General features: G+C 23.8%; 984 protein-coding genes, 16 tRNA genes, 1 rRNA gene, 2 other RNA genes, 97 pseudogenes, 3 riboswitches and 1 other annotated feature (2 of these 1104 running past the window's edge). Of the genes and pseudogenes, 610 read left to right on the top strand and 490 right to left on the bottom strand.

The window, feature by feature from the left end:
• The 5 genes from ACQH20_RS07190 to ACQH20_RS07170 all read left to right on the top strand — a co-directional run.
• Nucleotides 1-564, top strand: the 3' portion of a protein-coding gene (locus ACQH20_RS07190; RefSeq protein ID WP_425377037.1) for an IS3 family transposase. The gene continues 207 nt to the left of window position 1, outside the view; the window shows 564 of its 771 coding nt (coding positions 208-771); its start codon lies beyond the left edge, outside the window; its stop codon occupies nucleotides 562-564.
• A gap of 90 nt (nucleotides 565-654) precedes the next feature.
• On the top strand, nucleotides 655-870 hold the full coding sequence (locus ACQH20_RS07185; protein ID WP_425377036.1) for an IS3 family transposase: 216 nt from the start codon (nucleotides 655-657) through the stop codon (nucleotides 868-870).
• Nucleotides 871-1,323: 453 nt separating this feature from the next.
• A complete protein-coding gene (locus ACQH20_RS07180; RefSeq protein WP_425377035.1) occupies nucleotides 1,324-5,673 on the top strand; it encodes a PolC-type DNA polymerase III in 4,350 nt (1,449 codons plus the stop codon).
• A 32-nt stretch (nucleotides 5,674-5,705) separates the two neighbouring features.
• Entirely contained in the window at nucleotides 5,706-6,521 is an 816-nt protein-coding gene (locus ACQH20_RS07175; protein ID WP_425377034.1) for a Pr6Pr family membrane protein, read from the top strand.
• A gap of 83 nt (nucleotides 6,522-6,604) precedes the next feature.
• Nucleotides 6,605-6,781 (top strand): class II fructose-bisphosphate aldolase, encoded by a 177-nt coding sequence (locus ACQH20_RS07170; protein ID WP_425377033.1) that lies wholly within the window; start codon nucleotides 6,605-6,607, stop codon nucleotides 6,779-6,781.
• On the opposite strand, the gene ACQH20_RS07165 is transcribed toward ACQH20_RS07170, so the two are convergent.
• The 3 genes from ACQH20_RS07165 to ACQH20_RS07155 form a co-directional block, all read right to left on the bottom strand.
• On the bottom strand, nucleotides 6,771-7,580 hold the full coding sequence (locus tag ACQH20_RS07165; protein ID WP_425377032.1) for an IS3 family transposase: 810 nt from the start codon (nucleotides 7,578-7,580) through the stop codon (nucleotides 6,771-6,773). The genes ACQH20_RS07170 and ACQH20_RS07165 overlap by 11 nt on opposite strands.
• 108 nt (nucleotides 7,581-7,688) lie before the next feature.
• On the bottom strand, nucleotides 7,689-8,927 hold the full coding sequence (locus tag ACQH20_RS07160) for an IS256 family transposase (protein WP_425377601.1): 1,239 nt from the start codon (nucleotides 8,925-8,927) through the stop codon (nucleotides 7,689-7,691).
• An 89-nt stretch (nucleotides 8,928-9,016) separates the two neighbouring features.
• Nucleotides 9,017-9,373: a hypothetical protein gene (locus ACQH20_RS07155; protein WP_425377031.1), complete on the bottom strand. Its 357-nt coding sequence runs from the start codon at nucleotides 9,371-9,373 to the stop codon at nucleotides 9,017-9,019.
• Nucleotides 9,374-9,443: 70 nt separating this feature from the next.
• On the opposite strand from ACQH20_RS07155, the gene ACQH20_RS07150 reads away from it, so the two are divergent.
• Nucleotides 9,444-10,175 (top strand): class II fructose-bisphosphate aldolase, encoded by a 732-nt coding sequence (locus tag ACQH20_RS07150; protein WP_425377030.1) that lies wholly within the window; start codon nucleotides 9,444-9,446, stop codon nucleotides 10,173-10,175.
• A 169-nt stretch (nucleotides 10,176-10,344) separates the two neighbouring features.
• Here the strand turns inward: ACQH20_RS07150 and ACQH20_RS07145 are convergent, their stop codons facing one another.
• The 7 genes from ACQH20_RS07145 to ACQH20_RS07115 all read right to left on the bottom strand — a co-directional run bounded on the left by ACQH20_RS07145 (nucleotide 10,345) and on the right by ACQH20_RS07115 (nucleotide 16,576).
• The gene (locus tag ACQH20_RS07145; RefSeq protein ID WP_425377029.1) at nucleotides 10,345-11,466 is read right to left on the bottom strand and encodes a site-2 protease family protein; all 1,122 of its coding nucleotides are present in this window, start codon (nucleotides 11,464-11,466) and stop codon (nucleotides 10,345-10,347) included.
• A gap of 24 nt (nucleotides 11,467-11,490) precedes the next feature.
• Nucleotides 11,491-12,504, bottom strand: a complete 1,014-nt coding sequence (locus ACQH20_RS07140; protein ID WP_425377028.1) for a phosphatidate cytidylyltransferase — start codon at nucleotides 12,502-12,504, stop codon at nucleotides 11,491-11,493.
• Nucleotides 12,505-12,538: 34 nt separating this feature from the next.
• Nucleotides 12,539-13,081: a ribosome-recycling factor gene (locus ACQH20_RS07135; protein WP_425377027.1), complete on the bottom strand. Its 543-nt coding sequence runs from the start codon at nucleotides 13,079-13,081 to the stop codon at nucleotides 12,539-12,541.
• Nucleotides 13,082-13,216: 135 nt separating this feature from the next.
• The gene (locus ACQH20_RS07130) at nucleotides 13,217-13,465 is read right to left on the bottom strand and encodes a hypothetical protein (RefSeq protein WP_252319735.1); all 249 of its coding nucleotides are present in this window, start codon (nucleotides 13,463-13,465) and stop codon (nucleotides 13,217-13,219) included.
• A gap of 229 nt (nucleotides 13,466-13,694) precedes the next feature.
• Nucleotides 13,695-14,573 carry a hypothetical protein gene (locus ACQH20_RS07125; protein ID WP_425377026.1) on the bottom strand — a complete coding sequence of 293 codons (879 nt, stop codon included), beginning with the start codon at nucleotides 14,571-14,573 and terminating at the stop codon, nucleotides 13,695-13,697.
• 186 nt (nucleotides 14,574-14,759) lie between these two features.
• On the bottom strand, nucleotides 14,760-15,659 hold the full coding sequence (locus ACQH20_RS07120; protein WP_425377025.1) for a hypothetical protein: 900 nt from the start codon (nucleotides 15,657-15,659) through the stop codon (nucleotides 14,760-14,762).
• A 386-nt stretch (nucleotides 15,660-16,045) separates the two neighbouring features.
• A complete protein-coding gene (locus ACQH20_RS07115; protein WP_425377024.1) occupies nucleotides 16,046-16,576 on the bottom strand; it encodes a nuclease-related domain-containing protein in 531 nt (176 codons plus the stop codon).
• Between the two features lie 275 nt (nucleotides 16,577-16,851).
• On the opposite strand from ACQH20_RS07115, the gene ACQH20_RS07110 reads away from it, so the two are divergent.
• Complete coding sequence (locus tag ACQH20_RS07110) at nucleotides 16,852-17,130, top strand: transposase (RefSeq protein WP_353306568.1); 279 nt, start codon at nucleotides 16,852-16,854, stop codon at nucleotides 17,128-17,130.
• A 65-nt stretch (nucleotides 17,131-17,195) separates the two neighbouring features.
• On the opposite strand, the gene ACQH20_RS07105 is transcribed toward ACQH20_RS07110, so the two are convergent.
• Nucleotides 17,196-18,140 carry an IS30 family transposase gene (locus ACQH20_RS07105; protein ID WP_425377023.1) on the bottom strand — a complete coding sequence of 315 codons (945 nt, stop codon included), beginning with the start codon at nucleotides 18,138-18,140 and terminating at the stop codon, nucleotides 17,196-17,198.
• Here ACQH20_RS07105 and ACQH20_RS07100 point away from each other — a divergent pair.
• From ACQH20_RS07100 to ACQH20_RS07075, 6 genes are all read left to right on the top strand, one after another.
• The gene (locus ACQH20_RS07100; protein ID WP_425377022.1) at nucleotides 18,027-18,350 is read left to right on the top strand and encodes an IS3 family transposase; all 324 of its coding nucleotides are present in this window, start codon (nucleotides 18,027-18,029) and stop codon (nucleotides 18,348-18,350) included. The two genes, ACQH20_RS07105 and ACQH20_RS07100, sit on opposite strands and share 114 nt — an antisense overlap.
• 230 nt (nucleotides 18,351-18,580) lie before the next feature.
• A complete protein-coding gene (gene nusA / locus ACQH20_RS07095) occupies nucleotides 18,581-19,756 on the top strand; it encodes a transcription termination factor NusA (protein WP_425377021.1) in 1,176 nt (391 codons plus the stop codon).
• Nucleotides 19,757-19,774: 18 nt separating this feature from the next.
• A complete protein-coding gene (gene rnpM, locus ACQH20_RS07090; protein ID WP_338957115.1) occupies nucleotides 19,775-20,065 on the top strand; it encodes an RNase P modulator RnpM in 291 nt (96 codons plus the stop codon).
• A 27-nt stretch (nucleotides 20,066-20,092) separates the two neighbouring features.
• Nucleotides 20,093-21,922: a translation initiation factor IF-2 gene (gene infB, locus ACQH20_RS07085; protein WP_425377020.1), complete on the top strand. Its 1,830-nt coding sequence runs from the start codon at nucleotides 20,093-20,095 to the stop codon at nucleotides 21,920-21,922.
• Between the two features lies 1 nt (nucleotide 21,923).
• Complete coding sequence (gene rbfA / locus ACQH20_RS07080; RefSeq protein ID WP_252320089.1) at nucleotides 21,924-22,283, top strand: 30S ribosome-binding factor RbfA; 360 nt, start codon at nucleotides 21,924-21,926, stop codon at nucleotides 22,281-22,283.
• 187 nt (nucleotides 22,284-22,470) lie between these two features.
• The gene (locus ACQH20_RS07075; RefSeq protein ID WP_425377019.1) at nucleotides 22,471-22,836 is read left to right on the top strand and encodes an agmatine deiminase family protein; all 366 of its coding nucleotides are present in this window, start codon (nucleotides 22,471-22,473) and stop codon (nucleotides 22,834-22,836) included.
• Between the two features lie 57 nt (nucleotides 22,837-22,893).
• Here the strand turns inward: ACQH20_RS07075 and ACQH20_RS07070 are convergent, their stop codons facing one another.
• The 4 genes from ACQH20_RS07070 to ACQH20_RS07055 all read right to left on the bottom strand — a co-directional run bounded on the left by ACQH20_RS07070 (nucleotide 22,894) and on the right by ACQH20_RS07055 (nucleotide 28,076).
• Nucleotides 22,894-23,346, bottom strand: a complete 453-nt coding sequence (locus ACQH20_RS07070) for a hypothetical protein (RefSeq protein WP_425377018.1) — start codon at nucleotides 23,344-23,346, stop codon at nucleotides 22,894-22,896.
• Between the two features lies 1 nt (nucleotide 23,347).
• Nucleotides 23,348-23,509 (bottom strand): hypothetical protein, encoded by a 162-nt coding sequence (locus tag ACQH20_RS07065; RefSeq protein ID WP_338960339.1) that lies wholly within the window; start codon nucleotides 23,507-23,509, stop codon nucleotides 23,348-23,350.
• A 134-nt stretch (nucleotides 23,510-23,643) separates the two neighbouring features.
• Nucleotides 23,644-24,162, bottom strand: coding sequence for a hypothetical protein (locus tag ACQH20_RS07060; protein ID WP_425377017.1), 519 nt, complete (start codon nucleotides 24,160-24,162; stop codon nucleotides 23,644-23,646).
• Between the two features lie 845 nt (nucleotides 24,163-25,007).
• On the bottom strand, nucleotides 25,008-28,076 hold the full coding sequence (locus ACQH20_RS07055) for a DNA polymerase III subunit alpha (protein ID WP_425377016.1): 3,069 nt from the start codon (nucleotides 28,074-28,076) through the stop codon (nucleotides 25,008-25,010).
• 365 nt (nucleotides 28,077-28,441) lie between these two features.
• Between ACQH20_RS07055 and ACQH20_RS07050 the strand changes: the two genes are divergently transcribed.
• Entirely contained in the window at nucleotides 28,442-28,822 is a 381-nt protein-coding gene (locus tag ACQH20_RS07050) for an ankyrin repeat domain-containing protein (protein ID WP_425377600.1), read from the top strand.
• A 47-nt stretch (nucleotides 28,823-28,869) separates the two neighbouring features.
• Nucleotides 28,870-29,172: a hypothetical protein gene (locus tag ACQH20_RS07045; RefSeq protein ID WP_425377015.1), complete on the top strand. Its 303-nt coding sequence runs from the start codon at nucleotides 28,870-28,872 to the stop codon at nucleotides 29,170-29,172.
• A gap of 20 nt (nucleotides 29,173-29,192) precedes the next feature.
• Here ACQH20_RS07045 and ACQH20_RS07040 read toward each other — a convergent pair whose 3' ends face one another.
• From ACQH20_RS07040 to ACQH20_RS06985, 12 genes are all read right to left on the bottom strand, one after another.
• Nucleotides 29,193-30,413 (bottom strand): IS3 family transposase, encoded by a 1,221-nt coding sequence (locus ACQH20_RS07040; protein ID WP_425377014.1) that lies wholly within the window; start codon nucleotides 30,411-30,413, stop codon nucleotides 29,193-29,195.
• Between the two features lie 204 nt (nucleotides 30,414-30,617).
• Nucleotides 30,618-31,790 carry a tRNA uracil 4-sulfurtransferase ThiI gene (gene thiI, locus ACQH20_RS07035; RefSeq protein WP_425377013.1) on the bottom strand — a complete coding sequence of 391 codons (1,173 nt, stop codon included), beginning with the start codon at nucleotides 31,788-31,790 and terminating at the stop codon, nucleotides 30,618-30,620.
• Nucleotides 31,791-31,813: 23 nt separating this feature from the next.
• A complete protein-coding gene (locus tag ACQH20_RS07030) occupies nucleotides 31,814-33,502 on the bottom strand; it encodes a hypothetical protein (RefSeq protein WP_425377012.1) in 1,689 nt (562 codons plus the stop codon).
• A gap of 50 nt (nucleotides 33,503-33,552) precedes the next feature.
• A complete protein-coding gene (locus ACQH20_RS07025) occupies nucleotides 33,553-34,326 on the bottom strand; it encodes a type III pantothenate kinase (protein WP_425377011.1) in 774 nt (257 codons plus the stop codon).
• A gap of 2 nt (nucleotides 34,327-34,328) precedes the next feature.
• Nucleotides 34,329-35,003 carry a diadenylate cyclase gene (locus tag ACQH20_RS07020; RefSeq protein WP_425377010.1) on the bottom strand — a complete coding sequence of 225 codons (675 nt, stop codon included), beginning with the start codon at nucleotides 35,001-35,003 and terminating at the stop codon, nucleotides 34,329-34,331.
• 213 nt (nucleotides 35,004-35,216) lie between these two features.
• Nucleotides 35,217-35,342, bottom strand: coding sequence for a hypothetical protein (locus ACQH20_RS07015; RefSeq protein WP_425377009.1), 126 nt, complete (start codon nucleotides 35,340-35,342; stop codon nucleotides 35,217-35,219).
• A 36-nt stretch (nucleotides 35,343-35,378) separates the two neighbouring features.
• The gene (locus ACQH20_RS07010) at nucleotides 35,379-36,035 is read right to left on the bottom strand and encodes an IS3 family transposase (protein ID WP_425377008.1); all 657 of its coding nucleotides are present in this window, start codon (nucleotides 36,033-36,035) and stop codon (nucleotides 35,379-35,381) included.
• 70 nt (nucleotides 36,036-36,105) lie between these two features.
• Nucleotides 36,106-37,344: an IS256 family transposase gene (locus ACQH20_RS07005; RefSeq protein WP_425377597.1), complete on the bottom strand. Its 1,239-nt coding sequence runs from the start codon at nucleotides 37,342-37,344 to the stop codon at nucleotides 36,106-36,108.
• 82 nt (nucleotides 37,345-37,426) lie between these two features.
• Complete coding sequence (locus tag ACQH20_RS07000) at nucleotides 37,427-37,981, bottom strand: hypothetical protein (RefSeq protein ID WP_425377007.1); 555 nt, start codon at nucleotides 37,979-37,981, stop codon at nucleotides 37,427-37,429.
• Nucleotides 37,982-38,042: 61 nt separating this feature from the next.
• Nucleotides 38,043-38,447 carry a hypothetical protein gene (locus ACQH20_RS06995; RefSeq protein WP_425377006.1) on the bottom strand — a complete coding sequence of 135 codons (405 nt, stop codon included), beginning with the start codon at nucleotides 38,445-38,447 and terminating at the stop codon, nucleotides 38,043-38,045.
• Between the two features lie 189 nt (nucleotides 38,448-38,636).
• A complete protein-coding gene (gene gmk / locus ACQH20_RS06990; RefSeq protein WP_425377005.1) occupies nucleotides 38,637-39,215 on the bottom strand; it encodes a guanylate kinase in 579 nt (192 codons plus the stop codon).
• Between the two features lie 14 nt (nucleotides 39,216-39,229).
• Complete coding sequence (locus tag ACQH20_RS06985) at nucleotides 39,230-39,787, bottom strand: RsmD family RNA methyltransferase (RefSeq protein ID WP_425377004.1); 558 nt, start codon at nucleotides 39,785-39,787, stop codon at nucleotides 39,230-39,232.
• Between the two features lie 101 nt (nucleotides 39,788-39,888).
• On the opposite strand from ACQH20_RS06985, the gene def reads away from it, so the two are divergent.
• The 5 genes from def to ACQH20_RS06960 all read left to right on the top strand — a co-directional run bounded on the left by def (nucleotide 39,889) and on the right by ACQH20_RS06960 (nucleotide 45,282).
• On the top strand, nucleotides 39,889-40,479 hold the full coding sequence (def, locus tag ACQH20_RS06980) for a peptide deformylase (RefSeq protein WP_425377003.1): 591 nt from the start codon (nucleotides 39,889-39,891) through the stop codon (nucleotides 40,477-40,479).
• 160 nt (nucleotides 40,480-40,639) lie between these two features.
• Nucleotides 40,640-42,352 carry a ribonuclease J gene (locus ACQH20_RS06975; protein ID WP_425377002.1) on the top strand — a complete coding sequence of 571 codons (1,713 nt, stop codon included), beginning with the start codon at nucleotides 40,640-40,642 and terminating at the stop codon, nucleotides 42,350-42,352.
• A 583-nt stretch (nucleotides 42,353-42,935) separates the two neighbouring features.
• On the top strand, nucleotides 42,936-43,298 hold the full coding sequence (locus ACQH20_RS06970; protein WP_425377001.1) for a hypothetical protein: 363 nt from the start codon (nucleotides 42,936-42,938) through the stop codon (nucleotides 43,296-43,298).
• 48 nt (nucleotides 43,299-43,346) lie between these two features.
• Entirely contained in the window at nucleotides 43,347-43,982 is a 636-nt protein-coding gene (locus ACQH20_RS06965; RefSeq protein ID WP_425377000.1) for an IS3 family transposase, read from the top strand.
• A gap of 82 nt (nucleotides 43,983-44,064) precedes the next feature.
• Nucleotides 44,065-45,282, top strand: coding sequence for an IS256 family transposase (locus ACQH20_RS06960; RefSeq protein WP_425377599.1), 1,218 nt, complete (start codon nucleotides 44,065-44,067; stop codon nucleotides 45,280-45,282).
• A 57-nt stretch (nucleotides 45,283-45,339) separates the two neighbouring features.
• Here ACQH20_RS06960 and ACQH20_RS06955 read toward each other — a convergent pair.
• Nucleotides 45,340-46,083, bottom strand: a pseudogene (locus ACQH20_RS06955) (IS256 family transposase); the annotation flags it as partial.
• Between the two features lie 142 nt (nucleotides 46,084-46,225).
• On the bottom strand, nucleotides 46,226-46,804 hold the full coding sequence (locus ACQH20_RS06950) for a hypothetical protein (protein WP_425376999.1): 579 nt from the start codon (nucleotides 46,802-46,804) through the stop codon (nucleotides 46,226-46,228).
• Nucleotides 46,805-47,236: 432 nt separating this feature from the next.
• On the opposite strand from ACQH20_RS06950, the gene ACQH20_RS06945 reads away from it, so the two are divergent.
• Nucleotides 47,237-48,334 (top strand): hypothetical protein, encoded by a 1,098-nt coding sequence (locus ACQH20_RS06945; RefSeq protein WP_425376998.1) that lies wholly within the window; start codon nucleotides 47,237-47,239, stop codon nucleotides 48,332-48,334.
• Nucleotides 48,335-48,438: 104 nt separating this feature from the next.
• Nucleotides 48,439-50,208, top strand: coding sequence for an excinuclease ABC subunit UvrC (gene uvrC / locus ACQH20_RS06940; RefSeq protein ID WP_425376997.1), 1,770 nt, complete (start codon nucleotides 48,439-48,441; stop codon nucleotides 50,206-50,208).
• Between the two features lie 152 nt (nucleotides 50,209-50,360).
• Here the strand turns inward: uvrC and ACQH20_RS06935 are convergent, their stop codons facing one another.
• Nucleotides 50,361-50,486, bottom strand: coding sequence for a hypothetical protein (locus ACQH20_RS06935; protein ID WP_425376996.1), 126 nt, complete (start codon nucleotides 50,484-50,486; stop codon nucleotides 50,361-50,363).
• A gap of 6 nt (nucleotides 50,487-50,492) precedes the next feature.
• On the opposite strand from ACQH20_RS06935, the gene ACQH20_RS06930 reads away from it, so the two are divergent.
• The 3 genes from ACQH20_RS06930 to parC all read left to right on the top strand — a co-directional run bounded on the left by ACQH20_RS06930 (nucleotide 50,493) and on the right by parC (nucleotide 56,439).
• Nucleotides 50,493-51,671 (top strand): IS3 family transposase, encoded by a 1,179-nt coding sequence (locus ACQH20_RS06930; RefSeq protein ID WP_425376543.1) that lies wholly within the window; start codon nucleotides 50,493-50,495, stop codon nucleotides 51,669-51,671.
• Between the two features lie 311 nt (nucleotides 51,672-51,982).
• Nucleotides 51,983-53,905 (top strand): DNA topoisomerase IV subunit B, encoded by a 1,923-nt coding sequence (parE, locus tag ACQH20_RS06925; RefSeq protein WP_425376995.1) that lies wholly within the window; start codon nucleotides 51,983-51,985, stop codon nucleotides 53,903-53,905.
• A gap of 20 nt (nucleotides 53,906-53,925) precedes the next feature.
• Complete coding sequence (parC, locus tag ACQH20_RS06920; RefSeq protein WP_425376994.1) at nucleotides 53,926-56,439, top strand: DNA topoisomerase IV subunit A; 2,514 nt, start codon at nucleotides 53,926-53,928, stop codon at nucleotides 56,437-56,439.
• Nucleotides 56,440-56,536: 97 nt separating this feature from the next.
• On the opposite strand, the pseudogene ACQH20_RS06915 reads toward parC, so the two are convergent.
• Nucleotides 56,537-56,857, bottom strand: a pseudogene (locus ACQH20_RS06915) (IS30 family transposase); the annotation flags it as partial.
• Between the two features lie 98 nt (nucleotides 56,858-56,955).
• Nucleotides 56,956-57,498: pseudogene (locus ACQH20_RS06910) on the bottom strand (helix-turn-helix domain-containing protein); the annotation flags it as partial.
• A 189-nt stretch (nucleotides 57,499-57,687) separates the two neighbouring features.
• Here ACQH20_RS06910 and ACQH20_RS06905 point away from each other — a divergent pair.
• Together ACQH20_RS06905 and ACQH20_RS06900 are read left to right on the top strand one after the other, a co-directional pair.
• On the top strand, nucleotides 57,688-59,127 hold the full coding sequence (locus tag ACQH20_RS06905; RefSeq protein WP_425376993.1) for an NADP-dependent glyceraldehyde-3-phosphate dehydrogenase: 1,440 nt from the start codon (nucleotides 57,688-57,690) through the stop codon (nucleotides 59,125-59,127).
• Between the two features lie 246 nt (nucleotides 59,128-59,373).
• Nucleotides 59,374-59,658, top strand: a pseudogene (locus ACQH20_RS06900) (lactate/malate family dehydrogenase); the annotation flags it as partial.
• A gap of 46 nt (nucleotides 59,659-59,704) precedes the next feature.
• Here the strand turns inward: ACQH20_RS06900 and ACQH20_RS06895 are convergent.
• A pseudogene (locus ACQH20_RS06895) lies at nucleotides 59,705-60,664 on the bottom strand (IS256 family transposase); the annotation flags it as partial.
• A gap of 68 nt (nucleotides 60,665-60,732) precedes the next feature.
• Here ACQH20_RS06895 and ACQH20_RS06890 point away from each other — a divergent pair.
• A complete protein-coding gene (locus ACQH20_RS06890; RefSeq protein WP_425376543.1) occupies nucleotides 60,733-61,911 on the top strand; it encodes an IS3 family transposase in 1,179 nt (392 codons plus the stop codon).
• Nucleotides 61,912-61,998: 87 nt separating this feature from the next.
• Here ACQH20_RS06890 and ACQH20_RS06885 read toward each other — a convergent pair.
• Nucleotides 61,999-62,293, bottom strand: a pseudogene (locus ACQH20_RS06885) (transposase); the annotation flags it as partial.
• 283 nt (nucleotides 62,294-62,576) lie between these two features.
• On the opposite strand from ACQH20_RS06885, the gene tkt reads away from it, so the two are divergent.
• Complete coding sequence (gene tkt / locus ACQH20_RS06880; protein WP_425376992.1) at nucleotides 62,577-64,583, top strand: transketolase; 2,007 nt, start codon at nucleotides 62,577-62,579, stop codon at nucleotides 64,581-64,583.
• A 13-nt stretch (nucleotides 64,584-64,596) separates the two neighbouring features.
• The gene (locus ACQH20_RS06875) at nucleotides 64,597-64,833 is read left to right on the top strand and encodes a YneF family protein (protein ID WP_252319938.1); all 237 of its coding nucleotides are present in this window, start codon (nucleotides 64,597-64,599) and stop codon (nucleotides 64,831-64,833) included.
• A gap of 173 nt (nucleotides 64,834-65,006) precedes the next feature.
• On the opposite strand, the gene ACQH20_RS06870 is transcribed toward ACQH20_RS06875, so the two are convergent.
• From ACQH20_RS06870 to ACQH20_RS06835, 8 genes are all read right to left on the bottom strand, one after another.
• Nucleotides 65,007-65,924 (bottom strand): ankyrin repeat domain-containing protein, encoded by a 918-nt coding sequence (locus ACQH20_RS06870; protein WP_425376991.1) that lies wholly within the window; start codon nucleotides 65,922-65,924, stop codon nucleotides 65,007-65,009.
• Between the two features lie 203 nt (nucleotides 65,925-66,127).
• Nucleotides 66,128-66,394, bottom strand: a complete 267-nt coding sequence (rpsO, locus tag ACQH20_RS06865; RefSeq protein WP_425376990.1) for a 30S ribosomal protein S15 — start codon at nucleotides 66,392-66,394, stop codon at nucleotides 66,128-66,130.
• A gap of 167 nt (nucleotides 66,395-66,561) precedes the next feature.
• Entirely contained in the window at nucleotides 66,562-67,275 is a 714-nt protein-coding gene (gene plsY / locus ACQH20_RS06860; protein WP_425376989.1) for a glycerol-3-phosphate 1-O-acyltransferase PlsY, read from the bottom strand.
• Nucleotides 67,276-67,317: 42 nt separating this feature from the next.
• On the bottom strand, nucleotides 67,318-67,623 hold the full coding sequence (locus ACQH20_RS06855; RefSeq protein ID WP_425376988.1) for a SemiSWEET family sugar transporter: 306 nt from the start codon (nucleotides 67,621-67,623) through the stop codon (nucleotides 67,318-67,320).
• Nucleotides 67,616-67,906: a SemiSWEET family sugar transporter gene (locus ACQH20_RS06850; RefSeq protein WP_425376987.1), complete on the bottom strand. Its 291-nt coding sequence runs from the start codon at nucleotides 67,904-67,906 to the stop codon at nucleotides 67,616-67,618. Before ACQH20_RS06850 ends, ACQH20_RS06855 begins: the two co-directional genes overlap by 8 nt.
• Before the next feature lie 117 nt (nucleotides 67,907-68,023).
• Nucleotides 68,024-68,188, bottom strand: coding sequence for a hypothetical protein (locus ACQH20_RS06845; RefSeq protein WP_425376986.1), 165 nt, complete (start codon nucleotides 68,186-68,188; stop codon nucleotides 68,024-68,026).
• Nucleotides 68,189-68,249: 61 nt separating this feature from the next.
• Nucleotides 68,250-68,390, bottom strand: a complete 141-nt coding sequence (locus ACQH20_RS06840; RefSeq protein ID WP_338980494.1) for a hypothetical protein — start codon at nucleotides 68,388-68,390, stop codon at nucleotides 68,250-68,252.
• Nucleotides 68,391-68,593: 203 nt separating this feature from the next.
• On the bottom strand, nucleotides 68,594-69,034 hold the full coding sequence (locus tag ACQH20_RS06835) for a hypothetical protein (RefSeq protein ID WP_425376985.1): 441 nt from the start codon (nucleotides 69,032-69,034) through the stop codon (nucleotides 68,594-68,596).
• A 187-nt stretch (nucleotides 69,035-69,221) separates the two neighbouring features.
• Here ACQH20_RS06835 and ACQH20_RS06830 point away from each other — a divergent pair, with 187 nt between their 5' ends.
• Nucleotides 69,222-70,166, top strand: a complete 945-nt coding sequence (locus tag ACQH20_RS06830) for an IS30 family transposase (protein WP_425376984.1) — start codon at nucleotides 69,222-69,224, stop codon at nucleotides 70,164-70,166.
• A 148-nt stretch (nucleotides 70,167-70,314) separates the two neighbouring features.
• The gene (locus ACQH20_RS06825) at nucleotides 70,315-70,839 is read left to right on the top strand and encodes a hypothetical protein (RefSeq protein ID WP_425376983.1); all 525 of its coding nucleotides are present in this window, start codon (nucleotides 70,315-70,317) and stop codon (nucleotides 70,837-70,839) included.
• A gap of 330 nt (nucleotides 70,840-71,169) precedes the next feature.
• Here ACQH20_RS06825 and rpsI read toward each other — a convergent pair whose 3' ends face one another.
• From rpsI to ACQH20_RS06795, 6 genes are all read right to left on the bottom strand, one after another.
• Nucleotides 71,170-71,577 carry a 30S ribosomal protein S9 gene (rpsI, locus tag ACQH20_RS06820; RefSeq protein ID WP_425376982.1) on the bottom strand — a complete coding sequence of 136 codons (408 nt, stop codon included), beginning with the start codon at nucleotides 71,575-71,577 and terminating at the stop codon, nucleotides 71,170-71,172.
• A 6-nt stretch (nucleotides 71,578-71,583) separates the two neighbouring features.
• Nucleotides 71,584-72,024 carry a 50S ribosomal protein L13 gene (gene rplM / locus ACQH20_RS06815; RefSeq protein ID WP_425376981.1) on the bottom strand — a complete coding sequence of 147 codons (441 nt, stop codon included), beginning with the start codon at nucleotides 72,022-72,024 and terminating at the stop codon, nucleotides 71,584-71,586.
• Between the two features lie 460 nt (nucleotides 72,025-72,484).
• Nucleotides 72,485-73,429 carry an IS30 family transposase gene (locus ACQH20_RS06810; protein WP_425376980.1) on the bottom strand — a complete coding sequence of 315 codons (945 nt, stop codon included), beginning with the start codon at nucleotides 73,427-73,429 and terminating at the stop codon, nucleotides 72,485-72,487.
• Nucleotides 73,430-73,540: 111 nt separating this feature from the next.
• The gene (locus ACQH20_RS06805) at nucleotides 73,541-74,329 is read right to left on the bottom strand and encodes an exonuclease domain-containing protein (protein WP_425376979.1); all 789 of its coding nucleotides are present in this window, start codon (nucleotides 74,327-74,329) and stop codon (nucleotides 73,541-73,543) included.
• A gap of 1,210 nt (nucleotides 74,330-75,539) precedes the next feature.
• Nucleotides 75,540-75,629, bottom strand: a complete 90-nt coding sequence (locus ACQH20_RS06800) for an IS3 family transposase (RefSeq protein WP_425377598.1) — start codon at nucleotides 75,627-75,629, stop codon at nucleotides 75,540-75,542.
• 29 nt (nucleotides 75,630-75,658) lie between these two features.
• On the bottom strand, nucleotides 75,659-76,699 hold the full coding sequence (locus tag ACQH20_RS06795; protein ID WP_425376978.1) for an IS3 family transposase: 1,041 nt from the start codon (nucleotides 76,697-76,699) through the stop codon (nucleotides 75,659-75,661).
• 312 nt (nucleotides 76,700-77,011) lie between these two features.
• Here ACQH20_RS06795 and ACQH20_RS06790 point away from each other — a divergent pair, with 312 nt between their 5' ends.
• From ACQH20_RS06790 to ACQH20_RS06775, 4 genes are all read left to right on the top strand, one after another.
• Nucleotides 77,012-77,323, top strand: coding sequence for an HU family DNA-binding protein (locus ACQH20_RS06790; RefSeq protein WP_425376977.1), 312 nt, complete (start codon nucleotides 77,012-77,014; stop codon nucleotides 77,321-77,323).
• Between the two features lie 30 nt (nucleotides 77,324-77,353).
• Complete coding sequence (locus tag ACQH20_RS06785; RefSeq protein ID WP_425376976.1) at nucleotides 77,354-78,367, top strand: alpha/beta hydrolase; 1,014 nt, start codon at nucleotides 77,354-77,356, stop codon at nucleotides 78,365-78,367.
• A gap of 69 nt (nucleotides 78,368-78,436) precedes the next feature.
• On the top strand, nucleotides 78,437-79,885 hold the full coding sequence (locus tag ACQH20_RS06780; protein ID WP_425376975.1) for an FAD-dependent oxidoreductase: 1,449 nt from the start codon (nucleotides 78,437-78,439) through the stop codon (nucleotides 79,883-79,885).
• Between the two features lie 198 nt (nucleotides 79,886-80,083).
• On the top strand, nucleotides 80,084-80,644 hold the full coding sequence (locus tag ACQH20_RS06775) for a cation:dicarboxylate symporter family transporter (protein ID WP_425376974.1): 561 nt from the start codon (nucleotides 80,084-80,086) through the stop codon (nucleotides 80,642-80,644).
• Here the strand turns inward: ACQH20_RS06775 and ACQH20_RS06770 are convergent.
• A complete protein-coding gene (locus ACQH20_RS06770; RefSeq protein ID WP_425376973.1) occupies nucleotides 80,634-81,854 on the bottom strand; it encodes an IS3 family transposase in 1,221 nt (406 codons plus the stop codon). The genes ACQH20_RS06775 and ACQH20_RS06770 overlap by 11 nt on opposite strands.
• 6 nt (nucleotides 81,855-81,860) lie before the next feature.
• Here ACQH20_RS06770 and ACQH20_RS06765 point away from each other — a divergent pair, with 6 nt between their 5' ends.
• On the top strand, nucleotides 81,861-82,421 hold the full coding sequence (locus tag ACQH20_RS06765) for a hypothetical protein (protein WP_425376972.1): 561 nt from the start codon (nucleotides 81,861-81,863) through the stop codon (nucleotides 82,419-82,421).
• Nucleotides 82,422-82,485: 64 nt separating this feature from the next.
• On the opposite strand, the gene ACQH20_RS06760 is transcribed toward ACQH20_RS06765, so the two are convergent.
• Together ACQH20_RS06760 and rpsD are read right to left on the bottom strand one after the other, a co-directional pair.
• Nucleotides 82,486-82,782 (bottom strand): hypothetical protein, encoded by a 297-nt coding sequence (locus ACQH20_RS06760; protein WP_425376971.1) that lies wholly within the window; start codon nucleotides 82,780-82,782, stop codon nucleotides 82,486-82,488.
• Nucleotides 82,783-83,060: 278 nt separating this feature from the next.
• Nucleotides 83,061-83,672: a 30S ribosomal protein S4 gene (gene rpsD / locus ACQH20_RS06755; protein ID WP_174480874.1), complete on the bottom strand. Its 612-nt coding sequence runs from the start codon at nucleotides 83,670-83,672 to the stop codon at nucleotides 83,061-83,063.
• 806 nt (nucleotides 83,673-84,478) lie between these two features.
• On the opposite strand from rpsD, the gene mnmG reads away from it, so the two are divergent.
• The 3 genes from mnmG (at nucleotide 84,479) to ACQH20_RS06740 (ending at nucleotide 87,282) form a co-directional block, all read left to right on the top strand.
• Nucleotides 84,479-86,362, top strand: a complete 1,884-nt coding sequence (gene mnmG, locus ACQH20_RS06750; RefSeq protein ID WP_425376970.1) for a tRNA uridine-5-carboxymethylaminomethyl(34) synthesis enzyme MnmG — start codon at nucleotides 84,479-84,481, stop codon at nucleotides 86,360-86,362.
• Nucleotides 86,363-86,527: 165 nt separating this feature from the next.
• Nucleotides 86,528-87,016, top strand: coding sequence for a hypothetical protein (locus tag ACQH20_RS06745; RefSeq protein WP_425376969.1), 489 nt, complete (start codon nucleotides 86,528-86,530; stop codon nucleotides 87,014-87,016).
• 35 nt (nucleotides 87,017-87,051) lie between these two features.
• Nucleotides 87,052-87,282 carry a hypothetical protein gene (locus tag ACQH20_RS06740; RefSeq protein WP_425376968.1) on the top strand — a complete coding sequence of 77 codons (231 nt, stop codon included), beginning with the start codon at nucleotides 87,052-87,054 and terminating at the stop codon, nucleotides 87,280-87,282.
• A gap of 12 nt (nucleotides 87,283-87,294) precedes the next feature.
• Here the strand turns inward: ACQH20_RS06740 and ACQH20_RS06735 are convergent, their stop codons facing one another.
• Both ACQH20_RS06735 and ACQH20_RS06730 read right to left on the bottom strand, forming a co-directional pair.
• Nucleotides 87,295-88,209, bottom strand: coding sequence for an ABC transporter ATP-binding protein (locus ACQH20_RS06735; RefSeq protein ID WP_425376967.1), 915 nt, complete (start codon nucleotides 88,207-88,209; stop codon nucleotides 87,295-87,297).
• A gap of 19 nt (nucleotides 88,210-88,228) precedes the next feature.
• The gene (locus ACQH20_RS06730) at nucleotides 88,229-89,323 is read right to left on the bottom strand and encodes a hypothetical protein (RefSeq protein ID WP_425376966.1); all 1,095 of its coding nucleotides are present in this window, start codon (nucleotides 89,321-89,323) and stop codon (nucleotides 88,229-88,231) included.
• A gap of 978 nt (nucleotides 89,324-90,301) precedes the next feature.
• Here ACQH20_RS06730 and ACQH20_RS06725 point away from each other — a divergent pair.
• On the top strand, nucleotides 90,302-91,936 hold the full coding sequence (locus tag ACQH20_RS06725; RefSeq protein ID WP_425376965.1) for a lipoprotein: 1,635 nt from the start codon (nucleotides 90,302-90,304) through the stop codon (nucleotides 91,934-91,936).
• Nucleotides 91,937-91,986: 50 nt separating this feature from the next.
• A pseudogene (locus ACQH20_RS06720) lies at nucleotides 91,987-92,932 on the top strand (IS30 family transposase).
• On the opposite strand, the gene ACQH20_RS06715 reads toward ACQH20_RS06720, so the two are convergent.
• Nucleotides 92,874-93,395, bottom strand: a complete 522-nt coding sequence (locus ACQH20_RS06715) for a hypothetical protein (RefSeq protein WP_425376964.1) — start codon at nucleotides 93,393-93,395, stop codon at nucleotides 92,874-92,876. The pseudogene ACQH20_RS06720 and the gene ACQH20_RS06715 sit on opposite strands and share 59 nt — an antisense overlap.
• Nucleotides 93,396-93,485: 90 nt before the next feature.
• Nucleotides 93,486-93,935: pseudogene (locus ACQH20_RS06710) on the bottom strand (helix-turn-helix domain-containing protein); the annotation flags it as partial.
• 58 nt (nucleotides 93,936-93,993) lie between these two features.
• Here ACQH20_RS06710 and ACQH20_RS06705 point away from each other — a divergent pair.
• The 3 genes from ACQH20_RS06705 to ACQH20_RS06695 all read left to right on the top strand — a co-directional run bounded on the left by ACQH20_RS06705 (nucleotide 93,994) and on the right by ACQH20_RS06695 (nucleotide 95,983).
• Nucleotides 93,994-94,260: a hypothetical protein gene (locus ACQH20_RS06705; protein ID WP_425376963.1), complete on the top strand. Its 267-nt coding sequence runs from the start codon at nucleotides 93,994-93,996 to the stop codon at nucleotides 94,258-94,260.
• A gap of 78 nt (nucleotides 94,261-94,338) precedes the next feature.
• Nucleotides 94,339-95,103 carry a ParA family protein gene (locus ACQH20_RS06700; protein WP_174480209.1) on the top strand — a complete coding sequence of 255 codons (765 nt, stop codon included), beginning with the start codon at nucleotides 94,339-94,341 and terminating at the stop codon, nucleotides 95,101-95,103.
• Nucleotides 95,096-95,983, top strand: a complete 888-nt coding sequence (locus tag ACQH20_RS06695) for a ParB/RepB/Spo0J family partition protein (RefSeq protein WP_425376962.1) — start codon at nucleotides 95,096-95,098, stop codon at nucleotides 95,981-95,983. Before ACQH20_RS06700 ends, ACQH20_RS06695 begins: the two co-directional genes overlap by 8 nt.
• Nucleotides 95,984-96,112: 129 nt before the next feature.
• On the opposite strand, the gene ACQH20_RS06690 is transcribed toward ACQH20_RS06695, so the two are convergent.
• Nucleotides 96,113-97,324 carry an IS3 family transposase gene (locus tag ACQH20_RS06690; protein ID WP_425376961.1) on the bottom strand — a complete coding sequence of 404 codons (1,212 nt, stop codon included), beginning with the start codon at nucleotides 97,322-97,324 and terminating at the stop codon, nucleotides 96,113-96,115.
• A 6-nt stretch (nucleotides 97,325-97,330) separates the two neighbouring features.
• Between ACQH20_RS06690 and ACQH20_RS06685 the strand changes: the two genes are divergently transcribed.
• From ACQH20_RS06685 to fba, 14 genes and pseudogenes are all read left to right on the top strand, one after another.
• On the top strand, nucleotides 97,331-97,543 hold the full coding sequence (locus tag ACQH20_RS06685; RefSeq protein ID WP_425376960.1) for a hypothetical protein: 213 nt from the start codon (nucleotides 97,331-97,333) through the stop codon (nucleotides 97,541-97,543).
• Nucleotides 97,536-97,931: a hypothetical protein gene (locus tag ACQH20_RS06680; protein WP_425376959.1), complete on the top strand. Its 396-nt coding sequence runs from the start codon at nucleotides 97,536-97,538 to the stop codon at nucleotides 97,929-97,931. Before ACQH20_RS06685 ends, ACQH20_RS06680 begins: the two co-directional genes overlap by 8 nt.
• A gap of 82 nt (nucleotides 97,932-98,013) precedes the next feature.
• The gene (ychF, locus tag ACQH20_RS06675) at nucleotides 98,014-99,111 is read left to right on the top strand and encodes a redox-regulated ATPase YchF (RefSeq protein ID WP_425376958.1); all 1,098 of its coding nucleotides are present in this window, start codon (nucleotides 98,014-98,016) and stop codon (nucleotides 99,109-99,111) included.
• Nucleotides 99,112-99,196: 85 nt separating this feature from the next.
• Nucleotides 99,197-99,700, top strand: coding sequence for a hypothetical protein (locus ACQH20_RS06670; protein WP_425376957.1), 504 nt, complete (start codon nucleotides 99,197-99,199; stop codon nucleotides 99,698-99,700).
• Nucleotides 99,701-99,714: 14 nt separating this feature from the next.
• Complete coding sequence (locus ACQH20_RS06665; RefSeq protein ID WP_425376956.1) at nucleotides 99,715-100,401, top strand: hypothetical protein; 687 nt, start codon at nucleotides 99,715-99,717, stop codon at nucleotides 100,399-100,401.
• Nucleotides 100,388-101,170, top strand: a complete 783-nt coding sequence (locus ACQH20_RS06660; RefSeq protein ID WP_425376955.1) for a hypothetical protein — start codon at nucleotides 100,388-100,390, stop codon at nucleotides 101,168-101,170. The genes ACQH20_RS06665 and ACQH20_RS06660 overlap by 14 nt, the downstream gene beginning before the upstream one ends.
• Nucleotides 101,171-101,211: 41 nt before the next feature.
• A complete protein-coding gene (gene gltX / locus ACQH20_RS06655) occupies nucleotides 101,212-102,657 on the top strand; it encodes a glutamate--tRNA ligase (protein ID WP_425376954.1) in 1,446 nt (481 codons plus the stop codon).
• A gap of 191 nt (nucleotides 102,658-102,848) precedes the next feature.
• The gene (locus ACQH20_RS06650; RefSeq protein ID WP_425376953.1) at nucleotides 102,849-103,577 is read left to right on the top strand and encodes an HD domain-containing protein; all 729 of its coding nucleotides are present in this window, start codon (nucleotides 102,849-102,851) and stop codon (nucleotides 103,575-103,577) included.
• Nucleotides 103,578-103,650: 73 nt separating this feature from the next.
• Nucleotides 103,651-104,679 (top strand): annotated as a pseudogene (locus ACQH20_RS06645) (IS30 family transposase).
• Nucleotides 104,680-104,877: 198 nt separating this feature from the next.
• Nucleotides 104,878-105,969, top strand: a complete 1,092-nt coding sequence (locus ACQH20_RS06640; protein ID WP_425376952.1) for a hypothetical protein — start codon at nucleotides 104,878-104,880, stop codon at nucleotides 105,967-105,969.
• 83 nt (nucleotides 105,970-106,052) lie between these two features.
• A complete protein-coding gene (argS, locus tag ACQH20_RS06635; RefSeq protein WP_425376951.1) occupies nucleotides 106,053-107,693 on the top strand; it encodes an arginine--tRNA ligase in 1,641 nt (546 codons plus the stop codon).
• A gap of 51 nt (nucleotides 107,694-107,744) precedes the next feature.
• Complete coding sequence (gene rpoE, locus ACQH20_RS06630; protein ID WP_425376950.1) at nucleotides 107,745-108,152, top strand: DNA-directed RNA polymerase subunit delta; 408 nt, start codon at nucleotides 107,745-107,747, stop codon at nucleotides 108,150-108,152.
• A gap of 36 nt (nucleotides 108,153-108,188) precedes the next feature.
• Nucleotides 108,189-109,793 carry a CTP synthase gene (locus ACQH20_RS06625; protein ID WP_425376949.1) on the top strand — a complete coding sequence of 535 codons (1,605 nt, stop codon included), beginning with the start codon at nucleotides 108,189-108,191 and terminating at the stop codon, nucleotides 109,791-109,793.
• Nucleotides 109,794-109,930: 137 nt separating this feature from the next.
• Entirely contained in the window at nucleotides 109,931-110,800 is an 870-nt protein-coding gene (gene fba / locus ACQH20_RS06620) for a class II fructose-1,6-bisphosphate aldolase (protein WP_425376948.1), read from the top strand.
• Nucleotides 110,801-110,853: 53 nt separating this feature from the next.
• On the opposite strand, the gene ACQH20_RS06615 is transcribed toward fba, so the two are convergent.
• Nucleotides 110,854-111,081 carry a PCC domain-containing protein gene (locus ACQH20_RS06615; RefSeq protein WP_425376947.1) on the bottom strand — a complete coding sequence of 76 codons (228 nt, stop codon included), beginning with the start codon at nucleotides 111,079-111,081 and terminating at the stop codon, nucleotides 110,854-110,856.
• Nucleotides 110,982-111,206, bottom strand: coding sequence for a hypothetical protein (locus tag ACQH20_RS06610; protein WP_425376946.1), 225 nt, complete (start codon nucleotides 111,204-111,206; stop codon nucleotides 110,982-110,984). Before ACQH20_RS06610 ends, ACQH20_RS06615 begins: the two co-directional genes overlap by 100 nt.
• A 6-nt stretch (nucleotides 111,207-111,212) precedes the next feature.
• Between ACQH20_RS06610 and ACQH20_RS06605 the strand changes: the two genes are divergently transcribed.
• Nucleotides 111,213-112,391, top strand: a complete 1,179-nt coding sequence (locus ACQH20_RS06605; protein ID WP_425376543.1) for an IS3 family transposase — start codon at nucleotides 111,213-111,215, stop codon at nucleotides 112,389-112,391.
• Nucleotides 112,392-112,436: 45 nt separating this feature from the next.
• Here ACQH20_RS06605 and ACQH20_RS06600 read toward each other — a convergent pair whose 3' ends face one another.
• Nucleotides 112,437-112,715, bottom strand: coding sequence for a hypothetical protein (locus ACQH20_RS06600; protein ID WP_425376945.1), 279 nt, complete (start codon nucleotides 112,713-112,715; stop codon nucleotides 112,437-112,439).
• 49 nt (nucleotides 112,716-112,764) lie between these two features.
• Here ACQH20_RS06600 and ACQH20_RS06595 point away from each other — a divergent pair, with 49 nt between their 5' ends.
• Nucleotides 112,765-113,073 (top strand): hypothetical protein, encoded by a 309-nt coding sequence (locus ACQH20_RS06595; RefSeq protein ID WP_425376944.1) that lies wholly within the window; start codon nucleotides 112,765-112,767, stop codon nucleotides 113,071-113,073.
• An 85-nt stretch (nucleotides 113,074-113,158) separates the two neighbouring features.
• On the opposite strand, the gene ACQH20_RS06590 is transcribed toward ACQH20_RS06595, so the two are convergent.
• Nucleotides 113,159-114,151, bottom strand: a complete 993-nt coding sequence (locus ACQH20_RS06590; protein WP_425376943.1) for an OTU domain-containing protein — start codon at nucleotides 114,149-114,151, stop codon at nucleotides 113,159-113,161.
• 1,017 nt (nucleotides 114,152-115,168) lie between these two features.
• Nucleotides 115,169-116,242 (bottom strand): Mbov_0401 family ICE element transposase-like protein, encoded by a 1,074-nt coding sequence (locus ACQH20_RS06585; RefSeq protein WP_425376942.1) that lies wholly within the window; start codon nucleotides 116,240-116,242, stop codon nucleotides 115,169-115,171.
• Nucleotides 116,243-116,337: 95 nt separating this feature from the next.
• Here ACQH20_RS06585 and ACQH20_RS06580 point away from each other — a divergent pair, with 95 nt between their 5' ends.
• The 7 genes and pseudogenes from ACQH20_RS06580 (at nucleotide 116,338) to ACQH20_RS06550 (ending at nucleotide 121,208) form a co-directional block, all read left to right on the top strand.
• Entirely contained in the window at nucleotides 116,338-117,285 is a 948-nt protein-coding gene (locus tag ACQH20_RS06580) for an IS3 family transposase (RefSeq protein WP_425376941.1), read from the top strand.
• On the top strand, nucleotides 117,286-117,558 hold the full coding sequence (locus tag ACQH20_RS06575) for an IS3 family transposase (protein WP_252319335.1): 273 nt from the start codon (nucleotides 117,286-117,288) through the stop codon (nucleotides 117,556-117,558). It abuts the gene before it with no gap.
• 208 nt (nucleotides 117,559-117,766) lie between these two features.
• The gene (locus ACQH20_RS06570; protein WP_425376940.1) at nucleotides 117,767-118,231 is read left to right on the top strand and encodes a hypothetical protein; all 465 of its coding nucleotides are present in this window, start codon (nucleotides 117,767-117,769) and stop codon (nucleotides 118,229-118,231) included.
• A gap of 89 nt (nucleotides 118,232-118,320) precedes the next feature.
• Nucleotides 118,321-118,782 (top strand): hypothetical protein, encoded by a 462-nt coding sequence (locus ACQH20_RS06565; RefSeq protein WP_425376939.1) that lies wholly within the window; start codon nucleotides 118,321-118,323, stop codon nucleotides 118,780-118,782.
• 93 nt (nucleotides 118,783-118,875) lie between these two features.
• A pseudogene (locus ACQH20_RS06560) lies at nucleotides 118,876-120,201 on the top strand (IS256 family transposase).
• 265 nt (nucleotides 120,202-120,466) lie between these two features.
• Entirely contained in the window at nucleotides 120,467-120,712 is a 246-nt protein-coding gene (locus ACQH20_RS06555; protein ID WP_425376938.1) for a hypothetical protein, read from the top strand.
• Nucleotides 120,713-120,758: 46 nt separating this feature from the next.
• The gene (locus ACQH20_RS06550; RefSeq protein ID WP_425376937.1) at nucleotides 120,759-121,208 is read left to right on the top strand and encodes a hypothetical protein; all 450 of its coding nucleotides are present in this window, start codon (nucleotides 120,759-120,761) and stop codon (nucleotides 121,206-121,208) included.
• A 145-nt stretch (nucleotides 121,209-121,353) separates the two neighbouring features.
• Here the strand turns inward: ACQH20_RS06550 and ACQH20_RS06545 are convergent, their stop codons facing one another.
• The 11 genes from ACQH20_RS06545 to ACQH20_RS06495 form a co-directional block, all read right to left on the bottom strand.
• Entirely contained in the window at nucleotides 121,354-121,605 is a 252-nt protein-coding gene (locus ACQH20_RS06545; protein ID WP_425376936.1) for a hypothetical protein, read from the bottom strand.
• A gap of 145 nt (nucleotides 121,606-121,750) precedes the next feature.
• Complete coding sequence (locus tag ACQH20_RS06540) at nucleotides 121,751-121,921, bottom strand: hypothetical protein (RefSeq protein WP_425376935.1); 171 nt, start codon at nucleotides 121,919-121,921, stop codon at nucleotides 121,751-121,753.
• 3 nt (nucleotides 121,922-121,924) lie between these two features.
• Entirely contained in the window at nucleotides 121,925-122,119 is a 195-nt protein-coding gene (locus ACQH20_RS06535) for a hypothetical protein (protein WP_425376934.1), read from the bottom strand.
• Between the two features lie 168 nt (nucleotides 122,120-122,287).
• Complete coding sequence (locus tag ACQH20_RS06530; RefSeq protein ID WP_425376933.1) at nucleotides 122,288-122,869, bottom strand: hypothetical protein; 582 nt, start codon at nucleotides 122,867-122,869, stop codon at nucleotides 122,288-122,290.
• Between the two features lie 125 nt (nucleotides 122,870-122,994).
• On the bottom strand, nucleotides 122,995-123,801 hold the full coding sequence (locus ACQH20_RS06525) for a recombinase RecT (protein WP_425376932.1): 807 nt from the start codon (nucleotides 123,799-123,801) through the stop codon (nucleotides 122,995-122,997).
• Between the two features lies 1 nt (nucleotide 123,802).
• Nucleotides 123,803-124,459 (bottom strand): PD-(D/E)XK nuclease family protein, encoded by a 657-nt coding sequence (locus tag ACQH20_RS06520; RefSeq protein WP_425376931.1) that lies wholly within the window; start codon nucleotides 124,457-124,459, stop codon nucleotides 123,803-123,805.
• Entirely contained in the window at nucleotides 124,446-124,607 is a 162-nt protein-coding gene (locus tag ACQH20_RS06515) for a hypothetical protein (RefSeq protein ID WP_425376930.1), read from the bottom strand. Before ACQH20_RS06515 ends, ACQH20_RS06520 begins: the two co-directional genes overlap by 14 nt.
• A 15-nt stretch (nucleotides 124,608-124,622) precedes the next feature.
• Nucleotides 124,623-124,832 (bottom strand): hypothetical protein, encoded by a 210-nt coding sequence (locus tag ACQH20_RS06510; RefSeq protein WP_425376929.1) that lies wholly within the window; start codon nucleotides 124,830-124,832, stop codon nucleotides 124,623-124,625.
• Between the two features lie 2 nt (nucleotides 124,833-124,834).
• Complete coding sequence (locus tag ACQH20_RS06505; protein WP_425376928.1) at nucleotides 124,835-125,017, bottom strand: hypothetical protein; 183 nt, start codon at nucleotides 125,015-125,017, stop codon at nucleotides 124,835-124,837.
• Entirely contained in the window at nucleotides 125,007-125,162 is a 156-nt protein-coding gene (locus ACQH20_RS06500) for a hypothetical protein (RefSeq protein ID WP_425376927.1), read from the bottom strand. The genes ACQH20_RS06505 and ACQH20_RS06500 overlap by 11 nt, the downstream gene beginning before the upstream one ends.
• Nucleotides 125,163-125,486: 324 nt before the next feature.
• Complete coding sequence (locus ACQH20_RS06495; protein WP_425376926.1) at nucleotides 125,487-125,654, bottom strand: hypothetical protein; 168 nt, start codon at nucleotides 125,652-125,654, stop codon at nucleotides 125,487-125,489.
• A 290-nt stretch (nucleotides 125,655-125,944) separates the two neighbouring features.
• Between ACQH20_RS06495 and ACQH20_RS06490 the strand changes: the two genes are divergently transcribed.
• From ACQH20_RS06490 to ACQH20_RS06440, 11 genes are read left to right on the top strand one after another with little or no spacing between them, the layout of a single operon-like run.
• On the top strand, nucleotides 125,945-126,265 hold the full coding sequence (locus ACQH20_RS06490; RefSeq protein WP_425376925.1) for a hypothetical protein: 321 nt from the start codon (nucleotides 125,945-125,947) through the stop codon (nucleotides 126,263-126,265).
• Complete coding sequence (locus tag ACQH20_RS06485; protein WP_425376924.1) at nucleotides 126,255-126,548, top strand: hypothetical protein; 294 nt, start codon at nucleotides 126,255-126,257, stop codon at nucleotides 126,546-126,548. The genes ACQH20_RS06490 and ACQH20_RS06485 overlap by 11 nt, the downstream gene beginning before the upstream one ends.
• Nucleotides 126,549-126,551: 3 nt before the next feature.
• Complete coding sequence (locus tag ACQH20_RS06480; protein WP_425376923.1) at nucleotides 126,552-126,728, top strand: hypothetical protein; 177 nt, start codon at nucleotides 126,552-126,554, stop codon at nucleotides 126,726-126,728.
• The gene (locus ACQH20_RS06475) at nucleotides 126,728-126,955 is read left to right on the top strand and encodes a hypothetical protein (RefSeq protein ID WP_425376922.1); all 228 of its coding nucleotides are present in this window, start codon (nucleotides 126,728-126,730) and stop codon (nucleotides 126,953-126,955) included. The genes ACQH20_RS06480 and ACQH20_RS06475 overlap by 1 nt, the downstream gene beginning before the upstream one ends.
• A 3-nt stretch (nucleotides 126,956-126,958) precedes the next feature.
• The gene (locus tag ACQH20_RS06470; protein WP_425376921.1) at nucleotides 126,959-127,120 is read left to right on the top strand and encodes a hypothetical protein; all 162 of its coding nucleotides are present in this window, start codon (nucleotides 126,959-126,961) and stop codon (nucleotides 127,118-127,120) included.
• Complete coding sequence (locus ACQH20_RS06465; RefSeq protein ID WP_174480108.1) at nucleotides 127,120-127,356, top strand: hypothetical protein; 237 nt, start codon at nucleotides 127,120-127,122, stop codon at nucleotides 127,354-127,356. Before ACQH20_RS06470 ends, ACQH20_RS06465 begins: the two co-directional genes overlap by 1 nt.
• 11 nt (nucleotides 127,357-127,367) lie before the next feature.
• Nucleotides 127,368-128,195, top strand: a complete 828-nt coding sequence (locus ACQH20_RS06460) for a hypothetical protein (RefSeq protein ID WP_425376920.1) — start codon at nucleotides 127,368-127,370, stop codon at nucleotides 128,193-128,195.
• A 16-nt stretch (nucleotides 128,196-128,211) separates the two neighbouring features.
• Nucleotides 128,212-128,370, top strand: coding sequence for a hypothetical protein (locus tag ACQH20_RS06455; RefSeq protein ID WP_338978061.1), 159 nt, complete (start codon nucleotides 128,212-128,214; stop codon nucleotides 128,368-128,370).
• Nucleotides 128,371-128,404: 34 nt separating this feature from the next.
• Nucleotides 128,405-128,593, top strand: coding sequence for a hypothetical protein (locus tag ACQH20_RS06450; protein ID WP_174481134.1), 189 nt, complete (start codon nucleotides 128,405-128,407; stop codon nucleotides 128,591-128,593).
• 1 nt (nucleotide 128,594) lies between these two features.
• Nucleotides 128,595-128,780 carry a hypothetical protein gene (locus tag ACQH20_RS06445; protein ID WP_281748210.1) on the top strand — a complete coding sequence of 62 codons (186 nt, stop codon included), beginning with the start codon at nucleotides 128,595-128,597 and terminating at the stop codon, nucleotides 128,778-128,780.
• Nucleotides 128,781-128,797: 17 nt separating this feature from the next.
• On the top strand, nucleotides 128,798-128,929 hold the full coding sequence (locus ACQH20_RS06440) for a hypothetical protein (protein ID WP_425376919.1): 132 nt from the start codon (nucleotides 128,798-128,800) through the stop codon (nucleotides 128,927-128,929).
• Nucleotides 128,930-128,951: 22 nt separating this feature from the next.
• Here the strand turns inward: ACQH20_RS06440 and ACQH20_RS06435 are convergent, their stop codons facing one another.
• Genes ACQH20_RS06435 through ACQH20_RS06425 form a run of 3 tightly spaced genes read right to left on the bottom strand, consistent with a single transcriptional unit; the run spans nucleotide 128,952 to nucleotide 132,111 of the window.
• Nucleotides 128,952-130,070 carry a hypothetical protein gene (locus ACQH20_RS06435; protein WP_425376918.1) on the bottom strand — a complete coding sequence of 373 codons (1,119 nt, stop codon included), beginning with the start codon at nucleotides 130,068-130,070 and terminating at the stop codon, nucleotides 128,952-128,954.
• Nucleotides 130,071-130,084: 14 nt separating this feature from the next.
• Nucleotides 130,085-130,846: a hypothetical protein gene (locus ACQH20_RS06430; RefSeq protein ID WP_425376917.1), complete on the bottom strand. Its 762-nt coding sequence runs from the start codon at nucleotides 130,844-130,846 to the stop codon at nucleotides 130,085-130,087.
• 26 nt (nucleotides 130,847-130,872) lie between these two features.
• Entirely contained in the window at nucleotides 130,873-132,111 is a 1,239-nt protein-coding gene (locus ACQH20_RS06425; RefSeq protein WP_425377597.1) for an IS256 family transposase, read from the bottom strand.
• Nucleotides 132,112-132,931: 820 nt separating this feature from the next.
• On the opposite strand from ACQH20_RS06425, the gene ACQH20_RS06420 reads away from it, so the two are divergent.
• The 4 genes and pseudogenes from ACQH20_RS06420 (at nucleotide 132,932) to ACQH20_RS06405 (ending at nucleotide 134,438) form a co-directional block, all read left to right on the top strand.
• Nucleotides 132,932-133,210, top strand: coding sequence for a transposase (locus tag ACQH20_RS06420; protein ID WP_425376916.1), 279 nt, complete (start codon nucleotides 132,932-132,934; stop codon nucleotides 133,208-133,210).
• Between the two features lie 107 nt (nucleotides 133,211-133,317).
• The gene (locus ACQH20_RS06415) at nucleotides 133,318-133,506 is read left to right on the top strand and encodes an IS3 family transposase (RefSeq protein ID WP_425376915.1); all 189 of its coding nucleotides are present in this window, start codon (nucleotides 133,318-133,320) and stop codon (nucleotides 133,504-133,506) included.
• Between the two features lie 82 nt (nucleotides 133,507-133,588).
• A pseudogene (locus tag ACQH20_RS06410) lies at nucleotides 133,589-133,882 on the top strand (transposase); the annotation flags it as partial.
• A gap of 103 nt (nucleotides 133,883-133,985) precedes the next feature.
• Entirely contained in the window at nucleotides 133,986-134,438 is a 453-nt protein-coding gene (locus tag ACQH20_RS06405) for a hypothetical protein (RefSeq protein WP_425376914.1), read from the top strand.
• A gap of 27 nt (nucleotides 134,439-134,465) precedes the next feature.
• Here ACQH20_RS06405 and ACQH20_RS06400 read toward each other — a convergent pair.
• The 3 genes and pseudogenes from ACQH20_RS06400 to ACQH20_RS06390 all read right to left on the bottom strand — a co-directional run bounded on the left by ACQH20_RS06400 (nucleotide 134,466) and on the right by ACQH20_RS06390 (nucleotide 137,945).
• Nucleotides 134,466-135,411, bottom strand: a pseudogene (locus ACQH20_RS06400) (IS30 family transposase).
• A 270-nt stretch (nucleotides 135,412-135,681) separates the two neighbouring features.
• The gene (lepA, locus tag ACQH20_RS06395; RefSeq protein WP_425377596.1) at nucleotides 135,682-137,490 is read right to left on the bottom strand and encodes a translation elongation factor 4; all 1,809 of its coding nucleotides are present in this window, start codon (nucleotides 137,488-137,490) and stop codon (nucleotides 135,682-135,684) included.
• Between the two features lie 329 nt (nucleotides 137,491-137,819).
• Nucleotides 137,820-137,945 (bottom strand): hypothetical protein, encoded by a 126-nt coding sequence (locus ACQH20_RS06390; protein WP_425376913.1) that lies wholly within the window; start codon nucleotides 137,943-137,945, stop codon nucleotides 137,820-137,822.
• A 6-nt stretch (nucleotides 137,946-137,951) separates the two neighbouring features.
• On the opposite strand from ACQH20_RS06390, the gene ACQH20_RS06385 reads away from it, so the two are divergent.
• Nucleotides 137,952-139,172, top strand: coding sequence for an IS3 family transposase (locus ACQH20_RS06385; RefSeq protein WP_425376912.1), 1,221 nt, complete (start codon nucleotides 137,952-137,954; stop codon nucleotides 139,170-139,172).
• Here the strand turns inward: ACQH20_RS06385 and ACQH20_RS06380 are convergent.
• Nucleotides 139,162-139,509, bottom strand: a complete 348-nt coding sequence (locus ACQH20_RS06380; RefSeq protein WP_425376911.1) for an IS3 family transposase — start codon at nucleotides 139,507-139,509, stop codon at nucleotides 139,162-139,164. The two genes, ACQH20_RS06385 and ACQH20_RS06380, sit on opposite strands and share 11 nt — an antisense overlap.
• 5 nt (nucleotides 139,510-139,514) lie before the next feature.
• Nucleotides 139,515-139,793 (bottom strand): transposase, encoded by a 279-nt coding sequence (locus tag ACQH20_RS06375; RefSeq protein ID WP_425376910.1) that lies wholly within the window; start codon nucleotides 139,791-139,793, stop codon nucleotides 139,515-139,517.
• Nucleotides 139,794-140,180: 387 nt separating this feature from the next.
• Between ACQH20_RS06375 and ACQH20_RS06370 the strand changes: the two genes are divergently transcribed.
• Nucleotides 140,181-140,324 (top strand): hypothetical protein, encoded by a 144-nt coding sequence (locus ACQH20_RS06370; protein ID WP_286641345.1) that lies wholly within the window; start codon nucleotides 140,181-140,183, stop codon nucleotides 140,322-140,324.
• 26 nt (nucleotides 140,325-140,350) lie between these two features.
• On the opposite strand, the gene ACQH20_RS06365 is transcribed toward ACQH20_RS06370, so the two are convergent.
• From ACQH20_RS06365 to ACQH20_RS06340, 6 genes are all read right to left on the bottom strand, one after another.
• Complete coding sequence (locus ACQH20_RS06365) at nucleotides 140,351-140,662, bottom strand: hypothetical protein (RefSeq protein ID WP_425376909.1); 312 nt, start codon at nucleotides 140,660-140,662, stop codon at nucleotides 140,351-140,353.
• Between the two features lie 134 nt (nucleotides 140,663-140,796).
• On the bottom strand, nucleotides 140,797-141,378 hold the full coding sequence (locus ACQH20_RS06360; protein ID WP_425376908.1) for a hypothetical protein: 582 nt from the start codon (nucleotides 141,376-141,378) through the stop codon (nucleotides 140,797-140,799).
• A gap of 42 nt (nucleotides 141,379-141,420) precedes the next feature.
• Nucleotides 141,421-142,368 carry a methionyl-tRNA formyltransferase gene (gene fmt / locus ACQH20_RS06355; protein WP_425376907.1) on the bottom strand — a complete coding sequence of 316 codons (948 nt, stop codon included), beginning with the start codon at nucleotides 142,366-142,368 and terminating at the stop codon, nucleotides 141,421-141,423.
• Entirely contained in the window at nucleotides 142,355-144,109 is a 1,755-nt protein-coding gene (locus tag ACQH20_RS06350) for a DUF2779 domain-containing protein (protein ID WP_425376906.1), read from the bottom strand. Before ACQH20_RS06350 ends, fmt begins: the two co-directional genes overlap by 14 nt.
• Nucleotides 144,110-144,145: 36 nt before the next feature.
• Nucleotides 144,146-144,754 (bottom strand): hypothetical protein, encoded by a 609-nt coding sequence (locus ACQH20_RS06345; protein WP_425376905.1) that lies wholly within the window; start codon nucleotides 144,752-144,754, stop codon nucleotides 144,146-144,148.
• Between the two features lie 21 nt (nucleotides 144,755-144,775).
• Nucleotides 144,776-145,057, bottom strand: coding sequence for a hypothetical protein (locus ACQH20_RS06340; protein ID WP_174480491.1), 282 nt, complete (start codon nucleotides 145,055-145,057; stop codon nucleotides 144,776-144,778).
• A 212-nt stretch (nucleotides 145,058-145,269) separates the two neighbouring features.
• On the opposite strand from ACQH20_RS06340, the gene rpsT reads away from it, so the two are divergent.
• Nucleotides 145,270-145,530 carry a 30S ribosomal protein S20 gene (rpsT, locus tag ACQH20_RS06335; protein ID WP_252320564.1) on the top strand — a complete coding sequence of 87 codons (261 nt, stop codon included), beginning with the start codon at nucleotides 145,270-145,272 and terminating at the stop codon, nucleotides 145,528-145,530.
• Nucleotides 145,531-145,636: 106 nt separating this feature from the next.
• On the opposite strand, the gene ilvA is transcribed toward rpsT, so the two are convergent.
• Nucleotides 145,637-146,887: a threonine ammonia-lyase gene (ilvA, locus tag ACQH20_RS06330; RefSeq protein WP_425376904.1), complete on the bottom strand. Its 1,251-nt coding sequence runs from the start codon at nucleotides 146,885-146,887 to the stop codon at nucleotides 145,637-145,639.
• A gap of 339 nt (nucleotides 146,888-147,226) precedes the next feature.
• Between ilvA and ACQH20_RS06325 the strand changes: the two genes are divergently transcribed.
• Complete coding sequence (locus ACQH20_RS06325) at nucleotides 147,227-147,499, top strand: ATP-binding cassette domain-containing protein (RefSeq protein ID WP_425376903.1); 273 nt, start codon at nucleotides 147,227-147,229, stop codon at nucleotides 147,497-147,499.
• On the opposite strand, the gene ACQH20_RS06320 is transcribed toward ACQH20_RS06325, so the two are convergent.
• Nucleotides 147,489-148,547 carry an IS3 family transposase gene (locus ACQH20_RS06320; RefSeq protein WP_425376902.1) on the bottom strand — a complete coding sequence of 353 codons (1,059 nt, stop codon included), beginning with the start codon at nucleotides 148,545-148,547 and terminating at the stop codon, nucleotides 147,489-147,491. The two genes, ACQH20_RS06325 and ACQH20_RS06320, sit on opposite strands and share 11 nt — an antisense overlap.
• On the bottom strand, nucleotides 148,489-148,710 hold the full coding sequence (locus tag ACQH20_RS06315) for a helix-turn-helix domain-containing protein (protein WP_425376615.1): 222 nt from the start codon (nucleotides 148,708-148,710) through the stop codon (nucleotides 148,489-148,491). The genes ACQH20_RS06320 and ACQH20_RS06315 overlap by 59 nt, the downstream gene beginning before the upstream one ends.
• A gap of 6 nt (nucleotides 148,711-148,716) precedes the next feature.
• Between ACQH20_RS06315 and ACQH20_RS06310 the strand changes: the two genes are divergently transcribed.
• The gene (locus tag ACQH20_RS06310; RefSeq protein WP_425376901.1) at nucleotides 148,717-148,884 is read left to right on the top strand and encodes a hypothetical protein; all 168 of its coding nucleotides are present in this window, start codon (nucleotides 148,717-148,719) and stop codon (nucleotides 148,882-148,884) included.
• A 28-nt stretch (nucleotides 148,885-148,912) separates the two neighbouring features.
• On the opposite strand, the gene ACQH20_RS06305 is transcribed toward ACQH20_RS06310, so the two are convergent.
• The 8 genes from ACQH20_RS06305 to hprK form a co-directional block, all read right to left on the bottom strand.
• Complete coding sequence (locus tag ACQH20_RS06305; RefSeq protein WP_425376900.1) at nucleotides 148,913-149,473, bottom strand: hypothetical protein; 561 nt, start codon at nucleotides 149,471-149,473, stop codon at nucleotides 148,913-148,915.
• Nucleotides 149,474-149,489: 16 nt separating this feature from the next.
• Nucleotides 149,490-151,106, bottom strand: a complete 1,617-nt coding sequence (gene tyrS, locus ACQH20_RS06300) for a tyrosine--tRNA ligase (RefSeq protein ID WP_425376899.1) — start codon at nucleotides 151,104-151,106, stop codon at nucleotides 149,490-149,492.
• Nucleotides 151,107-151,114: 8 nt separating this feature from the next.
• Nucleotides 151,115-151,570: a hypothetical protein gene (locus ACQH20_RS06295; protein ID WP_425376898.1), complete on the bottom strand. Its 456-nt coding sequence runs from the start codon at nucleotides 151,568-151,570 to the stop codon at nucleotides 151,115-151,117.
• Nucleotides 151,571-151,805: 235 nt separating this feature from the next.
• Complete coding sequence (locus ACQH20_RS06290; RefSeq protein ID WP_252319896.1) at nucleotides 151,806-152,102, bottom strand: helix-turn-helix domain-containing protein; 297 nt, start codon at nucleotides 152,100-152,102, stop codon at nucleotides 151,806-151,808.
• Nucleotides 152,103-152,136: 34 nt separating this feature from the next.
• Nucleotides 152,137-153,084, bottom strand: coding sequence for a DNA-binding protein WhiA (gene whiA / locus ACQH20_RS06285; RefSeq protein WP_425376897.1), 948 nt, complete (start codon nucleotides 153,082-153,084; stop codon nucleotides 152,137-152,139).
• Between the two features lie 23 nt (nucleotides 153,085-153,107).
• Nucleotides 153,108-154,073 (bottom strand): thioredoxin-disulfide reductase, encoded by a 966-nt coding sequence (trxB, locus tag ACQH20_RS06280; protein WP_425376896.1) that lies wholly within the window; start codon nucleotides 154,071-154,073, stop codon nucleotides 153,108-153,110.
• The gene (locus ACQH20_RS06275) at nucleotides 154,057-155,259 is read right to left on the bottom strand and encodes a prolipoprotein diacylglyceryl transferase (protein WP_425376895.1); all 1,203 of its coding nucleotides are present in this window, start codon (nucleotides 155,257-155,259) and stop codon (nucleotides 154,057-154,059) included. Before ACQH20_RS06275 ends, trxB begins: the two co-directional genes overlap by 17 nt.
• Before the next feature lie 32 nt (nucleotides 155,260-155,291).
• Nucleotides 155,292-156,239 carry an HPr(Ser) kinase/phosphatase gene (gene hprK / locus ACQH20_RS06270; protein WP_338987795.1) on the bottom strand — a complete coding sequence of 316 codons (948 nt, stop codon included), beginning with the start codon at nucleotides 156,237-156,239 and terminating at the stop codon, nucleotides 155,292-155,294.
• A 195-nt stretch (nucleotides 156,240-156,434) separates the two neighbouring features.
• Between hprK and ACQH20_RS06265 the strand changes: the two genes are divergently transcribed.
• A complete protein-coding gene (locus tag ACQH20_RS06265; protein ID WP_338980027.1) occupies nucleotides 156,435-156,665 on the top strand; it encodes a hypothetical protein in 231 nt (76 codons plus the stop codon).
• Between the two features lie 10 nt (nucleotides 156,666-156,675).
• Here ACQH20_RS06265 and ACQH20_RS06260 read toward each other — a convergent pair whose 3' ends face one another.
• From ACQH20_RS06260 to ACQH20_RS06250, 3 genes are all read right to left on the bottom strand, one after another.
• Complete coding sequence (locus ACQH20_RS06260; RefSeq protein ID WP_425376894.1) at nucleotides 156,676-157,851, bottom strand: hypothetical protein; 1,176 nt, start codon at nucleotides 157,849-157,851, stop codon at nucleotides 156,676-156,678.
• 55 nt (nucleotides 157,852-157,906) lie between these two features.
• On the bottom strand, nucleotides 157,907-158,119 hold the full coding sequence (locus tag ACQH20_RS06255) for a hypothetical protein (protein ID WP_425376893.1): 213 nt from the start codon (nucleotides 158,117-158,119) through the stop codon (nucleotides 157,907-157,909).
• A gap of 394 nt (nucleotides 158,120-158,513) precedes the next feature.
• Nucleotides 158,514-159,692 carry an IS3 family transposase gene (locus ACQH20_RS06250; RefSeq protein ID WP_425376892.1) on the bottom strand — a complete coding sequence of 393 codons (1,179 nt, stop codon included), beginning with the start codon at nucleotides 159,690-159,692 and terminating at the stop codon, nucleotides 158,514-158,516.
• 70 nt (nucleotides 159,693-159,762) lie between these two features.
• On the opposite strand from ACQH20_RS06250, the gene ACQH20_RS06245 reads away from it, so the two are divergent.
• The gene (locus ACQH20_RS06245; RefSeq protein WP_425376891.1) at nucleotides 159,763-160,812 is read left to right on the top strand and encodes a hypothetical protein; all 1,050 of its coding nucleotides are present in this window, start codon (nucleotides 159,763-159,765) and stop codon (nucleotides 160,810-160,812) included.
• Nucleotides 160,813-160,848: 36 nt separating this feature from the next.
• Nucleotides 160,849-161,529: a hypothetical protein gene (locus ACQH20_RS06240; RefSeq protein WP_425376890.1), complete on the top strand. Its 681-nt coding sequence runs from the start codon at nucleotides 160,849-160,851 to the stop codon at nucleotides 161,527-161,529.
• A 1-nt stretch (nucleotide 161,530) separates the two neighbouring features.
• On the opposite strand, the gene ACQH20_RS06235 is transcribed toward ACQH20_RS06240, so the two are convergent.
• The 4 genes from ACQH20_RS06235 to ACQH20_RS06220 all read right to left on the bottom strand — a co-directional run bounded on the left by ACQH20_RS06235 (nucleotide 161,531) and on the right by ACQH20_RS06220 (nucleotide 164,512).
• Complete coding sequence (locus ACQH20_RS06235) at nucleotides 161,531-162,016, bottom strand: hypothetical protein (protein WP_425376889.1); 486 nt, start codon at nucleotides 162,014-162,016, stop codon at nucleotides 161,531-161,533.
• A 102-nt stretch (nucleotides 162,017-162,118) separates the two neighbouring features.
• A complete protein-coding gene (locus tag ACQH20_RS06230) occupies nucleotides 162,119-162,292 on the bottom strand; it encodes a hypothetical protein (RefSeq protein WP_425376867.1) in 174 nt (57 codons plus the stop codon).
• 1 nt (nucleotide 162,293) lies between these two features.
• Nucleotides 162,294-162,590, bottom strand: a complete 297-nt coding sequence (locus ACQH20_RS06225) for a hypothetical protein (RefSeq protein WP_425376866.1) — start codon at nucleotides 162,588-162,590, stop codon at nucleotides 162,294-162,296.
• 215 nt (nucleotides 162,591-162,805) lie between these two features.
• Entirely contained in the window at nucleotides 162,806-164,512 is a 1,707-nt protein-coding gene (locus ACQH20_RS06220) for a hypothetical protein (RefSeq protein WP_425376888.1), read from the bottom strand.
• Nucleotides 164,513-164,582: 70 nt separating this feature from the next.
• Between ACQH20_RS06220 and ACQH20_RS06215 the strand changes: the two genes are divergently transcribed.
• From ACQH20_RS06215 to ACQH20_RS06175, 9 genes are all read left to right on the top strand, one after another.
• Nucleotides 164,583-165,752 (top strand): Mbov_0401 family ICE element transposase-like protein, encoded by a 1,170-nt coding sequence (locus tag ACQH20_RS06215; protein ID WP_425376887.1) that lies wholly within the window; start codon nucleotides 164,583-164,585, stop codon nucleotides 165,750-165,752.
• A gap of 664 nt (nucleotides 165,753-166,416) precedes the next feature.
• A complete protein-coding gene (locus tag ACQH20_RS06210; protein ID WP_425376886.1) occupies nucleotides 166,417-166,935 on the top strand; it encodes a hypothetical protein in 519 nt (172 codons plus the stop codon).
• Nucleotides 166,936-167,211: 276 nt separating this feature from the next.
• On the top strand, nucleotides 167,212-167,469 hold the full coding sequence (locus tag ACQH20_RS06205; protein WP_425376885.1) for a hypothetical protein: 258 nt from the start codon (nucleotides 167,212-167,214) through the stop codon (nucleotides 167,467-167,469).
• Between the two features lie 121 nt (nucleotides 167,470-167,590).
• Nucleotides 167,591-167,791 (top strand): hypothetical protein, encoded by a 201-nt coding sequence (locus ACQH20_RS06200; RefSeq protein ID WP_425376884.1) that lies wholly within the window; start codon nucleotides 167,591-167,593, stop codon nucleotides 167,789-167,791.
• A complete protein-coding gene (locus ACQH20_RS06195) occupies nucleotides 167,745-168,038 on the top strand; it encodes a hypothetical protein (protein WP_425376883.1) in 294 nt (97 codons plus the stop codon). The genes ACQH20_RS06200 and ACQH20_RS06195 overlap by 47 nt, the downstream gene beginning before the upstream one ends.
• 3 nt (nucleotides 168,039-168,041) lie before the next feature.
• Nucleotides 168,042-168,200, top strand: coding sequence for a hypothetical protein (locus ACQH20_RS06190; protein WP_425376882.1), 159 nt, complete (start codon nucleotides 168,042-168,044; stop codon nucleotides 168,198-168,200).
• Between the two features lie 2 nt (nucleotides 168,201-168,202).
• Nucleotides 168,203-168,364: a hypothetical protein gene (locus ACQH20_RS06185; RefSeq protein ID WP_425376881.1), complete on the top strand. Its 162-nt coding sequence runs from the start codon at nucleotides 168,203-168,205 to the stop codon at nucleotides 168,362-168,364.
• Nucleotides 168,357-168,497 (top strand): hypothetical protein, encoded by a 141-nt coding sequence (locus ACQH20_RS06180; RefSeq protein ID WP_425376880.1) that lies wholly within the window; start codon nucleotides 168,357-168,359, stop codon nucleotides 168,495-168,497. Before ACQH20_RS06185 ends, ACQH20_RS06180 begins: the two co-directional genes overlap by 8 nt.
• Entirely contained in the window at nucleotides 168,490-168,771 is a 282-nt protein-coding gene (locus tag ACQH20_RS06175) for a hypothetical protein (protein WP_425376879.1), read from the top strand. The genes ACQH20_RS06180 and ACQH20_RS06175 overlap by 8 nt, the downstream gene beginning before the upstream one ends.
• A gap of 69 nt (nucleotides 168,772-168,840) precedes the next feature.
• Here the strand turns inward: ACQH20_RS06175 and ACQH20_RS06170 are convergent, their stop codons facing one another.
• Nucleotides 168,841-168,975, bottom strand: a complete 135-nt coding sequence (locus ACQH20_RS06170; RefSeq protein ID WP_425376878.1) for a hypothetical protein — start codon at nucleotides 168,973-168,975, stop codon at nucleotides 168,841-168,843.
• A 6-nt stretch (nucleotides 168,976-168,981) separates the two neighbouring features.
• Here ACQH20_RS06170 and ACQH20_RS06165 point away from each other — a divergent pair, with 6 nt between their 5' ends.
• The 11 genes from ACQH20_RS06165 to ACQH20_RS06115 all read left to right on the top strand — a co-directional run bounded on the left by ACQH20_RS06165 (nucleotide 168,982) and on the right by ACQH20_RS06115 (nucleotide 181,054).
• A complete protein-coding gene (locus ACQH20_RS06165) occupies nucleotides 168,982-170,160 on the top strand; it encodes an IS3 family transposase (protein ID WP_425376543.1) in 1,179 nt (392 codons plus the stop codon).
• A gap of 124 nt (nucleotides 170,161-170,284) precedes the next feature.
• Nucleotides 170,285-170,932, top strand: coding sequence for a hypothetical protein (locus tag ACQH20_RS06160; protein WP_425376877.1), 648 nt, complete (start codon nucleotides 170,285-170,287; stop codon nucleotides 170,930-170,932).
• 19 nt (nucleotides 170,933-170,951) lie between these two features.
• A complete protein-coding gene (locus tag ACQH20_RS06155) occupies nucleotides 170,952-171,140 on the top strand; it encodes a hypothetical protein (protein WP_425376876.1) in 189 nt (62 codons plus the stop codon).
• Nucleotides 171,141-171,156: 16 nt separating this feature from the next.
• A complete protein-coding gene (locus ACQH20_RS06150; protein ID WP_425376875.1) occupies nucleotides 171,157-171,534 on the top strand; it encodes a hypothetical protein in 378 nt (125 codons plus the stop codon).
• Nucleotides 171,535-171,552: 18 nt separating this feature from the next.
• A complete protein-coding gene (locus ACQH20_RS06145) occupies nucleotides 171,553-172,737 on the top strand; it encodes a hypothetical protein (RefSeq protein WP_425376874.1) in 1,185 nt (394 codons plus the stop codon).
• 11 nt (nucleotides 172,738-172,748) lie between these two features.
• Entirely contained in the window at nucleotides 172,749-174,446 is a 1,698-nt protein-coding gene (locus tag ACQH20_RS06140) for a hypothetical protein (RefSeq protein ID WP_425376873.1), read from the top strand.
• Nucleotides 174,447-174,449: 3 nt separating this feature from the next.
• Nucleotides 174,450-175,271 carry a hypothetical protein gene (locus ACQH20_RS06135; protein ID WP_425376872.1) on the top strand — a complete coding sequence of 274 codons (822 nt, stop codon included), beginning with the start codon at nucleotides 174,450-174,452 and terminating at the stop codon, nucleotides 175,269-175,271.
• Between the two features lie 1,271 nt (nucleotides 175,272-176,542).
• Nucleotides 176,543-177,784 (top strand): hypothetical protein, encoded by a 1,242-nt coding sequence (locus tag ACQH20_RS06130; RefSeq protein ID WP_425376871.1) that lies wholly within the window; start codon nucleotides 176,543-176,545, stop codon nucleotides 177,782-177,784.
• Nucleotides 177,735-178,676, top strand: a complete 942-nt coding sequence (locus ACQH20_RS06125) for a hypothetical protein (RefSeq protein WP_425376870.1) — start codon at nucleotides 177,735-177,737, stop codon at nucleotides 178,674-178,676. Before ACQH20_RS06130 ends, ACQH20_RS06125 begins: the two co-directional genes overlap by 50 nt.
• Nucleotides 178,568-179,758 (top strand): hypothetical protein, encoded by a 1,191-nt coding sequence (locus tag ACQH20_RS06120; protein ID WP_425376869.1) that lies wholly within the window; start codon nucleotides 178,568-178,570, stop codon nucleotides 179,756-179,758. Before ACQH20_RS06125 ends, ACQH20_RS06120 begins: the two co-directional genes overlap by 109 nt.
• A gap of 57 nt (nucleotides 179,759-179,815) precedes the next feature.
• Nucleotides 179,816-181,054: an IS256 family transposase gene (locus tag ACQH20_RS06115; RefSeq protein WP_425377562.1), complete on the top strand. Its 1,239-nt coding sequence runs from the start codon at nucleotides 179,816-179,818 to the stop codon at nucleotides 181,052-181,054.
• An 84-nt stretch (nucleotides 181,055-181,138) separates the two neighbouring features.
• Here the strand turns inward: ACQH20_RS06115 and ACQH20_RS06110 are convergent, their stop codons facing one another.
• From ACQH20_RS06110 to ACQH20_RS06095, 4 genes are all read right to left on the bottom strand, one after another.
• Nucleotides 181,139-181,624: a hypothetical protein gene (locus ACQH20_RS06110; RefSeq protein ID WP_425376868.1), complete on the bottom strand. Its 486-nt coding sequence runs from the start codon at nucleotides 181,622-181,624 to the stop codon at nucleotides 181,139-181,141.
• A gap of 102 nt (nucleotides 181,625-181,726) precedes the next feature.
• Nucleotides 181,727-181,900, bottom strand: a complete 174-nt coding sequence (locus ACQH20_RS06105; RefSeq protein WP_425376867.1) for a hypothetical protein — start codon at nucleotides 181,898-181,900, stop codon at nucleotides 181,727-181,729.
• A 1-nt stretch (nucleotide 181,901) separates the two neighbouring features.
• Nucleotides 181,902-182,198: a hypothetical protein gene (locus ACQH20_RS06100; RefSeq protein ID WP_425376866.1), complete on the bottom strand. Its 297-nt coding sequence runs from the start codon at nucleotides 182,196-182,198 to the stop codon at nucleotides 181,902-181,904.
• A gap of 215 nt (nucleotides 182,199-182,413) precedes the next feature.
• On the bottom strand, nucleotides 182,414-184,120 hold the full coding sequence (locus tag ACQH20_RS06095; protein WP_425376865.1) for a hypothetical protein: 1,707 nt from the start codon (nucleotides 184,118-184,120) through the stop codon (nucleotides 182,414-182,416).
• A gap of 70 nt (nucleotides 184,121-184,190) precedes the next feature.
• Here ACQH20_RS06095 and ACQH20_RS06090 point away from each other — a divergent pair, with 70 nt between their 5' ends.
• From ACQH20_RS06090 to ACQH20_RS06045, 10 genes are all read left to right on the top strand, one after another.
• Nucleotides 184,191-184,379, top strand: coding sequence for a hypothetical protein (locus ACQH20_RS06090; RefSeq protein WP_425376864.1), 189 nt, complete (start codon nucleotides 184,191-184,193; stop codon nucleotides 184,377-184,379).
• A complete protein-coding gene (locus ACQH20_RS06085; protein ID WP_425377595.1) occupies nucleotides 184,358-185,347 on the top strand; it encodes an Mbov_0401 family ICE element transposase-like protein in 990 nt (329 codons plus the stop codon). The genes ACQH20_RS06090 and ACQH20_RS06085 overlap by 22 nt, the downstream gene beginning before the upstream one ends.
• 911 nt (nucleotides 185,348-186,258) lie before the next feature.
• The gene (locus ACQH20_RS06080) at nucleotides 186,259-186,777 is read left to right on the top strand and encodes a hypothetical protein (protein ID WP_425376886.1); all 519 of its coding nucleotides are present in this window, start codon (nucleotides 186,259-186,261) and stop codon (nucleotides 186,775-186,777) included.
• Between the two features lie 276 nt (nucleotides 186,778-187,053).
• Nucleotides 187,054-187,311: a hypothetical protein gene (locus ACQH20_RS06075; RefSeq protein WP_425376885.1), complete on the top strand. Its 258-nt coding sequence runs from the start codon at nucleotides 187,054-187,056 to the stop codon at nucleotides 187,309-187,311.
• 121 nt (nucleotides 187,312-187,432) lie between these two features.
• Nucleotides 187,433-187,633, top strand: a complete 201-nt coding sequence (locus ACQH20_RS06070; RefSeq protein ID WP_425376884.1) for a hypothetical protein — start codon at nucleotides 187,433-187,435, stop codon at nucleotides 187,631-187,633.
• Nucleotides 187,587-187,880: a hypothetical protein gene (locus ACQH20_RS06065; protein ID WP_425376883.1), complete on the top strand. Its 294-nt coding sequence runs from the start codon at nucleotides 187,587-187,589 to the stop codon at nucleotides 187,878-187,880. The genes ACQH20_RS06070 and ACQH20_RS06065 overlap by 47 nt, the downstream gene beginning before the upstream one ends.
• 3 nt (nucleotides 187,881-187,883) lie before the next feature.
• Nucleotides 187,884-188,042, top strand: coding sequence for a hypothetical protein (locus tag ACQH20_RS06060; RefSeq protein WP_425376882.1), 159 nt, complete (start codon nucleotides 187,884-187,886; stop codon nucleotides 188,040-188,042).
• 2 nt (nucleotides 188,043-188,044) lie between these two features.
• Entirely contained in the window at nucleotides 188,045-188,206 is a 162-nt protein-coding gene (locus ACQH20_RS06055) for a hypothetical protein (protein ID WP_425376881.1), read from the top strand.
• Complete coding sequence (locus tag ACQH20_RS06050) at nucleotides 188,199-188,339, top strand: hypothetical protein (protein ID WP_425376880.1); 141 nt, start codon at nucleotides 188,199-188,201, stop codon at nucleotides 188,337-188,339. Before ACQH20_RS06055 ends, ACQH20_RS06050 begins: the two co-directional genes overlap by 8 nt.
• Complete coding sequence (locus ACQH20_RS06045) at nucleotides 188,332-188,613, top strand: hypothetical protein (RefSeq protein WP_425376879.1); 282 nt, start codon at nucleotides 188,332-188,334, stop codon at nucleotides 188,611-188,613. The genes ACQH20_RS06050 and ACQH20_RS06045 overlap by 8 nt, the downstream gene beginning before the upstream one ends.
• 69 nt (nucleotides 188,614-188,682) lie before the next feature.
• Here ACQH20_RS06045 and ACQH20_RS06040 read toward each other — a convergent pair whose 3' ends face one another.
• Nucleotides 188,683-188,817: a hypothetical protein gene (locus ACQH20_RS06040; protein ID WP_425376878.1), complete on the bottom strand. Its 135-nt coding sequence runs from the start codon at nucleotides 188,815-188,817 to the stop codon at nucleotides 188,683-188,685.
• A 6-nt stretch (nucleotides 188,818-188,823) separates the two neighbouring features.
• Here ACQH20_RS06040 and ACQH20_RS06035 point away from each other — a divergent pair, with 6 nt between their 5' ends.
• From ACQH20_RS06035 to ACQH20_RS05985, 11 genes are all read left to right on the top strand, one after another.
• Nucleotides 188,824-190,002: an IS3 family transposase gene (locus tag ACQH20_RS06035; RefSeq protein ID WP_425376543.1), complete on the top strand. Its 1,179-nt coding sequence runs from the start codon at nucleotides 188,824-188,826 to the stop codon at nucleotides 190,000-190,002.
• Nucleotides 190,003-190,126: 124 nt separating this feature from the next.
• Entirely contained in the window at nucleotides 190,127-190,774 is a 648-nt protein-coding gene (locus ACQH20_RS06030; protein ID WP_425376877.1) for a hypothetical protein, read from the top strand.
• Between the two features lie 19 nt (nucleotides 190,775-190,793).
• Nucleotides 190,794-190,982, top strand: a complete 189-nt coding sequence (locus ACQH20_RS06025) for a hypothetical protein (RefSeq protein WP_425376876.1) — start codon at nucleotides 190,794-190,796, stop codon at nucleotides 190,980-190,982.
• Nucleotides 190,983-190,998: 16 nt separating this feature from the next.
• On the top strand, nucleotides 190,999-191,376 hold the full coding sequence (locus tag ACQH20_RS06020) for a hypothetical protein (RefSeq protein ID WP_425376875.1): 378 nt from the start codon (nucleotides 190,999-191,001) through the stop codon (nucleotides 191,374-191,376).
• Nucleotides 191,377-191,394: 18 nt separating this feature from the next.
• A complete protein-coding gene (locus tag ACQH20_RS06015) occupies nucleotides 191,395-192,579 on the top strand; it encodes a hypothetical protein (protein WP_425376874.1) in 1,185 nt (394 codons plus the stop codon).
• 11 nt (nucleotides 192,580-192,590) lie between these two features.
• A complete protein-coding gene (locus ACQH20_RS06010; protein ID WP_425376873.1) occupies nucleotides 192,591-194,288 on the top strand; it encodes a hypothetical protein in 1,698 nt (565 codons plus the stop codon).
• Between the two features lie 3 nt (nucleotides 194,289-194,291).
• Complete coding sequence (locus ACQH20_RS06005) at nucleotides 194,292-195,113, top strand: hypothetical protein (RefSeq protein WP_425376872.1); 822 nt, start codon at nucleotides 194,292-194,294, stop codon at nucleotides 195,111-195,113.
• A 1,271-nt stretch (nucleotides 195,114-196,384) separates the two neighbouring features.
• On the top strand, nucleotides 196,385-197,626 hold the full coding sequence (locus tag ACQH20_RS06000) for a hypothetical protein (protein ID WP_425376871.1): 1,242 nt from the start codon (nucleotides 196,385-196,387) through the stop codon (nucleotides 197,624-197,626).
• Complete coding sequence (locus ACQH20_RS05995) at nucleotides 197,577-198,518, top strand: hypothetical protein (protein WP_425376870.1); 942 nt, start codon at nucleotides 197,577-197,579, stop codon at nucleotides 198,516-198,518. Before ACQH20_RS06000 ends, ACQH20_RS05995 begins: the two co-directional genes overlap by 50 nt.
• Nucleotides 198,410-199,600, top strand: a complete 1,191-nt coding sequence (locus tag ACQH20_RS05990) for a hypothetical protein (protein WP_425376869.1) — start codon at nucleotides 198,410-198,412, stop codon at nucleotides 199,598-199,600. Before ACQH20_RS05995 ends, ACQH20_RS05990 begins: the two co-directional genes overlap by 109 nt.
• Nucleotides 199,601-199,657: 57 nt before the next feature.
• Nucleotides 199,658-200,896 carry an IS256 family transposase gene (locus ACQH20_RS05985; RefSeq protein ID WP_425377562.1) on the top strand — a complete coding sequence of 413 codons (1,239 nt, stop codon included), beginning with the start codon at nucleotides 199,658-199,660 and terminating at the stop codon, nucleotides 200,894-200,896.
• 84 nt (nucleotides 200,897-200,980) lie between these two features.
• Here ACQH20_RS05985 and ACQH20_RS05980 read toward each other — a convergent pair whose 3' ends face one another.
• From ACQH20_RS05980 to ACQH20_RS05965, 4 genes are all read right to left on the bottom strand, one after another.
• Nucleotides 200,981-201,466, bottom strand: a complete 486-nt coding sequence (locus ACQH20_RS05980) for a hypothetical protein (RefSeq protein WP_425376868.1) — start codon at nucleotides 201,464-201,466, stop codon at nucleotides 200,981-200,983.
• 102 nt (nucleotides 201,467-201,568) lie between these two features.
• Nucleotides 201,569-201,742 carry a hypothetical protein gene (locus tag ACQH20_RS05975; protein WP_425376867.1) on the bottom strand — a complete coding sequence of 58 codons (174 nt, stop codon included), beginning with the start codon at nucleotides 201,740-201,742 and terminating at the stop codon, nucleotides 201,569-201,571.
• Between the two features lies 1 nt (nucleotide 201,743).
• Nucleotides 201,744-202,040, bottom strand: coding sequence for a hypothetical protein (locus tag ACQH20_RS05970; protein ID WP_425376866.1), 297 nt, complete (start codon nucleotides 202,038-202,040; stop codon nucleotides 201,744-201,746).
• A 215-nt stretch (nucleotides 202,041-202,255) separates the two neighbouring features.
• Nucleotides 202,256-203,962, bottom strand: coding sequence for a hypothetical protein (locus tag ACQH20_RS05965; protein ID WP_425376865.1), 1,707 nt, complete (start codon nucleotides 203,960-203,962; stop codon nucleotides 202,256-202,258).
• Nucleotides 203,963-204,032: 70 nt separating this feature from the next.
• Here ACQH20_RS05965 and ACQH20_RS05960 point away from each other — a divergent pair, with 70 nt between their 5' ends.
• Complete coding sequence (locus tag ACQH20_RS05960; RefSeq protein WP_425376864.1) at nucleotides 204,033-204,221, top strand: hypothetical protein; 189 nt, start codon at nucleotides 204,033-204,035, stop codon at nucleotides 204,219-204,221.
• Nucleotides 204,200-205,189 carry an Mbov_0401 family ICE element transposase-like protein gene (locus tag ACQH20_RS05955; protein WP_425377595.1) on the top strand — a complete coding sequence of 330 codons (990 nt, stop codon included), beginning with the start codon at nucleotides 204,200-204,202 and terminating at the stop codon, nucleotides 205,187-205,189. Before ACQH20_RS05960 ends, ACQH20_RS05955 begins: the two co-directional genes overlap by 22 nt.
• A gap of 10 nt (nucleotides 205,190-205,199) precedes the next feature.
• Here ACQH20_RS05955 and ACQH20_RS05950 read toward each other — a convergent pair whose 3' ends face one another.
• Complete coding sequence (locus ACQH20_RS05950) at nucleotides 205,200-205,862, bottom strand: hypothetical protein (protein WP_425376863.1); 663 nt, start codon at nucleotides 205,860-205,862, stop codon at nucleotides 205,200-205,202.
• Between the two features lie 6 nt (nucleotides 205,863-205,868).
• Between ACQH20_RS05950 and ACQH20_RS05945 the strand changes: the two genes are divergently transcribed.
• The 4 genes and pseudogenes from ACQH20_RS05945 to ACQH20_RS05930 form a co-directional block, all read left to right on the top strand.
• Nucleotides 205,869-206,006, top strand: coding sequence for a hypothetical protein (locus ACQH20_RS05945; protein ID WP_425376862.1), 138 nt, complete (start codon nucleotides 205,869-205,871; stop codon nucleotides 206,004-206,006).
• A 161-nt stretch (nucleotides 206,007-206,167) separates the two neighbouring features.
• Nucleotides 206,168-206,692: a hypothetical protein gene (locus tag ACQH20_RS05940; protein ID WP_425376861.1), complete on the top strand. Its 525-nt coding sequence runs from the start codon at nucleotides 206,168-206,170 to the stop codon at nucleotides 206,690-206,692.
• A gap of 106 nt (nucleotides 206,693-206,798) precedes the next feature.
• On the top strand, nucleotides 206,799-207,041 hold the full coding sequence (locus tag ACQH20_RS05935) for a hypothetical protein (protein ID WP_425376860.1): 243 nt from the start codon (nucleotides 206,799-206,801) through the stop codon (nucleotides 207,039-207,041).
• A 74-nt stretch (nucleotides 207,042-207,115) separates the two neighbouring features.
• A pseudogene (locus ACQH20_RS05930) lies at nucleotides 207,116-207,526 on the top strand (transposase); the annotation flags it as partial.
• 45 nt (nucleotides 207,527-207,571) lie between these two features.
• On the opposite strand, the pseudogene ACQH20_RS05925 reads toward ACQH20_RS05930, so the two are convergent.
• Nucleotides 207,572-207,928: pseudogene (locus tag ACQH20_RS05925) on the bottom strand (transposase); the annotation flags it as partial.
• 746 nt (nucleotides 207,929-208,674) lie between these two features.
• Between ACQH20_RS05925 and ACQH20_RS05920 the strand changes: the two are divergent.
• From ACQH20_RS05920 to ACQH20_RS05875, 10 genes are all read left to right on the top strand, one after another.
• Nucleotides 208,675-209,901 carry a hypothetical protein gene (locus ACQH20_RS05920; protein WP_425376859.1) on the top strand — a complete coding sequence of 409 codons (1,227 nt, stop codon included), beginning with the start codon at nucleotides 208,675-208,677 and terminating at the stop codon, nucleotides 209,899-209,901.
• Between the two features lie 139 nt (nucleotides 209,902-210,040).
• Nucleotides 210,041-210,199: a hypothetical protein gene (locus ACQH20_RS05915; protein WP_339049327.1), complete on the top strand. Its 159-nt coding sequence runs from the start codon at nucleotides 210,041-210,043 to the stop codon at nucleotides 210,197-210,199.
• Between the two features lies 1 nt (nucleotide 210,200).
• The gene (locus ACQH20_RS05910; protein ID WP_425376858.1) at nucleotides 210,201-210,575 is read left to right on the top strand and encodes a hypothetical protein; all 375 of its coding nucleotides are present in this window, start codon (nucleotides 210,201-210,203) and stop codon (nucleotides 210,573-210,575) included.
• Nucleotides 210,545-211,585 (top strand): hypothetical protein, encoded by a 1,041-nt coding sequence (locus ACQH20_RS05905; protein ID WP_425376857.1) that lies wholly within the window; start codon nucleotides 210,545-210,547, stop codon nucleotides 211,583-211,585. Before ACQH20_RS05910 ends, ACQH20_RS05905 begins: the two co-directional genes overlap by 31 nt.
• Nucleotides 211,497-211,829 carry a hypothetical protein gene (locus ACQH20_RS05900; protein ID WP_425376856.1) on the top strand — a complete coding sequence of 111 codons (333 nt, stop codon included), beginning with the start codon at nucleotides 211,497-211,499 and terminating at the stop codon, nucleotides 211,827-211,829. Before ACQH20_RS05905 ends, ACQH20_RS05900 begins: the two co-directional genes overlap by 89 nt.
• Nucleotides 211,774-212,292: a hypothetical protein gene (locus ACQH20_RS05895; protein ID WP_425376855.1), complete on the top strand. Its 519-nt coding sequence runs from the start codon at nucleotides 211,774-211,776 to the stop codon at nucleotides 212,290-212,292. The genes ACQH20_RS05900 and ACQH20_RS05895 overlap by 56 nt, the downstream gene beginning before the upstream one ends.
• On the top strand, nucleotides 212,210-212,818 hold the full coding sequence (locus tag ACQH20_RS05890) for a hypothetical protein (RefSeq protein ID WP_425376854.1): 609 nt from the start codon (nucleotides 212,210-212,212) through the stop codon (nucleotides 212,816-212,818). The genes ACQH20_RS05895 and ACQH20_RS05890 overlap by 83 nt, the downstream gene beginning before the upstream one ends.
• 129 nt (nucleotides 212,819-212,947) lie before the next feature.
• On the top strand, nucleotides 212,948-213,439 hold the full coding sequence (locus tag ACQH20_RS05885; RefSeq protein ID WP_425376853.1) for a hypothetical protein: 492 nt from the start codon (nucleotides 212,948-212,950) through the stop codon (nucleotides 213,437-213,439).
• Complete coding sequence (locus tag ACQH20_RS05880; protein WP_425376852.1) at nucleotides 213,325-214,476, top strand: hypothetical protein; 1,152 nt, start codon at nucleotides 213,325-213,327, stop codon at nucleotides 214,474-214,476. Before ACQH20_RS05885 ends, ACQH20_RS05880 begins: the two co-directional genes overlap by 115 nt.
• A 62-nt stretch (nucleotides 214,477-214,538) precedes the next feature.
• Complete coding sequence (locus tag ACQH20_RS05875) at nucleotides 214,539-214,847, top strand: hypothetical protein (protein WP_425376851.1); 309 nt, start codon at nucleotides 214,539-214,541, stop codon at nucleotides 214,845-214,847.
• 127 nt (nucleotides 214,848-214,974) lie between these two features.
• Here the strand turns inward: ACQH20_RS05875 and ACQH20_RS05870 are convergent, their stop codons facing one another.
• The 8 genes from ACQH20_RS05870 to uvrA form a co-directional block, all read right to left on the bottom strand.
• Nucleotides 214,975-215,334, bottom strand: coding sequence for a hypothetical protein (locus tag ACQH20_RS05870; RefSeq protein ID WP_425376850.1), 360 nt, complete (start codon nucleotides 215,332-215,334; stop codon nucleotides 214,975-214,977).
• 100 nt (nucleotides 215,335-215,434) lie between these two features.
• On the bottom strand, nucleotides 215,435-215,632 hold the full coding sequence (locus ACQH20_RS05865) for a hypothetical protein (RefSeq protein ID WP_425376849.1): 198 nt from the start codon (nucleotides 215,630-215,632) through the stop codon (nucleotides 215,435-215,437).
• A gap of 3 nt (nucleotides 215,633-215,635) precedes the next feature.
• A complete protein-coding gene (locus ACQH20_RS05860; RefSeq protein WP_425376848.1) occupies nucleotides 215,636-215,815 on the bottom strand; it encodes a hypothetical protein in 180 nt (59 codons plus the stop codon).
• On the bottom strand, nucleotides 215,815-215,949 hold the full coding sequence (locus tag ACQH20_RS05855) for a hypothetical protein (RefSeq protein WP_425376847.1): 135 nt from the start codon (nucleotides 215,947-215,949) through the stop codon (nucleotides 215,815-215,817). The genes ACQH20_RS05860 and ACQH20_RS05855 overlap by 1 nt, the downstream gene beginning before the upstream one ends.
• Nucleotides 215,949-216,524, bottom strand: a complete 576-nt coding sequence (locus ACQH20_RS05850) for a hypothetical protein (RefSeq protein WP_425376846.1) — start codon at nucleotides 216,522-216,524, stop codon at nucleotides 215,949-215,951. The genes ACQH20_RS05855 and ACQH20_RS05850 overlap by 1 nt, the downstream gene beginning before the upstream one ends.
• Nucleotides 216,525-216,718: 194 nt before the next feature.
• On the bottom strand, nucleotides 216,719-217,663 hold the full coding sequence (locus ACQH20_RS05845) for an IS30 family transposase (protein WP_425376845.1): 945 nt from the start codon (nucleotides 217,661-217,663) through the stop codon (nucleotides 216,719-216,721).
• Nucleotides 217,664-217,736: 73 nt separating this feature from the next.
• Complete coding sequence (locus ACQH20_RS05840; RefSeq protein ID WP_425376844.1) at nucleotides 217,737-218,069, bottom strand: hypothetical protein; 333 nt, start codon at nucleotides 218,067-218,069, stop codon at nucleotides 217,737-217,739.
• Nucleotides 218,070-218,447: 378 nt separating this feature from the next.
• On the bottom strand, nucleotides 218,448-221,318 hold the full coding sequence (uvrA, locus tag ACQH20_RS05835) for an excinuclease ABC subunit UvrA (protein WP_425376843.1): 2,871 nt from the start codon (nucleotides 221,316-221,318) through the stop codon (nucleotides 218,448-218,450).
• 192 nt (nucleotides 221,319-221,510) lie between these two features.
• Between uvrA and ACQH20_RS05830 the strand changes: the two genes are divergently transcribed.
• The 4 genes and pseudogenes from ACQH20_RS05830 (at nucleotide 221,511) to ACQH20_RS05815 (ending at nucleotide 222,803) form a co-directional block, all read left to right on the top strand.
• On the top strand, nucleotides 221,511-221,789 hold the full coding sequence (locus tag ACQH20_RS05830; protein ID WP_353306568.1) for a transposase: 279 nt from the start codon (nucleotides 221,511-221,513) through the stop codon (nucleotides 221,787-221,789).
• A 5-nt stretch (nucleotides 221,790-221,794) separates the two neighbouring features.
• Nucleotides 221,795-222,115 (top strand): IS3 family transposase, encoded by a 321-nt coding sequence (locus ACQH20_RS05825; RefSeq protein ID WP_425376842.1) that lies wholly within the window; start codon nucleotides 221,795-221,797, stop codon nucleotides 222,113-222,115.
• Nucleotides 222,116-222,204: 89 nt separating this feature from the next.
• Nucleotides 222,205-222,562 (top strand): annotated as a pseudogene (locus ACQH20_RS05820) (transposase); the annotation flags it as partial.
• Nucleotides 222,563-222,602: 40 nt separating this feature from the next.
• Nucleotides 222,603-222,803, top strand: coding sequence for an IS3 family transposase (locus tag ACQH20_RS05815; protein ID WP_425377594.1), 201 nt, complete (start codon nucleotides 222,603-222,605; stop codon nucleotides 222,801-222,803).
• A gap of 129 nt (nucleotides 222,804-222,932) precedes the next feature.
• Here the strand turns inward: ACQH20_RS05815 and ACQH20_RS05810 are convergent, their stop codons facing one another.
• A complete protein-coding gene (locus tag ACQH20_RS05810) occupies nucleotides 222,933-223,283 on the bottom strand; it encodes a hypothetical protein (RefSeq protein WP_425376841.1) in 351 nt (116 codons plus the stop codon).
• Nucleotides 223,284-223,642: 359 nt separating this feature from the next.
• On the opposite strand from ACQH20_RS05810, the gene ACQH20_RS05805 reads away from it, so the two are divergent.
• Nucleotides 223,643-225,055 carry an APC family permease gene (locus tag ACQH20_RS05805; RefSeq protein ID WP_425376840.1) on the top strand — a complete coding sequence of 471 codons (1,413 nt, stop codon included), beginning with the start codon at nucleotides 223,643-223,645 and terminating at the stop codon, nucleotides 225,053-225,055.
• A 17-nt stretch (nucleotides 225,056-225,072) separates the two neighbouring features.
• Here the strand turns inward: ACQH20_RS05805 and ACQH20_RS05800 are convergent, their stop codons facing one another.
• From ACQH20_RS05800 to uvrB, 3 genes are read right to left on the bottom strand one after another with little or no spacing between them, the layout of a single operon-like run.
• A complete protein-coding gene (locus tag ACQH20_RS05800) occupies nucleotides 225,073-225,528 on the bottom strand; it encodes a methylated-DNA--[protein]-cysteine S-methyltransferase (RefSeq protein WP_425376839.1) in 456 nt (151 codons plus the stop codon).
• Between the two features lie 8 nt (nucleotides 225,529-225,536).
• On the bottom strand, nucleotides 225,537-226,247 hold the full coding sequence (locus ACQH20_RS05795; RefSeq protein WP_425377593.1) for a CatB-related O-acetyltransferase: 711 nt from the start codon (nucleotides 226,245-226,247) through the stop codon (nucleotides 225,537-225,539).
• Nucleotides 226,248-226,264: 17 nt separating this feature from the next.
• A complete protein-coding gene (gene uvrB / locus ACQH20_RS05790) occupies nucleotides 226,265-228,250 on the bottom strand; it encodes an excinuclease ABC subunit UvrB (protein WP_425376838.1) in 1,986 nt (661 codons plus the stop codon).
• Between the two features lie 313 nt (nucleotides 228,251-228,563).
• Between uvrB and ACQH20_RS05785 the strand changes: the two genes are divergently transcribed.
• The 23 genes and pseudogenes from ACQH20_RS05785 (at nucleotide 228,564) to proS (ending at nucleotide 253,679) form a co-directional block, all read left to right on the top strand.
• Nucleotides 228,564-229,337: a hypothetical protein gene (locus ACQH20_RS05785; protein WP_425376837.1), complete on the top strand. Its 774-nt coding sequence runs from the start codon at nucleotides 228,564-228,566 to the stop codon at nucleotides 229,335-229,337.
• A 51-nt stretch (nucleotides 229,338-229,388) separates the two neighbouring features.
• Nucleotides 229,389-230,168 carry a hypothetical protein gene (locus ACQH20_RS05780; RefSeq protein WP_425376836.1) on the top strand — a complete coding sequence of 260 codons (780 nt, stop codon included), beginning with the start codon at nucleotides 229,389-229,391 and terminating at the stop codon, nucleotides 230,166-230,168.
• Nucleotides 230,169-230,215: 47 nt separating this feature from the next.
• Nucleotides 230,216-230,353 (top strand): hypothetical protein, encoded by a 138-nt coding sequence (locus ACQH20_RS05775; protein WP_425376835.1) that lies wholly within the window; start codon nucleotides 230,216-230,218, stop codon nucleotides 230,351-230,353.
• A 215-nt stretch (nucleotides 230,354-230,568) separates the two neighbouring features.
• Nucleotides 230,569-231,513 (top strand): IS30 family transposase, encoded by a 945-nt coding sequence (locus ACQH20_RS05770; protein WP_425376834.1) that lies wholly within the window; start codon nucleotides 230,569-230,571, stop codon nucleotides 231,511-231,513.
• Nucleotides 231,514-231,598: 85 nt separating this feature from the next.
• Nucleotides 231,599-231,829 (top strand): helix-turn-helix transcriptional regulator, encoded by a 231-nt coding sequence (locus ACQH20_RS05765; protein ID WP_425376833.1) that lies wholly within the window; start codon nucleotides 231,599-231,601, stop codon nucleotides 231,827-231,829.
• Between the two features lie 97 nt (nucleotides 231,830-231,926).
• On the top strand, nucleotides 231,927-232,052 hold the full coding sequence (locus ACQH20_RS05760; RefSeq protein WP_425376832.1) for a hypothetical protein: 126 nt from the start codon (nucleotides 231,927-231,929) through the stop codon (nucleotides 232,050-232,052).
• Between the two features lie 64 nt (nucleotides 232,053-232,116).
• A complete protein-coding gene (locus tag ACQH20_RS05755; protein ID WP_425376831.1) occupies nucleotides 232,117-233,463 on the top strand; it encodes a BMP family ABC transporter substrate-binding protein in 1,347 nt (448 codons plus the stop codon).
• 333 nt (nucleotides 233,464-233,796) lie between these two features.
• The gene (locus ACQH20_RS05750; protein ID WP_425376830.1) at nucleotides 233,797-235,104 is read left to right on the top strand and encodes a BMP family ABC transporter substrate-binding protein; all 1,308 of its coding nucleotides are present in this window, start codon (nucleotides 233,797-233,799) and stop codon (nucleotides 235,102-235,104) included.
• A 17-nt stretch (nucleotides 235,105-235,121) separates the two neighbouring features.
• Nucleotides 235,122-236,702 carry an ABC transporter ATP-binding protein gene (locus tag ACQH20_RS05745; protein ID WP_425376829.1) on the top strand — a complete coding sequence of 527 codons (1,581 nt, stop codon included), beginning with the start codon at nucleotides 235,122-235,124 and terminating at the stop codon, nucleotides 236,700-236,702.
• Nucleotides 236,695-238,995 (top strand): ABC transporter permease subunit, encoded by a 2,301-nt coding sequence (locus ACQH20_RS05740; protein ID WP_425376828.1) that lies wholly within the window; start codon nucleotides 236,695-236,697, stop codon nucleotides 238,993-238,995. Before ACQH20_RS05745 ends, ACQH20_RS05740 begins: the two co-directional genes overlap by 8 nt.
• The gene (locus tag ACQH20_RS05735; RefSeq protein ID WP_425376827.1) at nucleotides 238,995-239,915 is read left to right on the top strand and encodes an ABC transporter permease; all 921 of its coding nucleotides are present in this window, start codon (nucleotides 238,995-238,997) and stop codon (nucleotides 239,913-239,915) included. The genes ACQH20_RS05740 and ACQH20_RS05735 overlap by 1 nt, the downstream gene beginning before the upstream one ends.
• A gap of 94 nt (nucleotides 239,916-240,009) precedes the next feature.
• A pseudogene (locus ACQH20_RS05730) lies at nucleotides 240,010-240,123 on the top strand (helix-turn-helix domain-containing protein); the annotation flags it as partial.
• A 95-nt stretch (nucleotides 240,124-240,218) separates the two neighbouring features.
• Nucleotides 240,219-241,028: pseudogene (locus ACQH20_RS05725) on the top strand (IS30 family transposase); the annotation flags it as partial.
• A gap of 239 nt (nucleotides 241,029-241,267) precedes the next feature.
• Nucleotides 241,268-242,095 carry a purine-nucleoside phosphorylase gene (locus ACQH20_RS05720; protein WP_338958059.1) on the top strand — a complete coding sequence of 276 codons (828 nt, stop codon included), beginning with the start codon at nucleotides 241,268-241,270 and terminating at the stop codon, nucleotides 242,093-242,095.
• Nucleotides 242,070-243,008 carry a tRNA (adenosine(37)-N6)-threonylcarbamoyltransferase complex transferase subunit TsaD gene (tsaD, locus tag ACQH20_RS05715; protein WP_425376826.1) on the top strand — a complete coding sequence of 313 codons (939 nt, stop codon included), beginning with the start codon at nucleotides 242,070-242,072 and terminating at the stop codon, nucleotides 243,006-243,008. The genes ACQH20_RS05720 and tsaD overlap by 26 nt, the downstream gene beginning before the upstream one ends.
• Before the next feature lie 10 nt (nucleotides 243,009-243,018).
• Nucleotides 243,019-243,612, top strand: a complete 594-nt coding sequence (coaE, locus tag ACQH20_RS05710) for a dephospho-CoA kinase (RefSeq protein WP_342266343.1) — start codon at nucleotides 243,019-243,021, stop codon at nucleotides 243,610-243,612.
• A 189-nt stretch (nucleotides 243,613-243,801) separates the two neighbouring features.
• Nucleotides 243,802-243,967: riboswitch (cobalamin riboswitch) on the top strand.
• 157 nt (nucleotides 243,968-244,124) lie between these two features.
• On the top strand, nucleotides 244,125-245,144 hold the full coding sequence (nrdF, locus tag ACQH20_RS05705) for a class 1b ribonucleoside-diphosphate reductase subunit beta (RefSeq protein ID WP_425376825.1): 1,020 nt from the start codon (nucleotides 244,125-244,127) through the stop codon (nucleotides 245,142-245,144).
• 17 nt (nucleotides 245,145-245,161) lie between these two features.
• On the top strand, nucleotides 245,162-247,768 hold the full coding sequence (gene nrdE, locus ACQH20_RS05700; RefSeq protein ID WP_425376824.1) for a class 1b ribonucleoside-diphosphate reductase subunit alpha: 2,607 nt from the start codon (nucleotides 245,162-245,164) through the stop codon (nucleotides 247,766-247,768).
• 190 nt (nucleotides 247,769-247,958) lie between these two features.
• Nucleotides 247,959-248,049: transfer RNA gene (locus ACQH20_RS05695), tRNA-Ser, on the top strand.
• 100 nt (nucleotides 248,050-248,149) lie between these two features.
• Nucleotides 248,150-249,673: a cardiolipin synthase gene (gene cls, locus ACQH20_RS05690; protein WP_425376823.1), complete on the top strand. Its 1,524-nt coding sequence runs from the start codon at nucleotides 248,150-248,152 to the stop codon at nucleotides 249,671-249,673.
• Between the two features lie 50 nt (nucleotides 249,674-249,723).
• Nucleotides 249,724-250,425, top strand: a complete 702-nt coding sequence (locus tag ACQH20_RS05685; RefSeq protein ID WP_425376822.1) for an acetyltransferase — start codon at nucleotides 249,724-249,726, stop codon at nucleotides 250,423-250,425.
• Nucleotides 250,426-250,439: 14 nt separating this feature from the next.
• Nucleotides 250,440-252,221, top strand: a complete 1,782-nt coding sequence (locus tag ACQH20_RS05680) for a hypothetical protein (protein WP_342218680.1) — start codon at nucleotides 250,440-250,442, stop codon at nucleotides 252,219-252,221.
• A 6-nt stretch (nucleotides 252,222-252,227) separates the two neighbouring features.
• Nucleotides 252,228-253,679, top strand: a complete 1,452-nt coding sequence (proS, locus tag ACQH20_RS05675; protein ID WP_425376821.1) for a proline--tRNA ligase — start codon at nucleotides 252,228-252,230, stop codon at nucleotides 253,677-253,679.
• A gap of 198 nt (nucleotides 253,680-253,877) precedes the next feature.
• Here proS and ACQH20_RS05670 read toward each other — a convergent pair.
• A pseudogene (locus ACQH20_RS05670) lies at nucleotides 253,878-254,510 on the bottom strand (IS30 family transposase); the annotation flags it as partial.
• Nucleotides 254,511-254,576: 66 nt separating this feature from the next.
• Between ACQH20_RS05670 and ACQH20_RS05665 the strand changes: the two are divergent.
• The 4 genes from ACQH20_RS05665 (at nucleotide 254,577) to ACQH20_RS05650 (ending at nucleotide 256,815) form a co-directional block, all read left to right on the top strand.
• Nucleotides 254,577-255,755 (top strand): IS3 family transposase, encoded by a 1,179-nt coding sequence (locus tag ACQH20_RS05665; protein WP_425376778.1) that lies wholly within the window; start codon nucleotides 254,577-254,579, stop codon nucleotides 255,753-255,755.
• A gap of 184 nt (nucleotides 255,756-255,939) precedes the next feature.
• Nucleotides 255,940-256,194, top strand: a complete 255-nt coding sequence (locus tag ACQH20_RS05660; RefSeq protein ID WP_174480328.1) for an acyl carrier protein — start codon at nucleotides 255,940-255,942, stop codon at nucleotides 256,192-256,194.
• Nucleotides 256,195-256,219: 25 nt separating this feature from the next.
• Nucleotides 256,220-256,681: a Fur family transcriptional regulator gene (locus tag ACQH20_RS05655; protein ID WP_252319930.1), complete on the top strand. Its 462-nt coding sequence runs from the start codon at nucleotides 256,220-256,222 to the stop codon at nucleotides 256,679-256,681.
• A 59-nt stretch (nucleotides 256,682-256,740) separates the two neighbouring features.
• Nucleotides 256,741-256,815 (top strand) — tRNA-Trp (locus tag ACQH20_RS05650).
• Between the two features lie 50 nt (nucleotides 256,816-256,865).
• Here ACQH20_RS05650 and ACQH20_RS05645 read toward each other — a convergent pair.
• A complete protein-coding gene (locus tag ACQH20_RS05645) occupies nucleotides 256,866-257,747 on the bottom strand; it encodes a DegV family protein (RefSeq protein ID WP_425376820.1) in 882 nt (293 codons plus the stop codon).
• Nucleotides 257,748-258,096: 349 nt separating this feature from the next.
• On the opposite strand from ACQH20_RS05645, the gene ACQH20_RS05640 reads away from it, so the two are divergent.
• Nucleotides 258,097-259,041, top strand: coding sequence for an IS30 family transposase (locus ACQH20_RS05640; protein WP_425376819.1), 945 nt, complete (start codon nucleotides 258,097-258,099; stop codon nucleotides 259,039-259,041).
• Nucleotides 259,042-259,068: 27 nt separating this feature from the next.
• On the opposite strand, the gene ACQH20_RS05635 is transcribed toward ACQH20_RS05640, so the two are convergent.
• Both ACQH20_RS05635 and ACQH20_RS05630 read right to left on the bottom strand, forming a co-directional pair.
• Nucleotides 259,069-259,947, bottom strand: coding sequence for an IS3 family transposase (locus tag ACQH20_RS05635; protein WP_425376818.1), 879 nt, complete (start codon nucleotides 259,945-259,947; stop codon nucleotides 259,069-259,071).
• A gap of 86 nt (nucleotides 259,948-260,033) precedes the next feature.
• Nucleotides 260,034-260,174 carry a hypothetical protein gene (locus ACQH20_RS05630; protein ID WP_425376817.1) on the bottom strand — a complete coding sequence of 47 codons (141 nt, stop codon included), beginning with the start codon at nucleotides 260,172-260,174 and terminating at the stop codon, nucleotides 260,034-260,036.
• Nucleotides 260,175-260,180: 6 nt separating this feature from the next.
• On the opposite strand from ACQH20_RS05630, the gene ACQH20_RS05625 reads away from it, so the two are divergent.
• From ACQH20_RS05625 to ACQH20_RS05600, 6 genes are all read left to right on the top strand, one after another.
• A complete protein-coding gene (locus tag ACQH20_RS05625; protein ID WP_425376816.1) occupies nucleotides 260,181-260,492 on the top strand; it encodes a hypothetical protein in 312 nt (103 codons plus the stop codon).
• Nucleotides 260,493-261,087: 595 nt separating this feature from the next.
• Nucleotides 261,088-261,444 carry a hypothetical protein gene (locus tag ACQH20_RS05620; protein ID WP_425376815.1) on the top strand — a complete coding sequence of 119 codons (357 nt, stop codon included), beginning with the start codon at nucleotides 261,088-261,090 and terminating at the stop codon, nucleotides 261,442-261,444.
• A 23-nt stretch (nucleotides 261,445-261,467) separates the two neighbouring features.
• Nucleotides 261,468-261,638 carry a hypothetical protein gene (locus ACQH20_RS05615; protein ID WP_286642093.1) on the top strand — a complete coding sequence of 57 codons (171 nt, stop codon included), beginning with the start codon at nucleotides 261,468-261,470 and terminating at the stop codon, nucleotides 261,636-261,638.
• Between the two features lie 170 nt (nucleotides 261,639-261,808).
• The gene (secG, locus tag ACQH20_RS05610) at nucleotides 261,809-262,072 is read left to right on the top strand and encodes a preprotein translocase subunit SecG (protein WP_174480339.1); all 264 of its coding nucleotides are present in this window, start codon (nucleotides 261,809-261,811) and stop codon (nucleotides 262,070-262,072) included.
• Nucleotides 262,073-262,178: 106 nt separating this feature from the next.
• Nucleotides 262,179-264,437, top strand: coding sequence for a ribonuclease R (gene rnr / locus ACQH20_RS05605; RefSeq protein ID WP_425376814.1), 2,259 nt, complete (start codon nucleotides 262,179-262,181; stop codon nucleotides 264,435-264,437).
• Nucleotides 264,428-265,042, top strand: a complete 615-nt coding sequence (locus tag ACQH20_RS05600; RefSeq protein WP_425376813.1) for a hypothetical protein — start codon at nucleotides 264,428-264,430, stop codon at nucleotides 265,040-265,042. Before rnr ends, ACQH20_RS05600 begins: the two co-directional genes overlap by 10 nt.
• Here the strand turns inward: ACQH20_RS05600 and ACQH20_RS05595 are convergent, their stop codons facing one another.
• A complete protein-coding gene (locus ACQH20_RS05595) occupies nucleotides 265,043-265,435 on the bottom strand; it encodes a hypothetical protein (RefSeq protein WP_425376812.1) in 393 nt (130 codons plus the stop codon).
• Between the two features lie 276 nt (nucleotides 265,436-265,711).
• Between ACQH20_RS05595 and smpB the strand changes: the two genes are divergently transcribed.
• From smpB to ssrA, 5 genes and pseudogenes are all read left to right on the top strand, one after another.
• Nucleotides 265,712-266,152, top strand: a complete 441-nt coding sequence (gene smpB, locus ACQH20_RS05590; RefSeq protein WP_425376811.1) for an SsrA-binding protein — start codon at nucleotides 265,712-265,714, stop codon at nucleotides 266,150-266,152.
• 458 nt (nucleotides 266,153-266,610) lie between these two features.
• Nucleotides 266,611-267,642 (top strand): annotated as a pseudogene (locus ACQH20_RS05585) (IS30 family transposase).
• Between the two features lie 285 nt (nucleotides 267,643-267,927).
• A complete protein-coding gene (locus tag ACQH20_RS05580; RefSeq protein WP_425376810.1) occupies nucleotides 267,928-268,473 on the top strand; it encodes a BspA family leucine-rich repeat surface protein in 546 nt (181 codons plus the stop codon).
• Between the two features lie 15 nt (nucleotides 268,474-268,488).
• Nucleotides 268,489-268,668 (top strand): annotated as a pseudogene (locus ACQH20_RS05575) (BspA family leucine-rich repeat surface protein); the annotation flags it as partial.
• 281 nt (nucleotides 268,669-268,949) lie between these two features.
• Nucleotides 268,950-269,365: a transfer-messenger RNA gene (gene ssrA, locus ACQH20_RS05570) on the top strand.
• 333 nt (nucleotides 269,366-269,698) lie between these two features.
• On the opposite strand, the gene ACQH20_RS05565 is transcribed toward ssrA, so the two are convergent.
• The gene (locus ACQH20_RS05565; RefSeq protein ID WP_425376809.1) at nucleotides 269,699-270,025 is read right to left on the bottom strand and encodes a hypothetical protein; all 327 of its coding nucleotides are present in this window, start codon (nucleotides 270,023-270,025) and stop codon (nucleotides 269,699-269,701) included.
• A 279-nt stretch (nucleotides 270,026-270,304) separates the two neighbouring features.
• Nucleotides 270,305-270,604 (bottom strand): hypothetical protein, encoded by a 300-nt coding sequence (locus tag ACQH20_RS05560; protein ID WP_425376808.1) that lies wholly within the window; start codon nucleotides 270,602-270,604, stop codon nucleotides 270,305-270,307.
• Nucleotides 270,605-271,173: 569 nt separating this feature from the next.
• On the opposite strand from ACQH20_RS05560, the gene ACQH20_RS05555 reads away from it, so the two are divergent.
• The 4 genes from ACQH20_RS05555 to ACQH20_RS05540 all read left to right on the top strand — a co-directional run bounded on the left by ACQH20_RS05555 (nucleotide 271,174) and on the right by ACQH20_RS05540 (nucleotide 273,454).
• Nucleotides 271,174-272,136 (top strand): hypothetical protein, encoded by a 963-nt coding sequence (locus tag ACQH20_RS05555; protein ID WP_425376807.1) that lies wholly within the window; start codon nucleotides 271,174-271,176, stop codon nucleotides 272,134-272,136.
• Between the two features lie 42 nt (nucleotides 272,137-272,178).
• Nucleotides 272,179-272,802 carry a hypothetical protein gene (locus tag ACQH20_RS05550; protein ID WP_425376806.1) on the top strand — a complete coding sequence of 208 codons (624 nt, stop codon included), beginning with the start codon at nucleotides 272,179-272,181 and terminating at the stop codon, nucleotides 272,800-272,802.
• Between the two features lie 148 nt (nucleotides 272,803-272,950).
• The gene (locus ACQH20_RS05545) at nucleotides 272,951-273,142 is read left to right on the top strand and encodes a hypothetical protein (RefSeq protein ID WP_425376805.1); all 192 of its coding nucleotides are present in this window, start codon (nucleotides 272,951-272,953) and stop codon (nucleotides 273,140-273,142) included.
• Nucleotides 273,143-273,265: 123 nt separating this feature from the next.
• Nucleotides 273,266-273,454 carry a hypothetical protein gene (locus tag ACQH20_RS05540; protein WP_425376804.1) on the top strand — a complete coding sequence of 63 codons (189 nt, stop codon included), beginning with the start codon at nucleotides 273,266-273,268 and terminating at the stop codon, nucleotides 273,452-273,454.
• A 638-nt stretch (nucleotides 273,455-274,092) separates the two neighbouring features.
• Here the strand turns inward: ACQH20_RS05540 and ACQH20_RS05535 are convergent.
• The 3 genes and pseudogenes from ACQH20_RS05535 to ACQH20_RS05525 form a co-directional block, all read right to left on the bottom strand.
• Nucleotides 274,093-274,533: pseudogene (locus tag ACQH20_RS05535) on the bottom strand (IS30 family transposase); the annotation flags it as partial.
• Nucleotides 274,534-274,583: 50 nt separating this feature from the next.
• On the bottom strand, nucleotides 274,584-275,804 hold the full coding sequence (locus ACQH20_RS05530) for an IS3 family transposase (protein ID WP_425376803.1): 1,221 nt from the start codon (nucleotides 275,802-275,804) through the stop codon (nucleotides 274,584-274,586).
• 77 nt (nucleotides 275,805-275,881) lie between these two features.
• Nucleotides 275,882-276,386, bottom strand: a pseudogene (locus tag ACQH20_RS05525) (helix-turn-helix domain-containing protein); the annotation flags it as partial.
• Between the two features lie 194 nt (nucleotides 276,387-276,580).
• On the opposite strand from ACQH20_RS05525, the gene ACQH20_RS05520 reads away from it, so the two are divergent.
• Both ACQH20_RS05520 and hpf read left to right on the top strand, forming a co-directional pair.
• Complete coding sequence (locus ACQH20_RS05520) at nucleotides 276,581-277,726, top strand: hypothetical protein (RefSeq protein WP_425376802.1); 1,146 nt, start codon at nucleotides 276,581-276,583, stop codon at nucleotides 277,724-277,726.
• A gap of 166 nt (nucleotides 277,727-277,892) precedes the next feature.
• A complete protein-coding gene (hpf, locus tag ACQH20_RS05515) occupies nucleotides 277,893-278,285 on the top strand; it encodes a ribosome hibernation-promoting factor, HPF/YfiA family (RefSeq protein ID WP_174480838.1) in 393 nt (130 codons plus the stop codon).
• An 82-nt stretch (nucleotides 278,286-278,367) separates the two neighbouring features.
• Here the strand turns inward: hpf and ACQH20_RS05510 are convergent, their stop codons facing one another.
• The 3 genes from ACQH20_RS05510 to ACQH20_RS05500 form a co-directional block, all read right to left on the bottom strand.
• Nucleotides 278,368-278,670, bottom strand: a complete 303-nt coding sequence (locus ACQH20_RS05510) for a transposase (protein ID WP_425377592.1) — start codon at nucleotides 278,668-278,670, stop codon at nucleotides 278,368-278,370.
• Nucleotides 278,671-278,725: 55 nt separating this feature from the next.
• Nucleotides 278,726-279,448, bottom strand: coding sequence for an IS3 family transposase (locus ACQH20_RS05505; RefSeq protein WP_425376801.1), 723 nt, complete (start codon nucleotides 279,446-279,448; stop codon nucleotides 278,726-278,728).
• Between the two features lie 154 nt (nucleotides 279,449-279,602).
• A complete protein-coding gene (locus ACQH20_RS05500; protein ID WP_425376800.1) occupies nucleotides 279,603-280,247 on the bottom strand; it encodes a hypothetical protein in 645 nt (214 codons plus the stop codon).
• Nucleotides 280,248-280,346: 99 nt separating this feature from the next.
• Here ACQH20_RS05500 and ACQH20_RS05495 point away from each other — a divergent pair, with 99 nt between their 5' ends.
• From ACQH20_RS05495 to ACQH20_RS05485, 3 genes are all read left to right on the top strand, one after another.
• Complete coding sequence (locus ACQH20_RS05495) at nucleotides 280,347-280,901, top strand: inorganic diphosphatase (RefSeq protein WP_425376799.1); 555 nt, start codon at nucleotides 280,347-280,349, stop codon at nucleotides 280,899-280,901.
• Nucleotides 280,902-280,953: 52 nt separating this feature from the next.
• Nucleotides 280,954-281,132: riboswitch (cobalamin riboswitch) on the top strand.
• 135 nt (nucleotides 281,133-281,267) lie between these two features.
• Nucleotides 281,268-282,506, top strand: a complete 1,239-nt coding sequence (locus ACQH20_RS05490) for an IS256 family transposase (protein WP_425377591.1) — start codon at nucleotides 281,268-281,270, stop codon at nucleotides 282,504-282,506.
• 74 nt (nucleotides 282,507-282,580) lie between these two features.
• The gene (locus tag ACQH20_RS05485) at nucleotides 282,581-282,796 is read left to right on the top strand and encodes an IS3 family transposase (RefSeq protein WP_252319629.1); all 216 of its coding nucleotides are present in this window, start codon (nucleotides 282,581-282,583) and stop codon (nucleotides 282,794-282,796) included.
• A gap of 145 nt (nucleotides 282,797-282,941) precedes the next feature.
• Here ACQH20_RS05485 and ACQH20_RS05480 read toward each other — a convergent pair whose 3' ends face one another.
• Nucleotides 282,942-283,628, bottom strand: coding sequence for a hypothetical protein (locus ACQH20_RS05480; RefSeq protein WP_425376798.1), 687 nt, complete (start codon nucleotides 283,626-283,628; stop codon nucleotides 282,942-282,944).
• A gap of 137 nt (nucleotides 283,629-283,765) precedes the next feature.
• Nucleotides 283,766-284,714: pseudogene (locus ACQH20_RS05475) on the bottom strand (IS30 family transposase).
• A 58-nt stretch (nucleotides 284,715-284,772) separates the two neighbouring features.
• Between ACQH20_RS05475 and ACQH20_RS05470 the strand changes: the two are divergent.
• From ACQH20_RS05470 to sepF, 6 genes are all read left to right on the top strand, one after another.
• Nucleotides 284,773-285,399 carry a BspA family leucine-rich repeat surface protein gene (locus ACQH20_RS05470; RefSeq protein ID WP_425376797.1) on the top strand — a complete coding sequence of 209 codons (627 nt, stop codon included), beginning with the start codon at nucleotides 284,773-284,775 and terminating at the stop codon, nucleotides 285,397-285,399.
• 284 nt (nucleotides 285,400-285,683) lie between these two features.
• Entirely contained in the window at nucleotides 285,684-286,115 is a 432-nt protein-coding gene (gene mraZ, locus ACQH20_RS05465) for a division/cell wall cluster transcriptional repressor MraZ (RefSeq protein WP_252320016.1), read from the top strand.
• A 5-nt stretch (nucleotides 286,116-286,120) separates the two neighbouring features.
• Nucleotides 286,121-287,071: a 16S rRNA (cytosine(1402)-N(4))-methyltransferase RsmH gene (gene rsmH / locus ACQH20_RS05460; RefSeq protein WP_425376796.1), complete on the top strand. Its 951-nt coding sequence runs from the start codon at nucleotides 286,121-286,123 to the stop codon at nucleotides 287,069-287,071.
• A gap of 21 nt (nucleotides 287,072-287,092) precedes the next feature.
• Complete coding sequence (locus tag ACQH20_RS05455) at nucleotides 287,093-288,373, top strand: hypothetical protein (protein WP_286642492.1); 1,281 nt, start codon at nucleotides 287,093-287,095, stop codon at nucleotides 288,371-288,373.
• 35 nt (nucleotides 288,374-288,408) lie between these two features.
• Nucleotides 288,409-289,563: a cell division protein FtsZ gene (gene ftsZ, locus ACQH20_RS05450; RefSeq protein WP_425376795.1), complete on the top strand. Its 1,155-nt coding sequence runs from the start codon at nucleotides 288,409-288,411 to the stop codon at nucleotides 289,561-289,563.
• A gap of 6 nt (nucleotides 289,564-289,569) precedes the next feature.
• Entirely contained in the window at nucleotides 289,570-289,854 is a 285-nt protein-coding gene (sepF, locus tag ACQH20_RS05445; protein WP_174480582.1) for a cell division protein SepF, read from the top strand.
• A 53-nt stretch (nucleotides 289,855-289,907) separates the two neighbouring features.
• Here sepF and ACQH20_RS05440 read toward each other — a convergent pair.
• From ACQH20_RS05440 to ACQH20_RS05420, 5 genes and pseudogenes are all read right to left on the bottom strand, one after another.
• Nucleotides 289,908-290,117: pseudogene (locus tag ACQH20_RS05440) on the bottom strand (transposase); the annotation flags it as partial.
• A 49-nt stretch (nucleotides 290,118-290,166) separates the two neighbouring features.
• Entirely contained in the window at nucleotides 290,167-292,731 is a 2,565-nt protein-coding gene (locus ACQH20_RS05435; protein WP_425376794.1) for a hypothetical protein, read from the bottom strand.
• A complete protein-coding gene (locus ACQH20_RS05430) occupies nucleotides 292,661-293,965 on the bottom strand; it encodes a hypothetical protein (protein WP_425376793.1) in 1,305 nt (434 codons plus the stop codon). The genes ACQH20_RS05435 and ACQH20_RS05430 overlap by 71 nt, the downstream gene beginning before the upstream one ends.
• Before the next feature lie 147 nt (nucleotides 293,966-294,112).
• A complete protein-coding gene (locus ACQH20_RS05425) occupies nucleotides 294,113-294,289 on the bottom strand; it encodes a hypothetical protein (RefSeq protein WP_425376792.1) in 177 nt (58 codons plus the stop codon).
• Nucleotides 294,277-294,600 carry a hypothetical protein gene (locus ACQH20_RS05420; protein WP_425376791.1) on the bottom strand — a complete coding sequence of 108 codons (324 nt, stop codon included), beginning with the start codon at nucleotides 294,598-294,600 and terminating at the stop codon, nucleotides 294,277-294,279. Before ACQH20_RS05420 ends, ACQH20_RS05425 begins: the two co-directional genes overlap by 13 nt.
• A gap of 155 nt (nucleotides 294,601-294,755) precedes the next feature.
• Between ACQH20_RS05420 and ACQH20_RS05415 the strand changes: the two genes are divergently transcribed.
• Nucleotides 294,756-295,700, top strand: coding sequence for an IS30 family transposase (locus tag ACQH20_RS05415; protein ID WP_425376790.1), 945 nt, complete (start codon nucleotides 294,756-294,758; stop codon nucleotides 295,698-295,700).
• Here ACQH20_RS05415 and ACQH20_RS05410 read toward each other — a convergent pair.
• Complete coding sequence (locus ACQH20_RS05410; protein WP_425376789.1) at nucleotides 295,642-295,866, bottom strand: hypothetical protein; 225 nt, start codon at nucleotides 295,864-295,866, stop codon at nucleotides 295,642-295,644. The genes ACQH20_RS05415 and ACQH20_RS05410 overlap by 59 nt on opposite strands.
• A 167-nt stretch (nucleotides 295,867-296,033) precedes the next feature.
• On the opposite strand from ACQH20_RS05410, the gene ACQH20_RS05405 reads away from it, so the two are divergent.
• Entirely contained in the window at nucleotides 296,034-297,272 is a 1,239-nt protein-coding gene (locus ACQH20_RS05405; protein WP_425377590.1) for an IS256 family transposase, read from the top strand.
• Between the two features lie 26 nt (nucleotides 297,273-297,298).
• Here the strand turns inward: ACQH20_RS05405 and ACQH20_RS05400 are convergent, their stop codons facing one another.
• The 3 genes from ACQH20_RS05400 to ACQH20_RS05390 all read right to left on the bottom strand — a co-directional run bounded on the left by ACQH20_RS05400 (nucleotide 297,299) and on the right by ACQH20_RS05390 (nucleotide 299,304).
• Nucleotides 297,299-297,460 (bottom strand): hypothetical protein, encoded by a 162-nt coding sequence (locus tag ACQH20_RS05400; RefSeq protein WP_425376788.1) that lies wholly within the window; start codon nucleotides 297,458-297,460, stop codon nucleotides 297,299-297,301.
• Between the two features lie 134 nt (nucleotides 297,461-297,594).
• Nucleotides 297,595-298,017 carry a hypothetical protein gene (locus ACQH20_RS05395; RefSeq protein ID WP_425376787.1) on the bottom strand — a complete coding sequence of 141 codons (423 nt, stop codon included), beginning with the start codon at nucleotides 298,015-298,017 and terminating at the stop codon, nucleotides 297,595-297,597.
• A gap of 906 nt (nucleotides 298,018-298,923) precedes the next feature.
• Nucleotides 298,924-299,304: a RidA family protein gene (locus ACQH20_RS05390; protein ID WP_425376786.1), complete on the bottom strand. Its 381-nt coding sequence runs from the start codon at nucleotides 299,302-299,304 to the stop codon at nucleotides 298,924-298,926.
• A gap of 519 nt (nucleotides 299,305-299,823) precedes the next feature.
• Here ACQH20_RS05390 and ACQH20_RS05385 point away from each other — a divergent pair.
• Complete coding sequence (locus ACQH20_RS05385) at nucleotides 299,824-300,138, top strand: HU family DNA-binding protein (RefSeq protein ID WP_252320859.1); 315 nt, start codon at nucleotides 299,824-299,826, stop codon at nucleotides 300,136-300,138.
• Here the strand turns inward: ACQH20_RS05385 and ACQH20_RS05380 are convergent.
• Nucleotides 300,135-300,596, bottom strand: coding sequence for a Holliday junction resolvase RecU (locus ACQH20_RS05380; protein ID WP_338959369.1), 462 nt, complete (start codon nucleotides 300,594-300,596; stop codon nucleotides 300,135-300,137). The genes ACQH20_RS05385 and ACQH20_RS05380 overlap by 4 nt on opposite strands.
• A gap of 76 nt (nucleotides 300,597-300,672) precedes the next feature.
• Between ACQH20_RS05380 and ACQH20_RS05375 the strand changes: the two genes are divergently transcribed.
• The 5 genes and pseudogenes from ACQH20_RS05375 (at nucleotide 300,673) to ACQH20_RS05355 (ending at nucleotide 303,779) form a co-directional block, all read left to right on the top strand.
• A complete protein-coding gene (locus ACQH20_RS05375; RefSeq protein ID WP_338959370.1) occupies nucleotides 300,673-300,990 on the top strand; it encodes a DivIVA domain-containing protein in 318 nt (105 codons plus the stop codon).
• Nucleotides 300,991-301,019: 29 nt separating this feature from the next.
• An RNA gene (rnpB, locus tag ACQH20_RS05370) (RNase P RNA component class B) lies at nucleotides 301,020-301,369 on the top strand.
• Nucleotides 301,370-301,417: 48 nt separating this feature from the next.
• A complete protein-coding gene (locus ACQH20_RS05365; RefSeq protein ID WP_425376785.1) occupies nucleotides 301,418-301,879 on the top strand; it encodes a CinA family protein in 462 nt (153 codons plus the stop codon).
• 53 nt (nucleotides 301,880-301,932) lie between these two features.
• A pseudogene (gene recA, locus ACQH20_RS05360) lies at nucleotides 301,933-302,843 on the top strand (recombinase RecA); the annotation flags it as partial.
• A 426-nt stretch (nucleotides 302,844-303,269) separates the two neighbouring features.
• Complete coding sequence (locus ACQH20_RS05355) at nucleotides 303,270-303,779, top strand: hypothetical protein (protein ID WP_425376784.1); 510 nt, start codon at nucleotides 303,270-303,272, stop codon at nucleotides 303,777-303,779.
• A gap of 282 nt (nucleotides 303,780-304,061) precedes the next feature.
• Here the strand turns inward: ACQH20_RS05355 and ACQH20_RS05350 are convergent, their stop codons facing one another.
• Both ACQH20_RS05350 and ACQH20_RS05345 read right to left on the bottom strand, forming a co-directional pair.
• On the bottom strand, nucleotides 304,062-305,831 hold the full coding sequence (locus ACQH20_RS05350) for a ribonuclease J (protein WP_425376783.1): 1,770 nt from the start codon (nucleotides 305,829-305,831) through the stop codon (nucleotides 304,062-304,064).
• Between the two features lie 178 nt (nucleotides 305,832-306,009).
• Nucleotides 306,010-308,124, bottom strand: a complete 2,115-nt coding sequence (locus tag ACQH20_RS05345) for a polyribonucleotide nucleotidyltransferase (RefSeq protein ID WP_425376782.1) — start codon at nucleotides 308,122-308,124, stop codon at nucleotides 306,010-306,012.
• 104 nt (nucleotides 308,125-308,228) lie between these two features.
• On the opposite strand from ACQH20_RS05345, the gene ACQH20_RS05340 reads away from it, so the two are divergent.
• On the top strand, nucleotides 308,229-308,555 hold the full coding sequence (locus ACQH20_RS05340) for a rhodanese-like domain-containing protein (RefSeq protein WP_425376781.1): 327 nt from the start codon (nucleotides 308,229-308,231) through the stop codon (nucleotides 308,553-308,555).
• A gap of 10 nt (nucleotides 308,556-308,565) precedes the next feature.
• On the opposite strand, the gene ACQH20_RS05335 is transcribed toward ACQH20_RS05340, so the two are convergent.
• The 4 genes from ACQH20_RS05335 to ACQH20_RS05320 form a co-directional block, all read right to left on the bottom strand.
• On the bottom strand, nucleotides 308,566-308,964 hold the full coding sequence (locus ACQH20_RS05335) for a hypothetical protein (RefSeq protein WP_338959176.1): 399 nt from the start codon (nucleotides 308,962-308,964) through the stop codon (nucleotides 308,566-308,568).
• Nucleotides 308,965-309,002: 38 nt separating this feature from the next.
• Nucleotides 309,003-309,818, bottom strand: a complete 816-nt coding sequence (locus ACQH20_RS05330) for an NAD(+)/NADH kinase (protein WP_425376780.1) — start codon at nucleotides 309,816-309,818, stop codon at nucleotides 309,003-309,005.
• 23 nt (nucleotides 309,819-309,841) lie between these two features.
• Nucleotides 309,842-310,237, bottom strand: a complete 396-nt coding sequence (locus ACQH20_RS05325; protein WP_174481244.1) for a Spx/MgsR family RNA polymerase-binding regulatory protein — start codon at nucleotides 310,235-310,237, stop codon at nucleotides 309,842-309,844.
• 389 nt (nucleotides 310,238-310,626) lie between these two features.
• Nucleotides 310,627-310,803, bottom strand: coding sequence for a hypothetical protein (locus ACQH20_RS05320; RefSeq protein WP_425376779.1), 177 nt, complete (start codon nucleotides 310,801-310,803; stop codon nucleotides 310,627-310,629).
• Between the two features lie 6 nt (nucleotides 310,804-310,809).
• Here ACQH20_RS05320 and ACQH20_RS05315 point away from each other — a divergent pair, with 6 nt between their 5' ends.
• Nucleotides 310,810-311,988, top strand: a complete 1,179-nt coding sequence (locus tag ACQH20_RS05315) for an IS3 family transposase (RefSeq protein WP_425376778.1) — start codon at nucleotides 310,810-310,812, stop codon at nucleotides 311,986-311,988.
• A gap of 444 nt (nucleotides 311,989-312,432) precedes the next feature.
• Here ACQH20_RS05315 and ACQH20_RS05310 read toward each other — a convergent pair.
• From ACQH20_RS05310 to ACQH20_RS05295, 4 genes and pseudogenes are all read right to left on the bottom strand, one after another.
• A pseudogene (locus ACQH20_RS05310) lies at nucleotides 312,433-313,377 on the bottom strand (IS30 family transposase).
• Between the two features lie 73 nt (nucleotides 313,378-313,450).
• Nucleotides 313,451-314,215 (bottom strand): hypothetical protein, encoded by a 765-nt coding sequence (locus tag ACQH20_RS05305; protein WP_425376777.1) that lies wholly within the window; start codon nucleotides 314,213-314,215, stop codon nucleotides 313,451-313,453.
• A gap of 143 nt (nucleotides 314,216-314,358) precedes the next feature.
• Nucleotides 314,359-314,907 (bottom strand): annotated as a pseudogene (locus ACQH20_RS05300) (IS30 family transposase); the annotation flags it as partial.
• Between the two features lie 87 nt (nucleotides 314,908-314,994).
• Nucleotides 314,995-315,969: pseudogene (locus ACQH20_RS05295) on the bottom strand (ISNCY family transposase); the annotation flags it as partial.
• A 1,065-nt stretch (nucleotides 315,970-317,034) separates the two neighbouring features.
• On the opposite strand from ACQH20_RS05295, the gene ACQH20_RS05290 reads away from it, so the two are divergent.
• The gene (locus tag ACQH20_RS05290) at nucleotides 317,035-317,262 is read left to right on the top strand and encodes a hypothetical protein (protein WP_174481002.1); all 228 of its coding nucleotides are present in this window, start codon (nucleotides 317,035-317,037) and stop codon (nucleotides 317,260-317,262) included.
• Nucleotides 317,262-317,459 carry a hypothetical protein gene (locus ACQH20_RS05285; protein WP_281749520.1) on the top strand — a complete coding sequence of 66 codons (198 nt, stop codon included), beginning with the start codon at nucleotides 317,262-317,264 and terminating at the stop codon, nucleotides 317,457-317,459. Before ACQH20_RS05290 ends, ACQH20_RS05285 begins: the two co-directional genes overlap by 1 nt.
• A 53-nt stretch (nucleotides 317,460-317,512) precedes the next feature.
• On the opposite strand, the gene ACQH20_RS05280 is transcribed toward ACQH20_RS05285, so the two are convergent.
• Nucleotides 317,513-317,586 (bottom strand) — tRNA-Gly (locus ACQH20_RS05280).
• 161 nt (nucleotides 317,587-317,747) lie between these two features.
• Between ACQH20_RS05280 and ACQH20_RS05275 the strand changes: the two genes are divergently transcribed.
• On the top strand, nucleotides 317,748-318,140 hold the full coding sequence (locus ACQH20_RS05275; protein WP_425376776.1) for a hypothetical protein: 393 nt from the start codon (nucleotides 317,748-317,750) through the stop codon (nucleotides 318,138-318,140).
• A 95-nt stretch (nucleotides 318,141-318,235) separates the two neighbouring features.
• Here the strand turns inward: ACQH20_RS05275 and ACQH20_RS05270 are convergent, their stop codons facing one another.
• Entirely contained in the window at nucleotides 318,236-318,364 is a 129-nt protein-coding gene (locus tag ACQH20_RS05270; protein ID WP_425376775.1) for a hypothetical protein, read from the bottom strand.
• A gap of 5 nt (nucleotides 318,365-318,369) precedes the next feature.
• On the bottom strand, nucleotides 318,370-319,914 hold the full coding sequence (locus tag ACQH20_RS05265; protein ID WP_252318968.1) for a sodium-dependent transporter: 1,545 nt from the start codon (nucleotides 319,912-319,914) through the stop codon (nucleotides 318,370-318,372).
• Nucleotides 319,915-320,400: 486 nt separating this feature from the next.
• Between ACQH20_RS05265 and ACQH20_RS05260 the strand changes: the two genes are divergently transcribed.
• Complete coding sequence (locus tag ACQH20_RS05260; protein WP_425376774.1) at nucleotides 320,401-321,432, top strand: hypothetical protein; 1,032 nt, start codon at nucleotides 320,401-320,403, stop codon at nucleotides 321,430-321,432.
• Between the two features lie 152 nt (nucleotides 321,433-321,584).
• On the opposite strand, the gene ACQH20_RS05255 is transcribed toward ACQH20_RS05260, so the two are convergent.
• From ACQH20_RS05255 to ACQH20_RS05225, 7 genes are all read right to left on the bottom strand, one after another.
• A tRNA-Leu gene (locus tag ACQH20_RS05255) sits at nucleotides 321,585-321,666 on the bottom strand.
• Nucleotides 321,667-321,731: 65 nt separating this feature from the next.
• Nucleotides 321,732-321,819: transfer RNA gene (locus ACQH20_RS05250), tRNA-Leu, on the bottom strand.
• A gap of 6 nt (nucleotides 321,820-321,825) precedes the next feature.
• A tRNA-Lys gene (locus ACQH20_RS05245) sits at nucleotides 321,826-321,900 on the bottom strand.
• Nucleotides 321,901-321,916: 16 nt separating this feature from the next.
• Nucleotides 321,917-321,991 (bottom strand) — tRNA-Gln (locus tag ACQH20_RS05240).
• 10 nt (nucleotides 321,992-322,001) lie between these two features.
• Nucleotides 322,002-322,086: transfer RNA gene (locus ACQH20_RS05235), tRNA-Tyr, on the bottom strand.
• An 11-nt stretch (nucleotides 322,087-322,097) separates the two neighbouring features.
• Nucleotides 322,098-322,174: transfer RNA gene (locus ACQH20_RS05230), tRNA-Thr, on the bottom strand.
• A 7-nt stretch (nucleotides 322,175-322,181) separates the two neighbouring features.
• Nucleotides 322,182-322,257 (bottom strand) — tRNA-Val (locus ACQH20_RS05225).
• Between the two features lie 440 nt (nucleotides 322,258-322,697).
• Between ACQH20_RS05225 and ACQH20_RS05220 the strand changes: the two genes are divergently transcribed.
• Nucleotides 322,698-323,159, top strand: a complete 462-nt coding sequence (locus ACQH20_RS05220) for a hypothetical protein (protein ID WP_425376773.1) — start codon at nucleotides 322,698-322,700, stop codon at nucleotides 323,157-323,159.
• Nucleotide 323,160: 1 nt separating this feature from the next.
• On the opposite strand, the pseudogene ACQH20_RS05215 reads toward ACQH20_RS05220, so the two are convergent.
• Together ACQH20_RS05215 and ACQH20_RS05210 are read right to left on the bottom strand one after the other, a co-directional pair.
• Nucleotides 323,161-324,159: pseudogene (locus ACQH20_RS05215) on the bottom strand (Mbov_0401 family ICE element transposase-like protein); the annotation flags it as partial.
• 383 nt (nucleotides 324,160-324,542) lie between these two features.
• A pseudogene (locus ACQH20_RS05210) lies at nucleotides 324,543-325,400 on the bottom strand (IS30 family transposase); the annotation flags it as partial.
• An 87-nt stretch (nucleotides 325,401-325,487) separates the two neighbouring features.
• On the opposite strand from ACQH20_RS05210, the pseudogene ACQH20_RS05205 reads away from it, so the two are divergent.
• The 4 genes and pseudogenes from ACQH20_RS05205 to ACQH20_RS05190 all read left to right on the top strand — a co-directional run.
• Nucleotides 325,488-325,619, top strand: a pseudogene (locus tag ACQH20_RS05205) (IS30 family transposase); the annotation flags it as partial.
• A 100-nt stretch (nucleotides 325,620-325,719) separates the two neighbouring features.
• Nucleotides 325,720-326,958 (top strand): IS256 family transposase, encoded by a 1,239-nt coding sequence (locus ACQH20_RS05200; RefSeq protein WP_425377589.1) that lies wholly within the window; start codon nucleotides 325,720-325,722, stop codon nucleotides 326,956-326,958.
• Nucleotides 326,959-327,168: 210 nt separating this feature from the next.
• Entirely contained in the window at nucleotides 327,169-328,359 is a 1,191-nt protein-coding gene (locus ACQH20_RS05195) for a hypothetical protein (RefSeq protein WP_425376772.1), read from the top strand.
• 3 nt (nucleotides 328,360-328,362) lie between these two features.
• Nucleotides 328,363-329,241 carry a hypothetical protein gene (locus ACQH20_RS05190; RefSeq protein ID WP_425376771.1) on the top strand — a complete coding sequence of 293 codons (879 nt, stop codon included), beginning with the start codon at nucleotides 328,363-328,365 and terminating at the stop codon, nucleotides 329,239-329,241.
• A gap of 121 nt (nucleotides 329,242-329,362) precedes the next feature.
• Here the strand turns inward: ACQH20_RS05190 and ACQH20_RS05185 are convergent, their stop codons facing one another.
• Nucleotides 329,363-330,601 carry an IS256 family transposase gene (locus tag ACQH20_RS05185; RefSeq protein ID WP_425377588.1) on the bottom strand — a complete coding sequence of 413 codons (1,239 nt, stop codon included), beginning with the start codon at nucleotides 330,599-330,601 and terminating at the stop codon, nucleotides 329,363-329,365.
• A 471-nt stretch (nucleotides 330,602-331,072) separates the two neighbouring features.
• Here ACQH20_RS05185 and ACQH20_RS05180 point away from each other — a divergent pair, with 471 nt between their 5' ends.
• Nucleotides 331,073-331,441: a hypothetical protein gene (locus ACQH20_RS05180; protein ID WP_425376770.1), complete on the top strand. Its 369-nt coding sequence runs from the start codon at nucleotides 331,073-331,075 to the stop codon at nucleotides 331,439-331,441.
• Between the two features lie 184 nt (nucleotides 331,442-331,625).
• Here ACQH20_RS05180 and aspS read toward each other — a convergent pair whose 3' ends face one another.
• The 12 genes from aspS to obgE all read right to left on the bottom strand — a co-directional run bounded on the left by aspS (nucleotide 331,626) and on the right by obgE (nucleotide 346,535).
• Complete coding sequence (gene aspS / locus ACQH20_RS05175) at nucleotides 331,626-333,368, bottom strand: aspartate--tRNA ligase (protein WP_425376769.1); 1,743 nt, start codon at nucleotides 333,366-333,368, stop codon at nucleotides 331,626-331,628.
• Complete coding sequence (gene hisS, locus ACQH20_RS05170) at nucleotides 333,352-334,644, bottom strand: histidine--tRNA ligase (RefSeq protein WP_425376768.1); 1,293 nt, start codon at nucleotides 334,642-334,644, stop codon at nucleotides 333,352-333,354. Before hisS ends, aspS begins: the two co-directional genes overlap by 17 nt.
• Before the next feature lie 259 nt (nucleotides 334,645-334,903).
• On the bottom strand, nucleotides 334,904-337,156 hold the full coding sequence (locus tag ACQH20_RS05165) for a RelA/SpoT family protein (RefSeq protein WP_425376767.1): 2,253 nt from the start codon (nucleotides 337,154-337,156) through the stop codon (nucleotides 334,904-334,906).
• 13 nt (nucleotides 337,157-337,169) lie between these two features.
• Nucleotides 337,170-337,691 (bottom strand): adenine phosphoribosyltransferase, encoded by a 522-nt coding sequence (locus tag ACQH20_RS05160; RefSeq protein ID WP_425376766.1) that lies wholly within the window; start codon nucleotides 337,689-337,691, stop codon nucleotides 337,170-337,172.
• A gap of 9 nt (nucleotides 337,692-337,700) precedes the next feature.
• Nucleotides 337,701-340,877, bottom strand: coding sequence for a protein translocase subunit SecDF (gene secDF, locus ACQH20_RS05155; RefSeq protein ID WP_425376765.1), 3,177 nt, complete (start codon nucleotides 340,875-340,877; stop codon nucleotides 337,701-337,703).
• Nucleotides 340,878-340,998: 121 nt separating this feature from the next.
• Nucleotides 340,999-341,685, bottom strand: coding sequence for a Holliday junction DNA helicase RuvB C-terminal domain-containing protein (locus tag ACQH20_RS05150; protein WP_425376764.1), 687 nt, complete (start codon nucleotides 341,683-341,685; stop codon nucleotides 340,999-341,001).
• Between the two features lie 52 nt (nucleotides 341,686-341,737).
• On the bottom strand, nucleotides 341,738-342,031 hold the full coding sequence (locus tag ACQH20_RS05145) for an AAA family ATPase (RefSeq protein ID WP_425376763.1): 294 nt from the start codon (nucleotides 342,029-342,031) through the stop codon (nucleotides 341,738-341,740).
• Nucleotides 342,021-342,377, bottom strand: a complete 357-nt coding sequence (locus ACQH20_RS05140) for a helix-hairpin-helix domain-containing protein (protein WP_425377587.1) — start codon at nucleotides 342,375-342,377, stop codon at nucleotides 342,021-342,023. The genes ACQH20_RS05145 and ACQH20_RS05140 overlap by 11 nt, the downstream gene beginning before the upstream one ends.
• Nucleotides 342,378-342,649: 272 nt before the next feature.
• On the bottom strand, nucleotides 342,650-343,372 hold the full coding sequence (locus tag ACQH20_RS05135) for a YebC/PmpR family DNA-binding transcriptional regulator (RefSeq protein ID WP_338987551.1): 723 nt from the start codon (nucleotides 343,370-343,372) through the stop codon (nucleotides 342,650-342,652).
• 12 nt (nucleotides 343,373-343,384) lie between these two features.
• On the bottom strand, nucleotides 343,385-344,131 hold the full coding sequence (nadE, locus tag ACQH20_RS05130) for an NAD(+) synthase (RefSeq protein ID WP_338957464.1): 747 nt from the start codon (nucleotides 344,129-344,131) through the stop codon (nucleotides 343,385-343,387).
• Nucleotides 344,132-344,133: 2 nt separating this feature from the next.
• On the bottom strand, nucleotides 344,134-345,225 hold the full coding sequence (locus ACQH20_RS05125) for a DNA recombination protein RmuC (protein ID WP_425376762.1): 1,092 nt from the start codon (nucleotides 345,223-345,225) through the stop codon (nucleotides 344,134-344,136).
• A 23-nt stretch (nucleotides 345,226-345,248) separates the two neighbouring features.
• On the bottom strand, nucleotides 345,249-346,535 hold the full coding sequence (gene obgE, locus ACQH20_RS05120) for a GTPase ObgE (RefSeq protein ID WP_425376761.1): 1,287 nt from the start codon (nucleotides 346,533-346,535) through the stop codon (nucleotides 345,249-345,251).
• Nucleotides 346,536-347,902: 1,367 nt separating this feature from the next.
• Here obgE and infC point away from each other — a divergent pair.
• The 11 genes and pseudogenes from infC to ACQH20_RS05065 all read left to right on the top strand — a co-directional run.
• Nucleotides 347,903-348,445: a translation initiation factor IF-3 gene (gene infC / locus ACQH20_RS05115; protein ID WP_174480738.1), complete on the top strand. Its 543-nt coding sequence runs from the start codon at nucleotides 347,903-347,905 to the stop codon at nucleotides 348,443-348,445.
• Between the two features lie 16 nt (nucleotides 348,446-348,461).
• Nucleotides 348,462-348,650 carry a 50S ribosomal protein L35 gene (gene rpmI / locus ACQH20_RS05110; RefSeq protein WP_174480739.1) on the top strand — a complete coding sequence of 63 codons (189 nt, stop codon included), beginning with the start codon at nucleotides 348,462-348,464 and terminating at the stop codon, nucleotides 348,648-348,650.
• Nucleotides 348,651-348,666: 16 nt separating this feature from the next.
• A complete protein-coding gene (rplT, locus tag ACQH20_RS05105; protein ID WP_425376760.1) occupies nucleotides 348,667-349,026 on the top strand; it encodes a 50S ribosomal protein L20 in 360 nt (119 codons plus the stop codon).
• A 232-nt stretch (nucleotides 349,027-349,258) separates the two neighbouring features.
• The gene (locus ACQH20_RS05100; RefSeq protein WP_425376759.1) at nucleotides 349,259-350,119 is read left to right on the top strand and encodes a hypothetical protein; all 861 of its coding nucleotides are present in this window, start codon (nucleotides 349,259-349,261) and stop codon (nucleotides 350,117-350,119) included.
• 32 nt (nucleotides 350,120-350,151) lie between these two features.
• The gene (locus ACQH20_RS05095) at nucleotides 350,152-350,655 is read left to right on the top strand and encodes a dUTP diphosphatase (RefSeq protein WP_252320316.1); all 504 of its coding nucleotides are present in this window, start codon (nucleotides 350,152-350,154) and stop codon (nucleotides 350,653-350,655) included.
• Between the two features lie 35 nt (nucleotides 350,656-350,690).
• Complete coding sequence (locus ACQH20_RS05090; RefSeq protein ID WP_425376758.1) at nucleotides 350,691-351,398, top strand: M48 family metallopeptidase; 708 nt, start codon at nucleotides 350,691-350,693, stop codon at nucleotides 351,396-351,398.
• Nucleotides 351,376-352,155: an RNA methyltransferase gene (locus ACQH20_RS05085; protein WP_338959038.1), complete on the top strand. Its 780-nt coding sequence runs from the start codon at nucleotides 351,376-351,378 to the stop codon at nucleotides 352,153-352,155. The genes ACQH20_RS05090 and ACQH20_RS05085 overlap by 23 nt, the downstream gene beginning before the upstream one ends.
• A gap of 64 nt (nucleotides 352,156-352,219) precedes the next feature.
• On the top strand, nucleotides 352,220-353,284 hold the full coding sequence (gene pheS, locus ACQH20_RS05080; RefSeq protein ID WP_425376757.1) for a phenylalanine--tRNA ligase subunit alpha: 1,065 nt from the start codon (nucleotides 352,220-352,222) through the stop codon (nucleotides 353,282-353,284).
• A 24-nt stretch (nucleotides 353,285-353,308) separates the two neighbouring features.
• The gene (pheT, locus tag ACQH20_RS05075; protein WP_425376756.1) at nucleotides 353,309-355,714 is read left to right on the top strand and encodes a phenylalanine--tRNA ligase subunit beta; all 2,406 of its coding nucleotides are present in this window, start codon (nucleotides 353,309-353,311) and stop codon (nucleotides 355,712-355,714) included.
• A gap of 75 nt (nucleotides 355,715-355,789) precedes the next feature.
• A complete protein-coding gene (locus ACQH20_RS05070) occupies nucleotides 355,790-357,211 on the top strand; it encodes an MATE family efflux transporter (protein WP_425376755.1) in 1,422 nt (473 codons plus the stop codon).
• A 140-nt stretch (nucleotides 357,212-357,351) separates the two neighbouring features.
• Nucleotides 357,352-357,786: pseudogene (locus ACQH20_RS05065) on the top strand (helix-turn-helix domain-containing protein); the annotation flags it as partial.
• Between the two features lie 43 nt (nucleotides 357,787-357,829).
• On the opposite strand, the gene ACQH20_RS05060 reads toward ACQH20_RS05065, so the two are convergent.
• On the bottom strand, nucleotides 357,830-359,068 hold the full coding sequence (locus ACQH20_RS05060) for an IS256 family transposase (protein ID WP_425377586.1): 1,239 nt from the start codon (nucleotides 359,066-359,068) through the stop codon (nucleotides 357,830-357,832).
• Nucleotides 359,069-359,159: 91 nt separating this feature from the next.
• Between ACQH20_RS05060 and ACQH20_RS05055 the strand changes: the two are divergent.
• Nucleotides 359,160-359,495: pseudogene (locus tag ACQH20_RS05055) on the top strand (IS30 family transposase); the annotation flags it as partial.
• On the opposite strand, the gene ACQH20_RS05050 reads toward ACQH20_RS05055, so the two are convergent.
• Entirely contained in the window at nucleotides 359,437-359,988 is a 552-nt protein-coding gene (locus ACQH20_RS05050; RefSeq protein ID WP_425376754.1) for a hypothetical protein, read from the bottom strand. The pseudogene ACQH20_RS05055 and the gene ACQH20_RS05050 overlap by 59 nt on opposite strands.
• Nucleotides 359,989-359,994: 6 nt before the next feature.
• Between ACQH20_RS05050 and ACQH20_RS05045 the strand changes: the two genes are divergently transcribed.
• Nucleotides 359,995-360,144, top strand: coding sequence for a hypothetical protein (locus ACQH20_RS05045; protein ID WP_425376753.1), 150 nt, complete (start codon nucleotides 359,995-359,997; stop codon nucleotides 360,142-360,144).
• Between the two features lie 121 nt (nucleotides 360,145-360,265).
• Complete coding sequence (locus ACQH20_RS05040; protein ID WP_425376752.1) at nucleotides 360,266-360,724, top strand: hypothetical protein; 459 nt, start codon at nucleotides 360,266-360,268, stop codon at nucleotides 360,722-360,724.
• A 125-nt stretch (nucleotides 360,725-360,849) separates the two neighbouring features.
• Here ACQH20_RS05040 and ACQH20_RS05035 read toward each other — a convergent pair whose 3' ends face one another.
• The 3 genes from ACQH20_RS05035 to ACQH20_RS05025 all read right to left on the bottom strand — a co-directional run bounded on the left by ACQH20_RS05035 (nucleotide 360,850) and on the right by ACQH20_RS05025 (nucleotide 362,860).
• Entirely contained in the window at nucleotides 360,850-361,161 is a 312-nt protein-coding gene (locus ACQH20_RS05035; protein WP_425376751.1) for a hypothetical protein, read from the bottom strand.
• 258 nt (nucleotides 361,162-361,419) lie between these two features.
• Nucleotides 361,420-361,917, bottom strand: a complete 498-nt coding sequence (locus ACQH20_RS05030; protein WP_425376750.1) for a hypothetical protein — start codon at nucleotides 361,915-361,917, stop codon at nucleotides 361,420-361,422.
• A gap of 283 nt (nucleotides 361,918-362,200) precedes the next feature.
• Entirely contained in the window at nucleotides 362,201-362,860 is a 660-nt protein-coding gene (locus ACQH20_RS05025; protein ID WP_425376749.1) for a hypothetical protein, read from the bottom strand.
• A 114-nt stretch (nucleotides 362,861-362,974) separates the two neighbouring features.
• Here ACQH20_RS05025 and ACQH20_RS05020 point away from each other — a divergent pair, with 114 nt between their 5' ends.
• Nucleotides 362,975-363,919, top strand: coding sequence for an IS30 family transposase (locus tag ACQH20_RS05020; protein ID WP_425376748.1), 945 nt, complete (start codon nucleotides 362,975-362,977; stop codon nucleotides 363,917-363,919).
• A 152-nt stretch (nucleotides 363,920-364,071) separates the two neighbouring features.
• On the opposite strand, the gene ACQH20_RS05015 is transcribed toward ACQH20_RS05020, so the two are convergent.
• From ACQH20_RS05015 to ACQH20_RS04940, 16 genes and pseudogenes are all read right to left on the bottom strand, one after another.
• Nucleotides 364,072-365,130 carry an MSC_0882 family membrane protein gene (locus tag ACQH20_RS05015; RefSeq protein ID WP_425376747.1) on the bottom strand — a complete coding sequence of 353 codons (1,059 nt, stop codon included), beginning with the start codon at nucleotides 365,128-365,130 and terminating at the stop codon, nucleotides 364,072-364,074.
• A 19-nt stretch (nucleotides 365,131-365,149) separates the two neighbouring features.
• Nucleotides 365,150-365,458 carry a hypothetical protein gene (locus ACQH20_RS05010; RefSeq protein WP_174480536.1) on the bottom strand — a complete coding sequence of 103 codons (309 nt, stop codon included), beginning with the start codon at nucleotides 365,456-365,458 and terminating at the stop codon, nucleotides 365,150-365,152.
• A gap of 123 nt (nucleotides 365,459-365,581) precedes the next feature.
• Nucleotides 365,582-366,763, bottom strand: a complete 1,182-nt coding sequence (locus tag ACQH20_RS05005; RefSeq protein ID WP_425376746.1) for a prolipoprotein diacylglyceryl transferase — start codon at nucleotides 366,761-366,763, stop codon at nucleotides 365,582-365,584.
• A 200-nt stretch (nucleotides 366,764-366,963) separates the two neighbouring features.
• Nucleotides 366,964-368,202, bottom strand: a complete 1,239-nt coding sequence (locus tag ACQH20_RS05000; protein WP_425377585.1) for an IS256 family transposase — start codon at nucleotides 368,200-368,202, stop codon at nucleotides 366,964-366,966.
• 217 nt (nucleotides 368,203-368,419) lie between these two features.
• Nucleotides 368,420-368,698 (bottom strand): annotated as a pseudogene (locus ACQH20_RS04995) (IS3 family transposase); the annotation flags it as partial.
• 44 nt (nucleotides 368,699-368,742) lie between these two features.
• Complete coding sequence (locus ACQH20_RS04990) at nucleotides 368,743-369,111, bottom strand: hypothetical protein (protein ID WP_425376745.1); 369 nt, start codon at nucleotides 369,109-369,111, stop codon at nucleotides 368,743-368,745.
• A gap of 155 nt (nucleotides 369,112-369,266) precedes the next feature.
• Nucleotides 369,267-369,392, bottom strand: coding sequence for a hypothetical protein (locus tag ACQH20_RS04985; RefSeq protein ID WP_425376744.1), 126 nt, complete (start codon nucleotides 369,390-369,392; stop codon nucleotides 369,267-369,269).
• Complete coding sequence (locus ACQH20_RS04980; protein WP_425376743.1) at nucleotides 369,392-369,964, bottom strand: hypothetical protein; 573 nt, start codon at nucleotides 369,962-369,964, stop codon at nucleotides 369,392-369,394. The genes ACQH20_RS04985 and ACQH20_RS04980 overlap by 1 nt, the downstream gene beginning before the upstream one ends.
• A gap of 1 nt (nucleotide 369,965) precedes the next feature.
• A complete protein-coding gene (locus ACQH20_RS04975) occupies nucleotides 369,966-370,115 on the bottom strand; it encodes a hypothetical protein (protein WP_425376742.1) in 150 nt (49 codons plus the stop codon).
• Nucleotides 370,116-370,217: 102 nt separating this feature from the next.
• Nucleotides 370,218-370,385 (bottom strand): hypothetical protein, encoded by a 168-nt coding sequence (locus ACQH20_RS04970; RefSeq protein ID WP_425376741.1) that lies wholly within the window; start codon nucleotides 370,383-370,385, stop codon nucleotides 370,218-370,220.
• Complete coding sequence (locus ACQH20_RS04965; RefSeq protein WP_425377584.1) at nucleotides 370,378-370,842, bottom strand: ERF family protein; 465 nt, start codon at nucleotides 370,840-370,842, stop codon at nucleotides 370,378-370,380. Before ACQH20_RS04965 ends, ACQH20_RS04970 begins: the two co-directional genes overlap by 8 nt.
• A 5-nt stretch (nucleotides 370,843-370,847) precedes the next feature.
• A complete protein-coding gene (locus tag ACQH20_RS04960; RefSeq protein WP_425376740.1) occupies nucleotides 370,848-371,159 on the bottom strand; it encodes an ERF family protein in 312 nt (103 codons plus the stop codon).
• A complete protein-coding gene (locus tag ACQH20_RS04955) occupies nucleotides 371,146-371,325 on the bottom strand; it encodes a hypothetical protein (protein ID WP_425376739.1) in 180 nt (59 codons plus the stop codon). The genes ACQH20_RS04960 and ACQH20_RS04955 overlap by 14 nt, the downstream gene beginning before the upstream one ends.
• 2 nt (nucleotides 371,326-371,327) lie before the next feature.
• A complete protein-coding gene (locus tag ACQH20_RS04950) occupies nucleotides 371,328-371,450 on the bottom strand; it encodes a hypothetical protein (protein ID WP_425376738.1) in 123 nt (40 codons plus the stop codon).
• Nucleotides 371,451-371,455: 5 nt separating this feature from the next.
• Nucleotides 371,456-371,647 carry a hypothetical protein gene (locus tag ACQH20_RS04945; RefSeq protein ID WP_425376737.1) on the bottom strand — a complete coding sequence of 64 codons (192 nt, stop codon included), beginning with the start codon at nucleotides 371,645-371,647 and terminating at the stop codon, nucleotides 371,456-371,458.
• Nucleotides 371,637-371,795: a hypothetical protein gene (locus ACQH20_RS04940; protein ID WP_342253703.1), complete on the bottom strand. Its 159-nt coding sequence runs from the start codon at nucleotides 371,793-371,795 to the stop codon at nucleotides 371,637-371,639. Before ACQH20_RS04940 ends, ACQH20_RS04945 begins: the two co-directional genes overlap by 11 nt.
• Nucleotides 371,796-371,941: 146 nt before the next feature.
• Between ACQH20_RS04940 and ACQH20_RS04935 the strand changes: the two are divergent.
• Nucleotides 371,942-372,887 (top strand): annotated as a pseudogene (locus tag ACQH20_RS04935) (IS30 family transposase).
• Nucleotides 372,888-373,074: 187 nt separating this feature from the next.
• On the opposite strand, the gene ACQH20_RS04930 reads toward ACQH20_RS04935, so the two are convergent.
• From ACQH20_RS04930 to ACQH20_RS04905, 6 genes are all read right to left on the bottom strand, one after another.
• Entirely contained in the window at nucleotides 373,075-373,314 is a 240-nt protein-coding gene (locus tag ACQH20_RS04930; RefSeq protein ID WP_425376736.1) for a hypothetical protein, read from the bottom strand.
• 345 nt (nucleotides 373,315-373,659) lie between these two features.
• On the bottom strand, nucleotides 373,660-374,145 hold the full coding sequence (locus ACQH20_RS04925) for an Abi family protein (RefSeq protein ID WP_425376735.1): 486 nt from the start codon (nucleotides 374,143-374,145) through the stop codon (nucleotides 373,660-373,662).
• Between the two features lie 66 nt (nucleotides 374,146-374,211).
• Nucleotides 374,212-374,397, bottom strand: a complete 186-nt coding sequence (locus tag ACQH20_RS04920; protein WP_425376734.1) for a hypothetical protein — start codon at nucleotides 374,395-374,397, stop codon at nucleotides 374,212-374,214.
• A gap of 21 nt (nucleotides 374,398-374,418) precedes the next feature.
• Nucleotides 374,419-376,332 carry a hypothetical protein gene (locus tag ACQH20_RS04915; RefSeq protein WP_425376733.1) on the bottom strand — a complete coding sequence of 638 codons (1,914 nt, stop codon included), beginning with the start codon at nucleotides 376,330-376,332 and terminating at the stop codon, nucleotides 374,419-374,421.
• A 155-nt stretch (nucleotides 376,333-376,487) separates the two neighbouring features.
• Nucleotides 376,488-377,417: a pseudouridine synthase gene (locus tag ACQH20_RS04910; protein ID WP_425376732.1), complete on the bottom strand. Its 930-nt coding sequence runs from the start codon at nucleotides 377,415-377,417 to the stop codon at nucleotides 376,488-376,490.
• A gap of 11 nt (nucleotides 377,418-377,428) precedes the next feature.
• Nucleotides 377,429-378,505, bottom strand: a complete 1,077-nt coding sequence (locus ACQH20_RS04905) for a CPBP family intramembrane glutamic endopeptidase (protein WP_425376731.1) — start codon at nucleotides 378,503-378,505, stop codon at nucleotides 377,429-377,431.
• 185 nt (nucleotides 378,506-378,690) lie between these two features.
• Here ACQH20_RS04905 and ACQH20_RS04900 point away from each other — a divergent pair, with 185 nt between their 5' ends.
• The gene (locus tag ACQH20_RS04900) at nucleotides 378,691-379,383 is read left to right on the top strand and encodes a superoxide dismutase (RefSeq protein WP_342260627.1); all 693 of its coding nucleotides are present in this window, start codon (nucleotides 378,691-378,693) and stop codon (nucleotides 379,381-379,383) included.
• 61 nt (nucleotides 379,384-379,444) lie between these two features.
• On the opposite strand, the gene ACQH20_RS04895 is transcribed toward ACQH20_RS04900, so the two are convergent.
• Nucleotides 379,445-379,681 (bottom strand): hypothetical protein, encoded by a 237-nt coding sequence (locus ACQH20_RS04895; RefSeq protein WP_252319187.1) that lies wholly within the window; start codon nucleotides 379,679-379,681, stop codon nucleotides 379,445-379,447.
• Nucleotides 379,682-380,025: 344 nt separating this feature from the next.
• On the opposite strand from ACQH20_RS04895, the gene ligA reads away from it, so the two are divergent.
• From ligA to ACQH20_RS04860, 7 genes are all read left to right on the top strand, one after another.
• Complete coding sequence (gene ligA / locus ACQH20_RS04890; RefSeq protein WP_425376730.1) at nucleotides 380,026-382,041, top strand: NAD-dependent DNA ligase LigA; 2,016 nt, start codon at nucleotides 380,026-380,028, stop codon at nucleotides 382,039-382,041.
• On the top strand, nucleotides 382,034-382,348 hold the full coding sequence (gene gatC, locus ACQH20_RS04885) for an Asp-tRNA(Asn)/Glu-tRNA(Gln) amidotransferase subunit GatC (protein ID WP_338959780.1): 315 nt from the start codon (nucleotides 382,034-382,036) through the stop codon (nucleotides 382,346-382,348). Before ligA ends, gatC begins: the two co-directional genes overlap by 8 nt.
• Nucleotides 382,338-383,810, top strand: a complete 1,473-nt coding sequence (locus ACQH20_RS04880) for an amidase family protein (RefSeq protein ID WP_425376729.1) — start codon at nucleotides 382,338-382,340, stop codon at nucleotides 383,808-383,810. Before gatC ends, ACQH20_RS04880 begins: the two co-directional genes overlap by 11 nt.
• Nucleotides 383,803-385,242 carry an Asp-tRNA(Asn)/Glu-tRNA(Gln) amidotransferase subunit GatB gene (gatB, locus tag ACQH20_RS04875; protein ID WP_425376728.1) on the top strand — a complete coding sequence of 480 codons (1,440 nt, stop codon included), beginning with the start codon at nucleotides 383,803-383,805 and terminating at the stop codon, nucleotides 385,240-385,242. Before ACQH20_RS04880 ends, gatB begins: the two co-directional genes overlap by 8 nt.
• A gap of 340 nt (nucleotides 385,243-385,582) precedes the next feature.
• Nucleotides 385,583-385,861, top strand: coding sequence for a transposase (locus ACQH20_RS04870; RefSeq protein WP_425376727.1), 279 nt, complete (start codon nucleotides 385,583-385,585; stop codon nucleotides 385,859-385,861).
• A 108-nt stretch (nucleotides 385,862-385,969) separates the two neighbouring features.
• A complete protein-coding gene (locus tag ACQH20_RS04865; protein WP_425376726.1) occupies nucleotides 385,970-386,440 on the top strand; it encodes an IS3 family transposase in 471 nt (156 codons plus the stop codon).
• Between the two features lie 367 nt (nucleotides 386,441-386,807).
• Entirely contained in the window at nucleotides 386,808-387,752 is a 945-nt protein-coding gene (locus ACQH20_RS04860; protein WP_425376725.1) for an IS30 family transposase, read from the top strand.
• Nucleotides 387,753-388,076: 324 nt separating this feature from the next.
• Here the strand turns inward: ACQH20_RS04860 and ACQH20_RS04855 are convergent, their stop codons facing one another.
• From ACQH20_RS04855 to ACQH20_RS04830, 6 genes and pseudogenes are all read right to left on the bottom strand, one after another.
• Nucleotides 388,077-389,423 carry a hypothetical protein gene (locus ACQH20_RS04855; RefSeq protein WP_425376724.1) on the bottom strand — a complete coding sequence of 449 codons (1,347 nt, stop codon included), beginning with the start codon at nucleotides 389,421-389,423 and terminating at the stop codon, nucleotides 388,077-388,079.
• 275 nt (nucleotides 389,424-389,698) lie between these two features.
• A pseudogene (locus ACQH20_RS04850) lies at nucleotides 389,699-390,937 on the bottom strand (IS256 family transposase).
• A 210-nt stretch (nucleotides 390,938-391,147) separates the two neighbouring features.
• Complete coding sequence (locus ACQH20_RS04845) at nucleotides 391,148-392,035, bottom strand: hypothetical protein (protein WP_425376723.1); 888 nt, start codon at nucleotides 392,033-392,035, stop codon at nucleotides 391,148-391,150.
• 36 nt (nucleotides 392,036-392,071) lie between these two features.
• Nucleotides 392,072-393,130, bottom strand: a complete 1,059-nt coding sequence (locus ACQH20_RS04840) for a hypothetical protein (protein WP_425376722.1) — start codon at nucleotides 393,128-393,130, stop codon at nucleotides 392,072-392,074.
• A 30-nt stretch (nucleotides 393,131-393,160) separates the two neighbouring features.
• Nucleotides 393,161-394,198, bottom strand: a complete 1,038-nt coding sequence (locus ACQH20_RS04835; RefSeq protein ID WP_425376721.1) for a DUF3137 domain-containing protein — start codon at nucleotides 394,196-394,198, stop codon at nucleotides 393,161-393,163.
• A gap of 152 nt (nucleotides 394,199-394,350) precedes the next feature.
• Nucleotides 394,351-395,505 (bottom strand): YitT family protein, encoded by a 1,155-nt coding sequence (locus tag ACQH20_RS04830; protein WP_338956719.1) that lies wholly within the window; start codon nucleotides 395,503-395,505, stop codon nucleotides 394,351-394,353.
• Between the two features lie 77 nt (nucleotides 395,506-395,582).
• On the opposite strand from ACQH20_RS04830, the gene ACQH20_RS04825 reads away from it, so the two are divergent.
• Nucleotides 395,583-395,708: a hypothetical protein gene (locus tag ACQH20_RS04825; RefSeq protein ID WP_425376720.1), complete on the top strand. Its 126-nt coding sequence runs from the start codon at nucleotides 395,583-395,585 to the stop codon at nucleotides 395,706-395,708.
• Nucleotides 395,709-396,154: 446 nt separating this feature from the next.
• Here the strand turns inward: ACQH20_RS04825 and ACQH20_RS04820 are convergent, their stop codons facing one another.
• A complete protein-coding gene (locus ACQH20_RS04820) occupies nucleotides 396,155-396,412 on the bottom strand; it encodes a hypothetical protein (RefSeq protein ID WP_425376719.1) in 258 nt (85 codons plus the stop codon).
• Nucleotides 396,413-396,538: 126 nt separating this feature from the next.
• Between ACQH20_RS04820 and ACQH20_RS04815 the strand changes: the two genes are divergently transcribed.
• Nucleotides 396,539-397,387, top strand: coding sequence for a hypothetical protein (locus ACQH20_RS04815; RefSeq protein ID WP_425376718.1), 849 nt, complete (start codon nucleotides 396,539-396,541; stop codon nucleotides 397,385-397,387).
• A gap of 56 nt (nucleotides 397,388-397,443) precedes the next feature.
• Nucleotides 397,444-398,127, top strand: a complete 684-nt coding sequence (locus ACQH20_RS04810) for an IS3 family transposase (protein WP_425376717.1) — start codon at nucleotides 397,444-397,446, stop codon at nucleotides 398,125-398,127.
• On the opposite strand, the pseudogene ACQH20_RS04805 reads toward ACQH20_RS04810, so the two are convergent.
• Together ACQH20_RS04805 and ACQH20_RS04800 are read right to left on the bottom strand one after the other, a co-directional pair.
• Nucleotides 398,114-398,797, bottom strand: a pseudogene (locus ACQH20_RS04805) (IS256 family transposase); the annotation flags it as partial. The gene ACQH20_RS04810 and the pseudogene ACQH20_RS04805 overlap by 14 nt on opposite strands.
• Before the next feature lie 67 nt (nucleotides 398,798-398,864).
• Nucleotides 398,865-399,696, bottom strand: a pseudogene (locus ACQH20_RS04800) (IS30 family transposase); the annotation flags it as partial.
• Between the two features lie 76 nt (nucleotides 399,697-399,772).
• Between ACQH20_RS04800 and ACQH20_RS04795 the strand changes: the two are divergent.
• Entirely contained in the window at nucleotides 399,773-400,267 is a 495-nt protein-coding gene (locus ACQH20_RS04795) for a hypothetical protein (RefSeq protein ID WP_425376716.1), read from the top strand.
• A gap of 3 nt (nucleotides 400,268-400,270) precedes the next feature.
• Entirely contained in the window at nucleotides 400,271-400,951 is a 681-nt protein-coding gene (locus ACQH20_RS04790) for an IS3 family transposase (RefSeq protein WP_425376715.1), read from the top strand.
• Nucleotides 400,952-401,013: 62 nt separating this feature from the next.
• Here ACQH20_RS04790 and ACQH20_RS04785 read toward each other — a convergent pair whose 3' ends face one another.
• A complete protein-coding gene (locus ACQH20_RS04785; protein ID WP_425376714.1) occupies nucleotides 401,014-402,159 on the bottom strand; it encodes an IS3 family transposase in 1,146 nt (381 codons plus the stop codon).
• A 6-nt stretch (nucleotides 402,160-402,165) separates the two neighbouring features.
• Here ACQH20_RS04785 and ACQH20_RS04780 point away from each other — a divergent pair, with 6 nt between their 5' ends.
• Both ACQH20_RS04780 and ACQH20_RS04775 read left to right on the top strand, forming a co-directional pair.
• Nucleotides 402,166-402,342, top strand: a complete 177-nt coding sequence (locus tag ACQH20_RS04780) for a hypothetical protein (RefSeq protein ID WP_425376713.1) — start codon at nucleotides 402,166-402,168, stop codon at nucleotides 402,340-402,342.
• 36 nt (nucleotides 402,343-402,378) lie between these two features.
• A complete protein-coding gene (locus ACQH20_RS04775) occupies nucleotides 402,379-402,612 on the top strand; it encodes a hypothetical protein (protein WP_425376712.1) in 234 nt (77 codons plus the stop codon).
• Nucleotides 402,613-402,833: 221 nt separating this feature from the next.
• On the opposite strand, the gene coaBC is transcribed toward ACQH20_RS04775, so the two are convergent.
• From coaBC to rplU, 4 genes and pseudogenes are all read right to left on the bottom strand, one after another.
• On the bottom strand, nucleotides 402,834-404,006 hold the full coding sequence (gene coaBC, locus ACQH20_RS04770; RefSeq protein WP_425376711.1) for a bifunctional phosphopantothenoylcysteine decarboxylase/phosphopantothenate--cysteine ligase CoaBC: 1,173 nt from the start codon (nucleotides 404,004-404,006) through the stop codon (nucleotides 402,834-402,836).
• 102 nt (nucleotides 404,007-404,108) lie between these two features.
• The gene (gene rpmA, locus ACQH20_RS04765) at nucleotides 404,109-404,396 is read right to left on the bottom strand and encodes a 50S ribosomal protein L27 (protein ID WP_174481212.1); all 288 of its coding nucleotides are present in this window, start codon (nucleotides 404,394-404,396) and stop codon (nucleotides 404,109-404,111) included.
• 2 nt (nucleotides 404,397-404,398) lie between these two features.
• On the bottom strand, nucleotides 404,399-404,710 hold the full coding sequence (locus ACQH20_RS04760) for a ribosomal-processing cysteine protease Prp (protein WP_425376710.1): 312 nt from the start codon (nucleotides 404,708-404,710) through the stop codon (nucleotides 404,399-404,401).
• A gap of 334 nt (nucleotides 404,711-405,044) precedes the next feature.
• Nucleotides 405,045-405,335 (bottom strand): annotated as a pseudogene (rplU, locus tag ACQH20_RS04755) (50S ribosomal protein L21); the annotation flags it as partial.
• An 11-nt stretch (nucleotides 405,336-405,346) separates the two neighbouring features.
• Nucleotides 405,347-405,419: a sequence feature (ribosomal protein L21 leader region), on the bottom strand.
• 294 nt (nucleotides 405,420-405,713) lie between these two features.
• Between rplU and ACQH20_RS04750 the strand changes: the two are divergent.
• The gene (locus tag ACQH20_RS04750) at nucleotides 405,714-406,166 is read left to right on the top strand and encodes a hypothetical protein (protein ID WP_425376709.1); all 453 of its coding nucleotides are present in this window, start codon (nucleotides 405,714-405,716) and stop codon (nucleotides 406,164-406,166) included.
• 66 nt (nucleotides 406,167-406,232) lie between these two features.
• Here the strand turns inward: ACQH20_RS04750 and ACQH20_RS04745 are convergent.
• Nucleotides 406,233-406,853: pseudogene (locus ACQH20_RS04745) on the bottom strand (IS30 family transposase); the annotation flags it as partial.
• Nucleotides 406,854-406,985: 132 nt separating this feature from the next.
• Here ACQH20_RS04745 and ACQH20_RS04740 point away from each other — a divergent pair.
• Both ACQH20_RS04740 and ACQH20_RS04735 read left to right on the top strand, forming a co-directional pair.
• Entirely contained in the window at nucleotides 406,986-407,180 is a 195-nt protein-coding gene (locus tag ACQH20_RS04740) for a hypothetical protein (RefSeq protein WP_425376708.1), read from the top strand.
• Between the two features lie 36 nt (nucleotides 407,181-407,216).
• Nucleotides 407,217-407,534, top strand: coding sequence for a hypothetical protein (locus ACQH20_RS04735; RefSeq protein ID WP_425376707.1), 318 nt, complete (start codon nucleotides 407,217-407,219; stop codon nucleotides 407,532-407,534).
• 87 nt (nucleotides 407,535-407,621) lie between these two features.
• Here the strand turns inward: ACQH20_RS04735 and ACQH20_RS04730 are convergent, their stop codons facing one another.
• The gene (locus ACQH20_RS04730; protein WP_425376706.1) at nucleotides 407,622-408,212 is read right to left on the bottom strand and encodes a hypothetical protein; all 591 of its coding nucleotides are present in this window, start codon (nucleotides 408,210-408,212) and stop codon (nucleotides 407,622-407,624) included.
• A 246-nt stretch (nucleotides 408,213-408,458) separates the two neighbouring features.
• Between ACQH20_RS04730 and topA the strand changes: the two genes are divergently transcribed.
• The 3 genes from topA to ribF are packed head-to-tail and all read left to right on the top strand — an operon-like array spanning nucleotide 408,459 to nucleotide 412,230.
• Nucleotides 408,459-410,420, top strand: a complete 1,962-nt coding sequence (gene topA, locus ACQH20_RS04725) for a type I DNA topoisomerase (protein ID WP_425376705.1) — start codon at nucleotides 408,459-408,461, stop codon at nucleotides 410,418-410,420.
• A gap of 9 nt (nucleotides 410,421-410,429) precedes the next feature.
• Nucleotides 410,430-411,353 (top strand): tRNA pseudouridine(55) synthase TruB, encoded by a 924-nt coding sequence (gene truB, locus ACQH20_RS04720; RefSeq protein ID WP_252320746.1) that lies wholly within the window; start codon nucleotides 410,430-410,432, stop codon nucleotides 411,351-411,353.
• Nucleotides 411,346-412,230 carry a riboflavin biosynthesis protein RibF gene (ribF, locus tag ACQH20_RS04715; RefSeq protein WP_425376704.1) on the top strand — a complete coding sequence of 295 codons (885 nt, stop codon included), beginning with the start codon at nucleotides 411,346-411,348 and terminating at the stop codon, nucleotides 412,228-412,230. The genes truB and ribF overlap by 8 nt, the downstream gene beginning before the upstream one ends.
• Before the next feature lie 65 nt (nucleotides 412,231-412,295).
• On the opposite strand, the gene ACQH20_RS04710 is transcribed toward ribF, so the two are convergent.
• The 4 genes from ACQH20_RS04710 to ACQH20_RS04695 form a co-directional block, all read right to left on the bottom strand.
• Nucleotides 412,296-412,568, bottom strand: a complete 273-nt coding sequence (locus tag ACQH20_RS04710) for an IS3 family transposase (protein WP_425376703.1) — start codon at nucleotides 412,566-412,568, stop codon at nucleotides 412,296-412,298.
• A gap of 114 nt (nucleotides 412,569-412,682) precedes the next feature.
• Nucleotides 412,683-413,189, bottom strand: coding sequence for an IS3 family transposase (locus tag ACQH20_RS04705; protein ID WP_425376702.1), 507 nt, complete (start codon nucleotides 413,187-413,189; stop codon nucleotides 412,683-412,685).
• A 56-nt stretch (nucleotides 413,190-413,245) separates the two neighbouring features.
• A complete protein-coding gene (locus ACQH20_RS04700; RefSeq protein WP_425376701.1) occupies nucleotides 413,246-413,566 on the bottom strand; it encodes a hypothetical protein in 321 nt (106 codons plus the stop codon).
• Between the two features lie 89 nt (nucleotides 413,567-413,655).
• Entirely contained in the window at nucleotides 413,656-414,459 is an 804-nt protein-coding gene (locus ACQH20_RS04695; protein ID WP_425376700.1) for a phosphotransferase, read from the bottom strand.
• A gap of 83 nt (nucleotides 414,460-414,542) precedes the next feature.
• Between ACQH20_RS04695 and ACQH20_RS04690 the strand changes: the two genes are divergently transcribed.
• The 4 genes from ACQH20_RS04690 (at nucleotide 414,543) to ACQH20_RS04675 (ending at nucleotide 415,984) form a co-directional block, all read left to right on the top strand.
• Nucleotides 414,543-414,875 carry a cob(I)yrinic acid a,c-diamide adenosyltransferase gene (locus tag ACQH20_RS04690; protein ID WP_425376699.1) on the top strand — a complete coding sequence of 111 codons (333 nt, stop codon included), beginning with the start codon at nucleotides 414,543-414,545 and terminating at the stop codon, nucleotides 414,873-414,875.
• 17 nt (nucleotides 414,876-414,892) lie between these two features.
• Nucleotides 414,893-415,075, top strand: coding sequence for a cob(I)yrinic acid a,c-diamide adenosyltransferase (locus tag ACQH20_RS04685; protein WP_425376698.1), 183 nt, complete (start codon nucleotides 414,893-414,895; stop codon nucleotides 415,073-415,075).
• Nucleotides 415,075-415,668: an RdgB/HAM1 family non-canonical purine NTP pyrophosphatase gene (gene rdgB / locus ACQH20_RS04680; RefSeq protein WP_425376697.1), complete on the top strand. Its 594-nt coding sequence runs from the start codon at nucleotides 415,075-415,077 to the stop codon at nucleotides 415,666-415,668. Before ACQH20_RS04685 ends, rdgB begins: the two co-directional genes overlap by 1 nt.
• 187 nt (nucleotides 415,669-415,855) lie before the next feature.
• Nucleotides 415,856-415,984, top strand: coding sequence for a hypothetical protein (locus ACQH20_RS04675; RefSeq protein WP_425376696.1), 129 nt, complete (start codon nucleotides 415,856-415,858; stop codon nucleotides 415,982-415,984).
• Nucleotides 415,985-416,154: 170 nt separating this feature from the next.
• Here the strand turns inward: ACQH20_RS04675 and ACQH20_RS04670 are convergent, their stop codons facing one another.
• The gene (locus tag ACQH20_RS04670; protein ID WP_425376695.1) at nucleotides 416,155-416,331 is read right to left on the bottom strand and encodes a hypothetical protein; all 177 of its coding nucleotides are present in this window, start codon (nucleotides 416,329-416,331) and stop codon (nucleotides 416,155-416,157) included.
• 83 nt (nucleotides 416,332-416,414) lie between these two features.
• On the opposite strand from ACQH20_RS04670, the gene ACQH20_RS04665 reads away from it, so the two are divergent.
• The 12 genes from ACQH20_RS04665 (at nucleotide 416,415) to ACQH20_RS04610 (ending at nucleotide 421,128) form a co-directional block, all read left to right on the top strand.
• Entirely contained in the window at nucleotides 416,415-416,693 is a 279-nt protein-coding gene (locus ACQH20_RS04665; protein ID WP_425376694.1) for a transposase, read from the top strand.
• 5 nt (nucleotides 416,694-416,698) lie between these two features.
• Nucleotides 416,699-417,133 (top strand): IS3 family transposase, encoded by a 435-nt coding sequence (locus tag ACQH20_RS04660; RefSeq protein ID WP_425376693.1) that lies wholly within the window; start codon nucleotides 416,699-416,701, stop codon nucleotides 417,131-417,133.
• A gap of 886 nt (nucleotides 417,134-418,019) precedes the next feature.
• Nucleotides 418,020-418,232 carry a hypothetical protein gene (locus tag ACQH20_RS04655; RefSeq protein WP_425376692.1) on the top strand — a complete coding sequence of 71 codons (213 nt, stop codon included), beginning with the start codon at nucleotides 418,020-418,022 and terminating at the stop codon, nucleotides 418,230-418,232.
• 17 nt (nucleotides 418,233-418,249) lie between these two features.
• Nucleotides 418,250-418,372: a hypothetical protein gene (locus ACQH20_RS04650; RefSeq protein ID WP_425376691.1), complete on the top strand. Its 123-nt coding sequence runs from the start codon at nucleotides 418,250-418,252 to the stop codon at nucleotides 418,370-418,372.
• On the top strand, nucleotides 418,365-419,024 hold the full coding sequence (locus tag ACQH20_RS04645) for a PD-(D/E)XK nuclease family protein (protein WP_425376690.1): 660 nt from the start codon (nucleotides 418,365-418,367) through the stop codon (nucleotides 419,022-419,024). Before ACQH20_RS04650 ends, ACQH20_RS04645 begins: the two co-directional genes overlap by 8 nt.
• Entirely contained in the window at nucleotides 419,014-419,238 is a 225-nt protein-coding gene (locus ACQH20_RS04640) for a hypothetical protein (RefSeq protein WP_174480767.1), read from the top strand. Before ACQH20_RS04645 ends, ACQH20_RS04640 begins: the two co-directional genes overlap by 11 nt.
• On the top strand, nucleotides 419,231-419,425 hold the full coding sequence (locus ACQH20_RS04635; RefSeq protein ID WP_425376689.1) for a hypothetical protein: 195 nt from the start codon (nucleotides 419,231-419,233) through the stop codon (nucleotides 419,423-419,425). The genes ACQH20_RS04640 and ACQH20_RS04635 overlap by 8 nt, the downstream gene beginning before the upstream one ends.
• Complete coding sequence (locus ACQH20_RS04630; protein ID WP_425376688.1) at nucleotides 419,416-419,592, top strand: hypothetical protein; 177 nt, start codon at nucleotides 419,416-419,418, stop codon at nucleotides 419,590-419,592. The genes ACQH20_RS04635 and ACQH20_RS04630 overlap by 10 nt, the downstream gene beginning before the upstream one ends.
• Complete coding sequence (locus ACQH20_RS04625; RefSeq protein ID WP_425376687.1) at nucleotides 419,585-419,713, top strand: hypothetical protein; 129 nt, start codon at nucleotides 419,585-419,587, stop codon at nucleotides 419,711-419,713. The genes ACQH20_RS04630 and ACQH20_RS04625 overlap by 8 nt, the downstream gene beginning before the upstream one ends.
• On the top strand, nucleotides 419,706-420,569 hold the full coding sequence (locus tag ACQH20_RS04620; protein ID WP_425376686.1) for a recombinase RecT: 864 nt from the start codon (nucleotides 419,706-419,708) through the stop codon (nucleotides 420,567-420,569). The genes ACQH20_RS04625 and ACQH20_RS04620 overlap by 8 nt, the downstream gene beginning before the upstream one ends.
• Nucleotides 420,570-420,588: 19 nt before the next feature.
• Nucleotides 420,589-420,738 (top strand): hypothetical protein, encoded by a 150-nt coding sequence (locus ACQH20_RS04615; RefSeq protein WP_425376685.1) that lies wholly within the window; start codon nucleotides 420,589-420,591, stop codon nucleotides 420,736-420,738.
• A gap of 132 nt (nucleotides 420,739-420,870) precedes the next feature.
• On the top strand, nucleotides 420,871-421,128 hold the full coding sequence (locus ACQH20_RS04610) for a hypothetical protein (protein ID WP_425376684.1): 258 nt from the start codon (nucleotides 420,871-420,873) through the stop codon (nucleotides 421,126-421,128).
• Between the two features lie 305 nt (nucleotides 421,129-421,433).
• On the opposite strand, the pseudogene ACQH20_RS04605 reads toward ACQH20_RS04610, so the two are convergent.
• Nucleotides 421,434-422,674, bottom strand: a pseudogene (locus ACQH20_RS04605) (IS256 family transposase).
• A 469-nt stretch (nucleotides 422,675-423,143) separates the two neighbouring features.
• Between ACQH20_RS04605 and ACQH20_RS04600 the strand changes: the two are divergent.
• The gene (locus ACQH20_RS04600) at nucleotides 423,144-424,382 is read left to right on the top strand and encodes an IS256 family transposase (RefSeq protein ID WP_425377583.1); all 1,239 of its coding nucleotides are present in this window, start codon (nucleotides 423,144-423,146) and stop codon (nucleotides 424,380-424,382) included.
• Between the two features lie 161 nt (nucleotides 424,383-424,543).
• Here the strand turns inward: ACQH20_RS04600 and typA are convergent, their stop codons facing one another.
• Together typA and ACQH20_RS04590 are read right to left on the bottom strand one after the other, a co-directional pair.
• Nucleotides 424,544-426,388 (bottom strand): translational GTPase TypA, encoded by a 1,845-nt coding sequence (gene typA / locus ACQH20_RS04595; RefSeq protein WP_425376683.1) that lies wholly within the window; start codon nucleotides 426,386-426,388, stop codon nucleotides 424,544-424,546.
• 228 nt (nucleotides 426,389-426,616) lie between these two features.
• Nucleotides 426,617-427,561 (bottom strand): IS30 family transposase, encoded by a 945-nt coding sequence (locus ACQH20_RS04590; protein WP_425376682.1) that lies wholly within the window; start codon nucleotides 427,559-427,561, stop codon nucleotides 426,617-426,619.
• Between the two features lie 526 nt (nucleotides 427,562-428,087).
• On the opposite strand from ACQH20_RS04590, the gene ACQH20_RS04585 reads away from it, so the two are divergent.
• From ACQH20_RS04585 to ACQH20_RS04575, 3 genes are all read left to right on the top strand, one after another.
• A complete protein-coding gene (locus ACQH20_RS04585; RefSeq protein WP_425376681.1) occupies nucleotides 428,088-429,065 on the top strand; it encodes a hypothetical protein in 978 nt (325 codons plus the stop codon).
• Between the two features lie 198 nt (nucleotides 429,066-429,263).
• The gene (locus ACQH20_RS04580) at nucleotides 429,264-430,220 is read left to right on the top strand and encodes an IS3 family transposase (RefSeq protein WP_425376680.1); all 957 of its coding nucleotides are present in this window, start codon (nucleotides 429,264-429,266) and stop codon (nucleotides 430,218-430,220) included.
• Entirely contained in the window at nucleotides 430,213-430,443 is a 231-nt protein-coding gene (locus ACQH20_RS04575) for an IS3 family transposase (RefSeq protein WP_425376679.1), read from the top strand. The genes ACQH20_RS04580 and ACQH20_RS04575 overlap by 8 nt, the downstream gene beginning before the upstream one ends.
• A 117-nt stretch (nucleotides 430,444-430,560) precedes the next feature.
• On the opposite strand, the gene lpdA is transcribed toward ACQH20_RS04575, so the two are convergent.
• The 20 genes and pseudogenes from lpdA to ACQH20_RS04475 all read right to left on the bottom strand — a co-directional run bounded on the left by lpdA (nucleotide 430,561) and on the right by ACQH20_RS04475 (nucleotide 450,038).
• Nucleotides 430,561-432,057 carry a dihydrolipoyl dehydrogenase gene (lpdA, locus tag ACQH20_RS04570; RefSeq protein ID WP_425376678.1) on the bottom strand — a complete coding sequence of 499 codons (1,497 nt, stop codon included), beginning with the start codon at nucleotides 432,055-432,057 and terminating at the stop codon, nucleotides 430,561-430,563.
• Between the two features lie 16 nt (nucleotides 432,058-432,073).
• Nucleotides 432,074-433,375 (bottom strand): dihydrolipoamide acetyltransferase family protein, encoded by a 1,302-nt coding sequence (locus tag ACQH20_RS04565; protein ID WP_425376677.1) that lies wholly within the window; start codon nucleotides 433,373-433,375, stop codon nucleotides 432,074-432,076.
• Nucleotides 433,376-433,405: 30 nt separating this feature from the next.
• On the bottom strand, nucleotides 433,406-434,446 hold the full coding sequence (locus ACQH20_RS04560; RefSeq protein WP_286642632.1) for an alpha-ketoacid dehydrogenase subunit beta: 1,041 nt from the start codon (nucleotides 434,444-434,446) through the stop codon (nucleotides 433,406-433,408).
• A 2-nt stretch (nucleotides 434,447-434,448) separates the two neighbouring features.
• A complete protein-coding gene (locus ACQH20_RS04555) occupies nucleotides 434,449-435,606 on the bottom strand; it encodes a thiamine pyrophosphate-dependent enzyme (protein ID WP_425376676.1) in 1,158 nt (385 codons plus the stop codon).
• 364 nt (nucleotides 435,607-435,970) lie between these two features.
• Nucleotides 435,971-436,105: pseudogene (locus tag ACQH20_RS04550) on the bottom strand (peptide-methionine (R)-S-oxide reductase); the annotation flags it as partial.
• A gap of 135 nt (nucleotides 436,106-436,240) precedes the next feature.
• Nucleotides 436,241-437,185: an IS30 family transposase gene (locus ACQH20_RS04545; protein ID WP_425376675.1), complete on the bottom strand. Its 945-nt coding sequence runs from the start codon at nucleotides 437,183-437,185 to the stop codon at nucleotides 436,241-436,243.
• 227 nt (nucleotides 437,186-437,412) lie between these two features.
• Entirely contained in the window at nucleotides 437,413-437,787 is a 375-nt protein-coding gene (locus ACQH20_RS04540) for a hypothetical protein (RefSeq protein ID WP_425376674.1), read from the bottom strand.
• A 3-nt stretch (nucleotides 437,788-437,790) separates the two neighbouring features.
• Entirely contained in the window at nucleotides 437,791-438,381 is a 591-nt protein-coding gene (locus ACQH20_RS04535; protein ID WP_425376673.1) for a hypothetical protein, read from the bottom strand.
• A gap of 73 nt (nucleotides 438,382-438,454) precedes the next feature.
• Nucleotides 438,455-439,447, bottom strand: coding sequence for a lipoate--protein ligase (locus ACQH20_RS04530; protein ID WP_425376672.1), 993 nt, complete (start codon nucleotides 439,445-439,447; stop codon nucleotides 438,455-438,457).
• 7 nt (nucleotides 439,448-439,454) lie between these two features.
• A complete protein-coding gene (locus tag ACQH20_RS04525) occupies nucleotides 439,455-440,591 on the bottom strand; it encodes an alpha/beta hydrolase (protein WP_425376671.1) in 1,137 nt (378 codons plus the stop codon).
• Nucleotides 440,592-440,630: 39 nt separating this feature from the next.
• Entirely contained in the window at nucleotides 440,631-442,133 is a 1,503-nt protein-coding gene (locus tag ACQH20_RS04520; RefSeq protein WP_339039970.1) for an FAD-dependent oxidoreductase, read from the bottom strand.
• A 136-nt stretch (nucleotides 442,134-442,269) separates the two neighbouring features.
• Nucleotides 442,270-442,407, bottom strand: a complete 138-nt coding sequence (locus ACQH20_RS04515) for a hypothetical protein (RefSeq protein ID WP_252319741.1) — start codon at nucleotides 442,405-442,407, stop codon at nucleotides 442,270-442,272.
• Nucleotides 442,408-442,607: 200 nt separating this feature from the next.
• A complete protein-coding gene (locus tag ACQH20_RS04510) occupies nucleotides 442,608-443,861 on the bottom strand; it encodes an acetate kinase (RefSeq protein WP_425376670.1) in 1,254 nt (417 codons plus the stop codon).
• Nucleotides 443,862-443,879: 18 nt separating this feature from the next.
• Nucleotides 443,880-444,872, bottom strand: a complete 993-nt coding sequence (pta, locus tag ACQH20_RS04505; protein ID WP_425376669.1) for a phosphate acetyltransferase — start codon at nucleotides 444,870-444,872, stop codon at nucleotides 443,880-443,882.
• A gap of 23 nt (nucleotides 444,873-444,895) precedes the next feature.
• Nucleotides 444,896-445,624 (bottom strand): UMP kinase, encoded by a 729-nt coding sequence (gene pyrH, locus ACQH20_RS04500; RefSeq protein ID WP_174481596.1) that lies wholly within the window; start codon nucleotides 445,622-445,624, stop codon nucleotides 444,896-444,898.
• A 63-nt stretch (nucleotides 445,625-445,687) separates the two neighbouring features.
• Nucleotides 445,688-446,269 carry a hypothetical protein gene (locus ACQH20_RS04495; RefSeq protein ID WP_425376668.1) on the bottom strand — a complete coding sequence of 194 codons (582 nt, stop codon included), beginning with the start codon at nucleotides 446,267-446,269 and terminating at the stop codon, nucleotides 445,688-445,690.
• A gap of 20 nt (nucleotides 446,270-446,289) precedes the next feature.
• Entirely contained in the window at nucleotides 446,290-447,168 is an 879-nt protein-coding gene (gene tsf / locus ACQH20_RS04490; RefSeq protein WP_425376667.1) for a translation elongation factor Ts, read from the bottom strand.
• 15 nt (nucleotides 447,169-447,183) lie between these two features.
• Nucleotides 447,184-447,960, bottom strand: a complete 777-nt coding sequence (gene rpsB, locus ACQH20_RS04485) for a 30S ribosomal protein S2 (protein ID WP_425376666.1) — start codon at nucleotides 447,958-447,960, stop codon at nucleotides 447,184-447,186.
• 343 nt (nucleotides 447,961-448,303) lie between these two features.
• Nucleotides 448,304-449,248, bottom strand: coding sequence for an IS30 family transposase (locus ACQH20_RS04480; RefSeq protein ID WP_425376665.1), 945 nt, complete (start codon nucleotides 449,246-449,248; stop codon nucleotides 448,304-448,306).
• 130 nt (nucleotides 449,249-449,378) lie between these two features.
• Nucleotides 449,379-450,038 carry a hypothetical protein gene (locus tag ACQH20_RS04475; protein ID WP_425376664.1) on the bottom strand — a complete coding sequence of 220 codons (660 nt, stop codon included), beginning with the start codon at nucleotides 450,036-450,038 and terminating at the stop codon, nucleotides 449,379-449,381.
• Between the two features lie 134 nt (nucleotides 450,039-450,172).
• On the opposite strand from ACQH20_RS04475, the gene ACQH20_RS04470 reads away from it, so the two are divergent.
• Together ACQH20_RS04470 and ACQH20_RS04465 are read left to right on the top strand one after the other, a co-directional pair.
• Nucleotides 450,173-451,447 (top strand): hemolysin family protein, encoded by a 1,275-nt coding sequence (locus ACQH20_RS04470; protein ID WP_425376663.1) that lies wholly within the window; start codon nucleotides 450,173-450,175, stop codon nucleotides 451,445-451,447.
• Between the two features lie 75 nt (nucleotides 451,448-451,522).
• The gene (locus ACQH20_RS04465) at nucleotides 451,523-452,593 is read left to right on the top strand and encodes a hypothetical protein (RefSeq protein WP_425376662.1); all 1,071 of its coding nucleotides are present in this window, start codon (nucleotides 451,523-451,525) and stop codon (nucleotides 452,591-452,593) included.
• A 52-nt stretch (nucleotides 452,594-452,645) separates the two neighbouring features.
• Here ACQH20_RS04465 and ACQH20_RS04460 read toward each other — a convergent pair.
• The 4 genes and pseudogenes from ACQH20_RS04460 to ACQH20_RS04445 all read right to left on the bottom strand — a co-directional run bounded on the left by ACQH20_RS04460 (nucleotide 452,646) and on the right by ACQH20_RS04445 (nucleotide 456,835).
• Nucleotides 452,646-453,591, bottom strand: a pseudogene (locus tag ACQH20_RS04460) (IS30 family transposase).
• Between the two features lie 237 nt (nucleotides 453,592-453,828).
• Complete coding sequence (locus ACQH20_RS04455; protein ID WP_174481248.1) at nucleotides 453,829-454,704, bottom strand: Cof-type HAD-IIB family hydrolase; 876 nt, start codon at nucleotides 454,702-454,704, stop codon at nucleotides 453,829-453,831.
• Nucleotides 454,705-454,716: 12 nt separating this feature from the next.
• Nucleotides 454,717-455,742 (bottom strand): tryptophan--tRNA ligase, encoded by a 1,026-nt coding sequence (trpS, locus tag ACQH20_RS04450; RefSeq protein ID WP_338973834.1) that lies wholly within the window; start codon nucleotides 455,740-455,742, stop codon nucleotides 454,717-454,719.
• A 148-nt stretch (nucleotides 455,743-455,890) separates the two neighbouring features.
• Nucleotides 455,891-456,835, bottom strand: a pseudogene (locus tag ACQH20_RS04445) (IS30 family transposase).
• Between the two features lie 142 nt (nucleotides 456,836-456,977).
• Between ACQH20_RS04445 and ybeY the strand changes: the two are divergent.
• The 11 genes from ybeY to ACQH20_RS04390 all read left to right on the top strand — a co-directional run bounded on the left by ybeY (nucleotide 456,978) and on the right by ACQH20_RS04390 (nucleotide 466,809).
• Nucleotides 456,978-457,448, top strand: a complete 471-nt coding sequence (gene ybeY, locus ACQH20_RS04440) for an rRNA maturation RNase YbeY (protein WP_174480613.1) — start codon at nucleotides 456,978-456,980, stop codon at nucleotides 457,446-457,448.
• Nucleotides 457,449-457,459: 11 nt separating this feature from the next.
• Nucleotides 457,460-457,894 carry a cytidine deaminase gene (cdd, locus tag ACQH20_RS04435; protein WP_425376661.1) on the top strand — a complete coding sequence of 145 codons (435 nt, stop codon included), beginning with the start codon at nucleotides 457,460-457,462 and terminating at the stop codon, nucleotides 457,892-457,894.
• Between the two features lie 3 nt (nucleotides 457,895-457,897).
• Nucleotides 457,898-458,794 carry a GTPase Era gene (gene era, locus ACQH20_RS04430; RefSeq protein WP_425376660.1) on the top strand — a complete coding sequence of 299 codons (897 nt, stop codon included), beginning with the start codon at nucleotides 457,898-457,900 and terminating at the stop codon, nucleotides 458,792-458,794.
• Between the two features lie 3 nt (nucleotides 458,795-458,797).
• Nucleotides 458,798-459,493: a DNA repair protein RecO gene (recO, locus tag ACQH20_RS04425; protein WP_425376659.1), complete on the top strand. Its 696-nt coding sequence runs from the start codon at nucleotides 458,798-458,800 to the stop codon at nucleotides 459,491-459,493.
• Between the two features lie 164 nt (nucleotides 459,494-459,657).
• A complete protein-coding gene (locus ACQH20_RS04420) occupies nucleotides 459,658-461,073 on the top strand; it encodes a glycine--tRNA ligase (RefSeq protein ID WP_425376658.1) in 1,416 nt (471 codons plus the stop codon).
• A 16-nt stretch (nucleotides 461,074-461,089) separates the two neighbouring features.
• Nucleotides 461,090-462,865, top strand: coding sequence for a DNA primase (dnaG, locus tag ACQH20_RS04415; RefSeq protein WP_425376657.1), 1,776 nt, complete (start codon nucleotides 461,090-461,092; stop codon nucleotides 462,863-462,865).
• A gap of 32 nt (nucleotides 462,866-462,897) precedes the next feature.
• Nucleotides 462,898-464,250, top strand: coding sequence for a sigma-70 family RNA polymerase sigma factor (locus ACQH20_RS04410; RefSeq protein WP_338957374.1), 1,353 nt, complete (start codon nucleotides 462,898-462,900; stop codon nucleotides 464,248-464,250).
• Nucleotides 464,251-464,258: 8 nt separating this feature from the next.
• Complete coding sequence (locus ACQH20_RS04405; protein ID WP_425376656.1) at nucleotides 464,259-465,035, top strand: Nif3-like dinuclear metal center hexameric protein; 777 nt, start codon at nucleotides 464,259-464,261, stop codon at nucleotides 465,033-465,035.
• Between the two features lie 67 nt (nucleotides 465,036-465,102).
• On the top strand, nucleotides 465,103-465,384 hold the full coding sequence (locus ACQH20_RS04400) for a hypothetical protein (RefSeq protein WP_425376655.1): 282 nt from the start codon (nucleotides 465,103-465,105) through the stop codon (nucleotides 465,382-465,384).
• A complete protein-coding gene (gene radC, locus ACQH20_RS04395) occupies nucleotides 465,374-466,066 on the top strand; it encodes a RadC family protein (protein ID WP_425376654.1) in 693 nt (230 codons plus the stop codon). The genes ACQH20_RS04400 and radC overlap by 11 nt, the downstream gene beginning before the upstream one ends.
• A gap of 143 nt (nucleotides 466,067-466,209) precedes the next feature.
• Entirely contained in the window at nucleotides 466,210-466,809 is a 600-nt protein-coding gene (locus tag ACQH20_RS04390) for a LemA family protein (RefSeq protein ID WP_425376653.1), read from the top strand.
• A gap of 905 nt (nucleotides 466,810-467,714) precedes the next feature.
• Here ACQH20_RS04390 and ACQH20_RS04385 read toward each other — a convergent pair.
• Nucleotides 467,715-468,107, bottom strand: coding sequence for a hypothetical protein (locus tag ACQH20_RS04385; RefSeq protein WP_425376652.1), 393 nt, complete (start codon nucleotides 468,105-468,107; stop codon nucleotides 467,715-467,717).
• A gap of 360 nt (nucleotides 468,108-468,467) precedes the next feature.
• The gene (locus ACQH20_RS04380) at nucleotides 468,468-468,812 is read right to left on the bottom strand and encodes a UPF0236 family transposase-like protein (protein WP_425376651.1); all 345 of its coding nucleotides are present in this window, start codon (nucleotides 468,810-468,812) and stop codon (nucleotides 468,468-468,470) included.
• 304 nt (nucleotides 468,813-469,116) lie between these two features.
• Between ACQH20_RS04380 and ACQH20_RS04375 the strand changes: the two genes are divergently transcribed.
• Nucleotides 469,117-469,359, top strand: a complete 243-nt coding sequence (locus ACQH20_RS04375; protein WP_425376650.1) for a hypothetical protein — start codon at nucleotides 469,117-469,119, stop codon at nucleotides 469,357-469,359.
• Between the two features lie 49 nt (nucleotides 469,360-469,408).
• Here ACQH20_RS04375 and ACQH20_RS04370 read toward each other — a convergent pair whose 3' ends face one another.
• Together ACQH20_RS04370 and ACQH20_RS04365 are read right to left on the bottom strand one after the other, a co-directional pair.
• The gene (locus ACQH20_RS04370; RefSeq protein WP_425376649.1) at nucleotides 469,409-470,584 is read right to left on the bottom strand and encodes an IS3 family transposase; all 1,176 of its coding nucleotides are present in this window, start codon (nucleotides 470,582-470,584) and stop codon (nucleotides 469,409-469,411) included.
• Nucleotides 470,585-470,676: 92 nt separating this feature from the next.
• A pseudogene (locus ACQH20_RS04365) lies at nucleotides 470,677-470,817 on the bottom strand (IS30 family transposase); the annotation flags it as partial.
• Between the two features lie 89 nt (nucleotides 470,818-470,906).
• On the opposite strand from ACQH20_RS04365, the gene ACQH20_RS04360 reads away from it, so the two are divergent.
• Nucleotides 470,907-472,145: an IS256 family transposase gene (locus ACQH20_RS04360; RefSeq protein WP_425377561.1), complete on the top strand. Its 1,239-nt coding sequence runs from the start codon at nucleotides 470,907-470,909 to the stop codon at nucleotides 472,143-472,145.
• 357 nt (nucleotides 472,146-472,502) lie between these two features.
• Here the strand turns inward: ACQH20_RS04360 and ACQH20_RS04355 are convergent, their stop codons facing one another.
• The 4 genes from ACQH20_RS04355 to ACQH20_RS04340 form a co-directional block, all read right to left on the bottom strand.
• Nucleotides 472,503-472,649, bottom strand: coding sequence for a hypothetical protein (locus tag ACQH20_RS04355; protein WP_425376648.1), 147 nt, complete (start codon nucleotides 472,647-472,649; stop codon nucleotides 472,503-472,505).
• A 117-nt stretch (nucleotides 472,650-472,766) separates the two neighbouring features.
• On the bottom strand, nucleotides 472,767-473,051 hold the full coding sequence (locus ACQH20_RS04350; protein ID WP_425376647.1) for a hypothetical protein: 285 nt from the start codon (nucleotides 473,049-473,051) through the stop codon (nucleotides 472,767-472,769).
• A 284-nt stretch (nucleotides 473,052-473,335) separates the two neighbouring features.
• Complete coding sequence (locus ACQH20_RS04345) at nucleotides 473,336-473,842, bottom strand: hypothetical protein (protein ID WP_425376646.1); 507 nt, start codon at nucleotides 473,840-473,842, stop codon at nucleotides 473,336-473,338.
• Nucleotides 473,843-473,911: 69 nt separating this feature from the next.
• Nucleotides 473,912-474,406: a hypothetical protein gene (locus ACQH20_RS04340; RefSeq protein ID WP_425376645.1), complete on the bottom strand. Its 495-nt coding sequence runs from the start codon at nucleotides 474,404-474,406 to the stop codon at nucleotides 473,912-473,914.
• A gap of 281 nt (nucleotides 474,407-474,687) precedes the next feature.
• Between ACQH20_RS04340 and ACQH20_RS04335 the strand changes: the two genes are divergently transcribed.
• From ACQH20_RS04335 to ACQH20_RS04300, 8 genes and pseudogenes are all read left to right on the top strand, one after another.
• Nucleotides 474,688-476,046, top strand: coding sequence for a DEAD/DEAH box helicase (locus tag ACQH20_RS04335; protein ID WP_425376644.1), 1,359 nt, complete (start codon nucleotides 474,688-474,690; stop codon nucleotides 476,044-476,046).
• A 19-nt stretch (nucleotides 476,047-476,065) separates the two neighbouring features.
• Entirely contained in the window at nucleotides 476,066-476,965 is a 900-nt protein-coding gene (locus ACQH20_RS04330; RefSeq protein ID WP_425376643.1) for a deoxyribonuclease IV, read from the top strand.
• Nucleotides 476,965-478,062 (top strand): nicotinate-nucleotide adenylyltransferase, encoded by a 1,098-nt coding sequence (locus ACQH20_RS04325; RefSeq protein ID WP_425376642.1) that lies wholly within the window; start codon nucleotides 476,965-476,967, stop codon nucleotides 478,060-478,062. The genes ACQH20_RS04330 and ACQH20_RS04325 overlap by 1 nt, the downstream gene beginning before the upstream one ends.
• Nucleotides 478,063-478,312: 250 nt before the next feature.
• On the top strand, nucleotides 478,313-480,148 hold the full coding sequence (locus ACQH20_RS04320) for an ABC transporter ATP-binding protein (RefSeq protein ID WP_425376641.1): 1,836 nt from the start codon (nucleotides 478,313-478,315) through the stop codon (nucleotides 480,146-480,148).
• A gap of 266 nt (nucleotides 480,149-480,414) precedes the next feature.
• Nucleotides 480,415-481,533, top strand: a pseudogene (locus ACQH20_RS04315) (IS3 family transposase).
• The gene (locus ACQH20_RS04310) at nucleotides 481,505-482,047 is read left to right on the top strand and encodes a hypothetical protein (RefSeq protein WP_425376640.1); all 543 of its coding nucleotides are present in this window, start codon (nucleotides 481,505-481,507) and stop codon (nucleotides 482,045-482,047) included. The pseudogene ACQH20_RS04315 and the gene ACQH20_RS04310 overlap by 29 nt, the downstream one beginning before the upstream one ends.
• A gap of 171 nt (nucleotides 482,048-482,218) precedes the next feature.
• On the top strand, nucleotides 482,219-482,488 hold the full coding sequence (locus ACQH20_RS04305) for a hypothetical protein (protein WP_425376639.1): 270 nt from the start codon (nucleotides 482,219-482,221) through the stop codon (nucleotides 482,486-482,488).
• Between the two features lie 50 nt (nucleotides 482,489-482,538).
• Nucleotides 482,539-482,936, top strand: a pseudogene (locus ACQH20_RS04300) (helix-turn-helix domain-containing protein); the annotation flags it as partial.
• Nucleotides 482,937-482,977: 41 nt separating this feature from the next.
• Here ACQH20_RS04300 and ACQH20_RS04295 read toward each other — a convergent pair.
• Complete coding sequence (locus ACQH20_RS04295) at nucleotides 482,978-484,216, bottom strand: IS256 family transposase (RefSeq protein WP_425377561.1); 1,239 nt, start codon at nucleotides 484,214-484,216, stop codon at nucleotides 482,978-482,980.
• Between the two features lie 101 nt (nucleotides 484,217-484,317).
• On the opposite strand from ACQH20_RS04295, the gene ACQH20_RS04290 reads away from it, so the two are divergent.
• Genes ACQH20_RS04290 through ACQH20_RS04270 form a run of 5 tightly spaced genes read left to right on the top strand, consistent with a single transcriptional unit; the run spans nucleotide 484,318 to nucleotide 486,193 of the window.
• Nucleotides 484,318-485,142, top strand: a complete 825-nt coding sequence (locus ACQH20_RS04290; protein ID WP_425376638.1) for a hypothetical protein — start codon at nucleotides 484,318-484,320, stop codon at nucleotides 485,140-485,142.
• A gap of 16 nt (nucleotides 485,143-485,158) precedes the next feature.
• A complete protein-coding gene (locus tag ACQH20_RS04285; protein WP_425376637.1) occupies nucleotides 485,159-485,317 on the top strand; it encodes a hypothetical protein in 159 nt (52 codons plus the stop codon).
• Between the two features lie 40 nt (nucleotides 485,318-485,357).
• Complete coding sequence (locus ACQH20_RS04280) at nucleotides 485,358-485,546, top strand: hypothetical protein (protein ID WP_174480113.1); 189 nt, start codon at nucleotides 485,358-485,360, stop codon at nucleotides 485,544-485,546.
• Nucleotides 485,547-485,562: 16 nt separating this feature from the next.
• Nucleotides 485,563-485,940, top strand: a complete 378-nt coding sequence (locus tag ACQH20_RS04275) for a hypothetical protein (RefSeq protein WP_425376636.1) — start codon at nucleotides 485,563-485,565, stop codon at nucleotides 485,938-485,940.
• Nucleotides 485,941-485,956: 16 nt separating this feature from the next.
• Nucleotides 485,957-486,193: a hypothetical protein gene (locus ACQH20_RS04270; protein WP_425376635.1), complete on the top strand. Its 237-nt coding sequence runs from the start codon at nucleotides 485,957-485,959 to the stop codon at nucleotides 486,191-486,193.
• 26 nt (nucleotides 486,194-486,219) lie between these two features.
• On the opposite strand, the gene ACQH20_RS04265 is transcribed toward ACQH20_RS04270, so the two are convergent.
• Genes ACQH20_RS04265 through ACQH20_RS04255 form a run of 3 tightly spaced genes read right to left on the bottom strand, consistent with a single transcriptional unit; the run spans nucleotide 486,220 to nucleotide 488,312 of the window.
• Nucleotides 486,220-487,458 (bottom strand): IS256 family transposase, encoded by a 1,239-nt coding sequence (locus tag ACQH20_RS04265; protein WP_425377582.1) that lies wholly within the window; start codon nucleotides 487,456-487,458, stop codon nucleotides 486,220-486,222.
• Nucleotides 487,459-487,515: 57 nt separating this feature from the next.
• Nucleotides 487,516-487,845 carry a hypothetical protein gene (locus ACQH20_RS04260; RefSeq protein ID WP_425376634.1) on the bottom strand — a complete coding sequence of 110 codons (330 nt, stop codon included), beginning with the start codon at nucleotides 487,843-487,845 and terminating at the stop codon, nucleotides 487,516-487,518.
• Between the two features lie 56 nt (nucleotides 487,846-487,901).
• Complete coding sequence (locus ACQH20_RS04255) at nucleotides 487,902-488,312, bottom strand: ankyrin repeat domain-containing protein (RefSeq protein ID WP_425376633.1); 411 nt, start codon at nucleotides 488,310-488,312, stop codon at nucleotides 487,902-487,904.
• Nucleotides 488,313-488,628: 316 nt separating this feature from the next.
• Here ACQH20_RS04255 and ACQH20_RS04250 point away from each other — a divergent pair, with 316 nt between their 5' ends.
• On the top strand, nucleotides 488,629-489,669 hold the full coding sequence (locus tag ACQH20_RS04250) for a hypothetical protein (RefSeq protein ID WP_425376632.1): 1,041 nt from the start codon (nucleotides 488,629-488,631) through the stop codon (nucleotides 489,667-489,669).
• Nucleotides 489,670-489,729: 60 nt separating this feature from the next.
• On the opposite strand, the gene ACQH20_RS04245 is transcribed toward ACQH20_RS04250, so the two are convergent.
• The 3 genes from ACQH20_RS04245 to ACQH20_RS04235 form a co-directional block, all read right to left on the bottom strand.
• Nucleotides 489,730-490,701, bottom strand: coding sequence for a 3'-5' exoribonuclease YhaM family protein (locus tag ACQH20_RS04245; protein ID WP_338957759.1), 972 nt, complete (start codon nucleotides 490,699-490,701; stop codon nucleotides 489,730-489,732).
• A gap of 14 nt (nucleotides 490,702-490,715) precedes the next feature.
• Nucleotides 490,716-492,398 carry a phospho-sugar mutase gene (locus ACQH20_RS04240; protein ID WP_425376631.1) on the bottom strand — a complete coding sequence of 561 codons (1,683 nt, stop codon included), beginning with the start codon at nucleotides 492,396-492,398 and terminating at the stop codon, nucleotides 490,716-490,718.
• A gap of 168 nt (nucleotides 492,399-492,566) precedes the next feature.
• On the bottom strand, nucleotides 492,567-492,863 hold the full coding sequence (locus ACQH20_RS04235; protein ID WP_425376630.1) for a hypothetical protein: 297 nt from the start codon (nucleotides 492,861-492,863) through the stop codon (nucleotides 492,567-492,569).
• A gap of 284 nt (nucleotides 492,864-493,147) precedes the next feature.
• Here ACQH20_RS04235 and ACQH20_RS04230 point away from each other — a divergent pair, with 284 nt between their 5' ends.
• The 5 genes from ACQH20_RS04230 to ACQH20_RS04210 all read left to right on the top strand — a co-directional run bounded on the left by ACQH20_RS04230 (nucleotide 493,148) and on the right by ACQH20_RS04210 (nucleotide 496,809).
• Nucleotides 493,148-494,161 (top strand): SGNH/GDSL hydrolase family protein, encoded by a 1,014-nt coding sequence (locus ACQH20_RS04230; protein WP_425376629.1) that lies wholly within the window; start codon nucleotides 493,148-493,150, stop codon nucleotides 494,159-494,161.
• Between the two features lie 37 nt (nucleotides 494,162-494,198).
• Nucleotides 494,199-494,558, top strand: coding sequence for a hypothetical protein (locus ACQH20_RS04225; protein WP_425376628.1), 360 nt, complete (start codon nucleotides 494,199-494,201; stop codon nucleotides 494,556-494,558).
• Nucleotides 494,559-494,838: 280 nt separating this feature from the next.
• On the top strand, nucleotides 494,839-495,039 hold the full coding sequence (locus ACQH20_RS04220) for a hypothetical protein (RefSeq protein WP_425376627.1): 201 nt from the start codon (nucleotides 494,839-494,841) through the stop codon (nucleotides 495,037-495,039).
• Nucleotides 495,040-495,301: 262 nt separating this feature from the next.
• A complete protein-coding gene (locus ACQH20_RS04215) occupies nucleotides 495,302-496,246 on the top strand; it encodes an IS30 family transposase (protein WP_425376626.1) in 945 nt (314 codons plus the stop codon).
• 155 nt (nucleotides 496,247-496,401) lie between these two features.
• Nucleotides 496,402-496,809, top strand: a complete 408-nt coding sequence (locus ACQH20_RS04210) for a hypothetical protein (RefSeq protein ID WP_425376625.1) — start codon at nucleotides 496,402-496,404, stop codon at nucleotides 496,807-496,809.
• A gap of 103 nt (nucleotides 496,810-496,912) precedes the next feature.
• Here the strand turns inward: ACQH20_RS04210 and ACQH20_RS04205 are convergent.
• Nucleotides 496,913-497,215 (bottom strand): annotated as a pseudogene (locus ACQH20_RS04205) (helix-turn-helix domain-containing protein); the annotation flags it as partial.
• 779 nt (nucleotides 497,216-497,994) lie between these two features.
• Between ACQH20_RS04205 and plsX the strand changes: the two are divergent.
• The 6 genes from plsX to ACQH20_RS04175 all read left to right on the top strand — a co-directional run bounded on the left by plsX (nucleotide 497,995) and on the right by ACQH20_RS04175 (nucleotide 506,998).
• The gene (plsX, locus tag ACQH20_RS04200; RefSeq protein ID WP_425376624.1) at nucleotides 497,995-499,023 is read left to right on the top strand and encodes a phosphate acyltransferase PlsX; all 1,029 of its coding nucleotides are present in this window, start codon (nucleotides 497,995-497,997) and stop codon (nucleotides 499,021-499,023) included.
• A gap of 28 nt (nucleotides 499,024-499,051) precedes the next feature.
• Complete coding sequence (gene rnc / locus ACQH20_RS04195) at nucleotides 499,052-499,771, top strand: ribonuclease III (protein ID WP_174481262.1); 720 nt, start codon at nucleotides 499,052-499,054, stop codon at nucleotides 499,769-499,771.
• A 2-nt stretch (nucleotides 499,772-499,773) separates the two neighbouring features.
• The gene (locus ACQH20_RS04190) at nucleotides 499,774-503,340 is read left to right on the top strand and encodes an ABC transporter permease (RefSeq protein ID WP_425376623.1); all 3,567 of its coding nucleotides are present in this window, start codon (nucleotides 499,774-499,776) and stop codon (nucleotides 503,338-503,340) included.
• 117 nt (nucleotides 503,341-503,457) lie between these two features.
• Nucleotides 503,458-503,700, top strand: a complete 243-nt coding sequence (locus tag ACQH20_RS04185; RefSeq protein ID WP_425376622.1) for a hypothetical protein — start codon at nucleotides 503,458-503,460, stop codon at nucleotides 503,698-503,700.
• Nucleotides 503,701-503,717: 17 nt separating this feature from the next.
• Nucleotides 503,718-505,193, top strand: coding sequence for an ABC transporter permease (locus tag ACQH20_RS04180; RefSeq protein WP_425376621.1), 1,476 nt, complete (start codon nucleotides 503,718-503,720; stop codon nucleotides 505,191-505,193).
• Nucleotides 505,194-505,294: 101 nt separating this feature from the next.
• Entirely contained in the window at nucleotides 505,295-506,998 is a 1,704-nt protein-coding gene (locus tag ACQH20_RS04175) for an FtsX-like permease family protein (protein ID WP_425376620.1), read from the top strand.
• Between the two features lie 213 nt (nucleotides 506,999-507,211).
• Here the strand turns inward: ACQH20_RS04175 and ACQH20_RS04170 are convergent.
• Nucleotides 507,212-508,201, bottom strand: a pseudogene (locus tag ACQH20_RS04170) (IS30 family transposase).
• 305 nt (nucleotides 508,202-508,506) lie between these two features.
• Between ACQH20_RS04170 and ACQH20_RS04165 the strand changes: the two are divergent.
• The 3 genes from ACQH20_RS04165 to ACQH20_RS04155 are packed head-to-tail and all read left to right on the top strand — an operon-like array spanning nucleotide 508,507 to nucleotide 511,330.
• Complete coding sequence (locus tag ACQH20_RS04165) at nucleotides 508,507-508,779, top strand: hypothetical protein (protein ID WP_425376619.1); 273 nt, start codon at nucleotides 508,507-508,509, stop codon at nucleotides 508,777-508,779.
• A gap of 23 nt (nucleotides 508,780-508,802) precedes the next feature.
• Entirely contained in the window at nucleotides 508,803-510,461 is a 1,659-nt protein-coding gene (locus ACQH20_RS04160; protein ID WP_425376618.1) for a DAK2 domain-containing protein, read from the top strand.
• A gap of 53 nt (nucleotides 510,462-510,514) precedes the next feature.
• Nucleotides 510,515-511,330, top strand: coding sequence for a hypothetical protein (locus tag ACQH20_RS04155; RefSeq protein WP_425376617.1), 816 nt, complete (start codon nucleotides 510,515-510,517; stop codon nucleotides 511,328-511,330).
• Here ACQH20_RS04155 and ACQH20_RS04150 read toward each other — a convergent pair.
• Nucleotides 511,270-511,422: a hypothetical protein gene (locus tag ACQH20_RS04150; RefSeq protein WP_425376616.1), complete on the bottom strand. Its 153-nt coding sequence runs from the start codon at nucleotides 511,420-511,422 to the stop codon at nucleotides 511,270-511,272. The two genes, ACQH20_RS04155 and ACQH20_RS04150, sit on opposite strands and share 61 nt — an antisense overlap.
• A 6-nt stretch (nucleotides 511,423-511,428) precedes the next feature.
• Between ACQH20_RS04150 and ACQH20_RS04145 the strand changes: the two genes are divergently transcribed.
• The 7 genes from ACQH20_RS04145 to ACQH20_RS04115 all read left to right on the top strand — a co-directional run bounded on the left by ACQH20_RS04145 (nucleotide 511,429) and on the right by ACQH20_RS04115 (nucleotide 516,047).
• Complete coding sequence (locus tag ACQH20_RS04145; RefSeq protein ID WP_425376615.1) at nucleotides 511,429-511,650, top strand: helix-turn-helix domain-containing protein; 222 nt, start codon at nucleotides 511,429-511,431, stop codon at nucleotides 511,648-511,650.
• A complete protein-coding gene (locus ACQH20_RS04140) occupies nucleotides 511,592-512,650 on the top strand; it encodes an IS3 family transposase (RefSeq protein ID WP_425376614.1) in 1,059 nt (352 codons plus the stop codon). The genes ACQH20_RS04145 and ACQH20_RS04140 overlap by 59 nt, the downstream gene beginning before the upstream one ends.
• A 395-nt stretch (nucleotides 512,651-513,045) precedes the next feature.
• A complete protein-coding gene (locus ACQH20_RS04135; RefSeq protein ID WP_425376613.1) occupies nucleotides 513,046-513,294 on the top strand; it encodes a hypothetical protein in 249 nt (82 codons plus the stop codon).
• A gap of 182 nt (nucleotides 513,295-513,476) precedes the next feature.
• A complete protein-coding gene (argF, locus tag ACQH20_RS04130) occupies nucleotides 513,477-514,481 on the top strand; it encodes an ornithine carbamoyltransferase (protein ID WP_339039716.1) in 1,005 nt (334 codons plus the stop codon).
• A 205-nt stretch (nucleotides 514,482-514,686) separates the two neighbouring features.
• Entirely contained in the window at nucleotides 514,687-514,872 is a 186-nt protein-coding gene (locus ACQH20_RS04125) for a hypothetical protein (protein ID WP_425376612.1), read from the top strand.
• A 36-nt stretch (nucleotides 514,873-514,908) separates the two neighbouring features.
• Nucleotides 514,909-515,346 carry a hypothetical protein gene (locus ACQH20_RS04120; protein WP_425376611.1) on the top strand — a complete coding sequence of 146 codons (438 nt, stop codon included), beginning with the start codon at nucleotides 514,909-514,911 and terminating at the stop codon, nucleotides 515,344-515,346.
• Between the two features lie 149 nt (nucleotides 515,347-515,495).
• Complete coding sequence (locus tag ACQH20_RS04115; RefSeq protein ID WP_425376610.1) at nucleotides 515,496-516,047, top strand: hypothetical protein; 552 nt, start codon at nucleotides 515,496-515,498, stop codon at nucleotides 516,045-516,047.
• An 18-nt stretch (nucleotides 516,048-516,065) separates the two neighbouring features.
• On the opposite strand, the gene ACQH20_RS04110 is transcribed toward ACQH20_RS04115, so the two are convergent.
• The 3 genes from ACQH20_RS04110 to ACQH20_RS04100 all read right to left on the bottom strand — a co-directional run bounded on the left by ACQH20_RS04110 (nucleotide 516,066) and on the right by ACQH20_RS04100 (nucleotide 517,273).
• Complete coding sequence (locus tag ACQH20_RS04110; RefSeq protein WP_425376609.1) at nucleotides 516,066-516,215, bottom strand: hypothetical protein; 150 nt, start codon at nucleotides 516,213-516,215, stop codon at nucleotides 516,066-516,068.
• A gap of 436 nt (nucleotides 516,216-516,651) precedes the next feature.
• The gene (locus ACQH20_RS04105) at nucleotides 516,652-516,780 is read right to left on the bottom strand and encodes a hypothetical protein (protein ID WP_425376608.1); all 129 of its coding nucleotides are present in this window, start codon (nucleotides 516,778-516,780) and stop codon (nucleotides 516,652-516,654) included.
• 139 nt (nucleotides 516,781-516,919) lie between these two features.
• On the bottom strand, nucleotides 516,920-517,273 hold the full coding sequence (locus ACQH20_RS04100; protein WP_425376607.1) for a hypothetical protein: 354 nt from the start codon (nucleotides 517,271-517,273) through the stop codon (nucleotides 516,920-516,922).
• A gap of 117 nt (nucleotides 517,274-517,390) precedes the next feature.
• Here ACQH20_RS04100 and ACQH20_RS04095 point away from each other — a divergent pair, with 117 nt between their 5' ends.
• Entirely contained in the window at nucleotides 517,391-518,497 is a 1,107-nt protein-coding gene (locus ACQH20_RS04095; protein ID WP_425376606.1) for a UPF0236 family transposase-like protein, read from the top strand.
• A gap of 33 nt (nucleotides 518,498-518,530) precedes the next feature.
• Nucleotides 518,531-519,475 (top strand): IS30 family transposase, encoded by a 945-nt coding sequence (locus ACQH20_RS04090; RefSeq protein ID WP_425376605.1) that lies wholly within the window; start codon nucleotides 518,531-518,533, stop codon nucleotides 519,473-519,475.
• A 165-nt stretch (nucleotides 519,476-519,640) separates the two neighbouring features.
• On the opposite strand, the gene ACQH20_RS04085 is transcribed toward ACQH20_RS04090, so the two are convergent.
• From ACQH20_RS04085 to ACQH20_RS04055, 7 genes are all read right to left on the bottom strand, one after another.
• Complete coding sequence (locus tag ACQH20_RS04085; RefSeq protein ID WP_425376604.1) at nucleotides 519,641-520,831, bottom strand: phosphoglycerate kinase; 1,191 nt, start codon at nucleotides 520,829-520,831, stop codon at nucleotides 519,641-519,643.
• 126 nt (nucleotides 520,832-520,957) lie between these two features.
• Complete coding sequence (gene gap, locus ACQH20_RS04080) at nucleotides 520,958-521,965, bottom strand: type I glyceraldehyde-3-phosphate dehydrogenase (RefSeq protein ID WP_342266864.1); 1,008 nt, start codon at nucleotides 521,963-521,965, stop codon at nucleotides 520,958-520,960.
• A gap of 180 nt (nucleotides 521,966-522,145) precedes the next feature.
• Nucleotides 522,146-523,078 carry an ATP-binding protein gene (locus ACQH20_RS04075; protein WP_425376603.1) on the bottom strand — a complete coding sequence of 311 codons (933 nt, stop codon included), beginning with the start codon at nucleotides 523,076-523,078 and terminating at the stop codon, nucleotides 522,146-522,148.
• A gap of 45 nt (nucleotides 523,079-523,123) precedes the next feature.
• A complete protein-coding gene (locus ACQH20_RS04070) occupies nucleotides 523,124-524,242 on the bottom strand; it encodes a DnaD domain protein (RefSeq protein WP_425376602.1) in 1,119 nt (372 codons plus the stop codon).
• 172 nt (nucleotides 524,243-524,414) lie between these two features.
• A complete protein-coding gene (gene mutM, locus ACQH20_RS04065) occupies nucleotides 524,415-525,245 on the bottom strand; it encodes a DNA-formamidopyrimidine glycosylase (RefSeq protein WP_425376601.1) in 831 nt (276 codons plus the stop codon).
• 67 nt (nucleotides 525,246-525,312) lie between these two features.
• Nucleotides 525,313-527,937 carry a DNA polymerase I gene (polA, locus tag ACQH20_RS04060; RefSeq protein WP_425376600.1) on the bottom strand — a complete coding sequence of 875 codons (2,625 nt, stop codon included), beginning with the start codon at nucleotides 527,935-527,937 and terminating at the stop codon, nucleotides 525,313-525,315.
• Between the two features lie 461 nt (nucleotides 527,938-528,398).
• Entirely contained in the window at nucleotides 528,399-529,577 is a 1,179-nt protein-coding gene (locus ACQH20_RS04055) for an IS3 family transposase (RefSeq protein WP_425376599.1), read from the bottom strand.
• Between the two features lie 776 nt (nucleotides 529,578-530,353).
• Here ACQH20_RS04055 and ACQH20_RS04050 point away from each other — a divergent pair.
• Nucleotides 530,354-530,521 (top strand): hypothetical protein, encoded by a 168-nt coding sequence (locus ACQH20_RS04050; protein ID WP_338987750.1) that lies wholly within the window; start codon nucleotides 530,354-530,356, stop codon nucleotides 530,519-530,521.
• Between the two features lie 129 nt (nucleotides 530,522-530,650).
• Nucleotides 530,651-530,974: a hypothetical protein gene (locus ACQH20_RS04045; protein ID WP_425376598.1), complete on the top strand. Its 324-nt coding sequence runs from the start codon at nucleotides 530,651-530,653 to the stop codon at nucleotides 530,972-530,974.
• Between the two features lie 583 nt (nucleotides 530,975-531,557).
• Here ACQH20_RS04045 and ACQH20_RS04040 read toward each other — a convergent pair.
• The 8 genes and pseudogenes from ACQH20_RS04040 to alaS form a co-directional block, all read right to left on the bottom strand.
• Nucleotides 531,558-531,748, bottom strand: a pseudogene (locus ACQH20_RS04040) (IS3 family transposase); the annotation flags it as partial.
• A gap of 48 nt (nucleotides 531,749-531,796) precedes the next feature.
• Nucleotides 531,797-533,017 carry an IS3 family transposase gene (locus ACQH20_RS04035; RefSeq protein WP_425376597.1) on the bottom strand — a complete coding sequence of 407 codons (1,221 nt, stop codon included), beginning with the start codon at nucleotides 533,015-533,017 and terminating at the stop codon, nucleotides 531,797-531,799.
• A gap of 149 nt (nucleotides 533,018-533,166) precedes the next feature.
• Nucleotides 533,167-533,550 carry a hypothetical protein gene (locus tag ACQH20_RS04030; RefSeq protein ID WP_425376596.1) on the bottom strand — a complete coding sequence of 128 codons (384 nt, stop codon included), beginning with the start codon at nucleotides 533,548-533,550 and terminating at the stop codon, nucleotides 533,167-533,169.
• A 158-nt stretch (nucleotides 533,551-533,708) separates the two neighbouring features.
• Entirely contained in the window at nucleotides 533,709-535,124 is a 1,416-nt protein-coding gene (locus ACQH20_RS04025) for a DUF3626 domain-containing protein (RefSeq protein ID WP_425376595.1), read from the bottom strand.
• Nucleotides 535,125-535,825: 701 nt separating this feature from the next.
• Nucleotides 535,826-536,332, bottom strand: coding sequence for a hypothetical protein (locus ACQH20_RS04020; protein WP_425376594.1), 507 nt, complete (start codon nucleotides 536,330-536,332; stop codon nucleotides 535,826-535,828).
• Nucleotides 536,333-536,523: 191 nt separating this feature from the next.
• Nucleotides 536,524-537,519 carry an IS3 family transposase gene (locus tag ACQH20_RS04015; protein WP_425376593.1) on the bottom strand — a complete coding sequence of 332 codons (996 nt, stop codon included), beginning with the start codon at nucleotides 537,517-537,519 and terminating at the stop codon, nucleotides 536,524-536,526.
• A gap of 86 nt (nucleotides 537,520-537,605) precedes the next feature.
• The gene (locus tag ACQH20_RS04010) at nucleotides 537,606-537,743 is read right to left on the bottom strand and encodes a hypothetical protein (protein ID WP_425376592.1); all 138 of its coding nucleotides are present in this window, start codon (nucleotides 537,741-537,743) and stop codon (nucleotides 537,606-537,608) included.
• Between the two features lie 378 nt (nucleotides 537,744-538,121).
• On the bottom strand, nucleotides 538,122-540,848 hold the full coding sequence (gene alaS / locus ACQH20_RS04005) for an alanine--tRNA ligase (RefSeq protein ID WP_425376591.1): 2,727 nt from the start codon (nucleotides 540,846-540,848) through the stop codon (nucleotides 538,122-538,124).
• Nucleotides 540,849-541,268: 420 nt separating this feature from the next.
• Here alaS and ACQH20_RS04000 point away from each other — a divergent pair, with 420 nt between their 5' ends.
• The 3 genes from ACQH20_RS04000 to ACQH20_RS03990 are packed head-to-tail and all read left to right on the top strand — an operon-like array spanning nucleotide 541,269 to nucleotide 542,307.
• Nucleotides 541,269-541,637, top strand: coding sequence for a hypothetical protein (locus ACQH20_RS04000; protein WP_425376590.1), 369 nt, complete (start codon nucleotides 541,269-541,271; stop codon nucleotides 541,635-541,637).
• Nucleotides 541,583-541,831: a hypothetical protein gene (locus ACQH20_RS03995; RefSeq protein ID WP_425376589.1), complete on the top strand. Its 249-nt coding sequence runs from the start codon at nucleotides 541,583-541,585 to the stop codon at nucleotides 541,829-541,831. Before ACQH20_RS04000 ends, ACQH20_RS03995 begins: the two co-directional genes overlap by 55 nt.
• Nucleotides 541,832-541,890: 59 nt before the next feature.
• A complete protein-coding gene (locus ACQH20_RS03990) occupies nucleotides 541,891-542,307 on the top strand; it encodes a transposase (RefSeq protein ID WP_425376588.1) in 417 nt (138 codons plus the stop codon).
• A 20-nt stretch (nucleotides 542,308-542,327) separates the two neighbouring features.
• On the opposite strand, the gene ACQH20_RS03985 is transcribed toward ACQH20_RS03990, so the two are convergent.
• Nucleotides 542,328-543,233, bottom strand: coding sequence for a hypothetical protein (locus ACQH20_RS03985; protein WP_425376587.1), 906 nt, complete (start codon nucleotides 543,231-543,233; stop codon nucleotides 542,328-542,330).
• 63 nt (nucleotides 543,234-543,296) lie between these two features.
• On the opposite strand from ACQH20_RS03985, the gene ACQH20_RS03980 reads away from it, so the two are divergent.
• The 14 genes from ACQH20_RS03980 to ACQH20_RS03915 all read left to right on the top strand — a co-directional run bounded on the left by ACQH20_RS03980 (nucleotide 543,297) and on the right by ACQH20_RS03915 (nucleotide 557,856).
• Nucleotides 543,297-543,737 (top strand): hypothetical protein, encoded by a 441-nt coding sequence (locus ACQH20_RS03980; protein ID WP_425376586.1) that lies wholly within the window; start codon nucleotides 543,297-543,299, stop codon nucleotides 543,735-543,737.
• 16 nt (nucleotides 543,738-543,753) lie between these two features.
• Entirely contained in the window at nucleotides 543,754-544,458 is a 705-nt protein-coding gene (locus ACQH20_RS03975) for an Mbov_0401 family ICE element transposase-like protein (RefSeq protein WP_425376585.1), read from the top strand.
• A gap of 405 nt (nucleotides 544,459-544,863) precedes the next feature.
• Nucleotides 544,864-546,438 (top strand): ribonuclease Y, encoded by a 1,575-nt coding sequence (gene rny / locus ACQH20_RS03970; protein WP_425376584.1) that lies wholly within the window; start codon nucleotides 544,864-544,866, stop codon nucleotides 546,436-546,438.
• A 164-nt stretch (nucleotides 546,439-546,602) separates the two neighbouring features.
• Nucleotides 546,603-547,958, top strand: coding sequence for a signal recognition particle protein (gene ffh / locus ACQH20_RS03965; RefSeq protein ID WP_425376583.1), 1,356 nt, complete (start codon nucleotides 546,603-546,605; stop codon nucleotides 547,956-547,958).
• Between the two features lie 331 nt (nucleotides 547,959-548,289).
• Nucleotides 548,290-548,541 carry a hypothetical protein gene (locus tag ACQH20_RS03960; protein ID WP_174480064.1) on the top strand — a complete coding sequence of 84 codons (252 nt, stop codon included), beginning with the start codon at nucleotides 548,290-548,292 and terminating at the stop codon, nucleotides 548,539-548,541.
• Complete coding sequence (locus ACQH20_RS03955; RefSeq protein ID WP_425376582.1) at nucleotides 548,522-551,209, top strand: Mbov_0397 family ICE element conjugal transfer ATPase; 2,688 nt, start codon at nucleotides 548,522-548,524, stop codon at nucleotides 551,207-551,209. Before ACQH20_RS03960 ends, ACQH20_RS03955 begins: the two co-directional genes overlap by 20 nt.
• A gap of 367 nt (nucleotides 551,210-551,576) precedes the next feature.
• Nucleotides 551,577-551,876 carry a hypothetical protein gene (locus tag ACQH20_RS03950; RefSeq protein WP_425376581.1) on the top strand — a complete coding sequence of 100 codons (300 nt, stop codon included), beginning with the start codon at nucleotides 551,577-551,579 and terminating at the stop codon, nucleotides 551,874-551,876.
• A 58-nt stretch (nucleotides 551,877-551,934) separates the two neighbouring features.
• On the top strand, nucleotides 551,935-553,293 hold the full coding sequence (locus ACQH20_RS03945; protein ID WP_425376580.1) for an Mbov_0396 family ICE element transmembrane protein: 1,359 nt from the start codon (nucleotides 551,935-551,937) through the stop codon (nucleotides 553,291-553,293).
• Nucleotides 553,294-553,327: 34 nt separating this feature from the next.
• Nucleotides 553,328-553,456, top strand: a complete 129-nt coding sequence (locus ACQH20_RS03940) for a hypothetical protein (protein WP_255495888.1) — start codon at nucleotides 553,328-553,330, stop codon at nucleotides 553,454-553,456.
• A gap of 45 nt (nucleotides 553,457-553,501) precedes the next feature.
• On the top strand, nucleotides 553,502-555,385 hold the full coding sequence (locus ACQH20_RS03935; RefSeq protein WP_425376579.1) for a VirD4-like conjugal transfer protein, CD1115 family: 1,884 nt from the start codon (nucleotides 553,502-553,504) through the stop codon (nucleotides 555,383-555,385).
• 210 nt (nucleotides 555,386-555,595) lie between these two features.
• Nucleotides 555,596-556,270 (top strand): CDP-diacylglycerol--glycerol-3-phosphate 3-phosphatidyltransferase, encoded by a 675-nt coding sequence (gene pgsA, locus ACQH20_RS03930; protein WP_425376578.1) that lies wholly within the window; start codon nucleotides 555,596-555,598, stop codon nucleotides 556,268-556,270.
• Nucleotides 556,260-557,066, top strand: a complete 807-nt coding sequence (locus ACQH20_RS03925; RefSeq protein WP_425376577.1) for an SDR family NAD(P)-dependent oxidoreductase — start codon at nucleotides 556,260-556,262, stop codon at nucleotides 557,064-557,066. Before pgsA ends, ACQH20_RS03925 begins: the two co-directional genes overlap by 11 nt.
• Before the next feature lie 152 nt (nucleotides 557,067-557,218).
• A complete protein-coding gene (locus ACQH20_RS03920; RefSeq protein WP_425376576.1) occupies nucleotides 557,219-557,368 on the top strand; it encodes a hypothetical protein in 150 nt (49 codons plus the stop codon).
• A 320-nt stretch (nucleotides 557,369-557,688) separates the two neighbouring features.
• Nucleotides 557,689-557,856, top strand: a complete 168-nt coding sequence (locus ACQH20_RS03915; protein WP_338986562.1) for a hypothetical protein — start codon at nucleotides 557,689-557,691, stop codon at nucleotides 557,854-557,856.
• 417 nt (nucleotides 557,857-558,273) lie between these two features.
• On the opposite strand, the gene ACQH20_RS03910 is transcribed toward ACQH20_RS03915, so the two are convergent.
• Nucleotides 558,274-558,408 carry a hypothetical protein gene (locus tag ACQH20_RS03910; protein ID WP_425376575.1) on the bottom strand — a complete coding sequence of 45 codons (135 nt, stop codon included), beginning with the start codon at nucleotides 558,406-558,408 and terminating at the stop codon, nucleotides 558,274-558,276.
• A gap of 6 nt (nucleotides 558,409-558,414) precedes the next feature.
• Here ACQH20_RS03910 and ACQH20_RS03905 point away from each other — a divergent pair, with 6 nt between their 5' ends.
• Together ACQH20_RS03905 and ACQH20_RS03900 are read left to right on the top strand one after the other, a co-directional pair.
• Nucleotides 558,415-558,636 carry a hypothetical protein gene (locus tag ACQH20_RS03905; protein ID WP_425376574.1) on the top strand — a complete coding sequence of 74 codons (222 nt, stop codon included), beginning with the start codon at nucleotides 558,415-558,417 and terminating at the stop codon, nucleotides 558,634-558,636.
• Nucleotides 558,578-559,636 (top strand): IS3 family transposase, encoded by a 1,059-nt coding sequence (locus ACQH20_RS03900; protein ID WP_425376573.1) that lies wholly within the window; start codon nucleotides 558,578-558,580, stop codon nucleotides 559,634-559,636. Before ACQH20_RS03905 ends, ACQH20_RS03900 begins: the two co-directional genes overlap by 59 nt.
• A 293-nt stretch (nucleotides 559,637-559,929) precedes the next feature.
• Here ACQH20_RS03900 and ACQH20_RS03895 read toward each other — a convergent pair whose 3' ends face one another.
• The 3 genes from ACQH20_RS03895 to ACQH20_RS03885 are packed head-to-tail and all read right to left on the bottom strand — an operon-like array spanning nucleotide 559,930 to nucleotide 562,305.
• Complete coding sequence (locus ACQH20_RS03895; RefSeq protein ID WP_425376572.1) at nucleotides 559,930-561,090, bottom strand: hypothetical protein; 1,161 nt, start codon at nucleotides 561,088-561,090, stop codon at nucleotides 559,930-559,932.
• A 58-nt stretch (nucleotides 561,091-561,148) separates the two neighbouring features.
• Nucleotides 561,149-561,661 carry a hypothetical protein gene (locus ACQH20_RS03890; RefSeq protein WP_425376571.1) on the bottom strand — a complete coding sequence of 171 codons (513 nt, stop codon included), beginning with the start codon at nucleotides 561,659-561,661 and terminating at the stop codon, nucleotides 561,149-561,151.
• Nucleotides 561,649-562,305 (bottom strand): hypothetical protein, encoded by a 657-nt coding sequence (locus tag ACQH20_RS03885; protein WP_425376570.1) that lies wholly within the window; start codon nucleotides 562,303-562,305, stop codon nucleotides 561,649-561,651. Before ACQH20_RS03885 ends, ACQH20_RS03890 begins: the two co-directional genes overlap by 13 nt.
• A gap of 245 nt (nucleotides 562,306-562,550) precedes the next feature.
• On the opposite strand from ACQH20_RS03885, the gene ACQH20_RS03880 reads away from it, so the two are divergent.
• From ACQH20_RS03880 to ACQH20_RS03855, 6 genes are all read left to right on the top strand, one after another.
• Nucleotides 562,551-562,625: transfer RNA gene (locus ACQH20_RS03880), tRNA-Asn, on the top strand.
• A 24-nt stretch (nucleotides 562,626-562,649) separates the two neighbouring features.
• A tRNA-Glu gene (locus tag ACQH20_RS03875) sits at nucleotides 562,650-562,724 on the top strand.
• A 56-nt stretch (nucleotides 562,725-562,780) separates the two neighbouring features.
• Nucleotides 562,781-562,856: transfer RNA gene (locus ACQH20_RS03870), tRNA-Lys, on the top strand.
• Nucleotides 562,857-562,860: 4 nt separating this feature from the next.
• A tRNA-Leu gene (locus tag ACQH20_RS03865) sits at nucleotides 562,861-562,945 on the top strand.
• Nucleotides 562,946-563,158: 213 nt separating this feature from the next.
• Complete coding sequence (locus ACQH20_RS03860) at nucleotides 563,159-563,977, top strand: Cof-type HAD-IIB family hydrolase (RefSeq protein ID WP_425376569.1); 819 nt, start codon at nucleotides 563,159-563,161, stop codon at nucleotides 563,975-563,977.
• Nucleotides 563,978-564,080: 103 nt separating this feature from the next.
• Entirely contained in the window at nucleotides 564,081-564,233 is a 153-nt protein-coding gene (locus ACQH20_RS03855) for a hypothetical protein (protein ID WP_281749279.1), read from the top strand.
• A gap of 209 nt (nucleotides 564,234-564,442) precedes the next feature.
• Here ACQH20_RS03855 and ACQH20_RS03850 read toward each other — a convergent pair whose 3' ends face one another.
• The 4 genes from ACQH20_RS03850 to ACQH20_RS03835 form a co-directional block, all read right to left on the bottom strand.
• Nucleotides 564,443-564,598: a hypothetical protein gene (locus ACQH20_RS03850; RefSeq protein WP_425376568.1), complete on the bottom strand. Its 156-nt coding sequence runs from the start codon at nucleotides 564,596-564,598 to the stop codon at nucleotides 564,443-564,445.
• 176 nt (nucleotides 564,599-564,774) lie between these two features.
• Entirely contained in the window at nucleotides 564,775-567,090 is a 2,316-nt protein-coding gene (locus ACQH20_RS03845; protein WP_425376567.1) for a heavy metal translocating P-type ATPase, read from the bottom strand.
• Between the two features lie 263 nt (nucleotides 567,091-567,353).
• A complete protein-coding gene (locus ACQH20_RS03840) occupies nucleotides 567,354-567,626 on the bottom strand; it encodes a hypothetical protein (protein WP_425376566.1) in 273 nt (90 codons plus the stop codon).
• Nucleotides 567,627-567,754: 128 nt separating this feature from the next.
• The gene (locus ACQH20_RS03835; protein WP_425376565.1) at nucleotides 567,755-567,886 is read right to left on the bottom strand and encodes a hypothetical protein; all 132 of its coding nucleotides are present in this window, start codon (nucleotides 567,884-567,886) and stop codon (nucleotides 567,755-567,757) included.
• 6 nt (nucleotides 567,887-567,892) lie between these two features.
• Here ACQH20_RS03835 and ACQH20_RS03830 point away from each other — a divergent pair, with 6 nt between their 5' ends.
• From ACQH20_RS03830 to ACQH20_RS03820, 3 genes are all read left to right on the top strand, one after another.
• Complete coding sequence (locus ACQH20_RS03830) at nucleotides 567,893-568,132, top strand: hypothetical protein (RefSeq protein WP_425376564.1); 240 nt, start codon at nucleotides 567,893-567,895, stop codon at nucleotides 568,130-568,132.
• A gap of 21 nt (nucleotides 568,133-568,153) precedes the next feature.
• Entirely contained in the window at nucleotides 568,154-568,489 is a 336-nt protein-coding gene (locus ACQH20_RS03825) for a hypothetical protein (protein ID WP_425376563.1), read from the top strand.
• A 291-nt stretch (nucleotides 568,490-568,780) separates the two neighbouring features.
• Nucleotides 568,781-569,197 carry a transposase gene (locus ACQH20_RS03820; protein WP_425376562.1) on the top strand — a complete coding sequence of 139 codons (417 nt, stop codon included), beginning with the start codon at nucleotides 568,781-568,783 and terminating at the stop codon, nucleotides 569,195-569,197.
• 83 nt (nucleotides 569,198-569,280) lie between these two features.
• Here ACQH20_RS03820 and yihA read toward each other — a convergent pair whose 3' ends face one another.
• On the bottom strand, nucleotides 569,281-569,895 hold the full coding sequence (yihA, locus tag ACQH20_RS03815) for a ribosome biogenesis GTP-binding protein YihA/YsxC (protein ID WP_425376561.1): 615 nt from the start codon (nucleotides 569,893-569,895) through the stop codon (nucleotides 569,281-569,283).
• 69 nt (nucleotides 569,896-569,964) lie between these two features.
• Nucleotides 569,965-570,165, bottom strand: a complete 201-nt coding sequence (locus tag ACQH20_RS03810) for a hypothetical protein (protein ID WP_395472783.1) — start codon at nucleotides 570,163-570,165, stop codon at nucleotides 569,965-569,967.
• A gap of 673 nt (nucleotides 570,166-570,838) precedes the next feature.
• On the opposite strand from ACQH20_RS03810, the pseudogene ACQH20_RS03805 reads away from it, so the two are divergent.
• The 9 genes and pseudogenes from ACQH20_RS03805 to ACQH20_RS03765 all read left to right on the top strand — a co-directional run.
• A pseudogene (locus tag ACQH20_RS03805) lies at nucleotides 570,839-570,982 on the top strand (helix-turn-helix domain-containing protein); the annotation flags it as partial.
• A 77-nt stretch (nucleotides 570,983-571,059) separates the two neighbouring features.
• The gene (locus ACQH20_RS03800; RefSeq protein WP_425376560.1) at nucleotides 571,060-572,238 is read left to right on the top strand and encodes an IS3 family transposase; all 1,179 of its coding nucleotides are present in this window, start codon (nucleotides 571,060-571,062) and stop codon (nucleotides 572,236-572,238) included.
• Between the two features lie 88 nt (nucleotides 572,239-572,326).
• Nucleotides 572,327-573,133 (top strand): annotated as a pseudogene (locus tag ACQH20_RS03795) (IS30 family transposase); the annotation flags it as partial.
• A gap of 120 nt (nucleotides 573,134-573,253) precedes the next feature.
• Entirely contained in the window at nucleotides 573,254-573,865 is a 612-nt protein-coding gene (locus ACQH20_RS03790) for a hypothetical protein (RefSeq protein WP_425376559.1), read from the top strand.
• Between the two features lie 22 nt (nucleotides 573,866-573,887).
• Nucleotides 573,888-575,513 carry a hypothetical protein gene (locus ACQH20_RS03785; RefSeq protein ID WP_425376558.1) on the top strand — a complete coding sequence of 542 codons (1,626 nt, stop codon included), beginning with the start codon at nucleotides 573,888-573,890 and terminating at the stop codon, nucleotides 575,511-575,513.
• Between the two features lie 334 nt (nucleotides 575,514-575,847).
• Nucleotides 575,848-575,991: pseudogene (locus tag ACQH20_RS03780) on the top strand (helix-turn-helix domain-containing protein); the annotation flags it as partial.
• A 78-nt stretch (nucleotides 575,992-576,069) separates the two neighbouring features.
• A complete protein-coding gene (locus ACQH20_RS03775) occupies nucleotides 576,070-576,282 on the top strand; it encodes a hypothetical protein (RefSeq protein ID WP_425376557.1) in 213 nt (70 codons plus the stop codon).
• 11 nt (nucleotides 576,283-576,293) lie between these two features.
• Nucleotides 576,294-577,244, top strand: a complete 951-nt coding sequence (locus ACQH20_RS03770; RefSeq protein ID WP_425376556.1) for an IS3 family transposase — start codon at nucleotides 576,294-576,296, stop codon at nucleotides 577,242-577,244.
• An 82-nt stretch (nucleotides 577,245-577,326) separates the two neighbouring features.
• A pseudogene (locus ACQH20_RS03765) lies at nucleotides 577,327-578,565 on the top strand (IS256 family transposase).
• Here the strand turns inward: ACQH20_RS03765 and ACQH20_RS03760 are convergent.
• On the bottom strand, nucleotides 578,557-578,994 hold the full coding sequence (locus ACQH20_RS03760) for a transposase (RefSeq protein ID WP_425376555.1): 438 nt from the start codon (nucleotides 578,992-578,994) through the stop codon (nucleotides 578,557-578,559). The pseudogene ACQH20_RS03765 and the gene ACQH20_RS03760 sit on opposite strands and share 9 nt — an antisense overlap.
• 222 nt (nucleotides 578,995-579,216) lie before the next feature.
• Between ACQH20_RS03760 and ACQH20_RS03755 the strand changes: the two genes are divergently transcribed.
• From ACQH20_RS03755 to ACQH20_RS03735, 5 genes and pseudogenes are all read left to right on the top strand, one after another.
• Nucleotides 579,217-579,456, top strand: a complete 240-nt coding sequence (locus ACQH20_RS03755; protein WP_425376554.1) for a hypothetical protein — start codon at nucleotides 579,217-579,219, stop codon at nucleotides 579,454-579,456.
• Nucleotides 579,457-579,722: 266 nt separating this feature from the next.
• On the top strand, nucleotides 579,723-580,547 hold the full coding sequence (locus ACQH20_RS03750) for a hypothetical protein (RefSeq protein WP_425376553.1): 825 nt from the start codon (nucleotides 579,723-579,725) through the stop codon (nucleotides 580,545-580,547).
• Between the two features lie 162 nt (nucleotides 580,548-580,709).
• Entirely contained in the window at nucleotides 580,710-580,892 is a 183-nt protein-coding gene (locus ACQH20_RS03745; protein WP_425376552.1) for a hypothetical protein, read from the top strand.
• A gap of 664 nt (nucleotides 580,893-581,556) precedes the next feature.
• Nucleotides 581,557-582,796 (top strand): annotated as a pseudogene (locus ACQH20_RS03740) (IS256 family transposase).
• Between the two features lie 141 nt (nucleotides 582,797-582,937).
• A pseudogene (locus ACQH20_RS03735) lies at nucleotides 582,938-583,295 on the top strand (transposase); the annotation flags it as partial.
• 34 nt (nucleotides 583,296-583,329) lie between these two features.
• Here ACQH20_RS03735 and ACQH20_RS03730 read toward each other — a convergent pair.
• Together ACQH20_RS03730 and ACQH20_RS03725 are read right to left on the bottom strand one after the other, a co-directional pair.
• Nucleotides 583,330-584,196 (bottom strand): IS3 family transposase, encoded by an 867-nt coding sequence (locus tag ACQH20_RS03730; RefSeq protein ID WP_425376551.1) that lies wholly within the window; start codon nucleotides 584,194-584,196, stop codon nucleotides 583,330-583,332.
• Nucleotides 584,197-584,262: 66 nt separating this feature from the next.
• Entirely contained in the window at nucleotides 584,263-584,643 is a 381-nt protein-coding gene (locus ACQH20_RS03725; RefSeq protein WP_425376550.1) for a hypothetical protein, read from the bottom strand.
• Between the two features lie 75 nt (nucleotides 584,644-584,718).
• On the opposite strand from ACQH20_RS03725, the pseudogene ACQH20_RS03720 reads away from it, so the two are divergent.
• Nucleotides 584,719-585,135, top strand: a pseudogene (locus tag ACQH20_RS03720) (IS30 family transposase); the annotation flags it as partial.
• An 83-nt stretch (nucleotides 585,136-585,218) separates the two neighbouring features.
• Here ACQH20_RS03720 and ACQH20_RS03715 read toward each other — a convergent pair.
• Nucleotides 585,219-585,755, bottom strand: a complete 537-nt coding sequence (locus ACQH20_RS03715) for an IS1595 family transposase (protein ID WP_425377581.1) — start codon at nucleotides 585,753-585,755, stop codon at nucleotides 585,219-585,221.
• Between the two features lie 309 nt (nucleotides 585,756-586,064).
• On the opposite strand from ACQH20_RS03715, the pseudogene ACQH20_RS03710 reads away from it, so the two are divergent.
• The 5 genes and pseudogenes from ACQH20_RS03710 to ACQH20_RS03690 form a co-directional block, all read left to right on the top strand.
• A pseudogene (locus ACQH20_RS03710) lies at nucleotides 586,065-586,385 on the top strand (IS30 family transposase); the annotation flags it as partial.
• Nucleotides 586,386-586,576: 191 nt separating this feature from the next.
• Nucleotides 586,577-587,197 carry a hypothetical protein gene (locus ACQH20_RS03705; protein WP_425376549.1) on the top strand — a complete coding sequence of 207 codons (621 nt, stop codon included), beginning with the start codon at nucleotides 586,577-586,579 and terminating at the stop codon, nucleotides 587,195-587,197.
• A 23-nt stretch (nucleotides 587,198-587,220) separates the two neighbouring features.
• Nucleotides 587,221-588,801: an AAA family ATPase gene (locus ACQH20_RS03700; protein WP_425376548.1), complete on the top strand. Its 1,581-nt coding sequence runs from the start codon at nucleotides 587,221-587,223 to the stop codon at nucleotides 588,799-588,801.
• Between the two features lie 14 nt (nucleotides 588,802-588,815).
• A complete protein-coding gene (locus tag ACQH20_RS03695) occupies nucleotides 588,816-590,303 on the top strand; it encodes a VWA domain-containing protein (protein WP_339039037.1) in 1,488 nt (495 codons plus the stop codon).
• An 88-nt stretch (nucleotides 590,304-590,391) separates the two neighbouring features.
• Entirely contained in the window at nucleotides 590,392-591,027 is a 636-nt protein-coding gene (locus ACQH20_RS03690) for a hypothetical protein (protein WP_425376547.1), read from the top strand.
• A 23-nt stretch (nucleotides 591,028-591,050) separates the two neighbouring features.
• Here ACQH20_RS03690 and ACQH20_RS03685 read toward each other — a convergent pair whose 3' ends face one another.
• Nucleotides 591,051-592,016 (bottom strand): ankyrin repeat domain-containing protein, encoded by a 966-nt coding sequence (locus ACQH20_RS03685; protein ID WP_425376546.1) that lies wholly within the window; start codon nucleotides 592,014-592,016, stop codon nucleotides 591,051-591,053.
• Nucleotides 592,017-592,127: 111 nt separating this feature from the next.
• Here ACQH20_RS03685 and ACQH20_RS03680 point away from each other — a divergent pair, with 111 nt between their 5' ends.
• The 14 genes from ACQH20_RS03680 to ACQH20_RS03615 all read left to right on the top strand — a co-directional run bounded on the left by ACQH20_RS03680 (nucleotide 592,128) and on the right by ACQH20_RS03615 (nucleotide 599,267).
• Nucleotides 592,128-593,072, top strand: coding sequence for an IS30 family transposase (locus ACQH20_RS03680; protein WP_425376545.1), 945 nt, complete (start codon nucleotides 592,128-592,130; stop codon nucleotides 593,070-593,072).
• Nucleotides 593,073-593,235: 163 nt separating this feature from the next.
• The gene (locus tag ACQH20_RS03675; RefSeq protein WP_425376544.1) at nucleotides 593,236-593,424 is read left to right on the top strand and encodes a hypothetical protein; all 189 of its coding nucleotides are present in this window, start codon (nucleotides 593,236-593,238) and stop codon (nucleotides 593,422-593,424) included.
• A gap of 56 nt (nucleotides 593,425-593,480) precedes the next feature.
• The gene (locus tag ACQH20_RS03670) at nucleotides 593,481-594,659 is read left to right on the top strand and encodes an IS3 family transposase (RefSeq protein WP_425376543.1); all 1,179 of its coding nucleotides are present in this window, start codon (nucleotides 593,481-593,483) and stop codon (nucleotides 594,657-594,659) included.
• Between the two features lie 101 nt (nucleotides 594,660-594,760).
• Nucleotides 594,761-595,195 (top strand): hypothetical protein, encoded by a 435-nt coding sequence (locus ACQH20_RS03665; protein ID WP_425376542.1) that lies wholly within the window; start codon nucleotides 594,761-594,763, stop codon nucleotides 595,193-595,195.
• Entirely contained in the window at nucleotides 595,185-595,478 is a 294-nt protein-coding gene (locus ACQH20_RS03660) for a hypothetical protein (RefSeq protein WP_425376541.1), read from the top strand. The genes ACQH20_RS03665 and ACQH20_RS03660 overlap by 11 nt, the downstream gene beginning before the upstream one ends.
• Nucleotides 595,479-595,482: 4 nt before the next feature.
• Nucleotides 595,483-595,644 (top strand): hypothetical protein, encoded by a 162-nt coding sequence (locus ACQH20_RS03655; RefSeq protein ID WP_174480256.1) that lies wholly within the window; start codon nucleotides 595,483-595,485, stop codon nucleotides 595,642-595,644.
• Nucleotides 595,644-595,880: a hypothetical protein gene (locus ACQH20_RS03650; protein ID WP_425376540.1), complete on the top strand. Its 237-nt coding sequence runs from the start codon at nucleotides 595,644-595,646 to the stop codon at nucleotides 595,878-595,880. Before ACQH20_RS03655 ends, ACQH20_RS03650 begins: the two co-directional genes overlap by 1 nt.
• Before the next feature lie 11 nt (nucleotides 595,881-595,891).
• Nucleotides 595,892-596,182 carry a hypothetical protein gene (locus ACQH20_RS03645; RefSeq protein WP_425376539.1) on the top strand — a complete coding sequence of 97 codons (291 nt, stop codon included), beginning with the start codon at nucleotides 595,892-595,894 and terminating at the stop codon, nucleotides 596,180-596,182.
• A gap of 103 nt (nucleotides 596,183-596,285) precedes the next feature.
• Nucleotides 596,286-596,720 (top strand): hypothetical protein, encoded by a 435-nt coding sequence (locus tag ACQH20_RS03640; RefSeq protein ID WP_425377549.1) that lies wholly within the window; start codon nucleotides 596,286-596,288, stop codon nucleotides 596,718-596,720.
• A 16-nt stretch (nucleotides 596,721-596,736) separates the two neighbouring features.
• Nucleotides 596,737-596,895 carry a hypothetical protein gene (locus ACQH20_RS03635; RefSeq protein ID WP_425377548.1) on the top strand — a complete coding sequence of 53 codons (159 nt, stop codon included), beginning with the start codon at nucleotides 596,737-596,739 and terminating at the stop codon, nucleotides 596,893-596,895.
• Nucleotides 596,896-597,124: 229 nt separating this feature from the next.
• Nucleotides 597,125-597,310, top strand: coding sequence for a hypothetical protein (locus ACQH20_RS03630; protein WP_339039602.1), 186 nt, complete (start codon nucleotides 597,125-597,127; stop codon nucleotides 597,308-597,310).
• Nucleotides 597,311-597,327: 17 nt separating this feature from the next.
• The gene (locus ACQH20_RS03625) at nucleotides 597,328-597,702 is read left to right on the top strand and encodes a hypothetical protein (protein WP_425377547.1); all 375 of its coding nucleotides are present in this window, start codon (nucleotides 597,328-597,330) and stop codon (nucleotides 597,700-597,702) included.
• A gap of 18 nt (nucleotides 597,703-597,720) precedes the next feature.
• Entirely contained in the window at nucleotides 597,721-598,827 is a 1,107-nt protein-coding gene (locus ACQH20_RS03620; protein ID WP_425377546.1) for a hypothetical protein, read from the top strand.
• 92 nt (nucleotides 598,828-598,919) lie between these two features.
• Nucleotides 598,920-599,267: a hypothetical protein gene (locus tag ACQH20_RS03615; protein ID WP_425377545.1), complete on the top strand. Its 348-nt coding sequence runs from the start codon at nucleotides 598,920-598,922 to the stop codon at nucleotides 599,265-599,267.
• Between the two features lie 50 nt (nucleotides 599,268-599,317).
• Here the strand turns inward: ACQH20_RS03615 and ACQH20_RS03610 are convergent, their stop codons facing one another.
• Both ACQH20_RS03610 and ACQH20_RS03605 read right to left on the bottom strand, forming a co-directional pair.
• The gene (locus tag ACQH20_RS03610; protein WP_425377544.1) at nucleotides 599,318-600,115 is read right to left on the bottom strand and encodes a hypothetical protein; all 798 of its coding nucleotides are present in this window, start codon (nucleotides 600,113-600,115) and stop codon (nucleotides 599,318-599,320) included.
• 36 nt (nucleotides 600,116-600,151) lie between these two features.
• Nucleotides 600,152-601,372, bottom strand: a complete 1,221-nt coding sequence (locus ACQH20_RS03605; RefSeq protein ID WP_425377543.1) for an IS3 family transposase — start codon at nucleotides 601,370-601,372, stop codon at nucleotides 600,152-600,154.
• 306 nt (nucleotides 601,373-601,678) lie between these two features.
• On the opposite strand from ACQH20_RS03605, the gene ACQH20_RS03600 reads away from it, so the two are divergent.
• From ACQH20_RS03600 to ACQH20_RS03580, 5 genes and pseudogenes are all read left to right on the top strand, one after another.
• Complete coding sequence (locus ACQH20_RS03600) at nucleotides 601,679-601,996, top strand: hypothetical protein (protein WP_174481009.1); 318 nt, start codon at nucleotides 601,679-601,681, stop codon at nucleotides 601,994-601,996.
• A 9-nt stretch (nucleotides 601,997-602,005) separates the two neighbouring features.
• On the top strand, nucleotides 602,006-602,632 hold the full coding sequence (locus ACQH20_RS03595) for an isochorismatase family cysteine hydrolase (RefSeq protein WP_252318952.1): 627 nt from the start codon (nucleotides 602,006-602,008) through the stop codon (nucleotides 602,630-602,632).
• Nucleotides 602,633-602,748: 116 nt separating this feature from the next.
• Nucleotides 602,749-603,546: pseudogene (locus tag ACQH20_RS03590) on the top strand (IS30 family transposase); the annotation flags it as partial.
• 78 nt (nucleotides 603,547-603,624) lie between these two features.
• Nucleotides 603,625-604,845: an IS3 family transposase gene (locus ACQH20_RS03585; RefSeq protein ID WP_281748226.1), complete on the top strand. Its 1,221-nt coding sequence runs from the start codon at nucleotides 603,625-603,627 to the stop codon at nucleotides 604,843-604,845.
• Between the two features lie 47 nt (nucleotides 604,846-604,892).
• Nucleotides 604,893-605,042: pseudogene (locus ACQH20_RS03580) on the top strand (IS30 family transposase); the annotation flags it as partial.
• 57 nt (nucleotides 605,043-605,099) lie between these two features.
• Here ACQH20_RS03580 and ACQH20_RS03575 read toward each other — a convergent pair.
• The 4 genes and pseudogenes from ACQH20_RS03575 to ACQH20_RS03560 all read right to left on the bottom strand — a co-directional run bounded on the left by ACQH20_RS03575 (nucleotide 605,100) and on the right by ACQH20_RS03560 (nucleotide 607,987).
• The gene (locus ACQH20_RS03575) at nucleotides 605,100-606,410 is read right to left on the bottom strand and encodes a glucose-6-phosphate isomerase (RefSeq protein WP_425377542.1); all 1,311 of its coding nucleotides are present in this window, start codon (nucleotides 606,408-606,410) and stop codon (nucleotides 605,100-605,102) included.
• A gap of 167 nt (nucleotides 606,411-606,577) precedes the next feature.
• Nucleotides 606,578-606,955 carry a S1 RNA-binding domain-containing protein gene (locus tag ACQH20_RS03570; protein WP_425377541.1) on the bottom strand — a complete coding sequence of 126 codons (378 nt, stop codon included), beginning with the start codon at nucleotides 606,953-606,955 and terminating at the stop codon, nucleotides 606,578-606,580.
• Nucleotides 606,956-607,276: 321 nt separating this feature from the next.
• Nucleotides 607,277-607,914, bottom strand: a pseudogene (locus tag ACQH20_RS03565) (oleate hydratase); the annotation flags it as partial.
• The gene (locus ACQH20_RS03560; RefSeq protein ID WP_425377540.1) at nucleotides 607,850-607,987 is read right to left on the bottom strand and encodes a hypothetical protein; all 138 of its coding nucleotides are present in this window, start codon (nucleotides 607,985-607,987) and stop codon (nucleotides 607,850-607,852) included. The gene ACQH20_RS03560 and the pseudogene ACQH20_RS03565, both read right to left, overlap by 65 nt.
• Nucleotides 607,988-607,993: 6 nt before the next feature.
• Between ACQH20_RS03560 and ACQH20_RS03555 the strand changes: the two genes are divergently transcribed.
• From ACQH20_RS03555 to ACQH20_RS03545, 3 genes and pseudogenes are all read left to right on the top strand, one after another.
• Complete coding sequence (locus ACQH20_RS03555) at nucleotides 607,994-608,674, top strand: IS3 family transposase (protein WP_425377539.1); 681 nt, start codon at nucleotides 607,994-607,996, stop codon at nucleotides 608,672-608,674.
• Between the two features lie 175 nt (nucleotides 608,675-608,849).
• Nucleotides 608,850-609,833, top strand: coding sequence for an IS30 family transposase (locus ACQH20_RS03550; RefSeq protein WP_425377538.1), 984 nt, complete (start codon nucleotides 608,850-608,852; stop codon nucleotides 609,831-609,833).
• A 57-nt stretch (nucleotides 609,834-609,890) separates the two neighbouring features.
• Nucleotides 609,891-611,204: pseudogene (locus tag ACQH20_RS03545) on the top strand (IS256 family transposase).
• A gap of 71 nt (nucleotides 611,205-611,275) precedes the next feature.
• On the opposite strand, the gene ACQH20_RS03540 reads toward ACQH20_RS03545, so the two are convergent.
• The 5 genes from ACQH20_RS03540 to ACQH20_RS03520 all read right to left on the bottom strand — a co-directional run bounded on the left by ACQH20_RS03540 (nucleotide 611,276) and on the right by ACQH20_RS03520 (nucleotide 614,533).
• Nucleotides 611,276-611,578 carry an IS3 family transposase gene (locus ACQH20_RS03540; protein ID WP_425377537.1) on the bottom strand — a complete coding sequence of 101 codons (303 nt, stop codon included), beginning with the start codon at nucleotides 611,576-611,578 and terminating at the stop codon, nucleotides 611,276-611,278.
• Nucleotides 611,579-611,583: 5 nt separating this feature from the next.
• On the bottom strand, nucleotides 611,584-611,790 hold the full coding sequence (locus tag ACQH20_RS03535; protein ID WP_425377244.1) for a hypothetical protein: 207 nt from the start codon (nucleotides 611,788-611,790) through the stop codon (nucleotides 611,584-611,586).
• Nucleotides 611,791-612,260: 470 nt separating this feature from the next.
• Complete coding sequence (locus ACQH20_RS03530; protein WP_252319030.1) at nucleotides 612,261-612,821, bottom strand: 5-formyltetrahydrofolate cyclo-ligase; 561 nt, start codon at nucleotides 612,819-612,821, stop codon at nucleotides 612,261-612,263.
• A complete protein-coding gene (locus ACQH20_RS03525) occupies nucleotides 612,805-613,263 on the bottom strand; it encodes an iron-sulfur cluster assembly scaffold protein (RefSeq protein WP_425377536.1) in 459 nt (152 codons plus the stop codon). The genes ACQH20_RS03530 and ACQH20_RS03525 overlap by 17 nt, the downstream gene beginning before the upstream one ends.
• Nucleotides 613,250-614,533: an aminotransferase class V-fold PLP-dependent enzyme gene (locus ACQH20_RS03520; RefSeq protein ID WP_425377535.1), complete on the bottom strand. Its 1,284-nt coding sequence runs from the start codon at nucleotides 614,531-614,533 to the stop codon at nucleotides 613,250-613,252. Before ACQH20_RS03520 ends, ACQH20_RS03525 begins: the two co-directional genes overlap by 14 nt.
• 296 nt (nucleotides 614,534-614,829) lie before the next feature.
• Between ACQH20_RS03520 and ACQH20_RS03515 the strand changes: the two genes are divergently transcribed.
• The 12 genes and pseudogenes from ACQH20_RS03515 (at nucleotide 614,830) to ACQH20_RS03460 (ending at nucleotide 624,430) form a co-directional block, all read left to right on the top strand.
• Nucleotides 614,830-616,878 (top strand): hypothetical protein, encoded by a 2,049-nt coding sequence (locus ACQH20_RS03515; protein WP_425377534.1) that lies wholly within the window; start codon nucleotides 614,830-614,832, stop codon nucleotides 616,876-616,878.
• A gap of 16 nt (nucleotides 616,879-616,894) precedes the next feature.
• On the top strand, nucleotides 616,895-618,610 hold the full coding sequence (locus tag ACQH20_RS03510; RefSeq protein WP_425377533.1) for a hypothetical protein: 1,716 nt from the start codon (nucleotides 616,895-616,897) through the stop codon (nucleotides 618,608-618,610).
• 51 nt (nucleotides 618,611-618,661) lie between these two features.
• Nucleotides 618,662-619,081 (top strand): HIT family protein, encoded by a 420-nt coding sequence (locus tag ACQH20_RS03505; RefSeq protein WP_252318901.1) that lies wholly within the window; start codon nucleotides 618,662-618,664, stop codon nucleotides 619,079-619,081.
• A gap of 24 nt (nucleotides 619,082-619,105) precedes the next feature.
• Nucleotides 619,106-619,468: a hypothetical protein gene (locus ACQH20_RS03500; protein ID WP_425377532.1), complete on the top strand. Its 363-nt coding sequence runs from the start codon at nucleotides 619,106-619,108 to the stop codon at nucleotides 619,466-619,468.
• A gap of 973 nt (nucleotides 619,469-620,441) precedes the next feature.
• Nucleotides 620,442-620,636, top strand: a complete 195-nt coding sequence (locus ACQH20_RS03495; protein WP_425377531.1) for a hypothetical protein — start codon at nucleotides 620,442-620,444, stop codon at nucleotides 620,634-620,636.
• Nucleotide 620,637: 1 nt separating this feature from the next.
• Nucleotides 620,638-620,808, top strand: coding sequence for a hypothetical protein (locus tag ACQH20_RS03490; protein WP_425377530.1), 171 nt, complete (start codon nucleotides 620,638-620,640; stop codon nucleotides 620,806-620,808).
• Nucleotides 620,801-621,106, top strand: coding sequence for a hypothetical protein (locus ACQH20_RS03485; protein WP_425377529.1), 306 nt, complete (start codon nucleotides 620,801-620,803; stop codon nucleotides 621,104-621,106). The genes ACQH20_RS03490 and ACQH20_RS03485 overlap by 8 nt, the downstream gene beginning before the upstream one ends.
• Nucleotides 621,107-621,172: 66 nt before the next feature.
• Complete coding sequence (locus ACQH20_RS03480) at nucleotides 621,173-621,397, top strand: hypothetical protein (RefSeq protein ID WP_425377528.1); 225 nt, start codon at nucleotides 621,173-621,175, stop codon at nucleotides 621,395-621,397.
• Nucleotides 621,398-621,922 (top strand): hypothetical protein, encoded by a 525-nt coding sequence (locus ACQH20_RS03475; RefSeq protein WP_425377527.1) that lies wholly within the window; start codon nucleotides 621,398-621,400, stop codon nucleotides 621,920-621,922. It begins immediately after the preceding gene.
• Entirely contained in the window at nucleotides 621,894-622,391 is a 498-nt protein-coding gene (locus ACQH20_RS03470; protein ID WP_425377526.1) for a transposase, read from the top strand. The genes ACQH20_RS03475 and ACQH20_RS03470 overlap by 29 nt, the downstream gene beginning before the upstream one ends.
• Before the next feature lie 23 nt (nucleotides 622,392-622,414).
• Nucleotides 622,415-623,080, top strand: a complete 666-nt coding sequence (locus ACQH20_RS03465; RefSeq protein WP_425377525.1) for a hypothetical protein — start codon at nucleotides 622,415-622,417, stop codon at nucleotides 623,078-623,080.
• A 112-nt stretch (nucleotides 623,081-623,192) separates the two neighbouring features.
• Nucleotides 623,193-624,430, top strand: a pseudogene (locus ACQH20_RS03460) (IS256 family transposase).
• Here ACQH20_RS03460 and ACQH20_RS03455 read toward each other — a convergent pair.
• Genes ACQH20_RS03455 through ACQH20_RS03445 form a run of 3 tightly spaced genes read right to left on the bottom strand, consistent with a single transcriptional unit; the run spans nucleotide 624,422 to nucleotide 627,152 of the window.
• Complete coding sequence (locus ACQH20_RS03455; RefSeq protein ID WP_425377524.1) at nucleotides 624,422-624,787, bottom strand: hypothetical protein; 366 nt, start codon at nucleotides 624,785-624,787, stop codon at nucleotides 624,422-624,424. The pseudogene ACQH20_RS03460 and the gene ACQH20_RS03455 overlap by 9 nt on opposite strands.
• Before the next feature lies 1 nt (nucleotide 624,788).
• On the bottom strand, nucleotides 624,789-625,643 hold the full coding sequence (locus tag ACQH20_RS03450; RefSeq protein WP_425377523.1) for a bifunctional 5,10-methylenetetrahydrofolate dehydrogenase/5,10-methenyltetrahydrofolate cyclohydrolase: 855 nt from the start codon (nucleotides 625,641-625,643) through the stop codon (nucleotides 624,789-624,791).
• 21 nt (nucleotides 625,644-625,664) lie between these two features.
• Nucleotides 625,665-627,152 carry a TrkH family potassium uptake protein gene (locus ACQH20_RS03445; protein ID WP_425377522.1) on the bottom strand — a complete coding sequence of 496 codons (1,488 nt, stop codon included), beginning with the start codon at nucleotides 627,150-627,152 and terminating at the stop codon, nucleotides 625,665-625,667.
• A gap of 166 nt (nucleotides 627,153-627,318) precedes the next feature.
• Between ACQH20_RS03445 and ACQH20_RS03440 the strand changes: the two genes are divergently transcribed.
• A complete protein-coding gene (locus ACQH20_RS03440) occupies nucleotides 627,319-628,152 on the top strand; it encodes a potassium channel family protein (protein ID WP_425377521.1) in 834 nt (277 codons plus the stop codon).
• A 79-nt stretch (nucleotides 628,153-628,231) separates the two neighbouring features.
• On the opposite strand, the pseudogene ACQH20_RS03435 reads toward ACQH20_RS03440, so the two are convergent.
• From ACQH20_RS03435 to ACQH20_RS03405, 7 genes and pseudogenes are all read right to left on the bottom strand, one after another.
• Nucleotides 628,232-629,471: pseudogene (locus ACQH20_RS03435) on the bottom strand (IS256 family transposase).
• A gap of 141 nt (nucleotides 629,472-629,612) precedes the next feature.
• Entirely contained in the window at nucleotides 629,613-630,608 is a 996-nt protein-coding gene (locus tag ACQH20_RS03430; RefSeq protein ID WP_425376593.1) for an IS3 family transposase, read from the bottom strand.
• Between the two features lie 86 nt (nucleotides 630,609-630,694).
• Entirely contained in the window at nucleotides 630,695-630,832 is a 138-nt protein-coding gene (locus ACQH20_RS03425; protein ID WP_425377520.1) for a hypothetical protein, read from the bottom strand.
• A gap of 416 nt (nucleotides 630,833-631,248) precedes the next feature.
• Complete coding sequence (locus ACQH20_RS03420; protein ID WP_425377519.1) at nucleotides 631,249-632,073, bottom strand: HAD family hydrolase; 825 nt, start codon at nucleotides 632,071-632,073, stop codon at nucleotides 631,249-631,251.
• Between the two features lie 10 nt (nucleotides 632,074-632,083).
• Complete coding sequence (trxA, locus tag ACQH20_RS03415) at nucleotides 632,084-632,425, bottom strand: thioredoxin (protein ID WP_199188855.1); 342 nt, start codon at nucleotides 632,423-632,425, stop codon at nucleotides 632,084-632,086.
• A gap of 362 nt (nucleotides 632,426-632,787) precedes the next feature.
• Nucleotides 632,788-633,060, bottom strand: coding sequence for an IS3 family transposase (locus ACQH20_RS03410; RefSeq protein WP_252319335.1), 273 nt, complete (start codon nucleotides 633,058-633,060; stop codon nucleotides 632,788-632,790).
• A 305-nt stretch (nucleotides 633,061-633,365) separates the two neighbouring features.
• The gene (locus ACQH20_RS03405) at nucleotides 633,366-634,604 is read right to left on the bottom strand and encodes an IS256 family transposase (protein ID WP_425377580.1); all 1,239 of its coding nucleotides are present in this window, start codon (nucleotides 634,602-634,604) and stop codon (nucleotides 633,366-633,368) included.
• Between the two features lie 94 nt (nucleotides 634,605-634,698).
• On the opposite strand from ACQH20_RS03405, the pseudogene ACQH20_RS03400 reads away from it, so the two are divergent.
• Nucleotides 634,699-634,848, top strand: a pseudogene (locus ACQH20_RS03400) (IS256 family transposase); the annotation flags it as partial.
• Nucleotides 634,849-634,888: 40 nt separating this feature from the next.
• On the opposite strand, the gene ACQH20_RS03395 reads toward ACQH20_RS03400, so the two are convergent.
• The 5 genes from ACQH20_RS03395 to ACQH20_RS03375 form a co-directional block, all read right to left on the bottom strand.
• Nucleotides 634,889-635,152 (bottom strand): hypothetical protein, encoded by a 264-nt coding sequence (locus tag ACQH20_RS03395; RefSeq protein ID WP_425377518.1) that lies wholly within the window; start codon nucleotides 635,150-635,152, stop codon nucleotides 634,889-634,891.
• A complete protein-coding gene (locus ACQH20_RS03390; protein WP_425377517.1) occupies nucleotides 635,145-635,267 on the bottom strand; it encodes a hypothetical protein in 123 nt (40 codons plus the stop codon). Before ACQH20_RS03390 ends, ACQH20_RS03395 begins: the two co-directional genes overlap by 8 nt.
• A gap of 227 nt (nucleotides 635,268-635,494) precedes the next feature.
• A complete protein-coding gene (locus tag ACQH20_RS03385) occupies nucleotides 635,495-635,704 on the bottom strand; it encodes a hypothetical protein (protein WP_425377516.1) in 210 nt (69 codons plus the stop codon).
• Nucleotides 635,705-636,122: 418 nt separating this feature from the next.
• Nucleotides 636,123-636,539 carry an IS3 family transposase gene (locus tag ACQH20_RS03380; protein WP_252319999.1) on the bottom strand — a complete coding sequence of 139 codons (417 nt, stop codon included), beginning with the start codon at nucleotides 636,537-636,539 and terminating at the stop codon, nucleotides 636,123-636,125.
• A 167-nt stretch (nucleotides 636,540-636,706) separates the two neighbouring features.
• The gene (locus ACQH20_RS03375) at nucleotides 636,707-637,342 is read right to left on the bottom strand and encodes a hypothetical protein (RefSeq protein WP_425377515.1); all 636 of its coding nucleotides are present in this window, start codon (nucleotides 637,340-637,342) and stop codon (nucleotides 636,707-636,709) included.
• 6 nt (nucleotides 637,343-637,348) lie between these two features.
• On the opposite strand from ACQH20_RS03375, the gene ACQH20_RS03370 reads away from it, so the two are divergent.
• The 3 genes from ACQH20_RS03370 (at nucleotide 637,349) to ACQH20_RS03360 (ending at nucleotide 639,223) form a co-directional block, all read left to right on the top strand.
• Nucleotides 637,349-637,621 (top strand): hypothetical protein, encoded by a 273-nt coding sequence (locus ACQH20_RS03370; RefSeq protein ID WP_425377514.1) that lies wholly within the window; start codon nucleotides 637,349-637,351, stop codon nucleotides 637,619-637,621.
• A gap of 88 nt (nucleotides 637,622-637,709) precedes the next feature.
• Nucleotides 637,710-637,797, top strand: a riboswitch (TPP riboswitch).
• A gap of 127 nt (nucleotides 637,798-637,924) precedes the next feature.
• Nucleotides 637,925-638,905 (top strand): energy-coupled thiamine transporter ThiT, encoded by a 981-nt coding sequence (locus ACQH20_RS03365; RefSeq protein WP_425377513.1) that lies wholly within the window; start codon nucleotides 637,925-637,927, stop codon nucleotides 638,903-638,905.
• Between the two features lie 72 nt (nucleotides 638,906-638,977).
• A complete protein-coding gene (locus ACQH20_RS03360) occupies nucleotides 638,978-639,223 on the top strand; it encodes a hypothetical protein (RefSeq protein ID WP_425377512.1) in 246 nt (81 codons plus the stop codon).
• A 25-nt stretch (nucleotides 639,224-639,248) separates the two neighbouring features.
• Here the strand turns inward: ACQH20_RS03360 and ACQH20_RS03355 are convergent, their stop codons facing one another.
• Nucleotides 639,249-639,797: a hypothetical protein gene (locus tag ACQH20_RS03355; protein ID WP_425377511.1), complete on the bottom strand. Its 549-nt coding sequence runs from the start codon at nucleotides 639,795-639,797 to the stop codon at nucleotides 639,249-639,251.
• Between the two features lie 286 nt (nucleotides 639,798-640,083).
• Here ACQH20_RS03355 and ACQH20_RS03350 point away from each other — a divergent pair.
• A pseudogene (locus ACQH20_RS03350) lies at nucleotides 640,084-641,029 on the top strand (IS30 family transposase).
• On the opposite strand, the gene ACQH20_RS03345 reads toward ACQH20_RS03350, so the two are convergent.
• From ACQH20_RS03345 to ACQH20_RS03335, 3 genes are all read right to left on the bottom strand, one after another.
• Nucleotides 640,971-641,294 (bottom strand): hypothetical protein, encoded by a 324-nt coding sequence (locus ACQH20_RS03345; protein ID WP_425377510.1) that lies wholly within the window; start codon nucleotides 641,292-641,294, stop codon nucleotides 640,971-640,973. The pseudogene ACQH20_RS03350 and the gene ACQH20_RS03345 sit on opposite strands and share 59 nt — an antisense overlap.
• A gap of 279 nt (nucleotides 641,295-641,573) precedes the next feature.
• Nucleotides 641,574-642,104: an IS1595 family transposase gene (locus tag ACQH20_RS03340; protein ID WP_425377509.1), complete on the bottom strand. Its 531-nt coding sequence runs from the start codon at nucleotides 642,102-642,104 to the stop codon at nucleotides 641,574-641,576.
• A 360-nt stretch (nucleotides 642,105-642,464) separates the two neighbouring features.
• Nucleotides 642,465-642,617 carry a transposase gene (locus ACQH20_RS03335; RefSeq protein ID WP_425377508.1) on the bottom strand — a complete coding sequence of 51 codons (153 nt, stop codon included), beginning with the start codon at nucleotides 642,615-642,617 and terminating at the stop codon, nucleotides 642,465-642,467.
• A 296-nt stretch (nucleotides 642,618-642,913) separates the two neighbouring features.
• On the opposite strand from ACQH20_RS03335, the gene leuS reads away from it, so the two are divergent.
• Together leuS and ACQH20_RS03325 are read left to right on the top strand one after the other, a co-directional pair.
• Complete coding sequence (gene leuS / locus ACQH20_RS03330) at nucleotides 642,914-645,352, top strand: leucine--tRNA ligase (RefSeq protein ID WP_425377507.1); 2,439 nt, start codon at nucleotides 642,914-642,916, stop codon at nucleotides 645,350-645,352.
• Between the two features lie 10 nt (nucleotides 645,353-645,362).
• Nucleotides 645,363-646,076, top strand: coding sequence for a sugar phosphate nucleotidyltransferase (locus ACQH20_RS03325; protein WP_425377506.1), 714 nt, complete (start codon nucleotides 645,363-645,365; stop codon nucleotides 646,074-646,076).
• 1 nt (nucleotide 646,077) lies between these two features.
• On the opposite strand, the gene ACQH20_RS03320 is transcribed toward ACQH20_RS03325, so the two are convergent.
• A complete protein-coding gene (locus ACQH20_RS03320; RefSeq protein ID WP_425377505.1) occupies nucleotides 646,078-646,557 on the bottom strand; it encodes a hypothetical protein in 480 nt (159 codons plus the stop codon).
• A 292-nt stretch (nucleotides 646,558-646,849) separates the two neighbouring features.
• Here ACQH20_RS03320 and ACQH20_RS03315 point away from each other — a divergent pair.
• Nucleotides 646,850-647,794 (top strand): annotated as a pseudogene (locus ACQH20_RS03315) (IS30 family transposase).
• On the opposite strand, the gene ACQH20_RS03310 reads toward ACQH20_RS03315, so the two are convergent.
• A complete protein-coding gene (locus tag ACQH20_RS03310; RefSeq protein ID WP_425377504.1) occupies nucleotides 647,791-648,051 on the bottom strand; it encodes a hypothetical protein in 261 nt (86 codons plus the stop codon). The pseudogene ACQH20_RS03315 and the gene ACQH20_RS03310 overlap by 4 nt on opposite strands.
• Nucleotides 648,052-648,377: 326 nt before the next feature.
• Here ACQH20_RS03310 and ACQH20_RS03305 point away from each other — a divergent pair, with 326 nt between their 5' ends.
• Both ACQH20_RS03305 and ACQH20_RS03300 read left to right on the top strand, forming a co-directional pair.
• Nucleotides 648,378-649,040 carry an FMN-dependent NADH-azoreductase gene (locus ACQH20_RS03305; protein WP_425377503.1) on the top strand — a complete coding sequence of 221 codons (663 nt, stop codon included), beginning with the start codon at nucleotides 648,378-648,380 and terminating at the stop codon, nucleotides 649,038-649,040.
• A 100-nt stretch (nucleotides 649,041-649,140) separates the two neighbouring features.
• Nucleotides 649,141-649,302, top strand: coding sequence for a hypothetical protein (locus ACQH20_RS03300; RefSeq protein ID WP_425377502.1), 162 nt, complete (start codon nucleotides 649,141-649,143; stop codon nucleotides 649,300-649,302).
• Nucleotides 649,303-649,385: 83 nt separating this feature from the next.
• On the opposite strand, the pseudogene ACQH20_RS03295 reads toward ACQH20_RS03300, so the two are convergent.
• Together ACQH20_RS03295 and ACQH20_RS03290 are read right to left on the bottom strand one after the other, a co-directional pair.
• A pseudogene (locus tag ACQH20_RS03295) lies at nucleotides 649,386-650,243 on the bottom strand (IS30 family transposase); the annotation flags it as partial.
• A gap of 119 nt (nucleotides 650,244-650,362) precedes the next feature.
• Entirely contained in the window at nucleotides 650,363-651,628 is a 1,266-nt protein-coding gene (locus tag ACQH20_RS03290; RefSeq protein WP_425377501.1) for a rod shape-determining protein, read from the bottom strand.
• Between the two features lie 279 nt (nucleotides 651,629-651,907).
• On the opposite strand from ACQH20_RS03290, the gene ACQH20_RS03285 reads away from it, so the two are divergent.
• The 6 genes and pseudogenes from ACQH20_RS03285 to ACQH20_RS03260 all read left to right on the top strand — a co-directional run.
• The gene (locus tag ACQH20_RS03285; RefSeq protein ID WP_425377500.1) at nucleotides 651,908-652,465 is read left to right on the top strand and encodes a PTS sugar transporter subunit IIA; all 558 of its coding nucleotides are present in this window, start codon (nucleotides 651,908-651,910) and stop codon (nucleotides 652,463-652,465) included.
• A 51-nt stretch (nucleotides 652,466-652,516) separates the two neighbouring features.
• Nucleotides 652,517-652,768: a PTS fructose transporter subunit IIB gene (locus ACQH20_RS03280; protein ID WP_425377579.1), complete on the top strand. Its 252-nt coding sequence runs from the start codon at nucleotides 652,517-652,519 to the stop codon at nucleotides 652,766-652,768.
• A 146-nt stretch (nucleotides 652,769-652,914) separates the two neighbouring features.
• A complete protein-coding gene (locus tag ACQH20_RS03275) occupies nucleotides 652,915-653,571 on the top strand; it encodes a PTS transporter subunit EIIC (RefSeq protein ID WP_425377499.1) in 657 nt (218 codons plus the stop codon).
• Nucleotides 653,538-654,158, top strand: coding sequence for a hypothetical protein (locus tag ACQH20_RS03270; RefSeq protein WP_425377498.1), 621 nt, complete (start codon nucleotides 653,538-653,540; stop codon nucleotides 654,156-654,158). The genes ACQH20_RS03275 and ACQH20_RS03270 overlap by 34 nt, the downstream gene beginning before the upstream one ends.
• Before the next feature lie 9 nt (nucleotides 654,159-654,167).
• Complete coding sequence (locus tag ACQH20_RS03265) at nucleotides 654,168-654,506, top strand: hypothetical protein (RefSeq protein WP_425377497.1); 339 nt, start codon at nucleotides 654,168-654,170, stop codon at nucleotides 654,504-654,506.
• A 115-nt stretch (nucleotides 654,507-654,621) separates the two neighbouring features.
• Nucleotides 654,622-654,765, top strand: a pseudogene (locus ACQH20_RS03260) (helix-turn-helix domain-containing protein); the annotation flags it as partial.
• 630 nt (nucleotides 654,766-655,395) lie between these two features.
• Here the strand turns inward: ACQH20_RS03260 and ACQH20_RS03255 are convergent.
• Entirely contained in the window at nucleotides 655,396-656,103 is a 708-nt protein-coding gene (locus ACQH20_RS03255; RefSeq protein WP_425377496.1) for a TIR domain-containing protein, read from the bottom strand.
• A 245-nt stretch (nucleotides 656,104-656,348) separates the two neighbouring features.
• Between ACQH20_RS03255 and ileS the strand changes: the two genes are divergently transcribed.
• Genes ileS through ACQH20_RS03235 form a run of 4 tightly spaced genes read left to right on the top strand, consistent with a single transcriptional unit; the run spans nucleotide 656,349 to nucleotide 662,019 of the window.
• Nucleotides 656,349-659,111 (top strand): isoleucine--tRNA ligase, encoded by a 2,763-nt coding sequence (ileS, locus tag ACQH20_RS03250; RefSeq protein WP_425377495.1) that lies wholly within the window; start codon nucleotides 656,349-656,351, stop codon nucleotides 659,109-659,111.
• A gap of 31 nt (nucleotides 659,112-659,142) precedes the next feature.
• Nucleotides 659,143-659,850 carry a signal peptidase II gene (gene lspA / locus ACQH20_RS03245; RefSeq protein ID WP_425377494.1) on the top strand — a complete coding sequence of 236 codons (708 nt, stop codon included), beginning with the start codon at nucleotides 659,143-659,145 and terminating at the stop codon, nucleotides 659,848-659,850.
• On the top strand, nucleotides 659,795-660,661 hold the full coding sequence (locus tag ACQH20_RS03240) for an RluA family pseudouridine synthase (RefSeq protein ID WP_425377493.1): 867 nt from the start codon (nucleotides 659,795-659,797) through the stop codon (nucleotides 660,659-660,661). Before lspA ends, ACQH20_RS03240 begins: the two co-directional genes overlap by 56 nt.
• Nucleotides 660,661-662,019 (top strand): hypothetical protein, encoded by a 1,359-nt coding sequence (locus ACQH20_RS03235; RefSeq protein ID WP_425377492.1) that lies wholly within the window; start codon nucleotides 660,661-660,663, stop codon nucleotides 662,017-662,019. The genes ACQH20_RS03240 and ACQH20_RS03235 overlap by 1 nt, the downstream gene beginning before the upstream one ends.
• Before the next feature lie 7 nt (nucleotides 662,020-662,026).
• Here the strand turns inward: ACQH20_RS03235 and tsaE are convergent, their stop codons facing one another.
• The 3 genes from tsaE to ACQH20_RS03220 all read right to left on the bottom strand — a co-directional run bounded on the left by tsaE (nucleotide 662,027) and on the right by ACQH20_RS03220 (nucleotide 664,042).
• Nucleotides 662,027-662,497: a tRNA (adenosine(37)-N6)-threonylcarbamoyltransferase complex ATPase subunit type 1 TsaE gene (gene tsaE, locus ACQH20_RS03230; protein WP_286642683.1), complete on the bottom strand. Its 471-nt coding sequence runs from the start codon at nucleotides 662,495-662,497 to the stop codon at nucleotides 662,027-662,029.
• 95 nt (nucleotides 662,498-662,592) lie between these two features.
• Nucleotides 662,593-663,132, bottom strand: coding sequence for a nicotinamide riboside transporter PnuC (gene pnuC, locus ACQH20_RS03225; RefSeq protein WP_425377491.1), 540 nt, complete (start codon nucleotides 663,130-663,132; stop codon nucleotides 662,593-662,595).
• A gap of 373 nt (nucleotides 663,133-663,505) precedes the next feature.
• On the bottom strand, nucleotides 663,506-664,042 hold the full coding sequence (locus tag ACQH20_RS03220; RefSeq protein WP_425377490.1) for a hypothetical protein: 537 nt from the start codon (nucleotides 664,040-664,042) through the stop codon (nucleotides 663,506-663,508).
• Between the two features lie 181 nt (nucleotides 664,043-664,223).
• Between ACQH20_RS03220 and asnS the strand changes: the two genes are divergently transcribed.
• Both asnS and ACQH20_RS03210 read left to right on the top strand, forming a co-directional pair.
• Nucleotides 664,224-665,642: an asparagine--tRNA ligase gene (gene asnS / locus ACQH20_RS03215; RefSeq protein ID WP_425377578.1), complete on the top strand. Its 1,419-nt coding sequence runs from the start codon at nucleotides 664,224-664,226 to the stop codon at nucleotides 665,640-665,642.
• A 146-nt stretch (nucleotides 665,643-665,788) separates the two neighbouring features.
• On the top strand, nucleotides 665,789-666,010 hold the full coding sequence (locus tag ACQH20_RS03210) for a hypothetical protein (RefSeq protein ID WP_425377489.1): 222 nt from the start codon (nucleotides 665,789-665,791) through the stop codon (nucleotides 666,008-666,010).
• 389 nt (nucleotides 666,011-666,399) lie between these two features.
• On the opposite strand, the gene greA is transcribed toward ACQH20_RS03210, so the two are convergent.
• Together greA and ACQH20_RS03200 are read right to left on the bottom strand one after the other, a co-directional pair.
• Nucleotides 666,400-666,921 (bottom strand): transcription elongation factor GreA, encoded by a 522-nt coding sequence (gene greA, locus ACQH20_RS03205; RefSeq protein ID WP_425377488.1) that lies wholly within the window; start codon nucleotides 666,919-666,921, stop codon nucleotides 666,400-666,402.
• A 109-nt stretch (nucleotides 666,922-667,030) separates the two neighbouring features.
• Nucleotides 667,031-667,378 carry an HPr family phosphocarrier protein gene (locus ACQH20_RS03200; protein WP_252320667.1) on the bottom strand — a complete coding sequence of 116 codons (348 nt, stop codon included), beginning with the start codon at nucleotides 667,376-667,378 and terminating at the stop codon, nucleotides 667,031-667,033.
• 219 nt (nucleotides 667,379-667,597) lie between these two features.
• On the opposite strand from ACQH20_RS03200, the gene rpmB reads away from it, so the two are divergent.
• The 7 genes and pseudogenes from rpmB (at nucleotide 667,598) to phoU (ending at nucleotide 675,165) form a co-directional block, all read left to right on the top strand.
• Nucleotides 667,598-667,774 carry a 50S ribosomal protein L28 gene (gene rpmB, locus ACQH20_RS03195; RefSeq protein WP_425377487.1) on the top strand — a complete coding sequence of 59 codons (177 nt, stop codon included), beginning with the start codon at nucleotides 667,598-667,600 and terminating at the stop codon, nucleotides 667,772-667,774.
• A gap of 73 nt (nucleotides 667,775-667,847) precedes the next feature.
• Nucleotides 667,848-668,797: pseudogene (locus tag ACQH20_RS03190) on the top strand (IS30 family transposase).
• Between the two features lie 337 nt (nucleotides 668,798-669,134).
• Nucleotides 669,135-670,448: pseudogene (locus ACQH20_RS03185) on the top strand (IS256 family transposase); the annotation flags it as partial.
• 143 nt (nucleotides 670,449-670,591) lie between these two features.
• Nucleotides 670,592-671,554, top strand: coding sequence for a PstS family phosphate ABC transporter substrate-binding protein (locus ACQH20_RS03180; RefSeq protein ID WP_425377486.1), 963 nt, complete (start codon nucleotides 670,592-670,594; stop codon nucleotides 671,552-671,554).
• 14 nt (nucleotides 671,555-671,568) lie between these two features.
• Entirely contained in the window at nucleotides 671,569-673,590 is a 2,022-nt protein-coding gene (pstA, locus tag ACQH20_RS03175) for a phosphate ABC transporter permease PstA (protein WP_425377485.1), read from the top strand.
• Entirely contained in the window at nucleotides 673,515-674,450 is a 936-nt protein-coding gene (gene pstB, locus ACQH20_RS03170) for a phosphate ABC transporter ATP-binding protein PstB (RefSeq protein ID WP_425377484.1), read from the top strand. Before pstA ends, pstB begins: the two co-directional genes overlap by 76 nt.
• Before the next feature lie 37 nt (nucleotides 674,451-674,487).
• A complete protein-coding gene (gene phoU, locus ACQH20_RS03165) occupies nucleotides 674,488-675,165 on the top strand; it encodes a phosphate signaling complex protein PhoU (RefSeq protein WP_425377483.1) in 678 nt (225 codons plus the stop codon).
• Between the two features lie 62 nt (nucleotides 675,166-675,227).
• Here phoU and ACQH20_RS03160 read toward each other — a convergent pair.
• A pseudogene (locus ACQH20_RS03160) lies at nucleotides 675,228-676,552 on the bottom strand (IS256 family transposase).
• 163 nt (nucleotides 676,553-676,715) lie between these two features.
• Between ACQH20_RS03160 and ACQH20_RS03155 the strand changes: the two are divergent.
• Together ACQH20_RS03155 and ACQH20_RS03150 are read left to right on the top strand one after the other, a co-directional pair.
• Nucleotides 676,716-676,859, top strand: a complete 144-nt coding sequence (locus tag ACQH20_RS03155; RefSeq protein ID WP_425377482.1) for a hypothetical protein — start codon at nucleotides 676,716-676,718, stop codon at nucleotides 676,857-676,859.
• A gap of 160 nt (nucleotides 676,860-677,019) precedes the next feature.
• Nucleotides 677,020-677,445, top strand: coding sequence for a hypothetical protein (locus tag ACQH20_RS03150; RefSeq protein ID WP_425377286.1), 426 nt, complete (start codon nucleotides 677,020-677,022; stop codon nucleotides 677,443-677,445).
• Between the two features lies 1 nt (nucleotide 677,446).
• Here the strand turns inward: ACQH20_RS03150 and ACQH20_RS03145 are convergent, their stop codons facing one another.
• Nucleotides 677,447-678,568 carry an Mbov_0401 family ICE element transposase-like protein gene (locus ACQH20_RS03145; protein ID WP_425377481.1) on the bottom strand — a complete coding sequence of 374 codons (1,122 nt, stop codon included), beginning with the start codon at nucleotides 678,566-678,568 and terminating at the stop codon, nucleotides 677,447-677,449.
• 291 nt (nucleotides 678,569-678,859) lie between these two features.
• Here ACQH20_RS03145 and ACQH20_RS03140 point away from each other — a divergent pair, with 291 nt between their 5' ends.
• Both ACQH20_RS03140 and ACQH20_RS03135 read left to right on the top strand, forming a co-directional pair.
• Nucleotides 678,860-679,198: a hypothetical protein gene (locus ACQH20_RS03140; protein ID WP_338978532.1), complete on the top strand. Its 339-nt coding sequence runs from the start codon at nucleotides 678,860-678,862 to the stop codon at nucleotides 679,196-679,198.
• A 93-nt stretch (nucleotides 679,199-679,291) separates the two neighbouring features.
• The gene (locus ACQH20_RS03135; protein ID WP_425377480.1) at nucleotides 679,292-679,822 is read left to right on the top strand and encodes a hypothetical protein; all 531 of its coding nucleotides are present in this window, start codon (nucleotides 679,292-679,294) and stop codon (nucleotides 679,820-679,822) included.
• Nucleotides 679,823-679,899: 77 nt separating this feature from the next.
• Here the strand turns inward: ACQH20_RS03135 and ACQH20_RS03130 are convergent, their stop codons facing one another.
• From ACQH20_RS03130 to ACQH20_RS03105, 6 genes are read right to left on the bottom strand one after another with little or no spacing between them, the layout of a single operon-like run.
• Complete coding sequence (locus ACQH20_RS03130; protein WP_425377577.1) at nucleotides 679,900-681,138, bottom strand: IS256 family transposase; 1,239 nt, start codon at nucleotides 681,136-681,138, stop codon at nucleotides 679,900-679,902.
• A 57-nt stretch (nucleotides 681,139-681,195) separates the two neighbouring features.
• Nucleotides 681,196-681,366 (bottom strand): hypothetical protein, encoded by a 171-nt coding sequence (locus ACQH20_RS03125; protein ID WP_425377284.1) that lies wholly within the window; start codon nucleotides 681,364-681,366, stop codon nucleotides 681,196-681,198.
• Nucleotides 681,367-681,369: 3 nt separating this feature from the next.
• Nucleotides 681,370-683,067: a hypothetical protein gene (locus ACQH20_RS03120; RefSeq protein WP_425377283.1), complete on the bottom strand. Its 1,698-nt coding sequence runs from the start codon at nucleotides 683,065-683,067 to the stop codon at nucleotides 681,370-681,372.
• Between the two features lie 14 nt (nucleotides 683,068-683,081).
• A complete protein-coding gene (locus ACQH20_RS03115; protein ID WP_425377479.1) occupies nucleotides 683,082-684,263 on the bottom strand; it encodes a hypothetical protein in 1,182 nt (393 codons plus the stop codon).
• An 18-nt stretch (nucleotides 684,264-684,281) separates the two neighbouring features.
• On the bottom strand, nucleotides 684,282-684,659 hold the full coding sequence (locus ACQH20_RS03110) for a hypothetical protein (RefSeq protein WP_425377281.1): 378 nt from the start codon (nucleotides 684,657-684,659) through the stop codon (nucleotides 684,282-684,284).
• A 17-nt stretch (nucleotides 684,660-684,676) separates the two neighbouring features.
• Entirely contained in the window at nucleotides 684,677-684,862 is a 186-nt protein-coding gene (locus ACQH20_RS03105; RefSeq protein WP_281748210.1) for a hypothetical protein, read from the bottom strand.
• A gap of 261 nt (nucleotides 684,863-685,123) precedes the next feature.
• Between ACQH20_RS03105 and ACQH20_RS03100 the strand changes: the two genes are divergently transcribed.
• The gene (locus ACQH20_RS03100) at nucleotides 685,124-685,732 is read left to right on the top strand and encodes a hypothetical protein (protein WP_425377478.1); all 609 of its coding nucleotides are present in this window, start codon (nucleotides 685,124-685,126) and stop codon (nucleotides 685,730-685,732) included.
• Here the strand turns inward: ACQH20_RS03100 and ACQH20_RS03095 are convergent.
• Nucleotides 685,719-686,957: an IS256 family transposase gene (locus ACQH20_RS03095; RefSeq protein WP_425377561.1), complete on the bottom strand. Its 1,239-nt coding sequence runs from the start codon at nucleotides 686,955-686,957 to the stop codon at nucleotides 685,719-685,721. The genes ACQH20_RS03100 and ACQH20_RS03095 overlap by 14 nt on opposite strands.
• A 112-nt stretch (nucleotides 686,958-687,069) precedes the next feature.
• On the opposite strand from ACQH20_RS03095, the gene ACQH20_RS03090 reads away from it, so the two are divergent.
• The gene (locus ACQH20_RS03090) at nucleotides 687,070-687,684 is read left to right on the top strand and encodes an IS3 family transposase (protein ID WP_425377477.1); all 615 of its coding nucleotides are present in this window, start codon (nucleotides 687,070-687,072) and stop codon (nucleotides 687,682-687,684) included.
• A gap of 133 nt (nucleotides 687,685-687,817) precedes the next feature.
• On the opposite strand, the gene ACQH20_RS03085 is transcribed toward ACQH20_RS03090, so the two are convergent.
• The 9 genes from ACQH20_RS03085 to ACQH20_RS03045 all read right to left on the bottom strand — a co-directional run bounded on the left by ACQH20_RS03085 (nucleotide 687,818) and on the right by ACQH20_RS03045 (nucleotide 691,342).
• Complete coding sequence (locus tag ACQH20_RS03085; protein WP_338978061.1) at nucleotides 687,818-687,976, bottom strand: hypothetical protein; 159 nt, start codon at nucleotides 687,974-687,976, stop codon at nucleotides 687,818-687,820.
• 16 nt (nucleotides 687,977-687,992) lie between these two features.
• Nucleotides 687,993-688,820, bottom strand: coding sequence for a hypothetical protein (locus ACQH20_RS03080; protein ID WP_425377279.1), 828 nt, complete (start codon nucleotides 688,818-688,820; stop codon nucleotides 687,993-687,995).
• Nucleotides 688,821-688,831: 11 nt separating this feature from the next.
• Nucleotides 688,832-689,068: a hypothetical protein gene (locus ACQH20_RS03075; RefSeq protein WP_174480108.1), complete on the bottom strand. Its 237-nt coding sequence runs from the start codon at nucleotides 689,066-689,068 to the stop codon at nucleotides 688,832-688,834.
• On the bottom strand, nucleotides 689,068-689,208 hold the full coding sequence (locus ACQH20_RS03070) for a hypothetical protein (protein WP_281749441.1): 141 nt from the start codon (nucleotides 689,206-689,208) through the stop codon (nucleotides 689,068-689,070). The genes ACQH20_RS03075 and ACQH20_RS03070 overlap by 1 nt, the downstream gene beginning before the upstream one ends.
• A 101-nt stretch (nucleotides 689,209-689,309) precedes the next feature.
• Nucleotides 689,310-689,552 (bottom strand): hypothetical protein, encoded by a 243-nt coding sequence (locus ACQH20_RS03065; protein WP_338975868.1) that lies wholly within the window; start codon nucleotides 689,550-689,552, stop codon nucleotides 689,310-689,312.
• 2 nt (nucleotides 689,553-689,554) lie between these two features.
• Nucleotides 689,555-689,713 carry a hypothetical protein gene (locus ACQH20_RS03060; protein WP_338975867.1) on the bottom strand — a complete coding sequence of 53 codons (159 nt, stop codon included), beginning with the start codon at nucleotides 689,711-689,713 and terminating at the stop codon, nucleotides 689,555-689,557.
• 299 nt (nucleotides 689,714-690,012) lie between these two features.
• Nucleotides 690,013-690,477, bottom strand: a complete 465-nt coding sequence (locus ACQH20_RS03055; RefSeq protein WP_281748671.1) for a hypothetical protein — start codon at nucleotides 690,475-690,477, stop codon at nucleotides 690,013-690,015.
• Nucleotides 690,478-690,485: 8 nt separating this feature from the next.
• Nucleotides 690,486-690,689, bottom strand: coding sequence for a hypothetical protein (locus tag ACQH20_RS03050; protein WP_281748672.1), 204 nt, complete (start codon nucleotides 690,687-690,689; stop codon nucleotides 690,486-690,488).
• Between the two features lie 134 nt (nucleotides 690,690-690,823).
• Nucleotides 690,824-691,342: a hypothetical protein gene (locus tag ACQH20_RS03045; RefSeq protein WP_338973560.1), complete on the bottom strand. Its 519-nt coding sequence runs from the start codon at nucleotides 691,340-691,342 to the stop codon at nucleotides 690,824-690,826.
• A gap of 993 nt (nucleotides 691,343-692,335) precedes the next feature.
• Between ACQH20_RS03045 and ACQH20_RS03040 the strand changes: the two genes are divergently transcribed.
• Nucleotides 692,336-692,752, top strand: coding sequence for a transposase (locus ACQH20_RS03040; protein WP_425377476.1), 417 nt, complete (start codon nucleotides 692,336-692,338; stop codon nucleotides 692,750-692,752).
• Between the two features lie 52 nt (nucleotides 692,753-692,804).
• Here the strand turns inward: ACQH20_RS03040 and ACQH20_RS03035 are convergent.
• The 6 genes and pseudogenes from ACQH20_RS03035 to ACQH20_RS03010 all read right to left on the bottom strand — a co-directional run.
• Nucleotides 692,805-692,945 (bottom strand): annotated as a pseudogene (locus ACQH20_RS03035) (IS256 family transposase); the annotation flags it as partial.
• Nucleotides 692,946-692,986: 41 nt separating this feature from the next.
• Nucleotides 692,987-694,312: pseudogene (locus tag ACQH20_RS03030) on the bottom strand (IS256 family transposase).
• Nucleotides 694,313-694,369: 57 nt separating this feature from the next.
• Nucleotides 694,370-695,500, bottom strand: a complete 1,131-nt coding sequence (locus ACQH20_RS03025; RefSeq protein ID WP_425377576.1) for an IS256 family transposase — start codon at nucleotides 695,498-695,500, stop codon at nucleotides 694,370-694,372.
• Between the two features lie 616 nt (nucleotides 695,501-696,116).
• Entirely contained in the window at nucleotides 696,117-697,115 is a 999-nt protein-coding gene (locus ACQH20_RS03020; protein ID WP_425377475.1) for an ABC transporter ATP-binding protein, read from the bottom strand.
• A 20-nt stretch (nucleotides 697,116-697,135) separates the two neighbouring features.
• Nucleotides 697,136-701,131 carry an ABC transporter permease gene (locus ACQH20_RS03015; protein ID WP_425377474.1) on the bottom strand — a complete coding sequence of 1,332 codons (3,996 nt, stop codon included), beginning with the start codon at nucleotides 701,129-701,131 and terminating at the stop codon, nucleotides 697,136-697,138.
• A gap of 40 nt (nucleotides 701,132-701,171) precedes the next feature.
• The gene (locus tag ACQH20_RS03010) at nucleotides 701,172-702,035 is read right to left on the bottom strand and encodes a hypothetical protein (RefSeq protein ID WP_425377473.1); all 864 of its coding nucleotides are present in this window, start codon (nucleotides 702,033-702,035) and stop codon (nucleotides 701,172-701,174) included.
• Nucleotides 702,036-702,154: 119 nt separating this feature from the next.
• Between ACQH20_RS03010 and ACQH20_RS03005 the strand changes: the two genes are divergently transcribed.
• The 3 genes and pseudogenes from ACQH20_RS03005 to ACQH20_RS02995 form a co-directional block, all read left to right on the top strand.
• The gene (locus tag ACQH20_RS03005; RefSeq protein ID WP_425377472.1) at nucleotides 702,155-702,460 is read left to right on the top strand and encodes a hypothetical protein; all 306 of its coding nucleotides are present in this window, start codon (nucleotides 702,155-702,157) and stop codon (nucleotides 702,458-702,460) included.
• Between the two features lie 57 nt (nucleotides 702,461-702,517).
• A complete protein-coding gene (locus ACQH20_RS03000) occupies nucleotides 702,518-703,717 on the top strand; it encodes an IS256 family transposase (RefSeq protein WP_425377575.1) in 1,200 nt (399 codons plus the stop codon).
• Between the two features lie 57 nt (nucleotides 703,718-703,774).
• Nucleotides 703,775-703,930 (top strand): annotated as a pseudogene (locus ACQH20_RS02995) (IS256 family transposase); the annotation flags it as partial.
• A gap of 109 nt (nucleotides 703,931-704,039) precedes the next feature.
• On the opposite strand, the pseudogene ACQH20_RS02990 reads toward ACQH20_RS02995, so the two are convergent.
• Both ACQH20_RS02990 and ACQH20_RS02985 read right to left on the bottom strand, forming a co-directional pair.
• Nucleotides 704,040-704,405: pseudogene (locus tag ACQH20_RS02990) on the bottom strand (transposase); the annotation flags it as partial.
• Nucleotides 704,406-704,494: 89 nt separating this feature from the next.
• Nucleotides 704,495-705,259: an IS3 family transposase gene (locus ACQH20_RS02985; RefSeq protein WP_425377471.1), complete on the bottom strand. Its 765-nt coding sequence runs from the start codon at nucleotides 705,257-705,259 to the stop codon at nucleotides 704,495-704,497.
• A 76-nt stretch (nucleotides 705,260-705,335) separates the two neighbouring features.
• On the opposite strand from ACQH20_RS02985, the pseudogene ACQH20_RS02980 reads away from it, so the two are divergent.
• Both ACQH20_RS02980 and ACQH20_RS02975 read left to right on the top strand, forming a co-directional pair.
• Nucleotides 705,336-705,791 (top strand): annotated as a pseudogene (locus ACQH20_RS02980) (transposase); the annotation flags it as partial.
• A gap of 106 nt (nucleotides 705,792-705,897) precedes the next feature.
• Complete coding sequence (locus tag ACQH20_RS02975; protein ID WP_425377470.1) at nucleotides 705,898-706,335, top strand: hypothetical protein; 438 nt, start codon at nucleotides 705,898-705,900, stop codon at nucleotides 706,333-706,335.
• Here ACQH20_RS02975 and ACQH20_RS02970 read toward each other — a convergent pair.
• Nucleotides 706,307-706,435, bottom strand: a complete 129-nt coding sequence (locus ACQH20_RS02970) for a hypothetical protein (protein ID WP_425377469.1) — start codon at nucleotides 706,433-706,435, stop codon at nucleotides 706,307-706,309. The two genes, ACQH20_RS02975 and ACQH20_RS02970, sit on opposite strands and share 29 nt — an antisense overlap.
• A gap of 6 nt (nucleotides 706,436-706,441) precedes the next feature.
• Between ACQH20_RS02970 and ACQH20_RS02965 the strand changes: the two genes are divergently transcribed.
• Nucleotides 706,442-707,620 carry an IS3 family transposase gene (locus ACQH20_RS02965; RefSeq protein ID WP_425376543.1) on the top strand — a complete coding sequence of 393 codons (1,179 nt, stop codon included), beginning with the start codon at nucleotides 706,442-706,444 and terminating at the stop codon, nucleotides 707,618-707,620.
• 118 nt (nucleotides 707,621-707,738) lie between these two features.
• On the opposite strand, the gene ACQH20_RS02960 is transcribed toward ACQH20_RS02965, so the two are convergent.
• The 4 genes from ACQH20_RS02960 to ACQH20_RS02945 all read right to left on the bottom strand — a co-directional run bounded on the left by ACQH20_RS02960 (nucleotide 707,739) and on the right by ACQH20_RS02945 (nucleotide 712,683).
• Nucleotides 707,739-709,550 carry a PTS transporter subunit EIIC gene (locus ACQH20_RS02960; protein WP_425377468.1) on the bottom strand — a complete coding sequence of 604 codons (1,812 nt, stop codon included), beginning with the start codon at nucleotides 709,548-709,550 and terminating at the stop codon, nucleotides 707,739-707,741.
• 438 nt (nucleotides 709,551-709,988) lie between these two features.
• The gene (der, locus tag ACQH20_RS02955) at nucleotides 709,989-711,320 is read right to left on the bottom strand and encodes a ribosome biogenesis GTPase Der (RefSeq protein ID WP_425377467.1); all 1,332 of its coding nucleotides are present in this window, start codon (nucleotides 711,318-711,320) and stop codon (nucleotides 709,989-709,991) included.
• A gap of 27 nt (nucleotides 711,321-711,347) precedes the next feature.
• A complete protein-coding gene (gene cmk, locus ACQH20_RS02950; protein ID WP_425377466.1) occupies nucleotides 711,348-712,019 on the bottom strand; it encodes a (d)CMP kinase in 672 nt (223 codons plus the stop codon).
• A 16-nt stretch (nucleotides 712,020-712,035) separates the two neighbouring features.
• Complete coding sequence (locus ACQH20_RS02945; RefSeq protein ID WP_425377465.1) at nucleotides 712,036-712,683, bottom strand: hypothetical protein; 648 nt, start codon at nucleotides 712,681-712,683, stop codon at nucleotides 712,036-712,038.
• Nucleotides 712,684-713,127: 444 nt separating this feature from the next.
• Here ACQH20_RS02945 and ACQH20_RS02940 point away from each other — a divergent pair, with 444 nt between their 5' ends.
• The 11 genes from ACQH20_RS02940 (at nucleotide 713,128) to ACQH20_RS02890 (ending at nucleotide 717,581) form a co-directional block, all read left to right on the top strand.
• Nucleotides 713,128-713,409, top strand: a complete 282-nt coding sequence (locus ACQH20_RS02940; protein ID WP_425377464.1) for a hypothetical protein — start codon at nucleotides 713,128-713,130, stop codon at nucleotides 713,407-713,409.
• Between the two features lie 397 nt (nucleotides 713,410-713,806).
• The gene (locus tag ACQH20_RS02935; protein WP_425377463.1) at nucleotides 713,807-714,436 is read left to right on the top strand and encodes a hypothetical protein; all 630 of its coding nucleotides are present in this window, start codon (nucleotides 713,807-713,809) and stop codon (nucleotides 714,434-714,436) included.
• 746 nt (nucleotides 714,437-715,182) lie between these two features.
• Nucleotides 715,183-715,383: a hypothetical protein gene (locus ACQH20_RS02930; protein ID WP_425377462.1), complete on the top strand. Its 201-nt coding sequence runs from the start codon at nucleotides 715,183-715,185 to the stop codon at nucleotides 715,381-715,383.
• A gap of 2 nt (nucleotides 715,384-715,385) precedes the next feature.
• Entirely contained in the window at nucleotides 715,386-715,595 is a 210-nt protein-coding gene (locus ACQH20_RS02925) for a hypothetical protein (RefSeq protein ID WP_425377461.1), read from the top strand.
• 17 nt (nucleotides 715,596-715,612) lie between these two features.
• On the top strand, nucleotides 715,613-715,735 hold the full coding sequence (locus ACQH20_RS02920; RefSeq protein WP_425377460.1) for a hypothetical protein: 123 nt from the start codon (nucleotides 715,613-715,615) through the stop codon (nucleotides 715,733-715,735).
• The gene (locus tag ACQH20_RS02915; RefSeq protein WP_425377459.1) at nucleotides 715,728-716,381 is read left to right on the top strand and encodes a PD-(D/E)XK nuclease family protein; all 654 of its coding nucleotides are present in this window, start codon (nucleotides 715,728-715,730) and stop codon (nucleotides 716,379-716,381) included. Before ACQH20_RS02920 ends, ACQH20_RS02915 begins: the two co-directional genes overlap by 8 nt.
• Nucleotides 716,371-716,595 carry a hypothetical protein gene (locus tag ACQH20_RS02910; protein ID WP_425377458.1) on the top strand — a complete coding sequence of 75 codons (225 nt, stop codon included), beginning with the start codon at nucleotides 716,371-716,373 and terminating at the stop codon, nucleotides 716,593-716,595. The genes ACQH20_RS02915 and ACQH20_RS02910 overlap by 11 nt, the downstream gene beginning before the upstream one ends.
• A complete protein-coding gene (locus tag ACQH20_RS02905) occupies nucleotides 716,588-716,782 on the top strand; it encodes a hypothetical protein (protein ID WP_425377457.1) in 195 nt (64 codons plus the stop codon). The genes ACQH20_RS02910 and ACQH20_RS02905 overlap by 8 nt, the downstream gene beginning before the upstream one ends.
• Nucleotides 716,773-716,949: a hypothetical protein gene (locus tag ACQH20_RS02900; protein ID WP_425377456.1), complete on the top strand. Its 177-nt coding sequence runs from the start codon at nucleotides 716,773-716,775 to the stop codon at nucleotides 716,947-716,949. Before ACQH20_RS02905 ends, ACQH20_RS02900 begins: the two co-directional genes overlap by 10 nt.
• Nucleotides 716,942-717,070 (top strand): hypothetical protein, encoded by a 129-nt coding sequence (locus ACQH20_RS02895; RefSeq protein WP_255495922.1) that lies wholly within the window; start codon nucleotides 716,942-716,944, stop codon nucleotides 717,068-717,070. The genes ACQH20_RS02900 and ACQH20_RS02895 overlap by 8 nt, the downstream gene beginning before the upstream one ends.
• Nucleotides 717,063-717,581: a recombinase RecT gene (locus ACQH20_RS02890; protein ID WP_425377455.1), complete on the top strand. Its 519-nt coding sequence runs from the start codon at nucleotides 717,063-717,065 to the stop codon at nucleotides 717,579-717,581. Before ACQH20_RS02895 ends, ACQH20_RS02890 begins: the two co-directional genes overlap by 8 nt.
• 77 nt (nucleotides 717,582-717,658) lie before the next feature.
• On the opposite strand, the gene ACQH20_RS02885 is transcribed toward ACQH20_RS02890, so the two are convergent.
• Entirely contained in the window at nucleotides 717,659-718,381 is a 723-nt protein-coding gene (locus tag ACQH20_RS02885; protein WP_425377454.1) for an IS3 family transposase, read from the bottom strand.
• A gap of 174 nt (nucleotides 718,382-718,555) precedes the next feature.
• Between ACQH20_RS02885 and ACQH20_RS02880 the strand changes: the two genes are divergently transcribed.
• Nucleotides 718,556-719,794 carry an IS256 family transposase gene (locus tag ACQH20_RS02880; RefSeq protein ID WP_425377574.1) on the top strand — a complete coding sequence of 413 codons (1,239 nt, stop codon included), beginning with the start codon at nucleotides 718,556-718,558 and terminating at the stop codon, nucleotides 719,792-719,794.
• 26 nt (nucleotides 719,795-719,820) lie between these two features.
• Here ACQH20_RS02880 and ACQH20_RS02875 read toward each other — a convergent pair whose 3' ends face one another.
• Nucleotides 719,821-720,261 (bottom strand): hypothetical protein, encoded by a 441-nt coding sequence (locus ACQH20_RS02875; RefSeq protein WP_425377453.1) that lies wholly within the window; start codon nucleotides 720,259-720,261, stop codon nucleotides 719,821-719,823.
• 6 nt (nucleotides 720,262-720,267) lie between these two features.
• Between ACQH20_RS02875 and ACQH20_RS02870 the strand changes: the two genes are divergently transcribed.
• Complete coding sequence (locus tag ACQH20_RS02870; protein WP_425377452.1) at nucleotides 720,268-720,423, top strand: hypothetical protein; 156 nt, start codon at nucleotides 720,268-720,270, stop codon at nucleotides 720,421-720,423.
• Nucleotides 720,424-720,431: 8 nt separating this feature from the next.
• On the opposite strand, the gene tpx is transcribed toward ACQH20_RS02870, so the two are convergent.
• Nucleotides 720,432-720,956 (bottom strand): thiol peroxidase, encoded by a 525-nt coding sequence (gene tpx / locus ACQH20_RS02865; protein ID WP_425377451.1) that lies wholly within the window; start codon nucleotides 720,954-720,956, stop codon nucleotides 720,432-720,434.
• Nucleotides 720,957-721,042: 86 nt separating this feature from the next.
• Here tpx and ACQH20_RS02860 point away from each other — a divergent pair, with 86 nt between their 5' ends.
• The 12 genes and pseudogenes from ACQH20_RS02860 to ACQH20_RS02805 all read left to right on the top strand — a co-directional run bounded on the left by ACQH20_RS02860 (nucleotide 721,043) and on the right by ACQH20_RS02805 (nucleotide 731,967).
• Entirely contained in the window at nucleotides 721,043-722,635 is a 1,593-nt protein-coding gene (locus ACQH20_RS02860; RefSeq protein ID WP_425377450.1) for a YhgE/Pip domain-containing protein, read from the top strand.
• 73 nt (nucleotides 722,636-722,708) lie between these two features.
• Nucleotides 722,709-723,014, top strand: a pseudogene (locus ACQH20_RS02855) (helix-turn-helix domain-containing protein); the annotation flags it as partial.
• A 122-nt stretch (nucleotides 723,015-723,136) separates the two neighbouring features.
• Entirely contained in the window at nucleotides 723,137-723,505 is a 369-nt protein-coding gene (locus ACQH20_RS02850) for a hypothetical protein (RefSeq protein ID WP_281748531.1), read from the top strand.
• A complete protein-coding gene (locus ACQH20_RS02845) occupies nucleotides 723,451-724,356 on the top strand; it encodes an IS3 family transposase (RefSeq protein WP_425377449.1) in 906 nt (301 codons plus the stop codon). Before ACQH20_RS02850 ends, ACQH20_RS02845 begins: the two co-directional genes overlap by 55 nt.
• Nucleotides 724,357-724,405: 49 nt before the next feature.
• Nucleotides 724,406-725,002: pseudogene (locus ACQH20_RS02840) on the top strand (IS30 family transposase); the annotation flags it as partial.
• A gap of 126 nt (nucleotides 725,003-725,128) precedes the next feature.
• Nucleotides 725,129-725,944, top strand: coding sequence for a hypothetical protein (locus ACQH20_RS02835; RefSeq protein WP_425377448.1), 816 nt, complete (start codon nucleotides 725,129-725,131; stop codon nucleotides 725,942-725,944).
• 73 nt (nucleotides 725,945-726,017) lie between these two features.
• Complete coding sequence (locus ACQH20_RS02830; protein WP_425377447.1) at nucleotides 726,018-727,016, top strand: glycosyltransferase family A protein; 999 nt, start codon at nucleotides 726,018-726,020, stop codon at nucleotides 727,014-727,016.
• A gap of 4 nt (nucleotides 727,017-727,020) precedes the next feature.
• Nucleotides 727,021-727,716, top strand: a complete 696-nt coding sequence (locus tag ACQH20_RS02825; protein ID WP_425377446.1) for an RDD family protein — start codon at nucleotides 727,021-727,023, stop codon at nucleotides 727,714-727,716.
• Between the two features lie 35 nt (nucleotides 727,717-727,751).
• The gene (locus tag ACQH20_RS02820; RefSeq protein WP_425377445.1) at nucleotides 727,752-729,938 is read left to right on the top strand and encodes an ATP-dependent helicase; all 2,187 of its coding nucleotides are present in this window, start codon (nucleotides 727,752-727,754) and stop codon (nucleotides 729,936-729,938) included.
• A 260-nt stretch (nucleotides 729,939-730,198) separates the two neighbouring features.
• Nucleotides 730,199-730,411, top strand: a complete 213-nt coding sequence (locus ACQH20_RS02815) for a hypothetical protein (protein ID WP_425376557.1) — start codon at nucleotides 730,199-730,201, stop codon at nucleotides 730,409-730,411.
• An 11-nt stretch (nucleotides 730,412-730,422) separates the two neighbouring features.
• Entirely contained in the window at nucleotides 730,423-730,560 is a 138-nt protein-coding gene (locus tag ACQH20_RS02810) for a hypothetical protein (protein WP_425377444.1), read from the top strand.
• Between the two features lie 82 nt (nucleotides 730,561-730,642).
• Nucleotides 730,643-731,967, top strand: a pseudogene (locus ACQH20_RS02805) (IS256 family transposase).
• Here ACQH20_RS02805 and ACQH20_RS02800 read toward each other — a convergent pair.
• Nucleotides 731,954-733,171, bottom strand: a complete 1,218-nt coding sequence (locus ACQH20_RS02800; RefSeq protein WP_425377443.1) for an IS3 family transposase — start codon at nucleotides 733,169-733,171, stop codon at nucleotides 731,954-731,956. The pseudogene ACQH20_RS02805 and the gene ACQH20_RS02800 sit on opposite strands and share 14 nt — an antisense overlap.
• A 248-nt stretch (nucleotides 733,172-733,419) precedes the next feature.
• Here ACQH20_RS02800 and ACQH20_RS02795 point away from each other — a divergent pair.
• The 15 genes and pseudogenes from ACQH20_RS02795 to ACQH20_RS02725 all read left to right on the top strand — a co-directional run.
• Nucleotides 733,420-733,495 (top strand) — tRNA-Phe (locus tag ACQH20_RS02795).
• Between the two features lie 132 nt (nucleotides 733,496-733,627).
• Nucleotides 733,628-734,821: an N-acetylglucosamine-6-phosphate deacetylase gene (nagA, locus tag ACQH20_RS02790; protein ID WP_425377442.1), complete on the top strand. Its 1,194-nt coding sequence runs from the start codon at nucleotides 733,628-733,630 to the stop codon at nucleotides 734,819-734,821.
• A gap of 27 nt (nucleotides 734,822-734,848) precedes the next feature.
• Complete coding sequence (gene nagB, locus ACQH20_RS02785) at nucleotides 734,849-735,598, top strand: glucosamine-6-phosphate deaminase (protein ID WP_252319509.1); 750 nt, start codon at nucleotides 734,849-734,851, stop codon at nucleotides 735,596-735,598.
• A gap of 16 nt (nucleotides 735,599-735,614) precedes the next feature.
• Nucleotides 735,615-736,364 (top strand): triose-phosphate isomerase, encoded by a 750-nt coding sequence (tpiA, locus tag ACQH20_RS02780; protein WP_425377441.1) that lies wholly within the window; start codon nucleotides 735,615-735,617, stop codon nucleotides 736,362-736,364.
• A gap of 41 nt (nucleotides 736,365-736,405) precedes the next feature.
• Entirely contained in the window at nucleotides 736,406-737,782 is a 1,377-nt protein-coding gene (locus ACQH20_RS02775; RefSeq protein ID WP_425377440.1) for a hypothetical protein, read from the top strand.
• 17 nt (nucleotides 737,783-737,799) lie between these two features.
• Entirely contained in the window at nucleotides 737,800-739,335 is a 1,536-nt protein-coding gene (gpmI, locus tag ACQH20_RS02770; protein WP_425377439.1) for a 2,3-bisphosphoglycerate-independent phosphoglycerate mutase, read from the top strand.
• A gap of 191 nt (nucleotides 739,336-739,526) precedes the next feature.
• Complete coding sequence (locus tag ACQH20_RS02765; RefSeq protein ID WP_425377438.1) at nucleotides 739,527-740,195, top strand: hypothetical protein; 669 nt, start codon at nucleotides 739,527-739,529, stop codon at nucleotides 740,193-740,195.
• Between the two features lie 358 nt (nucleotides 740,196-740,553).
• Nucleotides 740,554-742,893 carry a hypothetical protein gene (locus ACQH20_RS02760; RefSeq protein WP_425377437.1) on the top strand — a complete coding sequence of 780 codons (2,340 nt, stop codon included), beginning with the start codon at nucleotides 740,554-740,556 and terminating at the stop codon, nucleotides 742,891-742,893.
• Between the two features lie 119 nt (nucleotides 742,894-743,012).
• Complete coding sequence (gene eno / locus ACQH20_RS02755) at nucleotides 743,013-744,317, top strand: phosphopyruvate hydratase (protein WP_425377436.1); 1,305 nt, start codon at nucleotides 743,013-743,015, stop codon at nucleotides 744,315-744,317.
• A 106-nt stretch (nucleotides 744,318-744,423) separates the two neighbouring features.
• Nucleotides 744,424-745,476 carry an ATP-dependent 6-phosphofructokinase gene (locus ACQH20_RS02750; RefSeq protein ID WP_425377435.1) on the top strand — a complete coding sequence of 351 codons (1,053 nt, stop codon included), beginning with the start codon at nucleotides 744,424-744,426 and terminating at the stop codon, nucleotides 745,474-745,476.
• A gap of 18 nt (nucleotides 745,477-745,494) precedes the next feature.
• Entirely contained in the window at nucleotides 745,495-746,901 is a 1,407-nt protein-coding gene (gene pyk, locus ACQH20_RS02745; RefSeq protein ID WP_425377434.1) for a pyruvate kinase, read from the top strand.
• A 43-nt stretch (nucleotides 746,902-746,944) separates the two neighbouring features.
• Nucleotides 746,945-748,879 carry a threonine--tRNA ligase gene (gene thrS, locus ACQH20_RS02740; RefSeq protein WP_425377433.1) on the top strand — a complete coding sequence of 645 codons (1,935 nt, stop codon included), beginning with the start codon at nucleotides 746,945-746,947 and terminating at the stop codon, nucleotides 748,877-748,879.
• Between the two features lie 311 nt (nucleotides 748,880-749,190).
• Nucleotides 749,191-750,712, top strand: a 16S ribosomal RNA gene (locus ACQH20_RS02735).
• A 264-nt stretch (nucleotides 750,713-750,976) separates the two neighbouring features.
• Nucleotides 750,977-752,203 carry an IS3 family transposase gene (locus ACQH20_RS02730; RefSeq protein WP_425377432.1) on the top strand — a complete coding sequence of 409 codons (1,227 nt, stop codon included), beginning with the start codon at nucleotides 750,977-750,979 and terminating at the stop codon, nucleotides 752,201-752,203.
• Nucleotides 752,204-752,306: 103 nt separating this feature from the next.
• A pseudogene (locus tag ACQH20_RS02725) lies at nucleotides 752,307-752,574 on the top strand (transposase); the annotation flags it as partial.
• A 41-nt stretch (nucleotides 752,575-752,615) separates the two neighbouring features.
• Here ACQH20_RS02725 and ACQH20_RS02720 read toward each other — a convergent pair.
• From ACQH20_RS02720 to ACQH20_RS02710, 3 genes and pseudogenes are all read right to left on the bottom strand, one after another.
• Nucleotides 752,616-753,939 (bottom strand): annotated as a pseudogene (locus ACQH20_RS02720) (IS256 family transposase).
• Nucleotides 753,940-754,102: 163 nt separating this feature from the next.
• The gene (locus ACQH20_RS02715) at nucleotides 754,103-754,747 is read right to left on the bottom strand and encodes a hypothetical protein (protein WP_425377431.1); all 645 of its coding nucleotides are present in this window, start codon (nucleotides 754,745-754,747) and stop codon (nucleotides 754,103-754,105) included.
• A gap of 285 nt (nucleotides 754,748-755,032) precedes the next feature.
• A complete protein-coding gene (locus ACQH20_RS02710; RefSeq protein ID WP_425377430.1) occupies nucleotides 755,033-755,299 on the bottom strand; it encodes a hypothetical protein in 267 nt (88 codons plus the stop codon).
• A 553-nt stretch (nucleotides 755,300-755,852) separates the two neighbouring features.
• Here ACQH20_RS02710 and ACQH20_RS02705 point away from each other — a divergent pair.
• Nucleotides 755,853-756,269 carry a hypothetical protein gene (locus ACQH20_RS02705; RefSeq protein ID WP_425377429.1) on the top strand — a complete coding sequence of 139 codons (417 nt, stop codon included), beginning with the start codon at nucleotides 755,853-755,855 and terminating at the stop codon, nucleotides 756,267-756,269.
• Between the two features lie 337 nt (nucleotides 756,270-756,606).
• On the opposite strand, the gene ACQH20_RS02700 is transcribed toward ACQH20_RS02705, so the two are convergent.
• Together ACQH20_RS02700 and ACQH20_RS02695 are read right to left on the bottom strand one after the other, a co-directional pair.
• Entirely contained in the window at nucleotides 756,607-756,972 is a 366-nt protein-coding gene (locus ACQH20_RS02700; RefSeq protein WP_425377428.1) for a hypothetical protein, read from the bottom strand.
• A 124-nt stretch (nucleotides 756,973-757,096) separates the two neighbouring features.
• The gene (locus ACQH20_RS02695; RefSeq protein ID WP_425377427.1) at nucleotides 757,097-757,444 is read right to left on the bottom strand and encodes a UPF0236 family transposase-like protein; all 348 of its coding nucleotides are present in this window, start codon (nucleotides 757,442-757,444) and stop codon (nucleotides 757,097-757,099) included.
• Between the two features lie 72 nt (nucleotides 757,445-757,516).
• Between ACQH20_RS02695 and ACQH20_RS02690 the strand changes: the two genes are divergently transcribed.
• From ACQH20_RS02690 to ACQH20_RS02670, 5 genes and pseudogenes are all read left to right on the top strand, one after another.
• The gene (locus ACQH20_RS02690) at nucleotides 757,517-759,094 is read left to right on the top strand and encodes a hypothetical protein (RefSeq protein ID WP_425377426.1); all 1,578 of its coding nucleotides are present in this window, start codon (nucleotides 757,517-757,519) and stop codon (nucleotides 759,092-759,094) included.
• Nucleotides 759,075-759,224 carry a hypothetical protein gene (locus ACQH20_RS02685; RefSeq protein ID WP_425377425.1) on the top strand — a complete coding sequence of 50 codons (150 nt, stop codon included), beginning with the start codon at nucleotides 759,075-759,077 and terminating at the stop codon, nucleotides 759,222-759,224. The genes ACQH20_RS02690 and ACQH20_RS02685 overlap by 20 nt, the downstream gene beginning before the upstream one ends.
• Nucleotides 759,225-759,440: 216 nt before the next feature.
• Nucleotides 759,441-759,752 carry a hypothetical protein gene (locus ACQH20_RS02680; RefSeq protein WP_425377424.1) on the top strand — a complete coding sequence of 104 codons (312 nt, stop codon included), beginning with the start codon at nucleotides 759,441-759,443 and terminating at the stop codon, nucleotides 759,750-759,752.
• Nucleotides 759,733-759,933, top strand: coding sequence for a hypothetical protein (locus ACQH20_RS02675; protein ID WP_425377423.1), 201 nt, complete (start codon nucleotides 759,733-759,735; stop codon nucleotides 759,931-759,933). Before ACQH20_RS02680 ends, ACQH20_RS02675 begins: the two co-directional genes overlap by 20 nt.
• A 97-nt stretch (nucleotides 759,934-760,030) precedes the next feature.
• A pseudogene (locus tag ACQH20_RS02670) lies at nucleotides 760,031-760,765 on the top strand (IS256 family transposase); the annotation flags it as partial.
• A gap of 146 nt (nucleotides 760,766-760,911) precedes the next feature.
• Here the strand turns inward: ACQH20_RS02670 and ACQH20_RS02665 are convergent.
• Nucleotides 760,912-761,857 (bottom strand): annotated as a pseudogene (locus ACQH20_RS02665) (IS30 family transposase).
• A gap of 110 nt (nucleotides 761,858-761,967) precedes the next feature.
• Here ACQH20_RS02665 and ACQH20_RS02660 point away from each other — a divergent pair.
• The 3 genes and pseudogenes from ACQH20_RS02660 (at nucleotide 761,968) to ACQH20_RS02650 (ending at nucleotide 763,875) form a co-directional block, all read left to right on the top strand.
• The gene (locus tag ACQH20_RS02660; RefSeq protein ID WP_425377422.1) at nucleotides 761,968-762,342 is read left to right on the top strand and encodes a transposase; all 375 of its coding nucleotides are present in this window, start codon (nucleotides 761,968-761,970) and stop codon (nucleotides 762,340-762,342) included.
• Between the two features lie 89 nt (nucleotides 762,343-762,431).
• A pseudogene (locus ACQH20_RS02655) lies at nucleotides 762,432-762,947 on the top strand (IS256 family transposase); the annotation flags it as partial.
• A 118-nt stretch (nucleotides 762,948-763,065) separates the two neighbouring features.
• A complete protein-coding gene (locus ACQH20_RS02650; protein ID WP_425377421.1) occupies nucleotides 763,066-763,875 on the top strand; it encodes an IS3 family transposase in 810 nt (269 codons plus the stop codon).
• 20 nt (nucleotides 763,876-763,895) lie between these two features.
• On the opposite strand, the gene ACQH20_RS02645 is transcribed toward ACQH20_RS02650, so the two are convergent.
• From ACQH20_RS02645 to ACQH20_RS02615, 7 genes are all read right to left on the bottom strand, one after another.
• A complete protein-coding gene (locus tag ACQH20_RS02645) occupies nucleotides 763,896-764,192 on the bottom strand; it encodes a hypothetical protein (RefSeq protein ID WP_425377420.1) in 297 nt (98 codons plus the stop codon).
• A 305-nt stretch (nucleotides 764,193-764,497) separates the two neighbouring features.
• Nucleotides 764,498-764,902 carry a transcription antitermination factor NusB gene (gene nusB / locus ACQH20_RS02640; RefSeq protein ID WP_425377419.1) on the bottom strand — a complete coding sequence of 135 codons (405 nt, stop codon included), beginning with the start codon at nucleotides 764,900-764,902 and terminating at the stop codon, nucleotides 764,498-764,500.
• Nucleotides 764,868-765,236: a hypothetical protein gene (locus ACQH20_RS02635; RefSeq protein WP_425377418.1), complete on the bottom strand. Its 369-nt coding sequence runs from the start codon at nucleotides 765,234-765,236 to the stop codon at nucleotides 764,868-764,870. The genes nusB and ACQH20_RS02635 overlap by 35 nt, the downstream gene beginning before the upstream one ends.
• A gap of 14 nt (nucleotides 765,237-765,250) precedes the next feature.
• Nucleotides 765,251-765,814 carry an elongation factor P gene (gene efp / locus ACQH20_RS02630; RefSeq protein ID WP_425377417.1) on the bottom strand — a complete coding sequence of 188 codons (564 nt, stop codon included), beginning with the start codon at nucleotides 765,812-765,814 and terminating at the stop codon, nucleotides 765,251-765,253.
• A gap of 2 nt (nucleotides 765,815-765,816) precedes the next feature.
• Complete coding sequence (locus ACQH20_RS02625; protein ID WP_425377416.1) at nucleotides 765,817-766,893, bottom strand: M24 family metallopeptidase; 1,077 nt, start codon at nucleotides 766,891-766,893, stop codon at nucleotides 765,817-765,819.
• Nucleotides 766,894-766,976: 83 nt separating this feature from the next.
• Nucleotides 766,977-767,126: a 50S ribosomal protein L33 gene (rpmG, locus tag ACQH20_RS02620; protein WP_174481164.1), complete on the bottom strand. Its 150-nt coding sequence runs from the start codon at nucleotides 767,124-767,126 to the stop codon at nucleotides 766,977-766,979.
• A 211-nt stretch (nucleotides 767,127-767,337) separates the two neighbouring features.
• Nucleotides 767,338-768,282 carry an IS30 family transposase gene (locus ACQH20_RS02615; protein WP_425376675.1) on the bottom strand — a complete coding sequence of 315 codons (945 nt, stop codon included), beginning with the start codon at nucleotides 768,280-768,282 and terminating at the stop codon, nucleotides 767,338-767,340.
• 189 nt (nucleotides 768,283-768,471) lie between these two features.
• On the opposite strand from ACQH20_RS02615, the gene ACQH20_RS02610 reads away from it, so the two are divergent.
• Nucleotides 768,472-769,884, top strand: coding sequence for an ABC-F family ATP-binding cassette domain-containing protein (locus tag ACQH20_RS02610; RefSeq protein WP_425377415.1), 1,413 nt, complete (start codon nucleotides 768,472-768,474; stop codon nucleotides 769,882-769,884).
• 100 nt (nucleotides 769,885-769,984) lie between these two features.
• On the opposite strand, the gene ACQH20_RS02605 is transcribed toward ACQH20_RS02610, so the two are convergent.
• Nucleotides 769,985-770,257 (bottom strand): hypothetical protein, encoded by a 273-nt coding sequence (locus tag ACQH20_RS02605; protein ID WP_425377414.1) that lies wholly within the window; start codon nucleotides 770,255-770,257, stop codon nucleotides 769,985-769,987.
• Between the two features lie 210 nt (nucleotides 770,258-770,467).
• Nucleotides 770,468-772,441 (bottom strand): hypothetical protein, encoded by a 1,974-nt coding sequence (locus ACQH20_RS02600; RefSeq protein ID WP_425377413.1) that lies wholly within the window; start codon nucleotides 772,439-772,441, stop codon nucleotides 770,468-770,470.
• A gap of 484 nt (nucleotides 772,442-772,925) precedes the next feature.
• On the opposite strand from ACQH20_RS02600, the gene ACQH20_RS02595 reads away from it, so the two are divergent.
• The 12 genes and pseudogenes from ACQH20_RS02595 (at nucleotide 772,926) to ACQH20_RS02540 (ending at nucleotide 786,321) form a co-directional block, all read left to right on the top strand.
• Nucleotides 772,926-777,638: an FtsX-like permease family protein gene (locus ACQH20_RS02595; protein WP_425377412.1), complete on the top strand. Its 4,713-nt coding sequence runs from the start codon at nucleotides 772,926-772,928 to the stop codon at nucleotides 777,636-777,638.
• 288 nt (nucleotides 777,639-777,926) lie between these two features.
• Nucleotides 777,927-778,418, top strand: a pseudogene (locus tag ACQH20_RS02590) (ankyrin repeat domain-containing protein); the annotation flags it as partial.
• Nucleotides 778,419-778,557: 139 nt separating this feature from the next.
• Nucleotides 778,558-779,007 (top strand): annotated as a pseudogene (locus ACQH20_RS02585) (helix-turn-helix domain-containing protein); the annotation flags it as partial.
• 78 nt (nucleotides 779,008-779,085) lie between these two features.
• A complete protein-coding gene (locus tag ACQH20_RS02580; RefSeq protein WP_425376680.1) occupies nucleotides 779,086-780,042 on the top strand; it encodes an IS3 family transposase in 957 nt (318 codons plus the stop codon).
• Nucleotides 780,035-780,265, top strand: coding sequence for an IS3 family transposase (locus tag ACQH20_RS02575; protein WP_425376679.1), 231 nt, complete (start codon nucleotides 780,035-780,037; stop codon nucleotides 780,263-780,265). The genes ACQH20_RS02580 and ACQH20_RS02575 overlap by 8 nt, the downstream gene beginning before the upstream one ends.
• An 83-nt stretch (nucleotides 780,266-780,348) precedes the next feature.
• Nucleotides 780,349-780,768, top strand: a pseudogene (locus ACQH20_RS02570) (IS30 family transposase); the annotation flags it as partial.
• 528 nt (nucleotides 780,769-781,296) lie between these two features.
• Nucleotides 781,297-782,280, top strand: a complete 984-nt coding sequence (gene ftsY / locus ACQH20_RS02565; protein WP_425377411.1) for a signal recognition particle-docking protein FtsY — start codon at nucleotides 781,297-781,299, stop codon at nucleotides 782,278-782,280.
• Complete coding sequence (ylxM, locus tag ACQH20_RS02560; RefSeq protein WP_425377410.1) at nucleotides 782,267-782,587, top strand: YlxM family DNA-binding protein; 321 nt, start codon at nucleotides 782,267-782,269, stop codon at nucleotides 782,585-782,587. The genes ftsY and ylxM overlap by 14 nt, the downstream gene beginning before the upstream one ends.
• 15 nt (nucleotides 782,588-782,602) lie before the next feature.
• Entirely contained in the window at nucleotides 782,603-783,430 is an 828-nt protein-coding gene (locus ACQH20_RS02555) for a TIGR00282 family metallophosphoesterase (RefSeq protein WP_425377409.1), read from the top strand.
• A 30-nt stretch (nucleotides 783,431-783,460) separates the two neighbouring features.
• Nucleotides 783,461-784,447 (top strand): alpha/beta fold hydrolase, encoded by a 987-nt coding sequence (locus ACQH20_RS02550; protein ID WP_425377408.1) that lies wholly within the window; start codon nucleotides 783,461-783,463, stop codon nucleotides 784,445-784,447.
• An 11-nt stretch (nucleotides 784,448-784,458) separates the two neighbouring features.
• Nucleotides 784,459-785,634, top strand: coding sequence for a methionine adenosyltransferase (gene metK / locus ACQH20_RS02545; protein WP_425377573.1), 1,176 nt, complete (start codon nucleotides 784,459-784,461; stop codon nucleotides 785,632-785,634).
• A gap of 18 nt (nucleotides 785,635-785,652) precedes the next feature.
• Entirely contained in the window at nucleotides 785,653-786,321 is a 669-nt protein-coding gene (locus ACQH20_RS02540) for a copper homeostasis protein CutC (protein ID WP_425377407.1), read from the top strand.
• A 56-nt stretch (nucleotides 786,322-786,377) separates the two neighbouring features.
• Here the strand turns inward: ACQH20_RS02540 and ACQH20_RS02535 are convergent, their stop codons facing one another.
• The 4 genes from ACQH20_RS02535 to ACQH20_RS02520 all read right to left on the bottom strand — a co-directional run bounded on the left by ACQH20_RS02535 (nucleotide 786,378) and on the right by ACQH20_RS02520 (nucleotide 788,283).
• The gene (locus tag ACQH20_RS02535) at nucleotides 786,378-786,944 is read right to left on the bottom strand and encodes an ankyrin repeat domain-containing protein (protein WP_425377406.1); all 567 of its coding nucleotides are present in this window, start codon (nucleotides 786,942-786,944) and stop codon (nucleotides 786,378-786,380) included.
• A gap of 78 nt (nucleotides 786,945-787,022) precedes the next feature.
• Nucleotides 787,023-787,928: an IS3 family transposase gene (locus ACQH20_RS02530; protein ID WP_425377405.1), complete on the bottom strand. Its 906-nt coding sequence runs from the start codon at nucleotides 787,926-787,928 to the stop codon at nucleotides 787,023-787,025.
• 36 nt (nucleotides 787,929-787,964) lie between these two features.
• Entirely contained in the window at nucleotides 787,965-788,087 is a 123-nt protein-coding gene (locus ACQH20_RS02525) for a hypothetical protein (RefSeq protein WP_425377404.1), read from the bottom strand.
• A gap of 31 nt (nucleotides 788,088-788,118) precedes the next feature.
• Nucleotides 788,119-788,283, bottom strand: a complete 165-nt coding sequence (locus ACQH20_RS02520; RefSeq protein ID WP_425377403.1) for a hypothetical protein — start codon at nucleotides 788,281-788,283, stop codon at nucleotides 788,119-788,121.
• 875 nt (nucleotides 788,284-789,158) lie between these two features.
• On the opposite strand from ACQH20_RS02520, the gene ACQH20_RS02515 reads away from it, so the two are divergent.
• The 3 genes from ACQH20_RS02515 (at nucleotide 789,159) to ACQH20_RS02505 (ending at nucleotide 790,627) form a co-directional block, all read left to right on the top strand.
• Nucleotides 789,159-789,920, top strand: a complete 762-nt coding sequence (locus tag ACQH20_RS02515; RefSeq protein ID WP_425377402.1) for a hypothetical protein — start codon at nucleotides 789,159-789,161, stop codon at nucleotides 789,918-789,920.
• Between the two features lie 92 nt (nucleotides 789,921-790,012).
• On the top strand, nucleotides 790,013-790,411 hold the full coding sequence (locus ACQH20_RS02510; RefSeq protein ID WP_425377401.1) for a hypothetical protein: 399 nt from the start codon (nucleotides 790,013-790,015) through the stop codon (nucleotides 790,409-790,411).
• A gap of 51 nt (nucleotides 790,412-790,462) precedes the next feature.
• Nucleotides 790,463-790,627, top strand: a complete 165-nt coding sequence (locus tag ACQH20_RS02505; protein WP_425377400.1) for a hypothetical protein — start codon at nucleotides 790,463-790,465, stop codon at nucleotides 790,625-790,627.
• A 292-nt stretch (nucleotides 790,628-790,919) separates the two neighbouring features.
• Here ACQH20_RS02505 and ACQH20_RS02500 read toward each other — a convergent pair whose 3' ends face one another.
• From ACQH20_RS02500 to ACQH20_RS02490, 3 genes are all read right to left on the bottom strand, one after another.
• Nucleotides 790,920-792,158 (bottom strand): IS256 family transposase, encoded by a 1,239-nt coding sequence (locus tag ACQH20_RS02500; RefSeq protein WP_425377561.1) that lies wholly within the window; start codon nucleotides 792,156-792,158, stop codon nucleotides 790,920-790,922.
• 57 nt (nucleotides 792,159-792,215) lie between these two features.
• Nucleotides 792,216-792,797: an agmatine deiminase family protein gene (locus tag ACQH20_RS02495; RefSeq protein WP_425377399.1), complete on the bottom strand. Its 582-nt coding sequence runs from the start codon at nucleotides 792,795-792,797 to the stop codon at nucleotides 792,216-792,218.
• Between the two features lie 472 nt (nucleotides 792,798-793,269).
• Nucleotides 793,270-793,527, bottom strand: coding sequence for a hypothetical protein (locus tag ACQH20_RS02490; protein WP_425377398.1), 258 nt, complete (start codon nucleotides 793,525-793,527; stop codon nucleotides 793,270-793,272).
• Between the two features lie 6 nt (nucleotides 793,528-793,533).
• On the opposite strand from ACQH20_RS02490, the gene ACQH20_RS02485 reads away from it, so the two are divergent.
• Together ACQH20_RS02485 and ACQH20_RS02480 are read left to right on the top strand one after the other, a co-directional pair.
• Nucleotides 793,534-793,746 carry a hypothetical protein gene (locus tag ACQH20_RS02485; RefSeq protein WP_425376557.1) on the top strand — a complete coding sequence of 71 codons (213 nt, stop codon included), beginning with the start codon at nucleotides 793,534-793,536 and terminating at the stop codon, nucleotides 793,744-793,746.
• Between the two features lie 11 nt (nucleotides 793,747-793,757).
• Nucleotides 793,758-794,753 (top strand): IS3 family transposase, encoded by a 996-nt coding sequence (locus ACQH20_RS02480; RefSeq protein WP_281749299.1) that lies wholly within the window; start codon nucleotides 793,758-793,760, stop codon nucleotides 794,751-794,753.
• A 20-nt stretch (nucleotides 794,754-794,773) separates the two neighbouring features.
• Here the strand turns inward: ACQH20_RS02480 and ACQH20_RS02475 are convergent, their stop codons facing one another.
• A complete protein-coding gene (locus tag ACQH20_RS02475) occupies nucleotides 794,774-794,938 on the bottom strand; it encodes a transposase (protein ID WP_425377397.1) in 165 nt (54 codons plus the stop codon).
• Nucleotides 794,939-795,095: 157 nt separating this feature from the next.
• On the opposite strand from ACQH20_RS02475, the gene ACQH20_RS02470 reads away from it, so the two are divergent.
• Together ACQH20_RS02470 and ACQH20_RS02465 are read left to right on the top strand one after the other, a co-directional pair.
• On the top strand, nucleotides 795,096-798,053 hold the full coding sequence (locus ACQH20_RS02470; protein ID WP_425377396.1) for an AAA family ATPase: 2,958 nt from the start codon (nucleotides 795,096-795,098) through the stop codon (nucleotides 798,051-798,053).
• A 110-nt stretch (nucleotides 798,054-798,163) separates the two neighbouring features.
• Nucleotides 798,164-799,086, top strand: a pseudogene (locus ACQH20_RS02465) (IS30 family transposase).
• Between the two features lie 103 nt (nucleotides 799,087-799,189).
• Here the strand turns inward: ACQH20_RS02465 and ACQH20_RS02460 are convergent.
• The 4 genes from ACQH20_RS02460 to ACQH20_RS02445 all read right to left on the bottom strand — a co-directional run bounded on the left by ACQH20_RS02460 (nucleotide 799,190) and on the right by ACQH20_RS02445 (nucleotide 801,020).
• Nucleotides 799,190-799,432: a cysteine peptidase family C39 domain-containing protein gene (locus tag ACQH20_RS02460; RefSeq protein WP_425377395.1), complete on the bottom strand. Its 243-nt coding sequence runs from the start codon at nucleotides 799,430-799,432 to the stop codon at nucleotides 799,190-799,192.
• Nucleotides 799,422-799,565, bottom strand: a complete 144-nt coding sequence (locus ACQH20_RS02455) for a cysteine peptidase family C39 domain-containing protein (protein ID WP_425289636.1) — start codon at nucleotides 799,563-799,565, stop codon at nucleotides 799,422-799,424. Before ACQH20_RS02455 ends, ACQH20_RS02460 begins: the two co-directional genes overlap by 11 nt.
• A gap of 54 nt (nucleotides 799,566-799,619) precedes the next feature.
• The gene (locus ACQH20_RS02450) at nucleotides 799,620-799,835 is read right to left on the bottom strand and encodes a hypothetical protein (RefSeq protein WP_174480618.1); all 216 of its coding nucleotides are present in this window, start codon (nucleotides 799,833-799,835) and stop codon (nucleotides 799,620-799,622) included.
• A 240-nt stretch (nucleotides 799,836-800,075) separates the two neighbouring features.
• Nucleotides 800,076-801,020: an IS30 family transposase gene (locus tag ACQH20_RS02445; protein ID WP_425376675.1), complete on the bottom strand. Its 945-nt coding sequence runs from the start codon at nucleotides 801,018-801,020 to the stop codon at nucleotides 800,076-800,078.
• A gap of 150 nt (nucleotides 801,021-801,170) precedes the next feature.
• On the opposite strand from ACQH20_RS02445, the gene ACQH20_RS02440 reads away from it, so the two are divergent.
• The 3 genes from ACQH20_RS02440 to ACQH20_RS02430 all read left to right on the top strand — a co-directional run bounded on the left by ACQH20_RS02440 (nucleotide 801,171) and on the right by ACQH20_RS02430 (nucleotide 802,259).
• Nucleotides 801,171-801,545 carry a transposase gene (locus ACQH20_RS02440; protein WP_425377394.1) on the top strand — a complete coding sequence of 125 codons (375 nt, stop codon included), beginning with the start codon at nucleotides 801,171-801,173 and terminating at the stop codon, nucleotides 801,543-801,545.
• A gap of 65 nt (nucleotides 801,546-801,610) precedes the next feature.
• Nucleotides 801,611-802,087, top strand: a complete 477-nt coding sequence (locus tag ACQH20_RS02435; protein WP_425377393.1) for a hypothetical protein — start codon at nucleotides 801,611-801,613, stop codon at nucleotides 802,085-802,087.
• Nucleotides 802,080-802,259: a hypothetical protein gene (locus tag ACQH20_RS02430; RefSeq protein WP_425377392.1), complete on the top strand. Its 180-nt coding sequence runs from the start codon at nucleotides 802,080-802,082 to the stop codon at nucleotides 802,257-802,259. Before ACQH20_RS02435 ends, ACQH20_RS02430 begins: the two co-directional genes overlap by 8 nt.
• A 223-nt stretch (nucleotides 802,260-802,482) precedes the next feature.
• On the opposite strand, the gene deoC is transcribed toward ACQH20_RS02430, so the two are convergent.
• From deoC to ACQH20_RS02410, 4 genes are all read right to left on the bottom strand, one after another.
• Entirely contained in the window at nucleotides 802,483-803,160 is a 678-nt protein-coding gene (gene deoC / locus ACQH20_RS02425) for a deoxyribose-phosphate aldolase (RefSeq protein WP_425377391.1), read from the bottom strand.
• Nucleotides 803,150-803,275, bottom strand: a complete 126-nt coding sequence (locus ACQH20_RS02420; protein WP_395473417.1) for a hypothetical protein — start codon at nucleotides 803,273-803,275, stop codon at nucleotides 803,150-803,152. The genes deoC and ACQH20_RS02420 overlap by 11 nt, the downstream gene beginning before the upstream one ends.
• 29 nt (nucleotides 803,276-803,304) lie before the next feature.
• The gene (locus ACQH20_RS02415) at nucleotides 803,305-804,090 is read right to left on the bottom strand and encodes a Gfo/Idh/MocA family protein (RefSeq protein ID WP_425377572.1); all 786 of its coding nucleotides are present in this window, start codon (nucleotides 804,088-804,090) and stop codon (nucleotides 803,305-803,307) included.
• A 132-nt stretch (nucleotides 804,091-804,222) separates the two neighbouring features.
• Complete coding sequence (locus ACQH20_RS02410; protein ID WP_252320509.1) at nucleotides 804,223-804,945, bottom strand: RsmE family RNA methyltransferase; 723 nt, start codon at nucleotides 804,943-804,945, stop codon at nucleotides 804,223-804,225.
• Between the two features lie 163 nt (nucleotides 804,946-805,108).
• On the opposite strand from ACQH20_RS02410, the pseudogene ACQH20_RS02405 reads away from it, so the two are divergent.
• The 3 genes and pseudogenes from ACQH20_RS02405 to ACQH20_RS02395 form a co-directional block, all read left to right on the top strand.
• Nucleotides 805,109-805,264 (top strand): annotated as a pseudogene (locus tag ACQH20_RS02405) (helix-turn-helix domain-containing protein); the annotation flags it as partial.
• 80 nt (nucleotides 805,265-805,344) lie between these two features.
• Entirely contained in the window at nucleotides 805,345-806,565 is a 1,221-nt protein-coding gene (locus ACQH20_RS02400; protein ID WP_425377390.1) for an IS3 family transposase, read from the top strand.
• A 22-nt stretch (nucleotides 806,566-806,587) separates the two neighbouring features.
• Nucleotides 806,588-807,040 carry a transposase gene (locus tag ACQH20_RS02395; protein ID WP_425377571.1) on the top strand — a complete coding sequence of 151 codons (453 nt, stop codon included), beginning with the start codon at nucleotides 806,588-806,590 and terminating at the stop codon, nucleotides 807,038-807,040.
• A 395-nt stretch (nucleotides 807,041-807,435) separates the two neighbouring features.
• Here ACQH20_RS02395 and ACQH20_RS02390 read toward each other — a convergent pair whose 3' ends face one another.
• The 5 genes and pseudogenes from ACQH20_RS02390 to ACQH20_RS02370 all read right to left on the bottom strand — a co-directional run bounded on the left by ACQH20_RS02390 (nucleotide 807,436) and on the right by ACQH20_RS02370 (nucleotide 812,069).
• Complete coding sequence (locus ACQH20_RS02390) at nucleotides 807,436-808,389, bottom strand: IS3 family transposase (protein WP_425377389.1); 954 nt, start codon at nucleotides 808,387-808,389, stop codon at nucleotides 807,436-807,438.
• 11 nt (nucleotides 808,390-808,400) lie between these two features.
• Nucleotides 808,401-808,616, bottom strand: coding sequence for a hypothetical protein (locus ACQH20_RS02385; RefSeq protein WP_425377388.1), 216 nt, complete (start codon nucleotides 808,614-808,616; stop codon nucleotides 808,401-808,403).
• Between the two features lie 68 nt (nucleotides 808,617-808,684).
• Nucleotides 808,685-809,514: pseudogene (locus tag ACQH20_RS02380) on the bottom strand (IS256 family transposase); the annotation flags it as partial.
• 208 nt (nucleotides 809,515-809,722) lie between these two features.
• Nucleotides 809,723-809,848 (bottom strand): hypothetical protein, encoded by a 126-nt coding sequence (locus ACQH20_RS02375; RefSeq protein WP_338959655.1) that lies wholly within the window; start codon nucleotides 809,846-809,848, stop codon nucleotides 809,723-809,725.
• Between the two features lie 286 nt (nucleotides 809,849-810,134).
• Nucleotides 810,135-812,069, bottom strand: a complete 1,935-nt coding sequence (locus ACQH20_RS02370; protein WP_425377387.1) for a hypothetical protein — start codon at nucleotides 812,067-812,069, stop codon at nucleotides 810,135-810,137.
• Here ACQH20_RS02370 and ACQH20_RS02365 point away from each other — a divergent pair, their 5' ends adjacent.
• The 3 genes from ACQH20_RS02365 to ACQH20_RS02355 all read left to right on the top strand — a co-directional run bounded on the left by ACQH20_RS02365 (nucleotide 812,070) and on the right by ACQH20_RS02355 (nucleotide 813,122).
• Entirely contained in the window at nucleotides 812,070-812,597 is a 528-nt protein-coding gene (locus ACQH20_RS02365) for a DDE-type integrase/transposase/recombinase (protein ID WP_425377570.1), read from the top strand.
• The gene (locus tag ACQH20_RS02360; RefSeq protein WP_425377569.1) at nucleotides 812,585-812,716 is read left to right on the top strand and encodes an IS3 family transposase; all 132 of its coding nucleotides are present in this window, start codon (nucleotides 812,585-812,587) and stop codon (nucleotides 812,714-812,716) included. The genes ACQH20_RS02365 and ACQH20_RS02360 overlap by 13 nt, the downstream gene beginning before the upstream one ends.
• A 61-nt stretch (nucleotides 812,717-812,777) precedes the next feature.
• Nucleotides 812,778-813,122, top strand: a complete 345-nt coding sequence (locus tag ACQH20_RS02355) for a hypothetical protein (RefSeq protein ID WP_425377386.1) — start codon at nucleotides 812,778-812,780, stop codon at nucleotides 813,120-813,122.
• Between the two features lie 21 nt (nucleotides 813,123-813,143).
• Here ACQH20_RS02355 and ACQH20_RS02350 read toward each other — a convergent pair whose 3' ends face one another.
• The 6 genes from ACQH20_RS02350 to ACQH20_RS02325 all read right to left on the bottom strand — a co-directional run bounded on the left by ACQH20_RS02350 (nucleotide 813,144) and on the right by ACQH20_RS02325 (nucleotide 818,407).
• Nucleotides 813,144-813,881: a pseudouridine synthase gene (locus ACQH20_RS02350; protein ID WP_425377568.1), complete on the bottom strand. Its 738-nt coding sequence runs from the start codon at nucleotides 813,879-813,881 to the stop codon at nucleotides 813,144-813,146.
• Nucleotides 813,874-814,455 carry an SMC-Scp complex subunit ScpB gene (gene scpB, locus ACQH20_RS02345; RefSeq protein ID WP_425377385.1) on the bottom strand — a complete coding sequence of 194 codons (582 nt, stop codon included), beginning with the start codon at nucleotides 814,453-814,455 and terminating at the stop codon, nucleotides 813,874-813,876. Before scpB ends, ACQH20_RS02350 begins: the two co-directional genes overlap by 8 nt.
• Nucleotides 814,448-815,200: a segregation/condensation protein A gene (locus ACQH20_RS02340; protein WP_425377384.1), complete on the bottom strand. Its 753-nt coding sequence runs from the start codon at nucleotides 815,198-815,200 to the stop codon at nucleotides 814,448-814,450. The genes scpB and ACQH20_RS02340 overlap by 8 nt, the downstream gene beginning before the upstream one ends.
• A gap of 155 nt (nucleotides 815,201-815,355) precedes the next feature.
• Nucleotides 815,356-816,675, bottom strand: a complete 1,320-nt coding sequence (locus ACQH20_RS02335) for a hypothetical protein (protein WP_425377383.1) — start codon at nucleotides 816,673-816,675, stop codon at nucleotides 815,356-815,358.
• 75 nt (nucleotides 816,676-816,750) lie between these two features.
• The gene (locus ACQH20_RS02330; protein ID WP_425377382.1) at nucleotides 816,751-818,058 is read right to left on the bottom strand and encodes a thymidine phosphorylase; all 1,308 of its coding nucleotides are present in this window, start codon (nucleotides 818,056-818,058) and stop codon (nucleotides 816,751-816,753) included.
• A 28-nt stretch (nucleotides 818,059-818,086) separates the two neighbouring features.
• Entirely contained in the window at nucleotides 818,087-818,407 is a 321-nt protein-coding gene (locus ACQH20_RS02325) for a holo-ACP synthase (protein WP_425377381.1), read from the bottom strand.
• 131 nt (nucleotides 818,408-818,538) lie between these two features.
• Here ACQH20_RS02325 and ACQH20_RS02320 point away from each other — a divergent pair, with 131 nt between their 5' ends.
• The 3 genes from ACQH20_RS02320 (at nucleotide 818,539) to ACQH20_RS02310 (ending at nucleotide 822,054) form a co-directional block, all read left to right on the top strand.
• Nucleotides 818,539-819,399, top strand: a complete 861-nt coding sequence (locus ACQH20_RS02320; protein ID WP_252319664.1) for a ribonuclease HIII — start codon at nucleotides 818,539-818,541, stop codon at nucleotides 819,397-819,399.
• Nucleotides 819,400-819,566: 167 nt separating this feature from the next.
• The gene (locus ACQH20_RS02315) at nucleotides 819,567-821,738 is read left to right on the top strand and encodes a hypothetical protein (protein WP_425377380.1); all 2,172 of its coding nucleotides are present in this window, start codon (nucleotides 819,567-819,569) and stop codon (nucleotides 821,736-821,738) included.
• 160 nt (nucleotides 821,739-821,898) lie between these two features.
• Nucleotides 821,899-822,054, top strand: coding sequence for a hypothetical protein (locus ACQH20_RS02310; protein ID WP_425377379.1), 156 nt, complete (start codon nucleotides 821,899-821,901; stop codon nucleotides 822,052-822,054).
• Between the two features lie 75 nt (nucleotides 822,055-822,129).
• Here the strand turns inward: ACQH20_RS02310 and ACQH20_RS02305 are convergent, their stop codons facing one another.
• The 4 genes from ACQH20_RS02305 to ACQH20_RS02290 all read right to left on the bottom strand — a co-directional run bounded on the left by ACQH20_RS02305 (nucleotide 822,130) and on the right by ACQH20_RS02290 (nucleotide 826,107).
• Nucleotides 822,130-823,368, bottom strand: a complete 1,239-nt coding sequence (locus tag ACQH20_RS02305) for an IS256 family transposase (protein WP_425377567.1) — start codon at nucleotides 823,366-823,368, stop codon at nucleotides 822,130-822,132.
• A gap of 133 nt (nucleotides 823,369-823,501) precedes the next feature.
• Entirely contained in the window at nucleotides 823,502-824,743 is a 1,242-nt protein-coding gene (locus ACQH20_RS02300; protein WP_425377378.1) for a DEAD/DEAH box helicase, read from the bottom strand.
• 457 nt (nucleotides 824,744-825,200) lie between these two features.
• The gene (locus ACQH20_RS02295) at nucleotides 825,201-825,347 is read right to left on the bottom strand and encodes a hypothetical protein (protein ID WP_425377377.1); all 147 of its coding nucleotides are present in this window, start codon (nucleotides 825,345-825,347) and stop codon (nucleotides 825,201-825,203) included.
• A 301-nt stretch (nucleotides 825,348-825,648) separates the two neighbouring features.
• On the bottom strand, nucleotides 825,649-826,107 hold the full coding sequence (locus ACQH20_RS02290) for a hypothetical protein (RefSeq protein WP_425377376.1): 459 nt from the start codon (nucleotides 826,105-826,107) through the stop codon (nucleotides 825,649-825,651).
• Nucleotides 826,108-826,218: 111 nt separating this feature from the next.
• Between ACQH20_RS02290 and ACQH20_RS02285 the strand changes: the two are divergent.
• Nucleotides 826,219-827,250: pseudogene (locus ACQH20_RS02285) on the top strand (transposase); the annotation flags it as partial.
• A 27-nt stretch (nucleotides 827,251-827,277) separates the two neighbouring features.
• Here ACQH20_RS02285 and ACQH20_RS02280 read toward each other — a convergent pair.
• The 4 genes and pseudogenes from ACQH20_RS02280 to ACQH20_RS02265 all read right to left on the bottom strand — a co-directional run bounded on the left by ACQH20_RS02280 (nucleotide 827,278) and on the right by ACQH20_RS02265 (nucleotide 830,205).
• On the bottom strand, nucleotides 827,278-828,048 hold the full coding sequence (locus tag ACQH20_RS02280) for an alpha/beta hydrolase-fold protein (protein ID WP_425377375.1): 771 nt from the start codon (nucleotides 828,046-828,048) through the stop codon (nucleotides 827,278-827,280).
• A 16-nt stretch (nucleotides 828,049-828,064) separates the two neighbouring features.
• Nucleotides 828,065-828,808 carry a hypothetical protein gene (locus ACQH20_RS02275; RefSeq protein WP_425377374.1) on the bottom strand — a complete coding sequence of 248 codons (744 nt, stop codon included), beginning with the start codon at nucleotides 828,806-828,808 and terminating at the stop codon, nucleotides 828,065-828,067.
• Between the two features lie 178 nt (nucleotides 828,809-828,986).
• Nucleotides 828,987-829,931: pseudogene (locus ACQH20_RS02270) on the bottom strand (IS30 family transposase).
• A gap of 197 nt (nucleotides 829,932-830,128) precedes the next feature.
• A tRNA-Ile gene (locus ACQH20_RS02265) sits at nucleotides 830,129-830,205 on the bottom strand.
• 174 nt (nucleotides 830,206-830,379) lie between these two features.
• On the opposite strand from ACQH20_RS02265, the gene ACQH20_RS02260 reads away from it, so the two are divergent.
• From ACQH20_RS02260 to ACQH20_RS02250, 3 genes are all read left to right on the top strand, one after another.
• Nucleotides 830,380-830,541 (top strand): hypothetical protein, encoded by a 162-nt coding sequence (locus ACQH20_RS02260; RefSeq protein WP_252319474.1) that lies wholly within the window; start codon nucleotides 830,380-830,382, stop codon nucleotides 830,539-830,541.
• 123 nt (nucleotides 830,542-830,664) lie between these two features.
• Complete coding sequence (locus ACQH20_RS02255) at nucleotides 830,665-830,922, top strand: hypothetical protein (protein WP_281748997.1); 258 nt, start codon at nucleotides 830,665-830,667, stop codon at nucleotides 830,920-830,922.
• A gap of 189 nt (nucleotides 830,923-831,111) precedes the next feature.
• Nucleotides 831,112-831,534: a hypothetical protein gene (locus ACQH20_RS02250; RefSeq protein ID WP_425377373.1), complete on the top strand. Its 423-nt coding sequence runs from the start codon at nucleotides 831,112-831,114 to the stop codon at nucleotides 831,532-831,534.
• A 594-nt stretch (nucleotides 831,535-832,128) separates the two neighbouring features.
• On the opposite strand, the gene ACQH20_RS02245 is transcribed toward ACQH20_RS02250, so the two are convergent.
• Entirely contained in the window at nucleotides 832,129-832,329 is a 201-nt protein-coding gene (locus ACQH20_RS02245) for a hypothetical protein (RefSeq protein ID WP_425377372.1), read from the bottom strand.
• Between the two features lie 912 nt (nucleotides 832,330-833,241).
• Between ACQH20_RS02245 and ACQH20_RS02240 the strand changes: the two genes are divergently transcribed.
• The 9 genes from ACQH20_RS02240 to ACQH20_RS02200 all read left to right on the top strand — a co-directional run bounded on the left by ACQH20_RS02240 (nucleotide 833,242) and on the right by ACQH20_RS02200 (nucleotide 836,803).
• Entirely contained in the window at nucleotides 833,242-833,730 is a 489-nt protein-coding gene (locus tag ACQH20_RS02240) for a hypothetical protein (protein ID WP_425377371.1), read from the top strand.
• A gap of 192 nt (nucleotides 833,731-833,922) precedes the next feature.
• Complete coding sequence (locus ACQH20_RS02235) at nucleotides 833,923-834,081, top strand: hypothetical protein (protein WP_425377370.1); 159 nt, start codon at nucleotides 833,923-833,925, stop codon at nucleotides 834,079-834,081.
• A complete protein-coding gene (locus ACQH20_RS02230; protein ID WP_425377369.1) occupies nucleotides 834,071-834,253 on the top strand; it encodes a hypothetical protein in 183 nt (60 codons plus the stop codon). The genes ACQH20_RS02235 and ACQH20_RS02230 overlap by 11 nt, the downstream gene beginning before the upstream one ends.
• Nucleotides 834,254-834,258: 5 nt before the next feature.
• Nucleotides 834,259-834,468, top strand: coding sequence for a hypothetical protein (locus ACQH20_RS02225; RefSeq protein ID WP_425377368.1), 210 nt, complete (start codon nucleotides 834,259-834,261; stop codon nucleotides 834,466-834,468).
• 15 nt (nucleotides 834,469-834,483) lie between these two features.
• On the top strand, nucleotides 834,484-834,645 hold the full coding sequence (locus tag ACQH20_RS02220) for a hypothetical protein (RefSeq protein WP_338974207.1): 162 nt from the start codon (nucleotides 834,484-834,486) through the stop codon (nucleotides 834,643-834,645).
• Complete coding sequence (locus ACQH20_RS02215) at nucleotides 834,632-835,288, top strand: PD-(D/E)XK nuclease family protein (RefSeq protein ID WP_425377367.1); 657 nt, start codon at nucleotides 834,632-834,634, stop codon at nucleotides 835,286-835,288. The genes ACQH20_RS02220 and ACQH20_RS02215 overlap by 14 nt, the downstream gene beginning before the upstream one ends.
• Nucleotide 835,289: 1 nt before the next feature.
• Nucleotides 835,290-836,096 (top strand): recombinase RecT, encoded by an 807-nt coding sequence (locus tag ACQH20_RS02210; protein ID WP_425377366.1) that lies wholly within the window; start codon nucleotides 835,290-835,292, stop codon nucleotides 836,094-836,096.
• Nucleotides 836,089-836,229: a hypothetical protein gene (locus ACQH20_RS02205; RefSeq protein ID WP_425377365.1), complete on the top strand. Its 141-nt coding sequence runs from the start codon at nucleotides 836,089-836,091 to the stop codon at nucleotides 836,227-836,229. Before ACQH20_RS02210 ends, ACQH20_RS02205 begins: the two co-directional genes overlap by 8 nt.
• Nucleotides 836,222-836,803 carry a hypothetical protein gene (locus ACQH20_RS02200; protein ID WP_425377364.1) on the top strand — a complete coding sequence of 194 codons (582 nt, stop codon included), beginning with the start codon at nucleotides 836,222-836,224 and terminating at the stop codon, nucleotides 836,801-836,803. Before ACQH20_RS02205 ends, ACQH20_RS02200 begins: the two co-directional genes overlap by 8 nt.
• Nucleotides 836,804-836,939: 136 nt before the next feature.
• Here the strand turns inward: ACQH20_RS02200 and ACQH20_RS02195 are convergent, their stop codons facing one another.
• On the bottom strand, nucleotides 836,940-837,545 hold the full coding sequence (locus ACQH20_RS02195; RefSeq protein ID WP_425377363.1) for a rolling circle replication-associated protein: 606 nt from the start codon (nucleotides 837,543-837,545) through the stop codon (nucleotides 836,940-836,942).
• Between the two features lie 229 nt (nucleotides 837,546-837,774).
• Between ACQH20_RS02195 and ACQH20_RS02190 the strand changes: the two genes are divergently transcribed.
• Nucleotides 837,775-838,110 (top strand): hypothetical protein, encoded by a 336-nt coding sequence (locus ACQH20_RS02190; protein WP_425377362.1) that lies wholly within the window; start codon nucleotides 837,775-837,777, stop codon nucleotides 838,108-838,110.
• A gap of 322 nt (nucleotides 838,111-838,432) precedes the next feature.
• Nucleotides 838,433-839,227: pseudogene (locus ACQH20_RS02185) on the top strand (IS256 family transposase); the annotation flags it as partial.
• 26 nt (nucleotides 839,228-839,253) lie between these two features.
• Here the strand turns inward: ACQH20_RS02185 and ACQH20_RS02180 are convergent.
• The 12 genes from ACQH20_RS02180 to ACQH20_RS02125 all read right to left on the bottom strand — a co-directional run bounded on the left by ACQH20_RS02180 (nucleotide 839,254) and on the right by ACQH20_RS02125 (nucleotide 854,404).
• Entirely contained in the window at nucleotides 839,254-839,379 is a 126-nt protein-coding gene (locus ACQH20_RS02180) for a hypothetical protein (RefSeq protein ID WP_425377361.1), read from the bottom strand.
• A 20-nt stretch (nucleotides 839,380-839,399) separates the two neighbouring features.
• Nucleotides 839,400-841,535, bottom strand: coding sequence for a hypothetical protein (locus ACQH20_RS02175; protein ID WP_425377360.1), 2,136 nt, complete (start codon nucleotides 841,533-841,535; stop codon nucleotides 839,400-839,402).
• An 87-nt stretch (nucleotides 841,536-841,622) separates the two neighbouring features.
• Nucleotides 841,623-842,960 carry a hypothetical protein gene (locus ACQH20_RS02170; RefSeq protein WP_425377359.1) on the bottom strand — a complete coding sequence of 446 codons (1,338 nt, stop codon included), beginning with the start codon at nucleotides 842,958-842,960 and terminating at the stop codon, nucleotides 841,623-841,625.
• Nucleotides 842,961-843,189: 229 nt separating this feature from the next.
• On the bottom strand, nucleotides 843,190-844,410 hold the full coding sequence (locus ACQH20_RS02165) for a hypothetical protein (protein WP_425377358.1): 1,221 nt from the start codon (nucleotides 844,408-844,410) through the stop codon (nucleotides 843,190-843,192).
• A gap of 99 nt (nucleotides 844,411-844,509) precedes the next feature.
• On the bottom strand, nucleotides 844,510-845,844 hold the full coding sequence (locus ACQH20_RS02160) for a hypothetical protein (RefSeq protein WP_425377357.1): 1,335 nt from the start codon (nucleotides 845,842-845,844) through the stop codon (nucleotides 844,510-844,512).
• A 17-nt stretch (nucleotides 845,845-845,861) separates the two neighbouring features.
• Nucleotides 845,862-847,850 carry a hypothetical protein gene (locus ACQH20_RS02155; RefSeq protein ID WP_425377356.1) on the bottom strand — a complete coding sequence of 663 codons (1,989 nt, stop codon included), beginning with the start codon at nucleotides 847,848-847,850 and terminating at the stop codon, nucleotides 845,862-845,864.
• Nucleotides 847,851-848,300: 450 nt separating this feature from the next.
• On the bottom strand, nucleotides 848,301-848,585 hold the full coding sequence (locus ACQH20_RS02150; protein WP_252319983.1) for an HNH endonuclease signature motif containing protein: 285 nt from the start codon (nucleotides 848,583-848,585) through the stop codon (nucleotides 848,301-848,303).
• An 88-nt stretch (nucleotides 848,586-848,673) separates the two neighbouring features.
• On the bottom strand, nucleotides 848,674-851,076 hold the full coding sequence (locus tag ACQH20_RS02145) for an extracellular solute-binding protein (RefSeq protein WP_425377355.1): 2,403 nt from the start codon (nucleotides 851,074-851,076) through the stop codon (nucleotides 848,674-848,676).
• Entirely contained in the window at nucleotides 851,076-852,125 is a 1,050-nt protein-coding gene (gene potB / locus ACQH20_RS02140; RefSeq protein WP_425377354.1) for a spermidine/putrescine ABC transporter permease, read from the bottom strand. The genes ACQH20_RS02145 and potB overlap by 1 nt, the downstream gene beginning before the upstream one ends.
• 55 nt (nucleotides 852,126-852,180) lie before the next feature.
• Complete coding sequence (gene potA, locus ACQH20_RS02135; protein WP_425377353.1) at nucleotides 852,181-853,233, bottom strand: spermidine/putrescine ABC transporter ATP-binding protein; 1,053 nt, start codon at nucleotides 853,231-853,233, stop codon at nucleotides 852,181-852,183.
• Between the two features lie 20 nt (nucleotides 853,234-853,253).
• A complete protein-coding gene (locus tag ACQH20_RS02130; RefSeq protein ID WP_425377352.1) occupies nucleotides 853,254-853,787 on the bottom strand; it encodes a helix-turn-helix domain-containing protein in 534 nt (177 codons plus the stop codon).
• 287 nt (nucleotides 853,788-854,074) lie between these two features.
• Nucleotides 854,075-854,404 carry a hypothetical protein gene (locus ACQH20_RS02125; protein WP_425377351.1) on the bottom strand — a complete coding sequence of 110 codons (330 nt, stop codon included), beginning with the start codon at nucleotides 854,402-854,404 and terminating at the stop codon, nucleotides 854,075-854,077.
• 6 nt (nucleotides 854,405-854,410) lie between these two features.
• On the opposite strand from ACQH20_RS02125, the gene ACQH20_RS02120 reads away from it, so the two are divergent.
• The 3 genes from ACQH20_RS02120 to ACQH20_RS02110 all read left to right on the top strand — a co-directional run bounded on the left by ACQH20_RS02120 (nucleotide 854,411) and on the right by ACQH20_RS02110 (nucleotide 857,119).
• Nucleotides 854,411-855,157 carry an IS3 family transposase gene (locus ACQH20_RS02120; protein WP_425377350.1) on the top strand — a complete coding sequence of 249 codons (747 nt, stop codon included), beginning with the start codon at nucleotides 854,411-854,413 and terminating at the stop codon, nucleotides 855,155-855,157.
• Nucleotides 855,158-855,302: 145 nt separating this feature from the next.
• Nucleotides 855,303-855,719 carry a transposase gene (locus tag ACQH20_RS02115; RefSeq protein WP_425377349.1) on the top strand — a complete coding sequence of 139 codons (417 nt, stop codon included), beginning with the start codon at nucleotides 855,303-855,305 and terminating at the stop codon, nucleotides 855,717-855,719.
• A 161-nt stretch (nucleotides 855,720-855,880) separates the two neighbouring features.
• A complete protein-coding gene (locus ACQH20_RS02110; protein WP_425377566.1) occupies nucleotides 855,881-857,119 on the top strand; it encodes an IS256 family transposase in 1,239 nt (412 codons plus the stop codon).
• On the opposite strand, the gene ACQH20_RS02105 is transcribed toward ACQH20_RS02110, so the two are convergent.
• From ACQH20_RS02105 to ACQH20_RS02095, 3 genes are all read right to left on the bottom strand, one after another.
• Nucleotides 857,106-857,570, bottom strand: coding sequence for a hypothetical protein (locus ACQH20_RS02105; protein WP_425377348.1), 465 nt, complete (start codon nucleotides 857,568-857,570; stop codon nucleotides 857,106-857,108). The two genes, ACQH20_RS02110 and ACQH20_RS02105, sit on opposite strands and share 14 nt — an antisense overlap.
• Before the next feature lie 362 nt (nucleotides 857,571-857,932).
• Nucleotides 857,933-858,184 (bottom strand): hypothetical protein, encoded by a 252-nt coding sequence (locus tag ACQH20_RS02100; protein ID WP_425377347.1) that lies wholly within the window; start codon nucleotides 858,182-858,184, stop codon nucleotides 857,933-857,935.
• Between the two features lie 175 nt (nucleotides 858,185-858,359).
• A complete protein-coding gene (locus tag ACQH20_RS02095; RefSeq protein WP_425377346.1) occupies nucleotides 858,360-858,965 on the bottom strand; it encodes a hypothetical protein in 606 nt (201 codons plus the stop codon).
• 539 nt (nucleotides 858,966-859,504) lie between these two features.
• Between ACQH20_RS02095 and ACQH20_RS02090 the strand changes: the two genes are divergently transcribed.
• The 3 genes from ACQH20_RS02090 to ACQH20_RS02080 are packed head-to-tail and all read left to right on the top strand — an operon-like array spanning nucleotide 859,505 to nucleotide 863,482.
• Complete coding sequence (locus ACQH20_RS02090; RefSeq protein WP_425377345.1) at nucleotides 859,505-861,028, top strand: hypothetical protein; 1,524 nt, start codon at nucleotides 859,505-859,507, stop codon at nucleotides 861,026-861,028.
• Nucleotides 861,029-861,068: 40 nt separating this feature from the next.
• Complete coding sequence (locus ACQH20_RS02085) at nucleotides 861,069-862,079, top strand: hypothetical protein (RefSeq protein WP_425377344.1); 1,011 nt, start codon at nucleotides 861,069-861,071, stop codon at nucleotides 862,077-862,079.
• 26 nt (nucleotides 862,080-862,105) lie between these two features.
• The gene (locus tag ACQH20_RS02080) at nucleotides 862,106-863,482 is read left to right on the top strand and encodes a Sapep family Mn(2+)-dependent dipeptidase (RefSeq protein ID WP_425377343.1); all 1,377 of its coding nucleotides are present in this window, start codon (nucleotides 862,106-862,108) and stop codon (nucleotides 863,480-863,482) included.
• A gap of 89 nt (nucleotides 863,483-863,571) precedes the next feature.
• On the opposite strand, the gene ACQH20_RS02075 is transcribed toward ACQH20_RS02080, so the two are convergent.
• From ACQH20_RS02075 to ACQH20_RS02065, 3 genes and pseudogenes are all read right to left on the bottom strand, one after another.
• Entirely contained in the window at nucleotides 863,572-863,715 is a 144-nt protein-coding gene (locus ACQH20_RS02075; RefSeq protein WP_425377342.1) for a hypothetical protein, read from the bottom strand.
• A 34-nt stretch (nucleotides 863,716-863,749) separates the two neighbouring features.
• Nucleotides 863,750-864,748, bottom strand: a complete 999-nt coding sequence (locus ACQH20_RS02070) for a hypothetical protein (protein ID WP_425377341.1) — start codon at nucleotides 864,746-864,748, stop codon at nucleotides 863,750-863,752.
• Nucleotides 864,749-864,866: 118 nt separating this feature from the next.
• Nucleotides 864,867-866,058: pseudogene (locus ACQH20_RS02065) on the bottom strand (IS3 family transposase).
• Between the two features lie 223 nt (nucleotides 866,059-866,281).
• Here ACQH20_RS02065 and mnmA point away from each other — a divergent pair.
• Nucleotides 866,282-867,397: a tRNA 2-thiouridine(34) synthase MnmA gene (gene mnmA, locus ACQH20_RS02060; protein ID WP_425377340.1), complete on the top strand. Its 1,116-nt coding sequence runs from the start codon at nucleotides 866,282-866,284 to the stop codon at nucleotides 867,395-867,397.
• 644 nt (nucleotides 867,398-868,041) lie between these two features.
• Here mnmA and ACQH20_RS02055 read toward each other — a convergent pair.
• The 4 genes from ACQH20_RS02055 to ACQH20_RS02040 form a co-directional block, all read right to left on the bottom strand.
• Nucleotides 868,042-868,506 (bottom strand): hypothetical protein, encoded by a 465-nt coding sequence (locus tag ACQH20_RS02055; RefSeq protein ID WP_425377339.1) that lies wholly within the window; start codon nucleotides 868,504-868,506, stop codon nucleotides 868,042-868,044.
• 170 nt (nucleotides 868,507-868,676) lie between these two features.
• Nucleotides 868,677-869,543, bottom strand: coding sequence for a hypothetical protein (locus tag ACQH20_RS02050; protein ID WP_425377338.1), 867 nt, complete (start codon nucleotides 869,541-869,543; stop codon nucleotides 868,677-868,679).
• Between the two features lie 243 nt (nucleotides 869,544-869,786).
• Nucleotides 869,787-870,644: a hypothetical protein gene (locus ACQH20_RS02045; protein ID WP_425377337.1), complete on the bottom strand. Its 858-nt coding sequence runs from the start codon at nucleotides 870,642-870,644 to the stop codon at nucleotides 869,787-869,789.
• A gap of 254 nt (nucleotides 870,645-870,898) precedes the next feature.
• The gene (locus ACQH20_RS02040; RefSeq protein ID WP_425377336.1) at nucleotides 870,899-872,659 is read right to left on the bottom strand and encodes an APC family permease; all 1,761 of its coding nucleotides are present in this window, start codon (nucleotides 872,657-872,659) and stop codon (nucleotides 870,899-870,901) included.
• 342 nt (nucleotides 872,660-873,001) lie between these two features.
• Here ACQH20_RS02040 and ACQH20_RS02035 point away from each other — a divergent pair, with 342 nt between their 5' ends.
• The gene (locus tag ACQH20_RS02035) at nucleotides 873,002-874,495 is read left to right on the top strand and encodes a YfcC family protein (RefSeq protein WP_425377335.1); all 1,494 of its coding nucleotides are present in this window, start codon (nucleotides 873,002-873,004) and stop codon (nucleotides 874,493-874,495) included.
• A gap of 73 nt (nucleotides 874,496-874,568) precedes the next feature.
• Here ACQH20_RS02035 and ACQH20_RS02030 read toward each other — a convergent pair whose 3' ends face one another.
• On the bottom strand, nucleotides 874,569-874,874 hold the full coding sequence (locus tag ACQH20_RS02030; protein WP_425377334.1) for a hypothetical protein: 306 nt from the start codon (nucleotides 874,872-874,874) through the stop codon (nucleotides 874,569-874,571).
• A gap of 244 nt (nucleotides 874,875-875,118) precedes the next feature.
• On the opposite strand from ACQH20_RS02030, the gene ACQH20_RS02025 reads away from it, so the two are divergent.
• The 3 genes from ACQH20_RS02025 (at nucleotide 875,119) to ACQH20_RS02015 (ending at nucleotide 877,416) form a co-directional block, all read left to right on the top strand.
• Complete coding sequence (locus ACQH20_RS02025) at nucleotides 875,119-875,460, top strand: hypothetical protein (protein ID WP_425377333.1); 342 nt, start codon at nucleotides 875,119-875,121, stop codon at nucleotides 875,458-875,460.
• On the top strand, nucleotides 875,363-875,803 hold the full coding sequence (locus ACQH20_RS02020) for a transposase (RefSeq protein WP_425377332.1): 441 nt from the start codon (nucleotides 875,363-875,365) through the stop codon (nucleotides 875,801-875,803). Before ACQH20_RS02025 ends, ACQH20_RS02020 begins: the two co-directional genes overlap by 98 nt.
• 668 nt (nucleotides 875,804-876,471) lie before the next feature.
• On the top strand, nucleotides 876,472-877,416 hold the full coding sequence (locus ACQH20_RS02015) for a hypothetical protein (protein ID WP_425377331.1): 945 nt from the start codon (nucleotides 876,472-876,474) through the stop codon (nucleotides 877,414-877,416).
• Between the two features lie 145 nt (nucleotides 877,417-877,561).
• On the opposite strand, the gene ACQH20_RS02010 is transcribed toward ACQH20_RS02015, so the two are convergent.
• From ACQH20_RS02010 to ACQH20_RS01995, 4 genes are all read right to left on the bottom strand, one after another.
• Nucleotides 877,562-878,524: an alpha/beta hydrolase gene (locus ACQH20_RS02010; protein ID WP_425377330.1), complete on the bottom strand. Its 963-nt coding sequence runs from the start codon at nucleotides 878,522-878,524 to the stop codon at nucleotides 877,562-877,564.
• Nucleotides 878,525-878,600: 76 nt separating this feature from the next.
• Nucleotides 878,601-879,110, bottom strand: coding sequence for a PTS sugar transporter subunit IIA (locus tag ACQH20_RS02005; RefSeq protein ID WP_425377329.1), 510 nt, complete (start codon nucleotides 879,108-879,110; stop codon nucleotides 878,601-878,603).
• A gap of 84 nt (nucleotides 879,111-879,194) precedes the next feature.
• A complete protein-coding gene (gene ptsP, locus ACQH20_RS02000) occupies nucleotides 879,195-880,919 on the bottom strand; it encodes a phosphoenolpyruvate--protein phosphotransferase (RefSeq protein ID WP_425377565.1) in 1,725 nt (574 codons plus the stop codon).
• Between the two features lie 204 nt (nucleotides 880,920-881,123).
• Nucleotides 881,124-881,348, bottom strand: a complete 225-nt coding sequence (locus tag ACQH20_RS01995) for a hypothetical protein (RefSeq protein WP_425377328.1) — start codon at nucleotides 881,346-881,348, stop codon at nucleotides 881,124-881,126.
• Nucleotides 881,349-881,354: 6 nt separating this feature from the next.
• Between ACQH20_RS01995 and ACQH20_RS01990 the strand changes: the two genes are divergently transcribed.
• The 5 genes from ACQH20_RS01990 to ACQH20_RS01970 all read left to right on the top strand — a co-directional run bounded on the left by ACQH20_RS01990 (nucleotide 881,355) and on the right by ACQH20_RS01970 (nucleotide 883,341).
• Complete coding sequence (locus ACQH20_RS01990) at nucleotides 881,355-881,705, top strand: hypothetical protein (RefSeq protein WP_425377327.1); 351 nt, start codon at nucleotides 881,355-881,357, stop codon at nucleotides 881,703-881,705.
• Nucleotides 881,671-882,075, top strand: a complete 405-nt coding sequence (locus tag ACQH20_RS01985) for an IS3 family transposase (RefSeq protein WP_425377326.1) — start codon at nucleotides 881,671-881,673, stop codon at nucleotides 882,073-882,075. Before ACQH20_RS01990 ends, ACQH20_RS01985 begins: the two co-directional genes overlap by 35 nt.
• Nucleotides 882,076-882,318: 243 nt before the next feature.
• Nucleotides 882,319-882,654 (top strand): hypothetical protein, encoded by a 336-nt coding sequence (locus ACQH20_RS01980; RefSeq protein ID WP_425377325.1) that lies wholly within the window; start codon nucleotides 882,319-882,321, stop codon nucleotides 882,652-882,654.
• A 218-nt stretch (nucleotides 882,655-882,872) separates the two neighbouring features.
• Nucleotides 882,873-883,115 carry a hypothetical protein gene (locus ACQH20_RS01975; protein ID WP_425377324.1) on the top strand — a complete coding sequence of 81 codons (243 nt, stop codon included), beginning with the start codon at nucleotides 882,873-882,875 and terminating at the stop codon, nucleotides 883,113-883,115.
• Nucleotides 883,102-883,341, top strand: a complete 240-nt coding sequence (locus ACQH20_RS01970) for a hypothetical protein (protein WP_425377323.1) — start codon at nucleotides 883,102-883,104, stop codon at nucleotides 883,339-883,341. Before ACQH20_RS01975 ends, ACQH20_RS01970 begins: the two co-directional genes overlap by 14 nt.
• 22 nt (nucleotides 883,342-883,363) lie before the next feature.
• Here ACQH20_RS01970 and ACQH20_RS01965 read toward each other — a convergent pair whose 3' ends face one another.
• Complete coding sequence (locus tag ACQH20_RS01965) at nucleotides 883,364-885,991, bottom strand: valine--tRNA ligase (RefSeq protein WP_425377322.1); 2,628 nt, start codon at nucleotides 885,989-885,991, stop codon at nucleotides 883,364-883,366.
• 840 nt (nucleotides 885,992-886,831) lie between these two features.
• Nucleotides 886,832-887,023, bottom strand: coding sequence for a hypothetical protein (locus ACQH20_RS01960; RefSeq protein WP_425377321.1), 192 nt, complete (start codon nucleotides 887,021-887,023; stop codon nucleotides 886,832-886,834).
• A 6-nt stretch (nucleotides 887,024-887,029) separates the two neighbouring features.
• Here ACQH20_RS01960 and ACQH20_RS01955 point away from each other — a divergent pair, with 6 nt between their 5' ends.
• The 3 genes from ACQH20_RS01955 to ACQH20_RS01945 are packed head-to-tail and all read left to right on the top strand — an operon-like array spanning nucleotide 887,030 to nucleotide 888,341.
• Complete coding sequence (locus ACQH20_RS01955) at nucleotides 887,030-887,245, top strand: helix-turn-helix domain-containing protein (protein WP_425377320.1); 216 nt, start codon at nucleotides 887,030-887,032, stop codon at nucleotides 887,243-887,245.
• 11 nt (nucleotides 887,246-887,256) lie between these two features.
• Nucleotides 887,257-888,045 carry an IS3 family transposase gene (locus ACQH20_RS01950; protein ID WP_425377319.1) on the top strand — a complete coding sequence of 263 codons (789 nt, stop codon included), beginning with the start codon at nucleotides 887,257-887,259 and terminating at the stop codon, nucleotides 888,043-888,045.
• Nucleotides 888,046-888,077: 32 nt separating this feature from the next.
• Nucleotides 888,078-888,341, top strand: coding sequence for an IS3 family transposase (locus tag ACQH20_RS01945; RefSeq protein WP_425377318.1), 264 nt, complete (start codon nucleotides 888,078-888,080; stop codon nucleotides 888,339-888,341).
• A gap of 288 nt (nucleotides 888,342-888,629) precedes the next feature.
• On the opposite strand, the gene ACQH20_RS01940 is transcribed toward ACQH20_RS01945, so the two are convergent.
• Nucleotides 888,630-890,261, bottom strand: coding sequence for an APC family permease (locus ACQH20_RS01940; RefSeq protein ID WP_425377317.1), 1,632 nt, complete (start codon nucleotides 890,259-890,261; stop codon nucleotides 888,630-888,632).
• Between the two features lie 298 nt (nucleotides 890,262-890,559).
• Nucleotides 890,560-890,811: a hypothetical protein gene (locus tag ACQH20_RS01935; RefSeq protein ID WP_425377316.1), complete on the bottom strand. Its 252-nt coding sequence runs from the start codon at nucleotides 890,809-890,811 to the stop codon at nucleotides 890,560-890,562.
• Between the two features lie 203 nt (nucleotides 890,812-891,014).
• On the opposite strand from ACQH20_RS01935, the pseudogene ACQH20_RS01930 reads away from it, so the two are divergent.
• Nucleotides 891,015-891,740 (top strand): annotated as a pseudogene (locus ACQH20_RS01930) (IS30 family transposase); the annotation flags it as partial.
• A 63-nt stretch (nucleotides 891,741-891,803) separates the two neighbouring features.
• Here the strand turns inward: ACQH20_RS01930 and ACQH20_RS01925 are convergent.
• Nucleotides 891,804-892,982 carry an IS3 family transposase gene (locus ACQH20_RS01925; protein ID WP_425377315.1) on the bottom strand — a complete coding sequence of 393 codons (1,179 nt, stop codon included), beginning with the start codon at nucleotides 892,980-892,982 and terminating at the stop codon, nucleotides 891,804-891,806.
• A gap of 70 nt (nucleotides 892,983-893,052) precedes the next feature.
• Between ACQH20_RS01925 and ACQH20_RS01920 the strand changes: the two genes are divergently transcribed.
• From ACQH20_RS01920 to ACQH20_RS01875, 10 genes are all read left to right on the top strand, one after another.
• Complete coding sequence (locus ACQH20_RS01920) at nucleotides 893,053-893,463, top strand: hypothetical protein (RefSeq protein WP_425377314.1); 411 nt, start codon at nucleotides 893,053-893,055, stop codon at nucleotides 893,461-893,463.
• A 317-nt stretch (nucleotides 893,464-893,780) separates the two neighbouring features.
• The gene (locus ACQH20_RS01915; RefSeq protein ID WP_425377313.1) at nucleotides 893,781-894,653 is read left to right on the top strand and encodes a hypothetical protein; all 873 of its coding nucleotides are present in this window, start codon (nucleotides 893,781-893,783) and stop codon (nucleotides 894,651-894,653) included.
• 260 nt (nucleotides 894,654-894,913) lie between these two features.
• Entirely contained in the window at nucleotides 894,914-895,288 is a 375-nt protein-coding gene (gene rpsP, locus ACQH20_RS01910; RefSeq protein ID WP_425377312.1) for a 30S ribosomal protein S16, read from the top strand.
• A gap of 31 nt (nucleotides 895,289-895,319) precedes the next feature.
• Complete coding sequence (locus tag ACQH20_RS01905) at nucleotides 895,320-895,559, top strand: hypothetical protein (protein WP_425377311.1); 240 nt, start codon at nucleotides 895,320-895,322, stop codon at nucleotides 895,557-895,559.
• Nucleotide 895,560: 1 nt separating this feature from the next.
• A complete protein-coding gene (rimM, locus tag ACQH20_RS01900; RefSeq protein WP_252319423.1) occupies nucleotides 895,561-896,076 on the top strand; it encodes a ribosome maturation factor RimM in 516 nt (171 codons plus the stop codon).
• Nucleotides 896,069-896,830, top strand: coding sequence for a tRNA (guanosine(37)-N1)-methyltransferase TrmD (trmD, locus tag ACQH20_RS01895; RefSeq protein WP_425377310.1), 762 nt, complete (start codon nucleotides 896,069-896,071; stop codon nucleotides 896,828-896,830). Before rimM ends, trmD begins: the two co-directional genes overlap by 8 nt.
• A gap of 3 nt (nucleotides 896,831-896,833) precedes the next feature.
• Entirely contained in the window at nucleotides 896,834-897,199 is a 366-nt protein-coding gene (rplS, locus tag ACQH20_RS01890; protein WP_425377309.1) for a 50S ribosomal protein L19, read from the top strand.
• An 86-nt stretch (nucleotides 897,200-897,285) separates the two neighbouring features.
• Nucleotides 897,286-898,188 (top strand): ribosome biogenesis GTPase YlqF, encoded by a 903-nt coding sequence (gene ylqF, locus ACQH20_RS01885; protein WP_425377308.1) that lies wholly within the window; start codon nucleotides 897,286-897,288, stop codon nucleotides 898,186-898,188.
• Nucleotides 898,178-898,549, top strand: a complete 372-nt coding sequence (locus tag ACQH20_RS01880; protein ID WP_425377307.1) for a hypothetical protein — start codon at nucleotides 898,178-898,180, stop codon at nucleotides 898,547-898,549. Before ylqF ends, ACQH20_RS01880 begins: the two co-directional genes overlap by 11 nt.
• Complete coding sequence (locus ACQH20_RS01875; RefSeq protein ID WP_425377306.1) at nucleotides 898,507-898,794, top strand: hypothetical protein; 288 nt, start codon at nucleotides 898,507-898,509, stop codon at nucleotides 898,792-898,794. Before ACQH20_RS01880 ends, ACQH20_RS01875 begins: the two co-directional genes overlap by 43 nt.
• A 400-nt stretch (nucleotides 898,795-899,194) precedes the next feature.
• On the opposite strand, the gene ACQH20_RS01870 is transcribed toward ACQH20_RS01875, so the two are convergent.
• Entirely contained in the window at nucleotides 899,195-899,443 is a 249-nt protein-coding gene (locus ACQH20_RS01870) for a hypothetical protein (protein WP_425377305.1), read from the bottom strand.
• Nucleotides 899,444-899,763: 320 nt separating this feature from the next.
• Here ACQH20_RS01870 and ACQH20_RS01865 point away from each other — a divergent pair, with 320 nt between their 5' ends.
• Entirely contained in the window at nucleotides 899,764-900,567 is an 804-nt protein-coding gene (locus tag ACQH20_RS01865) for a hypothetical protein (RefSeq protein WP_425377304.1), read from the top strand.
• Nucleotides 900,568-900,714: 147 nt separating this feature from the next.
• On the opposite strand, the pseudogene ACQH20_RS01860 reads toward ACQH20_RS01865, so the two are convergent.
• Both ACQH20_RS01860 and ACQH20_RS01855 read right to left on the bottom strand, forming a co-directional pair.
• Nucleotides 900,715-901,954 (bottom strand): annotated as a pseudogene (locus ACQH20_RS01860) (IS256 family transposase).
• 473 nt (nucleotides 901,955-902,427) lie between these two features.
• Nucleotides 902,428-902,571 (bottom strand): hypothetical protein, encoded by a 144-nt coding sequence (locus ACQH20_RS01855; RefSeq protein ID WP_425377303.1) that lies wholly within the window; start codon nucleotides 902,569-902,571, stop codon nucleotides 902,428-902,430.
• A 6-nt stretch (nucleotides 902,572-902,577) separates the two neighbouring features.
• Between ACQH20_RS01855 and ACQH20_RS01850 the strand changes: the two genes are divergently transcribed.
• From ACQH20_RS01850 to ACQH20_RS01830, 5 genes are all read left to right on the top strand, one after another.
• The gene (locus ACQH20_RS01850; protein ID WP_425376817.1) at nucleotides 902,578-902,718 is read left to right on the top strand and encodes a hypothetical protein; all 141 of its coding nucleotides are present in this window, start codon (nucleotides 902,578-902,580) and stop codon (nucleotides 902,716-902,718) included.
• An 88-nt stretch (nucleotides 902,719-902,806) separates the two neighbouring features.
• Nucleotides 902,807-902,950, top strand: a complete 144-nt coding sequence (locus ACQH20_RS01845; RefSeq protein WP_425377302.1) for a hypothetical protein — start codon at nucleotides 902,807-902,809, stop codon at nucleotides 902,948-902,950.
• Nucleotides 902,951-902,991: 41 nt separating this feature from the next.
• On the top strand, nucleotides 902,992-903,135 hold the full coding sequence (locus ACQH20_RS01840) for a hypothetical protein (protein ID WP_425377301.1): 144 nt from the start codon (nucleotides 902,992-902,994) through the stop codon (nucleotides 903,133-903,135).
• A gap of 82 nt (nucleotides 903,136-903,217) precedes the next feature.
• Nucleotides 903,218-904,456, top strand: a complete 1,239-nt coding sequence (locus tag ACQH20_RS01835) for an IS256 family transposase (protein WP_425377564.1) — start codon at nucleotides 903,218-903,220, stop codon at nucleotides 904,454-904,456.
• A 70-nt stretch (nucleotides 904,457-904,526) separates the two neighbouring features.
• The gene (locus tag ACQH20_RS01830; RefSeq protein WP_281748648.1) at nucleotides 904,527-905,183 is read left to right on the top strand and encodes an IS3 family transposase; all 657 of its coding nucleotides are present in this window, start codon (nucleotides 904,527-904,529) and stop codon (nucleotides 905,181-905,183) included.
• A 193-nt stretch (nucleotides 905,184-905,376) separates the two neighbouring features.
• On the opposite strand, the gene ACQH20_RS01825 is transcribed toward ACQH20_RS01830, so the two are convergent.
• The 5 genes from ACQH20_RS01825 to ACQH20_RS01805 all read right to left on the bottom strand — a co-directional run bounded on the left by ACQH20_RS01825 (nucleotide 905,377) and on the right by ACQH20_RS01805 (nucleotide 909,094).
• Entirely contained in the window at nucleotides 905,377-906,114 is a 738-nt protein-coding gene (locus ACQH20_RS01825) for a lysophospholipid acyltransferase family protein (protein WP_425377300.1), read from the bottom strand.
• Between the two features lie 5 nt (nucleotides 906,115-906,119).
• The gene (locus ACQH20_RS01820; RefSeq protein WP_338959497.1) at nucleotides 906,120-906,608 is read right to left on the bottom strand and encodes a dihydrofolate reductase; all 489 of its coding nucleotides are present in this window, start codon (nucleotides 906,606-906,608) and stop codon (nucleotides 906,120-906,122) included.
• The gene (gene thyA / locus ACQH20_RS01815) at nucleotides 906,608-907,477 is read right to left on the bottom strand and encodes a thymidylate synthase (RefSeq protein WP_252320867.1); all 870 of its coding nucleotides are present in this window, start codon (nucleotides 907,475-907,477) and stop codon (nucleotides 906,608-906,610) included. Before thyA ends, ACQH20_RS01820 begins: the two co-directional genes overlap by 1 nt.
• 245 nt (nucleotides 907,478-907,722) lie before the next feature.
• Nucleotides 907,723-908,172, bottom strand: coding sequence for a hypothetical protein (locus ACQH20_RS01810; protein WP_425377299.1), 450 nt, complete (start codon nucleotides 908,170-908,172; stop codon nucleotides 907,723-907,725).
• 103 nt (nucleotides 908,173-908,275) lie between these two features.
• Nucleotides 908,276-909,094, bottom strand: a complete 819-nt coding sequence (locus tag ACQH20_RS01805) for a hypothetical protein (protein WP_425377298.1) — start codon at nucleotides 909,092-909,094, stop codon at nucleotides 908,276-908,278.
• Between the two features lie 203 nt (nucleotides 909,095-909,297).
• On the opposite strand from ACQH20_RS01805, the gene ACQH20_RS01800 reads away from it, so the two are divergent.
• On the top strand, nucleotides 909,298-910,242 hold the full coding sequence (locus tag ACQH20_RS01800) for an IS30 family transposase (RefSeq protein ID WP_425377297.1): 945 nt from the start codon (nucleotides 909,298-909,300) through the stop codon (nucleotides 910,240-910,242).
• Nucleotides 910,243-910,513: 271 nt separating this feature from the next.
• Here the strand turns inward: ACQH20_RS01800 and ACQH20_RS01795 are convergent, their stop codons facing one another.
• The gene (locus ACQH20_RS01795; RefSeq protein WP_425377296.1) at nucleotides 910,514-910,675 is read right to left on the bottom strand and encodes a hypothetical protein; all 162 of its coding nucleotides are present in this window, start codon (nucleotides 910,673-910,675) and stop codon (nucleotides 910,514-910,516) included.
• A 486-nt stretch (nucleotides 910,676-911,161) separates the two neighbouring features.
• On the opposite strand from ACQH20_RS01795, the gene ACQH20_RS01790 reads away from it, so the two are divergent.
• The 12 genes from ACQH20_RS01790 to ACQH20_RS01735 all read left to right on the top strand — a co-directional run bounded on the left by ACQH20_RS01790 (nucleotide 911,162) and on the right by ACQH20_RS01735 (nucleotide 915,968).
• On the top strand, nucleotides 911,162-911,650 hold the full coding sequence (locus ACQH20_RS01790) for a hypothetical protein (RefSeq protein ID WP_425377295.1): 489 nt from the start codon (nucleotides 911,162-911,164) through the stop codon (nucleotides 911,648-911,650).
• Between the two features lie 134 nt (nucleotides 911,651-911,784).
• Complete coding sequence (locus ACQH20_RS01785; RefSeq protein WP_338978670.1) at nucleotides 911,785-911,943, top strand: hypothetical protein; 159 nt, start codon at nucleotides 911,785-911,787, stop codon at nucleotides 911,941-911,943.
• Nucleotides 911,927-912,124, top strand: a complete 198-nt coding sequence (locus tag ACQH20_RS01780; RefSeq protein WP_425377294.1) for a hypothetical protein — start codon at nucleotides 911,927-911,929, stop codon at nucleotides 912,122-912,124. Before ACQH20_RS01785 ends, ACQH20_RS01780 begins: the two co-directional genes overlap by 17 nt.
• A 5-nt stretch (nucleotides 912,125-912,129) precedes the next feature.
• On the top strand, nucleotides 912,130-912,339 hold the full coding sequence (locus ACQH20_RS01775; RefSeq protein ID WP_425377293.1) for a hypothetical protein: 210 nt from the start codon (nucleotides 912,130-912,132) through the stop codon (nucleotides 912,337-912,339).
• Nucleotides 912,340-912,354: 15 nt separating this feature from the next.
• The gene (locus tag ACQH20_RS01770; RefSeq protein ID WP_425377292.1) at nucleotides 912,355-912,528 is read left to right on the top strand and encodes a hypothetical protein; all 174 of its coding nucleotides are present in this window, start codon (nucleotides 912,355-912,357) and stop codon (nucleotides 912,526-912,528) included.
• Complete coding sequence (locus tag ACQH20_RS01765) at nucleotides 912,503-913,159, top strand: PD-(D/E)XK nuclease family protein (RefSeq protein ID WP_425377291.1); 657 nt, start codon at nucleotides 912,503-912,505, stop codon at nucleotides 913,157-913,159. Before ACQH20_RS01770 ends, ACQH20_RS01765 begins: the two co-directional genes overlap by 26 nt.
• A gap of 1 nt (nucleotide 913,160) precedes the next feature.
• On the top strand, nucleotides 913,161-913,967 hold the full coding sequence (locus ACQH20_RS01760; protein WP_425377290.1) for a recombinase RecT: 807 nt from the start codon (nucleotides 913,161-913,163) through the stop codon (nucleotides 913,965-913,967).
• A gap of 102 nt (nucleotides 913,968-914,069) precedes the next feature.
• Nucleotides 914,070-914,711: a hypothetical protein gene (locus tag ACQH20_RS01755; protein ID WP_425377289.1), complete on the top strand. Its 642-nt coding sequence runs from the start codon at nucleotides 914,070-914,072 to the stop codon at nucleotides 914,709-914,711.
• The gene (locus ACQH20_RS01750) at nucleotides 914,711-914,908 is read left to right on the top strand and encodes a hypothetical protein (RefSeq protein ID WP_425377288.1); all 198 of its coding nucleotides are present in this window, start codon (nucleotides 914,711-914,713) and stop codon (nucleotides 914,906-914,908) included. The genes ACQH20_RS01755 and ACQH20_RS01750 overlap by 1 nt, the downstream gene beginning before the upstream one ends.
• Nucleotides 914,908-915,102 carry a hypothetical protein gene (locus tag ACQH20_RS01745; RefSeq protein WP_339047199.1) on the top strand — a complete coding sequence of 65 codons (195 nt, stop codon included), beginning with the start codon at nucleotides 914,908-914,910 and terminating at the stop codon, nucleotides 915,100-915,102. The genes ACQH20_RS01750 and ACQH20_RS01745 overlap by 1 nt, the downstream gene beginning before the upstream one ends.
• Nucleotides 915,103-915,208: 106 nt before the next feature.
• Nucleotides 915,209-915,382, top strand: coding sequence for a hypothetical protein (locus ACQH20_RS01740; RefSeq protein ID WP_425377287.1), 174 nt, complete (start codon nucleotides 915,209-915,211; stop codon nucleotides 915,380-915,382).
• 160 nt (nucleotides 915,383-915,542) lie between these two features.
• A complete protein-coding gene (locus ACQH20_RS01735; RefSeq protein ID WP_425377286.1) occupies nucleotides 915,543-915,968 on the top strand; it encodes a hypothetical protein in 426 nt (141 codons plus the stop codon).
• A 1-nt stretch (nucleotide 915,969) separates the two neighbouring features.
• On the opposite strand, the gene ACQH20_RS01730 is transcribed toward ACQH20_RS01735, so the two are convergent.
• Complete coding sequence (locus ACQH20_RS01730) at nucleotides 915,970-916,989, bottom strand: Mbov_0401 family ICE element transposase-like protein (RefSeq protein WP_425377563.1); 1,020 nt, start codon at nucleotides 916,987-916,989, stop codon at nucleotides 915,970-915,972.
• Nucleotides 916,990-917,382: 393 nt separating this feature from the next.
• On the opposite strand from ACQH20_RS01730, the gene ACQH20_RS01725 reads away from it, so the two are divergent.
• Together ACQH20_RS01725 and ACQH20_RS01720 are read left to right on the top strand one after the other, a co-directional pair.
• Entirely contained in the window at nucleotides 917,383-917,721 is a 339-nt protein-coding gene (locus ACQH20_RS01725) for a hypothetical protein (protein ID WP_338978532.1), read from the top strand.
• A 93-nt stretch (nucleotides 917,722-917,814) separates the two neighbouring features.
• A complete protein-coding gene (locus tag ACQH20_RS01720) occupies nucleotides 917,815-918,348 on the top strand; it encodes a hypothetical protein (RefSeq protein ID WP_425377285.1) in 534 nt (177 codons plus the stop codon).
• Here the strand turns inward: ACQH20_RS01720 and ACQH20_RS01715 are convergent.
• The 5 genes in view from ACQH20_RS01715 to ACQH20_RS01695 are tightly spaced (at most 57 nt apart) and all read right to left on the bottom strand, a layout consistent with a single transcriptional unit that may run on beyond the window.
• Nucleotides 918,335-919,573, bottom strand: a complete 1,239-nt coding sequence (locus ACQH20_RS01715; protein WP_425377562.1) for an IS256 family transposase — start codon at nucleotides 919,571-919,573, stop codon at nucleotides 918,335-918,337. The two genes, ACQH20_RS01720 and ACQH20_RS01715, sit on opposite strands and share 14 nt — an antisense overlap.
• A gap of 57 nt (nucleotides 919,574-919,630) precedes the next feature.
• Nucleotides 919,631-919,801 carry a hypothetical protein gene (locus ACQH20_RS01710; protein WP_425377284.1) on the bottom strand — a complete coding sequence of 57 codons (171 nt, stop codon included), beginning with the start codon at nucleotides 919,799-919,801 and terminating at the stop codon, nucleotides 919,631-919,633.
• Nucleotides 919,802-919,804: 3 nt separating this feature from the next.
• Entirely contained in the window at nucleotides 919,805-921,502 is a 1,698-nt protein-coding gene (locus ACQH20_RS01705) for a hypothetical protein (RefSeq protein WP_425377283.1), read from the bottom strand.
• 14 nt (nucleotides 921,503-921,516) lie between these two features.
• The gene (locus ACQH20_RS01700) at nucleotides 921,517-922,698 is read right to left on the bottom strand and encodes a hypothetical protein (RefSeq protein ID WP_425377282.1); all 1,182 of its coding nucleotides are present in this window, start codon (nucleotides 922,696-922,698) and stop codon (nucleotides 921,517-921,519) included.
• A gap of 18 nt (nucleotides 922,699-922,716) precedes the next feature.
• Nucleotides 922,717-922,746, bottom strand: the 3' portion of a protein-coding gene (locus tag ACQH20_RS01695; RefSeq protein WP_425377281.1) for a hypothetical protein. It continues 348 nt past the right edge of the window; the window shows 30 of its 378 coding nt (coding positions 349-378); the start codon falls outside the window, past its right edge; it ends in the stop codon at nucleotides 922,717-922,719.

Below are 922,746 nucleotides of genomic sequence, written 5' to 3'. Positions count from 1 at the left end.
GATACATTTTTAGCTAATATAATTAAAAATATTTTTTATGAATTTCAAGAAATTTATGGTTATAAAATGATAACTTTATGAATTAACAAAATTTATAATTTAAAATTAAAATTTCATATTGTATATAGATATATGAAAAATATGAGTTTAAAAGCTAAGGTTCGCATAAAAAAATTTGATTATAGAACTAAATCAGGAAGTTTAAGATATGATAATTTATTAAAACGTGATTTTTCAACTACTAATTTAAATGAAAAATTAGGTACTGATATAACTTATTTATTAACTAATGGTAAAACATATTATTTATCAATTGTTAAAGATTTTCATAATAATGAAATATTAGATTATAAAATAAGTGCAAGTTTAGACATGACATTTGTTGTCCAAAACATTATCCAAGCTTGAGTTAATGCTCAAAAACCTACTTCATGAATTTTACAATCAGATCAAGGATTTCACTATACAAATCCTTCTTATAAAATTTTATGTGATGAATTAAAAATAAAAATTTCAATGTCTAGAAGAGTTCCTGGGGACTTTCCAGCAATCTGTGTAACTTAGTGATTTTACAACTAAAATTTATTTAAAAAACACAGTTTTTAGGAAAGTCCCAATTCCGATAATGGTGCTACTGAAACTTGATTTGGAACAATGAAAACAGAATTTCTATATCAAATTCCAAAAAAAAATAGAACTATTGAATGAATACAAGACAACTTACCTAAATATATTTACTTTTATAATAATTATCGACCTCAAATAAAATTAAAAGGAATGAGTCCATTCGAATATCGATTAGCTCATTCCAAACCAACAAATAATTACTTCATACCTATAAATTTAACACTTACAAACGCTATTTTATAAAATTTAATAAAAGGTTACTTTTATTGTCCACTTTTATTGACAAGTTCAGAACAAATGTCTACCAAAAAATAGTCCTAAAAAGGGTTGCCATTCCACTTTTAATAAACCATCTATACAAACAAGAAATCAACAATTAAATTCAAATTTTAATGTGAATAATATAAATGCTATTTTTGAAACTGAACCATTACCTAAAACAAATAATTCAATAATACCTTCATGATAAAAAGTAATGCCTAATATTTAGGCATTACTTTTTATTGCAATTAAATTATTTTGTTTTTATTTTTTATAACTAAAATTTCATACTTTTTTTATATAAGAATAAGAATTTTAATTAAGTTATAATTAAAATATGAAATTTGATTAAACATTAGAATAATGATTTAATATATTTTAATTAAAATATAGTTATTATTGTCAATTATTTAGTATTAAGAGAGGGAAAAATATATGAATCAAGATTTACAAAAACTTTTCCATGAAATGGATTTTAATGATGTTAATAATGAATTTAATCATGCTACTATTAAAAAAGTACAATATTTTCATCATAATCAACAAGTAATAATTACCATCAACTTACCTAATTTTCTAACAACTACTACTTTAAAAAGTTTTGAACAACATTTTGAAAAATTACCTGTTTCGAATATTAGTGTCGATTTTAATGTTCCCCTTACTGCTGATGAATCAACTGTATTAACATATTTTCATTATATTAAAACTCATAAATTGCAACTATTAGCTGGCATTTATTATTCTTTACCCGACTCAGCAATTAATTATAAAAATAATATTATTACCATTACTATTCATAATAGTATTGAAGAAAAATTAATAACTAATGAATTTTTACAATTTATTAACTACTTTCAACAATATGGTTTTAAAAAAATTCAATTAAAAACTAAAATAAATAAAGCAGAGCAACCATTTATTAGTTATGAAAATGAATCTAAAGCAGAAATTAGCAAAATTACTAACAATTTAAAAACTAAAATTCCTAACAATAATATAAGTAAAAATTTTAATACAACTACTTATCGCAAAAAAGCAAAAGTTAATTTAGAAATAACAGACCCAACTCATAGCATTAAAGATATCATTGGCGATGAACCCAATATTATTATTAGTGGTAAAGTTTTTAAAATTAATAAATTTTTAACTAAAACTCAAAAATGATTTTATTCATTTTGAATTACTGATTATAGTGATGCAATTACTTGCAAAGCATTTATTAATAGCGATCAACCAGATGAGAAATTTGATAATATTAAAGTTGATGATTGAATAAAAATTAATGCTAATAGTCGTTATGATAATTATAGTAAAGAACAAGTACTATGAATTGATGATTTAATTATTGATTTAAATAATAAAAATACCAACAATAATGATGATGCTAAAACTAAAAGAATTGAATTTCATACTCATACTAAAATGAGTGCTATGGATGGTATTACTTCAGCAAGTGATTATATTAATCAAGTAGCTAAATGAGGACACCAAGCAATTGGTTTTACTGATCACTTAAATGTACAAGCATACCCAGATATTGCTAATGCCGCTAAAAAACATCTAAACTTAAAAGTAATGTATGGTGTTGAAATGGATTTAATCCCCAATAATATTAGTATTACTAAAAATAATATTAATACACCATTATTAGATTTAGAATACATTGTTCTTGACTTAGAAACAACCGGTTTATCAACCAATTACCACGAAATTATTGAATTTGGTTATACAATTGTTAAAGAGAATATGATTTTAAAACAAGATACAATTTTAATTAAACCAAATAATCCCGTACCTGAACATATTACTGAACTTACTAGTATTACCAATGTTATGTTAAAAGATAAACAAACATTACAACAAATATTGCCAACAATTATTGAAATAATTGGCAATAAAACAATAGTTGCTCATAATGCTAACTTTGACTTTGGTTTTTTACAAGCAGCAATGAAACAATTGGGTTTCATGCCTTTAAATAATCCTGTCATTGATACTTTGCAATTATCTAGAGCAATTCTACCACAACTAAAATATTATCGATTAGGTACTATTTGTCGTACTTATGGCATTAAATATGATGATGAAATTGCCCACCGTGCTGATTATGATGCTAATGTATTAGCACAAGTATTTTTAAAAATGTTACAACAATTAAAAACAGAATTTAATTGTATTAATTTACAAGAAATTAATAACTTAATTAATGAACAAATTAATTTTAAACTTCGTGGTGAACATATTACTATTTTTGCAAAAAATCAATTAGGATTAAAAGATTTATATCAATTAGTTTCACTATCTCATACAAAGTATTTTTATAAAACACCAAAAATCATATCAGAAGCAATTAATGAAAATAGAAAAGAATTATTAATTGGTAGTAGTTGTATAAATGGTGCTGTTTTTGAAACAGCATTAAATAAAAGTGAAGAAGAACTAATTAAAATAATGAAATGATTTGATTTTATTGAAATCCAACCACCTGCTGTTTATAAACACTTAATACAGTTAGGAAATATTACTAAAGAACAATTACATGATACTATTAAAAAAATTATTAATAATGCTCTTAAATTAAATAAATTAGTAATTGCTACTAGCGATGCCCACTATTTACATCCCCATGAAAAAATGTATCGTGATGTTATTATTAATAGCAAAGCAATTGGTGGTTTGTTACACCCATTATTTGATCGTAAAGGTAAAGTTACATCATATCCCGATCAACATTTAAGAACTACTAATCAAATGTTAACAGAATTTAACTTTTTAGATGACCCTAATTTAATTAATGATATTGTTATTAATAATCCTTTGCAATTAGCAAAACAATTTGAAATGGTTAGACCAATTAAAGATGGCTTATTTACACCAAGTATTGTTAATGTTGATACTAAATTACGTAATCTTTGTTATGAACAAGCATGAAATCGTTACGGTAATCCATTACCAACATATGTAGAAAAACGTTTAACTCGCGAATTAGATGCAATTATTACTCATGGTTTTGCTGTTGTTTATTGAATTGCACACAAATTAGTAGAAAAATCTTTACAAGATGGTTATCTTGTTGGTAGTCGTGGCTCAGTTGGTTCATCTTTAGTAGCTACTTTTGCTAACATTACTGAGGTTAACCCACTACAACCACACTATTTATGTCCACAATGTAAAACTAGTGAATTTATTAGTAATGGTTCTTATAAGTGTGGTTATGATTTACCAAAAAAAATATGTTCACAATGCAATATTGATTTAATTACTGATGGTCATGATATTCCTTTTGAAACATTCTTAGGATTTGATGGTGATAAAACACCTGATATTGATTTAAACTTTTCTGGTGAATATCAAAATAAAGCTCATGATTTTACTAAAGAAATGTTTGGTGAAGAAAATGTTTTTCGTGCTGGAACAATTTCAACAATTGCCAATAAAACAACTTATGGTTATGTTAAAGCTTATGCAGAAAAAATTGGTCAATCAGATATGCGTGCAGCAAAACTAGAGTTACTAAGTCAAGGATGTGTTGGTATTAAAAGAACAACTGGTCAACATCCTGGTGGTATTATTGTTGTACCAAAAGAATATAATATTAACGATTTTACACCAATTAATTTTCCAGCTGATGATACTAGTTCTACATGAAAAACTACCCACTTTGATTTTAATGCTATTCATGATAATTTATTAAAATTAGATATTCTGGGTCACGTTGATCCAACAGCATTAAAAATGTTAGAAAATTTAACTGGTATTGATCCAAAAACTATTCCTAATCAAGATGAAAAAGTTTTATCATTATTTTCTAATTTAAGTGCCTTAAATATTACTAGTGATGATTTACTTGGCGAAAAAACAGGAGCAATTGGTATCCCTGAATTTGGTACTGGTTTTGTTCGTAAAATGTTAAATGATACATTACCTACTTCATTTTCTGAATTAGTACAAATATCTGGTTTATCACATGGTACTGATGTTTGATTAAATAATGCTGATGAATTAATTTCACAACAAGGTTTAAAACTAAAAGATGTAATTGGTTGTCGTGATGATATTATGACTTATTTAGTATATCAAGGCTTACCAGCAAAAATTGCCTTTAACATTATGGAAGATGTCCGTAAAGGAAAAGGCATTAAACAAGAATATGAAAAGTTAATGCAAGAAAAGAAAGTTCCTAATTGATACATTAAATCTTGCAAAAAAATTAAATATATGTTTCCTAAAGCACACGCTACTGCTTATGTATTAATGGCATGAAGAGTAGCTTGATTTAAAGTTTATTATCCGCATGAATATTATGCTACTTATTTTACAACAAGATGTGAAATTTTTGATATTAAAACTATGTTACAAGGCATTGGTGCTATTACTAATAAATTAAAAGATATTAATAACAGATTAAGAAAAAATGATGGTCAAAAAAATACAGTTACTACTAAAGAAAAAGATTTAATCCCATTATTAGAAGTAGCATTAGAAATGAATGCTAGAAATATTAAATTTAGGAATATTAGTTTAGAACATTCTGATGCTAAACTTTTTCAAGTTAAAGTAATAAATGGTGAAAAACAAATTTTACCACCTTTTATTACTTTAGATGGATTGGGTGAAATTGTGGCTAATTCAATTGTTAAAGCAAGGAGTGAACAAGCAATTACTTCAAAAAATGATTTACAACTACGAACTAATATTACTAAAACTAATTATCAACTATTAAATGAGTTAGGAGTATTAGAACATTTAGAAGAAAATACACAATTAATGTTAGAATTATAATACAAAGAAAAAAGAAAAGATGTGGGATTATTATGTATAAATTAAGTAACAAAGCCAACTTTTATATACGTTTATCTGCATTAATAATGATAATTTTATTTTTAATTATTGATTTAATTAGTGCAATATATTATCCAATGGAAAAATTTGAATATTTAGTATATGGTGAACGAGTAAGTAACTACTATGCTTTTTTTACTACTGAGAGTAATTATATGGTTGTTATTTATTTTTGTGTTTATTTATTTGATTCTTATTTTTGTGGTACTAAACCAAGTTTTCAAACTCGATTAGCAGTAACTGTTTATATTACTATTACGATGTTAGTATTTTGAATAGGTATTTTCACTGCTGAGCAAGATCCAAAACAATACAGTGCTTATAATTGAATTGCAACATTAATTTTACACTTATTAATGCCAATAATTATGATTACTAGCTTTATTGTTACATCAGGTCATCAATATATTAATATGAAACAACAACATAAAATATATTTATGATTAATTGTTATTTATCCAGCAATTTATTGTATTGTTATTCTAATTAGAGGTCATTTACGTTATTTAGATTTTATAGAAACTGGTCATCCACCAAGAGATACATGATATCCATATTTTTTCTTTGATTATTCAAATGGTGAATATGGATGATTAATCGCTGCTAGTGCCGTTGTTTTTGTTTTTGGTTTAGTTTTCAGTTTACAATATTTTTATATTTGAATTAATAATTTAATGTTCAAACGTTATCAAACTTCTGAACATCGTTTATATGATTTTTATCAAAAAATATTACGTCAACTTAATAAAAAAAAGAAAAGCAAAATTAAAAAGAAAAGAAAAAAGTAAAAATTTAAAACATATCTTATATTCCTTACATGATAAATATTATTGATATAATTAAATAAAAAAGAAAAGTTAGGTGATTGTAATTGAAAATTAACTTGAAAACAATGTTAAAACATGCACAAATTAACAAATACGCAATCGCAAGTTTTAACTTTGATAATTTAGAAATGTTAATTGCAATTACTAATGCAGCCGAAAAACTGAACTTGTCAAGAAAAGTGGACAATAAAAGTAACCTTTTATTAAATTTTATAAAATAGCGTTTGTAAGTGTTAAATTTATAGGTATGAAGTAATTATTTGTTGGTTGGGAATGAGCTAATCGATATTCGATTGGACTCATTCCTTTTAATTTTATTTGAGGTCGATAATTATTATAAAAGTAAATATATTTAGGTAAGTTGTCTTGTATTCATTCAATAGTTCTATTTTTTCTTGGAATTTGATATAGAAATTCTGTTTTCATTGTTCCAAATCAAGTTTCAGTAGCACCATTATCACAGGAATTACCTCTTCTAGACATTGAAATTTTTATTTTTAATTCATCACATAAAATTTTATAAGAAGGATTTGTATAGTGAAATCCTTGATCTGATTGTAAAATTCATGAAGTAGGTTTTTGAGCATTAACTCAAGCTTGGATAATGTTTTGGACAACAAATGTCATGTCTAAACTTGCACTTATTTTATAATCTAATATTTCATTATTATGAAAATCTTTAACAATTGATAAATAATATGTTTTACCATTAGTTAATAAATAAGTTATATCAGTACCTAATTTTTCATTTAAATTAGTAGTTGAAAAATCACGTTTTAATAAATTATCATATCTTAAACTTCCTGATTTAGTTCTATAATCAATTTTTTTTATGCGAACCTTAGCTTTTAAACTCATATTTTTCATATATCTATATACAATATGAAATTTTAATTTTAAATTATAAATTTTGTTAATTCATAAAGTTATCATTTTATAACCATAAATTTCTTGAAATTCATAAAAAATATTTTTAATTATATTAGCTAAAAATGTATCTCATTTATTAAATTCATTCATTCCATTCTTAATTCACTTATAATATCCTGATTTTGAAACATTTAATAATCAACATAAATAACTAATCGAGGCTTTTATGTAATCTGTGTATCTTTGTTTTACAAAGTACTAGTTTAGATTAATTCTATCTTCAAATTTTATCATAAAATGAGCAATTGCTGTATTTCAATTTTGAATGGGCATTGTTCATTTTTTTGTTATATTTTCAATTGCTAAATAAAATATTTTAAAAACTGCCATATCTTTAGGAAAAACTTTTTTATTTCTGATAACTTTTCGTAATTGACTATTTACAGATTCAATAGCATTTGTTGTATAAATCACTCTTTTAATTTCTGCAGGATAACTAATAAAAACAATTAAATTATCTCAATTTTTATATCAAGATTTAGCAATTTGAGGATATTGTTTATTTCACTTATTTTCAAAGGATTCTAAAGCCTGCATTGCTTGTTCTTCACTACATGCAGTATAAATTGGTTTTAAATCTGCAACTAGAGATTTTCTATGCTTATATGAGACATATTTCAAACTATTTCTAATTTGATGAACTATGCATAATTGATGTTCTGTTTTAAGATAAACTGATTGTATTGCTTCTGACATGCCTGTTAAATTATCACTGCAGGCAATAAGAATATCATTTAAGCCACGATTTTTCATTTCTGTTAAATTTGCTAATCAAAATTTAGCACCTTCATTTTCACTAATTCATAAACCTAAAACATCTTTTTTACCTTCTAAATCAACTCCTAAAGCTATATAAACTGATTTATTAATAATCCTTTTATCTTGTCGTACTTTCACTATTATGCAATCAAAATAAACAATCGGATAGACACTTTCTAATGGTCGATTTTGCCATGCTTTTACATCATCAATAACATCATCAGTAATTTGACTAATAACACTTTCACTAATATCAGCACCATGATATAACTCTTGTAATTGCATTCTAATATCTGATAATGTCATACCTTTTGCATATAAAGAAAGAACTTGTTGATCAAAACCATCAAATCTTCTTTGTCTTTTTGCAACTATTACAGGATTAAAATTACTATTGCGATCTCGTGGTACATCAATCTCAATTTTACCTTGTTGAGTTATTAATTTTTTTGAACTTATACCATTACGAGCATTGTCACTATTACTATGTTGATTCTTATCATATCCTAAATAATTTTGCATCTCAGAATTCAACATTTTTTCTACTAATCTTTTTGTTAATTCTTTATACAATCCTCCCTCTTTAAAAACTGTTGTTAAATCTTCAGTATTTTCTAATAATAAATCTACTGCTTTTGATATTGGATCATTATTATTAATATTTTGCTTTTTAGCCATCTGTAACTCACTCTTTCTAGTCATTTAATTATATTTACTAGAATTAATTAAACATAGTTATTTTTGTAAGTTACACAGATTACTAAACATTACCAACTAATCTGATATTTTTTCTTCAATGAGAAAATCACAAAATATTTCTTCTTTTTTGTCGATTTTTCTAAATACTTTTTTATATCGTTCATTGCCTCAATATATTCAATTAATTCTTGTTTTGTCATTTCATTAAAATTTAAAGATTTGGGTCGACCTGTTCTTTTGTTTTTTTTAGCACGAATTCCATTGCCATATTCTAAACCTTTTTCACCTAATAATTTATATGCTTTAATTCATTCTTTTATTGATGATCGACCAATACCATACTCTAATGCGGTTTTATCAATTGTTTTAATTTTACTTATTTTTATTATTTTTAACTTTTCTTCTTTCGATAGTCATTTAGCCATAAAAAAATGAACACCTTCCTTAAAGTATTTTTAACACAAAGGTTACAATTTTGTGTCTACTTTATTCTAGATGTTCAAACAAAAAGCACCAATATGTTTAATGATAACACCTAACACTATTAATTGTATTGATTTAAAATATGTACTTGCTATTACTAACAATGTTATTAATCGTGCAAAAGTACCAATTTTTTTACAACTAGACCACTGTCTTGATCCACACTTTATTAAAACTAAAATTACATCTGATTTTAGTTCAGTTATGTTAAATTACAGTAACTATCCAATTAAAGAAAATATTGAAAAAACTAAAGATATTGTTCATTTTGCTGCTCCTTTGGGTATTATTGTTGAATCAGAGATTTTTTACAATAATACAAAAGGAGATATTACTAATGATATTAATTTAATTGAACAAACAATATTATTTAGAAATAAAACTAATATTAATGGTCTTGTATTTACTGCTATCAATAGTCATCATCAAGATAATAGACAAGATTTAAAAATTTCTCTAATTAAAGAAATTGCTATTAAAATGCCTGAAATTTTTTTAGTATTACATGATAATGTTACTATTAATAATGAACAATTAACTCTAGCAATTAAAGCTGGTATTACTAAAGTTAATATTAGCAGTGATTTAAGAAAGATTTATGTTGAAAGTCTAAAAAAAAGTTTGCAAACTAACTCTAATTTATCTAATATTAATTCCTTAATAGAAAATGCAATGATAGCTATTCAGAAATTTGTTGAAGAAAAAATAATTCTCTTAGGAGCAAATAATCGATATAAATTTTAGTTTTTATACTTATAGATTTTATTTCAAAATAAAAAGTGAACAATATTGTTAACTTAAAATAGTTACTATTTTATTTTTTTAAAATATAAATAATTAAGAAAATTGCTCAAAACTTTTTCATTCAAATTTATTATCCTATTTATAATAGGATTTTATTATAAAGTAAAGATTAAAAAAATATATCTTTAATAGTAATAGCAATAAAGATAACTAAAAATAATATAGCTCCAGCAATACTGACAATAATTTTGTATTTTTCATTTAATTTTTTTCTTGTTACCGCTTCAACTGCATTTTCAACAAATTTATAACCATCCAATGGCGGAATTGGTAACATATTTAATAAAAATAAATTAGATGATAATAATGCTGCTCAACGAAAATATGTACTTGCTGCTTGTGTTGATGATAAATCAGGATTTAAAAAACTATTAGTTGATTTAACAATACCAACAGGTCCTGATAAATTTTGCCAATGAAAAGTAACTAATTGTCCTAATGCTTGTAAAAGACTGTAACTATCTTTAAAAGTATCAATGATACCATTACTAATAACTTGCCCTGCATTTAAATAATAACTACCTTGACTAACACCAATGAATAATACTCCTTTTTGTTCTACAGGTTTAAAAGTAACAGTTTTATCATCTTTACTATCAAAAGTAATTTTGTAGTCAGCAATAACTGTACCATTAGTAGTCTTTTTATTATATTTACTTAATCATGTTTGTAAATCATAATATGATTTAATTGATTGTTTAGATTCAATATCACCAGTATTATAAATACTAGTAATAGCATCAGTATCTAAAATTGGAAAACTTGGATTATCTTTATTATATTTTTGAACAGCTTCATATAATGGTCCTGTTGTTGCATAGGTTGGTGGCAAGTTAGGATCATATTTATGTGGATAAATTCCATATCCAATCATTAATAAAATAAAAGCTAATAATAAATTCATTAGTGCACCTGCACTAATGAAAGCTGCTTTTTTACCACGTTGCAAGTTTTCCATCATTCGTTTACTATCAATTACTTCATCTTCTCGTCCTTTAGGAGCATCAGCAATTTCTGAAGCAATAGAAACATAACCACCCAATGGTAATAGTCTTAAAGTATAACGTGTTTCTTTTTTACCTCACTGCAAAAGTTTTGGTCCCATACCAATAGCAAATTCATATACATATGCTCCTGATAATTTAGCAATTACAAAATGAGCAAATTCATGCAAGGTAATTAAAAATAATATTGTAAATAAACCAATTAAAATGGCTAAAAATATATACATAACTTCATCCTTAAATTTTATATATTAAGCAATAGGTGCTAGAGTAATTAGAAAACCAAAAATAACTACTGTTGAAAATGAATCTAAACGATCTAATAATCCTCCATGTCCGGGTAGAATATTTGAAAAATCCTTAACATGATAATTACGTTTCAAATAAGAAAATAATAAATCACCCATTTGACTAGCAATTGAAAGAATAAAACTAGTAGCAAAATAAGCAATATAGATTGGTTCTTTACTATTAACTTCTAAAAAAGGTAAGGGATTATAATTGCTTGTTTCTAAAAAAACAGTTACTGTTATCATACTTAAAATAATTGCTGTTATTAAACCAGTAATAGCACCTTCTCAAGTTTTATTTGGTGATACACTTGGTGCCATTTTTGTTTTACCATAAATTATACCACCAATAAAAGCACCAACATCATTAGACATAACAATAATGAATAAAAACAATAATGTTGGTCATCCTAGTTTTGAAAGTTTAATTTCTGATAACATTAAAAAATTAACAGCTTTAACAACAAACACTAAATAAATAATTCAGGTAAAAATAAAAATAACATCACTTAATTGAAAATTTTTACTTCGTCAAGCAATTAAAATAAAAATACAAATGAAAAGTAATAAAATTAATAAAGTCATTCAAGTTTCAAATCAATAATGATTATAAATATATGGACCAAAAGTTTCTTTACCAAGCGGAACTCATAAAAGTATGATTCCTGTTAAAATTATAGAAATTTTAAGTACAATTGATCAATTTGATTCTTTTTTTAAATTAATAATTTCTCATAAACAACCAATAAAAATTAAAGTATTAATTATCATAAATTTATACGCTGATCACTGTGGTTTATTACCAAAAATTGGTTCTAAATAAACTGCCCCAATAAACATTCATAATACACCACAAGCAATTAACATAAAGCTTGTAAGAATACGATTTCGATAGGTTCTAAAAAAATTACTAAGTTTTGCAAAAAAAGAAACTTTAGATTTTATATTTTCTTTATTTATTATCTTTTTTTTCACAATATTTAACCCCTAACTATTTATTGCTTTATTGCTAAATTTTCATTAAATCGGCTTTTTTATTGTTTTCTATTAATACAAGTTCTTTAATTTTACTATCAGTTAAATCTTGAATTGTAGTTTCTGCATGCTTTTCTTGATCTTCTGGTAATTTTATTTTTTTCAGATTTTGAACAGCATCACGTCGACAATTACGGATTTTAACTTTATATTCTTCAGTTTTTTTACTCAAATCTTTAACTAAAGTTTTACGAACGTCTTCTGTTAATTGTGGGAAAATTAAACGTATATTCTCTGCTTCGCTTTTAATTTGTAATTTCAAATCAGCTTTTGTAACAGCTTCTGTAATGTCTTTAATTAAACTACGATCATATGGTTTAATTAATAATTGATGTGCTTCTGCTACTTTAACTTGGGCAATATTACTTAAACTATCAACACCACCATAACATCTAACATTAATTCCTTCTAAGATATTAGGATTAGCTCTTCCGGTGCGAATTTTGTTAATTTCATTTTTATAACGTAAAATTATTTCATTCATCATATTTGTGGCTTCTAAAATAATAACTTCCATATTTGTTTTCCTCCTAGTTAATAATTTTAAGTTGTTTTTAAATCAAACTATAAAAATTATATAATAATTTTTATTAAAACCAATGGAAAACTATTTAAAAAAATAAAAAACATCATTAATTAATGATGTTTTTTATTAATATCTTTGGATTTTATTTTCATCATTGTTTAAATCAACTAATATAAAAATACCACCAATAATACCTAATGCAGCACCAAAGATAATTCCTAATATTGCTAAAGCAATTTTTTGATCAGTAGTCGCTTCACCTTTACTTACTTTTTTGTATAAAATAAAACCGGGTATTGTTCATAATAAAGGAATTATAAATATTGATTCTAAAATAAAAACAATAAATATTAATATACTTCCTGCTTTTAACATTTTTTTCTCCTTCTTTAATTTTTATAATTAATAATATCACTTAATAAAATTGAAATATATAATTGTGTCCTCATTTAAAGTTTAGTTTTTTAACTTATCAATGTTATCACTTTAATTACTATCAATTTCAAATGTTTAATTATTAATAATTTTCATTTATATTAATAGTAACAAAAAAATATGATAATTAACATCAACTGTCATTATATTTTTTAAAATATTTAATGATTTAAACAGTTGATGGTATACCACAGTCTATTCTAGGAAAAAGATGAACATCACCAAAATATATTGCTAAATAAACTTTTAAATTTCTAAAATTTCCTGTTACTAATGGACCATCAGCAACTCTAGCATGAAACTGGGTACTAACATTTGTATTTAATAGTTGAACTAGAGAATCAAATTGTTTTTGTTTACTTTCTGTTTTTATTACTAATTTAAAATCAGTAACAGATTCACCTTGTTTAAATCTTTGCGCAGCAGTTAATTTTAAACCATTTTTATCACTAATAAGTTCAGTAATAACTATTTTTGAAATGTATAACCCATCATTTTTAGCAGTATTGATAGTATAAGATTTTAATACACTATCATCATCTTTATTTATAATATCAATTTTACAAGTACCAACAAGAACTTTAAAATCAGTTCCTGTATTATTTTCTTCAGTTTTACCTGCTTCAGTACTTGTAACTTTTGCAGATAAGGTAGTAATTTTTTTAACATCATCAGGTGAATATTCTTCATTTTCACTACCACTTATAATTCCTAATTCTTTCAAAAATGCTGCAGCATCAGCATCTTTTGCTTGATTTGGATTTCTAATTTCGTTTGCGTTTAATAAACTGTTTTTAAAATTAGTCATTATAATTTTTGTGTCATCAGCCTCAATTGAATACTTCTCTTTACCAGTAGTATCATCCTTCTTTAATTCTTGATTAATTAAACTTGTATTTTCATCACTATATCATCCTAATAATTTTGCATATTTACCATTTAATATTGGTGCTTTTGTTTCAAAGTCACAGGCAACAATTGAACTTGCTGCAGTTGTAGTTAAAGCAGTAGCAGCCATTAATCGTAATAATGTTTTTATATTTTTCATATAATGTTTTCTCCCCTTTTAGATAATTTTCTAAAAAATATAAATTATTTTCTGCTATTTATTATATATTCTTCTTGATTTGAAACTATTTTTATAATTTTAATAAATTAATAAAATTTTTTAAGTGATAAAAAAGAATATAAATTAAAAAAGATTGCAATTGCAATCTTTTAAAATATTTAATGATTAAGCAGGAGCAGTATCGCAATCAATTCTACTTGAAAGTACTACACTACCAAAACTTATTTGTAAATAAACTTTTGAATTTGGAAAATTTCCTGTTACTTCTGTTCCTGCAGAAGCATTATCAAAAAACTTTGTAGTAACATTTATTTTTAATAATTTAACTAAAGAATCAAATTGCTTTTGTTTAACTGCATTTTTTATTTTTAATTTAAAACTAGAAACAGGTTTTGTTCGTTTAAATCCTTGCGCATCAGTTAATTCTAAACTATCTTTATCTGTTATAAGTTTATCAGTACCAATAACTTCAGTTGAAATATTTAATGCATCTTTCTTAAGAGTGTTAATAGTATATTTTTTTACAGATTTGGCATCATCTCCAGTTGCCTTATACATAATATTAATTTGACAAGTACCAGCTTCAAATTTAAAATCAGTTGTACCAGCAGCTTCAACTTTACCTGCTTCAGTACTTTCAACTTTTGCAGATAAAGCAGTAATCTTTTTAACATCACCAGCTGAATAAAATTTCTTGCTATCAGGTGTAAATCCTAAATCTTTTAAAAAGGCTGCAGAATCATCACTTACTGCTTGACTTTTATCAGAATCAGTACCAGTACCTGCTTTTAATAATTTTTCGTTAAATTTAGTTGTTGTAATTTTTGTATTATCAGCAGCACTAACAGCAATTGAATAACTTTCTTTACCAGCAGTATCATCCTTTTTTAATTCTTGATTAATTGTACTTGTATTTTCATCACTATATCATCCTAGTAATGTTGCATATTTGCCATTCAATGCTGGCGCTTTTGTTTGAGTTCCACATGCAACAACTGAACTTGCTGCAACTGTTGTTAAAGCAGCACCACCCATTAGTCGTAGTAATGTTTTCATGTTTCTCATATTGTTTTTCCCCCTTAGATAATTTTTCTGAAAAATATAAACTATTTTCTGCTCTTAATTATACATTCTTTTTTTATTTGGTGCTCTTTTTATAATATTTTTCATTATTAAGTGTTATTTTGATTTTTTTAAGAAAATAATTTCAAAAATGTTAAGATTAAATTGTTCATTAACTGAACATTCTTATTATTTTTTATATATACTCTACAGTACTTCCAAGATTATTGAGTAATATAATGTAAAAAGACCTGAAAATTTTTCAGGTTTTTTTATATTTAAAAATTAAGAACAGAAAATAAAAATACATTTTTTTAATTAAAATTTCAAGGACAGAAGATTATTAGAAAAATTAATTTATTAAATTTTATTCGCTTATAACTGTGTTTTTAATAGTCTAATTGTTCTTTATGAATTTGAATGTTTTCTGGATTATTATTATTTAAAATAATTTGATTCATTATATTTCTTTGACTATTAGAAGTAGAAGTACATTTTCCTGAATTTTCTTCAATTTTATTTTTAATATATTCAGATAATTCAAATAAATTTAATGCTTTCTCATTTATTTTTAAGTTACTATTTTCAGTAATTTGTAAATTATTTTGAACAAATACTACAAGGCTAAAAAATTTAAATTGTTTTAAATTAATATTTTCTTTTTTTAAAAGATACAGAATAGTTCTAACATGACTTCTATTTTGATAAAGAGGTGATGGAATAAATTCTTGTCTTTCACAATGATATTGGATTCAATTTTTTTTAAAATAATCTCCATAAGTTTTTAAAGATCAATTTTTAGTCTCAATTATAAAAATACAACTATTTAAAATTAATAAATGATCAATTTGATTAATTTTTCCTTCAATAGATGGTAAATATAAATTGTTAAATAATTGTAAATCTTCTTCATTAAACATACTTATTATTTTTTCTTTAATTCGGGACTTTCCAGCAATCTGTGTAACTTACTGATTTTACAACTAAAATTTATTTAAAAAACACAGTTTTTAGGAAAGTCCCATTAATTCCTTTAATACCTAACGTATTATTTAAATTATCATTATATTGATAAGGATGTTCAAAATTTTTTAAATTTGGATAAATTTTTTCATAATTTGGATGGGTTACACTTTATTGGACACTAATTACGTAGACAAGTGAACAAATTAGTTAAAAGAAAGGAACTAAAATTATGGCCAATATTAACTCATATTCAGATGAATTTAAAAAACAAATAGTAGCTTTATATCAAAGTGGTAAGTCAGTGTCTTGTCTTGCTAAAGAGTACAATGTTACAAGAGCAGCTACTTATAATTGAATTAAGCAATTTACTAATTCAGGTAGTTTTAAAACTAAAGATAATCGTTCTGTTGAAGAAAATGAATTAATTAAATTAAGAAAAGAATTAAAACAGTTAAGAATGGAAAATGATATTTTAAAGCAAGCAGCACTAATAATAGGCAGAAAATAGAGATTATGGTTCAAAATAAATCTAAACTTGAATTGTAAATATAAATGGGACAAATGGGACAGTTTTTAAAATAATTGTATTAAGTCTATTGGGCTTTTATAAGATAGTGATTTTCTGGGTGTAGAATTAATTTGAAATGCTATAGCATTTAAGTCTTTTTGTTTATATAAAGATAGATCTGTAGATTTTGGTAAATATCTTCTTAAAATACCATTATTATTTTCATTTAAACCTCTTTGACAAGGTTTGCCAGGATCTGCAAAATAAATCTTAACATTGCAAATTTTTTCGATTAATTTTCATTTACTAAATTCTTTACCACGATCAAAAGTAATAGTTTTAACTGTTCCTTTTTGTAACTTTGAAATAAATTTTATTATACTTTTTGTAATATTTTCTGCTTTATGATTTTTAGAAACTAAAGGAATTGTGGTTTTTGATCATATATCAGCTAAAGTAATAATAGAACTTTTATGATCTTTACCAATGATAGTATCCCCCTCTAAATGACCAAATTCTTTTATATTTTTAATATTAGGAATGATTAAATTTCTTTCATGAATAGATTTACAATTATTAATTCGTCCTCTAGTTTCTTTTCGTTTATGAGGTTTATTTTTTCCTTTTCTCAATAAGTTATTTTCATCAAAACCCATTCGATTTGTTTTAAACATGTTATATAAAGTTTTTGTTGAAATACTTTTTATTTTATTTTCCTTTAAAAAATTAGCAATTATATCAAGCGCATAATTTTTAGTAATTAACAAATAATTAATAGTATTAATTTCTGTTAAAGTTAAAATTATTAATTTTCTACCTGCATTTTGCTTCTTTTTTTGAATTTGATTCAATATTTCTAATGGTAATAAGTTTTGATTTAATAATCTGCAAACTCTATGTACAGTTGATTTACTATAATCAACAGCTTTTGCTATTTTACGAATTGAAAATTCATAACTTTTATATTCTTTTATTGCTATTATTGATTCAATAGTCAGATACTTATACATTGTGCTAATTCCTTTCTTTTCTTAATTATAGAATTAACACAATTTAATTTTTATATAAATGTCCTTTTTAATTTTACAATTCAGGCATTAATCCAATTAAAATTAGAATTATTTGATTATATCAACTGATACAACAACATAAGAATTCACAGCACTCTAAAGTACTTAACTCCAGTTAAGTATGAAGAACAAATGTCTACCAAAAAATAGTCCTAAAAAGGGTTGCCATTCCAAAATTTCTATTGTTTTCAAATTAATAATATTGTATAATGAACAATGAATTAGAATTATAGCAAGACAGCTACCAGCTGTCTTTATTATTTCTAGTGTAATATATTTTATTTTTTTTATTTAAGTATATTTTCATTTTGAAATAAATCTATTTCAAATACTATTAAATAATAAACAACAATGTTTATAAAAAACAAGGAGGAGAAAAAGTGGACAAAGAAATTAGTCAAATCATTTTAAATGCCATAAATGAAATTTCTGAAGAAAAACAAATAGCAAAAGAAGATATCATTGAAGCTTTAAAAGAAGGACTAAAAAAAGCATATGAATATCAAAGTCATCGTGATGATAGTACAAATATTAGAATTGAAATTGATCAAAATAAAGGTACTATTAAAATTTTAAAGGATTTAATTGTTGTTCCAAAAGTTGAAGATCCTGAATTAGAAATTGCACTTTCAACTATTAAAACAAAGAATCCCGGCTTAACAATTGGTGATACATATACGCAAATAATTCCTAGTGATCAATTCTCTCGTTTATCAATTTTTAAAGCTATTCAAGTAGTGAAACAATCAATTCGTGAAGCAGAAAAAACATCAATTTATGATGAATTTATTGATAAAAAAGATCACATATTAATTGGTACTATTGAAAGCGTTGAAGAAACTTATATGTTAATTAAAATTGGTAGAGCCTATGCTTTCTTACCAAAACAAAATCAAATCCCTAGTGAGATCTTACCAAAAAATAAACCAATCGCTAATAATACTTATATCAAATTTTATGTTGAAGATATTATTAAAAATAAAAACTATGGTCAAATTTTAGCATCAAGAACTCACGTTAATTTTTTACGTTGTTTACTAGAATTAGAAGTTCCTGAAATAGCACAAGGTGTAATCGAAGTTAAAGATATTGCTCGTATTCCTGGAATTAGAGCTAAGGTTGCAATTGTTAGTCATGATCCAAGCATTGATGGTATTGGTGCATGTATTGGTCCAAAAGGCGAAAGAACAAAATTAATTACGCAAGAATTAAGTGGCGAAAAAATTGACATTATTGCCTGAAATCCTAATATAAAAGAATATATAATTAACGCTTTAACACCAGCTAAAGTTATTTCAATTGATATTAATGAAGAAGAAAAAAAAGCAAATATTATTGTTCCTACTGAACAATTATCATTAGCTATTGGTAAAAATGGTATGGCTGCTAAATTAGTTGCCGGTGTAACTCACTGAAATATTAATATTACTTCATTAGAACAAGCAAATGAAAATAATATTAAATTTACTTGAAATGGTAATATTAAAGAAAGTGAATATGAAAAGTTTATATCTGAATTATTAAAAAAAACACAATGAAAAAATAAAAATCAATAAACAATAAAGTAGGTCGTTATGAATAAAATACCTTTAATTCAACGTAAAAAAATACCAATGCGTAAATGTATAGTTACAAATACTATTTTACCTAAACGTGAATTAATTAGAATTGTTATTAATAAAGAAGGACAATTATTCATTGATAAAACTGGCAAACAAAATGGTCGAGGTGCCTACATCCAACCTAAACTTGAATTAATACCTTTGCTTATTAAAAATAAGGCATTAGAACGAGCATTAAAAACAAAAATTCCAAATGAATTTTATGAACAATTAATTAATGAAATTAAAAAAAATTGAGATTAATTTTCCCAAGCGAAAGGCGGGATGCAAATGGCAAAAAAACGAATATCTCAACAAACACAAAATATTAATCAACAACTAAAACAAAAAACATCTCAAATTAATGAAAAAGGAGTATTTTTATATAACGAACCTTTAACTATTTCAGAATTTGCTAAAGCATTGCATCATCCAGTAACTGACATTATTAAATACTTCATGAAACAAGGCAAACTATTTAATCAAAATCAAATATTAACTCAAGAATTAATGCTTGAACTTTGTTTGGAATGAAATATTGATTTTGAAAAAGCTAAAGTGGTAACATATGAAAACTTATTAGAAAATATTAATCTCGAAGATGATAAAAAAAATTTAGTAACTCGACCACCTGTTGTTACAATTATGGGCCATGTTGATCATGGAAAAACAACACTATTAGATACTATCCGTAATTCTAAAGTTACTAATCAAGAACACGGTGGTATTACTCAACATATTGGTGCTTATCAAATTAAAACTAATAATAAATTAATTACTTTTATTGATACCCCAGGTCATGAAGCATTTACTGAAATGCGTTCACGTGGTTCTAAAATTACTGATATTGTTGTTCTAGTAGTTGCTGGTGATGATGGTGTGATGCCACAAACTCGTGAAGCAATTGACCATGCAAAAGTAGCTGGTGTTTCAATTATTGTTTTTGTTAATAAAATGGATAAACCAAATGTTAATACTGATCGCATTATGAATGAACTAGCTAATTGTGATTTAACTAGTGAAGAATGAGGTGGCGATACTATTTTTGTTTATGGTAGTGCTTTAAAAAATCAAGGAATTGATGAATTATTAGAAGCCATATTAGTAATTGCTGAATTAAAAGAACTAAATGCTAATCCAAATCGATTTGCTAATGGAACAGTTATCGAATCTCATCATGATAAAAATGTTGGTTCAATTTGTACTTTATTAATACAAGGTGGAACACTAAAAGTTACTGATATTGTAGTTGCTGGTAGTGTTAAAGGAAAAATTAAACGCCTTATTAATGATACTGGTAAAATAATTACTAAAGCTGGACCTTCAATGCCTGTTCAAGTTTTAGGATTTGAAACAGCCCCTACTCCTGGTGAATCTTTTATTGTTTTTAATGATGATAAATTAGCAAGAAAAGTAGCACTAGTACGACAAACAGAAGAAACAAATAAAATTAGAAATAATCGACAAATTAGTTTAGGTAATTTAACACAAGATGTTGCTACAGGTGAATTAAAACAAATTAATGTTATTTTACGAGCAGATACTCAAGGTTCAGTGCAAGCAATCGTTCAAGCAGTAAATAAAATTAATGTTAATGATATTACTGTTAAGTTTATTAGAGCAACTATTGGTGGTATTAGTGAATCAGATATTAAACTTGCTCAAACTTCAGGAAGTATTATTTATGGTTTCAATGTTCGTCCCAATCATGTTATTCGTGAAGCTGCTAACAATGCCGGTGTTGAAATTAGATTACATAATATCATTTATAAAATAACTGAAGAATTAGAATTGGCTGCTAAAGGTTTATTAGAACCAACTTATAAAGATAAAATTCTTGGTCAAGCACGAGTTATTAAAACTTTTCATTTTTCAAAAGTAGGAACAATTGCTGGTTGTGTTGTCATTAATGGTTTCATTCAACGTAATAGCAAAGTTCATATCATTCGTGATGATGTTGTTATTTATAACGGTGAAATCAGTGGTTTAAAACATGAAAAAAATGATTTAAAAATTGCTAAAAAAGAAACTCAATGCGGTATTACTATTAAAAATTTTAATGACTTAAAAGAAAATGATATTATTGAATCATATTTAGTAGAAGAAGTGGAGACAAAATAGGATGTCTATCATTAAATTTGAACAACAAGAAAGTTTCTTAAAAAAAGAAATTACTAATATATTAAAAAAAGAATCAAAAAATATTCTTTTCAAAGATATCACTATTACTAATGTAAAAATAACAAAAGATAACAGTTATGCTACCATTTATTGAACAGTTTACTTAGATAATTTAGATATTAAAACTATTAGTAATGCTTTAGAAAAAGCGAAAGGTTTTTGTCGAAGCGCACTTGCCAAAACAAGTAATAAATATAAAGTTCCAGAATTACGCTTTAAATATGATAATACCAACACTAGAGTTAAAAACATTGAAGAAATATTAAAAAATATCAAAAATAATAATTCTTCAAATGAATAAAAAGAATTAAAATGAGATTATAAATCTCATTTTAATTTTTTAAATTTAAAATTTTTTTATAATAATTATTTAATAATTACTATAAAACACTATTTTAAAAAAATTATTAGTATAATAAAAAAGGAATCATCAATAAAATAAGGGAATTATTTAGTAGCTACTAAGTAAGAAAGGAAAGCTACTATTAATGGCAGAAAAAAATTATTCAACACCAAATAGTGATGATTTTTATGTTATTCCTGAATTTTTAGAACATCAACAATGTTGAATGGTATGACCAGAAAGAACTGATAATTGAAGATTAGGCGCTAAACCAGCACAAGAAAAAATAAGTAAACTTGCTAATATTATTAGTGAACATGAACATGTAAATATGATTGTTAGTAAAAATCAATTTAATAATGCTAGAAATTTATTAAATAAAAATATTACAATTATCGAAATGTCTACTAATGATTGCTTTATTCGTGATTATGGTCCAATCTTTCTTCAAAATAAAGAAACAAAGAATATTAGAGGTTTAAAATTTAATTTTAATGCTTGAGGTGAATAGCGGGACTTTCCTAAAAACTGTGTTTTTTAAATAAATTTTAGTTGTAAAATCACTAAGTTACACAGATTGCTGGAAAGTCCCTAATTTAGAATTCCTTAAATAGTATTGAATATGTTTATATGCATCTTGTTCATGTTTTGTTAATTTTATATTTCCTTTATAATTTTCTATTTTAGTTTTATTTTTTGGTTCACTTTCTAAATAATCTCAATTCATAACATCTTCTACTAATACCATTAATGCACCAATAATTTTAGGTGTTGCTAATGGATTAGTTAATAATTGTTTTGAACTTAAAAAGAAATTTTCTACAATAACTAATATTTTTTGATTAATAAATTGTTTTTGAATTAATTGAAAATATTCTTTATACATATTTTTACTTTCTAAAACTGTTTTAGTTTTAAATGTTTCATTAAAAATAATATTATTAGTTTCATTTGAATATATAACAATTCCATTATTACCAATACCAGCGGGGTCAATCCCAATAATTAATTCATATTGCATATTAATCAAATTCTCTGCATTGTATTTTATTAATTAAAATTTTAATAATATCAATTGAACCTTTTAATTTATTTAAATAATATATATCTTTTTCTTTATTATATTGTTCTATATCACTATCTAAAATTAAATTTAATCAACTAATTAATTTTTCTTTATCCATATTTATACCTCCTAGTTAACCTAACATTTAAAATACAGTCATAACAAATTGCTTTACCATTTTTATCTCTTAAAAAATATTTTCTTGTTTTTATATCATTAGTATTAAAGAATAAATAATCTAATTTATTTTGTTTACATGTTCAACAAAAATACTTTTTCATTATGAGTTGAAATTTCCTTATAAGAAGTAACTATATAATTAATTGGTAAATCATCATGTTTATATGGATTATTTATTTTAAAACCTTTTCTGTTTTTTTCTAACGTAATGTTATATTTAAAACAAGGATTAGTAATTTTACTTTTGTTATCTGTTATTTCACCCATAAATCAACTATTATGCTGTTCATAAAATGTTAATTGTTCAAGTTTTATATCATTAAGATAATATTCTTTCGGAGCAGTTGGTTTATTAACAGTTATTTTTTGGTCTTTAATATATGGTTCTAATAATTTTATTAATTCATTACCACTTAATTCTCTTTTAATATTTTCTAAATTAAAAACTCAATATGTGTAACTATTATCAACAATAAAAGAATTATTTTTAATCATTCATTTTGGCAGTGATAATTTATATTCAACATAATCAATAAGAATAGATTGTGGTTTATCTTTAAGAATTTGTTCTTTTTTAAATTCTATTTGCATAATAATCCTTTCCTAATATGTTCTGTTGCTTCTAGCATAAAGAACATATATTTTGATTTTTAGATTATTAATAATACTACTATTCGTTTTATTCATTTCATCAATTCTGGGCTCAAAAATAAATTGTGAAATTTTAAAAAACATTGAGGCATTCGATTCAATATTTATTTAATTTGCGTTTAGCAAATTAATATTTTAATTGAACCGGCACCGCTCATTTTTTTTTTACAAGTTTGAAATTTATTTTCTCGCCCAAAAAAATTTTTCAAAAAAAATAAAAAATAAAACCAACACTTGCTCACTGGGGAGTGGCAAGGTTGGTTAAATAAAGAATAATAGTATGTTCCCCCACGGGTCTATATATACTAGTTTCCAATTCGCTCCCACCCCAAGAATTACCATTAAATGGTTAGTATATTTTATTAGGCATCATCCACTTATTATTTATTCATGCAAGTCCACATGCTAGCTACTATTTTTAACAACTGTGTTGTAGTTCACTTTTTTAGTTCCCTAACATGTGTTGATAATAGCGTTAAAGAGGTTTATTAAAAATTTTAAAATTTTACAATTACAAAAAAAGACAAGATTATTTCTTGTCTTTTTCCTTTAATAATTTGATTTGTTTAAAATACGTAGGTTATAAGGGTTAAAGAGAATTTAAGTTGTCTATCATCATTTTGAAATGGTAATATTGGAAAGAATTTATTTATCTAGTAATTTATTATCCTCCGTTTTTGTTACCGTCCCATTTTTTATTTATTATAAGTTAAACTAAGAAATTTAAAGACTATTGATTATATTTATTATTTAATATAGTAAGCATAGATAAAATTATATGCTTACTATAAATTTTTAATTACTCTTAATAAAATTAACTGAATATTATCATTATAAATTTCTAACTTTCCTTCCATTAAAATTACTTTATTAACTTGTAAATATTCTTGGTATATTTGATATAACTTTTCAAAAACCGTTACTTCAATAACATTACTATCATTTTGCATTTCAAAAAAAGCCATTAATTTTTTAGTTTTAGTTTTAATTACTCTAATATTATTGATAACTCCATATACTCTAACATGTTGATCAACATAATTATTAATATATGCTAAATCAATAGCTTTATTATGAGGATCTAATTGCTCTTTTCATAGTAATTTAGGATTATATTTTAAATAAAGTCCTAATGCACGATGTTCATTAATACTATTATTATTTCAATCATCTTCTCTTTGTAACATAATTGGTTTAGCAATTAAATTAAAATTTAATGATAATTCGCCACTAGTTTCATCTTTTACCTGCACCATATTGGCATATTCTAATGCAGCATCCAAGTTTAATAATAACATTGTTCGATTTGATTGAATATCATCTAAAGCACCAGCAGCAATTAAATGTTCAATGTTTTTACGATTCAAACCAATAAATATTGCTCGAGCACAAAAGTTAAAAAAATCTTGAAAAAATCCATTATTAGTACGTTCTTTAATAAGATTACTACAACTACCTTGACTCATTTGCTTAATTGCTTGTAAACTATAACGAATAGCTTTTTTACCACCATCAATTAAAAAATCAATGTCAGAAAATTGAATTGATGGTGGTAAAACTTTAATTTGATATTTTTGACATTCATTCAAATATTGTAACATTTTTTGATCATTACCAATAACGCTACTTAATAACGACACCATAGATGCCAATGGATAATTTGCTTTTAAATAAACTAAATAATAACTAATTAATGAATAAGCGACAGCATGAGATCGATTAAATCCATAACCAGCAAATTTTTCAATATCTTCTCATATTTTCTTAACAACTCTTGGTGAATAACCTCTATTAACAGCACTTTTAATAAATGAGTTTGCTTGTTCTTTCATAACTGTAGTATCTTTTTTACTAATTGCACGACGAATTAAATCAGCTTTTCCTAATGAATAAGCAGCAACTTTCTGTAAAATTAATAATATTTGTTCTTGATAAATAATAATGCCATAAGTTGATGCTAAATAAGGTTTTAAATCTTCATGAATATACGTAACTTTTTGTTTTCCTAATTTACGATTAATATAATCTTGAATGTACTCTTGTGGTCCAGGACGAAATAAAGAAGAACTAGCAATAATATCTTCTAAGTTATCAACTTTCATTTTAATTAAAATTTGACGCATTCCTGAAGATTCCAATTGAAAAATACCGGTTGTATCACCATTTTTAATAATGTTAAAACTTTTTTCATCATTTAAAGGAATTTGAGATAATTTTAAATTTAAAAAATAATGTTTGCTTACTTGTTGTAAAATATTTTGCAAAATAGTTAAATTACGTAATCCTAAAATATCCATTTTTATCAAACCAAGAGCTTCTAGGGTTTGCATTGGAAATTGTGTTTGATAAATACCTTGAAATCCTAATTGTAATGGAATAGCACTAACTAACGGTGCTCTTGTAATAACGATTCCTGCTGCATGAGTACTAGTTTGTCGTGGAAAACCAATAATTTCTTTGGTTAAAGTAAACAATAAAGGATACTTATTTGCATATCATGCTAATTTTGGTGATTGTTTAATAGCCATATCTATTTCAAAATTATATTGAATTGGTATTAATTTTGTCATTTCATTAATATCTTCAATATTAACTTGAAAAACTCTTCCCAAATCACGAATTGCCATTTTACTAGCAATTGTTTGAAAAGTAACAATATATGCAACATGTTCTTTGCCATATTTTTGATGAATATAATTAATAACTTCATCTCTTCTTGTATCTTCAAAATCGATATCAATGTCTGGTAATGATATTCGTTCTGGATTTAAAAATCTTTCAAAAATTAAATTATAAGCAATAGGATCAACACCAGTAATTCCTAAAACATATGCTACTAAACTACCAGCAACACTTCCTCTACCTGGTCCAACCATTATATTCTTGCTTTTTGCAAATTTAACATAATCATTAACAATTAAAAAATAATCAGCAAAACCCATTTCATTAATTACTTGTAATTCATATAAAACTCTTTTAACGTATGTTTCAGGAATTTCACGACTTTGAAAATGCGCTTCTAATCCCTGCTTACATAATTCTTGCAAATATAAATTACTAGTAAGATTATTAGGGCAAGTAAATTTTGGTAAACTTAATTCTGCACTATTTGGCTTATTTTTAGGAAATTTTAAATTACATAATCAAATAACCTTTTCAATATTTTCAATAATTTCATTTGGATAATGTTGCATTAAATCTTGTTTAGTTTTATATAAAAACTCATTACTTTTTGATAAATCTTCTGATTTTAATGTTTTTTGTTCTTTAATAGCTTGTAAAATTTGATAAGTACGATGTTGTTTTTCATCTAAATATAAAACCAAATCAATTGGAATAATATTAGATGTAATCGATTTTAATAAAGTAATATTATCCATATCACTAGGTACTAAACCAAAATAAACTAATTCATGACCTGTTGAATTTAAAATATCATAATTATTTTTAATATATCTAATATTTTTATTATTAGCATGAATAATAACTAAAACTTCACGTGTTTGATTAAGATATTTTTTTACATCATTAGTAGTAACAATATTATTATTAGTACTAATAATAGTAGAAAGCTCTATTAATCTTTGATAACCAGCATATGAAGTTGCCATAATAGTTAATTCAACTTTATCAGTAGCACTTTCTCAAACGCAATTTAAACTAATTAATGGTTTAATATCATTCTCTATACATAAATTACAAAATTCATAAGCACCATACATTATATTTTTATCTACTAAAGATAGAACTTTTAAATTATTTTTTTTAGCAAATTCAATATAATCACTTATTTTAATAGTTGATGAAAGAAATGAATAATTAGAACGAACATTTAAATTAACTATATATTTCATACTATCCCCTACAATTCTTGAATGACTTATATTACAAGTTAATTTTAACATCATTTTATCTTGCTAGGTTATTCTTAAGTTATTGTTTTTAATACAAAACTATTTAAAACACTTAAAATTAACTTTTTTAGAAATAAAATAAAAAAATAAATTTTATTTCTAAAATTTATATTAAAAAAGAAAAAATAAACATTATTTTTTCAATAATTAATAATAAATAATTTGGGAAAAATTATAATATATTTTTTTACATATTAAAACCAATAATATGTTAAAATCTGCATAAACTTAATACAAGTTTTCAACTTATTACTTCATTTTAAAGTAAGTGAGTTTGTTATTTTTAATCAAATAAGGAGAAAAAAATCGATATTCAAAATATTAATTTAATAAAAGCTGCTAAAATCGTTGATCTACAAGTAATTAAAAAAATAATTAAAAATGGTGGCAATGTTAATTATATATGCGATGATATAACCGCTTTAATATGAGCAGCGCAAAATGGTCATTTAGATGTAGTTAACATCTTAATAGATAATGGTGTTGATATTTATCATGTAGTTAAAAATAGACCTGATCCTTGAATATTAAATAATATTAATGGACAAATAATTATATCCAAATATTTAAAAACAAATGGTTATTATAACTATGCTAATCTTTTACTAGATACCATTGAAAATGGTGATACAGCTTTAACAATAGCTGCTAAAAACAAACACCCAAAAATAGTTGAAAAAGATTAGCCTATGAAATTTATGAACAAGAAATAAAGCAACGATATAAATTTGGATTGCCTACTATTCTTAATGTTACAACCAATAAAAATAATTTTGAAGTTAAATCTCTTCAAGAATTAGCAAATGAAGTACAAAAAATAACAACCAATATTGACTTTAGAGAACCAAATCCATATCAAAAATTACAAATAAATTTAAAACTTGCTCAATTAGAGATTGATAAGAAAAAAAATGAAATCAATAAAAGAATTGAAAAAACAAAATTATTAGTAAATGAAATAAATGCAATTGATTTACAAAATCAAACTTCAACAAGTAATCAAAATACTGAACTTGTCAAGAAAAGTGGACAATAAAAGTAACCTTTTATTAAATTTTATAAAATAGCGTTTGTAAGTGTTAAATTTATAGGTATGAAGTAATTATTTGTTGGTTTGGAATGAGCTAATCGATATTCGATTGGACTCATTCCTTTTAATTTTATTTGAGGTCGATAATTATTATAAAAGTAAATATATTTAGCTAAGTTGTCTTGTATTCATTCAATAGTTCTATTTTTTCTTGGAATTTGATATAGAAATTCTGTTTTCATTGTTCCAAATCAAGTTTCAGTAGCACCATTATCACAGGAATTACCTCTTCTAGACATTGAAATTTTTATTTTTAATTCATCACATAAAATTTTATAAGAAGGATTTGTATAGTGAAATCCTTGATCTGATTGTAAAATTCATGAAGTAGGTTTTTGAGCATTAACTCAAGCTTGGATAATGTTTTGGACAACAAATGTCATGTCTAAACTTGCACTTATTTTATAATCTAATATTTCATTATTATGAAAATCTTTAACAATTGATAAATAATATGTTTTACCATTAGTTAATAAATAAGTTATATCAGTACCTAATTTTTCATTTAAATTAGTAGTTGAAAAATCACGTTTTAATAAATTATCATATCTTAAACTTCCTGATTTAGTTCTATAATCAAATTTTTTTATGCGAACCTTAGCTTTTAAACTCATATTTTTCATATATCTATATACAATATGAAATTTTAATTTTAAATTATAAATTTTGTTAATTCATAAAGTTATCATTTTATAACCATAAATTTCTTGAAATTCATAAAAAATATTTTTAATTATATTAGCTAAAAATGTATCTCATTTATTAAATTCATTCATTCCATTCTTAATTCACTTATAATATCCTGATTTTGAAACATTTAATAATCAACATAAATAACTAATCTGATATTTTTTCTTCAATGAGAAAATCACAAAATATTTCTTCTTTTTTGTCGATTTTTCTAAATACTTTTTTATATCGTTCATTGCCTCAATATATTCAATTAATTCTTGTTTTGTCATTTCATTAAAATTTAAAGATTTGGGTCGACCTGTTCTTTTGGTTTTTTTAGCACGAATTCCATTGCCATATTCTAAACCTTTTTCACCTAATAATTTATATGCTTTAATTCATTCTTTTATTGATGATCGACCAATACCATACTCTAATGCGGTTTTATCAATTGTTTTAATTTTACTTATTTTTATTATTTTTAACTTTTCTTCTTTTGATAGTCATTTAGCCATAAAAAAATGAACACCTTCCTTAAAGTATTTTTAACACAAAGGTTACAATTCTGTGTCTACTTTATTCTAGATGTTCATACTTATTGTAATATTTTATAGTTTACTATTAAAAAATAACAAAAAGAGTGAAACTTCACTCTTTTTTTATATTTAAAGTAAATAAACTGCAATTTATTAAAACTATTAAATTATTAATAAATTTATTTATATTTTTTCAATATCTTTAAAACTATTTATTAAAATTTGTTCTCAATCAATTATTTGCTTTAAATCATTTTCTAAAAGTTCACATTCTTTAATCTTTGGTTGTGTAACAGGGTTTTTAGGAACAAATAATGAACAACAATCAGCGAATGGTAAAATTGATGTTTCATAAGTACCAATTTTTTTAGCAAGATTAATAATATCAACTTTATCTTCGGCAATTAAACTACGCAAAATTGGTAAATTGCTAACAATATTAATAGCATTAATACTTGCTAATGTTTGTGAAGCAACCTGACCAATCGCTTCACCAGTTGCTAATGCTTGAATTTTATATTTTTCTGCAAATAAACTAGCAATTCTAATAAACATTCTACGCATTAAAGTAATACGATAACTTTCTTTCTTAATATGACTTAATTCATTTTGCAAGTTAGTAAAATTGCAAATATATAAATTTTTACTACCAGCATTATAAGGTGCTAAAATTTGAACTAAAGTTTCTACTTTTTTTAATGCTGTTGGTAAAGTAAAAGGTGGAGTAGCAAAATGTAAATATTGAACTTGTAATCCTCGTTTCATTAATTTATATGCTGCTACAGGGGAATCAATACCAACGCTCAATAATAATAACACTTTCCCTGAACTACCTACTGGAAATCCACCAGCACCAATAATTTTATTTGCAAATAAATAAATATCATCCTTATTAACTTTGATATTTATTTTTAAATCAGGATTAGTAACATTAACTTTTAAATCTGTTTTTTTAAAAATTATAGAAGCTATAATTTTAACTATTTGTTCTGAATTTAATGAAAAACTCTTATCACTACGACTAACAAAAAGTTTAAATGTTTTAAAATTTGTTAGATCTTGACTTAAAATTAATGATATTACTTTTTCTGATAATATTTCCATATTTTTAGCAATTCTAAAAGCAGGTGATAATGAACTAATACCAAATATTTTCACCAAAATATTAATAACATCACTCATTACGTCAAGAGATAAATTAGTTAGTTCCATCCGATCATGAAAATGAATAATATTTATTTGTTTATAATCACTAAGAGCATACTTAATATTTATTTTTAATTGTTTAATAAAATCAATCCGATTTTTACTTTTAGTTGTTAATTCACCATAACGAATAATAATAATTGGTACCATTTAATTTTCCTCTTTTTTAAAATTTATTCCATTAATTCCAATAATAATGTTAATGCTTTTTGATTATGATTATTAGTGATATTATTTTCAATTTCATTAAATTTACTATTAAGTTGCTGATTAATTGAACGATGACGATTAGCATAAACAAGAGTTAAATGTGATAATTTATGAATAGTAATTTCCATTTTTAATTCAGTATAAAGATGAAAAATTTTATTTTGTAAATCATTAAATTTACTAAAAGAAGAATTATCATAATTTCCATTTTTAAAATTTAAAATATTATCATTTATTAAATATTGTAAATCACTAAACTTTTCTTTATAAATTTCATTTAAATAATAAAAATTAATATTATTTAAAATATTATCAATTTGTAACATCATTGAATTGATTTTATCAACATAAGTTTTAAATTTAATTTTTGCTTTATTTTGTTCATTCAACAATTTATTATACTCTTTTAAACTATTAAAAACAACAATACTATTTTCAAATAACGCCGCTAATAACATCACTAATGTTTCATAACTAGTATTTTTTATTGATTTTTGATGTTCTATGATTAATAAATTATCAAAATGATTAACAGTAGCAAGTTGTTTATTAATAATAGTTTCTAAGTTAGTTATTTTGCTATTTTCTATCATTTTAGAATTAATTTTATTTGAAAGAGCAATTTCATTTTTAATAGTTTCAAATATTTCATTAAAATTAAAACTCATAACTAAAAATTTTTCATAATTTTGTTTAAAAATATTATAAAATATTTGTTCTTTATCAATTTTATTACTAAAAGTGGCAATTAATTTTAATATTTCTTGAGTGTTAACCTTAGCTTTTTTGTATTGTAAATTATTAATTTGTTTATTAATAAAACTTAACTTTTCATCAACGTTTGCTACTAATTGTTCGTATTGTAAAAGTAAAGTATTATTTATTTTTATCATTTGATATTTATTTTTTAAGGCCGCCATTTTCTGTTTAATTTCATATGTTATAATATAACGAAGTGTTGGTAAATTATCTAAAATTTCTGCCAATGTTACAACAGCAATCGCAATCTCACTTAAAATAGTAATAATTTGACTAACATTAATAGCATTAATATTTGTTTCTAATTCTTTAAACATATCATTAATTATTTTAATAACTTCATCTAATTGTTCTCGATTAAGATCATTTTGTAAATTAATCTTGATCATTTGATCTTGTAAATAATTAAAATTTTGTTTAAAAAATAATTGATATTCTCGTAATAATTGATCAATACTAATAAAATAATCTATTTCAATTGTTAATAACTGCAATTGATTTTTTAAATTATTACTTTTATTATGCATTCTATACATTAATTTATATCTTTTTCATAATTCTTTATTATTTTGTAATTTTAAAATTTGAATATATTTTTTAAAAACCTTATTTAAATCTTTTTTTAAAAAAAGATTATAACGACTAATTCAAATCCCTAAAATAGAACTATATTGTTCATTTGCTTGTACCATTTGATTAATACGATTTAATCTTTCTTTAATATTAATATTTTGAATATATTGCAAATTTTTATAAACCATAAATTGTTTATTTTTATATGAACTAAAAATTACTAATAAACTTGTTAAAACGATAATAGTAAAAATTAATAAACTAATAATAGTTATTATAATAATTTGTGCACTAGTTAATTTATAAATTTTTATTAACATCAACATAGTTTTATTCTCCTTTCCTTATATTTTAAATATATTAAAAGATATTAATCTTTTATTTTATTATTACTTCTAAAATATTTAATAATATCAACTAAACCTAAAAATAACATTTGTGGTTCATAAATATAAGAAAAATCAAAATAAGATTTTAAAATTGGTACACTACCTCCTGTTAAAATTACAGGTAAACTAATATTTGTTTCATTTTGAATTCTAGCAACTATACTATTAATCATTGCACTAAAACCATAACCATAACCAATTGATAAAGCATGATTAGTATTTTTACCTAACATTGATTGATAATGTTGAATTTCAAAATCAATAAGTAAAGCAGCATTATCAATCAATGCATCTTTACTTGTACTAAATCCAGGTCCAATAATAACACCAACCAAAACATCATTAACAAGAACACTATAGGTAGTAGCAGTTCCCAAACTAACAACTATTGCATTGTGATACTTAGTATAAGCAGCATATGATAATGCTATCAAATCACTACCTAATTGACGATTTTCTAAATTAAGTTTTAAAGGTAAAGAACTTAGTAATTTAAAATCAACAATTAACGGTTTTAAATTATATGTAAAAACAATTAATTTTTCTATTATTATTAAAAAATTTGGAACAACACAACTAATAACAGCTTCTTCAAAATGTAATTTTTTATTTAATTTAAATGCTTTTTTCAATTGAACAATTGCAGTTTTACTTTTGGTTTCTATTACTGCTCATTGTTCAATAATTTCACTATCATTAATCATAGCAATCTTAATTAATGTATTACCAATATCTAGTAATAACAAACTTTTCATTATTATACTTGTTGAACCATTTCTTTAGTTGAAGCTAATTCATCATATAGTGTACGAACAAGATTATTTAAGTTTTCAACTTGTAAAAACTTACCACTACGAGCTATTGAAACAGAACCATTAGTTTCACTAACAATAACTGATACTGCATCCGTTTGCTCTGATATTCCAATAGCAGCACGATGACGTGAACCAAATTGACTAGATATTTTTTTATTAGTTAGTGGAAAATAAGTAGAGGCACATTCAATACGACCTAAACGAATAATAACTGCACCATCATGCAATGGTGAACCTTTAATAAAAATAGATTGTAATAGTTGTGAAGTTACTTCACCATCAATTTTTACTCCCAAATCAGTATATTCATTTAATGAAACATTCCTTTCAATAGTAATTAGTGCTCCATTTTTTTCTTCTGCTAATTTAATCACTGCTTCTGCTAAAACACTTGCTAACATTCTTTTTTCTGAAGTTGCTAGTAGTTTCATATGAGATTTATTTCTTGTTGTTCATCAAACTTTTTTACCACGAATAAAGGTATTCATAACTATTAAAATAAGAATTGTCATTAATAAAGAAATGGTTATTCCAAATAAAACCGCTATTTCAGCAATAACTGTTCCAATATCTGCTGAAATTACAGTCGAAATAATATTTAACGGTAATACACTCATATTAAATACCACCATTCCTTTATTTTTTGATTTCACTACTTTAATTATAAAGTAAAAAAATTATTTTTGATATTATTAGTATAATAACTTATCATAATTTACAAAATACTCCTTTTAAATTTATTTTTAAAAGGAGTACTAATATTTTTGATAATTTTAGACTTTATCTTATATAAGTTTATAAAATTATTATTTGTTAATTATCTTTATTAACTATAAATTTGGTACAGTGTTATGAAGATAATTTTTATTTACTTCTGCTTTTATTAAAAAATCATTATCACTATCTTTACTATTTTCTCTTGAAGAAAATTTAGTTTGTAATTTTGAACTTGTCAAGAAAAGTGGACAATAAAAGTAACCTTTTATTAAATTTTATAAAATAGCGTTTGTAAGTGTTAAATTTATAGGTATGAAGTAATTATTTGTTGGTTTGGAATGAGCTAATCGATATTCGATTGGACTCATTCCTTTTAATTTTATTTGAGGTCGATAATTATTATAAAAGTAAATATATTTAGGTAAGTTGTCTTGTATTCATTCAATAGTTCTATTTTTTCTTGGAATTTGATATAGAAATTCTGTTTTCATTGTTCCAAATCAAGTTTCAGTAGCACCATTATCACAGGAATTACCTCTTCTAGACATTGAAATTTTTATTTTTAATTCATCACATAAAATTTTATAAGAAGGATTTGTATAGTGAAATCCTTGATCTGATTGTAAAATTCATGAAGTAGGTTTTTGAGCATTAACTCAAGCTTGGATAATGTTTTGGACAACAAATGTCATGTCTAAACTTGCACTTATTTTATAATCTAATATTTCATTATTATGAAAATCTTTAACAATTGATAAATAATATGTTTTACCATTAGTTAATAAATAAGTTATATCAGTACCTAATTTTTCATTTAAATTAGTAGTTGAAAAATCACGTTTTAATAAATTATCATATCTTAAACTTCCTGATTTAGTTCTATAATCAATTTTTTTTATGCGAACCTTAGCTTTTAAACTCATATTTTTCATATATCTATATACAATATGAAATTTTAATTGAGGCTTTTATGTAATCTGTGTATCTTTGTTTTACAAAGTACTAGTTTAGATTAATTCTATCTTCAAATTTTATCATAAAATGAGCAATTGCTGTATTTCAATTTTGAATGGGCATTGTTCATTTTTTTGTTATATTTTCAATTGCTAAATAAAATATTTTAAAAACTGCCATATCATTAGGAAAAACTTTTTTATTTCTGATAACTTTTCGTAATTGACTATTTACAGATTCAATAGCATTTGTTGTATAAATCACTCTTTTAATTTCTGCAGGATAACTAATAAAAACAATTAAATTATCTCAATTTTTATATCAAGATTTAGCAATTTGAGGATATTGTTTATTTCACTTATTTTCAAAGGATTCTAAAGCCTGCATTGCTTGTTCTTCACTACATGCAGTATAAATTGGTTTTAAATCTGCAACTAGAGATTTTCTATGCTTATATGAGACATATTTCAAACTATTTCTAATTTGATGAACTATGCATAATTGATGTTCTGTTTTAAGATAAACTGATTGTATTGCTTCTGACATGCCTGTTAAATTATCACTGCAGGCAATAAGAATATCATTTAAGCCACGATTTTTCATTTCTGTTAAATTTGCTAATCAAAATTTAGCACCTTCATTTTCACTAATTCATAAACCTAAAACATCTTTTTTACCTTCTAAATCAACTCCTAAAGCTATATAAACTGATTTATTAATAATCCTTTTATCTTGTCGTACTTTCACTATTATGCAATCAAAATAAACAATCGGATAGACACTTTCTAATGGTCGATTTTGCCATGCTTTTACATCATCAATAACATCATCAGTAATTTGACTAATAACACTTTCACTAATATCAGCACCATGATATAACTCTTGTAATTGCATTCTAATATCTGATAATGTCATACCTTTTGCATATAAAGAAAGAACTTGTTGATCAAAACCATCAAATCTTCTTTGTCTTTTTGCAACTATTACAGGATTAAAATTACTATTGCGATCTCGTGGTACATCAATCTCAATTTTACCTTGTTGAGTTATTAATTTTTTTGAACTTATACCATTACGAGCATTGTCACTATTACTATGTTGATTCTTATCATATCCTAAATAATTTTGCATCTCAGAATTCAACATTTTTTCTACTAATCTTTTTGTTAATTCTTTATACAATCCTCCCTCTTTAAAAACTGTTGTTAAATCTTCAGTATTTTCTAATAATAAATCTACTGCTTTTGATATTGGATCATTATTATTAATATTTTGCTTTTTAGCCATCTGTAACTCACTCTTTCTAGTCATTTAATTATATTTACTAGAATTAATTAAACATAGTTATTTTTGTAAGTTACACAGATTACTAAACATTACCTTTTAATTTTAAATTATAAATTTTGTTAATTCATAAAGTTATCATTTTATAACCATAAATTTCTTGAAATTCATAAAAAATATTTTTAATTATATTAGTTAAAAATGTATCTCATTTATTAAATTCATTCATTCCATTCTTAATTAACTTATAATATCCTGATTTTGAAACATTTAATAATCAACATAAATAACTAATCTGATATTTTTTCTTCAATGAGAAAATCACAAAATATTTCTTCTTTTTTGTCGATTTTTCTAAATACTTTTTTATATCGTTCATTGCCTCAATATATTCAATTAATTCTTGTTTTGTCATTTCATTAAAATTTAAAGATTTGGGTCGACCTGTTCTTTTGGTTTTTTTAGCACGAATTCCATTGCCATATTCTAAACCTTTTTCACCTAATAATTTATATGCTTTAATTCATTCTTTTATTGATGATCGACCAATACCATACTCTAATGCGGTTTTATCAATTGTTTTAATTTTACTTATTTTTATTATTTTTAACTTTTCTTCTTTTGATAGTCATTTAGCCATAAAAAAATGAACACCTTCCTTAAAGTATTTTTAACACAAAGGTTACAATTCTGTGTCTACTTTATTCTAGATGTTCATTTTCAATTAATTTTAGTGAATTTGATAGTTTTTCATGTAATCATACTGATGCTACTGATATATCTGTGATTGTTACTGTTGCTGGTTCTGTTTTTAATTTTTCTAATTTTTCTGATGCATTTGATAATTGTTCTTCTAATTTTTTTAAAGATTCTACTAATTCTTTTAATGTTTCATCTTCTCATACTTTTTCTTTTAATGTTTGTAATGTTTGTAATACTTTTAATGCTGTTAATACTTTTGTTTCTAATGTTTTTACTTGATTTTCTATCTTATCTTTTGCTTTATTTTTTCTCTTACTGGTTTTGATTGATTCTATTCCTTCAGATATTACTTTTCCTAACCCGACTACTGTTTTTAGCAAGATTGCAATTGATTTAGCGTCCATATTTTATTCACCTTTTCTAATTAAATAAAAAAATCTATTACTTTAAAATTAAAGAAATAGGATTTAAAAAAAACTTGATATTAAGTTTATAAAATTATTGTATTATAGTTTTCTATACTATTATATTTTTATACAAATTAACATCGTTAAATGTTTTTAATATTTAATTCTAAACTATCAAATCAAAAACTAATTAATATTATTTTTAATAATATCTGTTATTTCTTTAACAGCAATATCTAAGTCATCGTTAATAACAATATAATCATATTCATGTTGAACTTTAAATTCTTCTTTTGCTTTATTTAACCTTTTCTCAATAATTGCTTCTGACTCACTAGCACGCATACGAATTCTTTGTTCTAATTCTTGATAAGAAGGAGGCATAATAAAAATACTCATAATATCATTGCGATGTTCATAATTTTTTAAAACTTGACTAGCACCATCAACCTCAATTTCCAAAATAACGTTATAACCTTGATTTTGCGAATTTAAAACATAACTCTTACTAGTACCATAGTAATTACCAATAAAATTTGTATATTCTAAAAAATCATTACCTTTAACATGATTTAAAAAAGTTGATACATCAACAAAAAAATAATTAATGCCATCTTGTTCTTTATTACGTGGTTTTCTTGTTGTCATCGAAACTGAATATGCTAAATTTAATGATTTATCATCAAATAATTTAGCAATAATTGCACCCTTACCAACACCACTTGGTCCAGAAAGAATAATTAATTTTCCTTTTTTTTGTGCCATTTACATTCTACTTTCTACTTTTCATAAAATTGAATTATTTTAATATATATTTTACCGTATTTTTTATTAGATACTACTTTAAAATGGAAATTTAATTGTAAATTTTCAAGTGGTACATTTGTTTCTAAAACAATTAAAGCATTATTAGCAAGTAAATTATTTTTATAAAAGAAATCAATAATTCACTGTTGACAAGTAATATTTGTAAACGGTGGATCAATAAAAACAATATCACATTGTTGTACTAGTGTTTTACTAAAAATTTGATAATCCAAATTACTTAATTTAACTTGTTCTTGTAAATTACAAGCAAAACAATTTTGATTAATAATATTAAAAGCAGCTTTATTAATATCATTTGCAAAAGCAAAATTTGCCCCCCGTGATAAACTTTCAAGAATTAAATTACCACTTCCAGCAAATAAATCAACAACAATTTTATCTTCAAAACTACAATAATTTAACATAATATTAAAAATATTTTCTTTAATTCGATTTAATGTTGGCCGTGTTGATAAACCATCTAAAGTAATTATTTTTTTTCCTTTTAATTTTCCAGCAATAATTTTCATTTTTTCTCCAAAATTTAGTTTATAATAACTTTATCATTAAATTTGATAAAAGCAAATTAGTTTAATTTATTATTTATTACAAACTGATGAAAGGATCTGCAATGTTAAAAAAATTACAAAACGAAGTACCATCAGCATCTTGAATTACTGAAGATACAAAACCTAGTTTATTAAAACCTTGTGCTGATGTTATTTTACCCTTAACACTTAAAGATAAAAATATTATGAAACGTATGATTGATTGAGTAAAAGCATCACAAGATAAAGAATTTAATGCTAACAACATTTTAACCGAAGCTATTGGTATTGCTGCACCACAAATTGGAGAAAATATAAAAATGTATTATATTTTATTACCAATTCCTGATAAAAATGAAAAGATTATTTACTATGAACATGCATTAATAAATCCAAAAATCATTGGTAAAAGCGAACAAATAGCTTATTTAAAAAAAGGTGAAGGTTGTTTAAGTGTAACTAATCACCCTCATGAAGGTTTAGTTCCACGTAGTTATAAAATCAACGTTACAGGTTATGACTATTTAAAAAAGAAAAAAGTAACTTTAACTGTTAGAGGTTATGAAGCAATTGTTTTTCAACATGAGCAAGATCATTTAGAAGGAAAACTCTTTTATCATCACATTAATAAGGATAATCCTTGACTTAATGATGATAAATGGATTATGATATAAAGTAGAATGATAAACTTAAGTTTTTAAATTGTTTTATTATAGTTAAATATAATATACCAAATAAGTAATAAGTAAAAACATGATAAAATTCATTACATTTTTTTATGTTATGTTTTATGTTATTTCCTTATAATTTTAAAATGAATGAAGGAGAAAAAATATGAGTGATACACCCACAAAAAATAGTATGCCAGTTAAAAAGTTCGTCACGAAAATCTTTGCGCTTGGTGGGCTAGAAGAAGTTGGAAAAAATACTTATGTAATTGAACAAGATAATGAAATTATTATTATTGATGCTGGAGTAAAATTTGCTGATGCTTCTATGCCAGGAATTGAAGCAGTAATTCCTGATTATAGTTACCTAAAAGAAAATAAACATAAAATTAAAGGAATATTTATTACTCATGGTCATGAAGATCATATTGGTGGTATACCATACTTATTAAAAGAAATTAGTGATATTCCAGCTATTTATGCTCCTAACTTAGCAGCAGCTTTAATTCGTCATAAAATTAAGGACAAAGGAATAAAATCAAAAATAAAAATAAATATTGTTGATGGTAATAGTAAAATTAAAACTAACAGATTTATTATTAGTTTTTTTGCTGTTAATCATTCAATTCCTGATGCATATGGAATTTGTGTAGAAAATTCAAATGGAACTGTTGTAACAACAGGTGATTATAAATTCGATTGAACACCTTTAGGTCATAAAGCAGATATTGATAAAATGGCACAAATGGGTCAAAAAGGAGTAACATTATTTTTAGCAGATTCAACGAATGCTGAAGTACCCGGTTATACAATGACAGAAATGCTTGTTGTTAAAAGAATTAGTGAAATATTTGCTAAAGCAAAGGGCAGAATTTTAATTTCTACTTTTGCTTCTAATGTACACCGTTTACAACAAATTATTGAAGTTGCAACAAAACATAATAGAAAAGTTATTGTTGTTGGAAGAAGTTTAGAAAGAATAGTTAATGTTATTCGTCAAATGGGACATTTAAAAGTTCGTGATAGTTCATTTATTAAAGCAGAAGAAGCTAAAAAATATGATAATAATCAAATTGTTATTATTTGTACGGGTTCCCAAGGTGAACCAATGGCAGCATTATCAAGAATTGCTAATCGCGAACATCGTCAAATAAAAATTATACCCGGTGATACAGTAATATTCTCTTCATCAGCAATTCCCGGTAACCGTGCTGACGTTGAAAGAGTAGTTAATAAACTAACACGACTTAGTGCGATTGTTGAAGAAAATTCACCATTAAATTGATTGCATACTTCTGGTCATGCTTCACAAGAAGAACAAAAATTAATGTTAAATTTAATTAAACCATCATACTTTATGCCAATGCATGGTGATTATCGAATGTTAAAAGTTCATAAAGAAACAGCTGTATCAATTGGAATCCCTGAAGAAAATATATTTATTTGTGCTAACGGTGATCCAATTATTATGGATAATGGTAAATGTTCTTTAAGCGATAAACGCATTGCTGCTGATCCTATTTATGTTGATGGTGGTAAAGATATGTCAGGAGTAACAACTGCTGCAGTAATCCGTGATAGACAAATTCTTTCTAAAGATGGTTTAATTGCAATTGTTGTTTCTATTGATTCACAAAATAATAAATTATTAGCACCACCAACGTTTATTTCTCGCGGTTCTTTCTATGTTCGTGATGCAGCACCTTTAGTATCTGAAGCAATATCATTACTAACAAAAGCTATTAATGAAGTATTAAAAAGCGAAAGACCTACTTTTGCTACAATAAAAAATGCTATCAAATCAACATTAGCACCTTATATATTTAAAAAGAAAAGAAGAAACCCTTTAATTATTCCTGTTATATTAAATAAAAAATAGTTTTTAAAACTTTTTTTTATTTTTTTGATATATTTTATTAAACATAATTAGCATTGAATATGATGTTATTATTAAGGGTTAACTATTAATTCTTCTCCTACAAGAATCATAACTTCAGCGATTTTAAATCTAACTGTAATTTTATCATTGGCCATAAAATTACCTGTTGATTTATCATTTTTTTGTTACTAATAATTTTTGGATTCCAAAGATTGTTTTAACATTATCTTTAGAATTATCTAACATTGAAGTCAAATCACTCTTAATTTGAAATTTACTTACTGATTGACCTACTTTAAATTCATTTTGAAAATTACTATTAAAATCTGTTTTTTAATTGGAAACATATCATGACCAACTACTCCGTTTGGACTTGTTTTTATAACTACTTTATATTTATCAGTTTTTGTAACACCATTTGTAAAAATTATATTATATGAACCTTTTACAATGTAAAAATCATTTTTGTCTGTTACTGGATTTAAATCAACATTAATATTTGAAATTGAACATCTAGAATAAAGTAGACACAGAATTGTAACCTTTGTCTTAAAAATACTTTAAGGAAGGTGTTCATTTTTTTATGGCTAAATGACTATCAAAAGAAGAAAAGTTAAAAATAATAAAAATAAGTAAAATTAAAACAATTGATAAAACCGCATTAGAGTATGGTATTGGTCGATCATCAATAAAAGAATGAATTAAAGCATATAAATTATTAGGTGAAAAAGGTTTAGAATATGGCAATGGAATTCGTGCTAAAAAAACCAAAAGAACAGGTCGACCCAAATCTTTAAATTTTAATGAAATGACAAAACAAGAATTAATTGAATATATTGAGGCAATGAACGATATAAAAAAGTATTTAGAAAAATCGACAAAAAAGAAGAAATATTTTGTGATTTTCTCATTGAAGAAAAAATATCAGATTAGTTATTTATGTTAATTATTAAATGTTTCAAAATCAGGATATTATAAGTGAATTAAGAATGGAATGAATGAATTTAATAAATGAGATACATTTTTAGCTAATATAATTAAAAATATTTTTTATGAATTTCAAGAAATTTATGGTTATAAAATGATAACTTTATGAATTAACAAAATTTATAATTTAAAATTAAAATTTCATATTGTATATAGATATATGAAAAATATGATTTTAAAAGCTAAGGTTCGCATAAAAAAATTTGATTATAGAACTAAATCAGGAAGTTTAAGATATGATAATTTATTAAAACGTGATTTTTCAACTACTAATTTAAATGAAAAATTAGGTACTGATATAACTTATTTATTAACTAATGGTAAAACATATTATTTATCAATTGTTAAAGATTTTCATAATAATGAAATATTAGATTATAAAATAAGTGCAAGTTTAGACATGACATTTGTTGTCCAAAACATTATCCAAGCTTGAGTTAATGCTCAAAAACCTACTTCATGAATTTTACAATCAGATCAAGGATTTCACTATACAAATCCTTCTTATAAAATTTTATGTGATGAATTAAAAATAAAAATTTCAATGTCTAGAAGAGGTAATTCCTGTGATAATGGTGCTACTGAAACTTGATTTGGAACAATGAAAACAGAATTTCTATATCAAAATTCCGGTAATGTTTAGTAATCTGTGTAACTTACAAAAATAACTATGTTTAATTAATTCTAGTAAATATAATTAAATGACTAGAAAGAGTGAGTTACAGATGGCTAAAAAGCAAAATATTAATAATAATGATCCAATATCAAAAGCAGTAGATTTATTATTAGAAAATACTGAAGATTTAACAACAGTTTTTAAAGAGGGAGGATTGTATAAAGAATTAACAAAAAGATTAGTAGAAAAAATGTTGAATTCTGAGATGCAAAATTATTTAGGATATGATAAGAATCAACATAGTAATAGTGACAATGCTCGTAATGGTATAAGTTCAAAAAAATTAATAACTCAACAAGGTAAAATTGAGATTGATGTACCACGAGATCGCAATAGTAATTTTAATCCTGTAATAGTTGCAAAAAGACAAAGAAGATTTGAAGGTTTTGATCAACAAGTTCTTTCTTTATATGCAAAAGGTATGACATTATCAGATATTAGAATGCAATTACAAGAGTTATATCATGGTGCTGATATTAGTGAAAGTGTTATTAGTCAAATTACTGATGATGTTATTTATGATGTAAAAGCATGGCAAAATCGACCATTAGAAAGTGTCTATCCGATTGTTTATTTTGATTGCATAATAGTGAAAGTACGACAAGATAAAAGGATTATTAATAAATCAGTTTATATAGCTTTAGGAGTTGATTTAGAAGGTAAAAAAGATGTTTTAGGTTTATGAATTAGTGAAAATGAAGGTGCTAAATTTTGATTAGCAAATTTAACAGAAATGAAAAATCGTGGCTTAAATGATATTCTTATTGCCTGCAGTGATAATTTAACAGGCATGTCAGAAGCAATACAATCAGTTTATCTTAAAACAGAACATCAATTATGCATAGTTCATCAAATTAGAAATAGTTTGAAATATGTCTCATATAAGCATAGAAAATCTCTGGTTGCAGATTTAAAACCAATTTATACTGCATGTAGTGAAGAACAAGCAATGCAGGCTTTAGAATCCTTTGAAAATAAGTGAAATAAACAATATCCTCAAATTGCTAAATCTTGATATAAAAATTGAGATAATTTAATTGTTTTTATTAGTTATCCTGCAGAAATTAAAAGAGTGATTTATACAACAAATGCTATTGAATCTGTAAATAGTCAATTACGAAAAGTTATCAGAAATAAAAAAGTTTTTCCTAATGATATGGCAGTTTTTAAAATATTTTATTTAGCAATTGAAAATATAACAAAAAAATGAACAATGCCCATTCAAAATTGAAATACAGCAATTGCTCATTTTTGGGGACTTTCCTAAAAACTGTGTTTTTTAAATAAATTTTAGTTGTAAAATCACTAAGTTACACAGATTGCTGGAAAGTCCCGTTAAATCACTGCAGGCAATAAGAATATCATTTAAGCCACGATTTTTCATTTCTGTTAAATTTGCTAATCAAAATTTAGCACCTTCATTTTCACTAATTCATAAACCTAAAACATCTTTTTTACCTTCTAAATCAACTCCTAAAGCTATATAAACTGATTTATTAATAATCCTTTTATCTTGTCGTACTTTCACTATTATGCAATCAAAATAAACAATCGGATAGACACTTTCTAATGGTCGATTTTGCCATGCTTTTACATCATCAATAACATCATCAGTAATTTGACTAATAACACTTTCACTAATATCAGCACCATGATATAACTCTTGTAATTGCATTCTAATATCTGATAATGTCATACCTTTTGCATATAAAGAAAGAACTTGTTGATCAAAACCTTCAAATCTTCTTTGTCTTTTTGCAACTATTACAGGATTAAAATTACTATTGCGATCTCGTGGTACATCAATCTCAATTTTACCTTGTTGAGTTATTAATTTTTTTGAACTTATACCATTACGAGCATTGTCACTATTACTATGTTGATTCTTATCATATCCTAAATAATTTTGCATCTCAGAATTCAACATTTTTTCTACTAATCTTTTTGTTAATTCTTTATACAATCCCCCCTCTTTAAAAACTGTTGTTAAATCTTCAGTATTTTCTAATAATAAATCTACTGCTTTTGATATTGGATCATTATTATTAATATTTTGCTTTTTAGCCATCTGTAACTCACTCTTTCTAGTCATTTAATTATATTTACTAGAATTAATTAAACATAGTTATTTTTGTAAGTTACACAGATTACTAAACATTACCAATAACTTTGTAAACTACATTATATAAATTAATAGAAAAATTTAAAATTTAAAAATTTCATGGATTATAATGTCCTTTACCTTTTATTTTTGCTGCATTTTCTGCTTCTGCACGTTCTCTTCTTTGTCTTTCATCTTCTTCAGCTGCTCTGGCGCGTTCTCTTAATTCTTTAGCTCTATCTTCTTTTAATTTTTCTTGAAAAATTTTTTCTCGTTTTGCTTCTCTTTCTATTCTTTGTTTTTCCATATATTCATTTGCTTCTTTTACACGTTGGCTTTCTTCTTCAGCTTTTCTATTTTTTTCTTCTCTTTCTCTTTCTTCTTTTTGTTTTTGTCTTTCTTCTCTTTCGGCTTTTAATCTAGCTTGGTCTCTTTCAATTTTTCGTAGTTGTTCTGCTTGTTTTTCGGCTTCTCTTTGTCTTTCTTCTCTTTCGGCTTTTAATCTAGCTTGGTCTCTTTCAATTTTTCGTAGTTGTTCTGCTTGTTTTTCGGCTTCTCTTTGTCTTTCTTCTCTTTCGGCTTTTAATCTAGCTTGGTCTCTTTCAATTTTTCGTAGTTGTTCTGCTTGTTTTTCGGCTTCTCTTTGTCTTTCTTGTTCTTCTTTTTTATTTTTATTAAAACCCCACATTGTTTATGTCCCCTTTAAAATTAGAAAATAAAAACCCATTTTACTTTAAATAAAGCAACGGGTAAAACTTATATTAAGTTTACAATGATTATATAATATTATATAAATTAATTGTTAAATAAATATAAATAAGAAAATGGGGACTTTCCAGCAATCTGTGTAACTTAGTGATTTTACAACTAAAATTTATTTAAAAAACACAGTTTTTAGGAAAGTCCCGAAAAATGATTTATTTTAAATTTTTAAAATCTAGAAAATAATGAATATGAAATTTAAATAATACATTTTTTATGATAAAAGTATTAAAAAATTAATATTGTTTTTTTGCAATAATAAATCAAAAATCGATTATAGAAAGATATTACATATATCAATTATGTTATACTATTTTTATTAGTTATTTTGTGGAGAATGTTAAGAGGTGATGTTCTTATGATTAAAAATGGCATTAAAATATCAAAATCTCAATCTCGTGGTGATGAAGTTGGATTACTTTTTTTCTTATTAGTAATCTTCTTTTTCCTAATAGTTAGTTTAACTAGATTTTCAATAATTGGTAAAGTACTTGATGATTTTCTTTTTTCTTTTTTATTTGGGTGAATGAAATATGCTGTTTATTTCTTTCTTTTTTTAATGATTATTCCTTTAGCTTTTGGTTATCGCATGCAATTTAAATTGAAGTATATTTTTGTTTATTTTTTATTTTTAGTGATTAGTTGTTGGACAACGCAAACTTTAACTTTAATAATTTTAGGAAAGAATAATTTATGAACTAGTTATTATAATTTAAACCTATTAAATATTAGTGAAATATACGTTAAAACATGATGAAACACAAATGGTATAAATAATTATCTAGGTTTTTTTGCTTCACCAATTTCTTTTAAAGATTTTAGTGTTGAAACCTTTTTTCCAGCATATGCTACTGGTGGCATTATTAGTAATGTTTTAATAGGTATTTTTAATTATGGTTTTTTTGTTACTAATTTAATTGCAAACTTTATTAGTATTTTTTCTTTAACTTGTTTATTTATTTTTAATAAACCTTTTATTTTCTTTAGCAAAATGAAACAAATTATTAAACAAATTATTAAACAAATTATTATTAATAATAAAAATAAAAAGCAAAAAAATAAAATAAATGCTGATTTAAAACAAAAACATATTAAGTTAAAAAAAGAAAAATTATTAATTGATAAACAAGTTAAAAAATCTTTTAGAAAAGAAAATAATTTCAATAAGGAATCAAAGAAAGAACCACTTATATCACCAGTAAAAAAAGCAGAAATAAAACAAAATGAAATAAAACAAAATGATAATAGTGACATTATCAATAAACCTTCTTCGCCTATTGTTTATTTTAATGAAAATAGTTATTTAACTCCTTTTGGTAAAATTGACCCTGAAAAACAAAAAGATGTAATGAGTAATAGCAAAGGTACTCTGGTAGTTAAAAAAAGTTTAGAAGATAGTATTTTAAATCGTGAAATTCTTAATGATAACGAAACTATTATTAATAACGAATCATAAGTAATTAATAATGAATAAAATTAAGAGTTTACTTTAGGATAAAACATTATATTAATGTTAAAATCAAAGTATCTTTTAATTTGTTAATAAATTTAGGTGAACTAATGGCAGAAAAATCTTTACTACAAATGAAAATTAAACTTTTACCTAATATTGCTGGATGTTATTTATTTAAAGATATACATAATAATTTAATTTATGTTGGTAAAGCTAATTCATTAAAAAAACGAGTAACTTCATATTTAAATAAAGCCAGTAATTTTAAAACAATGTTATTAGTTAATGATATTCATGATGTTGAATACATTACGACATCTAATGAAAAAGAGGCTTTAATTTTAGAACAAACATTGATTAAAAAACATCATCCTAAATATAATATTTTGTTAGCAGATGATAAAAAATATCCTTATATTCAAATTACTAATAATCGCGATCCACAATATCGTTATGTACGTAGTGCTACTAAAAAAGAGGGACATTATTATGGACCATTTCCAGATGGTACTGGTGCGCGTGAAATTTTAAAGTTATTGGAACGAATTTTTCCATTACGAAAATGTGCTGGTAATCTTGGTAAACCTTGTTTATATTATCATTTACAGCAATGTTCTGGTGCTTGTTTTAAATCAGTACCTATTACTTATTATGAAGATATGATTAGTAAAATTGATCAATTTTTCAAAGGGAATGTTACTGCAGTTAAAAAAATATTAATTAATAATATGAATATTAGTGTTGAAAACTTACAATTTGAAAATGCTAATCGTATTAAAATTTTGTTATCAAAAATAGATTTATTTTTATCACAACAAGTTGTTGAGTTTCAAGATTATGGAAATCGCGATTTTATTAATTTTTTAATTGAAGATGAAATGGTTGTTTTAATTACTTTATTTTATCGTAATGGTAAATTGCAAGCTAAAGATGAACAAATAGTTCAAAATAATTACTTAGAAATTCAAGATTTAATTCGTAATTATTGTCAACAACTATATAGTAAAAATACATTGCCAAATGAAATATATTTACCATCAAATATTGATTTAAAACAATTAAAATTATTATTTCCACAAATAAAATTTATTAATCCAATTAAAGGAACAAAAGAACATATTTTAACATTGGCAAAAACCAATGCCATTTACGCATGAAATAATTATTTACAAACTAATCAATTTAATGAACCGTTAAATATGATGAAAGTATTATCACAATGATTAAAAATTCCTAATTTAAATCATTTAGAGGTTTTTGATGTTTCTAATCTTCAACAAAGTGCTAGTGTTGGCGGTATGATTGTTTATAAGAATGGTAATCCTAGTTTTAATGATTATCGCAAATTTTTATTAGATCCAAAAATTATTGATGATTATCATCGTTTTTGTGAAATGATTTATCGTAGATATCATCACTTAGTTATTAATAAATTGCCACTTCCTGATTTAATTATTGTTGATGGTGGAAAACCACAAATTAGTGCTACATTAGAACAACTAACATTATTAAACTTAACAATTCCTATTATTGGATTAGTTAAAAATAAAAAACATCAAACTGATAAAATTATAAATGATAAAATGCAAATTATTAATATTCCTAAAACTGATGCTTGTTTTTTATTTTTGAGTAAATTACAAGATCAAGTTCATAATTATGCAATTAAATATCATAAAACAAAACGAAGTCAATCAATGATAAGTAGTGTTTTATCATCAGTACCAGGAATTGGTTTACAATTACAAAATAAAATATTACAGCAATTTCCAACTTGACAATTATTGCAAAATGCTACAAAAACAGAACTTTCATCATTAGTTAAATCAAAAGTAATTTTAGAAAAACTATGAAAAGAATTACATAGTTTTGAATAATATATTATTAAGAAATAAATAATAACATAAATAAGATATTTATCTAAGTTACTAATGTAAAAATATTAAAAATTAGATAAAAAATATCTTAATGTTTTAAGAGGACTTTCCTAAAAACTGTGTTTTTTAAATAAATTTTAGTTGTAAAATCACTAAGTTACACAGATTGCTGGAAAGTCCCATAAAACTATAATCTTTATAAGATTATGAACATCTAGAATAAAGTAGACACAGAATTGTAACCTTTGTGTTAAAAATACTTTAAGGAAGGTGTTCATTTTTTTATGGCTAAATGACTATCAAAAGAAGAAAAGTTAAAAATAATAAAAATAAGTAAAATTAAAACAATTGATAAAACCGCATTAGAGTATGGTATTGGTCGATCATCAATAAAAGAATGAATTAAAGCATATAAATTATTAGGTGAAAAAGGTTTAGAATATGGCAATGGAATTCGTGCTAAAAAAACCAAAAGAACAGGTCGACCCAAATCTTTAAATTTTAATGAAATGACAAAACAAGAATTAATTGAATATATTGAGGCAATGAACGATATAAAAAAGTATTTAGAAAAATCGACAAAAAAGAAGAAATATTTTGTGATTTTCTCATTGAAGAAAAAATATCAGATTAGTTATTTATGTTGATTATTAAATGTTTCAAAATCAGGATATTATAAGTGAATTAAGAATGGAATGAATGAATTTAATAAATGAGATACATTTTTAGCTAATATAATTAAAAATATTTTTTATGAATTTCAAGAAATTTATGGTTATAAAATGATAACTTTATGAATTAACAAAATTTATAATTTAAAATTAAAATTTCATATTGTATATAGATATATGAAAAATATGAGTTTAAAAGCTAAGGTTCGCATAAAAAAATTTGATTATAGAACTAAATCAGGAAGTTTAAGATATGATAATTTATTAAAACGTGATTTTTCAACTACTAATTTAAATGAAAAATTAGGTACTGATATAACTTATTTATTAACTAATGGTAAAACATATTATTTATCAATTGTTAAAGATTTTCATAATAATGAAATATTAGATTATAAAATAAGTGCAAGTTTAGACATGACATTTGTTGTCCAAAACATTATCCAAGCTTGAGTTAATGCTCAAAAACCTACTTCATGAATTTTACAATCAGATCAAGGATTTCACTATACAAATCCTTCTTATAAAATTTTATGTGATGAATTAAAAATAAAAATTTCAATGTCTAGAAGAGGTAATTCCTGTGATAATGGTGCTACTGAAACTTGATTTGGAACAATGAAAACAGAATTTCTATATCAAATTCCAAGAAAAAATAGAACTATTGAATGAATACAAGACAACTTACCTAAATATATTTACTTTTATAATAATTATCGACCTCAAATAAAATTAAAAGGAATGAGTCCAATCGAATATCGATTAGCTCATTCCAAACCAACAAATAATTAGTTCATACCTATAAATTTAACACTTACAAACGCTATTTTATAAAATTTAATAAAAGGTTACTTTTATTGTCCACTTTTCTTGACAAGTTCATTATTATATTTATTTTTTTTATATTTATTTTATAACTGTTTTATTAATAATTAAAAATTATTAGATAAATATTTATTTTAAATGTATTATATTAAATTTTATATAGAAACCTTTAACTTTAAATTATAAAATTGATTTAGTTCTTTTATCGACATTATCTTTAAATAAATAAATATATGATAAAATGAAAATGAAATAAATTGTAGTAAGGAGTTTTTTTCATGGCAAATAAACCAAAAAGCAGTGTTTATAATGAATCATCAATTCAAATTTTAGAAGGTCTAGAAGCAGTTAGAAAAAGACCTGGAATGTATATTGGTTCTACTGATAATCGTGGTCTTCATCATCTAGTTTGAGAAATTGTTGATAATGGTATTGATGAAGCATTAGCTGGCTTTTGTACTAGTATTGTTGTTACTATTAATGTTGATAAGTCAGTTACTGTTGAAGACAATGGTCGTGGTGTTCCAACTGGTATGCATGCTTCAAAAAAAAGTACTCCCGAAGTTATTTATACGGTTTTACATGCTGGTGGAAAATTTGACACTAATAGTTATAAAACCTCGGGTGGTTTACATGGTGTTGGTGCTTCAGTAGTAAATGCTTTAAGTAATTGAATGATTGTTACTATTCATCGTGATAAAAAAATTCATGAAATTAAATTTAAAAATGGTGGTAAGATTGATCAAAGTTTAAAAATGATTGGTAGCACTTATAAAACAGGAACTAGGGTACAATTTTTACCTGATTTTCATCGTGTTTTTCTAGGTTGTGATTGAAATGTTCATTTATTTGAACAACATTTACGTGAAAGTGCTTTTTTAATTAATGATTTAAGTATTCAATTAATTGATAAGAGGACAGGTACTGAAGAAACTTTTCATTATGAAAATGGCTTAGTTGCTTTCATGCAATATTTAAATAAAGATAAAAAAAATTTATCACCAATTGTTAGTTTAAAAGGTAAACAAAATAATATTGACGTTGAAATTGTATTACAATATACTGAAGATTATAGTGAAACGTTAGTAGGGTTTGCCAATAATGTTAAAACTGTTGATGGTGGAAGTCATTTAGTTGGTTTTAAAAGTGGTTTAACGAAAGCTATTAATGAATATGCAAGAAAACAAGAATTATTAAAAGCAAAAGATAAAAATTTAGAAGGTAATGATTTGCGAGAAGGTTTGGTTGCTATTGTTTCGTTGCGTATTCCTGAAAATTTAATTCAATATGAAGGTCAAACAAAAGGTAAATTAGGAACGCCTGAAGCAAGAATTGTTGTTGATAATATTGTTAATGAAAGATTTTCATTTTGACTTCACGAAAATAGTGATGCTGCTAAAAAAATTATTGATAAAGCCATTAAGGCTCGTGATATTCGTAATGCTTTAAGAAAAGAACGCGAATCATTGCGTAATAAAAGTAAAGATACGCAAAAATTTTTAGTAGGTAAATTGGTGCCTGCACAAAGTAAAAATCCTAACATTAATGAATTATTTTTAGTGGAAGGAGATTCCGCTGGTGGCAGTGCCAAGTCAGGTCGTGATCGTAAGTTCCAAGCGATATTACCGTTAAAAGGAAAAGTAATTAATGCCGAAAAAACTAAAGTAATTGATCTTTTTAATAATGAGGAAATTAGTATGATTATTAATGCGATTGGTGCTGGTGTTGGTAACGAATTTAGTATTGAAAATTGTAATTATAATAAAGTCATTATTATGACTGATGCCGATACTGATGGTGCCCATATTCAAATTTTATTACTAACTTTTTTCTATCGTTATATGCGAGATTTAATTACTTCGGGTAATATTTATATTGCATTACCGCCTTTATTTAAAATTTCTTTTAAAGAAGAAGAGCAAGAGAAACATGTATATGTTTGAAATGAGTTAGAATTAAAAGATAAAGTTGAAACAATTAAAGGTAAATATGACCTGCAACGTTATAAAGGTTTAGGAGAAATGAATGCTGAACAATTATGAGAAACAACTATGGATCCAAATGTCCGTCAATTAATTAAAATTACTATTGAGGATGCTCTATCAGCAGAAACAGAAATTCAAATATTAATGGGTGATAAACCAGAAAAAAGACGAAAATGAATTGAAGAAAATATTTCTTTTGAAGCTAGTGATTATTAAGAAAAAGGAGTTTATAAGTTATGAATAGTAAAGAAGAGATTCAACAAAATAATGAACAAATTTTATCTTATCCTATTGATGATATTGTTGCAGAACGTTTTGGTCGATATGCCAAATATATTATTTTAGAACGAGCATTGCCCGATATCCGTGATGGTTTGAAACCAGTTCAACGTCGAATTTTGCATGCTATGAATGATTTGGGTTTAACCAATGATAAAGCATATAAAAAAGCAGCTCGTGTTGTTGGAGAAGTAATTGGTAAATATCATCCTCATGGTGATACAGCGGTTTATGCTGCGATGTGTAGAATGGCACAAGAGTGAAAGGTAGCATGACCATTAGTACAAATGCATGGTAATAAAGGTTCAATTGATGGTGATAATCCTGCTGCGATGCGATATACAGAAGCACGTTTATCATTAATTTCAGAATTATTATTGAAGGATATTAAGAAAAATACTGTTAGTTTAATTAAAAATTTTGATGAATCAGAAACAGAACCAACAGTTTTACCTGCCTATTTTCCAAATTTATTAGTAAATGGTGCTTCTGGAATTGCTGTTGGAATGGCAACTAATATTCCACCTCATAATTTACAAGAAGTAATTAATGCAATTGTCATGAGAATTAATAATCCACAATGTAATTTAAGCGAATTAATGCGTGTTATTAAGGGTCCTGACTTTCCAACTGGAGGAATTATTCAAGGTATTAAAGGTATTAAAGAAGCTTATCGTTCTGGTAAAGGGCGAATTGCAATTCGTGCTAAAACTCATATTAATAATGAAGGTGAAATTCCACAAATAATTATTACCGAAATTCCATTTGAAGTTATTAAACAAGATTTGATTAAAAAAATTGATGATGTTAAAACATTAGCAAAAATTCATGGTATTAAAGAAGTACGTGATGAAACGGATCGTTTTGGTTTACGAATAGTTATTGATTTAGTAGAAGATAGTAAACCGCAAGAAATTTTAAATTATTTATTTAAAAATACCAATTTACAAATTTATTATAACTTTAATTTAGTAGCAATCGCTAACAAAAAACCAGTACAAATGAGTTTAATTAATATGTTAGATTTTTATATTAATCATCAAATTGATGTTGTTACTAAGCGTTCACAATATGACTTAGCACAATTAGAACGAAGATTAGAGATTGTTAATGGTTTAGTTATTGCATTAAGTGAAGTTGATAAAGTAATTAAAATTATTAGAACATCAACTGACCGTATGCAAGCAAAATTAAATTTAATATCAGCTTTTAATTTTACTGATATTCAAGCAGAAGCAATTGTACAATTGCGTTTGTATCGTTTAACTGCTACTGATATTCAATCATTAGTTTTAGAAAAAGCAGATATTGAAAGTAAAATTATTGTTTTACAAGAAATTCTTAATAATGAAAATTCACTACGTCAAGTTATTATTACTGAGTTAGAACAAATTAATTCTCATTTTTCTGGACTAAGAAAATCACAAATTCAAGGTGAAATTTCTGAAATTACAATTGATGAAAAAGCAACATTGCGACAAGAAAATGTATTTGTTAGTATTAGTTATGATGGTTGAATTAAGGTAATAAGTAGTAAAGTATTTTTACAAAATCTTGATTATCAAGATTTTGGACGTAAGCCAAATGATGTTATTATTGGTGGAGCAATGTTCAATAATTTTAATAATTTATTATTTTTTACAAATAAAGGTAATTATTTTTTAATACCAATTTTTAAATTAGAAGAAAATAAATGAAAAGATAATGGTATTCATGTTAATACGTTATGTAAACTTGAAGGAAATGAAAAAATTATTAGTGTTGCGCAAGTTAATAGTTTTGAACAGCCAAATGTAAATATAGTAGTCGCTACTAGATATGGTTTAATTAAAAGAATGCAACTTTTAGAGTTAGCAACTACTAGATTTAATAAAACCGCCAAATATGTTAAGTTAAAAGAGAACGATAGTGTTATTAGTGTTAATAGTACTACCGGTCATGATTTTATTGTTATTAGTACTCGCAAGGGTATGACTTTAAAATATTTAGAAACGAAAGTTCCATTATTAACTAAAACTGCAACAGGTGTTAAAGCTTTGAAAATTAATTCTGAAGAAGATGAAGTGGTAGGAATGGCTTGTGGTAATAGTAATGATATTTATGCAATGTTAACATCAGTTGGAACAATTAAACGAATGTTATTCAATACTATTGAACAAACTTCACGAACAACAAAAGGTAATAAAGTAATAAAAGTTCCTAAAAGTAAAAGTATTAGTATTATTAAAACCTTCTTATCACCAGCAACATCTTTTATTAATATATTAACGAAAAAAGAAAAATGATTAGTGATTAAAGCAAGTGACATTAATCTTAGCAAGGTAAATGAAGGAACTGGCAAAGTAGTTGCTGATGATATTATTGCTGGTGGTAATAATTTAGTGATTGATTTAAAAACTGATGTTATTGATGCTGATATATCATCAATATCAGAAAATTTTAATACAAAAGAAAGCAACAATGGTATTTAAAATAAACTTTTTTATTGAAAATTATGAACTTTTTTAAAGAATTAGTTTTTTTGAATTTCCTGAATTGTAAATATAAATGGGACAAATGGGACAGTTTTTAAAATAATTGTATTAAGTCTATTGGGCTTTTATAAGATAGTGATTTTCTGGGTGTAGAATTAATTTGAAATGCTATAGCATTTAAGTCTTTTTGTTTATATAAAGATAGATCTGTAGATTTTGGTAAATATCTTCTTAAAATATCATTATTATTTTCATTTAAACCTCTTTGACAAGGTTTGCCAGGATCTGCAAAATAAATCTTAACATTGCAAATTTTTTCGATTAATTTTCATTTACTAAATTCTTTACCACGATCAAAAGTAATAGTTTTAACTGTTCCTTTTTGTAACTTTGAAATAAATTTTATTATACTTTTTGATTTTTGGGACTTTCCAGCAATCTGTGTAACTTAGTGATTTTACAACTAAAATTTATTTAAAAAACACAGTTTTTAGGAAAGTCCCAAAGTCCCAACTTTTTATGATCTTTACCAATGATAGTATCACCCTCTAAATGACCAAATTCTTGTATATTTTTAATATTAGGAATGATTAAATTTCTTTCATGAATAGATTTACAATTATTAATTCGTCCTCTAGTTTCTTTTCGTTTATGAGGTTTATTTTTTTCTTTTCTCAATAAGTTATTTTCATCAAAACCCATTCGATTTGTTTTAAACATGTTATATAAAGTTTTTGTTGAAATACTTTTTATTTTATTTTCCTTTAAAAAATTAGCAATTATATCAAGCGCATAATTTTTAGTAATTAACAAATAATTAATAGTATTAATTTCTGTTAAAGTTAAAATTATTAATTTTCTACCTGCATTTTGCTTCTTTTTTTGAATTTGATTCAATATTTCTAATGGTAATAAGTTTTGATTTAATAATCTGCAAACTCTATGTACAGTTGATTTACTATAATCAACAGTTTTTGCTATTTTACGAATTGAAAATTCATAACTTTTATATTCTTTTATTGCTATTATTGATTCAATAGTCAAATACTTATACATTGTGCTAATTCCTTTCTTTTCTTAATTATAGAATTAACACAATTTAATTTTTATATAAATGTCCTTTTTAATTTTACAATTCAGGTTTCATAATATAAATTTAAATAATAATTTTAGTTAAGAGTGAATAGGATAGGACTTATATCAATGCTATAATTATTATAGTAGTGATTTAAGGAGGAAGTATAGATGACAAATAATATTATTAAATATCAATCTCTAATTAATGGTGAGTTGTATGAAAATGGTAATTGAATATCAGTTATTAACCCCACTACTAATAAAATAGCAGGCCAAGTTCCTGCCTTAACTAAAGTTGAAATTAAAAAAGTATATGAATCTGCAAAATTTGCTCAAAAAAATTGAGAACAAATGCCTATTTTAAAAAGAATTTCTTTTTTAAATTCTTGAAAACAATTAATTATTCGCGATAAATTAATACTTGCTGAATTAATGACCAATGAAATTGCTAAAGGCACAAAAGCGGCTTGCAGTGAAATTGATAGAACAGTTGAATATATTGAATATACTTTACAAGAAGCATTACGTCTTCATCCTGAATCTTATACAGGTGATAGTTGAGGAAGTATGAACAAATTAGCTATTTTTGAATACGTACCAAAAGGAATTGTTCTTGCTATTTCCCCTTTTAATTATCCGATAAATTTATCAGTCTCTAAAATATTTCCAGCACTTGTGACCGGTAATAGTGTTGTTTTTAAACCCGCAACACAAGGATCATTGGTGGGATTACACTTAGCTAAATTAGCCAAAGAAGCTAACATTCCTAATGGTGTTTTTAATGCTATAAGTGGTAAAGGTAGTGAAATTGGTGATAGTTTAGTTGAAAATGAAGCAATTAATGTTATTTCTTTTACTGGTAGTGCTGTTGTTGGTAATCGTATTTCACAGAAATCTTTAAAAGCTGATTTGATTTTAGAATTAGGAGGTAAAGATCCAGCAATAGTGCTTAATGATGCTGATCTTGAAGATACAGCAACCAAAATCATTAAAGGTGCATTTAGTTATTCAGGACAACGATGTACTGCTATTAAGATAGTGTTAGTACAAAGAACAATTAGTAGCAAATTAATTCCAATTTTAAAAGAAAAAGTTGAAAAATTAACTGTTGGTTTGCCCACAGATGATTGTGATATTACTCCTGTTATTGATCAACCAACAGTTGATAATGCTAAAAAATTAATTAAAGATGCTTTAGATAAAGGAGCCAATTGTTTAATTGGTAATAAATTTAAAGAAAATTTAATGTGACCAACTATTATTACTGACGTAACAACAAAAATGAATTTAGCATGAGAAGAACCTTTTGCACCATTGTTGCCGATTATTATTTTTGATGAAGTAAAAGAAGCAATTAATATTGCAAATGATTCACAATATGGTTTACAAGCTTCTGTTTTTACTACTAATATTAATAGTGCAATGAGTATTGGTAAATTATTAGAAGTTGGAAGTGTTAATATTAACGATCAGTCACAACGTGGTCCGGATCACTTTTCTTTTGTTGGTGTTAAGGATTCAGGTCTTGGCGTACAAGGTATTCGTCCTTCGTTACTTGCTTTTACTAGACCAAAAGGGATTGTTATTAATTGAAAAACAAAAATTTAAAAGAAAAAATAAAACTTATTTTAATAAAAAAATAAGTTTTATTTTTTTATTAAAATAGTGGTAAGATAAAAATGTAATAAATTTTTGTCCTTGTTAATTAGATTTTTATTTTTTTAACATTCTTATATAAAAAGCATAATAAAAATATTACATATCATTGTAACTCTTATTTTAAAAAGTAAGTTATTAAAATAGTGCCGAGGATAAAGTACTGTTACATGAAATGCAAAAAATATGGATGTAAATATGGCAAAACGAAAAATTGTCCTTGTTGGATGTGGAGATGTTGGTAGTAGTTTTATTTACAGTGCCATTAATCAAGGTTTAGCCCAAGAATATGTATTAATTGATGCTTTTGAAGGTATAGCTGAAGGTAATGCGATTGATTTTGCTGATTGTCAAGCAGCTTTAGATCATCCTTTTATTTCAATTAAGGCTGGAAATTACAGTGATTGTAAAGATGCTGATATTATTGTTATTACTGCTGGAAGACCACAAAAAGATGGTGAAACAAGATTAAATATGGTAGCAGATAAGAGGCTTTTATGTAATCTGTGTATCTTTGTTTTACAAAGTACTAGTTTAGATTAATTCTATCTTCAAATTTTATCATAAAATGAGCAATTGCTGTATTTCAATTTTGAATGGGCATTGTTCATTTTTTTGTTATATTTTCAATTGCTAAATAAAATATTTTAAAAACTGCCATATCATTAGGAAAAACTTTTTTATTTCTGATAACTTTTCGTAATTGACTATTTACAGATTCAATAGCATTTGTTGTATAAATCACTCTTTTAATTTCTGCAGGATAATTAATAAAAACAATTAAATTATCTCAATTTTTATATCAAGATTTAGCAATTTGAGGATATTGTTTATTTCACTTATTTTCAAAGGATTCTAAAGCCTGCATTGCTTGTTCTTCACTACATGCAGTATAAATTGGTTTTAAATCTGCAACTAGAGATTTTCTATGCTTATATGAGACATATTTCAAACTATTTCTAATTTGATGAACTATGCATAATTGATGTTCTGTTTTAAGATAAACTGATTGTATTGCTTCTGACATGCCTGTTAAATTATCACTGCAGGCAATAAGAATATCATTTAAGCCACGATTTTTCATTTCTGTTAAATTTGCTAATCAAAATTTAGCACCTTCATTTTCACTAATTCATAAACCTAAAACATCTTTTTTACCTTCTAAATCAACTCCTAAAGCTATATAAACTGATTTATTAATAATCCTTTTATCTTGTCGTACTTTCACTATTATGCAATCAAAATAAACAATCGGATAGACACTTTCTAATGGTCGATTTTGCCATGCTTTTACATCATCAATAACATCATCAGTAATTTGACTAATAACACTTTCACTAATATCAGCACCATGATATAACTCTTGTAATTGCATTCTAATATCTGATAATGTCATACCTTTTGCATATAAAGAAAGAACTTGTTGATCAAAACCTTCAAATCTTCTTTGTCTTTTTGCAACTATTACAGGATTAAAATTTGAACATCTAGAATAAAGTAGACACAGAATTGTAACCTTTGTGTTAAAAATACTTTAAGGAAGGTGTTCATTTTTTTATGGCTAAATGACTATCAAAAGAAGAAAAGTTAAAAATAATAAAAATAAGTAAAATTAAAACAATTGATAAAACCGCATTAGAGTATGGTATTGGTCGATCATCAATAAAAGAATGAATTAAAGCATATAAATTATTAGGTGAAAAAGGTTTAGAATATGGCAATGGAATTCGTGCTAAAAAAACCAAAAGAACAGGTCGACCCAAATCTTTAAATTTTAATGAAATGACAAAACAAGAATTAATTGAATATATTGAGGCAATGAACGATATAAAAAAGTATTTAGAAAAATCGACAAAAAAGAAGAAATATTTTGTGATTTTCTCATTGAAGAAAAAATATCAGATTAGTTATTTATGTTGATTATTAAATGTTTCAAAATCAGGATATTATAAGTGAATTAAGAATGGAATGAATGAATTTAATAAATGAGATACATTTTTAGCTAATATAATTAAAAATATTTTTTATGAATTTCAAGAAATTTATGGTTATAAAATGATAACTTTATGAATTAACAAAATTTATAATTTAAAATTAAAATTTCATATTGTATATAGATATATGAAAAATATGAGTTTAAAAGCTAAGGTTCGCATAAAAAAATTTGATTATAGAACTAAATCAGGAAGTTTAAGATATGATAATTTATTAAAACGTGATTTTTCAACTACTAATTTAAATGAAAAATTAGGTACTGATATAACTTATTTATTAACTAATGGTAAAACATATTATTTATCAATTGTTAAAGATTTTCATAATAATGAAATATTAGATTATAAAATAAGTGCAAGTTTAGACATGACATTTGTTGTCCAAAACATTATCCAAGCTTGAGTTAATGCTCAAAAACCTACTTCATGAATTTTACAATCAGATCAAGGATTTCACTATACAAATCCTTCTTATAAAATTTTATGTGATGAATTAAAAATAAAAATTTCAATGTCTAGAAGAGGTAATTCCTGTGATAATGGTGCTACTGAAACTTGATTTGGAACAATGAAAACAGAATTTCTATATCAAATTCCAAGAAAAAATAGAACTATTGAATGAATACAAGACAACTTACCTAAATATATTTACTTTTATAATAATTATCGACCTCAAATAAAATTAAAAGGAATGAGTCCAATCGAATATCGATTAGCTCATTCCAAACCAACAAATAATTAGTTCATACCTATAAATTTAACACTTACAAACGCTATTTTATAAAATTTAATAAAAGGTTACTTTTATTGTCCACTTTTCTTGACAAGTTCAATTACTATTGCGATCTCGTGGTACATCAATCTCAATTTTACCTTGTTGAGTTATTAATTTTTTTTGAACTTATACCATTACGAGCATTGTCACTATTACTATGTTGATTCTTATCATATCCTAAATAATTTTGCATCTCAGAATTCAACATTTTTTCTACTAATCTTTTTGTTAATTCTTTATACAATCCTCCCTCTTTAAAAACTGTTGTTAAATCTTCAGTATTTTCTAATAATAAATCTACTGCTTTTGATATTGGATCATTATTATTAATATTTTGCTTTTTAGCCATCTGTAACTCACTCTTTCTAGTCATTTAATTATATTTACTAGAATTAATTAAACATAGTTATTTTTGTAAGTTACACAGATTACTAAACATTACCTTTTTTTATCTTTGGGGTGACTTTTTCTTTTTTTAATTTATTCAAAGATTCAATTTAGTTAAAATAAAATTATATTTTTTGTCATTATTATTTATACTTTTTTAATTATTTTTAAAAAATTACCTATTTTATTAAGAATATTGTTAATATTATATTAAATAATAACTATTAAAAATTTAAGGAGAAATTATGGAAAATAAAATTAATTTAGATAAATTAACTATTAATTCAATTCGTATGTTAGGAGTACAAGCAGTTAATGCTGCTAAAAGTGGCCATCCTGGTATTGTTTTAGGTGCTTCACCAATGACTTTTTCTTTATTCAAAAATCATTTATCTTTTAATCCAAAAAATCCAAAATGATTTAATCGTGATCGATTTGTTTTATCAGCAGGTCATGGTAGTGCTTTATTATATTCAATATTACATCATGCTGGTTATAAATATACAATCAATGATATAAAACAATTCCGTCAATTAAATAGTAATACATCTGGTCATCCCGAATATCATTTAGACTATGGAGTAGAGACGGCTACTGGACCATTAGGTCAGGGTATCGCTAATGCTGTTGGAATGGCGCTTACTGAGACTTTTCTTAGTGCTAAATATAATCAAAAAGATCTTAATATTATTGATCATTATACATATGCAATTTGTGGTGATGGTGATTTACAAGAAGGTATTGCACAAGAAGCACTTAGTTTTGCTGGACATTTTAAATTAAATAAACTAATTATTTTATATGATTCAAATGATGTTCAATTAGATTCATCTGTTAAATTAGTATATTCAGAAAATTTAAAAATGCGTCTTCAAGCATTAGAGTGAAATTATTTAAAAGTTGAAGATGGTGAAGATGATAAACTTATTTCTGAAGCTATTAAAAAAGCAAAAGTTAGTGATAAACCAACTTTAATTGAAATTAAAACTATAATTGGTTATGGGGCTAGTAAACAAGGAACACCGAGTGTTCATGGCTCTCCTTTAATGGAAGATATTAAAACAGTTGCTAAAAATTTAAACTGAGAATATCCTGAATTTACTGTTCCAAAAGAAGTAAGTACTTACTTCACACAAACAGCACTTAATCATGGTTCTAAAATAGAATTAGTTTGAAATCAAAAAGTTGAAAAATATGCAAAATTATATCCAAAATTGTATAAAGAAATTAAATCAGCATTGAAAAATGAAATTTTTAATGAAGATTATCAATTAAATAAAATTGATTGAACTTCAATTATTGGGGTAAATCCACAAGCAACAAGAGTAGACTCTGGTAATATTTTAAAACTTTTATCAGCTCATTGTCCAACATTAATTGGTGGTAGTGCTGATTTAGCTGGCTCAACTAAAGCATTAGTAACAGACAAAGACTTTCTACCTCTTGATCATTCAGGAAGACATATTCATTATGGAGTAAGAGAATTTGCAATGGGCGCTATTGTTAACGGTATGACGTTACATCAAGGCACAATTCCTTTTGGTTCTACTTTTCTTGTGTTTAGTGATTATCTAAAGCCTGCATTACGATTAGCAGCTTTAATGTCAATTCCATCTTTGTTTATTTTTAGTCATGATAGTATCGCAGTTGGCGAAGATGGTCCTACCCATGAACCAGTTGAACAACTAACAATGTTAAGAACTATTCCTAATTTTAATGTAATTCGCCCTGCTGATACAAAAGAAACAATTGGTGCATATTTAATGGCATTATCTAGTAAAACTAACCCTAGTGCTATTATTATTACTAGACAAAATTTACCACAACTTGCAAATAGTAATATTGAAGCAGTTCAAAAAGGTGCTTATATTATTAGTAAAGAGAATAGTAGTAAAGCTTTAGATTTAATTATTATTGCTACCGGTAGTGAAGTTTCATTAGCTATTGCTAGTCAAGAACAACTATGAAACGATCAAAAACTTAATGTTCGTGTAGTTTCAATGCCTTCTACTTTTATTTTTGATAAACAAGATAAAACATATCAAAATAGAATTTTACCTAATGATATTATAAAAGTTGCTATTGAAATGGGTTCTAAAGATAGTTGATATAAATATGTTGCAGGTAATGGCTTTGTTATTGGCGTAAGTACTTTTGGTATTTCTGCTCCTGATAAGGTAGTACTAGAAAAATATGGCTTTACATCAAATCAAGTGTGTGATAAAATTAATAAGTTTTTAAACAGTAAGTAAGGAGAAATTAATAATGATGGTTTGGTGAGCAGTATTAATCATTGGCATTGCTAGTGCGTTAATTGGTGGATTAGTTGGTTTTATTGTTACTAAGAAGATTTTCGAAAAACAATTACAGAAAAATCCTCCTATTAATGAAAATATGATTCGTGCAATGTATTTACAAATGGGGCGTAAACCTACTGAATCTCAAATTAAATCAGTAATGCAAGCAATGAAACGTCAACAAAGTACTACTAAAAAACGATAATTTTTATTAAATATAAATTGTAAAATAGTTACCATAATGGTAACTATTTTTATTCATTATATTTGTGATAAATTTAATGTTTTATATATCCACTTGTTGAATGCTTATTTTGTGGTTTTTCTGGGACTTTCCTAAAAACTGTGTTTTTTAAATAAATTTTAGTTGTAAAATCACTAAGTTACACAGATTGCTGGAAAGTCCCAATTTTCTTCTTTTAATTCTTGTTTAATTTTTTTCTGTCATTTTTTTTCTTTTTCTTGATTAATATTTAATTTATTAATGTTACATTTAAATATTTTCTTTATTTTTTGTTCAATTTTTAAAATCCTTTTCTTATCAATTTTTAATCCAATTAATATTAAATTTTCTTTTATATTTTTTACTGAATTATTTGTATTTAAATGTATTAATATATTATCTTTAATATCATGAAATAATGAGTTATTTGAAAATTCTGGTCTGTATTTAATAATTTCTACTTTTGCCTTATTTGTAATATATTCTTCATATTCTTGATAAAATATGTTTTCTAATATATTTTTTATGTTTTTATCATAAAATAAACTATTATTAATAATGATTGTCAAAGCCGTATCACCATTTTGATTTATGAAATGAATATTTGCCTTATTTATTAGTAAAGTATTAACTATTTGTGCTAGTCCATTTTTAGCAGCTAAATGCAAGGCTGTATCACCATTTTGGTTTGCATGGTTGATATTAGCGCCATTTTCTATTAAAACATTAATTATACTTAAATAACCTTTTTTAGTAGATATTATTAGTGCTGTATCACCATTTTGGTTTGCATGGTTGATATTAGCGTCATTTTCTATTAAAATTTTAATGGAATCTATAAGTTGATAATAGTGACTTGCTATTATTAAAGGACTATCACCATTTTCGTTTGTATAATTTATATTAGTATTTTTTTCTATTAAATTATTGATCTCTTTTTTTATTTCAGAACTATTTTTTTCTTCTTTAATTATATAATCCCAATAATTAAAATATGTAATATTTTGATATGAAGTGACAGAATTTAAAATAACTGATATTATTTTTTCACCATTAATATCTTTATCATTCATTATTTTGTTCCTCCTTTTTGAAATCAAAAACCCATTTATTTTAGTAAAAAATAAATGGGTTAGAAACATATAATAATTATATTATAACACTTTTAGTATTTATTTTATTATTGTTTAAATCATTTGTAAATCTATTTCTATGTTTAATATTATTTAGATGTATATAAAAAAATCAATATTAATAAGTAAATACTGATTTAATATTAGTTATCTTTTAGTGATAGTGCTGTTAATAATTTATTGTATGTAGCAACATCTTGTTTTTTAAAGTATTTTAAGAAACGTTTTCTGCTTGCTACCATTTTTAACAAACTTCGTTTTGCAGTAATATCTTTTTTTTGTACTTGTAGATGGGCTGTTAATTCTAAAATTCTTTTTGTTAAATTAATAATTTGAACTGCAGAAGAACCAGTATCCTTGGGATTTAAGCGAAATTTTTTAATCAATTCATCTTGTTTAATTTGTTCCATATTTGACAACTCTCCTTTAAATATAATTCGGCTTAAGCAAAGCTAATATCGGAGAGAATATTAACAATGTTAAGTCAACACGGTTATAATAGTACATTAATTTTAAACATAAAACAAGTATTTTTTTAAAAAATATTTTTATTGAGTTTGTATAAAGAGATGATTTTTTATTTTTTTTCTTCATTTGCTTTTTTATTTTTTTTATCAAAAATAGTCACTTTACGTTCAGTATGATTAAGAATTCTTTTACAATTATCTCAATGACGAATAATAATTAATATTCAAATTAGAGCCATAGTTATATTAACAATATAGTATTGAGTGTCTTGTTGGGAAAGAAAAGAATGCAGTGGTATATTTGGTATTCATGATAAGATAAAAGCAAGTATCATCATTAACATTGAAGATAAAGATGACATTCTACTTAAATATAAAATAAATCATCAACTAGCAATTGTGATAACGCAATAAATAGGATTAATCATTAATAGTACTCCTAATGAAGATGCAGCTCCTTTACCACCACGAAAACCATAAAATAGTGGTCAACAGTGACCAATAATTGCAGCAAGACCAGTTGGATAAATATATGCTTGTTTAAAAATTGTTTCATAATTAGGATTAGTAATATCAATAAAGGTTAAACCGTATGCAATTAAAATAGGAATAGCGGGCTTAAAACCATCAATAATTAAAATAATAGCTCCCCATTTACCACCCATAACTCGTGTTGAATTAGTAGCACCAGCATTTTTAGAGTAATAATCTCTAACATCGGTTTTAAATTTTAATTTACTAATAATAATTGAAGGTGAGATTGAGCCAATTAAATAACCAATGATAATAAAAATAAAAGTTCCTAATAGATTAATATGTGCCATTTTTTTCTCCATTCTTGTGCATGTATTATGTTAATAAAAATTTTATTTTTTGGAAGTTAAATTGTTCTTTTTATCTTTATTATTATAATATAAATTATAAATTATTAATGTTAATAATATGATATTAATAACTGTACCAAAGGCATTTGCTGCTAGTAAGGGAATGTTTTTAATTAAACTAGCATAAATTATGAATGAAGTTAAGCCTATTTGATATATGCTATAAGAAATTAACGATAAACCTTTTGTGTATTTAGTTTTAATTAGTTTAATAGTTTGTGGTAAAAAGGCAACTGAAATAAAAAAGGCACCTATATATCCAATAATATCAATTGCAATATTAGACATTTTTTTCCTCCTTATTTTTTTGTTTAATTAAATTGTTAACAATAATCCCAATTATTATGAAATTTAGTGTAGCAGTAATAGTTTGACAAGTAATCATGGGAATATCATTAAGAAGTATGCCAAATATTAAAAAAGTAAGACCCCCCAGTTGATAGATACTATATGAAAAAATAGAAAGACCTGAAGTATTTCTTGTTTTAATTAGTTTAATAGTTTGTGGTAAGAATGCCAAAGGAATACAAATGGCTGCAAGATACCCCAATATTTCTATAAAAATGTTCATTTTTTCTCCTTTTAATTAATTTAATTTATCATAATAATTATAATAAAATATTGTGAAAATAGTTATTTATTTTATTTTAAATAATAAAAAATGTGTTTTGCTAAACACATCATTAATTTATTTTTCTTCTTCTTTAATGAAACATTTTTTACATAAAGATTTTCCTTCTTTTATATCAAGAATGTCAAAAGGTTCAAACATCATTCCGCAATCAAAACATTTTACAGTTTTTGTTAAAGATTCATTATCAGTTTTTTTGTTTTTTTTATTGAATCATTTCATTATATTCTTCCTTTCTAAATATATTAAATAAGTGTGTTAATGACACACTTATTTAATATATTTATTTAGCACAATCTTTACACAAACATTTACCATCTGCTGCTTTAGTACATTCAGATGAATTTTTCATTTTCCCACAACCATCACATTTTTTTTGATCTTTTGCTTCTCCAGTTTTATCCTTTTTTTTAAATGGTCACATGTATATAACTTCCTTTCCTCATATCATAATTACTCTACTCAATTATAACAAATTTTATTATTTTCTATGGTATTAACTATTTTTAAAACTTTTTTTGTTAAATTTTGATTAATTATTTTTTTCTATTTTAAGAATATTATTTTTGATTTCTTCAATTTCTTCAATATCAGTTATTCTATTAAATAAGTGAAAAAGCATATAGTTTAATTCTTTTGGTTTATGAAAGTGTTTTTAAAAAATATTATTGTTTCATCAATAGTTGCCATTAGCGTTACTGCTTGTTTGGTGTTAATGCTATTATTTTGTAATGGTATACAAACAAGTGTTGGCAATTGACTAACAAACATGTAGTCTTCTAAAGATTTTTCTTTTTGTGTATAATAGAAAATTTGAAAAGCACTAATTTTAGCAGCAATTGTTTTAATAGCATTTTTTACTGCTGTAACTTGTGAATTAAGCATATTTTTGATTAATAAGGTAATGAAGATGGTAATTGTTCCAATTGGTAAGATAATTGATAAAATTAAGTCTAAGTTAACATTAAACTTTTGAGCAAATATTGATTTTAATAAAGTATAACCATTTTGAAATAAAATAACAGATAAAAATAAAGCAAAGTTTGGTGTTTTTCATCATTTATGCATAATTAATATTTTTGTTTTAATTTTTAAAATATATCAAAAGAAATAAGAAGTTAATATCAAGATAATACCATAAATTAATACAATGATAGTTGTTAGAAAATTCCTGAATTGTAAAATTAAAAAGGACATTTATATAAAAATTAAATTGTGTTAATTCTATAATTAAGAAAAGAAAGGAATTAGCACAATGTATAAATATCTGACTATTGAATCAATAATAGCAATAAAAGAATATAAAAGTTATGAATTTTCAATTCGTAAAATAGCAAAAGCTGTTGATTATAGTAAATCAACTGTACATAGAGTTTGCAGATTATTAAATCAAAACTTATTACCATTAGAAATATTGAATCAAATTCAAAAAAAGAAGCAAAATGCAGGTAGAAAATTAATAATTTTAACTTTAACAGAAATTAATACTATTAATTATTTGTTAATTACTAAAAATTATGCGCTTGATATAATTGCTAATTTTTTAAAGGAAAATAAAATAAAAATTATTTCAACAAAAACTTTATATAACATGTTTAAAACAAATCGAATGGGTTTTGATGAAAATAACTTATTGAGAAAAGGAAAAAATAAACCTCATAAACGAAAAGAAACTAGAGGACGAATTAATAATTGTAAATCTATTCATGAAAGAAATTTAATCATTCCTAATATTAAAAATATAAAAGAATTTGGTCATTTAGAGGGTGATACTATCATTGGTAAAGATCATAAAAGTTCTATTATTACTTTAGCTGATATATGATCAAAAACCACAATTCCTTTAGTTTCTAAAAATCATAAAGCAGAAAATATTACAAAAAGTATAATAAAATTTATTTCAAAGTTACAAAAAGGAACAGTTAAAACTATTACTTTTGATCGTGGTAAAGAATTTAGTAAATGAAAATTAATCGAAAAAATTTGCAATGTTAAGATTTATTTTGCAGATCCTGGCAAACCTTGTCAAAGAGGTTTAAATGAAAATAATAATGGTATTTTAAGAAGATATTTACCAAAATCTACAGATCTATCTTTATATAAACAAAAAGACTTAAATGCTATAGCATTTCAAATTAATTCTACACCCAGAAAATCACTATCTTATAAAAGCCCAATAGACTTAATACAATTATTTTAAAAACTGTCCCATTTGTCCCATTTATATTTACAATTCAGGTAATAAAAAACAAAAAAATCGTATTCGTACAATTAGTGCAAATAAAGGTAAAGATTTAGAAAAATCTACTAAAAGTAGAAATGTTTTAAAAGATAAAAAAATTACCTATATGAAAACTAAAAATGGTCAAAAAATTAAAAAACAAGAATTAATTGATAAAATTTATGAATTTCTTGATTTACAATTTATTTATAGTAAAAGTAGTTTAGTATTTATTGGTGATGGTGCACCTTGAATTAAAACTACTGCTAAAAAAGAAAATATTCCTTATGTAATTGATAGACATCATGCATTTAAAGCACTTAAAAAAGGATTTATTATTAATAGAAAAGTAGATAATAAAAAATTAACAAATGCATATGATTTATTTGTTAATGGTGAATATTATAAATTATTAGATTTTTTAAAAGAAAATAAAGTAAATGAAGAAATATATAAATATTTTAAAAATAATAAAGATGGTGTTATAAATCAAAAAGAAAATTGAAATCAAGGAGTTTGTGCTGAAAGTGATGTATCACATTTAGTTAAATCTTTAAAAGGATATGGTCCTAAAATTTATAATGATAAAGTACTTGATAATATGCTTATAATTAATTCAGCCAGAATTAATAAATTAAATCTTTTACTTTAATATTTTAAAACTTAATAAATCTAAACCTAAATAGTTAGGAATTTTTAAATTATTTTAATAAAAAATAAAACACTAAAATACTTTATTTATTAATTATAATATGATATAATTATATCAACAATTAATAATTTAAAGTTGTCTTTTATTTAAAGAAAATTAAATTATAACCATTAACTTTACTCACCCCAATTTTTAAAAAAAGAAAGTTATATAAATAAAAAAGTAAATTATAAATAAAAATAATATATAAAATTCTAGTAATACTATAATAATAAAAAAATATTAGATAATAGTAATAAAAAAAGAGTCTCAGACTCTTTTTTTATTATATTAACGTTTTGAAAACTGCGGTGCTTTTCTGGCTGCTTTTAAACCATATTTTTTACGTTCTTTTTTACGTGCATCACGAGTTAATAATCCAAATTGTCTTAATAATACTCGATAATCTTCTGACACCTTAACTAAAACATTAGATAAAGCTAAACGTGCTGCACCAGCTTGACCGGTTCTTCCGCCACCTTCAACTTTGATATTAATTTCAAAGTTTTCTAACGTATTAGTTACTTTTAAAGGTAATAACATATCTTGAACTAAGATTTCTTGTTCTAAATATTTTAAAGGCTCAAAACCATTAATTAATATTTTTGATTGACCAGTATTTTTTAAATGAACACGGGCAGTTGAGGTTTTACGTCCGCCTGAACTTGAATAAGTTACGAGTTTATTAGATGTTGTCATAAAAGTCTACTCCTCTTGGCCTAATATTAAAACTTCGGGGTTTTGGGCTTGATGTTGATGTTGATCATGGTTATAAACATGAAGATGTGTAAATTGCTTACGACCTAAGGTAGTATTTGGTAGCATACCTTTAATCGCTATCTCTACTAATTCAGAAGCATCTTTAGCAATCATACTTTGTGCATTACGTACACTTAATCCACCAGGATATTGTGAATGGTTATAATACTTCTTATCTTGTAATTTATTACCTGTTAATTTAATTTTGTTTGCATTAATAATAATGATATAATCTCCACAATCTAAATGTGGTGTAAATGAAGGTTTATTTTTACCACGCAATATCATTGCAACTTTAGTTGCAAGACGTCCTAAAATTAAACCACTGGCATCAATAACATATCACTTTTTTTCAATGTTACTGAAATTCATTGTTGTTTGACGCATTTTTTTCTCCTTACAGTGTAATTTTTACCGGGACTACATTGCTTAAAGCATTAATAATTATATAGAAACTTATTTAAAAAAACAAGTATTATCAAAGATTTAATAATTATTTTTACACAAAATTATCGATTACAAAATAAATAATTAAAAGTTATAACTAACTCTTATAAAAATATTTATTTTTTAAAAATATAGTATTATTTTCTAAAAAATAATTACATTAAACATTTTTTTATTATATATTATTTTTTTCAATTATAAACTTAAATTAAGACTTATTTAAAATACTTTTTAAATAAGTCTTAATTTAATTCTACAAAAATACAAATTAAAAAATATATACCAAAATATATCATTATTTAAACAATAAATTAAAAACTAAAAATAAATTAAAAGGAGAATAAATAACTATGAAAAATTTCCTGAATTGTAAATATAAATGGGACAAATGGGACAGTTTTTAAAATAATTGTATTAAGTCTATTGGGCTTTTATAAGATAGTGATTTTCTGGGTGTAAAATTAATTTGAAATGCTATAGCATTTAAGTCTTTTTGTTTATATAAAGATAGATCTGTAGATTTTGGTAAATATCTTCTTAAAATACCATTATTATTTTCATTTAAACCTCTTTGACAAGGTTTGCCAGGATCTGCAAAATAAATCTTAACATTGCAAATTTTTTCGATTAATTTTCATTTACTAAATTCTTTACCACGATCAAAAGTAATAGTTTTAACTGTTCCTTTTTGTAACTTTGAAATAAATTTTATTATACTTTTTGTAATATTTTCTCCTTTATGATTTTTAGAAACTAAAGGAATTGTGGTTTTTGATCATATATCAACTAAAGTAATAATAGAACTTTTATGATCTTTACCAATGATAGTATCACCCTCTAAATGACCAAATTCTTGTATATTTTTAATATTAGGAATGATTAAATTTCTTTCATGAATAGATTTACAATTATTAATTCGTCCTCTAGTTTCTTTTCGTTTATGAGGTTTATTTTTTTCTTTTCTCAATAAGTTATTTTCATCAAAACCCATTCGATTTGTTTTAAACATGTTATATAAAGTTTTTGTTGAAATACTTTTTATTTTATTTTCCTTTAAAAAATTAGCAATTATATCAAGCGCATAATTTTTAGTAATTAACAAATAATTAATAGTATTAATTTCTGTTAAAGTTAAAATTATTAATTTTCTACCTGCATTTTGCTTCTTTTTTTGAATTTGATTCAATATTTCTAATGGTAATAAGTTTTGATTTAATAATCTGCAAACTCTATGTACAGTTGATTTACTATAATCAACAGCTTTTGCTATTTTACGAATTGAAAATTCATAACTTTTATATTCTTTTATTGCTATTATTGATTCAATAGTCAGATACTTATACATTGTGCTAATTCCTTTCTTTTTTTAATTATAGAATTAACACAATTTAATTTTTATATAAATGTCCTTTTTAATTTTACAATTCAGGATATATAAAAATACATCTTATATTAATTAAGATAAAGAATCACCAAATAATCTCCGCATTTTAATATTAAGATTATTACATAAAGTTTTTAAATGGTAATGTTCACTGAAATGTATATTAATTAATTTATGTAAAGTGGTAACATCTGCCAATGGATCATGATGATCAAATTTAATTTGATTACTATGAGCAAGAGCACTTAAACGGTTATTAGGATAATCATATGTTCTTCTAAATAACTTAACTGAACAAATGTAAAAAAAATTAGGGGACTCTAAATCATAATGATTAATTAATGATCTTAAGATATTAATATTAAAGTTAGCATGATGAGCAATAACAACAGTATTTTCAGTAAAAAAAGTAACAATGTCTACTCATAATTCTTTAAAATTTGACATTAAAGATACACTTTCATTTGTAATTCCATGAACATGAGAAAAAGTAAATTCTTCGGGATGTGGTTTAATTAACGAACTATAAGTTTTGACAATTTTACCTCGTGTTACTTTTATCATAATTAATTGACAAGCACTTGTTTTATTCGAATTTGCAATTTCAAAATCAATAAAAACATAATTAGTATTATCAATCCCTCAATCATGAACACTAAATTTTTTCTTACTATTTAATTTTAATTGCTTTCTTTTTAATAACATTTTTTTAGCAAAAAGATTTTTACTATCTTTACTTTTATACTGTTTAAAAGGTGTAATTATTTCTTGTTTTCCTTCTATATTAACTTTTGATTCAGAATTATCATCTGTTTCAAAATCATCATTTGTCTTCTTGAATTTTACACTTTTAAAAAACATATTAATGGCAATAGCACCTTTCTATCTAAATTTTCATAAATTAATATTAGTTATTCCTTTGATAAATTATAACATTGATAAGTTAGAGTAACTATATTTTTACTTATAAAACTTCATTTTTTACAAAATTCATTTATTAATTATCATTCTTTAACAACTAACTTAATATAATTTATAAAAATAATATTATGAATAAAATATTATATTGTTGAAATAAAAAAGATTGCAACCGCAATCTTTTTTTAAATAAGAAAAATATTATAATGAAAATGAAGTTGAAGAATTATTTCTAGTAATTAACGGTTCACTATCATTTACTTCATTTTGAAAATTATTAATTTTTTTAACTTTTTAGCTATTTTAACTTGTTTATTAAGTTCTTTTTCTTCTAATCTTTGATTTTTTGCTTTTAAATTTTTTAGCTTATTTTCTGCTTCTTGCAGTTTATCTTCTCTTTTTTTAATTTTATCTTTACTTTTTACAATTTTATCACTAAGTGTTCCTAATAATGGACTATTTTTTTATTAAGTTTTCTTTGACGTTGCGCATCTTTAAGATTCATTCTTACTAGTTTATCTTTTTGCAGTTTAGTTATTACCTTATAAATCTTGACACTTATTGCAGCAGCAATTGCTCCTCCAATAACTATTGGTACAGCATAAAGTAAAAAGTCTAATCCTTCAAATAAATCACTAAAAAATGATTCTATCCCTTGTCAACCTTTTTCAAAAAAATTTCCTACGTCTTTTGTAAAATCCTCAAATCCTTTTGAAATATCTTCTCAAATGCCACTAATATCTGAACCAATATCATCTATACCTTTACCAATTTCTTCTAATCCTTTACCAATATCATTTCCAATTTCTTCTATACCTGAACCAATGTCTGATATAATTTCTTCCAGTCCTTTACCAATATCTGAACCAATATTATCTACACCCGATCCATATGATTTGAATTTATAATTTACAAATTTTGTAAAATTAATGAAGAAAGATGTTTAATAATTAAGTTTTTTATATAAATTTTGAAATACTTCTATTTTTAACATTGATTTCTTCTCATGATTTTTCATCATTAATATATTTTTTAAATAAAATTTCTGATCATAATGGTGTAAATGATGCAATTTGTTTTTCGGTAAAGTATGGAATTTGTGATCATTCAAATGCTTGAATTTGCTTTTCTGGAATGGCAACCCTTTTTAGGACTATTTTTTGGTAGACATTTGTTCTTCATACTTAACTGGAGTTAAGTACTTTAGAGTACTGTGAATTCTTATGTTGTTGTATCAGTTGATATAATCAAATAATTCTAATTTTAATTGGATTAATGATATAAAATTTTTTCATTAATAAATTCTGTCTTAAAAGTTTTAAAAGTCGCTTCAGCAACAGCATTGTCATAAGGACAACCTTTTTTGCTTAAAGAACGGGTAATGTTGAATGCTAATAAAAGTTTATCGATAGTTTTGTTATTAAATTCGTTACGACGATCAGTATGAAATATTTGCATATTTTTTAAACAGCGATTTGATTGCATAAATGTTTGGTATACCAATGATGCATCTTTTTTAGTACCTACACTATGTCCAATAATTTCGCGGTTAAATAGGTCAATTAACAAGCAAATATAGTTTCATTTGCCATTAACTTGAACATAAGTTAAATCACTAACAATAACTTCATTTTTAAGCCTATTATTAAAGTTTCTATTAACAAGATTGGTAATTTGATTATCATTAACTTTATTATGATTATTTTTGAATGATAATTTCGTGTATTTTGATATTAAATTATGTTCATTCATAATTTTTTTAATTTTTCTTCTTGATAAAGGAAAACCTTTATTTTCCATACTGACTTTTAATCTTCTAGTACCATAAACTTCTTTATTTTCTTTAAAAGCACTAATAACAGCTTGTTCATAAATATTATTTTGCATTTTATTTTCTTTTTTCTTTAAATTAAAATAATATGTTGATTTAGAAATTTTTAAAAAACGACACATTGTGCGAATTTTATATTTAGATTTATTTTCAACCATAATCTCTATTTTCTGCCTATTATTAGTGCTACTTTTTGTTAAATCTTCAATATGACTTTTTAAGTTTTTTAAATCATCTTCTTTATAAGCTAAATCCTTTTCATATTTACTATTTTCTAATTCTTCTTCTGATAAAATATCTTGATATCTTTGTTTATAATTACGTTGTTCCTCAACACTTTCATTTATGAAAAATGTGAATTCTTTTTTAAAAATTTCTAAATTTTCTTTAAATTTTCTAATCTTATTTTCAATATCGCTTATTGAAACATTTGTTGTCGCTATCTCTAGAATAATTTTAAACCTCTCTTTCTTTTCTTTCAAAAATAAAAAACCACTTGCTTTAAAACTAAAGCAATGGCCAAACACTTTTATTTTTGTAATTACATTTTATAGAAATTATAATTATAGTTAAGGAATATACTTATTTATACTATTGAATATAATAAAGAAATTTTTATCTTTGATTCTTATTATTTTTAATGTTAAAATTATTCAAATTAAATATGTAAAATGCCTTTTATATATAAAATTATTAACAAGCAAAGTACGAAAAATTTATAGATTACATTTTATAAATAAAATAATATAAAATAATATTAGAAGGATATGGACAAACAGATAGGGTTGATTTTTATGAACGCAAAAGAATTAATTGCAAGAGTATCAGATAAAACTAAATTTAATATTCAAGATATTGAAATAGTTTTTAATTGTGTAATTGAAGAAATTAAAAATATTAACCAACTAGGTAAAGTAATTACTATTCCTAATTTTGGTACTTTTAAAATCAAAAAAGTAAAACCCTGTTTACGACGAAATAGTAAAAATAATGGACAACACGTAGTTAGCAAATACAAATATATTAAATTTATACCTTATAAAAAATATAAAAAATATATTCGTTGTAAATCAAAACCAACAATACTAAATAATGTCGACTATTAAAATGTATGACCTAAAATGTGAGGAAAACCAATGAAACAAAGTAGTATTAATAGAATAAAATTAAGACAAAAAGTTAATATAAATTCAATTGAAATGTTTAAAGCATGCTTGCAATATAATTCACAATTTCAACCGAAAGTTAAAATTGAATTAGCAAAATGGCCAATGTATTTTGAATATTGAGAATACCTAGAAAAACATGAAAATATAATTTCTTTTTCAATTAAAACATCAATTGACAATTTAACATTATATGGTAATCTTTTAAAAAGTCCCCTTAAAAATGAAAATAATAATAAAACAATAATTCTATTACACGGAATAACTAATACAAGATTTTGAATATTTAAACAAGCTTTCATTTTTTTACGTGCTGGCTACAATGTTATTTGATATGATGCTCGTAACCATGGTGAAAGTGATGCATCACCAACAACTTTTGGTTTAAAAGAATCACAAGATTTACAAGACATTATTGAATACTGTTGTAAAACATATAAACAAGAAACTACTGCTTTAGGATTATATGGTTTTTCATTAGGTGGCGCAACAGTAGTAATGTGAAGCAATTTATATGCAAAACATAAAATTAATCAAAAAGTAAAATTCATTATTTCTGATTGTACATTTAGTCGCTTAGATCGTACCTATAGTGAAAAACTATACAATTATGCTTTCTTACCTACTAATTTAATGCTGAAATTAAGTCGTAAAAAAGCACAAAAAGCATTTGGTGTTGATGGTTTACAAGAAATACAACCAATTAAATATTTAAAACTAATACCTGATATGCCAATGTTATTTCTTCATGGTCAAAATGATCACTTTATTAACTACACTAATGCTAACGAATTATTTCAAGAAAAAATTCGCTATGAAATACCAAAAAAAAGTTCATTATACACTATCCTTGATGCTAACCACGGTCAAAGTTTTTTAATTGGTGATTTAGACCACACAGTTGTTAATGAATATAATTTAGTAACTGATAAGGGTATTAGTGACACTACTTTAGAATTTGTTCAAAAATGAATCAATACTTAAGATAAACACTATTAATTGTTTTTTTATTAAATATATATTATAATTAATGAGAGTGGAGCGATGATAAAAATGAAAATTAAAGTTATTATTATTGGTGCTGGTGCGACTGGGATGCGAGTTGCGAGTAAATTATTACGTAGTGAAAAAAATAGTGATAAAAACTTTGATATCCATGTTTATCAAGAAAAAAACTATATTTCACTTGGTGCTTGTGGTATTCCTTATTATATTGCTAATGAATTTAAAGATAAAAAACTTTTAAATGACCGTACAAAAAAAGATTTTTCAGAAAAAACTAATAATAAAAATAAAATTAAAATTCATTTAAATCAAAATGTTATTAAAGTCGATACAGCAAAACAAGAAATTCATGTCAAAAAAACAATAGACGATAAAACTAAAGCAAAAGTTGTATCTTATCATGCCTTAGTTATTGCAACAGGAGCCAAACCAAAAATTCCGCCACCTTTTAGTCATGGTATTTTACCACATAATGTTTATAATGTTTTTACTAAAGAAGATGCCATAAATCTAAAAAAAGCAATGAAAAATGCTAAAAAAATAGTTATTATTGGTGGTGGATTTATTGGCATGGAAATGGCAGAAGCGTGCTTAAAACAAAAAAAAGATGTCACAATCGTTGAAATGAAAGATCGATTAATGGCAGACGTTGTTGATAAAGAATTTAGTCAATTAATTTATGATGAACTAACCAAAAAAAATATTAATCATAAAACTAAATCAAAAAACAATGCCACTATTTTACTAAACTATCAAGTTGAAGAACTAATGATGACTCATAATAATGTTAATGATTTGCGTTTAAGAAGTGTAAATGATAAAAAAAACGGAAAAACAATACCTTGTGATTTAGTAATACTAGCAGTTGGTTTTGAACCAAATACGAATTTTTTACAAAATAGCAATATTGAATTAAACAAAAATAAAGCAATTATTATTAATGAATTCTGTCAAATTCCTTCTAAAGAAAATGTTACAAAAAAGTTTTCAAATATGTATAGTGGTGGTGATTGTGCACAAATATATAGTCAATTTGATAAATCATCAATATATGTTCCCTTGGCAACTAATGCTAATAAAATGGCACGTATTATTGCTGATAATATTAAAAACCCAGAACATAAATATCCAGGAACTTTAGGGTCAAGTATTTTACGTGTTGGTAATTTAGAAATAACAAAAACTGGTAGTTTTGATACGATTGATAAAAATAAAATTGGTAGTGTTTATATTAAAGATTATGATCTACCAAGATACTTAAAACAATCTCGTCCTTTATACTTAAAACTATTTTATGATAAAACAAATTTCCAATTACTGGCAGCACAAATGGCAGGTTATAATCATGCCACATTAAGAATTAATGCTCTTGCTACTGCCATTTGAAATAAAATGGACATCCGTGATTTACAAAATTTAGATTTAGTTTATTCACCTCCTTTTGCTCGTACTAGTGATATTATTCATATAGCAAGCAGAAAAGTAACATCATCATAACCTATAAAAAATAAAAAGAATGAAGTAGCAACTATGACAACTCTTAGTAATGACAATATTAACTTATTAAGAGACTTTGTTGGTATTTCACACTGATAAAGTCTAATCGGGATAATTGTCTTTTTTAGTATTATTCTAGCACTTTCTATTTTTATTAAAAAAACTAAACCTAAATTTCCAATTCGTATTTTTACTGGAATGGGATTAGGACTAATTTTTGGTATTACTATCCAAGCTATTACTGGTTTTAATAGTCATAACATTACTTATCCTAACTTACCTGGAACACCATTAAAACCTAATCCTGACTATATACCCTGAGTTGCAGAAATTGTACACTGAATTGAATTATTAAAAACTATTTTTATTATTGGTATTACTATGTTAACTATTCCATTAGTATTTTTAGCTATCGCTAGAATTACTAGTAAAAAAAATAGTAACTCAAAAACAATAACTAAAGTTTCAGGAGTTGGTATTACTATTTTATTAATAAATGTGGCTATCGCTTTTACTATTGCCTTTGGACTAGGAATTGCTTTTAAAATTGGGCAAGGTTTTAATTTAACTGATGGTGGTAATTACGATAAAACTACTGCCAAAACAATTCCCGAAATTATCATTAGTTACGTTCCTAGCAACTTAATTGGTGTTTTTACTCAAACATTAATTATTCCAATTATTGTACTTGGTGCTTTAATGAACTTGTCAAGAAAAGTAGACAATAAAAGTAACCTTTTATTAAATTTTATAAAATAGCGTTTGTAAGTGTTAAATTTATAGGTATGAAGTAATTATTTGTTGGTTTGGAATGAGCTAATCGATATTCGATTGGACTCATTCCTTTTAATTTTATTTGAGGTCGATAATTATTATAAAAGTAAATATATTTAGGTAAGTTGTCTTGTATTCATTCAATAGTTCTATTTTTTCTTGGAATTTGATATAGAAATTCTGTTTTCATTGTTCCAAATCAAGTTTCAGTAGCACCATTATCACAGGAATTACCTCTTCTAGACATTGAAATTTTTATTTTTAATTCATCACATAAAATTTTATAAGAAGGATTTCTATAGTGAAATCCTTGATCTGATTGTAAAATTCATGAAGTAGGTTTTTGAGCATTAACTCAAGCTTGGATAATGTTTTGGACAACAAATGTCATGTCTAAACTTGCACTTATTTTATAATCTAATATTTCATTATTATGAAAATCTTTAACAATTGATAAATAATATGTTTTACCATTAGTTAATAAATAAGTTATATCAGTACCTAATTTTTCATTTAAATTAGTAGTTGAAAAATCACGTTTTAATAAATTATCATATCTTAAACTTCCTGATTTAGTTCTATAATCAAATTTTTTTATGCGAACCTTAGCTTTTAAACTCATATTTTTCATATATCTATATACAATATGAAATTTTAATTTTAAATTATAAATTTTGTTAATTCATAAAGTTATCATTTTATAACCATAAATTTCTTGAAATTCATAAAAAATATTTTTAATTATATTAGCTAAAAATGTATCTCATTTATTAAATTCATTCATTCCATTCTTAATTCACTTATAATATCCTGATTTCGAAACATTTAATAATCAACATAAATAACTAATCTGATATTTTTTCTTCAATGAGAAAATCACAAAATATTTCTTCTTTTTTGTCGATTTTTCTAAATACTTTTTTATATCGTTCATTGCCTCAATATATTCAATTAATTCTTGTTTTGTCATTTCATTAAAATTTAAAGATTTGGGTCGACCTGTTCTTTTGGTTTTTTTAGCACGAATTCCATTGCCATATTCTAAACCTTTTTCACCTAATAATTTATATGCTTTAATTCATTCTTTTATTGATGATCGACCAATACCATACTCTAATGCGGTTTTATCAATTGTTTTAATTTTACTTATTTTTATTATTTTTAACTTTTCTTCTTTTGATAGTCATTTAGCCATAAAAAAATGAACACCTTCCTTAAAGTATTTTTAACACAAAGGTTACAATTCTGTGTCTACTTTATTCTAGATGTTCACTTACAAACAAGAATTAATCAAATTTTAGAAAATGGTCCAAATGCAAAAGAAGAAAGTATCAACGAAAATATTAATACTATCATTAATTATTTAAAAGTTGAAGAGAAAATTTATAATGCAGAAAAAAATGCAGGTTATATTATTGCTGGTACTCCTTTTTATATGTCAACTTACAGTGATATTACTAAGTTAATTTCTGCAGCATCAACGGCTATTAAAGATGAAGATGAAAGTAGAAAAATTAAGAAATTAAGAAATATTGAAAAAAGTATATTAGAAATAAGAAATAGAATTGAAGAAAATAATTCTGGCATTTGAAAAAACGCTAATAAATATAAAGAACCTAATAATCCTGACTTACAAACAAGAATTAATCAAATTTTAGAAAATCGTCCATTAACAAGACAACAAAATTTTATTGATGCAGCAAATCAAGAACATATTCCTAATAATAGTAATGGTTCAAATAGTTTTCATAATGTTATATAGTATGAACTTATATTAAGATCATTATTTATAGAGAACATGTAAAAGTTACCCCAAAGGGTAACTTTTACAATATTTTATTTTTTATTAAATCAATAGTATTTTCTACTTGTTTATTATTACTTTCTTTTTTGTCTTTTGTCTTAATAAATCGATAAGTACTAATGATTAAAAAACCTATATAAATTAAATAAGATATCGTTAATACTGATATTAGTAAAATATTGTCATAATAATTTTTAGTAAAAAATGAAAATATGTTACTAAAAATTAAAGGAATTATAGCTATTCATAAAATTAAATATTTCTTTTTGTTTTTACTAATTCCTAATCAGCCAATAGCTGTTATGATAACAGCTATCACAAAAGTAATACTAACTTTTTTTCAGAAATTTCATTTTTAATCATTTTTATTCTTCCTTTACTCATCTATAATTAACATTATATCATTTAATTTAATTGACATAGTAGTTGTAGAAAATTAATTGTTACTTTTGTTTTAAGGAAATTGATTAATAGATAATTAATTTATATTTTATTTTTTCAAAAATAAAAAAAATAATAAATGCTTTTATTGATATTTACCATCTAAAAAATAAATCTGTTATCAATTGATAACAGATTTTAAATTAATTATTAATTTTAAGCACGTCCATATGATTCAACAACTAATGCTTCATTAATATCAGTATTTAGTTCGTCACGTAGTGGATGACGTACATATGTACCAATAAATGTTTTTTTATTGAATTCAATAAATGGTAATGTTGAAGCATTAGCGCTTAATGCTTCAATAATTTTTGCATTTTTTTGTGCTTTTTCAGTAATAGTAATTTTATCTCCTATTTTAACACGATATGAAGGAATATTAACTTTTTTACCATTAACTAAAACATGACCATGATTTACTAATTGACGAGCACCTTTTCTTGTTAAAGATAAACCTAAACGAAAAACAATATTATCTAATCTTGATTCTAAGAATACCAACAAGTTAGTACCAGTAACACCATGAGTTTTTTTTGATTCATCAAATAAATTTTTCATTTGACGAGCATTTAAACCATAAGTGAAACGAATTTTTTGTTTTTCTTGTAATTGTAATCCATAGTTAGAAAGTTTAATTCTTTTTTGACCGTGTTGTCCAGGAGCGAATGTTCGCTTTTTTCCTTTTGCAAATTCTTTACCAGATTCAAGAATTGAGAAGTTTAATCTTCTTGATTTTCTAAAAACCGGACCAGTATATCTTGACATAATAAAAGCCTCCTTGGAATGTATACAAACACAAAGAGACTTTAATAAGTTCTCATTAAGATAGTTTACAATTCGCCAGAACAGCACTGGTTACTATTAAGATTAATAGAAAATTCTACTAATAAAAAGAATAATCTTTGAGGGTAAACTATTTGCAACTTAATAATACTTATTTGCTGCTTTCGTGAATGCTTGTTAATTATAGGATAAGTAATGTTATTTGTCAAATATTATTTTTCATTTTTGCAATTAAATTATAAAAATACTTTTTAAGTTTAAAGGTATAGTAAATAAAAATTTGCAAATTTAAAAATTAACATTATAATTATACTTATGTAGGGATATTAAGATAAATTATTTAAGTCAAATTCTATACAAAAGAGGTTACAGTTATGGAAAAAGAAATAGATGTTGCATATGTTTTATCGCCATTGGATACAGTCACTAATGTTAATGACAAAAGTGTCTTTTCAATAAAAACACATCTTGTCCTAATAAATAAAATACTTAAAAGTAAGTAATTACTGGTTTTAAATTAGTATTAATGATTACTAGTTAAAACAGTTGCTATTTTTAAGTGCAGCACTAATTCTTTAAATAATATTTATATCTTGTATAAAATATAATGAATTATAATCGAGAAGATTATTAACTAAAATTCAATTTTTATTTAATAAAAGTTTAAAAAGTACATGAATATTTTGCTTGTTTATGATAACATTACTAAAGAAATTAAAAATAAAATTTCTTATTTTTGATGTTATTAATTTTGATATGTAATATTTTATGAAATGGAGGTGAAATCAATGAAATATGACTATGAAATTATTGTAATTGGTGCGGGTCATGCTGGTGTTGAAGCGGCATTATCTTCTGCACGAGCAGGTCATAAAACTGCTATTATTACTCTTGATAAAACTAAAATTGCATTAATGCCATGTAATCCTTCTATTGGTGGACCCGCCAAAGGAGTTGTGGTTCGTGAAATTGATGCACTTGGTGGTGAAATGGCTAAAGCAGCAGATGCTACTGCTTTGCAAATGAAACTATTAAATCATTCACGTGGTCCAGCAGTTTGAGCTATTCGTGCTCAATCTGATAAAATTGCTTATTCACAATATATGCAAAATGCAATAAATAAACAAGAAAATTTAACAATTTTAGAAGTTATGGTACAATCATTAATAATTGAAGAAAACACTGCTAAGGGTGTTATTTTAGAGAATGGCGAAAAAATTACAAGTGAAATTGTGATTTTAACTACTGGTACTTATATGACAGCTTTAACTTTACAAGGTCATAATAAGAAATCAGAAGGACCAGATGGTCAAAGAACAAGTAATGGTATTTCTGAACAATTAAAAATTGTAGGCTTTAATATGATACGTTTAAAAACAGGAACACCACCTCGTATTAAAAAAAATAGTATTGATTTTGACAAAACTAATATTGAACTAGGTAGTGATTTACCTTTAGCATTTTCACATGAAATTAAAAATTTTTTACCATTAGCAAAACAATTACCTTGTTATTTACTTTATACAAATGATAAAACTCATACCATTATTAATAATAATTTAGATAAATCACCAATGTATAATGGTGAAGCACAAGGTACTGGACCACGTTATTGTCCAAGTATTGAGGATAAGGTAGTACGTTTTGCTGATAAGCCTCGTCATCAAATTTTCTTAGAGCCAGAATCACTTGTTTTGGATTCAATTTATGTCCAAGGTTTTTCAACATCATTGCCAATTGATGTGCAAGATAAAATGTTGAGAACGTTACCTGGTTTAGAAAATTGTGAAGTATTAAAATGAGCATATGCTATTGAATATGATGCTTTTGAACCAACACAATTATGACCAACATTGGAAACTAAATTAATTAAAAACTTATTTAGTGCTGGTCAAATTAATGGTACTAGTGGTTATGAAGAAGCAGCGTGTCAAGGTTTAATAGCCGGAATTAATGCCCATTTAAAAATAAAAAAAGAAAAACCATTAATTTTAAAGCGTGATGAAGCATATATCGGGGTTTTAATTGATGATTTAGTAACAAAAGGAACAGTTGAACCTTATCGTTTATTAACTTCTTTAGCTGAACATCGTTTATTATTACGAAATGATAATGCTCAAACAAGATTAATTAAGTATGGTTATCAAGTTGGCTTAGTTAGTGAACAACGTTGATCACAATTTAATTTTCAACAAACATTAATGTCCAATATTGTTGAAAAATTAAAAACTATTAAAGTTAGTCCCAATTCAGAAGTTGCTAAGTATATTATTAATAATAATTTAGGTCCAATTCCCGATAATCATATTATTGCTTATGAATTATTAAAACGCCCAGGTGTCAAATTATCAATGTTTACTTCACAGTTACCTTTAATAAATGATTTACAATATCATGAATTAATGGAATTAGAAATTACAATTAAATATTCAGGGTATATTAATCAGCAACTAAAAATGGCGCAACAAACTAATAGTTTAGAAAAAAAACAAATTCCTAGTGATATTGATTATGATTTAGTAGAAAGTATTACTGGTGAAGCTAGAGAAAAATTAAAGCGCGTTAGACCATTAACAATTGGTCATGCTACAAGAATTTCTGGTGTTAGTCCTGCTGATATTCAAGTTTTATTATTTTTTTTAAAACGCAAATATCCAAATTTAAATATTTAATTAATTAGCGATCTTAATTAAAAGATCGCTAATTTTATATATTAAATATTTTACTTGCATTTTAAAGTTCAAAGAAGATTTTGATTTATGATGATCAAAAGAAATTAAACAGTAATAAAAATTGTAAATATGACACAAATTTAAGAGGTGATAAATTTATGAATAATGAAAAACAAAAAGAGTATAAGAAAAAGTGATATCAAAAAAATAAAAAAAATACAAGAATATCAACAAAGACCTGAAGTGAAAGCAAAAATGAAAGAATATGCTCAAAGACCTGAAGTGAAGGCAAGAAAAAGAAAATATGATCAAGAGTGATATCAAAAAAATAAAGATAAAAAACGAGAATATGAGCAAAAACCTGAAGTAAAAGCAAAAAAGCAAAAATATGATCAAGAGTGATATCAAAAAAATAAAGAAAAAATGAAAGAATATGCTCAAAAGCCTGAAGTGAAGGCAAGAAAGCAAAAATATGAACAAAAATCTGAAGTAAAAGCAAAAAAACAAGAATATGCTCAAAAGCCAGAAGTGAAGGCAAGAAGGAGAAAATATGATCAAGAGTGATATCAAAAAAATAAAGATAAAAAACGAAAATATGATCAAAGTTTCAAAACCAAAGTAAGAAAAAAAAATATGCTCAAAAACCCGAAGTAAAAGCAAAAAAACAAGAATATGCTCAAAGGCCAGAAGTGAAGGCAAGAAAGCAAAAATATGAGCAAAAATCCGAGGTAAAAGCAAAAAGGAAAATATATAATCAAAAATCATATCAAAAAACTAAAAAAACAAAACAAGAATTACAATTTAATAATAATTATCAAAAAGAAGTAATGGTAAATGCAATCAACAAATTAGCTGATGAATATCCTCCTGCTGCACATGTTTTAAGTGAAAATCAAAAAATTTGAAAATCTTATTTATAAAATAAAAATAAATTAAAAAAATGAATTGATAAAAAATAAATCTAATTCTTTTTCATGTAAATCATATATAACAATTTTCTTTTCACTTAAAATAAAATTAAGTTGTGATATATAATTTTTATCAATTAATTTAATTAAAATACTATCAGTATCTTTATTATATTTAAATTGAAAATTATATAAACTTAAAAGTGATGATGCTACAAGATTATTGCTTGTTTTTAAAACAAAAATTTTACCAACCCCAAATTTATCAATTGGTCCAGTATAAATTAATTTACCATATTCAATAATAGTACAATTATCAATAATATCTTTTGTTTCATCAATCATATGAGTTGTTAATAAAATAGTTTTTCCTTCTTTTTTTAAATCTTGTAAAACAGAAGTAAAAAATTTTCTTGATTCTGAATCTAAATTAGCTCCTGGTTCATCTAAAATAACTAGGTTTGGATCATGTGCTAGGGCAACAATTAACATAATTCTATTTTTCATTCCTGAAGAAAATGAATTTAAAGATTTATTACGTGATTCTCATAAACCAAAATTTTTTAATAATCTTTCTAAATTTATTAGTAATTTACTTTCTGAAATTATTGTTGTTTTACCTAAAAATTTCAAAAAATTATAAGCACTTAATCCTTGAGGAAAATTTTCTATATTCAAAGAATAACCTAAACTATTTTTTGAAAAAGTTGTTCCCACTTTATAGCCATTAATGGTAATTAATCCTTCGTAATTACTTTTTGGAATAGCACCAATAATTGATTTTAACAGTACTGATTTACCACTTCCTGAACGGCCAACTAAAGCATGAATAGTTCCTTCAAATACAGTAAAGCTAATATTATTCATGTGAAATTTCTTAAATTTTTTACTATAGTTTTGAACATTAATTAAAATTTTATTTTTATCATTTGTTGACATAAATACTCTCCTAACTAACTTATCCAATATTCTTTTTTAAGAAAAAACAAAATGATAAGAAAAATAAAACAATACACAACACACCGTAAAATAAACTAACAATCAAATTATTTTGTATGCTTGTAGTATTATTAACATCAATTTTATATTCGCTATTTAAATGAAAAGTAAAATCAGGATAACTAAATAAAGTATTTTTTTGAACATTAAAATCAATACTTGATAAAGCTAATGGTTTAAATCAAAAATTACCATAACATCCCATATAATTTGTTCACATTTGGTTTCAGTGCTCAATAAAATTAAAATAGTTAATCAAAGTATATAAATTCATATTATTTTTAAATGCAATAAAATTTTCATCATTTAAAACTTTTTCTGATTTAACTTGATAATAAATTCATATTTGATTATAAATGTAATCTTCCACAGTTCTTAATAAAATATAAATTGGATTAAAAAAAAGATTATCATATTGGTTACGTAATGGACTGCTAAATTTAACATAATATCCACCATCTTTAAAAGCTCTTGTTCAATCATCACTAGTTAATGTTTTTTTATTACTACCTTCCTCAACATAAGATTTAGCAAGATCATATTCTAACAAATCAGGTATTTTTGATTTTTGTAAATAACAAAAATTATTAATTTCAAATTCATTATTATAATCTTCATATAATTGTAATAAATCTTTTTGAGTATCATTATTAGATTCTTGAATCTTTTGTTTTAATTCTTTTAAATTAATAAAGTATTTATTAAAAACTAAAACTATTTTAACTGTTTTGCCATTAAAATCATTATGTCCATTTCAAACATCAATTTTACCTTCCATTTCACCACTATTAAATGAACTATTTAAAAGAAATCCTTCTTTTTTATAAAAATCTTGTCTTTTACTAATAACTTCTTTTTTATTAATATCTTGTAATTCTTCAATTGTTAAACTATTATAAAAATCAGCAATATCTTTAGTTAAATTAGGATAACGAATTAATCCCATTTTATAATATTTATTAAATAACATTGCTTCTTTAATTTGTTTAACCAAATAAGGTCCAACATCTTCTTTAAAAGAAATTGGTAAATTTTCTGTTTTATTTAATATCAAAGAAGAAGGTAAACCACCCAAAAGGAATAAACTACAAAAAATAACAAATATTAAAAAAACCTTTTCTGATGAAAAAAACGCTAACATAGCTACCGATCCATTAGTTACTAAAATTGAGAAAAAAAGTAAAAAAAGAAATAATTTTAAAATAATTAAAATATAAAATTTAATATATATTATTTTTAGAATTACCCCTATGATGCCTCCAAAAACTAATAAAGTAATAATATTAGATACTATAAAAAATAATGAAGATAAAAATAACACGAAATATTGTGAAAGGATAATTACTTTTCTTGAATATGGCCTTGTTAGTATTAGAAGAAAAGAATTATCTTCAAATTGTGTACCAAATAACTTAATAGAATTCATTAAAGCAAAAATAAAAAGAAAAATGCTATACAAAATCATAATATAATATTGAAAAATAATGAAAAAAGTATTTGAACTTAATTTCAAAGTAAAAAAAACAATCGCTATTGTTAAAGATATAAATATTGATAAAATAAATAAAAAAACTGTAATAAAAGAATAATAAACCTTAATAAAAATAAACTCTAATAATTTACCTAAATTTGCTTTTTCAACCATACCTCTTTTAAATAACCTCTCAATGTCTTAGTTTATAATATTTTTATTTAAAAAAACAATTTTATTAATTTAGAAACAACAATATATACTAGCAATTATATAATCAATATTAAGCATAATATGAAACATTTCTTAGTAGAATTTTACTATGTTTTATATAATAAATCTTGTTTTAATAGTATTAAATACAGTAAATGTTAAATTTTAAAACTAGTTATTATTTTAAAAATAAAATAAGTAAAAACATAAAAAAACTTATAAAAAATCACTAAATATTATACTATTGGTGTTTATTATAAAACTTTAAAACATAATATAAAAAACAATTTTAGAATAATATAAAATGAAGTAAATATATAAAAAGATTTATTTAAGGAGGTATAAATTATGAAAAAATTATTAAGTATTTTGGGGGCAATAATTTTAAGTACTACTGCTACTACAAATATTATTGCTTGTGGTGGAAATAATGATGAACCAATACCAGAAGAGCATGGTAAAGAACAAAGTGATACTGATTTATTAAAAATAGCAGAAGAAAAAATTAATAGTTTATTTGGTGAACTAATAAAAGACAAAAAAAATATTTTAAGACCAGATAACTTTGGTAGTTCTGGACAAGAACTATTAACTGAAATTAATAAAATTCTTGATAACCAAGAAATTACTAATCAAGATTTAACTAAACATTTTTATGACATAATTAAAGAAAACATTAGTAATTTTGGTGCTGAACTACGTAAGGATTCTAACTTAAAGTTATTATTTTCTGGTATTAATATTAATGAAATTTTAAAGTTAAATACTGATAAATCAAAAATTACTAAAGCTGAATTTAATGAATGAAAAAATAATAATGCTTTTGGGATGGATGATTATAATAAAGAAAAGTATCACATTGAATCTTGAAATCTTTTAAAATCAAGTTTAAAATTTGATTTAAAATGAAAGGATTTTGATGGTAATACATTAGATCGTGAATTAAGTATAGATTTTTTTGATATAAACTTTATTAATCAAAATGCTAATACTGAAGGTGTAATTCAAAAAGTAGCAAGCAAAATTGAAGATAATTTAAAAGATTATACTGTCGAAACTACTTTAGATTTAAAATGAAATATTTCAAAATGATGAAATAGTAATGAGTTAAAAGAAAACATTTTAGAAAAGATAAAAACAAAATTGGGAGCTAAATTTATTGCTCGTGATCAAACGAAATTTCATAATTATCAATTGCCAAATAATAATAATTGAAGTGTTACTAAAGAAAAACAAAATGATTTTCAAAGTATGGCACAAAAAGTATTTTTAAATCAATCAGGTTCTGATGTTAAATCAATTTTTACTAATAAAGCTAATTCATATGCACAAACCTTTGAAAACAAATTTGAAAATTGAAAATATAGAAGCAAAATTACTTCAGATCTAGATAAAGTAAGTTTGTTCGGAGAATTTGAAATTAATAGTTGAACATATCATAATTTAACATTAAACTCTATTAAAATTCCTGTTGTCATCCGCGATACTATGTCAACACAAAATCGAATTAATAGTACTGCTGATAAATTAGCCAAATTTTGTTCTAAAGATGGTATTTGAAACAATCGCCTTACTATCAGTAAGTTTGAAGGTAACTTTACAATGAAAATGAATAAAAATGATTTTAAAGCTTACGAAAATAATAATTTTAGTGATACTTTAAGATATTTACAAGATAAAACTACTGATTTAGCAAAAAAGAATGGTTTTTTTCAAAATAATGATTCACTAGAATTAATTAATTGTCATGAATTAGGGCAAAAAGGTCTTAGATGACAAAACACGCAATTAAAATCTAAATTAAAAAATAATAAATATATTATAGATAATTTGTCTTTAGGTACCGTTGATATTTGAATGTATTTTAATGGTTATGTTTTATCTTTAGCGTATTCTTTTGCTCCAACTTATGCGGTAATAGAAGGTGATGATAATAATGTTTGAAACCCCTGAATTGTAAAATTAAAAAGGACATTTATATAAAAATTAAATTGTGTTAATTCTATAATTAAAAAAAGAAAGGAATTAGCACAATGTATAAGTATCTGACTATTGAATCAATAATAGCAATAAAAGAATATAAAAGTTATGAATTTTCAATTCGTAAAATAGCAAAAGCTGTTGATTATAGTAAATCAACTGTACATAGAGTTTGCAGATTATTAAATCAAAACTTATTACCATTAGAAATATTGAATCAAATTCAAAAAAAAGAAGCAAAATGCAGGTAGAAAATTAATAATTTTAACTTTAACAGAAATTAATACTATTAATTATTTGTTAATTACTAAAAATTATGCGCTTGATATAATTGCTAATTTTTTAAAGGAAAATAAAATAAAAAGTATTTCAACAAAAACTTTATATAACATGTTTAAAACAAATCGAATGGGTTTTGATGAAAATAACTTATTGAGAAAAGGAAAAAATAAACCTCATAAACGAAAAGAAACTAGAGGACGAATTAATAATTGTAAATCTATTCATGAAAGAAATTTAATCATTCCTAATATTAAAAATATACAAGAATTTGGTCATTTAGAGGGTGATACTATCATTGGTAAAGATCATAAAAGTTCTATTATTACTTTAGCTGATATATGATCAAAAACCACAATTCCTTTAGTTTCTAAAAATCATAAAGCAGAAAATATTACAAAAAGTATAATAAAATTTATTTCAAAGTTACAAAAAGGAACAGTTAAAACTATTACTTTTGATCCTGGTAAAGAATTTAGTAAATGAAAATTAATCGAAAAAATTTGCAATGTTAAGATTTATTTTGCAGATCCTGGCAAACCTTGTCAAAGAGGTTTAAATGAAAATAATAATGGTATTTTAAGAAGATATTTACCAAAATCTACAGATCTATCTTTATATAAACAAAAAGACTTAAATGCTATAGCATTTCAAATTAATTCTACACCCAGAAAATCACTATCTTATAAAAGCCCAATAGACTTAATACAATTATTTTAAAAACTGTCCCATTTGTCCCATTTATATTTACAATTCAGGTAAATTCATTCATTCCATTCTTAATTCACTTATAATATCCTGATGTTGAAACATTTAATAATCAACATAAATAACTAATCTGATATTTTTTCTTCAATGAGAAAATCACAAAATATTTCTTCTTTTTTGTCGATTTTTCTAAATACTTTTTTATATCGTTCATTGCCTCAATATATTCAATTAATTCTTGTTTTGTCATTTCATTAAAATTTAAAGATTTGGGTCGACCTGTTCTTTTGGTTTTTTTAGCACGAATTCCATTGCCATATTCTAAACCTTTTTCACCTAATAATTTATATGCTTTAATTCATTCTTTTATTGATGATCGACCAATACCATACTCTAATGCGGTTTTATCAATTGTTTTAATTTTACTTATTTTTATTATTTTTAACTTTTCTTCTTTTGATAGTCATTTAGCCATAAAAAAATGAACACCTTCCTTAAAGTATTTTTAACACAAAGGTTACAATTCTGTGTCTACTTTATTCTAGATGTTCAATGTTCAGTTCAGAATAGATTTACAATTATTAATTCGTCCTCTAGTTTCTTTTCGTTTATGAGGTTTATTTTTTCCTTTTCTCAATAAGTTATTTTCATCAAAACCCATTCGATTTGTTTTAAACATGTTATATAAAGTTTTTATTGAAATACTTTTTATTTTATTTTCCTTTAAAAAATTAGCAATTATATCAAGCGCATAATTTTTATTAATTAACAAATAATTAATAGTATTAATTTCTGTTAAAGTTAAAATTATTAATTTTCTACCTGCATTTTGCTTCTTTTTTTAAATTTGATTCAATATTTCTAATGGTAATAAGTTTTGATTTAATAATCTGCAAACTCTATGTACAGTTGATTTACTATAATCAACAGCTTTTGCTATTTTACGAATTGAAAATTCATAACTTTTATATTCTTTTATTGCTATTATTGATTCAATAGTCAGATACTTATACATTGTGCTAATTCCTTTCTTTTCTTAATTATAGAATTAACACAATTTAATTTTTATATAAATGTCCTTTTTAATTTTACAATTCAGGTGTTTAGGATTAGTTAAAGTTGAAGGATTATTTATTGCTTATAAGGGTCTTAAAGTTGAAGAAGAACTTGCGTTGGCACAAAATAGTATTAACACAATGGGTGCAAAGTTAATTAATCAATTTACTGTTCAATTACCAAACAACTATGGTCAAAGAACAATCCTTCATTTTCAAAAATATAAATTATGTGCTTTAAAATATCCAAGACCTTATCAACAAATTAAAAGTAAACCTTTGTAAATAATATTAATTAAAATTAGTGTTAAACTTAATTAGTAGGATAAAATATTAGTCTATTAATTTAGAAAGGTAATTATTATGGGCAAAATTATTGCAATTGCTAATCAAAAAGGTGGAGTTGGAAAAACAACTACTGCTACTAATCTTGCTGCAGGTTTAGGTATAAAAAATAAAAAAGTGTTACTTATTGATTTGGATCCACAAGGTAGTGCTACTATTTCAATGGGTTTTGCTGCTGATAAAGTTGAACAAGATATATATGATGTTTTAGTACATGATGTTCCATTGGAAAAAGTAATTAAAACTGAAGTTTGTCAAGGAGTAGATTTATTACCATCAACCATTTCTTTGGCGGGAGCCGAAATATTTTTATTAGAGCAATCTCGTAATAAAAGAAATATTTTATTAGAAAAATTAGAACCCGTAAAGGAAGTATATGATTTTATTATTATTGACTGTCCACCTAGTTTAGGATTAGTTAATCGTAATGCTTTAGCTTCAGCTAATTCAGTTATTATTCCATTGCAAGCTGAGTTTTATGCATTAGGTGGTTTGGTACAATTATTATCTACTATTCGTTTAGTACAACAATTATTTAATCCCAATTTAGAAATTGAAGGGATTTTATTAACTATGGTTAATATTAGAACAACTTCTTCTGTTGAAGTTATCAAAGAAATTCAAAAAAATTTTAGAGAAAAAGTTTATAAAAATTATATTCCAAGAAATGTAACTCTAAGTGAAGCACCAAGTCATGGTAAAAATATTTTTAGTTATCGGCCACGTTGCAGTGGTGCTATTGCTTATCAAAGTTTAGTGAATGAGGTGTTAAATAATGTCTAATGATAAAAAAAATCGTATTTCTGCTAAAGGCTTAGCATCAATTTTTGGTGAAGGTTTAAATGATTTGATAACTAACATTGAAAGTTCACCAGAAATTGCTAAAACTTTTTCACAAACTATTTCTCTTGCAAAAATTATTCCTAATCCATATCAACCGCGTATAGTATTTAATGAACAAGAAATTAAAGAACTAAGTGATTCAATTAAAATTCACGGTTTAATTCAACCAATTATTGTTAAAAAAACGATAACAGATGGTGTTTTTCAATTAGTTGCTGGTGAACGTAGAACTAAAGCTGCAAAATTAGCAGGTCTAACAGAGATCTCTGCAGTAACTATTGAAGTAACAGATCAACAATTAATGGAATTTGCTTTGATTGAAAATATTCAACGTGTTGATTTGAATGCTTTTGAAGAAGCACAGGCATATCAAACTTTAATTAGTAAAATGAAATGAACTCAAGAACAACTCTCACAAAAAGTTAATAAATCACGTAGTCACATTGCTAATACTTTACGAATTTTGCAATTGCCAGTAGAGATTTTACAAATGCTTCAACGCAATGAATTAACAATGGGTCATGTTAAACCGTTATTAAGTTTAGGCACTAATCTTAATTTAATGGTAACTATTGCTAAAAGGGCATATAGTGAACAATGGAGTGTTCGTAAGGTTGAAGATGTTATTAAGATGCAACAATTAAGTTTAAATCAAAAACAAAATGTTAATAAAAAGTCAGATCTTCATTTAGTAGCATTAGAAAATACTTTATCAAGAACTTTAGATACTAAAGTAAAAATCAATAAAAAACAACTAATCATCAATTATAGTAATCATAAAGAATTAAATCGAATTTTAGAATTTTTAAAATTAATATAAATTTAAAATGAGTATAAATGTTTTAAAACATTTATACTCATTTTTTATCTTGTAAATATTTCGGGACTTTCCAGCAATCTGTGTAACTTAGTGATTTTACAACTAAAATTTATTTAAAAAACACAGTTTTTAGGAAAGTCCCTTTGTATTTATAGGTATGAAGTAATTATTTGTTGGTTTGGAATGAGCTAATCGATATTCGATTGGACTCATTTCTTTTAATTTTATTTGAGGTCGATAATTATTATAAAAGTAAATATATTTAGGTAAGTTGTCTTGTATTCATTCAATAGTTCTATTTTTTCTTGGAATTTGATATAGAAATTCTGTTTTCATTGTTCCAAATCAAGTTTCAGTAGCACCATTATCACAGGAATTACCTCTTCTAGACATTGAAATTTTTATTTTTAATTCATCACATAAAATTTTATAAGAAGGATTTGTATAGTGAAATCCTTGATCTGATTGTAAAATTCATGAAGTAGGTTTTTGAGCATTAACTCAAGCTTGGATAATGTTTTGGACAACAAATGTCATGTCTAAACTTGCACTTATTTTATAATCTAATATTTCATTATTATGAAAATATTTAACAATTGATAAATAATATGTTTTACCATTAGTTAATAAATAAGTTATATCAGTACCTAATTTTTCATTTAAATTAGTAGTTGAAAAATCACGTTTTAATAAATTATCATATCTTAAACTTCCTGATTTAGTTCTATAATCAAATTTTTTTATGCGAATCTTAGCTTTTAAACTCATATTTTTCATATATCTATATACAATATGAAATTTTAATTTTAAATTATAAATTTTGTTAATTCATAAAGTTATCATTTTATAACCATAAATTTCTTGAAATTCATAAAAAATATTTTTAATTATATTAGCTAAAAATGTATCTCATTTATTAAATTCATTCATTCCATTCTTAATTCACTTATAATATCCTGATTTTGAAACATTTAATAATCAACATAAATAACTAATCTGATATTTTTTCTTCAATGAGAAAATCACAAAATATTTCTTCTTTTTTGTCGATTTTTCTAAATACTTTTTTATATCGTTCATTGCCTCAATATATTCAATTAATTCTTGTTTTGTCATTTCATTAAAATTTAAAGATTTGGGTCGACCTGTTCTTTTGGTTTTTTTAGCACGAATTCCATTGCCATATTCTAGACCTTTTTCACCTAATAATTTATATGCTTTAATTCATTCTTTTATTGATGATCGACCAATACCATACTCTAATGCGGTTTTATCAATTGTTTTAATTTTACTTATTTTTATTATTTTTAACTTTTCTTCTTTTGATAGTCATTTAGCCATAAAAAAATGAACACCTTCCTTAAAGTATTTTTAACACAAAGGTTACAATTCTGTGTCTACTTTATTCTAGATGTTCAAAATAATACAAAAAATTTTGGAACTTTAATTGTAAATTTAAATGATAATAAAACATCAATAGATGAAATAAGCGTACCTTATCAAAGACAAAGTATACCACAGAACTATTACCAACATATGAGCCTTGAGATGAATGAATAATTGAAAAAAACCTAAATTATCACGTTCAAATAGTACTGATAGTGCGATAAGTTTACTTTCTTCTGAATTTGAAGAAAATGATTATTCTATTATTGATATCGATAAAATATTAAGAGAACTTAATAGTTATAGTTTTCCACAGTATAGTGATTTAGAAAGCAGTACTGAATCATCTCGTCAACAATTTAATCATTGTCTTACTAGAACAGCATCTAGTGATAGTGGCATTTGTTCTGGTCAGATTACTCCTAAACCAGTTAGTACAAATCCTTTTGATGATGAAAGCGATGATGAAGAACTTGCTGGTAATACTATTAATGAATCTAATAATTTAGTAAATACTCTACCATTACCATCCAAATCAACTTCAAAATTAAATTTTTCTTAATTGATAATTAATTTTATATTTTTCTTTATAATTTATATGATACGATGTAATCATATAAGTAAAAGAAACAGGTGCATATTATATGTTAACTGCTGGTATCGTTGGTTTACCTAATGTAGGTAAATCAACATTATTTAAAGCCATTACCAATTCACAAGTATTAATTAAAAATTATCCTTTCGCTACTATAAAACCAAATATTGGTAGCGTTCCAGTCAATGATTCAAGAATTTTAAATTTAATAAAAATCTTTAATCCACAAAAAGTTGTACCAACAATTTTAGAATTACATGATATTGCCGGACTTGTCAAAGGTGCTAGTAAAGGTGAAGGATTAGGTAATCAATTTCTTGCTAATATTAGAACAGTTGATGCAATATGCGAAGTTATTCGTTGTTTTGATGATATTAATGTTAGTCATGTTGAAAATAAAATTGATCCAATTAATGATTTTGAAATTATTGAATTGGAATTAATGTTAGCTGATCAAGAAGTAATAAGTAAACGAAAAGAAAAAGTTCGTAAAAAATCGCAAATAACTAGAGATAAACAAGGTATTGCTGAGGTAGCTTTATTAGAAAAAATTAATAATGAATTAAACAATGGTGTTGCTATTCGTAATCAAAAGTTAAGTTTAGAAGAATTACTAATGATTAAACCTTATAATTTTTTAACTGCTAAACCAATAATTGTTATTGCTAATATTAATGAAAAAGATTTAATAACTAAAACCAATAAATATGTTGAACAATTACAACAATATATGAGCAAAAAAAATATTACTGTAATTGTTGTTTGTGCTAAGACAGAATGTGAACTTTCTGAATTAGAAGCAGAAGAAAAAAAAGAAATGTTTAAAGAGTTAAATATTTTTGAATCAGGAATTGATCAAATTGTATTAGCAACTTATAAACTATTAAATTTAGGTACTTATTTTACTGTTGGACCCAAAGAAGTTCATGCTTGAACTTTTATTAAAGGAATGAAAGCACCAGAGTGTGCTGGTATCATTCATACAGATTTCATGAAAGGTTTTATTAGACTTAAAGTTTATAATTATCAAGATATAGAATTATTGGGTAGTGAAAAAAATGTTCAGGAAAAGGGAAAAATGAGAGTTGAAGGTAAAAATTATATAGTTGAAGATGGTGATATTTGTCATTTCCTTTTTAATGTTTAGTTTTAAGATAATATTAATTATAAAAAGGTTATAGTTTTGTTATAATTAATTTGAAAATATACTAGCAAGAAAGGAAAAAATTATTATGTTAAAAAGTAATTTACAAAATCCTGATTCTGACATTCAAGAAAACAATTATGTTCCAAATAAAAAAACTAAAAAGTTTGATGTTCTTAATAAAATAAAAGTTTCAAGGGCTTTACTTTTTTGATCACCAATTGTGCAAATTATTCGTAGTATTGCTTTTTTAATACTATTAATAGTTAATGCATTTGTTGGGCAAAAAATGGGGTTTGAATTTAGTAAACTGCAATTAGCTTTATCATTATCATATGTTGGAATTGCAATTTTAGTCAGTATTATTTGTTTTATGATACCAGCAAAGAAACTTAAAAAGAAATCTTCATTTAGAATTACTGCTATTTCAACATTAATATTATCAACATTAATGTTAAGCGGTAGTCTAGTTTTTTGATCAATACCAGTATTACTATTTTTTTCATTAATATCATTAATTGTATGAATATGTGAAGTAATAGCAGCGATTATTTTAATTTTAGTAGTTGAAGAATTGCCTAATGAAAAATAAAGTAGGTGAAAATAATGAAAATTAAAGATTTAGATAATATTAAAAACAAAGAAACATATTTTATTCCATATGAACAAAAGACTAAAAATGCATATTTTGTTTATTTGGCAATATCAATAGTTCTTTTTTTATCAGTTTTTATTTTTTCTTTATTTGCTGCTATTAATGTATCAAAATATAAATTATATATTGTAAAACTTACTGATTTTAATTATCCTATTTTGAATTTATTTTATGTTCCAATTGTTTGTTTAATTGCAATTACTGTAAGTATGATTTTATTAATATTTGCTCCTAGAGTAAGTGTTGTCTCTTCAAAGTATAGCAGTAGAATGTTTTATACTGCTTTTTGATTATTAATTCTTAGTGTAATGTTAAGTTCAGAAGTACAATTAACTTATATCTCACAATCTGGAATATTATATAATGAAAATTATCATTGAATTAATCCAATTATTGCAAGAATATTTATTATTTTTAGTCTTTTTTTAATTTTGATTACACAACTATTTTTTTGAATTATGCGTAGAAAGTTTACATTTATGAACTCAGATTATGAAATTTATACTACTAGAAGTATGGAAAAAAAACAAAGACGAATTAGAAAACAAGAATTAAAAAAAATTAAAAAACAAGAAAAGGAATTTAGTAAAAAAACTTTGAATATTAAATATGGGGGGCAGATTTATGAGAATTCGTAATTGGTGGTTTATTAGTTTTTATTTATTATTAAGCACATTTATTATTTATGAATTATTTTTTTTAATTGCTTTTTCAAAAAATACAGCTTTAAAAGATTTATATTATTATGGTTTTGAAATTGCAGAACCTTCACCAAGTTTTAATCCTTCAAGTTATACTGCAATTTATTATTTACCAGTAATAGGTTTAGTTGTAAGTAGTTTCGGTTTGATTAGTTGTATTTTTACGGCAAGAGTTTTTCTTGAAAAATCTCCTCGTTTTAAATTTGTATTTTTAGTTGTAAACTTTATAATTTTTGTTGTTGGATTTTTGATAAGTTTTTCTGGTCAATTGCTTTATTGTGAATGAAGTAATGATAGTGCACAAATAATACCTAATAGAGGAGGAACGATTGAAGTACCAAGCTTTTATTATAGAAATTGAGTTTCTTCAACTATTGTTTGATCAATTTTTGGTTTTTATTTTGCATTACTTGTTGCAGCAGTTATTTTATTACTTAAATTAAATTTAATTAATGTTCAAACATATCACTTTTATCGTCAACGTATTGAAGCAGCAATTGATTTTGAACCAGAATTAAAACAACCATTACCAAGTTCTAATGAATTTGATCCAAATGATACACAGACTATTACAATTTTTCTTGATGAAGAAGTAAATGAAAAATTACAATCTAAAACTAATCGTAAAAAAATAATGAAATCCTCTAAAAATAATAATAAAAAATTAAATTCTAAAAAAAGACTAATAAAGCAGAAAAAAAGTTAATAAGATTAAAAAATCTTAAATTAAATAAAGATGGTGAAAATATGAAAATTCGTGTACGATATGCACCTAGTCCTACTGGGTATTTACATATTGGAGGTGCTAGAACAGCATTATTTAATTATTTATTTGCAAAAAATAACAAAGGAGATTTTATAGTTAGAATTGAAGATACTGATTTAGAACGTAATATTGAAGATGGAATTAGTTCACAATTAGATAATTTACGTTGAATGGGAATAATTCCTGATGAAACTATTGATTTACCAGGTAAATATGGTCCTTATAAACAAACTGAACGTTTATATATATATATTCAACATGCATTAATACTAATAAAAGAAAAAAAAGCATATTATTGTTTTTGTACACCTCAATATCTAGAAGAAATTCGTAAGAAACAAGCAGATAAAAATATTTTAGCTTTCCAGTATGATGGAACATGTTCAAAATTAGAGCAGTCTGTAATTGAAGAAAATTTACAAAATAAAATTTCATATGCTATTAGAGTTAAAATTCCCACTAATAAAAGTTATAAAATTAAAGATTTAGTTCGTGGTAATGTTGAATTTAATTCAGTAGACTTAGGAGATTATATTATTATTAAATCAAATGGAGTGGCTACTTATAATTTTGCTGTTGTTATTGATGATCATTTAATGGAAATAAGTCATGTTTTTCGTGGTGAAGAACATTTGTCAAATACACCAAAACAATTAGTTATTTATGAATATTTTAATTGGAAAATGCCAATTTTTGCCCACTTAACATTAATTGTTAATAATAAACGTAAAAAATTATCAAAACGTGATGGTAGCATTATCCAATTTATTCATCAATATCGTAAAGAAGGATATTTGCCAGAAGCAATTTTTAATTTTATTGCTTTATTAGGATGAAGTTCGCATGAAGAAAAAGAAATTTATACTAAAGAACAATTAATTAAATTATTTACCCCAAAATATTTAAGTAAAGCACCAAGTATGTTTGATCCAGAAAAATTAGTGTGAATGAATAATTATTATATTAAAAGATTAAATGTTGAACAATACTTAGCTTTAGTTACACCTTTTATTAAAGAAAAATATAATTGAAATAGCAAAACTATTGAATGATGAAAAGAAGTATTATTAATTTATCAATCAGAGTTAGAATATGGTAGTCAAATTAATGAATTGATAAGTTTATTTTTTAAAAATAATTTTAAGGTAGATATAGAAGCAAAGACTTTTTTGAATGATAATGAATGTAACTTAGTTTGTACAGCATTTATTAAAAAGATTATTGATTGTAAAAATTGAACTAGTGATAATATTAAAAACATTATTAATGAAGTTAAAAAAGAAACTAATGTTAACGGTAAATTATTATTTATGCCAATTAGAATTATTACAACAGGACAAATGCATGGACCTGATTTAGTTAGCACCATTAAACTATTAGGTTATGATACCATTATTAATAATGTGAAATTAAATTTTAAATATTAAAGAAAAATAAATATTATTACTTATACTAGAAAATATAATATTTGCTTTTGTTATAAATAAAAATTATAAAATTGTTCTTTTTACTCAAAATAATTACTAAAATAGAAGAAAAATTTTATATTATGTTACTATTAAAATAAAAAAATAATAATACCTAAAATTTATAAGATATTAATGAGAGGTTAAAATTTATGTCAAGCAATAATTATAAAGTAACTTTTATTCGTGACGCTATACACAAAAATATTAATATCAGCGAACCCGTTATTCAGGCGTTAATATCTTGTAAAGAATTTCAAAGATTAAGATGAATTAATCAACTTGGTGGTGTGCAAATTGCTTTTCCTAATGCAACTCATACTAGATATGTTCATAGTATCGGTGTTTACCATATATTAAATCGTGTTCTTAGTGAAGTTGAAGGTTCTTCTTTATTAACTAAAGAGGAAAAAACAAACATTAAAATTGCTGGTTTATTACATGATTTAGGACACGGTCCTTTTTCACACACTTTTGAAAAAATCATAAACCTTAATGTTAATAAAAAAGAAAATTTTACTCATGAAGATTATACTTGTGCTATTATTAATGATAATAGTACTGAAATTAACATGATTTTAAAACAATTTAATATTAATGCTATTATTGGTATCCTTAAGAAGGATTATAAAAATTATCCTAAATATCAAATTCAATTGGTATCATCGCAATTAGATTGTGATCGTATTGATTATTTAATGCGTGATGGATATTTTACAGGAGTTGGTTATGGAAGTATTGATATTGATTGAATTATTACGAATATGATAATTGATATTAAAGAGGGTTTAGTTTTTTCATACAAGGCAATTTCTGCTATTGAAAATTATTTAATCACAAGGTTCCATATGTATTCTCAAGTTTATTATCCTGAATTGTAAAATTAAAAAGGACATTTATATAAAAATTAAATTGTGTTAATTCTATAATTAAGAAAAGAAAGGAATTAGCACAATGTATAAGTATCTGACTATTGAATCAATAATAGCAATAAAAGAATATAAAAGTTATGAATTTTCAATTCGTAAAATAGCAAAAGCTGTTGATTATAGTAAATCAACTGTACATAGAGTTTGCAGATTATTAAATCAAAACTTATTACCATTAGAAATATTGAATCAAATTCAAAAAAGAAGCAAAATGCAGGTAGAAAATTAATAATTTTAACTTTAACAGAAATTAATACTATAATTATGGGACTTTCCAGCAATCTGTGTAACTTAGTGATTTTACAACTAAAATTTATTTAAAAAACACATTTTTTAGGAAAGTCCCTTAATTTTGTTAATTACTAAAAATTATGCGCTTGATATAATTGCTAATTTTTTAAAGGAAAATAAAATAAAAAGTATTTCAACAAAAACTTTATATAACATGTTTAAAACAAATCGAATGGGTTTTGATGAAAATAACTTATTGAGAAAAGGAAAAAATAAACCTCATAAACGAAAAGAAACTAGAGGACGAATTAATAATTGTAAATCTATTCATGAAAGAAATTTAATCATTCCTAATATTAAAAATATACAAGAATTTGGTCATTTAGAGGGTGATACTATCATTGGTAAAGATCATAAAAGTTCTATTATTACTTTAGCTGATATATGATCAAAAACCACAATTCCTTTAGTTTCTAAAAATCATAAAGCAGAAAATATTACAAAAAGTATAATAAAATTTATTTCAAAGTTACAAAAAGGAACAGTTAAAACTATTACTTTTGATCGTGGTAAAGAATTTAGTAAATGAAAATTAATCGAAAAAATTTGCAATGTTAAGATTTATTTTGCAGATCCTGGCAAACCTTGTCAAAGAGGTTTAAATGAAAATAATAATGGTATTTTAAGAAGATATTTACCAAAATCTACAGATCTATCTTTATATAAACAAAAAGACTTAAATGCTATAGCATTTCAAATTAATTCTACACCCAGAAAATCACTATCTTATAAAAGCCCAATAGACTTAATACAATTATTTTAAAAACTGTCCCATTTGTCCCATTTATATTTACAATTCAGAATTTTAAAAAAGATCCAATTATTATTAAAACAAAAAACGAAGAATATATTACTTTAGAAAAAATCTCACAAATTTTGCAAGATCCAATTAAAGCACCAAATACAATTTATTTTTTAAAAAAGAAATAGAAATTTAAAAGTATTATAAAATGAGGTAATTATGAAAATTTTAAAATCAATTAATAAAATTTTTGAGTATCCAAATATTTTAGATTTAACCCCAGGAGATTTTTACTTAAATTCACATGAGTATCATTTAGCAACGCAAGAAGTAATAGTGATATTGGGTGTATTAATTAATAAAGAAAAAATTGAAAATGCTATTAAAACTTTAAATTTTACTTGAATAAATTTTAAAGAAAAAGTAATTGTTTATTTTTCTATTTTTGCCTACCTTATAATAGGTAATGAATATAATGATTTAAAATCAGTTAAAATAAAACAAATTAAATTTAAAGATAATACGTTAAAAATTAAATTTAAAGAAACATTACTTACAATGATTAATAAGTTTCCAAGAACTTTGCATTTAACTAATGTTTTGGGTAATGATAATGATCGCGCTAATATGTATGCAGTTAACGCTATTTTAAATATTAAAAAAGGGATTGGATATGATAATTTTCATATTACTCTTTTTTCAGTATATCAATCGTTAGAATTAAAATTAAAGCATTGTTTAAAAAAATATATTCAAGTTGAACCTTCAGCTAGTAAGAAAAAATTTAATTTTCATAATTTAATACGATTGATTAAATTAATTAATACTACAAGAGTTGAAAGCGAGGAAATGAGTAAAATATTATTAAACTTAAGAGAACGTTTGCGTTATTTTGAACAAATTAATCCTGGCGGTCAAGCAGCAAGATATGAAGCTGAGAAAAATCATAATTATTTTCATAATTTAAATTCGTATATAATTAATGAACAAGAATTACTAAGTAATTTTGTCAAGGCTTTAAGTTTATTACAAGAATTATATTTAAAATTAATAGAATTATATAAAGATGATAATACTAAAGTTAAAATGCAAAAAAAAATTGATTTAGAATTAGTTAAAGTTTCAGGAATTAAAATCGAAGATGATCCAAAAAAAATTAATGATAAATTAAGAAATGTGCTTGATAATCAAATTTTTGGTAACTATCAAGAATTAATTGATTTAAATTACAATGATGTTGCTATTTTGGAATTTTTAATCAGAATTGGATTTATACAGTATGTTAATGATACAATTGAACAACTTTTATAAAAAAGTATTTATTTTTACTTTTTTATATGATATAAATTAAATTTATGAGTATAATATTTTAGATATTGAAAGGGGTCTGAACTGTGGACAGTTATGTTATTAATGAACTCACTACTATTATTCTTGATGCAGTAGCATTTGCAAATTATGAAATAGAATTGAATCAGGTTGTTATTGAAATTAATAAAAATAATGACTTAGGTGATTATTCTACATCAATAGCAATGATATTAGCAAAAAAATATAAACAAAAACCATTAGACATTGCTAAAATTATAGTTAAAAATATTCATCAGAAACACCCATTAATTAAAAAAATTGATTATATTACTCCTGGTTTTATTAATATTAATATTAATGTTGAAGTATTTAGTTTGTTATTAATGAAAATTATTAATGAGAAATCATTATATGGTCAATCTAATAAAAAAAATATTACTTATAATATTGAATTTATTAGTGCTAATCCAACCGGACTTTTACATTTAGGACATGCAAGAAATGCGGTTATTGGTGATAGTTTAGCTAATATATTAGAACATAGAGGATATAATATAGTTAGAGAATACTATATTAATGATGCTGGTAATCAAATTAATGTTTTGGCCAATTCAATTTTCATAAATTATCAAAATCTTTGTGGCAATGCTGTTGAATTACCAAAAGAAAGTTATCGTGGTTCTGAAATTTTAGCTGCTGCAGAATCATTTTTGAAATTAAATGGTAATAAATTTGCAAATAAACCTTTTGATGAAACTTCTTCTTTAATTTTTAAAGAATTTGGTATTAATTATATGCTTTCAGAAATTAAAAAAGATTTAAAAAAATTTAAAGTTAAAATTAATATTTGATTTTCTGAATCATTTTTATATAAAGAAAATATTATTTCTAATTTAATCAAACAATTTGAAATGCAAGGCAATACTTATCAACTTGATGGTGCTATTTTTTTAAAAACTACTTTATTTGAAGATGATAAAGATCGTATAATTGTTAAGAAAGACAAAACTTATACATATATGCTTCCTGACTTAGCTTATCATCATATTAAATTTCAACGTAGTGATATGTTAATTAATATTTGAGGAGCAGATCATTATGGCTATATTCCACGAATTAAAGCGGGATTATATATGCTTAATAATGATGCCACTAAACTTGATATTTTATGTATGCAAATGGTAAAGGTTATTGATAATGGTAAAGAACAAAAAATGTCAAAAAGAGCAGGAACATCAATAACTTTAAGACATATGATAGATTTAATTGGAAAGGATGCTTTACGTTATTTTTTAGTATCAAGATCAGTTGAATCACATCTTGATATTGATTTAGCACTTGCTAAACAACAATCTAACGAAAATCCTGTTTATTATGCTCAATATGTTCATGCGCGTATAAATCAAATTATAGAGAATTATCCAAAATTTGAAATTGCAAATAGTATTAATTTATTAACAGAACAAAAGGAAAAAGAATTATTGATTACATTAGATGAATATATAATTATTTTGCAAAAAATTGAAAAACAGCATCAACCACATTTGCTTACAAATTATATTCAAAAATTAGCTAAGTTATTTCATTCTTATTATAATAAACATAAAGTTATTAGTGAAGATCAACAATTAACAATTCAACGATTAACATTAGTTTTAGCAATAAAACAAATAATGGCAAATGCTTTAAATTTAATTGGTGTGGATGCGCCTAAAAAGATGTAAAAAATATATTTTTTATTATTTATAATATACAATTTAGAAGGTGATTAAGAAATGAAAAACAAACAAACATTAGTAGAAGTAGCATATAGTTTTTTATGCAAAAAGAAAAAAAGCAGTTTTAATGAAATTTGAACACATGTTAAAAAACAATGTAATATTTCTAAAGAAGATGAAGAAAAAATTGCTGGTGAACTTTATACTGGAATTATTTTAAATACCAATTTTTTCTTAAAAAATGATAAACTTTGATATCCACGTAATGAAGTCTCATTAGAGGAAATTAAAGAACATATGACAAGAGTAGAAATTCCAAATAATACAAAAGAAGAAATTGATAGTACTAAAACAGTTACAGATAATGATGAAACTATAGATTTAAGTGAAGACGTAGAAGATGAAGATGATGATTTAAATACCATTAGTATTCAACCATTAGAAGATAGTTATGATGATGAATAATAATGATATTATTAATTAATATTTAGGAGAAAACTAATGAATTCAAAGTATATATTTATTACTGGTGGTGTTGTATCATCTTTAGGTAAAGGAATTACAGCAGCATCGCTTGGGCGTATATTAAAGCAAAAAAATATTAAGATTTTTATGCAAAAATTTGACCCTTATATTAATGTTGACCCAGGTACTATGAATCCTTATCAACATGGTGAAGTATATGTAACTAGTGATGGTGCTGAAACTGATTTAGATTTAGGTCATTATGAACGTTTTATTGATGAAAATCTGACTAGAGACTCCAATATTACTGCCGGAAAAGTATACCAAACTGTTTTAAAAAAGGAACGCGATGGTTTTTATGAAGGGAAAACTGTACAAGTTGTACCACATGTTACTGATGAAATTAAAAAACATATTTTTAATTCCGCAATTAATAGTAAGGCTGATGTTATTATTACCGAAATTGGTGGAACAGTTGGTGATATTGAATCATTAGCTTTTATTGAAGCCATTAGACAAGTTAAAAACGAAAAAGGTCATGAAAATGTTATTGTTATTCATACTACATTAATTCCTTATTTACATTCGGTTGGTGAATTTAAAACGAAACCCAGTCAACATTCAGTAAAAGAAATATTATCATTAGGTATTCAACCTGATATTTTGGTTTGTCGTAGTGAAACTATGCCACCCGATCATATTTTTGATAAATTATCTTTATTTTGTAATATTAAACGCAGGCATGTTTTAGCAATTCCTGATTGTGATAATATTTATAAAGTGCCATTATCTTTAGAACAACAAAAAATTGATGAAGTAGTTTCAGAATTATTAAAATTAAATAAAACTAAACCAGATATGTCAGAATGACATACAATTGTTAAAAAGTTAGATAATATTAATCAAGAGGTTACTGTTGGTATTGTGGCAAAATATTCGAATTTAAGTGATGCTTACTTATCAGTAATTGAATCATTGAAAATTGCAGGTTATAGTCTTAATACTAAAGTTAATTATAAAATTATTAACGCTGAAAGTTTAGATAGTAAAAACATTAATTCTATGCTTTCTCCTTTCCAAGCAATAATTGTTCCTGGTGGCTTTGGTAATCGTGGTGTTGAAGGCAAAATCAATGCAATTAATTATACTCGAGTTAATAAAGTTCCTTTCTTGGGATTATGTTTAGGAATGCAGTTAGCTTGTATTGAATATGCTCGTAATGTATGTAATTTACAAGATGCTAATTCTACTGAATTTAATGAAAAAACTAAAAATCCTATTTTTGATTTATTACGTGGCAAAAATAAAAATGATCAAATCGGGGGAACTTTAAGATTGGGTAATTATCCAACCACTTTAATTAATGATTCATTAGCAAAATATCTTTATAAACAAACTATTATTATTGAACGTCATCGTCATCGTTATGAATTTAATAATAGTTATAAAACATTACTTGCAAAAAATGGATTAATTTTTAGTGGTATATATAATAAAGAAGATTTGGTAGAAGTGATTGAGTTGCCAAAAGAAGTACATCCATTCTTTATTGCAAGTCAGTTTCATCCTGAGTTCACATCAAGAATTAATAAACCAAATCCTTTATTTTTAGGATTAATTAAAAGTATTATTAAAAAATAATGATAAAGTAAGAAAATTTAATTTTAAAATTGTTATAATTTTTATGAATTGTATATTCTCAAAATATATATGCAACTAGATTTTTTATGAAAAAATATAATATAAGGTTATAATATTTTAAGAAAGAAGGAAAAGAAATGAATAAATTTGTTAGTGCAAAAAATATGATTGATAAAGCAAAAGCAGGTAAATATGCCGTTGCTCACTTTAATATTAATAATTTAGAATGAACAAGATCTATTCTTGAAGTTGCACAAGAAACTAAATCATCTGTTATTTTAGGTGTTTCAGAAGGTGCTATTAAATACATGGGTGGATTTAACACAGTTGCTAGTATGACTTTAGCGTTATTGAATGATTTAAATATTACTATTCCAGTTACATTACATTTAGATCATGGTCAATCAGTAGATTCTTGTAAGAAAGCATTAGATGCTGGTTTTAGTTCTGTTATGTTTGATGGTTCTCATTTAGATTTTAATGAAAATATAAAAGGTACCAAAGAAGTAGTTGCTTATGCTAAGAAAAAAAATGCATCTGTTGAAGCAGAAGCAGGTACTATTGGTGGTGAAGAAGATGGAGTTATTGGTAGTGGTGAGATTGCTAGTGAGGAAGATTGTAAATCATTAGCAGCTTTAGGAATTGACTTTTTAGCAGCCGGAATAAATAATATTCATGGAAAGTATCCTAAAAATTGAGATGGTTTAAATTTTGATGTGTTAAAAAATTTATCAGTAGCTTCAAATAAGCCAATGGTATTACATGGTGGTTCTGGAATTCCAAAAGATCAGGTTAAAAAAGCTATTAATTTAGGAATTAGTAAAATTAATGTTAATACTGAATTACAAGAAGTGTTCGCCGCAGCTATTGAAAAATATGTTACGGAAGGAAAACTTAATGAAGATAAAGGGTTTGATCCTAGAAAAATTTTTAAGCCAGGAATGGAAGCAATTAAACTTAAAGCTAAAGAATTATTAACAGAATTTGGTTCATTAGGAAAATCTTAAAAAAATGGTCATATTAATAATAATATGACCATTTTTAAATAATTTTCCTTAAATTAAGATAAATTTCAAATATGAAAATTACTTTTTTTATCAATAACTTGTGATATTTTTTCATTACTTAAAATATCAATTATTACTTCAGCCTTAATAGCAACTTTCGCGTCTAACATATGACCACCAATTACGTTAAAATTATCATCACCAAAAGTAGTATGGCAATGAATAATTGGTTTATTTCTATCTTTTTCATCTCAAATGATTGTTCCAATTGTTGATAACAATTCATATTGTTCAAGAAAAGTTTTTTTACATAATCAGTACTTTTTTTAGGAATATGAACATCTAGAATAAAGTAGACACAGAATTGTAACCTTTGTGTTAAAAATACTTTAAGGAAGGTGTTCATTTTTTTATGGCTAAATGACTATCAAAAGAAGAAAAGTTAAAAATAATAAAAATAAGTAAAATTAAAACAATTGATAAAACCGCATTAGAGTATGGTATTGGTCGATCATCAATAAAAGAATGAATTAAAGCATATAAATTATTAGGTGAAAAAGGTTTAGAATATGGCAATGGAATTCGTGCTAAAAAAACCAAAAGAACAGGTCGACCCAAATCTTTAAATTTTAATGAAATGACAAAACAAGAATTAATTGAATATATTGAGGCAATGAACGATATAAAAAAGTATTTAGAAAAATCGACAAAAAAGAAGAAATATTTTGTGATTTTCTCATTGAAGAAAAAATATCAGATTAGTTATTTATGTTGATTATTAAATGTTTCAAAATCAGGATATTATAAGTGAATTAAGAATGGAATGAATGAATTTAATAAATGAGATACATTTTTAGCTAATATAATTAAAAATATTTTTTATGAATTTCAAGAAATTTATGGTTATAAAATGATAACTTTATGAATTAACAAAATTTATAATTTAAAATTAAAATTTCATATTGTATATAGATATATGAAAAATATGAGTTTAAAAGCTAAGGTTCGCATAAAAAAATTTGATTATAGAACTAAATCAGGAAGTTTAAGATATGATAATTTATTAAAACGTGATTTTTCAACTACTAATTTAAATGAAAAATTAGGTACTGATATAACTTATTTATTAACTAATGGTAAAACATATTATTTATCAATTGTTAAAGATTTTCATAATAATGAAATATTAGATTATAAAATAAGTGCAAGTTTAGACATGACATTTGTTGTCCAAAACATTATCCAAGCTTGAGTTAATGCTCAAAAACCTACTTCATGAATTTTACAATCAGATCAAGGATTTCACTATACAAATCCTTCTTATAAAATTTTATGTGATGAATTAAAAATAAAAATTTCAATGTCTAGAAGAGGTAATTCCTGTGATAATGGTGCTACTGAAACTTGATTTGGAACAATGAAAACAGAATTTCTATATCAAATTCCAAGAAAAAATAGAACTATTGAATGAATACAAGACAACTTACCTAAATATATTTACTTTTATAATAATTATCGACCTCAAATAAAATTAAAAGGAATGAGTCCAATCGAATATCGATTAGCTCATTCCAAACCAACAAATAATTAGTTCATACCTATAAATTTAACACTTACAAACGCTATTTTATAAAATTTAATAAAAGGTTACTTTTATTGTCCACTTTTCTTGACAAGTTCATCTTGATGAAATCATTAAACAAAACAAAGATGTAACTGCTAATGACGTTGAAATTAAAAACTTCAAAGCAGCATCTGAAGGAACTGCTGATTCAGCAGAACTACATGCTAAAGCTGACAGTAAATATACAGGAAAAGTAAATATTATAATTACAAAAGTTGATACTGAAGAATAAAGATTAGAAAAAATTATTAAAAAAATTAAAGTTGCTAATGATAAAGAAAGATATGGCAAGGAATATGTTGAAGCATACAAGGAATATTTTGCATTTCTTGAAAAATCTATGGAAGCAAAATTTAAAATAGATCCTTGAGTTACAGATCAAGAACCGACAGATTCAAATAAAAAATTAACATTTGATAAATTAGAAAATTATATAAGAAGTATTAGAACATCACACTATAAACTAGGTTTAGTAGAACAACGTATTTCTATCAGTGGTGATCAACTGAACAAAATATTAATTGATAATGAAAATAAAACAATAAAATTTGATATTTTTTTATTCTGAATGTATAAAACTGAAGATGGAAAATTTGTAAAAGATTCTAATTTTTCCATATCAGCAACTATTAAATACCAAGTAAAATAAATTTAAAATATACTAAAAATAACCAAATATTTGGTTATTTTTTATTAATATAACAAATCAATAAATACAAAAGTGATAATACTAATTAATTAGTATTTGTATTAGTACTTTCTTTTAATAATTGTTGATCTCCTGTTTTTGAATCATTAATTATTGGTTTAATAAATGATTCAAAAACAAGATTAGGATTTGTAAATAATTGTTCTTGATTATTTAATTCAAAAATAGATTTTTCTAATATTTCATTTTTTTGATGTGCTGGTACTTTAATTATATCTTCAATAAAAATATCAATTATAGCATTTTGTGTTTCTTCATTAATTTCTTTATCAGACAACTGATTTTTAAGTTTCAATCTAGCATTAATTAAAAAATCAGCACTTTCTTCTCTTGGAAATGAAATACTTTCTTGAAAACTATTATTACTTGAATTAACTTCAAATGAAGGTGTTACTACTTTTGTAGTTTCTTCCTCATTCCTTTTTGCTGGTGTTTGATTAGTAACATTTGAAAAATATTGATAATGTCGAGCTTGATAGTATAACTTCACTTCATTATTATCATTATTAGCAATTACATTATCTGGTTCAAATCTTTCCCTATTTGCAATATCAAAATCTTCATTAATTCTAATAATATCACAATTTAAAATATTACAAATTGCTTCAATTTCAACAGAACCTGTTATTTCACCATTTTTTCTCATTTGTTCTAAAGTTTTTCTTATTTGTGTATCTTCACTATTGTTATGATATAATTCTTTATTTTTTTTATTAATTTCACTATCTAATAACATTGATCTAAAATTAGCTTTATTATTTGGACGTTTTGTATCTAAATTTGTTTCAATATAATCACAAATACGATTACGAAAGACTTTAACTAATTTTTCATTTTCTTTATCAGCAAAATTAAAATCAGCAAAATTAAAAATTCGTTCTCAACCGAATTCTATACCAAAAAGCGATTTATATCTTGTCTTAAATTGGTTTTTATTAGTTTTAACTTGTTCTAAATATGAAACGATTACTGCTCATAATAAACAATTACCATCTCTTTGTACATCTTTAATTGCCATGGTGATGTGTGCTCCTTTAAAAGAAAAACAGTTACTTTAAAAATAAAATAATAAACTGAAATTTTGAATAAATATATTGGGGTTTTAATCTTCGTTGCTTTGCAATTCATCGTAAATTGGTAATAAATATTACTACTTATAATATAACAAAAAAACAAAAAAATAATAGCAAATCATTATTAAAATATTATATATAAATATTTCATAATTTAATTTTATTTAATAAAAAATATATTATAATACTTTCCTAACAAAATAAAATTAACCTATAAATAAAATATAAGGAGATTTTTAGAAATGAAAATTCAGAAACTTAAAAAAATAAATTTAATAACACTATCACTATTGATTTTAACTATTTTGGTTATATTTACATCTTTAACCCTAATAGATTTTTTTAACATAAAAAATGATATAAAATATATTCCTTCTTTCTATAATCATTATCGAAAACAAGAAATAATAACAAAAGAAAATGGTTTTAATTTAATAAAAGAAGATGGTTTAATTTATATGTTAACTAATAATAAATTATATTTTTGCAAACATTACCTCTTCCAAAATATTGTTGAAAACTATAATCTTAAATTATTAGTACAACTAAAAATTGGAATTGTTTTTGCTATAATTTTAAGTCCAATTTTATTATTTATAACTATATTACTAATCTTTTTAAATATTTATTTAAAAATAAAAAAAGTAGATAATAACTTTTGAGATGCTATTGAAAATTGTGAAATTATTAATAATTACTATGTTCATTAATTTTTTATGGGAGGTTCTCAAAAACATAGGATATAATTACTTTTTAAACATTTCTTTAAAATTATAGACAAGAAATAATTGTAATTATATGCAATTGTACATTTATATTACTACTAAATTAAATTAATTTCAATTAAAATACAAATATTAAAAAATCACTAAGAAAATTTAATATCAATATACAACAAAAATGCTTATTAACTTTTAATTTAATAAGTTTTTAATATTTTTAATTAAAAATAAAAAAAATGATTATGTTTTAGAATTTACAAGATTACATTTAAAAATAACCATTTTAATATAAATATCTATACTATATGTTCTATTACCAAGCATTTCTTTTAAAATATATCAAATATTACTTTCAGCAAAAGTACCAATATTTCATTTTGCACCTTGATTTTCAATTCCTTGTTTATTATTTTTAAAATATTGTTTTTTTAATTTTTTATGATTTTTTAATATTTCATTCATATACTTTATTAATTCATCATATTGACCATTTTCAATAAAATTTCTACAAGTATTATATTCTTCAAAATATTTTCCTTTGTTTCCTGCAATAATTCCTACATACAACTTTTTAACTAAATGGAATTTATCTAAAACAAATTGTGCACCTAAATAATTTGCAACATCTTTAATTCACTCTGCACTATCTCCACAAATAATAATTTTTGCTTGGTCAAAATTTTCAAAAAATCTATTTCCTTGTTCTAAAATAAATTCAGCAGTTTTTTGAACTCCAATTTTAGTTTTTGTTGGTCTTATTATTACATCTACTCTTTTATTAACTAATTTATGATTAACATTATCTGTACAAAATAACACTAAACGCATTGAATATTTACCAGAATTTCGTTTAAATTTTCAAAACTTTCGATGTCCGTCATCAATACTAATATAAATAAATTGATTTGGTTCTAATTTTATTTTAGGAACATCTAATTTACTAACTTGATATTCTTGAAATAATCTACTAATACTTGTTGTGCTAAATTTTGTTTGTTTCATAGTATGTAAAATATCAATATACCTTTTTCCATCTGCAAAATGTTCAATAACGTTATTCTTTATATCTTGACAAGTTCTTTTATATTTAGGTAATTCTAATTCTTCATCTAATAAACAAACGCGAACTCATTTTTTTAATTGTTCATCATAATATTTATAATCACGACAGTTATAAATAACAAGACCATTGATAGTATTTCTAGTTCTTGTTTTAATTTTAACAGGGATATATTTTCTATCTCTTTCTTTTAAAATTCTTCAATCTCTTTTTTCTCATTGATTTTTTACATCATCTCTAAATGATTGATACATTCTTTTAGTTGCTTCGTTTGAACATCTAGAATAAAGTAGACACAGAATTGTAACCTTTGTGTTAAAAATACTTTAAGGAAGGTGTTCATTTTTTTATGGCTAAATGACTATCAAAAGAAGAAAAGTTAAAAATAATAAAAATAAGTAAAATTAAAACAATTGATAAAACCGCATTAGAGTATGGTATTGGTCGATCATCAATAAAAGAATGAATTAAAGCATATAAATTATTAGGTGAAAAAGGTTTAGAATATGGCAATGGAATTCGTGCTAAAAAAACCAAAAGAACAGGTCGACCCAAATCTTTAAATTTTAATGAAATGACAAAACAAGAATTAATTGAATATATTGAGGCAATGAACGATATAAAAAAGTATTTAGAAAAATCGACAAAAAAGAAGAAATATTTTGTGATTTTCTCATTGAAGAAAAAATATCAGATTAGTTATTTATGTTGATTATTAAATGTTTCAAAATCAGGATATTATAAGTGAATTAAGAATGGAATGAATGAATTTAATAAATGAGATACATTTTTAGCTAATATAATTAAAAATATTTTTTATGAATTTCAAGAAATTTATGGTTATAAAATGATAACTTTATGAATTAACAAAATTTATAATTTAAAATTAAAATTTCATATTGTATATAGATATATGAAAAATATGAGTTTAAAAGCTAAGGTTCGCATAAAAAAATTTGATTATAGAACTAAATCAGGAAGTTTAAGATATGATAATTTATTAAAACGTGATTTTTCAACTACTAATTTAAATGAAAAATTAGGTACTGATATAACTTATTTATTAACTAATGGTAAAACATATTATTTATCAATTGTTAAAGATTTTCATAATAATGAAATATTAGATTATAAAATAAGTGCAAGTTTAGACATGACATTTGTTGTCCAAAACATTATCCAAGCTTGAGTTAATGCTCAAAAACCTACTTCATGAATTTTACAATCAGATCAAGGATTTCACTATACAAATCCTTCTTATAAAATTTTATGTGATGAATTAAAAATAAAAATTTAAATGTCTAGAAGAGGTAATTCCTGTGATAATGGTGCTACTGAAACTTGATTTGGAACAATGAAAACAGAATTTCTATATCAAATTCCAAGAAAAAATAGAACTATTGAATGAATACAAGACAACTTACCTAAATATATTTACTTTTATAATAATTATCGACCTCAAATAAAATTAAAAGGAATGAGTCCAATCGAATATCGATTAGCTCATTCCAAACCAACAAATAATTACTTCATACCTATAAATTTAACACTTACAAACGCTATTTTATAAAATTTAATAAAAGGTTACTTTTATTGTCCACTTTTCTTGACAAGTTCATAGTACGTATAGTACTATAACTGGTGGCCTTGAAAATTTAAATCCTTATCAAACAGTAATTGATGAAATATTTGAAGAAACTGGCATTAATATTAAAGATAATGATAAAATAAAAATTCATTATCTTGGCCAACATTATGCTAATAAATCAAGTTCAAAGTTGTGATATTTTTTTGCTGTAGATTTAACTAAATTAAATTTAGATTTAAATGGAACTTATAAAGGTAACGGTGATGGTTCAATTGCTGAAAAAGATATTAGTGCAAGATTTGTTAATGAACAGCAATTAAGAAAAGCAATTGATTCATTAAGTTTAGCAACTTTTGCAAAACTTGATATAAAACTTAAAGAAAAATGAAAAATTGAATTTGAAGAAATTGAAATATTTTGTAAAAATAATTTTAATAAAACTGAGATTGAAATAACTCAAGAAGACATTGATAAATTAGATGAAAATATGTTTGAAAATTGAAATAAATATCTTGATAACAAACTTAAAGAAAGTTATGAATCAGGTTTAATCTTAAATTCATCATGCACAATAGTGGAAGAGTTAAAAAAGGAAGCTCAAGAATATGAAAATGATAACTCAAAATCAATATTTAATAATTGTACAATTCTTTAATTATTATTATAGAAAAAAACAAATTATGATTATAAAAGAAAAAATAAAAGTTGTAATTAATTTAAAATCTTTTTTAAAGATTTTGTAAAATGAATGTTATTTGTCAAAATAAAAATTCTAGTAACAAATGAAGTAACATTGTTTTATTAGAATTAAAATCAACAACATTTAGTCTTTTTCTTTGTGAAAATCATGCAATTAACTTACAAGATGAATTATTACCAAAATGATTAAAAACTTGTGAAGAATTAGAAAAAAATAACAAAATAAAAAAGGAGAAATTTATTATGAAAACATGAATAAAAACAAATTTAAGTAAAATAACATTAGCATTAGCACTAACTGGTGCTACAACTGGAACAATAGGATTAATCATGGGGGTGCTTACCCATGAAAATACTAAACTTAAATATTATTTAACACCAGATGGAAAAGCAATATATGGAACAAGTATTATATGATGAAATAAAGCAATAAGCCCCAATAAAACAGAATTATATTTTACATGAAAACCTACTAATAAAGAAGACGTAAAATGAGATGGAAATTAGGTAATGTTTAGTAATCTGTGTAACTTACAAAAATAACTATGTTTAATTAATTCTAGTAAATATAATTAAATGACTAGAAAGAGTGAGTTACAGATGGCTAAAAAGCAAAATATTAATAATAATGATCCAATATCAAAAGCAGTAGATTTATTATTAGAAAATACTGAAGATTTAACAACAGTTTTTAAAGAGGGAGAATTGTATAAAGAATTAACAAAAAGATTAGTAGAAAAAATGTTGAATTCTGAGATGCAAAATTATTTAGGATATGATAAGAATCAACATAGTAATAGTGACAATGCTCGTAATGGTATAAGTTCAAAAAAATTAATAACTCAACAAGGTAAAATTGAGATTGATGTACCACGAGATCGCAATAGTAATTTTAATCCTGTAATAGTTGCAAAAAGACAAAGAAGATTTGATGGTTTTGATCAACAAGTTCTTTCTTTATATGCAAAAGGTATGACATTTTCAGATATTAGAATGCAATTACAAGAGTTATATCATGGTGCTGATATTAGTGAAAGTGTTATTAGTCAAATTACTGATGATGTTATTGATGATGTAAAAGCATGGCAAAATCGACCATTAGAAAGTGTCTATCCGATTGTTTATTTTGATTGCATAATAGTGAAAGTACGACAAGATAAAAGGATTATTAATAAATCAGTTTATATAGCTTTAGGAGTTGATTTAGAAGGTAAAAAAGATGTTTTAGGTTTATGAATTAGTGAAATGAGGGACTTTCCTAAAAACTGTGTTTTTTAAATAAATTTTAGTTGTAAAATCACTAAGTTACACAGATTGCTGGAAAGTCCCGAAAATGAAGGTGCTAAATTTTGATTAGCAAATTTAACAGAAATGAAAAATCGTGGCTTAAATGATATTCTTATTGCCTGCAGTGATAATTTAACAGGCATGTCAGAAGCAATACAATCAGTTTATCTTAAAACAGAACATCAATTATGCATAGTTCATCAAATTAGAAATAGTTTGAAATATGTCTCATATAAGCATAGAAAATCTCTAGTTGCAGATTTAAAACCAATTTATACTGCATGTAGTGAAGAACAAGCAATGCAGGCTTTAGAATCCTTTGAAAATAAGTGAAATAAACAATATCCTCAAATTGCTAAATCTTGATATAAAAATTGAGATAATTTAATTGTTTTTATTAGTTATCCTGCAGAAATTAAAAGAGTGATTTATACAACAAATGCTATTGAATCTGTAAATAGTCAATTACGAAAAGTTATCAGAAATAAAAAAGTTTTTCCTAATGATATGGCAGTTTTTAAAATATTTTATTTAGCAATTGAAAATATAACAAAAAAATGAACAATGCCCATTCAAAATTGAAATACAGCAATTGCTCATTTTATGATAAAATTTGAAGATAGAATTAATCTAAACTAGTACTTTGTAAAACAAAGATACACAGATTACATAAAAGCCTCACAGAAACTTTAATCCATCTAAATCTCAAACTTTTGTTTTTTCAAGAGAATTAAAAGAATTATCGATATACAATAAACCATTAAAGTTAAAATATTATGAAGATAATAAAATAACATATCAAGGATATCATCAAGGATTATATGCTGGATACTGAGGTAATGGTAAGATAGGATTAGAAATTGATAGAAACGAATATAATTTATATAGTATTGAAAATACTTATATGCAATCTAAAATTGATGACTATATTGTTGCACAAAGCATGGAAAATAAAAAAGATACAATGTTAGGATTTTGTGATTTTTATGATAAAGAATTTAATTTAATTGTTCAATTATTTCCAAATATCATGCAATTAGAACTTGCACTTTTTAGTGAAAAAGATATTGTAAGACCAATAACACAATATATAAGATATTATAAATACTATAAATTAACTATTTCAAAAATAGTATTTAATCCTAGATAATATGCTATAATAAAACCATTAATAAGATAAGTAGGTGAGTAATTTCATGAAAAAATGAATTAGAATTTTAACAACAATAATTTTATCAAGTACATCTGGTGCTAGTATAATCGCTTGTAATAATAATCCAGATGTTTTACCACAAAAATATGATATATCTTTTAGTGAAATTAAAGGAATTAATATTGAAACATTTGATAAAAAATCACCTTTTATTTTCTTTAAAATTGACAAAAAAAATATTATTGGAAAAACATCTATACCGGATGTTATAAATTCTCTTTATGAAAAAGCAAAATATGTTTATTTTGTTATAAACAATAATAATAATTTAAAACAAATTTTAGATGTATATAAACTTAATGAAAATTCTACAGAAAAAGAAATAAAAGATAAATTATCTAATACTGTTATTAAAAACGATAATATTAATGTTTCTAAAAATGGTTCTCCTTACTTTAATATTATTGTAAATTCTTTTTCGGGAAAAACATAAAATAATATTTCCCCACAATCTTAAATATTAATGTATAATTTATTGTAATACTTATCGAGGGTTATAGAGAAAGATAAGTATATAATTTCACTGTTATATTATTAGGTTGGCACCTAATTAAAAAGTTACCTTATGGTAACTTTTTTTAAATAAAAGATGGATATAATTCATATGTTAAAGGTTGATTTTGTAGTTCTATATTGTTTATTTCTGCTATATCATTAGGTAATAAAATTTCATTTTTATCAGATATTTGTTTATTTGATTCATTATTAAAAAATACTAATCCTATAATTGAACCAAAAATCATTGATAAAAACAAAGTTGTATAATCAAAATCATTTTTTTCATTAAAATATTTCTTAATATGTGGGAAAGAATATAAAGAAATTCCCATTAAAATAGGTTTTATAATTGATTTATTAATTTTTATCTTCCTTTCAAAATGAAAACTCATTTACTTTTAATAAAGTAATGAGTTAAAAACTATTATTAAGTTTATATTATTTTTATATCATAAATATTTACTAAATATGTATAATTTAATTAGTTATTTTTTCATAAATTAAATATCCAATACCAATAATTCCGAATATTAAACCTATTATTCCAATTATTATTAAACTAGCAACTATTTCATATCATATCGGTACATTCATTAATTCTCATCTACTTAAATAAAATCAATGTGTAAATCAATATCAAAATGTCATTATTTATTCCTTATTTTTAAATTCATTTTTAATTTCTTTTACTTTATTTTTAAATTGTTTTTTATGAAAATAACACATATTAAAAAATTGAACTACACTATCTTCTATATTTACAGTTTTTAAAGTAACTAATATTTTACTATTACAATCTTTAACAATACATTTAAGTAATACTTTTTCTTGTTTTTGTTTTTGCATTATTTAACTTCCTTATTTAATTTATTTAAGTAATTATTTAAATAAATAATAGTTATATCTTTTTTAATTTGTTCATTACTATAAAGTAAATACATATGTAAAAAAGAAGCTCTTTCATCTAATAATTTATTAATTTTTGTTATTTTTTTAATTTAAAATTCATAAACATTATTTATTCTCCTTATTTAAATAATATCAACCCATTAATAAACTATCTGCTTGGTCATGGTCTTTAATTTCTATATTTCATTTATATTTTTCTTGTAATGATTTAGCAAACATTAAACTAAAATCTTTATCTCATTTATTAATTTTTGAATAACTTGAATATATTGGTAATAGTAATTCTTGTTGTTCTTTATATCATTTTTTTCATTCACTTGGACTAATTAACATATTTTTTGTTAATAATTTATTAAATTGACCAGCAATAAAACCACGTAAATGTTCTTGTGTTTCATAACCAATACCATTTTTACTATGAAAAGTACCACGTTCAATAATTATATTCATATTATCAAAATCTCCAATTTCACCAATCATAAATAATTCAAATATTATTTGTTCATCAAATGTTGGATTAATATTTTTAAATTTTTCAAAACTATAACTTTTAATTCATGTTGGTGTTCATAGTTTTAATTCAATACAATTATTATTTTCACAATCTATTACATGACATCTTTTTTCTCATAAAGTAAATCCAGTATTTTTAATACTTGGGTCAATTGAAAGTAAATAATTAGTCATTATCAAATTCACCTCTTTCAATTCTTACAATTTAGTTTTCTAACTCATAAAGTTTGTATGAATCTTGTTTTAGTACATCATTTAAAAAATCCATTCTTTTTTTTATAGAAGCAATTAATTTTTCTTTATTCATTTTTAAATACCAAATTATCTAATTTATTAATATTTTCTTCTAATTGTTGAAAATTTGTATTATTTTCAATTACATTATTAGTATTTGGATTATCAATATATATTTTTTCATTTTCAGTAATAATTGCTTGGTCACTTTCATATGCAATTTGCATTTCAGTATTCATAATTCCCCATTTTCTTAATAATTGAGTTAATACAGTCTTTAATGCCATACTATCAAAATCACTAACAATAAATTCTTTATTTTTGGCATAAGTTTTTGAATATTTCAAAAAATGTTTTTCAATTTGTTCTTTTGACATATATAAAGTTTTTTCAAAACCATTTACTAATTGAAAATATGCTACATAACCAATAATAGGTTGTTTCAATCTTTCTAAATCATCTTGTATTCAATTAAATTCAATTCCCTTAAGTCTATCTATTTTTTTAATTTCTGTTAATCTAACATCACTTACATTAATTTCTTTATATTGTTGTGAACGTAATGCTAATTGAATATAACCTTTATATCCCATTTGAAATTGAGCATTATTTACTTTAGTATTACTATCTCAATAATGTACAATATAACAATAACCAAAATTCTTTTCTAAAGGTAAATTTAATAATACTGCTTGATAACAACTATTAATAATTGTTTCTGGATATGCTTTATCTAAACCATATTGATTTGAAATTGCTAATACATTACTTTTAAATTTTTGAATTTCTAAATTATTAATAATACCTTTTTGTCTAATAAATTTTTCTACATTACCATTATTAATATTTTTAACTAATAATTCATTTGCCATTTTATTTTAATTCCTTTCATGTTCAAATTGCTTTTTCTCATTCAATTAATAATTCATTTGTTATTTCTACTTTTATTAATTCAATTTCATTTTCTTTAACTCAACATATAAAATGTATATTTGATAATTCATAATTATTATTTTTTAATAATCAATAATATGCTATTATTTGTAATTTTGATTTTTCTAATAATTCTTTTGAAAAAACTTTATAAGTTTTAAAATCTATTATTATATTTAAATTATTTTCTTTATAAATTAAATCTGGTGTTCCAGCAACAATATCATAATTAAATATTTTTTCACTAATATATTCATTATTTTTAATAAATTTAGTTGGTAAATAATCTAATAATGTATAACAATAATTTAAATAATTTTGTGAAAATAAATCTTTAATATAATTTTTAATTTGATTAGTTATATTTTTAATATTTATATTTTTAAAATATAATTCTGCTACTTTATGAACACAATTACCACGAATTCTTGCATTATTAATATTAAAACAATATTTACATTTATTACATTTACAATATGAATTACCTAAATAATAATCTAATATTTTACTTACTGATATTAATTCTTTATTTTGAATAAAATATTGATGTGTTTCTTTTTTAAAAATTAAATTATTTTTTTGATTATTTAATTGCATTTTTAATTAAATTTCTTATAAATTTTGTAATTGTAATATTTTTATTTTTACAAAAATCTTTAATTTCTTGTTTTTCAATTTCAGAAACACGTATTCTTATTCAATTACTTAATAATTTATCTTTTGAAATTTTATTTCTAGGTGCCATATTTATTTATCTCCTTTAACCTTTAATAATTCTTTTATAATCAATAATTGCTTGTTCTAATTTATTTACATGTTCAAAGTTAAAATAATCATTACTAATATTTAACTCTCCGTCATCATCAATTCTAACGTCTAAACTACTTTCATATTTATCATTAAATTCTTCTTGTAATTCTTCAATTTTATCTAATAATTCTTTTGCCTTTTGTAATTCTAATTGATTCATATTTACACTGCTTTAAAATTTTCTAATTGTAATTCATTAATATAATATTCATATAAGTAATCTCAATTATTACTTGTTAAATAAATATCTTCTTCAATCATTTCATTAATACATTTATTACAATAATAACTATTATCTATTTCACTAATTCAAATATATTTTTCATTATTTATATTACATTTCATTTTTTTCACCTATTAATTTATAAAAACATTTATTACAAGTTCTATTTGCATATGATGAATTTTTATTACATATATCACAACTATGAGTTACTGGAATATTTAAATAAGATTTTCTATATTCATAATTTTCTTTTCAATTAAACATTAGTTTCAATTCCTTTCTTAATAAAATTATTTTTTTGTTGTAATTTTTCTCAAAAATTATTTTCAATTGGTAAACTTGCTTTTAATTTTTTAAATTTTAAAAGTAATTTATAACCTTTAATACTTTCTAATTTTTTATTAGTTTTATTTTTTAAATCATATTCATAAATAGTAAAATCAAAACTTCTTTTAATACTTATTCTTATTTCATTTTTTTCTTTACTTCTATGAATAAATCTTTTATCAATTCATACACCAATAACATTCGAATTATTTTCATTTAATAATTTAATAAAAATTGCTTTATTAGTTTCATTAATAATTGCTATTTTTGATAAAAAAATAGAAGTAAAATGAGTTTTATTTTTTTTAATAATTCTTGTATTTCTTTTTCTTCTAAATTTTGTTGAAAAATATTATCTTTATCAAAATCTACAAGTAAATTAGTAATTTCTTCTTTTGATAAATCTTTTTTAATATTTTCTTTAAACATAAAATATAATCCTTTCTTTAATTTAAGTCTTATTTAAAAGAAGTCTTAAAAGAGAAAAATTCTTTTCTCTTTCTTTTTGAAAAAGAGGGGGTGTGGGGGAGAAAAAACTTTTTCTTTCTCTTTTCTTAAAGAGAACACACTAAAAATTACTATTGGGTAATTCCAGCACAATAGCCTAAATAATTTTTTATTTAGTTATGTAATAATTAATTACTTTAATAAAGTGCTGGTTTAATAAAATAATTAATTATAATTGTTCAACAATTAAAAATGAGAGAATTATTTCTCAAGTGATTTTTATAAAATATACCAATTTTTTATTCGGCCAATTAATTAAAAAACAATTTATTAATCAAAAAATATTAGTTATTGTAGAAAATTTCTTTTTAAGCTCAAAACAATTATTAACTAATCCATTAGCAACACCTAAGATTATTGGTGCATTAATGGTATTAGTAGAAGATGTTATGAATTGAGATTATTTAGAAAGTGAACCAAAAAATAAAACTAAAATAGAAAATTATAAAGGAAATATAAAATTAACAAAACATGAACAAGATGCTTATAAGCATATTCAATACTATTTAAGGAATTATAAAAATGAAAGATAAAGCAAATTATGTCAAATTAACAGTAAAACTTAGTAACACTATTGAAGCAAAATATTACGAAAAAGGTAATAAAAAATTATATTATAGTGTTCGAGGTCAGTGAAATGGTTTAAACTATGTTACTTTAATTTTTAACAACCCAAAATTTTATAGACGATGTATTTTATTAAACAAAAATGATGAAATTTTAGTAACTGGTCAAATCTTTAATACTTTAAATATTCCTAAAAATCGTGCATTTTGTTCAATCAATGTTAAATGATTTAAAAAATGAAAAGAGTAAAAAATGATTAAAAATACACCATTAGAATATATTAATGACAGAATTAATCAACATAAAGAAAATATTAAAGAATATAAAAAAGAAATTGAAAAATTACAAAATTTTATTAAAACAAATGAAATTAAAATGACTGAATTAGAAATAATAAAAGATATTTTAAAAAAAGGAGAAAAAATATAATGAATTTTAATCAAAATAAAAACCAAATGAATGATATAGTAATGAAAAAAGATATGGAAAAGTTATTAGAAAATTTAAAAAATAAAATAGGAACTATTGCATTTAATAATATTTACGAAGAATTAGACTGTATAAATTTAATAATAAATAGAATGTCAGAATATATTTATTCATTAGAACAAGAAATAATTAGAAAAAATCAAATAATAAAAGATAAATTGGAATAAAAAATGATATTATGAAAAATTTTATTAATAGTACCAATATTAATAACATCTATAACACTAATAATAATTTTAATATTTATTATTAAAGAATTAAAAAATGAATATAAAGTATTGAAAATATTAAGTGAAATTGCTAATCAAATTAAAAATAAGGAGAATAATTAATGATAATATTACCTACTTTGTTTGAAAATAAAGATGAAATTGAAATATTATCACCATTTCCAAAAGCAATTCATACAAGTAATGATATTAGAGCAATTATTTTAAGACAATATCCAAATGTTAAATCAAAACACATAATTGTTTCTGACCCCGAAAGTAATGTTGCATTAATAGTTGGTGATAATGATGTTTATCAAGGTTGAATTAAAGTAACAATTAAAAAATTAGAAAATTAAAGGAGATTAAAATGCCAAACGAAAATACACAATCAAATTATACTTTAACTAAATTAATTAGAACTGGAATAAGTCCAATTTGTGCAATGATTGGTACAAATGCTTATTATGGTCAAGTAATTGCAAATCCAGTATTAGGTTCAATTAATAGTTTATTATTTGGTAAAAAATTAGGTTTAGATATATGAAATTTAAATCAAAGACCAAATACTAAAACTAAATTAATTAATAGTTCTAAAAAAATATTATTAGGTTTAGGAACAATTGGTTTAGGAAATTATAGTAAATGAACAGAAAATAATATTAATCCTATTATTCCAACAACATCAATTCCAGTAACTACTACAACTACAACAGAAGGTCCACCATGATTACTATTAAATAAGCAAGAAAATCAGTCATTAATGGATTGAGATACATATATTAGTTTAAATGCTTATGGTATATCAAATCTTATTAGTGGATTAACTGAGTTAATAACTAATAAATTTGAAACAATAAGAAAAATTTGTAATATGGCTACTGGTGGTTGTTTAATTTCAAGTGGTGTTGCTATGGGTATAAATAATGATTTTATGAATGCTTATGCAGTACCTACTATAGTTGCTGGTGCAAGTGAAATAATCCATAATTTATTACCTATTGAAACTACACATCATAATCAAGAAATGCAAGAAACACCATTTACAAATGAAGCTACAAGATTAATTAATGATAATAGATTTACTATTAATAGTGAAACTGCAAGTCAATATTATGGTAGTGATAATATGAGCGAAGTGCCATTAAATCATGATAATGCTTCATTAAATTGAGATTATAATCACATGAGTTTATAAAGGAGGTGAATAATTTATGAATAAAGAAAAAATAATTGAATATTATAATAATGAAATTCAGACATATAAAGAGAGAATGGAACAATTAAATAAAGAAATTGCCTTATTAGTAAGCATTATAAGTAATTCAAAATCGATGATTGAAAGAATTAATGGTGGTCAATTTGATGAATAATTAAAAAATAAATAATTGAAAGGAAAATATTGAGATGAAAGAATTTTTACATGAATTAATAATTATTGGAACAAGTGTTGGAACATTAATTTGCAGAGAAATTATTGTTTTATTAAAAAGATTTATCACAACTCCAAAACATGTTAGAGCAAATAACAAAATTATAAAACATCAAAAAAAATTAGCAAAATTAAATGAAAAAATTAATAAAGGAGAAAAATAATATGACAAAAATTGAATTTAATGAAAAATATAGAAAACAAGATATTAGTATTGATAGAGATTTTGATTTGCATATTGATAATTGTTTTAAATTTTCTGATATTGATACATTAGAAAATGCAGTTAATGATTATAAAAAATTAATAAGTGAAATGCCACAATTAGTTAAAGATTGATTATTAGGATAAGATTAGGAGAATGTTAAATGTTAGAAAATGAAAATAATGTTAAACAAACCACTGAACTTTTAACTGAAAATAATGCTTCTTCACAAGAAATAGAAAATAAAGTTAATGAAGCAGAAATAAGGGACTTTCCAGCAATCTGTGTAACTTAGTGATTTTACAACTAAAATTTATTTAAAAAACACAGTTTTTAGGAAAGTCCCAATAAACAGTTGCTTTTTCTTTTAATTTATTAATTTTTTCAAATGCTTGTTTTTCTAACTTTTCAAATTTTTCTTGTAATTTATATATACTTTCTCGTAATTTTTCAAAATATGGAGTATCTTTTCAAAATTTATTTAAACCTTTTTTTAAATAAAATCTAATATCAAAATATTTAAAAATTTTATTTGCATTTAAAACAATCTTATGAATTGAACTATTTTTAAAATTAAATTTAATAGCATTAGCACGAATTTTTTGTAAATCTAAAATTAAAGTTTTTCCAAATCTATTTTCTGTATGGATTGTATGTACTAAATTTAATCAATCATGTTGGTTCATAGATAGTACTTTTTTTAAATCAGTATTAAATTTTTTTAAAAAGTTATTTGCTTTTTCGATATCTTTAATTTTAAATTTAGGAGTTAATTGTGGACTTAATTTTATTAATGTATTTTGTAATAATAAGTAATCTTTTAACTCTTGTGCTTTTAATTTTTGAAAATTATTCTTATATTGTCTTTCAGCAACATAGCCTAAATCTCGTAATACTGTTTCACGATTAGGAATAAAACTATAATTCATTAAATAACGTTTATTACCAATAATTTTATCTGTTAAAATTTCTTTTCCACTTACTTGACTAATAATTTCTTTTAAATTTTTTGCTTCTTTAATACCAACTTGTTCTAATGTTTTAGTATTTTGTGCTAACTTAATAAATTTAGTAGTGCGATAACCACGACTAATTTTATTAATTCCAGCAAATGCAGGAAGTATATTAAAGAAAGTATTTAATTTTGTTACATTTCCTTTTAAATAATCATAAACTTGATTAATAGTAAAATCAGTTAAAAACTCTACACCAACAGCACTAATACTAGCAATTAAATCACTTGCACCTAATCCAAGTGCTACACTTTCACTTAATCCACCAGTAAAAGGAGCAAGTGCTACTGCTATTACTTGTACACCAATCATTTCTAAAATTTCTCATCAAAAACTTTTATTTTCTTGTTGGTTACTTGTTCTAGTATGTTTTGGTTTATTTATGTTTAAAAGTATTGCTGTACTAGTTGTACCGATTGGCATGATATTAATTTCCTTTATTTAAGAGTTATTTTAATTGGATTTGTTGTTCCTTTATAATTTAAGTCATTAACATTTGCAGTAATAGTTATATATAAGTCACCTGCTTTTTGTTTTTGATTATTTATATTAGTTTTACTTTGTGCATCACTAAAATATTTAATAGTTGGATTTGTTAAATTAGGATTTAATGATTTAAGTTCATTAGTACTTTTTATTTGTGTATTTAATTCACTATTATTGTTATTAACATTTGCAGTAATATCAGTTGTTAAACTTGTAATCTTAGTTTTTAAATCATTTTTATCATTATTAACAATTGCACATAACATTCAGCGTGAAGTTGTTTCTTCATCTGTTATATAGGGTATTGATTCACCAGTTACTTCTCCACCAACTAAATATCTTCTTCCAACTTTACCATCAGCAATATCTTGAACATATACAACTGTATTTTGTAACATATATCTTTTCATTGCTCTTGGTGTTGCTAAAACAAAAGACATAATTTTAGTTTCATTATTATCAGTAAATGTCATATAATCATCCATTACAATTTGACATAGTACACCTTTAATATATAAATCATTTCCATTTAATCTTAATTGTTGAGCAATCTGATTATCAGTAATTAATCCTTTATTATTAGCTAAATAAACAATACTATCATAAAGATTATTAGTAATAAAAAAACGACAATTATTACTATTTCTTAATTGAAATAAAGTATTTCAAGCATCTAACATTGATTTTAAATATCCTACGGGACTTTCCAGCAATCTGTGTATCTTTGTTTTACAAAGTACTAGTTTAGATTAATTCTATCTTCAAATTTTATCATAAAATGAGCAATTGCTGTATTTCAATTTTGAATGGGCATTGTTCATTTTTTTGTTATATTTTCAATTGCTAAATAAAATATTTTAAAAACTGCCATATCATTAGGAAAAACTTTTTTATTTCTGATAACTTTTCGTAATTGACTATTTACAGATTCAATAGCATTTGTTGTATAAATCACTCTTTTAATTTCTGCAGGATAACTAATAAAAACAATTAAATTATCTCAATTTTTATATCAAGATTTAGCAATTTGAGGATATTGTTTATTTCACTTATTTTCAAAGGATTCTAAAGCCTGCATTGCTTGTTCTTCACTACATGCAGTATAAATTGGTTTTAAATCTGCAACTAGAGATTTTCTATGCTTATATGAGACATATTTCAAACTATTTCTAATTTGATGAACTATGCATAATTGATGTTCTGTTTTAAGATAAACTGATTGTATTGCTTCTGACATGCCTGTTAAATTATCACTGCAGGCAATAAGAATATCATTTAAGCCACGATTTTTCATTTCTGTTAAATTTGCTAATCAAAATTTAGCACCTTCATTTTCACTAATTCATAAACCTAAAACATCTTTTTTACCTTCTAAATCAACTCCTAAAGCTATATAAACTGATTTATTAATAATCCTTTTATCTTGTCGTACTTTCACTATTATGCAATCAAAATAAACAATCGGATAGACACTTTCTAATGGTCGATTTTGCCATGCTTTTACATCATCAATAACATCATCAGTAATTTGACTAATAACACTTTCACTAATATCAGCACCATGATATAACTCTTGTAATTGCATTCTAATATCTGATAATGTCATACCTTTTGCATATAAAGAAAGAACTTGTTGATCAAAACCATCAAATCTTCTTTGTCTTTTTGCAACTATTACAGGATTAAAATTACTATTGCGATCTCGTGGTACATCAATCTCAATTTTACCTTGTTGAGTTATTAATTTTTTTGAACTTATACCATTACGAGCATTGTCACTATTACTATGTTGATTCTTATCATATCCTAAATAATTTTGCATCTCAGAATTCAACATTTTTTCTACTAATCTTTTTGTTAATTCTTTATACAATCCTCCCTCTTTAAAAACTGTTGTTAAATCTTCAGTATTTTCTAATAATAAATCTACTGCTTTTGATATTGGATCATTATTATTAATATTTTGCTTTTTAGCCATCTGTAACTCACTCTTTCTAGTCATTTAATTATATTTACTAGAATTAATTAAACATAGTTATTTTTGTAAGTTACACAGATTACTAAACATTACCGATTTAGGGACTTTCCAGCAATCTGTGTAACTTAGTGATTTTACAACTAAAATTTATTTAAAAAACACAGTTTTTAGGAAAGTCCCTAATTTTTGAATATTTATATGTTAATCGCGGAGAAGAATTTATATGTATTAATATCGTAACAAAAAACAATGAAATCTTAAATATTGGTCTTATAGAAAGTAATGAACTTTTAAGTATAGTTTATGATAAAAATAAAACTTATTTAGGAGTTAGTAAACAATCTACACCTAAAATATCAAATATCTCTTTAATTGAAAACATTTGATAGTAATTTTTCAGATATTCTTTAGTTCTAAAATAAAAAAATTTACTTTACACAATTAAAATTATAGTAAAATACAATAATATCAAAATTAACAAATAAATTAAAAAAATAATCAAGTTAAAAGATAATTATAAAATTAAACTTTCTAGGAATTAGTATAACTTAATTTTACAAAGCATTAGTTTAAAATAATTCTATCTTTAAAATTTACAAAAATGAACAACTGTAATATTTTAATTTTAAATAAACATAGTTCATTTTTGTTATATTTTCAAAATTGATAAATAAAATGTTTTAAAACTAATGTATCATTAGAATTTTTTTTCTGATAAATTTTTATAATTTATTATTAAAATATTGGATGGGTTCCACTTTATTGGACACTAATTACGTAGACAAGTGAACAAATTAGTTAAAAGAAAGGAACTATAATTATGGCCAATATTAACTCATATTCAGATGAATTTAAAAAACAAATAGTAGCTTTATATCAAAGTGGTAAGTCAGTGTCTTGTCTTGCTAAAGAGTACAATGTTACAAGAGCAGCTACTTATAATTGAATTAATCAATTTACTAATTCAGGTAGTTTTAAAACTAAAGATAATCGTTCTGTTGAAGAAAATGAATTAATTAAATTAAGAAAAGAATTAAAACAGTTAAGAATGGAAAATGATATTTTAAAGCAAGCAGCACTAATAATAGGCAGAAAATAGAGATTATGGTTGAAAATAAATCTAAATATAAAATTCGCACAATGTGTCATTTTTTAAAAATTTCTAAATAAACATATTATTTTAATTTAAAGAAAAAAGAAAATAAAATGCAAAATAATATTTATGAACAAGCTGTTATTAGTGCTTTTAAAGAAAATAAAGAAGTTTATGGTACTAGAAGATTAAAAGTCAGTATGGAAAATAAAGGTTTTCCTTTATCAAGAAGAAAAATTAAAAAAATTATGAATGAACATAATTTAATATCAAAATACACGAAATTATCAGGTAATGTTTAGTAATCTGTGTAACTTACAAAAATAACTATGTTTAATTAATTCTAGTAAATATAATTAAATGACTAGAAAGAGTGAGTTACAAATGGCTAAAAAGCAAAATATTAATAATAATGATCCAATATCAAAAGCAGTAGATTTATTATTAGAAAATACTGAAGATTTAACAACAGTTTTTAAAGAGGGAGGATTGTATAAAGAATTAACAAAAAGATTAGTAGAAAAAATGTTGAATTCTGAGATGCAAAATTATTTAGGATATGATAAGAATCAACATAGTAATAGTGACAATGCTCGTAATGGTATAAGTTCAAAAAAATTAATAACTCAACAAGGTAAAATTGAGATTGATGTACCACGAGATCGCAATAGTAAATTTTAGGGACTTTCCAGCAATCTGTGTAACTTAGTGATTTTACAACTAAAATTTATTTAAAAAACACAGTTTTTAGGAAAGTCCCAAATTTAATTAATAAAATACAATGCAGAGAATTTGATTAATAATGAAATATGACTTAATTATTGGAATTGACCCTGCTGGTATTGGTAATAATGGAATTGTTATATATTCAAATGAAACTAATAATATTGTTTTTAATGGAACATTCAATACATTAACTGTTTTATGAACTAAAAATATGTATAAAGAAAAATTGCAATTAATTCAAGAAAAATTTATTGATAAAAAAATATTAGTTATTGTAGAAAATTTCTTTTTAAGTTCAAAACAATTATTAACTAATCCATTAGCAACACCTAAAATTATTGGTGCATTAATGGTATTAGTACAAGATGTTATGAATTGAGATTATTTAGAAAATCATCCTAAAAATAAAAACAAAATAGAAAATTATAAAGGAAATATAAAATTAACAAAACATGAACAAGATGCATATAAGCATATTCAATATTATTTAAGGAATCCTGAATTGTAAATATAAATGGGACAAATGGCACAGTTTTTAAAATAATTGTATTAAGTCTATTGGGCTTTTATAAGATAGTGATTTTCTGGGTGTAGAATTAATTTGAAATGCTATAGCATTTAAGTCTTTTTGTTTATATAAAGATAGATCTGTAGATTTTGGTAAATATCTTCTTAAAATACCATTATTATTTTCATTTAAACCTCTTTGACAAGGTTTGCCAGGATCTGCAAAATAAATCTTAACATTGCAAATTTTTTCGATTAATTTTCATTTACTAAATTCTTTACCACGATCAAAAGTAATAGTTTTAACTGTTCCTTTTTGTAACTTTGAAATAAATTTTATTATACTTTTTGTAATATTTTCTGCTTTATGATTTTTAGAAACTAAAGGAATTGTGGTTTTTGATCATATATCAGCTAAAGTAATAATAGAACTTTTATGATCTTTACCAATGATAGTATCACCCTCTAAATGACCAAATTCTTGTATATTTTTAATATTAGGAATGATTAAATTTCTTTCATGAATAGATTTACAATTATTAATTCGTCCTCTAGTTTCTTTTCGTTTATGAGGTTTATTTTTTCCTTTTCTCAATAAGTTATTTTCATCAAAACCCATTCGATTTGTTTTAAACATGTTATATAAAGTTTTTGTTGAAATACTTTTTATTTTATTTTCCTTTAAAAAATTAGCAATTATATCAAGCGCATAATTTTTAGTAATTAACAAATAATTAATAGTATTAATTTCTGTTAAAGTTAAAATTATTAATTTTCTACCTGCATTTTGCTTCTTTTTTTTGAATTTGATTCAATATTTCTAATGGTAATAAGTTTTGATTTAATAATCTGCAAACTCTATGTACAGTTGATTTACTATAATCAACAGCTTTTGCTATTTTACGAATTGAAAATTCATAACTTTTATATTCTTTTATTGCTATTATTGATTCAATAGTCAGATACTTATACATTGTGCTAATTCCTTTCTTTTCTTAATTATAGAATTAACACAATTTAATTTTTATATAAATGTCCTTTTTAATTTTACAATTCAGGAATAATTGTATTAAGTCTATTGGGCTTTTATAAGATAGTGATTTTCTGGGTGTAGAATTAATTTGAAATGCTATAGCATTTAAGGGACTTTCCTAAAAACTGTGTTTTTTAAATAAATTTTAGTTGTAAAATCACTAAGTTACACAGATTGCTGGAAAGTCCCAAAAATGAATCACTATTTTTTATTAATTTTCTTCATCTATTTTTAAAACAGCACGAAATGCTTCTGGTGGTAATTCAACATTACCAATCGATTTCATTTTTTTCTTTCCTTCTTTTTGTTTTTCTAAAAGTTTTCTTTTTCTTGTAATATCACCACCATAACATTTAGCAATAACATCTTTTCTAACTGCTTGCACAGTTTGACGAGCAATAATTTTATTATTAATAGCAGCCTGAATAGCAACTTCAAAATTTTGTTTTGGAATTAATTTTTTTAATTTTTCACATAAAACACGCCCACGATCATAAGCAAAATCCTTATGAACAATAACAGATAATGCATCAACAATATTACCTGCTAATAAAATATCCATTTTTACTAATTTACTTTCCTGATAACCAATTAATTCATAATCTAATGAAGCATAACCTTTTGATATTGATTTTAATTTATCAAAAAAATCAATGACAATTTCATTCAGTGGCATATTATAAATAAGAGTTCTTCGTAAATTATCAGCATATTTTAAATCTAAATAAGTTCCGCGTTTATCCTGACATAATTGCATCAATGCACCAACATATTGTTCTGGTGTCATTATTGTTACTTGCACAAATGGTTCTTCTACAATTTTAATTGTCTGCACAGTTGGTCATTTTGCTGGATTATCAATTATTAACTTTTCACCATTAGTTAAATTTACTTCATAAATTACAGAAGGAGCTGTTGAAATTAAAACTAAATTATATTCACGCTCTAAACGTTCTTGAATAACATCCATATGTAATAACCCTAAAAAACCAGAACGAAAACCAAAACCTAATGCTTGTGATGTTTCAGCAGTAAAAATTAATGAGGCATCCGATAATTGAATTTTATATAATGCATCCTTTAATTCTTGATATTTATTAGTATCAATTGGATATAAACCACAATAAACCATTGGTTTTAAAGTTTTATAACCCGGTAATGGTACATCAGCAGGATTAATAACACTAGTAATCGTATCACCAACATGAATATCACTAATTATTTTAATTGCACCACTAATTCAACCAACTTCACCAGCTGTTAACATTTCTCTCTTTTCTTCTTTTGGTGTGCGTACTCCTAATTCAGTAATTTCATATTCGGCACCAGTTGACATCATTCTTACTTTATCGCCAACTTTAATTACACCAGTTTTGATTCTAATAAATGCCATCACTCCACGATATTTATCATATAATGAATCAAAAATTAAAGCACGCAATGGTTCATTATCATCAGCATCAATTGGATAAGGAATATATTTAATAACTGCTTCTAAAACATCGCGAATATTAATACCTGTTTTTGCAGAAATTAAAGGCGCATAATCAGCAGGTAAACCCAATACTTTTTCAATTTCTTCCTTAACTTTTTCTGGTTCAGCACTTGGTAAATCTATTTTATTAATTACAGGAATAATTTCTAAATCATTATCTAATGCTAAATATACATTTGCTAAAGTTTGTGCTTCAATACCCTGAGCAGCATCAACTACTAAAATAGCACCTTCACATGCTGCTAAGCTACGCGATACTTCATAAGTAAAGTCAACATGACCCGGAGTATCAATTAAGTGAAGCAAATAAGTATGACCATCTAATGATTGATATTTAAGTTGTACACTATTTAATTTAATTGTAATGCCACGTTCACGTTCTAAATCTAGTGAATCTAACAATTGATTTTTCATTTCCCTTTTTGAAACAGCATTAGTTAATTCTAAAATACGATCAGCCAAAGTTGATTTACCATGATCAATATGGGCAATAATTGAAAAATTTCTAATGTATTTTTTATCGATACTCATAATATTATTTATTCACCTATCTTTTGCTTATAAACTATTTACTATGTTTTAGTATACCAAAGTTTAAATAAAATTAAATCGAAAGTTGCAGATAATGTTATAAATATATTAAACTATCACTTAACAATATATGAAAAGATATATACATAAATAACTAGTTTTTAAAATCATGTAAAATTATAATAACAAAAAATAAAGGAGGGAGGTTGTTAATAATATGAAAAAAATATTAACAACATTAAGTATTTTAGCAATTACAATTACTGTTGGAAATGTAAATAATGTTAATTTAAATAGTAGTTGGCAACAAAATGTACATATAATTAATAAAACTCAACAGGACACAATTTACATTGACAAAGATGGAGAACAAATAACTGAACATCTAGAATAAAGTAGACATAGAATTGTAACCTTTGTGTTAAAAATACTTTAAGGAAGGTGTTCATTTTTTTATGGCTAAATGACTATCAAAAGAAGAAAAGTTAAAAATAATAAAAATAAGTAAAATTAAAACAATTGATAAAACCGCATTAGAGTATGGTATTGGTCGATCATCAATAAAAGAATGAATTAAAGCATATAAATTATTAGGTGAAAAAGGTTTAGAATATGGCAATGGAATTCGTGCTAAAAAAACCAAAAGAACAGGTCGACCCAAATCTTTAAATTTTAATGAAATGACAAAACAAGAATTAATTGAATATATTGAGGCAATGAACGATATAAAAAAGTATTTAGAAAAATCGACAAAAAAGAAAAAATATTTTGTGATTTTCTCATTGAAGAAAAAATATCAGATTAGTTATTTATGTTGATTATTAAATGTTTCAAAATCAGGATATTATAAGTGAATTAACAATTGAATGAATGAATTTAATAAATGAGATACATTTTTAGCTAATATAATTAAAAATATTTTTTATGAATTTCAAGAAATTTATGGTTATAAAATGATAACTTTATGAATTAACAAAATTTATAATTTAAAATTAAAATTTCATATTGTATATAGATATATGAAAAATATGAGTTTAAAAGCTAAGGTTCGCATAAAAAAATTTGATTATAGAACTAAATCAGGAAGTTTAAGATATGATAATTTATTAAAACGTGATTTTTCAACTACTAATTTAAATGAAAAATTAGGTACTGATATAACTTATTTATTAACTAATGGTAAAACATATTATTTATCAATTGTTAAAGATTTTCATAATAATGAAATATTAGATTATAAAATAAGTGCAAGTTTAGACATGACATTTGTTGTCCAAAACATTATCCAAGCTTGAGTTAATGCTCAAAAACCTACTTCATGAATTTTACAATCAGATCAAGGATTTCACTATACAAATCCTTCTTATAAAATTTTATGTGATGAATTAAAAATAAAAATTTCAATGTCTAGAAGAGGTAATTCCTGTGATAATGGTGCTACTGAAACTTGATTTGGAACAATGAAAACAGAATTTCTATATCAAATTCCAAGAAAAAATAGAACTATTGAATGAATACAAGACAACTTACCTAAATATATTTACTTTTATAATAATTATCGACCTCAAATAAAATTAAAAGGAATGAGTCCAATCGAATATCGATTAGCTCATTCCAAACCAACAAATAATTACTTCATACCTATAAATTTAACACTTACAAACGCTATTTTATAAAATTTAATAAAAGGTTACTTTTATTGTCCACTTTTCTTGACAAGTTCATATTTTTGAATGATAATTTCGTGTATTTTGATATTAAATTATGTTCATTCATAATTTTTTTAATTTTTCTTCTTGATAAAGGAAAACCTTTATTTTCCATACTGACTTTTAATCTTCTAGTACCATAAACTTCTTTATTTTCTTTAAAAGCACTAATAACAGCTTGTTCATAAATATTATTTTGCATTTTATTTTCTTTTTTCTTTAAATTAAAATAATATGTTGATTTAGAAATTTTTAAAAAACGACACATTGTGCGAATTTTATATTTAGATTTATTTTCAACCATAATCTCTATTTTCTGCCTATTATTAGTGCTGCTTCCTTTAAAATATCATTTTCCATTCTTAACTGTTTTAATTCTTTTCTTAATTTAATTAATTCATTTTCTTCAACAGAACGATTATCTTTAGTTTTAAAACTACCTGAATTAGTAAATTGCTTAATTCAATTATAAGTAGCTGCTCTTGTAACATTGTACTCTTTAGCAAGACAAGACACTGACTTACCACTTTGATATAAAGCTACTATTTGTTTTTTAAATTCATCTGAATATGAGTTAATATTGGCCATAATTATAGTTCCTTTCTTTTAACTAATTTGTTCACTTGTCTACGTAATTAGTGTCCAATAAAGTGTAACCCATCCACTTACTCACCAATAATTAATAAAAAAATAGATCATACAGATTATATAATTACAGGTGGTACAGTAACTATATTTTTTGAAAAAAATAATAAACAATTATCTAAAAATTATTTATTAAATATTTTATCCAACCCAAATGATGGTCTTGTATTACCTAAATTACCAACCACATCTAAAATATCATTAAATAACTTTAATGATATTCCAGAATTTAAAATTGGACAACCTAAATCAAAATTATTAGTTGATACAGATTTAACAAACTATCTAAAAAGTCCAATTTATTCTTTAGGAGAAAGAATTGCTGATCTTATGAAACAAGGTGACCACTTTAAAGTTAAAGTAAGTAAGTCCGTAAATGATGGAACTTATTTTGCAAAAGGTGATGTTATTAAAGTAAAATTTTCAATTGGTGAAATTCAATTTAATAGTGAATATACGCTAACTATTATTTAAAATAATATTTCATTATATTAATTTATCTATATTACTGATGTTAATCTCTTTGTTTGAGATTTACTACCTTCAATAACACTATTATTTTCTGATTCATTTATTTTTTTTACTATATATGTAATACCAGAAACTGTTCCCACTGCAATAATACCACCAGCAAGTGCAGGAACAATAACAGGCGCACCACCAGCTCCAATCATAATACCACTAATAGCAGCAGCAGAAAGAACAGTAGTTCCAATAACTATTTCAGATGGTGTTGGATCAATTATATGATTTTTAATTACTTTTTTTAACTTAGATATTTTTTTAAAACTTTTTTTAATTTTTTTATTCATAAAACCTTTTTCTCCTTATTTTAATTAAAAACCCTTTACCTTAAAACTTAAGTAAATGGTTATAAACTTATATTAATTTTATAAAATTATACCATATTGTCTATATTAGATATAAATAATGGATAATAAGTAAACTATTCTAAAACAGTTATTTTTTTATTTTTTAAATAATCAAATTCTTGATCATTTCAAAAACTATAATTTGATCTAATTTTATTTTTACTAAGAGCATAATAAAGTGGAATAGCAACAAAATAAGCAAAGATAGCTTGAATACTATCAGTAATTAATTCATTAACTGTAATAGCATAATCTTGATAAATTACTAAATAAGACAATGGGTAAATAAGTAGTAAAATAGCAGCAAAAAAGAAAGTATAAACAGTACTTCATCAAGATTTATTAATTAATAACTTAATAACAAAAAACATTAAAATTCTAATAAAAATTGTAATAGGAATAACCACAATTTTAACACCACTAATTAAATCAAAAATGCCACCCGCAATTGGTCCTGCAAATAACAGCATTGGCCCTTCAAAAAAAGCACAAAATGGAATAAAAACAGCATCAAATAATTGCAAAGTAGAATTTCCACCAAATAAACTAGTAATTGCTCAACCAAAAAGAAAAGTTGAACAATAACCAATTGTTACTAATAAACCAGTAATAATACCAGTCATTGCTAAATATTTAATTGAGCGAAAACGATACATCTTTTCCTCCTAGATTACCAAAAAATATTAGTTATTTTTTTACTATTTAAAGATAAAACCAATTGTAATTGGATTAATTTTAGAACCATAGTAACAAGCTGCTATAATTTCTTTTTTACCTGCTGGTTGAATAACTTTAATTACTATGTTATTAGTTTTAGTGGCAACAATAATACCTAATTTATTTATTGCAACAATTGTTCCTGGCAGAGCATTTGATAATTCATTAGTTACTGCTACTTGATGAATTTTGTATATATTATCATTCAACGTAGTATAAGCAATTGGTGTATTATACAATCCACGAACATGACATGAAATTAATTGTGCTGAAAGATTTCAATTAATTTTTTCATCACTTCTTTTAATATTTAAACCAAAAGTTACTTTATTTTCATCTTGTTCTTGTTCTTCAATTTCATTATTAATGATTTTTAATAAATATTTTATTAACATATTTTGTGCTAAAGTTATCAACTTATTAACTAAAGAAGTATATGTATCCTCAATACCAATTGAAACTTGTTCTTGAACATAAATTGCTCCTGCATCCATTTTACTTACCATTTTCATTAATGTAATACCAGTAGTTTGTAATCCATTAATAATTGCTCATTGAATAGGGGCACCACCACGCAATGATGGTAATAATGAAGCATGAATATTTAAACATTTATATTTTGGTAAATTTAAAATTGCTTTTGGTAAAAATTGACCATAAGCACAAGTAAGAATAACATCAATATTTAATAATTGTAAATCTTTTAAACTTTTAATAATATTTTCGGGTTGGAAAACAGGGATTTGATATTCTTGTGCCAATTGTTTAATTGCTAAAGGAACAACTTCTTGTTTACGACCAATTTTACGATCTGGCTGACAAACAACACCAACTATTTCAATTTCATTTTTCATTGTTAATAACAATGTTTTTAAAATATTTTCAGAAAAAAAAGAAGAACCCATAAATAAAATTTTAAATTTTTTCATAATTTTCGCCCTCAATTTTTGCTTTGTACATTTCAATAATATTTTTTACATGTCAGAATAATACTACCATACCTAAAGTATCTTGAGCACAATATTTTAACATATTTTCACGAAAATTATGAATTCAATTAGTTAAACTAATGTTATTTTCAACTCTTCTACGAAAAACTTCTGATGCCATATCTCCTTTTTTAATAACTAATCCTTCATAAGAAAAGGAAGGTTCAAATGCTGGTAAAGTTTTTTTAATTGAAAGAGAACCATAAAACTGTTCTTTATAAATTTTAAATTCTTTAAAAAAATCTTGTAAATCAATAGTACCATCATGAATTAATGATAATTTATTTTTATATTGAGGGTAATAATAAGCTAATTTTTTAAGAACAGATTTCTCAAATGATTGATTATAAGCAACATACGTACCCTTACCATGAATATTAATTAAATCATGACATAATTTTTTTGTTAACATTTCTCTTGGATCATCATTGCCATCTGCTAAAAATTCATAATGTTTAATTGATTTATAAGTTTTAAAATCAAAATCTGGTGCTAATAATACATGGACAGAATATTGAAAAGGAATTTGTTGATATGGTTTACTATTTTTAAACTTAGGTATTGCAGATTTCATAGTCTCAAAATCATACATATAAATTGGATATTGGTAGTTTTTGTATTCAATTTTTAAATCAACAAATTTATTGCCATCAATTAATTTTTCACCATTTTTAATTACATCATATTGTCTTAAATGTAAATTAGACTTTGTTAAAAATGGTAATAATCTTTCATCATTAATTTCTAAGAAATCTTCTTCATAATATCACAATGCTTTCTTAGTTTTTCTTAAACGATATAATTCAAAAATAGTATTATGAATAGAAAAATATTTAAAAATATGAGGACAAAATTGATTACTATTTTCATGACAATAAGGTAAAGTTAATAATTTAACTATTTCGTCAATATCACTAATTTTAATAATATTCTTAATATTTTCATATTGTAATTTCAAATTATTATTTAAAATTTCATCTTGAATTGATTCAAAAAGACTAAAACTTTTTTTAGTATTTGGACTTTTTTGCCAAGTTGATCCATTAACAATAAATAATTCATTTAAATCTATTTTTTCTTTCTTAACATAATTATTATTTAAATACATAATATAAGTATTAACTACTTTAATTCCACATTTGGTTAAAATATCATACTGATAAAGTAAATCTCACATATGTTCTTCTTTAACTCAAGTTACTGCTTTTACTTCAATTAAATCCCAACCATCATTATTTCGCTTTAAAATATCACACTTAGTAACACAACCCTGATATTCAAATCTTGGTTCAAATAAAACATCATACTCTTTATTATTAATAATTTCTATAACATTACTACCCAGTTCAGACTCAAAATTAAAACAAGAATATTTTAAAATAAAATATTCTTGAGCATAGTGCCCAGTTTCAATACCGTCTGCAATTGTTTCACCAAGATAAAATTCAGAATCATCTTCTTCATTATAATTATTTTCAAATGTATCATCGTCTAAATCAGAAATAGTAATTAAATTAGATTTAAATTTACTACTTGTTTTAGTATGCGTTAGTTCAACAAAATTTATTATCTTTTTCTCTTCAATTAAATGCTTAGCTAAAGCATAATTTTTTGCATTTAAAAATCACGAAAGTTTTCGACAAATACGGAAATGCTTATAATCATCTTTATAAATTTTCATTACATATCACCCAATTGCCTACTTTAAAATAAAGATTTATTTATCTTTTCATCCAGAAAATTTATCATGAATTGCAATTTTAGGTTTTTCTAAATTTTTAGCACGTTTTTTATTTTCTTTATTTTGTAAACGTTCTTCTTCAATTGCAAGTTTAACAGCTTCATTTTCTTTTTTAATTGCTGCTTTTTCTTCTGCTGTCTTTCTTTTTATTTTAATTTTACCACTACGTTTTTTTGACATTTCAATTTTCTTAAGTGTTTCTTCTAAATCTAATTCACAATTTACTTTTCAAATTGTTTCAAATTCTTTCTTTGATAATTGTTTAGTAAACCCTTCTACCTCAAATGCTTTAGTTGCAAATAAATCATTTTTCTTAGAATCATATAATTTTACAATTACATCAAAAACATCACGATAGCGATATTCTTTACTACTACGTGAAACTACTTGTTCAAATTCTACTGTTTTATGTTGCAATTTTAATTCATCACGCATAAAGGATTTAATAATATTTTTTACTTCTTTTTGACGTTGTTTTTTCTCTTCTTTTTTCTTCTTTTTTCCTGAAATGGTTGTAAAAATAAAAATTATTAAAACTACTCCTATAAGCGCTAACATTCATCATTGACTAGATAAATTTCCCATTTTTTATTCCTCTTTTTTGATTTATAAATTTTCCTCGATTACTGCTAATAGTTTAGTTGGACTCATCGGTGAAATTGTTAAAATTAAATTAACATCTTTTTTAATTACAAAATAAAGATGTGTTTTATTTACTCTAATATATTTAAAACTTTTTGTCTCTTCAATATCATAAGACTCATTAATCAATTTTAAACAATATTCACGTAATTGGATATCATTTAAGTCTTGCAATTTTAATCTTGTTCTAATCCTACCAATACTATGGTAAGAAAATTGATAAGGGTTACGAAAATAGTAACTCATTTATTTACCACACCTACATTTATCATTAAAGTTTTTAAACAAATAATTTACATTAAAAGTGTAAAAAAAATAAAATATACTATTAAAAAAAAGCTAACACATTAATTATACTGAAAAAATAAAAAATATTATACAACATTTATGATTTTTGTTATAATTATTTTTGTTGTAATTAATCTATAAAACATGTTCAAAACAAAAAAGGAGAAAAAATGGCTAACATTGCATCACAAATTAAAAGAATTAAAACAAACCAAAAAAGAAATGAAATTAATAAAAGTTATAAATCTAAAGTTAAAACTGCTTTAAAAAAAGCTGAAATATCAATAAAAAACAAAGCAGAAAATGCTGCAGTACTTGTTAATGAAGTATGTAGTTTAATTGATAAAGCTGTTGTTAAAGGCATTTATCACATTAATAAAGCTGCTCGTCAAAAATCTAAAATTATGACTAAATTAGCAAAAGCAAAATAACTATAATTTATTTTAAAAAGATACACTATTAAAAGTGTCTCTTTTTAAAATATAATTGATATTTTTAAACTAAATTTTTGTTTTAATAAAATACCAAATTTAAAAACTATTTAGCTAATAATGTAAAGTTAGAACTTGATGCTCTAATCTCAGCAAAAATTTTATTTTTTTGAAATTCATCTGATGTATCCATAACTATAAAAATACTAAAATTACTAATATCTAATTTATTACGATCAAATGTACTGTGAATTTTATAAATAGAGGCACCATTTTTAGTAATAATATTAATAATTTCGTTAATAGTACTATTATTAATTTTACCGTTAACTGAAAAAGGAACTCGTCGATGTGAACTAATTAAGGCGCTATTAATAATTGTTCCTAATGTAGTAATATCAACATTACCACCACTAATTACACAAACAACATTTTTATCTTTACCAATGATTTTATCTAATTTACCAGAAAGAATAGCAGCAACACTAACAGCGCCACTACCTTCAGTTACAATTTTACATTTTTCTAATAAAAATAACATTGCTTGCGCAATTTCTTCTTCGCTAACAGTAACAACTTTATCAACATTTTTCTTTAAAATATTAAATGTTAATTCTCCTGTTTGTTTAACAGCAATTCCATCAGCAATTGAACTTTTACCTTGAATTTTAAATGGTTTTCCTTGTTTTAAAGCTTGATTATAAGAATCAACATTTTGTGCCTCAATCCCAATAAATTTAATATTTGGATTTTTACTTTTTAAATAAATTGAAATACCACTTAAAAGTCCTCCTCCACCAATTGGAACTAAACAATAATCAATTTCTTTACCCATTGCATTCATTTGCTCATATATTTCTAAACCAATTGTACCTTGACCAGCAATAACAAAATTATCATCATATGGATGAACTAACGTTAACCCTTCTTCTTTTTCAAGTCTTAATGCTTCAGACATTGCATCATCAAACATATTACCACAAAGTTTAACAGTACATTTAGCACCACCAAATTCTTTAGTAGCGGCAATTTTGGCTAGTGGTGCTGTTACAGGCATAACTATCTTGGATACTAAATTTAAACTTGAAGCTGCTAAAGCGACTCCTTGTGCATGATTACCAGCACTAGCAGCAATTAAACCCTTTGCTTGCTGTTCCTTTGATAAATTAAGAATTTTATTTAAAGCTCCTCTAATTTTAAAACTACCTGTTTTTTGTAAATTTTCTAACTTTAAAAATATATTATTACCAGAAAATGAAGAAAGTTTATCTGCTTTTATCAAACTTGTCTTACAAATTTTATCTTTAATTTTTGAATACGTTTCTTCAATTACTTCTTCACTTACTAAATTTTCCACAATGGTTTCTCCTGAGTTTCTATCTAATTTCTCAAATATAATTAATTATACAATATAATAACTTTTATTTATAAAACAACAAAAGTAATCATTAATAGTATATGATTTTATAATTAAATGGGATTTGAATTCATAAATGTTGATTTAAAGCATATGTTAAATTGCTATACTACATAATCACTATTTTCAAATCTATATTATATATACATGAAAAACAAAAATTAAAAAATATTTTTCCAAAATATTTAGAATTAATACTGTTAATTTTATTGTTACAAATTTCAATAATTGCTTTTTAACACTTAATTATAGTACAATCTAATGCAGGAGGTATTATATATGGAAAATAATGAACAAAATAAGAAAAAAATAGATAAATCTCGGCCACTAGTAGAAATTTTGAATCTAACAAAGGAATATAAAAATAAAGTAGCCTTAGATAAAGTTAATTTAACTATTAATCCCGGTGATCGAATTGGAATCATTGGTGCAAATGGTAGTGGTAAATCAACTTTAAGTGAAATTATTGGTGGTATTTGTAAACCAACATCTGTGAACTTGTCAAGAAAAGTAGACAATAAAAGTAACCTTTTATTAAATTTTATAAAATAGCGTTTGTAAGTGTTAAATTTATAGGTATGAAGTAATTATTTGTTGGTTTGGAATGAGCTAATCGATATTTGATTGGACTCATTCCTTTTAATTTTATTTGAGGTCGATAATTATTATAAAAGTAAATATATTTAGGTAAGTTGTCTTGTATTCATTCAATAGTTCTATTTTTTCTTGGAATTTGATATAGAAATTCTGTTTTCATTGTTCCAAATCAAGTTTCAGTAGCACCATTATCACAGGAATTACCTCTTCTAGACATTGAAATTTTTATTTTTAATTCATCACATAAAATTTTATAAGAAGGATTTGTATAGTGAAATCCTTGATCTGATTGTAAAATTCATGAAGTAGGTTTTTGAGCATTAACTCAAGCTTGGATAATGTTTTGGACAACAAATGTCATGTCTAAACTTGCACTTATTTTATAATCTAATATTTCATTATTATGAAAATCTTTAACAATTGATAAATAATATGTTTTACCATTAGTTAATAAATAAGTTATATCAGTACCTAATTTTTCATTTAAATTAGTAGTTGAAAAATCACGTTTTAATAAATTATCATATCTTAAACTTCCTGATTTAGTTCTATAATCAAATTTTTTTATGCGAACCTTAGCTTTTAAACTCATATTTTTCATATATCTATATACAATATGAAATTTTAATTTTAAATTATAAATTTTGTTAATTCATAAAGTTATCATTTTATAACCATAAATTTCTTGAAATTCATAAAAAATATTTTTAATTATATTAGCTAAAAATGTATCTCATTTATTAAATTCATTCATTCCATTCTTAATTCACTTATAATATCCTGATTTTGAAACATTTAATAATCAACATAAATAACTAATCTGATATTTTTTCTTCAATGAGAAAATCACAAAATATTTCTTCTTTTTTGTCGATTTTTCTAAATACTTTTTTATATCGTTCATTGCCTCAATATATTCAATTAATTCTTGTTTTGTCATTTCATTAAAATTTAAAGATTTGGGTCGACCTGTTCTTTTGGTTTTTTTTAGCACGAATTCCATTGCCATATTCTAAACCTTTTTCACCTAATAATTTATATGCTTTAATTCATTCTTTTATTGATGATCGACCAATACCATACTCTAATGCGGTTTTATCAATTGTTTTAATTTTACTTATTTTTATTATTTTTAACTTTTCTTCTTTTGATAGTCATTTAGCCATAAAAAAATGAACACCTTCCTTAAAGTATTTTTAACACAAAGGTTACAATTCTGTGTCTACTTTATTCTAGATGTTCATTTTCAACAGTACTGTAACATTCCTCATAAGTTGTATTATTTTTTAATTCATTTATACTCTGCTTTAATGTTTCACTATTTTGATATAAATCAATAACAGTGTTAATGTCTGCTACATTAACATTTTAAAAAGGAAGATTATTATCAATACTACTAAATATTTTATGAGTAACAGAAGTTGTTGGTATTTCATTTTTAATAACACCATAACTTAATATTTTATTACCGAAAACACTAGTACCCATCATAATTATTATGATACTACCTAAAATACTCATTCTAATAAAATTAATTAAAATTCCTGCTGTAGCATTTATTGCTTTGTGTTCAATTTTATTTTTATTAAAAAGTACAAAATATAAAATAATATAGATTATTCAAAATAAAATATTAATACCAATAATTCAAACAATAGCATATATCAAAAATCCAATATTATCAGTTAATAAATTCTTAAATGAAGCAAAACTACCGCTAAGGTCACTAAACCATGGTGATACCATATTTTTAAAAGAATCTATTAACATTGGTTTAAATGCCAACATTAAACCAATACTAAGTAAATTACCAGCGCTAATAAATGTTAATGCTCTTCCCCCAATAAAAAAACCAGTAATAATACCAAAAATAATAATAGCAAAAATAATAATATCCCATAATAATGGAGAAACATTAATAAATATCATATTTAAATACCCTTCCTTATTTATGAACAACTATAAAATAATGACGCTTACCTTTTTTAATAACTGTTACTTGATTATTAATTGCGTTTTTTTTACTAATAAGAAAATTTATATTGGTAATTTTTTCACCATTAACAACAATTGAACCTTGCATAATTAGTTCTCTTGCTATTCTTTTTGAATTACAAATTTGATTATTAACTAAAAAATCAATTATTTGTTCATTATGATTAAGATTAAAATGTGGTACATCTTTTAAAACCTGTAAAATCTCAGATGATTTCATTTGATGAATCCGGTCGTGGAAAAAAGCATTAGTAATATTAATAGCACTAAAATATCCATTTAATTTATGAATAAATACTGTTAATAAAGCTGCTAAAATCTTTTGTCCATAATGTTGCTTAACATCACTGTTATGAATTACTAAAATTTTTGCTATTTGTTCTTCACTAAATAAAGTTAAAGAATTAAAAAAAGTAGGCAAATCTTTATCTTCTTGATTAAATAAAAATTGATATAACTCATAAGGTGAAGTTTTTTCACTATTTAAAAATATAGCACCTTTTTCGCTTTTACCAAATTTTTCACCATTAGATTTAGTTAATAAATTAATAGTAATACCAGCAGCATGATGTTCATCACCTTTTTGTTTTCTAATTAAATCTAAACCGGAAGTAATATTTCCTCATTGATCACTACCACCAGATTGAATATAACATTGCTCTTTTTCATATAAATTATAAAAATCATACGCTTGTAATACCATATAAGAAAATTCAGTATAAGAAATTCCAGAATTTAAACGATTAGCAATCATTTCTTTGCCTAACATTTGATTAACATTAAAATGCTTACCAATATCACGCAAAAAAGTTGTAATTGTTAGTGGACCTAATCATGTTTGATTATTAATAATTTTAATTGGCTTAATTTTATTGTTTAATGTTCCCAATGGTAATTTTAAAAATGTAATTCAAGTTTCTACATAACTATCACAATAATTTAACAATTGTTTAAAGGAAAAATTATTTAAATCACTTTTCATAGTAATTCACTTTTGATCAAAATTACAAATTTCATATAAAGTTTTTAGTAATGATGCTGATAATCCTAATTCTTCTCAAGGTAAGGGCAATGTTTTTAAAATACTACTTAAAGTTTGTTGATATTGATTATTTGGATTAATACTTTTAATAATCATCTCTAATGTTTCATATTCTTTATCATTTAATAAATTACATGTTTTAATTAATTCTAATGATGTTAAATTATCAATATTTTCATAACTTAATAATGTCACTAACTGCTCTTTTATTTTTCTAACATTAGTTTGTAACACATTTTCATCTAATAAATTACGTTCTTTATTTTTACCACTTGGATCACCAATCATTGCCGTTGTACCACCAATAACAGCAATTGGTTGAAAACCAAATATAGCAAAACGATGCAATAAAATAATTTGTAGTAAATTACCCAAATGTAATGAATCATTACTTGGATCAAAACCACAATATATTCCTTTTCCTAATTTTCCTGCATTAATTACTTTATCTATGCTACTAATATCTTTTAAGATATTACGTCATTTTAATTCGTCAATAATATTGGATTTTATTATATTATTCATAGCATCTCCTATTTATTTTCATCTAAAATATCATCAACTAACAAATCAATAGTTGTAATAACTGTATCGTTATTATTACTTGCATTATTGTAATTAATAGATGTAGTTTCTTTAAATATTTTATCGCGAAACTCTAGATAGCGCGATGGTAAACTATCATATATTTGTTGTTCTCTATTTTTTTTAATTTGTGCAATTCTAGTATTATCAAAATTACTAGAATTATTATACGCTACTTCTTTTTCACGAAAAATATTTTCTTTAGTTTTTTTATCAACATATTGCTCAATAGTGCTAGAACTACTATCGGCTTTTTTAATATTAATTGGAATCGTAGTTATTTTTTGATGATTAAGACCAAATATAGGTGAAATAATACTACTTAATTGATAAGGTTCTTTTTTAGCATTATTAACATTAGTAGTAACATTTTCAATTTCAACTTCTGTATTTTCTATTGTCATAATAACTCCTTAATGATAATCAATAATTAAATTATAACATTTTAATGATTAATTATTCCTAATATAAAGTTAATAATTTTCATAATCTTCATTAAGATAAAAAATTACTAGTGAATATCAATTAATTTTATAAAAAGTACTAATACTTTTCTCAAATTTATTTTTAATAAAAAATAAAATAATAAAAAAGTAGTACTTATTTATAAAGTACTACTAAAAGTGTATTAAATTGATTTTATTCAACACTAAATGTGTCATATAAATTTGAAGTATCAATATTATCAAACCCTACAGCAAAAAACTCACTAATAGATGAATCCAACCCATTAATTATTTTTAAGATTGCAACTAAAGATACGTTTCTTGTTCCTCTTTCAGCATCAGAAATATAATTACGATGTAGGCCGCTTGCTTCTCCAAGTTTCTCTTGTGAAAATTTTCTACCTTTTTGATTACGTAAAGTTTTCATTCGTTTTCCAAAAGCATTCAATAAATCTTGACGACCTTTGCTTAAAATTTCTTTCTTTTTCATTGTATGGCCTCCTCTTATACTTTTTATTATTAACTTACAATGTTTCTTGATACTTTTTCTTAATTTCGCGAATTAAATGATTAACCCCAGACTTAGTAATGACAAAACCGGTTTCTTGATAGTAAAGTTCACCCAATTCTGAAAGTGATGCTTCAGGATTTTTTAATCTTAAATTTGAAATAATTTCAGCTTTTAATGACAACGCTTTGAAAAGTTTTTTTTCCTTTAAAACAGAAATCATTATAACTTGCTGGTCTCCAGCATTTAAAATTTTTTGTTGATTAGAAATATCAATATTATTAAAACGATTAATATTATTAAATAATTCTCGTGAAATGCGTTTATCTTCAAAAGCGAAAACTGCTTGTGGACAATCAATTATTTTTAAAAAGTCAGAAATTACATTAGATTTTTTTAGATAAAGCACCGTTTTATTACGACGTTTTATTGTTTTAAAGTTTAATTTAAAAATTTGTAATAAAATATTTTTAATTTTTTTAGCCAACATATCATTATGAAATTGTAATTCCAAATGGTAGTTAGGTGTTGAAGGAGAATTGATACTGCCAACTACAAGGAAGATTCCTGCGATATACGCTCTTACACAATGCTCTTTTATTATATGCTGGTGCATAGCTTCTTTCTCAATAAAAAGATATTTATCTTGAAGCATTAAATCATTAATAATAAAATCAATTTTATTATTAATACGAATATTATACACCTTTGGACGCTCAAATTTATTTAAAACATCCACCATAACTATCAATTTTACGTCTTTATATTGATTTTTTAAAAATTTATATATTAACCTAGTGCTTTTGTTATGAAAACTATGAATAATAATCTCATTATTTATTTTATCTGAATTTGTAATCTTACCATTAATAAGCGAATATGCTGATAGCAAAGATTTCTGACAACAATTTTTAAAATTTTTTTGACAGATTTCATCTTTTACACTTGTTGTAAATGATATCATTACTATCACCTCAATTGTACACTTTATTCATTAAAATTATCAATAAAATTTATTAAATATTGTGCTGCAATCGCTCCATCGTTAACAGCAGTTACTATTTGTCTTAAATTTTTAGCAATTACATCACCAGCTGCATATAATCCTGGGATTTTAGTTTGACACTTATCATTAACTATAATATAACCATTGCTATCACAAATATCTAAATCTTTAACAAATTTTGTAACAGGATCAGAACCAATATAAGGAAATAAGGCATCAGTAGTAATTTCACTAATTTCCTTAGTTTTAATATTTTGAATTTCTAATTTACCTACTTTTTTCTTATCCTCAGTACCTAATACTTTTAATACAACATGATCAGTTATTAAATTAATATTTTCATTATTTTTAACTTTATTAACGGTTTTATCATCAGCACGAAATTGATCACGACGATGAATAAGATTAACTTTATTAGTAAATCTTGTTAAATATAAAGTTTCTTCACAAGCAGCATAACCACCGCCAACTACACTAATAATTTTATTCTTAAATAAAGCACCATCACAAACAGCACAATAAGAAACACCACGATTAGCATATTCTTCTTCACCAGGAACACCAATTTTACGTTCTAATGAACCAGTAGCTATAATTACTCCTTTAGCAATAAGAACATCACCACTACTTAAAAGGACTGTTTTAATTTTATGATTTTCACTATCTGTAATTTTAATAACCTCATCAGTAACAAATTCAACTTGTAGTTTCTCAACTTGCTTTTGCATTTTTTCTGATAATTCAGGCCCTAAAATATAATCATAACCTGGATAATTTTCAATTTCAGAAGTTTTAATCATTTTTCCACCAAGAATATATTTTTCAATAATCACAGTTTTAAGATTTGCTCTTTGTGCATAAATAGCAGCTGTCATTCCTGCTGGACCACCACCAATAACTACTAAATCATAATCATATTTATTTTCTTTACTAGTATGATTTTTCATATAATCATTCTCCTTTACGAAATCTTGATGGTGCAATAATTTGTGCAAATATTACTAAAATAACACCTAAAATAATTCACATTCCAGAAACTATCATTGAAGTTGAAACATTGGCTATTTTCATAATGTCTCTATTATCACGAAGTGGTTCTAAAATCATTCTAATAATACCATAAAAGACAAAGTATAAACTACCTGATACTCCTGCATACGTTACTCGATAATTATTAGGATTATACATAGTATTTAAAGATTTAGAATGTGGTTGCATATTATATTTAATCTTTAAATATCATTTTTTTATCTTTGATTTAACTTTTGAATGTGTTTTAACATCTTTTCAAGGTATTTTTTCAACACTTTTAACACTATTCTTATTGGGTGTAAAATCAAAATATGCTTGTTTTCAACTTTCATATTTAAATTTACGATATCCATGAATTTTTTTAATAACCGTTCAAGGTTTTAAAAAATCTTTTCCAACAATTGGATTAGCCTTTAAAGGCGAAATAAATTGCGAAGAATCTAATTTTCATGGTTTTTTACTAAATATTTGTCCTGTTTTTGGTACAAAAAACGTTAAAAAGAATCAACCAAATAATGAAGATAATGACTCATATAAAAATAAAGGTTGACGATAAACAGCAACAGGATCTGGTTTATCGCTATTAAAACCATAATGTAAATGATTATTTATTCATGTTGGTAATCAACTGAAAGGATGACCAACATCAGTTCCTAGTAATTCTTGATTAAAAAAATTACCTCATCTACCAATCGCTTGACCTAATAAAATATTTGGAACAATACAATCAATAAAAACTCACATTGAAATTTGTAACTGTTTTGAAGTACGATAAAAAATAAAGAACCCTACTATCATTCCAACTGTAACGCCTCCTTCAATTGCCATACCACCTCTTCAAACGGCAACTACATCAAGTGCATTTTCAATTGTGCTAGTCTTATTAAGAACATATCATGCTCTTGCTCCTATTAATCCTGCTAATGCAATAACTAATGTTCCTCATTCTAAAGTTTTAGTTGGAATATTACGACGATATAATTTTATTCATGAAGCAATGACAGCAGTTAAAAAACCTATTGCCATTAATACTGAATAAATATGAATTCCCGTTCCCGGAATATCGGTAATTAAACTATTGTATCCTTCATCATTAATCATATTTTTTCCTTTTTGATAATTTAATAATTAAATTATTTCTTTTTTGTTAAATTTCTAATTATTTGTTTTTGAAAACTAGCAGTAGCGTCTTGACCTTCATCTTTTAACTTTAAACTAATAACTGCTGCTTCAATTAAATCAGCTAAATTTCTTCCTGGACTAACAGGAATAATTATTTTAGGCACTTTAATTTCAAAAAAAACATCAAAGTTATTATGATCACCAAGTCGATCAACTTTAGTTCAACCATCATTTTCAATTCTAATTAAATTAATAATTAAATTTACTTGACTCTCATGCATTATAACATGATATCCATACATTTTGGTAATATCTAGGATACCTATTCCTCTAATTTCAATTAAATTTTTAATAATCGGATTAACTTTTCCTACAATTTTATTGTTGACTTTTAAAATATCAATACTATCATCGCCAACAAATAAGTGCCCATTACGTAATAAATCTAATGTTGTTTCTGATTTACCAATACCACTTTCACCTGTAATTAGGACACCATAACCAAAAATATTTACTAGAGTACCATGTAAACGTTTAGATTCAGATAAACGTTCAACAATATACGTAGAAACTGTTGCTGCAAATTCAGAAGTAAAAAATAATACTTCAATAATTGGAACTGTTGAATTAATCGCTTTAGCACAGTCACATAATTCTTTTTTAAATTTAAAATTAGGTGTTACAAAAATAGCAGGAATATGATCTTCTAAAATATTACTAAAATGGTTCTTAAATTCTGTTTTTGGTAAAGAAGAAATATATTCGCTTTCTTTACTGCTTAATAAAATTATACGACGACTACGTGAGATTTGTTTAGTTTTAAATCCTGTTAACTCTAAACCACCACGATTAGTACCAATATTAGTAATAATTCTTTTTTCAATTGGAATTTTGGGATTAATATATAAAATTGTTAAATTAAATTTTGTTATTATTTCGCCAACACTAAGGTTTTCCATGCTTAATTTCCTGCCATTTATAATTAAAATTTTTGATTAATTTTAAACATAATATAATTATATATAATATACCAACAGAAAGTTTATTATTAACAAAAAATATACATAAGTTTCTAAAAACATTAAAAAAACTATTGAATAATATAATAAAAAATTATTAAACATTAAAATATTAGAAATTGGTGTTAACTTTTTATGAATAGCAACTATATTCCTTTTGAATTAGTATTAAAAAATATTATCTCATCATCTATCAATCAAAATTTAAATCATATTTATGAAACTATTGATAAAAATAAAAATGAAAAAAATACTGGTGATTTAGTTTCTGAAAAATGAGATTATCATTTTATTAATTATTTAGGACAACTAAGTCCAATTGGAAGTGGTACGCCTCCACAATTACCACCAAGAAATAAAATATAAATAAATATTACTAGTTAATATTATCTAAAATTTGAATAATAGTTTTAACTATCTTTGCAGCATTTTTTTCATTCTTAAGAACATGTAAATAATCTTTTAAATATTTAAAATTTTCTATATCATTTTCTATTTTTATAAATATTTCTTTAGCAGCATAACCAGTTGAAGCTATAGGAATTATTATTTTATTTTTATTTCTAGCAATTTCAAATTCATTTAATACACCTTTTGATAAAACAATATTATTATTTTCATCCATTTTATTACCAAAAATAAATAGTACAATGTCTGCTTTATCTATTAACTGATTACGATATTCTGGTCAACTTTTTTTAAGTTGTTGCGGAAATGGTCATACATCAAGAATTTTATCCAAAACAATACTATTTTCTTTAGCATACTTAACAGCACCACTTACTATTTCATCACCAACGCCGATTCCAAATGCATTTATTATTTTCTTATTTTCTTTACATAAGAAATTTGATAAATCAAATACAAATTTTTTACTTTTCTTTATAGTACCAAATTCTTCATAATTATTAGCTATACCCGAAATAAAAATATTTCTCTTCAAATTATTATTAGTTGCAGAATTAAATATTTCTGCTTTTGAATCGCAATAATTGTTTAATAATAATGTTTTAAAATTAATGTTTTTAAAACAATTATGACTTATAGAATTGAATAACTTACCATAAATTGTCAGAGAAAAAGAATCGTTTGAAAACCGTAATTCTGTTTCAGGAATAAATTTACTATATAAACTATTTTCTCCTATTGTTCCATCACCAACACCATAATATTTATCATTAATATCCAAATTAAGTGCAGTTAAATCAATTGCATAATAATATCATACTTTAGTGCTTATTTTTGAAGCATAATGAGTACCTAAAAAGTAAATAGGTGTATCTTTTGTTAAAAAAATACCAGTTTCTTCTCTCATTTCATTATAAACTGTTTCCAAAGGATTATTATTTTCCATTCCACCAGTAATTGAACTATATTTACCCAACCTATTTTTATTAAATAATGGATTACTCTCACATGTTTGCATAAAATAACGACTACCATCATCTTTAATTATAAATGGTAATATTGCAACACCTTTGTTATTACATCAAGGTTCTTCAACACCATGCATAAAGTCTACTTTAATTAATTTAACTCATTCTTTTTTCATATTTATTTTTTTCCTTTATAACAAAATTATAACTCTTATAAATAAATATTTCTAATTAATTCTTATTATCATTTATTAATTTAATTAATTCTTGAGCCATAATATTATGTGCTCATTTATTAGGGTGAATGCTATCAAAAAAGAAATAATTATTAATATTTTCTTCATTAACACCTTTATTGAAATGAGGAACAATAATACCATTATTAATTATTTCACTAAAATCAGTAGTAACTGCTGCATCAATAATATTGTTATTAATATTCAAGCTTTTAAACTTATTAATAGCATTTGTTATCGCTGCAAACATATCATATTTAATAATATTTTTTTTATTTTTATTTAATTCTTCAATAACACTATCTAATATTTTATTAAAATTAGTAGTTAAATTTAAAATACGTTTCTTATCTTTTTCTTTATTTTTAAATAAAGGATACTCGGGACTTTCCTAAAAACTGTGTTTTTTAAATAAATTTTAGTTGTAAAATCACTAAGTTACACAGATTGCTGGAAAGTCCCGTTGAAATCTGATTTTACTATGCAATTAAATCAAAGAGCAAGTACTAATATGAACTTGTCAAGAAAAGTGGACAATAAAAGTAACCTTTTATTAAATTTTATAAAATAGCGTTTGTAAGTGTTAAATTTATAGGTATGAACTAATTATTTGTTGGTTTGGAATGAGCTAATCGATATTCGATTGGACTCATTCCTTTTAATTTTATTTGAGGTCGATAATTATTATAAAAGTAAATATATTTAGGTAAGTTGTCTTGTATTCATTCAATAGTTCTATTTTTTCTTCGAATTTGATATAGAAATTCTGTTTTCATTGTTCCAAATCAAGTTTCAGTAGCACCATTATCACAGGAATTACCTCTTCTAGACATTGAAATTTTTATTTTTAATTCATCACATAAAATTTTATAAGAAGGATTTGTATAGTGAAATCCTTGATCTGATTGTAAAATTCATGAAGTAGGTTTTTGAGCATTAACTCAAGCTTGGATAATGTTTTGGACAACAAATGTCATGTCTAAACTTGCACTTATTTTATAATCTAATATTTCATTATTATGAAAATCTTTAACAATTGATAAATAATATGTTTTACCATTAGTTAATAAATAAGTTATATCAGTACCTAATTTTTCATTTAAATTAGTAGTTGAAAAATCACGTTTTAATAAATTATCATATCTTAAACTTCCTGATTTAGTTCTATAATCAAATTTTTTTATGCGAACCTTAGCTTTTAAACTCATATTTTTCATATATCTATATACAATATGAAATTTTAATTTTAAATTATAAATTTTGTTAATTCATAAAGTTATCATTTTATAACCATAAATTTCTTGAAATTCATAAAAAATATTTTTAATTATATTAGCTAAAAATGTATCTCATTTATTAAATTCATTCATTCCATTCTTAATTCACTTATAATATCCTGATTTTGAAACATTTAATAATCAACATAAATAACTAATCTGATATTTTTTCTTCAATGAGAAAATCACAAAATATTTCTTCTTTTTTGTCGATTTTTCTAAATACTTTTTTATATCGTTCATTGCCTCAATATATTCAATTAATTCTTGTTTTGTCATTTCATTAAAATTTAAAGATTTGGGTTGACCTGTTCTTTTGGTTTTTTTAGCACGAATTCCATTGCCATATTTTAAACCTTTTTCACCTAATAATTTATATGCTTTAATTCATTCTTTTATTGATGATCGACCAATACCATACTCTAATGCGGTTTTATCAATTGTTTTAATTTTACTTATTTTTATTATTTTTAACTTTTCTTCTTTTGATAGTCATTTAGCCATAAAAAAATGAACACCTTCCTTAAAGTATTTTTAACACAAAGGTTACAATTCTGTGTCTACTTTATTCTAGATGTTCAATATTAATGATAATACAATTGAATATAGTATGACTGATATTAAAAATTTAATTTTCCAAGAAATAAATTTATTAAATCAATTTAAGTTATATGCTGTATCTATTAATGAACCCATAACTGAAAATAATATTGATGATTTATATATCATTAATAATTATTCACAACCATATCAAAATCCAAAAACAAGAAGTACTAAAAGTATAACTATTATTAAAATTAAAGATTTTAAAACAAGAGATGGTTATCCAATTATTATTAAATTACAAAAACCATTAGATAAAGATACAAAAGTTACTGGTTTAAAAATTAAAGCACCTAGAAGCATGATTTTCGGAAATATAAAGGTACTTGGTGAAGTTGACAATATGGAAGTATACCCAAAGTTATTTGTTAAAGATAAGATAGCTTTTCCGCTATTATCAATGCCCATTGAAACTCAACCAAAAGTTAGAATATTACAACAATGATTTAGCGAACAAATTTTACCTTGAAAATTAGCAAAACAATTTATAGGACAAGAAAAATCAGTTTTAGATTTAATTGCTATTGGTGGGGGAACTGAAACAAGAAAAGAAATTATTAATAATGCAAGAGTAACAAACGCTAAATTAGGTTATGATGTTTCTAAAAATTTACATGTATGACCATTATCTGATGAAATAGAATTAAAAGATAAAAAATTAGAGTCATGATTTTTAGTAGGTAACTATAATTTATTTATTTCTACAACCAATAAATTTCATGATGTTGAGCTTGAAATAAAAGATAGACCACCAATTGATAGTTTACAAAAAGTATTATTAGACATGCTAACTTATACATATAATTATAATCGTAATTTTGATGGAGCAAAATATGAAAATGGTAGTCCAAATAACCATATTGCTTATTTAAAAGTTAAATTTGAAGGACAAAAGCCAGATGATGTAATTACTAATTTATTTAAACAATGAAAATTAGATTATCCAAATTATATTGATTTAGAACAAATAAAAATATTTAAACAAAATTATGGGGACTTTCCTAAAAACTGTGTTTTTTAAATAAATTTTAGTTGTAAAATCACTAAGTTACACAGATTGCTGGAAAGTCCCTTATTAATGTTATCAAATAATATTTATTCAGTAGTGTCAATTAATAAAGGATTAAATGATGATTACAAATTATTGTTACCTTATTATTTTGAATTAAAATCTAATCCTATACATACTACTACTGATGAAATTTGAGAATTTAAAGATATAAAAGTAATATTAAAATCTGAATATTTTGATTTCACTGATATTAATAATATTAAATTAAAAAATAATGACATTAGTCAAAATGAATTATTTAAACTAGATGATAACCAATTTAATTGATTATCTATTACAAATGAATTAGAAAATAATAATATTCCGTCATTAATTCCAGCAGATTGGACATTAGGTAATGGTGAATATGGTAAATACTTTACAAGAACAATTATTAGCAATAATAAAGTAGAAAATGCTTTAAACTTATATGGTTCAAATAAATCTCAATTATTTTCAAAATTAGAATTTTATAAAGAAATTTCACAAATTGATAATAATAATGAATTTGAATTACAAGCAAGAAATCCGATTAATAAATTAAATCGGATTGAAATTAGTGGGATATTTGGTGCTGGTAATTATGATTTAATTTTAATAACTAATAAAGAAGAAATAAACCTAACTAATATTAATTTATTTGATAAATATAATGAAAATACTTCTTATATAAATTTAGAAATTTAAATTATATTTTAAGTGCGTTATTTTTATATTTATTTGGTAATTGTTGATTTTGTAAATCAAAAGAATTTATTTCATCTTTACAATTTGATAAATGTTTTTCATCTCAAAGTTTTTCAGATTTAAAACTTATTCCTGTTTTCATATTTCACTCTGATTGATTTGTTAAAAATTTATTTTGTTTTAAAATATAATTTGTGTTATCTAAAAATTTTTTTAATTCTTTTTGATTTGAAAAGGTAATTGGTTGATTAATATAGTCTAAACCAAGTTTAATGAACTTTTCTTTTTCATCAATCAATCTATCTTTTCACATAAAACCAAAAATTTCTTTAATGTCTGATTTATCAAGACCATCAAATTCTGGGTCTCCCTTACAATTAATTTTATATGTTTCTATAAAATCAATTATTTTTTTGGTTTCTCGCAAATCTCTTAATATATTTTTATTAGAATACTTATACATTTGTTGAAATACATTTTTAATCATAAAATTTCTTCCTTTCAAGATAAGATAACCATTTTATTTTTAATAAAACAATAAGTTAAAAACTTATATAAAGTTTATAAAAATATTATATATCAATAAATTTTATTTATTAAAATAATTTTGTGTATATTTACCATCTCATTTTATATCTTCACTATGCTCTTTTACAGTATTGAAGTATAAAGAAGTTTTGTTTGGACTCAAAAATTTATTTCATCAAATAGTTGTTGTTCCATATACTTTTTCGCCATTTGGTTTTAAATAGTAATTTTCCATATTATGGGTAAGCACCCCCCATGATTAATCCAATTGTTCCAGTTGTAGCACCAGTTAGTGCTAATGCTAATGTTATTTTACTTAAATTTGTTTTTATTCATGTTTTCATAATAAATCTCTCCTTTTTATTTTTTCTTAATTTTTCACAAGTTTTTAATCATTTTGGTAATAATTCATATTCTAAATTAATTGCATGATTTTCACAAAGAAAAAGACTAAATGTTGTTGATTTTAATTCTAGTAATACAATATTACTTCATTTGTTATTACAATTTTTACTTTGACAAACAACATTCATTTTGTAAAATCTTTTTTAAAGATTTCAAATTATTTACAACTTTTAATGATTTTTCTTTATTCATCATAATTTACTCCTTAATTTTTAACATTTTATTGATTAATTGTAAGCATTTTTTGAAATTTTTACAAGTATGCTTTTAAACAAAAATAACTCCTAAATTAAAGGCGTTTATTTTATGATATCTATACTATTAATTATATATAACTTATTTGTTATATTGCAAATGTGAAGATACTTTTTTTCACAGTAGCATTATTTTTACCCCTAATTACATTTTTATATGGATATAGTGCATAAAACAACGCATCATAAGGGTCTTGATACATAGTTTTGTCAGGAATGTTAGTTTTTGTTTCATCATAACGTAATTCTTCTAAACATTGAGTCGTTTTTGGTAAATCATCTTTATTTGCATAAAAGTTTCCATAACTCATAATATTTCTCATTCAAACTACTCTATTAGTTAATCTGGCTTCTTGATTTAAATTAGAAGTATGTTTAATAGCAGTTTGTGTTATTAAAATTGTATTATGTTCATCTATTAATTTTTGATTTAATCAATCAATTGCTGTTCTTGCTTTATCATCATAAAAATAAATTGCTTGTTCAAAATTCTCAAAATTGTCTATTAATCCTAAAATTTCATTTGCATAAGCATTAATTTTTTCATTTTCATTTATAAAGTCATTTGGAGTAACTACTAATTCACAAATAATATAAGCATCATAATAACCAGTATTATTATATTCTTTAAAACCAACTACCATAAACACAGTATGGTCTTTTGGTCCAGTAGCTCAATCAATGCCAACACTATAAAAATCAAATTTATACATATCTTTTTCTTGATTATAAAATTGTTTTAACTCATATAATTGTCAATATTTTACAGTTTTTTGAAATGGAAAAATTGTTGCATCACTATCTAAAAATTCAAAACCATAAAAAACAGTATTAAATTCATCAGGATTACTTTTTTTCATTTCTAATAATGTTCTTTTTTGAATATCTGGTAATTTATTTCAAAATGGTTGAATAGTAAATCTTAAAACAAATAAACCTAAACCACTAAACATATCTTGATTTTCATAATAAATTTTACCAACTTTTTTAAGATTTTCCATCACTTTATCATTTAATGGTAAAAATGGCGTACAGTATTTTAAATAAAATGGGTAGTATTTATCGTATGGATTACATGTAAACGTAATGAAAAAACTTTTATAAAAATAACGAGTAATCAATTTTCCAAAAGTAGAACTATATATATTTTTATCAATAAATGTTCAACTTCACTCTTTAATAGGTTCTTTTGATACTTTAATACGATTACTTCTAAACATAGAGTTTTGTAATCTTTCATATCGATATGTTAATTGCTTTTCTGTCAAAGTTTCTTTTTCTTCTGCCATAATAATTTCATCTGTTCTTGAACCTAAAAAACTTGAACCGCCTGCTTCTTTTCCAAAAATTTTATTACCATTAGCATAACCAATAAAGTCAATTTGTTGATTATTAGGAAAAATAATACATCCACCATCCTTAGTTATTTTTCATTTAATACCATGTGGATTATTAGGTAATAAATTAATATTATATGTATCTAATAAAACTTGACAAACATTCATTAAAGCACCAATTGTAGTTTCACTATGAGTATTTTCATAGCGTCTTACTTCTTGAACACTACTATCACTAAAATTACAGCATATAAATAAATCAAATGCTAAACAGTTTCAAGTTTTTCTTGTTCCACGTGCAGTTGGAACAAAACGATAAAAACAATTAGTAGTAAAATATTCTGCTCATTCATCACCAACAAATTCTTTAAAAATATCTCAACTAAAACCATAATTATTATCACTAAAATTAAGATTATATTTTTTATTTAATTGTGCATAACTAGTAATAAAAGCCATATTTACTCCTCATTTTAAAAAAAATAAACTTAAATTATTAACAAACCAAATTTAGAAAGGAACATTAAAAATGTTTATATTGCCATTCCCTAATCATTTTGATTGAGACAAACACGATTTTAATCAAGATGAATTAAGTTTAAAACAAACAGAAGAGTTATTTCAAAAAATAGATGATTATTTATGAAATACATGTAATAAATCTGAATATAAATCATATAGATTTAGAAAAAGAAAATTAAAAACAAAAAAAGGTTTACTAAATTATAAACGACGTATTTGTACTTATTATAACATAGAAAAACAAAAAACTGAATACGTATCTTTATTAGATAATTATCTTGGTGTTAAAAAATATAGTAAGCTTGCACCAAATGTTATTAAACAAATTTTAAAATATTTTGCTGATGATAAAAAGTATCGTGATGTTTGTGATACTTTTATTGAAGATTTAATAAGTAATAGTACAGTTTGTAGAACATATCAAAAATTTGAATTACCAAAAGCAAATATTCCCAAAATACCATTACAACCAAATCAAAATTTATACATCAATATTGATGATGGTCATCGAAAATTTAAGTTTAATGAAAAACACAATACTAAAAATTGTAAAAAATGTTCAATGAGGTTATTAGTATTTTGTACTGGCAAAAAGAAGAATGGTAAATTAATTAATAAAAGAGCAGCATGTCAAATAAGAGTATCAAAAACAGAAATTGGTGCTGAAAAAACTGCAAAATTAATTGAAAAATATGGTAATTTATTTTTTGAAAATTTTGACCAAGCAAATTTAATAGTTTGTGGAGATAGTGCAAAATGAATTAAAAAAACTGCTACAATTTTAAATGCTAAATTTATTTTAGATAAATTTCATGCTTTCCATGTTTTATTTCTTGGCATAATGGCAGGAAGAAAAAAAGATAAAATTGCTAAATTACACTATCAAAATGCAATAAATTTATTTTCCAAAGGTCAATATTATGAATTAATTGATTTTTTACAATCATTAACTTTAAAATATAAAAAATTAAAAGTTGGTTATTTTATTAATGCAAAAGATGGTGTATTAAACCAAGCACTAGTTGAAAATATTGGTTGCTTTACTGAAACTAATATTAAACAAATTTTAAAAAAAATGATTGGTGATAGAACATATAACATTGATATGTATACAAAAATGGTTAATTTTAAATGCTATCAAATAAATAGGGAGCGTGTCGAAGATGTCGATAACTAATCATTTTCAAAAATAACTTCCTAATTTTTTTTAAACCCTTAAATTAAAAATAAATGACAAAAGACGAGAATAAAAAATCGTCTTTTTTTGTAATTGTAAAATTTTAAAATTTTTAATAACCGTCTTTAATACTATTATCAACACGTGTTAAGGAATTAAAAAAGTGAACCACAACACAGTTGTTCAAAATAGTGGCTAGCATGTGGACTTGCATGAATAAATAAAAAGTGGATGATGCCTAATAAAATATACTAACCATTTAATGGTAATCCTTGGGGTGGGAGCGGATTGGAAACTAGTATATATAGACCCGGAGTGGGGACCAACTATTATTCTTTATTTAACCAACCTTGCCACTACCAAGTGAGCAAGTGTTGGTTTTATTTTTTATTTTTTTTTGAAAAATTTTTTGGGCGAGAAAATAAATTTCAAACTTGTAAAAAAAATTGAGCGGTGCCGGTTCAATTAAAATATTAATTTGCTAAACGCAAATTAAATAAATATTGAATCGAATGCCTCAATGTTTTTTAAAATTTCACAATTTATTTTTGAGCCCAGAATTGCTGGAATGAATAAAACGAATAGTAGTATTATTAATAATCTAAAAATAAAAATATATGTTCTTTATGCTAGAAGCAACAGAACATATTAGGAAAGAATTATTATGCAAATAGAATTTAAAAAAGAACAAATTGTAAAAGATAGACTACAATCTATTCTTATTGATTATGGTGAATATAAATTACAATGTCCAAAATGAATGCTTAAAAATAATAGTTTTATTGCTGATGATAAATATACATATTGAGTTTTTAATTTAGAAAATATTAAAAGAGAATTAAGTGGTAATGAATTAATAAAATTATTAGAACCATATATTAAAGACCAAAAAATAACTGTTAATAAATCAACCCCTCCAAAAGAATATTATCTTAATGACATAAAACTTGAACAATTAACATTTTATGAACAGCATAATAGTTGATTTATGGGTGAAATAACAGATAACAAAACTAAAATTACTAATCCTTGTTTTAAATATAACATTACGTGAGAAGAAAACAGAAAAGGCTTTAAAATAAATAATCCATATAAACATGATGATTTACCAATTAATTATATAGTTACTTCTTATAAGGAAATTTCAACTCATAATGAAAAAGTATTTTTGTTGAACATGTAAACAAAATAAATTAGATTATTTATTCTTTAATACTAATGATATAAAAACAAGAAAATATTTTTTAAGAGATAAAAATAGTAAAGCAATTTGTTATGACTGTATTTTAAATATTAGGTTAAGTAGAAGGTATAAATATGGATAAACAAAAATTAATTAGTTGATTAAATTTAATTTTAGATAGTGATATAGAACAATATAATAAAAAAAAGACATATATTATTTAAATAAATTAAAAGGTTCAATTGATATTATTAAAATTTTAATTAATAAAATACAATGCAGAGAATTTGATTAATAATGAAATATGACTTAATTATTGGAATTGACCCTGCTGGTATTGGTAATAATGGAATTGTTATATATTCAAATGAAACTAATAATATTGTTTTTAATGGAACATTCAATACATTAACTGTTTTATGAACTAAAAATATGTATAAAGAAAAATTGCAATTAATTCAAGAAAAATTTATTGATAAAAAAATATTAGTTATTGTAGAATTTTGGGACTTTCCTAAAAACTGTGTTTTTTAAATAAATTTTAGTTGTAAAATCACTAAGTTACACAGATTGCTGGAAAGTCCCAAAATTCTTTTTAAGTTCAAAACAATTATTAACTAATCCATTAGCAACACCTAAAATTATTGGTGCATTAATGGTATTAGTACAAGATGTTATGAATTGAGATTATTTAGAAAATCATCCTAAAAATAAAAACAAAATAGAAAATTATAAAGGAAATATAAAATTAACAAAACATGAACAAGATGCATATAAGCATATTCAATATTATTTAAGGAATTATAAAAATGAAAGAGAAAGCAAATTATGTCAAATTAACAGTAAAACTGAGTAACACTATTGAAGCAAAGCATTATGAAAAAGGTGACAAAGAATTATATTATAGTGTTCGTGGTCAATGAAATGGATTAAACTATGTTACTTTAATTTTTAATAAACCAAAACTTTATAGACGCTGTATTTTATTAAACAAAAACGATGAAATTATTGTAACTGGTCAAATCTTTAACACTTTAAACATTCCTAAAAATCGTGCATTTTGTTCAATTAATGTTAAATGATTTAAAAAATGAAAAGAGTAAAAAATGATATTATGAAAAATTTTATTAATAGTACCAATATTAATAACAAGTATAACATTAATAATATTTTTAATTTATATAATTAAAGATTTAAAAAATGAATATAAAGTATTAAAACTATTGAATTCAATTGCTAATCAAATTGAAAATAAGGAGATATAAATATGAACAAAGAAAAAATAATTGAATATTACACTGAAATTATAAAATCACAAAATAAAGAAGCAGAACAATTACAAAAAAAATTAGATGAATTAATAATATCTGTATGTTGTTACCATAGAATGGTAGAAAAAATAAAAAATGGTGATTTTGATAATGAATAAAGAAAAATTAATGAAAGAAATTTGTTATGAAAAATCACAAATTGTATATTGTTATATGAAATTAAATCAAATAATTAGTCGTTTAGATGAATTAATGATGAAAATAGAGGATGGTGAATTTGATAATGATTAAATTAAAAGATTTATTTGGTCAAGATAAAATAGAAATATTTTCACCAAATCCAAATGATTTAACAGATAGTAAAGATATAAAAGCATTGATTTTATGAAAATATCCTAATGTAATTGCTGAATATTTAGTTGTTTCTCAACCTCATGCAAATACTGCTATTTTAGTGGGAGATAATATTAATTACACAGGTTGAGTAGAAGTATTTATTAAAAAAAGAACAAGTTTAGAAGGAGTAGATGAAAATGCCAAATGATACCATTGTACAATCAAATAATTATACATTAATGAAATTAATAAGAACTGGAATAAGTCCCTTATCAGCAATGATAGGTACAAGTGCTTATTATGGTCAATTATTAGAAACTCCAGTATTAGGAAGTATTAATGCTTTATTGTTTAGTAAGAAATGAACATCTAGAATAAAGTAGACACAGAATTGTAACCTTTGTGTTAAAAATACTTTAAGGAAGGTGTTCATTTTTTTATGGCTAAATGACTATCAAAAGAAGAAAAGTTAAAAATAATAAAAATAAGTAAAATTAAAACAATTGATAAAACCGCATTAGAGTATGGTATTGGTCGATCATCAATAAAAGAATGAATTAAAGCATATAAATTATTAGGTGAAAAAGGTTTAGAATATGGCAATGGAATTCGTGCTAAAAAAACCAAAAGAACAGGTCGACCCAAATCTTTAAATTTTAATGAAATGACAAAACAAGAATTAATTGAATATATTGAGGCAATGAACGATATAAAAAAGTATTTAGAAAAATCGACAAAAAAGAAGAAATATTTTGTGATTTTCTCATTGAAGAAAAAATATCAGATTAGTTATTTATGTTGATTATTAAATGTTTCAAAATCAGGATATTATAAGTGAATTAAGAATGGAATGAATGAATTTAATAAATGAGATACATTTTTAGCTAATATAATTAAAAATATTTTTTATGAATTTCAAGAAATTTATGGTTATAAAATGATAACTTTATGAATTAACAAAATTTATAATTTAAAATTAAAATTTCATATTGTATATAGATATATGAAAAATATGAGTTTAAAAGCTAAGGTTCGCATAAAAAAATTTGATTATAGAACTAAATCAGGAAGTTTAAGATATGATAATTTATTAAAACGTGATTTTTCAACTACTAATTTAAATGAAAAATTAGGTACTGATATAACTTATTTATTAACTAATGGTAAAACATATTATTTATCAATTGTTAAAGATTTTCATAATAATGAAATATTAGATTATAAAATAAGTGCAAGTTTAGACATGACATTTGTTGTCCAAAACATTATCCAAGCTTGAGTTAATGCTCAAAAACCTACTTCATGAATTTTACAATCAGATCAAGGATTTCACTATACAAATCCTTCTTATAAAATTTTATGTGATGAATTAAAAATAAAAATTTCAATGTCTAGAAGAGGTAATTCCTGTGATAATGGTGCTACTGAAACTTGATTTGGAACAATGAAAACAGAATTTCTATATCAAATTCCAAGAAAAAATAGAACTATTGAATGAATACAAGACAACTTACCTAAATATATTTACTTTTATAATAATTATCGACCTCAAATAAAATTAAAAGGAATGAGTCCAATCGAATATCGATTAGCTCATTCCAAACCAACAAATAATTAGTTCATACCTATAAATTTAACACTTACAAACGCTATTTTATAAAATTTAATAAAAGGTTACTTTTATTGTCCACTTTTCTTGACAAGTTCAGAAATTAGGAATTGATATATGAAATTTAAATCAAATGCCTAGTACTAAAACTAAATTACTTAATAGTTCTAAAAAAATATTATTAGGATTAGGAACAATTGGATTAGCAAATTATAGTAAATTTATACATGAAATAATTGAACCAGTTAATCCAACAACACCTATTCCTATAACTACTAGTACAACACCAAGTACTACAACAACAGATACTCCACCATGACCACCAAATTTATTATTAAATGCAAATAATAATCATAATAATTTAATGGATTGAGATACATATTTATCTTTAAATTCATATGGTATTGCTAATTTAATTGCAGGAATTACTGAATTAATACCTAGTAAATTTGAAAATGTAAGAAAAATTGCAAATATGATTACTGGTGGAGCATTAATTTCAAGTGGTGTTGCTATGGGTATTAATAATGACTTTAATAATGCTTATGCTATTCCAACAATAGTTGCAGGAAGAAGTGAAATTATCCATAATTTACTACCAATAGAAACTAATCATATTAATACTGAAATGCAAGAAACACCATTTACTAATGAAACATCAAGATTAGTAAATGATAATGCAAGTATAAATAGTTATCATTCAAATGAAACAGAAGATGTAATATTTGATGCAAATAGAAGACCTTATCAATCAACTACTGTACCAATAAATAGAATATAGAAGAAAGGAAAATATAAAAATGAAAGAATTTTTAAAAGCACTTGAAACAATTGGAATAAGTACGGGTATATTAATTTGTCGAGAAATTATTGTTTTATTAAAAAGATTTATTTCAACTCCAAAACATGTTAGAGCAAATAATAAAGTAATAAAACATCAAAAAAAATTAGCAAAATTAAATGAAAAAATTAATAAAGAAAATAAATAATAAAGGTGTGATTTAAATGTTAGAAAATGAAACTAATGTTTCAGAAACAAATGAACCTTTAACTGAAAATCATGATTTACAACAAGAACAAGAAACCAAAATTGTTGAATTAGAAAATAAATTAAATAAACTTAATCAAGAAATTAAAGAAAAAGAAATGATTAATATATTTAAAAAATATCAAGTTAAAAAAGAATTTTATGATTATTTAAAATTTAAAACTAGTAATATAGAAAATTCAAAAATTGAAGAAACTATTAAAAAAATGATTAAAGAACAACCAGTATTTAAAGAACCAATTAATACAGGCGGTAAACAAGAAACAATATTAACAAATGAACAAACTTCAATAAAAAGTAGTTTATTAGATTATAAAAAGAAAAATAATTTATAAAAGAAAGGAAAATTTAAAATGCCAAATCCAGTACCATTTAAACAAAATTTAGATAATACTACAAAATTAGTAGAAGCACCTGAATTTATAGAATTTTATAAACAATCAAATAGTCCATGAGCAAGTTTTTTCCCAATTGAAATGGTTAATTCTACAAACATTGAATTTATAGTTAAAAAACCAAAAGACCCAACATTCAAAATACTTCATTGAAATGACAAAAGTAAAGGATTAGAAGTGGGTTATGTTGATACTGATAAAATTAATAAAGTAATTACAAAAGAAGCCAGTACAGGGGAAATGATTGGTGAAGTTGATTTATTTGCAGATAATGGGCAAAATTTATTAGAAAGTATGCAATATGAAGTTGCTAATGATTTAGCAGATTATTTAGCAAATAATGATACAAATACAATTGCTAAATCTGCCAAAAAAGTATACATTACTGATACAACACCAGTAGGATATTTAAAATCAATGTTATCAGCATGAAATACTTTATTTCAATTAAGAAATAGTAATAATTGTAAATTTTTTATAACAAATAGTCTTTATGATAGTTTAGTTTATTTAGCAGATAATAAAGGTTTAATTACTGATAATCAATTAGCACAACAATTAAGATTAAATGGAACAAATTTATATATTAAAGGTGTATTATGTCAAATTGTTATGGATGATTATATGACATTTAAAAATACTGAAAATAAAAATCAAATTATGAACTTTGTTTTAGCAACACCAAAAGCAATGAAAAGATATATGCTACAACAAACTAGTATATATGTTGAAGATATTAAAGATGGTAAAGTTCCTAAAAGATATTTAGTTGGTGGACAAGTAACAGGAGAATCTATTCCTTATATGTCAAACTCAGAAACAGAATCAAGATGAATGTTATGTGGTATTGTTAATAAAAAATATTTAAGTGCAGAAATTACAACATTAACAACTAATATTACTGCTGATACTACTAAAAAGAATAAATTATTAGATACAACAATTAAAAATACAACTGAATTAAATAATTTAAATCCAAATTTAGCAACTCCAATTATTAATTATTTTAGTGATACCCAAGGTCAAATTGATGTAAGTAATCAAAACCAAAAAGCAGGAGATTTATATGTAGTAATCACCGCTAATGACACTGATAAAAATTATCAAGGTTCAACAAATCCAATTAAAATAAATCTTAAATAAGGAAATTAATTATGCCAATTGGTACAACTAATACAGCAATACTTTTAAACATAAATAAACCAAAATATACTAGAATAAGTCAACAACAAGAACATAAAAGTTTATGATGAGAAATTTTAGAAATGATTGGTGTACAAGTTATAGCAGTAGCACTTGCTCCTTTTACTGGTGGATTAAGTGAAAGTTTTACACTTGGATTAGGTGCAAGTGATTTAATTGCTAGTATTAGTGCTGTTGGTGTAGAGTTTTTAACTGATTTTACTATTAATCAAGTTTATGATTATTTAAAAGGAAATGTAACACCATTAAATACTATTTTTAATATATTACCAGCATTTGCTGGACTTAATAAAATTAGTCGTGGTTATCGTACAACTAAATTTATTAAGTTAGCACAAAAAACTAAAACATTAGAACAAGTTGGTATTAAAGAAGTAAAAAACTTACAAGAAATTATTAGTCAAGTAAGTGGAAAAGAAATTTTAACAGATAAAATTATTGGTAACAAACGTTATTTAATGAATTATAGTTTTACTCCTAATCGTGAAACAATAATCCAAAATTTGGGTTATGTTGCTGAAAGACAATATAAAAATAATTTTCAAAAATTAGAAGCACAAGAATTAAAAGATTATTTATTATTACAAAATAGATTAATAAAATTAAGTCCACAATTAACTCCTAAATTTAAAATCAAAGATATTGAAAAAGCAAATAACTTTTTAAAAAAATATAATACTGATTTAAAAAAAGTACTATCTATCAACCAACATGATTGATTAAATTTAGTTCATACAATACATTCAGAAAATAGATATGGAAAAACTTTAATTTTAGATTTACAAAAAATTCGTGCTAATGCTATTAAATTTAATTTTAAAAATAGTTCAATTCATAAGATTTTTTTAAATGCAAATAAAATTTTTAAGTATTTTGATATTAGATTTTATTTAAAAAAAGGTTTAAATAAATTTTGAAAAGATACTCCATATTTTGAAAAATTACGAGAAAGTATATATAAATTACAAGAAAAATTTGAAAAATTAGAAAAACAAGCATTTGAAAAAATTAATCAATTAAAAGAAAAAGCAACTGATTTATTTACTAGTGCAGAGAAAAAAGCAATTAAACATGCACAATTAATTCCATTAAATTCCCCAGTATTTATGGGTTGTAAAATTCAACCTTTATCATTAGATAAATGTGCAATTACTATTTATCATCGCAATCCTAAATATAAACCAATTACAGTTGTTGATAGTATTCTTAAAGCAGAAACTTTTGTTACTCAAATACATCCATTCCATTGATATCGTTGATATAGTGGTTGATACATTGGTTATGGAGTTAATCAAAATAAATGATTAAAAGCAATAGCATTTGCTCCACCAGTAGTGCAACAAGTAATTAGAGATAGTTTTAAAGTATATAGAGAAATATTTAGAATAGTAAGGACTTATCATAAAGTAGTAAATGTTATTAATAATCCTATTGAAAATATTAATAAATCATTTAAAAGAGTTGGTTTAAAATTTTCAGTTAATACTTTATTTGGTACAGGATTATTACATCATTTAGAAAAATTTGCATATAGTCAAGTTGTAGAAAAAGGTAAGAAAAAATTACAAAAAGAAATTATCCATATATCACATAGAAAAACTAAAACAAAAACTAAGCATTATAAAAAAGCATTTTTTAAGGAATGATAAATTATGATTAATAAACTTTGAACTGATGTCAGTTTAGAAAATTATAATAACTGATATCCATTAACTGGAAAAATTACAGAAACACCACAACAATATATACAAACATGACCTAATGTTAATGATTGATTTAAAACATTTGCTATTCGTGCTCAAAATGATATTAATGCTTATCTTGATTTTATTTTATCTAAATTTCCTTTTGATAGTTTTAAAGATGAATTAATTAAAGAAACATTAAGAGATATGGTTTATGTAATGGTTGAACACTGAGTATTTAATCGTACACCAATTGAATTTAATGTTGATGCTACTATTCAATTTAATAATGGTAGTCAATTTAGTGCAAGTAGTATTCCAACAATTAACGTTTGAGATTTAGCACCTAGTAGAATGAAAATATGGGCAAGACTAACAAAATTAAAACAAATATTTTCAAGTTATAATGACGATGAAATAGATGTTGAAAAAATTGACTTAAAAGCATTTTATACTAGAAATCAAATTGATGAACTAATTGAACAACAAAAAGAATTTACATTATCAAAACAAATGAAGTTATATGATGATTTAATTGATGATAATGAAAATGAGATATATAGGGGTCGTGTTACAAACTTTATAAATAAAGGATATGTAGCAACTGAATATGACCCAAAAACTGAAACAATGATTTTAGATTGACCAGATGAAATTGGTACATTACCACCAGAAGCATTACAAAACAATCCACAAATTGGTGATTTTACTCATGCTCCAACTTGTGATTTTTTGGGACTTTCCAGCAATCTGTGTAACTTAGTGATTTTACAACTAAAATTTATTTAAAAAACACAGTTTTTAGGAAAGTCCCGATTTTTCTGCTAAACAACAAAAACGAATTACTACAAATGAAAATGAAATTACCAAATTAAATAGTGAATTAATTAAAACAAATGAAAATATTAATGATGTTAAAAATAATTGATTTAATATTGAAACTAGTCCATTATGAAAAAAAGTTAAAAATGAAAATATTAACACAGATACATGATATATTATTGATTGAACATATTATTTTATCGATAGTAAACAACTTATTATAAGTAATAATAAATTAACTAAATCTAATATAAGAATTACTAATGGTCAAATAGAACAAAAACAAATAATAATTGAAAATATTGATGTTAATATTGACAAAGTAACATTATTATATGATGTTGATTTAATAAAGTTTATTATTACTAATAGCACAAAAAAGTATAAACCAATAATTCATAATATATATCAATATCAAGGAACTGGGATACCAACTGAATTTATAGCAGAAGAAGGTACTGAACGTGATTATTATACAAAAATAGAAACTAATAATTTATTAGATAAAAAACAAAATATAGAAGATAATAATTTAAAAACTACTAATAAAACTATTGTTGGGGCTATTAATGAATTAAAAGAAAAAATAAAAGATAAAAAATTTTCAAATGATTATTTTAAATATAATATTGAAACAAATGAAATTTTATTAAATGATGAAGAAAATTCATTACTTTGTAAGGATTTATTAGAAAATAATGAATATAAGATATTAAAAACTCAAAATAAAAAATTATTACAAGCAATTAATGAAATATTAGAAAAACAACCACAACCAAGTCCAAGTGGTTCAAATTGAAAAGAAGTAGGAACAAGAGAAAAAAATCAATGAGATAATTGACAAATTACTTATGATTTTATAGTTAATAAACGTTACAGAGTTTATTATTCTTGAAATATACATAACCCAGTTTTTGCAATTCAAGAATTTATTATAACTGATAAAAGAATAGCAGGTGTACCAATAGAAGTTTTTAACAATAATACTAGTGTATTAGTTTTATCAGTTAATCATGCAAAATTTATTACCATTTATTCTTTAAAAGGTAATGATAAAGTTAATACATGAAAATTACAAGAATTACAGGAATAATATTATGTTTTTTAAAATTATAAAAATTATTTTAGGTTTAATTGGAGTAATTCTATCATCTGCAACAGCAGGTTTAATTATATTTATTATTGTAAAAATTATATTAAAAATTAATCAAATATTTTAAAGAAAGGTGGTGAATATTATGTTAAGTATATTTAAAAGGAAAGATAAAAGCAATATTAGTGATAGTCAAAGTGAAAAAATAAAGTTTTTAAGTAATAAAAATAAAAGTACTCATGCTTCAATTTTAAATTATTTTGGTTTTAATGATTTTAATCATGAAACTTATTTCACTGATTTTGTAGCAGAAAATAATGCTAATTTATATAATGCTCCATTAGACATTAATAATGAAACTATTAAACAATATTTAATTAAACAAGAATTTTATAGAAAAAATTGAAATTCTATTTTTAAATTAAGTAAATTAGGAATTAGTGGTTATTTAATTTATATTGCTAATGATGATTTATATTTTCAAGTAGTAGATATACAACAAAGAGTTTATGATATTACTGGTAAATTAATTCAATGTACTATTTTTTATGATAGTTATCAACAAAATGCACAAACTGTAAGATTATTTGAAGTTTATACACTAAATAATGAACAAGTAACTATTAATCGTGCAATTTATAGTATTAGTGATAATAAAAAACAATTTCCATTAGATTTTAAATCATTCATTAATAATCCTAATTTAGAACAAGAACAAATACTAAATATCAATTATATACCAATAGCAATTATGAGAAATAAAGCAAATGAACAAGCAGATTGTGATAAAGTAATGGATAAAATTAAATCATTAGATGTTATTTATGAACAAATTGTTTTAGATACCATTTTAAATTCACCTAAATTTATATTTAGTCAAACTTATGGTAATGTTCAATCAACATTAGAAGAAGCAGTAAGAACATTAGTTACTAAAAACTACATATTTAAAAGTGGTGGAGATAATAATGAACAAAACGAAAATATCAATATGACAAATAGTAATTTTAAAGGTAAAAATTTAACTGATATATACGATTGAAATGTTAATGAAATATTTAAACGTTGTGGTATTCATATACCAAGTCAAAAGAAATCAGCACAACAATCAGTCCCTGAAAGTACAGCAGTTAATATTTCAACTATTAACTATATTGAACAAAAATTATGACAATTTAATATTGATATTCTTAAATTTATTCAATTATTAGTAAGTTTAGATAAAGATTTATTAAATAGTAAAACATTTAATATTAATGATGAACAAGAAATTAATAATTTAACTGTTAAATTAAAATTATTTAATCCCGAAAATAACCAATTAATAGGAGAGAACAATGGAAAACAACAACAAACCACAAACGAAGTTTCCACAGAAACAAACTAAACTTAATCAAGCAGAAGTAGAAAATGATTATTTAATTGATAATATTTCTTATGACTTTACTAATATGATGAGTGCTACTAGTGACCCCGATATTAATAGAGCATATGATGAGTTTAAAAAAAGAACAATATATATTTATGAAATTGAACGTTTATTTAAAAATAATGAAAATAATAGTTTAAAATTTTCAGCAAATACTATTAAAATAGGTTTTATTGATATTGATAAAGTATTAAAAACTACTGCTGTTGAAACATCTGATTTTACTATGCAATTAAATCAAAGAGCAAGTACTAATATTAATGATAATACAATTGAATATAGTATGACTGATATTAAAAATTTAATTTTCCAAGAAATAAATTTATTAAATCAATTTAAGTTATATGCTGTATCTATTAATGAACCCATAACTGAAAATAATATTTATGATTTATATATCATTAATAATTATTCACAACCATATCAAAATCCAAAAACAAGAAGTACTAAAAGTATAACTATTATTAAAATTAAAGATTTTAAAACAAGAGATGGTTATCCAATTATTATTAAATTACAAAAACCATTAGATAAAGATACAAAAGTTACTGGTTTAAAAATTAAAGCACCTAGAAGCATGATTTTCGGAAATATAAAGGTACTTGGTGAAGTTGACAATATGGAAGTATACCCAAAGTTATTTGTTAAAGATAAGATAGCATTTCCGCTATTATCAATGCCCATTGAAACTCAACCAAAAGTTATAATATTACAACAATGATTTAGCGAACAAATTTTACCTTGAAAATTAGCAAAACAATTTATAGGACAAGAAAAATCAGTTTTAGATTTAATTGTATTGGTGGGGGAACTGAAACAAGAAAAGAAATTATTAATAATGCAAGAGTAACAAACGCTAAATTAGGTTATGATGTTTCTAAAAATTTACATGTATGACCATTATCTGATGAAATAGAATTAAAAGATAAAAAATTAGAGTCATGATTTTTAGTAGGTAACTATAATTTATTTATTTCTACAACCAATAAATTTCATGATGTTGAGCTTGAAATAAAAGATAGACCACCAATTGATAGTTTACAAAAAGTATTATTAGACATGCTAACTTATACATATAATTATAATCGTAATTTTGATGGAGCAAAATATGAAAATGGTAGTCCAAATAACCATATTGCTTATTTAAAAGTTAAATTTGAAGGACAAAAGCCAGATGATGTAATTACTAATTTATTTAAACAATGAAAATTAGATTATCCAAATTATATTGATTTAGAACAAATAAAAATATTTAAACAAATAGTTATTATGTTATCAAATAATATTTATTCAGTAGTGTCAATTAATAAAGAATTAAATGATGATTACAAATTATTGTTACCTTATTATTTTGAATTAAAATCTAATCCTATACATACTACTACTGATGAAATTTGAGAATTTAAAGATATAAAAGTAATATTAAAATCTGAATATTTTGATTTCACTGATATTAATAATATTAAATTAAAAAATAATGACATTAGTCAAAATGAATTATTTAAACTAGATGATAACCAATTTAATTGATTATCTATTACAAATGAATTAGAAAATAATAATATTCCGTCATTAATTCCAGCAGATTGGACATTAGGTAATGGTGAATATGGTAAATACTTTACAAGAACAATTATTAGCAATAATAAAGTAGAAAATGCTTTAAACTTATATGGTTCAAATAAATCTCAATTATTTTCAAAATTAGAATTTTATAAAGAAATTTCACAAATTGATAATAATAATGAATTTGAATTACAAGCAAGAAATCCGATTAATAAATTAAATCGGATTGAAATTAGTGGGATATTTGGTGCTGGTAATTATGATTTAATTTTAATAACTAATAAAGAAGAAATAAACCTAACTAATATTAATTTATTTGATAAATATAAGGTAATGTTTAGTAATCTGTGTAACTTACAAAAATAACTATGTTTAATTAATTCTAGTAAATATAATTAAATGACTAGAAAGAGTGAGTTACAGATGGCTAAAAAGCAAAATATTAATAATAATGATCCAATATCAAAAGCAGTAGATTTATTATTAGAAAATACTGAAGATTTAACAACAGTTTTTAAAGAGGGAGAATTGTATAAAGAATTAACAAAAAGATTAGTAGAAAAAATGTTGAATTCTGAGATGCAAAATTATTTAGGATATGATAAGAATCAACATAGTAATAGTGACAATGCTCGTAATGGTATAAGTTCAAAAAAATTAATAACTCAACAAGGTAAAATTGAGATTGATGTACCACGAGATCGCAATAGTAATTTTAATCCTGTAATAGTTGCAAAAAGACAAAGAAGATTTGATGGTTTTGATCAACAAGTTCTTTCTTTATATGCAAAAGGTATGACATTATCAGATATTAGAATGCAATTACAAGAGTTATATCATGGTGCTGATATTAGTGAAAGTGTTATTAGTCAAATTACTGATGATGTTATTGATGATGTAAAAGCATGGCAAAATCGACCATTAGAAAGTGTCTATCCGATTGTTTATTTTGATTGCATAATAGTGAAAGTACGACAAGATAAAAGGATTATTAATAAATCAGTTTATATAGCTTTAGGAGTTGATTTAGAAGGTAAAAAAGATGTTTTAGGTTTATGAATTAGTGAAAATGAAGGTGCTAAATTTTGATTAGCAAATTTAACAGAAATGAAAAATCGTGGCTTAAATGATATTCTTATTGCCTGCAGTGATAATTTAACAGGCATGTCAGAAGCAATACAATCAGTTTATCTTAAAACAGAACATCAATTATGCATAGTTCATCAAATTAGAAATAGTTTGAAATATGTCTCATATAAGCATAGAAAATCTCTAGTTGCAGATTTAAAACCAATTTATACTGCATGTAGTGAAGAACAAGCAATGCAGGCTTTAGAATCCTTTGAAAATAAGTGAAATAAACAATATCCTCAAATTGCTAAATCTTGATATAAAAATTGAGATAATTTAATTGTTTTTATTAGTTATCCTGCAGAAATTAAAAGAGTGATTTATACAACAAATGCTATTGAATCTGTAAATAGTCAATTACGAAAAGTTATCAGAAATAAAAAAGTTTTTCCTAATGATATGGCAGTTTTTAAAATATTTTATTTAGCAATTGAAAATATAACAAAAAAATGAACAATGCCCATTCAAAATTGAAATACAGCAATTGCTCATTTTATGATAAAATTTGAAGATAGAATTAATCTAAACTAGTACTTTGTAAAACAAAGATACACAGATTACATAAAAGCCTCAAATATAATGAAAATACTTCTTATATAAATTTAGAAATTTAAATTATATTTTAAGTGCGTTATTTTTATATTTATTTGGTAATTGTTGATTTTGTAAATCAAAAGAATTTATTTCATCTTTACAATTTGATAAATGTTTTCCATCTCAAAGTTTTTCAGATTTAAAACTTATTCCTGTTTTCATATTTCACTCTGATTGATTTGTTAAAAATTTATTTTGTTTTAAAATATAATTTGTGTTATCTAAAAATTTTTTTAATTCTTTTTGATTTGAAAAGGTAATTGGTTGATTAATATAGTCTAAACCAAGTTTAATGAACTTTTCTTTTTCATCAATCAATCTATCTTTTCACATAAAACCAAAAATTTCTTTAATGTCTGATTTATCAAGACCATCAAATTCTGGGTCTCCCTTACAATTAATTTTATATGTTTCTATAAAATCAATTATTTTTTTGGTTTCTCGCAAATCTCTTAATATATTTTTATTAGAATACTTATACATTTGTTGAAATACATTTTTAATCATAAAATTTCTTCCTTTCAAGATAAAATAACCATTTTATTTTTAATAAAACAATAAGTTAAAAACTTATATAAAGTTTATAAAAATATTATATATCAATAAATTTTATTTATTAAAATAATTTTGTGTATATTTACCATCTCATTTTATATCTTCACTATGCTCTTTTACAGTATTGAAGTATAAAGAAGTTTTGTTTGGACTCAAAAATTTATTTCATCAAATAGTTGTTGTTCCATATACTTTTTCGCCATTTGGTTTTAAATAGTAATTTTCCATATTATGGGTAAGCACCCCCCATGATTAATCCAATTGTTCCAGTTGTAGCACCAGTTAGTGCTAATGCTAATGTTATTTTACTTAAATTTGTTTTTATTCATGTTTTCATAATAAATCTCTCCTTTTTATTTTTTCTTAATTTTTCACAAGTTTTTAATCATTTTGGTAATAATTCATATTCTAAATTAATTGCATGATTTTCACAAAGAAAAAGACTAAATGTTGTTGATTTTAATTCTAGTAATACAATATTACTTCATTTGTTATTACAATTTTTACTTTGACAAACAACATTCATTTTGTAAAATCTTTTTTAAAGATTTCAAATTATTTACAACTTTTAATGATTTTTCTTTATTCATCATAATTTACTCCTTAATTTTTAACATTTTATTGATTAATTGTAAGCATTTTTTGAAATTTTTACAAGTATGCTTTTAAACAAAAATAACTCCTAAATTAAAGGCGTTTATTTTATGATATCTATACTATTAATTATATATAACTTATTTGTTATATTGCAAATGTGAAGATACTTTTTTTCACAGTAGCATTATTTTTACCCCTAATTACATTTTTATATGGATATAGTGCATAAAACAACGTATCATAAGGGTCTTGATACATAGTTTTGTCAGGAATGTTAGTTTTTGTTTCATCATAACGTAATTCTTCTAAACATTGAGTCGTTTTTGGTAAATCATCTTTATTTGCATAAAAGTTTCCATAACTCATAATATTTCTCATTCAAACTACTCTATTAGTTAATCTGGCTTCTTGATTTAAATTAGAATTATGTTTAATAGCAGTTTGTGTTATTAAAATTGTATTATGTTCATCTATTAATTTTTGATTTAATCAATCAATTGCTGTTCTTGCTTTATCATCATAAAAATAAATTGCTTGTTCAAAATTCTCAAAATTGTCTATTAATCCTAAAATTTCATTTGCATAAGCATTAATTTTTTCATTTTCATTTATAAAGTCATTTGGAGTAACTACTAATTCACAAATAATATAAGCATCATAATAACCAGTATTATTATATTCTTTAAAACCAACTACCATAAACACAGTATGGTCTTTTGGTCCAGTAGCTCAATCAATGCCAACACTATAAAAATCAAATTTATACATATCTTTTTCTTGATTATAAAATTGTTTTAACTCATATAATTGTCAATATTTTACAGTTTTTTGAAATGGAAAAATTGTTGCATCACTATCTAAAAATTCAAAACCATAAAAAACAGTATTAAATTCATCAGGATTACTTTTTTTCATTTCTAATAATGTTCTTTTTTGAATATCTGGTAATTTATTTCAAAATGGTTGAATAGTAAATCTTAAAACAAATAAACCTAAACCACTAAACATATCTTGATTTTCATAATAAATTTTACCAACTTTTTTAAGATTTTCCATCACTTTATCATTTAATGGTAAAAATGGCGTACAGTATTTTAAATAAAATGGGTGGTATTTATCGTATGGATTACATGTAAACGTAATGAAAAAACTTTTATAAAAATAACGAGTAATCAATTTTCCAAAAGTAGAACTATATATATTTTTATCAATAAATGTTCAACTTCACTCTTTAATAGGTTCTTTTGATACTTTAATACGATTACTTCTAAACATAGATTTTTGTAATCTTTCATATCGATATGTTAATTGCTTTTCTGTCAAAGTTTCTTTTTCTTCTGCCATAATAATTTCATCTGTTCTTGAACCTAAAAAACTTGAACCGCCTGCTTCTTTTCCAAAAATTTTATTACCATTAGCATAACCAATAAAGTCAATTTGTTGATTATTAGGAAAAATAATACATCCACCATCCTTAGTTATTTTTCATTTAATACCATGTGGATTATTAGGTAATAAATTAATATTATATGTATCTAATAAAACTTGACAAACATTCATTAAAGCACCAATTGTAGTTTCACTATGAGTATTTTCATAGCGTCTTACTTCTTGAACACTACTATCACTAAAATTACAGCATATAAATAAATCAAATGCTAAACAGTTTCAAGTTTTTCTTGTTCCACGTGCAGTTGGAACAAAACGATAAAAACAATTAGTAGTAAAATATTCTGCTCATTCATCACCAACAAATTCTTTAAAAATATCTCAACTAAAACCATAATTATTATCACTAAAATTAAGATTATATTTTTTATTTAATTGTGCATAACTAGTAATAAAAGCCATATTTACTCCTCATTTTAAAAAAAATAAACTTAAATTATTAACAAACCAAATTTAGAAAGGAACATTAAAAATGTTTATATTGCCATTCCCTAATCATTTTGATTGAGACAAACACGATTTTAATCAAGATGAATTAAGTTTAAAACAAACAGAAGAGTTATTTCAAAAAATAGATGATTATTTATGAAATACATGTAATAAATCTGAATATAAATCATATAGATTTAGAAAAAGAAAATTAAAAAAAAAGGTTTACTAAATTATAAACGACGTATTTGTACTTATTATAACATAGAAAAACAAAAAACTGAATACGTATCTTTATTAGATAATTATCTTGGTGTTAAAAAATATAGTAAGCTTGCACCAAATGTTATTAAACAAATTTTAAAATATTTTGCTGATGATAAAAAGTATCGTGATGTTTGTGATACTTTTATTGAAGATTTAATAAGTAATAGTACAGTTTGTAGAACATATCAAAAATTTGAATTACCAAAAGCAAATATTCCCAAAATACCATTACAACCAAATCAAAATTTATACATCAATATTGATGATGGTCATCGAAAATTTAAGTTTAATGAAAAACACAATACTAAAAATTGTAAAAAATGTTCAATGAGATTATTAGTATTTTGTACTGGCAAAAAGAAGAATGGTAAATTAATTAATAAAAGAGCAGCATGTCAAATAAGAGTATCAAAAACAGAAATTGGTGCTGAAAAAACTGCAAAATTAATTGAAAAATATGGTAATTTATTTTTTGAAAATTTTGACCAAGCAAATTTAATAGTTTGTGGAGATAGTGCAAAATGAATTAAAAAAACTGCTACAATTTTAAATGCTAAATTTATTTTAGATAAATTTCATGCTTTCCATGTTTTATTTCTTGGCATAATGGCAGGAAGAAAAAAAGATAAAATTGCTAAATTACACTATCAAAATGCAATAAATTTATTTTCCAAAGGTCAATATTATGAATTAATTGATTTTTTACAATCATTAACTTTAAAATATAAAAAATTAAAAGTTGGTTATTTTATTAATGCAAAAGATGGTGTATTAAACCAAGCACTAGTTGAAAATATTGGTTGCTTTACTGAAACTAATATTAAACAAATTTTAAAAAAAATGATTGGTGATAGAACATATAACATTGATATGTATACAAAAATGGTTAATTTTAAATGCTATCAAATAAATACTGCCATCCAGTTATTATAAATTAAAATTTTTAAAAAATGAAAAATAAAATAAAACTTATTAAAAATACTTTAATAAGAATTTTTGAGTTATAAAAGTAAGTATTATTGTTGACTAATATTTTTCAAGTGTTAAGATTAACATACAATTGCATATTAAAGTCAAAATTATTCTCGTCTAACTTTATAATTTTAAGACAAATTTGAATATTATTGACAACATCGGTATGCTCCCAAAATGGGAGCGTGTCGAAGATGTCGATAACTAATCATTTTCAAAAATAACTTCCTAATTTTTTTTAAACCCTTAAATTAAAAATAAATGACAAAAGACGAGAATAAAAAATCGTCTTTTTTTGTAATTGTAAAATTTTAAAATTTTTAATAACCGTCTTTAATACTATTATCAACACGTGTTAAGGAATTAAAAAAGTGAACCACAACACAGTTGTTCAAAATAGTGGCTAGCATGTGGACTTGCATGAATAAATAAAAAGTGGATGATGCCTAATAAAATATACTAACCATTTAATGGTAATCCTTGGGGTGGGAGCGGATTGGAAACTAGTATATATAGACCCGGAGTGGGGACCAACTATTATTCTTTATTTAACCAACCTTGCCACTACCAAGTGAGCAAGTGTTGGTTTTATTTTTTATTTTTTTTTGAAAAATTTTTTGGGCGAGAAAATAAATTTCAAACTTGTAAAAAAAATTGAGCGGTGCCGGTTCAATTAAAATATTAATTTGCTAAACGCAAATTAAATAAATATTGAATCGAATGCCTCAATGTTTTTTAAAATTTCACAATTTATTTTTGAGCCCAGAATTGCTGGAATGAATAAAACGAATAGTAGTATTATTAATAATCTAAAAATAAAAATATATGTTCTTTATGCTAGAAGCAACAGAACATATTAGGAAAGAATTATTATGCAAATAGAATTTAAAAAAGAACAAATTGTAAAAGATAGACTACAATCTATTCTTATTGATTATGGTGAATATAAATTACAATGTCCAAAATGAATGCTTAAAAATAATAGTTTTATTGCTGATGATAAATATACATATTGAGTTTTTAATTTAGAAAATATTAAAAGAGAATTAAGTGGTAATGAATTAATAAAATTATTAGAACCATATATTAAAGACCAAAAAATAACTGTTAATAAATCAACCCCTCCAAAAGAATATTATCTTAATGACATAAAACTTGAACAATTAACATTTTATGAACAGCATAATAGTTGATTTATGGGTGAAATAACAGATAACAAAACTAAAATTACTAATCCTTGTTTTAAATATAACATTACGTGAGAAGAAAACAGAAAAGGCTTTAAAATAAATAATCCATATAAACATGATGATTTACCAATTAATTATATAGTTACTTCTTATAAGGAAATTTCAACTCATAATGAAAAAGTATTTTTGTTGAACATGTAAACAAAATAAATTAGATTATTTATTCTTTAATACTAATGATATAAAAACAAGAAAATATTTTTTAAGAGATAAAAATAGTAAAGCAATTTGTTATGACTGTATTTTAAATATTAGGTTAAGTAGAAGGTATAAATATGGATAAACAAAAATTAATTAGTTGATTAAATTTAATTTTAGATAGTGATATAGAACAATATAATAAAAAAAAGACATATATTATTTAAATAAATTAAAAGGTTCAATTGATATTATTAAAATTTTAATTAATAAAATACAATGCAGAGAATTTGATTAATAATGAAATATGACTTAATTATTGGAATTGACCCTGCTGGTATTGGTAATAATGGAATTGTTATATATTCAAATGAAACTAATAATATTGTTTTTAATGGAACATTCAATACATTAACTGTTTTATGAACTAAAAATATGTATAAAGAAAAATTGCAATTAATTCAAGAAAAATTTATTGATAAAAAAATATTAGTTATTGTAGAATTTTGGGACTTTCCTAAAAACTGTGTTTTTTAAATAAATTTTAGTTGTAAAATCACTAAGTTACACAGATTGCTGGAAAGTCCCAAAATTCTTTTTAAGTTCAAAACAATTATTAACTAATCCATTAGCAACACCTAAAATTATTGGTGCATTAATGGTATTAGTACAAGATGTTATGAATTGAGATTATTTAGAAAATCATCCTAAAAATAAAAACAAAATAGAAAATTATAAAGGAAATATAAAATTAACAAAACATGAACAAGATGCATATAAGCATATTCAATATTATTTAAGGAATTATAAAAATGAAAGAGAAAGCAAATTATGTCAAATTAACAGTAAAACTGAGTAACACTATTGAAGCAAAGCATTATGAAAAAGGTGACAAAGAATTATATTATAGTGTTCGTGGTCAATGAAATGGATTAAACTATGTTACTTTAATTTTTAATAAACCAAAACTTTATAGACGCTGTATTTTATTAAACAAAAACGATGAAATTATTGTAACTGGTCAAATCTTTAACACTTTAAACATTCCTAAAAATCGTGCATTTTGTTCAATTAATGTTAAATGATTTAAAAAATGAAAAGAGTAAAAAATGATATTATGAAAAATTTTATTAATAGTACCAATATTAATAACAAGTATAACATTAATAATATTTTTAATTTATATAATTAAAGATTTAAAAAATGAATATAAAGTATTAAAACTATTGAATTCAATTGCTAATCAAATTGAAAATAAGGAGATATAAATATGAACAAAGAAAAAATAATTGAATATTACACTGAAATTATAAAATCACAAAATAAAGAAGCAGAACAATTACAAAAAAAATTAGATGAATTAATAATATCTGTATGTTGTTACCATAGAATGGTAGAAAAAATAAAAAATGGTGATTTTGATAATGAATAAAGAAAAATTAATGAAAGAAATTTGTTATGAAAAATCACAAATTGTATATTGTTATATGAAATTAAATCAAATAATTAGTCGTTTAGATGAATTAATGATGAAAATAGAGGATGGTGAATTTGATAATGATTAAATTAAAAGATTTATTTGGTCAAGATAAAATAGAAATATTTTCACCAAATCCAAATGATTTAACAGATAGTAAAGATATAAAAGCATTGATTTTATGAAAATATCCTAATGTAATTGCTGAATATTTAGTTGTTTCTCAACCTCATGCAAATACTGCTATTTTAGTGGGAGATAATATTAATTACACAGGTTGAGTAGAAGTATTTATTAAAAAAAGAACAAGTTTAGAAGGAGTAGATGAAAATGCCAAATGATACCATTGTACAATCAAATAATTATACATTAATGAAATTAATAAGAACTGGAATAAGTCCCTTATCAGCAATGATAGGTACAAGTGCTTATTATGGTCAATTATTAGAAACTCCAGTATTAGGAAGTATTAATGCTTTATTGTTTAGTAAGAAATGAACATCTAGAATAAAGTAGACACAGAATTGTAACCTTTGTGTTAAAAATACTTTAAGGAAGGTGTTCATTTTTTTATGGCTAAATGACTATCAAAAGAAGAAAAGTTAAAAATAATAAAAATAAGTAAAATTAAAACAATTGATAAAACCGCATTAGAGTATGGTATTGGTCGATCATCAATAAAAGAATGAATTAAAGCATATAAATTATTAGGTGAAAAAGGTTTAGAATATGGCAATGGAATTCGTGCTAAAAAAACCAAAAGAACAGGTCGACCCAAATCTTTAAATTTTAATGAAATGACAAAACAAGAATTAATTGAATATATTGAGGCAATGAACGATATAAAAAAGTATTTAGAAAAATCGACAAAAAAGAAGAAATATTTTGTGATTTTCTCATTGAAGAAAAAATATCAGATTAGTTATTTATGTTGATTATTAAATGTTTCAAAATCAGGATATTATAAGTGAATTAAGAATGGAATGAATGAATTTAATAAATGAGATACATTTTTAGCTAATATAATTAAAAATATTTTTTATGAATTTCAAGAAATTTATGGTTATAAAATGATAACTTTATGAATTAACAAAATTTATAATTTAAAATTAAAATTTCATATTGTATATAGATATATGAAAAATATGAGTTTAAAAGCTAAGGTTCGCATAAAAAAATTTGATTATAGAACTAAATCAGGAAGTTTAAGATATGATAATTTATTAAAACGTGATTTTTCAACTACTAATTTAAATGAAAAATTAGGTACTGATATAACTTATTTATTAACTAATGGTAAAACATATTATTTATCAATTGTTAAAGATTTTCATAATAATGAAATATTAGATTATAAAATAAGTGCAAGTTTAGACATGACATTTGTTGTCCAAAACATTATCCAAGCTTGAGTTAATGCTCAAAAACCTACTTCATGAATTTTACAATCAGATCAAGGATTTCACTATACAAATCCTTCTTATAAAATTTTATGTGATGAATTAAAAATAAAAATTTCAATGTCTAGAAGAGGTAATTCCTGTGATAATGGTGCTACTGAAACTTGATTTGGAACAATGAAAACAGAATTTCTATATCAAATTCCAAGAAAAAATAGAACTATTGAATGAATACAAGACAACTTACCTAAATATATTTACTTTTATAATAATTATCGACCTCAAATAAAATTAAAAGGAATGAGTCCAATCGAATATCGATTAGCTCATTCCAAACCAACAAATAATTAGTTCATACCTATAAATTTAACACTTACAAACGCTATTTTATAAAATTTAATAAAAGGTTACTTTTATTGTCCACTTTTCTTGACAAGTTCAGAAATTAGGAATTGATATATGAAATTTAAATCAAATGCCTAGTACTAAAACTAAATTACTTAATAGTTCTAAAAAAATATTATTAGGATTAGGAACAATTGGATTAGCAAATTATAGTAAATTTATACATGAAATAATTGAACCAGTTAATCCAACAACACCTATTCCTATAACTACTAGTACAACACCAAGTACTACAACAACAGATACTCCACCATGACCACCAAATTTATTATTAAATGCAAATAATAATCATAATAATTTAATGGATTGAGATACATATTTATCTTTAAATTCATATGGTATTGCTAATTTAATTGCAGGAATTACTGAATTAATACCTAGTAAATTTGAAAATGTAAGAAAAATTGCAAATATGATTACTGGTGGAGCATTAATTTCAAGTGGTGTTGCTATGGGTATTAATAATGACTTTAATAATGCTTATGCTATTCCAACAATAGTTGCAGGAAGAAGTGAAATTATCCATAATTTACTACCAATAGAAACTAATCATATTAATACTGAAATGCAAGAAACACCATTTACTAATGAAACATCAAGATTAGTAAATGATAATGCAAGTATAAATAGTTATCATTCAAATGAAACAGAAGATGTAATATTTGATGCAAATAGAAGACCTTATCAATCAACTACTGTACCAATAAATAGAATATAGAAGAAAGGAAAATATAAAAATGAAAGAATTTTTAAAAGCACTTGAAACAATTGGAATAAGTACGGGTATATTAATTTGTCGAGAAATTATTGTTTTATTAAAAAGATTTATTTCAACTCCAAAACATGTTAGAGCAAATAATAAAGTAATAAAACATCAAAAAAAATTAGCAAAATTAAATGAAAAAATTAATAAAGAAAATAAATAATAAAGGTGTGATTTAAATGTTAGAAAATGAAACTAATGTTTCAGAAACAAATGAACCTTTAACTGAAAATCATGATTTACAACAAGAACAAGAAACCAAAATTGTTGAATTAGAAAATAAATTAAATAAACTTAATCAAGAAATTAAAGAAAAAGAAATGATTAATATATTTAAAAAATATCAAGTTAAAAAAGAATTTTATGATTATTTAAAATTTAAAACTAGTAATATAGAAAATTCAAAAATTGAAGAAACTATTAAAAAAATGATTAAAGAACAACCAGTATTTAAAGAACCAATTAATACAGGCGGTAAACAAGAAACAATATTAACAAATGAACAAACTTCAATAAAAAGTAGTTTATTAGATTATAAAAAGAAAAATAATTTATAAAAGAAAGGAAAATTTAAAATGCCAAATCCAGTACCATTTAAACAAAATTTAGATAATACTACAAAATTAGTAGAAGCACCTGAATTTATAGAATTTTATAAACAATCAAATAGTCCATGAGCAAGTTTTTTCCCAATTGAAATGGTTAATTCTACAAACATTGAATTTATAGTTAAAAAACCAAAAGACCCAACATTCAAAATACTTCATTGAAATGACAAAAGTAAAGGATTAGAAGTGGGTTATGTTGATACTGATAAAATTAATAAAGTAATTACAAAAGAAGCCAGTACAGGGGAAATGATTGGTGAAGTTGATTTATTTGCAGATAATGGGCAAAATTTATTAGAAAGTATGCAATATGAAGTTGCTAATGATTTAGCAGATTATTTAGCAAATAATGATACAAATACAATTGCTAAATCTGCCAAAAAAGTATACATTACTGATACAACACCAGTAGGATATTTAAAATCAATGTTATCAGCATGAAATACTTTATTTCAATTAAGAAATAGTAATAATTGTAAATTTTTTATAACAAATAGTCTTTATGATAGTTTAGTTTATTTAGCAGATAATAAAGGTTTAATTACTGATAATCAATTAGCACAACAATTAAGATTAAATGGAACAAATTTATATATTAAAGGTGTATTATGTCAAATTGTTATGGATGATTATATGACATTTAAAAATACTGAAAATAAAAATCAAATTATGAACTTTGTTTTAGCAACACCAAAAGCAATGAAAAGATATATGCTACAACAAACTAGTATATATGTTGAAGATATTAAAGATGGTAAAGTTCCTAAAAGATATTTAGTTGGTGGACAAGTAACAGGAGAATCTATTCCTTATATGTCAAACTCAGAAACAGAATCAAGATGAATGTTATGTGGTATTGTTAATAAAAAATATTTAAGTGCAGAAATTACAACATTAACAACTAATATTACTGCTGATACTACTAAAAAGAATAAATTATTAGATACAACAATTAAAAATACAACTGAATTAAATAATTTAAATCCAAATTTAGCAACTCCAATTATTAATTATTTTAGTGATACCCAAGGTCAAATTGATGTAAGTAATCAAAACCAAAAAGCAGGAGATTTATATGTAGTAATCACCGCTAATGACACTGATAAAAATTATCAAGGTTCAACAAATCCAATTAAAATAAATCTTAAATAAGGAAATTAATTATGCCAATTGGTACAACTAATACAGCAATACTTTTAAACATAAATAAACCAAAATATACTAGAATAAGTCAACAACAAGAACATAAAAGTTTATGATGAGAAATTTTAGAAATGATTGGTGTACAAGTTATAGCAGTAGCACTTGCTCCTTTTACTGGTGGATTAAGTGAAAGTTTTACACTTGGATTAGGTGCAAGTGATTTAATTGCTAGTATTAGTGCTGTTGGTGTAGAGTTTTTAACTGATTTTACTATTAATCAAGTTTATGATTATTTAAAAGGAAATGTAACACCATTAAATACTATTTTTAATATATTACCAGCATTTGCTGGACTTAATAAAATTAGTCGTGGTTATCGTACAACTAAATTTATTAAGTTAGCACAAAAAACTAAAACATTAGAACAAGTTGGTATTAAAGAAGTAAAAAACTTACAAGAAATTATTAGTCAAGTAAGTGGAAAAGAAATTTTAACAGATAAAATTATTGGTAACAAACGTTATTTAATGAATTATAGTTTTACTCCTAATCGTGAAACAATAATCCAAAATTTGGGTTATGTTGCTGAAAGACAATATAAAAATAATTTTCAAAAATTAGAAGCACAAGAATTAAAAGATTATTTATTATTACAAAATAGATTAATAAAATTAAGTCCACAATTAACTCCTAAATTTAAAATCAAAGATATTGAAAAAGCAAATAACTTTTTAAAAAAATATAATACTGATTTAAAAAAAGTACTATCTATCAACCAACATGATTGATTAAATTTAGTTCATACAATACATTCAGAAAATAGATATGGAAAAACTTTAATTTTAGATTTACAAAAAATTCGTGCTAATGCTATTAAATTTAATTTTAAAAATAGTTCAATTCATAAGATTTTTTTAAATGCAAATAAAATTTTTAAGTATTTTGATATTAGATTTTATTTAAAAAAAGGTTTAAATAAATTTTGAAAAGATACTCCATATTTTGAAAAATTACGAGAAAGTATATATAAATTACAAGAAAAATTTGAAAAATTAGAAAAACAAGCATTTGAAAAAATTAATCAATTAAAAGAAAAAGCAACTGATTTATTTACTAGTGCAGAGAAAAAAGCAATTAAACATGCACAATTAATTCCATTAAATTCCCCAGTATTTATGGGTTGTAAAATTCAACCTTTATCATTAGATAAATGTGCAATTACTATTTATCATCGCAATCCTAAATATAAACCAATTACAGTTGTTGATAGTATTCTTAAAGCAGAAACTTTTGTTACTCAAATACATCCATTCCATTGATATCGTTGATATAGTGGTTGATACATTGGTTATGGAGTTAATCAAAATAAATGATTAAAAGCAATAGCATTTGCTCCACCAGTAGTGCAACAAGTAATTAGAGATAGTTTTAAAGTATATAGAGAAATATTTAGAATAGTAAGGACTTATCATAAAGTAGTAAATGTTATTAATAATCCTATTGAAAATATTAATAAATCATTTAAAAGAGTTGGTTTAAAATTTTCAGTTAATACTTTATTTGGTACAGGATTATTACATCATTTAGAAAAATTTGCATATAGTCAAGTTGTAGAAAAAGGTAAGAAAAAATTACAAAAAGAAATTATCCATATATCACATAGAAAAACTAAAACAAAAACTAAGCATTATAAAAAAGCATTTTTTAAGGAATGATAAATTATGATTAATAAACTTTGAACTGATGTCAGTTTAGAAAATTATAATAACTGATATCCATTAACTGGAAAAATTACAGAAACACCACAACAATATATACAAACATGACCTAATGTTAATGATTGATTTAAAACATTTGCTATTCGTGCTCAAAATGATATTAATGCTTATCTTGATTTTATTTTATCTAAATTTCCTTTTGATAGTTTTAAAGATGAATTAATTAAAGAAACATTAAGAGATATGGTTTATGTAATGGTTGAACACTGAGTATTTAATCGTACACCAATTGAATTTAATGTTGATGCTACTATTCAATTTAATAATGGTAGTCAATTTAGTGCAAGTAGTATTCCAACAATTAACGTTTGAGATTTAGCACCTAGTAGAATGAAAATATGGGCAAGACTAACAAAATTAAAACAAATATTTTCAAGTTATAATGACGATGAAATAGATGTTGAAAAAATTGACTTAAAAGCATTTTATACTAGAAATCAAATTGATGAACTAATTGAACAACAAAAAGAATTTACATTATCAAAACAAATGAAGTTATATGATGATTTAATTGATGATAATGAAAATGAGATATATAGGGGTCGTGTTACAAACTTTATAAATAAAGGATATGTAGCAACTGAATATGACCCAAAAACTGAAACAATGATTTTAGATTGACCAGATGAAATTGGTACATTACCACCAGAAGCATTACAAAACAATCCACAAATTGGTGATTTTACTCATGCTCCAACTTGTGATTTTTTGGGACTTTCCAGCAATCTGTGTAACTTAGTGATTTTACAACTAAAATTTATTTAAAAAACACAGTTTTTAGGAAAGTCCCGATTTTTCTGCTAAACAACAAAAACGAATTACTACAAATGAAAATGAAATTACCAAATTAAATAGTGAATTAATTAAAACAAATGAAAATATTAATGATGTTAAAAATAATTGATTTAATATTGAAACTAGTCCATTATGAAAAAAAGTTAAAAATGAAAATATTAACACAGATACATGATATATTATTGATTGAACATATTATTTTATCGATAGTAAACAACTTATTATAAGTAATAATAAATTAACTAAATCTAATATAAGAATTACTAATGGTCAAATAGAACAAAAACAAATAATAATTGAAAATATTGATGTTAATATTGACAAAGTAACATTATTATATGATGTTGATTTAATAAAGTTTATTATTACTAATAGCACAAAAAAGTATAAACCAATAATTCATAATATATATCAATATCAAGGAACTGGGATACCAACTGAATTTATAGCAGAAGAAGGTACTGAACGTGATTATTATACAAAAATAGAAACTAATAATTTATTAGATAAAAAACAAAATATAGAAGATAATAATTTAAAAACTACTAATAAAACTATTGTTGGGGCTATTAATGAATTAAAAGAAAAAATAAAAGATAAAAAATTTTCAAATGATTATTTTAAATATAATATTGAAACAAATGAAATTTTATTAAATGATGAAGAAAATTCATTACTTTGTAAGGATTTATTAGAAAATAATGAATATAAGATATTAAAAACTCAAAATAAAAAATTATTACAAGCAATTAATGAAATATTAGAAAAACAACCACAACCAAGTCCAAGTGGTTCAAATTGAAAAGAAGTAGGAACAAGAGAAAAAAATCAATGAGATAATTGACAAATTACTTATGATTTTATAGTTAATAAACGTTACAGAGTTTATTATTCTTGAAATATACATAACCCAGTTTTTGCAATTCAAGAATTTATTATAACTGATAAAAGAATAGCAGGTGTACCAATAGAAGTTTTTAACAATAATACTAGTGTATTAGTTTTATCAGTTAATCATGCAAAATTTATTACCATTTATTCTTTAAAAGGTAATGATAAAGTTAATACATGAAAATTACAAGAATTACAGGAATAATATTATGTTTTTTAAAATTATAAAAATTATTTTAGGTTTAATTGGAGTAATTCTATCATCTGCAACAGCAGGTTTAATTATATTTATTATTGTAAAAATTATATTAAAAATTAATCAAATATTTTAAAGAAAGGTGGTGAATATTATGTTAAGTATATTTAAAAGGAAAGATAAAAGCAATATTAGTGATAGTCAAAGTGAAAAAATAAAGTTTTTAAGTAATAAAAATAAAAGTACTCATGCTTCAATTTTAAATTATTTTGGTTTTAATGATTTTAATCATGAAACTTATTTCACTGATTTTGTAGCAGAAAATAATGCTAATTTATATAATGCTCCATTAGACATTAATAATGAAACTATTAAACAATATTTAATTAAACAAGAATTTTATAGAAAAAATTGAAATTCTATTTTTAAATTAAGTAAATTAGGAATTAGTGGTTATTTAATTTATATTGCTAATGATGATTTATATTTTCAAGTAGTAGATATACAACAAAGAGTTTATGATATTACTGGTAAATTAATTCAATGTACTATTTTTTATGATAGTTATCAACAAAATGCACAAACTGTAAGATTATTTGAAGTTTATACACTAAATAATGAACAAGTAACTATTAATCGTGCAATTTATAGTATTAGTGATAATAAAAAACAATTTCCATTAGATTTTAAATCATTCATTAATAATCCTAATTTAGAACAAGAACAAATACTAAATATCAATTATATACCAATAGCAATTATGAGAAATAAAGCAAATGAACAAGCAGATTGTGATAAAGTAATGGATAAAATTAAATCATTAGATGTTATTTATGAACAAATTGTTTTAGATACCATTTTAAATTCACCTAAATTTATATTTAGTCAAACTTATGGTAATGTTCAATCAACATTAGAAGAAGCAGTAAGAACATTAGTTACTAAAAACTACATATTTAAAAGTGGTGGAGATAATAATGAACAAAACGAAAATATCAATATGACAAATAGTAATTTTAAAGGTAAAAATTTAACTGATATATACGATTGAAATGTTAATGAAATATTTAAACGTTGTGGTATTCATATACCAAGTCAAAAGAAATCAGCACAACAATCAGTCCCTGAAAGTACAGCAGTTAATATTTCAACTATTAACTATATTGAACAAAAATTATGACAATTTAATATTGATATTCTTAAATTTATTCAATTATTAGTAAGTTTAGATAAAGATTTATTAAATAGTAAAACATTTAATATTAATGATGAACAAGAAATTAATAATTTAACTGTTAAATTAAAATTATTTAATCCCGAAAATAACCAATTAATAGGAGAGAACAATGGAAAACAACAACAAACCACAAACGAAGTTTCCACAGAAACAAACTAAACTTAATCAAGCAGAAGTAGAAAATGATTATTTAATTGATAATATTTCTTATGACTTTACTAATATGATGAGTGCTACTAGTGACCCCGATATTAATAGAGCATATGATGAGTTTAAAAAAAGAACAATATATATTTATGAAATTGAACGTTTATTTAAAAATAATGAAAATAATAGTTTAAAATTTTCAGCAAATACTATTAAAATAGGTTTTATTGATATTGATAAAGTATTAAAAACTACTGCTGTTGAAACATCTGATTTTACTATGCAATTAAATCAAAGAGCAAGTACTAATATTAATGATAATACAATTGAATATAGTATGACTGATATTAAAAATTTAATTTTCCAAGAAATAAATTTATTAAATCAATTTAAGTTATATGCTGTATCTATTAATGAACCCATAACTGAAAATAATATTTATGATTTATATATCATTAATAATTATTCACAACCATATCAAAATCCAAAAACAAGAAGTACTAAAAGTATAACTATTATTAAAATTAAAGATTTTAAAACAAGAGATGGTTATCCAATTATTATTAAATTACAAAAACCATTAGATAAAGATACAAAAGTTACTGGTTTAAAAATTAAAGCACCTAGAAGCATGATTTTCGGAAATATAAAGGTACTTGGTGAAGTTGACAATATGGAAGTATACCCAAAGTTATTTGTTAAAGATAAGATAGCATTTCCGCTATTATCAATGCCCATTGAAACTCAACCAAAAGTTATAATATTACAACAATGATTTAGCGAACAAATTTTACCTTGAAAATTAGCAAAACAATTTATAGGACAAGAAAAATCAGTTTTAGATTTAATTGTATTGGTGGGGGAACTGAAACAAGAAAAGAAATTATTAATAATGCAAGAGTAACAAACGCTAAATTAGGTTATGATGTTTCTAAAAATTTACATGTATGACCATTATCTGATGAAATAGAATTAAAAGATAAAAAATTAGAGTCATGATTTTTAGTAGGTAACTATAATTTATTTATTTCTACAACCAATAAATTTCATGATGTTGAGCTTGAAATAAAAGATAGACCACCAATTGATAGTTTACAAAAAGTATTATTAGACATGCTAACTTATACATATAATTATAATCGTAATTTTGATGGAGCAAAATATGAAAATGGTAGTCCAAATAACCATATTGCTTATTTAAAAGTTAAATTTGAAGGACAAAAGCCAGATGATGTAATTACTAATTTATTTAAACAATGAAAATTAGATTATCCAAATTATATTGATTTAGAACAAATAAAAATATTTAAACAAATAGTTATTATGTTATCAAATAATATTTATTCAGTAGTGTCAATTAATAAAGAATTAAATGATGATTACAAATTATTGTTACCTTATTATTTTGAATTAAAATCTAATCCTATACATACTACTACTGATGAAATTTGAGAATTTAAAGATATAAAAGTAATATTAAAATCTGAATATTTTGATTTCACTGATATTAATAATATTAAATTAAAAAATAATGACATTAGTCAAAATGAATTATTTAAACTAGATGATAACCAATTTAATTGATTATCTATTACAAATGAATTAGAAAATAATAATATTCCGTCATTAATTCCAGCAGATTGGACATTAGGTAATGGTGAATATGGTAAATACTTTACAAGAACAATTATTAGCAATAATAAAGTAGAAAATGCTTTAAACTTATATGGTTCAAATAAATCTCAATTATTTTCAAAATTAGAATTTTATAAAGAAATTTCACAAATTGATAATAATAATGAATTTGAATTACAAGCAAGAAATCCGATTAATAAATTAAATCGGATTGAAATTAGTGGGATATTTGGTGCTGGTAATTATGATTTAATTTTAATAACTAATAAAGAAGAAATAAACCTAACTAATATTAATTTATTTGATAAATATAAGGTAATGTTTAGTAATCTGTGTAACTTACAAAAATAACTATGTTTAATTAATTCTAGTAAATATAATTAAATGACTAGAAAGAGTGAGTTACAGATGGCTAAAAAGCAAAATATTAATAATAATGATCCAATATCAAAAGCAGTAGATTTATTATTAGAAAATACTGAAGATTTAACAACAGTTTTTAAAGAGGGAGAATTGTATAAAGAATTAACAAAAAGATTAGTAGAAAAAATGTTGAATTCTGAGATGCAAAATTATTTAGGATATGATAAGAATCAACATAGTAATAGTGACAATGCTCGTAATGGTATAAGTTCAAAAAAATTAATAACTCAACAAGGTAAAATTGAGATTGATGTACCACGAGATCGCAATAGTAATTTTAATCCTGTAATAGTTGCAAAAAGACAAAGAAGATTTGATGGTTTTGATCAACAAGTTCTTTCTTTATATGCAAAAGGTATGACATTATCAGATATTAGAATGCAATTACAAGAGTTATATCATGGTGCTGATATTAGTGAAAGTGTTATTAGTCAAATTACTGATGATGTTATTGATGATGTAAAAGCATGGCAAAATCGACCATTAGAAAGTGTCTATCCGATTGTTTATTTTGATTGCATAATAGTGAAAGTACGACAAGATAAAAGGATTATTAATAAATCAGTTTATATAGCTTTAGGAGTTGATTTAGAAGGTAAAAAAGATGTTTTAGGTTTATGAATTAGTGAAAATGAAGGTGCTAAATTTTGATTAGCAAATTTAACAGAAATGAAAAATCGTGGCTTAAATGATATTCTTATTGCCTGCAGTGATAATTTAACAGGCATGTCAGAAGCAATACAATCAGTTTATCTTAAAACAGAACATCAATTATGCATAGTTCATCAAATTAGAAATAGTTTGAAATATGTCTCATATAAGCATAGAAAATCTCTAGTTGCAGATTTAAAACCAATTTATACTGCATGTAGTGAAGAACAAGCAATGCAGGCTTTAGAATCCTTTGAAAATAAGTGAAATAAACAATATCCTCAAATTGCTAAATCTTGATATAAAAATTGAGATAATTTAATTGTTTTTATTAGTTATCCTGCAGAAATTAAAAGAGTGATTTATACAACAAATGCTATTGAATCTGTAAATAGTCAATTACGAAAAGTTATCAGAAATAAAAAAGTTTTTCCTAATGATATGGCAGTTTTTAAAATATTTTATTTAGCAATTGAAAATATAACAAAAAAATGAACAATGCCCATTCAAAATTGAAATACAGCAATTGCTCATTTTATGATAAAATTTGAAGATAGAATTAATCTAAACTAGTACTTTGTAAAACAAAGATACACAGATTACATAAAAGCCTCAAATATAATGAAAATACTTCTTATATAAATTTAGAAATTTAAATTATATTTTAAGTGCGTTATTTTTATATTTATTTGGTAATTGTTGATTTTGTAAATCAAAAGAATTTATTTCATCTTTACAATTTGATAAATGTTTTCCATCTCAAAGTTTTTCAGATTTAAAACTTATTCCTGTTTTCATATTTCACTCTGATTGATTTGTTAAAAATTTATTTTGTTTTAAAATATAATTTGTGTTATCTAAAAATTTTTTTAATTCTTTTTGATTTGAAAAGGTAATTGGTTGATTAATATAGTCTAAACCAAGTTTAATGAACTTTTCTTTTTCATCAATCAATCTATCTTTTCACATAAAACCAAAAATTTCTTTAATGTCTGATTTATCAAGACCATCAAATTCTGGGTCTCCCTTACAATTAATTTTATATGTTTCTATAAAATCAATTATTTTTTTGGTTTCTCGCAAATCTCTTAATATATTTTTATTAGAATACTTATACATTTGTTGAAATACATTTTTAATCATAAAATTTCTTCCTTTCAAGATAAAATAACCATTTTATTTTTAATAAAACAATAAGTTAAAAACTTATATAAAGTTTATAAAAATATTATATATCAATAAATTTTATTTATTAAAATAATTTTGTGTATATTTACCATCTCATTTTATATCTTCACTATGCTCTTTTACAGTATTGAAGTATAAAGAAGTTTTGTTTGGACTCAAAAATTTATTTCATCAAATAGTTGTTGTTCCATATACTTTTTCGCCATTTGGTTTTAAATAGTAATTTTCCATATTATGGGTAAGCACCCCCCATGATTAATCCAATTGTTCCAGTTGTAGCACCAGTTAGTGCTAATGCTAATGTTATTTTACTTAAATTTGTTTTTATTCATGTTTTCATAATAAATCTCTCCTTTTTATTTTTTCTTAATTTTTCACAAGTTTTTAATCATTTTGGTAATAATTCATATTCTAAATTAATTGCATGATTTTCACAAAGAAAAAGACTAAATGTTGTTGATTTTAATTCTAGTAATACAATATTACTTCATTTGTTATTACAATTTTTACTTTGACAAACAACATTCATTTTGTAAAATCTTTTTTAAAGATTTCAAATTATTTACAACTTTTAATGATTTTTCTTTATTCATCATAATTTACTCCTTAATTTTTAACATTTTATTGATTAATTGTAAGCATTTTTTGAAATTTTTACAAGTATGCTTTTAAACAAAAATAACTCCTAAATTAAAGGCGTTTATTTTATGATATCTATACTATTAATTATATATAACTTATTTGTTATATTGCAAATGTGAAGATACTTTTTTTCACAGTAGCATTATTTTTACCCCTAATTACATTTTTATATGGATATAGTGCATAAAACAACGTATCATAAGGGTCTTGATACATAGTTTTGTCAGGAATGTTAGTTTTTGTTTCATCATAACGTAATTCTTCTAAACATTGAGTCGTTTTTGGTAAATCATCTTTATTTGCATAAAAGTTTCCATAACTCATAATATTTCTCATTCAAACTACTCTATTAGTTAATCTGGCTTCTTGATTTAAATTAGAATTATGTTTAATAGCAGTTTGTGTTATTAAAATTGTATTATGTTCATCTATTAATTTTTGATTTAATCAATCAATTGCTGTTCTTGCTTTATCATCATAAAAATAAATTGCTTGTTCAAAATTCTCAAAATTGTCTATTAATCCTAAAATTTCATTTGCATAAGCATTAATTTTTTCATTTTCATTTATAAAGTCATTTGGAGTAACTACTAATTCACAAATAATATAAGCATCATAATAACCAGTATTATTATATTCTTTAAAACCAACTACCATAAACACAGTATGGTCTTTTGGTCCAGTAGCTCAATCAATGCCAACACTATAAAAATCAAATTTATACATATCTTTTTCTTGATTATAAAATTGTTTTAACTCATATAATTGTCAATATTTTACAGTTTTTTGAAATGGAAAAATTGTTGCATCACTATCTAAAAATTCAAAACCATAAAAAACAGTATTAAATTCATCAGGATTACTTTTTTTCATTTCTAATAATGTTCTTTTTTGAATATCTGGTAATTTATTTCAAAATGGTTGAATAGTAAATCTTAAAACAAATAAACCTAAACCACTAAACATATCTTGATTTTCATAATAAATTTTACCAACTTTTTTAAGATTTTCCATCACTTTATCATTTAATGGTAAAAATGGCGTACAGTATTTTAAATAAAATGGGTGGTATTTATCGTATGGATTACATGTAAACGTAATGAAAAAACTTTTATAAAAATAACGAGTAATCAATTTTCCAAAAGTAGAACTATATATATTTTTATCAATAAATGTTCAACTTCACTCTTTAATAGGTTCTTTTGATACTTTAATACGATTACTTCTAAACATAGATTTTTGTAATCTTTCATATCGATATGTTAATTGCTTTTCTGTCAAAGTTTCTTTTTCTTCTGCCATAATAATTTCATCTGTTCTTGAACCTAAAAAACTTGAACCGCCTGCTTCTTTTCCAAAAATTTTATTACCATTAGCATAACCAATAAAGTCAATTTGTTGATTATTAGGAAAAATAATACATCCACCATCCTTAGTTATTTTTCATTTAATACCATGTGGATTATTAGGTAATAAATTAATATTATATGTATCTAATAAAACTTGACAAACATTCATTAAAGCACCAATTGTAGTTTCACTATGAGTATTTTCATAGCGTCTTACTTCTTGAACACTACTATCACTAAAATTACAGCATATAAATAAATCAAATGCTAAACAGTTTCAAGTTTTTCTTGTTCCACGTGCAGTTGGAACAAAACGATAAAAACAATTAGTAGTAAAATATTCTGCTCATTCATCACCAACAAATTCTTTAAAAATATCTCAACTAAAACCATAATTATTATCACTAAAATTAAGATTATATTTTTTATTTAATTGTGCATAACTAGTAATAAAAGCCATATTTACTCCTCATTTTAAAAAAAATAAACTTAAATTATTAACAAACCAAATTTAGAAAGGAACATTAAAAATGTTTATATTGCCATTCCCTAATCATTTTGATTGAGACAAACACGATTTTAATCAAGATGAATTAAGTTTAAAACAAACAGAAGAGTTATTTCAAAAAATAGATGATTATTTATGAAATACATGTAATAAATCTGAATATAAATCATATAGATTTAGAAAAAGAAAATTAAAAAAAAAGGTTTACTAAATTATAAACGACGTATTTGTACTTATTATAACATAGAAAAACAAAAAACTGAATACGTATCTTTATTAGATAATTATCTTGGTGTTAAAAAATATAGTAAGCTTGCACCAAATGTTATTAAACAAATTTTAAAATATTTTGCTGATGATAAAAAGTATCGTGATGTTTGTGATACTTTTATTGAAGATTTAATAAGTAATAGTACAGTTTGTAGAACATATCAAAAATTTGAATTACCAAAAGCAAATATTCCCAAAATACCATTACAACCAAATCAAAATTTATACATCAATATTGATGATGGTCATCGAAAATTTAAGTTTAATGAAAAACACAATACTAAAAATTGTAAAAAATGTTCAATGAGATTATTAGTATTTTGTACTGGCAAAAAGAAGAATGGTAAATTAATTAATAAAAGAGCAGCATGTCAAATAAGAGTATCAAAAACAGAAATTGGTGCTGAAAAAACTGCAAAATTAATTGAAAAATATGGTAATTTATTTTTTGAAAATTTTGACCAAGCAAATTTAATAGTTTGTGGAGATAGTGCAAAATGAATTAAAAAAACTGCTACAATTTTAAATGCTAAATTTATTTTAGATAAATTTCATGCTTTCCATGTTTTATTTCTTGGCATAATGGCAGGAAGAAAAAAAGATAAAATTGCTAAATTACACTATCAAAATGCAATAAATTTATTTTCCAAAGGTCAATATTATGAATTAATTGATTTTTTACAATCATTAACTTTAAAATATAAAAAATTAAAAGTTGGTTATTTTATTAATGCAAAAGATGGTGTATTAAACCAAGCACTAGTTGAAAATATTGGTTGCTTTACTGAAACTAATATTAAACAAATTTTAAAAAAAATGATTGGTGATAGAACATATAACATTGATATGTATACAAAAATGGTTAATTTTAAATGCTATCAAATAAATACTGCCATCCAGTTATTATAAATTAAAATTTTTAAAAAATGAAAAATAAAATAAAACTTATTAAAAATACTTTAATAAGAATTTTTGAGTTATAAAAGTAAGTATTATTGTTGACTAATATTTTTCAAGTGTTAAGATTAACATACAATTGCATATTAAAGTCAAAATTATTCTCGTCTAACTTTATAATTTTAAGACAAATTTGAATATTATTGACAACATCGGTATGCTCCCAAAATATTATATTAGCTAAAAATGTATCTCATTTATTAAATTCATTCATTCCATTCTTAATTCACTTATAATATCCTGATTTTGAAACATTTAATAATCAACATAAATAACTAATCTGATATTTTTTCTTCAATGAGAAAATCACAAAATATTTTTTCTTTTTTGTCGATTTTTCTAAATACTTTTTTATATTGTTCATTGCCTTAATATATTCAATTAATTCTTGTTTTGTCATTTCATTAAAATTTAAAGATTTGGGTCGACCTGTTCTTTTGGTTTTTTTAGCACGAATTCCATTGCCATATTCTAAACCTTTTTCACCTAATAATTTATATGCTTTAATTCATTCTTTTATTGATGATCGACCAATACCATACTCTAATGCGGTTTTATCAATTGTTTTAATTTTACTTATTTTTATTATTTTTAACTTTTCTTCTTTTGATAGTCATTTAGCCATAAAAAAATGAACACCTTCCTTAAAATATTTTTAACACAAAGGTTACAATTCTGTGTCTACTTTATTCTAGATGTTCAAAAAAAATATATAAATAAGTATTTTGCTTTTGAAAATGGATATAACTCAACAAGGGGAAATAATTAAAAGAAAAAGTATTTCTATAAAAGAATATAATTTGTTAAAAAGTTAAGGCGAGTTAGGAAAAAGATAAAATGCTTTATTAGTTATCATAAAAATATGAATTAATTATTTCCATTTATATGATAAAATCTTACTTATATATAGACATGAAAGGATTTGTCACTTTGGAAAAAAGAGTATATTTTTTAAAGTTTAATAAAAAAATTCTTAAAATGGATTTAATAAGTTTTGGAACTGGTTTAATAGGCATTTTTTTGGGAATTCTAAGTATTTTAGCATTACAACCTTTTTGAGATAATGATAAAGCATCACTTTGAATAACTGTTGTTGCAATTTTTTTTGATATTACTAGTTTTACTTTAGCTTTTCTACCTTTTTTCTTAATGTTCCGTTTAATTAGATTAAAGAAAACTTTGATAAAACAAAATATGAAATTATATCGAAAAGATCAATTTAGTATTTCGCTTGATTTTATTAGTTTTTGTTTAGGTATTATTGGAACAAGTTGCGAAATTATTAGTATTATTGTGCTTTTACCTCAATTTAATGATAATAAAGTTTTTTCATATCAAATTACTATTGTTGCTGTTGTTTTAAATATTATTAGTTGTATTACTTGTTTAATGGCAACATTAATTACTGTTAATATTATTAAAGATTATAAACAAAGAGGAAATTTTATTATTTAAATATGATAATGTCCACTTTTAGCATAATTATTTTTTGTACTATGACAAGCTAAATCAATTATGTTAAGATATTTTCAGTTTAAGTTTATTGTTAGAAGGAGAAGTCATGAATGATAATCAAAAAATAAAAGGTAATTTTTATGTTCTAGGAGATAGTTTATCAGACACAGGAGCATTAGTAAGTGGTTTTACAGCTCTTTTTAAGCATTTAAAAATACCTAAAATAGTTAAAATGTTACCACCATTTTATAAAAACTCTTTTTCTAATGGTCCTGTGGCAGCACAAATTATTGCCGATTACTTGCATATAAATTTAACTTCTGCTTGAAGTTTGACGGGACTTTCCTAAAAACTGTGTTTTTTAAATAAATTTTAGTTGTAAAATCAGTAAGTTACACAGATTGCTGGAAAGTCCCGAAATACTCATATAAGCATAGAAAATCTCTAGTTGCAGATTTAAAACCAATTTATACTGCATGTAGTGAAGAACAAGCAATGCAGGCTTTAGAATCCTTTGAAAATAAGTGAAATAAACAATATCCTCAAATTGCTAAATCTTGATATAAAAATTGAGATAATTTAATTGTTTTTATTAGTTATCCTGCAGAAATTAAAAGAGTGATTTATACAACAAATGCTATTGAATCTGTAAATAGTCAATTACGAAAAGTTATCAGAAATAAAAAAGTTTTTCCTAATGATATGGCAGTTTTTAAAATATTTTATTTAGCAATTGAAAATATAACAAAAAAATGAACAATGCCCATTCAAAATTGAAATACAGCAATTGCTCATTTTATGATAAAATTTGAAGATAGAATTAATCTAAACTAGTACTTTGTAAAACAAAGATACACAGATTACATAAAAGCCTCTATAAGAAAGAACTTGTTGATCAAAACCTTCAAATCTTCTTTGTCTTTTTGCAACTATTACAGGATTAAAATTACTATTGCGATCTCGTGGTACATCAATCTCAATTTTACCTTGTTGAGTTATTAATTTTTTTGAACTTATACCATTACGAGCATTGTCACTATTACTATGTTGATTCTTATCATATCCTAAATAATTTTGCATCTCAGAATTCAACATTTTTTCTACTAATCTTTTTGTTAATTCTTTATACAATCCTCCCTCTTTAAAAACTGTTGTTAAATCTTCAGTATTTTCTAATAATAAATCTACTGCTTTTGATATTGGATCATTATTATTAATATTTTGCTTTTTAGCCATCTGTAACTCACTCTTTCTAGTCATTTAATTATATTTACTAGAATTAATTAAACATAGTTATTTTTGTAAGTTACACAGATTACTAAACATTACCTTTAAATCAGCTAAAGCTATTGGAACTGGAGTATGAACTCTTTTAATTGGTAAAATTGATAATAAAGATGCTTCTTTAATTCTTAAGGCTGATTATACTAAAGCTAGTAATAAATGAAGTTTATTTATTAAATGTGAAATTGATGGTGGTGCTATATTTAGTTTTGAGGAATTAAAAGAAAATACTTATCAAATTACTAGTAATACATTAGATATTACTTCACCAAGTGTAATTAATATAGATAAACCTATAAAAATTAATTCAAAAAGTTTAGAAACTAATGAAATAGAAGAAAATAATTGAGATATTGAATTAAAAAATAATCCAACACCAAGTCCAAGTCGTTCAAATTGAAAAGAAGTAGGAACAAGAGAAAAAAATAAATGAGATTATTGACAAATTACTTATGATTTTCAAGAGAATAAACATTATAGAGTTTATTATTCTTGAAGTATATATAATCCAGTTTATACTATTCAAGAATTTATTATAACTGATAAAAAAATTGCTGGTGTACAAATACAAACCTTTAATGATAGTGCTAATATAGTAATTTTATCAGTTCAACATGCTAAATTGATTACTATTTATAGTGTAAAAGGTAATTTAAAAGGTAATGTATGAAAATTAGAAGAATTACAGGAATAATATTATGAATAAAGAATTTACTTATTTACATGAAATTAGTTATTGATTATTAAATAAAAGTGATTTTACTCATAATGAATATAATTTAAGTAGAAGTCGTTATTCAAGTAAAACATATAGTATTGCAGAAGAATTAGCAATATTAATTGCTATTTCAATTAAAGTTAATAAATCAATTGCTATATATTGTTTTAGAAAATTAAATAAAGATATTAATGATTTACTTAAAGAAATATATAATGCTTTAATAACAATTGGTTTTAATGATTATAAAGATTTTAGTTTAAAATATCCAAATAAACAAGCAGATTTTAGATTTAAAGGTAGTAAATCATTTATTAGAGTTATGAGTGTATATAGTAATTCAAATGATAGAATACCTTTAAAAGGTCTTTCTCGTAGTGAAATAAAAGGATTTGATTTAGCAATTGAATGATGTGAAGAAGCAAATGAATTTACTCAAGCAGAATTTCAAGCAATTACATTTGCATTAGGTAATGCTAAAAAAAGAATAAAAATAAAAAGTTGTAATCCAGATAATATTTATCAATATTTTATTGAATATATGAATAATATAGTACCTTTTAATTTAGAAATTATGAAATCTAAAAATGAACAAATTAAATCAGTATTTGATAATAATATCTTTAAATTATTTCATTATTCAAATTGAAAAGTAAATTCTCATAATTTGACATTAGATATGATTAATGACTTAGAAGAATTAAAAGTATTAGACCCTATAAAAGCACAAAGTTGATATTATGGTGTACCTAGTGTTTTACAAGGTGCTATATTTGCAAGATATTTAGATAAAGTATCAACTAAATTAGATTTTCAAGTTTCTAAAATAACTGGTGGTTTAGATATAGGTATGGCAACAAGTAGTAGTGGTCATCCAACTGCTGCTTCATTATGATTTATTGGTGAAAATCATAATGGAAGAAGAGCACATAAAGTAAGTGAATTTTATCATAGTAATGCTAATATTAATGGTCAACCAGCAATGCATTTTAAAAATACTTATGAATTAGCAAATAGTATTATTGATTATTATTTAATTGAAGCACAAAAATATTTTGCTATGTTTAAAGGTTTTACTTGTTATGTTGATTATGGTAATGGTGGTCAAGCATTTATTGATATTTTAAATGTAGAAAAAAATAAAAGAAATATGAATTGATTAAATTTTGAACCAGTAGATAAATCAGTAATGTATTTACAAAGATAGAATTGATTTTACTACTACTGGATTAATTAAAAATATATTAAGTTATGATTGAAATAATTGTCCAGAAACTAAAAGACAATATAGTTTAATTCAATGATTATCTAAATCTAAAATAGAAAATTCAAATAATGAACCTAAAATGTTAGATTTATATGATGATACTTGAGATAGTGATTGTTATGCATTAATGAATGATATGAAATGATTAATTGAACAAATAAATAATGAATTATTAATTAATAAAACTAAATTTGAATTTGGTAAACAATATAGTTTTATTAATAATAAGGAGTGATAATATGAATTATAATCCAACAGAATATTTTATTATACATGAAGATACTTGAGAATTAGATATACCTAGAATTATTGCAAATAAAAGTACAATGTTATGATTAGGTAAAGGTTTATTATTTAAAAGTGAAAATAAAGAATTATTAAATTTTTTAAATAAATTAAAAGATAAAGATAAATGAAATAAAAAATTATATCAATTTGGTATTAAAAATTCATTATTAGGTAAATGTTTTTTAATATGAATGTTAACTAAAAATGGTGAATTATGTTTAACTTTACCAAGTCCAAGTTTTATGTCACGTGTTGCTAAATTTAATGAACAAGAACAATCAGCAGAATTATTTTTATGAATGAACAAAGTGATAATGGTAGTTTAACAAGAGTAACAATAGAAAATTCAAAAGTAAAAGTTGAAATATTTAATGGTAATAGAGAAATTTTATTAGGTAGTACAAAATCAAAAATTAAACCAGAAAGTCAATTACAAAAACAATATGAATTAAAAAATCCATTTGGTTATTTACCAATTGTTGAAATTACAAATTTACCACAAATTCATTTTTATGGTAATAGTACACAAATGAATGCATATCCAGATTGTGCACCAGTATGAAATTTAATATGAGATTTACAGCATATTATTAAACAAAAAAGAAAAGAAAGAATATTAAATTTAACTAGATTTTATGGAATTATTGATAATGAAAAATTTAAAGCTTTAAATTTAAGTGATGATTTTCAATCAATTATTAAAGATGCATTTTTAAATATTACTACTGCAAATTATGTAAAAGGTGGTAATGGTGGAGTTGATATTGTACAAGGTAATCCAAAATTTGGTGAATATTGACTTGATTATAATGGTACAGCAAAACAAATATTTAATGGTGCTGGTTATGATTATGATGAATTTAATGGTATTAATTATGAAAATAAAACTAAAACATTAATGAATAATAAATTTGATATGCAAACAACAGAAGTTAAAATAACACATTATTCAACTTATTTATATAGAATGTTTGATATGTTAGTAACTTCTTCTAAAGATGAAAATGGAAAAGTATATTGAAATGGTAAAGGTGAAAGACCTTATAGTTTTGAATTTATACCAATTGCTATGGTTGACCAATTAGTACAAGATGAATTAATTAATAGTAGATTAAATAATGGAACAATGTCAATAGTTGAAGCAATTAGTTTATATGAAAATATTGATACATTAATGGCAAAACAAAAATTAGAACATATTATTGAAGAAAGTAAATTTTTAAATAAACATTTAGGAGATAATACAAATGATAATAAGCAACGCAATGAAAATTCAATTAATGAAACAAGCACATCTAGCATTAAAGCAAACTCAACAATTAATAAAGAGATGTAGTTATTGAAAAATATTTCCATTTGTTATAAATAATGGTGCAATTCCTTTAACTGAAACTGGTTATAAACCAATTAATAGTAAGATAAGTGATTTTGGTCAATATGAATTAATATTAACTGGTACTACTCCAGTTGTATGTATTTGAAAAAATAGTACAAAAATATATCAAAAAAATAAAGGTAAAATTAATGAAGAAATACATAAAGTGAACTTGTCAAGATGAATTTTATACAAAACAATATAAAATTGGTGATTATTGAAATGCTTATTTAATTGATGATACAAGTGGTGTTGATTTTAGTAATTTACCAAATAATCAAATATTTAAAACAGTACAAACTAAAAGACAATATACTTTAGTAATGTTTGAAGAACATATTACAATTGATGATTATTTACAATTTTTTGTTGTATTTAATGATGAAAATGAAAATATTGGTGGTAATAGTGGTAAAAATCAAGATAGACAATTATTATATATTTCAAATGTAACAAATTATTATAGTCCTTATAATGGTGCATTTAGTATGCAAGTATTAACTTTTAGTAGTTTAAATGATAGAGTAGTTTCTAGTGGTCAAAATACACTTGATTTTGTACAGTATTCTTCACCAGGAAGTGGTTATGCTTTTCCCTACTATTCAACAAGGAAAAGTAACATTAAATCGTACTTTAATGTGTGATATAGGAGTGAGATTTTCTCATAGACAATCATATGGATTAGAATTATTATCAAGTTGTTATTATTATGGAAGACCTATAATTCAAGGTCAAGAACCTATACAACAAAATAATGAAGAAATATTTGAAAGTAAAGTATTTGCTTCTCGACGTTTATTTATTGCTGGTAATAATAATTTATCTACAACTGATATTAAAAATAATGGTGGTTTACTTGCTGGTATAAATGATAAAATAACAACAAGTTCACATCCAGAAACTACATTTTATAATATTATGGATGCTAAACCTACTGGATTTACTAATTTTAAAAATTTTACAGAATGATTAAAAACTTCATTAAATTTTCAAGATAATTTATTTGTAACAAAAGATTTTAAAGGTATGTTAGCATTTGATAAAGATAAAGCAAGATTAAGTAATGGTACATCAGTAGGAGAAGCAAAATTCTTTTGAGATAGTGAATGAAATATAAATAATTTAACAGGTAATTATAATGTAGATATGTCAAATAATTTTAAATGGGACTTTCCTAAAAACTGTGTTTTTTAAATAAATTTTAGTTGTAAAATCACTAAGTTACACAGATTGCTGGAAAGTCCCTTTTAATATAAAGACCCAGATACTCATTTAATTATAGAAAGTCCAACTGTTGATTATTCAAAAATAAGTCAAAAATATATGTCTGCTATATTAAATTTTAATAGTGTAGTATTTAGTCCTTTAATACAAATGCCTTATGATAGTACTCAATGATTACCATTTGCTTTAAGTGATATTCCTTTAATTGGTAAATTATTAAATGCTTTAACATTAGGTATTTGAAGTAGTTGAGTTATTACTCAAAATGTTCAACAATATAAAAAAATGTTATATTTTAATGGTTTTATGAGTGCATTTTTTACAATTAATTTAGAAAATATTATTGGTAATGGTGGTTTAATTCCTTTAAATGCTTTTACAAATGATAATGATTTTGCTATTGGTAAATTATTAGGAGCAAATGTTTCAACAACTGCTATGACAATGAAATTAAGTGATAGAGTTAGTGTTTATCCATGAAATCCAGAAAATGGAGAAAAATTAACTACAAAAGAACAAATAAGTACAGTTGATTTATCACAAATGAAGATAAAGATTGTGAATGAAATCCTACATCAAATGGAGTTATAGATGGTTCAAATTATGCTTATATTATTGATACAATTGTAACTCAATCATTACATCAAGGTGAAGAAAGACATACATTTTATAGTGATAATCCTTTTACTTATCAAGGTGATTATAATGAAATATCAGTTGCGCAATTTCGTTATAATAATATGGGTGCATTAACTGGTAATGCTTTTAATTGAACTACTTTATATAAATTAAATCATGATGAATATGAAGAAAGTGAAGAAACAACATTTAGTTATCCTGCAAAAATATTACCACCAAGCCCACAAAATATTGCAAAATCAATAATTATTATTCCAAATTTAAAAATTGAAATGATAACAGATGATGTATCATTAATTGATACAAGTTCGGAATCATACAAACCTAATTTTAATGTTTGACTTATTAATAATTCAAATAAATTAGGTAATTATGAAGTTGATTTAAAATCATTATTAGACCCTACATTATTAATTAATACTTTTAATGATTTAAAAAGATATTATAAATCAATAACTATTTATTACGATTATGTTATTGAAACAAAGGAAGAAATAAAAAATTCTCATGATAATAAATTAGTAGTATATTCTACAAACGAAACTTTTAGACCGGCAAAAAGTGAAAACATAAGTAAAACTATTGATTTAAAAGATTTAATATTAAGTAATAATAATCCAACAATTAATGAATATAAACAAGAATTTTTACATCCAAATGATAATAATGATGAAAATGGATTAGCATATATTTATACTTATAGTAATAATAATTTAATGCCATATAATTTAACTGGTTATGAATTTAATCTATCAGTACATTTTGGAAGTTTAGGAAGAACAGTAAATAAAAATTATGAAACAAATTCATGTATTGCGATGAGTATTGTTGATAATAAACATCTAAAATGAAATTTTTATTTACAAGCAAATTTAGGTAAAATTGAATGTATAAATGATTGAAAAAATAATTTAATATATACACATGGAAAAAGATATATCAGTAATATTAAAACTAATATTTATAAAATAATTTTAAATTCAAGATAAAAATTATTTTATATGTTAAAATAATCATGTTTATGATAAATATTTTTATGGAGTGTTATTATATGAAAAATATTTTTAAAAAAATAAAATTTAAAGAAAAAAAAACATGATTAATACTTATTAGTTTTATTTATTTAATTATATCAATTTATTATTTAGGAACATTAATCTATTGAGATAAGTTTTATGATAATGTAAGTATTATTACTGATGATATGACTAAATATTTTAGTAGTGGAAGAATGTTTTTAATTAAAATGTTATCATTGTGATTTGTCGTTTCTATTGGTTTTTTTATAGGTTGAGTAATTTTAAAAGTTACAAAAAATAAAATAAAAACTAATCAAAATAATATTTCCCCACAATCTTAAATATTAATGTATAATTTATTGTAATACTTATCAAGGGTTATAGAGAAAGATAAGTATTTTAATTTCACTTTATATCAATTAGGTTGGCACCTAATTAAAAAGTTACCTTATTGGTAACTTTTTATATTTATAAAATAATACAACGATTATGATTTGAATGATTATTTGTATTTAATAAATTTTCTTCATTATTTATATTTAATATGTGTTCTTGTAATAATGGACTTGTTTTATCTTCATGTACTTGGCCTGAAATATTTAAATTACTTTTATTTTCTTCTTCTCATAATTTATAAAGTTCATTATAAAGTTCACAAATTTCTTTTTGATATTTTTCAATTTCATGATTATAAAATTTTAGAAATTTACTGTCTGGATTTTTTTTGGAAATTTCAATATTATTTTTTTTCTCAGTAAATAGAATCATTTTATTTTTTGTTTCAATCTCTTTTTCTAATTCTTGAATACGTGATTGTAATTTATTCATTTTTTCTCCTTTCAAAATAAAAACTCATTTACTTTAAAATAAAGCAATGAGTTAAAAAACTTATATTAAGTTTATATTATTTTTATATCATAAATATTTACTAAATATATATAATTGAATTATTATCTCATTCAATATTTTTATAATCATTCAATAATTCAATTATTTCATTTATAAAATTATCACTATATGAACTTGATAATGCTATATTTTCATAAATTAAATCATTTTCAAAATCTAATTTAATATTTTTATCTTTATCAATTTTTCATTTAATTAAAAATTCACGTTTAGTCATTATTTACTTTTTTTTTATTTCTTTAACTTTATTTTTAAATTGTTTTTTATGAAAATAACACATATTAAAAAATTGAACAGCACTATCTTCAATATTTAAAGTTTTTAAAGTAACTAATACTTTACTATTACAATCTTTAACAATACATTTTAATAATACTTTTTCTTGTTTTTGCTTTTGCATTAATCTATTCTTCTTTCATATATATTTGCTTTTATCATTTCTCTTATAATATCTAATAAAGTATCAATTTGATAATCATATAATTCAAATTCATGAATTCTAACTTTAATTTTTTCTTTATTCTTTTTATTCATTATTTATTCTCCTTATTTAAATAATATCAACCAATTAATAAACTATCTGTTTCATCATGATTTGATATTGTTATATTTCAATTTTGTTCATTAATTAATTCATTTGCTAACTGTATTGAAGTATTTTTTATTCAAATAAATTCTTGTTTTTTAGGTAAATTAAAATTATCTTTAAAATGATTTACATATCATTTCTTTCATTCACTTGGACTTATTAACATATCTTTTGTTAATAATTTATTAAATGTTCCTGCAATAAAACCTCTTAAATGTTCTTGAGTTTCATAACCAATACCATTTTTTGAATGAAAAGTACCACGTTCAATAATTATATTCATATTATCAAAATCTCCAATTTCACCAATCATAAATAATTCAAATATTATTTGTTCATCAAATGTTGGATTAATATTTTTAAATTTTTCAAAACTATAACTTTTAATTCATGTTGGTGTTCATAGTTTTAATTCAATACAATTATTATTTTCACAATCTATTACATGACATCTTTTTTCTCATAAAGTAAATCCAGTATTTTTTATACTTGGGTCAATTGAAAGTAAATAATTAGTCATTATTTTCTTCTCTTTTTTCTTCTAAAATTTCTCTTATTATTTTTAATTCAGTTAATCTTATTTCATTTGATTTAATAAAATTATTAAAATGATTAATATCATCTTGTAATCTTGATATTCTTTGTTTATGTTCATTAATATTTTCTAAATGTTTACCTGAATTGTAAATATAAATGGGACAAATGGGACAGTTTTTAAAATAATTGTATTAAGTCTATTGGGCTTTTATAAGATAGTGATTTTCTGGGTGTAGAATTAATTTGAAATGCTATAGCATTTAAGTCTTTTTGTTTATATAAAGATAGATCTGTAGATTTTGGTAAATATCTTCTTAAAATACCATTATTATTTTCATTTAAACCTCTTTGACAAGGTTTGCCAGGATCTGCAAAATAAATCTTAACATTGCAAATTTTTTCGATTAATTTTCATTTACTAAATTCTTTACCACGATCAAAAGTAATAGTTTTAACTGTTCCTTTTTGTAACTTTGAAATAAATTTTATTATACTTTTTGTAATATTTTCTGCTTTATGATTTTTAGAAACTAAAGGAATTGTGGTTTTTGATCATATATCAGCTAAAGTAATAATAGAACTTTTATGATCTTTACCAATGATAGTATCACCCTCTAAATGACCAAATTCTTGTATATTTTTAATATTAGGAATGATTAAATTTCTTTCATGAATAGATTTACAATTATTAATTCGTCCTCTAGTTTCTTTTCGTTTATGAGGTTTATTTTTTCCTTTTCTCAATAAGTTATTTTCATCAAAAGCCATTCGATTTGTTTTAAACATGTTATATAAAGTTTTTGTTGAAATACTTTTTATTTTATTTTCCTTTAAAAAATTAGCAATTATATCAAGCGCATAATTTTTAGTAATTAACAAATAATTAATAGTATTAATTTCTGTTAAAGTTAAAATTATTAATTTTCTACCTGCATTTTGCTTCTTTTTTTGAATTTGATTCAATATTTCTAATGGTAATAAGTTTTGATTTAATAATCTGCAAACTCTATGTACAGTTGATTTACTATAATCAACAGCTTTTGCTATTTTACGAATTGAAAATTCATAACTTTTATATTCTTTTATTGCTATTATTGATTCAATAGTCAGATACTTATACATTGTGCTAATTCCTTTCTTTTCTTAATTATAGAATTAACACAATTTAATTTTTATATAAATGTCTTTTTTAATTTTACAATTCAGGATTTGTAAAAATATAATAACCATTATATTGTTCATAAAATTCACAAGATATTAATTCATTTTCAGTAGTAGTAATATCTGAAATATTTTTAATATATTTTAAAATTTCACTACCTTTAATACTTTCAATATCTTTTGTAATTGATTTTTTACCTAATTTATAATTAAAATCTTCAATTATTTTTAATGTTATTTTTTTATTATTTTGATTAATAGTAGTATCTTTAATTGGAAATCATGTTTCATATTCACCAATTTCTAATAACATACCTTTAGTTGTTTTTCTAACTTTATTTTTAATATCTAAATTAACATTAATCATTACGAATCCTTTCTACGTATAAGCCTTATCACCTACAGTGATAAAAGGCTTATATACTACTAACTAAATACTTCTACTACTATACGTATAGGCTTATTGCTACTATAGGTAGCAATAAGCCTTGGGGGTAGGAGGTCTGGAGGGAGGGGAAAAAAATCTTAAATTTTTAAAGACCAGCAGAAAAATTACTATTTGCAAATTCCTATACAATAGCTTTTATAATTTTTATTAAATTTGGAATAATTAATTACTTTAATAAAGTATAGGTTTAATAAAATAATTAATTATAATTGTTCAACAATTAAAAATGAGAGTTTTATCTCTCATTTAATTTCTTATTAAATCTAACTAAGGCTGCAATACGTCCGAAAATTTTAATTATTTTCTATTCAAATCGCGATTAATAACTGCTTTTAAATATTGTCCAGTATAAGACTTAGGATTTGTTATTACTTGTTCTGGTGTTCCTGTAGCAATGATTTCACCACCAAATTTTCCACCCTCAGGTCCTAGATCAATAATGTAATCAGCAACTTTAATAACTTCTAAGTTATGTTCAATTACAACAACAGTATCACCATGATTAACAATTTTATTTAAAACTTCAATTAACCTTTTAATATCATCAACGTGTAAACCAGTAGTTGGTTCATCTAAAATATACATAGTTTTGCCAGTAGCACGTTTTTGTAATTCTTTAGCTAGTTTCACTCTTTGTGCTTCACCACCAGATAATTCAGTAGCGGGTTGTCGTAATTTTACATATCCTAATCCAACTTCTTGTATCATTGCTAACTTTTTATGGATTTTTGGATGATTAGCAAAAAAAGTTAATGCTAAATCAACAGGCAGTTCTAGTACATCATAAATATTTTTACCTTTATATTTAACTTGTAATGTTTCACTATTATAACGTTTTCCTTCACAAATTTCGCAAGTTACATAAACATCAGGTAAAAAATGCATCGCAATTTTAATAACACCATCACCAGAACAACGTTCACATCTTCCTCCCGGTACATTAAATGAAAATCTACCTTTAGCATATCCTCTAATTTTTGCTTCTGGTGTTTGTGTAAATAAATCACGAATATCATCAAAAACTGAAGTATAAGTAGCAGGATTACTCCTTGGTGTTCTGCCAATTGGTTCTTGCGAAATAGCAACAATTTTATCAATAAATTCAATCCCTTTTATTGCTTTATGTTTTCCTGGTCGTTGTCCCTTTAAACCTAAATACTTTTGAATACTAGTATATAAAATATCATTAACAAGCGTTGATTTACCACTTCCTGAAACACCAGTAACACAAATAAATTTACCTAAAGGTAATTTAACATTTATTTTACGTAAATTATTAGCTTGTGCTTCTTGAATTTCAATAACTTTGCCATTACCACTTCTTCTTGATTTAGGTAATGCAATAAATTTTTCACCATTTAAATATTGTCCAGTAATTGAATTAGGATTATTAGCAACTTGCTGTGGTGTACCTTCAGCAATTACTTCACCACCATAAATTCCGGCTTTTGGACCAATATCAATTAATCAATCTGCTGCTCACATTGTATCTTCATCGTGTTCTACTACTAATAATGTATTATCAAGATCTCGCATTTGTTTTAAAGTTTCAATTAACTTAACATTATCACGTTGATGTAAACCAATTGAAGGTTCATCAAGAACATACAATACTCCCGTTAATTGTGAACCAATTTGAGTTGCTAATCGAATTCGTTGTGATTCACCACCAGATAAAGTTTGTGCCATTCGTGATAAGTTTAAATAACCTAAACCAACATTAGTTAAAAAACTTAAACGATTAATGATTTCTACTAATATTAATTTAGCAATTTCTTGTTGATAAGGTAATAATTTAATATTTAACATAAATGTTAAACTTTCTTCGATGTCTAAATTAGTATATTGACTAATATTCATTTCTTTATTATTTTCATCTTTAATTTTAACTGCTAGTGCAAATTCATTTAATCTTGTTCCTTGACAAGTTAAACAAGTACGTTCACTCATAAATTTACGATAATAATCACGGGCAAAATCACTAGTTGTTTCTAAAAAACGTCTTTCAATTAAAGTGGCAATGCCTTCAATATAATCATGATTAGGATATTTACGACCATTTGCCGAAGTAATACTAAAAGTAATGGTTTCATCACTACCACGCATAATATAATTAAGTTGTGTTTTTGTTAAATTTTTTAATGCTTGATTCAAATCAATTAAATAATGATAACAAAGAACTTTTAATTTTTGTCATTCTAAATTACTAGTACCAACTAAGTTTTTATAATACTCAATGCCACCATCATTAATTGATAATTTTAAATCTGGCATTAATAATTCTTCGTCAACTTCTAATTTTACTCCCAAGCCTTTACAATCAAAACACGCTCCACTTGGTGCATTAAAAGAAAATAAACGCGGTTCTAAACTGGGAATTGAAAATCCACAAATTTTACAAGCATATTTTTGAGAAAATAATCACGTTTCATTTGTTTGCGATAAAATAACCTTTGCTAAACCATTACTATGATTTAAAGCAACTTCTAAAGCATCATGAATTCGTGAAATAGTATTATCATCATTGGTAAATTTAATACGATCAATAACAATATCAATATCATGACGTAATGATTTATTCAATTCAATTGGTTCATCTAAACTATATATTTTATTATTAATTTTAACTCGCAAAAAATTTTCTTGTTTTAATTTTGCTAATAAATCTTGATGACTACCTTTTTTAGCATTAATAACTGGTGCTAAAATTTCAATATTAGTATTATCTTCTAACCTTTTAATTTTATTAACCATTTCTTTTAAAGTTTGCGTGCTAATTGGACCATGACCCTTATTACAATAAGGAGTTCCAATCCGTGCATAAAGTAAACGCAAATAATCATAAATTTCAGTAACAGTACCAACAGTACTGCGAGGATTATTACTTGTAGTTTTTTGATCAATAGAAATTGCTGGTGCTAAACCATCAATAGCATCAACATCAGGTTTTTCACTGTTTCCTAAAAATTGACGAGCATAGGCTGAAAGTGATTCAACATATCTTCGCCTTCCTTCTGCATAAATTGTATTAAAAGCTAATGATGATTTACCACTTCCTGATACACCAGTAATAACTACTAATTTATACTTTGGAATTTTAATATTAACATTTTTTAAATTATGTTCACGTGCACCTTTAACAGTAATATATTTTTGATTATCTGTCATTTATTCCTCCACTTATATGCTCTTTCTAATTAATTATATACTATATATAGTTAACTTTAATAGCATTATTGCTAATTAATACTAAAAAATATCAATTATAATTAGTTTAAAATATTTGGATGGGTTCCACTTTATTGGACACTAATTACGTAAACAAGTGAACAAATTAGTTAAAAGAAAGGAACTATAATTATGGCCAATATTAACTCATATTCAGATGAATTTAAAAAACAAATAGTAGCTTTATATCAAAGTGGTAAGTCAGTGTCTTGTCTTGCTAAAGAGTACAATGTTACAAGAGCAGCTACTTATAATTGAATTAAGCAATTTACTAATTCAGGTAGTTTTAAAACTAAAGATAATCGTTCTGTTGAAGAAAATGAATTAATTAAATTAAGAAAAGAATTAAAACAGTTAAGAATGGAAAATGATATTTTAAAGCAAGCAGCACTAATAATAGGCAGAAAATAGAGATTATGGTTGAAAATAAATCTAAATATAAAATTCGCACAATGTGTCGTTTTTTAAAAATTTCTAAATCAACATATTATTTTAATTTAAAGAAAAAAGAAAATAAAATGCAAAATAATATTTATGAACAAGCTGTTATTAGTGCTTTTAAAGAAAATAAAGAAGTTTATGGTACTAGAAGATTAAAAGTCAGTATGGAAAATAAAGGTTTTCCTTTATCAAGAAGAAAAATTAAAAAAATTATGAATGAACATAATTTAATATCAAAATACACGAAATTATCATTCAAAAATAATCATAATAAAGTTAATGATAATCAAAGGTAATGTTTAGTAATCTGTGTAACTTACAAAAATAACTATGTTTAATTAATTCTAGTAAATATAATTAAATGACTAGAAAGAGTGAGTTACAGATGGCTAAAAAGCAAAATATTAATAATAATGATCCAATATCAAAAGCAGTAGATTTATTATTAGAAAATACTGAAGATTTAACAACAGTTTTTAAAGAGGGAGGATTGTATAAAGAATTAACAAAAAAGATTAGTAGAAAAAATGTTGAATTCTGAGATGCAAAATTATTTAGGATATGATAAGAATCAACATAGTAATAGTGACAATGCTCGTAATGGTATAAGTTCAAAAAAATTAATAACTCAACAAGGTAAAATTGAGATTGATGTACCACGAGATCGCAATAGTAATTTTAATCCTGTAATAGTTGCAAAAAGACAAAGAAGATTTGATGGTTTTGATCAACAAGTTCTTTCTTATATGTGGGACTTTCCTAAAAACTGTCTTTTTTAAATAAATTTTAGTTGTAAAATCACTAAGTTACACAGATTGCTGGAAAGTCCCTCAAATTCGAAGAAAAAATAGAACTATTGAATGAATACAAGACAACTTACCTAAATATATTTACTTTTATAATAATTATCGACCTCAAATAAAATTAAAAGGAATGAGTCCAATCGAATATCGATTAGCTCATTCCAAACCAACAAATAATTAGTTCATACCTATAAATTTAACACTTACAAACGCTATTTTATAAAATTTAATAAAAGGTTACTTTTATTGTCCACTTTTCTTGACAAGTTCATATCCTGATTTTGAAACATTTAATAATCAACATAAATAACTAATCTGATATTTTTTCTTCAATGAGAAAATCACAAAATATTTCTTCTTTTTTGTCGATTTTTCTAAATACTTTTTTTATATTGTTCATTGCCTTAATATATTCAATTAATTCTTGTTTTGTCATTTCATTAAAATTTAAAGATTTGGGTCGACCTGTTCTTTTGGTTTTTTTAGCACGAATTCCATTGCCATATTCTAAACCTTTTTCACCTAATAATTTATATGCTTTAATTCATTCTTTTATTGATGATCGACCAATACCATACTCTAATGCGGTTTTATCAATTGTTTTAATTTTACTTATTTTTATTATTTTTAACTTTTCTTCTTTTGATAGTCATTTAGCCATAAAAAAATGAACACCTTCCTTAAAGTATTTTTAACACAAAGGTTACAATTCTGTGTCTACTTTATTCGTTCAAGGGACTTTCCTAAAAACTGTGTTTTTTAAATAAATTTTAGTTGTAAAATCACTAAGTTACACAGATTGCTGGAAAGTCCCATGTTCAGATAATTTTGTCCCATTTTTCATGGCTAATGTCATTCATAATTATCAAGTTAAACTCCATTATAAAAATTATGATTATTTATTTTTGGAAAATATTGATCATATTGAAACCTTACCAAATGCTTATCAAACTTACATTAATAAAATAAAAAGTTTTATCAATACATACGAAATAAAAAAAATAGAGATAGGAAAAAGACATGAAATTAAAAAAGAAGTATTCGTTTTGAGTAATATTAATGATGGCAATTTCTGCCACAGTTGGATCATCAGTACTAATTTCATTTGGACAAGTAGCGTTTCAAAGTGGATTTAATCCGATTTTAATGATATGTGCCTGAATTTTAGGCGGTATTTTAATTTTGCCAGAAATGTTATTATTAGCAGAAACTGCTATTTCTTTTCCAGGAAATGGAAGTGCTTATTATTGATTAAAAAAAGCAAATTGAATGGCTTGTTCGTTTTGATTGGGATGGATTTTTGTTTTAATGGTTAGTGCTACTGCCGTTGCTTCTGCTACTTTAGCATTAGGTAATATTATTGGTACTTTAGCTCATATTACTAACCAATGGTTGATAAAATTATTTGGAATTTTAATTTTATTTGCATTAGCTATAGTCCAAATATTTATTAAAAATAGTTCTGGAAAAACACAAATTATTTTTACAATTTTAAAAGGATTACCAATTACTTTTGTTTTATTTATTGCTATGATTTATGGCAATACAGATAGCTTTAATAGTGAAATAGTTCAAAAAGATTTATCAAAAATTTTTCTTGCAACTTATGTTTTATTACCAGCAACAACAATGACACTATTTGCCTATTCAGGAATTGAGGCAATAACTTATGTTACTGAAGAAGTAGAAAATCCAAGAAAAAATGTACTTTGAGCTTTAATTGTTGCAACAGGACTAATTATCTTTTTATATTTAATACTATTAATTGCTTTGTTAACTATTAATGAACCACTTTCATGATTAGATAAAAATGATGGATTTAGTAACGTTTGATATTATGCTATTATCAATAATCCTAATATTCCTCATGTTTTAGTTTATATTTTTTCAGGACTAGCAATTTTATTATTTGTTGGTTCACTAAATGCATTTCTACTTTATCAATCACGTTTAATTTTTAAAATGAGTGAAGAAAAAGATTTGTTTAAATTTTTTCAAAAAACAACTAAAAGAAATAATATGCCATGAGCTGCTATGTTACTATTAATATTTGCTGCTTTAATTTATATTTTATGAAATCAATTGTATGAAGTAACTAATTACTTTATTATTGCTATTAGTTTTTTAAAATTAATTGTTAATTCAGTCATTATCTTTTTAAAGCGCAAACATCCAGACTACCAAAAGATTTTTAATAATTTTTGATTTTACTTTTTCATTATTATTGGCTATTTAGAAGCAATAATTGCTATTGTTGGATCATTTTTAGCAATGTATTATTATGGTACACAAAATAATAATATGTGAGCATTATGAAATTCACTAATTTTAATTGCTGTTATGTTAGCAGGATATCCTGTTTACTATATTAAAAATTATGTAGTTAAAATTGTTAACAATTTTAAAAATCAAAAAAAAGATAATCAATCATAAAAAAATAATCTTATACCTTATTTACTTTCTTGTGCTAATAAAAAATTTTTAATATGAGCACCATAAAGATAATTAACAATATTCTTATTTTTATTAACAACACGATGACAAGGAACAATAATTGCTAATAGATTTTTACTTAAAGCTGAACCCACTGCCCTACTTGCTTTTGGATAACCTATCTTTTGCGCTAATTCTTGATAAGTTAAAGTTGTCCCAAATTGAATAGTACAAGTTTTACTCCATACTAATTCTTGAAAAGGAGTTCCTTTTAAAGCTATTGGTAAGTTAAAATCACTTAATTTTTTATCAAAATACATTGCTAGTTGTTTTAAGCAATTAACTACCACTATATTACTACTATCCTTAGCAACTTGACGAGTATTAACGAAACTAACTTTTACTACTTGTTCTGCAACTACTATGATTTCAATTAAACCTATTTTAGTAGTTAAATAAGCATATTTTTTCATATTTTTTATTACCCCTTTATTTTATTTAAACTATTACTTTCTTTTACAAGTTCTTGTAATATTTTATTATAAAAATTTTGTTTTAACAAATCTGAATTTTCAACAATCTTTTCAATACATCAATCTCATCATTTTATATTTTGTAATTTTTGAACTATTTTTTTAGAAAAACGATATTTTATAATTTTAGCGGGATTACCACCAACAATAGCATAAGGAGGTACATTTTTTGTAACTACACTTTTAGCTGCAATTACTGCCCCATTACCAATAGTTACCCCTCTTAAGATTGTCACATCATGACCAATTCAAACATCATTTTCTATCACTGTTGGTGATTTAATCGGAAATTTATCTAATTTATCTTTTTCTGTAACTTCTGATAAATTTAATGATTTATAAAATAATGGTAAAGGAAATGTTGAAACTGCAGAATAATTATGATTGCCACCATTCATTATAAATAAAACACCTTGTGCAATTGAACAAAATTTACCAATAATTAATTCATCATCTATCATATTTGGAAAATGATAAATTATATTTTTATTTTCAAAATCAATAGCTGCTTGCTCACCATTAAAATCATGATAATAAGTATAATCACCAATAAAAATTTTAGGTTTAGTAATATAATTTTTTATTAAAAATATTGTTGGTATATGAGGATTAATTTTAGTATTTGGACTTATCAAAATACCTTTTTGTGCTTTATCGATCAACTTATTTTACTCCTTTATTTTTCACTTTCAATACTCAAAATTAAATCACGAAGTGAAGCTGCCTTTTCAAAATTTAAATCTTTAGCTGCTTGTAACATTTCAACTCTTAAATCAGCAATTATCTTTGTTTTAGCAGCTATTTTTGTTTTACCTTTACTTGAATTTAAAATTTTTAAATCAACATCTAATTCTCTAGTACTCACGATTTCACTCAATGGTTTTTTAACAGTAACTGGTACTATATTATGTTTTTTATTATAAGCAAGTTGAATTTCTCTTCTTCTTTGCGTTTCTTCAATTGCTTGTGTCATTGCCTCTGTCTTAATATCTCCATATAGTATAACATGACCATTAACATTTCGTGCTGCACGACCAATAGTTTGGATTAATGATTTAGTATTACGTAAAAAACCAGATTTATCAGCATCCAAAATACAGATTAATGACACTTCTGGTACGTCTAATCCTTCACGTAATAAATTAATACCAACAATAACATCAAAAACACCTTTTCTTAAATCTAACAAAACTTTAGTACGTTCTAATGTTTTTAATTCATTATGAATATAAGCAACTTTAATTTTTTGTTCTTGTAAAAAATTTGATAATTCTTCTGCCATTCTAATTGTTAAAGTAGTAATAAATACTCTTTCATTATTTTTTGTTCGTAATTTTATTTGATTAATAATATCTTCCATTTGATTTTTAGTTGGTTTAATTTCAATTGTTGGATCTAATAAACCCGTGGGACGAATCATTTGTTGAACTGGTACATTAAAGGGTTCAACTTCATTTTTAATTAAAGATAATTCATAATCAGCAGGAGTTGCTGAAGTATAAATAACTTGCTTTAACTTATTAGAAAATTCATTAAAATTTAAAGGACGATTATCCAAAGCACTAGGTAAACGAAAGCCATATTTTACTAATGTTTCTTTTCTGCTACGATCAGTATTATACATTCCTCTAATTTGCGGTAATGTCATATGAGATTCATCAATAATTGTTAAAAAATCATCTGGAAAAAAATCAATTAAAGTATATGGTGCTGAACCCACTTCTCTATTTTCTAAATGACGAGAATAGTTTTCAATACCACTACAAATACCAAATTCTTTTAAGGACTCTAGATCGTGTTCTGTTCTTTGTTCTAATCTTTGCGCTTCTACTAACATATTATTTTTTCTTAGTTGTGCTAATGTTATTTTTAACTCTTCAGTAATTTTAATAACTGCCTGATCAACACGACTTTTACTAGTAATATAATTTTGCGCAGGAAAAATTGTAATAAAGGGAAAACGTTCTAAAACATTAGCGCCTAATGTATCAATACGTGCTATTTCTTCAATTTCATCACCAAATAAACTAATTCTTAAATAAAATTGATCATTTCAAGATGGAGCTAACTTTATTAAATCACCTTTTGCACTAAAACTACCCGGTTCTAATGTAATATCATTACGTACATATCCATTTTTAATTAGTCTTAATAATAAATCTTTTCTATTAATTTTTTGTCCTTTTCTCAATTCAAAAAAGTTATCTTTATATGCTGTTGGTTCTTGTTCACCATAAATTGCTGCTACTGATGTTACAACAATAACATCTTTACTAATAGATAAACCATTTAAAGCACTTAATCTTAACATTTCAATTTCTTGATTTTGTTTAGAATTTTTATCAATATAAGTATCGGTTTTTGGTAAATATGCCTCGGGTTGATAAAAATCAAAATATGAAACAAAATATTCAACGCGATTTTCAGGAAAAAAAGTTTTCAATTCTCCATATAATTGCATAGCTAATGTTTTATTATGTACTAAAATTAAAGTTGGTTTTTGCACTTGCACAATAACATTGGCCATGGTAAAAGTTTTACCCGTACCAGTGGCTCCTAATAATACTTGGTATTTAATATTATTTTTAATAGCTACTACTAATTTTTTAATTGCTTCAGGTTGATCACCTGTTGGTTTATAAGGCCCTTTTAATTTAAACATAACTTTATATTCCTTTAAAACATTCTATATACAATACCATATTATTTTAAATAAAATAATAATAAAACTTTTATATAATTAAAATTATTATAAAACAATATAAATACTATACTTATTTTTTGATTTTTATAAGTATAAAAAATTATAATAAATTTCTTAAAAAATTTAAAGTTTAGTTATCAAATAAATCCAATGTTTAAAATTGACTTATTATCGTTTATATTTTATTTTACTTAGAATATAGTAAAATTTTAAACAGATAATTAAAATAATTTTTATATAAAGTAAAAAAAACTAAAAAGGGGGAATGATTATGAAAACACTATTAACAGCAGTAAGTCTTTTAACAGTTTCATCATCAATTGGAAACTTAAATTCTATTTTAAACACCGAAATTAAAACTACAAATATTTCAAAAAATGAACCAATAAAATATGATGGAAAAGATGAAATTTGTACTGTCTGAAAAGAAAATTCAAAAAGTCCTGCAACATTAATTTATATAAAAAGTAGTACTTTAGATAGTTGATTTAAACTTTTTTCTTTAAATGACCTTGAAAAATTAAGAGAAAAAATATACTACGATACCATAAAATTTCCTTATCAAGGAGATAATTGAGCAAAACCTAACATATATAAATTATCAGAGGTATTAATGAATATTCTTAAATCTTTAACTAGTATACGTGGATACAATACATACGGAGTTGAACTATGTTACTATTTTGGAACTTTGTTTAGTAAAAAGCCACAATTTTCACCAAATACTCACGATAAAAATATAATAGAAAAATATTATAAATTTTTATGACATGATACTTTAAAAATTGCATTAAGTCGATATGAATGACAAAAAATTTTAAATACTAATAAAAATAAAACTGAAATTTTTAATATTATTTCTAGATTTCCCGAATGAGATGCAAGTGGTTGAAAAGGTTATATCTCAAACGAAGATTTATATACTTTATCTGAAAAAATTATTGAGAATTTTAATCAATTAAAAACTAAATTCGAAAATAGTAATACAGGATGAAAAGTAGCAACTAACACTACTGGCTCATGAACAGAACTTGAACAAGAATAAAATAATATTTTATTTTTTTCTAATTAATAATTAAAAAAAGGAGGAATAATTATGAAATCATTATTAACAACATTAAGTCTTTTAACATTTGCAACAACCACAGAAAACTTAAATTCTATTTTAAGCACCGAAATTAAAACTACAAATATTTTAAATAATGAACCAATAAAATATGATGGTGAAGATAAAATTATTACTAACTATGAAAATCAATATGAACTTGCTATATCGTATATATACATTAATAGCAGTACTTTAGATACTTGATTTAAGCTTTTTTCTTTAAATAACCTTGAAAAATTAAGAGAAAAAATATACTATGATACTTCATCTTTTCCTTATCAAGGTAATGGATGAGAAAAGATTAGCATATATGAATTAACTGAAAAATTAATAAATAATTTTTCATCTTTAATTAATGTACGTGGATATAATACCTATGGAATTATAGTAACTTATCATGAAGCACCTAAGGAATTATTTTTTCTAGCACCACAATTTTCACCAAATACTCACGATAAAAATATAATAGAAAAATATTATAAATTTTTATGACATGATACTTTAAAAATTGCATTAAGTCGATATGAATGACAAAAAATTTTAAATACTAATAAAAATAAAACTGAAATTTTTAATATTATTTCTAGATTTCCCGAATGAGATGCAAGTGGTTGAAAAGGTTATATCTCAAACGAAGATTTATATACTTTATCTGAAAAAATTATTGAGAATTTTAATCAATTAAAAACTAAATTCGAAAATAGTAATACAGGATGAAAAGTAGTAACTAACACTACTGGCTCATGAACAGAACTTGAACAAGAATAAAATATACTTACAAAAAAAATAATGAAAAGAAAGAGAGAAAAAATATAATGTTTAAAAAAATTAAAGAAATTTTTAAAAAGAAAAAATGACATTGTGACTATTGTAAAGAAAATTATCCTCTACTTTGTCCAATCAAAGGATTAGAAAAAGATGGAGAAGATTTTGAAAAAAAACCAAAAGATTAATTTTATACTTTAAATAAAAATAGGCATTTGCCTATTTTTATTTTTTTCTTTTTATAAATTGATATAAATTAATAAATTCTTTACTAATTTCAATCATCATTTGCGTTGTTAACAAATGATCTTCATAATGCCTGAATTGTAAAATTAAAAAGGACATTTATATAAAAATTAAATTGTGTTAATTCTATAATTAAGAAAAGAAAGGAATTAGCACAATGTATAAGTATCTGACTATTGAATCAATAATAGCAATAAAAGAATATAAAAGTTATGAATTTTCAATTCGTAAAATAGCAAAAGCTGTTGATTATAGTAAATCAACTGTACATAGAGTTTGCAGATTATTAAATCAAAACTTATTACCATTAGAAATATTGAATCAAATTCAAAAAAAGAAGCAAAATGCAGGTAGAAAATTAATAATTTTAACTTTAACAGAAATTAATACTATTAATTATTTGTTAATTACTAAAAATTATGCGCTTGATATAATTGCTAATTTTTTAAAGGAAAATAAAATAAAAAGTATTTCAACAAAAACTTTATATAACATGTTTAAAACAAATCGAATGGGTTTTGATGAAAATAACTTATTGAGAAAAGGAAAAAATAAACCTCATAAACGAAAAGAAACTAGAGGACGAATTAATAATTGTAAATCTATTCATGAAAGAAATTTAATCATTCCTAATATTAAAAATATACAAGAATTTGGTCATTTAGAGGGTGATACTATCATTGGTAAAGATCATAAAAGTTCTATTATTACTTTAGCTGATATATGATCAAAAACCACAATTCCTTTAATTTCTAAAAATCATAAAGCAAAAAATATTACAAAAAGTATAATAAAATTTATTTCAAAGTTACAAAAAGGAACAGTTAAAACTATTACTTTTGATCGTGGTAAAGAATTTAGTAAATGAAAATTAATCGAAAAAATTTGCAATGTTCAGATTTATTTTGCAGATCCTGGCAAACCTTGTCAAAGAGGTTTAAATGAAAATAATAATGGTATTTTAAGAAGATATTTACCAAAATCTACAGATCTATCTTTATATAAACAAAAAGACTTAAATGCTATAGCATTTCAAATTAATTCTACACCCAGAAAATCACTATCTTATAAAAGCCCAATAGACTTAATACAATTATTTTAAAAACTGTCCCATTTGTCCCATTTATATTTACAATTCAGGTAACATAATAAGTTTGGGAATAACTAAAATTAGAGAGGGAAATAAAATGGCAATTGAAGTAGAAATTAGGCGTATACGTCTAAGACTTGGTTGAACGCAAGCATATTTGGGAAAATTAGTAGGTGTTCGTCAAGCAACAATTAGTAGAATTGAGAGTAATGCTAAAAATTCTTCATGAGGAATAATTCATAAAATTCTTTTAGCATTATTAGTAGATATGAATGATATAAAAGGTTTTACGTTTTTGTGGGACTTTCCAGCAATCTGTGTAACTTAGTGATTTTACAACTAAAATTTATTTAAAAAACACAGTTTTTAGGAAAGTCCCGATTTTATTAAAAGAAAATGATTTTGAACTATTTATTAAACTGTTAATGGCTAATTCACAATTAAAAACTAATATTTTATATAATCCTGTTCATTGTGCACGAATTATTCTTGATGCATATAATAGAGGAATTATTAATTTTGATGAAAAATATGGTAAAAATAAAGTATAAAAAAATTGTAAATAAATATTAATATTTTTACTGTAGTACATTTTTTTATTTATAGGAGAAATTTATGAAATATTTTTTAAAATTATTAATTATTACTTTGTTAATAAATAGTTCATCAGTAGGATTAATTGGATGTAGTATTCCTAGTGTTGGTGATATTTGAATAATTACTGATGGTGGTGATTTATTCGATAAAGCTTTTAATCAGCAAGTATTAGAAGGTTCAAAAGAATTTACTAAAACATTTAATGATAATCGTATTATGATTAGTAATTTACCCGGTAATGAAGTTTGAAAAAATAAAAAAATGAAAACGCGTTGAATTATTTCACGAGATAGTACCGTTTCAACTTTACAAAATAATTATAATTTAGCAACATTTGCTGGTGCTAAAACAATTATTGTTGTTGGGTTTAATCATCTTGGTGCATTAACACCAGCTATTCAAAATCAATATAAAAAGTTAGGTGTTCGTTTTATTTTAGTTGATGCTAAATTAGAAAAGCCAGTTGATGTAGCGTGTTTAAGTTATTCAGCAGAACAATCAGGGTTTTTATCAGGGTTAGCAGGAGCAATATGATTAGCTGCTAATCATGAAACATATGATGATAATGGTTTAAAAATGTCAACTTTTGGTGGTTTACCAGCTGATACTATTGTTAGTTATATGATGGGTTATTATTGAGGTGTATATTATTTTAATAAATATCGTAATAGCAATGATAATTTATTGAAAATGACTAATGCCATTAGAATTAAAGAGGGTAAGGAAAAAATTGAAAAATGAACTAATAAATTTGATATTCATTTTGATAAAATTGCTAAACAATTTACAGGTAGTTTTGAATCCGGTACAAAATCATCAAAAGCGATAACTTCACAATTAATTGATGGATATAAAGATGATATTGTAATGCCTGTTGCAGGAGCACAAACAATTGATTTAGTATCAGCTGTTAAAAACTCTACTACTAATAGCAAAGCAAAAATTATTGGTGTCGATGTTGATCAAAGTGTTCAATATAGTTATGCTAAAGATATTTTTATTACATCAGCTTTAAAAGGAATTCATAAGTCAGTTAATACTTGATTATGACATTCTTTTAATTTAGATTATAATGAGGATGGTATTAAACCTATTAATGGTGAACAATACTTTGATGGTAGCATACCACAACCAGCATTAGGTGGTCAGCAATATCTTGGAATTGCTAATAATGATTCTATTTGTGCTATTTATAATAACTTAATTATTGATAGTAATGATTATTGACATTTAGCACAAAAAGTAACTGATGCTTATAATAAATTAGTTGCTGATTTAGCTAATGATTCTACTCGTGATAAGTGAGAAAATGCTTGAAAAAATTATGTTGATGAAAGTGTTGAAAAGTATAAACCACAGTTTTAATAAAACTTTACTATATATTTTAAAAAATTTATAATTATTCTTGAATTTTTAAAGAATAAGTTTTATTATCTTATATAATGGTAGTTATGCCATTAAAAGGAGAAACTAGTGTTTAGAGTTAATTGTGAAAATAAGAAAATAATTAATATTAAATACATATATACTGTATTTTTTAATAGTAAGTTATTCCCACCCATTTATTTTCAAAATTTATTTATACACAGTTTTATTTTATTTTGAATAATTGAATTAAGAAAGCAATGTTTTTGCTTTCTTTTTTTATATTTTTTTTATATAAATATTTATATATAATTGTAGGAGGAATATAATAGTATGCGTAAAATTTTTACTGTATTTAGTGCAATATCATTGTCAGTAATAATGATATTACCAATCATTGCTTGCAATAGTCAGTTTAATGATCCAAATATTTATCGAATAACTGTTGTAACTGATGGGCATACTATTAATGATGCTTCTTTTAATGAATCATCATATAATGCTGCCCTCAAGTTTAAACAAGAGTTTAATGATTGAACACATAGTGATTATGTTGATCCTCAATATAAAAATAAAAGAGTTGAGGTTTCTTGAGATAATCCCCAATTAACTAATACTGATGATTTAATGACATCATATAATAAAGCCGTTTTCATAAACAGTAAAGTAATTATTGCTTCAGGATTTTTACATCATAATGCTTTGGTTAAAGCACAAAATACTATTTTAAAACATAAAGTGAAATTTATTTTTATTGATGGTGATACTCCAAATAAAGAAGTACCAAAATCTAATAAACAATTGGCTGGTTTACTTTACAAAGCAGAACAATCAGGCTTTTTAGCCGGATTGGCAGGGGCAATATGGTTAACTGCTCATGCTAATCAATATGGTGGACTTGATAATTTAAAAATGTCAACCTATGGTGGACTTGATATTCCAGCAGTTACTAATTATATGTATGGTTATTATTGAGCCATACAGTTTTTTAATAATAAATTTAAAAATAAAGAAGATGAAGAAAAATTAATATCATGAGTTAAAATTTTAAATTCAGATTTTAAAGAATCATTACCAAATATTAAATTTATAACTTCAGGTACTCAATTTAGTGGTGATTTTACTCAAGGTTCAAAAGGCTCACAAGCAATTAATGATGACCTTGCTCGACAAAAAACTAATATTATTTTTCCAGTAGCAGGACCACAAACCGAAGATACTTTATCATCATTAAAAAAATCTGGTCAAGGTAAAATTATTGGTGTTGATACAGATCAACAACTTCAATACCCACAATCTGCAGATAGGTTTATTACTTCTGCAGAAAAAGATTTAATTAGTTCAATTAAACTTATGCTCTGAAAATCAGTTGGTAAAACTGATCAGAATCCAGAGCATCCAACTGATCCAACTGCCGATCAAACATTTATTGATGATGCACGATACAGAGGTGGGCCTAATTTTACTGGAATAGCACCAAATAAAGCAATTAAAGATGGTGATAAAGATATTTACACACCATTAATGACAGAAACTACTAATTGATTAGATAAAATTTCTGCTGGATGACAAAAAGTACTCAATTTAAAAGAACATTATTGAATTAATGGTATTAAAAAAGAATATGATCCATTTAAATAATTAAGAGGGGTGATAAAATGCAAGTAAATATTGAAAAACAGAACTTACAATATGCTGTTGAAATGGAAGGTATTACTAAAGTTTTTTTAGATACTATTATTGCTAACAATAATATTTCTATTAAAATTAAAAAAGGAGAAATTCACGCTTTGGTTGGCGAGAATGGTGCAGGTAAATCGACACTAATGTCAATCTTATTTGGACTATATCAACCAACAAAAGGTATTATTAAAATTAATGGTAAAGAAGTAGTAATATCAGGACCAATTAGAGCAGGCGAATTAGGTATTGGAATGGTACATCAACATTTTAAATTAGTTGATAACTTCACTATTTTACAAAATATTATTTTAGGTAGTGAGCCAGTTCATAAATGACAGTGAATTAATTATAAAAAAGCTAAATCTAAAATTTTAGAAATTTCAAAAAAATATAAATTAGACATTAAACTTAATTTAAAAATTGAGAATGCTAGTGTTGGTATGCAACAACGTGTTGAAATTTTAAAAGTTCTTTATCGTGGTGCTAGTATTATTGTACTTGATGAACCAACCGCGGTTTTAACACCACAAGAAATTACTAGTTTATTAACAATTATTGAAGAACTTAGACGTGATGGTAAAACTATTATTTTTATTAGTCATAAATTAGAAGAGGTTAAACAAGTTGCTGATAATGTTACAGTAATTCGTTTAGGTAAAGTTATTGAAACTTTTGAATCTAAGAGTAAAACTAAAGAAGAAATTGCTACTTTGATGGTTGGTAGAGATTTAGTTGATATTAGAAATCAAGGTAATGTTGTATTAGGACCAGTATTATTAAAAATTGATAATTTATTTGTTCATAAAATTGGTAATAGGAAATCAATAATGGGTCTTTCTGATTTTAGTTTAGAAGTTAAGTCACGAGAAATTGTGGCTATTGCTGGTATTGAAGGTAATGGTCAAACTGAATTAATTTCAGCAATTACTGGTTTGATTAAGCCAGAAAAAGGTGATATTTTTTTTGGTAATAAGAATATGAAACACAGTTCAATTCAAAGTTTATATAAAAGTGGTTTAAGTCATATTCCTGAAGATCGTCATAAATATGGACTTGTTTTAAATTATAATGTTATTGATAATATGGTTTTACAAAATATTAGCGAATATCCTTTTTCTAAGCATGGTTTTATTCGCAGTAAAGCTATTCAATCTTATGCACAAAATATTATTAATAATTATGATGTTCGTGGTAGTAAAAGTGGTTTTGCTTTAGTTAGAGGTTTGTCAGGTGGTAATCAACAAAAAGCGGTTGTTGGTAGAGAATTAACAAGAAAACATAAAATTTTAGTTGTTGCTCAGCCAACACGTGGCTTGGATATTGGTGCTATTGAATATATTCATAGTCGTATTCTTGATGAAAAAAATGAAGGTAATGCAGTATTATTAATTTCTTATGAATTATCAGAAGTTATGTCATTAGCAGATCGAATTGTTGTTTTACATGCTGGTAAAATTACTGGTAATGTTAGTGCTAAAAATGTTACTCGTGAACAATTAGGATTAATGATGGCGGGACAAAAAATGTTAATGGAAGGAAATGAAGATAATGTTTAAACAAAAAACATGATTTTTAAAACGACGAAGTCGTTTATATCTTGGTTCAAAAGAAATGAATAGTAGTCTTACTAAATTTAAGGGTTCAATTTTTGCCATTATTTTTGGATTAATTATTGCTTGTTTTGTTATAATTGGTTCAGGTCAAAATGCTTTTACTTATTTTCAGTTGTTATTAACATATGCTTTTACAAGTTGGCCAGCTAATAATTGAGATAATACTTTAGTTTGATGAGCAATTTATATTGTAGCAGGATTAGCACTAGTTATTTCTTTCCGCTCAGGAATGTTTAATATTGGAGTTGCGGGTCAAATGTTAGCAGCAGGAGCTGTTGTTATCGCAATTGGTGTCCGTTATGACTTATGACAACCATTAGCTATAATTAGCGCGCTTTTTGCTGGAGTATTAGCAGCAATATTGGTGGCGTTGGTAACAGTGTTATTAAAAGTTTTTTTTAATGTTCATGAGGTTGTTACTTCTATTTTATTAAATTGAACAATTTGATATTTAGTAAAATGACTATTTAAAATCAATAAAGATTTATATGATGCTGATCATGGAACATCAGCAACTATTCATGATAGTATGAGTATGAGTATTAATGGTTATAATTGTATACTACCATTATTAATTTCTATTATTTTAATAATAACAGTTTGATTCTTATTGAAAAAAACAACTTTAGGTTATAAAATTCGAACAGTAGGTTTAAATCCATTTGCTGCGGTTTATAGTGGTATTAATCATAAACATTATTGCATAACATCATTTGTTATTTCAGGAGCATTAGCAGGAGTAATGGCTGTTATTTATTATATTGCCAAAAATCCTTCAATTAGTTTTTTAACTGATGATTTACCAACTATTGGTTTTGATAGTATAGCTGTTGCCTTAGTTGGTCAAATTAATCCAATAGGTGTTGTGGGTTCTGCTTTTCTTTGGGGCTTAATTAAGAGTGGTGGTTCAATTGGTTCAGTATTAACATTACCAACAGCAACTGGTGATATTATTTTTGGTGTTATTATTTATTCAGCTGCTTGTGCGGTTTTATTATCTCGTTTACAGCCAATTAAATTTTTAATTCGTTATTTAAATATAGCCTTTGATGGAGAAAAACGAAAAGTTACAAATAGTTTTATTGCCAAGATGTACTATCATTTTATTGAAAATTTTAAAATAAAGAGACAATATAATAAGTTAAAATCAGATTTAATTAAAGAAAAAAATAATAAAATTAATCACTTAAAGATAGAAAATAATAAATCATTATCAGATTATGAGTCAAAAGTTAAAAATTTAAAACAAAATCTTTCACAAGAAATTAATAAATTGAAACAAGAATTAAGTGATCAATTAAAGTCATTAAAAAATGAATTAGTTAAAACTAATGATAAAAAATTAAAAGAACAATTAATTTTAAAAAAATGTCAACTTCAAATTACTTATAAAATTGAAACTAAGGAATTAATTAAAAAATATAAAATTGATAAAGAACAATTAAAAGGAAAATATAATAAAATACTATGAGATGATAAGTCAGTAGTTAAAAATTTAAAACAAAATCTTTCACAAGAAATTAATAAAGTTAATAGTGATACCAAGTTACAGTTACAAGCAGTTATTAATAATAAAAATGATAAAGTTGGTGTTAATTGAGCACAATTTTTCCAAGAAAATAAAGCTTTAAATCATTATATATATAAACAATATAATGCAATTTGAAAAAAAGGTAAAATTGGTAATTGAAATAATTTTCAACAAGAAATAAAAATGATTTATGGTGAAAGTTTAAATATGTATATTAATGAAAAAATGAAATATGAAAATAATGTTTATAACTATAAGCAAGATTTAATTCGAGAAATAGTATTATTAAAAAAACAAAAAGCAATATTAGATAAGTCAAGAGTAAAAGATTTAAAATTAAATCTTTATCGAGAAATTAATAAATTGAAACAAGAATTAAGTGATGAATTAAAGTCATTAAAAAATCAAACAGTTAAAACTGACGATAAAAAAATAAAAAAACAATTAATTTTAGCAAAACATCAACTTCAAACTAATTATAAAAATAATGTTAAAGAGTTAATTAAAAATTATAAAATTGACAAACAGCAATTAAAAAGTCAAATTATCCCAATTAATAGTAATATTAATATATTAACTAAACAATTTACTAAAAAAACGGAAATTGAAAAGACGACTTTTATTAATAAATTTACTGATATATTTAAAAATGAACAACAAGCAATTATGAAAATAAAAACTGAAAGAACAGGAGGAAAAAGTTAATGGAAGCACTCAAAATAATTCTTGAACATTCTAGTTTAATTTTTGTTGTTTTAGTACTTGGTGCATTATCTGGATTAATTTCAGAACGTGCTGGTGTTGTTAATATTGGTATTGAAGGAATGATGACAATTGGTGCACTTGCTTTTTCTTCATTTGGAAAAAATATAGGTGTTAATTGAGGTAATTGATCACAAATTGTTGCTTTATTAGTAGCTGGATTAGTGGGAATGGGATTTGCTTGTTTCCATGCTTTTGCATCAGTTACTTTAAAATCTGATCAAATTATTTCTGGCGTTGCAATTAATATTTTAGCAGCAGCAATTGCAGTTTTTGTTGTTCAGTTACCAGGGAATAATGGTTTTATTTCATTAACAAATATTTATCAATTACCAAAAATTGGTAATAATGAATTTTTTAATTTATATTTATTTTTAGCAATTATAGTTTTAGTAAGTATTGCTATTATTCTAAAATATACTAAATGAGGATTACGTCATGTTGCGACTGGTGAAAATCCCAATGCGGTTGATGCTGCAGGAATTAATGTTATTAAACAACGATATGTTGCTGTATTATTATCTGGTTTTTTAGCAGGAATTGCTGGTGGTATTTTTCCAATGTATGCTAGTCAAACTTTTCGTGGGACAGTTAGTGGAAATGGTTTTATTGCTTTAGCTATTTTAATTTTTGGACAATGAAGAGTACCATTGATTACAATTGGTGCTGCCTTATTTGCTATTATTGAAACAACAGGTGCCAGAATTACGTTTTTACCAAATATTCCTCAATGAATATCAAGTAATTCTGATGTATGGAATATATTGCCTTTTGTAACATCTTTATTAGTTTTAGTGTTTACATCAAAATGAAGTAAAACACCAAAAGCATTGGGTATTGCTTTCAATAAATCTAAACGATAAAATTAGTTACCTGAATTGTAAAATTAAAAAGGACATTTATATAAAAATTAAATTGTGTTAATTCTATAATTAAGAAAAGAAAGGAATTAGCACAATGTATAAGTATCTGACTATTGAATCAATAATAGCAATAAAAGAATATAAAAGTTATGAATTTTCAATTCGTAAAATAGCAAAAGCTGTTGATTATAGTAAATCAACTGTACATAGTTTATTAGGGACTTTCCTAAAAACTGTGTTTTTTAAATAAATTTTAGTTGTAAAATCACTAAGTTACACAGATTGCTGGAAAGTCCCGATTATCAAAACTTATTACCATTAGAAATATTGAATCAAATTCAAAAAAAGAAGCAAAATGCAGGTAGAAAATTAATAATTTTAACTTTAACAGAAATTAATACTATTAATTATTTGTTAATTAATAAAAATTATGCGCTTGATATAATTGCTAATTTTTTAAAGGAAAATAAAATAAAAAGTATTTCAACAAAAACTTTATATAACATGTTTAAAACAAATCGAATGGGTTTTGATGAAAATAACTTATTGAGAAAAGGAAAAAATAAACCTCATAAACGAAAAGAAACTAGAGGACGAATTAATAATTGTAAATCTATTCATGAAAGAAATTTAATCATTACTAATATTAAAAATATACAAGAATTTGGTCATTTAGAGGGTGATACTATCATTGGTAAAGATCATAAAAGTTCTATTATTACTTTAGCTGATATATGATCAAAAACCACAATTCCTTTAGTTTCTAAAAATCATAAAGCAGAAAATATTACAAAAAGTATAATAAAATTTATTTCAAAGTTACAAAAAGGAACAGTTAAAACTATTACTTTTGATCGTGGTAAAGAATTTAGTAAATGAAAATTAATCGAAAAAATTTGCAATGTTAAGATTTATTTTGCAGATCGTGGCAAACCTTGTCAAAGAGGTTTAAATGAAAATAATAATGGTATTTTAAGAAGATATTTACCAAAATCTACAGATCTATCTTTATATAAACAAAAAGACTTAAATGCTATAGCATTTCAAATTAATTCTACACCCAGAAAATCACTATCTTATAAAAGCCCAATAGACTTAATACAATTATTTTAAAAACTGTCCCATTTGTCCCATTTATATTTACAATTCAGGTAATAAATTATACTAAAAAACTAAAAAAGGTGTTGATTAAACTTTTTTTAGAATATTTTTTATTTTCTTTAATTAGTATGAAAAGTTATAAAATTAAATTTAATTTTTAAAATAAAAAACTAGTCATTAAAAATATTAATGTTGTTACTAAATTAACAATATATTATAATAACTATTATTATTTAAAAAAAGGAGAATATATGGAAAATAAAGAAAAAATTCCAACAGCTCATATCAAAGCTGCTCGTGATCAAATTGCAAAAGTAGTAATTATGCCAGGTGATCCATTACGTGCTCAATTTATTGCTTCTAATTTTTTACAAGATTGAAAACAAGTAAATAATGTTCGTAATATGTTAATGTTTACTGGAAAATATAAAGGATATAATATTACTATTGCTGCTAGTGGTATGGGTATGCCTTCAATTGGTATATATTCATATGAGTTATTTAAATTTTATGATGTTGACTGTATTATTCGTGTTGGTAGCGCTGGTTCATATCAAAAAGATGTTAAAGTTTATGATATTATTAATACTACTAAAGTATATAGTGAATCTACTTTCGCTAAATATGCTGCTAATATTGATGAAAATCAAATTGAATCTGTTGGTAATATTAGCAAAATTATTAATAAAGTGGCACAAAAAATTGATAATGAATTTGATCAGCAAAAAAATGAAAATTCTTCGTATATAGTAAGTGAAAAAATAAATTTAAGATCGGGTTTAATTCATTCAAGTGATGTATTTTATCGTATTAATGATAATGATTATAAAACTAATCCTTTAATTAGTAAATGCTTAGCAGTAGAAATGGAATCTTTTGCCTTATTTGCTAATGCAAAACATTTAGAAAAAAATGCGGCTTGTTTATTAACAATTTCTGATTCTTTTATTACCGGTGAATCAATTTCAGCAGCATTACGCGAAACTAGTTTTAAAAAAATGATGATTTTAGCTTTAGAATCAGCAGTTGCTTATTATAAAGAAGAGGATATTGATGATAATCTTAGCGATAGAAACTAGTTGTGATGAAACTAGTGTTGCTGTTATTAAAGATAAAAACGTTTTAAGTAATATTATTGCTTCACAAATTAAGCTTCATCAACAATATGGCGGTGTTGTTCCAGAATTAGCAGCACGAGCTCATAGTGAAAATATTGCTACCGTCTTACAAACAGCAATTGAAAAATCTAACATTTCAATTATGGATATTGATTTTGTTGCTTATACTAATACTCCTGGTCTGGCTAGTTGTTTACACGTAGGTAAAATTATAGCAGAAACTATTGCTGCTTATTTAGAAAAGCCATTGCTTCCGTGTAATCATTTGTATGGACATTTGTATGCTTCTTTAATTAATAATGAATGAGAATTTCCAGTACTTGGTTTATTAGTTAGTGGTGGTCATACACAGTTGATGTTGGCAAATGAACATTTAAATTTCACTATACTTGGTCAAACATTAGATGATGCTGTTGGTGAATGTTATGATAAAGTTGCAAGAATGTTAGGTTTAAAATATCCGGGTGGTCCTGAAATTGAACGAAGTGCTAAATTGGGAAAGCCAACTTATAAATTACCATTACCTAAAAATGATAATAGTTTAGATTTTAGTTTTAGTGGTTTAAAATCAGCCTGTGCTAATTTGATAAATAAAGAAAAAGGTAAGTTACAATTTAATAATTTTGCAACTTCTTTTCAAACAACAGTTATTCAAGTATTGATTAATAAAATTGAATTAGCATTAAAAAAACATAATCCAAAAACTTTAGTTTTAGCAGGAGGAGTTAGTGCTAATCAGCAATTAAGATTAGCAGTATTAGATTTAAAAATTAAATATCCAAATTTAAAAATAATTGTTCCAAAATTAGAATACTGTACTGATAATGCAGCAATGATTGGTATTCTTGCAAGTTATCAAATTGAACATAAGTAAGGGTGAACTCATGATTATTGGTATTATTGGTGAAGCGGGAGTAGGTAAGACAACGGCTACAAATTTTTTTCAAAATAAAGGTGCGTATGTTATTTTTGTTGATAAAGTTGTTAAACATATTTATACACTAAAAGAAACAAAAAAAGCATTAATTAATGAATTCGGTGATACTTTTATTAATAATGATAAAACAATTAATAAAATAAAATTACGGTATGAAGCATTTCAACACCCTCATATTTTACGTAAATTAGAAAATATTATTTGACCAAAAATGATAAAAATTGTTGAAGAAGATATTATTCGTAATAAAATACACCAAGAATTAATTGTTATTGATTGTGCAGTATTATTTAATGCAAATTTAAATTTATTAGTTGATAAAATTCTTTTAATTGAGGCTGAAGAAGATAAAAAAATCCAACGAATAAAAGAACGTGATAATGTTAATGATTTACAAGTTATTTCATTATTAAATCAACAAAAAAAATATTTAATTTTAAATAAAGATATTGATTTTATTGTTAAAAATAACGGTACTATTAATGATTTTATTAAACAATTACAAAAAGTTGAAAAAAAATTATTAACAAATAAAGTATAGAGAATAATGTTTTTTTACTTTAAAAAACAATAGTAAAATATATTAAATTATTTTTGTATATTAAAATGAAAATTTTCATAATAAAAAAATTAAGAATAATTTTAAAATAGTTGAGGTTAAAAAAATACATAGTAATGTATTTATAAATTACCAAAATTGTTTTTCTTGTAGTAGAATATTTATACAACTAAATAACAAGGAACTTTAGATGTTCGGGAAAAAGATGAGAATTCTTTGCTGCCCCAGCAACTGTGATGTTGATGAACGTTACAAAACCATTGAAGATAAAACTTTGAGAAGGGTAACAAGTAAAATGAAGCTAAGCCAGTAGACCGGTCTAATTTTTTAAGTAATATTATATTCCTGGGTGTGAATTAATGATTATTTTTAATAATTGCTTTTATTTTTTAATATTTGTAATTTTAATAAAGTAATTTTTAATAATGACAACATCCTTTATATAATATAGGGGATGTTTTTAGTTGTGTAATTAAGTAGAGGGGTAATAATAAATGGCAAAAGATAACAAATATTTTCAACAATCACAGTCACCATTAGAATATATTATGAAAAATTTTAATGGAAAAATGCGGTCTGTAAATTGAAATGTAATCAATGATGAAAAAGATTTAGAGGTTTGAAACCGTATTACTCAAAATTTTTGGTTACCAGAAAAAATTCCTGTTTCTAATGACTTAACTTCTTGAAAAACATTAAATCCAAAATGACAAGAGTTAATAACAAGAACATTTACAGGTTTAACTTTATTAGATACAATTCAGGCAACAGTTGGTGATATCGCACAAATACCTAATTCTTTAACTGATCATGAACAAGTTATTTACACAAATTTTGCTTTTATGGTAGCAGTTCATGCTCGATCATACGGAACAATTTTTTCAACTTTATGTTCTAGTGAGCAGATTGAATCTGCTCATGAATGAGTAATTAATAATGAAAGTTTACAAGCCAGAGCACGTGCACTAATTCCTTATTATACAAGTGATGATCCTTTAAAATCCAAAGTAGCTGCCGCTTTAATGCCAGGTTTTTTATTATATGGTGGTTTTTATTTACCATTTTATTTATCTGCTCGTAGTAAATTACCTAATACTTCAGATATTATTAGATTAATTTTACGTGATAAAGTTATTCATAATTATTATAGTGGCTATAAATATCAAAGAAAAGTTGAAAAGTTACCAAAAGAAAAACAAGATGAAATGAAAAAATTTGTATTTGATTTATTGTTTAAATTAATTGATTTAGAAAAGCAATATTTAACAGAATTATATCAAGAATTTAATTTAGCTGAAGATGCTATTAAGTTTAGTTTATATAATGCTGGTAAGTTTTTACAAAATTTAGGATATGATTCACCTTTTAGTGAAGAACAAACAAGAATTAAGCCAGAAATTTTTAATCAATTATCAGCTCGAGCTGATGAAAATCACGATTTCTTTTCAGGTAATGGTTCATCTTATGTAATGGGCATTACTGTAGAAACGCAAGATGAAGATTGAGAATTTTAATTTTAAAGGAGAAAAAAATGCATAATGATGTTGTAAAAGTTTCAAACCAAAAAATATTAAAGCCAGAGGGAAAAATTCATGTTGTTTATTTTTCTTCTTTGTCAAATAATACTCATCGTTTTATTCAAAAATTAGAGGTTTTAAATTCAAGAATTCCTCACGATTTACAAGAGGAAATTTTAGTTGATAAAGATTATGTGTTAATAACACCAACATATAGTGGGGGTGGTGATATTAAAGAAGGGGCGGTTCCTAAACAGGTAATTAAATTTTTAAATAATAAGCAAAATCGTAATTTTTGTCGTGGTATTATTGCGTCGGGGAATACTAATTTTGGTGATACTTTTGCAATTGCCGGGCCAATTCTTTCAAAAAAATTAAATGTCCCACTATTATTTCAATTTGAATTATTAGGAACTAATAATGATGTATCAACAATAAAAAATATATTAGTAGATTTTTGAGATAAAGATAAAAAAAATACCAATGAAATAAATACTTTATCTGGAACTTTAGAAAGTGATGAATATGTTACTTTAAATGCTAGAGCAAAAACTACTAATAATGCACAATTTGATTTGCAAGCAGCACAATCTTATATGAAAAATCATATTAAACCAAATTTATTGCTTTTTAAAACCGTTAAAGAAAGAATAGAATATTTAGTAAAAAATCAATATTATGATGAAACAATAATTAATAAATATTCAATTAGGGAAATTGAACGATTAACAAATGAAGCATACAGTTTTAATTATCAGTTTACGAGTTTTATGGGTATTTTAAAATTTTATAATTCTTATGCTTTAAAAAGTTTTAATGGTAAACAATATTTAGAAAATTATGAAGATAGAGTTGTTATGAATAGTTTATTTTTCGCTGATGGTAATATTGAACATGCTAGTAAAATTTTAAGACAAATTATGTCTGGTAGATTTCAACCAGCTACTCCCACATTTTTAAATGCAGGAAAAAAACAAAGAGGTGAATACACTTCATGTTATCTTTTACGAATTGAAGATAACATGGAATCAATTGCTCGCGCTATTACTACTTCATTACAGCTATCAAAACGTGGTGGTGGAGTTGCTTTGTGTTTAACAAATTTAAGAGAATTTGGAGCTCCAATTAAAAATATTAAAAATCAAGCAACAGGCGTTATCCCAGTTATGAAAATTCTTGAAGATTCATTTTCATATGCTAATCAACTAGGTCAAAGACAAGGTGCTGGGGCAGTTTATTTAAATGTTCATCATCCAGATATTATGTTATTTTTAGATTCAAAGCGTGAAAATGCAGATGAAAAAATTCGTATTAAATCAATGTCTTTAGGAGTAGTTATTCCTGATATTACTTTTGAATTAGCAAAAAACAATGAACAGATGGCACTTTTTAGTCCTTATGATATTGCAAAAGTTTATGGTAAAGCAATGACAGATATTTCTATTACTAAAGAGTATTATAATATGTTAAAAAACCCTGATATTAGTAAAAATTTTATTAGTGCTCGCAAATTATTTCAAATGATTGCTGAATTACATTTTGAAAGTGGATATCCTTATTTATTATTTGATGATACAGTAAATAAAAATAATGCTCATCCCGGTAGAATTGTTATGAGTAATTTGTGCAGTGAAATTATTCAAGTAAGTACAGCTAGTGAATTTAATAGTGATTTAAGTTTTAAAGAAATTGGTGAAGATATTAGTTGTAATTTAGGAAGTATTAATATTGCAAAAGTAATGGAAAGTGGAAGTGAATTTGGTGAGGTTATTTTTCAAGCAATTCATTCATTAGACCACGTATCAAGAAGTAGTGATTTTTCTAGTGCTCCGTCAGTTGCATATGGAAATAAAAAAAATCATGCTTTGGGTTTAGGCGCTATGAATTTACATGGATTTTTAGCAACAAATCATATTTTTTATGATTCAAAAGAAGCAATTGATTTTACTAATATTTTCTTTTATGTTATGGCTTATCATGCTTTTAGTGCTTCAAATAAATTAGCATTAAAATTTGGAAGTTTTGGTGGATTTAAAAATTCAAAATTTGCTGATGGTTCATATTTTGATAAATATATAAAATGTCAGTCAGATAAATGAACTCCTGAAACAAAAAAAATACAAGAATTATTTACAAAATATAACATTATGATTCCAACTCAGAAGCAATGGAAAGAATTAGTAATAAAAATTAAAGAAACGGGATTGGCTAATTCACATTTAATGGCAGTAGCACCCACTGGTTCAATTAGTTATTTATCTTCGTGTACACCAAGTCTACAACCGGTAGTCGCTCCTGTTGAGGTACGAAAAGAAGGGAAATTAGGTCGTGTTTATGTTCCTGCTTATAAGATTGATGATAATAATTTATCATATTACACTGAAGGTGGATATGAATTAGGTCCTAATCCAATTATTGATATTGTAGCAGCTGCACAACAGCACGTTGATCAAGCAATTTCTTTAACTTTATTTATTACTGATAAAGCGACAACTCGTGATTTAAATAAAGCTTATATTAGAGCCTTTAAAAAAGGTTGTTCATCAATTTATTATGTTCGTATTCGTCAAGAGGTTTTAGAGGATAGTGAAAATTATCAATGCAATGTTTGTGTTGTATAAATTAAATAGTAGTTTCAAGTAAAAAAAAATAAATTTGTAACAAATTTAGTAATATATTATTTATTTAATTTAAAAAATAGTGAAATTTTATTTTGGAATATAGGATTTTTAAAAAAAATTAAAAAATACATAGTAAATTTTAAAATTAAAGTTATAATAATAATTGTAAAAAAATAATTATTATAACTTTGGAGTGGTACTCAAGAGGCTGAAGAGGACTGATTGCTAATCAGTTAGGACGGGAAACTGTCGCGAGAGTTCGAATCTCTCCCATTCCGCCATTATTTAAAAAGCATTAATTGCTTTTTTTACTTTTAAATAATAAATTTATTAATAATTAGATATAATTTAATAAAGAACTCTTTATATTAAGGAGAAATCATGCGTAAACGAGTAAACTTACTTTTATCATTAATCTTATATATTGCTTTGATTGCAACAATAGTTTTTGTTATATTTAATTATATTAAATATTCATGAATTATTTTGATGATAATTATTACTTTAACTATTTTAACTGGTATTATTATTTTCATTACCAATCGTATGCAAGATGCAAAACTATCATGAATTATGGTTACCTTATGTTTGCCAATCATCGGTATTTTTTTATATTGAACTTTTGGTCGTCCTTATCGTTATCGACGAAAACAAAAAGCTTATTTAAAAACAAATAGTTATTTTTATACCCAAGAAGATTGAACTTTTGCTAATTCAATTTTAGAATCAAAAAAAATAACTTTGAGTGAAGATACTTTATCTTTATTTAACTATACAACAAGAATTTCTCATCGACCATTTTATAATAATACTGATGTTCAAATTTTAAATAATGGTCCTAATAAATTTGTTAAATTAATTGAAGATTTAAAACAAGCAAAAAGTTATATTTTTATTAATTATTTTATTCTTGGTGAAGGGGAGCTATTAGAAGTAATTATTAATGTTTTAAAAGCAAGGATTGAAGCAGGAGTTAAAGTTTATATGATTTATGATGCTGTTGGTTCATATTTTAGTTTATCAAAATATAAAATATGAAAAATGAAAAAAATGGGAATTATTATTCATAAATTTTCACCAGTTAGATTACCATTTATGACAGGAAATTATAATTTTCGTAATCATCGTAAAGATATTATTATTGATGGGAATATTGGTTATGCTGGTGGAGTTAACTTAGCAGATAACTATATTTATCTTTCTGCAAAGTATGGCTTTTGAAGAGATACCCAAATTAGAATTGTTGGGGAAGCTGTTAAATCAATTGATTTAATATTTAGACAAGATTGGCATTTTATTACTGGTAATATTCTTGATATTAGTGCTGAAAAATCTGAAATAAAAATTAAAAATAATATTATTGTCCAAGTAATTGATGATGGACCTATTACTAAAGAAACAATTCAAAAAGATTTATTTATTAAATTTATTAGTAATGCTAAAAAGCGAGTTTGAATTAGTACTCCTTATTTAATTCCAACTAGCGATTTAATTACTGCATTGCGTAATAGTGCTTATTCTGGTGTTGATGTTAGATTATCATTACCCGGAATTACTGATAAATTTTTATCATTAGACATGTCAAGAACTTATTATGATTCATTGATTGAGTCAGGTGTTAAAATTTACGAATATAATAATGTTTTTAACCATTCTAAGTCTGGTATTTTTGATGATGATATTACTATTATTGGTTCAACTAATCTTGATTATCGTAGTCTTTATTCAGATCATCAAACTTTAGTAATTGTTTATGATAGTAAAACAAATAGTGATTTATCTACTTCATTTGAAAAAGATTTTATTCATTCTAGTTTAATTATTAGTAATCCACTACTACATCGTAGTTTTGCCTATCGGGGTGTATTTTTATTATTGCTTAGAATTTTAGCACCATTATTTTAAAAAAATTTAGTATAATTAGGTAAATATTAATAATAAGGTGGTCATAATTTATGGGTTGAAGTCGACGAATTAAAAAAATTAAAGAATATTTTAGTGATGAAAATCAACCTAATTTGGATATTTCTAAATTATCAGAAGACAATGAAAAAAAAACTCCTTTTTTTAATAGGTTTAAAAAACAAAAAAAATCTAATAAATTTTCTACTTCAACGAATAATAAAAAACGTAATAATATTTTTTTAAATTTTAGAAGAAGATCAACTATTCAAATTATTAAACATTTAGAAAATAAAAATATTTTTAACTTATTTTTTTATACTGATGTTAGTAATATTACTTTAATATTAGAACAAGGAATTAAACCTTCTTCACAAATTAAATTATTGCCAAAGCAAGAATATATTGTTTGAACTTATTTAGAACATGCTACTTATTTAGAATTAGAGTTAGGTAATTCAACACGTCATTTTTTTTGAAAGTGATGTGCAGAGCAAAATGTTGATGTTAATAAAATAGCTATTATTTCTGTTGATATTCATAAACTATTTCAAAGCACTACTAAAGATTGAGGTTTAAATGTTGATACTAATCGTGTTCAAATATACGAAACAATTCCTGTTGAAGCTATTGATTGAATTTTGGTTAAAGATCGCAAAATGTTTCGTTTAGCTAAATTATATATTGATAATCAAAGACTAAAGTTAAAACTTTTCCAAGGAAATAATGGTAATATTACTTTAGGCTCTGATTAAATGGAGGTAAAATTATGCGTTGATCTGCAATTGTAATTATTGCTTTAATTCCTTTTATGACAATAATAATTATTTTATTTATACGTTTAAATCATCGTAATAATCAATATTATAATGTTATCCATGGTGATTTGTTAAGTTTAGTTCCATTGAAAATTGATTTAAAAAATGAAATCATTACTTTTTCTGAACGCTTAGAAGTTTTAAATCGTAAAAAACGAATTTCATTGTTTGTATTTAAATCAATGATGAATCGTAAAACTAAAGTAAAAATTGAAATTTTTATTCAAGATTTATTAGTGAATAAAGTTCCATTTGAGCCGTGTCATTTTTCGGTTTCCTTTCAATTAGGAAGTAAAGTTATTGTTTATGATTTATCAATTGATTATTTTGATAATAATAAAGTTTTGTATGGTCAAATGCAAAGTAATATTCGTTATAATCGTTTTGCTATTTCACAAGCAATTATTTTACAACAAAATGAGTTAACAGTGGTAAAATCAGTTTTTGTACAAACTATTTTAGATAATTTTAGTCAAAAAAAATATAATAAAAAAATAAATAGTCAATTTGAATATATGATTTTAATAAAAATAAAGAATTATTTAGCATTAGAAAATATTTTAACTGTTAATAATATTGAACGAATGGAATTATTAATTTCATATTATAGTAAAATAACTTTAGGATTAGATAATACTATTATTTGTAAATATTATGATGGTCAGTTTTTAATTTATTCTAGAAATAAGAAAATAAATTTATATCGATTCCAAAAAAAAATAAATAGTTATATTAAACGTAATTTAGTAGAAAAAAGTAGTTATTTGCAGATTCAAAGTCAAATATTATGTGTTTATGCTTCAGTAAAAACTGATGCTTCAAATGTCTATATATTATATAATAAAATTATTGATAAGAATCAATTAGAAGTAGTACAAAGTAGAGACTTAATTGAAATCAAATTGAAGACAAATGATATTTTAAATTATCCCGATTATAATCATTATTCACTTCTACAATCAGAACAAATGGAAAAATTATTAAGTGTTAGTATTAGACCAGTATATAAAAGTGATAATTCAAATGAACCAAATTGTTACTATGCTTGATGAAATTTTGTTAAAAATTCTTATTATGTTTCGTTTATTGTTTTGATGCGTAATATTCAAGATTCAGGATTGTGATGAAAAGTAAATGAGCCTTTATTTATTCAAACATTTGAAAAATTTGCGAAATTAAAACAAGAAAAAAACCTTATTCTTCCTGTTAGTTTAATTGAGTTACAAGATAAAACTATTTTAACAAAGTTAATTGCTCTTGTTAATAAAAGAAAAAATCTTTTTGAAAATTGTGATTTAATTTTTGATTTTCAAGATATTGGTGAAATTAATAGTTGGAATAAGTATGATTCAATTATTAAAACTATTCGTAGTAATAAAATAAAAATTTCTTTTACTCATGATTTACGTCATATTGATAATTTTAAATTAATTAATCATTTTAAGCCTGATTATGTAGTTTTAACTTCTAATTTATTAGAACAAGTTACTTTTAGTTTTAGTAAATATATTGATGTTATTATTTGTTTGCATTATTTAAGAATTTTAGGTATTAAAAATATTTTAGCTCGTGGTATTATTAACGTTCCTGAAATTATTGTTTTAAAAGGATTAAAGGTTGACTATTTACTAGGAAAAGTATTAGAATCAGAACAAGCAAATAAAGTGCTAGATGCTTTAAATTACCCAAATTATTGGAAGTGACATAAAAGTCAATCAACGAAAGGTGAATAGATCATTATGAATAATGCAAAGAATAAAAATATTACAGCAAGAGAGATTGATTTTACCAAATGATATACTGATGTTATTAAGCAAGCAGAACTTTGTGATTATGGTGCAGAAAATGGTTCAGCGGCCGGTACCATTATTTTTCGTCCTCGCGGATATGCAATTTGAGAAAATATTCAACATTTATTAAATCAAAGATTTAAAATTTTAAATATTGAAAATGTAATGCTACCACTTTTAATTAGTCAAAAAGCATTTCAAGTTGAAAAAGATCATATTGAGGGTTTTGCACCAGAATGTGCAACTGTAACTAAAGTTGGAAATAATCAATTATCAGAGGAACTAATTATTCGTCCTACTTCAGAAGTTTTATTTTGTCGTCATTTTTCAAAAATAATTAGTTCATATAAACAATTACCATTATTATATAATCAATGATGTAATGTTGTTAGATGAGAAAAAAATACAAAACCATTTTTAAGAACTAGTGAATTTTTATGACAAGAAGGACATACAATGCATAATAACGATGAAGAAGCAAAAAACTTTACATTAAAAATGATTAAGTTGTATGCTGATTTTGTTGAAAAACAATTAGTAATTAAAGTTATTGTTGGTGCAAAAACAATTCACGAACGTTTTGCTGGGGCAAAAATGACATATACAATTGAAACTATGATGCAAGATGGACAAGCATTACAAGCCGGTACTAGTCATTATTTTGGTCAAGAGTTCACAAAGGTATTTAATATTAAATTTAGTAATAAAGACAATAAACAAGAATTAGGATATCAAACATCATGAGGTGTATCGACAAGATTAATTGGTGCTTTAATTATGGCGCATAGCGATGATCTGGGTTTAGTATTGCCATCTACAATTGCACCGCATCAGATTATGCTTTTAAATTTATCACCTAAAAGTGATAAAGTTAAAATAATTGTTGAAAGAATATTTAAAATTTTAAGTTCTCATTTCCGAGTATTAATAAATGAAGATAATAAAAGTTTTTCTTATAAGAAAAGTGAAAGTCAAATTAAAGGCATTCCAATTGCTATTGCAATTGGTGAGCAAGAAATTGAAAACCAAGTAATTAAATTAATTTTACGTCATAATTTAGATACTATTGATGTTAAAATTAATAATGAAAAACTATTAGTGACAACTATTATTAATCAATTAAATAAATTAAATAAAGATTTATTTAATAATTCACAAAATAAATTAAATACAAGTTTAAAAGAGTTAACAGATTTCAATGAATATCATAAATTAGTTAAAATTCATAAAGGTTTCTTTATTGTACCTTTTTGTGATCAAATAAAGTGTGAAGAAGAAATTAAAAGTTTAACTGGTACAACATCACGTTGTATTCCTTTAGAACCGTATAAAAAACCAAGTAATTGTTTTAAGTGTCAAACTCCTAATAGTGTCTGAACTTATTTTGCAAGATCATATTAAAATTAGTAAGTTAAATAGAAATAAAATAGAGGAAAGATAATTATTTGTTCTTAAATTATTATTGAGGTGATAATAATGAAAGAACAAATAAGTGCTGATAAGCAACTAATTGCTGCTATTTTTGTTAAATATGAACAAGCAAAATTAACATTAGCAAATCCTGAATTGTAAATATAAATGGGACAAATGGGACAGTTTTTAAAATAATTGTATTAAGTCTATTGGGCTTTTATAAGATAGTGATTTTCTGGGTGTAGAATTAATTTGAAATGCTATAGCATTTAAGTCTTTTTGTTTATATAAAGATAGATCTGTAGATTTTGGTAAATATCTTCTTAAAATACCATTATTATTTTCATTTAAACCTCTTTGACAAGGTTTGCCAGGATCTGCAAAATAAATCTTAACATTGCAAATTTTTTCGATTAATTTTCATTTACTAAATTCTTTACCACGATCAAAAGTAATAGTTTTAACTGTTCCTTTTTGTAACTTTGAAATAAATTTTATTATACTTTTTGTAATATTTTCTGCTTTATGATTTTTAGAAACTAAAGGAATTGTGGTTTTTGATCATATATCAGCTAAAGTAATAATAGAACTTTTATGATCTTTACCAATGATAGTATCACCCTCTAAATGACCAAATTCTTGTATATTTTTAATATTAGGAATGATTAAATTTCTTTCATGAATAGATTTACAATTATTAATTCGTCCTCTAGTTTCTTTTCGTTTATGAGGTTTATTTTTTCCTTTTCTCAATAAGTTATTTTCATCAAAACCCATTCGATTTGTTTTAAACATGTTATATAAAGTTTGAACATCTAGAATAAAGTAGACACAGAATTGTAACCTTTGTGTTAAAAATACTTTAAGGAAGGTGTTCATTTTTTTATGGCTAAATGACTATCAAAAGAAGAAAAGTTAAAAATAATAAAAATAAGTAAAATTAAAACAATTGATAAAACCGCATTAGAGTATGGTATTGGTCGATCATCAATAAAAGAATGAATTAAAGCATATAAATTATTAGGTGAAAAAGGTTTAAAATATGGCAATGGAATTCGTGCTAAAAAAACCAAAAGAACAGGTCGACCCAAATCTTTAAATTTTAATGAAATGACAAAACAAGAATTAATTGAATATATTGAGGCAATGAACGATATAAAAAAGTATTTAGAAAAATCGACAAAAAAGAAGAAATATTTTGTGATTTTCTCATTGAAGAAAAAATATCAGATTAGTTATTTATGTTGATTATTAAATGTTTCAAAATCAGGATATTATAAGTGAATTAAGAATGGAATGAATGAATTTAATAAATGAGATACATTTTTAGCTAATATAATTAAAAATATTTTTTATGAATTTCAAGAAATTTATGGTTATAAAATGATAACTTTATGAATTAACAAAATTTATAATTTAAAATTAAAATTTCATATTGTATATAGATATATGAAAAATATGAGTTTAAAAGCTAAGGTTCGCATAAAAAAAATTGATTATAGAACTAAATCAGGAAGTTTAAGATATGATAATTTATTAAAACGTGATTTTTCAACTACTAATTTAAATGAAAAATTAGGTACTGATATAACTTATTTATTAACTAATGGTAAAACATATTATTTATCAATTGTTAAAGATTTTCATAATAATGAAATATTAGATTATAAAATAAGTGCAAGTTTAGACATGACATTTGTTGTCCAAAACATTATCCAAGCTTGAGTTAATGCTCAAAAACCTACTTCATGAATTTTACAATCAGATCAAGGATTTCACTATACAAATCCTTCTTATAAAATTTTATGTGATGAATTAAAAATAAAAATTTCAATGTCTAGAAGAGGTAATTCCTGTGATAATGGTGCTACTGAAACTTGATTTGGAACAATGAAAACAGAATTTCTATATCAAATTCGAAGAAAAAATAGAACTATTGAATGAATACAAGACAACTTACCTAAATATATTTACTTTTATAATAATTATCGACCTCAAATAAAATTAAAAGGAATGAGTCCAATCGAATATCGATTAGCTCATTCCAAACCAACAAATAATTAGTTCATACCTATAAATTTAACACTTACAAACGCTATTTTATAAAATTTAATAAAAGGTTACTTTTATTGTCCACTTTTCTTGACAAGTTCAAGAATGATATTTTAAAATAACAAATAAAATTTAATGCTCTATGTTATACTAAGTATAACTATTAATAAAAATGATTTAAATTAGGAGTGAATTTATGGATATTTTAAGTGAAATTCATCAAATTATTAAAAAAGATTATCCAGAAATTAAAGAAAAAATTACACCCAAAACTAAATTTAAAGATGTAAAAATTGACTCTCTTAAATTAGTAATGATTGTTATTAAAATAGAAGAAAAACATAATGTAAAAATTAATGATAATAAATTACTGGATTTACAAACAAAAACAGTTCAAGATTTAATAAATGAAATTGAAAGATTAGTAGCAATTGAAAATAAAAAAAAGTAATATTATATTTTATCAGGAGATTAGTATGAATAAAAATTTTGAAAATATTATCCAAAAGTTGAAAGATAAAGACTATCGTTTAACTGATGTTCGTAAAGCAGTTATTAAAGTATTAACGCTTAAGCAACATGTTAGTATTAATGATATTATTAGTTTTTTAACAAAAGAAGGTAATGATAATATTAATATTATGAGTATTTATAATACTATTGATTTATTAATGACAGAACATATTATTCATGCTAATGTTTTTGAAGGAAAACAAATAATTTATGAACTATCAGAAAATACCGTTCATATTATTTGTAATTTTTGTAATAAAATTATTCATGCCTCTTTCGAAGATAAACAACAAATTTCACCATTACAAGAAGAAAAACTTGAAAAATTAGCAACTAAAAATAATTTTTATTTTTCACATTATAAGTTAGAAATTCATGGAATTTGTGATAAATGTGAATTAAAAATAAAAAAAATGAAATTTTAATTGAACTTAAAACTTCTTTCGCGTAAAATTGAACATGTACTATTTAAATTAAATATTTTAGGGGTGTAGTTCAATGGTAGAACATCGGCCTTCAGATCCGAGTGTTGTGGGTTCGAGTCCTGCCACCCCTGCCATTATTAAAAATCACTTTTAAATGTTTCTCATAAAAGTGAATTTTTTATTATTATAATTTTGGTAACTTATCTTTATCTAAATTAAAAGCAACAAAACTGAAGGTTCCAATTCCTGTATGAGCACAAATTACGTTTGCTAAATTAATAGTTTTGACGTTTTTAATGCCATAATCTTTAACAAATTTTGTAATTTTTTCTATTTCTTTTGCCTCAGCAAAAGCATGAATAATGTAAAAGAGAGTAATGCTTTCTATTTTTTTACTTTTATTAATTTCTTTAAGAGTATTTTTAATAGCTTTATCTCATGTTCTTGTTTTATCAAATTTATCAATGGTTCCGTCAAAAGATAAAATTGGAGTTATTTTTAACATAGTAGCTAAGGCTGCTGCTGATTTTGAAATTCTACCACCACGAACTAAATAATTTAAATCATAAGGTAAAATAAATGCTATATAGTTATCTCTTATTAATTTTAGTGCTTCTATAATATCATTAACATTATTTTTTTCGTTAAGTGACATTTGATATGCTTTTTTAACTAATAGTCAGTTAATAACTGAAACACCATTACTATCAAAAACAAAAACTTTATCTTTAAAATTAGATTTTTTTGATAACATAGTAGCAGTGTTATATTGACCCGATAACCCCTTTGATAAAGGAATAAAAATAATCTTTTCAAATTTAGTTAAAGTATCTTCTCAAATTATACTCATTTGACCAAGTGGTGTTTGCGAAGTTTTGGCAGATTGTTTTTCATGAACTATTCTATTATAGAATTCTTCATCCTCTAGAATGTTAGGGTCATCAGTAATAGTTGTATCATCACTAAAAGTGATTAATAATGGACAAAATCCAATATTCATTTCTTTTAAATCTTTAATTGAAAATCCTGAAGAGGAATCAGCGACAATACCAATTTTTTTTTTCAATTTTCTCACCCTAACTATAATATTTTTTACTTATTTATTAAATTATAACATATATTTTTTACTTAAAAATGGACTTTCATCGTTGAAAGATATATAAAATAGTTAATATGTTGTTTTTGGAATGGTTGATTCTTGTTTCTTAGATTTTTTACCAGAACATTAATTTTAAAAAACTGAATGTATTCTAAAAACAATTGTGTTATATAATTAACACTAATTTTGACATGAAAGGATTTTATTAATAAGTTAAATATTTTTTCAAAACCTGAATTGTAAAATTAAAAAGGACATTTATATAAAAATTAAATTGTGTTAATTCTATAATTAAGAAAAGAAAGGAATTAGCACAATGTATAAGTATCTGACTATTGAATCAATAATAGCAATAAAAGAATATAAAAGTTATGAATTTTCAATTCGTAAAATAGCAAAAGCTGTTGATTATAGTAAATCAACTGTACATAGAGTTTGCAGATTATTAAATCAAAACTTATTACGATTAGAAATATTGAATCAAATTCAAAAAAAGAAGAAAAATGCAGGTAGAAAATTAATAATTTTAACTTTAACAGAAATTAATACTATTAATTATTTGTTAATTACTAAAAATTATGCGCTTGATATAATTGCTAATTTTTTAAAGGAAAATAAAATAAAAAGTATTTCAACAAAAACTTTATATAACATGTTTAAAACAAATCGAATGGGTTTTGATGAAAATAACTTATTGAGAAAAGGAAAAAATAAACCTCATAAACGAAAAGAAACTAGAGGACGAATTAATAATTGTAAATCTATTCATGAAAGAAATTTAATCATTCCTAATATTAAAAATATACAAGAATTTGGTCATTTAGAGGGTGATACTATCATTGGTAAAGATCATAAAAGTTCTATTATTACTTTAGCTGATATATGATCAAAAACCACAATTCCTTTAGTTTCTAAAAAACATAAAGCAGAAAATATTACAAAAAGTATAATAAAATTTATTTCAAAGTTACAAAAAGGAACAGTTAAAACTATTACTTTTGATCGTGGTAAAGAATTTAGTAAATGAAAATTAATCGAAAAAATTTGCAATGTTAAGATTTATTTTGCAGATCCTGGCAAACCTTGTCAAAGAGGTTTAAATGAAAATAATAATGGTATTTTAAGAAGATATTTACCAAAATCTACAGATCTATCTTTATATAAACAAAAAGACTTAAATGCTATAGCATTTCAAATTAATTCTACACCCAAAAAATCACTATCTTATAAAAGCCCAATAGACTTAATACAATTATTTTAAAAACTGTCCCATTTGTCCCATTTATATTTACAATTCAGGAAAGTAAATATATTTAGGTAAGTTGTCTTGTATTCATTCAATAGTTCTATTTTTTCTTGGAATTTGATATAGAAATTCTGTTTTCATTGTTCCAAATCAAGTTTCAGTAGCACCATTATCACAGGAATTACCTCTTCTAGACATTGAAATTTTTATTTTTAATTCATCACATAAAATTTTATAAGAAGGATTTGTATAGTGAAATCCTTGATCTGATTGTAAAATTCATGAAGTAGGTTTTTGAGCATTAACTCAAGCTTGGATAATGTTTTGGACAACAAATGTCATGTCTAAACTTGCACTTATTTTATAATCTAATATTTCATTATTATGAAAATCTTTAACAATTGATAAATAATATGTTTTACCATTAGTTAATAAATAAGTTATATCAGTACCTAATTTTTCATTTAAATTAGTAGTTGAAAAATCACGTTTTAATAAATTATCATATCTTAAACTTCCAGATTTAGTTCTATAATCAATTTTTTTTATGCGAACCTTAGCTTTTAAACTCATATTTTTCATATATCTATATACAATATGAAATTTTAATTTCAAATTATAAATTTTGTTAATTCATAAAGTTATCATTTTATAACCATAAATTTCTTGAAATTCATAAAAAATATTTTTAATTATATTAGCTAAAAATGTATCTCATTTATTAAATTCATTCATTCCATTCTTAATTCACTTATAATATCCTGATTTTGAAACATTTAATAATCAACATAAATAACTAATCTGATATTTTTTCTTCAATGAGAAAATCACAAAATATTTCTTCTTTTTTGTCAATTTTTCTAAATACTTTTTTATATCGTTCATTGCCTCAATATATTCAATTAATTCTTGTTTTGTCATTTCATTAAAATTTAAAGATTTGGGTCGACCTGTTCTTTTGGTTTTTTTAGCACGAATTCCATTGCCATATTCTAAACCTTTTTCACCTAATAATTTTTATATGCTTTAATTCATTCTTTTATTGATGATCGACCAATACCATACTCTAATGCGGTTTTATCAATTGTTTTAATTTTACTTATTTTTATTATTTTTAACTTTTCTTCTTTTGATAGTCATTTAGCCATAAAAAAATGAACACCTTCCTTAAAGTATTTTTAACACAAAGGTTACAATTCTGTGTCTACTTTATTCTAGATGTTCATAATCCTCATATTGTTTTTGATAGTGATTTAAATGTAACTTTTACTATTAATGAACAAAGCGTAAGATTATCGACTTTACTTAGAAATACTAATTTAGGACAAATTAGACGTAATGATCCGAGTACTATTATGGAAAGGTTATGAGAATTAAATCCTGATTTAGTTTTTCATTTCGATTTTGTGCCGGGTATAGATTTCTCTCCATTTTTAACTTCAACTACATTAATAATTCCGCTATAACATATGTTTCGTCCAAACAGTATAATATTTACAGAAAATTTGAATATTATTTATGATTGTGATTTTAGTGTTACTTTTACTACACTTGAAGATATATCAAATTATAAACCAAGTAATTTACACACCACTACAACAACAACCCCTTCACCTTCAGCAGGTGGAAGCGCTGTTTTGCCATCAACATCTGAACAATCTTTTAACATTGGAACTAGTTCTAGAAATAGAAATCAACAAAGTAATCAAAGTACAGGCTCTAGAATAAATCAGAAACCAAAGTGTGATATTTTAAAAACACAAATTATTGATCAAAAATTATTAGATATTTATCACACCACATCTACGGAAAGTAAAAATAATGTAAGAAAAAAACTAACAGAAATTTATGGACAACATTTTACTGATGCTAGTTGAACACAATTTGAAAAAATTGTTGAATTGCATAAATATGGAATCGTTTTTATAACATCTAATAAAAATGAATATTTATGAAAAGGTCTAGCCACTACCACAACTATGAGTATTCCACCTGCATATAAAGTTGTTAAATGAATAAGTTCTCCACAAGCTACAACAGTAGTTGAAACAGAAGAAGGCAGTGCCTTTATTAGAGGTTGGTGAAGAAGGTGCGATTGCTATTGGCGAAGAGGTTGTTGAAGGTGGTGCATCTGTTATGATTGAAGGAGGGCCTATTGGATGAGTTGTGGCTGGAGTAATTATAGTTGGTGGAATAGCATATTTAGTGTATAATTGATCGCATGCTCATAATGCTGATATCAATTTCCATAATCAATATAATAAAATAGAAAAATATTACATACCTTTAGACAATAAAACTCCACAATATACAGAATCAAGTAAAATTAAATTAGGTATTAGTAATGATATGTGAATAAAATTAGCAGAAATTTATCAAGATAATAAAGATGACTATCAACTTTTTGAAAAAAATTAAGTGAAATTACTAAATTTCCACAATTGATAGGAACCTTAGCAAATAGTTTAAGTGATAGTAATTTAAAAACTTTGGTTAAAGTTATGTATAATAATTTTTCAGAAATAAACATTTTTTATATGATGACCAATCAACATGGATGAAAGATTGTAACAAATGCTGTTGGAAATTACTTAGAAATTGAACCAGAATAAAGTTAATAAATTTTCCTATAAAAGAATTATAAAACATAACATATTAGGCTTATTTCATAATTAAAATTTTAATTTTGGAATAAGTCATAATAATAATTATGAAATTTTTTTTATTTTTAGTAAAATTAAGTGTAAAATTAATAATATTATAAAGAAATGGAAGTGACAAAATGAGTCAAAACATTATTTTTGCTTTTGAAATTATTGCCTTAATTATCGCTATATTATTAGTAATTTTAGGTTTATTACAAGGTAAAAAAAATCATAATGGACTTGGTGCTTTAAGTGGGGGTAATCAAGAATTATTTGCTAGTACTAAAGAACGTGGTTGAAGTAAGTTATTTTCTATTGCCACTTTAGTATTAGGTATATCGTTATTTACTATGGCAATAATAGTAAGAATTCTTATTAATACTATTGGAGTTATAAATTAATGATAATTATTTTATAAAAAGGCACACTAAAATGTGCCTTTTTATAAATTTTAAAAGATAGATTATAATTAATTATATAATTAGGATAAAGTTGGGATTGATTGAAATGAAGCAAGAGATTATTAATGAGTTACAAAATAGTATTACACCTTTATCAACGGTTGATTTAACAGTGAAACTTAATATTACTAATCATCATCAACAGCAAGAACTTATTGCTGATTTAGAAGAATTGAAAAATAGTGAAATTATTTTGGAGAATAAAGAACAACAATTTTATATGCTAAAAAATAATAATTTATTTATTGGTAAAATTCAAATTACTAAAAAAGGATTTGGATTTGTTAAATTATTAAATAGTGAAGAAGAATATTACGTTAATATAAAAAACATAAATAATGCGTTAAATAATGATGAAGTATTATGTAAGTTAGTAAAAATTAATAATCAGAATGATGAGGCTGTAGTATTAAAAATTATTAAACGTGATACTAATCTTCTTGTTGGTACTGTTATTGTTAATGCAGATACGAAAGTAAAAACATTATTAATTCAAAATGCAAAGTTACAACAGTATGAAGTTAATATTTTAAATCCTGATAAAGCGTTAGAAAATAATATTGTTGTTGCAAAAATTAAAAATTTTGAACAAAATATTTTTAATGTTACTATTACTAAAATATTGGGTAATATTAATGATCCTGGTGTTGATATTTTAGCTGTTATTTATGAAATTGGCATTAAAGCACAATTTGATGTTGAAACATTAGCAGCAACAGATAAGGTGCCATTAACAGTTTTAGAATCAGATAAAATTGGTCGTATTGATTTGACTAAAGAGTTATTAGTTACAATTGATGGTAAAGATGCTAAAGATTTTGATGATGCTATTTGTGTTACTAAACTAGCTAATGGTAATTATCGTTTAATTGTAGCTATTGCTGATGTTAGTCATTATGTAACAGAAAATAGTACTTTAGATGAAGAGGCATTTACTCGCGGTACATCTGTTTACTTAGCAGATCGTGTTATTCCTATGTTACCAACGCAGTTATCAAATGGTATTTGTTCTTTAAATGAACAAGTAGAACGTTTATGTATGGTTTGTGATATGGAGATTGATAAGAATGGTTTAACAGTAAAACATAAAATTTATCAGGCATTTATGAAATCAGCAAGAAGAATGAATTATGATGAAGTAAATGATGGATATAATGGTAAAAATCCAAATTTTATTAAAACACATCCACAAATTTGAGAAATGTTACTAAAAGCAAAAGAATTGCACCAAATTTTATGAAAGTTTAAACAAGATGCTGGAGTAATTGATTTTGAAATTAATGAAGCAAAAACAATTATTAATGACAATGGAGAAGTAACTGATATTATTTTAAGAACTCGTGATATCGCTGAAAAATTAATTGAAAGTTTTATGATTAGAGCTAATGAAGTAGTTGCTAAAACTGTATTTGATATGAAATTACCTTTTATTTATCGTGTTCATGAACATCCTCGTTCTAAAAAAATGCATCAAATGGTTACAATTCTGAAATTAATGGGCATTAAACTAAATCCAAAAATCACAAATATTAGTTCAAAAGATTTACAATTATTATTAAATTCTTTAAAACAATTACCAACATTTCAAGTTTTATCAACTTTATTATTAAGAAGTATGGAAAAAGCACAGTATACTAATAAATGTATTGGCCATTTTGGACTTGCTAGTGATTATTATACACATTTTACTTCGCCAATTAGACGTTATCCTGATTTAATAGTTCATCGTTTATTGCGACAATATATAGTTAAAAGAGAAATAAATGTTAAAATAATTGAGAAATATCAAAGTTTTACTAATTGAGCTGCTGAGCAATCTAGTAATATGGAATTAAAAGCATTAGAGTGTGAACGAGCTGTAGATCAAATGAAAAAAGCAGAATACATGATGCAATTTATTGGTCATAAATTTGAAGGTATAATTTCTAGTGTAACTGGCTTTGGATTATTTGTTGAGTTAGATAATACAATTGAGGGTTTAATTAGAATTGCAGACATGACTGATGATTATTATATTTTTAATGAAAAAGCAATGATTTTGTTTGGTGAAAGAAAGCGAAAACAGTATGCTCTTGGTCAAAAGGTCAGTGTTCTTGTTAAAAGTGCAAATAAAGTTGCTAGAACTATTGATTTTATTTTAGAAGAAAATGGTCAGCAAAATAAAAACCGTGATAAAAATAATAATAATCAATCATCAAAAATGTATAAAGCAAATAATTTTAAATATAGAAAAAAGATAAAACAAAATGGTAAAGTTAAAAAAAATAAAAGTGAAAAGAAAAATGGAGTAAAAAAATGAAAATAAAAGGGCAAAAAAGATTAATTCAACAAAGCAATCTTAACATTGAATGCTATTATTATAATTATTTTAAATCGCCAGGCTTAAAACAATATCCGGATTTATTATGAGTTAATGAAGATTATAACTTAATTAAGCAAGTAAATATTGAACAAGATACTGTAATAAGATTAGCAACTAATTTATTTGAAGTTGGTCAAAAATTTAATTTGTTTGTAAATTTAGATTATTTTATTATGATGCCAAAAAAACCTACTTCAGTTAGTAGTTTAGAATTAGTAATAATTGAATTAGTTAAAATTATTAAAAAAAAATTAAATTATGAGATATTATTTATTAATAATATTTTCCAAGTTGATAACTACCGTAAATTTTGAGAAAATAAATTAAAAGTTAGCGAAAGACAAATGGAAATTACTAATAAAATTCATTTATTACCTAAATATATTAAATTTTTTAATAAAAAAAACATTATTATTATTGATGATATAGTTGCCTCAGGGATTTCTATTGCCCAAACTATTTTAGAAATTATCAATAATAACAATGATTTTAAAATTAAAGCTTTGTGTTATGGTTCAGTTTATAATTGAGAAGAAATTTATAAATAGTTAAAAGAGTTTCCTAATTTTTTTCTTTTTTTCTTCTAATGAGTCTGATTCAGATATATTATAAGAATCTTCAATATTATTTATAAATGCATAATTAATTTCAGCATTAATTTGATTTTTAGCAATAAGTTTTAAAATAAAATCAGCAGTATCTGCTTCTAAAGCAAATGTGTAAATTTCAAATTCATCTTCATTAATAATTTCCGTTTTCGTAGAAATTTTTAAAATATGATTTTGTTCATCAATAATAATTTTGCAAACCTCAAGTTTTTTACCAGTTAAAATCTTATAAATAAATACTTTATCATTATTATTTTTATCAAAACCCAAATCGCCTTGATAAAATTGACTATTTTTTACTGCTGTTGGTTTAGTATTTAACTGTCCTGCCATGTCCTTAGATTCCTTTCAGTTGTTTATTAATATATAAAACTAACAAAAACCCGTAAAACAAATATAAAATCTATTTCTTGGGTCGCTATACAACAAATATTAATTTTATGTTTAATTTTACATTAATCATTGCTAGAAAAACTATTGATTAATCTATCCTTCATTAGATTATAGCATGTTCTTAATAAAAAACAAATTTAAGTAAGTATTTCAGTATTTATGAAATTATTATTATATAATCTAATTATAAAGTTTATGAAAATAATGGTGGAAACAATGAAAATAATTGCAAAAAATAAAAAAGCGTACTTTAATTATGAATTATTAGAAAAATTAGAAGTGGGAATTGTTTTGACTGGTTCTGAAATTAAATCAATTCGTTTAGGTAATGTATCTTTACAGGATAGTTATGTAACTTTTAGTAATAATGAAGCTTATATTATTAATATGAACATTACTACTTATAAATTTACTACTAGTTATATACTTGATCCATTAAGAAAAAGAAAATTACTTTTAAATGCTCGTGAAATTAAAAAAATTCAACAAGAACAAAAGCAAAAAAACTTAACTGTTGTTCCAATAATGATATATTTAAATAGTAAAAGTAGAGCAAAGTTAGAAATAGCATTGGCTCGTGGTAAAAAAAATTATGATAAAAGAGAGACCATTAAAAATCGTGATGCAGTAAGACAAATCAAAAAAATAATAATTTAATTAAGAAAGGAAAAAACTATGATAATATGATTACCTTTCTTAATAATCTTTTGTTTATTTACAAGTTTTTATTTATTTTTTCTTTTTAAGCAAAAGATAAATAAGTGGCAATGATTATTTATTAGTTATTATTTTTTTCTTTATCTTGGTATTAATAGTTTAAAAGCTATTAATAATTTTTTAGTTTTATCATTAACTGAAGCAATTAGTATTACAGTGATTATTTCGCTTACTGTAATTATTTTTGCTATACCAGCTACTTTTTTTACTGCAAAATTTAAAAAAAGAAAGTTGTATATTTGATGAATGCATAGTTGACTTTTGGTTACTTGCTGTTTAGTTTTAATTGTACCAAATTTTTGATCTTTGATTTCCTGAATTGTAAAATTAAAAAGGACATTTATATAAAAATTAAATTGTGTTAATTCTATAATTAAGAAAAGAAAGGAATTAGCACAATGTATAAGTATCTGACTATTGAATCAATAATAGCAATAAAAGAATATAAAAGTTATGAATTTTCAATTCGTAAAATAGCAAAAGCTGTTGATTATAGTAAATCAACTGTACATAGAGTTTGCAGATTATTAAATCAAAACTTATTACCATTAGAAATATTGAATCAAATTCAAAAAAAGAAGCAAAATGGGGACTTTCCTAAAAACTGTGTTTTTTAAATAAATTTTAGTTGTAAAATCACTAAGTTACACAGATTGCTGGAAAGTCCCGCAAAAGCAGGTAGAAAATTAATAATTTTAACTTTAACAGAAATTAATACTATTAATTATTTGTTAATTACTAAAAATTATGCGCTTGATATAATTGCTAATTTTTTAAAGGAAAATAAAATAAAAAGTATTTCAACAAAAACTTTATATAACATGTTTAAAACAAATCGAATGGGTTTTGATGAAAATAACTTATTGAGAAAAGGAAAAAATAAACCTCATAAACGAAAAGAAACTAGAGGACGAATTAATAATTGTAAATCTATTCATGAAAGAAATTTAATCATTCCTAATATTAAAAATATACAAGAATTTGGTCATTTAGAGGGTGATACTATCATTGGTAAAGATCATAAAAGTTCTATTATTACTTTAGCTGATATATGATCAAAAACCACAATTCCTTTAGTTTCTAAAAATCATAAAGCAGAAAATATTACAAAAAGTATAATAAAATTTATTTCAAAGTTACAAAAAGGAACAGTTAAAACTATTACTTTTGATCGTGGTAAAGAATTTAGTAAATGAAAATTAATCGAAAAAATTTGCAATGTTAAGATTTATTTTGCAGATCCTGGCAAACCTTGTCAAAGAGGTTTAAATGAAAATAATAATGGTATTTTAAGAAGATATTTACCAAAATCTACAGATCTATCTTTATATAAACAAAAAGACTTAAATGCTATAGCATTTCAAATTAATTCTACACCCAGAAAATCACTATCTTATAAAAGCCCAATAGACTTAATACAATTATTTTAAAAACTGTCCCATTTGTCCCATTTATATTTACAATTCAGGTAATTTAATTACTTTAAATAATGAAATAATGTTTTATATTGGTAATATTATTGCGTTATTAACTGTTATTAGTTTAATATTTATTACGTTATTTTCTTCAAATTATTGAGTGACAGAAAAGCATCATGTTTTAACAAATCACAATTGAAATAAAATTTAAGTATATTAAATACTTTACTACATAAAATTATATAAAATATGGTCATGCCATTATAAAAAAAATAAGAATTTAAGAGAGGTTTTTTTATGTCTGAAAAAAGTAAAAAAAAGAAAATTATTACTGCAATTGTTGGTGGTACTACTTTAGTTGGTGGAGCCACTGCTGGTATTTTGTATACTTATGATATAGAAGCAAAAAACGAGGAAGAAAATGAAAAAGAAAAAAAATCACAATCTAATCCAAAGATTTTATTACCTAAACCACCAAATTCAAATAGACAATCAAATCGTTATAAATATACAATAATACAACAACAAGATACAATTTACGTTGATAGTAATGGAGAAGAGCAAACAACTAGTAAAATAGACTTATCAGATATAAAAACTATTGAAATTGTTCAAATTGGATTTTATGAAAATAAAATTGGAGAAATTCAAGCTGTTAAAATGCCAAAAACAATTCAAAAAGTGCCAGATCAGTTACCATCAGAAATAACAAGTACAAAACAGATGTTTCAAAGTGCTTCATCATTTGATCAAGATATTTCGGGTTGAGATGTTTCAAATGTTACAGATATGAGTGATATGTTTGCATATGCAACTTCATTTAATCAGAATATTTCAGTTTAAAGAGTAGAAAAAGTAAAAATTATGAGAGGTATGTTTTTTAATGCACATGCTTTTGATCAAAATATTTCAAGTTGAAATGTAAATAAAGTGACAGATATGCATGGTATGTTTGCTGGTGCAAGAAAATTTAATCAAGATATTTCGGGTTGAGATGTTTCATTAACTAGGGACTTTCCAGCAATCTGTGTAACTTAGTGATTTTACAACTAAAATTTATTTAAAAAACACAGTTTTTAGGAAAGTCCCAATAACCCGGTGCAATAACGTTTGATCAAAATTTATCACAATGAAATGTTTCAAAAGTAATAATTCATGATAATTTTGCCATTAATTCTTGAATTAGTAATAGCATTGATAAATTGCCAAATTTTAATTTTTAGATTTTATAATTTATGATGAAAGTTTGAAAGAATTATTAGTAATTTTTAAGAAAACCAAAAATTGCTTTATAGTAGAAAGTAATGTATAATATTAGCGGGGATGTTCTGGTTTCGACAGGAGTGAACAACTAATTGTGGCAGTGGTTTGGTAGACCATAATACTACGAGGTTTCATAACCGGAAAACAAACTAAAACCGTAGTACCTAACTGATTCACAACAAAGTTAAACAACTTTGGATTTGGTTTAGGAAATCAAGCACTTTTACCTGTTTAATTACTTAAGAAGTAAATACTACCGTTACTAATAGCAAGTTTATCATTATTAGTAACGTATCATAGGATAAACTAGAAAAAATGATGTTAATAAATTTTTTCGAATTTCCATTAACTAGCTATTCATAATTTCGTATAATTTATTATTAAATAGTGATTTTTCTAAATTATACTAAACTGTAGATACAGTTAGTCAGTTAGCTTTTGGACGCGGGTTCGATCCCCGCCATCTCCACCATAAATTAAATGCACAATTGTGCTTTTTTTATTATTTAATTTAATAATTAATTATAAATACCTTTATAAAATTTTAATTAGTGAAATAAATAAAAAAAAATATTTAAATATTGGGAGCGTACCGATGTTGTCAATAATATTCAAGTTTGTCTTAAAATTATAAAGTTAGACGAGAATAATTTTGACTTCAATATGCAATTGTAAGTTAATCTTAACACTTGAAAAATATTAGTCAACAATAATACTTACTTTTATAACTCAAAAATTCTTATTAAAGTTTACTTTAATAAGTTTTATTTTATTTTTGGTTTTTTTTAAAATCTTTAATTTTAATTTATAATAATTGGATGGCAGTATTTATTTGATAGCATTTAAAATTAACCATTTTTGTATACTTATCAATGTTATAAGTTCTATCACCAATCATATGCTTTAAAATTTGTTTAATATTAGTTTCAGTAAAGCAACGAATATTTTCAACTAGTGCTTGGTTTAATACACCATCTTTTGCATTAATAAAATAACCAACTTTTAATTTTTTATATTGCAAAGTTAATGATTGTAAAAAATCAATTAATTCATAATATTGACCTTTGGCAAATAAAGTTATTGCATTTTGATAGTGTAATTTAGCAATTTGATTTTTTCTTCTTCCTGCCATTATACCAAGAAATAAAACATGAAAAGCATGGAATTTATCTAAAATAAATTTAGCATTTAAAATTGTAGAAGTTTTTCTAATTCATTTTGCACTATCACCACAAACTATTAAATTTGCTTGGTCAAAATTTTCAAAAAATAAATTGCCATGTTTTTGAATTAATTTAGCTGTTTTTTCTGCACCAATTTCTGTCTTGGAAACTCTTATTTTACATACCCTTTTAGGGACTTTCCTAAAAACTGTGTTTTTTAAATAAATTTTAGTTGTAAAATCACTAAGTTACACAGATTGCTGGAAAGTCCCCTCTTTAATTAATTTTCCATTTTTCTTTTTACCAGTACAAAATACTAATAATCTCATAGAACATTTTTTACAATTTTTAGTATTATGTTTTTTATTAAACTTAAATTTTCTATGTCCATCATCAATATTTATATATAATGTTTGATTTGGTTGTAATACAATTTTAGGAATATTAGCTTTTGGTAATTCAAATTTTTTATATCTTCTACAAACTGTACTAGTACCTATTAAATCTTCAATAAAAGTATCACAAACATCACGGTATTTTTTTACCATCAGCAAAATATTTTAAAATTTGTTTAATAACATCTGGTGCAAGTTTACTATATTTTTTGACACCAAGATAATTATCTAGCAATGAAACAAATTCCTTTTTTTGTGTTTTTGGGTTATAATATGTACAAATACGTCGTTTATAATTTAATAAACCTTTTTTTGTTTTTAATTTTCTTTTTCTAAATCTATATGATTTATATACAGATTTATCACATGTACTTCATAAATAATCATCTATTTTTTTAAATAATTCTTCTGTTTGTTGTAAATTTAATTCATCTTGATTAAAATAGTGTTTGTCTTAATCAAAATGATTAGTGAATGGTAATTTTATCATTTTTAATTTTCCTTTCTTTTAAATAGTTTAATTTTAACTTATATATGTTAATAATAAGGAGTAAATATGGCTTTTATCACTAGTTATGCACAATTAAATAAAAAATATAATCTTAATTTTAGTGATAATAATTATGGTTTTAGTTGAGATATTTTTAAAGAATTTGTGGGACTTTCCTAAAAACTGTGTTTTTTAAATAAATTTTAGTTGTAAAATCACTAAGTTACACAGATTGCTGGAAAGTCCCGAATTTGTTGGTGATGAATGAGCAGAATATTTTACTACTAATTGTTTTTATCGTTTTATTCCAACTGCACGGGGAACAAGAAAAACTTGAAATTGTTTAGCATTTGATTTATTTATATGCTGTAATTTTAGTGATAGTAGTGTCCAAGAAGTTAGAAGATATGAAAATACTCATAGTGAAATGACAATTGGTGCTTTAATGAATGTTTGTCAAGTTTTACTAGATAAATATGATATTAATTTATTACCTAATAATCCACATGGTATTAAATGAAAAATAACTAAGGATGGTGGATGTATTATTTTTCCTAATAATCAACAAATTGATTTTATTGGTTATGCTAATGGTAATAAAATTTTTGGAAAAGAAGCAGGTGGTTCAAATTTTTTAGGTTCAAGAACTGATGAAATTATTATGGCAGAAGAAAAAGAAACATTAACTGAAAAAAAATTAACATATCGATATGAACGTTTACAAAACTCTATGTTTAGAAGTAATCGTATTAAAGTATCAAAAGAACCTATTAAAGAATGAAGTTGAACCTTTATTGATAAAAATATATATAGTAGTACATTTGGACAAAAAATTACTCGCTATTTTTATAAAAGTTTCTTTATTACTTTTACATGTAATCCATATGATAAATATCATCCATTTTATTTAAAATACTGTACACCATTTTTACCATTAAATGATAAAGTAATGGAAAATCTTAAAAAAGTTGGCAAAATTTATTATGAAAATCAAGATATGTTTAGTGGTTTAGGTTTATTTGTTTTAAGATTTACTATTCAACCATTTTGAAATAAATTACCAGATATTCAAAAAAGAACATTATTAGAAATGAAAAAAAGTAATCCTGATGAATTTAATACTGTTTTTTATGGTTTTGAATTTTTAGATAGTGATGCAACAATTTTTCCATTTCAAAAAATAGTAAAATATTAACAAACATATGATTTAAAACAATTTTATAATCAAGAAAAAGATATGTATAAATTTGATTTTTATAGTGTTGGTATTGATTGAGCTACGGGACCAAAAGACCATACTGTATTTATGGTAGTTGGTTTTAAAGAATATAATAATACTGGTTATTATGATGCTTATATTATTTGTGAATTAGTAGTTACTCCAAATGACTTTATAAATGAAAATGAAAAAATTAATGCTTACGTTAATGAAATTTTAGGATTAATGGACAATTTTGAAAATTTTGAACAAGCAATTTATTTTTATGATGATAAAGCACGAACAGCAATGGATTGATTAAATCAAAAATTAATTGATGAACATAATACTATTTTAATAACACAAACTGCTATTAAACATGCTTCAAATTTAAATCAAGAAGCCGGATTAACTAATAGAGTAGTATGAATGAGAAATATTATGAGTTATGGAAACTTTTATGCGAATAAAGATGATTTACCAAAGACTACTCAATGTTTAGAAGAATTACGTTATGATGAAACAAAAACTAACATTCCTGACAAAAATATGTATCAAGACCCATATGATGCTTTGTTTTATGCACTATATCTATATAAAAATGTAATTAGGGGTAAAAATAATGCTACTGTGAAAAAAAGCATCTTCACATTTGCTATATAATAAATAATTTCAATATCATTAATAGTATAGGTATCACAAAATAAATGCCTTTAATTTAGGCGTTATTTTGCATTTAAAAGCATACTTGTAAAAATAATCAAAAATAGTACAATTTAAAAGTAAAATCAAAGAAAAAAGGAGAAATTTAATGAATCATGAATGAAAACAAATGTTTGAAGCCAAACCTAAACCAAAATATTATAAAAGAAATATTATTATTGGCAGTTTAAACAGAACAGAACAAACTCCATTATTACAAGAAGATATTAGTACTATTAATGAAAATCAAACAGAAATCAATCAAGAACATAAATGTTGTTTACCATGTATAATTTTATAAAGGAGTAATTTAATATGAAAACATGAATAAAAACAAATTTAAGTAAAATAACATTAGCATTAGCGCTAACTGGTGCTACAACTGGAACAATAGGATTAATCATGGGGGGTGCTTACCCATAATATGGAAAATTATTATTTAAAACCAAATGGCGAAAAAGTATATGGAACAACAACTATTTGAGAAAATAAATGTGATAGTTGTAAACCTACAATATCATTATATTTTGATATTAAACCAAGAGAAAAAAATGATATAAAGAGGCTTTTATGTAATCTGGGGACTTTCCTAAAAAATGTGTTTTTTAAATAAATTTTAGTTGTAAAATCACTAAGTTACACAGATTGATGGAAAGTCCCTAGGATTAATAATCTGGATAGTGGTAAGAACGTTGTTCCGTCTCCCACCTTTTTTCTTTTATATTAAAAAAGTTACCAATAAGGTAACTTTTTAATTAGGTGCCAACCTAATTATTTAGAACTAATATAAATTTGAGAACTTTTTTTATTTCATATACTTACATAAGTAAGTCTCTTAATTATACATTAATATTTAAGATTGTGGGGAAATATTATTTTGTTTAGATTTTACTTTTTCTTTAATATAAATAATTAATCATATTAATGCAAAAAATAAACTGAATATTATTAATGAAATTGAAATATAAAATTGTACTATAAAACCAATATTATTGTTAAAATTTGGATTTTCATTTACACCATACGATGCATATTTTAACGCAAAAGCCATTATTATAAATCCGATTGCTAAAAAAAACAAGATATCAAAAATATTTTACTATTTTTTTTATTTAATCAATTTATTTTCATTTTATCAATACTCCTTTTTTATAACATTTTCATTATAACAAATTATCTTTGATTTAATATTATTTTTGAAATAGTTAATTTCTTGAATTGTAAATATAAATGGGACAAATGGGACAGTTTTTAAAATAATTGTATTAAGTCTATTGGGCTTTTATAAGATAGTGATTTTCTGGGTCTAGAATTAATTTGAAATGCTATAGCATTTAAGTCTTTTTGTTTATATAAAGATAGATCTGTAGATTTTGGTAAATATCTTCTTAAAATACCATTATTATTTTCATTTAAACCTCTTTGACAAGGTTTGCCAGGATCTGCAAAATAAATCTTAACATTGCAAATTTTTTCGATTAATTTTCATTTACTAAATTCTTTACCACGATCAAAAGTAATAGTTTTAACTGTTCCTTTTTGTAACTTTGAAATAAATTTTATTATACTTTTTGTAATATTTTCTGCTTTATGATTTTTAGAAACTAAAGGAATTGTGGTTTTTGATCATATATCAGCTAAAGTAATAATAGAACTTTTATGATCTTTACCAATGATAGTATCACCCTCTAATGTGAACTTGTCAAGAAAAGTGGACAATAAAAGTAACCTTTTATTAAATTTTATAAAATAGCATTTGTAAGTGTTAAATTTATAGGTATGAAGTAATTATTTGTTGGTTTGGAATGAGCTAATCGATATTCGATTGGACTCATTCCTTTTAATTTTATTTGAGGTCGATAATTATTATAAAAGTAAATATATTTAGGTAAGTTGTCTTGTATTCATTCAATAGTTCTATTTTTTCTTGGAATTTGATATAGAAATTCTGTTTTCATTGTTCCAAATCAAGTTTCAGTAGCACCATTATCACAGGAATTACCTCTTCTAGACATTGAAATTTTTATTTTTAATTCATCACATAAAATTTTATAAGAAGGATTTGTATAGTGAAATCCTTGATCTGATTGTAAAATTCATGAAGTAGGTTTTTGAGCATTAACTCAAGCTTGGATAATGTTTTGGACAACAAATGTCATGTCTAAACTTGCACTTATTTTATAATCTAATATTTCATTATTATGAAAATCTTTAACAATTGATAAATAATATGTTTTACCATTAGTTAATAAATAAGTTATATCAGTACCTAATTTTTCATTTAAATTAGTAGTTGAAAAATCACGTTTTAATAAATTATCATATCTTAAACTTCCTGATTTAGTTCTATAATCAAATTTTTTTATGCGAACCTTAGCTTTTAAACTCATATTTTTCATATATCTATATACAATATGAAATTTTAATTTTAAATTATAAATTTTGTTAATTCATAAAGTTATCATTTTATAACCATAAATTTCTTGAAATTCATAAAAAATATTTTTAATTATATTAGCTAAAAATGTATCTCATTTATTAAATTCATTCATTCCATTCTTAATTCACTTATAATATCCTGATTTTGAAACATTTAATAATCAACATAAATAACTAATCTGATATTTTTTCTTCAATGAGAAAATCACAAAATATTTCTTCTTTTTTGTCGATTTTTCTAAATACTTTTTTATATCGTTCATTGCCTCAATATATTCAATTAATTCTTGTTTTGTCATTTCATTAAAATTTAAAGATTTGGGTCGACATGTTCTTTTGGTTTTTTTAGCACGAATTCCATTGCCATATTCTAAACCTTTTTCACCTAATAATTTATATGCTTTAATTCATTCTTTTATTGATGATCGACCAATACCATACTCTAATGCGGTTTTATCAATTGTTTTAATTTTACTTATTTTTATTATTTTTAACTTTTCTTCTTTTGATAGTCATTTAGCCATAAAAAAATGAACACCTTCCTTAAAGTATTTTTAACACAAAGGTTACAATTCTGTGTCTACTTTATTCTAGATGTTCAATGACCAAATTCTTGTATATTTTTAATATTAGGAATGATTAAATTTCTTTCATGAATAGATTTACAATTATTAATTCGTACTCTAGTTTCTTTTCGTTTATGAGGTTTATTTTTTCCTTTTCTCAATAAGTTATTTTCATCAAAACCCATTCGATTTGTTTTAAACATGTTATATAAAGTTTTTGTTGAAATACTTTTTATTTTATTTTCCTTTAAAAAATTAGCAATTATATCAAGCGCATAATTTTTAGTAATTAACAAATAATTAATAGTATTAATTTCTGTTAAAGTTAAAATTATTAATTTTCTACCTGCATTTTGCTTCTTTTTTTTGAATTTGATTCAATATTTCTAATGGTAATAAGTTTTGATTTAATAATCTGCAAACTCTATGTACAGTTGATTTACTATAATCAACAGCTTTTGCTATTTTACGAATTGAAAATTCATAACTTTTATATTCTTTTATCGCTATTATTGATTCAATAGTCAGATACTTATACATTGTGCTAATTCCTTTCTTTTCTTAATTATAGAATTAACACAATTTAATTTTTATATAAATGTCCTTTTTAATTTTACAATTCAGGAAGGTTATATTTTCATTTATATTTCATAATTGTCGTTAAACATGTTAATCATCATTTATGATAGAATTTAATATATGAGATTTTAGAGTTGTGAGGTTTTAGTATGGAAGTGTCAGCAGAGAATTATAGAAACATTAATTCTCATAATCGTTGAGGAATTATTGTTAGTTCGGGATTAATGGCAATAACTTTGATTATAAGTTGAGTATTATGACTTATACTTTATCGTACTAATGTTAATGAGATTTTAGTAATTTTAACTGAAGTAATTAATAGTAAAGGCATTACATTTACTCTTACTTTTCAGATTTTAACAATTTTTACTTTAATTTTTTCGGTTATTACTCTAGTGTTTATTACAATTCCATTTATTTTTTTAAATAAATATGGAGTAATAACTTTAGTATGAGCATTAATAGTAGTAGTAATTTCGCTTGTCTTACTTATTGGTTCAGAATTATTAATAAGTTATGGTTATAAAAAAATTTATAGTTATGTTATGGACAAAAAAATTATTAATGTTTTATTTTTTATTTTACCTTGAGGCTTTGCATTAATTTGTAGTTTCTTTTTAGTACTTTTTTCTTTATGATTAATAATGGCTAATTTAAGAAATAAATCAAAAAAAGCATTATCATTGACAAATAATAATGCTTTATCAGCAACAGAAATACCCGCAAGTGTTGAACAAAATTCTCTTTTTGGTGAACAAACTATTGGACCATCATTTACAGATCGATTTTTTAATGAACATGATAAATCAACACAAGGTATAAATATAGTTATTAATAATACTGGTGGAGGTGCACTTCCACAATCAAAATTACTTGATAATCAAGTAACTAGTAATCCAAATCCTGTTCAAACTAATAACAGTAGTAATAACAGTAGTAATGTTGTTAATAGTGAAGTAACTTGAACACCACAACAAATTGAAGAAGTATGAAATAAAGGAGAAATTATTGATGATTATAATCCACAGTTATATCGAAAAGACTATGCGGGTGCGCTAATGTTTAAAAATAACTTTATTAGTAATGTTAAACTTAATGATGATCCTAAAAGTTATAATTGAACTATTATACATCAACGACCTTTATTTCATGGAGGTACTTCTGATATTAGTAATTTACAACCAATGAATAATACTAATGCTATTACTAAAGGTAATAATTATCCACGTTGAAAAACAGCTATTACTTTTAATGGAAAACAAAATTTTTTAAAACAAAAATCATGAAAAGATAAAAAATAGAGTATTAATCATTAATTTAACTGAAGATGATATTAAGCATATTATAAATATAATTGGTATTTTGCTTAGTTGTTAATAATTTAAATTTAATTACACTATTATCTTTTAAAATTTATTTGTTTATGGGAAAATGTATATAATAATTAAAAGATAGGAGCAATTAATCATGCAAGTTATTGTCCATGGAAAAAATATTAATATTACTTATGAAATTAAAAATGCTGTTGATAAAAATTTTAATTATTTACAAGAAAAGTATTCTAAATATATTAAAAAAGATATGATTGCTAAAGTTGGTATTGAAAGAAATAGTAATCATACATATAATATTTCCGTTCATATTCAGTTATTAAATAATAATTTTTTACAGTGTTTAGTAGAAAATCACGATCTTTATGTTGGCATTAATAAAACATTAGTTCCGTTGGAAAAACAATTAAGTCGTTTAAAAACGGTTGCTGATAAAACTGGTGCTGAAAGCGTTGGTCAATTTATAACTAAAGAAATTCTTGATGATAATAGTGAAGTTATTATTGACGTAACAGAAAATAAAGATTAAAGAAAACGTTTATGAGGTAATGTTTAGTAATCTGTGTAACTTAGTGATTTTACAACTAAAATTTATTTAAAAAACACAGTTTTTAGGAAAGTCCCCCATTATCACAGGAATTACCTCTTCTAGACATTGAAATTTTTATTTTTAATTCATCACATAAAATTTTATAAGAAGGATTTGTATAGTGAAATCCTTGATCTGATTGTAAAATTCATGAAGTAGGTTTTTGAGCATTAACTCAAGCTTGGATAATGTTTTGAACAACAAATGTCATGTCTAAACTTGCACTTATTTTATAATCTAATATTTCATTATTATGAAAATCTTTAACAATTGATAAATAATATGTTTTACCATTAGTTAATAAATAAGTTATATCAGTACCTAATTTTTCATTTAAATTAGTAGTTGAAAAATCGGGACTTTCCTAAAAAATGTGTTTTTTAAATAAATTTTAGTTGTAAAATCACTAAGTTACACAGATTGATGGAAAGTCCCGAAAAATCACGTTTTAATAAATTATCATATCTTAAACTTCCTGATTTAGTTCTATAATCAAATTTTTTTATGCGAACCTTAGCTTTTAAACTCATATTTTTCATATATCTATATACAATATGAAATTTTAATTTTAAATTATAAATTTTGTTAATTCATAAAGTTATCATTTTATAACCATAAATTTCTTGAAATTCATAAAAAATATTTTTAATTATATTAGCTAAAAATGTATCTCATTTATTAAATTCATTCATTCCATTCTTAATTCACTTATAATATCCTGATTTTGAAACATTTAATAATCAACATAAATAACTAATCTGATATTTTTTCTTCAATGAGAAAATCACAAAATATTTCTTCTTTTTTGTCGATTTTTCTAAATACTTTTTTATATCGTTCATTGCCTCAATATATTCAATTAATTCTTGTTTTGTCATTTCATTAAAATTTAAAGATTTGGGTCGACCTGTTCTTTTGGTTTTTTTAGCACGAATTCCATTGCCATATTCTAAACCTTTTTCACCTAATAATTTATATGCTTTAATTCATTCTTTTATTGATGATCGACCAATACCATACTCTAATGCGGTTTTATCAATTGTTTTAATTTTACTTATTTTTATTATTTTTAACTTTTCTTCTTTTGATAGTCATTTAGCCATAAAAAAATGAACACCTTCCTTAAAGTATTTTTAACACAAAGGTTACAATTCTGTGTCTACTTTATTCTAGATGTTCAGAAGAGTCAGAAATAAAACAAAATAGTGAAGAATCTTTAGTAATAGAATTAAAAAAAGATCAATTAAAATATATTATTTAAATATTAAAATGTTGTACTAAAATTTGTACTGGCCTAACTAATAATAAATATAAAAGCAAAACTGAAGTAAATTTAATTAAATTAAATGGTACAAATACAATTCAAATCTTATCTTTAAAATGACCAGCACCATACATGTCTAAAATAAAAGCTCAATTATAAAAAGCACTAATTAATGATACTAAAATACAAGTAATAACAACTGTTGGTATTTCAATAATCATTAATCGTTTTCAAGAATTATTAGATTGCGTTTTTCAAAATGGTAATTGCTTAAATAATAATTTAAAACTACTATATAATAACAATAAAGTAATGGTACTTAACATATAAGCAAATTCACCAATTGGTTCAGCATTACCAGAAGAAAAATGAGGTAAGATTAAACTTAGTCAAGGAACAATAATGACAATTAACAAACTATAAGGAAGTTTAATAATTAACAATGCAATTAAATTAATAGTATTACCAAAATCAATTTTTAAAAAAGGTAAAAAAATAGGTGGTGTTTCTAATAAGGTCATTAATGTTGTAACTGCCAATAAACTACTAATTAATGCTATCCTATGAGTACTTAATTTTAAAGAATTATTAATATTACTTTTAAAGTGTTGTCACTTTTTCTCATATTTTAAACTCATCTTTTACTCCTTAAAATACATTTATTATTTTAATTATATATAAAAAAACGTTTATTTATTATATAATAAAATTAATTTTTAAAAGGAGATGAAGTATTAATGAATAAAAGTGAAAATAACATTGTGCAAATGGTAGTTGAAATTTCCAAAGGATCAAGTAATAAATATGAATATGATTGAAAATCTAAAACTATGATATTAGATCGTGTTCTTTATGGTGCTAATTTTTATCCTGGTGAATATGGATATATTCCTGAAACTTTAGATTATGATGGTGATCCTTTAGATATTATTAGTTTAATTACTTATCCAACTTTCCCTGGTTGCTTAGTAGAAGTTAGAGTTTTAGGAATGATTAAAATGATTGACGGTGGTGAAGTTGATACTAAATTATTTGGTGTTGTTAATTCTGATCCACGCTTTAATGAGTATCAAGATCTAAAAGATGTACCACAACATTTACGTGATGAAATTGTTAATTTCTTTTTACAATATAAAGAATTACAAAAAAAGAAAGTCATAATTGAAGGTTGAGGTAACTTAAAAGAAGCATTAACTGAACTTACAACATGTAAAAATATGTTTAAACAATATCAAAATGAAATGAATAATTTACCAAAAGCACAATTAGTGTCATTATTAAACAAAAAATAAACAAAAAGTATAATATATTTTTAATATATTAAATCATTTATCCTTAAATACAACTGAATAAAATTAAATAGATGAACAACTGTTCATAAAAGCGAATTAAGTAATCTTAAGCTGCCTCAGCAACTGTGATACTGATAAAAGTTACATAATCCATTGAAATCAAAGATTTTGAGAAGGGTAACAAGTAAAATGAAGTTAAGCCAGTAGACCTATCTATTTAACACTATTAAACTAATCTCTGGGTGCAGATAACAGTTATATAATTTTATTTGGGTAATGTTTAGTAATCTGTGTAACTTACAAAAATAACTATGTTTAATTAATTCTAGTAAATATAATTAAATGACTAGAAAGAGTGAGTTACAGATGGCTAAAAAGCAAAATATTAATAATAATGATCCAATATCAAAAGCAGTAGATTTATTATTAGAAAATACTGAAGATTTAACAACAGTTTTTAAAGAGGGAGGATTGTATAAAGAATTAACAAAAAGATTAGTAGAAAAAATGTTGAATTCTGAGATGCAAAATTATTTAGGATATGATAAGAATCAACATAGTAATAGTGACAATGCTCGTAATGGTATAAGTTCAAAAAAATTAATAACTCAACAAGGTAAAATTGAGATTGATGTACCACGAGATCGCAATAGTAATTTTAATCCTGTAATAGTTGCAAAAAGACAAAGAAGATTTGAAGGTTTTGATCAACAAGTTCTTTCTTTATATGCAAAAGGTATGACATTTTCAGATATTAGAATGCAATTACAAGAGTTATATCATTGTGCTGATATTAGTGAAAGTGTTATTAGTCAAATTACTGATGATGTTATTGATGATGTAAAAGCATGGCAAAATCGACCATTAGAAAGTGTCTATCCGATTGTTTATTTTGATTGCATAATAGTGAAAGTACGACAAGATAAAAGGATTATTAATAAATCAGTTTATATAGCTTTAGGAGTTGATTTAGAAGGTAAAAAAGATGTTTTAGGTTTATGAATTAGTGAAAATGAAGGTGCTAAATTTTGATTAGCAAATTTAACAGAAATGAAAAATCGTGGCTTAAATGATATTCTTATTGCCTGCAGTGATAATTTAACAGGCATGTCAGAAGCAATACAATCAGTTTATCTTAAAACAGAACATCAATTATGCATAGTTCATCAAATTAGAAATAGTTTGAAATATGTCTCATATAAGCATAGAAAATCTCTAGTTGCAGATTTAAAACCAATTTATACTGCATGTAGTGAAGAACAAGCAATGCAGGCTTTAGAATCCTTTGAAAATAAGTGAAATAAACAATATCCTCAAATTGCTAAATCTTGATATAAAAATTGAGATAATTTAATTGTTTTTATTAGTTATCCTGCAGAAATTAAAAGAGTGATTTATACAACAAATGCTATTGAATCTGTAAATAGTCAATTACGAAAAGTTATCAGAAATAAAAAAGTTTTTCCTAATGATATGGCAGTTTTTAAAATATTTTATTTAGCAATTGAAAATATAACAAAAAAATGAACAATACCCATTCAAAATTGAAATACAGCAATTGCTCATTTTATGATAAAATTTGAAGATAGAATTAATCTAAACTAGTACTTTGTAAAACAAAGATACACAGATTACATAAAAGCCTCGATAATGGTGCTACTGAAACTTGATTTGGAACAATGAAAACAGAATTTCTATATCAAATTCCAAGAAAAAATAGAACTATTGAATGAATACAAGACAACTTACCTAAATATATTTACTTTTATAATAATTATCGACCTCAAATAAAATTAAAAGGAATGAGTCCAATCGAATATCGATTAGCTCATTCCAAACCAACAAATAATTACTTCATACCTATAAATTTAACACTTACAAACGCTATTTTATAAAATTTAATAAAAGGTTACTTTTATTGTCCACTTTTCTTGACAAGTTCAAAAATCACTATCTTATAAAAGCCCAATAAACTTAATACAATTATTTTAAAAACTGTCCCATTTGTCCCATTTATATTTACAATTCAGGTACTTTTTATTAAAAATAATAACGTTTAGCAGAACCTATCTTTCTTTCAACTAAGCTAAATAAGATAAAGAAAAAAATAAATCTTAAAATTTCAATACCAAGTAAAATAAATAATATAATTACTGAATGATTATTAAAATTAAGAATATTATTATCATATTCATCAGGTCTTGATAGGTTAGGACTAAAATAAAGTACTACTAAAGTTAAAGCAAAAGATAAAGTAGCAATAATCGCATTTAAGGGTACTATTACTAGACCAGCACTTACTTTTTTGATAGTATCTACTTTTAAATTTTTACTTTTATTACACAATTTAAAAAGATAGTAGTAAATAAAATAAAAAGAAACAATAAATAAAATATTAGCAATATTATCAAAGAAAATTTGAATTGGCGGATGATCACTATCTGCTAATAAATGTAATCAAGGTTCGATAATACCAATTGCTAATGTATAATATAAACCAATAATTGGTAAAGCAAAAGCAATAATTAATGAATCAAAAATTCTTAATGGTAAAATTACTCCCATAAACTGAATAGGTATTTCAATTAATGAAGAAGCAACAGCTAATCCCAATAAAATTCCTGTCAAAGTAATATTAAAAATTTGTTGTTTTAAATTAATCTTTATTTTTTTCTTTGTTTTTATATCTATTTTTTCTTTTTCTTGGTTAATACTTTTTACTATCATTATAACTTCTCCTTTTTAAAATAGGTATTTAATTAATTAAATACTTATTTATAAAAATTATAAATTACTTTTAATTAAAAAACAAGAAATTTATTAAACCTGAATTGTAAATATAAATGGGACAAATGGGACAGTTTTTAAAATAATTGTATTAAGTCTATTGGGCTTTTATAAGATAGTGATTTTCTGGGTGTAGAATTAATTTGAAATGCTATAGCATTTAAGTCTTTTTGTTTATATAAAGATAGATCTGTAGATTTTGGTAAATATCTTCTTAAAATACCATTATTATTTTCATTTAAACCTCTTTGACAAGTTCAGTTTGCCAGGATCTGCAAAATAAATCTTAACATTGCAAATTTTTTCGATTAATTTTCATTTACTAAATTCTTTACCATGATCAAAAGTAATAGTTTTAACTGTTCCTTTTTGTAACTTTGAAATAAATTTTATTATACTTTTTGTAATATTTTCTGCTTTATGATTTTTAGAAACTAAAGGAATTGTGGTTTTTGATCATATATCAGCTAAAGTAATAATAGAACTTTTATGATCTTTACCAATGATAGTATCACCCTCTAAATGACCAAATTCTTGTATATTTTTAATATTAGGAATGATTAAATTTCGTTCATGAATAGATTTACAATTATTAATTCGTCCTCTAGTTTCTTTTCGTTTATGAGGTTTATTTTTTCCTTTTCTCAATAAGTTATTTTCATCAAAACCCATTCGATTTGTTTTAAACATGTTATATAAAGTTTTTGTTGAAATACTTTTTATTTTATTTTCCTTTAAAAAATTAGCAATTATATCAAGCGCATAATTTTTAGTAATTAACAAATAATTAATAGTATTAATTTCTGTTAAAGTTAAAATTATTAATTTTCTACCTGCATTTTGCTTCTTTTTTTGAATTTGATTCAATATTTCTAATGGTAATAAGTTTTGATTTAATAATCTGCAAACTCTATGTACAGTTGATTTACTATAATCAACAGCTTTTGCTATTTTACGAATTGAAAATTCATAACTTTTATATTATTTTATTGCTATTATTGATTCAATAGTCAGATACTTATACATTGTGCTAATTCCTTTCTTTTCTTAATTATAGAATTAACACAATTTAATTTTTATATAAATGTCTTTTTTAATTTTACAATTCAGGTTTTTGGGTGCTTCACAATTTAATCAAGATTTATCAACTTGAGATGTATCTAGAGTAACAAGTATGTTGAGTGTATTTGCTGGAGCTACTTCATTTAATGGAAATATTTCAAATTGAGATGTATCTAATGTAACAGATATGCTTTCTATGTTTAATGGTAGTTTAAAATTTGATCAAGATCTTTCAAAGTGAAATGTATCTAATGTAAGAAGTGTGGGTGGTATGTTTGCTGGTGCTTCATCATTTAATGGTAATATTTCAACTTGAGATGTATCTAATGTAAGAAGTATGAGTGGTATGTTTACTCGTTGTTTTTTATTTAATCAAGATTTATCAAATTGAAATGTATCTAGTGTAGAAGATATGGTTGGTACATTTGCCAATACTTTAGCATTTAATCAAGATTTATCAACTTGAGATGTATCTAATGTAATAATTATGACTGGTATGTTTGCTGGCTCAGTATTATTTGATCAAGATCTTTCAAAGTGAGATGTATCCAATGTACTAGATCACACTCATTTTGCTGTTGGTTCAGCAATTTCTAATTCTAATAAATTACCTAAATTTAAAAACTTTTTTATTAATAACACTATTTAATTTAATCAAAAGTATTTAATTTCTAAGTAATTAACTATAATAAAACTTAGAATAGTATAATAAAATATTATATTTGTTTTTTATAAAAGCATATAATATTGACAAACGGTAAGTTTAAAAAGTTTTAACTCATTTCTTTATTTTTTTAAAGTAAATGAGTTTTTATTTTTATTATTGTATGCTCTTTTATTTTACTGACTAGTCATACATTTAAAGTAATCAATTGCAATTATATGCCAAAGGTTATATAATATGGGTAATAGTGGGAAAGTGTGGGTGATATTATGCTACTAGGACAATCATTATCAACATTAGATGAAAAGAAACGAATGATAATTCCTTCTAAGTTTAGAAGTTATTTTCATAACAATGAGATTGTTATTGTTTCTAAAGGTTTTGAAGGCTGTTTAGTTATTCGTAACGAAATTGAATTTATTAAATGACAAGATAAAATCTTATCACAATCCGAAGGTCAGAAAGAAGCCAGAATTTTAGCAAGACAAGTATTTGCTAATTCAGAAGAATTAACTATTGATAGTAAAGGTCGCATTAATATTCCACATTCATTATTGACACTAGCTGATATTAAACAAAAAGTAATTATGATTGGACTATCCAATAAAATTGAGATTTGATCAGAAACTAATTGAAATAGTTTTAATCAAGATACCAAGGATAAATTTGAGTCAGCGGCAGCAGCTCTAGATGAGATATAAAAATTATGAATAATATCAATGCAAGACACATTTCTGTAATGTTAACAGAAGCAATTGATTTCTTAAATATTAAACCTGATGGTATTTATGTCGATTGTACATTAGGACGAGCAGGTCATAGTAAAGTTATACTATCAAAACTTACCTCTGGCAAACTATATGCTTTTGATCAAGATCAAATGGCCATTGATAATAGTAAAATTATTTTAAAAGATTTTAAAGATAAATATGAAATAATTAAAAGTAATTTTGCAAATATTCAATCTGAGCTTTTAAAAAGAAATATTACTAAAGTTGATGGTATATTATATGATTTAGGTATATCATCACCACAAGTTGATGAAGATATTAGAGGATTTAGTTATATGAAAGATGCTAAGTTAGATATGCGTATGGATCAAAGTCAAAAATTAAATGCGTGAGATATTGTTAATAATTATAATTATGAGCAATTAAAAACAATTATTAAAAATTATGGTGAAGAAGTATTTGCTAGTAGTATTGCTAAAAATATTATTAAAACAAGAACTTTTCAACCAATTGATACCACTTTACAATTGGTTACGATTATTAAAAAATCATTACCAGTAAGAGTATTAAATAAGCATCATCATCCTGCCAAAAAGACTTTTCAAGCATTAAGAATTGCTGTTAATAACGAGTTAGAAACATTAAAATCTTCTTTAAAACAATCTTTGAAATTATTAAAATCTAATGGTAGAATTGTTGTTATTAGTTTTCATTCTTTAGAAGATCGTATTGTTAAACAAACTTTTAATGAAGTTTTAATTGATCCACAAGCACAATTATATGCTAAATTACCAGTTCATAATAATTGAAAAACAAAATATCAGTTAATAATTAAAAAACCAATTACACCAAAGCCTGATGAAATAAATAAAAATCCAAGAGCACGAAGTGCAAAAATAAGAGTTATTACTTATATTGATTCATAAAAATGTTTGGAGGTGAGCAATATGAATTTTCAAGAACTATATGTTGTATGTCAAATTGAAGATTTTAGTTTAAAAGTTATGGTTAATAATTATGTTAATAATCAAATTCAGGTTTTATATAAAGAAACTGTTGATACTGAACAGTTTTCTGAAAATGGTGTAATTATTAATTCAATTGCTACAGGTAAGTTATTAAGGCAAATTATTAATAAAATTAATAATACTTTAAATATAAAAGTACAACGTATTGCCTTAACTTTACCTTCAAATAATTTAAAAATTTATCAATCACAAGCATCACTTGATTTTAAAGATGCTAATCACATTATCACTGATGAAGATTGTAGTAAAGTGATTGAAATGGCCAAAAACATTACTATTGATAATAGTGAAATTATTTGTTTAACTAAACCATACAATTTTAAAGTTGATCATGCAATTGGTAATGAACAATTACCAATTGCTAAAAAAGGACAAGTTATGCATGTTGATGCTTTAGTTTATTCATTACCTAAAAGTTTATATAATTCTCACCTCGAAGTATTAACTAATGCCGAAACAGAATTGTTAACTGTTACTTTAGATCAATTTGCATTAGTATGTAATATTAAAAATACTGATTTTAATCGTAATACAGTTTTAGTTGATTGAAATATTAATAGTACTAAGATTAGTGTTTTTAGTAATTCAGTATTATTTGCAACAACTAATATTAAAATTGGTTGAAATCAAATAATTCAATCATTAATGAAGCAAATGCATTGTGGTTATGATAAAGCTGAAAGATATTTACAAAAAATTATTAATATAAGTAGTAATTATTTATGCGATGTTGTTGTTGATAAGTATGTTGATGATCAAACAAAATCTATTGTTCGTTTAACAAAAACTGATTTACAAGCAACAGTTAAAAAACAAATTAATGAAATTATTTCTTGTATTGAATATTTTCTTGATGAAGTTAGTGATAATAATAGTTCAGATATGGAAATTATTTTTACGGGAATTACTATTGGTTTATGTGGTTTTGCCAACTATTTTAAAAATAATAGCAAACTAAAAGAAGTAAAATATATGCTCAGCCAAACTCCTGGTGCATATAGTTATCAGTGAACTACTTTAATCGGTAATACTCACTACCAACATTTAGTAAATGTTTTTAGTAATAATTATATTTCATCAATACATAAACCAGAAATTGTATCAAAATTAAATCATTATACGCATTCTAATAATCATGATAATAAGCATTATAATTCCCCCTTTCAACCAAATTATCAGTATAATGATGGTAGTAAATAGAAGAAGACAATTTGATTACTCAGGAGGAAAATAAAATGGAACATAATAATTCACAATTTAAACCAATAGCATCAATTCGGGTAATTGGTATTGGTGGTGCTGGTAATAATGCTGTTAATAGAATGATTGAAGCAGAGGTACAAGGTGTTGATTTTTATGTTGCTAATACTGATGCACAAGTAGTTAATGCATCACCAGCTGAAAATAAAATTATTTTGGGCAAAGAATTATCAAAGGGACTTGGAGCAGGAGCTAATCCTGAAATTGGTAAACAAGCCGCAATTGAAAGTGAAGCAGAAATTAAACGTGCTTTTGATGGTGCAGATATGGTTTTTATTGCTGCTGGTATGGGTGGTGGTACTGGTACTGGTGCTGCATCAATTGTTGCAAGAATTGCTAAAGAATGTGGTGCTTTAACAATTGCTATTGTTACTAAACCATTTAAATTTGAAGGACGTAATCGTAATGCTCATGCTATAGTTGGAATTGAAAATTTAAAGAAACAAGTTGATGCAATTATTATTATTTCTAATGATAAATTATTACAAGTAATTGGTAATATCCCTCTTAAAGATTCGTTTAAAGAAGCAGATAATATTTTACGTCAAGGTGTACAGACTATTACTGATTTAATTGCTGTTCCTGCTTTAATAAATTTAGATTTTGCTGATGTTCGTACTATTATTGAAAATAAAGGTAATGCTTTATTTGGTATTGGAATGTCAAAGGGTGAACATAAAGCTAAACAAGCCGCAACAAAAGCTATTTCTTCTCCTTTACTTGATGATGTGACAATTAAGGGTGCTAAAAATGCTATTGTTAATGTTACTGGTGGAACAACAATGACATTAACTGATGCTAATATTGCTGTTGATTTAGTTCGTGATGCTGCGGGTAATGATGTTAATATCATTTTTGGTGTTGCTGTTAATGAAAATTTAAATGATGAAATGATTGTAACAGTTATTGCCACTGGTTTTGATGAAGAAGGTGCCAATGCTAATAATTTTGTTTATAGTTCAAAAGTTGATAATCATGAATTTATTACCAATAAGACTCAATATTTAAGTGAAGAAATTAAAGAACAAACAAAGAAAAAAGAAGAAGAACAACAAAATTTAGTCCAAGAAGCAGCAATGGAGGCAGATGATGATTTACCATCATTTTTACGAAGACGAAAGGGAGTTTAATTAATTATGGGATGAAGAAGTAAAAAATATAAAGACAATGATGAAAATAGTAATTATAAAACCAGTTTTCAAGAACAAATACAAGAATTTGCTCCTAAAAATTATCAAGAAATTGAATCAGTTGCTAATGCTATGATTTTACAAAAACCAATTAAAGTTAATTTAACAACAACTGTTGAAAATGATCGAAGAAGAATTATTGATTTTCTTTGTGGTATTTCGTATGTTATTGGTTTTGTTGTTGATAAAACTGATATTCATATTTATGAATTTAAAAATGAATTAAGTTAATCTTGACAAATAGGGACTTTTATGTAATCTGTGTATCTTTGTTTTACAAAGTACTAGTTTAGATTAATTCTATCTTCAAATTTTATCATAAAATGAGCAATTGCTGTATTTCAATTTTGAATGGGCATTGTTCATTTTTTTGTTATATTTTCAATTGCTAAATAAAATATTTTAAAAACTGCCATATCATTAGGAAAAACTTTTTTATTTCTGATAACTTTTCGTAATTGACTATTTACAGATTCAATAGCATTTGTTGTAAATCGGGACTTTCCAGCAATCTGTGTAACTTAGTGATTTTACAACTAAAATTTATTTAAAAAACACAGTTTTTAGGAAAGTCCCTTTTCTTGTTGTAGAACAACTACTTAATTCAAGATTAAATCATTCTTCTGTTTCATATTCATAACTTAAATATACATCTACACTTTTATAATATCTTTTTAAATCATTAAAAGTTTTAATTAATAATGTAGGGTCTAAATAATCTTTAAAATTAATATTTACTTCTAATGGTTTAATTTTAGATACTACATTTTCTACTCATTTATTATAATCTCATATTAATTTATCTTTTGTATGATTAAATATATGTGTTTGGGGTATATTAACTTCTATACTTGGATTTTTTGGAATTATTACAATTTGTTTTGCTATATTTTGAGGACTTGGTGGTAATATTTTTGCTGGATAACTAAATGTAGTTTCTTCACTTTCTGAATATTCATCATGATTTAATTTATATAAAGTTGTTCAATTAAAAGCATTACCAGTTAAATAACCCATATTATTATATCTAAACTGTGCAACTGATATTTCATTATAATCACCTTGATAAGTAAAAGGATTATCACTATAAAATGTATGTCTTTCTTCACCTTGATGTAAACTTTGAGTAACAATTGTATCAATAATATAAGCATAATTTGAACCATTAATAACTCCATTTGCTGTTGGATTTCATTGACATTCAGTATCTTCATTAGTTAATGGTGAAGCAATATCTAAAAATTCTGTATCTTCTGCCATTATATATACTTTATCATCTATTATATGATTAAAAATTTCTTTTGTTTTCTTTTGTGATAAATCAACTGTACTTATTTGTTCTTTTACTTCTAACTTTTTACCAGTTTTAGCATCTCATGGATAAACACTAACTCTATCACTTAATTTCATAGTCATAGCAGTTGTTGAAACATTTGCACCTAATAATTTACCAATAGTAAAATCATTATCATTTGTAAATGCATTTAAAGGAATTAAACCACCATTACCAATAATACTTTCTAAATTACTTGTAAAAAATGCACTCATAAAACCATTAAAATATAACATTTTTTTATATTGTTGAGCATTTTGAGTAATAACTCAACTACTTCATATACCTAATGTTAAAGCATTTAATAATTTACCAATTAAAGGAATATCACTTAATGCAAAAGGTAATCATTGTTGACTATCATAAGGCATTTGTATTAATGGACTAAATACAACTGAATTAAAATTTAATATTGCTGACATATATTTTTGACTTATTTTTGAATAATCAACAGTTGGACTTCCTATAATTAATCCAGATTCTGGGTCTTTATATTTAAAATTACTACTCATATCAACATTATAATTACCAGTTAAATTATTTATATTTCATTCACTATCTCAAAAGAATTTTGCTTCTCCTACTGATGTACCATTACTTAATCTTTCTTTATCTTTATCAAATGCTAACATACCTTTAAAATATTTTGTTACAAATAAATTATCTTGAAAATTTAATGAAGTTTTTAATCATTCTGTAAAATTTTTAAAATTAGTAAATCCAGTAGGTGTTGCATTCATTATATTATAAAATGTAGTTTCTGGATGACTATTTGTTGTTATTTTATCATTTATACCAGCAATTAAACCACCATTATTTTTAATATTAGTTGTAGATTTTTCATTATTACCAGCAATAAATAATCTTCTTGAAGCAAATACTTTACTTTCAAATATTTCTTCATTATTTTGTTGTATAGGTTCTTGTCCTTGAATTATTGGTCTTCCATAATAATAACAACTTGTTAATAATTCTAATCCATAACTTTGTCTATGACTATAACGTACACCAATATCACGCATTAAAGTACGATTTAACGTTACTTTTCCTTGTTCAATAGTTGGGAAAGCATAACCACTACCTGGTGAAGCATACTGTACAAAATCAAGTGTATTTTGACCAGTAGAAACTACTCTATCATTTAAACTACTAAAAGTTAATACTTGCATACTAAATGCACCATTATAAGGACTATAATAATTTGTTACATTTGAAATATATAATAATTGTCTATCTTGATTTTTACCACTATTACCACCAATATTTTCATTTTCATCATTAAATACACAAAAAAATTGTAAATAATCATCAATTGTAATATGTTCTTCAAACATAACTAAAGTATATTGTCTTTTTGTTTGTACTGTTTTAAATATTTGATTATTTGGTAAATTACTAAAATCAACACCACTTGTATCATCAATTAAATAAGCATTTCAATAATCACCTATTTTATATTTTTTTGTATAAAATTCATCTTGACCACTCGGTTTATGAGTTATAGGGTCAATTTTACCTTTATTTTTTTGATATATTTTTGTACTATTTTTTCAAATACATACAACTGGAGTAGTACCAGTTAATATTAATTCATATTGTCCAAAATCACTTATTTTACTATTAATTGGTTTATAACCAGTTTCAGTTAAAGGAATTGCTCCATTATTAATAACAAATGGAAATATTTTTCAATAACTACATCTTTTAATTAGCAATTGTTGTCTTTTTAATTGAATGTGTAGATGTTTCATTAATTGAATTTGTTGATGTATCATTTTCATTTTCTCCTAATAATTTTATTTCTTCTTTATCTTCTTCTTTTATTTCTTTATAATGTTTTTTTGCTTGTTGTTTTGTTACTTCATCTAATTCAGCAATAGCTTGTGTATATGACATTGTTCTATCTGCTAATCTTTGACTAATCATTTCTTGTTTTAATAATTGGTCAGTCATAGCAATAGGTAAAAATTTAAAACTATAAGGTCTATCACCAATACCATCTCATAATTTTTCATGAATTAATAACATATCAAAAAATCTATAAAAATAATATGAATAATGACTTATTTTAGTTTCTGTTGTTTCCATATCATTTTTATTATTAAATAATGATTTAGTTTTATTTTCATAATTTACACGAGAAAATTCATTATAATCATATCCAGCACCATTTCATATATCTTTTCCTAAATCATCTTTATCTAAAATATAATTACTAGCATTAAAATCACCTTGTATAACTTCCATACCACCAGCACCAGATTTATTATATCCAGCAGTACCAACATTAACTACAATATTTTTTTTAGGATTATCAATAATTTTTCCATGTTCAATCATATTTTTAACAGTTTCATTATCAAATGCACCAAATAATGTTGTAACATTTAATTCTCTATCAACATTTCTTTGAGTATAAGATTTATGATAATATTCAATTAAATTTCAAACTGGATAAGTATCTGGATATGCATTTAAAGTTGTTGAATTACCATAAAAATTAACCATTGGTAAATTTGTTATTTCTAATATTGGTAAATAATTTCAAGGATTTTTAATCTCATAACTATATTTTGGTATTAAATTAGGTTTTAATTTTGTATGTGCTGTTCCTAAAATAATTTCTTTTTCATTTTTATTATCATTTTTATAAGTTTCAAATCTTATTTTTCCATTTTCAGCAATTACTCAAGTTAATGTTGCACTATCTGCTTGTTCATTTATAAAAAAGAATTCTGCACATTGTTCTTCTTCATTATATTTAGCAACTCTACCAGCAAAACTATTAGGTAATACTTTTAAACTTGTACTATTATCTTTATAAATAATAGGCATTATATATACTTTTCCAAGTAAACTTTCTTGTATTCCAAATTTATATAATTTTTCAAATCATTTATCACTAATAATTTTATTAGTAAAATATTTTAAAATAGTTTCTTTTTCACTATCAAATAATAAACCTTTACCTAATCATAATTTAGTTGATTTTTGGGGACTTTGCAGCAATCTGTGTAACTTAGTGATTTTACAACTAAAATTTATTTAAAAAACACAGTTTTTAGGAAAGTCCCGATTTTTGAGCAATTCTCATAGGAATATCACTATATCATTCTCTTCTATTACAAGAAAGATATTCTAATGGATTATTCATTTTTATCACTCTCCAAATTTATTTTTATTAATTAATAAATCATTATTAATATTATTAATTAATCATTTCATTTTATGCATTGAAGCATACATTCTTGCATCTCAACAATTATCATATAAATCAAGCATTTGTGGTTCATTATTTGAATTTTCTAATTTAGATTTTGCTAATCATTGCATTTTTGATAATTCTTAATGTGTATTAGGACATTTTTTTCAATTAATACTAATATACCTTTAATCATACAAATAGTATCTCAATCAATTCTATCTCTTAAATACATTGTAGTTTTATCTACTGGAGTAAAATGTAATCAATTTATTTTTCTTTTTTCTACTTCTTTTTTTAAAATATCAATAACTGCTAATCCACCACTACCATAATCAACATAACAAGTAAATCCAAATTTCATTGCTTGAAATTTAATACTTTCATCTAAATAATAATCAATAATATTATTTGCTAATTCATAAGTATCTTTAAATTGCATTATTGCATTACTATGATAAAATTCACTTTCTTGATGTATTCTTCTAGTTTTATCATTTTCACCAATAAAACCTGAATTGTAAAATTAAAAAGGACATTTATATAAAAATTAAATTGTGTTAATTCTATAATTAAGAAAAGAAAGGAATTAGCACAATGTATAATTATCTGACTATTGAATCAATAATAGCAATAAAAGAATATAAAAGTTATGAATTTTCAATTCGTAAAATAGCAAAAGCTGTTGATTATAGTAAATCAACTGTACATAGAGTTTGCAGATTATTAAATCAAAACTTATTACCATTAGAAATATTGAATCAAATTCAAAAAAAGAAGCAAAATGCAGGTAGAAAATTAATAATTTTAACTTTAACAGAAATTAATACTATTAATTATTTGTTAATTACTAAAAATTATGCGCTTGATATAATTGCTAATTTTTTAAAGGAAAATAAAATAAAAAGTATTTCAACAAAAACTTTATATAACATGTTTAAAACAAATCGAATGGGTTTTGATGAAAATAACTTATTGAGAAAAGGAAAAAATAAACCTCATAAACGAAAAGAAACTAGAGGACGAATTAATAATTGTAAATCTATTCATGAAAGAAATTTAATCATTCCTAATATTAAAAATATACAAGAATTTGGTCATTTAGAGGGTGATACTATCATTGGTAAAGATCATAAAAGTTCTATTATTACTTTAGCTGATATATGATCAAAAACCACAATTCCTTTAGTTTCTAAAAATCATAAAGCAGAAAATATTACAAAAAGTATAATAAAATTTATTTCAAAGTTACAAAAAGGAACAGTTAAAACTATTACTTTTGATCGTGGTAAAGAATTTAGTAAATGAAAATTAATCGAAAAAATTTGCAATGTTAAGATTTATTTTGCAGATCCTGGCAAACCTTGTCAAAGAGGTTTAAATGAAAATAATAATGGTATTTTAAGAAGATATTTACCAAAATCTACAGATCTATCTTTATATAAACAAAAAGACTTAAATGCTATAGCATTTCAAATTAATTCTACACCCAGAAAATCACTATCTTATAAAAGCCCAATAGACTTAATACAATTATTTTAAAAACTGTCCCATTTGTCCCATTTATATTTACAATTCAAGTTTCTAAAACTGTTTTAGTTTTGAATGTTTCATTAAAAGTAATATTATTAGTTTCACTTGAATATATAACCATTCCATTATTACCAATTCCAGCAGGGTCAATTCCAATAATTAAGTCATATTGCATTAATTAAGTTAACCTCTAATAACCGTTTTAATAATTTCTAAATCACAATTACATCAACAATATTTACATTCTTGGTAATGTTTAGTAATCTGTGTAACTTACAAAAATAACTATGTTTAATTAATTCTAGTAAATATAATTAAATGACTAGAAAGAGTGAGTTACAGATGGCTAAAAAGCAAAATATTAATAATAATGATCCAATATCAAAAGCAGTAGATTTATTATTAGAAAATACTGAAGATTTAACAACAGTTTTTAAAGAGGGAGGATTGTATAAAGAATTAACAAAAAGATTAGTAGAAAAAATGTTGAATTCTGAGATGCAAAATTATTTAGGATATGATAAGAATCAACATAGTAATAGTGACAATGCTCGTAATGGTATAAGTTCAAAAAAATTAATAACTCAACAAGGTAAAATTGAGATTGATGTACCACGAGATCGCAATAGTAATTTTAATCCTGTAATAGTTGCAAAAAGACAAAGAAGATTTGAAGGTTTTGATCAACAAGTTCTTTCTTTATATGCAAAAGGTATGACATTATCAGATATTAGAATGCAATTACAAGAGTTATATCATGGTGCTGATATTAGTGAAAGTGTTATTAGTCAAATTACTGATGATGTTATTGATGATGTAAAAGCATGGCAAAATCGACCATTAGAAAGTGTCTATCCGATTGTTTATTTTGATTGCATAATAGTGAAAGTACGACAAGATAAAAGGATTATTAATAAATCAGTTTATATAGCTTTAGGAGTTGATTTAGAAGGTAAAAAAGATGTTTTAGGTTTATGAATTAGTGAAAATGAAGGTGCTAAATTTTGATTAGCAAATTTAACAGAAATGAAAAATCGTGGCTTAAATGATATTCTTATTGCCTGCAGTGATAATTTAACAGGCATGTCAGAAGTAATACAATCAGTTTATCTTAAAACAGAACATCAATTATGCATAGTTCATCAAATTAGAAATAGTTTGAAATATGTCTCATATAAGCATAGAAAATCTCTAGTTGCAGATTTAAAACCAATTTATACTGCATGTAGTGAAGAACAAGCAATGCAGGCTTTAGAATCCTTTGAAAATAAGTGAAATAAACAATATCCTCAAATTGCTAAATCTTGATATAAAAATTGAGATAATTTAATTGTTTTTATTAGTTATCCTGCAGAAATTAAAAGAGTGATTTATACAACAAATGCTATTGAATCTGTAAATAGTCAATTACGAAAAGTTATCAGAAATAAAAAAGTTTTTCCTAATGATATGGCAGTTTTTAAAATATTTTATTTAGCAATTGAAAATATAACAAAAAAATGAACAATGCCCATTCAAAATTGAAATACAGCAATTGCTCATTTTATGATAAAATTTGAAGATAGAATTAATCTAAACTAGTACTTTGTAAAACAAAGATACACAGATTACATAAAAGCCTCACATTCTTCAATAAATTCTTTATGACCACAAACTAAATTATCTTTTTTTAAATCATCAATCAGTTTAATTAGCCCTATTTTAAATTCAATATCATCACTGTCTGGTATGCAAATCGTTCCTCTTTTAGTTAAATATTCTTTATTCATATTTATGCCTCCTACTTAACCTAATATTTAAAATACAGTCATAACAAATCGCTTTACTATTTTTATCTCTTAAAAAATATTTTCTTGTTTTTATATCATTAGTATTAAAGAATAAATAATCTAATTTATTTTGTTTACATGTTCAACAAAAATACTTTTTCATTATGAGTTGAAATTTCCTTATATGAAGTAACTATATAATTAATTGGTAAATCATCGTGTTTATATGGATTATTTATTTTAAAACTTTTTCTATTTTCTTCTCATGTAATGTTGTATTTAAAACATGGATTTGTAATATTAGTTTTGTTATCTGTTATTTCACCCATAAATCAACTATTATGCTGTTCATAAAATGTTAATGGTTCAAGTTTGATATCATTAAGATAATATTCTTTGGGTGTTTCTTGTTTATTAACACTTATTTTTTGGTCTTTAATATATGGTTCTAATAATTTTATTAATTCATTACCACTTAATTCTCTTTTAATATTTTCTAAATTAAAAACTCAATATGTGTAACTGTTATCAACAATAAAAGAATTATTTTTAATCATTTATTTTGGAAGCGATAATTTATATTCAACATAATCAATAAGAATAGATTGTGGTTTATCTTTAACAATTTGTTCTTTTTTAAATTCTATTTGCATAATAATCCTTTCCTAATATGTTCTGTTGCTTCTAGTATAAAGAACATATATTTTGATTTTTAGATTATTAATAATACTACTATTAGTTTTATTCATTCCATGAAAACTGGGCTCAAAAATAAATTGTGAAATTTTAAAAAGAAATCGAGGCATTCGATTCAATATTTATTTAATTTGTGTTAAACAAATTAATATTTTAATTGAACCTGCACCGCTCAATTTTTTTTACAAGTTTGAAATTTATTTTCTCGCCCAAAAAAAATTTTTTCAAAAAAAATAAAAAATAAAACCAACACTTGCTCACTTGGGAGTGGCAAGGTTGGTTAAATAAAGAATAGAATTAATATAGTAGGTTCCCTAAGCAGGTCTATATATACTAGTTTCCAATTCGCTCCCCCCCAAGGATTAACATTAAATGGTTAGTATATTTTATTAGGTATCACTCCACTTTTTATTTATCCATGCAAGTCCACATGCTAGCCACTATTTTGAACAACTGTGTTGTAGTTCACTTTTTTAGTTCCCTAACACGTGTTGATAATAGTATTAAAGAAAGTTATTAAAAATTTTAAAATTTTACAATTACAAAAAAAAGACAAGATTATTTCTTGTCTTTTCCTTAATAACATTGATAATAATTTTTATTTTTTTTAAATGTATATTTTTTAAAATACGTCGAATATAAATTTAAAAATTTAAGGATTAAAGAGAGTAATTTTGTCTAATTTTCATTTTTTTTAAAATAATTCATTTTTGGAAATAAGTTACTAATATAATAATTAATTATTTCGTAAATTTGACAACCGTCCATTATTTTAAATAAGCAATTGCTTCAATTTCAATTAATGCATCTTTGGGAATTCTAGCAACTTGAACTGCTGCTCTTGCTGGAGCGTGTGTACCAAATATTTCCTCATAAACTTTATTTATTTCAACAAAGTGATTTAAGTCTTTTAAGAAAATATTAACTTTTACAATATTATTTAAAGTAATATTAGCAGCTTCACAAATTGCTTTAATATTTAATAAACTTTGCTTAGTTTGTGAAGAAATGTCAGTGCCAATAAATTCACCTGTTTTACTATTAATTGGTAATTGTCCAGAAATATATAAAAAGTCACCTGCAATTATTGCTTGACTATATGGCCCAATAGCAGCAGGAGCATTAGGCGTATGGATAATATTTTTCATAGTTTATCACTCTTTCTAAAATTATTATGTTTTGCATCATTGAATATATTAGTAAAATGTAGCGTTATTTTTAAGTTATTTACCTGGTATTAAATAATTAATTAGTAATATAAAATTAGCATCATTAATTATTAAAACTTGAACAACTATAAATATATTTTACATGTTTTTCTTTTCATTTTTTTAATAATTATTTTTCATTTTAATATTTTTTCATTTTAATATTTTTTCATTTTAATTTTAATTAAATATTTATTTAATATTTTATTATCAGTATTGAAAATTAAATTTTATTTTTATTTTTTAACTTTTATAAGTGTAAAAAAATATTATTCAAATAATTTTATCATTTTTTTAGAAAAAAAAATACATTTTATGGTTCACTTTATAAAATGTTACTATATAATTTGATTACAGACCAGTAACATTTTTAAATTGGTTTGAAGATAACGTAGTTATAATAATATCTATAATAGACATTATAATTATAATTCTTAAAACATTAGGAGGAAATCTTTTATGGCAAAAAGTAATTCTAAAACAAAGACAGAAATTATTAAGATAGTGGCGCAAAAGTCTGACGTCACAATTGCCTTAGCGACTAATATTATTGATTTATTTTTTGAAGAGATAAAAGTTGAAGTTGCAAATGGTGGTAAAATTAATATACCAAAATTTGGAATATTTGAAACTATTATTCGTGAAGCAAGAACAGGTCGTAATCCCCAAACTGGTGAATCTATTGTAATTAGTGCTTCTAAAGCACCTAAATTTAAAGCGAGTTCTGAATTTAAAAAACATACTAATCAACAAACAGAAACTTTAGCTTCTTAAATTAAAAATTTTAAAAAATCAAGATAAAATGGATATATAATTTCTAATTTATATCCATTTTGTTCTACTTTTTTATATGTCAGTGCTTTTTTTTGAACTTTTAAAAATTTTAATTTTTCTCAAAAAACTAAAAAAAAGGCATTATGTTCTGAAAAATAAATAATAACAAAACTAATAGCATTAAGATAAAAAGCATTTTCTAAGTATTCAAGTTGATGTTTTTTAAAATTATTTCATGGTAATGTTAAAGACTTAGTACTTTTTGCTTCAAAACACAAATATTTACCATGATAAACTCCATGATAATCAACATTACTTTTTTCTTTAAAAATTTTATTGTTTTGATATAAAATTGATGGATTTTGTTTAAAAATTAGTGCTTGTTTTTCATTATTTATAATTTCAATAGTATAATTAATTATAGTTTCAAGAAACATTCCACGGTTAGCATAAAACATTATTTTAATTCCCCCTTACATATAGAATATTACTAACTTTGGAATAGTTTTCCTTTTAATTAAAGGAGGTATAAGTATGAATATTTGTAAAAAGGATATTATAGATAAAGAATTTACTGTTGATTATAAAGGCTATGATTCTAAAGAAGTAGATTTATTTCTTGATTTAGTAGCTACTAATTATGAAATACTAGAAGAATTTGTAAATAAACTAAAAAAGCAAAATGCAATTTTAGAAAATAATAATTACAAGTTACTTAAAGAAATTGATGTTTTAAAAACACAAATTTTAGTTTTAAAACAAGAAAAACAAAAATTAGAAGAAAAAGGTGTAGAAAATGTTGATATTATTACGAGGTTAAGCAAATTAGAAAGTATTGTACATGAAGAATAAATATGTTATAATTTTTTTCTAAAAGAATAAAAAATGAGCTAATCGCTGCATTAGTATGTAGAGGAAAGTCCACGCTCGCACTTTCTGTGATGAAAGTAATGTTTGTGTTAGAGAAAACAATAACTCTAAGCAGTAATTCTGACGGCTGACAAAAACCTAAGTTTTTTATTAAATAAGGTTCTAGTCTATAAAAGTGTCATAGAGACGAGTTTTAAGGAAACTTAAAAGCTGGAACGAGATAAACCCCACAAGCGAGAAACCCAAATTTAGGTAGGGGCATTGGTTTATTAGAAATGAATAATAAACCGAACTATTGTTTACAATAGTAGATAAATGGTTAGCACTTGCAAGAAGCAAGAACAGAACGTGGCTTATGATTTTTTTATTCTTTTTTTGTATTGTAAATTATTTGATTGAAGGTTTAAAAATGACTGAACTTTTAGTTTTATTAGAAAAATTTAATTTTAGAATTAGTTGTTGTGAAAGTATTACTGGTGGACTTTTTGCTCAAGAGATTACTAGTATTGCTGGTGCTTCTAAATATTTTAGTGGTGGTTTTATAACGTATACTAATGAATCAAAAATCAATATTGTTAAAATTAAAAAAACAACCATTGAAAAATATGGTGTAATAAGTAAACAATGTGCTATAGAAATGGCTTTAAATACACAAAAAATTTTAAAAACAAATATTGCTATTAGTTTTACTGGAAATGCAGGACCTAATGCTCTAGAAAATAAACCGGTTGGTTTAGTATATGTAGGTATTGTTATCAATGATAATGTTTGATGTGAAGTGTTAAATATTTTAGGTAATAGAAACGAAATTAGAACAACTATAGTAGCAAAAGCAGTAGTTATTTTTAAAAAAATTTTATTAAGTTTTTAAATTTTAAAAAGGAATTATCTTACAGAGTTATTAATATTTTGTAGGGTGATTTTATGGAAAAAAACATTAAAGAAAAAGAGCAATTATTAGAAAAGACCATTAAGCAAATTGAAAAAGAATTTGGCAAAGGTGCTATTATGTTACTAAGTGATAGTAGTATTGGCGATATTGAAGTTATTAGTTCAGCAAGTATATTATTAGATGATATTTTAGGTGTTAAAGGTTTTCCAAAGGTCGTATTATTGAAGTTTATGGACCAGAATCGGCAGGTAAAACTACATTAGCATTAATGGCTTTAGCAGAAGTTCAAAAACAAAATGGTAGAATAGCATTTATAGATGCTGAACATGCATTAGATCGTCAGTATAGTCAAAAACTAGGTGTTGATATTAGTCGTTTATTAATTACACAACCAGATTCAGGAGAACAAGCATTAGAAATACTAGATATTCTTGTTAAATCAGAAGCTTTAGATATGATTGTTGTTGATTCAGTAGCAGCATTAGTTCCACAAATTGAACTTGATGGTGATATGAATGATCAAACAATTGGTGCTCAAGCGCGATTAATGTCTAAAGCATTACGAAAAATTAGTGGAAGTATCGCAAAAACTAATTGTATTGTTTTATTTATTAATCAAATTCGAGAAAAAGTTGGTATTATATATGGTAATCCTGAAATAACACCCGGAGGAAAAGCATTACGTTTTTATAGTACAATTAGACTAGAAGTACGTAAAGGTGAACAATTAATCAAAAGTAATCAAATAATTGGTCATAAAATAAAAATAAAAGTTGTAAAAAATAAAGTAGCACCACCATTTAAAACAGCAAGTCTTGATTTTTGTTTTGAAGAAGGATTTTCAAAAATTAGTGAAATCATTACAATTGCTGTTGAGAAAGAAGTTATTAATAAATCTGGTGGCTGATACACTTATGAAGATGTAAAATTAGGACAAGGAAAATAAAAGCAAAAGAAAGTTTAGAAACAAATACTTTTCTTTTAGAACAAATGGGAGCGTGTCGAAGATGTCAATAACTAATCATTTTCAAAAATAAATACTTTCTTTTTTAAACCCTTGAATTAAAAATAAATGACAAAAGACGAGAATAAAAATCTTGTCTTTTTTTGTAATTGTAAAATTTTAAAATTTTTAATAATCGTCTTTAACGCTATTATCAACACGTGTTAGGGAACTAAAAAAGTGAACTACAACACAGTTGTTAAAAATAGTAGCTAGCATGTGGACTTGCATGGATAAATAAAAAGTGGATTGATACCTAATAAAATATACTAACCATTAATGGTAATTCTGAACATCTAGAATAAAGTAGACACAGAATTGTAACCTTTGTGTTAAAAATACTTTAAGGAAGGTGTTCATTTTTTTATGGCTAAATGACTATCAAAAGAAGAAAAGTTAAAAATAATAAAAATAAGTAAAATTAAAACAATTGATAAAACCGCATTAGAGTATGGTATTGGTCGATCATCAATAAAAGAATGAATTAAAGCATATAAATTATTAGGTGAAAAAGGTTTAAAATATGGCAATGGAATTCGTGCTAAAAAAACCAAAAGAACAGGTCAACCCAAATCTTTAAATTTTAATGAAATGACAAAACAAGAATTAATTGAATATATTGAGGCAATGAACGATATAAAAAAGTATTTAGAAAAATCGACAAAAAAGAAGAAATATTTTGTGATTTTCTCATTGAAGAAAAAATATCAGATTAGTTATTTATGTTGATTATTAAATGTTTCAAAATCAGGATATTATAAGTGAATTAAGAATGGAATGAATGAATTTAATAAATGAGATACATTTTTAGCTAATATAATTAAAAATATTTTTTATGAATTTCAAAATTTAGGGACTTTCCAGCAATCTGTGTAACTTAGTGATTTTACAACTAAAATTTATTTAAAAAACACAGTTTTTAGGAAAGTCCCAAAATTCAACCAAAACTAATATACCAGTTGAAGAAATTTTTTTATTACTTTCAAATTCTCCAGCAATAATTTTCATGTTTTTTTACTAAATGCACTATAAATTATTTTCAATAGTTTTTAGTAATTTTCTAAACTGGTTCTAATTTACTAAACATTATATAAATTTTAAAATTAGTTTAAATATGAAAAATTATATAAGTTAAGGTTAATGATATTATCGTTAACCTTAAATTTCATTAACAACTGTTAAAATCATAGGTAACTTACCAGTTTCTTTTTTAATATAATCTTGTAAGTCATTTTTCATTTTAGTCTTAACTTCACTAAGACTAAAAGCATTATTAGTTTTATATTTTTCAATAACATTAATAATAATGTTTTGCAATTTTTTCAACATTTCTTCATTATTAGTTAAATAAATAACACCACGCATTTGTGCATCAATTAAAGAAACAATTTCTTTAGTTTTACGATTTATTGTCACTCCTGTAATTAAAATACCATCACGTTGTAATTGTTTTCTTTCACTAATAACAATGGAACCAATATCACCAACACCAATACCATCTACATATACATCACCAGTTTTTATTAAGTTATCTGTTGTTTTATTAGTAGCATTTTTATCATTAAAACGAGAAGTACGTGCAACATACTGTTTAACAAAATTATCAATTAATTTACCATTTTCAAAAGTAATAACTTCACCATTATCATGAATTAAAGCATTGTTATGTAATACACCAGCATCAATGGCTGCTGCTTGTGCTGCTACAAAATCTTTATATAAACCTTTAACTGGTAAAAAATATTTTGGTTCAATAATATTAACCATTAACTTAATATCTTCATAAGAAGCATTTAAACTTCAAGCTTGTTTTTCTGATATATTAATAACTTTAACATCAGTACGTGCTAAGTCATCTAATAAGGCTGCATGAGCCAATTCATTTCCTGGAATTGGTGGAGTTGCTAAAATTATTGTATCTTGGGATTCAAGTTTTAAATAATCATCATTACCAATAGTAATTTTATTCATTCTAGTAAATAAACGCTCACCACTACCAGTAACAATAATTACTGTATCTTTAGTACCAATTGTTTGTGCTAAATTAATAATTTGTGATTTATCAATATTGAAAGCGTTTAAATCATTAACTTTTAATAAAATATCATATAAAGTTGCACCATAAACTGCAATTTTACGTTTAAAGTCAGTTTCTTTAATAGCATTAAGAATTTCACTAACACGATATAAATCTTGATCATAACATGCAAGAATAACTCTTCCTGGTGCTTCTTTTAATACTGGCTCAATAATAGTTTGAATTTTATGCTTAGGAGCTGTAAAAGCTTTTCTATTGGCACATGTTGCTTCACTAATTAATAATAAAACATCATTTTTAGAAACACTAGCTAAATGTTGAATATCAGTAGTAAAATCACTACGATGTTCACCATCAAAAATATAATCACCCGTATAAACAATTGTTTCATTTAATTTAATATTTTCACCATTATTTACAGTTAGAACAAAACCTAAACTACCTGGAATTGAAGTAGTTGTTTTAAATGTTTTAACAACAACATTACCAAATGATACTTTTTGTTCAGGTTCAATAGTTTTAATTATAATTTCATTTTGATTAATAAAACGAAAACGTTCTAATTTCTGCTTAATCATAAAATCAGTTAGTTTACTAGTAAAGATTGGAACTTTATACTCGGGTTTTATTTTATTAAAATCTTTTAAAATATAAGGTAGTGCTCCAAAAGCATCATCAGATGGTTTTGAAATAAATATACCTTGAATACGATGTTTATTTTCTTTTAAATATGTATAATCCGGAATAATAATATCAATTCCTAAAATTTCTCTTTCTGGGAGTCTAATGCCGGCATCAAATACAAATATCTTATCATTTACTTCAACAACATATAAGTTTTTACCACGTTCATCTAATCCACCCAGAGCAAATACTTTTATCTTTGCCATGTTTTCACCAGTTTTCTACTTTCTTTATTTTTATTTTATAAAATTTAATATCTTTGAAGAACATAAAAATTAAAACTTTAACTTAAATTCCCAAGATGCTGCTATATTATGTTATTAGAATTTTAACACTAATTTAATAATAAAACTGTAATTAATTTTCATTAAAAATAGTTTCAAATTATTTATCAATAATTTCTAAGCTAAGTTTACTATTATCTTCAACTTTAATTACTCGAACTTTAATTATATCATTGATTTTAACGACATTATTTAAATTATCAATACGTTTATTAAATTTTTTTGAAAATTCTGAAATATGAATTAAACCATCAATCTTATCTTGTAAATTAACAAAAACACCAAAATTAACAATTTTTACAACTTTACTATCAAATTCAGAACCGATTTTAATTTGAACAGGATTAACAATACTTTCAATAATTTGTCAAGCTTTATCAATGGCTGATTGTTCATTATGATAAATCATCAATCGTCCATCATCTTCAATATCAATTTTAACATTATCACAGTCGGTAATAATTTTATTAATAACTTTCCCACCAACACCAATAATATCACGAATTTTATCAATTGGAATTAACTTTTGAATAATTTTTGGAGCATTAGGTGCCAATGTAGTTCTAGGTTTTTTAATTACTTCATTCATGTTTGCTAATACTTGTAATCTCGCAATTCTGCCTTTTTCTAAAGCTTGTGTAATAATATTAAAATCAATACCAGTAATTTTAATATCCATTTGTAAAGCACAAATACCATTAACTGTTCCCGCCACTTTAAAATCCATATCACCTAAGTGATCTTCTAATCCTTGAATGTCAGTTAAAATTGTAAAATCTTTTTCTTCTTTAATTAAACCCATGGCAATACCAGCAATTGCAGCTCTAATCGGTACACCACCAGCCATTAATGCCATTGATGAAGCACAAATTGCTGCTTGTGAAGTTGAACCATTTGATGCTAATACTTCTGATACTAATCTAATTGTATAAGGAAAATCTTTTTCAAGAGGAATAATTTGTAATAATGCTTTTTCACCAAGGGCGCCATGACCAATCTCACGTCGTGAAGGAACACCCATTCTTCCGGTTTCACCAACAGAAAATGGAAAAAAATTATAATGATGAATAAAACGTTTATACTCTTCTTTACCTAATCCATCAATAATTTGATGTTCCGCAAGTGCACCCAAAGTTAAAACTGATAAAACTTGTGTTTCACCACGAGTAAACATTGCACTACCATGAACAATAGGTAAAACATCAATCATACTTGTTAATTTTCTAATATCATCTGCTTTTCGTCCATCAACTCGTACATTATTTTTTAAAATCATAGTACGCATTGCTTTTTGTAATAATTGATCAATACTTTTGCGTAAATTATGAATAGTTGTTTCTTCACCAACATTTAAAACTTCTTGATTAAATTTATTTTTAAAACTTTGAAATGTTTCTTCAACTAAATTTTTAATCAAGTTGCTTCGACTTTTTTTATCAACAGTAGTACTAATTTTACTAATTTGTGATTGACAATTTGTTTCTACAAATTGTTCAATATTAACAGGAATTAATGCTAACTGTGGTTTAAATTTATTTGGTTTTAATTTTTCAATGATACTTTCTTGAAAAATTATTAATTTAATAATATGTTCATGTGCAAATTTTAATGCTTTAATCATATCTTTTTCTAAAATATCATGACATCAAGCTTCAACCATATTGATGGCATCTTTTGTTCCACCAACAATCAATTCCATTTTTGAATTTAATAATTGCTCTTGTGTTGGATTAAGGACAAGTTCATAATTTATTTTACCAACAACAACAGTAGCACTAGGACCCTGAAATGGCAAACTACTTAATCCTAAAGCAAGTGAAGTACCAAAAGCTGCATTTACTCTAACATCACAAGCATCATCTAACGCAAAAACATTATTTACAACTTGCACTTCATTAACAAAACCTTTTGGAAATAATGGACGGATTGAACGATCAATTAATCTAGCACATAGTGTTGCATATTCACTAGGTCGACCTTCACGCTTTAAAAAACCACCTGGAATCTTACCAACTGAATATAACTTTTCTTGAAAAACTATTTGTAATGGAAAAAAATCTTGATTATTAATAACTTCATTATATGATACAGTTGTTAATACAACTGTATTTCCATAAGTAATTTTTACTGATTTTTCTGCTAAATTAGCCATTGTACCTAATTCAACAATTAATTCATATTTTCCTTCTTTAAAAAGGAATTTTTCTTTTAACATTATTTACTCCTTAGCTTCCATTTTTTGTCGCAACTATGAGCATTATAGCATAATAAAATGTTAAAATAAGTTATAGAACAATTTTTTTTAGGAGGTCATAACTTATGTTTAAACATAAAATACAAAATGAAATTTCAATTTCAAATAAAGACTTTGATAAAATTAAAAATAAAGCTTTAATTATTGATGTTCGTAATGTTGCTGAATATCAAATTTTAAAAAAAATAACAAATGATAATGGTGAACTTAATATTGTTAATATTCCTTACTATGATTTGATTAAAAATCCTAGTAAATATATTGAAAACAAAAATCAAGTGATTATAAGTATTTGTAATGCAGGAAATCGTTCAACTGCTGCTGCACTAACACTCAGAGAATTGGGCTATACTAACACTTATGTTTTAATTAATGGTATTTATGGATATTAAAAAAAATAACTTATTTCTCATTATTTAATTTAATAAGATCATTAATAGCAATACTTAAATTATTACAATAAGTTCCTAAGACTAAACTAACACTATCGTCTTGGTCTAAAATACCACGATTTTTAATTTTTTTAAGATTATTAAAATTAATTTTTGAATGATCAATAATCTCTACCTTAATTTTATTTGCTGTTGCTGTTGTCTCTTTAATATTATCAATTCCCCCTAAATCAACAATAAAATTTTGTAATTTAAATGGGAATTTTTGTGGTTTATTAATAGGTTTTGAACTACTTTCTTGTTGATTGCGTAATTTTTTAGCTGTACTAACATTTCATATTCAAATCCCAATACTAGCCACAGCAAATAACAATGCAATAACTAATAATACTATTTGTCAAATTGGCATGATTACCTTCCTTAATTAATATATTTTTAAATATTTTCTTAATCTTCTTGAATAAAAGCTTTTTTTACTTTAGCAAGTAAAGAATAATGATTAAGTCGATATTCTAAAACTTGTAACGTTAATTCTGATAATTTAATTGTTACCTTATCATTTAGTTTATCATTAAAATCAAAAGTATCAACAATTAATTTTCCAAAATCGCTCAATTTACTATCTTTTTGAATATTTTTCAAAGTAATTTCATGATTTTCATCCAAAATTAGTGGTGAATTTAAACTGCGATAACTATTATTAGCTACTGGAGCAATTTCATGAAATTGCATTAAGTTATGATTTGAAATTAAAACAGCACCACCAAGTGATTTCATTAAACCCGTCGAACCAGTTCTTGTTGCAATAACTAAACCAGAACCACGAAAGTTTTCAAATAATTGATTATTAATTAACACTTGACATGAAAAAGTTGTTGTTAAATTAACAAATTTAACTTCATTAATAGCATATAAAATCTTATGATTAATATTTACTTCTAATAATGAAAATTTATTTACTATTAAATTATTATCATTTTTATCAATTCACATTAATACTTTGTCAACTTCTGTGTTTAAAAAATTTTCATAAAAACCAAGATTACCACATTTAAAACTAACAAACTTAACAGTATTGAGCATATTATTATAATCATGAACAGCTTTTAAAAATGTTCCATCACCGCCAATAATAAAAACAATATCTGGAAAAGAAGTATCTTCAAGTGCTTTAAGGGCCAATAACTTGGCCCTTAATTCCTTAGCTAATGATTGAGAATTCTCATATTTATTAGCAATAATTGTAAATTTATAATTTTTCATCATGTATTCCAATCATATTTCAATTAAAATATTTCACAAGAATCTTCAAATTCGTTTTCAATAGAACCACGTAAAAATAATTCAATCTCGTCTTCATTATAACCAATTTGAATACGTTGTTTATTTTCTTGAACAATAATTGGACGTTTTAAAACAGTTGGTGAAGTTTTAATTAAATCAAAAACTTGTAACATTGTTAACTTTTCAATATTAATAGCATGTGTTTTAATAAACTTTGCTCTTGTTGAAATAATATCACCAACACCATTTGGTACAAATCTTAATAATAATTTAATTTCAGTATCGGTCAATGGATTATGGATAATATTACGTTTAATATATGGAATTTTATGTTTATCAAAAAATTGAATAACTTTTTTTGAAGACAAACAACTTGGCGAAACATATATTTTAATCATGACAATACCCCTCTTTGCTTTTAGACTACATTTGATTTAAATACTCTTTTTTAAAATTAATATTTTTTTATCTTTAAAAGATAAAAGTTAATAAACTCTACATTACTATAATAATATATATTTCCACACTATCTTTGACCAAACTTAGAAAATAAGTACATGAAAGACTTTTTCCGCTATATCCTTCACCCACAAATTATATCATATTATTTTTTGAAAAATAGATACTTTTATTCCTTAAATTTTATAAAAAAATTTAACATATATTTTACTATCAAATTTTATTAATAATTTGAATTATAATATAATGAAATTATAAAATTAAATTTTCTTTATTTTAAAGTAAATAATTAAAAATAAATAATTTTTATGCGTAAAAAAACAAGGACTTAACTAAACATGCCTATTCAAAATAATAACAGTAAATATTTTAAAGAATTCATAATTGGAACTATAATTAGTTCCACCGGAATATTATTAACTGGTCTTAGTTTATGAACATCTAGAATAAAGTAGACACAGAATTGTAACCTTTGTGTTAAAAATACTTTAAGGAAGGTGTTCATTTTTTTATGGCTAAATGACTATCAAAAGAAGAAAAGTTAAAAATAATAAAAATAAGTAAAATTAAAACAATTGATAAAACCGCATTAGAGTATGGTATTGGTCGATCATCAATAAAAGAATGAATTAAAGCATATAAATTATTAGGTGAAAAAGGTTTAAAATATGGCAATGGAATTCGTGCTAAAAAAACCAAAAGAACAGGTCGACCCAAATCTTTAAATTTTAATGAAATGACAAAACAAGAATTAATTGAATATATTGAGGCAATGAACGATATAAAAAAGTATTTAGAAAAATCGACAAAAAAGAAGAAATATTTTGTGATTTTCTCATTGAAGAAAAAATATCAGATTAGTTATTTATGTTGATTATTAAATGTTTCAAAATCAGGATATTATAAGTGAATTAAGAATGGAATGAATGAATTTAATAAATGAGATACATTTTTAGCTAATATAATTAAAAATATTTTTTATGAATTTCAAGAAATTTATGGTTATAAAATGATAACTTTATGAATTAACAAAATTTATAATTTAAAATTAAAATTTCATATTGTATATAGATATATGAAAAATATGAGTTTAAAAGCTAAGGTTCGCATAAAAAAAATTGATTATAGAACTAAATCAGGAAGTTTAAGATATGATAATTTATTAAAACGTGATTTTTCAACTACTAATTTAAATGAAAAATTAGGTACTGATATAACTTATTTATTAACTAATGGTAAAACATATTATTTATCAATTGTTAAAGATTTTCATAATAATGAAATATTAGATTATAAAATAAGTGCAAGTTTAGACATGACATTTGTTGTCCAAAACATTATCCAAGCTTGAGTTAATGCTCAAAAACCTACTTCATGAATTTTACAATCAGATCAAGGATTTCACTATACAAATCCTTCTTATAAAATTTTATGTGATGAATTAAAAATAAAAATTTCAATGTCTAGAAGAGGTAATTCCTGTGATAATGGTGCTACTGAAACTTGATTTGGAACAATGAAAACAGAATTTCTATATCAAATTCGAAGAAAAAATAGAACTATTGAATGAATACAAGACAACTTACCTAAATATATTTACTTTTATAATAATTATCGACCTCAAATAAAATTAAAAGGAATGAGTCCAATCGAATATCGATTAGCTCATTCCAAACCAACAAATAATTAGTTCATACCTAAAAATTTAACACTTACAAACGCTATTTTATAAAATTTAATAAAAGGTTACTTTTATTGTCCACTTTTCTTGACAAGTTCATACTTTATAAATATTTATCTTTTAAAGACAAATAAAATTTAATTTAAATACCTTAATAAATTAAACTGATCTTATAATTTTAATTGATTCTGTTGTTATATCAATACCAGAATCGTTAGATGTCATTATTTAGTGAAAATTTCCCACTGATTATCGAATAATAATTTCCTAAAAATAAAGTTATTTTATACTACCAAATATTTAATTTAAAAAATCTCTAATTAGAGATTTTTATTTTTTGAATATATAAACATATAAATTTTTAAATCGTTTGTCTATGAGCAAATTTGGTGTTTTAAAATTAATTTTTAAATACCTGAATTGTAAATATAAATGGGACAAATGGGACAGTTTTTAAAATAATTGTATTAAGTCTATTGGGCTTTTATAAGATAGTGATTTTCTGGGTGTAAAATTAATTTGAAATGCTATAGCATTTAAGTCTTTTTGTTTATATAAAGATAGATCTGTAGATTTTGGTAAATATCTTCTTAAAATACCATTATTATTTTCATTTAAACCTCTTTGACAAGGTTTGCCAGGATCTGCAAAATAAATCTTAACATTGCAAATTTTTTCGATTAATTTTCATTTACTAAATTCTTTACCACGATCAAAAGTAATAGTTTTAACTGTTCCTTTTTGTAACTTTGAAATAAATTTTATTATACTTTTTGTAATATTTTTTGCTTTATGATTTTTAGAAACTAAAGGAATTGTGGTTTTTGATCATATATCAGCTAAAGTAATAATAGAACTTTTATGATCTTTACCAATGATAGTATTACCCTCTAAATGACTAAATTCTTGTATATTTTTAATATTAGGAATGATTAAATTTCTTTCATGAATAGATTTACAATTATTAACTCGTCCTCTAGTTTCTTTTCGTTTATGAGGTTTATTTTTTCCTTTTCTCAATAAGTTATTTTCATCAAAACCCATTCGATTTGTTTTAAACATGTTATATAAAGTTTTTATTGAAATACTTTTTATTTTATTTTCCTTTAAAAAATTAGCAATTATATCAAGCGCATAATTTTTATTAATTAACAAATAATTAATAGTATTAATTTCTGTTAAAGTTAAAATTATTAATTTTCTACCTGCATTTTGCTTCTTTTTTTAAATTTGATTCAATATTTCTAATGGTAATAAGTTTTGATTTAATAATCTGCAAACTCTATGTACAGTTGATTTACTATAATCAACAGCTTTTGCTATTTTACGAATTGAAAATTCATAACTTTTATATTCTTTTATTGCTATTATTGATTCAATAGTCAGATACTTATACATTGTGCTAATTCCTTTCTTTTCTTAATTATAGAATTAACACAATTTAATTTTTATATAAATGTCCTTTTTAATTTTACAATTCAGGTTTTACCATTTTTGGTATTTTATATTCGCTTACTGAAATTTTTTCTTGAAATGAATTTATATTTTTTATAATCATATCTGTTGTATTTGAAACATTTTGTATTCGATTTTTTTGAATTTCAGTAAAGTAAAATATACAACTATTTAATGATTTTGTTACTAAATTAAATTCTTGTTTTTTAATTGATAATGTTTTTACATTATTTTTAATAATATTTTCATTTTTTAATTTATAATTTTTTAAATTTAATAAAAGAATTTCATAATTTTTATTTATATGTTTGATTTTTTCAACATTTTTTATTATTTTTTGATTTTTATTATAAAAACCAAGAGAAAAAACTATAATTAAACTATTTTTTCATTTACTAATTTTTTTTGAATTTAAGATTTGAATATTTTGATTATTTTTTGATATTTTTTCATTTATCTCTTTTACATCTCTAAATTTCATATACCAGTTGTTAAAAATTAAATTTTTATTTTTGCATTCAATTTGCTCAATGGGGTTTTTATATATGTTTTCTATTTTAGTATATATAAGATCAAGTAATCTAAGATTTTCTTTTATTTCAAAATTTTCATCTTCTAAACCATATAAAATTTTAGAAATGTTTTCTTTTATTTCATTTTGTTTTTTGAATTTTTTTTCTAACGTTTTTAATTCTTCATAAATTTTTTTCTTTAATTCATTTATATTAATAATTTTATTAATATAATCATTAAAAATAATTTTTTGATTTTCAATTGCCATAATTTCAACTTCTTTCAAAATAAAAACTCATTTGCTTTTTAACAAGAAAGCAATGAGTTAAAAACTTATATTAAATTTTTATAAATTAATTATACAAAATATTTCCTGAATTGTAAATATAAATGGGACAAATGGGACAGTTTTTAAAATAATTGTATTAAGTCTATTGGGCTTTTATAAGATAGTGATTTTCTGGGTGTAGAATTAATTTGAAATGCTATAGCATTTAAGTCTTTTTGTTTATATAAAGATAGATCTGTAGATTTTGGTAAATATCTTCTTAAAATACCATTATTATTTTCATTTAAACCTCTTTGACAAGGTTTGCCAGGATCTGCAAAATAAATCTTAACATTGCAAATTTTTTCGATTAATTTTCATTTACTAAATTCTTTACCACGATCAAAAGTAATAGTTTTAACTGTTCCTTTTTGTAACTTTGAAATAAATTTTATTATACTTTTTGTAATATTTTCTGCTTTATGATTTTTAGAAACTAAAGGAATTGTGGTTTTTGATCATATATCAGCTAAAGTAATAATAGAACTTTTATGATCTTTACCAATGATAGTATCACCCTCTAAATGACCAAATTCTTGTATATTTTTAATATTAGGAATGATTAAATTTCTTTCATGAATAGATTTACAATTATTAATTCGTCCTCTAGTTTCTTTTCGTTTATGATATTTTGGGACTTTCCTAAAAACTGTGTTTTTTAAATAAATTTTAGTTGTAAAATCACTAAGTTACACAGATTGCTGGAAAGTCCCAAAAATTCTTGAAAGATAAATATTTATTTCTTCTGATGTAGTAGCTTTAATCATAGCGGATTTATTATTATCAATGGGAAAGGCAAACTGATTATTAAAAGTATCTATATATGCTTTAATCAATTGATTAGCTTCTTTTAAATTTTGAATTTTATTAAGTCGTAATTCACTAATTAATCTACTTTGAAGTGTTCCAAATAAGCGTTCAATTCTACCCTTAGCTTGTGGAATTGAGGTTCTAATTATTTCAACACCTAAATCATTACAGCATTTTTGAAATTGAGTATAAGTGTCATTTTCTGGATTTATTTTACCTGAATCTATTTTTTTCTTATATCCAAAAACTGTTCTATTATCAGTATAAAATGTCTTTGGTATGCCATATTTAGTTAAAATTTGATAAAAAACATTATAATAACCATCTAATGTCTCTTGATGATCAAATCATAGTCCAACAATATTTCCTGTAGCATCATCAATTGCAGCATGTAAAAATGCTTTTGGTTTATCGTTACCAAATCAATGATGATTACTTGCATCCATTTGAATTAATTCAGCAAAATTTGTTCTACGATTTCTTGTGGGATGCAAGTTTTTTTTCTTATTCTTATGTCTTTTTGGTGAAGTGATTTTTTCTTGAATTAATGCATTATAAACTGTACTATAAGCAATTTTAGTGTTTTCTTCATTAATTAATTTTTCATGAAAATGTTGAAAATTAAAATTATAATATTTTGTTTTATATAAGTTAATAATTTTATTTTTAATTTCAATTTTTGTTGCTTTATTAGAAATTTTATTGCGAGATTTATGAATAAAACAAACTTTACCTTCTCTATTAAAAATTTGAATTAATTGGTTAATTCTTCTAATAGTTAGGCTAAGTTTATTTTTGGCTTGATGTTTAGATAATTTATTAATAACAATGTCATTGATAATTTTATATTTATATTGTTCTTTCATAGTCATGCTTCTTTCCATCTTTATCACCAAGTATATTTAACTTCACTTTTTGGGAAATTTTTACTCGATAACTAACAGGAAATTATCACTAAATAATGACATCTTGAATTTGTTGTTGTTTTTTCTTTTTCTGTTATAATATTTTCTGATTTTTTACTATATAGCACTTCTAAATATCTCCTTTTTCAAATTAAAAACCTATTTACTTTAAAATAAAAGTAAATAGGTAAAAACTTATATTAATTTTAGGAAAATTATATCATAATATCTATATTAAATATAGATATTTTTCATTTATTTTTGTATTAGATAACTATTGTTTAATTAGAAATAGTTACCTCCTTAGAACTTTTATAATTTAATTGTTTATAAAAAAATACATGTATATTAAATTAAATATTAATACTTATATAAGTGTTAATTATAATTTTAATCAAAAGTATTATTTTTTATGTTATTATATATTCATAATTTAATAACTGTTCAGTCCTAATATAGATATATCTTTATGTTAGGATTTTTATTAAATTAAAGTTTTAAAGAAAAGGAAAAAAGATTAAAAGAAATTCCTAAAGATAAAACTAAAACAAATTAATTAAAGTAGCAGTAAGCAATAGAACAGTTCTTGCTTATGCTTGAGACCCCAGATTAGTCAATAAGAAACATTGTGAGGTTGAGTTACAAATTATGAAACAAATGATTATTTTTGTTTCTATTGTTACACCTGACTATGTAGAGATGAAAAGCTTAGTTAAAAAAATGACAAAAACAAGTGAGTGATTTAATAAATAAAACTGAAGTTCCAATCAGTGAATATAAAAAATTTTGTTTTAAAAACAATTTCAGGACAATTATAAATAAAGATTACAAATGTAATCTTTATTTATCTCTTTATATTAATTTTAAGTTATTAATTTTTTTTATTGATTTTACTTGGAATTTCTTGTAAATGAGTTACAATTGTATTAAAGTTTTAAAGGAACTTTGGAACAAAATATTTTGGTTTTTTTATAGACCTCGTTTAAATTTTTGTATTTAAATTAGGTTTTTTGTTTTATTATATCGTTTAAAGGAGTGAGAAATATGAAATCACAATTTTATAGAGATGGAATAATTTATTATGCAATGAATTTAGAAAAGTGAGCAAATGTTGAAAATAAAACTTACTTTATAAAATATCATGATGTGATTTTAAAATTAACTGATATCATTAATTGTTATGATTTAAAAAATATTTCTGAAGTAAAAGTTTATAAGTTCTTAGCAGATGCTTTTAATAGTCGAATTTTAAAAGAAGTAGGGGATAACTAATGAAAATTAATTTAGAAGAATGCACAAATAATAAAATAAAATATTTAGAATCATTACCAGAAAGAACTAATGGAATGTCTTTAGTTATGTATCCAGTAAATTCATGAGCAGAAATAGTTAATAAATGTGCTTGCAGTAATTCTAGTGATGAAGAAACAGCAGTAGTACTACAAACTAAAAAAGGTCCTAAAATATAAACCATTATAAAATAAAAAAAGGCGTATTAATTACGGCTTTTATTTTTTTATAATGGAGCGGGTGATGGGAATCGAACCCACGTCTTCAGCTTGGAAGGCTGTAATAATACCATTATACGACACCCGCAGTTATGTTAACCACCATGTATTTATATCATATTACTAAAATTAAAGTCAACTACTTTTGATAAACATATTAAAAAAAATTATTTTTTAATCTTTTTTTTCAATATGTTTATTTTTTTCTTTTTAAATAAAAGAAGTTTTTCTTTAAAGATAAAAGAAACAATGACAAAAATAATTGAAGCTATAGCAAAAAAATGAGCAATTAATCATATAATTCAGAATTTATTAATATTTAAACTAAAAAGAAAAGTTGTGAACAATATTGTGAAAATTAGTGACAATGTTAAAAATACTAATAAAATTTGTTTTTTATTAGTAACTCATATTGGCATAATAAAAATAAATAGAATTATACTAGTAATTGGTCAAATCATAATTTGAATTGAAGTATTCATAATTTTGGCAACAAATGAGTTTTGAGATTTAGGAAAAAAATTATTAGTCATAAACATTAGTCAAACTAAAAATAAAAATAAAGAAGCAATTGTTAAAGTTATTTTGCTAATTAATAAAATTTGTTTTAATTTATTTTTTTCCATTTCACTCACCATTTAATAATAAGTTTTGTAATATGGCATTTTAATGCCATATTACAAAAAAACCTAATTATAATACTTTATCATAAGTATACTAAAATATTTTAAAAAATATTATTCTTTGTTTTTTTCTTTTCTTTTTTGTTTTTTATGACTCTTAAAATCCATTATGACAAAGAAAATAAAAAGACTAATAATACTTACTAAAGAAATTACCATTAAAATAATTGCTCCAACATCCATGTTTTTTAACCTCTTTCAGTTTTTGTTTTTATTTTAAATAATTTATTAAAACCATTATGAATATTTTTATGATAAGTTAAGATAAAAGTTAAAAGTAAAACTAACCCAACACCAAGTGTTAGACCAACTGTACCATAGACAAAATTAGCATTGATAATATTAATAATAAAATCATAGATACCAGTAGCAATATTAATTAAAATTAAAATTGGTGCGATAATTAAAATTACTATTTTATATCCTTTTGTTCATTTCATTCATGAATTTTCATTATTATATAATTTTAATGTATCATATAGTTTTCAGCCATATGGACTAATACCAATTAATAAAATAAACCCAATTATTAGTAGTCAAATTTGTGCTACTCAGATTGCTAGCCCATTAAACAGCGCTGGTGAATTACTAAAGGTAAATAATACTGATACTGCCATTGCTCCTAATAATGATATTGCTAATGCTTGTTTGCGTTTTAAATGAATTTCATATTCTAGACCATTTACCATTGATTCAACTTGACCAATTAGTGAGGACATACCCGCAAAGAAAAGTGTAACAAAAAATAATATTGCTAAAATATTTCCTAAAATAGGAACTTGATTATTAATAATAGCAAATAATTGTGGTATTACTTGGAAAATCAAAGCAGGTCCTGCTTGAAATACATCTTTAATATCAGTTTTACCTTGATTTTGAGCAATTGCACCTATTGAATTAAAAACAATAATTGTTGTTAATATACCAATAACGCTAGTACCAAAGGCTACTACAAAAGCTTGATTAGTACTATCTTGTTTTTCAGGAGCATGAGCTGCATAAATATAAATGGTTCCTGTACATGTTGATAACATAAAGAATGATTGACCAAAAGCATCTTTTCATAATCCAGGATTTAATAATTCTTTAGCATCTAAATCAAACATTACATTTAATCCAAGTTTAGCACCTGATAATGTACTAGTATAAATTGCTAAAATAATAATCATTAAAAATAAAAATGGAATCATAATTTTATTGGCTTTTTCAATTCCTTTTTCAACACCACCTAGTAGAATGATACCCAAAATAATTCATACACCAATTGTTGCAAGTAAAATCATTCAATTTAAGTTACCTAGGCTATTTAAATTGCTAATATCTTGATCATTTGTTTGTTGTAAAATATTATGATAAAAATAAGAACCTTTATTTAAATTAGAAGTAAAACTAATAATAATATTAATTAAAGTTCATCCTACTAAAACACTATAATAAGTACTTAGTAAAATAACGGTTGTTGAATGCAATCAAGAGAAAAAAGCACCCTTTTTACCTCCAACCTCACTAAAAAATTCAATATGATTTTTTCGATATTTATTACCAATTGTCATTTCAATAAATAAAACTGGTATTGCACAAATTACCATACATATTAAAAAAGGGATTAGAAAAGCACCATGATGGTTATACATTTGAGTTGGAAATCCTCAAATACCACCTAATCCTACTGCCGAACCCATTACTGAAAGTAAGAATCCTAATTTTGAGATATTTAAGCGTTGTTTTTTCATATTAATAAATGACCTCCTTTATAACAATTAATTATACAAAAAAAATATTTTATTAAAACCAATTTCAGTAAATAAAATTTTGCGATGTTATTTATTAATAATGTGTATTGGAAAATATATAGAAAATCAAAATTTTATTTTATTTAATAAAATGATATTATTACAAATAAATAATAAGAAAAAACAAGATTTTTAAGTAAATTTTAAAAAAGTAATATTAAAAAATAAAACTCCTCCTTATATAAGGAAATAATAAAAATTTATTTTTAATATTATTAATTTAATTATTTAAGTTATTAAAATTATTTTTCATAATTTCAATATTAATGATTATATTACTTTCATTTATTTAATATAGGGTTATAATACAAGAAGTAATAAATAAAGAGTAGAGTTTAGCTCATATTTAAGGATTGTAATTCTTAATATGGGTGTTTTTATATTAATTTTATTACTTTAAATTATTTTTTAGAAAGGATGAAAAATATGGATTCATCACCAGCAAGAAGTTATTCTTCTACAGAACAATTATCACCAAATGATTTAATATCAACTAATAATAAAAATAGGGTAGTACCTACTATAAGAGATGTGTTACTTACTCTTGGTAATTGAATGGTAACTGGGGGTAACTATTTATTATATCAAGATGGAGTATTATCACTAGCACCAGCATTATGTTTTATGGGGAAAGGAGCAATTAATTCAAAAATTTCGTTAACTAATTTAATATTAAGATATTGAAATATTAATAATGTAAGGATTAATAATTTATTAACAGTAGAAAGTTTTGCAACAGCACCATTATTACCACTAGCAGTAGCTTTACTTAACTGACCAACACCCAATCCAGATACATTACCTGTTACATATGCTTTTATTACAGCAGCAGCAGCTTCAAGTTTAAATCATATAGTGACAATTAGTAAAAAAATATCAGAATGTTGTGTACCTAATAATGAAGAAAATGCAATAAATCAACAACGTAATATATGACAAAAAATAGGTAATACAGCTGCAAGTTTATTAGCACCAATAACTATTGCTAGTGCAATTACTGGTGTTAGTCTTTTTGCATATCATGAATTAAGTAATCCAAATAATAATGATGATGACCAACCATTTTATAAGAAAAGATCAACGGCTTTTTGAGACACAATAGCTGGTCTTGCAATAGTTGGTACTGGTTTATTAGTAAATACTGGAATGGAATTATATGAAAATTGATGTGCGGATGTTAATAATTTTGATGAGGAAGATAATTATGAAAATATTTCTAGCAGTACATCTTCACCATCATCATCAAGTTCTGAAGATAGTGATGATAATAATCCATTATTAAATAAACCTTTTAATCCAGAAAAAATTAATAATGGAGAGGAAACACAATCAGTCATGTCAACTTCTCATGTTGTTGAAATAGCTGATCCTAAACCACTTAATATAGCAGCATTAAATTCTGAAGAACGTTTACCTGTTAAACAACAATCTTCAGAACGTCAATTATCAGTTTTATAATATTTAATATTATAAAAATAAAAAGGTATTCTGGGACTTTCCAGCAATCTGTGTAACTTAGTGATTTTACAACTAAAATTTATTTAAAAAACACAGTTTTTAGGAAAGTCCCGGTATTAGAATACCTTTTTATACTAATAATTTAATATTAGTGGTGCCCAGAGCGGGACTCGAACCCGCATGATTTCTCGGTAGATTTTGAGTCTACTGCGTCTGCCATTTCGCCATCTGGGCAAAATATAGTTTACTTGCTTATAAAAAATGAGGAATACTTCCTCGTCATTAATAAATATATAAAATGGTGCCCAGAGCGAGACTCGAACTCGCACAACCTGTAAAAGTCATCGGATCTTAAGCCCGACGTGTCTGCCATTTCACCACCTGGGCATCAAATGGTGTCCCCGGCAAGGATCGAACTTGCGACACCTCGGTTAAAAGCCGAGTGCTCTACCGCTGAGCTACGAGGACAAATTAATAAAATATATGGCTGAGGTGGTTGGATTTGAACCAACGCATGACGGCGTCAAAGGCCGTTGCCTTACCGCTTGGCTACACCCCAATAAGTAATATGGTGGAGGGGGAGGGAGTCGAACCCCCGAACTCGAAGAGATCTGGTTTACAGCCAGGTGCAGTTGGCCACTTTGCTACCCCTCCATAAATAATAATGGTGCTGATGACAGGAATCGAACCTGCAACCTACGGTTTACAAAACCGTTGCTCTGCCGGATTGAGCCACATCAGCAGGTAAATGGTGGAGTATGACGGACTTGAACCGCCGACCTATTGCTTGTAAGGCAATTGCTCTCCCAGCTGAGCTAATACTCCTTATTTATTGTTTTATTAGAATTATTTATTCTTAAAAAACCTTAATCATTATAATAGATATTTTTCACATTTACAATTATTTTTTAAAGATAATGTAAAATTATTTTATTTTTAATTATTTTTTAAAAGAAAAGTTAAAAGAAAAAACCAAAAAAAATAATTTTATGTTAAATATTACTATTTTATACCTATTTTCAGTTTTATATATTTTAAATATAATATTTTTTTTAAAGTTTGCTAAAATTTTTTGGTAGATTGTCAAAAATCCGGAATAAATTAAATTATTATAGTCTTATTATATTTTAGACAAGAAATAATTTGGATTTTTATGAAATTGTATTTAAATAATATAATTTTTTTAAATTTATTGCAACTAAAATACTTATAATTAAATTTAGTAAGTGCTAAACTTGTAAAGTAAAATTAAGGAGAATTTAAATATGAAAATTAAAACACTTAAAAAATTACAGTTAATAACTGTATTGTTATTTATTTTAACTATTTTAATTATGATTACCGGACTATTATTATTTGGTTTATTTCATGGAAAAGAAGTAGTAACTGTTAAAAATAATTATTTATTTAAAAATTCAGAAACTTTAACATTTGAATATAATGGTTTTACTTTATGAAGTAAATATAGTTGATATTACATATTAACCAATAATAATATTTCTTTTAAAAATTTCGGAAGTTGTTATATTATTTATAATTCTTATAGTTATCCTTTATTATGGTTAAAAATTGCAGTTATTTTTTCTACAATTGTAGTTCCAATTTTTGTGTCTATAATTTTGTCATTAACATTCTTAATTATTGGTTTAAAAAGAAAAATAAAAAATAATAATTTTTGAGATGCTATTGCAAATTGTGAAATAATAAGTAATTATTACATTCATTAAATTATGTTTCTAAATTTATTTTATTACATTTAAAAATAACCATTTTAATGTAAATACTAATATTATATGTTCTATTACCAAGCATTTCTTTTAAAACATGTCAAATATTAGTTTCTGTAAAACAACCAATATTTCACTTTGCACCTTGATTTTCAATACCTTGTTTATTATTTTTAAAATATTGTTTTTTTAACTTTTTATGATTATCTAATTGATTATATAAATAGTCAATTAATTGTTGATATTGACCATTATTAATTAAATTTTTACAATGATTATATTCTTGTAAATATTTTTCTTTATTTCCGGCCATTATTCCAAGATATAATGTTCTAATTAAATGAAATTTATCTAAAACAAATTGGGCACCTAAATAATCAGCAATTTCTTTAATTCATCCTGCACTATCACCACAAATAATAATTTTTGCTTGTTCAATATTTTCATAAAATTTTTGACAATGTTCTTTAACAAATTCAGCAGTTTTTTTAACACCAATTGCTGTTCTTGTTGGTTTTATAATTGCTTTTACTCTTTTGTTTTGTACTTTATGATTAATATTATCTGTATATGTTACTATTAATCGCATAGAATGTTTTGTACCTTTACGTTTAAAATTTCAAAATTTTCGTTGACCATCATCAATAGTAACAAAAACAGGTTGATTTTTTTCTAATTTTACTTTTACTGGATTTGCTTCAATTACTTCTAAATTTTTAAAAACTCTATGAATAGAACTAAGACTAATATTTGCTTTTTTTATAATATCTCAAATATCTCTGTATCTTTTTCCATCAGCAAAATATTCAATAATGGTTTTTTCAATATCTTCACCAATTCTTTTATATTTTGGTAGTTCTAGTATTTCATCAACTAAACAAACACGAACTCATTTTTGTATTTTTTCATTAAAATATTCATAAATTCTTCTTTTATAAGTTACTAATCCATGTATAGTTTTTCTCGTTCGATATTGATAATCAACAATTTTATATTTCTTTTTATCCCTTGTTTTTTTTTATTCTTCAATCTATTTTTTCTCATTTATTTGTTATATGTTTTAAAACTAATTTATCAATTTTTGCATTTTGTTCTCTAAAATTTCATTTATAATTAAAATTCAAATTTACTTCTCCTAACTATTTTAAAAAAATCAAAATTTATTGTAAATAATTTAAAATATTAATTTACTTGATTATTATATAAATATATAAGTGTAATTTAAAATTATTTAAAAAATTACTTTCATATTTAAAACCTGAATTGTAAATATAAATGGGACAAATGGGACAGTTTTTAAAATAATTGTATTAAGTCTATTGGGCTTTTATAAGATAGTGATTTTCTGGGTGTAGAATTAATTTGAAATGCTATAGCATTTTAGTCTTTTTGTTTATATAAAGATAGATCTGTAGATTTTGGTAAATATCTTCTTAAAATACCATTATTATTTTCATTTAAACCTCTTTGACAAGGTTTGCCAGGATCTGCAAAATAAATCTTAACATTGCAAATTTTTTCGATTAATTTTCATTTAGTAAATTCTTTACCACGATCAAAAGTAATAGTTTTAACTGTTCCTTTTTGTAACTTTGAAATAAATTTTATTATACTTTTTGTAATATTTTCTGCTTTATGATTTTTAGAAACTAAAGGAATTGTGGTTTTTGATCATATATCAGCTAAAGTAATAATAGAACTTTTATTATCTTTACCAATGATAGTATCACCCTCTAAATGACCAAATTCTTGTATATTTTTAATATTAGGAATGATTAAATTTCTTTCATGAATAGATTTACAATTATTAATTCGTCCTCTAGTTTCTTTTTGTTTATGAGGTTTATTTTTTCCTTTTCTTAATAAGTTATTTTCATCAAAACCCATTCGATTTGTTTTAAACATGTTATATAAAGTTTTTGTTGAAATACTTTTTATTTTATTTTCCTTTAAAAAATTAGCAATTATATCAAGCGCATAATTTTTAGTAATTAACAAATAATTAATAGTATTAATTTCTGTTAAAGTTAAAATTATTAATTTTCTACCTGCATTTTGCTTCTTTTTTTGAATTTGATTCAATATTTCTAATGGTAATAAGTTTTGATTTAATAATCTGCAAACTCTATGTACAGTTGATTTACTATAATCAACAGCTTTTGCTATTTTACGAATTGAAAATTCATAACTTTTATATTCTTTTATTGCTATTATTGATTCAATAGTCAGATACTTATACATTGTGCTAATTCCTTTCTTTTCTTAATTATAGAATTAACACAATTTAATTTTTATATAAATGTCCTTTTTAATTTTACAATTCAGGTTTCTAAAAATCATAAAGCAAAAAATATTACAAAAAGTATAATAAAATTTATTTCAAAGTTACAAAAAGGAACAGTTAAAACTATTACTTTTGATCGTGGTAAAGAATTTAGTAAATGAAAATTAATCGAAAAATTTGCAGGTAATGTTTAGTAATCTGTGTAACTTACAAAAATAACTATGTTTAATTAATTCTAGTAAATATAATTAAATGACTAGAAAGAGTGAGTTACAGATGGCTAAAAAGCAAAATATTAATAATAATGATCCAATATCAAAAGCAGTAGATTTATTATTAGAAAATACTGAAGATTTAACAACAGTTTTTAAAGAGGGAGGATTGTATAAAGAATTAACAAAAAGATTAGTAGAAAAAATGTTGAATTCTGAGATGCAAAATTATTTAGGATATGATAAGAATCAACATAGTAATAGTGACAATGCTCGTAATGGTATAAGTTCAAAAAAATTAATAACTCAACAAGGTAAAATTGAGATTGATGTACGACGAGATCGCAATAGTAATTTTAATCCTGTAATAGTTGCAAAAAGACAAAGAAGATTTGATGGTTTTGATCAACAAGTTCTTTCTTTATATGCAAAAGGTATGACATTATCAGATATTAGAATGCAATTACAAGAGTTATATCATGGTGCTGATATTAGTGAAAGTGTTATTAGTCAAATTACTGATGATGTTATTGATGATGTAAAAGCATGGCAAAATCGACCATTAGAAAGTGTCTATCCGATTGTTTATTTTGATTGCATAATAGTGAAAGTACGACAAGATAAAAGGATTATTAATAAATCAGTTTATATAGCTTTAGGAGTTGATTTAGAAGGTAAAAAAGATGTTTTAGGTTTATGAATTAGTGAAAATGAAGGTGCTAAATTTTGATTAGCAAATTTAACAGAAATGAAAAATCGTGGCTTAAATGATATTCTTATTGCCTGCAGTGATAATTTAACAGGCATGTCAGAAGCAATACAATCAGTTTATCTTAAAACAGAACATCAATTATGCATAGTTCATCAAATTAGAAATAGTTTGAAATATGTCTCATATAAGCATAGAAAATCTCTAGTTGCAGATTTAAAACCAATTTATACTGCATGTAGTGAAGAACAAGCAATGCAGGCTTTAGAATCCTTTGAAAATAAGTGAAATAAACAATATCCTCAAATTGCTAAATCTTGATATAAAAATTGAGATAATTTAATTGTTTTTATTAGTTATCCTGCAGAAATTAAAAGAGTGATTTATACAACAAATGCTATTGAATCTGTAAATAGTCAATTACGAAAAGTTATCAGAAATAAAAAAGTTTTTCCTAATGATATGGCAGTTTTTAAAATATTTTATTTAGCAATTGAAAATATAACAAAAAAATGAACAATGCCCATTCAAAATTGAAATACAGCAATTGCTCATTTTATGATAAAATTTGAAGATAGAATTAATCTAAACTAGTACTTTGTAAAACAAAGATACACAGATTACATAAAAGCCTCTAAAATTAGTCGTGGTTATCGTACAACTAAATTTATTAAATTAGCACAAGAAACTAAAACATTAGAACAAGTTGGAATTAAAGAAGCAAAAAACTTACAAGAAATTATTAGTCAAGTAAGTGGAAAAGAAATTTTAACAGATAAAATTATTGGTAATAAACGTTATTTAATGAATTATAGTTTTACTCCTAATCGTGAAACAGTATTACGAGATTTAGGTTATGTTGCTGAAAGACAATATAAGAATAATTTTCAAAAATTAGAAGCACAAGAGTTAAAAGATTACTTATTATTACAAAATACATTAATAAAATTAAGTCCACAATTAACTCCTAAATTTAAAATCAAAGATATTGAAAAAGCAAATAATTTTTTAAAAAAATATAATACTGATTTAAAAAAAGTATTATCTATGAACCAACATGATTGATTAAATTTAGTTCATACAATACACACAGAAAATAGATATGGAAAAACTTTAATTTTGGATTTACAAAAAATTCGTGCTAATTCTATTAAATTTAATTTTAAAAATAATGTTATTCATCAACTTGTTTTAAAAGCAAATCAAAATTTTAAATATTTTGATATTAGATTTTATTTAAAAAAAGGTTTAAATAAATTTTGAAAAGATACTCCATATTTTGAAAAATTACGAGAAAGTATATATAAATTACAAGAAAAATTTGAAAAGTTAGAAAAACAAGTATTTGAAAAAATTAATAAATTAAAAGAAAAAGTAACAGATTTATTTACTAGTGTAGAAAAAAGAGCAATTAAACATGCACAATTAATTCCATTAAATTCACCAGTATTTATGGGTTGTAAAATTCAACCTTTGTCATTAGATAAATGTGCAATTACTATTTATCATCGCAATCCTAAATATAAACCAATTACAGTTGTTGATAGTATTCTTAAAGCAGAAACTTTTGTTACTCAAATACATCCATTTCATTGATATCGTTGATATAGTGGTTGATACATTGGTTATGGTATTAATCGTAATAAATGATTAAAAGCAATAGCATTTGCTCCACCAGTGGTACAACAAGTAATTAGAGATAGTTTTAAAGTATATAGAGAAATATTTAGAATAATAAGAACTTATCATAAAGTAGTAAATGTTATTAATAATCCTATTGAAAATATTAATAAATCATTTAAAAGTGTTGGTTTAAAATTTTCAGTTAATACTTTATTTGGCACTGGACTATTACATCATTTAGAAAAATTTACATATAGTCAAGTTGTAAAAAAAGGTAAGAAAAAGTTACAAAAAGAAATTATCCATATATCACATAGAAAAAGTAAAACAAAAACTAAGCATTATAAAAAAGCATTTTTTAAGGAATGATAAATTATGATTAATAAACTTTGAACTGATGTCAGTCTTGAAAATTATAATAACTGATATCCATTAACTGGAAAAATTACAGAAACCCGACAGCAATATATACAGACATGACCTAATGTTAATGATTGATTTAAAACTTTTGCTATTCGTGCTCAAAATGATATTAATGCTTATCTTGATTTTATTTTATCTAAATTTCCTTTTGATAGTTTTAAAGATGAATTAATTAAAGAAACATTAAGAGATATGGTTTATGTAATGGTTGAACATTGAGTATTTAATCGTACACCAATTGAATTTAATGTTGATGCTACTATTCAATTTAATAATGGTAGTCAATTTAGTGCAAGTAGTACTCCTACGATTAATGTTTGAGATTTAGCACCTAGTAGAATGAAAATATGAGCAAGATTAACAGAATTAAAACAAATATTTTCAAGTTATAATGATGATGAAATAGATATTGAAAAAATTGACTTAAAAGCATTTTATACTAGAAATCAAGTTGATGAATTAATTGAACAACAAAAAGAATTTACATTATCAAAACAAATTAAATTATATGATGATTTAGTTGATGATAATGAAAATGAAATATATAGAGGTCCTGTTAGTAATTTTGTTAATAAAGGTTATGTTGCAACAGATTATGATAAAGAAACTGAAACAATGATTTTAGATTGACCAGATGAAATTGGAACATTACCACCCGAAGCATTACAAAATAATCCACAAATTGGTGATTTTACCCATGCACCAACTTGTGATTTTTCTGCTAAACAACAAAAACGAATTACTACAAATGAAAATGAAATTACCAAATTAAATAGTGAATTAATTAAAACAAACCAATATTGGGACTTTCCTAAAAACTGTGTTTTTTAAATAAATTTTAGTTGTAAAATCACTAAGTTACACAGATTGCTGGAAAGTCCCGATTTTTCAATAAAAAAAGAAGCAAATTCGAGGCTTTTATGTAATCTGTGTATCTTTGTTTTACAAAGTACTAGTTTAGATTAATTCTATCTTCAAATTTTATCATAAAATGAGCAATTGCTGTATTTCAATTTTGAATGGGCATTGTTCATTTTTTTGTTATATTTTCAATTGCTAAATAAAATATTTTAAAAACTGCCATATCATTAGGAAAAACTTTTTTATTTCTGATAACTTTTCGTCATTGACTATTTACAGATTCAATAGCATTTGTTGTATAAATCACTCTTTTAATTTCTGCAGGATAACTAATAAAAACAATTAAATTATCTCAATTTTTATATCAAGATTTAGCAATTTGAGGATATTGTTTATTTCACTTATTTTCAAAGGATTCTAAAGCCTGCATTGCTTGTTCTTCACTACATGCAGTATAAATTGGTTTTAAATCTGCAACTAGAGATTTTCTATGCTTATATGAGACATATTTCAAACTATTTCTAATTTGATGAACTATGCATAATTGATGTTCTGTTTTAAGATAAACTGATTGTATTGCTTCTGACATGCCTGTTAAATTATCACTGCAGGCAATAATAATATCATTTAAGCCACGATTTTTCATTTCTGTTAAATTTGCTAATCAAAATTTAGCACCTTCATTTTCACTAATTCATAAACCTAAAACATCTTTTTTACCTTCTAAATCAACTCCTAAAGCTATATAAACTGATTTATTAATAATCCTTTTATCTTGTCGTACTTTCACTATTATGCAATCAAAATAAACAATCGGATAGACACTTTCTAATGGTCGATTTTGCCATGCTTTTACATCATCAATAACATCATCAGTAATTTGACTAATAACACTTTCACTAATATCAGCACCATGATATAACTCTTGTAATTGCATTCTAATATCTGATAATGTCATACCTTTTGCATATAAAGAAAGAACTTGTTGATCAAAACCTTCAAATCTTCTTTGTCTTTTTGCAACTATTACAGGATTAAAATTACTATTGCGATCTCGTGGTACATCAATCTCAATTTTACCTTGTTGAGTTATTAATTTTTTTGAACTTATACCATTACGAGCATTGTCACTATTACTATGTTGATTCTTATCATATCCTAAATAATTTTGCATCTCAGAATTCAACATTTTTTCTACTAATCTTTTTGTTAATTCTTTATACAATCCTCCCTCTTTAAAAACTGTTGTTAAATCTTCAGTATTTTCTAATAATAAATCTACTGCTTTTGATATTGGATCATTATTATTAATATTTTGCTTTTTAGCCATCTGTAACTCACTCTTTCTAGTCATTTAATTATATTTACTAGAATTAATTAAACATAGTTATTTTTGTAAGTTACACAGATTACTAAACATTACCGAAAAATTACAAATCTTGCAAATAAAATTACAGAATTAGAAACACAGTTAATAGAAAATCAACAACAAGCAGAAATAAAAAATAATAATAAAAAAATTATAATTTCAAAAATAAATTTAATAATACCTGGTGAAATATGTTCTTTAGCAACTGATACAAAAGGTAATCTTTATCTTGGAACTAGAAATAGTTCTTGACATGGTGCTATTTATAAATGTTTAGCAGGAGAAACAAACTTTAAACCAATATTAGGAATATATGGTGAAATATGAACAATAGATATTGATAAAAATGAAAATGTTTATATAGGTACTAGAGAAAGTAGTTTTAAAGGTAACGTTTATAAATATCAAAAAAATCAAAATACTTTTAAAAAAATGGATGGTATAAATAAATCTGTTTCTTCTTTAACTTTTTACAATGATGATAATATTTATGCAGGAGTTTGAACCGGTTCATATCAATCTCCTAGTAATGGTCAAGTTTACAAATGTTTAGCAGAAGAAACAAACTTTAAACCAATGTCTGGAATAAAAGGGGGAGTAGTATCATTAGTTTTTAATAAAAATACAAATTTTTTATATGTTACTACATGAAACGGAGATGGAAAAACTAAAACTAATGATGGTTCACTTTATAAATGCTTACCACCGAATAATGTCTTTACTTTAGTTCAAAAAAATTTACCAGCTATATGACATCTAAAAACCAAAGATAGTGAACCATTTATTGAACTTGAATATTAACAAATATCAAAAAAAATATAATTGAAATGAATAATTATTAATTTAACATTATTGAAAAATTGATTTCAATTAAATTACATAATTAATCTCTAATGAAAAACAATTTAATTATTTTTCATTAGAGATTTTTAATATTTATATTTTCTAATTTTATTAAACTTCTAATCACTTTAAAATTAAAATTTTACTTCTTAAATTCCAAATTTAATATTGATAACTGATCAGATGAAATTTTACTAGGACTATTTGTTAATAAACAAATACCACGATTATTTTTAGGAAAAGCAATAGTATCACGAATTGATTCATTCTTAATTAAAATCATTAATAAACGATCAATACCAAAAGCAATACCACCATGTGGAGGAACTCCGTAATTAAAAGCTGATAAGAAAAAACCAAATTTATTTTCAATTTCTGTTTTACTTAAATCTAATAATTCAAAAATCTTTTTTTGTAATTTATAATCATGAATTCTAATGCTCCCACCAGCAATTTCAAAACCATTTAAAACCAAATCATAAGCATCTGCAGTTAAAGTTCCTAAATCTTTTTTTTTTATATCTAATAATTTTTCAGGATTTTTTGGACTTGTAAAAGGATGATGACAAGCTTGTCATTTATTTTCTTCCTGTTCAAACATTGGTCAATCAATAATTCAAATAAATTCAAAGTTTTCAATATTATTCATAAAATCTTTATGATTAATTCGTTTTGACAAATCATTAATATAAAAACTTCTAATAGCACCCATAACTTTATTAGCAACATCTTGTTGTTCATATACGAAAATTAAAAAAATATTATTATATTTTATTTTTGATATTTCTTCTGCTAAAACTAAATCATCAAACTTTACTTTAGAATTATTATGAATAATTTTTTTCTTAATTAAGTCATAAATTATTAATGTTTTTCCTCCATGCTGATTGCTAATTTCTGTTATTTTTTTTATAGTTGTTTCATTCATTTTATCATTAACTATAAAACCCTTATAAATAAATCCATCACTATTATTGTTAATATTAATATTTATTAACTTACATGTACAACGCAAATCAGGTTTATCACTACCATATAAATCCATTGCTTGATCATAGGTAATCGATGAAAATGTTGAGGGAATATTAGCAATTTTTAAAGTATTAAAAAGACTTATTATCATATTTTCTACTATTAATTTAATTTCTTTACTAGTAGAAAATGCCATTTCTAAGTCTAATTGTTGAAATTCGGGTTGTCTATCAGCACGAAAATCTTCATCACGAAAACATTTAGCAATTTGATAATATTTGTCAATACCTGATATCATTAATAATTGCTTATAAATTTGTGGTGATTGTGGTAAAGCATAAAAATGTTTTTTTTGAATACGAGCAGGAACTAAAAAATCACGAGCACCTTCTGGTGTTGATTTTGTTAAGCAAGGAGTATCAATTTCTAAAAAATTATTTTGATTCAAAAATGTTCGTAAGCAACTAAGAACTTGGTGTTTAAATTTAATATTATAATTCATTGCTGGTCTTCTTAAATCTAAATAGCGATATTGTAAACGTAATTCTTCACTAGCAAGCGTATTATCATTTTTAATAACAAATGGTAAATTAATAGAATTGCTTAATATTTCAATATCTTTTGCTACTACTTCAATCATATCATTAGCAGTTTTTGCATCTTTATTTTTTCGTAAGACAACTGTTCCAATTACTTTTAAAACAGATTCAACTTTAACATTTTTTATTTCTTGATAATATCCGTTATCTGGTTTAACAATGACTTGTGTTGTTCCATACATATCACGTAAATCAATAAAAATACCAAATTTATTAATACGAATATCTTTAACTCAACCACTAATAATAATTTCTTTTGTAATATCACCCTGCGTTAAATTACCACATGTATGAGTTCTAAAGAGTTTTTCCATATTCTTCATTCTCCTCTAATAATAGATTTTTAACCTTACTAAGCAATTGCTGTTCAGTATCAAAAATTAATTTTATCATTTCTTTTTTAACAAAAGAATAAAAACTAACCTGATTTTTTTCTTTTAAAAATAGTATATTTTTGGCTAAACTACGATCAATAATCTGTGACTTATTTTTATCTTGATATAAATTATATTCCATATCAATATGATAATTTTCTTTACGTAATTGTAATAATAAATCGGAAGCTATTATTAATCCTAATTCGCTTAAAGCAATAATTTGTAAATCAATAATTGGTGGTTTATTAATATTTTTATTTTCTATCAATAATAACATTAATCTTTCAATACCAATTGCAAAACCAATAGCAGGTATTTTTAATGGTGAGCCCAATTCATTAAATAAATTATCATATCTACCACCACCAAGTAAAGTATTTTGACTTTCACCAATTCGTGAATCAATAGTAGTTACTTCAAAAATAATACCATTATAATAATCTAAACCACGAACTAAATGCTCATCAATAATAAAATTAACTTTATTATTTTTTAAACTATTAATAATGGTTGTAAAATATGTTTTTTCTTCATTAGTTAAAAAATCATTTAAATATGGTATTTCTAAATTTAATTTAGTACAAATTTTACAATCAAGAACTCTTAGTGGTGATACTTTAACTCTAATTTGACAATTTTCACACAATTGCTTACTTTGATTTAATAATTGTTCTTTAAGTGCTATTTGGTATTTATTTTTTGTTTCATTAGATCCAAAATAATTAATATTTAAAGTTAAATTTGGTATTGAAAAACTTTTTATCATTTCTAGGGCCATCATCATTACTTCAACATCAACTAAAGGATGTTTAACACCAACAGTTTCGATACCAAATTGATTAAATTGACGTTGACGCCCTTTTTGAGGTCTTTCATATCGAAACATTGAACCATAATAAAAATACTTTAACGTTTGCTTAGATTTATATAATTTATTTTCAATTATAGCACGAACAATACCCGCTGTTCCTTCAGGACGAAGAGCTAATAATCTATCATTTTTATCATTAAATTGATAAATTTCTTTCTGAATAATATCAGTTGTATCTCCCACGGCTCGTAAAAATAGTTGAGCATTTTCAAAAATAGGAGTAATAAATTCTTGATAATTATATTTAATTGCACACTGTGTTAAAGATTTAATAATATTACGATATATAATAACCTCTTCATTATACATATCACGTGTTCCTCTTGCTTTTTGAAATTGCATACTTTTTTTACTCCTTTTAATAAAAAATAAATCTTCTAAAAAAACGTTCCTTTATTTTAGGAACGTTTCTTAACGCGGTACCATCCTAATTCATTTACAAAGCAAATGCACTTAATTATTATTTATCATATTTAATTAATTAATAATACAAGCTATTTAATGTAATAAAATTAGTTAACCAATGTTTGCACCAACCACACTGTCTCTTAATGTTTACCCTAAATTTACTTTTAAATGCTGAAAATATTATACTAAAATATTACATAATTATTCTGTTTATTGCAATAATATCAGGAATTTTTTTAATTGATGAAATAATTTGATGTAAACGTTCAATATTAGAAACTTTAATTAAAATTTTTAAACTTCCATGATTTTCCTTAAGCTTATTATTAGCATCAATACTTTGAATTTGTGCCTTTAAATAGCCCAAAATATTTAAAACATCAGTCATCAATGCTGGTCGATCTAAATATTGAATTTGAATTTTTGAATTATAAATATGATAACTGGTTGCTAATAAATTTCACTTAGTATCAATAATACGTTCTTTACGCTCTGGCAAACTAACATTAGGACAAATTAAACGATGAACTTTAATACCTTGCCCTTTAGTAATATAACCCGCAATTGGTTCATCAGGGATAGGTAAGCAACAATGAGCCAATGATGTTTTAGTATTGGGGGCATTTTCAATAATAATTTCATTATTACTACTTAAATTCATTGTTGTTTGTTGTTTAGTTTTTAATTCTTGAAATGTTGCTGAATCACTATATAAAATAGTAGTAACCGCCTGTTCAATTGTATAAGTTCCATTAGCAACATCTAAGCAAAAATCTTCATACGTTTTATATTTTAATGATCTAATTCTTGACATAATAACATTACGTTTTGCAATTTTTCAACGAATGTGATTTTCAATAATATATTCTTCTATTTTTTCCTTTGTTTTTTTTATTTTCTCTTTGTTTTCTGTATCTTTAATTTTATTTTCTTGATTAAATTTTTCTTGCTGATTATTTAAATATTTTTTTATTTTATGTTGAGCAAAATTGGTCTTAACAATATTTAATCAATCACGAGAAGGACGTGCAGTTTTAGCAGTTTTAATTTCAACAATATCACCTGATTTTAAAACAGTATTAATAGGAGAGTAAATACCATTTATTCTTGCACCTACTGTTGTTTCACCAATTTCAGTATGAACTTTAAAAGCAAAATCTAAAACAGTTGAACCAAATGGTAATGTTATAACATTACCATTTGGAGTTAATACATAAATTAAATCACTAAAAATATCTTGTCGAATTTCTTTTTCTAAATTATTATCTTTGACAATATTATCTGCTAATATGTTTTCATCAACATTTGGATTTAAGTCATTTAAATTTAATATTTCTTGAAAAATATTTAATTTTTCATCAATTTCTGCTTGACGTTTCTTAGGATTTTTTTTTTCCCCTTCTTTATATCTTCAATGCGAAGCTGCACCTGCTTCAGCAAAATCTTCCATTTCTTCAGTTCTAATTTGTAATTCATAAATTTCATTATCAAAAACAACAGATGTATGTAATGATTGATACATATTATTTTTTGGTGTTGCAATATAATCTTTAAATCTACCCGGAACAGGAGTAAAACTTTGATGAATATAACCCAAAATAGCATAACAACTATCAATAGAATTAGTAACAACTCTAATTGCTAAAATATCATGTATATCATCAAAATCTTTTCCAAAATAATACATTTTACGATAAATAGAATATAAGTGTTTACTACGACCATAAATTTTAAAAATTAAATTTTTATGTTGTGATAATGTTTTACTTAATTCTTTAATAATTTCATTAACTAATTTTTCACGTTTTTCACGATCCAAATTAATAAGGTTATCAATTTTTTTATACTCTTTAGGATGTAATACTGCAAAAGAACGATCTTCTAGTTCTGATTGTAATTTACGCATACCTAGACGATGAGCAATAGAAGCATAAACTTCTAAAGTTTCTTTAGCAATAATTATTTGTTTTTCGGGATTTAAAAAATTAATAGTTCTAATATTATGTAAACGATCTGCCATTTTAATAATAATGACACGAATATCATGAGCTAAACTTAAATATAATTTACGTAAATAATTAGCTTTAATTTCATTTCTTTTTTCTTTTGCAAAATGACTAACTTTAGTTACAGCTAAAACTAAATTAGCAACTTCCAAACCAAATTCTGCTACTAACTCATCAAAAGTTGTTGGTGTATCTTCTAAAATATCATGTAAAAATCCTGCTTGTATTGAAGAGACATCTAAATGTCATAATACTAAATTATATGCTGTTGATAAAACATGATAAACATAAGGATCACCATTCTTTCGATATTGATCTTTATGTTTTAATAATGCATATTCATAAGCTACTTTAATTTTTGTAATTTGCTTAGGATCTTTGATAAATGTTTTTGCTTCCGCTAATAATTGGTTAAAATCTTTACAAGTTAAATTATTCATTATTTACTACTTATTAAAACTGAATTATTTCTAACAGCGGAATATTATCAAAATGATGTTTATTAGCAAATTCAGAAAGCGAAATTAAAGTAGCAATGCCAACTGATTGAGCATTACTTTGTTTTATTAAATTAAGACAAGCATTAATTGTTCCCGAAGTTGCAATAAAATCATCAATTATTACTACTTTATCTTTTGTTGAAAGTACATTTTGTTGCATTTCTAATATAGCAGTACCGTACTCTAAATCATAAGTTACTTTATAGGTTTTACCTGGTAATTTACCTTTTTTGCGTGCAAGAACTAATTTGATACCCAACTTATATGCTATATCAGCACCAAAAATAAATCCTCTTGCTTCAGGTGCTAAAATTGCTGTTGCTCCACATTTTTTAATAAAATCTACAAAAATATTAAAAACACTTTGAAATGCTTCTGGATTACTTAATATTGCGTTAATATCTTTAAATTGGATACCTTTAATTGGAAAATCAGGAATATTAATAATAATTTTTTTTAATGATTCTTTTGTCATTGCAACCACCTATTCATTAATACCTTTAATAACATATTCATCTGCACCAATGAAATGTTTTTTAATTTTATTAATACGTTTTTTATATCTATAAACTCTTCATTTCTCAAAATAAATTCAAATAAAAGGAGCAATAAAGTAAGATGATACTAAACTTACTATACAACCTATTAATAATGATAAACTAACTATTCAGAAACTAGGAATAATAAACATAACAATTACTGATGTTATTAATACTACACCATTAATAACTAATGTTCTTGGTAAAGCCTTTTGAACACTTTTATTTGAAATTTCAATTATTTCTTCTGTGCTAATAACTTGTGTTTGATTATTATTAATCTTAATTTCACGAATATTATCAAAAATTGACATAATACTAATTATTGTTAAAATCATTACTCCCAATAATATTCCAACAATTGAAGTAGAAATTACAATTTGGAAAATACTAATAATAGCAAGTGTCATTAGTAAACTAAAAATAATAGCTAAAATTAAAGGAATAACATAAGTTAATTGAAATCTAATAATAATATAAATTAAAATAACAATAAAAGATAAAGCAATTGAAATAATCATATTAACTAATAAATCTACACCTGACTTAGCAACAACTAGATCAATTTCTCCTCATTGTAAAATAGATTCTTGTTTTCAATTTCTAGTAATCTCCCCTAAAAAATTCTTAAACCTTTGCTGCATACTTTGAGAATTTACTGTTGTTTGAACAATAATTTTAAACTGATATGGTTTTCCTTCACCACCAGCAATTAAGGAAAAATTAATATTTTTAAAATATTTACTAAATTGACTATTATTTTGATTTTCTTTACTAATAAAATCTTTTGCTAATTCTGCTTCTTTAATAATATTGTAACTAGGATCACTTGGATCTTGAGTAATTGTACCCATTCCAACAAAATCAGTTCGTTGATCAAAACTAGAACCAAAATTAGAACCAAAATTAGAACCAATTACACCATAAGTAATACCTGAAGCAAGAACAATAACAGCAGAGCCTGAAAGAATTCATTTTGTTAATTTATGAAAATAATTTCAGTTACTTATTTTAAGTTTTGAAAAAACATTTTTAAAATTAACTAATATTTTTTTGTATTTTGCTTTAACTATTTGAATTTTTAACGGTTTTAATGCATTAATTAATTCTTGTTTCAATTTATTAATTTCTTGTGAAAGATTTAATTTTAAATCTTTTACTTTTGACTTATAAACTGATCTTGATTTACTATGTTCTTTTTTTAATTGCTGTTTATCAACTTTAAATTTTTTAATTAATTCTTTAACTTTATTTTTATAACTAATTTGAAGCTGATATTTTTCTGAAATTAATTGTTTTTTTATTTTTTTATCACTACTTTTAATATTATTTGTATCTATTGAATTATTTAAAACTATAGTGCTTTTTCTACTAATATTATTAGTTCCTAAAAATTGAGGTTTATTTTCTAACCAGTTATTTCGTAATAATGTTCATAACATTAATCTTAATAAGATAATTCCAAAAATAATTACACCAAAAGTAGCAATAGAAGTCATAATAATAAAACCTTTGATAGCACGAGTTCCAAATCAGAAAATAGTTAAATTAACAATTAAAATAATAGCGCTACAATCTAATGAAGAAGATAATGTTTTCTTATTTGCTGATTTAAAAGCACTAATCAAAGTTTTACCTTGCATATATTCATTTTTAAAACGTTCCAACAAATTAATAATTGTATCTAATAATAGTGCAAAACCAATAATTAAAGCAATTACGCTTTCGGGAGCAATTATGCCATTAATGAAAACAAAACTAACAATAGTAAATAATAAAAATAATGATATTATAATTAGAACAATAACTCCTAACATACGATAATAAAACAGAACAATAGTCATAAGAACAAAGGTAACTAATATAATAATAACAACTGCAATTTTTAAAGATGTTGCACCTAGCGTTGGACTAACATTAGCATAAGATAACATAGTAAAATTATTTTTTGACAATCCTGATGTTAAAACACTTTTCATTTGTTCAACTGTTTCAAGATTAAAAGTATCTGAATTAATTGAAATACTATTGTTAGTTACTTTAACTTCACCAACTCAATATGGAATATAACGATAATCAATAACATCTTCATGTAAAATATCTGAAACATCTGGTAAACGTAATAAATCTTTAATATAAGGCAATCATGCATTCATAGGTGAACCAACAATAGGAGAAGCAAAAGGATCAAAGCGATTAGCAGGATCATATGTATTTTTTTCATCATTAGTATCAACAGAAAGACTATGAACTGAACCTAAATTATCAAAATAAATTCAATTAATACCAAATTGACCATTTTGATTAGGATTTAATAGTCGTGCTAAAGTAGGGTCTTGTGCTTTAGCTCTAGCTAAAATATCAGTACCTTTACCAAGACCTGGTGTATTATTATCTAATAATGATATTAATGATGCTTTAATCTTACCATCAGTATCATTTTTAAGATTATCAATTATAAAAGCAAGGGAGCGAATACCCTCCATACTACTTCGAATATAATCTAATAACTGACCAATATCTGAATAAATATAAAATGTATTTTCTTTGGCAGAAGTAAGTTGTTTTAAAACTGAATCATTTTTAACATCAAAAACAAGTTCTGGGCGATGAGTAACAGAATTATTAACAGCTTTAATATCAGAAAAAACATCACTAGTTAATAATCTTTTATCTCTTTTTGTTCAAGTAGTAGCTTTGTCATCTTTCTTTTCGGTTGCTAATAAGTCATTACCATCTTTATCAACAATATAAGAATAACCACGTCGTGATACACTGTGAACAAAAGTAGAAATATCAACTCCCGCATCTTTACTCAACGCTAAATTATACTTATTATTATTATTGCTAGTAATGCTTTCAATATAAACGTTACTAGTACCTAAAGGGTCAACTCTGTCTTTTAATAAATTAATAACATCTTTTTGTTTACCTTTACCCTCATATTGAACTTGTGTTTGATAACCACCAGCAAACTCAATACTAAATTTACTATTATTTTCAACATATTTAGCACTAAACACTACTGAAATTATTATTGTAGAAACAATAATTATTAAACTAAAAATCCTTAAAAAAAATCCAAGATTTTTAGTTTTTCTTGTCCTAGAAGAAGTGTTCATATTTCTTCACTCCTAAATCATTTTATTTGTATAAACATAGATTGTATATTATTTAAGCACTATATAAGAATACCAACATTCGTTATAAATAACAATTGTTTTACAGTAATATCAAAAATAATTATTTTCTAAATAAAATTATATTATTATTAATATACTCTTTACCAATAATTGTTATTTTACGACCCTTAGTTGTCTTAGTAATTAAACCACAATGAATAAGTCAACGTTCATAATGAATTTCAAGATTTTTTCTTTCTTCATTCAAAAGTTGACAAATAGTTTCAATACTCAAACTTTTATCTAAATTTACATTATTAAACAATGATAAATATGCCAATTGTAAACTATTTAAACCTAAAGGATAAATTTGCAAAAAAAATAAAATTTGCAAAATATTAGTTTCATTTAAATCTACATTCATAACAACACAATAATTATACAATTGTTTAATGATGTTAATAATGAGTCGCGGAATATTACGACAATGATTAGCAATAATATTTATTATATTATTTTCTAATTTTCAATTTAAACTTAAAGAAACTTGTGAAATAATACTTTTAATATCCTGATAATTATAATCAGATAATTGTAAAATATTAGGAATACGACTTATCAACGCTTTAGTTAAGATTCCTACTTTATTAGTAGCACCAATAAATGTAAAAGAGGGTAAATTAATTTTAACAATTTTATTATTATAATCTTTACCAATCATAATATTAATAAAATTACCTTCTAATGCAGAATATAATACTTCTAATATTTCATAGTTAACAACATGAATTTCGGGACTTTCCAGCAATCTGTGTAACTTAGTGATTTTACAACTAAAATTTATTTAAAAAACACAGTTTTTAGGAAAGTCCCTGAATTTCATCAATAAAAACTATATCAGATTGTTTGATATTTGCTAAAATACTAATAATATCGCTAGTTTTATTAATGCTTGTTCCTTCTAAACTATGAAAATTTACTTGCAATTCTTCTGCTATTAATCGTGCAATAGTTGTTTTTCCAATACCAGGAGGACCAATCAATAAAATATGACTTAAAGCAATATTTTGAATTTTACTACCTTTGATTAAAATTAGAATACGTTCAATAACATTATTTTGTCCAACAAAATTATTAAAACTACTAATACTCATATTTTATTTCCTTAATAGCTAATGCAATAATTTCTTCAACTTCCAAATCTCAATTAATATTTCTTAATAAAAAATTATTAATTACTATTGAACTAAAACCTAATTTTAATAATGTATCAAATACTAAATCTGATTTTTCATTTTGACTAGTTGTTAAATTACTTACTACTTTAATATGATTACTAAAATAATTAATAATATTATTAGCAATTTTATGAGTTATACCTTTACACTGTTGCAATATCTTATAATCTTGTTTGCTTATAGCCAACTTAATACTATCAAGTGATAGTTGATTTAATAATCTTAAAGCATTTTTTGGTCCAATATTACTAATATTAAGTAAGTGAATAAAAAAGGTTTTTATTGGTTTTGATACAAACCCAAAAAATTATTCATAAGTTGGTTTTTGATGAAAATAAACATAAATTTTCACTTTAATATTTAATGGTAATGTTTGTAAATTAACACCTTCAATAATATATCCATGATCATTACATTCAAAAATAATTTTATTTTCATAAAATTCTTTAATAATACCTAAAAATATTCATCCATGACTTATTTCTCCTTTTCTATTCTTACTATTAATTAGATGAAAAAGAAAAATAAACTTTTTTATTTTTTAAAATTATGTTCAATTGAAAGCACATCATCATCATTTTCAATTGTTTCTAACAATATATCAATTAATTTAATTTGTTGTTGATCAGTAATGGTAATCAATTCATGGGGAATATTAACAATTTCGTTAGTAATAAAATCATTAATATTATTTTTTTCTAATAAATTAGTTACAGCATTTAACTGTTTAGGATTAACTTCAATATCAATGATATCTTCTTTTTTTTCAATATTAAAAATTTCAAAATCAATTATTAACTCCAAAATTTCTTCAACTGATAATAAACTTGAAAATTGAATTACCCCCGTTGTTTGAAATAAATATTGAACAGAATTAGTAGCAGCTAAATGACCACCCAATTTATTAAAATAACTTCGAATATTACTTGCAGTTCGATTTTTATTATCAGTTAAACAATGAATAATTATGGCAATATTACTTGGTCCATATCCTTCATAAGTGACTGCTTCATAATTAGTTGTTTCATTTTTATTACTAGCTTTATTAATAGCACGATTAATATTATCCTTTGGCATATTTATACGTCGTGCTTTTTCTAACATTAATTTCAATCGCGGATTATTTTCAACATTTGCACCACCTAATTTAACAGCAACATAAATTTCTCTTGATAATTTTTGAAAAATTTTACCACGTTTGTTATCTTGGGCATCTTTACGATGTTTAATATTTGCATATTGTGAATGTCCAGCCATATTCTCATTCCTTTATTTTTTTCTTGTTCATTTCGGAGCTTGCGGTACAGGTATTCTTTTGTGTGCACTATTCTGATGCATAAATTCAATTTTATTAATTACTGATGATGGTATTAATGATTTATTTCCTAGTAAATATTGATCTAATTGTTCATACTTAAATTGCATTTCCATTTCATCAGTTTGTCCATCTCATAAACCAGCAGTTGGCTTACGAATAATGATCTCTTCACTAACTTTTAATATCTTTGCTGCAGCAAAAACATCTTTTTTTAACAAATGAATAATTGGTAATAAATCAACACCACCATCACCATATTTAGTAAAATAACCAATGTGTCATTCATCACTATTATCTGTTCCTACAACTAAATAATTATGATTTTGTGCATATGCATAAAGAGTATTCATTCTTAATCTAGCTTTTAAATTGCCTAAAATTAATTTTGATTTTTCTATATTAATTTCAGTTTCTAATGTTTTTTTAAAACTTAAAAAAACATTATTTAAATTAACTACTTTGGCATTTAATTTATGAATATTAACTAAATTATTTGCATATTCTAAATCAATATCTGGTGAAAAACAAGGCATAATTAATGCTAAATGATCATTAGGAAAAGCTTTTTTAATCAATAATGCTACTACTGCTGAGTCAACACCACCACTTAAACCAACAATTAAACCTTTGGCATTTGCTTTTTTTACTTCACTTTGTAAAAATTTAATAATTTCATCTAAATATTGTTCTAAATTCATAATTATTCACTCTCTTTTATTTCTTCAGACATTTCAAAAATATTGTTATAATGTCCAGCAATTTTATTATGGGTTTTATCTAAAGTTTCAATGGCTTTATTAGTTGTATCAAAACCAGCCTTAACTTTTTCTCATCTATCAACCCAACGATCAAAATCATCTTTGAATAAACATAATTTTTTTGCCATTTTTTCTAAATTTTTATTAAAATCAATGTCTTTACGATTTTTATCAACTGTAAATAAAACAGCAGATAAAGTAGTAGGAGAGGTAATTCAAACACGTTTCTTAAAAGCATATTCAATAATATCATCAGCAAATTGTGCGTAAATAAAAGCAAATATTTCTTCAGAAGGAATAAACATTACTGCGCTAGAAATCTTATTTTTAATATTAATATATTTTCCAACTTCATCAATTCGTTTACGAATATCATTACGAAAATCTTTTAAATAATTTTCTTTAACTTTAATATCTTCACTTACTAAATACCTTTGATAGTTATCAATTGAAAACTTTGAATCAATAGCAATTCCTTCTTTTTCAGAATCTGTTTTTACATAGGCATCAACAACTTTGCCATCAATTGTTTTATATTGTCGTTCTCATAATTTTTGATTTGAACCCAACATATTAGTCAAAATTTTTTCTAAAACAAATTCACCAAGATTACCACGTTTTTTAGTATTAATAAAAACTTCTTGTAAACTTTGAATATTATCATTAATTTTTCCTAAAACAGTTGATGATTCTTGTAACTTTGCTAAATCTTTAATAACATCTACTACTTGTCTTTGAATGACATCAGCATTGCGTTTATAATCATCTTCTTTTTTATCTAAATTTTTTTGAAAATTATCAATATTACTCATTAAATTAATTAATTTTTCGGTTTTATCACGATCCGAACCATTTCATGATGTTTTAAAATCATTTAATTGTTCTTTTAAAGTTTCTACTTGCATTTTTAAAAAGTCTTGTGCAATTGGGTCACTAGTAACATTCTGACTTTTTTTAATTTGCATATAAATTATTAAGCCACCAATACTACTAATAATTAAAATAACTGCCAATAAACTAATTACTATTTCCATTTCCTATTTTCCTTTGCCCTTTTTTATTCTTCTTCTCAAATCATATCATAATTAAAAATCTTAACATGATCACCTTTTTTTATTCCTTGCTTTCTTAATTCATCATAAATTCCTAAATCTTGTAATTTAATTTTAAATAATAAAATATTATGATAATTATTTAAAGGATTTTTTTGATATATTACTTCAACAGTTTTACCAGAAATAGTTCATTGATTATTTGCAATTTTAGTAATAATAACTTGTGGAACTTCTTCTTTATTAATATATTCATAAAGAATATGTTCTTCATTATTTTCATTATTATTAACTTGATGCAGTTGTTCTTTTCCAACAGCTTTAGCAATATCTTTAATTAATATATCCAAACTAATATGTTTCATAGCAGAAATTGCAATTATTGGTAATTTAATTTGTTCTTTTAATTTCTTTAAATTAGTTTCTGCATCTGGTAAATCAATTTTATTTGCAACAATTAAATGCGGTTTTTTTGTCAAATCTTTATTATAACTTTCTAATTCACTCATAATTAATTGATAATTTAAAAAATGATCTTGAGTCTTATCACTAATATCAATCATATGTACTAAAACTTGACAACGTTCAATATGACGCAAAAAATGTAAACCTAGTCCTTTTCCTAAACTAGCTCCTGCTATTAATCCAGGCAAATCCGCCATAACAAAATTATTATTTTTATCAACTCTAACAACACCTAAATGTGGATTAAGAGTACTAAAAGGATAATCAGCAACTGTTGGAGTTGAAGCAGAAATAGCTCCTAATAATGTTGATTTACCGGCGTTAGGCAACCCAACTAATCCGGCATCGGCCAATAATTTCAACTCACAAATTATTTCAAAATGTTGTCCAGGCATTCCTTTTTCACATATTTTAGGTACTCGATTTATTGCCGAAGCAAAACGAGCATTTCCTTGTCCACCAAGACCACCGGCAGCAATTATTATTTCTTGTTTATCTTTAATAATATCACCAAGAATATTTTGAGTTTTGTTATCTCTAATAATAGTACCTAATGGAACTTTTACATAAGTATTGGTTCCTTTACGTCCATGCATATTTTTGGGTGCACCATTTTTACCATCTTCAGCAGTTATCTCTTTATTTTTACGTAAGTCTAATAGAGTATTCATACCTGAATCACCAATAAAGATAATATTACCGCCTCTTCCTCCATCTCCACCAGATGGACCACCTTTGGCTACATAAAGTTCACGACGAAAAGCAACAACACCATCACCGCCTTTGCCGGCAGTAACTTTTAATTTTGTTACATCTATAAAACGCATTTCTTACTCCTTTTTTATATTAAAAATAACTCTTATTATATAGTGTTAACATTTTTGTGTAAAATACTATTTTATTTTTCATATAATTTTAGTATACAGATATTATTGTTAAAAAAATAATAATTTACTATATCTAGTTAATATTTTTTGTAAACTATTTTTGCTTTATGAAAATTAAAAAAATGTTTTTTTAATGTTAAATATCATTTAATTTATTTTCATATATGAAAAATTATATATTAAAATAAAACTTATAGGCGTTTTTATTGATTTGATTAAAATCAAATCAATAGTTTTTTTATTTAATTTTATCTTTGAAAAAATATATTGTATATTCATTTTTTCACATATAAACTTTATTTGAGATTTATTTAAAGTAATTTAAAAAAATAAAATTTATTACTGACTTATTAGTCAACTACTTTTATTTAAATTAAAACATTAATAATATTAGTTTAAATATATTTATTTTTTTTAATTTATAAGAAAAAATAAATGAAAATTTAATTAAAAATATTTTAATAAATCTCAATTATTAAAAATAAATATTTATATTAAAATCGGGACTTTCCAGCAATCTGTGTAACTTAGTGATTTTACAACTAAAATTTATTTAAAAAACACAGTTTTTAGGAAAGTCCCTAAATATGATAAAAGAAAAAATAAAGTTAATCCAGAAAATTTAAAAAACTTTTTAAAGGCTTGAAAGTATTTTTGTAATAGTCAATATGATGAATTAATAGCATTTTTAATTGAAACTAAAGTAAATAAAGAAACTTTAAGAATTTTTGAAAATAATAAAGAAGGCATTATTAATCAACCTGCTAGTTGAAATATTGTTTGTAGTGCTGAAAGTGACATTCAACATTTAGTTAAATCTCAAACTAAAGGTGCAATAATATATGCTTATCCAACGTTAATTAATATGTTAATGGCTAGAGCCAATTATTTAAATAGTAGAAATTATATTAATAGTGCTTAAAATAATACAATTTAATATTTTTTATTTCTAATTTTAAGATTAGGATTTTTGTGTTATTTAAATGTAATTTTATAATTATATTTTTTAACATTCTTAAAATTTGTGGTATAATTTAGTAAACAAATATTTAGATTTGCTATTTTTTTTGTTTGAAGTTAGAAAATCTATCCGTTATATTTATTCGTCCACATATTAAAAAAATCTTGTAATTTATTAAAAATCTAATATAATAATACTTGACATAAAGAAAGTAGTTTTTACGCTCACCTGATAGCTAAGTTGTTATAGGTTCAATGCTTTAAATTTTTATTTTTAAAATAAAGTTTTGTAGTGGTGAGTGTGCGTTTTAGCACACTTTTATTTATGCAAATTAAAGGAGGTATGTATGGCTTTTAAAAATAATGATAATTTATGAAATAGTAATATTCCCTTTTATGAATTTTTATTAATTGGTAATGATGGTACTAATTATGGTTTAATGAAAAAAAATGATGCTTTAAAAAAAGCAGAAGATTTAGGATATGACCTATTATGTATATCACCAAATGCTAAACCACCTGTTTGTAAAATGTTTAAATTTGATACATATCGTTTTGAACAACAAAAAAAGGAAAAAGAAGTTAAAAAAGCACAAAAATTAACAATTGTTGAAGAAAAAGAAATTCGACTAAGTGTTGTTATTGATAACAATGACATTAAAACAAAGGCAAATAAGGCTCGTAAATTTCTAAGTAATGGTAACAAAGTAAAAGTTACATTAAAATATCGTGGTCGTGAATTACATAATCCTGAAGCAGGATTTGAAGTAATTACAAAATTTTATAAAGAATTAGAAGATATTTGTATTTATGATAAAAACTTTGATAAAAAAGAAAAAAATATACAAACTATTTATCTTTTTCCAAAAAAGAAAAATCAAGAAAATTAACAATAGGAGGTAAAATATGCCAAAAATGAAAACAAAAAAAGCTTTAAAAAAAAGAATTAAAGTAACAGGAAGTGGTAAATGAATGCGTAGTGGTGCTTTTGTTTCTCACTTAGCTCAAAATAAAACAACAAAACAAAAACGTCAATTACGTGGGTGAAGTGAAGTATCTGCTTCTGACTATAAGCGTTTAAAAGATTTAATTTAGGAAGGTGACAAAATAAATGGCTAGAGTTAAAGGCGGTTATACAACTAATCATCGCCGTAAAAAAATACTAAAAGCAGCAAAAGGATATTATGGAGCAAAACATAGTTTATATCGTACAGCAAATGAACAAGTAATGAACTCATTAGCATATGCTTATCGTGATCGTAAAAATTGTAAACGTGAGTTTCGCAAGTTATGAATTCAAAGAATTAATGCAACTGTTCGTAATTATGATTTATCATATTCACGTTTTATTGATGGCTTAAATAAAGCTAATATTAATCTTAATCGTAAAATATTGTCTGAGTTATCAATTAATCAACCAGAAGAATTTGAAAAATTAGTTTTGGCATCAAAATCTGCTTTAGCAAAATAATTAATTGCAAAATTTTATATAAATTAAAAACACTTGAAATAAATTAAATTTATTATAAGTGTTTTTAATTTATATAATTATGATAAGTTTTAGAAATGTATTTAATATAAATTTCAAAGAATATTTTTTTATCACAAACTTTGTTTTATAATATATTTAATGGTAAAATTAAAAATAAATTCGCTTCTTAGTATAAAAATAAGAAAGAAATTTAAAAAAAGAGGGGGCCATTATGCAATTTGTTTTTCTTGGATTTTTTGATGGTAATCCACAAGCAGTTATTAATCCTTTATTTGGTATGTATTATTGAATTGGCTTATCTATATCATTATTCTTGATAATTAGTTTATTTATTTTTAAAAGGTTTTATGCTAATTTAAGTAAGTGCTATAGTTTTAAATGTAGTTTAGGTATTTTTCAAATACTTTTATATATTAGTTTTTATATTGTGCATGGATTGAATGGTGATAATTATCAATGGTATGATTATTTTCCTTTTCAATTATGTTCGGTATTAAATATTACTAGTGGTATACTATTAATAATTCCTAATAAAAGTTTATTTAATATTACTTTTCCTTTAATTGGTCCTGTTATTTTTGCATTTTTATTACCAGATAAAACAAAATGAGTTTTTGGTCCACAACATTTTCTTTATTGAAATTATTATTTTATTCATATTATTATTCTTTTTTCTTATTTACTTTTATATTTATATGGTCATATTGAATATGACAAAATATATATCAAAAAAAGTATATTATATTTAACTTTATTTGGTAGTGGTGTTTTTATTTTTAATACTTCTTTTGGTACTAATTACTTATTTATTGGTAATGCTGGTTATACAGCAAGTTTTGGTAAAAAAGTATTAGACACTTCAGTGTGGTTACCAATTTTACGTTTTACATTTATGTGTGTTTTTGGTATTTCATTACTAGTTTTAACATATATTTTTATTATAAAAACTTTATCTCCTTTTTATTTAGAAAAAGGAACAAAAATTAATCCTATTTACAAAGATAAAAAATCATTAATTACAAAATTTTATAAAAAATTAAATTTAAAAGATAAGAAAATAATGAAATCTTAATTAATAATTAAAAAAAAGAAAGTGAGTTAATTATGTTAAATTCAAAACAATTTTCAACAATTATCCAACTTCAAAATGAGTTAGATAAAAAAATAATTATTAATCGTGGTGTTAGCGATATTAAAACATTAAATTCTAGATTTTTAGCACTTTTAGTTGAATTAGGTGAATTTGCAAATGAACAAAGATGTTTTAAATATTGAAGTTCAAAACCAAGTAGTGAAAAATCAGTAATGCTTGAAGAATATATTGATAGTCTTCATTTTATTCTTAGTATCGGTAATAGCCTTAATATTGATTTTCAAAATTTTAGTTTTTCAGAAAAAACAAATTATCAAGATCTTAATCTTGCATTCATTGATTTATTTGCTTTTGTTACAACTCTTTTTAAATCAAAATCAAGTAATGATTTTTTTGAATTATTAAATATTTATTTTACAATTGGTAAAAAATGTAATTTTAATAGTGAAGACATTATTTCTTGTTATATTTATAAAAATGAAATAAATCATTTACGACAATCACAAAATTATTAATGGAAATAAGTGATCGTTTTATTTAGGAGATTAAAATGACTAATGTTAAAATTTTCAATTATAATAATACAAAATGAGAGTACATTATTACATATAAACAACAAAAACATATGTATTTAAAAGTGCGTAACGATCAAATTATTATTAGTGCTCCATTTTTTATGCAAGAAAAATTAATTGAAGATTTCATTTTAAAAAGTTTACCTAAAATTTTAAAAAAGAAAACTATATTAAAACCTAATATTGTTATTAATAATAATGACAGTTATCTTTATTTTTTAAGTAAAAAATATAAATTAATTACTAAGTATCATTCAAAAAAAACCATTATTTATTTTGAATTTAATAATTTGGTAGTATGCACAAATATTCAAGATGATAAGCAAATATTAATTAAAATTCAAAAATTTTTAAAAGAAGAGTCAAAAAATATTTTTATGAGTCGCTTACAATATTGATCAGAAATTATGAATATTGAGTTTTCAGTACTAAAAATTCGTTCGATGTTAAATAAATGAGGTGTTTGTCAACCAAATACTAAAATCATTACACTTAATTATAAATTAATTCATTTTGATTATGCTGTAATTGATTATGTTATAATTCATGAGTTAACGCATATAATTCATGCTCATCATAAAAAAAAATTTTGAAATTTTGTTGCTCAATATTGTCCAGATTTTCAAGATTGTCAAAAAATATTAAAACAAGGAGTTATGGATGAAACAAATAACCTCACTTAAAAATCCAATAATTCAAGAATTAGTTTTATTACATGAAAGAAAACATCGCAATGTTAAAAAAAAGTTTTTAATTGAAGGAGAACATTTAATTAGTATTGCATTATTAAAAAAAAGATTACTTGCAGTATATGTTGATGAGAAGTATTTAGACAAATATGCAAATTTATTAAAAACTTGTAATAATATTGAAGTTATTGTTGTAAATAGTATGATTATTAAAAAAATTTCACAACAAAAAACACCACAACCAATAATTGGCGTTTGTAATATTGTTAAACCTTTAAATTATTTTTATTCTTCTCATATTATTCTAATTGATACAATTCAAGATCCAGGTAATTTAGGAAATATTTTACGCAGTGTTACTGCTTTTAATATTTCTGAAGTATATTTATCAAATGAAAGCGTTGATTTATATAATCACAAAGTAATTAGTGCAAGTCAAGGAGCTATTTTTTATACTAATGTGTATTATGAAAATTTTGATCAATTTTTATTAAAAGTAAAAAATGCAAATTATATGATTTATGGTACATTTCTACATGAAGATAATAGTACTAATTTATCTGAAATTACCTTTAAGCAAAAGAATGCTTTTTTATTTGGCAATGAAGGACAAGGTATTAATAAAAAGTATAAAGATAAAATTAATAGTAATATTTTTATTCCAACTTCTTTTAATGTTGAATCATTAAATTTAGCAACAAGTGTAGCAATAGTAACGTATTGCTTATTTACTAGTAATATATTAAAATAAATTATACTTATTTTTAATTATAAAAATTTAATTATACATATTAATAAATTAATGGAGGAATAAAATGTTAGCGGTTAACGATTTAAAAAAAAGATTAGAAATTATTAGACAGCAAGCATTTAATAATATTGATGAAGTTGCTGATTTACATAAATTGCAAGTTTTAAAATCACAATATTTAGGCAAAAATTCGGATATTAATAATATATTAAAATCTTTAGAAAAGTTTCCTCATAATTTTAGAATTGAAATTGGTCAAGCAGCTAATAAATTAAAAAAAGAAATTAATGAATATATAATAAAAAAATTTAATGAAATTGAGAAAGATAACATTAATGAGCGTCTTAAATCTTCAGAAATTGATTTAACACTACCGGGTATTGATTTTAATATTGGTCACACCAATCCTTTATTAAAAACTGTTACCGAAATATCTGAAATTTTTAAAAATTTGGGTTATCAAATCATTAGTGGTAATGAAGTAGAAAATGAAGAATATAATTTTAATCGCTTAAATTTACCATTTGATCATCCAGCAAGAGATATGCAAGATACTTTTTATCTTGAAAATAATAATGACAAACTTAATCGTTGATTATTAAGAACACACGCTACAAATATGACTGCACGCATTCTTAGCGAGCAAGATAAAAATTCAAAAGAAACCACGGCTATTATTAGTTTAGGAAATGTTTATCGAAAAGATGATGATGATGTTACTCATTCTCACCAATTTATGCAAGTTGATGGGTTTTTAGTTGGATCTAATATTACTTTTGCAAATTTAAAATGAACATTAAATTATTTTTGTCAGCAATTTTTTGGCATGGAAACTAAAACAAGATTACGTCCTAGTTATTTCCCATTTACGGAGCCTTCAGTTGAAGTAGATGTAAGTTGCCCAAAATGTAATACAGAAGGTTGTTCATTATGTAAGTATACTGGTTGAATTGAAGTTTTAGGTGCTGGTATGATTCATCCAAATGTTTTTATTGCTGCTGGTTTAGATGAAACAACAGCAGGTTTTGCCTTTGGTGTAGGCATTGAAAGAATTACTATGATTAAATATGGCATTGACAATATCAGATTATTTTATAATAATGATTTTCGATTCTTAAAACAATTTTAAAAATTAAAAGGAGTATAAAATAAAATGATAGTTTCACGTAAAATCATTTCGCAGTGATTGAATATTAATAGCATTAAAGATTATGAAATCGTTGATGCTTTAAATAGTTTAGGTTTTGAGGTTGATCAAGTAAAAAATTTAATGTTCAGTAATACAAACTTAGTTGTTGGTCAAATTACTAAAATTACTAAACATCTTAAATCAAATAAATTAAATATTTGTGAAGTAACAGTAGGCACTGAAATGTTAACTATAGTTTGTGGTGCAGCAAATGTAGTTATTGGTATTAAAGTTGTTGTAGCAAGGATAGGAAGTACTTTAGGTAATGGTCTTACTATTGTTGAAAGAACAATTCAAGACGTTGTTTCTTCAGGAATGCTTTGTTCATTAACAGAATTAGGATTAAGCGGTATTGTTCAGAATAAAGAAGAATTAAGTGGTATTATTCATTTACCAGATGATGCAATGGTTGGTAATATTAATCCATTACAATATTTAAATTTAGATGATACAATTTTTTTTATTGATTTAACAGTAAATCGTAGTGATTGTTTGGGGATTTATAGTATTGCTAGAGAATTAAACGGTTATTTTAAAATTCCTTTAAAAAACATGGAAGTTAGTAGTATAGGAAAATTTGATAATAAAAGTCAAGTTAGTGTTCTTAATGGTAAAATTCAAGCTTTAGCAACATTAAAGATTGAATTTGATGATAAATCTGTAATAACACCAATTTGAATTAGAAGAACACTACAACTTGCAAATATTGTACCCAAAACTTTATCAGAAGATATTATTCATTTAGTAATGTTAGAATTGGGTCAACCCTTAATTACTTTTAGTGCCGATGTTTTAAAAAAACCATCTTTAAATATTTCACCTAAATCATACCCAGAAGGTAATTTGCAAATTAAAGAGGGTGATATTTTATTACACGATAAATATTTGGCTTTTAGTGTTTTAGGAGTTAGTCATAATATTGAATATGAAGTTAAACCAAGTTCCAAAGAAGTTTTTATATTTTCAATTAATCCTGATGTTACCTTAATGAGTAAACAAGCAAAGCGACATGGTGCTCTTATTAATACATTATTAGAACGTTTAACAAGACCAGTTGTTCCTGATTATTATTTAATTGCTTTACAACGTTATTTGTTTATTTTAGGACAATTACAAGTTAAATATGAAATTACTGGTTTTAGTAATGATGTTCCTTATCAAGTTAAAACAAAAGTGATCAATTTTAATTTTAATTTTATTAATAAAATTTTAGGTACAAATTTTGGGGTTAATGAAATAATTAATTATTTGACTATTATTGGTTGTCAAATTGAAATTGATGCAAAAAATCAAGAAATTTTAAAAGTAACAGTTCCTAATCATCGTAGTGATTTAAATAATGCTAATGATTTTAGTGAAGAAGTTGCAAGAGTATTTGGATATGATAAATTACCAGTTATTAAACCACAATTTAATGTATCATTTAAGTCACCAACGGCAATGGAAAATTTAATGATGAAGTGAAGACAACATTTAACAAGTTATGGTTTTAATCAAGTAAAAACATATAGCTTAACATGTATGCAAATATTAAATGATTTTAATTTTTTTAAATATAAAATACCTGTAAAATTAGAAGCACCTTTGACATTAACAAGAGAAGTTATGCGTTTTAGTTTGACAGATAGTTTATTAAGAATTTGTCAATATAATTATGCACGTAAAGAAACACAATTAAAAATTTTTACTGATGAAACTATTTATACAGGTGATGAAACTGATGATAATCATCATTTAGCTTTTATGATTATGGATAATTTTTGACCAAAAATTAATACTAATAAAGTTACTAATAGTACGTATTATTTTATTAAAGGTTTTTTAGATGGTTTTTTAGCAAAAGTTATGCCAAATTTATTTAACTCTATTGTTTATAAAACAAATAATAATTCTTTAATGCATCCGTATTTAAGCGCAGATATTTTTTATGAGCAAGAACATATTGCTACTATTGGCGCACTGCATCCACAAACTGAAAAAATAATGAATGTTGAAAAAATATTCTTAGCAGAAATTAATTGTAGTAAGTTAGTTAAAATCATAGAAGAACAACAAAAAGTAGTTTCTAAATTTAAGCTTTGATCAAAATTTAATTCTTTAAGTCGTGATATATCAATTATTGTTAATAGCGATATTCAATTTTCTGATGTAAAAAATGCTATAATATTTGTAAATATTGATTTTTTAGAACAAATATCTTTGGTAGATTTTTATAATGATGAAAAATTAAAATCACAACATCAACACTCATTAACTTTTAATTTGAAATTTAATAGTCAAGAAGAACAATTAGATGAAACAAAAGTAAGTGGACAAATAAGTATTATTCAAGAAATATTAAAGAAAAAATTTCAAGCAATTATTCGTTAAAAATATAACAAAATATTAAATAATAACATTAATATTTTTTTTATTATATTAAATTTTTAAATTGGGTGAGATAATATGAAAACATTAAACAAAGATAATTTAAACTTTTATAAAATGGCATTATTATTTATGATTCCAATTTGTGCACAATCTTTAATTGAAACATTAATAAACTTAATGAATAATTTTGTGGTTGGTCAATTTGGAAATGATGATGCTATTGCTGGAGTTGCATCATCAAGTAATATTTATGATATGGTTTGATATATCTTTTTTGCTATCGTTGCTACCGGTAATATTTTTACTGCTCAATATTTAGGTATTAAAGATAAGAAGAAAATTCAAGAAACTACTAATATAAAATTATTTTATACTTTAATTTTTTCAATATTTTTTGTTGTAATATTAGAATTATTTAGCAAACAAATTATGGGAGTAATTCTTGGTGCTGAAGATAATTCTCATCAAAATGCTATTGGTATTGCTGAAGAATATAGTAAATTAATTGCTTGAAATTACCCATTGTTAGGTTTTGCTTTTATTATGTCAATTACTATGAATACATGTGGTAATGTTAAAACACCATTGATAACTTCTATTTGCTCATTACTCTTAAATACATTTTTAGTTTGTATTTTATCATTACCATATAGTGGGGGACCACAATTAGGTATTGAAGGATTAGCAATAAGTTTAATTATTTCAAGAGCAGTAGAATGTTTTATATTGTTAGGTTATTTAATTTATAAAAAACCAATTTATGCTCCTAATTGAAATATTTTTAAATTTACAAAAGATTTACATAAAAAATATATTATTACTTTTATTCCTTTATTTGCTAGTCAAGTATTATTTGGTGTTTCAGTAGTAATGTTAACGGCTTTATATTCTCATTTTGGTGATACTGAAGTTGTTGCTGCTGTGCAAATTGTTGGTAGTGTTGTTGCTATTTTTTATTCTACTTTTAGGGGATATAATGCTTTAGTTGGATATGCTGTTGGTAGCAAGTTAGGTTCAGGAGAACTAGTACTGGCTAAAGAAAATGCTAACAAGATATTAAAATTGAGTTTTGCTATTTCAACTGTTATTGCTTTAATTATTTTGGGTAGTGCTTTTTGAGTTCCAAAAGTATTATTTGCAAATTTATCTAATAATGCTATGAAACTTGCAGTTTGATATATGGCTTTTTCAGCAGTAACTTATTTTTTCATTAATATGATGCAACCATTATTTAGTTTTCTTTATGCTGGTGGCTATACTTTAATTATTAGTATTGCTGATCTATTTTTAATTTGATTTATTGATATTTTTATTACTTTTGCTTTATTGCAGTGAACTGACTTAAGTATTAAAATGGTAATTATGATTTCGTGTTTAAGTAAATCAGCTGATTTTATTTGTGCTTATGTATTTTATAAAGTAATTCCTTGAAATAAAAATATTATTAATTCTAAAGTAGAAAATGTACCTCATCCGACATTTGAACCACATGGATAATATAAAAATCCCTTTTTAATAATAGATTTTATTTTAATAAATTTTGTTTAAAAAACCTGAATTGTAAAATTAAAAAGGACATTTATATAAAAATTAAATTGTGTTAATTCTATAATTAAGAAAAGAAAGGAATTAGCACAATGTATAAGTATCTGACTATTGAATCAATAATAGCAATAAAAGAATATAAAAGTTATGAATTTTCAATTCGTAAAATAGCAAAAGCTGTTGATTATAGTAAATCAACTGTACATAGAGTTTGCAGATTATTAAATCAAAACTTATTACCATTAGAAATATTGAATCAAATTCAAAAAAAGAAGCAAAATGCAGGTAGAAAATTAATAATTTTAACTTTAACAGAAATTAATACTATTAATTATTTGTTAATTACTAAAAATTATGCGCTTGATATAATTGCTAATTTTTTAAAGGAAAATAAAATAAAAAGTATTTCAACAAAAACTTTATATAACATGTTTAAAACAAATCGAATGGGTTTTGATGAAAATAACTTATTGAGAAAAGGAAAAAATAAACCTCATAAACGAAAAGAAACTAGAGGACGAATTAATAAGAGGCTTTTATGTAATCTGTGTATCTTTGTTTTACAAAGTACTAGTTTAGATTAATTCTATCTTCAAATTTTATCATAAAATGAGCAATTGCTGTATTTCAATTTTGAATGGGCATTGTTCATTTTTTTGTTATATTTTCAATTGCTAAATAAAATATTTTAAAAACTGCCATATCATTAGGAAAAACTTTTTTATTTCTGATAACTTTTCGTAATTGACTATTTACAGATTCAATAGCATTTGTTGTATAAATCACTCTTTTAATTTCTGCAGGATAACTAATAAAAACAATTAAATTATCTCAATTTTTATATCAAGATTTAGCAATTTGAGGATATTGTTTATTTCACTTATTTTCAAAGGATTCTAAAGCCTGCATTGCTTGTTCTTCACTACATGCAGTATAAATTGGTTTTAAATCTGCAACTAGAGATTTTCTATGCTTATATGAGACATATTTCAAACTATTTCTAATTTGATGAACTATGCATAATTGATGTTCTATTTTAAGATAAACTGATTGTATTGCTTCTGACATGCCTGTTAAATTATCACTGCAGGCAATAAGAATATCATTTAAGCCACGATTTTTCATTTCTGTTAAATTTGCTAATCAAAATTTAGCACCTTCATTTTCACTAATTCATAAACCTAAAACATCTTTTTTACCTTCTAAATCAACTCCTAAAGCTATATAAACTGATTTATTAATAATCCTTTTATTTTGTCGTACTTTCACTATTATGCAATCAAAATAAACAATCGGATAGACACTTTCTAATGGTCGATTTTGCCATGCTTTTACATCATCAATAACATCATCAGTAATTTGACTAATAACACTTTCACTAATATCAGCACCATGATATAACTCTTGTAATTGCATTCTAATATCTGATAATGTCATACCTTTTGCATATAAAGAAAGAACTTGTTGATCAAAACCTTCAAATCTTCTTTGTCTTTTTGCAACTATTACAGGATTAAAATTACTATTGCGATCTCGTGGTACATCAATCTCAATTTTACCTTGTTGAGTTATTAATTTTTTTGAACTTATACCATTACGAGCATTGTCACTATTACTATGTTGATTCTTATCATATCCTAAATAATTTTGCATCTCAGAATTCAACATTTTTTCTACTAATCTTTTTGTTAATTCTTTATACAATCCTCCCTCTTTAAAAACTGTTGTTAAATCTTCAGTATTTTCTAATAATAAATCTACTGCTTTTGATATTGGATCATTATTATTAATATTTTGCTTTTTAGCCATCTGTAACTCACTCTTTCTAGTCATTTAATTATATTTACTAGAATTAATTAAACATAGTTATTTTTGTAAGTTACACAGATTACTAAACATTACCGAAAATATTACAAAAAGTATAATAAAATTTATTTCAAAGTTACAAAAAGGAACAGTTAAAACTATTACTTTTGATCGTGGTAAAGAATTTAGTAAATGAAAATTAATCGAAAAAATTTGCAATGTTAAGATTTATTTTGCAGATCCTGGCAAACCTTGTCAAAGAGGTTTAAATGAAAATAATAATGGTATTTTAAGAAGATATTTACCAAAATCTACAGATCTATCTTTATATAAACAAAAAGACTTAAATGCTATAGCATTTCAAATTAATTCTAGACCCAGAAAATCACTATCTTATAAAAGCCCAATAGACTTAATACAATTATTTTAAAAACTGTCCCATTTGTCCCATTTATATTTACAATTCAAGTTATATTAGCTAAAAATGTATCTCATTTATTAAATTCATTCATTCCATTCTTAATTCACTTATAATATCCTGATTTTGAAACATTTAATATTCAACATAAATAACTAATCTGATATTTTTTCTTCAATGAGAAAATCACAAAATATTTCTTCTTTTTTGTCGATTTTTCTAAATACTTTTTTATATCGTTCATTGCCTCAATATATTCAATTAATTCTTGTTTTGTCATTTCATTAAAATTTAAAGATTTGGGTCGACCTGTTCTTTTGGTTTTTTTAGCACGAATTCCATTGCCATATTCTAAACCTTTTTCACCTAATAATTTATATGCTTTAATTCATTCTTTTATTGATGATCGACCAATACCATACTCTAATGCGGTTTTATCAATTGTTTTAATTTTACTTATTTTTATTATTTTTAACTTTTCTTCTTTTAATAGTCATTTAGCCATAAAAAAATGAACACCTTCCTTAAAGTATTTTTAACACAAAGGTTACAATTCTGTGTCTACTTTATTCTAGATGTTCAGTTTAATAATAATTGGAATAATAGGTTTAATATTCGGAATTATTGGTATTGGATATTTAATTTATGAAAAAATAACTAATTAAATTATACATATTTAGTAAATATTTATGATATAAAAATAATATAAACTTAATAATAGTTTTTGACTCATTATTTTAATAAAAAAATAAATGATTTTTTTTATTTTGAAAGGAGAAAAAATGATTTTAGAAAATTTAGAAAATATAAATCAAAAAATTTTAAAAACATTAGAATTATATGAATTAAATAATAAAATGTTAAATGAAATTATATTAAATAATTATAAATATTCTAATGAAGAAATAGAATTAATGAAAGAAATGATTTTTCAAACAAATAAAAATGTACAATATCTTAAAAAAACTATTTTAAATATAAAAAAAAATTACAAATTAGAAAATATTTCTATTACAGAAAAAATATTAAAATTAGATTTAGAAATAAATAAATTTTGATATAAATTTTATATTAAATTAAAAAAAGAAGATAAAAAATCTATTAATTATTGAAGAAATGAATATTTAGAATGTTATAAAAAAATATTTTTTCAAAATAAAGATTTAAATATTAAACAAATAAATAATTTAATTCAAAATGAATTATTAAAAAATGAAAATTCCATTTCATTACAATTATAAAAAAGTTACATTAATTGGTAACTTTTTAATTAGGTGCCAACCTAATAATAATATAACAGTGAAATTATATACTTATCTTTCTCTATAACCCTTGATAAGTATTACTATAAATTCTACATTAATATTTAAGATTGTGGGGAAATAATTTTGATTAGATTTGGCCAGGAAAAATCATTAAGATAATAAAAATTAACATAAGGTGCATATTTAACAATAGTAATATTACCATTAGAAATAATAGTATTATTTAATTTATCTTTTATTTCCTTTTCGGTATTATTCATATTTAATCCATATACATTTAAAAATTTACTAAACATTGTTTCACTAATTTCAATTTTTATATATCCTTCTTTATTATAAAAATCATTAAGAGAACCAGAATTATCTAATACATCATTTTTATAAAGTTTTAAATCCATTACTGGAATTGACATATTAATAATAATAAATTTATTAATTTTATCAAATGTGGCTGTAAAAATTTGTGATGGACCTGGTTCAACACCACAAGCATTTAAATTTATAACTGAGAATGAGGGACTTTCCTAAAAACTGTGTTTTTTAAATAAATTTTAGTTGTAAAATCACTAAGTTACACAGATTGCTGGAAAGTCCCTGTTGAACTGATAAAATTACTATATTAGCACTATCATTAAAGGTTTGTATTTGTACACCAGCAATTTTTTTATCAGTTATAATAAATTCTTGAATAGTATAAACTGGATTATATATACTTCAAGAATAATAAACTCTATAATGTTTATTCTCTTGAAAATCATAAGTAATTTGTCAATAATCTCATTTTTTTCTCTTGTTCCTACTTCTTTTCAATTTGAACAACTTGGACTTGGTGTTGGATTATTTTTTAATTCAATATCTCAATTATTTTCTTCTATTTCATTAGTTTCTAAACTTTTTGAATTAATTTTTATAGGTTTATCTATATTAATTACACTTGGTGAAGTAATATCTAATGTATTACTAGTAATTTGATAAGTATTTTCTTTTAATTCCTCAAAACTAAATATAGCACCACCATCAATTTCACATTTAATAAATAAACTTCATTTATTACTAGCTTTAGTATAATCAGCCTTAAGAATTAAAGAAGCATCTTTATTATCAATTTTACCAATTAAAAGAGTTCATACTCCAGTTCCAATAGCTTTAGCTGATTTAAACGTTAACATTAATGGATAACCATTTTGCTCAGGTGCATTTCTATGTCATGTTATAAATACCCGATATGTTTTATTAAGTTCAATATTAAAATTATCTCATGTTCTATTATCGACTCTTTTTCCTATTAAAACTCAATTTTCTTTATCTTGTTTTTTATCAATATATTTTTTATTTTCATTAATAGAACCAGCAATAGTTTTATCAGTAGTTTCTAAATTAGGAATTTCTTGACTTACAGCATTTATTTGAAATGCAATAGGAAACTTTTCTTCTGTTTCTTTTAATTTTTGATTAACTTCTTCTTTTTTTATAATAATCAGTTAAATTTGGTATTTTATCATCTATATATTTTTTATTTGGAATATCTAAATCATCAGTTACAACTGGATTATTTCTATAAATTAAAGTTTTACCACCAACATTAGTTTTAATAACATCATTAACTAATCTTGTAGTACTATCTTTATCATCTTTATTATTAAATATTCTATTTTCATCAACTGAACTTCCACCAGTAGCACTAATTTTATTATTTTCATCAATCTTAATATTTTCACCAGCAATTAATTTATCTTGTTTTTTATCTAATAAATTATCAACATATTCTTTAGTTGTAGCATCACTTAAAAATGTAGGAGTACTAACATCAATAATTCTTTTACCATTAACATCAATACCTTTATTATCTTTTGGAACAATAAAATTAGGATTATCTTTATTAACTTCTCATAATGAATTGCTAATTTCTGTTGTAATACCCCTAGTATCAATATCAACTACTGAACCCATAATATTTTTTGGATGACTAATAGTAATTTTAGTTCTATTATCACTACTTTTAATATTATTAGATTGTAAATAAATTTCTCATGGATTTTGTTCACCACCAGTACCCATAAATTTTTTAAATCAATTTTGTTTAGGTGAAACATCAAGATTAAAACCTTTCATAGTTGGATATTCATTTATTTCTTTTAAATCCTGAATTGTAAAATTAAAAAGGACATTTATATAAAAATTAAATTGTGTTAATTCTATAATTAAGAAAAGAAAGGAATTAGCACAATGTATAAGTATCTGACTATTGAATCAATAATAGCAATAAAAGAATATAAAAGTTATGAATTTTCAATTCGTAAAATAGCAAAAGCTGTTGATTATAGTAAATCAACTGTACATAGAGTTTGCAGATTATTAAATCAAAACTTATTACCATTAGAAATATTGAATCAAATTCAAAAAAAGAAGCAAAATGCAGGTAGAAAATTAATAATTTTAACTTTAACAGAAATTAATACTATTAATTATTTGTTAATTACTAAAAATTATGCGCTTGATATAATTGCTAATTTTTTAAAGGAAAATAAAATAAAAAGTATTTCAACAAAAACTTTATATAACATGTTTAAAACAAATCGAATGGGTTTTGATGAAAATAACTTATTGAGAAAAGGAAAAAATAAACTTCATAAACGAAAAGAAACTAGAGGACGAATTAATAATTGTAAATCTATTCATGAAAGAAATTTAATCATTCCTAATATTAAAAATATAAAAGAATTTGGTCATTTAGAGGGTGATACTATCATTGGTAAAGATCATAAAAGTTCTATTATTACTTTAGCTGATATATGATCAAAAACCACAATTCCTTTAGTTTCTAAAAATCATAAAGCAGAAAATATTACAAAAAGTATAATAAAATTTATTTCAAAGTTACAAAAAGGAACAGTTAAAACTATTACTTTTGATCGTGGTAAAGAATTTAGTAAATGAAAATTAATCGAAAAAATTTGCAATGTTAAGATTTATTTTGCAGATCCTGGCAAACCTTGTCAAAGAGGTTTAAATGAAAATAATAATGGTATTTTAAGAAGATATTTACCAAAATCTACAGATCTATCTTTATATAAACAAAAAGACTTAAATGCTATAGCATTTCAAATTAATTCTACACCCAGAAAATCACTATCTTATAAAAGCCCAATAGACTTAATACAATTATTTTAAAAACTGTCCCATTTGTCCCATTTATATTTACAATTCAGGAAAAAATATTTACATAATACAAATTAGTTTTTATTTAAAAATAATCTTTATTACATAAAATATTTTATTTAATGACACACTCTAATTATATATAGATAATATTCAATATTTTTTTACTTTTTCTTTCTTCTTTTTAATACAAATATTGGAATAACAATTGCAAAAAATATTAAAGCAGTAAAACCAATAGTAATAATCATACATATTCTATTTATCTTTTTTTTGTATTGATTTAACTCTTGTGGATTAATAATTTCATAGCCATAATAACTTATAATATTACGTTTACGAAATTTAAAAATAACAATATTAATCATATGAATAAAGAAAATAACACCTAAAATAATTGTTAAAGTTATTCCATCTTTAATAATATCAGGAACATTAACTGTTCATTTTTGAATAATAAAAGTTAATTTCTGACCACTAATCAAAAACATAATGCCAATAATAATACCAAGAACAATATAACTACTAATACTTATTCAATTAATAATTATCAAGTTAGCATGAATTTTACGATAATTTCTAATTATAAAATTAGGAGGTAATAGTGACCCTTTTAATGTTCTTTCAATATATAAATCCACTTCTCTTCTTAATGTCACAAATTCAATAATATTAATTAAAATAATAGTAAGAGCAATAATTGCTAATGGAATAGTAATTACAGGATGAGGAATAATTTTTATGTTAATCATACCAAAATATAAACCAATAAAAGTTGAAGCAATAATTAATGTCATAACACCAATAAATAATAAAATCAATTGTTTTAGCTTCTCTGATTTAATTTCTCTGCTAATTGGTTTTGGAATTTTAAAACTATTTTTATAACTAACTATTTCCATAGTATTAAATGTTTGTGGTTGATCATAATACATATCTTTTTCTTTAGTAAAGTTTTCATTGATCGGCACTGTCTTTTTTTCTTGTAAAGGTATTATATAAGAACTAGTAACTTGTATATTTTTACCATCATATTTTTTTTCATTATAATCATTTTCATTAAAATCAGAATTATGAATATTTTCTTTATTTTTATTAATTGGTGGTACAACATTACTAAAATAAGTGTTATTATTAGTTGATTTTTGATAACCTTCTTTATCTGATAACCTATTTTTTTGTGAAAAAAATTTATCAAATAATTTAAATTTTATTTTAGACATATACATCACCTACATTTAATTAGTTAAAATATTTTTTTGTCTTTTTAGAAATATGTTTACTTGAATAAAATTTTCTTTGTAATTTGGCAATTTCATGTTCAATTTCCAAAATTTTATCTTCAAATTGATAATCTTTTTCTTCTAAACTTAAGTATCCTTTAATAGAAATCCTTTTGCGTAAATACATTATTAATAAAATTGATAATAATAACAGAAAAATCAAAAGTGCTAACCCACCCATTGAATATAAAAAAGTAGTAATTGGAATCTCAAAACCTAAAAACTTAATGGTATTAGTACTACTATCATCACTTACTACTGCTAACACTAATTTCACCTCATACATTAGTATATAAATATTATAACAAAAACACCAAATCTAATTAATATTATCTATTTAATAGTTTATTTTCTGTTATAATAATTATTTTAATAATAAAAAAGAATATTATTAATATTCTTTTTCATATGTTCATCCTTCGCTACGTAAATATTTTGCTGCAACAAATTGTGCAAATATTGCTAGAAACAGGCCAAAGAAAGTAATCAATAATAAAACTGTATAATCAAGAATTGGACGATTAATTAAAAATAAATCTTCTGGTGGGCGCTGTAACTCTAAAATAAATCTAATTAAATTTCATCCAAAAAAGTAAAGTCCCATTTGAACACCTGCATGCATCATTCGATAATGATGTGGATTATTTATTTCATAAAGTTTTTTGCTTTTATTTATATAATCATTAATTTTCTTACCAGAAGGCTTGACTTCTGCTAATGCTTTATTTACTACATTTTTTGGTACTTGATTATAATAGTAAACTTCATTTCACATTTTAGTTCAAGTCAAATGTTTTGGGTCACGATTTACTTTATTTCAATATTTTGGATTAAAAGTTATTTTTCCTCAGTATTTAAAATTATTTTTAAAATCAAATTGAAACTTATCTGGCTCTACTTTTCATGGCTTTTTACCAAATCATTTACCAAGATTTGGAACAACAAGTGTAATCACTAATCATAATCCTAAATTAGCAATTGATTCATAAAGAAATATTGGTGCACGATAAACAATTTCACCATTAATAGTTTCTGGAGTGCCACTTGGTCCACCATTTAATTTAAAACAATTATCACGAATAAAAGCAGGTAATCATGATAATGAATCATAACTTACAACGTTACCAAGTAATTCATGATTAAAGAAATTACCTCAACGTCCTAATACCTGTCCTAATAAAATATTAGGAATAATTAAATCACCATATATTCATAATGATATTTTATACTTACGACCAACAAAGTAAAAAATAATTGCACCAGCAATAATGCCAAATAAAACACCACCATGAATAGACATCCCTGGTTTTCAAAATGCAAATTTTTCAAAAAAACTAATTGACTTATTAGGATCATCCTTGCCAAGAAAACTAGCACCAAATAATGAAGCAGGAATAATAAATATTATTGATCATGCTAAAGAATCAGTAGGAACACGATAACGTTTAAATTTTACTCAAGAAGCAATAATTGAAGCAAAAATACCTGACATAATAGCAAATGCATAAACATGAAACCATCCACCATAAGTATCAGTAATGCCGTGAGGTCCAACAAAATATAAATTTAACATAACAAACACCTCACTTACAAGACCATCTTTTAATATAGAATACCATAATAGAATACCATAACTAACTAAGAATCACAATATAAATAAAGGCAAACAATACATATTACATATATAATTTTGATAAAGTGTAATTGTAATTCACATTTTTTAGATTTTTTAGAGGCTTTTATGTAATCTGTGTATCTTTGTTTTACAAAGTACTAGTTTAGATTAATTCTATCTTCAAATTTTATCATAAAATGAGCAATTGCTGTATTTCAATTTTGAATGGGCATTGTTCATTTTTTTGTTATATTTTCAATTGCTAAATAAAATATTTTAAAAACTGCCATATCATTAGGAAAAACTTTTTTATTTCTGATAAATTTTCGTAATTGACTATTTACAGATTCAATAGCATTTGTTGTATAAATCACTCTTTTAATTTCTGCAGGATAACTAATAAAAACAATTAAATTATCTCAATTTTTATATCAAGATTTAGCAATTTGAGGATATTGTTTATTTCACTTATTTTCAAAGGATTCTAAAACCTGCATTGCTTGTTCTTCACTACATGCAGTATAAATTGGTTTTAAATCTGCAACTAGAGATTTTCTATGCTTATATGAGACATATTTCAAACTATTTCTAATTTGATGAACTATGCATAATTGATGTTCTGTTTTAAGATAAACTGATTGTATTGCTTCTGACATGCCTGTTAAATTATCACTGCAGGCAATAAGAATATCATTTAAGCCACGATTTTTCATTTCTGTTAAATTTGCTAATCAAAATTTAGCACCTTCATTTTCACTAATTCATAAACCTAAAACATCTTTTTTACCTTCTAAATCAACTCCTAAAGCTATATAAACTGATTTATTAATAATCCTTTTATCTTGTCGTACTTTCACTATTATGCAATCAAAATAAACAATCGGATAGACACTTTCTAATGGTCGATTTTGCCATGCTTTTACATCATCAATAACATCATCAGTAATTTGACTAATAACACTTTCACTAATATCAGCACCATGATATAACTCTTGTAATTGCATTCTAATATCTGATAATGTCATACCTTTTGCATATAAAGAAAGAACTTGTTGATCAAAACCTTCAAATCTTCTTTGTCTTTTTGCAACTATTACAGGATTAAAATTACTATTGCGATCTCGTGGTACATCAATCTCAATTTTACCTTGTTGAGTTATTAATTTTTTTGAACTTATACCATTACGAGCATTGTCACTATTACTATGTTGATTCTTATCATATCCTAAATAATTTTGCATCTCAGAATTCAACATTTTTTCTACTAATCTTTTTGTTAATTCTTTATACAATCCTTCCTCTTTAAAAACTGTTGTTAAATCTTCAGTATTTTCTAATAATAAATCTACTGCTTTTGATATTGGATCATTATTATTAATATTTTGCTTTTTAGCCATCTGTAACTCACTCTTTCTAGTCATTTAATTATATTTACTAGAATTAATTAAACATAGTTATTTTTGTAAGTTACACAGATTACTATTACCGGGACTTTCCAGCAATCTGTGTAACTTAGTGATTTTACAACTAAAATTTATTTAAAAAACACAGTTTTTAGGAAAGTCCCTTATTTATTTAGAAATATTAATGTTGGAATGGCAACCCTTTTTAGGACTATTTTTTGGTAGACATTTGTTCTTCATACTTAACTGGAGTTAAGTACTTTAGAGTGCTGTGAATTCTTATGTTGTTGTATCAGTTGATATAATCAAATAATTCTAATTTTAATTGGATTAATGATATAAAATTTTTTTCATTAATAAATTCTGTCTTAAAAGTTTTAAAAGTCGCTTCAGCAACAGCATTGTCATAAGGACAACCTTTTTTGCTTAAAGAACGGGTAATGTTGAATGCTAATAAAAGTTTATCGATAGTTTTGTTATTAAATTCATTCATTCCATTCTTAATTCACTTATAATATCCTGATTTTGAAACATTTAATAATCAACATAAATAACTAATCTGATATTTTTTCTTCAATGAGAAAATCACAAAATATTTCTTCTTTTTGTCGATTTTTCTAAATACTTTTTTATATCGTTCATTGCCTCAATATATTCAATTAATTCTTGTTTTGTCATTTCATTAAAATTTAAAGATTTGGGTCGACCTGTTCTTTTGGTTTTTTTAGCACGAATTCCATTGCCATATTCTAAACCTTTTTCACCTAATAATTTATATGCTTTAATTCATTCTTTTATTGATGATCGACCAATACCATACTCTAATGCGATTTTATCAATTGTTTTAATTTTACTTATTTTTATTATTTTTAACTTTTCTTCTTTTGATAGTCATTTAGCCATAAAAAAATGAACACCTTCCTTAAAGTATTTTTAACACAAAGGTTACAATTCTGTGTCTACTTTATTCTAGATGTTCACTTTACTATTACAATTTTTAACAATACATTTAAGTAATACTTTTTCTGATTTTTCTTTACTCATTATTTATTCTCCTATTAATCAAAATCTTTATTATTTCAATATTTATTACATAAATACATTTCAAATTTAGTATTTTTATCTTTTAATTTTCTATTATTTAATTTAATACTTGCTTTTTTATTACAGTAATAACATATCATTACTTATTCTCCTTATTTAAATAATATCAACCAATTAATAAACTATCTGCTTCATCATGATTTGATATTGTTATATTTCAATTATTATCTTCAATTAATGCTTTACATAATAATTCACTATTACTTTTTTCTCATTTTTCTTGATAAAATATATTTTCTCCATTACACATTACCATTCCTTCATATTCTTTTTTATATCAATTTTGTCATTGTTTAGGACTTATTAACATATTTTTTGTTAATAATTTATTAAATTGTCCAGCAATAAAACCACGTAAATGTTCTTGTGTTTCATAACCAATACCATTTTTTGAATGAAAAGTACCACGTTCAATAATTAAATCAAAATTATTTTTATAATTATTTAATTCATCTTTAAATTCTAAAGTACCATATACAACATAATGCATATCTCTATAAAAATTATCAATAGGATTTTTTTTAAAACTACAACTACTTATTAATATTGGTTTTCATATATATTTATATGTATCACAATATATTTTCTTTTCTCATAATGTAAATCCAGTATTTTTTATAATTGGGTCAATTGAAAGTAAATAATTAGTCATATTAATGCTTCTTTCCATGATTGTATTTGATTTTATTTCGATTAATTATTTTATTAAATTTTTCAATTATTTTTCTTTGTTTAAGATATGATTTTTCACAAGTTTTTCTAATATAACAACCATAACAATGATATGATTTAAAATTATTCATTATTATTTCTCCTTATTTTTATTTAAATTCATAACTAATATTTTTAAACAATTCATACATCAATAATTAGTTAATCAAATTCTTTTATTACAATATTTACATTTATTCATCTATTCATACCTTTAAAGTATTTCCATTATCTTGAATATCATATTTTATATTTTTAATTGATTTTCATTCATTAAATTCTTTTGTTCATCAACGATAATCTAAGCATTCTATTTCATCTTTTATTTTTACACAAATTTCAATTCTAGTTAATTTATTCATAATTTCTATACTCATTTTTATTATTATTTTTTACATTTTTAAATCTTTCACGAATTTCATTAAATTTATCAAATAAAGTTTTTAAATAATTTTCACCCATTAATATTAAAAAATCTTTACTATTATTTGGATTTAATCTTTCCATATCTTCTCTTATACATTCATCAAATAAAACTGTATTTGTAATCATATATTTTTCAAAATAATCTAATTGTTTTTCACTTGGTTCTCATTTTTCATTTTGTATTTTTACATTATTATTAATATAATTATTTTGTTGCTTATTATTTTGTATTAAATTAACATTATCATTATCTGGGTCAAGTTCATCTTCACTTAATAATAATAAATTCATTAAAAAATATCTATAAGCATAAGTTTCTGCACTACCTTTTGTTTTTGCTATATCTGTATTTTTAGCACAAGCAAAAATATTAAAATCTTCTTTAAATTCTATATTATCTAAATCAATAATTGAATATTTTTTTGATATGAAACTTCTATTTCTTTTGTTATATTTTGTATTTTATTATTATTTTTATCCATAAATTCTTTAATATTTTCTATTTTATTTATATTCATATTTTCTGAATTATCTGAATGTAAAATTAATATATTTAATTCTTTACATAATACTTTTAATTTATTAAAAATATCACTTAATAATCAATATTTATAATTACCATGAGTATTAAAACCATTTTTAGGTGTACTACCAATTTCTAATTGTAATTTAAGTATTTTTTTATATAAATTATTATTAATTTTTATCACTCTTTCTATTTATTGCATTTTTAATTAAATTTCTTACAAAATTATTAATAGTAATTTCTTTTTTTACACAAAGTTTTTTTAATTCATAATGGTCACTTTTAGTAAGTCTAATAATAATTTGTTTAGTTATTAAATCTTCTGGTTTCTTTTTTGGAGCTGCTACCATATTTATTCACTACTTTCTTCATTCATAAATAATTCTTTAATTCTTTCACCATATTTACCATTTTCAATATCTTGAAAAAATCTTTGAAAATCATTTTTTATTTCTTGAAAACTTTTATTTTTCATTATTTTTACACTCCTTTAAAATTTTCTAATTGTAATTCATTAATATAATATTCATATAAGTAATCTCAATTATTTGATGTTAAAAACATATCTTCTTCAATCATTTCATTAATACATTTATTACAATAATATGTATTTTCAATTTCATGTAATTCACTAAATCAAATATATTTTTCATTATGTATATTACATTTCATAATCATCACTCATTAATTTATAAAAACATTTATTACAAGTTCTATTTGCAAATGATGAATTTTTATGACAAATATCACATGAACCAAATATTTTTTCAATTTCTTCATATTTTAAATATATTCTTTTATCTTCTTTTAAATTCAACATAAATTAATTCTCTCTTTCTATAATTTTTAATATTTCTTGTATTTCAATATATTTTTTATTTCCTGAATTGTAAAATTAAAAAGGACATTTATATAAAAATTAAATTGTGTTAATTCTATAATTAAGAAAAGAAAGGAATTAGCACAATGTATAAGTATCTGACTATTGAATCAATAATAGCAATAAAAGAATATAAAAGTTATGAATTTTCAATTCGTAAAATAGCAAAAGCTGTTGATTATAGTAAATCAACTGTACATAGAGTTTGCAGATTATTAAATCAAAACTTATTACCATTAGAAATATTGAATCAAATTCAAAAAAAAGAAGCAAAATGCAGGTAGAAAATTAATAATTTTAACTTTAACAGAAATTAATACTATTAATTATTTGTTAATTACTAAAAATTATGCGCTTGATATAATTGCTAATTTTTTAAAGGAAAATAAAATAAAAAGTATTTCAACAAAAACTTTATATAACATGTTTAAAACAAATCGAATGGGTTTTGATGAAAATAACTTATTGAGAAAAGGAAAAAATAAACCTCATAAACGAAAAGAAACTAGAGGACGAATTAATAATTGTAAATCTATTCATGAAAGAAATTTAATCATTCCTAATATTAAAAATATACAAGAATTTGGTCATTTAGAGGGTGATACTATCATTGGTAAAGATCATAAAAGTTCTATTATTACTTTAGCTGATATATGATCAAAAACCACAATTCCTTTAGTTTCTAAAAATCATAAAGCAGAAAATATTACAAAAAGTATAATAAAATTTATTTCAAAGTTACAAAAAGGAACAGTTAAAACTATTACTTTTGATCGTGGTAAAGAATTTAGTAAATGAAAATTAATCGAAAAAATTTGCAATGTTAAGATTTATTTTGCAGATCCTGGCAAACCTTGTCAAAGAGGTTTAAATGAAAATAATAATGGTATTTTAAGAAGATATTTACCAAAATCTACAGATCTATCTTTATATAAACAAAAAGACTTAAATGCTATAGCATTTCAAATTAATTCTACACCCAGAAAATCACTATCTTATAAAAGCCCAATAGACTTAATACAATTATTTTAAAAACTGTCCCATTTGTCCCATTTATATTTACAATTCAGGACTTAAATTATCCTATTTAAATAAATTTTAAATAGGAAAATAGTAATTTTTATAATTCTTTTTTTAATAAAATATTTAAATATTTAAGCCATTTTCTTTAATGTTTTTTTATTATTTTCTAATATTTTAAGTTTATAAATATAATTAATTATAAAGAAATATTATTTTTTTCAATAACGGAAGTAGATACTGTATCTTCTTTATTGATATCTAATATTACTGTTGCAGAAAAACTTTTTGTAACTGATTGACTATTTCTTTCAATAAATTGATCAAGCGCCTTTTGTACTTCTGATATTTTTAACAAACTTGCATATAATTGTTCAGCATTACCTTTCAATAATAAACAATTTAAAAAACCCTTTTGTATATTATCTGTGATTTTCATTTTATTTAAATTAAAAATTGTATTAAGTAATATACTATTTTCAGTTTTTTGAATAGTTGGAGCAAAATAATTAGATATACCTTTATATTTTACTTCTAAGTTTTTATAAAAATGATTCATTATCTGAAAAAGATTTTTTTTACTAATAATTTCTTCGGGAAATAACTCTTTTAATAAATCAAGTCATTTTAATTCTGTAATATTTAAATCTTTTTTTCATTATACTCTGATTTCATTTTTTTCCCACTTTCTTCAAGTTTCATTTATTTTACACTAGTAATTAATTGATATAATTATAATATACTTATTAAATTAAATCTACTAAAATTTAATAATTTTTCTATACTAAGTATGGATTATACTTTGATTATCTTCCTTAACACAATCATGAATTTTAACATCATAACTATTAAATAAATTTTCATAATCAACATTAAATGGCACTAGTAATTGGTTTTTACTAGAAAAACGAGTAATTAATAAGTGCAAATAATGATGATCATTATTGGCATTTAAAGTTTGTTCATAATAAGCGAACCGTTCTTTATACTTAAATTGAATTGCTAATACTTTAAAATTATGTGATAAATAATTACGAACATCTTTAATATACTCTAACTGTTCTAATAAAATTTTACTATCATTAAATTCTTTGATACCAAAATAATGAGCAATCTTAGCGATACTTTTATCATTTAAAGTTTGTAATAATTTCATTGTTCATTCAAATGACATAACTTCTATTAAACTGCGTATTGTTCGTCATTTTAAAACACCACTTCTATTATATTTATTATAACCAGCACGAATCAAACGTAAAGCTGTTTTCATTTGAGCTAGGTGTTCTGGATTAAGAAAAGTAGCATTATCTAAATTTTGAACATTATCATTAAAAAGTTAATGTAATAAAGCATTTTTTAAAGAATTTTCAATCATTAAAATATGTTTTAAATACAATAAACGTAAATCAATGTTTAATAATAATAAATCTTTAAGTTGATGTTGAGGATAATTACGCTTTAATAATTCTAAATATTTTTCTTCAACAATATTTTCTGCAAATCATTCTTCATTTAATAACATGTAATTCACTCCTTAAATAAACTAACCTCTAATTTTATAAATACCAACGCGAATAGAAGAATTTTCAGATTCTTTTGTTTCACTTTTAATATCTACTTCTTTTTTTCTTCGTAACAACTCTTGTTCAATAAAGTTATCAACGTTCATATTGGTACTTTGATAAGTAGCAGTTCAATCAAATGTTTTATTAGAAAAGTTATTTTTAGGTTTATTACTATCTTTAAAAAATTCTTGTACTTCTTGATTCATAAATGCTTTTTGCTTACGTTTACGTGAAAATAAATTAGTAAAGAATTTCTTAAAATTAAAAATTGATCAAAACTGACGAAAATTAATAGTCATTGCTAAACCAAAAATTAAAATTGATGAATACAATAATGAATAACCGATAACTCGTAATACAATACTATAATCTGTGAAATTATATGTTGGTGGATATTTATCAAAGAAATAAAGACATCCAAATAATGTTACTGCTAAAATTGGAATAATTAACACTAAAGTATTTTGAATAATAAAACGTAAATCACTATTATACGTCAAATGTTTTCAAACATAAACTCAGATTGAAATTAAACGATAAACTCAACCAATACAACTTGATAAAAGAATCATATATAAACTTAATGATAAATATTGATAACTTTGATGTTTTCAACCTAAATTTGATAGTATTCAACCCAAAATAACACCTAAAACAAGATTTATTATTGATTGAATATATGAACCTCAAATTGTTTCTTTGTGTTTTACTGTAGCATTTACAATAACTTTTCCTGGTTCGGTTGCCACTTGAATTGTATTTTTTAAAGATAAAAGTAAAATAAATCATGGTTGTGACAAAAATAAATTAATAAAAAGATTTTTTGAAGAATCAAAATTACCATCAGAATTATTAATATTTGTAATACTTAAAGCAGACACTAAATATTGAGTAATAATAAATTGATTAATAAATAAAAAACCAGCAATCATATAAGCATATAACTCAAATTTAGTATACACAGTTCATCTAATTCGTCCACTTTTGGCAATTCAATATCCAAAAACTTCGCGAAAAGAACTAATTAAAATTAAAGCAATTGAGCGCATTGTTGTGGCAATAATAATATAAATAGTGTAAATTGATGTTGTTGTCAGTGATAAAAATAAAGTAATTAAAATAATATCAATGTTAGAAATAATCATGTCAGGTAAACGATTCAGGGCTACTCATCATGATTGTTTTAGCATCCTTTTTTGTTGTGTTCATTTTTTATGTTGTAATCATGGATATTCAATTTTAATAACGATAAAAGTAACAAATGCTTTTAATACACCACAAACAAAATAAGCAAAAAAAGGAATATACATATCTATTGGTTTACCATCAGATTTTCTAATAACTAATAACGTCATTAGTAAAATATACATAATAATCTCTGAAAAAATAAAAATTAAACGATTTAAATAACCTTTTTGATCAGCTTGAATTAAATTTTGATAAGCACCACTAAAATAAAAAAAGATTAATTCACGTGATCCTAAAGAAATAATAATAAGTGCTACTTGTCAAAAAGGAATTTCCATATCTAAACCAATTTCTGGTAAATGAACACTAGCTAATCCTAAAATAAAACCAGCACTGACAAGAATAATTAAATATATTCTTCCTGAATGATGATAATTTTTTCTTGTCGTATTAATAATATCGTTGACGGTTTCATAATCATCATTTTGTAAAGGACGATATAAAGAAAAAATGGTAATTAAACCAAGTCCTCCTTCTGTCAAACTAAGGTAAGTCAAAAAAGAAATAATAACACGAATTAAACCATTAATTTTTTCACCGTATGCTAAACCAGTAACATAAAGAAAAGTTAACTGTAAAATAGAGATAACAATTGTCATGATAACACCAACAATTGTATTAAAAATACCTTTTTTAGTTGTCATTACTTCACCCAATCTATACAAATAAAACTAATTTTGTTTTTTACTTAAATATGTTAACAACCCAAAATTAAAAGTTCAATATTATTAATCACTATTAAAATAAAAAAATAGCAAAAAAATAAAAATGTAATCTATATATTAGTATAGATTACATTTTATCATTTTTCTTTTTTAATCTGTTTAATTAAATCTGTTTTTAAATCTTTTATTATAAAATTTTGATCATTCAAATAAGTAAATGGTTCTTCTAAATCATTAAATGACAAATAATAAGCAAATAATGCAATTTTATTAGGAGTAACTATTGTTGACCCATACTTAGTGTCACCAACAATTGGTAAATTTAAAAATTGTAAAGTACTACGAATTTGATGTTTTCTACCAGTAACTAATTGACACTCAACTAAAGTAAAGTCTTTAGTATTAAATATTGGTGTAAAGATGGTGCTACAACTTTTACTTTGTTCACTTGGTTCAATTGAAAATTTCATTTTCATTGTTAACTCATCATGAGTAATATAACCAGAAATATTTAAATTTTTAGTTAATTGGCCAGAACAAATAGCCAAATATTTTTTAATAATTTGACCATTTTTGGTAGCATTATGAAGTGCGTTTTGTGTCATTTTATTTTTTGGATAAATAATTAAACCCTTAGTTAGTTTATCTAAACGATACTGATGACTAATATTAAATGTTTGCTCACGTTTCTTCTTCAGGTATTTTTGTTGTAAATAATATTTTACCATGTTATCTAAGCAAGAACCATATGGTTGATGGACAACAATATTATGATCTTTATTAACAATTAAAAAATTATCATCTTCATAAAACAATTCAATTGGTGCTTCTTTAGTAATTTTTTCTGGTTTATAGTTAACAACTAAATTACTTTCATAAATGACTACTAAATCATTTTCTTGTAAGCGATATTTAAAATCAGTAGTAGTTTTATTATTAACTCTGATTTTTTTTGTTCTAAATAAACGATAAATTTTTGAGAGTGGTAGTGTTTTAAATACTTTTTTTAAATAATTAATTAAAGTTTGATCAGCATCATTGGCAGTAATTGTTAGGGTAGTCATAATTTCTCCTTTTAATTTTTATTAATAAAACCAGAAATAGTTGCAATTAGATTAGAAAAAGCATGTAAACCAATAGTATATGTAGTATTACCGCGTGTCATTATAAATAATAAGGGTAATATAATACTAAATCCTAAATAACCAATAATATTATTTCAATCACCATTCTCCATAACATGCATTGATGGGAAATAAATTAACGAAGCAGCATATGCTAACCAACGATAACAAACAATGGTAAAAGTACCATGACGATATGATATTTCTTCATTAATTGGAGCAATAAAAATAGTACTAAGAACTAAAACAAAAATGCCATATGGACTATTCATTAATAAGTTTAAAACATCTTGATTTTTTGAAGTATTATTACTTGTTAACATATTAAATTCACTAAATTTAGGAATTATGTTGAAAATAATATTTAAAATAGTACCAATAACAGCAAAAATGGTAACTCAAGTTATTAAATCTAAATTTGCTTCTTTTAAAGTAGTAATAATTCTCTCACGTAATGATCTACAAAATATTAATACTAAAATTGATCCTAACATTTGAAATAACTGTTGAATTAAAAATCTAGTAGCAAGCGAAGTTACATCATCATCTTTACCACTAATAACTTTTGTTACAATAAAAAATAAAAGAACAAATACTAAACTAATAAAACCAAATACACTATGACTATAAGCAGCCCACCCACCTTTTTTAATCATAGTTTCTCAATCAATACCAAGTGAAACAACTAACCCAAAAATTGGCAATAAACTAAAAATAAAAAGACTAAGAAATGAACTTTGACTAGTATCTTTTACAGCATAAGTTTTGATTAAACTATAAAGAATTGGAATTATAATAAAAGATATAAGATAAATTATTGTTAGAGTCCAACTGGCTGTTTTGAAACTAAAGTTATTGGTGTCATCACAACTAAGTGATTTTGAAGTAAATTTATCAATAAATGACTGTTTTTGTTCATTTTTTTCTAAATTATTACTATTAATGTTATCAGTTTGGTTTACATTAATTCTACGTATGATATCATTGTTGTGAGAAACATTAATTTGATTAGATTTTTTATTAAACATGTATAAGTACTGCACGAAAACTTTCACCCTTTGTTAGTAAAATTAGTATTTAATATTAATTTTTATTATAACATATAGTAAGAAATCTTGTAATATAATAAACTTGTAATTTTACATTAATTTATTATAATGTAATGCAATATTTATATGTGAAGAGTTTAAAAAGAAAAGGAGGATAGAAAAGAATGCCTAAATACAAGATTAATATTATCGATTTACCATATAATTATGATGCTTTAGAACCTTATATTTCACAAGAAACAATGAAACATCATTATGAAGAACTTCATAAGAAATATTTAACTTCTTTAAAATTAGTGATGGATAAACATCCGAAAGTTTTTTCTGATTATAATCTTGAAACTAAAGGGGAACTAAATCGTTTATTAAGTAATTATTGTAAATTAGAAGATATATGTGAGGATAAAGAAACTTGTAATGTAAAAAAATTACAAAGTAGCATTCGACAATTTGGTGGGGGAGTAATTAATCATAATCTTTTCTTTTCACTATTGGGGAAAAATAAAGGTTTTAATGAAAAATCAACTATTGGTAAAGCAATAATTAATCGCTTTGAATCTTATGAAAAATTTGAAGCTGCTTTAACAAAAACTGCCATAGATATTTTTGGAAGTGGTTGAGCATGATTAGTAATTGACAATAATGGTACATTAAGACTATACAAAACTTTTAATCAAGACAATCCATGATTCTTGAATATGTATCCATTGATCGCTATTGATGTATGAGAACATGCACATTATCTACAATATAAAAACGAACAAGAGAAATACTTACAAGCATTATTAAAAGTTATCAATTGAGAACAAGTAAATAACAATTATCAAGAGTATTTAAATGAAAAAACTAAAAAATAAGTAAAAAAGAACTCAATTGAGTTCTTTTTTTATAATATTATTAATATTAATCTAATCTAAATTATTTTTTAGAAGAATTTTTCGAAGAAATAGCAGCAATTCTAGTTTTTTCAATTTCTGCTTTTTTTTCTATTTTAATTTTTTCAACATGCTTTTTAAAACCACATCGATTACAATTCAATTGAATATTTTTTGCTTCTAAAAATTCGGCAATTAAAATAACCCTACCACATCGATGACAAGCAAAAGCATTTTCTGGCTTTTGTGCTAAACGAACAGATGCATATGTATCTTTCATAACTTACTCCTAACTCATATAAAATTAAAGTAATTATTTTTAGTTTTAATACTATACTTAAAACTTATCAAAGGTTAATATTAAAAAATGTGTCTAGTTATATATAAAAAACCTTTAAGTCAAAATAAACTTAACAGGAGTTTAAAAACTAAATACTTAATTAGCCATTATTTTTTAATACTAATTTTATTATAATCATTTTTTTAAAAAAATGTATATTATTATTTATTTATTTTATTTACATTACTAAATTATACTTTTATAAAACAATATTACAATTAAAGTAATAATTCATTTATAATTAATTATGTCTTATTAACAAACCAATTAGGGGAGAAAGTAATATGAGTAACAAAAATAATGATATTAAAAATGAAATAATACAATTAAGAAACCAAATTAAACAATGAAATTATGAATATCATGTTTTAGATAAACCTACTGTTAGTGACGAACTTTATGATAGCGCCTATCATAGATTAATAAAATTAGAAGAACAATATCTCCAATTTAATAGTAATGATTCTCCAACTAAAACTGTTGGTAATAAACCACTTAATTCTTTAACAAAAATTTTTCACCAACAACCAATGCTAAGTTTGGGTAATGCCTTTAACTATGAAGATTTACTAAAATTTGATCAACAAATTAAAAAAACATTATCAGAAAATAACATTGAATATGTTTGTGAGCTAAAAATTGATGGTCTATCAATTTCTATAACTTATGAAAAAGGAAAAATAAAAACTGCTGCTACCAGAGGTGATGGTATTGCTGGTGAAGACATTACCAATAATATTTTGACAATTAAAACAATACCAAAAACAATACCAATTAATTCTAAATTAGAAGTAAGAGGAGAAATATATTTAAGTAAAGAAGAATTTAATCGCATTAATGAAAAACAACAACAACAAAACTTACCACTCTTTGCTAATCCTCGCAATGCTGCAGCCGGTACTATTCGCCAACTTGATATTAATATTGTTAATTCAAGAAAATTAGATGGTTTTCTTTACTATTATATTAATGCTACTAATGATAATATTAAAACCCATGAACAAGCATTATTTACCTTACAAAAATATGGTTTCAAAATTAATGAAAAATGACAGTTATGTAAAAATATTGAAGAAGTATGAACTTATATTCAGAAATATGAAAAGTTAAGAAATACATTACCATATGAAATTGATGGTATTGTCATTAAAATTAATGATCTAACCAGTTATGATATGTTAGGAAGAACTAATAAGGCGCCAAAATGAGCAATAGCTTATAAATTTCCTGCTGTTACTAGTGTTACTAAGCTTTTAGATATATTTCCAACTGTTGGTAGAACAGGAAAAATAACCTATAATGCTAGATTACAACCAGTGATAATTGCTGGTACTACCGTTACTTTTGCCACACTTCATAATGGTGATTATATTATTAATCGTGATTTACGTATTAATGATTTAGTAAGTGTTAAAAAAGCGGGTGATATTATTCCAGAAGTAATTGCCCCAATTATTAGTAATCGTCAAATAAACAATATTTTTTTTAAAAAAGCTATCCATTGTCCAGTGTGTAAAACAAAATTGGAACAAGTTCCGCCAGAAGTTGATCAATTTTGCATTAATAGTGATTGTCCATCACGAATTCTTAAATCATTAATGCACTTCTGTTCAAGAAATGCTATGGATATTATTGGTTTAAATGAAAAAATATTATTACGTTTTTTAGATTTAAAATGAATTAAAACTATTAGTGATATTTACAATTTAGTTAATTTACGAAAAGAAATACTATCATTACCACGTTTTGGTGAAAAATCTTTCACTAATCTTGCTAATTCAATTATTCTATCAAAACAAAATTCCTTAGAAAGACTTTTATTCGGTTTGGGAATTCGCCATGTTGGCCAAAAAACAGCAATTATTCTTGCAAAAAAATATTTAACTTTAAATAACTTAATGGAAGCAACCTTTGATGATCTAGCTAATACTAATGAAATTGGTCCAACAATTTCTACTAGTGTTATTGATTATTTCCTTAATCCTACTAATCAACAACTAATTACTAACTTGCAAAACTTTAAACTTAACTTTAATTATTTACAAAAAAACCAATCACAAGTATTGAATGGTAAAACTTTTGTCTTAACAGGAACTTTAACTAAAAGTCGTAACGAATTCATTCAATTATTAAATAACTATGGTGCTAAAATTACCAATACTATTAGTAATAATACTTCTTATTTAATTGTTGGAGAAAATCCAGGAAATAAATTAGCACAAGCACGCAAACTTAATGTTAAAATTATTAATGAAGAGCAATTACAAAATTTATTGAAAGAGGTAGCAAAAAATGGATAAAATTGAAAAGAAAATGACAACAAAAATGCTACATGAATTTGCTAACGAACTTATGTTCAATTTAAGCGAAGAACAATGTGAAAATCTTTTACTAGAATTTAAAGCTATTGAAAAACAAATGGAAATTGTGACAAATATTAATACAAATGATATTGAACCTTTAAATTACCCATTTCCTATTATTAATAATTTATTACGTTCCGATAATGTTGGAACTCATTTAACATCTAAAACTGTTTTAAATATTGCTCCAGAAGTTGAAAATAATTACATTAGTATTAATCAGGTGATTAATCATGAAAATTAATTACCACCAACTTTCAATTCGTCAACTTCATGAACTATTAAAAACAAAAATACTTACTCCAGAACAATTAACTAAATTAGTATACAAACGATTAGAACAATTCAAAAAATTAAATGCTGTTGTTACTTCACTGGAACAAAATGCCATTAAACAAACAAAATCAATTACTGAACAAGAAATTAATGATAATTTATTAGCAGCAATTCCATTTGTAATGAAAGATAATATTGCTACTATTAATTTCTTAACAACAGGTTCATCAAAAATTCTTGCTAATTTTATTCCTAATTATGACAGTACTGTTAATATGTTATTAACAAATAATAAAGCCATTAATATAGCTAAAACTGCTCTTGATGAACTAGGAATGGGTGGAGATGGTTTATATGCAGCTACTGGTCATGTCTTAAACCCTTGGAATTTAAAACATATCACTGGTGGTAGTTCTAGTGGCAGTGCAGCTTTAGTCGCTGCTGGAATTGTACCATTTGCTTTAGGAACAGATACTGGTGATTCAATACGTAAACCTGCCGCTTATTGTGGTATTGTTGGTTTTAAACCAACATATGGTTTAATTTCAAGAAATGGTGTTTTTCCTTATGCTCCAAGTTTAGACACAGTTGGTATATTTACTAATCATGTCGAAGATATTGCCATTGTCTTGGATAGTATTGCTTTATTTGATGAACAAGACTTTACTAGTGTTCAAAGTAAAGAAAAAGATTATACTCAAAACTTAAATCAAAATATAGAAGGTAAAAATATTGCTATTTTAAATTATAATGATTATCAGTGAAATGATATAGTTAAATCTAGTTTTGATGAAGCAATAAAGCATTTAACTGATGGTGGTGCAAAAGTTCAACAAATTGAATTTAATAAAGAATTATTACAATCTTTATTACCAGTCTATATGATTATTTCTTTTGCTGAAGCAACTAGTTGCCACGCAAATCTAACTGGTATTAATTTTGGTGTTCGTAAAAATGGTAAAAATTATCAAGAAGTTATGACAAATTCACGAACATTTGGTTTCGGTGATATGGTAAAACGCAGATACATTATTGGTGCATATGCTTTATCTGAAAATCATCAAGAAGAATTATTTAACAAAGCTAAAAAAGTAAGAAGATTAATTGTTGAACATTTAAATACTATCTTTAAAAAATATGATGCTTTCATTATTATGCCAAATATTAATCCAGCTCCAAAAATTAAAGATGTATTAGAACAAAAAAAAGTTATTAAAAGTGAACATGATTATTTAGAAGACTTACTACTACTTTCTAATTTAAATGGTGGACCAAGCATTAATATTCCGTTAACTACTGTTAATGGTTTACCGATTGGTTTTAATATTAATGGTGCACCTTTCAATGATCAAGTTATATTGAATATTGCTTCATTTTTAAGTAAAAAAATTAATTTTAATAATAAACTACTAGGTGATGATCATGAATAATAAATATGATGTTGTAATGGGTATTGAAATCCACTGTGAATTAAAAACTAAAACTAAATGTTTTTCCAACGCCGCCAATACTTTTGGTCAAAAACCAAATACTCAAATTAATGCCATTGATTGCGGATATCCAGGAACATTACCAACAGTTAATCAAGCTGTTATTATAATGGCAATTCAAACATGTACTGCTTTAAAAATGAATATTGATCCACTCTTACGTTTTGATCGAAAAAGTTATTTTTATCCCGATTTACCTAAAGGTTATCAAATCACACAATTTTTTCATCCAATTGGCACAAATGGTGAATTACCAATAGTTGTAAATAATGAAGAATTTATTGTTAGTTTTGAACGCTTACATATTGAAGAAGATACAGCAAAACAAATTCATAATAATAAAAAAACATTATTAGACTATAATCGAGCGGGAATTCCCTTATTGGAAATTGTTACTAAACCAATTTTTAACACAAGTGAACAAGTAGTAGCATATATTAATACTCTACGTCAATTATTAATTCATTTACAAGTTAGTGATGCTAAAATGAATGAAGGCTCATTACGATGTGATATTAATATATCGTTAAAACCACATGGTAGTGATATTTTAGGTACCAAAGTTGAAATTAAAAACTTAAATTCTACACATAATATTACTTTAGCAATAAATGATGAAATTAATCGTCAAACTAATATTTTAAATAAAAAACAAAAAATTAATCTTGAAACTAGAAGATTTGATGAAAAAACTAATAAAACCGTTAGCATGCGTAGCAAAGAAAATAAAATTGATTATAAATATTTTTCTGAACCAAATATTTTTCCAATTCAACTAGACGAAAAATGAATCAAAATGATTGCTAAAAATCTTCCTGAATTGCCTAAGGAAATAATGGAAAGATTAAAAAAACAATACAATCTAACAACAAAAGATATTAATTTATTAATTGACAAAGTAGAAATATTAACTATTTTTGAAAAAACAGTTACCATTAATAATTTAGCATTACCTACCTTTAATTATTTAGTAGGTCCTGTGCAAGCTTATTGTAATACTAATAACACTACTATTAAAAACAGCGAACTTACTGCTAATAATCTATCACAATTAGTTAGTCTAGTTTATGAGCAAAAAATTAATGATAAACAAAGTAAACAGTTATTAAATGCAATTATGATTAATAGTGAAAAAAGCCCTACCGATCTTATTAGAACATTAGGTATTACTTTAGTAAGTGATAGTAATGATTTAGAAAAAATATTAATCACAATTTTAAAAGCAAATGAAAACATGATTACTATTTATAAAGTCAATCCAGAAAAAGCAATGAAATTTTTTATGGGTCAATTAATGAAACTAACTAAAGGACAAGCAAATCCACAAGTTTCTAAAGAAATATTAAAAAAATTGATTGAAAACTATAATTAGTTTCAATCAATTTTTAATTAAGAATTTTTATATTATACTTTGAATATTTTTATTATCAATTTTATATACTAATATTTTATTTAAAATCTACATTTTCAATTAAATTTTCTTAAATTACTAAATCATCATTTGTCTTATTAACAATTAATGAATATTTTAATAAAATATTTATTTTTATTCTTTTAAGTAACTTTCTTAATTTTAATTAAAATTACTTGTTGGTCTTAAAAATTGTAATGACATTGTTAAATTATTAACTAATGTGGATGGGTTACACTTTATTCTAGATGTTCATACGTAGACAAGTGAACAAATTAGTTAAAAGAAAGGAACTATAATTATGGTCAATATTAACTCATATTCAGATGAATTTAAAAAACAAATAGTAGCTTTATATCAAAGTGGTAAGTCAGTGTCTTGTCTTGCTAAAGAGTACAATGTTACAAGAGCAGCTACTTATAATTGAATTAAGCAATTTACTAATTCAGGTAGTTTTAAAACTAAAGATAATCGTTCTGTTGAAGAAAATGAATTAATTAAATTAAGAAAAGAATTAAAACAGTTAAGAATGGAAAATGATATTTTAAAGCAAGCAGCACTAATAATAGGCAGAAAATAGAGATTATGGTTGAAAATAAATCTAAATATAAAATTCGCACAATGTGTCGTTTTTTAAAAATTTCTAAATCAACATATTATTTTAATTTAAAGAAAAAAAGAAAATAAAATGCAAAATAATATTTATGAACAAGCTGTTATTAGTGCTTTTAAAGAAAATAAAGAAGTTTATGGTACTAGAAGATTAAAAGTCAGTATGGAAAATAAAGGTTTTCCTTTATCAAGAAGAAAAATTAAAAAAATTATGAATGAACATAATTTAATATCAAAATACACGAAATTATCATTCAAAAATAATCATAATAAAGTTAATGATAATCAAATTACCAATCTTGTTAATAGAAACTTTAATAATAGGCTTAAAAATGAAGTTATTGTTAGTGATTTAACTTATGTTCAAGTTAATGGCAAATGAAACTATATTTGCTTATTAATTGACCTATTTAACCGCGAAATTATTGGACATAGTGTAGGTACTAAAAAAGATGCATCATTGGTATACCAAGCATTTATGCAATCAAATCGCTGTTTAAAAGATATGCAAATATTTCTGATCGGGACTTTCCAGCAATCTGTGTAACTTAGTGATTTTACAACTAAAATTTATTTAAAAAACACAGTTTTTAGGAAAGTCCCCATAATGTTTTTATATAAAACAAAAAAGGTTCTAGAAATTTTTCTCATAAAAAAATTCCTTCATTAGACTTATTCCATAATTAAAAATTTTAATTGTCAACTATATTTTTAAATTAAAATTTTTAATTATGGAATAAGTCTATATTAGTGGTTTCCTTGTACCAATATTAAGATTCATCAAAAATATAATTTTTCTAACTTTATTTAATATAAACAATTATAAATTCCTGAATTGTAAAATTAAAAAGGACATTTATATAAAAATTAAATTGTGTTAATTCTATAATTAAGAAAAGAAAGGAATTAGCACAATGTATAAGTATCTGACTATTGAATCAATAATAGCAATAAAAGAATATAAAAGTTATGAATTTTCAATTCGTAAAATAGCAAAAGCTGTTGATTATAGTAAATCAACTGTACATAGAGTTTGCAGATTATTAAATCAAAACTTATTACCATTAGAAATATTGAATCAAATTCAAAAAAAGAAGCAAAATGCAGGTAGAAAATTAATAATTTTAACTTTAGCAGAAATTAATACTATTAATTATTTGTTAATTACTAAAAATTATGCGCTTGATATAATTGCTAATTTTTTAAAGGAAAATAAAATAAAAAGTATTTCAACAAAAACTTTATATAACATGTTTAAAACAAATCGAATGGGTTTTGATGAAAATAACTTATTGAGAAAAGGAAAAAATAAACCTCATAAACAAAAAGAAACTAGAGGACGAATTAATAATTGTAAATCTATTCATGAAAGAAATTTAATCATTCCTAATATTAAAAATATACAAGAATTTGGTCATTTAGAGGTTGATACTATCATTGGTAAAGATCATAAAAGTTCTATTATTACTTTAGCTGATATATGATCAAAAACCACAATTCCTTTAGTTTCTAAAAATCATAAAGCAGAAAATATTACAAAAAGTATAATAAAATTTATTTCAAAGTTACAAAAAAGAACAGTTAAAACTATTACTTTTGATCGTGCTAAAGAATTTAGTAAATGAAAATTAATCGAAAAAATTTGCAATGTTAAGATTTATTTTGCAGATCCTGGCAAACCTTGTCAAAGAGGTTTAAATGAAAATAATAATGGTATTTTAAGAAGATATTTACCAAAATCTACAGATCTATCTTTATATAAACAAAAAGACTTAAATGCTATAGCATTTCAAATTAATTCTACACCCAGAAAATCACTATCTTATAAAAGCCCAATAGACTTAATACAATTATTTTAAAAACTGTCCCATTTGTCCCATTTATATTTACAATTCAGGATTTAAAAAAGTATAAAATAATATTGAATTATATGGTATTTTCGGGACTTTCCAGCAATCTGTGTAACTTAGTGATTTTACAACTAAAATTTATTTAAAAACACAGTTTTTAGGAAAGTCCCGTATTTTCATTAAATCCCAATTTAAATTTATAATTGAAAAAATAAATATACAATAAAAAAAGTACTTTAATTTACTAAAATACTTTTTTCTGATTTATTAAATTTCAAAATCATATAATTATATAATATAGAAATATTATTATACATTTATTATATACTGTTTTTATATAGTAAATGAGCGTGGCTTTGAAAGAAGTGATTGTTCATCAAACTCTGTTTTAAGAATTGAACTACTAATTCCATTATCCAAAGAATTTGTAGGCTCACAATAGTTATTGAATGTTCCATAGTTATTTCTTGGTTTAGTAGTAGATCCAAAATTACTATTTACTTTCTGCTCTTCAACAGCATCAAAAAAGATTTCATTTTCTTCATCATTTTTAAAATTTCATTCTTCTTCATTACATAATTGTCCAATAATACTAGAAAATTCTTCAATACTTTCTAATTCACTAAAAACATCTACTAAACAAGAATCATTAATAGAAGATTGACATGATGTTACTGATTGTTCAATATTACCATTATTTTGTTGATAACCAGTTCATCTTTTAATAGTATCTATAACAGTACTCAGTTTTGGAAGAAATGGTATTCCTTCTTTATTAACCATACAATTAAGTAAAGATGAAACTAGAGAAAGAGTTATACCACCAATAACTTTTGGAGCATCTGTGGACAGTTTTTTTCAAGTAAATTCTTGATTAGATATATAATTCTCAGTACCTCATGTTATAGCCATTGATATTGGTGTTATAAAAAATAATGGTAAAATATTTTTATAAAAAAAATTACTATTTTCATCAATATTTTGTTCACTATTAAGAAGTTGATTTTCTATATCATTAATATTGTTATTAAATAATCTTTTAACTTTTTCTCAACCTAATTTTATTACTTTTTCTATCCTAGAAATGATTGCACCATGAAAAGTCATATTTAACACATAACTAGTAAATTCAATAGTTGTCTGTCCAAAAATTTCCATTGAAATTCAATTATCTAAAATATTATTAGAAGCTCTATCCAAAATTACACCAGAATAACTTAAAAATAATAAGAAAGGAATCACTTTTATTATTTCTTTTCCTACATTAATATTATTTTCATTGTTTTTTCATTTATCTATAACTCAATTTTCAATATTTTCGATTGAACCAAAAATAAAAGGTTCAATAGCTGTATCAAAACCAATAAGTATACCACTAAATATCAAACTATCCTTAATAGTTTGTCAATTTCATGGTGTTTTAGCAACAGTAGTAGTAATTATCATTTGAGCAGTGATATTAGCAGAAAGAGCAACAATAAAAGTAATATTTTTACCTAAAAGTTTAGTTATTTTTGATAAATATTTGTTTTCTCTAATAGCAGTTTCTTCAAAAATAGATATTGTACTACTATTAGATATGCTAGAAAAATCACCACTTGAACCCAAAAAACTTATTGCACTATCGTCAGACATTCTACGAATATTAAGATTTTGATTACCTGTAAATAAAGGAGACATTTTAAACACTTCTTTCATATATAATAATAATTTTCTTAAGTTGCTACTTTTTTAAAATAAAAAGTAGCATCTAGTAATATAATTATTACGTGAAACTACTTTTTTTAGTCGCATATATTATTTAACCTAAAAAGGTATGAAAAAATAATAGCATGTGTTTTATAACTTGTCTATATTTTTTTAATTTTTTTAATACAAAATTAGTTATAAATTTTGGGACTTTCCTAAAAACTGGAGGCTTTTATGTAATCTGTGTATCTTTGTTTTACAAAGTACTAGTTTAGATTAATTCTATCTACAAATTTTATCATAAAATGAGCAATTGCTGTATTTCAATTTTGAATGGGCATTGTTCATTTTTTTGTTATATTTTCAATTGCTAAATAAAATATTTTAAAAACTGCCATATCATTAGGAAAAACTTTTTTATTTCTGATAACTTTTCGTAATTGACTATTTACAGATTCAATAGCATTTGTTGTATAAATCACTCTTTTAATTTCTGCAGGATAACTAATAAAAACAATTAAATTATCTCAATTTTTATATCAAGATTTAGCAATTTGAGGATATTGTTTATTTCACTTATTTTCAAAGGATTCTAAAGCCTGCATTGCTTGTTATTCACTACATGCAGTATAAATTGGTTTTAAATCTGCAACTAGAGATTTTCTATGCTTATATGAGACATATTTCAAACTATTTCTAATTTGATGAACTATGCATAATTGATGTTCTGTTTTAAGATAAACTGATTGTATTGCTTCTGACATGCCTGTTAAATTATCACTGCAGGCAATAAGAATATCATTTAAGCCACGATTTTTCATTTCTGTTAAATTTGCTAATCAAAATTTAGCACCTTCATTTTCACTAATTCATAAACCTAAAACATCTTTTTTACCTTCTAAATCAACTCCTAAAGCTATATAAACTGATTTATTAATAATCCTTTTATCTTGTCGTACTTTCACTATTATGCAATCAAAATAAACAATCGGATAGACACTTTCTAATGGTCGATTTTGCCATGCTTTTACATCATCAATAACATCATCAGTAATTTGACTAATAACACTTTCACTAATATCAGCACCATGATATAACTCTTGTAATTGCATTCTAATATCTGATAATGTCATACCTTTTGCATATAAAGAAAGAACTTGTTGATCAAAACCTTCAAATCTTCTTTGTCTTTTTGCAACTATTACAGGATTAAAATTACTATTGCGATCTCGTGGTACATCAATCTCAATTTTACCTTGTTGAGTTATTAATTTTTTTGAACTTATACCATTACGAGCATTGTCACTATTACTATGTTGATTCTTATCATATCCTAAATAATTTTGCATCTCAGAATTCAACATTTTTTCTACTAATCTTTTTGTTAATTCTTTATACAATCCTCCCTCTTTAAAAACTGTTGTTAAATCTTCAGTATTTTCTAATAATAAATCTACTGCTTTTGATATTGGATCATTATTATTAATATTTTGCTTTTTAGCCATCTGTAACTCACTCTTTCTAGTCATTTAATTATATTTACTAGAATTAATTAAACATAGTTATTTTTGTAAGTGACACAGAGATTACTAAACATTACCAAAAACTGTGTTTTTTAAATAAATTTTAGTTGTAAAATCACTAAGTTACACAGATTGCTGGAAAGTCCCGTAATTAATTTTTATCTTTTCAAAAAGGAACTAAAAATTTATTAATTAACTATTAGTAGTAAAAATAAAAGTTAAACCTTCATATTTATTACCAAAAGCAATATCCTTTGAATTTTTACCCTCTAATCCAATTTTTATATAATCATAATATTTATCACCAAATTTTTTATTGCCAGTAATAGCAATAACATTATTATAGCCGCCAGCATTTAACAAATATGGTTTAAAATTATCAAAAGTTAACCAAGTAAAGGGTTTTTTTGGAATAAAATTTAACAATGGAATTAAAATATTACAAAGTAAAGGGTTTTTCACTTCTTCAGAAGGAATTCACTCTTGAAATAATTTTCAAAAATTTTTAGCTTTATCTGAATTATTTCTTAAATATTGTTCTTTTTGATTTTTTTCTTCCCTTTTAAAAGTAGCACCAGCAGTAACTAAGTCATTATAAAATCCACCACTGTCTTTTTTGTTAATTGATAAATATTGTGTTCCATTAACTAATGGTTCTAATTTTTCATTTATATAATCTTGTAATGGACTAAAATTAGCATCAAAACTACAATCTTTTACCGTAGAATTATTATAAACAGCTAAATGAATTTTAATATTAGTAGTACTAATTTTTTTTATTTCATCTTGACCATTAGTAATTTCATAAGTAATATTACTAAAATCTTCTGGAGCAGTATTAAACAAGGTACTAATATTGTCTTCAATTAATTTTTTAAAATCAAAAACATAAGTTTTATTTTCGGGTTTTAAAAAATTATTAAAATTGGGATAAGTATTATTAGTAATTAAATTTGCAGCATCTTCTAATAATTGCTGATAATCAACTGATGAATTGTGAAAAACATCACATGCACTAATATTAATACTAGTAATACTAGTAAATGCAAAAACACTTATAATTTTTAATATTTTTTTCATAATAAACTTCCTTAGATAATCACTACTTTTTTAGTATTATCTTCAAATTTTTTTTGTATTAATAATTCTATTTTTAATTTGTGAAATTTCATCACGGTTTGTTATTTCATAAAATAAATGATAATAAATATATTTCAACTCACTAACTTTAATATTTTGTTTTTCAACAAATATTAGAAATTGATAAATTTCATGTAAAAGTTCAAATATTTTATTTTTTTCTTCATTAGTTAATACTTTTTGTTTTAATTCATTTCGAATAATTAATGGTGCTTCTTTAACAAATAGAAAATCACTAATGATATTTTTATAATCTCAATTATAAAATATTTTAAAATCATCAACTTTGGTTTTAACATTTTTAATATTATTTAAAATAGTTTTAACATCATTTTTAACTAAACTTTGAATGAAGACTGCTAATATTAATGCTAAAGAACTAGCGGGAATAAAGTACTTTAAAACTTGATCAATGTTAATAGTACCCTTAGTAAAATTCAAAATTGAATTTTTTACAATTAAATATAAAACTTCAAAACCTAAAATAATAAATAATGATCGTTTTTCTATATCTTTTCATCAAGGATTACCAAGAATCTGATTTTTTTCTTCTAATATTTTTTCTAAAATAATATAAATAATAAAATAACAAAATCAATAAGTTAAAACAAATAATGTGGTAAAAACATTAGTAAAACAAAAAATATAAGTAATGTTTCTAGCAACATTTAATACTAATAAAGCTTTAAAAATAAAAAAATTATTTTCAAAATTTGAAATTACCTTATATTTATTTTCAATATATTTTTTCATTCAACATCTGATTTGAATAAATATTAAAGTATTACTTGCAATACAACTACTAAAAATAGCAATATATAAATAAGTTTTTAAAGTAATAACAGTTTCATCAGTAATACTAGCATTATTAAAAAAATCAAATGTTAAAATTTTATTAAAAATACTACTTTTAACTTCTCATAAAATTGCACAAATAATCAAACAAATTGTTAACAATATTCATAAGATCGTCTGCATCAAATATTTATTGTTAAATCATTTTCAACTTGATTTTAATAATTGATAGTTATTCATAATTTTATCTACCTTATTTTTAAATTATTATTATAATAATTGTAAGCTATTAACTCACATTTGTGCTTGCGTTAAATTTAAAATATCTTTACTAATCATTGCTAATAATTTATTAATAAACTTTTCAAGATTAGTAGTAGTGGGTAAAACCATCAATTTGCCTTTTCCATCATTATAAGGATTTTTTCCTAATTCATATTTTCAACTTAATGTTAATTGTTCATTTTCTATGTGAATAACTGGTAAATCTTTATTTCCTAAACTATAAGCAAATTCATTAAGTAAATTCATTACTTTTGGTTCTAAAATTAATCTTAATTTAATTTGATTATCACATTTTACTTCAAATAAATCTTCAAATAAATGTGATTCTAATTGAACTTTCTTTTTACTACGAAATTTTTTTGAAAATATATTACGTGGTGTTAATGTCATTGTAAAATTATTATTCTTAATAATAGTTGTATAATAAACAAAACGTGCATAATAACAAGTAATTTTTTCTGTTTCAATAACTTGAGCAGCACTATTATATCCAGAACTTGTCTCATACATAACTTTTTGGTTAATGATACTTCCATAGTTAAAATTTTGACCATTAATACTTCCTATCATTACTTGTTGGCAATAATTATAATAATTAGGTTGTTCATCTAAAGGTAAATTACCTTGTGGTTCAATTGTTCAATAATCACTAATAGTTGTTAAATTCATTTGTGAATTATTATCTTTAATAACTCATTGATAATAGTTAATAATTGGTAATTCTTCTATTAATTTTTCATGAATTTTAGTTTTTAATACAAAACTCTGCACTAATAAAAAGCATCCAACAATGAATCCAATAATACTAATAATGGTAAATGGTTTTTTAATAAATGATGATTTGTTAATACCAATACTAGCACCAATAGCAATTAGAGCAATAATGGTAGTAATAATTCATAAACTAATTCATAAACGATTATTTATTAATTTAATTCATCAATGATTACTAATATTATTATAGTCAGTATGAATATTATTAACAATCTCATTTACAACCTTTGGCGATAAATTATGTTTCATAATTATTCCATTCTTTTTTAATTCTTAATATAGCTTATAATTAATTTTGTTTTATAAAAAAATAGAAAAAGACTAACTATAGATGTAATAATCTATTTAGAAGTCTAAAAACCTACTATTATAAAACTAATTACATTATAACATATATATTATTAGTTTTTTTCTAAAAAATCATTAATTTCAGTAATATTAACAGGTGCATTTTGTGGAGGTTTACCTGCATTACCACCATGCATATATTTTGCAGGAACTGCTACCATAAAAACTTTAGGATCGATTCGAACTATTTTTGTTTTAAAAAAATTATATTCTAATAATGACATTGTTGTCATCATCATTTTATATTCATTACCTGAATACAAACCTTTCACATTTCAAACATTACCACCACGTAAATAATTATTTCGATAAATATCATTACGGATTTGCTCTAATTCATTAGAAATAATAAAGACACTCATCAACATATATTTTGGATAAACTCTATTCATAACAAAAGCTGCTACATAAATATAAACAAGCGTTGACATAAAATAAGGCCTAACTAAAAAATTATCAACAAGACTAGTTTTCTGTAAAAAAGTTCCATCAAGAATTAAAACAATAACAACAATAATAATATTAGTATTTCTAATAATAGTAGCAATTGAATATTTACGTTTCATAGAAATATAAGTACTAATAAAATCCATACCACCACTAGATCCACCAGTTTTAAATAAAATACCAATACCAGCACCATAAATTAATCCACCTAAAGCAGCAAAAATAAAAGTACGTGGTAAAACTAAGTGCCAATAATCTGTAGTACCTTTTAATGGCTCATTACCTAAAACTTGAAAATTTTTAAGAGCATCAATTGCTGTTAACAAAAAGTTAATTCCATTTTGAAATAACAAATAAATAATAGTATAAAGAGTAAAACGAAATCCAACCTTGAATAATCCTCAAATAATGATAGGACCATTAATAAGAAAATATACTGGATAAAATCAAAATGCTTGCGTTGTTTCTTGTTCAGTAATACTACCATTATAAGATAAGGCAATAAATTTAGCTATTAATTGTGCAAAAGCTGATAAACCATTAGTATATAAACCAGCACGATTAATAAAATAAAAAAAGGAAACAGTTGTTAAAAAAGCACCAATAAAAATTAATAATAAATTTTTGGAAGTTATTTTTCAATTAAAGTTTTTTCATGAAGAATGGATCTCTTGTTTAACACCAATATTTTTAAAAGTAAAGGCATCAACAATTAACGGTGGCTCTTTATCTTTATTTTTTGCTTCTGAATTATTGGACATATTAAACTCCTTTTTAACTATTAAATTGAAGTATTGTTGGAACATAATTACTATCATCATAAGGCGAAGGTAAAGACATGTCAATTAATGAATCTTGAAAACTAATCACAAAATTAACTTTAAGTTCTAATTTATTAGGACCAGAGCTTGTAACTTTTTGACCATCAATTCCTTTGATATTAATATCAACAGAATTAACATAAGGATTATTATTTAATGCTAAACTTATTCCTTCTTGAACTAAAGTTTTAGTTTTTTGAGAAAAATCAGCATATGTTTTATCAATATCAGGTTTAGTTTCTTCATCAACACTAATTGGTACTATTTGTTCTGATAATTTAGTAACATCACTAACACAACTATAAACTATGTAATCGCTTTGTGTATAAGAACATTTTATATTAAAAGTTTTTTTTATGTATTGTTTAACTTTAAAACTTTTATCATTATTTACTACTCCAACTTGATAAGTAATATTAATACTAATTCTACCAGTTGAAGTATCAACATTTCAAGTTCTTGCTTTTGTTGATTCATCTATTTTACCATTATCAATCGTAAAATAATAACATTTAGTACCTACTTCTAATTGACTATCAAATCAAGTTGGTTCTTTAATATTTGCTTTATCTAAAATTAATTTGGCAAGTTATTGTGCAAGACTGCTTTCTAATGCTTTATTTTCAATAACTTGTTCTTTTTCAGGTCTTTGACCATCAATAGGAACACCCACTGGTTTTTTAATACCAACTTTTGATAAAGTTGATTCTCAACCATTATAATTACCATTACCATTAGTAATTGCTTTTAAAATACTATCTTGTTTTTGATCAGAACAAGCTAAAACTGGCGTTACTATTCCACTACCAAAAGCAATAGTACCCATTAATGTTAAAATTTTTTTCATAATTATAATCATTCCTTAATTTAAAAAATATCATATATAAATTGTAACTTATTTTTATTATTTTGCTATACACTATCTTCAAAATCTTTATAATTAATACTAGTTTATATTAAAGGAATTGATAATATGTTTAAAATTTTATATACACTAGTTACTATTTCACTAGCCGCTTTTACTAATTTATGCCAAGTGAAAATAAATAATTATCATCATAAAGAAATAAAATCAGAAAATACTATCCTAAATGAACAAAGTTTAACCTTAGCTTTTGAAAGTGGAAATTTTTATAATTGAAATGAAAATGATTCAACTAATTCTATTGCTGGTATTTTTACAAATTCACAAGCACAATCTTATTTATTAAATAAGGATGGCACATATAATAATTTAGACTTACAAATTAATAATTTTATTAGATTTGATGATAACTTAGGAATTGCTACTTTAAATAATTTTCATAAAAGTGATGATACTAATTTTATTAATAATTCATTTTTAATGACTAAAAATGGTATTAATGATGATGCTACTGCCATTGAAACTCCAAATCATACTTTTACTAACTTTGGTAATAATATCGTTAGTACCGATATTGGTGCTGACTTAATTAATACAGACGGAAAAGTAACTAACTTAGTTACTCCCTATCATTATGGAAAAAGTAAAACTAGTTTTACTACTATAAATGATACTTTTGGTGTTTTTGTTGGTGGTGATCAAAATTCTTATATTCTAAAAGTTGATGGTAATATCAAGCCAATTAATATGAATGTTCCTAATCCAATACTATTAAATTCTTTTGTTGCCATTAATAATAATGGTGGCATTATTCGTGATGTTAATGGTCAATCATTTTATTTAACAATAGAAGATAATGGTAATGCTACAACAAAACCATTAATTATTAATAAGGAGCCACTGTTTAGTACTACTACTACTGTTTTTTTTAGCAAGTGAACATCTAGAATAAAGTAGACACAGAATTGTAACCTTTGTGTTAAAAATACTTTAAGGAAGGTGTTCATTTTTTTATGGCTAAATGACTATCAAAAGAAGAAAAGTTAAAAATAATAAAAATAAGTAAAATTAAAACAATTGATAAAACCGCATTAGAGTATGGTATTGGTCGATCATCAATAAAAGAATGAATTAAAGCATATAAATTATTAGGTGAAAAAGGTTTAGAATATGGCAATGGAATTCGTGCTAAAAAAACCAAAAGAACAGGTCGACCCAAATCTTTAAATTTTAATGAAATGACAAAACAAGAATTAATTGAATATATTGAGGCAATGAACGATATAAAAAAGTATTTAGAAAAATCGACAAAAAAGAAGAAATATTTTGTGATTTTCTCATTGAAGAAAAAATATCAGATTAGTTATTTATGTTGATTATTAAATGTTTCAAAATCAGGATATTATAAGTGAATTAAGAATGGAATGAATGAATTTAATAAATGAGATACATTTTTAGCTAATATAATTAAAAATATTTTTTATGAATTTCAAGAAATTTATGGTTATAAAATGATAACTTTATGAATTAACAAAATTTATAATTTAAAATTAAAATTTCATATTGTATATAGATATATGAAAAATATGAGTTTAAAAGCTAAGGTTCGCATAAAAAAATTTGATTATAGAACTAAATCAGGGAGGCTTTTATGTAATCTGTGTATCTTTGTTTTACAAAGTACTAGTTTAGATTAATTCTATCTTCAAATTTTATCATAAAATGAGCAATTGCTGTATTTCAATTTTGAATGGGCATTGTTCATTTTTTTGTTATATTTTCAATTGCTAAGTAAAATATTTTGAAAACTGCCATATCATTAGGAAAAACTTTTTTATTTCTGATAACTTTTCGTAATTGACTATTTACAGATTCAATAGCATTTGTTGTATAAATCACTCTTTTAATTTCTGCAGGATAACTAATAAAAACAATTAAATTATCTCAATTTTTATATCAAGATTTAGCAATTTGAGGATATTGTTTATTTCACTTATTTTCAAAGGATTCTAAAGCCTGCATTGCTTGTTCTTCACTACATGCAGTATAAATTGGTTTTAAATCTGCAACTAGAGATTTTCTATGCTTATATGAGACATATTTCAAACTATTTCTAATTTGATGAACTATGGATAATTGATGTTCTGTTTTAAGATAAACTGATTGTATTGCTTCTGACATGCCTGTTAAATTATCACTGCAGGCAATAAGAATATCATTTAAGCCACGATTTTTCATTTCTGTTAAATTTGCTAATCAAAATTTAGCACCTTCATTTTCACTAATTCATAAACCTAAAACATCTTTTTTACCTTCTAAATCAACTCCTAAAGCTATATAAACTGATTTATTAATAATCCTTTTATCGGGACTTTCCAGCAATCTGTGTAACTTAGTGATTTTACAACTAAAATTTATTTAAAAAACACAGTTTTTAGGAAAGTCCCTGATTTCTGGGTGTAGAATTAATTTGAAATGCTATAGCATTTAAGTCTTTTTGTTTATATAAAGATAGATCTGTAGATTTTGGTAAATATCTTCTTAAAATACTATTATTATTTTCATTTAAACCTCTTTGACAAGTTCAGTTTGCCAGGATCTGCAAAATAAATCTTAACATTGCAAATTTTTTCGATTAATTTTCATTTACTAAATTCTTTACCACGATCAAAAGTAATAGTTTTAACTGTTCCTTTTTGTAACTTTGAAATAAATTTTATTATACTTTTTGTAATATTTTCTGCTTTATGATTTTTAGAAACTAAAGGAATTGTGGTTTTTGATCATATATCAGCTAAAGTAATAATAGAACTTTTATGATCTTTACCAATGATAGTATCACCCTCTAAATGACCAAATTCTTGTATATTTTTAATATTAGGAATGATTAAATTTCTTTCATGAATAGATTTACAATTATTAATTCGTCCTCTAGTTTCTTTTCGTTTATGAGGTTTATTTTTTCCTTTTCTCAATAAGTTATTTTCATCAAAACCCATTCGATTTGTTTTAAACATGTTATATAAAGTTTTTGTTGAAATACTTTTTATTTTATTTTCCTTTAAAAAATTAGCAATTATATCAAGCGCATAATTTTTAGTAATTAACAAATAATTAATAGTATTAATTTCTGTTAAAGTTAAAATTATTAATTTTCTACCTGCATTTTGCTTCTTTTTTTGAATTTGATTCAATATTTCTAATGGTAATAAGTTTTGATTTAATAATCTGCAAACTCTATGTACAGTTGATTTAGTATAATCAATGAACATCTAGAATAAAGTAGACACAGAATTGTAACCTTTGTGTTAAAAATACTTTAAGGAAGGCGTTCATTTTTTTATGGCTAAATGACTATCAAAAGAAGAAAAGTTAAAAATAATAAAAAAAAGCAAAATTAAAACAATTGATAAAACCGCATTAGAGTATGGTATTGGTCGATCATCAATAAAAGAATGAATTAAAGCATATAAATTATTAGGTGAAAAAGGTTTAGAATATGGCAATGGAATTCGTGCTAAAAAAACCAAAAGAACAGGTCGACCCAAATCTTTAAATTTTAATGAAATGACAAAACAAGAATTAATTGAATATATTGAGGCAATGAACGATATAAAAAAGTATTTAGAAAAATCGACAAAAAAGAAGAAATATTTTGTGATTTTCTCATTGAAGAAAAAATATCAGATTAGTTATTTATGTTGATTATTAAATGTTTCAAAATCAGGATATTATAAGTGAATTAAGAATGGAATGAATGAATTTAATAAATGAGATACATTTTTAGCTAATATAATTAAAAATATTTTTTATGAATTTCAAGAAATTTATGGTTAAAAAATGATAACTTTATGAATTAACAAAATTTATAATTTAAAATTAAAATTTCATATTGTATATAGATATATGAAAAATATGAGTTTAAAAGCTAAGGTTCGCATAAAAAAATTTGATTATAGAATTAAATCAGGAAGTTTAAGATATGATAATTTATTAAAACGTGATTTTTCAACTACTAATTTAAATGAAAAATTAGGTACTGATATAACTTATTTATTAACTAATGGTAAAACATATTATTTATCAATTGTTAAAGATTTTCATAATAATGAAATATTAGATTATAAAATAAGTGCAAGTTTAGACATGACATTTGTTGTCCAAAACATTATCCAAGCTTGAGTTAATGCTCAAAAACCTACTTCATGAATTTTACAATCAGATCAAGGATTTCACTATACAAATCCTTCTTATAAAATTTTATGTGATGAATTAAAAATAAAAATTTCAATGTCTAGAAGAGGTAATTCCTGTGATAATGGTGCTACTGAAACTTGATTTGGAACAATGAAAACAGAATTTCTATATCAAATTCCAAGAAAAAATAGAACTATTGAATGAATACAAGACAACTTACCTAAATATATTTACTTTTATAATAATTATCGACCTCAAATAAAATTAAAAGGAATGAGTCCAATCGAATATCGATTAGCTCATTCCAAACCAACAAATAATTAGTTCATACCTATAAATTTAACACTTACAAACGCTATTTTATAAAATTTAATAAAAGGTTACTTTTATTGTCCACTTTTCTTGACAAGTTCATTTATTTGAGGTCGATAATTATTATAAAAGTAAATATATTTAGGTAAGTTGTCTTGTATTCATTCAATAGTTCTATTTTTTCTTGGAATTTGATATAGAAATTCTGTTTTCATTGTTCCAAATCAAGTTTCAGTAGCACCATTATCACAGGAATTACCTCTTCTAGACATTGAAATTTTTATTTTTAATTCATCACATAAAATTTTATAAGAAGGATTTGTATAGTGAAATCCTTGATCTGATTGTAAAATTCATGAAGTAGGTTTTTGAGCATTAACTCAAGCTTGGATAATGTTTTGGACAACAAATGTCATGTCTAAACTTGCACTTATTTTATAATCTAATATTTCATTATTATGAAAATCTTTAACAATTGATAAATAATATGTTTTACCATTAGTTAATAAATAAGTTATATCAGTACCTAATTTTTCATTTAAATTAGTAGTTGAAAAATCACGTTTTAATAAATTATCATATCTTAAACTTCCTGATTTAGTTCTATAATCAAATTTTTTTATGCGAACCTTAGCTTTTAAACTCATATTTTTCATATATCTATATACAATATGAAATTTTAATTTTAAATTATAAATTTTGTTAATTCATAAAGTTATCATTTTATAACCATAAATTTCTTGAAATTCATAAAAAATATTTTTAATTATATTAGCTAAAAATGTATCTCATTTATTAAATTCATTCATTCCATTCTTAATTCACTTATAATATCCTGATTTTGAAACATTTAATAATCAACATAAATAACTAATCTGATATTTTTTCTTCAATGAGAAAATCACAAAATATTTCTTCTTTTTTGTCGATTTTTCTAAATACTTTTTTATATCGTTCATTGCCTCAATATATTCAATTAATTCTTGTTTTGTCATTTCATTAAAATTTAAAGATTTGGGTCGACCTGTTCTTTTGGTTTTTTTAGCACGAATTCCATTGTCATATTCTAAACCTTTTTCACCTAATAATTTATATGCTTTAATTCATTCTTTTATTGATGATCGACCAATACCATACTCTAATGCGGTTTTATCAATTGTTTTAATTTTACTTATTTTTATTATTTTTAACTTTTCTTCTTTTGATAGTCATTTAGCCATAAAAAAATGAACACCTTCCTTAAAGTATTTTTAACACAAAGGTTACAATTCTGTGTCTACTTTATTCTAGATGTTCAAAAATTAAAAGGAATGAGTCCAATCGAATATCGATTAGCTCATTCCAAACCAACAAATAATTACTTCATACCTATAAATTTAACACTTACAAACGCTATTTTATAAAATTTAATAAAAGGTTACTTTTATTGTCCACTTTTCTTGACAAGTTCAAATAATGCTGATGAAAAAATATATGAATATTTTAAAAATAATAAAAAAGGTATTGAAAATCAAAATGCTATTTGAAATATTGGTTGTAGTGCTGAAAGTGATGTTTATAATTTAATAAAATCTATATCTAATAATAATGCAAAAATTTATTCAAAAGAAGCATTTTTTAATTTATTAAAATTAAAACAAGCAAGAATTAATAAATTAAAAGTGTTTGTTTAAATTTATAAAATTTAATAAATCTAAACCTAAATAGTTAGGAATTTTTAAATTATATTAATAAAAATAAAACACTAAAATACTTTATTTATTATTAATTATATGATATAATTATATTTAAAATGGGACTTTCCTAAAAACTGTGTTTTTTAAATAAATTTTAGTTGTAAAATCACTAAGTTACACAGATTGCTGGAAAGTCCCATAAATCTATTTTTATTATATTAATAATTTAAAATATTCTTACTTATAATATCAACTATCTGTTTAGCAACTTCCACTTTTGAACCAATTAAATTATAATTATTATTTTTAAAATAAAAATTAATTTCTGTTTCATTTTTACCCATAACACTAATATTATTAATACAAATACCATCACAATTTTTAATTTTCATTTTTTCGATACCAAGATTTTTATCATTAAATTCTTGAGCAGCAAAACCAATTAAAACTTGTTTTGTTTTCTGCTTACCTAAAAATACCAATACATCAATATTAGCAATCAGTGATAAAGATAAATTTTCGTTTTTATTTTTAATTATTTTATTAGGAATATATTTACTTACTTTATAATCATTTAAAGCAGCACCACATATTACAATATCAGCATTATCAAAGTTTTCTTTCATTGCTAAGAACATTTTTTCATTAGTATTTGCTTCAATAATAGTTAGGTTTTTTTGCGATTTAATTTCAAAATCACAATCACCTGCAACTAATACTACTTTAGCGTTAGTTTTAAGAAAAGCATCTACTAATGCTTTACCCATTTTTCCTGAAGAATTATTAGTAATATAACGAATTGGATCAATATAAGTTCTAGTACGACCAATATTAATTAAAATTTTTTTATTAGATAAATCAATACTTTTTTTAAAAAAATCTTTAATTATTGTTAATGCATTATCTGGACTTTTAACTCGTCCATCACCAATCATCTTACATGCTAACATTCCTGAATCTGGAGGAATAATAGTAATATTTTCAAAATTAGATAATTCTAATAAATTTTTTTGAAAACTTTGATTATGATACATATTATGATTCATTGCTGGAAATAATATCTTTTCTGCTTTGGAAGCTAAAAATACTGATAATGCTAAACTATCAGCAATTGCTAAATTTGCTTTACTAATAAAACTCATAGTAGCAGGATAAACAACAATTAAATTTGTTTTAATTGCTAAATTAGTGTGAGTAATTAAATCTCCTTTAACATATGATTCTTGTTCAAACATTTCAGAATAATAAGAAAATGTTTTATCTTCTAGAAAATGTAAAGAACTTTTAGTACAAATAATATCAACTAAAAATTCTTTTTTTAATTGTTTTAATAAAATTAAGGCTTTGTTTGCTGCAATACTACCAGTAATTATTAAAGTAATATGTTTCATTATTTTCTCCTATCATATCATTAAACATAAAATAAACAAACAAAACCTATCTTCAAAATATGATAGCATTGAAAATAGGTTTTTATTATTAAAAATTTATTTTTACTTTTTATCAAGTATAACTGAAACTCGTGTTTTATTTTTTTTAAAAATAGTATACTTAACAATTCCTGATTTTAAAGCAAATAAGGTATCATCACCACCACGCCCTACATTTTCACCAGGGTGAATTTTAGTTCCACGTTGACGATAAATAATTGTTCCCTCTTTTAAACTTTGTCCATCACCAATTTTAGCACCTAAACGTTTAGAATGTGAATCACGACCATTACGAGTTGAACCCACTCCTTTTTTTGAAGCAAATAATTGTAAATTTAATTTATAAAACATAATTACACCTCCTTTATGTTAATATATTTTGGATATTGTTCTTTAATAGTTTTTAATTGTCAAAGCATTGTTTTTAAAATGATTTGACTATTATTAGTGAAACTAGCAACTTTAAGTTTAACTAATCCAGCAGTATTATTAATTACTTGAACTTGATTATTATCAAGTTCAAGAAGTGCATTTAATGTACCAATAACAATGGCTGAAATCCCTGCACAAACAATATCATTTCCAATTTTTCAAAAATTAGCATGACCAGTAATTATAACTTCTACAATGTTACTATTTTGGTAATTATAAGTAACTTTAACCATAATTTGATATTACCTTAAATTATTTTTTATTATTTTCATCATCTTCTTTAACAATTTTAACAGTCATATTTTTATGATCAAAAATAGTTTTTAAATTACCTTCACTAACAACAGTTTTAGTGTTATCTGGTTCTGTAATATTATCCTTAACAACTGATTTAGTTTTAACAACTTTTTCTTTTGTAAGTTCTTTTTTTACTTTACTAACTACTGATTTTGGCTCTTTAATAATAGGAGTTACTACTTCAGAAATTACTTCTTTTTTTACTTCATCTTTAATTACTGGTTTTGATTGTTCTGCCTTCTTATCAACAAGACTTTTACCAGCAAGTAAAATATCAGTAATTAATACCTTTGTATATGGCTGACGGTGTCCATACATTGTTTTTGAATTTTTCTTAGGTTTATATTTAAACACTCGAATCTTTTTTGATTTATCTTGTTTAATAATCTCACCATGAACTTCAGCACCTTTTAGGAAAGGTTTACCGAATTGTTGATCAATCATCAATATTTTGTCAAAAATAATCTTATCTTTAGCTTTGCCAACAAGTTTTTCAACAAAAATTTCTTGACCATAGGAAACATTAATTTGTTTTCCTCCTGTTTGAATAACTACAAACATTTTTCTTATTACCTCCAGTTTAGACTCGCCTTATAGGTGGAATAAATCACTTGTTAACCTAAAGTAGAGCGGTTGAAACTGCATAAACAGTCTTAAATATTATAAAGTATTTTTTATTAAAAGCAATACAAAATTTAGAATTATACACATAATTTAAATATAAAAATTACTAAAAAAGAAAATAAAAAATATATCTTTAATATTTAATAATTAATATAACTATAATGATATCTACACTAAATTGTGTAATTAATATTTTTTTTATAATTATTATTAAAATTATGATATTATTTTTCTAAACTTAATATAAGTTTTTAACTCATTACTTGTTAAAAAGTAAATGAGTTTTTTTGTTTTTAGAAAGGAAGATTAAAAGAAATGGCTAAAGATAAAAATATCGTTAATGAAACAATTGATTATTTACCAATGATTTTTAGTGGATTGGTTGCTGGATTAGGAGCAATTGATGGTCTTTCATGAACAAATCCACTACCTGTTACCGACATTGCGATTGGTGCTGTAGCCGGAGGAATAGCGGGTTATCAAATTAAAAAATCCATAAAACATAAAGATAAAAATAAAACTAAAGTTGGAACATCATTAATTTGTGGTGCTGGTGCTGGTGTATTAAATGAAATATTAAATCCAGAAGCATCATTAATGAATACATTAGAAGCAACTGCTGGTGGTATTGTAATTGCTAAAGGTGACAAATATATTGTTGATAAAGGTAGTAGTTATGTAAAATCTAGACCAGAATGTCAAATATTGAAACAAGGATATAAAATCAAGAAAAAAGTAAATAAAATTCATTTTTCGGGACTTTCCTAAAAACTGTGTTTTTTAAATAAATTTTAGTTGTAAAATCACTAAGTTACACAGATTGCTGGAAAGTCCCATATTTTCTGCTTTATGATTTTTAGAAACTAAAGGAATTGTGGTTTTTGATCATATATCAGCTAAAGTAATAATAGAACTTTTATGATCTTTACCAATGATAGTATCAACCTCTAAATGACCAAATTCTTGTATATTTTTAATATTAGGAATGATTAAATTTCTTTCATGAATAGATTTACAATTATTAATTCGTCCTCTAGTTTCTTTTCGTTTATGAGGTTTATTTTTTCCTTTTCTCAATAAGTTATTTTCATCAAAACCCATTCGATTTGTTTTAAACATGTTATATAAAGTTTTTGTTGAAATACTTTTTATTTTATTTTCCTTTAAAAAATTAGCAATTATATCAAGTGCATAATTTTTAGTAATTAACAAATAATTAATAGTATTAATTTCTGTTAAAGTTAAAATTATTAATTTTCTACCTGCATTTTGCTTCTTTTTTTGAATTTGATTCAATATTTCTAATGGTAATAAGTTTTGATTTAATAATCTGCAAACTCTATGTACAGTTGATTTACTATAATCAACAGCTTTTGCTATTTTACGAATTGAAAATTCATAACTTTTATATTCTTTTATTGCTATTATTGATTCAATAGTCAGATACTTATACATTGTGCTAATTCCTTTCTTTTCTTAATTATAGAATTAACACAATTTAATTTTTATATAAATGTCCTTTTTAATTTTATAATTCAGGTAATTAAAAATATTTTTTATGAATTTCAAGAAATTTATGGTTATAAAATGATAACTTTATGAATTAACAAAATTTATAATTTAAAATTAAAATTTCATATTGTATATAGATATATGAAAAATATGAGTTTAAAAGCTAAGGTTCGCATAAAAAAATTTGATTATAGAACTAAATCAGGAAGTTTAAGATATGATAATTTATTAAAACTTTTTTGGGACTTTCCTAAAAACTGTGTTTTTTAAATAAATTTTAGTTGTAAAATCACTAAGTTACACAGATTGCTGGAAAGTCCCATTCCTTTGCAAATTCCTAGTTTTTCTCAAAATGGTAATAGCAATATTCTAGTAAGTGGTAATAATACTGTTAATGGTAATCAATCAGGATCATTATCAGAAAGTGGTGATGTTACTGATGGTAGTTCATCATTTAGTAATTATTCACGATCATTATCAGAAAGTGGTGGTACTACTGATAGTGAACATGATAATGATGATAAAGAAACTTTATCAATATTTACTAGTTCAGAAACTTGTAATAATGGTATGTTTGATCAGACAATGTTAGAAACTAAAAATAATGTAGGTTCTTCTTTATAAATAAATTAAAAAGAATGAGTTTTAATTAATTTTAATTAAACTCATTCTTTTAACTTTTTTTCTTTTTAATATTTTATAAAATATAGTCTATAAAATATCTTTATGAATAGTATTTTTTACATTAGATTGATTATCAATTATTACCCATTCATCTTCTTTGTTTATTTCTGATTTAGCATCATTTAGCATATCATATTCTTCTTCAACATTTATTTCTGATTTAGCATCATTTAGCATATCATATTCTTCTTCAACATTTATTTCTGATTTAGCATCATTTAGCATATCATATTGTTCTTCAACATTTATTTCTGATTTAGCATCATTTAGCATATCATATTGTTCTTCATCATTTTTGCTATTGTTATTATCTAAAATTATTTGATTAATTTTAGTTGCATCATCTAATATCATATTATATTCACATTTACTTATATTACTTGATTGATTTGTTAGATTCTTTGAGTTTAATGTAGTGTTCTTTTCATCATTTTTTTCTATTACTTTTATATTTAATTCTTGTTTTTTATTTTTGTAAAAATTTCATGAATAGTAACCAATTCCAACAGCAAGACACACTAGTCCCACTGTAAGAGGATTATTTGGAAGTATTGATTGTAATAAATTAGAAAGTATTTCAGAATTAATTTCGCTCTCTTTTGTGTTTAAAAATTTCATTTTTATGTTCCTTTCAAATCAAAATAAAAACCTATTTATTTACAAAAATAAATAGGATAAAAACTTATATTAAATTTTTACTAAATAAATATAGCATAATTTATATATTAATTGTTAATAAGTTATTTAAAATTTTTATAAAAAAGCATATATCCAAAAAAATATTGACTTTCGCGTTAAAGTTATATATATTACAAAATAGTATTTGAATAAAGCTAATAAATTATATATAGAGGAAGATATAAGATGCCATCAAAATTAGTAATCATGGAATCTCCAGTTAAAAGTAAAGCAGTACAATCATATTTAGGTAATGATTATTTAGTGTTATCTTCGGATGGACACATTCGTAATTTAGCAATTAAAGGTCAATATGGTTTGGGAATTGATTTAGAAACTTTTGAACCAATTTACAAAATTGATCGCAAAAAAATCCCAAAGGTAAAAGAATTAAAAAGTAAATTAAAAAGTATTACTCATGTTTATCTAGCAACCGATCATGATCGTGAAGGAGAAGCAATTGCTTATCATTTAGATCAAGTATTAGCAACAAGTAATATATCATCACGAATAACTTTTAATGAAATTACTAAAGATGCAATTTTAACAGCATTTAAATCTCCACATAGTATTGATTTACCATTAATTCGTAGTCAAGAAGCAAGAAGAATGGTTGATCGTATCATTGGTTTTCGCTTAAGTAATCTATTACAAAAGAAGATCGGTTCACGTAGTGCAGGGAGAGTACAATCAGTAGCATTAAAATTAATAGCAACAAGAGAACGTGAAATTACTAATTTTATTAGTAAAGAATTTTGAACAATTAATAGTACTTATCAAAAAAAAATAATATTAAATTGTGAAAAATATAAAGAAGAACTGTTAGTTATTAATAATGAACAAGAAGCAGTTGCTATTAAAAATGCATTAAGTGATAGTTATCAAGTAATTTCTGTTACTGAACAAAATCGTAAGCGTAATTCATTAAATCCATTTACTACTAGTAGTTTATTACAAGCAGCATCAACACAATTAAATTTTAGTACTGCTAAAACAACGCTTATTGCTCAGCAATTGTATGAAGGAATTGATATTAATGGAACACTTACTGGATTTATTAGTTATCCTCGTACTGATTCAATACGTTTAAATGATAAATTTATTGAAAATGCCAAAACATTAATTGTTAATGAATATGGTGAACAATATCTTGGGCAGAAGAAAGAACAGACTAATAAAAAAAATGTGCAAGATGCTCATGAAGCAATCAGACCAACTGATTTAACAATGAATAATAAACGTGCTATTGATTTTTTAAATAAAGATCAATTAAAACTTTATAATTTAATTTATTTTCGTGCCCTTAGTTCATTAATGGCACCAGCACAATTAATTAGTACTACTGTTTTATTTAAAAATAATGATTATCAATTTCGTTTAACAGGACAACAAATCAAGTTTAAAGGATTTTTAATGCTTGATGTAGAAAGTCTTGAAAATGAAGAACTTTTAGTTTTACCAAAATTTGAAAAAAATCAAATTATTAAAGTTGAGTCAGTAAATTTGCAGCAACACTTTACTAAACCAAAACCAAGATACACAGAAGCTAAATTAATTAAAACATTAGAAGAACTAGGAATTGGTCGACCATCGACTTATAATCCAATTATGAACACTATTAAAGAACGCGGTTATGTTATTATTGAAAATAAGTCTTTTAAAGCTACTGAGAAAGGTCTTTTAACTAATGATAAACTTCAAGAGTTTTTTTATGATATTATTAATGAGACATATACTTCACAAGTTGAAACTCAATTAGATCAAATTGCTCATGGTAATTTTGATATGCATCAAGTGGTAAAAGACTTTTGAGTTAAGTTTGAACCAAGGATTAATGATGCTTTTGATAAAATGACTGAGTTTAAAATTAAACCGGTTTTATTAGATCAAGATTGTCCACTTTGTGGTGCCCCACTTGTGCAAAGAACAGGAAGATATGGTAAATTTAACGGTTGTTCAGCATTTCCAAAATGTCGATATATTCAAAAACAATTAGAAAAAATTAAACCTTGTTTAGTATGTACAGATGGTTGAATGGTTGTTAAATCTTCAAAACAAAATCGAAAATTTTTAGGGTGTACTAATTATCCAAATTGTAAACATGTTGAAAAGTATCAAGAAGTAACTTCTGATAAAGAAGTAAAGTAGGTGAAACGCATGTTAAAAGATTATATATTATTAATAGATAAACCTTCATTTATGACATCACAAGATTGTCTTGTTGTTATTAAAAAACGTTTGAAATTAAATAAAATTGGTCATACAGGTACGTTAGATCCTTTAGCAACAGGACTAATGGTAGTACTTGTGAATGAAGCAACCAAAATTAGTGATTTTATTTTAAAAAGTGATAAAGTTTACATTGCAAAAATGCAACTATTTTTAAAAACCGACACCGGCGATATTACTGGTAAAATTATTGAATCAAAACCACATCTTGATTTAAAAGAATCAGAAATTGTTAAAGCACTTGAATTTTATAATAATCGTCAATATGAGCAAATAATTCCTGCTTATGCAGCAGTTAAAATTAATGGTAAAAAACTTTATGAATATGCTCGTGAGAATATTCCTGTTGAATTACCAAAACGTAAGGTTTATATTAAATCTTTAAAATTAATTAGTTTTAATAATGATTTAGTTACTTTTGAAGTAGTATGTTCAAAAGGAACTTATGTTCGAGCTTTGGTTACTGACATTGCTAGAATTTTACATACATCAGCAACTTTAACTTATTTGAGAAGAATTCATCAATCGGGTTTTGATTTAAGTAATGCCCTAAATTTAGATGTTATTAATGAAGAAACAGTTAGTAAAAATCATATTAGTATTTATGATGGTGTTAAAAATATTATGCCAGCGATTGTTGTTGATAATAGTAAAAGTGTTATTGATGGTAAACCCTTAGTTATTGATAGCACTAATGAGCCATATGTTTTAGTTGTTAATTCTGAACATTTGCCATTAGCTATTTATCGTAATCAAAAAAATAATTTATACGTAAGCCAACGAGGTTTTAAATGTAATGAAGATATTAAAATTGAAAAATCTAAATATTCAAAATCAAAAATTGATGTCTAAACCAATTATTGCTTGTTGAGGTTTTTTTGATGGTATTCATCAAGGTCATCAAGCCCTATTTAAACAATTATTAGTTAATTCAACAATAAATAATTATCAAACATGTATTATTAGTTTTGATAGAAAACCACAAAGTGTAATTAGTAATAAAAATAATGAGGTTTTATTAAGTAATGAAGATAAAATTAAAACAATTGCTAAATATAATTTTGATTATTATTGGGAAATTAAGTTTAGTAAAGAAATAGCAACACTTTCACCAGAGCAATTTATTTCGTGATTATTGGCAAATAATGTTAAAGCGGTAGTTGTTAATCCAAATATTAGGTTTGGTTATCAAGGGCAAGGTAATATTAAAACATTACAACAATTTTCATTACAAGTTTATCTTTGTAATGATATTATTATTAATAATAACAAAGTTTCTTCAACTTATATTAAACAACTTTTACAAAATAAAGATATTAGTAGTGCTAATCTTTGTTTACAACAAGAGCCATATACAATTACTGGTAAAGTAGTTCATGGTATTAAAGAGGCTAGAACGATTAATTTTCCAACTGCTAATTTATCGTTATTAACAAACTATGCATTACCGGGTCTTGCTACTTATATTACGCTTACTGAAGTAGATAATAAATGATATCAAAGTATGACAGTAATTATGTTACGTAATAATAAGCCGTTAGTTGAAACTTACTTATTAAACTTTAATCAAGATTTATATGGAAAAATCATTAAAGTTAGATTTTTAGATTTTCTTCGTGATAATTTAAAGTTTACTAATTTAGATGATTTAAAAAAACAAGTCGATAAAGATTTAATAGAAACAATTAAATATTTTGCTAATTCTAGTACTAAATTATTAAAGCCATAATAATTGTGATATTCTTTTGAACTTGTCAAGAAAAGTGGACAATAAAAGTAACCTTTTATTAAATTTTATAAAATAGCGTTTGTAAGTGCTAAATTTATAGGTATGAAGTAATTATTTGTTGGTTTGGAATGAGCTAATCGATATTCGATTGGACTCATTCCTTTTAATTTTATTTGAGGTTGATAATTATTATAAAAGTAAATATATTTAGGTAAGTTGTCTTGTATTCATTCAATAGTTCTATTTTTTCTTGGAATTTGATATAGAAATTCTGTTTTCATTGTTCCAAATCAAGTTTCAGTAGCACCATTATCACAGGAATTACCTCTTCTAGACATTGAAATTTTTATTTTTAATTCATCACATAAAATTTTATAAGAAGGATTTGTATAGTGAAATCCTTGATCTGATTGTAAAATTCATGAAGTAGGTTTTTGAGCATTAACTCAAGCTTAGATAATGTTTTGGACAACAAATGTCATGTCTAAACTTGCACTTATTTTATAATCTAATATTTCATTATTATGAAAATCTTTAACAATTGATAAATAATATGTTTTACCATTAGTTAATAAATAAGTTATATCAGTACCTAATTTTTCATTTAAATTAGTAGTTGAAAAATCACGTTTTAATAAATTATCATATCTTAAACTTCCTGATTTAGTTCTATAATCAAATTTTTTTATGCGAACCTTAGCTTTTAAACTCATATTTTTCATATATCTATATACAATATGAAATTTTAATTTTAAATTATAAATTTTGTTAATTCATAAAGTTATCATTTTATAACCATAAATTTCTTGAAATTCATAAAAAATATTTTTAATTATATTAGCTAAAAATGTATCTCATTTATTAAATTCATTCATTCCATTCTTAATTCACTTATAATATCCTGATTTTGAAACATTTAATAATCAACATAAATAACTAATCTGATATTTTTTCTTCAATATTTGGGACTTTCCAGCAATCTGTGTAACTTAGTGATTTTACAACTAAAATTTATTTAAAAAACACAGTTTTTAGGAAAGTCCCAAATATCTAAATACTTTTTTATATCGTTCATTGCCTCAATATATTCAATTAATTCTTGTTTTGTCATTTCATTAAAATTTAAAGATTTGGGTCGACCTGTTCTTTTGGTTTTTTTAGCACGAATTCCATTGCCATATTCTAAACCTTTTTCACCTAATAATTTATATGCTTTAATTCATTCTTTTATTGATGATCGACCAATACCATACTCTAATGCGGTTTTATCAATTGTTTTAATTTTACTTATTTTTATTATTTTTAACTTTTCTTCTTTTAATAGTCATTTAGCCATAAAAAAATGAACACCTTCCTTAAAGTATTTTTAACACAAAGGTTACAATTCTGTGTCTACTTTATTCTAGATGTTCATATTTAAATAACTTATTTTAATAGATTAGTTAATTTACTTTCACTAATTTCTTTATATATGTTTAAATTAGTTTGTTCGTATAAATAACAAGCTCAATAATATCAAATTAAATTTTGATAATTCATTCATTTTTTAGCAATAATTATTTGTTCATTATTTAAATTAAAACAATTAAATCAAGTATTAATTTCGGTTTCAGAAGTTAAACTTTCAGAAGCAAAAGAGGCAATATCAAATAATTCGTCGTTTCAACAAGCAAAATCTCAATCAATTAAATATCAACAATTATTTTTTTTAACAAAATTATTTAATGTTAAATCATTATGAGATAAAACAATTGTTGTTGGTTGATAAGTAGCAATTCATTTGATTACCTCACTGGTTATTTTTTCTAAGCAAGGATTACTAGTAGTTAAATTACAGTATAAATTAAGTTGTTCTAAACCTTTTCAAGTTTTAATTAATGATTTATTATCAAATTTAATATTATGTAGTTGTTTTACCAATGATGAAATTTGTTCTAATATTTGTTTATTAATTATTTGTTCGCTTAAATTAATTAAATTATGATAATATGGCATTAAGGTTAATAGTTTATTATTATTAATATTGACTTCATTAATAGGTAATGTAAATTTTTTTGATTTAATTAATTTAATAACATTAATTTGATTTGTAAAATTCAAAAAAGGTTGCAAAATATCTTTAGATTGTTTTAAAAAAAAATGTTTATTTACTAAAAATAAGTTATTGGTTAAACCTTTTGTTTTTAATAGCTTTAATTGATATGGTGGTTTAATAGTTTTAAATTTCAAAATGACACCTCTATTTTGCTTGTATTGTCCGTAATAAAATTATACAATTTATTAAATAAAAAATATTGAAAGTAAGTGATAGTATGTTAAAAAAAGGTTATATTCATATTTATAAAGGTGAAGGAAGAGGTAAAACCTCAATTCTTAATGGTATGGTAATTAGAGCATTGGGTAATAATCTTAATGTTAGTTACTTACGTTTTTTAAAAAATCGTCCTTCTGGTGAAATTAATTTTTTAAAACAAAATACTAAACTTAAAATTGAAAGTTTTTATGAATCTTCGCAAAAATTTTTTTGAGAAATGGATGAAGAAGAAAAAAATAAATTAAAACAAGAAACTAATTATGGTCTTACTAGATTAAAACTGTTAAGTCAAAGTGATATACTGATCTTATTGTTGTTGATGAAATTTTAGGGTGTATTCAAAATAATTTGATTAAAGAACAAGACTTAATTGAAATTTTAAAAAATAAAAAATCACATATTGAAATTGCATTATCTGGTAGATATGCATCTTTTGCCTTAGAGGAATGTGCTAATTTAATTAGTGAAGTTAAATCAATTAAACATTATTTTGAAAAAGGTCAAATTGCTCGTGAAGGGATTGATTATTAATGACTGCTAAAACCTTATGGTTTGCATCTAATAATATCGGTAAAATTAATGAATTAAAGAGTATCTTACAGACAAAGGGATATAATCTCAAATCAATGTTAGATCTTAATTCTCCTCTTGAAATTAATGAAACAGGTACATCATTTATTGAAAATGCAATTTTAAAAGCAACAACACTTGCAAAATTAGTGAATGGTCCTGTAATTGCTGATGATTCAGGGTTAGAAATATTAGCTTTAAATAATTTTCCTGGTATTAACTCAGCACGATGAAAGGGAGAAATGTCCTATCATGATGCAATGTTAGACATTTTAGAACAAATGGAAGGTGAAACTAATCGTGCAGCAGTATTTATTTCTGCTATTGCTTATGTTGATTTTGATCATAAGATTACTAAAGCATTTATTGGTAAACTTGAAGGTGAAATCACTACTGAGATAAAAGGTAATGATGGTTTTGGTTACGATCAAATATTTTATGTTCCAGTAGTACATGCTACTTTAGGTGAATTGTCATTGGCAGATAAAAATAAAATTTCTCATCGTAATTCAGCAATTCAGCAATTATTAACATTTTTACAAGAACAAAATTAGATAGTTAAAATGAAAAATAAAAAGGATGGTTTAATTCTTTTTTACAGTTTTTCTTTTTTAAAGATTGAATTTTGTTTAGAAACTATTTTAAATAATAGTTTAAGTAAAATAGATAAATTAAAAAAAATTAGTAAAGATACTATGTTAGTTATATCATTTTAGTAATAGTTTACTTGTTTATTTTTTAATGATATTATTAAAAAATGAAAGAATAGTTTATATAAAAAAAACGCAAAATGAAGTTGAATCATTACAAGAAGTAGTTGTTATTGGATTTCCTAGAACATATAATACTTTTGGTAATACTGAACTTTAATATTAAAACATAGTATTAGTTATGATAGTTTTTTAATATTCAAGAAATAAATGAAAATGGTAAACGATATTTTACAATTAATAGTGGTCAAAAATTTAATTTTATATCAATATAATTTGTTTAAAAATTAATTTTTAAAAAGCTTGTAACTTAAAAGTAACAAGCTTTTTTTACATTTTTGGTAAATTTGGTTTAAATTCACTTGTTGTTGATTGAGTTTGCAAATCCATAGTGTTAATCTTTGTGATTACTTGTTTTGGTCAAAATACTTCTTTTTGTTCTTCTGTAAAGTATTCAATTTGTTCTTTAGTAAATGATTGTATTTGTTCACTTGTGAAACTTTGCATTTGTTCTTGGATGGGTTACACTTTATTGGACACTAATTACGTAGACAAGTGAACAAATTAGTTAAAAGAAAGGAACTATAATTATGGCCAATATTAACTCATATTCAGATGAATTTAAAAAACAAATAGTAGCTTTATATCAAAGTGGTAAGTCAGTGTCTTGTCTTGCTAAAGAGTACAATGTTACAAGAGCAGCTACTTATAATTGAATTAAGCAATTTACTAATTCAGGTAGTTTTAAAACTAAAGATAATCGTTCTGTTGAAGAAAATGAATTAATTAAATTAAGAAAAGAATTAAAACAGTTAAGAATGGAAAATAATATTTTAAAGCAAGCAGCACTAATAATAGGCAGAAAATAGAGATTATGGTTGAAAATAAATCTAAATATAAAATTCGCACAATGTGTCGTTTTTTAAAAATTTCTAAATCAACATATTATTTTAATTTAAAGAAAAAAGAAAATAAAATGCAAAATAATATTTATGAACAAGCTGTTATTAGTGCTTTTAAAGAAAATAAAGAAGTTTATGGTACTAGAATATTAAAAGTCAGTATGGAAAATAAAGGTTTTCCTTTATCAAGAATAAAAATTAAAAAAATTATGAATGAACATAATTTAATATCAAAATACACGAAATTATCATTCAAAAATAATCATAATAAAGTTAATGATAATCAAATTACCAATCTTGTTAATAGAAACTTTAATAATAGGCTTAAAAATGAAGTTATTGTTAGTGATTTAACTTATGTTCAAGTTAATGGCAAATGAAACTATATTTGCTTATTAATTGTTTAACGGGACTTTCCAGCAATCTGTGTAACTTAGTGATTTTACAACTAAAATTTATTTAAAAAACACAGTTTTTAGGAAAGTCCCCATTTTTCAACCATTAACAACTATATAGTCTTTTAAAATTTTATCTTTTAAAAAAACCTTTTTATTTTTACTATTAAAACTTATGTTTCTTTTAATAACTTTAGAATTGATTATAGAAATATCAGAAACTAATAATTTTGAATTACTACTATTAGTAGTAGTATTTAACAACAAAGTATAGTTTTCTTCATTTTCGGCAAGTAATAAAAATATACTTCATAATTGTTTTAAAAAAACTAAAATATTAATTTTAGTTTCATTATTTATGAAGATAGCTTTAATACCTTGATAATTAAAAATAAATAAAGTTAACTTAATTATTTGCGTAATACTAAAAGTAAAAAAACATTTAAAAAAATTTAAAAATAAACGAAAAACTAAAATATATATAAAAATAAAAGGAATAACAGAAAAAATATTAATAGCATTTAATAAATTGGGCGCATCACTTTAACTCCTAGTTTCATAAAATAACAAAGAACGATATAACTATCGTTCTTTTTTTGTTAAAAGATTAAAACTTAATACCCTGTCGGAAGAAAAATAAATTACTGTTGGTTATAGACCTATTCTTCTATCAGTATAAAAGGATTCTAATGTTAAGCAAATTAGAAAATAACAGTATATCGCTTAATGTAATTATAGATTAATTTGAATAGCCTTATTATGGCTCAGTAAAGAACCCATTAATCTAATTCACAATTACATTTGTATTATTTAAAAAAAATAGGGGGTTTTATATATAAATACATACCTCATTAACAATATCATAACACAATAAATAAAATAAAGGAGAAAAATAAAAATGAAATATGCTTACTTATTAAAATATGAAGTTAATTATACTACTGGTCAAATAAAATATAAATTATTTTCTACAATTGAAAATGCTAATAACTTTCATAGAAATTATAAACATCATTTAATTAAAGAGGCTTATATTGAAAAATATGAAATATTAGTAATGGAATTAGACATAAATTTAAATAATAAGGAATTAAATAAAAAACTTAATTAATGAAAGGAAAAATATTTATGGAATGTAGAGAATATAGAATGGTTGGTTCTTGTGATAGATGTAGAAAACAATCTTCTTTTGGCAATAGATTATTTAATAAATGTTTTTGAATATTAATAGGTAGAAAAAAATATGAGTAAATTAATTTTTAAAAAAGAAACTCATCAATATTTTTTAGATGATAAAGAATTAATATCAGTTTCTAGAATTATTGATAATTATTTAGGTTTTGGCTATAGTCATATATCACCAGAAGTATTAAAAAATGCTTCAAATCGTGGTAAATGAGTTCATAAACTTAATGAATTATATTTACAAAATATTAATGAAGAAAATATTATTAATAATTTATTAAAAAAATTAAAACCATTAACTAATAATATAAACTATTCTTATTGTAAAAAATCACTTATGTTTTTAAAAGAAAAATTTAAAGATAAAAATAATTATGAATTTATTATTGAAAAACCTATTAATGATAGTGTAATTGCTGAAACACCAGATTTAGTTTATTTAGATAAAAAAGAAAATAAATATTATCTAGTTGATTATAAAACTTATGCTTGTATTGATGAAGATAAATTAAAAAGAATTAAATTACAATTAACTGCTTATTATTGAATGATTAAAAGCGGTCAAATCGGCATTGATATATCAGATAAAACTTATGTTTATTTAACTAATAAAAATAATCAACAAGAAATAGAAATTGAAATAACCAATGAATTATTAATTGAATGATTTAATGCTAAAACAAAATATTTTAAAGGAGAAAAAAATAATGGAATATAAACTGGAATATTGTAAAAATAAAAAATGTAATTTTAATGAATTATTAGTTAAAAATCTTAATGCTAGAATTGAATTTTTAGAATATCAAATTGAAGAAATTAATTTAAATCAATTAAATTTATGAGAATTAGATGTTTTAAGGGGTCAAATTAAAGAATTAAATATTTTAAAAAATAATATTAAAGAATGATTAAGAAGAAATAAAAATGATTAATGAAAAATCAATTAAAGAAAAAACTATTTATTCTTGTAATTCAATTGAATTTGATAATTTACCTAAAAAATTAGATAGTAATTTAAATAATTGAATTGTTATTAATAGTCATTTAATAGTTAATCCTAGTAAAAATATTGAAGTACATTTAGATAATAGATTTAAAGGAGTTAAAAAATGATTTTAATTACTACAATTAATGATATTTGACCTATAACTTGAGTACTCATTGGATTAATTATAATTGCTCCAATTATTTTAATAATAGAATTATTAATTGTACTTTTTATTCATATAAAAGATTTAATAATTGAAAAAAATAAAAAACGAAAGGAACTATTAAATAATGGATAAAAAAAGTTCTGGTATGGATAAATCAATTTTAATTTTATTAAAACATATAGGAAAAATTAATAAAAAATTAGATGAAATTTTAGAAATATTAAATAAAAAAGGAGAAGAAAATAATGAGTAATAATAAAAATGAATTAAAAATTCCTAATTTTATTAAAAGTAATAAAGAAGAATTATTAAAATTTAGAAATTATTATGAAATGATTAGAAATTCTAGTAAAGATTTAAGAAATATGAATCAACAAAGTTTATTTAATGCTTTATTTAATTTATATAAATTAAATCTTTCAATTAATCCTATTAAAAAAGAATTAGCATTAATTCCTTATGGTGATGAATTACAAGTTCAAATTCAAGAAGATGGTTGATTAACATTATTACAAAGAACTGGATTAGTTCTTGATTTTCAAAGAGAAAAAATAACATCAGCACATAAATTTAATCAAGAAAATAATAAATGAGAAATTAATCCAGCATTAATTTTTGAAAGAAAAACTATTAATACAATTGGTTATTATTGTTATATTTCACTTTTAGATAAAAATGGTAAAGTTAATAATTTTTATAAAGGTATGACAGTTGAAGAATGTCAAGAATGAAGAAAAAAATTTAGTAAAACTAAGCGTGAAGATAGTCCTTGAAATACTAGTTTTGACCAAATGGCTTTAAAAACAGTAGTTAAAGCATTAATTCGTGAAATTAATAAAACACCAATTATAGTATTAAATAATCAAGATGATATTAATTTAGCACTTCAATTAGACCAAGGTATATTAATTGATGAAGAAACAATTGCATATAAAGATAATAATGGTGATGAAGTCAAAATTATTGATTCAAATCCTAAAATGAAAGAATATCAAGATACTATTGATACTATTACTAATTCAACTGATAATACTGATTTAAATTCTACTTTATCTAAATTAAAAGAATTAGAAAAAGAAGAAGAAATTATAGAAAATTTTGAAGTGTAATAAATAAGGAGAATAAATAATGGAAATGACTACTCAAGATATTATTGATGAATATAAAAATGAATATAAACAAAATTTAATTTTTTGATTAAATAAACAAATTAGTATTTGTTTATGTGATTCTTTAAAAGAAGCAGGTAAACTTACTGCTTATTATAAAGTACTTTAATTTATAGAAAAAGGTGAATTTGATAATGAATAAAGATAATTTAAAACCATGTAAACATTATATAAATTATAACGTAGAATATTATTATTTTGGAGAATGTGATATGTGTGATGAAGAAAAGGATGTGAAATAATGAGAAACATTAGAACTGAATGATTTTATAATGAAAAAAGTCCAAAAGAAATAAAATGTCCAACTGTTGGATTATTAAAAAATAAAGAAGATGCTTTATGTTATTTATTAGCATTAAATTTATATCCAAAATTATATCCACAATGTATTTATTATTCATGAATATTAGAAAATAATCAAACTGGCTATTTAATTATTTGTGGTAATAATAGAGATACAATAGGAAATATGCAATTTAAATTTATAAAAGGAGAATAAATTAATGACGTTTTGATATTGATTTACACATTGATTTTACTTAAGTAAATGAGAATTGATGAACGTACCTATATGATATGAACTAGTTGCTAGTTTAATAATATTAATCACAATTGGTTTAATTTTAGCAATAGGATATCTAATATATATCTCAATTTTAAAAATAAAAGGAGAATAACCATTACTAAACAAGATATTTTAGAAATAATAGATAAATTAAAAGAATTAAAAAATTTAAATGGAATAACAATAAATAGGGACTTTGAGGCTTTTATGTAATCTGTGTATCTTTGTTTTACAAAGTACTAGTTTAGATTAATTCTATCTTCAAATTTTATCATAAAATGAGCAATTGCTGTATTTCAATTTTGAATGGGCATTGTTCATTTTTTTGTTATATTTTCAATTGCTAAATAAAATATTTTAAAAACTGCCATATCATTAGGAAAAACTTTTTTATTTCTGATAACTTTTCGTAATTGACTATTTACAGATTCAATAGCATTTGTTGTATAAATCACTCTTTTAATTTCTGCAGGATAACTAATAAAAACAATTAAATTATCTCAATTTTTATATCAAGATTTAGCAATTTGAGGATATTGTTTATTTCACTTATTTTCAAAGGATTCTAAAGCCTGCATTGCTTGTTCTTCACTACATGCAGTATAAATTGGTTTTAAATCTGCAACTAGAGATTTTCTATGCTTATATGAGACATATTTCAAACTATTTCTAATTTGATGAACTATGCATAATTGATGTTCTGTTTTAAGATAAACTGATTGTATTGCTTATGACATGCCTGTTAAATTATCACTGCAGGCAATAAGAATATCATTTAAGCCACGATTTTTCATTTCTGTTAAATTTGCTAATCAAAATTTAGCACCTTCATTTTCACTAATTCATAAACCTAAAACATCTTTTTTACCTTCTAAATCAACTCCTAAAGCTATATAAACTGATTTATTAATAATCCTTTTATCTTGTCGTACTTTCACTATTATGCAATCAAAATAAACAATCGGATAGACACTTTCTAATGGTCGATTTTGCCATGCTTTTACATCATCAATAACATCATCAGTAATTTGACTAATAACACTTTCACTAATATCAGCACCATGATATAACTCTTGTAATTGCATTCTAATATCTGATAATGTCATACCTTTTGCATATAAAGAAAGAACTTGTTGATCAAAACCTTCAAATCTTCTTTGTCTTTTTTGCAACTATTACAGGATTAAAATTACTATTGCGATCTCGTGGTACATCAATCTCAATTTTACCTTGTTGAGTTATTAATTTTTTTGAACTTATACCATTACGAGCATTGTCACTATTACTATGTTGATTCTTATCATATCCTAAATAATTTTGCATCTCAGAATTCAACATTTTTTCTACTAATCTTTTTTGTTAATTCTTTATACAATCCCCCCTCTTTAAAAACTGTTGTTAAATCTTCAGTATTTTCTAATAATAAATCTACTGCTTTTGATATTGGATCATTATTATTAATATTTTGCTTTTTAGCCATCTGTAACTCACTCTTTCTAGTCATTTAATTATATTTACTAGAATTAATTAAACATAGTTATTTTTGTAAGTTACACAGATTACTAAACATTACCATATTAATTTCAGTTTGTTGGTTATTGTTATTATTTGCTATTCATAAACTACTTTTTACAACGCTTGTATCTAATTGATAATAAAAATTAATTATTTCTCAACTATAATTTTTATTATTTTCTTTAGTTGTATAATCACCATAACTTATATATATTCTATAATGTGTTTTATCTTTAAATATATATTTTATATAATTTTGATTATTATTATTTTTATCTGTTATAACTTCTCCTACTTCTTTTCAATTTGAACGACTTGGAGTTGGTGTTGGATTTATTTTGGTAATGTTTAGTAATCTGTGTAACTTACAAAAATAACTATGTTTAATTAATTCTAGTAAATATAATTAAATGACTAGAAAGAGTGAGTTACAGATGGCTAAAAAGCAAAATATTAATAATAATGATCCAATATCAAAAGCAGTAGATTTATTATTAGAAAATACTGAAGATTTAACAACAGTTTTTAAAGAGGGAGGATTGTATAAAGAATTAACAAAAAGATTAGTAGAAAAAATCTTGAATTCTGAGATGCAAAATTATTTAGGATATGATAAGAATCAACATAGTAATAGTGACAATGCTCGTAATGGTATAAGTTCAAAAAAATTAATAACTCAACAAGGTAAAATTGAGATTGATGTACCACGAGATCGCAATAGTAATTTTAATCCTGTAATAGTTGCAAAAAGACAAAGAAGATTTGATGGTTTTGATCAACAAGTTCTTTCTTTATATGCAAAAGGTATGACATTATCAGATATTAGAATGCAATTACAAGAGTTATATCATGGTGCTGATATTAGTGAAAGTGTTATTAGTCAAATTACTGATGATGTTATTGATGATGTAAAAGCATGGCAAAATCGACCATTAGAAAGTGTCTATCCGATTGTTTATTTTGATTGCATAATAGTGAAAGTACGACAAGATAAAAGGATTATTAATAAATCAGTTTATATAGCTTTAGGAGTTGATTTAGAAGGTAAAAAAGATGTTTTAGGTTTATGAATTAGTGAAAATGAAGGTGCTAAATTTTGATTAGCAAATTTAACAGAAATGAAAAATCGTGGCTTAAATGATATTCTTATTGCCTGCAGTGATAATTTAACAGGCATGTCAGAAGCAATACAATCAGTTTATCTTAAAACAGAACATCAATTATGCATAGTTCATCAAATTAGAAATAGTTTGAAATATGTCTCATATAAGCATAGAAAATCTCTAGTTGCAGATTTAAAACCAATTTATACTGCATGTAGTGAAGAACAAGCAATGCAGGCTTTAGAATCCTTTGAAAATAAGTGAAATAAACAATATCCTCAAATTGCTAAATCTTGATATAAAAATTGAGATAATTTAATTGTTTTTATTAGTTATCCTGCAGAAATTAAAAGAGTGATTTATACAACAAATGCTATTGAATCTGTAAATAGTCAATTACGAAAAGTTATCAGAAATAAAAAAGTTTTTCCTAATGATATGGCAGTTTTTAAAATATTTTATTTAGCAATTGAAAATATAACAAAAAAATGAACAATGCCCATTCAAAATTGAAATACAGCAATTGCTCATTTTATGATAAAATTTGAAGATAGAATTAATCTAAACTAGTACTTTGTAAAACAAAGATACACAGATTACAAGCCTGGGACTTTCCTAAAAACTGTGTTTTTTAAATAAATTTTAGTTGTAAAATCAGTAAGTTACACAGATTGCTGGAAAGTCCCAAAAGCCTCTATAATCCTTTTAATTTTTTAAAAAAATCATAAGTATTACTTACGATTTCTATTTTGTTTACGTTCATTTTCAGTCAAGAATTTTTTACGCATACGAATATTTTGTGGTGTTACTTCAACTAATTCATCGCTAGAAATAAATTCTAAAGATTCTTCTAAACTAAAAATAGTTGGTGGTGTTAATCTAACAGCTTCATCATTACCTGAACTTCTAGTATTTGTTAATTGTTTTGCTTTGCAAGGATTAACATCTAAATCTTTATCACGATTACTTAAACCAATAATCATTCCTTCATACACTTTAGTTTGTGGTTTAACAAATAAAGTACCACGTTCTTCTAAAGAATTTAAAGCATAAGGTAATGTTGTCCCTGTAATCATACTTACTAGAACGCCATTTCTGTTATTATTAATTTCGCCTTTTAATGGTTCATATGTAAGGAAACTACGAACCATAACACCAGTTCCGCGAGTAATATTAACGTATTGACGACCAAATCCAATTAATCCTCTTGTTGGAATATGAAAAATAATTTTATCACGAACATTATCAGAATCCATATTAGTCATAATACCTTTTCTTAGATTTAAATTATTAATAACAGTACTACTATATTCAGTAGGATGATTTAAAATAATTTCTTCGACTGGTTCAGTGGTGTGTCCTTTTTCATCTTTTTTAAATACTACTTCCGGTTTAGAAATACCTAATTCAAAGCCTTCGCGACGCATATTTTCAATTAAAACAGATAAATGTAATTCACCACGACCAAAAACTTTAAAACCATCAGCATTACTTCCAAATAATTGTTCTATTTTTAAACCAACATTAGTTTCTAATTCTCTTGTTAAACGTTCTTTAATTTTATTACTAGTTACTAGTTTACCTTCAGTTCCAGAAAATGGTGAATTATTAACAAGGAAATTCATTGACATTGTTGGGGCCTGTATTGTAATTGGTTCCATTGGCACAACATTATCTTTATCACAAATAGTATTACCAATTGTTATATTTTCAATACCCGCTATGCAAACAATATCACCAGCAACAGCGTTTTTAACAGCTACTCGTTTTAATCCTTGATAAACAAATAAATATTTTACTTTAGCTTTTCTTTTTAAATCATAATCATCAACAACAATTATTTCTTGTCCTTCAGAAATAGTACCTTGAAATAATCTACCAATTCCAATTCTGCCAATAAAACTATCATAATCTAATGAACTAATTTGCATTTGTAAAGGCTCATTATATTTTACTAATTTAGAAATTTTAGCATGTTTAATAATTGTTTCAAATAATGGTTCTAAATTTTCACTTGGTTGATTCAATTCATATTGGGCAATACCTTGTTTAGTAATTCCATAAAGTGTTGGAAAGTCTAACTGTTCATCATTAGGATTTAATTCCATAAAAAGTTCTAATACTTCATCTTTTACTTCTTCAATTCTTTGGTCCTTTTTATCAATTTTGTTAATCATTAAAATTGGATTTAAGTTATGTTCTAGTGCTTTTTGCAATACAAAACGAGTTTGTGGCATTGGTCCCTCAACACTATCAACTAGTAAAATAACACAGTCTACTGTTTTCATAATTCTTTCAACTTCAGAGGAAAAGTCAGCATGACCAGGTGTATCAATAATATTAATTTTTGTATTACCATGCATGATTGAACAATTTTTAGAATAAATAGTAATTCCTCGTTGACGTTCTTGATCATTAATATCCATTATTTGTTCAACAATAACTTGGTTTTGATGAAAAATATTTGATTGCTTTAATAAAGCATCAACTAATGTTGACTTTCCAACATCGACGTGTGCTATCACTGCAATATTAATAATTTTTTGTTCAGCAGAAACTTTTTCTTGTTCAGACATTTTTCATTCTCCGTTATTCTTAAATTTTGACATTATATAAATTATACGCAATATTTTTAAATTTAGTAAAATAATTAAAAAAATAATTTATTTAAAATGATTTTTTTGACATATAATAATTATTTAAATCTTATGATTTGTGATTTTTTTTCATTTTCATGAGTTTTATTTCTATATTTACTTTTTTCACCTGAATTGTAAATATAAATGGGACAAATGGGACAGTTTTTAAAATAATTGTATTAAGTCTATTGGGCTTTTATAAGATAGTGATTTTCTGGGTGTAGAATTAATTTGAAATGCTATAGCATTTAAGTCTTTTTGTTTATATAAAGATAGATCTGTAGATTTTGGTAAATATCTTCTTAAAATACCATTATTATTTTCATTTAAACCTCTTTGACAAGGTTTGCCAGGATCTGCAAAATAAATCTTAACATTGCAAATTTTTTCGATTAATTTTCATTTACTAAATTCTTTACCACGATCAAAAGTAATAGTTTTAACTGTTCCTTTTTGTAACTTTGAAATAAATTTTATTATACTTTTTGTAATATTTTTTGCTTTATGATTTTTAGAAACTAAAGGAATTGTGGTTTTTGATCATATATCAGCTAAAGTAATAATAGAACTTTTATGATCTTTACCAATGATAGTATCACCCTCTAAATGACCAAATTCTTGTATATTTTTAATATTAGGAATGATTAAATTTCTTTCATGAATAGATTTACAATTATTAATTCGTCCTCTAGTTTCTTTTTGTTTATGAGGTTTATTTTTTCCTTTTCTCAATAAGTTATTTTCATCAAAACCCATTCGATTTGTTTTAAACATGTTATATAAAGTTTTTGTTGAAATACTTTTTATTTTATTTTCCTTTAAAAAATTAGCAATTATATCAAGCGCATAATTTTTAGTAATTAACAAATAATTAATAGTATTAATTTCTGTTAAAGTTAAAATTATTAATTTTCTACCTGCATTTTGCTTCTTTTTTTGAATTTGATTCAATATTTCTAATGGTAATAAGTTTTGATTTAATAATCTGCAAACTCTATGTACAGTTGATTTACTATAATCAACAGCTTTTGCTATTTTACGAATTGAAAATTCATAACTTTTATATTCTTTTATTGCTATTATTGATTCAATAGTCAGATACTTATACATTGTGCTAATTCCTTTCTTTTCTTAATTATAGAATTAACACAATTTAATTTTTATATAAATGTCCTTTTTAATTTTACAATTCAGGAAAAATTATTAAAATTGGTAATTTTTACTAAAATTTAAAAAAGTCATTTATAATGATAGGAGATTAAAAGAGATAACTGACTTTTAAAATATATTTTAATTAAAAGTTATCAAATTATAAAAGAAAGTTAGGTGCCAAATAATGTTAATTAATATAACAACTAATAATTACATCATTAAAATAGAGGTTTTTTATTTCAATGTTTCATTGATGCAAACTTAACTATTGAACAAAAAAATACATCTGATTATCTAATGATTTAAAAATCTAAAGTTAATAGTCATTTTTTAACTTGTTTAAAAAAATTATTAAAATTGGTAATTTTTACTAAAATTTAAAAAAGTCATTTATAATGATAGAATATTAAAGAAGATAGTTGACCTTAAAACACTTTTTAATTAAATTATTAAAACTACAAAAAAGAAAGTTAGGTGCCAAATAATGTTAATTAACAAAACAGCTGATGAGTGTATCATTGAAACTGGCGGTGCTTTATTCCAATGTTTCGTTGATACAAATTTAACTGTTGATCAAAAAAAAATGTGTATAAATTGAATTGTTTTATTTTTAAACTATCAAGATGCAGTTATTCTTTGTGATGAAGAAAAAATTAATAGTTTACAAAAAGAACTTTCAGAAACATTCACAACAGATTATTATAAAAATGCTTTAAAAGAATTTAATAATGCAAATCTTATATATAAAAAAAATATACTTACCAATTTTAAAAACGTATGTTTGGAAAATACTTCACAAGATATTATTAATATTATCACTCAATTCCATCAGTCATTTATTAAAACAATAGATGAACATAAAAAATCACTTACCTTTTTGAATTTAAATAAAATATATGAAAATCTTTTATTATTATTTTTTATAATTCACTACCATTTAGGCTATCAATTTAAACAAGAATTAATTCCAATCATTAGAAGTTTCACTAATATGATTAAAATTCCTATTTATATTGAACAAAATGATAGTCATGTTAAAATGTTATTAATGAAAAAAATTTTGCAAGATAATGAAGAATTATTTGAAGATCTCGAATTAATTCAATTGAGAAATTTTATTCATAGTTTAGATGATATATTTGCTAATGGTCTTAATATTAGTAGTGCTATTGAAAAATTAATATTAACTAGACCACATAAAATAAAACATTCAATGAATATGTTATTTAAAAAACACGGTATTAAACTACAAGAAATACTTTGAAAAAATAATAAAGAAAGTAATCCTACCATTGGTAATATGATTATGCACTTATTTGCTTATGAAACATATTATGTGCAAAGAAATCACAACTATGAAACATATGAACAACTAGTATTAAATAATGTTTTAACAGATCCTCTTTTTCAAAAAATATTTATTGAATATAAAACAAAAAATCAAATCAATAAGGTTATTTAAAAATAATGATTACTTTAATTTTTTACTTAGAAAATTAAAGTAATTTTTTTACACTTTTTTTATTTATAGATCATAGATAAATATTTTTAAATATCATTATAAAATTAACTTGTCACTACTATGAACATCTAGAATAAAGTAGACACAGAATTGTAACCTTTGTGTTAAAAATACTTTAAGGAAGGTGTTCATTTTTTTATGGCTAAATGACTATCAAAAGAAGAAAAGTTAAAAATAATAAAAATAAGTAAAATTAAAACAATTGATAAAACAGCATTAGAGTATGGTATTGGTCGATCATCAATAAAAGAATGAATTAAAGCATATAAATTATTAGGTGAAAAAGGTTTAGAATATGGCAATGGAATTCGTGCTAAAAAAACCAAAAGAACAGGTCGACCCAAATCTTTAAATTTTAATGAAATGACAAAACAAGAATTAATTGAATATATTGAGGCAATGAACGATATAAAAAAGTATTTAGAAAAATCGACAAAAAAGAAGAAATATTTTGTGATTTTCTCATTGAAGAAAAAATATCAGATTAGTTATTTATGTTGATTATTAAATGTTTCAAAATCAGGATATTATAAGTGAATTAAGAATGGAATGAATGAATTTAATAAATGAGATACATTTTTAGCTAATATAATTAAAAATATTTTTTATGAATTTCAAGAAATTTATGGTTATAAAATGATAACTTTATGAATTAACAAAATTTATAATTTAAAATTAAAATTTCATATTGTATATAGATATATGAAAAATATGAGTTTAAAAGCTAAGGTTCGCATAAAAAAATTTGATTATAGAACTAAATCAGGAAGTTTAAGATATGATAATTTATTAAAACGTGATTTTTCAACTACTAATTTAAATGAAAAATTAGGTACTGATATAACTTATTTATTAACTAATGGTAAAACATATTATTTATCAATTGTTAAAGATTTTCATAATAATGAAATATTAGATTATAAAATAAGTGCAAGTTTAGACATGACATTTGTTGTCCAAAACATTATCCAAGCTTGAGTTAATGCTCAAAAACCTACTTCATGAATTTTACAATCAGATCAAGGATTTCACTATACAAATCCTTCTTATAAAATTTTATGTGATGAATTAAAAAATAAAAATTTCAATGTCTAGAAGAGGTAATTCCTGTGATAATGGTGCTACTGAAACTTGATTTGGAACAATGAAAACAGAATTTCTATATCAAATTCCAAGAAAAAATAGAACTATTGAATGAATACAAGACAACTTACCTAAATATATTTACTTTTATAATAATTATCGACCTCAAATAAAATTAAAAGGAATGAGTCCAATCGAATATCGATTAGCTCATTCCAAACCAACAAATAATTAGTTCATACCTATAAATTTAACACTTACAAACGCTATTTTATAAAATTTAATAAAAGGTTACTTTTATTGTCCACTTTTCTTGACAAGTTCAAATTTTTAGGTACATTTTTATTTTTTTCTATTTTTTATTAACTTTGTATCATTCTAATTCTAAATCTTGTGCAACATCCATAACTACTTCTGACATTGTTGGATGTGGATGACAAGAAGAGGCTAATTCAACAATAGTACCTTCCGTTTGCATAATATTAACAATTTCAGCAATTATATCAGTAGCCGTTGAACATAAAATATGAGCACCTAGGATTTCTCCATATTTTTTATCAATAATTATTTTAACAAAACCATCAGTCTCACCATCAGCCAATGCCTTACCATTAATAGTAAATGGTATTTTCTTCATCAAATATTCTTTACCTAAAGATTTACATTCAGTTTCAGTTAAACCAACACTTGCCACTTCAGGGAATGAATAAATACAACTAGGCATTTTATTATAATCTACTTCTTGCTCTTTCAATGGCTGATTATCAGCATCCGTTCTATCTTCTTTAACTAAAATATTATTAAGTGCTGCTAATCCTTGTGTTGACGCAACGTGAGCAAGCATTCTTTGTCCATTAGCATCTCCAATTACATATATATTATCAATAACATTATTGTTAGCATCTAAAGCTTCCAATTTATTATTTACGGCAAATGCTTGATTAGGCTTAATTTGAATTCCCAAATTAGTAAAACCTTCAGTAATTGGCGTTCTTCCAGTACTTAATAAACAATAGTCACTAGTTACTGTTAATGGTTTTTTATGTTCTTTATCGGTTGCAGCATAATAAGTTAAAGTTTTATCCTTTAATTCATTAACACTATGACCAGTAATAATATTAACACCATTTTTTTCAAGAATTTTAGTTAAAGTTGTACTAATATCTTCATCTAGTAATGCTAAAATACGATCTAAATATTCAATAATAGTAACTTTAGTACCAAGTGTACTAAATAAACAAGCAAACTCAATTCCAATAACACCACCACCAATAATAGTTAGTGTTTTTGGAACTTCTTTTAAAGAAAGAATTTCAGTCGAAGTTAATAATGTTTGGTTTGTTTTTAAATCTTTTTCACTTAAACCTTGTGGACCATTAGGATTATCAAACATTTTTACTTTTGAACCAGTAGCAATTATCATATATTTAGTAGTATATTTCTTTTCTTTACCGTCTTTAGCTTTCACTAAAATCGTATTTTTATCAATAGCACTTCCAGTCCCTAATAATTGTTCAACTTTATTAGATTTCATTAAAAAGCCAACACCACCAGTTAAACCTTTAACAACACCAGCTTTACGATCTTGCATTACTTTTCAATTAATTTCAATATTTTTTTTATCTTTAATAGCAACACCATATTTATCAGCATTTTCAATATAATGAAAAACTTTTGCGCCCTTTAGTAACGTCTTAGTAGGAATACATCCAACATTTAAACAGACTCCACCTCAGTTATCTTTTTCAACAATTGCAGTTTTTAAACCCATCTTTGCTGCTCGAGCCGCTGTTACATAACCACCAGGACCTGCCCCGATAATTATTAAATAAAAATCATAGTTAGACATCTTTTACATTTTCTCCTTAAGCTAAAATTAATGTTGGATTTTCTAATAACTCTTTAAGTCGAGAAAGGAAATAACCAGCAGGTGCACCATCAATAACACGATGATCAATTGAAAGTGATAACGGAAAGAACTTATGTTCAACAATTTTACCATCAGCAATAATTAGTTTTTTTTGCATCATTCCTAGACCCAAAATTGCTACTTCTGGATAATTAATAACTGGTGTTCCCATTTCAATTCCTGCTGAACCAAAATTAGTAATAGTAAATGATCCACCTTGCATTTCATCACCTTTTAATAGTCCCTTACGAGCTTTATCACCCAATGAATTAACTTGTCTTGCTATTTCAAATAATGAAAGTTGATCAGCATTTTTAATAACAGGAACTACTAAACCCTTTTCAGTATCAGCTGCCATACCAATGTTATAATATTTTTTAACAAGAATTTCATTATTAGCCATGTTCAAAGTTGAATTAAGTAATTTAAATCGTTCTTCTTTTAACGCTTTAGCAACAGCCTTTACAAAGAATGGCATAAATGTTAATTTAGCACTACCATCTGGATCTTTTTCCGCTGGTTCTTTTAAAGTTGCACGTAATTGTACTAAGTTTTCAGCATCAACATTAATCATTAAACTAACATGTGGTGCTGTATAAACTGATAATGACATTTGATTAGCAACAGCCTTACGAATTCCTGATAATGGTAAATGTTCAACATTACCAAAACTTTCGATTTTAGTAACATTAATAACTTGTGAACTAATAGTTGTAGCAGAAACTGAAGATATTGAATTAATAGGTGTTGTTGATGCAGTAGCACTAGTTGTTGTACCACCATTCTTGGCATTTAATAAATCATCTTTTAAAATTCTACCACGAGGACCAGTTCCTTTAATTGTTCCCATATCAACACCTAAGTCACGAGCCATTCTACGTGCTAATGGTGTTGCTAATACTTTACCCGTTTGTTGAATAGGTTGCACATTTTGTTTTGGTAATTCAACTGGTGATACTGTAGATGTACTAGCAACTGATTCAGATTTTGGTGAAGAATTTGTTGATGAAGGACTTTTATTATCACTAATCGTCCCACCAAACTCAACAATAACAGCACCTGACTTAATACTTTCTCCTTCTTTAACAAGAATCTTAGAAACTTTACCATCTGCTTCGGCTTTAATACTATCTGAAGCTTTATCTGCTTCGATATCAACAACATTATCACCTTTTTTTACATTATCTCCAACTTTAACATGAATTTGAGTTACAGTAACTTCATCGATTCCATCCATATCTTTAAACTTCAATTCCATCTTTTCACTTTCCTTTCTTTAAACAACTAACTAAACTGGATAATTCATCATTAGTTTAACTTTTTCCATAATTTTATCTGGACTAATTATAAATCATTTTTCACCTTTAGACAGTGGAACAGTAATATCATAACCTGTTAATCTTGTTGGAGGACATTCTAAATATTCAAAACACTTTTCATTAACAACGGTAATAATTTCTGAGGCAACTGAAAATGAACGAACCGCTTCTGAAACAACTAATAATCTTCCTGTTTTTTTAACAGAATTAACAACTGTTTCTTCATCTCATGGTTGTAATGTTTGTAAATCAATTAATTCAATTTTAAAATTTTCTTTTTCTTCTAAAATTTTAACAGCAGCTTCACAATCATAAACTTTTGAACCATAAGTTACAATCGTTAAATCAGGTTTTTCTTCAGCCTTATATTCTTTAAGAACTTTAGCTTTACCAAGAACAGCCACTTCATAAGCATCACTAACTTCTTCTCTAACATCATATGTATAATTATTGCTAGTATAACTATTGAAATAAGTTCCTAAACATTCTAAAACAATAACAGGATCTGGACTTTCAATTGCTGCCAATAATAATTTTTTAGTATCATTAGGTTTTGAAGTCATAACTACTTTTAAACCTGGAATATGACAAAATAAAGCTTCAATTGCTTCTGAATGATGCTCCAAAGCACCATTATTACCATTATTTCAATCATATGAAGGCATACGTACTACCATTGGACAAGTGAATCTACCACGAGAACGATTTCTCATTCGTGCAGCATGACATAACAATTGTTGAAAAGCAGGGAAAGCAAATCCTGAAAATTGCATTTCAATAATTGGATTTAAACCATTAATTGCCATTCCAACGGCACTACCAGCAATAACTGCTTCAGCAATTGGTGCATCAAAACAACGATTAACGCCAAATTTTGCTTGTAAACCTTTAGTTGCTCGAAAAACACCACCAACATTACCTGCATCTTCACCATAAACAACAACATTAGGATTTTTTTTCATTGCTAATTCTAAGGCTAAAGTAATAGCTTGCACATTATTTCTTTTCATAATTATTTTTTCTCTCCTTCATTGAAGAAAGCTTTTGCTTCTGCTTTTTGTTCTATTAATTGTGGTGTTAATTTTTCATATGTATAATCAAATATTTCATCAATTGAAACACTTTCATTTTTTAATGCTCAAGTAATTGCATCATTAACCTTTTTAGTAATTTGTTTATCTAATTCTGCTTGTTTGTTGTCATCTCAAAGTTTAATTGATTTTAAATATTCTCTAATACGATCGATTGGATCTTTTTTTAATCATTCTTGTTCAATTTTATAATCTTCAGCAGAAAAATAATCTTTTTTAATATCAAAAGCAGAATGCGCATTTTGACGATAAGTAACAGCTTCAATTAATGAAGGACCATTACCTTTTTTTGCTCTTTCAATTGCTTCTTGTGTTGCATAATAAACAGCAAAAAAATCATTACCATCAACACGAATATTAGGTACACCAAATGCTGTTCCTTTTTGTGCAAAAGTTGGACTCATTGTTGCTTTAGCAGTTGGTGTATCTAATGATCACTGATTATTTTCAACAAAGAAAACAACAGCTAATTTATGGATAGCAGCAAAATTAATTGCTTCAGAAAACTCACCTTCAGAAGTACCACCATCACCAATCGTAGTAATAACAATTCCTTTATCTTTTTTATATTTTTCAGCAAAAGCAATACCTGTTGCATGTGAATATTGAGTAGCAATTGGAATATTAACTGGTAAAATATTAACACCTTTCGGCATTTGACTTCCCATTTCATTTCCTAATCAATATTGAATTACTTTTTCAACTGGATATCCAGCAGTAATTCATGCTGCATTATTACGATAAGCTGCTACTAATCAATCAATACCTGGTCGTAAGCAACTAGCATAAGCAACTTCAACACCTTCTTGACCTTTTGAAGATAAAAAGTTAATAACTTTTCCGATTACTTTTGGAATTCCATTTACTAATTTAACTTGTCCTTTTTCATCTTTTTCATAGTTTAATTCCATTTGCATTTGTTCTTGTATTCGTGAAAAACACATGTTTTCATATGCTTTTAATAAAACCTTACTATCAAATTTTTTTAAATAATCAACAAAATTAGGATTAATTGCTCCTTTTTCATTTAATATTTGAAAAATTTCTTTTTGGGGATTATCAAATTTCTCAACTCACATTTAAATTTTCCTCCTAAATATTTTAGTTAATTGCAGTTACACTTTTAATTATACTAATTTTTAAAATAATGAATGAACATACATTTTCATTATACTACTAATAATTGTTGGTTCAAGATAATTTGTACTAAAATATTAATTTATCTCCGGTTTTATTAATATACTATTTTTTTTATTTCCTATTATCATGTAAAAATGAAAAATATATTCTAACAATAAACAAAACAGAAAAAATAATTTAAATCATAATATCATTGTTTATTTATTTTTTACAACATAAAGTCCTAATTTTATTAGGACTTTATAATAAAATTTATAATCATAAAACATTATCAAGATAATAAATATACAATAAAAAATATTTTTATTTAATGTAAGATAAATATTCTTCATATCCTTCTGTAATCATTTCTGATAACGGAATAAAACGTAAAGCTGCTGAATTAATACAATAGCGTAAACCGCCTTCTTTTTGTGGACCATCCTTAATACTTATTCCATAATTAAAAATTTTAATTGTCAACTATATTTTTAAATTAAAATTAAAATGATATTATTAATTAAAAAAGGTAGTAGTGAATATGACTTTTGAAAACCTGAATTGTAAATATAAATGGGACAAATGGGACAGTTTTTAAAATAATTGTATTAAGTCTATTGGGCTTTTATAAGATAGTGATTTTCTGGGTGTAGAATTAATTTGAAATGCTATAGCATTTAAGTCTTTTTGTTTATATAAAGATAGATCTGTAGATTTTGGTAAATATCTTCTTAAAATACCATTATTATTTTCATTTAAACCTCTTTGACAAGGTTTGCCAGGATCTGCAAAATAAATCTTAACATTGCAAATTTTTTCGATTAATTTTCATTTACTAAATTCTTTACCACGATCAAAAGTAATAGTTTTAACTGTTCCTTTTTGTAACTTTGAAATAAATTTTATTATACTTTTTGTAATATTTTCTGCTTTATGATTTTTAGAAACTAAAGGAATTGTGGTTTTTGATCATATATCAGCTAAAGTAATAATAGAACTTTTATGATCTTTACCAATGATAGTATCACCCTCTAAATGACCAAATTCTTGTATATTTTTAATATTAGGAATGATTAAATTTCTTTCATGAATAGATTTACAATTATTAATTCGTCCTCTAGTTTCTTTTCGTTTATGAGGTTTATTTTTTCCTTTTCTCAATAAGTTATTTTCATCAAAACCCATTCGATTTGTTTTAAACATGTTATATAAAGTTTTTGTTGAAATACTTTTTATTTTATTTTCCTTTAAAAAATTAGCAATTATATCAAGCGCATAATTTTTAGTAATTAACAAATAATTAATAGTATTAATTTCTGTTAAAGTTAAAATTATTAATTTTCTACCTGCATTTTGCTTCTTTTTTTGAATTTGATTCAATATTTCTAATGGTAATAAGTTTTGATTTAATAATCTGCAAACTCTATGTACAGTTGATTTACTATAATCAACAGCTTTTGCTATTTTACGAATTGAAAATTCATAACTTTTATATTCTTTTATTGCTATTATTGATTCAATAGTCAGATACTTATACATTGTGCTAATTCCTTTCTTTTCTTAATTATAGAATTAACACAATTTAATTTTTATATAAATGTCCTTTTTAATTTTACATTTCAGGAAATAAAGCCTTTAAAATAAAAAAAATAAGTAAAAACTTATTTTTAGAATTTAAATTATTATTAAATTAATAGTAAAATACTATTAATAATTTTTGTATTTTAAATATAAATTTATATTTAAACTATTTTTTCAAAAAAATATTAATTTTTATAATTAATAACACTAAATAATTTAAAAAATTTTATTGACAATCGATTAATTTTAATTACGGAATAAGTCTTAAATTCAATTGGTGTACGATTAAATACTCAATGTTCAGTGGTTACATAAACCATATCTCTTAATGTTTCTTTAATTAATTCATCTTTAAAACTATCAAAGGGAAATTTAGATAAAATAAAACCAAGATAAGCATTAATATCATTTTGAGCACGAATAGCAAAAGTTTTAAATCAATCATTAACAATTGGTAATGTTTTTATATATTGTTGTGGAGTTTCTGTAATTTTTCCAGTTAATGGATATCAGTTATTATAATTTTCTAGACTGACACCAGTTCAAAGTTTATTAATCATAATTTATCATTCCTTAAAAAATGCTTTTTTATAATGTTTAGTTTTTGTTTTAGTTTTTCTATGTGATATATGAATAATTTCTTTTTGTAATTTTTTCTTACCTTTTTCTACAACTTGACTATATGCAAATTTTTCTAAATGATGTAATAATCCTGTACCAAATAAAGTATTAACTGAAAATTTTAAACCAACACTTTTAAATGATTTATTAATATTTTCAATAGGGTTATTAATAACATTTACTACTTTATGATAAGTTCTTACGATTCTAAATATTTCTCTGTATACTTTAAAACTATCTCTAATTATTTGTTGTACCACTGGTGGAGCAAATGCTATTGCTTTTAATCATTTATTATGATTAACACCATAACCAATGTATCAACCACTATATCAACGATATCAATGAAATGGATGTATTTGAGTAACAAAAGTTTCTGTTTTAAGAATACTATCAACAACTGTAATGGGTTTATACTTAGGATTACGATGATAAATAGTAATTGCACATTTATCTAATGATAATGGTTGAATTTTACAACCCATAAATACTGGGGAATTTAATGGAATTAATTTTTCGGGACTTTCCAGCAATCTGTGTAACTTAGTGATTTTACAACTAAAATTTATTTAAAAAACACAGTTTTTAGGAAAGTCCCAAATTTCATTATTTTATGATACTTTTTATGATTTCTTCAGCAAGAAAATTTTCACCAAAAATTTCGTTAATATTAGCATTTTCAATGATATTAGTAATAGTTGTTACATTATATTTTTGTTTTTCTAGTTTTTTTTCTAAACTAGTAGTACCTGCTGACCCTAGGAAATCACCATATATTTTAATATTTTCAATAATTCCTGCCTTAACATTCATTCAAACGTGAATAGTTCCTTTACTAGGAAAAAGTGTTTTATGTTTTAAATCAAAATCTGGAGATTTACCATAAACTCAATCTCAAGTTCGATATTTAGTATTTGCTAATGATTCAATATCAGCAATCATTTTTTCAGAAAATTCCATAATCTTTGTATTTTTTGTACTTTTTAATTGTTCAATAATTAAATTTTGAAATTCTTCAATTGTTATTGGTGGATTTAATAATGGTAAAATATTTGTTACTCGTGCTTGTACTGATTTAATACCTTTTGATTTTAATTTATCCAAATCAGTTTTTAATACTTTTGGTAACATTTGCATATCAACATTAAAAAGAATAGTACCATGATGTAAAATTCGATTTTTATATGTATATTGGGCATTACCCGATATTTTTTTATCATCAACTAAAATATCATTTTTACCACTAAATTGAGCATTTAAACCTAGATTTTGTAAAACATTAACTATTGGTTTTGTAAAAAGACCATAATTACGAGCATTATCTTTATTTTTATCAAGAATAAAAGTAAAATTTAAATTTCCTAAATCTTGATAAACAGCTCCACCACCAGATAATCTTCGTACAACATTAACTTTTTTTGTTCTCACATATTCATTATTAATTTCTTCAATTGTATTTTGGTTTCTACCAACAACAATAGTATTATTATTTTGTCATAATAATAAGATTTCATCAGTTATATAAGGATTAGTAATCAAATATTCTTCGGCTGCTAAATTAAAATATGGGTCTTTGCTATTATTAATATAATAAATCATTATTAATTTAATCTCCTTTATCTTCGGTTTTAAAATTTGTTCATTTATTAACAAATTTTAAAGTAGTTTTGCAATATGTATCATAATCGGTAGTGACGGCTCTTATATGTTTAGCAGATGGCATAATTAATAATTCACTTATTGTTTCTTCTTCATAATTTATTTTCTCTTCATACATTTTTTGTGCCATTGTTGCTGGTACAGTTTCATCATCATTACCATGAATAAATAATACAGGAATTGAAGAACAATATTTTAATTTATTAATAGGATCAATACTATTAATATTAATTTTATCTTTTAACCTAAAGAAAAATTTAACACCATAATAAAATCAAAATCAATGAAGGTTAAAGTATTGTTTACCCATAATTTTAATAATATGACTAAAACTATCAAATCCACAATCAGAAATTGCACATTTAACACCAAATTTACCAGTATCAAATCGAGATATTGTTTCCAAAACAGTACTGGCACCCATACTATTACCAATTAAAGTAATATTAGGAGGTTGTTTAAAATCTGTTTCTGCTAAATAATTATTAAGACTTAAAATAACAGCATATAAATCATCTGCTTCTTTATTACCAAAAGTAATTGCATCATGGATATTATTACTACCATGACCTCTTGTATCATAAGTAACAATACTATATCCCTGTTCATAAAAATGTTTAACTAAATATAAAATGCTATAGCGATTTTGTTGTCAACCATGAGTTGCAATTATTCATTTATGATTCTTATTAGATTGATGATTATTAATGAAAAAAGCTGATAACAAGCGATTATCATAAGTAGTTATAGTCATATCTTGTGCTTCCATCATATCCCAATTACTATCATCAATCATTAGTTGTAGAGAATTTTGTAATTCCATATCTCGATTATAAAAACTCAAAGTATTGAGATCAATTTTAGCAAAATTTGGATTAGTACTTCGTCCAATTCGTTGAAAATTTTCCATAACATTTCGCATCATCAAACCAATAAAAAAATTAGTAATTAAAAAAGGAATAATCCATAATGGAAAAGTAAATATCAAAATAATTTTTAATCATCAAGCAATTTTATATTTACTTTCTTTAACTGGTAAAGTCATTCTTGCTCTAAGTTTTAAATATTTTTCATTACTAACCATTATATTTTATTCCTCTCAAAATTAATTTGATAAGGTAATCTATTTTTTCTTACCTTTTAAATATGGATCTGGATATGTAACATCTTCTTTTGTTAAAATTCCTGTTGCTAAAAGTGCTGCCGCAGTAACAAAGTTATAAGGCTTATTAAAGTGTGGTAAGAAATACATATCAATTAATGGAATTTCATCAATAGTAACCTTTTTCAATATTGCTAATGAAAACATTGCAATTGTTTCTGTATGATCATGAGTTGAACCAATTTCAGCTCCAACAATACGACGAGAACTCTTTTCTCATATAATTTTAATTTTTACTTCATGATTTTCACTCATAAAAGGGGGAAACACTGTATCTTGATAAAAATATGCTTCTACATTATTAGATCCTAAAATTGCTTTTGCAGAAACTTCTGATAAACCAGTAGCACATAGTTTTCAACCAAAAACAGCAATTGCATTTGTTCCTTGAACACCAGGAAAGGCGATTCTTGTTTTAGGATCTGTTTTTGCAACATTTAATCCAGCAATTAAACCACTACGTACAGCATTAGTTGCTAAGGCAATATTAACATTTTTATTTCAAGCATTTGAACGAATATTAATACAATCACCAATTGCATAAACATTAGGATCTGAAGTTTGAAAATATTCATTAACTTCAATTGCACCACGGGGATCTAAACTAAGTTGAACTTTACCATTCTCATCTTTCAAGATAGCAGTATTTGGTAAGAAACCAACAGCCATAATTACTAAATCAGCTTTATATGTTCCTTTATTAGTTTTTACTTCACTCACTTTATCATCTTTAATAATAAATTCTTGTAAAGTTTCTCCTAATTGTAATTTTACTCCTACTTTTTTCATATCTGCTTCAACATCATTTGTAAATTCTTCATCATAATAACGAGGCATAATACGATTTTCAAAATCAATTAAAGTAACTTCTTTTTTATCTTTATAAAAAGCTTCCACTAATTCAATACCAATATAACCTGCACCAATTACTACTACTTTTTTTACTTCTGGTTTACTCAAATCAGAAATAATTTCTTGAGCATGTTGGTATAGTTTTGATAAATGAATGCCATTTGTTAATTTAACACCATTTAAAGTATCTTTAACAACTACGCCATCTTTATGAGCAATTAAACCAGGAATTTCTTTACCACCTGGATTTAAGATTGGTCATGAACCAATCCCTAATACTAACTTATCATAACTTTCAGTAAATACTTCATTAGTATCTAAATTTTTAATAGTAACAATTTTAGCTTTACTATCATATTTAATCATTTCATGTTTTTCTTTAATTTTAACACCTAATGCTCTTAACTTTTCAATTGTGGCATAAAATAATCCTTTTGGATCAGTAAATTCTTTACCAACTCAAAGCGCAATTCCACATCCTAAAAATGAAATATTATCATTACGATCATATGCTACTACTTCACTATTTGGATTAGACCTCATAATTGCCTTTAGTGCTGTTGTTCCGGCATGATTAACACCTATAACAACTATCTTTTGTTTTCTTTCCATGCTAAAATCCTCTCTTACTTATTACTTTTTTTCAATTTCTTTTATTGTGTAATCACAAATACAAATATATATTATTTTATCACTTTTTATTTAATAGTTACAACTCTTTCTTTCGGTAGACAATATACCATTCATTTTAAAAACCTAAAATTGCAATTGGTCAATTTCCATCATGATAATTATCTTTATTACTTTCTTCTTTTCAATCACGACAAGTAACCCTACTACGACTTGATGATGACTTCTTAGTTAATTTATTAATTTCATTTATCATATTTTTATCAAAATTTTTATATTGATTTTCCTCACTAATTTTATGATTTTTTTTCTTTAATGTATTTAAATTCCATACTTTTTTCTCCTTGAATCTTTAAAGTATTTATTTTTAATTAAAATTTGATAATTATTAAGTATTTTCACTTAATTTAAACATTATATATCAAAATAAAAAACCTTAATATTTTTTTTTATTTTTTAAATATTTTTTAATAAATTATATGTATCTTGACAAATCATTAATTCTTCATTTGTTCTAATTTTAAAAATAGGAACTTCTGATTGTTTATCACTAATTTCTAAGTAATCATTATACTTATCATTATTTTTATTAGTTACTAATTTTAAAGTAAACACTTTAATTTCCTCAATAACTAATTGACGAATAATTGCAGAATTTTCGCCAATACCTGCAGTAAATACTAATGCATCAATATTACTATCTAAGTCATTACCATATTGAACAATATAATTAGCAATTCTTTGCACAAACATTTTTATTGCTAATTGTGATTGTAAATGATACTTATGGTTTTTATCATTACTACTTGCAAGAACATCACGTAAATCAGAAGAATGTCCACTAATTCCTAATAAACCCGAACTTTTATTTAAATCATTAGTAACGGTTTCAATAGTTGCTTCTGCTTTAACATTAGACATATAACCATGAATAGAAGGGTCAATGATACCACTTCTAGAACCCATAATTAAACCATCTAACGGTGTTAATCCCATGCTAGTATTAAAACTTTTACCATTTTTAATAGCACAAATACTAGCACCATTACCTAAATGACAAATAATAGCATTAATCTTATCTTTTGGTTTATTTAAAATATTAGTTAATTTATCTAAAATATAACGATAACTAGTACCATGAAATCCATATCTTCTTACCTCATATGTTTTATATCAATCATATGGAACTGAGTAAAGATATTTTTCTTCAGGAATAGTACTATGAAATGAAGTATCAAATACTGCCACATGTTTAGCATGTGGAACTAATTTTTGAAAAGATGATAATCCTTTTAAAACTGGTGGATTATGTAATGGTGCTAAAGGAATACATGCTTTGATACCAGCAATGACTTTCTCATCAATAACAATTGAGTTATTAAATTTTTGACCACCGTGAACCATACGATGACCAATTCGTTTAATATCATCAAAATTATTAATGACCTTATACTCAATTAATGCATCAATTACTGTTTGCGCTCCTATAACATGATCAGCAATATCTTTTGTTACTTCATGTTTAATAAAGTTATCACCATTAGCAATTTCAATAATAAAATTACTATTTTTAATAGCTATCCTTTCAACTAAGCCTTTACAAAGAATAGTAAAATGAGGTTGTTTATCATTATTAATAGCATTAAAAAGTTGAAATTTAATAGAACTACTTCCGGCATTAATAACTAAAATTTTATTTTGTTCTGACATATTTGTTTTATCTCCTTATTAATTTTTAATTAATGTTTGAATAGCAGTGATCAATGCTGTGTAATAAATGTCATCAATAGTAGCACCACGAGAAAGATCATTAACTGGCTGATTTAAACCCAAAACAATAGGACCAATAGCTTTATAATGACCTAATCTTTGGGCAATTTTATAACCAATATTAGCAGCATCTAAAGTTGGGAAAATAAATGCATTACAATGATTTTTAATTGTTAATTCTGGGAATTTTTTATTTCGCACTTCTTGATCTCAAGCAGCATCAAATTGAATTGGTCCTGCTACTTGCACGTTTTTTAATTTTAATTGTTGAACAAAGTTAGTAGCATTACGTACTTTATCAACACTTTCACCACTACCACTAGTATTAGTAGAATAAGATAACATTGCTAATTTAATTGGATTAAATTCTAAAAGTTCACCAAAGTGAATTGTAGATTTTGCAATATCTGCTAATTGTTCAGCTGTTGGATCTAAATTAATTGAACCATCACTAAATAAAAATATTTCTTCATTTTTATTCATAATAAATGTACTTGAAACAGTTTTAGTACCTGCTTTTGGTCCAATAATTTGCAAAGCTGGACGTAAAATATCAGCAGTAGTAAAAGTAATACCACCAACAAAACCATTAACCTCTTTATTATTTAATAACATCATTCCATAGTAATTACGACTTAATACCAATTTATTAGCTGCTGCTAAAGTTAAACCCTTTGCTTTTCTTAATTCATATAATTGATTAGTAAAATTTGTTACTTGATTTTCTTCAATAGATAATGTTTTAATATTAGAATTTTTAATATTACTAGGAATTTCTTTATCATTATTAAATAATAAAACCGGTGTAATAAAATTTTTAACAGGTGAATTATCATTAATAATTTTTAAAGCTACTGCCTGTACTTTTTCATTATCTCCTTCTGGAAATAAAATTCTGATTGGTGTTTTGCTTTTTTGTAAAATAGATAAAATAAAATCTAATAGTTTCATATTATCTTCTCTCCTTTAATTTGTTAATTTTGATTGCTAATAATAGTTGCAATTGCTTTATTTTGTACTGCTTTAATGATATTGTTTTCAACCTTAATATCAAATACCATAATTTTCAAGTTAGCTTCCATGCACATCGTTGAAGCAGTTAAATCCATTACTTTTAATTGTTTATTAGTAATATCTTGATATGATAAATGTGAATAACGAATAGCATTTTTGTTAATGTTTGGATCTTTATCATAAACACCATCAACGCCATTTTTTGCCATTAATAATATATCCGCATTAATTTCAGTAGCACGAAGTGCTGCTGCAGTATCCGTTGTAAAGTATGGTGAACCAGTACCACCAGCAAAAATACAAACATAGCCTTTTTCAAAACTACTAATAGCTTTTTTGTAATAAAAAGGTTCAGCAACTTGATTAATCTCTAATGATGTTTGCACAATAACTTTTACGTTAAGCGCTTTTAACTTTGATTCAATTACCAAAGCATTCATAATAGTCGCTAACATTCCCATATAATCAGCATTAATTCTTTTTAAACCAATCTTTTCTCCTTGTTTAGCACCACGTCAAATATTACCACCGCCAATTACTAAACCAACTTCTACCTTTGCCTTAACTAGGGTTTGAATTTGTTGACAAACATTATCAATACTTTCATTATTATATAATTCATTACTACCATCACCTAAAGCTTCACCACTAATTTTTAATAATATTCGTTTATATTTAAATTGTTCCATTTTTGATCATCCTCCTTAAATTTAATATTATAAAAAGCCACAGATTGCTTTGTGGCTTCTTATTTATTTACTGTTATCACTAGATAATGAATCATTATTTGCGCTTTCAGCGACAGTTTCTAATTCAACGTTAGCAATAACTTTTTGTGCTAAATGATCTTTAACAAAAAGTTGTGCTTGTGGAGTAATAATTGTTAAACGTTTTTTATTTTTTTTAATACCCTGTTCATAAACAATTTTTAAAACATTTTTCTTTTGTTCCAATGCAACAATTTTACTAGTATTAACGCTTTGTCCAAAGAAATAAATATTATGTTCATCAACTGCGATACCAAAATCAAAACTAAAAATATATGCTAATCCTAACATGATAACTAAAAATATATACTCTACTATTAATAAAGTTAAAAAAGCAGGATCAGATTTAATATATTCTGGTTCAAATGTTCAAACTTGCATTCCAATTGGAACAATCGAGATAACTAAACCAATTACACCAACTATTAATGTTGCTACTAATAATTTTAAATTCAAAAATTTAATAGTTGTTTTTGGTTTATTAAAACTATATCATTCTCAACCAAGAATAACTAATAATAATATAAACATTACTAATGCAAAATAATATATAATTTGAAAATTCACTTTATTTACCTCCTAAATGTTTATTTGGCAGAACTATCAATTTTTTCACCTAATTGATAACGTATCATAGCTATAATTGTAGCATGATTTTTAGTTAAATACTCTTTAACCTTAATTGTATTATCTTTAATATAAAGTTGATCAACAATAGTTAATTCAGATAATACTTTTTCAAAACGACCTCTTATAATATTTTCAAGAATATTATCAGGACGTTTTTTTGCTTTCAATTTTTCTTCTTCTTTTGTTTTTTCACTAATAATTGATAATTCTTTATCACGAACTGTTGCAGGTATGTGATCAATGTCAATGTATTTAGCATCTGCTGATACTAATTGCATAGCAACATTATTTGGAATATCACTTTCCTTATCAACACCTTTGATAATAACTAAACCACTATATTTACCACCACCATGGATATATGAACCAAAAACTTCATCACTATTTTTACTTAAATATTGAAAACGATTTAAAACAATATTTTCACCTAATTTAGCGATAGCAAATCTTATCTCATCATTTAAACTTTCACTACTTCCATCAGCTTTTAACATTAAAGCTTCTTCAATAGTTTTAGGTTGATGTTTTAAAATTGTTTCTAAAATCTTAGTAAATAAATCATTAAAATCTTCTAAATCAGCAACTTGTTCAGTTTGACAATTTAATTCACCAATAATTGCATTATTACCACTAATAACAACTTTAGTAACCCCTTCAGTAGCTTTATTAATACTTTTTTTCTCTGCTTTTGCTAAACCTTTAATTTTTAATAGGGAAAGTGCTGCTTCAAAAATATTATTTTTTTCCATCAAAGCTTCTTTACAATCAGTAATTGGTAAATCGGTTGTATCTCTTAATCTTTTCAATAATTTAACATCTACTTTAACTTCTGACATATAAACTATTCTCCTTTATTCTTTATTTTTTTCAATTACATTTTCAGTTTTATTTTCATCAACACTAATAGTTTCTTCTACTACTATTTCTTTTTTATCAATAACTGGTTTTACACTTTGTCCTTCATTAATAGCTTCAGCAATTTTCTTTGTAATTAAAGTAATTGATTTTGTAGCATCATCATTACCAGGAATAATATAATCAATATTATCTGGATTTGAATTACTATCACAAATCGCAATAATTTTGATACCAAGTTTAACTGCTTCTTCGACAGCAATTTTATTAGTAATAGTATCAGTAACAAAAATAGCTTCTGGTAATTTATACATATTTCTAATACCACCAAGATTACGTTCTAAACGTGCTTTTTCTTTAATTAATAGCATTTGCTCTTTTTTTGTTAAAAGTTTAATTTCTCCACTTTTTTCTTTATTTTCAATATCAATTAACTTTTTAATACTTGATTTAATAGTTTTAAAATTAGTTAAATTACCACCTAATCAACGTTCTGTTACATAAGGTGAATTACAACTAATTGCAAGTTCTTGCACAGCTTCTTTGGCTTGTTTTTTTGTACCTACAAATAAAACTTTTCCACCATTTTCACTAGTTTCTTTAACAAAGTGACAAGCTTCATCTAATTTACGCATTGATTTTTGTAAATCAATAATATGAATACCATTTCTTTGACCAAAAATATATTTACGCATCTTTGGATCTCATCTTTTAGTTTGGTGACCAAACTGAACTCCCGCTTCAAGGAGTTGTTCACGTGTTACAACTGACATATTGTCTCCTTCTAATTTGTTTTTCTTCCATTTATTTCTAACATTGGCCACTTTTTAATTAAAAAGCACTAGGCAATGAATTCACAAATGTGTTGCTTATTTTTATTAAATTAAGCCTGTATATTTTAGCATATTTTTTATATTTTAAACAAATTATTTTTAAACATAAAAATAGAATTGTATTTTAATAAACTATATTATAAAAATATTTTTTAGTTTTCTTAAAAAAATAATACCAATAAAAACACACAATATATTATAAAAATAAAAAGTAAATTACACATATAAAATATTCATTTATGATCTTGAATTGTAAATATAAAAGGGACAAATGGGACAGTTTTTAAAATAATTGTATTAAGTCTATTGGGCTTTTATAAGATAGTGATTTTCTGGGTGTAGAATTAATTTGAAATGCTATAGCATTTAAGTCTTTTTGTTTATATAAAGATAGATCTGTAGATTTTGGTAAATATCTTCTTAAAATACCATTATTATTTTCATTTAAACCTCTTTGACAAGGTTTGCCAGGATCTGCAAAATAAATCTTAACATTGCAAATTTTTTCGATTAATTTTCATTTACTAAATTCTTTACCACGATCAAAAGTAATAGTTTTAACTGTTCCTTTTTGTAACTTTGAAATAAATTTTATTATACTTTTTGTAATATTTTCTGCTTTATGATTTTTAGAAACTAAAGGAATTGTGGTTTTTGATCATATATCAGCTAAAGTAATAATAGAACTTTTATGATCTTTACCAATGATAGTATCAACCTCTAAATGACCAAATTCTTGTATATTTTTAATATTAGGAATGATTAAATTTCTTTCATGAATAGATTTACAATTATTAATTCGTCCTCTAGTTTCTTTTCGTTTATGAGGTTTATTTTTTCCTTTTCTCAATAAGTTATTTTCATCAAAACCCATTCGATTTGTTTTAAACATGTTATATAAAGTTTTTGTTGAAATACTTTTTATTTTATTTTCCTTTAAAAAATTAGCAATTATATCAAGCGCATAATTTTTAGTAATTAACAAATAATTAATAGTATTAATTTCTGTTAAAGTTAAAATTATTAATTTTCTACCTGCATTTTGCTTCTTTTTTTGAATTTGATTCAATATTTCTAATGGTAATAAGTTTTGATTTAATAATCTGCAAACTCTATGTACAGTTGATTTACTATAATCAACAGCTTTTGCTATTTTACGAATTGAAAATTCATAACTTTTATATTCTTTTATTGCTATTATTGATTCAATAGTCAGATACTTATACATTGTGCTAATTCCTTTCTTTTCTTAATTATAGAATTAACACAATTTAATTTTTATATAAATGTCCTTTTTAATTTTACAATTCAGGAAATAAAAAAGTAAAAGAAGATATATAATTATCTTCTTTTAAAAATTATATAGTTTTTTTAGCAGCAGTTTTTAATAGATTACCTGTGATTAAAGCTGTTAGTTGATCAAAAAACTGATTTGGATTATCAATATGATTATCAATAGTTCCTCATTCTTGGCCAACAGTTATTAGTTTACCTTTATTAACAATAAAAACAATTGGTAAAGCTTTAAATGCTCTTTCTTTATCAACAGGATTTTGAATTTCCTTGACACCTGAATCAGCAACAGGTGCTGAACTATTATCAGAAATTTTATGGTCAAGTAGTCAATGATAAATTTGTTGTTGTCAACTAATTTTTTTATCATTTCAAAATTGATTAACAATATCACTACTATCCTTGCCATAAGGAGATTTTTCATAAATTTTAATATCAATAGTCCCATTAGTAGTAACACTGTTTATTTCAATTTTCTTTTCTGTTAATCAGTTATCTCATTTACTTGGTACATTATTATTTGTGATTTGCATTGTGTGTAAAGCGTCAATAATTTGCTTAGAAAGTGGATTATTAGCAGCACCAAGTATGCCAAAAAAAGCATGCCCACTATTAACATCACTAATAAATTCTTGATATTTTGAATCATCTGTACAAGCACTAACTTGTAAACTAGTTGTTGTGCCTATTATTAAGGCTGCTATTAGTCCAAATTTTTTACGCATTTATTTTCATCACCTTCAATATAATATCATAAAGTTATATGAGTAATAAATTAATAATTAAATATAACGTACTAAGTATACTATGTTATAATCTTAATAACAATATAAAAATCAAAAGGAGTAGTTTTTTCTATATGGGCAGTAATTGGTATATTTATTTAATATTATTGCTAGTTTTATTATTTTTAAGTGGTTTTTATTCATCTGCTGAAACATCATTAACTTCTTTAAATGTTATAAGAATTAAATCTATTGGTAAATTACGTAGTAAGAAAAGTCGTCGTGCTAATATTGTATTTAAGTTAGTTAAAAATTATAATGTAACTTTAACAACAATTTTACTTGGTAACACAGTAATTAATGTTGGAATTGGTACTTTAAGTACCATATTATTTATTGATTCTTTTCATGTTTCTCCTACTTATGGTCCTTTAATATCAACTTTAGTTTCAGCAATTGTTGTTTTAATTATTGGTGAAATTATACCTAAAAGTGTTGCAAAATTACATCCCGAGACAATAGCTTTAAATTATGCATATATTTTGTATATTCTTAATATTATTTTTTATCCAATAACTTTTATTGTTACTTTATTTCAATTTAAAAGTAAAAAACCAACAAGTTCTGAACAAGAACTTATTGAATTGATTTCAATAATTGAAAGAGAAGGAGTTCTTGAAAAAGCAGAACGTGATTTAATTGAATCTGCAATTAAATTTGATGAAAAATCAGTTTTTCAAGCTATGCATCCCAAAAGTAAAATTAAATATATTTATGATGATACCCCACCTAAAGTTATTAAACATCTATATTTAGAAGAAAAATATAGTAGAATTCCTGTTTTAGATCATGTTAATCAAAATGTAATTGGTATTTTAAATATTAAAGAATTTATTATTAATATGTTAGAAAATGAAAATCCAGATTTATTACAATTAATGTTACCAGCAATTTTTATTTCTAAGCGTACTAAGTTAAATGAAGCATTGGAAATTTTACAAACCGAAAGAATGCATATGGCTATTGTCTGCAATAATAAAGATAAAAAAGATTTTAATGGTATTATTACACTTGAAGATATTCTTGAAGAATTAGTTGGTGAAATTTATGATGAAACTGATGAAATTGGATTGATACAAGAAATAGGAACACATAAGTTTCGTGTTGATGGTTCTTCAAAACTTGAAGTATTATTTAAACGTTGTTTAAAAAGAAAACCTCCAAATTATAATAAACAAACTGTCCAAGAATGATATATGTTCAAAACAAAAGTAAAGAAAGTAAGGAAAAATAGTCCACTTTTAAAATTTCGAAATTTTTCATTTAAAGTTATAAAGGTTCGCAAAGAATTTGCTGTTTTTGAAGTTGAAATTTTTACTAATAAAAAAATTAAAAATAAATGAGAATAGTTAGTGCAGGATTTTTATTTAAATGCTACAATGTAAAATCATAATTATAATTATGATATGAAGGGGAGGTTAATTATGAAAAAAGGTATTAAATTAGTAACTATGATTGCAGCATTAAATCTTGTAACAGTTAATGGTTTAATGTTAACGTTTTCTCCAGACAGTGATCATTTTGTCTATTTAAATAAGCATGATGCTAATGCTAGTTTATTAAAATGAAAACTTTCACCAGAAGATGCAAAGATGATAAAAAAATATGAATATAAAATCCATCAAATGGCAAGTAAAGTAAGTATTGATGAATTTAATAACTTGTATGATAATAATAAAAGTGATGTAATTTGAAGTAATTATGATAGTTTACAATATGATTTAACTCATACTAAAATTGGTGGTAAAACCATTGATGTTAATTGAGTTGAAATGTATAAAAAAGCTGGTTTAAATAATGAACAATTACAATTAGCAGAGCAACAACAATTACGTTTTTATAATATTTTTGCTAAAGTTTTTCATAAAAACACTGTTATTAAACTAATTCAAAAAGTAGCACCAGTTGCTGTAAGTGATAGCACAGTAGCATGAACTGCTTTTAATTCAGAAGCTGATAATCAACGTATGGGTTATGGTCCTGAATTTGCAAATATTAATTTAATTGATCAACAATTTCAAGAGGGATTTTGATCTTCAGATCAAATAATTAGTGTTACAACTCACGAATATGGTCATGCTTTAAGTAATTTTATTGGTTTAAGTGCTGATGAAAGAAATTCATTTAATGCTAATTGAAAGTGACCAGATAGCAGTTATAGTGATGTTAATACTAATATGACATCAGTTTCTCATAAACTAACTGTTAACAATGATAACAAACAAATTTATGATCGTACTTGATATTTAATTGATTATTTAGGTCAACAAGCAAAATTAACTAATATTAAGCAAAAATTATTATTTGGTTTAATAACAGTTAATAGTAATTATGGTCGTAGTGCCTGATTTAATGGTAAATATAATATAAATCTTGATGATGAATTTTTTGCCGAAAGTTTTGCTAGATGAATTTTAACACCTCAGAATCAGCGTGATTGAGGATGAGAATTAGAAAATAGTTTTTTCTTACATTATTTACCAACGGTTTTATAACATTTTACTAGCCTGAATTGTAAGTATAAATGGGACAAATGGGAGACAGTTTTTAAAATAATTGTATTAAGTCTATTGGGCTTTTATAAGATAGTGATTTTCTGGGTGTAGAATTAATTTGAAATGCTATAGCATTTAAGTCTTTTTGTTTATATAAAGATAGATCTGTAGATTTTGGTAAATATCTTCTTAAAATACCATTATTATTTTCATTTAAACCTCTTTGACAAGGTTTGCCAGGATCTGCAAAATAAATCTTAACATTGCAAATTTTTTCGATTAATTTTCATTTACTAAATTCTTTACCAGGATCAAAAGTAATAGTTTTAACTGTTCCTTTTTGTAACTTTGAAATAAATTTTATTATATTTTTTGTAATATTTTCTGCTTTATGATTTTTAGAAACTAAAGGAATTATGGTTTTTGATCATATATCAGCTAAAGTAATAATAGAACTTTTATGATCTTTACCAATGATAGTATCACCCTCTAAATGACCAAATTCTTGTATATTTTTAATATTAGGAATGATTAAATTTCTTTCATGAATAGATTTACAATTATTAATTCGTCCTCTAGTTTCTTTTCGTTTATGAGGTTTATTTTTTCCTTTTCTCAATAAGTTATTTTCATCAAAACCCATTCGATTTGTTTTAAACATGTTATATAAAGTTTTTGTTGAAATACTTTTTATTTTATTTTCCTTTAAAAAATTAGCAATTATATCAAGCGCATAATTTTTAGTAATTAACAAATAATTAATAGTATTAATTTCTGTTAAAGTTAAAATTATTAATTTTCTACCTGCATTTTGCTTCTTTTTTTTGAATTTGATTCAATATTTCTAATGGTAATAAGTTTTGATTTAATAATCTGCAAACTCTATGTACAGTTGATTTACTATAATCAACAGCTTTTGCTATTTTACGAATTGAAAATTCATAACTTTTATATTCTTTTATTGCTATTATTGATTCAATAGTCAGATACTTATACATTGTGCTAATTCCTTTCTTTTCTTAATTATAGAATTAACACAATTTAATTTTTATATAAATGTCCTTTTAAATTTTACAATTCAGGATTTTAGTATATTAAATTTATAAAAAACTTTTTTAAATAAAAACCTATTTACTTTAAAAATAAAGTAAATAGGTTAAAAACTTATATTAATGTTTAAAAAACTATATCATATTACAAGTATAGAAATAATAGTTAATATATTTTCATTTCCATTAAATATAAATTTCACTTTCTTCATAAAGATTTAATAATTTTGATAAATGATCACCAACGCCACCCTCATCATTAGTTTTAGTAGTAATATCATTGGCAATACTTTTAATAACAATATTACCATTTTTCATTGCTACACCATAGCCAACTTCCATCAACATTTCTTTATCATTAATTTCATCACCATAAGCAATAACATCTCTAATATCAACATTATAATATTGAGCCAAAATGCGAGCTGTCATTCCTTTATCAATAAATTTACTTGAAATTTCAAAGATTAGTTTATTATTATCATAACGATTTCAAGTATTTACCTTAATTGAGTTTGAATATTTTTCCAAGTCACGATATACTTGATCAAGATTAGTATTTTCTTTAAATTCAATTAAAATGGCATTAGCGCTCCCTTTTCAATCACGAATTAATTTACTAATTGTAAAAGTATCATTTTCAATAGTATCTAAATGAAAATAAGTTTCAAAGAAATCATCTTTTTTTCAACATACTGCTTTGTTGTAATATTCAATAACCGCGTTTTCAATTTGTTGAAAAATATAGTCTTCATTTAAAATATGTTTAACAATTGTTTCAGAAATTGGAAAAACTAATCGTTTGAATTTTTTGATTTTTGGATCATGAATATGGCCACCATTAAAATTGCATAGTAATGTATTAAGACCTAATTCACGATAAAATTTAATTGATCCACGATAAGGTCGACCAGTGACAATACAAACAATATGACCTTGTTTTTGAGCATCAATTAGTGCTTTTTTAGTATTAATATGAATTTCTCGTCCACCACTTTTTAATAGAGTACCATCTAAATCAACTAGGATTAAATGTTTTTGTTTTTTATTGTATAAAGACATTGTCTCTTCCTCCTATCTTTCTTTCTCGATAAAATTAATACCCATTGTGTCTTGAACAAAGTTTAATTTTTTAGTAGCAATATTATTAGCAAAATTTGCACCTTCTTCTAAATATTTTGCTAATTGTGATGATTTTTCATTAATAAATTCTTGGTGTTTTTTTTGCATTGGTTCTAATAAATCATTTATTACTTTAATTACTTCTTCTTTTAAAAAACCATAATTGTGATTGCTGAAATATTGTTCACAAGTTTTGATATCTTTTTTAGTAATGCTAGCATAAATAGTTAATAAATTACTAACTCCAGGCTTATGTTCTGGATCAAATTTAATAATATTTTCTGAATCAGTAACTGCTTTTTTAATTTTATTGGTAACTTCTTGTTTGCTATCGCTTAAAAAAATAGTATTTTTTAGATTAGTATCAGATTTTGACATTTTTTTTTCAGGTTCTTGTAAACTCATAATTTTTTGTGCTTGTTTATCAATAATTATTTTAGGAATTTTGAATAAATCAGTTTTATAATTGTTATTCATTCTTGTTGCTAAAGTTTTTGTCAATTCTAAATGTTGAGTTTGATCAACACCAACTGGCACAAAATCAGCGTCATATAGTAAAATATCAGCAGCCATTAATGCTGGATATGTAAGAATACCTGTTGGAATACTAATCGTTTTATTTTGTTGATTTGTCATTTTTTGACTTTTATCTTTAAATTGTGTCATTCGTTCTAATTCACCGACATAACTATTACATAATAATATATATCCTAATTGACTATGGGCTAAAACATCAGATTGAATAAAAATATGAGATTTATTTGGTATAATACCAGCAGCAAAATATCAAGCGGCAATATCTTTAATATTATCTCTTAATTCTTGTGCTTTTATTGGTAGTGTTAATCCATGTAAATTTGCAACAAATATTAAGAGTTCATGTTCTTCTTGCAATTTTAAAAAATTATTAATTGCTCCCAAGTAGTTACCAAGAGTTAATTTTCCAGTGCTAGTTATTCCAGATATAATACGAGCCATATATTTTGCTTCCTCCAAATTAATTTTTTAATATAATTAATTATCAATGATAAAGTTAAATAATTCAATTAATTATATTAAAATTTGTTTGATTTTGATATAATAAAAACCTGAATTGTAAATATAAATGGGACAAATGGGACAGTTTTTAAAATAATTGTATTAAGTCTATTGGGCTTTTATAAGATAGTGATTTTCTGGGTGTAGAATTAATTTGAAATGCTATAGCATTTAAGTCTTTTTGTTTATATAAAGATAGATCTGTAGATTTTGGTAAATATCTTCTTAAAATACCATTATTATTTTCATTTAAACCTCTTTGACAAGGTTTGCCAGGATCTGCAAAATAAATCTTAACATTGCAAATTTTTTCGATTAATTTTCATTTACTAAATTCTTTACCACGATCAAAAGTAATAGTTTTAACTGTTCCTTTTTGTAACTTTGAAATAAATTTTATTATACTTTTTGTAATATTTTCTGCTTTATGATTTTTAGAAACTAAAGGAATTGTGGTTTTTGATCATATATCAGCTAAAGTAATAATAGAACTTTTATGATCTTTACCAATGATAGTATCACCCTCTAAATGACCAAATTATTGTATATTTTTAATATTAGGAATGATTAAATTTCTTTCATGAATAGATTTACAATTATTAATTCGTCCTCTAGTTTCTTTTCGTTTATGAGGTTTATTTTTTCCTTTTCTCAATAAGTTATTTTCATCAAAACCCATTCGATTTGTTTTAAACATGTTATATAAAGTTTTTGTTAAAATACTTTTTATTTTATTTTCCTTTAAAAAAATAGCAATTATATCAAGCACATAATTTTTAGTAATTAACAAATAATTAATAGTATTAATTTCTGTTAAAGTTAAAATTATTAATTTTCTACCTGCATTTTGCTTCTTTTTTTGAATTTGATTCAATATTTCTAATGGTAATAAGTTTTGATTTAATAATCTGCAAACTCTATGTACAGTTGATTTACTATAATCAACAGCTTTTGCTATTTTACGAATTGAAAATTCATAACTTTTATATTCTTTTATTGCTATTATTGATTCAATAGTCAGATACTTATACATCGTGCTAATTCCTTTCTTTTCTTAATTATAAAATTAACACAATTTAATTTTTATATAAATGTCTTTTTTAATTTTACAATTCAGGTTACAACATAAATGTAAATATTGATATAATTTAATCAAAAAGAAGTTAGGAAGATAAATGCCAGCAAAAATTAATATTGTAAATATTTACAATGATCATAACTATGACATTAAAAATTTTAATATTTTATCAGAAAATATTTTAAATGCAGTAGCTATTAAGTTAAAACAGAAAATTACATGGTGTATTGCTGTTATTTTTAATGACGAACAGACTAGTATTGAATTAAATAAAATGTATCGTCATAAAGATTATGTTCCTGATGTTTTATCATTTGGAAATAATGATGATGATTTTCCAAATATTAATATTGATATTAGAGATTTAGGCGATGTTTATATTTGTTATTCAAAGGCAGTAGCGCAAGCACAAGAATATGGTCATAGTTTAATTAGAGAATTATCATTTCTTTTTATTCATGGATTACTTCATACATTAGGATATGATCATCAAAATAGCGTAGAAGAAAAGGTTATGTTTGATTTACAAGATGAAATTTTAAATATTCTTGGTATTACTAGAAAATAAGGAGTGGTATAATGGAACAAGATATAGATTTATTAGTATTATTGAAAAAAGCAAAAGTAATACAAAAAAATGCTTATGCGCCTTATTCTTTATTTAGAGTTGCTGCAATAGTAATTTTGAAAAATAGTAAAGAAGTGTTAGGAGTAAATGTTGAAAATGCTGCATACTCAGTAGGTATTTGTGCTGAAAGAGCAGCTTTGTCACAAGTTATTGCTCAAGGTTATAAAAAAAAAGATATTATTAGTCTATTTTTAATTACTGATAGTGAAACGGTTGGTTCTCCTTGTGGTATGTGTCGTCAATTTATGATTGAAATTATGCCAGAAACATGCCCTGTTTATATTAGTAATAAAAATGAAAATAATGATACTAAAACAATTTGTAAAATATTAGTAAAAGACTTATTACCTTTAGCGTTTAAACCAAGTTCATTGAAAGGGAATTAATTTATGACTAATAATTTTAAATCAGGTTTTGTTAGTTTTATTGGTAGAAGTAATGTTGGAAAATCAACTTTATTAAATACCATTCTTCAAGAAAAAAAGGCAATTGTGTCTAATAAACCACAAACAACCAGAAATCAAATTCAAGGTATTTATAATAGTGATGATATGCAAATCATATTTTTTGATACTCCCGGCATTCATAAACATAATAACCAACTTGGACGAATGATGAATCGCGATGCTAACCGTGCCACTAAAGAAACTAACATTATTTGTTTATTAGCGCCATGTAATGAATACATTGGAAATAGCGATAAACATATTATTAAATTATTATCAGAAAGGGTAAATACAACTATTCTACTTTTATTAACTAAGGTTGATTTAGTAACAAAAGAAAAATTAATGGATAAAATTAATGAGTGAAAAGATTTATTACCATTTAAAGAAATAATTCCAATTTCTGCTATAAAAGAAATGAACTTAGATATATTATTGAAAAAACTATATGAGTATTTACCAATTGGTGAAAAGAATTATTTAATTGAAAATAACGATGATGTTTCAGATAATACTTTAATTAAGGAAATTATTCGTGAAAAAATTTTAAATTTTACAGAAGAAGAAATTCCTTATAGTGTAGCAGTATTAATTGAAAGTATTAATTATAATCCAAATACTAATATTACTGATATTAATGCTGTTATTGTTGTTGAACGCGACTCACAAAAAGGAATTATTATTGGTAAAGGAGGTAGTATGATTAAAGAAATTGGAATAAGAGCTAGAACAGATTTAGAAAGTATTTTTGATTCTCATATTATATTAAAAACTTTTGTAAAAGTAATACCTGATTGAAGAAATAATCCTAGAAAATTAAAAGAGTTAGGTTATAGTTAAAATATGTTTAATATTGATACTGGTTTGATTTTAAACATTAACTACATTAAATCAATAAATAATGTTAACATTTTAACATCAAATTATGGTGTTAAAATAGTTTCTTTACCAGAAATAAAAATCAATTTAAATAAATATAGTCTTTTAGATTGTTGAATTTTTATTTTTAATCAAAATTATGATTGTTCAAACTTATGTATAACATATAAAAAAATAAAAAGTTTTAATAGTTTTATAAATGAAAAAAGTTATCAATTGATTAAAAATTTTAACAAGATAATTATTAATTATTTAGAAAAAATTAGTATTAATAATAAAAATATCTTTTCTTTTTTATTTAATTTATATGAACAGTTAATGATAAATAGTAACTTTAAGAAAGTTTATGTTTTTTTCTTATTTCATAGTTTAATATTTCAAGGAATTCAGTTTAACTTTACTAATTGTATTAATTGTAATCAAATAACTAATTTGTATTTAATTAATTATGATTTGGGTGGTATTTTTTGTAAAAATTGTTCTTTAAAATTAGCTATAATTAATTTTGACATTGTTTTGTTTAAAAAAATATATCAACTTTATTTATTAAATTATCAAGATATTAATAAATGAAAAGTTGAAAAAGAAGAACTTAATAAAATTCTTAATATTTTAGAAAACCACTGTCAAAAATATAATAATAAATTAATAATTACATAAATATTTTAATAATTAGTTGTTATATTTTTTTTAATAATATATAACACTTATAATACGTTGACAAAACCTATCTATGAACATATTATTAATAAGATTATTCTTTTTAGAGATTTTATGTATTATTTAAGATATTTAAGAAAATTTTTATGATTAATGGAGGGGCAATGATTAATAAAATTATCAATGATAAGTCAATGAAGGAAATAATTACTCATTTAAAAGAAAATGGTTTTATTTTTCAAGGATCAGAAATTTATTCAGGTCTTGCAAATAGTTGAGATTATGGTCCGCTTGGTGTAGCACTTAAAAATAATATTAAGAAAAGTTGATGAGTTTTTTTTGTCGAAAAAAATCCATACAATGTTGGGTTAGATAGTTCAATTATTATGAAATCTAAAGTTTGAGAAGCTTCAGGGCATTTGAGTAATTTTAGTGATCCATTAATTGATTGTAAAAAATGTAAGTCTCGATTTCGAGTTGATAATTTAATTAATCATTATTTTCCTAGTATTAATTGTGATAATTGAAGTAATGAAAAATTAGAAACATATATTAATCAAAATCATATTAAATGTATTAAATGCAATAATGAAGATTGAACTAAAGTTAGACAATTTCAATTAATGTTTGAAACATATCAAGGTGTTTTAAAAGAAAATAAAAATAAAATTTATTTAAGACCTGAAACTGCACAAGGAATATTTATAAATTTTAATAATGTAAGAAATAGTTGTAATAAAAAAGTACCATTTGGTATTGGTCAAATTGGTAAAAGTTTTAGAAATGAGATAACTCCTGGTAATTTTATTTTTCGTACTAGAGAATTTGAACAAATGGAATTAGAATTTTTCTTTATTCCAAAGGATAAAAATGATAACACTTGATTTAATTATTGAGTTGATCAATGTAAAGAATTTCTTTCTCTAGTAGGTTTATTGAATTCAAAAAATATAAAATTTAAAAATCATGAACAAAATCAACTAGCACATTATGCATTAGCAACTACTGATATTGAATATAATTTTCCTTTTGGTATGAGTGAATTATGTGGTATAGCTAATCGCGGGAATTATGATTTAACAAAACATAGTGAGAATTCTGGTGTAAATTTTGAAATTCAAGATCCTAATGTTACAGTAAAAAGAATGGTTATTCCTTCAGTTATTGAACCTTCAATTGGTGTTGAAAGGCTTTTATTAGCTTTAGTTTGTGAAGCATTTACAAAAGAAGTTTTAAAAGACGATAAAGAACGGTTAGTGTTAAAATTAAATAAGATTATTTGCCCTTATCAAGTAGCTGTTATGTCTTTAAATAAAACAAAATTGGGTAAAGAGGCATATGAAATTTTTGAAATGTTAAATAAAACACAATTAAGAGTAATTTATGAAGCATCATCAAGTGTTGGTAAATCTTATCGTTATCAAGATGGTATTGGTACTATGTATTGTGTAACAATTGATTATGACACAAAAACTAAAGGTACTGTTACAATTAGAGATCGTGATACTACAAATCAAGTTATAGTTAAAGTTGATCAACTTAAAGAATATTTATATGACAAATTAGACATTATTTGTTAGAATTGTGTGAAAAAATATGGATATCGAGTTTAATAAAAAAATTAATGAAGTTAAAGCAAAAATTAATATTGTTGAAGTTATGGGTAAATATTTAAATTTGATCCGTAAAGGCAATAATTTTTGAGCTATCTGTCCTTTTCACGAAGACTCTACTCCTTCATTATCAATTTCACAAGAAAAACAAATTTATAAATGTTTTTCTTGTGGTGAACAAGGAAACGTTTTTATTTTTTTACAAAAATATAAAAATATTAATTTTATTAATGCTCTTAAAGAAGCAGCAGATAATGTTAATTTAAATTTAAAAGAGTTTGAAATTAATTTATCTGAATTTAATGTTGAAACTAAAAAAAATCCACTAAAAATTTTAAATAATATTGCAATGAATTTTTTTAGTTATCAGTTACTAACTGATATTGGTCAAGAAGCAATGAAATATTTACAAAATCGTAATATTACTACTGAAAATATTAAATATTTTAATATTGGTTATGCACCTATTAATAATGAATTAATAGATTATCTTAATGCACAAGGTTATAAAGATAATATTGAATTTGTAAAATTAGGACTTATGAAAATTAATAATAAGGATCAACTTCTTCCTACCTTTTCAAATCGAATTATGTTTGCTATTAAAGATGAAGATGGAGATTGTGTTGGTTTTTCTGCAAGAAATTATAATTGAGAAGATAAAAGTTATAAATATATTAATAGTCCAGAAACAGATTTTTTTAAGAAAAGTAAAATTTTATATAACTTTAATAATGTTAAAAATTATATTAAAAAAAATGAAGTTATTTATTTGACTGAAGGTTTTATGGATGTTATTGCTCTAAATAATCAAAATATTAAAAATGTTGTTGCTTTAATGGGAACAAATTTAACAAAAGAACATATTTTACTTTTAAAAAAAATTACTATTAATATTATTATTTTTTTAGATGGTGATTTACCAGGAAAAATAGCATCTTTAAAAATAGCTAGTGTTTTATTATCAAATAATTTTAAAGTACAAATTATCAATAATGATACTAAATTTGATCCTGATGAATTAATAAATAAATTTTCTCAAAAATTTTATGAAATAATAAAAAAAACCATTCATCCTTTTGAATTTGCAATTAATTTATCATTAACTAAATATGACATTAAAAAAGATAGTTATGAACTTAATGAATTTTTAAAATCATTAGTTCCAATTTGAACAAAAATCAATGATGTTATTACTAAAAAGTTTTACTTAAATATGTTAGCAAAAATAACTAATTTATCCACTGAAGACTTAATACAAATTTTAAATATTGATAATAATTTAGTAACTACAACTTTTAGTATCAAAAATAAATCTAAAATTGAAGTAAAAAATATTTTTTTTGAAGCACAAGAACAACTTATTTTTTTAGTAATGTTATCAAAAAATGTTTATTTAATTTTAGAAAAAGAAAAATTTATTTTTCCAAATCAAGATTTTATGAATTTATACTTTTTAATTAGTCAAAAATATCAAAATAATCAAATAGAAGCAATTAATTTTGATTTAATTTTAGAAGAACTTAAAGGTAATTCACTTTTAAATATTTTAGAAAAACTTCTTGATAAGTATAAAAATAAAAAGTTTGATTTAAAACCTCAAATTATTAATGATTACTTAAAAATTATTAATAATCAACTAATTGATTATGAAATAAAAATGATCAATGATAAATTGAAATCTGAAAAAAATATTGAAAAACAAATATTGTTATTAAAAGAAATATCAGTATTAAAAAATAAAATAAAGAAAAAATAAGTATGATGATAAATTAAGGATAAGGTGAAAATATGGCTGTTATACAACAAAAAACGAAATTGAAAAAACTTTTAACTTTAGAAGAAGTAGAAAGTAATTTAATTAAAAAATTAGAAAAGAGTCAAACAAAAGAATTAAAACAAGAAGATGTCATTAAAGAGTTTGCACATTTAAAATTAGATGATGATACGATTGAGGAAATTTTTGATCGGTTAGAAAAAGAAGGAGTAGTCTTTACTGATATTTTGATGGATGAAGTTGAAGATGATGCTAATTTTACCGATATTGATGATGAACAATTACCTGATGATTTAGATATTGATATTTTAGTTAGTGATTTGAGTTTTAAAAATACAATGGGGATCTCTAATGATACAAGAAGAAAAGATGGAATTAAGTCTTATTTCAATATTTTGGGAACAAGTCAAATATTGAGTCAAGGTGAGGAAATTAAATATGCTAAAATGTTAGAATCAAAAGATGTTGAGGAAAGAACATATGGTCGTGAGCAATTAATTAAATCAAATTTAAAATTAGTAGTTTCTGTTGCTAGAAAACATTTAAATCGTGGTTTAGATTTTGCTGATTTAATTGAAGAAGGTAATATTGGTCTTATTAAAGCAGTTGATAAATTTGATTATCGCCGTGGTTTTAAATTTTCAACTTATGCTACTTGATGAATTAGACAATCAATTACACGAAGTTTAGCTGATCAAGGTAAAATGGTTCGTGTACCTGTTCATATGGTTGAAAGAATTAATAAGTTAACAAGAATTGAAAGAAACTTAACACAAGAATTAGGTCGTGATCCTACTCATGAGGAAATTGCCAATAAAATGGGACAAAACATGACAGCCGATCGTGTTCGTGAAATTAAAAAACTTGCTATTGAACCAGTATCTTTAGAAAAACCAATTGGTGAAGAAGATGATACACATTTTGGTGATTTTATTAAAGATAAAAATATGCTATCTCCCGATGAATATGCCGAAAGACATTGATTAAGAGAACAATTGGATCGTGTTTTTGCTGAAGTATTAACAAAACGAGAAGAAAAAGTTATTAGAATGCGTTTTGGAATTTTACCAACAAAATTAAGAAGATTATTAGAACTTTGTGAAGATGAAAAAGAAATTACTGAATTAAAAACAGTAGTTAATAATTTACAGTTACACTATGATACTAGTTTAGATAAAACAGAATTGTTAAGTGATAAGGTTGTTCATCGTCATATTACTAAGTACGATTCTCCAAAAACTCTAGAAGAAGTTGGTAAAGAATTTATTGTTACAAGAGAAAGAATTAGACAAATAGAAGCAAAGGCAATTAGAAAATTAAAACATCCGTCTAAATCTAAACATATTAAAGAATTTTATAAAGGATAATAGTTAAAATGTTAACTATCAATAATATAATTAATGTTTTAGAAACATATTTTCCTTTAAAAGATGTTTGTGAATGAGATTTTTCAGGAATACAAATTAAATCAAAAACAAAGACCAATATTAATAAAATTTTAGTTTGTTTGGATGTTACTAATGAAGTTTTAACTGAGGCCATTAATAATAATATTGATTTAATAATTTCTCATCATCCATTAGTTTTTGCCAAAGATATTAATCAATCTAATATTTCAAATTGAAAAAAAGAATTATATAGTAAAATACTAATAGCAGATATTAATGTATATTCATTACATACTAATTTTGATATATCATTAGTAGGTATGAATATGTTGATGGCTAAAGAATTAAAAATTAAAAATATTCATTTTATTAATGAAGAAAAGTTGGCAATAGTTGGTAAATTTGATAGACAAATGCCATTAAAAGAATTGATTAATAACTTAAAAAAATATTTTAATGTTGCAAATATACAATTGGTTAATAATAAATTGAGTGATAATAATATAGTGACTGTTGCTTTATCTGCTGGTGCTGGTGGTGATATTATTAGTAATTTATCTAACAATATTGATTTATTAATTACTGGAGAAATGAAATGAAACTATATTATGGAAGCTAAAGATAGAAAAATTAATGTTATTTTGGTTGGTCATTATATGGAACAAAAATTTGTTGATTTTCTTTTTCAACTACTTATTGAAAAATTATCAACAAAAGTTAAAGTTTTTAAGTATAATTTAGAAAATCCTATTGCTTTTTTTTAAACTTATAAAATTTAAAAAGGAAAAAACTATTTTTTAAATAAAAATAAGTTTTAGGGGGTTTATAAATATGATTTTAGAAGATTTAGAACCAATGACTGATCAAGAGTGTCAGGCAGTTAGTGGTGGTTTTGCTCAATTTTTAATGGGTGCCATGTTAGCAGGGATAGCAATTCCTGTTATTAAAAATTTATGAAATAGTGTTTCAGGAAGTATTAAGTTACCAGCTGGTATTGAAAGTAAATGAGATAGTTCTAAAGATGATAGTAAAGATTTAACAAAAATTAAAGATGAATTTAATAAATTTCAAGAAAAATTAACACATTTAATACCACCTTTTTATGAATTTTAAAGAACTTAATAATACAAAAAAACCAAGAGAAAAAGCCATTAAATATGGCTTTGACGCTCTTAGTGATAATGAATTATTAGCAATTATTTTGCGAACAGGAACTAAAGAAAAAAATGTATTATTTTTAGCGCAAGAAATAATTACTAATTTTAATGGTCTTGAAAATTTAAATAAAGTAACTATTAAATCTTTGATGAGTATTAAAGGTGTTGGTGTTAGTAAGGCTTTAGAAGTTTTAATTTGTTTAGAAATAGTAAAAAGAATAAGAACTATTGAAAGTCAAAAAAAATATTTTAAAATTATTATTCCCAAAGATGTTTTTAATTTAGTTAATGCATATTATCAAAATTTAACGCAAGAACATTTTTATTTATTATTATTAAATAATCAAAATAAATTAATTCATCAAAATTTATTATATAATGGTACTAATGATACTATGAAAATTGATGTTAAAGATATGTTGCATCTGGCACTTATTCATAAATCAAGTAAAGTAATTTGTATTCATAATCATCCTAGTGGTAATATAGTGAACCCTCACTATCTGATTTATATATCACCGAAGAAATTAAAAAAAATTTTCAGGTTTTTTAATATTACCTTAGTTGATCATATTATTATTGGCAAAGGTAATTATTTTAGTATAAATTTAAATAAAAAATATTATAAGTTTAAATAAAAACTTAAAAAAATACATTACTTAAATTTAAAAATATAGTAAAATTATTATGGTTTAGTGTGTAAATAATATTTAACTTACCAAGAATGGACTAGTTATTAAACATAGTTTGTTATTAGATATTGATAAGAAAGGAGAAAATTATGTCAACAATTAAACCAAGCAATGAATCATTTACTGCCCAACCGTCACTATTTGGAAAAATTATGGTTTATTTATCTTTTGTTTTAATATTTCCAATAATTTTATTTATTGTTTCTCGTAATAATTTTCTAAGATTACAACAATCAATTGAAGAAACTGCTTCTGATATTGATGTGCAATTAAAGCGTCGTTTTGATTTATTAACAAAATTAGTAGATGCTACTAAAGGTTATATGAAATTTGAAAAAAGTACATTAACAGATGTTGTATCTTTACGAAGTGGAAAAATGGAAACAATGAGTGATCTTTCAAAAGCAGATAGTGGACTTAATGCAGCTTTTGGAAAATTTAATGCTTTATTAGAAAATTATCCTGATTTAAAAGGAAATACTACTGTTTTACAATTACAATCAGGTGCCAAAGATTGTGAAGATAATATTGCTGCTGCTAGAAGATTTTATAATGCTAATGTTAAGGTGTTCAATAGTAAAATTAAAACCTTTCCAAGTAATGTTGTAGCATCAACATTAAATTTAGTTTCAAAAGATTACTTTCTTGCATCAGATAGCGATCGTCAAGATATTAAAATTGATTTATAAATTTAAATTTATTTTTGAAAATATATTTAAATTAGTTATTTACCCCTTTCTTTAGACAAATAAATTGTTTTGAATAAACATTTATGATTTGTTTAAAGAAAGGGTATTTTATTTAAAATTAAAATTTATATTAATTAGATTTAATTCTTTTATTATTTATTTCATTTTTTATTTAAGAAAAATTATATTTTGGTATAATGTAACTCATTAAGTAAGTTCTTAATAAATATTAAAGAAAGTAGTAAAGTAATATGAATATTTTTTTTCAAATTTTTTCAAATTTTTCTTTTTTAATGTTTTTATTATGAATTTTTTTGTTTGCATATTTATTTTTTAAAATTATTAAAAAAAAATTAGTTATTAATTATAAAATATTAAATTTTCAAAGAAAACATGTTTTTGGTAATATTAGTTATCAAAAGATTTTTTATTTATTATTATTAATGTTTTTATTAACGCAAGTTTTACCATACAATATTGTTTTTAATAATAGTTTACAAGTTACTCAAGTTTATCGTTTTCAAAATTTTATGATGTTAAATTATTTCATTTCTATTTTTACACTTTTAACTTTTTATTTTTTTATTTTTAGTTTCTTTTTAGGAATTAATAATAATATGGAAAAAAAATATACTTTACAATTTATTAGTTTTTTGTTTCTTTTTATAAATTTATTTTTCAATTTAGTTGCTATTCCTAATCAAACATTGAATTTATTGGACGTATAAGTTTAACCCATAGAATTCAATAACATTTACAATATAACTTGAAAATTCTATGATTTGTTAATTTAATTATACCATAAAATTTAAAAATACTAAAAAATATAATTTAAAAAATACATTTAAACAACACAAAAATTCTAATCTTAAAATTAGATTTTAAAAATATGAAGTTTTAACTTATTAAGTACTATTAAGATAACTTCTAGCATTTAAATAATTTGCTTTTGCAATTAACATATTATTTAATGTTTGATAATTATATATTTTTGCTCCATTAGTTAAAGATTTTAAAAAATGATATACATCACTTTCAGCACTACAACCTATATTTCATGAAGCATTTTGATTTACAATACCATGAGCATTATTTTTAAAATAATTATAAGTTTTTTCATTAACATTAGGTTTTAAAAAACTAAGTAATTGATTACAATTACCACTTGCAAAAGTAGTTGTTCCATTAATATATTTAGTTCAATCATGAGATTCTTTTTTCTTCCCTTTAACTCCAACAAAAGATTTTCATAAATAACTATAAGCATGATATTTATCTAAAATATAATAACATCCCAATCAAGTAGCCATTGCTTTAATTCATAATGCACCATCACCAGCAACAACTAAATTATAATTATGATAATCTCATTGAATACCTAATATATTTAAATTAATATCATAATGATTAAGAATAGTTTGTGTTGTAAAATTATATAATTGTTCTTGATTTAAACCATTACCACTTTTAAATAATAAAAATGTAGTTATTTTCTTTTGTAATTTATTTATATATGAATAAATTTCTTTTTTACCTTGATTAAAAGTTAAAATTCTACAACAATATTGTTGTTTTAAACCATTTTCATCTCAACAAGTAACAAAAGCATCATCTGCACATATATTTAATTTTTGATTATCTAATACTTTAAATTTTTGCTATGGTATAAATTTTTCAATTTTTGCATTTTTAAAAATTTTTGAAATAAGATTTTTAGAAAAAGAAGTATATTTAAATTCTGATTGAATATTAAAATAACCTTTTTTTGATATTAAATTTTCAATTAAATTATCTAATATATCAAAATATAAATCATTAGTAATTCTTGCTCTTTTTTTAATACCAAATTCTTCATAAATTGGATAATAATATTTTTTATTTATTTTATCTCAATAGATTCTTTGTCTAAAAGTTCCTATTCCAATTGGAGTATTTACTGTTCTATTAACTCTTGAATCAATTTTATATTGATTTTTATCTCTATTTAGAAAAAAAATATTCATCAAACTCATAGATTTTTTGAAAATATTTTGCTAAAATATTAGTGATTTCAGATTTTAGAAATTCTTTAAAACTAAACATTTTTTAACACCTTTCTATTTATTTTTTAACTCCAAGTATTGTAACAAATTTATTAAAATATTGTTGAAAAATGTTTAGTTTTAGAGTATAATATTAACAAACGTTTAATAACTTGAAAATTCTATTTACGTTTAAAAGATAACTTTTATTAGTTATCTTTTCTTTTTTAATAAAATAATGTACAATAAAAGAAAATATAAATAGAAAAGGAAAATAAAAGTAAACATGGATTTAGGATTATGAATATCTTTTGGAATAATAGGAGCAGTTATTTGAATTGTATTAATACGTTATGGAATTAAATATTGTTTGAAAAATAATGCAATGGGAGTAGTAATATTATTTATTACTTTAAATATATTTGGTTTAGTTCTGGGATGGGCTATTTTATGAAACCTGAATTGTAAATATAAATGGGACAAATGAACTTGTCAAGAAAAGTGGACAATAAAAGTAACCTTTTATTAAATTTTATAAAATAGCGTTTGTAAGTGTTAAATTTATAGGTATGAACTAATTATTTGTTGGTTTGGAATGAGTCCAATCGAATATCGATTAGACTCATTCCTTTTAATTTTATTTGAGGTCGATAATTATTATAAAAGTAAATATATTTAGGTAAGTTGTCTTGTATTCATTCAATAGTTCTATTTTTTCTTGGAATTTGATATAGAAATTCTGTTTTCATTGTTCCAAATCAAGTTTCAGTAGCACCATTATCACAGGAATTACCTCTTCTAGACATTGAAATTTTTATTTTTAATTCATCACATAAAATTTTATAAGAAGGATTTGTATAGTGAAATCCTTGATCTGATTGTAAAATTCATGAAGTAGGTTTTTGAGCATTAACTCAAGCTTGGATAATGTTTTGGACAACAAATGTCATGTCTAAACTTGCACTTATTTTATAATCTAATATTTCATTATTATGAAAATCTTTAACAATTGATAAATAATATGTTTTACCATTAGTTAATAAATAAGTTATATCAGTACCTAATTTTTCATTTAAATTAGTAGTTGAAAAATCACGTTTTAATAAATTATCATATCTTAAACTTCCTGATTTAGTTCTATAATCAAATTTTTTTATGCGAACCTTAGCTTTTAAACTCATATTTTTCATATATCTATATACAATATGAAATTTTAATTTTAAATTATAAATTTTGTTAATTCATAAAGTTATCATTTTATAACCATAAATTTCTTGAAATTCATAAAAAATATTTTTAATTATATTAGCTAAAAATGTATCTCATTTATTAAATTCATTCATTCCATTCTTAATTCACTTATAATATCCTGATTTTGAAACATTTAATAATCAACATAAATAACTAATCTGATATTTTTTCTTCAATGAGAAAATCACAAAATATTTCTTCTTTTTTGTCGATTTTTCTAAATACTTTTTTATATCGTTCATTGCCTCAATATATTCAATTAATTCTTGTTTTGTCATTTCATTAAAATTTAAAGATTTGGGTCGACCTGTTCTTTTGGTTTTTTTAGCACGAATTCCATTGCCATATTCTAAACCTTTTTCACCTAATAATTTATATGCTTTAATTCATTCTTTTATTGATGATCGACCAATACCATACTCTAATGCGGTTTTATCAATTGTTTTAATTTTACTTATTTTTATTATTTTTAACTTTTCTTCTTTTGATAGTCATTTAGCCATAAAAAAATGAACACCTTCCTTAAAGTATTTTTAACACAAAGGTTACAATTCTGTGTCTACTTTATTCTAGATGTTCACAAATGGGACAGTTTTTAAAATAATTGTATTAAGTCTATTGGGCTTTTATAAGATAGTGATTTTTTGGGTGTAGAATTAATTTGAAATGCTATAACATTTAAGTCTTTTTGTTTATATAAAGATAGATCTGTAGATTTTGGTAAATATCTTGGTAATGTTTAGTAATCTGTGTAACTTACAAAAATAACTATGTTTAATTAATTCTAGTAAATATAATTAAATGACTAGAAAGAGTGAGTTACAGATGGCTAAAAAGCAAAATATTAATAATAATGATCCAATATCAAAAGCAGTAGATTTATTATTAGAAAATACTGAAGATTTAACAACAGTTTTTAAAGAGGGAGGATTGTATAAAGAATTAACAAAAAGATTAGTAGAAAAAATGTTGAATTCTGAGATGCAAAATTATTTAGGATATGATAAGAATCAACATAGTAATAGTGACAATGCTCGTAATGGTATAAGTTCAAAAAAATTAATAACTCAACAAGGTAAAATTGAGATTGATGTACCACGAGATCGCAATAGTAATTTTAATCCTGTAATAGTTGCAAAAAGACAAAGAAGATTTGAAGGTTTTGATCAACAAGTTCTTTCTTTATATGCAAAAGGTATGACATTATCAGATATTAGAATGCAATTACAAGAGTTATATCATGGTGCTGATATTAGTGAAAGTGTTATTAGTCAAATTACTGATGATGTTATTGATGATGTAAAAGCATGGCAAAATCGACCATTAGAAAGTGTCTATCCGATTGTTTATTTTGATTGCATAATAGTGAAAGTACGACAAGATAAAAGGATTATTAATAAATCAGTTTATATAGCTTTAGGAGTTGATTTAGAAGGTAAAAAAGATGTTTTAGGTTTATGAATTAGTGAAAATGAAGGTGCTAAATTTTGATTAGCAAATTTAACAGAAATGAAAAATCGTGGCTTAAATGATATTCTTATTGCCTGCAGTGATAATTTAACAGGCATGTCAGAAGCAATACAATCAGTTTATCTTAAAACAGAACATCAATTATGCATAGTTCATCAAATTAGAAATAGTTTGAAATATGTCTCATATAAGCATAGAAAATCTCTAGTTGCAGATTTAAAACCAATTTATACTGCATGTAGTGAAGAACAAGCAATGCAGGCATTAGAATCCTTTGAAAATAAGTGAAATAAACAATATCCTCAAATTGCTAAATCTTGATATAAAAATTGAGATAATTTAATTGTTTTTATTAGTTATCCTGCAGAAATTAAAAGAGTGATTTATACAACAAATGCTATTGAATCTGTAAATAGTCAATTACGAAAAGTTATCAGAAATAAAAAAGTTTTTCCTAATGATATGGCAGTTTTTAAAATATTTTATTTAGCAATTGAAAATATAACAAAAAAATGAACAATGCCCATTCAAAATTGAAATACAGCAATTGCTCATTTTATGATAAAATTTGAAGATAGAATTAATCTAAACTAGTACTTTGTAAAACAAAGATACACAGATTACATAAAAGCCTCGAAAAAAGACGCAGAAAAAAATATATTGAAAAGAAAAAAAATAAAGAACTGCTTGATAAGCAAATTCAATTAATGATTAATGAAGTTAATAACTTTGCTAATTATGAAACAATACAGATAGAAGATATATTGCAAGAAAATCAAAAAATTCTGTCTTTAAATGATATTATTGATATTAAATCGGGACTTTCCTAAAAACTGTCTTTTTTAAATAAATTTTAGTTGTAAAATCACTAAGTTACACAGATTGCTGGAAAGTCCCCTTTTTTCTCCTTCTCTTTTTTTCTAATAAATTCAGGATTTGATTTATTTTTTTCTAAATATTTTTTTGTCTTTCTGCATGTTTTTGTTTTTTAGTTTTAATGTTTTCAAATGAAATTTCTACAAAAATAGCGGGAGAAGGTACAAAAATAGATTCATTTTTTGTTTTTTCGTTATTGTTATTCTCTAAAATTATATTCATATTTTATATTTCCTTTTTAAAATAAATAGTGTATTTATAAACTTATATTAAGTTTATGTTCTTGATTTTAGCATCTTTTTTAATTTAGAAAAATAGTTACCAAAATGGTAAATATTTTTATTTTGCTATAAATTTATTATTAATTTTAGTCTTATGTTGGATTGATAAACTTATTTTATTTATTTCATCAATAAAATTATTATCTTTTTCTATATCTCAACCATTTTTTTGATCAATTTCTTTTGTTATTTTTTCCAATTCTATTTTGATTTCTTTTAAACCAGTTTTATTAATATTATTTTTTAATCTTTTTTCAATATTTTGAATTTTTATATCAATTTCATGATATCAAGTGGTATCTAAAACATTACAAAGTGGTTCTTGTACTCAAGCATGGTACATTTTTCTTTCTTCAAATCCTTCTGGAAGTTTTATTTCTTCTTTAATTTCAGCAATTAATTTATATATACTTTTTTTTAACTTTACTATACATTTCTTTTAATCTTCCTTTCAAAAAAACCCATATACTTTAAAAAATAAAATAATGAGTTGAAAACTTAAATTAATTTTAAAGAATTATATCATAATATCTAGAATATTTGGTGTTAAATTTTTATACATATTTTTAAAAGATAAAAAATAGTTATTAATAAATAAAACTACTCAGTTGAGTAGTTTTATTTATCTTATTCAATTTTTACTGTCATTTCTTGATCATCAAAAACAAATTTAACTTTTTTATCATCTTTTTTATTAATAGCATCACTGGGTTTATCATTTTTTTTATTTTCAAATAAAGGTTTTGGTTTTTTCTTTAATTCTTTTTCATTTTTTAAATAATATTTTTGAACTATATCAAAAAGTTCATTATTTAAACTACCATCTTTATATCTCTTTTTAAATTTATAAAAATACTTATAACGCTTATCTAAAATTATTGATTTAATTTCATTAAAGAGTATAAAAGCATTTCTACTTGAAAATTTATAATTATTTTTACCTATTTTTACTAAATTATCACTTATAATATTGTTTATTTTAAACTTAAATCTTTTTCTTTTAAAAAGAAAAATAACTAAAATAAAAATAAAAGTTAGCATTAATAATAATATTGATAATCCTATGATTATTCAGTCCTTTAATGAAAAATCTGATCAATTAACTAAAAACATTATATTTAAATTATTTTGCATATAAATAACCTCCTAAATTTTCTTAATATATAAATTTGCGTCATTTTATAAACAAGTTCTTCTTATCTTTTATTTTGGATAAATTACATTTAAAATTACACTTCCAATAACTAAAGGGTCATCATAAGTCATTTCAACTGTTAAAGTAGTTGGTTTAATGTTCATATTATTATATTTTAAATTACCTAAAATAATTTTTTCTTTTATTAAATTTGATTGTGGATTACTTTCAATTAGTCTCTCTTTAATAACCTCCTTTACAGTTTCTGGACTTGTCATTTTCAATTTGTCTTCAGTTTTTAATTGCAAATTTGTTTTGCTTTTTAAAATTACTGCTAAAATTCGTTTATTATCACTAATTGATGATTGTTTAGAGATCGAACCATTTGATTTTTTTTTATTTTTTTCTTCCTCTTCTTCTTCTTTTTCTCCTTCTGTTTCAGCAATAGCTGTCATACCACCAGCAATGGTGGCTCCAATTAAAGCTGCAGAGCTGATAAGACCAGCAATAATTTTTGTTGATTTCTTCTTCTTTTTCTTTTCTTCTTCATCTTCTTCTGACATAAATTACAAACCTCTTTTCTAAGCCCTTAAATTTTTTCTAAGTTAATTTTACATGATTAAAAATAATCTATTGACATTTTACTTTTATTAGATTAGAAATTTAGATAAACAATTAGTTGTATAAATTACTGATGTATTTTTTTATTTTTTGAAAATTAATAATCTTAAATATTAAAATAGTAATTATTATTACTTTTAATAAAGTTTTTTATCTTATTTTTTAAAGAACTTAGTAAAAATAAGATAAAATATTAATATTGCATTAAAAAAAAGGTGAACGTATGTCATTTCAACAATTTAATTTACAACCATGACTAATTGAAAATTTAAAAAAAGAAAAACTAATTAATCCAACACCAGTCCAAACTGAAATCATTCCTTTAGCATTAACTAATAAAAACTTAATTATTAAAAGTGCTACTGGTAGTGGTAAAACTCATACTTATTTAATTCCAATTTTAAATAATTGTAATGTTACTTTAAAAGTAACACAAGCAGTTATTATTACACCTACTCGTGAACTTGCTCAACAAACGTTCAATTTTTTAAAAGCTTTAATCAAAGATCAAAATATTAGCATTGCTTGTTTAGTGGGTGGCAAAGATATTATTCGTCAAAGTAATAATTTAAGTAATAATCAACCACAAATTGTAATTGGTACTCCAACTAGATTAAAACGTTTATATGAACTTAATATGTTAGCAATTACTACTACTAACACTTTAGTTATTGATGAATGTGATATGTTATTTGATATGGGATTCATGGAAGATTTAGATTTTTTAATTACTAAAATGAATAAAAATACTCAAATTATGACTTTTTCAGCAACAATATTACCCCAACTAGTTACTTGATTAAAAAAATATATTACTAACGCTACTACAATTAGTATTGATAATAAATCTCAAAAAATTCAACATATTTTTATTAATCGTCATCATCAAGATAGTAAAAAACAACTACAATCATTATTAACAATGTTTGATCCTTATTTATGTTTAATTTTTGTTAATAACAAAGAAAATATTGAAGAAATTGCAAACGTCTTAATTGAAGAAAATAAAAAAGTAGCAATCTTACATGGTGGATTACCAGCACGAGAACGTTCTCAAACTTTTAAACGTATTAAAAATTTTGAATATCAATATGTTGTTTGTTCAGATATCGCAGCACGTGGTATTGATATTGAAGGGGTATCTCATGTTATCTCTTTACAATTACCGACAAATAATATAGAATATTATTTTCATCGAGCGGGGCGAACTGGACGAGCTAACTATTCAGGTATTTCTTATGTATTTTATGATAAGAGTGATAATTCTACTATTCATAAGTTAAAAAATTTAAACGTTCCAATAGAATACTATAAAATTAAAGATAATAAGTTACTAACAGAAATTACTAATGACAACATCATTGCTCATAAACGAAAAATAGAAAGAAATAAAGAAGAGCAATATGTTATTAATTGCTTTAAAAAAAATAAAAATGTAACTCCTGGTTATAAGAAAAAATTTAATAAAGATTTAGAAGCAATAAAAAAAGAAACAAGAAAACAACACATTAAAGCATCAATTAAGAAAATTAAAAAAACACAAGCAATTGCAAGAAGAAAAAAACTTTTTGATGAAAATTAATAATGAAAGAGGAAATAAGATGGAAAACGACAAATTAATTATTGGATCTCATGTTTCAATGAAAGCACCAAAATATTTATTAGGTGCTCTTGAAGAGGCTCTAAGTTATAATGCCAATACGTTTATGTTTTATACAGGTGCTCCACAAAATACAATTCGTAAACCAACCAAAGCATTATTTATTAAAGAATTTGCAGAAAAACTAATTGAAAAAAATATTGATATTAATAATCTTATTGTTCATGCTCCTTACATTATTAATCTGGCTAATAGTATTAACAAAAGTACTTACCAATTAGCAGTAGATTTCTTACGACAAGAAATAATTCGCTGTCAAGATATTGGCATTAAAACTTTGGTTTTACATCCAGGTAGCGCTGTTGGTGCTTTACCACAAACTGCTTTAGATCAAATTGTTAAAGGACTAAATGCAGCATGTTTAGAAAAACAAACTGTAAAAATTGCTTTGGAAACAATGTCAGGAAAAGGTAGTGAAGTAGGAACTACTTTTGAACAACTTCAATATATTATTAAGAATGTAAAAAGACCCGAACTAATTGGTGTTTGTTGAGATACTTGTCACTTATCTGATGCTGGTTATGATCTTAATAATAATTTAGAACAAGTAATACAACAATTTGATCAACTTATTGGATTAGATAAATTATTAGTTATTCATGTTAATGATTCTAAAAACCCAATCAATGCTCATAAAGATCGTCATGCTAACTTAGGAATGGGTTACCTTGGTCTTCAAACTTTAATTAACATTATTTATCATCCATTGTTGCTTACTAAAATAAAAATTTTAGAAACGCCATGAATTAATGGACATCCACCTTATTTACATGAAATTAAAATGATAAGAACAAAAAAATATAATAAAGAAATTTTAGAATCATTAGGAACTAGCAAATAATGAAAAGAATTGGCATTTTTGGTGGAACTTTTGATCCATTTCATAATCAACATTTAAACATTGCAAATACAGCTTATCATAAACTTTCACTTGATGAAGTTTGAATTTTACCAACAAAACAAAATCCCTTAAAAGACAGTGTCAGTGCCAGCGATCAACAAAGAGTCGATATGATTAATTTAGTTATTAAAAACTATTCTTGAATAAAATTAAATGATTATGAACTAACAAGTAAACAACCTAGTTATACTATTAATACTATTAACTACTTTATTGAAAACTATCCAAATCACAAATTCTTTTTTATTATCGGTTCTGATAATTTATATACCTTAAATAAATGACAAGGAATTGAACAGTTAATTAATTTAGTTAAAATTATTGTTGTTAATCGCCCTCATTATCGTAAAACATTAGAACTAATGTCAAAATACAAGTGTCAAAATTTAGTAGTTCGACCAAGTAGTGATATTAACTCTGCCAAAATTAGAAATGGTGAAATTATTAATCAAATTGATATAAAAATTAATGATTATATTAACAATAATTTAATATATAGTTATGAGCGTTTAAAAGCAAATTTGGATAACAATAGAACTGAACATTGTATTAATGTTGGTAAAATGGCTGTTAAATTAGCAATCCATTATAACGAAGATGCTAATAAAGCCCTAATTGCAGGAACTTATCATGACCTTTGCAAACAATGAAGTAAAAATAAAATGACTAAATTTTTAACAAAATATAATAAAGAAATTTTACAACAACCATTTCCAATTTGACATGGTTATGTAGCAGCATTGTATTTAAAAAATCATTATCAGTACCATGATGATTTAGTTCTTCATGCAATTGCTAAACATACTACTGGTGCAACTGAAATGAAACCTTTAGAATTAATAGTATTATTAGCAGATAAAATATCAATTGAACGTAACCATTATTATGTTGAAGAATTAAGAAAACTTGCCTTCCAAGACTTAACTGTTGCTTTTAAATACTATCTAGAAATTTTAAAAAAGGATTTACTAGAACAAAAAAAACCATTAAATAATAAGTTTTTAACAATATATGAAACGTGAAGTAATAAAAATTAACAAATAGTATCTACAGTAAAATACTTATTTATTAATTATTTAATATATAATATTAAAGAAAAGGGAAGTATAACTTAAAACAGAAGATGTATTTGTTCAGTAATGATTGCAAAATTGAATACTGATATTTATTAAGTGATTGATTTAAAAAAACAGAATATAAAGATACTTTAAATTATATTCCATTAAAAGAATTGGGTTTACCACTATAACAAATAAAAATAAATTATTAATAAGGAAATCAAATATTATGTCCAAAAAAAATAAAACAAAAATTACTGCTTCGCCGACAAAAGAAAAAACAACAGCAAAAATAAAAAAAAGCGTGACTGATTATAATGAATTAAAAATAAAAAAAAGTGGTTTCTTAAGCGCAGTTATTAAATACTTTAAAAAATATCCACTACTTTATCTAATTGCAATACTAACCACTATTGCTTCTTCGATAATTTCAGTGATTATTCCTAAAATTACTAATAATTTTTTAGCTACCCCCGATAGTTTTCAATGAGAAAAAATTACTACTTTAGCTTATATTTTAATTAGTTTACAAATTGCATCAGGATTATTTATGTACTTTCGTAATTTAACAGGAAGCATCATTGGTGTTAAAGTTGAAATTGAATATCGAAATAAAGTTTTAAAACATTTACTAGATTTAGATATGTCATATTATGAAGATCGCAAAATTGGTGACACTTTAACAAAACTAATTAGTGATACTAGTGTTATTGGTGAAAATATGCAATCTATTCCTTTAACTATGCTTAGTTCAATTGTGACTTTTTTTGGTTCAATTTACGTTATTTTTTCTTTAAATTGACAATTATCATTAATTGTTTTAGGTATTGTTTTATCAATTTTAATAATATCAGTATTAAATGTTCAAATTATTCGTTATTTAAACTATAAATGAAGAAAAGTTTACACTGAAGTTAATGCTGATATTACTGATCGACTAAATACTATTACTTTAATTAAAAGTAATGCTACAGAAAAAATTGAAAATAAAAGATTTTCTAATGAACATCTTAAATATTACCAAGCAGCAAAAAAAACTATTACTTTTGAAAGTTTTACTAGAGCATTACTAATTACATTGCTAACAGGAATTAACATTGTTGGTTTAGTTGCTGGTTTCATGTTTGTAAGTAAACACATCATTAGTGTTCCAACACTAATTGCTTTTTTATTAGCAGTGAATACTTTAATTTTCCCAGTTATTCAAAGTATTCAATTCTTAGGTAATTGAGCTAAAACATCAACTTCAATTTTAAGAGTTAATGAAATTCTTAATATTAAACCAAAAATAGTTAATAAAGAAAAAGCCTTACCAGTAAAACAAATTACTAGTGATATTATTTTTGAAAATGTTAATTTCCGCTATGATGAAAAAGAAGACTGAATTTTAAATAACTTCTCTTTCACTTTTGAAAAAGGTAAAAGTTATGCTATTGTTGGTGCAACTGGTGTCGGAAAAACTACTATTTCTAAGTTATTACTACGTTACTATGACCCCGCTAAAGGAAGAATTTTAATTAATAATAATACTGATTTACGTGATATTGACTTAGCACAATACTTACATCATATTGGCTATATTGAACAAGATCCACAAATTTTATTTGGCACATTTGCCGAAAACATTAGTTATACTAAGCAAGGAGCAACTTTAGAAGAAATCAAAATTGCTGCAAGTAAAGCTAACTTACATGATTACATTGAACAATTACCTAATGGTTATAATACAATTTTAGGTGAACATGGGATTAACTTATCTGGTGGTCAAAAACAAAGAGTAGCTATTGCTCGTATCTTTTTAAAAAATCCAGAACTATTAATTTTAGATGAAGCTACTAGTGCTTTAGATAATATTGTCGAAAAGGAAATACAAGCACAATTTAATAAATTAATGATTGGTCGTACTAGTATTATTATTGCCCATCGTTTATCAACAATTAAAACTGTTGATAAGATTTTAGTTTTAGAAAAAGAAAAAGGTTTAGTTCAAGTTGGTACTTTTGATGAATTAAAAGTTAAAGAAGGTCACTTTAAACATTTATATGAAGCTGGAATTATGGGGTAAAATTTTTAATGAACCATTAATATTCCCATATTTAAATTAAAAAATAAAATTAATATTTTCAAATTTAGTAAGTAATATAATAATATGAAAAATAATAATTCCTATGAAGATAAACTTAATGCAATAGTTAAATTAGAAAGTTATATATTTGAATATATAGATTTTTTTGCTTCAGTTTTATTAAATGAGTTGGATGGGTTTCACTTTATTGGACACTAATTACGTAGACAAGTGAACAAATTAGTTAAAAGAAAGGAACTATAATTATGGCCAATATTAACTCATATTCAGATGAATTTAAAAAACAAATAGTAGCTTTATATCAAAGTGTTAAGTCAGTGTCTTGTCTTGCTAAAGAGTACAATGTTACAAGAGCAGCTACTTATAATTGAATTAAGCAATTTACTAATTCAGGTAGTTTTAAAACTAAAGATAATCGTTCTGTTGAAGAAAATGAATTAATTAAATTAAGAAAAGAATTAAAACAGTTAAGAATGGAAAATGATATTTTAAAGCAAGCAGCACTAATAATAGGCAGAAAATAGAGATTATGGTTGAAAATAAATCTAAATATAAAATTCGCACAATGTGTCGTTTTTTAAAAATTTCTAAATCAACATATTATTTTAATTTAAAAAAAAGAAAATAAAATGCAAAATAATATTTATGAACAAGCTGTTATTAGTGCTTTTAAAGAAAATAAAGAAGTTTATGGTACTAGAAGATTAAAAGTCAGTATGGAAAATAAAGGTTTTCCTTTATCAAGAAGAAAAATTAAAAAAATTATGAATGAACATAATTTAATATCAAAATACACGAAATTATCATTCAAAAATAATCATAATAAAGTTAATGATAATCAAATTACCAATCTTGTTAATAGAAACTTTAATAATAGGCTTAAAAATGAAGTTATTGTTAGTGATTTAACTTATGTTCAAGTTAATGGCAAATGAAACTATATTTGCTTATTAATTGACCTATTTAACCGCGAAATTATTGGACATAGTGTAGGTACTAAAAAAGATGCATCATTGGTATACCAAGCATTTATGCAATCAAATCGCTGTTTAAAAAATATGCAAATATTTCATACTGATCGCGGTAACGAATTTAATAACAAAACTATCGATAAACTTTTATTAGCATTCAACATTACCCGTTCTTTAAGCAAAAAAGGTTGTCCTTATGACAATGCTGTTACTGAAGCGACTTTTAAAACTTTTAAGACAGAATTTATTAATGAAAAAAATTTTATATCATTAATCCAATTAAAATTAGAATTATTTGATTATATCAACTGATACAACAACATAAGAATTCACAGCACTCTAAAGTACTTAACTCCAGTTAAGTATGAAGAACAAATGTCTACCAAAAAATAGTTCTAAAAAGGGTTGCCATTCCAAAAAGAATAATACTAAAGAAATAGAAGATTTAAAAGTAACTAATAGTCAAAAACAATTTTTATTAGAAAATACAATACTAAAAATTAAACAACAAAGAGAAAAATTAAAAAATATTTCAATTGAAAATATGCAACCATTAACTGATTTAGAAATACTTCAAAAAGAAAAAAGTGATAAATTAAATTCATTAAATGCCATTAGTGTAGATAAACTTGATAAAGATATAGAAACACTAATAGTAAGAGAAAGTGGATTAAAAATAAAAATTAATGAAAATAAATCATCTATTTCAGATTCTAGTTTAGATAATTTTAAGATAGAAGTAGAAATTGAAACAAAAAAACAACTTTCAGAAGTAGAACCATTTACTAAAGTAAAGCCACTCTTAGAAAAGAGTAATTCTAACGATTCTGGTATGTCAATATCGAGTGAAAATTTCCCAAAAATATTTATTAAAAAATTAAATTATTTTGGAAAGTTACACTATTAAATAAATACAAATTTCAAATAGCACTTAAAAATTTTAGTTCCAAATTTTTAAGTGCGAACTTTTTTTAAAATATTTTGTATAATCAATTTATAAAAATTTAATATAAGTTTTTAACTCATTGCTTTCTTGTTAAAAAGCAAATGAGTTTTTATTTTGAAAGAAGTTGAAATTATGGCAATTGAAAATCAAAAAATTATTTTTAATGATTATATTAATAAAATTATTAATATAAATGAATTAAAGAAAAAAATTTATGAAGAATTAAAAACGTTAGAAAAAAAATTCAAAAAACAAAATGAAATAAAAGAAAACATTTCTAAAATTTTATATGGTTTAGAAGATGAAAATTTTGAAATAAAAGAAAATCTTAGATTACTTGATCTTATATATACTAAAATAGAAAACACCTGAATTGTAAAATTAAAAAGGACATTTATATAAAAATTAAATTGTGTTAATTCTATAATTAAGAAAAGAAAGGAATTAGCACAATGTATAAGTATCTGACTATTGAATCAATAATAGCAATAAAAGAATATAAAAGTTATGAATTTTCAATTCGTAAAATAGCAAAAGCTGTTGATTATAGTAAATCAACTGTACATAGAGTTTGCAGATTATTAAATCAAAACTTATTACCATTAGAAATATTGAATCAAATTCAAAAAAGAACCAAAATGCATGTAGAAAATTAATAATTTTAACTTTAACAGAAATTAATACTATTAATTATTTGTTAATTACTAAAAATTATGCGCTTGATATAATTGCTAATTTTTTAAAGGAAAATAAAATAAAAAGTATTTCAACAAAAACTTTATATAACATGTTTAAAACAAATCGAATGGGTTTTGATAAAAATAACTTATTGAGAAAAGGAAAAAATAAAGAGGCTTTTATGTAATCTGTGTATCTTTGTTTTACAAAGTACTAGTTTAGATTAATTCTATCTTCAAATTTTATCATAAAATGAGCAATTGCTGTATTTCAATTTTGAATGGGCATTGTTCATTTTTTTGTTATATTTTCAATTGCTAAATAAAATATTTTAAAAACTGCCATATCATTAGGAAAAACTTTTTTATTTCTGATAACTTTTCGTAATTGACTATTTACAGATTCAATAGCATTTGTTGTATAAATCACTCTTTTAATTTCTGCAGGATAACTAATAAAAACAATTAAATTATCTCAATTTTTATATCAAGATTTAGCAATTTGAGGATATTGTTTATTTCACTTATTTTCAAAGGATTCTAAAGCCTGCATTGCTTGTTCTTCACTACATGCAGTATAAATTGGTTTTAAATCTGCAACTAGAGATTTTCTATGCTTATATGAGACATATTTCAAACTATTTCTAATTTGATGAACTATGCATAATTGATGTTCTGTTTTAAGATAAACTGATTGTATTGCTTCTGACATGCCTGTTAAATTATCACTGCAGGCAATAAGAATATCATTTAAGCCACGATTTTTCATTTCTGTTAAATTTGCTAATCAAAATTTAGCACCTTCATTTTCACTAATTCATAAACCTAAAACATCTTTTTTACCTTCTAAATCAACTCCTAAAGCTATATAAACTGATTTATTAATAATCCTTTTATCTTGTCGTACTTTCACTATTATGCAATCAAAATAAACAATCGGATAGACACTTTCTAATGGTCGATTTTGCCATGCTTTTACATCATCAATAACATCATCAGTAATTTGACTAATAACACTTTCACTAATATCAGCACCATGATATAACTCTTGTAATTGCATTCTAATATCTGATAATGTCATACCTTTTGCATATAAAGAAAGAACTTGTTGATCAAAACCTTCAAATCTTCTTTGTCTTTTCGCAACTATTACAGGATTAAAATTACTATTGCGATCTCGTGGTACATCAATCTCAATTTTACCTTGTTGAGTTATTAATTTTTTTGAACTTATACCATTACGAGCATTGTCACTATTACTATGTTGATTCTTATCATATCCTAAATAATTTTGCATCTCAGAATTCAACATTTTTTCTACTAATCTTTTTGTTAATTCTTTATACAATCCTCCCTCTTTAAAAACTGTTGTTAAATCTTCAGTATTTTCTAATAATAAATCTACTGCTTTTGATATTGGATCATTATTATTAATATTTTGCTTTTTAGCCATCTGTAACTCACTCTTTCTAGTCATTTAATTATATTTACTAGAATTAATTAAACATAGTTATTTTTGTAAGTTACACAGATTACTAAACATTACCGAATAAAATGCCAAATATAGAAAATCAATCAAATTATACTTTTACTAAATTAATTAGAACTGGTATAAGTCCTATTTGTGCAATGATTGGTACAAGTGCTTATTATGGTCAATATTTAAAAGACCCACTATTAGGTTCAATTAATAGTTTATTATTTGGTAAAAAATTAGGTTTAGATATATGAAATTTAAATCAAATGCCAAATACTAAAACTAAATTAATTAATAGTTCTAAAAAAATATTATTAGGTTTAGGAACAATTGGTTTAGTAAATTATAGTAAATGAACAGAAAATAATATTAGTCCTATTATTCCTACAACACCAACTCCAATAATTACTACAACTACAACAGAAGGTCCTCCATGATTACTATTAAATAAACAAGAAAATCAGTCATTAATGGATTGAGATACATATATTAGTTTAAATGCTTATGGTATTTCAAATCTTATTAGTGGATTAACTGAGTTAATACCTAATAAATTTGAAACTATACGTAAAATAGCAAATATGACTACTGGTGGTTGTTTAATTTCAAGTGGTGTTGCAATGGGGATAAATAATGATTTTAATAATGCTTATGCAGTACCTACCATAATTGCTGGTGCAAGTGAAATAATCCATAATTTACTACCTATAGAAACTACACATCATAATGAAGAAATGCAAGAAACATCATTTAATGATGAAACTGCAAGATTAGTAAATGATAATAGATTCACAATTAATAGTGAAACAACTAGTCAATATGGTAGTGATAATATGAGAGAAGTACCATTAAATCATGATAATGCTTCATTAAATTGAGATTATAATCACATGAATTTATAAAGGAGGTGAATAATTTATGAATAAAGAAAAAATAATTGAATATTATAATCAGGAAATAAAAACATATAAAGAAAGAATAGAAGAATTCAATAAAGAAATATCTGTATTAGTAGAAATTATAAGTAATTCACAATCAATGATTGAAAAAATTAATGGTGGTCAATTTGATGAATAATTAAAAATTAAAAATAAATAGTTGAAAGGAAAATATTCAAATGAAAGAATTTTTACATGAATTAATAATTATTGGAACAAGTGTTGGAACATTAATTTGCAGAGAAATTATTGTTTTATTAAAAAGATTTATCACAACTCCAAAACATGTTAGAGCAAATAATAAAATTATTAAACATCAAAAAAAATTAGCAAAGTTAAATGAAAAAATTAATAAAGAAAATAAATAATAAAGTGGTGATCTAAATGTTAGAAAATGAAAATAATGTTCAACAAACAACTGAACCTTTAACTGAAAATAATGATTCTTCACAAGAAATAGAAAATAAAGTTAATGAAGCAGAAAATAAGCTAAATAAACTTAATCAAGAAATTAAAGAAAAAGAAATAATTAATATATTTAAAAAATATCAAGTTAAAAATGAATTTTATGATTTTTTAAAATTTAAAACTAATAATTTAGAAAATTCAAAAATTGAAGAAACTATTAAAAAAATGATTAAAGAACAACCAATATTTAAAGAAACAATTAATACAGGTGGCAAACCACAAACAATAATAACAAATCAACCAAATTCAATAAAAAATTCTTTATTGGATTATAAAAATAAAAATAAATTATAAGGAAGGAAAATAAAAAATGGCAGTACCATTCAAACAAAATTTAGATAATACCGAAAAATTAGTAGAAGCACCAGAATTTATAGAATTTTTTAAACAATCAAATAGTCCATGGGCAAGTTTTTTTCCTATCGAAATGGTTAATTCAACAAGAATTGAATTTATAGTTAAAAAACCAAAAGACCCAAAAGTGAACTTGTCAAGAAAAGTGGACAATAAAAGTAACCTTTTATTAAATTTTGAGGCTTTTATGTAATCTGTGTATCTTTGTTTTACAAAGTACTAGTTTAGATTAATTCTATCTTCAAATTTTATCATAAAATGAGCAATTGCTGTATTTCAATTTTGAATGGGCATTGTTCATTTTTTTGTTATATTTTCAATTGCTAAATAAAATATTTTAAAAACTGCCATATCATTAGGAAAAACTTTTTTATTTCTGATAACTTTTCGTAATTGACTATTTACAGATTCAATAGCATTTGTTGTATAAATCACTCTTTTAATTTCTGCAGGATAACTAATAAAAACAATTAAATTATCTCAATTTTTATATCAAGATTTAGCAATTTGAGGATATTGTTTATTTCACTTATTTTCAAAGGATTCTAAAGCCTGCATTGCTTGTTCTTCACTACATGCAGTATAAATTGGTTTTAAATCTGCAACTAGAGATTTTCTATGCTTATATGAGACATATTTCAAACTATTTCTAATTTGATGAACTATGCATAATTGATGTTCTGTTTTAAGATAAACTGATTGTATTGCTTCTGACATGCCTGTTAAATTATCACTGCAGGCAATAAGAATATCATTTAAGCCACGATTTTTCATTTCTGTTAAATTTGCTAATCAAAATTTAGCACCTTCATTTTCACTAATTCATAAACCTAAAACATCTTTTTTACCTTCTAAATCAACTCCTAAAGCTATATAAACTCATTTATTAATAATCCTTTTATCTTGTCGTAGTTTCACTATTATGCAATCAAAATAAACAATCGGATAGACACTTTCTAATGGTCGATTTTGCCATGCTTTTACATCATCAATAACATCATCAGTAATTTGACTAATAACACTTTCACTAATATCAGCACCATGATATAACTCTTGTAATTGCATTCTAATATCTGATAATGTCATACCTTTTGCATATAAAGAAAGAACTTGTTGATCAAAACCATCAAATCTTCTTTGTCTTTTTGCAACTATTACAGGATTAAAATTACTATTGCGATCTCGTGGTACATCAATCTCAATTTTACCTTGTTGAGTTATTAATTTTTTTGAACTTATACCATTACGAGCATTGTCACTATTACTATGTTGATTCTTATCATATCCTAAATAATTTTGCATCTCAGAATTCAACATTTTTTCTACTAATCTTTTTGTTAATTCTTTATACAATCCTCCCTCTTTAAAAACTGTTGTTAAATCTTCAGTATTTTCTAATAATAAATCTACTGCTTTTGATATTGGATCATTATTATTAATATTTTGCTTTTTAGCCATCTGTAACTCACTCTTTCTAGTCATTTAATTATATTTACTAGAATTCATTAAACATAGTTATTTTTGTAAGTTACACAGATTACTAAACATTACCGATTTTTCTAAATACTTTTTTATATCGTTCATTGCCTCAATATATTCAATTAATTCTTGTTTTGTCATTTCATTAAAATTTAAAGATTTGGGTCGACCTGTTCTTTTGGTTTTTTTAGCACGAATTCCATTGCCATATTTTAAACCTTTTTCACCTAATAATTTATATGCTTTAATTCATTCTTTTATTGATGATCGACCAATACCATACTCTAATGCGGTTTTATCAATTGTTTTAATTTTACTTATTTTTATTATTTTTAACTTTTCTTCTTTTGATAGTCATTTAGCCATAAAAAAATGAACACCTTCCTTAAAGTATTTTTAACACAAAGGTTACAATTCTGTGTCTACTTTATTCTAGATGTTCAATCTTTATTTATATAATTAACATTAGGACCGTTTGTTATTAAAATTTTAACTATATTTTCATGACCTTGTTCAATAGAAAGTGTTAAAGCAGTATCTTTTGTGTTATTTATATGATTAACATTAGCACCGTTTGTTATTAAAAGATTAACTATTTCTGTCTGACCTTGTTCGGCAGCTAACATTAAAGCAGTATCTTTTGTACTATTTATATGATTGATATCAGTATTATTTTCTATTAAAAATTGAACTATTTCAATGTGACCATAATCAGCGGCTGTTATTAAGGCACCCTCCATATCGAACTTATTGTTATCAGAATTAGCTGTTAAAGTTTTAACTGTTTGTAAGTCACCTTCTTCAATAGCTGTTAAAAATTTATTTTTAGGCATTTCTTTATCTTCCTTTTCTAAATTAAAACAAAAAACCTATTTATTTTGAAATAAAGTAAATAGGTCAAAAACTTATATTAAATTTTAATAATATAATATCACATTTTCTTTACTAGTAATAGATAATTATAATTTTTAATTAAAAAATAATTTTAAAATATATAAAAAAGAAAAGAAATTTTTTAAAAAATAACTTAATTTACAAGTATTTTTGCATATTAAAGTTATATTGTAAAATATTTGGTTTTCATATATTATTAATTCAAAATCTTTATTGGTTTTTAAATTAACTTATTATTTTTAAGCGAGGTAAAAAATGAAAAACTTAGTAAAATTATTATCGATCTTAACAATATCAACACCAATACCATTATCAGTTGTTGCTTGTGATAATAACACAACACAAAAAACAGAATTAAAAGATAAAATTACTAAACTAACAACAAATATTACTGTAGATGTTAATAAAAGTAATAAAAAATTAGATACATTAATAAATAATACAATAGAAGTTAAAAACTTAAATCCAAAGTTAGGTAACCCTGTAATTAAATATTTTAGTGATAAAGAAGCTAAAAATGATATAACTGCTAAATTACAAAAAGTTGGTGATTTATATATAGTTATTACTAGCAATAGTAATGATTTGAATTATCAAGGTTCAACAGCACCAATTAAAATAAATATAAAAGAACAATCTGATAAAACTGATTTAAGTACTATTACTCAATTAACTGGTTTAGACATTATTGCTAATCCAAGTAAAAGTTATAAAGAATTAATTAGTAATATAAATAGTTTTGATGAATTTAAGTCAACACCATTAGCTGCTGGTTATCAACTTCAATTTTATAACGAAAATAATGAAGAAATAACAAACAATAAACAAGAACTTGAAAAAGTATCTAAAATAGTTGTCAAAATAAGTAGTAATTCAAATGATCCAAATTATCAAGGTTCAACAATGATTGATATAACTAAACAAACAATTATTTCAGATATTGATATGCAAAATTATTTTGCAAAGACAACTTTGCCATTCGCTTCATGAGCACCAGCAACTTCAACTAAAGAAACAATGAATAAACAAGAAGCAGTAACAGATGTTATAAATAAATTAAAAAAATTACAAAAAAATTCAGAATTAGCTGTTAAAGTTTTATTAAAAGGTATGTATAAAGAAAAAATTGATTTTAATAAGCTTAGAAATGAAAATGAAATTTATGATAAAAATGAAAAGCCAGTACCTAATGATTGATTTAAAGATAAAGAATCAGATAAAGAAGCAAATGTATTGATTTTTTATGGTAATACAGAAACTGGTTATTTTTTTCCTATAAAAATAAATATAAATTAATTTATTAAAATTTATGATAAAAAATAAACTCTCTTTTAATTAAAAGAGAGTTTTTATTATTTAAACTTTTTTATTTTTTTCTTTTAAATTTTGATGTTTATAGAACATTCTATTTTCAATACTTGCAATACGAGCAGTTGATTCACCAACATTAATATTAACCAATGCTTCATCAATTGCATAGATCTTTGCATCTAAGTTATCTAAATGATGTAAAATTTCAGCTTCTATTGTTTTTGGTAAGACAGGTGAACCATATTCATATTTACCATGACTAGCTAATATTAGATGCTGTAATAAAACTACGATTTCTTCGTCTAAGTTAATATTTAATTCCTTACAAGCAAGTGTAACTTGCATTGCACCTAATGAAATATGACCAATCATTTTACCTGATAGTGTATATGAACTAATAGGATTATTATTTAATTCAACCATTTTTCCATAATCATGCATAATGATTCCTGCATATAATAGTTCACTATTAATATTACGATCATTATAAAGTGCTACTACTTGTTTTGCCATTCTTAACATTGTTACTGAGTGTCATAATAAACCGCTTTGAACAGCATGATGCATTTTAACTGCTGCTGGTCACTTTTTATAATCATCAATATTTTTTTTATTAAAACATTGGATTAATACTTTTTTTAAAATTGGATTTTTAAATTCCTTTATTGTTTGACTAATTTCAGTTCATGCTTCAATAATATTAATTGGTGCTTGTGTAAGTAATAAATCATAATATTCACTAGGATTAGTAATAATAGTTCAATTATTAATTTTTAGTTGTATTTCATTATTATAATTAATGCTATTTGCTTCAATTTTAATTACTTGTCCTATTGTTAATTGTTCAATAGTTTCTTTGCTTACGTCTCAAATTCTTGCTGAAATTGTCCCAGTTTTATCTTGTAATTGTAAGTTTAAATAATTAGTATTGTTAGAAGCAACACCTTGAATTACTCGATTAATAATTACTACTAAACTTAAAACATTATTAGGTTTAATATCTTTAATTACAGTCATTTTTTAGTTCCTTTCTATCATTTTATATCTTTGATATTTAGATATTTGATAGCTAATTCTTCATACATTTTTCTCATTTTTAATTTTGCATCATTAATGGTTTTATCAACACAAACAAAATAGAATTTAATTTTTGGCTCAGTTCCACTAGGTCTAACAGCAACTCATGAACCATCACTGAAGTAAAATTTTAGTAAATTTTGTGATGGCATTCCATGTAAACCAGTTTGATAATCTTCAACTTTAATTGTTTTAATATTATTAAGTGTTGGTATTTTACTAGTTCTTAATGTTTCTAACATATTATTAATAGTATTTTGTCCTGTTTTGCCTTTTAAAATAAGATTAACAGTATAACAGTAATAATATCCAAATTTTTGATAAATATTTTCTAAAACATCAACTAATGTTTTTTGTGACTTTTGATAATATCAAGCCGCTTCTGCTGCTACTATTGCTGATTGAATACCATCTTTGTCACGAGTAATATCTTTAATAACATAACCATATGCTTCTTCAAAACCAAAAACAAAGTTAATGTTACGTGCTTTTTCTTTTAGCATTTCTGCACCAATTCATTTAAAACCAGTTAACGTTTTAATAACTTGACATCCATATGATTTAGCAATCATATCAGATAAATTTGAAGTAACAAATGTATTGTACATAACAGGATTTTTTGGCATTGTTTTATTAAGTTGATAATGGCTTAATAAATATTCTAATAAAATTGGTGCTGTTTCATTACCTGTTAATAATACATAATTATTATTATGTTTTACAGCAATACCAATGCGATCAGCATCAGGATCATTTAAAATAATTAATGGTGCATCATGTTTTTTAGCATGTTTAATTGCTAAATCAAATGTTGGTTTTACTTCGGGATTGGGCGACACTACACCTTTAAAATCAGGATCATAGTTAGCTTGCTCTGTTACTAAAATAATTTCATAACCGCATTGTTCTAAAATTGGTTTAACTCATTCACGACTAGTACCGTGTAGATTAGAAAATACAATTTTAAAGTTACGATTTTTAACTTGTGGATAAAACTGTAAATTTTTAATATCGTCACGATAATTATCTTCTACTGTTGAAGGCACTTCTTTAATTAGGTTAGTATCATAATCGAATGTTAATTGAAAATCATCAGTCAATTGTTCCATTTTATTGCTAATTATATTGGTAACATTAGGAAGAAATTGACAGCCATATTGATCATAAATTTTATAACCATTATATTCAGGAGGATTATGACTGGCTGTAATAACAATTCCAGCAAGAGCATTAACTTTTCTAATACTATATGAAAGTACTGGTGTTGGTCTTAAATCATTATTTTTAAATAAAAAAACAGGAATTTTATGTTTAGCTAAAGTTTTTGCTGTTAACATTGTAAATTCTGCTGAAAAGTGACGATTATCATGAGCAATAATAACACCACGAAGTAAGTCTTTTTCAGAAAAGGCAGATTTTAAATATTGAATAAATGCGACAGTTGCCTTCATAATAATAATTTCATTAATTCTGCCGGTACCAACTCCAGTAATACCACGCATGCCAGCTGTACCAAATTCTAAAGTTGTAGTAAAAGCATCTTCAATTTCATTTTTAGACATTGTAGTTAATTGTTTTTTTAAGTGTTGTGGTAAGTTTTGCTTTTTTCAAATCTCATATGTTTTTAGTACATTCATTATTATTTCTCCTTTATAATAAAAAATTAAGTTTATAGGTAAATCATACTATAAAATAAGAAGAAAATAAATTTTAGTAGTTAATGTAAACATAAACTTTGAATTAAATAATAAAAAATAAAATTATTAAAAATTTCAATTTCAATCTTTAATAATTTTATTTTATTTTTATATTGATTGTGAATTGGCTTTATTTAGAATTGTTATTGGTTGTTTGTCATTTTTAATAGAATTTATTGCTTTAATGTTTATTTTTTTATTTGGTTCTGAAGTTTTAATTAGTTTATATAATGGTACTTGTTTGTTATCTTTATTAAGATACTGATCACTAGTAATAGTACCAACAAGTTTTTCATTATTATTTAGTAATATTTCAGCAAGAGATGTTGTTATTGGTAATTGTGGTTTAATTTTTTTTGAATTTGTGTCAATATCGAGTGAAAATTTCCCAAAATAATTTATCAAAAAAAGTAAAAAATTTTGGAAAGTTAAACTGTTAAATAAACGTTAATTCCAAATACCCCTGAAATTTTAGTTCCAAATTTTTATTTGCAATCTTTTTTTAAAAAAGATTGTTTAATTTATAAAATTTGATAAAAAATTAGCATAAACTATATTTAGTTTATGCTAATTTTCAAAATCAAAAAAGAAGTTGTAATTATCTGATTTTAATAAAATTTGTGATAAAATTTTAAAAAAGTACATAAAAGGATAAAAGCCTAAATAAGTTTTCTTTTGAAAGGAAAAAAATGAAATTAATTTTAAAAACATTAATATTTTTAATAATTGGAATAGAAATAGAAAAATTAAGTTTATTAACAACAAATATAACAAGCAAAACAAGCCAACAAATAAAAATAAATAATAATTTTTATACAAATAGTGAATTATATGTCTTAGGTGATAGTTTATCAGATAATGGTAATTTACCAAATATTATTAATCATAATTTATTAAACTTGTATAAAATAAAATTTCAAACACCTTTTTATCATAACTCATTTAGTAATGGTGATGTTGCCGCTAGTATTTTAGCAAAAAAACTAGGAACAAAATTAATACCAGCTTGATATCAAAATGGTAATAACTATGCTGTGGCTGGCGCTCACTCTAAAGATGAAAATGATTGACAATATAAAATATTTTTAAATCATTTTAATATTGTTCATCAAGCAGAAAAACTAATAAAAGAACATAAAATCCAAAAAAATGATTATATTTTTATTGAAATAGGGGGTAATGATTTAACTACTATACTAGATAAATTACCATCATGCAATTCAGAATTATTAATTAAAAAATCTATAAACAATGAATTTAACGCAATTCAGAAGTTAATTAATGCTGGAGCTTATAATTTACTAATATCTAATTGTCCAGATATTAGTAAAATTCCACAATATGTTAATGGTTCAAAAAATACTAAATTTATTGCTTATAATTTAGCAAAAAAATTCAATATTCTTTGAAAAATAAAATCAAAAATTTTGATAAAAAATAATCAAAAAATCAATATAAAATTATTTGATTTGGAAACATATTTTAATAAAATTTTAAATCAAGCGAAACTAATGGGTAAAAATATTACTAATGAATCTATTGTTTGAAATTGAAAAGAGATTTTATTAAATAAAAAACCAAAATATGTTAATAATACAAAACCATTAACAATTAATAATAATTTTTTCTTTGATTATATACATCCTAATAAATGAGCTCATCTACAAATTGCTGATCAGTTATTTAAATTAATTAAAAATTAAATAAAATCAAAACTAATAAAAAGGATTATTTTAAATCATGCAAACAAACAAAAAATATAAAGATGAAAAAATTAAATATTGTTTTTTAATTTTTTTTACAATTATTCCATTATTTTGTGTAATATTAAATTTATTATTTTCAACAATTCAACCAGACCCAGAATATGGTCATTCTACTGAAAATTTTGATTTTTCTATTATTAATCAATCAATTTATTTCTCAGTTTGAATTGCCTTATCGACTTCAATTTATGGTATATTAAATTGAATTAATTGTCATACTAAAAATATGCCAACATGAATAACAGGTAAAAATTATTTAACTCATATTACTACATTAAATTTGGGAACTTTTATTATATTTAATCGGGACTTTCCAGCAATCTGTGTAACTTAGTGATTTTACAACTAAAATTTATTTAAAAAACACAGTTTTTAGGAAAGTCCCATTTAATCTAACAATGATAATTAGTCCTAATAATATTGTTGGTTTTAATACTTGATATAAAATCTTAAAGTCAATTTTAGAACACATCTTAGTTCCAATAATTGTTATTTTTTATTATTTCTTTTTTAGACAAATAAATATTTCCACAAAGCAATATTTTTTAAAATATTGTTGATATAATTTAATTGTTATTTTAATTTATTTATTTTATGTTTCATTACGAGTAATAATGCTAATTAATTTTCTTTCACCAGAACAAGAAGCTTTTACACCTTTTCCATATGATCAGTTAAATCCATATAAAATTGGTTGAATTCTATTTTTTTTAGGAATTACAGCATTTTTAGTAAGTACTATTTTAATATCAACTTTTTTAAATTTTTTAAGTAATTTAAGACAAAAGAGCGCTAAGAATAACAAAGGATTTTAATTTAATTTCTAAATAATGACAATTTTTTATTTTTATTGTCAATATCGAGTGAAAATTTCCCAAAAATATTTATCAAAAAATAAATTATTTTGAAAAGTTATACTGTTAAATAAACATAAACATAAATTCCAAATAAATTCTTTTCTAGATAAAAATAGAAATAAAGTTTTTTAATTTCCTGAATTGTAAAATTAAAAAGGACATTTATATAAAAATTAAATTGTGTTAATTCTATAATTAAGAAAAGAAAGGAATTAGCACAATGTATAAGTATCTGACTATTGAATCAATAATAGCAATAAAAGAATATAAAAGTTATGAATTTTCAATTCGTAAAATAGCAAAAGCTGTTGATTATAGTAAATCAACTGTACATAGAGTTTGCAGATTATTAAATCAAAACTTATTACCATTAGAAATATTGAATCAAATTCAAAAAAAGAAGCAAAATGCAGGTAGAAAATTAATAATTTTAACTTTAACAGAAATTAATACTATTAATTATTTGTTAATTACTAAAAATTATGCGCTTGATATAATTGCTAATTTTTTAAAGGAAAATAAAATAAAAAGTATTTCAACAAAAACTTTATATAACATGTTTAAAACAAATCGAATGGGTTTTGATGAAAATAACTTATTGAGAAAAGGAAAAAATAAACCTCATAAACGAAAAGAAACTAGAGGACGAATTAATAATTGTAAATCTATTCATGAAAGAAATTTAATCATTCCTAATATTAAAAATATACAAGAATTTGGTCATTTAGAGGGTGATACTATCATTGGTAAAGATCATAAAAGTTCTATTATTACTTTAGCTGATATATGATCAAAAACCACAATTCCTTTAGTTTCTAAAAATCATAAAGCAGAAAATATTACAAAAAGTATAATAAAATTTATTTCAAAGTTACAAAAAGGAACAGTTAAAACTATTACTTTTGATCGTGGTAAAGAATTTAGTAAATGAAAATTAATCGAAAAAATTTGCAATGTTAAGATTTATTTTGCAGATCCTGGCAAACCTTGTCAAAGAGGTTTAAATGAAAATAATAATGGTATTTTAAGAAGATATTTATCAAAATCTACAGATCTATCTTTATATAAACAAAAAGACTTAAATGCTATAGCATTTCAGATTAATTCTACACCCAGAAAATCACTATCTTATAAAAGCCCAATAGACTTAATACAATTATTTTAAAAACTGTCCCATTTGTCCCATTTATATTTACAATTCAGGTTTTTTAAAATTTTTTGTATAATTAATTTATACAGAAATTATATAAGTTTTTAACTCGTTATTTTATCTTAAAATAAATGAGTTTTTTATTATTTATTCAAAGGAGAAAAGAAAAAATGTTTAAAGTTAATCCTAATTCACCAATTTATGAATTTTATTATTCTGAAATCAAAAAATTAGAGGGTAAAATTAAAGATAATAAAGAATTAGATAATATAATAAATACTGAAAAAAATCTTAAAGAAGAAATAGAAAAACTAGAAATATATCTAAAAACATTAAATGAAAATTTAAAAAAGAAATATAAAATAATTCCATATATTAAAAAATTAAATATACATGATTTAGAAGATAAAATCGAATCAAAAGGACAAAAAAGGGTTGATAATGTAGGAAAATATTTAAAGTTAAAATCAAGTTTAGATTATGATTTTGATTCAATTTTTGAACAATGAAAACTCAGTGCAAACAGTGAAAATCAAACTTCAACAATCGTATATCAATCAAAGTTATCTCAAATTTAAAAACAAGAAATTGCAATATAATGGGACTTTCCTAAAAACTGTGTTTTTTAAATAAATTTTAGTTGTAAAATCACTAAGTTACACAGATTGCTGGAAAGTCCCTCTTCGACGCTCCCAAAAAATTAGCAATTATATCAAGCGCATAATTTTTAGTAATTAACAAATAATTAATAGTATTAATTTCTGTTAAAGTTAAAATTATTAATTTTCTACCTGCATTTTGCTTCTTTTTTTGAATTTGATTCAATATTTCTAATGGTAATAAGTTTTGATTTAATAATCTACAAACTCTATGTACAGTTGATTTACTATAATCAACAGCTTTTGCTATTTTACGAATTGAAAATTCATAACTTTTATATTCTTTTATTGCTATTATTGATTCAATAGTCAGATACTTATACATTGTGCTAATTCCTTTCTTTTCTTAATTATAGAATTAACACAATTTAATTTTTATATAAATGTCCTTTTTAATTTTACAATTCAGGATAATTTTATATATTTTGTTAATAAAATAATCATAACATAAAAAAACAAAATAATTAATAAATTATCTTGCGGTGAATTGTGTTACTTAATTAAATTAATTATACAAAAAATTTTAAAAAATTAAAAAACTTTATTTCTATTTTTATCTAGAAAAGAATTTATTTGGAATTTATGTTTATGTTTATTTAACAGTATAACTTTTCAAAATAATTTATTTTTTGATAAATATTTTTGGGAAATTTTCACTCGATATTGACATAAAAATTATTTTTAATTAACTTTATTTTTATTTTTTATGAATAATAATCAATTTAATATTTTTTTAATTCTTTGATTATTTTTGATTTTAGTAAAATTATGATAAGATATTTTTATATTTATATTAGTTTTTTGCTGTTAAAGTTTTTTTTATTAATAAAATAAATAAAAGAGTTTTGGTCTTTAAAAAAAACTGGTGTAAATAAAAACAAATTTAGAAAATCAATATCAAAATAATTAGAGATAAATTGTTTTTTAACTTTTTACTAGCAAATAATGAAATATTCATATTTAAAAATAAATAAATAAATGCAGTATTAGTTGGATTGTTAATCTTAAGGAATTAAAAAAATTAACGTATAATTAAACTATCAATAATTATAATATAATATTATTTAAGGTTTCTTAAATTATTTTTTGTTTTTAGGAGGAACTATGAAAATTGCTTTTGATGTAATGGGTTCAGACCATGGTAGTTTGCCCGCTATTGCTGCAGCGTTAGAAGTTATTAAAGAATTCAAAAACGTTGAAATTTGTTTATTTGGTGATGAAAAACAAATTAATGGAAACTTGCAGATTTTATTAAAAAATAAGCCATTATCATCAAGAATAACAATACTAGCAACAACCCAAGTAATAACTATGAATGATGGTCCACTCGCTGGTATTAGAATGACTGATTCTTCTATGAATCAAGCTATTCAGTTAGTTAAAAATAAAAAAGCAGATGGGATTCTAACTTCGGGTTCAACTGCTGCCTATCTTGGTGCTTGTCATTTTTTATTAGGCGAAATCAAAGGCATTAAACGTCCGGCATTCATGCCAATTATGCCTACTTTAATAAAAGATCGACAAGTAGTATTATTGGATGTTGGAGCAAATATTGAAAACACTGTTGATGAATTAATTAATTTTGCATTAATGGGTCATATTTATTGTCAAACTATTCAAAATATTTCACGTCCTAAAATTGGTTTACTAAATATTGGTATTGAAGAAAGCAAAGGTCCAGAAGTAACTAAAGCAACATATGCTAAACTAAAACAATTAACACAAAAAAATGAAAAGTTAAGTTTTTTAAATTTTCACGGTAATATTGAACCACGAAATGTTTTAAGTGGTGATGTTAATATTATTATTTGTGATGGTTATTCAGGTAATATTGTTTTAAAATCAGTTGAAGGCATGGCATCATTATTATTTACATTAATTAAAAATGGTTATAAAAAAAATTTATGAACTAAATTTTTAGGTTTAATATCAATTGGTATTTTTAAAAATATTAAAAAGACTTTTGATTATAAGAATACAGGTGGTGCTCAATTAATAGGTATTAATGGCATTGCTTTTAAAGCACATGGATCTAGTGATAAAAAATCTTATTATAGTACTTTAAAACTTTTAATTCATGCTATTGAGCAAGATGTTACTAATAAAATAGCTAAACAAATTCAAGAATTATAATTTATAAATAAGTATTAAGGAGAAAAATATGATTAATATTGAACATATTTTAAAATCGAGTATTTTAGAAAAAATTAAATCTAATCGTAATTATCGTGAAGCGTTTACTCATCGTTCTTTTTCAAACGAACATAATTTAGATTATTCATATGAGCGATTAGAATTTTTGGGTGATTCGATTTTAGGGGAAAATATTTCAACTTACATTTGACACTTATTTCCAAATAAAGATGAGGGACAATTAACAAGTTTACGTAGTAAAGCAGTTAGACAAGAAACATTGGCAGCAGTGGCAATTGCTTTAGGATTACAAGATTATTTATTTTTGGGAAATGGTGAAAAAAATACAGGTGGGCAACAACGCGAAAGCATTTTATCAGATGTTTTTGAATCATTTCTTGCTGCAGTATATCTTGATTTAGGAAATAGTGCAGTGAAAAAAATCTTAGACTTAACCTTATTTGAATTAATTAAAACTAATCAGTTAGAAACAATTATTGATTATAAAACTAAATTACAAGAATTAGTACAGGCAGAAAAAAGAGATCCTATTAATTATAAAACTATGGAACAAATTAAAAAAGATAATATTACTTATTTTATTGTTCATGTGTATTTAGATAATAAAATACTAATGGGGAAAGGAGTAGGAACAAATAAAAAGAAAGCTGAGCAAGAAGCAGCAAAGTCAGCTTTAGCAAAACTGTCAAAATCTAATTTATTAATAAGTGATCATAAGAAGGGATAAACATGTTTAAATTATTACGTAATTATATTCGTGAACAAAAAAACAATTTATTACAAATGTTTGGTTTAGGTTTTTTAGTAATGATTATGATTATTGCCTTTTTATCATTAAATTTTTCTAATAATTATTTATTTGAACAATATGTTAACGATATTGCTCATAATGAATTTAATCAATATACATTTTTTTCACCAGTAGAATATGTTAATTTTGATGGAAAATATAATGAAAAAGATAAAGCTGGTTCTTATTTAAATAATATTAATTATTATCAAAAAGATAATACTATTGATAAAGAAAAGATGGCAAAAGCTACTTTTCAGTTAACAATACCAGATGCTACTAGACCTGATATATATCGTTTTACTTTTCATGGTGGGGACGCTAGTAGTAAAGAATATTTTGCTATTGGTGATAGTCTTTTTAATGATACTAGCCATAATTATATTGATTTTAAAATTAATATTCCTATTAATTATCCATCTTATGATACTCATAAAGCAACGATAGAACAATATGCTAATATGATTAATCAATATCTATATGATCCATTACATCCAGAAAATGCAACAAATTTTATGATTACTAGTGAAGCTGCTTTACAGTTTTATAACGATAATTTTAAGGGACAATTGTCATATGCTAATCGAAACTATAGTGAAATAGATATTAAAAATGAAGCTAAGTTATATGAAATAATGTCAATGGGAATGTTATATAAAGATATTGAATGACAACATGCTGTTATGGTCCGTGATTTATTAATTACTAGTAAAAATTTTACTTTTATTGAAACAGGACCCGAATATATTGTTAATAAAGCAATTATTGTCAAAGATGGTGGCCCAAGTTTAACAGAAAAACCATTACAAGATAATGAAATTTTAATTTACAAACATTTTGCTGAACTAAATAATTTACATATTGGTCAAAATTATGTAATTGCTGGACAAACGTTTATTATTCGTGGTTATGCTACAAGCTCATTAGCAGCATTTGTTGGTCGTTATTTTGGTAATTCACTTGATTTAAAAAATAATACTGTCGCTTTTACTAATGGTAATACGATGCGCAAAGTTGAATCCGATTTAAAGACATTTAGCAGTAATATTGATGATTTTTTTTTAGGTATTAATCCTGATTTGGCTAAAAATATTGATTCACAAATAAACAATACACAAATAAACAATGAATGAATTTATAATTATCTTCATGCAACTTATAAAACACCTACTGATATAGCAAGTACAAAATATTATAATAATGGTATTGATTATAATAAAATAGTTTCACCTTTAAATATCAATAATCTTAGATTTTATACTAGTATGCAAGAATGATTTTTTAGTTCCATTAATAATAGAATTAATGTTATTGAAGAGATTTCTAGTTTATTTTTAATTTTGATTTTTATTGTGACTACTATTATTATTTTTATTATTACTTTTAAAATGATTGATCGTAATAAAAAATTAATTGGAATTTTAAAAGCAACAGGATATAAAAGTTGACAGTTAAGTATATCATTAGTAATTTCAATTATTGCTCCTTTAATTATTTTTGCTATTATTGGTGTTTTAATTTCGATTCCAGTTGCGCATTATTTAATTTATATTACTAATATTAGTACTGTTGCCTTAATTAGTTATGGTTGGTACTTTAATATTGTTACCGCTATTTTATTACTTGTTATTCCAATCATTAGTTTAACTTTCATTAGTTTTTTAATGGTATTATTCTTATTAAGAAGTAAACCCTTAGATTTAATTACTAATAATATTTCAAAACAAAAATATAAAATAAATATTAGTTCAACTTTTACTTTTATTGCAAGATATGTGATTGGTAGATTTAGTTATCGTAATAAGTTGGCCGTTACTACTTCACTACGTAGTTTTGGTAAAACATTAATTATGTGTTTTACTAGTATTTTTGCTGCAACATTAGTATTCTTTGCGGTTGCTGCTAGTGGTTTAGTTAATAATATGTTAGGTTCACAATTTGCGGGAACTAATTTTAATTATCAAAATGGTTATCAATTTGATGATAATATTAAAACTAACTTTATTAATAACGAAAATAAATTAATGTATCAATTTAATAGTGTTGATAATATTAAAAGCAAAATTTCATTATATCCAGAATTATTAGCGGCAATTAAACGATTTGATCCTCTTAATCCTAATAAATCAATTATGATTAATGTTCAAAATCGTTATATTATGGGTAGTGAATTATTAAAAATAAAACAGTGAATTGCTGCTAATCCATCAAAGATTCCACCAATAGTTAAGGATTTCTTAGAAAAAAATAAAATATTATTTAATTATTTAACCAATAATAACGGTAAAAACAATACTGATTTAATGATAAGTTTTGGTTTAATTCCTTATGATGAACAGCATGAAGTACCATACACACAATTAGAACTTGATAAGACTAATCTGTTACTTCCTAATCAGCGTGGTGCTGTTTTTGATAATGATACACAAACCTTATCAAAAGAATCTTTTAAAAATTGAAGTGCACCAAGAACTGCTTATGGTATTGATGATAGTTTAAGTGATTTTTTATCTCTAAATTTTAGTATAAGTGATTTCTCTACTTTTAATAAATTAAATTTAGCTGATATGGAAGTTTCTAATAATTGGCAAGATAAACAATTTATTAATATTCGTAATCATTTAATTCAAAAATTAGGAATTAAAAATCCAGATAGTAGTGCTGTTCAATTTATTCCAATGGCTACTTCTGCTTTACCTTCGGTTGCCAATGTTTATAATGGTGGAGAACAACTTAATAATAGTGTTATTTATAGGTATAAAGGATTAGATAATCAAATAAAATATATAATTGGTATTGCTTATGATTATATTAATAAATTAGATCCAAAAATAATAGTAATGCCTAAACTTTGGCTTAATGATATTTTGTTTGGTAGTAAAAGTGATTTATTAGAAAATAATTTTGCTAATAGTAAATTAAGCAAATTTACTGATAATGAGTTTAAACATTACTTACCAATTATTAGCAATAAAAATGATTATAATATTGATTTAGCACAAATTTCACACTCAGGATATTTGGAAAGTAAAGGTATTAGTACTTCATTATCATCAATGTATGATATTAGCAATTTACGTAGTATTATGAAGAATAATCAATATAGTTTACAAATAATCATTTCATTTTTTGGTATTTTTAGTGTTATATTATCATTAATCATTATTGTTATTGTTACTAATATTAGTGTTCGTGATAATTTAATATTAATTAATATTTTACGAAGTTTAGGTTATACTGCATTAGAAGTTTCTTATAATTTCTTTCTGGTAATAATACCGGCATTGGTAATGAGTAGTTTGGTTGCTGTTTTTATTGTTCCTTCTTTAGTAATGGTACTTTCTAATTTATTAGCAACTTTTGCAAAAATCGCATTTCCTATTGTTTTTCGTTGATGATATTTTGCATTGATGATTAGTATAAATATTTTAATTTATTTAGTCTCATACATTATTACTTGAAAGTTAAACGTTAATAATAAACAATTAATGACATTAACTAAATAATATATAATCTGGTTTGCTGCTATTAAATAAAAAATTACACATTAAAATGTTTTAATTTTAAAAAATATTTTTAAATTGATAAAATTAATTTGAAGTATCAACTGAGGTTAGTGGAATATGGTAAAAATATTTTTTAATTATTTGCGTGAACAAAGAAAAAATATTATTCAAGTTTTAGGGTTAGGCTTTTTAGTTATGATTATGATTATAACTTTTTTAAGCATTCAATTTTCTGATCAATATGTAGAAAATCAATATTTAAATGATATTAGTCAAAATACTAATTTTCAAGAATTAAATGAATTACCAATTGAAAAAATAGTTTTGAAAAAGAATATAATTATTATAAAACACATTTAGGATTATGATTGGAAAATATGTCATATTATAAACAAGATGATAGTATTGATACTTTTAAATTAAATCATGCAACTTTTCAAATTGCTTTAGTTAATGCTAATACCGATACTTATCGTTTTATTTTTAATGGTAGTAGTGATTTAAGTGATTCTCATGCTAATAATTATTTACAAATTGGAAATAATATATCTACTAAATATCATCATGATTATGTTGATTTTAAACTATTAGTTCCTAATAATTATCATCAAGGTTATAACTCTTCTGAAGAATATAAAAATGCAATGCTTAATTTAATTAATAGTTATGTTTATGATGGAAAGACAAATATTAATCAAGTAAACTATTTTATTTTAAATGATAAAGCATTAAAAATTTATCAAGATGAAATTTATCATAAAATATCATACGCTAATCATGAATATAATAAAATTGATATTTCTTTGCAATCACAACTATATTTTTTAATTATTAATGGCATGTTATTTCAAAATATTGAATGAAATCAATATACTTTAGTTAATGATTTATTAATGACCGGTAAATCTTTTCTTTTTACACAAACAGTTCCTAAAAATATTATTGATCCACCAATTTTAGTAGGTAATTATAAACAAAGTTTGGAAGAGTTACCATTACAAGATAATGAAATTTTAATTTATGAACAATTTGCTAATAATAATAATAATTTAAAAATTGGTGATAAGTACAATATTGTTAATCGTACTTTTACTGTTAGAGGATTTGTTACTAGTCGAAATAGTGCTTTTATTGTCAATAATATTAGTGGATTGATGGATCCAAAAAATAAAACTGTTGCTTTTGTTAATAGTAATACAATGGTTAACATCAATAATGATTTTAAGGGTTTTATTGATAAAAATAAACAAAAAAATAGTTTTAATCCCGTTTATCCTGAACGTAGTTTAAATCCATGATTATATAATATATTACATAATCAATTAGCATATGGTCATCATTATCAAAATCTTACTAATGGTATAAATTTTGCTAATGTTGCTAGTATTTTAACAAATGATGATTATTTTTGAAGACCTTATAATGAAAATGCTATTTTTTTCTTAAATGAACGAATTAATTTAACACAAAATGTTGGTATAATATTTTTAACATTAATTTTTACTGTCACTAGTGTTATTATTTTAATGGTAGTATGAAAGATGATTCATCATAATCATAAATTAATTGGAATTTTAAAAGCATTGGGTTATAAAAATTGACAATTAACAATTTCTTTAGTTTTAGCTATTATTTGACCTTTATTTATTTTTGCTATTATTGGTGTTTTAATATCAGTATTTATTAGTCATATTCTTATTAATAGTCATAACTTATATTTAGCGCTAATTAACTATGGATGATATATAAATGTGCATATGACAATTATTGTGGTAACTGTTCCTTTATTGTTATTAGTAATTATTAGTTTTTTTATAGTTTATTTATTTTTACAAAAAAACCACTTGACTTAATTAGTAGTAAAAATTTTAAAAAATATCATCATTTAAATATTAGCAAAATTTTTAATTTTATTAGTGTTAAAGTTATTGGCGATATTAGTTATCATAATAAATTGGCAATAACTATTAGCATGCGTAGTTTTGGTAAATTAGTTATCATTAGTATAGTTAGTATTTTTGCTGCCACATTGATGCTATTTTCAATTGCAGCTAGTGGTTTAGTTAATGATATGTTATCATTACAATTTGAAGGGATTAATTTTAATTATTTAAATAGTTATCATTATGAAGACATTGAAAATAATTTTATTAATAATAACAAGCAGTTGCTTTATAACATTGCTCCAGTTTCACAAATAGAATCAGGAGTATCACTTAAACAAGATTTACAAGATGCTATTGATTCATATTTAATAAATCCTAATAATCCAGCCCCCGTTATTCGCGATTTACGTAATAAATATATTTTGGGTAGCGATTTATTAAAGATGCGTAAAAATTTTGAAAAATCGACAACATGAAATTTATTACCACAAACATTTAAAAAACAGTGAGCAAAACAAATAAATATTATTAATTATTTAACAAATGAAAGTGGTAATAATAATGATTTATTAATTAGTTTTGGTATTATTCCTTATCAGGAACAAAATGAGTTACCTTTTATTAAATTGAATATTGAAGATTCTTATGATTTGGATTTTAGTCATAACAATGCTATTGGTAATACTTATGATAGTGTAACTCAAACTTTTAATGATTCATGCTTTAGCAATGAAGTTACAATAAGACAAACTATCTATGGTATTAATGCAAATAGTAATAATTTTATTAAACCTAATTTAATTAATAGTAAATTTAAAAAATTTATTAATATGAACAATGATACAATGAACACTTCTGATTTTTGATTAGATAAAGAATTTACTAAAAATGTTAACAATGTAAAAAAACAATTACATATTACTAGTACTAATGCTCCAAATGTTACCTTTTTACCAATTGCAGCATCTAATGCCCCAGCATCCAATACTAGTACTGGTAATGGTAACAATATTGGTAAAGCAATTTTATATCCATATTTTGATTTTAATGGTAATAAAAAATATTTAATTGGTATTATTTATGATGGCTTTAGGAATTTAGGAATGTCAACATTATTAGTATCACAATCACTTTTAAATAGTGCTATTAATGAAAATACAGGATTATTAATTAATAATGCCAAAATGAGTAAATTTAATGATAATGAGTTACGACATTACTTAACTTTTATTAATACTGAAAATAATTATAATCTTGATTTAACTAAAATTTTGAATACTGACTACATTAGTTCTAGTGGTTTTATTAGTTCTTTGAGTGGTATTGTTCCAATTGGTAATGAAAAAGCAGCATTGGAAAATAATGAAATAAGTATTCAATTACTTATTGGTTTTTTTGCAATTTGTAGTATTATATTATCATTTATGATTATGACTTTGGTTACTAATATTTTAGTTCGTGATAATTGAATATTGATTAATATTTTAAAAGTATTGGGATATAATACTATGGAAGTATCGTACAATTTTATTATAATTATTGTCCCTTTAATTTTAATTTTCTCAGTTTTTAGTGTTTTTATTAGTCCAATATTAATTAATATATTAGCACAACAGTTAATTACTTTTAGTCATGTTATTTATCCAATTATTTTTCGTTGATGATATTTTTTATTAGCTTTTGCTATTAATATTATTGTTTATATTAGTGCTTATATTATTACTTGATTATTAAATTTTAGAAAATATAAGTTATGAGCATTTATGGAGTAAAGATATTAGTTAATAAAAATTTTATTCCAGTAAAAATTTAAAAAAGGAAGTTTATTATGTTTTTAATTGATTTTCACTTAGAAAGGCATATAATGAATTTATAATGTTTTTAAACCCATTGTTTTAATTTTAAAGCAAATTGGTTTTTTATGTTAAAAAGGAGATGAACTTATGGAACAGCAAGAAAGTAAAACACAAACATCTAGCAATGAGTTAAAACCTGAATTGTAAATATAAATGGGACAAATGGGACAGTTTTTTAAATAATTGTATTAAGTCTATTGGGCTTTTATAAGATAGTGATTTTCTCGGTGTAGAATTAATTTGAAATGCTATAGCATTTAAGTCTTTTTGTTTATATAAAGATAGATCTGTAGATTTTGGTAAATATCTTCTTAAAATACCATTATTATTTTCATTTAAACCTCTTTGACAAGGTTTGCCAGGATCTGCAAAATAAATCTTAACATTGCAAATTTTTTCGATTAATTTTCATTTATTAAATTCTTTACCACGATCAAAAGTAATAGTTTTAACTGTTCCTTTTTATAACTTTGAAATAAATTTTATTATACTTTTTGTAATATTTTCTGCTTTATGATTTTTAGAAACTAAAGGAATTGTGGTTTTTGATCATATATCAGCTAAAGTAATAATAGAACTTTTATGATCTTTACCAATGATAGTATCACCCTCTAAATGACCAAATTCTTGTATATTTTTAATATTAGGAATGATTAAATTTCTTTCATGAATAGATTTACAATTATTAATTCGTCCTCTAGTTTCTTTTCGTTTATGAGGTTTATTTTTTCCTTTTCTCAATAAGTTATTTTCATCAAAACCCATTCGATTTGTTTTAAACATGTTATATAAAGTTTTTGTTGAAATACTTTTTATTTTATTTTCCTTTAAAAAATTAGCAATTATATCAAGCGCATAATTTTTAGTAATTAACAAATAATTAATAGTATTAATTTCTGTTAAAGTAAAAATTATTAATTTTCTACCTGCATTTTGCTTCTTTTTTTGAATTTGATTCAATATTTCTAATGGTAATAAGTTTTGATTTAATAATCTGCAAACTCTATGTACAGTTGATTTACTATAATCAACAGCTTTTGCTATTTTACGAATTGAAAATTCATAACTTTTATATTCTTTTATTGCTATTATTGATTCAATAGTCAGATACTTATACATTGTGCTAATTCCTTTCTTTTCTTAATTATAGAATTAACACAATTTAATTTTTATATAAATGTCCTTTTTAATTTTACAATTCAGGTTTAATAATTAGGTAGTTTAGTTTTTCTTAATTATGTTTTTATATAGAAAAAACCATTATCAATATATAATATCTTTATCTTTAAGATTATTATTGTCTTGATATATTATATTGGGTATAATATAAAAGACTATAAAAATTATAAGAGATTTTATTTTATATAAATTTAATTTATTATTAATATAATAGGGGTGATTATGTGGAGAAAGATAAAGATATTATGAACATTATTAAAAAAGCATTATCAGAAAGTATTTTATCTGTACCAGGTGTTGCCAATATTTATGAAAAAGATAATAATTATGGAATTAAAGTTAACAAGTCTGATTTAGGTTGAATTATTGATATTAATATAGTTTGTTTTTTTAATAATAATATTTGAAATATTATGAATCAAACTCAGAAAAATTTAAAATATATTGTTGAAAAGATTATTAAACATCAAGACTATATAGTACTTAACATTTTTGTTCATGATTTAATTGAAGAATAAAAGAAAATATAAGGTGAAATTAAATGAAAAAAATTGATATTAAAACCTTAAAAATTATGCTTATTAGCGGTGCTAATAATCTTTATAATCATCATTTTGAAGTTGATAAATTAAATGTTTTCCCAGTACCTGATGGTGATACTGGAACAAATATGAATTTAACAATGATGAATGGTATAAAAGAATTAAATGGCAAAGAATATGATAGTTTAAAAACATTTGCTACTACTTTTTCTCGTGGTTTAATGATGGGTGCGCGTGGTAATTCTGGAGTTATTTTATCTCAAATTTTTCGTGGTTTTTTTCAAACTATAAAAACAAAAGATTTAAAAAATGATTTCATTAGTAATGAGGATTTATTAAAATCTTGAAAAAGTGCGCAAGATTATGCATATTGTGCAGTTATGAAACCAGTAGAAGGTACTATTCTTACTATTATTAAAGATGGTACTAATTATATTAATGAATTAGAAATAACAGGCAAAGATTCGCTTTATATTTTTGAAAAATTACTAGAAGGAATGAAAGAATCATTAAAAAGAACACCTGATTTATTGCCAATTTTAAAAAAAGTAGGAGTTGTTGATTCGGGTGGTGCTGGTTTAGTTTATATTGTTGAAGGTATGGTGTATGGTTTAAAGCACGGTAAAGCTATTTCACCAAAGAAAAAATTAGAACAACAAGATACAGCAAAATTAGAAATGGTTTTAGATCAAGAAAACTTTGGTTATTGTTCAGAAGTTATTGTAAAACTAAATAAAGTTAGTAAGTTAGATTTTAATTTAAGCAAAACACGAACTGATTTAGAAACAATGGATGGTCAATCAATAGTTTTAGTAGATGATGAAGATTTAATCAAAGTTCATGTTCATACTTTAAAACCGGGTCAAATTTTAAATTATTTTCAGAAATTTGGTGAAATTTTAAAAGTAAAAATTGAAAATATGACCGAACAGGCAAAAGCACATACACAAACTATTAAACCAATTCGTAAATTAAATAATAAATTTGCTTTAATTGCTGCTGTTCCTGGTAGAGGAATTGAAACCTTTTTTAGAGATGAATTAAAGGTTAACAATATTATTATGTATTCAAAAAGAATTAATCCATCAACAGATGACTTTTTAAAGGCAATTGAAATTGTCGATGCAAAAAATGTCTTTATTTTGCCAAATGATAGTAATTTATTTTTAGCAGCAGAACAAGCAAAAAAATTAGAAAAAAAATCAAAAGTTTTTGTATTACCTGCTAAAAATATTGCTCAAGGTATGCGTGCCGCTTTAAATTTCAATCCTGAATTAAGTGCAAAAGAAAATAATAAAAATATGTGAAGTGAAATTAAATATGCTGCTTTTGGTTATGTAACAGTTGCTGATCGTGATGTTGAAATAGATGGTATTAAAATTGGAAAAAAACACTTTTTTTCTGCTGTTAGTTTTCGTAATAAAGATGGTAAAGAAAAAATTATTGCTTCAAATGAAAATTTATTTAATGTAATTAAAGTATTGTTTACTAAATTAATTTGAGATGGTGCAGAAATAATTACTATTTTTAAAGGTAAAGGTTATTCAAAAGATCAAATTAATTTTATGAAAAAAATTTTAGATGAAGATTATGATATTGAATATGAAATTGTTGATGGTGATCAAGAAGTTTATAACTTTCTTTTCGTGGTGGAATAATACTATGTTATAATATTGTAGACTCTATTCAAATAGTTAGAAAGGAGAAAATTATGACTAATTTATTATTATCCTCAGTTAATCCAAATGATCCAAAGACTTGATCAACTAGTTTAATTGTTTTAGCAAGCTTAGTAGCTATTGTTGGTGTAATTTTGTTTGTTGTTACTATGATTTGATTTTTCACTTGAATTAAGTATTCTTGATTCCATCGTGAAAATAGTGCTAATTTAACTGGTGGCGAGTTATCTCAAAAATATTTAAAAACATACGGTATTAATGCAAAAAGAATAAAATTTAAGGGATTTGGTAATATTAATAGTATTACTGTTGAACCTAGGTTTTTTTATTTAAGGCCATATTTATTTAATAATGGTAATTTTATTTTAAGACTATTACCATGAACTTATCACCGTCGTTCTATTTATACTTTAGCAATGGCAATGGAAAGTACTTGGGCAGTAAGTAGTTCAAATAGTAGTCGTTTTAATACTTTTTGATGAGATTTTTCTCGTAAAATAACATTATTTTTTGTTTTAATTCCTTTTGCACTTGCTATTCTATTTGCTCTTTCACCTGCTAATTCTTGAATTACTTTATCAGCAGCGACCGCCAATATACTTTCAATTGTTTTATCAATTTTAGGTAGTATTTTATTAATTCTTTTTTCTTCAATGCAAATGATTTTTTATGCTAAATCAAGAAAAGAAATTTGTCAAAATCTTGTTGGTATTTTAAATGAAAAAGAAATACGTGCTATTAGTTGAATTTTCCAAATTAAGTTTATTTATTACTTGATTCGTATGATTTATGAAATATTACAACTTATTTTACGTATTGTGATGTACACACAGCAAAATGAGAAATAATAAAAATTTGTACCTAAATTATGAACATCTAGAATAAAGTAGACACAGAATTGTAACCTTTGTGTTAAAAATACTTTAAGGAAGGTGTTCATTTTTTTATGGCTAAATGACTATCAAAAGAAGAAAAGTTAAAAATAATAAAAATAAGTAAAATTAAAACAATTGATAAAACCGCATTAGAGTATGGTATTGGTCGATCATCAATAAAAGAATGAATTAAAGCATATAAATTATTAGGTGAAAAAGGTTTAGAATATGGCAATGGAATTCGTGCTAAAAAAAACCAAAAGAACAGGTCGACCCAAATCTTTAAATTTTAATGAAATGACAAAACAAGAATTAATTGAATATATTGAGGCAATGAACGATATAAAAAAGTATTTAGAAAAATCGACAAAAAAGAAGAAATATTTTGTGATTTTCTCATTGAAGAAAAAATATCAGATTAGTTATTTATGTTGATTATTAAATGTTTCAAAATCAGGATATTATAAGTGAATTAAGAATGGAATGAATGAATTTAATAAATGAGATACATTTTTAGCTAATATAATTAAAAATATTTTTTATGAATTTCAAGAAATTTATGGTTATAAAATGATAACTTTATGAATTAACAAAATTTATAATTTAAAATTAAAATTTCATATTGTATATAGATATATGAAAAATATGAGTTTAAAAGCTAAGGTTCGCATAAAAAAATTTGATTATAGAACTAAATCAGGAAGTTTAAGATATGATAATTTATTAAAACGTGATTTTTCAACTACTAATTTAAATGAAAAATTAGGTACTGATATAACTTATTTATTAACTAATGGTAAAACATATTATTTATCAATTGTTAAAGATTTTCATAATAATGAAATATTAGATTATAAAATAAGTGCAAGTTTAGACATGACATTTGTTGTCCAAAACATTATCCAAGCTTGAGTTAATGCTCAAAAACCTACTTCATGAATTTTACAATCAGATCAAGGATTTCACTATACAAATCCTTCTTATAAAATTTTATGTGATGAATTAAAAATAAAAATTTCAATGTCTAGAAGAGGTAATTCCTGTGATAATGGTGCTACTGAAACTTGATTTGGAACAATGAAAACAGAATTTCTATATCAAATTCCAAGAAAAAATAGAACTATTGAATGAATACAAGACAACTTACCTAAATATATTTACTTTTATAATAATTATCGACCTCAAATAAAATTAAAAGGAATGAGTCCAATCGAATATTGATTAGCTCATTCCAAACCAACAAATAATTACTTCATACCTATAAATTTAACACTTACAAACGCTATTTTATAAAATTTAATAAAAGGTTACTTTTATTGTCCACTTTTCTTGACGAGTTCATTATAGGTACAAATTTTAAATTTAAAATTATATTAAGTTTTATTGATAAAACATTATTTTCAAAACTTTTATAAAATATTCTATTTTAGTAAGTTTTAAAGTTTTGTTTTTTTAATTTTACATTTAATTACTAAACTAATATTTTTCATTTTCATTTATTATTGTATATTTAAAATTTTATTTTGATAGTTTTAAATTTTAAATATATAATAAAATACACTTATTAATTTAATATATACATATTCATTAGTAATTTTTTGTATATTTATTGCAAAAATATAAAAAAAGGTTTTAAATGTTAACTATGAGAGAGAAAAAAGAATATTTTAAGTTAAGGAGAATACTGAATGCAAAGTAAGTCTGCTATTAATATATATTCAGAAATTAATAAATTAAAAATAGTTTTATTACTTGCTAAAATTTTTATCAGAAATGGTATTGGAGTATTTTATATTAAAAAGTTTGTTGTAATGAGTATTATCCAAAATAAAAAAATATGTTCTTACTTAATCAATCAAATTTTGAAAGAATGGAATTCTAAAAAAGAATATATTATTTCACTAGAAAAATATTTAAAACAACTTTCAGTTCAATAATTTATTAACAAAATAATTACTTGCTGTTAATAAATTTGAGTTAAAAATTAAATATAATAATACATATCCATGTTTATGAAATTACTAATTCTGAATTGTCATGTGGCCAGAGTGTTGCCCATATTGTATATTAATGTTAAATTAAATAAAGATATTAGGAACTGAAAGGAAGAAAACATATCATGGCTATTAATTTAAAAGGCAGAAATTTTATTTGTTTATTAGATTTTACTTCAGAAGAAATTTATTACTTATTAGAATTAGCTGCTACTTTAAAAATTGCAAAACAAAAAGGAATAGAAAAACAGCCATTAAAAGGCTATAGTGTTGCTTTATTATATCGAAAAGATTCATTAAGAACAAGAAGCGCGTTTGAAGTTGCTGCTTGTGATTTAGGAATGCATTCAACATATTTTGATCCAACTAGTAGTAAATTAGGAGTTAAAGAATCAATTATTGATACCGCTAAATTTCTTGGTAGAATTTATAATGGTATTCAATTTCGTGGATATAAACAAACTGATGTTGAAGAATTAGCTGAAAATGCCGGTGTTCCGATATGAAATGGCTTAACTGACTTATATCATCCAACACAAATGCTTGCTGATATTATGACAATTCAAGAGTGTAAAAAAAATAAAGATGTTAAAGGTATTAAATTTGTTTATTTTGGAGATGCTCGTTTTAATATGGCTAATAGTTATATGATTATTAGTGCAAAATTAGGAATGAATTTAGTAATCTGTACTAATAAAAATTTATGACCATATCCTCAACTATTAAAACAATGTCAAGAAATTGCTCAAGAAACGGGTGGTTCTATTATTTTAACAGAAGATTATAAAACAGCAAGTAAAGATGCTGATGTAGTTGCTACTGATGTTTGAACATCTGTATGTGAAGATAAAATTTTATTAAAACAACGAATTAAAGAATTAATGCCATATCAAGTTAATGATGAAAAAATGAAAATTGCAAAATCAGATGTTATATTTTTACATTCTTTACCAAGTTTTCATGATGGTAATACACAAATTACTCAAGATATTGTTAAACAATATGGTGGAACAGGTGAATTAGAAGTTACTGATGAAGTATTTCGATCTTCTGCATCAAAGGTATTTCAACAATCAGAAAATTGTTTACATACTATTAAAGCTGTAATGTTAGCAACTTTGAAAGGATAATATATGAGACTATATTAATAATGAAAAGAAGTTTTAATTATTTTATTATTTAATAAACTTATTTCCATTAATTAGTTTTTATTATTCTTATTTTAGAATATTAAATATATTAATTAATTGTTTAATAAAATATTAATGTTAGTTTTTATGTTAAGATATTAATAATTAATTTTATTAACTCAAATTAGAAAAATAAGAGTAAATTATGATAAGACAAGAAAGAATATCAGAAGATAGTAGACAACAATTAATATATAATTTTCAAGGATTAAATATATGAGAAAAAGTGGGTATTATTGGTAGTGGGTTTTTGCTTAGTACAATACCAGGAATTGGTATAACATATTTATGTAATGAAAATTGGGACTTTCCTAAAAACTGTGTTTTTTAAATAAATTTTAGTTGTAAAATCACTAAGTTACACAGATTGCTGGAAAGTCCCCATGTTATGCGTGGAACTTGTAGTGCTGCTCAAATTGGTGAAATGGCTGGTGTTGGTATAGCAATATATCGTGCAACAGTTCGTGTACTTTGGGGTTCAACATGAGATGTAAAAAATGGAACTAAAAGACAAATTGTTGATGTTTATACAACTAAATTAGAAATTAATAAATATTTAACAATTGATTTTGAAATTCCAGAATTTGATATTGAAAGATTTATGAAAGCACCAAAAGATATTGCAGTACAAATTGTTTCAAATTGAACAGCAAGTTTTATGAGAAATTTAGGTGAAAATTTAGAATTAATATTTTTAAATGGTATTCAAGATTATGCTATTGCTAAATCATTAGTATTACCTTTAGATTTAATTAATATGAATGCAGAACAAGCAAAAAGAGGGACTTTCCAGCAATCTGTGTAACTTAGTGATTTTACAACTAAAATTTATTTAAAAAACACAGTTTTTAGGAAAGTCCCGCAAAAGAAGCTTATTATAAAATTTAAGCAAGAAATAATAAATTAATTAAATTAGTAAATTATATTATTGTAGGAACTAATAGAGAAGATTTAATGGGAGCAACTGGAATTGATAGTAATTTAGGTTTATCAAAAGCATTTACTGTTTTAAATTATAGTCAAATTTCAGCAGATACATTAGCATATGGTAGAAGATATACAAGTTTAATTGCTGGTATGGAATTTTGAGAAAGTTTTTATTTAGAACAAGAATTTATTCATGATACTGAAAAAGCAATGCATTTAGAAAAAGATTATAGTTTAAAAAATACACATGGTTTTGTAGTTAATAGATATATGTGGGGTATGCCAATTTCATTTACTAAAATAAGACAAAAATTAGATAATGATACAGATAATATTAAAATTATTGGTAAATGTTTATTTGCTTTACCTAGTGCTATTAGAGCTAATTTAATGTATTTAATTAGACCAACTATGCCAACAGTTGAAGAAATTAAAGAAGCAAGAGCAAAAGATTTTTTAACTAATCCAAAAAATGAAAATGCCACTTATCAATCAACTTTATATGATGATATTAATAAATTAAATTTAGAAGATGTTATTTATTTATTAAGGGACTTTCCAGCAATCTGTGTAACTTAGTGATTTTACAACTAAAATTTATTTAAAAAACACAGTTTTTAGGAAAGTCCCTAAACATTCACTTGTTAATTCACCACGTACTTGGGCTTCAAGTACACTTAAAATAGCATTTTCAGTTGGATTATTACCTTTAATAAAAAATGCTTCAGGTATTTTTATTGCTCCCATAATAAAACTTCTTTCTATTTACTAATAGATTGAAAAGCTTCATTTCTAGTAATTTCAACTAAATCTTCTAATTCTTTTTGATTAGTCATTCCTTGTGTTATTGATTTATTTTTTAAATCTTGAGCAATTTTAAAATGGTCTAATGAATTATTATGTAATTGTAAAATTAAATCAGTAGGATTAATTGAATTATCTTGTTGTTTATTTTCTTGTTTAATATGTTCTGTTTTATCAATTAAAAAATCTTTATAATCTTCATTTATTTTATTAAATGCTTCTTTTTAGATAAAGATTTATAATTATCAGTACTCATTAAATTTTTAATTAAATTTACTTTTTTAGTATCTTTAATATTTGAAAATAATTGTTGCTCTTCAAAACTATTAATTTTATTTTCATATTCTTTTATTTTTGTTTGATATTCATTTATTTTTGGTTATAATTCTTTTTTAAGAAATTCATCTTTTGCTTGAGCATATACAACATTTTTTTGTTGTTTTAAAGTTTCTTGTAATTCTTCAAAAGTATAAGTTTCTTTTTTTTCTTTAACTTCAAAATTAGACATAAAAATACTCCCTTGTTAATAATCGCTTTTTTTTGATAATCCCTTGTAACTTATGTTAATTATTAACATAATTGCTTTATTAAATTATATCATTTTTTCCCTTTAAAATAAAGAAAAAACCTATATTTATTATAGGTTTCTAATCAGTATTTTCTATTTTTCTAGGTTCAGAAATATTAAAAATTATATTACTTTTTTTGTTATTTTCTTCTACTTCTTGTGGAAATGCTAATCTTCAATAATCAAATTTTAATTGTGGAGTTGCTAATGCTCCTTTTAATAGTTCAACTTCTATTTTTTGACATGCTTTATCGTATTCAATGATAAAGTTTTTTGCTCATTTTGGGCTTCTGTGTCGCCAATGAAATATGTTTTTTCTATCAATTCCTAATGCTAAATTTAATCCTTGCTTAGTATATGGCTGATTTTCTTTAGAAAAATATTTTCTTATTTTTAATTTATAATTTCCTAATTCTTTTCTTTTTGTTGGCATATTATATCACCTTATTTAAAACTTATATACTAATTATATCATTAGTGTAAATAATATTTTTACAACATTTTATTTTTAAAATAAATATAATAAAAATCAAAAAAAGGATATATTTTTATGATTTTACTTCCTGAAAAATTTCCTCATAATCAGTTTAAAATTAGTCATGAAAAACAAATGTTATTAGATTATAAAAATAATTTAATTAATTATGATAAATATTGACATCAAAATGAATATGATAAAAATAAATATAAATATGTTAAAACTGCTAAAAGAACATTTACATCAATGTATGGAATAGTAAAAGATTTTTATAGAAAAGTATATCAACATAAAATTACTGGTGAATATTTATATCCATTAGATACATATATTAATATTGATAAAAATAAAAAAATTACTAATCAAGTAACAAAATCAATAATTTATGAAGCAGATTTTAATAATATTACATATCCTATAATTAAACATAATTTAAAAATAGATATATCTTTATCAACTATTTGTAGAAGAGTAAAAAAAACAAATATATTTGTACAAGAATTACCAAAAGAAAAAATAAAAATATTACCAACAGATTATATTTATATACAATCAGATGAATCTTATAATAATTTAATTGATAATAAGAAAAAAAGAAAATTTAGACATAGAACAGTAAGTATTAGTACTGGTTATGATTTAAATAAATCTACTGATAATAGACATGTTTTAGAAAATAAATATATTTTTGTTATTTCAACTAGAAAAGGTCAAAGAATTACTAAAAAAGAATTTGGTAAATCAATAATAACTAATTTAGATAATATTTTTATAGGTTATACTAATAGAAATTTAAAATTAACTGGTGATGGTACAACTTATCTTAAATCTACTGCTAATTATTTAAAAATTGATTATGCTGTAGATAAATGACATCCATTACAAAAATTAAAACAAGTATTTATTGTAGGAAAAGGTAAAAGAACAAAAGAAAATAATAAAAAATTAAGTTATGCTTATTATAAATTATTTTTAAATGGTAATTATTATAAATTATTAGATTATTTAAAAGAAAATAATGCTGATGAAAAAATATATGAATATTTTAAAAATAATAAAAAAGGTATTGAAAATCAAAATGCTATTTGAAATATTGGTTGTAGTGCTGAAAGTGATGTTTATCATTTCCTGAATTGTAAAATTAAAAAGGACATTTATATAAAAATTAAATTGTGTTAATTCTATAATTAAGAAAAGAAAGGAATTAGCACAATGTATAAGTATCTGACTATTGAATCAATAATAGCAATAAAAGAATATAAAAGTTATGAATTTTCAATTCTTAAAATAGCAAAAGCTGTTGATTATAGTAAATCAACTGTACATAGAGTTTGCAGATTATTAAATCAAAACTTATTACCATTAGAAATATTGAATCAAATTCAAAAAAAGAAGCAAAATGCAGGTAGAAAATTAATAATTTTAACTTTAACAGAAATTAATACTATTAATTATTTGTTAATTAATAAAAATTATGCGCTTGATATAATTGCTAATTTTTTAAAGGAAAATAAAATAAAAAGTATTTCAACAAAAACTTTATATAACATGTTTAAAACAAATCGAATGGGTTTTGATGAAAATAACTTATTGAGAAAAGGAAAAAATAAACCTCATAAACGAAAAGAAACTAGAGGACGAATTAATAATTGTAAATCTATTCATGAAAGAAATTTAATCATTCCTAATATTAAAAATATACAAGAATTTGGTCATTTAGAGGGTGATACTATCATTGGTAAAGATCATAAAAGTTCTATTATTACTTTAGCTGATATATGATCAAAAACCACAATTCCTTTAGTTTCTAAAAATCATAAAGCAGAAAATATTACAAAAAGTATAATAAAATTTATTTCAAAGTTACAAAAAGGAACAGTTAAAACTATTACTTTTGATCGTGGTAAAGAATTTAGTAAATGAAAATTAATCGAAAAAATTTGCAATGTTAAGATTTATTTTGCAGATCCTGGCAAACCTTGTCAAAGAGGTTTAAATGAAAATAATAATGGTATTTTAAGAAGATATTTACCAAAATCTACAGATCTATCTTTATATAAACAAAAAGACTTAAATGCTATAGCATTTCAAATTAATTCTACACCCAGAAAATCACTATCTTATAAAAGCCCAATAGACTTAATACAATTATTTTAAAAACTGTCCCATTTGTCCCATTTATATTTACAATTCAGGTTTTAAAATAATAATTAATCAAAAAATAAATTGGAATAATTGAAATATTAAAACCATCGTAATTAAAAATAAACTAATAAGAATAAAAACACTTGTTGTTTGATCTTGAGTAATCATATATTTTCACTATTTATTTTCTATAGCATTAATACCAGGTAAATCCTTACCTTCTAGATATTCTAATGAAGCACCTCCACCAGTTGAAATATGGCTAAATTTATTTTTATATCCAAATTTAATTGCTGCTGCTGCACTATCACCACCACCAATTAGTGTAAATGCACCTTTTAATTGTGAAATAGTTTTACAAATATTTTTTGTTCCATTAACAAAGTTACTCATTTCAAAAACTCCTAATGGTCCATTTCAAAAAACAGTTTTAGCATTAATTAAAGTATCTTCAAATAATTTAATTGTTTTTGGACCAATATCCATTCCTTCATATCCATCATCAATGTTTTCATTATTAGTAATTTTACCTTTGATATCCTTAAATTCCGGAGCAATTACAAAGTCAATAGGTAGTATTAATTTTTCTTTTCCTAATTCAATAATTTCTTTAGCAATTTCAATTTTATCTTTTTCTAATAATGAATCACCAATTTTATAATTCAATGCTTTCATAAAAGTATAAGCCATACCGCCACCAACAAGAACTTTATCAGCTTTTGTTAATAATTGTTTGATAACATCAATTTTATCTGATACTTTAGCACCACCAAGTACTGCTATAAAAGGATGTTCTGGATTAACGGTGATTTTATTAAGCATTGTTAATTCTTTTTCAATTAATAAACCAACACAACTATTTTTGATATTAGTAGCAATACCAACGTTAGATGCATGAGCACGGTGTGCAGTACCAAAAGCATCATTAACAAATACATCACCTAAATGTGCTCAATATTTACCTAATTCGGGATTATTAGTAGATTCTTTATTACCATTTAAATCTTCAAAACGAGTATTTTCTATTAAAAGTAATTCTTTGTTTTTAAAATTATTAATAGCTGTTTCAAGATTTGTACCACGAGTTTCATTAATGAATATTACATTTTCTTTTAAGATTTCACTTAGTCTTTTTGCAACGGGCGCTAAAGTATTCTTCGCTTTATCAGCTTCAGATTTAATTCTTCCAAGATGTGATAACATAATTATTTTTGCATCTTGATTTTGTAAATACTTAATAGTTTCGATGCTTGCTTTTATTCTTGTATCATCGGTAATTTTACCATTTTCTAATGGTACATTGAAGTCAAAACGAACAATAACTTTTTTATTTTTAAAATCAAGATCCTTTAATGTTTTTTTATTCATATAATTTTCATCTCCTTTTTTCATATTATAATTTTAATATATTTTTAAAGCTATTAATAAAAATGCATCTTGTAATTGGTAAGATGCATTTTTGTAGTTTAATATTTTAATTAAACTATTTAAAAATTATTTTAGCTTTGCTAAGTGTATTACTGTTCTTACTAATTGCGATACATATGACATTTCATTATCATATCAAGCAAAAACTTTAACAATTTGTTTGCCTTCAACTTCAATAACTTTTGTTAATGTTGCATCAAAAATTGAACCAAAACTTGAACCAATAATATCAGTTGAAACAATTGGATCTTCATTATAAGCAAATGATTCGCTACTATGTTTTTTCATTGCTGCATTAACTTGTTCAACAGTAACATTTTTTTTTAATTCAATTGTTAAATCAACAATTGAACCAGTAATAATTGGAACACGCATTGCTGAACCATCTAGTTTTCCTTTAACAGAAGGGATAACTAAACCAATAGCTGCAGCAGCACCTGTAGCTGCAGGAACAATATTAGACATAGCACTACGTCCTCTTCTAAAATCTGAATGTTCTAAGTCTAGTAAACGTTGGTCATTAGTTGCAGCATGAACTGTTGTCATTCATCCCTTAATAATTCCAAATTCTGATTCTAGAGCATGAACAACAGGAGCAAGACAATTAGTAGTACATGAAGCACCAGAAATAATATTATCAGTACTTTTTAGAATATCATGGTTAACATTATAAACAATAGTTTTTAAGTCTCCTTTAGCGGGTGCTGAAATCACAACTTTTTTAGCTCCAGCATCAATATGTGCTTGTGCTAATTCTTTTGTTGTAAAACGTCCAGTTGCTTCAATTACGATATCAACATCATTGGCTTTTCATGGTAATGCTTTTGGGTCTTTTTCTTGACAAACTTTAATTATTTTACCATCAACATTAATAGTATTTTTTGATTTGTCTGCTTTGATTTTTCCATGTTTTCAAGTTCTATGTGCTGAATCATATTGTAATAGATATGCTAGAGCTTCTACATTTCCTAAATCATTGATAGCAACAATATCAATTTCTTTTTTGTCAAATAATTGACGAAAGGCAAGGCGGCCAATGCGCCCAAATCCATTAATTGCAATTTTAATTGCCATTATTAAGTCACTCCTTTTATGTGTTTGTTTTTTATATTGATTAATGACTAGGTATATTATAAACAAATATTGTTAATATTTGTCATAAAATATGGATTTATTTATAAAACATTTATTTTATTAGTAAATTATTTCCTTTATTTTAATTATAGTTTTCATTATTTTATTTTTTTATGAAATTTATATTGGTATATATTCTATTTCATTATTAATATTGTCAATATTATTATTATTTTCAATGGTAGTTTGTGATTCTTCAATAGTTAATTCAATTGGTATAGTTAAAGTTTGAATACGTTCTAATAAACGTTTAACTTTAATTTCTTCTGATTTACTATTTTTTAAATAATAATGTTGATATAGTTCACTAATACTATAGTTAGAATTAATAAATGTAGTTTTTAATGGTAAAATTCGTGCATTAAGAATACTAAATAATAATTCATCACGCTCTCAAGCGCTAACAGTTTCACCGCCTAAATCATCAATAAATAATAAGTCACATGATTTTAATTGTTCAATTTGCTGATTAGTATCAGTATCATTTTTAAAACTTTTTTTAATGTCCATAACAAATTCAGGTCATACAATAAAACAAACAGTTTGATTTTTTTGAATTAATTTATTTGCAAATAAGATAAAAATAAAAGTTTTGCCACTACCTGTGTCACCATATAAGTATAAACCTTGATAACTTTTGTGTTTTAAAGATTGATGTAAATACTGGATGATTTCTTTTCTTGCATTAGTTGAGGCATTAAAATTTTTACTTCATGAAAGTGATAAAAGTTTATCATCATAGTATTTAATTAAAAAATTATTATGTACTTGTTGTTGGACAGATCTATTAATAGAATGAAGACAATCCGTTAGTACTAAACTTATTTTTTGATTAGGTAACATTACTAGTTTATAACGATATCCTTTAACATTTTGTAGACATTTGCTAAGATTCTCTCGTTTTTTACATAAATTGTAGCTATCAATATAAGTTTTTAATAAATCAACATATGGTTCTAGTTTGCTGTTAGTTAAGTTGTTTTTTTTAATAAAGTCATGAAGTTCAGCATTGTTAATGTTTTCTTTTAAGAAAGTTGTCGCTTTAAGTTTCATGATAATCATTTCCTTACTTAATAATAGTGTCTTTTAATAATTAAATTAATGGGCATCAAATTCCTTTAAAATATTCTTTATTTCTTCTTGAGTTAATTTTATATCTTTTTTAATATTATCAACCTTATATTTTTTAATTAATTTTTTATTGAAATTATTTGTTGTTGATTGTTCTGTAGTAGATCATAATGATTCTTGTTGAAATTGTTGCTGTGGATTTTTTTTGCTACGAGCATAAGCAAGTTTTAAATGAGATAAAGCATCATCAATACTATTAATTTGATTTTCTTGAAAGGTTTCAGCAATTTTAATAATATAGTTTGGTTCTAAACGTTTATTATTTTTAAATCAAACATATTCAATTAAGCAGTTAATTACAGCATTATTTAATTGAAAGTTATTAGTTAATATTTCTAATGTTGTTTTTAATTTATCAGTTGGTATTTTACCAGTTAAATTTTTTAAATATTCTTCAGGTAATTTTTGTTGCATTAAATTTAATGTGGTATTAATAACATCAGAATTATCTTTAGATATAATTGTATTACCATTAGAATTTAAATTAACTTTCATAGTATTAATTTGATTTTTATTTTGAAATGAATAAATTTGTCTAGAAATTGATGTTTGCTCTTGTTTAGCATAAATATTATTAAGTGCTGTTTTTAATTTTAAAGATTGAGGGATAGTATTTTCCTGTTGAGTAATATTAACATAATTTTGTGTAATTTCAATATCATTTTTCAAAAAATAAAATTTTTGTCTTTCATAATTTAAAGTTCCTAATTGTTTAAGTAGTTCTGAGTTTAAATGGGTATTAGCAAAAAAATCATCAGCAGATAAGGGAGAACACAATTGATAAATGTAAGTAGATTTTAAAGAATAGTAGTAAGTATTAATAAGGTTAACAGATTCAAGTTGTTGGAAAGCAACAAGTAATTGAGTGGAAGTTATTTTTAATAAAGATTTAATTCGTCCATGATTGAAATCAAGATTAATACGTTTTGTTAATAACTTTTCTTGAACTAAAGTTAAATATAAATTTATTGCTTCAATACCAATTATTGGTTGATATAACATAAATAAAATTTGGTAATCTTCGTTACTAATATATTCTGATTGGTTCAACTTAAAAATATCAATATCATTTATTGTTCTGTTCATATTCATTCCCTAACTTTCTTTTTACTATCCATTTCTTTCATGGTATGATAATTATATGCACATAAAGAATATAAATAAAGTGAAATGATTAAAACACATACTTATCCACATTTATTCCACTTTTTTTATTAAAAATATTCTTTATTAATATATACTTTTGAGTTTTCCACAGTTAATATTTAATTTGACAGTGATTACAAAAGTAAGTTCCACGAAGGTTTATTTTTATTTTTTTAATAATAGTATGGCATTTAAAACAAGGCATTTTTGCTCTAGTATGAACTTGTAATTCTTGTTGATAGTAACCTGTTACACCAAGGCTTGAAGTATAACTACTAATTGTTGATCCACCAAGTTTTATTGATTTATCAAGCACAAATCTTGCTTTATTAATGATTTCTTGTAATTGTTGAAGTGTTAAATTTTTAGTAATACTTTGCGGATGAATACTAGCATAAAATAATACTTCATCTGCATAAATATTTCCTAAACCACTCATAACATTTTGTTCTAATAATGTTGCTTTAATACTTTGACTTTTATTTTTTCATTTATTTTTTAAATATTCAGCAGTAACATTTTTATTAAAAGGTTCTGGACCAATATTAATATAAGGTTTTATGTTTTGATATTCATTTTTAGTTCGCAAATGAAAGGTTCCAAACTGTCTTGTGTCATGATATCTTAATTCGTATTTATTGTCTAATTCTAATATTAATAAGACATGTTTTCAATTTATTGATTGATTATTTTGTTGAAAATAATATTTTCCTTCCATTCGTAAATGACTTAATAATACATAATCATCTAATATAAATATTAATAATTTACCAACTCTTTGAACATCATTAATTGTTTGTCCAATAATTTGTTTTGTGAATTGTTCAATACTTGGTGTTTTGATAATTTTATTTAAAAGAATTCTAACACCAATAATTTTATGATTAGTTAAAAGTGGTTGTAAAGTTTTGCGAACAGTTTCAACTTCGGGTAATTCTGGCATTTTTATTTTCCTTCCAATAAAATATAATAAACTAATTTGTTTTAAATATTAATAAATTTTTAAAAATTTATTTTAATTCAAATCAGTTATTACCAATACTAGTATTAATTAATAAGGGAACTTTTAATTTAGTAACATTAGACATAATTTTAGTAATTTTAGTAATAACATCATTAACTTTATTATCTTCAACTTCAAAAATTAATTCATCATGAATTTGTGCAATTAATATTGCATCAATATTTTGTTTTTTTATTTCTTCATAAATTTTATTCATTGCTAATTTTAAAATATCAGCAGCACTACCTTGAATTGGCATGTTCATTGCTATTCGTTTACCAAAATTTTGAATCACCTTATTTTTATTTGTAATTTCCATTACTTCTCTTCTACGATTAAAAATTGTTTGAACATATCCATTTTTTTCACAAAAATCAATTATATTATTAATATAACTTTTAATTTTTGGAAAAACCGAAAAATATTTATTAATAAATATTTTAGCATCTTCAACTTTAATTCCTATTTGTTGTGATAAACCAAAACTAGAAATGCCATAAACAATGCCAAAATTAATAGCTTTTGCATTTTGTCTTTGTTCGTTAGTAACTTCTGCTAAAGGTATATTTAATATTTTACTTGCAGTTTCGCGATGAATATCATGCTTTTGTTGAAAAGCTTTAATTAAATTTTCATCTTCACTAATATGAGCTAATATTCTTAATTCAATTTGCGAATAATCACAGGATAGTATTTTAGTATGTGGTTTGCTTGGAATAAAGATTTTACGAACTTCTCTTTGTTCTTTATCGCGAATACTAATATTTTGCATATTAGGATCTAATGAAGATAACCTGCCAGTACCGGTTTGTACTTGATTATAAATGCTATGAATTTTACCATCATCAAAAATATATTTTTGTAAACCAAGTAAGTAAGTGGAATATAATTTTTGTAATTTACGATATTCTAAAAGAATATCGATGATTGGATGTTGATTTTTTAAACTAATTAAAACTTGAAAAGCAGTACTACCTTTTTTATAATTAGGTAATTTTAATTCTTTAAATAAGTATTCACTAATTTGTTTTGGTGAATTTGGATTTAAATTACTATTACTTTCTTTTTTAATTTGTAATTCTAAATCTTGGATTTTTAGTAAAGTTTTATCAGTTAGTAGTTTTAATTTTTTTTGATCAATGTTAACACCATTACACTCCATATTTACTAATACAAAAGCAGCAGGTAGTTCAATCTCTTGATATAAATTTCAGTTATTAGTATCTTTTAATTTTTTTATAAGAATGAGATGAGAATCTGTTAAAAAATTTAATTTTTTTTCTAAAAAAATAGCTATTTCTTTTTCATCATTGGGAATATTTTTTTTAATAGCTTTGCCATAGAAATCATCAGCACTTAAATTTTCTTTAACATTGACATTGAGCATAACAGCAATGTTTTCTGGTAATATTTTTTCATTAGCATAAAGAAGGTAAGCAGCTAACATATGGTCAAAAATAATATTATTTATTATCAATTTTAAACGTAGTCCTGCAATAATAACCTTTTTTAAATCTCAAGTTATTTTTTGTAGTTTTTTATTTTGTAAGAAATGTTGAAAATTAGGACAATTAATTGCATTAATTTTATTAATATAAAATGTTCCTTTTTCATTTTTAATACCAAAACCAATAATATTATCACGATTATAATTATCACCAAAAATTTCTAATCATAAGTAATTTGAATCACAATTTCATTCTTGATTTCACTTATTTATAATTTGAACGTGAGATGTACTATTTTTATTAGTTTTAGGATTAGTGTCTTGTGTTAATAAAGAGTTCATATTATATTGTTTGTAAAAGTCTTGTAACTTTTCATTATTTAAATTTTCAACATTATAATTAAACGTTTCTAAATTACCAGTAATTGGTGTATTTAAATTAAGTTGTGCTAGTTGTTTACAAATAATACCATTATTAAAGTTAAGTTTAATTAGTTTACTAACATTTGGTTTTAATTGTTCTACATTTTCAATAATGTTTTCTAATGTGTCATATTCTTTTAATAAACTAATAGCAGTTTTTTGACCAATTCCTTTAATGCCAGGTAAATTATCAGAACTATCACCCATTAATCCCTTTAAATCGGTAACTTGATAAGGTAATAATTCATATTCTGATTGAAATGTAGAAATAGTAATAACCTTTAAATCACTCATCCCTTTTTGTGGATTAAGAATTTTAATATTGTTATCTAATAGTTGTAATAAATCTTTATCACTACTCATAATATCAATTTGATAATTACTAGCAACTTTATTTTTAACAATGCTGCCAATAATATCATCAGCTTCATAATTATTTATTTGTCCCCAAGAAATTTGTGCTAAGTCTAAAAATATTTTAACTAAATTAAATTGTTCAATTAATTCAACCGGAGTTTCACTTCTTTTTCCTTTATATGTTGCTAAAGTTTCATGACGAAATGTTTTACGAGCAGCATCAAATGCAACAAAAACGCTAGCATAATTGTTAGATTTTAAGTACTTAGTCAACATTCTAATAAAAGCATAGACGGCATTAGTTCGAATACCATGTAGCGAATGTAGATTAACTCCTTGGTATGCAGTAGCATAATATGCTTTAAATAATAAATTGTTACCATCAATAATTAATGCTTTTTTCATTTATTCACCTAATTTCATAAAACTATTATAACAATAAGTAAGTATAACTTCATATAAAATTAAAAAAATAGCATATAAAAAAAACAAGATTTTTTTTCTTGCTATCGAACAATAATTAAGTTACAGATTTAATTGTGTAGAAAACATTATAAATATAAGGTTTTAGGGTTAATTTTAAGAGAATTATTATATTTATAGTGATTAGAGTTCTGTAACTTAATTATTTAAATATTAAGGATATTTATAAATAGATCCTTAACTTTTATTATAACATTCAATTTTTAATTTTTAAATTCATTTTTTCTTTTTTATATATAAAAAACAAGAGCTTTTCAGCTCTTGTCTACACAAGAATTATTGCTAAGGTAATATGAACTTGTCAAGAAAAGTGGACAATAAAAGTAACCTTTTATTAAATTTTATAAAATAGCGTTTGTAAGTGTTAAATTTATAGGTATGAACTAATTATTTGTTGGTTTGGAATGAGCTAATCGATATTCGATTGGACTCATTCCTTTTAATTTTATTTGAGGTCGATAATTATTATAAAAGTAAATATATTTAGGTAAGTTGTCTTGTATTCATTCAATAGTTCTATTTTTTCTTGGAATTTGATATAGAAATTCTGTTTTCATTGTTCCAAATCAAGTTTCAGTACCACCATTATCACAGGAATTACCTCTTCTAGACATTGAAATTTTTATTTTTAATTCATCACATAAAATTTTATAAGAAGGATTTGTATAGTGAAATCCTTGATCTGATTGTAAAATTCATGAAGTAGGTTTTTGAGCATTAACTCAAGCTTGGATAATGTTTTGGACAACAAATGTCATGTCTAAACTTGCACTTATTTTATAATCTAATATTTCATTATTATGAAAATCTTTAACAATTGATAAATAATATGTTTTACCATTAGTTAATAAATAAGTTATATCAGTACCTAATTTTTCATTTAAATTAGTAGTTGAAAAATCACGTTTTAATAAATTATCATATCTTAAACTTCCTGATTTAGTTCTATAATCAAATTTTTTTATGCGAACCTTAGCTTTTAAACTCATATTTTTCATATATATATATATAATATGAAATTTTAATTTTAAATTATAAATTTTGTTAATTCATAAAGTTATCATTTTATAACCATAAATTTCTTGAAATTCATAAAAAATATTTTTAATTATATTAGCTAAAAATGTATCTCATTTATTAAATTCATTCATTCCATTCTTAATTCACTTATAATATCCTGATTTTGAAACATTTAATAATCAACATAAATAACTAATCTGATATTTTTTCTTCAATGAGAAAATCACAAAATATTTCTTCTTTTTTGTCGATTTTTCTAAATACTTTTTTATATCGTTCATTGCCTCAATATATTCAATTAATTCTTGTTTTGTCATTTCATTAAAATTTAAAGATTTGGGTCGACCTGTTCTTTTGGTTTTTTTAGCACGAATTCCATTGCCATATTCTAAACCTTTTTCACCTAATAATTTATATGCTTTAATTCATTCTTTTATTGATGATCGACCAATACCATACTCTAATGCGGTTTTATCAATTGTTTTAATTTTACTTATTTTTATTATTTTTAACTTTTCTTCTTTTGATAGTCATTTAGCCATAAAAAAATGAACACCTTCCTTAAAGTATTTTTAACACAAAGGTTACAATTCTGTGTCTACTTTATTCTAGATGTTCAATATGTCATTTATAAAAAAAGGGGTTATTTATAAATAAAACTTAAGGTTATTGGGGTTATAGAGTTTAAATTAGGGGTTTTAGATTATTTTTAAATTTTTTATATTTAAAAATATTATAATTGAATAATGTTTTGACATATTACCTTAATTTTAAAGGACCTAGGCTATCTAAATCCTTATAAGAATAATAACAAATAATATTTAAATTGCAAGGAAATTTGTTATTATTTTTAGAAATAATTTATATTTTCAGTTTTTTTTGAAAAATATATTCATACTCTATATAAGTTTTTTATTTTTTTGATAAATATTTTTGGAAAAATTGCAATAATTTTACCCTACTTATCTTAGTTTTATAAAAAATATTAGTGCATTAATGGAGTGTTTATTGTTAGTAAAAATTTTTACATATTATGAAATTTTTAAGCACTAATAAAAGTAAAAAAACAAAAATATGTGGTTAAACTTATAGTCTTATAGTTTTAATTTTAATTATAAAAATTTTGTAAAAAATTATTTAAAAAAAATAAAAAAGATATATAATGATGTCGAATATTTAATATTTAAAATTGAGAAAAATGGGACTTTCCTAAAAACTGTGTTTTTTAAATAAATTTTAGTTGTAAAATCACTAAGTTACACAGATTGCTGGAAAGTCCCAAAAAATATTCAAATTTAAGTAAGGAAAAAATTAAAAAATGCCAAACCCATGAAAAACAGAAACTAATGGCCCAACAGATTTAAGCAAAGTTGCTAAATGGGAAATTAATGATGTGAATGAAACTAGAGAAAGATGAAAAAGAGAAAAAGAAGAAGAAAAAAAACAACAAAAACAAAACAAAGCGGGATCTAGTTTGAAAAAATAAATTTGTTTTAAAAATTATATAAAATATAACAAGATATTTGGTCTGTATATGAGTTTTTATTTAAACCTATTACTTTATTTTTTTAAAGTAAATGGGTTTTTTATTTTTTAATCAAATAAGAAGAAAAAAATGAAACCGATATTATTAAAAGTCCTAAGTAATATTGTAAAACAAGGTGCATGAATTATTAGAGATGAACCTTTACATCAAAATAAAGAGAAAATACAGAGAGAATTAATAACATATAAACTAAAATCAGAAAATGATTTTGTATATAAAACAGAAATTAATAAGGATATTATAATTTATGAATATTTTTTTGAGAAAATAAAAGATAAAGATAATGGTTCTTGCATTGTGACTAGAATTTATTTTAGTAATGATGAGATATGAGAAAAGATAGTATATATTAATAATAAAGAAACTGATGTTGAACAAAAAATAATAGAATAATATAGAGTTTATTTTTGTAAAAAAGAACTTTTAGAAGAAAGTCAATTCATAAAAAATGAAAATGATAAGCAAGTAGTTATTAGAAAAAAATCTATTTTAGATTTTAAAAATAAAGAAAATATTAATGGTGTCAATAATAATGATGAAAAGATTAAAGAAAGTAAAAATACTTTAGGTAAACGATTAGGTAGGTGAGTTGGAAAATTTTTTATTTTTGCCTTTGAAACTTATATTTTTGGTGTTGTTTCAGGAATTATTTCTGTTCTTGCACTTAAAATTTCTTTTGCAATGGCGCTTTGTTGATGAACTCCTGCGGCTTTAGGAATAGCAACACTTACTGCTTTGCCTATAGGTTGATGTGTAGTTTTAGCAATTGTAGCAGTATTAGGTGTTTAGATACTAAAAGAATATAGAATTAAACCTTTATTAAAAAAAATGTGAAACTTGGTAGAATCAAAGAAAGCAAAAAAACTAGAAATGGAGGACTTAAAAGAAATAGATTTTCATAATATCAATTCTAGAGTTTTAAAAAACTATTTAATTTCTCAAAAAAACATACCTGGAATGGCAACCCTTTTTAGGACTATTTTTTGGTAGACATTTGTTCTTCATACTTAACTGGAGTTAAGTACTTTAGAGTGCTGTGAATTCTTATGTTGTTGTATCAGTTGATATAATCAAATAATTCTAATTTTAATTGGATTAATGATATAAATTTTTTTCATTAATAAATTCTGTCTTAAAAGTTTTAAAAGTCGCTTCAGCAACAGCATTTGAACTTGTCAAGAAAAGTGGACAATAAAAGTAACCTTTTATTAAATTTTATAAAATAGCGTTTGTAAGTGTTAAATTTATAGGTATGAAGTAATTATTTGTTGGTTTGGAATGAGCTAATCGATATTCGATTGGACTCATTCCTTTTAATTTTATTTGAGGTCGATAATTATTATAAAAGTAAATATATTTAGGTAAGTTGTCTTGTATTCATTCAATAGTTCTATTTTTTCTTGGAATTTGATATAGAAATTCTGTTTTCATTGTTCCAAATCAAGTTTCAGTAGCACCATTATCACAGGAATTACCTCTTCTAGACATTGAAATTTTTATTTTTAATTCATCACATAAAATTTTATAAGAAGGATTTGTATAGTGAAATACTTGATCTGATTGTAAAATTCATGAAGTAGGTTTTTGAGCATTAACTCAAGCTTGGATAATGTTTTGGACAACAAATGTCATGTCTAAACTTGCACTTATTTTATAATCTAATATTTCATTATTATGAAAATCTTTAACAATTGATAAATAATATGTTTTACCATTAGTTAATAAATAAGTTATATCAGTACCTAATTTTTCATTTAAATTAGTAGTTGAAAAATCACGTTTTAATAAATTATCATATCTTAAACTTCCTGATTTAGTTCTATAATCAAATTTTTTTATGCGAACCTTAGCTTTTAAACTCATATTTTTCATATATCTATATACAATATGAAATTTTAATTTTAAATTATAAATTTTGTTAATTCATAAAGTTATCATTTTATAACCATAAATTTCTTGAAATTCATAAAAAATATTTTTAATTATATTAGCTAAAAATGTATCTCATTTATTAAATTCATTCATTCCATTCTTAATTCACTTATAATATCCTGATTTTGAAACATTTAATAATCAACATAAATAACTAATCTGATATTTTTTCTTCAATGAGAAAATCACAAAATATTTCTTCTTTTTTGTCGATTTTTCTAAATACTTTTTTATATCGTTCATTGCCTCAATATATTCAATTAATTCTTGTTTTGTCATTTCATTAAAATTTAAAGATTTGGGTCGACCTGTTCTTTTGGTTTTTTTAGCACGAATTCCATTGCCATATTCTAAACCTTTTTCACCTAATAATTTATATGCTTTAATTCATTCTTTTATTGATGATCGACCAATACCATACTCTAATGCGGTTTTATCAATTGTTTTAATTTTACTTATTTTTATTATTTTTAACTTTTCTTCTTTTGATAGTCATTTAGCCATAAAAAAATGAACACCTTCCTTAAAGTATTTTTAACACAAAGGTTACAATTCTGTGTCTACTTTATTCTAGATGTTCAAAATAAAAAATAATAATTTTTGAGATGCTATTGCAAATTGTGAAATAATAAGTAATTATTACATTCATTCAATTATGTTTCTAAATTTATTTTATTACATTTAAAAATAACCATTTTAATGTAAATACTAATATTATATGTTCTATTACCAAGCATTTCTTTTAAAACATGTCAAATATTAGTTTCTGTAAAACAACCAATATTTCACTTTGCACCTTGATTTTCAATACCTTGTTTATTATTTTTAAAATATTGTTTTTTTAACTTTTTATGATTATCTAATTGATTATATAAATAGTCAATTAATTGTTGATATTGACCATTATTAATTAAATTTTTACAATGATTATATTCTTGTAAATATTTTTCTTTATTTCCAGCCATTATTCCAAGATATAATGTTCTAATTAAATGAAATTTATCTAAAACAAATTGATAATCGGGACTTTCCAGCAATCTGTGTAACTTAGTGATTTTACAACTAAAATTTATTTAAAAAACACAGTTTTTAGGAAAGTCCCAATTTTATGATTTAACTTTACCATATTTAATTAAAAAAAATAGAAAAATAATAATATCAGTATAGCTATTAAAATGGTTCAATATATATTTTATTAAAGAAGATTTTGTTGTGAATTTGAACAACTGTTTAAAAAGGGATTATTTAATTCTTCATCATTTGCTGATTGTTTATCAAATTTTTTTTCATCAGTTACTTTTTGATCTTGTAATAATGGCATAGTTTCCGTTGAAATTAATGGTGAATGTGGTGTTTCATTATTTTTTATCTCTAACAACAAATTTTTAATTTCAATATTTTTAGCATTTATTATTTCTTTTATTTCTTTATTTTTATTAATACATCCAAAACTAAAAACTTTAATAACAAAATTTAAAATTGGATTTATCTTTTTTTTCTCTAACTTGACAATATCACTTTTTAATTTTGTTATTTTTTCTTGTTTTAATGATAATTTATCTTCTAAATGTCTTTCTTCTTGTTTTATTTTATATTCTTCTTCAGTTATGAATATAATAAATGAAGATCCTAAACATGAGTTTATTTCATTTATTTTTTCTAATATTTGTTTTTGTTTATTAGGTGGATGAGTATCAAATTCCGCTTTTGATAAGCAAATTTGTTTTATATCACGTGCAAATAAGATTCTAGAATAAATATGAGCCTCTATATAATTTCCTTCACTTTTACCATAATTACGATGAGGAACAAAATTTTTTCCATTAGCTTTATTAATTAAACTTTCTAAACAATTATATCCAAATAAATCATTTTGACAATATCTTATCAATCTTGGGAAGTGTAAAAAAGTAGATATTTTATCTTTTAATTTCCCACCACTGAACGTAGGTGGTGAATACGTATCATAAGGACTATATGTACAATTATGTTTTACATAATCTTTTAGTATAATAAAAGATTTTCCATACATAGGAGCTCCACCCATAGGATTTTCCAAAAAATCTAATGCTGCATAGCAAGGTCTACTTGTTCACTGAAAATTAGCACTTCTTTTTGTTTGATCGCCAGTAGGGGTTGAAAAACGTCCAAATTTTTCATACTTACTATTATCAAATAATTGATTTAGATAAAATGCAACTTCCTCTATACTTGCTCGACCTACATTATAGTTAGAAATTTCATTTGGTTTTTCCTTATAAGCAAAACAGTTTAAAACCTCTGGTCATTTATTATTAATATCGTATATTTTTGAAAAATCAAAATTAATTGTTAACCTTGATGATTGTAATATTTTAGTAATCTTTTCTAATAAATCTTTTGCATTTTCTTGACTCATCTTGCATTTTTTAGATAATATTTTTAAAGCAGATTCATAATCTTCTTGTTGAGAGGATTCGCATAGTTCATAAATTTGATGTAAAATTTCACTTCTAAACAATTGACCATAAATCTCTTTTTTAATCTTTCTATCATCTTTTGAATTATTTGATGAAGTTGAAGACAAACCACCATTAATATGTGATAAATCAGATTGTTTGTTATATGCCATAATATTTATCTCCTCTATACTTAAGATGGACATTTGAAATCTATTTTATTGGTTTAAGCAATAGAGTATTTCTAATACACCTATTGTATTTTTTATGTTTTTTATTTATTAAATACAATAAAAACTCATTTATTTTTAAATTAAAATAATGAGTTAAAAAACCAATATTTAGTTTACACTTAGTTATTTTATTAAATTTTAGAAAAAATACAAGTTATTAATTAAAAAATGTCATTATTTAGTGAAAATTTCCCACTGATTATCGAATAATAATTTCCTAAAAATAAAGTTATTTTATACTACCAAATATTTAATTTAAAAAATCTCTAATTAGAGATTTTTATTTTTTGAATATATAAACATATAAATTTTTAAATCGTTTGTCTATGAGCAAATTTGGTGTTTTAAAATTAATTTTAAATATATAAAGAGATTGCAATTGTAATAGAATTATTATTTTACCATTTTTGGTATTTTATATTCGCTTACTGAAATTTTTTCTTGAAATGAATTTATATTTTTTATAATCATATCTGTTGTATTTGAAACATTTTGTATTCGATTTTTTTGAATTTCAGTAAAGTAAAATATACAACTATTTAACGATTTTGTTACTAAATTAAATTCTTGTTTTTTAATTGATAATGTTTTTATATTATTTTTAATAATATTTTCATTTTTTAATTTATAATTTTTTAAATTTAATAAAAGAATTTCATAATTTTTTTTATATGTTTGATTTTTTCAACATTTTTTATTATTTTTTGATTTTTATTATAAAAACCAAGAGTAAAAACTATAATTAAACTATTTTTTCATTTACTAATTTTTTTTGAATTTAAGATTTGAATATTTTGATTATTTTTTGATATTTTTTTATTTATCTCTTCTACATCTCTAAATTTCATATACCAGTTGTTAAAAATTAAATTTTTATTTTTGCATTCAATTTGCTCAATAGGGTTTTTATATATGTTTTCTATTTTAGTATATATAAGATCAAGTAATCTAAGATTTTCTTTTATTTCAAAATTTTCATCTTCTAAACCATATAAAATTTTAGAAATGTTTTCTTTTATTTCATTTTGTTTTTTGATTTTTTTTTCTAACGTTTTTAATTCTTCATAAATTTTTTTCTTTAATTCATTTATATTAATAATTTTATTAATATAATCATTAAAAATAATTTTTTGTTTTTCAATTGCCATAATTTCAACTTCTTTCAAAATAAAAACTCATTTGCTTTTTAACAAGAAAGCAAATGAGTTAAAAACTTATATTAAATTTTTATAAATTGATTATACAAAATATTTTAAAAAAAGTTCGCAAATAAAAATTTGGAACTAAAATTTGAACTTGTCAAAAAAAGTGGACAATAAAAGTAACCTTTTATTAAATTTTATAAAATAGCGTTTGTAAGTGTTAAATTTATAGGTATGAAGTAATTATTTGTTGGTTTGGAATGAGCTAATCGATATTCGATTGGACTCATTCCTTTTAATTTTATTTGAGGTCGATAATTATTATAAAAGTAAATATATTTAGGTAAGTTGTCTTGTATTCATTCAATAGTTCTATTTTTTCTTGGAATTTGATATAGAAATTCTATTTTCATTGTTCCAAATCAAGTTTCAGTAGCACCATTATCACAGGAATTACCTCTTCTAGACATTGAAATTTTTATTTTTAATTCATCACATAAAATTTTATAAGAAGGATTTGTATAGTGAAATCCTTGATCTGATTGTAAAATTCATGAAGTAGGTTTTTGAGCATTAACTCAAGCTTGGATAATGTTTTGGACAATAAATGTCATGTCTAAACTTGCACTTATTTTATAATCTAATATTTCATTATTATGAAAATCTTTAACAATTGATAAATAATATGTTTTACCATTAGTTAATAAATAAGTTATATCAGTACCTAATTTTTCATTTAAATTAGTAGTTGAAAAATCACGTTTTAATAAATTATCATATCTTAAACTTCCTGATTTAGTTCTATAATCAAATTTTTTTATGCGAACCTTAGCTTTTAAACTCATATTTTTCATATATCTATATACAATATGAAATTTTAATTTTAAATTATAAATTTTGTTAATTCATAAAGTTATCATTTTATAACCATAAATTTCTTGAAATTCATAAAAAATATTTTTAATTATATTAGCTAAAAATGTATCTCATTTATTAAATTCATTCATTCCATTCTTAATTCACTTATAATATCCTGATTTTGAAACATTTAATAATCAACATAAATAACTAATCTGATATTTTTTCTTCAATGAGAAAATCACAAAATATTTCTTCTTTTTTGTCGATTTTTCTAAATACTTTTTTATATCGTTCATTGCCTCAATATATTCAATTAATTCTTGTTTTGTCATTTCATTAAAATTTAAAGATTTGGGTCGACCTGTTCTTTTGGTTTTTTTAGCACGAATTCCATTGCCATATTCTAAACCTTTTTCACCTAATAATTATATGCTTTAATTCATTCTTTTATTGATGATCGACCAATACCATACTCTAATGCGGTTTTATCAATTGTTTTAATTTTACTTATTTTTATTATTTTTAACTTTTCTTCTTTTGATAGTCATTTAGCCATAAAAAAATGAACACCTTCCTTAAAGTATTTTTAACACAAAGGTTACAATTCTGTGTCTACTTTATTCTAGATGTTCAATTTTAAGCGCTATTTGAAATTTGTATTTATTTAATAGTGTAACTTTCCAAAATAATTTAATTTTTTAATAAATATTTTTGGGAAATTTTCACTCGATATTGACAGTTATTAATTAAAAAATGTATTTTTTCTAAAATTATTATCACTACTATTTTCTATATTTCATCAATAAGAAATTATAAAAGATTATGCAATTACTGTAATAATGTTATATATGATTGTAAAACATTATTGATGTTGAACATATATTATTGTATATCATATAATATTTATATAAATTAATACATATAAGCATTAAGTTTAATATATAATTTTATTAATTTCTTTTTCTGTAATAAACTTATCAATCTTCCCTTGCGCTAAGATTGGGCTACCGCCACCCTTACCATTATATGTTTTTAATATTTTTTGTAAAATATTATTACTTTGATACTGTTTATTATTATGCAATTCTTTACTTGAAGCAACTAATACTAAATATTCTTGATTATTAATTTTATTAATAAAAATAATAATAATATTTTGATATTGATTACGATAATGTTCAATTATTTCTCTTAATGTTTTAATATCTAAATTTTCAAAATTTGCAATTAATAGTTTAAAATTATTTTCATTTTTTGGAACTAAAGTTAAATATTTTTTCACTATCTTCTGACGATTTAATTCTTCAAAATTAATTTGTCATTTTTTAAATAAACCATGTAATTCTAGTAATAACATTTTTCCTTTTCTTCAATCAGCAGCTACCACTTTTAAATTATTAATAGCATCATATATTTTTTCAATTTCTTCTTCTTGCATACAATTATCTTTATTTTTTTGATATTGAATAAATAAACTATTGCTTTGTCCTTTAATCATCATTATTTGTTGTGTTAAGTATTCATTAATAGTTTTTAATGATGTTAAAGCATGAATTCGATAAGAACCAGATCCTTTTGACTCAACATTAGTTATTAATAATTGTTCTACTTCTTGTGAATTATAACAATGAGTACCCCCACAAAGTTCAATTGAAAAATCACCAAACTTAATTACTCGAACTTTTTCTTCATATTTTTCACCAAAAAAAGCTAAAGCTCCAATTTTGATTGCTTCTTCATATGTACAATAAATAATTTCACAAGGATATTTACCTTTAATTCATTTACTTACTTGTTGTTCTATACTTATAATTTGTTCTAAAGTTAACATTTCATAATGACTAAAATCTAATCGTAAATATTGATAATTATTAAAACTTCCAGATTGCATAACATGTAAACCTAATAATTTTCTTAAAGCAGCATGTAATAAATGAGTTCCTGAATGATTTTTTCTTGTATAAAAACGATGTGAACTATTAATTTGTGCTTCAACAATTTCTGTTTGTGTTAATTCACCTTTTACTTCCACTTGATGAATATGTTGTTTTTGTGGTCCTTGTTGTACATCAATAACAGAGGCCGTTCCATTTTCTCCTTTGATAATACCATCATCAGATGCTTGCCCCCCCTTTTCTGCATAAAAAGGCGTTTTATTTAAAATTAAATAACCTTTTTCATTTTTTAAAAATTTTACCTCATGCTCTGATTTAAACATAAAAACAATATTTGTATTTATTTGTTCTTTATCATAACCAACAAAGGTTGAAGGAACTTTTAAATTAGTTAGTAATGAAGATTGAATTGTTAATGCTTGATGATTAATTCTTACTTTTCTTGTATTATCTTTACTGTTATCCAATAACTTTTGAAAACCTTTTAAATCAACAGTCGCATTTTCTTCATTTGCAATCTCTAATGTTAATTCAATAGGATAACCATAGGTATCAAATAATTTAAAAGCCGCAGTTGCATCTACTTTTTTATTATCTTTAATAACTTGTAATAATAATTGTTTTCCTGTTATCAATGTTGTTCAAAATTTTAATTCTTCACTTTTAATAATATTAGTTACTAAATCGACTTTTTTATGTAATTCTTGATAATGTTGACCCATAACTTTGATAATAATTGAAACTAACTTAAACAAAAATGGTTCATTAATATTAAGTTTTTGTCCATATACAACAGCTCTTCTAATCAATCTTCGTAATACATAACCACGATCTTTATTACTAGGAAAAACACCATCACTAATTGCAAAAACTAAGCAACGAATATGATCAGCAATAATTTTAAATGCAGTATTAATAGTTTTTTGTTTAATCTCTTGTGTAAAATAATTATTAATATCATAACGAAAATTTGTCAATTTTTCACATTCATGAATAATATTTTGAAATAAATCAGTATCAAAATTAGTTGGCACATCTTGTAAAATTGCTACTAGTCTTTCTAATCCTGCACCAGTATCAATATTTTTTCTTGGTAAATCAGTATAATTATTTTTGCCATCATTATTAAATTGTGAAAAAACAATATTTCAAATTTCAATATAACGATCATTTTCAATATCATCTTTTAATAATTTAATACCAATATTTTTAGGATCATATTTAATACCACGATCATAATAAATTTCAGTATTAGGACCACAAGGACCTTGACCCATATCTCAAAAGTTAGTAGATCTTGTACCTTTAATAATACGTTCTTTTGGTAATTTAATAATATTTAATCATAAATTATATGTTTCTTCATCTTCATTAAAAACTGTTACATATAATAAATTAGCATCTAAATTTAATCACTTTTTACTAGTTAAAAATTCTCATCCTCAAACAATAGCTTCTTTTTTAAAATAATCACCAATTGAAAAATTACCTAACATTTCAAAAAAAGTTTGATGTCTTGCTGTAATACCAATATTTTCAATATCATTAGTTCTAATTGCTTTTTGTGAATTTGCTAATCTTTTAGCAATTGGGGTTTGTCGTCCATCAAAATATGGTTTTAATGTAGCAACTCCAGAATTAATCCACAATAGTGAAGGATCATCATTTGGAACAAGTGATGCACTTTCTAAAATGTGATGATCATAACTTTTAAAAAAATTTAATCAAGTTGTTCTAACTTTATCTGTTGTTCATTTTATTGACATAATAATTTCTCCTCAAAATAATAAAAATTCCTATCAAAATAGGAACGTTTTTTAACGCGGTACCATCCTAATTCACTTACAAAGTAAATGCACTTAATTAATGATTAAAATTGTTAAATTAGGAGCTTCTAATTAATAATGGTTAAGTGCTTACACTATTCACTCTCGCTGAAAACTAATTATTATTAATTATACTTATCTAATTTAGATTAATATAAATATTAATTTTAATTTTAATATTAACCATAAATATTAGTTATTACAAGCAAAAAGATAAAATTATGAAATATTTTTATAAATTAAGGGCGCATAAATTTAACTCATAGTTTCATAAATAACAAAGTGAACATCTAGAATAAAGTAGACACAGAATTGTAACCTTTGTGTTAAAAATACTTTAAGGAAGGTGTTCATTTTTTTATGGCTAAATGACTATCAAAAGAAGAAAAGTTAAAAATAATAAAAATAAGTAAAATTAAAACAATTGATAAAACCGCATTAGAGTATGGTATTGGTCGATCATCAATAAAAGAATGAATTAAAGCATATAAATTATTAGGTGAAAAAGGTTTAGAATATGGCAATGGAATTCGTGCTAAAAAAACCAAAAGAACAGGTCGACCCAAATCTTTAAATTTTAATGAAATGACAAAACAAGAATTAATTGAATATATTGAGGCAATGAACGATATAAAAAAGTATTTAGAAAAATCGACAAAAAAAAGAAATATTTTGTGATTTTCTCATTGAAGAAAAAATATCAGATTAGTTATTTATGTTGATTATTAAATGTTTCAAAATCAGGATATTATAAGTGAATTAAGAATGGAATGAATGAATTTAATAAATGAGATACATTTTTAGCTAATATAATTAAAAATATTTTTTATGAATTTCAAGAAATTTATGGTTATAAAATGATAACTTTATGAATTAACAAAATTTATAATTTAAAATTAAAATTTCATATTGTATATAGATAATTGTTAAAGATTTTCATAATAATGAAATATTAGATTATAAAATAAGTGCAAGTTTAGACATGACATTTGTTGTCCAAAACATTATCCAAGCTTGAGTTAATGCTCAAAAACCTACTTCATGAATTTTACAATCAGATCAAGGATTTCACTATACAAATCCTTCTTATAAAATTTTATGTGATGAATTAAAAATAAAAATTTCAATTTTTAGAAGAGGTAATTTCTATGATAATGGTGCTACTGAAACTTGATTTGGAACAATGAAAACAGAATTTCTATATCAAATTCCAAGAAAAAATAGAACTATTGAATGAATACAAGACAACTTACCTAAATATATTTACTTTTATAATAATTATCGACCTCAAATAAAATTAAAAGGAATGAGTCCAATCGAATATCGATTAGCTCATTCCAAACCAACAAATAATTACTTCATACCTATAAATTTAACACTTATAAACGCTATTTTATAAAATTTAATAAAAGGTTACTTTTATTGTCCACTTTTCTTGACAAGTTCAAATCTTAAAACAAATAAACCTAAACCACTAAACATATCTTGATTTTCATAATAAATTTTGCCAACTTTTTTAAGATTTTCCATCACTTTATCATTTAATGGTAAAAATGGAGTACAGTATTTTAAATAAAATGGATGATATTTATCATAAGAATTACATGTAAAAGTAATAAAGAAACTTTTATAAAAATAGCGAGTAATCTTTTTTCCAAAATTAGGACTATATATATTTTTATCAATAAAGGTTCAATTTCATTCTTTAATAGGTTCTTTTGATACTTTAATACGATTACTTCTAAACATAGAGTTTTGTAATCGTTCATATCGATATGTTAATTGTTTTTCTGTTAAAGTCTCTTTTTCTTCTGCCATAATAATTTCATCTGTTCTTGAACCTAAAAAACTTGAACCGCTTGCTTCTTTTCCAAAAATTTTATTACCATTAGCATAACCAATAAAGTCAATTTGTTGATTATTAGGAAAAATAATACATCCACCATCCTTAGTTATTTTTCATTTAATACCATGTGGATTATTAGGTAATAAATTAATATTATATGTATCTAATAAAACTTGACAAACATTCATTAAAGCACCAATTGTAGTTTCACTATGAGTATTTTCATATCGCCTTACTTCTTGAACACTACTATCACTAAAATTACAGCATATAAATAAATCAAATGCTAAGCAGTTTCAAGTTTTTCTTGTTTCACGTGCTGTTGGTATAAAACGATAAAAACAATTAGTAGTGAAAAATTCTGCTCATTCATCACCAACAAATTGTTTAAAAATATCTCAATTAAAACCATAATTATTATCACTAAAATTAAGATTATATTTTTTATTTAGTTGTGCATAACTACTAATAAAAGCCATATTTATTCCTTATTAACATATATAAGTTAAAATTAAATTATTTAAAAGAAAGGAACATTAAAAATGTTAAAATTACCATTCCCTAATCTTTTTGATTGAGACAAACACGATTTTAATCAAGATGAATTAAGTTTAAAACAAACAGAAGAATTATTTGCAAAAATAGATGAACAACTTTGAAATGAATGTGATAAATTTGTATATAAATCATATAGATTCAGAAAACGCAAATTAAAAGCAAAAAAACGTTTATTAAATTATAAACGACGTATTTGTACATATTATAACATAGAAAAACAAAAAACTGAATACGTATCTTTATTAGATAACTATCTTGGTGTTAAAAAATATAGCAAACTTGCACCTAATGTTATTAAACAAATTATAAAATATTTTGCTGATGATAAAAAAAATCGTGATGTTTGTGATACTTTTATTGAAGGTTTAATAAGTAATAGTACAGTTTGTAGAACATATCAAAAAATTTGAATTACCAAAAGCTAATATCCCTAAAATAGTATTGCAATCAAATCAAACTTTATATATAAATATTGATGATGGACATAGAAAATTTAAGTTTAATGAAAAACACAATACTAAAAATTGTAAAAAATGTTCTATGAGATTAATAATATTTTGTACTGGTAAAAAGAAAAATGGCAAATTAATTAATAAAAGAGCTGTATGTAAAATAAGAGTTTCAAAAACAGAAATTGGTGCAGAAAAAACAGCTAAATTAATTGAAAAATATGGTAATTTATATTTTGAAAATTTTGACCAAGCAAATTTAATAGTTTGTGGAGATAGTGCAAAATGAATTAGAAAAACTGCTACAATTTTAAATGCTAAATTTATTTTAGATAAATTTCATGCTTTTCATGTTTTATTTCTTGGTATAATTGCTGGAAGAAGAAAAAATAAAATTGCTAAATTACATTATGAAAATGCAATAAATTTATTTTCCAAAGTTCAATATTATGAATTAATTGATTTTTTACAATCATTAACTTTGCAATATAAAAAATTAAAAGTTGGTTATTTTATTAATGCAAAAGATGGTGCATTAAACCAAGCATTAGTTGAGAATATTGGTTGCTTTACTGAAACTAATATTAAACAAATTTTAAAACATATGATTGGTGATAGAACTTATAATATTGATATGTATACAAAAATGGTTAATTTTAAATGCTATCAAATAAATACTGCCATACAGTTATTATAAAATAAAAACTTTAATTTAAGAAAAACTAAAAATAAAATAAAACTTATTAAAGTTTACTTTAATAAGAATTTTTGAGTTATAAAAGTAAGTATTATTATTGACTAATATTTTACAAGTGTTAAGATTAACATACAATTGCATATTGAAGTCAAAATTATTCTCGTCTAACTTTATAATTTTAAGACAAATTTGAATATTATTGACAACATCGGTATGATCCCGAACAAATTAAGGAACGAATCAAGTTTTTAAAAAAAACATGCTAAAATTAATGTAGGATTATTATCCTACTTATTTGTGTGTAGATATTAAAGAAGAAAAATATAAAATTTTAATTTTATTTAAGTTTTTGAGTGTAAGGATTCTTTTTCTTGTAGGTTTTTTACAGCAAGGAGAGAAATATAAATGGAAAAAAATATGTTAGCTATATTATCAAATATAAGTAGTCAACAGTTTGGAATGTGAGTAGGTATATCAATTTTTCTAGCAATGATAGTAGGGATAATTGCTGGATTTCTAATTAGAAAAATGTATTTAAAAATTAAAGAACAACAAAGTTTTACTAATATTTTAAAGAGAGAAAAAGAATCTCAAAAATTAATTCAATCCTCAAGAGCCGATGCAAAAATTGAAATAAGTAAAATGAAAAAAGATTTGTATTTAGAGATTGAATATCGTAAAGAACAAAATTTAGAATATGAGAAATTTTTAAATAAAAGAGAACGCAAATTAAGTGAACGTGAAGAAATAATTGAAACACAAACACAAAATCTTTATCATCAACGTGAAATTGTAAAAAATGTTAAATTAGAATATCATCAAAAAATTGATCAAATTATTATGGAATTAGAAAAAATTTCTGGTATGAGTCGAAATGAAGCAAAAGATGAATTGTTTAGTAAATTAAAAGAAAAATTATCATTAGAATTTAATAAAATTATTAAAAATCATGAATATAATATTAAACTTCAATCTAAAGAGTTAGCCAATAATATTGTTAGTGAAGCAATAGAACGTTATGCAAGTAATTTTATTGTTGATAAGTCAGTATCATATGTTAAGTTACCTAATGAAGAAATGAAAGGCAGAATTATTGGTAAAGAGGGTAGAAATATTAAATCTTTTGAGTTAACAGCAGGTGTAGATATTATCATTGATGATACGCCAGAAACAATTCAAATTTCTTCATTTAATCCGATCAGAAGAGAAATTGCAACTAGAGCTTTAGAAGATTTAGTTAAAGATGGAAGAATTCATCCAATTAGAATTGAAGAAATCTTGAGATTTCATGAGCAGGAATTAAATGAAGGTTTTAAAGTTGATGGTAAAAAAATTATTGATGAGTTAAAATTAACTGGTTTTGAACCAGAGTTAGTATCTTATATTGGAAGATTAAAATATCGTACAAGTTATGGGCAAAATGTTTTATTTCATTCCTTTGAAGTTGCCAAACTTGCAGGAGCAATGGCAGCTGAATTGGGTTTAGATGTTAATATTGCAAAACGTGCTGGTTTATTACATGATATTGGTAAAGCTGCTGATTATGAATTAGAAGGTTCACATGTTTATAATGGTGTGATTTTAGCAAAAAAATATGGTGAAAGTGATATTATTATTAATGCTATTCATTCTCATCATGGTGATGTTGCAAAAGATAATGTTTATTCTTCTTTAGTTTCAGCTGCTGATACATTATCAGCAGCTAGACCTGGTTCAAGAAATAATTCATTAGAAAAATTTATAACTAGAATTAAAGAAATTGAAGATTTGTGTAAATCTGTTAAAGGCGTAGAAAAAGCATATGCTGTTCAGGCAGGAAGACAAATTAGAGTTATTGTTGATCCAAAAGTTATTAATGATTTTGATGCTCATATATTAGCAAGAAACTTAAAACAAAAATTAGAACAAATGATTACAATACCAGGCGATATTCATATTACTGTTATTCGTGAAGTAAGAGCAACAGAATTAATTAATTAAAAATTAATTAATTATTTTTTAGAGAACCCTTAGGTTCTCTTTTTAACTTTATAAAATATATAATTTGTTAATTCAAATATTTATTTTTTTATGTTTAATTTATTTTTTCATTATTATTTTAGTGTTAAAATAATATAGTCTTAAAAATAGAGGAGAATATAAATATGAGTTTTGCTGACATTATGTCAAAAAAAGTACAAAAAACATTAGAAAAAAATTTAAGTAAAAAAACTTTAACCATGGAAAATATGGAAGCAACAATTAAAGAATTCAGATTAATTTTGTTAGAGGCTGACGTTAATTTTAGAGTCGTTAAAACTTTAACTAATGAAATTATTAATAAAGCAAAAGGTGAATTTATTAAAGAAGGCTTAGATCAAAAAGAAATGTTAATTAAAATTATTCATGATGAATTAACAAAGATTATGGGTACTAAGAATGTTGAATTAGATTTATCTACTAATCCTACTGTTATTATGATAGTTGGTTTACAAGGTTCTGGTAAAACAACAACAATATCTAAACTAGCAAAGTTGTTAACAGATAAATATCAAAAAAAATGTTTACTAGTTGCAGGAGATATTTATCGTCCAGCTGCTGTTGAACAATTAAAAGTTTTAGGAAAACAATTGAATATTGAAGTTTTTTCCCAAAAAAATGAAACTCCTACTAATATTGTTAAAAATGCTCAAATATATGCTAATAAAAATAAGTTTGATGTAATATTAATTGATACAGCTGGAAGATTACACATTGATGAAAAATTAATGCAAGAACTAGCAGAAATAAGAAAAATTACTTCACCAAAAGAAGTTTTACTTGTTTGTGATGGTATGGCAGGACAAGATATAATTAATGTTGCTATTGAGTTTAATAATACTATTCCTATTACTGGAAGTATAATCACTAAATTAGATGGTACTGCTAAGGGTGGTTCAGCTCTTTCAATTTCTTATTTAACAAAGATTCCTGTTAAGTTCTTAGGAATGGGTGAAAAGGTAACTGATTTAGAGGTTTTTTATCCAGAAAGAATGGCAGAACGTATTTTAGGAATGGGTGATCTTACTACATTAATGGAGAAGGCCGAAAGTATAGTTTCAACTCGTGATGTTGAAGAAACTATGAATAGAATGATGTTAGGTCAATTTGATTTGAATGACCTTGTTAATCAAATGAAGCAAATTCAAAAAATGGGTAAATTGGGCTCACTTGTAAAAATGATTCCTGGTATGTCTGCTAAAATTAGTGATGCTAAAATTAGTGATGCTGAAACTGATTTAAAAATAGCAGAATATATTATTGCTTCAACAACTGCTCAAGAACGTGAAAAGCCACAAATTTTACGTTATCCAACTAGAAAAGCAAGAGTATTAAAAGGCTCAGGTCGTTCAGAAAAAGAATTAAATAAAGTGCTAAACCAATTTGAAAAAACTAAAAAAGTTATGGATCAAATTGCTGGTCAGATTAAAAAAGGAGAAATACCAAATATTCCAGGATTAGATAAGTTAATAAAAAGTTAGAAAAATAAAAAAAATTTGTTATTTTTTGTTAATTTGTTAAAATTTATTTAACTCAAGAAATGTATAAAACTTTGATTTCTTGAGTTTTTATAGATATTATTTTATTAAAATTTTTTTAAATTTTCTTCTTTGTTTTTAAAAATTTAATTTATTTTTTAAAGTAAAACTAGATTTTAAAAAGAAAATAGTGTTTAAATAGTGGGTTATTTTAAATTAAAAATATAGCAAAAATTTATTTTTTCTTTTTCAGTTGCTTAATAATATTTAGGGAACAAGATAACTTTGAATTGTGTTTAGTAAACAAATTAAATTCAGTTAGGAGACAATGATTATGAAAGATACGTATACATCTGTTCGATTAGCTCAAAAGCCACAAAATTCTTTTGCTTGCTATCGATGTGGTAGAGTAATTTTGATAGCTGATTACTTAGAAGGAATAAATATTCAAGTTAATTGCAGTCGTTGTGGCTTTAAGAAGCGTGTTAATAGTATAAAGATAGAGAAAATAAACAGTAAACCAAATTCAGCGCTAAATTCTAATGAAATTTCAAAAGAAAAGATAAATGAAATTTTTAATTCCTAAAACTATTAAATTTGTAAAATTACAAATTTGGAGAAGTGTTGGTTTAATTGATTTATTAATTATTTTAATGGTAGTTGGATTTGCTTCAATTATTATTTTATTGTTGCAAATTGATATTATTTTTAAAATATTAGCTGTTATTTTAGTTAGTTGTGCTACTATTCCGCTTACTTTTTATTGACAGCCAAGAAAAAAAGGATGAGAAATTATTTTATTATGATTTAAATTTCATAGTAAAAATCGTTATTATAAATCTGAAAAAAATTCACAAATATTAGTACCATTTAAAAAAATTATTAGTAAGAATGTGATGCAATTAAATGTGAAAAATACAAATTATACTAGAGCTTTATTATTGGAGGGTGTTAATATTACATTATTATCTAATGAAGAAGCCTCAAATAAAATTAAAGATTTAGCTGCAGCTTTTAAAATTATTAATATTTCTATGTCTTTAATAAAGATTGATATGCCTTTAGATATAACTGCACAAACTAATTTTTATAAAGAACAACTCGAAAAAATTGATTTAGAAAATATTAGTGAAAAAGCAAAATTAGCAAGAAAATTTCAAATGATATCAGCAATTAATGCTAATAATGAAATTCAAAATCAAAATGAAATGACACAACCTTTTTTTTACTTATTTTTTTATTCATCAAATCAAGAAAAATTAAAAGAAGAAGTAAATGCTTTTAAAAATTATATCAGTCGTAGTGGTGTTAAAGCTAGTGATATTAATTGTTTTGAAATGATGGTTGTTTATAGTAAATTAATAAATTCTAATGAAAATGCTTCGTTAGAAGAAATGTTTACTACAAAAAAAGAAGAAACTGTTAAAAGTAAAGATTTAACTAATGATTTAGCAATTAAAGAATTATTAGTTCATAAGAATAATTTAGAATTTGCTAATTGTTTTCAAACTGTTTATAACATATATGATTATCCATTTGAAGTTTCAGCAGTCTGATTAGCAAATTTAGTAAATATTCCGAATACTAGTTTAATCTTTACTTTTAATAGTATCAGTGAAGAAAGTGCTAAAAAACAATTGAATAAAGCTATGCAAAATTTAGCAACTTTAAATTTTATGACAAAATCATTATCAGAACGAAGAGATTATGATTATCATTATCAATCATTAAATGAATTATTAGATCAAATTGCTGGTGGTGGTGAAAAAATATTTAATACTAATATGTATTTATTAATTAATGGTGCTGATCGTAAGCAACTTAAGCAAAATATTAGTACTGCCGAATACGAAATAAAAAACAATAATATGAAGTTTGATAAATTATATTATCGTCAATTAGAAGCTTTTTTATCAGTAATGCCAGATAGTGCTGATTGATTTAAAGAAACAGGTCATGAAATGCCATGTTTAACAATAGGTGCTAGTTTTCCTTTTTTAAATCAAGAATTAAATGATAAACAAGGACTGTTTCTTGGATTTAATGAAAGTGGTAATAAAGTATTTTTTGATCAAAGAACTAAAAGTAGTACTCGTAAAAATCATAATCAATTAATTATTGGTACTAGTGGTTCAGGAAAATCTTATACTTCTAAAAAAGAAGTAAATTATCAAATTATGCTTGGTCATAAAGTAATTGTTATTGATCCTGAACGTGAATATCGCGATTTATGTAATTATCATGATGGAAGTTGAATTGATGTTGGTGACGGTTCTTCTGGCAATATTAATCCATTTCAAATTACATTGGCACTGAGTGATGATAATACTAATGATAATAATAGTCGTGATATTTTAGCACCACATATGCAATTCTTAGAACAATTTTTAAACGTTGCTACTGGTGGATTAACGAGAAATGAATCAAGTTTATTAATGATTTATGTAAATTTAATGTATGAAAAATTTGGTATTACTTCTCGAACAAAAATTCATTTATTAAAACCAAATCAATTTCCAATTTTTCAAGATTTATATGATATTATTGAATCTGATATGGTTAAAGAAGAAGAGATTAGAAGTAAAAATGAATTAAAAAATTTACTAATTATATTATCAAGATTTGCAACTGGTGGTACTGATGCTAATTTATGAAATGCTCATACTAATATTAATAGCAGTAGTTTATTACAAGTTTATGATTTATATACTTTAACGCAATCAGGGAATAAACGTTTAGTTAACGCTCAAATGTTTTTAATTTTGAAATATATTGAAAATGAAGTACGAAAAAATAAAAATGATAATGAAATTAATAATAAACAACAATGAATTTCAATTACTATTGATGAAGCCCATTTACTTATTGATAAAGAATTTCCAGCAGCATTATTATTTATGTATCAAATTGTTAAGAGAATTCGTAAGTATACAGGTATGATAAATATTATTACACAAAATATTAACGATTTTCTTGGTTCTGAAGAAATTAAAAAATATACTACTGCTATTATTAACTCAAGTCAATATTTAAAAGTATTAAACTTACAACCTCATGATTTAGCGGCATTAAATGAATTGTATTCTTCATATGGTGGCATTTCTGCTAATGAAACTGATTTTATTGCTCGTGCTAAAGTTGGTGAATGTCTTTTTGCTATTTCTAGTTTATATCGTATGTGTTTAAATATTAATGTTAGTGATGCTGAAACACAAGCAATTAAAAATATAAAAAATAAAGAAATTGAAAATTAGTATATTTTTTTATACATTATCGATTTCATCAATAATTATTAATTTATTTTAAATTAAATATAAAGATACTTTCTTATTAATAAAACTTATAAGTTTTATTAATATGATTTTATTTAAATAAAAAATTTTATAAAACAATAAAAAATAAGTTGATAAAATTGAAAATTTTTATTTACTTTATTTTAAAACCAACTATAATTAAAGTGTATCAACATTATTTATAACATATGAATTTGACTGTAAGTCCTAATTTATCTCTTTAAGGAGTAAAATAGGGCTTATTATATTATTAGATAAATTCATGCTTTATAAACAATTTTGATTAGTAAATAATTTTATTTTTTTATTATTTAAGGAGGAAAAACTTATGATTTTTAATTATCTATCAGATGGACCTGATATAAATAAAATCATTGATGTAGCAAAACCTTATGTTTCGGCAGTTGCAGGATTGCTAATTGCTGCTTTAATTGCATTTAGTGTTTTTAAAATAATTATATTGGCAAAAGATTTAGCGGCCGCTGGTGATGATCCACAATGTAGAAGTGAGATTAAAAAAGCGTTTATGTATACATTAATTGCACCAATTATTGGCATTACTGCATCAGCAATAATAATTGCTCTTGTGCAAGCTTTTGGTGGTAATCCAAATATTCTTCCTAGCTAACTAAAGAAAGTTATATATTAACTTAATATTAAGTTATGAAGAGAAAAGAGATGAAAATATGGATTGACTAACAGATATTATACTAGGAGCTTTATTATTTATACCTTGACTTATTTTCATTCAAGGACCATTATATTTAATTGATATTTTATTGAGATCACCTAATCATGGTCATGGCGGCATATTTGATTATTTAACAACTGATGCGATAACTAATTTAGTTTTTGGAGATTTTACTAAAGATCCACTTAATAGTAAAAATTTACCAGTATTTTTTTCAGCATTAGCAATTGTTTCAATTGGCGTAATACTTATTATGTTTATTATGCAATTAATTATTATTCAATTTACTGAAACACATACAATTAGAGAAAAATTAGGTAAAGCTATAAAAAATACATTTTTAGCTTTTTTAGTAATTGTTTTCATTCCATTTTTTATGAGTACTATAAATTATTTAATAACAGGATTATTGGCAGTTTTACAAATTACAGTTTTAGGAAAAAATGCTAGTTTAGCTGATTTATTATGAGGTATTGGTGCTCCGGATGCTAATGCTGCTCAGCATGATCCTGGTGTTTATTCAATGCCACCTATTTCTCAATTAAAACATTGAAACTTTATTCTTGAAATTATTGCGGTGTGATTTACTTTATATGTATTATTTGTTGCATCAATGACATTGGTTGAAAGAATTATTGATTTATTACTTTTATTTTCAATATCACCAATTGTTGCTTCTATGATGCCTGTTGATCAAGGAAAAAGATTGGGTGTTTGAAAAGAAATGGTAATAGGTAAGTTTATTATTGGTCCAGGAACGATGTTACCTATTTATATCTTCCTTCAAATATTACCAAAGGCAATATTAGATATTACTAATAATACTAATTTTAGTTGACTTGAAAAACAAGTTTTATATACGTTATTTTGTACAGCCGGTGCTATTAGTTGTTTAAGAACTCAAAAAATTATTAATCACTTAGTAACACAAAACTTAGGTGTACAAAGTGCTATTGATTCTAATGGAGCAGCTATTGCTGGAAATATTATGGGTAAAGCTCGGACTTTTGCTAGCCTTGCAGCAAGTGGTGCTGGTGCATTAAAACTTGGGAAACAAATTGCATTTGGTGGTGCTAAAGATGGAAGAAATCCTGATGGTAGTCAAAAGAAAGCAAATGGACTATTAAAAAATGGTATAACAGGTTATTTAGGTAAAGGTACTAAAGGAGTTGCTAAAGGAATTGGTAAATTTCAAAATTCTCATGATCAAGGTACTAAATGACAAGATACAAAAAATAATTTAAAAAGCCCTTTTGTTGGATTAAATAATATGGCTAAGGGTGCTTTTGTTGAACCTTTTGTAAATTTAAATAACACTAGAAAGAATGCAAGAAGAGGAGATCCTGATGAATAAAAAAGTAAAATATTAAAATCTTGGAGAAATAATCATGAAATTTAAAAAAACAAAAAATGAATTTAAAAAGAAAAAAAGTTATCGTTGAAGACGTAATGTAACTATTGGTATTTTATTATTAATAATATCAGGAATTGCTGGTGTTATTTCCCAATATGGGTAAAATATAAATTATTATAAAATATATAAAAAATAAAGGAACATAAAAATGAAATTTATTCGTCAAAAAAAATGAGTACTACCAGCAGTAATTATAATTGTTATACCCTTTTTAGTATTAATAAATACTTTATTAGTTTATGCTTTAGTCTTTGTTCGTAACATGTTTTCTCATAGTGGAGATAATCAACAACCATTTACACTTAAATTTTTAATACAGGATGTTATTAATTATTGATTAATATTTTTAATTCTATTTGTTATTGAATTTTCGGTTTTATTATCTTACTTTATGATTCATAAATATAAAATTTATCTTGAAACTCATAATAAAAGTCGCTTTTTACGTGATTCAAAAAATAAAGTGTATGGATCTGCTGCTTGATTAACACCCACTGAAATTGCTAATACCTTTCCTTTATCAAAAACTGTTGAAAATGATTACGGTATTGTTGTTCAAACAACAAAGACTAAAATTGGTGGTGTCCAATTTAATATTAAGTCTGATGCTCATAATATTGTAATTGGGGGAACAGGAAGTGGTAAAACTCAAAAATTAGTTATTCCAACTATATATTTAAATGCCCAATCGAAAATTAAACCATCAATGGTTATTACTGACCCAAAAGGAGAATTATTTCAAAATCATTCTAAAATATTAAAAGATAATGGTTACGATGTTTATGTTATTAATTTACGTGATACATCAGTATCTAATTCATGAAATCCTTTTGTTAAAGTATATGATTTTTATGTAGAATCAATGCGTTTAAAAAAAGAAAATAATCCTTTAAATGAATCAATTACTTATGAATCAATGGCATTATCATGAATTAATGATATTGTTGAAGCTTTATTTCCTGAATCAGATCCAAAACAAAAATTTTGAAATCAATCAGCGATGCAAGTTGTTAAATCAATTATGTTATTTATGCTAGAACAACTTGAAGATCAACCTGATGTTCCTTTAAAATACTTTAGTATGTCAAATGCTGCTATTGTTGCTACTAATCGTCAACGATATGTTGAAATTCTAAAAAAAATGCCAACTCATAGTTTAGCTCGTCAAATTGGTTTAGGTGCATTAGAAGGTGCTGAAGAAACTGCGGGATCAATTAGTCAAATGGTTGCTAATGGATTACGTTTATTTACTGATCCAGTGACGCGAAATATTAGTTGTAGTAATGATATAAATTTAGATGAAATTGTAAAAAAACCAAGTGCTGTTTTCTTAGTTGTTCCTGATGAAAGTAATGAACGTAATGCTTTTGTATCAATGTTTATTGCACAGTTATATAAAAATACAATTCGTTATGCAAGTACTTTACCTGATATTAAATTACCACGTCCTTTATACTTTTTATTTGATGAGTTTGGTAATATACCAACGATTGCTAGTATGGCACAAATGATTACTGTTGCACGAAGTCGTAATATTTTTTTCATGATGATTATGCAAGATTTACAACAATTAACACAAAAATATGGTAAAGAAACAGCAGAAACTATTTTTAATAACTGTATTTTGCATACTTTTTTGCAAACTATGGATTTACAAACCGCTAATAAATATTCAGATATGTTCGGTGAAAAGACAATTATTAATTATAGCCATTCTGGTAATAAAGATAAAAAAGCTGATAATATTAATTCATCATTACAAGGTAAAAAATTAATTACAGGTAGTGAGTTAATGAAATTAGATTTTGATACTGCTGTTATTTTTTTAGCAAAACATAATCCAGCAAAAACACGTTTAATTCCGTTTTATGAATGAGGAAGTAAACCGGCAGGACAAGCAACTGTTACAAATGCTTCACGTTTAATTGATTTTAATAAAGATTATTATTTAAGTTATATTGGTTTATTCTATTATATTGAGAAAAGAAAAAATCCACAAGCTGCTGCCGAAAGAGAAAAATCAGAAAAATAAAAAACAAACAATAGTTAAGAAAATGTATATAAAAGAATATTTATTTTAATATATAAATGTATATTATTGATAGATATAGAAAATAACGATATACTTATTTCATGAATAGATCAAAAATATAAGTTTTACTTTTTATAAATTATGCTAAAAAAGGTAAGTACATAATAATATTAAATATTATAAATAAACTTATATGAAAGGATTTTAAATATGAATATTTCCAATATTATTTCTTTAATAAGATTAATATTAGTCCCAATTATTGTTAGTTTAATGATTATCGGTCCAATAGATAATGATAATTTTTATCATCTTTGAATAACAAGTATTAATATTAATAGTTATAGTTTACCGATTAGTTGGTTAATAGCAGCAATTTTATTTATTATTGCTGCCATTAGTGATTTTATTGATGGATGATGAGCAAGAAAATTTAATCAGGTAACAACTTTTGGTAAATTTTTTGATTCAATTGCAGATAAACTTTTAACTAATGGTGTTTTAATTGTAATGGCATGTGCTACTATAATTCCGGTTTGAATGGTAATTATTTTGGTATTACGTGATTTTATTATTGATGTAGTTCGTCAAATTTTGGCTACTAAAGGTACAGTAATGGCTGCTGATAAATATGGTAGAATAAAGGCAGCAGTACAAATGTTAGGAATTACAATTTTATTTTTTATTAATTGACGATTTTTAAATGGTAGTGTTAATGGTCATAGTAATAATGATCAATATGGTTTAATTAATCAATTAGTAATGATACCAATGTACGTTGCTACAGTATTAAGTATTTTTAGTGCTTATAATTATATTAGTTCAAATAGTAAAAAATTGTTTAATATTGAAAATAAAAGGAGTATTAATATAAATGATAAATAAAGTAATTGTTTTGAATCAGTGAGCAGTAGTTACAGGAGCGTCTAAAGGATTGGGATATTATTACTGTCAAGCATTATTAGCACAAGGTTATCACGTATTAGGGGTATCACGTGATAGTAAAAAAATATTAGAATTAGCAGATAAGTATCCACACTTACAAGTTAAAAATTATGATTTAGATTTATCTGATTTAAAAAATATTTATAAATTATTTGAGTTATCAAAAGAATTAAATGTAACAGTAGTTATTAATAATGCTGGTTATGGTGTTTGAGGAACATTTGCAGATAGTATGTTAGAACAAGAATTAAATATGATTAATTTAAATATTTCTTGTTTACATATTTTAACAAAGTTATTTGTTCAACGTTTTAGTAAAAATAATTATGGTCGTGTTATTAATATTGGAAGTATGGCAGCTTTTAGTCCAGGTCCTGTTTTTGCTAGTTATTATGCTTCTAAATCATATGTTTGAAGTTTAGGTGTTGCAGTTAATTATGAATTAAAAAGAGCAAAAAGTAAAGTAAGAGTAATTACAATTTGTCCAGGTCCATTAAAAACTGAATTTTGAAATCGTAGTAGTAATGGTAAAAGAAATAAAGAACATTATAGTTCATTATTACCAGTTTTAGATACTGAAACTTATGCTAAAAAGTCTTTACAAACAGCCTTAAAAACAAAAAGAAAAAGTTTTATTATTACAGGAATTTCTAATAAAATTACAAGAACTATTATTAGAATATTACCTTTAAAAACAGTACTTAAGTTAGTATATAATTATCAAAAAAATCGCTAATAATGAATTTCATTTTTTATTTTAATCGTAAAAATTATTAAAAAACATTTATTTATTATAAATGTTTTTTAATTGTTTTCTTTAAAAGAAAGGTTTATGATGTATCCAACTTCTTAAGATTTTAAGAAGTTATTAAAAAAGAGGTGTTATTTATGAAAAAATATTTATCAATGTTAACAACAATAGTATTATCAGCAGCATCAATATTTTCAACTTCTTCGATATTAAATTCATATGTAAAAAATTCGGGACTTTCCAGCAATCTGTGTAACTTAGTGATTTTACAACTAAAATTTATTTAAAAAACACAGTTTTTAGGAAAGTCCTAAAAATCCAATTTAATAAATGTTGATAATTTACATGATGTAATACAACCAATTGATATTGTTGAATACCCTATTTTTGCTGATAATGGAGAAACTACAGTTAAAACTTTTGAAAAAATGTTATTGTTCTTTTTAGTAATCCTTCAAAATTAAAATATATAGAATTAACTGATATAAAAAGTCATGTCGATTTTCATATAAATGGAAAAGATTATTATAATGATCAAAGTAAGAATTCAGTTATTGTATCTAGTGATACAAAGTTTATTGATAATAGTATTTCACATGAAGGAAATATGAATAAAGTTCAGCAAACAGTTAGTTACGATTATGATTGAAATCAAAAAGCATTTATTTTTAAATTTGTTAGTGTTGAAACAGTTACAGCAAATAATGAAAAAGATACTCAGTTTGTGAGAGGTTATTTTACTACTAGTTTAAAGTTAAATTTGCATGAATTTTAATTTATAGTTTAAAATATTATTTTTTTAACTTAATTAGAAAAATTATATTATAAAAGTAGTACTTAAGTACTACTTTTATTTATTTTTTGTTTTTTAAAATAAAATAATTATAATAAAATAAATAATATTTATATTATAAAATTAATTAAAGCATTAATAATAATTTATAATAATGATTAATCAAAATATATTATATACAGTATGAGATTCTATTGTAATTTGGTTTAAATTTGTTATTATTATATTTGTCCTAAAGTTTTAGGACAAAACATCAGTTTAATTAATTTAAAATTGTAAATTTGGCTTTATGCCCTTATATGAGTAATTTTCATGTAAGGGTTTTGTATTTTAATTTATTGATATGAGTCTTTAATTTAGTTTAAAAACTCAATTTAATACCTATTCCAATTTCATAAATTAATATTCCCACTTACCCTTAAACCAAAATTTATACAGACTAATAATTAAAAACATTTTAAAATGAACATCTAGAATAAAGTAGACACAGAATTGTAACCTTTGTGTTAAAAATACTTTAAGGAAGGTGTTCATTTTTTTATGGCTAAATGACTATCAAAAGAAGAAAAGTTAAAAATAATAAAAATAAGTAAAATTAAAACAATTGATAAAACCGCATTAGACTATGGTATTGGTCGATCATCAATAAAAGAATGAATTAAAGCATATAAGTTATTAGGTGAAAAAGGTTTAGAATATGGCAATGGAATTCGTGCTAAAAAAAACCAAAAGAACAGGTCGACCCAAATCTTTAAATTTTAATGAAATGACAAAACAAGAATTAATTGAATATATTGAGGCAATGAACGATATAAAAAAGTATTTAGAAAAATCGACAAAAAAGAAAAAATATTTTGTGATTTTCTCATTGAAGAAAAAATATCAGATTAGTTATTTATGTTGATTATTAAATGTTTCAAAATCAGGATATTATAAGTGAATTAAGAATGGAATGAATGAATTTAATAAATGAGATACATTTTTAGCTAATATAATTAAAAATATTTTTTATGAATTTCAAGAAATTTATGGTTATAAAATGATAACTTTATGAATTAACAAAATTTATAATTTAAAATTAAAATTTCATATTGTATATAGATATATGAAAAATATGAGTTTAAAAGCTAAGGTTCGCATAAAAAAATTTGATTATAGAACTAAATCAGGAAGTTTAAGATATGATAATTTATTAAAACGTGATTTTTCAACTACTAATTTAAATGAAAAATTAGGTACTGATATAACTTATTTATTAACTAATGGTAAAACATATTATTTATCAATTGTTAAAGATTTTCATAATAATGAAATATTAGATTATAAAATAAGTGCAAGTTTAGACATGACATTTGTTGTCCAAAACATTATCCAAGCTTGAGTTAATGCTCAAAAACCTACTTCATGAATTTTACAATCAGATCAAGGATTTCACTATACAAATCCTTCTTATAAAATTTTATGTGATGAATTAAAAATAAAAATTTCAATGTCTAGAAGAGGTAATTCCTGTGATAATGGTGCTACTGAAACTTGATTTGGAACAATGAAAACAGAATTTCTATATCAAATTCCAAGAAAAAATAGAACTATTGAATGAATACAAGACAACTTACCTAAATATATTTACTTTTATAATAATTATCGACCTCAAATAAAATTAAAAGGAATGAGTCCAATCGAATATCGATTAGCTCATTCCAAACCAACAAATAATTACTTCATACCTATAAATTTAACACTTACAAACGCTATTTTATAAAATTTAATAAAAGGTTACTTTTATTGTCCACTTTTCTTGATAAGTTCAGTTTTAATTCAAAAGAAATAAATAAATATAATTTAAATAATGAAACTATAATTGGGACTTTCCTAAAAACTGTGTTTTTTAAATAAATTTTAGTTGTAAAATCACTAAGTTACACAGATTGCTGGAAAGTCCCAAATAAATCAAGAAAATTATAAAATTTATTTTATATAAATTCTTATTGTTTCTAATAAGATATTTTATTTTTTCTTTTATTAATTTGAACTTAAATTTTAGATTCATATTTTTTATAATATTCTAGGCAAATCAATTCTAAAAAAATTATCTAATTTTTCTCATGCAATATTACGTTGACTTTCTTTAGTATCTATTCACTGATCAAAGGCTTCGGCAAATAAATCAAGATGTGATTCTCGGCCATATTCGCTTCTCACAATACCATATGCTAAAAGTTTTTGATAAATTGGATCGTTAATTTTTGTACCATTTGCTAATGATGAAATCATATAATTAGTTTCATCAGTTATTTCTCCTTTTTCTAGATTATCTTTTAATAAATAAGATGAATTAAAATAATTATTTCATCATTTTTTAGGATCATTATCTGCAAGTGAATTTATTCTTTGTTTTCCTTGAAAATTTAAACGAATAAAAGAGCCTAAAGCATGACCATATTCATGAACAATTGTTCTAATAATACTTTTTGAAGCTTTATAACCACTAACATATTGCCAATATTGAGTTCTTTTAGTAAGAGAATTTGGATTTATTGCCATAACTTGAACTAATGAATAATTTTGAAATTGTGAATCATAAACATAACCAGATTTAACAAAACCAAATAAGCCATTTTTATTAATTTTAGCCACTCGATATAAAAGTTTAAGAACATTTTTTTTACCATAAATTTGTGAAAATATATTATAAAATCGAACTAATTTATCTTTTATCTCTGCTTTTTCATTAGCATTTATTGTAGATGAATTAATTAATGTATCCCAATTAACATTTGTATAAGTTTTGCCAAGATTAGTAGTATTAATTTGATTTTGTAAATCAGAAAAATCTGTAAAATTACTCTTATTATTTGCTAACAAGTTAAATTCATTAATCGATTCTTTTTTTGCCTGATATTGAATTTTTTCTTCTAAATTAGTAACAAAGTTTAGTTTTTTACTAGTTTTATTAAATCAATTTTGCGGATTTTTTAAATATCATTGTTTTAAACTGGCAGCATCTTCACCTTCAATAAAATTTATGCGATCACTTACTACTTTATTAATTCTCTTATTGATATCAGGAACAATATAATTACCAGAAATATCTTGCTCATTTTCATCAGCTAAATCATAATCATTATTAGTACAACCTCACCTACAAGCAATAACATTTATTGTTGTTGCACTAACCAAAATATAATTTAAAAAAAATCTAATTATTTTTCTCATAACTTTATCTCCTGAATCTATATTTAAATAATTAGGGATTTATATTAATTTAATTATGCTATCATGAAATATTTAACTTATAATAAGGTATTTCTGTATAACTTTCTGATACTTTTGTTGAAAAAGCAAATATTTTTGATCCTGGTTTAGGAGTTATTTTTGCAGTTTTTAATTTTTTATTAAAACTCTCAATAAGAAATTCATTATATAAAATATCTTTATACTTATCAGCAATTTTTTTACCAAGTGTCTTTACTACAACATCATAAAATAATTTTTTTTCTGTATATAATCCTTCTAACTTAATGTCAATTTCTTCATCATTTTTTGGTTGTTTACCTTGGTAGTTAATAAAAACTCGATTATTTTCTGTTGGTAATGGTAAAAAGTTTGCTTTAAATGATGAATAATTCATAATATTTTCAATTGCAAAACTAAATTCAATCTTTCCTTCATTATTAAAATTGGGAAAACTTAACTCATATATTTTTAATGCTGAACTAGTTAAAGCAGATGTAATCTCATTTTCATAAAATTTTATTAATTTATTACGATTTCCTAAATATTCCATAACTGTTGCAAATCTCCCAAATTGACTTGTTGGATGTAAGAATGTGCTTTTTTCATACATATCAGTATTAAAATAAATTTTTCCAAGATTTTGTTCATAAAAAATATCCGAGAAAATTCTACTGGCTTATTTAAAATATCTATTTTACCTTGAAAGTGACTATTACTTTTTGCTATTAAAGAAATATTTTTATTATCTTGATTAATTAGTACATCTAAATCATTATTAGAAAACTTAGTACCATTCATAATATTAATTGCTTCTAAAATTAAATCTTTATCAACTATTCCGTTTTTTTCAAAACTTTTACTATAAGGCAATGCTTTTTTAGTTATTATTTGACTAATATCATTACTTAGTCAAAGCAAATTAACCTCTTTAACTAAAAAAGGTAAATCTGTTGTATCTGGCATATAACGAATAATAGCCTTTGTCATTCCATCTAACATATCAACATCAATATTATCAGTATTCATTTTTTCTTTTCTTAATTCACTTTTCAAACTAAATGAATTAGGAATTATAGTATAAGTTTCTTTAATACTATTATTTATTTTGCTTAGATTCGTACTTAATACATTTCCAAAACTTCCTACAGTTCTTCCAAATGTTAAAAAACTTAATGTTGCTAATAATAATTTCATAAATTAAAACCCCTTTATATTAATAATGTAATTCTACATGATTTCTATGTTTACTTTTTTCTAATTACTTTTACCATTAATAGTATTCATTATTACAAATAATACTTAAGTTATTATTATATTTAATTTAAAAAAATGATTAATAAAGCATATACATTGCCGTAATCAAGAAAAAAATAAAAAAAACTTTATTAGTTATTGCAAATTATACTTTTCTTCAATATAATAATTAAGGTTTAGTAAATGCCCGGTTAGCTCAGCGGCAGAGCATTCGACTGTTAATCGAAGTGTCATAGGTTCAAATCCTATACTGGGCGCCATTATTCTAAACTCTTGTTTTCTACGGCTCGTTGGTGAATTGGTAAACACATAGGATTTTCATTCCTACATTACGGGTTCGATCCCCGTACGAGTCACCATTAATTAATATTTAGACTGCAAGTATTATAATTACTTGTTTTTTATTCCCCTAGATGTCTCGTTAGCTCAATTGGCAGAGCATCAGACTCTTAATCTGAGGGTTGTAGGTTCGAGGCCTATACGGAACACCAAAATGCGGAATTGGCGAAACTGGCAGACGCACCAGATTTAGGCTCTGGCGCCGAAAGGCATGAGGGTTCAAGTCCCTTGTTCCGCACCATACATTATTTTATTAACCCTTATGTTTTTCATTAAAGGTTTTTTTCTTTTTTGAAATTTTTATTATATAAAAATTAAAGTAAAATATTATGTTTAAAATATAATATTTTACTTTAATTTAAGAAATTTTATTTTATGGAAATATATAGTATTTTATTATTTTTTCTTTATAATATTAATAAAATAATAGAAAAAAGAAAGCAGGAAATGATTGATGGTAAAAATAATTTTTACTGATGTAGATGGTACTTTATTTGATAGTGGCAGTGCCTTAAGTGAAATTAATCTTAATGCTTGTTTAAAAGCTCAAAAAAATAATATTAAAGTTGTAATTAATACAGGTAGATATGGTGAAAATGCTATTCGTGTTGGTAAAATGATTAATGCTGAAAAATATGATGGTTATATTATTGGTAATGATGGCGCTGAAATTTGATCATATACTAAACAAAAATGAATTTATTTACAACAATTAAATTCAGAAACAACAATTAAACTTTATGAATGATTAACCAAATATAATAAACAAATGATTTTACATTTTAATAGTATTGATACTTTGTATGTTAACCATGCCACTAATAGTTGAAGTACATGAGTTGAAAATCTGCAAATTAAAATTATTAAGTTAACTAATAGTACTGATATTAAAATGCCAATTTCAAAAGTAATGGTTATTTTAGAAAAATATTGAAAGGCTAATGAAATTACAAAATTCATTAATAATTTTGAAACTAACTTTCCGGATTTAACAATTGTTCAATATCATACAAATGTTTTTTCAATTGGTAATAAAAACATTAATAAAGGTTCAGCACTACAATGATTATGTAATCATTTAAATATTGACACTAAAGATGCATTAACGATTGGTGATGGATTTAATGATTTACCAATGTTTGAAGTATCTGGTCATCCAATAGTAATGGAAAATGCTAATATTGCTTTAAAACCATATGGTAAAACTATTGCTCCAAATAATGATGAACATGGAGTTGGATATATTATTAATAATTATGTTTTTAAAAAATAAAAACTTAATATTTTTAAAAATATACTCTTATAGTTTATTAACACACTAATAATTAAAATATATTATAATAATAATATAAGAAAAGTGAAAGGAGAAGGAAAATATGGCAGCAAAAAAACCTACTGTTTTTAATATTTTTATGAAAACTACATTGCCAAAAGTTAAAGCAGAACACCCAGAATTAAAACATACTGAGGCTTTTGGAAAAGCAGCAGCATTATGAGCTAATGCTGAAGAAAATCCTAAAAACAAATAGATAAACAGATAATTCCTTAAAAGATTCAAATTTTAAATCTGACTCTTTTAAATATAAAAAAATATTGAAATTTTAAAAAAACACTAAAATTGCTATACAAATCAACAATGATAAAGTATAATCAAAATACTTACCTAGTAGGGTTATAGAGAAAGGTAAGTTTTAATTTTTAAAAATATAAAAAAAGTTACCAATTAAGGTAACTTTTTTTATATTTTTGATAAACTTCATTTATTTTGACTTGTAGATGGTTTATCAATATCTTCTAAATTAATTGTTTCTCAATCATTATTTTTTCTTTCTTTTACTAATAGAGAAAGTTTGTTCTTATAATCATCAATTATCAGTTGATTAATTCTAATCAACTTTTCATCAGGGTTTGGTTCAACATTATTTTTTTTCTATAATACGTATCATTTCCTGTAAAATAGATATCTTTTGATCAATCTCTGCTCTTTTTTCTTCATTTTGTCTAGCCATTTAAATTTTCCCTTTCAAAAAAATAAAGTACTTTTTTATTTATTATTAATTTATATATTATCTAATATTTATATTTTCTTCATTTAAAAATTAATGAATTTCCAACAACAGTTATATCAGAAAGAGCCATCGCAATTGCAGCCAACGGTGGAATAATAAATCCGGCAGCAGCTAATGGAATAATGATAATATTATAACTAAATGCTCAAATAAAATTCATTCAAATATTATTTTTAGTTTTTTTAGTTAAAACAATAGCCTTATAAATAATACTAATATCATTATCAAGAATAGTAATATCACCAATTTTTTTAGCAATATCACTACCAGAGCCCATTGCAATTGCTAAATCAGATTGTTCTAAGGCAATAACATCATTAATACCATCACCAACAAACGCTACTTTTTTCCCTTTTGCTTGTAAATCAGCAACAATTTGTGATTTACCTTGTGGTGTAACATTAGCAAAGTATGTTTCTATCACAACACGATTAGCAATAGCAAGTGTTTGTGATTCATTATCACCACTAATTAAAATAACCTCAATTCCCTGTTTTTTAACTTTTTCAATTGTTAATAATGCATTTGTTTGTAATTCATCTTCTAAAATAAAAATATTAGTAACAACTTTATTAATTGCCAATGCCAATACTTTCTGGCTAGGAGTAACTGTTTCAAAATCAAATGTTTTTAGAAATGGACTAAATGGCATTTTTGCTTTTTGTAAATTTTCAAGTGATGAAATTTGTAATTCTTCAGTTTGATATTTTGCTTTAATACCAAAACCAATTTGTTCTTTAACTTCGGTAATTGTCAATGATTGTCCAACATTATTAGTATTAGCATATAAAGAAAAAGCTAAAGCCAAAGGATGTGTTGAATGTTTTTCCATAGCAATTGCCTTATTAACATGTTTTTCTTGACCATAAATTTTAGTAATAACCAAATTACCAGTAGTTAATGTTCCTGTTTTATCAAAACAAATGGTATCAATCTTAGTAATTTTTTCAAAAGCACTAGCCTTATTATAAATGATTCCTATTTTTGCTGCTTTATTAATTCCAACAGCAATTGCTAATGGTGTTGCAATCCCTAATCCACAAGGACAAGCAATTATTAAAGTTGCAATTGCAATTTCTAATGATTCTTGCACACCATTACCTACTGCAAAATAACGAATAAGAAAAACTAAAATGGCAATTAAAATAACAGTTGGTGTAAATCACCCAGAAATTTTATCAGCCAATTTTTGTAATTTTGGTTTCTGAGATTGTGCATCTTCAACTGCCTTAATAATACTTGCTAATACTGTGTCTTTACCAATTTTAGTTGCTTTCATTCTAAAAATATCACCAACATTATTAGTTCCACCAATTAAATTTTGGTTAACTTGTTTCGTAATAACTTGCGATTCACCAGTTAACATTGATTCATTAATAAATGCTTCTTCACTAATTAATTGACCATCAGTAGGAATATTTTCACCTTTTCGAATAATTAAAATATCATTTAATTGTACATCTTCAATATTAATAAAAGTTTCTGTTTTGGTATTATAATCATATTTTAAGATTGATTTTGGCTTTAATGACATTAAACTTTCTAAGCCACTAGTAGCCCTTTTCTGTGCAACAGCACTAATTAAATCACCAAGTAAAACAATCATAATAATTGAAGCACTAACTTCAAAATATAAGTGTTCGGTTTTATTAATTATCATTAAATAAATAGAAAAAATAAATGCCGTTGTTGTTCCTAGTGCTACTAAAGTATGCATACCGGGTCATTTTTGTTTAATTAATTCTCGATAAATACCAATATAAAATTTACGACCAAAATAAAATTGAATTGGAAGTCCTAGTGCAAGTTGGACATAAGGATTACGTAAACTATCAAAAAATGAAGTATTAGGTATCATAATTAATAATAATGGTAGTAACAATATTCAACCAATAATAAGTTCAATTAAATCACGTAATTTAACATTATGTTGATGATTATGATGTTGTTCTGACATATGAGATTGATGTTGTTCACTACTATGACTATGACTACTATGATGACTATGACTACTATGATCATCTGTAATATCTTTCATGTCAACTTGGTGACTCGTTTTTATATCTTTAATCTCAGTTTCAAACTTACAAATTTCATATCCTAAATGATGCATTGCTTTTTTAATTTTTTTTTTATTTCAAAACTTAGGATCATAACTAAATTGTGCTTTTTTAGTAGCAAAATTGATACTAACAGTAATACCATCTTCTTTGGTAAAATGTCTTTCGATCACACTAGCACAAGAGGTACATGAAACATCTGACAGTACTGCTCTACTAATAACAAAATTATCATTTATATCACTTGTATTATTCATATTAACTTCATCTCCTCAAATTTTAATATTTTAATCTTTTTTATTATTTTTTAACACACAATATATACAAAAATAAATTATACACATTTTAATGTTAAAAAATATTAAAAAAAGTAAATACCCAATAACATGATTGGGGATTTATTACCTTAAAAAGTAATATTCTTATATTATAACATAGACTATCTTAAATTTAAAAATTAATTATAAACTGGCCATTTTCTTTGATTCTATTTTTACTTCAATTTGTGAATCTATATTATTTATAGCGGTTTTTTTATCTGCAAACTTATCATTGTCAACTTCAATTTGTCTTCTTTGTTTTTCATCAAATTTTTTTTTGCTGCATCTATGCCAAAAGTAATAGCACCAACAGCAGCACCAGTAGCAGCAGCAGTTATCATATCAGTTTCTAATTGTTCTTTAGAACGGTCACTAACAACACTAACACCACCCGCAACAGTAGCAGTAACTAAAGCGCTTATTTGAGCAATAGGATTAATATACAAAGCACCACTAGCAGCACCTTTAGTCACTTTTATAATTTTTGCGGTTGTTCGGTGTTTTGTTTTAAATTTTTTTCATTTTGTAGGTTTTTATTCTACATTTTCTTCTGATTTTGCTTCAAGATTTTGTAAAATTTCATTTTTTATAGGCATTTCTTTTAATCTTCCTTTCAAATAAAAACTCATTTATTTTTATCAAAATAATGAGTTAAAAACTTATGAACATCTAGAATAAAGTAGACACAGAATTGTAACCTTTGTGTTAAAAATACTTTAAGGAAGGTGTTCATTTTTTTATGGCTAAATGACTATCAAAAGAAGAAAAGTTAAAAATAATAAAAATAAGTAAAATTAAAACAATTGATAAAACCGCATTAGAGTATGGTATTGGTCGATCATCAATAAAAGAATGAATTAAAGCATATAAATTATTAGGTGAAAAAGGTTTAAAATATGGCAATGGAATTCGTGCTAAAAAAACCAAAAGAACAGGTCGACCCAAATCTTTAAATTTTAATGAAATGACAAAACAATAATTAATTGAATATATTGAGGCAATGAACGATATAAAAAAGTATTTAGAAAAATCGACAAAAAAGAAGAAATATTTTGTGATTTTCTCATTGAAGAAAAAATATCAGATTAGTTATTTATGTTGATTATTAAATGTTTCAAAATCAGGATATTATAAGTGAATTAAGAATGGAATGAATGAATTTAATAAATGAGATACATTTTTAGCTAATATAATTAAAAATATTTTTTATGAATTTCAAGAAATTTATGGTTATAAAATGATAACTTTATGAATTAACAAAATTTATAATTTAAAATTAAAATTTCATATTGTATATAGATATATGAAAATAGGGACTTTCCAGCAATCTGTGTAACTTAGTGATTTTACAACTAAAATTTATTTAAAAAACACAGTTTTTAGGAAAGTCCCAAAAAAGAGTTTAAAAGCTAAGGTTCGCATAAAAAAATTTGATTATAGAACTAAATCAGGAAGTTTAAGAAATGATAATTTATTAAAACGTGATTTTTCAACTACTAATTTAAATGAAAAATTAGGTACTGATATAACTTATTTATTAACTAATGGTAAAACATATTATTTATCAATTGTTAAAGATTTTCATAATAATGAAATATTAGATTATAAAATAAGTGCAAGTTTAGACATGACATTTGTTGTCCAAAACATTATCCAAGCTTGAGTTAATGCTCAAAAACCTACTTCATGAATTTTACAATCAGATCAAGGATTTCACTATACAAATCCTTCTTATAAAATTTTATGTGATGAATTAAAAATAAAAATTTCATTGTCTAGAAGAGGTAATTCCTGTGATAATGGTGCTACTGAAACTTGATTTGGAACAATGAAAACAGAATTTCTATATCAAATTCCAAGAAAAAATAGAACTATTGAATGAATACAAGACAACTTACCTAAATATATTTACTTTTATAATAATTATCGACCTCAAATAAAATTAAAAGGAATGAGTCCAATCGAATATCGATTAGCTCATTCCAAACCAACAAATAATTACTTCATACCTATAAATTTAACACTTACAAACGCTATTTTATAAAATTTAATAAAAGGTTACTTTTATTGTCCACTTTTCTTGACAAGTTCACTTTTATCTTTTTTATAGCAACAAATATTATACTATTAAGTTTCTACTTCAACTTCATTAGTATTAACATCATCTGTTAATTTACTAATTACTAAATCAATTCCTTGTTTACTAATACTAGAAAATAAAATAATAGGAGTATTAGTGCTAAGTTTTAAAGTTGATAATATTAATTTTTTATTTTTTACTAATTGACTATTTTTCACTTTATCAACTTTAGTAGCAATTAAATGAATTTTTAAATGATAATGTTGTAAATATTCCAACATATCAATATCATCTTTACTGGGTGCATGTCTTAAATCTAATAATAAAAAAACTGCTTTTAAATTTTTTCGTGACTGAAAATATTCATCCATCATTGTCGCAAATTGGATTTTTTTTTCATTTGATACTTTAGCAAAACCATAGCCAGGAACATCAACAAAGCGACAAATATTATTATTAATTGTAAAAAAATTTAGCATTTGTGTTTTACCAGGTGTTTGTGAAACTCTAGCTAACTTACCATTATTACAAATTGTATTTAAAAATGTTGATTTACCAACATTACTGCGACCAACAAAACAAAATTCAGGAATTTCATCCTGCGGCCATTGTTCTTCTTTAATAGCACTAGTTAAAAATTGTGCTTGCTTAATTCGTTCCATTTTTTACCTCTTATTCAAAAATATATTATAGTCAATAGTTAAAATTTAAACTAATTATTATTTATTATTTTAATTTTTATTAATATTAATAAAATTAGTAAAATGAATATTATCTAATGGTCATATACCAAAACCAAAAAATAATGCAGCCAAAATGATACCACCAACAATAATACAAATAGCAAGTCATTTTATAATTTTAAATAATAACATAAAACTAATAATAGCAATAGCTATTATAATAATAGCAACTATTACAAATGTATTCATGTTTACCTCCTATTATTTTAATTATTAAAGTAACACGTAACATTAATTAATAATAACATAAAATAAATTTGAATATTTTATAGTAATCATCTTTTTCCTAAAATTATATAAATTAAAAAAAGTTATCTTTTTAAAGAGAAACATGTTAAAATGTCAAAGGATAAAGGAGAGTGATATCATGACTGACAGCGATTCCATTTATAATAATAAAAACAATACTAATTTAAAAATTAGTAATTTTAAAAGTGTACTTTTAAATAAAGATTCAGTCAAATATTCTCCTAGTATTTTTACTAAAAAAATATTTTTTTAGCGTGTTAATAAATTTCTAAATCCTTATTTAAAAGTCTTAAAATAAGAAAAATAAGGAGGTAAAGAAATTATGAAGATTTTTTTAAACAAAATTTATTTTAAATTACAATTTAGTTTTAAAAAACCATTAGTTTACACAAATGGTGATTATATTAAACAAATTGCACAATTTAACCAAAAACAATTACTAAAAAATTTAGATTTACATAATTTTGGTCTTAAAACAGACCAAATTGAAATAAGAAGAAAAAAATATGGTATTAATACTTTAAAAAACCTGAATTGTAAAATTAAAAAGGACATTTATATAAAAATTAAATTGTGTTAATTCTATAATTAAGAAAAGAAAGGAATTAGCACAATGTATAAGTATCTGACTATTGAATCAATAATAGCAATAAAAGAATATAAAAGTTATGAATTTTCAATTCGTAAAATAGCAAAAGCTGTTGATTATAGTAAATCAACTGTACATAGAGTTTGCAGATTATTAAATCAAAACTTATGAACATCTAGAATAAAGTAGACACAGAATTGTAACCTTTGTGTTAAAAATACTTTAAGGAAGGTGTTCATTTTTTTATGGCTAAATGACTATCAAAAGAAGAAAAGTTAAAAATAATAAAAATAAGTAAAATTAAAACAATTGATAAAACCGCATTAGAGTATGGTATTGGTCGATCATCAATAAAAGAATGAATTAAAGCATATAAATTATTAGGTGAAAAAGGTTTAAAATATGGCAATGGAATTCGTGCTAAAAAAACCAAAAGAACAGGTCGACCCAAATCTTTAAATTTTAATGAAATGACAAAACAAGAATTAATTGAATATATTGAGGCAATGAACGATATAAAAAAGTATTTAGAAAAATCGACAAAAAAGAAGAAATATTTTGTGATTTTCTCATTGAAGAAAAAATATCAGATTAGTTATTTATGTTGATTATTAAATGTTTCAAAATCAGGATATTATAAGTGAATTAAGAATGGAATGAATGAATTTAATAAATGAGATACATTTTTAGCTAATATAATTAAAAATATTTTTTATGAATTTCAAGAAATTTATGGTTATAAAATGATAACTTTATGAATTAACAAAATTTATAATTTAAAATTAAAATTTCATATTGTATATAGATATATGAAAAATATGAGTTTAAAAGCTAAGGTTCGCATAAAAAAATTTGATTATAGAACTAAATCAGGAAGTTTAAGATATGATAATTTATTAAAACGTGATTTTTCAACTACTAATTTAAATGAAAAATTAGGTACTGATATAACTTATTTATTAACTAATGGTAAAACATATTATTTATCAATTGTTAAAGATTTTCATAATAATGAAATATTAGATTATAAAATAAGTGCAAGTTTAGACATGACATTTGTTGTCCAAAACATTATCCAAGCTTGAGTTAATGCTCAAAAACCTACTTCATGAATTTTACAATCAGATCAAGGATTTCACTATACAAATCCTTCTTATAAAATTTTATGTGATGAATTAAAAATAAAAATTTCAATGTCTAGAAGAGGTAATTCCTGTGATAATGGTGCTACTGAAACTTGATTTGGAACAATGAAAACAGAATTTCTATATCAAATTCCAAGAAAAAATAGAACTATTGAATGAATACAAGACAACTTACCTAAATATATTTACTTTTATAATAATTATCGACCTCAAATAAAATTAAAAGGAATGAGTCCAATCGAATATCGATTAGCTCATTCCAAACCAACAAATAATTAGTTCATACCTATAAATTTAACACTTACAAACGCTATTTTATAAAATTTAATAAAAGGTTACTTTTATTGTCCACTTTTCTTGACAAGTTCACTTATTACCATTAGAAATATTGAATCAAATTCAAAAAAAGTAGCAAAATGCAGGTAGAAAATTAATAATTTTAACTTTAACAGAAATTAATACTATTAATTATTTGTTAATTACTAAAAATTATGCGCTTGATATAATTGCTAATTTTTTAAAGGAAAATAAAATAAAAAGTATTTCAACAAAAACTTTATATAACATGTTTAAAACAAATCGAATGGGTTTTGATGAAAATAACTTATTGAGAAAAGGAAAAAATAAACCTCATAAACGAAAAGAAACTAGAGGACGAATTAATAATTGTAAATCTATTCATGAAAGAAATTTAATCATTCCTAATATTAAAAATATACAAGAATTTGGTCATTTAGAGGGTGATACTATCATTGGTAAAGATCATAAAAGTTCTATTATTACTTTAGCTGATATATGATCAAAAACCACAATTCCTTTAGTTTCTAAAAATCATAAAGCAGAAAATATTACAAAAAGTATAATAAAATTTATTTCAAAGTTACAAAAAGGAACAGTTAAAACTATTACTTTTGATCGTGGTAAAGAATTTAGTAAATGAAAATTAATCGAAAAAATTTGCAATGTTAAGATTTATTTTGCAGATCCTGGCAAACCTTGTCAAAGAGGTTTAAATGAAAATAATAATGGTATTTTAAGAAGATATTTACCAAAATCTACAGATCTATCTTTATATAAACAAAAAGACTTAAATGCTATAGCATTTCAAATTAATTCTACACCCAGAAAATCACTATCTTATAAAAGCCCAATAGACTTAATACAATTATTTTAAAAACTGTCCCATTTGTCCCATTTATATTTACAATTCAGGTATTTAAAATTCGGATATAAGTTAACTATATAGTTTTTAAATAAAATGCATTATAATTATTTTATAGGATGGGTGAAAGATATGAATAAATCATTAGATAAACAATTTTTAACTACAAGTAATCTTATTAGTCAAAAAGAGTTAAAGAAATTAAAGGAAACTCCTTTACCTTCATTATTAGATTTAAATTTAACAAGAGTTTATTTTACTAGTCTTGGTGATGGTTTTTCGCGAATATTTATTTTAATTATTCAAATTTTTTGAATTGGTTTGATTTTTTTTAATGGCATTGGTTTTGGTCAATTGGTTGCTAATCTTCCTGGTATACCATCAGCACCAGTTTTTCAAAGTGCAATATTAAAAGTAGTAGCAATGTTAGTTACTGTTTTATTTGCTTTTATAATTTTAATTATGATTTTACCCGTTTTTTTATCTAAAACTATTAGAGGTATTGGTTTAAGTTGTTTATTTTTTTTAATATTTGGTTCTATTGTTAATTTAATAATTATTGGTATTAGTTTTTTTATGTTTTCTTATAGTGACAGTCCTTATCGAATCACAGTATTGATTTTTGCGGTTATAGCACTCTTATTATGATGAATTGCTATTTTGCATTGATGATTAAATACTATTGAAAATAAAAAATATTTAATTAAAAGTATTATTAAAATGTATGAATTAAGTTTTAGATAATGGAAATTTAGGTGAATAATATATGGCTAAAAAGAAAGATAATGATGATTGAAGAAAACTAAATAATATTACTAAATACGTTACTGGTAAAGTAGAACCAGTAAAAGTAAAAAAAACTTTTCTGACAATAACTATTTCTTTAATTATGATAATTGGTTTAGCAATTAGCACTTTTTTTATTGCTCTTGCTATGCAGAGTGCTTTTAATATTGGTGATTTTAAACAAAATATTCCAGAAGAATCAATTATTGTTGATATGAATGATGTTCCAATTGATAGTAGTAATAAAAATTTACGTTTGCCATTTTTTGAAGAAGAATCAAAAAAACAAGTTTTTGATTTATTAATAAAAGAATCTTGATGAGATAGTTTTTTTCCAACTAATATTACTAATTATGATTTCACTTTTTATAAACCCAATAGTAATGATGAATTAGATAAGAGTTTAATTCAAACTGATGGTGTTACTAAATTTGATTTAAAATTAAAGTTACAATCTTCATTTATTGAATTTAAAATACCAGTAATTGCATTAATTAAAAATACTGCTAAATTTTATGAAAAATTTATGATGTTTAATCAATTTGAAGGAAAATTTAGTAAACATGTTTCAGGAAAATTTCCAAATGGTAGTGATTATTTGCAAGAACAATGAACACATGGTTATTTACCAACTAATTTTTATTATGCGGATAAAATTGATAATACTGTTATTTATAAAACAATCGAAGATGAAATTAATAAATTTATTAATGATTATAAAGAAGAATTTGCTAGTGATACTCATCTTTATCCAATAATATCAACAATTCCTTTAGCAGATATTGATTTTAATGATGTAGCTACTATTAAACCATATTTCGAATTAGTTCATAATCCCGAATTAAATTATGTTGGTAATGCTGTGAATAGTTCCAAAGAATATGTTAATCTTTATTCATATTCTTCAAATTTTCCATTAAAACCTTTTTATATAACATATGTTTCTAATCCAAATGTTGTTTATGATTTCATTGATTTAAAACCAACAAGTATTGAAGAGGTTATTGATTATCTTAAAGTTAATCCTATTGATTTTGTTCCTTTTAGTATGGTACAAGAAGCAGTAGATAGTGATGAATCATTAATAAAATATAGTCCTACACATGTATTATTGACTAGTGATAATAGTGGTAATCATTTTAAATATAAGGAATTGAGTTATTATTTTGGCTTTTCAAATTCAATAAATAATAGTATTGAAAATATTAATGTTAATGATTATATTAATATTGGTGATTTAGAAACTTTTTTAGAAAATAAATATTGACAAGAAATGTATCAATTTGCAAAAAATAATTCTACTTTTTTCTTATTAGATTATCCTGATTCGACGGTTGATCCAAATATTAATTGAAATCTTGTTATTAAATCACTTGCTACTTTTAAAGGATATTTTGTTAAAGCTTTAAAGGTGCAAATTAATGAGTTAAGTGCTTTTACTTTTTTAGATATTGATGGTAATAATTTATCATTAAAGGCAACTGATATTATTAAGACTAATGATATTAAAAAAATTAGATTTCATATTGGAAAAGATTTGATAAGCAGTGACTATGTTTCCAAGCCCCATAGTTTTAATTTTACTTTTAAAGTAAAGTGAATTTAAATACTTAAAAATAAGTATTGATTTTATGAAAATGGGTTAAATTTTGATAACTATAATTTAATATTCATACTACTTATATAAAATAGTTTTAATTATATAGGTTATTAATTGTAAAATTAATATAAATTTGTTATTATTCTTGTGTATAAAAAATATAAATAATATAGTAGTTTTTAACCCATTGTTTGTTGAGATAAAAGCAAATGGGTTTTTATTTTGAAAGGAAAATTATAAATGATATTGCAAAAACCTGAATTGTAAAATTAAAAAGGACATTTATATAAAAATTAAATTGTGTTAATTCTATAATTAAGAAAAGAAAGGAATTAGCACAATGTATAAGTATCTGACTATTGAATCAATAATAGCAATAAAAGAATATAAAAGTTATGAATTTTCAATTCGTAAAATAGCAAAAGCTGTTGATTATAGTAAATCAACTGTACATAGAGTTTGCAGATTATTAAATCAAAACTTATGAACATCTAGAATAAAGTAGACACAGAATTGTAACCTTTGTGTTAAAAATACTTTAAGGAAGGTGTTCATTTTTTTTATGGCTAAATGACTATCAAAAGAAGAAAAGTTAAAAATAATAAAAATAAGTAAAATTAAAACAATTGATAAAACCGCATTAGAGTATGGTATTGGTCGATCATCAAAAAAAGAATGAATTAAAGCATATAAATTATTAGGTGAAAAAGGTTTAGAATATGGCAATGGAATTCGTGCTAAAAAACCAAAAGAACAGGTCGACCCAAATCTTTAAATTTTTATTAAATGACAAAACAAGAATTAATTGAATATATTGAGGCAATGAACGATATAAAAAAGTATTTAGAAAAATCAACAAAAAAGAAGAAATATTTTGTGATTTTCTCATTGAAGAAAAAATATCAGATTAGTTATTTATGTTGATTATTAAATGTTTCAAAATCAGGATATTATAAGTGAATTAAGAATGGAATGAATGAATTTAATAAATGAGATACATTTTTAACTAATATAATTAAAAATATTTTTTATGAATTTCAAGAAATTTATGGTTATAAAATGATAACTTTATGAATTAACAAAATTTATAATTTAAAATTAAAATTTCATATTGTATATAGATATATGAAAAATATGAGTTTAAAAGCTAAGGTTCGCATAAAAAAATTTGATTATAGAACTAAATCAGGAAGTTTAAGATATGATAATTTATTAAAACGTGATTTTTCAACTACTAATTTAAATGAAAAATTAGGTACTGATATAACTTATTTATTAACTAATGGTAAAACATATTATTTATCAATTGTTAAAGATTTTCATAATAATGAAATATTAGATTATAAAATAAGTGTAAGTTTAGACATGACATTTGTTGTCCAAAACATTATCCAAGCTTGAGTTAATGCTCAAAAACCTACTTCATGAATTTTACAATCAGATCAAGGATTTCACTATACAAATCCTTCTTATAAAATTTTATGTGATGAATTAAAAATAAAAATTTCAATTTTTAGAAGAGGTAATTCCTGTGATAATGGTGCTACTGAAACTTGATTTGGAACAATAAAAACAGAATTTCTATATCAAATTCCAAGAAAAAATAGAACTATTGAATGAATACAAGACAACTTACCTAAATATATTTACTTTTATAATAATTATCGACCTCAAATAAAATTAAAAGGAATGAGTCCAATCGAATATCGATTAGTTCATTTCCAAGGTAATGTTTAGTAATCTGTGTAACTTACAAAAATAACTATGTTTAATTAATTCTAGTAAATATAATTAAATGACTAGAAAGAGTGAGTTACAGATGGCTAAAAAGCAAAATATTAATAATAATGATCCAATATCAAAAGCAGTAGATTTATTATTAGAAAATATTGAAGATTTAACAACAGTTTTTAAAGAGGGAGGATTGTATAAAGAATTAACAAAAAGATTAGTAGAAAAAATGTTGAATTCTGAGATGCAAAATTATTTAGGATATGATAAGAATCAACATAGTAATAGTGACAATGCTCGTAATGGTATAAGTTCAAAAAAATTAATAACTCAACAAGGTAAAATTGAGATTGATGTACCACGAGATCGCAATAGTAATTTTAATCCTGTAATAGTTGCAAAAAGACAAAGAAGATTTGAAGGTTTTGATCAACAAGTTCTTTCTTTATATGCAAAAGGTATGACATTATCAGATATTAGAATACAATTACAAGAGTTATATCTTGGTGCTGATATTAGTGAAATTGTTATTAGTCAAATTACTGATGATGTTATTGATGATGTAAAAGCATGGCAAAATCGACCATTAGAAAGTGTCTATCCGATTGTTTATTTTGATTGCATAATAGTGAAAGTACGACAAGATAAAAGGATTATTAATAAATCAGTTTATATAGCTTTAGGAGTTGATTTAGAAGGTAAAAAAGATGTTTTAGGTTTATGAATTAGTGAAAATGAAGGTGCTAAATTTTGATTAGCAAATTTAACAGAAATGAAAAATCGTGGCTTAAATGATATTCTTATTGCCTGCAGTGATAATTTAACAGGCATGTCAGAAGCAATACAATCAGTTTATCTTAAAACAGAACATCAATTATGCATAGTTCATCAAATTAGAAATAGTTTGAAATATGTCTCATATAAGCATAGAAAATCTCTAGTTGCAGATTTAAAACCAATTTATACTGCATGTAGTGAAGAACAAGCAATGCAGGCTTTAGAATCCTTTTAAAATAAGTGAAATAAACAATATCCTCAAATTGCTAAATCTTGATATAAAAATTGAGATAATTTAATTGTTTTTATTAGTTATCCTGCAGAAATTAAAAGAGTGATTTATATAACAAATACTATTGAATCTGTAAATAGTCAATTACGAAAAGTTATCAGAAATAAAAAAGTTTTTCCTAATGATATGGCAGTTTTTAAAATATTTTATTTAGCAATTGAAAATATAACAAAAAAATGAACAATGCCCATTCAAAATTGAAATACAGCAATTGCTCATTTTATGATAAAATTTGAAGATAGAATTAATCTAAACTAGTACTTTATAAAACAAAGATACACAGATTACATAAAAGCCTCAATTTATAGGTATGAAGTAATTATTTGTTGGTTTGGAATGAGCTAATCGATATTTGATTGGACTCATTCCTTTTAATTTTATTTGAGGTCGATAATTATTATAAAAGTAAATATATTTAGGTAAGTTGTCTTGTATTCATTCAATAGTTCTATTTTTTCTTGGAATTTGATATAGAAATTCTGTTTTTATTGTTCCAAATCAAGTTTCAGTAGCACCATTATCACAGGAATTACCTCTTCTAAACATTGAAATTTTTTTTAATTTATCACATAAAATTTTATAAGAAGGATTTGTATAGTGAAATCCTTGATCTGATTGTAAAATTCATGAAGTAGGTTTTTGAGCATTAACTCAAGCTTGGATAATGTTTTGGACAACAAATGTCATGTCTAAACTTGCACTTATTTTATAATCTAATATTTCATTATTATGAAAATCTTTAACAATTGATAAATAATATGTTTTACCATTAGTTAATAAATAAGTTATATCAGTACCTAATTTTTTTTAAATTAGTAGTTGAAAAATCACGTTTTAATAAATTATCATATCTTAAACTTCCTGATATTGAAAAGTTGAAATTCAAAACAAGACAGATACCCTAACTTAATGATTGAATATGAAAATGGAACTAAAGCTTGAGTTGAAATTGAACGAACAAGAAAATCAAAAGAACGTATCGAAGACAAACTTGATAACATGCGCGAACACATAAAAGAAAACCATAAAGTGATTTGAATTGTACCAGATGTAAAAATGGCTAAATTCATACAAGAACAAATCAATTATTACAATTGACACAAAGAAACTCATGAAATTGAAATATTTAATTACATAAATAAGTATTAAAATATGAAAAAAAATGTTATAATTAAATTGTTCTTATTTTTATAGAACAAATAATTTTAAAAAATAAATATAAAATTTAAATAAACATAAATTCAAAAATTTCAAATAACCCCTAAAAATTTTAGTTTCAAATTTTTATTTGCGAACTTTTTTTTGTATAATTTAATTAAACTTAATATAAGTTTTTAACTCATTATTTTATTTTAAAAGTAAATGGGTTTTTTTATAAAATTGAAATAAAAATAAGAAGAGGTATGAAAAAATATATGAATACAGAAAAAATATTAGAATTAGTTAATTCAAAAGAAATAAATGATTGAATGAATCTTTTCAAACAAAAAATTGAAAAAGAAGAAATAAAAAATTCAGAATATATGAAATTATATAATAAAAATTATAATTTAAATTATAATTTTGAATTTCTTGAAGAAGAAAAAATATTAAATATATTAGAAGAATTAGATAAAAAAATTAGAAAAAAAGAAAATTCAAAAAACAAAATTGCAAAAAAATATCAAAAAGCAACTGAAAAAAGAAATGAAAAGTTAATGCAACAATATGAAAATATAATGACTGAAAAAAAGAAAAAAATCAAAACATTAAATTTGATTAAAGAAGAACATTTAGAAAAGATTAAAAATTTAGAATTAAAAAGATGTGAATTACTAAAAAATAGTGATAAAAATCAATTTTTTTTATCAAAAGAAGATAGAGAAATACGAAATCTAGAAAATAAAATATGAAAAAAAGTATTAGATGATTATTTTCAAAATAAAAACCATAGAATTCTTAAATTAAATCAATATGAAAATTGATTTGGTGAATTTAAAATTAAATCACTAAAAATACAAATAGAAGACACTATTTTCGAAAAACGTTTAAAAACATTGTCAGACATAGTTAAAACATTATATTTTGATGTATCTAGAGACAAATCTTTTTTAGAAAGTGAAAATATAAAAACAGATGATTTTGAAGAAATAAGTCTAAATTCTTTTGATGATGAAGGTATTGGAGAATCAATAAATTCGATAGATATACAAAATCAACCTTCAATAAGTTGATATAAACCAAGTTCATCACAAATGTAAAAACAAGAGATTGCAACAGCAATCTATTATATCTTTAAAATTAATTTTAAGGCACCAAATTTGATCATATACAAATGATTTAAAAATTTATATGGTTTATATTAAAAAAAAAGCCCTAATTTAGGGCTTTTTAGAATGAATTTAGGTAATGTTTAGTAATCTGTGTGACTTACAAAAATACTATCAAAAAAAGATGATACTAATCATCAAATTGAAAAATTAAAAATAGAAATATCAAAATTTGAATATGCAACAAATTATGTAAAAATAAATTCAATAGATTTACAAAATCACTCTTCAACAAGTAGATATCTAAGTTCTAGTAGTAAATCACAAAAAATGTAAATATTAATATTTTTAAAACTACTCAATTGAGTAGTTTTTGAGTTATTATTAAATATTAATTTTAAAAATAAAACATGTTTTATTTTTAAAAATTGTTATAATATCATTAAAAATAATAAAGAAGGAAAATATGGCAAAACTAAATTCATTACTTGAAAAAAAAACCGAATTAAAGAACTTTCAAGTTTTTCTAAAACCAAAAATTTTTAAAAAAAACAACACAAGATATGATACCAAATACTTTTTGTAGTAGATATTTAGTTGATAAATTTAGAAAAGAAGCAAAAGAAAAAGATGAAGTTATACAACTTTAATGACAGCTATTTTAGAAGACCGATACGGAAAGGAAAATAATGAGCATGAAAATGATTAGTTTTTGTAACAAAAAAGGAGGAGTTGGCAAGAATACTCTGAACTTGTCAAGAAAAGTGGACAATAAAAGTAACCTTTTATTAAATTTTATAAAATAGCGTTTGTAAGTGTTAAATTTATAGGTATGAACTAATTATTTGTTGGTTTGGAATGAGCTAATCGATATTCGATTGGACTCATTCCTTTTAATTTTATTTGGGTAATGTTTAGTAATCTGTGTAACTTACAAAAATAACTATGTTTAATTAATTCTAGTAAATATAATTAAATGACTAGAAAGAGTGAGTTACAGATGGCTAAAAAGCAAAATATTAATAATAATGATCCAATATCAAAAGCAGTAGATTTATTATTAGAAAATACTGAAGATTTAACAACAGTTTTTAAAGAGGGAGGATTGTATAAAGAATTAACAAAAAAGATTAGTAGAAAAAATGTTGAATTCTGAGATGCAAAATTATTTAGGATATGATAAGAATCAACATAGTAATAGTGACAATGCTCGTAATGGTATAAGTTCAAAAAAATTAATAACTCAACAAGGTAAAATTGAGATTGATGTACCACGAGATCGCAATAGTAATTTTAATCCTGTAATAGTTGCAAAAAGACAAAGAAGATTTGAAGGTTTTGATCAACAAGTTCTTTCTTTATATGCAAAAGGTATGACATTATCAGATATTAGAATGCAATTACAAGAGTTATATCATGGTGCTGATATTAGTGAAAGTGTTATTAGTCAAATTACTGATGATGTTATTGATGATGTAAAAGCATGGCAAAATCGACCATTAGAAAGTGTCTATCCGATTGTTTATTTTGATTGCATAATAGTGAAAGTACGACAAGATAAAAGGATTATTAATAAATCAGTTTATATAGCTTTAGGAGTTGATTTAGAAGGTAAAAAAGATGTTTTAGGTTTATGAATTAGTGAAAATGAAGGTGCTAAATTTTGATTAGCAAATTTAACAGAAATGAAAAATCGTGGCTTAAATGATATTCTTATTGCCTGCAGTGATAATTTAACAGGCATGTCAGAAGCAATACAATCAGTTTATCTTAAAACAGAACATCAATTATGCATAGTTCATCAAATTAGAAATAGTTTGAAATATGTCTCATATAAGCATAGAAAATCTCTAGTTGCAGATTTAAAACCAATTTATACTGCATGTAGTGAAGAACAAGCAATGCAGGCTTTAGAATCCTTTGAAAATAAGTGAAATAAACAATATCCTCAAATTGCTAAATCTTGATATAAAAATTGAGATAATTTAATTGTTTTTATTAGTTATCCTGCAGAAATTAAAAGAGTGATTTATACAACAAATGCTATTGAATCTGTAAATAGTCAATTACGAAAAGTTATCAGAAATAAAAAAGTTTTTCCTAATGATATGGCAGTTTTTAAAATATTTTATTTAGCAATTGAAAATATAACAAAAAAATGAACAATGCCCATTCAAAATTGAAATACAGCAATTGCTCATTTTATGATAAAATTTGAAGATAGAATTAATCTAAACTAGTACTTTGTAAAACAAAGATACACAGATTACATAAAAGCCTCTGTCATGGTAATGTTTAGTAATCTGTGTAACTTACAAAAATAACTATGTTTAATTAATTCTAGTAAATATAATTAAATGACTAGAAAGAGTGAGTTACAGATGGCTAAAAAGCAAAATATTAATAATAATGATCCAATATCAAAAGCAGTAGATTTATTATTAGAAAATACTGAAGATTTAACAACAGTTTTTAAAGAGGGAGGATTGTATAAAGAATTAACAAAAAAGATTAGTAGAAAAAATGTTGAATTCTGAGATGCAAAATTATTTAGGATATGATAAGAATCAACATAGTAATAGTGACAATGCTCGTAATGGTATAAGTTCAAAAAAATTAATAACTCAACAAGGTAAAATTGAGATTGATGTACCACGAGATCGCAATAGTAATTTTAATCCTGTAATAGTTGCAAAAAGACAAAGAAGATTTGAAGGTTTTGATCAACAAGTTCTTTCTTAAATATGTGGGACTTTCCTAAAAACTGTCTTTTTTAAATAAATTTTAGTTGTAAAATCACTAAGTTACACAGATTGCTGGAAAGTCCCAATGTCATGTCTAAACTTGCACTTATTTTATAATCTAATATTTCATTATTATGAAAATCTTTAACAATTGATAAATAATATGTTTTACCATTAGTTAATAAATAAGTTATATCAGTACCTAATTTTTCATTTAAATTAGTAGTTGAAAAATCACGTTTTAATAAATTATCATATCTTAAACTTCCTGATTTAGTTCTATAATCAAATTTTTTTATGCGAACCTTAGCTTTTAAACTCATATTTTTCATATATCTATATACAATATGAAATTTTAATTTTAAATTATAAATTTTGTTAATTCATAAAGTTATCATTTTATAACCATAAATTTCTTGAAATTCATAAAAAATATTTTTAATTATATTAGCTAAAAATGTATCTCATTTATTAAATTCATTCATTCCATTCTTAATTCACTTATAATATCCTGATTTTGAAACATTTAATAATCAACATAAATAACTAATCTGATATTTTTTCTTCAATGAGAAAATCACAAAATATTTCTTCTTTTTTGTCGATTTTTCTAAATACTTTTTTATATCGTTCATTGCCTCAATATATTCAATTAATTCTTGTTTTGTCATTTCATTAAAATTTAAAGATTTGGGTTGACCTGTTCTTTTGGTTTTTTTAGCACGAATTCCATTGCCATATTTTAAACCTTTTTCACCTAATAATTTATATGCTTTAATTCATTCTTTTATTGATGATCGACCAATACCATACTCTAATGCGGTTTTATCAATTGTTTTAATTTTACTTATTTTTATTATTTTTAACTTTTCTTCTTTTGATAGTCATTTAGCCATAAAAAAATGAACACCTTCCTTAAAGTATTTTTAACACAAAGGTTACAATTCTGTGTCTACTTTATTCTAGATGTTCATTAATAATCAACATAAATAACTAATCTGATATTTTTTCTTCAATGAGAAAATCACAAAATATTTTTTCTTTTTTGTCGATTTTTCTAAATACTTTTTTATATCGTTCATTGCCTCAATATATTCAATTAATTCTTGTTTTGTCATTTCATTAAAATTTAAAGATTTGGGTCGACCTGTTCTTTTGGTTTTTTTAGCACGAATTCCATTGCCATATTCTAAACCTTTTTCACCTAATAATTTATATGCTTTAATTCATTCTTTTATTGATGATCGACCAATACCATACTCTAATGCGGTTTTATCAATTGTTTTAATTTTACTTATTTTTATTATTTTTAACTTTTCTTCTTTTGATAGTCATTTAGCCATAAAAAAATGAACACCTTCCTTAAAGTATTTTTAACACAAAGGTTACAATTCTGTGTCTACTTTATTCTAGATGTTCAAATTAATACTATTAATTATTTGTTAATTACTAAAAATTATGCGCTTGATATAATTGCTAATTTTTTAAAGGAAAATAAAATAAAAAGTATTTCAACAAAAACTTTATATAACATGTTTAAAACAAATCGAATGGGTTTTGATGAAAATAACTTATTGAGAAAAGGAAAAAATAAACCTCATAAACGAAAAGAAACTAGAGGACGAATTAATAATTGTAAATCTATTCATGAAAGAAATTTAATCATTCCTAATATTAAAAATATACAAGAATTTGGTCATTTAGAGGGTGATACTATCATTGGTAAAGATCATAAAAGTTCTATTATTACTTTAGCTGATATATGATCAAAAACCACAATTCCTTTAGTTTCTAAAAATCATAAAGCAAAAAATATTACAAAAAGTATAATAAAAGGGTTTTTTCCCTTTATGTAGTATTTTAAATTTTATCACATAAATGTTGAGAAAACCCTATCTACGGACTTCTCCCCACATTTTTAAATCAAACATAGCATTACAGTTTCAAAACTAGGTATCTTGTTGAATTTATATGCAGCTTCTTTGCCATATAAATGAACATGATGTTTTGCAACTTTGATATGTGTTTTAAATGTTCTTCTTATATGTTTTCAAACTGATTCAATTTCGTTGGTATTGACACCAGTTTTTGAAATATAGCCATCTTGATGGTTAACTGTTTCATGCTTAGTGAAAACCAATTTCAAATCGTGATATCCTTTTCAAGAATCAGTATGTACAACACACTTTGAAGAAATGTGGTTTCTTGCAAACTGCAAAAGATTTTTACTGTTTGCGTTTTTCAATATTTTCACAATTAAATTATTGGTTGTTTTTTCATAAATCCCAACAATCAAAGTTTTATTCACCAAGGATCTTCCTTGTTTTTTAAAACCCATATGTGAAAGATACATTTCATCCATTTGCACTATCCCCTCAACAATGAATTGAGGTTCTTGTTTAGCAATGGCACTTCGGATTTTATGACCCATTCTTCAATCTGTTTTCAAGGTCACTCCCAACTCTTTTGCAACATCAGTTGATGAAATTCCATGTTTGGTGTTTATTCATCTAAAGATGAGATAAAACCAAGATGTCAAAGGTGTTTGTGACTTGTAAAAAATGGTGTTATGAAGAAAAGTAAATGTTTGATGACATTTCAAACATCTTATTCTTTTTAAATCAGAAGTATTCAAACTTGTTCAAACACCTGATACATTTGTTTTCCTTCAAACTTGCTATATATTTCAAACAATTCTTTTCAGTTTGAAATATTCTGTTGAATTCATTTCAATTCATTTTTCCTCCACAAGTACATGTGGGAGAAGTCCGTAATAAAATTTATTTCAAAGTTACAAAAAGGAACAGTTAAAACTATTACTTTTGATCGTGGTAAAGAATTTAGTAAATGAAAATTAATCGAAAAAATTTGCAATGTTAAGATTTATTTTGCAGATCCTGGCAAACCTTGTCAAAGAGATTTAAATGAAAATAATAATGGTATTTTAAGAAGATATTTACCAAAATCTACAGATCTATCTTTATATAAACAAAAAGACTTAAATGCTATAGCATTTCAAATTAATTCTACACCCAAAAAATGACTATCTTATAAAAGCCCAATAGACTTAATACAATTATTTTAAAAACTGTCCCATTTGTCCCATTTATATTTACAATTCAGGTTTGCAATATTATATTTTAAAAAAATAAATTTAAATTTGATAATTTTGTAAAATTGAACACTTATAATTTTGATTTATATCAGATACTATTATTAAGTTTTAATACCTAAAATAAGTTATAATATAAATAAAAAATAAGGGGTGTTAGATATATGGAAGAAAAAAAAGATGACTTAAAAAATACTCCATTGTCAAATGTTGATAATAGTATTATCAAACCAAATAATGATAATCCATCATTTAAAGATATTGAAGAACAACGTTTTACTACTTATAATCCGTTATTAAGTGATAGTATTAAATTTAAAAGAATGTATTGAAGTTCAAAAATGGAAAATATTGCTCGTATTTTGTTACTTACAGTTTCTTGTTTTCATTTATTTTTTTCTTATTTTTTAGCTAACAATTTGGTTAATCAAATTTTGAGTAATAAAGGTAGTAACATGAACCCAACATATATAATTTATATATTTTTAATTATAACTCTGGGATTTAATTTTATATTTTATTTACCAGTAGCGATTGGTCGCACTGCTAGTGCTATGTTTGGATGATCAATTGTTTATATTATTTTAGCAATTGCTTATTTTATAGTTTTAGAAGTATTTTGTACAATTTTGTTAGTGGTTAATGGATTAATAAATGAAACTGTTTCTGCAGAAGTTCCAATATTTATGATTATTGTTTTACTAATAACTGTTTTATGATTAATTGCTGCTTGTTTATTAATTGTTAAAAGTGATGATGTAAGAAGAGAATTAAGTGTCGAATAAATAATAAGTAAAGGAGAATATAAATGAGTACAGATAGTTTACTTTCTAAGCGAATTGAAGAATTAATTAAAGTAATTAGCGCTGATGTTTATGAAAAAGAAACTGTTTTTAAACTTGCTATTTTGGCGTTATTATCAGGAGAATCAATATTTTTATTAGGATTACCAGGAATTGCTAAATCATTAATTTCACGACGAATTAAATATGCGCTCCATGATGGGCGAAATTTTGAATATTTAATGAATCGTTTTTCTACTCCAGAAGAAATTTTTGGACCAATCTCAATCAAAGATTTATTAAAAGGTAACTATGTAAGAATTATTGATCAATATTTGCCTGCTGTTGATATTGCTTTTTTGGATGAAATTTGAAAAGCAGGCCCTTCAATTCAAAATACATTGCTAACTATTATTAATGAAAAAATCTTTCGTAATGGTGGTGTTGATATCAAAGTACCATTAAAACTATTAATTTCAGCTTCTAATGAGTTACCAGAAAGCGGTAAAGGTTTAGAAGCTTTATTTGATCGTTTTATTATTAGAATGATAGTTTATGGTTTAACTAATGAAGAAAATTTTAATGATATGTTAGAAAGTATTACTAGTTTAGAAGTAAAAGTTCCACTTGAATTACAAATTAAAACTTCTGAATATGAAAAGTGATTAAAAGAATTGGAAACTACTGTTACTTTAAGCAAAGAAACATTAAATTTTATTTCTCGTTTTCGTAAAATTTTAACAGAAGCAACTAATGGTAAAGCTTACATTTCTGATCGAAGATGAAAAAAAATTGCTAAATTAATAAAAGCTTCAGCTTATTATAATGGTAGAACAACTACTGATAAGCCTGATTTATTGATTATTCCTTACTGTATTTGAGATAATGAAGATCAAGAAAAAGAGTATACAAAACTTTTCAATGAAGAATATTGTGAAGATTTAACTTACACATTGAAACAAAATCAGATTGAACTGGAAAGTGAGTTGGAAACATTAAGTAATAATGCCGAAAACATTAAAGATAGTCAAAATCAACCATCTATTTACTCCAATCCATTTTCTGAACAAATTAAAGGCAAATATTATCGTTTATTATGACATAGTGATGAGTTTCCAATTTGTTTTATTAGTAGAAAGGATTTTCAGTTTTTATTACGACGTAATAAAAAGAGTCATAATATTCAATTATTTTATGGTAAAAGTTTAAGTAAAATGGAAGGTAATCAGAAGTTTGAGTTGCAATTAAAGAATTCTAGTGAATTAATAAATATTACAAATAATTCTATAATTCAAGTTGAATTAACTAATACTGATAGTAAATCACAATTTGGAAATATTAATAGTCAAATGAAAGATTTAAAGCAACAAATTAATGAATTAAAAGTACATTTTGAACAAGAATATCATCGTTTAAGTAAAACCGATTCTATATTTTTTGATGAACAATTTAAATCACTATTAGAAATGGCATTTTTTGATAAAATTTCACAAATACCAGAAGCAGAAACCGAAACGACTCTTTCATCAGAATCACTAACTGAATATTCACCAATAACTATTCCAAATGTTAATGATACTAATAATAATAATTCTGATATTAATTAAGATAGGTGATTATTATGGAACAATTAATTGAATCCCATGTTTCACAAATTTTAGAAACTAAATTGAAAAAAATGTCTTTATCAGAAACAAATTTAAGTAGTTTTACTTGATTTAAAAAAAATTTTGCTTGATTAGCTCCAGAATTTGATCAACAAATTAGTCATTTTTATTTAAATGAAGTTTTAGAAAAAAGTAAAAATATTGTTATTAGTCCCATCATTAAAAGAGAATTACGATTATATTTCTGAGTTATGATTAATGGTATTGATAGATTAAAAAATAATTGACAAGAAATTTACACTAGGGCAAAGATTCTTGATTCACCAATGATTAATTATTTTCATTATTTTCAAGAAAAATTTAAGGATCGTAAACTTAATAGTAAATTAACTTTTGATAATTTTATAAGACATTGAGAAAGTTTAATTGTTCAAAGAATTGTAAATTATAAATTATTTGAAACTATGCAAATGCGTCAAAAATATTTAACAATGTGAAGTAATAATATTAAAATTATTAATGAAGTAAGACATATTGTTGGTTTTGCTTGAAATTTTTTTGGACGATTTTGAGAAGGAGATTTAAATGATTTTAAAAAAATTAATTTAAATACTATTATACAATATGGTGAAATTTTAAATAAGAATCCATCTATTATTGAAATTGCTAGACTACTTGGTCGTTGAAAAGGAATTTCGGGTTTAACAGAAAAGCAGGTTCATCAAAAAGTACAAATTGAATATCAATTAAAGCCATTAGGAAAATGGCCTGAAGAAATAGTAGGAATTACCGAGGGTAAAGATTTAGAACATTTATTACCATTAGAATTAGTTAATCTTGCTATTCCAGAGTTAAATGCTATTTTTTATAAAAAATTTGTTGAAGAAAAGTTAGCAATTACAGAGTTTGAATCAATGGATTTAGTTGCCACTGAACATCTTGTTGAAGAAGTTGTAGAAGTACCAATTCCCGAAAGTGAAGGCCCTTTTATCTTATGCATTGATACATCTAAATCGATGAGTCATAGTCCAGAAATTATTGCAAAATCAATTGCGCTTGCTATTAGTAAAATTGCTTTACAAGAAAAAAGACCATGCTATATGATCAATTTTTCTGGTAAATTTGAAACTTATGATTTATCTAATTTAGTTTCATCAATTCCCAATCTAATTCATTTTTTAGGTCATAGTTTTAAAGGACATACTAATATTAATCCAGCTATTAGTCATGCTTTAACAATTATGCAATCTAAAACATATCATAATGCAGACTTATTGGTAGTTTCTGATTTTTTATCTGCTAATATTACTAAAAATAATATTAATTTAATGTTGCAACTAAAAGCAAAAGCTAATCGCTTTCATGCTATTAATATTGCTTCTTCAACATTGTCTAATAATTTTAAAAAATATTTTACTAATTATTGACATTATGATCCTCGCGATCCATTTGCTGCGCGAAAAATTGCATTAAATTTAGTTAAAACTAAAAATAAATCTTAATCTTAATTTTGATAGTTATTTTTTTGCTTTAATAATGATAAAATATTATTAGAGTGAAAAAGTAAACTGATAATGAGAGATGAATAATATGAAAAAAAATAATTTAATTTTAAGCAAAACATTAGTTATTATTAGTGTTTTAACAGTAACAATTAGTTTATCAATTTTTCCATTATTTAATTGAGGTGTTCCATTAAAAAACAATATTGCTATTATTATTACTTTAATCGTTAATAAAGAACCAATTACTAGTAGTTTTTATAAACAATTAATGACTAGTGATAGTATAGTTTCTTTATATACTTTTGGAACATTATTGATTTTTAATTTAACTTATTTAATACCATTAATTTTTATTAAAAAACCTTTTTCAAGATCAGTTTTTGCTATACACATGTTATTAATAACCTTAGTATTGATACTTTTTGTATTAGTACTTTTTAATTACTTTAATATTAGAAATTTTCAAACTATTCCTTTTAAAGATTTATGAACAATTCCTTGAGCAGGTATTGGTTTAAGTTTACTTACTATTTTTTGATATGGCTTAAAAAATTTATGAGTTAATCCTCCACAGTTATCAAAAAAAAGTAATGATTATAGTAAAAACAAAAAAGAAGAAATTAAAAGTGATGATTTACCATCATATGAAGATTTACAATTACAATTAAAAATGTTAAAAAAACAATTAAAAGAAGTTAGAAATATTAAAGGTAAGAAATAATAAAAGTTATTTTAGATTTTTAATTAGATCATTAGCAAACTTTGTTTTTTGATATTTGTTGTTGGTTGATTGCTATAGTTAGGTGAATTTATTTCATTTTTACTTGAGTTTAAAATTCATGATTGCAAATATTCTTTCACTTCTAGATTCACTTTATTTATTGATTCTCAAAAATTATCTATACATTCAATTTTAGCACCATTTTCTATTAGAAACTTAACTCCCTCTATATTATTATTATCAGCAATTAGAATTGAGGCAGTTTTACCATTTTGATTTGTATGATTAATATCAGCGTTATTTTCTACTAAAAATTTAATAACATCTAAGTGATTATTTTGAGCAGCTCGTGTTAAAACACTTTCTTTATTATAATTAATTATATGGTTAACATCGGCATCGTTTTCAACTAAAAATTTAATTATATTTAAATATCCTTTTTTGGCGGCTTTTGTTAAAGCGCTATTACCACTACCAATTTTTATATTTTTTTGAAAAGAATTTTCTTTTATTCTATAAGTATAAGTAAAAATATCTGAATTTGTATAGTTGACATTAGCATTATTTAGTAATAAAAGTTTAATTTTTTCTAAATCATTTTCTTTTACTGTATTCATTAATTGTTTATTTTTTTCTCTTTCTCTTGCTTGTGGTGAACATGATTTCAAAAATTTAATTACATCTAAATGACCATTTTCAATAGCTCGATCTAAAGCAGTTTCACCACATAAATTTATTTGATTAACATCTGTATCGTTTTCAACTAAAAATTTAACTATATTTAAATACCCTTTTTTGGTGGCTTTCATTAATGGAGTATTACCACTAGTATTTTTATCTGGATAAGAAGTCACTTTACCGGTAAGTTTTTTACAAATGGAATATTTAAAGTTTCTATAATTGACATCAGCGCCATTTTTTACTAATTTCATAGTTTTTTTAAAATTACCTTCTTCAATAGCAATCATTAATTTCTCATTTTTAGTCATATCTTTTAATGCTCCTTTTCTTCTAACCTGAATTGTAAAATTAAAAAGGACATTTATATAAAAATTAAATTGTGTTAATTCTATAATTAAGAAAAGAAAGGAATTAGCACAATGTATAAGTATCTGACTATTGAATCAATAATAGCAATAAAAGAATATAAAAGTTATGAATTTTCAATTCGTAAAATAGCAAAAGCTGTTGATTATAGTAAATCAACTGTACATAGAGTTTGCAGATTATTAAATCAAAACTTATTACCATTAGAAATATTGAATCAAATTCAAAAAAAGAAGCAAAATGCAGGTAGAAAATTAATAATTTTAACTTTAACAGAAATTAATACTATTAATTATTTGTTAATTACTAAAAATTATGCGCTTGATATAATTGCTAATTTTTTAAAGGAAAATAAAATAAAAAGTATTTCAACAAAAACTTTATATAACATGTTTAAAACAAATCGAATGGGTTTTGATGAAAATAACTTATTGAGAAAAGGAAAAAATAAACCTCATAAACGAAAAGAAACTAGAGGACGAATTAATAATTGTAAATCTATTCATGAAAGAAATTTAATCATTCCTAATATTAAAAATATACAAGAATTTGGTCATTTAGAGGGTGATACTATCATTGGTAAAGATCATAAAAGTTCTATTATTACTTTAGCTGATATATGACCAAAAACCACAATTCCTTTAGTTTCTAAAAATCATAAAGCAGAAAATATTACAAAAAGTATAATAAAATTTATTTCAAAGTTACAAAAAGGAACAGTTAAAACTATTACTTTTGATCGTGGTAAAGAATTTAGTAAATGAAAATTAATCGAAAAAATTTGCAATGTTAAGATTTATTTTGCAGATCCTGGCAAACCTTGTCAAAGAGGTTTAAATGAAAATAATAATGGTATTTTAAGAAGATATTTACCAAAATCTACAGATCTATCTTTATATAAACAAAAAGACTTAAATGCTATAGCATTTCAAATTAATTGTACACCCAGAAAATCACTATCTTATAAAAGCCCAATAGACTTAATACAATTATTTTAAAAACTGTCCCATTTGTCCCATTTATATTTACAATTCAGGTTATATTATAAAAATTAAATAAAAAAATATATGAAGTAATTAATAAAGTTAATAAGTTATTTTGCCAATAGTTAACTTAAATATTATATTAATTATATCATAAATTTTTGCGTTTTTAAAGCATATGAAAAAAGATTTTTATGTGCAAGAAGAAAAAATAAAAATAAGAACAATTTTTAATGATGCAAAAGCATTAAGAGAAAAATTAGAAGAATATTTTAATCATTGTAAACAAACTGAAGAAGTACCTACTAAAATTGGTATGTTAGTTTATTTAGATACTACAGAAAATTGAACATCTAGAATAAAGTAGACACAGAATTGTAACCTTTGTGTTAAAAATACTTTAAGGAAGGTGTTCATTTTTTTATGGCTAAATGACTATCAAAAGAAGAAAAGTTAAAAATAATAAAAATAAGTAAAATTAAAACAATTGATAAAACCGCATTAGAGTATGGTATTGGTCGATCATCAATAAAAGAATGAATTAAAGCATATAAATTATTAGGTGAAAAAGGTTTAGAATATGGCAATGGAATTCGTGCTAAAAAAACCAAAAGAACAGGTCGACCCAAATCTTTAAATTTTAATGAAATGACAAAACAAGAATTAATTGAATATATTGAGGCAATGAACGATATAAAAAAGTATTTAGAAAAATCGACAAAAAAGAAGAAATATTTTGTGATTTTCTCATTGAAGAAAAAATATCAGATTAGTTATTTATGTTGATTATTAAATGTTTCAAAATCAGGATATTATAAGTGAATTAAGAATGGAATGAATGAATTTAATAAATGAGATACATTTTTAGCTAATATAATTAAAAATATTTTTTATGAATTTCAAGAAATTTATGGTTATAAAATGATAACTTTATGAATTAACAAAATTTATAATTTAAAATTAAAATTTCATATTGTATATAGATATATGAAAAATATGAGTTTAAAAGCTAAGGTTCGCATAAAAAAATTTGATTATAGAACTAAATCAGGAAGTTTAAGATATGATAATTTATTAAAACGTGATTTTTCAACTACTAATTTAAATGAAAAATTAGGTACTGATATAACTTATTTATTAACTAATGGTAAAACATATTATTTATCAATTGTTAAAGATTTTCATAATAATGAAATATTAGATTATAAAATAAGTGCAAGTTTAGACATGACATTTGTTGTCCAAAACATTATCCAAGCTTGAGTTAATGCTCAAAAACCTACTTCATGAATTTTACAATCAGATCAAGGATTTCACTATACAAATCCTTCTTATAAAATTTTATGTGATGAATTAAAAATAAAAATTTCAATGTCTAGAAGAGGTAATTCCTGTGATAATGGTGCTACTGAAACTTGATTTGGAACAATGAAAACAGAATTTCTATATCAAATTCCAAGAAAAAATAGAACTATTGAATGAATACAAGACAACTTACCTAAATATATTTACTTTTATAATAATTATCGACCTCAAATAAAATTAAAAGGAATGAGTCCAATCGAATATCGATTAGCTCATTCCAAACCAACAAATAATTAGTTCATACCTATAAATTTAACACTTACAAACGCTATTTTATAAAATTTAATAAAAGGTTACTTTTATTGTCCACTTTTCTTGACAAGTTCATTTCATTAATAATGAAATATGACTTAATTGTTGGCATTGACCCTGCTGGTATTGGTAATAATGGAATTGTTATATATTCAAATGAAAATAATAATATTATATTTAATGAAACATTTAAAACAAAAACTGTTTTAGAAAGTAAAAATTTGTATAAAGAATATTTTGAATTAATTAAAAAAAATGAGAATAAAAAAATATTAGTTATTGTAGAAAATTTCTTTTTAAATTCAAAACAATTATTAACTAATCCATTAGCAACACCTAAAATTATTGGTGCATTAATGGTATTAGTAGAAGATATTATGAACTGAGATTATCACGAAAGTGAACCAAAAAATAAAACAAAAATACCAGATTATAAAGGAAATATTATTTTTACAAAACATGAACAAGACGCATATAAACATATTCAATATTATTTAAGGAATTATAAAAATGAAAGATAAAGAAAATTATGTCAAATTAACAGTAAAACTGAGTAACACTATTGAAGCAAAATATTACGAAAAAGGTAATAAGGAATTATATTATAGTGTTCGTGGTCAATGAAATGGATTAAACTATGTTACTTTAATTTTTAATAACCCAAAACTTTATAGACGCTGTATTTTATTAAACAAAAATGATGAAATTATTGTAACTGGTCAAATCTTTAACACTTTAAACATTCCTAAAAATCGTGCATTTTGTTCAATCAATGTTAAATGATTTAAAAAATGAAAAGAGTAAAAAAATGATATTATGAAAAATTTTATTAATAGCACCAATATTAATAACCAGTATAACACTAATAATAATTTTAATATTTATTATTAAAGAATTAAAAAATGAATATAAAGTATTGAAAATATTAAGTGAAATTGCTAATCAAATTAAAAATAAGGAGAATAATTAATGATAATATTACCTACTTTGTTTGAAAATAAAGATGAAATTGAAATATTATCACCATTTCCAAAAGCAATTCATACAAGTAATGATATTAGAGCAATTATTTTAAGACAATACCCAAATTTTAAATCAAAACACATAATTGTTTCTGACCCCGAAAGTAATGTTGCATTAATAGTTGGTGATAATGATGTTTATCAAGGTTGAATTAAAGTAACAATTAAAAAATTAGAAAATTAAAGGAGATTAAAATGCCAAATATAGAAAATCAATCAAATTATACTTTAACTAAATTAATTAGAACTGGTATAAGTCCGATTTGTGCAATGATTGGTACAAGTGCTTATTATGGTCAAGTAATAGATAATCAATTATTAGGTTCAATTAATAGTTTATTATTTGGTAAAAAATTAGGTTTAGATATATGAAATTTAAATCAAATACCAAATACTAAAAGTAAATTAATTAATAGTTCTAAAAAAATATTATTAGGTTTAGGAACAATTGGTTTAGCAAATTATAGTAATATGAACAGAAAATAATATTAATCCTATTATTCCAACAACACCAATTCCAATAACTACTACAACTACAACAGAAGGTCCTCCATGATTACTATTAAATAAACAAGAAAATCAGTCATTAATGGATTTAGATACATATATTAGTTTAAATGCTTATGGTATATCAAATCTTATTAGTGGATTAACTGAGTTAATACCTAATAAATTTGAAACAATAAGAAAGATTTTTAATATGACTACTGGTGGTTGTTTAATATCAAGTGGTGTTGCAATGGGGATAAATAATGATTTTAATAATGCTTATGCAGTACCTACCATAATTGCTGGTGCAAGTGAAATTATCCATAATTTATTACCTATGGAAACTACACATCATAATGAAGAAATACAAGAAACATCATTTAATGATGAAACTGCAAGATTAATTAATGACAATAGATTTACTATTAATAGTGAAACTGCAAGTCAATATTATGGTAGTGATAATCTAAGCGAAGTACCATTAAATCACGATAATGCTTCATTAAATTGAGATTATAATCACATGAGTTTATAAAGGAGGTGAATAATTTATGAATAAAGAAAAAATACTTGAATATTATAATAATGAAATTCAGACATATAAAGAGAAAATGGAACAATTAAATAAAGAAATATCTGTATTAGTAGAAATTATAAGTAACTCACAATCAATGATTGAAAGAATTAATGGTGGTCAATTTGATGAATAATTAAAAATTAAAAATAAATAGTTGAAAGGAAAATATTGAGATGAAAGAATTTTTACATGAATTAATAATTATTGGAACAAGTGTTGGAACATTAATTTGCAGAGAAATTTTGTTTTATTAAAAAGATTTATCACAACTCCAAAACATGTTAGAGCAAATAACAAAATTATCAAACATCAAAAAAAATTAGCAAAATTAAATGAAAAAATTAATAAAGGAGAAAAATAATATGACAAAAATTGAATTTAATGAAAAATATAGAAAAAAAGATATCAGTATTGATAGAGATTTTGATTTACATATTGATAATTGTTTTAAATTTTCTGATATTGATATATTGGAAAATGCTGTTAATGATTATAAAAAACTAATAAGTGAAATGCCACAATTAGTTAAAGATTGATTACTGGGATAAGATTAGGAGAATGTTAAATGTTAGAAAATGAAGATAATGTTCAACAAACAACTGAACCTTTAACTGAAAATAATGCTCAACAAGAAATAGAAAATAAAGTTAATGAAGCAGAAAATAAGTTAAATAAACTTAATCAAGAAATTAAAGAAAAAGAAATGATTAATATATTTAAAAAATATCAAGTTAAAACTGAATTTTATGATTATTTAAAATTTAAAACTAATAATTTAGAAAATTCAAAAATTGAAGAAACTATTAAAAAAATGATTAATGAACAACCAGTATTTAAAGAAACAATTAATACAGGTGGCAATAAACAAATAATTATTAATAATAAACCAAATGATAAAGAAAATTTTTTAATTAATTATAAAAAGAAAAATTTTTTATAAACGAAAGGAAGAAATAAAATGTCAGTACCATTTAATCAAAATTTAGACAATACAGAGAGATTAGTAGAAGCACCAGAATTTATAGAGTTTTTTAAAATTTCAAATAGTCCATGGGCAAACTTTTTCCCTACTGAAATTGTTGACTCAGTAAATATTGAGTTTATTGTTAAAAAACCAAAAAAACCAGAAGTTAAAATTATTGCTTGAGATGATAAAAGTAAAAGATATGAATTACCATATGTTGATACAGATAAAATTAGTAAAAAAATAACTAAAAAATATCTTGCAGGAGAAATTATTGCAGATGTAGATTTAAAAGCAAATAATGGTCAAAATTTATTAGATAGTATGCAATATGAAGTTGCAAATGATTTAGCAGATAAATTGGCAATTGATGATACACAAGCAATTGCAAAATTTGCTACTAAAATCGATATTGAAGATACAACACCAGTAGGCTATTTAAAATCAATGTTATCTGCTTGAAATACTTTGTTTCAATTTAGAAATATTGCAAATAGTAAATTTTTTATTACTAATGGTCTTTATGATAGTTTAGTTTATTTAGCAGATAATAAAGGTTTAATTACTGATAATCAGTTGGCACAACAATTACGTTTAAATGGAAATAATTTATATGTAAAAGGTGTATTATGTGAAATCGTTCTTGATGACTATATGGTTTTTACTAATGATAAAAATGAACAACAATTAATGACCTTTATTTTAGCAACACCAAGAGCAATGAAAAGATACATGATAGAAAATACAGTTATTTATGTAGATTTTATTAAAGATGATAAAGCATGAAGAGCATATAAAGTTGCTGGTGAAGTTGTTGGAGAAGCAATACCATATATTTCTAATAATGAAACAACATCAAGATGAATGTTATGTGGAGTTATTAAAACAGAAAAAACTGATTTAAAAACTAAAATTACAAGTTTAACAATTGATATTACTGCAAATGTTAATAACAATAATAGTGAATTAAATACACAAATAAAAAGTACTAATGAACTTAAATCATTAAATCCAAATTTAACAAATCCAACTATTAAATATTTTAGTGATGCACAAGGAAAAACTAATGTAAGTAATCAAAAACAAAAAGCCGGTGACTAATATATAACTATTACTGCAAATGTTAATGACTTAAATTATAAAGGAACAACAAATCAAATTAAAATAACTCTTAAATAAAGGAAATTAATACCATGCCAATCGGTACAACTAATACAGCAATACTTTTAAACATAAATAAACCCAAACATACTAGAATAAGTAAACAACAAGAAAATAAAAGTTTTTGATGAGAAATTTTAGAAATGATTGGTGTACAAGTAATAGCAGTAGCACTTGCTCCTTTTACTGGTGGATTAAGTGAAAGCGTAGCCCTTGGATTAGGTGCAAGTGATTTAGTTGCTAGTATTAGTGCTGTTGGTGTAGAATTTTTAACTGATTTTACTATTAATCAAGTTTATGATTATTTAAAAGGAAATGTAACAAAATTAAATACTTGCTTTAATATACTACCTGCATTTGCTGGACTGAATAAAAATTAGCGACTTTCCTAAAAACTGTGTTTTTTAAATAAATTTTAGTTGTAAAATCACTAAGTTACACAGATTGCTGGAAAGTCCCATTTTTCAAATGCTTGTTTTTCTAACTTTTCAAATTTTTCTTGTAATTTATATATACTTTCTCTTAATTTTTCAAAATATGGAGTATCTTTTCAAAATTTATTTAAACCTTTTTTTAAATAAAATCTAATATCAAAATACTTAAAAATTTTATTTGCATTTAAAACTATCTTATGAATTGAACTATTTTTAAAATTAAATTTAATAGCATTAGCTCTAATTTTTTGCAAATCTAAAATTAAAGTTTTTCCATATCTATTTTCTGTATGTATTGTATGAACTAAATTTAATCAATCATGTTGATTCATTTTTAATACTTCTTTTAATTCAGTATTATATTTTTTTAAAAAATTATTTGCTTTTTCAATATCTTTAATCTTAAATTTAGGAGTTAATTGTGGACTTAATTTTATTAATGTATTTTGTAATAATAAGTAATCTTTTAACTCTTGTGCTTCTAATTTTTGAAAATTATTCTTATATTGTCTTTCAACAACATAACCTAAATCTCGTAATACTGTTTCACGATTAAGAGTAAAACTATAATTCATTAAATAACGTTTATTACCAATAATTTTATCTGTTAAAATTTCTTTTCCACTTACTTGACTAATAATTTCTTGTAAATTTTTTGCTTCTTTAACACCTATTTGCTCTAATGTTTTAGTTTTTTCTGCTAGTTTAATAAATTTAGTAGTATGATAACCACGACTAATTTTATTTAGTCCAGCAAATGCAGGTAATACATTAAAGAAGTATGAACTTGTCAAGAAAAGTGGACAATAAAAGTAACCTTTTATTAAATTTTATAAAATAGCATTTGTAAGTGTTAAATTTATAGGTATGAAGTAATTATTTGTTGGTTTGGAATGAGCTAATCGATATTCGATTGGACTCATTCCTTTTAATTTTATTTGAGGTCGATAATTATTATAAAAGTAAATATATTTAGGTAAGTTGTCTTGTATTCATTCAATAGTTCTATTTTTTCTTGGAATTTGATATAGAAATTCTGTTTTCATTGTTCCAAATCAAGTTTCAGTAGCACCATTATCACAGGAATTACCTCTTCTAGACATTGAAATTTTTATTTTTAATTCATCACATAAAATTTTATAAGAAGGATTTGTATAGTGAAATCCTTGATCTGATTGTAAAATTCATGAAGTAGGTTTTTGAGCATTAACTCAAGCTTGGATAATGTTTTGGACAACAAATGTCATGTCTAAACTTGCACTTATTTTATAATCTAATATTTCATTATTATGAAAATCTTTAACAATTGATAAATAATATGTTTTACCATTAGTTAATAAATAAGTTATATCAGTACCTAATTTTTCATTTAAATTAGTAGTTGAAAAATCACGTTTTAATAAATTATCATATCTTAAACTTTCTGATTTAGTTCTATAATCAAATTTTTTTATGCGAACCTTAGCTTTTAAACTCATATTTTTCATATATCTATATACAATATGAAATTTTAATTTTAAATTATAAATTTTGTTAATTCATAAAGTTATCATTTTATAACCATAAATTTCTTGAAATTCATAAAAAATATTTTTAATTATATTAGCTAAAAATGTATCTCATTTATTAAATTCATTCATTCCATTCTTAATTCACTTATAATATCCTGATTTTGAAACATTTAATAATCAACATAAATAACTAATCTGATATTTTTTCTTCAATGAGAAAATCACAAAATATTTCTTCTTTTTTGTCGATTTTTCTAAATACTTTTTTATATCGTTCATTGCCTCAATATATTCAATTAATTCTTGTTTTGTCATTTCATTAAAATTTAAAAATTTGGGTCGACCTGTTCTTTTGGTTTTTTTAGCACGAATTCCATTGCCATATTTTAAACCTTTTTCACCTAATAATTTATATGCTTTAATTCATTCTTTTATTGATGATCGACCAATACCATACTCTAATGCGGTTTTATCAATTGTTTTAATTTTGCTTTTTTTTATTATTTTTAACTTTTCTTCTTTTGATAGTCATTTAGCCATAAAAAAATGAACGCCTTCCTTAAAGTATTTTTAACACAAAGGTTACAATTCTGTGTCTACTTTATTCTAGATGTTCACAGCAGTTACAAATAGGAGTAATCTTAGCGGTTATTGCTACTCCAATCTTATTTTTTACAAGTCTTATTATTTTTGGATACAGTTGTTATTTAAAAGTAGTAAAAAAATAAAAATAGCGATTTATTAATTTTAAAAAATTCTTATTTTTAACATTAAAGTAAGAATTTTTTTATTTATTTTATAGCAGTAATATAACAATGATATAATTAAAAAAAATAGGTGATAATAATGATAACTAAAAATTGATGAAAAAAATTACCTCTTGATGAAAAAATAATTACTATTTTATTTTTTTCTGGTTTTATATTTTTGTTATTAGGGTTAATTATGTTATTAAGTATTAAAATAGAAAACATTTTTAATGGATTTAATTTTATTTATATAAATGGTGTAATTGATAGTTTAACCTATCAAAGTAGTCAGGGAATAACAGTAGATATTTTCTTTTTAAAAGTAGGAATTATTTTTACTATTTTCTTAATGCCAATTTGTTCTGGCTGTAGTATAATTTGATTTATTATTAAACGATTAATTTTTAAAAAATAGAGGTGAATAATGAAAAATAATGATTCATTTATTGAAATTATAAATAAAACTTTGGATAAAACAGTTAATTTAAATTTTAAAACTTTAAAAGGTCATAATATTATATTTATTGTTGATATGGTTAATGGCTTTGCTAAAAAAGGAAATTTATTTTCACCCAATATTAATTCAATTATTAAACCAATTAAAAATTTATTAGCAAAAGTAAATACTAATGAAACTAAAGTTATTGCTTTTAATGATGCTCATAATGAACATAGTCCCGAATTTCATACTTTTCCTAGTCATTGTTTGGAAAATACTATTGAATCAGAGTTAGTAGAAGAATTAAAATTTGACAATATTAAGATTATTAAAAAAAATAGTACTAATGGTTTTTTTGCTTTTGATTTTAAGCCAAATTTACAATGGGATAACATTATTATTGTTGGTTGTTGTACTGATATTTGTATTTATCAATTTGCTATTAGTTGTAAAACTTGATTTAATCAGCACAATAAAGAAGTAAATGTTATTGTTCCGATGACAATGACAAATACTTATGATCAACCAGAGCATCCAGCTCATATTTTAAATCAATATGCATGATATTCAATGCTTAAAAATGGCATTACTATTGTTAAGGATGTTATTTAATTAAAGTAGAATTTTAAATAAAATAAATTTACCTGAATTGTAAAATTAAAAAGGACATTTATATAAAAATTAAATTGTGTTAATTCTATAATTAAGAAAAGAAAGGAATTAGCACAATGTATAAGTATCTGACTATTGAATCAATAATAGCAATAAAAGAATATAAAAGTTATGAATTTTCAATTCGTAAAATAGCAAAAGCTGTTGATTATAGTAAATCAACTGTACATAGAGTTTGCAGATTATTAAATAAAAACTTATTACCATTAGAAATATTGAATCAAATTCAAAAAAAGAAGCAAAATGCAGGTAGAAAATTAATAATTTTAACTTTAACAGAAATTAATACTATTAATTATTTGTTAATTACTAAAAATTATGCGCTTGATATAATTGCTAATTTTTTAAAGGAAAATAAAATAAAAAGTATTTCAACAAAAACTTTATATAACATTTTTAAAACAAATCGAATGGGTTTTGATAAAAATAACTTATTGAGAAAAGGAAAAAATAAAGCTCATAAACGAAAAGAAACTAGAGGACGAATTAATAATTGTAAATCTATTCATGAAAGAAATTTAATTATTCCTAATATTAAAAATATACAAGAATTTTGTCATTTAGAGGGTGATACTATCATTGGTAAAGATCATAAAAGTTCTATTATTACTTTAGCTGATATATGATCAAAAACCACAATTCCTTTAGTTTCTAAAAATCATAAAGCAGAAAATATTACAAAAAGTATAATAAAATTTATTTCAAAGTTACAAAAAGGAACAGTTAAAACTATTACTTTTGATCGTGGTAAAGAATTTAGTAAATGAAAATTAATCGAAAAAATTTGCAATGTTAAGATTTATTTTGCAGATCCTGGCAAACCTTGTCAAAGAGGTTTAAATGAAAATAATAATGTGAACATCTAGAATAAAGTAGACACAGAATTGTAACCTTTGTGTTAAAAATACTTTAAGGAAGGTGTTCATTTTTTTATGGCTAAATGACTATCAAAAGAAGAAAAGTTAAAAATAATAAAAATAAGTAAAATTAAAACAATTGATAAAACCGCATTAGAGTATGGTATTGGTCGATCATCAATAAAAGAATGAATTAAAGCATATAAATTATTAGGTGAAAAAGGTTTAGAATATGGCAATGGAATTCGTGCTAAAAAAACCAAAAGAACAGGTCGACCCAAATCTTTAAATTTTAATGAAATGACAAAACAAGAATTAATTGAATATATTGAGGCAATGAACGATATAAAAAAGTATTTAGAAAAATCGACAAAAAAGAAGAAATATTTTGTGATTTTCTCATTAAAGAAAAAATATCAGATTAGTTATTTATGTTGATTATTAAATGTTTCAAAATCAGGATATTATAAGTGAATTAAGAATGGAATGAATGAATTTAATAAATGAGATACATTTTTAGCTAATATAATTAAAAATATTTTTTATGAATTTCAAGAAATTTATGGTTATAAAATGATAACTTTATGAATTAACAAAATTTATAATTTAAAATTAAAATTTCATATTGTATATAGATATATGAAAAATATGAGTTTAAAAGCTAAGGTTCGCATAAAAAAATTTGATTATAGAACTAAATCAGGAAGTTTAAGATATGATAATTTATTAAAACGTGATTTTTCAACTACTAATTTAAATGAAAAATTAGGTACTGATATAACTTATTTATTAACTAATGGTAAAACATATTATTTATCAATTGTTAAAGATTTTCATAATAATGAAATATTAGATTATAAAATAAGTGCAAGTTTAGACATGACATTTGTTGTCCAAAACATTATCCAAGCTTGAGTTAATGCTCAAAAACCTACTTCATGAATTTTACAATCAGATCAAGGATTTCACTATACAAATCCTTCTTATAAAATTTTATGTGATGAATTAAAAATAAAAATTTCAATGTCTAGAAGAGGTAATTCCTGTGATAATGGTGCTACTGAAACTTGATTTGGAACAATGAAAACAGAATTTCTATATCAAATTCCAAGAAAAAATAGAACTATTGAATGAATACAAGACAACTTACCTAAATATATTTACTTTTATAATAATTATCGACCTCAAATAAAATTAAAAGGAATGAGTCCAATCGAATATCGATTAGCTCATTCCAAACCAACAAATAATTACTTCATACCTATAAATTTAACACTTACAAACGCTATTTTATAAAATTTAATAAAAGGTTACTTTTATTGTCCACTTTTCTTGACAAGTTCAATGTTATTTTAAGAAGATATTTACCAAAATCTACAGATCTATCTTTATATAAACAAAAAGACTTAAATGCTATAGCATTTCAAATTAATTCTACACCCAGAAAATCACTATCTTATAAAAGCCCAATAGACTTAATACAATTATTTTAAAAACTGTCCCATTTGTCCCATTTATATTTACAATTCAGGAAATTTATTATTAGGAAATTATTTTTTACCTAATAATGTAAACATTTTCTTTTTGTATACTTCAACACCAGGTTGATTAAATGGGTCAACACCCAATAATTTTGCACTAAAAGCACAAGCCTTCATAAAGAAATAACTAGCATAACCAAACATTTTGCCATCCATTGTATCCCATTCTAATAAAATATTTGGTGTTTTTCCTACTATTTCATCACTATGAGCTTCAATAGTTCCTTGTAAGGCAATATTATTAATTTCATGTAAAGAATGTTTTGTTAAATAGTTTAATTGATCATTGTTTTCTTTATCAAGTGGAATTTTGATATCTTCATTAGGTTTTTTGATTTTTATTACTGTTTCAAAAAACATTTTTGAACCTTCTTGAATAAATTGGCCCATTGAATGTAAATCAGTTGAAAAAACAACACTAGCTGGTAATAATCCTTTGCCATCCTTACCTTCTGATTCACCAAATAATTGTTTTCATCATTCACATAACATTTGCATTTGTAATTCATAGCTTACTAAAATTTCAACTGCTTTATTATTAGTTTTATGTAAATGATAGCGAGAAACTGCATATAAATAGGCATCATTAACATCAATTTTATCACTTTTACATTCTTTTGCTGCTAATTGCGCACCAGCAATAATTTCTTCACAGTTAATTCCTGCTACCATCATCGGAAAAATACCAACAGGAGTTAAAACAGAGTATCTACCACCGATATTATCAGGAATAACAAAGCTTTCATATCCTTCTTCTTTTGCCAAATCATGGAGTACTCCTCTTGTTTTATCAGTAGTAGCGATAATTCTGTTATTAACAATATTCTTATTTTTCTTTTGTTTAATTAATAGTTCTTTTAACAAACGAAAGGCAATTGCTGGTTCAGTAGTAGTTCCTGATTTAGAAATAACATTAATGGCAAATTCTTTATCTTTTAAATATGATAAAACTTGGTGAACATAAGTTGAACTCATGGTATTACCCATATAAATTACTTTAACAGGAGCGGTATTATTAAATAAACCTTGCACCATATCAATTCCTGCTCTAGCACCTAAGTATGATCCACCAATACCAATTACTACTAAAACTTGTATTTCTTTTTGTAGCTTCAATGCTAGAGTTTTCATTCGTTTTCAAGACTCTTGAAAAGTAATGTCTTTTTGGTATGCAAATGGAAAATCAATTCATCCTAATCAACCATCTTCATTTTTAGCATTACTTTCCAGTTCAGCGTTAATGGCCGTTACTTTTTCTTGATATAAAGTTGATAATTCTTTCATATCTAAATTAGTAAACTTTAAATTAGTTTTTATCACTATTCTATAACCTCCTTATAGTATTTAAAATTAAAATATTAATTCGTAATAATACTATTTAATATTTATAATAAAAATATAGTTGTAAAAATTTTAGATTGCAAGAAAAAAAAAAATATTGCTATTTAATGGCAATATTTTTTATTATTTGGAAGAAAAATAGTATTTTAATTATTTTCTTCTTTTTTAAATCAATTATCAACAGTTTCTCTTATTGGTGCAAATCCTTTACCATTTTCTTCAATTGAAGAATTATTCTTTGCAACTAATCCTTGTTCCTTTGTACTTAAACTTAATTGTTGTTTAGTATGATCAATACCTGTTATTTCTGCTTTAACTGATGTACCAATTGTAAAATAATCACTAATATTTTTAACAAATTTAGGAGTAATACGACTAATGTGAATTAAACCAGAAAATCCATTTGGACACTTACAAAAAACTCCAAATTCCTTTATTCCAGTTGGAGTTACGGTAATAATGTCACCAACTTGAAATTGTTGAACATTTGATTCATTTTCTTCATTTTTAATAATTGTACTCATAATAAGTTAATTCCTCTTTCTTTTGTATAATTTAATAATACATAAAAATATTATAACATTATATTTAATCTTGAAGTTAAAATTAATAATATTAATTTTATGAATTTTTAAACATTAGAATAAGAAATTATTAATTGATTTTAAATTTAAAGATTATTAAAATATTAAATTTGTTAGCAATTTCTTTATTTTTAAAGAAATGAATGTTACTTGTAACAATATTACTAATTTTTTTTAATATTTTTCTTTATTTTATACTTAAAATGGTAAGTTAATATAGATATTTTATTTTATAAATACTATTAAAAATATTAGGATTTATTATAATAATCCTGATTTTTCAAGTAATTCTTCTAGAAAAGTTCCCTTGTTTTTTTTAATGCACCTCTACGGAAAATTTTTAAGATGAGAGGAACTTGTATATCATTAATTTTTTTCTTATCTCATAAAATATGAGTTGAATTCAATAGTACTCTAATATCATATGCTGAAGCAAAAACTTCTGGTATTCCTCTATCAACCTTTAATAATTTATAGACAGCTTTCATAGCAGTTCTCACTGAATATTCGGTTGTAAAAACTGTATCATCTTCAGTTTCACTAAAATTACCAATAAATGCTAAATTTTTTGAACCTTCCGGAACTACTAAAGGACGATCACCAATTTCTCTTGGCATAAAGTATGAAGTAATAAATGGCATATAAACTGGTACCACATTACATGAGTTTTTAGCAAGTTGAAAGATTTCTTCTTCAGGAACGCCAATATGATATAATCACTCTTGAGCTATTTCCATGCCAGAACATTCAGTAATACTTTTTTTAATATAATCTCCTTCCTTATTTGAAAGTAATTCATAGATTCAAACAACTAATTGATCATCTGATTGGCTTTTAAAGTGTGATTGACGATTTAAGGTATAACTTAAAATTCAACTTGAATCGATAGCAGTAACAATTCTGAACATCTAGAATAAAGTAGACACAGAATTGTAACCTTTGTGTTAAAAATACTTTAAGGAAGGTGTTCATTTTTTTATGGCTAAATGACTATCAAAAGAAGAAAAGTTAAAAATAATAAAAATAAGTAAAATTAAAACAATTGATAAAACCGCATTAGAGTATGGTATTGGTCGATCATCAATAAAAGAATGAATTAAAGTATATAAATTATTAGGTGAAAAAGGTTTAGAATATGGCAATGGAATTCGTGCTAAAAAAACCAAAAGAACAGGTCGACCCAAATCTTTAAATTTTAATGAAATGACAAAACAAGAATTAATTGAATATATTGAGGCAATGAACGATATAAAAAAGTATTTAGAAAAATCGACAAAAAAGAAGAAATATTTTGTGATTTTCTCATTGAAGAAAAAATATCAGATTAGTTATTTATGTTGATTATTAAATGTTTCAAAATCAGGATATTATAAGTGAATTAAGAATGGAATGAATGAATTTAATAAATGAGATACATTTTTAGCTAATATAATTAAAAATATTTTTTATGAATTTCAAGAAATTTATGGTTATAAAATGATAACTTTATGAATTAACAAAATTTATAATTTAAAATTAAAATTTCATATTGTATATAGATATATGAAAAATATGAGTTTAAAAGCTAAGGTTCGCATAAAAAAATTTGATTATAGAACTAAATCAGGAAGTTTAAGATATGATAATTTATTAAAACGTGATTTTTCACTACTAATTTAAATGAAAAATTAGGTACTGATATAACTTATTTATTAACTAATGGTAAAACATATTATTTATCAATTGTTAAAGATTTTCATAATAATGAAACCTGAATTGTAAAATTAAAAAGGACATTTATATAAAAATTAAATTGTGTTAATTCTATAATTAAGAAAAGAAAGGAATTAGCACAATGTATAAGTATCTGACTATTGAATCAATAATAGCAATAAAAGAATATAAAAGTTATGAATTTTCAATTCGTAAAATAGCAAAAGCTGTTGATTATAGTAAATCAACTGTACATAGAGTTTGCAGATTATTAAATCAAAACTTATTACCATTAGAAATATTGAATCAAATTCAAAAAAAGAAGCAAAATGCAGGTAGAAAATTAATAATTTTAACTTTAACAGAAATTAATACTATTAATTATTTGTTAATTACTAAAAATTATGCACTTGATATAATTGCTAATTTTTTAAAGGAAAATAAAATAAAAAGTATTTCAACAAAAACTTTATATAACATGTTTAAAACAAATCGAATGGGTTTTGATGAAAATAACTTATTGAGAAAAGGAAAAAATAAACCTCATAAACGAAAAGAAACTAGAGGACGAATTAATAATTGTAAATCTATTCATGAAAGAAATTTAATCATTCCTAATATTAAAAATATACAAGAATTTGGTCATTTAGAGGGTGATACTATCATTGGTAAAGATCATAAAAGTTCTATTATTACTTTAGCTGATATATGATCAAAAACCACAATTCCTTTAGTTTCTAAAAATCATAAAGCAGAAAATATTACAAAAAGTATAATAAAATTTATTTCAAAGTTACAAAAAGGAACAGTTAAAACTATTACTTTTGATCGTGGTAAAGAATTTAATAAATGAAAATTAATCGAAAAAATTTGCAATGTTAAGATTTATTTTGCAGATCGTGGCAAACCTTGTCAAAGAGGTTTAAATGAAAATAATAATGGTATTTTAAGAAGATATTTACCAAAATCTACAGATCTATCTTTATATAAACAAAAAGACTTAAATGCTATAGCATTTCAAATTAATTCTACACCCAGAAAATCACTATCTTATAAAAGCCCAATAGACTTAATACAATTATTTAAAAAGGTAATGTTTAGTAATCTGTGTAACTTACAAAAATAACTATGTTTAATTAATTCTAGTAAATATAATTAAATGACTAGAAAGAGTGAGTTACAGATGGCTAAAAAGCAAAATATTAATAATAATGATCCAATATCAAAAGCAGTAGATTTATTATTAGAAAATACTGAAGATTTAACAACAGTTTTTAAAGAGGGAGGATTGTATAAAGAATTAACAAAAAGATTAGTAGAAAAAATGTTGAATTCTGAGATGCAAAATTATTTAGGATATGATAAGAATCAACATAGTAATAGTGACAATGCTCGTAATGGTATAAGTTCAAAAAAATTAATAACTCAACAAGGTAAAATTGAGATTGATGTACCACGAGATCGCAATAGTAATTTTAATCCTGTAATAGTTGCAAAAAGACAAAGAAGATTTGAAGGTTTTGATCAACAAGTTCTTTCTTTATATGCAAAAGGTATGACATTATCAGATATTAGAATGCAATTACAAGAGTTATATCATGGTGCTGATATTAGTGAAAGTGTTATTAGTCAAATTACTGATGATGTTATTGATGATGTAAAAGCATGGCAAAATCGACCATTAGAAAGTGTCTATCCGATTGTTTATTTTGATTGCATAATAGTGAAAGTACGACAAGATAAAAGGATTATTAATAAATCAGTTTATATAGCTTTAGGAGTTGATTTAGAAGGTAAAAAAGATGTTTTAGGTTTATGAATTAGTGAAAATGAAGGTGCTAAATTTTGATTAGCAAATTTAACAGAAATGAAAAATCGTGGCTTAAATGATATTCTTATTGCCTGCAGTGATAATTTAACAGGCATGTCAGAAGCAATACAATCAGTTTATCTTAAAACAGAACATCAATTATGCATAGTTCATCAAATTAGAAATAGTTTGAAATATGTCTCATATAAGCATAGAAAATCTTTAGTTGCAGATTTAAAACCAATTTATACTGCATGTAGTGAAGAACAAGCAATGCAGGCTTTAGAATACTTTGAAAATAAGTGAAATAAACAATATCCTCAAATTGCTAAATCTTGATATAAAAATTGAGATAATTTAATTGTTTTTATTAGTTATCCTGCAGAAATTAAAAGAGTGATTTATACAACAAATGCTATTGAATCTGTAAATAGTCAATTACGAAAAGTTATCAGAAGTTTGGGACTTTCCAGCAATCTGTGTAACTTAGTGATTTTACAACTAAAATTTATTTAAAAAACACAGTTTTTAGGAAAGTCCCAAAAGTCTAATGATATGGCAGTTTTTAAAATATTTTATTTAGCAATTGAAAATATAACAAAAAAATGAACAATGCCCATTCAAAATTGAAATACAGCAATTGCTCATTTTATGATAAAATTTGAAAATAGAATTAATCTAAACTAGTACTTTGTAAAACAAAGATACACAGATTACAAAAGCCTCTTTAAAAACTGTCCCATTTGTCCCATTTATATTTACAATTCAGGATTATTTTTGAATGATAATTTCGTGTATTTTGATATTAAATTATGTTCATTCATAATTTTTTTAATTTTTCTTCTTGATAAAGGAAAACCTTTATTTTCCATACTGACTTTTAATCTTCTAGTACCATAAACTTCTTTATTTTCTTTAAAAGCACTAATAACAGCTTGTTCATAAATATTATTTTGCATTTTATTTTCTTTTTTCTTTAATTTAAAATAATATGTTGATTTAGAAATTTTTAAAAAACGACACATTGTGCGAATTTTATATTTAGATTTATTTTCAACCATAATCTCTATTTTCTGCCTATTATTAGTGCTGCTTGCTTTAAAATATCATTTTCCATTCTTAACTGTTTTAATTCTTTTCTTAATTTAATTAATTCATTTTCTTCAACAGAACGATTATCTTTAGTTTTAAAACTACCTGAATTAGTAAATTGCTTAATTCAATTATAAGTAGCTGCTCTTGTAACATTGTACTCTTTAGCAAGACAAGACACTGACTTACCACTTTGATATAAAGCTACTATTTGTTTTTAAATTCATCTGAATATGAGTTAATATTGGCCATAATTATAGTTCCTTTCTTTTAACTAATTTGTTCACTTGTCTACGTAATTAGTGTCCAATAAAGTGTAACCCATCCATATTTTTTCATTATTTTTTTAGAAATATTTATTTTTTAGTATTAAGATTTACTAAAAATATCATTTTTTATTATTTATTTTTGGATTCATTTTGATAAAAAATATAAAATAATTTTAATTGATTCAGTTTTTATAAAATTCAAGTGTGTATAAACTAAACTAATGAGTAGTTTTAGTCTTTTTAAAATAATTATTCTAAGTAAATCTTAATTTAAGTCTATAATTAAAAAAATGAATATACAATAAAAATAAAAAAAGATAATTTGATTAATTAAACTATCTTTTATTTATTGATTAGTGTATTTAATTTTTAGATTAAAATATTAATTAGTAAAAATATAGTCTAATGGTATATCTCAATTATCGTGATTAATTATATAAGGAATTTTTTGAATAGCAAAACCAAGTCCTATTTTACTAAAGTTAAATTTATTTTTAGATAAATAACGATCGTAAAAACCTTTACCATAACCAATACGATAATAATCTTTATCAAAAGCAATCAATGGTACTAACATACAATCAATTTGACTTCCTATAACTTTTTGGCAATTTAAACTTGGTTGTCCAATTTTAAAATCATTATCAAATACGATATCGTTTCAACTATTAATAAAGTAAAATTCCAAATGCTCACCATTCATTCTTGGTAAACAAACTTGTTTTAGATTTTTTCATAATAATTCAATAATTTCTTTAGTTTCTACTTCATATGGTAAGGAATTATAAAGAGCAAATACATTATTTTGTTTAAAATAATGTGATTCATTAAATTTATTGAAAATAATTTTATTTCACTTTTGATAATTATTTTTAGAAACATTTTTTAATTTTTTTAAATAAATGGTTCTTAAACTAATTTTATCCTTAATTTCCATTTCCATTTTTTTCACATTCTTTCTCAATTATTTTATTAATACCATTAATACCAATAAGGGCACATTTAATTCGATTACGCTGTCTTGGTAGATTTTTAAAAGCAATCATATTTTCAATTATTTTATCATTAAATTGCTTTTCTGATAACATTGCTTGATAATTAATAATAATTTCTTTTATTTGTGATATTGTTTTACGTTCAATTAAAATACAAAAAAGATCGGTTGCTGCAGTTGAAATAGCACACCCAATTCCAGTAAAGCGTGCGCTATTAATAACTTTATTTTTAATAGAAATTTCAACATGAAAATTATCAACACATGATTCATTGTTTTGATGATATGTCAAACTATTTGGTAAATTTTTAAAACCTTTATTTTTTGGATTACTATAGTGTTCAACAATTAGTTTGCGATAATAGTCTTGATTGTTATTAAAAGAATTCATTTAAAAAATCTCCTCCTTCATTAATCCCTTTTTTTAAAGCTATTACTAATAAGTCAATATCTTTTTTGCAATTGTATATGTAAAAACTAAGACGAATTGTTACTTCAGCGTTAATTATATTAGGTAATAATTTAACACAATAAGTTCCACTGCGTACGCATATATTTTGTGTTCCTAAAAAATTAGCAACATCTTGTGCAAATACTTTTTTAATATTAAATATTATGTTACTACTATTGCCATCAATATTATAAATTTCAATGTTATTTCCTAACTGCGCTGTTAATTGTTCAATTGCGTATTTTTTTAGTAAAATTTCATGATTTCTAATATTTTCAATACCAATGTTTAATAAATACTTAATAGCTGCACCTAGCCCAAATACACCCGCAATATTTTGTGTTCCACCTTCAAAACGATAAGGACTATCTAATAAGTTAAATTTACCATTTTCATAAATATCACCATTCATGCCTCCACCCAATATTAGTGGATCTAGCATATTTAATCATTCGTTTTTTCCTCAAAAGACACCGATTCCAGTTGGACCAAAAACTTTATGACCAGAAAATCCAAAAAAATCAATATTTCAATTTTTAACATCGGTTTTTATATGTCCTATTGATTGTGCACCATCTATTATTACTAAAATATTTTTAAAAATTCAATTATCACTTTTAACATTTTTTTTACCATATTCTTTAATAAAATTAGTTAATGTTTCAGTATCATTTTCTATTGCTAAAGAATTATTAATATTTGCAAAAGCAACTATTCTAGTTTTAGGTGTTAAAAATTTTTTTAAATTTTCAACAGTAATGACTCCTTGTTTATTTGTTTCAATAAATTTTATTTTAATTTTTTTAGTTTGTATCAAACGATAAAATGGTAAGAGTAATGAGCTATGTTCTAAAGTGGTTAATAAAATTTCATCATTTTCTTGTAAATATTTTTCTAAGCCAAAAGCAATTTGATTATAAGCAAAAGTTGCTGAAGGACAAAAAACTATTTCGTTTTCGTTACTATTAATAAATTTACTAATTGTTTTTCTAGTATCTTCAAATATATCATTTCCCTTAACAGCAAGTTGATAATCTTGACTATGTGGATTAATACAATATTTTTCATAATAATCCCTAACAGCATCAATAACTATTTGTGGTTTTAGTGAAGAAGCCGCTGTATCTAAATAAACTAAATCAGGATTATTTTTAAAAAAGGGAAAATCAGTTTTAAAGGTATTATCATTAATGTTTATTTTTTTATTCATATTTACTCCTATATCATTACACCAAATATAATATACTTATACTAATGATTATACACTTAATTTTGTGCTAATTTTCTTAAAATTAAAAAATGAATAAAATATTATTTGTGCACTATAAAGTAATAATATTTAAAAAAATTAATATTTTAAATTTTTTAAAATAAATAATTGGTAATTAGTTATTTCATTTTAAAATTAATTAGAAAAAACTATCCCTTAAATATAAATTTTATGTTAAGATATCTTAGTAAAATAAATTAAAAAATCTTTTTTTGCTATAGATTTAATTAAAAGGAGTGAATAAAGTGCACAATATTCTTGCCTTAGTTGCAGCTTTCACGTTATCATCAACATCAACTATGTCTATTATAGCTTGTAATATTTCAAATGAAAGAGGCACAACTAATGTTTTCGACTGAAATAGTGCTTTTATAGATACAAGTACTACGACTGACACCTTTTTTAATTACTTATTAAATAATCCCAATAGTGGATGAGGTAAAACATTATATACTGATATTAATCAATATATTAATCTTTCAATTTTAAAAAATACTCCAGAATATAAAGATGATTATCTTGCTGCTTTGACAGCAGCTCAATCTGAGATGGAAAATAAAATAAAATCATTACAAGCAAAATATGGTCGTTCATGAGAAAAACAATGAAAGAAAGTATTGGGCGATGATGATGTTAATACTTACATTGATAATATTTTAAAAAAGAGTGCTTTAGGTATTATTCAACGTAGTTATGTTACTAGTAATTATAAGGATTATAAATACTACAATCAAAATGAAATTAATATTTGATTAAAGGATTTATGAGAACAAGTAAAGAGTGAAAACAATCCAAATGGTACTTATGATAGTGTACAACAGTACATTAATGGTAAAACAAGTATTACTGATGCTGGTAAATATTCTAGCAAAATTTGAGTTGTTGCTAATGCCAATAGTTTAAATCCTGATCTTACCGATTTTAAACAATTAGATGCTGCTGTTAAAGCTGCTAAAACATGAACTGGTGTTAATATTAGTCTTCCTGTTGTAAAAACTAGTGATGATAAGAATGATAGTAATTATGAAACAGATTCATACAATACTATTGATGGCTTATTAAGTGATAATCAATCTAAAATAGCTAAAGTAATGTTAAGAAATCAAGAATTAATTTGAACTCGTCAAATTGTTATTCCTTTTGATTCTACTGCTAAACCTTTACAAGAAAAGATTAGTGCTTCTCAGTTTTCTCAAAATAAAACTAAAATTAATGAAATTTTAAAGAATATTAGAACTAATGGTTTTGATCAAACATTCACTGAAGAAAAAGGGGCCGCTACTACTGATGTTAGTAAAACTGGTGATTTAGGATTAATGGATATTACTAAATCTTCACAAGAGAATAGTCCTTTTTATTATTACTTATATCGTTATGTAACTAGTGCTGAAGGTGTTGGTAAAAATGTTGATGGTATTCAACCATATAAATTAACACAATTTACTTCACCAACTGACAAGGAAAAGGGTTTAGATTACTTAATTCCTTATATAGACCGTGATAGTATTAAAGATAAAGGTAAAGATGGTACTAGCCAATATAATGATTTAGTTTATATGAAAGATATAAAAGGACCACAACTTCCTGATGCTGCAGTTAATAATGGACCTGGAGTTGGCATTTTTATTGATACTGGTGGTATTCATTTTATTCAAACGCCAGGTATCACATATCAACAGCAAGACAAACCTAAAAGCGATGAATCAACTTATAATATAATTAAAACATTTAAAAATCATAGAAAAGATACTTATCAGTGAAAAGACTTAGCATCGTTATCTGAGCGTCCAGGTGGATTATCTGATTCTCCTTATCTTGATTATTTACAAACTGGTTTTTTACTACAAAAATATACTCCAAATACAACTCTTACTTTTAATTTAAATGATGCATTAACAGCCTTTACTGGAGGTACTGGTAGCCTTGGTGATGCAACTTGATGAGATTATAATTTATACTTTAATAATAACTCGAGTTTAATTCATTGAAATTTACAGGATATATTTGGTTCAAGTCCTCTTGATCCAACTGATACGAAAATTAATAGCTTTGTTGAAAAAATGAAAAGTTGATTTGATAAAACTAAAGAAAATCGTTGAAACAATAGACAAGGTATTAATATTAATGCAACATTTAAGGATAATATTATAAAAACTAATAATACATGAGATGGCTTTACACAAGATGCACCAGTTGCTCGTATGGATACTAATATTGCTAATTATCTAGATGTTGTTGGGAAACGAACATTATGATGATATGATCCAAGTATCATTAGTTCTTAGACGGGAGGTATAAAAAATGAAAAAGATAAAAAAGATTTTACCATTATTAACTTCAGTTACTCTTTTATCTGGCCCTGTATTATTATTAGTTGCTTGTGATAGTGAACGTGATATGAGTAATTTACCTAGTGGTAAAATTCCTGATGATTATAAAAATCGTGTATTATTTAATTTTTTAGGAATAAATTTTAATGAAACGATTTCTGCTCAGTTTAAGAATACTTATTCACAAGGTCTTGATTTTATTTTAAAAGATGTTGAAGGAACAATTGCTCAGCAAAAATTTTATGAATTTTTTCATAAGAAACTTCATTATAGTGAAGACACAAAAAATGCAGATGGTACTACTGCAATAATGGAAGAAGCCAATAAAGCTTTTATAAAACTTAAAGATGATTTAGGATTAAGTTTATTAACTCAAAAGTACTTAAGTGGTATTAATACAGCTAATTCACTAGATAAAGTATCAGCAGCAGATAATAATGAGTTATTATTTCAAAATCAAAGTTGACATCAGGATGGTACAAGTAAATTTAATTATCAAAATGTAGATTTTTATAAAGAAAAAAATAAAGATACTGGTAAAGTTAATGATCCTGATCAAATATTTACTCCTGATAGTTTATATAAAGATTATGGTGATAAAGATGCTGCTTTTGATGAACAATTAGCTGCCATTGCTAAACATCCAGATGACAATTATAGTAATGAAATTGGTAAATTATTACCAAATGATGCTAAAAAATGAAATAGTAGTGCTGGTATTAATAAAACACAAAAAAGTCTTTCTGGTACTGATATTCCAACTTATTCAAAATATTTAAAACGTTTCCAATGATGATTACGTTTTCGTTATCAACAATATTATCAATATGAAATTTTACCAGCATTAAATCAAACTTTATTTACAATGTCTTATATTTTAGACAATATTGTTGATATTAAAGATAATGAAGCAGGTAAACCTATAATTTCAACCCAAACAAATAACCTTTACATAAGTCAATTACAAGATACTACTGGTTGACAAAAGAGTAACTATAATGTAAATTGAAACTTTACTACTGATTTAGCAAATGCGCAAAGCATTGATAAAAAATGAAATAGTAGTCCTTCTGAACCTCCAAAGTGAAAGTCAATTGTTAAAGATGATGATTCAGGAAAAGGAAAAACTTTAAATTCTGATTTTTTTACTCAATTAACAAGCGGTAATGCCTCAACTATTAGTGAAATTGATCCTAATTTTGGTGCTAATGGTTTCTTAAGTACTGCAACTAATAATCAATTGGCTGCAGGTTGAGTATCTAATGGTGGATTACATTACACTACGAATAATAATATTGCTACATTTACTTACTCTGCTCCTATTTATTTCCTAAACCTTCTACAAAATTTAGATTTTAGTTTTTTAAGTAATAAAAACGAAGGCTGAGTTCCAGAAATTAGTAATTTAATTCATTCATGAAACATTAGTGGTAATGCTAGTCTTAAGACAGATTTCTCTAAGTATATAAGAGCTGATGGTAAGGAAAGCACTATTACCCAAGAAACAAAGTGAAATATATTCTGACAAATGTTATATTCTATATCTGCTACTGATTCTGCAACTAAAGATTCACCAGCAGCTGAAAACTTTAAAATCGCTGCCCAAAATTTATTTCCAACATATATTCCAAAAAATAATATATATGAAGAAGAGTTTTGAAATAAGGTAAAAGAGTTTTATCCATAATAATACTTAATATTTTAAGTTATACTTATAAAGTAAGTTGAGGTGAAATATATGACAAATAAAGCATGCATTTTTTGTACAATTATTAAAGATACAAATAACTTAATTTTTGAAGATACAAATACAGCAGCATTCATGGATATCAATCCCGTAACTAAAGGACACATTCTAGTAATTCCAAAGCAACATTTTGAAACTTTTATTGATACTACACCTAAAATAGTGAGCGATGTTAGTATCACAACTCATAAAATTGCTAATTTGCTAATAAAAACTATTCCCGAAATTAAAGGATTTAATATTTTAACTAATAATGGTAGCGAAGCATTTCAAGAAGTATTTCATTATCATGTTCATATTATTCCAAAATATATTCGTGAAAAAGGGTTTTTAATTAATAGGACAAAAGAAAATGTTACAATTGATGATATTAATAATCTTAAAAAAATACTAAAATCACAATTAATGTAAAACAAATATTTAAGGAGGAAAAAAATGAAAAGTCTTAAGTTATTAACTTTACCTAAAATATTAATGCTAATTAGTGCTGTATGAATTATTGTTTTTAGTTTATTGTATGCAGCGGGAGTTATAACTTATAGTTTCTATGGCTGAAATGAAAATGGAGCTACATTAGTTATAATAGGTATTATTTATATTCTAATACCATTTTCAGTTAAACACGGATTATGATCAAGACTATGAGCACTATTTATATCATTTCTTTCAGTTATAATAGTTATTGGTTTATTTGTTGGCAAAGATGTAGATTATAAGTCAACATGAACTTATATTAATGCTTTACCACATATTATCATGGCGTTTGGCTCTATTTTATGAATATTTAATAGTAAATAAGTCATAAAATAATTATTAATAACTTAAAATATTGGACAATATATTATCCAATATTTTTTTTATAATTTTGGTTGAAAATAGTATTAAACCAATTTTTAATAAATAATTAATAATATTTTTAGAGTTTATTTTCAACATAAATAATAAGAAAAAAATATTATAATAGTTATTATTATCAAATTTTATAAAAATTATTGGGAGCGTGTCGAAGATGTCGATAACTAAAAAGTTTTAAAAATAGCTCCTTTCTTTTTTAAACCCTTAAATTAAAAATAAATGACAAAAGACGAGAATAAAAATCTTGTCTTTTTTTTGTAATTGTAAAATTTTAAAATTTTTATTATTAACACACTTTAAATATCTACTACACGCAGTGACCAAGTAGGAGAAAGTTAATAATTAATAATCTTCTTTAACACTATTATCAACAAGTGTTAGGGAACTAAAAAAGTGAACTACAACACAGTTGTTAAAAATAGTAGCTAGAGCATGTGGACTTGCATGGATAAATAAAAAGTGGAGTGATACCTAATAAAATATACTAACCAGTAATGGTAATTCTTGGGGTGGGAGCGAATTGGAAACTAGTATATATAGACCTGTTGTAGGGACCTGTTGTATTAATTCTATTCTTTATTTAACCAACCTTGCCACTCCCCAGTGAGCAAGTGTTGGTTTTATTTTTTATTTCTTTTGAAAATTTTTTTGGGCGAGAAAATAAATTTCAAACTTATAAAAAAAATTGAGCGGTGCCGGTTCAATTAAAATATTAATTTGTTTAACACAAATTAAATAAATATTGAATCGAATGCCTCGATTTCTTTTTAAAATTTCACAATTTATTTTTGAGCCCAGAATTGTTGGGATTAATAAAACGAATAGTAGTATTATTAATAATCTAAAAATCAAAATATATGTTCTTTATGCTAGAAGCAACAGAACATATTAGGAAAGTAAGTAAGGTAATTTAATAATGAGTAATGATTATGAATGAATATGATATTGTGATATTTATGGTTGTAAAAATAACAACAGTAAGCAAGAAATATATGTTTGTTCAATTAAAAAAGATACAAAATTAGGATTATGTAAAACTCATTTTAATAATTATAGAAATATAATCATTGATTATATTATTGATAAAAGACAAGAAAATGTAGGTAAATAAAATGAAAAAGTATTTTTGTTGAACATGTAAACAACATAAATTAGATTATTTATTCTTTAATACTAATGATATAAAAATAAGACAAAACTTTTTAAGAGACAAAAATAATAAAGCAATTTGTTATGACTGTATTTTAAATGTTAGATTAAGTAGGAGATATAAATATGAATAAACAAAAAATATTTTCTGTTAAAGACCAAGAAATTATTAATGAATATAATAAAAAACGTAGTAAAGAAATAACAGAAGAGCATTTAAATAATATAAAAAAATTAAAAGCAGATTTTAAAAAAGCAGAATTTAATGAATATAAGAAAAATTTAATTTGTTCATTAAATATATTTTTGGGGCATTATTTAGAACAATTCAAAAAAGAAGAAGATATATTTTATTTAAATAAATTAAAAGGTTCAATTGATACTATTCAGTTATTAATTAATAAAATAGAATCCGAAGAATTGAACATCTAGAATAAAGTAGACACAGAATTGTAACCTTTGTGTTAAAAATACTTTAAGGAAGGTGTTCATTTTTTTATGGCTAAATGACTATCAAAAGAAGAAAAGTTAAAAATAATAAAAATAAGTAAAATTAAAACAATTGATAAAACCGCATTAGAGTATGGTATTGGTCGATCATCAATAAAAGAATGAATTAAAGCATATAAATTATTAGGTGAAAAAGGTTTAGAATATGGCAATGGAATTCGTGCTAAAAAAACCAAAAGAACAGGTCGACCCAAATCTTTAAATTTTAATTAAATGACAAAACAAGAATTAATTGAATATATTGAGGCAATGAACGATATAAAAAAGTATTTAGAAAAATCGACAAAAAAGAAGAAATATTTTGTGATTTTCTCATTGAAGAAAAAATATCAGATTAGTTATTTATGTTGATTATTAAATGTTTCAAAATCAGGATATTATAAGTGAATTAAGAATGGAATGAATGAATTTAATAAATGAGATACATTTTTAGCTAATATAATTAAAAATATTTTTTATGAATTTCAAGAAATTTATGCTTATAAAATGATAACTTTATGAATTAACAAAATTTATAATTTAAAATTAAAATTTCATATTGTATATAGATATATGAAAAATATGAGTTTAAAAGCTAAGGTTCGCATAAAAAAATTTGATTATAGAACTAAATCAGGAAGTTTAAGATATGATAATTTATTAAAACGTGATTTTTCAACTACTAATTTAAATGAAAAATTAGGTACTGATATAACTTATTTATTAACTAATGGTAAAATATTATTTATCAATTGTTAAAGATTTTCATAATAATGAAATATTAGATTATAAAATAAGTGCAAGTTTAGACATGACATTTGTTGTCCAAAACATTATCCAAGCTTGAGTTAATGCTCAAAAACCTACTTCATGAATTTTACAATCAGATCAAGGATTTCACTATACAAATCCTTCTTATAAAATTTTATGTGATGAATTAAAAATAAAAATTTCAATGTCTAGAAGAGGTAATTCCTGTGATAATGGTGCTACTGAAACTTGATTTGGAACAATGAAAACAGAATTTCTATATCAAATTCCAAGAAAAAATAGAACTATTGAATGAATACAAGACAACTTACCTAAATATATTTACTTTTATAATAATTATCGACCTCAAATAAAATTAAAAGGAATGAGTCCAATCGAATATCGATTAGCTCATTCCAAACCAACAAATAATTACTTCATACCTATAAATTTAACACTTACAAACGCTATTTTATAAAATTTAATAAAAGGTTACTTTTATTGTCCACTTTTCTTGACAAGTTCAGTAAAGATTTACAATTACCATTAATAGAAAAACATAATTTAGGTATTATTCCAGTTAAATTTATGCAAAATTTACCTAAAAAGAATTTCTTTGGTGGAGTTATTGGTGATTATTATCCAGATATGAATCCAATTAAAAAATTACAAAAATTATTAAATAAAACATTTGAATCAATTGAACATGAACTTGAATATAATGTTACTCGTGTATTTTTAGATATTACTGAACAAGAAATAAATCAATCTAAAACTGCTTTTGATTTAAAAAAATTAATAGGTAAATTTATTTTACAAGCAAATTTAAGAAGTTTAGGAAGTACTAGTGGAACACCACCAATTGCTATTTTACAAGGTAGTCCAATATTAGATAAATATGCAGAATTTATACAATTTATTATTGATAAAGCATTTGAAGATAGTGGATATAGTCCAGTAAATGATACTACAAGTCAAAAAACTGAAGCAGAAGTATTAATTACTAATTCTCGTGATATGGAAACTACAAGAATTAAAAGAACATTAAATCAAAGTGATTGAAATGAAATATTTCAAAGATGTTTTATATTAATGGGCTTAGATGGTGATAAATCTAAATGAAGGGCGTATTTCAAGTCTAGTTATAATTTAATTTTCTTTAAATAAAAGATAAAATAAATTATTGGTAATGTTTAGTAATCTGTGTAACTTACAAAAATAACTATGTTTAATTAATTCTAGTAAATATAATTAAATGACTAGAAAGAGTGAGTTACAGATGGCTAAAAAGCAAAATATTAATAATAATGATCCAATATCAAAAGCAGTAGATTTATTATTAGAAAATACTGAAGATTTAACAACAGTTTTTAAAGAGGGAGGATTGTATAAAGAATTAACAAAAAGATTAGTAGAAAAAATGTTGAATTCTGAGATGCAAAATTATTTAGGATATGATAAGAATCAACATAGTAATAGTGACAATGCTCGTAATGGTATAAGTTCAAAAAATTAATAACTCAACAAGGTAAAATTGAAATTGATGTACCACGAGATCGCAATAGTAATTTTAATCCTGTAATAGTTGCAAAAAGACAAAGAAGATTTGAAGGTTTTGATCAACAAGTTCTTTCATTATATGCAAAAGGTATGACATTATCAGATATTAGAATGCAATTACAAGAGTTATATCATGGTGCTGATATTAGTGAAAGTGTTATTAGTCAAATTACTGATGATGTTATTGATGATGTAAAAGCATGGCAAAATCGACCATTAGAAAGTGTCTATCCGATTGTTTATTTTGATTGCATAATAGTGAAAGTACGACAAGATAAAAGGATTATTAATAAATCAGTTTATATAGCTTTAGGAGTTGATTTAGAAGGTAAAAAAGATGTTTTAGGTTTATGAATTAGTGAAAATGAAGGTGCTAAATTTTGATTAGCAAATTTAACAGAAATGAAAAATCGTGGCTTAAATGATATTCTTATTGCCTGCAGTGATAATTTAACAGGCATGTCAGAAGCAATACAATCAGTTTATCTTAAAACAGAACATCAATTATGCATAGTTCATCAAATTAGAAATAGTTTGAAATATGTCTCATATAAGCATAGAAAATCTCTAGTTGCAGATTTAAAACCAATTTATACTGCATGTAGTGAAGAACAAGCAATGCAGGCTTTAGAATCCTTTGAAAATAAGTGAAATAAACAATATCCTCAAATTGCTAAATCTTGATATAAAAATTGAGATAATTTAATTGTTTTTATTAGTTATCCTGCAGAAATTAAAAGAGTGATTTATACAACAAATGCTATTGAATCTGTAAATAGTCAATTACGAAAAGTTATCAGAAATAAAAAAGTTTTTCCTAATGATATGGCAGTTTTTAAAATATTTTATTTAGCAATTGAAAATATAACAAAAAAATGAACAATGCCCATTCAAAATTGAAATACAGCAATTGCTCATTTTATGATAAAATTTGAAGATAGAATTAATCTAAACTAGTACTTTGTAAAACAAAGATACACAGATTACATAAAAGCCTCTATATTCAGTGTTAATATTTATATATTTTTTACTTAAAATATAATCTCAAGCAAAATTATTCATTCCTTTTCTTCAATCATCATATAATTTTTGTATATTAACTTCTATTTTAAAAATAATAGTATTATTTTCATTATGTATTTGATAATCTGAATAATTTTCTCGTTTTAAAAAATGTAAAGGACTATCAAAATAAACACTATTTGTTGAAATAGTTTCTTTTAAAAACTTAAATTTTAATAATTCTAAATTATTTTTTTCAATATTATTTAATCTTTTTTTAATCCAATTTTTCTTTAACAATTGATTTTCCAATTTAATTATATTTATTATTTAATTGATAGCAAATCATTAAATTTTCTAATAACATGGCAATAGTCATTGGTCCAACACCACCAGGCACAGGAGTAATTGCTGAAGCGGTATTTTTCATTGTTTCAAAATTAATATCACCAACAACTTTTTTTTCTTTACCTTGATAATTAATTGCTACATCAATAATAACAACATCACGTTTAACTTGACTACTATTAATAATATTATAGACACCAGTAGCACTACAAATGATATCAGCTTCTTTAGTATAAAGAGTTAAGTCTTTAGTTAATTTATGAACAATGCTAACAGTTGCTCCCATATTAGTTAATGATAAAGCCAATGGTTTACCAACAATATTACTATCGTTAATGATAGTAATATTTTGTTTAGAAATGGGAATTTGATAGTGATTTAGTAATTTTAAAATACCTTTTACTGTACAAGGCAACATTGCTTTTTTATCACCTTGTAATAATCTTCCGGCATTAATATTTGTTAAACCATCAACATCTTTATTAATAGTAATGCTATTAATAATTGCTAATGTATCTAAATGTTTTGGTAGTGGTAATTGTACTAAAATTCCATCAATATTATTATCACTATTTAATTGTTCAATTTTATTAATTATTTCTTTTTGTGTTAGTGTTGTTGTTAGTGAAAATACTTGTCCATCAATACCACATTCTTGACATGCTTTAATTTTAGTTCGTACGTACATTTGTGATGCTAAATCTTCACCAATAATTATTACTGCTAGTTTAGGTTTACGATTAGTAATAGTTGTTACTTGTGCTTTAATTTTTGCTTTAATTTGCTGGGCAATTATTTTACCATCTAAAATTTTTATCATTTGTGTTCACCGTTTCTTAATTTATCCAATTAATACGTTTTCTTCAACTCTACTTATCGTTGGTTTTGATTTACGATCACTTCAAGCAAGAACAGTAGTTGATAGTCCTAATTGTCCCACAAACATGACAAAAATTAAACTAAGTTGACTAAAAATACCTAATTTAGAATTATCAAATAATGAAAGTCCTGTTGTTCCAAAAGCACTTGAAACATCAAAAATTACTTGTGCAAAGGTCATATCAGAATTATCTATTATAAAAACATTTTCAATTGTGATAATCATTACTGATACAAAAACTAAAATAAAACCAAGTGTGCCGACTATAAATGACATACGAACAGTTTGATTAGGAATTTTACGCTTGAATACAAAAACATCATTACGGCCACGGGCAATATTAAAAATTGTTAAAAGAATGATTGCTAAAGTTGTCGTTCTAATTCCTCCGGCAGTACTTGCTGGTGAAGAACCAATTCACATCATTAATGATTGGATCATTTGTGAGGCAAGGTGAAATTTATTTAAGTCAACTGTATAGTATCCAGCATTTCTTGTTGACATTGTATTAAAAAAAACAGCCATAATTGCATCAGATGTCGATAAATTTTTAAAAATGGGCTCTTGCCTTGATGGAGTTATGACATTACGTGAAAAATATTCAATAAACATAACACTACTAACACCCAATATCGCAACTAAAAAATATGTTATTAATGTTAGTTTAGTAAATAAACTAAATCTAAATTTTTTACCATGAGTTTTATTTTTAATTCAATGATATAAATCATAATAAACAGGAAAACCAATACCACCAATTACAAATTCAATAATAAAAATTCACTGCACAAAATAATCACTCTGAAAAGGTTCTAATGAAGTTATACCAACTATATCAAAACCAGCATTATTAACAGCAGAAATCGAGTGGAAAATTCCCGATCATAATGCTAATAGTATGTGATTATAGTAACCTGTATTATTGTTTAGACCATATTCTATTCCTGAGATAGGCACAAAATAAAAATATAAAAATAAAACAATTGCTCCCAAAAATTCAGTAATTGTCATAACAATAATCCCAATTTTTAATACATCAATAGTCGTTCCTAATTTATTAGAGCCACGTTCACCTTGCATTAGTAATCTTTCTTTTAAACTAGTATGTCGATTAAATACAAATAAGGATAATATTGCTAGTTTAACTGTAATTAAACCAATACCACCAAATTTAATTAAAATTAAAATAATAAATTGCCCAAAGAAAGTAAAGTCATTAGCAGTGCTTTTTACTGTTAAACCAGTATCAGAAAACGCACTACTAGCAGTAAAAAGAGCAGGCAAAAAGTTTCATTGTCATTTTGTTGTGGCAATTGGTGTCATTAAAAGTATTGTTCCAACTAATAAAGTAAAAAAATATAAATTAAACATTTGTCGGGGACGAGTTTTACCAACAAAAATAATTTTAAAAATATTTTTTACACTACGATAATTAACCTTAGATAGCATCAAAAAACTCCTAAAATAACATTTTCTTTTATTATTATACTATACTATAGTCATTTCTATTAAATATTAGTTTTAAATTTAAAATACCAATATTTTAAGAATTAGTTTATAATTTAGTATAATATAACATATTTAAGTAAATATTATTTAAGGAAGAAGGATATAGATGTCTTCATCAGAAAATGATTTTTGTGTCATTGGTTTAGGTAAATTCGGAATTTCAGTTGTTAAAACTTTAGAAGAATTAGGTAAAGTTACATTAGCTATTGATAAAAGAGAAGACCGTTGTCAATTAGTTTCATCAATAGCTTCTGAAACTTTAATTTTAGATTCAACTAATCGTGATACATTAGATGATGCCGGAATTCACAAAGTGCAAAATATTATTATTGCTATTGGTTCTGATTTAGCAGCTTCAATTGTTACTGCTGTTCATGTTTTAGCAATTCATCGTGAACACAATACATTATCATCACTTAATCTTATTGCTAAAGCTGTTGATAGTACTCACCAACTAATTTTAGAAGCAATTGGTATTACTAATATTATTTTATCTGAAACAGAAGCTGGTAAGAAAGCTGCATATCGTGCTATTTGAAAATTAGGAGTAGATTTAACTACAGTTGATGAAAAGTACTCAATAGCTAATGTAATTGTTAAAAATACTAAGTTTACAAATAAAAAACTAGAAACTTTAAAAATTCCTAGCAATTATAAAATTAACTTAGTTGCAATTAAACGTCATGGTAAAGTTATTATTCCTAGTAGAAATGAAATATTAATGTTAAATGATGAACTATTATTTATTAGTTCTAATGAAAATATTAATTCTGTTTGTAATGATTTTTCAATTGGTGATACTAATAAAATATTTGAGCCTACTATTATTAAAACGGTAAAGAAAAAGCGTTCATTTTGAAATTGATTCAGAAGAAATAAGAAAAAGAAAAAAAATAAAAAATTAAAGAAAAAGGAAGTTAAGAAAGAAAAAAAACACTAATAAAAAAAATAATTATAAGAAAATTGTTTTTTATTTTTGAGGCTTTTATGTAATCTGTGTATCTTTGTTTTACAAAGTACTAGTTTAGATTAATTCTATCTTTAAATTTTATCATAAAATGAGCAATTGCTGTATTTCAATTTTGAATGGGCATTGTTCATTTTTTTTGTTATATTTTCAATTGCTAAATAAAATATTTTAAAAACTGCCATATCATTAGGAAAAACTTTTTTATTTCTGATAACTTTTCGTAATTGACTATTTACAGATTCAATAGCATTTGTTGTATAAATCACTCTTTTAATTTCTGCAGGATAACTAATAAAAACAATTAAATTATCTCAATTTTTATATCAAGATTTAGCAATTTGAGGATATTGTTTATTTCACTTATTTTCAAAGGATTCTAAAGCCTGCATTGCTTGTTCTTCACTACATGCAGTATAAATTGGTTTTAAATCTGCAACTAGAGATTTTCTATGCTTATATGAGACATATTTCAAACTATTTCTAATTTGATGAACTATGCATAATTGATGTTCTGTTTTAAGATAAACTGATTGTATTGCTTCTGACATGCCTGTTAAATTATCACTGCAGGCAATAAGAATATCATTTAAGCCACGATTTTTCATTTCTGTTAAATTTGCTAATCAAAATTTAGCACCTTCATTTTCACTAATTCATAAACCTAAAACATCTTTTTTACCTTCTAAATCAACTCCTAAAGCTATATAAACTGATTTATTAATAATCCTTTTATCTTGTCGTACTTTCACTATTATGCAATCAAAATAAACAATCGGATAGACACTTTCTAATGGTCGATTTTGCCATGCTTTTACATCATCAATAACATCATCAGTAATTTGACTAATAACACTTTCACTAATATCAGCACCATGATATAACTCTTGTAATTGCATTCTAATATCTGATAATGTCATACCTTTTGCATATAAAGAAAGAACTTGTTGATCAAAACCTTCAAATCTTCTTTGTCTTTTTGCAACTATTACAGGATTAAAATTACTATTGCGATCTCGTGGTACATCAATCTCAATTTTACCTTGTTGAGTTATTAATTTTTTTGAACTTATACCATTACGAGCATTGTCACTATTACTATGTTGATTCTTATCATATCCTAAATAATTTTGCATCTCAGAATTCAACATTTTTTCTACTAATCTTTTTGTTAATTCTTTATACAATCCTCCCTCTTTAAAAACTGTTGTTAAATCTTCAGTATTTTCTAATAATAAATCTACTGCTTTTGATATTGGATCATTATTATTAATATTTTGCTTTTTAGCCATTTGTAACTCACTCTTTCTAGTCATTTAATTATATTTACTATAATTAATTAAACATAGTTATTTTTGTAAGTTACACAGATTACTAAACATTACTGAACTTGTCAAAAAAAGTGGACAATAAAAGTAACCTTTTATTAAATTTTATAAAATAGCGTTTGTAAGTGTTAAATTTATAGGTATGAAGTAATTATTTGTTGGTTTGGAATGAGCTAATCGATATTCGATTGGACTCATTCCTTTTAATTTTATTTGAGGTCGATAATTATTATAAAAGTAAATATATTTAGGTAAGTTGTCTTGTATTCATTCAATAGTTCTATTTTTTCTTGGAATTTGATATAGAAATTCTATTTTCATTGTTCCAAATCAAGTTTCAGTAGCACCATTATCACAGGAATTACCTCTTCTAGACATTGAAATTTTTATTTTTAATTCATCACATAAAATTTTATAAGAAGGATTTGTATAGTGAAATCCTTGATCTGATTGTAAAATTCATGAAGTAGGTTTTTGAGCATTAACTCAAGCTTGGATAATGTTTTGGACAATAAATGTCATGTCTAAACTTGCACTTATTTTATAATCTAATATTTCATTATTATGAAAATCTTTAACAATTGATAAATAATATGTTTTACCATTAGTTAATAAATAAGTTATATCAGTACCTAATTTTTCATTTAAATTAGTAGTTGAAAAATCACGTTTTAATAAATTATCATATCTTAAACTTCCTGATTTAGTTCTATAATCAAATTTTTTTATGCGAACCTTAGCTTTTAAACTCATATTTTTCATATATCTATATACAATATGAAATTTTAATTTTAAATTATAAATTTTGTTAATTCATAAAGTTATCATTTTATAACCATAAATTTCTTGAAATTCATAAAAAATATTTTTAATTATATTAGCTAAAAATGTATCTCATTTATTAAATTCATTCATTCCATTCTTAATTCACTTATAATATCCTGATTTTGAAACATTTAATAATCAACATAAATAACTAATCTGATATTTTTTCTTCAATGAGAAAATCACAAAATATTTCTTCTTTTTTGTCGATTTTTCTAAATACTTTTTTATATCGTTCATTGCCTCAATATATTCAATTAATTCTTGTTTTGTCATTTCATTAAAATTTAAAGATTTGGGTCGACCTGTTCTTTTGGTTTTTTTAGCACGAATTCCATTGCCATATTCTAAACCTTTTTCACCTAATAATTATATGCTTTAATTCATTCTTTTATTGATGATCGACCAATACCATACTCTAATGTGGTTTTATCAATTGTTTTAATTTTACTTATTTTTATTATTTTTAACTTTTCTTCTTTTGATAGTCATTTAGCCATAAAAAAATGAACACCTTCCTTAAAGTATTTTTAACACAAAGGTTACAATTCTGTCTCTACTTTATTCTAGATGTTCATACCCTGCTAAAATTCAAAATAATTTTTGTGTAAGTGGTTTTATGTGACATGCATATATTAATTCATCTGTTTTTATTTGACATGATTCTTCTGGTATTTACATTAAATTTTGAATTGGTGAAGATTCATTTTTTTATAATGATAGTCTTATTTTTTCTATAGTATTAGATAAAGCTACTTTTAATAATTCAATGAATAGTTAGTTTATATTAAAAGAATGCAAATTTGAAAAATATTTATTTAAGTATAAAAGATATTGAATTAAAAATGCTGGACAATTACCAGCATTTTTAAAGTTATATTTGATAATAAACTATATTAGAAAATTAAACTATTATTTATTCAAACTCTGATTTAGGAAATACATATTTATCGATAGCTTTTGCAACACCACCACAAATATTTTTACTAGTAACATCATATGCTATTTCTTTTAAATTAGGATGAGCATTTTGCATTGCAATACCATATTTAGCCCATTTTATTAATTTATAATCATTCATACCATCACCACAAGCTAGTACTTGGTCAGGAGTAATATTTCATTTTTTGCATAAAAATTGTACAGCAGCAGCTTTATTAACACCAATTGGATTAATTTCGATAACACTATGAGAAGAAGTAGCAAGTTCTAAATCTTTTATAGTATTTAATTGTTCTAAAATTGGATTAACTTGTTTTTTCTTTTTACAAAATAATAAAATTTTATACATACCCTCATCGGTATTCTCATCAATTTGTTTAGTTGGTAGGTTATTAAAATTTTCCATAATTTTAACTTTTAGTGATCTGCGATTAATTAAGCCTGTTTTATTATCGGTACTATATCCTCACATTGCTAAATTATTTTTATTAGCAAATTTAACTATTGTTTGTATTTGTTCTTTTGTTAATGATTTTTCATACAATATATCTAATCTATTATCATTAGTAATATCAAGGATGTTACCACCATTATAACAAATAATATGACCGGTTTTTTCATGCATTAAACATGATTTTGCAATATCAATGGTTGAACTTGGTGCTCTTCCTGTTGCAATAATAACTTTAATATTTTTTTGATATGCTTTTTGAATTGCAATTAGATTTTTAGGATGAATTTTTCATCTACTTTTCAATAAAGTTCCATCTAGATCAAGAACAATTAATTTAATAGCCATTATAAATACCTTATTTTCCTATTTCTTCGATAATATTAGTCATATCTTTTTCAGAAACTAAACCAAAAGTTTTTTTAACTTCTTTTCCTTCTTTATTAAAATAAATTAATGTTGGAATTGATTGGATTTCATAATCTTTTGCTAGTTCTTTAGCTTTGTCAACATCAACTTTAATAAAATTAATATTTTTGTGTTTTTCGTCATTAGCAACATTTTCAAATCTTGGCCCTAACATTTTACAAGGACCACATCATTCTGCTGAAAAATCAATTACTGTTATTTTTTTTGATTGTAAAAGTTGCTCAACTTCTTTTATAGAATTAATATGTTGTATTTTGCTTTCATTATGCATGTGTTCACTACCTTTTCTTTTAATTTATTTTATGGTTTAATTCTATCATTAGTTTTAATTTTTAAAACATTAAACGATAAAATAATTTTTTTAATTTTAGTTATTACTATATAAAAATTTATAATTTTTTTAGAATAAATTCATAAGAAAATTGTAAATTATTTTTTTAAAATTAAAGAAATATCTTTTCAATTTTAGAATATATCTGTTATAATCTAAAATATATAGGTTAAGACTAAACAATTTGAGAAGGGGATAAATAAATTATTAGTACATTTTATAAAACTGTTTAATAAATAAATGTAAATGAATTTTGAACTTGTCAAGAAAAGTGGACAATAAAAGTAACCTTTTATTAAATTTTATAAAATAGCGTTTGTAAGTGTTAAATTTATAGGTATGAAGTAATTATTTGTTGGTTTGGAATGAGCTAATCGATATTCGATTGGACTCATTCCTTTTAATTTTATTTGAGGTCGATAATTATTATAAAAGTAAATATATTTAGGTAAGTTGTCTTGTATTCATTCAATAGTTCTATTTTTTCTTGGAATTTGATATAGAAATTCTGTTTTCATTGTTCCAAATCAAGTTTCAGTAGCACCATTATCACAGGAATTACCTCTTCTAGACATTGAAATTTTTATTTTTAATTCATCACATAAAATTTTATAAGAAGGATTTGTATAGTAAAATCCTTGATCTGATTGTAAAATTCATGAAGTAGGTTTTTGAGCATTAACTCAAGCTTGGATAATGTTTTGGACAACAAATGTTATGTCTAAACTTGCACTTATTTTATAATCTAATATTTCATTATTATGAAAATCTTTAACAATTGATAAATAATATGTTTTACCATTAGTTAATAAATAAGTTATATCAGTACCTAATTTTTCGAGGCTTTTATGTAATCTGTGTATCTTTGTTTTACAAAGTACTAGTTTAGATTAATTCTATCTTCAAATTTTATCATAAAATGAGCAATTGCTGTATTTCAATTTTGAATGGGCATTGTTCATTTTTTTGTTATATTTTCAATTGCTAAATAAAATATTTTAAAAACTGCCATATCATTAGGAAAAACTTTTTTATTTCTGATAACTTTTCGTAATTGACTATTTACAGATTCAATAGCATTTGTTGTATAAATCACTCTTTTAATTTCTGCAGGATAACTAATAAAAACAATTAAATTATCTCAATTTTTATATCAAGATTTAGCAATTTGAGGATATTGTTTATTTCACTTATTTTCAAAGGATTCTAAAGCCTGCATTGCTTGTTCTTCACTACATGCAGTATAAATTGGTTTTAAATCTGCAACTAGAGATTTTCTATGCTTATATGAGACATATTTCAAACTATTTCTAATTTGATGAACTATGCATAATTGATGTTCTGTTTTAAGATAAACTGATTGTATTACTTCTGACATGCCTGTTAAATTATCACTGCAGGCAATAAGAATATCATTTAAGCCACGATTTTTCATTTCTGTTAAATTTGCTAATCAAAATTTAGCACCTTCATTTTCACTAATTCATAAACCTAAAACATCTTTTTTACCTTCTAAATCAACTCCTAAAGCTATATAAACTGATTTATTAATAATCCTTTTATCTTGTCGTACTTTCACTATTATGCAATCAAAATAAACAATCGGATAGACACTTTCTAATGGTCGATTTTGCCATGCTTTTACATCATCAATAACATCATCAGTAATTTGACTAATAACACTTTCACTAATATCAGCACCATGATATAACTCTTGTAATTGCATTCTAATATCTGAAAATGTCATACCTTTTGCATATAAAGAAAGAACTTGTTGATCAAAACCATCAAATCTTCTTTGTCTTTTTGCAACTATTACAGGATTAAAATTACTATTGCGATCTCGTGGTACATCAATCTCAATTTTACCTTGTTGAGTTATTAATTTTTTTGAACTTATACCATTACGAGCATTTTCACTATTACTATGTTGATTCTTATCATATCCTAAATAATTTTGCATCTCAGAATTCAACATTTTTTCTACTAATCTTTTTGTTAATTCTTTATACAATCCTCCCTCTTTAAAAACTGTTGTTAAATCTTCAGTATTTTCTAATAATAAATCTACTGCTTTTGATATTGGATCATTATTATTAATATTTTGCTTTTTAGCCATCTGTAACTCACTCTTTCTAGTCATTTAATTATATTTACTAGAATTAATTAAACATAGTTATTTTTGTAAGTTACACAGATTACTAAACATTACCAAAAGTTTTCCTAATGATATGGCAGTTTTTAAAATATTTTATTTAGCAATTGAAAATATAACAAAAAAATGAACAATGCCCATTCAAAATTGAAATACAGCAATTGCTCATTTTATGATAAAATTTGAAGATAGAATTAATTTAAACTAGTACTTTGTAAAACAAAGATACACAGATTACATAAAAGCCTCTAAGAATAAGTTATTGAATTTGTTATTTGTTTTACTTTTTTTAATAAATTATTAATAATATTTTCTTCATTAATATTTTGTAAATATAATTCATTAAGTTTATGAACTCATTTACCACGAACTGAAGCATTTTTTAATACTTCTGGTGATATATGACTATATCCAAAACCTAAATAATTATCAATAATTCTAGAAACTGATATTAATTCTTTATCTTCTAAAAAATATTGATGTGTATCTTTTTTAAATATTAATTTACTCATATTTTTTTCTACCTATTAATATTCAAAAACATTTATTACATAATCTATTACCAAAAGAAGATTGTTTTCTGCATTTATCACAAGAACCAACCATTCTATATTCTCTATATTCCATAAATATTAATCCTTTCAATTAATGTTTAGAAGCAATAATTATTAATGTTAAAATCATAATAATTATTCCAATTACTAAAAATATAATTCTACTTTTTCATGATTTTTTATAAAATTATTTTTGTTCTTCAATTAATTCAATTTGTTCTTTTAATAATTTATTTTGTAATTCTTTATTATCTTCTTGTATTTCTAAATTATCTTTTTCTTCCATTTTTATTCCTTTCATTAATTAAGTTTTTTATTTAATTCCTTATTATTTAAATTTATGTCTAATTCCATAACTAATATTTCATATTTTTCAATATAAGCATCTTTAATTAAATGATGTTTATAATTTCGATGATAATTATTAGCATTTTCAATTGTAGAAAATACTTTATATTTTATTTGACCAGTATAATTCACTTCATATTTTAATAAGTAAACGTATTTCATTTTTATTTTTCTCCTTTATTTTTGTTATTGTGTTATGATATTGTTAATGATGTGTGTATTTATATATAAAACCCCCTATTTTTTAAATAATACAAATGTAATTATTAATTAGATTAATGGGGTATTTACTGAGCCATAATAAGGTTATTCAAATTAATCTATAATTACATTAAGCGATACAGTGTAACATTTTAACTTGCTTAACATTAAATGCTCTTTTATTCTGATATAGAAGTATTTACATAAAGTACTCACTATTAGACTTCTAGGACAGTTTTATGAAGTTTTAATCTTTTAACAAAAAAAGAACGATAGTTATATCGTTCTTTTTTATTTCTAAATCTATCTATTAAATTAATGCGCCCCTTTATGAACTTGTCAAGAAAAGTGGACAATAAAAGTAACCTTTTATTAAATTTTATAAAATAGCGTTTGTAAGTGTTAAATTTATAGGTATGAAGTAATTATTTGTTGGTTTGGAATGAGCTAATCGATATTCGATTGGACTCATTCCTTTTAATTTTATTTGAGGTCGATAATTATTATAAAAGTAAATATATTTAGGTAAGTTGTCTTGTATTCATTCAATAGTTCTATTTTTTCTTGGAATTTGATATAGAAATTCTGTTTTCATTGTTCCAAATCAAGTTTCAGTAGCACCATTATCACAGGAATTACCTCTTCTAGACATTGAAATTTTTATTTTTAATTCATCACATAAAATTTTATAAGAAGGATTTGTATAGTGAAATCCTTGATCTGATTGTAAAATTCATGAAGTAGGTTTTTGAGCATTAACTCAAGCTTGGATAATGTTTTGGACAACAAATGTCATGTCTAAACTTGCACTTATTTTATAATCTAATATTTCATTATTATGAAAATCTTTAACAATTGATAAATAATATGTTTTACCATTAGTTAATAAATAAGTTATATCAGTACCTAATTTTTCATTTAAATTAGTAGTTGAAAAATCACGTTTTAATAAATTATCATATCTTAAACTTCCTGATTTAGTTCTATAATCAATTTTTTTATGCGAACCTTAGCTTTTAAACTCATATTTTTTATATATCTATATACAATATGAAATTTTAATTTTAAATTATAAATTTTGTTAATTCATAAAGTTATCATTTTATAACCATAAATTTCTTGAAATTCATAAAAAATATTTTTAATTATATTAGCTAAAAATGTATCTCATTTATTAAATTCATTCATTCCATTCTTAATTCACTTATAATATCCTGATTTTGAAACATTTAATAATCAACATAAATAACTAATCTGATATTTTTTCTTCAATGAGAAAATCACAAAATATTTCTTCTTTTTTGTCGATTTTTCTAAATACTTTTTTATATCGTTCATTGCCTCAATATATTCAATTAATTCTTGTTTTGTCATTTCATTAAAATTTAAAGATTTGGGTCGACCTGTTCTTTTGGTTTTTTTAGCACGAATTCCATTGCCATATTCTAAACCTTTTTCACCTAATAATTTATATGCTTTAATTCATTCTTTTATTGATGATCGACCAATACCATACTCTAATGCGGTTTTATCAATTGTTTTAATTTTACTTATTTTTATTATTTTTAACTTTTCTTCTTTTGATAGTCATTTAGCCATAAAAAAATGAACACCTTCCTTAAAGTATTTTTAACACAAAGGTTACAATTCTGTGTCTACTTTATTCTAGATGTTCAATTTGTGTTATTGATAAATAAGGTATTTAAACTGTTTGTACTTGCTGTTGCTAAAATTGTTGTTGAATTAGTGTTGATATCTTTTTCATATTTTAAAAACTCCTTTTTATTTTTTCCCAATAACTTCTTATTTTTAAGAAGTGAATATATTTTATTTTTTTCAAATAAATTTCAAATAAAAATAGAGCAAATTTTAATTTAAACTAAAAATCGTAAAAAAATATATTTTATATTTAAAAAAATATTTTGAATGTTATAATAATAGTAAATATGGATTAATTTGCATATATTATATAAAGCAGGGGTGGCATTGCCTGAGAAATACCCTATAACCTGATCTAGTTAGTACTAGCGGAGGGAGACTTTATTTTTTATATTTTAAAAAATGATAACTCCTTTTTTGTTATGTAAGATAAATTAAAGGAGTTATCATTTTATTATGTTTAAAGAACAACTATTAACAACTATCAATTATAATAAAGTTAAAAGCAAACTGGAGGTAGGAATGTTAATTAAAGCATCAGCCATTTTTAGTTTAATTACTCTTCTAACATTAACAGTTATTATTAGTATTTTACCTGCTAGTAGTATTAATCACTTTTTTAAAGTTACTACTATTACTGGTTGACAATTTTATAGCAGTAAAATTTATTTAATATTAATTCTTTGTTTATTATTAATTTCATCAATTTTATTTTCTGTTATTACATGAACAGTTAAAATAGAAGATATTCATAAAAATATTGTTATTGTTACATTACTATCAATTTTTAGTATCAATCCCATTGCATTAATTTTTAATTTAATTAAACATTATCAATGACAAAAAGAAGAAACTTTTGCCATTTTAAAAACAAGATGATGAACTAATTTTAAATTTGCATTTGGTATTAAACGATGATTAGTTATTGATTATACAATTATTGGTTTATTTACTGGTGTAACTATTGCTTGTGCTTTTATTGAACAAAATTTATTACCAAAAATGCCATACGGCGGCGGTATTGCTATTAAATATATACCTTTAATGGTTATTAGTTATATTATTGGCTTTGCAGGTGGATGATTAACGGGTATGATTAGTGCTTTAATGTCATTATTATTTATTAGTGGTGGTTATGTTATTAGTGCTTGAAGTTATTTATTAGATTATTTTTTGCCAATGACAACACCGGCTATTATTTCATTATTACGTTTTAATTTAAAATCTGATAAATCAATTTTTACTTATATTAATTATTTTTTACATTGTTTTTTAGTTTGTTTAATTATTTATTTTTGACAAACAATAGCAGGATATTTTATTTGATCACAAATTACTAATGCTGATGGAAGTAAAAATATTTGATCAGGATTTAATCCTCTTTTTTACTCATTAGTTTACAATTTTATTCATATTTTTTTGTTTACTTATCCAATTATGCAATTAACAATACCTTTTATTTATCATGGTTTAGTTAGTCACTATGTAGAAAGATATCGTTAGAATAGTAATTCCAATTACTATTTCTTTTTTTAAATAGCGTTATAATATTAATTGATAGAAAGAGTGATTATAATGAAAAATGATGAAATAATCAAAGAAGATATTATTATGGATGGTAATATTAAATTAATGAATAAAGCATTAAATGAGAAAAAGGTTGTATTAGCAGCAATTGAATTAGGAAAACATGCTCAACATACAATTGATATTGGTTGATCTGAACATTTTCAAGCATATGCTAAATTTAAAAGTACAACTACTACTGGTACTTGTTTTTGTAAAAAACCAGCAACTCATTTAGTTTATTTTTGACGATAATAAGATAATATAATTTTTAAATAATTTAATTAACTACTAGATGAGAATTAAAAATAAATTCTTTATCTAATTGATTTTGATATTCTGGATTTGTTTTTAATCTTTGTTTTAGTTTTGGTTTATAATAAGTAAAATAAATAATAGTAGCAATTATAATAAATACTCAAAACATTAAAAACTTAATTGTAATTGCAATTAATATGATTCCTCTGTTGCTTACTAAATCATGAATCATATTATAATTAAAAATAATGAATTGACTAATTAAAAATAATAAACAGATAATAAACATAATTCATTCGATAACTTTTATTTTTATTTTTTTATAATAACCCATAACACAAGTTGCTGTTATAACAAAAAGATAAACAAAGATTGTTATATTAGTTGTAAATCCCAACATTTGGTTGTAATTAAAACTAATTCCAATTAAATCTGGAATTATTAGCATAATAATACAAACTATAATTGTAATTATAAAATTAATACTATTACCATACATTGCAATATTTTCTTTATTTAATTTAGCTATTTTTTCACTAATGTATCCTTCTTTCGCTAATGGTTGTAGCATAGCTCCAGAATATAGCGCTACTTGTATTACACCATTCAATTTAATTGATAAAGTACAAATAACTAGTAAAATGATACCTGTTGTACCAGCAATCCCAGCAATAACATTATTTGGATTATAATTATTATCACCATTTGCTCATCCGTTATTACCATTAGGTCCCTGTGAACTGATGGCACCAATAATTAAAATGTAATAATTCCTGAATTGTAAAATTTAAAAGGACATTTATATAAAAATTAAATTGTGTTAATTCTATAATTAAGAAAAGAAAGGAATTAGCACAATGTATAAGTATCTGACTATTGAATCAATAATAGCAATAAAAGAATATAAAAGTTATGAATTTTCAATTCGTAAAATAGCAAAAGCTGTTGATTATAGTAAATCAACTGTACATAGAGTTTGTAGATTATTAAATCAAAACTTATTACCATTAGAAATATTGAATCAAATTCAAAAAAAAGAAGCAAAATGCAGGTAGAAAATTAATAATTTTAACTTTAACAGAAATTAATACTATTAATTATTTGTTAATTACTAAAAATTATGCGCTTGATATAATTGCTAATTTTTTAAAGGAAAATAAAATAAAAAGTATTTCAACAAAAACTTTATATAACATGTTTAAAACAAATCGAATGGGTTTTTATGAAAATAACTTATTGAGAAAAGGAAAAAATAAACCTCATAAACGAAAAGAAACTAGAGGACGAATTAATAATTGTAAATCTATTCATGAAAGAAATTTAATCATTCCTAATATTAAAAATATACAAGAATTTGGTCATTTAGAGGGTGATACTATCATTGGTAAAGATCATAAAAGTTCTATTATTACTTTAGCTGATATATGATCAAAAACCACAATTCCTTTAGTTTCTAAAAATCATAAAGCAGAAAATATTACAAAAAGTATAATAAAATTTATTTCAAAGTTACAAAAAGGAACAGTTAAAACTATTACTTTTGATCGTGGTAAAGAATTTAGTAAATGAAAATTAATCGAAAAAATTTGCAATGTTAAGATTTATTTTGCAGATCCTGGCAAACCTTGTCAAAGAGGTTTAAATGAAAATAATAATGGTATTTTAAGAAGATATTTACCAAAATCTACAGATCTATCTTTATATAAACAAAAAGACTTAAATGCTATAGCATTTCAAATTAATTCTACACCCAAAAAATCACTATCTTATAAAAGCCCAATAGACTTAATACAATTATTTTAAAAACTGTCCCATTTGTCCCATTTATATTTACAATTCAGGTATTTAAAATATCACTACCTTTAATACTTTCAATATCTTTTGTAATTGATTTTTTACCTAATTTATAATTAAAATCTTCAATTATTTTTAATGTTATTTTTTTATTATTTTGATTAATAGTAGTATCTTTAATTGAAAATCATGTTTCATATTCACCAATTTCTAATAACATACCTTTAGTTGTTTCTCTAACTTTATTTTTAATATCTAAATTAACATTAATCATTACAAATCCTTTCTACGTATAAGCCTTGGAGGGTAGGGGTTCTAGGGGAAGGGAACCAAAAAATATCAAGTTTTAAAAGAGGAACACAAAAATTACTATTAGTTATATCTGCACTATAGCCTTTAATAATTTTTATTTAGTTATGTAATAATTAATTACTTTAATAAAGTACAGATTTATCAAAATAATTAATTATGGGTTTTCTCCCTTTATGTAGTATTTTAAATTTTATCACATAAATGTTGAGAAAACCCTATCTACGGACTTCTCCCCACATTTTTAAATCAAACATAGCATTAAAGTTTCAAAACTAGGTATCTTGTTGAATTTATATGCAGCTTCTTTGGCATATAAATGAACATGATGTTTTGCAACTTTGATATGTGTTTTAAATGTTCTTCTTATATGTTTTCAAACTGATTCAATTTCGTTGGTATTGACACCAGTTTTTGAAATATAGCCATCTTGATGGTTAACTGTTTCATGCTTAGTGAAAACCAATTTCAAATCGTGATATTCTTTTCAAGAATCAGTATGTACAACACACTTTGAAGAAATGTGGTTTCTTGCAAACTGCAAAAGATTTTTACTGTTTGCGTTTTTCAATATTTTCACAATTAAATTATTGGTTGTTTTTTCATAAATCCCAACAATCAAAGTTTTATTCACCAAGGATCTTCCTTGTTTTTTAAAACCCATATGTGAAAGATACATTTCATCCATTTGCACTATCCCCTCAACAATGAATTGAGGTTCTTGTTTAGCAATGGCACTTCGGATTTTATGACCCATTCTTCAAGCTATTTTCAAGGTCACTCCCAACTCTTTTGCAACATCAGTTGATGGAATTCCATGTTTGGTGTTTATTCATCTAAAGATGAGATAAAACCAAGATGTCAAAGGTGTTTGTGACTTGTAAAAATGGTGTTATGAAGAATAGTAAATGTTTGATGACATTTCAAACATCTTATTCTTCTTAAATCAGAAGTATTCAAACTTGTTCAAGAACACCTGATACATTTGTTTTCCTTCAAACTTGCTATATATTTCAAACAATTCTTTTCAGTTTGAAATATTCTGTTGAATTCATTTCAATTCATTTTTCCTCCACAAGTACATGTGGGGAGAAGTCCGTTAATTATAATTGTTAAACAATTAAAAATGAGAGTTTTATCTCTCATTTATATTTTTATTAAACCGTATACAAGTTTGCAATGCGCCCACATTGTACTCTTTAGCAAGACAAGACACTGACTTACCACTTTGATATAAAGCTACTATTTGTTTTTTAAATTCATCTGAATATGAGTTAATATTGGCCATAATTATAGTTCCTTTCTTTTAACTAATTTGTTCACTTGTCTACGTAATTAGTGTCCAATAAAGTGTAACCCATCCAATTAACGATAATTATATAGTATATTTTATTTGAAATACAATAAAAACTATTTCATTTTTGTAGAAAATAAATATTAGTAAATAGTTTAATAACATTGATTGATAATTAACAAAATATTTAAAATATAATTTAATCAATAAGTAAACATTGCAACTTGTTAAATGATTATGATATTATGGTTTTATGATTACTTTACCTGAACATATTAAAGGAGAAAAACATGAGTTATAATCACCAACAAATAGAAAAGAAATGACAGCAGTATTGATTAAAAAATGAAACTTTTAAAACAAACATTGATGATAATAAAAAACCAAAATCATATATTCTTGATATGTTCCCTTATCCTTCAGGATCAGGTTTACATGTTGGCCATCCTAAAGGTTATTGTGCTACTGATGTTATTTCACGAGTTAAAATAATGAATGGTTTTAATGTTTTGCATCCAATTGGTTGAGATGCTTTTGGTTTACCAGCTGAACAATATGCCTTAAATACAGGTAATAATCCAGAGACATTTACTAAACAAAACATTAATAATTTTCGTAAACAATTACAAAGTATTGGTCTAAGTTTTGATTATAATAAAGAAGTTAATACTACAGATCCTCAATATTATAAGTGAACACAATGAATTTTCATTAAACTTTATGAACAAGGGTTAGCTGAAATTAAAGATGTTGAAGTTAATTTTTGTGAACAGTTAGGAACTGTTTTAGCTAATGAAGAAATAATTAACATTAATGGTCATATGGTTTCTGAACGTGGTAATTTCCCAGTTATTAAAAAACCAATGCGTCAGTGGGTTTTAAAAATTACTAAGTATGCTGAAAAATTATTAAAAGGATTAGATGATTTAGACTGACCAAATAGTGTTAAGGAATTACAACGTAATTGAATTGGTAAAAGTGTTGGAACGCTAGTTGATTTTATAGTTGAAAATAATAAATGTAAGGTTTCTATTTTTACTTCAAGGGTTAATACTATTTTTGGTGTTTCATTTTTAGTGCTTGCCCCTGAACATCCATTAATTCATGATTTAACAACTAGTGAATATTCGCAAGCAGTTACTCAATACTGTTTAGATGCTAAAACTAAAACAGATTTAATGCGTCAAGGAGATGATACTTTAAAATCTGGTGTTTTTACTGGAAGTTATGCTATTCATCCTTTTACTAAAAATAAATTACCAATTTGAGTTGGTGATTATGTTTTAAATCATTATGGGACAGGAGCAATTATGGGTGTTCCTGCACATGATAGTCGTGATTTTATTTTTGCTAAAAATAAAAAGTTACCAATCAATTTTATTATGAAAACTAATAATAAAAATGAACCATTTTTGGGTACTAGTGAATATATTAACTCTGATTTTATTAATGGTAAGGATTTAGAAACAGCTACTAATTTAATTGTTAAAAAATTACTAACTTTAAAACAAGGAAAAGTACATACTTCATATAAGTTACGAGATTGACTTTTTTCTCGTCAACGTTATTGAGGTGAACCTTTTCCGATAATTTATTGAGAAGATGGTACAATATCAACAGTAGATGAACAACAATTACCAGTATTATTACCAAAAATGACTAATATTAAGCCATCTAATTCGGGGAATGCACCTTTAACTAATGCACCAAATTCCTGATTACATGTAACTAGAAAAGATGGTGTAAAAGGAAAAAGAGAAATTAATACAATGCCACAATGAGCAGGTAGTTGTTGATATTATTTAGCATATATTTTAAAAAATGATGATGGTACTTATTGTGATTTTAATAGTGCTATTGCGCAAAAACGTTTTAACTATTGATTACCAGTTGATTTATATATTGGTGGTCAAGAACATGCTGTTTTACATTTATTGTATGCTCGTTTCTGACATTTAGTGCTATATGATTTAAAGTTAGTTAATGTTAAAGAGCCATTTTTAAAATTGGTAAATCAGGGTATGATTCTTGGTGAAAATAATGAAAAAATGTCTAAATCACGCGGTAATGTTGTTAATCCAGATGATATTATTAATGAATATGGTGCTGATACTTTGCGAATATATGAAATGTTTATGGGGCCATTAACAGCATCTTTACCGTGATTAAATAGTGGTTTAGTTGGTTGTTATAAGTTTTTAATGCGTATTTATCGTCTTGTTAATAAAGATGAGTATAAAATAAAAATTACTACTAAGAATGATAAATCATTAGATACAATTTATCATCAAACTGTAAAAAAAGTAACTAATGATATTAATGATTTAAATTTTAATACTGCTATTGCACAACTTATGATTTTTATCAATGCTTGTTATAAAGCACCAACTATTTATCAACAATATTTAGTTAATTTTTTAAAATTATTAAATCCATTTGCTCCACATATTGCTGAAGAATTATGATTTCAATTTGGTAATAAAGAAAGTATTAATAAAAGTCAGTTTCCAAGTTATGATGAAAAATTTTTGATTACTAGTGAAGTTACTATTGCTATTCAGATTAATGGTAAAACGAAAATAACTTTAGTAGTAAAAGAAAATTTAAATAATCAAGAACTTTTAAAAGTAGTTAATAATGAAGAAAAAGTAAAACATTGATTGCAAGATAAAACAATTATTAAGACAATTTGTATACCAAATAAGATTGTTAATTTTGTTGTTAAGTAAAGAAGGAATAATGAAAGTTGCTATTATTTTTGCAGCAGGAATTGGCAGTAGATTACAACCTATCTCAAATAATGTTCATAAATCGTTAATTAAATTTAAAGGTTTAACTTTAATTGAACATATAATTAATCATTTAATTGAAATACATGATTTAAAAAAAATTATTGTCATTACTGGTCATTTAAAAGATGAATTTAATTTTCTTACTCATAAATATTCAAAATTAATCTTAATAAATAATCAACATTTCCTTGATTATAATAGTGGTTATGCTTTGACATTAGTATCATCATATTTTAATGGTCAAGATGATATTTTTATTATTTCTGGTGATATGATTAGTACAAAAAATATTTTTTTAAATAATTTTTCAACTAATATGATGGCCGCTATTAAGCGTGATCATGATAATATCAAAGAAGATTGAAGTTATAAATTAAACAAGAATGGTAATATTATTGATATTATTAAAAGTAAAAAAAAGGATAGTTTCTTGGCGGGAGAATGAAGTTATATTACTAAAAAATGAGCAAAAGTTCTTGGTGAATATTTAATAAATCCACAACAAGAACTTGTATTGCAAACAACAATGGTTGGTAAATATTTAATTAGTAATAGTATTAAACATAATTTTGAATTAAAACCTTATGTTTTATCATTTGATTGTCATTGGGATGTTGATAATATTATTGATTTAGAACGAACTAATAAATATTTTAAATAATTTAAGTAGTTAATTTTTTTCCAGAAGTTATTGTTGAAACTACTGGAATTTCTTCACGATTACAACTATGTGCAACATTTTGGAATGGATTAGTAGTATTACCATTTAATTTTAGTGCTTCTGCTGTTGTTTCTGCTACTGATTCATTTTCTGGATCTAGTGCATCTACTTCTTTAAAACTAACTTGTCCATTACTATTTGTAGAAACATTATTTTTTTGATTAACATTATCTTTATTTTTAATAATATTAACTGATTGATTTAGTTTAGGCTTTTTAGTTCGATTATTAAATAGTGAAACTAAAAGTTTTTTTAATCATATGTATGGAAAAAAAGAAATATAAGCGACATCTTTTGCAAATTTTACAATTCAATTTCTACTACCACCACCAGAAGAAGTTGCTTTTTCTTTTTTATTTTTTTCACCTTGTAATTTATCAAAAATTTCTTTACTTGGTTGTTGCTGTTGTTGTGCTGACATAATTTTCACATCCTTTTTTATTTAAAAATAATTAGGTTCCACTTATCTAATAAAAAAGAATAAGTCGAACCTAATGGTCTTTAATAATTTACTTTATTATGATGTTAGTATAACATATTTTCAATTTTTAAGCACAATAATTAAAAAAATAACATCCTTACTTTTGAGTTAATAAATCATAATTTTATTTAAAAATATTTATTTTATCCTGAATTGTAAAATTAAAAAGGACATTTATATAAAAATTAAATTGTGTTAATTCTATAATTAAGAAAAGAAAGGAATTAGCACAATGTATAAGTATCTGACTATTGAATCAATAATAGCAATAAAAGAATATAAAAGTTATGAATTTTCAATTCGTAAAATAGCAAAAGCTGTTGATTATAGTAAATCAACTGTACATAGAGTTTGCAGATTATTAAATCAAAACTTTTTACCATTAGAAATATTGAATCAAATTCAAAAAAAAGAAGCAAAATGCAGGTAGAAAATTAATAATTTTAACTTTAACAGAAATTAATACTATTAATTATTTGTTAATTACTAAAAATATGCGCTTGATATAATTGCTAATTTTTTAAAGGAAAATAAAATAAAAAGTATTTCAACAAAAACTTTATATAACATGTTTAAAACAAATCGAATGGGTTTTGATGAAAATAACTTATTGAGAAAAGGAAAAAATAAACCTCATAAACAAAAAGAAACTAGATGACGAATTAATAATTGTAAATCTATTCATGAAAGAAATTTAATCATTCCTAATATTAAAAATATACAAGAATTTGGTCATTTAGAGGGTGATACTATCATTGGTAAAGATCATAAAAGTTCTATTATTACTTTAGCTGATATATGATCAAAAACCACAATTCCTTTAGTTTCTAAAAATCATAAAGCAGAAAATATTACAAAAAGTATAATAAAATTTATTTCAAAGTTACAAAAAGGAACAGTTAAAACTATTACTTTTGATCGTGGTAAAGAATTTAGTAAATGAAAATTAATCGAAAAAATTTGCAATGTTAAGATTTATTTTGCAGATCCTGGCAAACCTTGTCAAAGAGGTTTAAATGAAAATAATAATGGTATTTTAAGAAGATATTTACCAAAATCTACAGATCTATCTTTATATAAACAAAAAGACTTAAATGCTATAGCATTTCAAATTAATTCTACACCCAAAAAATCACTATCTTATAAAAGCCCAATAGACTTAATACAATTATTTTAAAAACTGTCCCATTTGTCCCATTTATATTTACAATTCAGGTTTATCTTTTTGTTTTTATTAAATTTTCTTTGAATTTTATTTCTGTATTTTCTAATATTTTCTAATTCTAAAAAATATTTTTGTTGTTTATATAAATCATTATTGATACTTGCAATTGCATTAGTTATTTCAGAAATTTTAAATTTGTAATTAATTAAAGTACTAATTTTTAAATTTCTATTCATCAATTCAAGTAATTTTTGTCTTCTTTCATTCATATTTTTGCCTCTTTCTATATTTTTGATAGTCTAATCTCAAATTCTTAATAATTATAATTTGTGTACAAATACTAAAATTTCTATAATAACTACTTATATTTATTTTTTAGAATTAATATCTATTTAATTTAAAATTTTTCTATAAACTTTTTTAAAAGTTTTACACACTTTAATGATAACACTTTATAGAAATTGATAAAATTATAATAAATATTTCATTTTTTTTATAAAACTATATTTTTATTTATTATTTTTTAAAAAATAATAAATAAAAACTGATAAAATCAAATTACAAAGTTATTTTAGATATTTCGGAGGCAAAAATAATGGCAAATAAAATATTAGTAATTCGTTCTTCTATGATTAAAAAAGAACTATCTTATTCTGAAAGTTTAGTATCTCGTTTTGTTAAATATTATCGTGAATTTCATCCAGAAGATTCAATAATTAAATTAGATTTAAATCAAATACCAATGGCAAGTATTACTATTACGCAAAAAAACTTTACTTCATATTTTAATGAAAAAGATTCTGATTATTATATTAATCAACTAAAAAATGTTAATAAAGTTATATATACAACACCAATGACAAATTTTAATGTTACTAGCATGACAAAAAATTATTTAGATCACATCTTAGTTGCTGGTAAAACTTTTGATTATAAATATACCAAACAAGGTGAAGCTAGAGGATTATTACCACATTTAAAAGTTCAAATTTTGGCGACACAAGGAGCACCATATGGCTGATATTTATGAGGTAATCATGCAACTTATTTAAAAGGGACATGAGAATTTGTAGGTGCTAAAGTAGTAGAACCAATTCTTATTTGTGGTACTAAGGTTCAAGAACTTCATCAAAATGATGCTAATTTACTTATTGGTTCTAAAATATTAGCAAAAGGTGGAGGTTTGCCAGCATTAGGGCCAGAAAAAACGATGGATAAATTTGAACAGTATATTAAAGAAGCAGCAAAAAAGTTTTAACTTTAAAAAATATAATTTTTGTGAATTTATCTTCAAAAAGTAGTAAAGTAAAATTGGCTTCTTAAATAAAGTCAAAATAATAAAATAGAAGGATGAAAAAATGAAAAAAATATTGACAGCATTAAGTGTTTTAACATTTGCATCAGCTGCAGGAAGTTTAATTGTAACTGTCTTAAACACAAGTTCACAAAAAAGTGATGCCATTCCAGATGTTTTAAACCTGAATTGTAAATATAAATGGGACAAATGGGACAGTTTTTAAAATAATTGTATTAAGTCTATTGGGCTTTTATAAGATAGTGATTTTCTGGGTGTAGAATTAATTTGAAATGCTATAGCATTTTAGTCTTTTTGTTTATATAAAGATAGATCTGTAGATTTTGGTAAATATCTTCTTAAAATACCATTATTATTTTCATTTAAACCTCTTTGACAAGGTTTGCCAGGATCTGCAAAATAAATCTTAACATTGCAAATTTTTTCGATTAATTTTCATTTAGTAAATTCTTTACCACGATCAAAAGTAATAGTTTTAACTGTTCCTTTTTGTAACTTTGAAATAAATTTTATTATAATTTTTGTAATATTTTCTGCTTTATGATTTTTAGAAACTAAAGGAATTGTGGTTTTTGATCATATATCAGCTAAAGTAATAATAGAACTTTTATGATCTTTACCAATGATAGTATCACCCTCTAAATGACCAAATTCTTGTATATTTTTAATATTAGGAATGATTAAATTTCTTTCATGAATAGATTTACAATTATTAATTCGTCCTCTAGTTTCTTTTTGTTTATGAGGTTTATTTTTTCCTTTTCTCAATAAGTTATTTTCATCAAAACCCATTCGATTTGTTTTAAACATGTTATATAAAGTTTTTGTTGAAATACTTTTTATTTTATTTTCCTTTAAAAAATTAGCAATTATATCAAGCGCATAATTTTTAGTAATTAACAAATAATTAATAGTATTAATTTCTGTTAAAGTTAAAATTATTAATTTTCTACCTGCATTTTGCTTCTTTTTTTGAATTTGATTCAATATTTCTAATGGTAATAAGTTTTGATTTAATAATCTGCAAACTCTATGTACAGTTGATTTACTATAATCAACAGCTTTTGCTATTTTACGAATTGAAAATTCATAACTTTTATATTCTTTTATTGCTATTATTGATTCAATAGTCAGATACTTATACATTGTGCTAATTCCTTTCTTTTCTTAATTATAGAATTAACACAATTTAATTTTTATATAAATGTCCTTTTTAATTTTACAATTCAGGTAATTTAAATTAATTTAAGATTTTTATAGTTTTTTTATCCTAAATTTTCGTCCTTTATTAGAATTTCACGATTAGGATTTTGTTCAATTATTAATTGTTTGTAAATTGTATCACGATATTTTACACAACCATCAATAACATTATCTAAAGGATTTAGAGCAGTCCGCACTTCAAAAAGATCTCCTTCATATTTTTGACGCATTGGTTTTGTACCTTTTTCAGTTTTAACTTCAATATAATATTCTTTAGCTAATTCTTCTTGAATAAATTTATCAACTTTTTTAATATAAGCTCCACCACCACAAATTGTGATTCCCTTACCTTTTTTCTTTAAATCACTAATACTTCCAGCAGCCTTGTCACCAGCAGTTCTTAGTACTCTACGAATGGCTGGAATAATATGTTCTTTGAATTGAACTTGCATAACATTTTCACGAATTTCTTCTGGTATAATTTCAATAGTTTTAGAAATTGACATTGTTTCTCCTGGTTGAGAATTTAATCTAGGTAATGAAAAACCCGAAATTATGTATGGTTTTTCATCTTGATATTTCATAAGTGATCCAATATTTTTAATAACATCTTCAGCTTCTTTTATTCCAACTTTTAAGGCATGTTTTTTTATAATATATTCTTGAACTTTTTGTATTAAATAGTCACCAGCACAATGTGTTGTATATGAATATAATATTGAATTATTACTAATAATAGCAACATCAGTACTGCCACCACCAATATCAATGCACATAATTGCACTTCCAAAAATATCTTGCCCTGAACCTAAGGCTGCCATTTTTACTTCTTCTTGTACAAATCCACGGAGTGCTCCTAAACGATATACAATATTTTCTAAAGCTTCTTTTTGTACTGAATTAATTTCACTTGGTGTTGCCATCAACACAATCAAATTACGATTTTTATCTAATTTTTCATGTTTTTTTATAGAATTGTTATTAATTTCTTTTAAATTTTTAATTTCAAGTCTGAAATCTTGAAAAATTTTAGTAAGAATACGTTGTAAAGCATCTGGATCAGCAATATTACCATCACGAACTGGACGTTTAATAATAACGTTTTCATTTGTTTTGTCAGTTAAAGCCTTAGCCTCTTCACCGTAAAGAATTCTATTTTTTTCATAGTCTTCAGCTAAATAGGTTGGAGCATCATATCTAAGACCTATATTAATATGTCTAGCTTTAAAGTTTTCTGTTCCGATATCTAAAGCTAATCATTGATAATCAGTTATTGATTTAAGTTTGTTATTTTTCTGATTTAAATTTTCTTTTCTTGTTTTAAACATTTCTCTAATTTTCCCTTTCTTTAAATACTTAAATTTTATCTAAATTAATTTTACATTATTTTATAAATAAGTTATTTATATTAATTTATAAGGAAATATGGGATTAATGTTGATAATTTTTATTTATTATATTTTGTTTAAAAAACAGCAAAAACTTTGAAGTATGTAATATATCTAATTTTATAAATATTAAATTTAATTGAATAAATAGTTAAAAATATATTTTAATTATCTGAAAAAATCTCTGGTTTTTATTAAAAAAAGGAGATAAAATAATCATTGGAAAGGAAGGTAAAATTAAAAATAACTAATGATTTATTAAACAACTCACATATTATTTTTGAATCTAATATTAAAAATCAAATAGAAGCACTAACTAAAATTACTGATTTGGCATTTTCATTAGGTTATATTACTAATCGTGATGAATTACTAAAAGCATTTCTTGCTCGTGAACAAGAATCATCAACAGGTTTTGAAGGTGGAATTGCAATTCCACACGCTAGAATTAAATCAATTAAAAAACCTGCAATTCTAATATTATGTAATAATAATGGTGTTGACTGAAAAGCAATAGATGGACAATTAACAACTTTTATTATTGCTTTAATAATTCCTGAAACACAAGCAGAAAATTTACATTTAGATATTTTAAGTACACTTGCAATTAAACTTGTAAATGAAGATTTTCGTAAAAAATTAAAAAATGCAAAAAATTCACAAGAAATAATATCGCTTATTAATGATGAAACATTTAAAAATAGTACTAAAAAAGAAATAAAAACAATGAAAAATAAGGAAACAAAAAAATTATTGGATTCTTCGGAACTTTCCTAAAAACTGTGTTTTTTAAATAAATTTTAGTTGTAAAATAACTAAGTTACACAGATTGCTGGAAAGTCCCGTTTCTGTACAACTGGAGTAGTTCATACTTACATGTGTAAAGAATTATTAGAAACCGCAGGAAAAGAACTAGGCTATCAAGTACATATTGAATGTCAAGGTCAAAAAGGACCAGAATATCTACTAACAGAACAAGAAATTAAAGAAGCGGATGTCGTTATTTTAGCAACAGATGTTGCAATTGACTTAGAACGTTTTATTGGTAAAAAACATATACTTGTGGTACAAAACCAGTAGTTAAAGATGCTAAACAAACTATTAAAGAAAGTTTAACAAAAGCAAAAATATACGGTGAACCTAATGGTAATAGTGGTGATTTCATTTTAAATGCTTCGAAAGGTAAACCAGCAATTTTAAAACATTTATTAAGTGGACTATCATATATGATAGCATTTGTTGTTTTTGCTGGTTTAATTTTTGCTATTGTTGGTGGTATCGCAAAAGGTACTTTTGGTAATGGATTTGAATTTAAAAATTCATGAGAAGAACAACTTGCTTGATTAAAAACAAATCCACCAGGAGTTAATTCTGGATTAATTGGTTGTACAACGCTAATGCATGTATTAATGATTATCAATAACATTGCTGGTATTGGCTTTACATTGATGATACCAATCATGGGCGCTTATATTGCTTATTCAATCGCAGGACGTCCCGGTATTGCTCCAGCAATGATTATTACATTTTTATTAGTATCACCTGGTACGGGAATGTGATTTGGATGAGGAGTATTTAATCTTACTGCTAGTTCTAAAATTGATGCAAGTCAACCTTTTCAGGGTAACGCTAATCTTTCATGAACATTATTTGGTGCTCTTTATGGAGGATTAATGGTTGGTTATTTAGTTAGATTTGTAAATTCATGAAAAGTACCAAAATGATTATTACCAATTATGCCAATTATTATTATTCCTGTTTTTTGTACAGCAATTATTGGAATTCCAACCGCTTTCTTTTTAGCAGCACCATTTGGATATGTAATGGGTGCATTGGATTATGGTTTAAGTTGAATGGGGTTACATCCAAATATAGGGTTTTAGTTGGATTATTATTAGGAGCAATGGTTGGATTTGATATGGGTGGTCCAATTAATAAAACAGCTGTTCTTGTTGCAACATCATTAATGGTACAAGATGGTGGTCGATTAATGGGACCGGTAGCAGCAGCGATTCCGATTGCACCATTGGGTTGTGCATTAACATCAACAGTATTTAGTCGTAAATTATTTACAAAACAAGAACAATCATTATGGTGAAATGCCTGATTATTAGGGTTTATGGGAATTTCTGAATCTGCTATTCCATTTGCAGTGAGAGATACATGAAGAACAATAGTTGCTAATGTTATTGGTAGTGCTGTTGCGGGTGCTTTAGCATTTGGTTTTGGTGTACTTGGTCATGTCGGGGCTTGAGGTTCTTTTATTATTGCTTTATTTGGTGGTGTTACTAATATTGATGGTAGTTATATTGGTATTTTATGATATGCAGTAGCTATTATTATTGGTACGGTAGTACATTATATTATTTATACTTCACTTTTATTGCAAAAGCAAGGATTATATAGATCTTCAATTTTAACGTTATTAAATAAAATTGGAATTAAAACTAAAAATGAAAAAAGAAAATAATATTAATATATGAATAATAAAAAAAATTCATGATTTGAAAATCAATATAGTCGAAGTACAATAACTATTGATGATAAAAAAATAACTATTTATCATAAAGGATTAACAACTTTTAGTTTAAAAAAACAAACTAAAAATATTATTATGATTAATAATATTAATTATTTAGTTCTTAGAAAGCCAACTTTTTGACAGTGTGGGTACCTTTATTTTGTTTTAAAAAATGAAATTGAAAAAACTAATAATCAAGAAATTTTATTATCTAATTTATGTATACCCTTCAAACGAAAAAATGAATTTAAAGAAGCAGAAGAAATTAAGAGTATTATTGATAATTTAACTATTTAAACTAAAAAAAGCATTTTAATTGACACATTACCTGAATTGTAAAATTAAAAAGGACATTTATATAAAAATTAAATTGTGTTAATTCTATAATTAAGAAAAGAAAGGAATTAGCACAATGTATAAGTATCTGACTATTGAATCAATAATAGCAATAAAAGAATATAAAAGTTATGAATTTTCAATTCGTAAAATAGCAAAAGCTGTTGATTATAGTAAATCAACTGTACATAGAGTTTGCGGGACTTTCCAGCAATCTGTGTAAATTAGTGATTTTACAACTAAAATTTATTTAAAAAACACAGTTTTTAGGAAAGTCCCTGCAAATCATGTTCATTTATATGCCAAAGAAGCTGCATATAAATTCAACAAGATACCTAGTTTTGAAACTGTAATGCTATGTTTGATTTAAAAATGTGGGGAGAAGTCCGTAGATAGGGTTTTCTCAACATTTATGTGATAAAATTTAAAATACTACATAAAGGGAGAAAACCCATAAATAATTTAAATATTATTAAATTTTGAGGTATATAATAATTATTTAAAATAAAAGAGTTACCAATAATGGTAACTCCTATTCACTGTTAGGTGCCAACCACAATGAATATTTACTTACCCTTAACTAAGTAAGTATTTTTATTATACTACTAAAATAAAGTTTTTTTAGTTTTATTTACTAAAAAAAATAAAACCTTTTTAATTTTATATATTTTTGATATTTATAATTAACTACTAATATACATCTGTATTCTTATTTGTATTCAATTATTTATTTTTTTCTAATTAAAAATATTATTTAAAACAACATTCTGATTACATAAAATTTTCTTAAATAATTGATAAAAAAGTATATTTTTTAATTTTTAACCTTAATAATAATAATGAAAATCTTTTAAAAGTTTTTCATAACTAATTCAGTTTTAACTTTTTCAAAAAATAATTTTTTTGATTTATGTTTTTTTGAAAAATAACAATTTAGTTTATTTTTAGATTTTTTTGGACAATTTTCTATATTTTCTTCAAATAAATTTATTTCTTTGAAAAGATCAAAGTTTTTTTTCAATTTTTCAGTTTTAACTTTATCTTGACATTTATCAAGTATTTTTTTTAACTTTAAAGGATTTGAAACTACATTTGAAAAACTTTCAACGATTGCATAGTCATTTATTACAATTTCATAAATTCTTGGAGTAGAATTTTGTTCATTAATTAAAGTTTTGTAATCATTATCATTAAAATCACATTTTTTTTTTGCTTTTTTAATAAAATCATCAGTTAAAAGTATTAATAAACCATTTTTTCCCCTTCGATGGAGGCTACCATATATTGATAATGAAGATGCAATTTCTCAATCAATATGTTTTCTACATTTTGTATGTTTTCCTAAAATAACTACAGTAATATCTGAATCTTTTAAATACTCTTCTCTAATAGTTTTAAATATCTTTTTAGGAGGCAATTGCGGATCAATATCACCTAGTTTTACAGATACGTCTTTCACTTCAAAATATTCTCCATAACATTGCGAAATTAATTCTGATAATTCATCCTTTGCTTTTTGTTCTCTTAAATGATGATATGAAATAAAAATTTTTAACATTATTCATTAACCTCTTTTTTTAAAATTTTAAAAATATTTTTTATAAACTTTAATAAGTTTATACTTTATTATAAAATAATACTCACAAAAAGTAATATTTTTAACTTTTAAGTTTTATAAAATCTTATTATTAAAATAAAGTAAATATTATACAAATTTCAAGTAATTACTAGTATAATGATTTAAGAATAAAAAAGAATAATTAGTACAAATAAAACTTGTTATTTTAAAGGAGAATAATATACATGAATAAAAACTATAAAGATACATTATTAATGCCTCAAACTAACTTTGAAATGCGTGCTAATTTAACTATAAAAGAACCACAACTACAAAAATATTGACAAGACCAAAAAATATATCAACAACTAATTAACAAAAATAAAAAATCTACGAAAACTTTTATTCTTCATGATGGACCTCCATATGCTAATGGTGATCTACATTTAGGACATGCATTAAATAAAATTTTAAAAGATATTATTGTTCGCTATTATAATAGTAGCAATTATTATGCGCCCTATATTGCGGGTTGAGATACGCATGGTTTACCTATTGAAACAGCAGTTACTAACTCGGGAATTAATCGTAAAACAATAGCAGTATCAGATTTTAGAAAACAATGTCAAAAATATGCAGAACTGCAAGTTGCTAATCAAATTAATCAATTTAAAACATTAGGATTATTAACAGATTTTGAAGATCATTATGTTACTTATGATAAAAAATATGAATCTGAACAAATTAAAGTTTTTGCTAAAATGGTAGAAAAAAAACTAGTATATCGTAATTTATATCCTGTATATTGATCACCATCAAGCGAAAGTGCCTTAGCTGAAGCTGAAGTTGAATATTTAACAAAAACTAGTGCTGCTATTTATGTTGCCTTTTTACTAAATGATGAAAAAAAAATATTTAACTTACCTACCTCACTAATAATTTGAACAACAACACCATGAACCATTCCTAGCAATCAAATGTTAGCAGTAAATGAAGAATTTACATATAGTATTATTAAAACTAATGAACAACAATATATTATTGCACAACCATTTATTGATTCTTTTACTAAAGCAAACAACATCACCGATTTTATAATTGTTAAAACAATTTCTGGTAAATATTTAATTGGATTAACAGCATTACATCCATTATATCAAAGAAAAACTCCAATCGTTCATGGTTCTCATGTTACTATAAATGATGGAACTGGAATTGTTCATACTGCTCCAGCGTTTGGTGAAGAAGATTTTGATTTAGGATTAAAACATAATATCAAAATTCTTTGTCCAATTAATGATCAAGGTCAATTTACAGCAGAAATCAATGATGAACAATTAGTCAATAAATTTTATGATGATACTAATAAAATTATTGTTGAGCGCTTAAAAAATAATGGTACATTAATTGGTATGAAATTATTTAAACATCAATATCCACATGATTGACGAACTAAAAAACCCGTTATTTATCGTGCCACTTTACAATGATTTATCGCTATTGAAAAAATCAAACCATTACTTACTAAAAATATTAATAAAGTAAATTTTGTTCCTGAATGAGCAAAAAAAAGAATGTTATTAATGACAAATAATCGCTATGATTGATGCATTTCTCGTCAACGTGCTTGAGGATTACCAATTCCAATTTTTTACACCGAAAAAAAAGAACCAATCATGGATATAAACCTTATTAATCATGTTGCTGATTTATTTGCTAAACATGGTTCAAATATTTGATTCGAAAAAGAAGCAAAAGATTTATTACCACCTAAATATCAACATAAAGATAGTCCAAATGGTATTTTTTATAAAGAACAAGACATCATGGATGTTTGATATGATAGTGGCGTTTCCCACTTAGCAGTTATTAAAAATAATAATTTACCTTGACCAGCAGATTTATATTTGGAGGGTAATGATCAATTTCGTGGTTGATTTAATTCAAGTTTAACAACAGGAACTATTACTAATAATAGTAGTCCCTATAAAAACTTGATGGCACATGGTTTTGTAACTGACGCTAAAGGCAATAAAATGTCAAAATCAATTGGTAATGTTATTAGTGTTAAATCAATTTGTGATACTAATGGTGCTGATATTTTACGATTATGAGTAGCCAGTGTTGATTTTACTGATGATACAAGAATTGGTACTGAAATTTTAAAACAAGTTAGTGAAAACTATCGTAAAATCAGAAATATTTTTCGTTTCTTACTAGGTAATTTATTTGATTTAGATATCAAAACTATTGAAAATAAAACAAAAGAAGAAATTATTAATAGTTTATCAGAAGTTGATCAATATATTTTAAATAAATTAAACGGATTAGTTACTAAAATTAATGAAAATTATCAAACTTATCAATTTAATACTATCTATCATTTAATTTTAAATTTTGTTACTAATGATTTGTCTGCTTTTTATTGTGATTTTACTAAAGAAATTTTATATGTTAATAGCAAAAATGATATTAGAAGAAAACAAGTACAAATGACAATGTTTTTAATAGTAAAAACTTTAATTGGTTTATTAGCCCCTATTTTACCACACACTACTGAAGAAGCATTCCAAAGTTTAACTAAAAAAGATTTAAACACAAGCAGTGATTCTATTCATTTAAAAAAATTTCCACAACCATGAAATTTAAACAAACCAACAAAACTAATGGAAAAATGAGAATATTTTATTAACTTTAAAAATGAAGTTAATAAAGTTATTGAACAAGCTAAAAAAGACAAAATTGTTAAAACAGCCTTAGAAACAATAGTGACTATTATTTTTAAAGATAATCATAATATCTTATCAACAATTGATGAAAAAGAATTAGCACAATTATTAATTGTTAGTGAAGTTAATATTAATTATAATAATAGCAACGTTAATGACTGAACTATTAATGTTAAAACAAAAGAGGGTACTAAATGTCCTCGCTGTTGATTAATTGTTAATGAAACAAAAGAAGATGTTTGTAATCGTTGTTTTGAAGTGTTATCCTTAATAATGTAAATAACTAATATTAGTTTAGAAAGAAGTAATTATGGAATTTTCTTGATCAGCAATTAAAAATCATTTAAAAACACGTGATTGAAAATGATTAACTAAAATAATTTGTTTTTGTGCAATTATTATTCTAATTGTCACTGATCAAATGATAAAATTAGCAGTACAAAATGGAATAAAAGTTGGTGAAGAATATAAATTCATACCCGGATTTATTAATTTAAAATTTATTATTAATTATGGTTCTGCTTTTAGTTTTTTTCAAAATAAAAAAATCTTTTTAATAACTTTTACTTTTCTAGTAGCAATTGCTAGTAGTACCTGACTATTATTTACTAAATCTATTAACAGAGCACTAGGTCTCAGTTTTGTTATTCCAGGAACAATCGGTAATTTAACCGATAGATTTTTACATAATGGTGGTGTTATTGACTTTTTATTATGACAACTATTCCCACCATATACTATTTTTAATACTGCGGATATATTTATTACCATTGGTATCACAATAATTATTCTACAAATAATTATTGGAACCATAATTAATGCCTATCAAGAAAAGTTTGGAGAACACAATAATGAAGTCAACAACGGAACATTCACAACAATCATCAATGATAGAAAATCAAAAGATGATAAAACTAACATATCATGAAAACAAAAATATCCGCATCGACAAATATTTAGCAATGGTATTAACAGAACATCATTATTCACGAAATTTTATCCAAAATTTAATCACTAATGGGCAAGTAATAGTTAATAATAAAACTATTTCATCATCTAACTTATTATTAAAAAATAATGATGAAATAAATATTATTATTAAAAATGAAAAAGAGAACACTTTAAAAGCAACTGCAATTGATTTTGAAATAATTTATGAGGATAATGAAATTCTTGTTATTAACAAACCTAATAATTTGGTTGTCCACCCAGGAGCAGGTAATTGAGATAATACTTTAGTTAACGGATTATTATTCCAATCAAAAATTGAAAATATTGATGAAAATAATTTACGTCCAGGCATTGTTCATCGTATTGACAAACAAACGACAGGGTTATTATTAGTAGCTAAAAATAAAATTAGTCATCATATTTTAGCAGAACAATTACAAAAACATGAAATTAAACGAATTTATATTGCATTAGTTCATGGTACAATTAAAGGTAGATCAGGAACCATTAAAGCGCCTATTGCTAGAAGCAATAATAATCGTCTAAAAATGATGGTCAATGAACAAAATAGTAAGAAAGCAACTACTCATTTTACAGTTATTGAGCGATTTAAAGACTATACTTTAGTTCAATGTCAATTAGAAACTGGTCGAACACACCAAATTCGTGTTCATTTTGAGTGAATTGAACATCCAATTGTAAATGACCCTTTATACAGCAAGTTTAAATTGGAAAATGCTAATATTGGACAATACTTACATGCTAAAGTCATTACTTTTACTCATCCCACAACTAAAAAAGTTATGACTTTTGAATGTAATTTACCTGATTTTTTTGAAAATAAATTACAATTATTACGAAAGGAAAGTGTTAAATAATGGATGATAATATTCTAGATATTTTAGGTTTACAATTAGTTGATTATTTTATTAGTCATCAAGATTATCGACCATTTAATGTTCCTAAAGAATTAAAACTACATGTTAAAGGTGAAGCATATCTAACTAATAAAGATAGTAATACTTATCATATCATTAAAATTATTAAAGAAAATAATTTTAATCCTCACCATTTAAAAAATAAAGATGAAGTTTATGAAATTTTACATAAACAATTAGCAGATGAAGGTGTTAAAGATATTCGTTATTTAATGGTTATTTTAAATGATGATAACCAAAACGAAAATCGAATGTCACCAGCGGTTGATGTTATTATTGCTACTAGTGACAAAATTGTTCAAGAATTATCTAAATTTTATCCTAGTATTACTAAATTTATTAAGGTAGACTTACCCCAACTTGAAACTGAAACCGAAAATAATGAAGAGACTAATGAAGATAATAGTACTGGAACTTTAAGAGATAATTGAAAAAAAGTTAATTTTCAAAACCGTCGTTACTTAAGCGAAACATTAAAAAAATGTACTAATGCTAATTTGGCAGTTACCTGATTTCTTTTTATAATTCCTATTATTACACTTGTTGTTTTTCTAGTAATTATAAATCTTAGTCAAGATGATTGATTAGCATTAGATTATAAACAACAACATTTGCTTTTTGCTGCCAATTATCATAACTTAATATTTGGTGCTTATCAATATTGAAGGTGATTAATTTATCCATTTGCTGGTAATGATATAAATCCTTCAGCTCCTATTAATTTAATATTTTCACTTTGAATGTTTTATCGTGTTGGTAGATTTGTTGAAGGATTTTATGGATGATGAAAAGCAATTTTTATTTGAATTGGTGCAATGATTCTAACCGGTATTTTACAAAGTGTTGTTGATAATATTAATATCATGTCAGGATTTTGAGTTTTTCCTGTAATTTCATTAGGAGCAATGTTACCTTTCATTTGAAATTATAAATTATTTAAAACTCCAATTATGAGTCGTTTCTTTACAACTATTTTATTAATGTTAATATTTTGATTTATAACTGATCAACAAGTAGTGACATTATTATATTGAATGATTGCTTTTGTCACAGGATGATTATTTGCTTCTTTAATCGGATATCATAATCGTAAAATAACTGTGTATTATGCTTTTAGTCCAATTGCTATTGGTTCATTAGTATTATTTGCTGGTTTACTTTGAGGTTTAAATAATTATTATCCTGTTGATGATAATAATTATACTTTAGAAGTATTAAAACAATATCAAAAACTTGGTCTAATTAGTCAAAGTACTATTAATAGTATTATGCTTAATTACTTTCAAATACAAGTATAAAAAAATTCTATATTTTTTTTAATGCATCAAATAAATACTTTTCTTCCTCTTTTGTAAGAAGATTAGTATTAATAACTATCTGTCTACTATTAATATCAATAATTTTAAAATCTATAGCAATATATGAATAATTATTAAAATTAATTTTTAATCTTTCTGATCATTCAATTATCATAAAATTATTCATCATTATTTCATAATATTCTTCTAAATGAGGATTAATTAAACGATAAGCATCCATATGAATTAAATTTCATTCATATTTAGTTTGATACTTATTTCAAATAATAAAAGTTGGTGAATTAATAATATTTTTAACTCCAAGTAAATTACCAATTAATTTAGTAATTTGCGTTTTACCACTACCAAGCGGACCATTTAATAATAAAATTAAATTTGGTTTAGCAATTTTAGCAATTATTTTGGCAAGAGTATTAGTGTCATCTAAATTTTTTAATATATATACATTTTTTTTCATAATAACCTTCTTTGATAATTATTTTATACTTTACAAACTATTATACAAAATAATAACTTATTTTCTAAATTATTATTTTTCTTATTTAAAAGTTATTACTGGTCATATGTTTCTTTTTTAACTACTACTTTTTCTTTACTTCTTACAAAAAATCATTGATAAAAACCAAAACCAGAATTACCAAGAGCAACAATTCACATTAATAAAAGATTTACATCCAAACGATTATGAGCAACTCCCGAATACATAGCTTTTTGAAAAATATTAACAATTATTCAAAAAATTCATTGTTCACGAAAACGTAATAACATTAGTATTTGCGCAACAATACTTAAAGAATTAGTTAATGAATCTAGAATATGTGGTAAAACTTGTTGAAAAGTATTACCATCAAAATCATATTTCCCTAAAATTACACGTGAAAATTCAGGAATTTCAAAATAAAAAAATACTGATAAAACAATTGCAAAGTAAATAGTAACAATACTTGTTTTTAAATTTAAACGTTTAGAAATTATTTCTTGTTGTGAATCTAAATGAAATTTCCATAAACTATAGCCAATAAATTGAAACGGCAAAAAGAAAAAAAAATTCAACTGCATATCACCAACATAATTTCAAACAAAACAATACAACCATAAATAGTAACAGAAAAAAAGCCTCAAAAAAAATTAGAAATTTTACCAAATGAAATTAAAATTATACAAATAACATTAGTAAAAGCAGCAATACCATTTAAGAATAATAATACTTGCTGTCAAGGATGATAAACTTGACGATTTACAATAGTTCAAACCGAAGGATATAAATTAGGATTAATAAAATGATTCAAATCAAAAAATGTATTTCATAACATAAAAATCCCTAAACAAATAATAGCTACTTTAGCAGAAAATGGAATTTTATTAAGATCTTTGGGTATTGATAATAAAAATTCTTTTATATTTTTTTCTTTTTATAAATCTAAATTTTATATCTTTAAACATATTTTCTTCCTTTTAAATTTATTTATTTATTTATGTTCACTATTGTATTATTCAATCATAATTTTCCATAAATTGCCAATGTAAGTGCATCATTAACTTTATCTAGTTCACTCTCATTAATAAAAATACCATTAATACCATTTTCACCAATACTACCATCACCTTTACCAAAATAACTTAACTTTAAATCTAAATTCAAACTAGATAAATCAACAGCATAAAAATGTCATATTTTTATTGAAGTTTTATTAGCATAGTAACTACCAAGTCTATAAATACAATCAAGTTTTAAGCTTCTAATATTAATTCCTGTCTCTTCTAAAATTTCATTCTTAACAGTTTCTAGTGATGATTTACCTAATTTACAACCACCTGTTAGAGTACTAAAAAATGATATCTTTTTATTTTCAAATAAAGGATTCTTTTCTTTCATTAATAAAAATCAATATTGATTGTATTTATATACAAAAGGTAAAACTGCAACTCCTTCATTATTACATCATGTTTCACTAACACCTGTCATAAAGCCATTAGTAATTAACTTTAAAAATTTGCCCATAATAAACCCCCTTTACTATAAGTAATATTATAACATTAACTTAAAATTCAATTTGAAATTTTATACTAACTAAAAATAAAATTTATCCCAAATATTAATGAAAAAAATCATAAATAATTCCCTACTAAGATAATAGTTAATATATAATTTATTTATTATATAAAAATAAATAGGAGGAACAATAATGATTTACACAATTAATAATTTATTTATTAATAGTAACGATAAAACTAAAAAAATACCAACACAAGTAACTGTTAACGGTTGGGTTCGTTCTAATCGAAATAGTAAAAAAGTTGGGTTTTTAGATTTAAACGATGGTTCTTCAATTAATAACTTACAAGTAGTATATGATCCAAATTTAGAAAATACTAACAATTTAACTAATGTTACTACTGGTAGTGCTGTTACTATTACTGGTAATTTAATTTTAACACCAAATGCGAAACAACCATTTGAACTAAAAGTAATTACTGCTACTGTCTACAACATATGCGCTAATGATTATCCAATCCAAAAAAAAGAACATACAAATGAATTTCTTCGTGAACATGCACACTTACGTGTTCGTACTAATACTTTCTTGTCATTATTTAGAATTCGTGATCAAGTATCATGATCTATTCATAATTTTTTTCATAATAATCAATTTATTTACCTACATAGTCCTCTTATTACAGCTAATGATGCTGAAGGTGCTGGTGAAAATTTTATTGTTACTACTATAACTAATGATAAATATGAAAAGGATTTTTTTGGGAAAAAAGCCTCATTAACTGTTAGTGGTCAGTTAAATGCTGAAGCTTACGCTCAATCTTTACAAAAAGTTTATACATTTGGACCAACATTTCGTGCTGAAAAATCTAATACTACACGTCACGCAGCAGAATTTTGAATGGTAGAACCAGAATTTACCTTTAGTAATCTACAAGATAATATTATACTAGCCCAAAAACTAATAAAAAATGTTATTAGAGATGTTCTAAATAATTGTAATTCTGAATTAAAATTTTTAGAACAAAAACAAGAAACTAAAAATGAACAATCACTAATTGAAAAATTAGAAAAAATTGCCGATTTTAAATCTGATTTTAAAGTTATTACTTATACAGAAGTCATTGAATTACTTTTAAATGCACAAAAAAAAGGAAAAAAATTTGAATTTAATGAAATTAAATGAGGAATTGATTTACAATCAGAACATGAAAGATATTTATGTGAAGAAATAACTAAACAGCCAACTTTTGTTATTAACTATCCACAAACCATCAAAGCTTTTTACATGAAACTTAATCCAATTGATAGTAATTATCCACAACAAAAAACAGTGGCAGCTATGGATTTATTAGTGCCAGGGATTGGTGAATTAATTGGTGGTTCTGTTCGTGAAGATAATTATGAACAATTACTAAAAAATAAAACCCAATTCAAAATTGAGGGTAATGATCTACAATGATATTTTGATTTAAGAAAATATGGATATGCACCAAGTGCTGGTTTTGGTTTAGGTCTAGAAAGATTTTTAATGTTTATTACTGGTATTAATAATATTAGAGATGTTATTCCTTTTCCTCGTACACCAAATAACTTATTATTCTAAAATAATAATATTTTAATAATATCTTTTTAAATTAAACTTATAATGTTATTTAAAACTCCTATTACTACATTAAAATCCAACATAATATATAATTAATTTAGTATTAAATAATTATTAATAAGTTAAAAAAAAGAAAGGATATTTATATGCCAAAGTCATATGAAATTATAAAAACAATATTAAAAAATAATACTTTTAAATTAAAAAGTAAATGTTTAAATTTAGAAATAATGATTGATTATAATCAAAAAGATCTAATTAATGTTCAACACTCAATTTACAATAGTTCAAAAGCAACCATTTTTTCTAAAGAATTACAAGAATTTTTTAAAAATGCTTACCATAATGCAGTTGCATCTAAAAAATAGATATCCCATGAGTAATAACAGCAACTTTTAATTTACCAAATTCATCATATATAACTGAAATTAATGACTTAAAAAATAAAATTATTAAAGAAGGTATAACTATTAAAAATGATGAAACATAGTTTGAAACTAAACTTTCTTTAAAAGAAATATGTGAAAACTTTAATATTGAAAATTCTAACATAAAAGAATTACTAAATGATTGCTAAAATCGGGACTTTCCTAAAAACTGTGTTTTTTAAATAAATTTTAGTTGTAAAATCACTAAGTTACACAGATTGCTGGAAAGTCCCTAAAAATCCCAGATAATAATTTTTAAAAAATCAAACAACAAAGTAATTTAGATACTAAAGAAAACAAAACTTATAATTATCATTCTGTTCAATTATTTATAATTGATTTTTTACTTCTATAATTTTTACCCTATATGTTTCTTTAATACCTTTAATATCAACAATATCACCAACAACACAATTCATAATTGATACTGCTAATGGGCACTCATTAGAAATTAATCCTTCAAATGGATTACTTTCAATACTTCCAACAATTTTAAATTTTTCTTCTGAATCAGAAACAATTTTACCATCTTTAATTTTTACAATTGTTACTCAACTACCAACACGAACTGCTTTGATATTACTATTTTTACGTTGTTTTTGTTCTTCAAGAATAACAGCACTAGTAATAATCGTTTCAAGCTCTTGAATGCGTGATTCATTTTTACCTTGCTCTTCACGCGCACTAGTATAATCAGCATTTTCTGATAAATCACCATCAGCCCTAGCTGCTTTTAATCGTTCTTTTATCGATTCACGTTCAACATTAATTCGTTTATATAATTCAGTTTTTAACTTTTCTAAACCTTGTTCTGAAATTATTATTTCTTTATTTTTGTTAATTTCGCTCATTAAATGCCTCCATTTATATAATTTAATATTTTAAGAACGTAAATAATTATATCATAAGGATAAATGGTTTTAAAAAAAGTATTCAAAAGAATACTTTTTTTAAAACCATTTACTTTATTAATTTTTCTTCTTTTAATAAAGAAATAATTTCTGTTTTAACTTCTTCAAGTTTTTTATCTTCTTCTTTCTCATCCATTTTTGTAATAATAAAAGCAATTTTACTAAAATTTTTTGCTTGTAAACCTAGAAAATTAAGAACTGACTTAGCTTTAACTTTAGTTTCATTACCAGTAAGTTTTACTGGCTTCGTAATATCTGCATTATCAGGTAATTTAATGACTTCTACCTCAATATTTTTATACTTACTAATAGCAGCAGCAATTTTGGCTATTGGTCGTGCATGTAAACCAATCTTTTTTTCATCATCAATTTGCACAGCATAAATAATACAATTCATTTTTTTCCTCCAAGATTTCTTAAAAATTTGTATAATATAGTTTATTTATAACATATTTTTTATTTTTTTAAAAAAAATATATAATTAAAATTTTTCTTATTAAAATAATGTCCTAGTAAATATTCAATTTTTTACAAATAAATTTTAATTTTTTTTTAAAATAAATAAATAAATATGGTATTATTTATTAGTTAAAACATTAATAAGGAGAAAATAACTATGGCAAGAAAATGTGCTTTAAGTGGTATTGGTCCACTAGCTGGTAACAACCGTTCGCATGCGATGAACTCTTCTAGAAGAAAATGAAATCCAAACTTACAACCAGTAAAAATTGGTGGAAAAACTTTAATGATTAGTGCTCGTACTTTAAAAACTTTAAAGAAACCTGAATTGTAAAATTAAAAAGGACATTTATATAAAAATTAAATTGTGTTAATTCTATAATTAAGAAAAGAAAGGAATTAGCACAATGTATAAGTATCTGACTATTGAATCAATAATAGCAATAAAAGAATATAAAAGTTATGAATTTTCAATTCGTAAAATAGCAAAAGCTGTTGATTATAGTAAATCAACTGTACATAGAGTTTGCAGATTATTAAATCAAAACTTATTACCATTAGAAATATTGAATCAAATTCAAAAAAAGAAGCAAAATGCAGGTAGAAAATTAATAATTTTAACTTTAACAGAAATTAATACTATTAATTATTTGTTAATTACTAAAAATTATGCTCTTGATATAATTGCCAATTTTTTAAAGGAAAATAAAATAAAATAAAAAGTATTTCAACAAAAACTTTATATAACATGTTTAAAACAAATCGAATGGGTTTTGATGAAAATAACTTATTGAGAAAAGGAAAAAATAAACCTCATAAACGAAAAGAAACTAGAGGACGAATTAATAATTGTAAATCTATTCATGAAAGAAATTTAATCATTCCTAATATTAAAAATATACAAGAATTTGGTCATTTAGAGGGTGATAATATCATTGGTAAAGATCATAAAAGTTCTATTATTACTTTAGCTGATATATGATCAAAAACCACAATTCCTTTAGTTTCTAAAAATCATAAAGCAGAAAATATTACAAAAAGTATAATAAAATTTATTTCAAAGTTACAAAAAGGAACAGTTAAAACTATTACTTTTGATCGTGGTAAAGAATTTAGTAAATGAAAATTAATCGAAAAAATTTGCAATGTTAAGATTTATTTTGCAGATCCTGGCAAACCTTGTCAAAGAGGTTTAAATGAAAATAATAATGGTATTTTAAGAAGATATTTACCAAAATCTACAGATCTATCTTTATATAAACAAAAAGACTTAAATGCTATAGCATTTCAAATTAATTCTACACCCAGAAAATCACTATCTTATAAAAGCCCAATAGACTTAATACAATTATTTTAAAAACTGTCCCATTTGTCCCATTTATATTTACAATTCAGGAAAAAAAATGCTTTAGATAATAAAAAATAAAGTTATTTTATCTTTTGAATTATATAAATAAAGAATACTAATAAAAGAAAGAAATACTTTTCTTTTATTTTTTTTATTAAATTAAAAATATTTAATAAAATGGTATTAAGTTAACTTAATACCATTTTTTAATTACTAAAAAATATTAATAATATAGTCTAGAACCTACATTTTGGTAATGTTTAGTAATCTGTGTAACTTACAAAAATAACTATGTTTAATTAATTCTAGTAAATATAATTAAATGACTAGAAAGAGTGAGTTACAGATGGCTAAAAAGCAAAATATTAATAATAATGATCCAATATCAAAAGCAGTAGATTTATTATTAGAAAATACTGAAGATTTAACAACAGTTTTTAAAGAGGGAGGATTGTATAAAGAATTAACAAAAAAGATTAGTAGAAAAAATGTTGAATTCTGAGATGCAAAATTATTTAGGATATGATAAGAATCAACATAGTAATAGTGACAATGCTCGTAATGGTATAAGTTCAAAAAAATTAATAACTCAACAAGGTAAAATTGAGATTGATGTACCACGAGATCGCAATAGTAATTTTAATCCTGTAATAGTTGCAAAAAGACAAAGAAGATTTGAAGGTTTTGATCAACAAGTTCTTTCTTTATATGCAAAAGGTATGACATTATCAGATATTAGAATGCAATTACAAGAGTTATATCATGGTGCTGATATTAGTGAAAGTGTTATTAGTCAAATTACTGATGATGTTATTGATGATGTAAAAGCATGGCAAAATCGACCATTAGAAAGTGTCTATCCGATTGTTTATTTTGATTGCATAATAGTGAAAGTACGACAAGATAAAAGGATTATTAATAAATCAGTTTATATAGCTTTAGGAGTTGATTTAGAAGGTAAAAAAGATGTTTTAGGTTTATGAATTAGTGAAAATGAAGGTGCTAAATTTTGATTAGCAAATTTAACAGAAATGAAAAATCGTGGCTTAAATGATATTCTTATTGCCTGCAGTGATAATTTAACAGGCATGTCAGAAGCAATACAATCAGTTTATCTTAAAACAGAACATCAATTATGCATAGTTCATCAAATTAGAAATAGTTTGAAATATGTCTCATATAAGCATAGAAAATCTTTAGTTGCAGATTTAAAACCAATTTATACTGCATGTAGTGAAGAACAAGCAATGCAGGCTTTAGAATACTTTGAAAATAAGTGAAATAAACAATATCCTCAAATTGCTAAATCTTGATATAAAAATTGAGATAATTTAATTGTTTTTATTAGTTATCCTGCAGAAATTAAAAGAGTGATTTATACAACAAATGCTATTGAATCTGTAAATAGTCAATTACGAAAAGTTATCAGAAGTTTGGGACTTTCCAGCAATCTGTGTAACTTAGTGATTTTACAACTAAAATTTATTTAAAAAACACAGTTTTTAGGAAAGTCCCAAAAGTTCCTAATGATATGGCAGTTTTTAAAATATTTTATTTAGCAATTGAAAATATAACAAAAAAATGAACAATGCCCATTCAAAATTGAAATACAGCAATTGCTCATTTTATGATAAAATTTGAAGATAGAATTAATCTAAACTAGTACTTTGTAAAACAAAGATACACAGATTACATAAAAGCCTCTACATTTTTTATAAAAATGAAATAATTTTTCTAGTTTTTATCAATTATATTGTTATAATACGTGTATGATAAAAAAAACTCTCAGTTGGGTGGATTTATATGCTAAAAAAAAGAATTTTGTCATTATTTTGATTAATCACAATGATTAGTATTTTTATTGTAACTTTAGTTAGTCATAAACCCTATTTTATTATGGGTGGTTCAACTTCAGTAGCACCTTTAATGCATACATTAATGGAAGACTATCCTGATAATCATAAAGAAGCAGATTTTACTTATAACAGTTTAGGTTCAGATGCAGCAGTAATTCCCGTTAATAAAAATATGTTTGGTATTGGCTGACTTTCAAAGGAATATACAACTCCTAATAATAATTTAATTTCTTTTGTTTTATCAAAAGATGGCATGATTTTAGTTTATAATTTACCAAAAGATTGCTTAGGTAATAATAAACCTCTAAATTTTACACAAGATAAAGTAAAAAAAATGTATTTAAAATTGTCTATTTTCTGAAGAGATTTATTTCCACAAAATACTTCAAAACCAAATCAAGGTTGAATCAAACCAACTTGTGACCTCAAAATTTTACCTTATATTAGAGAAAATGGTTCAGGAACACGAGATGTTTTTAATGAAAAAGTTCTGGGTGATTCAAAAGCATATTATCCACAAGCAATAACCGTTAATTCAAGTACACAAATGTTTAATATGTCTAGTGGTGGTGTTGGTTATAGTTCATATTCAGATAAAAAACAATTAGATTCAAATAAACAATTCACTAATATTCATATTGCTAATTGAGAAAAAATTGCTCCAAGTTTAGATACCATTAAAAATGGTACTTATCAGTTATCACGACCATTTACAGGTTTAATAAATAAAAATTTTAAACAAATTAATACTTTAGTTAAATTTCTAAAATTCTTGTTTATTCCTGGCTATCCAGGTCATAACGAATACGTAGTTACTGCTTTTTCAGAAGCTCAATACGCACAATCAGCAGTACCATTAACTGACAAATTAAATCATGTTTTAAATCAGTGATTAAACAATTTTCCATAAAGGAGTATTAATAAATGAAATCCAAATCTTTTAAAAAGTTTTGACATAAAATAACTTTTAATCATTTTAATAAAAATCATGATCCAAAAAATGTTTTTATTAGTGAACAAAAAAAACATACTTATGATTTGATTGCTAAAATTTGTGTATTCTCTATATCTTCATTAGCACTAATTGCCGCTTCATTATTAATTGGTTTTATTATCGGCCAAACATTTAGTAATATGAGTTTTCTTAATTGATTTAAAATGTTAGGAAATAGTAAATGATTACCTAGTGCTAATAGTTTTGGTATTATTGCCTTTGTTGTTGCCACTTTTTGAGTTGCGCTATTTTCAATGATACTTGCTGTTCCTTTAAGTTTACTAACATCATTTTTTATATGTGAATTTTTACCACCAAAATTAAAAAAAACAACATTAACTTTAGTAGAATTATTATCTGGTATTCCTTCAGTTGTTTTTGGTGCTTTTGGTTTAATGACCATTGGTCCTATTTTTGCAAAAATGGGAGCACCAACCAAAGAAAATATGATGACAGCAAGTTTTATTTTATCAATGATGGCATTACCAACAATTATTTCATTATCTGTTAATGCTATTACTAGAGTACCAAAATCTTATTTATATGCATCATTAGCACTAGGTATTAGCAGGACTGACACTAGTTTTAAAGTCATTTTTAAAGCGGCAAAAACCAAAATCATTGGTGCAATAATTTTTGGATTTGGAAGAGTCATTGGTGAAACAATGGCCGTTGTCATGATTGCTGGTAATAGTACTCTAACCCCCAATTTTGCACATGGTCCACTTGCATTTTTATTTAGTTCAATTTCTACTTTAGCGGGAGTAATTGGACTAGAAATTGGAGAAGCAGTTAGTTCTCAACAAATATCAGCATTATATGGAATTGGTTTATTTTTATTTATTATAGTTTCAATCATTAACTTTATTGTTTTAATAATTTATAAACGTAGTGATAAAAAAGCAAAAGGTCATAAAAAACGACGAAATTATAATTTAAAAAAAATAAATCTATCTGATAATCAACTAATGTTAACTATTAGTGAAAAAACTATTAAAAATCAAGGCTGAAAACACTTTAAAGACTATTTTCGATTATTCTTTATGGGGCTAGCTTGTTTTATTACTATGGGATTAATTATTTGAATTATTGGTGATATTATTATTAATGGTATCTTCAACATTAGTGGTAATGCTGGTAGTAGCGTTTTCAATTTTAATTTTGCGGCTTTAATTTGAACAACCGGTGATGAAGGTTACTTATCAATTATCACAATGACATGTTTATTGGTATTAACAACAATTACTATTGCTATGCCATTAGGTATTATTGGCGCAATTTATCTTCACGAATATGCCAAAAATGGTTGATTTGCTTCAATATTACGTTTTGTGCTAAATACCTTAGCTTCTACGCCATCAATTATCTTTGGTATGTTTGGATTTACTTTTTTTATTACTTTCTTACAAATAAGTTTCTCAGCAATTGCTGCTAGTTTAACATTAACAATTGTTATTTTACCACTTATTATTAGAGCAGTAGAAGATACATTAAAATCAGTACCTATTGAATATCGTGAAGCATCATTAGCACTAGGTGCTAGTAAATTTGAAACAATAAGAAAAGTAGTTATTCCAGCTGCCATTGGTGGCATTATTACTAGTATGATTTTATCAATGGGTAGAATTATTGGTGAATCAGCACCAGTTTATCTAACATTAGGAAGCACTGTTGCTTTTCCCAATAAAGGTTTCTTAAGTTCAGGACAAACTTTAACAACCCATATTTTATTAGTTAATAAAGAATCAAATGACCCTAATAAATTAGGAATGATGTACCAAACAGCACTAATAACAGTTATACTAATATTTATTTTAAATTTTATAGCAAAACATTTTGAAAAAAGTTTAACAACAGGAATCGGGGTGAAAACAAAATGCTCAATTGAATTATTAAAAGAAAAAATGAAAGCAAGAAAGAATCAGCGAATAGCAATAAAAAAAGAAAAGTAAATGTGATTAAACCTTACTTTTTAAAAGTGAAAGATAAATTTAAGAAAAAACCAAATAACAAATCAAATAATTTATCAAATATAGAAAATATTCCAAAAAGTAATTATGTTTTTACTATTAAAAATTTAAATTTCTTCTATAATCATGGTAAAAAACAGGCTTTATTTAATATAAATTTAGAAATAAGTCGTAATCAAGTAACCACTTTTATTGGACCAAGTGGTTGTGGCAAATCAACATTACTACGAACTTTAAATAGAATGAATGATTTAATTGAAGGTGTTAAAATTAATGGACAAATATTATTCAATAATGAAGATATTTATGAAAATAAAAAAAATATTATTTCATTACGAACTAAAGTTGGAATGGTATTTCAAAAACCTAATCCCTTTCCAATGTCAATTTATGATAATGTTGCATATGGTCCAAAAAATCAAGGCATTAAAAACAAAAAAATTCTAAATCAAATTGTCGAAGATGCTTTAAAAAAAGCGGCTTTATGAGATGAAGTTGCTCTACACTTATTTGATTCAGCATTATCATTATCAGGTGGCCAACAACAACGTTTATGTATTGCTCGTGCTATTGCCCTAAAACCAGAAGTACTATTAATGGATGAACCAACTTCAGCTCTAGATCCGATTGCCGCATCTAAAATTGAAGACTTAATGAATGATTTAAAATCAGACTTTACAATTATTGTTGTTACTCATTCAATGCAACAAGCAGCACGAATTTCTGATAAAACTGCTTTTTTCTTAAATGGAGAAGTCATTGAATATAATAATACTAAAAAAATATTTTCACGACCAAAAGATAAAAGAACAGAAGATTATATTACCGGCAGATTTGGTTAAAAATATATATAATTAATTATAGAGAAAGGAGAAAAAAATGAAAATAATTAACCGTAGATTTGATTTAGATATCATAAATTTAAAACAAAACTTATTAACTTTATTAAAAAAAGTAAAAAAAGAACATAAAGACGCTTTAATAGCAATGGAAACACAAGATTTTGATATGTCAAAAAGAATTGTTGAAACCGATAAAGAAATTAGAACAGTCGCTGAAAGTTTAACAATTACTGCAATTTGAAGTATTGCTCAACAAAATCCTTTTGCTACTGACTTACGTACTATTATTGGCTATATGAATATTATTCGTGATTTAGAACGTATTTCAAATTATGCTAAAAATTTATCCAAATTTAATGTCAAATATAAACCAGAAATTAAATTAACATCTCAATTATCAGGATTAATGAAAAAAGTATTTAAAATGATGGATTTAATTGGTGAATCTATAAATGAAAATGATATTAATAAAGCTTATCAAGCAGCAGAATATGATATCGATATTGATAATCGTTTTCGTGAATCAATGAAAAACATTGTCAATATGTTAAAAGTAAACAAAAATAATGATCAACTCTCTCAATATACATCAACAATGCAACAGTTGAAATATATTGAAAGACTAGGTGATCACTTAGTTAACATTTGTGAAACAATAGTATATATTATTAAAGGTAAATTTTATGATTTATCTTCAACAAAAATATCTGAATAATTTATCAATCATTGTAAAATAGAGGCTTTTATGTAATCTGTGTATCTTTGTTTTACAAAGTACTAGTTTAGATTAATTCTATCTTCAAATTTTATCATAAAATGAGCAATTGCTGTATTTCAATTTTGAATGGGCATTGTTCATTTTTTTGTTATATTTTCAATTGCTAAATAAAATATTTTAAAAACTGCCATATCATTAGGAAAAACTTTTTTATTTCTGATAACTTTTCGTAATTGACTATTTACAGATTCAATAGCATTTGTTGTATAAATCACTCTTTTAATTTCTGCAGGATAACTAATAAAAACAATTAAATTATCTCAATTTTTATATCAAGATTTAGCAATTTGAGGATATTGTTTATTTCACTTATTTTCAAAGGATTCTAAAGCCTGCATTGCTTGTTCTTCACTACATGCAGTATAAATTGGTTTTAAATCTGCAACTAGATTTCTAGGGACTTTCCAGCAATCTGTGTAACTTAGTGATTTTACAACTAAAATTTATTTAAAAAACACAGTTTTTAGGAAAGTCCCATTTTCCTATGCTTATATGAGACATATTTCAAACTATTTCTAATTTGATGAACTATGCATAATTGATGTTCTGTTTTAAGATAAACTGATTGTATTGCTTCTGACATGCCTGTTAAATTATCACTGCAGGCAATAAGAATATCATTTAAGCCACGATTTTTCATTTCTGTTAAATTTGCTAATCAAAATTTAGCACCTTCATTTTCACTAATTCATAAACCTAAAACATCTTTTTTACCTTCTAAATCAACTCCTAAAGCTATATAAACTGATTTATTAATAATCCTTTTATCTTGTCGTACTTTCACTATTATGCAATCAAAATAAACAATCGGATAGACACTTTCTAATGGTCGATTTTGCCATGCTTTTACATCATCAATAACATCATCAGTAATTTGACTAATAACACTTTCACTAATATCAGCACCATGATATAACTCTTGTAATTGCATTCTAATATCTGATAATGTCATACCTTTTGCATATAAAGAAAGAACTTGTTGATCAAAACCTTCAAATCTTCTTTGTCTTTTTGCAACTATTACAGGATTAAAATTACTATTGCGATCTCGTGGTACATCAATCTCAATTTTACCTTGTTGAGTTATTAATTTTTTTGAACTTATACCATTACGAGCATTGTCACTATTACTATGTTGATTCTTATCATATCCTAAATAATTTTGCATCTCAGAATTCAACATTTTTTCTACTAATCTTTTTGTTAATTCTTTATACAATCCTCCCTCTTTAAAAACTGTTGTTAAATCTTCAGTATTTTCTAATAATAAATCTACTGCTTTTGATATTGGATCATTATTATTAATATTTTGCTTTTTAGCCATCTGTAACTCACTCTTTCTAGTCATTTAATTATATTTACTAGAATTAATTAAACATAGTTATTTTTGTAAGTTACACAGATTACTAAACATTACCTGAGATACATTTTTAGCTAATATAATTAAAAATATTTTTTATGAATTTCAAGAAATTTATGGTTATAAAATGATAACTTTATGAATTAACAAAATTTATAATTTAAAATTAAAATTTCATATTGTATATAGATATATGAAAAATATGAGTTTAAAAGCTAAGGTTCGCATAAAAAAAAAATTGGGAGATTGTCAAAAATCCGGAATAAATTAAATATATATAGTCTTATTATATTTCATACAAGAAATAATTTGGATTTTTATGAAATTGTATTTAAATAATATAATTTTTTTAAAAATATTGCAACTAAAATACTTATAATTAAGTTTGTTAAATGTTAAACTTATGGAATAAAGTTAAGGAGAATTTAAAAATGAAAATTAAAGCACCTAAAAAATTACAGTTATTAACTCTATTACTATTTATTTTAAGCATTTTAACTTTAATTATAGGATTAATATTAATATATTTTAGTCACTTTAATCTTTTTTATTTTGATAAAAATTTAAATTGTATTAATGGATTTAAAATGTTAAAACATTTTCAATTAAGTTTTATCATAGAGCATTCTGCAAAATATTTTTATAATCTTGGAACTCATCATATTAAAGAAAATTATTATGAATGAACTGAATTACGAAGTGGAATTTTTTTGGTTTTAATTTTAGTTCCAATTTTATTTTTTATAACTATGTTATTTACTTTTTTCATTATTGGTTTAAAAATAAAAATAAAAAATAATAATTTTTGAGATGCTATTCAAAATTGCGAAATAATCAATAATTACTATATTCATTAAATTATGTTTCTAAATTTATTTTGTTACATTTAAAAATAACCATTTTAATGTAAATACTAATATTATATGTTCTATTACCAAGCATTTCTTTTAAAACATGTCAAATATTAGTTTCTGTAAAGCAACCAATATTTCATTTTTTACCTTGATTTTCAATACCTTGTTTATTATTTTTAAAATATTTTTTCTTTAATTTTTTATGATTATCTAATTCTTTATATAAATAATCAATTAATTGTTCATATTGACTATTATTAATTAAATTTTTACAATGATTATATTCTTTTAAATATTTTCCTTTATTTCCAGCCATTATACCAAGATATAATGTTCGAATTAAATGGAATTTATCTAAAACAAACTGTGCACCTAAATAATCAGCAACTTCTTTAATTCATCCTGCACTATCACCACAAATAATAATTTTTGCTTGTTCAATGTTTTCATAAAATTTTTGACAATGTTCTTTAACAAATTGAGCAGTTTTTTTAATGCCAATTACTGTTTTTGTTGGTCTTATAATTGCTTTTACTCTTTTATTTTGTACTTTATGATTAATGTTATCTGTATATGTTACTATTAATCTCATAGAATGTTTTGTACCTTTACGTTTAAAATTTCAAAATTTTCGGTGACCATCATCAATTGCTACAAAAATAGGCTGATTTTTTTCTAATTTTACTTTTACTGGATTTTCTTCAATTACTTCTAAATTTTTAAAAACTCTATGAATAGAACTAAGACTAATATTTGCTTTTTTTATGATATCTCAAATATCTCTGTATCTTTTTCCATCAGCAAAATATTCAATAATAGTTTCCTCAACATCTTCACCAATTCTTTTATATTTTGGTAATTCTAGTATTTCATCAACCAAACAAACACGAATTCATTTTTGTAATTTTTCATCAAAATATTCATAAATTCTTCTTTTATAAGTTACCATTCCATATATAATTTTTCTTGTTCGATATTGATAATCAACAATTTTATATTTATTTTTATCTCTTGTATTTTTTATTCTTCAATCTAGTTTTTCTCATTTCTTTGTTATATGGTCTAAAACTAATTTATCAATTTTTGCATTTTGTTCTCTAAAATTTCATTTATAATTAAAATTCAATTTTACTTCTCCTAACTTTTTTTAAATTTTAAATTTATTGTAAATATTTTTAAAAAATTAATTTACTTGTTTATTATATACATATATAAGTGTAATTTAAAATTAAATAATAAAAAAATACTTTCATATTTAAAATATAATAAACAATTTCAATATAATTAATAGTATAGGTATCATAAAATAAACGCCTTTAATTTAGGCGTTATTTTACGTTTAAAAGTATAATTGTAAAAATATCAAAAAATAAGTATAATTTAACAATAAAATGTTAAGAAATAAAGAGAAATTAAAATGGAAATAGGAAAAATAGAAATTTTAAAAAATAAAATTCAAGAAATTCAAGAAATGATTAATTATATAAATATTATAATAATTAAAGAGAAAGAAAAAAATAAACCCAATGAATATGATTTAAGAATTTATTCAAGGGAAATTGTTAGTTTTGAAAAAGAACTAGAAATTTCTAAAAGAAAGTTATCAAACGAACTAAGTAAAATTACAGAATTAACAGAACTAACACCATTGTTACAATTAAATGATATCAATATTATTAATTCATATAAATCTATTAATAATCAAGAAAAAAGTAGTAAAGTTTTTATTAAAAATAATAATTGTGTAATATCTTAAATTTCATTTAAAAATAGGAGTAAATTATCATGAACAAAGAAAAGTTATTAAAAGTTGTAAGTAACTTAAAATCTTTCAAAAAGATTTTGAAAAATGAATGTTATCTGTCAAAATAAAAATTGTAGTAACAAATGAAGTAATATTGTTTTATTAGAATTAAAATCAACAACATTTAGTCTTTTTCTTTGTGAAAATCATGCAATTAATTTAGAACATGAATTATTACCAAAATGATTAAAAATTTGTGAAGAGTTAAGAAAAAATAATAAAATAAAAAAGGAGCAATTTAATATGAAAACATGAATAAAAACAAATTTAAGTAAAATAACATTAGCACTAGCACTAACTGGTGCAGTAAGTGGAGTAACTGGTTTAATAATTGGTACATTAGCACATCATAAAACTAATGATTTAACTTATTTTTTAGACCATGATTATAATGCTCACTGGGGGGCTTCTATTTGAGAAAGTCAAAGAAGCGACCATTATAAAATAGATTTATATTTTGCAATTAAACCAGCTAATAATAATGATAAAAAATGAGATGGCAATTATCCTAATGGATATTTTGAGAGGCTTTTATGTAATCTGGGGACTTTCCTAAAAACTGTGTTTTTTAAATAAATTTTAGTTGTAAAATCACTAAGTTACACAGATTGCTGGAAAGTCCCGTAATCTGTGTATCTTTGTTTTACAAAGTACTAGTTTAGATTAATTCTATCTTCAAATTTTATCATAAAATGAGCAATTGCTGTATTTCAATTTTGAATGGGCATTGTTCATTTTTTTGTTATATTTTCAATTGCTAAATAAAATATTTTAAAAACTGCCATATCATTAGGAAAAACTTTTTTATTTCTGATAACTTTTCGTAATTGACTATTTACAGATTCAATAGCATTTGTTGTATAAATCACTCTTTTAATTTCTGCAGGATAACTAATAAAAACAATTAAATTATCTCAATTTTTATATCAAGATTTAGCAATTTGAGGATATTGTTTATTTCACTTATTTTCAAAGGATTCTAAAGCCTGCATTGCTTGTTCTTCACTACATGCAGTATAAATTGGTTTTAAATCTGCAACTAGAGATTTTCTATGCTTATATGAGACATATTTCAAACTATTTCTAATTTGATGAACTATGCATAATTGATGTTCTGTTTTAAGATAAACTGATTGTATTGCTTCTGACATGCCTGTTAAATTATCACTGCAGGCAATAAGAATATCATTTAAGCCACGATTTTTCATTTCTGTTAAATTTGCTAATCAAAATTTAGCACCTTCATTTTCACTAATTCATAAACCTAAAACATCTTTTTTACCTTCTAAATCAACTCCTAAAGCTATATAAACTGATTTATTAATAATCCTTTTATCTTGTCGTACTTTCACTATTATGCAATCAAAATAAACAATCGGATAGACACTTTCTAATGGTCGATTTTGCCATGCTTTTACATCATCAATAACATCATCAGTAATTTGACTAATAACACTTTCACTAATATCAGCACCATGATATAACTCTTGTAATTGCATTCTAATATCTGATAATGTCATACCTTTTGCATATAAAGAAAGAACTTGTTGATCAAAACCATCAAATCTTCTTTGTCTTTTTGCAACTATTACAGGATTAAAATTACTATTGCGATCTCGTGGTACATCAATCTCAATTTTACCTTGTTGAGTTATTAATTTTTTTGAACTTATACCATTACGAGCATTGTCACTATTACTATGTTGATTCTTATCATATCCTAAATAATTTTGCATCTCAGAATTAAACATTTTTTCTACTAATCTTTTTGTTAATTCTTTATACAATTCTCCCTCTTTAAAAACTGTTGTTAAATCTTCAGTATTTTCTAATAATAAATCTACTGCTTTTGATATTGGATCATTATTATTAATATTTTGCTTTTTAGCCATCTGTAACTCACTCTTTCTAGTCATTTAATTATATTTACTAGAATTAATTAAACATAGTTATTTTTGTAAGTTACACAGATTACTGGAAAGTCCCAAAGTTTTAAATCAATCATTAACATTAGGTCATGTTTGTATGTATTGCTGTGGTGTTTCTGTAATTTTTCCAGTTAATGGATATCAGTTATTATAATTTTCAAGACTGACATCAGTTCAAAGTTTATTAATCATAATTTATCATTCCTTAAAAAATGCTTTTTTATAATGCTTAGTTTTTGTTTTAGTTTTTCTATGTGATATATGGATAATTTCTTTTTGTAACTTTTTTTTACCTTTTTCTACAACTTGACTATATGCAAATTTTTCTAAATGATGTAATAATCCTGCTCCAAATAAAGTATTAACTGAAAACTTTAAACCAACATTTTTAAATGATTTATTAATATTTTCAATAGGATTATTAATAACATTTACTACTTTATGATAAGTTCTAATAGTTCTAAATATTTCTCTATATACTTGAAAACTATCTCTAATTACTTGTTGAACAACTGGTGGAGCAAATGCTATTGCTTTTAATCATTTATTATGATTAACACCATAACCAATGTATCAACCACTATATCAACGATATCAATGAAATGGATGTATTTGAGTAACAAAAGTTTTTGCTTTAAGAATACTATCAACAACTGTAATTGGGTTATATTTAGGATTGCGATGATAAATAGTAATTGCACATTTATCTAATGATAAAGGTTGAATTTTACATCCCATAAATACAGGTGAATTTAATGGAATTAATTGTGCATGTTTAATTGCTTTTTTCTCTGCACTAGTAAATAAATCAGTTGCTTTTTCTTTTAATTTCTGAATTTTTTCAAATACTTGTTTTTCTAACTTTTCAAATTTTTCTTGTAATTTATATATACTTTCTCGTATTTTTTCAAAATATGGTGTATCTTTTCAAAATTTATTTAAACCTTTTTTTAAATAAAATCTAATATCAAAATATTTAAAAATTTTATTTGCATTTAAAACAATCTTATGAATTGAACTATTTTTAAAATTAAATTTAATAGCATTAGCACGAATTTTTTGTAAATCTAAAATTAAAGTTTTTCCAAATCTATTTTCTGTATGGATTGTATGTACTAAATTTAATCAATCATGTTGGTTCATAGATAGTACTTTTTTTAAATCAGTATTAAATTTTTTTAAAAAGTTATTTGCTTTTTCGATATCTTTAATTTTAAATTTAGGAGTTAATTGTGGACTTAATTTTATTAATGTATTTTGTAATAATAAGTAATCTTTTAACTCTTGTGCTTTTAATTTTTGAAAATTATTCTTATATTGTCTTTCAGCAACATAGCCTAAATCTCGTAATACTGTTTCACGATTAGGAATAAAACTATAATTCATTAAATAACGTTTATTACCAATAATTTTATCTGTTAAAATTTCTTTTCCACTTACTTGACTAATAATTTCTTTTAAATTTTTTGCTTCTTTAATACCAACTTGTTCTAATGTTTTAGTATTTTGTGCTAACTTAATAAATTTAGTAGTGCGATAACCACGACTAATTTTATTAATTCCAGCAAATGCAGGAAGTATATTAAAGAAAGTATTTAATTTTGTTACATTTCCTTTTAAAAAATCATAAACTTGATTAATAGTAAAATCAGTTAAAAAGTCTACACCAACAGCACTAATACTAGCAATTAAATCACTTGCACCTAATCCAAGTGCTACACTTTCACTTAATCCACCAGTAAAAGGAGCAAGTGCTACTGCTATTACTTGTACACCAATCATTTCTAAAATTTCTCATCAAAAACTTTTATTTTCTTGTTGGTTACTTGTTCTAGTATGTTTTGGTTTATTTATGTTTAAAAGTATTGCTGTACTAGTTGTACCGATTGGCATGATATTAATTTCCTTTATTTAAGAGTTATTTTAATTGGATTTGTTGTTCCTTTATAATTTAAGTCATTAACATTTGCAGTAATAGTTATATATAAGTCACCTGCTTTTTGTTTTTGATTATTTATATTAGTTTTACTTTGTGCATCACTAAAATATTTAATAGTTGGATTTGTTAAATTAGGATTTAATGATTTAAGTTCATTAGTACTTTTTATTTGTGTATTTAATTCACTATTATTGTTATTAACATTTGCAGTAATATCAGTTGTTAAACTTGTAATCTTAGTTTTTAAATCATTTTTATCATTATTAACAATTGCACATAACATTCAGCGTGAAGTTGTTTCTTCATCTGTTATATAGGGTATTGATTCACCAGTTACTTCTCCACCAACTAAATATCTTCTTCCAACTTTACCATCAGCAATATCTTGAACATATACAACTGTATTTTGTAACATATATCTTTTCATTGCTCTTGGTGTTGCTAAAACAAAAGACATAATTTTAGTTTCATTATTATCAGTAAATGTCATATAATCATCCATTACAATTTGACATAGTACACCTTTAATATATAAATCATTTCCATTTAATCTTAATTGTTGAGCAATCTGATTATCAGTAATTAATCCTTTATTATTAGCTAAATAAACAATACTATCATAAAGATTATTAGTAATAAAAAAACGACAATTATTACTATTTCTTAATTGAAATAAAGTATTTCAAGCATCTAACATTGATTTTAAATATCCTACTGGTGTTTTATCAGTAATGTCTATTTTAGTTGCATATTTTGCAATTACATTTGTATCATTATTTGCTAAATAATCTGCTAAGTCATTAGCAACTTCATATTGCATTGTATTTAATAAATTTTGTCCATTTTCAGCATTTAAATCAACATTAGCAATTATTTCACCTGCAACTGCTTCTTCTTTAATTTCTTTTAAAATTTTAATAGTTTCAGCATAACTAACATCTAATCCTTTGCTTTTATCATTTCATTTTAATACTTTAATTTCTGAATTTTTTGGTTTTTTAACTATAAATTCAATTTTTGTTGAATTAACCATTTCGATAGGAAAAAAACTTGCTCATGGTGAATTTGATTGTTTATAAAATTCTATAAACTCTGGTGCTTCTACTAATTTTTCGGTATTATCTAAATTTTTATTAAATTGTATTGCCATTTTTTGATCTCCTTTCTGTTATAAATTATTATTTTTTTTATAATCCAATAATGTACTTTTTATTGAATTTGGTTGATTTGTTATTATTGTTTGTGCTTTACCACCTGTATTAATTGTTTCTTTAAATATTGGTTGTTCTTTAATCATTTTTTTAATAGTTTCTTCAATTTTTGAATTTTCTAGATTATTTGTTTTAAATTTTAAGTAATCATAAAATTCAGTTTTAACTTGATATTTTTTAAATATATTCATCATTTCTTTTTGTTTAATTTCTTGATTAAGTTTATTTAACTTATTTTCTGCTTCATTAACTTTATTTTCTATTTCTTGTGAAGAAGCATTATTTTCAGTTAAAAGTTCAGTTGTTTGTTTAACATTATTTTCATTTTCTAACATTTAACATTCTCCTAATCTTATCCTAATAATCAATCTTTAACTAATTGTGGCATTTCACTTATTAATTTTTTATAATCATTAACTGCATTTTCTAATGTATCAATATCAGAAAATTTAAAACAATTATCAATATGCAAATCAAAATCTCTATCAATACTAATATCTTGTTTTCTATATTTTTCATTAAATTCAATTTTTGTCATATTATTTTTCTCCTTTATTAATTTTTTCATTTAATTTTGCTAATTTTTTTTGATGTTTTATAATTTTGTTATTTGCTCTAACATGTTTTGGAGTTGTGATAAATCTTTTTAATAAAACAATAATTTCTCTGCAAATTAATGTTCCAACACTTGTTCCAATAATTATTAATTCATGTAAAAATTCTGAACATCTAGAATAAAGTAGACACAGAATTGTAACCTTTGTGTTAAAAATACTTTAAGGAAGGTGTTCATTTTTTTATGGCTAAATGACTATCAAAAGAAGAAAAGTTAAAAATAATAAAAATAAGTAAAATTAAAACAATTGATAAAACCGCATTAGAGTATGGTATTGGTCGATCATCAATAAAAGAATGAATTAAAGCATATAAATTATTAGGTGAAAAAGGTTTAAAATATGGCAATGGAATTCGTGCTAAAAAAACCAAAAGAACAGGTCGACCCAAATCTTTAAATTTTAATGAAATGACAAAACAAGAATTAATTGAATATATTGAGGCAATGAACGATATAAAAAAGTATTTAGAAAAATCGACAAAAAAGAAGAAATATTTTGTGATTTTCTCATTGAAGAAAAAATATCAGATTAGTTATTTATGTTGATTATTAAATGTTTCAAAATCAGGATATTATAAGTGAATTAAGAATGGAATGAATGAATTTAATAAATGAGATACATTTTTAGCTAATATAATTAAAAATATTTTTTATGAATTTCAAGAAATTTATGGTTATAAAATGATAACTTTATGAATTAACAAAATTTATAATTTAAAATTAAAATTTCATATTGTGAGGCTTTTATGTAATCTGTGTATCTTTGTTTTACAAAGTACTAGTTTAGATTAATTCTATCTTCAAATTTTATCATAAAATGAGCAATTGCTGTATTTCAATTTTGAATGGGCATTGTTCATTTTTTTGTTATATTTTCAATTGCTAAATAAAATATTTTAAAAACTGCCATATCATTAGGAAAAACTTTTTTATTTCTGATAACTTTTCGTAATTGACTATTTACAGATTCAATAGCATTTGTTGTATAAATCACTCTTTTAATTTCTGCAGGATAACTAATAAAAACAATTAAATTATCTCAATTTTTATATCAAGATTTAGCAATTTGAGGATATTGTTTATTTCACTTATTTTCAAAGGATTCTAAAGCCTGCATGGCTTGTTCTTCACTACATGCAGTATAAATTGGTTTTAAATCTGCAACTAGAGATTTTCTATGCTTATATGAGACATATTTCAAACTATTTCTAATTTGATGAACTATGCATAATTGATGTTCTGTTTTAAGATAAACTGATTGTATTGCTTCTGACATGCCTGTTAAATTATCACTGCAGGCAATAAGAATATCATTTAAGCCACGATTTTTCATTTCTGTTAAATTTGCTAATCAAAATTTAGCACCTTCATTTTCACTAATTCATAAACCTAAAACATCTTTTTTACCTTCTAAATCAACTCCTAAAGCTATATAAACTGATTTATTAATAATCCTTTTATCTTGTCGTACTTTCACTATTATGCAATCAAAATAAACAATCGGATAGACACTTTCTAATGGTCGATTTTGCCATGCTTTTACATCATCAATAACATCATCAGTAATTTGACTAATAACACTTTCACTAATATCAGCACCATGATATAACTCTTGTAATTGCATTCTAATATCTGATAATGTCATACCTTTTGCATATAAAGAAAGAACTTGTTGATCAAAACCTTCAAATCTTCTTTGTCTTTTCGCAACTATTACAGGATTAAAATTACTATTGCGATCTCGTGGTACATCAATCTCAATTTTACCTTGTTGAGTTATTAATTTTTTTGAACTTATACCATTACGAGCATTGTCACTATTACTATGTTGATTCTTATCATATCCTAAATAATTTTGCATCTCAGAATTCAACATTTTTTCTACTAATCTTTTTGTTAATTCTTTATACAATCCTCCCTCTTTAAAAACTGTTGTTAAATCTTCAGTATTTTCTAATAATAAATCTACTGCTTTTGATATTGGATCATTATTATTAATATTTTGCTTTTTAGCCATCTGTAACTCACTCTTTCTAGTCATTTAATTATATTTACTAGAATTAATTAAACATAGTTATTTTTGTAAGTTACACAGATTACTAAACATTACCCATATTGTATATAGATATATGAAAAATATGAGTTTAAAAGCTAAGGTTCGCATAAAAAAATTTGATTATAGAACTAAATCAGGAAGTTTAAGATATGATAATTTATTAAAACGTGATTTTTCAACTACTAATTTAAATGAAAAATTAGGTACTGATATAACTTATTTATTAACTAATGGTAAAACATATTATTTATCAATTGTTAAAGATTTTCATAATAATGAAATATTAGATTATAAAATAAGTGCAAGTTTAGACATGACATTTGTTGTCCAAAACATTATCCAAGCTTGAGTTAATGCTCAAAAACCTACTTCATGAATTTTACAATCAGATCAAGGATTTCACTATACAAATCCTTCTTATAAAATTTTATGTGATGAATTAAAAATAAAAATTTCAATGTCTAGAAGAGGTAATTCCTGTGATAATGGTGCTACTGAAACTTGATTTGGAACAATGAAAACAGAATTTCTATATCAAATTCCAAGAAAAAATAGAACTATTGAATGAATACAAGACAACTTACCTAAATATATTTACTTTTATAATAATTATCGACCTCAAATAAAATTAAAAGGAATGAGTCCAATCGAATATCGATTAGCTCATTCCAAACCAACAAATAATTAGTTCATACCTATAAATTTAACACTTACAAACGCTATTTTATAAAATTTAATAAAAGGTTACTTTTATTGTCCACTTTTCTTGACAAGTTCATTCTTTCATCTCAATATTTTCCTTTCAATTATTTATTTTTTAATTATTCATCAAATTGACCACCATTAATTCTTTCAATCATCGATTTTGAATTACTTATAATGCTTACTAATAAGGCAATTTCTTTATTTAATTGTTCCATTCTCTCTTTATATGTCTGAATTTCATTATTATAATATTCAATTATTTTTTCTTTATTCATAAATTATTCACCTCCTTTATAAACTCATGTGATTATAATCTCAATTTAATGAAGCATTATCATGATTTAATGGCACTTCGCTCATATTATCACTGCCATAATATTGACTTGCAGTTTCACTATTAATAGTAAATCTATTATCATTAATTAATCTTGTAGCTTCATTTGTAAATGGTGTTTCTTGCATTTCTTGATTATGATGTGTAGTTTCAATAGGTAATAAATTATGGATTATTTCACTTGCACCAGCAACTATAGTAGGTACTGCATAAGCATTCATAAAATCATTATTTATACCCATAGCAACACCACTTGAAATTAAACAACCACCAGTAGCCATATTACAAATTTTTCTTATTGTTTCAAATTTATTAGGTATTAACTCAGTTAATCCACTAATAAGATTTGATATACCATAAGCATTTAAACTAATATATGTATCTCAATCCATTAATGACTGATTTTCTTGCTTATTTAATAGTAATCATGGTGGACCTTCTGTTGTAGTTGTAGTAGTTACTGGAATTGGTGTTGTTGGAATAATAGGATTAATATTATTTTCTGTTCATTTACTATAATTTCCTAAACCAATTGTTCCTAAACCTAATAATATTTTTTTAGAACTATTAATTAATTTAGTTTTAGTATTTGGTCTTTGATTTAAATTTCATATATCTAAACCTAATTTTTTACCAAATAATAAACTATTAATTGAACCTAATACTGGATTTGCAATTACTTGACCATAATAAGCACTTGTACCAATCATTGCACAAATTGGACTTATTCCAGTTCTAATTAATTTAGTTAAAGTATAATTTGATTGTGTATTTTCGTTTGGCATTTTAATCTCCTTTAATTTTCTAATTTTTTAATTGTTACTTTAATTCAACCTTGATAAACATCATTATCACCAACTATTAATGCAACATTACTTTCGGGGTCAGAAACAATTATGTGTTTTGATTTAACATTTGGATATTGTCTTAAAATAATTGCTCTAATATCATTACTTGTATGAATTGCTTTTGGAAATGGTGATAATATTTCAATTTCATCTTTATTTTCAAACAAAGTAGGTAATATTATCATTATTCAAATTCTCCATTTTCTATTTTTTTAATCAGTTCTTCACGTATTATTAAATTCGTTGCAATAATTGTTTGTTTTTCTCAATTATCAGTTTCCATAAATAAAGTTTTTAAATATTTAATTAATTTTTCTTTATTCATAATTTAACCTTTCTTTCCTAACTCTTTTATTTTGTTTTTGTTTACATAAGTTATTACATTTATGAGCAAAAACTCTACCATAACCACATTTATTATTCTTTTTAATTTTTATTATCATTATAAAATTCATTACTTTCTAAATATTCTAATATATTTGCATAAGTATCTGCTTTTGATTGAAATCATTTGTCTTCAACTTGATTAAAATTATTATAAAATTCAGATAAAAAAGATACTAATTTTTCTTTATTAATACAATTTTCATGTAATAATTTATCTTCTTTAATACTTTCAATTTTACCTATTTCATTAAATACTCATTGTTCTAACTCTTCTTTATTCATTATTATTTCTCCTTAGTTTTAATTTGATTAGAAATTTCACTTAATATTTTTAATACTTTATATTCATTTTTTAATTCTTTAATAATAAATATTAAAAATATTATTAGTGTTATGCTTGTTATTAATATTGGTACTATTAATAAAATTTTTCATAATATCATTTTTTACTCTTTTCATTTTTTAAATCATTTAACATTAATTGAACAAAATGCACGATTTTTAGCAATATTTAAAGTATTAAAAATTTGACCAGTTACTATAATTTCATCGTTTTTGTTTAATAAAATACAGCGTCTATAAAATTTTGGGTTGTTAAAAATTAAAGTAACATAGTTTAATCCATTTCATTGACCTCTAACACTATAATATAATTATTTATTACCTTTTTCGTAATATTTTGCTTCAATAGTATTACTTAGTTTTACTGTTAATTTGACATAATTTGCTTTATCTTTCATGTTTATAATTTCCTTAAATAATTATCAAAAATTAATATTTTTTTATGATTTTTTAAATAATATTGAATATGCTTATAAGCATCTTGTTCATGTTTTGTTAATTTTATATTTCCTTTATAATTTGTTATTTTATTTTTATTTTTTGGTTGGTTTTCTAGATAATCTCAGTTGAAAACATCTTGAACTAATACCATTAATGCACCAATGATTTTAGGCGTTGATAATGGATTAGTTAGTAATTGTTTTGAATTTAAAAAGAAATTTTCTACAATAACTAATATTTTTTTATCAATAAATTTTTCTTTAATTAATTGAAATTTTTCTTTATACATATTTTTAGTTCATAAAACAGTTAATGTATTGAATGTTTCATTAAAAACAATATTATTAGTTTCATTTGAATATATAACAATTCCATTATTACCAATTCCAGCGGGGTCAATTCCAATAATTAAATCATATTGCATTAATTAAGTTAACCTCTAATAACTGTTTTAATAATTTCTAAATCACAATTACATCAACAATATTTACATTCTTCAATAAATTCTTTATGACCACAAACTAAATTATCTTTTTTTAAATCATCAATCAGTTTAATTAGTCCTATTTTAAATTCAATATCATCACTGTCTGGTATGCAAATCGTTCCTCTTTTAGTTAAATATTCTTTATCCATATTTATACCTCCTACTTAACCTAATATTTAAAATACAATCATAACAAATCGCTTTACTATTTTTATCTCTTAAAAAATATTTTCTTGTTTTTATATCATTAGTATTAAAGAATAAATAATCTAATTTATTTTGTTTACATGTTCAACAAAAATATTTTTTCATTATGAGTTGAAATTTCCTTATAAGAAGTAACTAGATAATTAATTGGTAAATCATCATGTTTATATGGATTATTTATTTTAAAACCTTTTCTGTTTTCTTCTCACGTAATGTTATATTTAAAACAAGGATTAGTAATTTTAGTTTTGTTATCTGTTATTTCACCTATAAATCAACTATTATGCTGTTCATAAAATTTTAATGGTTCAAGTTTTATATCATTAAGATAATATTCTTTTGGAGCAGTTGGTTTATTAACAGTTATTTTTTGGTCTTTAATATATGGTTCTAATAATTTTATTAATTCATTACCACTTAATTCTCTTTTAATATTTTCTAAATTAAAAACTCAATATGTGTAACTGTTATCAACAATAAAAGAATTATTTTTAATCATTCATTTTGGAAGTGATAATTTATATTCAACATAATCAATAAGAATAGATTGTGGTTTATCTTTAACAATTTGTTCTTTTTTAAATTCTATTTGCATAATAATCCTTTCCTAATATGTTCTGTTGCTTCTAGCATAAAGAACATATATTTTGATTTTTAGATTATTAATAATACTACTATTCGTTTTATTCATTTCAGCAATTCTGGGCTCAAAAATAAATTGTGAAATTTTAAAAAACATTGAGGCATTCGATTCAATATTTATTTAATTTGTGTTAAACAAATTAATATTTTAATTGAACCGGCACCGCTCAATTTTTTTTACAAGTTTGAAATTTATTTTCTCGCCCAAAAAAATTTTTCAAAAAAAATAAAAAATAAAACCAACACTTGCTCACTGGGGAGTGGCAAGGTTGGTTAAATAAAGAATAGAATTAATATAGTAGGTTCCCTAGTAGGTCTATATATACTAGTTTCCAATTCGCTCCCACCCCAAGAATTACCATTAAATGGTTAGTATAATTTATTAGGTATCACTCCACTTTTTATTTATTCATGCAAGTCCACATGTTCTAGCTACTATTTTTAACAACTGTGTTGTAGTTCACTTTTTTAGTTCCCTAACACGTGTTGATAATAGCGTTAAAGACGGTTATTAAAAATTTTAAAATTTTACAATTACAAAAAAAGACAAGATTATTTCTTGTCTTTTTCCTTGTTAATAATTTTTATTTTATCTTATAAAATCTATATTTTTTAAAATACGTCGAATATAAATTTAAGGGTAAAAGAGAATTTAATTTGTCTATCATCATTTTTAAATGGTAATTTCGGAAATAAGTTACTAATATGATAATTAATTATTTCGTAACTTTGACAACCGCCCAAAAAATTTGATTATAGAACTAAATCAGGAAGTTTAAGATATGATAATTTATTAAAACGTGATTTTTCAACTACTAATTTAAATGAAAAATTAGGTACTGATATAACTTATTTATTAACTAATGGTAAAACATATTATTTATCAATTGTTAAAGATTTTCATAATAATGAAATATTAGATTATAAAATAAGTGCAAGTTTAGACATGACATTTGTTGTCCAAAACATTATCCAAGCTTGAGTTAATGCTCAAAAACCTACTTCATGAATTTTACAATCAGATCAAGGATTTTACTATACAAATCCTTCTTATAAAATTTTATGTGATGAATTAAAAATAAAAATTTCAATGTCTAGAAGAGGTAATTCCTGTGATAATGGTGCTACTGAAACTTGATTTGGAACAATGAAAACAGAATTTCTATATCAAATTCCAAGAAAAAATAGAACTATTGAATGAATACAAGACAACTTACCTAAATATATTTACTTTTATAATAATTATCGATCTCAAATAAAATTAAAAGGAATGAGTCCAATCGAATATCGATTAGCTCATTCCAAACCAACAAATAATTACTTCATACCTATAAATTTAACACTTACAAACGCTATTTTATAAAATTTAATAAAAGGTTACTTTTATTGTCCACTTTTCTTGACAAGTTCAGATTAATTCTATCTTCAAATTTTATCATAAAATGAGCAATTGCTGTATTTCAATTTTGAATGGGCATTGTTCATTTTTTTGTTATATTTTCAATTGCTAAATAAAATATTTTAAAAACTGCCATATCATTAGGAAAAACTTTTTTGAGGCTTTTATGTAATCTGTGTATCTTTGTTTTACAAAGTACTAGTTTAGATTAATTCTATCTTCAGATTTTATCATAAAATGAGCAATTGCTGTATTTCAATTTTGAATGGGCATTGTTCATTTTTTTGTTATATTTTCAATTGCTAAATAAAATATTTTAAAAACTGCCATATCATTAGGAAAAACTTTTTTATTTCTGATAACTTTTCGTAATTGACTATTTACAGATTCAATAGCATTTGTTGTATAAATCACTCTTTTAATTTCTGCAGGATAACTAATAAAAACAATTAAATTATCTCAATTTTTATATCAAGATTTAGCAATTTGAGGATATTGTTTATTTCACTTATTTTCAAAGGATTCTAAAGCCTGCATTGCTTGTTCTTCACTACATGCAGTATAAATTGGTTTTAAATCTGCAACTAGAGATTTTCTATGCTTATATGAGACATATTTCAAACTATTTCTAATTTGATGAACTATGCATAATTGATGTTCTGTTTTAAGATAAACTGATTGTATTGCTTCTGACATGCCTGTTAAATTATCACTGCAGGCAATAAGAATATCATTTAAGCCACGATTTTTCATTTCTGTTAAATTTGCTAATCAAAATTTAGCACCTTCATTTTCACTAATTAATAAACCTAAAACATCTTTTTTACCTTCTAAATCAACTCCTAAAGCTATATAAACTGATTTATTAATAATCCTTTTATCTTGTCGTACTTTCACTATTATGCAATCAAAATAAACAATCGGATAGACACTTTCTAATGGTCGATTTTGCCATGCTTTTACATCATCAATAACATCATCAGTAATTTGACTAATAACACTTTCACTAATATCAGCACCATGATATAACTCTTGTAATTGCATTCTAATATCTGATAATGTCATACCTTTTGCATATAAAGAAAGACTTGTGGGACTTTCCTAAAAACTGTGTTTTTTAAATAAATTTTAGTTGTAAAATCACTAAGTTACACAGATTGCTGGAAAGTCCCGAACTTGTTGATCAAAACCATCAAATCTTCTTTGTCTTTTTGCAACTATTACAGGATTAAAATTACTATTGCGATCTCGTGGTACATCAATCTCAATTTTACCTTGTTGAGTTATTAATTTTTTTGAACTTATACCATTACGAGCATTGTCACTATTACTATGTTGATTCTTATCATATCCTAAATAATTTTGCATCTCAGAATTCAACATTTTTTCTACTAATCTTTTTGTTAATTCTTTATACAATTTTCCCTCTTTAAAAACTGTTGTTAAATCTTCAGTATTTTCTAATAATAAATCTACTGCTTTTGATATTGGATCATTATTATTAATATTTTGCTTTTTAGCCATCTGTAACTCACTCTTTCTAGTCATTTAATTATATTTACTAGAATTAATTAAACATAGTTATTTTTGTAAGTTACACAGATTACTAAACATTACCACTTTTTTATTTCTGATAACTTTTCGTAATTGACTATTTACAGATTCAATAGCATTTGTTGTATAAATCACTCTTTTAATTTCTGCAGGATAACTAATAAAAACAATTAAATTATCTCAATTTTTATATCAAGATTTAGCAATTTGAGGATATTGTTTATTTCACTTATTTTCAAAGGATTCTAAAGCCTGCATTGCTTGTTCTTCACTACATGCAGTATAAATTGGTTTTAAATCTGCAACTAGAGATTTTCTATGCTTATATGAGACATATTTCAAACTATTTCTAATTTGATGAACTATGGATAATTGATGTTCTGTTTTAAGATAAACTGATTGTATTGCTTCTGACATGCCTGTTAAATTATCACTGCAGGCAATAAGAATATCATTTAAGCCACGATTTTTCATTTCTGTTAAATTTGTTAATCAAAATTTAGCACCTTCATTTTCACTAATTCATAAACCTAAAACATCTTTTTTACCTTCTAAATCAACTCCTAAAGCTATATAAACTGATTTATTAATAATCCTTTTATCTTGTCGTACTTTCACTATTATGCAATCAAAATAAACAATCGGATAGACACTTTCTAATGGTCGATTTTGCCATGCTTTTACATCATCAATAACATCATCAGTAATTTGACTAATAACACTTTCACTAATATCAGCACCAAGATATAACTCTTGTAATTGCATTCTAATATCTGATAATGTCATACCTTTTGCATATAAAGAAAGAACTTGTTGATCAAAACCATCAAATCTTCTTTGTCTTTTTGCAACTATTACAGGATTAAAATTACTATTGCGATCTCGTGGTACATCAATCTCAATTTTACCTTGTTGAGTTATTAATTTTTTTGAACTTATACCATTACGAGCATTGTCACTATTACTATGTTGATTCTTATCATATCCTAAATAATTTTGCATCTCAGAATTCAACATTTTTTCTACTAATCTTTTTGTTAATTCTTTATACAATCCTCCATCTTTAAAAACTGTTGTTAAATCTTCAGTATTTTCTAATAATAAATCTACTGCTTTTGATATTGGATCATTATTATTAATATTTTGCTTTTTAGCCATCTGTAACTCACTCTTTCTAGTCATTTAATTATATTTACTAGAATTAATTAAACATAGTTATTTTTGTAAGTTACACAGATTACTAAACATTACCTTAAAATAATTACTTTTTTTGCAAGTTTCATTTAAATATTTTTAAGTCATACTTTAATATGATAATATTTATTATTATTTTATTTTTAATTGTATTAAATTAAGGTATGATTTTTTAATTTAATACTAAAATTTCTAAAAAGGAATGTTTAACTTAGTTCTTCTATTTTAATATTACTATTAATATTTTTTTTGTTATCTACATTTTGCTTATTTTTATTATATAATAAAGAAATTCCTATTATTAAACCAATTAAATTTAATGTTAAAAATAATAATATGATGCCTAATGCATTATTACTATTACATAAAGTTATACCTCAAATTAAAAACACTATTCAAATTACTAAACATATTCATATAATAAATGTAATTAAACCAATACTCATTACCTTGCACCTTTTTCTTTCTAAAAAATAATTAAACTAAATAAAATATAGTATTTTCTATTAGATTCTTATAATTTAATATTTTTTTCTTTATACAAGTATTTATTAAATCAACCCCCATCTATACCCTTTTCTTATGATCAATTTATTTCATTTGGTTTCATTGGTTTTTCATTATTCTTTACACTAATAATTTTACCATTTTTAACGTTAATAACAGTATTTGCAACATATTGGAAGTTAGGATTATGAGTAACCATAATAATTGATGTTTTATATTCTCGATTAACATCCAATAAAATTTCTAACACCTTACGCCCCATTTCCTCATCAAGTGCTCCTGTTGGCTCATCACAAAATAAAATTGTCGGTTTTTTTGCTAGTGCTCTACCAATCGATACTCTTTGTTGTTGTCCACCTGATAATTGACTTGGAAACTTATTCATATGTTCATCCATTTCAATAACTTGAAAAATATCATCAATACTCATATTTTTATTTTTAGCAAGATTTTCACCAACTTCAGCATTTTCACGAGCAGTTAAGTTAGTTAATAAATTGTATTGTTGAAAAATAAAACCAACATTATCTCGTCTAAATTTAGTTAAATGACTATCTTTTAATAAAGATAAATTGTATCCCGCCACAAAAACATCACCAGTATTAGGTTTATCCAATCCCGAAATAATATTTAATAATGTTGTCTTACCACTTCCCGATGCTCCTAAGATAACAAGAAAATCACCTAATTTAATTTTTAAATTAACTCCTTTTAATACTTCATATTCTAAGTCTCCAGTTAAGTAAGATTTTTTAACATCAAATAATTCAATAACATTAGTTTGAGTATCAGGAGTATTATTAGTCATTGATATAATTTTACCTGCTAAAATTTCTTTTGAATGAGTTTTTGTTAATTTTTTAATTGCTTTTTGATTATCTTTAAAAGCTTGCAATTTAGCTTTATTAGCTTCTATTTCTTCCTTTGATTCTGGTTTATCATGAGATTTATGAGTTACTGGTGGTATTGTACCTGCGGTTTTAGATACTGACTTCTTTGTAAAAGTAGATTCTAACTTATTTTTAGTTACTTGTTCACTTGAATTTTTAGTGTTTTTTTTATCATTTTTCATGTTTTTATTCCTTTCTGCTTTTAATCAATTTCATTTAAAGTTTTAATTGGATTAATCTTCTTCATGGCATATCAATCAATAATAAAGGTTGTTGCATAAATACCAAAGACAATTAAACCAACCACAAGCGGTAATCATCAAACAAAGAATAATGGTAAAACCCATGTTGTATTAGCAGCTAAATAGTTAAAAATAAACTTAACAATTATTCATCCTACAGGAAAACCAATAACAAACATAACAGCAATCACTGGTAAATACATACCAATAACAATATTAGTTATTTTTGTATCACTATAACCAAGTGTTTTCATTGTTGCTATTGTTTTACGATTTTCATAAATCACTAAATTACTTGTTAATAAAATAATAAAGAACGAAATGATTAATGAAAAGATAATAAATGCAACCAATACTGTATCAACTAAAGCAGTAATTTGATTTAACAACTGATGATGGATATCTTGTGGCGTAATATTAACAGCACTACCTGCACCATAACCTTGATAAGTACCAGAACCATCAGTACCACCATTTAAACCAAAAGCACTGTAATCTCCATACATTTGCGAAGTTGAAAATGAATTAGTTATATCTGGTAATGATTGCGAATTTGAAAATTTAAAATTAAAGATTGGATTTTCATTTTCAAATATTTGATTAAGTTTATAAATAACGGGATCATTTAATTGATTAAGAAAATTTTGATATTCATTAAATGATTTTAATTTACCAAAATCAACATCACAAGTTGTTTTTTTGTCTTCTCATTCTTTTTTAAATAATAAAAATAAAAATTCTTTTGTTTTATTAAATGATAAAACTTTATCAGCATTAGTTTTACTAATATAAGCATTAGGTTGACCATAACCATTATATATACCAATTACTTTATACGTTGGTGTTTTAGAACTTATCTTATCTTTATAAGAATTAACAATCTTACCAGCAGCAACTTCTTTTAACATATTTGTAGCATTAATACCCGCATTAACATAAGCCTCATCCTTTAACTCATCAACTTGTGTATAACCAGTTTGTTGTTTTAATAATGTTACATTATTAACATTTTTACTATCACCAACAACGTTATCAATATTAATTTTATCCAAATCAAAAGGTTTCAATTTATTATTATCTTTAAATTTCATAGTATTACCATTACTACTCATTTTAAATTCATCATTTATTTTTAAATTTAATTGTTTAGCAATAGTTTGATTAATAACAAGACTAATACTATCATCACTATTTTCTTGTTCTAAAAGTGGATTTAATGAAGAACCTCCAGCATCATATAATTGCATCATTGAAGGTTTGCCTAACTGTTGTTGATTTTGTAAACCATAAACTTTCATTAAATATTTGTTCTGTTTAAATAATTTTTCAGGAGTACCAATAAAGTAAGTTCCTAATTCATCGGTTTTTTTATCAAAAGGCACAACATTAAAAGCAACATTAAAAGGAGCATTGGGATCACTATAAGCTTTGGCAATATTTTGACGAATAAAATATGGGCTTTTAGTATAAGCACCTTGCACTACAGTTTGTCCCATTCTATTATAAAATAAAGCACCAAATCAAATTCCAACTTTATTAATTCAACTATCACGCTCTTTGTCACTAATTTCAGATGCATTATTATTCAATAATTGTGTTTCATTAGTTAAATGTCACGGATATAATTTATCGCTAGTATCAAAACTTAAATTATCAATATCATTAATAAAAGTAGGACCCTTACTTGAGGCATTTTTGTAAGCAGGAATATTAGTATTTGCTCAATCTTTGAATTTTGTAATATCTAAATCATTAGGATTAGTACTAATCTTACCAGTCTTCGAAATCGTACCACTAATATTCATTGCCACTGTTGTTCGATAGTTTTGATAAAATTTTCTAATAATATTATAAGTATTCTCACTATAAAAACTGTTAATATTAGTATTTTTTAAAACTGTGTCATACATTGGTAATGCATTTGGTCAAGCCATTTGTACCATAATTCCAACAATCACAGAAGCATCTTTAATATCACTAGAATCTAATCCATTTAAAAAGTTTTTAGTAAGCATTTTACAATTTAAATATGTTAAACCAGTATATCCTAAATCACTAATAGCAGCACCGGGATTAGATTCATCTGACATTGGAGCATATGCTTCAGCATTAATATTATTTTCTAATAATTCTTTAACAAAAGTATGATTTAATGGTTCAGAATTATCAAAACGTGGTGGATGTCAATATGTATCACCAGTAGTACTATCAACAGTAGAAGTATAAGTTCAATCATCTTTATTATTTGGATTATAAGTTTTATAAAAACTATATGGAGAATTATAAGTCGGAATGTAATATTCAACTAAGGAGTGATAATTCATACCAGTAAAAGAAAGTAATTTATTATCAGCCATAATTTTTGGACCAATAATAGATGTTGTCATTAAAGTTGTTCCTAAAAACATAGTTAATGATGCTGCTGCCATTTTTCCAATTGATGATGTAAATAGTGATAAACGGAATCTTGTTAAAAATCCACGATTAATACTTTTTGTTTTAATAATTCGACTAAAGCGAGAATTAACAGTAGCTGATTCGTTTTTAATTAAATCTATTGGTTTTTTAATAACTGTTAAAGCACTAATAACTCATGCAATAATTGATAAAAAACCAAATATTAAAATTAAACAATATATAAATCCTAAACCATTAAAAATAAAATGACCAAAATCTAGATTAAAATAGTTGGCAAATGTTTGAACTATAATTACTTGTAAACCACTTGCTGGTAAAAACACTAAAATAGTACCAATAAGTGCTGCTACCATTGGATAAGCTAAAGATGTAATTAAAATTTTAATATTACTATAACCTAATGATTTTAAAATTCCAATTTGTGTTCGTGAATTATCAATATTTTTATAAGTAATTAATATTACTGTAATTCCTGTAATAATTAAAACAATTAACAATAAACCAATTAATAAACTTTTAAATCCAATAATAGTTGCATTCAAAGTAGCAGTACGATTATTAAACGTATACTTATTATTTTCTAACTTATATACTAAAGCAGCATCAGAATCAATAGTATTAATATATTTACTTCTTAAACTTTGTGAAATTAATTTAATATCATTAATTTTACCTATTGTTGATTTTTCAACAAAATAAATTTCGCGATCATTATCAGAATAAATTGTGATTTTTTCATTAGCTTTATCATATGATCAAATATAATTATTTTTTTCTAACCTTTTACTTAAACCAAATTGCATTGGATCAACGTATAATAAACCTTCACGAGTTTTATTTGGAATTGGTGTAGTTTGATCAATAATTGGGGTTGTGAAATCAGCAGATACACCATATCCAACAATTTTTAATCAATTATAACTACTATAAGCAGCATCATTTAAATCATATCCTGAAACTTTTAAACTACTTCCTAATTGATCTGATTGCACACGAATTGTATCATTAATATGCAAATTATTTTTTTGAGCAAATTCTTTATTAATAACTACCTGTTTTCAACTTGGAGTTTTATCTGGATTATTACTATCTCCTATTTGATAACCATCACTAATGATTAATTTATCAATACGAGCATCTTGATTATAAGTTAATATTTTTAAAATTCTAGGATTACTATTATTATCTAATTGCATAGTTCTGCCTTCAACACGATCTCATATAAATTCATTACCAGCATCATTTGCAATATTGTTAATATCAAAATCATTCTTTTCATCAACAGCAGTTGTTGATGTTAAGATTTTATTAGAAACAGTTTTTGGAGTAGTATTAGATAAATCAATAACAAAATCATGTAAATTAGATTTTGCAACTAATGTTGAATATTCATCAGAAATTCTCGCTAAACTTGTTTGCATTAATGAAAAAATAGTTGATGATAATAATACTAAAACAATTAAACCAACTAATTGAATTTTATTACGAAATGCTTGTTTAAACGCATTTTTAAAAAGCAAAAATGATTGTTTTTTCATATTCGTTCTTCCTTTCTTTTAAATTTTAAAACAAAAAAAGTTATTGAATTAAAGCCATTTTTCAACCATTAATTAAAGTTTTTAAATCTTGAATAGTTTTAGTAATAAGTAGTGTTAATTGGGCACTTAAAAAATAAGTTAAATTCTTCTTAAAAATAGCAATTAAAAGTTTTTTATTATTATTAGTAATAGAAACTTGGTGGTCAAAATTAGTAAACATTTGTTTTTTAAATTGCCATGTTAAAATGATAATTTTAGTTTTAGTATATGCTTTTACTGGAAATTGTTTATTAATAATATTTGGTAATGAAGAATTACTAAATAATGTTACTCAAGTTTTTTTAATTAAATTAAAAATTGTAAATAAATTATCACTAAACATTTTTCATGAAAAGAAACCTAATCAATAGTAAAAGAACACTAAAATTAGTACTGAAATAAAGTTATTTATTGATGGTAATGATATTTTAATCATAGTAAAATTAAATTGTAAAATAATAGCAATTATAATAATTGACAAAATAGTAAAACGCATCACTTTCATAATTTGATTATTATTACGGCTTAAAAAACTAAAACAAATAAATAAATGTAAAATCGAAATCAATGATAGCATTGGTAAACTTTCTAAATCTAAAAAATTAATATTTATTACCATTTCTTGAACTGGTAATAAAAATAAACAAAATTGTGCTAAAAATCATAAACTAAATTGAAGAATAATGATTTTTGTTTTATTAAATATTTTTTTATTATTAATACTATTTTTATGAAAATTAATAGTAATTAAAAAAGTTAATTTCATAATTAAAAGTAAAAAAAGAACTGGTAAACCAAAAAAAATAAATAATTGTTCAAAATTATTAATACTATTAATTTTTAAAATATTACTACTACGTAACATTATATTCACCTTTAAATAAACTTTGCTATTATTATAATTATAAACTATTAAAATTAAAAAATGCAATTATTTAGTTTTAGATAGTGTTCAAATATTTAAAAAGAAAAGGAAAAAAGAAAATGTTATGAAACTGCTGTATTAAATTCTTTAGTAATAATTTTGATAATGAATATCAATATTTACAACCTATGGATTCAAACTATATGTACTACCCCACTACTAATTATCAAACTACTACATCTACTACTAAAATAATAGCTGTTGAACAACCAACTAAAAATACATCAACAGTTTTTTCAAATAGAAAAATTATTTCAAAACCATTGAAAAAAAAGATACAAGAAATTAATTTTAATAATATTACTATTTTTGAAGAAGAAAGAAATCAGGTAATGTTTAGTAATCTGTGTAACTTACAAAAATAACTATGTTTAATTAATTCTAGTAAATATAATTAAATGACTAGAAAGAGTGAGTTACAGATGGCTAAAAAGCAAAATATTAATAATAATGATCCAATATCAAAAGCAGTAGATTTATTATTAGAAAATACTGAAGATTTAACAACAGTTTTTAAAGAGGGAGGATTGTATAAAGAATTAACAAAAAGATTAGTAGAAAAAATGTTGAATTCTGAGATGCAAAATTATTTAGGATATGATAAGAATCAACATAGTAATAGTGACAATGCTCGTAATGGTATAAGTTCAAAAAAATTAATAACTCAACAAGGTAAAATTGAGATTGATGTACCACGAGATCGCAATAGTAATTTTAATCCTGTAATAGTTGCAAAAAGACAAAGAAGATTTGAAGGTTTTGATCAACAAGTTCTTTCTTTATATGCAAAAGGTATGACATTATCAGATATTAGAATGCAATTACAAGAGTTATATCATGGTGCTGATATTAGTGAAAGTGTTATTAGTCAAATTACTGATGATGTTATTGATGATGTAAAAGCATGGCAAAATCGACCATTAGAAAGTGTCTATCCGATTGTTTATTTTGATTGCATAATAGTGAAAGTACGACAAGATAAAAGGATTATTAATAAATCAGTTTATATAGCTTTAGGAGTTGATTTAGAAGGTAAAAAAGATGTTTTAGGTTTATGAATTAGTGAAAATGAAGGTGCTAAATTTTGATTAGCAAATTTAACAGAAATGAAAAATCGTGGCTTAAATGATATTCTTATTGCCTGCAGTGATAATTTAACAGGCATGTCAGAAGCAATACAATCAGTTTATCTTAAAACAGAACATCAATTATGCATAGTTCATCAAATTAGAAATAGTTTGAAATATGTCTCATATAAGCATAGAAAATCTCTAGTTGCAGATTTAAAACCAATTTATACTGCATGTAGTGAAGAACAAGCAATGCAGGCTTTAGAATCCTTTGAAAATAAGTGAAATAAACAATATCCTCAAATTGCTAAATCTTGATATAAAAATTGAGATAATTTAATTGTTTTTATTAGTTATCCTGCAGAAATTAAAAGAGTGATTTATACAACAAATGCTATTGAATCTGTAAATAGTCAATTACGAAAAGTTATCAGAAATAAAAAAGTTTTTCCTAATGATATGGCAGTTTTTAAAATATTTTATTTAGCAATTGAAAATATAACAAAAAAATGAACGGTAATGTTTAGTAATCTGTGTAACTTACAAAAATAACTATGTTTAATTAATTCTAGTAAATATAATTAAATGACTAGAAAGAGTGAGTTACAGATGGCTAAAAAGCAAAATATTAATAATAATGATCTAATATCAAAAGCAGTAGATTTATTATTAGAAAATACTGAAGATTTAACAACAGTTTTTAAAGAGGGAGGATTGTATAAAGAATTAACAAAAAGATTAGTAGAAAAAATGTTGAATTCTGAGGAGGCTTTTATGTAATCTGTGTATCTTTGTGGGACTTTCCAGCAATCTGTGTAACTTAGTGATTTTACAACTAAAATTTATTTAAAAAAGACAGTTTTTAGGAAAGTCCCGCATATAAAGAAAGAACTTGTTGATCAAAACCTTCAAATCTTCTTTGTCTTTTTGCAACTATTACAGGATTAAAATTACTATTGCGATCTCGTGGTACATCAATCTCAATTTTACCTTGTTGAGTTATTAATTTTTTTGAACTTATACCATTACGAGCATTGTCACTATTACTATGTTGATTCTTATCATATCCTAAATAATTTTGCATCTCAGAATTCAACATTTTTTCTACTAATCTTTTTGTTAATTCTTTATACAATCCTCCCTCTTTAAAAACTGTTGTTAAATCTTCAGTATTTTCTAATAATAAATCTACTGCTTTTGATATTAGATCATTATTATTAATATTTTGCTTTTTAGCCATCTGTAACTCACTCTTTCTAGTCATTTAATTATATTTACTAGAATTAATTAAACATAGTTATTTTTGTAAGTTACACAGATTACTAAACATTACCGAAAATCTTTAACAATTGATAAATAATATGTTTTACCATTAGTTAATAAATAAGTTATATCAGTACCTAATTTTTCATTTAAATTAGTAGTTGAAAAATCACGTTTTAATAAATTATCATATCTTAAACTTCCTGATTTAGTTCTATAATCAAATTTTTTTATGCGAACCTTAGCTTTTAAACTCATATTTTTCATATATCTATATACAATATGAAATTTTAATTTTAAATTATAAATTTTGTTAATTCATAAAGTTATCATTTTATAACCATAAATTTCTTGAAATTCATAAAAAATATTTTTAATTATATTAGCTAAAAATGTATCTCATTTATTAAATTCATTAATTCCATTCTTAATTCACTTATAATATCCTGATTTTGAAACATTTAATAATCAACATAAATAACTAATCTGATATTTTTTCTTCAATGAGAAAATCACAAAATATTTCTTCTTTTTTGTCGATTTTTCTAAATACTTTTTTATATCGTTCATTGCCTCAATATATTCAATTAATTCTTGTTTTGTCATTTCATTAAAATTTAAAGATTTGGGTCGACCTGTTCTTTTGGTTTTTTTAGCACGAATTCCATTGCCATATTCTAAACCTTTTTCACCTAATAATTTATATGCTTTAATTCATTCTTTTATTGATGATCGACCAATACCATACTCTAATGCGGTTTTATCAATTGTTTTAATTTTACTTATTTTCATTATTTTTAACTTTTCTTCTTTTGATAGTCATTTAGCCATAAAAAAATGAACACCTTCCTTAAAGTATTTTTAACACAAAGGTTACAATTCTGTGTCTACTTTATTCTAGATGTTCACTTATGTTCAAGTTAATGGCAAATGAAACTATATTTGCTTATTAATCGACCTATTTAACCGCGAAATTATTGGACATAGTGTAGGTACTAAAAAAGATGCATCATTGGTATACCAAGCATTTATGCAATCAAATCGCTGTTTAAAAGATATGCAAATATTTCATACTGATCGCGGTAACAAATTTAATAACAAAACTATCGATAAACTTTTATTAGCATTCAACATTACCCGTTCTTTAAGCAAAAAAGGTTGTCCTTATGACAATGCTGTTGCTGAAGCGACTTTTAAAACTTTTAAGAGAGAATTTATTAATGAAAAAAATTTTATATCATTAATCCAATTAAAATTAGAATTATTTGATTATATCAACTGATACAACAACATAAGAATTCACAGCACTCTAAAGTACTTAACTCCAGTTAAGTATGAAGAACAAATGTCTACCAAAAAATAGTCCTAAAAAGGGTTGCCATTCCAAATATTAAAGCTACTAAAGCTCATATAGCCATTAAATGGTTATATGAGCTTTTAATTGATTAAAAAAGATAGGAGTAAAAATAATGGCAGTAGGTAAACATTTAATTACTAACATTTTACAAAAAATAAAATCACAAGTAGCAACATTAACTAAAGAAGACATTATTACTGCGCTTAATATTATCTATATAACTTGTGCAGAATATAATGCTATTGATAGTTCTATTAGTAATATTGCCAAATATTATCACCAAGAAGATGAAAAATTTGATAGTCAATTGTTTAGAAAAAATTTGCATAGTTCTTTGCAATATATTGATCAAGACAATTTATACAGTTTGAAAAGTTTGATTTGAATTATTTTAATAATTAATGTTTTTAATCATCCTTTATTATTTAGTGATTTTAGTGATTTTATTAAAAAAGATATTACTAATATTGAATTTATGAAAACAAAAATAGAAATCCTAAAAAATGATAATATTTTTTTTATTAAAAAATTAGTTCGTGCAAGGACTTAAATAAGTTAAATAAATTAAGAGAGCAATTATGAACATCTAGAATAAAGTAGACACAGAATTGTAACCTTTGTGTTAAAAATACTTTAAGGAAGGTGTTCATTTTTTTATGGCTAAATGACTATCAAAAGAAGAAAAGTTAAAAATAATAAAAATAAGTAAAATTAAAACAATTGATAAAACCGCATTAGAGTATGGTATTGGTCGATCATCAATAAAAGAATGAATTAAAGCATATAAATTATTAGGTGAAAAAGGTTTAGAATATGGCAATGGAATTCGTGCTAAAAAAACCAAAAGAACAGGTCGACCCAAATCTTTAAATTTTAATGAAATGACAAAACAAGAATTAATTGAATATATTGAGGCAATGAACGATATAAAAAAGTATTTAGAAAAATCGACAAAAAAGAAGAAATATTTTGTGATTTTCTCATTGAAGAAAAAATATCAGATTAGTTATTTATGTTGATTATTAAATGTTTCAAAATCAGGATATTATAAGTGAATTAAGAATGGAATGAATGAATTTAATAAATGAGATACATTTTTAGCTAATATAATTAAAAATATTTTTTATGAATTTCAAGAAATTTATGGTTATAAAATGATAACTTTATGAATTAACAAAATTTATAATTTAAAATTAAAATTTCATATTGTATATAGATATATGAAAAATATGAGTTTAAAAGCTAAGGTTCGCATAAAAAAATTTGATTATAGAACTAAATCAGGAAGTTTAAGATATGATAATTTATTAAAACGTGATTTTTCAACTACTAATTTAAATGAAAAATTAGGTACTGATATAACTTATTTATTAACTAATGGTAAAACATATTATTTATCAATTGTTAAAGATTTTCATAATAATGAAATATTAGATTATAAAATAAGTGCAAGTTTAGACATGACATTTGTTGTCCAAAACATTATCCAAGCTTGAGTTAATGCTCAAAAACCTACTTCATGAATTTTACAATCAGATCAAGGATTTCACTATACAAATCCTTCTTATAAAATTTTATGTGATGAATTAAAAATAAAAATTTCAATGTCTAGAAGAGGTAATTCCTGTGATAATGGTGCTACTGAAACTTGATTTGGAACAATGAAAACAGAATTTCTATATCAAATTCCAAGAAAAAATAGAACTATTGAATGAATACAAGACAACTTACCTAAATATATTTACTTTTATAATAATTATCGACCTCAAATAAAATTAAAAGGAATGAGTCCAATCGAATATCGATTAGCTCATTCCAAACCAACAAATAATTAGTTCATACCTATAAATTTAACACTTACAAACGCTATTTTATAAAATTTAATAAAAGGTTACTTTTATTGTCCACTTTTCTTGACAAGTTCACTAATTATATTGTAATAATCACTTTTAATTATATATTAACTTTAGTTTTAATATTCAAAGTTGCTGAATTTTGTAACTGTGTCTTTATTGCATTGGCTACATGTTCAACATCGGTACCAATAACAATTTGCAAAGCTTCTTTATTCAAAATTTTAGTACCAAATGCTCCTGCGGCCTTAACTTTTGCCAAATTAACACGTGATGTATCTTTAACAATCAAACGTAACCTAGTAGCACAATTATCAATTTCAACAAAATTATCTGCACCAATTGCTTCAATTAATTTTGTTGCCATTAATGTATATTTATCACTTTTAAGATTTTTATTGCTTAACTCTGATTTTGTTGTTACTTTATTTTCTTCAACACCAAAATATTCTTCTCTTCCTGGTGTTTCAATATTCATTTTAGTAATTAATGTATAAAATACAATAAAATAAACTCCACCAGCAGCCACAATTAATAATAATACTCATAGTGGATTTGAAGTAATATGATAAGCACCTGTAGCATGATTAGCAAATCCTCATGATTGAACAAAAGAAATGCAATAGTCAATAATTCCAGCACTAAAACCAAAACCAACTTGGATATGCAATGCTGTCGTTATTGCAATAAATATCCCTGTTAATAAGGCATGAATTACTAATAATAATGGAGCAATAAATACAAATGAAAATTCAATTGGTTCAGTGATTCCACTAATAAAAGAAACTAAAGCAACTCCTCCTAAAAATCCTGATACCATTTTTCTATTTTCTTTTTTAGCTGCCATAATCATAGCTAAGGCAGCAGCGGGAATACCACCCATCATAATAGGAAAGAAACCTGATTGAAAAAATCCAGATCCTTCAATACCTCTAGTAAAAGCATTAATGTCTCCATTTACTCATTCCGTTGTTCCAGATGCAGCACCTGTAATTGGAGATATTATCTGACCATTAATTGGTAATTGAAATCAAAAAAAAGTATTTAAGATTTGATGTAATCCAAAAGGTAATAATAAACGATTTAATATTCCATAAACTGCTGTTCCTGGAATAGCAACTGCTGGATTATTTGGATTAGCAACTAATTGACCAAATTTCATTAATACTAATTGAATTCATGGTCAAACAATAGCAAATGCTAAAGCAGTGGGAATAGTTATTCCTAAAGCCACCATTGGTGCAAATCTTCTACCACCAAAGAATGATAATGCTTGAGAAAGTTTAATTTCTTTATATTTATTATATAAAACTGCAGATAAACACCCCGCTACAATTCCACCAAAAACACCAATGTTTAATACATAAATACCACCGATGATAGTTTTACCATCTGTTCCAAATTCTTCTACATAAAATAATGACGAAAATTTTTCACCTTTACTTGATGTAAAAGTTAAAACATTTTTATATAACATTTCTGGTAATGAATGTTCAATTGACGTCATTGCAGATATTGCCAAATAAAATACTGCTCCAACTAATGCAGCTTCACCACGATGATCTTTAGCTAAACCAAATGCTAAACCTAAAGCAAATAATAATGGTAAATTATCAAATACTATTTTTCCTGGTTGTTGAATAATATATGAAATTCAATAACCCACTTCATTAGTAACATGCATAACACCAGCATCAGTTGTAGTAGTAAATGTAAGCCCTAATGCTCCAAATCTGTTTAAAATAGCAGCGAATGGTAATACTGCAATTGGAAATTGTAATGCTTTACCTAAGTCTTGTAAAAATTTTAAAACATTATTTCAAGGACTTTTTTCTTTTGAGGTTTTTAATTCAATATTACTATTTTTTGTTTGTTTTTTCTCTTTATGTTTTTTTCAGAAAACTAAACCCATATTTTAACCCCTTCCTAAAACTTTTTCTTAATTTTTCAAAATTAAAACATTGAACTTATTGAAACTGATAATAGCACAATGGCACCAACTGTTGCACAAAACATTAAAAATATATAAAGAGCTTTATTTCAAAAATGAAAAACTTGATATGTAACTTTTTTTGGTTTAAATAAAAATTGCTCGTTAATCAGGCTCCTTTCTTTACGTAATTTTCTTTTAAATAAAAAAAACACAAGAAAAATAATACCAATACAAATCAAACCAATGATAAACATTATTCACATTGCCGATGTTGATAAACTTTTATTGTGCGACTCTAATGTTAAAAAATTTAGCATAATCATTTACACTTTCTAATCATTAGTTTTTTATCTTAATAAATATTATTATACAATAAATTTTTCTTAAATAAATATAATCACAAAATTTTACACTTTTTTATTGTTTATTATACAATGACTTACGCATTCTAAATCTTAATTTAATTGGTACACCCTGAAAACCAAATCGTTCACGAATTTGATTAATTAAAAAACGTTCATAAGAAAAATGACATCGTTGTGGATCATTTACCATTAAAATAAAAGTAGGCGGATTTTTTTCAACCTGTGTTGTATAATATATCTTTAATCTGCCACCTTTAAAGTAGGGCGGCTCATTAATTAATTGAGCTTTATTAATTATTTCATTAAGAATACTTGTTTTAATTCTTAAATTCATATTAACTAATACTTCATTAATAGTAGCAAATAAAGTATGAATTCTAGTATTTTCTAAAGCAGATAAATATACAACAAAAGAATACTCAAGGTATTTAAATTTTTCTTTTATTTTTTTAGTAAACTCTTGCATTGTTTTTTCATTTTTTTTAACTAAATCTCATTTATTAACAATAATAATAACTGGCTTATCTAAATTTTTTGCCATTCCTGCTATTGTTAAATCTTGTTCTTGAATTTCAACACTACCATCTAATAAAAACAAAACAATATCACTACGTTCAATAGCATTAGTAGTTCTAATTAAACTATATTTTTCTAAATCTTCAGTAATTTTTCCTTTTCTACGAATTCCAGCAGTATCAATAACACAATATTGTTTTTTATTATAAACAAAATTACTATCAATAGCATCAGTTGTTGTTCCTGCTATTGGTGAAACAATAACTCTATTCTCTTGAAGAATAGTATTAACTAAACTTGATTTACCAACATTGGGACGACCAATAATTGCTAAATTAATATGTTCTTTCTTTTCTGTATGAACCTCTTTTGGTAACTTAGTAATTATCATATCTAATAAATCACCAAAACCAACACCATGACTAGCAGACACTAAAATTGGTTCGCCAAAGCCAACTTTTAAATAATCATAAATTTTATCATTATCGTTTTGAACATTATCATATTTATTTGCAATAATAATAACCGGTTTCTTAGTTCTGTATAATAATTTGGCAATATCTTCATCTTCGTGAGTTAGACCTTCTTGATAAGAACAAACAAATAAAACAATATCAGCCTCAGCTAAAGCAATAATAACTTGTTGATTGATTTGTTGAGTAAAATTAGTAATCGTTTTAGTAATACCACCCGTATCAATAATCACAAAATTTTGTGTTAATCATTCACCAATGCCATAAATTCGATCTCTAGTTGCTCCAGGCATATCTTCAATTATTGCTACTTTTTTTTGTAATATACGATTAAAAATTGAAGATTTACCAACATTAGGGCGTCCTACAATTACTACTTTTGGTAACTTATTCATTTTATTCAAATCCTTATATTTAAAATATTATTTTTTATGACTAAAGTAATTATCATATAAAACTTTTAATTTATCAACGGTCGTTTGTAAATTATAATCACTATTATCTAAAATAACTGCATCTTCAACAATTACTAGTTGACCAGTGCTACGAATTTTATCAACATTATCACGAATTACCATATCGTTATATACTTGTTCTTGTGTAATATTAATTCCCTCTTTAATATACTGTTTATATCTTCTTTCACTACGAGCGTGTAAACTAGAAGTTAAAAAAATCTTTAATTGAGCATCAGGTAAAACAACACTACTAATATCTCTGCCAACGACAATATAGCCTTGACTTCTAACCATTTCTTGAATTCTAGCAACCATAACTTTTCTAACTTCAGATAACGAAGCAATTATTGGTACTTTACTAGTAACATTTTTATCATAAATTTCTTCTGTTGGTGGTTGATCATTAAATAAAAAATGACCATTAACTCATCTTATATCAAAAAGTTGTAATGCTGCAAGTATTAAATCTTCACTTTCAAAAGCAATTTTGTTTTTTAAACAATAATTAGTAAAGCTACGATACATAATTCCTGTATCCATAAATTGATAATCAATTTTTTTAGAAAGTAAATATGCTGCTGCTGATTTACCACTAGCTGCTGGACCATCTATTGCAATATTAATCTTTGGGTACATTGTTTTTCTCCATTCTCTACTTAATAAATAATATTAATGATAATACTAACACGACTATTAAAATTAAACAAATAATGATAATACTAAATACTGTTAAACTTCACTTATAGTTATTCTTAATTTTAACTTTTTGTAATTCATCTTGAAAATTATTATGTTCTTGATTAATTTCTTTTAGTTCTTTATTAAGATCACTATTATTTATTTTATACTTTTTATATTTAAATTCTAAATTTTTAACAAAATTTTTGACATCATGAATTTTACTTTCTAAGTCTTTTTGAAATTCATTTATTTTATTATGCATACTATTAATTAACGTTTGATATTCCAAGTTAGTACTTATTAATGGCACATCAACTATTTCAAAATCAATATTTTCGCTATATTTTTTTAAAATATTATTAATATTTTCTAACATATTTTCCGATATTAATTTATCATTATCATCTAAATGTTGTTCATTATTTTTAATAAAATAATTTTCAAAATTAACTAAATTTAAATCAGAATTTAATTTTTGAAAAATTGGCTCAAAATATGATTTATCAATTTTTATTAGTTGCTGATAATAATTTTCTATTTTTTGTTCTTGTTCTCAAAGCTTACTATTTTCTTTAATTTCTTTAGCAATTTGTTCACGTAAACTTTTATACTTTTCCATTCTTGTCATTAAAGCACCCACAAATTAATATTTAAAAAATTCCAATATTTATTTATTTTTAATAGTAATGATAATTTTCTTGATTATAACATAAATATATAAAATCATTATAATATAGAAATTTAACTATTGATAATATTGATAATATTTTAAAAAATAATTGTTTTTACTTAGTTTTCTTTTAAACATTATTAAAAAAAATATTAGAAAAATTTATATTTTTATGCAGCTATTTTTTTTATTGTATATTCTTTTTTTCAATTATAGACTTAAATTAAGATTTACAAAAAATATTTTTATCTAATATCACTTTCACATTATTATAAATATCTTGCTATTATCGATATTAAAAATAAAAATATATTACATTAGGTAAATCTTAATTCTAAAAATAAACTAAAACTAAAAATCAAAATTTATTTTAGTAACAAAGGAGAATAAAATATGCAAAAAACTACATTTACTTTAGGACATTTAAAAAATGAACATACAACTACTACTGGAAATACTGATAGTAATAATATTAAAGTACTAGATAACGTTGATCCTATTAGTGTGCAAGCTAACTTAAACAGTATGGTTCCATATATTAATCAAATATTAGAAGCATTACCAGCTACAGAAAAAGTTGCGTTTTTAAAAGATGAACAATATCCAGATGGAACATTCGTATTAGTAACAAGTGCTGGTATAACACCAATTGTACCACAATATTTAACTTACTAGACTTCAAGAAACAGCTCCAAAAGCATATATATTAGCACAAGGTCAACAATGAGGATGATCAATTGCTAATAAAACAGATGTTTCTATTAACGATTTAGAAAATCAATTTGAAAAACATACAAAAGAATGTTTAAATGCATATATAGCTTCAGGAGATGCACTAGACTATAAAATGGATTTTATTTACAAAGTTGTAGCAACCGTACCTAATGCACCACAAGTAACTGCTAGTTCATCAGTTAAATTCAACTTTACTGTTAAAGCAGTTAAAAAAGCGTAATTAAATAATTTTAGTAATTCATAAAATATAATATTTTTTATATTTTCTTAGTACCTAGGTCAATTTATTATTACTAAATAACCTAGGTTATATTATTAAATAAAAGGAGAAACACTAATGAACAATAAAAATATCAATGAAAAAATCAAAATTATAATGAAAACAAAAATAACCAATAACGAAGAAAAAAAAGAAAATAAAAATAACACTAATAATAACCATAAAGCCGTAAGATATAAAATACCTGTTTTTGGTTTTAATGATGTTAATCAAATTAAAGAAAACTTAAATAGTATGACTATTTATATTACTCAACTTTTAGACTTATCACCACTCACTAGAATTTTCTTATTAAAAAATAATGACTATCCAAGTGGAATGTTTGCAGTAAGGGATAGAAAAAAAACAATAGAACAAAAATATAACATTATCGCTGAACAAGTAGCATTAGATTATATGCGTAATTTGTTTCAAGCAGCTTATAATCAAGCTAGTATTAATAAAACCTGAGAATGATTCATTAATGATTTAAACAATGTTACTATTCCAAATTTAACAAATTCATTTAAAGAACATTTAGAAAAATGCAGAATAAACGCAATTGAAGTAGGTGATCAATTTTTAAACTACAAAATGAATTATCCAATAACAATAAAGGTAATGATTGAAGGCAAAATTGTTGATGTAACTTCAAGTGAAACTTTTGAATATACTGTCAAAATTGCTGATTTTAATAATAATGATTAGATTCATTAGCTAACTAAATAAAAATACATAAATTCTAATAAATATTTATCAAAAAAAATGTTATTCTTATTTTACTTTTTAGAAAATTTAAAAATATAATAATTATATAAAAAACAAATTATGCTTATAGATAAAAATATGGGAGTTAAAAATATTGTAAAAACAACACCACATCTTACATTTGAAATGTTAAATCAATCATTTAAATTATTATTAAATACATCTAAAATTCCATTTATATGAGAATACTCTTTATATTTTCCCGCGATTAATCCAAAACCATTAGTGACTAATTCTGTATGACTTCCTATTAACACTTTGCTAGTAAGTAAACTTAATCCAATTATCATAAATAAAATCCCAAGAATAATAATTGGGGCGCATCACTTTAACCCTTAGATTAATAATTGGATAACAAAGAACGATATAACTATCGTTCTTTTTTTGTTAAAAGATTAAAACTTCATAAAACTGTCATAGAAAGTCTAATAGTGAGTACGAAATGTAAATACTTCTATATCAGAATAAAAGAGCATTTAATGTTAAGCAAGTTATAATGTTACACTGTATCGCTTAATGTAATTATAGATTAATTTGAATAGCCTTATGATGGCTCAGTAAATAACCCATTAATCTAATTAATAATTACATTTGTATTATTTAAAAAAATAGGGGGTTTATATATAAATACATACCTCATTAACAATATCATAACACAATAAAAATTTAAAAGGAAAAAAATAAAAATGTCTAATTTAATAAAACGAAATAATGCTATTAAATTAATTAAATATGAAATTAAACATGAGTGTGTTATTGATGGAAAAAAAGCATTATATCATTTTCCGAATTTAAATTTAAATCAATTTGGTGGAGATGTTAATTTATGTAGCTCTTGTATTAAAAAATATGATAAAGGTCAAATAAAATTAAAAGGAGAAAAATAAATATGAAATATATTTACTTATTAAAATATGAAGTTAATTATACAGGTCAAATAAAATATAAGGCTTTTTCAACTGTAGAGAATGCTAATAATTATCATAGAAATTATAAACATCATTCAATTAAAGATGCTTTTATTGAAAAATATGAAATATTAGTAATGGAATTAGACATAAATTTAAATAATAAGGAATTAAATAAAAAACTTAATTAATGAAAGGAAAAATATTTATGGAATATAGAGAATATAGAATGAATGGTTCTTGTGATAGATGTAGAAAACATTCTTCTTTTGGTAATAGATTATGTAATAAATGTTTTTGAATATTAATAGGTAGAAATAAATATGAGTAAATTAATTTTTAAAAAAGAAACTCATCAATATTTTTTAGAAGATAAAGAATTAATATCAGTTTCTAGAATTATTGATAATTATTTAGGTTTTGGTTATAGTCATATAGCACCAGAAGTATTAAAAAATGCTTCAAATCGTGGTAAATGAGTTCATAAAATTAATGAATTATATTTACAAAATATTAATCAAGAAAATATTATTAATAATTTATTAAAAAAATTAAAACCAGTAACAAATTCAATAAATTATTCTTATTGTAAAAAATCACTTATGTTTTTAAAAGAAAAATTTAAAGATAAAAATAATTATGAATTTATTATAGAAAAACCTATTAATGATAGTGTAATTGCAGGAACACCAGATTTAGTTTATTTAGATAAAAAAGAAAAAAAATATTATTTAGTAGATTATAAAACTTATGCTTGTATTGATGAAGATAAATTAAAAAGAATTAAATTACAATTAACTGCTTATTATTGTATGTTACTTGATAATGGTATATGACCATCTAATAAAACTTATGTTTATTTAACAAATAAAAATAATCAAGAAGCAATTGAAATTGAAATAACAAAAGAATTAATATTTGAATGAATGAGTGCAAAAACAAAATATTTTAAAGGAGAAAATAAAAATGGAATATAAATTGGAATATTGTAAAAATAAAAAATGTAATTTTAATGAATTATTAGTTAAAAATCTTAATGCTAGAATTGAATATTTAGAATATCAAATTGAAGAAATTAATTTAAATCAATTAAATTTATGAGAATTAGATGTTTTAAGGGGCCAAATTAAAGAATTAAATATTTTGAAAAATAATATTAAAGAATGATTAAGAAGAAATAAAAATGATTAATGAAAAAACAATTAAAGAAAAAACTATTTATTCTTGTAATTCAATTGAATTTGATAATTTACCACAAAAATTAGATAGTAACCAAAATAATTGAATTGAAATTAATAGTCATTTAATAGTTAATCCTAGTAAAAATATTGAAGTACATTTAGATAATAGATTTAAAGGAGTTAAAAAATGATTTTAATTACTACAATTAATGATATTTGACCTATAACTTGAGTACTCATTGGATTAATTATAATTGCTCCAATTATTTTAATAATAGAATTATTAATTATACTTTTTATTCATATAAAAGATTTAATAATTGAAAAAAATAAAAAACGAAAGGAACTATTAAATAATGGATAAAAAAAGTTCTGGTATGGATAAATCAATTTTAATTTTATTAAAACATATAGGCAAAATTAATAAAAAATTAGATGAAATTTTAGAATTATTAAATAAAAAAGGAGAAGAAAATAATGAGTAATGATTTAACTAATAATAAAAATTCATTAACTATTGAACAATGATTTACTAATAAAAATCAAGGTAATAATATGAGTGAAAAAGAAGTACAAAGATTTAAAAGTAATGCTTTAGCAATTAAAAATCAATTAGGTTTAGCAAAAACTAGTTTAACTACAATATTAGAAGCATGTTATCAAGCAACATTATTACAATTACCATTAGAAAAGAATTTTGGTTATTGTTGAGTTGTACCTTTTAATCGTAAATATAAAGATGAAAAAGGTAATTGAGTAACTGTTAAAGAAGCACAGTTTCAAATGGGATATAAAGGTTATATTCAATTAGCACAAAGAAGTCAACAATATAAAAAAATTAATGTTATTGAAGTTAGAGAAGGAGAATTAAAAAAGATTGATTATTTAAAAGATGAAATAAAATTTAAATTTATTGAAAATCCTATTGAAAGATTAAAATCAAAAATAGTAGGTTATTGTGCTTATTTTATAGGGACTTTCCAGCAATCTGTGTAACTTAGTGATTTTACAACTAAAATTTATTTAAAAAACACAGTTTTTAGGAAAGTCCCATAAAAACTTTTTATTAAATTTTATAAAATAGCGTTTGTAAGTGTTAAATTTATAGGTATGAAGTAATTATTTGTTGGTTTGGAATGAGCTAATCGATATTCGATTGGACTCATTCCTTTTAATTTTATTTGAGGTCGATAATTATTATAAAAGTAAATATATTTAGGTAAGTTGTCTTGTATTCATTCAATAGTTCTATTTTTTCTTGGAATTTGATATAGAAATTCTGTTTTCATTGTTCCAAATCAAGTTTCAGTAGCACCATTATCACAGGAATTACCTCTTCTAGACATTGAAATTTTTATTTTTAATTCATCACATAAAATTTTATAAGAAGGATTTGTATAGTGAAATTCTTGATCTGATTGTAAAATTCATGAAGTAGGTTTTTGAGCATTAACTCAAGCTTGGATAATGTTTTGGACAACAAATGTCATGTCTAAACTTGCACTTATTTTATAATCTAATATTTCATTATTATGAAAATCTTTAACAATTGATAAATAATATGTTTTACCATTATTTAATAAATAAGTTATATCAGTACCTAATTTTTCATTTAAATTAGTAGTTGAAAAATCACGTTTTAATAAATTATCATATCTTAAACTTCCTGATTTAGTTCTATAATCAAATTTTTTTATGCGAACCTTAGCTTTTAAACTCATATTTTTCATATATCTATATACAATATGAAATTTTAATTTTAAATTATAAATTTTGTTAATTCATAAAGTTATCATTTTATAACCATAAATTTCTTGAAATTCATAAAAAATATTTTTAATTATATTAGCTAAAAATGTATCTCATTTATTAAATTGGTAATGTTTAGTAATCTGTGTAACTTACAAAAATAACTATGTTTAATTAATTCTAGTAAATATAATTAAATGACTAGAAAGAGTGAGTTACAGATGGCTAAAAAGCAAAATATTAATAATAATGATCCAATATCAAAAGCAGTAGATTTATTATTAGAAAATACTGAAGATTTAACAACAGTTTTTAAAGAGGGAGGATTGTATAAAGAATTAACAAAAAGATTAGTAGAAAAAATGTTGAATTCTGAGATGCAAAATTATTTAGGATATGATAAGAATCAACATAGTAATAGTGACAATGCTCGTAATGGTATAAGTTCAAAAAAATTAATAACTCAACAAGGTAAAATTGAGATTGATGTACCACGAGATCGCAATAGTAATTTTAATCCTGTAATAGTTGCAAAAAGACAAAGAAGATTTGAAGGTTTTGATCAACAAGTTCTTTCTTTATATGCAAAAGGTATGACATTTTCAGATATTAGAATGCAATTACAAGAGTTATATCATGGTGCTGATATTAGTGAAAGTGTTATTAGTCAAATTACTGATGATGTTATTGATGATGTAAAAGCATGGCAAAATCGACCATTAGAAAGGGTCTATCCGATTGTTTATTTTGATTGCATAATAGTGAAAGTACGACAAGATAAAAGGATTATTAATAAATCAGTTTATATAGCTTTAGGAGTTGATTTAGAAGGTAAAAAAGATGTTTTAGGTTTATGAATTAGTGAAAATGAAGGTGCTAAATTTTGATTAGCAAATTTAACAGAAATGAAAAATCGTGGCTTAAATGATATTCTTATTGCCTGCAGTGATAATTTAACAGGCATGTCAGAAGCAATACAATCGGTTTATCTTAAAACAGAACATCAATTATGCATAGTTCATCAAATTAGAAATAGTTTGAAATATGTCTCATATAAGCATAGAAAATCTCTAGTTGCAGATTTAAAACCAATTTATACTGCATGTAGTGAAGAACAAGCAATGCAGGCTTTAGAATCCTTTGAAAATAAGTGAAATAAACAATATCCTCAAATTGCTAAATCTTGATATAAAAATTGAGATAATTTAATTGTTTTTATTAGTTATCCTGCAGAAATTAAAAGAGTGATTTATACAACAAATGCTATTGAATCTGTAAATAGTCAATTACGAAAAGTTATCAGAAATAAAAAAGTTTTTCCTAATGATATGGCAGTTTTTAAAATATTTTATTTAGCAATTGAAAATATAACAAAAAAATGAACAATGCCCATTCAAAATTGAAATACAGCAATTGCTCATTTTATGATAAAATTTGAAGATAGAATTAATCTAAACTAGTACTTTGTAAAACAAAGATACACAGATTACATAAAAGCCTCATTAAATTCATTCATTCCATTCTTAATTCACTTATAATATCCTGATTTTGAAACATTTAATAATCAACATAAATAACTAATCTGATATTTTTTCTTCAATGAGAAAATCACAAAATATTTCTTCTTTTTTGTCGATTTTTCTAAATACTTTTTTATATCGTTCATTGCCTCAATATATTCAATTAATTCTTGTTTTGTCATTTCATTAAAATTTAAAGATTTGGGTCGACCTGTTCTTTTGGTTTTTTTAGCACGAATTCCATTGCCATATTCTAAACCTTTTTCACCTAATAATTTATATGCTTTAATTCATTCTTTTATTGATGATCGACCAATACCATACTCTAATGCGGTTTTATCAATTGTTTTAATTTTACTTATTTTTATTATTTTTAACTTTTCTTCTTTTGATAGTCATTTAGCCATAAAAAAATGAACACCTTCCTTAAAGTATTTTTAACACAAAGGTTACAATTCTGTGTCTACTTTATTCTAGATGTTCAAAAAGCTAATAAAGAAAAAGTAGAAAAAGAAAAATCTGAAAAACAAAATAAGACTTCAAAAAGTCGTAGTTGATTTTCAAAATAAATAGTTTTTTAAAAGTCTACTGATAAATACAAAAAAGTTTTAATAAATTTTAGAACTTCATCATAGTTTGGTTCTAATGTTACTTCTTTAACAATTTGTAAATATATAACTTTATTATTTTTATCAACAATGATAATAGTACGTGCTAATAATTGGATTTCATCAATTAATAAATTAGTAGTATTACTAAAATTATTTTCATTATTACGATAATCACTTCAAATATGAAAATTATTATTCATTTTTAGTTTTTCACAAAAGCGACTTTGAGCAAATGGTAAATCTTTGGAAATAGTAATGATAACTAAATCTTTTAATTTAGTAGCCTCTTTATTAAAGTGTATAGTTTGTAAAGCACAAGTTTTAGTATCAATGCTTGGTACACTAGAAATAATCTTAAATTTATTAGTGAATTGTTCTAAATTCATATTATCCATTGTTTTATTAACTGCAGAAAATGATAAAGTATCTCCAACTTTGATTATTTCATTTTTAATATGAACGGGTTTACCTTTAATTGTTAATTGCAACATAATATTTTTTTTCCCTTTTTATCAAATGTATTTATAATATTATTATAACTAAATTTATTTAAGATAATCTATTAAGGAGTAACAAAGTGTCAAAAATTTTAAATAAATTTAAAATTGCTATTCAAGAATTTAAAATGGTTTTTAAAGCAGTGGGGACTAAACACATTTATAAAAATAAAAGAACAATTATTAAAAGTATTGCACTATGTTTTATTCCATTTTTATATGCTTTTATTGCTTTATGAGCTTTTTTTAATCCATTGGGAAATATTAATCGTTTACCAATTGCTTTAGTTAATAACGATAGTTCTGCAGTAGGAATTAATCGTGTTATTAATCGACATAATTTAAATTTGGATAATGAAAATCCTAATAGTAGTGGTGCTTATGAATTTAAAATTAATGATTTACAAATTAACAATGAGAAAAAAACATTTACTGTTTATTATTATGATGATTGAAAAAGTTATTATCAACATCAAAATGACAAAACTTTTTTAACTGAAATTATTATTGATAGTTGTTTTACTAAGGATTTTAATGATTTTTTTAAACAAGCTTTTAAAGTAGTTATTGATAATATTAAAACTCCAGAAAGAATTTGGAATCTTATTAATCAAATTACTATTAGACCAAAAATTAGTTTACAAGCTTCATATAAAGTTAGTCCGATTTTAGGTGAAATTAATGATTTTGCTTTAAATGCATTAAAAGATAATATTTTTAGTAAGTTTTTACCTGTTGTTATTAGTGATCAAGTATTTGATTATTGATATAAAGATGCTTATGATTCAGGTTATCACCATTTACAACCAATTTTAAAAGAAATTTATGGTATTCTTTCAATTGCTGTTCCTGGTTTAGGTCCTCATGCTGAACAATTTAATGATAATATTGATAGTGTAACAAGAAACGAAGAGATTAAACATATTAAAGTTTTAGAACATGATTATTGAATGAATCATACTTTATTGGCACCTATTAACTTTATTAATTTTAATATTAATATTGAAGGTCAAGATAAATCTCCTTATGGATTTGGTTTGGATCCATATTTCATGTGTATTGGAATGTGAGTAGGTACTTTATTATTAACTTTTACTTTTATTAGAAATAAAGATATTCCAAAAACTAAATTTTGATCAAACTATTTAGCTAAATCAGCATGAATGATTATTTTTGGTTTAATTCAGTCAACAATTTTAGTAACTTCATTATTACTATTATTTAATAATATTGATTTATGACAACGATTTTGACAAATGTTTTTATACATGTGATTAATAGCAATTATTTTTGATTTGGTTGTTCAATCAATTGCTCACATGTTTCGTAATCATGATTTGGGTAGATTTTTAATTGTTATTCTTTTAATACTACAACTTTCTTCATCAAGTGGTACTTTTCCTGTTGAATTAGAACCCAAGTTTTTTCAAGTAATGTATAATTTTTTACCATTTAGTTATGCAATAAAAGGATTAAGAGAAATTCTTATTAATCCTAATCCAATGACTATTTTATGAAGTATTGGTTGTTTATTAATATTTATTATTATTTTAGTACCATTATCGTTGTTACTTAATTGATGACATGATCATAAAGATGCAAAAAATGAAGTTGGAAATAAAAAAAATAAATTAGTTGTTAATAATTCTTCATCATTAAAACCTGAATTGTAAAATTAAAAAGGACATTTATATAAAAATTAAATTGTGTTAATTCTATAATTAAGAAAAGAAAGGAATTAGCACAATGTATAAGTATCTGACTATTGAATCAATAATAGCAATAAAAGAATATAAAAGTTATGAATTTTCAATTCGTAAAATAGCAAAAGCTGTTGATTATAGTAAATCAACTGTACATAGAGTTTGCAGATTATTAAATCAAAACTTATTACCATTAGAAATATTGAATCAAATTCAAAAAAAGCAAAATGCAGGTAGAAAATTAATAATTTTAACTTTAACAGAAATTAATACTATTAATTATTTGTTAATTACTAAAAATTATGCGCTTGATATAATTGCTAATTTTTTAAAGGAAAATAAAATAAAATAAAAAGTATTTCAACAAAAACTTTATATAACATGTTTAAAACAATGAACATCTAGAATAAAGTAGACACAGAATTGTAACCTTTGTGTTAAAAATACTTTAAGGAAGGTGTTCATTTTTTTATGGCTAAATGACTATCAAAAGAAGAAAAGTTAAAAATAATAAAAATAAGTAAAATTAAAACAATTGATAAAACCGCATTAGAGTATGGTATTGGTCGATCATCAATAAAAGAATGAATTAAAGCATATAAATTATTAGGTGAAAAAGGTTTAGAATATGGCAATGGAATTCGTGCTAAAAAAACCAAAAGAACAGGTCGACCCAAATCTTTAAATTTTAATGAAATGACAAAACAAGAATTAATTGAATATATTGAGGCAATGAACGATATAAAAAAGTATTTAGAAAAATCGACAAAAAGAAGAAATATTTTGTGATTTTCTCATTGAAGAAAAAATATCAGATTAGTTATTTATGTTGATTATTAAATGTTTCAAAATCAGGATATTATAAGTGAATTAAGAATGGAATGAATGAATTTAATAAATGAGATACATTTTTAGCTAATATAATTAAAAATATTTTTTATGAATTTCAAGAAATTTATGGTTATAAAATGATAACTTTATGAATTAACAAAATTTATAATTTAAAATTAAAATTTCATATTGTATATAGATATATGAAAAATATGAGTTTAAAAGCTAAGGTTCGCATAAAAAAATTTGATTATAGAACTAAATCAGGAAGTTTAAGATATGATAATTTATTAAAACGTGATTTTTCAACTACTAATTTAAAAGAAAAATTAGGTACTGATATAACTTATTTATTAACTAATGGTAAAAAATATTATTTATCAATTGTTAAAGATTTTCATAATAATGAAATATTAGATTATAAAATAAGTGCAAGTTTAGACATGACATTTGTTGTCCAAAACATTATCCAAGCTTGAGTTAATGCTCAAAAACCTACTTCATGAATTTTACAATCAGATCAAGGATTTCACTATACAAATCCTTCTTATAAAATTTTATGTGATGAATTAAAAATAAAAATTTCAATGTCTAGAAGAGGTAATTCCTGTGATAATGGTGCTACTGAAACTTGATTTGGAACAATGAAAATAGAATTTCTATATCAAATTCCAAGAAAAAATAGAACTATTGAATGAATACAAGACAACTTACCTAAATATATTTACTTTTATAATAATTATCGACCTCAAATAAAATTAAAAGGAATGAGTCCAATCGAATATCGATTAGCTCATTCCAAACCAACAAATAATTACTTCATACCTATAAATTTAACACTTACAAACGCTATTTTATAAAATTTAATAAAAGGTTACTTTTATTGTCCACTTTTCTTGACAAGTTCACAATCGAATGGGTTTTGATGAAAATAACTTATTGAGAAAAGGAAAAAATAAACCTCATAAACGAAAAGAAACTAGAGGACGAATTAATAATTATAAATCTATTCATGAAAGAAATTTAATCATTCCTAATATTAAAAATATACAAGAATCTGGTCATTTAGAGGGTGATACTATCATTGGTAAAGATCATAAAAGTTCTATTATTACTTTAGCTGATATATGATCAAAAACCACAATTCCTTTAGTTTCTAAAAATCATAAAGCAGAAAATATTACAAAAAGTATAATAAAATTTATTTCAAAGTTGCAAAAAGGAACAGTTAAAACTATTACTTTTGATCGTGGTAAAGAATTTAGTAAATGAAAATTAATCGAAAAAATTTGCAATGTTAAGATTTATTTTGCAGATCCTGGCAAACCTTGTCAAAGAGGTTTAAATGAAAATAATAATGGTATTTTAAGAAGATATTTACCAAAATCTACAGATCTATCTTTATATAAACAAAAAGACTTAAATGCTATAGCATTTCAAATTAATTCTACACCCAGAAAATCACTATCTTATAAAAGCCCAATAGACTTAATACAATTATTTTAAAAACTGTGCCATTTGTCCCATTTATATTTACAATTCAGGTAATCAAAGTGAAAAATTTTCTTAGACCACACTTTATATATAATTTGATAAAATAGACTTAGAAAATATTAGAGTTAGGAGTAGAAAATGAAGAAAATTATTTTAAATCCAAATATTTGTGCTGATGAGATTGAACTTACTATTAAAAAACAAGGATGAGAAATTATTGATAAAAAATATGATTTTTATCAACCATACGTTAGTATTTTTGATAATTTAAATTATGAAGCAAAAGTAGATTTATATATTGCTTTTAAAACTGCAGGTAACTTTGTTCATAAGATATATTGCTATTTTTTAGAATTTGATACAAATAATATTTTTAAAATATCAGAAATTAAATCACCAGAGCATCCTAAGGGACAAATGACAACACGAGTTGCTGATTTTAAGTATTATAAAACTACTGGTAATCTAGGTTTTACTCCTTATAAAAGCCCAATATCTGGTCAACCATATAACTTAAGTCATAATTATCACAGTTTTTTTAATTCATTAATTGAATCAGAAGCAAGAAATGAATTAAACTATGTTTGTATTTTATTAAAATATGATAATCATGCTCGAAGCAAGAAAAGACTTCGATATTTTGTTAATTCCTATAAAAAGTTTATTAAATCATTTCTTTTTAAATTTGAAAAATTTGAAATTAGAAAAACACGTGCTTTATTAAGAGCAGAAATATTAAAAGGACAAAAAAAGAAAAAAGTTAGCAAGCCCGCAAAACGAAACGTTATTAAACCTAATAATACTGAAACTGTTATTATTGAAGGTAATTTAAAAACTATTTTTGATCATAAAAATATGACTGTTAAAGTTATTAAAGAAACAGATAATATAGAAAAATCTACTTTAGTATCTAAAAATAAACTTAAAAATAGTAATCAAAAAAATAAAAAATAAATGTTGATAAACCTTCACTTAAAATTGTTAAAGAAGTGTTATAATTATTTATAAAAGAGAGGAAATATTTATTATGCTACTAAGTTTTATTTTATATACAACTTCATTTGAATCCGAGCACTTAGATTCTTTTTTAGCAAAGATTTTTGTAAATAAAAAAACTAATTTTGAAGTTGTTGTTGTTGATGATGGCATTAACAATGAAAATTTGGAGATATTTAGTAAATATTTTAAATTATATCCACAAAATTTAAAAATGATTACTAATTATCAAGTATCAGGTATTGCCATTAGTCGTAATCTTGGCCTTAAATATATTTCCGGACAATATGTAGTTATTTTAAATCCAACTGAAATTCTTAGCGTTAATTTTGTTGAAACAGTTAATAAAATTTTAGATAATAATAAGCATTTAGATTGTATTGAATATTGTGTTCGTTATGAATTTGATATAAATAATGTTTTTCATTCAACAATTAGAACTGAAGTTAATAAAATATATAATTTAAATACAACACAAGGAAAAATAGTCTTTGCTTTAACAACACCAGTTTTAACAACAAAAATCATGAAAGTTAGTATTATTAATGAATATAATTTACAATTTCGTAAAGAAATCCAATTTGATAGTTTATTTTTATACTCATTTTTAGCACATTGTAAAACATATTATGCAATTAATGAAACATTATTAACGTCTAAAAATAGCACATTGGAAAATGATAATATTTTTGAACTAATGCACCAATGAATACATATTTTAAACTATTATAATAATTATAAAATTAAAAAAGTTTTATATGAAGAGTTGGAATATGCTTTTGTTAGATACTATCTATATACTCTTTTAAGATTTATTAGTATTTCTAAAAAACCTGCATTAATTGAAAAAACATATAATCGTGTCAAAGAAATTATTGAATTTAAATTTAAAAATTTTAAAAAAAACTCTTATTTTAATACTATTAATCCAAATGATAAATTTACCACTTATGCTCCTGATCTAAGTACTTATTTTAAGAAATATTTTAAAGATAATAATATTAGAGATGATTCAAAATATTGAGAGTAAAAAAATGAATATTAAAAAATTAGATACAACCGAAACATATATAATAGCTAAAACATGAAAACGTATTATTGCACGTATTTTTGACGTGATTTTTGTTAGTTTAATCCCATTAATAATTGGATTAGCAATCCATTATTTAGATAATAAAGGTAATCAAGAATCATGACAATTAATAATTATTTTTATTATTAATATAATTGTTGTCATTATATATTTTGTTATTATCCCATGAAAATGTAAGGGTCAAACTTTGGCAAAATTAATTTTTCAAATAAGATTAGTAAATGAAAAAAATCAAGATTTAAAGTTAAAACATTTTTTTTATCGTGAACTATTTTTAGTTTTTATTCCTCTATTATTAACCACTTCAATAATTCTTTTTATGAAATTGACTTTTAATGAAAACATTGCTACTATTAATAGTAATAGTACTTTAAATTCTTGATTAAATATTCTTATTCGTTCTGTAGTTAGTTTTGATTTTGCTTGGTATTGTGGGATTATGATCGTCACTAAAATTGATAAATATCATCAGCTATTCTTTGATCGTTATCATAAAACTTTTGTCATTAACAAGAAACCACTTGCAACTAATAAAAGGAAGATATCAACTAACGTTAATGATCCACATATTCATTTAGTTTATTCTCAACCAGGAAATATTAATGATGACGAATTAGAAAATATAAATAGTCTTTAATAGTATATACTCTTACTAACTTAAGGATAAATAACATGGATAAAACAAAACTTTTAGAAAATCTAAATGAACAACAACTACAAGCAATTATTAATGTTGATGGCCCATGTCGTATTATTGCGGGGGCTGGAGTTGGAAAGACGCGGGTTATAACATATAAGATTGCTTACTTAATTAATGTAATTAAAATTGCTAGTGAAAAAATATTGGCATTAACTTTTACTAATAAAGCAGCACGTGAAATGAAAGAACGAATAATGCAACTTTTAAATGATACTAACATTAATGTTAATATTGTTACTTATCATGCATTATGTGCCAAAATATTAAGAAGAGATATTCATCATTTAAATATTAATAATAATTTTAATATTATTGATCAAGAAGATCAACGAAAAATATTAAAAGATATTTTTCAAAAAGAATTTTCACATAAAGCTGAATTGCAGGAGTTAAGATTATTAAGTTCTAATATTTCTAACTGAAAAAATAATTATCTTTCTCAAGATCAATTATTAGCTGATTATCAAAATCAAGATGAGTGAATTTTACGTATCAAAGTTTTTGAATCGTATAAAAAATATCAATTTATTAATTCATGTTTAGATTTTGATGATTTATTATTATTAGTTGAACGTCTATTTAAAGAATTTCCACATATTTTAACAAAATGAGAAAAGAAATTTGATTTTATTTTAGTTGATGAATTTCAAGACACTAATGATATTCAATATAATATTTTATTATCACTTGCTAAAAATCATAAAAATATTACTGTAGTTGGTGATCCTGATCAAACTATTTATAGTTGAAGAGGAGCAAATATTAATTTAATATTGAATTTTACTAAACAATTTCCTAATACACAAACATTTATTTTAAATCAAAATTATCGTTCAACAACTAAGATTTTAAATACAGCTAATAGTTTAATTAAAAATAATGTTCAACGTATTGAAAAAGAACTGTTTACTAAAAATGATCTTGGTAATGATATTGTTATGTATCATGCTAGTAGTAGTGATCAAGAAGCACATTGAGTTGCAACAACTGTTAAAAAAATTTATTTAAAATATCATTTAGATTTGAATAAAATTGCTATTCTTTATCGTAATAATTATTTATCAAAAGATTTAGAACAAGCTTTGATTAATAATAATATAAATTATAAAATTTTTGGTAGTTATAAATTTTTTGAACGTAAAGAGATTAAAGACATTTTGGCGTATTTAAAAATTATTGTTTGAAATGATAATATATCAATGATTAGAATTTTAAATGCAACACCTAAAATTGGACCAAAAGCTATTGATAACTTATTATTACTTGCTAATGAACAATCACTAACTTTAAATGAATACTTATTTAAATTTCAGTATGGATTACCAAAAAATTATCGTCAACATTTACAACCTTTAATTAATTTAATTAATGAGATGCAAACTAATATCAAAGATGTTACTTCTTTACATAACATGGTTGAAAATTTATTAAATAAAACTAATTATTTAAAAAAACTAGAAGATAATCTTGAAAAAGAAAGAATTGAAAATGTTCAACAATTATTAGAACAATTGCTTGAATATGATAGTAGTAATAATGAATTACAAGGCGAAGAATTATTAACGTCATTTTTACAAGAAGTAAGTTTATATACTGATTTAGATGAAAATAGTACTAATAAAGCCGTTAATTTAATGACAATTCACAGTGCTAAAGGTCTAGAATTTGATGTTGTTTTTATAGTTGGCATTAATGAAGGTATTTTACCTGGAATAGGTAAATTTAGTATAGAAAACTTAGATAAAATTGAAGAAGAACGACGACTTTTTTATGTTTCAATTACTAGAGCAAAAAAATGATTATTTTTTTCTAGTGCCAGTGGATATTCATATATCTTGGATCGTATGAAACAACCATCTCGTTTCTTAAAAGATTTAGATCTTAAATATTTAAAAATCATTAATAACGAACACCAAGAAATGGCAGCAACTTATCAAAATCGTAATCATTCTAAATTTAATTACTATAAAGCTGATAATAAAGATAAGGTTGAAATAACTAATAATTGAAATGTTGGAGATATAATTATTCATGAAATTTTTGGAAAAGGTATTATTACTAAATTAATTGGTGATAAAATTCAAGTTGCTTTTCATAAAAATCATGGTGGTATTAGAATTATTAGTTCTAATCATATTGCTATTAAAAAATTTGTATAAATTTATTTGGGAGCGTGTCGAAGATGTCAATAACTAATCATTTTCAAAAATAAATACTTTCTTTTTTAAACCCTTGAATTAAAAATAAATGACAAAAGACGAGAATAAAAATCTTGTCTTTTTTTGTAATTGTAAAATTTTAAAATTTTTAATAATCGTCTTTAACGCTATTATCAACACGTGTGAACATCTAGAATAAAGTAGACACAGAATTGTAACCTTTGTGTTAAAAATACTTTAAGGAAGGTGTTCATTTTTTTATGGCTAAATGACTATCAAAAGAAGAAAAGTTAAAAATAATAAAAATAAGTAAAATTAAAACAATTGATAAAACCGCATTAGAGTATGGTATTGGTCGATCATCAAAAAAAGAATGAATTAAAGCATATAAATTATTAGGTGAAAAAGGTTTAGAATATGGCAATGGAATTCGTGCTAAAAAACCAAAAGAACAGGTCGACCCAAATCTTTAAATTTTTATTAAATGACAAAACAAGAATTAATTGAATATATTGAGGCAATGAACGATATAAAAAAGTATTTAGAAAAATCAACAAAAAAGAAGAAATATTTTGTGATTTTCTCATTGAAGAAAAAATATCAGTTAGTTGGTAATGTTTAGTAATCTGTGTAACTTACAAAAATAACTATGTTTAATTAATTCTAGTAAATATAATTAAATGACTAGAAAGAGTGAGTTACAGATGGCTAAAAAGCAAAATATTAATAATAATGATCCAATATCAAAAGCAGTAGATTTATTATTAGAAAATACTGAAGATTTAACAACAGTTTTTAAAGAGGGAGGATTGTATAAAGAATTAACAAAAAGATTAGTAGAAAAAATGTTGAATTCTGAGATGCAAAATTATTTAGGATATGATAAGAATCAACATAGTAATAGTGACAATGCTCGTAATGGTATAAGTTCAAAAAAATTAATAACTCAACAAGGTAAAATTGAGATTGATGTACCACGAGATCGCAATAGTAATTTTAATCCTGTAATAGTTGCAAAAAGACAAAGAAGATTTGAAGGTTTTGATCAACAAGTTCTTTCTTTATATGCAAAAGGTATGACATTTTCAGATATTAGAATGCAATTACAAGAGTTATATCATGGTGCTGATATTAGTGAAAGTGTTATTAGTCAAATTACTGATGATGTTATTGATGATGTAAAAGCATGGCAAAATCGACCATTAGAAAGTGTCTATCCGATTGTTTATTTTGATTGCATAATAGTGAAAGTACGACAAGATAAAAGGATTATTAATAAATCAGTTTATATAGCTTTAGGAGTTGATTTAGAAGGTAAAAAAGATGTTTTAGGTTTATGAATTAGTGAAAATGAAGGTGCTAAATTTTGATTAGCAAATTTAACAGAAATGAAAAATCGTGGCTTAAATGATATTCTTATTGCCTGCAGTGATAATTTAACAGGCATGTCAGAAGCAATACAATCAGTTTATCTTAAAACAGAACATCAATTATGCATAGTTCATCAAATTAGAAATAGTTTGAAATATGTCTCATATAAGCAGAAAATGGGACTTTCCAGCAATCTGTGTAACTTAGTGATTTTACAACTAAAATTTATTTAAAAAACACAGTTTTTAGGAAAGTCCCTAGAAAATCTCTAGTTGCAGATTTAAAACCAATTTATACTGCATGTAGTGAAGAACAAGCAATGCAGGCTTTAGAATCCTTTGAAAATAAGTGAAATAAACAATATCCTCAAATTGCTAAATCTTGATATAAAAATTGAGATAATTTAATTGTTTTTATTAGTTATCCTGCAGAAATTAAAAGAGTGATTTATACAACAAATGCTATTGAATCTGTAAATAGTCAATTACGAAAAGTTATCAGAAATAAAAAAGTTTTTCCTAATGATATGGCAGTTTTTAAAATATTTTATTTAGCAATTGAAAATATAACAAAAAAATGAACAATGCCCATTCAAAATTGAAATACAGCAATTGCTCATTTTATGATAAAATTTGAAGATAGAATTAATCTAAACTAGTACTTTGTAAAACAAAGATACACAGATTACATAAAAGCCTCTTGGAATGAGCTAATCGATATTCGATTGGACTCATTCCTTTTAATTTTATTTGAGGTCGATAATTATTATAAAAGTAAATATATTTAGGTAAGTTGTCTTGTATTCATTCAATAGTTCTATTTTTTCTTCGAATTTGATATAGAAATTCTGTTTTCATTGTTCCAAATCAAGTTTCAGTAGCACCATTATCACAGGAATTACCTCTTCTAGACATTGAAATTTTTATTTTTAATTCATCACATAAAATTTTATAAGAAGGATTTGTATAGTGAAATCCTTGATCTGATTGTAAAATTCATGAAGTAGGTTTTTGAGCATTAACTCAAGCTTGGATAATGTTTTGGACAACAAATGTCATGTCTAAACTTGCACTTATTTTATAATCTAATATTTCATTATTATGAAAATCTTTAACAATTGATAAATAATATGTTTTACCATTAGTTAATAAATAAGTTATATCAGTACCTAATTTTTCATTTAAATTAGTAGTTGAAAAATCACGTTTTAATAAATTATCATATCTTAAACTTCCTGATTTAGTTCTATAATCAAATTTTTTTATGCGAACCTTAGCTTTTAAACTCATATTTTTCATATATCTATATACAATATGAAATTTTAATTTTAAATTATAAATTTTGTTAATTCATAAAGTTATCATTTTATAACCATAAATTTCTTGAAATTCATAAAAAATATTTTTAATTATATTAGCTAAAAATGTATCTCATTTATTAAATTCATTCATTCCATTCTTAATTCACTTATAATATCCTGATTTTGAAACATTTAATAATCAACATAAATAACTAATCTGATATTTTTTCTTCAATGAGAAAATCACAAAATATTTCTTCTTTTTTGTCGATTTTTCTAAATACTTTTTTATATCGTTCATTGCCTCAATATATTCAATTAATTCTTGTTTTGTCATTTCATTAAAATTTAAAGATTTGGGTTGACCTGTTCTTTTGGTTTTTTTAGCACGAATTCCATTGCCATATTTTAAACCTTTTTCACCTAATAATTTATATGCTTTAATTCATTCTTTTATTGATGATCGACCAATACCATACTCTAATGCGGTTTTATCAATTGTTTTAATTTTACTTATTTTTATTATTTTTAACTTTTCTTCTTTTGATAGTCATTTAGCCATAAAAAAATGAACACCTTCCTTAAAGTATTTTTAACACAAAGGTTACAATTCTGTGTCTACTTTATTCTAGATGTTCAATTAGAAGAGACTCAAATCACTTAATGCCAAAAACTGAAAAACCTTGTTGAAGAAGATATGTAATTAGAAGATAATTAGTAAAAAAATAAATATATATTTAAATAAATTAAAAAATAAGTTTTAACCCCTTGTTATTTTTTACTTTTATATGCTATTATTGTATAGGTAACGGCTCGGTAGCTCAGTTGGTAGAGCATTCGCCTGAAGAGCGAAGTGTCAGTGGTTCGAATCCGCTTCGAGCCACCATTATTTAAAATATAGGCAATTAAGCCTTTTTTTTAATTATTTTTCTTAGATTTAGGTTTAAGTTAAAATTTTAGGTATAATAGTGTCATTAGCAATTTTAAACAATTAATAATTCTAGAAAGAAGGGTATTAGTGTCTAAAATTTTAGTTTTAAATAATGCGAAAATAATTAGCATTAAGAAAATAATAAATAATGGTTTTTTAGTAATTAAAGATAATTTAATTTTCCAAATTAATGAAGGAAAGTATAATTATGAATTTCAAGATGCTCAGGTTATTGAATGTCATAATCAAACAATAATACCTGGTTTTATTGATTTACATGTACATGGAGGTTATGGCTATAGTTTAATGGATGGTACCATTGAATCAATTAATAATTTTGCAAAATTAGTTCCGAAAGAGGGAGTAACAAAGTTTTGTTATGCAACAGTTACTGCCAGTAAAAAAGAAATTGATAATATTCTTTCAGTATTTGCTAAGTATATGAAAACAGAAAATAAAGGTAACAAGGCACGAATTATTGGTGCATATTTAGAAGGACCTTTTATCTCAGAATTACAAAAAGGAGCACATACTCCATCATTACTTCATGTTCCTGATCTTAATTTAGTAAAATCTTGAAATATAATTAGTAACAAAAATTTAAAATTTATTGTTTATGCTCCTGAGATAGATCCTAATTTAAATAATAAAAATTCAAATTTTATTTCTTCATTAATTAAAAATAATATTATTCCTAGTGTTGGTCATAGTAATGCTACTTTTAAAGAAATAACTAAAACTGTTGAATATGGTTTAACGCATATTACCCATCTTTATAATACAATGAGCCCCTATAATCATCGCGATCCTGGTGTTGTTCCAGCATCATTATATTATGATCAATTAGTTACTGAGTTAATTTGTGATGGAATTCATGTTGATATTGATATTTTAGCAATAACATATAAAATTAAAGGTGCCGATGGAATTTGTATGATTACTGATGCCATGAGTGCAAAGGGACAGCCTGATGGTAAGTATTTATTGGGACCATTACCTGTCATTAAAAGTAATAATAAGGTTACTGTTGAAGCAACCGGAAAATTAGCAGGCAGCATTGCAACAATGATTGCTGGTTTTAAAAATTTATTAAAAATTACTAATAATAATTGACAAGATTGCATCAAAATGGCCTCTTATAATAGTGCTAAACAAGTAGGAATTGCAAATAAAACGGGTGATGTTGTTATTGGTAAATTAGCAGATATTATTGTATTAACTAAGAATAATGATATTTTTTTAACAATATGCGAAGGAAAAATTGCGTATCAACAAGAATAAGTAAGTAATGTAAGGGGTTTTTAAATTATGAAATTAATTATTTTAAAAGATAAAACTGAGGTTGCTCAATTATTAAGTAAAATTATTATTGATATTATTAAAGTTAAACCAAATGCTATTTTAGGATTAGCAACAGGAAGTAGTCCAATTGAAACATATAATTTATTAATAGCAGATGCAAAAAATAACAAAAGAGATTGATCAAAAGTTGTAACATTTAATTTAGATGAATATGTTGGTTTAACTCCAGATCATGTAAAAAGTTATCGTTATTTTATGAATCATCAATTATTTAATCATATTAAAAGTCTTAATTTAAAAAATACGTATGTTCCTAAAGGTATTGGTGATTTAGACCAAAATGTGGAAGAATATGAAAAATTATTAAAAGAAAAAGGACCAATTGATTTACAAATATTGGGTTTAGGTACTAATGGTCATATTGCTTTTAATGAACCAGGTACTCTTGCAAGTAGTAAAACACATGTTGTCAATTTAACTAAAGAAACAATTGAAGCTAATAAAAGATTTTTTTCTAAAGTTGAAGATGTACCAACCAAAGCTGTTACGATGGGCATTCATACTATTTTACAAGCTAAATTGATTGTTTTAATTGCTACAGGAACTAATAAAGCACAAGCTATTCGAGAGTTAGTTGAAGGTAAAGTTTCTCCAAATTATCCATGTACTTTTTTACAAAATCATGATGATGTTACAATTATTATTGATGAAGAAGCAGCAGCATTATTAAAACCAACTATATCAAAAAAAAATTAACTTAAAGGAGAAACAAATGGAACGTAAAAAGATTATTATTGGAAATTGAAAAATGTATAAAAATATAGAAGAAACTCAATTTTTTTTAAATGAATTTAATAAATTAATAAAAACTAAAAATATTAAATATGATTATGGAATAGCAGCTAGTTTTACTAATTTACCCTTACTAAAAATGAATAAAACTTCTGCTTTAATTATTGCAGCTCAAAATTGTCATTATGAAACCGAAGGTGCATATACTGGTGAAATTTCAATTAAGATGCTAAAAGATATGATGGTTAGTCATGTTATTATTGGTCATTCTGAACGCAGAATGTATTTTAATGAAGTAGGTGAAACAATAAATAAAAAAATACATTCACTATTTAATGCTAATATTATACCAATTTTATGTTGTGGTGAAACTTTAAACCAATATGAAAAAAAAGAAACTAATGAAGTAATTAAAAATCAAATTAAGTTAGCATTAAAAAATATTAAAGCACAAAATATTGCTAAGTTAGTAATTGCCTATGAGCCAATATGAGCAATTGGTACTGGTAAAACAGCAACAGCTCAACAAGCCCAAACGGTTTGTAAAATGATTCGTGAATTTATTAGTGAATTATATAATAAAAATGTTGCAGAACAAATACTTATTCAGTATGGTGGTTCAGTAAAACCCGATAATATTAAATTAATACTTTCTGAACCCGACATTGATGGTGCATTAGTTGGAGGTGCTTCATTAGTACCACAATCTTTTTTTGATTTACTAATTTAACTCTATTTAAATTACTAATAAAAATAAGGAGTTAACTAAACATGGAATTATCAAAGATACAAATTAAAAGTATGTGAACAAAACTAACAAAAAAAATTAAACATCGTGCCTTTCCGGCAACCACTTTTGTCAATGCTTTTAGGAATAAGTCAGAAATTTTAGCATTGTTTAGTAAAAATGGTGAAGACACTAATCAATTAGAACAAATTGGCTTTATTATTTGTACTAAAACTATTTTTGCTCCTAGTAGTGATAGTATTGTTAGTGACAAAGGTATTATTACTAATGAATATTTTACTGGTGAAGTAATTGATGTTAATAATACTCTTATTCCTAATACTTATATTCATTTAGTTAAGGTTAATAGTGGACCAATCGTTATTAACGATATTCCATTGTATTTAACTATCAATGAAAGTCATCATCAATCATTAGTTAATAATAAAATTGGTGCTAAATTATTTACAAATAGTTTGATGAAACAATTAAATTATAAAACTTCTAATTTTAGTTCTATTTCTATTACTGAACAAAATTTTATTGTTGCTCTTAATAATTTAAAGATAAATAGAAAACAAATATTGCAAAGTGAATTTATCATTAATTCTTTATTAGAACAAAAATTATCATTAGAACAGTTAATTTTATTGCAAAATAAAAAAGAATATAGTTATTTAAAAAAATTTAATGAAGTTGAATTACAAGAAATTATTAATTTGCAAAAAATAGCAGTTGTTGCTATTAAAACTAATAAAGATCAGCGAAAAATAACATTAATAGCAGGTAATAAACAACGAATTGAAAACTTTTTTATTAATGCTAAAAAACCAATCATTATTGCTATTAATGCTATTAATAAAAAAATTAGAGCAATTAATCAACCCGAAAATATTCAACCAATAGCACCGATAACTAATATTACTAATTATCAAGATTTATGACAATTACAAAAAATTCATAAAGAACTATTGAAGTCATTTTTAAAATGGCGGATAGTATCTCAAGATATATTAGAAAATTTATCACAGACTTTTGCTTATGGTTATTTTTCAGAAGTCATTGATAATTTGAAAATTACTCATTATTCTTTTAATAATGATTTATTAGATTATAATTTAATGGAAATTAAAGGACACAATTTATTAGCTAATAGTAGTAATACTATTTTATTTCTTTCTAATAATATTAGTGATAATCCTAGTATGGTTATTTTATTAAGTGAAGATTTAAAATCAATTTGTGATTTAAAAACAATAATTACTAAAATTACTAAAAAGCAATCTATTAAAATAGTCTTTAAAAAAGATATTGTTATTTTGAGTACTGTTCATTATCAATGTATTACTGATTTTATTACTAAAATGATTACTATTTTTAAATCTAATAATTTTAAACATCAGTTACAAGTTATTAAATAAAATATGAGGTGAAATTTATGAAAACAAAACAACCAATATTACTATGTATTTTAGATGGTTTTGGTATTGCAAAATCTAGTTCAACTAATGCTATTAGTTCTGCAACAAAACCTAATTTGGATTATTTATTAAAAACTTATCCGCATACTGAAGTTTCAGCTTCTGGCCTTGCAGTTGGTTTACCAGAAGGACAAATGGGCAACTCTGAAGTTGGACATTTACAAATTGGTGCCGGTAGAGTAATTTATCAGTCATTAACATTAATTAATAAGTCAATAAATGATAAAACATTTTTTAAAAATGAAACAATATTGTCAGCAATTAATCATGCCAAAAAGAATAATAGTAATGTTCATATTATTGGTTTACTAAGTGATGGTGGAGTACATGCTCATATTAATCATATTTTAGCATTATTAGAAATTGCTAAACAACAAAATTTTAAGAATGTTTATGTTCATGCTATTTTAGATGGTCGTGATACAAAAGCTGATATTTCTAAAATTTATATTGAACAGTTATTAAAAACTATGAAACAATTAGGCATTGGTATGCTTGCTACTATTTCAGGAAGATATTATGCTATGGATCGCGATAAACGTTGAGATCGTTTAAAAATAGCATATGATGTAATAGTTAATCATGAAGGTGCTTCATTTATTGATCCTATTGCTTATGTTAATGCAGAATATAGTGCTGGTCGTAATGATGAATTTATTATGCCTGCTTATAATTCTGAAATTAATAATGGTAATATTAGGAATAACGATAGCATTATTTTTGCTAATTTCCGTCCTGATCGTGCAATTCAATTAGCATCATCATTAACAAATAATAAATATGATTTTAATATTAGTATGAAAATACCAACATTAAAAAATACTTTTTTTATTTCAATGATGGAATATGCTAAAAGTGTTAAACCACAAGGTGTTATTTTTCCACCTATATCAATGCTTGATGCTTTAGGGGAATGATTAAGTAAAAATCAATATCATCAATTACGAATTGCTGAAACTGAAAAATATGCACACGTAACTTATTTTTTTGATGGTGGTGTTGATGTTGAATATCCACTATCAACAAGAATTTTAATTCCTTCACCAAAAGTAGCAACTTATGACTTAAAACCAGAAATGAGTGCTCGCGAAATTACTACTCGTTTAGAAAGTGAAATTTCTAAAAACATATATGATGTTATGGTTTTAAATTTTGCTAATCCTGATATGGTTGGTCATACTGGTGTTTTAAATGCTGCCATTGATGCGATTGATGTTATTGATGAATGTATTGGAAAATTGTATCAAGCAATAAAAAAAGTGAATGGTATTTTAATGATTACTGCTGATCATGGTAATGCTGAAATCATGATTGATAAAGAGGGTAATCCTAATAAAAAACATACATCGCAACCAGTACCATTTATTATTTGTAAAACAGGATTAAAATTAAAATCAGGTGGTTGCTTAGCAAATATTGCTCCAACGCTATTAGACGTTTTGGGTTTAGTTAAACCAACTGTTATGACCAGTGAGTCTTTAATTATTAAATAGAAATATATTGATTTTTCTTTTTATTGATAAGTCCTTGTTTTAAGAATATAAAAGTATTAAAATATTGGCATATGAATTAAATATAGTGTTTCCCCTTTTATTTTTTTAAATAAATATAAGGGGTTTATTATATTTAGTTCCTATATTATTTTAGAAATCTATACATTTATTAAAAAATATGGAGGTAAAGTATGCCATTATCAGAAACAGTAAAATATCGAGAACTTAATGACTTTCTACAAAAATCATTAAGTTCTAAAAAAGATAAATCATCACCCAATATAACTTTAAATAGTTTGGAAGTTAAGATTGATGATATAAAAACACAATTAGATAGTAGTTTAAAAGAATATATTATTGAACTTGTATATGTAGATGAAAAGGGACGTTTAGTAAAAAATACTAATGATGAAAATGTTAGTATTATTCAACAACCACCTTTAGCAATTAATAGTGATCAATTACAACAACTAGTAATAGTAAAAGAAAAATTAGATAGTTCTCTAGTACATTTATATCGAACTAAAAAAGAAAATGATAAGATTATTCTTGAATATTTAGGTAAAAAAGAATTACCGGCATTATTATTAAAAACTCAATCAGAATCCAATAATTTAAATAATGAAGAATATAAAGAAGAGTTAGATGATCTTAATGTTAATATTATAAAAAGATCTGAAGAGCCTATGAAATTATCATTTGCTGAAAATGGAACGTGTTATTTGTTTATTGATAATAAAAACAAAACAATTGTTCCTGTAGATGTAAATGATGCTAAGGAATTTAAAAACTTTGTAGCCAAAAAATGTCCTCGTAATGGTAGTATAAATATTGAAGTTGAAGATTTGGGACTTTCCTAAAAACTGTGTTTTTTAAATAAATTTTAGTTGTAAAATCACTAAGTTACACAGATTGCTGGAAAGTCCCAAAGATTGCATATATTATTGATAACCAGACTCATAAGAGGAAAGATATAAAAATTGATGAAAAATTAATTGATACTCTTGAAAGAGTAATTACTACAGCCTCTTCTTTACATTCACAACATTCACAAAATAATTCTGTTGCACCTAAAAAAGAAGTACAAAGTAATAATTCTTTTTCTGCAAAGGAAATTAATGGTACTGAAGCACCATCAAAACCAGTAGAACAAAACGTTAAGTCAGTTTTATCTACACCAACACCATAAATGTAATAATTAAAGGAGAAAATATAAAAATGCCACTAATGGAAAATTTTAAATGATTTACAAACATTATGAGAAGTATATATCAATCAGAAATAAGTGATGTTGAAGATATTGCTATTGAAGTAGAGGATGACCTATATTCAAAAAAGAATACACTTAATATTTTGAAGAATTCTTCTTTCAATATTAATCCATTAAAAGTAAAAAAAATAGTTAGTTTAAATCAAGATGGAAAATTTGTTGTTGATAGTGGTTCATTAGTTAATACTATATTTATTAGTGATGAATCATTAATTCAAAATGATCAAAGTATATTTAAAAAAGACCAATTAGTTTTCGTTGAGGATGAAACTGACAATACTAAAATTAAAGTATATAAAATTTTATTTGATGAATCTGAAGGTGAAATAAGACCTGAATTAGGATTATTAGAAAATATAAATTTATTAAAATTTAATGAAATTTTTATAAATTCTGGACTGTTTAAAGAAAATGATGTTTTAATTAATCAAAAGATTAAAAGTTTATTAGATACTCCACAGTTGCGAAATCCATTTGAACAATCAAACCCAGTTTGAGATGTGGAACAGTATAAAATTAATGATTATTCTTCAAATAGTACAATGATCGAAGATTTTAAAAAACATTTAAACTTAGTGAATGTTGAAAAAGACTATTTTATTTATCGTCAAGGAAATGAAATTTTTATTAAAAATGTTACTGATCCAAATGATACTTTTATAATCTCAACAATTGCTCAAAGTATTACTGATAATGATATTTTTTATTTAAATAAAAAGATTAACGAAAATGGAGAAATTTTTTGAGAAACCTATAAAATAACAAAAAAACCTGTTCTAGGACGATTATATGATAATGTAAAATATCAAGCACATAAAGTTAAATCTTTAACCGACCAGCAATTTGATGATTTAAAAGCATTAAGTATTCCTCCAGAATTAGGATTTACTATAGAACCAACAATTAATATTGGATTAGCATCTGTTGTTAAAGAAGAACAAAAAGAAATTGATTTAGTTGCTATGCGTTTTTTAGTTATTGCACCAGAAGCGTTACCAGAAGATTTACCTGAACCTTTACCGATTACAAATAATATCATTGAAACATTACAAAATAATAGCATAGAAGGTTTGTATAGTTTAGTAATAGAAGATGGTAAAATAAAAATATCAGATGCTAAATCAGATCCAGAAAATGTAATTTTTGAACAAGAACTTTCTCAGAATAATAAAAAAATATGAAATGATATAGGAGTTGCTGGTAAGTATCAAAAAGTATACTTTGCAAAAAACCCAAGTAATAATTTAGTAGAAAAATGAGTAGTTATTGCTGATCAAAATCAACTACAATGTATTGGAACACTTTCTTTATTAGAGTTAAGAAAAAGTTTTGCAAATAATAATTTATTTCCTAATGGATTAAAGGGTATTCACTGTGGAGAAAATGGATCACAAGTTAAAGTGGCAAGAGCTGCTGCTGAACAGGTAATATCACCAAAACCATCAGCTACAAAATTATCTCCAGTTATCGTTAAAAATGTTATTAATTTAAAATGAGATGATAGTAGAGAATTATGAGATTTAAACATAACAACTGATGAGCAAACATTGGATAAAAAATTAAAATTAGAAAAAGATGAAAATGATATTTTGAAAAATTTAATAGATAAAAATAATAATGCAAATACTGTTATTTTATTTAATAAGTGTGATGGAAAATTTTTAAGAGCATATTATTTTGATGAAAATAATAAAAAAGTAAATTGCTCGAATAAGTTAAGTGATGAAGATAAAGAACAACTTAGTATCATAAATCAGAAAGCAAAAGTAAGAGTATCAGAAACAAGAACAGTAAGACCAATACCTGATTTAAAATCAAACTTATTTTCAAAAAATATTAAAACTTTTAATTTTAATATTTTTAATGGAAAATGTTATGTTTTATGTAATGATGAACTTGGAATTCCATTAAAAGCAGAAGTAAAACTTAGTCCTGAACAAATTCGTGCATTATCATATTTAACTAAAAATGAAGTTGATTTTTCTTTAACTTTTGATAAAGATGATAATTTTAAAAGTATAAGTTATATCTTTTATAGAGATGAAGTAAAACAAAATGTAACTATTAACAGAAAAGATTTATCTAATAGTAATAATTTTAATCAAAAAACGATTGAAACTGATGAATTAATGGAAGCAATAATTACTGCTCTTAATAATCCTGAAAGTTTAATACCAGAGGATGATGGAGTAACTCCAAAACCATGAAATAGTGATACTGCTGCTAAAGTTAATGATACATCATCACCAAGTAGTACAACTCAACATTCACAACAACAACAAATGTAATTAAATCATCATTATTTTAGAAGCACAAATAAAAAATATTTGTGCTTTTTTGATTCTAAACAATATTTTTTTCTGTATAATAATTAGTGAAATATTAAAGAAAGAAGGAATTAACAAATATGTCTTGCATTATTGATATTAGAGCACTACAAGTAATAGACTCAAGAGGAAATCCAACTATTCAAGTTGAATGTTGAACTGAAGATGGTGGATACGGGATTGCTTTAGTGCCATCAGGTGCTTCAACAGGTAATAGAGAAGCTTTAGAACTACGAGACAAAGATACTAAAGTTTATGGTGGACTTGGTGTTATGAAAGCTATTAAAAATATTAATGAAAATATTGCCGAAGCCATTATTGGTTTGGAAGTTACTAATCAAAGATTAATTGATCAAACAATGATTAAGTTAGATGGAACAGAAAATAAAACAAAATTAGGTGCCAATGCTATTTTAGGGGTATCATTAGCAGTTGCTAAAGCTGCCGCTGATGAATTATATGTTCCCTTATATACATACTTAGGTGGTACTAATGCTTGTCAGTTGCCAGTCCCAATGTTAAATGTAATTAATGGTGGTGCTCATGCTGATAATAATATTGATTTTCAAGAATTTTTAATAATGCCAGTTGGTGCTAAAACATTTTCAAAGGCAATCCAAATGGCTGCTGAAACTTTTCATGCTTTAAAAAGTATTTTAAAAGGTAAGGGTTTAGTTACTGCAGTTGGTGATGAAGGTGGTTTTGCTCCTAATTTAAAATCAACTGAAGAAGCATTAGATTTAATTGTTGAAGCTATTAAAAAAGCGGGTTACACTCCAAATAAAGATATAAAAATTGCTATGGACTGTGCATCATCAGAGATTTATAAAAATGGTAAATATGTTTTTGGCAATAAAGATGGTAAAAGTAAAAATACTGAAAAATTATTAACTTCAGCGCAACTAGTAGATTATTTAGTTGATTTAACTAAAAAATATCCAATTATTTCAATTGAAGATGGTTTGGCTGAAGGTGATTGAGAAGGATTTAAATTATTATTAGAAAAATCAGAAGGTAAATTCCAAGTTGTTGGTGATGATTTATTCGTTACTAATCCAAAAATTATTAAAGAAGGAATTATTAAAAACGTTGCTAATTCAGTATTAATTAAACTAAATCAAATTGGAACATTAACTGAAACTATGGAGGCTATTGAAATGTGTCAAAAAGCTGGGTGACCAGCAGTAGTATCTCATCGTTCTGGGGAAACTGAAGATACAACGATTGCTGACTTAGCAGTAGCTTTTAATACTGGACAAATTAAAACAGGTTCAATGTCAAGAACTGATCGTGTTGCAAAATATAATCGTTTATTAACAATTGAAGCCGATTTAGCAGATCAAGCTAAATTTTTAGGTGACGATGTATTTTATAATATTAATTAATTAAAATCATATTTTATGGTTAAATTTACTGATATCCTTTTTAATTTTAAACAAATTATAATAATTATCACTAAAATAATGTAATTAGAAGAGAGGATGACTAAATATGCAAGAATTAAATAAAAGAAGAATTGGAATCTTAACTTCTGGTGGTGATTCACCAGGTATGAATAATGTTATTAATGCAGTATATAAGACTTTTCGTGGTATAAATCATGAAAATAGTAAAATTGCTACTGCTGATAAAAGACCATTTGAATTAGTTTTAATAAAAAATGGTTATAAAGGAATAATGACAAATGACATTCACGTTATTGATAACAATTGAGCAAATTTAATTGATCTAGGAACTGAGATGGGGGGAACAATCATTGGGTCTGCTCGTTTTAGAGAATTTGAGCAAGAAGAAACTCGTAAAAAATGTATTGAAATTTTAAAATCTAAAAAAATTGAAGGTTTAATTGCTATTGGTGGTGATGGCACATATAATGGTTTGCAAAAATTAAGTAATGAAGCAGCTATTCAATGTGTGGGTATTCCAGGTACTATTGATAATGATATTAGTTCAAGTGAGTTTACTATTGGTTTTGATACCGCTTTTAATACAATTGTTGAAAATCTTGATAAAATTCGTCAAACTGCTAATTCTCACGGAAGAATTATGATTGTTGAAGTAATGGGTCGTAATTGTGGTGACCTTGCTCTTCACAGTGCTGCTGCTGCAAATTGTGATTTAGTTGCAACTAAAGATTTAGGAATTGGAGAACAGTCATTGATTGATATTATTAAACAGTTGTACACTAAAAAACAACGTCGTTCATTAGTAATAGTAGTAACTGAACGTCAATATGATGTTAATAAAATAGCTAAAATCATTGAAAAGGATACTGATTGTGAAACAAGAGCAGTAATATTGGGTCAAATTCAACGTGGGGGAACACCAAGTGCATTTGATCGTTATTTAGCAACAATGATGGGTATTTTTGCTGCTGAAAGATTTGCAAATAGTAATAAATCTAGTATTTGTATTGGATTACAAGATAATAAATTAGTAGCTATTGAAATTCAAGATGCATTAAACACACCTTCAATAAATAAAAATAACGTTGCTAATAAAATTTTACGTTTGTCAGGAGTTATTTTTAAAAAAAATACTTAATAAAAAGAGGTGAATAATTTGATATCAATTATAAAAAGAACTAAATGTGTAACTACTTTAGGACCTGCTTCAAATTCTGCTGATGTTATTAAACAACTAATAGAAAATGGCTCAATTTGTGGGCGTTTAAATTTTTCTCATGGTACTCATGATGAACATTTAGCAAGGGTTTTAATGATTAGAGAAGTATCTAAACAATTAAATGTACCAGTTGCTATTATGTTAGATACTAGAGGTCCGGAAGTTAGAACACATACCTTTACAAAGGGTAGTGTAGAAATCAAAAAAAATGAAATTATTACGATAATTGATAATAAAGAGATTATTGGTACTGCGGATAAGTTTTCTGTAAATTATGGTAATTTAGCAAAGGATATTAAAGTTAATGATAATTTACTAGTAGATGATGGTAAATTTACATTAAAGGTTACAGCGGTTAAAGACCATACTGTTATTTGTCAAGCTTTAAATACACATACTATTAAAGATCGTCGTGCTATTAATATTCCAAATGTTAAATTATCTTTACCTTTTATTTCTGAAAAAGATAGAGCAGATTTAATTTTTGGTTGTCAGCAAAAAGTAGATTATGTTGCTGCATCATTTGTTTGTTCAGCAGCTGATATTAAAGAAATCCGCAAAGTTTTAGATGATAATGATGGTAAACATATTCAAATCATTGCTAAAATTGAATCACAATTAGCAGTTAATAATTTTGATGAAATTTTAAAAGAATCAGATGCTATTATGGTTGCTCGTGGTGATTTAGGAGTTGAAATTCCTTTTGAAAAAGTTCCTTTTTTAGAACGTGAATGAATTAAAAAATGTCGTACTGTTAACAAACCGATAATTGTTGCTACACAAATGCTAGATTCAATGATAGATAACCCTCATCCAACACGTGCTGAAGTTACTGATGTTTGGGTTGCTATGGATTGGGGAGCAACATGTACAATGTTATCGGGTGAATCTGCTAATGGTAACTATCCTGTGTTATCAATTGCAACAATGAGTAAAATTCTTGTTGATGCTGAAAGTCATCAAGAACAGAGTAAAATTGCTACTGATTTATTGCATACAAAAGATCAATTAGTTGCTAAAACTATTAAAAAAATTATTGAAGAAAAACCACAATATTTAATTACTAATAGTCAAGATAGTAATTATATTAGAACTATTGCTAATGCTCATTTGCCAGTTTATATAATTCCTATTGTTAATAATGTTATTGATTATAATAAATTTGCAATAAACTTTGGAATTTATACTTTTTTAGCAACTGAAGGAATTCCAGTAGAATTAAGTAATTCTTCGCAATTAGTTAAAAGCATTAGTAGCACTTATATAATCCCTACTAAATCAAAAGTATTAGTAGTAGATATTAATAATAATACTAATCTTTTTACAACTTTTATTGTTAAATAACCTAGTACTACTGAGGTAAATTAGAAAAGGAATTAGGTAAAACATGAAAATTAATGTAATTAAATTAAATGGCAAAACGATGACTTATAATATTGAAAATCCAATTACTGGTTATCAATTATTAAAACAGGAAAATGAAAATATAGATTCTTCAATTATTGCTTTTACTCTGAATGGACAATTAAAAGATTTATATTGAGAAATTAAAGAAGATGCTGAAATCAAGTTTATTAAAAAAGATGATGCTTTAGGATGAACTATTTTAAATTATGGATGTGCTATGATTTTAGCTCATACTATTAAATTAATGTATCCACAAGCGTTAATTACGATTGCTAATACTAATGATAATGGTTTTTATTTAGATTTTGATTATGAAAAACGACTTTCTAATGATGAATTAATTAAAATTGAAGAGAAAATGCGTGAAATTTTAATAAAAAATATTGAAATTAAAAGAATTTGTCAAACTAAAAAAGAATCTTTAAAAACTCATAAAGACAATCCTTTTGCTTTAGAATATATTAAATTAAATCATGTTAATGGATTAAAATGCTCTTATTTAGTTGATAATAAGACTTTAGTAGTAGCATCGGGTGTTGCTATTAATAATTCTTCATCAATAAAAGATTTTAAATTATTAAGTATTACTGGTGCATATTGATTAGGAAATGATAAAAATAAACAATTACAGCGCATTTCTGGAATTTGTGATTATTCAAAAGTAAAATTAGTAGATAAACTTAATCAACTTGAAGAACAAAAAAATCGTGATCATCGTAAACTAGGTAAAGAATTAAGTATTTTTACTTTTAATGATGATTGTGGTAAAGGATTACCTATATTTTTACCAAATGGTATGGTTATTAAAAAAGTTTTGCAGGAATATTTGAGAAAACAAGAATTTATGTGAGATTATCAAGAAGTAGCGACACCAGTTTTAGGTTCTGTTGAATTATATAAAAAAAGTGGTCATTGAGATCATTATCGTGAAAATATGTTTACTCCAATTAAAAAAGAAGAAGAACAATTGGTATTAAGACCAATGACTTGTCCTCATCACTGTATGATTTATAAAAGTGCTCTTCGTAGTTATAAAGATTTGCCTTTGCGTTTAAGTGAACATGCTTTATTATATCGTTATGAAGCAAGTGGGGCTTTAACTGGTTTAGAACGAGTAAGAAGCATGGAATTAACCGATTCTCATATTTTTGTTAGATTTGATCAAATGAAAACAGAGTTTAAACGTTGTTATCAGTTAATTGCTGAGGTTTTAAAAACTTTAAATATTAAAATTGATTATTTATCATTATCTTTACGAGATCCTGCTGATAAAGAAAAATATTTTAATGATGATAAAATGTGAAATCAAGCAGAAACAGCATTACGTGAAGTATTAGATGAATTACAATTAGAGTATAAACTAATGATTGGTGAGGCTGCTTTTTATGGACCAAAATTTGATGTTCAAATTAAAACAGCATTAGGTCATGAAATTACAATATCTACTATTCAATTCGATTTCTTATTACCGAAAAAGTTTAATTTAACTTATATTGATGAAAATAATAATGAAATAAATCCAGTTATTGTTCATCGAGGATTAATTGGTACATATGAACGTTTTATTGCCACATTATTAGAACAAAATAAAGGTGTTTTTCCACTATGATTAGCACCAAGGCAAATTGCAATTTTACCAATAAATGAAAAAGAAAAAACCTTAGAATATGCTAATAAATTATTGCAAACTTGTAAACAACATAATTTACTAACTGAAATTATTAGCAGTGGAACTATTGGCAAACGTATTGTTGAAACACAAACTCAAAAAATTCCTTATCAAATTATTATTGGTGATAAGGAAATTGAAAATAATAATTTAAGTTATCGTCAGTATGGTCAAAAAGAAAGTAAAATTGTTACTTTATCAGAATTTTTAAAATTATTAACAAAACAAGTTGATAATAAAATATAATTATAAAAATTAAAAAACCATTTAAGGTTCTAATTCTTAAATGGTTTTTTAGTTAATTAAGCAATTTAATTTTTACTAAGTATATTAGTAAAAATTAAACCATTTTTTTATACGAAAAAAATATTTATCTTTTTAATATTATTTTCATTGACATTGGGTTTTGTTTTCTGTAAGATACTTATTGTGCCCGAAAATAAATGGGTTACAAACTAGAAAAAACGATCTTTGAAAACTAAATAGAACAAGAATTAATCCGTCAATTTTTTATTAAAAATTAAATAAGTCAGACATCATCTTTTAACAAAAACAATTTTATTGAGAGTTTGATCCTGGCTCAGGATTAACGCTGGCGGCATGCCTAATACATGCAAGTCGAACGAAAGTAGCAATACTTTAGTGGCGAACGGGTGAGTAACACGTATCTAACCTACCATTTAGTGGGGAATAACTGTTGGAAACGACAGCTAATACCGCATATGTTATTTATTTGCAATAATAAATAATGAAAGGAGCATTTGCTTCGCTAATTGATGGGGATGCGACGCATTAACTAGTTGGTAAGGTAATGGCTTACCAAGGTAACGATGCGTAGCCGATCTGAGAGGATGAACGGCCACATTGGGACTGAGACACGGCCCAAACTTCTACGGAAGGCAGCAGTAGGGAATTTTTCACAATGGGCGAAAGCCTGATGGAGCAATGCCGCGTGACTGATGAAGGTCTTCGGATTGTAAAGGTCTGTTGTAAGGGAAGAAGTGCTAGAATAGGAAATGATTTTAGTATCGACCATACCTTACCAGAAAGCCACGGCTAACTATGTGCCAGCAGCCGCGGTAATACATAGGTGGCAAGCGTTATCCGGATTTATTGGGCGTAAAGCGTGCGTAGACGGTTTTGCAAGTCTGAAGTTAAATTTAGGGGCTCAACCCCTAACCGCCTTGGAAACTACATTACTAGAGTATAGGAGAGGTTAGTGGAATTTCATGTGTAGCGGTGGAATGCGTAGATATATGAAGGAACACCAGTGGCGAAGGCGGCTAACTGGCCTATTACTGACGTTGTGGCACGAAAGCGTGGGGAGCAAATAGGATTAGATACCCTAGTAGTCCACGCCGTAAACGATGAGTACTAAGTGTTGCCATGAGGCAGTGCTGTAGCTAACGCATTAAGTACTCCGCCTGAGTAGTATGCTCGCAAGAGTGAAACTCAAAGGAATTGACGGGGACCCGCACAAGCGGTGGAGCATGTGGTTTAATTCGAAGCAACGCGAAGAACCTTACCAGGTCTTGACATACCTTGCGAAGCTATAGAGATATAGTAGAGGTTAACAAGGATACAGGTGGTGCATGGTTGTCGTCAGTTCGTGTCGTGAGATGTTTGGTTAAGTTCAGCAACGAACGCAACCCTTGTCCTTAGTTGCCAGCATTAAGTTGGGGACTCTAAGGAGACTGCTAGTGTAAGCTAGAGGAAGGTGGGGATGACGTCAAATCATCATGCCCCTTATGACCTGGGCTACACACGTGCTACAATGGCTGATACAAAGAGTCGCTAAACCGCGAGGTCAAGCAAATCTCAAAAAGTCAGTCTCAGTCCGGATTGAAGTCTGCAACTCGACTTCATGAAGTCGGAATCGCTAGTAATCGCAAATCAGCAATGTCGCGGTGAATACGTTCTCGGGTCTTGTACACACCGCCCGTCAAACCACGAGAGTTGGCAATGCCAGAAGTCGGTGTCCTAACCGTAAGGAGGGAGCTGCCAAAGGCAGGGTTAATGATTGGGGTTAAGTCGTAACAAGGTATCCCTACCGGAAGGTGGGGATGGATCACCTCCTTTCTATGGAGTTTAGTTTCTAATAAGAAACCAAGACAACAAGAAAAAATAGATGGATGATTTATTGGATTACTTCTTTTGTTCTGTTTAGTTTTCAGGGATTGTTTTCTCTGAGCAATTGTTCTTTAAAAACTGGATAATAGACATCTTTTAAAAAAAATAAGATAATTTTTATCTTGCAATAAGATATTGAACATCTAGAATAAAGTAGACACAGAATTGTAACCTTTGTGTTAAAAATACTTTAAGGAAGGTGTTCATTTTTTTATGGCTAAATGACTATCAAAAGAAGAAAAGTTAAAAATAATAAAAATAAGTAAAATTAAAACAATTGATAAAACCACATTAGAGTATGGTATTGGTCGATCATCAATAAAAGAATGAATTAAAACATATAAATTATTAGGTGAAAAAGGTTTAGAATATGGCAATGGAATTCGTGCTAAAAAAACCAAAAGAACAGGTCGACCCAAATCTTTAAATTTTAATGAAATGACAAAACAAGAATTAATTGAATATATTGAGACAATGAACGATATAAAAAAGTATTTAGAAAAATCGACAAAAAAGAAGAAATATTTTGTGATTTTCTCATTAAAGAAAAAATATCAGATTAGTTATTTATGTTGATTATTAAATGTTTCAAAATCAGGATATTATAAGTGAATTAAGAATCGAATGAATGAATTTAATAAATGAGATACATTTTTAGCTAATATAATTAAAAATATTTTTTATCAATTTCAAGAAATTTATGGTTATAAAATAATAACTTTATGAATTAACAAAATTTATAATTTAAAATTAAAATTTCATATTGTATATAGATATATGAAAAATATGAGTTTAAAAGCTAAGGTTCACATAAAAAAATTTGATTATAGAACTAAATCAGGAAGTTTAAGATATGATAATTTATTAAAACGTGATTTTTCAACTACTAATTTAAATGAAAAATTAGGTACTGATATAACTTATTTATTAACTAATGGTAAAACATATTATTTATCAAATGTTAAAGATTTTCATAATAATGAAATATTAGATTATAAAATAAGTGCAAGTTTAGACATGACATTTGTTGTCCAAAACATTATCCAAGCTTGAGTTAATGCTCAAAAACCTACTTCATGAATTTTACAATCAGATCAAGGATTTCACTATAGAAATCCTTCTTATAAAATTTTATGTGATGAATTAAAAATAAAAATTTCAATGTCTAGAAGAGGTAATTCCTGTGATAATGGTGCTACTGAAACTTGATTTGGAACAATGAAAACAGAATTTCTATATCAAATTCCAAGAAAAAATAGAACTATTGAATGAATACAAGACAACTTACCTAAATATATTTACTTTTATAATAATTATCGACCTCAAATAAAATTAAAAGGAATGAGTCCAATCGAATATCGATTAGCTCATTCCAAACCAACAAATAATTACTTCATACCTATAAATTTAACACTTACAAACGCTATTGGTAATGTTTAGTAATCTGTGGGTAATGTTTAGTAATCTGTGTAACTTACAAAAATAACTATGTTTAATTAATTCTAGTAAATATAATTAAATGACTAGAAAGAGTGAGTTACAGATGGCTAAAAAGCAAAATATTAATAATAATGATCCAATATCAAAAGCAGTAGATTTATTATTAGAAAATACTGAAGATTTAACAACAGTTTTTAAAGAGGGAGGATTGTATAAAGAATTAACAAAAAAGATTAGTAGAAAAAATGTTGAATTCTGAGATGCAAAATTATTTAGGATATGATAAGAATCAACATAGTAATAGTGACAATGCTCGTAATGGTATAAGTTCAAAAAAATTAATAACTCAACAAGGTAAAATTGAGATTGATGAGGCTTTTATGTAATCTGTGTATCTTTGTTTTACAAAGTACTAGTTTAGATTAATTCTATCTTCAAATTTTATCATAAAATGAGCAATTGCTGTATTTCAATTTTGAATGGGCATTGTTCATTTTTTTGTTATATTTTCAATTGCTAAATAAAATATTTTAAAAACTGCCATATCATTAGGAAAAACTTTTTTATTTCTGATAACTTTTCGTAATTGACTATTTACAGATTCAATAGCATTTGTTGTATAAATCACTCTTTTAATTTCTGCAGGATAACTAATAAAAACAATTAAATTATCTCAATTTTTATATCAAGATTTAGCAATTTGAGGATATTGTTTATTTCACTTATTTTCAAAGGATTCTAAAGCCTGCATTGCTTGTTCTTCACTACATGCAGTATAAATTGGTTTTAAATCTGCAACTAGAGATTTCTAGGGACTTTCCTAAAAACTGTGTTTTTTAAATAAATTTTAGTTGTAAAATCACTAAGTTACACAGATTGCTGGAAAGTCCCATTTTCTGCTTATATGAGACATATTTCAAACTATTTCTAATTTGATGAACTATGCATAATTGATGTTCTGTTTTAAGATAAACTGATTGTATTGCTTCTGACATGCCTGTTAAATTATCACTGCAGGCAATAAGAATATCATTTAAGCCACGATTTTTCATTTCTGTTAAATTTGCTAATCAAAATTTAGCACCTTCATTTTCACTAATTCATAAACCTAAAACATCTTTTTTACCTTCTAAATCAACTCCTAAAGCTATATAAACTGATTTATTAATAATCCTTTTATCTTGTCGTACTTTCACTATTATGCAATCAAAATAAACAATCGGATAGACACTTTCTAATGGTCGATTTTGCCATGCTTTTACATCATCAATAACATCATCAGTAATTTGACTAATAACACTTTCACTAATATCAGCACCATGATATAACTCTTGTAATTGCATTCTAATATCTGAAAATGTCATACCTTTTGCATATAAAGAAAGAACTTGTTGATCAAAACCTTCAAATCTTCTTTGTCTTTTTGCAACTATTACAGGATTAAAATTACTATTGCGATCTCGTGGTACATCAATCTCAATTTTACCTTGTTGAGTTATTAATTTTTTTGAACTTATACCATTACGAGCATTGTCACTATTACTATGTTGATTCTTATCATATCCTAAATAATTTTGCATCTCAGAATTCAACATTTTTTCTACTAATCTTTTTGTTAATTCTTTATACAATCCTCCCTCTTTAAAAACTGTTGTTAAATCTTCAGTATTTTCTAATAATAAATCTACTGCTTTTGATATTGGATCATTATTATTAATATTTTGCTTTTTAGCCATCTGTAACTCACTCTTTCTAGTCATTTAATTATATTTACTAGAATTAATTAAACATAGTTATTTTTGTAAGTTACACAGATTACTAAACATTACCCATTCCAAACCAACAAATAATTAGTTCATACCTATAAATTTAACACTTACAAACGCTATTTTATAAAATTTAATAAAAGGTTACTTTTATTGTCCACTTTTCTTGACAAGTTCATTCTTCTTTTCAATTATTATTTGATAAATCAGTAGACCCATTTTCTTTAGCAATATTTGCTTGTAAAAATATATTATTACCAATAATATTTAATGATTCACTTCTTTGAAATTCATGATCACTACATACATCATTTACTAAACTTTTGACAATCTCACATAATTTTTTACAAGTATCTAATATCAATTTATATTTTTCTTTACCTTTTCATTTTTCAATTAATGATTCACAATTTTCGATAAATTTATCCTGTCATTCTTTAAACTCTTCGGAATTAATTGTCTTAGTTAAATCACCATCACAATAATAAGTTAATATTTCTTTTCAAAAATTACGTCATACTTTTCTCATATTATTATGAGGAGTTTTAACTTTCAATTTTTTAATCAAAAAATCAAAATCTTGAATTTTATTTCTTCTTCAACAATTTAATAATGCAGTAATAATTGGAATTACTAATTGTTTATTATTTATTTTTTCTATTATTTCTTGTTTTTTATTTTCAAGATCTTCTAATCTAGTTATACGTTCTTTTTCTAATTCTTGTAAAATATTAAAATACTTTTGATATTCTCTTATTGCCTGTGAATATATTATCAATTTAATTATTACTTCTCATTTGTTTATAAGTTTAATATCCATTTTTATCATTCTTTCCATTAGTTCAAATATATCTCTATAACCCACTATTTAATCCGATAATTTATTTATATTTTATAAAAATTCAATATCTATAATTTTAATAACTTATTTTATTAATAACTTATGTTACAACTGTTTGTTTAGGAGAATGAAAATTAATATTAATATCAATATTAATACTTTCACCAAAACTATCACTTCACTCACTAATGCCGCTTTCAGAAACAAGACATGTATCAGAATCTAATTGAGATGATAAATCATTATCATCATTAATAACTTTAATTTCGTATTTTTTTGAAGTTCAATATTTTTTAAAACATCTTTAAATAAAGTTACTGCAAAATTACTAATTAACTCTATTTTTAAACTATTAAATTCAAGATTTTTAATTACTTTTTCACATATAGCAATAAATTCGACTTTTCACATTTCATATTCAGAAAATTTTAAATTTTTAGATTTGTTTTGTTCTAAATAAAATGCTAATAGTTTAGCAGATAAATCCAATTCTGCTTTTTTAAGTGTTGACTGATCTAGTGATTTAGTATAAAGATCTTTAAATTTTTTAAAAAAAAATCTTTTTCTGCAATCTTTTCACCTAATTTAATTTCTCAATTTTTGTTACTTTTCTTTAACTGTCTACATTTTCAAATCTTATAAAATCATATGTTTTTTATTTTTTGTAACTTCATATTGTTTTTTTCTATTTTATCTGTAATAACTTTTATTTTTAAATTAATTTCTTTTAGAACTGATTCTTGATTATCTTTTAGATTGTTATATTGTTCATTAACTAATTTATGATGGGCGGGTAACAAAAATGCGGAATAATTTTTTCAATATTGTCTTTATTATCATTTAGACGAGAATAAATTAAGACTTTTATTATGTAATTGTAAATAAATAGTACTACTAATAAAATTTAATTACAACTAAAATACATTTATAAAAATTATGTTTTAAAAATTAATAAATTTGATATTATTTTTACATGAAAAAAACTTAATTTTCATGCAATTAGTTGTTATTTAATATTTAGATTTAAAAAGAGGTATTCAAAATGAAAAAAATTAAAATATTACAAGGTATAACTGTAATATTATTTGCATTTATAATTTTAATTACAGTTATAGGTTTATATTTAATTTGATTTAGTAATTTTCATTATATTATTGGTTATAAACATAGTGACAAATATTGTAATGGATTTGGAGCATTAAAACACTTTGGTATAAGTTTTATATTATTTCATTCTCCAAATTCTATTTGTAATATAACAAATCATCCAGAAAATTATCATGCTTGAGTACAATTACAAACGGGAATTATTTTATGCCTAATTATAAGTCCATTTTTACTATATATAACAATTTTATTTATAACTTTTATTTTGATTTTTAAAATAAAAATAAAAAATAATAACTTTTGAGATGCAATTCAAAATTGTGAAATAATTAATAATTATTATGTTCATTAAAATTATATTTTTAAATTTATTTGATTACACCTAAATGTAGCCATTTTGATATAAATATTAATGTTATATGTTCTATTGCCAAGCATTTCTTTTAAAATATGTCAAATATTACTTTCAGCAAAAGTACCAATATTTCATTTTGCAGATTGATTAATAATTCCCTGTTTATTATTTTTAAAATATTGTTTTTTTAATTTTTTATGATTATCTAATTCTTTATATAAATAATTAATTAACTTATCATATTGACCATTTTCAATTAAATTTTTACAAGTATCATATTCTTGTCAATATTTACCTTTATTTCCAGCAAGTATACCAAGATATAATGTTCTAATTAAATGGCAACTTCTTTAATTCATCCTGCACTATCTCCACAAATAATGATTTTAGCTTGTTCAAAATTTTCAAAAAATCTTTTTCCTTGTTCTAAAATAAATTCAGCAGTTTTTTTAACTCCAATTTTTGTTTTATTTGGTCTAATAACAACATTTACTCTTTTATTAACTAATGTATGATTAATATTATCTGTATAAAATGCTACTAAACGCATTGAATACTTATTAATTTGTCTTTTAATTTCTCAAAACTTTCGATGGCCATCATCAATACTAATATAAATGGGTTGATTTTTTTCTAATTTAATTTTTTCTACATTTTTATTAAAAACTTTATGTTTTTCAAAAATTCTATGAATATCCATTGTAGTTAAACCAGCATCTTTTAAAATATCGCAAATATCTTTGTATCTTTTTCCATCAGCAAAATATTGGGACTTTCCTAAAAACTGTGTTTTTTAAATAAATTTTAGTTGTAAAATCAGTAAGTTACACAGATTGCTGGAAAGTCCCAAAATATTCAATAACAATTTGTTCTATGTCTTCACCAATTCTTTTATATTTTGGTAATTCTAATTCTTCATCAACTAAACAAATACGTACTCATTTTTGTAATTCTGTGTTATAATTTTCATAAATACGTCGTTTATAAATCACTATACCATATTTTGTTTTTCTTTTTCTTTCTTTATAATCAACAATTTTATATTTATTTTTATCTCTTGTTTTAAAAAATTTTCTATCTAATTTTTCTCATTTTTGCTTTATATGTGCTAATACTAATTGATTAATATTAGCGTATTCTTTTTGATAAATTCATTTGTATTTTGCACTCATGTTTAATCTTCCTTTCTAAATTGGATTTGTTAATAGTTTAAGTTTAATTTTTTTAAAAAATAAGGAGTAAATATGACTTTTATTAGTAGTTATGCACAATTAAATAAAAAATATAATCTTAATTTTAGTGATAATAATTATGGTTTTAGTTGAGATATTTTTAAAAAATTTGTTGGTTTGGAATGAGCAGAATTTTTCACTACCAATTGTTTTTATCGTTTTGTACCAACTGCACGTGGAACAAGAAAAACTTGAAATTGTTTAGCATTTGATTTATTTATATGTTGTAATTTTAGTGATAGTAGTGTCCAAGAAGTAAGGCGCTATGAAAATACTCATAGTGAAACTACAATTGGTGCATTAATGAATGTTTGTCAAGTCTTGTTAGATGAATATGATATTAATTTATTACCAAGTAATCCACATGGAATTAAATGAAAAATTACTAAGGATGGAGGATGTATTATTTTTCCTAATAATCAGCAAATTGATTTTATTGGTTATGCTAATGGTAATAAAATTTTTGGAAAAGAAGCGGGTGGGTCAAGTTTTTTAGGTTCAAGAACAGATGAAATAATAATGGCTGAAGAAAAAGAAACTTTAACAGAAAAGCAATTAACATATCGATATGAACGTTTACAAAACTCTATGTTTAGAAGTAATCGTATTAAAGTATCAAAAGAACCTATTAAAGAATGAAGTTGAACGTTTATTGAGAAAAATATATATAGTCCTAATTTTGGAAAAAAGATTACTCACTATTTTTATAAAAGTTTCTTTATTACTTTTACATGTAATCCTTATGATAAATATCATCGATTTTATTTAAAATACTGTACACCATTTTTACCATTAAATGATAAAATTATGGATAATTTAAAAAAAATTGGTAAAGTTTATTATGAAAATAAAGATATGTTTAGTTGCTTAGGTTTATTTGTTTTAAGATTTACTATTCAACCATTTTGAAATAAATTACCAGATATTCAAAAAAGAACATTATTAGAAATGAAAAAAAGTAATCCTGATGAATTTAATACTGTTTTTTATGGTTTTGAATTTTTAGATAGTGATGCAACAATTTTTCCATTTCAAAAAACCGTAAAATATTGACAATCATATAATTTAAAACAATTTTATAATCAAGAAAAAGATATGTATAAATTTGATTTTTATTCAGTTGGTGTTGATTGAGCAACTGGTCATAAAGACCATACTGTATTTATGATAGTTGGTTTTAAAGAATATAATAATACCGGATATTATGATGCTTATATTATTTGTGAATTAGTAGTTACACCAAATGATTTTATTAATGAAAATGAAAAGATTAATGCTTATGTAAATGAAATTTTAGGATTAATGGATAATTTTGAAAATTTTGACCAAGCAATTTATTTTTATGATGATAAAGCACAAACTGCCATGGATTGATTAAATCAAAAATTAATAGATGAACATAATACTATTCTAATAATACAAACGGCTATTAAACACGCTTCAAATCTAAATCAAGAAGCAGGATTAACTAATAGAGTAGTTTGAATGAGAAATATTATGAGTTATGGAAACTTTTATGCTAATAAAGATGATTTACCAAAAACTACTCAATGTTTAGAAGAGTTACGTTATGATGAAACAAAAAACTAACATTCCAGACAAAAATATGTATCAAGACCCTTATGATGCTTTATTTTATGCAGTATATCCATATAAAAATGTCATTAGGGGTAAAAATAATGCTGGTGTGAAAAAAAGCATCTTCACATTTGCTATATAATAAACAAGTACAGTATCATTAATAGTATAGGTTTCATAAAATAAACACCTTTAATTTTGTCATTATTTTGCGTTTAAAAGCATACTTGTAATAATCACTAAAAATGGTTACAATTAAACAATAAAATGTTAAAAAATAAGGAGTTAATTATGATGAATAAAGAAAAATCATTAAAAGTTGTAAATAATTTGAAATTTTTAAAAAAGATTTTGCAAAATGAATGTTGTTTGTCAAAGCAAAAATTGTAATAACAAATGAAGTAATATTGTATTATTGAAATTAAAATGAACAACGTTTAGTCTTTTTCTTTGTGAAAATCATGCAATTAATTTAGAACATGAATTATTACCAAAATGATTAAAAACTTGTCAAGAGTTAAGAAAAAATAACAAAATAAAAAAGGAGAAATTTATTATGAAAGCATGAATAAAAACAAATTTAAGTAAAATAACATTAGCATTAGCACTAACTGGTGCTACAACTGGAACAATAGGATTAATCATGGGGGGTGCTTACCCATGAAAGTAAAAATGAATTATCATTTTTAAATTATGATTATACAAAAACTTCTGGTGGTGGTGGAGCAACAATATGGTCACATAAAAGTGGAGACTATCATAAAATAGATTTATATTTTGGCATTAAACCAAAACATCAAGGAGATATAAAATGAAATCGTATATATCCTAATGGATATTTTAATAAATAATCTGGTAATGTTTAGTAATCTGTGTAACTTACAAAAATAACTATGTTTAATTAATTCTAGTAAATATAATTAAATGACTAGAAAGAGTGAGTTACAGATGGCTAAAAAGCAAAATATTAATAATAATGATCCAATATCAAAAGCAGTAGATTTATTATTAGAAAATACTGAAGATTTAACAACAGTTTTTAAAGAGGGAGGATTGTATAAAGAATTAACAAAAAGATTAGTAGAAAAAATGTTGAATTCTGAGATGCAAAATTATTTAGGATATGATAAGAATCAACATAGTAATAGTGACAATGCTCGTAATGGTATAAGTTCAAAAAAATTAATAACTCAACAAGGTAAAATTGAGATTGATGTACCACGAGATCGCAATAGTAATTTTAATCCTGTAATAGTTGCAAAAAGACAAAGAAGATTTGATGGTTTTGATCAACAAGTTCTTTCTTTATATGCAAAAGGTATGACATTATCAGATATTAGAATGCAATTACAAGAGTTATATCATGGTGCTGATATTAGTGAAAGTGTTATTAGTCAAATTACTGATGATGTTATTGATGATGTAAAAGCATGGCAAAATCGACCATTAGAAAGTGTCTATCCGATTGTTTATTTTGATTGCATAATAGTGAAAGTACGACAAGATAAAATGATTATTAATAAATCAGTTTATATAGCTTTAGGAGTTGATTTAGAAGGTAAAAAAGATGTTTTAGGTTTATGAATTAGTGAAAATGAAGGTGCTAAATTTTGATTAGCAAATTTAACAGAAATGAAAAATCGTGGCTTAAATGATATTCTTATTGCCTGCAGTGTGAACATCTAGAATAAAGTAGACACAGAATTGTAACCTTTGTGTTAAAAATACTTTAAGGAAGGTGTTCATTTTTTTATGGCTAAATGACTATCAAAAGAAGAAAAGTTAAAAATCCTGAATTGTAAATATAAATGGGACAAATGGGACAGTTTTTAAAATAATTGTATTAAGTCTATTGGGCTTTTATAAGATAGTGATTTTCTGGGTGTAGAATTAATTTGAAATGCTATAGCATTTAAGTCTTTTTGTTTATATAAAGATAGATCTGTAGATTTTGGTAAATATCTTCTTAAAATACCATTATTATTTTCATTTAAACCTCTTTGACAAGGTTTGCCAGGATCTGCAAAATAAATCTTAACATTGCAAATTTTTTCGATTAATTTTCATTTACTAAATTCTTTACCACGATCAAAAGTAATAGTTTTAACTGTTCCTTTTTGTAACTTTGAAATAAATTTTATTATACTTTTTGTAATATTTTCTGCTTTATGATTTTTAGAAACTAAAGGAATTGTGGTTTTTGATCATATATCAGCTAAAGTAATAATAGAACTTTTATGATCTTTACCAATGATAGTATCACCCTCTAAATGACCAAATTCTTGTATATTTTTAATATTAGGAATGATTAAATTTCTTTCATGAATAGATTTACAATTATTAATTCGTCCTCTAGTTTCTTTTTGTTTATGAGGTTTATTTTTTCCTTTTCTCAATAAGTTATTTTCATCAAAACCCATTCGATTTGTTTTAAACATGTTATATAAAGTTTTTGTTGAAATACTTTTTATTTTATTTTCCTTTAAAAAATTAGCAATTATATCAAGCGCATAATTTTTAGTAATTAACAAATAATTAATAGTATTAATTTCTGTTAAAGTTAAAATTATTAATTTTCTACCTGCATTTTGCTTCTTTTTTTTGAATTTGATTCAATATTTCTAATGGTAATAAGTTTTGATTTAATAATCTGCAAACTCTATGTACAGTTGATTTACTATAATCAACAGCTTTTGCTATTTTACGAATTGAAAATTCATAACTTTTATATTCTTTTATTGCTATTATTGATTCAATAGTCAGATACTTATACATTGTGCTAATTCCTTTCTTTTCTTAATTATAGAATTAACACAATTTAATTTTTATATAAATGTCCTTTTTAATTTTACAATTCAGGTTATAAAATAAGTGCAAGTTTAGACATGACATTTGTTGTTCAAAACATTATCCAAGCTTGAGTTAATGCTCAAAAACCTACTTCATGAATTTTACAATTAGATCAAGGATTTCACTATACAAATCCTTCTTATAAAATTTTATGTGATGAATTAAAAATAAAAATTTCAATGTCTAGAAGAGGTAATTCCTGTGATAATGGTGCTACTGAAACTTGATTTGGAACAATGAAAACAGAATTTCTATATCAAATTCCAAGAAAAAATAGAACTATTGAATGAATACAAGACAACTTACCTAAATATATTTACTTTTATAATAATTATCGACCTCAAATAAAATTAAAAGGAATGAGTCCAATCAAATATCGATTAGCTCATTCCAAACCAACAAATAATTAGTTCATACCTATAAATTTAACACTTACAAACGCTATTTTATAAAATTTAATAAAAGGTTACTTTTATTGTCCACTTTTCTTGACAAGTTCAGTGATAATTTAACAGGCATGTCAGAAGCAATACAATCAGTTTATCTTAAAACAGAACATCAATTATGCATAGTTCATCAAATTAGAAATAGTTTGAAATATGTCTCATATAAGCATAGAAAATCTCTAGTTGCAGATTTAAAACCAATTTATACTGCATGTAGTGAAGAACAAGCAATGCAGGCTTTAGAATCCTTTGAAAATAAGTGAAATAAACAATATCCTCAAATTGCTAAATCTTGATATAAAAATTGAGATAATTTAATTGTTTTTATTAGTTATCCTGCAGAAATTAAAAGAGTGATTTATACAACAAATGCTATTGAATCTGTAAATAGTCAATTACGAAAAGTTATCAGAAATAAAAAAGTTTTTCCTAATGATATGGCAGTTTTTAAAATATTTTATTTAGCAATTGAAAATATAACAAAAAAATGAACAATGCCCATTCAAAATTGAAATACAGCAATTGCTCATTTTATGATAAAATTTGAAGATAGAATTAATCTAAACTAGTACTTTGTAAAACAAAGATACACAGATTACATAAAAGCCTCAAAAATATCAGATTAGTTATTTATGTTGATTATTAAATGTTTCAAAATCAGGATATTATAAGTGAATTAAGAATGGAATGAATGAATTTAATAAATGAGATACATTTTTAGCTAATATAATTAAAAATATTTTTTATGAATTTCAAGAAATTTATGGTTATAAAATGATAACTTTATGAATTAACAAAATTTATAATTTAAAATTAAAATTTCATATTGTATATAGATATATGAAAAATATGAGTTTAAAAGCTAAGGTTCGCATAAAAAAATTTGATTATAGAACTAAATCAGGAAGTTTAAGATATGATAATTTATTAAAACGTGATTTTTCAACTACTAATTTAAATGAAAAATTAGGTACTGATATAACTTATTTATTAACTAATGGTAAAACATATTATTTATCAATTGTTAAAGATTTTCATAATAATGAAATATTAGATTATAAAATAAGTGCAAGTTTAGACATGACATTTATTGTCCAAAACATTATCCAAGCTTGAGTTAATGCTCAAAAACCTACTTCATGAATTTTACAATCAGATCAAGGATTTCACTATACAAATCCTTCTTATAAAATTTTATGTGATGAATTAAAAATAAAAATTTCAATGTCTAGAAGAGGTAATTCCTGTGATAATGGTGCTACTGAAACTTGATTTGGAACAATGAAAACAGAATTTCTATATCAAATTCCAAGAAAAAATAGAACTATTGAATGAATACAAGACAACTTACCTAAATATATTTACTTTTATAATAATTATCGACCTCAAATAAAATTAAAAGGAATGAGTCCAATCGAATATCGATTAGCTCATTTCAAACCAACAAATAATTACTTCATACCTATAAATTTAACATTTACAAACGCTATTTTATAAAATTTAATAAAAGGTTACTTTTATTGTCCACTTTTCTTGACAAGTTCATGTTTTGCTTTTTTAATATCAGTTTCATTTTTATGATAAGTCAAAGTTAAAAAACTTAAAATTCTTGCATTATAAAAATTATGTAATGCTTTTTGAACTAATTTACATTTAGTACGAACATTATTATTTCTTAACTTAGTAACATTACCAATATTTTTTATACCTAATTTATTTCTTTGATTTTTTAAAATATCAATAGGTAAAACAACATTTTTAACATAACAAGCATAAAAAATTTTTTTAACATAAAAATTATATGAAATATTCATTTAAAATCAATCCTGCTAGGAATTTTTTAATAAAATTGAATGATTTATAAATAAATATAAATCTTAATATATCTTATCATAAAATAATAAAAAAAGTATCAAACTTTACACTTGCGGTGAAAAATGATACTTAACTAAAGTAAATTATACTTTATTTTTTTATTTTTTAACTATTAATTTTAAAAAAATAGTTATATTAAACAAAAATATTGGATTATAAAATAAAAAACTATCTTTAAAATAATATAATATATTTATATTAGAAATATAGTTATTAACTAAATTCAATCATATACTAGTTATAATTACTTATTTATTTTATCTAAAACACCATTAATGTATTTATAAGCATCATTTGGACAATAAGCTTTAGTTATAATAATAGCTTCATTAATAATAATTTTTTTATCTGTTTTAGTATGGACAATTTCATACACTGCTAAAATTAAAATTGCTTGTTCAATTGGTTTTAAATTTTCAAAATCTCATCCTTGTTTTAAATTATTATTGATTAAATCTATTAAATCATATTCATAATCAATTATTTTATTTAATATCTCACATTGTTCAGTAATTAATCTCTTACCTTCTTCTTCAAAAAGAAATTGTTTAAACGCTTGTTGTGATTGGCCTTCAAGGAAATATTGATATAATACTTCCATCATGCCAATTCTTTTATGATGCTGGGTTATCTTCTTTTGTTCTTGCATTATTGATTTCTACTTCCTTAGTTTGAGCAATAAATATTATATGAATATTTAATAAAAATAAATTTAAAGCTGATTCAGTACGTCTTAAAATTAAATTATTAATTTTATTTTTTAAATTTACTAAATCTTCATTTGGATTAACAATTAATTTTATTCGCACAACAATATTATTATTAATAGCAGTAATAACATTTGTTTCTAACATTAGAACTTCAACATCTTCTAATGTTAATTGATAGTTATCATTAATTAATAACATATAAATAAATTTTTTAATAACTAACGAAGATAATTTTAATGTTCCAACTTTACTTTCTTCAATAAGTATTTCCATAATATTCACCTTTCTTAAGCGCGAGTTTTGTATTTCCCTTCATCTGTACTTACTACAATTTTATCACCATTATTAATAAACATTGGTACTTGTAATTGTAAACCAGTTTCTAAAATAGCTGTTTTTGTTGTATTAGAAACACTATTTCCCTTTACTCCTGGTGGAGCATCAACAACCGCTAATACTACCGAAGGAGGTAAATCAATACCTAATATTTCTAAATTTTTATAAACCCTTAATGATACTTCATTACCAGGAACTAAAAATTTTTTTTCTCATGATAAGCGTGATTGATCAATCCTAATTTCATTATAATCTTCATTATCCATAAAAACTGAATACATACCATCATCATAACTATAAATTGCTGGTCGTTTATCAAAAATAGCTGGATAAACTGTATCACCACCAGTAAAAGTAATACTAATAATAGCTTGTGTTCTTAAATTTTTTGCTTTTACTTTCACATGCGCTTGTCCACGTCCACTTTTAGAATGTGCTGATTCAATAACTATTAAAATATCAGTTTTATTATGTAAAAAAGTAATTCCTGGTTTAAAATCATTAACGTTAATCATTTTTATTTTTTCTCCTTTCAAATATCAATTTCACGAGATGATTTTGTTAAAATTTGATAACCATCTTTGGCAACTAAAATATCATCTTCAATTCTAACACCACCTAAATTAGGAATATAAATACCTGGTTCAACAGTAATAACCATTCCCGGAACTAAAATAGTAGATTCATTTTTAATAACTCAAGGTGATTCATGAATTTCAATACCAAGTCCATGACCAGTACCATGAGTAAAATATTGTTCATAACCCTTTTCTTTAATATATTCTCTACAAATCTTATCAATTTCACCAATAGCTATACCCGGCTTTACAGCCTTAATTCCTGCCATTTGTGCTGACTTAACTATTTCATGAATTTCAATTAATTTTGGATTAACTTTACCAATCGCAAAAGTTCTAGTCATATCTGAACAAAAACCTTCATATACACAACCAAAGTCACAAGTAATTAACTCATTATTGCCAATTTTTTTATTACTGGCTTTACCATGAGGCATTGCTCCTCTTTCTCCAGAAGCAACAATAGTATCAAATGATGCTTTTGTTGCACCATTTTTAACAAATGAACGTAATATTATATCTTCAACATCTTTTTCACTAACACCAGGTCGGATAAAGTTTAAAACTTCATTAAAAGCCAAATCACCAATAGCACAAGCTTTTGCAATTCGTGCAATTTCGATTTCATCTTTAATCATTCTTAGTGAACTAACATAAATTGGAACAAATTCAATATCTTTAATTTCTTGCTTTCAACTTTCTAGTTGAGCAATAGTAATATATTCTGCTTCAAAACCAATTTTTTTAATTTTTTGTGATTTTAATAAATCTTTCAATGAAGAAAAAATATTACTAAATTGAATGCATTTAACATTTTTGGCATTTTCTTTTCCCTCAGTAATATATCTTCCATCTAATAATAAATTTGCATCATTTTTGCTAATCAATAAATAACCTAACGTTGAAATAAAATCACTATATCAAAAGCGATTTTCGGGAGAATAAAATAACATAGCATCTATTTTATTTTTGGTTAATATTGTTTCAATAATTTCTTTTTTATTTAAATTTTTCATTTTAAATTCAATCCTTTTAATAAATCATTAATTAATAACTAAGTATATTGTACTGCAAATTAAAGAAAAGAAATAAGTTTTACTTATTTCTTTTCTTTATGTAGTGTATGTTGATTACAACGAGAACAATGTTTTTTTGTTTCTAATTTTTCAGGCTTAGTTTTTTTATTACGATCAGCAATATAATTTTCTTCTTTGCAAACTTCACATCTTAAAGTTAATCCATCACGCATTGTGCGCCTCCTTAATAATAATTGAGTTATATACAATACAATATTATTGCATAATTAAATAGTTAGTTCAATTAAATAAAGGAATTATTTTTAAACTTCCTTATATGAAAAAATGTTACTAATATTAAAAATAAAAAATATCAGTAACTAGGTAATTATTTAAATAATATTACTTGAATTGTAAATATAAATGGGACAAATGGGACAGTTTTTAAAATAATTGTATTAAGTCTATTGGGCTTTTATAAGATAGTGATTTTCTGGGTGTAGAATTAATTTGAAATGCTATAGCATTTAAGTCTTTTTGTTTATATAAAGATAGATCTGTAGATTTTGGTAAATATCTTCTTAAAATACCATTATTATTTTCATTTAAACCTCTTTGACAAGGTTTGCCAGGATCTGCAAAATAAATCTTAACATTGCAAATTTTTTCGATTAATTTTCATTTACTAAATTCTTTACCACGATCAAAAGTAATAGTTTTAACTGTTCCTTTTTGTAACTTTGAAATAAATTTTATTATACTTTTTGTAATATTTTCTGCTTTATGATTTTTAGAAACTAAAGGAATTGTGGTTTTTGATCATATATCAGCTAAAGTAATAATAGAACTTTTATGATCTTTACCAATGATAGTATCACCCTCTAAATGACCAAATTCTTGTATATTTTTAATATTAGGAATGATTAAATTTCTTTCATGAATAGATTTACAATTATTAATTCGTCCTCTAGTTTCTTTTCGTTTATGAGGTTTATTTTTTCCTTTTCTCAATAAGTTATTTTCATCAAAACCCATTCGATTTGTTTTAAACATGTTATATAAAGTTTTTGTTGAAATACTTTTTATTTTATTTTCCTTTAAAAAATTAGCAATTATATCAAGCGCATAATTTTTAGTAATTAACAAATAATTAATAGTATTAATTTCTGTTAAAGTTAAAATTATTAATTTTCTACCTGCATTTTGCTTCTTTTTTTGAATTTGATTCAATATTTCTAATGGTAATAAGTTTTGATTTAATAATCTGCAAACTCTATGTACAGTTGATTTACTATAATCAACAGCTTTTGCTATTTTACGAATTGAAAATTCATAACTTTTATATTCTTTTATTGCTATTATTGATTCAATAGTCAGATACTTATACATTGTGCTAATTCCTTTCTTTTCTTAATTATAGAATTAACACAATTTAATTTTTATATAAATGTCCTTTTTAATTTTACAATTCAGGTCTTTTGATAGTCATTTAGCCATAAAAAAATGAACACCTTCCTTAAAGTATTTTTAACACAAAGGTTACAATTCTGTGTCTACTTTATTCTAGATGTTCACTAGATGTTCACATTATTAAATATTATTAATGGAACAGTATCTGTAGATCATATTAATTTAAATATTCATCCTAAAATTAAAATTGGGTATTTGGATCAACATCAAGAGGTTAATTTAGAATTAACAGTTTTACAATATTTGCGTGAAAGTTATCAAAAACTTTTTGAACGTGAACAACAAATGGAAAACTTATATGCAGAAATGGCTAATAATTATAGTGAAGAGTTATTAAGGAAAGCAATGAAAATTCAAGATGAATTGACACACCAAGGATTTGATACTATTAGTAAAAAAAATGGTCGTTTAGTTGATGGATTGGGTATTAATTTACAGCTTTTAGAACAAACTTTAGGTAGTTTAAGTGGTGGTCAAAGAGCAAAAGTATTATTAGCAAAATTATTATTAAATGAAGATGATTTTTTATTACTTGATGAACCAACTAATTTTTTTGATATTGAACAAATTAATTGATTAGCTAAGTTTTTACAAAATTACCCTAGTTCATTTTTATTGGTGTCACATGATCGTAATTTTATTAATACAACATGTAATATTATTTTCGATATTGATAATTATATGATTACTCGTTATGTTGGTAATTTTGAAAGTTTTTTAGAACAAAAAAGTTTACATAATCGTCAATATGAATCAGCATATTCAAATCAAAAGAAATTAATTGAAAAATTAGAAACTTATATTAGTAAAAATGCAGCACGTGCTTCAACTGCTAAAAGTGCTGAATCAAGAAGAAAACAATTATCTAAAATTAATGTTTTAGAAAAACAGCAAATCCAGTCTCCTCCAAAGTTTTATTTTAAGTATTATAAAACAACGAGTTCAATTGCTGTGCAAGCTAAAAACCTTGAAATAAGTTATCATAAACCATTAATTAAGCCACTTACTTTTGTTATTAAGACTGGTAGTAAGTGAGTTGTTAAAGGGTATAATGGAATTGGTAAAACTACTTTCTTGCAAACATTAGCCGGTAATATTCCAGCACTTGCTGAAAATATTAATTTAGATGATCGAATGCAAGTAGCATATTTTCATCAGACTGAAGTAATGACTAGTACTACTCCATTTAATTATTTAAAAGAGTTAGATATTAAATTAAATGATGTTGAGATTAGAAGAATTTTAGCAAGTTTTGGCTTGCGTAGTAATTTAGTAATGAAACCAATGAACTTACTTTCTGGTGGTGAACAAACTAAGGTTAGATTAGCAGCATTGGCATTAAAACCTTACAACTTATTAATTTTAGATGAACCAACTAATCATATTGATGTTTTAGCTAAAGAGTCTTTATTAAAAGCATTGCAAGAATTTGAAGGCACTGTATTATTGACAACTCATGATACTAATTTTAATAATAGTTGAGTTGATGGTGTTTTAGATTTTGAAAAATTAACAAATTAGTGAAATTAAAATAGTTATTTTTAATATTTAATTTATACATTTAAACAAATAAAAAAACTTATAACTAAGATTTAGTTATAAGTTTTTTTATTTGTTTAAATTATCCTTTACGATTACGGTCGTCACGGTCTCGTCTGCTAAATCCACCACTGTTTCCTCAACTAGAATCACCACGGTCAGAACGTGGTCTAAAGTTTCCACGATCAGAAGAATTTCTATCCCCTTGTGTTCTTGCTCCACGTTCAGCAAAACGTTTTTCACGTTCTTCTGTGATTTTTACAAGTGTTGTTAAACTTGCATTAATAGTAAATACTGTTTCTTTTAAAACTTTAATTTCTTCTAATAATGCTTCGATTGTTTGATTGTTTTCCATTAACAATGCCTCTTCTTTCTGGCGCCTAATTGATAAATCTGATAATAATATCTGATATAATGAGATTAATAAGCACTTAATTAAGTATAGCATTAAAATTAAAATTGTATAGTATATAGTCATATATTTTATAGTTAAAAATAATTATTATTATGATAACTATTATTTTTTATTAAATATCTAGTAAATAATATTATTAAAATTAGTTTTTTATTTTACTAGAGTAATACTTTTAAATTTAAAAGTACGTATACCTTGAAAATCAATTAAATTTTCAATATCAATAGCAGTGATAATAAAATGATATGTAGTGTTTTTAATTTTATATGTAAAATCATATTTTAAATTAATTGTTTCAATATTATTAATGGTAGTTTTAGTCATAGTAATATTAGAAGTATTACCTATTTTTTTATTAATGCCGGTTGTGTTATCAGCATCAAAATAAACTTCATAGTTATCTTTAATTCATTGATTATTATTAGTAGTAATAATATTTTTAATTTCTAATTTATGACTTTCATCAGTAGTACCAAGTAATAAATTTAAAATATTATTTAGTTGACTGTGTGGTTCAAGCATAGTTTTTTGTAAAATATCAAGTATTGAATTCTGAGTAAAAGTTGGATATTCTGGATCATCTTTATTAATGTGTCCACCTAATGATTTATATAATTCTTCGACATCGGTTGCTGTTACATCAGTTTTATTAATTATGTTTTTTAGAGTAACAATAGTATCATTTTTAAAAATTATTAAGAGACCAGTAGTATTATTAAATAAAAAATTCTCTAAATCTTGTAAATCAATATTAATACCTTCATTACCTGGGTATTGTTCTGAAATTTTGGTAATTAGATCAGTAATACTAGTAATAATGTTTTTAACACTATCTGTATTAATTGCTTTGATAATGGTATCAATTAAGTCATCAGGTTTATACATTTCATCACCAATCAGTCCTCCTAAAGTTAAATTTACCCTTAAAAAAAATTGTTTTGATATTTTTAAATTAAGTTTAAGATCATAAAGAAATGTATCAAAACCACGAGTTTCTGCTGTAGTTTTAGCAAATACGGTTAGAAGTATTTGTTTTAATTTTTCTGGTTGGCTAATTAAAGATTTTATAGTATTAATAATATCAAGTAAATTATAGCTACCAGCACTTGGCTTTGATGGATAACCATTACCAATTGTTAAGTTTTTAACACCTTCAGTAATATCTGGCATATCTAATATTCATTTTTTAATAACAGGAATAATTGCTTCAATAATTGTTAAGATATAAAGTGGGTTAGTTAAAAGATAGGGAAGGTATCTTTCTATATCAGCAAAAAAACCTTTATTATCAAAATGAACTTTTATGTTACCTGTATGCAGTAAACTTCCATCAAGTGTTATATGTTCTGAAAGAACGCCACCTAAATATCGTGGACTTTTACCATCTTTACCAAAAATTTTATTGTCTTCACTCATTTTTCAAAACAAGTAATTAATTAAAGTGCCACCATGATATAAATCATAATCTTGTTTTGACTTTCAATCACTTACTTTGTGACCAGGAAGTTGACCAAAAGTTGGACTTATTTTTCATCTTTCTCCATTATTTCAAGCGCTATAAGGTTGACCACTATCATCTTTTCAATTATTCATAAATTTAATTAATGTTTCTTCATCAGTGGGTGTAGAAGTTTGTTGATCAGATCAACTGCCATTGACTAAATTACCAAATATTCTAGTTAGCGGATTTAAAAAATTAGGACCATAGTTATTAATTAAATTAGCAACTAATTGTAATCCGGTTGGTAAAGTGCTTAAGTCACCTTGTAATGATTTTAAAAAACTAGAAATGGGGTCCATACCAGCACCTACAACTATATTTTCTAATTGTGGGTTAGCCATAATTGATATAGTTCTAATATAATCAAGTGATGAAAAAAAATCATTAACTTGTTTTTTACTATTGATGGTTTTAGTTAATTCACCTGTTCCAGAAGCTTTAAAAAAATTATCAGGATCAAAATTATTTACATCAATTTTTCCATTTTCCCCTCAACGTGTTTGTAAATCACCTCAATTATTTAAACTAGTATTTTTAGTTAAATTATTAATACTATTATTTTTAATTTTTCCCATAATATCATCATTAGTACTACTAGTATCAGCACCTAACTCTTTTGACATAACCATACTTTTAATTAAAGCAGAACTTTGGTCAGCAAAACTTTTAGCGATACTATTAGTTACACGGTTAACATAAAAATTAAAGGTACAAGCTGATAGAGGTAGAATAGTGGCACTTGTTATTAAGATAATTCCTAACTTGGTAAATACTTTTTTCATAGCAGTTCTCCTTAAATAAAGTGTTATTTTTGTCAATTTTATTTTACTAAAATTTAATACATTTAACTTTGAAAATAATTAAATTCATTTCTTACAAATTGTATCATTAGTTATTATAATTTTAAAATTTATTTAAATAAACAATTTAAATATGGTAATATATCAAACAGAGAAAAATTAAACATTATAAAAACTATCTATTATTTATTTTTAAAATTATCCTATATATTAATTTTGTATAAGTGTGATATTATTAATCCATATGTGAACTTAATAATTAAAATTAAATGCAAAATTTTAATTTCAGGAATTAGGGAGAACTGTAATGGCAAGGTTAAATAAACGCGAAAAAGTGAATAATAAAAAAATGGTGTCTACTAATAAAAAAACAAAAAAAAGTTTATTTAAGAATGCGTTACTATTAAAGCAGACTTTAGTTGCTACATGAAAAAGTAAATTACAATTAGTTATTTTATTATTACTTACTGCTTTTGCAACTTCGTTGGTTACTGGAAGTTGAATTTCGTACGTTAGAATGATTGAAGGAAGCAATCAATTAGGATTAAATGATCTTAAGTTTGATGCTGTTTTACCTTATTCACCAGTGTCGCAAGGTATTAAACAAATTGCTAATCAAGCTTTTAGTTTAAAGTTAGGTCGATTTTATGTTCAAGATGGAACTAATAGTAAAAGTATTAAAGCTCTTTATTTTGATGATACAAAAATAGGGACAGATCAAGAAATCCTACCAATCACTAAAGATAACTTAACTATTGATTATACTCGTGATAATAAAGGTAATATTACTGGGTTTAATGATATAAGATGAACAAACCCAGATAATCCTTTAATTTTTAATTTGAATAATAATAATGTTAAAGCAAGCATCTATGGTCAATTATTATTAAAGTCAAAAAATGCTGCTAATGAGAATTTAAAAAACCATTTTAAAACAGCAGCAGATGATTTATATCGTGATGTTTTTTTAAAAAAAACAGCACCCAATATTCTTCAATCTATTAATACTTTTATTAAGGAATGGATTACAAAACATTCAACAGATCCGATATTAAAGGAGACTGATAATGATAAAGTTACCACTTGAATTTTAGAAAATAAAATAAATTTTAGATCTTCTTCTAATGATGCTACTATTCCTTATAGTGTTAATTTACAAGATCAAACAGAAAGAAATGAACTTTTTATTAAAGTAGTTAAGGAAACTGAACCTGATCCAAGATTAGATAATGATTATGGTATGAATGGTCAATGAATGAGAATTTATCGTAATTTTTCTGCAACAGAATCAGATAGTAACATTTATACTAATTTTACTAATACTTCTATTGGTTATCATTCACCTTTTAACTATAATATGATTAGTGATGGCACTGAAAGAGACGCTTTTTCTTCATATTTAATTCGTGCGGTTGCAGCATTACAAATGCGTGATTTATATGTTCGTAATCAATTTACTGCCAGTGCTGGAGTAATTAATACTAAAATTATTGATATTGGTTTACCTAATGCTTTAAATCATACTAATCTAAAAGTATTTGAAGGTGTTGCACCAACAAGTAAAAATGAAATAGTTATTACGCCACAATATGCAAGAAAAAATAAAAGTAATAAAGGGTATAAACCAGGCGATCATATTAATATTAATGGTACTGACTTTATTGTTAGTGGTATTGGTGGTGATGCTTATGATATTTATCCAACGATTAGTGACTTAGATCCAATTCCTAATACAAGAACTGAATTTATTGCTTATGTTACACCTTCAGCATGAAATGATGGAAATTGATATAAGACAGCAGATAAAACTGATAATACTTTAATGTATTTTACAAAATGAAATAATGTTCCTAAAAATAGTATTCATGAATTTGATGTTGATTTATTTAATGATTTTTTTCAAAAAACAATATTTAGTGATAATGGTGTTAGTGATTTAAATCAATATGATTATAATAAGTATTTAGTTGAGAAATATGGTAATACAGTTCCAATACCACAATCGTCTTCTACATACCTTATTAATCCAAATCCTGTAGTTACAAGTAGTAATAGTCAGTTTTCGCTTTATAATAGTAAAGAAAAGATATTTAATTCAGCAATAATTGGATTTTTATTTGCAGCAATAGCAGGAGTATTATTTTTACTAACGGTTGTTATTTTTATTACTACTTTAATTGTTAAAAAAGCAATCCAACATGGACAAGTTTCAATGGGTATTTTAAAATCAATAGGTTATAAAACATGACAAATTACGATTTCTTATTTGGCATATCCATTATTAACACTATTAATTGCAATTCCAATTGGCTGAATTGTTGGTCTTGTAATTCAGGTATATTTAACTGAGATTTTTAATACTTTATTTGTTTTACCATATAATGTTTTTAACTTTGATGTTGTTCCATTATTTATTTCAATTGTTTTAATTATTGGTTTTATTACAATTGTTACTTTATTAACTGCCTTTCGTCTTTTAAAACGTGATCCTTTATTTTTAATTAAAAAAGATAGTGATTTAGCTTTAGGTGTTCCTAAAAGTAGAACTAGCAAGTTTTTACAAAATAATTTTCGTCTTCGTTTTTTATTATCGTTATCAAAAACTAGTTGAAAAAAAATTTTAGTTACTTCAGGAGTTATTACTTTAGCTTCACTTTCAATTGTAGCAACAACACTAGTTCCTGCCACTATTAATAGTTTAAAAGTTAATTATTTCAAAACTCAAAAATATAAAAATTATTATGAGTATCAAACACCAATGCCGAATATGCCAATGAGTAAATATGGATTATATTCATGAGATTTTTTTAATCGACCAAGCGGTGAGAAATATTATCCAACTTATGGTGCTATGCCTTGACCTGAAGATAAAATTGTTTATGATGAGAAAAAGGAACGTGTTGGATGATATAATCCATTATTGTTTAAAAAAGAAAAATTAACTAATAATTTTGCTGATATTTTTACTTTTGATTCATCTTTTCCTGAATCTGAAAGAGCAGAGTTTATAAAAAAAATGTCCTCTTATTATCAAGAACAATCAACAGGGACATTAGATCTTAATGATTTAGTTTGATCATATAGTTGATTAGGTGGCAAAGCTTTTAGTAATCAGTTAATAACTGATTTAAGTAAAGAAGATAATACACCATCAAAAATATTTTCATATAATATTGTTAATTTTGCAAGTGGCCAATTACCTAATATTTTGCAAGTTCCAAATCCTGGAGTGCCACCTGGTCCAGAGGGAATTAAAGAAATTTTAAAGCAAGTATTACCAGGCTTTGTTCGTCAGAGTATTGATAGTTTGCCAAGACCTAATATTAAAGAAGATCCTTATGATTATTTTAGTATTGGTCATAATACTATTGCTTTTAATCCAAAAACTATTAATAATGGTGATATTAATGGACCAGATGAAGAATTAGTAACACAGTTTAAAGTTGGTGTTGATGAAAGTACAAAAATTGCTAAAAAAGAACTAATGGATGTTATTGGTATTAATCCCAATACTGCGATGTTGGTATTAAAAAATGATGAAGTTAAAGCTTTAAAATATAATGCTAATGCTAATGCTATTCCAATGGTTATCAATCGTGCTTTTCAATCTAAATTTGGATTAGATGTTGGTTCACAATTTAGTGGTGTACCACAAGTTAATACTCTATGTTATAAAAATATTGATGGTAAAAGTATTCCTTTACCAAAAGAAAATTGATATTACGGTGAAACACCCCCAACAGATTCTTATACTACAAATGGTGGCATTTGATCAAAAAGTGGAACAAAATGAAATTATCGTGGTGATCAAAAAATAAAATTATCTGATAATAGTAAAGAATATAGTGATATCCACGGCACTAGGTATAATGGTATGTATGATGAAAAAGGACAACCAATTATAAATAATGAACCTAGTACTTGAAATAATGTTAATGATATTTGATTAAAATTGCCTTCTGATATTGATCATCATGCTATAAATAGTAAAATTCCAACAGCTGATAATGCTAAAACTATTGATTTTGATTTATCACGTATTTCCGATTCAACAGGTGAATGAATTAGACCTTTTTCATATGATTTGGTAAAGCCATATAATGGATTTGACCCTAAAGATCCATTAAGTATTTTATTAAACCGTCCAGCAGAATGATTTATGGGAATGGTTAATAATAATATTTTAACTAAAGAAAATAATATTAATGCTGATAGTTTACAAGCAGATATTAAAAATAACATGCCAACATGATGAAAAAATATTACGGGTAATGATAATCCACTTCATACATATCAAGTTGTGGGAATTCAAGATTCTTATGATACTCCTAAAGCCTATGTTGATCAAAAATGAGCTAATGAAATTATGGGTTATAGTTATATTGATGATAATCCTTATTATTCAGGAACGGATGTATTTCAATGATTTAATAGTAAGTTAAGTGCTAATGCTAATGTTTTTGATTTAATTGGAAGAATGAGTTTTAAATCAAATTTAGATGATTATACTATTTATGCAACCACTAGTTTAAGTGGTAATCAAAATATACCAATGGTCAAAAAAAATTATTTATTATCAAGACAACAAGCAATGCTTACTAAAATGTCAGATATTGCTTTCAGTGCTAGTGTTTTATTTATTGTGACAACGATTATTTGTTCAATATTAATTGTTATTATGATTACTGATTTATTTACCGATCAATTTCGTCGTTTTATGGCTCATATGAAAGCAGAAGGATATACTAATTGAGAAATTAATTCTTTTACTTTAGGTATTTTTACACCTTGAGCATTACTTGGTTATATTGTAGGATTTGCCCTAGGTTTCCTTGCTATTTATGGTTTAATTTCTATTCTTACTAGTTTTGTTGGTGTGGCTTTACCATTTACAATAACATGATGAATATTACCAGTAAGTTTTACCATAATTGGTGGTATATATATATCAACATTTATTATCAATAATCATGAATTAAATAAAATGAATTTAATTGAATTATTAAAATCTGATGAATAAAATAAATTTAATTGAATTATTAAAATCTGATGAATAAAATAAAGTTCACTAAAGAATATTTGGTAAATTTAAATATTTAAATTTACCAAATTAATAGTCAAATATGTATACTTTATTTGAAAACTAAATATAGTTTTTAACTCATTACTTTATTTTAAAGTAAATGGGTTTTTTATTTTGAAAGGAGAAAAAAAGAATTTTGAAAGATGAATCATTAATTTCTAATTATTATGATATATTAAATGTATTACCAACAGCATCAGTAGCAGAAATTAAAAAAAATTCAAACAGACTGCTCTAAAAACTCATCCAGATAAAAATAATAATCCTCAATGAAAACTTAAAATGCAAGAATTGAATGAAGCAAAAAGAATATTAACGGATGAAAACTTAAGAAAAGTTTTTGATCAAAAACTTTTTATTTACTTTTTACAAAATGGTAATAATAAGGAAGTTATTTATTTTCTTACTAATAAAATAAATAATTTAAATATAAATGAAAAAGATAATTCTGGTAATACTCCTTTACATTATGCATGTTTTCATAATTTTTTAGAAACTGCAGATCTATTAATTAAATATGGCGCTAATATAAATGCCAAAAATAATGGAGATAATACTCCTTTACATTATGCTATAATGGGTAATGCTGATTTAAAATTTATTAATTTATTAATTGATAAAGGTGCTAATTTTATTGAGAAAGATAAAATGGGTAATAATAGTTTATCTTTTGCCAAAGATTTTTCAAAAGATAAGAAAGTTTCTAAATTTTTTTAAAAAAAATGAAAAAATTAAGAATAAAACAAAATCAACAAATCTTATTAAATATAACCTGAATTGTAAAATTAAAAAGGACATTTATATAAAAATTAAATTGTGTTAATTCTATAATTAAGAAAAGAAAGGAATTAGCACAATGTATAAGTATCTGACTATTGAATCAATAATAGCAATAAAAGAATATAAAAGTTATGAATTTTCAATTCGTAAAATAGCAAAAGCTGTTGATTATAGTAAATAAACTGTACATAGAGTTTGCAAATTATTAAATCAAAACTTATTACCATTAGAAATATTGAATCAAATTCAAAAAAAGAAGCAAAATGCAGGTAGAAAATTAATAATTTTAACTTTAACAGAAATTAATACTATTAATTATTTGTTAATTACTAAAAATTATGCGCTTGATATAATTGCTAATTTTTTAAAGGAAAATAAAATAAAAAGTATTTCAACAAAAACTTTATATAACATGTTTAAAACAAATCGAATGGGTTTTGATGAAAATAACTTATTGAGAAAAGGAAAAAATAAACCTCATAAACGAAAAGAAACTAGAGGACGAATTAATAATTGTAAATCTATTCTGAACATCTAGAATAAAGTAGACACAGAATTGTAACCTTTGTGTTAAAAATACTTTAAGGAAGGTGTTCATTTTTTTATGGCTAAATGACTATCAAAAGAAGAAAAGTTAAAAATAATAAAAATAAGTAAAATTAAAACAATTGATAAAACCGCATTAGAGTATGGTATTGGTCGATCATCAATAAAAGAATGAATTAAAGCATATAAATTATTAGGTGAAAAAGGTTTAGAATATGGCAATGGAATTCGTGCTAAAAAAACCAAAAGAACAGGTCGACCCAAATCTTTAAATTTTAATGAAATGACAAAACAAGAATTAATTGAATATATTGAGGCAATGAACGATATAAAAAAGTATTTAGAAAAATCGACAAAAAAGAAGAAATATTTTGTGATTTTCTCATTGAAGAAAAAATATCAGATTAGTTATTTATGTTGATTATTAAATGTTTCAAAATCAGGATATTATAAGTGAATTAAGAATGGAATGAATGAATTTAATAAATGAGATACATTTTTAGCTAATATAATTAAAAATATTTTTTATGAATTTCAAGAAATTTATGGTTATAAAATGATAACTTTATGAATTAACAAAATTTATAATTTAAAATTAAAATTTCATATTGTATATAGATATATGAAAAATATGAGTTTAAAAGCTAAGGTTCGCATAAAAAAATTTGATTATAGAACTAAATCAGGAAGTTTAAGATATGATAATTTATTAAAACGTGATTTTTCAACTACTAATTTAAATGAAAAATTAGGTACTGATATAACTTATTTATTAACTAATGGTAAAACATATTATTTATCAATTGTTAAAGATTTTCATAATAATGAAATATTAGATTATAAAATAAGTGCAAGTTTAGACATGACATTTGTTGTCCAAAACATTATCCAAGCTTGAGTTAATGCTCAAAAACCTACTTCATGAATTTTACAATCAGATCAAGGATTTCACTATACAAATCCTTCTTATAAAATTTTATGTGATGAATTAAAAAATAAAAATTTCAATGTCTAGAAGAGGTAATTCCTGTGATAATGGTGCTACTGAAACTTGATTTGGAACAATGAAAACAGAATTTCTATATCAAATTCCAAGAAAAAATAGAACTATTGAATGAATACAAGACAACTTACCTAAATATATTTACTTTTATAATAATTATCGACCTCAAATAAAATTAAAAGGAATGAGTCCAATCGAATATCGATTAGCTCATTCCAAACCAACAAATAATTAGTTCATACCTATAAATTTAACACTTACAAACGCTATTTTATAAAATTTAATAAAAGGTTACTTTTATTGTCCACTTTTCTTGACAAGTTCATTCATGAAAGAAATTTAATCATTCCTAATATTAAAAATATACAAGAATTTGGTGATTTAGAGGGTGATACTATCATTGGTAAAGATCATAAAAGTTCTATTATTACTTTAGCTGATATATGATCAAAAACCACAATTCCTTTAGTTTCTAAAAATCATAAAGCAGAAAATATTACAAAAAGTATAATAAAATTTATTTCAAAGTTACAAAAAGGAACAGTTAAAACTATTACTTTTGATCGTGGTAAAGAATTTAGTAAATGAAAATTAATCGAAAAAATTTGCAATGTTAAGATTTATTTTGCAGATCCTGGCAAACCTTGTCAAAGAGGTTTAAATGAAAATAATAATGGTATTTTAAGAAGATATTTACCAAAATCTACAGATCTATCTTTATATAAACAAAAAGACTTACTAATATTGAAAGAGATATTGCACATTTTGAACAGAAAAAAATAAATTCAGTATTAAATTATATTATTATTATTTTTACTTTTGGTTGTGTTAATAAGAACAAAGATATAAATAAGGATATTTTAATTAAGACTGATCAACTTAAAAATTTATTATTAGAAAAAGAAATTGCTAATAATGAGAAACATGTATTTAAAGAAAAAATAAACCGGTTAAATTTTAATAAAACTAAAAAAATAAATGCAATGGATTTATAAAATCAACCTTCAACAAGTGGATATAACACATCAAATTCATCATGTATTTAATAAAACAAGTTAAAAAGATTGCAAAAGCAATCTTTTATTTTTACCTAAAATCAAGAAAAAATGATTGATATTTTTTGGATTTATTATTAAATTAAAATATAATAAATTACTTATTAAATAAAACTTTTAAATCGTACTATTAATATTTTAATAAAATTAAAGTATTAATGTCATAAATAACTAGTTATTTATTGGTATAATAAACAATGTAGGTGAAAATATGGCATTTTTTAAAAATTTAAAGACAAAATTATTTGGTCAAAAGACAACTAAATATGATCAGGGCCTTAAAAAGTCAAGAACATTATTTGCATCTAAAATTAAAGCATTAGCAGCGCGTTATCATCAAATTGATGAACAATATTTTGAAGAATTAACTGAAGTATTAATTTTAGCAGATGTTGGATACAAAATGGCAGAAACTATTACTGATGAAATTCGTCATGAAGCTAAAATCCAAAAATTAACAAAACCAAAAGATATTAATGATATTATTATTGATAAAATGTTTGTTTTTTATACTGATGGTCAGTTGGTTTCTACAAGATTAAATTTTAGTAGTAATAATATTTCGTTATTTTTAGTTGTTGGTGTTAATGGTAATGGTAAGACAACATCAGCAGCTAAATTAGCAGCTAAATTAAAAACACAAGGTAAAAAACCAATTCTAGTTGCTGCAGATACTTTTCGTGCTGGTGCAGTTGAACAATTGCAAATTTGAGCAGAAAGAATTGGTATTCCTTGTTATTTAGGAACACCAAAGCAAGATCCTGCTAGTGTTGTTTATGCTGGAATTGAAGCAGCTAAATCTGAAGGTTGTGATGTTATTATTGTTGATACAGCAGGGAGATTAGAAAATAAAGTTAATTTGATGCAGGAGTTAAAAAAGATTAATAAAATTATTACTCAGAAATTAGGACATGAAGCTAATGAAACATTGTTAGTAATTGATGGTACAACTGGACAAAATGGTATTAATCAAGCGCAAGAATTTATGAAAATTGTTTCTTTGACTGGCATTATTTTAACAAAAATGGATGGCACTGCTAAAGGTGGCATTATTCTTGCTATTAAGGAAGAATTAGATATTCCTGTTAAATTAATGGGTTTTGGTGAAGGTATTAATGACTTGGAAGAGTTTGATTTAGATAAGTATATTTTTAGTTTAACAAGTGATTTGTTTGTGGAGTATGAAAATGAATAGTTTAGAAAAACAAGTTTTATATTATATTTTATTTGCTTTTTATAATACATTATTAACAGCAAAACAAAAACAATATTTTACAAATTACTTTATTGAGAATTTATCTTTACAAGAAATCGCTGATTTACAAAAAGTATCACGAACGGCTGTTCATGATAGTCTACAAAAAGTTATTATTTTATTAAATAAATATGAAAGTAAGTTGCATCTTTATGAAAAATATAAACAACGACAAGTAATATATGAAAAATATACGAAAAAGTATAATTTTATTAAAGTTTTACAAGAAATTGATAAAATAGAATAAAGCAGGTGGAAATTAATGAAAATTTTAATAATTGGTGATATTTACAGTATTGTTGGTAGACAAATGCTTAAATATTGAATTCCTAAAATAAAAAAGGAATATGAAAATCAATTTAAGATTGATTTAGTAGTTGCGAATGGTGAAAATACTACTCATGGTAAATCATTATGTAAAAAACACTATTATGAATTAAAAAATGCTGGTATTGATATTATTACTACCGGTAATCATATTTTTGGTCATCCTGATGTTGCTAAGTATATTAATACAACTCCCGATTTATTGCGTCCTTTAAATTATAATCCTTATCATCCAGGTAATGGTACAATTTTAGTTAAAGTTGGTAATAAAAAAGTACGTGTAACAAACTTAATTGGTCGTACTTTCATGGATAAATCTGATAATCCTTATTTTGCTCTTGAACAACTTATTACGATTGATAAACAAAATAGTGAAGAAAAAAGTGACATTCATATTATTGATTTTCATGCTGAAGCAACAGCGGAAAAGTTATCTTTTGCTTGAAATTTTGATGGTCAAGTTACTTGTGTGGTAGGAACTCATACTCATGTTCAAACAGCAGATAATCGTTTATTACCAAAAGGTACTGCTTTTATTAGTGATGTTGGAATGACAGGTCCGTTTTATTCTATTATTGGTGCTAAAGCTGAAGAAGTTATTATTCGTGATAAAAAAAGTATGCCGGCAAAATTTAGTCCAGCTGATGGTGAAGGTCAATTTTCAGCTGTTTTATTAACTATTAATGATGAGACAAATAAAGCACAAAAAATTGAACGTATTTTTATTCATCCACAAGCACCTAATTTTAAAATTTACGAATAATTACAAATATAGGAAGGGACTAACTTTAACATGATATGAAACAATGCTAATTTTTTTACTGATAAAAATGGTTTATATTCGATTTTAATTGGGATTAGTATATTAATTATTTTAATAATTTTAAGAATTTTATTAATGGCAAAAATTAAAGATAATGTTCATGTACAACAAGCTGCTGAAATACGAGAAAAGGTAATTATTTTACGTGATGGTTATGAAGTAAAATTATTTAAGCAAATGGTTGATAAAAGTACAGTCATTATTATTGGTGCTCATGGCTTGCAAGGTCAAAAAGATGATTTTAAATTATTAAGTTCTTTTTGTAAAAAATCACAACTATCTTTAATTACTTATGATCGAAGAGGTAATGGTAAAAATGGACAAGATTGAAAATTTAAATCATTAGGTACTGATATTAATGATTTAAAAGATATAATAAGTGCAGTAAAATCTAAATATCCTAATCAAAAAATTATTGTTTTTGGTGAATCATTAGGCGCAGCTATTGCTAGTCATGCTGTTAAAAATAATTCACAAGTATCAGCATTAATTACTAGTAATTTAGTAACTAAAAAAAATCTTTATCAATTTTCATTAAGTTTTATTATTTGTTTTTGTTTTGCTTTTATTTTTAATTCTAATATTCAAATGCCAATCTATGTTGAAAATCAAGATATTTCTAGTAATAATGCTCATATTACTAATATAAATCAAAGATATAGTAATCGTCAAAATTGATCATTACGTTTTTTACTACAATTTAAAAAAATTAATAAAAAAAGTATAATGGAAATTAGTAATTCAAAACTTCCAACGTTAATCTTGCAAAGTGCTGATGATGTATTTAGTGATTTTCATCAACTTAAAATTAATAAAAAATATTGGAAGAAACATCATAGTTATGTTTTTATTTTTGATGGTAAACATGCTTTAATTAATGAACCTAATATTAAAGATATATTTGATAATGAAATTATGCCATGAATTACAAAAAAAATTTTATTTGAGAAAGGTTAAAAAATATGAAATTAATACCTAATATTACCCATCCTCTTTTTACTAGTGAGTCTGTTGCTCCTGGTCATCCTGATAAGATTTGCGATCAAATTGCTGATGCAATTTTAGATGCTTTTTTAAAACAAGATCCACATGCCAAAGTAGCATGTGAGGTTTTTATTACTACAAATTTTGTTTTAATTGGTGGTGAAGTTCATAGTCATGCTCAAGTTGATTATCAAACAATTGCGCGAAAAGTTATTACTGAAATTGGTTATATAAATGATGAAATTGGATTTAATGGTTTTACTTGTGAAATTAAAGTGTTAATTCATGAACAATCACCTGATATTTTACAAGGTGTTGAATTAAAAAATCATCAAATTGGTGCTGGTGATCAAGGAATAATGTTTGGTTATGCATGTCAACAAACATCAGAATATATGCCATTAGCAATTGTTTTAGCACATGAATTAATTAAACGAGCTACAAAATTACGAAAGGAAAAAAAATTTAAGTATGCACTTCTTGATATGAAAGCGCAAGTTACTATTGATCAAGAAGACCCTAAAAATTTAAAAATACATACTATTTTAATGAGCATTCAACATCAAGCAAATTATGATGAAAAACAATTTAAAACATTTATTCATAAAGAAATTATGCAATGTATTGCTAATAAATATCATTTAAATATTGATTTTAAATATTTAATTAATCCAACTGGTAAATTTGTAATTGGTGGACCTGCTGGTGATACTGGTTTAACAGGAAGAAAATTAATGGTTGATACTTATGGTGGAGCTGCTTGTCATGGTGGGGGAGCTTTTTCAGGAAAAGATCCCACTAAAGTTGATAGAACGGGTGCTTATTATGCTAGGTATATTGCTAAAAATATTGTTGCTGCTAACTTAGCAAAGATTTGTGAAGTACAATTAGCTTATGCAATTGGAACTCCTGAACCAATTGCAATATTTGTTAATACTCATCAAACTATTATTTCCGGTTTAACAGAGGCAAAATTAACAGAAATAATTTATCAAGTCTTTGATTGTTCTGCTAGTGCTATGATTGATAAATTAGAGTTATTTAAACAAAATTATCAACAATTATCAACTTATGGTCATTTTGGTAGAAATGATTTACAATTACCTTGAGAGAAATTAGATAAAGTTAGTTTATTGAAAACTTATTTATCAAAAAAATAAGATGGGGAGAGATATTTTATGTTTTTAGAAGTAATAGCTGCATCTTTAAAAGATATAGAAAAAATTAATAATTCTTTAGCTAATCAAGTTGAGCTTTGTACTGCTATGGAATTTGGTGGTTATACTCCAAATTATGAATTGATTGCTGAAGCATGTAAAATTTCATTGAAACCAGTAATGGTTATGGTTAGAAATAATAATAATGGTTTTAATATTACTGATAATGATTTTAAAATCTTTAAAAGAGATATTGAATTTATTAAAACAACTCATGCATCAGGTATTGTTTGTGGTATTTTAACTAAAGATAATAATATTGATGTTGAAAGAATGAGTGAAATTATTAAATTAGCAAAGCCTTTAAAAATAACTTTTCATCGTGCTTTTGATGAAATTTTTAATAAAAAACAAGCTATAGAACAGTTAGTAAAATTAGGTGTTACTACAGTTTTAACTTCTGGTGGTCAAGATAATATTGTAAATAATATTAATAAATTCAAAGAATTAAAGAAATTAAATTTACCAATAAAAATTCTTGCTGGTGGTGGAGTTAATTTAGAAAATGTTAATGTTTTATTAAAAAATGGTATTAATGATATTCACGTTGGAAAATGTGTGCACAAAGATAATAATTTTAATAATCCTATTAATTATCAATTAATTAATAATATTAAAAATATGGCATAAATAATAAAAAGTTTTATAATAGATAAGATAAAACATTTAACAAGGTTACTGTTCTTTTAATACAAAAGAACAGTAACCTTTATTGATGGTTTATTATTATAATTAGTTGTATTGATTTCATTTTTATTAGATTCTAAAGAACGTTGTTTTGTTAAAATTTTTTCTACTTTTGTATGTTTTTGTGCTCTTATTAAAGCAGTTTCACCACGTAAATTTATTTGATTAATATCAGCACCATTGACTATTAATAAATCAACTACATTTAAATGGCCATTTTTAGCGGCCTTTGTTAAAGCAGTATTGCCAAATTTTGTTTTATGATTAACATTAGCACCGTTTGTTATTAAAAGATTAACTATTTTTGTGTGACCTTGTTCAGCAGCTAGTGTTAAAGCAGTATGATCACCATTGATTTCATTTTTATGATTAACATTAGCACCGTTTGTTATTAAAAGATTAACTATTTCTGTGTGACCTTGTTCAGCAGCTAATAATAAAGCTGTATCATCATTTTTGTTTATATAATTAATGTTAGTACCATTTGTTATTAAAAGATTAACTATTTTTATGTAACCTTTTTTGGTAGCTAATAATAAAGGTGTATCATAATCTGAACTTGTCAAGAAAAGTGGACAATAAAAGTAACCTTTTATTAAATTTTATAAAATAGCGTTTGTAAGTGTTAAATTTATAGGTATGAACTAATTATTTGTTGGTTTGGAATGAGCTAATCGATATTCGATTGGACTCATTCCTTTTAATTTTATTTGAGGTCGATAATTATTATAAAAGTAAATATATTTAGGTAAGTTGTCTTGTATTCATTCAATAGTTCTATTTTTTCTTGGAATTTGATATAGAAATTCTGTTTTCATTGTTCCAAATCAAGTTTCAGTAGAACCATTATCACAGGAATTACCTCTTCTAGACATTGAAATTTTTATTTTTAATTCATCACATAAAATTTTATAAGAAGGATTTGTATAGTGAAATCCTTGATCTGATTGTAAAATTCATGAAGTAGGTTTTTGAGCATTAACTCAAGCTTGGATAATGTTTTGGACAACAAATGTCATGTCTAAACTTGCACTTATTTTATAATCTAATATTTCATTATTATGAAAATCTTTAACAATTGATAAATAATATGTTTTACCATTAGTTAATAAATAAGTTATATCAGTACCTAATTTTTCATTTAAATTAGTAGTTGAAAAATCACGTTTTAATAAATTATCATATCTTAAACTTCCTGATTTAGTTCTATAATCAAATTTTTTTATGCGAACCTTAGCTTTTAAACTCATATTTTTCATATATCTATATACAATATGAAATTTTAATTTTAAATTATAAATTTTGTTAATTCATAAAGTTATCATTTTATAACCATAAATTTCTTGAAATTCATAAAAAATATTTTTAATTATATTAGCTAAAAATGTATCTCATTTATTAAATTCATTCATTCCATTCTTAATTCACTTATAATATCCTGATTTTGAAACATTTAATAATCAACATAAATAACTAATCTGATATTTTTTCTTCAATGAGAAAATCACAAAATATTTCTTCTTTTTTGTTTTTTCGGGACTTTCCAGCAATCTGTGTAACTTAGTGATTTTACAACTAAAATTTATTTAAAAAACACAGTTTTTAGGAAAGTCCCCATTATCAATATTATTAGTTTCACTTGAATATATAACCATTCCATTATTCCCAATTCCGGCTGGGTCAATACCAATAATTAAGTCATATTGCATATTAATCACCTTATTTTATAATGTTCATTCATTATTTATATCTCCTACTTAACCTAATATTTAAAATACATTCATAACAAATTGCTTTACTATTGTTTTCTCTTAAAAAATATTTTCTTGTTTTTATATCATTAGTATTAAAGAATAAATAATCTAATTTATGTTGTTTACATGTTCAACAAAAATACTTTTTCATAATAGTTCTTTCTAATATATTCTTTATGCTAGAAGCAACAGAATATATATTTTTATTTTTATATTATTAATACTATTAGTTTTATTCATTCCAGCAATTCTGGGGACTTTCCAGCAATCTGTGTAACTTAGTGATTTTACAACTAAAATTTATTTAAAAAACACAGTTTTTAGGAAAGTCCCCAATTCGGGCTCAAAAATAAATTGTGAAATTTTAAAAAGAAATCGAGGCATTCGATTCAATATTTATTTAATTTATGTTTAATAAATTAATATTTTAATTGAACCGGCACCGCTCAATTTTTTTTTACAAGTTTGAAATTTATTTTCTCGCCCAAAAATTTTTTCAAAAAAAATAAAAAAATAAAACCAACACTTGTTCACTGGGGAGTTGCAAGGTTGGTTAAATAAAGAATAGAATTAATACAATAGTTCCCTACAACAGGTCTATATATACTAGTTTCCAATTCGCTCCCACCCCAAGAATTACCATTACTGGTTAGTATATTTTATTAGGTATCACTCCACTTTTTATTTATCCATGCAAGTCCACATGCTAGCTACTATTTTTAACAATTGTGTTGTAGTTCACTTTTTTAGTTCCCTAACACGTGTTGATAATAGTGTTAAAGAAGGTTATTAATTATTAACTTTCTCCTACTTGGTCACTGCGTGTAGTAGATATTTAAAGGGTGTTAAAAATAAAAATTTTAAAATTTTACAATTACAAAAAAAAAGACAAGATTTTTATTCTCGTCTTTTGTCATTTATTTTTAATTTAAGGGTAAAAAAAGAAAGGAGCTATTTTTAAAACTTTTTAGTTACCGACATCTTCGACACGCTCCCAAATTAGGTGCTAATGTTTCAACAACTGCTATGACTATGAAATTAAGTGATAGAGAAAGTGTATATCCATGAGACCCTATTACTGGTAAGAAATTAGAAGTAAAAGAGCAAATATCAACTGTTGATTTATCACAAAAGAAAAATAATAAAGTTTATATTTTAGCAGAAGATACAGAGTTTTTAGATATAGCAAGTCCTTTTACAAATGAAGATAAAGATTGTGAATGAAATCCTACAAGTAATGGAGTTATTGTTGGTTCAAATTATGCTTATATTATTGATACAATTGTAACTCAATCATTACATCAAGGAGAAGAAAGACATACATTTTATAGTGATAATCCTTTTACTTATCAAGGTGATTATAATGAAATATCAGTTGCTCAATTTCGTTATAATAATATGGGTTATTTGACTGGTAATGCTTTTAATTGAACTACTTTATATAAATTAAATCATGATGAATATTTTGAAAGTGAAGAAACTACATTTTCATATCCAGCAAAAATATTACCACCAAGTCCACAAAATATAGCAAAATCAATAATTATTAATCCAGATTTAAAAATTGAAATTACAGCAAATAATATACCATTAACAGATACAAGTTTGATTCCAGTAAAAGATAATTTGTATAATTGATGAAATGCAAATTCAAATAAATTAGTTAATTATGAAGTTGATTTAAAATCATTATTAGACCCTACATTATTAATTAAATCTTTTAATGATTTAAAAAGATATTATTTGAAACAATACAAGAAGTTCATAATAATTATATTACAGGTTTAGGTAAAGACTGATATACAGATTTCTCTGTTAAAGAAAACTTTGAAAATCCAAAAAAACATAATGGAGTTCAAGAAATTATATTAAAAGATTTAATGTTTCAAGATAATCCACCACTTAATAATCTTAGATTAGGTCATTGAAGTCATAATCCAAATAAAAATCAACTAATCCATTTGGAAAGTGAAAGTGGTATTGCAAATATATACGGAATAACTAACAAACATTATGATTTTAATAGTTATAGATTTGAAATAAAAGATAATGGTAATATTGGTGGATGAGATAATAGTTTTGAAAATGATACTTTTTTAAATTATTGTGTTGTAAATAATAATTTAAAATGAAATTTTTATTTACAAGCAACATTGGGTAAAATTGAAAATATGTGATATATTAATGAAAAAATTAGCGAAGATAATAAAGCATATGCTAGAATTTACATTAATAGTATTAAAGTAAATATATATAAAATAGTACTAAATTCAAGATAATTATGATACTATATTATTATTAAGTTAACTAAAATATTCAAGGAGTAAATTATGGATACAAAAAAAAATGTTATAACTCATGAAATAGAAAAAGAAAAATTTACTAGTAAACTTTATAATAATAAGTACTTTCTAATTTCTATTACTGTAATATCTATAGTGGTTTTAATGATAACTGTTGCTCTTTTAATTGCAGCATTCACTGTTTGAAAATAATATTTCCCCACAATCTTAAATATTAATGTATAATTTAAAATACTTACCTAAGGGGTTAGAAAAGGTAAGTTGTTGTTATTTATATGTTATTCAACTCATAGTTATAATAAAAAGTTACTGATTATAGTAACTTTTTATTATAAAAAAAATTTTAAAATTTAAAAGATTAATATATAATTGAATAACTTACTTATGTAAGTATATTATGATGATGATAATATCAATTTTTTTTCAAACTTATGTTTTATTTAGAGGCTTTTATGTAATCTGTGTATCTTTGTTTTACAAAGTACTAGTTTAGATTAATTCTATCTTCAAATTTTATCATAAAATGAGCAATTGCTGTATTTCAATTTTGAATGGGCATTGTTCATTTTTTTGTTATATTTTCAATTGCTAAATAAAATATTTTAAAAACTGCCATATCATTAGGAAAAACTTTTTTATTTCTGATAACTTTTCGTAATTGACTATTTACAGATTCAATAGCATTTGTTGTATAAATCACTCTTTTAATTTCTGCAGGATAACTAATAAAAACAATTAAATTATCTCAATTTTTATATCAAGATTTAGCAATTTGAGGATATTGTTTATTTCACTTATTTTCAAAGGATTCTAAAGCCTGCATTGCTTGTTCTTCACTACATGCAGTATAAATTGGTTTTAAATCTGCAACTAGAGATTTTCTATGCTTATATGAGACATATTTCAAACTATTTCTAATTTGATGAACTATGCATAATTGATGTTCTGTTTTAAGATAAACTGATTGTATTGCTTCTGACATGCCTGTTAAATTATCACTGCAGGCAATAAGAATATCATTTAAGCCACGATTTTTCATTTCTGTTAAATTTGCTAATCAAAATTTAGCACCTTCATTTTCACTAATTCATAAACCTAAAACATCTTTTTTACCTTCTAAATCAACTCCTAAAGCTATATAAACTGATTTATTAATAATCCTTTTATCTTGTCGTACTTTCACTATTATGCAATCAAAATAAACAATCGGATAGACACTTTCTAATGGTCGATTTTGCCATGCTTTTACATCATCAATAACATCATCAGTAATTTGACTAATAACACTTTCACTAATATCAGCACCATGATATAACTCTTGTAATTGCATTCTAATATCTGATAATGTCATACCTTTTGCATATAAAGAAAGAACTTGTTGATCAAAACCTTCAAATCTTCTTTGTCTTTTCGCAACTATTACAGGATTAAAATTACTATTGCGATCTCGTGGTACATCAATCTCAATTTTACCTTGTTGAGTTATTAATTTTTTTGAACTTATACCATTACGAGCATTGTCACTATTACTATGTTGATTCTTATCATATCCTAAATAATTTTGCATCTCAGAATTCAACATTTTTTCTACTAATCTTTTTGTTAATTCTTTATACAATCCTCCCTCTTTAAAAACTGTTGTTAAATCTTCAGTATTTTCTAATAATAAATCTACTGCTTTTGATATTGGATCATTATTATTAATATTTTGCTTTTTAGCCATCTGTAACTCACTCTTTCTAGTCATTTAATTATATTTACTAGAATTAATTAAACATAGTTATTTTTGTAAGTTACACAGATTACTAAACATTACCGGAATTATTTTTTGTGCATTTAAATATTGTTTTAAATGTTCTTCAATCTCTTCTTTTGTTAAATCAGGATTTCGATTGGGGTTTAATAAACATTCTTCTGTAGTATAAATTGTTCCGTCACCATCTTGATGAATGCTTCCGACTTCTAATACAATTGGTGCTTGATAATAATCAATGTTACTATTTTTAGTCATTTCAATTCCAACTTTATTATCAATTTCATAATTTCAATTTCAACTGGGTGGATTAATATTTGGTTCATTTTTCATGCCTCATGCAGTGAAGTGAAAATGAACAGCTCTTCGTTGTCCTTTTTTATTTATTAGATAAATTGGTCCCATATCACGCGCTCAACTATCTTGATATTTAATATCGATTAATTTGATAGTTGGATCTAATAGTTTGCGAGCTTCATTTCAATTACTTTTATTAATAATAATTTTTACTGGTTCATGTTTATTGATTGAGTTGGCTATTTTTGCAAAAACAGTTCGTGCTGGTTGACATTCTTTTTGTCAATTATCTTTCATAAGCGGTCAAATCATTCATGTGCCTTTATGTTCTATTGATTCAATTGGGGCAAAAAAACCATCTTTTTTTTGGTGTTGATGTTAATAATTTGTTCATAATTCCCTTCCCCTTTAAGTAATACTATTTATAATAGTGGATTTATGTAACCCCTATTGTATATATAAATAGTATTTTTATTATAAAATATTTTATTTACAAAATAAAATTTATTTCATAATAAAAGTGTTAAAGTTAATTGAATCTGATTTTTATTTATCATTTTAATTAGTAAAATTAATGTAATATAAAGTATGATTTTTGTATATTATTTGCAATACATTTTATACATGCTATTATTTAGCAATAGTTATCTCAAATATTTGAGATAAACTATATGCATTATTATAGGTAATTAACAAGAGATTTTAGAGATTGTTAATTAACTTTTTCAAATAAATTATAACTAATTTATTTTAGAATTGTTCCTTTGCTTATTTTAATGAAAATTTAAAATAAAAAATTTAAAATAAAAAATTTAAAAAAATATGTTTTTCAAGCCCATTGTTTTATTTTTAATAAAATAAATGGGTTTTTTATTTGAAAGGATGTAAAAAAGTGCCTACAGAAAGTCAAGAAATAGGTTCTGATAATAAAAAGCAAAAAAATATTAAGGATTTTAGAAAAGAAATAACTTTGAACATCTAGAATAAAGTAGACACAGAATTGTAACCTTTGTGTTAAAAATACTTTAAGGAAGGTGTTCATTTTTTTATGGCTAAATGACTATCAAAAGAAGAAAAGTTAAAAATAATAAAAATAAGTAAAATTAAAACAATTGATAAAACCGCATTAGAGTATGGTATTGGTCGATCATCAAAAAAAGAATGAATTAAAGCATATAAATTATTAGGTGAAAAAGGTTTAGAATATGGCAATGGAATTCGTGCTAAAAAACCAAAAGAACAGGTCGACCCAAATCTTTAAATTTTAATGAAATGACAAAACAAGAATTAATTGAATATATTGAGGCAATGAACGATATAAAAAAGTATTTAGAAAAATCCACAAAAAAGAAGAAATATTTTGTGATTTTCTCATTGAAGAAAAAATATCAGATTAGTTATTTATGTTGATTATTAAATGTTTCAAAATCAGGATATTATAAGTGAATTAAGAATGGAATGAATGAATTTAATAAATGAGATACATTTTTAGCTAATATAATTAAAAATATTTTTTATGAATTTCAAGAAATTTATGGTTATAAAATGATAACTTTATGAATTAACAAAATTTATAATTTAAAATTAAAATTTCATATTGTATATAGATATATGAAAAATATGAGTTTAAAAGCTAAGGTTCGCATAAAAAAATTTGATTATAGAACTAAATCAGGAAGTTTAAGATATGATAATTTATTAAAACGTGATTTTTCAACTACTAATTTAAATGAAAAATTAGGTACTGATATAACTTATTTATTAACTAATGGTAAAACATATTATTTATCAATTGTTAAAGATTTTCATAATAATGAAATATTAGATTATAAAATAAGTGCAAGTTTAGACATGACATTTGTTGTCCAAAACATTATCCAAGCTTGAGTTAATGCTCAAAAACCTACTTCATGAATTTTACAATCAGATCAAGGATTTCACTATACAAATCCTTCTTATAAAATTTTATGTGATGAATTAAAAATAAAAATTTCAATGTCTAGAAGAGGTAATTCCTGTGATAATGGTGCTACTGAAACTTGATTTGGAACAATGAAAACAGAATTTCTATATCAAATTCCAAGAAAAAATAGAACTATTGAATGAATACAAGACAACTTACCTAAATATATTTACTTTTATAATAATTATCGACCTCAAATAAAATTAAAAGGAATGAGTCCAATCGAATATCGATTAGCTCATTCCAAACCAACAAATAATTACTTCATACCTATAAATTTAACACTTACAAACGCTATTTTATAAAATTTAATAAAAGGTTACTTTTATTGTCCACTTTTCTTGACAAGTTCAAATTGCTTAATTCAATTATAAGTAGCTGCTCTTGTAACATTGTACTCTTTAGCAAGACAAGACACTGACTTACCACTTTGATATAAAGCTACTATTTGTTTTTTAAATTCATCTGAATATGAGTTAATATTGGCCATAATTATAGTTCCTTTCTTTTAACTAATTTGTTCACTTGTCTACGTAATTAGTGTCCAATAAAGTGTAACCCATCCAATTTCTGTTAAATCTTAACAATAAATATTAAGCTGATTCATGGTAAAATATAAATATATATTTTAAAATAGGTGAGGTAAGATGGCATTCTTAAAAAGAATCGAAGCATATGGTTTTAAGTCATTTGCAGAACCTTTAACAATAGAATTTGATACTAATATTGTAGGTATTGTTGGCCCTAATGGTTCTGGGAAGTCTAATATTAATGATGCTATTCGTTGAGTTTTAGGTGAACAATCGGTTAAATCATTACGTGGTGAAAATAGTGAAGATATAATTTTTAATGGTGCTAAAGGAAAACAGCCATTAAATAGTGCTCAAGTTACTTTAGTTTTTGATAATACTAATAAAATATTTAAAGTTGATTTTAATGAAGTACAAATTACTAGAAAAACTTTTCGTAATAGTTCAGAAAATGAATATTACATTAATAAAGCTCGTGTTCGTTTAAAAGACGTACAAGAAATTATTATGGGTACAGGTTTAGCTAAAGGTTCACTTGCAATTATTAGTCAAGGTAATGTTTCACGATTTGCTGATTCTAAGCCAGAAGAAAGAAGAACTTTATTTGAAGAGGCTGCGGGTGTTTCAAAATACAAAAAGAGGAAAGAAGAGTCATTACGTAAATTAGAGCGTACTAATGAAAATTTAGTTCGAGTTAATGATATTATTAGTGAAATAAGTAGAAAAATTGAACCATTAGCAAAACAAGCACAGAAAGCTAAAACTTATGTTGAATTACGTGATAATTTAAAAAAATATGAAATTACTATTATTGTTAAAGATTTGGAGACATATCATAATCAATTAAAACTTACAACAGTTAGTATAAATGATAAGGAAATTTTACAACAACAACTTAATTTAAATATTAGTAAGAATGAACAACAATTAAAATTTTTAAAAAATAAAAGTTATGATTTAGATAAAAACATTAATAGTTTAGAAATGAATTTATCTAATGTTAATAGTTTATTGCAAGTTTTAGAACAACAAAAATCATTAATGAAAACAAAACAAAGTGAAATAAAAGATCAAACAGAAGTTGAAAAATTAAAAAATGAAATTGAAACTTTGCTTACTATTATTGAACAAAAAACTTTTTTACAAAAAAAAGAACAAGAAAATTTTGATAAAATTAATAATTTATTTGAAGAACTAAATGTTCAACATCAAAATTTAATTTTAGGACAAAATAATATTCATCGTGCTTTAGGTGAAAAAAAAGCACAATTAGAATTGGTAATTAATTATCAACAACGACAAAATCAAAAATATTTGGGTGTTCAAACAATTTTAAATAATAAAGATAAACTATATGGCATCATTGGAGTAGTGAATGATTTAATTTCGGTGCCCGATCTTTATAGTGAAGCGATTGTTAAAGTATTGGGCAATACTTTAAAAAACATTGTTACGGCGACTAACAAAGATGCAACCAAGGCTGTTGAATTTTTAAAACAAAATAAAGCGGGAATTGCCACTTTTTTACCTTTAAATTCAATTCAAGTTCAAACAGCGACTAAAGAAGATGAAATTATTGTTAATAGTAAATCAGGTTATTTAAGTTTTGCTCATCATTTAGTTACAGCAGTTGATAATAGAATTCAGCCGATTATTAATTTTCTTTTAGGTCGTACTATTATTTGTGAAGACTTAGAAAGCGCAAGAGTTATTTCACAATTAATTGCTGCTAAATACCAATGTGTAACTTTAGATGGTCAATTAATTAAAGCTGGTGGTGCTATTGTTGGAGGTTATCAACATCAAAATAGTATTAATGTTTTTAAAGAAAAGTTAATAGTTTCTGAATTAAAAGAAGAAATTAAATCATTAGAACAACAATTAGTTAATATAAATGTCCAAAGAACAAGTATTGAAAGCGAATTAAATAATTATCAAGGTCAAAAGTTGACAATTACTTTAACAATAAATAAACTGATTAGTGAAATTAGTGATATCACTAATCAATCACAATTATTAACTACTCAATATCAAACATTAACTGGTAAAAAATTAGATATTGATACTACAAACCAATTAAATGATATTTTTATTCAATATGAAAATTCTAAATATGATCAAGCAACAATAAAAAGTCAACTACAATTAATTCGTAAACAGAAACATCAATTATTAGAACAAATGCAAAATTTAGAAAATGAATTATATAGTTTAAATCAAGAACATTTTATGACTAGTGATAAATTAAATAATCAAAAGCTTGAACAAGTAAAAATGGAGTCAAAAGTAGAACAACATTTAAGACGTTTAGTTGAAACTTATAATTTAACTTATGAATATGCTAGAGAACATTATAGTGAACCATTAGCAGATGAACAACAAGCACGTAATTTGGTACAACAATTACGTAGTGAAATTGAAGATTTAGGATTTGTAAATATTAATGCTATTGAAGAATTTGAAAATGAAAATGAACGTTATTTACGTTTAAAAACTAAACATGATGAATTACAATTAGCATCACAATCGTTGTTAACAGCCATTGATGAAATGGATAATGTTATGGTAACGCAATTTGATGAAACAATCAAAGCTATTAATATGGTATTGCCCGAAACATTTCAAACTTTATTTGGTGGAGGAACTTGTAGTTTACGATATACATCACCTAATGATATTTTAAATACAGGTGTGGAAGTGCTTGCTAATCCTCCTGGTAAAAGAATTAGTAATTTAAACTTATTATCAGGTGGTGAAAAATCATTAGTTGCATTAGCAGTATTATTTGCTATTTTAAAAGTCAAGCCGTTGCCATTGACAATATTAGATGAGGTTGAAGCACCATTTGATCCAGCAAATTTAGAGCGTTTTGCTAGATATGTTCGTAGTTTTTCACAATATACACAATTTATTATTGTTACTCATCGTCCAGGCACAATGGAAAATTGTGATGTATTATATGGTACAACTATGCAAAATCAAGGAATTACGAAAATGGTAGCCATTAAATTACCAGATGCTAAAAAAATTATTGAAAGCGATAAATCAGCAAAAAATGTTAATTATGTCGTTTAAATTTTATGTTACCTGAATTGTAAAACCTGAATTGTAAAATTAAAAAGGACATTTATATAAAAATTAAATTGTGTTAATTCTATAATTAAGAAAAGAAAGGAATTAGCACAATGTATAAGTATCTGACTATTGAATCAATAATAGCAATAAAAGAATATAAAAGTTATGAATTTTCAATTCGTAAAATAGCAAAAGCTGTTGATTATAGTAAATCAACTGTACATAGAGTTTGCAGATTATTAAATCAAAACTTATTACCATTAGAAATATTGAATCAAATTCAAAAAAAGCAAAATGCAGGTAGAAAATTAATAATTTTAACTTTAACAGAAATTAATATTATTAATTATTTGTTAATTACTAAAAATTATGCGCTTGATATAATTGCTAATTTTTTAAAGGAAATAAAATAAAAAGTATTTCAACAAAAACTTTATATAACATGTTTAAAACAAATCGAATGGGTTTTGATGAAAATAACTTATTGAGAAAAGGAAAAAATAAACCTCATAAACGAAAAGAAACTAGAGGACGAATTAATAATTGTAAATCTATTCATGAAAGAAATTTAATCATTCCTAATATTAAAAATATACAAGAATTTGGTCATTTAGAGGGTGATACTATCATTGGTAAAGATCATAAAAGTTCTATTATTACTTTAGCTGATATATGATCAAAAACCACAATTCCTTTAGTTTCTAAAAATCATAAAGCAGAAAATATTACAAAAAGTATAATAAAATTTATTTCAAAGTTACAAAAAGGAACAGTTAAAACTATTACTTTTGATCGTGGTAAAGAATTTAGTAAATGAAAATTAATCGAAAAAATTTGCAATGTTAAGATTTATTTTGCAGATCCTGGCAAACCTTGTCAAAGAGGTTTAAATGAAAATAATAATGGTATTTTAAGAAGATATTTACCAAAATCTACAGATCTATCTTTATATAAACAAAAAGACTTAAATGCTATAGCATTTCAAATTAATTCTACACCCAGAAAATCAGGGACTTTCCAGCAATCTGTGTAACTTAGTGATTTTACAACTAAAATTTATTTAAAAAACACAGTTTTTAGGAAAGTCCCGAAAATTCACTATCTTATAAAAGCCCAATAGACTTAATACAATTATTTTAAAAACTGTCCCATCTGTCCCATTTATATTTACAATTCAGGTAAATGTCCTTTTTAATTTTACAATTCAGGTTTTTGTAAATAACTATAAAATGAAATCCGACATTAGCATTATATATTTGAATAATTAATGGTTTAACAATTATTAGTGATTTTAATTTATCAAAATTAATATTATAAGCTTTTAATAATAAATTATAATTACTAGCCAATTGTTTTAATTCTAAAAGATTAATTCCCAATTTTGTTAAAAATATATCTTTTTTTTATGTCATTAATTAATAACTTCTTCTTAAAATAAAACCTATATATCATAGCAAGACATGCCAAACCACAATCATTTTCTGTTTCTTGTTGAACAAAAGGATATTTCATATAAAAAATCACCGCCAATAATAATTAACAGTGATTACCATTTTTTCTTTTTTATTACTTACGATGTTTTTTCTTTTTAGCAGCAGCGCTTTGTTTTTCGCGTTTTTCATCACGCGCAGAAAGAAAATGTTTATGTCTTTTTTCTGCTCTTTTAGTTTCTTGGGCCTTTTTACTAAATCCTTTTAAAAGACGTTGAAACTCTTGTTCACTACTTGTTCGTTCTTCGTTTTCTTTGTTGTCTGATGATGGTGATTTTTTCACTGAATGCATTCATGTCAGCTCCTATTTTTTATTTTACTTTAACAATTATATTAGTAAATTAAAAAATTATCAATATTTTTATACAATATTAAACTTTTTATTTTAAAAAAAATTAAAAGTAAGATTATCTTTTAAAATTTCACACTTACTAACTATTATTTAATAATACTTAATGATTTTATCATATTTTAAATGTTTATGTTTTTAATACCTGAATTGTAAATATAAATGGGACAAATGGGACAGTTTTTAAAATAATTGTATTAAGTCTATTGGGCTTTTATAAGATAGTGATTTTCTGGGTGTAGAATTAATTTGAAATGCTATAGCATTTAAGTCTTTTTGTTTATATAAAGATAGATCTGTAGATTTTGGTAAATATCTTCTTAAAATACCATTATTATTTTCATTTAAACCTCTTTGACAAGGTTTGCCAGGATCTGCAAAATAAATCTTAACATTGCAAATTTTTTCGATTAATTTTCATTTACTAAATTCTTTACCACGATCAAAAGTAATAGTTTTAACTGTTCCTTTTTGTAACTTTGAAATAAATTTTATTATACTTTTTGTAATATTTTCTGCTTTATGATTTTTAGAAACTAAAGGAATTGTCGTTTTTGATCATATATCAGCTAAAGTAATAATAGAACTTTTATGATCTTTACCAATGATAGTATCACCCTCTAAATGACCAAATTCTTGTATATTTTTAATATTAGGAATGATTAAATTTCTTTCATGAATAGATTTACAATTATTAATTCGTCCTCTAGTTTCTTTTCGTTTATGAGGTTTATTTTTTCCTTTTCTCAATAAGTTATTTTCATCAAAACCCATTCGATTTGTTTTAAACATGTTATATAAAGTTTTTGTTGAAATACTTTTTATTTTATTTTCCTTTAAAAAATTAGCAATTATATCAAGCGCATAATTTTTAGTAATTAACAAATAATTAATAGTATTAATTTCTGTTAAAGTTAAAATTATTAATTTTCTACCTGCATTTTGCTTCTTTTTTTGAATTTGATTCAATATTTCTAATGGTAATAAGTTTTGATTTAATAATCTGCAAACTCTATGTACAGTTGATTTACTATAATCAACAGCTTTTGCTATTTTACGAATTGAAAATTCATAACTTTTATATTCTTTTATTGCTATTATTGATTCAATAGTCAGATACTTATACATTGTGCTAATTCCTTTCTTTTCTTAATTATAGAATTAACACAATTTAATTTTTATATAAATGTCTTTTTTAATTTTACAATTCAGGTATCAATTGTTAAAGATTTTCATAATAATGAAATATTAGATTATAAAATAAGTGCAAGTTTAGACATGACATTTGTTGTCCAAAACATTATCCAAGCTTGAGTTAATGCTCAAAAACCTACTTCATGAATTTTACAATCAGATCAAGGATTTCACTATACAAATCCTTCTTATAAAATTTTATGTGATGAATTAAAAATAAAAATTTCAATGTCTAGAAGAGGTAATTCCTGTGATAATGGTGCTACTGAAACTTGATTTGGAACAATGAAAACAGAATTTCTATATCAAATTCCAAGAAAAAATAGAACTATTGAATGAATACAAGACAACTTACCTAAATATATTTACTTTTATAATAATTATCGACCTCAAATAAAATTAAAAGGAATGAGTCCAATCGAATATCGATTAGCTCATTCCAAACCAACAAATAATTAGTTCATACCTATAAATTTAACACTTACAAACGCTATTTTATAAAATTTAATAAAAGGTTACTTTTATTGTCCACTTTTCTTGACAAGTTCACTTTATGAATTAACAAAATTTATAATTTAAAATTAAAATTTCATATTGTATATAGATATATGAAAAATATGAGTTTAAAAGCTAAGGTTCGCATAAAAAAAATTGATTATAGAACTAAATCAGGAAGTTTAAGATATGATAATTTATTAAAACGTGATTTTTCAACTACTAATTTAAATGAAAAATTAGGTACTGATATAACTTATTTATTAACTAATGGTAAAACATATTATTTATCAATTGTTAAAGATTTTCATAATAATGAAATATTAGATTATAAAATAAGTGCAAGTTTAGACATGACATTTGTTGTCCAAAACATTATCCAAGCTTGAGTTAATGCTCAAAAACCTACTTCATGAATTTTACAATCAGATCAAGGATTTCACTATACAAATCCTTCTTATAAAATTTTATGTGATGAATTAAAAAATAAAAATTTCAATGTCTAGAAGAGGTAATTCCTGTGATAATGGTGCTACTGAAACTTGATTTGGAACAATGAAAACAGAATTTCTATATCAAATTCCAAGAAAAAATAGAACTATTGAATGAATACAAGACAACTTACCTAAATATATTTACTTTTATAATTTATCGGGGACTTTCCAGCAATCTGTGTAACTTAGTGATTTTACAACTAAAATTTATTTAAAAAACACAGTTTTTAGGAAAGTCCCAATTATAATAAAATTAAAAGGAATGAGTCCAATCAAATATCGATTAGCTCATTCCAAACCAACAAATAATTACTTCATACCTATAAATTTAACACTTACAAACGCTATTTTATAAAATTTAATAAAAGGTTACTTTTATTGTCCACTTTTCTTGACAAGTTCATTAATTAATAACCACCCTTAGTTTCTTGTCCTAAAATAATAGCAACACCATTACTAGTACCAATTCTAGTAGCACCAGCATTAATCATCGCCATTGCATCATCTTGATTTTTAATACCACCAGAAGCTTTAATTGCAACATGAGGACCAATATTTGCTTTCATTAATTTAATATCAGCAACCGTGGCACCACCATTAGCAAAACCAGTTGAAGTTTTAATAAAATCTGCTTTTACTTTAGTTACTAACTGACAAGCAATAATTTTTTGTTCTGTTGTTAATAAACTACACTCAATTATTACTTTTAAAATAATATTTTGTGGACATGCATTACGAACTGCTTGTAGATCTTGCAATACAAGTTTTTGATCATTATCCTTTAATGCACCAATATTAATAACAACATCAATTTCTTGAGCACCATCTTTAATCGCATTAATTGTTTCTGCTACTTTAGTTTGTGTAGTATTGGCACCCAATGGAAAACCAACCACTGTACATACTTTAACATTACTATTTTTTAATAAAGTAACAGCACGATTAACATAAAATGGATTAATACAAACTGCTTTAAAATAATAAGTTTTACCTTCTTTACATAATGTATCAATCATTGATAATGTTGCTTCTGGTTTTAATAATGTATGATCAATATATTCATTTAAATTAATATTACTTTTCATAAACTTCAACTCCTAATTCATTTTCACTTTTAATAATTGCTTCAATAACTTCAAGATTCATTAAACTATGATTTAATCAATAATCTCGACTTAAATAATCTTTATTTTTAATCATTTTTACAAAATCATTTAATTCATACTTTCTTAATTAGTATTATCTGCGATTTCTTTTATTCCGTTTTTAGTATAAACCTTAATTCTACTTAATGGATGAACTTGTGATAAAACAAGACTACTATTATGACCTATAAATTCACTTTGTGCATAAGAGGTTACTCCTTTACTACAAGTAATAGTAGTAATAGTTCCATTTTCATGCTTCAAAATAACATGATTACTTAAATTAACACCATTAGGTAATTTAATTGCCATCGCTTTAACTGTTTTTACTTTACCTAATAAATACAATACTAATTGTAATGGATATACTAAACTATCATAAGTTGCACCTTTACCAAAATCTTTATCAAAAACAGAATCATATATTCCTTTTTCAACTGATGGCATTCTTGAAGAAATACGATTAAAATTAAGGTTAACTACTTCTGGATTTATTTCATGAACTAATTTTTTTAATTTAGAAAAAATAGGTAAATGAACAGTAACATAAGCTTCTAATAAAATTAATTTTTTACTTCTTGCTAAAGAAATTAGGTCTTTAACTTCTTCAACTGTAAAAGTAATAGTTTTTTCTACTAAAACATGAATATTATTATTTAAAAATAATTTACTTTGTTTGTAATGCAAACCATTTGGTGAAGCAATATAAATAGCATCAATATGTTCTATCATTTTATTTAAATCATCAGTACTATGGGCAATATTATATTTTTTTGCTCATGTTTCTGCTTTATCTAAACTTCTTGAATATATACAAGTTATTTTAACTTTTTTATTAGTTAACGCTTGCTTTATAAATCTTTGAACAATTTTTCGGGACTTTCCTAAAAACTGTGTTTTTTAAATAAATTTTAGTTGTAAAATCAGTAAGTTACACAGATTGCTGGAAAGTCCCAATTTTTCCAGTTCCAATAATACCAATTCTAATCATCTTGTACTCCTTTAACTTTTTAAACTTGTTTCATAATTAATGATTGACATTAAAAATAAAGGTGCAGTTTCGGCACGTAAAATTAATTTTCCTAAACTAATATTACTAAAATTAAGTTGTGTTAAAGTTGCAATTTCTTCTTTAGTGATTCCTCCTTCGGGTCCAACTATAATTGTTATTGATGATAATTTATTATTTATTTGACTAATCCAACTAGTTTCTGATGAATTTTCATATGCAACCAAATTAAGATGAGACCGATATCGTTCTAATTGTTTTAAATCAAAAACAACGGGTGTAACAATCGGAATTAAATTGCGATTTGATTGTTTGGCAGCAGCTTTTGCAATATTTTGTCAACGTAAAACTTTCTGTTCTGCTTTTGTTCTTGTTAAAATACTAACACATCGTTTTAACTGCAATGGCACAATTTGATAAACTCCCAATTCTACTGCTTTTTGAATGACTAAATCAAATTTTTGTTCTTTTAATAACGATATTACTAATGTGATTTTACATCTTAATTCTGAATTACTATTTGGCACTGTTTTTATAATTTCGCATTTAATAACTGATGTAATTTCAATAATTTTTGTTAAATATTTTTGTTCTTGATGAATAATAACTATTTCATCATTAATTTTATGACGTAATACTTTAATTAGATGTTTACTATCTTCTTCATCTAATATTAAAATATTATTAGTTTTATGGTTAGTAAAGTAGCATTCCATAGTCCACCTCTAATTTGATTATAACATAAGGTAAAACTCAAATTAACAAGTTTTAACTATCATCTTTAATTTATAAAACCTGAATTGTAAAATTAAAAAGGACATTTATATAAAAATTAAATTGTGTTAATTCTATAATTAAGAAAAGAAAGGAATTAGCACAATGTATAAGTATCTGACTATTGAATCAATAATAGCAATAAAAGAATATAAAAGTTATGAATTTTCAATTCGTAAAATAGCAAAAGCTGTTGATTATAGTAAATCAACTGTACATAGAGTTTGCAGATTATTAAATCAAAACTTATTACCATTAGAAAATTGAACATCTAGAATAAAGTAGACACAGAATTGTAACCTTTGTGTTAAAAATACTTTAAGGAAGGTGTTCATTTTTTTATGGCTAAATGACTATCAAAAGAAGAAAAGTTAAAAATAATAAAAATAAGTAAAATTAAAACAATTGATAAAACCGCATTAGAGTATGGTATTGGTCGATCATCAATAAAAGAATGAATTAAAGCATATAAATTATTAGGTGAAAAAGGTTTAGAATATGGCAATGGAATTCGTGCTAAAAAAACCAAAAGAACAGGTCGACCCAAATCTTTAAATTTTAATGAAATGACAAAACAAGAATTAATTGAATATATTGAGGCAATGAACGATATAAAAAAGTATTTAGAAAAATCGACAAAAAAGAAGAAATATTTTGTGATTTTCTCATTGAAGAAAAAATATCAGATTAGTTATTTATGTTGATTATTAAATGTTTCAAAATCAGGATATTATAAGTGAATTAAGAATGGAATGAATGAATTTAATAAATGAGATACATTTTTAGCTAATATAATTAAAAATATTTTTTATGAATTTCAAGAAATTTATGGTTATAAAATGATAACTTTATGAATTAACAAAATTTATAATTTAAAATTAAAATTTCATATTGTATATAGATATATGAAAAATATGAGTTTAAAAGCTAAGGTTCGCATAAAAAAATTTGATTATAGAATTAAATCAGGAAGTTTAAGATATGATAATTTATTAAAACGTGATTTTTCAACTACTAATTTAAATGAAAAATTTGGTACTGATATAACTTATTTATTAACTAATGGTAAAACATATTATTTATCAATTGTTAAAGATTTTCATAATAATGAAATATTAGATTATAAAATAAGTGCAAGTTTAGACATGACATTTGTTGTCCAAAACATTATCCAAGCTTGAGTTAATGCTCAAAAACCTACTTCATGAATTTTACAATCAGATCAAGGATTTCACTATACAAATCCTTCTTATAAAATTTTATGTGATGAATTAAAAATAAAAATTTCAATGTCTAGAAGAGGTAATTCCTGTGATAATGGTGCTACTGAAACTTGATTTGGAACAATGAAAACAGAATTTCTATATCAAATTCCAAGAAAAAATAGAACTATTGAATGAATACAAGACAACTTACCTAAATATATTTACTTTTATAATAATTATCGACCTCAAATAAAATTAAAAGGAATGAGTCCAATCGAATATCGATTAGCTCATTCCAAACCAACAAATAATTACTTCATACCTATAAATTTAACACTTACAAACGCTATTTTATAAAATTTAATAAAAGGTTACTTTTATTGTCCACTTTTCTTGACAAGTTCATAGTTTGAAATATGTCTCATATAAGCATAGAAAATCTCTAGTTGCAGATTTAAAACCAATTTATACTGCATGTAGTGAAGAACAAGCAATGCAGGCTTTAGAATCCTTTGAAAATAAGTGAAATAAACAATATCCTCAAATTGCTAAATCTTGATATAAAAATTGAGATAATTTAATTGTTTTTATTAGTTATCCTGCAGAAATTAAAAGAGTGATTTATACAACAAATGCTATTGAATCTGTAAATAGTCAATTACGAAAAGTTATCAGAAATAAAAAAGTTTTTCCTAATGATATGGCAGTTTTTAAAATATTTTATTTAGCAATTGAAAATATAACAAAAAAATGAACAATGCCGATTCAAAATTGAAATACAGCAATTGCTCATTTTATGATAAAATTTGAAGATAGAATTAATCTAAACTAGTACTTTGTAAAACAAAGATACACAGATTACATAAAAGCCTCAAAAGTTATCATTTCTGATAACTTTTTTATATGTTTATTTATATTATTAAAAATTTCATTTAAGTAATCTTGTTGAAAGTTGGTTTTAAAAATTTTGAAAGTGTTGAAAATCAAATTTAATTTATTCTGTAGGAGCTATTCCACAATCAATTCTATGGATACTTACATTACCAAAATGGATTTCTAAAAAAACTTTTGAGTTTGGAAAATTTCCTGTTACTGGTGTTCAAGTGTTACTATCACTAAAAAATTGTGTAGAAATTTTGAACTTGTCAAGAAAAGTGGACAATAAAAGTAACCTTTTATTAAATTTTATAAAATAGCGTTTGTAAGTGTTAAATTTATAGGTATGAACTAATTATTTGTTGGTTTGGAATGAGCTAATCGATATTCGATTGGACTCATTCCTTTTAATTTTATTTGAGGTCGATAATTATTATAAAAGTAAATATATTTAGGTAAGTTGTCTTGTATTCATTCAATAGTTCTATTTTTTCTTGGAATTTGATATAGAAATTCTGTTTTCATTGTTCCAAATCAAGTTTCAGTAGCACCATTATCACAGGAATTACCTCTTCTAGACATTGAAATTTTTATTTTTAATTCATCACATAAAATTTTATAAGAAGGATTTGTATAGTGAAATCCTTGATCTGATTGTAAAATTCATGAAGTAGGTTTTTGAGCATTAACTCAAGCTTGGATAATGTTTTGGACAACAAATGTCATGTCTAAACTTGCACTTATTTTATAATCTAATATTTCATTATTATGAAAATCTTTAACAATTGATAAATAATATGTTTTACCATTAGTTAATAAATAAGTTATATCAGTACCTAATTTTTCATTTAAATTAGTAGTTGAAAAATCACGTTTTAATAAATTATCATATCTTAAACTTCCTGATTTAGTTCTATAATCAAATTTTTTTATGCGAACCTTAGCTTTTAAACTCATATTTTTCATATATCTATATACAATATGAAATTTTAATTTTAAATTATAAATTTTGTTAATTCATAAAGTTATCATTTTATAACCATAAATTTCTTGAAATTCATAAAAAATATTTTTAATTATATTAGGTAAAAATGTATCTCATTTATTAAATTCATTCATTCCATTCTTAATTCACTTATAATATCCTGATTTTGAAACATTTAATAATCAACATCAATAACTAATCTGATATTTTTTCTTCAATGAGAAAATCACAAAATATTTCTTCTTTTTTGTCGTTTTTTCTAAATACTTTTTTATATCGTTCATTGCCTCAATATATTCAATTAATTCTTGTTTTCTCATTTCATTAAAATTTAAAGATTTGGGTCGACCCCTGTTCTTTTGGTTTTTTTAGCACGAATTCCATTGCCATATTCTAAACCTTTTTCACCTAATAATTTATATGCTTTAATTCATTCTTTTATTGATGATCGACCAATACCATACTCTAATGCGGTTTTATCAATTTTTTTAATTTTACTTATTTTTATTATTTTTAACTTTTCTTCTTTTGATAGTCATTTAGCCATAAAAAAATGAACACCTTCCTTAAAGTATTTTTAACACAAAGGTTACAATTCTGTGTCTACTTTATTCTAGATGTTCAATGTTCACTATTTCTAATTTGATGAACTATGCATAATTGATGTTCTGTTTTAAGATAAACTGATTGTATTGCTTCTGACATGCCTGTTAAATTATCACTGCAGGCAATAAGAATATCATTTAAGCCACGATTTTTCATTTCTGTTAAATTTGCTAATCAAAATTTAGCACCTTCATTTTCACTAATTCATAAACCTAAAACATCTTTTTTACCTTCTAAATCAACTCCTAAAGCTATATAAACTGATTTATTAATAATCCTTTTATCTTGTCGTACTTTCACTATTATGCAATCAAAATAAACAATCGGATAGACACTTTCTAATGGTCGATTTTGCCATGCTTTTACATCATCAATAACATCATCAGTAATTTGACTAATAACACTTTCCTAATATCAGCACCATGATATAACTCTTGTAATTGCATTCTAATATCTGATAATGTCATACCTTTTGCATATAAAGAAAGAACTTGTTGATCAAAACCTTCAAATCTTCTTTGTCTTTTTGCAACTATTACAGGATTAAAATTACTATTGCGATCTCGTGGTACATCAATCTCAATTTTACCTTGTTGAGTTATTAATTTTTTTGAACTTATACCATTACGAGCATTGTCACTATTACTATGTTGATTCTTATCATATCCTAAATAATTTTGCATCTCAGAATTCAACATTTTTTCTACTAATCTTTTTGTTAATTCTTTATACAATCCTCCCTCTTTAAAAACTGTTGTTAAATCTTCAGTATTTTCTAATAATAAATCTACTGCTTTTGATATTGGATCATTATTATTAATATTTTGCTTTTTAGCCATCTGTAACTCACTCTTTCTAGTCATTTAATTATATTTACTAGAATTAATTAAACATAGTTATTTTTGTAAGTTACACAGATTACTAAACATTACCTAACTTTTTATTAAATAAATTAAATATAAAACTTATATAATTACTTCAATTATGTTAATTTACTATAACTTGTATTGGATTTATTACTATCATTATACTTTTTTCTAAACATGGTTAAGACAATAAATTTTTATGTTCTAATTCTTCTCTTTTAAGTTGTTCTAAATAATTAGATACTTGTCTTTGATTATCACTTATATTTTTGATACAAGTTTCTAAATTACTTTTAATAATAGCCATTTTTTGTTCAATTAAACTTATCTCTACATTTAATACATTTATTTCTCTCTATTCATCATTTTTTTCCTTTCAATCTAAACTCATTTATTTTAAATTAAGTTTATAATAATTATAAATTAATAATTTTTAAACTTACTTTGTATATCCTTTTTTAGTTATTTACTTAATTTATATAAAAAGATATTAAAAATGAGAGTATTATCTCTCATTTATCTTTTTAATAAAAATTAATATTTCAAAATTATATGATTAACAGTAAAACTATATAAATATAATCTGTTAAATTCTAACTAAAGGTTACACCTTGCAAGTTAATATTCCATACTTGATCACGGAAACATTTAACTGTATCAACGCTTCAATTAATGCTTACATAAACATTTTCTTCATCATGTCAAATATGAATATAACCATGTAATTCAAGAAAGGCTCCTCAAAATCCACCATCATAATAATAACTAAGCTCAAATATATTTTTGTTTCTATCATTATTAATATCATTAGTACTAATACTTAATTGCGAACCTTTTAATTTTTGATCAGTATAAGTATTACAATAAAGACTAAAATACGAATTATCACCAAAACTTAATTTACTAAACTTATTAGAAAAACTATCTCAATCTGGTGCATAATTTGTTCAATTAGATAATAGAGTAATATCGGGGCTGGTTCAAGTACTTTTTAATGAACCAACACTATTAGTTTCACTATAATTATAATTTAGTTGATCATTATTAATAATACTACTATCAATAGTAAAATTAGCAACTATCTTCCCTTTATAAATAGTTTCATCACCACTAATAGTTACTTGTTGATTAGTAATATCATCTTCACTAAATTTAATTGCATCTAACTTTACATTTGGATTACTTTTACTAATCGCAGCTTTAATTTCTTCAATATTTGGTTTTGATAATCCATTAGTTTTAATTGTTCCTAAATTTAAATTTTTAAAAACATCACTTAAAAGTTCTGTTTTATCACAATCATAAGTAACAACAATACTATCATTGCTATAAAATTTACCATCACCATTAATAACTGCACTATTATCAGTAATTTTATCAACTATAATTTTGCTTACATCAAGATTATAGTTAGCGGTTTTAAGTGCTGAAATTAATTGTCCTTTACTTGGTTTGTTTTGTCCAGGAATATTAAAAGTTGGTAATTTATTATTTAAAACACTATTGAAATCAATAAGTAAATTATCAATTACTACATTAGGACCAGTGTATACATATTGATTAATAGATTTAATAGTAACACTATTATTTTGCAACGTTACTTGAATAGCATTCATATTTAAGTTTGAATATTGTTTTTTCAATGCACTATTAATATCTTCTAAAGTTATTACTTTTCCTATAATAGCAATTTTATCTAATCCCTTATTAATAACGTCTTTAAGAGCAATTCTAATATCAAGATTTAAATTTAGTATTACTTTACCAGTATATTTTTTTTGATTTGTACTAGTAATAGTGGCACTATTAGTAGCAGTAATTTCTATTGCAATAAAAGAAGTATCTAACTTTTCTTGGTAAGTATCACGTAATGCTCTCATTACATCATTATTTGATGGTATATCATGACCGTTGGTCTTAACCGTTAAATCTTTTTTATTAATAATAGTACTTAAATCAACACTATCATTAGTACTAAATGTAACTGTTACCTTACCAGTATAAAGAGGAATAACATCATCACCCGTAATACCTGTAATAGTTGCTTCTTTATTAGAAATAACGTCAATTTTAAGGCGATCCATTTCTAAATTAGAATATTTTTCTTGAATACGACTGTAAACAGCTTCCACAGTAGGTTTTTGACCGCTAGTACTAAAATTACCAATGGATGCTCCATCAACAATTATTGTTCTAATATCAATAGTTTGGATTTGATAAGTAATTTTAATTTTATCTTGATTATAAAAAATACCATCACCAACAACAAAAGCATAATTAGTGGTTTTATTAATAATTTTAATATTATCAGTATGAAGTTCATGATTTAAAATAAATAGTTGTGATTTTAATTCATAATCTGTAGGTATTGTTCCTCGATGTTCCTCTGGTACAATTTTTAAATCTGTTTGTGTTAAATCTTTTTTTAAATCTTTTTTGAATATAGTTAGATTATTACATGCCGTTGTACTAGCAGTGACTGCACTTGATAATAATAATGCACCCATAAATGATAATGGTTTTTTCATATATATACCTCATTTAAATATTGTAAAAAATTAATAATTATTTTAAAGTGATTATATCATAATTTAATATCAAAATACACGAAATTATCATTCAAAAATAATCATAATAAAGTTAATGATAATCAAATTACCAATCTTGTTAATAGAAACTTTAATAATAGGCTTAAAAATGAAGTTATTGTTAGTGATTTAACTTATGTTCAAGTTAATGGCAAATGAAACTATATTTGCTTATTAATTGACCTATTTAACCGCGAAATTATTGGACATAGTGTAGGTACTAAAAAAGATGCATCATTGGTATACCAAGCATTTATGCAATCAAATCGCTGTTTAAAAAATATGCAAATATTTCATACTGATCGTGGTAACGAATTTAATAACAAAACTATCGATAAACTTTTATTAGCATTCAACATTACCCGTTCTTTAAGCAAAAAAGGTTGTCCTTATGACAATGCTGTTGCTGAAGCGACTTTTAAAACTTTTAAGAAAGAATTTATTAATGAAAAAAAATTATATCATTAATCAAATTAAAATTAGAATTATTTGATTATATCAACTGATACAACAACATAAGAATTCACAGCACTCTAAAGTACTTAACTCCAGTTAAGTATGAAGAACAAATGTCTACCAAAAAATAGTCCTAAAAAGGGTTGCCATTCCAATTTTCACCAAGAATTAAGTAATAATGGATTAAGAATAATGGTTTTTAACACAAGCATGTATCATGCAATTAACAATTATCAAAATCCACCATTAATAACTCCAAATCAAAAATGAAAAATAAAAAAATTACAAGATTGAATAGATATCGGTATTAAAATCTGTGAAAAACAAAAATACGCTATTGCTAAAGAAATAAATAAATTTCAAAACTTAAATAATCATATTGAAATACTGAAAAATTTTAAAAATCATATTATTACAAATAAAAAATTACAAGACGAAATAAAAACAGCAAAAGATTTTGCTGATAATATTATTGAAATAAATAAGGTTTTTGATATAAAGACAAACCCAGAAAATATAAAAAGTTGTTATATTTAAAAAATAAATTATTCTTTTATTTTAACTCTTTTGACTCAATTTCATCAATGTTGCTACTTCTTCTTCTGTCAAATAACGATATTCACCCATTGCTAAACCTTTTAAAGTAATATTAGCAACTTGTAAACGCTTTAAAGTAATTACTCTACTTCCTACTGCTTTAATCATACGTTTAACTTGTTGATTTTGTCCTTCATGAATAGTGAGATGTAGTAAAGTATTTTCTTTTTTTATATTTTTATAAATTATTTTAACAATAGCAGGAGAAGTTGTAAATGAAGTTGATAAAATAATACCGTCTTGTAGTTTTTTAATAGCATTTGATGACAAAATACCACTTGCCAATACTTCATATACCTTATCTATTTTATAACGAGGATGAATAATAGCATTAGTAAATTCACCATCATTAGTCATTAACAACAAACCTGAAGTATCAAAATCTAAACGACCGACTGGGTAAATTCTACTATTAATATTAGTAAAATAATTCATTACCGTTGGTCGATTTTTAGGATCACTTACTGTTGTTAAACAATTAGGTGGTTTATAAAATGCTAAATAAATATGATTAGATTGCTTAATAATTTGATTATTAACTTTAATAACATCACTACTTGTAACTTTAAAACCTAACGTTGTAATAATTTGCCCATTAACTGTTACTTGCCCATTAATAATTAGTAATTCTGCTTTTCGTCGTGAACATACTCCAGAATTAGCAATAACTTTTTGCAAGCGTTCTAAATCATTATTCATTAGTAAAATTGTAGATTTCTTGTTCATCATTTTGGTTATTAAATTGAGGCAAAGTTGGTAATTGAGTTAAAGATTCGATATTAAAATGATCCATAAATTCATCAGTTAAATCATATAAAATTGGTTTTCCTGGTAATTCACTACGACCAATCTCGGTAATTAAATTTAAACTTTTTAGTTTAAAAATAATAGAATCACAATTTACACCACGAATATCTTCAATTTGTGGTTTAGTAACTGGATGATTATAAGCAATAATAGCTAGTGTTTCTAAAGCTGCTTGTGATAAACGTATTAAAGGTTGTTGTTTTAATACTTGATAGCGATTATAATGAATAGGTTTTGTTGTTAATTTATAAATATTACCAACTTTAATTAAACTTAAACCACTGGTATCATCATCATTTAATTTCATTTGTAAAGATGCAATTAAATTTTCAACAGTTTTTGGTTTTTTTGTTAATTCTAAATATTCAGCAAGTGTTAATAAATCAAGACCTTCATTGCCAACAATAAATAATAAACCTTGTAAAACTGCTAATCTTTCGTTTGTTTTTCAATTGCTATTATTCATTTTTCTCACCTCGATAAATTACTGTAATTTCAGTAAAAGTATTAGTTTGTATAATATGTAACATTTGATGATTTGCAAGATCTAAAATTGCAATAAAAGTAATAATAAAATAATGTAAAGTTAATGTTTTAGTAAAAAATAATTGTTCTAAAGTAAAATGTTGCTTGGGATTTTTTTTCAGTAACTGTTTAATTTCTTTAGCTCGATCTTCAGCTGAAATTAAGTTTAATGCTAAATTAAATGGTAATTTATTTTCATTTTGTAGTCTATTAAATAAGTTTAACATTGCTTGTGTTAGTTTATTAACATTATTTTTTACCAAAATTGGTGTAATTTCATCAACTAAATATGTTTTTAAATCACTAGGTGCTTTTGTTAATAATTGGGTTCTATATACAGCCTGTTCTTTAAAATAATTACTTATTTCTTTAAATTTTTTATATTCTAATAAACGAGCAATTAATTTTTGACGATTAACTTCATTTTCATAAGCACTATCTACTACTAGTTCTTGTTTTGGTAATAATTGTTTTGATTGCAATTCTAATAAATAAGCAGCAATCGGTAAATATTCACTTACTAAATCAATGTTTTTAATTAATTCTTCATTAATAAAATGAACATATTGGTTAGTAACATCATTTAGATTTAAATCTAAAATATCAATATTTTTTTCTTTAATTAAATGCAAAAGCAAATCCATTGGTCCTTGAAAAGATTCAATTGTAATTACTGGTTGTAACATTATTCTTGTTCCCTCAATATCATTTTATACTTATTAATATTAATTATAACTTAATTTAATAGTACTTGATTAATCTTTAATAAATAAAAAAAACTTATTTTTAATTTTTTAATGATTAAAATAAGTTTTAAAAGTTATTATATATTTAAATATTATTATTTAACTTCACGTAACATAATATGAATATTTTCAGCAGATATTTCAAATTTTGAAGATGTATCTGGTAATACTCCCTTTAGGTCATATTCTAATTTAAAGTTTAAATTAAAATAACCGTTTTTTTCGTTAGGATTAAGATTAAATCCACTTTCAGGATTAGTAATAGTTATTACACTATCCTTTCATTTAGAAGCAAGAATACTATAAATTTTATTAATTTTAGCAAAATAACCATTTGTTATAACTTGTTCTTTTATTTTTCCATCTTTGTCATAATCTGAATACTTATCTGAAGCTTTTGGTAATTCCTTTACTGTATCAACTGTTCAGTCAGAAAATATTTTTGAAATTTGTGTTGTTGCATCAACAAAAGTTTGGTTAATCTTAATAGCAGTAGTACTTTCAATATCACCAGTATTAAAAGTAGATTTACCATCATTACCAACTAAGAAATCAATAGTAATATTACTAAAATTACCATTAAATACAATTGATTTATCATCATTATTGGTCACCGTTGGATCTGTCATTTTAAATAAAGTTGATTTAGGAACATTTGAAAAATCACCTGAAAATTCAAAACTTAAACTTAAACCAGAATATTGAACTTTATCTTTAATGGCAACATTTAAATTTTGTTTAATATATGATAACTGAGTTCTAGCAATTTCTTCTTTTTCTTCTTTTTCTGCTCCTTTAATTTCTCCAGTTATTGGTAAATTTTCAACATTAATATTTAGATTACCTTTAGTAATTTCTTCTTTAATAAAGTCTCTAATTGCATCAGCTTTTTTTTGATCATTAGTATGACTTGTATCATTATTAATTGTAATTTTAATATCTTTAGTAACTGATGGTAAATTTAAATAAGAGATTTCCGCTTTTACTCATAAATGACCATTGACTAATTCATTACCAGTTGGTAAAACAAACTTAGGTTTGTCTTTTTCATCATTATCATTATCTTTTTTTGGAACATAGTCAATAATTTTGACATGTGCATCAGGGTGATATCAATTTGTTGGATGTTCATTGGTACTTTCTTTAAGTTTACTAGAGAAAAAGTTACCAATAGATGTTTGCACAGAAGTATCTAATTCGCTAAAAATTTTACCTTTCATTTCTCCTATATTGGTATCATCTGATAAATTAAGATCAGCCTTAATTTGCACACTACTATCAGTAACAAAAGAGGCAGCAAAATTAAGAATATCCCTTGGAGTCATTTGATTATTTTCACTACCACAAGCAACAACTGTTACAACTGGCGTTGTTGCTAAAGCAAGTGTGCCCAGTAATTTTAATAAAGATTTCACAAAAACGCTCCTTATCATTTCATTTAATTAATATTTTTTAAAATACTGTAACATTATAAACAATTTTAAACTAAATTACATTATTATTTCTAAAATTATTGGTTTAATATCGTATTTTTTATTAGTAATCTGAAATGTAGAAATTGCCAAATCTAAAAATTGTTGATGAAAATGTTGATCTTTATTAGTATGGAGTTCCATAATTACACTATTTTTTTCAACTTTTTGACCATGAATTTGTTTTAAATAAATTCCTGCCACTGGATCAATGATATCAGTTTTAGTAGTTCTTCCTGCTCCTAATATTACTGATAATTCACCTAAAGCATAATTATTAGTAACATCTAAATAGCCCGATAATTGTGCCTTAACTTTAATAATATATTTAGCTGGTGGTAATTTATCAATATTATCAAGATATTTAGTATCTCCACCTTGACTTTTAACAAAATCATAAAAAATTTGTAGTGGTTTTTCACTAGTAAACATAGCATTAACTTTATCAATACCCTCTTTTAAGGTTTTTACGTTTTTAGCTCCCAATAAGGCTAAAGCTACTAAATTACTAACAAGAATTTTCAAATCTTCTGGTCCTTTATTTTTTAAACTTAAAATAACTTCTTGTAATTCTATTGCATTACCAATTGTTTGTCCTAAAGGCTTATTCATATCACTAATAATAGCATAAATTTTTTTATTAAAAGCTTTACCAATATGTACCATTAATTTTGCTAACTTTCTTGCAGTTACTATATCCTGAACAAAGGCACCTTTTCCACATTTAATGTCTAGTAAAATTAAATCAGCACCCATTGCTATTTTTTTAGACATAACACTAGCAGCAATTAATGGTAATGAATCAACTGTTCCTGAAACATCACGTAATGCATATAATTTTTTATCAGCAGGCACTAAATTACTAGTTTGACTAATAATACTCATACCAACTTTATTAACAACTTTAATAAAATCTGATATTGCCAAATCACATTTAAAATTTGGAATTATTTCCAGTTTATCAATAGTACCACCAGTAATACCCAATCCTCTTCCAGAAATTTTTGCAACCTTTAATCCACAAGCAGCAGCTAATGGACCAAATACTAAACTAGTTTTATCACCAACACCACCAGTTGAATGTTTATCAATACTAAAACCAGTAATTTGTGATAAATCCATGGTTTCACCATTATTAATAACGGCTTTTGTATATTCTACTAATTCATCATTAGTCATTCCCTGAAAATAAACAGCCATTGCTCAAGCACTAATTTGATAGTCTGGTATTGTTTCATTAACAATACCTTCTGTTAAAAATTTTAGTTCTTCTTTATTTAAACTTTGTCCTAATTTCTTTTTAGAGATTAAATCAATCATATACATTTTAATAAAACACCTTACTTTCTTTTTATTAAATAACAATTGCAATTGCAATTGCATTAGTTTCATTATGTGATAAAGATAAAAGTAATTGATAATTCTTAATGATAGTTATTGGTTGATTATATTGATTATAACTAATATCAATATTTTTAAATGTTAACTTTTCTTGTGGTAATGCCTTAAAAATTGATTCTTTTAATGCTCATCTTCCTGCCAAAAATTCCTGTTGACGTTGTAAAGAATATTGATTAAAAAGTATAATTTCTTTCTTACTTAAAATTCTTTTAGCAAATTCTTCAATATTTTCTATTCGATTTACTTCAATAATATCTATACCTACACTACGCATTGTTAACTCCTTATATAAAATAAAAGGTTAAAACCCTAAAATCCTTGTTTTTATTATATAATTAATATGAAAGAAAGTGTGATATTAATTTCAATAAATCAAATAAATTTTGAAAAGATGGTGGTATATTAATGACATTTTACTTAAATCAAAAACAAAAATCATTAATTAAAGAACACTACCAAAACTATAAAGTTGATAATAAAAATAGTAGTTATGAACTATTTCAATATCATAATATAACAATTGAAATTTATCAAGAAAAAGTTATTTTTAAAGGTACTAAAGAGGATATTATTGCAGAATATCGTAGAATTTGAAATCAACTTGATGAAAATCAATCACCAGTCATTGGCAATGCTGAATTTGGTATTAATAATTTTTTTGGTCCACTTGTTATTATTAGTTCTTATATTGGTTCGGGTAATTTAGAAAAATTACGTTTACTTAACATTCGCGATTATAAAGACTTATCACAAAGTAAATTTATTGAATTAGCACAAGATATTATGAAAACAATTATTTTTGAGTCAGTAATCATTAACAATCGTAAATATAATCAATGAATTGATGCCGGTTATAGCCCCAATATTATTAAAACCTGAGGAGAAAATCAAGCATTAGTTCGTATGTTACAACATAGAATTCAATATGATACTATAGTTATTGATCAATATATTAATGAAGATACATATTACAAATACATTGAAAATATGAAAGATAATCGTAATAAAATTATTAAAGATAAAGTTCAATTTGTTACTAATGCAGAAAGTAAGTATTTAGCTATCGCTTGTAGTACTATTATTAGTCGTTATTTATTTTTAGAAGAAATTAAAAAAATAAAAGGTATTGACACTAATACAATTCCATTAGGTACTGGAAAAGAAGTTAATATATTTTTAGAAAAAATTAAAAATGAAAAAACAATTGAATTTAATAAATTTCTTGAACGTCATAGCAAAAAATCATTTACTGAATTTTTTAAATAAATAATTAAAACTTAATTTTTATTAACTATATATAAAAAATATTTTTTATTTAAAAACTATTAAATAAATGATATAATCCAAATCAGATATATGTTTAAATATATTTTTAAGTCCTATTTTGTTTATAAAAACAAAATAGGACTTTTATACTTAAAGGAGAAAATAAAATGCCAAAAGAAGAAAAAAAACCTTTATTAGAAAAAAATAAACATACTAATTATGGAATTACCCAGCAACAATCTTCTATAAATAATAGTAATTCAAGTAGTACTGAAAGTCTTAATAGTTCAAGTACAATCATCGAAATAGAAGATAGTGAAGAAAATAATTGAATAACTTGTAATAGTCGTTATGGAGGAACAACACAAAAAAAACTCGATGATAATGAAAATTGAAAATATGAAACCCAAATTAGAAATAACTTTGATAGTTTAACTTTTTTTAATGAAAGCACTATTACCATTAATAACAATCAATACTGACAAAAACTAACATTTGTTGAAAAAAATGGAACAGTAATTATAGTGATTTTAGAATTATTAAAAATAAACTTTAATAGAAATACAATAGAAATATATAAAAAAGAATACAATGATGTTAATGAATATATTCATGATAATTTAGATTTAAAAACTTTTCAAAAAAAAGAAAGAAAATTATCACTTGAAGATCAATTCTTAGAAGGTATTACTATAAAAACTATTAATAATCTTAATAAATTTATAACAAATACCAACTCACTTAATGAACAATTAAAATTATTTAAAGAAAATTCTAATAATAGAGATTTAAATGTTTTATTAAAATTATATAAGTTTTTAACAATAATACAAAATTTTATTGATCAAACAAAACCAGGAATAATAAGAAATATTGCATATAAATTTTTAGGATTATTAGAAATTTATATTGGACTTACTGGTAAAAATTTACAAAGAGTAGTTTCTAATTTTCCCATTGATGGTAAAGAACACACATCCCAAGATTATATTGATGCTATATTTTGAAATTGACAAAATTATGTTATGGTATTACTTGATACTGCACTTGGCACATTTTTCACTTCAGCAGCTTCAAGTTGATCACGAAATGTTTTTTTTAATAAAAAAAACAAAACAAATCCCATTGAAATCAATCAATTTAATACCAGTGACTTTGAAAAATATAAAGAAATATTTGAAACACTTTTATTTGAAGAAGACCATCAAAAATTAATGAAATATTTTTCAAATATTTCCATACTTAATGATTTAATACAGAAATTTAATCAAATTGAAAATTGTGTAGAAACAGAATTTGAATATCATCCAAATTTTAAAAAAGAAATTGAACGAATTAAAAAACTAATTATTAATTCACAAACAGAAAATAATAATGCTAATAATGATATTGAAATTAAACAAGTAATATCTTTAGCAAATAAAACAATTAAAACTATGGAACAACAAAATAATAAACCAATAGCATTAGTAACTAATTGAGGACGTAATCTTTTAGTTAATTTAACTTTAGAAACACTAACATGGGCAGGTAGTCATATTATTCTAACTGGTTCATCAGAAAATACTTCTAAAGAAGATTTTAATTTACATGATTGAATCACGAAAGACATTTTTACTACAGGTGCTTTAGCAGCAAATATAAGTCGTTATTTTGTTATGAGACCAATTAATAATATTTTTAAATCGGGTTTAACAAACTTAGGAATTCCAACTAATCTTTGTCCTGAAAAACTTTCAAAATGAGTTGAAAAACAAACTAGATATAAAAAAATATTAATGGCAATCCCTTTATTTTTATCAGTCACTTGTACTGTTAATGCTGTTAAAACAGAAGCTGCATTAGTTACTGAATATGGATTTCAAAAAGCCACAAAATTATTTTATGAAAAATTTGTTAGATGAACAACATTAGGATTTTCAATTGGTGTAACAGCAATTGATATGATTGCTTTTGCTATTTCTGATTTTTATAAAGATGTATTTAATCAACCAATAACTATAAAAAAAATAACAGAAATATTAACTAGTTGTTGTGGATTTACTAAAAAAGAAGCAGTTTTTCTTGAAAAAAATTTAGAAAAATTAGAAAACAATGGGAAATTCACAACTTTTGATGAATTGTTTAAAAAATATCAGGAAGAAGAATTTGAAGATTCTGGTATTGAAGAAGTTTTATCACAACAAATAGAATCAGAAAAATCATCAAATGAAAAAGAAACTGATGACGAAACATCAATAGAAGAATTTCCTATTGACAATCCATATGAATTTGCAAATGATATAAATAACCAACCATCAACAAATACAGGAATATACCATCCAATGCCATTCAATTAAAAGCACTATTACTGGTAATTTAATTTTTAGTCACTCTTTTAAAAAGAGTGACTTTTTTAATATTTTATATTTATTTTTTTTCTAAAAAATGTACACTTATTTTGGGTATTTTAGATGTATAGAATAAATATACCAAAAAAGTAGTGAGAAAGGGATTTTTATGGATAAAAAAAATAAAAGAGAAAAAGAAATAGCAAGAATAAAAGAAAAAATTGCAGCTAATAAATTAAAAAAAGAATCCGAAAAAGCTGAAAAAGAAAGACAACAACAAGAAATAGAAAATAAGAAAAAAAATGAAAATAAAAAAACTTTATAAAATTAATCATTTTTATAAAAAAATCACTTAATTAGAGGCTTTTATGTAATCTGTGTATCTTTGTTTTACAAAGTACTAGTTTAGATTAATTCTATCTTCAAATTTTATCATAAAATGAGCAATTGCTGTATTTCAATTTTGAATGGGCATTGTTCATTTTTTTGTTATATTTTCAATTGCTAAATAAAATATTTTAAAAACTGCCATATCATTAGGAAAAACTTTTTTATTTCTGATAACTTTTCGTAATTGACTATTTACAGATTCAATAGCATTTGTTGTATAAATCACTCTTTTAATTTCTGCAGGATAACTAATAAAAACAATTAAATTATCTCAATTTTTATATCAAGATTTAGCAATTTGAGGATATTGTTTATTTCACTTATTTTCAAAGGATTCTAAAGCCTGCATTGCTTGTTCTTCACTACATGCAGTATAAATTGGTTTTAAATCTGCAACTAGAGATTTTCTATGCTTATATGAGACATATTTAAAACTATTTCTAATTTGATGAACTATGCATAATTGATGTTCTGTTTTAAGATAAACTGATTGTATTGCTTCTGACATGCCTGTTAAATTATCACTGCAGGCAATAAGAATATCATTTAAGCCACGATTTTTCATTTCTGTTAAATTTGCTAATCAAAATTTAGCACCTTCATTTTCACTAATTCATAAACCTAAAACATCTTTTTTACCTTCTAAATCAACTCCTAAAGCTATATAAACTGATTTATTAATAATCCTTTTATCTTGTCGTACTTTCACTATTATGCAATCAAAATAAACAATCGGATAGACACTTTCTAATGGTCGATTTTGCCATGCTTTTACATCATCAATAACATCATCAGTAATTTGACTAATAACACTTTCACTAATATCAGCACCATGATATAACTCTTGTAATTGCATTCTAATATCTGATAATGTCATACCTTTTGCATATAAAGAAAGAACTTGTTGATCAAAACCATCAAATCTTCTTTGTCTTTTTGCAACTATTACAGGATTAAAATTACTATTGCGATCTCGTGCTACATCAATCTCAATTTTACCTTGTTGAGTTATTAATTTTTTTGAACTTATACCATTACGAGCATTGTCACTATTACTATGTTGATTCTTATCATATCCTAAATAATTTTGCATCTCAGAATTCAACATTTTTTCTACTAATCTTTTTGTTAATTCTTTATACAATTCTCCCTCTTTAAAAACTGTTGTTAAATCTTCAGTATTTTCTAATAATAAATCTACTGCTTTTGATATTGGATCATTATTATTAATATTTTGCTTTTTAGCCATCTGTAACTCACTCTTTCTAGTCATTTAATTATATTTACTAGAATTAATTAAACATAGTTATTTTTGTAAGTTACACAGATTACTAAACATTACCCTTAATTATTAAGTGATTTTTTTATAAAAATGATTAATTTTAATATTTTGGTTTTCTTTTTCATTTTGAATTATTATCAACATTACGTTTAAAATCATTTCTATTATTATGAGATGAAAAATTTAATTTAGTTGGTGCTTTAACAACATTTTTAGGTAAATCTCAACCTGTAGTATCTAGTAAAGTAATTTCATGATTTTGATAATATTGAATTTCTTGAATTTCATTATATTGAACTCTATTACTTACTAAAGTAATAGCAGTTCCTTGTGCTCCAGCACGAGCTGTTCTACCAATACGATGAGTATAGTATTCATATTCACGTGGAATATCATAATTAAAAACATAATCAATGCCATTAATGTCAATTCCTCTAGCAACAACATCAGTAGCAATTAATACTTTAACCTTACCGTTTTTAAATTGTCTCATTGCTTCCATACGTTCTCTTTGACTTTTATCACCGTTAATAACAGCACATTTAATATTATTTTGTTCTAATAATTGTGCAATTTTGTTAGTAAAAGCTTTTGTATTTGAAAAAACAATACTTAATTGTGGTTGTAATTTTTGATATAAAGTAACTAATGCAGTTTCTTTTGTTATATTACGACAATCAAAATAATATTGTTTAATATTTGCTTGTTGTAATTTTTGACTTTCATCTTCAACAGTAATACTAACTGGATTATTTTGATAATCATCAGCAATTTTTAAAACTGGTTTTGACATTGTTGCTGAAAAAAGGACAGTTTGAATATTTTGTGGTGAATTCTCAAATAAGAAATCAATATCTTTTTTAAATCCCATTTTTAACATTTCATCTGCTTCATCTAAAACTAATGTTTTAATTGAATTTAATCTTAAACTACCACGATTAATATGATCAGTAATTCTTCCTGGTGTTCCAACAACTATATTACTAGTTCTTAAATCATATAATTGATTTCTAATATTAACACCACCACATAATAAAGCAACATTAACACCATTTAAAAAATAAGCATATTTTTTTACTTGTTTAGCAACTTGGATTGCCAATTCTCTAGTTGGACAAACAATAATGGCTTGATTACGATATAATTTTATATCTAAATTATGTAATATAGGTAAGACAAAAGCAGCAGTTTTTCCCGTTCCGGTATGACTTTTTCCAATAATATCTTTTTTTTGTAAAGAAACTGGAATTGTCTTCTTTTGAATTGGTGTTGGGGTAGTATAACCTCATTTAGCAATAGCAGCAGTTAATTCTTGTTTTAAATTTAGTTCTGTAAAACTCATATATTTCTCCTTAAAAATAAATTTTGAATAAATTTAGAAAAAATGATAATTATAACCTGAAAAATAACCTCTAAAAGAGGATTATTTTAAAAAAGGATTAGTTTTATTTATTATTTATATATAATATACTTACTTACATTTTAAAGTATTAATTCATCTAATTTTTCTAAAATTAAAAGTTGTCAAATAATTTCATGATATTATTTATTTCTTTGACATCATTAACAACTTTTTGATATTTTTTTATCAATCATATCTTAAAAGAAAATTGCGAATTAATCAACAACTTAAATATAATACACTATTTTTAATTAAATGTAAAGATAAATTTTTAGAAATGAAAATATAAAAATAATAATTAAAATACTATACAAATTTTTAATTTTAATCAATTTAAAAATTTAAATTATATTAGAAATTTTTTATCATAACAAAAAAATTTGAAAAATAATATAAATTATCAAACATCAGTATCTGCTTTTTTAATAATTCAATTATCAAATAAAATATGATTATTTTTATGATTCTTAATCATTCCAGTTAAAAAACTAGTGTTTGCATAACGAATAGTTAAATAATTATAACCATGCATTGAACTTGTCAAGAAAAGTGGACAATAAAAGTAACCTTTTATTAAATTTTATAAAATAGCGTTTGTAAGTGTTAAATTTATAGGTATGAAGTAATTATTTGTTGGTTTGGAATGAGCTAATCGATATTCGATTGGACTCATTCCTTTTAATTTTATTTGAGGTCGATAATTATTATAAAAGTAAATATATTTAGGTAAGTTGTCTTATATTCATTCAATAGTTCTATTTTTTCTTGGAATTTGATATAGAAATTCTGTTTTCATTGTTCCAAATCAAGTTTCAGTAGCACCATTATCACAGGAATTACCTCTTCTAGACATTGAAATTTTTATTTTTTAATTCATCACATAAAATTTTATAAGAAGGATTTGTATAGTGAAATCCTTGATCTGATTGTAAAATTCATGAAGTAGGTTTTTGAGCATTAACTCAAGCTTGGATAATGTTTTGGACAACAAATGTCATGTCTAAACTTGCACTTATTTTATAATCTAATATTTCATTATTATGAAAATCTTTAACAATTGATAAATAATATGTTTTACCATTAGTTAATAAATAAGTTATATCAGTACCTAATTTTTCATTTAAATTAGTAGTTGAAAAATCACGTTTTAATAAATTATCATATCTTAAACTTCCTGATTTAGTTCTATAATCAAATTTTTTTATGCGAACCTTAGCTTTTAAACTCATATTTTTCATATATCTATATACAATATGAAATTTTAATTTTAAATTATAAATTTTGTTAATTCATAAAGTTATCATTTTATAACCATAAATTTCTTGAAATTCCTGAATTGTAAAATTAAAAAGGACATTTATATAAAAATTAAATTGTGTTAATTCTATAATTAAGAAAAGAAAGGAATTAGCACAATGTATAAGTATCTGACTATTGAATCAATAATAGCAATAAAAGAATATAAAAGTTATGAATTTTCAATTCGTAAAATAGCAAAAGCTGTTGATTATAGTAAATCAACTGTACATAGAGTTTGCAGATTATTAAATCAAAACTTATTAACATTAGAAATATTGAATCAAATTCAAAAAAAGAAGCAAAATGCAGGTAGAAAATTAATAATTTTAACTTTAACAGAAATTAATACTATTAATTATTTGTTAATTGCTAAAAATTATGCGCTTGATATAATTGCTAATTTTTTAAAGGAAAATAAAATAAAAAGTATTTCAACAAAAACTTTATATAACATGTTTAAAACAAATCGAATGGGTTTTGATGAAAATAACTTATTGAGAAAAGGAAAAAATAAACCTCATAAACGAAAAGAAACTAGAGGACGAATTAATAATTGTAAATCTATTCATGAAAGAAATTTAATCATTCCTAATATTAAAAATATACAAGAATTTGGTCATTTAGAGGGTGATACTATCATTGGTAAAGATCATAAAAGTTCTATTATTACTTTAGCTGATATATGATCAAAAACCACAATTCCTTTAGTTTCTAAAAATCATAAAGCAGAAAATATTACAAAAAGTATAATAAAATTTATTTCAAAGTTACAAAAAGGAACAGTTAAAACTATTACTTTTGATCGTGGTAAAGAATTTAGTAAATGAAAATTAATCGAAAAAGGGACTTTCCAGCAATCTGTGTAACTTAGTGATTTTACAACTAAAATTTATTTAAAAAACACAGTTTTTAGGAAAGTCCCTCGAAAATTTGCAATGTTAAGATTTATTTTGCAGATCCTGGCAAACCTTGTCAAAGAGGTTTAAATGAAAATAATAATGGTATTTTAAGAAGATATTTACCAAAATCTACAGATCTATCTTTATATAAACAAAAAGACTTAAATGCTATAGCATTTCAAATTAATTCTACACCCAGAAAATCACTATCTTATAAAAGCCCCAATAGACTTAATACAATTATTTTAAAAACTGTCCCATTTGTCCCTTTTATATTTACAATTCAGGATTTTCATTAATATATTTAATTCATCATTTAAAACCATGACTACCATTTTCATCAATTACTAAATTAGTAGTAATTTTTCTATTAGTTAATATTTTTTTTAATTCAATAGTATTACTTTCATAATTTGTTACTAATTTCCCTTCAAAAAACTTTGGTTCTTTTTTTCCTACCCATAGTTCAACTATTAAAGGTTGATTATTATTTAAAACTTTAGTTTTTAAATCTTCAATAATTTGTGAATTAAATCAAATTGCTGGCGAAAATAATAATAATTTTGTAAATTGTAATTTTGATAAATATAACATTTGTAAACAAAAATATGCTCCCAAAGAACAACCAATGGCATTTAAATTTTTAATTTTTAAATTAAACTTTTTAATAACAAATGGTATAACCTCATTAATAATAAATTCTAAGTAATTTTTACCATTACCACCAAGAAAATCAATGTTACTTTTTTTTAATTCAGGAAAATATTTTGTCATTAATATTTTTACATCATCATTGGTATAAGTTGCTAAATCATTAAAACGAGTCATATTATTGGTACTACCAATACCAATAAAAATACAATTACTATTATTTTCAAATAAAATATTACTATTACTATTAAGTAACATATCTTTACCATCAAAAACTAAATAAACTTCATAAGCAATATTTTGATCATAAATAGAAGGTAAAGCAATAATAATATCTTTATTAATGTTTAAAAATTTACTTTTAATATTTTCAACTTTTATATCATAATTATTCATATTTTTTCTCCTTAATTTATTGATAATTTCCTAACAAAGAATAATTCATTATTCTAATATAAAAATTAAAATTAGTTTGTTCTAAGCGCATAGCACATTTAACCAATTCATCTAAAATTATCAACTTATTAGTAAATAAAGTTTCATATGAAAAAAAAGCTTTTAAATTTAAATCAGTACTATCTTTTGTCAGCAATGTTTTTCTAGTTTCTAAATCCAACAAGTAAAATAACATTAATAAACTTCCAAACTCATAATTATTTTTTATGTTTGTTTCATTCTTAGTTAAATTAATAAAAATATTACCACTAATATTTACCAATCTTTTAATTATGAGCAAACTTTCTTTTTTCAAATTAGAATTATTTACCAAAAAATCAGGTAATACTACTTTTGAAGTATCATCAAACCAAACTTTTATTTGGTCTTTACATCCAAGTAATAATAAAAGTTCCTTGGCATTTTGATAATCATCTAACTGTTTTTCTTGACGCTTAAAAGTAGGAATTAAAGCAGAAATAGTTAATATAAAATTTGCAACTAATCTTAAATATTCTTTATAAGAAATTTTATTAAAATATAAATAAACACTTACTATTTTCATAAACATTAAATTTTGATTACTATTAAATATTAAGTTATAAGTATTACGATAATCTTTTGCTTTTAAATGACCTATTTTTTTTTTAATTTCGCGCTTAAAAAAATAATTACTTTTTAAAAGCAAAAGATGGTTAAATAATCGATATTCGGGAATCATTTTTTACTTCCAATCTAATTATATATTTTTAAATTTAATCTTAAAATAATTATAACATTGAAATAAATAAGTACATAATGTTACTTATTTATTATATTTAATTGCCAATAATATCATTGATAATTAATTATATTTAATACCTGAATTGTAAATATAAATGGGACAAATGGAACAGTTTTTAAAATAATTGTATTAAGTCTATTGGGCTTTTATAAGATAGTGATTTTTTGGGTGTAGAATTAATTTGAAATGCTATAGCATTTAAGTCTTTTTGTTTATATAAAGATAGATCTGTAGATTTTGGTAAATATCTTCTTAAAATACCATTATTATTTTCATTTAAACCTCTTTGACAAGGTTTGCCACGATCTGCAAAATAAATCTTAACATTGCAAATTTTTTCGATTAATTTTCATTTATTAAATTCTTTACCACGATCAAAAGTAATAGTTTTAACTGTTCCTTTTTGTAACTTTGAAATAAATTTTATTATACTTTTTGTAATATTTTCTGCTTTATGATTTTTAGAAACTAAAGGAATTGTGGTTTTTGATCATATATCAGCTAAAGTAATAATAGAACTTTTATGATCTTTACCAATGATAGTATCACCCTCTAAATGACCAAATTCTTGTATATTTTTAATATTAGGAATGATTAAATTTCTTTCATGAATAGATTTACAATTATTAATTCGTCCTCTAGTTTCTTTTCGTTTATGAGGTTTATTTTTTCCTTTTCTCAATAAGTTATTTTCATCAAAACCCATTCGATTTGTTTTAAACATGTTATATAAAGTTTTTGTTGAAATACTTTTTATTTTATTTTCCTTTAAAAAATTAGCAATTATATCAAGCGCATAATTTTTAGTAATTAACAAATAATTAATAGTATTAATTTCTGTTAAAGTTAAAATTATTAATTTTCTACCTGCATTTTGCTTCTTTTTTTGAATTTGATTCAATATTTCTTATGGTAATAAGTTTTGATTTAATAATCTGCAAACTCTATGTACAGTTGATTTACTATAATCAACAGCTTTTGCTATTTTACGAATTGAAAATTCATAACTTTTATATTCTTTTATTGCTATTATTGATTCAATAGTCAGATACTTATACATTGTGCTAATTCCTTTCTTTTCTTAATTATAGAATTAACACAATTTAATTTTTATATAAATGTCCTTTTTAATTTTACAATTCAGGTAACTTTTTATATTCTTAATAAATCAATTGATTTACATCTTTATTATAATTTTTAATTTGATTTAAATAAAAAAAATAAACAAAACTGTTTATTTCATAATTTCACATATAATGGTGGGACTAAATGGACTTGAACCATCGACCTCACGCTTATCAAGCGTGCGCTCTAACCAGCTGAGCTATAGTCCCAAAAAGAGCAACAGAGATATTATATATTTGTTCAAGCACGATTGCAATATATAATAACAATATTTTATTTAATTTTTATTTAATATTCTTATAATAAAAATTTATATTTTTAAAAGTAAAAAAAATTTTTGTATAATTTATTCATACAAGGTTTTTATTAAGAGAGGATTCAGAATGACAAAGATTAAAATACATATCTTAAAAATTGAAAAATGAAATCAAAATTTAGGAAAAGAAGCAACACTAAATGATGATGATATAAAAGATATAAATGAGAATGAGAATATAGAGAAAATTAATGATGATATTATTGCAAAATCACCTACGTTTTCATAATCATATTTTTATTGTATATTTATTAAAATTTTTTAATAAAAAATACTAAATATGAATTAAGTAAAATGATATAATTTATATATAATTTACTTGTTAAATTATATAAGTTTGAGAGGTAAAAAAATGAATGGCAATAAAAATGAAATGAAAATAAAACTCAAAGAAATTTATTTATTAAAATATAAAACAAATCAAAGTGATGACATAAAATATAAAGCATTTGAAACATTAGAATTAGCAACACTATTTCATCTAAGTTTTAAAGAAATAGTGACAAAATTTGGATATCCTAATCGCGAAATTATTCACTATGAAATTATTGTAATACCATTTAATTTAGATGCAAGTAGAATATTGAATCAAATTAATAAATCAAAATAATATTAAGAAAATATTCAAATATTTTCTTAATATTATTCATTTATATAATTAATTAAAACTTTGCTTATACAATCAATAATTGTAAAAAACAATATAAATTTGTTATCATTTTTACATAAAATAATATACTTCTTAACTTATTATTTTTATTATCTAAAAATGTTTTTTTATATTTAAAGAGGTATCAAAATGAAAAAAGTTAAAATATTACAGTTAACAACTATAATATTATTTGCAATCACGGTTTTAATTACAATTACTGGTTTATACTTAATTTGATTTAGTAACTTTTATTTTAAATTCGATAATAAGGAACAATGTCATTCAAATTTTAAAGATGGATATAGAATATTAAAACATTTTGGTTTAAATTATACTATTAGCACTTCGGCAAGTTCTTTCTGTAACTTAAATCATTTTCCTGATAATTACTATCCTTGAATTCAATTACAGATTGGAGTTATCTTTTGTATAATTATCGTTCCAATTTTATTATATACAGTATTTCTATTCATAGTAATTATTTTTATTTTTAAAATAAAAGAAAAAAATAATAATTTTTGAGATGCAATCGAAAATTGTGAAATTATTAATAATTACTATGTTCATTAATTTTTATTAATATACTTTATCTTATTAATATTTTAAAAACTAAATATTTTCTAAATATTATAATATTTTTATTATAATGTTTTTTATTTTTTTAATAATTTTATTTTATTCTTTTAAAAAATAACTTCCCTTGACAATTTTGATTAGTTTTATCACTATAGTTTTTGCTTCCAATATATAAATTATTATCTGCAGGTAATAAACTTACTACCGCACCATAATCTTTATTTCAACCAAATACTTCAGTAAAAGTAATACCACAATCAGATGACTTATATAATCCACCTTTAAAAAATTTATTATCAATAACTTGAACTCTACTTCCAACATATAAATCATTATTAACAACAGCTAAACTTCAAATTTCACCATAATTTTTATTATTTCTTCAACCAATAGTTTCTGTTATTTTTTCTCCTTTAAGAGAAAGTTAAAATAGTCTACTTTCATATAGTTGATTTCTACTTCCAATATATAAATCTTTACCAAAAACTATTAAACTCCAAACTTCACCATTATTTTGATTTCATTTTTTTAATAATTCTAATATTCCATTAGGCTTAAATATTAATAAATTTCCAGTATATGTACCAGTTACAAATCATTATCAATAACTGTTAAACTTCTAACTTCACCATATGTTTCAATTCAATCCTTAATTTCTGATACTTTTTTATTAGATTCAATCATAAATAACTTACCATAACAATCAGAAGTTCTTGTTCCAACATATACATTATTACCCATAGCTACTAAACTATAAACTTCTCCTGTTATTTCTGATATTTGTGTCAAAATATTTTGTTCAGAAGAATATCTAAAAAGTCCATTAGCAAAAGTTGCTACATAAACAGTTCCATCATTAGTAACAACTAAACTAGAAATATAACCATTAATACCATTAATTGGTGTTATTATTTTATCTTTTGTATTACTTGCATTATCTTTAATTTTATATACACCATTACTAGTTCCGACATATAAATCATTATTTATATTTAATAAAGTTGATATTGCACCATAAGATTCAGGTCAATTAAAAATATTTAATTTTTCTTGATATACCCCCTCATTTTGAACTAATATTTCAGAAATTGCTATAATACCCGCGAGATTAATCCACCAGCCAAAACTGCCCCACGAACCATTCCTACAATAACTTTTCTTTTTCTTTTAATTTCTTTTGGCATAAATTAAAATCTCTCCTTAATTTTATTAAATTTTTTGTAAATTAATTTTAGATTATTATTAAAACAAATTATTGATATTCTTATTTTAAACATATATAGTGTTTATAATAAAAAAACCTCTAATTTATTTAAAGAAACACAATTTTTTGGGCGTATCAACTTAATGGTTATGTTAATAAGAATTTAAATGAGAGATAATTCTCTCATTTTTAATTGTTCAACAATTATAATTAATTATTTTATTAAACCAGCACTTTATTAAAGTAATTAATTATTCCATAACTAAATAAAAAATTATTTAGGCTATTGTGCTGGAATTAACCAATAGTAATTTTTGTGTTGCTCTTTTACAACTTGATATTTTTTGGTTCCCTCCCCCTAGAACCCCTACCCTCCAAGGCTTTGCTACTTACAGTAGCATAAGCCTTACGTAGAGTAGTAGAAGTATTTAGTTAGTAGTATATAAGCCTTTTATCACTGTAGGTGATAAAAGGCTTATACGTAGAAAGGATTCATAATGATTAATGTTAATTTAGATATTAAAAATAAAGTTAGAGAAACAACTAAAGGTATGTTATTAGAAATTGATGAATATGAAACATGATTTCCTATTAAAGATACTATTATTAATCAAAATAATAAAAAAATAACATTAAAAATAATTGAAGATTTTAATTATAAATTAGGTAAAAAATCAATTACAAAAGATATTGAAAGTATTAAAGGTAGTGATATTTTAAAATATATTAAAAATATTTCAGATATTACTACAAATGAAAATGAATTAATATCTTGTGAATTTTATGAACAATATAATGGTTATTATATTTTTACAAATGATAAAAATCAAGAATGTTTTAAATATAACATTATATGAGAACAAGATATGAAAAGTTTTAAAATAAATAATCCATATTATGATAATGATTTAGCAATAAATTATATTGTTATGCCAATGAAAGATATAAATACTCATAATGAAAAAATATTTTATTTAAAGTATTAAAGGAAATTAATATGTTACTTAATGAAATAGGGGACTTTCCAGCAATCTGTGTAACTTAGTGATTTTACAACTAAAATTTATTTAAAAAACACAGTTTTTAGGAAAGTCCCAAAAATTGAAAAATTACTTAAAAATCAAAAATATATTGAAATACAAGAAATATTAAAAATTATAGAAAGAGAGTAAATAATTATGTTGAATTTAAAAGAAGATAAAAGAATATATTTAAAATATGAAGAAATTGAAAAAATATTTGGTTCATGTGATATATGTAATAAAAATTCATCATTTGCAAATAGAACTTGTAATAAATGTTTTTATAAATTAATGAGTGATAATGATGAAATGTAATATACATAATGAAAAATATATATGATTTTCTGAATTAGAAAATACATATTATTGTAATAAATGTATTGATGACATGATTGAAGAAGATATGTATTTAACAAGTGATAATTGAGATTACTTAGAAGAACATTATATTAATGAATTACAATTAGAAAATTTTAAAGGAGTGTAAAAATAATGAATAGATTAGAATTAGAAAATGCAAGAAAATTAATAGAAAAATTTGAAGAATTACAAGAAGAATTTAATAGTAAATATGAAAATAGTTTAGACGTTAGAATTGATGATGATTATGAATTAAACATTAGTAATGATTATTTTAACTTTGAAAATGTAAATAAATTAGAACAAGCAATTATTGATTATAAAAAAATTATTAAAGGTTAAAGGAGATGAATAAAAATGGTAGCAGCTCCAAAAAAGAAACCAGAAGATTTAATAACTAAACAAATTATTATTAGACTTACTAAAAGTGACCATTATGAATTAAAAAAACTTTGTGTAAAAAAAGAAATTACTATTAATAATTTTGTAAGGGATTTAATAAAAAATGCAATTAAATAATCAAAAAAATAATTTAATTTTTAAAAAAGAAACACATCAATATTTTATTAAAAATAAAGAATTAATATCAGTAAGTAAAATACTAAATTATTATTTAGGTAATTCAAATTGTAAATGTAATAAATGTAAATATTGTTTTAATATTAATAATGCAAGAATTCGTGGTAATTGTGTTCATAAAGTAGCAGAATTATATTTTAAAAATATAAATATTAAAAATATAACTAATCAAATTAAAAATTATATTAAAGATTTATTTTCACAAAATTATTTAAATTATTGTTATACATTATTAGATTATTTACCAACTAAATTTATTAAAAATAATGAATATATTAGTGAAAAAATATTTAATTATGATATTGTTGCTGGAACACCAGATTTAATTTATAAAGAAAATAATTTAAATATAATAATAGATTTTAAAACTTATAAAGTTTTTTCAAAAGAATTATTAGAAAAATCAAAATTACAAATAATAGCATATTATTGATTATTAAAAAATAATAATTATGAATTATCAAATATACATTTTATATGTTGAGTTAAAGAAAATGAAATTGAATTAATAAAAGTAGAAATAACAAATGAATTATTAATTGAATGAGAAAAAGCAATTTGAACATGAAAGGAATTAAAATAAAATGGCAAATGAATTATTAGTTAAAAATATTAATAATGGTAATGTAGAAAAATTTATTAGACAAAAAGGTATTATTAATAATTTAGAAATTCAAAAATTTAAAAGTAATGTATTAGCAATTTCAAATCAATATGGTTTAGATAAAGCATATCCAGAAACAATTATTAATAGTTGTTATCAAGCAGTATTATTAAATTTACCTTTAGAAAAGAATTTTGGTTATTGTTATATTGTACCTTATTGAGATAGTAATACTAATGTAAATAATGCTCAATTTCAAATGGGATATAAAGGTTATATTCAATTAGCATTACGTTCACAACAATATAAAGAAATTAATGTAAGTGATGTTAGATTAACAGAAATTAAAAAAATAAATAGACTTAAGGGAATTGAATTTAATTGAATACAAGATGATTTAGAAAGATTGAAACAACCTATTATTGGTTATGTAGCATATTTTCAATTAGTAAATGGTTTTGAAAAAACTTTATATATGTCAAAAGAACAAATTGAAAAACATTTTTTGAAATATTCAAAAACTTATGCAAAAAATAAAGAATTTATTGTTAGTGATTTTGATAGTATGGCATTAAAGACTGTATTAACTCAATTATTAAGAAAATGGGGAATTATGAGTACTGAAATGCAAATTGCATATGAAAGTGACCAAGCAATTATTACTGAAAATGAAAAAATATATATTGATAATCCAAATACTAATAATGTAATTGAAAATAATACAAATTTTCAACAATTAGAAGAAAATATTAATAAATTAGATAATTTGGTATTTAAAAATGAATAAAGAAAAATTAATTGCTTCTATAAAAAAAAGAATGGATTTTTTAAATGATGTACTAAAACAAGATTCATACAAACTTTATGAGTTAGAAAACTGAATTGTAAGAATTGAAAGAGGTGAATTTGATAATGACTAATTATTTACTTTCAATTGACCCAAGTATTAAAAATACTGGATTTACTTTATGAGAAAAAAGATGTCATGTAATAGATTGTGAAAATAATAATTGTATTGAATTAAAACTATGAACACCAACATGAATTAAAAGTTATAGTTTTGAAAAATTTAAAAATATGAATCCAACATTTGATGAACAAATAATATTTGAATTATTTATGATTGGTGAAATTGGAGATTTTGATAATATGAATATAATTATTGAACGTGGTACTTTTCATAGTAAAAATGGTATTGGTTATGAAACACAAGAACATTTACGTGGTTTTATTGCTGGTCAATTTAATAAATTATTAACAAAAAATATGTTAATTAGTCCAAGTGAATGAAAAAAATGATATAAAGAACAACAAGAATTACTATTACCAATATATTCAAGTTATTCAAAAATTAATAAATGAGATAAAGATTTTAGTTTAATGTTTGCTAAATCATTACAAGAAAAATATAAATGAAATATAGAAATTAAAGACCATGACCAAGCAGATAGTTTATTAATGGGTTGATATTATTTAAATAAGGAGAATAAATAATGTTTATGAATTTTAAATTAAAAAAAATAACAAAAAATAATAAATTATTAGATGAAAGAGCTTCTTTTTTACATATGTATTTACTTTATAGTAATGAACAAATTAAAAAAGATATAACTATTATTTATTTAAATAATTACTTAAATAAATATGCTTGAACACCAACATCTTTTTGATTTAAAGACTTAATATTTTCTTGTACTTTTGTTACATATTTACTTAAATATTTAACTACAAATTCATTTGTGCCTTTGTGTACAACTTTTAAATCAATACCTTTATTATTACCAACATGCGGTCATCATGTAGTTATCATACTATAAGGTATTTTACGATTAAATAATATATGAAAATGAACTGCTCCACGTTTTTGATATTCATAAACATAAAAATATCTTAATTCACCTAAATGTTTAGAACGTTTAGGGTCATTTCATCAACGTTTTAAACGTTTAAAAAATAATTGCAAATCATGTTTTGCTTTTTTAATATCAGTTTCATTTTTATGATAAGTCAAAGTTAAAAAACTTAAAATTCTTGCATTATAAAAATTATGTAATGCTTTTTGAACTAATTTACATTTAGTACGAACATTATTATTTCTTAACTTAGTAACATTACCAATATTTTTTATACCTAATTTATTTCTTTGATTTTTTAAAATATCAATAGGTAAAACAACATTTTTAACATAACAAGCATAAAAAATTTTTTTAACATAAAAATTATATGAAATATTCATTTAAAATCAATCCTGCTAGGAATTTTTTAATAAAATTGAATGATTTATAAATAAATATAAATCTTAATATATCTTATCATAAAATAATAAAAAAAGTATCAAACTTTACACTTGCGGTGAAAAATGATACTTAACGTACATTAAAATTATACCATTATAGTATAAAAAATCAATTATATGTCATATTTATGGTAAATTGTTAAATATTTTAAAATGAAAAGGATAAAAAATGAAAGAATTATTTTTTAAAAATATGCATGTATATAATTTACATCGTTCCAATGAATTAGATCATGAAAATGGTAGATCGGCAATTTTATTATGATTTAAGTATACTAAATCTTTATTATGATTAGGCACATCTAATAAAGATAATAAATCAAAAGAAAAACCATTAAAGATTTTTATAAATAATAGAAAAACATATTTTTATTCAACTGGTATTGAGCGAGTAGAAAGTAAGTATTTAATTGGTCATTGAATAGATTATTCAAACAAGAATAAATCAAATGAAGCAAAAGCTTATAAATTATCTGTTAGTGAACAACAAGAATTAATTTCTTAATTTGTTAGTTTTACTTTAGAACAAAATCCATATATAAAAATTAAAAATTTAGAAATTAATAACAAAGAATTAGAAACAAAAATACAAGTTTTAGAAACAGAAATTCAACAACTTAAAAAACAAATTTGTATGCAATCATTAAAGTTAAAAAATCGCAATCGTGGATAATTTTTGTATTTGGTTAAGTGAATTGTTAAATAGGGCTAAGTAACAATTAAGCATATTAAAAATTAATTGCAGAATATTGGGACTTTCCTAAAAACTGTGTTTTTTAAATAAATTTTAGTTGTAAAATCACTAAGTTACACAGATTGCTGGAAAGTCCCGTCAAACTGATGATGTTATTGATGATGTAAAAGCATGGCAAAATCGACCATTAGAAAGTGTCTATCCGATTGTTTATTTTGATTGCATAATAGTGAAAGTACGACAAGATAAAAGGATTATTAATAAATGAGTTTATATAGCTTTAGGAGTTGATTTAGAAGGTAAAAAAGATGTTTTAGGTTTATGAATTAGTGAAAATGAAGGTGCTAAATTTTGATTAGCAAATTTAACAGAAATGAAAAATCGTGGCTTAAATGATATTCTTATTGCCTGCAGTGATAATTTAACAGGCATGTCAGAAGCAATACAATCAGTTTATCTTAAAACAGAACATCAATTATGCATAGTTCATCAAATTAGAAATAGTTTGAAATATGTCTCATATAAGCATAGAAAATCTCTAGTTGCAGATTTAAAACCAATTTATACTGCATGTAGTGAAGAACAAGCAATGCAGGCTTTAGAATCCTTTGAAAATAAGTGAAATAAACAATATCCTCAAATTGCTAAATCTTGATATAAAAATTGAGATAATTTAATTGTTTTTATTAGTTATCCTGCAGAAATTAAAAGAGTGATTTATACAACAAATGCTATTGAATCTGTAAATAGTCAATTACGAAAAGTTATCAGAAATAAAAAAGTTTTTCCTAATGATATGGCAGTTTTTAAAATATTTTATTTAGCAATTGAAAATATAACAAAAAAATGAACAATGCCCATTCAAAATTGAAATACAGCAATTGCTCATTTTATGATAAAATTTGAAGATAGAATTAATCTAAACTAGTACTTTGTAAAACAAAGATACACAGATTACATAAAAGCCTCTTTTTTTAATCTACTGCTAATAACAGTATTATCATTAATACTATTATTAATAGTATTACTTGTTAAAGTTAATGTTGTTAATGTACTTAAAGTTATTAATAATTGTTTCATTTTATATTTTCTTTTCTTTATTAACTCATTAATTGGTAATTAAAATTAAAATCAGGGAATGTTAAAGTAGCGCGTTCACTAACAGTTTCACCTTTAAATCTGTCTGATAAATCAAAAATATAAAGTGTATTATCTTTGGTTGGTTGTATTTCATCATTAGTAAATATCAATTTTACATTTTTTAAAGCTCAATCTGAACTTACTGAAACATCAGTTTCTAAAAAAATACTTTTTGTTTTAGTAATTAAATCTCAAAAATTAGTTACCTTATCGCTAGTAATATCTTTACTAATATCAGCTGTTATACTACCTTTATTTTTACCATCTAATATATAATTAATAATAAAGTTTCCACCAAAACTATCAGCAATTGGATAATAAGAATTATTAACAATTGTATTTAATAAACTATCTTTATTAGAAATTCATTTATCTAATAATTTGTTTTGTTCATAAAAATGTTGACCTTCCTGTAAAACGTTTGTATCTTTACCATCTTTTAACCAAATACCATCCAAATCAAAAGGTGTTCTTGAAAAATTACCAGCAATACTTTTTTTATTATGACCATGAATAGTAACGTTAATATTATCTAAACTATTTTTTAATTTATAAGTAGAACCGTTATCTTTAATGCTAATTGTAAAATCTTTACCTAATTTATTATTAAAAATATTATCACCCACCGCTAAAGTAGTTGTTACATCATAATCTGTTTCATCAATAATAAGTTCAGTATCATGAGTTTTAAAATAATTTTGAACAATAACTTTAATAGTAGTACTAATATTAGTATTAATTAAATCTAAAGTAGTTTGTGTTAATTTAGTGTCAACATTTTTATTATCAATAGTATTATCAACATCAACATTTAATCATTTAGATTTATCATTTTGATGATAGTAAGCATTTTCAATAATATTTTTTAAATCTGTTTCATTACTTAAATCAACGCACTTATTAATTACACTAACTTGTCCTTGATAAGTACCTGCAAAATTTAATTGATTAGCATTTTTTCAAGAACTAGTTATTTTGTATTCAATATTTACTGCATTAGTAAAATCTTGATTTTCTTTATTATCTTTAATAAAAATATTGTAATATTTATCATTAATGTCTTCTGAATTAATTTTTAATTGTTGACTTAATTTTTGTTTAAATTCTGTTTGAATTTTACTAACTAAATTAGCTTTTATATCAGTAATTGGAGTTGCTTCTGGTGTTTTTACTGATATTACTTGTTGTGGAATTATTAATGACAAAGTTGAAAGATCAAAAGCTTTATCATAATAACTGTAATAAATTTGAATGATATTGTTAAACTCATCAAAAATGTAATTAATTGTATACTTACTATTATCATTAGTTAAAAACGGAACATTAGTTATATAATCATAAGCATTATCATTTGTAATCAATAAATGAATAATTTTGTCAATTAAAACATCACTTAAACTACCGTTTAGACTACTTTGAGTAATAAAATAGTGTGCTAAAATATCAGCATCTTGTTCTTTAAAAGAATCATCTGATTCTCTTACTGCCTTAGCAATATAATATAGCCCTAAACCTTCACTTAAACTATTATTATTTTCAACATTATTAGCATTTTCTTGTTGTGAAATATCAATATGAGTTTCCACTTCACTTTGTTGAACATATTTTCAATTAATACCGTCACCAGCAAAATAATTAATATCATATTGGCTACCACTATAACTGTTAGTTGGATTATTAATAGTAGCAACTTTACGATGAAATATCATTTCTTGTTTAGTATTATTAACGTCAACTTTATCTTTGTCTGGTATCATAGCATCTTTTTTGTAAATTAATTCACCTTTATTATCAATAATAAATAATGTTCGTGCTAATGTCTTACCATCACTTAATAAATAATCAGCATGATTAGTATTATAACTATAATATTTATTGTCTATTATTGATTGATTACTAATTCAATCATCATTATTTAAATAACCATATTGATTATTAAATAATGATTTATTTTGATTTATTGGAATGACAGGTAGTATTTTCTTTTTACTAGCAATATTGTTTTTTTGAACTACTATCATCATACTATTAAACATTGTATTACTTGCTATTGTTAATGTTGTTACTGTACTTAGAGTTAATAAAAACTGTTTCATTTACAATACCTTCTTTTACTTTTTACCATTTTTAAAATCATAATTAAATTTAATAATAAATAATTAATTTGAAAAAAACATATTTATTTAATTCATAATATTATTAAATGTTATATTATTTAATTTAATATCAGAATATGAAGTTGATCCTAAAAAAGTAGCTGTCATTATATGTCATTTTCAATAAATATTATTATCATCATGTCAAAATTCTAAATAAATATCAATGGCAGTTCCTACACCTCCTGGGTAATTTGGATCATATGGTGGTCACGTACTAATATTGACTTGAAAAATTGAATTATCAATATCTTTTTGTTGATTAGTTTTTATATTTGTTGTTGTGACTTGAGAATTTAGAGATTTATAGTCTTCTTTACCACTTCCCGTTGAAACTTTTAAATATGAATTAGCATCAAAATTAAAAGTTGGATATTTATTAGTAAAAGTATTTCAATCACTTGCATAGTCAGTTCATTTTACTATTGTATATGTATTAGAATAATCACTATAATTTGAACTAAATCAATTATATGAGTCATTTCATTTATAATTTAAGTTATTTTCTATATTTGATTTATCAAATTCAGTATAATAAACTTCAATTAAATTATTATCTTTATCAAAAATATAATTAATTGAATAATTTTTATCATTTACGTTCATTGGTGCACTATATATAAAATTAAAAATATTATTATTGCTACTAATTAAATTAATAATAATATTAATTAAATTATCATTAATTTGCCCTTTTAAACTACTTTGTGTCATAAAATATTGACCTATTTTATTAGCAATAGTATTATCAATTAAATTATTTTTTGCTGCTTTTGCAATATAATATAAACCTAATGTTTCACTTAAACTACTACTATGTTCAACTTTATCAGCACCTGCTTGTTGTGAAATATCAATATGTTTTTCAACGCCACCAAATTGAATATATTGTCAATCAGTATTATCACCACTAAAATATATGTGAGAATATTCACTTTTACTATATGGATTATATTTATCTTTAACTGTGGTAATTTTTTTATGAGTAATCATTTCTTGTTTAGTAGCATCAACTTCGACTTTATCTTTTGGTGGTATTACAGCATTCTTTTTATAAACTAATTCACCTTTATTATCAACAGTAAATAATGTTCGTGCTGATGTCTTACCATCACTTAATAAATAATTAGCATGACTAGTATCATAACTATAATAGTTATTATCTATTTGATTAGTAATTCAATCACTACTACTTAAATAACCATATTGATTATTCAACACTGAAGATAAAGTATCATTTATTGATGATTTATTTGTTAATAGTTTATTAACAGTAGTGTTAGTAACATCAATAGTATTAATACTACTACTACTTGTTAAAGTTAATGTTGTTAATGTACTTAATGTTATTAGTAATTGTTTCATGTATATTGGGACTTTCCTAAAAACTGTGTTTTTTAAATAAATTTTAGTTGTAAAATCACTAAGTTACACAGATTGCTGGAAAGTCCCGTTATATTTCGTTTTAAGTTTACTAAAAATTATTTTATAAAAAATATCTGACTAATCTATACTAAATATAACACTTTATTAATTTTATTTAAGAAGATTAATAAAATGCTTATTTTAAAAACTAAATTTATTATGTAAGTACTTAATTTCATTGAGAAATACTTTTAATATAAAATCTATTAATTAAAGAAGGATGTCATATATCTGTACCATAACAGTCAATATGAATTATTATTCCATTAATACCCACATTATTTAAAAATTTTGTTAAATTATCTTTAAATATAGAATTTCAAAAATTTTTAAAAGTTCAATTATCACCAATTTCATGCTCCATATTACTATAATCAAATAAGTTTCCATTAATAAAATACTTATAAATTACATCTCAATTATTTTGATTATTAATTAAATAATATAAATCCTGATAATTAATATAAATATCACCTGTATAATCAACTGAAGCAAAAGGACCAGGACTAACATGAGTTTCAAAATTACTTGTATTACTTTTTTCGTAACTATAATGATTATAATTTAACTCAATAATATTATTATTATGATCAAAAATATAACTAATGACATAACTTGTATCATCATTTGAAAATGGCATATTTAACATAAAATTATAAACGTATTTATTATTAATAATTAAATCAATAATTTTAGTAATTAATTCATTATTAATTTTTCCTTTTAAACTACTTTGTGCTATAAAATATATTCCCAAATTAATAGCAACTGACTGACTAATCTTATTTTCAATTACTGCTTTAGCAATATAATATAAACCTGATGTTTCGCTTAAACTATTCCTATATTCAACTTTATCAGCACCTACTTGTTGTGAAATATCAATATGTTTTTCAACTCCACCAAATTGCAAATATTGTCAATCAGTATTATCACCACTAAAATCAGTAGATGAATACTGACTATTACTATAAGAATTGTAATTTGCTTTAACTGTAGTTATTTTTTTATGACTAATCATTTCTTGCATCGTATTTTCAATATTTAATTTTTGATCAGCAGGAATAATAACATCAGGATTATAAATTAAAATTCCTTCATTATTTACTAAAAAAACATCTCTTGCATTAGCAAAAGTATAACTTTTTAAAGCTGATGTGTCATAACTATAAAACTTATGATCAGTTATTGATTGATTAGTTATTATATCACTATCATTTAAATAGCCATATTGATTATTAAATAATGAAGTTACAGAATCACTTATTGATGATTTATTTGCTAATAATTTATTAATGGTACTATTAGTAGCATCAATAGTATTAATAATACTATTACTTGCCAAAGTTAATGTTGTTAATGTACTTAAAGTAATTAATAATTGTTTCATTGTATTTTTCCTTTCTATTTTTAGTATCCTAAAATAATATTTTTTATAAATTAAAATATCTCATTAATCTATAATAATAAATATAACATTTTATAAATTTTATTTCATAATGTTAATAAAAGATGATTGATTTAGTGTAGTTGAGAAAAAAGCACCTTCCGTTGCAAATTTAGAATATTCATATCATCTATAACTAATATAAATATTATGATCATCATGTCAAATTTGTGCATCAGCTTTTATTTCAACATGAGCCCCAAATATTCCTCCATCATGATTAACACTTACTGATCAAAAGTTATGATTAAAATTGTAACTAGTATCAATTTTAGAAGTATCAATGCTTAATTTTGAACCACTATATTGTTCCTTACCATATTGACAATAAACAGAAAAAAATGAATTATCATCAAAAGTTAATGTTGGATATATAGTAATAAAATCTTTTCAGCTAGCAATCTTACCATCTTGCGTAAAATTACTAATAACAGTTTTAGGTCCATAATATCACATACCATAATCATTATTTCCACTATAACTTTCATAAGTTTTAACATTGATATTTGAAACAAGATTATCATTATTTCATTTTGTATAATAAATAGAGATTATATTATTATTACTATCAAAAATATAATTGATTGAATAATTTTTATCATTTATGTTCATTGGTGAACTATATATAAAATTAAAAATATTATTATTACTACTAATTAAATTAATAATTTTACTAGTTAAATCTTTATTAAAATTATCTTTAATAATTGTTTGACTCATAAAATATGTTCCTAAATTAACAGCCACTACTTTAGTAATTTTATTTTGATATGCTGCTTTTGCAATATAATATAAACCTAATGTTTCACTTAAACTACTACTATGTTCAACTTTATCAGCAGCTACTTGTTGGGAAATATCAATATGTTTTTCAACTCCACCAAATTGAATATATTGTCAATCAGTATTATCACCACTAAAATATTTGTTAGAATATTCACTTTTACTATATGGATTATAAATATTATTAATACTATCAATTTTTTTATGACTAATCATTTCTTGTTTAGTATTATTAACATCAACTTTATCTTTTGCTGGTATTATAGCATCTTTTTTATAAACTAATTCACCTTTATCATTAACAATAAATAATGTTCGTGCTGATGTCTTACCATCATTTAATAAATAATTAGCATGACTAGTATCATAACTATAATTTTTATGATCTATTATTGATTGATTAGTTATTATATCACTATCATTTAAATAGCCATATTGATTATTAAATAATGAAGTTACAGAATCACTTATTGATGATTTATTTGCTAATAATTTATTAATGGTAGTATTAGTATCATCAATAATATTAATAATACTACTACTTGTTAAAGTTAATGTTGTTAATGTACTTAAAATGATTAATAATTGTTTCATATTAGTTTTTCCTTTTTTTAACTTACTAACTTGTAATTAAAATTAAAATTAAAATCAGGGAATGTTAAAGTAGCACGATCACTAATAGTTTTGCCAGCAAACCTTTCTGATAAATCAAGAGTATAAAGTGTATTATCTTTAGTTGGTTGTGTTTCGCTGTCAGTAAATACTAGTTTTACATTATTTAACTCTCAACCCGATTTTGTTGTTACTGCAACATCGGTTTCTAGAAAAATACTTTTTGTTTTAGTAATTAAATCTCAGAAATTATTTACCTTACCACCTTTAATATCTTTACTAATATCAACTGACATACCACTTGGTTTTGTGTCACCATCTAATAAATAATTCATAGTGAACTGTCCAGTAAATGCATTCTCAACTGAACGATAAGAATTGTTATTAATTGTATTTAATAAACTATCTTTATTAGTAATTCAATTACCTAATAAATTATCTTGTTCATAAAAATGTTGACCTTCTTGTAAAATATTTGCATCTTGACCATCTTTTAATCAAATACCTTTTAATGCAAAATCTTTTGGTGAAGGATAATTACCAGTAATATTATTTTTATTATGACCATAAACAATAGCTTTAGCACTTAAAGAACCATCTAATTTATAACTATTATCAGCAGCTTTTATTGTTATTTCAATATTTTTACCTAATTTATTATTAAAAATATTATTACCAACATTTAAATTTATTGATATTGTATAATCACTATCTTTAATATTAAGATATGAATAATTTTTTTGGAAATAAGATTGAAAAATCTTCTTTACACTCTCAATAATTTGACTATTAACAAATTTAACATCTTCTTCTGATAATTTACTATCGGCATTAATAAAATTACCATTTTTATCTTTTTGATTATCTAAAGTAATTTGAAAGTTTTTATTATCTTTATCATTATTATATTGTGCTTCAATTTCATTAGTTAATTTTTTCATACTACTTAAATCAGCAATATCATTTTTAACATTTATAGTGCAATTATCTTTTTTTCCTGTAAAGTTTCAAGGATTATTATCTAAAGACGTAATTGAAAATTGAACAGGAATAGATGTAGTAAAATTTTTTGGTTCTGAACTATTTTGAAATTCAATTTCGTAATAATTATGTTTAATTTCTTTTTTGGGTACATTTAATGCTTTACTTAAAGTTGTTTCAAATTGATCTTGAATTGTTGGAATTAATAATTTATCTTTTATTGAATCAATAGTAGCATTTTCAGGATTAGTAATATTAATAATATTATCAGGAAAGTTAACTGGTAAACTAGCAATATTAATTGCAACTTGATTTATAATATTAATATTAATTTCGATATTAACGTTAGTATTTTCAATACCAAAAATTGATGCTTGATCATTAGTTGTTAAATTTAAAACATAACTTTTAGAATCATTAAAGTTTTTTGGCAAAGTAAAAGAAGTATTAGTTATCGGCTTTTTATCCTTACCAACAGTAAACTTAACTGCTGGATTATAATTAGCATTTAAGAAAAAATTAATTGGTAATAAAGTTGAATTATCATTATCAATATCACTTTCAATTTTAGGATCAGTTTTTTGTAAATTATTATCAATACTACTTAAAACATTTGTAAAATCAATATTACCATTATCAGCAGCATTTTCAATAACATTAAAATTAACAATATTTGTTGATTTACTAAAATAAGCAATAGTAGAATTTAAACTAATAGGTTTAGAGTTACGATGATGCTTTTGATAATAATCATCTCATAATTTATTATTAGAATTCGGATTAAATTCAGAATTATTGAAAGCAGCAGTAGTATGTAAGAGTAATATCGTAGTAACTGTTGTAGAACCAAATGCTAATAAATACAACGAAAATAATAAGATTCTTTTCTTCTTATTTTTTTTAACATTAATTGTATATATTGAATTAGATCCTGTTTTTATTTTTTTATGTTTATCCTGATTAATCATATCTTTACTCGGGCTATTACTATTTATTTTATATTTCATTTTAACAATCCTTTCCTAGCATTATTTTTAAAATAATCTAAAGTGAAAAATATAGCTTAACGCTTTAACTTGCTATTTTTAACTAAAATATTAAAATAGGAAAAAATATTAAAATAGTTTAAACCTTAGTTTTAATAAAATAAAACTAAGGTTTAAAGTAAACCAATTAAATTTAGTTTTTATATTTTAATATTAATAATTTTAATAATTATATAAACTTTGCTATACACCTATTAAAATTATAAGGAAAGAAATACTCTGTCCTTAAAAATAATATTACACTTATTATAAAAAAAGACAATATTCTTTTTAAAAAAAGATTGAATATTTTTAATTAAAAAGAACACTAATAGTAAAATAATTTTCAAAATAATTTTTCTTAATTAAGATAAAAATTAAATTAAAAATTCAATGATTAAATTAAATAGTCATTGAATTTTTAAATTATGATTAATTTTTTTTAATATTACATTCAACATGCATTGGTTGTAAATTTTCTAAACTATTATTATTTGGATCACCATCAATGTGATCAATATTTCAAGCAAATGCTGAAGTTGGTTGTTCACCTTGATAAGCACCTTTTATCATTGGCAAACAACACCACGGACAAGGAGCTTGCACATTCAATGTTCAAAATTCAGATAATCCTTTAAAATATTTCTCCATTTTTTGAATAGAATAGTTTCATATTTTTTCTTTGTCTTCTTTTTCTCACTTTTTACGACGTGCCACAATGAATTAACCCCTTTCGTATTAAATTATACTATAAGTTACAATATTTTTTTATATTTTTTTAAACTTAATATTACAATTTATTTTATTAACGTGCTAATAATCTATTATAAGCAGTTTGCATTTGTGGGTCAAAACTACGAGTATATAAACCGTTAAAATATCCTTCATGATGCTTACTTGGATCTAATGGATCGGGTAATTGTCCATTTTTTGGAATATATACATGCTTTCAAATTTCTGCTGAAAAATTAGTACTAACTTCATCCATGGCTGCTTGTAAAGGTGAGGTATAACCAAATTCACTACTTAAATCAACTTGTGTTTGTTTTTGCATTATATAATTAATAAATTTAAAAGCTAAATCTTTATGAGGAGAATCTTTACTAATTACCATATCATCATTTCAAACATTAGTCCCCATATATGGTCTAACAACAAGGTACTTACCATTATAAGAATCAGGATTATCAGCAATTGCAGATAATAAATCACCGTTATACATCATTGCTACATCCCACTTATTTTCATTACTAATTTCATCAACAATATCATCATTTAATAATTTTGTATTTTTATTTTTGATAACTGGTTCTAACCAGTCACTTGCATCTTTAATTTCAATTGGACTATGAGCATTAATATTATCACTAAATTCATTTCCTACTTGATTATATTGACCTGAACCGTTATTTTCTCCTCATTTATTTTTATAGTGTAAATCAGTAAGCGCAGTCATAAATAAGTTATGCATATCATCATTTAAAACGATACGTTTACCTAATTTTGCAGCATCTGTTAAAACACTTCATTGAACATTTGAACCATCAGCTTTAATACCAAGATCACTAAGATTATTTGTATTAGTAGTATTAATTACTAATACAACATCACCTCAAAAATAAGGAATACTATAACTATTTAAACCAAATTCATTTAAAATTCCATCACTATTTTCAACTCGATAATTATTCATTAATTCATATAAATCATGATTAATATCTTCTTTGGGATTAAAATCAATTCTACTATCATACTCAATATCACCTACAGAATTTTTTGATGCAATTGGAAAAAGTCTATCTTCACTTGCTAATTTTGCCACCATATAATCACTAGGAACCATTACATCATAACTAGTAGTATACAATTTAGCATACAATGATTCATTATCATCAAAAGTTGAATATTTTATTTTAATTTGATATTTATTTTCAAATTCTTTTAAAATATTGGGATTCATATATTCGCCTCAATTAGCAATTGATAAATCATAAACATTAGTATAAATGTAGAAAGCACCCAAACTAATAAAACTTGATAATAAGATGATACTAATCATAATTAATTTTCACGGTCATAGTAAAAAACGATATTTCTCTCTTCTTGATTTTGAGTGTTCTTCTTTTAACTCTTTCTTTTTTTTAATCTTATTCTTTATATGTTCAATTCAAATTGATTCCATCTCAAGTTTTGCTTCAAGTTTAGAAATTTGATTAATAAGTTTCGGGTGATTTTTAATATAATCCTGAATTTTAATAATATCTTGCTCAGTTACAATTTCAAAATTACCATCACTATATAATGATTTACGTTTTCTACCTTTACTCTTAACCTTTTTATAGTTAAAACCATTTAATTGTAAATAATATTTAGTTAACAACTTCTCAGTTTTAATAATTTTTTTATCATGATAAATACCTTTATCAATTTTTTCATTACGTTGTTTAATTTGTTTTTTGCAAAGAACATAAGTATTTCAAGAAATAATAAGTACTGCAATTAATAAAATAATTATTGTTGAAAAAGCATTAATATAAGGCTTAATTCGTTTTAAAGAATAAATAAAAGTTGAAACGTTAGAAGTATTACCGCCAGTAAAATAAGAAATTAAAAAATCATCAAAACTCATAGCAAACGCAATAGCTGCTCCAGCAATAATTGCTGGTTTAATTGTTGGTAATACAATTTTGCGTAACGTATATCAAGGTGTCGCACCTAAATCTTGACTTGCTTCTAATTGTGACATATTTATTGATCTAATTTTTGGTAAAATAGTAATAATAACATAAGGAATATTAAAAGAAATATGAGCGAAAATTAATGTTCCAAGACCAAAACTAAAACCAAATGCCATAAATAATAACATTAAAGAAACAGCAGTAACAATATCAGCATTAACTAAAGGAATATTAGTAATCCCTAAAGTAATATTACGTGTTATTTTTTTTGTTTTACTTAAACCCAAAGCAGCAAACGTACCAATAATAACAGCAACAAAAGTAGAAATAAAAGCAACAATTAATGTTACACTAACCGATTCTCAAAGTTCACTTTGTTGAAATAAATCGTAATAAGGTTGCAATGATCAAGAATTTCAACTACGAACTGAATCGCCACCATTAAAAGAGAATATCATTAAAACTAAAATTGGAGTATAAAATAATAAAAAGATAATAGCTAAATAACTATTTTTAAAAAAAGATCTCATTAATTAATACCTCCTATTTTTTTACCAGTAGCTCAACTACCAATCGCTTTTAAAGTAAAAATAATAATTAAAACAATAATACCTAAAATAACAGAAATAGCAGCACCATAAGCAAAATTAGCACCACGATAAAAATATGATTCAATAATATTTGCAATTAAAATAGTTTTTCCTTCACCAATATATTTAACTACTACTAGTGAAGTCATAGCACTTAACATCATTAAAGTAAAACCAGAAACAATACCAGGCACTGAAAAACGAAAGGTAACTTTTCAAAATGTTTTCATCTTAGAAGCTCCTAAATCTTGACTTGCTTCTAATAAATTGCGATCTGTTTTTTCTAAAGAATTATAAATTGGTAAAATAACGAAAGGCATAAACATATAAACCATTGCTAAAATAATACCAATTGGAGTTCCTAATAAAACATTAGGACCTAAAATACTAAAAATAATTTGTAATCCAATTGTACGTAATAAAATGTTAATTCAAATTGGTAAAGTAACTAAAACTCAAATATTTTTTGAAGCAATTTTTGTTGACATAAAAGCCATAATATAAGCAATGGGATAACCAAAAATAACAGCAATTAAAGTGGCAACAAATGAATAACCAATTGAACGTAATAAAACCATAACATAACTATTTTCTTTAAAAAAATCATTAAAATTACTAAATGTAAAACGAAATATTCAAGCATTATTAGTTGCTTTAATAATTGAATATAAAATTACAATTAATAATGGCAATACAATTAAAATTACCATCACCAATAAATATGGATAAGCAAGCGTAACTCATGATTTAAAACCAAAATTTACTGATTTATCTTTGATTTTATTTTTAATAAAACTTATTTTTTGGTTTGTTTTTTTTCAACATAACAATGCTTTTTTCTTTTTTACTCGTTTCATTTTCGATTTATTTTTTGCTACTTCTTGTAAAGAAACATTATTTTTTTTAAGTTTAAACCATTTTTTAAATCTATACTTTTTTTTATTTTGATTATCAATAATTTTTTCTGGATTTGAATTATTAACTAACATATCTTGTTATTTTAAAATTTGTGTTTTAATATTACGTTTAAACAAATTTTTCATTTTACTCTTCAATTTCCTTTCACATAACATGAATATCTTCAACATTTCATTTTAAACCAACACGGTTACCTACTTCAAAATTATCAGTAGTATGAACTATCCATTTGCGTTTATTAGCAATAATTTCAATTTCTCATAATAATCCTTTAAAAGCAATAGTTTTAATAGTTCCATCAAAAAAACCACTACCTGCATTAACTAAATCAATATCTTCTGGTCGAATAACAATATCAATATTACGTTCTTGTTCACCAAAACCAGTATCAGAGCATGCAAATTTTTTACCGTCAAAACGAACACAATAATCATTAACAAATACACCATTTTCAATAACATTCGAGCTACCAACAAACTGTGATGTTCATTTATTTTCAGGCTCATTGTAAATATCTTGTGGTGTCCCAATTTGTTGAATTTGACCTTGATTTAAAACAACTACCCGATCTGACATAATAAATGCTTCTTCTTGATCATGAGTAATAAAGATAAAAGTAATATTAATTTCTTCTTGAATTTTTTTTAATTCTACTTGCATTTGTTGACGTAATTTCAAATCCAAAGCAGCAAAAGGTTCATCTAATAATAAAATTTTAGGATTAAGAACTAATGCTCTAGCTACTGCTACTCTTTGTTTTTGACCACCAGATAAATCATTAACATCTTTATCTTCCATACCATTTAATTTAACCAAATCTAAAGCTTTTTTAACTTCTTTTTTGATTTTTTCACGATCAATTTTTCTTAACTTTAAACCATAAGCAATATTATCAAAAACATTTAAATGTGGAAATAAAGCATAATTTTGAAAAATAGTATTTATTTCTCTTTTATGAATTGGAATTTTAGTTAAATCCTTACCTTTAAACAATAATTGACCATTGTTTGGTTGTTCAAAACCAGCAATAATCCTTAATAATGTTGTTTTACCACAACCACTAGGACCAAGAATGGTAAGAAATTCACCTTCATGAATATTTAAACTAATTCCTTTTAAAATAACTTTACCATCATATTCTTTGGTAATATTACGTAATTCTAAAATATTTACACTCATAATTTCCTCCTTTAAATGGTTTAAAAAATTGGTGGATTTGAAACTCATAAAATAGTTGCAATTGAATTATTGGGATTTTCTAAATAATGTTTTTCATTACCTTTAATATAAAATGCTTCATTAGCTACTGCTTTTACTCTAGTTGCACCATAATGAACAAATACTGTTCCACTTAATACATATCCAAAGATCTGACCTTGAAATGGCGGAATTTTATTTGAATTACCAAATGGTTTTAAAGTTAAAATTACTGGTTCTAATGTTAATTTTTGAGCATTAGGAATAATTCATTTTATTTGATAATCTTCTTCATCACTAACAGTAACATCTTGTGATTTAAAAACTATTTTTTCTTTAACTTCACCAGCAAAAAAAGTTGATAATCGACAATCAAAAATATCTAAAATACTTTTTAGTGTTTCAATACTAGGTGAAGAAACATCATGCTCTAACTGACTAATAAATCCCTTTGATAAATCACAACGTTTCCCTAACTCTTCCATAGTTAAATTGTGTTTCAATCTTAAAGTTTTTAACTTTCTTCCAATTTTCATATTGATTATTTTCTCCTTTTGTTTATTTATACTAAACTTTAAGTTAAATAATACAAATAAAATTATATAATATTTTTTAAAAAAAACAATTATTTATTTTATTTTTAATAAATAAAATAAATATAAAATTATTAGTGTAAAAATGTGTAATAAAAAGAATATTTTTTTCATTTTTCTACTATAAAATTAAAATAAAATTTATTACTTTAAAATAAAGTAATAAATTTAAAAAATATATTTTATTTTTTTAGTAAAGAAGAAATTGATGTGTTTTAATAAATTACTTTTTACATTATTGATGTATTAGAATTGTATAAACTTGTTGAAGAATATGAATTTTCTAAATTTGAATTTATAATTTTTTTTGAACCTTCAAAATCTAGTTTTTGCTCTTCTTGTTTTTCATCATCTTTTTTTGCTAACATTTGAGTTATTTCAAAACCACCATCGATAGGCCCACTAATGGCACCAACAGCAGCTCCACCAGCAACTAAACCAATAATAGTAGGAGTACCAAGAATAGCAACCCCTCCGGCTGCACAAGTATGAACATCTAGAATAAAGTAGACACAGAATTGTAACCTTTGTGTTAAAAATACTTTAAGGAAGGTGTTCATTTTTTTATGGCTAAATGACTATCAAAAGAAGAAAAGTTAAAAATAATAAAAATAAGTAAAATTAAAACAATTGATAAAACCGCATTAGAGTATGGTATTGGTCGATCATCAATAAAAGAATGAATTAAAGCATATAAATTATTAGGTGAAAAAGGTTTAGAATATGGCAATGGAATTCGTGCTAAAAAAACCAAAAGAACAGGTCGACCCAAATCTTTAAATTTTAATGAAATGACAAAACAAGAATTAATTGAATATATTGAGGCAATGAACGATATAAAAAAGTATTTAGAAAAATCGACAAAAAAGAAGAAATATTTTGTGATTTTCTCATTGAAGAAAAAATATCAGATTAGTTATTTATGTTGATTATTAAATGTTTCAAAATCAGGATATTATAAGTGAATTAAGAATGGAATGAATGAATTTAATAAATGAGATACATTTTTAGCTAATATAATTAAAAATATTTTTTATGAATTTCAAGAAATTTATGGTTATAAAATGATAACTTTATGAATTAACAAAATTTATAATTTAAAATTAAAATTTCATATTGTATATAGATATATGAAAAATATGAGTTTAAAAGCTAAGGTTCGCATAAAAAAATTTGATTATAGAACTAAATCAGGAAGTTTAAGATATGATAATTTATTAAAACGTGATTTTTCAACTACTAATTTAAATGAAAAATTGGGACTTTCCAGTAATCTGTGTAACTTAGTGATTTTACAACTAAAATTTATTTAAAAAACACAGTTTTTAGGAAAGTCCCGAAAAATTAGGTACTGATATAACTTATTTATTAACTAATGGTAAAACATATTATTTATCAATTGTTAAAGATTTTCATAATAATGAAATATTAGATTATAAAATAAGTGCAAGTTTAGACATGACATTTGTTGTCCAAAACATTATCCAAGCTTGAGTTAATGCTCAAAAACCTACTTCATGAATTTTACAATCAGATCAAGGATTTCACTATACAAATCCTTCTTATAAAATTTTATGTGATGAATTAAAAATAAAAATTTCAATGTCTAGAAGAGGTAATTCCTGTGATAATGGTGCTACTGAAACTTGATTTGTAACAATGAAAACAGAATTTCTATATCAAATTCCAAGAAAAAATAGAACTATTGAATGAATACAAGACAACTTACCTAAATATATTTACTTTTATAATAATTATCGACCTCAAATAAAATTAAAAGTAATGAGTCCAATCGAATATCGATTAGCTCATTCCAAACTAACAAATAATTACTTCATACCTATAAATTTAACACTTACAAACGCTATTTTATAAAATTTAATAAAAGGTTACTTTTATTGTCCACTTTTCTTGACAAGTTCATATTTTGAAAATGTGCAATGGTAATGTTTAGTAATCTGTGTAACTTACAAAAATAACTATGTTTAATTAATTCTAGTAAATATAATTAAATGACTAGAAAGAGTGAGTTACAGATGGCTAAAAAGCAAAATATTAATAATAATGATCCAATATCAAAAGCAGTAGATTTATTATTAGAAAATACTGAAGATTTAACAACAGTTTTTAAAGAGGGAGGATTGTATAAAGAATTAACAAAAAGATTAGTAGAAAAAATGTTGAATTCTGAGATGCAAAATTATTTAGGATATGATAAGAATCAACATAGTAATAGTGACAATGCTCGTAATGGTATAAGTTCAAAAAAATTAATAACTCAACAAGGTAAAATTGAGATTGATGTACCACGAGATCGCAATAGTAATTTTAATCCTGTAATAGTTGCAAAAAGACAAAGAAGATTTGAAGGTTTTGATCAACAAGTTCTTTCTTTATATGCAAAAGGTATGACATTATCAGATATTAGAATCCAATTACAAGAGTTATATCATGGTGCTGATATTAGTGAAAGTGTTATTAGTCAAATTACTGATGATGTTATTGATGATGTAAAAGCATGGCAAAATCGACCATTAGAAAGTGTCTATCCGATTGTTTATTTTGATTGCATAATAGTGAAAGTACGACAAGATAAAAGGATTATTAATAAATCAGTTTATATAGCTTTAGGAGTTGATTTAGAAGGTAAAAAAGATGTTTTAGGTTTATGAATTAGTGAAAATGAAGGTGCTAAATTTTGATTAGCAAATTTAACAGAAATGAAAAATCGTGGCTTAAATGATATTCTTATTGCCTGCAGTGATAATTTAACAGGCATGTCAGAAGCAATACAATCAGTTTATCTTAAAACAGAACATCAATTATGCATAGTTCATCAAATTAGAAATAGTTTGAAATATGTCTCATATAAGCATAGAAAATCTCTAGTTGCAGATTTAAAACCAATTTATACTGCATGTAGTGAAGAACAAGCAATGCAGGCTTTAGAATCCTTTGAAAATAAGTGAAATAAACAATATCCTCAAATTGCTAAATCTTGATATAAAAATTGAGATAATTTAATTGTTTTTATTAGTTATCCTGCAGAAATTAAAAGAGTGATTTATACAACAAATGCTATTGAATCTGTAAATAGTCAATTACGAAAAGTTATCAGAAATAAAAAAGTTTTTCCTAATGATATGGCAGTTTTTAAAATATTTTATTTAGCAATTGAAAATATAACAAAAAAATGAACAATGCCCATTCAAAATTGAAATACAGCAATTGCTCATTTTATGATAAAATCTGAAGATAGAATTAATCTAAACTAGTACTTTGTAAAACAAAGATACACAGATTACATAAAAGCCTCAATGCAATATTTTCTTGTCATTTTTCGTTTCATTGATTAATTGATTGGTAATATTTTTTTGAAAACTTATTTCTTTTAAACTTTCAATTTAATTCTTTTTTTAAAGTTTTAAAAGTTTTTGGTTCATTTTTTTCTCTAGTTTGTTGCAAACAATTTAAAATTCTTTTTTCTATTGCTTCTTTTGAATTTAAAGATATGTCTTTTAAAAATTGAACTTCTTCTTCTAAATTATTTGATCTATTTTCAAGTTCTTGTATTTTCTGTTCTAATTCAAGTTGATACTTGTCTTTTACATTTGAAAACATTACTGTTCTTAATTTTTTAGCACATTCACATAAAATTTTGTAACAAATACCAGCAACAATACCAGTAATAGTAAAAGGTAATCAACCCATAATAGCACTTGACACAACAAATGTACTAATTATCGGTGTGATAATTATTTTAGCAATAGGAGATGTAGCACCCCACGCAATAAAAAATATTAAACCATGAAAAATCTTTCATATAAACCTTTTAAAAATTCAATATTTATCTTGTACTTCTTCTATAATATTTTCTTGTTTTTGATTTGTAATAGTTCTTACAAATTCTAAAAATGGTGTTCTAATGATAGTTGTATGTTTAGATTCTTTTTTTATAAGCTCTTCATTATTTTTAATTTCATTTAAAAATTGCTTATAAAGTAAATGTCTAATTTGTTGAACAATTTCATTATTTTCAAAATAAATTAATAATTCTCAAACTTTTTTTCTTTTATCATCATGTAATCTTAATAAAAAAAGGTTTTATCTTTTATTTTTACTATTTCATCATAAATAAAATAGTTTTCATTATTTGGTTTTTCGATAATTGTTCTAAATTGAAAACATTTTTTATCTTTTTCATCAAAATGATTTTCAAATTTACATGTTTCACCATGATGTCAATTTTTATGACACCTAATAAAATTTTTAGTAAATCATGTTAAATCTGCTACATTTCTTAATTCTTCTTCAATAATAGTTTTTGTTTGTAAACTCATTTTGATTCCCCCTTATTTAAATAAAAACCCATTATTTTAAAAATAAAAAACAATAGGTTTATTTAGTTTACACTTATTTTTGCTAAAGTTTTAAAATTATGCAATAAACTTTTTAATATTTTACAAATATAGAAAAAAAGATTTCAATTGAAATCTTTTTTCCATATAATATTTTTTACAAGTTTGGTAAGTTTAATTTAGATTTAACTGTTGATGATTGAGTTTGTAAATCAATTGCACTAATTTCTTTTTTTTCGATGTCATCAAAATCACTATCACATTCTAAATTACTTTCTAATTCATTAATTTTGTATTTTAATCTTTCTGCCAAATTCATATTGGAACTTTCAATATCATTTATTTTAAATCATTTTCCATCAAATAATAATTCATATACTATTGTTTCTTCAGATTTATCATTTGTATTTAATAAACCAAAATAATTAGATTCCTCTTTATTTGGATTTTTCAAAGTAACACTTAATTTATACATACCAAATGATAAACATAGTTCATCAAGGGGTAAAGAAATATTTTTAGTTCAAATTATTTGCTTAAAATCTTTATTAATACAGTTCAATACTACTACTGATTGTAAACATTCTTTTTCTAATCCTAATAATTGCTTTGAAATAGTTATTTCTTTTGTTAATTCTTTACGAAATACTTGTGTTGCTGCTACTCAAAGTATTTTTAACGCAGCCGCTTTTTTATTAGGTGATATTTTTAACTTTAATCTATCTAAATGACTAATCTTTGTTTGACTTTTTTCTTTATTCATAAATTTTCTCCATTCAAATTAATAATCTTATTTAATTTTATTATATGACCAAGTTCTCCATTAATGCCTAATATTTTAACTATTAATAAATTCATTATTTAAATAACATAGTTATTCGAAAATTATTATTTTTATTTATTTTATTGTTTTATTTAACATATCTTTTTATCTTCCTTTTCTCTAAAACTTTAATTTAATAAAAATTCCTAATATAGATAAATTTCTATATTAGGAATTAATTTTATTAAATTAGTAATTAAAATTATAGTTTATTTTTTTAGTCTATCAATAAATATGCTTATTACTAATTTTATTAACACTATAAAATGTAAGCAAATATTATCATCTTAATAAAAAGACTTTCATTTTATTTAAAAAACCAATATTAATAGAATAATATAATAATATTATTCATTTTTCCAGTCCAATTAATTACACGACACTATCTTAATTTTTAATTTGATATAATTATAAAAAAAGTAAGTATATTAAAAATAGATTGGGGTATTTTTATGATAGAGGAAATAAATTCTAGTTCAGTGAAAGAACCAAAAATTTATCGTATTGGTCTATATAGCAAATTAACAATTCTTATTAATGGCCTTCTAATTACTACGAGTTTAATGATAGGTTGGGCTTTATGAGCAACTATTGGTCGAGATGCAATTGATAACTATATTAAATGATTCAATAATCCACAACAACCTAATTCTAATTTACAAATTAGTTTCAATATAATAAGTATTATTGTTTTCATAGTCTCTGGTTTATCTTTAGCATTAGTAGTCGTACCTTTTATTTTTTTAAAAACTAAAAATAGTGTATCAGCACTTTTTTGTTTAATAAGTTTTATTTTTTCAGCAATATTTGTTATCTTTCTTATTGTATTTTTTATTTTTAGATTTAAAACTTTTACTTTCTTAGCTAATAAAAAAGACGGCGAAATAATAAATACAACCGGTAACTTTCTAATAGCATTTTTACCATGAATGTTGGCTGAACTATTTGCAATACTTTTATTAATCCACAGTCTCTGATTAATTATTAATATTACCTCTAAATACAAATCAAATACACTATTAATGCCTATTGCTAAACCAAAAGCAAAACAAGAAACACTAATAGCAAAACAAGAAGTTGATGATACGATAACGCTTCCTAACGTCGTACCAATACCAGTACCTCAAAATAATGAAGAACAAAAAGTAGCAAACCAAGAAACTAACAATACTGTTCTTAAGCAAGATCTAACACAAGAAAAAATAATCACTAACCCTTCAACAGCAACTGTCCATTATACTAATCATGAACTATCACAAACACCAACGCAAGGTGCTTATCATGCCGAAACTGTTTCACCAACACCAGGTACTCTTACTAATCTTAAATCCGAATCTATTACAAATGAAGAAGAAATAAATGATAATATCGAAAATACAACAATATATTCAGAACCAACAGTTGAAAAAACAAGTGTAGAAGATACAACAATATATTCAAAATCACCAACAACAGAAAGTAATATTAATAGCGAAACTAATTACCAACCAAAAAATCAAGGTGGTTTTGATGTTAAAGACAGTAGTTATTCTGAATCTGAAACATCTAATTTTAATGAACAAGCAACAACAATAACTGTTGAAGAAACACAACCAATAATAGAGAAAAAAAATACAAATACAAAAAAAGAAACAATCGAAGTGCAAAAAGTTACTACTCACCATTGAACATTAGAACAAATTGAAGCTGTTTGAGAAAAAGCGGAAATAATTGATGGTGTTAGTGATAAATTATATCGTAAAGATTATGGTGGTGCTTGAATGTTTCGTGATTCATTTACCACTGATTATAGCGCAGCAGATAACTTAGAAACTTACTCTTGAACTATTGTTCTACATCGTCCTACTAGTCAACAAGGAACAACTGAATTATATAATCTAGATCCAATGAATATTGTTAATGCAAAAAGTAAAGGTGAAAATTACCCTTCTTGAAAAACTAAAATTTCTTCAAAAGGAAATAAAAATATTGCAAAAGAACAACATTGAAAAGCACGAACATAAATATAATAGTAATTTAAAATAAATATAGTATCATTTATTTATGAATACACAAACTACCATTGAACATTTATATATAGAAATACCTAATTTTAAACATGAAGTAAATACTAACTATTCTTATTTTATAGAAAGTATTAAAAAAGAATTAACAAAAATAATAAATAAATACCAATTAAAGTTAAAAACAATTTATCTTTCTAACAAAAATAAGTCAGTTTTACCAATTAATTTTTTAGAACAACTATTAATAATACTTAAACCATTGACAACCACTATCAAAGAATACAACTTTGAATGTACTATTAATAATACCAATTTCACAACTCTACAATTATTTTCCAAATTTCAAATTAATCGTTTAATTTGAAAAATAATTAGTTTTCAAAATCAATTAAATAACAAATTTAATTGTCAACAAAGTATAAAAATTATTAATGATGCTATTAACTTAAAAATTAATAATTTCTCAATTGATTTAAAATATAATCTTCCTCATCAAACAGTAATTGATGTTAATAATGATTTACAAATATGTATGCAATTAAAAACACCTCATATTAGCTATGATAGTTATAATCACAAACAAAATCTTACTATTAAATGATACATTAATAATTTCTTAAAAAAGCACAAATATGATAACTATGAATACTATAGTTATAGTAAAAATACTAATAATCAATCAAAATATATTATTGCATATTGTTTATTAGAAAACTATTATGGAATTGGTCCAAATGCTGTTTCATATATTAAAACAGAAGATAAAGCAATAATAATTACTAATAGCAATAACATTAATAATAACAATCAAAAAAATAGTATTTTATCAACAAATGAAATTTTAATCCAAAAATTAATACAAGGTTTATTACTAAAAAAGGGAATAAAATTTAACAAAAATGATAATATTCTAGAGCAGCCACTGATTAGTAAATTAATCAAAAATAAACAAATAAAAATAAAAAATAATCATTTATCTTGCACAAATAGTTCCTGATTATTGTTAAATGATTTAATAGTTGATATTATAACTAATACTACTATTTAAATTTATATATCAAGGAGTGAATAAATATGGAATTCAATGAAAAATTGCTAAAAGAAAAATATTTTCCGCAAGCACTAACAAAAATAAAAGAAATTGTTAAAATTCAATCATATGCTCAACCACCCACAACAGCAGCACCTTATGGGCCTGGTGTTAAGGAAGTATTAGATTATGCTATTAATTTAGGACAAGAATTAGGTTTTAAAACTTATCGTGATAAAAACAATAAGTATGGATATTTAGAATATGGTGATGGTAAAGAAATATTTGCCATGTTAGGTCATCTTGATGTTGTACCACCAGGTAATTTAGAAGAATGAAAAATTCCACCTTTTTCGCCAGAAATTATTAATGATATTTTATATGGACGAGGTGTATTAGATGATAAAGGTCCAACAATTATTATTCTATACTGTTTAAAATATTTAAAAGATCATGGCTATCAACCAAATCGTCTAATTAGAGTTATCTTTGGTTTAACTGAAGAAACAACATGAGATTCAATTAACACATATATGAAGCAAGAAGGTACTCCAACTTTTGGTTTTACTCCTGATGGTATGTTTCCGCTAGTATATGCTGAAAAAGGAATTATTAACTTAGATATTATTGGTACAGGTCATAAATCCATTGTTATTAATGCAGGTGATGCTTACAATGTCACTTGTTCTACTAGTAATATTAATGGTGTTGATATTGAATCATTTGTTAAAATTGGGAAAAATAAGAAATATCGAATTGAAAATAATAATCAACAAATTACCATTCATGGTAAACCAGCACATGGGTCACGACCAGATGAAGGAATTAATGCAGGATTAAGAAGTTTATTAATTTTAAATGAACTTAAAGTTGAACATAATCTAATTAAATTTGTTGGTGATATTTTACAAGAAGATACTGCTTTAACAAAATATTTTGGTGATTTAGATGATGAATCTGGAAGTTTTACTATTAATGTTGGCATTGTTGAAATTAATAGCAAAAGTTCAAAATTAGGATGTAATATCCGTATTCCAGTTAAAACTGATTTACAAGAAATTTTAAATAGATTAACAAAAATATTAAAACCTTATAATTTAACAATAAAACAACAACATTATGATAAACCATTATATATTCCACAAGAATCAACAATTGTTATTAAATTAATGGAAATTTATCAAGAAGTTACTGGTGATAAAAAAGCAAAACCAATTGCAATTGGTGGTGGAACTTATGCTAGAGCAATACCAAATTGTGTAGCATTTGGTGCGATATTTGATCATACTAACTCAACTGAACATCAATATAATGAATGTATTAAAGTTGACGAATTATGAAAATCAATGTTAATTTATGTACGTGCTATTAGTACACTGGGAAGTTTAGAAATTGGTAAATTATATAAAAAGTTAGAATAGTTTATTCTAACTTTTTATATTTTCATTAATTTTGGGACTTTCCTAAAAACTGTGTTTTTTAAATAAATTTTAGTTGTAAAATCACTAAGTTACACAGATTGCTGGAAAGTCCCTAAATTAGGAGTTCTAGGACAACCAACAAAAGCAGGACCATTAATACTATTAATAACACTTACCAATTCATCATTAAAGTTATTACTTAATTGTCGTTCATCACTACTATTAATACTCATATAATTACTATTAGTTACTATTTCCTCTAATTCATTATTTGGAGTAGACGTAAAAAATTTCTGTCATTGTTTTTTTAGCATATTTATTTAATACTTTATTACCAATAGTATCATTGATAATTAAACCAAACATAATAGCAAACATTGGAACTTGAAAAAATGTAGATTCAAATTCTGGTAATCTATCAGCAGTATACATAACAGCTGCAGTTTTAATTGCATTATCTATTATAGTTGCTATTACCATTGCTGTTAAATAACCACCACTTTTTAAAAGACTCATACATTTTGATTGTTGAGAAAGTAATAATTCTAACTCATCATTTTCATTATTATTATTTAAACAGTTAAAATATCTTTTGAAAGCAAACCACATATGTGTTTTTGTTAAATATTCTATACCCTTATCTATTAAGATAGAAGTATAACATAAAACTTCTGCTCGTATAATTGTTGATAAAATATTTGGGCCATAAATAATTTTACTTCAATATTCAGCTAAACTAGTTAAAGAACCAACTGAATACATACTAGAAGCCGTAATCATAAAATGATTCGAAATTCAATATCCAGCTTTTGCTATTAGCATTTTTCCAAAGATAGCTGTTTTTGAAAGACATGAATAACCTTCTTCAACACCAATTTCGGGATATAAAGATAAAAGCGGACTCATTTCTTGATCAGCAGTTCTATTAAATATTGTTCTTCCCTCTTGTCAAATTTTTTCTGCGCCCCATTTTCATAAATTCATTGCTTGTGTACTAATTACCAATTGTACTGGAGTTACTCCAAAATCAACTAAATTATTTAAAGGATTTACTTTATTTCAATCAAATGTTCCAATACTAGTAACTGCTACCTGAAATACTCGTTGTACAGTTTTCAAACCAACTGCTGGTGTTAATAAACTAGCTGTTCCAATTATTTTTTTAGTATCTGATCATATTAAACTACTTCAACTATTATTAATAGTATTTGCTTCTATATTACTATCTATATCATTATTTATTAATAACTCTTCTTCTTGTGGCATTTTTTCTCTTTTCTCTATTTCTTTATTAAAACATAAAAAACACATTAGTAACAAACTTTACAAAAGTGGTTATAAACCATATTTTGTTAAATTGCTGGAATGGCAACCCTTTTTAGGACTATTTTTTGGTAGACATTTGTTCTTCATACTTAACTGGAGTTAAGTACTTTAGAGTGCTGTGAATTCTTATGTTGTTGTATCAGTTGATATAATCAAATAATTCTAATTTTAATTGGATTAATGATATAAAATTTTTTTCATTAATAAATTCTGTCTTAAAAGTTTTAAAAGTCGCTTCAGCAACAGCATTGTCATAAGGACAACCTTTTTCACTTAAAGAACGGGTAATGTTGAATGCTAATAAAAGTTTATCGATAGTTTTGTTATTAAATTCGTTACCGCGATCAGTATGAAATATTTGCATATCTTTTAAACAGCGATTTTATTGCATAAATGCTTGGTATACCAATGATGCATCTTTTTTAGTACCAACACTATGTCCAATAATTTCGCGTTAATAGGGACTTTCCAGCAATCTGTGTAACTTAGTGATTTTACAACTAAAATTTATTTAAAAAACACAGTTTTTAGGAAAGTCCCAATTAAACAAATATAGTTTCATTTGCCATTAACTTGAACATAAGTTAAATCACTAAGAATAACTTCATTTTTAAGCCTATTATTAAAGTTTTTATTAACAAGATTGGTAATTTGATTATCATTAACTTTATTATGATTATTTTTGAATGATAATTTCGTGTATTTTGATATTAAATTATGTTCATTCATAATTTTTTTAATTTTTCTTCTTGATAAAGGAAAACCTTTATTTTCTATACTGACTTTTAATCTTCTAGTACCATAAACTTCTTTATTTTCTTTAAAAGCACTAATAACAGCTTGTTCATAAATATTATTTTGCATTTTATTTTCTTTTTTCTTTAAATTAAAATAATATGTTGATTTAGAAATTTTTAAAAAACGACACATTGTGCGAATTTTATATTTAGATTTATTTTCAACCATAATCTCTATTTTCTGTCTATTATTAGTGCTGATTGCTTTAAAATATCATTTTCCATTCTTAACTGTTTTAATTCTTTTCTTAATTTAATTAATTCATTTTCTTCAACAGAACGATTATCTTTAGTTTTAAAACTACCTGAATTAGTAAATTGCTTAATTCAATTATAAGTAGCTGCTCTTGTAACATTGTACTCTTTAGCAAGACAAGACACTGACTTACCACTTTGATATAAAGCTACTATTTGTTTTTTAAATTCATCTGAATATGAGTTAATATTGGCCATAATTATAGTTCCTTTCTTTTAACTAATTTGTTCACTTGTCTACGTAATTAGTGTCCAATAAAGTGTAACCGATCTATGCTTTTATGTGTTTTAACATTAGTATAAAGGATTATCACTTAATAATCAATATATAAATTCAATAATTTAAAAATATTTATTTGGGTATTTATTATATATTTGTTACAATTATTAAGCATTTATGAAAAGTATTAAGGAGTAAAAAATGACAGAAAAAAAACGCATTGTTGTTGGTATGAGTGGTGGTGTTGATTCATCAGTAACAGCAGCACTTTTACAAGCAGAAGGCCATGAAGTTATTAGTCTTTTTATGCGTAATTGAGATTCACTTTTAAATAATGATTTACAAGGTAACAATAATCAAGATATTTGTCCACAAGAACAAGATTATCTTGATGCTTTATCTGTTTGCCAAAAATTAAATATTAAATTAGAAAGAATTGATTTTGTTAAGGAATATTGAGATAATGTTTTTACTTATTTTCTTGAAGAATTTAAAAAAAGTCGTACTCCTAATCCCGATATTCTATGTAACAAATATATTAAATTCGATGCTTTTTTAAAATATGCACAAAAAAATTTAAAAGCAGATTATATTGCAATGGGGCACTATGCACGAATTAACTACAATCCAATTACTAAACAATATCAGTTATTAAAAGGAATTGATGATAATAAAGATCAAAGTTATTTTTTATGTCAATTAACACAAAAACAATTAAAATATAGTTTATTTCCTTTAGGTAATAAAACTAAAACTAAAGTTAGGGAATTAGCAAAAAAATATAATTTACCAACAGCAACAAAAAAAGATTCTACTGGCATATGTTTTATTGGTAATCGTAATTTTCAGACATTTTTAACAAATTATTTACCAGCTAATCCTGGCAAAATTGTTGATATTAATACCAAAACTACTATTGGTAATCACAATGGTGTTTACTACTATACACTTGGCCAAAGAAAAGGTATTAATCTTTCGGGAATGAAAGTTCCGTATTTTGTTGTTGAAAAAGATGTTACTAATAATATCCTTTATGTTGCTAATGATAATGAAAATAAATGACTAATGAATAGCGGTTGTACTGTTAAATCATTGAATTGAATTAATAATAGTACATTAAAAAACTCTTTAAAATGTAATGCAAAATTTCGCTATCGTCAATCTGATATTGCTGTTATTATTAATTTTATTAATAATGATGAAATTAAGGTTGAATTTTCAGAAAAGATACGCGCTATTACGCCCGGTCAAACCGCTGTTTTTTATGATGGTGATATTTGTCTTGGTGGTGGAGTTATTGATCAAATATTTCGCTAATCAATTATTAAAAAACTAATATAAATAATAAAATTTTTAATTGCATATTTTTTTATAATTTTCAAGATTCAAAAATTACTATTAAACTATTTTTTTTAGTTTTTAGATACTTTTATTGCATTTTCTTTTTTACGTTTTTAAAATATAAAACAACCTATTATTATAAAAGTTATAGAAAAAAACAAAAAGAGATTTTAATGAAAAAAAAATAACAATATTAACTACCTTAGCATTTACAATAACTATTGAAAATTGTATTAGTAATTTTAACTTAAGCACAATCACATTACAAAATGATTGTTTAAAAAAATAATGTTCATCAAAGCAATAATGATTTTATTTTTTTTCTGATTTATATAAAAATAATAAAGGCAAAATATATGTAATAACTAATGATGGTATTTATAAATATACTAATGATAAAAATACATTCATAAAAATGAAAGGCATAAATGGATTAATAATAAGTTTAAAATTTGATGTAAAAGATAAGATTAATGCTTTAAAAACTAATGACATTTATAAATCTCTAGTCAATAAAAATGATAATATGGGAATATTTAATCAGTAAAACCTAATTATAATTAATCAATATTTAGTTTTTATTTTGATATTTTTTTCTAAAATTAAATTTTAAAAAAATATTAATTTAAAATTCGTGGTTTAGATTGCAAAGTATTACTAATACCATTATTACTACTATTACTATCAACAGTATTATTTATAATTGGCTTAATACGCATATCAAATATAGTAATAGCAACATTTTTAATACTAATAAAAAATTGCTTTAAAAAATCTAATTGTTCAAATGTAAAATTTAGTTCTTGATTAGTAATCAAATCATTAATTTTTTTAATATCATAATTATTTTCATAATACACAGCAAAATTATCACATTGATTTTGTTTGATCAACATAAAAAAAGAATTAATAGTATTATTATCCAACTCTTCAATTGGTAATGCTTTTAAAATTTTAGGTTCAGTATCATTAAAAGTTGTTGTTACTTTATATAAAATTTTTAAATCATTATCAATTTTATATTTTTCTAATTTATAATTTTTTAATTGATTGTTATCATTAACATAATATGATTTGTTTGCCATTTGATTACCACCTTTAAATAAAATAAATCCTTTTTCAATTTAAATAAATGAAAAGAGATTTAAAAAATCAAGTATTAGTTCTTATTTAATTTTACAACTAAATTATTTAGAAATAAAGTAAATCTATAATAAAATATATTATTTTATTATAGATTTAAATTTAATTTATATTAATTAGAAAATTTATTATTTGCCTGGAGTTCCAACAGCCATTTTTTTTCAAGAATAACACTATCAAAATGTAACTGTAAAAATGAGGGTTCACCATCATTAAAAGTTTTTATTTCTTCTGTGCCGGTAGGTGAACTAAAAAAATGAGTTGTAAAAGATGTATTTAATACTTTAAGTAAAGACTCAAACTTTGTTTTGTTTAATTCATCAGTAAACTCTAATTTAAAACCAGAAGTTGGCTGATCGGCCTTGAATCCTTGATCAGCAGTTAGTTTTAAATCAGTTAAAGGTTCTTTTATAATATTACTTGTTATTACCTTTGAAACATTTAAATTTGCTGCCTTTATATTAATATTATAAGATTTAACAAACTTAGCAGCAGTTTTACTACTCATAATATCAATTTGACAAATACCATCCGCTACTTTAAAGTCAGTTGTGTCAGCAACTGATATTTCACCTGGAGCAGCAGTTTTAATTGTTACAATTAAATTGGTAATAGCATCAACATCGGATTCTGAATAATCATTATCTTGATTACCAGATGTAAATCCCAATTCCCTTAAAAAGGTTGCAGCATCAGTATCTTTTGCTTTCCATTTACCAGCAGCAGAACCTTCAACTAATAACTTTTCTTTAAACAAATTATCTTTAATAAGATTAGTAGAGTCAGCAGTGATAATACAAGTTCCAAGATTATCAAAATTTATTACTTCATCAATTATGCTTGTATTTTCATCACTATATCATCCTAATAATTCTGCATATTTCCCATTTAATTGCGGATTATTAGGAATATTTGAACCATTATTACCGCACGCAACAACTGAAGGAGTTGCTCCTACTGTTAATGCAAGGGCACCCATTTATCTTAATATATTTTTCATATTCACATATATCTCCAATAATATTCTTTAAACTTATTATAATAACTATAAATCAATAACTTAGTTACTTTTTTTAATATAACATCGTATAATAAGTTCTCCAATATTTATTATATACTATATATTTATAATGTTTAAAAATATGAAAAATAAACATTTTTTAAAAATAAATTACTCCTTTTAAATTAAAAGGAGTAATAATATTATTTTTATTTTATAAAATTATGCAACCGTTAATGTAGTTTTTACAGTAGTAGGATCAAAATTAACATCACCTGTTTTATAACTTATTTCTAATTTTTTACCTTCTGCTCATGTTCCTTCAGCATCAGTCGATTCCATTTGCGCAGAAATTTTTAAGCCAGTTAACGTATTTAAAGCCATAAATTGTTTTCCATTATCTGTTTTATCAACAATACTTATTGCTGCTCCTTGTTTAGCACCTGGTGAAATATTTCCATCTTTTACAAATAAAATATTTGAATTTGTAACAACATCAGTATCTACTATTTCAATTTTACCAGCTATTACAGCAAGACCAGCAGCAATAACACCTTTTGTTTTATCAGCTTTTAACTTAATGCCATAAACATCACCAAGTGCCTCTTCACCTTTTTTAAATTGGAAGTTAAAAGTACCACCAGTAATAGCATAATCTTTACCATCATCCATTTTAGCTAATTCTGGTTTAATATTAGTAACTTCAGCAGTTATTGCGTCTAATACAGTTTTATCAAAAACTCCATCAGCTAAAGTAGTTCCCTCTTTTGGTTTAACTTTTAATACATTAGTAATAAAAGTTAAACATGCTTGATTTGCCGCTTTATCTCCCTCTCCTAATAATTTACCAGCTTTAATTGCTGATGCTTCAGCAACAGCTCAACTAACATTATCCTTGACAGTTGTATCAAGTGAAGCTGTTTGTACACCTTCTCCTTTTTCATCTGTTAACCCTAATTGTTTTGATACTTCTACGTTCATGGCTACACCAGCTTTATCACCACAAGCAACAACTGAAGTAGTAGCTGCTGTTGTTAATGTTAATGCACCCATTAATCTTAATATATTTTTCATATTCATATATAGTACCTCCAATAATATGACTTTTGAACTACAAATACAATAACCACAATTTAGAATTACTTCTAAACATAATATTGAAATGAATCCAATTAACATTATACATCATATTTTACTTTCTACCATCAATATACTTTATAAATATAAAAAAATATTCATTATTAACACCTTTAATATTACTATAAAAATTTGTCAAAAATAATAAATACTAAAAATGTATTAGTTATAATAACAAATACATTTTTAAACTTTTTTTATTCTTCGTCTTCACGCCATTCGCCTTCTGACATCAATAATTCTTTACGTACATTTTTAGCAATCGTATAATTAGGGTTTTTATCATCACCATTAATTAAAACATTACGTACTAAATAATTTTCAATTTCATTTTGTAGATTTTTTGCAACAAAAGGTCAATCATCTTTCACTCTAAATTCGCTATCCAATTCTTCTTGTAATTTAGGATTTGTAAGCATTCTTTTTCTTTGCATTGGTTTATAATAAGCAAAGTATCAAATTAGAGCAAACGCAATGCCAGCAATTAAATAAACTAATTGTAAAACATTAGAAGTTATATCAGATATTCCTTTTGTAGTATCAGTTCCACCTTTACCAATAAGACTTGCACCCGAAATTAAACCATTGATTAAAGATCTTAATCATTCTTCAAATTGTCAAACTAAGAAAAGTGTTGCTGCAAGTCAAATAATAATTTCAAAAATATTTTTTTTCAATTTCTTTTCTATAGACAGTTTAATTGCAATGGAAAGTACAAAAACATAAATAATAACCATAATAATACCGGCTTCAGCAGTTAATGTTCCATAATTAACAATCGAACTTAAAACTAATTGTCCATCCTTATAAACAGGATGTAACGTATCAACTATTACTCCAATAATATCAGGTAAAATTAATCATACAAAAGCTGAAGAAAAAGTAATAATTAAATTTAATCTAGAAGCTTTAAATGGAATGTTATCTTTTGATAATTCTTTATATTTAGGTGAAATATACCCCTCAACAGATAATGGTTCTAAAATAGCACCACTATATAAAGCATTTTGCATTCCAGCATTAGACTTTAATGAAATAGTACAAATTAACATTACAAGGATACCAATTATTCCTAATCATTGTGCATGAGCTTTATCACCTAAAATTTTAAAAATACTTAAGTTGGGATTATCTGAAAAATTACCAGCAACAGCACCAATCATAAGGATTGTTACTGCCATATAAAAAATAGTAGATAAAATCATAACAATAACTAATGAACGACTAATATTTTTTTCAGGATTTCTAACATTTTTACCAATTGTTGAATAGGTTTCAAATCCTAAAAAGAAAAAGAAACACATGGCAAAAGCTTGTGAAAAGTTATTGGCAGTTAATTGTTGATGAGAAGTAGTCATATCTCAATTTGAAGTTCCTGCCATCACAAATAATATAATAGTTGCTATGATTAATAAAAAAGTTGTTCCTCATTTTAAATAACTAGAAATATTCACAAATTTTTTAAATGCAGCCATTCCTAAAAATAATACACAAGAAGCTAAACCATAAATTAGAATTCCAATCAAATCTAATCCTAAATGTTGTCATACTCCTCAATTAGCATATAAAAAAGAAGATGGATCAGTAAAGTTAATTCTAATCATTGATACAATTTGTGAACTAACTATAACAGGTAAAGTAGCATACTGTAAAAAAGAAATTAATCAACCTCAGAAGCGACCATAACTACTTCTAACATAAATATAAGCAGCACCATTATTACCCGGATGTACTCTTGAAAGTCTTGAGAAAGCTCAAGCACAAGTTCCTGCAATTAATCCTTCTACTAAAAAAATTCAAATCATATGAGAACCTAAATTTAAACTATCTTTATTAATTAAAATTGCAAAGTTAGCAGTAAAAGTAATTCCAACAGTATAATTAAAACCAAACCAGACTAATTCTGATAAAGTTAATTTATGATTTATCCTTTCTTTTTTCTTAAAAAGTTTTAACATAATATTCTCCTTTCAATTATAATAATTATATACCTTTAAAGTGATTTCATTAATTAATGAAATAGTCAATAAAATCAAAAAAATAAAAAAATATATGTAATTTATAATAACTAATTTTATTTTAAAATACTACTAATATTTAATTAAATTTTCAAATAATACTAATAAAAAAATAACATTTTTTTAAAAACTATTATTATAATAATGTTACTTAAATAAAAATAGTACTTTTTTAATAAGTTATTTTAAAAAATAAGCTTAAACATCTTTTATTCTACATGATAAATAGTGTATTATATAATAATACTTTTAAAAAAATAAAGAAGGAGGTATTAATCATATATGGGAATTACCAAAAAGAAAAAATTTCGTTTATTTCCATTTAAAATGCCAACAGCAATTACAGTCTTATTCTTTATTATTGCTCTAATTATTATTATTTCTTGGATTCCAGGAACAACAGGTAAATGATTAGAAGATGAATCAAAGCCTGTAAGCACTGATAACCCCTGACAAGACGGTGGGCCATTAGGTATCATGGACTTATTTTTGGCTCCAATTAAAGGTTTCATTGGTAGCAGTGATATTATTGTTTTTGTTTTAGTAATTGGTGGATATATTGGCATAGTCATGAAATCAGGTGCACTAGATGCAGGAATTGGTCGTTTAGTTAAACGTCTAAACGGAAAAGAAATTTGAATTATTCCTTCAATTATGACTATTCTATCGATTGGTGGAACAGTTGAAGGAATGTGTGAAGAAACTATTCCTTACTATTTAATTATTATTCCAGCAATGTTAGCTGCTGGTTTTGATGTTGTTACAGCTGTATTAATGATTTTATTGGGTGCTGGTGTTGGTGTTATGTTTTCAACACTTAATCCCTTTGCTATTGCCACAGCTTCACAAGCTAGTGGTTTAAATCCGGGTGATGGAATCATCTGACGTTTAATTTGTTGATTTTTAGCAACTATCGGTACTATTGCTTTTGTTATGTGATATCCAATCCGTGTTAAACGTAATCCTGAAAAATCAGTTGTTTTTCACTTACATAGTGAGCATCATGAAGAATTTATTAATAAAGAAGAAATACCTGAATTTACTAAACGTCGTAAAATTATTTTAGCACTATTTGGATTAACATTTTTAATTATGGTGCTTTGTATTATTCCATGAGGTAAAATTACAGGAACAACTATTTTTGATGATTTTCACAATACATTAATTAAATATTTTCCATATTTCACAAGTCAAATTAATGCATTTGGTGACTGAAATATTGAAATGTTAGCTTTCTTATTTTTCTTTGTTTCAATTATCATTGCAGCAATTGATTGAAAAGGCGAAGAACAATATGTTCGTAATTTTATTAGTGGTTCTTCAGAATTATTAGGTGTTGCTTTAATAATTGCTGTTGCTGGTGGAATTGGCTGATCATTACAACATTCAGGAATGCAACATGTTGTTGTTGGTCAATTGCAAAGTATTGATAAATTGCCAAGATTTGCTATTGTTATTATTGGTTTTTTTGCTTTTCTTTTGATTGCCTTTGTTATTCCTTCAACATCAGGATTTGCAAAAGCTGTTTTCCCTATTGTTTCAAAAATAGTAATTCCTTTAGGATTAGGTTCAGGAATGATTACTACTTTTGTTATGGCTAGTGGTTGAATTAATTTTTTTGCACCAAGTGCAGGTGTAATGATGGCAGGACTTGCCATTGCTAAAGTTCCCCTAACAAGTTTTTATCGAGCAATCTGACCATATACTATTGGTATTACTGTCTTTGCCTTAATAATGTTAAGTATTGGAACTTTATTACCTCAATCAATATTTTAGTAGAATTTAAAGCACTATGTTAATTAAAACTTTTCTCTAATTAGAGAAAAGTTTTTTAATTTTTATTTTATTTTTATAAAATTAAACATCGTTTGGGAAAACATTCACTTTCACGATCTGTTTGCGTTTGTTCATTATTTAGTAGACTTAATTGATCATCTGCTAATTCTGAAATTTCTACAACTTCATCTTCTGGTAAAAAAATTTGTTCTAATATTTTATTAATATTATTTCAATCATTTACAAAATTTTCACTCATTTTACTGTCTCTAATTATTTTTCCAGTAGCAGGATCATATTCTGTTGATTGACAAGAATTTAACAACATTTCTTCAACAAAAGCAGAAACTTTATAAATAATTAACGGACTTCTCCCCACATGTACTTGTGGAGGAAAAATGAATTGAAATGAATTCAACAGAATATTTCAAACTGAAAAGAATTGTTTGAAATATATAGCAAGTTTGAAGGAAAACAAATGTATCAGGTGTTCTTGAACAAGTTTGAATACTTCTGATTTAAGAAGAATAAGATGTTTGAAATGTCATCAAACATTTAGGGACTTTCCTAAAAACTGTGTTTTTTAAATAAATTTTAGTTGTAAAATCAGTAAGTTACACAGATTGCTGGAAAGTCCCAACATTACTATTCTTCATAACACCATTTTTTACAAGTCACAAACACCTTTGACATCTTGGTTTTATCTCATCTTTAGATGAATAAACACCAAACATGGAATTCCATCAACTGATGTTACAAAAGAGTTGGGAGTGACCTTAAAAACAGCTTGAAGAATGGGTCACAAAATCCGAAGTGCCATTGCTAAACAAGAACCTCAATTCATTGTTGAGGGGATAGTGCAAATGGATGAAATGTATCTTTCACATATGGGTTTTAAAAAACAAGGAAGATCCTTGGTGAATAAAACTTTGATTGTTGGGATTTATGAAAAAAACAACCAATAATTTAATTGTGAAAATATTGAAAAACGCAAACAGTAAAAATCTTTTGCAGTTTGCAAGAAACCACATTTCTTCAAAGTGTGTTGTATATACTGATTCTTGAAAAGGATATCACGATTTGAAATTGGTTTTCACTAAGCATGAAACAGTTAACCATCAAGATGGCTATATTTCAAAAACTGGTGTCAATACCAACGAAATTGAATCAGTTTGAAAACATATAAGAAGAACATTTAAAACACATATCAAAGTTGCAAAACATCATGTTCATTTATATGCCAAAGAAGCTGCATATAAATTCAACAAGATACCTAGTTTTGAAACTGTAATGCTATGTTTGATTTAAAAATGTGGGGAGAAGTCCGTAGATAGGGTTTTCTCAACATTTATGTGATAAAATTTAAAATACTACATAAAGGGAGAAAACCCATAATTAATAATTTTTGGTTAATATTATCATCACTTTTTTCTTTCTGTAATTGCTGTTTATACTTACTTAATTCATCTCATAATGATTTAATTTTTCCATTTTTGTTTCTATTTTTCTAAAAATTTCTATAATTTCTTTATAATCAAATTTTATTTCAGATAGTAAAGATTTTAAATTCATATTTTTCCCCTTTCAAAATAAAAAACCTACTTGCTTAAAACTTAAACAATAGGTCAAAAACTTATATTTTTTTATTTATAGAAAAATTATACTTTATTATTTTTATTTTTTTCAGATATTACTTTATAACAATAAATACTAATATAATTTTAATTTTTAATTAAAATCTTAAATATTTTTAATATATTTTGATTATATTAAAAATTAAAATTATAAGTGTTTTTTATTTAATTTTACTATTAATAATTTACAAATACAGTCTTAAAGGTGTAAAAAAACCATAAAATTTTTTTATGTATTATAATAGTGTTAGTGAGTTATTTAAAATAATATGTTTTACATAAGATTATTGAAGATAATTTCTCACATCTATTCTAGATTTAACTGAGGAGGTTAAGAGAAAAATGAGGAATATGAGAACATTATTAAAGTTATTAGGTGCTAGTGTCATAACAACAGTACCAGTAACTACTGTTATAGCTTGTGGTAACAACAAAGAAGATCAAGTAAAAGTATTACTAGATCAAGTATCAATAAATTTAGGTTTAACAAATGATGAAGGAAACGGTTTAAAAACTATTAGACTTGATTGAGAAAAAGATACATCCTTTTTCTTAATTGATAATTCCGATATTTTGGTTACTAAATTATTAGAAAAAGAGGCAACTACTGGTCAAGCCAAAGCTAAAGATAAAGACAGTTTCTTTTTTTTAAAATCTGTTTTACAACAGAAATTAACATCAGGAACAACACCTGAAGATAGTACTTTTGATGTAGCAGAAGTTGCTAAAATTAAAAATAAAATATCTAATATAAAAGTTTCTACTAGTAAATTTGTAGAACCAAATGATGATGAAAAACTTGTAGTTGGTGATGGGACATATAATTTACAATTCTTTAAAGAAGATGGTAAAACAAATTTAGGGGATAAATATGCAGTAAAAGTAATGACTGGAACTGATGCTTTATTTAATATTTTTGCAAGTGATAGTCCTGCTAAGTTAAGTTATAATGAATTTGTTTATGAAGGAAGTTCTATTGAACATTTCCAAGCGGGTTATAAATTAGAAGAAACTGTTAATAAATGATTAAAAGATAAAACAGAAGTACCATTAATAAGCAAAAGCAGAACTGAAAAAGCTATTAAATTTAATAACTTTGAACAATTAGTTGGTTGAAAAGCAAAATTTAATGTTATAAGTTTTGAAAGAAGGGGAGCATTCCCTTGTCCAAATGATTTAACAGACGGAGATGAACTAACACTTTCTATTGCTTTAGTAAAAAACCAAGAAACTATTTCTTTAAAGTCAACAATAATAATAAGAATAAATAATAGGGGACTTTCCTAAAAACTGTGTTTTTTAAATAAATTTTAGTTGTAAAATCAGTAAGTTACACAGATTGCTGGAAAGTCCCAAAATTACTCAATCAACTATTATTTACTATTTTTAAATTTTCTAATTATTTTTTTTGATCTAATAACATAAATAATCATTATATATGTTCTTTTTCTATTCAAGTTAAAACATCTTCTAAAATAATATTAATATTGGGTTCATTTAAAATTGCATGATTACCTTCTTCATAAAAACTATAAGTTATCCCCTGTCTTCAACGTTTATTATTTTTTTCAATTTTATCAAAATCGGCAAATATATCTTTTGCAGATTGAACAATCAAAACCGGACATTTAGCATTATTAAGATTTTTTGGTACTTGTTTACTTAATTTTTGTGCTTGTAAAGAAAATAATAATGTAAATTTCATATTAGTCATTGCTCTAATTTTCCCTTTTTTAATATAATTAGAGTTAATAGAAATTGTTTCCATATCAAAAGTAATAGGTAATGGATGATGTTTATAAAATAGAAATCCTCAAATTGCATGACAAACTAATGAACGTTTTATTTTAAATATTTGTTTCTTAGTAACAAAATTAGTTAAAATTGCACCATCAATCATTTTTGGTAATCTTTTAATTGCTAATGCTGTTAATGCCGAACCTAATGATTCACCCATTAATAAAATTTTTTTATTAGTATAACGTTCATTCAAAACCGTTATAATATCTTTAATATCATTAATAGTTGTTCCTAAAGTATGATATTTTCATTTTTCATTTTCTCCTCAACCTCGTTGATCAAAACTTAAAAATGAAATACCATGTTTAGTAAAAAACTTAGCAGCTGTTTTAAAGTCTGTTAAAGAGGCACCCATACCATGAATACCAATAATAATATATTTACTATTATCAACAAATTTAAATTCAGTATGTAAAAAATAGTTATCCCTAGTAATGATTCCCTCATTACTTCATTGTGGAAAATGACGATTCAGTTCTCAGTGATAATCAATATGGAAAATTTGATAAATTCTATATAAAATATAAAGTATTATTAACATAGCTAAAACTACAATAAGTACTGCTCATCAATAATGTTGCCAAAAATTATCCATAATAAATGATACCCTCCAATAATATATAAATACTTACTAATATTTTATCAAATTAATTTTGTTTTAATAAAAATATTTATTTCTTAGTGACTTCAGCAATTATTTGACCAACCGTTACTTGTTCATCATCTTTTACTACTTGCTTTACAACATAACCTTCAATTGTTTCATTAGTGAAAACAATTGGTGTTGTTACTTTTTTACCTTTATTCTTAACTTCTTGTAAATTAGCAACTACCATTACTTCTGATTTTTTAATTGGTTTACCTTGTTCAACTTTAATATCAAAGCCCTTACCAGCTAATTCAACAGTATCAATACCAATATGAACTAAACATTCAATACCTGTATTTACATCTTTAATACCATAAGCATGTCCTGTATTAAATACTGTTGCTAATTTTCCATCAAATGGTGATACAAATTCAACTCCATCTTTATCTTTATATTCAGGAATAATAGCAAAACCAGTCCCTAACATTTCCTGAGCAAATACTGGATCTTCAACTTTACTAAGGTTAATAACTTTACCAGTAACTGGCGCATAAATTAATAAAGGTAATTGTTTTTTTTTCTTGAAAAACATATGTCGATTCTCCTCAAAATTATGTAAATTAGATGTTTATAATTTTAACATTAAATAATGTAACTTTAAAAATAAATAATATTTTTATTTTTTTGATAAAAATTTTTCTACTAATGATTTAACTTCTTCATTGGTTTCACATTGTAATGCTTTTGATGCTAATATTTCTGTATCCTTTTTATTTAAAGTACTAATAATTTTTCTAGTTTCTAAAACACTAGATGCAGACATTGAAAATTCATCTAGCCCTAGACCAACTAGTAGTGGAACAGCAATTTTATCACCAGCCATTTCACCACACATGGCAACAGGACGATTATATTTATGCCCACCATCAATTGTCATCTTAATCAAACGTAAAATTGATGGATGATATGGTTGATATAAATAAGACACTTTTTCTGACATACGATCAGCGGCTAAACTATATTGAATTAAATCATTAGTTCCAATTGAAAAGAAATCTGCATATTTAGCAAATGTTTCGGCATTAACTGCTGCTGCTGGAATTTCAATCATCATTCCAACTTGAATATCATCACTAACTTTAACTTTTTCTTTAATCAATTCTTTTTTGCAAGTTTCATATAATGCTTTAGCTGCTTTAAATTCTTCAACAGTAGCAATCATTGGAAACATAATAGCTAATTTACCAAAAGCTGAAGCACGAATTAAAGCACGTAACTGAGTTTTAAAAATATCTTTACGATCTAAACACAAACGAATAGCACGATAACCAAGGAAAGGATTCATTTCTTTTGGTAAATCTAAATATGATAATTCTTTATCACCACCAATATCTAAAGTTCTAATAACAACTTTATGTTTAGTAGCAGACAATACTTTTTTATATTCTTCAAATTGAATATCTTCACTTGGAAAATCACTACTTTCCATATAAAGAAATTCACTTCTAAAAAGTCCTACTCCTTGTGCATCATATTCAATTGCTTTAATCATATCTTTGGGTGAACCAATATTTGCTTCTAACTTTACTTCATGATTATCACTAGTTTTAGTTAATTTACCTTTAAATACTAATAATTCTTTTTGTTCTTCAATTCATGCGCTTTGTTTAGCAACTCATTTATTTTTTTCACTACTATTTAAATCAATTTCAATTTCACCAGTATTACCATCTAATACACAAAATTGATTATTTTTTACTTTTGTAGTAACATTTTTTAACCCAAGAACCGCTGGAATACCAAGACTACGAGCCATAATTGCTGCATGAGAAGTTCTACCACCAATATCACATAAAAATCCTTTAACAAATTTAGGATTCAATTGACTTGTTTCTGAAGGTGTTAGATCATGACTAACAATAATTGTTTCTTCTTTAATTGCACTTAAATCAATAGTTTTAATATTTAAAATTTTACGTAAAATTCGATCACGAACATCAATAACATCAGCAGCACGTTCACAAAAATAATCATCATCCATTGCTTGCAATGTTGCAATTGCTTTATTAGCAGTACTTTCTAAAGCATTAGCAGCATTATATTTTTCTTCTTTAATTAACTTTTCAGTATCTTCAATTAATACTGGATCAGTTGTTACTAAAAAATGAGTTTCAAAAACAGCGGCTTTTTCTTCACCTAAAGTTTTTGTTGTATTTTGGATGAGTTGTTTAATTTCATCACCTGCTATTTTTAAGGCATCATGTAACTTTTTAACTTCTCCTTCTATTTCTTTTTCATTAATTTTTTTAGGATTAGTTTTGATAGTTTCATGTTTTAAGATTAATGCTTTGGCTAGAGCAATGCCATTACTAGCACCAATACCTTTCATTTTTAACATTATATATATTTCACTCCTTATAAAATATGTTTATTAATAGTCTACTAAATTATAATAAAAAAAATGAAATATTGTATAAAATATTTATTATAATTTAAACTTTTTGTAAATAAAAATGATTTTAATATTTTTAAATATTTTTCATATATGTTAATTCCTACTTTTAATTTCATTAAAAGTAGGAATCTTTTCACTATATTAATATAATTAGATAGTTACGCATTGGATAAGAGAATGATCATGATTACGATTATTATTAGAAATAAGATATTCTCTATCTGAGTTATTTATATCTTGCACATCATTTTCATCTCATTCATTAATATTATTAATATGACCATTTATTCTTCTAGTAAGAAAATGAACATCTAGAATAAAGTAGACACAGAATTGTAACCTTTGTGTTAAAAATACTTTAAGGAAGGTGTTCATTTTTTTATGGCTAAATGACTATCAAAAGAAGAAAAGTTAAAAATAATAAAAATAAGTAAAATTAAAACAATTGATAAAACCGCATTAGAGTATGGTATTGGTCGATCATCAATAAAAGAATGAATTAAAGCATATAAATTATTAGGTGAAAAAGGTTTAAAATATGGCAATGGAATTCGTGCTAAAAAAACCAAAAGAACAGGTCGACCCAAATCTTTAAATTTTAATGAAATGACAAAACAAGAATTAATTGAATATATTGAGGCAATGAACGATATAAAAAAGTATTTAGAAAAATCGACAAAAAAAGAAGAAATATTTTGTGATTTTCTCATTGAAGAAAAAATATCAGATTAGTTATTTATGTTGATTATTAAATGTTTCAAAATCAGGATATTATAAGTGAATTAAGAATGGAATGAATGAATTTAATAAATGAGATACATTTTTAGCTAATATAATTAAAAATATTTTTTATGAATTTCAAGAAATTTATGGTTATAAAATGATAACTTTATGAATTAACAAAATTTATAATTTAAAATTAAAATTTCATATTGTATATAGATATATGAAAAATATGAGTTTAAAAGCTAAGGTTCGCATAAAAAAATTTGATTATAGAACTAAATCAGGAAGTTTAAGATATGATAATTTATTAAAACGTGATTTTTCAACTACTAATTTAAATGAAAATTGGGACTTTCCAGCAATCTGTGTAACTTAGTGATTTTACAACTAAAATTTATTTAAAAAACACAGTTTTTAGGAAAGTCCCAATTTTCAACCCAAACTATTCTTAATCATTATGATATTAATTTAAATATATTAGGTGTTCAATGAGATTATCATAATTATAATTTAGTTGTTGCTGGTGATGGTGCATTATGAATTAAAGCAATGGCTACTTGATTGGGATGTTATTATATTTTAGATAAATATCATGCTTATAGTTATTTATGAAAATCTTTTGTTGGAGTTAAAGGTAAGAAAAAAAGAATCTCATGATTGAACTAAATATATTGATGGTACTACTACTTTTTCAAGTGGTGATTGTAATCAATTACTTTCTTTTTTAAAACCTAATGTTAATGAAAAAACTTATAATTATTTTAAAAATAATGCTCATGGTATTGTAAATCAAAATGCTGATTGAAATATTGGCTGTTCTGCAGAAAGTGATGTATATCATTTTTTAAAATCTTTAACTAATGGAGCAAAAATATATCATCATCAAACATTAAATAATATGTTAATAGCAAAAGCAAATTATTTAAATTCTAGAAGTTATATTAATAGTGCTTAAAAACTTAAAACTTAATATTTTTAAAATCTAATTTTAAGATTAGAATTTTTGTGTTGTTTAAATGTAATTTTATAATTATATTTTTCAACATTTAGGTATTTTATGATATAATTAAATTAACAAATCATAGAATTTTCAAGTTATATTGTAAATGTTATTGAATTCTATGGGTTAAACTTATACGTCCAATAAAAAAGATAATGCAAAAGCTGATAATAATGACAAAAATAAAAACTGATGGTAAGAAATGAGAAAATAATTTTATAAAAATAATTAAAAATAAAACATTTATTAAATGATGCAAATATAATTCTATTATATTAATATTAGGAACTTCATTAATACTAAATATTATTTATATCCCAAAATTCTTAAATGGTAATACTAATCAAAATAGCGTTACTACTAATATTGAAATTACAGCTATCAACGGCAAGGAAACTATTCTTGAAAAAAACTAATTATATTACTACTTTTAATACACTTGGTAATTTACTAAGTGCTTGTTCTAATGATTTTACTGTTGAAAAAAGTCAAATTGGAAGTTTTTTGGTTGCTGTAAAAGGTAAAAAAGGTACTCAAGAAGATAAAAAATTTTGATACATTGAGCACTGAAATGGTAAAGAATTTATTGATTTTTCAGTAGGTATCGATGATATTAAATTGGAAAATAATGAAATTTTTTAACTTGAATTAAAATAAAAGTTTTTTATAATTCTTTAATCTTGGCATTGATTAAAATTTTTTGATTTTGATACTTTTCTAATTTCTGCTTTTCTATTTCAACTTTTGTTGGTGGTGCCTTTGCTAAAAATTGTTGGTTACTTAAAATATCTTTACTACGTTTTATTTCATTTTCAATATAAACTAATTCCTCTTTTAATTTTGCTAATTGTTCTTCTTTATTAAATAAATTTGAAACATTAATTTCTATTACTGCTGAATTAATAATTTTAATTATTTTATTATTAACAGACAACGGACTATCACTAATAGTAACAATTTGACTATTAGTTAATTGTAATAAATAAGGATTTAAAGTATTTTTTTCTAATTCAAAAAAAGAATTAGTCGTATTGATATGAATAGTTAACGGTAATTTTAAAGATAAATTAAGTTCTTTACGAATTTCTCGAATATTACCAATAATTTCAATTAATATTTCAACAAATTGTGTTACATCTTTTGTTTTTTCCATAACTTTAACTTTAGGAAACTTATTTGTTAAAATGCTATTTTTATACCCCATTTCTTCATAGATTGCTTCTGTGATAAAGGGAATAAAGGGATGAACCATAATAATAATTTGTTGTAAAACATAATATAATGTTTGTAATGAGTTACTTTGTTGCTCTTGATTTTGTAAATTAACTTTATTTAATTCAATATATCAAGAACAATATTTATTTCATATAAAATTTGATAGTGCTTTAACTACTAAAACAAATTCATATTTTTCCATATATTGCTCTACATAAATAATCAATTGATTAAGTTCTTGTAAAATTCATTGATCAATAAATGATAATGAATTATTATAGACAATATTTTCATCCAATTGAAACTTATCATCAATATTCATTAGTACATAACGTGCAGCGTTTCATAACTTATTATTGAAATTTCAAGCTGACTCAACTTTAGTAATACTAAATCTTAAATCTTGACCCGGAGCACAATTGCTAACTAAAAAGTAACGTAAAGCATCCGCACCATACTTTTTAATAACTTCCATTGGATCAATTCCATTATTTAATGATTTTGACATTTTTCTACCTTGTTCATCACGAATTAAACCATGAATTAAAACATTAGTAAATGGTTTTTGATTAGTAAATTTTCAACCCATAAACATCATTCGTGCAACTCAAAAAAATAAAATATCATAAGCAGTAACTAATACTGATATTGGATAATATTTTTGCAAATCAACATTTTTTTGTGGTCAACCCAAGGTTACAAAAGGTCATAAACCGCTAGAAAATCATGTATCTAATACGTCTGATTCTTGAATATAATCGTTAATTGGTGATGGTGGGTTAGTATCAACATAAATTTTCTTAGTTTTTTTATGATATCAAACTGGAAGCGAATGACCTCATCACAATTGACGAGAAATACATCAATCTTGAATATTATTTAATCACTGCAAAAGTTGTTGTTCAAATAATATTGGATGAAAATCAATCTTTGTTTTCTTATTTTTTTGTTTATCAATAATCATTTCAACTAATGGTTTCATTTTTATGAATCATTGTTGTGATAAATATGGTTCAATAATAGCGTTACTTCTTTCTGAATAACCAACTTGATGAAGATGGTCTTCAACCTTTACAACTAAATTTTCTTTTCTTAATTGTTCAACTAATTGTTTACGACATACCATTCGATCTTGATTAATATATGATTGTGCTAATTCATTCATAGTTCCATCAATATTCATACAAATAGGGATTGCTAAATTGTGACGTAATGCAATTTCATAGTCATTAGCATCATGTGCTGGTGTGCATTTCATAGCACCTGTTCCAAAATTCATATCAACATAATCATCAGCAATGACTTTAATTAACATTTTATTAGCCGGATTAACAACCATTTTACCAATAAATTGTAAATAACGTTTATCTTTACTATTTACAACTATACACTGATCAGCAAACATTGTTTCTGGTCTGGTAGTAGCAATAGTAATAAATTCACTACTATTTTCTATAAAATATTTTAAATAATACATTTTTCCTTTTGTTTCATGATAATTTACTTCAATATTAGAAATAGCGGTTTTTAATTCTGGATCTCAATTTACTATCTTTTTTCCTCGATAAACTAAACCTTCTTTATATAACTTTACAAATACTTCATTAACTGCTTGCTTAACATTTTCATCTAAAGTAAATACTTCATGCGAATAATCTAATGCTAAACCAAGTTTTGCTCACTGTTTTCTTATGTTTTGTGCATATTCTATTTTTGATTTTCATGCTTGTTGTAAAAATTTATCTTTACCTAATTCTTGCAAATTAAGTTTTTGTTCTTCTTTAATACGTTGTGCAACTTTAACTTGCGTGGCAATGCCAGCATGATCCATACCAGGTATAAATAAAGTATTAAATCCTTGTAAACGTTTATAACGAATTAATAAATCTTGGATAGTACTATCTCAAGCATGACCTAAATGTAAAAGTCCGGTTACATTAGGTGGTGGTAAGATAATAGAAAATGTACGATTAATAGAACTAACATTTGCCTTAAATAATCCAGATTTTACTCATTGTTCATAACGATCCTTTTCAATTTCAATATGATTATATTTTTTGTTTAAATTTCTATTCATTTGTTATACTCCTTTTTAAAATAAAAAAACATTCCACAAATAGGAACGTTTTTTAACGCGGTACCATCCTAATTCATTTACAAAGTAAATGCACTTAATTATTATTTAAATTGCTAATAATATAAGTTACCTTCAAATTAAACTTGCTTAGTTTACAGCAACCACTAAGTCTCTAAATTACCATTTAATTTTACTTTTTTATATTTTAAATTAATTATGTATTTTATTTTACATTGTTAATTTTAAAAAACAAGACATTTGAGAAAAGAAAAAATCTAAATATTAAAATTATCTTTTTTAAAAAAAGGAGTTGATGTTTTCATAGACTGCATGCAGTCTAATTTATTTTTTATATTTTGATCAAAATCACACAATAAAGGAGTATCATCTTTTTTTATTGTCTTTTTTGATATGCTTGTTTTTCTAATAATTTTATTTTTCTTTGTTCTGGTGTTAAGTTATTTCATCATTTTTTTGCCTCATTTTTAACAACATCTACTTGTTTGGGGGTTAAAGTATTTCATCATTGTTTTGGATTTTTGATTATTTGTTCTCTTTGTTGATTAAATCAATCAATAACTTTTTGATAATCTTCCTTGAAAATTGATTCTTCATGTATTAAAACTTCATCTAAAATACTAGATAATATTTCACTATCCTCTAATATCTTTTGTTCATCATTTATAGCTTTTGATTTTGACTTATCAAAATCAAAAAAAATTTCTTTTATTTTAATATTTTTTCACTTTTCAATTTCATCTCTTTTATTAAAAATTGCATGAGGTATATTAATTTCATAATCATAAAAAAAAGTTTTTTTATTTCATGCATAAGTGAATCCTAATTTTTCATAAAATTCACCGACAGTAACATTAGTTGGATCTGATAATAAAATAAGGTTTTCGATATTATTGCTATGACATATCTCAAAAATTTCGTAAATAAGTAAACTACCATATTGTGAACATCTAGAATAAAGTAGACACAGAATTGTAACCTTTGTGTTAAAAATACTTTAAGGAAGGTGTTCATTTTTTTATGGCTAAATGACTATCAAAAGAAGAAAAGTTAAAAATAATAAAAATAAGTAAAATTAAAACAATTGATAAAACCGCATTAGAGTATGGTATTGGTCGATCATCAATAAAAGAATGAATTAAAGCATATAAATTATTAGGTGAAAAAGGTTTAGAATATGGCAATGGAATTCGTGCTAAAAAAACCAAAAGAACAGGGGTCGACCCAAATCTTTAAATTTTAATGAAATGAGAAAACAAGAATTAATTGAATATATTGAGGCAATGAACGATATAAAAAAGTATTTAGAAAAAACGACAAAAAAGAAGAAATATTTTGTGATTTTCTCATTGAAGAAAAAATATCAGATTAGTTATTTATGTTGATTATTAAATGTTTCAAAATCAGGATATTATAAGTGAATTAAGAATGGAATGAATGAATTTAATAAATGAGATACATTTTTACCTAATATAATTAAAAATATTTTTTATGAATTTCAAGAAATTTATGGTTATAAAATGATAACTTTATGAATTAATAAAATTTATAATTTAAAATTAAAATTTCATATTTTATATAGATATATGAAAAATATGAGTTTAAAAGCTAAGGTTCGCATAAAAAAATTTGATTATAGAACTAAATCAGGAAGTTTAAGATATGATAATTTATTAAAACGTGATTTTTCAACTACTAATTTAAATGAAAAATTAGGTACTGATATAACTTATTTATTAACTAATGGTAAAACATATTATTTATCAATTGTTAAAGATTTTCATAATAATGAAATATTAGATTATAAAATAAGTGCAAGTTTAGACATGACATTTGTTGTCCAAAACATTATCCAAGCTTGAGTTAATGCTCAAAAACCTACTTCATGAATTTTACAATCAGATCAAGGATTTCACTATACAAATCCTTCTTATAAAATTTTATGTGATGAATTAAAAATAAAAATTTCAATGTCTAGAAGAGGTAATTCCTGTGATAATGGGGGGACTTTCCTAAAAACTGTGTTTTTTAAATAAATTTTAGTTGTAAAATCACTAAGTTACACAGATTGCTGGAAAGTCCCGATAATGGTGCTACTGAAACTTGATTTGGAACAATGAAAACAGAATTTCTATATCAAATTCCAAGAAAAAATAGAACTATTGAATGAATACAAGACAACTTACCTAAATATATTTACTTTTATAATAATTATCGACCTCAAATAAAATTAAAAGGAATGAGTCCAATCGAATATCGATTAGCTCATTCCAAACCAACAAATAATTACTTCATACCTATAAATTTAACACTTACAAACGCTATTTTATAAAATTTAATAAAAGGTTACTTTTATTGTCCACTTTTCTTGACAAGTTCAGACTTCCAAAATCTAAAATCAATACTTGTGTATTTATCATTTTTTTTCTCCAAATATAATAGTAATTAAATCATTTTTTAACAAAAAAATAAAATAGATTACAGAAATAATTATTTTATGATAGATTTTAATTTCTTTAAAATATAATTAAAAATATTGATATTAATGATAAGAGCATATGAAAAAGAGTAATCATTAATAAATGATTACTCTTAAAAGTTAAAATATAATTTAAAGAAATTAAGTTGTAACTGATCTGGCTTCATTTTCATGAATTTTAATTCGTTCTAATTCTGTTTCGGGTTCATTAAGTAAATATTTTATTGCTTCTTCTTCAGTCATTGGTATGAATTCTTGATCTAATTGATTTTGATAATCTAAATTTGATGCTAAACGCATTTTTAATTTTGGTTGATAATAAATAAAATATCAAATAACAGCAATTACAATAAACATTCAAAACATTAAGAATTCAATAATAACAGCTATTAATACTTCCCCTCTTTTATTAATCATGTCATTAATCATACCATAGTTAAAAACAACAAACTGACTAAGTAAAAATAAACCACAAGCAACAAAAACAATTCATTCTCAAATTTTAATTTTAATTTGTTTACGATAACCCATAACACACGTGGCAGCTAACACAAAAATATATACAGCAATAGTAATGTTAGTAGAAAATCCTAGTACTGTATTAAAATCAAAAGGTGCACCAATTAAATCTGGGATTATTAACATAATAATACAAGCAATAATAGTAATAATTAAATTAGCTGTACTAGCACGCATTGCAATATTTTCTTTATTTAATTTGGCTAATTTTTTGGTAATATATCCTTCTTTGGCTAATGGTTGAATCATACCACCAGAATATAAAGAATTTTGCATAGCACCATTTAATTTCAATGATAAAGTAGAAATAACTAGTACAATCATACCAGTAATACCAGCAATTCCTGATATAACATTATTCGGATTATATTCATTAGTAGCTCCAGATCAACCATTTTGGCCATTTGTACCGTCAATAGTAATGGCACCAAATACTAATACTGATACAGCTAAATAAAAAATAGTTGATAATAATAAAACTATTAAAATACCTTTACCAAAGTTTTTAGTTGGATTTTTAACATTTTTTCCAACAACAATAAAAGTTTCAAAACCAATAAAGAAATAGAAGAAGCCACTAAATGCATTATTAATTTTTGGTAAAGTTAAATTAATGTTTTTTGTTCCTTCAGCCGCTTGTGAAAATGCTAAACCTTTATTAGTTACTACCAAAATAATAGCACAAACAATTAAAAACAAAGCAGAACCTCATTTAATAATACCAGAAATATTAACAAATCAACGAAATCCCTTCATTCCAAAATACATGCAACTAGCAACAGCAGCATAAATAAAAATACCAATACTATCAATCATTAAACTCGATCATCGTTCAGGAACTCAATTAAAAATTGATAATTGATCTAAATTCACTCGAAACATAGAAATAATAGTTACAATAATTGTTGAAGGTAAAGTAATATATTGAATAAAACCAATTATTCATCCTCAAAAACGACCAAAAACTCCACGAACATAAACATAAGCACCACCATTAGTGTCATGATAAACACGACTACATTTAGTAAAAGCAAGTGCAGTTCCAGCAGCAATTAAAGCACATAATAAAATAACTCATAGCATATGTAAACCAACGCCACCATTATTTCAATAATAAATGCCAATTAATGCCATTGGAAATGCAATACCACAAGTATAGTTAAAACCAATTCATATTAATTCATTAAGACTAATTTTTTCATTATTAGCACGAGATGATTTTGCTCAAAATTTTATTTTTTTTAAATTAAACATTCAATTAGTAATTCCTTTCAAAAAATAAATTATTTTTAATTATAACTTAAAAAAAATATTTTTATGATAAAAAATATTTTTATTTTTTAATTATCAAATTTTATGATATTAGAACAAAAGTAGTTTTAAAGTGATTAGCAAATTAAAAAATAAAATATAACAAATTATATTATTATAATTTGTTATATAAATAGTTACTAATTATTTTACTTTTAATTTTCCCTAAATAATGAGTAAAAAAACTTAATTTCTTCTTATTTAAATTTTGATATTTTTTATAATAATTATCAAAAAAACATTAAACTTTACGAACTGGACTTTTTACTCAATAAGTTCAATTACCAGTAAAAACATTTGAAAAATCACCTTCATTTCAATATTTTAATCCGTGATTATTTGTTCCTCAAACTTCATCTATCTTACCATTACTATCACGATTTAGTGATCATATTCTAATGTTTGCTAATTTATTTGTTTGTGGTCAATTATATAAATCTTTAGCATCTTCTAAAGTAAAATAGTTATTATTTACATCATTAATACCAATCATTGGTGTAATACCTAGTTTTTGATAAACATCAGTAAGTAATAAATTAGACTTTGGAAAATATTGTTTTATTAATTCAAAATATTGGTTAGCAGTACTTTTAATTGCTTGTTTAGCAATACCTGAATTGTAAAATTAAAAAGGACATTTATATAAAAATTAAATTGTGTTAATTCTATAATTAAGAAAAGAAAGGAATTAGCACAATGTATAAGTATCTGACTATTGAATCAATAATAGCAATAAAAGAATATAAAAGTTATGAATTTTCAATTCGTAAAATAGCAAAAGCTGTTGATTATAGTAAATCAACTGTACATAGAGTTTGCAGATTATTAAATCAAAACTTTTTACCATTAGAAATATTGAATCAAATTCAAAAAAAAGAAGCAAAATGCAGGTAGAAAATTAATAATTTTAACTTTAACAGAAATTAATACTATTAATTATTTGTTAATTACTAAAAATATGCGCTTGATATAATTGCTAATTTTTTAAAGGAAAATAAAATAAAAAGTATTTCAACAAAAACTTTATATAACATGTTTAAAACAAATCGAATGGGTTTTGATGAAAATAACTTATTGAGAAAAGGAAAAAATAAACCTCATAAACGAAAAGAAACTAGAGGACGAATTAATAATTGTAAATCTATTCATGAAAGAAATTTAATCATTCCTAATATTAAAAATATACAAGAATTTGGTCATTTAGAGGGTGATACTATCATTGGTAAAGATCATAAAAGTTCTATTATTACTTTAGCTGATATATGATCAAAAACCACAATTCCTTTAGTTTCTAAAAATCATAAAGCAGAAAATATTACAAAAAGTATAATAAAATTTATTTCAAAGTTACAAAAAGGAACAGTTAAAACTATTACTTTTGATCGTGGTAAAGAATGAACTTGTCAAGAAAAGTGGACAATAAAAGTAACCTTTTATTAAATTTTATAAAATAGCGTTTGTAAGTGTTAAATTTATAGGTATGAACTAATTATTTGTTGGTTTGGAATGAGCTAATCGATATTCGATTGGACTCATTCCTTTTAATTTTATTTGAGGTCGATAATTATTATAAAAGTAAATATATTTAGGTAAGTTGTCTTGTATTCATTCAATAGTTCTATTTTTTCTTGGAATTTGATATAGAAATTCTGTTTTCATTGTTCCAAATCAAGTTTCAGTAGCACCATTATCACAGGAATTACCTCTTCTAGACATTGAAATTTTTATTTTTAATTCATCACATAAAATTTTATAAGAAGGATTTGTATAGTGAAATCCTTGATCTGATTGTAAAATTAATGAAGTAGGTTTTTGAGCATTAACTCAAGCTTGGATAATGTTTTGGACAACAAATGTCATGTCTAAACTTGCACTTATTTTATAATCTAATATTTCATTATTATGAAAATCTTTAACAATTGATAAATAATATGTTTTACCATTAGTTAATAAATAAGTTATATCAGTACCTAATTTTTCATTTAAATTAGTAGTTGAAAAATCACGTTTTAATAAATTATCATATCTTAAACTTCCTGATTTAGTTCTATAATAAAATTTTTTTATGCGAACCTTAGCTTTTAAACTCATATTTTTCATATATCTATATACAATATGAAATTTTAATTTTAAATTATAAATTTTGTTAATTCATAAAGTTATCATTTTATAACCATAAATTTCTTGAAATTCATAAAAAATATTTTTAATTATATTAGCTAAAAATGTATCTCATTTATTAAATTCATTCATTCCATTCTTAATTCACTTATAATATCCTGATTTTGAAACATTTAATAATCAACATAAATAACTAATCTGATATTTTTTCTTCAATGAGAAAATCACAAAATATTTCTTCTTTTTTGTCGATTTTTCTAAATACTTTTTTATATCGTTCATTGCCTCAATATATTCAATTAATTCTTGTTTTGTCATTTCATTAAAATTTAAAGATTTGGGTCGACCTGTTCTTTTGGTTTTTTTAGCACGAATTCCATTGCCATATTTTAAACCTTTTTCACCTAATAATTTATATGCTTTAATTCATTCTTTTATTGATGATCGACCAATACCATACTCTAATGCGGTTTTATCAATTGTTTTAATTTTACTTATTTTTATTATTTTTAACTTTTCTTCTTTTGATAGTCATTTAGCCATAAAAAAATGAACACCTTCCTTAAAGTATTTTTAACACAAAGGTTACAATTCTGTGTCTACTTTATTCTAGATGTTCACATTAGCAAAATATTTAGGTGCTTATTATGTATTTGATAGATATCATGCTTTAAAATATTTATGAACAGCATATAAACCTAATTCTGGTAAAATAAAATTAATTATTAATAAAGAAAAATATAATAATTATAAAATTGCTAAAAATTATTTTTGTAATGGTCAATATGATGAATTAATAAAATTTTTAATTAAAACAAAAGTAAATAAAGAAACTTTAAGTATTTTTAAAAGAAAAAAAGAAGGTATTATTAATCAAACTGCTAGTTGAAATATTGGATGTAGTGCAGAAAGTGATGTCTTTCATTTAGTTAAAAGTCAAACAAAAGGTGGAAAAATATATAATTATAAAACTTTAAATAATATGTTAATTTCAAGGGCTAATTATTTAAATAATAGTGTTTAAAAATTTAAAACTTAATATTTTAAAAACTAATTTTAAGATTAGTATTTTTGTTTTATTTAAATGTAATTTTGTAATTATATTTTTAAACATTTTTAAAATTTTATGGTATAATTAAAATAAAAAATCATAGAATTTTCATGTTATATTGTTAATGTTATTGAATTCTATGAATTAAATTAATACGTCCGAAAAATAAATAAATTTTGTAAAACAAAAAAAATGTACAATATAATTATTAAGTTTAATATAAGTTTTTAACCCATTGCTTTTTTTAAGTAAATGGGTTTATTAATAAAAAAAATAAGAGGTAAAGAAGAATGGTAAATGATTTAGTTAATATAAATAAGTTTATAAAAAGTTTAAATACAAATAATATTAATAGTATAGATTTGATGCAACAATATTATTATCATGAAATAAGAAAAAATATAGAAATATATAATGAATTAATTGAAAAATTAGACAATATTTTTTCATTATTTAATATAACTATAGAACAAGAACAAAAATATAACAATTTTTTTATTTTTTTAAAAGAAGAAATAATAAAAACTAAGAAAAAATATCAGGAAAATTATAAATATGAAATAGAACAAATTGCCAAAATTTTAGATCAAAATCAACAGACTATTGATAATTATTTAGTAGTCAATAATAAATATAGTATTATTATTGCAAGTTTAAATAATAAAAAAATTACTAAATGAAAAAATAATTTTTTAAAAATTATTACTTTTGGTTTTTGAGATTGAAATAAAAAAATAACAGTTCAACAAGAAGAATTAGAAAATTATAAAATTAATAATGAAGAATTGATAAAAGGGAAAGAATTAGAAAATGAAAAACTAAAACAAGAAAAAACTACTATTTTGATTGAAAAACTAAAGAAAAATATGTTTGAAATAACTAGTGTTCTTGCAGAAGTTGACATTTTAGAAAAAGAATTTAAAAAAATGCTCAGTGAAAAAACTAATAATGAACCTGAATGTGAAATTGCAGAGGAAGCAATTGAAGTACTAAGTAAAAAAAGAAGTCCATTTTGTTCACAAGATAGTGGTTTTGATTCAAATGCAAGTAGAGATAGTGAAGAATCTTCTTATCCAGAAAAATTAAATCCATTTATTAATGATGATGACGTAAGTTCTCAATCAACCAGTATTTTTAGTAAACCAATTTTGCCAAAAATGTAAATAGATAAATATAGTTATTAAAATAATTGTTAATTTTAATAATTAAATATTAATAAATAAATTATTTAAATACTTACATCAGTAAGTGTTTTTAATAGAAAAACTTATTTATTTAGAAAAAATATGTAACTTAGTAAAAATAAAGAAATTATTATTTTAAAATCTTTTTATCTGTTAAGTATTTTAACTTGACATCATTATGTGAATAAGATATTATTAAAAAGGTTTATTTGCCACAAATTAATAGAAGGAGGTAATTTATGGTTAAATTACGCTTAATACCAAAAGGAAAAAGTAAATCAGTGCAACCTAGTTACAGAATTGTTGCGATTGATGCAAGAACAAAACTAAATGGTAGATATATTGATAAATTAGGTACTTATAATCCAACAAGCAAAGAAAAACAAGTAACTATCGATGAAGTAAAAGCATTAAAATTTTTATCAAATGGTGCTCAACCAACAGAAACTGTTCGTAGTTTATTATCAGCAGAAGGAATTATGACTAAATTTCATAATTTAAGACAAGAGAGAAAAAGTAGCAAACCTAAAAAAATAACAAAAAAAGTTACTGTAAAAAATAAAAAAACTGCTACTACTGATTCTATTAAAAAAGAAGAAGCACCCGCTACTTAATATCAAAATATGCTACAAGTGATTAATTAATATGTATGTAACATTGTTAGAACGTTTAATTGAACCAATTTTACTTGATAAAATTTGTGAAGTTGAGATTCGCGAATTAGTAGAAAAAAATCACTATGATTTAATATTAATGGTACCAAAATCATTAATATCAGTATTGATTGGTAAAAAAAGAAATACTATTCGTGCATTATCAACAATTATTGAAAGCAAAGCATATTTAGAAAACAATACTATTAAATTAGTAATTAATGAGTTTTAAGATGAAATATTTAGAATTAGGTACTATTGTTAATACTCATGGTCTTATTGGTGAAGTTAAGGTTTTATGTAATTATTATGGTAATAAATTTTCATGAAAAGAAAAAACAACAGTTTATTTAGAAGAAACTAAACAACTAACACCTTTAATTATTTCAAGAGTAAGAAATCATAAGCAGTTTTTATTATTAACATTTGAAAATTATAATACTATTGAGTTAGTAGAAGGTATGAAAAATAAAAATTTAGTTATTAATACTGAAGAAATAATTAATGACAACTTACCTTGATTTTATGAAGATATTCTAAATTATGAAGCATTTGATGCTAATAATAATGCTTTTTTGGGAAAAGTTATTGCTTTCTTAGATAATAATCATCAAGGTTTATGAGAAATAAAAATGACTAATAAAAAAACCTTTTTTATTCCTAATAATAAAGTATTTATTAATAAAATTAATAAAGAAGAACAAAAAGTTTATTTTAATATTATTGAAGGATTAATTAATAATGACTAAAAACCAATTCACAATTATAACTTTATTTCCCAATGCTTTTAATGATTTTATGCAAACATCAATCATCAAACGAGCTATTACTAAAAAACAAATTAGCATTGATATTATTGATATTAGAAGTTTTGCTAATAATAAACACCAACAAGTTGATGATGCTCCTTATGGTGGTGGCAATGGTATGGTTTTACAAGCAATGCCAGTAATTGATGCTATTAATAGCGTAAAACTTAAATATCCTGAGGCTAAAACAATTTTACTTAGTCCACAAGGTCAACAATGAAATCAACAATTAGCTTATAAATATAGTCAAAAAAATATTAATTATATTTTAGTTTGTGGTCATTACGAAGGTATTGATGAACGCATTATGTCTTATATTGATGAAGAAATTTCAATTGGTGATTATGTATTAACTGGTGGTGAATTACCAGCAATGGTTATTATTGATTGTATTACTAGGTTAATTCCTAATGTTATTCAACATCAATCTCATCTTAATGATTCTTTTAATAACTCATTATTGGATTATCCAACATATACAAGACCAGAAGAAGTACTAGGTATGAAAGTTCCAGAAGTTTTAATTGGTGGTCACCATGAAAAGATAGCAGAATATCGTCATCAACAAGCATTAATTAATACTTATAAAAAAAGAATTGATTTATTTAAAAAATATCAATTATCTGCAAAAGATAAAATAATAATTGAAGAATATAAATCTTCAATTAAAAAAAATAAACGAAAGGAGAAATAAAACATGCAAAATGCAATTATTAAATTAGTTAGCGAAAGTCAACTAAATCATAATCTTCCTAATTTTAAATCTGGAGATACAATCCAAGTTTTTTCTAAAATTAAAGAAGAAAAAAAAGAACGTATTCAAATGTTTGAAGGAGTAGTTATTGCTCGCAAAGGTTCAGGAATTATGCAAAATGTTATTGTTCGTAAAACTGTTGGTGGTAAAGGTGTCGAAAAAACATTTGCTTTACATTCACCATTAATTGATAAAATTAATGTTATTCGTAAGGGTAAAGTAAGAAGAGCACGTATTTTCTACTTACGTAAATTAAGCGGTAAAGCTGCTAGAATTAAAGAAATTAAAACAGTAAAACCCGTTAAATAATAATTAAACCACCGTTATTAAAATCAATGGTGGTTTTCTAAATTGATATAAAATAATAATAAAATGTATTAAAGGAGTTAAAAAAAATGCCTAATGAAAGTACCCATAATCAAATTCATTGATTCCCTGGTCATATGATGAAAGCCATTAAAGCAATTGAAACTAAGTTACCAATTATTGATGTTGCAATTGAAGTTTTAGATGCACGAGCACCATTAGCAACAAAAAGTACTTTATTAGATCGTTTATTAGAGAAAAAAATAAGAATTATTGTTCTTAACAAAGTTGATTTAGCAGATGATAATTTTATTAAAGAATGAGTTACTTTTTTTGAAAATCAAGGTTTTTCTGTTTTATTGGCAAAATCATTAACTACAAAAATGAAACCGCAGTTGTTAAATTTAATTACTAAATTAATGGAACAGCAAATGGAAAAAGAATTGGCAAAAGGTATTGTTAATCCAAAAATTAAGGTATTAATTATGGGATTACCAAATACGGGTAAATCAACATTTATCAATAATTTATTGCAACGTAAAGTAACACAAACTGCTAATATACCTGGTGTTACTAGAGGTCAACAATGAATTAAATTAAATCCAACGATTGATTTGTTAGATAGTCCTGGTATTTTACCACCAAAAATGAATGATCAAAAAGTAGTAATGATTTTAGCTTTAATTAAAGCAATTCCTGTTAAACATTTATTTTTAGAAGAAATGGCTAATTTTGCTTTAACATTTTTACTTGAGAATTATTATGAAAGATTAGTAAAATATTATAATATTAATTTTGAAATTAAAAATATTAATGATGAAACATTATTTCTTTATTTTAAGAAATTAGCACAAAAATATCATTTAAAATTGGCTAATGATGAAGATAATACTCATCGTGCCATGAATTTATTTATTAATGATTTACAAGTAGGGAAACTAGGATTAATTTCATTTGAAATACCACCTAAGATTTTAAAACATGAAAAGTAGTTTACGATACGAAATTGATAATTATTCATCAGGAACATTAATTGCTGGTTTTGATGAAGTGGGAAGGGGAGATATTGCAGGACCAATTGTTGTTGCAAGCGTTATTCTTAAACCAAACTTTAATCATCCTTTAATTAAAGATTCAAAACAATTATCAGCAAAACAACGAATAGCAATGTATCAAATTATAATTGATAATGCACTAACAGTTGCTGTTAGTATTAAAAGTCATCAATTTGTTAATATTCATAATCCTAAGCAGACTAGTATTTTAGCAATGATAGAAGCATTTAATAAATTAAAAATAGTACCTGATGTGTGTTTAGTTGATTTTGAAAAACCCAATTTCCTAATTTTCTAGGAAAAGTTGAAGCAATAGTTAAAGGTGATCAAAAATCACTTAATATTGCTAGCGCTTCGATTATTGCTAAAGTAGTAAGAGATAAAATTATGATTGATTATGATACTCAATATCCTAATTATGGGTTTAAAAATCATAAAGGGTATTATACAAAAAATCATCAGATAGCATTACAAAATTATGGTATTTGTGATATTCATCGTATTAGTTGTGCGCCCGTTAAAAAATATAGCGGAATTATATAATAGAGAAACTTTTATTATTACAATTATTTACTGGTAATAAGTTATTATCTAATTTATTTATATCTGTTGCTAATAATTTATTATTTTGAATATTAAAAATTTCTTTAATTGGTTTAGTTCCTTGATTTATTAAAATATTTTTAAATGATTGAAGTCCAAGTTTTTGTAAATTCTTTTCTAATTGGCTTGTAGGTGTTTTAATATTATAGGCAACTTCTAAATAAAAGAATCTTTTTGAAAATCATCGTCAAAATCTTGATATTTTTTATAGATTTTTTCTATTTTATTTATTATATTTTTATTTAATATTTTTTGAAAGGCATTATTGTTAATAATGTCTTTGATTTTCGGGACTTTCCAGCAATCTGTGTAACTTAGTGATTTTACAACTAAAATTTATTTAAAAAACACAGTTTTTAGGAAAGTCCCATATTTCTAATAAATAGTGTAGTGGAAATAATTCAGTAGAATAACTAGTAACATTTTTATATGGTAATAATAAGTCATTGATTATTTCTTTTTTAATATTGTATTTTTGTCTAATTTTATTAGAAGTTTTAATTATATTTATTTTAAAACAAAACTTATTATCTTTATTATCAATTACTAACATAGTTGAAAATATTTCTTTATATATTTTTTTTAACATTTTATTTTTCCTTTTTTATTTGGATATTTAATTTAATAAAAATCCTAATATAGAAAAATAGCTATATTAGGTATATACATTTATTAAATTAGAATAATTATATCTAAAAATATGAAATAATACTATTTATTTTTACTATTTATTTTTTATTATTGCTTTTCTTAATAATTATGGACAAATCTTATTGAGATTTTTAATTTATTTTTTTTGAAATAAACTTATATGCTTATTAAATTTTCTAGTTCTGTTATAATTAAAGTATATTAATTTAAAGTAAAATAGTTTTTAATTTATAATTTAAGATAGTCAGGGGAATTATAATGACAAAGAGATTCGGTTATAATTTATTAGCATTTGTATATTTTTCAAATCAACGTCGCGGTACTGCTAAATTAGTTTTGAAAAAAAGTACATGTAAACGTATTATTAAAATTTACAAGAAAAATAAAAATTTACAAATAAGTGATAAGGTAAGATTATTATCTAATTTGTTAAGTAGTAATATTGTTTCTAAAATTTCAGCTTTAGCAGAAGAATCTTCAATGCCATATACTTTGATTGATGAAATAGTTTTTGTTATTCTTGAACAATGAGAACTATTTTTACAATGAAGTAAAAAAATAACAAATGCTCTTATTATTACTGTTAATAAAAATCTAGAATTTAGCGCTGATTGAGTAGGTAACGAGAATATTTTTGCAGAGTTAATAACCGAATATACTATTAATTATAAAGAATTAGGAATGAACACCATTATTTTTAATAATGGTTTTTCTTACGAAAGAGATGGTATTAAGTATAGTGCTAATGGTATTGTTAAAATTATTTTAACACCATGTTTATGAAAACAATTAGATAAATTAAATAATAGTTTTGAGATATCGCAATATTTAAGGAATGAACAAATATTTTGTTATCTTTCTTTAGAGCCAAATTCTGATAAAATTTTAAATTATGCTTTTGAACAATTGGCAGTTTTAATTTTTAATAATAAAAAATATGTTAATGATGCTTTTCTTAAGTTTAAAGTAGGTATTGTTTTAGAATTTGAAGCAGTAGTGCATGAACAATTTCAATTAAAACAAATTTCAGCAATGAAAGTTAATAGCGAAGAATTAAAATAATATAGAGGCTTTTATGTAATCTGTGTATCTTTGTTTTACAAAGTACTAGTTTAGATTAATTCTATCTTCAAATTTTATCATAAAATGAGCAATTGCTGTATTTCAAGAGGCTTTTATGTAATCTGTGTATCTTTGTTTTACAAAGTACTAGTTTAGATTAATTCTATCTTCAAATTTTATCATAAAATGAGCAATTGCTGTATTTCAATTTTGAATGGGCATTGTTCATTTTTTTGTTATATTTTCAATTGCTAAATAAAATATTTTAAAAACTGCCATATCATTAGAAAAAACTTTTTTATTTCTGATAACTTTTCGTAATTGACTATTTACAGATTCAATAGCATTTGTTGTATAAATCACTCTTTTAATTTCTGCAGGATAACTAATAAAAACAATTAAATTATCTCAATTTTTATATCAAGATTTAGCAATTTGAGGATATTGTTTATTTCACTTATTTTCAAAGGATTCTAAAGCCTGCATTGCTTGTTCTTCACTACATGCAGTATAAATTGGTTTTAAATCTGCAACTAGAGATTTTCTATGCTTATATGAGACATATTTCAAACTATTTCTAATTTGATGAACTATGCATAATTGATGTTCTGTTTTAAGATAAACTGATTGTATTGCTTCTGACATGCCTGTTAAATTATCACTGCAGGCAATAAGAATATCATTTAAGCCACGATTTTTCATTTCTGTTAAATTTGCTAATCAAAATTTAGCACCTTCATTTTCACTAATTCATAAACCTAAAACATCTTTTTTACCTTCTAAATCAACTCCTAAAGCTATATAAACTGATTTATTAATAATCCTTTTATCTTGTCGTACTTTCACTATTATGCAATCAAAATAAACAATCGGATAGACACTTTCTAATGGTCGATTTTGCCATGCTTTTACATCATCAATAACATCATCAGTAATTTGACTAATAACACTTTCACTAATATCAGCACCATGATATAACTCTTGTAATTGCATTCTAATATCTGATAATGTCATACCTTTTGCATATAAAGAAAGAACTTGTTGATCAAAACCTTCAAATCTTCTTTGTCTTTTTGCAACTATTACAGGATTAAAATTACTATTGCGATCTCGTGGTACATCAATCTCAATTTTACCTTGTTGAGTTATTAATTTTTTTGAACTTATACCATTACGAGCATTGTCACTATTACTATGTTGATTCTTATCATATCCTAAATAATTTTGCATCTCAGAATTCAACATTTTTTTCTACTAATCTTTTTGTTAATTCTTTATACAATCCTCCCTCTTTAAAAACTGTTGTTAAATCTTCAGTATTTTCTAATAATAAATCTACTGCTTTTGATATTGGATCATTATTATTAATATTTTGCTTTTTAGCCATCTGTAACTCACTCTTTATAGTCATTTAATTATATTTACTAGAATTAATTAAACATAGTTATTTTTGTAAGTTACACAGATTACTAAACATTACCGTAATTTTTACTTTATAGTTATAATAGTATTTAATTAAGTAACGTTTTCCTTTTATTGTTTGTTTTTATAATTTTTTATGATAAGATTTGTTTGTTATTAAAATATAAAATTTGCTACTTTAAAATAGTGTTTAGCTGGAGTTTTATATATGGATATTGAACAAGATTTTTATATTAAAAAGGTTTTTTATGCTTGTTATGTAAAAAATATTGTTTTACCTATTTCATTTTTGACTAATATTGGGAATAAAAAAGGTAAATGTTATGTTGGTAATAAGCAAAAATTGAGAAATAGTACTGTTCGTACTAAAACTAATTTAATTCAAAAAGCATTACATAATTTTTATAATAGTAAAATGTTAAGTTTTGTTACTTTAACTTATAAAGATAATATGCAAGATGTTAAAAAAGCAAAAAAAGATATTGGTTTATTTTTTGTTAAATTACAAAAGTAAACATCTAGAATAAAGTAGACACAGAATTGTAACCTTTGTGTTAAAAATACTTTAAGGAAGGTGTTCATTTTTTTATGGCTAAATGACTATCAAAAGAAGAAAAGTTAAAAATAATAAAAATAAGTAAAATTAAAACAATTGATAAAACCGCATTAGAGTATGGTATTGGTCGATCATCAATAAAAGAATGAATTAAAGCATATAAAAATTATTAGGTGAAAAAGGTTTAGAATATGGCAATGGAATTCGTGCTAAAAAAACCAAAAGAACAGGGGTCGACCCAAATCTTTAAATTTTAATGAAATGACAAAACAAGAATTAATTGAATATATTGAGGCAATGAACGATATAAAAAAGTATTTAGAAAAAACGACAAAAAAGAAGAAATATTTTGTGATTTTCTCATTGAAAAAAAATATCAGATTAGTTATTTATGTTGATTATTAAATGTTTCAAAATCAGGATATTATAAGTGAATTAAGAATGGAATGAATGAATTTAATAAATGAGATACATTTTTACCTAATATAATTAAAAATATTTTTTATGAATTTCAAGAAATTTATGGTTATAAAATGATAACTTTATGAATTAACAAAATTTATAATTTAAAATTAAAAGGTAATGTTTAGTAATCTGTGTAACTTACAAAAATAACTATGTTTAATTAATTCTAGTAAATATAATTAAATGACTAGAAAGAGTGAGTTACAGATGGCTAAAAAGCAAAATATTAATAATAATGATCCAATATCAAAAGCAGTAGATTTATTATTAGAAAATACTGAAGATTTAACAACAGTTTTTAAAGAGGGAGGATTGTATAAAGAATTAACAAAAAGATTAGTAGAAAAAATGTTGAATTCTGAGATGCAAAATTATTTAGGATATGATAAGAATCAACATAGTAATAGTGACAATGCTCGTAATGGTATAAGTTCAAAAAAATTAATAACTCAACAAGGTAAAATTGAGATTGATGTACCACGAGATCGCAATAGTAATTTTAATCCTGTAATAGTTGCAAAAAGACAAAGAAGATTTGAAGGTTTTGATCAACAAGTTCTTTCTTTATATGCAAAAGGTATGACATTTTCAGATATTAGAATGCAATTACAAGAGTTATATCATGGTGCTGATATTAGTGAAAGTGTTATTAGTCAAATTACTGATGATGTTATTGATGATGTAAAAGCATGGCAAAATCGACCATTAGAAAGTGTCTATCCGATTGTTTATTTTGATTGCATAATAGTGAAAGTACGACAAGATAAAAGGATTATTAATAAATCAGTTTATATAGCTTTAGGAGTTGATTTAGAGGGTAAAAAAGATGTTTTAGGTTTATGAATTAGTGAAAATGAAGGTGCTAAATTTTGATTAGCAAATTTAACAGAAATGAAAAATCGTGGCTTAAATGATATTCTTATTGCCTGCAGTGATAATTTAACAGGCATGTCAGAAGCAATACAATCAGTTTATCTTAAAACAGAACATCAATTATGCATAGTTCATCAAATTAGAAATAGTTTGAAATATGTCTCATATAAGCATAGAAAATCTCTAGTTGCAGATTTAAAACCAATTTATACTGCATGTAGTGAAGAACAAGCAATGCAGGCTTTAGAATCCTTTGAAAATAAGTGAAATAAACAATATCCTCAAATTGCTAAATCTTGATATAAAAATTGAGATAATTTAATTGTTTTTATTAGTTATCCTGCAGAAATTAAAAGAGTGATTTATACAACAAATGCTATTGAATCTGTAAATAGTCAATTACGAAAAGTTATCAGAAATAAAAAAGTTTTTCCTAATGATATGGCAGTTTTTAAAATATTTTATTTAGCAATTGAAAATATAACAAAAAAATGAACAATGCCCATTCAAAATTGAAATACAGCAATTGCTCATTTTATGATAAAATTTGAAGATAGAATTAATCTAAACTAGTACTTTGTAAAACAAAGATACACAGATTACATAAAAGCCTCAATTAAAATTTCATATTTTATATAGATATATGAAAAATATGAGTTTAAAAGCTAAGGTTCGCATAAAAAAATTTGATTATAGAACTAAATCAGGAAGTTTAAGATATGATAATTTATTAAAACGTGATTTTTCAACTACTAATTTAAATGAAAAATTAGGTACTGATATAACTTATTTATTAACTAATGGTAAAACATATTATTTATCAATTGTTAAAGATTTTCATAATAATGAAATATTAGATTATAAAATAAGTGCAAGTTTAGACATGACATTTGTTGTCCAAAACATTATCCAAGCTTGAGTTAATGCTCAAAAACCTACTTCATGAATTTTACAATCAGATCAAGGATTTCACTATACAAATCCTTCTTATAAAATTTTATGTGATGAATTAAAAATAAAAATTTCAATGTCTAGAAGAGGTAATTCCTGTGATAATGGTGCTACTGAAACTTGATTTGGAACAATGAAAACAGAATTTCTATATCAAATTCCAAGAAAAAATAGAACTATTGAATGAATACAAGACAACTTACCTAAATATATTTACTTTTATAATAATTATCGACCTCAAATAAAATTAAAAGGAATGAGTCCAATCGAATATCGATTAGCTCATTCCAAACCAACAAATAATTACTTCATACCTATAAATTTAACACTTACAAACGCTATTTTATAAAATTTAATAAAAGGTTACTTTTATTGTCCACTTTTCTTGACAAGTTCATAATTTGATATACATCTTCTTCACTAATAATTACATCAGTAAAAAATTTACGTAATTATAAAAAACAAAAATCACATCAGAAATTAATTATTGACTCTTAAACATAATAAAAGGTTGTTAACTAACAACCTTTTATTATTACTACTTAAATTTTATTATTGCTAAAATCATCAATTCCTTTTTTAATAATATTAAATACTTGCTTTGATAATACATCAGTAGATAATTTAATAAATTCACTTGGTTCAATTGCCTTATGAAAAATAAGATGAATATCTTTTTTGCCTTTATATTTTCGATCAAAAATTTGATAAGAATTAATAATAGTAACAGGAATAATTGGTACATAAGATTGATATGCCATATTAAAAGCACCTGCTTTAAATTCTTGCATTTCTTGTTGATGACTTCTTGTTCCTTCTGGAAAAATCATCATTGTACGCGGAATTCTAATTAATTCCTTTGCTTCTTGAAAAGTCGTAATGGCTGTGCGTGGATTATTACGATCAATAAATAAAACATCAATTAAAAAAATAAATCTTCGTGCCAAATGGCTTTTTTTTAATTCTTCTTTTGCAATAAAACCTAAAGGTGCATATAAACTATAATCATTTACCGATAATACTAATAATGGATCAAAATTTGATTGATGATTGGCAACCATTACACAACCTTTTCTTTTTGGTCAATTTTCAATGTTATGAACGGTTAATTTAATATTATATAATCATTTAATATAACGCACACGTTTTTTCAATCAAATATATCGTTTTGCTTCTGAAACTAAACTTGAGTCTTTTAATACCTTTCTTGTCATTGAACCTGATTTACTATAAGTTTGTAATAAATAAGGTCAAGTTAAAATTGCTTTTCAAATGTTCATTATTATTATTTTTCCTTTCTTTGATACACATTCGCTACAAATTCTGCAAATTCTGTTGTTTTGATTAATTTAAAATCAGAAAAATTACTAACAGGAAATAAAAGATCACCATTATATAAATTTTTAATGACTGAAACATATAAATAATCAGCATAATCTCATGCCTGCTTATAAATTTCAGCACCACCAATAATACAAATATCTCTTTTTTTATTACCTTGATATTGTTTTAAATATGAAATAATATCATTTGTGAAAGTAATATTATTATCATTTAGAAATTGTTGATAACGTTCTTGATGATTAGTAACAACTATATTGTAACGATTTTTTAGTGGTTTGCCAATACTTTCAAAAGTTTTTGAACCCATTAATACATTTTTATTTAAAGTAATGCTCTGAAAATATTGCATTTCTTCTTTAATTTTTCAGGGCAATTTATTATTAAAACCAATTACCTTTTCTTTGGTCATTGCTCAAACTAAAATTACCATTATACTGCAACCTGACCTCTAATCAACGGATATGGATCATATTGTTCTAATTTAAAATCTTCAAATTTAAAATTAAATAAATTAGTAATATTTTTATTAATAACTAAAATTGGCAATGATTTTGGTTTTCTACTTAATTGTTCATTAATTTGTGAAAAATGATTACTATAAATATGAGCATCACCTAAAGTATGAATAAATTCTCCTAACTGATAGCCACATATTTGTGCTAACATTATTGTTAATAATGCATAAGAAGCAATATTAAAAGGAACTCCTAAAAAAATATCTGCACTACGTTGATATAATTGACAAGATAATTTTTTATCATCAGAAACGTAAAATTGAATTAAAGTATGACATGGTGGTAGTGCCATATTCTTAATTTCTGCAGGATTTCATGCTGATAAAATGTGTCTTCGTGAAAAAGGATTGTTTTTTAAATTTTCTATTAACTCCTGCAATTGATCAACACCATTAAAATTACGTCATTGTCTACCATAAACAGGTCCTAAATCACCAAATTCAAGAGCAAATTGATGATCAGTTTTAATTTTTTCAACAAATTCTTCTAAAGTTTCATTTTGATATTTTTTACTTTCCATAAATTTCTTATAAGGTCACTCATTTCAAATTCTAACATTATTTTTAACTAAATATTCAATATTAGTATCACCAGCAATAAATCATAATAACTCATGAACAATAGAAGCAAAATGAACTTTTTTTGTAGTTAATATGGGAAAACCTTTTTGTAAATCAAAACGCATTTGATAACCAAAAGTAGAAACAGTACCAGTGCCTGTTCTATCAGCTTTTTTATATCCTTTTTCTAAAACATATTGACATAAATCTAAATATTGTTTCATAATCATTACCTCTTTCATAAATCAAATCAAGTATATAGGGGCTTTGCCCCTCGTTGCTTCGCAACTCACCCCAGCGGGGCTAAACCCCGCGGCCAACCAACCAAGGTTCTGGTTGGCACCGACCAATAATATGGGTTTATTTTAATTTACAAAATATTTTTGGGACTTTCCAGCAATCTGTGTAACTTAGTGATTTTACAACTAAAATTTATTTAAAAAACACAGTTTTTAGGAAAGTCCCAAATTTATAAAAATGGATTTGTTTTTTTTGAAAATTTATCAAAATTTTCTTTTTTTTCTGATTTTATTTTTAATTCTTGCATTTGTTTTTCAATTTCTTTTTTAAGTATTCTGTCTTCTTCTTTTTTTTGTAATTCCATTCGTTGTTGTTCTCTTCTTATACGTTCCTTTTGTGCACATTCTCAGGCTTTTTCATGAGCTTTTTGTTCTTCTGCTTTTCTTCTTTCACGGTCTCTTTTTTCGTATTCTTCTTTGGCTCTTGCTTCTTTTTTGGCTCTTTTTTCGTATTCTTCTTTTGCTCTTGCTTCTTTTTCGGCTCTTTTTAGTTTTTCTTTTATTTTTTCTTCTTCTTTTTTCCTTTCTTTTTGAAACTCATTATATTTCTTCACATCTTCTTTTCTTTGAGCTTTAGCTTTATCATTAAATTCCTTATATTGTTCATTTTTTTTTCACATAATTTAATCACCTTTCTTTTTCAAAATAAAAAACTCATTTATTTTTAAAATAAAATAATGAGTTAAAAACTTATATTAAGTTTATAAATTTATTTTAACATTTTTATTTATTTTTCTTAGAATGTTTATTTCTATAATAACAAGCACGACATACAATATTTTCAGTTTCTTTTTTTTCAGTTTGTAATATATTATCCAACTTATCTAATCCTACTGCTCTAATATCATCAACACTAAAATCTAATGCTTCTGACTGTTCATAGTCTTTAACACTGCTTAATTCAGTTTTCAACGAATGAATATAATTCAAAGCACGACTATTATATTTTTGTAAATAGGACTTAGGAAATCATAAACTAAAAGTCATAGTTTCACCACTATAACTAGGTGGTAATCCACCACGTTTAATTATTTTTTTAGTTTGTCTTTTAGATAATACAACTTTATTATAATCATCAACATTAGTATAAATATTCAATTTAAATTTAACTAAAAATAATAAAATACGCATTCTTTTAACCTGAACAATATACTCTACTTTTTCACGTGCTTGTTTTGGTATTCTATCAGGGTGTTGTTCAATCATATACATAATTCCATTAAAATTATGACCTATCAATTTACAAAAAATTCCTAAACTTTCTTGTGTTTCTTTAAATTCAGGTGATAAGTCATTACTATTAATCTTTAATCCTAATTCATCAAAAACAAGCATATCATTCTCTATAAAAGCATAATTACTATTTAATTGATTAAATTTAAAAACATCATCATAAGAACAACGATAACTAAATTCATTACGAACTTTAATAGGAATAGGACTAACTACCCTACCTTTATGTTTTTGTGCTAAACAACAAGCAAGAGCAGATTTACCAGTACGTGGTGGTGCTGAAATAATATAATTACCTACACGTTGCAATATCTTTATATTTTTTCTAGTTATAAGAAAAGGATAAAGTATTATTAATAATAAAATTCCTAAAAGTAAATAACCATATCAAGGCATTATTTAACCACCTTACTTTTATTTTTAAACTCCTGAATTGTAAAATTAAAAAGGACATTTATATAAAAATTAAATTGTGTTAATTCTATAATTAAGAAAAGAAAGGAATTAGCACAATGTATAAGTATCTGACTATTGAATCAATAATAGCAATAAAAGAATATAAAAGTTATGAATTTTCAATTCGTAAAATAGCAAAAGCTGTTGATTATAGTAAATCAACTGTACATAGAGTTTGCAGATTATTAAATCAAAACTTATTACCATTAGAAATATTGAATCAAATTCAAAAAAAGAAGCAAAATGCAGGTAGAAAATTAATAATTTTAACTTTAACAGAAATTAATACTATTAATTATTTGTTAATTACTAAAAATTATGCGCTTGATATAATTGCTAATTTTTTAAAGGAAAATAAAATAAAAAGTATTTCAACAAAAACTTTATATAACATGTTTAAAACAAATCGAATGGGTTTTGATGAAAATAACTTATTGAGAAAAGGAAAAAATAAACCTCATAAACAAAAAGAAACTAGAGGACGAATTAATAATTGTAAATCTATTCATGAAAGAAATTTAATCATTCCTAATATTAAAAATATACAAGAATTTGGTCATTTAGAGGGTGATACTATCATTGGTAAAGATCATAAAAGTTCTATTATTACTTTAGCTGATATATGATCAAAAACCACAATTCCTTTAGTTTCTAAAAATCATAAAGCAGAAAATATTACAAAAAGTATAATAAAATTTATTTCAAAGTTACAAAAAGGAACAGTTAAAACTATTACTTTTGATCGTGGTAAAGAATTTAGTAAATGAAAATTAATCGAAAAAATTTGCAATGTTAAGATTTATTTTGCAGATCCTGGCAAACCTTGTCAAAGAGGTTTAAATGAAAATAATAATGGTATTTTAAGAAGATATTTACCAAAATCTACAGATCTATCTTTATATAAACAAAAAGACTTAAATGCTATAGCATTTCAAATTAATTCTACACCCAGAAAATCACTATCTTATAAAAGCCCAATAGACTTAATACAATTATTTTAAAAACTGTCCCATTTGTCCCATTTATATTTACAATTCAGGACTTATTTTTAATTCAAAAACAAAACTCTACAAAATATGAACTTAAAATAAAGGGAAAAATAAAATCAAAAAAGAAAATTAAAATTTTTAAACCAAAACTAGCATTTTCAAAAAATAACTTTAATTTGTCTACATCAAAATCAAAAAATAACGCAGTAAGCGATGATATTAAAAAACAAAAAATAACTCCACTACAAATTTCAAATAAATCTTTCTTTTTCATAATAAACTCCTAACCAACTAAAAATCCAACTGCTTTTAAAAATACTCATAAAGTTAAAACTTGTTCTAAACCACTAGTAAAATCAACATTTAAAACAGAACTAATAGTATCATCAAAAATACGTCTCAATAATCCATCAACTTTAGTAAAAAATTCTCTTAATGGTTCCACGGGTAAAACTGAACATCTAGAATAAAGTAGACACAGAATTGTAACCTTTGTGTTAAAAATACTTTAAGAAAGGTGTTCATTTTTTTATGGCTAAATGACTATCAAAAGAAGAAAAGTTGGCCGAATAAAAAATTGGTATATTTTATAAAAATGACATGAGAGATAAAACTCTCATTTTTAATTGTTAAACAATTATAATTAATTATTTTATTAAACCAGCACTTTATTAAAGTAATTAATTATTACATAACTAAATAAAAAATTATTTAGGCTATTGTGCTGGAATATTCCAATAGTAATTTTTGTGTTGGTCTTTTAAAACTTGATATTTTTTGGTTCCCTTCCCCTATAACCCCTACCCTCCAAGGCTTTGCTACTTACAGTAGCATAAGCCTTACGTATAGTAAGTAGGTAAGTATTTAGTTAGTAATATATAAGCCTTTTATCACTGTAGGTGATAAGGCTTATACGTAGAAAGGATTCGTAATGATTAATGTTAATTTAGATATTAAAAATAAAGTAAGAGAAACAACTAAAGGTATGTTATTAGAAATTGGTGAATATGAAACATGATTTCCAATTAAAGATACTATTATTAATCAAAATAATAAAAAAATAACATTAAAAATAATTGAAGATTTTAATTATAAATTAGGTAAAAAATCAATAACAAAAGATATTGAAAGTATTAAAGGTAGTGAAATTTTAAAATATATAAAAAATATTTCAGATATTACTACTACTGAAAATGAATTAATATCTTGTGAATTTTATGAACAATATAATGGTTATTATATTTTTACAAATGATAAAAATCAAGAATGTTTTAAATATAACATTACATGAGAACAAGATATGAAAAGTTTTAAAATAAATAACCCATATAATGATAATGATTTAGCAATAAATTATATTGTTATGCCAATGAAAGATATAAATACTCATAATGAAAAAATATTTTATTTAAAGTATTAAAGGAAATTAATATGTTATTAAATGTTGAAAAAATAGAATTAATAAAAAAATTATGTAATGAAAAATTACTTAAAAATTAAAAATATATAGAAATTGAAGAAATATTAAAAATTATAGAAAGAGAGAATTAATTTATGTTGAATTTAAAAGAAGATAAAAGAATATATTTAAAATATGAAGAAATTGAAAAAATATTTGGTTCATGTGATATATGTAATAAAAATTCATCATTTGCAAATAGAACTTGTAATAACTGCTTTTATAAATTAATGAGTGATGATTATGAAGTGTAATACTCATAATGAAAAATATATATGATTTTCTGAATTACATGAAATTGAAAATACATATTATTGTAATAAATGTATAAATGACATGATTGAAGAAGATATGCATTTAACATCAAATAATTGAGATTACTTATATGAATATTATATTAATGAATTACAATTAGAAAATTTTAAAGGAGTGTAAAAATAATGAATCAATTAGAATTACATAATGCAATGAAATTAATAGAAAAATTTGAAAAATTACAAGAAGAATTTAATGACAAATATGAAAGTAGTTTAGACGTTAGAATTGACAATGATGGAGATTTAAACATTAGTTGTGATTATTTTAATTATAAAAATGTAAATCAATTAGAACAAGTAATTATTGATTATAAAAAAATTATTAACGGTTAAAGGAGATGAATAAATATGGCACCTAGAAATAAAATTTCAAAAGATAAATTATTAAGTAATTGAATAAGAATACGTGTTTCTGAAATTGAAAAACAAGAAATTAAAGATTTTTGTAAAAATAAAAATATTACAATTACAAAATTTATAAGAAATTTAATTAAAAATGCAATTAAACAATCAAAAAAATAATTTAATTTTTAAAAAAGAAACACATCAATATTTTATAAAAAATAAAGAATTAATATCAGTAAGTAAAATATTAGATTATTATTTAGGTAATTCATATTGTAAATGTAATAAATGTAAACATTGTTTTAATATAAATAATGCAAGAATTCGTGGTAATTGTGTTCATAAAGTAGCAGAATTATATTTTAAAAATATAAATATTAAAAATATAAGTAATCAAATTAAAAATTATATTAAAGATTTATTTTCACAAAATTATTTAAATTATTGTTATACATTATTAGATTATTTAACTATTAAATTTATTAATAATAATGAATATATTAGTGAAAAAATATTTAATTATGATATTGTTGCTGGAACACCAGATTTAATTTATAAAGAAAATAATTTAAATATAATAATTGATTTTAAAACTTATAAAGTTTTTTCAAAAGAATTATTAGAAAAATCAAAATTACAAATAATAGCATATTATTGATTATTAAAAAATAATAATTATGAATTATCAAATATACATTTTATATGTTGAGTTAAAGAAACTGAAATTGAATTAATAAAAGTAGAAATAACAAATGAATTATTAATTGAATGAGAAAAAGCAATTTGAACATGAAAGGAATTAAAATAAAATGGCAAATGAATTATTAGTTAAAAATATTAATAATGGTAATGTAGAAAAATTTATTAGACAAAAAGGTATTGTTAATAATTTAGAAATACAAAAATTTAAAAGTAATGTATTAGCAATTTCAAATCAATATGGTTTAGATAAAGCATATCCAGATACTATTATTAATAGTTGTTATCAAGCAGTATTATTGAATTTACCATTAGAAAAGAATTTTGGTTATTGTTATATTGTACCTTATTGAGATAGTAATACTAAAGTAAATAATGCTCAATTTCAAATAGGATATAAAGGTTATATTCAATTAGCATTACGTAGTCAACAATATAAAGAAATTAATGTAAGTGATGTTAGATTAACAGAAATTAAAAAAATAGATAGACTTAAGGGAATTGAATTTAATTGAATACAAGATGATTTAGAAAGATTAAAACAACCTATTATTGGTTATGTAGCATATTTTCAATTGGTAAATGGTTTTGAAAAAACTTTATATATGTCAAAAGAACAAATTGAAAAACATTTTTTAAAATATTCAAAAACTTATGCAAAAAATAAAGAATTTATTGTTAGTGATTTTGATAGTATGGCATTAAAAACTGTATTAACTCAATTATTAAGAAAATGGGGAATTATGAGTACTGAAATGCAAATAGCATATGAAAGTGACCAAGCAATTATTACTGAAAATGAAAAAATATATATTGATAATCCAAATATAAATAATGTAATTGAAAATAATACAAATTTTCAACAATTAGAAGAAAATATAAGTAAATTAGATAATTTGGTATTTAAAAATGAATAAATGTAAATATTGTAATAAAAGAATTTGATTAAATAATTATTGATGTATGAATTGTTTAGAAATATTAGTTATGAATTTAAATAAAAATAAGGAGAATAAATAATGACTAATTATTTACTTTCAATTGACCCAAGTATAAAAAATACTGGATTTACTTTATGAGAAAATAAAATACCAATATTAATAGAAAGTTATAGTTTTAATAACAAAAATAAAGTTAATTCTATTATTACAAATAATTTTAATGATTTGATTAATGACTTTATTTTTGCAATGTTAACTGTTAAAGATAATTTTTTAGATGAAAATGATATTAATAATGTATTAAATAAATTATCTTTAATTATTGAACGTGGTACTTTTCATAGTAAAAATGGTATTGGTTATGAAACTCAAGAACATTTACGTGGTTTTATTGCTGGACAATTTAATAAATTATTAACAAAAGATATGTTAATAAGTAATACAGAATGATGAGCATATTATGAAGAAAATTATAAAGAAATAATAGAAATATTAACACATGAAATTATGAATAATTTTATTAAAGAAAATAATATTAAAAATATAAATATTAATAAAAAAATATATAAAAAATGAATAATTTATCTTAAAAAAGAATTATCTTTTAAATTAGCAAATTATTTAAAAGATAATTATAATTGAGAACCTATTATTAATAATCATGATGAAGCAGATAGTTTATTAATTGGTTGATATTATTTAAATAAGGAGAAAAAATAATGGAAATTACTACTGAAGATATTATTAATGAATATAAAAACGAATATAAACAAAAATTAATTGATTATTTAAATTTATGTATTGATATGGATAATAAAAGATTAATAACTAAACTTTATAATGAAAATCATATAAAAGGTTCAATAGAACAAACTAATGTAATTTTACAATTAATAAAGAATGGAGTATTTGATTAATGCAAAAGCAAAAACAAGAAAAAGTATTACTTAAATGTATTGTTAAAGATTGTAATAGTAAAGTATTAGTTACTTTAAAAATTGGAAATATTGAAGATAGTGCTGTTCAATTTTTTAATATGTGTTATTTTCATAAAAAACAATTTAAAAATAAAGTAAAAGAAATTAAAAATGATTATGAAAAGAAAAAATAAAAATTATATTCCTAAAGATGAATATGGTTGTTGATATTGTGATTGAAAATTAAGATTAAAAGTATATAAAAATAAAAAACAAAAATTAAAAGAAAAGGAGTAAATAATGATAATGATAAATTGTACAATAGATGAATTTTTAAATAAATGAAAAAAAGAAAAACATTATGATGTAAGTGTTGGTCATTTTTCAGTTGATGGAGATTTTACTTTAAATTTTAAAAGTTTGCATATTGATAAAAATAATATGGGAGATTGTCAAAAATCCGGAATAAATTAAATATATATAGTCTTATTATATTTCATACAAGAAATAATTTGGATTTTTATGAAATTGTATTTAAATAATATAATTTTTTTAAAAATATTGCAACTAAAATACTTATAATTAAGTTTGTTAAATGTTAAACTTATGGAATAAAGTTAAGGAGAATTTAAAAATGAAAATTAAAGCACCTAAAAAATTACAGTTATTAACTCTATTACTATTTATTTTAAGCATTTTAACTTTAATTATAGGATTAATATTAATATATTTTAGTCACTTTAATCTTTTTTATTTTGATAAAAATTTAAATTGTATTAATGGATTTAAAATGTTAAAACATTTTCAATTAAGTTTTATCATAGAGCATTCTGCAAAATATTTTTATAATCTTGGAACTCATCATATTAAAGAAAATTATTATGAATGAACTGAATTACGAAGTGGAATTTTTTTGGTTTTAATTTTAGTTCCAATTTTATTTTTTATAACTATGTTATTTACTTTTTTCATTATTGGTTTAAAAATAAAAATAAAAAATAATAATTTTTGAGATGCTATTCAAAATTGCGAAATAATCAATAATTACTATATTCATTAAATTATGTTTCTAAATTTATTTTGTTACATTTAAAAATAACCATTTTAATGTAAATACTAATATTATATGTTCTATTACCAAGCATTTCTTTTAAAACATGTCAAATATTAGTTTCTGTAAAGCAACCAATATTTCATTTTTTACCTTGATTTTCAATACCTTGTTTATTATTTTTAAAATATTTTTTCTTTAATTTTTTATGATTATCTAATTCTTTATATAAATAATCAATTAATTGTTCATATTGACTATTATTAATTAAATTTTTACAATGATTATATTCTTTTAAATATTTTCCTTTATTTCCAGCCATTATACCAAGATATAATGTTCGAATTAAATGGAATTTATCTAAAACAAACTGTGCACCTAAATAATCAGCAACTTCTTTAATTCATCCTGCACTATCACCACAAATAATAATTTTTGCTTGTTCAATGTTTTCATAAAATTTTTGACAATGTTCTTTAACAAATTGAGCAGTTTTTTTAATGCCAATTACTGTTTTTGTTGGTCTTATAATTGCTTTTACTCTTTTATTTTGTACTTTATGATTAATGTTATCTGTATATGTTACTATTAATCTCATAGAATGTTTTGTACCTTTACGTTTAAAATTTCAAAATTTTCGGTGACCATCATCAATTGCTACAAAAATAGGCTGATTTTTTTCTAATTTTACTTTTACTGGATTTTCTTCAATTACTTCTAAATTTTTAAAAACTCTATGAATAGAACTAAGACTAATATTTGCTTTTTTTATGATATCTCAAATATCTCTGTATCTTTTTCCATCAGCAAAATATTCAATAATAGTTTCCTCAACATCTTCACCAATTCTTTTATATTTTGGTAATTCTAGTATTTCATCAACCAAACAAACACGAATTCATTTTTGTAATTTTTCATCAAAATATTCATAAATTCTTCTTTTATAAGTTACCATTCCATATATAATTTTTCTTGTTCGATATTGATAATCAACAATTTTATATTTATTTTTATCTCTTGTATTTTTTATTCTTCAATCTAGTTTTTCTCATTTCTTTGTTATATGGTCTAAAACTAATTTATCAATTTTTGCATTTTGTTCTCTAAAATTTCATTTATAATTAAAATTAAATTTTACTTCTCCTAACTTTTTTTAAATTTTAAATTTATTGTAAATATTTTTAAAAAATTAATTTACTTGTTTATTATATACATATATAAGTGTAATTTAAAATTAAATAATAAAAAAATACTTTCATATTTAAAATATAATAAACAATTTCAATATAATTAATAGTATAGGTATCATAAAATAAACGCCTTTAATTTAGGCGTTATTTTACGTTTAAAAGTATAATTGTAAAAATATCAAAAAATAAGTATAATTTAACAATAAAATGTTAAGAAATAAAGAGAAATTAAAATGGAAATAGGAAAAATAGAAATTTTAAAAAATAAAATTCAAGAAATTCAAGAAATGATTAATTATATAAATATTATAATAATTAAAGAGAAAGAAAAAAATAAACCCAATGAATATGATTTAAGAATTTATTCAAGGGAAATTGTTAGTTTTGAAAAAGAACTAGAAATTTCTAAAAGAAAGTTATCAAACGAACTAAGTAAAATTACAGAATTAACAGAACTAACACCATTGTTACAATTAAATGATATCAATATTATTAATTCATATAAATCTATTAATAATCAAGAAAAAAGTAGTAAAGTTTTTATTAAAAATAATAATTGTGTAATATCTTAAATTTCATTTAAAAATAGGAGTAAATTATCATGAACAAAGAAAAGTTATTAAAAGTTGTAAGTAACTTAAAATCTTTCAAAAAGATTTTGAAAAATGAATGTTATCTGTCAAAATAAAAATTGTAGTAACAAATGAAGTAATATTGTTTTATTAGAATTAAAATCAACAACATTTAGTCTTTTTCTTTGTGAAAATCATGCAATTAATTTAGAACATGAATTATTACCAAAATGATTAAAAATTTGTGAAGAGTTAAGAAAAAATAATAAAATAAAAAAGGAGCAATTTAATATGAAAACATGAATAAAAACAAATTTAAGTAAAATAACATTAGCACTAGCACTAACTGGTGCAGTAAGTGGAGTAACTGGTTTAATAATTGGTACATTAGCACATCATAAAACTAATGATTTAACTTATTTTTTAGACCATGATTATAATGCTCACTGGGGGGCTTCTATTTGAGAAAGTCAAAGAAGCGACCATTATAAAATAGATTTATATTTTGCAATTAAACCAGCTAATAATAATGATAAAAAATGAGATGGCAATTATCCTAATGGATATTTTGAGAGGCTTTTATGTAATCTGTGTATCTTTGTTTTACAAAGTACTAGTTTAGATTAATTCTATCTTCAAATTTTATCATAAAATGAGCAATTGCTGTATTTCAATTTTGAATGGGCATTGTTCATTTTTTTGTTATATTTTCAATTGCTAAATAAAATATTTTAAAAACTGCCATATCATTAGGAAAAACTTTTTTATTTCTGATAACTTTTCGTAATTGACTATTTACAGATTCAATAGCATTTGTTGTATAAATCACTCTTTTAATTTCTGCAGGATAACTAATAAAAACAATTAAATTATCTCAATTTTTATATCAAGATTTAGCAATTTGAGGATATTGTTTATTTCACTTATTTTCAAAGGATTCTAAAGCCTGCATTGCTTGTTCTTCACTACATGCAGTATAAATTGGTTTTAAATCTGCAACTAGAGATTTTCTATGCTTATATGAGACATATTTCAAACTATTTCTAATTTGATGAACTATGCATAATTGATGTTCTGTTTTAAGATAAACTGATTGTATTGCTTCTGACATGCCTGTTAAATTATCACTGCAGGCAATAAGAATATCATTTAAGCCACGATTTTTCATTTCTGTTAAATTTGCTAATCAAAATTTAGCACCTTCATTTTCACTAATTCATAAACCTAAAACATCTTTTTTACCTTCTAAATCAACTCCTAAAGCTATATAAACTGATTTATTAATAATCCTTTTATCTTGTCGTACTTTCACTATTATGCAATCAAAATAAACAATCGGATAGACACTTTCTAATGGTCGATTTTGCCATGCTTTTACATCATCAATAACATCATCAGTAATTTGACTAATAACACTTTCACTAATATCAGCACCATGATATAACTCTTGTAATTGCATTCTAATATCTGATAATGTCATACCTTTTGCATATAAAGAAAGAACTTGTTGATCAAAACCATCAAATCTTCTTTGTCTTTTTGCAACTATTACAGGATTAAAATTACTATTGCGATCTCGTGGTACATCAATCTCAATTTTACCTTGTTGAGTTATTAATTTTTTTGAACTTATACCATTACGAGCATTGTCACTATTACTATGTTGATTCTTATCATATCCTAAATAATTTTGCATCTCAGAATTCAACATTTTTTCTACTAATCTTTTTGTTAATTCTTTATACAATTCTCCCTCTTTAAAAACTGTTGTTAAATCTTCAGTATTTTCTAATAATAAATCTACTGCTTTTGATATTGGATCATTATTATTAATATTTTGCTTTTTAGCCATCTGTAACTCACTCTTTCTAGTCATTTAATTATATTTACTAGAATTAATTAAACATAGTTATTTTTGTAAGTTACACAGATTACTGGAAAGTCCCAAAGTTTTAAATCAATCATTAACATTAGGTCATGTTTGTATGTATTGCTGTGGTGTTTCTGTAATTTTTCCAGTTAATGGATATCAGTTATTATAATTTTCAAGACTGACATCAGTTCAAAGTTTATTAATCATAATTTATCATTCCTTAAAAAATGCTTTTTTATAATGCTTAGTTTTTGTTTTAGTTTTTCTATGTGATATATGGATAATTTCTTTTTGTAACTTTTTTTTACCTTTTTCTACAACTTGACTATATGCAAATTTTTCTAAATGATGTAATAATCCTGCTCCAAATAAAGTATTAACTGAAAACTTTAAACCAACATTTTTAAATGATTTATTAATATTTTCAATAGGATTATTAATAACATTTACTACTTTATGATAAGTTCTAATAGTTCTAAATATTTCTCTATATACTTGAAAACTATCTCTAATTACTTGTTGAACAACTGGTGGAGCAAATGCTATTGCTTTTAATCATTTATTATGATTAACACCATAACCAATGTATCAACCACTATATCAACGATATCAATGAAATGGATGTATTTGAGTAACAAAAGTTTTTGCTTTAAGAATACTATCAACAACTGTAATTGGGTTATATTTAGGATTGCGATGATAAATAGTAATTGCACATTTATCTAATGATAAAGGTTGAATTTTACATCCCATAAATACAGGTGAATTTAATGGAATTAATTGTGCATGTTTAATTGCTTTTTTCTCTGCACTAGTAAATAAATCAGTTGCTTTTTCTTTTAATTTCTGAATTTTTTCAAATACTTGTTTTTCTAACTTTTCAAATTTTTCTTGTAATTTATATATACTTTCTCGTATTTTTTCAAAATATGGTGTATCTTTTCAAAATTTATTTAAACCTTTTTTTAAATAAAATCTAATATCAAAATATTTAAAAATTTTATTTGCATTTAAAACAATCTTATGAATTGAACTATTTTTAAAATTAAATTTAATAGCATTAGCACGAATTTTTTGTAAATCTAAAATTAAAGTTTTTCCAAATCTATTTTCTGTATGGATTGTATGTACTAAATTTAATCAATCATGTTGGTTCATAGATAGTACTTTTTTTAAATCAGTATTAAATTTTTTTAAAAAGTTATTTGCTTTTTCGATATCTTTAATTTTAAATTTAGGAGTTAATTGTGGACTTAATTTTATTAATGTATTTTGTAATAATAAGTAATCTTTTAACTCTTGTGCTTTTAATTTTTGAAAATTATTCTTATATTGTCTTTCAGCAACATAGCCTAAATCTCGTAATACTGTTTCACGATTAGGAATAAAACTATAATTCATTAAATAACGTTTATTACCAATAATTTTATCTGTTAAAATTTCTTTTCCACTTACTTGACTAATAATTTCTTTTAAATTTTTTGCTTCTTTAATACCAACTTGTTCTAATGTTTTAGTATTTTGTGCTAACTTAATAAATTTAGTAGTGCGATAACCACGACTAATTTTATTAATTCCAGCAAATGCAGGAAGTATATTAAAGAAAGTATTTAATTTTGTTACATTTCCTTTTAAAAAATCATAAACTTGATTAATAGTAAAATCAGTTAAAAAGTCTACACCAACAGCACTAATACTAGCAATTAAATCACTTGCACCTAATCCAAGTGCTACACTTTCACTTAATCCACCAGTAAAAGGAGCAAGTGCTACTGCTATTACTTGTACACCAATCATTTCTAAAATTTCTCATCAAAAACTTTTATTTTCTTGTTGGTTACTTGTTCTAGTATGTTTTGGTTTATTTATGTTTAAAAGTATTGCTGTACTAGTTGTACCGATTGGCATGATATTAATTTCCTTTATTTAAGATTTATTTTAATTGGATTTGTTGTTCCTTTATAATTTAAGTCATTAACATTTGCAGTAATAGTTATATATAAGTCACCTGCTTTTTGTTTTTGATTATTTATATTAGTTTTACTTTGTGCATCACTAAAATATTTAATAGTTGGATTTGTTAAATTAGGATTTAATGATTTAAGTTCATTAGTACTTTTTATTTGTGTATTTAATTCACTATTATTGTTATTAACATTTGCAGTAATATCAGTTGTTAAACTTGTAATCTTAGTTTTTAAATCATTTTTATCATTATTAACAATTGCACATAACATTCAGCGTGAAGTTGTTTCTTCATCTGTTATATAGGGTATTGATTCACCAGTTACTTCTCCACCAACTAAATATCTTCTTCCAACTTTACCATCAGCAATATCTTGAACATATACAACTGTATTTTGTAACATATATCTTTTCATTGCTCTTGGTGTTGCTAAAACAAAAGACATAATTTTAGTTTCATTATTATCAGTAAATGTCATATAATCATCCATTACAATTTGACATAGTACACCTTTAATATATAAATCATTTCCATTTAATCTTAATTGTTGAGCAATCTGATTATCAGTAATTAATCCTTTATTATTAGCTAAATAAACAATACTATCATAAAGATTATTAGTAATAAAAAAACGACAATTATTACTATTTCTTAATTGAAATAAAGTATTTCAAGCATCTAACATTGATTTTAAATATCCTACTGGTGTTTTATCAGTAATGTCTATTTTAGTTGCATATTTTGCAATTACATTTGTATCATTATTTGCTAAATAATCTGCTAAGTCATTAGCAACTTCATATTGCATTGTATTTAATAAATTTTGTCCATTTTCAGCATTTAAATCAACATTAGCAATTATTTCACCTGCAACTGCTTCTTCTTTAATTTCTTTTAAAATTTTAATAGTTTCAGCATAACTAACATCTAATCCTTTGCTTTTATCATTTCATTTTAATACTTTAATTTCTGAATTTTTTGGTTTTTTAACTATAAATTCAATTTTTGTTGAATTAACCATTTCGATAGGAAAAAAACTTGCTCATGGTGAATTTGATTGTTTATAAAATTCTATAAACTCTGGTGCTTCTACTAATTTTTCGGTATTATCTAAATTTTTATTAAATTGTATTGCCATTTTTTGATCTCCTTTCTGTTATAAATTATTATTTTTTTTATAATCCAA

Origin of the sequence: Spiroplasma endosymbiont of Aleiodes alternator (assembly GCF_964031135.1) — a bacterium.
Lineage (GTDB): Bacteria > Bacillota_I > Bacilli_A > Mycoplasmatales > VBWQ01 > Spiroplasma_E.
This window is presented reverse-complemented; position numbering and strand designations above follow the sequence as displayed.